815 protein-coding genes, 2 tRNA genes, 1 other RNA gene, 4 pseudogenes and 2 CRISPR repeat arrays (2 of these 824 only partly in view) are annotated in these 922,746 nt (G+C 60.2%); of the genes and pseudogenes, 459 read left to right on the top strand and 363 right to left on the bottom strand.

Going from position 1 to position 922,746, the window contains the following annotated elements:
* The 7 genes from B9H00_RS09990 to B9H00_RS09960 form a co-directional block, all read right to left on the bottom strand.
* Positions 1-336, bottom strand: the start of a protein-coding gene (locus B9H00_RS09990) for an aspartate/glutamate racemase family protein (protein WP_086900532.1). 366 nt of this gene lie to the left of the window's left edge; 336 of the gene's 702 nt are visible here — the first part of the coding sequence; it begins with the start codon at positions 334-336; its stop codon lies off the left edge, out of view.
* Between the two features lie 145 nt (positions 337-481).
* Entirely contained in the window at positions 482-1,672 is a 1,191-nt protein-coding gene (locus B9H00_RS09985) for an aldose epimerase family protein (protein ID WP_086900531.1), read from the bottom strand.
* 47 nt (positions 1,673-1,719) lie between these two features.
* Positions 1,720-2,742, bottom strand: coding sequence for an L-arabinose ABC transporter permease AraH (araH, locus tag B9H00_RS09980; protein WP_086900530.1), 1,023 nt, complete (start codon positions 2,740-2,742; stop codon positions 1,720-1,722).
* A 61-nt stretch (positions 2,743-2,803) separates the two neighbouring features.
* Positions 2,804-4,315: an L-arabinose ABC transporter ATP-binding protein AraG gene (gene araG, locus B9H00_RS09975; protein WP_086901814.1), complete on the bottom strand. Its 1,512-nt coding sequence runs from the start codon at positions 4,313-4,315 to the stop codon at positions 2,804-2,806.
* Positions 4,316-4,329: 14 nt separating this feature from the next.
* A complete protein-coding gene (locus B9H00_RS09970; protein WP_086901815.1) occupies positions 4,330-5,325 on the bottom strand; it encodes an arabinose ABC transporter substrate-binding protein in 996 nt (331 codons plus the stop codon).
* 363 nt (positions 5,326-5,688) lie between these two features.
* Positions 5,689-7,113: a sugar porter family MFS transporter gene (locus B9H00_RS09965; RefSeq protein ID WP_086900529.1), complete on the bottom strand. Its 1,425-nt coding sequence runs from the start codon at positions 7,111-7,113 to the stop codon at positions 5,689-5,691.
* Positions 7,114-7,214: 101 nt separating this feature from the next.
* Complete coding sequence (locus B9H00_RS09960; protein ID WP_086900528.1) at positions 7,215-7,949, bottom strand: SDR family NAD(P)-dependent oxidoreductase; 735 nt, start codon at positions 7,947-7,949, stop codon at positions 7,215-7,217.
* Positions 7,950-8,104: 155 nt separating this feature from the next.
* Here B9H00_RS09960 and B9H00_RS09955 point away from each other — a divergent pair, with 155 nt between their 5' ends.
* Both B9H00_RS09955 and B9H00_RS09950 read left to right on the top strand, forming a co-directional pair.
* Positions 8,105-9,394: an ROK family transcriptional regulator gene (locus B9H00_RS09955; RefSeq protein WP_236944249.1), complete on the top strand. Its 1,290-nt coding sequence runs from the start codon at positions 8,105-8,107 to the stop codon at positions 9,392-9,394.
* 128 nt (positions 9,395-9,522) lie between these two features.
* Positions 9,523-9,771 carry a hypothetical protein gene (locus tag B9H00_RS09950; protein WP_086900527.1) on the top strand — a complete coding sequence of 83 codons (249 nt, stop codon included), beginning with the start codon at positions 9,523-9,525 and terminating at the stop codon, positions 9,769-9,771.
* A gap of 212 nt (positions 9,772-9,983) precedes the next feature.
* On the opposite strand, the gene ppsA is transcribed toward B9H00_RS09950, so the two are convergent.
* Positions 9,984-12,440 carry a phosphoenolpyruvate synthase gene (gene ppsA / locus B9H00_RS09945; RefSeq protein ID WP_086900526.1) on the bottom strand — a complete coding sequence of 819 codons (2,457 nt, stop codon included), beginning with the start codon at positions 12,438-12,440 and terminating at the stop codon, positions 9,984-9,986.
* A gap of 459 nt (positions 12,441-12,899) precedes the next feature.
* On the opposite strand from ppsA, the gene ppsR reads away from it, so the two are divergent.
* The gene (gene ppsR / locus B9H00_RS09940; protein ID WP_086621055.1) at positions 12,900-13,721 is read left to right on the top strand and encodes a posphoenolpyruvate synthetase regulatory kinase/phosphorylase PpsR; all 822 of its coding nucleotides are present in this window, start codon (positions 12,900-12,902) and stop codon (positions 13,719-13,721) included.
* 76 nt (positions 13,722-13,797) lie between these two features.
* On the opposite strand, the gene B9H00_RS09935 is transcribed toward ppsR, so the two are convergent.
* Positions 13,798-14,760 carry a threo-3-hydroxy-L-aspartate ammonia-lyase gene (locus B9H00_RS09935; RefSeq protein ID WP_086900525.1) on the bottom strand — a complete coding sequence of 321 codons (963 nt, stop codon included), beginning with the start codon at positions 14,758-14,760 and terminating at the stop codon, positions 13,798-13,800.
* A 90-nt stretch (positions 14,761-14,850) separates the two neighbouring features.
* Positions 14,851-15,480 (bottom strand): helix-turn-helix transcriptional regulator, encoded by a 630-nt coding sequence (locus B9H00_RS09930; protein WP_086900524.1) that lies wholly within the window; start codon positions 15,478-15,480, stop codon positions 14,851-14,853.
* A gap of 88 nt (positions 15,481-15,568) precedes the next feature.
* On the opposite strand from B9H00_RS09930, the gene B9H00_RS09925 reads away from it, so the two are divergent.
* Both B9H00_RS09925 and B9H00_RS09920 read left to right on the top strand, forming a co-directional pair.
* Positions 15,569-16,702 carry a DSD1 family PLP-dependent enzyme gene (locus B9H00_RS09925; RefSeq protein ID WP_086900523.1) on the top strand — a complete coding sequence of 378 codons (1,134 nt, stop codon included), beginning with the start codon at positions 15,569-15,571 and terminating at the stop codon, positions 16,700-16,702.
* A gap of 16 nt (positions 16,703-16,718) precedes the next feature.
* Complete coding sequence (locus B9H00_RS09920; protein WP_086900522.1) at positions 16,719-17,687, top strand: asparaginase; 969 nt, start codon at positions 16,719-16,721, stop codon at positions 17,685-17,687.
* 44 nt (positions 17,688-17,731) lie between these two features.
* On the opposite strand, the gene B9H00_RS09915 is transcribed toward B9H00_RS09920, so the two are convergent.
* The 8 genes from B9H00_RS09915 to B9H00_RS09880 form a co-directional block, all read right to left on the bottom strand.
* Positions 17,732-19,042: a lactonase family protein gene (locus tag B9H00_RS09915; protein WP_157663207.1), complete on the bottom strand. Its 1,311-nt coding sequence runs from the start codon at positions 19,040-19,042 to the stop codon at positions 17,732-17,734.
* Between the two features lie 226 nt (positions 19,043-19,268).
* Positions 19,269-20,198, bottom strand: coding sequence for a DNA/RNA non-specific endonuclease (locus B9H00_RS09910; protein WP_086900520.1), 930 nt, complete (start codon positions 20,196-20,198; stop codon positions 19,269-19,271).
* On the bottom strand, positions 20,179-21,819 hold the full coding sequence (locus B9H00_RS09905; protein WP_086900519.1) for a putative bifunctional diguanylate cyclase/phosphodiesterase: 1,641 nt from the start codon (positions 21,817-21,819) through the stop codon (positions 20,179-20,181). Before B9H00_RS09905 ends, B9H00_RS09910 begins: the two co-directional genes overlap by 20 nt.
* Positions 21,820-22,026: 207 nt before the next feature.
* Positions 22,027-22,287: a hypothetical protein gene (locus B9H00_RS09900; RefSeq protein ID WP_086900518.1), complete on the bottom strand. Its 261-nt coding sequence runs from the start codon at positions 22,285-22,287 to the stop codon at positions 22,027-22,029.
* A gap of 24 nt (positions 22,288-22,311) precedes the next feature.
* Positions 22,312-22,446: a DUF2256 domain-containing protein gene (locus B9H00_RS09895; protein WP_086900517.1), complete on the bottom strand. Its 135-nt coding sequence runs from the start codon at positions 22,444-22,446 to the stop codon at positions 22,312-22,314.
* Positions 22,446-23,000 (bottom strand): DUF6438 domain-containing protein, encoded by a 555-nt coding sequence (locus B9H00_RS09890; protein ID WP_086900516.1) that lies wholly within the window; start codon positions 22,998-23,000, stop codon positions 22,446-22,448. Before B9H00_RS09890 ends, B9H00_RS09895 begins: the two co-directional genes overlap by 1 nt.
* A 66-nt stretch (positions 23,001-23,066) precedes the next feature.
* Positions 23,067-23,654, bottom strand: coding sequence for a UbiX family flavin prenyltransferase (locus B9H00_RS09885; RefSeq protein WP_086900515.1), 588 nt, complete (start codon positions 23,652-23,654; stop codon positions 23,067-23,069).
* Between the two features lie 59 nt (positions 23,655-23,713).
* Positions 23,714-24,682: a ribonuclease Z gene (locus tag B9H00_RS09880; RefSeq protein WP_086901812.1), complete on the bottom strand. Its 969-nt coding sequence runs from the start codon at positions 24,680-24,682 to the stop codon at positions 23,714-23,716.
* Positions 24,683-24,780: 98 nt separating this feature from the next.
* Between B9H00_RS09880 and B9H00_RS09875 the strand changes: the two genes are divergently transcribed.
* The gene (locus tag B9H00_RS09875; protein ID WP_236944248.1) at positions 24,781-25,224 is read left to right on the top strand and encodes a DUF4174 domain-containing protein; all 444 of its coding nucleotides are present in this window, start codon (positions 24,781-24,783) and stop codon (positions 25,222-25,224) included.
* Positions 25,225-25,249: 25 nt separating this feature from the next.
* Positions 25,250-26,200, top strand: coding sequence for a D-2-hydroxyacid dehydrogenase family protein (locus B9H00_RS09870; RefSeq protein ID WP_086900514.1), 951 nt, complete (start codon positions 25,250-25,252; stop codon positions 26,198-26,200).
* 8 nt (positions 26,201-26,208) lie between these two features.
* Here B9H00_RS09870 and B9H00_RS09865 read toward each other — a convergent pair whose 3' ends face one another.
* Positions 26,209-26,631, bottom strand: coding sequence for a GFA family protein (locus tag B9H00_RS09865; RefSeq protein ID WP_086900513.1), 423 nt, complete (start codon positions 26,629-26,631; stop codon positions 26,209-26,211).
* Positions 26,632-26,890: 259 nt separating this feature from the next.
* On the opposite strand from B9H00_RS09865, the gene B9H00_RS09860 reads away from it, so the two are divergent.
* Positions 26,891-27,283, top strand: a complete 393-nt coding sequence (locus B9H00_RS09860) for an MAPEG family protein (protein WP_086900512.1) — start codon at positions 26,891-26,893, stop codon at positions 27,281-27,283.
* 216 nt (positions 27,284-27,499) lie between these two features.
* Here B9H00_RS09860 and B9H00_RS09855 read toward each other — a convergent pair whose 3' ends face one another.
* From B9H00_RS09855 to cdd, 3 genes are all read right to left on the bottom strand, one after another.
* A complete protein-coding gene (locus tag B9H00_RS09855; protein WP_086621072.1) occupies positions 27,500-27,751 on the bottom strand; it encodes a hypothetical protein in 252 nt (83 codons plus the stop codon).
* Positions 27,752-28,121: 370 nt separating this feature from the next.
* Positions 28,122-28,685 (bottom strand): putative glycolipid-binding domain-containing protein, encoded by a 564-nt coding sequence (locus B9H00_RS09850; RefSeq protein ID WP_157663206.1) that lies wholly within the window; start codon positions 28,683-28,685, stop codon positions 28,122-28,124.
* 25 nt (positions 28,686-28,710) lie between these two features.
* Entirely contained in the window at positions 28,711-29,139 is a 429-nt protein-coding gene (cdd, locus tag B9H00_RS09845; RefSeq protein WP_086900510.1) for a cytidine deaminase, read from the bottom strand.
* Between the two features lie 167 nt (positions 29,140-29,306).
* On the opposite strand from cdd, the gene B9H00_RS09840 reads away from it, so the two are divergent.
* The 3 genes from B9H00_RS09840 (at position 29,307) to B9H00_RS09830 (ending at position 33,699) form a co-directional block, all read left to right on the top strand.
* On the top strand, positions 29,307-29,960 hold the full coding sequence (locus B9H00_RS09840) for a 4Fe-4S dicluster domain-containing protein (RefSeq protein WP_086900509.1): 654 nt from the start codon (positions 29,307-29,309) through the stop codon (positions 29,958-29,960).
* Positions 29,961-30,008: 48 nt separating this feature from the next.
* Positions 30,009-32,636: a molybdopterin-containing oxidoreductase family protein gene (locus B9H00_RS09835; protein ID WP_086900508.1), complete on the top strand. Its 2,628-nt coding sequence runs from the start codon at positions 30,009-30,011 to the stop codon at positions 32,634-32,636.
* 160 nt (positions 32,637-32,796) lie between these two features.
* Positions 32,797-33,699: a DMT family transporter gene (locus B9H00_RS09830; protein WP_086900507.1), complete on the top strand. Its 903-nt coding sequence runs from the start codon at positions 32,797-32,799 to the stop codon at positions 33,697-33,699.
* A 31-nt stretch (positions 33,700-33,730) separates the two neighbouring features.
* Here the strand turns inward: B9H00_RS09830 and B9H00_RS09825 are convergent, their stop codons facing one another.
* A complete protein-coding gene (locus B9H00_RS09825) occupies positions 33,731-34,906 on the bottom strand; it encodes a glycosyltransferase family 9 protein (protein WP_086900506.1) in 1,176 nt (391 codons plus the stop codon).
* 420 nt (positions 34,907-35,326) lie between these two features.
* Here B9H00_RS09825 and B9H00_RS09820 point away from each other — a divergent pair, with 420 nt between their 5' ends.
* Positions 35,327-36,175 (top strand): HAD-IIA family hydrolase, encoded by an 849-nt coding sequence (locus tag B9H00_RS09820; protein ID WP_236944247.1) that lies wholly within the window; start codon positions 35,327-35,329, stop codon positions 36,173-36,175.
* A 246-nt stretch (positions 36,176-36,421) separates the two neighbouring features.
* Entirely contained in the window at positions 36,422-37,498 is a 1,077-nt protein-coding gene (locus B9H00_RS09815) for an acyltransferase family protein (protein ID WP_086900504.1), read from the top strand.
* 365 nt (positions 37,499-37,863) lie between these two features.
* Here the strand turns inward: B9H00_RS09815 and B9H00_RS09810 are convergent, their stop codons facing one another.
* Positions 37,864-39,666, bottom strand: a complete 1,803-nt coding sequence (locus B9H00_RS09810) for a glycoside hydrolase family 15 protein (protein WP_086901810.1) — start codon at positions 39,664-39,666, stop codon at positions 37,864-37,866.
* Positions 39,667-39,843: 177 nt separating this feature from the next.
* Here B9H00_RS09810 and B9H00_RS09805 point away from each other — a divergent pair, with 177 nt between their 5' ends.
* From B9H00_RS09805 to B9H00_RS09795, 3 genes are all read left to right on the top strand, one after another.
* Positions 39,844-40,869 carry an SDR family oxidoreductase gene (locus tag B9H00_RS09805; RefSeq protein WP_086900503.1) on the top strand — a complete coding sequence of 342 codons (1,026 nt, stop codon included), beginning with the start codon at positions 39,844-39,846 and terminating at the stop codon, positions 40,867-40,869.
* A gap of 248 nt (positions 40,870-41,117) precedes the next feature.
* Entirely contained in the window at positions 41,118-41,816 is a 699-nt protein-coding gene (locus B9H00_RS09800) for a pirin family protein (protein ID WP_086900502.1), read from the top strand.
* Between the two features lie 62 nt (positions 41,817-41,878).
* A complete protein-coding gene (locus tag B9H00_RS09795; RefSeq protein WP_086900501.1) occupies positions 41,879-42,829 on the top strand; it encodes a ribokinase in 951 nt (316 codons plus the stop codon).
* A gap of 91 nt (positions 42,830-42,920) precedes the next feature.
* Here the strand turns inward: B9H00_RS09795 and gabT are convergent, their stop codons facing one another.
* From gabT to B9H00_RS09780, 3 genes are read right to left on the bottom strand one after another with little or no spacing between them, the layout of a single operon-like run.
* Positions 42,921-44,198 carry a 4-aminobutyrate--2-oxoglutarate transaminase gene (gabT, locus tag B9H00_RS09790; protein ID WP_086900500.1) on the bottom strand — a complete coding sequence of 426 codons (1,278 nt, stop codon included), beginning with the start codon at positions 44,196-44,198 and terminating at the stop codon, positions 42,921-42,923.
* Positions 44,199-44,224: 26 nt separating this feature from the next.
* On the bottom strand, positions 44,225-45,673 hold the full coding sequence (locus B9H00_RS09785) for an NAD-dependent succinate-semialdehyde dehydrogenase (protein WP_086900499.1): 1,449 nt from the start codon (positions 45,671-45,673) through the stop codon (positions 44,225-44,227).
* Positions 45,674-45,695: 22 nt separating this feature from the next.
* On the bottom strand, positions 45,696-47,117 hold the full coding sequence (locus B9H00_RS09780) for an APC family permease (protein WP_086900498.1): 1,422 nt from the start codon (positions 47,115-47,117) through the stop codon (positions 45,696-45,698).
* A 200-nt stretch (positions 47,118-47,317) separates the two neighbouring features.
* Here B9H00_RS09780 and B9H00_RS09775 point away from each other — a divergent pair, with 200 nt between their 5' ends.
* Entirely contained in the window at positions 47,318-48,757 is a 1,440-nt protein-coding gene (locus tag B9H00_RS09775) for an aminotransferase-like domain-containing protein (protein ID WP_086900497.1), read from the top strand.
* 36 nt (positions 48,758-48,793) lie between these two features.
* Here B9H00_RS09775 and B9H00_RS09770 read toward each other — a convergent pair whose 3' ends face one another.
* From B9H00_RS09770 to B9H00_RS09755, 4 genes are all read right to left on the bottom strand, one after another.
* Positions 48,794-49,966, bottom strand: a complete 1,173-nt coding sequence (locus B9H00_RS09770) for an ABC transporter ATP-binding protein (RefSeq protein WP_086900496.1) — start codon at positions 49,964-49,966, stop codon at positions 48,794-48,796.
* Between the two features lie 7 nt (positions 49,967-49,973).
* Positions 49,974-50,849 carry a carbohydrate ABC transporter permease gene (locus tag B9H00_RS09765; RefSeq protein WP_086900495.1) on the bottom strand — a complete coding sequence of 292 codons (876 nt, stop codon included), beginning with the start codon at positions 50,847-50,849 and terminating at the stop codon, positions 49,974-49,976.
* Positions 50,846-51,745, bottom strand: coding sequence for a carbohydrate ABC transporter permease (locus B9H00_RS09760; protein ID WP_086900494.1), 900 nt, complete (start codon positions 51,743-51,745; stop codon positions 50,846-50,848). The genes B9H00_RS09765 and B9H00_RS09760 overlap by 4 nt, the downstream gene beginning before the upstream one ends.
* Before the next feature lie 70 nt (positions 51,746-51,815).
* Positions 51,816-53,096, bottom strand: a complete 1,281-nt coding sequence (locus B9H00_RS09755) for an ABC transporter substrate-binding protein (protein WP_211329621.1) — start codon at positions 53,094-53,096, stop codon at positions 51,816-51,818.
* A 265-nt stretch (positions 53,097-53,361) separates the two neighbouring features.
* Between B9H00_RS09755 and B9H00_RS09750 the strand changes: the two genes are divergently transcribed.
* Together B9H00_RS09750 and B9H00_RS09745 are read left to right on the top strand one after the other, a co-directional pair.
* A complete protein-coding gene (locus tag B9H00_RS09750; RefSeq protein ID WP_086900492.1) occupies positions 53,362-54,225 on the top strand; it encodes an arginase family protein in 864 nt (287 codons plus the stop codon).
* Entirely contained in the window at positions 54,213-54,968 is a 756-nt protein-coding gene (locus B9H00_RS09745; RefSeq protein ID WP_086900491.1) for a 3'-5' exonuclease, read from the top strand. Before B9H00_RS09750 ends, B9H00_RS09745 begins: the two co-directional genes overlap by 13 nt.
* On the opposite strand, the gene B9H00_RS09740 is transcribed toward B9H00_RS09745, so the two are convergent.
* Positions 54,965-55,375 (bottom strand): carboxymuconolactone decarboxylase family protein, encoded by a 411-nt coding sequence (locus B9H00_RS09740; RefSeq protein WP_086900490.1) that lies wholly within the window; start codon positions 55,373-55,375, stop codon positions 54,965-54,967. The genes B9H00_RS09745 and B9H00_RS09740 overlap by 4 nt on opposite strands.
* Complete coding sequence (locus B9H00_RS09735) at positions 55,372-55,743, bottom strand: MerR family transcriptional regulator (protein ID WP_086900489.1); 372 nt, start codon at positions 55,741-55,743, stop codon at positions 55,372-55,374. The genes B9H00_RS09740 and B9H00_RS09735 overlap by 4 nt, the downstream gene beginning before the upstream one ends.
* On the opposite strand from B9H00_RS09735, the gene B9H00_RS09730 reads away from it, so the two are divergent.
* Positions 55,742-56,251, top strand: a complete 510-nt coding sequence (locus B9H00_RS09730; RefSeq protein WP_236944246.1) for a hypothetical protein — start codon at positions 55,742-55,744, stop codon at positions 56,249-56,251. The two genes, B9H00_RS09735 and B9H00_RS09730, sit on opposite strands and share 2 nt — an antisense overlap.
* 50 nt (positions 56,252-56,301) lie before the next feature.
* Here the strand turns inward: B9H00_RS09730 and gyrB are convergent, their stop codons facing one another.
* The 4 genes from gyrB to dnaA all read right to left on the bottom strand — a co-directional run bounded on the left by gyrB (position 56,302) and on the right by dnaA (position 62,657).
* A complete protein-coding gene (gyrB, locus tag B9H00_RS09725) occupies positions 56,302-58,719 on the bottom strand; it encodes a DNA topoisomerase (ATP-hydrolyzing) subunit B (protein ID WP_086900488.1) in 2,418 nt (805 codons plus the stop codon).
* A gap of 13 nt (positions 58,720-58,732) precedes the next feature.
* Positions 58,733-59,830: a DNA replication/repair protein RecF gene (gene recF, locus B9H00_RS09720; RefSeq protein WP_086900487.1), complete on the bottom strand. Its 1,098-nt coding sequence runs from the start codon at positions 59,828-59,830 to the stop codon at positions 58,733-58,735.
* Between the two features lie 81 nt (positions 59,831-59,911).
* Positions 59,912-61,015, bottom strand: coding sequence for a DNA polymerase III subunit beta (gene dnaN / locus B9H00_RS09715; RefSeq protein WP_086900486.1), 1,104 nt, complete (start codon positions 61,013-61,015; stop codon positions 59,912-59,914).
* 94 nt (positions 61,016-61,109) lie between these two features.
* Positions 61,110-62,657 (bottom strand): chromosomal replication initiator protein DnaA, encoded by a 1,548-nt coding sequence (gene dnaA / locus B9H00_RS09710; protein ID WP_086900485.1) that lies wholly within the window; start codon positions 62,655-62,657, stop codon positions 61,110-61,112.
* A 332-nt stretch (positions 62,658-62,989) separates the two neighbouring features.
* Here dnaA and rpmH point away from each other — a divergent pair, with 332 nt between their 5' ends.
* From rpmH to pgm, 5 genes are all read left to right on the top strand, one after another.
* On the top strand, positions 62,990-63,124 hold the full coding sequence (gene rpmH / locus B9H00_RS09705; protein ID WP_086623304.1) for a 50S ribosomal protein L34: 135 nt from the start codon (positions 62,990-62,992) through the stop codon (positions 63,122-63,124).
* Between the two features lie 25 nt (positions 63,125-63,149).
* Positions 63,150-63,527, top strand: a complete 378-nt coding sequence (rnpA, locus tag B9H00_RS09700) for a ribonuclease P protein component (protein WP_086900484.1) — start codon at positions 63,150-63,152, stop codon at positions 63,525-63,527.
* Between the two features lie 78 nt (positions 63,528-63,605).
* Positions 63,606-65,294 (top strand): membrane protein insertase YidC, encoded by a 1,689-nt coding sequence (gene yidC, locus B9H00_RS09695; protein WP_086900483.1) that lies wholly within the window; start codon positions 63,606-63,608, stop codon positions 65,292-65,294.
* Between the two features lie 134 nt (positions 65,295-65,428).
* A complete protein-coding gene (locus B9H00_RS09690) occupies positions 65,429-66,394 on the top strand; it encodes an NUDIX hydrolase (protein WP_086900482.1) in 966 nt (321 codons plus the stop codon).
* 240 nt (positions 66,395-66,634) lie between these two features.
* Positions 66,635-68,299: a phosphoglucomutase (alpha-D-glucose-1,6-bisphosphate-dependent) gene (gene pgm, locus B9H00_RS09685; protein ID WP_086900481.1), complete on the top strand. Its 1,665-nt coding sequence runs from the start codon at positions 66,635-66,637 to the stop codon at positions 68,297-68,299.
* Positions 68,300-68,399: 100 nt separating this feature from the next.
* Here the strand turns inward: pgm and B9H00_RS09680 are convergent, their stop codons facing one another.
* Positions 68,400-69,032 carry a flavin reductase family protein gene (locus B9H00_RS09680; RefSeq protein ID WP_086900480.1) on the bottom strand — a complete coding sequence of 211 codons (633 nt, stop codon included), beginning with the start codon at positions 69,030-69,032 and terminating at the stop codon, positions 68,400-68,402.
* A gap of 169 nt (positions 69,033-69,201) precedes the next feature.
* Here B9H00_RS09680 and mnmE point away from each other — a divergent pair, with 169 nt between their 5' ends.
* Entirely contained in the window at positions 69,202-70,563 is a 1,362-nt protein-coding gene (gene mnmE / locus B9H00_RS09675; RefSeq protein WP_086900479.1) for a tRNA uridine-5-carboxymethylaminomethyl(34) synthesis GTPase MnmE, read from the top strand.
* A gap of 73 nt (positions 70,564-70,636) precedes the next feature.
* On the opposite strand, the gene B9H00_RS09670 is transcribed toward mnmE, so the two are convergent.
* Positions 70,637-71,479 (bottom strand): formate/nitrite transporter family protein, encoded by an 843-nt coding sequence (locus B9H00_RS09670; RefSeq protein ID WP_086901808.1) that lies wholly within the window; start codon positions 71,477-71,479, stop codon positions 70,637-70,639.
* Between the two features lie 192 nt (positions 71,480-71,671).
* Between B9H00_RS09670 and B9H00_RS09665 the strand changes: the two genes are divergently transcribed.
* Entirely contained in the window at positions 71,672-72,568 is an 897-nt protein-coding gene (locus tag B9H00_RS09665; RefSeq protein WP_086900478.1) for a PhzF family phenazine biosynthesis protein, read from the top strand.
* A gap of 12 nt (positions 72,569-72,580) precedes the next feature.
* Here B9H00_RS09665 and B9H00_RS09660 read toward each other — a convergent pair whose 3' ends face one another.
* Positions 72,581-73,750, bottom strand: a complete 1,170-nt coding sequence (locus B9H00_RS09660) for an MFS transporter (RefSeq protein ID WP_086900477.1) — start codon at positions 73,748-73,750, stop codon at positions 72,581-72,583.
* A gap of 169 nt (positions 73,751-73,919) precedes the next feature.
* On the opposite strand from B9H00_RS09660, the gene B9H00_RS09655 reads away from it, so the two are divergent.
* On the top strand, positions 73,920-74,981 hold the full coding sequence (locus tag B9H00_RS09655; protein ID WP_086900476.1) for a lipoate--protein ligase family protein: 1,062 nt from the start codon (positions 73,920-73,922) through the stop codon (positions 74,979-74,981).
* 34 nt (positions 74,982-75,015) lie between these two features.
* Here the strand turns inward: B9H00_RS09655 and B9H00_RS09650 are convergent, their stop codons facing one another.
* On the bottom strand, positions 75,016-75,897 hold the full coding sequence (locus B9H00_RS09650) for a cation diffusion facilitator family transporter (protein WP_218919316.1): 882 nt from the start codon (positions 75,895-75,897) through the stop codon (positions 75,016-75,018).
* Positions 75,898-76,074: 177 nt separating this feature from the next.
* On the opposite strand from B9H00_RS09650, the gene B9H00_RS09645 reads away from it, so the two are divergent.
* The 5 genes from B9H00_RS09645 (at position 76,075) to B9H00_RS09625 (ending at position 83,423) form a co-directional block, all read left to right on the top strand.
* Complete coding sequence (locus B9H00_RS09645; RefSeq protein ID WP_086901807.1) at positions 76,075-77,814, top strand: ABC transporter ATP-binding protein; 1,740 nt, start codon at positions 76,075-76,077, stop codon at positions 77,812-77,814.
* Positions 77,811-79,550, top strand: coding sequence for an ABC transporter transmembrane domain-containing protein (locus B9H00_RS09640; protein WP_086900474.1), 1,740 nt, complete (start codon positions 77,811-77,813; stop codon positions 79,548-79,550). The genes B9H00_RS09645 and B9H00_RS09640 overlap by 4 nt, the downstream gene beginning before the upstream one ends.
* Positions 79,551-79,774: 224 nt before the next feature.
* Positions 79,775-81,124 (top strand): paraquat-inducible protein A, encoded by a 1,350-nt coding sequence (locus B9H00_RS09635; protein WP_086900473.1) that lies wholly within the window; start codon positions 79,775-79,777, stop codon positions 81,122-81,124.
* Positions 81,121-82,761 carry an intermembrane transport protein PqiB gene (pqiB, locus tag B9H00_RS09630; protein WP_086900472.1) on the top strand — a complete coding sequence of 547 codons (1,641 nt, stop codon included), beginning with the start codon at positions 81,121-81,123 and terminating at the stop codon, positions 82,759-82,761. The genes B9H00_RS09635 and pqiB overlap by 4 nt, the downstream gene beginning before the upstream one ends.
* Positions 82,758-83,423 (top strand): PqiC family protein, encoded by a 666-nt coding sequence (locus B9H00_RS09625; RefSeq protein WP_086900471.1) that lies wholly within the window; start codon positions 82,758-82,760, stop codon positions 83,421-83,423. The genes pqiB and B9H00_RS09625 overlap by 4 nt, the downstream gene beginning before the upstream one ends.
* Positions 83,424-83,526: 103 nt before the next feature.
* On the opposite strand, the gene B9H00_RS09620 is transcribed toward B9H00_RS09625, so the two are convergent.
* The 4 genes from B9H00_RS09620 to rdgB all read right to left on the bottom strand — a co-directional run bounded on the left by B9H00_RS09620 (position 83,527) and on the right by rdgB (position 86,981).
* Positions 83,527-84,375: a 23S rRNA (adenine(2030)-N(6))-methyltransferase RlmJ gene (locus tag B9H00_RS09620; protein ID WP_086900470.1), complete on the bottom strand. Its 849-nt coding sequence runs from the start codon at positions 84,373-84,375 to the stop codon at positions 83,527-83,529.
* A gap of 78 nt (positions 84,376-84,453) precedes the next feature.
* Positions 84,454-85,119, bottom strand: a complete 666-nt coding sequence (locus tag B9H00_RS09615) for an OmpA family protein (protein ID WP_236944245.1) — start codon at positions 85,117-85,119, stop codon at positions 84,454-84,456.
* Positions 85,120-85,206: 87 nt separating this feature from the next.
* Positions 85,207-86,382: a radical SAM family heme chaperone HemW gene (gene hemW, locus B9H00_RS09610; RefSeq protein ID WP_407656509.1), complete on the bottom strand. Its 1,176-nt coding sequence runs from the start codon at positions 86,380-86,382 to the stop codon at positions 85,207-85,209.
* Entirely contained in the window at positions 86,382-86,981 is a 600-nt protein-coding gene (gene rdgB / locus B9H00_RS09605; RefSeq protein ID WP_086900468.1) for an RdgB/HAM1 family non-canonical purine NTP pyrophosphatase, read from the bottom strand. Before rdgB ends, hemW begins: the two co-directional genes overlap by 1 nt.
* Before the next feature lie 254 nt (positions 86,982-87,235).
* Between rdgB and B9H00_RS09600 the strand changes: the two genes are divergently transcribed.
* Positions 87,236-87,934, top strand: a complete 699-nt coding sequence (locus B9H00_RS09600) for a LuxR C-terminal-related transcriptional regulator (protein WP_236944244.1) — start codon at positions 87,236-87,238, stop codon at positions 87,932-87,934.
* Between the two features lie 96 nt (positions 87,935-88,030).
* On the opposite strand, the gene B9H00_RS09595 is transcribed toward B9H00_RS09600, so the two are convergent.
* Entirely contained in the window at positions 88,031-89,593 is a 1,563-nt protein-coding gene (locus B9H00_RS09595) for a SulP family inorganic anion transporter (protein ID WP_086900466.1), read from the bottom strand.
* Between the two features lie 40 nt (positions 89,594-89,633).
* The gene (locus B9H00_RS09590; protein WP_086900465.1) at positions 89,634-90,266 is read right to left on the bottom strand and encodes a carbonic anhydrase; all 633 of its coding nucleotides are present in this window, start codon (positions 90,264-90,266) and stop codon (positions 89,634-89,636) included.
* Between the two features lie 417 nt (positions 90,267-90,683).
* Here B9H00_RS09590 and B9H00_RS09585 point away from each other — a divergent pair, with 417 nt between their 5' ends.
* A complete protein-coding gene (locus B9H00_RS09585) occupies positions 90,684-91,367 on the top strand; it encodes a response regulator transcription factor (RefSeq protein ID WP_086900464.1) in 684 nt (227 codons plus the stop codon).
* A gap of 21 nt (positions 91,368-91,388) precedes the next feature.
* Here B9H00_RS09585 and B9H00_RS09580 read toward each other — a convergent pair whose 3' ends face one another.
* From B9H00_RS09580 to B9H00_RS09555, 6 genes are all read right to left on the bottom strand, one after another.
* Complete coding sequence (locus tag B9H00_RS09580) at positions 91,389-92,966, bottom strand: bifunctional aminoglycoside phosphotransferase/ATP-binding protein (protein ID WP_407656508.1); 1,578 nt, start codon at positions 92,964-92,966, stop codon at positions 91,389-91,391.
* A gap of 70 nt (positions 92,967-93,036) precedes the next feature.
* Positions 93,037-94,326, bottom strand: coding sequence for a glutamate-1-semialdehyde 2,1-aminomutase (gene hemL / locus B9H00_RS09575; protein WP_086900462.1), 1,290 nt, complete (start codon positions 94,324-94,326; stop codon positions 93,037-93,039).
* Between the two features lie 123 nt (positions 94,327-94,449).
* Positions 94,450-95,073, bottom strand: coding sequence for a thiamine phosphate synthase (gene thiE, locus B9H00_RS09570; protein WP_086900461.1), 624 nt, complete (start codon positions 95,071-95,073; stop codon positions 94,450-94,452).
* Positions 95,070-95,894 (bottom strand): bifunctional hydroxymethylpyrimidine kinase/phosphomethylpyrimidine kinase, encoded by an 825-nt coding sequence (gene thiD, locus B9H00_RS09565; RefSeq protein ID WP_086900460.1) that lies wholly within the window; start codon positions 95,892-95,894, stop codon positions 95,070-95,072. Before thiD (B9H00_RS09565) ends, thiE begins: the two co-directional genes overlap by 4 nt.
* Positions 95,894-96,328: a protoporphyrinogen oxidase HemJ gene (gene hemJ / locus B9H00_RS09560; RefSeq protein ID WP_086900459.1), complete on the bottom strand. Its 435-nt coding sequence runs from the start codon at positions 96,326-96,328 to the stop codon at positions 95,894-95,896. Before hemJ ends, thiD (B9H00_RS09565) begins: the two co-directional genes overlap by 1 nt.
* A gap of 57 nt (positions 96,329-96,385) precedes the next feature.
* Positions 96,386-98,167: a chloride channel protein gene (locus B9H00_RS09555; RefSeq protein WP_086900458.1), complete on the bottom strand. Its 1,782-nt coding sequence runs from the start codon at positions 98,165-98,167 to the stop codon at positions 96,386-96,388.
* 209 nt (positions 98,168-98,376) lie between these two features.
* On the opposite strand from B9H00_RS09555, the gene erpA reads away from it, so the two are divergent.
* The 19 genes from erpA to B9H00_RS09460 all read left to right on the top strand — a co-directional run bounded on the left by erpA (position 98,377) and on the right by B9H00_RS09460 (position 118,063).
* Positions 98,377-98,730: an iron-sulfur cluster insertion protein ErpA gene (gene erpA / locus B9H00_RS09550; RefSeq protein WP_086900457.1), complete on the top strand. Its 354-nt coding sequence runs from the start codon at positions 98,377-98,379 to the stop codon at positions 98,728-98,730.
* Positions 98,731-99,352: 622 nt separating this feature from the next.
* Complete coding sequence (gene mnmG / locus B9H00_RS09545; protein ID WP_086900456.1) at positions 99,353-101,245, top strand: tRNA uridine-5-carboxymethylaminomethyl(34) synthesis enzyme MnmG; 1,893 nt, start codon at positions 99,353-99,355, stop codon at positions 101,243-101,245.
* Complete coding sequence (rsmG, locus tag B9H00_RS09540; protein ID WP_086900455.1) at positions 101,242-101,859, top strand: 16S rRNA (guanine(527)-N(7))-methyltransferase RsmG; 618 nt, start codon at positions 101,242-101,244, stop codon at positions 101,857-101,859. The genes mnmG and rsmG overlap by 4 nt, the downstream gene beginning before the upstream one ends.
* A 35-nt stretch (positions 101,860-101,894) precedes the next feature.
* Entirely contained in the window at positions 101,895-102,665 is a 771-nt protein-coding gene (locus B9H00_RS09535; RefSeq protein ID WP_086900454.1) for a ParA family protein, read from the top strand.
* 101 nt (positions 102,666-102,766) lie between these two features.
* Positions 102,767-103,690: a ParB/RepB/Spo0J family partition protein gene (locus tag B9H00_RS09530; protein ID WP_086901805.1), complete on the top strand. Its 924-nt coding sequence runs from the start codon at positions 102,767-102,769 to the stop codon at positions 103,688-103,690.
* Positions 103,691-103,949: 259 nt separating this feature from the next.
* Positions 103,950-104,294, top strand: coding sequence for an ATP synthase subunit I (locus tag B9H00_RS09525; RefSeq protein ID WP_236944417.1), 345 nt, complete (start codon positions 103,950-103,952; stop codon positions 104,292-104,294).
* Between the two features lie 20 nt (positions 104,295-104,314).
* Positions 104,315-105,139, top strand: a complete 825-nt coding sequence (gene atpB, locus B9H00_RS09520; protein WP_086900452.1) for a F0F1 ATP synthase subunit A — start codon at positions 104,315-104,317, stop codon at positions 105,137-105,139.
* Between the two features lie 71 nt (positions 105,140-105,210).
* Positions 105,211-105,438, top strand: a complete 228-nt coding sequence (gene atpE / locus B9H00_RS09515; RefSeq protein WP_086621131.1) for a F0F1 ATP synthase subunit C — start codon at positions 105,211-105,213, stop codon at positions 105,436-105,438.
* A gap of 78 nt (positions 105,439-105,516) precedes the next feature.
* The gene (locus B9H00_RS09510) at positions 105,517-105,987 is read left to right on the top strand and encodes a F0F1 ATP synthase subunit B (protein ID WP_086900451.1); all 471 of its coding nucleotides are present in this window, start codon (positions 105,517-105,519) and stop codon (positions 105,985-105,987) included.
* Positions 105,988-105,998: 11 nt separating this feature from the next.
* Positions 105,999-106,535, top strand: coding sequence for a F0F1 ATP synthase subunit delta (locus tag B9H00_RS09505; RefSeq protein WP_086900450.1), 537 nt, complete (start codon positions 105,999-106,001; stop codon positions 106,533-106,535).
* A 16-nt stretch (positions 106,536-106,551) separates the two neighbouring features.
* A complete protein-coding gene (atpA, locus tag B9H00_RS09500; RefSeq protein ID WP_086900449.1) occupies positions 106,552-108,096 on the top strand; it encodes a F0F1 ATP synthase subunit alpha in 1,545 nt (514 codons plus the stop codon).
* 58 nt (positions 108,097-108,154) lie between these two features.
* On the top strand, positions 108,155-109,042 hold the full coding sequence (gene atpG / locus B9H00_RS09495; protein ID WP_086900448.1) for a F0F1 ATP synthase subunit gamma: 888 nt from the start codon (positions 108,155-108,157) through the stop codon (positions 109,040-109,042).
* Between the two features lie 44 nt (positions 109,043-109,086).
* Positions 109,087-110,460, top strand: a complete 1,374-nt coding sequence (gene atpD / locus B9H00_RS09490) for a F0F1 ATP synthase subunit beta (RefSeq protein ID WP_086900447.1) — start codon at positions 109,087-109,089, stop codon at positions 110,458-110,460.
* Between the two features lie 12 nt (positions 110,461-110,472).
* A complete protein-coding gene (locus B9H00_RS09485; RefSeq protein WP_086900446.1) occupies positions 110,473-110,898 on the top strand; it encodes a F0F1 ATP synthase subunit epsilon in 426 nt (141 codons plus the stop codon).
* A 226-nt stretch (positions 110,899-111,124) separates the two neighbouring features.
* Positions 111,125-112,486 carry a bifunctional UDP-N-acetylglucosamine diphosphorylase/glucosamine-1-phosphate N-acetyltransferase GlmU gene (gene glmU / locus B9H00_RS09480; RefSeq protein ID WP_086900445.1) on the top strand — a complete coding sequence of 454 codons (1,362 nt, stop codon included), beginning with the start codon at positions 111,125-111,127 and terminating at the stop codon, positions 112,484-112,486.
* A 222-nt stretch (positions 112,487-112,708) separates the two neighbouring features.
* On the top strand, positions 112,709-113,479 hold the full coding sequence (locus tag B9H00_RS09475) for a DeoR family transcriptional regulator (protein WP_086900444.1): 771 nt from the start codon (positions 112,709-112,711) through the stop codon (positions 113,477-113,479).
* 75 nt (positions 113,480-113,554) lie between these two features.
* Entirely contained in the window at positions 113,555-115,390 is a 1,836-nt protein-coding gene (gene glmS / locus B9H00_RS09470) for a glutamine--fructose-6-phosphate transaminase (isomerizing) (protein WP_086900443.1), read from the top strand.
* Between the two features lie 241 nt (positions 115,391-115,631).
* Positions 115,632-115,997, top strand: a complete 366-nt coding sequence (locus B9H00_RS09465) for a hypothetical protein (RefSeq protein WP_086900442.1) — start codon at positions 115,632-115,634, stop codon at positions 115,995-115,997.
* 11 nt (positions 115,998-116,008) lie between these two features.
* Positions 116,009-118,063 carry a pyrroloquinoline quinone-dependent dehydrogenase gene (locus B9H00_RS09460; RefSeq protein ID WP_236944243.1) on the top strand — a complete coding sequence of 685 codons (2,055 nt, stop codon included), beginning with the start codon at positions 116,009-116,011 and terminating at the stop codon, positions 118,061-118,063.
* A gap of 193 nt (positions 118,064-118,256) precedes the next feature.
* Here the strand turns inward: B9H00_RS09460 and B9H00_RS09455 are convergent, their stop codons facing one another.
* Complete coding sequence (locus B9H00_RS09455) at positions 118,257-120,356, bottom strand: AsmA family protein (RefSeq protein ID WP_086900441.1); 2,100 nt, start codon at positions 120,354-120,356, stop codon at positions 118,257-118,259.
* A gap of 90 nt (positions 120,357-120,446) precedes the next feature.
* Here B9H00_RS09455 and pdxY point away from each other — a divergent pair, with 90 nt between their 5' ends.
* The 5 genes from pdxY to B9H00_RS09430 all read left to right on the top strand — a co-directional run bounded on the left by pdxY (position 120,447) and on the right by B9H00_RS09430 (position 125,861).
* Positions 120,447-121,325: a pyridoxal kinase PdxY gene (gene pdxY / locus B9H00_RS09450; protein ID WP_086900440.1), complete on the top strand. Its 879-nt coding sequence runs from the start codon at positions 120,447-120,449 to the stop codon at positions 121,323-121,325.
* Between the two features lie 32 nt (positions 121,326-121,357).
* Positions 121,358-122,188, top strand: a complete 831-nt coding sequence (locus B9H00_RS09445) for a DUF72 domain-containing protein (protein ID WP_086900439.1) — start codon at positions 121,358-121,360, stop codon at positions 122,186-122,188.
* 186 nt (positions 122,189-122,374) lie between these two features.
* A complete protein-coding gene (locus B9H00_RS09440; RefSeq protein ID WP_086900438.1) occupies positions 122,375-123,727 on the top strand; it encodes a sodium-dependent transporter in 1,353 nt (450 codons plus the stop codon).
* Between the two features lie 425 nt (positions 123,728-124,152).
* A complete protein-coding gene (locus B9H00_RS09435; protein ID WP_236944416.1) occupies positions 124,153-124,932 on the top strand; it encodes a motility protein A in 780 nt (259 codons plus the stop codon).
* Positions 124,932-125,861, top strand: a complete 930-nt coding sequence (locus B9H00_RS09430; protein ID WP_086900436.1) for an OmpA/MotB family protein — start codon at positions 124,932-124,934, stop codon at positions 125,859-125,861. Before B9H00_RS09435 ends, B9H00_RS09430 begins: the two co-directional genes overlap by 1 nt.
* Before the next feature lie 75 nt (positions 125,862-125,936).
* Here the strand turns inward: B9H00_RS09430 and B9H00_RS09425 are convergent, their stop codons facing one another.
* The gene (locus B9H00_RS09425) at positions 125,937-126,155 is read right to left on the bottom strand and encodes a PA3496 family putative envelope integrity protein (protein WP_147376571.1); all 219 of its coding nucleotides are present in this window, start codon (positions 126,153-126,155) and stop codon (positions 125,937-125,939) included.
* Positions 126,156-126,331: 176 nt separating this feature from the next.
* Here B9H00_RS09425 and B9H00_RS09420 point away from each other — a divergent pair, with 176 nt between their 5' ends.
* From B9H00_RS09420 to B9H00_RS09400, 5 genes are all read left to right on the top strand, one after another.
* Positions 126,332-127,243 carry an SIS domain-containing protein gene (locus B9H00_RS09420; RefSeq protein WP_086900434.1) on the top strand — a complete coding sequence of 304 codons (912 nt, stop codon included), beginning with the start codon at positions 126,332-126,334 and terminating at the stop codon, positions 127,241-127,243.
* Positions 127,244-127,357: 114 nt separating this feature from the next.
* On the top strand, positions 127,358-129,556 hold the full coding sequence (uvrD, locus tag B9H00_RS09415; protein WP_086900433.1) for a DNA helicase II: 2,199 nt from the start codon (positions 127,358-127,360) through the stop codon (positions 129,554-129,556).
* 114 nt (positions 129,557-129,670) lie between these two features.
* Positions 129,671-130,396, top strand: a complete 726-nt coding sequence (gene phoU, locus B9H00_RS09410; RefSeq protein ID WP_086900432.1) for a phosphate signaling complex protein PhoU — start codon at positions 129,671-129,673, stop codon at positions 130,394-130,396.
* Between the two features lie 99 nt (positions 130,397-130,495).
* Positions 130,496-131,224 (top strand): sulfate transporter CysZ, encoded by a 729-nt coding sequence (cysZ, locus tag B9H00_RS09405; protein WP_086900431.1) that lies wholly within the window; start codon positions 130,496-130,498, stop codon positions 131,222-131,224.
* 164 nt (positions 131,225-131,388) lie between these two features.
* Positions 131,389-132,360, top strand: coding sequence for an N-acetylmuramoyl-L-alanine amidase (locus tag B9H00_RS09400; RefSeq protein WP_086900430.1), 972 nt, complete (start codon positions 131,389-131,391; stop codon positions 132,358-132,360).
* 22 nt (positions 132,361-132,382) lie between these two features.
* Here the strand turns inward: B9H00_RS09400 and phoR are convergent, their stop codons facing one another.
* From phoR to B9H00_RS09380, 4 genes are all read right to left on the bottom strand, one after another.
* Positions 132,383-133,681: a phosphate regulon sensor histidine kinase PhoR gene (phoR, locus tag B9H00_RS09395; protein WP_086900429.1), complete on the bottom strand. Its 1,299-nt coding sequence runs from the start codon at positions 133,679-133,681 to the stop codon at positions 132,383-132,385.
* A 5-nt stretch (positions 133,682-133,686) separates the two neighbouring features.
* Positions 133,687-134,370, bottom strand: a complete 684-nt coding sequence (phoB, locus tag B9H00_RS09390; protein ID WP_086900428.1) for a phosphate regulon transcriptional regulator PhoB — start codon at positions 134,368-134,370, stop codon at positions 133,687-133,689.
* A 156-nt stretch (positions 134,371-134,526) separates the two neighbouring features.
* The gene (gene ubiA, locus B9H00_RS09385) at positions 134,527-135,393 is read right to left on the bottom strand and encodes a 4-hydroxybenzoate octaprenyltransferase (protein WP_086900427.1); all 867 of its coding nucleotides are present in this window, start codon (positions 135,391-135,393) and stop codon (positions 134,527-134,529) included.
* An 88-nt stretch (positions 135,394-135,481) separates the two neighbouring features.
* Positions 135,482-136,069 carry a chorismate--pyruvate lyase family protein gene (locus B9H00_RS09380; protein ID WP_086900426.1) on the bottom strand — a complete coding sequence of 196 codons (588 nt, stop codon included), beginning with the start codon at positions 136,067-136,069 and terminating at the stop codon, positions 135,482-135,484.
* Positions 136,070-136,341: 272 nt separating this feature from the next.
* Between B9H00_RS09380 and B9H00_RS09375 the strand changes: the two genes are divergently transcribed.
* Positions 136,342-136,617, top strand: coding sequence for an HU family DNA-binding protein (locus tag B9H00_RS09375; RefSeq protein WP_086621156.1), 276 nt, complete (start codon positions 136,342-136,344; stop codon positions 136,615-136,617).
* 63 nt (positions 136,618-136,680) lie between these two features.
* Here B9H00_RS09375 and trpA read toward each other — a convergent pair whose 3' ends face one another.
* Together trpA and trpB are read right to left on the bottom strand one after the other, a co-directional pair.
* Positions 136,681-137,502: a tryptophan synthase subunit alpha gene (gene trpA / locus B9H00_RS09370; RefSeq protein WP_174678720.1), complete on the bottom strand. Its 822-nt coding sequence runs from the start codon at positions 137,500-137,502 to the stop codon at positions 136,681-136,683.
* A complete protein-coding gene (gene trpB / locus B9H00_RS09365; RefSeq protein ID WP_086901803.1) occupies positions 137,502-138,830 on the bottom strand; it encodes a tryptophan synthase subunit beta in 1,329 nt (442 codons plus the stop codon). Before trpB ends, trpA begins: the two co-directional genes overlap by 1 nt.
* A gap of 156 nt (positions 138,831-138,986) precedes the next feature.
* Between trpB and B9H00_RS09360 the strand changes: the two genes are divergently transcribed.
* From B9H00_RS09360 to B9H00_RS09350, 3 genes are all read left to right on the top strand, one after another.
* Positions 138,987-139,910: a LysR family transcriptional regulator gene (locus B9H00_RS09360; protein WP_086900424.1), complete on the top strand. Its 924-nt coding sequence runs from the start codon at positions 138,987-138,989 to the stop codon at positions 139,908-139,910.
* 77 nt (positions 139,911-139,987) lie between these two features.
* On the top strand, positions 139,988-140,821 hold the full coding sequence (locus B9H00_RS09355; protein ID WP_086900423.1) for an AraC family transcriptional regulator: 834 nt from the start codon (positions 139,988-139,990) through the stop codon (positions 140,819-140,821).
* Positions 140,822-140,837: 16 nt separating this feature from the next.
* Positions 140,838-141,449: a LysE family translocator gene (locus B9H00_RS09350; RefSeq protein ID WP_086900422.1), complete on the top strand. Its 612-nt coding sequence runs from the start codon at positions 140,838-140,840 to the stop codon at positions 141,447-141,449.
* A 48-nt stretch (positions 141,450-141,497) separates the two neighbouring features.
* On the opposite strand, the gene nanR is transcribed toward B9H00_RS09350, so the two are convergent.
* Complete coding sequence (gene nanR, locus B9H00_RS09345) at positions 141,498-142,217, bottom strand: transcriptional regulator NanR (protein ID WP_086900421.1); 720 nt, start codon at positions 142,215-142,217, stop codon at positions 141,498-141,500.
* A gap of 30 nt (positions 142,218-142,247) precedes the next feature.
* Entirely contained in the window at positions 142,248-143,270 is a 1,023-nt protein-coding gene (locus tag B9H00_RS09340) for a Gfo/Idh/MocA family protein (RefSeq protein ID WP_086900420.1), read from the bottom strand.
* 174 nt (positions 143,271-143,444) lie between these two features.
* Between B9H00_RS09340 and B9H00_RS09335 the strand changes: the two genes are divergently transcribed.
* From B9H00_RS09335 to B9H00_RS09315, 5 genes are all read left to right on the top strand, one after another.
* Positions 143,445-144,158: a hypothetical protein gene (locus tag B9H00_RS09335; RefSeq protein WP_086900419.1), complete on the top strand. Its 714-nt coding sequence runs from the start codon at positions 143,445-143,447 to the stop codon at positions 144,156-144,158.
* Entirely contained in the window at positions 144,145-145,320 is a 1,176-nt protein-coding gene (locus tag B9H00_RS09330; protein WP_147376570.1) for a hypothetical protein, read from the top strand. Before B9H00_RS09335 ends, B9H00_RS09330 begins: the two co-directional genes overlap by 14 nt.
* Before the next feature lie 171 nt (positions 145,321-145,491).
* Entirely contained in the window at positions 145,492-146,847 is a 1,356-nt protein-coding gene (locus B9H00_RS09325; RefSeq protein WP_086900417.1) for an MFS transporter, read from the top strand.
* Between the two features lie 16 nt (positions 146,848-146,863).
* On the top strand, positions 146,864-147,664 hold the full coding sequence (locus tag B9H00_RS09320) for a sugar phosphate isomerase/epimerase family protein (protein WP_086900416.1): 801 nt from the start codon (positions 146,864-146,866) through the stop codon (positions 147,662-147,664).
* Positions 147,657-148,529, top strand: coding sequence for a phosphogluconate dehydrogenase C-terminal domain-containing protein (locus tag B9H00_RS09315; RefSeq protein WP_086900415.1), 873 nt, complete (start codon positions 147,657-147,659; stop codon positions 148,527-148,529). Before B9H00_RS09320 ends, B9H00_RS09315 begins: the two co-directional genes overlap by 8 nt.
* A 110-nt stretch (positions 148,530-148,639) precedes the next feature.
* Here the strand turns inward: B9H00_RS09315 and B9H00_RS09310 are convergent, their stop codons facing one another.
* From B9H00_RS09310 to B9H00_RS09300, 3 genes are all read right to left on the bottom strand, one after another.
* The gene (locus B9H00_RS09310) at positions 148,640-149,485 is read right to left on the bottom strand and encodes an oxygenase MpaB family protein (protein WP_086900414.1); all 846 of its coding nucleotides are present in this window, start codon (positions 149,483-149,485) and stop codon (positions 148,640-148,642) included.
* 69 nt (positions 149,486-149,554) lie between these two features.
* On the bottom strand, positions 149,555-151,663 hold the full coding sequence (gene recG / locus B9H00_RS09305; RefSeq protein WP_086900413.1) for an ATP-dependent DNA helicase RecG: 2,109 nt from the start codon (positions 151,661-151,663) through the stop codon (positions 149,555-149,557).
* Entirely contained in the window at positions 151,660-152,577 is a 918-nt protein-coding gene (locus tag B9H00_RS09300) for a hydrogen peroxide-inducible genes activator (RefSeq protein ID WP_086900412.1), read from the bottom strand. Before B9H00_RS09300 ends, recG begins: the two co-directional genes overlap by 4 nt.
* A gap of 111 nt (positions 152,578-152,688) precedes the next feature.
* Here B9H00_RS09300 and B9H00_RS09295 point away from each other — a divergent pair, with 111 nt between their 5' ends.
* Positions 152,689-153,564: an SDR family oxidoreductase gene (locus B9H00_RS09295; protein ID WP_086900411.1), complete on the top strand. Its 876-nt coding sequence runs from the start codon at positions 152,689-152,691 to the stop codon at positions 153,562-153,564.
* A gap of 118 nt (positions 153,565-153,682) precedes the next feature.
* Here B9H00_RS09295 and B9H00_RS09290 read toward each other — a convergent pair whose 3' ends face one another.
* The 7 genes from B9H00_RS09290 to B9H00_RS09260 form a co-directional block, all read right to left on the bottom strand.
* A complete protein-coding gene (locus tag B9H00_RS09290) occupies positions 153,683-154,072 on the bottom strand; it encodes a RidA family protein (protein ID WP_086900410.1) in 390 nt (129 codons plus the stop codon).
* A gap of 57 nt (positions 154,073-154,129) precedes the next feature.
* Positions 154,130-156,253, bottom strand: a complete 2,124-nt coding sequence (locus B9H00_RS09285) for a RelA/SpoT family protein (RefSeq protein WP_086900409.1) — start codon at positions 156,251-156,253, stop codon at positions 154,130-154,132.
* 26 nt (positions 156,254-156,279) lie between these two features.
* Entirely contained in the window at positions 156,280-156,531 is a 252-nt protein-coding gene (gene rpoZ / locus B9H00_RS09280) for a DNA-directed RNA polymerase subunit omega (RefSeq protein ID WP_086621173.1), read from the bottom strand.
* A gap of 91 nt (positions 156,532-156,622) precedes the next feature.
* A complete protein-coding gene (gene gmk / locus B9H00_RS09275; RefSeq protein ID WP_086900408.1) occupies positions 156,623-157,255 on the bottom strand; it encodes a guanylate kinase in 633 nt (210 codons plus the stop codon).
* Between the two features lie 74 nt (positions 157,256-157,329).
* The gene (gene grxB, locus B9H00_RS09270; protein ID WP_211329620.1) at positions 157,330-157,992 is read right to left on the bottom strand and encodes a glutaredoxin 2; all 663 of its coding nucleotides are present in this window, start codon (positions 157,990-157,992) and stop codon (positions 157,330-157,332) included.
* A 65-nt stretch (positions 157,993-158,057) separates the two neighbouring features.
* The gene (locus B9H00_RS09265; protein WP_086900407.1) at positions 158,058-158,792 is read right to left on the bottom strand and encodes a glutathione S-transferase; all 735 of its coding nucleotides are present in this window, start codon (positions 158,790-158,792) and stop codon (positions 158,058-158,060) included.
* A gap of 128 nt (positions 158,793-158,920) precedes the next feature.
* Positions 158,921-160,312: an aminotransferase-like domain-containing protein gene (locus tag B9H00_RS09260; RefSeq protein ID WP_086900406.1), complete on the bottom strand. Its 1,392-nt coding sequence runs from the start codon at positions 160,310-160,312 to the stop codon at positions 158,921-158,923.
* A gap of 113 nt (positions 160,313-160,425) precedes the next feature.
* Here B9H00_RS09260 and B9H00_RS09255 point away from each other — a divergent pair, with 113 nt between their 5' ends.
* Positions 160,426-161,025 (top strand): LysE family translocator, encoded by a 600-nt coding sequence (locus B9H00_RS09255; RefSeq protein ID WP_407656581.1) that lies wholly within the window; start codon positions 160,426-160,428, stop codon positions 161,023-161,025.
* A 36-nt stretch (positions 161,026-161,061) separates the two neighbouring features.
* Positions 161,062-161,607: a GNAT family N-acetyltransferase gene (locus B9H00_RS09250; protein WP_086900404.1), complete on the top strand. Its 546-nt coding sequence runs from the start codon at positions 161,062-161,064 to the stop codon at positions 161,605-161,607.
* A gap of 20 nt (positions 161,608-161,627) precedes the next feature.
* Here B9H00_RS09250 and B9H00_RS09245 read toward each other — a convergent pair whose 3' ends face one another.
* The 3 genes from B9H00_RS09245 to B9H00_RS09235 form a co-directional block, all read right to left on the bottom strand.
* Positions 161,628-162,896: an MFS transporter gene (locus tag B9H00_RS09245; protein ID WP_086900403.1), complete on the bottom strand. Its 1,269-nt coding sequence runs from the start codon at positions 162,894-162,896 to the stop codon at positions 161,628-161,630.
* A gap of 145 nt (positions 162,897-163,041) precedes the next feature.
* Positions 163,042-163,431 (bottom strand): hypothetical protein, encoded by a 390-nt coding sequence (locus tag B9H00_RS09240; protein ID WP_147376569.1) that lies wholly within the window; start codon positions 163,429-163,431, stop codon positions 163,042-163,044.
* A 147-nt stretch (positions 163,432-163,578) separates the two neighbouring features.
* Positions 163,579-165,633 (bottom strand): TonB-dependent receptor family protein, encoded by a 2,055-nt coding sequence (locus B9H00_RS09235; RefSeq protein ID WP_086900401.1) that lies wholly within the window; start codon positions 165,631-165,633, stop codon positions 163,579-163,581.
* Positions 165,634-165,940: 307 nt separating this feature from the next.
* Here B9H00_RS09235 and B9H00_RS09230 point away from each other — a divergent pair, with 307 nt between their 5' ends.
* The 6 genes from B9H00_RS09230 to B9H00_RS09205 all read left to right on the top strand — a co-directional run bounded on the left by B9H00_RS09230 (position 165,941) and on the right by B9H00_RS09205 (position 172,505).
* Complete coding sequence (locus tag B9H00_RS09230; protein WP_086900400.1) at positions 165,941-166,777, top strand: ATP-binding cassette domain-containing protein; 837 nt, start codon at positions 165,941-165,943, stop codon at positions 166,775-166,777.
* Positions 166,765-167,619: an ABC transporter ATP-binding protein gene (locus tag B9H00_RS09225; RefSeq protein WP_236944242.1), complete on the top strand. Its 855-nt coding sequence runs from the start codon at positions 166,765-166,767 to the stop codon at positions 167,617-167,619. The genes B9H00_RS09230 and B9H00_RS09225 overlap by 13 nt, the downstream gene beginning before the upstream one ends.
* A gap of 25 nt (positions 167,620-167,644) precedes the next feature.
* Positions 167,645-169,162 (top strand): ABC transporter substrate-binding protein, encoded by a 1,518-nt coding sequence (locus B9H00_RS09220; protein WP_236944241.1) that lies wholly within the window; start codon positions 167,645-167,647, stop codon positions 169,160-169,162.
* A 10-nt stretch (positions 169,163-169,172) separates the two neighbouring features.
* Complete coding sequence (locus B9H00_RS09215; RefSeq protein ID WP_086900399.1) at positions 169,173-170,933, top strand: ABC transporter permease subunit; 1,761 nt, start codon at positions 169,173-169,175, stop codon at positions 170,931-170,933.
* 104 nt (positions 170,934-171,037) lie between these two features.
* Complete coding sequence (locus B9H00_RS09210; RefSeq protein WP_086900398.1) at positions 171,038-171,604, top strand: peptidylprolyl isomerase; 567 nt, start codon at positions 171,038-171,040, stop codon at positions 171,602-171,604.
* A gap of 133 nt (positions 171,605-171,737) precedes the next feature.
* Positions 171,738-172,505 carry an SDR family oxidoreductase gene (locus B9H00_RS09205; RefSeq protein ID WP_086900397.1) on the top strand — a complete coding sequence of 256 codons (768 nt, stop codon included), beginning with the start codon at positions 171,738-171,740 and terminating at the stop codon, positions 172,503-172,505.
* A gap of 36 nt (positions 172,506-172,541) precedes the next feature.
* Here B9H00_RS09205 and hmpA read toward each other — a convergent pair whose 3' ends face one another.
* Positions 172,542-173,720 (bottom strand): NO-inducible flavohemoprotein, encoded by a 1,179-nt coding sequence (gene hmpA, locus B9H00_RS09200; protein ID WP_086900396.1) that lies wholly within the window; start codon positions 173,718-173,720, stop codon positions 172,542-172,544.
* A gap of 233 nt (positions 173,721-173,953) precedes the next feature.
* Between hmpA and norR the strand changes: the two genes are divergently transcribed.
* Positions 173,954-175,516 carry a nitric oxide reductase transcriptional regulator NorR gene (gene norR / locus B9H00_RS09195; protein ID WP_086900395.1) on the top strand — a complete coding sequence of 521 codons (1,563 nt, stop codon included), beginning with the start codon at positions 173,954-173,956 and terminating at the stop codon, positions 175,514-175,516.
* 134 nt (positions 175,517-175,650) lie between these two features.
* On the opposite strand, the gene B9H00_RS09190 is transcribed toward norR, so the two are convergent.
* The 3 genes from B9H00_RS09190 to B9H00_RS09180 form a co-directional block, all read right to left on the bottom strand.
* Entirely contained in the window at positions 175,651-176,079 is a 429-nt protein-coding gene (locus tag B9H00_RS09190) for an organic hydroperoxide resistance protein (protein ID WP_086900394.1), read from the bottom strand.
* A 65-nt stretch (positions 176,080-176,144) separates the two neighbouring features.
* A complete protein-coding gene (locus B9H00_RS09185; protein ID WP_086900393.1) occupies positions 176,145-176,606 on the bottom strand; it encodes a MarR family winged helix-turn-helix transcriptional regulator in 462 nt (153 codons plus the stop codon).
* Between the two features lie 204 nt (positions 176,607-176,810).
* Positions 176,811-177,644, bottom strand: a complete 834-nt coding sequence (locus B9H00_RS09180; protein WP_086900392.1) for an inositol monophosphatase family protein — start codon at positions 177,642-177,644, stop codon at positions 176,811-176,813.
* A gap of 244 nt (positions 177,645-177,888) precedes the next feature.
* Between B9H00_RS09180 and B9H00_RS09175 the strand changes: the two genes are divergently transcribed.
* From B9H00_RS09175 to B9H00_RS09105, 15 genes are all read left to right on the top strand, one after another.
* Positions 177,889-179,022 (top strand): NADH:flavin oxidoreductase, encoded by a 1,134-nt coding sequence (locus B9H00_RS09175; RefSeq protein ID WP_086900391.1) that lies wholly within the window; start codon positions 177,889-177,891, stop codon positions 179,020-179,022.
* Between the two features lie 78 nt (positions 179,023-179,100).
* Positions 179,101-179,409, top strand: a complete 309-nt coding sequence (locus B9H00_RS09170) for an ArsR/SmtB family transcription factor (RefSeq protein WP_211329619.1) — start codon at positions 179,101-179,103, stop codon at positions 179,407-179,409.
* A gap of 95 nt (positions 179,410-179,504) precedes the next feature.
* Positions 179,505-180,998 (top strand): Na+/H+ antiporter family protein, encoded by a 1,494-nt coding sequence (locus B9H00_RS09165; RefSeq protein WP_086900389.1) that lies wholly within the window; start codon positions 179,505-179,507, stop codon positions 180,996-180,998.
* Positions 180,999-181,142: 144 nt separating this feature from the next.
* Positions 181,143-181,577 carry a MarR family winged helix-turn-helix transcriptional regulator gene (locus B9H00_RS09160; protein ID WP_086900388.1) on the top strand — a complete coding sequence of 145 codons (435 nt, stop codon included), beginning with the start codon at positions 181,143-181,145 and terminating at the stop codon, positions 181,575-181,577.
* On the top strand, positions 181,574-182,314 hold the full coding sequence (locus B9H00_RS09155) for a siderophore-interacting protein (RefSeq protein ID WP_086900387.1): 741 nt from the start codon (positions 181,574-181,576) through the stop codon (positions 182,312-182,314). Before B9H00_RS09160 ends, B9H00_RS09155 begins: the two co-directional genes overlap by 4 nt.
* A 60-nt stretch (positions 182,315-182,374) precedes the next feature.
* Positions 182,375-183,457, top strand: a complete 1,083-nt coding sequence (locus B9H00_RS09150) for a hypothetical protein (protein WP_086900386.1) — start codon at positions 182,375-182,377, stop codon at positions 183,455-183,457.
* Positions 183,458-183,518: 61 nt separating this feature from the next.
* Entirely contained in the window at positions 183,519-184,958 is a 1,440-nt protein-coding gene (gene dcm / locus B9H00_RS09145) for a DNA (cytosine-5-)-methyltransferase (RefSeq protein WP_086900385.1), read from the top strand.
* A gap of 159 nt (positions 184,959-185,117) precedes the next feature.
* A complete protein-coding gene (locus B9H00_RS09140; protein ID WP_086900384.1) occupies positions 185,118-186,005 on the top strand; it encodes a GIY-YIG nuclease family protein in 888 nt (295 codons plus the stop codon).
* Between the two features lie 101 nt (positions 186,006-186,106).
* The gene (locus B9H00_RS09135; RefSeq protein ID WP_086900383.1) at positions 186,107-186,778 is read left to right on the top strand and encodes a hypothetical protein; all 672 of its coding nucleotides are present in this window, start codon (positions 186,107-186,109) and stop codon (positions 186,776-186,778) included.
* 413 nt (positions 186,779-187,191) lie between these two features.
* Positions 187,192-187,272: a K(+)-transporting ATPase subunit F gene (gene kdpF, locus B9H00_RS17215; RefSeq protein WP_086900382.1), complete on the top strand. Its 81-nt coding sequence runs from the start codon at positions 187,192-187,194 to the stop codon at positions 187,270-187,272.
* A 9-nt stretch (positions 187,273-187,281) separates the two neighbouring features.
* On the top strand, positions 187,282-189,000 hold the full coding sequence (gene kdpA, locus B9H00_RS09125) for a potassium-transporting ATPase subunit KdpA (protein ID WP_086900381.1): 1,719 nt from the start codon (positions 187,282-187,284) through the stop codon (positions 188,998-189,000).
* 11 nt (positions 189,001-189,011) lie between these two features.
* The gene (kdpB, locus tag B9H00_RS09120) at positions 189,012-191,087 is read left to right on the top strand and encodes a potassium-transporting ATPase subunit KdpB (RefSeq protein ID WP_169713435.1); all 2,076 of its coding nucleotides are present in this window, start codon (positions 189,012-189,014) and stop codon (positions 191,085-191,087) included.
* 11 nt (positions 191,088-191,098) lie between these two features.
* Positions 191,099-191,704, top strand: a complete 606-nt coding sequence (kdpC, locus tag B9H00_RS09115) for a potassium-transporting ATPase subunit KdpC (RefSeq protein ID WP_211329618.1) — start codon at positions 191,099-191,101, stop codon at positions 191,702-191,704.
* A complete protein-coding gene (locus B9H00_RS09110; protein ID WP_086900379.1) occupies positions 191,701-194,448 on the top strand; it encodes a sensor histidine kinase in 2,748 nt (915 codons plus the stop codon). Before kdpC ends, B9H00_RS09110 begins: the two co-directional genes overlap by 4 nt.
* A complete protein-coding gene (locus B9H00_RS09105) occupies positions 194,438-195,139 on the top strand; it encodes a response regulator (RefSeq protein ID WP_086900378.1) in 702 nt (233 codons plus the stop codon). Before B9H00_RS09110 ends, B9H00_RS09105 begins: the two co-directional genes overlap by 11 nt.
* Positions 195,140-195,211: 72 nt before the next feature.
* Here the strand turns inward: B9H00_RS09105 and B9H00_RS09100 are convergent, their stop codons facing one another.
* The 4 genes from B9H00_RS09100 to acuR all read right to left on the bottom strand — a co-directional run bounded on the left by B9H00_RS09100 (position 195,212) and on the right by acuR (position 200,396).
* The gene (locus B9H00_RS09100; protein WP_086900377.1) at positions 195,212-197,734 is read right to left on the bottom strand and encodes a membrane-bound PQQ-dependent dehydrogenase, glucose/quinate/shikimate family; all 2,523 of its coding nucleotides are present in this window, start codon (positions 197,732-197,734) and stop codon (positions 195,212-195,214) included.
* Positions 197,735-197,913: 179 nt separating this feature from the next.
* On the bottom strand, positions 197,914-198,621 hold the full coding sequence (locus B9H00_RS09095; RefSeq protein WP_086900376.1) for a CPBP family intramembrane glutamic endopeptidase: 708 nt from the start codon (positions 198,619-198,621) through the stop codon (positions 197,914-197,916).
* A 92-nt stretch (positions 198,622-198,713) separates the two neighbouring features.
* Complete coding sequence (acuI, locus tag B9H00_RS09090) at positions 198,714-199,697, bottom strand: acrylyl-CoA reductase (NADPH) (RefSeq protein WP_086900375.1); 984 nt, start codon at positions 199,695-199,697, stop codon at positions 198,714-198,716.
* A gap of 63 nt (positions 199,698-199,760) precedes the next feature.
* Positions 199,761-200,396, bottom strand: a complete 636-nt coding sequence (gene acuR / locus B9H00_RS09085; RefSeq protein ID WP_086900374.1) for an acrylate utilization transcriptional regulator AcuR — start codon at positions 200,394-200,396, stop codon at positions 199,761-199,763.
* Positions 200,397-200,508: 112 nt separating this feature from the next.
* On the opposite strand from acuR, the gene B9H00_RS09080 reads away from it, so the two are divergent.
* The 3 genes from B9H00_RS09080 to B9H00_RS09070 all read left to right on the top strand — a co-directional run bounded on the left by B9H00_RS09080 (position 200,509) and on the right by B9H00_RS09070 (position 202,485).
* Entirely contained in the window at positions 200,509-201,423 is a 915-nt protein-coding gene (locus B9H00_RS09080) for an MBL fold metallo-hydrolase (RefSeq protein WP_086900373.1), read from the top strand.
* Between the two features lie 193 nt (positions 201,424-201,616).
* Positions 201,617-202,075, top strand: coding sequence for a YeeE/YedE family protein (locus B9H00_RS09075; protein ID WP_086900372.1), 459 nt, complete (start codon positions 201,617-201,619; stop codon positions 202,073-202,075).
* Positions 202,072-202,485, top strand: a complete 414-nt coding sequence (locus B9H00_RS09070; protein WP_086900371.1) for a DUF6691 family protein — start codon at positions 202,072-202,074, stop codon at positions 202,483-202,485. The genes B9H00_RS09075 and B9H00_RS09070 overlap by 4 nt, the downstream gene beginning before the upstream one ends.
* A gap of 574 nt (positions 202,486-203,059) precedes the next feature.
* Here the strand turns inward: B9H00_RS09070 and B9H00_RS09065 are convergent.
* Both B9H00_RS09065 and B9H00_RS09060 read right to left on the bottom strand, forming a co-directional pair.
* Positions 203,060-204,433: a heavy metal sensor histidine kinase gene (locus tag B9H00_RS09065; protein WP_086621231.1), complete on the bottom strand. Its 1,374-nt coding sequence runs from the start codon at positions 204,431-204,433 to the stop codon at positions 203,060-203,062.
* Positions 204,430-205,101, bottom strand: a complete 672-nt coding sequence (locus B9H00_RS09060; RefSeq protein WP_086621233.1) for a heavy metal response regulator transcription factor — start codon at positions 205,099-205,101, stop codon at positions 204,430-204,432. Before B9H00_RS09060 ends, B9H00_RS09065 begins: the two co-directional genes overlap by 4 nt.
* A gap of 114 nt (positions 205,102-205,215) precedes the next feature.
* On the opposite strand from B9H00_RS09060, the gene B9H00_RS09055 reads away from it, so the two are divergent.
* From B9H00_RS09055 to B9H00_RS09045, 3 genes are all read left to right on the top strand, one after another.
* Positions 205,216-205,749, top strand: a complete 534-nt coding sequence (locus B9H00_RS09055; protein ID WP_236944240.1) for a GlcG/HbpS family heme-binding protein — start codon at positions 205,216-205,218, stop codon at positions 205,747-205,749.
* Between the two features lie 12 nt (positions 205,750-205,761).
* Positions 205,762-206,172 (top strand): hydroxyisourate hydrolase, encoded by a 411-nt coding sequence (gene uraH / locus B9H00_RS09050; protein ID WP_086621235.1) that lies wholly within the window; start codon positions 205,762-205,764, stop codon positions 206,170-206,172.
* Between the two features lie 213 nt (positions 206,173-206,385).
* On the top strand, positions 206,386-207,009 hold the full coding sequence (locus B9H00_RS09045; RefSeq protein WP_086621237.1) for a glutathione S-transferase family protein: 624 nt from the start codon (positions 206,386-206,388) through the stop codon (positions 207,007-207,009).
* 187 nt (positions 207,010-207,196) lie between these two features.
* Here the strand turns inward: B9H00_RS09045 and B9H00_RS16940 are convergent, their stop codons facing one another.
* Complete coding sequence (locus B9H00_RS16940) at positions 207,197-208,075, bottom strand: methylenetetrahydrofolate reductase C-terminal domain-containing protein (protein ID WP_211329617.1); 879 nt, start codon at positions 208,073-208,075, stop codon at positions 207,197-207,199.
* 195 nt (positions 208,076-208,270) lie between these two features.
* Entirely contained in the window at positions 208,271-208,684 is a 414-nt protein-coding gene (locus tag B9H00_RS16935; RefSeq protein ID WP_211329616.1) for a methylenetetrahydrofolate reductase, read from the bottom strand.
* A 350-nt stretch (positions 208,685-209,034) separates the two neighbouring features.
* Here B9H00_RS16935 and B9H00_RS09035 point away from each other — a divergent pair, with 350 nt between their 5' ends.
* The gene (locus tag B9H00_RS09035) at positions 209,035-210,018 is read left to right on the top strand and encodes a DUF1852 domain-containing protein (RefSeq protein WP_086621239.1); all 984 of its coding nucleotides are present in this window, start codon (positions 209,035-209,037) and stop codon (positions 210,016-210,018) included.
* A gap of 26 nt (positions 210,019-210,044) precedes the next feature.
* Complete coding sequence (locus tag B9H00_RS09030) at positions 210,045-211,073, top strand: methionine synthase (RefSeq protein WP_086621241.1); 1,029 nt, start codon at positions 210,045-210,047, stop codon at positions 211,071-211,073.
* Positions 211,074-211,433: 360 nt separating this feature from the next.
* On the opposite strand, the gene B9H00_RS09025 is transcribed toward B9H00_RS09030, so the two are convergent.
* Entirely contained in the window at positions 211,434-212,327 is an 894-nt protein-coding gene (locus tag B9H00_RS09025; protein WP_086621242.1) for a LysR family transcriptional regulator, read from the bottom strand.
* Positions 212,328-212,444: 117 nt separating this feature from the next.
* Between B9H00_RS09025 and B9H00_RS09020 the strand changes: the two genes are divergently transcribed.
* The 7 genes from B9H00_RS09020 (at position 212,445) to rnk (ending at position 220,108) form a co-directional block, all read left to right on the top strand.
* Positions 212,445-213,884 (top strand): aldehyde dehydrogenase family protein, encoded by a 1,440-nt coding sequence (locus B9H00_RS09020; RefSeq protein WP_086621243.1) that lies wholly within the window; start codon positions 212,445-212,447, stop codon positions 213,882-213,884.
* An 8-nt stretch (positions 213,885-213,892) separates the two neighbouring features.
* Complete coding sequence (locus B9H00_RS09015) at positions 213,893-214,882, top strand: membrane dipeptidase (protein WP_174678719.1); 990 nt, start codon at positions 213,893-213,895, stop codon at positions 214,880-214,882.
* A 52-nt stretch (positions 214,883-214,934) separates the two neighbouring features.
* Positions 214,935-216,524 (top strand): BCCT family transporter, encoded by a 1,590-nt coding sequence (locus tag B9H00_RS09010; protein ID WP_086621245.1) that lies wholly within the window; start codon positions 214,935-214,937, stop codon positions 216,522-216,524.
* Positions 216,517-218,256, top strand: coding sequence for a hypothetical protein (locus B9H00_RS09005; protein WP_086621246.1), 1,740 nt, complete (start codon positions 216,517-216,519; stop codon positions 218,254-218,256). Before B9H00_RS09010 ends, B9H00_RS09005 begins: the two co-directional genes overlap by 8 nt.
* Positions 218,253-219,020: a DUF3726 domain-containing protein gene (locus tag B9H00_RS09000; RefSeq protein ID WP_086621247.1), complete on the top strand. Its 768-nt coding sequence runs from the start codon at positions 218,253-218,255 to the stop codon at positions 219,018-219,020. The genes B9H00_RS09005 and B9H00_RS09000 overlap by 4 nt, the downstream gene beginning before the upstream one ends.
* Before the next feature lie 25 nt (positions 219,021-219,045).
* Positions 219,046-219,435, top strand: a complete 390-nt coding sequence (locus B9H00_RS08995) for a RidA family protein (RefSeq protein ID WP_086621249.1) — start codon at positions 219,046-219,048, stop codon at positions 219,433-219,435.
* 226 nt (positions 219,436-219,661) lie between these two features.
* Positions 219,662-220,108, top strand: a complete 447-nt coding sequence (gene rnk, locus B9H00_RS08990) for a nucleoside diphosphate kinase regulator (protein ID WP_086900370.1) — start codon at positions 219,662-219,664, stop codon at positions 220,106-220,108.
* 179 nt (positions 220,109-220,287) lie between these two features.
* On the opposite strand, the gene B9H00_RS08985 is transcribed toward rnk, so the two are convergent.
* On the bottom strand, positions 220,288-221,265 hold the full coding sequence (locus tag B9H00_RS08985) for a TDT family transporter (RefSeq protein ID WP_086621252.1): 978 nt from the start codon (positions 221,263-221,265) through the stop codon (positions 220,288-220,290).
* A 111-nt stretch (positions 221,266-221,376) separates the two neighbouring features.
* Between B9H00_RS08985 and B9H00_RS08980 the strand changes: the two genes are divergently transcribed.
* Positions 221,377-222,270 (top strand): LysR family transcriptional regulator, encoded by an 894-nt coding sequence (locus B9H00_RS08980; protein WP_086621253.1) that lies wholly within the window; start codon positions 221,377-221,379, stop codon positions 222,268-222,270.
* Between the two features lie 624 nt (positions 222,271-222,894).
* Positions 222,895-223,167 carry a hypothetical protein gene (locus B9H00_RS08975; RefSeq protein ID WP_086621255.1) on the top strand — a complete coding sequence of 91 codons (273 nt, stop codon included), beginning with the start codon at positions 222,895-222,897 and terminating at the stop codon, positions 223,165-223,167.
* Between the two features lie 43 nt (positions 223,168-223,210).
* Here B9H00_RS08975 and B9H00_RS08970 read toward each other — a convergent pair whose 3' ends face one another.
* A complete protein-coding gene (locus B9H00_RS08970; protein ID WP_086900369.1) occupies positions 223,211-224,113 on the bottom strand; it encodes a LysR family transcriptional regulator in 903 nt (300 codons plus the stop codon).
* Between the two features lie 365 nt (positions 224,114-224,478).
* Between B9H00_RS08970 and B9H00_RS08965 the strand changes: the two genes are divergently transcribed.
* From B9H00_RS08965 to purU (B9H00_RS08905), 13 genes are all read left to right on the top strand, one after another.
* A complete protein-coding gene (locus B9H00_RS08965) occupies positions 224,479-225,693 on the top strand; it encodes a M24 family metallopeptidase (RefSeq protein WP_211329615.1) in 1,215 nt (404 codons plus the stop codon).
* 247 nt (positions 225,694-225,940) lie between these two features.
* Positions 225,941-227,656, top strand: coding sequence for a BCCT family transporter (locus B9H00_RS08960; protein WP_086900368.1), 1,716 nt, complete (start codon positions 225,941-225,943; stop codon positions 227,654-227,656).
* A 155-nt stretch (positions 227,657-227,811) separates the two neighbouring features.
* Complete coding sequence (locus tag B9H00_RS08955) at positions 227,812-228,603, top strand: creatininase (RefSeq protein ID WP_236944239.1); 792 nt, start codon at positions 227,812-227,814, stop codon at positions 228,601-228,603.
* Positions 228,604-229,397: 794 nt separating this feature from the next.
* A complete protein-coding gene (locus tag B9H00_RS08950; protein ID WP_086900367.1) occupies positions 229,398-230,861 on the top strand; it encodes a sodium:solute symporter family protein in 1,464 nt (487 codons plus the stop codon).
* A 13-nt stretch (positions 230,862-230,874) separates the two neighbouring features.
* A complete protein-coding gene (locus B9H00_RS08945) occupies positions 230,875-231,237 on the top strand; it encodes a CidA/LrgA family protein (protein WP_086621262.1) in 363 nt (120 codons plus the stop codon).
* Positions 231,237-231,959: an LrgB family protein gene (locus tag B9H00_RS08940; protein WP_086621264.1), complete on the top strand. Its 723-nt coding sequence runs from the start codon at positions 231,237-231,239 to the stop codon at positions 231,957-231,959. Before B9H00_RS08945 ends, B9H00_RS08940 begins: the two co-directional genes overlap by 1 nt.
* Before the next feature lie 94 nt (positions 231,960-232,053).
* Positions 232,054-233,091, top strand: coding sequence for a GlxA family transcriptional regulator (locus tag B9H00_RS08935; RefSeq protein ID WP_236944238.1), 1,038 nt, complete (start codon positions 232,054-232,056; stop codon positions 233,089-233,091).
* A gap of 245 nt (positions 233,092-233,336) precedes the next feature.
* Positions 233,337-234,650 (top strand): serine hydroxymethyltransferase, encoded by a 1,314-nt coding sequence (gene glyA, locus B9H00_RS08930; RefSeq protein ID WP_086900366.1) that lies wholly within the window; start codon positions 233,337-233,339, stop codon positions 234,648-234,650.
* A gap of 46 nt (positions 234,651-234,696) precedes the next feature.
* Positions 234,697-235,947 (top strand): sarcosine oxidase subunit beta family protein, encoded by a 1,251-nt coding sequence (locus B9H00_RS08925; RefSeq protein WP_086900365.1) that lies wholly within the window; start codon positions 234,697-234,699, stop codon positions 235,945-235,947.
* A gap of 12 nt (positions 235,948-235,959) precedes the next feature.
* Positions 235,960-236,349: a sarcosine oxidase subunit delta gene (locus B9H00_RS08920; RefSeq protein WP_086621270.1), complete on the top strand. Its 390-nt coding sequence runs from the start codon at positions 235,960-235,962 to the stop codon at positions 236,347-236,349.
* Positions 236,346-239,387: a sarcosine oxidase subunit alpha family protein gene (locus tag B9H00_RS08915; RefSeq protein ID WP_086900364.1), complete on the top strand. Its 3,042-nt coding sequence runs from the start codon at positions 236,346-236,348 to the stop codon at positions 239,385-239,387. The genes B9H00_RS08920 and B9H00_RS08915 overlap by 4 nt, the downstream gene beginning before the upstream one ends.
* Positions 239,380-240,015, top strand: coding sequence for a sarcosine oxidase subunit gamma (locus tag B9H00_RS16885; protein WP_086900363.1), 636 nt, complete (start codon positions 239,380-239,382; stop codon positions 240,013-240,015). Before B9H00_RS08915 ends, B9H00_RS16885 begins: the two co-directional genes overlap by 8 nt.
* A gap of 73 nt (positions 240,016-240,088) precedes the next feature.
* Complete coding sequence (gene purU, locus B9H00_RS08905) at positions 240,089-240,955, top strand: formyltetrahydrofolate deformylase (RefSeq protein WP_086900362.1); 867 nt, start codon at positions 240,089-240,091, stop codon at positions 240,953-240,955.
* Here purU (B9H00_RS08905) and B9H00_RS08900 read toward each other — a convergent pair.
* From B9H00_RS08900 to B9H00_RS08885, 4 genes and pseudogenes are all read right to left on the bottom strand, one after another.
* Positions 240,952-241,902 (bottom strand): annotated as a pseudogene (locus B9H00_RS08900) (DDE-type integrase/transposase/recombinase). The gene purU (B9H00_RS08905) and the pseudogene B9H00_RS08900 sit on opposite strands and share 4 nt — an antisense overlap.
* Before the next feature lie 57 nt (positions 241,903-241,959).
* Positions 241,960-242,103 carry a transposase gene (locus B9H00_RS17210; RefSeq protein WP_086621274.1) on the bottom strand — a complete coding sequence of 48 codons (144 nt, stop codon included), beginning with the start codon at positions 242,101-242,103 and terminating at the stop codon, positions 241,960-241,962.
* A 354-nt stretch (positions 242,104-242,457) separates the two neighbouring features.
* Entirely contained in the window at positions 242,458-244,227 is a 1,770-nt protein-coding gene (locus B9H00_RS08890; RefSeq protein WP_086900361.1) for a YfjI family protein, read from the bottom strand.
* A gap of 28 nt (positions 244,228-244,255) precedes the next feature.
* Positions 244,256-244,948, bottom strand: coding sequence for a YagK/YfjJ domain-containing protein (locus B9H00_RS08885; RefSeq protein WP_086900360.1), 693 nt, complete (start codon positions 244,946-244,948; stop codon positions 244,256-244,258).
* 667 nt (positions 244,949-245,615) lie between these two features.
* On the opposite strand from B9H00_RS08885, the gene B9H00_RS08880 reads away from it, so the two are divergent.
* The 5 genes from B9H00_RS08880 (at position 245,616) to B9H00_RS08860 (ending at position 248,722) form a co-directional block, all read left to right on the top strand.
* Entirely contained in the window at positions 245,616-245,939 is a 324-nt protein-coding gene (locus B9H00_RS08880; RefSeq protein ID WP_086900359.1) for a hypothetical protein, read from the top strand.
* A 125-nt stretch (positions 245,940-246,064) separates the two neighbouring features.
* Positions 246,065-247,030 carry a DUF932 domain-containing protein gene (locus B9H00_RS08875; protein WP_086900358.1) on the top strand — a complete coding sequence of 322 codons (966 nt, stop codon included), beginning with the start codon at positions 246,065-246,067 and terminating at the stop codon, positions 247,028-247,030.
* 85 nt (positions 247,031-247,115) lie between these two features.
* Entirely contained in the window at positions 247,116-247,316 is a 201-nt protein-coding gene (locus B9H00_RS08870) for a hypothetical protein (RefSeq protein WP_086900357.1), read from the top strand.
* On the top strand, positions 247,313-248,068 hold the full coding sequence (locus B9H00_RS08865; RefSeq protein WP_086900356.1) for an ERF family protein: 756 nt from the start codon (positions 247,313-247,315) through the stop codon (positions 248,066-248,068). The genes B9H00_RS08870 and B9H00_RS08865 overlap by 4 nt, the downstream gene beginning before the upstream one ends.
* A 42-nt stretch (positions 248,069-248,110) precedes the next feature.
* A complete protein-coding gene (locus B9H00_RS08860; RefSeq protein ID WP_086900355.1) occupies positions 248,111-248,722 on the top strand; it encodes a lambda exonuclease family protein in 612 nt (203 codons plus the stop codon).
* Between the two features lie 407 nt (positions 248,723-249,129).
* Here B9H00_RS08860 and B9H00_RS08855 read toward each other — a convergent pair whose 3' ends face one another.
* The gene (locus B9H00_RS08855; protein WP_086901796.1) at positions 249,130-249,327 is read right to left on the bottom strand and encodes an AlpA family transcriptional regulator; all 198 of its coding nucleotides are present in this window, start codon (positions 249,325-249,327) and stop codon (positions 249,130-249,132) included.
* 392 nt (positions 249,328-249,719) lie between these two features.
* Here B9H00_RS08855 and B9H00_RS16785 point away from each other — a divergent pair, with 392 nt between their 5' ends.
* Positions 249,720-250,088 carry a hypothetical protein gene (locus tag B9H00_RS16785; protein ID WP_147376556.1) on the top strand — a complete coding sequence of 123 codons (369 nt, stop codon included), beginning with the start codon at positions 249,720-249,722 and terminating at the stop codon, positions 250,086-250,088.
* Positions 250,089-250,511: 423 nt separating this feature from the next.
* Here B9H00_RS16785 and B9H00_RS08850 read toward each other — a convergent pair whose 3' ends face one another.
* The gene (locus B9H00_RS08850) at positions 250,512-251,720 is read right to left on the bottom strand and encodes a tyrosine-type recombinase/integrase (RefSeq protein WP_086621275.1); all 1,209 of its coding nucleotides are present in this window, start codon (positions 251,718-251,720) and stop codon (positions 250,512-250,514) included.
* A gap of 333 nt (positions 251,721-252,053) precedes the next feature.
* Positions 252,054-252,920, bottom strand: a complete 867-nt coding sequence (locus B9H00_RS08845; protein ID WP_086900354.1) for a YicC/YloC family endoribonuclease — start codon at positions 252,918-252,920, stop codon at positions 252,054-252,056.
* Positions 252,921-253,047: 127 nt separating this feature from the next.
* On the opposite strand from B9H00_RS08845, the gene rph reads away from it, so the two are divergent.
* Positions 253,048-253,770, top strand: a complete 723-nt coding sequence (rph, locus tag B9H00_RS08840) for a ribonuclease PH (RefSeq protein WP_086900353.1) — start codon at positions 253,048-253,050, stop codon at positions 253,768-253,770.
* Positions 253,771-253,914: 144 nt separating this feature from the next.
* Here rph and B9H00_RS08835 read toward each other — a convergent pair whose 3' ends face one another.
* Positions 253,915-254,676: an exodeoxyribonuclease III gene (locus tag B9H00_RS08835; RefSeq protein WP_086900352.1), complete on the bottom strand. Its 762-nt coding sequence runs from the start codon at positions 254,674-254,676 to the stop codon at positions 253,915-253,917.
* Positions 254,677-254,762: 86 nt separating this feature from the next.
* On the opposite strand from B9H00_RS08835, the gene pyrE reads away from it, so the two are divergent.
* The 3 genes from pyrE (at position 254,763) to trmL (ending at position 256,739) form a co-directional block, all read left to right on the top strand.
* Positions 254,763-255,410 (top strand): orotate phosphoribosyltransferase, encoded by a 648-nt coding sequence (pyrE, locus tag B9H00_RS08830; RefSeq protein ID WP_086900351.1) that lies wholly within the window; start codon positions 254,763-254,765, stop codon positions 255,408-255,410.
* A 180-nt stretch (positions 255,411-255,590) separates the two neighbouring features.
* Positions 255,591-256,142, top strand: a complete 552-nt coding sequence (locus B9H00_RS08825; RefSeq protein WP_086900350.1) for a YfaZ family outer membrane protein — start codon at positions 255,591-255,593, stop codon at positions 256,140-256,142.
* A gap of 132 nt (positions 256,143-256,274) precedes the next feature.
* Complete coding sequence (gene trmL, locus B9H00_RS08820; RefSeq protein WP_086900349.1) at positions 256,275-256,739, top strand: tRNA (uridine(34)/cytosine(34)/5-carboxymethylaminomethyluridine(34)-2'-O)-methyltransferase TrmL; 465 nt, start codon at positions 256,275-256,277, stop codon at positions 256,737-256,739.
* Here trmL and B9H00_RS08815 read toward each other — a convergent pair.
* Positions 256,697-257,203, bottom strand: a complete 507-nt coding sequence (locus tag B9H00_RS08815) for a GNAT family N-acetyltransferase (RefSeq protein WP_086900348.1) — start codon at positions 257,201-257,203, stop codon at positions 256,697-256,699. The two genes, trmL and B9H00_RS08815, sit on opposite strands and share 43 nt — an antisense overlap.
* An 84-nt stretch (positions 257,204-257,287) precedes the next feature.
* Positions 257,288-257,869, bottom strand: coding sequence for an STN domain-containing protein (locus B9H00_RS08810; protein ID WP_086900347.1), 582 nt, complete (start codon positions 257,867-257,869; stop codon positions 257,288-257,290).
* Positions 257,870-257,988: 119 nt separating this feature from the next.
* Between B9H00_RS08810 and rep the strand changes: the two genes are divergently transcribed.
* Entirely contained in the window at positions 257,989-260,040 is a 2,052-nt protein-coding gene (rep, locus tag B9H00_RS08805) for a DNA helicase Rep (protein ID WP_086901795.1), read from the top strand.
* 34 nt (positions 260,041-260,074) lie between these two features.
* Here rep and B9H00_RS08800 read toward each other — a convergent pair whose 3' ends face one another.
* The 5 genes from B9H00_RS08800 to B9H00_RS08780 are packed head-to-tail and all read right to left on the bottom strand — an operon-like array spanning position 260,075 to position 264,932.
* On the bottom strand, positions 260,075-260,842 hold the full coding sequence (locus B9H00_RS08800) for an SDR family oxidoreductase (protein WP_086900346.1): 768 nt from the start codon (positions 260,840-260,842) through the stop codon (positions 260,075-260,077).
* An 18-nt stretch (positions 260,843-260,860) separates the two neighbouring features.
* A complete protein-coding gene (locus tag B9H00_RS08795) occupies positions 260,861-262,057 on the bottom strand; it encodes a mandelate racemase/muconate lactonizing enzyme family protein (protein ID WP_086900345.1) in 1,197 nt (398 codons plus the stop codon).
* 13 nt (positions 262,058-262,070) lie between these two features.
* On the bottom strand, positions 262,071-263,378 hold the full coding sequence (locus B9H00_RS08790) for a TRAP transporter large permease (protein WP_086900344.1): 1,308 nt from the start codon (positions 263,376-263,378) through the stop codon (positions 262,071-262,073).
* Positions 263,375-263,866 carry a TRAP transporter small permease subunit gene (locus B9H00_RS08785; RefSeq protein WP_086900343.1) on the bottom strand — a complete coding sequence of 164 codons (492 nt, stop codon included), beginning with the start codon at positions 263,864-263,866 and terminating at the stop codon, positions 263,375-263,377. The genes B9H00_RS08790 and B9H00_RS08785 overlap by 4 nt, the downstream gene beginning before the upstream one ends.
* Positions 263,867-263,891: 25 nt before the next feature.
* A complete protein-coding gene (locus tag B9H00_RS08780; protein WP_086900342.1) occupies positions 263,892-264,932 on the bottom strand; it encodes a type 2 periplasmic-binding domain-containing protein in 1,041 nt (346 codons plus the stop codon).
* A 149-nt stretch (positions 264,933-265,081) separates the two neighbouring features.
* Between B9H00_RS08780 and B9H00_RS08775 the strand changes: the two genes are divergently transcribed.
* From B9H00_RS08775 to B9H00_RS08765, 3 genes are all read left to right on the top strand, one after another.
* The gene (locus tag B9H00_RS08775; protein WP_169713434.1) at positions 265,082-265,840 is read left to right on the top strand and encodes a GntR family transcriptional regulator; all 759 of its coding nucleotides are present in this window, start codon (positions 265,082-265,084) and stop codon (positions 265,838-265,840) included.
* A gap of 4 nt (positions 265,841-265,844) precedes the next feature.
* A complete protein-coding gene (locus B9H00_RS08770; protein WP_086900340.1) occupies positions 265,845-266,813 on the top strand; it encodes a 2-hydroxyacid dehydrogenase in 969 nt (322 codons plus the stop codon).
* Between the two features lie 273 nt (positions 266,814-267,086).
* Positions 267,087-268,175: an acyltransferase family protein gene (locus tag B9H00_RS08765; RefSeq protein WP_086900339.1), complete on the top strand. Its 1,089-nt coding sequence runs from the start codon at positions 267,087-267,089 to the stop codon at positions 268,173-268,175.
* A gap of 15 nt (positions 268,176-268,190) precedes the next feature.
* Here B9H00_RS08765 and B9H00_RS08760 read toward each other — a convergent pair whose 3' ends face one another.
* The 5 genes from B9H00_RS08760 to B9H00_RS08740 all read right to left on the bottom strand — a co-directional run bounded on the left by B9H00_RS08760 (position 268,191) and on the right by B9H00_RS08740 (position 273,186).
* A complete protein-coding gene (locus B9H00_RS08760) occupies positions 268,191-269,225 on the bottom strand; it encodes a DUF2891 domain-containing protein (RefSeq protein WP_211329593.1) in 1,035 nt (344 codons plus the stop codon).
* A 104-nt stretch (positions 269,226-269,329) separates the two neighbouring features.
* Positions 269,330-270,118 (bottom strand): HpcH/HpaI aldolase family protein, encoded by a 789-nt coding sequence (locus B9H00_RS08755; protein WP_086900338.1) that lies wholly within the window; start codon positions 270,116-270,118, stop codon positions 269,330-269,332.
* Complete coding sequence (locus tag B9H00_RS08750) at positions 270,115-271,641, bottom strand: tripartite tricarboxylate transporter permease (RefSeq protein ID WP_086900337.1); 1,527 nt, start codon at positions 271,639-271,641, stop codon at positions 270,115-270,117. The genes B9H00_RS08755 and B9H00_RS08750 overlap by 4 nt, the downstream gene beginning before the upstream one ends.
* Positions 271,642-271,647: 6 nt before the next feature.
* Positions 271,648-272,145 (bottom strand): tripartite tricarboxylate transporter TctB family protein, encoded by a 498-nt coding sequence (locus B9H00_RS08745; RefSeq protein WP_086900336.1) that lies wholly within the window; start codon positions 272,143-272,145, stop codon positions 271,648-271,650.
* A gap of 45 nt (positions 272,146-272,190) precedes the next feature.
* A complete protein-coding gene (locus B9H00_RS08740) occupies positions 272,191-273,186 on the bottom strand; it encodes a tripartite tricarboxylate transporter substrate binding protein (protein WP_086621291.1) in 996 nt (331 codons plus the stop codon).
* Between the two features lie 219 nt (positions 273,187-273,405).
* On the opposite strand from B9H00_RS08740, the gene B9H00_RS08735 reads away from it, so the two are divergent.
* Positions 273,406-274,455: a LacI family DNA-binding transcriptional regulator gene (locus tag B9H00_RS08735; RefSeq protein ID WP_086900335.1), complete on the top strand. Its 1,050-nt coding sequence runs from the start codon at positions 273,406-273,408 to the stop codon at positions 274,453-274,455.
* Here the strand turns inward: B9H00_RS08735 and B9H00_RS08730 are convergent.
* From B9H00_RS08730 to thiM, 3 genes are read right to left on the bottom strand one after another with little or no spacing between them, the layout of a single operon-like run.
* A complete protein-coding gene (locus B9H00_RS08730; RefSeq protein WP_086900334.1) occupies positions 274,452-275,114 on the bottom strand; it encodes a carotenoid biosynthesis protein in 663 nt (220 codons plus the stop codon). The genes B9H00_RS08735 and B9H00_RS08730 overlap by 4 nt on opposite strands.
* Complete coding sequence (gene crtD / locus B9H00_RS08725) at positions 275,114-276,661, bottom strand: 1-hydroxycarotenoid 3,4-desaturase CrtD (RefSeq protein WP_236944237.1); 1,548 nt, start codon at positions 276,659-276,661, stop codon at positions 275,114-275,116. Before crtD ends, B9H00_RS08730 begins: the two co-directional genes overlap by 1 nt.
* 4 nt (positions 276,662-276,665) lie before the next feature.
* Positions 276,666-277,520, bottom strand: a complete 855-nt coding sequence (gene thiM / locus B9H00_RS08720; RefSeq protein WP_174678718.1) for a hydroxyethylthiazole kinase — start codon at positions 277,518-277,520, stop codon at positions 276,666-276,668.
* A 241-nt stretch (positions 277,521-277,761) separates the two neighbouring features.
* On the opposite strand from thiM, the gene B9H00_RS08715 reads away from it, so the two are divergent.
* The 6 genes from B9H00_RS08715 to B9H00_RS08690 all read left to right on the top strand — a co-directional run bounded on the left by B9H00_RS08715 (position 277,762) and on the right by B9H00_RS08690 (position 288,315).
* Positions 277,762-277,838 (top strand) — tRNA-Arg (locus B9H00_RS08715).
* Between the two features lie 255 nt (positions 277,839-278,093).
* On the top strand, positions 278,094-279,668 hold the full coding sequence (gene dptF / locus B9H00_RS08710) for a DNA phosphorothioation-dependent restriction protein DptF (RefSeq protein WP_086900333.1): 1,575 nt from the start codon (positions 278,094-278,096) through the stop codon (positions 279,666-279,668).
* A complete protein-coding gene (gene dptG / locus B9H00_RS08705) occupies positions 279,669-281,015 on the top strand; it encodes a DNA phosphorothioation-dependent restriction protein DptG (protein ID WP_086900332.1) in 1,347 nt (448 codons plus the stop codon).
* Positions 280,996-286,122: a DNA phosphorothioation-dependent restriction protein DptH gene (dptH, locus tag B9H00_RS08700; RefSeq protein WP_086900331.1), complete on the top strand. Its 5,127-nt coding sequence runs from the start codon at positions 280,996-280,998 to the stop codon at positions 286,120-286,122. Before dptG ends, dptH begins: the two co-directional genes overlap by 20 nt.
* 16 nt (positions 286,123-286,138) lie before the next feature.
* Positions 286,139-287,209, top strand: coding sequence for a hypothetical protein (locus tag B9H00_RS08695; RefSeq protein WP_211329595.1), 1,071 nt, complete (start codon positions 286,139-286,141; stop codon positions 287,207-287,209).
* On the top strand, positions 287,206-288,315 hold the full coding sequence (locus B9H00_RS08690; protein ID WP_211329596.1) for a potassium channel family protein: 1,110 nt from the start codon (positions 287,206-287,208) through the stop codon (positions 288,313-288,315). The genes B9H00_RS08695 and B9H00_RS08690 overlap by 4 nt, the downstream gene beginning before the upstream one ends.
* A gap of 66 nt (positions 288,316-288,381) precedes the next feature.
* Here the strand turns inward: B9H00_RS08690 and B9H00_RS08685 are convergent, their stop codons facing one another.
* Genes B9H00_RS08685 through dndB form a run of 4 tightly spaced genes read right to left on the bottom strand, consistent with a single transcriptional unit; the run spans position 288,382 to position 293,331 of the window.
* A complete protein-coding gene (locus B9H00_RS08685) occupies positions 288,382-288,741 on the bottom strand; it encodes a DndE family protein (RefSeq protein WP_086900330.1) in 360 nt (119 codons plus the stop codon).
* Positions 288,741-290,735: a DNA sulfur modification protein DndD gene (dndD, locus tag B9H00_RS08680; RefSeq protein ID WP_086900329.1), complete on the bottom strand. Its 1,995-nt coding sequence runs from the start codon at positions 290,733-290,735 to the stop codon at positions 288,741-288,743. The genes B9H00_RS08685 and dndD overlap by 1 nt, the downstream gene beginning before the upstream one ends.
* Complete coding sequence (gene dndC / locus B9H00_RS08675) at positions 290,735-292,258, bottom strand: DNA phosphorothioation system sulfurtransferase DndC (protein WP_086900328.1); 1,524 nt, start codon at positions 292,256-292,258, stop codon at positions 290,735-290,737. The genes dndD and dndC overlap by 1 nt, the downstream gene beginning before the upstream one ends.
* The gene (gene dndB, locus B9H00_RS08670) at positions 292,255-293,331 is read right to left on the bottom strand and encodes a DNA sulfur modification protein DndB (protein ID WP_086900327.1); all 1,077 of its coding nucleotides are present in this window, start codon (positions 293,329-293,331) and stop codon (positions 292,255-292,257) included. The genes dndC and dndB overlap by 4 nt, the downstream gene beginning before the upstream one ends.
* A gap of 317 nt (positions 293,332-293,648) precedes the next feature.
* On the opposite strand from dndB, the gene B9H00_RS08665 reads away from it, so the two are divergent.
* The 7 genes from B9H00_RS08665 to B9H00_RS08635 all read left to right on the top strand — a co-directional run bounded on the left by B9H00_RS08665 (position 293,649) and on the right by B9H00_RS08635 (position 299,432).
* Positions 293,649-295,259: an ABC-F family ATP-binding cassette domain-containing protein gene (locus tag B9H00_RS08665; protein WP_086900326.1), complete on the top strand. Its 1,611-nt coding sequence runs from the start codon at positions 293,649-293,651 to the stop codon at positions 295,257-295,259.
* Positions 295,260-295,306: 47 nt separating this feature from the next.
* Entirely contained in the window at positions 295,307-295,873 is a 567-nt protein-coding gene (locus B9H00_RS08660) for an HD domain-containing protein (protein ID WP_086901789.1), read from the top strand.
* A gap of 218 nt (positions 295,874-296,091) precedes the next feature.
* Positions 296,092-296,643, top strand: a complete 552-nt coding sequence (locus B9H00_RS08655) for a GspH/FimT family pseudopilin (RefSeq protein WP_086900325.1) — start codon at positions 296,092-296,094, stop codon at positions 296,641-296,643.
* Complete coding sequence (locus tag B9H00_RS08650; RefSeq protein ID WP_157663204.1) at positions 296,631-297,068, top strand: type IV pilus modification PilV family protein; 438 nt, start codon at positions 296,631-296,633, stop codon at positions 297,066-297,068. Before B9H00_RS08655 ends, B9H00_RS08650 begins: the two co-directional genes overlap by 13 nt.
* The gene (locus B9H00_RS08645; RefSeq protein ID WP_147376557.1) at positions 297,065-297,397 is read left to right on the top strand and encodes a PilW family protein; all 333 of its coding nucleotides are present in this window, start codon (positions 297,065-297,067) and stop codon (positions 297,395-297,397) included. The genes B9H00_RS08650 and B9H00_RS08645 overlap by 4 nt, the downstream gene beginning before the upstream one ends.
* A 15-nt stretch (positions 297,398-297,412) precedes the next feature.
* Positions 297,413-297,721, top strand: a complete 309-nt coding sequence (locus tag B9H00_RS08640) for a hypothetical protein (RefSeq protein WP_086900322.1) — start codon at positions 297,413-297,415, stop codon at positions 297,719-297,721.
* Positions 297,708-299,432: a polymer-forming cytoskeletal protein gene (locus tag B9H00_RS08635; protein WP_086900321.1), complete on the top strand. Its 1,725-nt coding sequence runs from the start codon at positions 297,708-297,710 to the stop codon at positions 299,430-299,432. The genes B9H00_RS08640 and B9H00_RS08635 overlap by 14 nt, the downstream gene beginning before the upstream one ends.
* Before the next feature lie 109 nt (positions 299,433-299,541).
* On the opposite strand, the gene B9H00_RS08630 is transcribed toward B9H00_RS08635, so the two are convergent.
* Together B9H00_RS08630 and rluF are read right to left on the bottom strand one after the other, a co-directional pair.
* Complete coding sequence (locus B9H00_RS08630; RefSeq protein ID WP_086900320.1) at positions 299,542-300,378, bottom strand: YrhK family protein; 837 nt, start codon at positions 300,376-300,378, stop codon at positions 299,542-299,544.
* Between the two features lie 122 nt (positions 300,379-300,500).
* Complete coding sequence (gene rluF / locus B9H00_RS08625) at positions 300,501-301,535, bottom strand: 23S rRNA pseudouridine(2604) synthase RluF (protein WP_086900319.1); 1,035 nt, start codon at positions 301,533-301,535, stop codon at positions 300,501-300,503.
* Between the two features lie 164 nt (positions 301,536-301,699).
* Here rluF and B9H00_RS08620 point away from each other — a divergent pair, with 164 nt between their 5' ends.
* The gene (locus tag B9H00_RS08620; protein WP_157663203.1) at positions 301,700-303,028 is read left to right on the top strand and encodes a DUF2254 domain-containing protein; all 1,329 of its coding nucleotides are present in this window, start codon (positions 301,700-301,702) and stop codon (positions 303,026-303,028) included.
* Positions 303,029-303,074: 46 nt separating this feature from the next.
* Here the strand turns inward: B9H00_RS08620 and B9H00_RS08615 are convergent, their stop codons facing one another.
* Positions 303,075-303,557, bottom strand: coding sequence for a GNAT family N-acetyltransferase (locus B9H00_RS08615; protein ID WP_086900317.1), 483 nt, complete (start codon positions 303,555-303,557; stop codon positions 303,075-303,077).
* A 222-nt stretch (positions 303,558-303,779) separates the two neighbouring features.
* Here B9H00_RS08615 and B9H00_RS08610 point away from each other — a divergent pair, with 222 nt between their 5' ends.
* Positions 303,780-305,345, top strand: coding sequence for a methyl-accepting chemotaxis protein (locus B9H00_RS08610; RefSeq protein WP_086900316.1), 1,566 nt, complete (start codon positions 303,780-303,782; stop codon positions 305,343-305,345).
* Positions 305,346-305,449: 104 nt separating this feature from the next.
* Here B9H00_RS08610 and B9H00_RS08605 read toward each other — a convergent pair whose 3' ends face one another.
* From B9H00_RS08605 to B9H00_RS08575, 7 genes are all read right to left on the bottom strand, one after another.
* Positions 305,450-305,653, bottom strand: a complete 204-nt coding sequence (locus B9H00_RS08605; RefSeq protein WP_086621314.1) for a cold-shock protein — start codon at positions 305,651-305,653, stop codon at positions 305,450-305,452.
* Between the two features lie 269 nt (positions 305,654-305,922).
* Positions 305,923-306,558 (bottom strand): NAD(P)H-dependent oxidoreductase, encoded by a 636-nt coding sequence (locus B9H00_RS08600; protein WP_086900315.1) that lies wholly within the window; start codon positions 306,556-306,558, stop codon positions 305,923-305,925.
* Between the two features lie 128 nt (positions 306,559-306,686).
* Positions 306,687-306,965, bottom strand: coding sequence for a hypothetical protein (locus B9H00_RS08595; RefSeq protein WP_086900314.1), 279 nt, complete (start codon positions 306,963-306,965; stop codon positions 306,687-306,689).
* A gap of 89 nt (positions 306,966-307,054) precedes the next feature.
* Positions 307,055-307,735, bottom strand: a complete 681-nt coding sequence (locus B9H00_RS08590) for a serine O-acetyltransferase (protein ID WP_086900313.1) — start codon at positions 307,733-307,735, stop codon at positions 307,055-307,057.
* 46 nt (positions 307,736-307,781) lie between these two features.
* Positions 307,782-308,693, bottom strand: a complete 912-nt coding sequence (locus B9H00_RS08585) for a pyridoxal-phosphate dependent enzyme (RefSeq protein ID WP_086900312.1) — start codon at positions 308,691-308,693, stop codon at positions 307,782-307,784.
* A gap of 2 nt (positions 308,694-308,695) precedes the next feature.
* Positions 308,696-309,898: an MFS transporter gene (locus B9H00_RS08580; protein WP_086900311.1), complete on the bottom strand. Its 1,203-nt coding sequence runs from the start codon at positions 309,896-309,898 to the stop codon at positions 308,696-308,698.
* Positions 309,895-310,680, bottom strand: a complete 786-nt coding sequence (locus B9H00_RS08575; protein WP_086900310.1) for an alanyl-tRNA editing protein — start codon at positions 310,678-310,680, stop codon at positions 309,895-309,897. The genes B9H00_RS08580 and B9H00_RS08575 overlap by 4 nt, the downstream gene beginning before the upstream one ends.
* Positions 310,681-310,992: 312 nt before the next feature.
* On the opposite strand from B9H00_RS08575, the gene B9H00_RS08570 reads away from it, so the two are divergent.
* Positions 310,993-312,396, top strand: a complete 1,404-nt coding sequence (locus B9H00_RS08570) for an aminotransferase-like domain-containing protein (protein WP_086900309.1) — start codon at positions 310,993-310,995, stop codon at positions 312,394-312,396.
* Positions 312,397-312,404: 8 nt separating this feature from the next.
* Here the strand turns inward: B9H00_RS08570 and B9H00_RS08565 are convergent, their stop codons facing one another.
* From B9H00_RS08565 to B9H00_RS08545, 5 genes are all read right to left on the bottom strand, one after another.
* Positions 312,405-313,064 (bottom strand): HD domain-containing protein, encoded by a 660-nt coding sequence (locus B9H00_RS08565; RefSeq protein ID WP_086900308.1) that lies wholly within the window; start codon positions 313,062-313,064, stop codon positions 312,405-312,407.
* A gap of 7 nt (positions 313,065-313,071) precedes the next feature.
* Positions 313,072-313,410, bottom strand: a complete 339-nt coding sequence (locus tag B9H00_RS08560) for a tRNA-binding protein (RefSeq protein WP_086900307.1) — start codon at positions 313,408-313,410, stop codon at positions 313,072-313,074.
* A 71-nt stretch (positions 313,411-313,481) separates the two neighbouring features.
* Positions 313,482-314,297, bottom strand: a complete 816-nt coding sequence (locus B9H00_RS08555) for a mechanosensitive ion channel family protein (protein ID WP_086900306.1) — start codon at positions 314,295-314,297, stop codon at positions 313,482-313,484.
* Positions 314,298-314,324: 27 nt separating this feature from the next.
* Entirely contained in the window at positions 314,325-315,485 is a 1,161-nt protein-coding gene (locus tag B9H00_RS08550; RefSeq protein WP_086900305.1) for a hypothetical protein, read from the bottom strand.
* A 91-nt stretch (positions 315,486-315,576) separates the two neighbouring features.
* Complete coding sequence (locus B9H00_RS08545; protein ID WP_086900304.1) at positions 315,577-316,164, bottom strand: manganese efflux pump MntP; 588 nt, start codon at positions 316,162-316,164, stop codon at positions 315,577-315,579.
* Positions 316,165-316,454: 290 nt separating this feature from the next.
* Here B9H00_RS08545 and B9H00_RS08540 point away from each other — a divergent pair, with 290 nt between their 5' ends.
* The 4 genes from B9H00_RS08540 (at position 316,455) to B9H00_RS08525 (ending at position 320,119) form a co-directional block, all read left to right on the top strand.
* Positions 316,455-316,796, top strand: coding sequence for a zinc ribbon domain-containing protein YjdM (locus tag B9H00_RS08540; protein WP_086900303.1), 342 nt, complete (start codon positions 316,455-316,457; stop codon positions 316,794-316,796).
* Positions 316,797-316,971: 175 nt separating this feature from the next.
* Positions 316,972-318,414, top strand: coding sequence for an amino acid permease (locus B9H00_RS08535; protein WP_211329597.1), 1,443 nt, complete (start codon positions 316,972-316,974; stop codon positions 318,412-318,414).
* Positions 318,411-319,367 (top strand): homocysteine S-methyltransferase, encoded by a 957-nt coding sequence (gene mmuM / locus B9H00_RS08530; RefSeq protein WP_086900302.1) that lies wholly within the window; start codon positions 318,411-318,413, stop codon positions 319,365-319,367. The genes B9H00_RS08535 and mmuM overlap by 4 nt, the downstream gene beginning before the upstream one ends.
* A gap of 149 nt (positions 319,368-319,516) precedes the next feature.
* Positions 319,517-320,119, top strand: a complete 603-nt coding sequence (locus B9H00_RS08525; protein ID WP_086621328.1) for a helix-turn-helix domain-containing protein — start codon at positions 319,517-319,519, stop codon at positions 320,117-320,119.
* Between the two features lie 68 nt (positions 320,120-320,187).
* Here the strand turns inward: B9H00_RS08525 and lldD are convergent, their stop codons facing one another.
* Complete coding sequence (gene lldD / locus B9H00_RS08520; RefSeq protein ID WP_086900301.1) at positions 320,188-321,342, bottom strand: FMN-dependent L-lactate dehydrogenase LldD; 1,155 nt, start codon at positions 321,340-321,342, stop codon at positions 320,188-320,190.
* A 52-nt stretch (positions 321,343-321,394) separates the two neighbouring features.
* A complete protein-coding gene (locus tag B9H00_RS08515; protein ID WP_086901787.1) occupies positions 321,395-323,089 on the bottom strand; it encodes an L-lactate permease in 1,695 nt (564 codons plus the stop codon).
* 268 nt (positions 323,090-323,357) lie between these two features.
* On the opposite strand from B9H00_RS08515, the gene B9H00_RS08510 reads away from it, so the two are divergent.
* Entirely contained in the window at positions 323,358-324,119 is a 762-nt protein-coding gene (locus B9H00_RS08510; RefSeq protein WP_086900300.1) for a GntR family transcriptional regulator, read from the top strand.
* 122 nt (positions 324,120-324,241) lie between these two features.
* On the opposite strand, the gene B9H00_RS08505 is transcribed toward B9H00_RS08510, so the two are convergent.
* Positions 324,242-325,684 (bottom strand): YfcC family protein, encoded by a 1,443-nt coding sequence (locus B9H00_RS08505; RefSeq protein ID WP_086901786.1) that lies wholly within the window; start codon positions 325,682-325,684, stop codon positions 324,242-324,244.
* Positions 325,685-325,806: 122 nt separating this feature from the next.
* Positions 325,807-326,598 (bottom strand): sulfite exporter TauE/SafE family protein, encoded by a 792-nt coding sequence (locus B9H00_RS08500; protein WP_086900299.1) that lies wholly within the window; start codon positions 326,596-326,598, stop codon positions 325,807-325,809.
* Between the two features lie 319 nt (positions 326,599-326,917).
* Between B9H00_RS08500 and B9H00_RS08495 the strand changes: the two genes are divergently transcribed.
* Together B9H00_RS08495 and B9H00_RS08490 are read left to right on the top strand one after the other, a co-directional pair.
* Positions 326,918-328,741 carry a glycoside hydrolase family 15 protein gene (locus B9H00_RS08495; RefSeq protein WP_086900298.1) on the top strand — a complete coding sequence of 608 codons (1,824 nt, stop codon included), beginning with the start codon at positions 326,918-326,920 and terminating at the stop codon, positions 328,739-328,741.
* A gap of 87 nt (positions 328,742-328,828) precedes the next feature.
* On the top strand, positions 328,829-329,635 hold the full coding sequence (locus B9H00_RS08490; RefSeq protein WP_086900297.1) for an MBL fold metallo-hydrolase: 807 nt from the start codon (positions 328,829-328,831) through the stop codon (positions 329,633-329,635).
* A 73-nt stretch (positions 329,636-329,708) separates the two neighbouring features.
* Here B9H00_RS08490 and B9H00_RS08485 read toward each other — a convergent pair whose 3' ends face one another.
* The 5 genes from B9H00_RS08485 to B9H00_RS08465 all read right to left on the bottom strand — a co-directional run bounded on the left by B9H00_RS08485 (position 329,709) and on the right by B9H00_RS08465 (position 334,537).
* A complete protein-coding gene (locus tag B9H00_RS08485; RefSeq protein WP_086900296.1) occupies positions 329,709-330,908 on the bottom strand; it encodes a PQQ-dependent sugar dehydrogenase in 1,200 nt (399 codons plus the stop codon).
* A gap of 121 nt (positions 330,909-331,029) precedes the next feature.
* The gene (locus B9H00_RS08480) at positions 331,030-332,292 is read right to left on the bottom strand and encodes a D-mannose isomerase (protein WP_211329598.1); all 1,263 of its coding nucleotides are present in this window, start codon (positions 332,290-332,292) and stop codon (positions 331,030-331,032) included.
* Between the two features lie 141 nt (positions 332,293-332,433).
* A complete protein-coding gene (locus tag B9H00_RS08475; protein ID WP_086900295.1) occupies positions 332,434-333,297 on the bottom strand; it encodes an SDR family oxidoreductase in 864 nt (287 codons plus the stop codon).
* A gap of 59 nt (positions 333,298-333,356) precedes the next feature.
* Positions 333,357-333,701, bottom strand: a complete 345-nt coding sequence (locus tag B9H00_RS08470; RefSeq protein ID WP_086900294.1) for an EthD domain-containing protein — start codon at positions 333,699-333,701, stop codon at positions 333,357-333,359.
* An 11-nt stretch (positions 333,702-333,712) separates the two neighbouring features.
* Positions 333,713-334,537 carry an antibiotic biosynthesis monooxygenase gene (locus tag B9H00_RS08465; RefSeq protein WP_086900293.1) on the bottom strand — a complete coding sequence of 275 codons (825 nt, stop codon included), beginning with the start codon at positions 334,535-334,537 and terminating at the stop codon, positions 333,713-333,715.
* Positions 334,538-334,668: 131 nt separating this feature from the next.
* Here B9H00_RS08465 and B9H00_RS08460 point away from each other — a divergent pair, with 131 nt between their 5' ends.
* Positions 334,669-335,364 (top strand): IclR family transcriptional regulator, encoded by a 696-nt coding sequence (locus tag B9H00_RS08460; protein WP_086900292.1) that lies wholly within the window; start codon positions 334,669-334,671, stop codon positions 335,362-335,364.
* Between the two features lie 122 nt (positions 335,365-335,486).
* Positions 335,487-336,110, top strand: coding sequence for a homoserine/homoserine lactone efflux protein (gene rhtB / locus B9H00_RS08455; RefSeq protein WP_086900291.1), 624 nt, complete (start codon positions 335,487-335,489; stop codon positions 336,108-336,110).
* 5 nt (positions 336,111-336,115) lie between these two features.
* On the opposite strand, the gene B9H00_RS08450 is transcribed toward rhtB, so the two are convergent.
* The 5 genes from B9H00_RS08450 to B9H00_RS08430 form a co-directional block, all read right to left on the bottom strand.
* Positions 336,116-336,985, bottom strand: coding sequence for an ATP-grasp fold amidoligase family protein (locus tag B9H00_RS08450; protein WP_157663202.1), 870 nt, complete (start codon positions 336,983-336,985; stop codon positions 336,116-336,118).
* 419 nt (positions 336,986-337,404) lie between these two features.
* Positions 337,405-338,919, bottom strand: a complete 1,515-nt coding sequence (locus tag B9H00_RS08445) for a tripartite tricarboxylate transporter permease (RefSeq protein ID WP_086900289.1) — start codon at positions 338,917-338,919, stop codon at positions 337,405-337,407.
* 4 nt (positions 338,920-338,923) lie between these two features.
* Positions 338,924-339,397: a tripartite tricarboxylate transporter TctB family protein gene (locus B9H00_RS08440; RefSeq protein ID WP_086900288.1), complete on the bottom strand. Its 474-nt coding sequence runs from the start codon at positions 339,395-339,397 to the stop codon at positions 338,924-338,926.
* Between the two features lie 85 nt (positions 339,398-339,482).
* Positions 339,483-340,433: a Bug family tripartite tricarboxylate transporter substrate binding protein gene (locus tag B9H00_RS08435; RefSeq protein WP_086900287.1), complete on the bottom strand. Its 951-nt coding sequence runs from the start codon at positions 340,431-340,433 to the stop codon at positions 339,483-339,485.
* 90 nt (positions 340,434-340,523) lie between these two features.
* Positions 340,524-341,561: a 4-hydroxythreonine-4-phosphate dehydrogenase PdxA gene (locus B9H00_RS08430; protein WP_086900286.1), complete on the bottom strand. Its 1,038-nt coding sequence runs from the start codon at positions 341,559-341,561 to the stop codon at positions 340,524-340,526.
* A 258-nt stretch (positions 341,562-341,819) separates the two neighbouring features.
* Between B9H00_RS08430 and B9H00_RS08425 the strand changes: the two genes are divergently transcribed.
* On the top strand, positions 341,820-342,494 hold the full coding sequence (locus B9H00_RS08425) for a GntR family transcriptional regulator (protein ID WP_086900285.1): 675 nt from the start codon (positions 341,820-341,822) through the stop codon (positions 342,492-342,494).
* A 19-nt stretch (positions 342,495-342,513) separates the two neighbouring features.
* Here the strand turns inward: B9H00_RS08425 and B9H00_RS08420 are convergent.
* The 6 genes and pseudogenes from B9H00_RS08420 to B9H00_RS08395 all read right to left on the bottom strand — a co-directional run.
* Positions 342,514-343,245, bottom strand: a pseudogene (locus tag B9H00_RS08420) (ABC transporter ATP-binding protein); the annotation flags it as partial.
* Positions 343,246-343,350: 105 nt separating this feature from the next.
* Positions 343,351-344,307 carry a FecCD family ABC transporter permease gene (locus B9H00_RS08415; RefSeq protein ID WP_236944413.1) on the bottom strand — a complete coding sequence of 319 codons (957 nt, stop codon included), beginning with the start codon at positions 344,305-344,307 and terminating at the stop codon, positions 343,351-343,353.
* An 83-nt stretch (positions 344,308-344,390) separates the two neighbouring features.
* Positions 344,391-345,446 carry an ABC transporter substrate-binding protein gene (locus B9H00_RS08410; RefSeq protein ID WP_086900282.1) on the bottom strand — a complete coding sequence of 352 codons (1,056 nt, stop codon included), beginning with the start codon at positions 345,444-345,446 and terminating at the stop codon, positions 344,391-344,393.
* Between the two features lie 100 nt (positions 345,447-345,546).
* Positions 345,547-346,755 carry a multidrug effflux MFS transporter gene (locus B9H00_RS08405; protein WP_086900281.1) on the bottom strand — a complete coding sequence of 403 codons (1,209 nt, stop codon included), beginning with the start codon at positions 346,753-346,755 and terminating at the stop codon, positions 345,547-345,549.
* Positions 346,756-346,889: 134 nt separating this feature from the next.
* Positions 346,890-348,095, bottom strand: coding sequence for a pyridoxal phosphate-dependent aminotransferase (locus tag B9H00_RS08400; protein ID WP_086900280.1), 1,206 nt, complete (start codon positions 348,093-348,095; stop codon positions 346,890-346,892).
* Between the two features lie 84 nt (positions 348,096-348,179).
* Entirely contained in the window at positions 348,180-349,082 is a 903-nt protein-coding gene (locus B9H00_RS08395) for a LysR family transcriptional regulator (RefSeq protein ID WP_322788243.1), read from the bottom strand.
* A 228-nt stretch (positions 349,083-349,310) separates the two neighbouring features.
* Between B9H00_RS08395 and B9H00_RS08390 the strand changes: the two genes are divergently transcribed.
* From B9H00_RS08390 to B9H00_RS08380, 3 genes are all read left to right on the top strand, one after another.
* Positions 349,311-350,702 (top strand): GntP family permease, encoded by a 1,392-nt coding sequence (locus B9H00_RS08390; protein WP_086900278.1) that lies wholly within the window; start codon positions 349,311-349,313, stop codon positions 350,700-350,702.
* 90 nt (positions 350,703-350,792) lie between these two features.
* Entirely contained in the window at positions 350,793-351,761 is a 969-nt protein-coding gene (locus B9H00_RS08385) for a sugar phosphate isomerase/epimerase family protein (protein WP_086900277.1), read from the top strand.
* A gap of 49 nt (positions 351,762-351,810) precedes the next feature.
* The gene (locus B9H00_RS08380; protein WP_086900276.1) at positions 351,811-352,761 is read left to right on the top strand and encodes a 3-hydroxyacyl-CoA dehydrogenase family protein; all 951 of its coding nucleotides are present in this window, start codon (positions 351,811-351,813) and stop codon (positions 352,759-352,761) included.
* 144 nt (positions 352,762-352,905) lie between these two features.
* Here the strand turns inward: B9H00_RS08380 and B9H00_RS08375 are convergent, their stop codons facing one another.
* Positions 352,906-353,784, bottom strand: a complete 879-nt coding sequence (locus tag B9H00_RS08375; protein WP_211329599.1) for an IclR family transcriptional regulator — start codon at positions 353,782-353,784, stop codon at positions 352,906-352,908.
* A gap of 74 nt (positions 353,785-353,858) precedes the next feature.
* Here B9H00_RS08375 and B9H00_RS08370 point away from each other — a divergent pair, with 74 nt between their 5' ends.
* The 3 genes from B9H00_RS08370 (at position 353,859) to B9H00_RS08360 (ending at position 359,402) form a co-directional block, all read left to right on the top strand.
* On the top strand, positions 353,859-355,232 hold the full coding sequence (locus tag B9H00_RS08370; protein WP_086900274.1) for an NAD(P)/FAD-dependent oxidoreductase: 1,374 nt from the start codon (positions 353,859-353,861) through the stop codon (positions 355,230-355,232).
* Between the two features lie 68 nt (positions 355,233-355,300).
* On the top strand, positions 355,301-357,373 hold the full coding sequence (locus B9H00_RS08365) for a hydantoinase/oxoprolinase family protein (protein ID WP_086900273.1): 2,073 nt from the start codon (positions 355,301-355,303) through the stop codon (positions 357,371-357,373).
* On the top strand, positions 357,363-359,402 hold the full coding sequence (locus B9H00_RS08360; protein WP_086900272.1) for a hydantoinase B/oxoprolinase family protein: 2,040 nt from the start codon (positions 357,363-357,365) through the stop codon (positions 359,400-359,402). The genes B9H00_RS08365 and B9H00_RS08360 overlap by 11 nt, the downstream gene beginning before the upstream one ends.
* A gap of 41 nt (positions 359,403-359,443) precedes the next feature.
* Here the strand turns inward: B9H00_RS08360 and B9H00_RS08355 are convergent, their stop codons facing one another.
* Positions 359,444-360,298 (bottom strand): GNAT family N-acetyltransferase, encoded by an 855-nt coding sequence (locus B9H00_RS08355; RefSeq protein ID WP_086900271.1) that lies wholly within the window; start codon positions 360,296-360,298, stop codon positions 359,444-359,446.
* Positions 360,299-360,547: 249 nt separating this feature from the next.
* Here B9H00_RS08355 and B9H00_RS08350 point away from each other — a divergent pair, with 249 nt between their 5' ends.
* The 9 genes from B9H00_RS08350 to B9H00_RS08310 all read left to right on the top strand — a co-directional run bounded on the left by B9H00_RS08350 (position 360,548) and on the right by B9H00_RS08310 (position 372,497).
* Positions 360,548-362,023, top strand: a complete 1,476-nt coding sequence (locus B9H00_RS08350) for an aldehyde dehydrogenase family protein (protein WP_086900270.1) — start codon at positions 360,548-360,550, stop codon at positions 362,021-362,023.
* Between the two features lie 84 nt (positions 362,024-362,107).
* On the top strand, positions 362,108-363,439 hold the full coding sequence (locus B9H00_RS08345; protein ID WP_086900269.1) for an NAD(P)/FAD-dependent oxidoreductase: 1,332 nt from the start codon (positions 362,108-362,110) through the stop codon (positions 363,437-363,439).
* 184 nt (positions 363,440-363,623) lie between these two features.
* Complete coding sequence (locus tag B9H00_RS08340; protein ID WP_086900268.1) at positions 363,624-364,298, top strand: haloacid dehalogenase type II; 675 nt, start codon at positions 363,624-363,626, stop codon at positions 364,296-364,298.
* Positions 364,299-364,347: 49 nt separating this feature from the next.
* Positions 364,348-365,622 carry an NAD(P)/FAD-dependent oxidoreductase gene (locus B9H00_RS08335; protein WP_086900267.1) on the top strand — a complete coding sequence of 425 codons (1,275 nt, stop codon included), beginning with the start codon at positions 364,348-364,350 and terminating at the stop codon, positions 365,620-365,622.
* Positions 365,623-365,720: 98 nt separating this feature from the next.
* The gene (locus B9H00_RS08330) at positions 365,721-367,364 is read left to right on the top strand and encodes an ABC transporter substrate-binding protein (RefSeq protein WP_086900266.1); all 1,644 of its coding nucleotides are present in this window, start codon (positions 365,721-365,723) and stop codon (positions 367,362-367,364) included.
* 106 nt (positions 367,365-367,470) lie between these two features.
* On the top strand, positions 367,471-368,427 hold the full coding sequence (locus tag B9H00_RS08325; RefSeq protein WP_086900265.1) for an ABC transporter permease: 957 nt from the start codon (positions 367,471-367,473) through the stop codon (positions 368,425-368,427).
* Positions 368,428-368,441: 14 nt separating this feature from the next.
* A complete protein-coding gene (locus B9H00_RS08320) occupies positions 368,442-369,350 on the top strand; it encodes an ABC transporter permease (RefSeq protein WP_236944397.1) in 909 nt (302 codons plus the stop codon).
* A 4-nt stretch (positions 369,351-369,354) separates the two neighbouring features.
* Entirely contained in the window at positions 369,355-371,007 is a 1,653-nt protein-coding gene (locus tag B9H00_RS08315; RefSeq protein ID WP_086900264.1) for an ABC transporter ATP-binding protein, read from the top strand.
* Between the two features lie 29 nt (positions 371,008-371,036).
* Positions 371,037-372,497: an NAD-dependent succinate-semialdehyde dehydrogenase gene (locus tag B9H00_RS08310; protein WP_086900263.1), complete on the top strand. Its 1,461-nt coding sequence runs from the start codon at positions 371,037-371,039 to the stop codon at positions 372,495-372,497.
* 43 nt (positions 372,498-372,540) lie between these two features.
* Here B9H00_RS08310 and B9H00_RS08305 read toward each other — a convergent pair whose 3' ends face one another.
* Positions 372,541-373,467 (bottom strand): 2-hydroxyacid dehydrogenase, encoded by a 927-nt coding sequence (locus B9H00_RS08305; RefSeq protein ID WP_086900262.1) that lies wholly within the window; start codon positions 373,465-373,467, stop codon positions 372,541-372,543.
* A 266-nt stretch (positions 373,468-373,733) separates the two neighbouring features.
* On the opposite strand from B9H00_RS08305, the gene B9H00_RS08300 reads away from it, so the two are divergent.
* Together B9H00_RS08300 and B9H00_RS08295 are read left to right on the top strand one after the other, a co-directional pair.
* The gene (locus B9H00_RS08300) at positions 373,734-374,432 is read left to right on the top strand and encodes a hypothetical protein (RefSeq protein WP_147376558.1); all 699 of its coding nucleotides are present in this window, start codon (positions 373,734-373,736) and stop codon (positions 374,430-374,432) included.
* Positions 374,433-374,502: 70 nt separating this feature from the next.
* Entirely contained in the window at positions 374,503-375,006 is a 504-nt protein-coding gene (locus B9H00_RS08295; RefSeq protein ID WP_086900260.1) for an Lrp/AsnC family transcriptional regulator, read from the top strand.
* A gap of 73 nt (positions 375,007-375,079) precedes the next feature.
* Here B9H00_RS08295 and B9H00_RS08290 read toward each other — a convergent pair whose 3' ends face one another.
* The 6 genes from B9H00_RS08290 to B9H00_RS08265 all read right to left on the bottom strand — a co-directional run bounded on the left by B9H00_RS08290 (position 375,080) and on the right by B9H00_RS08265 (position 382,334).
* Positions 375,080-375,793: a hypothetical protein gene (locus B9H00_RS08290; protein WP_086900259.1), complete on the bottom strand. Its 714-nt coding sequence runs from the start codon at positions 375,791-375,793 to the stop codon at positions 375,080-375,082.
* Positions 375,794-376,108: 315 nt separating this feature from the next.
* Positions 376,109-377,881, bottom strand: a complete 1,773-nt coding sequence (locus B9H00_RS08285; RefSeq protein ID WP_211329600.1) for an acetyl/propionyl/methylcrotonyl-CoA carboxylase subunit alpha — start codon at positions 377,879-377,881, stop codon at positions 376,109-376,111.
* Positions 377,878-379,482: a 5-oxoprolinase subunit B/C family protein gene (locus B9H00_RS08280; protein WP_086900258.1), complete on the bottom strand. Its 1,605-nt coding sequence runs from the start codon at positions 379,480-379,482 to the stop codon at positions 377,878-377,880. The genes B9H00_RS08285 and B9H00_RS08280 overlap by 4 nt, the downstream gene beginning before the upstream one ends.
* Before the next feature lie 35 nt (positions 379,483-379,517).
* Positions 379,518-380,315, bottom strand: coding sequence for a putative hydro-lyase (locus B9H00_RS08275; RefSeq protein ID WP_086900257.1), 798 nt, complete (start codon positions 380,313-380,315; stop codon positions 379,518-379,520).
* Complete coding sequence (locus B9H00_RS08270; RefSeq protein WP_086900256.1) at positions 380,312-381,082, bottom strand: LamB/YcsF family protein; 771 nt, start codon at positions 381,080-381,082, stop codon at positions 380,312-380,314. Before B9H00_RS08270 ends, B9H00_RS08275 begins: the two co-directional genes overlap by 4 nt.
* Positions 381,083-381,095: 13 nt before the next feature.
* Positions 381,096-382,334: an NRAMP family divalent metal transporter gene (locus tag B9H00_RS08265; protein ID WP_086900255.1), complete on the bottom strand. Its 1,239-nt coding sequence runs from the start codon at positions 382,332-382,334 to the stop codon at positions 381,096-381,098.
* 270 nt (positions 382,335-382,604) lie between these two features.
* Here B9H00_RS08265 and B9H00_RS08260 point away from each other — a divergent pair, with 270 nt between their 5' ends.
* Positions 382,605-383,276, top strand: coding sequence for a GntR family transcriptional regulator (locus B9H00_RS08260; RefSeq protein ID WP_086900254.1), 672 nt, complete (start codon positions 382,605-382,607; stop codon positions 383,274-383,276).
* A gap of 109 nt (positions 383,277-383,385) precedes the next feature.
* Here B9H00_RS08260 and B9H00_RS08255 read toward each other — a convergent pair whose 3' ends face one another.
* Positions 383,386-383,880, bottom strand: a complete 495-nt coding sequence (locus tag B9H00_RS08255) for an Hsp20 family protein (protein WP_086900253.1) — start codon at positions 383,878-383,880, stop codon at positions 383,386-383,388.
* A 360-nt stretch (positions 383,881-384,240) separates the two neighbouring features.
* Here B9H00_RS08255 and B9H00_RS08250 point away from each other — a divergent pair, with 360 nt between their 5' ends.
* Positions 384,241-384,426, top strand: a complete 186-nt coding sequence (locus tag B9H00_RS08250; protein WP_086900252.1) for an SEC-C metal-binding domain-containing protein — start codon at positions 384,241-384,243, stop codon at positions 384,424-384,426.
* 282 nt (positions 384,427-384,708) lie between these two features.
* A complete protein-coding gene (locus B9H00_RS08245) occupies positions 384,709-385,059 on the top strand; it encodes a cupin domain-containing protein (protein WP_086901782.1) in 351 nt (116 codons plus the stop codon).
* Positions 385,060-385,088: 29 nt separating this feature from the next.
* Here the strand turns inward: B9H00_RS08245 and B9H00_RS08240 are convergent, their stop codons facing one another.
* Positions 385,089-386,357, bottom strand: coding sequence for a DUF445 domain-containing protein (locus B9H00_RS08240; protein WP_086900251.1), 1,269 nt, complete (start codon positions 386,355-386,357; stop codon positions 385,089-385,091).
* A gap of 245 nt (positions 386,358-386,602) precedes the next feature.
* Here B9H00_RS08240 and B9H00_RS08235 point away from each other — a divergent pair, with 245 nt between their 5' ends.
* The 4 genes from B9H00_RS08235 (at position 386,603) to B9H00_RS08220 (ending at position 392,381) form a co-directional block, all read left to right on the top strand.
* Entirely contained in the window at positions 386,603-388,075 is a 1,473-nt protein-coding gene (locus B9H00_RS08235) for a Na+/H+ antiporter NhaC family protein (protein ID WP_086900250.1), read from the top strand.
* A gap of 185 nt (positions 388,076-388,260) precedes the next feature.
* The gene (locus tag B9H00_RS08230) at positions 388,261-389,637 is read left to right on the top strand and encodes a DEAD/DEAH box helicase (RefSeq protein WP_086900249.1); all 1,377 of its coding nucleotides are present in this window, start codon (positions 388,261-388,263) and stop codon (positions 389,635-389,637) included.
* A 142-nt stretch (positions 389,638-389,779) separates the two neighbouring features.
* A complete protein-coding gene (gene shiA / locus B9H00_RS08225; RefSeq protein WP_086900248.1) occupies positions 389,780-391,084 on the top strand; it encodes a shikimate transporter in 1,305 nt (434 codons plus the stop codon).
* A 154-nt stretch (positions 391,085-391,238) separates the two neighbouring features.
* Positions 391,239-392,381 (top strand): App1 family protein, encoded by a 1,143-nt coding sequence (locus B9H00_RS08220; protein ID WP_086900247.1) that lies wholly within the window; start codon positions 391,239-391,241, stop codon positions 392,379-392,381.
* 23 nt (positions 392,382-392,404) lie between these two features.
* Here the strand turns inward: B9H00_RS08220 and B9H00_RS08215 are convergent, their stop codons facing one another.
* Positions 392,405-393,064 (bottom strand): DUF938 domain-containing protein, encoded by a 660-nt coding sequence (locus B9H00_RS08215; protein WP_211329601.1) that lies wholly within the window; start codon positions 393,062-393,064, stop codon positions 392,405-392,407.
* Positions 393,065-393,200: 136 nt separating this feature from the next.
* Here B9H00_RS08215 and dksA point away from each other — a divergent pair, with 136 nt between their 5' ends.
* The 5 genes from dksA to B9H00_RS08190 all read left to right on the top strand — a co-directional run bounded on the left by dksA (position 393,201) and on the right by B9H00_RS08190 (position 399,355).
* Complete coding sequence (dksA, locus tag B9H00_RS08210; protein WP_086900246.1) at positions 393,201-393,626, top strand: RNA polymerase-binding protein DksA; 426 nt, start codon at positions 393,201-393,203, stop codon at positions 393,624-393,626.
* Positions 393,627-394,159: 533 nt separating this feature from the next.
* Positions 394,160-394,582 carry a substrate-binding domain-containing protein gene (locus B9H00_RS08205; RefSeq protein ID WP_236944396.1) on the top strand — a complete coding sequence of 141 codons (423 nt, stop codon included), beginning with the start codon at positions 394,160-394,162 and terminating at the stop codon, positions 394,580-394,582.
* Positions 394,551-395,780, top strand: a complete 1,230-nt coding sequence (locus tag B9H00_RS08200; RefSeq protein ID WP_236944395.1) for a hypothetical protein — start codon at positions 394,551-394,553, stop codon at positions 395,778-395,780. Before B9H00_RS08205 ends, B9H00_RS08200 begins: the two co-directional genes overlap by 32 nt.
* Positions 395,781-395,813: 33 nt before the next feature.
* Positions 395,814-398,600: a bifunctional diguanylate cyclase/phosphodiesterase gene (locus B9H00_RS08195; RefSeq protein WP_086900244.1), complete on the top strand. Its 2,787-nt coding sequence runs from the start codon at positions 395,814-395,816 to the stop codon at positions 398,598-398,600.
* Positions 398,601-398,611: 11 nt separating this feature from the next.
* The gene (locus tag B9H00_RS08190; protein WP_086900243.1) at positions 398,612-399,355 is read left to right on the top strand and encodes a PEP-CTERM/exosortase system-associated acyltransferase; all 744 of its coding nucleotides are present in this window, start codon (positions 398,612-398,614) and stop codon (positions 399,353-399,355) included.
* Positions 399,356-399,388: 33 nt separating this feature from the next.
* On the opposite strand, the gene B9H00_RS08185 is transcribed toward B9H00_RS08190, so the two are convergent.
* Positions 399,389-400,495, bottom strand: a complete 1,107-nt coding sequence (locus tag B9H00_RS08185; RefSeq protein WP_086900242.1) for an NADH:flavin oxidoreductase/NADH oxidase — start codon at positions 400,493-400,495, stop codon at positions 399,389-399,391.
* 310 nt (positions 400,496-400,805) lie between these two features.
* Here B9H00_RS08185 and B9H00_RS08180 point away from each other — a divergent pair, with 310 nt between their 5' ends.
* A complete protein-coding gene (locus B9H00_RS08180; protein ID WP_157663201.1) occupies positions 400,806-401,534 on the top strand; it encodes a polyphenol oxidase family protein in 729 nt (242 codons plus the stop codon).
* A gap of 77 nt (positions 401,535-401,611) precedes the next feature.
* On the opposite strand, the gene B9H00_RS08175 is transcribed toward B9H00_RS08180, so the two are convergent.
* The 3 genes from B9H00_RS08175 to gmhB all read right to left on the bottom strand — a co-directional run bounded on the left by B9H00_RS08175 (position 401,612) and on the right by gmhB (position 404,044).
* Entirely contained in the window at positions 401,612-402,163 is a 552-nt protein-coding gene (locus tag B9H00_RS08175) for a DUF924 family protein (RefSeq protein WP_086900240.1), read from the bottom strand.
* The gene (locus tag B9H00_RS08170) at positions 402,147-403,370 is read right to left on the bottom strand and encodes an FAD-dependent monooxygenase (RefSeq protein WP_086900239.1); all 1,224 of its coding nucleotides are present in this window, start codon (positions 403,368-403,370) and stop codon (positions 402,147-402,149) included. Before B9H00_RS08170 ends, B9H00_RS08175 begins: the two co-directional genes overlap by 17 nt.
* 92 nt (positions 403,371-403,462) lie before the next feature.
* Positions 403,463-404,044 carry a D-glycero-beta-D-manno-heptose 1,7-bisphosphate 7-phosphatase gene (gmhB, locus tag B9H00_RS08165; RefSeq protein WP_086900238.1) on the bottom strand — a complete coding sequence of 194 codons (582 nt, stop codon included), beginning with the start codon at positions 404,042-404,044 and terminating at the stop codon, positions 403,463-403,465.
* Between the two features lie 143 nt (positions 404,045-404,187).
* Here gmhB and B9H00_RS08160 point away from each other — a divergent pair, with 143 nt between their 5' ends.
* Positions 404,188-404,655 carry a DUF4168 domain-containing protein gene (locus tag B9H00_RS08160; RefSeq protein ID WP_147376560.1) on the top strand — a complete coding sequence of 156 codons (468 nt, stop codon included), beginning with the start codon at positions 404,188-404,190 and terminating at the stop codon, positions 404,653-404,655.
* Between the two features lie 142 nt (positions 404,656-404,797).
* On the opposite strand, the gene B9H00_RS08155 is transcribed toward B9H00_RS08160, so the two are convergent.
* The 3 genes from B9H00_RS08155 to B9H00_RS08145 form a co-directional block, all read right to left on the bottom strand.
* Positions 404,798-405,994 carry an MFS transporter gene (locus B9H00_RS08155; RefSeq protein WP_236944394.1) on the bottom strand — a complete coding sequence of 399 codons (1,197 nt, stop codon included), beginning with the start codon at positions 405,992-405,994 and terminating at the stop codon, positions 404,798-404,800.
* Between the two features lie 102 nt (positions 405,995-406,096).
* Positions 406,097-407,026, bottom strand: coding sequence for a hydroxymethylglutaryl-CoA lyase (locus B9H00_RS08150; RefSeq protein WP_086900235.1), 930 nt, complete (start codon positions 407,024-407,026; stop codon positions 406,097-406,099).
* A 1-nt stretch (position 407,027) separates the two neighbouring features.
* Positions 407,028-408,308, bottom strand: a complete 1,281-nt coding sequence (locus B9H00_RS08145) for a CaiB/BaiF CoA transferase family protein (protein ID WP_086900234.1) — start codon at positions 408,306-408,308, stop codon at positions 407,028-407,030.
* 136 nt (positions 408,309-408,444) lie between these two features.
* Here B9H00_RS08145 and B9H00_RS08140 point away from each other — a divergent pair, with 136 nt between their 5' ends.
* The 4 genes from B9H00_RS08140 to B9H00_RS08125 all read left to right on the top strand — a co-directional run bounded on the left by B9H00_RS08140 (position 408,445) and on the right by B9H00_RS08125 (position 413,327).
* A complete protein-coding gene (locus tag B9H00_RS08140; protein WP_086901779.1) occupies positions 408,445-409,371 on the top strand; it encodes a LysR family transcriptional regulator in 927 nt (308 codons plus the stop codon).
* Between the two features lie 150 nt (positions 409,372-409,521).
* Positions 409,522-409,818, top strand: coding sequence for a hypothetical protein (locus B9H00_RS08135; protein ID WP_174678717.1), 297 nt, complete (start codon positions 409,522-409,524; stop codon positions 409,816-409,818).
* Positions 409,819-409,820: 2 nt separating this feature from the next.
* On the top strand, positions 409,821-411,320 hold the full coding sequence (locus B9H00_RS08130; RefSeq protein WP_086900233.1) for a sodium:solute symporter family protein: 1,500 nt from the start codon (positions 409,821-409,823) through the stop codon (positions 411,318-411,320).
* A gap of 60 nt (positions 411,321-411,380) precedes the next feature.
* On the top strand, positions 411,381-413,327 hold the full coding sequence (locus B9H00_RS08125; RefSeq protein WP_086900232.1) for an aconitate hydratase: 1,947 nt from the start codon (positions 411,381-411,383) through the stop codon (positions 413,325-413,327).
* An 86-nt stretch (positions 413,328-413,413) separates the two neighbouring features.
* On the opposite strand, the gene B9H00_RS08120 is transcribed toward B9H00_RS08125, so the two are convergent.
* From B9H00_RS08120 to glyQ, 3 genes are read right to left on the bottom strand one after another with little or no spacing between them, the layout of a single operon-like run.
* Positions 413,414-413,956 (bottom strand): GNAT family N-acetyltransferase, encoded by a 543-nt coding sequence (locus B9H00_RS08120; protein WP_086900231.1) that lies wholly within the window; start codon positions 413,954-413,956, stop codon positions 413,414-413,416.
* Positions 413,953-416,067, bottom strand: a complete 2,115-nt coding sequence (gene glyS / locus B9H00_RS08115) for a glycine--tRNA ligase subunit beta (RefSeq protein WP_236944393.1) — start codon at positions 416,065-416,067, stop codon at positions 413,953-413,955. The genes B9H00_RS08120 and glyS overlap by 4 nt, the downstream gene beginning before the upstream one ends.
* On the bottom strand, positions 416,067-417,029 hold the full coding sequence (glyQ, locus tag B9H00_RS08110; protein WP_086900230.1) for a glycine--tRNA ligase subunit alpha: 963 nt from the start codon (positions 417,027-417,029) through the stop codon (positions 416,067-416,069). The genes glyS and glyQ overlap by 1 nt, the downstream gene beginning before the upstream one ends.
* Before the next feature lie 201 nt (positions 417,030-417,230).
* On the opposite strand from glyQ, the gene rfaD reads away from it, so the two are divergent.
* Complete coding sequence (gene rfaD, locus B9H00_RS08105) at positions 417,231-418,190, top strand: ADP-glyceromanno-heptose 6-epimerase (RefSeq protein WP_086900229.1); 960 nt, start codon at positions 417,231-417,233, stop codon at positions 418,188-418,190.
* Positions 418,187-419,206 (top strand): lipopolysaccharide heptosyltransferase II, encoded by a 1,020-nt coding sequence (gene waaF / locus B9H00_RS08100; protein WP_257789418.1) that lies wholly within the window; start codon positions 418,187-418,189, stop codon positions 419,204-419,206. Before rfaD ends, waaF begins: the two co-directional genes overlap by 4 nt.
* A gap of 12 nt (positions 419,207-419,218) precedes the next feature.
* Here waaF and B9H00_RS08095 read toward each other — a convergent pair whose 3' ends face one another.
* The 6 genes from B9H00_RS08095 to B9H00_RS08070 form a co-directional block, all read right to left on the bottom strand.
* A complete protein-coding gene (locus tag B9H00_RS08095) occupies positions 419,219-419,851 on the bottom strand; it encodes a LysE family translocator (protein ID WP_086900228.1) in 633 nt (210 codons plus the stop codon).
* Between the two features lie 54 nt (positions 419,852-419,905).
* Positions 419,906-421,009, bottom strand: coding sequence for a D-alanine--D-alanine ligase (gene ddlA, locus B9H00_RS08090; RefSeq protein WP_086900227.1), 1,104 nt, complete (start codon positions 421,007-421,009; stop codon positions 419,906-419,908).
* 76 nt (positions 421,010-421,085) lie between these two features.
* Positions 421,086-422,126: a glycosyltransferase family 4 protein gene (locus tag B9H00_RS08085; RefSeq protein WP_086901776.1), complete on the bottom strand. Its 1,041-nt coding sequence runs from the start codon at positions 422,124-422,126 to the stop codon at positions 421,086-421,088.
* 118 nt (positions 422,127-422,244) lie between these two features.
* Entirely contained in the window at positions 422,245-423,051 is an 807-nt protein-coding gene (locus B9H00_RS08080; RefSeq protein WP_086900226.1) for a glycosyltransferase family 2 protein, read from the bottom strand.
* Entirely contained in the window at positions 423,048-423,785 is a 738-nt protein-coding gene (locus tag B9H00_RS08075; protein WP_086900225.1) for a DUF3413 domain-containing protein, read from the bottom strand. The genes B9H00_RS08080 and B9H00_RS08075 overlap by 4 nt, the downstream gene beginning before the upstream one ends.
* Before the next feature lie 3 nt (positions 423,786-423,788).
* Positions 423,789-424,505 (bottom strand): 3-deoxy-D-manno-octulosonic acid kinase, encoded by a 717-nt coding sequence (locus tag B9H00_RS08070; protein ID WP_322788267.1) that lies wholly within the window; start codon positions 424,503-424,505, stop codon positions 423,789-423,791.
* A 4-nt stretch (positions 424,506-424,509) separates the two neighbouring features.
* On the opposite strand from B9H00_RS08070, the gene B9H00_RS08065 reads away from it, so the two are divergent.
* The 3 genes from B9H00_RS08065 to waaA are packed head-to-tail and all read left to right on the top strand — an operon-like array spanning position 424,510 to position 428,378.
* Positions 424,510-425,613: a glycosyltransferase family 9 protein gene (locus tag B9H00_RS08065; RefSeq protein ID WP_086900223.1), complete on the top strand. Its 1,104-nt coding sequence runs from the start codon at positions 424,510-424,512 to the stop codon at positions 425,611-425,613.
* On the top strand, positions 425,603-427,054 hold the full coding sequence (hldE, locus tag B9H00_RS08060; RefSeq protein ID WP_407656576.1) for a bifunctional D-glycero-beta-D-manno-heptose-7-phosphate kinase/D-glycero-beta-D-manno-heptose 1-phosphate adenylyltransferase HldE: 1,452 nt from the start codon (positions 425,603-425,605) through the stop codon (positions 427,052-427,054). The genes B9H00_RS08065 and hldE overlap by 11 nt, the downstream gene beginning before the upstream one ends.
* A gap of 13 nt (positions 427,055-427,067) precedes the next feature.
* Positions 427,068-428,378 carry a lipid IV(A) 3-deoxy-D-manno-octulosonic acid transferase gene (gene waaA / locus B9H00_RS08055; RefSeq protein ID WP_086900222.1) on the top strand — a complete coding sequence of 437 codons (1,311 nt, stop codon included), beginning with the start codon at positions 427,068-427,070 and terminating at the stop codon, positions 428,376-428,378.
* On the opposite strand, the gene B9H00_RS08050 is transcribed toward waaA, so the two are convergent.
* Together B9H00_RS08050 and rpiA are read right to left on the bottom strand one after the other, a co-directional pair.
* Positions 428,375-428,710 carry a hypothetical protein gene (locus B9H00_RS08050; protein WP_086900221.1) on the bottom strand — a complete coding sequence of 112 codons (336 nt, stop codon included), beginning with the start codon at positions 428,708-428,710 and terminating at the stop codon, positions 428,375-428,377. The two genes, waaA and B9H00_RS08050, sit on opposite strands and share 4 nt — an antisense overlap.
* Positions 428,711-428,974: 264 nt before the next feature.
* Positions 428,975-429,661 carry a ribose-5-phosphate isomerase RpiA gene (gene rpiA, locus B9H00_RS08045; protein ID WP_086900220.1) on the bottom strand — a complete coding sequence of 229 codons (687 nt, stop codon included), beginning with the start codon at positions 429,659-429,661 and terminating at the stop codon, positions 428,975-428,977.
* A gap of 138 nt (positions 429,662-429,799) precedes the next feature.
* Here rpiA and ilvA point away from each other — a divergent pair, with 138 nt between their 5' ends.
* On the top strand, positions 429,800-431,368 hold the full coding sequence (ilvA, locus tag B9H00_RS08040; protein ID WP_086901774.1) for a threonine ammonia-lyase, biosynthetic: 1,569 nt from the start codon (positions 429,800-429,802) through the stop codon (positions 431,366-431,368).
* 384 nt (positions 431,369-431,752) lie between these two features.
* On the opposite strand, the gene B9H00_RS08035 is transcribed toward ilvA, so the two are convergent.
* From B9H00_RS08035 to B9H00_RS08025, 3 genes are all read right to left on the bottom strand, one after another.
* Positions 431,753-432,382 carry a 5-formyltetrahydrofolate cyclo-ligase gene (locus B9H00_RS08035; protein ID WP_086900219.1) on the bottom strand — a complete coding sequence of 210 codons (630 nt, stop codon included), beginning with the start codon at positions 432,380-432,382 and terminating at the stop codon, positions 431,753-431,755.
* 131 nt (positions 432,383-432,513) lie between these two features.
* A non-coding RNA gene (gene ssrS / locus B9H00_RS08030) (6S RNA) lies at positions 432,514-432,695 on the bottom strand.
* 55 nt (positions 432,696-432,750) lie between these two features.
* Positions 432,751-433,050 carry a cell division protein ZapA gene (locus tag B9H00_RS08025; protein WP_086900218.1) on the bottom strand — a complete coding sequence of 100 codons (300 nt, stop codon included), beginning with the start codon at positions 433,048-433,050 and terminating at the stop codon, positions 432,751-432,753.
* A 213-nt stretch (positions 433,051-433,263) separates the two neighbouring features.
* Between B9H00_RS08025 and B9H00_RS08020 the strand changes: the two genes are divergently transcribed.
* The 4 genes from B9H00_RS08020 to B9H00_RS08005 all read left to right on the top strand — a co-directional run bounded on the left by B9H00_RS08020 (position 433,264) and on the right by B9H00_RS08005 (position 437,799).
* Positions 433,264-433,887: a UPF0149 family protein gene (locus B9H00_RS08020; RefSeq protein ID WP_086900217.1), complete on the top strand. Its 624-nt coding sequence runs from the start codon at positions 433,264-433,266 to the stop codon at positions 433,885-433,887.
* Between the two features lie 92 nt (positions 433,888-433,979).
* The gene (gene pepP, locus B9H00_RS08015; RefSeq protein WP_236944391.1) at positions 433,980-435,323 is read left to right on the top strand and encodes a Xaa-Pro aminopeptidase; all 1,344 of its coding nucleotides are present in this window, start codon (positions 433,980-433,982) and stop codon (positions 435,321-435,323) included.
* Positions 435,320-436,516 (top strand): 2-octaprenyl-6-methoxyphenyl hydroxylase, encoded by a 1,197-nt coding sequence (gene ubiH, locus B9H00_RS08010; protein WP_086900216.1) that lies wholly within the window; start codon positions 435,320-435,322, stop codon positions 436,514-436,516. Before pepP ends, ubiH begins: the two co-directional genes overlap by 4 nt.
* Positions 436,517-436,557: 41 nt before the next feature.
* Entirely contained in the window at positions 436,558-437,799 is a 1,242-nt protein-coding gene (locus B9H00_RS08005) for a UbiH/UbiF/VisC/COQ6 family ubiquinone biosynthesis hydroxylase (RefSeq protein ID WP_086900215.1), read from the top strand.
* Between the two features lie 106 nt (positions 437,800-437,905).
* Here B9H00_RS08005 and B9H00_RS08000 read toward each other — a convergent pair whose 3' ends face one another.
* The 4 genes from B9H00_RS08000 to gpmI form a co-directional block, all read right to left on the bottom strand.
* Positions 437,906-438,160 carry a hypothetical protein gene (locus tag B9H00_RS08000; RefSeq protein WP_147376561.1) on the bottom strand — a complete coding sequence of 85 codons (255 nt, stop codon included), beginning with the start codon at positions 438,158-438,160 and terminating at the stop codon, positions 437,906-437,908.
* Positions 438,161-438,222: 62 nt separating this feature from the next.
* Positions 438,223-439,728 carry a S41 family peptidase gene (locus B9H00_RS07995; protein WP_174678716.1) on the bottom strand — a complete coding sequence of 502 codons (1,506 nt, stop codon included), beginning with the start codon at positions 439,726-439,728 and terminating at the stop codon, positions 438,223-438,225.
* A 71-nt stretch (positions 439,729-439,799) separates the two neighbouring features.
* Complete coding sequence (locus tag B9H00_RS07990; protein ID WP_147376562.1) at positions 439,800-441,155, bottom strand: murein hydrolase activator EnvC family protein; 1,356 nt, start codon at positions 441,153-441,155, stop codon at positions 439,800-439,802.
* A gap of 13 nt (positions 441,156-441,168) precedes the next feature.
* Complete coding sequence (gene gpmI / locus B9H00_RS07985; RefSeq protein ID WP_086901771.1) at positions 441,169-442,719, bottom strand: 2,3-bisphosphoglycerate-independent phosphoglycerate mutase; 1,551 nt, start codon at positions 442,717-442,719, stop codon at positions 441,169-441,171.
* A 281-nt stretch (positions 442,720-443,000) separates the two neighbouring features.
* On the opposite strand from gpmI, the gene B9H00_RS07980 reads away from it, so the two are divergent.
* The 4 genes from B9H00_RS07980 (at position 443,001) to poxB (ending at position 446,721) form a co-directional block, all read left to right on the top strand.
* Positions 443,001-443,423: a rhodanese-like domain-containing protein gene (locus tag B9H00_RS07980; protein WP_086623348.1), complete on the top strand. Its 423-nt coding sequence runs from the start codon at positions 443,001-443,003 to the stop codon at positions 443,421-443,423.
* A 98-nt stretch (positions 443,424-443,521) separates the two neighbouring features.
* Positions 443,522-443,989, top strand: coding sequence for a protein-export chaperone SecB (gene secB / locus B9H00_RS07975; protein WP_086900212.1), 468 nt, complete (start codon positions 443,522-443,524; stop codon positions 443,987-443,989).
* A 23-nt stretch (positions 443,990-444,012) separates the two neighbouring features.
* Positions 444,013-444,732: a 16S rRNA (uracil(1498)-N(3))-methyltransferase gene (locus B9H00_RS07970; RefSeq protein WP_086900211.1), complete on the top strand. Its 720-nt coding sequence runs from the start codon at positions 444,013-444,015 to the stop codon at positions 444,730-444,732.
* A gap of 246 nt (positions 444,733-444,978) precedes the next feature.
* Positions 444,979-446,721, top strand: a complete 1,743-nt coding sequence (gene poxB, locus B9H00_RS07965; protein ID WP_086900210.1) for a ubiquinone-dependent pyruvate dehydrogenase — start codon at positions 444,979-444,981, stop codon at positions 446,719-446,721.
* Positions 446,722-446,833: 112 nt separating this feature from the next.
* On the opposite strand, the gene B9H00_RS07960 is transcribed toward poxB, so the two are convergent.
* Positions 446,834-447,967 carry an alkene reductase gene (locus B9H00_RS07960; RefSeq protein WP_086900209.1) on the bottom strand — a complete coding sequence of 378 codons (1,134 nt, stop codon included), beginning with the start codon at positions 447,965-447,967 and terminating at the stop codon, positions 446,834-446,836.
* A 250-nt stretch (positions 447,968-448,217) separates the two neighbouring features.
* Between B9H00_RS07960 and gshB the strand changes: the two genes are divergently transcribed.
* The 3 genes from gshB (at position 448,218) to ruvX (ending at position 450,344) form a co-directional block, all read left to right on the top strand.
* Positions 448,218-449,180 carry a glutathione synthase gene (gshB, locus tag B9H00_RS07955; RefSeq protein ID WP_086900208.1) on the top strand — a complete coding sequence of 321 codons (963 nt, stop codon included), beginning with the start codon at positions 448,218-448,220 and terminating at the stop codon, positions 449,178-449,180.
* A gap of 149 nt (positions 449,181-449,329) precedes the next feature.
* Entirely contained in the window at positions 449,330-449,887 is a 558-nt protein-coding gene (locus B9H00_RS07950; protein ID WP_086621418.1) for a YqgE/AlgH family protein, read from the top strand.
* Positions 449,880-450,344, top strand: coding sequence for a Holliday junction resolvase RuvX (gene ruvX / locus B9H00_RS07945; protein ID WP_086900207.1), 465 nt, complete (start codon positions 449,880-449,882; stop codon positions 450,342-450,344). The genes B9H00_RS07950 and ruvX overlap by 8 nt, the downstream gene beginning before the upstream one ends.
* A gap of 48 nt (positions 450,345-450,392) precedes the next feature.
* On the opposite strand, the gene pyrB is transcribed toward ruvX, so the two are convergent.
* Positions 450,393-451,433, bottom strand: a complete 1,041-nt coding sequence (gene pyrB, locus B9H00_RS07940; protein WP_086900206.1) for an aspartate carbamoyltransferase — start codon at positions 451,431-451,433, stop codon at positions 450,393-450,395.
* 243 nt (positions 451,434-451,676) lie between these two features.
* On the opposite strand from pyrB, the gene glsB reads away from it, so the two are divergent.
* Positions 451,677-452,600 (top strand): glutaminase B, encoded by a 924-nt coding sequence (glsB, locus tag B9H00_RS07935; RefSeq protein WP_086900205.1) that lies wholly within the window; start codon positions 451,677-451,679, stop codon positions 452,598-452,600.
* A gap of 193 nt (positions 452,601-452,793) precedes the next feature.
* Positions 452,794-453,588, top strand: a complete 795-nt coding sequence (locus B9H00_RS07930; RefSeq protein ID WP_086901770.1) for an SDR family oxidoreductase — start codon at positions 452,794-452,796, stop codon at positions 453,586-453,588.
* 478 nt (positions 453,589-454,066) lie between these two features.
* On the opposite strand, the gene B9H00_RS07925 is transcribed toward B9H00_RS07930, so the two are convergent.
* Positions 454,067-454,843 (bottom strand): TatD family hydrolase, encoded by a 777-nt coding sequence (locus B9H00_RS07925; RefSeq protein WP_086900204.1) that lies wholly within the window; start codon positions 454,841-454,843, stop codon positions 454,067-454,069.
* 742 nt (positions 454,844-455,585) lie between these two features.
* The gene (locus tag B9H00_RS07915) at positions 455,586-456,215 is read right to left on the bottom strand and encodes a TetR/AcrR family transcriptional regulator (RefSeq protein ID WP_211329602.1); all 630 of its coding nucleotides are present in this window, start codon (positions 456,213-456,215) and stop codon (positions 455,586-455,588) included.
* A gap of 86 nt (positions 456,216-456,301) precedes the next feature.
* Here B9H00_RS07915 and B9H00_RS07910 point away from each other — a divergent pair, with 86 nt between their 5' ends.
* The 4 genes and pseudogenes from B9H00_RS07910 (at position 456,302) to B9H00_RS07895 (ending at position 460,366) form a co-directional block, all read left to right on the top strand.
* The gene (locus B9H00_RS07910) at positions 456,302-457,357 is read left to right on the top strand and encodes an aldo/keto reductase (protein WP_086900202.1); all 1,056 of its coding nucleotides are present in this window, start codon (positions 456,302-456,304) and stop codon (positions 457,355-457,357) included.
* Between the two features lie 130 nt (positions 457,358-457,487).
* Positions 457,488-458,141 (top strand): CPBP family intramembrane glutamic endopeptidase, encoded by a 654-nt coding sequence (locus B9H00_RS07905; RefSeq protein ID WP_147376563.1) that lies wholly within the window; start codon positions 457,488-457,490, stop codon positions 458,139-458,141.
* Between the two features lie 361 nt (positions 458,142-458,502).
* Positions 458,503-459,387, top strand: a pseudogene (locus tag B9H00_RS07900) (SDR family oxidoreductase).
* 121 nt (positions 459,388-459,508) lie between these two features.
* Positions 459,509-460,366: an SDR family oxidoreductase gene (locus tag B9H00_RS07895; RefSeq protein ID WP_086900200.1), complete on the top strand. Its 858-nt coding sequence runs from the start codon at positions 459,509-459,511 to the stop codon at positions 460,364-460,366.
* A gap of 94 nt (positions 460,367-460,460) precedes the next feature.
* Here the strand turns inward: B9H00_RS07895 and B9H00_RS07890 are convergent, their stop codons facing one another.
* The 3 genes from B9H00_RS07890 to B9H00_RS07880 form a co-directional block, all read right to left on the bottom strand.
* Positions 460,461-462,815: a beta-glucosidase family protein gene (locus B9H00_RS07890; protein ID WP_086900199.1), complete on the bottom strand. Its 2,355-nt coding sequence runs from the start codon at positions 462,813-462,815 to the stop codon at positions 460,461-460,463.
* A 270-nt stretch (positions 462,816-463,085) separates the two neighbouring features.
* Positions 463,086-464,303 (bottom strand): amino acid deaminase, encoded by a 1,218-nt coding sequence (locus B9H00_RS07885; RefSeq protein WP_086900198.1) that lies wholly within the window; start codon positions 464,301-464,303, stop codon positions 463,086-463,088.
* Between the two features lie 126 nt (positions 464,304-464,429).
* Complete coding sequence (locus B9H00_RS07880) at positions 464,430-465,209, bottom strand: IclR family transcriptional regulator (RefSeq protein WP_086900197.1); 780 nt, start codon at positions 465,207-465,209, stop codon at positions 464,430-464,432.
* Between the two features lie 177 nt (positions 465,210-465,386).
* Here B9H00_RS07880 and B9H00_RS07875 point away from each other — a divergent pair, with 177 nt between their 5' ends.
* From B9H00_RS07875 to B9H00_RS07865, 3 genes are all read left to right on the top strand, one after another.
* Positions 465,387-466,838 carry an N-acyl-D-amino-acid deacylase family protein gene (locus B9H00_RS07875; RefSeq protein ID WP_086900196.1) on the top strand — a complete coding sequence of 484 codons (1,452 nt, stop codon included), beginning with the start codon at positions 465,387-465,389 and terminating at the stop codon, positions 466,836-466,838.
* A gap of 84 nt (positions 466,839-466,922) precedes the next feature.
* Positions 466,923-467,318, top strand: a complete 396-nt coding sequence (locus B9H00_RS07870) for a RidA family protein (RefSeq protein ID WP_086900195.1) — start codon at positions 466,923-466,925, stop codon at positions 467,316-467,318.
* Positions 467,319-467,488: 170 nt separating this feature from the next.
* The gene (locus B9H00_RS07865) at positions 467,489-468,958 is read left to right on the top strand and encodes a sodium:solute symporter family protein (RefSeq protein WP_086900194.1); all 1,470 of its coding nucleotides are present in this window, start codon (positions 467,489-467,491) and stop codon (positions 468,956-468,958) included.
* A 78-nt stretch (positions 468,959-469,036) separates the two neighbouring features.
* On the opposite strand, the gene B9H00_RS07860 is transcribed toward B9H00_RS07865, so the two are convergent.
* The 4 genes from B9H00_RS07860 to serA form a co-directional block, all read right to left on the bottom strand.
* Positions 469,037-469,843 carry a phosphatase PAP2 family protein gene (locus B9H00_RS07860; RefSeq protein WP_086900193.1) on the bottom strand — a complete coding sequence of 269 codons (807 nt, stop codon included), beginning with the start codon at positions 469,841-469,843 and terminating at the stop codon, positions 469,037-469,039.
* A 157-nt stretch (positions 469,844-470,000) separates the two neighbouring features.
* Positions 470,001-470,882, bottom strand: coding sequence for an NAD(P)-dependent oxidoreductase (locus B9H00_RS07855; RefSeq protein WP_086900192.1), 882 nt, complete (start codon positions 470,880-470,882; stop codon positions 470,001-470,003).
* A gap of 121 nt (positions 470,883-471,003) precedes the next feature.
* Positions 471,004-472,170, bottom strand: a complete 1,167-nt coding sequence (locus B9H00_RS07850) for a zinc-dependent alcohol dehydrogenase (RefSeq protein WP_086900191.1) — start codon at positions 472,168-472,170, stop codon at positions 471,004-471,006.
* Between the two features lie 408 nt (positions 472,171-472,578).
* Positions 472,579-473,826 carry a phosphoglycerate dehydrogenase gene (gene serA, locus B9H00_RS07845; protein WP_086900190.1) on the bottom strand — a complete coding sequence of 416 codons (1,248 nt, stop codon included), beginning with the start codon at positions 473,824-473,826 and terminating at the stop codon, positions 472,579-472,581.
* A 385-nt stretch (positions 473,827-474,211) separates the two neighbouring features.
* Between serA and xseB the strand changes: the two genes are divergently transcribed.
* From xseB to djlA, 4 genes are all read left to right on the top strand, one after another.
* On the top strand, positions 474,212-474,523 hold the full coding sequence (gene xseB / locus B9H00_RS07840) for an exodeoxyribonuclease VII small subunit (RefSeq protein WP_086900189.1): 312 nt from the start codon (positions 474,212-474,214) through the stop codon (positions 474,521-474,523).
* A 10-nt stretch (positions 474,524-474,533) separates the two neighbouring features.
* Entirely contained in the window at positions 474,534-475,433 is a 900-nt protein-coding gene (ispA, locus tag B9H00_RS07835) for a (2E,6E)-farnesyl diphosphate synthase (RefSeq protein WP_236944390.1), read from the top strand.
* A gap of 93 nt (positions 475,434-475,526) precedes the next feature.
* Positions 475,527-477,425 (top strand): 1-deoxy-D-xylulose-5-phosphate synthase, encoded by a 1,899-nt coding sequence (gene dxs / locus B9H00_RS07830; protein ID WP_086900188.1) that lies wholly within the window; start codon positions 475,527-475,529, stop codon positions 477,423-477,425.
* A 32-nt stretch (positions 477,426-477,457) separates the two neighbouring features.
* The gene (gene djlA / locus B9H00_RS07825; protein ID WP_086900187.1) at positions 477,458-478,219 is read left to right on the top strand and encodes a co-chaperone DjlA; all 762 of its coding nucleotides are present in this window, start codon (positions 477,458-477,460) and stop codon (positions 478,217-478,219) included.
* 32 nt (positions 478,220-478,251) lie between these two features.
* On the opposite strand, the gene B9H00_RS07820 is transcribed toward djlA, so the two are convergent.
* Positions 478,252-478,743, bottom strand: a complete 492-nt coding sequence (locus B9H00_RS07820; RefSeq protein WP_086900186.1) for an acyl-CoA thioesterase — start codon at positions 478,741-478,743, stop codon at positions 478,252-478,254.
* A gap of 179 nt (positions 478,744-478,922) precedes the next feature.
* Between B9H00_RS07820 and B9H00_RS07815 the strand changes: the two genes are divergently transcribed.
* Positions 478,923-480,128, top strand: a complete 1,206-nt coding sequence (locus tag B9H00_RS07815; RefSeq protein WP_086900185.1) for an MFS transporter — start codon at positions 478,923-478,925, stop codon at positions 480,126-480,128.
* A 51-nt stretch (positions 480,129-480,179) separates the two neighbouring features.
* Here the strand turns inward: B9H00_RS07815 and ribA are convergent, their stop codons facing one another.
* Entirely contained in the window at positions 480,180-480,812 is a 633-nt protein-coding gene (gene ribA, locus B9H00_RS07810) for a GTP cyclohydrolase II (protein ID WP_086900184.1), read from the bottom strand.
* A gap of 213 nt (positions 480,813-481,025) precedes the next feature.
* Between ribA and hemE the strand changes: the two genes are divergently transcribed.
* The 11 genes from hemE to B9H00_RS07755 all read left to right on the top strand — a co-directional run bounded on the left by hemE (position 481,026) and on the right by B9H00_RS07755 (position 495,072).
* Complete coding sequence (hemE, locus tag B9H00_RS07805) at positions 481,026-482,090, top strand: uroporphyrinogen decarboxylase (protein ID WP_086901768.1); 1,065 nt, start codon at positions 481,026-481,028, stop codon at positions 482,088-482,090.
* Positions 482,059-482,562: a thiol-disulfide oxidoreductase DCC family protein gene (locus B9H00_RS07800; protein ID WP_086900183.1), complete on the top strand. Its 504-nt coding sequence runs from the start codon at positions 482,059-482,061 to the stop codon at positions 482,560-482,562. The genes hemE and B9H00_RS07800 overlap by 32 nt, the downstream gene beginning before the upstream one ends.
* Positions 482,563-482,806: 244 nt before the next feature.
* Complete coding sequence (locus B9H00_RS07795) at positions 482,807-483,841, top strand: amino acid ABC transporter substrate-binding protein (RefSeq protein ID WP_086901767.1); 1,035 nt, start codon at positions 482,807-482,809, stop codon at positions 483,839-483,841.
* A gap of 86 nt (positions 483,842-483,927) precedes the next feature.
* Positions 483,928-485,121: an amino acid ABC transporter permease gene (locus tag B9H00_RS07790; protein ID WP_086900182.1), complete on the top strand. Its 1,194-nt coding sequence runs from the start codon at positions 483,928-483,930 to the stop codon at positions 485,119-485,121.
* A 1-nt stretch (position 485,122) separates the two neighbouring features.
* Entirely contained in the window at positions 485,123-486,238 is a 1,116-nt protein-coding gene (locus B9H00_RS07785; protein WP_407656575.1) for an amino acid ABC transporter permease, read from the top strand.
* 101 nt (positions 486,239-486,339) lie between these two features.
* Complete coding sequence (locus B9H00_RS07780) at positions 486,340-487,068, top strand: amino acid ABC transporter ATP-binding protein (RefSeq protein ID WP_086901765.1); 729 nt, start codon at positions 486,340-486,342, stop codon at positions 487,066-487,068.
* Between the two features lie 163 nt (positions 487,069-487,231).
* Positions 487,232-489,046, top strand: a complete 1,815-nt coding sequence (locus B9H00_RS07775) for a methyl-accepting chemotaxis protein (RefSeq protein ID WP_169713433.1) — start codon at positions 487,232-487,234, stop codon at positions 489,044-489,046.
* A gap of 192 nt (positions 489,047-489,238) precedes the next feature.
* Positions 489,239-491,059: a methyl-accepting chemotaxis protein gene (locus B9H00_RS07770; RefSeq protein WP_086900180.1), complete on the top strand. Its 1,821-nt coding sequence runs from the start codon at positions 489,239-489,241 to the stop codon at positions 491,057-491,059.
* 145 nt (positions 491,060-491,204) lie between these two features.
* On the top strand, positions 491,205-493,253 hold the full coding sequence (locus B9H00_RS07765; RefSeq protein WP_236944389.1) for a methyl-accepting chemotaxis protein: 2,049 nt from the start codon (positions 491,205-491,207) through the stop codon (positions 493,251-493,253).
* 174 nt (positions 493,254-493,427) lie between these two features.
* Positions 493,428-494,207, top strand: a complete 780-nt coding sequence (locus tag B9H00_RS07760) for a ferredoxin--NADP reductase (RefSeq protein ID WP_236944388.1) — start codon at positions 493,428-493,430, stop codon at positions 494,205-494,207.
* A gap of 262 nt (positions 494,208-494,469) precedes the next feature.
* The gene (locus tag B9H00_RS07755; protein WP_086621443.1) at positions 494,470-495,072 is read left to right on the top strand and encodes an FMN-dependent NADH-azoreductase; all 603 of its coding nucleotides are present in this window, start codon (positions 494,470-494,472) and stop codon (positions 495,070-495,072) included.
* A gap of 85 nt (positions 495,073-495,157) precedes the next feature.
* On the opposite strand, the gene glnK is transcribed toward B9H00_RS07755, so the two are convergent.
* Together glnK and B9H00_RS07745 are read right to left on the bottom strand one after the other, a co-directional pair.
* The gene (gene glnK, locus B9H00_RS07750) at positions 495,158-495,496 is read right to left on the bottom strand and encodes a P-II family nitrogen regulator (protein WP_086621444.1); all 339 of its coding nucleotides are present in this window, start codon (positions 495,494-495,496) and stop codon (positions 495,158-495,160) included.
* 213 nt (positions 495,497-495,709) lie between these two features.
* Complete coding sequence (locus B9H00_RS07745) at positions 495,710-496,957, bottom strand: ammonium transporter (protein ID WP_086900178.1); 1,248 nt, start codon at positions 496,955-496,957, stop codon at positions 495,710-495,712.
* A 491-nt stretch (positions 496,958-497,448) separates the two neighbouring features.
* Here B9H00_RS07745 and B9H00_RS17180 point away from each other — a divergent pair, with 491 nt between their 5' ends.
* From B9H00_RS17180 to B9H00_RS07720, 5 genes are all read left to right on the top strand, one after another.
* Positions 497,449-497,970: an accessory factor UbiK family protein gene (locus tag B9H00_RS17180; protein ID WP_086900177.1), complete on the top strand. Its 522-nt coding sequence runs from the start codon at positions 497,449-497,451 to the stop codon at positions 497,968-497,970.
* Positions 497,971-498,233: 263 nt separating this feature from the next.
* Entirely contained in the window at positions 498,234-500,234 is a 2,001-nt protein-coding gene (locus B9H00_RS07735) for an OPT family oligopeptide transporter (protein ID WP_086900176.1), read from the top strand.
* Positions 500,235-500,447: 213 nt separating this feature from the next.
* Positions 500,448-501,563, top strand: coding sequence for a metallophosphoesterase (locus tag B9H00_RS07730; protein ID WP_086900175.1), 1,116 nt, complete (start codon positions 500,448-500,450; stop codon positions 501,561-501,563).
* A gap of 289 nt (positions 501,564-501,852) precedes the next feature.
* Entirely contained in the window at positions 501,853-503,619 is a 1,767-nt protein-coding gene (dld, locus tag B9H00_RS07725; RefSeq protein ID WP_236944387.1) for a D-lactate dehydrogenase, read from the top strand.
* A gap of 104 nt (positions 503,620-503,723) precedes the next feature.
* Positions 503,724-505,232: a YifB family Mg chelatase-like AAA ATPase gene (locus tag B9H00_RS07720; RefSeq protein ID WP_086900173.1), complete on the top strand. Its 1,509-nt coding sequence runs from the start codon at positions 503,724-503,726 to the stop codon at positions 505,230-505,232.
* A 262-nt stretch (positions 505,233-505,494) separates the two neighbouring features.
* On the opposite strand, the gene B9H00_RS07715 is transcribed toward B9H00_RS07720, so the two are convergent.
* Both B9H00_RS07715 and B9H00_RS07710 read right to left on the bottom strand, forming a co-directional pair.
* Complete coding sequence (locus B9H00_RS07715; RefSeq protein WP_147376564.1) at positions 505,495-505,839, bottom strand: hypothetical protein; 345 nt, start codon at positions 505,837-505,839, stop codon at positions 505,495-505,497.
* Positions 505,840-506,092: 253 nt separating this feature from the next.
* Entirely contained in the window at positions 506,093-507,277 is a 1,185-nt protein-coding gene (locus B9H00_RS07710) for an S-(hydroxymethyl)glutathione dehydrogenase/class III alcohol dehydrogenase (RefSeq protein ID WP_086900172.1), read from the bottom strand.
* A gap of 266 nt (positions 507,278-507,543) precedes the next feature.
* Here B9H00_RS07710 and treA point away from each other — a divergent pair, with 266 nt between their 5' ends.
* From treA to B9H00_RS07685, 5 genes are all read left to right on the top strand, one after another.
* Positions 507,544-509,187, top strand: coding sequence for an alpha,alpha-trehalase TreA (treA, locus tag B9H00_RS07705; RefSeq protein ID WP_086900171.1), 1,644 nt, complete (start codon positions 507,544-507,546; stop codon positions 509,185-509,187).
* A gap of 134 nt (positions 509,188-509,321) precedes the next feature.
* The gene (locus B9H00_RS07700; RefSeq protein WP_086900170.1) at positions 509,322-509,909 is read left to right on the top strand and encodes a GNAT family N-acetyltransferase; all 588 of its coding nucleotides are present in this window, start codon (positions 509,322-509,324) and stop codon (positions 509,907-509,909) included.
* 60 nt (positions 509,910-509,969) lie between these two features.
* Positions 509,970-510,869 carry a carbon-nitrogen hydrolase family protein gene (locus B9H00_RS07695; RefSeq protein WP_086900169.1) on the top strand — a complete coding sequence of 300 codons (900 nt, stop codon included), beginning with the start codon at positions 509,970-509,972 and terminating at the stop codon, positions 510,867-510,869.
* A 105-nt stretch (positions 510,870-510,974) separates the two neighbouring features.
* Positions 510,975-512,009 (top strand): sodium:calcium antiporter, encoded by a 1,035-nt coding sequence (locus B9H00_RS07690; RefSeq protein WP_086900168.1) that lies wholly within the window; start codon positions 510,975-510,977, stop codon positions 512,007-512,009.
* A gap of 46 nt (positions 512,010-512,055) precedes the next feature.
* A complete protein-coding gene (locus B9H00_RS07685; protein WP_086900167.1) occupies positions 512,056-513,513 on the top strand; it encodes an amidase in 1,458 nt (485 codons plus the stop codon).
* A 21-nt stretch (positions 513,514-513,534) separates the two neighbouring features.
* Here B9H00_RS07685 and B9H00_RS07680 read toward each other — a convergent pair whose 3' ends face one another.
* The 6 genes from B9H00_RS07680 to B9H00_RS07655 form a co-directional block, all read right to left on the bottom strand.
* A complete protein-coding gene (locus B9H00_RS07680) occupies positions 513,535-514,614 on the bottom strand; it encodes a sulfite oxidase (protein WP_086900166.1) in 1,080 nt (359 codons plus the stop codon).
* An 82-nt stretch (positions 514,615-514,696) separates the two neighbouring features.
* Positions 514,697-515,725 carry a lipopolysaccharide kinase InaA family protein gene (locus B9H00_RS07675; protein WP_157663200.1) on the bottom strand — a complete coding sequence of 343 codons (1,029 nt, stop codon included), beginning with the start codon at positions 515,723-515,725 and terminating at the stop codon, positions 514,697-514,699.
* Positions 515,726-515,990: 265 nt separating this feature from the next.
* Positions 515,991-517,079, bottom strand: a complete 1,089-nt coding sequence (locus tag B9H00_RS07670; RefSeq protein ID WP_407656574.1) for an aminotransferase class I/II-fold pyridoxal phosphate-dependent enzyme — start codon at positions 517,077-517,079, stop codon at positions 515,991-515,993.
* A 42-nt stretch (positions 517,080-517,121) separates the two neighbouring features.
* Positions 517,122-517,643 (bottom strand): hypothetical protein, encoded by a 522-nt coding sequence (locus B9H00_RS07665; RefSeq protein WP_147376565.1) that lies wholly within the window; start codon positions 517,641-517,643, stop codon positions 517,122-517,124.
* Positions 517,640-518,641, bottom strand: coding sequence for an alpha/beta hydrolase (locus B9H00_RS07660; protein ID WP_086900162.1), 1,002 nt, complete (start codon positions 518,639-518,641; stop codon positions 517,640-517,642). The genes B9H00_RS07665 and B9H00_RS07660 overlap by 4 nt, the downstream gene beginning before the upstream one ends.
* A 44-nt stretch (positions 518,642-518,685) precedes the next feature.
* Complete coding sequence (locus tag B9H00_RS07655; protein WP_086900161.1) at positions 518,686-519,072, bottom strand: DUF423 domain-containing protein; 387 nt, start codon at positions 519,070-519,072, stop codon at positions 518,686-518,688.
* Between the two features lie 164 nt (positions 519,073-519,236).
* Between B9H00_RS07655 and B9H00_RS07650 the strand changes: the two genes are divergently transcribed.
* From B9H00_RS07650 to B9H00_RS07630, 5 genes are all read left to right on the top strand, one after another.
* Positions 519,237-520,718, top strand: a complete 1,482-nt coding sequence (locus tag B9H00_RS07650) for an alanine/glycine:cation symporter family protein (protein WP_086900160.1) — start codon at positions 519,237-519,239, stop codon at positions 520,716-520,718.
* Between the two features lie 57 nt (positions 520,719-520,775).
* The gene (gene thiS / locus B9H00_RS16890) at positions 520,776-520,976 is read left to right on the top strand and encodes a sulfur carrier protein ThiS (RefSeq protein WP_086900159.1); all 201 of its coding nucleotides are present in this window, start codon (positions 520,776-520,778) and stop codon (positions 520,974-520,976) included.
* A 60-nt stretch (positions 520,977-521,036) separates the two neighbouring features.
* A complete protein-coding gene (locus tag B9H00_RS07640) occupies positions 521,037-521,840 on the top strand; it encodes a thiazole synthase (protein ID WP_086900158.1) in 804 nt (267 codons plus the stop codon).
* A gap of 42 nt (positions 521,841-521,882) precedes the next feature.
* Positions 521,883-522,602: a tRNA (guanosine(46)-N7)-methyltransferase TrmB gene (gene trmB / locus B9H00_RS07635; RefSeq protein ID WP_086901763.1), complete on the top strand. Its 720-nt coding sequence runs from the start codon at positions 521,883-521,885 to the stop codon at positions 522,600-522,602.
* Positions 522,603-522,893: 291 nt separating this feature from the next.
* Positions 522,894-523,388 carry a hypothetical protein gene (locus tag B9H00_RS07630; protein WP_086900157.1) on the top strand — a complete coding sequence of 165 codons (495 nt, stop codon included), beginning with the start codon at positions 522,894-522,896 and terminating at the stop codon, positions 523,386-523,388.
* Between the two features lie 383 nt (positions 523,389-523,771).
* On the opposite strand, the gene B9H00_RS07625 is transcribed toward B9H00_RS07630, so the two are convergent.
* Both B9H00_RS07625 and B9H00_RS07620 read right to left on the bottom strand, forming a co-directional pair.
* Complete coding sequence (locus tag B9H00_RS07625) at positions 523,772-524,626, bottom strand: FKBP-type peptidyl-prolyl cis-trans isomerase (protein WP_086900156.1); 855 nt, start codon at positions 524,624-524,626, stop codon at positions 523,772-523,774.
* Between the two features lie 117 nt (positions 524,627-524,743).
* Entirely contained in the window at positions 524,744-525,250 is a 507-nt protein-coding gene (locus B9H00_RS07620) for a TIGR02444 family protein (RefSeq protein WP_157663199.1), read from the bottom strand.
* 50 nt (positions 525,251-525,300) lie between these two features.
* Here B9H00_RS07620 and B9H00_RS07615 point away from each other — a divergent pair, with 50 nt between their 5' ends.
* Positions 525,301-527,217 (top strand): ABC-F family ATP-binding cassette domain-containing protein, encoded by a 1,917-nt coding sequence (locus B9H00_RS07615; protein ID WP_086900154.1) that lies wholly within the window; start codon positions 525,301-525,303, stop codon positions 527,215-527,217.
* A 79-nt stretch (positions 527,218-527,296) separates the two neighbouring features.
* Positions 527,297-527,527: a ChaB family protein gene (locus B9H00_RS07610; RefSeq protein ID WP_086900153.1), complete on the top strand. Its 231-nt coding sequence runs from the start codon at positions 527,297-527,299 to the stop codon at positions 527,525-527,527.
* Positions 527,528-527,616: 89 nt separating this feature from the next.
* Here B9H00_RS07610 and B9H00_RS07605 read toward each other — a convergent pair whose 3' ends face one another.
* From B9H00_RS07605 to thiD (B9H00_RS07590), 4 genes are all read right to left on the bottom strand, one after another.
* Positions 527,617-528,393: an SDR family oxidoreductase gene (locus tag B9H00_RS07605; RefSeq protein WP_086900152.1), complete on the bottom strand. Its 777-nt coding sequence runs from the start codon at positions 528,391-528,393 to the stop codon at positions 527,617-527,619.
* A 44-nt stretch (positions 528,394-528,437) separates the two neighbouring features.
* Positions 528,438-528,875 (bottom strand): D-aminoacyl-tRNA deacylase, encoded by a 438-nt coding sequence (gene dtd / locus B9H00_RS07600; protein ID WP_086900151.1) that lies wholly within the window; start codon positions 528,873-528,875, stop codon positions 528,438-528,440.
* A 48-nt stretch (positions 528,876-528,923) separates the two neighbouring features.
* The gene (locus B9H00_RS07595) at positions 528,924-529,781 is read right to left on the bottom strand and encodes a universal stress protein (protein WP_086900150.1); all 858 of its coding nucleotides are present in this window, start codon (positions 529,779-529,781) and stop codon (positions 528,924-528,926) included.
* Positions 529,782-529,874: 93 nt separating this feature from the next.
* The gene (gene thiD, locus B9H00_RS07590; RefSeq protein WP_086900149.1) at positions 529,875-530,675 is read right to left on the bottom strand and encodes a bifunctional hydroxymethylpyrimidine kinase/phosphomethylpyrimidine kinase; all 801 of its coding nucleotides are present in this window, start codon (positions 530,673-530,675) and stop codon (positions 529,875-529,877) included.
* A gap of 342 nt (positions 530,676-531,017) precedes the next feature.
* On the opposite strand from thiD (B9H00_RS07590), the gene B9H00_RS07585 reads away from it, so the two are divergent.
* From B9H00_RS07585 to nuoN, 13 genes are all read left to right on the top strand, one after another.
* Positions 531,018-531,452 (top strand): NADH-quinone oxidoreductase subunit A, encoded by a 435-nt coding sequence (locus B9H00_RS07585; protein ID WP_086900148.1) that lies wholly within the window; start codon positions 531,018-531,020, stop codon positions 531,450-531,452.
* A gap of 69 nt (positions 531,453-531,521) precedes the next feature.
* Positions 531,522-532,199, top strand: coding sequence for a NuoB/complex I 20 kDa subunit family protein (locus B9H00_RS07580; RefSeq protein WP_086900147.1), 678 nt, complete (start codon positions 531,522-531,524; stop codon positions 532,197-532,199).
* A gap of 63 nt (positions 532,200-532,262) precedes the next feature.
* Positions 532,263-534,032, top strand: coding sequence for an NADH-quinone oxidoreductase subunit C/D (nuoC, locus tag B9H00_RS07575; RefSeq protein WP_086900146.1), 1,770 nt, complete (start codon positions 532,263-532,265; stop codon positions 534,030-534,032).
* A gap of 2 nt (positions 534,033-534,034) precedes the next feature.
* Entirely contained in the window at positions 534,035-534,592 is a 558-nt protein-coding gene (gene nuoE, locus B9H00_RS07570) for an NADH-quinone oxidoreductase subunit NuoE (protein ID WP_086900145.1), read from the top strand.
* Positions 534,589-535,926, top strand: a complete 1,338-nt coding sequence (gene nuoF / locus B9H00_RS07565; RefSeq protein WP_086900144.1) for an NADH-quinone oxidoreductase subunit NuoF — start codon at positions 534,589-534,591, stop codon at positions 535,924-535,926. Before nuoE ends, nuoF begins: the two co-directional genes overlap by 4 nt.
* Before the next feature lie 81 nt (positions 535,927-536,007).
* Positions 536,008-538,749 (top strand): NADH-quinone oxidoreductase subunit NuoG, encoded by a 2,742-nt coding sequence (gene nuoG / locus B9H00_RS07560; RefSeq protein ID WP_086900143.1) that lies wholly within the window; start codon positions 536,008-536,010, stop codon positions 538,747-538,749.
* Positions 538,746-539,735 carry an NADH-quinone oxidoreductase subunit NuoH gene (gene nuoH / locus B9H00_RS07555; protein ID WP_086900142.1) on the top strand — a complete coding sequence of 330 codons (990 nt, stop codon included), beginning with the start codon at positions 538,746-538,748 and terminating at the stop codon, positions 539,733-539,735. The genes nuoG and nuoH overlap by 4 nt, the downstream gene beginning before the upstream one ends.
* A 21-nt stretch (positions 539,736-539,756) precedes the next feature.
* The gene (gene nuoI / locus B9H00_RS07550) at positions 539,757-540,305 is read left to right on the top strand and encodes an NADH-quinone oxidoreductase subunit NuoI (RefSeq protein ID WP_086621482.1); all 549 of its coding nucleotides are present in this window, start codon (positions 539,757-539,759) and stop codon (positions 540,303-540,305) included.
* 27 nt (positions 540,306-540,332) lie between these two features.
* Positions 540,333-540,899 (top strand): NADH-quinone oxidoreductase subunit J, encoded by a 567-nt coding sequence (gene nuoJ, locus B9H00_RS07545; RefSeq protein WP_086900141.1) that lies wholly within the window; start codon positions 540,333-540,335, stop codon positions 540,897-540,899.
* Positions 540,896-541,204 carry an NADH-quinone oxidoreductase subunit NuoK gene (gene nuoK / locus B9H00_RS07540; protein WP_086900140.1) on the top strand — a complete coding sequence of 103 codons (309 nt, stop codon included), beginning with the start codon at positions 540,896-540,898 and terminating at the stop codon, positions 541,202-541,204. The genes nuoJ and nuoK overlap by 4 nt, the downstream gene beginning before the upstream one ends.
* Positions 541,201-543,054: an NADH-quinone oxidoreductase subunit L gene (gene nuoL / locus B9H00_RS07535; protein ID WP_086900139.1), complete on the top strand. Its 1,854-nt coding sequence runs from the start codon at positions 541,201-541,203 to the stop codon at positions 543,052-543,054. Before nuoK ends, nuoL begins: the two co-directional genes overlap by 4 nt.
* 121 nt (positions 543,055-543,175) lie before the next feature.
* Positions 543,176-544,699, top strand: coding sequence for an NADH-quinone oxidoreductase subunit M (gene nuoM, locus B9H00_RS07530; protein WP_086900138.1), 1,524 nt, complete (start codon positions 543,176-543,178; stop codon positions 544,697-544,699).
* Between the two features lie 6 nt (positions 544,700-544,705).
* Positions 544,706-546,154 (top strand): NADH-quinone oxidoreductase subunit NuoN, encoded by a 1,449-nt coding sequence (gene nuoN / locus B9H00_RS07525; RefSeq protein WP_086900137.1) that lies wholly within the window; start codon positions 544,706-544,708, stop codon positions 546,152-546,154.
* A 104-nt stretch (positions 546,155-546,258) separates the two neighbouring features.
* Here the strand turns inward: nuoN and B9H00_RS07520 are convergent, their stop codons facing one another.
* Positions 546,259-547,083 carry an endonuclease/exonuclease/phosphatase family protein gene (locus B9H00_RS07520; protein WP_086900136.1) on the bottom strand — a complete coding sequence of 275 codons (825 nt, stop codon included), beginning with the start codon at positions 547,081-547,083 and terminating at the stop codon, positions 546,259-546,261.
* A gap of 77 nt (positions 547,084-547,160) precedes the next feature.
* A complete protein-coding gene (locus tag B9H00_RS07515) occupies positions 547,161-547,760 on the bottom strand; it encodes a thiol:disulfide interchange protein DsbA/DsbL (protein ID WP_086901762.1) in 600 nt (199 codons plus the stop codon).
* A gap of 285 nt (positions 547,761-548,045) precedes the next feature.
* On the opposite strand from B9H00_RS07515, the gene yihA reads away from it, so the two are divergent.
* The gene (gene yihA / locus B9H00_RS07510; RefSeq protein ID WP_086900135.1) at positions 548,046-548,687 is read left to right on the top strand and encodes a ribosome biogenesis GTP-binding protein YihA/YsxC; all 642 of its coding nucleotides are present in this window, start codon (positions 548,046-548,048) and stop codon (positions 548,685-548,687) included.
* Positions 548,688-548,723: 36 nt separating this feature from the next.
* Here yihA and B9H00_RS07505 read toward each other — a convergent pair whose 3' ends face one another.
* From B9H00_RS07505 to argH, 8 genes are all read right to left on the bottom strand, one after another.
* The gene (locus B9H00_RS07505; RefSeq protein WP_086900134.1) at positions 548,724-549,053 is read right to left on the bottom strand and encodes a hypothetical protein; all 330 of its coding nucleotides are present in this window, start codon (positions 549,051-549,053) and stop codon (positions 548,724-548,726) included.
* Positions 549,054-549,255: 202 nt separating this feature from the next.
* The gene (locus tag B9H00_RS07500; protein WP_086900133.1) at positions 549,256-549,957 is read right to left on the bottom strand and encodes an HAD family hydrolase; all 702 of its coding nucleotides are present in this window, start codon (positions 549,955-549,957) and stop codon (positions 549,256-549,258) included.
* Positions 549,954-550,916 carry a tyrosine recombinase XerC gene (locus tag B9H00_RS07495; RefSeq protein ID WP_086900132.1) on the bottom strand — a complete coding sequence of 321 codons (963 nt, stop codon included), beginning with the start codon at positions 550,914-550,916 and terminating at the stop codon, positions 549,954-549,956. Before B9H00_RS07495 ends, B9H00_RS07500 begins: the two co-directional genes overlap by 4 nt.
* Positions 550,913-551,611, bottom strand: coding sequence for a DUF484 family protein (locus B9H00_RS07490; protein ID WP_086900131.1), 699 nt, complete (start codon positions 551,609-551,611; stop codon positions 550,913-550,915). The genes B9H00_RS07495 and B9H00_RS07490 overlap by 4 nt, the downstream gene beginning before the upstream one ends.
* Positions 551,612-551,633: 22 nt before the next feature.
* On the bottom strand, positions 551,634-552,464 hold the full coding sequence (gene dapF, locus B9H00_RS07485) for a diaminopimelate epimerase (RefSeq protein ID WP_086900130.1): 831 nt from the start codon (positions 552,462-552,464) through the stop codon (positions 551,634-551,636).
* A complete protein-coding gene (gene lysA / locus B9H00_RS07480) occupies positions 552,461-553,747 on the bottom strand; it encodes a diaminopimelate decarboxylase (protein ID WP_086900129.1) in 1,287 nt (428 codons plus the stop codon). Before lysA ends, dapF begins: the two co-directional genes overlap by 4 nt.
* Positions 553,744-554,076, bottom strand: a complete 333-nt coding sequence (gene lptM, locus B9H00_RS17205) for an LPS translocon maturation chaperone LptM (protein ID WP_086900128.1) — start codon at positions 554,074-554,076, stop codon at positions 553,744-553,746. Before lptM ends, lysA begins: the two co-directional genes overlap by 4 nt.
* Entirely contained in the window at positions 554,073-555,500 is a 1,428-nt protein-coding gene (gene argH, locus B9H00_RS07470) for an argininosuccinate lyase (protein WP_086900127.1), read from the bottom strand. Before argH ends, lptM begins: the two co-directional genes overlap by 4 nt.
* 196 nt (positions 555,501-555,696) lie before the next feature.
* Between argH and hemC the strand changes: the two genes are divergently transcribed.
* From hemC to B9H00_RS07445, 5 genes are all read left to right on the top strand, one after another.
* Positions 555,697-556,650 (top strand): hydroxymethylbilane synthase, encoded by a 954-nt coding sequence (gene hemC, locus B9H00_RS07465; RefSeq protein ID WP_236944386.1) that lies wholly within the window; start codon positions 555,697-555,699, stop codon positions 556,648-556,650.
* A 9-nt stretch (positions 556,651-556,659) separates the two neighbouring features.
* Positions 556,660-557,460 (top strand): uroporphyrinogen-III synthase, encoded by an 801-nt coding sequence (locus B9H00_RS07460; protein ID WP_086900125.1) that lies wholly within the window; start codon positions 556,660-556,662, stop codon positions 557,458-557,460.
* A 17-nt stretch (positions 557,461-557,477) separates the two neighbouring features.
* Complete coding sequence (locus B9H00_RS07455; protein WP_086900124.1) at positions 557,478-558,734, top strand: uroporphyrinogen-III C-methyltransferase; 1,257 nt, start codon at positions 557,478-557,480, stop codon at positions 558,732-558,734.
* On the top strand, positions 558,731-559,951 hold the full coding sequence (locus B9H00_RS07450; RefSeq protein ID WP_086900123.1) for a heme biosynthesis protein HemY: 1,221 nt from the start codon (positions 558,731-558,733) through the stop codon (positions 559,949-559,951). Before B9H00_RS07455 ends, B9H00_RS07450 begins: the two co-directional genes overlap by 4 nt.
* Before the next feature lie 158 nt (positions 559,952-560,109).
* Complete coding sequence (locus tag B9H00_RS07445) at positions 560,110-562,833, top strand: M16 family metallopeptidase (RefSeq protein ID WP_236944385.1); 2,724 nt, start codon at positions 560,110-560,112, stop codon at positions 562,831-562,833.
* A gap of 68 nt (positions 562,834-562,901) precedes the next feature.
* Here the strand turns inward: B9H00_RS07445 and B9H00_RS07440 are convergent, their stop codons facing one another.
* From B9H00_RS07440 to B9H00_RS07430, 3 genes are read right to left on the bottom strand one after another with little or no spacing between them, the layout of a single operon-like run.
* Entirely contained in the window at positions 562,902-563,819 is a 918-nt protein-coding gene (locus B9H00_RS07440; protein WP_086900122.1) for a histone deacetylase family protein, read from the bottom strand.
* Between the two features lies 1 nt (position 563,820).
* Complete coding sequence (locus B9H00_RS07435) at positions 563,821-565,818, bottom strand: RecQ family ATP-dependent DNA helicase (RefSeq protein WP_086900121.1); 1,998 nt, start codon at positions 565,816-565,818, stop codon at positions 563,821-563,823.
* Positions 565,819-565,854: 36 nt separating this feature from the next.
* Positions 565,855-567,612 carry an MFS transporter gene (locus B9H00_RS07430; protein ID WP_086900120.1) on the bottom strand — a complete coding sequence of 586 codons (1,758 nt, stop codon included), beginning with the start codon at positions 567,610-567,612 and terminating at the stop codon, positions 565,855-565,857.
* A gap of 222 nt (positions 567,613-567,834) precedes the next feature.
* Here B9H00_RS07430 and B9H00_RS07425 point away from each other — a divergent pair, with 222 nt between their 5' ends.
* The gene (locus B9H00_RS07425; RefSeq protein ID WP_086900119.1) at positions 567,835-568,857 is read left to right on the top strand and encodes a 2-hydroxyacid dehydrogenase; all 1,023 of its coding nucleotides are present in this window, start codon (positions 567,835-567,837) and stop codon (positions 568,855-568,857) included.
* A gap of 42 nt (positions 568,858-568,899) precedes the next feature.
* Here the strand turns inward: B9H00_RS07425 and B9H00_RS07420 are convergent, their stop codons facing one another.
* Positions 568,900-569,562, bottom strand: a complete 663-nt coding sequence (locus B9H00_RS07420; protein WP_086900118.1) for a GntR family transcriptional regulator — start codon at positions 569,560-569,562, stop codon at positions 568,900-568,902.
* A gap of 210 nt (positions 569,563-569,772) precedes the next feature.
* Between B9H00_RS07420 and B9H00_RS07415 the strand changes: the two genes are divergently transcribed.
* From B9H00_RS07415 to B9H00_RS07390, 6 genes are all read left to right on the top strand, one after another.
* Positions 569,773-571,404 carry a gamma-glutamyltransferase family protein gene (locus B9H00_RS07415; RefSeq protein WP_086900117.1) on the top strand — a complete coding sequence of 544 codons (1,632 nt, stop codon included), beginning with the start codon at positions 569,773-569,775 and terminating at the stop codon, positions 571,402-571,404.
* A 3-nt stretch (positions 571,405-571,407) separates the two neighbouring features.
* Positions 571,408-571,989 (top strand): chromate transporter, encoded by a 582-nt coding sequence (locus tag B9H00_RS07410; RefSeq protein WP_086900116.1) that lies wholly within the window; start codon positions 571,408-571,410, stop codon positions 571,987-571,989.
* Positions 571,986-572,516, top strand: a complete 531-nt coding sequence (locus B9H00_RS07405; RefSeq protein ID WP_086900115.1) for a chromate transporter — start codon at positions 571,986-571,988, stop codon at positions 572,514-572,516. Before B9H00_RS07410 ends, B9H00_RS07405 begins: the two co-directional genes overlap by 4 nt.
* Before the next feature lie 145 nt (positions 572,517-572,661).
* A complete protein-coding gene (locus tag B9H00_RS07400) occupies positions 572,662-573,672 on the top strand; it encodes a Bug family tripartite tricarboxylate transporter substrate binding protein (protein WP_086900114.1) in 1,011 nt (336 codons plus the stop codon).
* Positions 573,669-574,202 (top strand): tripartite tricarboxylate transporter TctB family protein, encoded by a 534-nt coding sequence (locus B9H00_RS07395; protein WP_086900113.1) that lies wholly within the window; start codon positions 573,669-573,671, stop codon positions 574,200-574,202. The genes B9H00_RS07400 and B9H00_RS07395 overlap by 4 nt, the downstream gene beginning before the upstream one ends.
* Before the next feature lie 96 nt (positions 574,203-574,298).
* Positions 574,299-575,804, top strand: a complete 1,506-nt coding sequence (locus B9H00_RS07390; protein ID WP_236944384.1) for a tripartite tricarboxylate transporter permease — start codon at positions 574,299-574,301, stop codon at positions 575,802-575,804.
* Positions 575,805-575,842: 38 nt separating this feature from the next.
* Here B9H00_RS07390 and B9H00_RS07385 read toward each other — a convergent pair whose 3' ends face one another.
* From B9H00_RS07385 to B9H00_RS07365, 5 genes are all read right to left on the bottom strand, one after another.
* Positions 575,843-577,045: an MFS transporter gene (locus B9H00_RS07385; RefSeq protein ID WP_086900112.1), complete on the bottom strand. Its 1,203-nt coding sequence runs from the start codon at positions 577,043-577,045 to the stop codon at positions 575,843-575,845.
* A 95-nt stretch (positions 577,046-577,140) separates the two neighbouring features.
* On the bottom strand, positions 577,141-577,320 hold the full coding sequence (locus B9H00_RS07380; RefSeq protein ID WP_086900111.1) for a YajG family lipoprotein: 180 nt from the start codon (positions 577,318-577,320) through the stop codon (positions 577,141-577,143).
* Positions 577,321-577,384: 64 nt separating this feature from the next.
* On the bottom strand, positions 577,385-578,800 hold the full coding sequence (locus B9H00_RS07375) for a sodium:solute symporter family protein (protein ID WP_086900110.1): 1,416 nt from the start codon (positions 578,798-578,800) through the stop codon (positions 577,385-577,387).
* A 91-nt stretch (positions 578,801-578,891) separates the two neighbouring features.
* Positions 578,892-580,136, bottom strand: a complete 1,245-nt coding sequence (locus B9H00_RS07370; protein WP_086900109.1) for a metal-dependent hydrolase family protein — start codon at positions 580,134-580,136, stop codon at positions 578,892-578,894.
* A gap of 106 nt (positions 580,137-580,242) precedes the next feature.
* The gene (locus B9H00_RS07365; protein WP_086900108.1) at positions 580,243-581,193 is read right to left on the bottom strand and encodes a LysR substrate-binding domain-containing protein; all 951 of its coding nucleotides are present in this window, start codon (positions 581,191-581,193) and stop codon (positions 580,243-580,245) included.
* Positions 581,194-581,360: 167 nt separating this feature from the next.
* Here B9H00_RS07365 and B9H00_RS07360 point away from each other — a divergent pair, with 167 nt between their 5' ends.
* Complete coding sequence (locus B9H00_RS07360; RefSeq protein ID WP_086900107.1) at positions 581,361-582,020, top strand: DUF2780 domain-containing protein; 660 nt, start codon at positions 581,361-581,363, stop codon at positions 582,018-582,020.
* Positions 582,021-582,071: 51 nt separating this feature from the next.
* Here B9H00_RS07360 and B9H00_RS07355 read toward each other — a convergent pair whose 3' ends face one another.
* The gene (locus tag B9H00_RS07355) at positions 582,072-582,806 is read right to left on the bottom strand and encodes a ParA family protein (RefSeq protein WP_086900106.1); all 735 of its coding nucleotides are present in this window, start codon (positions 582,804-582,806) and stop codon (positions 582,072-582,074) included.
* A 111-nt stretch (positions 582,807-582,917) separates the two neighbouring features.
* On the opposite strand from B9H00_RS07355, the gene B9H00_RS07350 reads away from it, so the two are divergent.
* A complete protein-coding gene (locus B9H00_RS07350) occupies positions 582,918-583,859 on the top strand; it encodes an alpha/beta fold hydrolase (protein ID WP_157663198.1) in 942 nt (313 codons plus the stop codon).
* Between the two features lie 188 nt (positions 583,860-584,047).
* A complete protein-coding gene (locus B9H00_RS07345) occupies positions 584,048-584,449 on the top strand; it encodes a DUF488 domain-containing protein (RefSeq protein WP_236944383.1) in 402 nt (133 codons plus the stop codon).
* 89 nt (positions 584,450-584,538) lie between these two features.
* Here B9H00_RS07345 and fnr read toward each other — a convergent pair whose 3' ends face one another.
* The 5 genes from fnr to B9H00_RS07320 form a co-directional block, all read right to left on the bottom strand.
* Positions 584,539-585,282, bottom strand: coding sequence for a fumarate/nitrate reduction transcriptional regulator Fnr (fnr, locus tag B9H00_RS07340; RefSeq protein ID WP_086900103.1), 744 nt, complete (start codon positions 585,280-585,282; stop codon positions 584,539-584,541).
* An 89-nt stretch (positions 585,283-585,371) separates the two neighbouring features.
* On the bottom strand, positions 585,372-586,802 hold the full coding sequence (gene hemN, locus B9H00_RS07335; protein WP_174678715.1) for an oxygen-independent coproporphyrinogen III oxidase: 1,431 nt from the start codon (positions 586,800-586,802) through the stop codon (positions 585,372-585,374).
* Positions 586,803-586,909: 107 nt separating this feature from the next.
* A complete protein-coding gene (locus B9H00_RS07330) occupies positions 586,910-587,338 on the bottom strand; it encodes a carboxymuconolactone decarboxylase family protein (RefSeq protein ID WP_086900102.1) in 429 nt (142 codons plus the stop codon).
* Positions 587,339-587,512: 174 nt separating this feature from the next.
* Positions 587,513-590,119 (bottom strand): TRAP transporter permease, encoded by a 2,607-nt coding sequence (locus B9H00_RS07325; protein WP_086900101.1) that lies wholly within the window; start codon positions 590,117-590,119, stop codon positions 587,513-587,515.
* A 134-nt stretch (positions 590,120-590,253) separates the two neighbouring features.
* Entirely contained in the window at positions 590,254-591,240 is a 987-nt protein-coding gene (locus tag B9H00_RS07320) for a TAXI family TRAP transporter solute-binding subunit (RefSeq protein WP_174678714.1), read from the bottom strand.
* Between the two features lie 254 nt (positions 591,241-591,494).
* Here B9H00_RS07320 and B9H00_RS07315 point away from each other — a divergent pair, with 254 nt between their 5' ends.
* From B9H00_RS07315 to B9H00_RS07295, 5 genes are all read left to right on the top strand, one after another.
* The gene (locus tag B9H00_RS07315) at positions 591,495-592,769 is read left to right on the top strand and encodes a pyridoxal-phosphate-dependent aminotransferase family protein (protein WP_086900100.1); all 1,275 of its coding nucleotides are present in this window, start codon (positions 591,495-591,497) and stop codon (positions 592,767-592,769) included.
* Positions 592,762-593,991 (top strand): allantoate amidohydrolase, encoded by a 1,230-nt coding sequence (locus B9H00_RS07310; protein WP_086900099.1) that lies wholly within the window; start codon positions 592,762-592,764, stop codon positions 593,989-593,991. The genes B9H00_RS07315 and B9H00_RS07310 overlap by 8 nt, the downstream gene beginning before the upstream one ends.
* 98 nt (positions 593,992-594,089) lie before the next feature.
* Positions 594,090-594,929: a MurR/RpiR family transcriptional regulator gene (locus B9H00_RS07305; protein WP_086900098.1), complete on the top strand. Its 840-nt coding sequence runs from the start codon at positions 594,090-594,092 to the stop codon at positions 594,927-594,929.
* Between the two features lie 246 nt (positions 594,930-595,175).
* A complete protein-coding gene (locus B9H00_RS07300; RefSeq protein ID WP_157663197.1) occupies positions 595,176-596,360 on the top strand; it encodes an amidase in 1,185 nt (394 codons plus the stop codon).
* An 87-nt stretch (positions 596,361-596,447) separates the two neighbouring features.
* Positions 596,448-597,350: an AEC family transporter gene (locus B9H00_RS07295; protein WP_086900096.1), complete on the top strand. Its 903-nt coding sequence runs from the start codon at positions 596,448-596,450 to the stop codon at positions 597,348-597,350.
* 35 nt (positions 597,351-597,385) lie between these two features.
* On the opposite strand, the gene puuE is transcribed toward B9H00_RS07295, so the two are convergent.
* The 3 genes from puuE to B9H00_RS07280 are packed head-to-tail and all read right to left on the bottom strand — an operon-like array spanning position 597,386 to position 599,798.
* The gene (puuE, locus tag B9H00_RS07290; protein ID WP_086900095.1) at positions 597,386-598,327 is read right to left on the bottom strand and encodes an allantoinase PuuE; all 942 of its coding nucleotides are present in this window, start codon (positions 598,325-598,327) and stop codon (positions 597,386-597,388) included.
* Complete coding sequence (locus tag B9H00_RS07285; protein WP_086900094.1) at positions 598,324-599,079, bottom strand: aspartate/glutamate racemase family protein; 756 nt, start codon at positions 599,077-599,079, stop codon at positions 598,324-598,326. Before B9H00_RS07285 ends, puuE begins: the two co-directional genes overlap by 4 nt.
* Positions 599,076-599,798 (bottom strand): GntR family transcriptional regulator, encoded by a 723-nt coding sequence (locus B9H00_RS07280; RefSeq protein ID WP_086900093.1) that lies wholly within the window; start codon positions 599,796-599,798, stop codon positions 599,076-599,078. The genes B9H00_RS07285 and B9H00_RS07280 overlap by 4 nt, the downstream gene beginning before the upstream one ends.
* 443 nt (positions 599,799-600,241) lie before the next feature.
* Here B9H00_RS07280 and B9H00_RS07275 point away from each other — a divergent pair, with 443 nt between their 5' ends.
* Complete coding sequence (locus B9H00_RS07275; protein WP_086901757.1) at positions 600,242-601,702, top strand: NCS1 family nucleobase:cation symporter-1; 1,461 nt, start codon at positions 600,242-600,244, stop codon at positions 601,700-601,702.
* 69 nt (positions 601,703-601,771) lie between these two features.
* On the opposite strand, the gene B9H00_RS07270 is transcribed toward B9H00_RS07275, so the two are convergent.
* The 6 genes from B9H00_RS07270 to B9H00_RS07245 all read right to left on the bottom strand — a co-directional run bounded on the left by B9H00_RS07270 (position 601,772) and on the right by B9H00_RS07245 (position 607,950).
* Positions 601,772-603,079: a TRAP transporter large permease gene (locus B9H00_RS07270; protein WP_086900092.1), complete on the bottom strand. Its 1,308-nt coding sequence runs from the start codon at positions 603,077-603,079 to the stop codon at positions 601,772-601,774.
* On the bottom strand, positions 603,076-603,669 hold the full coding sequence (locus B9H00_RS07265) for a TRAP transporter small permease (RefSeq protein WP_086900091.1): 594 nt from the start codon (positions 603,667-603,669) through the stop codon (positions 603,076-603,078). The genes B9H00_RS07270 and B9H00_RS07265 overlap by 4 nt, the downstream gene beginning before the upstream one ends.
* 11 nt (positions 603,670-603,680) lie before the next feature.
* On the bottom strand, positions 603,681-604,682 hold the full coding sequence (locus B9H00_RS07260; RefSeq protein WP_169713432.1) for a TRAP transporter substrate-binding protein: 1,002 nt from the start codon (positions 604,680-604,682) through the stop codon (positions 603,681-603,683).
* Positions 604,679-605,722, bottom strand: a complete 1,044-nt coding sequence (locus B9H00_RS07255; protein ID WP_086900090.1) for a LacI family DNA-binding transcriptional regulator — start codon at positions 605,720-605,722, stop codon at positions 604,679-604,681. The genes B9H00_RS07260 and B9H00_RS07255 overlap by 4 nt, the downstream gene beginning before the upstream one ends.
* Before the next feature lie 93 nt (positions 605,723-605,815).
* Positions 605,816-607,261, bottom strand: coding sequence for a sensor histidine kinase (locus B9H00_RS07250; RefSeq protein ID WP_086900089.1), 1,446 nt, complete (start codon positions 607,259-607,261; stop codon positions 605,816-605,818).
* Positions 607,258-607,950, bottom strand: a complete 693-nt coding sequence (locus B9H00_RS07245; RefSeq protein WP_086900088.1) for a response regulator — start codon at positions 607,948-607,950, stop codon at positions 607,258-607,260. The genes B9H00_RS07250 and B9H00_RS07245 overlap by 4 nt, the downstream gene beginning before the upstream one ends.
* A 236-nt stretch (positions 607,951-608,186) precedes the next feature.
* Between B9H00_RS07245 and B9H00_RS07240 the strand changes: the two genes are divergently transcribed.
* From B9H00_RS07240 to B9H00_RS07230, 3 genes are all read left to right on the top strand, one after another.
* Positions 608,187-609,197: a Bug family tripartite tricarboxylate transporter substrate binding protein gene (locus B9H00_RS07240; protein WP_236944382.1), complete on the top strand. Its 1,011-nt coding sequence runs from the start codon at positions 608,187-608,189 to the stop codon at positions 609,195-609,197.
* 66 nt (positions 609,198-609,263) lie between these two features.
* Positions 609,264-609,722: a tripartite tricarboxylate transporter TctB family protein gene (locus tag B9H00_RS07235; protein WP_086900087.1), complete on the top strand. Its 459-nt coding sequence runs from the start codon at positions 609,264-609,266 to the stop codon at positions 609,720-609,722.
* Positions 609,723-609,725: 3 nt separating this feature from the next.
* A complete protein-coding gene (locus tag B9H00_RS07230; RefSeq protein WP_086900086.1) occupies positions 609,726-611,234 on the top strand; it encodes a tripartite tricarboxylate transporter permease in 1,509 nt (502 codons plus the stop codon).
* A 532-nt stretch (positions 611,235-611,766) separates the two neighbouring features.
* Here the strand turns inward: B9H00_RS07230 and B9H00_RS07225 are convergent.
* A complete protein-coding gene (locus B9H00_RS07225) occupies positions 611,767-613,053 on the bottom strand; it encodes an exopolysaccharide biosynthesis polyprenyl glycosylphosphotransferase (protein ID WP_086900085.1) in 1,287 nt (428 codons plus the stop codon).
* A 643-nt stretch (positions 613,054-613,696) separates the two neighbouring features.
* Between B9H00_RS07225 and B9H00_RS16780 the strand changes: the two genes are divergently transcribed.
* Positions 613,697-613,852 (top strand): hypothetical protein, encoded by a 156-nt coding sequence (locus B9H00_RS16780; RefSeq protein ID WP_157663196.1) that lies wholly within the window; start codon positions 613,697-613,699, stop codon positions 613,850-613,852.
* 81 nt (positions 613,853-613,933) lie between these two features.
* Here the strand turns inward: B9H00_RS16780 and B9H00_RS07220 are convergent, their stop codons facing one another.
* The gene (locus tag B9H00_RS07220) at positions 613,934-614,683 is read right to left on the bottom strand and encodes an alpha/beta hydrolase (RefSeq protein WP_086900084.1); all 750 of its coding nucleotides are present in this window, start codon (positions 614,681-614,683) and stop codon (positions 613,934-613,936) included.
* A gap of 162 nt (positions 614,684-614,845) precedes the next feature.
* On the opposite strand from B9H00_RS07220, the gene B9H00_RS07215 reads away from it, so the two are divergent.
* Entirely contained in the window at positions 614,846-615,868 is a 1,023-nt protein-coding gene (locus B9H00_RS07215) for a LacI family DNA-binding transcriptional regulator (RefSeq protein WP_086900083.1), read from the top strand.
* 57 nt (positions 615,869-615,925) lie between these two features.
* Here the strand turns inward: B9H00_RS07215 and B9H00_RS07210 are convergent, their stop codons facing one another.
* Positions 615,926-617,236 (bottom strand): hypothetical protein, encoded by a 1,311-nt coding sequence (locus B9H00_RS07210; RefSeq protein ID WP_086900082.1) that lies wholly within the window; start codon positions 617,234-617,236, stop codon positions 615,926-615,928.
* Between the two features lie 161 nt (positions 617,237-617,397).
* On the opposite strand from B9H00_RS07210, the gene hemB reads away from it, so the two are divergent.
* From hemB to B9H00_RS07190, 4 genes are all read left to right on the top strand, one after another.
* The gene (gene hemB, locus B9H00_RS07205) at positions 617,398-618,372 is read left to right on the top strand and encodes a porphobilinogen synthase (protein WP_086900081.1); all 975 of its coding nucleotides are present in this window, start codon (positions 617,398-617,400) and stop codon (positions 618,370-618,372) included.
* A 112-nt stretch (positions 618,373-618,484) separates the two neighbouring features.
* Complete coding sequence (locus B9H00_RS07200) at positions 618,485-619,141, top strand: DsbA family oxidoreductase (RefSeq protein ID WP_086901754.1); 657 nt, start codon at positions 618,485-618,487, stop codon at positions 619,139-619,141.
* 102 nt (positions 619,142-619,243) lie between these two features.
* Entirely contained in the window at positions 619,244-621,448 is a 2,205-nt protein-coding gene (locus tag B9H00_RS07195) for an OsmC domain/YcaO domain-containing protein (RefSeq protein WP_086900080.1), read from the top strand.
* A 164-nt stretch (positions 621,449-621,612) separates the two neighbouring features.
* Complete coding sequence (locus B9H00_RS07190; protein WP_086900079.1) at positions 621,613-623,190, top strand: alkaline phosphatase D family protein; 1,578 nt, start codon at positions 621,613-621,615, stop codon at positions 623,188-623,190.
* A 52-nt stretch (positions 623,191-623,242) separates the two neighbouring features.
* Here the strand turns inward: B9H00_RS07190 and nirD are convergent, their stop codons facing one another.
* From nirD to B9H00_RS07175, 3 genes are read right to left on the bottom strand one after another with little or no spacing between them, the layout of a single operon-like run.
* Positions 623,243-623,608, bottom strand: coding sequence for a nitrite reductase small subunit NirD (gene nirD, locus B9H00_RS07185; RefSeq protein WP_086900078.1), 366 nt, complete (start codon positions 623,606-623,608; stop codon positions 623,243-623,245).
* A complete protein-coding gene (gene nirB / locus B9H00_RS07180) occupies positions 623,605-626,214 on the bottom strand; it encodes a nitrite reductase large subunit NirB (protein ID WP_086900077.1) in 2,610 nt (869 codons plus the stop codon). The genes nirD and nirB overlap by 4 nt, the downstream gene beginning before the upstream one ends.
* Entirely contained in the window at positions 626,211-627,443 is a 1,233-nt protein-coding gene (locus tag B9H00_RS07175) for an NAD(P)/FAD-dependent oxidoreductase (protein WP_086900076.1), read from the bottom strand. The genes nirB and B9H00_RS07175 overlap by 4 nt, the downstream gene beginning before the upstream one ends.
* Positions 627,444-628,097: 654 nt before the next feature.
* Here B9H00_RS07175 and B9H00_RS07170 point away from each other — a divergent pair.
* Positions 628,098-630,908 carry a nitrate reductase gene (locus B9H00_RS07170; RefSeq protein ID WP_086900075.1) on the top strand — a complete coding sequence of 937 codons (2,811 nt, stop codon included), beginning with the start codon at positions 628,098-628,100 and terminating at the stop codon, positions 630,906-630,908.
* Positions 630,895-631,803, top strand: a complete 909-nt coding sequence (cobA, locus tag B9H00_RS07165; protein ID WP_407656572.1) for a uroporphyrinogen-III C-methyltransferase — start codon at positions 630,895-630,897, stop codon at positions 631,801-631,803. Before B9H00_RS07170 ends, cobA begins: the two co-directional genes overlap by 14 nt.
* 111 nt (positions 631,804-631,914) lie before the next feature.
* On the opposite strand, the gene B9H00_RS07160 is transcribed toward cobA, so the two are convergent.
* Positions 631,915-633,276 carry a NarK family nitrate/nitrite MFS transporter gene (locus B9H00_RS07160; RefSeq protein ID WP_086900074.1) on the bottom strand — a complete coding sequence of 454 codons (1,362 nt, stop codon included), beginning with the start codon at positions 633,274-633,276 and terminating at the stop codon, positions 631,915-631,917.
* Positions 633,277-633,653: 377 nt separating this feature from the next.
* Positions 633,654-634,895 (bottom strand): nitrate regulatory protein, encoded by a 1,242-nt coding sequence (locus B9H00_RS07155; protein WP_211329603.1) that lies wholly within the window; start codon positions 634,893-634,895, stop codon positions 633,654-633,656.
* On the opposite strand from B9H00_RS07155, the gene B9H00_RS17200 reads away from it, so the two are divergent.
* From B9H00_RS17200 to B9H00_RS07140, 4 genes are all read left to right on the top strand, one after another.
* Positions 634,779-635,285 carry a hypothetical protein gene (locus B9H00_RS17200; RefSeq protein ID WP_169713430.1) on the top strand — a complete coding sequence of 169 codons (507 nt, stop codon included), beginning with the start codon at positions 634,779-634,781 and terminating at the stop codon, positions 635,283-635,285. The genes B9H00_RS07155 and B9H00_RS17200 overlap by 117 nt on opposite strands.
* A gap of 402 nt (positions 635,286-635,687) precedes the next feature.
* On the top strand, positions 635,688-635,912 hold the full coding sequence (locus B9H00_RS16775; RefSeq protein ID WP_147376567.1) for a hypothetical protein: 225 nt from the start codon (positions 635,688-635,690) through the stop codon (positions 635,910-635,912).
* A 110-nt stretch (positions 635,913-636,022) separates the two neighbouring features.
* On the top strand, positions 636,023-636,718 hold the full coding sequence (locus B9H00_RS07145) for a DUF4145 domain-containing protein (protein WP_086900071.1): 696 nt from the start codon (positions 636,023-636,025) through the stop codon (positions 636,716-636,718).
* A 60-nt stretch (positions 636,719-636,778) separates the two neighbouring features.
* Positions 636,779-637,369 carry a hypothetical protein gene (locus B9H00_RS07140; protein WP_086900070.1) on the top strand — a complete coding sequence of 197 codons (591 nt, stop codon included), beginning with the start codon at positions 636,779-636,781 and terminating at the stop codon, positions 637,367-637,369.
* Between the two features lie 327 nt (positions 637,370-637,696).
* Here the strand turns inward: B9H00_RS07140 and B9H00_RS07135 are convergent, their stop codons facing one another.
* From B9H00_RS07135 to B9H00_RS07115, 5 genes are all read right to left on the bottom strand, one after another.
* Positions 637,697-638,449, bottom strand: coding sequence for an SDR family oxidoreductase (locus tag B9H00_RS07135; protein WP_086900069.1), 753 nt, complete (start codon positions 638,447-638,449; stop codon positions 637,697-637,699).
* A 20-nt stretch (positions 638,450-638,469) separates the two neighbouring features.
* Positions 638,470-639,552, bottom strand: a complete 1,083-nt coding sequence (locus B9H00_RS07130; RefSeq protein ID WP_086621563.1) for a zinc-binding dehydrogenase — start codon at positions 639,550-639,552, stop codon at positions 638,470-638,472.
* Between the two features lie 31 nt (positions 639,553-639,583).
* A complete protein-coding gene (locus tag B9H00_RS07125; protein ID WP_086900068.1) occupies positions 639,584-640,573 on the bottom strand; it encodes an ABC transporter permease in 990 nt (329 codons plus the stop codon).
* On the bottom strand, positions 640,570-642,120 hold the full coding sequence (locus B9H00_RS07120; RefSeq protein ID WP_236944381.1) for a sugar ABC transporter ATP-binding protein: 1,551 nt from the start codon (positions 642,118-642,120) through the stop codon (positions 640,570-640,572). The genes B9H00_RS07125 and B9H00_RS07120 overlap by 4 nt, the downstream gene beginning before the upstream one ends.
* 131 nt (positions 642,121-642,251) lie before the next feature.
* Entirely contained in the window at positions 642,252-643,211 is a 960-nt protein-coding gene (locus tag B9H00_RS07115) for an ABC transporter substrate-binding protein (protein ID WP_086900066.1), read from the bottom strand.
* A gap of 240 nt (positions 643,212-643,451) precedes the next feature.
* On the opposite strand from B9H00_RS07115, the gene B9H00_RS07110 reads away from it, so the two are divergent.
* On the top strand, positions 643,452-645,068 hold the full coding sequence (locus tag B9H00_RS07110) for an FGGY-family carbohydrate kinase (RefSeq protein WP_211329605.1): 1,617 nt from the start codon (positions 643,452-643,454) through the stop codon (positions 645,066-645,068).
* A 13-nt stretch (positions 645,069-645,081) separates the two neighbouring features.
* Here the strand turns inward: B9H00_RS07110 and B9H00_RS07105 are convergent, their stop codons facing one another.
* The 5 genes from B9H00_RS07105 to B9H00_RS07085 all read right to left on the bottom strand — a co-directional run bounded on the left by B9H00_RS07105 (position 645,082) and on the right by B9H00_RS07085 (position 649,342).
* Positions 645,082-645,837 carry an amino acid ABC transporter ATP-binding protein gene (locus B9H00_RS07105; RefSeq protein WP_086900064.1) on the bottom strand — a complete coding sequence of 252 codons (756 nt, stop codon included), beginning with the start codon at positions 645,835-645,837 and terminating at the stop codon, positions 645,082-645,084.
* Positions 645,834-646,508 (bottom strand): amino acid ABC transporter permease, encoded by a 675-nt coding sequence (locus B9H00_RS07100; protein WP_086900063.1) that lies wholly within the window; start codon positions 646,506-646,508, stop codon positions 645,834-645,836. Before B9H00_RS07100 ends, B9H00_RS07105 begins: the two co-directional genes overlap by 4 nt.
* Before the next feature lie 111 nt (positions 646,509-646,619).
* Complete coding sequence (locus tag B9H00_RS07095) at positions 646,620-647,432, bottom strand: amino acid ABC transporter substrate-binding protein (RefSeq protein ID WP_086900062.1); 813 nt, start codon at positions 647,430-647,432, stop codon at positions 646,620-646,622.
* Positions 647,433-647,687: 255 nt separating this feature from the next.
* The gene (locus B9H00_RS07090; protein WP_086900061.1) at positions 647,688-648,212 is read right to left on the bottom strand and encodes a hypothetical protein; all 525 of its coding nucleotides are present in this window, start codon (positions 648,210-648,212) and stop codon (positions 647,688-647,690) included.
* Positions 648,213-648,556: 344 nt separating this feature from the next.
* Positions 648,557-649,342 carry a FadR/GntR family transcriptional regulator gene (locus B9H00_RS07085; protein WP_086900060.1) on the bottom strand — a complete coding sequence of 262 codons (786 nt, stop codon included), beginning with the start codon at positions 649,340-649,342 and terminating at the stop codon, positions 648,557-648,559.
* 159 nt (positions 649,343-649,501) lie between these two features.
* On the opposite strand from B9H00_RS07085, the gene B9H00_RS07080 reads away from it, so the two are divergent.
* The 8 genes from B9H00_RS07080 (at position 649,502) to B9H00_RS07045 (ending at position 658,230) form a co-directional block, all read left to right on the top strand.
* A complete protein-coding gene (locus tag B9H00_RS07080) occupies positions 649,502-650,269 on the top strand; it encodes an SDR family oxidoreductase (protein WP_086900059.1) in 768 nt (255 codons plus the stop codon).
* A gap of 44 nt (positions 650,270-650,313) precedes the next feature.
* Positions 650,314-651,156: a fumarylacetoacetate hydrolase family protein gene (locus B9H00_RS07075; RefSeq protein ID WP_086900058.1), complete on the top strand. Its 843-nt coding sequence runs from the start codon at positions 650,314-650,316 to the stop codon at positions 651,154-651,156.
* Between the two features lie 259 nt (positions 651,157-651,415).
* Positions 651,416-652,477 (top strand): zinc-binding alcohol dehydrogenase family protein, encoded by a 1,062-nt coding sequence (locus tag B9H00_RS07070; protein WP_086900057.1) that lies wholly within the window; start codon positions 651,416-651,418, stop codon positions 652,475-652,477.
* Positions 652,470-654,134, top strand: coding sequence for a UxaA family hydrolase (locus B9H00_RS07065; protein ID WP_086900056.1), 1,665 nt, complete (start codon positions 652,470-652,472; stop codon positions 654,132-654,134). The genes B9H00_RS07070 and B9H00_RS07065 overlap by 8 nt, the downstream gene beginning before the upstream one ends.
* A 29-nt stretch (positions 654,135-654,163) precedes the next feature.
* Complete coding sequence (locus tag B9H00_RS07060) at positions 654,164-655,309, top strand: mannitol dehydrogenase family protein (RefSeq protein WP_236944380.1); 1,146 nt, start codon at positions 654,164-654,166, stop codon at positions 655,307-655,309.
* A 34-nt stretch (positions 655,310-655,343) separates the two neighbouring features.
* Positions 655,344-656,327 (top strand): C4-dicarboxylate TRAP transporter substrate-binding protein, encoded by a 984-nt coding sequence (locus tag B9H00_RS07055; RefSeq protein ID WP_086900055.1) that lies wholly within the window; start codon positions 655,344-655,346, stop codon positions 656,325-656,327.
* A gap of 141 nt (positions 656,328-656,468) precedes the next feature.
* Positions 656,469-656,933 carry a TRAP transporter small permease gene (locus B9H00_RS07050; protein WP_086901751.1) on the top strand — a complete coding sequence of 155 codons (465 nt, stop codon included), beginning with the start codon at positions 656,469-656,471 and terminating at the stop codon, positions 656,931-656,933.
* A 13-nt stretch (positions 656,934-656,946) separates the two neighbouring features.
* Positions 656,947-658,230, top strand: a complete 1,284-nt coding sequence (locus tag B9H00_RS07045) for a TRAP transporter large permease (RefSeq protein ID WP_086900054.1) — start codon at positions 656,947-656,949, stop codon at positions 658,228-658,230.
* A gap of 33 nt (positions 658,231-658,263) precedes the next feature.
* On the opposite strand, the gene B9H00_RS07040 is transcribed toward B9H00_RS07045, so the two are convergent.
* Positions 658,264-659,139 carry a transporter substrate-binding domain-containing protein gene (locus B9H00_RS07040; protein ID WP_086901750.1) on the bottom strand — a complete coding sequence of 292 codons (876 nt, stop codon included), beginning with the start codon at positions 659,137-659,139 and terminating at the stop codon, positions 658,264-658,266.
* A gap of 261 nt (positions 659,140-659,400) precedes the next feature.
* On the opposite strand from B9H00_RS07040, the gene B9H00_RS07035 reads away from it, so the two are divergent.
* On the top strand, positions 659,401-660,579 hold the full coding sequence (locus tag B9H00_RS07035; protein WP_086900053.1) for a fumarylacetoacetate hydrolase family protein: 1,179 nt from the start codon (positions 659,401-659,403) through the stop codon (positions 660,577-660,579).
* 67 nt (positions 660,580-660,646) lie between these two features.
* On the opposite strand, the gene bglX is transcribed toward B9H00_RS07035, so the two are convergent.
* The 3 genes from bglX to egtB all read right to left on the bottom strand — a co-directional run bounded on the left by bglX (position 660,647) and on the right by egtB (position 665,323).
* Complete coding sequence (bglX, locus tag B9H00_RS07030; RefSeq protein ID WP_211329606.1) at positions 660,647-662,851, bottom strand: beta-glucosidase BglX; 2,205 nt, start codon at positions 662,849-662,851, stop codon at positions 660,647-660,649.
* 21 nt (positions 662,852-662,872) lie between these two features.
* On the bottom strand, positions 662,873-663,880 hold the full coding sequence (gene egtD, locus B9H00_RS07025) for an L-histidine N(alpha)-methyltransferase (protein WP_086900051.1): 1,008 nt from the start codon (positions 663,878-663,880) through the stop codon (positions 662,873-662,875).
* An 81-nt stretch (positions 663,881-663,961) separates the two neighbouring features.
* Positions 663,962-665,323 carry an ergothioneine biosynthesis protein EgtB gene (egtB, locus tag B9H00_RS07020; RefSeq protein WP_086900050.1) on the bottom strand — a complete coding sequence of 454 codons (1,362 nt, stop codon included), beginning with the start codon at positions 665,321-665,323 and terminating at the stop codon, positions 663,962-663,964.
* Between the two features lie 247 nt (positions 665,324-665,570).
* Here egtB and B9H00_RS07015 point away from each other — a divergent pair, with 247 nt between their 5' ends.
* The gene (locus B9H00_RS07015; protein WP_086900049.1) at positions 665,571-666,758 is read left to right on the top strand and encodes a CynX/NimT family MFS transporter; all 1,188 of its coding nucleotides are present in this window, start codon (positions 665,571-665,573) and stop codon (positions 666,756-666,758) included.
* Here B9H00_RS07015 and B9H00_RS07010 read toward each other — a convergent pair.
* Positions 666,744-667,745: a zinc ABC transporter substrate-binding protein gene (locus B9H00_RS07010; RefSeq protein WP_086900048.1), complete on the bottom strand. Its 1,002-nt coding sequence runs from the start codon at positions 667,743-667,745 to the stop codon at positions 666,744-666,746. The two genes, B9H00_RS07015 and B9H00_RS07010, sit on opposite strands and share 15 nt — an antisense overlap.
* Positions 667,746-667,888: 143 nt before the next feature.
* Here B9H00_RS07010 and B9H00_RS07005 point away from each other — a divergent pair, with 143 nt between their 5' ends.
* The 4 genes from B9H00_RS07005 to B9H00_RS06990 all read left to right on the top strand — a co-directional run bounded on the left by B9H00_RS07005 (position 667,889) and on the right by B9H00_RS06990 (position 670,739).
* A complete protein-coding gene (locus B9H00_RS07005) occupies positions 667,889-668,650 on the top strand; it encodes an ATP-binding cassette domain-containing protein (protein WP_086900047.1) in 762 nt (253 codons plus the stop codon).
* The gene (locus B9H00_RS07000) at positions 668,598-669,458 is read left to right on the top strand and encodes a metal ABC transporter permease (RefSeq protein ID WP_407656571.1); all 861 of its coding nucleotides are present in this window, start codon (positions 668,598-668,600) and stop codon (positions 669,456-669,458) included. Before B9H00_RS07005 ends, B9H00_RS07000 begins: the two co-directional genes overlap by 53 nt.
* 15 nt (positions 669,459-669,473) lie before the next feature.
* Positions 669,474-670,112 (top strand): DUF1826 domain-containing protein, encoded by a 639-nt coding sequence (locus B9H00_RS06995; protein ID WP_086900045.1) that lies wholly within the window; start codon positions 669,474-669,476, stop codon positions 670,110-670,112.
* Between the two features lie 132 nt (positions 670,113-670,244).
* Positions 670,245-670,739 (top strand): universal stress protein, encoded by a 495-nt coding sequence (locus tag B9H00_RS06990; RefSeq protein WP_086900044.1) that lies wholly within the window; start codon positions 670,245-670,247, stop codon positions 670,737-670,739.
* 48 nt (positions 670,740-670,787) lie between these two features.
* Here B9H00_RS06990 and hglS read toward each other — a convergent pair whose 3' ends face one another.
* From hglS to B9H00_RS06975, 3 genes are all read right to left on the bottom strand, one after another.
* Positions 670,788-672,197 carry a 2-oxoadipate dioxygenase/decarboxylase HglS gene (hglS, locus tag B9H00_RS06985; RefSeq protein ID WP_086900043.1) on the bottom strand — a complete coding sequence of 470 codons (1,410 nt, stop codon included), beginning with the start codon at positions 672,195-672,197 and terminating at the stop codon, positions 670,788-670,790.
* Positions 672,198-672,309: 112 nt separating this feature from the next.
* Complete coding sequence (locus tag B9H00_RS06980; protein WP_086900042.1) at positions 672,310-672,678, bottom strand: DUF202 domain-containing protein; 369 nt, start codon at positions 672,676-672,678, stop codon at positions 672,310-672,312.
* A 4-nt stretch (positions 672,679-672,682) separates the two neighbouring features.
* A complete protein-coding gene (locus B9H00_RS06975; protein WP_086900041.1) occupies positions 672,683-673,072 on the bottom strand; it encodes a YidH family protein in 390 nt (129 codons plus the stop codon).
* Positions 673,073-673,185: 113 nt separating this feature from the next.
* Between B9H00_RS06975 and B9H00_RS06970 the strand changes: the two genes are divergently transcribed.
* Positions 673,186-673,380 (top strand): hypothetical protein, encoded by a 195-nt coding sequence (locus B9H00_RS06970; RefSeq protein WP_086900040.1) that lies wholly within the window; start codon positions 673,186-673,188, stop codon positions 673,378-673,380.
* Here B9H00_RS06970 and B9H00_RS06965 read toward each other — a convergent pair.
* The gene (locus B9H00_RS06965) at positions 673,371-673,706 is read right to left on the bottom strand and encodes a YnfA family protein (RefSeq protein ID WP_086900039.1); all 336 of its coding nucleotides are present in this window, start codon (positions 673,704-673,706) and stop codon (positions 673,371-673,373) included. The two genes, B9H00_RS06970 and B9H00_RS06965, sit on opposite strands and share 10 nt — an antisense overlap.
* A gap of 86 nt (positions 673,707-673,792) precedes the next feature.
* Here B9H00_RS06965 and B9H00_RS06960 point away from each other — a divergent pair.
* A tRNA-Thr gene (locus B9H00_RS06960) sits at positions 673,793-673,865 on the top strand.
* 172 nt (positions 673,866-674,037) lie between these two features.
* On the opposite strand, the gene B9H00_RS06955 is transcribed toward B9H00_RS06960, so the two are convergent.
* Positions 674,038-675,123: a type I restriction endonuclease gene (locus tag B9H00_RS06955; protein ID WP_086900038.1), complete on the bottom strand. Its 1,086-nt coding sequence runs from the start codon at positions 675,121-675,123 to the stop codon at positions 674,038-674,040.
* A gap of 302 nt (positions 675,124-675,425) precedes the next feature.
* Positions 675,426-676,190, bottom strand: a complete 765-nt coding sequence (locus B9H00_RS06950) for a phospholipase D-like domain-containing protein (protein WP_086900037.1) — start codon at positions 676,188-676,190, stop codon at positions 675,426-675,428.
* A 245-nt stretch (positions 676,191-676,435) separates the two neighbouring features.
* Here B9H00_RS06950 and B9H00_RS06945 point away from each other — a divergent pair, with 245 nt between their 5' ends.
* Positions 676,436-676,816, top strand: a complete 381-nt coding sequence (locus B9H00_RS06945) for a LexA family protein (protein ID WP_086900036.1) — start codon at positions 676,436-676,438, stop codon at positions 676,814-676,816.
* A 439-nt stretch (positions 676,817-677,255) separates the two neighbouring features.
* Here B9H00_RS06945 and B9H00_RS06940 read toward each other — a convergent pair whose 3' ends face one another.
* The 3 genes from B9H00_RS06940 to B9H00_RS06930 are packed head-to-tail and all read right to left on the bottom strand — an operon-like array spanning position 677,256 to position 683,106.
* Positions 677,256-678,758 carry an MFS transporter gene (locus tag B9H00_RS06940; protein WP_086901749.1) on the bottom strand — a complete coding sequence of 501 codons (1,503 nt, stop codon included), beginning with the start codon at positions 678,756-678,758 and terminating at the stop codon, positions 677,256-677,258.
* A 51-nt stretch (positions 678,759-678,809) separates the two neighbouring features.
* The gene (locus B9H00_RS06935) at positions 678,810-681,929 is read right to left on the bottom strand and encodes a multidrug efflux RND transporter permease subunit (RefSeq protein WP_086901748.1); all 3,120 of its coding nucleotides are present in this window, start codon (positions 681,927-681,929) and stop codon (positions 678,810-678,812) included.
* 16 nt (positions 681,930-681,945) lie between these two features.
* Positions 681,946-683,106 carry an efflux RND transporter periplasmic adaptor subunit gene (locus B9H00_RS06930; RefSeq protein ID WP_086900035.1) on the bottom strand — a complete coding sequence of 387 codons (1,161 nt, stop codon included), beginning with the start codon at positions 683,104-683,106 and terminating at the stop codon, positions 681,946-681,948.
* 160 nt (positions 683,107-683,266) lie between these two features.
* Between B9H00_RS06930 and B9H00_RS06925 the strand changes: the two genes are divergently transcribed.
* From B9H00_RS06925 to B9H00_RS06915, 4 genes are all read left to right on the top strand, one after another.
* Positions 683,267-683,992, top strand: coding sequence for a response regulator (locus tag B9H00_RS06925; RefSeq protein ID WP_086900034.1), 726 nt, complete (start codon positions 683,267-683,269; stop codon positions 683,990-683,992).
* Positions 683,989-684,864, top strand: a complete 876-nt coding sequence (locus B9H00_RS06920) for a histidine kinase dimerization/phospho-acceptor domain-containing protein (protein WP_236944379.1) — start codon at positions 683,989-683,991, stop codon at positions 684,862-684,864. Before B9H00_RS06925 ends, B9H00_RS06920 begins: the two co-directional genes overlap by 4 nt.
* Positions 684,828-685,046 (top strand): ATP-binding protein, encoded by a 219-nt coding sequence (locus tag B9H00_RS17030; protein WP_236944378.1) that lies wholly within the window; start codon positions 684,828-684,830, stop codon positions 685,044-685,046. The genes B9H00_RS06920 and B9H00_RS17030 overlap by 37 nt, the downstream gene beginning before the upstream one ends.
* Before the next feature lie 74 nt (positions 685,047-685,120).
* Positions 685,121-685,654, top strand: a complete 534-nt coding sequence (locus B9H00_RS06915) for a P-loop NTPase family protein (RefSeq protein ID WP_086901747.1) — start codon at positions 685,121-685,123, stop codon at positions 685,652-685,654.
* Between the two features lie 53 nt (positions 685,655-685,707).
* Here the strand turns inward: B9H00_RS06915 and B9H00_RS06910 are convergent, their stop codons facing one another.
* Positions 685,708-686,634 (bottom strand): arginase family protein, encoded by a 927-nt coding sequence (locus B9H00_RS06910; RefSeq protein ID WP_086901746.1) that lies wholly within the window; start codon positions 686,632-686,634, stop codon positions 685,708-685,710.
* Between the two features lie 177 nt (positions 686,635-686,811).
* Here B9H00_RS06910 and B9H00_RS06905 point away from each other — a divergent pair, with 177 nt between their 5' ends.
* Positions 686,812-687,714, top strand: coding sequence for a LysR family transcriptional regulator (locus B9H00_RS06905; protein ID WP_236944377.1), 903 nt, complete (start codon positions 686,812-686,814; stop codon positions 687,712-687,714).
* A 9-nt stretch (positions 687,715-687,723) separates the two neighbouring features.
* Here B9H00_RS06905 and B9H00_RS06900 read toward each other — a convergent pair whose 3' ends face one another.
* Both B9H00_RS06900 and B9H00_RS06895 read right to left on the bottom strand, forming a co-directional pair.
* Positions 687,724-689,229, bottom strand: coding sequence for an AbgT family transporter (locus B9H00_RS06900; protein WP_086900033.1), 1,506 nt, complete (start codon positions 689,227-689,229; stop codon positions 687,724-687,726).
* A 92-nt stretch (positions 689,230-689,321) separates the two neighbouring features.
* Entirely contained in the window at positions 689,322-690,488 is a 1,167-nt protein-coding gene (locus tag B9H00_RS06895; RefSeq protein ID WP_086901744.1) for a M20 metallopeptidase family protein, read from the bottom strand.
* Positions 690,489-690,996: 508 nt separating this feature from the next.
* On the opposite strand from B9H00_RS06895, the gene gbdR reads away from it, so the two are divergent.
* The 7 genes from gbdR to etfB all read left to right on the top strand — a co-directional run bounded on the left by gbdR (position 690,997) and on the right by etfB (position 700,280).
* On the top strand, positions 690,997-692,130 hold the full coding sequence (gene gbdR, locus B9H00_RS06890; protein ID WP_086900032.1) for a choline metabolism transcriptional regulator GbdR: 1,134 nt from the start codon (positions 690,997-690,999) through the stop codon (positions 692,128-692,130).
* 275 nt (positions 692,131-692,405) lie between these two features.
* Complete coding sequence (locus B9H00_RS06885; RefSeq protein ID WP_086900031.1) at positions 692,406-693,383, top strand: dipeptidase; 978 nt, start codon at positions 692,406-692,408, stop codon at positions 693,381-693,383.
* 108 nt (positions 693,384-693,491) lie between these two features.
* The gene (locus B9H00_RS06880; RefSeq protein WP_086900030.1) at positions 693,492-694,022 is read left to right on the top strand and encodes a 4-vinyl reductase; all 531 of its coding nucleotides are present in this window, start codon (positions 693,492-693,494) and stop codon (positions 694,020-694,022) included.
* Positions 694,023-694,037: 15 nt separating this feature from the next.
* On the top strand, positions 694,038-696,110 hold the full coding sequence (gene dgcA, locus B9H00_RS06875) for a dimethylglycine demethylation protein DgcA (protein ID WP_086900029.1): 2,073 nt from the start codon (positions 694,038-694,040) through the stop codon (positions 696,108-696,110).
* Positions 696,111-696,194: 84 nt separating this feature from the next.
* Positions 696,195-698,204 (top strand): (Fe-S)-binding protein, encoded by a 2,010-nt coding sequence (locus B9H00_RS06870; RefSeq protein WP_086900028.1) that lies wholly within the window; start codon positions 696,195-696,197, stop codon positions 698,202-698,204.
* The gene (gene etfA / locus B9H00_RS06865; protein ID WP_086900027.1) at positions 698,201-699,481 is read left to right on the top strand and encodes an electron transfer flavoprotein subunit alpha; all 1,281 of its coding nucleotides are present in this window, start codon (positions 698,201-698,203) and stop codon (positions 699,479-699,481) included. Before B9H00_RS06870 ends, etfA begins: the two co-directional genes overlap by 4 nt.
* Entirely contained in the window at positions 699,471-700,280 is an 810-nt protein-coding gene (gene etfB, locus B9H00_RS06860; protein ID WP_086900026.1) for an electron transfer flavoprotein subunit beta, read from the top strand. The genes etfA and etfB overlap by 11 nt, the downstream gene beginning before the upstream one ends.
* Positions 700,281-700,600: 320 nt before the next feature.
* On the opposite strand, the gene B9H00_RS06855 is transcribed toward etfB, so the two are convergent.
* Positions 700,601-702,343 carry a sodium:solute symporter family protein gene (locus B9H00_RS06855; protein ID WP_086900025.1) on the bottom strand — a complete coding sequence of 581 codons (1,743 nt, stop codon included), beginning with the start codon at positions 702,341-702,343 and terminating at the stop codon, positions 700,601-700,603.
* A gap of 176 nt (positions 702,344-702,519) precedes the next feature.
* Positions 702,520-704,103, bottom strand: a complete 1,584-nt coding sequence (locus B9H00_RS06850; RefSeq protein ID WP_086900024.1) for a BCCT family transporter — start codon at positions 704,101-704,103, stop codon at positions 702,520-702,522.
* A 202-nt stretch (positions 704,104-704,305) separates the two neighbouring features.
* Here B9H00_RS06850 and B9H00_RS06845 point away from each other — a divergent pair, with 202 nt between their 5' ends.
* Entirely contained in the window at positions 704,306-704,554 is a 249-nt protein-coding gene (locus B9H00_RS06845) for a hypothetical protein (RefSeq protein WP_086900023.1), read from the top strand.
* Between the two features lie 98 nt (positions 704,555-704,652).
* Here the strand turns inward: B9H00_RS06845 and B9H00_RS06840 are convergent, their stop codons facing one another.
* A complete protein-coding gene (locus B9H00_RS06840; RefSeq protein WP_086900022.1) occupies positions 704,653-705,939 on the bottom strand; it encodes an aromatic ring-hydroxylating oxygenase subunit alpha in 1,287 nt (428 codons plus the stop codon).
* 357 nt (positions 705,940-706,296) lie between these two features.
* Between B9H00_RS06840 and B9H00_RS06835 the strand changes: the two genes are divergently transcribed.
* Complete coding sequence (locus tag B9H00_RS06835; RefSeq protein ID WP_086900021.1) at positions 706,297-707,403, top strand: hybrid-cluster NAD(P)-dependent oxidoreductase; 1,107 nt, start codon at positions 706,297-706,299, stop codon at positions 707,401-707,403.
* Positions 707,404-707,652: 249 nt separating this feature from the next.
* Here the strand turns inward: B9H00_RS06835 and fdhA are convergent, their stop codons facing one another.
* Positions 707,653-708,840: a formaldehyde dehydrogenase, glutathione-independent gene (gene fdhA, locus B9H00_RS06830; RefSeq protein ID WP_086900020.1), complete on the bottom strand. Its 1,188-nt coding sequence runs from the start codon at positions 708,838-708,840 to the stop codon at positions 707,653-707,655.
* Between the two features lie 366 nt (positions 708,841-709,206).
* Here fdhA and glyA (B9H00_RS06825) point away from each other — a divergent pair, with 366 nt between their 5' ends.
* The 10 genes from glyA (B9H00_RS06825) to B9H00_RS06780 all read left to right on the top strand — a co-directional run bounded on the left by glyA (B9H00_RS06825) (position 709,207) and on the right by B9H00_RS06780 (position 725,225).
* Complete coding sequence (gene glyA / locus B9H00_RS06825; protein WP_086900019.1) at positions 709,207-710,541, top strand: serine hydroxymethyltransferase; 1,335 nt, start codon at positions 709,207-709,209, stop codon at positions 710,539-710,541.
* A 47-nt stretch (positions 710,542-710,588) separates the two neighbouring features.
* The gene (locus B9H00_RS06820) at positions 710,589-711,839 is read left to right on the top strand and encodes a sarcosine oxidase subunit beta family protein (protein WP_086900018.1); all 1,251 of its coding nucleotides are present in this window, start codon (positions 710,589-710,591) and stop codon (positions 711,837-711,839) included.
* An 11-nt stretch (positions 711,840-711,850) separates the two neighbouring features.
* Positions 711,851-712,240 (top strand): sarcosine oxidase subunit delta, encoded by a 390-nt coding sequence (locus tag B9H00_RS06815; RefSeq protein ID WP_086900017.1) that lies wholly within the window; start codon positions 711,851-711,853, stop codon positions 712,238-712,240.
* Positions 712,237-715,278, top strand: a complete 3,042-nt coding sequence (locus B9H00_RS06810) for a sarcosine oxidase subunit alpha family protein (protein ID WP_086900016.1) — start codon at positions 712,237-712,239, stop codon at positions 715,276-715,278. Before B9H00_RS06815 ends, B9H00_RS06810 begins: the two co-directional genes overlap by 4 nt.
* Positions 715,271-715,906, top strand: coding sequence for a sarcosine oxidase subunit gamma (locus tag B9H00_RS06805; RefSeq protein ID WP_086900015.1), 636 nt, complete (start codon positions 715,271-715,273; stop codon positions 715,904-715,906). Before B9H00_RS06810 ends, B9H00_RS06805 begins: the two co-directional genes overlap by 8 nt.
* 75 nt (positions 715,907-715,981) lie before the next feature.
* Positions 715,982-716,848 carry a formyltetrahydrofolate deformylase gene (purU, locus tag B9H00_RS06800; protein WP_086900014.1) on the top strand — a complete coding sequence of 289 codons (867 nt, stop codon included), beginning with the start codon at positions 715,982-715,984 and terminating at the stop codon, positions 716,846-716,848.
* Positions 716,849-717,316: 468 nt separating this feature from the next.
* The gene (locus B9H00_RS06795) at positions 717,317-718,303 is read left to right on the top strand and encodes a DUF1852 domain-containing protein (protein ID WP_086901743.1); all 987 of its coding nucleotides are present in this window, start codon (positions 717,317-717,319) and stop codon (positions 718,301-718,303) included.
* Between the two features lie 23 nt (positions 718,304-718,326).
* Positions 718,327-719,361: a methionine synthase gene (locus B9H00_RS06790; protein ID WP_086900013.1), complete on the top strand. Its 1,035-nt coding sequence runs from the start codon at positions 718,327-718,329 to the stop codon at positions 719,359-719,361.
* A gap of 424 nt (positions 719,362-719,785) precedes the next feature.
* On the top strand, positions 719,786-724,291 hold the full coding sequence (locus tag B9H00_RS06785; protein WP_086900012.1) for a PAS domain-containing hybrid sensor histidine kinase/response regulator: 4,506 nt from the start codon (positions 719,786-719,788) through the stop codon (positions 724,289-724,291).
* A 10-nt stretch (positions 724,292-724,301) separates the two neighbouring features.
* Complete coding sequence (locus B9H00_RS06780; RefSeq protein ID WP_086900011.1) at positions 724,302-725,225, top strand: diguanylate cyclase domain-containing protein; 924 nt, start codon at positions 724,302-724,304, stop codon at positions 725,223-725,225.
* A 47-nt stretch (positions 725,226-725,272) separates the two neighbouring features.
* Here B9H00_RS06780 and B9H00_RS16925 read toward each other — a convergent pair whose 3' ends face one another.
* The gene (locus B9H00_RS16925; RefSeq protein WP_236944409.1) at positions 725,273-726,247 is read right to left on the bottom strand and encodes a DinB/UmuC family translesion DNA polymerase; all 975 of its coding nucleotides are present in this window, start codon (positions 726,245-726,247) and stop codon (positions 725,273-725,275) included.
* A gap of 647 nt (positions 726,248-726,894) precedes the next feature.
* Positions 726,895-728,103, bottom strand: a complete 1,209-nt coding sequence (locus B9H00_RS06765; protein ID WP_236944376.1) for a bile acid:sodium symporter family protein — start codon at positions 728,101-728,103, stop codon at positions 726,895-726,897.
* On the opposite strand from B9H00_RS06765, the gene B9H00_RS06760 reads away from it, so the two are divergent.
* The 4 genes from B9H00_RS06760 to B9H00_RS06745 all read left to right on the top strand — a co-directional run bounded on the left by B9H00_RS06760 (position 728,089) and on the right by B9H00_RS06745 (position 731,277).
* A complete protein-coding gene (locus B9H00_RS06760) occupies positions 728,089-729,003 on the top strand; it encodes a cation diffusion facilitator family transporter (RefSeq protein WP_086621610.1) in 915 nt (304 codons plus the stop codon). The two genes, B9H00_RS06765 and B9H00_RS06760, sit on opposite strands and share 15 nt — an antisense overlap.
* A 186-nt stretch (positions 729,004-729,189) precedes the next feature.
* A complete protein-coding gene (locus B9H00_RS06755; protein WP_086621611.1) occupies positions 729,190-729,393 on the top strand; it encodes a DsbA family protein in 204 nt (67 codons plus the stop codon).
* Between the two features lie 41 nt (positions 729,394-729,434).
* Complete coding sequence (locus B9H00_RS06750; protein WP_147376579.1) at positions 729,435-730,382, top strand: M23 family metallopeptidase; 948 nt, start codon at positions 729,435-729,437, stop codon at positions 730,380-730,382.
* A gap of 112 nt (positions 730,383-730,494) precedes the next feature.
* Positions 730,495-731,277, top strand: a complete 783-nt coding sequence (locus B9H00_RS06745; protein ID WP_086621613.1) for a ZIP family metal transporter — start codon at positions 730,495-730,497, stop codon at positions 731,275-731,277.
* Positions 731,278-731,306: 29 nt separating this feature from the next.
* Here B9H00_RS06745 and B9H00_RS06740 read toward each other — a convergent pair whose 3' ends face one another.
* Positions 731,307-731,765 carry a MerR family transcriptional regulator gene (locus B9H00_RS06740; protein ID WP_086621614.1) on the bottom strand — a complete coding sequence of 153 codons (459 nt, stop codon included), beginning with the start codon at positions 731,763-731,765 and terminating at the stop codon, positions 731,307-731,309.
* A gap of 87 nt (positions 731,766-731,852) precedes the next feature.
* Between B9H00_RS06740 and B9H00_RS06735 the strand changes: the two genes are divergently transcribed.
* The 3 genes and pseudogenes from B9H00_RS06735 to B9H00_RS17025 form a co-directional block, all read left to right on the top strand.
* Complete coding sequence (locus tag B9H00_RS06735; RefSeq protein ID WP_086621615.1) at positions 731,853-734,039, top strand: heavy metal translocating P-type ATPase; 2,187 nt, start codon at positions 731,853-731,855, stop codon at positions 734,037-734,039.
* A 312-nt stretch (positions 734,040-734,351) separates the two neighbouring features.
* On the top strand, positions 734,352-735,884 hold the full coding sequence (gene lnt / locus B9H00_RS06725; protein WP_086900009.1) for an apolipoprotein N-acyltransferase: 1,533 nt from the start codon (positions 734,352-734,354) through the stop codon (positions 735,882-735,884).
* 76 nt (positions 735,885-735,960) lie between these two features.
* A pseudogene (locus tag B9H00_RS17025) lies at positions 735,961-736,638 on the top strand (IS5 family transposase); the annotation flags it as partial.
* Between the two features lie 259 nt (positions 736,639-736,897).
* On the opposite strand, the gene B9H00_RS06715 reads toward B9H00_RS17025, so the two are convergent.
* Genes B9H00_RS06715 through B9H00_RS06700 form a run of 4 tightly spaced genes read right to left on the bottom strand, consistent with a single transcriptional unit; the run spans position 736,898 to position 742,388 of the window.
* Positions 736,898-737,362 carry a hypothetical protein gene (locus B9H00_RS06715; RefSeq protein WP_086621618.1) on the bottom strand — a complete coding sequence of 155 codons (465 nt, stop codon included), beginning with the start codon at positions 737,360-737,362 and terminating at the stop codon, positions 736,898-736,900.
* Positions 737,343-739,376, bottom strand: coding sequence for a hypothetical protein (locus B9H00_RS16920; RefSeq protein WP_211329640.1), 2,034 nt, complete (start codon positions 739,374-739,376; stop codon positions 737,343-737,345). The genes B9H00_RS06715 and B9H00_RS16920 overlap by 20 nt, the downstream gene beginning before the upstream one ends.
* Positions 739,376-741,106, bottom strand: a complete 1,731-nt coding sequence (locus B9H00_RS06705; protein WP_086621619.1) for an integrase — start codon at positions 741,104-741,106, stop codon at positions 739,376-739,378. Before B9H00_RS06705 ends, B9H00_RS16920 begins: the two co-directional genes overlap by 1 nt.
* Positions 741,099-742,388: a site-specific integrase gene (locus tag B9H00_RS06700; RefSeq protein ID WP_086621620.1), complete on the bottom strand. Its 1,290-nt coding sequence runs from the start codon at positions 742,386-742,388 to the stop codon at positions 741,099-741,101. The genes B9H00_RS06705 and B9H00_RS06700 overlap by 8 nt, the downstream gene beginning before the upstream one ends.
* 555 nt (positions 742,389-742,943) lie before the next feature.
* On the opposite strand from B9H00_RS06700, the gene B9H00_RS06695 reads away from it, so the two are divergent.
* From B9H00_RS06695 to B9H00_RS06670, 6 genes are all read left to right on the top strand, one after another.
* Complete coding sequence (locus B9H00_RS06695) at positions 742,944-743,300, top strand: hypothetical protein (protein WP_086900008.1); 357 nt, start codon at positions 742,944-742,946, stop codon at positions 743,298-743,300.
* An 84-nt stretch (positions 743,301-743,384) separates the two neighbouring features.
* The gene (locus B9H00_RS06690; protein WP_211329641.1) at positions 743,385-744,641 is read left to right on the top strand and encodes a TolC family protein; all 1,257 of its coding nucleotides are present in this window, start codon (positions 743,385-743,387) and stop codon (positions 744,639-744,641) included.
* A complete protein-coding gene (locus tag B9H00_RS06685; protein ID WP_086900007.1) occupies positions 744,634-746,178 on the top strand; it encodes an efflux RND transporter periplasmic adaptor subunit in 1,545 nt (514 codons plus the stop codon). Before B9H00_RS06690 ends, B9H00_RS06685 begins: the two co-directional genes overlap by 8 nt.
* On the top strand, positions 746,175-749,333 hold the full coding sequence (locus tag B9H00_RS06680; protein WP_086900006.1) for an efflux RND transporter permease subunit: 3,159 nt from the start codon (positions 746,175-746,177) through the stop codon (positions 749,331-749,333). The genes B9H00_RS06685 and B9H00_RS06680 overlap by 4 nt, the downstream gene beginning before the upstream one ends.
* A gap of 28 nt (positions 749,334-749,361) precedes the next feature.
* A complete protein-coding gene (locus B9H00_RS06675; protein ID WP_157663195.1) occupies positions 749,362-749,706 on the top strand; it encodes a copper-binding protein in 345 nt (114 codons plus the stop codon).
* 181 nt (positions 749,707-749,887) lie between these two features.
* Entirely contained in the window at positions 749,888-750,160 is a 273-nt protein-coding gene (locus tag B9H00_RS06670) for a hypothetical protein (protein ID WP_086900004.1), read from the top strand.
* A 282-nt stretch (positions 750,161-750,442) separates the two neighbouring features.
* On the opposite strand, the gene B9H00_RS06665 is transcribed toward B9H00_RS06670, so the two are convergent.
* From B9H00_RS06665 to B9H00_RS06630, 8 genes are all read right to left on the bottom strand, one after another.
* Positions 750,443-752,605, bottom strand: a complete 2,163-nt coding sequence (locus B9H00_RS06665) for a tyrosine-type recombinase/integrase (protein WP_086900003.1) — start codon at positions 752,603-752,605, stop codon at positions 750,443-750,445.
* Positions 752,602-753,621: a tyrosine-type recombinase/integrase gene (locus B9H00_RS06660; RefSeq protein WP_086900002.1), complete on the bottom strand. Its 1,020-nt coding sequence runs from the start codon at positions 753,619-753,621 to the stop codon at positions 752,602-752,604. Before B9H00_RS06660 ends, B9H00_RS06665 begins: the two co-directional genes overlap by 4 nt.
* Positions 753,622-753,677: 56 nt before the next feature.
* Entirely contained in the window at positions 753,678-753,920 is a 243-nt protein-coding gene (locus tag B9H00_RS06655; protein ID WP_211329642.1) for a Y-family DNA polymerase, read from the bottom strand.
* Positions 753,917-754,369 carry a LexA family protein gene (locus B9H00_RS06650; protein ID WP_086900001.1) on the bottom strand — a complete coding sequence of 151 codons (453 nt, stop codon included), beginning with the start codon at positions 754,367-754,369 and terminating at the stop codon, positions 753,917-753,919. Before B9H00_RS06650 ends, B9H00_RS06655 begins: the two co-directional genes overlap by 4 nt.
* 173 nt (positions 754,370-754,542) lie before the next feature.
* Complete coding sequence (locus B9H00_RS06645) at positions 754,543-755,244, bottom strand: hypothetical protein (protein WP_086900000.1); 702 nt, start codon at positions 755,242-755,244, stop codon at positions 754,543-754,545.
* Complete coding sequence (locus B9H00_RS06640; RefSeq protein ID WP_169713429.1) at positions 755,245-756,030, bottom strand: Crp/Fnr family transcriptional regulator; 786 nt, start codon at positions 756,028-756,030, stop codon at positions 755,245-755,247. It lies immediately after the preceding gene.
* Between the two features lie 790 nt (positions 756,031-756,820).
* On the bottom strand, positions 756,821-757,936 hold the full coding sequence (locus B9H00_RS06635) for a calcium/sodium antiporter (protein ID WP_086899998.1): 1,116 nt from the start codon (positions 757,934-757,936) through the stop codon (positions 756,821-756,823).
* A gap of 129 nt (positions 757,937-758,065) precedes the next feature.
* A complete protein-coding gene (locus B9H00_RS06630) occupies positions 758,066-758,797 on the bottom strand; it encodes a hypothetical protein (protein WP_086899997.1) in 732 nt (243 codons plus the stop codon).
* Positions 758,798-759,245: 448 nt separating this feature from the next.
* Between B9H00_RS06630 and B9H00_RS06625 the strand changes: the two genes are divergently transcribed.
* The 3 genes from B9H00_RS06625 to B9H00_RS06615 all read left to right on the top strand — a co-directional run bounded on the left by B9H00_RS06625 (position 759,246) and on the right by B9H00_RS06615 (position 762,886).
* Positions 759,246-759,929 carry a bacteriorhodopsin gene (locus B9H00_RS06625; RefSeq protein WP_086899996.1) on the top strand — a complete coding sequence of 228 codons (684 nt, stop codon included), beginning with the start codon at positions 759,246-759,248 and terminating at the stop codon, positions 759,927-759,929.
* A gap of 70 nt (positions 759,930-759,999) precedes the next feature.
* Entirely contained in the window at positions 760,000-760,923 is a 924-nt protein-coding gene (locus B9H00_RS06620) for a Brp/Blh family beta-carotene 15,15'-dioxygenase (protein ID WP_086899995.1), read from the top strand.
* Positions 760,924-761,041: 118 nt separating this feature from the next.
* The gene (locus B9H00_RS06615) at positions 761,042-762,886 is read left to right on the top strand and encodes a DUF3413 domain-containing protein (RefSeq protein ID WP_236944375.1); all 1,845 of its coding nucleotides are present in this window, start codon (positions 761,042-761,044) and stop codon (positions 762,884-762,886) included.
* 93 nt (positions 762,887-762,979) lie between these two features.
* On the opposite strand, the gene B9H00_RS06610 is transcribed toward B9H00_RS06615, so the two are convergent.
* On the bottom strand, positions 762,980-763,468 hold the full coding sequence (locus B9H00_RS06610) for a phosphate-starvation-inducible protein PsiE (protein WP_086899994.1): 489 nt from the start codon (positions 763,466-763,468) through the stop codon (positions 762,980-762,982).
* 178 nt (positions 763,469-763,646) lie between these two features.
* Between B9H00_RS06610 and B9H00_RS06605 the strand changes: the two genes are divergently transcribed.
* From B9H00_RS06605 to B9H00_RS06595, 3 genes are all read left to right on the top strand, one after another.
* Positions 763,647-764,627, top strand: a complete 981-nt coding sequence (locus B9H00_RS06605) for a cation diffusion facilitator family transporter (protein ID WP_086899993.1) — start codon at positions 763,647-763,649, stop codon at positions 764,625-764,627.
* Positions 764,628-764,807: 180 nt separating this feature from the next.
* Positions 764,808-765,005 carry a CsbD family protein gene (locus B9H00_RS06600; RefSeq protein ID WP_086899992.1) on the top strand — a complete coding sequence of 66 codons (198 nt, stop codon included), beginning with the start codon at positions 764,808-764,810 and terminating at the stop codon, positions 765,003-765,005.
* 134 nt (positions 765,006-765,139) lie between these two features.
* Positions 765,140-765,547 (top strand): hypothetical protein, encoded by a 408-nt coding sequence (locus B9H00_RS06595; protein ID WP_086899991.1) that lies wholly within the window; start codon positions 765,140-765,142, stop codon positions 765,545-765,547.
* Positions 765,548-765,637: 90 nt separating this feature from the next.
* On the opposite strand, the gene B9H00_RS06590 is transcribed toward B9H00_RS06595, so the two are convergent.
* Positions 765,638-766,492, bottom strand: coding sequence for an oxidoreductase (locus B9H00_RS06590; protein ID WP_086899990.1), 855 nt, complete (start codon positions 766,490-766,492; stop codon positions 765,638-765,640).
* A 327-nt stretch (positions 766,493-766,819) separates the two neighbouring features.
* Here B9H00_RS06590 and B9H00_RS06585 point away from each other — a divergent pair, with 327 nt between their 5' ends.
* The 3 genes from B9H00_RS06585 to B9H00_RS06575 all read left to right on the top strand — a co-directional run bounded on the left by B9H00_RS06585 (position 766,820) and on the right by B9H00_RS06575 (position 769,176).
* The gene (locus B9H00_RS06585; RefSeq protein WP_157663194.1) at positions 766,820-767,983 is read left to right on the top strand and encodes a DegT/DnrJ/EryC1/StrS family aminotransferase; all 1,164 of its coding nucleotides are present in this window, start codon (positions 766,820-766,822) and stop codon (positions 767,981-767,983) included.
* Positions 767,973-768,971, top strand: coding sequence for a Gfo/Idh/MocA family protein (locus tag B9H00_RS06580; protein ID WP_086899988.1), 999 nt, complete (start codon positions 767,973-767,975; stop codon positions 768,969-768,971). Before B9H00_RS06585 ends, B9H00_RS06580 begins: the two co-directional genes overlap by 11 nt.
* A gap of 94 nt (positions 768,972-769,065) precedes the next feature.
* Entirely contained in the window at positions 769,066-769,176 is a 111-nt protein-coding gene (locus B9H00_RS06575; protein ID WP_407656580.1) for an entericidin A/B family lipoprotein, read from the top strand.
* Between the two features lie 73 nt (positions 769,177-769,249).
* On the opposite strand, the gene B9H00_RS06570 is transcribed toward B9H00_RS06575, so the two are convergent.
* From B9H00_RS06570 to rarD, 4 genes are all read right to left on the bottom strand, one after another.
* A complete protein-coding gene (locus tag B9H00_RS06570) occupies positions 769,250-769,948 on the bottom strand; it encodes a DUF4396 domain-containing protein (RefSeq protein WP_086899986.1) in 699 nt (232 codons plus the stop codon).
* A gap of 145 nt (positions 769,949-770,093) precedes the next feature.
* The gene (pdxA, locus tag B9H00_RS06565; RefSeq protein WP_086899985.1) at positions 770,094-771,101 is read right to left on the bottom strand and encodes a 4-hydroxythreonine-4-phosphate dehydrogenase PdxA; all 1,008 of its coding nucleotides are present in this window, start codon (positions 771,099-771,101) and stop codon (positions 770,094-770,096) included.
* Positions 771,102-771,123: 22 nt separating this feature from the next.
* A complete protein-coding gene (locus B9H00_RS06560) occupies positions 771,124-772,368 on the bottom strand; it encodes a four-carbon acid sugar kinase family protein (RefSeq protein WP_086899984.1) in 1,245 nt (414 codons plus the stop codon).
* 513 nt (positions 772,369-772,881) lie between these two features.
* Entirely contained in the window at positions 772,882-773,793 is a 912-nt protein-coding gene (gene rarD / locus B9H00_RS06555) for an EamA family transporter RarD (RefSeq protein ID WP_086899983.1), read from the bottom strand.
* 103 nt (positions 773,794-773,896) lie between these two features.
* Between rarD and B9H00_RS06550 the strand changes: the two genes are divergently transcribed.
* The 7 genes from B9H00_RS06550 to B9H00_RS06520 all read left to right on the top strand — a co-directional run bounded on the left by B9H00_RS06550 (position 773,897) and on the right by B9H00_RS06520 (position 780,577).
* The gene (locus tag B9H00_RS06550; protein ID WP_086899982.1) at positions 773,897-774,253 is read left to right on the top strand and encodes an ArsR/SmtB family transcription factor; all 357 of its coding nucleotides are present in this window, start codon (positions 773,897-773,899) and stop codon (positions 774,251-774,253) included.
* Complete coding sequence (gene arsC, locus B9H00_RS06545) at positions 774,250-774,666, top strand: arsenate reductase (glutaredoxin) (RefSeq protein ID WP_086899981.1); 417 nt, start codon at positions 774,250-774,252, stop codon at positions 774,664-774,666. Before B9H00_RS06550 ends, arsC begins: the two co-directional genes overlap by 4 nt.
* Positions 774,659-775,372, top strand: a complete 714-nt coding sequence (gene arsH, locus B9H00_RS06540) for an arsenical resistance protein ArsH (RefSeq protein WP_086899980.1) — start codon at positions 774,659-774,661, stop codon at positions 775,370-775,372. The genes arsC and arsH overlap by 8 nt, the downstream gene beginning before the upstream one ends.
* A 15-nt stretch (positions 775,373-775,387) precedes the next feature.
* Entirely contained in the window at positions 775,388-776,701 is a 1,314-nt protein-coding gene (locus B9H00_RS06535) for an arsenic transporter (protein WP_086899979.1), read from the top strand.
* A gap of 157 nt (positions 776,702-776,858) precedes the next feature.
* Positions 776,859-778,196 carry a methyl-accepting chemotaxis protein gene (locus tag B9H00_RS06530; RefSeq protein WP_086899978.1) on the top strand — a complete coding sequence of 446 codons (1,338 nt, stop codon included), beginning with the start codon at positions 776,859-776,861 and terminating at the stop codon, positions 778,194-778,196.
* Between the two features lie 101 nt (positions 778,197-778,297).
* On the top strand, positions 778,298-779,224 hold the full coding sequence (locus tag B9H00_RS06525; RefSeq protein ID WP_086899977.1) for a CysB family HTH-type transcriptional regulator: 927 nt from the start codon (positions 778,298-778,300) through the stop codon (positions 779,222-779,224).
* Between the two features lie 264 nt (positions 779,225-779,488).
* Positions 779,489-780,577, top strand: a complete 1,089-nt coding sequence (locus B9H00_RS06520) for a sulfate ABC transporter substrate-binding protein (protein WP_086899976.1) — start codon at positions 779,489-779,491, stop codon at positions 780,575-780,577.
* A gap of 96 nt (positions 780,578-780,673) precedes the next feature.
* Here the strand turns inward: B9H00_RS06520 and ssuE are convergent, their stop codons facing one another.
* Complete coding sequence (ssuE, locus tag B9H00_RS06515) at positions 780,674-781,261, bottom strand: NADPH-dependent FMN reductase (RefSeq protein ID WP_086899975.1); 588 nt, start codon at positions 781,259-781,261, stop codon at positions 780,674-780,676.
* 157 nt (positions 781,262-781,418) lie between these two features.
* Between ssuE and B9H00_RS06510 the strand changes: the two genes are divergently transcribed.
* Positions 781,419-781,637: a DUF2835 family protein gene (locus tag B9H00_RS06510; protein ID WP_086899974.1), complete on the top strand. Its 219-nt coding sequence runs from the start codon at positions 781,419-781,421 to the stop codon at positions 781,635-781,637.
* A gap of 190 nt (positions 781,638-781,827) precedes the next feature.
* Positions 781,828-784,910: direct repeats of the CRISPR family, unit length 29 nt; unit sequence GCGTTCCCCGCACCCGCGGGGATGAACCG.
* Between the two features lie 35 nt (positions 784,911-784,945).
* Here the strand turns inward: B9H00_RS06510 and B9H00_RS06505 are convergent.
* A complete protein-coding gene (locus B9H00_RS06505; RefSeq protein WP_086899973.1) occupies positions 784,946-785,638 on the bottom strand; it encodes an RES family NAD+ phosphorylase in 693 nt (230 codons plus the stop codon).
* Positions 785,632-786,045: an antitoxin Xre/MbcA/ParS toxin-binding domain-containing protein gene (locus B9H00_RS06500; protein WP_086899972.1), complete on the bottom strand. Its 414-nt coding sequence runs from the start codon at positions 786,043-786,045 to the stop codon at positions 785,632-785,634. The genes B9H00_RS06505 and B9H00_RS06500 overlap by 7 nt, the downstream gene beginning before the upstream one ends.
* Positions 786,046-786,257: 212 nt before the next feature.
* Here B9H00_RS06500 and cas3 point away from each other — a divergent pair, with 212 nt between their 5' ends.
* The 9 genes from cas3 (at position 786,258) to lysC (ending at position 798,302) form a co-directional block, all read left to right on the top strand.
* On the top strand, positions 786,258-788,948 hold the full coding sequence (gene cas3, locus B9H00_RS06495; protein WP_169713428.1) for a CRISPR-associated helicase Cas3': 2,691 nt from the start codon (positions 786,258-786,260) through the stop codon (positions 788,946-788,948).
* 303 nt (positions 788,949-789,251) lie between these two features.
* Positions 789,252-790,958: a type I-E CRISPR-associated protein Cse1/CasA gene (gene casA / locus B9H00_RS06490; protein ID WP_211329643.1), complete on the top strand. Its 1,707-nt coding sequence runs from the start codon at positions 789,252-789,254 to the stop codon at positions 790,956-790,958.
* Positions 790,955-791,644, top strand: coding sequence for a type I-E CRISPR-associated protein Cse2/CasB (casB, locus tag B9H00_RS06485; RefSeq protein ID WP_086899970.1), 690 nt, complete (start codon positions 790,955-790,957; stop codon positions 791,642-791,644). The genes casA and casB overlap by 4 nt, the downstream gene beginning before the upstream one ends.
* 68 nt (positions 791,645-791,712) lie before the next feature.
* Positions 791,713-792,807, top strand: a complete 1,095-nt coding sequence (gene cas7e / locus B9H00_RS06480) for a type I-E CRISPR-associated protein Cas7/Cse4/CasC (RefSeq protein WP_086899969.1) — start codon at positions 791,713-791,715, stop codon at positions 792,805-792,807.
* Positions 792,808-792,818: 11 nt separating this feature from the next.
* Complete coding sequence (gene cas5e, locus B9H00_RS06475) at positions 792,819-793,601, top strand: type I-E CRISPR-associated protein Cas5/CasD (RefSeq protein WP_086899968.1); 783 nt, start codon at positions 792,819-792,821, stop codon at positions 793,599-793,601.
* Positions 793,601-794,299, top strand: a complete 699-nt coding sequence (gene cas6e, locus B9H00_RS06470; protein WP_086899967.1) for a type I-E CRISPR-associated protein Cas6/Cse3/CasE — start codon at positions 793,601-793,603, stop codon at positions 794,297-794,299. Before cas5e ends, cas6e begins: the two co-directional genes overlap by 1 nt.
* Positions 794,300-794,302: 3 nt before the next feature.
* Positions 794,303-795,223 carry a type I-E CRISPR-associated endonuclease Cas1e gene (gene cas1e / locus B9H00_RS06465; protein ID WP_086899966.1) on the top strand — a complete coding sequence of 307 codons (921 nt, stop codon included), beginning with the start codon at positions 794,303-794,305 and terminating at the stop codon, positions 795,221-795,223.
* 1 nt (position 795,224) lies between these two features.
* Complete coding sequence (cas2e, locus tag B9H00_RS06460) at positions 795,225-795,521, top strand: type I-E CRISPR-associated endoribonuclease Cas2e (protein WP_086899965.1); 297 nt, start codon at positions 795,225-795,227, stop codon at positions 795,519-795,521.
* Positions 795,522-795,631: 110 nt separating this feature from the next.
* A CRISPR array of direct repeats spans positions 795,632-798,102; the repeat unit is 29 nt; unit sequence CCGTTCCCCGCAGGCGCGGGGATAAACCG.
* Positions 798,103-798,176: 74 nt separating this feature from the next.
* Positions 798,177-798,302, top strand: a complete 126-nt coding sequence (lysC, locus tag B9H00_RS17195) for an Rz1-like lysis system protein LysC (RefSeq protein WP_218919320.1) — start codon at positions 798,177-798,179, stop codon at positions 798,300-798,302.
* 292 nt (positions 798,303-798,594) lie between these two features.
* Here the strand turns inward: lysC and B9H00_RS06455 are convergent, their stop codons facing one another.
* On the bottom strand, positions 798,595-798,810 hold the full coding sequence (locus B9H00_RS06455; RefSeq protein WP_169713427.1) for a hypothetical protein: 216 nt from the start codon (positions 798,808-798,810) through the stop codon (positions 798,595-798,597).
* 115 nt (positions 798,811-798,925) lie between these two features.
* Positions 798,926-799,567, bottom strand: a complete 642-nt coding sequence (locus B9H00_RS06450; RefSeq protein WP_157663193.1) for a YoaK family protein — start codon at positions 799,565-799,567, stop codon at positions 798,926-798,928.
* A 203-nt stretch (positions 799,568-799,770) separates the two neighbouring features.
* Between B9H00_RS06450 and B9H00_RS06445 the strand changes: the two genes are divergently transcribed.
* The 6 genes from B9H00_RS06445 to B9H00_RS06420 all read left to right on the top strand — a co-directional run bounded on the left by B9H00_RS06445 (position 799,771) and on the right by B9H00_RS06420 (position 804,711).
* Positions 799,771-800,250, top strand: a complete 480-nt coding sequence (locus tag B9H00_RS06445; protein WP_086899962.1) for an OsmC family protein — start codon at positions 799,771-799,773, stop codon at positions 800,248-800,250.
* A complete protein-coding gene (locus tag B9H00_RS06440; RefSeq protein WP_086899961.1) occupies positions 800,243-800,740 on the top strand; it encodes a GNAT family N-acetyltransferase in 498 nt (165 codons plus the stop codon). Before B9H00_RS06445 ends, B9H00_RS06440 begins: the two co-directional genes overlap by 8 nt.
* Positions 800,741-800,943: 203 nt before the next feature.
* Positions 800,944-801,816: a threonine/homoserine exporter RhtA gene (gene rhtA, locus B9H00_RS06435; RefSeq protein WP_236944374.1), complete on the top strand. Its 873-nt coding sequence runs from the start codon at positions 800,944-800,946 to the stop codon at positions 801,814-801,816.
* A 201-nt stretch (positions 801,817-802,017) separates the two neighbouring features.
* A complete protein-coding gene (locus B9H00_RS06430) occupies positions 802,018-803,259 on the top strand; it encodes an NAD(P)/FAD-dependent oxidoreductase (RefSeq protein WP_086899959.1) in 1,242 nt (413 codons plus the stop codon).
* 125 nt (positions 803,260-803,384) lie between these two features.
* The gene (locus B9H00_RS06425) at positions 803,385-804,260 is read left to right on the top strand and encodes a DUF808 domain-containing protein (protein WP_211329657.1); all 876 of its coding nucleotides are present in this window, start codon (positions 803,385-803,387) and stop codon (positions 804,258-804,260) included.
* Between the two features lie 97 nt (positions 804,261-804,357).
* Positions 804,358-804,711 carry a thioredoxin family protein gene (locus B9H00_RS06420; RefSeq protein ID WP_086899957.1) on the top strand — a complete coding sequence of 118 codons (354 nt, stop codon included), beginning with the start codon at positions 804,358-804,360 and terminating at the stop codon, positions 804,709-804,711.
* Positions 804,712-805,030: 319 nt separating this feature from the next.
* On the opposite strand, the gene B9H00_RS06415 is transcribed toward B9H00_RS06420, so the two are convergent.
* On the bottom strand, positions 805,031-806,533 hold the full coding sequence (locus B9H00_RS06415) for a helix-turn-helix transcriptional regulator (RefSeq protein WP_086899956.1): 1,503 nt from the start codon (positions 806,531-806,533) through the stop codon (positions 805,031-805,033).
* Positions 806,534-806,673: 140 nt separating this feature from the next.
* Here B9H00_RS06415 and B9H00_RS06410 point away from each other — a divergent pair, with 140 nt between their 5' ends.
* Positions 806,674-807,288 carry a cyclodeaminase/cyclohydrolase family protein gene (locus B9H00_RS06410; protein WP_086899955.1) on the top strand — a complete coding sequence of 205 codons (615 nt, stop codon included), beginning with the start codon at positions 806,674-806,676 and terminating at the stop codon, positions 807,286-807,288.
* Here B9H00_RS06410 and B9H00_RS06405 read toward each other — a convergent pair whose 3' ends face one another.
* From B9H00_RS06405 to B9H00_RS06390, 4 genes are all read right to left on the bottom strand, one after another.
* On the bottom strand, positions 807,289-808,692 hold the full coding sequence (locus tag B9H00_RS06405) for a PepSY-associated TM helix domain-containing protein (RefSeq protein ID WP_086901740.1): 1,404 nt from the start codon (positions 808,690-808,692) through the stop codon (positions 807,289-807,291).
* A gap of 102 nt (positions 808,693-808,794) precedes the next feature.
* Positions 808,795-809,229, bottom strand: a complete 435-nt coding sequence (locus B9H00_RS06400; protein ID WP_086899954.1) for a DUF2946 domain-containing protein — start codon at positions 809,227-809,229, stop codon at positions 808,795-808,797.
* Positions 809,230-809,415: 186 nt separating this feature from the next.
* Complete coding sequence (locus B9H00_RS06395; protein WP_147376580.1) at positions 809,416-809,718, bottom strand: hypothetical protein; 303 nt, start codon at positions 809,716-809,718, stop codon at positions 809,416-809,418.
* Between the two features lie 129 nt (positions 809,719-809,847).
* Entirely contained in the window at positions 809,848-810,936 is a 1,089-nt protein-coding gene (locus B9H00_RS06390) for an Lnb N-terminal periplasmic domain-containing protein (protein WP_086899952.1), read from the bottom strand.
* 127 nt (positions 810,937-811,063) lie between these two features.
* Here B9H00_RS06390 and B9H00_RS06385 point away from each other — a divergent pair, with 127 nt between their 5' ends.
* A complete protein-coding gene (locus tag B9H00_RS06385) occupies positions 811,064-811,534 on the top strand; it encodes a DUF2243 domain-containing protein (protein WP_086899951.1) in 471 nt (156 codons plus the stop codon).
* 16 nt (positions 811,535-811,550) lie between these two features.
* On the top strand, positions 811,551-812,354 hold the full coding sequence (locus B9H00_RS06380) for a cytochrome c oxidase assembly protein (RefSeq protein WP_236944373.1): 804 nt from the start codon (positions 811,551-811,553) through the stop codon (positions 812,352-812,354).
* A gap of 33 nt (positions 812,355-812,387) precedes the next feature.
* On the opposite strand, the gene B9H00_RS06375 is transcribed toward B9H00_RS06380, so the two are convergent.
* The 7 genes from B9H00_RS06375 to B9H00_RS06345 form a co-directional block, all read right to left on the bottom strand.
* Positions 812,388-813,104: a glycosyltransferase gene (locus B9H00_RS06375; RefSeq protein ID WP_086899949.1), complete on the bottom strand. Its 717-nt coding sequence runs from the start codon at positions 813,102-813,104 to the stop codon at positions 812,388-812,390.
* Positions 813,088-813,705 carry an SAM-dependent methyltransferase gene (locus B9H00_RS06370; protein ID WP_086899948.1) on the bottom strand — a complete coding sequence of 206 codons (618 nt, stop codon included), beginning with the start codon at positions 813,703-813,705 and terminating at the stop codon, positions 813,088-813,090. The genes B9H00_RS06375 and B9H00_RS06370 overlap by 17 nt, the downstream gene beginning before the upstream one ends.
* Positions 813,702-814,499 (bottom strand): PIG-L deacetylase family protein, encoded by a 798-nt coding sequence (locus tag B9H00_RS06365; RefSeq protein WP_086899947.1) that lies wholly within the window; start codon positions 814,497-814,499, stop codon positions 813,702-813,704. The genes B9H00_RS06370 and B9H00_RS06365 overlap by 4 nt, the downstream gene beginning before the upstream one ends.
* Positions 814,496-815,521 carry an acyl-CoA dehydrogenase family protein gene (locus B9H00_RS06360; protein WP_086899946.1) on the bottom strand — a complete coding sequence of 342 codons (1,026 nt, stop codon included), beginning with the start codon at positions 815,519-815,521 and terminating at the stop codon, positions 814,496-814,498. The genes B9H00_RS06365 and B9H00_RS06360 overlap by 4 nt, the downstream gene beginning before the upstream one ends.
* A gap of 203 nt (positions 815,522-815,724) precedes the next feature.
* Positions 815,725-816,327 carry a YceI family protein gene (locus tag B9H00_RS06355; protein ID WP_086899945.1) on the bottom strand — a complete coding sequence of 201 codons (603 nt, stop codon included), beginning with the start codon at positions 816,325-816,327 and terminating at the stop codon, positions 815,725-815,727.
* 49 nt (positions 816,328-816,376) lie between these two features.
* A complete protein-coding gene (locus tag B9H00_RS06350; protein ID WP_236944372.1) occupies positions 816,377-816,937 on the bottom strand; it encodes a cytochrome b in 561 nt (186 codons plus the stop codon).
* 246 nt (positions 816,938-817,183) lie between these two features.
* Complete coding sequence (locus B9H00_RS06345) at positions 817,184-817,942, bottom strand: C40 family peptidase (protein WP_211329644.1); 759 nt, start codon at positions 817,940-817,942, stop codon at positions 817,184-817,186.
* 421 nt (positions 817,943-818,363) lie between these two features.
* Here B9H00_RS06345 and B9H00_RS06340 point away from each other — a divergent pair, with 421 nt between their 5' ends.
* From B9H00_RS06340 to ilvD, 3 genes are all read left to right on the top strand, one after another.
* Positions 818,364-819,293 (top strand): phytanoyl-CoA dioxygenase family protein, encoded by a 930-nt coding sequence (locus tag B9H00_RS06340; protein WP_086899944.1) that lies wholly within the window; start codon positions 818,364-818,366, stop codon positions 819,291-819,293.
* Between the two features lie 181 nt (positions 819,294-819,474).
* On the top strand, positions 819,475-820,137 hold the full coding sequence (locus tag B9H00_RS06335) for a fumarylacetoacetate hydrolase family protein (RefSeq protein ID WP_086901737.1): 663 nt from the start codon (positions 819,475-819,477) through the stop codon (positions 820,135-820,137).
* Between the two features lie 393 nt (positions 820,138-820,530).
* The gene (ilvD, locus tag B9H00_RS06330; RefSeq protein ID WP_407656579.1) at positions 820,531-822,153 is read left to right on the top strand and encodes a dihydroxy-acid dehydratase; all 1,623 of its coding nucleotides are present in this window, start codon (positions 820,531-820,533) and stop codon (positions 822,151-822,153) included.
* A gap of 72 nt (positions 822,154-822,225) precedes the next feature.
* On the opposite strand, the gene B9H00_RS06325 is transcribed toward ilvD, so the two are convergent.
* The gene (locus tag B9H00_RS06325) at positions 822,226-824,046 is read right to left on the bottom strand and encodes an aminopeptidase P family protein (protein ID WP_086899943.1); all 1,821 of its coding nucleotides are present in this window, start codon (positions 824,044-824,046) and stop codon (positions 822,226-822,228) included.
* Complete coding sequence (locus tag B9H00_RS06320) at positions 824,043-825,581, bottom strand: peptide MFS transporter (protein ID WP_086899942.1); 1,539 nt, start codon at positions 825,579-825,581, stop codon at positions 824,043-824,045. Before B9H00_RS06320 ends, B9H00_RS06325 begins: the two co-directional genes overlap by 4 nt.
* A 222-nt stretch (positions 825,582-825,803) precedes the next feature.
* On the opposite strand from B9H00_RS06320, the gene B9H00_RS06315 reads away from it, so the two are divergent.
* Together B9H00_RS06315 and B9H00_RS06310 are read left to right on the top strand one after the other, a co-directional pair.
* On the top strand, positions 825,804-826,169 hold the full coding sequence (locus B9H00_RS06315; protein WP_147376581.1) for a hypothetical protein: 366 nt from the start codon (positions 825,804-825,806) through the stop codon (positions 826,167-826,169).
* A 61-nt stretch (positions 826,170-826,230) separates the two neighbouring features.
* Positions 826,231-826,740, top strand: coding sequence for a metallophosphoesterase family protein (locus B9H00_RS06310; protein WP_086899940.1), 510 nt, complete (start codon positions 826,231-826,233; stop codon positions 826,738-826,740).
* 35 nt (positions 826,741-826,775) lie between these two features.
* Here B9H00_RS06310 and B9H00_RS06305 read toward each other — a convergent pair whose 3' ends face one another.
* The 4 genes from B9H00_RS06305 to B9H00_RS06290 all read right to left on the bottom strand — a co-directional run bounded on the left by B9H00_RS06305 (position 826,776) and on the right by B9H00_RS06290 (position 829,845).
* Positions 826,776-827,603, bottom strand: a complete 828-nt coding sequence (locus B9H00_RS06305; RefSeq protein ID WP_086899939.1) for a hypothetical protein — start codon at positions 827,601-827,603, stop codon at positions 826,776-826,778.
* 130 nt (positions 827,604-827,733) lie between these two features.
* Positions 827,734-828,516 (bottom strand): molybdopterin-binding protein, encoded by a 783-nt coding sequence (locus B9H00_RS06300; RefSeq protein ID WP_086899938.1) that lies wholly within the window; start codon positions 828,514-828,516, stop codon positions 827,734-827,736.
* The gene (locus tag B9H00_RS06295; protein WP_086899937.1) at positions 828,513-829,340 is read right to left on the bottom strand and encodes a cytochrome b/b6 domain-containing protein; all 828 of its coding nucleotides are present in this window, start codon (positions 829,338-829,340) and stop codon (positions 828,513-828,515) included. The genes B9H00_RS06300 and B9H00_RS06295 overlap by 4 nt, the downstream gene beginning before the upstream one ends.
* Positions 829,341-829,578: 238 nt before the next feature.
* Complete coding sequence (locus B9H00_RS06290) at positions 829,579-829,845, bottom strand: hypothetical protein (RefSeq protein ID WP_086899936.1); 267 nt, start codon at positions 829,843-829,845, stop codon at positions 829,579-829,581.
* 294 nt (positions 829,846-830,139) lie between these two features.
* Between B9H00_RS06290 and B9H00_RS06285 the strand changes: the two genes are divergently transcribed.
* From B9H00_RS06285 to B9H00_RS06275, 3 genes are all read left to right on the top strand, one after another.
* Positions 830,140-830,370, top strand: coding sequence for a DUF3072 domain-containing protein (locus tag B9H00_RS06285; RefSeq protein ID WP_086899935.1), 231 nt, complete (start codon positions 830,140-830,142; stop codon positions 830,368-830,370).
* A 180-nt stretch (positions 830,371-830,550) separates the two neighbouring features.
* On the top strand, positions 830,551-831,564 hold the full coding sequence (locus B9H00_RS06280) for a bile acid:sodium symporter family protein (RefSeq protein WP_211329645.1): 1,014 nt from the start codon (positions 830,551-830,553) through the stop codon (positions 831,562-831,564).
* A gap of 52 nt (positions 831,565-831,616) precedes the next feature.
* Positions 831,617-832,378, top strand: coding sequence for an SDR family NAD(P)-dependent oxidoreductase (locus tag B9H00_RS06275; protein ID WP_086899933.1), 762 nt, complete (start codon positions 831,617-831,619; stop codon positions 832,376-832,378).
* Positions 832,379-832,447: 69 nt separating this feature from the next.
* Here the strand turns inward: B9H00_RS06275 and nhaC are convergent, their stop codons facing one another.
* Positions 832,448-834,010, bottom strand: coding sequence for a Na+/H+ antiporter NhaC (nhaC, locus tag B9H00_RS06270; RefSeq protein ID WP_086899932.1), 1,563 nt, complete (start codon positions 834,008-834,010; stop codon positions 832,448-832,450).
* 160 nt (positions 834,011-834,170) lie between these two features.
* Positions 834,171-835,163, bottom strand: a complete 993-nt coding sequence (locus B9H00_RS06265) for an AraC family transcriptional regulator (protein WP_086899931.1) — start codon at positions 835,161-835,163, stop codon at positions 834,171-834,173.
* Positions 835,164-835,260: 97 nt separating this feature from the next.
* On the opposite strand from B9H00_RS06265, the gene B9H00_RS06260 reads away from it, so the two are divergent.
* A complete protein-coding gene (locus B9H00_RS06260; protein ID WP_086899930.1) occupies positions 835,261-836,496 on the top strand; it encodes an MFS transporter in 1,236 nt (411 codons plus the stop codon).
* Positions 836,497-836,570: 74 nt separating this feature from the next.
* On the opposite strand, the gene B9H00_RS06255 is transcribed toward B9H00_RS06260, so the two are convergent.
* The 10 genes from B9H00_RS06255 to B9H00_RS06210 form a co-directional block, all read right to left on the bottom strand.
* Complete coding sequence (locus B9H00_RS06255; RefSeq protein ID WP_086899929.1) at positions 836,571-838,013, bottom strand: NAD(P)(+) transhydrogenase (Re/Si-specific) subunit beta; 1,443 nt, start codon at positions 838,011-838,013, stop codon at positions 836,571-836,573.
* A 16-nt stretch (positions 838,014-838,029) separates the two neighbouring features.
* Positions 838,030-839,601, bottom strand: coding sequence for a Re/Si-specific NAD(P)(+) transhydrogenase subunit alpha (locus tag B9H00_RS06250; RefSeq protein ID WP_086899928.1), 1,572 nt, complete (start codon positions 839,599-839,601; stop codon positions 838,030-838,032).
* Between the two features lie 452 nt (positions 839,602-840,053).
* Positions 840,054-841,991, bottom strand: coding sequence for a biosynthetic arginine decarboxylase (gene speA, locus B9H00_RS06245; protein WP_086899927.1), 1,938 nt, complete (start codon positions 841,989-841,991; stop codon positions 840,054-840,056).
* A 140-nt stretch (positions 841,992-842,131) separates the two neighbouring features.
* Positions 842,132-843,133, bottom strand: coding sequence for an NAD-dependent epimerase/dehydratase family protein (locus B9H00_RS06240; RefSeq protein WP_086901735.1), 1,002 nt, complete (start codon positions 843,131-843,133; stop codon positions 842,132-842,134).
* A gap of 2 nt (positions 843,134-843,135) precedes the next feature.
* On the bottom strand, positions 843,136-844,761 hold the full coding sequence (locus B9H00_RS06235) for an ArnT family glycosyltransferase (protein ID WP_086899926.1): 1,626 nt from the start codon (positions 844,759-844,761) through the stop codon (positions 843,136-843,138).
* The gene (locus B9H00_RS06230; protein ID WP_086899925.1) at positions 844,758-846,530 is read right to left on the bottom strand and encodes an ArnT family glycosyltransferase; all 1,773 of its coding nucleotides are present in this window, start codon (positions 846,528-846,530) and stop codon (positions 844,758-844,760) included. Before B9H00_RS06230 ends, B9H00_RS06235 begins: the two co-directional genes overlap by 4 nt.
* Complete coding sequence (locus B9H00_RS06225) at positions 846,527-846,844, bottom strand: lipid-A-disaccharide synthase N-terminal domain-containing protein (protein ID WP_086899924.1); 318 nt, start codon at positions 846,842-846,844, stop codon at positions 846,527-846,529. The genes B9H00_RS06230 and B9H00_RS06225 overlap by 4 nt, the downstream gene beginning before the upstream one ends.
* Positions 846,845-846,848: 4 nt before the next feature.
* On the bottom strand, positions 846,849-847,616 hold the full coding sequence (locus B9H00_RS06220) for a glycosyltransferase family 2 protein (protein ID WP_086899923.1): 768 nt from the start codon (positions 847,614-847,616) through the stop codon (positions 846,849-846,851).
* Positions 847,617-847,887: 271 nt separating this feature from the next.
* Positions 847,888-848,832 (bottom strand): homoserine kinase, encoded by a 945-nt coding sequence (locus tag B9H00_RS06215; RefSeq protein WP_086899922.1) that lies wholly within the window; start codon positions 848,830-848,832, stop codon positions 847,888-847,890.
* Positions 848,833-849,057: 225 nt separating this feature from the next.
* Entirely contained in the window at positions 849,058-849,345 is a 288-nt protein-coding gene (locus tag B9H00_RS06210; protein WP_086621686.1) for a DUF2782 domain-containing protein, read from the bottom strand.
* 163 nt (positions 849,346-849,508) lie between these two features.
* On the opposite strand from B9H00_RS06210, the gene polA reads away from it, so the two are divergent.
* Positions 849,509-852,289, top strand: a complete 2,781-nt coding sequence (gene polA, locus B9H00_RS06205; protein ID WP_086899921.1) for a DNA polymerase I — start codon at positions 849,509-849,511, stop codon at positions 852,287-852,289.
* Positions 852,290-852,358: 69 nt separating this feature from the next.
* Here polA and B9H00_RS17145 read toward each other — a convergent pair whose 3' ends face one another.
* The gene (locus B9H00_RS17145) at positions 852,359-854,338 is read right to left on the bottom strand and encodes a methyl-accepting chemotaxis protein (RefSeq protein WP_169713426.1); all 1,980 of its coding nucleotides are present in this window, start codon (positions 854,336-854,338) and stop codon (positions 852,359-852,361) included.
* Between the two features lie 101 nt (positions 854,339-854,439).
* Between B9H00_RS17145 and B9H00_RS06195 the strand changes: the two genes are divergently transcribed.
* Entirely contained in the window at positions 854,440-854,817 is a 378-nt protein-coding gene (locus B9H00_RS06195) for an META domain-containing protein (RefSeq protein ID WP_086899919.1), read from the top strand.
* A gap of 17 nt (positions 854,818-854,834) precedes the next feature.
* Here the strand turns inward: B9H00_RS06195 and B9H00_RS06190 are convergent, their stop codons facing one another.
* On the bottom strand, positions 854,835-855,683 hold the full coding sequence (locus B9H00_RS06190) for a Crp/Fnr family transcriptional regulator (RefSeq protein ID WP_086899918.1): 849 nt from the start codon (positions 855,681-855,683) through the stop codon (positions 854,835-854,837).
* 307 nt (positions 855,684-855,990) lie between these two features.
* Between B9H00_RS06190 and gndA the strand changes: the two genes are divergently transcribed.
* Both gndA and oxlT read left to right on the top strand, forming a co-directional pair.
* Complete coding sequence (gene gndA / locus B9H00_RS06185; protein ID WP_086899917.1) at positions 855,991-857,403, top strand: NADP-dependent phosphogluconate dehydrogenase; 1,413 nt, start codon at positions 855,991-855,993, stop codon at positions 857,401-857,403.
* Positions 857,404-857,571: 168 nt separating this feature from the next.
* Complete coding sequence (gene oxlT, locus B9H00_RS06180) at positions 857,572-858,855, top strand: oxalate/formate MFS antiporter (protein ID WP_086899916.1); 1,284 nt, start codon at positions 857,572-857,574, stop codon at positions 858,853-858,855.
* Here oxlT and B9H00_RS06175 read toward each other — a convergent pair.
* Complete coding sequence (locus tag B9H00_RS06175; RefSeq protein ID WP_086899915.1) at positions 858,819-859,736, bottom strand: LysR family transcriptional regulator; 918 nt, start codon at positions 859,734-859,736, stop codon at positions 858,819-858,821. The two genes, oxlT and B9H00_RS06175, sit on opposite strands and share 37 nt — an antisense overlap.
* A gap of 122 nt (positions 859,737-859,858) precedes the next feature.
* Here B9H00_RS06175 and B9H00_RS06170 point away from each other — a divergent pair, with 122 nt between their 5' ends.
* From B9H00_RS06170 to B9H00_RS06110, 13 genes are all read left to right on the top strand, one after another.
* Positions 859,859-861,079, top strand: a complete 1,221-nt coding sequence (locus B9H00_RS06170) for a CaiB/BaiF CoA transferase family protein (RefSeq protein ID WP_086899914.1) — start codon at positions 859,859-859,861, stop codon at positions 861,077-861,079.
* On the top strand, positions 861,080-861,922 hold the full coding sequence (locus B9H00_RS06165; protein ID WP_236944371.1) for an HpcH/HpaI aldolase/citrate lyase family protein: 843 nt from the start codon (positions 861,080-861,082) through the stop codon (positions 861,920-861,922).
* Between the two features lie 65 nt (positions 861,923-861,987).
* Positions 861,988-863,145, top strand: a complete 1,158-nt coding sequence (locus B9H00_RS06160; RefSeq protein ID WP_086899913.1) for a hypothetical protein — start codon at positions 861,988-861,990, stop codon at positions 863,143-863,145.
* A 146-nt stretch (positions 863,146-863,291) separates the two neighbouring features.
* Positions 863,292-864,251, top strand: coding sequence for a TRAP transporter substrate-binding protein (locus B9H00_RS06155; RefSeq protein ID WP_086901733.1), 960 nt, complete (start codon positions 863,292-863,294; stop codon positions 864,249-864,251).
* Positions 864,252-864,278: 27 nt separating this feature from the next.
* On the top strand, positions 864,279-864,929 hold the full coding sequence (locus tag B9H00_RS06150) for a TRAP transporter small permease (protein ID WP_086899912.1): 651 nt from the start codon (positions 864,279-864,281) through the stop codon (positions 864,927-864,929).
* Entirely contained in the window at positions 864,926-866,206 is a 1,281-nt protein-coding gene (locus B9H00_RS06145) for a TRAP transporter large permease (RefSeq protein ID WP_086899911.1), read from the top strand. Before B9H00_RS06150 ends, B9H00_RS06145 begins: the two co-directional genes overlap by 4 nt.
* Before the next feature lie 165 nt (positions 866,207-866,371).
* On the top strand, positions 866,372-867,874 hold the full coding sequence (locus tag B9H00_RS06140; protein WP_086899910.1) for a fumarate hydratase: 1,503 nt from the start codon (positions 866,372-866,374) through the stop codon (positions 867,872-867,874).
* Positions 867,875-868,042: 168 nt separating this feature from the next.
* Positions 868,043-868,459 carry a hypothetical protein gene (locus B9H00_RS06135; protein ID WP_086899909.1) on the top strand — a complete coding sequence of 139 codons (417 nt, stop codon included), beginning with the start codon at positions 868,043-868,045 and terminating at the stop codon, positions 868,457-868,459.
* A gap of 159 nt (positions 868,460-868,618) precedes the next feature.
* Positions 868,619-869,977 (top strand): GntP family permease, encoded by a 1,359-nt coding sequence (locus tag B9H00_RS06130; protein ID WP_211329646.1) that lies wholly within the window; start codon positions 868,619-868,621, stop codon positions 869,975-869,977.
* Positions 869,978-869,988: 11 nt separating this feature from the next.
* Positions 869,989-870,759 carry a glucose 1-dehydrogenase gene (locus B9H00_RS06125; RefSeq protein WP_086899907.1) on the top strand — a complete coding sequence of 257 codons (771 nt, stop codon included), beginning with the start codon at positions 869,989-869,991 and terminating at the stop codon, positions 870,757-870,759.
* Positions 870,760-870,832: 73 nt separating this feature from the next.
* On the top strand, positions 870,833-871,843 hold the full coding sequence (locus B9H00_RS06120; RefSeq protein WP_086899906.1) for an L-idonate 5-dehydrogenase: 1,011 nt from the start codon (positions 870,833-870,835) through the stop codon (positions 871,841-871,843).
* A 26-nt stretch (positions 871,844-871,869) separates the two neighbouring features.
* Positions 871,870-872,853 carry a C-terminal binding protein gene (locus tag B9H00_RS06115; protein WP_211329647.1) on the top strand — a complete coding sequence of 328 codons (984 nt, stop codon included), beginning with the start codon at positions 871,870-871,872 and terminating at the stop codon, positions 872,851-872,853.
* A 197-nt stretch (positions 872,854-873,050) separates the two neighbouring features.
* Positions 873,051-874,037 (top strand): aldo/keto reductase, encoded by a 987-nt coding sequence (locus B9H00_RS06110; protein ID WP_086899904.1) that lies wholly within the window; start codon positions 873,051-873,053, stop codon positions 874,035-874,037.
* Positions 874,038-874,204: 167 nt separating this feature from the next.
* On the opposite strand, the gene B9H00_RS06105 is transcribed toward B9H00_RS06110, so the two are convergent.
* From B9H00_RS06105 to B9H00_RS06095, 3 genes are all read right to left on the bottom strand, one after another.
* The gene (locus B9H00_RS06105) at positions 874,205-875,275 is read right to left on the bottom strand and encodes a DUF3618 domain-containing protein (RefSeq protein ID WP_086899903.1); all 1,071 of its coding nucleotides are present in this window, start codon (positions 875,273-875,275) and stop codon (positions 874,205-874,207) included.
* On the bottom strand, positions 875,272-875,745 hold the full coding sequence (locus B9H00_RS06100; protein WP_236944370.1) for a phage holin family protein: 474 nt from the start codon (positions 875,743-875,745) through the stop codon (positions 875,272-875,274). Before B9H00_RS06100 ends, B9H00_RS06105 begins: the two co-directional genes overlap by 4 nt.
* A 72-nt stretch (positions 875,746-875,817) precedes the next feature.
* Positions 875,818-876,270, bottom strand: a complete 453-nt coding sequence (locus B9H00_RS06095; protein WP_147376582.1) for a hypothetical protein — start codon at positions 876,268-876,270, stop codon at positions 875,818-875,820.
* Between the two features lie 125 nt (positions 876,271-876,395).
* On the opposite strand from B9H00_RS06095, the gene B9H00_RS16765 reads away from it, so the two are divergent.
* Positions 876,396-876,584 (top strand): hypothetical protein, encoded by a 189-nt coding sequence (locus tag B9H00_RS16765; RefSeq protein ID WP_157663192.1) that lies wholly within the window; start codon positions 876,396-876,398, stop codon positions 876,582-876,584.
* 17 nt (positions 876,585-876,601) lie between these two features.
* Here B9H00_RS16765 and B9H00_RS06090 read toward each other — a convergent pair whose 3' ends face one another.
* A complete protein-coding gene (locus tag B9H00_RS06090; RefSeq protein ID WP_169713425.1) occupies positions 876,602-877,249 on the bottom strand; it encodes a TetR family transcriptional regulator in 648 nt (215 codons plus the stop codon).
* 443 nt (positions 877,250-877,692) lie between these two features.
* Here B9H00_RS06090 and B9H00_RS06085 point away from each other — a divergent pair, with 443 nt between their 5' ends.
* The 10 genes from B9H00_RS06085 (at position 877,693) to copD (ending at position 888,871) form a co-directional block, all read left to right on the top strand.
* On the top strand, positions 877,693-878,286 hold the full coding sequence (locus B9H00_RS06085; RefSeq protein ID WP_086899900.1) for a (2Fe-2S)-binding protein: 594 nt from the start codon (positions 877,693-877,695) through the stop codon (positions 878,284-878,286).
* A 1-nt stretch (position 878,287) separates the two neighbouring features.
* Complete coding sequence (locus B9H00_RS06080) at positions 878,288-879,277, top strand: FAD binding domain-containing protein (RefSeq protein WP_086899899.1); 990 nt, start codon at positions 878,288-878,290, stop codon at positions 879,275-879,277.
* 15 nt (positions 879,278-879,292) lie between these two features.
* A complete protein-coding gene (locus B9H00_RS06075) occupies positions 879,293-881,524 on the top strand; it encodes a xanthine dehydrogenase family protein molybdopterin-binding subunit (protein ID WP_086899898.1) in 2,232 nt (743 codons plus the stop codon).
* A 314-nt stretch (positions 881,525-881,838) separates the two neighbouring features.
* Positions 881,839-882,516: a (2Fe-2S)-binding protein gene (locus B9H00_RS06070; RefSeq protein ID WP_086899897.1), complete on the top strand. Its 678-nt coding sequence runs from the start codon at positions 881,839-881,841 to the stop codon at positions 882,514-882,516.
* Complete coding sequence (locus B9H00_RS06065) at positions 882,516-883,499, top strand: FAD binding domain-containing protein (RefSeq protein WP_086899896.1); 984 nt, start codon at positions 882,516-882,518, stop codon at positions 883,497-883,499. The genes B9H00_RS06070 and B9H00_RS06065 overlap by 1 nt, the downstream gene beginning before the upstream one ends.
* 25 nt (positions 883,500-883,524) lie before the next feature.
* Positions 883,525-885,756 (top strand): xanthine dehydrogenase family protein molybdopterin-binding subunit, encoded by a 2,232-nt coding sequence (locus B9H00_RS06060; RefSeq protein WP_236944369.1) that lies wholly within the window; start codon positions 883,525-883,527, stop codon positions 885,754-885,756.
* Between the two features lie 110 nt (positions 885,757-885,866).
* Positions 885,867-886,763, top strand: coding sequence for a polysaccharide deacetylase family protein (locus B9H00_RS06055; protein ID WP_086899895.1), 897 nt, complete (start codon positions 885,867-885,869; stop codon positions 886,761-886,763).
* 16 nt (positions 886,764-886,779) lie between these two features.
* Positions 886,780-887,493 carry an SDR family NAD(P)-dependent oxidoreductase gene (locus B9H00_RS06050; RefSeq protein ID WP_086899894.1) on the top strand — a complete coding sequence of 238 codons (714 nt, stop codon included), beginning with the start codon at positions 886,780-886,782 and terminating at the stop codon, positions 887,491-887,493.
* Positions 887,494-887,615: 122 nt separating this feature from the next.
* Entirely contained in the window at positions 887,616-887,984 is a 369-nt protein-coding gene (copC, locus tag B9H00_RS06045; protein WP_211329648.1) for a copper homeostasis periplasmic binding protein CopC, read from the top strand.
* The gene (gene copD, locus B9H00_RS06040; RefSeq protein WP_086899892.1) at positions 887,981-888,871 is read left to right on the top strand and encodes a copper homeostasis membrane protein CopD; all 891 of its coding nucleotides are present in this window, start codon (positions 887,981-887,983) and stop codon (positions 888,869-888,871) included. The genes copC and copD overlap by 4 nt, the downstream gene beginning before the upstream one ends.
* 42 nt (positions 888,872-888,913) lie before the next feature.
* Here copD and B9H00_RS06035 read toward each other — a convergent pair whose 3' ends face one another.
* From B9H00_RS06035 to B9H00_RS06025, 3 genes are all read right to left on the bottom strand, one after another.
* Positions 888,914-890,131 (bottom strand): GTP-binding protein, encoded by a 1,218-nt coding sequence (locus tag B9H00_RS06035; RefSeq protein WP_086899891.1) that lies wholly within the window; start codon positions 890,129-890,131, stop codon positions 888,914-888,916.
* 94 nt (positions 890,132-890,225) lie between these two features.
* Positions 890,226-891,347, bottom strand: a complete 1,122-nt coding sequence (locus tag B9H00_RS06030) for a CobW family GTP-binding protein (protein WP_086899890.1) — start codon at positions 891,345-891,347, stop codon at positions 890,226-890,228.
* Between the two features lie 78 nt (positions 891,348-891,425).
* A complete protein-coding gene (locus B9H00_RS06025) occupies positions 891,426-891,869 on the bottom strand; it encodes a PACE efflux transporter (RefSeq protein WP_086899889.1) in 444 nt (147 codons plus the stop codon).
* Positions 891,870-891,987: 118 nt separating this feature from the next.
* Here B9H00_RS06025 and B9H00_RS06020 point away from each other — a divergent pair, with 118 nt between their 5' ends.
* The gene (locus B9H00_RS06020; protein ID WP_086899888.1) at positions 891,988-892,890 is read left to right on the top strand and encodes a LysR family transcriptional regulator; all 903 of its coding nucleotides are present in this window, start codon (positions 891,988-891,990) and stop codon (positions 892,888-892,890) included.
* A gap of 5 nt (positions 892,891-892,895) precedes the next feature.
* Here B9H00_RS06020 and B9H00_RS06015 read toward each other — a convergent pair whose 3' ends face one another.
* On the bottom strand, positions 892,896-894,620 hold the full coding sequence (locus tag B9H00_RS06015; protein ID WP_086899887.1) for an HD domain-containing phosphohydrolase: 1,725 nt from the start codon (positions 894,618-894,620) through the stop codon (positions 892,896-892,898).
* A gap of 410 nt (positions 894,621-895,030) precedes the next feature.
* Here B9H00_RS06015 and katG point away from each other — a divergent pair, with 410 nt between their 5' ends.
* A complete protein-coding gene (gene katG / locus B9H00_RS06010) occupies positions 895,031-897,319 on the top strand; it encodes a catalase/peroxidase HPI (protein WP_086899886.1) in 2,289 nt (762 codons plus the stop codon).
* A gap of 186 nt (positions 897,320-897,505) precedes the next feature.
* Entirely contained in the window at positions 897,506-898,210 is a 705-nt protein-coding gene (locus B9H00_RS06005; RefSeq protein ID WP_236944368.1) for an SIMPL domain-containing protein, read from the top strand.
* Positions 898,211-898,757: 547 nt separating this feature from the next.
* Here the strand turns inward: B9H00_RS06005 and sstT are convergent.
* The 3 genes from sstT to B9H00_RS05990 all read right to left on the bottom strand — a co-directional run bounded on the left by sstT (position 898,758) and on the right by B9H00_RS05990 (position 901,387).
* Positions 898,758-900,017 (bottom strand): serine/threonine transporter SstT, encoded by a 1,260-nt coding sequence (gene sstT / locus B9H00_RS06000; protein ID WP_086899885.1) that lies wholly within the window; start codon positions 900,015-900,017, stop codon positions 898,758-898,760.
* A gap of 228 nt (positions 900,018-900,245) precedes the next feature.
* Positions 900,246-900,677, bottom strand: coding sequence for a hypothetical protein (locus tag B9H00_RS05995; protein WP_120211739.1), 432 nt, complete (start codon positions 900,675-900,677; stop codon positions 900,246-900,248).
* 98 nt (positions 900,678-900,775) lie between these two features.
* Complete coding sequence (locus B9H00_RS05990; protein ID WP_086899883.1) at positions 900,776-901,387, bottom strand: VTT domain-containing protein; 612 nt, start codon at positions 901,385-901,387, stop codon at positions 900,776-900,778.
* 151 nt (positions 901,388-901,538) lie between these two features.
* On the opposite strand from B9H00_RS05990, the gene B9H00_RS05985 reads away from it, so the two are divergent.
* The 10 genes from B9H00_RS05985 (at position 901,539) to B9H00_RS05935 (ending at position 914,715) form a co-directional block, all read left to right on the top strand.
* Positions 901,539-903,710: a tRNA(Met) cytidine acetyltransferase TmcA gene (locus B9H00_RS05985; protein WP_086899882.1), complete on the top strand. Its 2,172-nt coding sequence runs from the start codon at positions 901,539-901,541 to the stop codon at positions 903,708-903,710.
* 100 nt (positions 903,711-903,810) lie between these two features.
* Positions 903,811-905,265, top strand: coding sequence for a beta-Ala-His dipeptidase (gene pepD, locus B9H00_RS05980; RefSeq protein ID WP_086899881.1), 1,455 nt, complete (start codon positions 903,811-903,813; stop codon positions 905,263-905,265).
* Between the two features lie 310 nt (positions 905,266-905,575).
* Positions 905,576-907,747 carry a TonB-dependent receptor gene (locus tag B9H00_RS05970; protein WP_236944367.1) on the top strand — a complete coding sequence of 724 codons (2,172 nt, stop codon included), beginning with the start codon at positions 905,576-905,578 and terminating at the stop codon, positions 907,745-907,747.
* An 83-nt stretch (positions 907,748-907,830) separates the two neighbouring features.
* Positions 907,831-908,772 (top strand): ABC transporter substrate-binding protein, encoded by a 942-nt coding sequence (locus B9H00_RS05965; RefSeq protein WP_211329649.1) that lies wholly within the window; start codon positions 907,831-907,833, stop codon positions 908,770-908,772.
* Positions 908,769-909,788 (top strand): FecCD family ABC transporter permease, encoded by a 1,020-nt coding sequence (locus tag B9H00_RS05960; RefSeq protein ID WP_086899878.1) that lies wholly within the window; start codon positions 908,769-908,771, stop codon positions 909,786-909,788. Before B9H00_RS05965 ends, B9H00_RS05960 begins: the two co-directional genes overlap by 4 nt.
* Positions 909,781-910,806 (top strand): FecCD family ABC transporter permease, encoded by a 1,026-nt coding sequence (locus B9H00_RS05955; protein ID WP_086899877.1) that lies wholly within the window; start codon positions 909,781-909,783, stop codon positions 910,804-910,806. Before B9H00_RS05960 ends, B9H00_RS05955 begins: the two co-directional genes overlap by 8 nt.
* 6 nt (positions 910,807-910,812) lie before the next feature.
* A complete protein-coding gene (locus B9H00_RS05950; RefSeq protein WP_086899876.1) occupies positions 910,813-911,604 on the top strand; it encodes an ABC transporter ATP-binding protein in 792 nt (263 codons plus the stop codon).
* Positions 911,601-912,371: an IucA/IucC family C-terminal-domain containing protein gene (locus tag B9H00_RS05945; RefSeq protein ID WP_086899875.1), complete on the top strand. Its 771-nt coding sequence runs from the start codon at positions 911,601-911,603 to the stop codon at positions 912,369-912,371. Before B9H00_RS05950 ends, B9H00_RS05945 begins: the two co-directional genes overlap by 4 nt.
* Positions 912,371-912,997 (top strand): RraA family protein, encoded by a 627-nt coding sequence (locus B9H00_RS05940; protein WP_086899874.1) that lies wholly within the window; start codon positions 912,371-912,373, stop codon positions 912,995-912,997. The genes B9H00_RS05945 and B9H00_RS05940 overlap by 1 nt, the downstream gene beginning before the upstream one ends.
* Positions 912,998-913,125: 128 nt before the next feature.
* Positions 913,126-914,715, top strand: a complete 1,590-nt coding sequence (locus tag B9H00_RS05935; RefSeq protein WP_211329650.1) for an adenosine deaminase family protein — start codon at positions 913,126-913,128, stop codon at positions 914,713-914,715.
* Positions 914,716-914,740: 25 nt separating this feature from the next.
* Here the strand turns inward: B9H00_RS05935 and B9H00_RS05930 are convergent, their stop codons facing one another.
* Positions 914,741-915,937, bottom strand: coding sequence for an MFS transporter (locus B9H00_RS05930; protein ID WP_086899873.1), 1,197 nt, complete (start codon positions 915,935-915,937; stop codon positions 914,741-914,743).
* 92 nt (positions 915,938-916,029) lie between these two features.
* On the opposite strand from B9H00_RS05930, the gene B9H00_RS05925 reads away from it, so the two are divergent.
* From B9H00_RS05925 to B9H00_RS05900, 6 genes are all read left to right on the top strand, one after another.
* Positions 916,030-916,617, top strand: a complete 588-nt coding sequence (locus B9H00_RS05925) for a TetR/AcrR family transcriptional regulator (RefSeq protein WP_086899872.1) — start codon at positions 916,030-916,032, stop codon at positions 916,615-916,617.
* Positions 916,618-916,753: 136 nt separating this feature from the next.
* Positions 916,754-919,045, top strand: coding sequence for a flagellar biosynthesis protein FlhF (gene flhF / locus B9H00_RS05920; protein ID WP_086899871.1), 2,292 nt, complete (start codon positions 916,754-916,756; stop codon positions 919,043-919,045).
* Positions 919,046-919,066: 21 nt separating this feature from the next.
* Entirely contained in the window at positions 919,067-919,531 is a 465-nt protein-coding gene (locus B9H00_RS05915; RefSeq protein ID WP_086899870.1) for a hypothetical protein, read from the top strand.
* A gap of 132 nt (positions 919,532-919,663) precedes the next feature.
* Positions 919,664-921,739 carry an FUSC family protein gene (locus tag B9H00_RS05910; protein ID WP_086899869.1) on the top strand — a complete coding sequence of 692 codons (2,076 nt, stop codon included), beginning with the start codon at positions 919,664-919,666 and terminating at the stop codon, positions 921,737-921,739.
* Positions 921,729-921,950 (top strand): DUF1656 domain-containing protein, encoded by a 222-nt coding sequence (locus tag B9H00_RS05905; RefSeq protein WP_157663191.1) that lies wholly within the window; start codon positions 921,729-921,731, stop codon positions 921,948-921,950. The genes B9H00_RS05910 and B9H00_RS05905 overlap by 11 nt, the downstream gene beginning before the upstream one ends.
* A gap of 17 nt (positions 921,951-921,967) precedes the next feature.
* On the top strand, positions 921,968-922,746 hold the 5' portion of the coding sequence (locus tag B9H00_RS05900; RefSeq protein ID WP_086899868.1) for an efflux RND transporter periplasmic adaptor subunit. 166 nt of this gene lie beyond the right edge of the window; the window shows 779 of its 945 coding nt (coding positions 1-779); its start codon is at positions 921,968-921,970; its stop codon lies beyond the right edge, outside the window.

Below are 922,746 nucleotides of genomic sequence, written 5' to 3'. Positions count from 1 at the left end.
CGGCAGTACGTTAAGCGCCGAGGAGACCAGCGGCACTGAAAGCCTGCTCTGAAGCCGGTCATGAATGGCGCAGACAAAGCCGCAGGAGGTCGCAAGCATCGAGGCTCCCTGGTCGATCAGCGTCTGACCGGCATGCTGAAAATCCAGCACAACGGACTCATCAATATGCGCGTTGACCACCCGCGGAACGCTGGCAGAAGACACCGTCTGATAGCGCACCGGGTAGTCAAAACTGTCCGGATGCCCGATATCCCCCAAAAGGCGAGGAAAAGCGGTGCGTAGCATGAGAATGCCCAGATGAAATTCTGAAGGTGAGGGTACCGGCAAGGCGCTCACGGGCAGCAACTCCTGAAGACAAGAGGTTTAATCACAAAAGCAGAGACGCTTGATTAAACCGCGGTAGCCACACGGGAACAAATGCAAAAAGCCCGGTCATGTGACCGGGCTTTCTGAGACGAGGGCTTCAGGCCGGTTGAGGCCGCTACTCACTCGAGAAACGATAGACCGTGTGGCTTTCAAGCGTCTCGCCGGGCTGAAGAATCGTTGAGGGGAAGTTTGACTGATTGGGAGAGTCCGGAAAGTGCTGGGTCTCCAGCGCCAGTCCCGAGCGATACCCGTAGGCCTGCCCGCCCTTGCCGGTCACGCTGCCATCCAGGAAATTGCCCGAGTAGAACTGCAGCCCCGGCTCGGTGGTCCAGACCTCCAGCACCCGACCGCTTTCCGGGGAAGTCACGCGCGCGGCCCGCTCCGGCGTGGCGGACGGCTCACGCTTGAGCACGAAGTTATGATCATAGCCCTTGCCACGAGCCAGTTGCTCATTGTCGGCCTCGATACGCGCACCGATCGGCATGGGTCGGGTGAAATCAAACGGCGTACCGGCGACCGTGGCGATTTCGCCGGTCGGGATCAGCGTGTCGTTGACCGGCGTGTAGCTGGCGGCATCGATGGTCATGACGTGATCGAGAATGCTGCCACTGCCCTCGCCATTCAGATTGAAATAGCTGTGCTGGGTCAGATTGACCGGCGTGGCCTTTGTGGTGCTCGCGCGGTAATCGATGGCAAGCGTATCGTCATGGGTCAGGGTGTATTTAACCTCGACCGACAGCTCGCCCGGATAGCCCTCCTCGCCATCAGCGCTGGTATAGCGCATCACCACACCGCTGCCCTCGCTTGAGGAAAACGGCGTGGCCTGCCAGAGCTTCTGATTGAAGCCTTCATCACCCCCGTGCAGATGGTTGGGCCCATCGTTGGTCGCCAACTGGTACGTCTTTCCATCCAGCGTAAAACGTCCGTCCGCAATGCGATTGCCATAGCGCCCGATCAGTGCGCCAAAGTAGGGATTGAGCTTTTTGTAGGCCGGCGACAGATAGCCCTGCAGTGAATCGAAGCCGAGCACGATATCAGCCTTCTCGCCGTGACGGTCCGGCGTCTCGAGTGAGGTAATGATGCCGCCGTAGTCGATAACCTCCATATCGACATTCCCACCACTATTGATGCGATAGCCGTGCACGGTGCGACCGTCAGGCAGGGTGCCAAAGACAAACTTTTCAACGCCGGGCGGCATGGCTGTCGAAGGCGTGCCGGATGTCGAGGCCGCAATGGCCTGAGCGGCCCCCAGTGACAAAAGACCGGCGCTCAGAAAAACCAGAGACCGCAGGGAAGGTTGTTTCATGACATGCTCCAGACGCGTTGAAGGAGAGACTCGCTACCCGATCGTGTTCAGGCCCGCTGACGCTTTTGCTGTTTCCAGCGGTCAAACAATACGGCCAACAGCAGGATGGCGCCGCGCACCAGGTACTGATAGAAGGTCGGAACGTTCAAAAGCCCCATGGCGTTTTGCACGCAGCCCATGATCAACACGCCCACCAGCACACCGGTGATCGAGGCCACACCGCCGGAAAGCGCCACACCGCCCAGAACACAGGCCGAGATGACCGCAAGCTCAAGCCCCATCGAGGTATTCGGGTCACCAAGGCCCATGCGCGAGGTCAGAAGCACCCCGGCGATCCCGGCCACCAGCCCCTGCAGCCCAAACACGATGATCTTGAGCCGGCGCACGTTGACCCCGGCCAGTGCCGCAGCTTCCGGATTGCCGCCGGTGGCCAGCACGTTGCGCCCAAAGGCGGTCAGATTGAGCACGAAGCCGAAGATCACAAAGCAGATGATCATGGTCCACACCGGCAGGGTCAGCCCCAGAAACGAGGCGCTGCCCAGCTCGAAAAAGCCCGGCACGGTAATCATGACCGCATCACCGCCGGAGGTGATGTAGGCCAGTCCCCGTACGAACTCCATGGCGGCGAGCGTGGCAATCAGCGAATTGATCCCAAAACGCGCCACCACGAAGCCATTGAACACGCCCACCAGGGCACCGGCAGCAATGCCGCCCAGTGCGCCGATCAGCACGCTTCCCGAGGCACTGGTAATGACCGCTGCGCTGACGCCGGCAAACGCCACGATCGAGGCAACCGACAGATCCACCTCACCGAGTGCCAGCACCATCATCATGGTGGTGGCGATGGTGCCAATAATGGTCACCGACAGCAGCAGGCCGACCATATTACGGCCAGTCATGAAATCGGGAATGGCCACCGCCAGGGCGATAAAAAGCACGATAAAGATGGCAATCAACCCGGAGGTATCCAGCAGGGTGCGCAGTGGCTTTATCAGACCCTGCCGTCCGGCCGGGCGCACCGTTTCCGGTTGGCTGCCTGCGTCGGCATGAACGCTCTTGTCGCTACTCATGATTGGGTGTCTCCAGACATCATGTTGTTATTGGCACCGATTGTGGTCAGGACCGTCATGTTCAGGCCGGCAGTGCCAGACCCAGCAGCCGCTCGGGCGTGGCGGCATCACGATCGACGATGTCGATCAGCGCACCACTTCGCATCACACCGATGCGATCGCAGATCGCGCTGACCTCGGTCAGATCGCTTGAGATCACCACTACGGCCTTGCCCTGGTCGGCCAGGTCATACAGCAGGTTGTAGATATCGCGTCGGGCACCGACATCGATGCCGCGGGTCGGCTCATCCATCACGAACAGCTCGATCTTCTCGGAGAGCCAGCGTGCCAGGATGACCTTTTGCTGATTACCGCCGGACAGGGTGCTGATGCGGGTGCGCGGTCCGGGCGTGCGAATGCGCAGTTTTTTGATGTAGTCACGCGTATTGTCAAGCTCACGCCCGGGATCGCGCCACAGCCCCATGCGGCGGAAAAAACGGCGGCAGCTGATATTGAGGTTGTCGGTGACGCTGGCCACCGGGAAGATGCCCTGGGACTTGCGATCCTCCGGACACATGGCGATGCCGGCATGAATCGCCTGACCGGGCGAGTTGAAGCGCCCGGTGCGGCCATTGAAGTGAATCTCGCCGCCCTTCGGGGATTCCACACCGCATACCAGTCGCATCAGTTCACTGCGGCCGGCACCGACCAGACCGAAAAAGCCGAAGACCTCACCGCGACGAACCTCGAAGCTGACCGGCGCCGTCAGGCCACGCCCTTCCAGGTTGTCGACCTTCAGGATGACGTCACCGGTCTCGCGGCTGCGATAGCCGTAGACATCCTCGATATCGCGCCCGACCATCTCGCTGACCAGCTGGTCCTGGGTAAGGCCTGCCATGGTGTCGTGGGTACAGATATGGCGTCCGTCACGAAAGACCGTCACGGCGTCACACATCTCGAACACCTCCTCCATGCGGTGGGTAACGTAGAGCACCACCCGCCCCTCATCGCGTAGACGCTTGACGATACGCTTGAGCTGGCGCGTTTCCTGAACCGACAGCGAGCTGGTCGGCTCGTCAAAGGCAATGATGCGAGCATCGCGCAAAAGCGCCCGGCCGATCTCGATCATCTGCTGCTGGCCGATCGAGAGATCGCGCACCTTCGTCGCCGGATGAACATTGCCCTCGCCCAGCTCCTCGAGAATCATTAGCGCCCGCTCGCGCAGCCGCCTGCGATCCACGATGCCGTAGTGCTGAGGCAACTGCCCCAGCAGCAGGTTTTCGGCGACCGACAGATTGGGCGAGAGCGTCAGCTCCTGATAGATGATGGCGATGCCCAACCGCAGCGCCTCACGAGCGTTGGCGAAGACATGGCGCTCTCCACCGACTCGAAGCGCGCCATCGGTGACGCGATTCACACCGCTCAATACCTTGAGCAGGGTCGACTTGCCGGCACCGTTTTCGCCCATCAGGGCGTGCACTTCACCGGCGCGGGCGCTGAAGTTCACCCCGTCGAGGGCCCGAACACCGGGAAACTCGACGGTGACGTTTTCAACGACAAGCCAGGGGTCGGCCTCGGCGGCCACGGCCCCCATCACAGGGGCCACACTCATAGCTGCAGTTCCTTGCGGACTTCCTGCCAGTTGTCACGCGTCATCAGGGTGCCGGTGGTTTCGGTATAGGCCGGCGGCTGCTTGTCTTCGGTGATCCACTGATAGAGGTTTTCCGCGCTCTGGCGACCGTGCATGGTCGAGCTGACCGCCACGGTGCCGTAGAAGCCGGTGGGCTTTTCACGCGAGAACTCGGCAAAGGCCGCGCCGGAGCCGTTGATGCCCACACCGATGACATCCTCCGGTGACAGACCGTACTGTTCGCTGGCGCGCACGCCCCCCAGCACGCTCTCCTCGTTGAGGGCGTAGATCACCCAGTGATCAAACTTGCCGTACTTGGAAAACATCGGTGAAGCCGCCGTGAAGGCGCTGGTGGTATCGGTATTCTGCTGCGGCGCATCAATCACGTTGTCCTTGTTGAAGCCGGCATCCAGCAGCGCCTGCGTCGCGCCGTCAGTACGCTCTCGGGCGGTCGGCAGTTCGTTGTTGGAGATACGCAGGGCACCGGTCTTGTCCATGTCCCAGCCACGACGCTTCATCTCCTCGGCAATGGCATTACCGACCTGCTCTCCAATCTTGTAGCCCGACATGCCCAGGTGCGGCACCTCGGTCATGGGTTTGCCGTCGCTGCCCACAAACTGGTCATCCACGGTCACGACCTTCATGCCGTACTGCTTCGCCCGGTTGGCAATCGCCATGCCCAGGCGCACATCCGGCGGACAGATCACGAACCCCTGCGCGCCCTGGGCGTTCAGGTTGTCGATGGCGCTGAGTACCTGCTGGCCGTCTTCACCGGCCAGACGCACCACGGTAAAGCCCTGCTCCTGACCCAGTTCGCTGGCAGCACGCTGCTCGTTGATAAACCAGGCCTGCTCGGGTTTTTTGACGATGAAGCCGATCTTGACGTTGTCGTCGCTGGCATGCGCCATGCTCAACGGCACCAGGGCCATGAGGGTGGTGGCAATCACACGGGAAAAGGCAGGTAACAGGGACATCATGGACTCCGGGCCCTCGTGGGGCAGTTTGTTATTCATGGGTGTTCAAAAGCGCCATTCCGCGCCCGTGACACACTAAAGCCAACATACGGCGTGACTTGAGCGGCGACTAATGCATCAAGTCGTTCCAGGTGATACCGAAACGGCTATTGGTATCGCGCTGGCCCAGCGGATACGCCCTCTGCCACCAGGGGGTCTGGCACGGGCGCTGAGACTAAAGTTACGCGCGACTTAAGCCGCATGGTGTGGCATCAACTTTTGGCATGAATCCCTCACGCCACAACAATTCCGGTATCAAGAAAATCGCCCGGCATCATTGGCCGGGCGAAGGGGTAAAGCCAGAGCTGATCACGCTCGACAACCTTACTCGTAGGCCATGTCTTCGAGCTCGCGACCCCGTGTTTCCCTGACCATTTTGATGACGAAAAAGACCGAGATCAGGGCAAAGAAGGCGTAGATACCGTAGGCGCCGCCCAGACCGATACCGGCCAGCATGATCGGGAAGGTCATGGTGATACCGAAGTTCGCCAGCCACTGGAAAAGCCCCGACACGGCCAGCCCCGAACCGCGCATCTGGTTGGGGAACATTTCGCCGAGCATGACCCACATGACCGGGCCCCAGGAGGCGTTGAAGAACATGACGTAGATGTTGGCCGATAGCAGCGCCACGATGCCCATGCTGTCGGACAGGCGCAGCGAGCCATCCACGATTGCGGCGGTCGAGAAGGCATAGGCCAGAATGCCCAGAGTGACCGTCATGCCGACCGAGCCGATCCACAGAATCGGCTTGCGTCCGACCTTGTCGATCACCGCAATGGTGATCAGACACGCCGCGATACTGACCGCCCCACTGATGATGTTGATCAAAAGCGCATCGCTTTCGGTAAAGCCGACCGACTGCCACAGCACCGCGCCGTAGTAGAACACCACGTTGATACCGACCAGCTGCTGGAACACGGCAAGACCAATGCCGACCCAGACAATACGGTGTACGCGACCGGTCGAGGCGTTGATCAGGTCAGACAGGCCGGGCGTGCGCTCACGATGCAGCGAGGTACGAATGTCTTCTGCCTTCTGCTCGGCTTCGCGATTGGCCATCAACGTTTTGAGTACCTTGAGGGCCTTTTTGCCCTCGCCCTTGCTGATCAAAAAGCGCGGGCTTTCCGGAATCCCCAGCAGTGCCAAAAAGAAGATGACCGCCGGGATCAGCTCCATCCAGAACATCCAGCGCCAGGCTTCAAAACCGCCCCAGAATTCGGCGGTCGAGGCACCGGCGACTCGCGCCAGCACATAGTTGCTGACAAAGGCCATGAACAGCCCCGTGATGATGGCGATCTGCTGGATGGTGGCGAGGCGACCGCGAATGGCGGCCGGGGCCACCTCACTGATATAGGCCGGCGTCATGACGCTGGCCGCCCCCACCGCGATACCGCCGAGGATGCGATAGATGACGAACTCAAAAGAGCCCTGAGAGACGCCGGACCCCCAGGCACTGACGATGAAAAAAAGTGCTGCGACGATCAACAGCATCCGTCGCCCGAAGCGGTCCGCCAGACGACCGGCAAAGAAGGCGCCGCCGGCACAGCCCAGCAGCATCGAGGCCACGTTGAAGCCGGTGCCTGCGGCTTCGGAATTGAAGGCAGCCTGCAGGCCATCCACGGTGCCGTTGATGACCCCGCTGTCAAAGCCGAACAGGAAGCCGCCAAGCGCGGCGACACAGCAGATAATGAACACATAGAACTGCTGTTTGCGGCCGTCCTCATCCTGAACCGAAGTGTCTGACTGCATGACGGAATCTCCTGGGATAGTTGTTGTCCTGAAACCGGCTTTGATGAAACGTCAGTGTTTAATGGGTTGCGATGGCATCATTTCGTGTCGAGCGAGCCCGGCTACAGCCAGCCGCCATCGACCCAGTAGTTGTGGGCAGTACAGCCACCGGCCGCATCGGAGGCCAGAAAGAGCACCATGCTGGCGACATGATGCGGGTGTAGACGCACCTTGAGCTTTTGTTCTGCCACGATTTGCGCCTCGTCTTCCGGGGTGTACCAGCGTGACTGACGCGGCGTCTTGATGTTGCCGGGTATCACGCAGTTGACGCGAATGCCGTCACTGCCCAGCTCGCTGGCCAGTGCCCGGGTCAGGCCCTCGATGGCCGCCTTGGCAGTTTCATAAAGCACCATCCCCGGCTGACCGAGATGCCAGCTGATGGATCCCATGTTGATGATTGATCCGCGACCCTGTGCGCGCATGCCGGCGGCCACCGCCCGCACTGACAGCGCCTGATGGCGCAGATTGATCGCCATGCGATCGTCCCAGTACTCGGGCGTGACGTCTTCAAGCCGATGGCGATCATCGTTGGCGGCGTTGTTGACCAGTACTTCTACCGTGCCGATGTCGGCCAGCACCTGATCCAGCGCGCGAGGGTCGGTCAGATCACAGCGATGAAAGTGCACGTGCTCCCCCAGCGACTCGGCAAGCGCTGCCGCCTCATCAATGATGTCGAGAAAGTGCACCTCACTACCCTGCTCGGCAAAGGCACGCACAATGCCTTCCCCAATACCGGAACCACCCCCGGTGACCACCACGCGACGGCCTTTCAAATCGGGATATATCGGAGCCGTCATGACGTCTTTTCCATAAGGTTTGATTTAATTAAAAGTTCTTACCCGGCAGTGTCTACCTGCCCCTGTCATCCAGCCATTGGACATAGGTCGACGCACGACCATGGTCCAGGCATGACGTTCTGAACGTCGGATTGCCGGGCGCCGAAACACGTTCGATGATAAAAATAAGGATCGACGCTCAAACACGTCGTACCAGCGAGGGCATCTGCCTGTCCGTTCGTTATCGCAACCCGGTGTCCGACACCATGATTCGTCTGTCTGATTCACGCCCTGCCGGCGACCTCAATTCCCTGAAACAGCGCAATCGCCTGGCCATTCTTGATGCGCTGCGGCGCACTCCCGGCATGACCCGTACCGAACTGGCACGCCTGACGGGGCTGACCAAGGTTACCGTCGGCAGCGCCGTAACCCCGTTGCTTGAAAGCGGGTGGCTCGAGGAGGGGGCCCTGCAACATCGACGTGGCGGGCGGCCCGGGCGTGAGCTGTCGCTTGGCGAACACCATCATCTGCTGCTGGGGGCCGAGGTCGGCGTGCACGAACTCCGGTTGATGGCCTGTACGCTGTCCGGGGCAACGCTGGCCCAGCGCTGCATATCACTGTCAAACCCCACCCCCGATGAGACCGCCCGCCAGCTGGCATACGAGATCACGACCCTGCTTGAAAGCGACGATCTTGGCGCCCGACAGCTGCTGGGGGTGGGCGTCGCCCTGCCGGGCCCGGTCATGCCGAATGAACCGCTACTGGGACTGGCACCCAACCTGGGCTGGCATCAGGTCCGGTTTCTGGACCTGCTGGCGAACCACCTGCCGGGGCTTGCGGGGATTCGAGTGATGGACAACGAATCCTCACTGGCCGCTTTCGGCGAGCTTTACTTCGCCACGCATGACGCGCCCGAATCACTGCTGTTTGTCAGCGCCGATACGGGCATTGGCAGTGGTCTGGTAGAAAACGGCGCGCCGCCGCGCATCATTCGCGGCGTGCATGGTCTGGCCGGTGAAATTGGTCATACCCTGCTCGACCCGGACGGGACACTCTGTCACTGCGGCAACTACGGCTGCGCCGAGACACTGGTGAGCGGCTGGCGCCTGAGGCAGCAACTCGGCATCGAGGACAGCATCGATCTGGTCGACGGTGTGGCGGCGCTCCCGGCTTCACGTACGGCTCCGGTGCTCGAACGGGCCGGCCAGGCGCTGGGCATGCTGCTGCATAATCTTCATCACACGCTCAATCCGGCCGAAATCGTGATCGGTGGCACGCTGACCACGCTTGGCCCCGCCTTCATGGACCCGGCGCTTGCCCGTTTTGCCAGCACCCAGCGCCGACTGCTGCCGGAGGCCACCCTGATTACGCCGCGCGTACTGACACAACATCAGCTGATACCGGCCCGGGGTGCCGCAGCGATGGTAATGGCCAGTGCCCTGGCCGCTCTGGAAGCCTCGCCCTGAGCTGACGTCCTTTGCCGACTTTTCCCCGGCATCGCTGTCTTCCCCAGCCCCGGTCAGGTCGACGCATCGCGACGCGCGCTTTAACATTAAAACCTGATATACCTCAGACCACTTCCCAGGAAGCCCTCATGTCATTGCTGAAGACTCTCAGACCCGGATTCATTGCGAGAGAGTTTATCGCCATGTTTTGCACTTGCTTCACCGTCTTGATCGTCAGTTCCCATTACGGACTGTTCAGCGAAAACAGCATTGAACACGACCTGTTTCTGAGCGCATGGATCGCTACCGGCCATCAGATCATGAATATTTGCCGTTATCGTAAAAATCAGCGGGCGATGAAGTGTCGGGAAAACGACCATGAGTCGGGGCCGGCCTGACGGCTCTGATGCTCGTCGCCTCACTCAAGAGCATCAATGTGATGCCCGCGTGCGTTCAAAGGTTTGATAACCCCCGCCTTGATATCCCTGCCCTCGTGTATACGAGGATTCCATACCGAGCACCCTGATCAGCAGCGGACCTTTCACCGCCCGGGCATTAAAAAACCGCCCGGCCCTTGCGGGCCGGACGGTTGAGAGGACTTGCTGATGCGTTACTTGTTGAGCAGTGATGCCGGCTGGCCATTGCCCGCCTGAGGCGCGCCACCGTCACCCTGCTCCCCCAGCGCAATCCAGGTATTGATCACGGTATCCGGGTTGAGCGAGAGACTGTCGATGCCTTCCGCCATCAGCCAGGCCGCGAAGTCCGGATGATCCGACGGGCCCTGCCCGCAGATGCCCACATACTTGCCCTGACGCTTGGCCGCGCGGATGGCCATCGACAGCAGGGCCAGGACGGCATCATTGCGCTCGTCGAACTGCTCGGAGACCGTACCGGAGTCGCGGTCCAGCCCCAGCGTGAGCTGGGTCATGTCGTTGGAGCCGATCGAGAAGCCATCAAAGTACTCAAGGAACTGATCGGCCAGCAGCGCATTGGAAGGCAGCTCGCACATCATGATGACCTTGAGGCCGTTTTCACCGCGCTTGAGACCGTGGGTTTCCAGCGTCTCGATAACGGCGCTGGCGTCCTTGAGCGTCCGCACGAACGGAATCATGATCTCGACGTTTTCAAGGCCCATCACGTCGCGTACCCGCTTGACCGCCTGACACTCCAGCGCGAAGCAGTCACGGAAGTCCGGCGAGACGTAGCGACCGGCACCGCGGAAGCCCAGCATCGGGTTTTCCTCGTGCGGCTCGTACTGTTCACCACCCACCAGGTTAGCGTACTCGTTGGTCTTGAAGTCCGACAGACGCACGATGACACGCTTGGGCCAGAAGGCCGCCGCCAGGGTCGCCATGCCTTCGGTCAGACGGGCCACGTAGAACTCGACCGGATCAGAGTAACCCGCAATGCGGCTCTTGATTTCAGCCTGCAGCGCCGGCGTCTGACGGTCGAACTCCAGCAGGGCACGCGGGTGAATGCCGATCATGCGGTTGATGATGAACTCCAGACGCGCCAGACCCACACCCTCGTTGGGCAGTGTGGCAAAGTCAAAGGCTCGGTCGGGGTTGCCGACGTTCATCATCAGTTTGAGCGGCAGCTCCGGCAGGTCATCAATGGCAGCACTCTTGACCTCGAACTCCAGCTCGCCTTCGTAGATGTAGCCGGTGTCGCCCTCGGCACAGGAAACGGTGACATGAGAGGTCGAAGTCAGCCGTTCGGTGGCATCGCCACAGCCGACCACGGCCGGAATTCCCAGTTCACGGGCGATGATCGCCGCGTGGCAGGTACGTCCGCCACGGTTGGTCACGATCGCCGCGGCACGCTTCATGATCGGTTCCCAGTCCGGGTCGGTCATGTCGGTGACCAGCACATCGCCAGGAGAGACTTCATGCATCTGGCTGATGTCGGAGATGATCTTCACGGGGCCGGCGCCGATGCGCTGACCGATGGCGCGCCCTTCGGCGACCACCGGGCCACGAGACTTGAGCTGGTAGCGCTCCATGACCTGCTTGCGCGAGCGAACGGTTTCCGGACGCGCCTGAACGATCAAAAGCTCACCGGTGTGACCATCCTTCGCCCACTCGATGTCCATCGGGCGGCCATAGTGCTGCTCGATCAGCATGGCCTGACGGGCCAGCGCTTCAATCTCCTCATCGCTCAGGCAGAAACGGTCCTGGTCGGCGGTATCGACCGGCTCGATGCGTACCTGCTTGCCGTGAGCGCGATCATCGGCATACACCATGCGCTCGGCCTTGGTGCCCATGCTGCGACGCACGACCGAGGGGCGATTGGCAGCCAGAGTGGGCTTGTGAACGTAGTATTCATCCGGATTGACGGCGCCCTGTACCACCATTTCGCCCAGACCCCAGGCGGCGGTAATGAACACGACCTGATCGAAGCCGGACTCGGTGTCGATGGTGAACATGACGCCCGAGGTGGCCAGATCCGAGCGCACCATGCGCTGCACACCGGCGGACAGCGCCACGCCCTTGTGATCGTAGCCCTGGTGAACGCGGTAGGAGATGGCGCGGTCATTGAACAGCGAGGCAAACACGTGGTGAATCGCCTCACGCACCGCGTCCAGTCCCTGCACGTTGAGGAAGGTTTCCTGCTGGCCGGCAAAGGAAGCGTCCGGCATATCCTCGGCCGTGGCCGACGAGCGTACCGCAAAGGAAGCGTTCGGATTGTCGCCTGCCAGCTGTTCGTAGGCCGTGGCGATGGCGCTGTCGAGTTCAGCGGTAAAGGGCGTGTCGATCACCCACTGACGAATACGGGTGCCGGCAGCGGCCAGCGCCTGGGTATCGTCGATGTCGGTCTCATCAAGCAGAGCGTGGATGCGATCATCCAGACCGCTCTGCTCCAGAAAGCGTCGCCATGCATCGGCGGTGGTCGCAAAGCCATTGGGCACCTGAACGCCCAGACTGGTCAGATGACTGATCATCTCGCCCAGCGAGGCATTCTTGCCTCCGACACGATCCACATCGTGCATGCCCACCTGGTCATACCAGAGCACATCCAGCTCAGCGCTGTTGGGGCGATTGTCGTCTGTCACCTTGCGATCACTCATTTCCGTCTCTCCCGGCAATCCTTTAGCCACCAATACCCGAAGCTACCGGCGGTGCCCTACCCAAAAGTAAACAACGTAAAAAAAACGTCGCCCGGGGCGTGTCGATGCATCGCACGACCACATAAAAACGACGTTTTTCAAATTCTTCTGTCCCATGACAGTCGAGCAGAGCGTAATCATTTTTTTCGACCTGCCATAGCCTTCATGACAAGTTTTAAGACCAGGAGCATTTTGAAAGACTACTACAATGCATTAACACAAAGTATGAACAACGCAATTCAACTAATTGAATATAAAAAATAATATCAAAATAAACAGAGCACAAAAAATCACTACATGGTTTGTAGTGCGTGCGCAAATTTGACAAATAAGGTCGCAATGGCATTGCAACATTTTGGCCATTACCGTGGTTTAATGCCTGATAAATCGTGTCTTTTTATGTCGGGAAGAGAGGGGCTTATGCCAAAAACAGTGTTTTATATTTCCGATGGCACGGCCATTACCATGGAAGTGCTGGGACATGCCGTTCTTTCCCAGTTTGATACGGAATTTACCCAACGCACCTGGCCCTTCGTCGACACTCGCGAGCGCGCGATCGAAATTCGTGACCGTATTGACCGGCTCTTTGCCGAGACCGGTGAGCGACCCATCGTCTTTTACTCGATCGTCAGTGATGAAATTCGCCAGATCATCCTGTCGAGTCACGGCTTCTGCCATGACGTGATCGAATCCGTCATCGCCCCGCTCAGCGAAGAGCTCAACATGGCACCGCATCCCACGCTGCACCGCACTCACGGGCTCAATCAGCGCAATGTGGCCCGCTATGATGAACGTATCGCGGCCATCGACTATGCCCTGGCCCACGATGATGGCCTGTCGCTGCGCCATCTCGAGCAGGCTCAGGTGATCCTGATCGGCGTCTCACGCTGTGGCAAAACACCCACCAGTCTGTATCTGGCCATGCAGTTTGGTCTGCGGGTTGCCAACTATCCCTTCATTGCAGATGACATGGACCGCCTGGCGCTGCCGCCGGCCCTTCGAGAGCAACGCGGCAAGCTGTTTGGATTGACCATCAATGCCGACCGACTTGCCGCCATTCGCAACGAGCGGCGCACCGCCAGCACCTATGCCTCTCTCAGGCAATGTCGACTGGAGCTTTCCGAGGTCGAGGCGCTCTATCGTCGGCTGCGCATCCCCTATCTGGACACCACCAACTACTCGGTCGAGGAGATCGCCACCCGCCTGATGGACACCCTCGGAATCGATCGGCGCATTTTCTAGTCGCGGGTGTGAATCGTCACAGGGAGGCAACGGACGGCCCGATGGCGGGCCGTCGGCAGGAAAGGCTGACCAGAAATCAGGCGCTCAGAAGACCGGCAAAGCGCGCCATGTCAACGTTGCCACCACTGATGATGATGCCGACACGCTTGCCCCTGAGCTCGGCCGCCCTCTGTCGGGCGGCGGCAAAACCAAGACAACCGGTCGGCTCGACCACCAGCTTCATGCGCTCGGCCATAAACGACATGCACTCGATAAGTTCGGCGTCCGAGGCGGTCAGAATGTCGTCGACATCGCGCTGGATGATCGGAAAGGTGATCTGACCCAGATGCTGGGTCTGCGCGCCATCGGCAATGGTTTTGGGGGTATCGATATGGACGATCCGTCCCGAGCGAAACGATTGCTGTCCGTCATTGCCTGCCTCGGGCTCGACGCCATAGACCCGACACTGCGGTGACATCGCACGAGCCGCCAGCGCACACCCCGACAGCAGACCACCACCGCCCAGACAAACGAACAGCGCATCCAGCGGACCGGTCTCCTCAAGAAGTTCCATGGCGGCCGTCCCCTGCCCTGCGAGCACATCGGGGTGATCATAGGGGGGGATCAACGTCAGACCATGTCTCTCGGCCAGGTCTCGGCCAATCTGCTCCCGATCCTCAGTGTAGCGATCATACATCACCACCTGCCCGCCATAGCCTTGGGTGGCCGCCACCTTGGCCTCTGGTGCGTCCTGGGGCATGACGATGGTCGCCGGGATGTCCAGCATCCGGGCAGACAGGGCAATGGCCTGGGCATGATTGCCGGAAGAGAACGCCACCACGCCGGCACGCCTTTGCTCGGGACTGAACCTGGAGAGCGTATTGAAGGCGCCCCGGAACTTGAAGGCGCCCGTGCGCTGAAGGTTTTCGCACTTGAAAAAGACCTGCGCGCCCAGCGTCTCATCGACAGTACGCGAGGTCATGACCGGCGTACGCCGCGCGTGGCCTTCAAGTCGTTTTGATGCAGCGACCACATCGTCAAAGGTGGGAAGGTGATTCATGGAACTCCTCTCTCGGCCGGCTGGCCGGACCAAACCGCTTGATCCTCGCGTGAGTCACGAGGTCCCCTCAGGCGCCATCAGCACCAGACACTATCTTGCATAGCCATAGACCGAGGCGCGAGACACGCCCAGATGGGCGGCAACAATTTCCATCGCCCGACGCACTTCCAGCAGCCCTTCTGCCTTGAGTGCCCTGACCAGCACCCTGCGATCTTCTGCCTTGAGCGCGCGCGGCGTGGTGGCCAGGCTCGCGGCGAATCGGTCGATACGCGCCCGAATGGCATCGCCGCCCATCGGGTCCAGCGTCTCCTGCGTCGGTGCGTCGCCCTGAAGCGCGACAAACTGGTTAAGCATGCCCTGAAATCCCTGAAAGACGCTGAGATCGATGTTCATGCACAGCGCAGCGATATAGCGTCCCTCACGATCCTTGATGCCGATCGACGTACTCTTGAGCTGACGACCATCCGAAAACCGGTTGGGGTAGTTGGCAATCACCGGATCGAGTTCGGCGTCCTGAATTCTGGCCAGCCCCAGCTCGGTGGCCGGATGGCCGGGCTCCCGACCGGACAGGTTGTTATGGATCGCCAGCACGGCGTGCGAAGGGGTGAGCAGGTCGTGGACAACCACCTCGCAGAAGGGAGCAAAGGTCTGGGCGACCCCGTCGGCGACCTGCTGAAGCTGTTCGAGCAACCACTGCTGCTCCGGAGTTTTTGACGTCATGGTAGGCACTGCCCCTTGATTTTTGACACTTTGTTTATTTTTATACAAATTGTCAACACAACCCCTACAACCCGGATGGTCGCCTGCCATGACTTCTCTTCACTCTGTCGAGACACCTGCCGCTCTGATCGATGTCCAGCGCATGCAACGCAATATTGAGCGGATGCAGACCCGCATGGATCACCTTGGCGTCCGCTTTCGCCCGCACGTCAAGACAGCCAAGTGTCCGGACGTGACACGGGCGCAGGTGGCAGCCGGTGCCCGAGGCATCACCGTCTCGACCCTCAAGGAAGCCGAGCAGTTCTTCGCCGCAGGCATCACCGATATTCTCTACGCCGTGGGCATCGCCCCGGACAAGCTTCCCCGCGCGCTGGCGCTGTGTCAGCGCGGCTGTGATCTGACGCTCATCGTGGATAATATCGACGCCGCCCATGCGCTGAACGATTTCGGAAAGGCGCATGGCGCCACCTTCGAGGTCTGGATCGAGATCGACAGCGACGGACATCGGGCGGGCATCAAACCCGAAGACGATGCCCTTCCCGAGATCGCACACGCGCTTCAAAAAGGCGGCATGACTTTGGGAGGCGTCATGACCCATGCCGGCTCCAGCTATGACCACAGCACGCCTGACGCACTGCGCCAGATCGCCGAACAGGAGCGCGCCGCAGCCGTACGAGCCGCACAGCGGCTGCGCGAGGCCGGTCTGCCCTGCCCGGCTGTCAGCGTTGGTTCAACCCCCACGGCCCTGAGTGCCGAGCATCTGGAAGGGGTGACCGAAGTTCGTGCCGGCGTTTACGTTTTTTTTGATCTGGTCATGCACAATGTGGGCGTGTGCACGCTGGATGACATCGCGCTGAGCGTGTTGACGACCGTGATCGGCCATCAGCAGGAGAAGGGATGGGCGATTGTCGATGCCGGCTGGATGGCGATGAGTCGCGACCGCGGCACCCAGAAACAGACGCATGATTTCGGTTTCGGTCAGGTCTGCACCGACAGCGGCACCGTGCTGGAAGGCTACGTTCTAAGCGGGGCCAATCAGGAGCATGGGATCGTCTCCTGCAGAGTCGATGTCGATCACGACATCAGGCAACGTTTCCCCATCGGCACGCGTCTGCGTATTCTGCCCAACCACGCGTGCGCCACCGGTGCCCAGCACCCTGAATACAAGGTCCTGCTGTCTGATGACAGTATCGAGACCCGGCCACGCTTTTATGGCTGGTAATTATGGAGCAGAGATCATGACCCACTCCCTTTCCGGCAAGGCACGTCGCATTGTCGTGCTCGGTACCGGCGGCACCATTGCCGGTTCCTCCTCACAGGCAGGGGCCAACCTTGGCTATACCGCCGGCACGGTGTCGGTAGAGGACCTGCTGGGAGGTATTGCCGCCCCGGACGGCTTTACCCTGCATGCCGAGCAGGTTGCCCAGCTCGACAGCAAGGACATGGATACCGCCACCTGGCAGAGCCTGCATGAGCGCTGCCAGCACTGGCTGGCCCAGGATGACGTTACGGGGCTGGTCATTACTCACGGTACCGATACCGTCGAGGAGACCGCCTTTTTCCTGCACTCGGTGCTGCCCGCTTCCAAACCCGTGGTGCTCGCCTGTGCGATGCGCCCGTCAACCGCGTTGATGCCGGATGGCCCGCAAAACCTGCGCGACGCGCTGGCCGTGGTGGCAACGCCCGAGGCGGCAGGCGTTACGGTGGTCTGTGCCGGTGAAATTCACGGCGCGATCGAAGTGAGCAAGACCCACCCCTATCGCCTGAAGGCGTTTGGCTCTGGCGATAGCGGCCCCATCGGTTATGTGGAAGAGGCCAGCGTCCGACAGCTGCGCGCCTGGCCTCATCAAGCTGCAGGCGAGTCGTTGACCCCGCCGGGCGCCGATCAATGGCCCCGGGTAGAGATCGTGCTCAGCCACGCAGGCGCCAACGGTGCGCTGATTGATCTACTCGTGCGCGAGCGGCAAAGCGGCGCGGCGGATGCAGTGGCGGGGCTCGTGCTCGGCGCGACCGGCAATGCCAGTCTTCATCGCGAGCTCGAGCAGGCCGCCCATCGGGCTCAGGCGGCCGGGATCGAGGTGAGGGTGGCCGCGCGCTGCAACGAGGGACGGCTACTGCCCACATCGGACGCCGCCTTTCCGATCATGGCGGCGCTATCACCGGTGAAGGCCAGGATCGCCCTGATGCTTGAATTGTGCCGCGATTGAGACCGATGGGTGCCGTTGATCACAGCGGCGCCCTTGAGCTTCAATCAGCCGCTGAAGGCCCTGAAAGCAAAGTCGACCGGCACCGGTGAATCAATCGTCTGTATGGGGCCTTCCAGCGCGCCACTTTTCGGATCGATGCTGAACACCTTGATGGTGTCGCTGTTCTGGTTGCCGACATAAAGGAAACGCCCGGAAAGGTCCAGGTTCATGCCGCGTGGAATGTCGCCGCCGCTGGAGACCCAGCCGGTATTGATCAACTGCCCGCTGTCATCGTCTACCTGGAACACTGCAATGCTGTTCATGCCGCGATTGGTGGCGTAGAGAAAACGCCCCTGCGGATGGATGCGCAGCTCGGCGGTGGTATTGCTACCGGTAGGCACTTCGCCCGGGTTGTCGGGATTGAACACCGGCCGGCCGAATTCGCTGTCAGCCGGTAGGGTCGACAGCGACTGGGTCTGGATAAAACTGCCGCGCTCGGGGTAAAAGTCGAAGACATCCACCGTGGAAGACAGCTCGTTGAGCACATAGGCATAAGGTTTTTGCGGGTGAAAGACCATATGCCGGCAGCCGCTGCCCGAGGCCACGTTGGCATAGGGCACCGGCCCCTTTGAGAGCTTGCCGGTGTCCATGTCCAGCTCGAACGCCAGCAGCCGATCCGCCCCCAGATCGATGCCAAAGACGTGTTGGCCTTTCGGCCCCGTGATCATCATGTGGGCATGTGCCCCTTCCTGTCGCACGCCGTCCGGCCCCAGCCCATTGGGCGATGACTCGACCAGATCGCTCATTTCCCCGATTTCGCCATTATCCCCCAGTGGAAAGACCGAAAAGCTGCCGGTGCCGTAATTGTCGGCAAACAGGTAGCGTCCGGAGGGATGCACCGAGCAATGGCAGGTCCAGCTGCCCTGCGTCGGTTGGGTATTGATAAAGGCCAGCTCGCCGCTGGCAGGGTCAATGCAATAGGCACTGACCCGCCCCTGTGGCTTGCCGGCGGTATCCGGCCCGAGTTCGTTGACGCTGTAGAGATAACGACGATCCGGTGACAGGGCCAAAAAGGAGGGGTTTTCGGCTTCCATGACCTGCACCCGGGTGAGCCCGCCCTTCATCGGGTCCATCCGAAACACATAAATCCCTCTAGCCTGGCTGGGCGCCACACCGCCCGGTGCGGTGTTGGGGCCGGTATAGGTACCGACATAGACGTATTGCGCGCTACTGCTGCCAGGGGCAGCCATCGCGCTTGAAGCTGAAAACAGCGGATAAAACGCCGCGGCACCCGCCGCCATCCCCATGCCCTTGAGAAGCCGGCGACGCATCTCGCTGGTCAATACGCTATCTGCATCGACTGATTGCCCATTCATGCCATGCCCCTCCGGGGTAAGGAAAACCTCAAGCATTGGCCTTCCCTCCTGCACCGGCAATCCAGACCTTGGTTTACTCTCGGACATGCACTTTCAGGATCACAGACATCAGGCAATATTGTTCAATGCGCCGCTTCCAGCCACGGCAGGCCGGGATGACGCCAGAAATGCATGTCATGCGATGCGCGTGCCATCCCCCCTCCCTCGCTTGCAACACCTACCGTCGCTATACCCGAATATCTTCCGGACCGCGGATTTCAGCCTCGATACGAACGCCGGTCTCGCGCTCCTCACCGGAGAAACCGTCAAGGGTACTCAGCGTCCCGAAATCCAGTCCGGTCAGCGTCTCGATACGCGTTACGCTGCGCTGCCAGGTCTTGTACTGACCAAACATGAAACCAAGCTGGTCCAGCGCGTCGCTCTGTTCGATCATGTAGGCCGTGGCCGAAGGCCGACCGTCTTCACCTACAAAGGCCACCACCTTCCAATAGGCCTCGGGGATCTGAAAGCCGCGATACACCCGGTCGTCAGGATCAAGAATGGGCCCGGAGAAGACCGTGATGCGCTGGCGATCGGCGCGGGCATTGTCCAGCAGATAATCCTCAAGCCCAAGCCAGGTCTGCTGGTTGAAGCCTGCCATCTGCGGTGTGGCGTTGGTGAAGTGAAAGGTATCGTCGTTGGCCTGTCGGGCGTTGTCTCCCCAGTTGGCCGCCGTGCGACGCACCAGGTGGCCGCGATCGAGCGGGTTACGGCTATAGAGATCAGGACCGGCCTGCAGGTCGTCATCGATACGCGGATCAAAACGCCAGTGATCGCTGCCACGGGGAACACTGACCAGCGCGCCGCCATCAATGTTGACTGCCGTGAACAGGGCAAGTCTTCGGCTTTTCGACATCACCAGCGAAAAATGGGTGTAATCGAGCCGGCCACCCTCGCGGCCGGGCACCGGCGTGACGTCTTCGGCCAGTGCCTCGGAAGGCATCGGCAGGGCCACCGGCATGTTCTTCAGAAAATCGGCGTCATATCCCTCGCGGGATGCCAATGCCTCCACGGTGGCGATAAGGGCCTCAGGCGGTTCGGCCAATGCCGTGGCGGCGGGTTCAATCAAGCGGCGCATGTCGCGAAGGCTGGTCCGTTCATGGTTGCGAACAGTCATGATGATCTCCCTGAGGCATGATATCTATAGCATGGCAGAGATGGCTCCGAACGGCGGTAGCAGGTGAATGACGTTCCAGAAGATGCTGCCGCAGGGCCTTGGCCGGCATTGGCCGGCCAAAGAGATAGCCCTGACCGAAGTGGCAGCCCTGCTGCGCCAGGCGCTCGGCCAGACGCTCATCCTCGATGCCTTCGGCCACGACCGCCATGCCCAGCGACCGGCCCATGGCAATGATCATGCGTACGAGGTTGTCCTGGCGAATCTCTTCGGCATCGAAAAAGGAGCGATCGATCTTGATCTTGTCGACATCCAGCCGGGCCAGGTGGTAAAGCCCGGAATAGCCGGTGCCGAAATCATCCAGCGACACGTGCACGCCCATGTCATGCAGCCGATTCAGGTTCTGCTGAACAATGTCCAACCGCTCGATCAGCACGTTTTCGGTAATTTCGACCTCCAGACGATTGGCTGGAAACGCGTGGCGCTCAAGCAGTGAGGCCACCTGCGGGACAAACGTCTCATCTTCTAGATACGAGGCCGTGATATTGACCGCCAGAAAGCAGTCACCCGGCCACTGCCGGGCATCCTGCATGGCCCGGTCCAGCAGGCGGCGGGTCATCTCCGGCATCAATCCAAGGCTTTCAATTAGTGGAATGAACTCATCAGGCGGCACCAGTCCTCGCTCGGGATGCTGACAGCGGGCCAGCATCTCGACCCCCACAGTTTCACGATTTGAAAGGGCAACAACCGGCTGATAAAAGGGCACGATTTCGTCGGCATCGAGCGCCTGTCGCAGGCGCTGGGCATGACGGGCATCTGCCTGTTGCGCCTCGGGGAGACAGGTTTCCTGCAGCCGTATCCGCTCACCATTGCGTTTGGCCTTGTGCATGGCGCTATAGGCCGCGGCCAGCAGCTGATCGGCCGAAGTGGCGTTGAGGGGGGCAACGGCAATCCCGATGGTGGTTTCCAGTACTTCACGCCGATGACCACAGACCAGCGGCTGTCGCACCAAACCCTGCAGTGCCTGCGCCTGATCAAAAAGCTCGCGCCGAGTCAGCGCACCGGTCAGCGCGACCACGAACTCATCACCGCCCAGTCGACCCAGCAGCGGGTCGCCCACGGTGCGAACACTATTCAGTCGCCCGGCAATACGACGCAGGGCATGATCTCCTGCCGTGTTGCCATGGGCATCGTTGATGGCCTGGAAATGATCAAGGTCGATGACCAGCAGCGCGGTCTGCTCAAGCATCGGGCTGAGCCGAGCGTGCAACAGGGTCATGAAATGGGGGCGATTCATGAGATCGGTCAGGGCGTCATGTCGGGCCAGATGATAGCCATGCGCGCGGGCGGCCAGCAGATGGCGATAGCGGTGACGCAACCGCCAGATCAAACGCAGGGAGAGCATCCATGGCACGACCATGGCAACGGCAGCAAATCCTGTACAGGTCAGGATGAAACGCCAGCGCGAGGCGGGATCGAGATCCGGCGGGTCGCCCCAGCCCAACCACTGAAAGACCGGTGCCTCCAGCCAGAACTCCCAGGTCACGGCAATCGAAAAGAGGATCACAAGCGTAGCGGCAAAGAGCGCAAGCCCCTGGCGTAGGAGATAACCCTTGGTTCGCATGAAAAGAAGTACCAGAGCCGCGGCCGTTGACTGACAGCAATTATTTGAGAACCATCTAATGATAGGGCTTTCCTATCGGCCGCTACTCTAATCTCCTGAACCCTGCGTTCATACCTTCAAATGATGTGGCGTATAAAAGAGACTGCCGCAAAGACGAATGAGCGATACCAGACCGGCGCTTCAACCGTGCTCTTTACGCCATGACCTTCAGACGCTTGTGCCTCGGTTGATCTGGCCGCGCATGCGCTCGCGCAGGGTGGGGGCCGCCAGCCGATGCAGATCGTGAGGCGTGCAGCGCACAAGCCGTCCATGCATCCTGATCAGGCAATCACTGCCTTCAACGCAGACCGGATGAATATCGCGCTGTTCGAGCCGTTCCATTTCCCGTGATGTCAGACCCAGCATGAGCGTTACTCCGTGACCGTGGATGGCATCTGTCAGGCGCAGCATGGCGAGCACAAATGTCACGGTGATGACACGTTGATAACAGTGTCATGACTTTGAACGCCGACAGCGCTCGGAGCAGTAGATCACGCTGTCCCAGTTGCGCGCCCATTTCTTGCGCCAGGTAAACGGACGGCCACACACCGGGCAAACCTTGGTCGGTAAATCGGATTTCTTTTGCATCAGTTGACCGGTGTGGTTACTGCATTTGACGAGGGAGTGCCGATCCAGTTCGAGATCCCAAGCGTTTGAGGAATCTCCTCGCGGAGCAGGTGCGTCAGCGACAGCGCACTGGCCGAACGACAGCCGCCGTCGTGCAAAAGCGTTGCCTGACGCCCGTCACGCCCGGTCCAGGTCACGGTGTATTGGGACATGTCCGTCACACGTGGTTCGCAGCCGCTGGATTCACGCTGCTGATTCATCACCGGTTGCCATGGTGCCAGCGTGCGCTGGAGTCGGGTCAACGCCTGTGCCCCGTTTTGTCGGGCCTGCTTGCCGTAGACCTGCGTATGCTGCTGGCCGATAAACGTGGTGGTGCCATCAGCGCGAACCTCAACGGAGTAGACCGGGCAGAAGCCGTGGCAGGGCCCAACGTCATAGCGAATGCTGGCCAGCTGCTCGGCCGCCGGTGCCGTACTGTCATGCGGGCCCTTTGAGTGCATTTGATTCTCGTCACCGGCGCAGCCTGCAAGCACGACGGCCCCTGCCAAAAGCGCGAAACGTAGAAAAGTGTTCATGAATGACTCCATAAGGGTTGCACCGCACCCGCGGCGGCGACATGTCTCAAGCGAACATCGTGATCATCAGGCCCGCCCCGGCGGATGAAGGTTTTCCCCCCAGCGCGGCATGCCGTCGATGTCGATATCGAACAGATCGAGCGCGCGCGCCACGCTGTGATCGACCATCTCCTCGAGCGTGGTCGGCCGGGCGTAAAAGGCCGGGACTGGCGGAAACATGATGGCGCCCATCTCGGTCAGGGACGTCATGGTGCGCAGATGCCCCAGGTGCAGCGGCGTTTCACGCAGCATCAACACCAGACGACGACGCTCCTTGAGCACCACATCAGCGGCACGCGAGATCAGATTGGTGGTCGTGCCGGTCGCAATCTCCGACATGGTCTTGATCGAGCAGGGGGCGACCAGCATGCCCAGCGTCCGAAAGGAGCCCGAGGCCAGTGAGGCACCGATATCGCCGACCGGATGGACCTCATCGGCCAGCGCAAACAGCTGCTCACGAGTAATACCGGTCTCGTAGCGCCGAGTCAGTTCGGCGGATTTGGAGACCACCAGATGGGTTTCAATCTCCAGCGGCCTGAGCATCTCCAGGGCGCGGGCGCCGTAGACAAAGCCGGTGGCACCGGTAATGGCAATGATCAGGCGACGAGGGGGCATCAGGGCTCCTGGGAATCATGAAGAAGGCGCATGAGCCCCCATTGTAGCCGGGCATGCCCTCATTCACATTGATGCAGCACGTGGTCCCGTGACAGATCAAGGACGGCAAGATCCTTGGCCAGCATCAGCGTGCCGCCAAAATGCTGACGCGCCTCGGCCTCGATCTCCCTGATCGAATGTGCTGCCCCCGGATGGTCGACATAGCGCGGACTGAAGTGCGTGAGAACCAGGTGTTCAAGGCCGGCTCTTTCAGCAAAAGCAGCCGTACGCGCGGCGCTGCTGTGGCCGTTGTCCGTGCCCAGCTGCTCGATCACCGCCTCGGTATAGGTCGCTTCATGTACCAGCACGTCCGCGCCTTCACAGAACTCGGCCAGAAGGTCGGGCGTATCGTTGTCGCCGGCCACCACCAGCCGGCGCGCAGCACGCGATGGCAGGCGGTAGTCGACGCCGTGCAGCTCACGCCCCTGCTCATCGATGACCGTCTCACCACGCTGAAGCCGGCCCCACAGCGGTCCGGGCGTCACGCCCTCCGCCCTGAGCTTCCCGACATTCAGCCCTGCCTCGACATGACGCTCTTCAAACGAATAGGCGTAACACTCGACGCCGTGAGACAGCCTTGCCGCACGCACGATGACATCGGGCAGCGCCAGAGCCGCATCCACCAGTGTGGCGGCATCAACGTGATTGAGTTCGAACCCGAGAGAGAGCCCGGTGGTGGCCCGTACCGCCTCGAGATAGTCCCGGACCGCCTTCGGCCCGATAACCGTGAGTGCTGCCCGACGACCAGCCATCGAGGCACTGGCCAGCAGCCCGGGCAGACCGTAGCAGTGATCACCGTGCACATGCGTAACCAACACCGCCTCAAGACGTGCGGCACTCAGGGGCGTGAGCATCAGCTGGTGCTGGGTGCCCTCACCGCAGTCGATGAGCATCCAGCGACGCTGCCCCTCAGGAGTGAGCGCCACCGCACTGACGTTGCGGGCTCGGGTGGGGACACCGGCCGAGGTGCCCAGAAAGCGCAGCTGCATGACGAAACCTTGGGGATTGAGCGAGACAGGGTGATGATCATCATGCCGGACGCTATGCTTGAACGCATCCACGTCAACGTTTGATCAAGGAGCAGAGGATGAAACAGTGGTTCATGCCGGCCCTGCTGGCTGCCGCCCTGACCGGCGGCGGTGCTCAGGCAGGCGAGATCAACCCGGCCGCCAACCCGTTGCTGGCCGACAAGTGGCAGTCGCGCCCGCTGGTGGTGGTGACACCGAGTGCCGACAATCCGGACTATGAACGCATGCGCGGCATTATCGAAACGCAGCGCGACGCCTTTAACGACCGCGAGATGGTGCTCTATACCGTGGAAAACGGCGATGGCATGAAGGATGGCCAGGCACTGACCAAGATTGAAACCGATGCGATGCTTGATGCTCTGGGCCTGAACGCCCGGGGGCCGCTGACCACGGTACTCGTTGGCAAGGATGGCGGTAAAAAGGTGCAGCAGGAGGGGTTCGTCGACCCGCGCCAGCTGTTCGATACGATCGATAACATGCCGATGCGCCGCGCGCGCCAGTAGGCAGCCACTGCCGGGAGGATCACACATGCGTTGTGCCATCATCGATGACTATCAGAATGCGGCGCTGGCCATGGCCGACTGGTCGCGCCTTGAGGGTCGCATCACCATCACGCCCTTCCATGATCATCTTGATGATGAGAACGCGCTCGTCGAACGGCTGGTCGGGTTTGAGGTGATCGTCATCATGCGCGAGCGCACGCCCTTCCCGGCCTCCCTGCTGTCGCGCCTGCCACAGCTGAAACTGCTGATCACTTCGGGGATGCGCAACGCGGCCATCGATCTCGAGGCGGCACGCGAGCAGGGTATTGCGGTCTGCGGTACCGACAGCCATCCGGCGCCGCCCACTGAGCTTGCCTGGGCATTGATTCTGGGGCTGGCACGCCATCTCCCTGCCGAGCATTATCACTTCACCACCAATGGTCCGTGGCAGAGCACGGTCGGCACGACGCTGGCCGGCCGTACGCTGGGCATTGTGGGGCTTGGCAAGATCGGCACCCGCATGGCGCGTATCGCGCAGGCCTTCGATATGGAGGTGATGGCCTGGAGCGAGCATCTGACCCCGGCACGCTGTGAGGCGGCGGGCGTCACCCATGCCGACTCTCTGAAGACACTGATGGGGGCCAGTGATGTCGTCTCGATTCACCTGGTGCTGAGCGCACGTACACGCCACCTGATTGATCGAGAGGCGCTCGAGTGGCTGTCACCCTCATCACTTTTGATCAACACCTCACGCGCTGACATTGTCGATCAGATTGCACTGCTCGATGTACTCAGTGAGCATCGAATTGCCGGCGCGGGGCTGGACGTTTTCGAACAGGAACCCTTGCCGTTTGATCATCCCCTTCGCCGGCTGCCCAATGTGCTGGCCACGCCGCATCTGGGTTATGTCAGCGATACCAACTACCGCACCTGGTTTGGACAGGCCATCGAGAATATCGAGGCCTGGCTGTCGGGCACGCCGATCCGGCGACTGTAAGGCCAGTATTAGCTGTCACGGGGCACGAGCGTGCTGTCCACATCCTGTGAGTAGCGCCGCGTTTCGTTGGCAAAATCGTAAAAGCCGGGCTTGTCCTGAAGATAGATCTCTTCGGTCATCACCATCAGGGACTGATCATCAAAGGTGCCGGCCGTAAAGGTATAGGCGCTATCCGGCGTATGGCGGAAATAGAGCTGGCTGCCGCAGCGCAGGCAAAAGCCACGCTCGCCCTGCTCGGAGGAGTGATAAATGCCGACTGGCGAGGCGTCGTCAAAAACCGGCTCCCCGTCACAGATTACCGCCAGCATGGGCCCGCCCGTAGCCTTGCGGCACAGGGAGCAGTGACAGACGTGCACTTCACCGCCGTGGCGTACCGTAAACCGGACCTGCCCACAAAGACAGCCGCCCGCCCTTTCCGTAATCTCGGTCATGATCTCTCCTCCTTGTGAATGCATTGCTCTGCGTGCGATGTCGCCGGCCTCTGCCCCTTTTCCCGGCAGTGATCCAGTACCGGTTTTGCCCCCTGGCACGACATCACGCCATTAGATCAGTCATGATGCATGGACGATCCTCATCTTCGTTTAAAACGAGAAGAGCGTCATGCCCTTTCTCACTCTGGCGGTCTTGTGATGTCAGCAGCCTGCTACGCTTGAAAGAACACTGTCCTTGGAATCACTTCGGGAGTCGCGCATGACCATGGAACTCTATCTGCTGGGCTGGACACTGGTGCTGGCCATCATCCAGATCATGCTGCCTGCGATGTATCGTAATCGCGAGACCGGTCTCGACTACAACGCCGGGCCACGCGACAAGGAAGGCCCGCCGATGGGCGTGGTGACCGGGCGACTGTTCCGAGCTCAGAAAAACCTGTTTGAAACGCTGCCGCTGTTTATCGGCGCCATTCTGATCGCACATGTGGGCGGACAGGAAGGGGCCATGACGGCCTGGGGCGCCTGGCTCTATTTCCTGGCGCGAGTGGTCTATGTCCCTCTCTACGCCATGGGGATTCCCTATGTGCGCTCAATGGTCTGGGGCATAAGCCTTCTGGGACTTGTGCTGGTGATACTGCCGGTCATTTTCTAGACCGCGCCCGGCCGGCGATCATGCGCGCCTTCAAAATGCCCGGCCCGGTGTTGGGCACTTATGGGATACACACCGGCGCGGCAGACATCAGAACATGGGCATGAGAGGCATCAGGAAGAAAGCGTGCCGCAGACAGCAGACAAGCAGAAAAGCAGACATAAAAAATGCCGCTCCATGGAGCGGCATTTTAGCATGTTCTGGGATAGCGACCGTGGCTCAGGCAGAGGCGCGCTGGCCGATCTGCTGGTCATTGATGGGGCGGCTCTCGCGGGCCATCATGAGCGTCAGGGTTCTGGACTTGTTCAGCGTCTGCATGGCAAAGGACGGTGAATGGAGGTCGTTCCAGTGACCTACCGTGTCCAGAAATTCACCGCACTCGGAGCAGGTAATTTCGTCCCACTCGTTGCAGGTATCCATCGGAGTATTCTGGTCGTGACCACAGCGCGTGCAGGAGATGAAATGTGTCATGGCTTGTGTCCTTCCCTGGTCATATGACCGGCCTTCCTGGCCGGTAAGTGTTGCAATCCTTGCTCTGGCCATCCTGGCCAACTACTGCGGCAATCCCTGCCGTGGCGTTCCTCGCCATTTGGATCAACGTCCCTGTTGATCCCGGGTCAGCGTCCCTGCTGACCGTGTAAGCACACTCTGGCATAGCGCTGAGCAATGTACAAGCCTTGTACACTATAAATTTTTGTAACCGTTAAACCCGGGCCAGGGCACATTTTTCAGTCCGTTTTTTTATGTCATTGGCAAGACAACAGCCGAAAATCACGTTCAGAGTTATCACAACTTGTACAACACTGTTTCCCAATTCCGCCATGAACCGCAACTGACTGAATCAAAAGGCGGGATCAGCCGTACGTTGTCGTCTAAAGGTGTCAGGGTAATCCAGCACCAGTCCGTGATCACCGACTTCCAGAGATGCCGTGAAGCCGCTGTCGAGCCCTTCATAGCGCCAGCCATGTGACGACAGCCGCGTATAGCGCTGCTGCATGGGTCTTGTACTTAGTGACGGGACGGACAGCAGCGCGACTGAAAGCGTCGCTGCCTCGCCCGGTTCAAGGCCCAACCGTCGAATCGGTAGCGTGTTGGTGAAGGGAGTCGCTGCGATATCGACATCGATACAGCCGGCCAGACCATCCAGAGCCCCCCGTTTCTGGCACCACCAGTGGCCCATCCCATCGCTCGAAAGCTGACAGGCACGGCCATCGTCCAGCCGGGCCGACAGTTGACGCATCCGCCAGCCGGGGTCGAGCACCAGTCGATAGGTCAACTGATACAGCCTGCCATCATGACAGCCCTCTACACGACTTTCAGCCGTAATGCCCTGCGAGGTGATGTTCAATTCAAGGCGCTCTATGCCCTGATGATCCCAGCCGGTCCATACGATCTCTCGCTGCATGCGTCCTCCCTTTAATCGGACCGCCTTACGCCATCTTCGAGGGTTGACCGAGATTTTCCGGCCCAAAGGAGTCGGGCAGCAGGGTCTCCATGTCATAGCGCTTGAGGGGTAATCCCTCGGCGTTGACTACCACAATTTCCGTATCGGGCGCGGCGAACTCGCGAATGCGCTGTCGGCAATCACCACAGGGCGTACACAGCGCATCGCCCGGACCGATGACATGAATGCTTTTTATCTCGCGCTCACCGTGGGCCACCATGGCGGCGATAGCACCGGCCTCGGCACAAAGGCCCTTGTAATTGGCGCTTTCGACATTGCAGCCGGTATAGACGGTGCCGCTGTTGCTGATCAAAAGCGCCCCGACCGGATGATTCGAATAGGGCGCATAGGCGTTGTCGCGCACGCCAATCAGCTGTTGGCGAAGGCTTTCGGGCAGGGGAACAAGGTCGGTCATGAGACGCTCCGGATCAGGGTGATCCGCTTATTGTCGCAGCCCTTGCGGTTCGGCAACAGTCGAGCAGGGTGGCAGCGAAATCTACATTAATGATTACTTTTTTAGATCCTGTATGATCAGGCCTTTCATCCTGAGCCTTCATTTTGTATGACAACAGGCAATCGTCCATGACCTCTCCATCACCGCACTGGCAGATGGCCATCGATCTTGAGCGCTGCATTGGCTGTCACGCCTGCTCGGTCGCCTGCAAGGTCGAAAACGATATCGAGCTGGGCGTCTTTCGCACCAGGGTGCTCTATCACGACCACGGCGCCTTCCCGAATACCCGGCGAAGCTTCCTGCCGACACTTTGCATGCAGTGTGCCGATGCCCCCTGCATGACGGCCTGCCCGTCAGGAGCGATCAGCCGTCAGGACGATGGCATCGTGCGCATCGACCCTGACACCTGTGATAAATGGGAATCCTGCATCAAGGCCTGTCCCTACGGTGCCTTGCACATCGACCCGGTGCAAAAAATTGCCGACAAGTGTGATTTCTGCAGTCACCGGCTTGATCAGTCGATGGCCCCGGCCTGTGTGGAAGCCTGCCCCGCCGATGTGCTGATCTTTGGCGACATCAACGATGACCAGAGCCCGGTATCGCGCTTTTACCAACGCCATGGCAGCGAACTCAAGGGCCTGCGGGTTGAGCGCGGCACCCGCCCGCAGGTGCGCTATCGCGGCGTGGGCACGGTGACCCCGCAGGCAGCCGTGGACAAGCTGCCCGACGGCCGGGCGCATGACCCGGTCGATTACGAAATCGATCAGTGGGCCGAACGCTGACGCGCGCGCCTTCGGGCGGGCTTCTCTGGCAGATCACATGGCGCTTTCATGAAACGACGATCCTTTATCAAGGCAGGCATTGCCGCCCTGGCCGGTCTCAGGAAAGGCGAATATATCTATCTGGGTGTCGGTGGCGCTCTGGGGGCCGCCGCGGTCGGCGGCGCACTGATGACGCCGTCGCTGCCCCGCAAGGTGAAAAACGATTACAACCGGGCCCGCAGCGTCAAAAGCGTATGCCTCAACTGCTCGACCGTGTGCGGCATCGAGGGGTTTGTCATCGATGACCGGGTGGTCAAGATTCGGGGCAATCCGAAAGATCCCAACATGGGCAGTTACATGACCTGCGCCAAGGGTCAGAGCGGGCCGACCATCAATGACTATCCCGAGCGTCTGGTCTACCCGCTCAAGCGGGCCGGCGCTCGGGGGGAAGGTCTGTGGCAGCGCATCAGCTGGGAGGAAGCCTATGACGAGATTGCCGGACGGATTCAAAAAAGCATCGATGACGGCCATCCCGAGCGGGTGGTGCTGCATGCCGGGCGCTCGCGCATCAATACCGAAATCAAGCGCTTTCTGGGCGCCATCGGCTCACCGGTCCAGCTCAACCACCGCGCCCTGTGCTCCTCGAGCAAGCGCGGCGCCAACTATGTGAGCCTGGGCGACACCGACTGGGAGTCGATCGACGCCGAACGCTGTCGTTATTTTCTCAACTTTGGCTCTAACTTTTATGAAGCCCACCAGGGCGGGCTGCATCTGGTCAAGCGCGTCATCAAGGCCCGCTTTGATCACGGCGCGACGCTGGTGACTTTCGATGTGAGGCTTTCCAACACCGCCGGGCGCAGCGATGAATGGTTCGCCCCCTTTCCCGGTACCGAAGGGGCCGTGGCGCTGGCCATGGCGCATGTCATCATGCGCGAGAGTGAGTTTGACCGTGAGTTTGTCGAGCACTTCGTCAATCTCTCGGCCACCGAGATCATCGACTTCCTGAGCGATTACACTCCCGAATGGGCGGCCGCCGAATCAGGCCTTGCCGCCGCCGATATCGAACGGGTCGCACTGGCCTTTGCGCGTGCCCGGCCCACCGCCGTGGCCTTCACAAACCGTGGCACCGGCTCGCACTACAACGGCATGAATGCCGAGCGCGCCGTAGTCATGCTCAACGCGCTGGTCGGCTCCATCGGACGGCCCGGTGGCTACTGCTACGGTACGGAAGAAAAGCTGCGCGCCGAGCGCTATCCGCAGCCCGAGCCCATCCCGCCCAAACCTGCCGTCAGGACCGATCTGGAAGATCCACCGGAATGGCCGCTGGCCAACCGCTGGCAGAAGATGAAGGTGGGTCAGATCGTCTATGAATACATCCGCCAGGGGCGCGCAAAAGTGGATGTCTATCTCTCCTATACCATCAGCTCGCCCATGAACTGGCCGGAGGGGCGCACCACAACGGTCGGGGTGCTCAAGGATGAATCGCTGATCCCCTTTCACGCCTGCTCGGATGTGGTCTATTCCGAGATGGCGCACTACGCCGACCTGATACTGCCGGATGCCACCTACCTGGAGCGCTGGGGGCTTGAAACCCGCAGCAGCCCCGAACTTCGCCACTTTGTGACCCTGCGCCAGCCCATGGTGGCCCCGCCGGGCGAGGCGCGCAGCTACGCCGACGTGTTGTTTGATATCGGCCGGCGGCTGGGCCCGGAGCAGGCGCGCTATTTCGAGTTCGGCGATCACGAGGCCTTCGTGCGCCATCAGTGTCGCCACATCCCTGCAGGCGATGAGGCCGATGGCTTTGAATGGATGAAGCGCCACGGCGCCCGCGTCGATGAGGTCCCCAAAAGCTACGAGGTGCATCGCCGGGTCTTGAGTGACGCCGAGCTTGCCGGGGCGCGCATCGATGACGATAGAGGCGTGATCCTTCAGCGTGACAATAAGGGGCAAGAACAGGCCATCGGACTGATGATCGATGAGGGCGGTGCGCCGCGTGCCGTGCGCGGGTTTGGCACGCCCTCACGGCGCTTTGAGATCTACAGCCGGGAAGTGGCCGAGGTCGCCAGAGAACAGGGCATCCACCATGACGGGCTGCCGGGCTATCTACCGGTGCCGGCCCATGTGGATCTGCCGGAGGATCGCTTCATTCTGACCAGCTTCAAGTGGAACGTGCATACCCAGGGGCGCACGGCCAATCAGAAGTACCTCAGCGAAATCGTTCACGACAACCCGATGTGGATCAATCCGGGCACCGCGACGCGTCTGGGCATCGTCTCGGGGGATCTGGTCGAACTGACCACCTATCGCCCGCTCAGCAGCGACCGGGGGGACCGGGCCTTTCGCGGTACCGGCGAGCCGATCGGCAGCCAGCAGGTGCGCGTGGTGGTGACCGAAGGCATTCATCCGCGAGTGGTCGCCATCTCCAACAGTCTGGGCTACGTCGTCTCCGGACGTGCGGCCATGGCGCGTCAGGGATCAAGAGCTCAGGAGGCTGCGCTTGGCCACAAGGCTTATGGACCGGCGCCCGAGCGCGACGACCTGCGTGATCACCTGTGGTGGGACAAGCGTCTGGGCGGGCGCGGCAATGGCGTCAACGTTAATGCCCTGCAGCCCATCAATCCCGAGCCATTGATCGGCAACCAGGCCTGGTTTGACACCGTATGCAGTCTGCGGCGGCTCAAGGAGCGCCGTATCTGAGCAGGGCGGTCGCCTCTGGTCTCCCCGATGACGCATGGAGAACAGGGCGCCGGGCACTGCCTGCCAGGATGAAAACTTCCTGGATCGTTAATGACTGCGATCAATGCACCACTGACACGACAGCCGCTGCATCGCGGTTGTCGTCAAGGAGACTCGTGCCATGGCCGCCCTGCCCTGCGATGCTGCCGCCCGTCACTCACGCGGGCTGATGCTGGCCACCGTCGGTATCGTTGTTCTGAGCTTCGACAGCCTGCTGGTTCGGCTGGCAGGTACCGACGGCTGGAACATCGCCTTCTGGCGCGGCGCACTGATGGCCATCGTCATGGGGCTTTTCTACTGCCAGCGCCGGCGACTGGCCACGCTCAACGCCCATCGCGGCGTGTCGCTGATCTCTGCCGGGCTGCTGGCGGCCATCTCGCTTTTGTTCGTGATGGCGGTGATGCATACCCGTGTGGCCAACGTGGTGGTCATTTTGAGCACCGCACCCCTGTTTGCGGCCATTTTCACCCGGCTGTTTCTACAGGAGCAGGTAGCAGCAAGAACCTGGATCGCAATCGGCCTTGCCATGCTGGGGCTGGTGATTGTCTTTGCCGGCTCATTGACCGGCGAGGGGCTACTCGGCGATATGTACGCACTCGGTGCCGCCATGGCCGTGGGCGCCAATCTGACGCTGCTGCGACGCTACCAGACCCTGGACCGCCTTCCCCTGATTGCCGGCGGTGGGATAATGACGGCCCTGGTGGCGTGGCCCATGGCAACGCCGCTGGCACTGGAGACACAGAGCTATGTGGTGCTCGCCGTCATGGGACTGATTCAGATGCCGCTGGCCACGGCACTGATCAACAACGCCACCCGCTATCTGCCTTCTGCCGAAGTGGCGCTGTTCTATCTGGTCGAGGCGATTCTGGGCACGCTGTGGGTCTGGTGGCTTTTAGGCGAGAACCCGCCGGAGGCCACGCTCTACGGCGGGCTGCTGACGCTGGTCACGCTGCTGGGCAATGCCTGGCTGGGCCTGCGACGATCACGCCTTCGCAGAGTCTCGGCCACGTCGCCAGCACGATAGTGAACGGACGACATGGCGATGACCAAAGCGTTCAGGGCATCTGAGGTGCCGACGACGTCAGCGTCATATCCGCAGTCATGCTGGCCTCAAATGCCTCCACCTCACGACGGCCCTGATACAGCTCGGGCGTGGTCACGGCCGCCACCAGCTGGCGGGCATTCGGCTGCCAGAGCACAATGTCCAGCGGCCCGCGCGGGACAAACTTCAGTGACTTGCGCTTTTGCACCAGCGCCATGACCGGCACATCCAGCGCCGCGCCAATATGCAGTGGCCCGGAGTCAGGGCTGACGAGATAGCGAGCGTAGTGCAACATGGCCGCAAAGATACGCAGCGGCCGGGGCCGACAGAGCGCACCATAGCGACTATTGGCCATCTCCTGTTCAAGCATGGGCGCATGGCGCAGCTCTTCGGGACCTACAAACACCACGTAGCGCTGACCAGCCGCCTCCAGTGCCTTGATGCTCTCCTGCCAGAAGCTCAGGGGCAGACGCTTGTCGAGATGACCTCCTACAAACAGCGCCACGAAGGGGGCTGGCCGCCCGGCATCATCAAAATCGATGCCCAGCTCTTCGAGTTCACCGCGCCCGATGCTGCACTCTCCATGGCTTAGCCGCATCAGCGGGCGATCGCGACAGGGCGTTTCAAGCGCCCGGGCAAACATCTGAGGAATGTCGTAGGCATGGGCCTGATCGCCGCTGACTTCGATATCGAACCAGCGCTGTCCGCGCTTGCCCTTGCCCATGGTGTAGCGGCTTTTAATACAACGCACGAAGATCAGTCCGGTCAGCGAGCTGGGGCCCACCTGTACGGCAAGGTCATATCGCTCCTGACGCAGCTGGCGAATCATGGCGGGAAAACGCCATGGGCGCACGATAGCATCACGCGACAGGGTCAGAACGCGGTCCAGCCGCTGATGGCGAAACAGCGACCGGGTGCTGTCAGTCGTGAGAAGGTCAATTCGGGCATCAGGGAAACGCTGTCGAAAGGTTTCGATGACAGGCGACATGATCAATGCATTGCCGATGCGATAGTTGGGTCGCACCAGCAGTATTTTTAACGGGCCCTGAAGGTTTTCGACGTCAACGCTTTCACTTTTTCGAAGGGGTTTCGTAATGAGAAAGGTCACGCCGCGGCGTGCTCTTTTTTCAATACCCTGCGCGAGTGTTTTAAGAATTGTATTGGTGCGAACCGCTGTTTTCAGAGACATCACATCACCTGGTCAGGGCATCCATTGCGAGAAAAGGCTCACAATCATTAATAATTTATTAACGCATCCGATTTTCAATCGCTGACGTTAAAAGACCACAATTAAAGCCGCTGGTTCCAGTATTCAATAGCGTTTTTTCAAAAATAATGGCTTTAAAATGAAGGAAATATTAAACATTGAAGCCAGCATTAAAACTGTATTAAAGGATTCTTTGATTTTCCTTTGGCCTCTATTTAATAAACAATGTTTTTTAATTTTGACGATTTTTATCATTAAAAATCTCTACATAAAATAGTCACGATATAACGATATGGGTCGTGCCTCCTGTTCCCGCATTAACATGAAGCCGTGCGCTACAAGGGCATGACGAGCTTTATAACGCTATGCTGAAGAGCATCACCTATCAGGGGGGAACACATTGTGACGACAGGCAAGAAGATGGAGCGCGACGTTGATTGCTGGCTGACCGATATGGACGGGGTGCTGGTGCATGAAAACAAGGCCATTCCGGGAGCTGCCGAGCTGATCAATCAGTGGCGGGAGAAGAAAAAGCCCTTTCTGGTGCTGACCAATAACTCGATCTATACCCCGCGCGATCTCAGTGCACGCCTGGCGCGCAGCGGTATCGAGGTCCCCGAGGAGCAGCTCTGGACCTCGGCGCTGGCCACCGCCGCCTTTTTGAAGGATCAGTCGCCCGGTGGATCGGCCTTCATCATTGGCGAGGCCGGCATCACCACGGCCATGCATGAAGCCGGCTTTGTCATGACGGATACCGATCCGGACTACGTGGTGCTGGGCGAGACGCGAACCTACTCGTTTGAGGCCATTACCCGCGCCATTCGTCTGATCAATGCAGGCGCCCGTTTCATTGTCACCAACCCCGATGTGACCAGCCCCAGCCAGGAAGGCCCGCTACCGGCCACCGGTGCGGTAGCGGCGTTGATCACCAGCGCGACCAAACGCGAGCCCTATGTGGTGGGCAAACCCAACCCGATGATGTTTCGCTCGGCGCTCAACAAGCTGGGCGCTCACTCCATGCGTACCGGCATGATCGGCGATCGCATGGATACCGACGTGGTCGCCGGTATCGAGGCCGGGCTGCATACCGTGCTGGTACTCACCGGTATCGCTGATCACTCCGAAGTCGAACGCTACCCGTTTCGTCCCAAGGAAATCCTCGACTCCGTGGCAGATCTGCTGGAGGACAATCAGCAGACGCAAAGCGCAAAGAAGGAGCAAGACAGCAATAAAAAGTCCGACAGCAAGTAATCATCTCGATACCGGGCATCACCCTGTCGAAAGGATGGTGCCCTACCTCTTGTGTTTAAAAAAGTTTCCAACATTTAAAATAGATAATTTTTTATGTCTTTTATTCATTATCGGTATCTTTTTAGATACCAATAACCATCCGATATCAGTTAAATAAATTTTATGACAACATCTGAGCCATAAGTCTTAGCCGGGCATGCTGCGCTGCTTTACAATATCGCAAATTTAACCGCTGCGATCCCTCCCATGACTACAACTTCTCCTGTTCATGGCGGTCAGCGTATCGCCTGGATTGATGCCGCCAAGGGCGCCTGCATTTTCATGGTGGTACTGTGGCATACCACCATTTTTTCCTACGCTCAGATCGATTTTGGCAGCCTGCCACTGGATAGCTGGTGGACCGGTGCGTTGACAGCCTTCAAGCCGCTGCGCATGCCGCTGTTCTTTTTGATTTCCGGCTTTCTTGCGCACTCGGCCATTACCCGCAAGAGCTGGCAGGAAACGTTTAAATCCCGTGTGGCAACCCTGTTCTGGCTCTATCTGCTGTGGATGGCGATCAACTGGATCGCGATCTCACTCATGCGCACGCAAATTCCAGGCGCCGCCGAAATCATTCCCGGTGAGGCCTACACGCTCAACATCATCGAGTTCGTTCGTGGTGTCTTTCTGGCCGACAGCGGCATCTGGTATCTCTATGCGCTGGTGCTCTACTTTGTGGTCTGCAAGACCTTCAATCGGGTCGCCATTCCGCTTCTGATTGTACTGGCTCTACTGCAGATCTTCTCCGAGTACATCACGGATGTCTGGAACTTCAAAAAGCTGCTGGACTACGGCATTTTCTACGCCATGGGCTGCTTTGGTCGCGACCGGATTGCTCATGTTTATGCCGAATTCAGCGCCAAACGCTGGGTCCTGGTGGGTGCAGGGCTGCTAGCTTCGATGGCCGTAGCACGTCAGCTGGGCATTTTTTATCTGCCGGCGACACAGCTTTTTCTCTCCTGTCTGATGGTTTCGTTTGCCATCGACACTCTGAGCCTGATTCTGCGCTTCTGGCAAATGCGCACCCTGCAGGCCCTGGGCAAGCGGACCCTGCCGGTGTACGTCATTCATATGCTGCTGGTTCACCCCCTGACGCTTGTGATGGTCGATGTTGAACTCAGCGGGTCACTGGGTCAGGCCATTGCCGTCGCGCTGCCCATCATCATCGCCACCGTTGTCTGTGCTGGCTGTCTGCTGGTGCGTTACCTGCTGGATCACGGCCCGGGGCGAGCGCTATTTGATTTCCCGGCCCTGAGAAATCGGCCGGTAACGCAGAACGCCTGAGCCTCTCGATGCGCTGCCTCTCCTGCGCCCGTCGGATTATCCCGGCGGGCGCATTTTATTGTATCGATGCTCAACGCTGATTTTCTGCGGTTGCCACGCAGGAATATGAGGCAGATGCTGCCAGCATTCCTGACGCTCAAGGAATTTCCCATGTAAACCTGCGCACCGGCCTGATCGGAGAGCGCATGGCTGCCCATGTGGTAGCAGGTATCGAGGCGGAGCGGCATACCTTGTGGGGGCTGTCCGGTATCGCCAGACGAGAAGATCCAGAAAGAGCAGCAGGAGGTCCGAAAATAATCAAGGATCACCAATGCCATCGGCATGACTGCGGCGCGGGGCTCACCCCGCGCCTGACGCTGCCCTGATCAGGGATACCCCTTCGATGAGCAAGCGCCCCGGGCCAGCAGGTGGGCACTGTTGATCAGACCGACATGCGAAAAGGCCTGCGGGACGTTGCCCAGCTGACGCCGGCAACGCGGGTCATACTCCTCCGACATCAGTCCCAGATCGTTACGAATTTCCAGCAGCCGGTCAAAAAGGGCCTGGGCCTCATCATGTCGCTCCTGAAGCACCAGATTATCTACCAGCCAGAAGCAGCCGATCACAAAGGCGCCTTCGCCATCTGTCAGACACGCCTGCTTTTTATCGGTCAGGAAACGATATAGAAAATCATCGTAGCCCAGCTCCTTGCGAATGAGATCAACCGTGCTGACCATGCGCGGATCGTCTGCCGGCAAGAATCCCATCAGGGGTAGCAGTAGTGCCGACACGTCGAGCTCATCACCACCGTAATACTGGACAAAGCTCTGACGACGGGCATTGAACCCCTGGGCGCACACTTCATCGTGCACCTGCTGTCGCAGTGCCTTCCAGCGCTCGAGATCACCTTTCATATCAAAGTATTCCACTGCCTTGACCGCGCGATCAAAGGCCACCCAGACCATGACTCTGGAGTGCGTATAATGGCGTTGTGGACCACGCAGCTCCCAGAGGCCGGCACCGGGCTCCTGCCAATGCTGCTCCAGATATTCCAGCAGCTGATATTGCACGTGCCAGAGATCGCTTTCAGGCGCCAGTGCGTGTCGGCGCGCCCGGTGCAGGGCATCCATGACTTCACCGTAGACATCCAGCTGTTGTTGCTGCCAGGCGCCGTTGCCAATGCGCACTGGTGTTGCCCCATTAAAGCCTGCCAGCCACGGCAACTCATGCTCCACAAGGCGCCGCTCGCCACCGATGCCATACATGGGCTGCAGGCTTTCAGGCCCGCCAGCCACCGCGCGCAGCAGCCATGAGCGCCAGGCCTCGGCCTCCTCCCGATAGCCACTATCCAGCAGCGCATGCAGCACAAACGAGGCATCTCGCAGCCAGGTGTAGCGATAGTCCCAGTTGGCTTCTCCACCACTGATTTCGGGCAAGGAGGTCGTCGCTGCCCCCAGGATACCGCCTGTATCGGCATCGGTCAGCGCCTTAAGGGTAATCAGGGAGCGTATGACCGGCGCACGATATCGATCGTCAATCTCACAACGACTGCTCCACTGCTGCCACCACTGTTCTACCGCCTGCTGTTCAAGATCGGCATCCAGGACTTCCGGAGGTGTTTGCCAGGCAAGGTGCCAGGTCAACACAAAGGCGACGCGCTCACCGGAAGCGACATTGAACCGGGCGCAGCAGACGCCTTCTTCATTTTCTTCAAGGGCTGCCTCTGATACCAGACGCAAACTGTCAGGCCCGACCACGGCCGACATGACGCCATCCTGATAGTGCGAGAAAGGCGCCACCCGGCCGTAATCAAAACGAAAGAGGGCCCGGCTTTGCATCTCGACGTGGCCTTGGCGTCCCTCGACTACACGCACCAGATCGTTATGCGTCTGTCCCTTCTGAATGGGCGGCATGAAATCGATCACCGCGACCCGCCCGCTTGCGGTTTCAAACTCGGTTTCAAGCACCAGCGTCTCGCCACGGTAGTGGCGCGAGCGAGACACGACCGGGTCCTGCGGAGAGATTTGCCAATAACCATTGTGCTGCTCTCCCAGCAGCAGCGCGCAGCAGGCCTCAGCGTCGAATCGTGGTAGACAGAGCCACGCTATGCAGGCATCGCGATCAATGAGCGCTGCGGTTTTCAGATTGCCGATAAAGCCATAATCCTCGATACACCGGGATGCCTGCATGCCGTTCTCCAGAATGTGCCTGCCGTCGTAAAATTCAGCATGAATCAAGTTTTAGACCATAATCAGGATACTTTTATTGCTCTTTAGGCCTATTCCCTTGCCCTCTCGTGCGGCAGAGAGCGGTCTACGCTAGTAAGGCACAACATGAATTGAAGCTTGAACTTCGGAGAGCGCCTCATGCCAGACGGAAAACAGGAAGTGACGGTGGTGACCGGTGCCGGCGCGGGACTGGGCTGTGCCATCGCTCATGAATTCGCCCGCCATGGCAGTCATGTCGGATTGATCGGACGCGATGAAGGACGTCTTGAAACGGTCAAAAAGGCGCTGGAAGCCATGGGGGTGCGCGCGGTAGTCGTCAGCGCCGATGTGGCTGATGCCGACCAGGTCGAGGCCGCGGCAGAGCAGATAGAAGCCGCGCTGGGCCCGATCGATGTCTGGGTCAACGCCGCCATGACGACGCTGTTTTCTTCATTGAGCGACATGAGCCCGGAAGACTATCGTCGGGTTACCGATGTCACCTATCACGGCAACGTCTACGGCACCATGGCAGCGCTCAAGCGAATGCGCGCACGCAACAGCGGCACCATCGTGCAGGTCGGTTCGGCGCTCGCCTATCGGGCGGTGCCGTTGCAAAGCGCCTACTGCGGTGCCAAGCATGCCATCAAGGGCTACACCCAGGCGCTGCGTACCGAGCTTCTCAACGAGGGCAGCCGGGTTCATGTCACCATGGTGGAAATGCCGGGATTGAACACGCCGCAGTTTGACTGGTGCAAGAGCCATCTGCCGCACCGCGCCCGGCCGGTGGCGCCGGTTTATCAGCCCGAAGTGGGCGCACGCGCCGTCTACTGGGCCGCCCATCACCGCCGCCGCGAAATCTATGTCGGCCGGTCGGCCATCATGAGCATCTGGGGCAACAAGGTTTTTCCCGGCCTGCTGGATCGTTATCTCGCTCGCACTGCCGTCAGTGGTCAGCAGACCGATGAGCGTCGCCCCCCCGGCCGCCCTGACAACCTTTGGCAACCGGTTCCCGGGGCACGCGGAGCGCATGGCCGTTTTGACGATGAAGCGCTCTCCACCAGTGCGCAGCTCTGGGCAACCACTCACAGACGTGAACTGGGCCTGATGGCCGGTGCGCTGGTGATTGTGGGATCGCTATTGAAAGCCGGTTCACGTCGCTCCACCAGACGACTCAAAAGACGTTGAATGCTTTGAGATAGCGCTGATTGTTGCCCCATCAGGCAGGTGTCCTGCACGCCTGTCTTTGACGTTGGGTATTGTTGGCCCGAGAGACAGCCGGTCTGAAAAGACAGATTTGAGACGGCATGAAAACACCCACGCTCCTTCTGCGAGGCATTCGATTTTATCGATAACAAACGCTCATTTTATGCAGTTGCCATGCAGGAATTCGAAGCAGATGCTGGGCGCATTCCAGACTGACGGAGAGCTTTCCCATGTTGACCCTGCGCCCTGGTAGCGAACGTGGCCACGCCGATCACGGCTGGCTTGAGAGCTACCACTCCTTTTCCTTTGCCGGCTATGTCGATCCTGACCATGTCCATTTCGGCCCCCTGCGGGTGATCAATGAAGACCGTGTCGCTCCCGGCGGCGGCTTTGGTCAACACGGCCATCGTGACATGGAGATTTTTTCCTACGTGCTTTCCGGCGAACTGGCCCATCGCGATACGCTGGGCAACGGCTCAAGCATTGGGCCGGGACGCGTGCAACTGATGACGACCGGTACCGGCGTGGAGCACAGCGAGTTCAACCACAGCGCCCATGAGCCGGTGCACTTTCTGCAGATCTGGCTCTTTCCTCGTGAGACCGGGCTTACACCGCGCTACAGCGAGGCGGACTTCTCTGCTGACTCAAAGCGTGACCAGCTGCGCCTGATCATCTCCCCGGACGGCCGCGATGGCTCGCTGCGCATCGAACAGGATGCCTTCATTTACGCCACGCTCCTGGAGGGTGAGACCACGCTCACTCACACGCTGGCGCCAGGCCGTCGTGCCTACGTGCACCTCATTCGCGGCACGCTTGAGATCAACGGCCAGCTTCTTGAAGGCGGTGATGCCCTGATGCTGGAAGAAGAAGCACGGATTGAGCTGACGCGCGGTCGTGACGCCGAAGCGCTGGTCTTTGATCTACCCTGAATCGACAAGGGCCTCGTTGTGTTCGATGATCACACCAGATCAATGACTACAGCGAGGCCATCATGTCCTTACCGAAGCAGCCATCCTCCGGGTCGGCCACCGTCTACAACTATGGCTCGATCAATATCGACCATGTCTATCGTGTCCCGCATCTGGTGCGTCCCGGCGAGACCCTCTCCAGCACTGATTACCAGATCGTGCTGGGCGGCAAGGGTGCCAATCAGACCATCGCGCTGGCGCGGGCCGGTGGGCAGGTGAGCCACTGGGGACAGCTTGGCCGTGCCGACGACTGGGCGCTGGAGACCCTGAAGGACGCCGGCGCCGATATCGATGACGTGGCGCTGCTGGAAAGTGCCAGCGGCCATACCGTGATCCAGGTCGATGACGAGGGGGAAAACGCCATCGTGCTGTTCGGTGGTACCAATCAGAGTTTTACGCCCGAGCGGATCGATGAGCTGCTGACCGGTGCCGACAAGGGCGGCTGGCTGCTGCTGCAAAACGAGTGCAACGATATTGACGTCGTGATTCGTCAGGCGCTCGAGCGCGGATTGAAGGTCGCCTTCAATCCCGCACCGATGACGCCGGCCATTCGCGAATTGCCCCTGAAGGATCTCGCGCTGTTGTTCGTCAACCGGGGCGAAGCTGCCGCACTGGTGGACATCGACGAGCAAAGCGATGCCGACGCCCTGATCGAGGCGCTGCAAACGGCACTACCGGGCGTCAATATCGTGCTGACGCTGGGCTCGGAAGGGGCCTGGCGCATCGACGGCGAACGTGGTGACACCCTGTACCAGCCGGCGCGTCCGGTACAGGCCGTCGATACGACCGGTGCCGGTGACACGTTCATCGGCTATTACATGGCCGCCCTGCAGGCGGGCAACGATGCCTCTACCTGCCTGGAGCGCGCTACCGCGGCCGCCGCACTGGCCGTGCAGCGTGCTGGTGCGGCCACCGGCATCCCGACGGTCGATGAGGTCGAAACCTTCCTGAAGATCGCTGCCCGCCCGTCATGAGCCACACTCGCCACCGTTTCATGACATCAAAAGGCCCCGCCATTGGCGGGGCCTTTTTTTCAAGCGCTCGGATCATGCATGCGCTGGTGACTTACGACTGACCACTCATTTCCTTCAGCATGGATTCGATCAGATCCATCCCTTCACCCAGCACGTCATCGCTGATGGTGACCGGCATCAAAAAGCGGATCGTGTTGCCATAGAGGCCGCAGGACAGCAGGATCAGGCCACGTTCGCGCGCCGTCTTGCAGAGCTTGCCGGCAAGCTCCGTATCAGGCTCGCCATCGGCGCGGACCAGATCGAAGGCGGCCATCGCTCCCAGATGGCGCGAATTGCGCACGCAGTCAAAAGAGCGTTCCAGCTTCTGGAACCGTTCACCGAGCTTGTCGCCCAGCGCCTGACTCTTCTCGAGGATGTTTTCTTCCTCGAACACTTCCAGCACGGCCAGAACGGCAGCACAGGAGACCGGGCTACCGGTATAGGTACCGCCAAGCGAATTGCCGCCCGAGGCATCCATCACACGGTCGGTACCGACTACGGCGGAAATCGGCATGCCATCGCCCATGCTCTTGGCCATGGTCATGATGTCGGGCTCAACGCCGGTATGCTCGATGGCAAACATCTTGCCGGTACGGCCGAAACCGGACTGCACTTCATCGACGATCAGCAAAATGCCGTGCTCGTCACAGATCTCACGCAGTGCCTTCATGAAGCTCGGTGAGGCAGCATGGAAACCGCCTTCGCCCAGCACCGGCTCGATGACGATCGCGGCCGTGTCCTTCGGGTTGGCATCGGTCTTGAAGGTCATCTTCAGGCCGCGCAGTGCGTCTTCCTCGCTGACACCGATCGATTCGACCGGATAGGGCGCCCGATAGACCTGCCCCGGCATGGGGCCGAAATCGGTGCGATAGGGGGCAACCTTGCCGTTCATGGCCATGGTCATGAACGTACGGCCGTGATAGCCGCCGGTGAAGCAGATCACGCCCGAGCGGCCGGTCGCGGCGCGCGCGACCTTTACGGCGTTTTCCAGCGCCTCGGCACCGGAGTTGGCCAGCATGACCTTGGCATGTCCGCGTACCGGCGTGATGTGACTGAGCTTCTCGGCCACCTTCACGTAGCCTTCATAGGGCATGACGGTCTGGCAGGTATGCATGACCTTGTCGAGCTGTGCCTTGACGGCCTCGACCACCTTCGGGTGGCGATGGCCGATATTGAGTACACCAATACCGCCGGCAAAATCGATAAAGCGCTTGCCATCGACGTCCCACAGTTCGGCGTTTTCGGCACGGTCGGCAAAATGACCATCCGGACTTGCCGCGCCGTTGGCGACATAGCGTTTTTTAAGCTCATTGAGTTCATTATTATTCATGCGCGATCTCCTTTGATATGCAGCAATTACAGCCCGCCGAGACAGACATACTTGAGCTCGGTAAACTCCTCCAGCCCGTGGTGCGAACCCTCTCGACCCAGTCCTGACTCCTTGATACCGCCAAACGGGGCCAGTTCGGTCGACAACAGCCCTTCGTTGACGGCGACCATGCCGTACTCGAGCGCCTCCATCACCTGCCAGATGCGCTTGTAGTCGCGGGCATAGAAGTAGGCCGCCAGGCCAAAGGGCGTATCGTTGGCCATCGCAATGGCCTGATCATCCTGGTCGAAACGAAACACTGCCGCAAATGGCCCGAAGGTCTCTTCCCGAGCCACGGCCATCTCGGGGGTGACATCGGCCAGCACGGTCGGTGTGTAAAACGAGTGTCCCAGCGCGTGCGCTTCTCCACCTTCCACCAGTCGAGCGCCCTTGTCGAGCGCATCGCTGACATGGGCACTGACCTTGTCGACCGCCGCCTGATTGATCAGCGGTCCAATGATCGTGCCCTCTTCCATGCCGTTGCCAACCTTGAGCTCGCGCACGCGAGCGGCGAGCTTCTCAACGAAGGCATCGTAGACGCCGGACTGCACCAGAAAGCGGTTGGTGCATACGCAGGTCTGGCCGGCATTGCGGTATTTGGAGGCAATCGCGCCTTCAACCGCGGCATCAAGGTCGGCATCGTCAAACACGATAAAGGGCGCGTTGCCCCCCAGCTCCATGGCCGTTTTCTTGACGGTGGACGCACACTGCGCCAGCAGTTTCTTGCCGACCGGCGTGGAACCCGTGAAGGAGACCTTGCGCACTCTCGGGTCGGTGGTCAGCACTTCGCCCACTGCGGCAGGGCTTTTGGCGGTGACCACATTGATCGCCCCCTGCGGAATGCCGGCTTCCAGCGCCAGCGCGGCGAGTGCCAGCGCGGTCAGCGGCGTCGCCTCGGCCGGCTTGATCACGACCGTACAGCCGGCAGCCAGCGCCGGAGCACATTTGCGAGTGATCATCGCCAGCGGGAAGTTCCAGGGCGTGATGGCCGCGACCACGCCGATCGGCTCGCGCATGACCAGAATGCGCTTGTCCGCGCCGTGCCCCGGCAGGGTCTCGCCGGCGATGCGCTTGGCTTCTTCAGCGTAGAACTCGATAAACGAGGCGCCGTAACCGACTTCACCACGCGACTCTGCCAGCGGCTTGCCCTGCTCCAGCGTCATCAGGCGTGCCAGAGCGTCGGTATTTTCAACCACCAGGTCAAACCAGCGGCGCAGCAGACGCGAGCGCTCCCTGGCGGGCACCTTGCGCCAGTCGGCCATTGCCGTCTCGGCGGCCGCGACTGCCGCGCGAGTCTCCTCGGCACCGAGATCGGCCACGTTGGCGACCAGCTCCCCGGTCGCCGGGTTGTTGACGGCAAACTGCTGCCGGCCTTCCTGCCACTGATCACCGATCAGGGCGGCGGCACGCTGGTTCTTGAACTCGATATCAAACATTGTCTACCTCATGGATGTGATGTCAGCGGTGATAAACGTCCTGCATGACCCGGTCACTGAACGCTCGTCCATAGCGGTTGAGCGCAAAGAAATACATCGCCAGACCCAGGATCATCCAGCCTCCGAACACCCCCCACTCAATACCGGTCAGCGCCGACGGGCTACCCGGCAGATAAAGACAGGCCATGGCCAGTGACAGCAGCACCGCCAGCGCGCCGACCACACGACCATTGCTCACCCTGAAGGGGCGATCCATCTCGGGCTCACGCTTTCTGAGCACCATGAAGGACAGCGCCACGAACAGATAGGCGATCACGATGCCCAGACCACCGGCATCCACCAGCCACACCATGGCCGGGCGGCCCATGAAGGGCGCAATCGTCGACAAGAGACCGATCATGATGATGGCATTGGTCGGTGTCTTGTACTTCGGATGCAGCTTGCCCAGAAAGGCCGGCAGCATGCCGGAGTGCGCCAGCGCATAGATGGCCCGTGACCCGCCGATATAAAACGCGTTCCAGCTGGTGATGATGCCGGCAATGCCTGCCAGAACCATCAGCTTGCTGCCCCAGACGCTGCCCATGACAGCCGCCATGGCATCCGGGACGGAGAGCGAGCTGCCTTCAAGCGCCGGCTGATCCAGCATCAGACTGGTGCCCAGTACGATCAGCGCATACCAGGCTACCGCCATCAGAACCGAGGCAATCAGCACCTTGCCGATATCGCGAAACGGCAGATCGATCTCCTCGGCCGCCTGCGGGATCACGTCAAAGCCCACGAACAGAAAGGGCACCATGACCAGCACCGCCATGATGCCGCCGGCGAACCCGCCGCTGGCGTCATGGTTAAAGAGCGGCGTCATGTTGGCCGCCTCACCGGTAAAGAGCGCGCCGGTAATGAACAGCACGCCCACGATCAGAATCAGACCGGTCACCAGTTTCTGGATCAGTGCCGCTGTGGTGATGCCGATGTAATTGATCGCCATCATGATCAGCGAGCCGATGACCCCGACGGCGACCCAGCTGGCCTTGACGTCCCACCCGGCCACGGTCCAGAGATGACCCACGTCATAGCCGGGGAAAAGCTGCTCGATCACGGTGGGCAGAGCCACCGCTTCAAAGGACACGACGCTCACATACCCCAGCACGATGCTCCAGGTGCAGATAAAGGAGGCAAAGTGGCCGAGGGCGCGATAGCTGTAGACGTGCTCACCGCCCACCTTGGGCATGGCCGAGGCCAGCTCGGCATAGGTCAATCCGACCAGCAGGACCGCGATGCCGCCAATGATGAAGGCAATGATCGCGCCCACACTGCCGGCATCAAGAATCGCCCCGCCGGTCAGAACGATCCAGCCCCAGCCGATCATGGCGCCAAAGGCCAGTGCCAGCACATCGGTGCGTGCCAGAACGCGGACCAGTTCGCGTGGTTTGGTGGTGCTCTGCATAGAATTTATCCGTCATTATTGTGGTCTTTCAGGGCCGGGAGGATGTTGTGCCATATCACACGGCCTGTTGTGTCTCCCTGCTCACACGCTACCACTGTCCCGCGCCTGGTACGTGAACCACTTGTGTGTTCAGGTAGACCACTGCCGGACACCACCGCCATAATGATCCTCTCTCCTGTCACCCTGCCCGGACCCGAGTCATGCAGCGATCTGTCGAAGAGGCTCTAAGGGACATCGAAACGGCCTGGCAACGTCAGCCCGACCGGCTGAGCAAGCAGGTACGTCTGGAGCAGGTCCTGACGACGCTGATCGAGCAACAGTGGGTCGATGGCCAGCGCCTGCCGGCCCATCGTCATATCTGCCAGCGTCTGGGGGTGGCGCGTAATACCCTGGCCGGCGTCATCGAGCTTTTGCAGTCGCGTCATCTGCTGGCCACCCAGCATGGCCGCGGCAGCTGGAGCCGACGCCCGGGGGTATCACCGACCATGACGCAGGATTCGCCGCTGGCCCTGTCGCAGCGCGCGCACCGGATTCTTGGGACCAGTGGGGCCAGCCCGATCCAGAGCGGCGCCTTTGTGCCGGGCATTCCCGACATTGCCCGCTTTCCCATGCGACGCTGGCGCACGCTCTACGCCACCCTGACCGTGCCGCAAAACGCGCTGCTGCTGTCCTATTCCAGCGGGGGCTACGGGCCATTAAAGCGCGAGATCGCCCATTTTCTACGCCGCGGCCGCGGCATCGAATGCGCCCTCGAACAGATCATCATTACCGATGGCACCCACCATGGCCTGGAGCTCTGCGCCCTGGCGCTGGCCGATCACGGCGATCGGGTGGTGATGGACTCGCCCTGCTACTGGGGCGCACGCAATGTCTTTCAGGCCACGGGGCTTGGCATCGAACAGTGCCGCTGGCTGCCCGGCAACGGCTATGGCGAGATGTCAGCGGTGACGCCCGCCCCGCGTCTTTTATATCTGACCGGCGCCCGCCATTATCCGCTGAGCGTGCCGATGCCCATCGAGGACAAGCGTGCACTGGTCGAGCACCTGTCTCCCGACATTGTGATCGAGGACGACTACGAGTTCTTCGAGATGGGGCATCGGGAGCTGCTCTTCTCGCCGGAGGACGGCCACACCATTCTGGCCGGATCGTTTTCCAAGCTGATGTTTCCGGGACTGCGGCTCGGGTATCTGGTTGTGCCCCGCGCGCTGAGCGGCGCCCTCAACAAGGTCCGAAGCGAAGTCTTTCGTGAAGGGCGCATGCTGGATCAGGCAGTGCTGGCGAAGTTCATGGCCGATGGTGATCTCGACCGCTGGTGTCGGCGCATTCATCGCGACTACCTGCAACGCCAGCAGACCCTGCATGACCTGCTGGCCGGCCTGCCGGGCGTGATCGATATTTCGCCCCCGGCGGGCACCATCACGCTGTGTGTGACGCTGTCTTGCGACATTGATGACGTGCGCCTGTCACGTTACCTGCTCAACCATTACCGGCTGGTGGTCAAGCCGCTCAGCCCGGTCTGTGCTGACGATGACCCTCGTCGCGGGCTGGTGCTGGGTATCGGCATGGTCGAAGGGGACACGCTGGAGCGTCTGGGACGACAGCTCGCCGAGGGTATTCGCCGATTTATCGAGGGTCGTTGAATCGCCACACCTGCCCGACCCCGTTACCCGCTGTCGTCATGCCTTCTGACTGAAGGCCGCTTCACGAGCGGCCGCCTCGGTGGTGGTCGCTGCCTCATCGCGAATACGCGCCTCGGTTTCGGGATCGAATGCCACCATGCGTGAGACATCAAAGGCAAAGCGGGTCGACTGGCCCGGGCTCAGCGGTGCACCGGGGCGCATGCGCGCGTTGATGCTGCGCCCACCCAGCTGCGTCACCACGTAGAGATCGGCACCGGTGGGCTCGACCAGTGCCACCTCAAGCGTTGCCTCATGGATCTCGCCGTCTTCACGATTGGCGCTGGCCGGATCGGTGATCGCCTCCGGGCGCAGCCCGAGCATCACGTCCCGGTCACACCACGCCTCGAGCGCCGCGCGGTCGCGCACGATCGGCAGCGTCACATCGCCCGAGGGCGACGCCATGCGGGCTACCAGCGCCCCGTCCTTACGCTCAATGCGGGCAGTGACCAGATTCATCGATGGTGAGCCCATAAAGCCCGCCACGAAGAGGTTGTTGGGATCATCGTAGACCGACTGCGGCGTGCCCAGCTGCTGCAGTTCGCCGCCGCGCATTACCGCGATGCGGGTCGCCAGCGTCATCGCCTCGATCTGGTCGTGGGTGACGTAAACGATGGTGGTGCCCAGGCGCTGATGAAGCTGCTTGATCTCGGTGCGCATGTCGACACGCAGCTTGGCATCCAGATTCGACAGCGGCTCGTCGAACAAAAAGAGCTGCGGCTCGCGGACCAGCGCGCGCCCCATCGCCACGCGCTGACGCTGACCGCCGGAGAGCTGGGCCGGCTTGCGATTCAAAAGGTTCTCGATCTGCAAAAGCTCGGCGGCGCGCTGAATCGCTTCGCGGCGTTTGGCCTTTGGGACCTTGCGCATCTCGAGTCCGAAACCGATATTGCCGGCCACCGTCATGCTCGGATAGAGCGCGTAGGACTGAAACACCATGGCGATATCGCGTCGCGACGGATGCAGATCGTTGATCCGCTCACCGTTGAGCAAAAGCTCACCTTCGCTGATGGCATCAAGCCCCGCGATCATGTTCAAAAGGGTCGACTTGCCACAACCCGACGGCCCGACCAGCACCAGAAAGTCGCCCTTCTCGATGGCGATGTCGATGCCCTTGAGCACGTGGGTGTCGCCAAAGCGCTTGTGGACGTTGTGAATATGTAAAAAGCTCATGAATGCCTCAGCCCTTGACCGATCCTGACATCAGACCGCGCAGAAAGTATTTGCCCGCCAGGATATAGACGATCAGCGTCGGCACCGCCGCTACCATCGCCGCCGCCATGTTGACGTTGTACGCCTTCACACCCGTGGAACTGTTGACCAGATTGTTAAGTGCCACCGTGATCGGCGCGCTGTCGCCGGAGGTAAAGGAGACGCCGAACAGGAAGTCGTTCCAGACGTTGGTGAACTGCCAGATGATCGTCACCACGATGATCGGAATCGAGGCCGGCAGCAGAATGCGAAAAAATATGGTGAAAAAACCGGCCCCGTCGAGCTTGGCCGCCCGCACCAGCTCGTCGGGAAAGCTCTCGTAGAAGTTGCGAAAAAACAGCGTCGTAAAGCCGATCCCGTAGACAACGTGCACCAGTACCAGCCCCGTGGTGCTGTTGGCGATATGCAGGATGCCGAGTACCCGCGCCATCGGCAGCAAAATGATCTGAAACGGAATGAAGCAGCTGAACAGGATCAAGCCGAAAACGATCTTGTGGCCTCGAAAGCGCCACTTGGTCAGCACATAGCCGTTGAACGCCCCCAGAAGCCCCGAGATCAGCACTGCCGGCACCACAATCTTGATGCTGTTGAAGAAATAGCCGTGCACGCCGCTGCACTCGAGCCCGATGCAGGCACTGCCCCATGCCTCACGCCACGGCGCGAAGGTCCACGTTTCGGGTAGCGCGAGCATGTTGCCCTGATGAATCTCCTCAAGTGGCTTGAATGAGGTCACCAGCATCACGTAGAGCGGCATCAGATAGAGCACCGCAAACGCCAGGAGTACGGCGTAGAGCAGCGCGCGCCCAAAGGGGTTGCGACGCGCGACGGTAGATCCGGCACTCATGATCGAGGCTCCCGCAGTTCGGAATAGAGATAGGGAATGATCAGCGCCGCAATCACCGCCAGCATGAACACGGCGCTGGCCGCGGCGATGCCCATCTCGTTGCGCGAAAACGCATAGGAGTACATGAAGGTCGCCGGCACCGCGGTAGCATTACCCGGACCACCGCCGGTCATGGCGACGATCAGATCAAAGCTCTTGATCGCCAGATGTGCCAGCACCACGATCGCGCTCAAAAAAACCGGGCGCAGCTGGGGAATGATGATGCGGCCATAGATCTTCCAGGTTGGCGCGCCATCGATCTGGGCGGCCTTGATCATTTCGCCATCAATACCCCGAAGACCTGCCAGGAACATCGCCATGATAAAGCCGGTCGCCTGCCAGACGGCGGCGATCACCACCGTATAGATCGCCATTTTGGCGTCGATCAGCCAGTTGAAGCTGAAACTCTCCCAGCCCAGCGAGTGCATGGTGCGCTCAAGCCCCAGGCCAGGATTGAGAAACCACTGCCAGGCCGTGCCGGTGACGATGAACGACAGCGCCATCGGGTAGAGATAGATGGTTCGCAGCGTGCCCTCGGCGCGAATGCGCTGATCCAGAAGGATCGCCAGCAAAAGCCCCAGCACCGTGCAGATGACGATATAGAGCAGCCCGAACACCCAGATGTTGTGCAGCGCGATGCCCCAGGTCCAGGAAGACCACAGCCGCGACCACTGCCGGGTGCCGGCCCAGGTGTAGTCCGGCAGCATTCCCGAATTGCTGAAGGAGATCCAGGTCGTCCAGAGAATGAAGCCGTAAACGAAAAAGAGCACCAGCACGAACGACGGCGAGAGGACAAGCCTTGGCAGCCAGTGCTGCAGGCGATCGCCGATGCCCCGCGAAGAGGGTGATGTCGACATCGAAAACCTCGGATCAGGACCATGGCCCCGCCAGGGGTGGCGGGGCCGGTTGCGTCACATCACTGCTCGATCAGGAGCGCGCGCCCTGCACTGCCATTGCCAGCTGCTCGGCGGCCACGTCGCTGGGCATGTCGCTGTTGACGAATGAGGAGATGATGTCGAAGACCGCATTTTTCACGCTCGCAGGCGCAGCGTAACCATGCGCCATGCTGCCCATTAGCGTGTTGCTTTTGGCAGCCGCCTTTGCCTGCTCGTAACCGCGTTTGGCACAGGCATCGAGCTCATCAGAGGAGAGATCGGTACGCGCCGGCACCGAGCCCTTGAGCTGGCTGAAGGTGATCTGAAATTCCGGCGAGCCGATGATCTCGGCCATGGTGCGCTGCATCGCCTGCTGCTGTTTATCATCGGTCTTGAACATGATCATCAGATCGCTGTTAAAGGTCACCGCATCCTGCGTCCCCGGTGTGCGGAAGCACATGAAATCCTGCTCAGGCTTGAGACCGGCGTTGAGGAACTCGCCCTTGGCCCAGTCACCCATGATCTGATAGAGCGCGTCGCCCTTGATGACCATCGCGGTGGCCAGGTTCCAGTCACGGCCCGGGGAGTTGTCATCCTTGTACTGCAAAAGCTCCCGGAAGCGATCAAACGATTGGGTCATGGTGTCGGAATCCAGCGCCTCTGGATCAAGATCGATCAGGGCCTGGCGATAGAAGTCAGCGCCGCCGGTGGCCAGCACCACGTTTTCAAACACGGTCGCGTCCTGCCACGGCTGGCCGCCATAGGCCAGACCGGTATGACCGGCGTCCTGGGCCTTCTTCATCGAGGCAATGAATTCTTCCCAGCTACTAGGCTGCTGGATGCCGAGTTCATCCATCATCGACTTGTTGGCCCACACCCAGTTGGTCGAGTGAATCTCGAAGGGAGCAGCAATCCAGTGGCCATCGCTCTTGGCAAAGCGCTGAATCGGCTGCGGGAAGACCTCGTCCCAGTTGCCGGCCTTTGCCACGTCATCCAGCGAGCTCAGCGCATCGCGGTCGGCCCAGTCCTGGGCGTCATAGCCCAGCACCTGCGCCGCGGTCGGCGGATTGTTGGAGGTGATACGCGAGCGCAGCACGGCCATCGCGTTGGTGCCTGCACCGCCCGCGACCGGCATGTTCTTCCAGCCGATACCGTCATCTGAAAGCTTGTCCTTGAGCGCACCAAGGGCCCTGGCCTCACCGCCGGAAGTCCACCAGTTGAGCACTTCGACCTCGCCCTTGTCGGTGCTCTCCTGAGCAAAAGCCGTCGACGACAGCGCGATGGCCAGCGGTATGACACCGGCCATCAGGCACTTGTTGAACATGGTTGTCATGGCGTGCGTCCCTTGTGTTGTTGTTAAGGCGAGTCGATATCGTGATCAGGGGGACCCACGAGGGCGGGCGCGAACGTGGGCGGTAAAGAACTATTACTCAGGCATTAGCGCCTCACAATACAACCATCGACGCAGACCACGGGGCGTCTTGCGAGGCACTCACCGAGATCGGGCAGCAACGTCGTAGCACCTTTATGGCCGCATCCTGGTGTGATCCCACCGACACCATGTCATGATCAGATCCTTCCTCTGACACGGAGCTTTCATGGTGCAGCAGTCCCCCATTACCGCGCCGGCCCCCTTGATCTGTTTTCAGGGCAATTGTGCCGGTCGCAACACGCTGGGCATGACCGGCGCGCTCGCCCTTGCTCAGCACCTTGCCCGACACCTGGAGATTCCCCTTCAGACCCTGGGCGCGCCGGGTCGCGCACTACCGGGCGGCTGGGAGCAGGTGCTGGAGGCCATTACGCCCGATTTCGTCTCGATGGGCCGTTACCTGGAAAAGATCATGATCTCGGGCAAGCGCCCGGTGCTGACCATGAGCCGCTGCGCCGGGGGGTTGGCCACCCTGCCGGTGGTCGCGCGCCAGCACCCCGAGGCGTGCATCGTCTGGTTTGATGCCCACGGTGATCTCAATACGCCGAAAACCACCGGCTCGGGCTATCTCGGCGGCATGGTGATTGCCGGGGCTGCCGGCCTCTGGGACAGCGGGCTGGGCAGCGACCTGAGCCTGGATCAGGTCATTCTGGCCGGCGCTCATCAGCTTGACCCCGACGAGCAGGCATTGATCGATGGCGGACTGGTGTGTCATCTGCCCTCTTCCGGGTTGAATGCCGAGACACTGCGGCACGCCATCAACGGCCGCCCGGTCTATGTTCATCTGGACTGCGACGTGCTCAATGCCGGCGTGGTGCCCAGCGATTATCAGATTGAGGGAGGACTCACACCACAGGCGCTGGACGCATTGATGACAGCCTTGGTCGAGGAAAACGTCATCGGCATGGAGATTGCCGAACTCGAATCCCACTGGCCGGGACAGTCCGAGCCGGCCGATGTGACGGCACTGGTCGAGATACTGGCACCGCTGGCCAAAAGGCTTTTGTCCGTGGATGCACCATGCGCGCCCTGATCCATGACTTTGAAACGGCCGGCGGCCGGGCACGCGACTGCGGCGTGGTGCAGCTGGCCGTCCTGGGGGGCGCGCTGGGAAGTGACGGCGATTTTGATCAACAGTGGCAGTCCTGCGAACGCTACCACCCGGGCGGGCCGATTGACCCGGCGACCACCCGGGTGCATGGCTTTCATGACAGGGATGTCGCGCACTGCCCCGACTATCGCCATGCCATCCCGCAGGTCTATCGCGAGGCCGCCCGCCAGGGGTTTGATGCGCTGGTGATCGGCTACAGCAATACCAGTTTCGACAACGTGATCGCGCGCCGGCTGGGCTGTCGTCCAGGGCGCAGTCTGGACCTGTTCATTCCTGCCTATCGGCTCAAAAAGCGCGACGGTCTGGCAAGCGCGTCACTGGGCAACATGTATCGCGAACTGACCGGTGACGAGCCGACCCACGCCCACGATGCGCTCTTTGATGTGACCATGACCGCAGCGCTGATCACGCCGCTGATGGCGCGCTTTGGCTTCACCGGATTTGCCCCCTTTCTCGACTGGGCTACCACCGGACAGCCCGTGCCCGGCATGCGCCTACGCTATGGTCCGGCCCGCGGACACACCATCGAATCACTCGATGATGACGCTCTGACCCAGGCGCTGACCGGCTGGCGCGGTGGCAGCATCGATGTGCTGGCCTCGCTCGAGGCTGAATATACCAGGCGTGGCCTGACCGCACGCCCCGAGCAGGGACGACTTTTCTAGAGGCTTTCCTGCTCGGCATGGGTCGCGCGATCGGCAAACACCTCTTTTGCGATAAAAAGCCCGTTCAGGGCGGCCGGGAAGCCGGCGTAGACCGCCATCTGCATGATAATTTCGACAATCTCCTGCTGACTCACTCCAACATTGAGCCCGGCCTCGATATGCACCTTCAGCTGAGGGGCAGCTGTGCCCATCGCCGTGAGTGCCGCGATGGTGGCGATTTCACGCTCACGCAGGGCAAGTCCCGGGCGCGAATGGATATCACCGAAGGGAAACTCCAGCAGATAGGTCGCAAAGTCGGGGGCGATATCAGCCAGTGCGCTGACCACCTTTTCGCCGGCGTCACCATCAATGGCCGCCAGGGCCTGACGGCCGCGGATCAGTCGATCACTTTCACGGGGTTGGTTCATTTTTCGGGTGTCCTCTCATGATGGGCGGCGTGATAGCCTTCGATCTTGGTATCCAGTACCTCAAGCGATGCCTGAAGCAGACGTACATGCGCCCGAACCCGCTCGCGATGGGCTTCGAGCAGCGCGCAGCGTTCCAGTGCGGTGTCTTCTCCGCGGGCGCGCAGTGCGGCGTAATCGAGCATTTCACGAATCGGCATACCGGTGGCGCGCAGGCGTTCCAGAAAGGCCAGCCATGCCAGCACGCTGGCGTCATAGTCGCGCTGCCCCGAGCCATCGCGCCGGGGCGGCGGCAGCAGTCCGATACGCTCGTAGTAGCGCAGCGTATGGGCCGAGCGCCCCGAACGTCTGGCCAGTTCTCCAATTTTCATGCATCCCTCCCGTACGGATGACGAAGAGGTTACGGCCTGGAGCGCACTCCAGGTCAAGCAAAAGGATCACGTCACGACCGCTGCCGTTCAAACCACATTGCCCGTCATTCAAAAGGAACCCTCCGGTTGTGGCATTGCCGCCTGCGCGGCACTGGCCGGACTGACGTACGACACCGCCCGCAGCCACGCCGCCGAGCTGGGTATTCATGCCGGTGATCGCACGCTCTGGTCGAACACGGCCCATGTGAGAAGACTGCTGCGTGCGCTGGACATTGATACGGACCCGAACGAGCGTCCCTTTACCGGCTGGGAGGATCTACCGGATCGGGCGCTGCTGGCGATCAAGTGGCGCCTCATCAACGGGGTGCCCTTCTGGCACTGGGTCGTGTTCGTGCGCGAGGCGGGAGAGAGTGTGGTGCTGGACTCAAAGGCGGCACTCAAGAACAACGTGCGCCGTGACTTTGCCCGCATGAAGCCAAAGTGGTGGATCGAAATCGGCCCGGCATAAAAAAACCGGAGCACAGGGCTCCGGTTGGATCAGACGCGAAGATGGCCGGATCAGATATCCAGATTCGCGACCAGGGCGTTTTGTTCAATGAAGTCACGACGCGGCTCGACTTCATCGCCCATCAGGGTGTTGAACATCATGTCGGCGCCGATGGCGTCCTCGATGGTCACCCTGAGCATGCGGCGGCTTTCCGGGTCCATGGTGGTTTCCCACAGCTGATCCGGGTTCATCTCGCCCAGCCCCTTGTAGCGCTGAATGCTGAAGCCGCGACTGGCCTCGGCCATCAGCCAGGTGAGGATGTCGTGGAAGTTCTCGACCGGCTTTGACCGCTCGCCGCGGGCAATGTAGGCACCCTCTTCAAGCAGACCGTCAAGCGCCCGGTTGAGCGCGACCATGGCGGCGTAATCGGCCGACTGGAAAAAGCCCAGACCCAGTGGGTAATCGGTTTCTACCCCGTGAGCACTTAGAACCGCCGCCGGCAGGTACAGGCCGCGTTCTTCACTATGCACCAGACGGAAGGTATAGCGCGGGCCGCCTTCATAGGCGATACGCTCGTCCAGATCCGCCTGCAGAGTATCGGACCAGCGTGTCATGGCGTCCTTGTCGGCCAGCATCTCTTCGCTGACCGGGTCGGCGTAAATCAGACGCTTGAGCACGTCGGCCGGATAGACACGCGCCAGACGATCCAGTCGGTCCATCACGTCACGATACTGATGCACCAGCTTCTCGAGATGCTCGCCACCGATGCCCGGGGCGTCGGCGTTGACGTGCAGCTGCGCGCCATCAAGGGCGGTTGTGGTCAGATGCTGGATCAGTGCTGCCTCATCCTTGAGATACATCTCGTTCTTGCCGCGCTTGATCTTATAGAGCGGCGGCTGGGCGATAAAGATGTGGCCGCGCTCGATCAGCTCCGGCATTTGACGGAAGAAAAACGTCAGCAGCAGGGTTCGAATGTGCGAGCCGTCGACATCGGCGTCGGTCATGATGATGACCGAGTGATAGCGCAGCTTGTCAGCATTGAATTCTTCACGGCCAATGCCGCAGCCCAGTGCCGTGATGAGCGTGCCGACTTCTGCCGAGGAGAGCATCTTGTCAAAGCGCGCCTTCTCGACGTTGAGGATCTTGCCCTTGAGCGGCAGGATCGCCTGAGTACGACGATCACGCCCCTGCTTGGCACTGCCACCGGCAGAATCACCCTCGACCAGGTAGAGCTCCGAACGGGTCGGGTCCTTTTCCTGACAGTCGGCAAGCTTGCCGGGCAGACCGGCAATGTCGAGCGCACCCTTGCGGCGCGTCATCTCGCGGGCCTTGCGGGCGGCGTCGCGGGCGCGGGCAGCGTCAATCATCTTGTTGACGATCGCCTTGGCGTCAGCGGGATTTTCCAGCAGATAATCGGAGAGCTGGCGGCTCATTTCCTGCTCGACGGCCGTTTTCACCTCGGAGGAGACCAGCTTGTCCTTGGTCTGGGAGGAGAACTTCGGATCGGGCACCTTGACCGAGATAATCGCGGTCAGACCTTCACGGGCATCATCGCCGGAGGTCGCGACCTTGGATTTCTTCTGCAGCTCTTCAGCCTCGATGTAGCTGTTGAGGCTGCGGGTCAGCGCGCCGCGGAAACCGGCCATGTGCGTGCCGCCGTCGCGCTGCGGAATGTTATTGGTGTAGCAGAAGATGTTTTCGCTGTAGCTGTCGTTCCACTGCATCGCCACTTCTACCGCAATGCCATCCTCGCGCTCGGCATTGAAGTGAAACACCGGATTGATGGTGGTGCGATTGGTGTTGAGATGGTCCACAAAGGCACGCAGACCGCCCTCGTAGTGGAACAGCTCCTCGCGACCATCACGCTCATCGAGCAGACGAATCGCCACACCGGAGTTCAGAAACGACAGCTCGCGCAGGCGCTTGGCCAGAATATCGTAGTGAAACTCGATATTGGCAAAGGTCTCTGCAGACGGCTTGAAGTGGATCTGGGTACCGGAACGTTCGGTATCTCCCACGATTGCCAGCGGCGACTGCGGCACGCCGTGATGATAGATCTGTTCGTGAACCTGATTCTTGCGCCAGATGGTGAGCTTGAGCTGCTCGGAGAGCGCATTGACCACTGACACGCCTACGCCGTGCAGTCCGCCGGACACCTTATAGGAATTGTCATCGAACTTGCCGCCGGCGTGGAGCACGGTCATGATCACTTCCGCCGCCGACACACCTTCGGAGTGGATATCGGTCGGAATGCCACGGCCGTCATCGGAGACGGTCACGGACTCATCGGGGTGAATGACGACCCGGATTTCACTGCAGTGGCCGGCCAGGGCCTCGTCGATCGAGTTGTCGACGATTTCAAACACCATGTGATGCAGACCGGTGCCATCATCGGTATCGCCAATGTACATGCCCGGGCGCTTGCGTACCGCGTCCAGTCCTTTAAGAACCTTGATACTCGATGAGTCGTAAGCCTGTGGTTCGCTCATTGATGCTCCCGGGTCATCGTGCCGTCGGCATGTTTGCCAGACGACCCTGTTTCACGTGAAACCTTTTTACATCGGTATCGACATGCCAGTGCCCCTCAAGCGAGGCGGGCTCGATACCGGTCAGAAAGGTCTGACAATTCATCTGTTCCAGCAGCCGACAAAAGGCGCGACGGTGCTGCTCGTCAAGTTCGGCGGCCAGATCATCGATCAGATAAAGGCAGCGGTGACGGTCTTCGTGCTCCAGAAGCCGCCCCTGCGCCAGTTTCATGGCGCTGACCACCAGTTTTTGCTGTCCTCTGGAAAGCACCTCGGACGCCGGGTAGCGGCCCATGCGCAGGCGCAGATCGGCGCGCTGAGGCCCCTGCTGGGTAAACTTCATCTGTCGGTCGGTCGCCACGCTCTCCAGCAGAATCTCCTCGAGCGGACGGCTCTTGTCCCAGCCGCGGTAATAGCGCAGGGACAGCTCCGGCAACTCGATCAGCTCGACAAGCGTTGCGTTAAACACCTCGGCAAAACGCGCCATCCAGTCATTGCGCATGGCGTCCAGTCGATCGCTCCAGCGCGCCAGTTCACGGCTCCAGAGGGCCAGCGACTGTTCGTCAATTCTATCATGTCTGAGCAGCGCATTCCGATGTTTGAGCGCACGTCTTACCCGGCGCCAGACATCGAAAAAATCGGGATAAACGTAAAACACGCCCCAGTCGAGAAACTCGCGCCGCGCAGCAGGTGCCCCTTCGATCAGACGAAAGGCATCCGGGTTGATCAGCTGCATGGGCAGGTGACGCGCCAGCTCGGCAATGCGGTCGATCTTCTCGCCGGCCACCCGCACGTTGAGGCCATCACTGTCGCGACGTCGCTCCACGCCCAGCGGCAGGGCCGGATCGCCGGTCAGGCGGCCAAACAGCGTCAGGGCTTCCTGATCGTGGGTGATGGCATGCTTGAGCTGACGGGTACGAAACGAGCGCCCCATACCCAGGATGTGCAAACCTTCCAGCAGGCTGGTCTTGCCGCTGCCGTTGTCGCCGAAAATCAGGTTGACGTGCGCACCCGGCTGCCAGGTCACGGCAGGCAGGTTGCGCAGCCCCTGAAAATGAAGATGATCAAGCGGCATGACGATCCCGAAGGGACGCGCGCCCGACCGATGCCGGGCGCTGGTGTGGCAGACAAGCTGGCAGGCGATGGCGCAAAAACGTCAGAGCCGCATCGGCATGACGACGTACATGGCATCGCCGCCGCCGGGCGCTTCCAGCAGCGCACTGCTGTTGGGATCGGACAGCGTCAGCTGAACCTGATCGGTGTCCAGCACGCTGAGCACATCGATCAGATAGCCAACGTTGAAGCCGATCTCCAGCGCGCTGCCGCTGTAGTCGATCGCCACGTTCTCTTCGGCCTCTTCCTGCTCGGGATTGTTGGCCAGCACCCGCAGATTACCCGCTTCCAGATTGAGCCGCACACCACGGTACTTCTCGTTGGAAAGAATGGCGGTTCGTGAGAGCACCTGACGCAGCTCGCCACGCTCGGCCAGAATCTGCTTGTCGCCGCCTTTGGGGATCACCCGCTCGTAGTCGGGGAACTTGCCATCGACCAGCCGCGAGGTAAAGGTGTAGGCCCCGGTGCGGACGCGCAGATGGCTGGCCCCCAGCATGAGCGTGATCGGCTCGTCGCTGTCATCGAGCAGGCGCGAAAGCTCCACCACGCCCTTGCGCGGCAGAATCAGACGCTGCGGTTCCTCGAGCGAGATATCCGCGCTGCGTGAGCAGACCGCCAGACGGTGGCCATCGGTGGCCACGGTGCGGACCAGATGATCGCGCAGCTCGATGAGCATGCCGTTGAGATAATAGCGCACGTCCTGCTGCGCCATCGCAAAACCGGTGGCGTCGATCAGCTGCTTGAGGGTGCGCCGCGGCAGGGTCAGTTCGGTACTGCCCTGATTTTCATCGATGCTTGGGAATTCGGCCGCCGGCAGGGTCGACAGCGTAAAGCGCGAGCGCCCCGAACGCAGCAGCGCCCGGCCCTCCTCGATGGCCAGGGTAATCTCGGACTGATCGGGCAGCGACTTGCAGATGTCCATCAGCTTGCGCGCCGGGACGGTCACCGCGCCGCTTTCCTCGATGCTCGAGGGCGCGACGCGACCGATCAGCTCGACCTCGAGATCGGTACCGGTCAGCGACAGTTCGTCATCGCTGACCGTTAACAGGACATTGGAGAGCACCGGCAGGGTCTGACGGCGCTCAACCACGCCCGCTACCAGCGATAGCGGGCGCAGCAGGGCTTCACGCGAAATGGAAAATTTCATGGGGCTCCACTCTTTTCAGGCTCTTGTTCCGGCCACAGTGTTGTCATGTCGGTCACCGCCGATGAGGGCGTGGCATCAGCCAGACGCCTGGTCATCAGCTGGTCAAAAGACGCAGCAGGTTCTTGTAGTCTTCGCGGATATCGGAGTTCTCTTCGCGCAGCTCCACCACCTTGCGGCAGGCATGCAGCACCGTGGTGTGATCACGACCGCCGAAGGCATCACCGATCTCGGGCAGACTGTGGTTGGTCAGCTCCTTGGCCAGCGCCATGGCGACCTGCCGCGGGCGGGCCACCGAGCGCGAGCGGCGCTTGGAGTGCAAATCGGCCACCTTGATCTTGTAGTACTCGGCCACGGTGCGCTGGATGTTATCCACGCCCACCTGCTTGTCCTGCAGCGCCAGCAGATCCTTGAGCGATTCGCGGATGAACTCCTGATTGATGGGCTGCCCCATGAAGTGGGAGTCCGCGATCACCTTCTTGAGCGCGCCTTCCAGCTCGCGCACGTTGGAGCGGATCTTCTGGGCGATGAAAAAGGCAGCATCGTGCGGCAGATCCGCCTTGGCCTGCTCGGCCTTTTTCATCAGAATCGCGACGCGCGTTTCAAGCTCCGGCGGCTCGATGGCGACCGTCAGGCCCCAGCCAAAGCGCGATTTCAGGCGCTCCTCGACACCGCTGATCTCCTTGGGATAGCGGTCCGAGGTCAGAATCATCTGCTGGCCGCCTTCAAGCAGGGCGTTGAAGGTATGGAAGAACTCCTCCTGAGAGCGCTCCTTGCCGGCAAAGAACTGAATGTCATCAATCAACAGCGCATCGACGCTGCGATAAAAGCGCTTGAAGTCGTTAATAGCGTTGAGCTGCAGCGCCTTGACCATGTCGGCCACGAAGCGCTCGGAATGCAGATAGACCACCCGGGCGTTGTCTCGAAGACCGGCCAGGTGGTTGCCAACGGCGTGCATCAGGTGCGTTTTACCCAGACCCACACCGCCATAAAGGAACAGCGGGTTGTAGGCGCCACCGGGATTCTCGGCCACCTGGCGCGATGCAGCCCGCGCCAGCTGGTTGGACTTGCCCTCGACAAAGGTTTCGAAGGTAAAACCCGGGTTGAGACCGCTTTGATGGCGGATGCTGCCTTCGACCTGCACCTGGCGCTCGCCACTGTCGCTGCGTCGTCCACCCATGGTGTTGCCGGAAGGCGGCGCCGCGGGGATTTCACGCTCGTCCTGATAGTCGCCACGAGGCGAGGTTGGCGGCGAAGGCGGCATGGGCGCCGAAGACGTACGGGTCACGCCCGTAGACCAGCTCTCCTGAGTGCGCGCAGCGGTACTGCCCTGTGGTGCAGAACCGTTTTGCTGCGGCGCATCCGCCGACCGTGATACGGGATTGGATACCGTGCGGCGACTGCCGATGTCCAGCGACACCTTCGGCGGACGACCCTGAGCCAGCTCGCGCATCAGCTCGTTGATACGCTTTAAATACTTGTCATTGACCCAGTCACGCACAAAGCGATTGGGGGCCAGCAGGGAGAGTTCGTGGTCACTGGAACCGCTTTCGGCCTGCAGGGGACGGATCCAGGTGTTGAACTGCTGAGAGCTCAATTCATCCTGTAAATAGTCAAGACATTGCTGCCAGAGAGCGATGGACACACGCGACCTCTATTAATGGTGAGTCGTGCAAATGGGGCAGTAGTGTAACGCCCGCGCATCAGGTTATCCACACCGGGATAGTAGCTGGAACCCCCTGTGGATAACCTTATACTCGCTGTCCGGGCTTCTCCGGGTCATACGGCGGGCCCTGAAAAAATCATGGCACCGTCTTGTGCACAAAGTTATGCACAGAACGGTCGTTTCGATGAGTGGATAAAAATTGCACGTCTTCGTTGAATTCTCTAGAATCCCGGCTCTTGACCCCCGTGCGCCTCGATTTTGAGGGCATCGGTGTCACCGATCACTCAAGTCTCAATTCGGGAATCGCAACCATGAAACGTACTTTCCAGCCCAGCGTGCTCAAGCGCAAGCGTAACCACGGTTTTCGCGCTCGTATGGCCACCAAGAACGGCCGTCAGGTCATTTCGCGTCGTCGTGCCAAGGGTCGCAAGCGCCTGAGTGCCTGATCCCTCGAAAGGATCGGTCCAGCTTATGACCAATCAGGGATTTCCCCGCGGTCTCAGAATCCTGACCGCCGGGGAATACCGTCATGTTTTCGAACATGCCAGTTTCAGAATTCACGGCAAGGGGCTTCTCGCACTCGCCACGCCGAACGATCTAGGTCACGTTCGTGTAGGGCTGGTATTCAGCAAGAAGAACGTACGCCGAGCCGTGGATCGCAACCGTCTCAAGCGTTTGACTCGAGAATCGGTGCGACTGCGCCAGCAGTGGCTGCCGAGCGTGGATATCGTTGTGCTGTCACGCAAGGGCGTACACGAGATCGACTCGGAAACACTGGCCAGACAGCTTCACGGCATGTGGCGACGTCTTGAAAAGGACGTTAAACGCCAGCCGGAGCATCAGCAATAATACGAGGCGCGACGAACCGTCGAGTGCGACCCGTCGTTTTCTTGCGCCGCGTCGACATTTTCCCACCGGGCAATCCCAATGGATCTGAAACGACTTCTTTTTGTCATCCCGCTGGCCGTACTTGCCTACCTGATGATCATTCAATGGAGCAATGATCACGGGCAAAACGACCTGCCGGATGAAGCGCCTCCCGCCCTGTCCCAGCAAAGCAGTGACGTTGAACCCGGTGAGCAGTCGCTTGATGCACCCGACACGGCCAGTGAGCGTGCCAGCACCCCGCAGCCCGGCAACACGACTGACAGTCCCGACAGCGCTGCTGACGCTCAGAACACCAGTCTGATCAGTGTTCGCACCGATGCCCTTGACCTGCGCATCGACCCGCGCGGTGGCGATGTTGTCTATGCCGCCCTGCCCAAGCATCTACAGCGCCTTGATAGCGATGCGCCCTTCGTTCTGCTTTCCGATGACCAGCGCCGCAGCTACATCGCGCGCTCCGGACTGCAGATGGAAGGCCACAAGGGGCGGATTACCTTCACCCCCGAAAAAACCCGCTACCAGCTGGGCGATGATCAAAAGACGCTTCAGGTCGACATGCGGGCAACCGTCAACGGCGTGGACATCATCAAGCGTTTCACCTTCGAGCGCGACAGCTACAAGGTGAAGGTCGATTATCTGATCGACAACACCTCACAAACGCCTGTCAGTGCGCGCTTTATCGGCCAGCTGGCCCGTGACAACAGCGATGATCCGACCAGCGGTGCCGGTGTGGGCATGCATGCCTACCTGGGCGCGGCCTTCTCTTCGCCGGACGATCACTACCAGAAGGTCAGCTTCGAAGACATCCAGAACGGCAAGTTCAATAACACGGACGTTCGTGGTGGCTGGGTGGCCATGATCCAGCACTATTTCACGACCGCCTGGGCACCCAATCAGGATCAGCAGAACCTGTATTACGCTGACGTTGACCAGCGCGGACGCAACGTGGCGGCCTTTGCCAGCCCGAGCGAAACCGTGGCACCGGGTCAGACCGGTGACCTCTCGGCGACCCTTTATATGGGTCCCAAGGAACATGATCGACTTGAAGCCGTGGCCCCGTACCTGCAGCTGACGGTTGATTTCGGCTGGCTGTGGTTTTTGGCCAACCCGCTGTTCTGGCTGCTGACGCATATCCATGCGCTGATCGGCAACTGGGGCTTCTCCATCATCCTGTTGACCGTACTGGTCAAGGCCGTGCTCTTCCCGCTCTCTGCCACCGCCTACAAGTCGATGGCCAAGATGCGCAAGATGGGCCCCGAGATGAAGCGCATCAAGGAAATGCACGGTGACGACCGTCAGAAGATGTCGCAGGAGATGATGAAGTTTTACCAGAAGGAGAAGATCAATCCTCTGGGTGGCTGTCTGCCAATCGTGATTCAGATGCCGGTCTTCATTGCACTGTACTGGATGCTGATGGAATCGATCGAACTGCGCCACGCGCCGTTCATGCTCTGGATTCATGACCTGTCAGCGCAGGACCCCTACTTCATCCTGCCGATCATCATGGGTCTGACCATGTTCCTGCAGCAGCAGTTGAACCCGACACCGCCGGATCCCACTCAGGCGAAGATCATGAAGATGCTGCCGATCGTCTTCACCTTCTTCTTCCTATGGTTCCCGGCCGGTCTGGTGATCTACTGGATTACCAACAACCTGCTCTCGATCACGCAGCAGTACTTCATCACCAGGCGCATCGAAAACAGTGATGTTGAAAAGGAAAAGACGGTCTAGGCCGTACGTGGCATTCGCCACACTGAAAACCCCTGCCACGGCAGGGGTTTTTCTTTATCCGCCATGCGGGCGGTTGTGACACAATAGTGCCGCCTAAACCACCTGCCGATCACGGAATGCCCCGGGCCGTCACCATGCCAGACAGCACTGTCATTGCCATCGAACTCTCCGCCGTCGTCGTTGCCATGGAGTCGGCCACCCCTACCGTCCTGCTCACCCGTTCCCTTGATCGCTGCCGGGCGCCCATGCTGCCGGCAGGCGATTTCGACCCCCGCCGCCACCGTACCTTCGAACTGGGCCTGCGCGACCGTGTCGCCCGCCAGACCGGTCTGGCACTGGATTACGTCGAGCAGCTCTACACCTTCGGTGATCAGGACCGCCTTCAACCGGATGCGCCCGGTGACATCACGCGTCATATCTCCATCGGCCATCTGGGGCTGGTCTCGCAGCAGCAGGCACTACGTGATGAGCAGACGCTCTGGGCCAGCTGGTATGACCATTTTCCGTGGGAGGATTATCGCCATGGTCGCCCGGCGATCATCGACATGATCATCGCCCCGGCGCTGTCCCGCTGGACAAATGAAGCTCCGGACGAGGCCACCCGCGAGGCGAGGCGCCAGCGCGCACAGCTGGCCTTTGGCCTGAACGGCGCTCGCTGGGTAGACACCCGGGTGCTTGAGCGCTTTGAGCTTTTATACGAAGCCGGACTCGCCTCGGAGGCACAGCGTCATGACGACGTCGAGGTCGTGACCTCTCTACCGGGCGAGCCCCTGATGTCCGATCACCGTCGCATTCTTGCTACTGCCATGGACCGTCTGCGCGGCAAGCTGCGTTATCGACCGGTCATCTTTGATCTACTGCCCGAGCACTTCACCCTGTCTCAGCTGCAGCTGACCATTGAAGCCATCATCGGCTGCCGGCTACACAAGCAGAACTTTCGCCGCACGCTGGATCGCACCGGCCTGGTGGTACCGACCGGCGCCGTGGATACCACCACCGGCGGCCGTCCGGCCGAGCGCTTTCGCTTCTGTCGCGAACAGTGGCGCCAGCAGATGGCCCCGGGCGTGCAGACCCCGCTGGCCCACAGCGAATATCAGTAGGCGGCCCTGCCGTACCGGCCTGCACTCGCAAGACCATTCCCGGCCCGACCGCAGCAGGGGTATGGAGCTGATCACTATTGGGGACCCTCACCCACTCGGCGCCCCGGCTCGGCATCGGATTGGATACGACCGTTCAGGACAGCCCTGACTGAGACATCACAAAAAGGCACAGAGGCATCTGCAACGCGCCTGCTAGAATGGCGCGTAAATTTGTCGTCACGCTTCTCAAAGGATGAAGAGATGAGCATCGATCCCAATGCAGGGCAGCAGCCCGACGAGCAACGCCTTGCCCATCTGCCGCGTCTGGTGTCGCGCTACTACAGCGAGCGTCCTGATGTGTCGGATCCCGCCCAGCAGGTGGCCTTCGGAACCTCCGGCCATCGCGGCTCATCGCTGAAAACGAGCTTCAACGAGTGGCACATTCTGGCCACCACCCAGGCGATCTGTGACTACCGTCATGAGCAGGGCATCACCGGGCCGCTGTTCATCGGCATGGACACCCACGCGCTGTCCGAGCCGGCCTTTGTCTCCGCCCTTGAAGTTCTGGCTGCCAACCATGTCGAGACCCGCATTGATGCCGGCTGTGAAGAGACGGGCGGCGAGCCGGGCTATACGCCCACGCCGGCGCTGTCCAATGCCATCCTCAACCACAATCGCGATCGCACCAGCGATCTGGCCGATGGCATCGTGATCACACCATCGCACAATCCGCCGGTGGATGGCGGTTTCAAGTACAACCCCACCAACGGTGGTCCGGCCGACACCGGCATCACCAAATGGATTCAGGAGCGGGCCAACGAACTGCTGGCCAACGATCTTGAAGGCGTCAAGCGCGTCAGCTATGCCGAGGCTCTCAAGGCGCCCACCACACAGCGCTTTGACTTCATCGACAGCTACGTCTCGGGCCTTGAAAGGGTCATCGACATGGCCGCGATCCGGGACTCGGGGCTGACCTTTGGCGTTGACCCGCTGGGCGGGGCCGGCGTGCACTACTGGACGCGCATCGCCGAGCGTTATCAGCTGCCGCTGGAAGTGATCTCTACCACCGTCGATCCGACCTTTCGCTTCATGCGCCTGGACTGGGACGGCAAGATCCGCATGGACTGCTCCTCGCCCTACGCCATGGCCGGTCTGATCGAGAACAAGGACCGCTTCGACGTCTCCTTTGCCTGCGACACCGACCATGACCGTCACGGCATCGTGGCCCGCTCGACCGGTCTTTTGAATCCCAACCATTATCTGGCCGTGGCGATCGAGTACCTCTTTACTCACCGCCCGCAGTGGAACGATCAGGCCGCTATCGGCAAGACACTGGTATCGTCGTCGATGATTGACCGCGTCGCTCAGGGCATCGGCAAGTCCGTGGTCGAAGTCCCGGTCGGCTTCAAGTGGTTCGTGGATGGTCTGATGGACGGCAGCCTCGGCTTTGGCGGTGAAGAATCCGCTGGCGCCTCGTTTCTGACCTTTGATGGCCAGCCCTGGTCGACCGACAAGGACGGCATCATTCTCGGCCTGCTGGCGGCGGAAATGACCGCCGTGACCGGCAAGGACCCGGGCGAGCGCTACCAGGCGCTGACCGAGCGTTTTGGCGCACCGGTCTATGCCCGCGTGGATGCCCCGGCCGACCGCGACCAGAAGGCCCGCCTGGGCAAGCTCTCCCCCGAGCAGGTTACCGCCTCCCAGCTTGCCGGCCATGCCATCACCCGCAAGCTCACCGAAGCCCCCGGCAACGGTGCGGCCATCGGTGGCCTCAAGGTAGAAACCGAGGCTGGCTGGTTCGCGGCACGTCCCTCGGGCACCGAAGACGTCTACAAGATCTACGCTGAAAGCTTTGAAGGCGAAGATCATTTGAAGCGCATTCAGGAAGAAGCGAAGGCGCTGGTGGACGGCGTGCTCAAGGGCTGATCGCTTTTGGTGAGAAGATAAAAAGCGAGAAAATCAAAAGGGCCGGCAATTGCCGGCCCTTTCTGTGTCAAAACGGGTGCAAGACGTGACCAGTTCGGCCCTACTGACCCGAGTTGTCCGGGCGCTCCATATCAAAGCGCACGCTCTCGTTGATGGTGTAATAGGTAGTGGGCCCGCCGGCACGCAGAATCGGCTCGGCCATCGCGGTCTGATAGATCCCCTCATCCAGCAGATGCTGATCGATGTGCACGCCCACGACCTCACCCAGCACCAGCCAGTTATCAAGCTTCTCGCCATCGGCGGATTCAAGCTGGATCAGTTGACTCAACCGGCATTCAAAAGATACCGGCGCTTCCAGCACGCGCGGCGTCTTCACCACTTTTGAGGCTGCCGGCGTCAGACCGGAAAGCGCAAACTCATCCACCTCGGCGCCTACGCTGGCGCTCGAGGTGTTCATCTTCTCGGCCAAGGCGCGCGTGGCCAGATGCCAGCAGAACTCACCGGTGGCCTCGATGTTGGCCACGCTGTCCTTCCAGCCGGCGCTGGCAAAGCCAATGATCGGGGGCGCGGCACAAAAGGCGTTGAAAAAACTATAGGGCGCCAGATTGAGCCCGCCTTCGCTATTTTGCGACGAGACCCAGCCGATCGGGCGCGGGGCAATGATCGCCTTGAAGGGATCGTGCGGCAGGCCGTGGCCCTTGCGCGGCTCATAAAAGTGAAACGGCTCGGTCATGAACGCTCTCCTGTATTGCGGTATCAATTAGCCTGCGAACCACTATAGCAACGATCACACCGGTTAACCGATGCGATCGACCGGCGCTTGCAGCGTTTGGTCCCAGCGCTGACAATCGTTGCCCTATCATTCATGCCGCCTCTGCCGGCTTTGACCCTTCGGAATTCGTATGCTCGATCAGGACACCATCAGTGCGCTGGCCACGCCGCCCGGGCGCGGCGGCGTCGGCATCATCCGCCTCTCCGGCGCCAGAACCGCTGACATCGCCCGGGCCATGCTCGGCTTCGATCCCGAGCCCCGACGCGCCCACTATGGCCCCTTTCTGGGCAATGACGGACAGGTGCTCGATGAGGGGATCGCGCTGTGGTTCCCCGGCCCACACTCCTTCACCGGTGAGGATGTGCTGGAGCTTCAGGGCCACGGCGGTCCGGTCATCATGGACTGGTTACTGGAGCGTACCGTGGCCCTGGGGGCGCGTCTGGCGCGACCGGGCGAGTTCTCGGAGCGGGCCTTTTTGAACGACAAGCTCGATCTGGCCCAGGCCGAGGCGATTGCCGACCTGATCGAGGCCAGCTCCCGCGCCGCGGCCGAAAACGCGCTGCATTCGTTGCAGGGCGAGTTTTCGAGTCGGGTACAGGCGCTGGTCCAGAGCCTCATCGAGCTTCGCATCTTTGTCGAGGCCGCCATCGATTTTCCCGAAGAAGAGATCGACTTTCTCGGTGACGGTCGGGTTGCCGAGATGCTTGCAGGCGTGCGGGCAAACCTTTCCGAGGTGCGCGCCAGCGCCGCTCAGGGTGCGCTGATGCGTGAAGGGATGAGCGTGGTCATCGCCGGGCGCCCCAATGCGGGCAAATCGAGCCTTTTAAACGCCCTGACCGAGCAGGAAACCGCGATCGTCACCGACATTGCCGGCACCACCCGTGACGTGCTGCGTGAGCATATCCATCTCGATGGCATGCCGTTACACATCATCGATACTGCCGGGCTTCGTGACACGCCGGACGCGGTGGAAAGAATCGGCGTGCAGCGCGCCTGGGCCGAAATCGAAAAGGCCGACCGCGTGCTGCTCATGGTCGACAGCCGCGAAAGCGGTGAACTCAATCCGATGGCAATCTGGCCCGAATTCGTCGAGCGCCTGCCTGACCCCTCAAAGCTCACGCTGGTACGCAACAAGATCGATGAGAGCGGCGAGACCAGCGAGCCTGACCTTGCCAGCACGCCGCCGGTGATTCGCCTGTCCGCCACCACTGGTGCCGGTGTGGACCATCTCAAGGCACACCTCAAGGGGGTAATGGGCTTTCAGTCGACCAGTGAAGGGCGTTTCTCGGCCCGCCGTCGCCATCTCGACGCACTGGATCGCGCCGGGCAATCACTCTCCCACGGTGCGGATCAACTGACCGGTGCCGGGGCCGGCGAACTGCTGGCTGAAGACCTGCGCGCCGCCCAGGATGCGCTTGGGGAGATTACCGGCGAGTTCACTGCCGATGAGCTGCTCGGCGAGATCTTCGGCAGCTTCTGCATCGGCAAATGAACCCTGCGCTCTATCGGCATCAAAAAAATGCCTCGCATCAGCGAGGCATTCGGGATTTTGTCAGATCGTCATGTCAGATATGTTCGGAACGCTTTTCCGGTGTCTCGCGCATCAGCGTGGACGGGGTCACGGTTGCCGCAGCGGCGGCCGCGCTCGCCGGGCGGTAGGCCACATGGTAGGCGAGTCCTACAAAGAGTGCGCCCCCGACGGCGTTACCCAGAAAGACCGCCACAAAGTTGGGCAGATACGCCATCCATGTCACTTCACCGGCAAAAATGGCGGCCGGGACGATGAACATGTTGGCCACCACGTGCTGAAAGCCGATCGCCACAAAGGCCATGACCGGAAACCAGATACCAAGGACCTTGCCGGCGACATCGCGACTGGCCCAGGCAAGCCACACGCCCAGACAGACCAGCCAGTTACAGCCTATGCCGGACACGAAGGCGTGCCAGAAATCTGCCGAGAGCTTGGCCCTGGCAATGGCGACCGTCGTGTGCAGGAAGGCGCCTTCGGTCAATCCCAGAAAATGCCCAAAAAGCCAGGCGACCGCCACACTGCCAATGAAGTTGGCCACGGTCACGATGACCCAGTTGCGTATCAGCGCGCTCACGCCAATGCGACGGGAAAAGAGCGCCATGGGCAGAGCCATCATGTTGCCGGTCAGCAGTTCACCACCGGCCAGCAGGGTCAGCACCAGCCCGACCGGAAAGACGGCCGCACCGATAAAGGTTTTGAACGAGCCCCATTCAGCAGGCATGGTACCGGTCACGCGAATATCGAGCAGAAAGCCCACGGCAATGAAGGCACCGGCCAGAATGCCCAGAATGATCAGCGATGACAGAGGCGTCTGGTGTTTCTTGACGCCGGCATTGACCGCCAGTCCGGCGGTTTCATGAGGAGTATAAAAGGACATGGTGTTCTCGACTGAAAGCGATGCCATAACAGGGGCGCCGAACAATGGGCCGGGCCGATGGAAGACCGCTGCAAAACCTGGTTTAAACTTAAGATAATGCGGTGATACGCCGCAGGGTAGCATGGCCTCACAAGTACGGAAACATTTTGTAACTTATCTAAATGACTCAATCCTTGAGCAGGAAAAGCTGCCATGCCGCTTGATAGCGTGATCGATCCGCGGGAATCCGTTCTCGACTATATGTTGCTGGATGTGTTCACCGACCAGCCCTTTCAGGGCAATCCGCTGGCCGTGTTTCCCGAAGCCGGCGCCCTGAATGCGCGTGCCATGCAGCGCATGGCACGCGAGCTCAATCTGTCGGAGACGGCGTTCATGACCGCAACCGCCATGCCGGGGGTATTTGACGTGCGCATCTTTACGCCGCATCAGGAGCTGCCCTTTGCAGGTCATCCCACCATCGGTGCGGCGTGGCTGTTGCGCGAGATCGGCTGGCATGACGATCAGACGCCGCTGATCCTGCGCGAGCCAGCCGGTGAGGTGCCCATTCGCTTTGACGGTGCGCATGCCTGGCTCAGTGCGCCCAACCCTCTGAGCGTAGCCCCGAGCCCGCTGTCGCGTCAGGACGCCGCAGCCCTTCTGGGGCTGGCATCGGAGGCGCTGGTTGAAGCGCCGTTGATCGGCTCGACCTGCAGTTCGCCCTTTCATCTGATCAGACTGTCCAGCACTGCCGCCCTGGCCGAGGTTCACGCCAACCCTGCCCTGCTGCCGGAAACCCTGAAGGGCGAGCACGGCGCCAATGTCTATCTCTACGTCGAGGAAGGGGCAGGCCGCATCAGAACACGCAAGCTGCGCATTACGGATCAGGTAGTGGAGGACCCGGCCACCGGCAGCGCGGCCGCACCGCTGGCGGGTTATCTGGCACAGCAGTCATCAGAGACCGGGACGCTGGAATATACGATCGAGCAGGGAATCGAGATGGGCCGCCCCAGCCGTATCGCGGTACTGGTCGAAAAAACCGACCGGCAGATCACGGCCATTCACGTGGGCGGAACGGCCGTGGTCATTGGCGAAGGGCGGCTTCGCCTCTAGCAGCGCCAGTACTCAGGCCAGGCGCGCACGCTTCTCATGGCGTCGCGCCAGGCTCCAGATGGCAAGCCCCCCCAGCGCCAGCAGCGCGCCCACGACACCGGTTGAGCGAAAGCCAAAGCCCAGCGCCAGTGCCAGGCCGGCAAGCCAGGGGCCAAGGGCATTGGCCATGTTGAAGGCCACGTGATTAAGCGCCGCCGCCATGTTCTGCGCCTCGCCGGCCACATCCATCAGCCGGGTCTGCAGGATGGTGCCAAGCGCGCCACCGATACCGATACAAAAGACATCAAGGCTGACCAGCCATGGGTTGCCCGCCACCAGCGGGAAGGCGCCAAGCGCCACCGCGCTCCAGATCAGCAGTCCGCCCGCCGTAGGCATCAGCGCACGATCGGCAAAGCGCGGTACGACAATGTTGCCGATGGTCATGCCCAGACCGAAAACGGCCAGCACCAGCGGAATGGTGGCTGACGTCATCTGCGTGATGCTGTCCAGCGTCGAGGTCAGATAGGTATATACCGAGAACATGCCGCCAAACCCGACGGCGCCAATGGCCAGTGTCAGCAGCACGGCCCCGTTTTTCAGCGCCCTCAGCTCTCCTTTCGCACTGCGCTCGCTGGCCACCCCCGTTTTGGGCGCAAACAGGGCGATCATGACCACCGTCAACAGGGCCAGAAAGGTAACCAGCCAGTAGCCCCAGCGCCAGCCCACGGCATTGCCCAGCCAGGTGGCCATCGGCACGCCAACGATGGTGGCCACCGTCAGCCCCAGCATCACCATGCCCACCGCGCGCGTGCGCTTGCCGCTGGTCACGACCGACGCCGCCATCAGTGCGGCCAGTCCGAAGTAGGCGCCGTGCGGCAGACCGCTGAAAAACCGGAACAGCACCAGCGAGCCGTAGCTTGAAGCCAGCGCGCTCAGGCCATTGCCGAGCGCAAACAGGGCCATGAGAATCAAAAGCAGCCATTTGCGATCAATACGCGCCGCCAGCACCGTAATGACCGGCGCACCGATCACCACCCCCAGCGCGTAGGCGCTGATGATATGACTGGCCGTCGACGGGTCGATCTGCATGTCGTGCTGAATAAAGGGCAGCAGACTCATGGTGGCAAATTCGGTCGTGCCAATGGCAAAGCCACCGGTCGCCAGTGCCAGAAGAACAAGCAGGGGATGGGTATGACGAACCATGACGCCTCGCACGTTAAAGTAAAAAGCCAATACTCATCGCACGCGCTCTGAAAGAGGCCGTGCCATGGGGCATCGTGTGTGAAACAGGGGATCGAATCCAGCGATAGCGGCCCACGAACCGTGACCGTCTATACTGCCGAAACCTTAAATCGGACCGGGATTTTAGACTATGGTCGAAGACTCACGCCACGGCGAATACAAGGTCCCCGGCGGCAAGCTGCTGGTGGCCGACCTTACCCTCGACGAGGGACGGCTCTCCTCGGTGCGTTTGTCGGGAGACTTCTTCCTTGAGCCCGATGACGCTCTCGACGCCATCAATCAGGCCCTGACCGGCGCCAGCATCGCCCTGAGCACGGCTGATCTGACCGAACGGATACAGCAGGCGCTGCCGGAGGGCACCGTCATGGTGGGCCTGTCAGTTCCTGCCATAGCCACCGTCATTCGCCGGGCGCTGGCCGGGGCCTCCGACTGGCGCGAACATACCTTCGGCCTGATTCATCGCACACCGGAATCCCCCGCACTGCACATGGCCCTCGATGAAGTGCTGACGCGGGAAGTCGCCGAAGGCCGACGCGGGCCCACGCTGCGCGTCTGGGAGTGGGACCGGCCGGCCGTGATCATCGGCAGCTTTCAGTCGCTGTCCAACGAGGTCGACATGGACGCTGCCCGAGCGCTCGACATTGAGGTGGTGCGCCGCATCAGCGGGGGCGGGGCCATGTTTGTCGAGCCGGGCAACACCATCACCTGGTCGCTGGTCGTACCGGAAACGCTGGTCGAGGGGCTGTCATTCGTTGAAAGCTACGCCTTTCTCGACGAGTGGGTGATTCAGGCGCTGGGCGACATGGGCATCCGCGCCTGGTATGTGCCGATCAACGACATCACCTCCGAGGGCGGCAAACTGGCCGGTGCCGCGCAAAAGCGCCTGAACGGCGCGGTGCTGCATCATGTCACCATGGCCTATGACATCGATGCCGAGCGCATGATGAAGGTGCTGCGCATCGGCCGCGAGAAGCTTTCAGACAAGGGCATTGCCAGCGCCGGCAAGCGGGTCGATCCGCTGCGAAGTCAGACCGGCCTGTCACGCGAGACCATCATCGAGCGCATGGCGGCTTCCTTTGGCGAGCGTTTTACGCTGACCCCTGACGATGTGCGCCCCGAGGAACTGAGCGCCGCGCAGGCGCTGGCCGAGTCGAAGTTTCAAAGTGAAACGTGGCTGAACCGCGTGCCCTAGGCCGGCAGGGCGATGCGCCGTCAGTCAAGAACCGTCAGTCGAAAACAATGTCGGCGGCCTTGTGCTCGGCCTTGTGCTCAGGCTCGACGTGGATGGTGATGCGCACCTCGCCCAGCGCCTGGCGAAGCCCGGCCTCGATACGGTCACAGATCTCATGAGCATGAAACACCGTGGTCTCGCCGGGGACCACGAGGTGAAAATCAACAAACGTGGCGCGCCCGGCATGGCGGGTGCGCACGTCGTGCGCCTCGACGGCGCCCTCCCCGGTCACGGCGATGACGTGGTGAATCAGCTCCAGGGTATCGGGTGGGACGGCTTCATCCATTAATCCGCTCAAGGATTCACGGATCACCTTGGCGCCCGACCAGAGAATGTTAATGGCCACGATGATCGCTACCAGCGGGTCGAGTATCCACCAGCCGGTCGTCATGGCCAGCACCACCCCCACGACAACGCCGGCCGAGGTCACCACATCGGTAAAGAGGTGTCGGCCATCAGCCACCAGCGCCGGCGAGCGCTCGCGCCGGCCGACGCGAATCAGCGCGCGCGACCAGACGGCATTGATCAGGGTGGCGACCAGACTGATGACAATGCCCATCAGCGGCAGCTCAAGCGGCTGCGGGTCCATGATGCCGGTGAAGGCCTCGCGCAGGATCAAAAGGGCGGCGATGATGATCATCACGCCTTCCAGCACAGCGCTGAAGAATTCCGCCTTGTGATGGCCGTAGGGGTGGTTGTCGTCGGCCGGCATGGCGGCCACCCGAATGGCGATCAGCGCCGCCACGGCCGTCACCACGTTGACCATGCTCTCGAGCGCGTCCGACAGCAGGGCCACCGAACCGGTCAGCGCATAGGCCAGAGTCTTGAGTCCGAGCACGGCAAAGCCCACCAGCAGGCTGCCCCATGCAAGTTTCATCGTCTTCGACAAGACGCTATCCTCATGATGTTAAGCGTCATAGCCTAATCATCGTCGACAGGCCGGACAACGTGAATTCCTGATCACGATGCATTGTGGGGCCGCCTGAAGACACCGCCCTTTGTTACACTGGCCTTTTACCTCATCCCGTTCACCCTTCTGATTCGATTCAAATCCATGGCGCTACGCCGACTGCTGCTTGATTTTCTGGCGACTCATCGCCGTGCCTATCTGCTGGCCATTACGGCACTGCTGGCGGTGGGCCTGCTTAACATGGCCCTGCCCTGGTGGGCCGGACGCATCATTGATGACCTCAATGAGGGACGCATCGGCATGCCCGGGCTCTGGCGCAGTGCCGCCGTACTGGTGGCGGTGGCACTGGCCATGTATGGCCTGCGTTATGTGTGGCGCATGCTGCTCTTTGGCGCCTCCTATCAGCTGGGCGTGGCCCTGCGTGACCGCTTCTATGAAAAGCTGACCCGGCTGGACCCGGGCTTTTTCCAGCAGCGGCGCAGTGGTGATCTGCTGGCACGCTCGACGCAGGACATCGATGCCGTAGAAGTGGCTGCCGGTGAAGGGGTGCTTTCCAGTGTCGACGGCGCGCTGACGCTTGCACTGGTGCTGTCGATGATGATGTTCGTGATCGACGCCCCGCTGGCGCTGATCGCGCTGATTCCCTTCCCCTTCATGGCCTGGGGCTTTTATCGGGTGGCCAGCCGGGTGCAGGGCTATTTCGGCCAGTCGCTTGAATGTTTTTCCGCGCTCAACGACCGCACCCAGGAAGCGATTGCCGGACTGCGGCTGCTGCGCCAGCACTCGATGATCGAAGACGAGATTGAAGACTTTGACCGACGAGCCGAGGCACACGCCCGGGCCAACTATCAGGTGCAGCGCATGGAGGCACGCTACGACCCGGTGGTGTTTATGGCGCTGGGCAGCGCGACGCTGGCCACCATCGTTGCCGGCAGCTGGCGCTATCTGGACGGAGCGATCACGCTGGGCGAACTGACCAGCTTTACGCTGTATCTGGTCCAGCTGATCTGGCCGATGTTCGCACTGGGCTGGTGTCTCAATATCCTTCAGCGCGGCGAGGCGGCGGCGAGGCGGCTGACCGAATTCTTCCATGAGCGCGAAACCATCAGCGATGAAGGTACGCAGACCCGGGTCTCCTCTCCCGCGCTTCACATCAATATCGAGACCTTTACCTATCCGCTGGCGAACACGCCGGCGCTTTTTGATCTGGATATCACCATTGCCCCGGGCGACAGTGTCGGGATCGTCGGCGCTACCGGCAGCGGCAAATCGACCCTGATCCGTCTGCTGCTGCGCCAGTATCCGCTGACACATGGCACACTTACCCTGGGCGAGCAGGCCCTGAGTGACTATCAGCTCGACGCACTGCGCGCGATGTATGCCTATGTGCCCCAGGACCCGTACCTCTTTGCGGCAACGCTGGGGGAAAATGTGGCACTGGGCGTGCCCCACGCCAGCGACGAGGAGATTCGGGCCGCCCTGTCGGCAGCCGCCTTCGGGCCGGATCTGGAACGTCTGCCCGATGGGCTCGAGACTCGTATCGGCGAACGGGGCGTGACGCTCTCCGGCGGCCAGCGTCAGCGGGTGGCGCTGGCACGCGCCCTGCTCTCCCCGGCCCCCATCCTGCTGCTGGATGACACGCTCTCGGCGGTGGATCAGACCACCGAGCAGCAGCTTTTGACCACGCTGGAAGCGGAGCGCGAACGCACCTGTCTGATCGTGAGCCACAGGCTGTCGGCCGTGCGTCACGCCGATCATATCGTGGTGCTGGATCAGGGCCGCGCGGTCGAACAGGGGCGTCACGAGGCACTGCTGGCTCAAGACGGGCACTACGCCCGGCTGTGGCAGGAGCAGCAGATGCGCGCGACGAAGACGCCGTCATGATCAATCGTCGCCTGCTGGCATTAATGCTGCGCCCGCTCATGCACAATCGCCGTCGCCTGCTGCTGGCCATTGTCCTGCTGCTGACCGCCACCGCCATGGATGTGATGGGCCCCTGGCTGACCAAGCACTATATCGATACCTATCTGGTACCGCGGGATCTTCGCGTCGAGCCGCTGACCCTGCTGCTGGCGCTGTATGTTGCGACTCAGGGGCTGGCGGCGCTTGGGCGCTATCTGCAGACGCTCTATTTTGCCCGCATTGCACTCGACGCCGTGCATGCCCTGCGCCGACGCGTCTTTCGCCACGTCATGCATCTCCCCCAGCACGTCCACGACGCCACGCCCACCGGCGAAATGGTGGCGCGGGTAACCAACGACACCGATGACCTGCGCGAGCTCTACGTCGAGTTTCTGGCTACCGTATTGCAGAATCTGATGCTGTTGATCGGCATCCTGATCGCCATGGCGCTGATGGATGTGAAGCTGATGCTGATTGCCGCCACCCTGATTCCGGTCGCCGCCGTGATCATCTGGGGCTATCAGCGCGCCAGCGGCCCGGCAGCCGTAGAGGTTCGCCGCCTGCGCGCCGGACAGAATGCGCGCATCAACGAGGCAATCGGCGGCATGAGCGTGCTGCAAGCCTTCAACCAGACCGAACGCTTTCGAGCGCGCTATCACGATCTCAACGTGGCGCAGTATCACGCCCGGCTGCATACCATCCGCATTTCAGCGCTGTTGCTGCGCTCGGCGCTGGATCTGGTGGGCGTGATCATTCTGGCGGCGCTTTTAATCGGTTATGGCGTCGACAGTCTGGTGGGCGGGGCAGAAATCGGCGTGCTCTACGCCTTCGTGACCTGGCTGGGGCGCGTCTCCGAGCCGCTGATCGAAATCACCCAGCGCTTTAACATCTTTCAGCAGGCAGGCGTGGCCGGCACGCGGCTACTCTCCTTGCTGGACCGACCGCAGGCGGCCGCCGGCGACGATAACCGGGCAATCGAGTCAGCCGACTATCGACTTGAGACACTGGCGTTTCGCCATCACGGTGCCGATCACAACACGCTTGATGACGTCACCCTCGACATTCCCGAAGGTCGCTTTATCGGGCTGGTCGGCCATACCGGCAGCGGCAAGTCGACGCTGCTGGATCTGCTGGGCGGACTGCAGCCGGTCACCAAAGGCCGTCTGCTGCTCGATGGCCGTCCCATCGAGACGCTCTCACCGTCGGTGATCAACACGGTGATGGCCAGCGTTCCGCAGGAGCCCTTCATTCGCTCGACCACACTCAGAGACAATCTGCTGATGGGACTTGAGGCCGATGAAGCCAGCATGGCGCGCGCCCTTGATGAAGCGCAGTTGCGCGAGCTGATCGACCGTCTGCCCGACGGGCTCGACACGCCTCTGGGCGAGCGGGGCCTGACCCTGTCCACCGGCGAGCGCCAGCTGCTGGCGCTCGCTCGGGCGTTGCTGCGTCAGCCACGTATTCTACTGCTCGATGAGGCCACCGCCAGCGTCGACAGCCTGACCGAATCGCGCCTTAATCGGGCACTGGCCGGTCTCAAGGGGCGGGTCACCATGGTGGTGGTCGCCCACCGGCTTTCAACCATCGCCAGAGCCGATGAGGTGGTCGTCATGCAGGCCGGGCAGATCATCGAACATGGCGCACCCGGACAGCTGCTCGACAATCCCGAGGGCGCCTATTACCGGCTCTGGCATCAGCCGAGCAACGACTTGAACTGACGCGTTCCTTGCCGGCCACATGACGGCTTGCCGTCACTGGCCGTCGATGCTATTTACGTACCATGATGAATGTTTACAGGCCCCGAGGCGTCACCGAGGGCAGAAACGCTCGAGACATGCGACAGCGCCTGAACGCCATGCCAGGCTATAGTCTGAAGGTATTAATACTGTCGGCCCCGCCCTGGCCGATATCATCCATCTGTCCTGAACGGAATTGACCCGGGCTGATTTCGGAGAGAACCATCACCACGTTATCTGAGCCTTCGCGGCCCCTGCGGGTCTGCCATGAATGCGATCTCGTCAGTATCGTGCCGCCGCTGGCGTGCTCGGAAAGCGCCCGCTGCCCGCGCTGCCAGCATGAGCTGATGACGCGAAAGCGTGCCCCGGCCCAGCATGCGCTGGCGCTGGCAATTGCCGCCGTGGTGGCCCTGGTCACCTCGCTGGCCTTTCCGTTCATCTCCTTTTCTGCCCGCGGGTTCGAGCGCGCCATCAGTCTGACCGATGCCATGACGATCCTGTCGACCGGCAACTACACCGTGCTGGCCGTGGTGCTGTGGATGGTGCTGTTGCTGCTGCCGATGCTCTATCTGGGCATGGTGATCATCCTCCATGGTGCCCTGTTGCTGGGCCATCGCCCGCCTCGTGGCATGCTGATGCTGCGCACCCTGCGCCACATTGAACACTGGATGATGGCGGATGTGTTCCTGATCGGCGTGCTGGTCAGCCTGGTCAAGATCCTGTCACTGGCCAGCATCGGCTTTGGCGTTTCCTTCTGGGCCTTTTGCCTGTTCGTGGTCCTGATGCTACTGATCTCGCGCAGCGTGGATCGCGACTGGCTCTGGAGTGTCATGGCCCCGGAGCCGCCACCGCCGGAACATGCGCGCACCGGAAAAACCGCGCAGGCACAGAAGCTGGTGGGATGCCCGGTCTGTGGCACGGTCAACGACTACCATCATCACCGGGCGTGCTACTGCCGCCGCTGCGGCGAGAAACTGCACATGCGCCGACGCCACAGCGTGCAGAAGACTCTGGCACTGCTGGTGGTTTCGGTACTGCTCTACATTCCGGCCATGGTGTTGCCGATCATGACCGTCTCGAGTCTCAATGACACGACCACCCAGACCGTCATTGGCGGCGTACTGCTGCTGATCGATCACGGCGACTACCCCATTGCAGCCATCATCTTTCTGGCCAGTGTGGTCATTCCGGTGGCCAAGCTGCTGGCGCTTTTCTGGTTGTGCATCAAGGTTGGCCGGCCACAGCCATGGCGACCGGAGGTGCGCATGACCCTGTATCGGATTACCGAGTTCATCGGCCGATGGTCGATGATCGACGTCTTCGTGGTGGCCCTGCTGGCAGCCCTGGTCAGGCTGGGGCTTTTGATGCATGTCTCGGCCGAGCCCGGCATCATCGCCTTCGGCGGTGTGGTGATCCTGACCATGATCGCCGCGATGAGCTTTGATCCGCGCCTGATCTGGGACGCCGCCGATCATCCGGACCTTGAAAACAACGACATTTCCACATTATCCCCTCAGCCGGTGGTTGCAGGGAAAGCACAGGACACGGGGCAATGAGCGAGACCACCGCGCAGCGAAAGAAGCACCGACATATTTCTCCGGTCTGGCTGATCCCGCTGATTGCGCTTTTGATCGGCGGCTGGATGCTCTATCACACGCTCGCCTCACGCGGGCCGGAAATCACGCTGATCATGAATAATGCCGAAGGTATTGATGCCGGCAACACCATGATCAAGGCGCGCAACGTCGATGTTGGTGAGGTCACCTCGGTATCGCTGTCGGAAGACACCTCTCATGCCGTGATCAAGGCACGCATGAACCCGGGCACCGACCGCCTGCTCAACGAAGAGACCCGCTTCTGGGTCGTCAAGCCTCGCATCGGTCGTGAAGGCATCAGCGGGTTGAACACCGTGCTGTCGGGGGCCTATATCCAGCTGCAGCCGGGGCATTCGGACAATGCCCAGGAGAGCTTTGAAATGCTGGAACAGCCTCCTGTCGCACCGCCGGATGCCAAGGGACTGCGGCTGCACCTGACCAGCGCCGCCGCCGGTTCGCTCAACGTCGGTGACCCGGTCCTGTTTCAGGGCTTTACCGTCGGCCGGGTCGAAAACCTCGAGTTCGATACCGAAGACCGCGTCGTGCACTATCAGCTCTTCATCCAGGAACCCTATGAGGATCTGGTGACCAGCAATACCCGCTTCTGGCTGGCGTCAGGCATCAATTTCGATCTGACCTCCGAAGGCTTCTCGCTGGGACTGGGCTCGCTGGAGTCGCTGGTCAGTGGCGGCGTGACCTTTGGCGTACCGGAAGATATTCCGCCGGGCGAACCGGTGGGGGCCAACAGCAATATGGTCTTTTCCCTGTACAGCGATGAAGAGAACGCGCTGCAGGGCAGCTTCAGCCACTATCTGCGCTACGTGGTCATGATCGATGACACCGTGCGCGGGTTGTCGCGCGGGGCACCGGTTGAATACCGCGGTGTACGCATCGGGACCGTGGATACCGTGCCCTATCGCATCGATCTGCTGCAGGAAAACCAGGTCGAGGGGTTCCGCATCCCGGTACTGATCCGCATCGAGCCTCAGCGACTGCAGGCGAAGGTGGACGAGGAGTCACTCAAGGACTGGCGGGCACGCATCAAGGCCATGTTTGACCATGGCCTGCGCGCTTCGCTCAAGACCGGCAATCTCTTTACCGGCGCGCTCTTTGTGGACACCAACTTCGTGGACAATCCGCCTGAACAGACGCTCACGGAATACAACGGTGTGACCGTCTTCCCCAGCGAACCCGGCAGCTTTGCCCAGATCGAACAGAAGGTCACCGGCCTGCTCGACAAGCTCAACAATCTGCCTGTCGAGTCGTCGCTCAACCGTCTGGATTCGACCCTGGCCAGCTCCGAATCGCTGATCAAGGAGCTCAATGAAACGGCCAGCAGCCTCAATGAAGTGCTCAATGACGAAAGCACTCGTGGTCTGCCCAGCGATGTCCAACGCACGCTGCGCAGCATCGAGCAGACGCTGTCGAGCTACTCGAGCGAGGCACCGGCCTATGGTGAGCTGACCTCGACACTGAAAAGCCTTGAGCAGCTGATGCGCTCGCTGCAACCGGCTGCGCGCACCATCAGCGAGAAACCCAATTCGCTGATCTTTAACCGCGGCGAGATTCAGGATCCGCAACCGAGGGCACGCCCATGATGATGCAACTTCTCCACACGTCCTGGCGCGGCGCGGCACTTGTGGCACTCACGGCGCTGGCCGGATGTGCCGGCCAGGCCACCGAGTTTCACCGTTATACGCTGCCGCTGGCCGATCAGCGTGCGCCCGAACCCGGCGTCTCGCTACCCGACAGCGCCCCGACCGTGGCGGTCTCATCGGTGCGGCTGGCCGACTATCTTGACGGCCAGGGGGTGGTCTATCAGACCAGCGACATCGAGGTGAACGAGGCCCAGGCCAATCTATGGGCCGATAGCCTGAGTGCCCAGCTCACCCGCAGCCTGCAACGTACCTTGAGCGGCCGGTTGAAGGATCATCGCGTACTGGGCGAGACCCTGGCCGGTGATCGCGCTGATACCGGCGTGCGAGTATCGCTGTCTCGCTTTCAGGGGCGCTATGACGGCATGGCGGTGCTGGCCGGGCAGTATCAGCTGCGCGATGCCGGCGGCAATCTGCTGACTCAACAGCCCTTCGAGATCGAGCGCCCGCTCGATGACGACGGCTACCCGGCGCTGATACGAACGCTTTCACAGGGCTGGGAGAGCGTCGGCGAACAGATTGCCGACGAGATTACGCAGCAGGAACAAAAGGCCATGATGACCGAGAGCGCTCGTGCTCGTACGACGCCGGCCGACTCGACCTGAGCCGCTTGAGCATCGTGATCCCAGGGTTTTGAAACACACGCCCTGAAACAGCAAAAGGCCCGCCATCATGGCGGGCCTTTTGTCGGTATCCCTGGTGCGCGCCTCAGGGACGCTCGGGCATCCACCAGTCACTGGTATGAGAGGCCTGATCACCGTATAGCGCTGCAAGCTCGGAAAACGCCTCATCAAGCTGCGTTTCCAGCTGCCACGGCGGGTTGAGCAACAGCAGTCCCGAGCCATAAAGCCCTCGCTCCCCGGCACTCTCGTGGTGGGTCAGCTCGCTGCGCCACACCTTGGCGATGTTGTGGCTTTTGACGCCGTCCAGCAAACGCTGATGCCGCGCGTCACCCAACAGCGGATACCAGATCAGCACCACGGCGTGGCGCATCTGGCGCACAACCTGCGCAAGCGTCGAGGCCACCGCGTCATACTCGTCCTTCACTTCATAGGACGGGTCGATCAGCACGCAGAGTCTGGGCGTTCGAACCGGCAGCTGATGCACCAGCCCGCCGAGGCCATCGCGCTTGAGCCGACGTACATGGGGCGTTTCAAGCGAGGCATCCTCGAGATGGCGATGCTCACCCGGATGCAGTTCATAAAGGGTCAGGCGATCGTTGTCACGCATGGTGCGGGCAAACCACCAGGGGGACCCCGGGTAGCGCGACAGCGTGTCCGGATCATCCTGAAGAGACGCCAGCGCGTCACACCAGCGCGCCATCAGCCCGGAGTGTTGATCACGCGTGCGCCACAGCGGCAGCACCCCGTCACGGTACTCGCCAAGCCTTGCGGTCTCGGGCGCCTCCAGCGGATAGTGGCCGCGACCGGCATGTGTATCGATCAGACTCAGGGCCGAGTTCTTTTCCATCAGGCGCTCGATCAGCGCGAACTGGGCCAGATGCTTGTGCACGTCGGCAAAGTTGCCGGCATGCCATGCATGTTGATAGGAAAGCACGCTCCCTCCTTGAAAAAGCGTCGCCGCAGTCAACAGACTGCGGCGACGACACGGCCGGCAGAACTGCCGATCCGATGATCAGCTGTTGCCGTTGGGCACCAGTGTGACCGTGACGCGACGGTTCTGCGCCCGGCCTTCAGGGGTGTCGTTGCTGGCCACGTAGTTGCTGGCGCCATAACCCTGCATGATCAGGCGGTTGAAGTTGACGCCACCACGGGCCAGATAGTTGCCCACGGCCTGAGCCCGCAGCTCGGACAGGCGCTGGTTGTAGGCCGCAGCACCGGTAGAATCGGTGTAGCCGGCAATGTTGACCAGCGTATCGGGATACTCGCCGAGCACCTTGATGACGCCATCCAGCGGAGCATGAATCTGCGAGGACAACTCGCTGGAGTCGCTGCCAAAGGTAATGGCGCTGGGCATGTTGAGCTGAATCTGATCGCCGACACGAGTCACGCTTACCCCGGTGCCCTGCATCTCCTGACGCAGCTTGGCTTCCTGAGCGTCCATGTAGTAGCCGACGCCACCACCGGCGGCAGCGCCCACGGCCGCACCGATCAGGGTCTTGTCGAGACGGTGGTGACCACTTTTGGTGGCACCGGCCACACCGCCGACCAGCGCACCAATGCCTGCGCCCTTGGCCAGACTCGAGGTCTGCTGCTCATTAGTATAGGGATTGGTAGTGGTACAGCCCGTGGCGGCCATGACTACGGCCAGTGGTGCCGCCATCCAGATGCTTTTCTTCACGTCCTGCTCTCCTGTGAGTACCGTTCGGGGCCTATCCCCCGATCTTTCCGAATCTGCAGGGCAGACACTGCCCTGACGTATGGCCCGTCATGAGCGGGCCAGAACCGAATCATCGCATAGCGCCAGCAAATCATTGAGAAACAAAAGCCCCAACGGCGTGGCCTGAATGCGTGAGTGTGTTTCAGACATCAACTCGCGTGCGATGGCCGCTCTAGTGTGAGCGTCCAGACGCGCATCGTCGAGCCCGGTATGCTGATGCCAGAGCGCGCGAGGGACGCCGTCACTCAGACGCAGGGCATTCATCAGAAATTCGAGCCCGCGCTCATCGCGTGAAAGCCTTCGGTGGCCGGCCAGAAAACCACGCGGATCATCATGGCGGGCGAGATAGGTCTCGGGCTGGCGGGTTTTCCAGCGCCGCTCGATCGTAAGCCCCTCATCATCCGGGCGCGATATCTTGCCATGGGCGCCGGCTCCGATCCCCAGGTAGTCCCCAAAGCGCCAGTAATTCAGGTTGTGTCGGGCCTCATGTCCGGGACGCGACCATGCCGAAATCTCGTAGCGCTGAAACCCGGCACCCTCCAGCCGTGCCTGACCGGCGTCCTGAATGTCGGCCAGCACGTCCTCTTCAGGCAGCGTCGGCGGATGCGAATAAAAGGCCGTATTGGGTTCGAGCGTGAGCTGATACCAGGACAGATGCGAAGGCGCAAGCGCCAGAGCCTGATCGATGTCGGCAAGCGCACGGGCCTTGTCCTGCCCCGGCAGGCCATGCATCAGATCAATGTTGATCTCGTCGAAACCGACCTCACGAGCGGTGGAAATGGCACGTACGGCCTCATCTGCATCATGAATGCGGCCCAGCCGGGCCAGTGCGTCGTTGTCAAAGCTCTGCACCCCCACCGACAGCCGATTGATACCGGCGCGGCGAAAGTCAAGAAAGCGCTCGCGCTCAAACGTCCCCGGATTGGCCTCCAGGGTAATTTCGATGTCCGGTGCGAGGGTCAGGCGTGCCTCGATGCCGGCCAGCAGTCGCTGGTAGCCGGCGCCACTGACCAGGCTGGGCGTGCCGCCGCCGATAAAAATCGACGTCAGCGGCCGTCCCTGCACGTTGATCATCTCGGCATCAAGATCGGCCAGCAGGGCATCGATATAGGCCGCTTCGGGCAGTGCACCCGATAGCGCATGAGAGTTGAAGTCGCAGTAGGGACACTTGCGCACGCACCATGGAACATGGATATATAGCGCCAGGGGCGGCAGGAAGGACATCAGCGCTCCATCTGCTCAAGCAGGGCGGTCAGCGCGCGACCGCGGTGACTGATCCGATTCTTGAGCTCGGGAGAAAGTTCAGCCACGCTCAGACCCTGCTCGGGCACCCAGAACAGGGGATCATAGCCAAACCCGCCCTCACCGCGCGGCAGGGAAAGAATTTCTCCGGGCCAGCTGCCCTGAACGATGATGGGCACCGGGTCCTCGGCATGGCGCATATAGACAAGCACGCAGTGATAATGCGCGCCACGCTGACCTTCGGGAACATCAGCCAGCGCCTCGAGCAGCTTGTCGTTGTTGGCCTGGTCATTGCCCTGAACACCACTGTAGCGCGCCGAATAAATACCCGGAGCACCGCCCAGTGCTGTCACGGCCAGACCGGAGTCATCGGCCAGAGCCGGCAGACCGCTGCCCAGACAGGCCGCACGAGCCTTGAGCAGTGCATTTTCAACAAAGGTCAAGCCGGTCTCTTCAACGGCCGATATACCATGGTCGGCCTGAGTGGTCAGTTCCCACGCCAGCGGCTCCAGCAGCTCGCGGAACTCCCGCAGCTTGCCGGCATTATTGCTGGCGACAACGAGAGAGCGTGTAGCAGACATAAGGCATGATCCCCTGGTGTGATTGACGACCCATTTTAAAGCGCCATGTCATCACACTGGAACATATTGTTGTGGATTAGCCGACCGAAGCATACCTGGCATGATACAAATAGCGTGATATTAACCAACGAATTGGCCGTTAAAACAGCGCCTGCCCGAGCGATGCTCCAGACGCCGTTTCGGAGTAAGCTTGAGCAAAGCCTCGTCGTTGGCTGTCACAACATGAGCTGATGAACGGGCATCAAGGGGGCACCGTGGATAGTGACGTGGATAGTGAAAAGAAGGTAGTCGTACTACTGGTGACAGAGATCAACCCGCAAAGCGAACTGTTCATGCAGTACGTGCGGGACCGAATCGGCTGTGAAGTAGAAACGCTGGCACCGCGGGATGCCGTGCCGGCAGAAGACGACATACAACGTGTGGTGTTGCTGGACGCCGATCATGTCAATGAAAAGGACATGTATCACTGGGAAGAAAGCGCCGCCAGCGAAAGTGCTACCCTGACGCTGGCCGCCTTTAACCTTGCCGATGAAAACCAGGCCGTCAATCTGGCGACCACCTTTCGTCTGCAGGGCGTATTCTATCGCCGCGACTCGCTGGCCCTGATCTGCAAGGGCATCGCCAAGCTGATCAATGACGAACTCTGGATGTCGCGCAATCTGATGACGCGACTGATTCGTTTCTATCGCCGTCAGCAGATCAACGCCTTCCGGCCGGCCAATGGCCTGACGCATCGTGAGCTCGAGATTCTTCGCCTGCTGGGTACGGGAGCGTCCAACACCGAAATCGCGAATCAGCTGTTTGTCAGCGAACATACGGTCAAGTCGCACCTTTACAACATCTTTCGAAAACTCAAGGTACGTAACCGTATTCAGGCCATGAACTGGGTACGTCAGAACCTGGGTGGGGCACCCATGCCGCCCTCCTCTCGCAGCACGTCATCCGACACCTGATCCTTCCGATCGGTGTCACGACATGACAAGGGCGCCCTCGACCGTACAGGCCGAGGGCGCCCTTTCAGTATCTACCCGTCATCGGTAATGCCTTGATCAGGCAGACCGCGCTGCAGGCATGTTGTCCTCCTGCACATTGGTACCTACAGGGCGCAAGGCGGGATAGCTGGCCGTCAGGCCATTGACCTGCTTGAGCTCTACCACGATGTCGCGCTCATGCGAGGAATAAACGAAATTATCGATGTCTTCCTGAATATCAGGATCAATGAATGCCGCCTCACGCGCATCGATGATCAGATGACTGCCATCAGCGATGTCATCCAGGTAGAAACGTACCTTGTCCCGATTGAGGAAGGAGACATCGGTATGAAAGCGCAGCAGGGCGTGGCGATCCTGCTGGGTAAACGAGACCGAGGAGTGATAGTTGGCCCGCACCAGAAAGTAGAGCCCGCACAAAAAGCCGATGATGACGCCTTCAAGCAGGTTGGTGACCATGATCGCCACCACCGTCACGGCAAAGGGCACAAAGCGCTGCCAGCCCTGATGATAGTGCGCAAGGATCGTGGCCGGGCGGGCGAGCTTGTAACCGGTGTGCAACAGCACGGCGGCCAGACACGCCAGCGGGATAAATTCCAGTGCGCCCGCCACGAAAGCCACGCTGCACAGAAGCAGCACGCCGTGCACAAAGCTTGAAAGGCGTGTACGTCCGCCCGCCTGCACATTGGCCGAACTGCGCACAATCACGGCCGTGATCGGCAGCCCCCCTACCATGCCACTGACCATGTTGCCGATGCCCTGCGCCTTGAGTTCACGATGGGGTGGCGAATGACGCTTGAGCGGGTCGATCTTGTCCACGGCCTCAAGACTTAACAGGGTTTCAAGACTGGCCACCAGTGCCAGCGTCACGGCCGTCATATAGACCTGTGGCTTGAGCAGATCAGACACCATCGGCAGTTGCAGCTGACCAATAAAATCAACCGGCCCACCCAATCCCGGCAGGGAAATGCGCTGCCCGCCATCCAGAGCGCCGGGCAGACCCAGTGACAGCGCCAGTCGATCCATGGCGATAGCCACCAGTACGGCCACCAGTGGACCCGGAAAACGCTTGATTGCCGCCGGCATGAAAGGTTTTTCCCAGCTGACCAGAATCGCCAGCGACACCGCCGCAATCGCCAGCGCCACCGGCGACAGCCCGGCGGCCAGTCCTTCAAGGTTTAAAAGCGAGACGTCACTGTCCTGCGAAAGGCCCAATGCCAGCGGAATTTGGTTTAGAATCAAAATCAGTCCAATGGCGGCCAGCATGCCCTTGATCACGGCCGAGGGAACAAAGGCGCCAATCTTGCCAAGACGCAAAAAACCGAACAGCAGCTGCAGCGCCCCGGCCAGCACCGTGGCCATGAAAAGCCCGCTCAGACCAATCTGCTCCACCGCGCCCAGCACGATGACGGTCAGCCCGGCGGCCGGACCGGACACACTCAGGGAAGAACCGCTGAAAAGCGACACCACAATACCGCCGATAATGCCGGCAATCAGGCCTGAAAGCGGCGGCGCTCCTGAAGCCAGGGAAATTCCCAGGCACAGGGGAATAGCGACCAGAAAGACCACGATGCCGGCAGGCAGATCCTGTGGCAATGTCTTCAATGAAAATGCTTTGCTCATGTTATCCGTCTCTTTTCATGAATATTGACATTACCGACGATCAAACTGCACATGCCTGAACGGCCTCACAGTGTTCACCGTCCCAGCGTTCGATTTCGCGCAGTCTTCCGGTTTCGAGCGCATATACCATCCCATGTATTGTCGGACGCTGATGGCATGACCATTGCGCCTTTATCAAGGGCAGCTCACTAAGCGTCCTGACCTGGTCGATTACATTGAGCGCTACCATTTGATCAAGACGGTCAGCATCATTGTTCATTTTTGCCAGCTCATTGGCATGCCTTCTTCTGATATCACGAATGCCATCCAGATGATTATCGAGATGAGAAAACCCGGTATTTTCATCTGTCATTGCGGCCTGAACTCCTCCGCATCGATGATGACCGCAGACGATGATATGACGGACCTTTAATACAGCAACAGCGTATTCAAGAACGCTCATAAAGCCCGCTTCATTCGGGCAGACCCGGTTGGCGACATTGCGGTGAATGAACATTTCCCCCGGCGAGGTATTACAAATCTGTTCGGCAGGAACACGGCTATCGGAGCAGCCGATCCACAGCACTTCCGGAGATTGTCCGGCACTCAAGCGATCAAACATGTGTGGATCGCGATGTTTGATTTCACCGGCCCAAGCCTGATTTTCCAGCAGCAATCTCTCGACAAAACGCATCCGGCGCTCCTTTATTTTGTAACTAAACGGTTAACAAACCGTTTCAAATACATCCTTAAGCGCAATTTCCTGTGCACAATGCGCCATTTGGTGTAGATGCACGTTCTGACCGCTCTCATTCAAAAATCGATCGCCTTATAATCGGGGGCATCTTCAGGACCCCGGTCGCGTCGGCTATCGGTACGATCATCCGAACCCCTAGCCTGTTCTAAATGATCGAACTAGAACGTTAGTCGCAAGAGCTTAATCAGCTCTGAACCTTAAGTGCTTTTAAGTAGTTGTTTTGTTTATTTTTTTACTTAATCTTACTTAGCGTAAAGGGTGCCCTGTCCGGCGCGCCGGATTTTGGCACATCCCCCAGTTTTGATTGCGATCGGGCGTCTGAAGGCCTTCATACTCTTTACCAGGGCCACTTTCATGGATGTGACAAATATTGCACTGATCATGGTGACCAAAAGCAGCCCCCAGAATGAGCTGTTTCTGGATTACCTCCGTCAGCAGCTGGATTGCCATGTACAGCAATTGCCGACGGACGAGCCACCCGAATTGCCGGAGCATTTAAGGCACTGTCGCGTTGTGGCACTGCTGGATGATGATCATCTGGAAGAATCCGTGCTGCGCGACTGGACGCAGCAGCTGGGCCAGTATGACGATGCCATTTTCACGGCCTTCAACATGAGCAATGAAGATCGGGCGGTCGCCCTGATGATGCGCATGCCGCTACACGGCATCTTCTATCGGGGGGATTCCCTTGAGCTGATCAGCAAGGGGATTCGCAAGCTTTTCGAAGGAGAGATGTGGCTGTCACGCCCCTTGATGGAGCGTCTTTTGTGCGCCTACTGGCATCGGCAGCATGACGAGCAGCTGCCGCTGGCAAGCCTGACCCCGCGGGAGCAGGAAATTCTGGGACTGCTGGATAGCGGTGCCAGCAATCTGGATATCGCCGACCGCCTGTCCATCAGCGAACATACGGTCAAGTCGCATCTGTATCACGTGTTCAGAAAGCTCAAGGTGAGAAACCGGGCACAGGCGCTGAATCTTCTTCGTCAGCAGCCCACGACCGTGGTGGCCGCGCCCCGCACAAGACGGGACACGGCCTGATCCACTACCTGCCGAGCGCCATCAGTCCAGACGCAGCCGCTCCTTGATCAGCGACACCAGCGTCAGATTGGCATCCTCGGCCGTGGTATCCAGATGAATCAGATAGGCCAGCTCATCCTCGCCGAAGGCTTCGCGCGAGGCGAGCTGGTGATCAAGCACCTCAATGCCTGCCTCTGATGCCTCACCACGCCTGTTCTGTCGTCGTACGAGACGATCTCGCAGCGTTGCATCATCCGCTTCGAAACTGATTAAAAGCGCCGCCAGACCACGCTTCTCGGCCTCGTGTCGTAGTCGATCGCGCTGAGCACGCTTGAGTGCGGTAGCATCGATACAGACCGGATAGCCGGCTTCCATCAGCGTACCGCTCAGCGAAGCCAGTCGCTCATAGGTCTGACGGGTCATGTCATCGCTGTAGATGCCACCGGCCACGCTTGAGCCCGAATCGGCCTCGGGCGCCAGCTCGCAAAGACGCTTGCGCTCGACATCGGAACGAAGCCGTATGGCACCGAGCGAGCGCACAACCTGCTCGGTAAACCGGCTCTTGCCGCTGCCCGACACCCCCACGCTGATCAAAAGCCAGGGGATATCGATCTCGCTGTAGCGCTCGGCCAGGGCGATATAGCTGCGATAGTCGGACATCGCCGCGTCACGATCCGCCGGATGCAGGTCCGGCTGCTGCAGGCGAAACAGTGCCACCTTGGCCCGCACCATGGCGCGATAGGCCTTGTACCAGGGCAACAGGCGAACCAGTTCGTGATCGCCACTGCCTTCCAGATAGCGATTGAGCACGTGACTCGACAACGCCTGCTCACCACGCGCCTCAAGATCCATCAGCAAAAAGGCAAGCTCGCAGCAGACGTCGTTGTAGCGCAGGTCATCATTAAACTCGATACAGTCAAAGATCAGCGCCCGACCCTCATGCTGTACCACATTCGCCAAATGTACGTCTCCGTGCGTTTCACGTACGAAGCCGCTGCGCTGACGCTTCGCCAGTAGCGGCTCAAACCGGTGATACAGCTCCTCGGCGCGCTGGGCCAGCTCCTCCAGACGACGAAGATCGTTTTGATCCTCCAGCAGAGGTCGGATCTGATCGAAGTTCTGCACGACCGGTGCATAGACGGCCTCCGGAGCACCAAAGGCACTGTCCGCCGACACCCGTTCGGCGCGCTGATGGAAGGCGACCAGTTGATCCACCATGTCATCCATCATCGTGCGGGTCAGCTCACCATTGGCCTGCAGCGTCGAGAAAAGCCCGGCGTTGTCGAACTGGCGCATGCAGATGGCATATTCGAAGGGCTCGCCGTCTCCCCCCAGCACGGGCGCATCGGGCGTGCCGCTGATGGGTACGACCCGCTCATAGAGATCACCCGCCAGACGCCAATTGAGACGCACTTCGTCTTCACAGAAACGGCGGCGGCGCTCAAGCGTCGAGAAATCCAGAAAGCCGAAATCCAGCGGTTTCTTGATCTTATAGGCGCGCTCGCCGGTCAGAATGACCCACGAGATGTGGGTCTCGTACACCTGCAGGGTCGACACGTCATGATTGAAAAACCGGCCGCTTCTCAGCGCGCTGATCAGTGACTGACTCAAGGGGCTCACTCCGGATCAGTAATGAAAGTCGCCCGCCGACGTGTCGGCGGGCGGGCATGACGCCGAAAGGCGCCGATGGTCAGGTCAGGGTTGCAAACACCGCCTCGGCGGCCTCAAGCGTGACACTGATGTCCTCGTCCTCATGGACGCTGGACATGAAACCCGCTTCAAACGGCGAGGGCGCCATGTAGACGCCGCGATCCAGCATCGCTGTAAAAAAGCGTCTGAAACGCTCGACGTCACAGCCGGTCGCGGCCGCGAAATCGTTAACCTCGGTCTGATCGGTAAAGAAGATGCCAAACATGCCGCCGGCACGGTGGGTCAGAAGCGGCACCCCGGCAGCCCTTGCCCGCTGCTCGAGACCGTCACACAGCAGATTGACGCGCTCGGTCAGGCGCTTATGGAAATCGGGCTGGCGCACCTTTTTCAACAGCGCGATTCCCGCGGCCATGGCCAACGGATTGCCGGAGAGTGTGCCAGCCTGATAGACCGGTCCCAGCGGCGAGAGATACTCCATGATCTCACGCCTGCCACCAAAGGCGCCGACCGGCATGCCGCCGCCGACGATCTTGCCCAGACAGGTCAGATCCGGTGTGATGCCGTAGTAGGCCTGAGCACCACCCAGCGCCACACGGAAACCGGTCATGACCTCGTCAAAGATCAACACCGCGCCGGACTCGTCACATACCTCGCGCAGGCACTCCAGAAAACCCGGTACCGGCGGAATGCAGTTCATGTTGCCGGCCACCGGCTCCACAATCACGCAGGCGACCTGATCGCCGATCTCGCGAAAGCACTCGCGTACGCCCTCGACATCATTGTAGGAGAGCGTCACGGTGTGTTCGGCAAGCGAGGCCGGGACGCCCGGCGAGCTGGGTTCACCGTGGGTAAGCGCGCCAGAACCCGCCTTGACCAGCAGCGAGTCCACATGGCCGTGATAGTTGCCCTCGAACTTGACCACCTTGTCACGACCGGTATAGCCACGGGCCAGACGGACTGCGGACATGGTGGCTTCGGTACCCGAGTTGACCATGCGCACCATGTCAATCGACGGCATGATCTCGCAGATCAGCTCTGCCATGTCGGTTTCGACCGCGGTGGGCGTGCCGAAGGAAAGGCCGTCTTCCAGCCGGTCACGGACCGCGCTCAGCACATCAGGGTCGGCATGACCGGTAATCATCGGCCCCCAGGAGCCGACGTAGTCGATATAGCGCTTGCCCTCGACGTCAAAGAGGTAGGGCCCGCGGGCGCGCGAGACAAACATGGGCGCGCGTCCCATGCCCTTGAAGGCACGCACCGGGGAATTGACGCCACCGGGGATGCGGTGCCCGGCACGGGTAAAAAGCGTCTCGGAGGTAATATGATCCATCTTCGCGCTCCTGTGGAAAAAGGGATCGCAGATCGGTCCCGAACGAACCGTCTGCCGATTCAGGGTTACCCACACCCCGTTGATCGACGCCTGCCGATACCGGGTGTGGATAACATAGAGAAATTATCGCTTCATGGCCTGGTTGAGCCGCCGCACGGCCGCCCCCGGGTCATCATGGCCGAAAATACCGTGCACCAGCGCAATCAGATCCGCCCCGGCGCTGACCGTGGCATCAATATTGTCGGCATCAATACCGCCGATCGCCACACGCGGCAGGTTAAAACGGGCTACCTGCGCCAGGATCGCCAGATCCGCCGGTGGCGCGTCCGGCTTGGTACGCGACGGGTAGAAACGACCAAAGGCCAGATAACTGGCGCCTTCACCGGCCGACTGTTCGGCAAACTCGAGGCTGTCCTGACAGGTCGCGCCGATAATGGCCTCCGGCCCCAGCGCCTTGCGCGCCCGGACGATCGAGCCGTCACTGCGCCCCAGATGCAGTCCGACGCCCAGCCGCCAGGCCAGTGCAGCATCGTCGTTGATGATCAGGGGCGTATCGTAGTGGTCGCACAGCGCCTTGAGGGCGCGCGCCTGACGTTCGCGCTTGCCTTCGTCACCGGATTTATCACGGTACTGCAACAGCGCAATGCCGGCATCGAGGGCAGCCTCGCATCGATCGATAAGCGTGGCATCATCCGGCATCAGATGTTCATCGGTCAGGGCGTAGAGTCCCTGCTGCCACTGGGTCATGTCGCGCGCTCCTGAATCGGTAAATGAAATGGCCCGCTCAGGCGATCGGGAAGGTACTGGCCACGACCAGGTGTCAGCGCCCGCTCAAGACTTTGCCAGGTAAACTGCTGCGCCCGCTGACAGGCATTATCCAGCGTTTCCCCGCGCGCCAGCAGCGCCGCCGTGGCACTGGCCAGCGTACATCCCGAACCGTGATAACTTCCCGGCAGCCGCGGCCAGGACCACGTTTGAAAGCCTTCAGGCGTATAGAGCCGATGGGTAACATGGGGCTTACGCTGCGCATCTGCAACATCGGTACCGGTGGCCAGCACGGCACCCGCACCAGTGGCCAGCATTTGCCCGGCCTGACCGGCCGTATCCTGATCCGCGAGCGCACGATCCGTCAGTCGGGCAAGCTCGTCGAGATTGGGCGTGACCAGATCGGCCAGCGGCAGCAGCCGTTCAACAAATGCTGCCCTCAGTGCCTGACCGGACAGCTCGCGCCCGCCGCCGGCCTTAAGTACCGGGTCGATGATGACCGGCAGATGCGACCACGTCCGGCACAGTTCCACGACGGCTTCCAGCGCGGAAAGATCGGCGATAAGGCCGACCTTGATCGCGTGGATATCGCAGTCTTCCAGCAGCGCCCGGGCCGTGGCCAGTATCTCCTCGCCCGGACGGGGCGTGACGCTCTGAACGTTCACGGTGGTCTGGCACGTCAGTGCCGTCGGTACCGTCAGCGCCCAGCCGCCCATGGCGCGAATCGCCTCGGCATCGGCAATCAGCCCGGCGCCGCCGGTCGGATCATGACCGGCCAGAACCAGTACGCAGGGCAAAGACATCAGAACGGTTTGACCACGGAAAGAATAACGATCGCAATCAGCAGAATCGCCGGGATCATGGCAAAGACGCGGTAGTAGCCGCCGCCGCGACGGTTGGTACCGGAAGCAAAACGTTTCATGTGTGACTTGCAGATATGATGAAAGCCGATCAGCAACACGACCAGCACGGCCTTGACGTAAAACCAGCCCGCCGTCAGGTAGTACTGAACGTCCAGCGCCAGTAGCCAGATCCCGAACACCAGGGTCAGAATCATGGCCGGTGTCATGATGGCGGCGTAAAGCTTGCGCTCCATGATCTGGAAACGGGTCGACCCCTGACCGTCATCCTGGCGCACCGCATGGGCGTGATAGACAAAAAGCCGGGGCAGATAAAAGAGTGCGGCAAACCAGCACGTAAATGAAATGATATGAAAGGCCAGAACCCAGGGGTACATACGCACATCCTCAATAGCGGTCGTCGTCAGGTCGTCTTTGATGGGGACATGACCCCATCAGTGATAATAGTTTTCAATGGCTTCCCGCGTGATGATACCTGAAACCCGATGCATCATCGGCGCAGTAATGTGTCTGACGTAGAGGGCATCCACCCGCTGATCGTCAAGGCATGCAAAGGCTTCCGATAGTGTCGCCTGAAGATCGATCGGTGCCAGCTCCAGTCGCTTGCCCGGAATCTCCAGCAGATCGATAGTGTACTCTTGATCAACGCCGGCCTGATCCTTCTCTTCCAGAGCGCGAGCCATGTCGGCGGCGAGCAGCGCCAGAGGCGCCTTGCCGGGCTCGCGATCGGCCTTGTGCTGGTCAGGCTGGCGATGGATCAAAAGCCACGTGGGTCGGGCATCCAGAATCACCCGTGCCCGCTCCCGGGTGATCACCGCCGCCGTCACACTAACGCTTCGATCCATCACCGCCCCGACACCTACCCTTGAAAGCGCCTGCATCAGGGGCTGTTGCAGCGGATGCGGCGTACTGCCCTGCCGGGTCATGACGAAAAATCCCTGCGTCCGCCAGGCCACGCGGGCGGTCAGCGTCGCACTCAGAACACTCAGCATGCCGTATAAAATGATGTCGGGGCTGTGTGTCAGCTCCACCAGCGCCATGATGGCGGCCAGCGGTGCCTGCAGCACGGCGCCCATCATGGCGGCCATGCCCATCATCACGTACAGGTTCGGCTCGCCGACCATCGAGGGCAGCAGCGCTGATGCCCCGAGCCCGAACAGAGCGCCCGCGGCGGCGCCCATCACCAGGGTAGGACCAACAATACCGACCGGAATGCCACAGGCCAGGGTGATGGCCGTCAGTATCAGCTTGCCCAGTGCCAGCGCCAGCAGTACATCAAGACTGGCCTGACCGGTTAGAATCGTTTCGACACTGTCATAACCGATACCCTGCACCTGCGGATAAACACAGGCCACTGCGCCGGTCAGCGCACCGGCCAGTAAAAGGCGAACAGGCCAGGGCACGCGGGCAAGACGCTCGCCCAGACGCGCAAGACGAATGAAACCGCCGGCCATGATGCCGATGGCCAGCGCCATCAACACCAACCATGGAATATCCAGCAGGCGCGGCTCGATGATGCCGGGCATCATGAAGGCCGGAGCCGAGCCGAAATGCAGCTGCGTAATGACGGCACCAGTGGCCGAGGCCAGCATCACCGGCATGAAGCCGGTCAGGGTGTATTCCATCATCACCACTTCCATGGCGAAGATGACCCCGGCGATGGGCGTGTTGAATGATGCCGAAATACCGGCTGCCACGCCGCAGCCCACCAGCACACGCAGACTGTTGTGCGGCAGCTTGAGCAACTGACCGATCCACCCCGAGGCACCGGCCCCGAGATGGATGGCGGGGCCCTCACGGCCCGCCGATAACCCTCCCAGAAGCGAGACGATACCTACCCACCATTGATTGAGCCAGTTGTCACGTGCCATGACCCCCTGATGAAAGGAGAAGCGTTCGATGACGTGCGAGATCCCCAGTCGACGCGCACTCTTCTTCTGCCAGCCAAGCCCCAGGCCAATCAGAATGACGGCCACCACCGGCAATCCCATGCGAACCGTCACGGGCAGGCTTTCAAAGGCTTCACCATGGCCGTCGGGCATCAGCTTCAGCGCGCCCAGATCGATCAGTTCTCGAAAGGCAATCATGATGATACCGGTCAATGCGCCGGAAATGACGGCCAGCAGACACAGCTGTGGCAATGCATCGACGCTTGCCAGCTCGCGTCGAAAGTTCTCAAGGTTCAGGCGTGACGTATCCAGAAAACGGCGCGGCAAGCTTCTCCTCCCCAGCGACACAATGGCGGATCATGGAACACCCCACCAATGAGCCTATCATTGTTTATGTTCAATGCCTCTCATGACAGACACTGACGTGTGGCGGTTGACCATAGACAGAGGGGGTGTCGATAATGGTTGTCATGACAGCCTGCGTGCTGATCCATTTCTGACATGTCCCGGACATGTCATCTCATAAGGAGGCCGCGATGAGCGGAGCAGAATCCTTTGTTCCGACACCGCTTTTCTTTACCGATGCCGCGGCAGGCAGAGTCAGGGCGCTGATCGAGGAAGAGCGCAATCCGGCCCTGAAACTGCGCGTCTACGTAACGGGAGGCGGCTGCTCGGGCTTTCAGTATGGCTTTGACTTTGCAGAAACCGTTGGAGAAGACGATACCGTCGTCGAAAATGGCGATGTCGCCATGGTGATCGACCCGCTGAGCTATCAGTACCTGGTGGGCTCCACGGTGGACTTTGAAGCGGGTCTGGCCGGCGCTCGCTTTTTGATCAAGAACCCCAATGCCACCACGACCTGTGGCTGCGGGGCATCCTTTACGGTCTGATACTTCCTATCGGGACTCGGGCGTCTGTCAAAAGCTGACAGGCGCCTTTTTTATGCCCATTTATTGTCTGCACTGATCTTTTTTGATGCCACTGTCCTGTGGATAAAAGAAAGCGCCCTTTTTGCCCATCTGCCCTGCAGCCCGCCACATGAGCTCGCTTCGTCACTTTTTTAGGTAGCATGGTCACTCTTGATGAGTATGGGGAGAAGCCTCATTGAGCCCGGTTAACGGGCAGGGGATAAATCGTGCTGTGGGTAACCCGAGCTTTTATGCACACCCCGTACAGTACCTGCCCCAGGGAAGCACGCAGCTTGCCTGGGTTTCCAGTCACATCCCAGCCTCCTGTTTTTAAAGTCTAAAAATGGCTTTTCCACAGAAATGGGTGCCCCCAATAATCACAACCACAACAGAACTTCTTATTTAAAAGACTATTTTTATTAATTAATGACTTCTCCTTTTGAAAAATCACTGTGTGGAAAACCCTGACGCTTACTCACAGCCACGTTATAATGCGCGCCATTCAACAAGGCTTATCCCCAACCCCCTGAACGGGTGTGTGGGTATCGACACGCGCTGATCAGTCGGGTGTCACGTTCATCTTCAACCCCTCGAGGTTTTTCACGTGGATTATCCGGACCGCTTTGACGTTATTGTCATCGGTGGTGGTCATGCGGGTACCGAAGCCGCACTGGCCGCCGCTCGCATGGGCTGTCAGACCCTTCTGCTCAGTCACAACATCGAAACGCTGGGACAGATGTCCTGTAATCCGGCCATTGGTGGCATCGGCAAGAGTCATCTGGTCAAGGAAATTGATGCCCTTGGTGGTGCCATGGCGCTGGCATCCGATCAGGGTGGCATCCAGTTTCGGACACTCAACTCCCGCAAGGGCCCTGCCGTTCGGGCCACTCGCGTTCAGGCTGATCGTGTTCGTTACAAGGCCGCCATTCGCCATATCCTTGAAAACCAGCCCAATCTGTCGATCTTCGCTCAGGCCGCTGATGATCTGATCGTTGAGGGAGACACCGTGCGCGGCGTCCTGACCCAGGGCAGCGTACGTTTCATGGCCGAGACAGTGGTGCTGTGTACCGGGACTTTCCTTGGTGGTGTCATCCATATCGGCATGGAGCATCACAGCGGTGGCCGCTCCGGCGATCCGGCGTCCAATGCGCTGGCAGCCCGTCTTCGCGAGCAGCCCCTGCGGGTAGCACGTCTCAAGACCGGTACCCCGCCGAGGCTTGATGCCAGAACGGTCGATTTTTCGAAGCTGGCTGAACAGCCCGGTGACACACCGCGTCCGGTGATGTCCTACATGGGCCGGCGGGATATGCATCCCGATCAGGTGAGCTGCTTCATTGCTCACACCAACGAGCGCACGCACGACATCATTCGGGCCAATCTGGATCGCTCACCGATGTATTCCGGTGTCATCGAAAGCACCGGGCCACGCTACTGCCCCTCCATCGAGGACAAGATCCATCGCTTTGCCGACAAGCAGAGCCATCAGGTCTTTATCGAACCGGAAGGGCTCGACACCCATGAGCTCTATCCCAACGGCATTTCGACGTCGCTGCCCTTCGATGTGCAGCTTGACGTCGTGCGCTCGATCGAAGGGCTGGAACGTACCCACATCGTGCGGCCGGGTTATGCCATCGAATATGACTTCTTCGATCCGCGCGACCTGAAGCACTCGCTGGAAACGAAGGTGATTCACAATCTGTGGTTTGCCGGTCAGATCAACGGCACCACCGGTTATGAGGAAGCCGCCGCTCAGGGGCTGCTGGCAGGCCTCAACGCTGCCCGTCGCGTCAAGGGACTCGAGGCCTGGTGGCCGCGCCGTGATGAGGCCTACATCGGTGTGATGGTGGATGACCTGATCCGCATGGGGACTCAGGAACCCTATCGAATGTTCACTTCTCGGGCGGAATATCGCCTGCTGCTGCGCGAGGACAACGCCGATCTGCGTCTGACCGAAACAGGTCGTCAGCTGGGGCTGGTGGATGACGCGCGATTCGAGTCCTTTGAGCGCAAGCGCACGGCCATCGAAACCGAACGCGAGCGGCTGGATCGTATCTGGATCCAGCCCGGCAGTGATGCCGCCAAAGGCCTTGTCGATCGGGTAGGTACGCTGTCGCGTGAGCATCGCCTGAGCGATCTGCTGCGTCGGCCCGAGTTGACCTATGACGACATCGCACCGCTGGCCGAAGGCGCGCCGGAAGATCCGCTGGTCCGCGAACAGGTCCAGATCCAGGCCAAGTATCAGGGCTACATCGACCGCCAGAGCGAAGAGATCGACAAGCTCAAGCGCCATGAAGCCACTCATCTGCCGGAATCGCTGGAATATGATCGCATCGACGGTCTGTCCAACGAGATCCGCCAGAAGCTCAATGCCGCTCGTCCTGAAACGCTGGCCGAGGCCGGGCGCATTCCGGGCGTGACACCGGCGGCCATCTCGATGCTGCTGATTCACCTCAAAAAGCGCGGTAATGCGCACAAGGCGCGGGTTGGCACGTCATGAGCGGCGGTATCGAACGTCGTCTCGACGACGGCATGAAAGCTCTGGAGCTGAGTGTTTCAAGCGACATTCGCAGTCGCCTGCTGGCCTTTGTTGAGCTGTTGCACAAGTGGAATCGGGCCTATAACCTCACCGCCGTGCGCGATATTGACACGATGGTGACGCGCCATTTGCTGGACAGTCTGGCGATTGTGCCCTGGATTGAAGGGCCAAACCTGCTGGATGTCGGCAGCGGCGCAGGGCTGCCGGGTATCGTGGTGGCCATCGTGCGCCCTGACGTTGTCCTGACCTCGGTCGACAGCAACGGCAAGAAGATTCGCTTCCAGCGTCAGGCCGCCTTCGAGCTGGGACTCGAAAATGTCACGCCCGTTCATGATCGGATCGAAGCGCTGGAAGGCGTCACGTTTCAGCAGATCACCAGCCGGGCCTTTGCGGCACCGGCGGATTTTATCGGCCTGACCCGTTCACTGCTGACCAAGGGCGGTCACTGGCTGGCCATGGCGGGACGAGTTGACGATCTTGTCCTGCCCGACGATATCAGGCTGGTGAACACCTGGCCCCTGCACATTCCCGGCGAACAGGGCCAGCGTCATCTGTTGAAAATGGACATCGCCTGACAAGGCCGAGCGATCAATACACAAGGAACTCTCTCTTGACCCGGATCATTGCGCTGACCAATCAGAAGGGCGGCGTCGGCAAGACCACAACCGCCGTCAACCTGGCCGCCGCGCTGGCATCGCTGAAAAAACGGGTGCTGCTGGTGGATATGGACCCACAGGGCCACGCCACCATGGGCAGCGGTATCGACAAGCACGCGCTGGCCAATGGTGGCTCGCTGGATGTGCTGCTGGGTGAGCTATCGGCAGGTGATGCGCTGGTGGACTGCCCCAATACCGGATATCAGCTGCTGCCGGCCAACGGCGATCTCACCGCCGCCGAAGTGGATCTGCTTGAACGCGACGGCCGCGAGCGCTGTCTGGACCGCGCCATCGAAACCGTCGCCGACCGTTTTGATGTGGTCCTGATTGACTGCCCGCCGTCGCTCAACATGTTGACCGTCAATGCCCTGACCGCAGCGCATGGCGTTCTGATTCCCCTGCAGTGCGAGTTCTATGCCCTCGAGGGACTGTCGGCGCTGCTGGACACCGTTGAACAGATTCGTGACAGCGTTAATCCAGCACTGGCTCTCGACGGCATCGTTAGAACCATGTTTGATAACCGCAATAGTCTGACCCGGGATGTCAGCAAGCAGCTGTCGGACTACTTCGGCGATGACCTGCTCAAAACGGCCATTCCCCGTAACATTCGTCTGGCAGAGGCCCCCAGCCACGGGCTGCCGGTCAATCGCTACGCGCGCATGTCCCGGGGAGCCCACGCCTATCGCGTGCTGGCCAAGGAACTGATTCGCAAGCTGTCGCTGTAACCCGGTCCGAACACACCAACGATCCATTCGATCCCCGAGCGCTGATGTAATGACATCGGCGCGGGTTGTTACTTCTGCATGGCCTGAACGAGGAACTGTTCATGACGCGTAAACGCGCACTCGGAAGAGGACTGGACGCACTGATTGGCGCCGGCGCCCGGCAGCGTTCACAGACCCAGGACCCCAACGGTGGTTCTGCCGAGGCGGCAGTGACCGCATCTCCCCTGATCGACAGTCGCGAACGCCTGGAGCGTCTGCCTCTGGGAGAGCTGACACGCGGGCGTTATCAGCCGCGCCGCGAGATGCAGCCGGAGCGGCTTGAAGAGCTGGCCGCCTCGATCAGAACCCGCGGCGTCATGCAGCCCATCGTGGTACGTCCGCTGCCTGAAGGCAGCGCTGCCCGCTACGAGATCATTGCCGGCGAGCGTCGCTGGCGCGCCGCGCAGATGGCCGAGCTGGATGTGATTCCGGCCGTCGTGCGGGAGCTCGACGATGAAACGGCGTTGGCACTGGCGCTGATCGAGAACATCCAGCGTGAAGACCTCAATCCGATTGAGGAAACCATTGCGCTAAAACGTTTGATGGATGAGTTCTCTCTGACCCAGCAGCAAACGGCCGATGCCGTCGGCCGCTCACGTGGGCAGATTGCCAATATGCTCAGACTGCTGGCGCTGGAAGAAGACGTGCAGACGTTGCTCGAGCGTGGCGATCTGGATGTGGGCCATGCGCGTGCCCTGCTGGGGCTCAAGGGCAACAGGCAGCGCAAGGCCGCCCGTGAAGTCGTCGAGCGCGGCCTGACCGTGCGCCAGACCGAAGCACTGGTCAAAAAACTCGCCCAGACAGCACCGGACAGCAAAAAGAAGGCGGACAAGCCCTCGGGCGATGTGGGCAGCCTGGAAAATCAGCTGGCAGAACTGTTGGGTGCGCGCGTTCAGATCAGTCATGGCAAGACCGGCAAGGGAAGCCTGACGATTCGTTACACGAGCCTCGATGAGCTGGATGGTATTCTCTCGCACATCCGTTGAGAACGTGGCCCTTAAATACGGCTTAATCCGGCATTGTAAACTGCGACGCTTTGACACAGGATCGAGCCGGTTTTGGTGCAGATAAGCTTAAAGACTGCGATTTTCGATGCCGGTGACATTGAAGCAGGCGGGGGGGTTCCTTATAATCCGCCTGCCTGACGTCATGAGTCGAATATTTCGGGAATGCATAAAATCAATGCAACAAGGCAAGCCCGCGACTCCGGCAGCGTCAAGGCGTCCGAGAATTTACAGATTGCTGATGGTTCAGCTGGGCGTCACTGTGGTGACGGCTGCACTGCTGGCAATCGAAGCGAATAATAACCTCGCGCTGTCGGCCCTCAAGGGTGGTATTGCGGGACTGGTGCCCAACGTATATTTTGCCTGGCGTGCGTTTTTATACCGTGGGGCCCGTTTTCAACGTCAGATGGTTCGCAGTTTCTACCGAGCTCAGGTAGGCAAGCATTTTCTGGCGATCCTGTTGTTCGCAGGCATTTTTGTCATATCGCCACCGCAGTCTCCGGAGTGGTTTTTCATGACATTTGCGCTGGTCCAGTGTGTGTACTGGCTGACGCCCTGGCTGCTCGGCAGACCCGGTTCCCATTAAAATCGATTCAAGGCAACGCTATGGCAGGCAACGCACCGACCTCAACCGAGTATATTACTCACCACCTACAGAATCTGACCTTCGGCCTCCACCCCGATCACGGCTGGGCCATCGCCCATAATGCCGAGGAAGCAAGGGCCATGGGGTTCTGGGCCATCAATCTGGATACCATGGGTTGGTCGATTGCGACCGGTCTGCTGTTTCTCTGGCTGTTCCGCTTTCTCGCCCGCACGGTCACCAGTGGTGTACCGACCGGACTGCAGAATGCGCTCGAGATGGTCTTCGAGTTTGCCAACGGCATCATCCGCACCAGTTTCAGCGGCCACAGCAAGATGGTTGGTCCGATGGCTCTGACGCTGTTTTGCTGGATCTTTTTCATGAACAGCCTCAAATGGTTGCCCATCGATCTGGTTCCGCAGATTGCGCACAAGCTGGGCATCGATTACATGCGTATCGTACCGACCAGTGATCCCAACGCGACGCTGGGCATGGGCTTTGCCATCTTCCTGCTGATCATCTACTACAGCATTCGCAACAAGGGGTTCAGTGGTTTTGCGAAGGAACTATCCTTTCGTCCCTTTAATCACTGGGCGCTGATTCCCTTCAATCTGATACTTGAACTGGTCGTACTGATCGTCAAGCCCATCAGCCTTGGGCTGCGTCTCTTCGGCAACATGTTTGCCGGTGAGGTCATCTTCATCATGATTTCCCTTCTGCCCTTCTGGGCCATATGGGTACTTGATGTCCCGTGGGCGATCTTTCACATTCTGGTCATCACGCTGCAGGCCTTCATCTTTGCCGTGCTGAGTGTGGTGTATCTGAGCGCCTGCTTTGAAGAGCACTGAATCCAATAACAATATTCGCCTCAAAACCCTTTTACCCCTTGTCTGAAAAAACCTGAAACAGGAGCCATTCCATGGAACTCGTCTACATTGCTGCCGCCATCATGATCAGCGGTGCCGCCCTCGCTACCGGTATCGGCTTTGGTCTGCTCGGTGGCAAACTGCTCGACTCTACCGCGCGTCAGCCGGAACTGGGCGACCAGCTGCAGACCAAAACCTTCATCATGGCCGGTCTGCTTGACGCCGTTCCCATGATCGGTGTGGGTATCGCGATGTACCTGATCTTCGTTGTTGCCGGTTAAGTAAACGCTGTACGCCGGGCCCCTTGTGCTCGGTGTCGCCGTTTCCGGCCACCACGAACCCGCAGGAGGTAGATCCGCGTGAATATCAATATGACGCTTATCGGACAGATGATCGCCTTTGCGATCTTCGTCTGGTTCTGCATGAAATATGTGTGGCCTCCGATCACGCAGGCACTCACCGAGCGTCAGCAGCGCATTCAGGAAGGCCTCGAAGAGGCTGACCGGGCTCGCGCCGAGCTGCACAAGGCCAATGAACAGGCCGAGGAAACGCTGCGTGAAAGCCGTGAGGAAGCCGCGCGCATTCTCGACAAGACACGTGTCCGTGCCAATCAGATGATCGAGGAAGCACGTACCGATGCCCGCGCTGAAGGCGAGCGCATGATTGCCAATGCCCGCAGCGAGATTGACAGTGAGATTCAGCAGGCCAAGAGCGAACTGCGTGCTCAGGTAGCAGCACTGGCCATCCAGGGCGCCGAACGCATTCTCGAGTCTTCCATCGACGAAAAGAAACATCGTGAGATGGTTGATCGACTCGCTGAAGAGCTCTGAGGAAACGCCACATGTCAGACCACATCACGCAGGCACGTCCCTATGCAAGGGCCGCTTTTGAGCTAGCGAGAGAAGACAAGGCGCTGGACGCCTGGTCAGCGATGCTGGCCGAGGCGGCGCGTCTGACCGGTGACGAGCGTATCGAACGGTTGCTCGTGGATCCGCAGCGTACACCGAGTGACAAGGGGCAGGTTTTCGTCAAGCTGCTTGATGAACTGCTCCCTAATCGTGGCGCCAATTTCCTGATGGTGCTGGCACGACAGCAGCGTTTGCCTGCTCTGGCATCGCTGAGTGATCTGTTCGAGGCTGAGCGCGCCGAGTTTGAAAGACGCGTCAGTGTCGAGATCACTTCGGCCTTCGAGCTGGACGAGGCACAAAAAGACAAGCTCGCACAGGCGCTCAAGCGGCGTCTGAATCGCGAAATCACGATCACTACTTCTGTGGACAAGACGCTGCTGGGTGGCGTTGTCATTCGTGCCGGCGATACCGTTATTGATGGATCGGCGCGTGGGCGACTGACACGGCTTTCCAGCATCCTGAACCACTGAAGTCGAGGGACATGGCATGCAGCAACTGAATCCTTCCGAAATCAGCGACATCATCAAGGGCCGGATCGAGAATCTTGACCTTGATGCACAGGCGCGCAATGAAGGCACCATCGTCGGCGTTGCTGACGGTATCGTGCGCATCCACGGACTGGCCGATGCCATGTTCGGTGAGATGATCGAATTCCCCGAAGGCATCTTTGGCATGGTACTCAACCTCGAGCGCGACAGCGTCGGCGTTGTGGTACTGGGCGACTACCAAAAGCTTCAGGAAGGCATGACCGGCAAGTGCACCGGCCGCATTCTGGAAGTGCCGGTCGGTCGCGAACTGATCGGTCGCGTCGTCGATGCGCTCGGTAACGCCATTGATGGCAAGGGTGATATCAACACCACCGAAACGGATGCTGTTGAAAAAGTGGCGCCGGGTGTTATCTCTCGTCAGGGTGTTGATCAGCCGGTCCAGACCGGTCTGAAATCGATCGATGCCATGGTGCCGATCGGTCGCGGCCAGCGTGAGCTGATCATCGGCGACCGTCAGATCGGCAAGTCCGCCATTGCCATCGATGCGATCATCAACCAGAAAGGCAAGGGCATCACCTGCGTTTACGTGGCCGTCGGTCAGAAGCAGTCGACCATTGCCAACGTGGTAAGAAAGCTTGAAGAGCATGGCGCGATGGAGCACACCATCATCGTTGCGGCCGGCGCTGCCGACCCCGCCGCCATGCAGTTTCTGGCGCCCTACTCCGGCTGCACCATGGGTGAATATTTCCGCGACCGCGGTGAAGACGCCCTGATCGTGTATGACGATCTGTCCAAGCAGGCCGTGGCCTACCGCCAGATTTCCCTGCTGCTGCGTCGTCCGCCGGGTCGTGAAGCCTACCCGGGTGACGTGTTCTATCTCCACTCCCGTCTGCTCGAGCGCGCTTCGCGCGTGAACGCCGAGTATGTGGAAAAGATCACCAACGGTGAAGTGACCGGCAAGACCGGCTCGCTGACGGCTCTGCCGATCATCGAGACTCAGGGCGGCGACGTTTCGGCGTTCGTTCCGACCAACGTCATCTCGATCACCGACGGTCAGATCTTTCTGGAAACCGGCCTGTTCAACTCGGGCGTTCGTCCGGCCATCAACGCAGGCCTTTCAGTCTCGCGTGTTGGTGGTGCGGCCCAGACCAAGATCATCAAGAAGCTCGGCGGCGGTGTGCGTCTGGCACTGGCGCAGTATCGTGAGCTGGCAGCCTTCTCGCAGTTTGCCTCCGATCTGGATGAAGCCACACGCAAGCAGCTCGAGCACGGCCAGCGCGTGACCGAACTCATGAAGCAAAAGCAGTATTCACCTATGTCGATCGCCGAAATGGCTGTCTCGCTTTACGCTGCCAACGAGGGATATCTCTCCGACGTGCCGGTCGACAAGGTGCTGAATTTCGAACGTGATCTGCTCGATTACATGCGCACCGAAAAGGGTGAGCTGATGGAGAAGATCAACAGCACCGGCGGTTACGACAACGATATTCAGCAGGGGCTGAAAAGCGGCGTTGAATCGTTCAAGTCAACGCAGAGCTATTGATGATCCGGACCCTTCGGGGTCCGGGCGCCCTGCGCTGATTGTTTAGGAGAATATCGCTATGGCAGCCGGAAAAGAGATCAAGTCCCAGATCGGGAGCATCAAGAATACCCAGAAGATCACCAGCGCCATGGAGATGGTGGCAGCATCCAAGATGCGCCGCGCTCAGGAGCGCATGGCGGCCAGTCAGCCCTATGCCAGCCAGATCCGTCGGGTAGTCAGCCATATCAGTCAGGCCAATCCGGAATATCGCCACGATTATCAGATCGAGCGTGAGGTCAAGCGCATCGGCTATATCGTGGTGACGTCGGATCGCGGACTGTGTGGTGGCCTGAACAGTAACCTGTTCCGGCGTGTACTGCGCGACGTGCGGCAATGGCGTGAAAAGGGTGTCAGCGTGGCCTTTTGCGCACTGGGGACCAAGGGCAGTGTCTTCTTTCGCAAATATGGCGGTGATCTGCTGGCAGCGACCCGTAACCTGGGGGATGCCCCCGAGGCCAGCGAGCTGATTGGCAGCATCAATGTCATGCTGGAAGCCTTCGATAATGGCGAGATCGATCGACTGGATCTGGTGTACAACGAATTCGTCAACACCATGAGTCAGAAGCCGACCGTGCGTCAGCTGTTGCCGTTGCCCGAAGAGATAGAGCAGGAGTCTGGCTCATCGGCAGAAGCGGAAACTTCAAAGAGCAGCTGGGGCTATACATACGAGCCGGACGCTCAAAGCCTGCTCGACAGGCTGCTGGTGCGCTATGTCGAGTCGCAGGTCTACCAGGCGGTGGTGGAAAACATTGCCAGCGAGCAGGCCGCTCGCATGATCGCGATGAAAAACGCCACTGATAACGCCGGTGACATCATTGATGACCTGCAGCTTCAGTACAACAAGGCGCGTCAGGCAGCCATCACCCAGGAAATTTCCGAGATTGTGGGTGGTGCCGCTGCGGTCTAGGTCGGCCCGTCGGACAGTTATTTACAGGTTCAAGAGGAATCAGGATGAGCGGACGTATCGTACAAATCATCGGTGCGGTGATTGACGTCGAGTTTGACCGCAGCGAGGTCCCCCACGTTTATGAAGCCATGAACGTGGAAGAAACCGGCACCGTACTCGAAGTTCAGCAGCAGCTGGGCGATGGCATCGTGCGTGCCATCGCCATGGGCTCTACCGAAGGTCTCAAGCGCGGCATGGCCGTTGTCGGTACCGGTGCGCCCATTTCGGTCCCCGTGGGTGAAAAGACCCTAGGCCGTATCATGAACGTGCTGGGGGAACCGATCGACGAGGCCGGCGACATTGGTGAAGACAAGCGCAGCCCGATCCATCGCGCTGCGCCAAGCTTTGCCGATCAGTCAGCTTCCAGTGAGCTGCTGGAAACCGGCATCAAGGTCATCGACCTGATCTGCCCGTTTGCCAAGGGCGGCAAGGTCGGTCTGTTCGGCGGCGCCGGTGTTGGCAAGACCGTCAACATGATGGAGCTGATCCGTAACATCGCGACCGAGCACTCCGGTTACTCGGTATTCACCGGTGTTGGCGAGCGTACTCGTGAAGGTAACGACTTCTACTATGAAATGAAGGAGTCCAACGTTCTCGACAAGGTATCGCTGGTTTACGGTCAGATGAACGAGCCGCCGGGTAACCGTCTGCGCGTGGCCCTGACCGGCCTGACGATTGCCGAGCAGTTCCGTGATGAAGGTCGCGACGTTCTGTTGTTCGTCGACAACATCTACCGCTACACGCTGGCAGGGACCGAGGTATCGGCACTGCTGGGTCGTATGCCGTCAGCCGTAGGCTATCAGCCGACACTGGCCGAAGAGATGGGCATGCTGCAGGAGCGCATCACCTCGACCAAGACCGGCTCGATCACGTCTGTCCAGGCCGTCTACGTTCCCGCGGATGACCTGACTGACCCGTCTCCGGCCACGACCTTCGCCCACCTAGATGCCACGGTCGTACTGGCTCGTTCGATCGCAGAGCTTGGTATCTATCCGGCCATCGATCCGCTGGACTCCACCTCGCGTCAGCTTGATCCGCTGGTCGTGGGTGATGAGCACTACGGCGTGGCGCGCGGCGTTCAGAACGTGCTGCAGCGTTACAAGGAACTCAAGGACATCATTGCCATTCTGGGCATGGATGAGCTTTCCGATGAAGACAAGCAGACCGTGGCCAGGGCGCGAAAGATCCAGCGCTTTTTGTCACAGCCTTTCTTCGTGGCGGAAATCTTCACCGGCGCACCCGGCAAGTACGTGTCGCTCAAGGAAACCATCCGCGCCTTCCAGGGCATCCTCAACGGTGACTACGACCATATGCCTGAACAGGCGTTTTACATGGTCGGTACGATCGACGAAGCGATCGAGAAAGCCGAAAGCATGTAAGGAGGGGCGCTCATGGCGACCATGCAATGCAGTATCGTCAGCGCGGAACGCAATATCTTCGCCGGCGAAGTAGAACGCGTTGTAGCGATCAGCGTGCTTGGCGAGATGGGGATCCTGCGCGGGCATGAGCCAACGCTGACGGCCCTGAAGCCGGGGCCGGTCCGGATTGTCCACGAAGGGGGTGAAGAAGAAGTCTTCTACGTCTCCAGTGGTTTTCTGGAAGTACAGCCGAACATGGTCATCGTGCTGGCCGATAGTGCCGACCGTGCCCGTGATCTGGACGCTGCCGAAGCTGAAAAGGCGCGTGATGAAGCCCGTCGCGCCCTGCAGGGAAAAACAGGCGAGATGGATTACCATCAGGCACTGGCCGAGATCGAAGCGGCAACTGCCCGACTGCGAACCCTGTCACAGCTGCGCAACCGTCGCGGCCAGCAGTAGTCTTGAGCAAAATTGTCGCATCATGGCCACAAGCCATGGATGCGTTTTGCCGGCGGCCTTCGGGCCGCCTTTTTTGTAACTGCCATGCGCATCTCAACCAATCCGATTAATTCGCGCCCTGATACACTGTCAGCCACAGGAATGATCAGGCATGACAGAGCATGTCATCTGTTGGGTGCATGATCGATGATCGTTTTTCATTCAGCGCGGGGGAGAGTCTTCTTTCATGTCCATTGATGTCGTGATTCTGGCTGCCGGCCAGGGCAGTCGCATGCGTTCGCAAAAGCCCAAGGTACTGCACGAACTGGCCGGCAAACCCATGGTGCGTCATGTCATCGAGTCAGCCATGAAGGCTTTCTCGTCACCTCGACTTCATGTCGTTGTCGGGCATGGCGCCGATCAGGTGCAGGCAGCACTGTCCGACCTGCCCATCAACTTTGCCCATCAGCATGAGCAGCGCGGTACCGGCCATGCCGTATCGCAGACCCTTGAAGCGCTGGGCAATGGTCCGGTGGTCGTGCTTTATGGCGATGTGCCGATGATCCAGGCGCCGACCCTGAGTGCTCTGGTCGAGCGGGTTGATGAGCAGCACATGGCGCTGCTGACCGTCACCATGGCCAACCCTCATGGTTACGGGCGCATCGTGCGCAATGACCAGGGACAGGCCGTGGCCATAGTCGAACAAAAGGATGCCAGCGCCGAACAGCTTGAAATCGGTGAATGCAACACCGGCATTCTGGCCGCTACCGGTGATCAGCTGCGTCGCTGGCTGCCGGCGCTGTCCAGTGACAATGCCCAGGGCGAGTACTATCTGACCGATATCATTGCCATGGCTGCGAGTGAAGGGATTGAAGTGGCTACGGCCGAGCCGGCTCTGGTCAGTGAAGTCCAGGGCGTCAACGATCGAGTTCAGCTCTCGGCACTGGAACGTATCCATCAGTCCCATGAGGCGGAGCGGCTCATGCGTGAGGGCGCAAGCCTGGCCGATCCGAAGCGACTGGATGTGCGCGGTGAGCTGAGCGTGGGTCAGGACGTCTTCATTGATGTGGGCTGTATTTTCGAGGGACGTGTGCATCTGGGCAATGGCGTTCATGTGGGCCCCTACAGCATCATCCGCGATGCCAGCATCGGCGATGCCACCCGCATTGAAGCGCACAGCATGGTCGAGGGCAGTGAAACGGCCGGTGACAACGCCATTGGTCCCTTCGCGCGTCTGCGTCCGGGCACGCGGCTCGAGAAGAAGGCGCGCATCGGCAACTTCGTAGAGACCAAAAAGGCACACGTGGGTGAAGGCAGCAAGATCAACCATCTGAGCTACATCGGTGACGCAACGCTGGGCAAGGGCGTCAATATTGGCGCGGGCACCATCACCTGCAATTATGATGGGGTCAACAAGCACCGTACCGAGGTGGGTCATAACGTTTTCATCGGCTCCAACTCGGCGCTGGTGGCGCCGGTCACGATTGGTGATGGCGCAACGGTTGCCGCCGGCTCCACCGTGACCGACACGGTCGAGGATCAGGCGCTGGCCATCGCGCGTGCCCGTCAGATCAACAAGCAGGGCTGGACACCGCCACATCGCAAGTAATCCGCAGAAGCCTGAAGCTTCTATCGGGCGCCGCACAGCCGTGCGGCGCCTTTTTTTGGCCCGGAGGTGTGCCCCTGTGGACGTATTCGACTTAAGGCGCATATTTTTGTGCCAAAAGCGCTGTATCAGCTTGACCTGATCGTCGTTGTAGTTTTTCATTCGAAACACAAAATCTTTCGTATCGAAAGAAATAGATTTCAATTGATGGATGTCCCTGTTCCCATGAGCCGACGTCAGACCCCACAACGCCGGGAGGCCATTCTTGATCTGCTGGCAGCGCGCGGTGAGGTGGCCGTTGAAACGCTGGCCCAGCATTTCGACACTTCGAGTGTGACCATCCGCAAGGATCTGGCGACGCTGGAAGGGGCCGGTCATCTGATTCGTCGTCATGGCGGCGCGACACTTGTACCGCGTGAAGGGGATCAGGGGCGTCATCGAATTTCGCCGATCAAGCAGGCGCTGGCACAGGCGGCCAGCGAGCGCATCGCCGATCATGCGCGGCTGATCATCGACAGCGGTAGTACCACCAGTGCCCTGATCCCGACGCTGGCCCATCGCACCGGCATGGTGGTCATGACCAACTCGCTGGGCGTGGCCGGGGCGCTGCAGGCGCTGGACAACCCCCCTGCCCTTTTGATGACCGGCGGGACCTGGGATCCGCATTCGGCTTCCTTTCAGGGTCGGGTGGCCGAGACCGTGCTGCGCGCCTACGACTTCGATCAGCTCTTTATCGGCGCTGACGGCATCGATCTGGCGCGCGGAACCACCACCTTCAATGAACTGACGGGGCTTTCGCAGGTCATGGCCGAGGTGGCGCGCGAGGTCGTGGTGATGGCGGAATCCGACAAGATTGGCCGGCGCATTCCCAATCTCGAGCTCGGCTGGGCTCAGATTGATGTATTGATTACCGATGACGGTCTGGCAGAGACCAGCCGTCAACAGATCCGTGACCAGGGCGTCGTGCTGATCTGTGTCAGCACGCAGACGCCATGACATCCCCGTGGGCCGGGCAGGACTCGGCCCTCAAGGGGGATATCGAAATTTTTGGCATTTCAGGAGAGATAAACCATGTGTGGCATTGTAGGCGCGGTCGCTGACCGTCAGGTACAAAATATCCTGCTTGAGGGTCTCAAGCGTCTTGAGTATCGCGGCTATGACAGCGCCGGCATGGCTGTTCTGTCAGCCGATGCGCGCCTGTCGCGTCAGCGCGCGGTCGGCAAGGTGGCGGCGCTGGAAGAAAAGCTGCTGGCCAATGGCCTGCGCGGCCATGTCGGCATCGCCCATACCCGCTGGGCCACGCATGGTCGTCCGAGCGAGAACAATGCCCACCCGCACCAGTCCGGTGACAGCCTGGCGGTCGTTCATAACGGCATCATCGAAAACTATGAACTGCTCAAGGCCGAGCTTGAAGGTCAGGGCTACGTGTTTCTTTCCGAAACCGATACCGAAGTGATCGCGCATCTGATGTCGCGCGAAGTCTCGCGTCATGATGACCTGCTGTCTGCCTTCCAGCACGTGGTCGAGATGCTCGACGGTGCCTACGCGCTGGCCGTGACCCATGCCGACTACCCCGACCAGATTGTGGGCGCGCGCAAGGGCAGCCCGCTGGTGGTTGGCGTGGGCATCGATGAAGCCTTCCTGGCTTCCGATCCGCTGGCGCTGTTGCAGGTGACCGATCGCTTCATCTACCTGCAGGAAGGCGATGTGGCACGTCTGACTGTCGGCGGTGGTATCGAGATTTTCAACGCCGGTCAAAGTGTCGAGCGCCCCAGCTCGGTCTTCGAACACGGGGATGGGGCCATCTCGCGCGGTGACTATCGCCACTTCATGCTCAAGGAAATCCACGAGCAGTCTCAGGTCATCGCCAATACCCTGGAAGGCCGTCTGGGCGATCGCCACGTCTTTACCCGCATTCTGGGCGCTGAAGCCGACGACCTCCTCGACCGCGTCAAGAACATCCAGATCATCGCCTGTGGTACCAGCTATCACGCCGGCATGGTCGCGCGTTACTGGCTGGAAAAGCTGGCGGGCGTGCCGACCCAGGTCGAAGTGGCCTCCGAGTATCGCTATCGTGAAGTGGTCGTCCCCGACGGTACGCTGTTTGTCACGCTCTCCCAGTCCGGCGAGACGGCCGATACGCTGGCAGCGCTGCGTTATGCTTCTCAAAAGGGCGGCTATCTGGCCAGCCTTGCCATCTGCAACGTGCCGGGCAGCTCACTGGTTCGCGAATCCGACCTGACCCTGATGACTCAGGCCGGTCCGGAGATCGGTGTGGCCTCCACCAAGGCCTTCACTACTCAGCTGGTGGCCCTGCTGCTGCTCACTCTGGCCCTGCGCCATGTTCGCCAGGGTGATGATGAGGTGCAGGCTCGTCTGGTCAACGCGCTGCGTGAGCTGCCGCGTCTGATCACGCGCGGTCTGGCACTCGACGGTGCCATCGAGACGATGTCAGCGGCCTTTGCCGAAAAGCATCATGCGCTGTTTCTGGGACGCGGCACCATGTTCCCGATCGCGCTGGAAGGGGCGCTCAAGCTCAAGGAAATTTCCTATATCCACGCCGAAGCCTACCCGGCCGGTGAGCTCAAGCACGGCCCGCTGGCGCTGGTCGACAGCGACATGCCGGTCATCGCAGTGGCGCCCAACGACGAACTGCTGGAAAAGCTCAAGTCCAACCTGCAGGAAGTCCGCGCCCGTGGCGGTGAACTTTTCGTCTTTGCCGATGAGCATGTGGCGATTAACGAAAGCGAAGGCGTTCATGTGCTGCGCATGCCGGCTGTCGATGACGTGATTGCCCCGATTCTTTATACCCTGCCGCTTCAGCTGCTCTCCTATCACGTGGCCGTGCTCAAGGGCACCGACGTGGATCAGCCGCGTAATCTGGCCAAGAGTGTCACCGTCGAATAAGACGCACTCGTTAAGGTCTGCGCCGATATCGATGGGAGTCGATATCGGCGTTTTTGATGCATTTCGCTTGATGGTGCGCCAGGCGTACAGCCCCATTCTTCTGTAATTCTGTTATAATCCTTAATTCAGACTTGTCATCCACGTCTGATCAATCAAAGCCGATAAAAGAAATAAGGAAACACCGTTTCATAGCGGCCCCTGTTTCCTGTACCCACCTTTCCTCAGGGAAGAGAGACTACTCATGTCGTCATCGTCATCTTCAAGGGCGGGCGTCATGGTGATGCTTGCCGCCTCACTGGCGGGGCTCGCCGTGGCGTTTTATGCCTATATCACACCGCTGACCGGTGTTACCGGCACGCTGGGCGCAATGGCCGTCATCATTACCTGCCTCGTACTGGCTGTGCTGTCGCTGATTCTGCCCGCCATGCACGGCAAGATTGGCCGCATTCTGCTGCGCCTGATCATTCTTGCCGTCATTGTCGGCACCGCCTTTGCCGCTTCATTGCTTCATCTCTGGTGGCTTGTCGCAGCCATGGCGATCGCCCTTGTGGGACTGATGATTGCCATATTTCGTTCGGCACCCGCCGCGCAACCCACCCGTTCATGAGGATTCAGGGAATGGACAGCCATAGAACCATTGCAAGATGCGCGGGTATTGCGGGTCTGTTTGCCGGTGTACTGATGTCTGCGCCGCTGATGGCCGAGCAGCAAAATACGCCCGAGCAGCAAAACACGCCTGAACAGCAGGACACCGCCGGGCAGCCGGCCGCGTCGCAAAGCGACCAGAGCAACCCGCATGCCAATGTTCCGCTGGTGCCGGACTCGCCGACCTGGAACAGCTTTCACGGTCAGCTCAACGCCCAGAAATACAGCCCGCTGGATCAGATCAACGTCGATAACGTTGGTCAGCTCGAAAAGGTATGGGAAGTTCATACCGGCGATATTTCCGATGGCAAGGGCGATACACCGGCCACGGTCTGGTCGGCCACACCGGTCTTTGCCAATGACACGCTCTATATCGGTACGCCGTTTTACAAGCTGATCGCCTACGATCCCGCCACCGGCAAGGAAAAGTGGCGCTTTGATACGCAGTCCTCCAGGGAAGCGCTGACCCAGCCCGTGCTCAAGAACCGCGGCGTGGCCTACTGGGAAGCTGACAACCCGGTCGAGGGCGAGTCGTGCCAGAAGATCGTCTATATGGGCACCATGGACGCTCAGCTGTTTGCCATTGACGCTGATACCGGCAAGCCGTGTCAGAATTTCGCCGACAACGGCGTACTCAATGTCGATCAGTGGAACACCATCAATCCCAAGTTCCCGCTGTCGCTTCTGCAGCCGCCGACCATCGTGGGTGACCACGTGATCTTCGGCTGGGCCGGCAAGGACTGGGCCTACGAGGAAGCGCCGGCCGGTACGGTCTTTTCGGTCAACGCGCGCACCGGTGAGCGGGAGTGGACCTTTGAGGCCCTGCCGGAAGATGTTCGCGCGAAAAGCGGTACCGCCAACGTCTGGACACAGATGTCGGCCGATGAGAAAAACGGTCTGATCTATCTGCCCGTTTCCTCGCCGTCGCCCAACTACTGGGGTGGTAACCGCAAGGAAGATATTCCGCTGGGGACTTCTACCACGGCGCTGGATATCAATACCGGCAAGGTGGTCTGGTCGCGTCAGTGGGTGCATCACGACCTGTGGGACTACGACATCAACTCCGCGCCGACGCTGATGGACATTACCGTCGACGGCAAGGAGATCCCGGCACTGGTGCAGGCCACCAAGCAGGGCTTTTTGTTCGTGGTCAATCGCCTGACCGGCGAGGATGTCTGGCCGATCGAAGAGCGTCCGGTTCCCCAGGGTGACGGCAGCGTCGAAGGCGAAGTCTATTCGCCGACCCAGCCCTTCCCGACCAGGCCGGCCCCGCTGCTGGATCAGTCCAAAAAGCCCGCCATCTGGGGTCTGGCAGATGCTGTCGGCTTTGGTCAGTGTTCGCGTCTGTGGGACAAGCTGACCTATGAAGGCATGTACACGCCGCCCACCACCCGTGGTGAAGGGGCGCTGGCCTATCCTGACAGTGCCGGTGGCGTCCAGTGGGGCGGTGTGGCGTTTGATCCCGTCAGTCAGACGGCAATCGTCAATACCTCGCACATTGTTCAGACCATCAAGCTCTACAATCGCGAAGACTATAAAAAGGCCGATAACGGTTCAGGCAATGAAAGCGGATTCGCACCGCAGGAAGGCGCGCCCTACGGCATGCGTCTGAATGTGGCCCGTAACTGGCTGGGTATGCCCTGCTGGGAGCCGCCCTTTGGTGAGCTCGTCGCCATCGACATGCACACCGGTGATGTCAAGTGGCGCAAGCCGGTCGGCGCCTCGCAGCAGTTCGGCTTCTTCATGCCGGAGCGCTGGGGTTCCCCCACCATTGGTGGTCCGGCCGTGACGGCGGGTGGTGTGGTCTTCATCGGTGCCTCCATGGATGCCAAGGCTCGTGCCTACTCGCTTGATACCGGCGAAGAGCTCTGGGAAGACCAGACCGAGGCCCCGGTAGTCGCCAACCCGGCCGTGTATGAATACAAGGGTCGTCAGTACGTCGCCTTTGTGGCCGGCGGCAACACCATCCTCAAGGATCAGGTGGGCGATCAGATTGCGGTTTACGCGCTGCCGGAAGACAAGAAGTAAGTTCCGATGCCAGACCGTTGATGACGGGGCGTCCCTTCCAGGGGCGCCCCGTTTTTCATGGCATGAAGCAATGATGCCGTGCTCTGGAAACAACCGACATCAATGTGACGGAGATCGGATAGTGAGATGTGGGGACTGATTAAAAATGCCGGCACAGGGGCCGGCGTTTTTAACCCGTCTTCTTCCCGAGGGGTCAGTCGGTTTTCATGCGCTGAATCAGCGCGCCGCACTGACTTTTTTCACCGGCGCTTGGCGAGATCAGCGCACCCAGGGCGGCTACCGGCGCCGCCAGTGTGCCAAGTGCCACGGCGGCCGCGCCACGGGCAATCAATGGTGCGGCTTCCACACCCGGCGACGGGTTCTTGAAGGTGCCACTGACATAAAGCGGCGTGCGCAGGGTGAAAATGCGAAAGCCCTTGCTCTCCGGTTTGATGGTCAGATCCATCTGTTCGCTGGCCAGATTCACCGCGCCTTCCACGTTGATGATGGCATTGTCGGTATCGATGGTGAATATCCGCGGACGTACCATGCCATCATTGAACTGGAGGTCGGCTGCGGCGCAGTGAATGGCGACCTCTTCATCGCCAAACAGCTCACCGATGAGATAGTTGCCCACGTTGAGGCCGGCAAGCTCCATCAGATTGCGACTGATGCGGCCCTGTTCGATCAGAAGCTGGAGCTCGCCATCGCTCGATCCCAGCAGCGCGGCGACCGAGTTGCCTCGTCCTGTCAGGGTGGCATCGCCGTTGATCTCGCCCAGCCCCTGGGTCAGATCACTGTCGTTGGGCAGAATCTCGCTTAGATGGAGCCCGCGTGCGTGCATGTCGATGCGCGCGCGCAGGGGCGATTCCTGACCGCTCAGACGCAGGGTGGTATTGAGATGGCCGCCGGCCACGCCGAAGCTCAGCGGGTCCAGCAGGATCTCGCCATTGTCCATGACCAGATGAGTGGACAGATCGCTCAGGGGCAGCGATTCACCGTGCACGATATTTTGTGCACGAAAGCGCACGTCAGCGTCCATGGTGTCCCAGCGATCAGTGTTGAACTTTGATACCGGCAGCACCTTGTCGGCGGGCTGGTCGGGATTGACAGAATTACCGGTATCCTTATTGTCGGCCCCTACCAGCGGAGCAAGGTCGGCAAAACGAAGCTGCTTCGATACCAGTTCACCGGTCAGCGTCGGCCGCGGGTCACCATTGACGTAGCGCAGGCTGCCGTGGATGTCGCTGTCACCGATCGTGCCGTCAAAGTCGCGGTATTCATAGGTGGCACCGTCGGGATGGTTCAGATCGGCCGTCAAATGGCCTTTGGTGGCATAGGGCGGGGTCTGGGGCAGCACGACACCGGTCAGGGTGTAGAGATCGCCCAGGTTGTCACCGGCGATGCCGACCTGCAGATCCAGCCCGGCAGGCGCCATTGGATCGTTGAGCGTGCCGATCACATCAAGGCGGGAATTGCCTGAGGCCAAGTGCACCTCCAGTGGGAAGCGTCCACCTTCACGCAGCGCTGTCGGCCCGCCTAGCCGTCCCTTGCCGTCCAGCGCACTGCCTCGCCAGGTGCCCTTGAGCTGCCAGGCAAAGCGGAAGTCGCGCTCGCCTGTTGTCGCGCTGTTCTTTGACGCACTACGGTTGTCGGCGGATGCTGGATCGTTGCTGTCGGTTTTTTGATCGCTGCCGACCACCTCTTCCCAGCGCACCGGCTCGCCCAGCGTCTCAAGCGTGGCAGTGGCGTCCACATCAAGTACCTGATCAGCAAGGGCGACCTGTACCCGGTCGACATCGAGCTGGTCGATGGCAAACTGCCAGCCGCTGCCTTCCTTTTGATCGCTTGTGTGCTTGTTGCTGTCGGAAGCCTTGGTGAACTGCCAGTTGTTGTGGGTTTCATCGATTCGGCGCAGGGTAGCGCTGGCATCGCGTACCACCAGATCATGCAGCGCAATACGCTTTTGCAGCAGGGCAAACGGGCGCAAGCTCACTGCCAGATGGCCGATATGGGCCATGCGCGCTTCATCGGTGCCGGCCTCCACGCGACGTGCCTGGTTTAGTTCGCCTGGATCGCCCAGCACGATATCGTCAGCGCTCAAGCGCGGCGAGAGATGCCAGCTGTCCCAATGCCAGGCAAGCCCCAGATCGCCCTGAATGGCAAAGGGACGCCCCAGGGCGTCGGAGACGCGGTCATTGATCGTGGGTCTGAGCCAGTTCCAGCTCATCAGGGTCATGACAAGGGCGAGCAGTATCAGCAGGGCCAAAAGCCCCCCCAGTATCCGACTGATGATACGCATGGCACGCGACATGAGCGGTCTACCTCAACGTGATGTTATCTTTTAAAGCATAGACAGCCCCGCGTCATCGTGGGTATTCCATGTGTCGATCGAGTTCTCTTCATGACCCATATCATTTCCATTCAGAGTCACGTCGCCTATGGCTACGTGGGTAATCGCGCCGCCGTACTTCCGTTGCAGCGTCTGGGCTGCGAGGTCACCGCCATCAATACGGTGCAGTTTTCCAACCACACCGGCTACGGCGCCTTTACCGGCGAGGTCTTTACACCGTCGCACCTGAAGGACGTGCTCGATGGCGTCGAGGCGCTGACCGGGCTCAAGGATGTCCAGGCCGTGCTGTCGGGCTATATGGGAGATCAGGGCATTGGCCGGGCGGTGCTGGAAAGCGTGAGTCGCGTGCGTGCGGCCAATCCGGGCGCGGTGTATTGCTGTGACCCGGTGATGGGTGACATCGGCCGTGGCTTTTTCGTGCGCGAGGATATCCCGGCCTGGATGCGCGACTGCGCCGTCCCGGCGGCTGATATCGTCACGCCCAATCAATTCGAGCTGGCCTTTCTGGCCGATCATTCGATCCGGACGCTTGATGATGTACTGACGGCAGCGGCGTGCCTGCGTGAACATGGCCCGAGCGTGGTGCTGGTCACCTCGCTGGACATCGATGACAGTTGCTCGGAGACCATCGAAATGCTGGTCGATACCGAAGCCGGCAGCTGGCGGATCGCTACCCCCCGTTTCGACTTTCCGGTAGCGCCCAATGGTGCCGGCGACTTCACCGCGGCAGTATTTCTGGCCTGCTGTCTGCGCGATGAGGACGGGATTACCGGCGAGGGGCCGGCGCGCGCACTGGAACGCACGGCAGAGGCGGTGCATGCGCTCTTTACCCACACCTGGCAGGCCGGCACCCGGGAGCTTGCCATGATTCAGGCCCAGAACGAGATCGTCTCGCCCCGCCAGCGCTTTGATGCCGAATGGGTGCGCTGATCATGACGGGCAGGCTGTAGCTGGGTCTGGCCATGTGGGCCAACGCCGACTGGCGCGGCACGCTTTATGGGCGTTACGCCGAGCCGAGTGACTCGCTGCCGGACTATGCCAGCGTCTTTTCCTGCGTCGAAGGCAATACCACCTTCTATAGCGGGGCACCGCGGGAGGACGTGGTGGCCACCTGGGCGAGACAGGCGCCGACACACTTTCGATTCTGCTTCAAGCTGCCCTCGATGCTGACCCATGACAAGCGGCTGGTGGGCATTGAAGCCGAGCTGGATCATTTTATCGAGCGGTTGGCGCCGCTGCATGATCGGCTGGGGCCGACCATGATTCAGCTGCCGCGGGACTTCGGTCTCGATGAGCTGCCCATGCTTGAAGCTACTCTGAAACGCTGGCCGAAAGCGCTGCCGTGCGCCGTGGAAGTGCGGCACAGTGAGTTTTTCCACAAGGGGGCGGCCGAACAGTCGCTCAACCGGCTGTTGATAACTCACGGGGCCGATCGGGTCATGCTGGATGCCCGCGCGCTTTTTGCCACCCCGGCCGGTGACGATGTCCGGCTACAGCAGGCCCAGCGTGAAAAGCCACGTCGACCACTCCATGTGCTGAGCACGGCAGCACAGCCGGTGGTGCGCTTTATCGGACACTTCGATGACGCCATCAATCACGCACGCTTTACGCCCTGGATCGAGCAGCTGGCGCTGTGGATGGAACAGGGGAAAAGTCCTGTATTGTTTGTGCATACCCCGGATAATCGTGCGGCGCCGCTGCTGGCGCGCGATTTTTACACGCGGCTGGCCGAGCGGATCGCGCTGCCGAGACTTTCCGAGTTTGCCGGTGAGCGTCAGGAATCACTCTTTTGATGTAACAGCGCGTGATGTGGCCGCCCACGCCTGTACAATGAGCGCCATCAATCGCTTCAGGCAGGCATCGTTGACACAATGACTCCGGAACAACATCAACAATGACGCACGGGCGTCGGCGAGGCACGGTGTCTATCGTCAAACCGGCCGCGCCTGCCGACTCACAGGGACACACAGGGTAACCTCATGACCAACAAGCCCCATTCTCATGCGCAGTGGTCCTCGCGCATCGCTTTCCTGCTCGCCGCGGTCGGCTCTTCCGTCGGGCTGGGCAATATCTGGAAATTCCCCTATATGACCGGGGAGAGCGGCGGCGGTGCCTTCGTTCTCGTCTATCTGATCTGCATTTTGCTGATCGGCCTGCCGATTCTGATGAGTGAGTGGCTGCTGGGCCGGCTGGGGCAGAAAAACCCCATTTCGACCATGAACCGCATCGCCGGGCGTCTCAAGCGCTCCAAGGCCTGGGTACTGATCGGTGTGGGCGGCATCCTTGCGGCCTGGCTGATTTTGTCGTTTTACAGCGTGATCGGCGGCTGGGCGCTGGCCTATATCCGCTACAGTGCGACTGCGACCTTTACCGGGCTTGACGGCGAAGGCGTTGGCGCGCTGTTTTCCAATCTGTTGGGAAGCCCTGGCCTGCTGCTGCTCTGGCACAGCCTGTTCATGATCTTGACCATTGCCATTGTGGCCGGCGGCGTCGCCGGCGGGCTTGAGCGGGCCGCCAAGATTCTCATGCCGGCGCTGGCCGTACTGCTGCTGGTCATGGTGGGCTATGCCGCCACCACGGGCAGCTTTGAAGCCGGGCTGGATTATCTGTTCAATCCCGATTTCTCAAGGCTCGATGGTGATGTGATTCTGGCCGCCATGGGCCATGCCTTTTTCACCCTGAGTCTGGGCATGGGCATCATGATGGCCTACGGCTCCTATCTCAGCGATGACGTCAATATCGGCCGCACGGCGCTGACGGTGGTCGTTCTTGACACGATCATTGCGCTGGCCGCCGGCATGGCCATCTTCCCGATCGTTTTCGCCAACGGTCTTGATCCGGCCGCCGGCCCCGGGCTGATCTTCCAGACCCTGCCATTGGCCTTTGGCAGCATGTCCGGCGGTGTCATTTTCGGCACGCTGTTTTTTGTACTGCTGGTCTTTGCCGCCTGGACCTCGGCGATCTCGCTGCTGGAGCCGATCGTGGAATGGCTTGAGGAGAAGTCTCCATTGAATCGTCTGCAGTCGGCGCTGGTGGCCGGAGCAGCGACCTGGCTTCTGGGCATTGCCACGGTGCTGTCGTTCAACGACTGGTCGGCCTTTACACCCTTTGGCATGACGGTGTTCGACCTGCTCGACTATGTGACCAGCAAGTTCATGCTGCCGCTGACCGGTCTTGCCACCATCGTGTTCGTAGGCTGGTTCATGGGGCGTGACGAAGTGCGCGCTCAGCTCAACATGAGCGGTATGGCCTTTGCTTGGTGGCGTTTCTCGGCGCGCTTTATCGCGCCTATCGGGGTCGCCATCGTGTTTGTTTATAACCTGATCCATTAACACGGGATCAGGACACTCGGCGGGCGCCTCTGGCGCCCGCTTTTTTATGTCTGGAAAAAGGAAAGCAGTGAGGTGTGATGTCCTCACTTGATCACAGCGTTGTCCACTGTCAATGGAAAATGTGGATAACTCTGTGGGAAAGGTGCACAACTCTTGTTCAAGCGAATGAATGCGTGCCAAAAATGGCGCTATTCGTAGCGTTTGACGAGAAAGGGCTCTGTCAGAATTGACCGGTCAATATCGGCAGCAGCGACGCTGGCTGAAGGAATTCCATCGGCCGTCGCCGTTACGCGCTGCACGCACATGGATGTTTTTTCATGACCAGCAGTCAATCCGGCAGCACTGACCGTTCCTCCCAGACGCCCTCCGGCCGTACGGCCGGCGTCCCCGGCAACCCTTCGACGGTGATCGGCATCGTGGTCAGCATGCTGCTGCTGATCGTCGTGGTGCTGTTTACCGCCCAGTCGCCCCTGAGCTTTTTCAATCTGGCCGGTCTTTTGATCGTGCTGACCGGAACGCTGGCCGCCACCATGATCAGCTATCCGATGCGCGAGATTCGCCGTGTGGTCGCGCTGGTAGGCAGTATCTTTCGCCGTGAACCCGATTTTATCCGCGAGGACATCGACGAACTGGTGGCGCTGGCCCGCGAGTGGATGCATGGCGATGCCCGCGCCGTGGAGCGGGCGCTGGAAAACACTCGCAACCCCTTTTTGCGCACCGGCATCAGCCTGGTGATCGATAACGTGCGCGAAGAGGAGATTCTCGATCTTCTGCGCTGGCGCATCACGCGTTTGCGCGCCCGGGAGCTGGCCGAGGCGCAAATCTTTCGCACCATGGCCACCTACGCGCCGGCCTTTGGCATGCTGGGCACTCTGGTTGGTTTGATCAATATGCTGGAGGTGATCCAGAACGGCGATCTGGCCGTCATCGGCCCACGCATGGGTGTGGCCCTGCTGTCGACCTTTTACGGCATCCTGCTGGCCAACCTGCTGTTCAGACCGATTGCGGTCAAGCTGGAGCGCCGCACCGAGGATCGCCTCATTGCAATGAACATGGTGCTGGAAGGGGTTTCCATGATCTCGCGCCGTCGCCTGCCCTCCTTTATCGAGGCCACGCTCAACTCCTTTATCAGTGAAGCCCACGACGAACTGGGCGAGCGTCTCCTGCCACGTGAGTCGGAAGGCAGTGGAGGCAGCACGCCGTGATGGATCACCGATCGTCGAGCTCCTCCGGTCAGGCCCGCCAGGCCGCCCGTGAGCTTGTGCTGACGGCCGATCGCAGCGATGAAAGCGATGGCTGGATGCTCAGCTATCTGGATCTTTTGACCCTGCTGCTGGTGCTATTCGTGCTGCTGCTGGCCATGCGTAGCGTGGTCCCACAGGAGGACCTGTCGTCCTCTACCATGGCGACCAGGCCCGCCGCGACAGTGATGGTCTCGCCGCTGACGCTTGCCGCCACGCAGCAACTGTCACCAGTACAAAACGTGCCGGTGAATGCCACCGGCGTGCTGCCCTGGCTTACGGCTTCTCCTTCGGCGCCCACGCCCTGGCAGATGCTGCCGGCGACCACAACGGTAGAGCCGCCACATCCCCGGGCACCGGCACGCGTGGACGTTCAGGCGGCGCTGGCGGTCATGATTCCGCTGATGGAACGGATGACGCCAATGGATGAGATGCCAGCGCCTTCAAACGAGGTCATGGCCATGGATCGACGACTGGCCGGTATTGAAGGGGTTCAGGTCACCCGCGAGCGCGAGCGCACCATCCTGCGGATCGAAGACCGACTGCTCTTCCCCAGTGCCGATGTCGACATCAGCGGCCAGGGCAGCGTACTGCTGGATCGTCTGCTGCCGGCGCTCAGGGATTTCGACGGTGAAATTTCGGTGGAAGGTCACACGGACAGTCGGACCATCTCGACGGAGCGATTCCCGTCAAACTGGGAGCTCTCCGTTGGGCGCGCCACGGCCGTGCTGCGCTACCTGAGCCGGGGCGGTGTCAGCGCCTCGCAGCTGCGGGCGATCGGCTATGGGCCAACCCGGCCGCTGGCCGGCAACAATACCGAAGCAGGCCGCGCCCAGAACCGTCGGGTCGAGCTGGTATTGAGCCCGGCTGCGACACGCTCGACCAGCCCGTAGCCACCCTTCTACCGCTTGCGATCGTGGCCGGCCCTGCCGGTCGCGGTCGTTTCACGCACAGGTGTGCGGTGTCGGCTAGCCGAAGTGATGCCGTCGTTCATCCTCCTCGCTGAGTTGCGTGGCCAGCCGTCGTGATTCGAAGTGATCCTCGATACCCCGACGGGCCTTCAGGGCACGCTCGGCGGCGCGCTGTCGGCGTTTCTCGTTTTCCTTCGCATCAATATGCAGGGCGATATCGAGAATTTCGTTGCGAACGGCATTGAGTCTGGATTGATCAGCAGTCTGTTTTTGCATGAACGATGCACCCTTCGACATTGAAATGGATCCGGGACATGACACTGTGTCGACGTGACCATGAACGTGATAGTCAGCGTCGATCAGTGCTCGCACTCAGCGTATGATAGTGCTGTTGACAATTTTATGACGTACCGCAACAAAGGGCGTGCGTCAACCAGCACAGAGGATGCACCTTGAGTGTCACGCTTTTTGATGACCTTCGCGCCCGGCTTCCGGCCTTTCGCCGCTCCGAGCAGAAAGTGGCCCGTTTTGTACTGCGCAATGCCGATGAAGTCATTCATCTGCCACTGGCCGCGCTGGCTGGCCGGGTAGGCGTCAGCGAGCCTACGGTCATCCGATTCTGTCGTGCCATCGATTGCACGGGGTATCAGGACTTCAAGCTCAAACTGGCGCAGACACTGGCGACCGGTGAGCAGTTCTCCGAGTTTTCGATGAATGAAACCGACAGCGTCGCCGAGTTCTCCCGCGGAATCTTTGATTCCACCGTGGGAACGCTTCTGGGCGTACGTGACCGAATCGACGCCACCAGCATGACCCGCGCGATCAACGCGCTGTCGGATGCCAGCCGGGTCGAGTTCTACGGTTACGGTGCCTCCGGGGCAGTGGCCATCGATGCCCAGCACAAGTTCTTTCGCCTTCGCATCTCGACGGCGGCCTATTCCGATCCACACATGCAGCACATGTCGGCGGTCACTCTCGGCGAGCATGATGTGGTGGTGGCCATTTCCCAGACCGGGCGTTCCAGCTCGCTGCTTTCGAGCGTCGACATTGCCCTGTCTCACGGCGCCACGGTCATTGGACTGTGTCCGGCGGATTCACCGCTGGCCGAAAAGTGCACGCTCGGGCTCTATATCGATGTGTTCGAGGACAGCGAGGTCTATCGCCCCATGAGTTCGCGCATCGCGCATCTGGTGGTGATCGATATTCTCGCCGTGGGCGTGGCCAAGACACGCGGCCCGCAATTGGCCGAGCATCTGGTAGCGGTCAAGCGCAGCCTTGATCCGCTGCGCACGGCCCGCCCCGACCCTTTCGACCGGGCCCGTCAGGAAAGCGCCCGCACCCGCGGCAAATCCGACGATCAATAGGCGCCGGGCAAGGCAGGGAGAGGGACCGGCAGCGCCGGATATGCTAGGGTAGAGACTTCTTTTTGATCTCTTCTCTCAGGCCCCTTCCGGCCGATTTCCAGGGTATCTGATTTCATGGACGCCTCTGCGCTACTCGATTCGCTCAACTCCGATCAGCGCGACGCGGTCGGCGCCCCTCAGGGCAACATGCTGGTGCTGGCCGGCGCCGGTTCCGGCAAGACCCGGGTGCTGGTGCATCGCATTGCCTGGCTGATGGAGGTCGATGGCCTGTCGCCCTGGTCGATACTGGCCGTGACCTTCACCAACAAGGCCGCCCGCGAGATGCGATCGCGGCTGGAGACGCTCTTGAAGGTCTCGCCGCGCGGCATGTGGGTCGGCACCTTTCACTCGATTGCCCATCGACTTTTGCGCACCCACTGGCAGGATGCCGGCCTGCCCGAGCATTTCCAAATCATCGACAGTGATGATCAGCTGCGGCTGGTCAAGCGGCTGCTGCGCGATCACAACATTGATGACGAGCGCTATCCGCCCAAACAGGTGCAGTACTTCATTGGCGGCTGCAAGGAAGAAGGCCTGCGCCCGGGCGACATTGACGCCCATGGTGATGCCTACATGCAGCAGATGGTCGATCTCTACGAGCTCTACCATCTCGCCTGTGAACGTGGCGGACTGGTCGATTTCGGCGAGCTGCTGCTGCGTTCGCTGGAGCTTTTGCGCGATAACGCGCGCCTTCTGCAGCACTACCGCGAGCGGTTTCAGCACCTGCTGGTCGACGAGTTTCAGGACACCAACACGTTGCAGTACGCCTGGCTCAAGCTGCTGGCCGGTGATCGTGCCTGTCTGACGGCGGTCGGCGACGATGACCAGTCGATCTATGGCTGGCGTGGCGCGAAGGTCGAGAACCTGGCGCGCTTTCGCGATGAGTTTCACGATACCCGCCTGGTCCGCCTTGAGCGCAACTACCGCTCGACCAGCGCCATCCTTGAGGCGGCCAACGCATTGATTCGCAACAATGCCGGGCGCATGGGCAAGGAGCTCTGGACCGACGTCACCGAAGGCGAGCGCATCTCCCTGTACGGCGGCTTCAACGACCTGGACGAGGCGCGCTTCATTGTCGATACCATTGCCGCTCAGGTACGCGAGAAGGATCGTGCCCGTCGTGATATCGCTATCCTGTACCGCTCCAACGCTCAGTCGCGGGTGCTGGAGGAGGCGCTGATTCGCCAGAAGGTGCCCTATCGCATCTACGGCGGTCAGCGCTTTTACGAGCGTCTCGAGATCAAGAACGCGCTGGCCTATCTGCGCCTGATGGTGTCGCGTGACGATGATGCCTCGCTTGAGCGCGTGATCAACGTGCCGGCGCGCGGCATCGGCACGCGCAGCGTCGAGCTGCTGCGCGCCTATGCTCGCGACGAGGGCGTCTCGCTATGGCAGGCCCTCAACGATGCGCCATCAAAGGGGCTTTTGAAGGGACGCGCCGCCTCGAGCGTGACCACCTTCAGCAATCTGATCGATCAGCTCGATAACGACACCGCGGGCCTGGCCCTGCACGAAATGATCGATCACGTCATCAGCCAGACCGGCCTGATCGAACATCACCGCGCCGAGAAGGGTGAAAAGGGTCAGGCGCGGGTCGAGAACCTGGAAGAGCTGGTCAGCGCGGCGAAGTCCGCTACCCAGAGCAACCCCTTTGATCCGATGAGCGATCGTGAGGGCGACACGCTCGGCACCTTCCTGGCAGAAGCCGCACTCAACTCCGGTGAGCATGAAGCCGATGAATTCGAGGATGCGGTGCAGATGATGACCCTGCACTCGGCCAAGGGCCTCGAGTTTCCGGTGGTGTTCGTGGCCGGCATGGAAGAGGGCCTTTTTCCGCACAAGATGTCGCTGGAAGAACCCGGCCGTCTCGAGGAGGAGCGCAGGCTCTGCTATGTCGGGGTCACGCGGGCGATGGAAAAGCTCTATCTGACCCACGCCGAGTCGCGGCGTCTGCACGGCAAGGAGACCTTCCAGCGCCCGTCGCGCTTTCTGCGTGAGCTGCCGGAAAATCTGGTCGAGGAGGTTCGCCTGCGCGGACAGATCTCGCGCCCGGTCACCTCGAAGGCCTCCAGCGTGCGCCAGGAGCAGGTCGATGGTGGCGAGGAGCTGCCGAGCCTGTCCCTGGGGCAGCGGGTCAGCCATCCGGTCTTTGGTGAAGGGGTGGTGATCAATGCCGAAGGTCAGGGTCAGCGTGCGCGGGTCCAGGTCAGCTTCGAGGAAGACGGCGACAAGTGGCTGGTACTGGGCTTTGCCAGGCTGGTACCGCTGGGCTGAAGGCGCCAGTACATCAGGCAGTCGGGTCTGTCATTAAATTGTCATGACACTGCGCGATGCTGGCGACAACATGGCGCTGCCAGGCAGCGCCCCTGATCCGTGCACGGAGTCATCATGGACATTACCAACGACCCTCACAGCCAGCATATTTCACGTCAGTTCAATCAGGAGCTGGAGTCACTGAAGACCCAGCTGCTGGCGATGGGGGGGCTGGTAGAGCGTCAGATCAACGAGGTTATCGCCGCGCTGCTGGAAGGCAATTTCGAGGCGGCCGAGCGGGTGCGTGACAACGACCGTGAGGTCAACAACTTCCAGCTCGACATCGATGACGAGTGCGCTCATATTCTCGCCCGCCGTCAGCCCACGGCCTCCGATCTGCGGCTGGTGCTGGCGGTGACGCGCGCAACTTCTGATCTGGAGCGCATGGGCGATGAAGCCAACAAGATCGCCCGTCATGCCCTGAGTCTGATCGAGGAAGGACTGACCAGCCGCGGCTTTACCGAAATTCGCCATATCAGTACCCGCGTGCGCGACATGGTGCGTCAGGCCCTGACCGCCTTTGCCCGCATGGACGTGCCCATGGCCCGTGAAGTGCTGGGCGAGGACGAGATCGTCGATCAGGACTACCAGACCGCCATGCGGTCGCTGGTCACCTTCATGATGGAGGACCCGCGCTCGATCAGCTCGGTGCTCAACGTCATGTGGATTCTGCGCTCGCTGGAGCGTATCGGCGATCATGCCGACAATCTGGCCGAATCGGTGATCTATCTGGTCGAGGGCGATGACATTCGCCATTCAAACAGCGCCCAACCCTCGCCCGACAGCCCTTCCGGTATCTGAATCCCCCCTTTTCCCTGCCGATCACCGGTCCTCTCTGCGAGGGCCGGTGGGTATGATAATCTGCCTGCCCACCCTCTTTGATGACTGGATAATCCTTCAATGGTGTATGCCGTCTCTGCGCTGGGGCGCGGGTTTTCCATGGTGCTCTCGCCCGGGCTTCGACGTTATGTCGTGATTCCGCTGCTGGCCAATCTGGCCATTTATGCCGCGCTGTTCACGTTTGTGATCCAGCGCTTCTCCGGCTGGGTCAACTACTGGATGGCCAGCGTCCCGGGCTGGCTCGAGTGGCTTGAATGGTTGATCTGGCCGCTGGTCGTGCTGTGTCTGATCATCGTGCTGGCCTTTACCTTTACGGTCGTGGCCAACCTGATCGCCTCGCCCTTTTACGGGTTTCTGGCCGAGAACGTCGAAAAGCGCCTGTCCGGGCAGCAGGAAAGCATCGATGACCGCTCCCTCTGGCGTCAGGCCATCGACAGCTTAAAGCGCGAGCTGCAAAAGCTGGCCTGGATGGCCCCCCGCGTACTGCTGCTGCTGTTAATCGGGTTTGTGCCCGTACTGCATCTGGCGGCACCGCTGTGCTGGGCGCTGTTTTCGATCTGGAGCATGTCGATTCAGTATCTGGACTACCCCATGGACAACAACGGGGTGAGCTTTCCCGACATGAAAAAGCGCCTGAGCGCGCGCTGGTGGCCGACGCTGACCTTTGGCGGCGTGGTCTCCGCCCTGATCTGGATTCCCATCGTCAATCTGCTGGTCATGCCGGCCGCGGTGGCCGCGGGCGTCATGATGTGGCGGCGTCATTACATGGCCCTGCCGGCGCCGCAATAGACCCTGTCTCGATGCAGGCAGGCGTGAGCAACACTGCTATGATGCGACCCTGTCGTCGTAACATGATGTGACATGTCGCATGAGATGCCCGTCAGGGCCTGCACAGTGACTCGTGTCATATGGCGTTTTGAAGCCCCGGATTCACCGTCCTGACGGAACACAACATGTCAAAATCCCTGCTCGTCGGTCTGGCACTGGCCATGGTGCTGGCCGGTTGCGCCAGCACGCCAACTCCTTCCCCAACGCCCGTGGTCGATACCGATGCCATTGACCGCATTTTCAGCAATGTGCCGGTCATTGACGATACAACCCCACCCCGGCGCTACACGCCGGCCCAGGGGGCGGCGCTCGAGCGTCGTAGCGGTTATCGGGTCGATCATTCGGTGTCGTCACGCGGACAGAATCAGCGCATTCGCTTTCTGGTGCTCCACTACACCGGCGGCGATGACGCGGCGGCCTTCAGGGCGCTGACCGGGGGCAACGTCAGCGCCCACTATCTGGTAACGGCGACCCCGGGCGAGTATCAGCATCAGCCGGTGGTCATGCAGCTGGTCGACGAGAATAAAAGGGCGTGGCATGCCGGGGTGAGCAGCTGGGCGGATCGCGTCAATCTCAACGATACGTCGATCGGCATCGAGATCGTCAATCGCGGCCACTACCCCTCGCCCGACGGCATGGTCTGGGACCCTTACAGCCGGGCCCAGATCGAGCTGGTGACCGCATTGGCCCGTGACATTGTCGACCGCTACCAGATCGCGCCGGAAAACGTGCTGGGCCACAGTGATATTGCGCCCGGACGCAAGGTGGACCCGGGCCCGTTCTTTCCCTGGCAGCGCCTTTACGAGGCCGGTGTCGGTGCCTGGCCCGAACGTCATGTCGTGACCCGCTATCAGCGCGAGCTGAGCGCTTCACCGTTGACCACGGCGCAGCTGCAGCGGGCGCTGGGGCTCTGGGGCTATCCGGTGAGCGTCACCGGCACGTTCGATGAGCCGACCCGCAAGGCGCTGTCAGCCTTTCAGATGCACTTTCGACCGGCCGATACCCGCGGCAATATCGATGTGGAAAGTCAGGCCATCCTGCTGGCGTTGCTGGAGCGCTACCACGGTCTGGCCGATGTTCGTGCCGTGCGTCAGTAGCGCATGAGGGCAGCGCCTGGAATCAGTCAGGCGCCCTTTCCAGCCGAGGCGCAGGGAAGATACAGCGAAAGCAGGCGCCTTCGCCGGGTTGGCTCTCGATATCGAGTCTGGCGTCATGGCGCAGCAGCACGTGCTTGACGATGGCCAGCCCCAGCCCGGTGCCGCCACTGGCCACCGAGCGACTCTTGTCGACCCGATAGAACCGCTCGGTCAGGCGCGGCAGATGCTCGGGAGAAATGCCTTCACCGTCATCAATGACCTCGACGACGGCACCATCCTTGTCCCATCGACGATAGACAATGGTGATATGACAGCCGGGTGAGGTGTAGCGCACCGCGTTGTAGATCAGATTGGACAGGGCGCTTCGCAGCTCTTCGACATCCCCGAACAGCCGACGGGTCTCCTCCAGCCGGCAGGTGATCTCGTGGCTGCCGGCAGAGAGTTCCTGCCCGTCCTCGGCGATCTGTTCACACAGCGCCACCATGTCAATGGAGCGTTCTTTGTGATGGCGCTCGCTGGTCTCGAGCCGTGACAGGGTCAGAAGATCCTCGACCAGATGCTGCATGCGTACGGTCTGTTCCTGCATGCGATTCAGGCCGCGCTTGAACGAGGTGGGCAGTGCATCATCGTTGTCCTGCCAGGTTTCGACGTAGCCGGTCAGTACCGTCAGGGGCGTGCGCAGCTCGTGGGAGACATTGGCCACGAAGTCGCGCCGAGTTTGTTCCAGACGCTGCAGCCGGGTCACATCCCGAATGATCAACAGACGTTCGTCATCGCCAAAGCGGGTGATCTGACATGCCAGCGTGCGGGCGTCATTGGTGGGGGCATTGATCGTGACCGGCTCGCTGTAATCCATTTTGCGAAAGTAGCGAATAAAGTCAGGATCACGCAGATAGTTGGTCAGGTGATGGCCGCGGTCCTGATGTTTATCCAGCCCGACCAGCCGCTCGGCGGTACTGTTCCACCAGTCCAGACAGCCGCGCGAATCGAGCATTACCACCCCCTCGCTCATCGACTCGGCGGACTCCTGAACACGCTTTAATACCGAGCGCAGGCGGTTTTGCAGCTGCTGCTGGCCCTTCTGATAGCGATAGAGTCGGTCGAACAGATCCCCCCATACCCCTTCGCCATCGGGCGGGCGCTGTTCTACCGGGGCTTCCAGCCAGCGGTAGAGCCGCCTTAGATGTCTCAGGGTAAAGGCGAGATGGATGCCCAGTCCCAGAGCCAGCCCCCAGCCCGGATAGCCCAGCAGCATGCCAAGGATGGTAAAACATACGGCCAGATAGGCCAGGCGCCAGAGTTCGTTGAGCCAGTAATGCATGCCGGCTACCGCGACGAGAAGCGATAGCCGGTACCGCGTACGGTCTGCACCAGGTGCTGATGGGCATCTCCCAGCACCTTTCGCAACCGGCGAATGTGAACATCCACCGTTCGCTCCTCGACATAAACATTGCCCCCCCAGACCTGATCAAGCAGCTGGGTACGGGTGTAGGCGCGTTCCTGATGGGTCATGAAGAACTGCAGCAGGCGGTATTCGGTTGGTCCGATCTCGAGCGCTTGTCCATCCACACTGACGCGATGGCTGACGGGATCAAGCATCAGCCCACCGACCTCGACGGTTTCCTCGACACCGGCCGGCGTCGTACGCCGCAGCACGGCCTTTAGGCGAGCGATCAGCTCACGGGGAGAAAAGGGCTTGGTGATGTAGTCATCAGCGCCGCTTTCCAGCCCCTGAACCTTGTTGTCTTCTTCGCTGCGGGCCGTCAGCAGCACGATCGGGATGTCGCGGGTAATGGGGTCGCGCTTGAGGCGACGCGCGAGATCAATGCCGCTGACGCCGGGCAGCATCCAGTCCAGTAAAATCAGATCGGGGCGCTCGTCGACGACCAGCTCATGGGCGGTGATGGCGTCTTCGGCTTCGAGAATGCGAAAGTCCGCCATCTCGAGCGCCATGGCAATCATTTCACGAATCGGCGCTTCGTCGTCGACGATTAAAACGGTTCTGGACATGAGTGGCTTCCCCTGCCGGATAGCGATGGCGACTGACGAGATGACCAACGCGATGGCGGTCGGTCACGGGCTTCGTCATGTGATCGTCATTCAAACGTCTTCATATGACAACTTTATGACACTCCCGCCGGGAATGACGCCATCGCTTCCAGAGGATTAAGCCTGCCAGGTTGCCAGTGCAATGCCGGCAAAGAGCAGTATTCCTACCCAATGATTGTTCAAAAAGGCCTGAAAGCAGCCCTCGCGGGTACGTGTGCGACATAATCGCTGCTGATGGACGAACACGACGGCAATGGCGGCAAGCGATGCCCAGTAGAAGCCATCCAGCTCCTCCAGGCGGCCCACGACCGCCAGCAGCATCAGCATCAGCACCTGCAGCGCGCCCTGAATGACCAGATCCATCCGGCCGAACAACACGGCAGTCGACTTGATGCCGATTTTCAGATCATCGTCACGGTCGACCATCGCATACCAGGTGTCATAGACCAGCGTCCAGACGATATTGGCAAAAAAGAGCCACCAGGCCACGGCCGGCACATGGCCCTGCTCGGCGCCAAAGGCCATCGGAATGCTCCAGCCAAAGGCCGCGCCCAGTACCACCTGCGGGAGATGGGTATAGCGCTTCATGAACGGATAGCTGGCGGCAAGCGCCGCGGCCCCGAACGACAGCATGATGGTATAGGCGTTGGTAAAGCAGACCAGTACGAAGGCGATCGCCAGCAGCACGCCAAACAGCGTCAGCGCTTCACGTTCGCTGATGCGCCCGGTCGCCAGCGGTCGATCATGGGTACGCTTGACGTGGGCATCGAAGTGGCGGTCGGCATAGTCATTGATCACGCACCCCGCTGCGCGCATGACATAGACCCCCAGGATGAAGATGATCAGGTTGTGACGCGTGGGCAGGCCATCGCCGGCCAGCCACAGGGCCGCCAGCGTCGGCCACATCAAAAGCCAGGTGCCGATGGGCCGGTCGAGCCGGGTCAGGCGCATGAAGTCAGGGAGACGAGCGAGGGGCGACGGCATCGTCGGGGCTCCAGTCAGGGTAAAACGAGGATGTCAGCGTAAAAACATGAGTCTACCCGAAATGACCCGGTGTCGAGTCATCCATGCATCATGGGCGCAGGCGTCGGGTGAAACGTTCATGCACGAAATACTCCTGCACCAGCAGCGGTGGGCGATCAGGCCCTAGGGTGAACAGCGAGCGTCGGCCCCACGCCACGGGCAGGTCCAGAAACCCCGGGGCATCCCGGGTCATTTCGATATCCGAGCGCTTTACCATGGATTTTCCTGGTGCCCGCGCGGCTCTGGCAAAAAGCTGATGGCCAAGCGCCTGGGTGCCCAGGCGGGCCATCCAGGGCGGGCAGCCCCTAAGCGCCATGACCGACCGCGCCGCTACCAGCACCTCGCCCTTGGCTTCCAGCGTGACCTCCCGTCGCCAGACCCGCTGTCCGGCCGCCAGGCCCAGCGCGGTCAGTTCGTCATGGCGGCCTCGCCCGGCCCCCTGGGCGTGCAATCGAACCGTGATGGGTGCATCAACCAGACGAGACAGTCTTGCTGTAAGCGAATCCCGTGACCTCATCAGGTCTGCGAGTGGATTTTCAAGTTGTACACCGGACAGCGTGATCGGTTGCCAGCGTGTCAGTGGCAGCAAGGGCCTAGGAGATTCGGGCATGAAGGCAACATCCGAAAAGAGGGTCATCGGGTATCTTTTTGTACCTGTGGGGTAAAAATATCATCCATTAGGCTGGATATACGCGACAAAGTGCCATTTTGTGCAGTTTTGGCTGGCGTGAAGCGGGGCGGCGTTGCTAGTCTAGGCCCGTCGAACAGTGTTCGCCCTGCAAGGCTGGCCTCATGGCGCTGGTGCAGGGCAGTGAGCGACCCTTCGCGCACCCTCTTGCAGTGTGCGAATTCGATATAACAATGGGCGGCACCAAAAATCGCCATGTTATTGCCCAACCAGGAGGCGTTATGCGCAAACCAGAACTCGCCGCGGCCATTGCCGAGCAGGCGGATCTTTCAAAGGACAAGGCAGGTCAGGTACTCAACGTCGTACTCGACGAGATTACCCGTAGTGTTGCCAGAGGCGAAGATGTCACCCTGATCGGGTTTGGCACCTTCACCGTGCGCGAGCGCGCCGCACGTACCGGCAAGAACCCGCAGACCGGCAAGGAAATCCAGATTCCTGCCAGCAAGAACGTTGCATTCAAGGCCGGCAAGGGTCTCAAGGACGCCGTTTCCAAGTAATCCTCTCAAAGGGATTATGGCGTTGATATCACCGGCTGCCCCAGGGCAGCCGGTGTTGTTTTATCAGGCCGTTGCCAGACGTGCCTGCCGAACGCCACGGGCGAGTTCACGTACCAGGGCATGCACGTCCCGGGTACCGGCCTCGACGCTGTCGGCGTGTTCGATGCAACTGATCAGTGCGGACCCGACCACCACGGCATCGGCGAAACGACCGATGCTGGCCGCCTGTTCGGCGCTGCGGATGCCAAAGCCTACGGCGATGGGCAGATCGGTATGGGCACGAATGCGGGTGATCGAGCGCTCGACGCTTTCCGGCGTGGGCGCGGCAGCCCCCGTGACCCCGGCCACCGAGACGTAATAGATAAAGCCCGAGGTATTTTCCAGCACCCGCGGCAGGCGCTTATCATCGGTCGTGGGCGTGGCCAGACGAATGAAGTCGATGCCGGCACGCGCGGCCGGCAGACACAGCTCGCTGTCATGCTCCGGCGGCAGGTCTACCACGATCAGCCCATCCACGCCGGCCTCGGACGCATCTTCCAGAAACCGTTCAACACCATAGCGATAGATGGGGTTGTAGTAGCCCATCAATACGATGGGTGTGTCCTGATCATCGCGACGAAACTCGCGCACCATCTCCAGCGTTTTTTGCTGGGTGTGCTGGCCCTTCAGCGCGCGCAGGGCGGCTTTCTGAATCGAGGGACCGTCGGCCATCGGGTCGGTGAACGGCATGCCCAGTTCAATGATGTCGGCGCCGGCGCCCGGCAGGCCCTTGAGCGTGTCGAGCGAGGCCTGATAGTTCGGATCGCCGGCCATGGTAAAGGTGACCAGTGCCGCACGGTCTTCAGCCTTGAGCGCCTCGAGGCGGCGAGTAATACGTGTGGCCATTATTCGGTCTCCCCGGTCTTTTTCGCCACATCATGCGGCGGCTGCATGTCATCAATCCGGCCGGGCTCGGCGGCCTCTACCGTGGTGTTCGGCAGTTTGTCGGTGTCACCGTGCTGTTCGAGCCAGTTGGCAACGCTTGCCATGTCCTTGTCGCCCCGCCCGCTCATGTTGAGCACGATCAGATGATCCTCGGGCAAATCCGGGGCAATCTTTTTGAGATGGGCCAGCGAGTGCGCCGACTCCAGCGCCGGGATGATGCCTTCGAGTTCACAGCAGAGCTTGAAGGCCTGAATCGCCTCGTAATCGGTGATCGAGACGTACTCGACGCGCTTTTGGGTATGCAGCCAGGCGTGCTCGGGGCCGATGCCCGGATAGTCCAGACCCGCCGAGACCGAGTGGGCGTCGGTAATCTGACCATCATGGCTTTGCAACAGGAAGGTTCGGTTGCCGTGCAAGACGCCCGGCTCGCCGCCGTTGAGACTGGCGGCGTGTTCGCCGGTCTCGATGCCGTGACCGGCCGCTTCGACGCCGATCATGTGGACGCTTTCGTCATCCAGCATCGGATGAAAAAGCCCCATGGCGTTGGAGCCCCCGCCGATGCAGGCCATCAGCGTGTCCGGCAGGCGCCCTTCCTTCTCGAGAATCTGTTCGCGGGTTTCGCGCCCGATCACCGACTGGAAATCACGCACCATGGCCGGATAGGGATGCGGCCCGGCCACCGTACCGATCAGGTAGAAGGTGGAGTCCACATTGGTGACCCAATCGCGCAGCGCCTCGTTCATGGCGTCCTTGAGCGTGCCGGTCCCGGATTCGACCGGAATGACCTCGGCGCCCAGCAGCTTCATGCGAAAGACGTTGGGCTGCTGGCGCTCGATGTCGGTGGCCCCCATGTAGATCACGCACTCCATGCCAAAGCGCGCCGCCACGGTAGCCGTGGCCACGCCGTGCATGCCGGCGCCGGTTTCGGCGATGATGCGCTTTTTGCCCATCTTGCGGGCCAGCAGGATCTGACCGATGCAGTTATTGATCTTGTGCGCGCCGGTGTGGTTCAAATCCTCGCGCTTGAAGTAGATCTTTGCCCCGCCCAGATGCTCGGTCAGGCGCTCGGCGTAATACAGCGGCGTGGCGCGACCAATATAGTCGCGCTGGTAGCCCTCAAGCTCGCGGCGGAAGGCCTCGTCGGTACGTGACCACTCCCAGGCTTCCTCGAGTTCGAGAATCAGGGGCATCAGGGTTTCGGCCACGAAACGGCCGCCGAAATCGCCGTAGAAGCCGTTGACGTCGGGCCCTTTCGAGAAGCGGGTGTTTGATGCAGTAGCAGACGACATGGTGATCTCCCTGTCCGTCATGATGGTGAGCCATGACAGACGCGCTCATGAAACGAATATCGATGGCTTTATCGATGATGTCCCTATCGTGACAGTTCCGGGCGCGGTATAACATCGATAAATTTGCCACAATTGTTGAGAAAAACTCACATTATCATGCCGGACTCACTGCCCCCGCTAAATGCCCTGAAAGCCTTTGAAGCCGCTGCACGTCTGGGGAGTGTCACGGCGGCGGCGCAGGAACTGAGCGTCACACACGGTGCGGTCAGTCGTCAGATTCGTGCACTGGAAGCACATCTGAATACGGCACTTTTTGAGCGTGCCGGCCGTGGCCTGGTGCTCACCCGTCACGGCCGCCAGCTCCAGGCCGGCGTCAGTGAGGCCTTCACCGGATTACGGGCGAGCTGTCGGGCCCTGAGTCGTGACATTGAGGATGCCCCCTTTACGCTGGCCTGCCCGGGCAGCCTGCTGGCGCGCTGGTTGATTCCGCGTCTGGACCGGCTACATCGGGAGCTGCCGGCGCTGAGGCTCAACGTGCTGGCCAGCGAAGGTGACCCCGACCCGAGGCGTGGCGACATCAGCGCGGCGCTGGCCTTTATCGCGCCCCCCTGGCCGTCCGACATGCAGGTCATCGAGATTGCCGCCGAGACGATCGGTGCCGTCGCCGCCCCCGATATCGCCGCTCGATTGTCAGGACGTCCGTTTGAGGCGCTGTTCGAGGAAATGATGCTGGAGACCACCTCACGTCTTCAGGCCTGGCCACAGTGGGCGACGGCCTGCGGGCTCGATGAACAGGCACTGGCAGAGGCGCGTCAGAACAGTCAGCGCTTTGAGCATCTTTACTATCTGCTGGAAGCGGCGCTGGCGGGACTGGGCGTGGCCATTGCCCCGCGGCTGGTGATCGAGGGCGATCTGCAAAGCGGTCGGCTGGTGGCGCCCTGGGGGTTTGTCGATACCGATGCCAGGCTCTGCCTGCTGCTGGCGCGCGGCACGCCGCGTCACGGTGGTGAGCAGCTGGCAGCGTGGCTGCGTCATGAGCTGGCAACACCGGCGTCAGCCTCCAGCGTTATTGAGCAATAATGTTCAAGCCTGCCGATGGCAAGTCCCTTTAAGCTTCAAAACTGATGCTTCGGGGCTGACGTTTTGGGAGAGCCACCATGAACCACGCGTTCGAGTTTCAGTTTTCCAGCAGTCGGCATGTGCCCACACTCAAGGTGCTCAGTGCCTCGATCAGTGATTTTCGCTACGACCGCCATGCCCATACCGAGTATGCCTTTGGCGTGACGCTTGCCGGGCGGCAGGATTTTTTCAGCGCCGGCGCCTATCACCGCAACCCGCCGGGCAACGTGATCTTTTTCAACCCCGAACAGCCTCATGACGGTGAGTCCGGCGGCGATCATCGTCTGGACTACGTCATGACCTACATCGCTCCCGGCGCGATGGCGCCGCTGTTTGCCGAGGCCGCCGGCAACGAGCGTGCCGACAGGCTTTCAAGCCCTCAGACGCTGATCCATGACCCGGTGCTGCGCGATGCCATTCTGGCGCTGTCGCGACTGGTCAGGGAAGGCGTTGGCAGCCTGATCGATCAGGAACATCTGCTTCAGCAGATTGCCACGAGAATGGTGCAGCGTGCCGGGCACTATCAGCCGGTAATACCAACAGAGACCCGGCCCGACCGGCTATTGATGCGCGCCTGTGACTACATCCGTGCCCATCTCGATCAGGAGCTCTCGCTTGCGCGCATCAGTGAAGCGGCGACGCTGTCCCGCTACCACTTTCTGCGCCTTTTCCGGGCGCAGTTCGGCATGACCCCGCATCAGTATGTGATCAGCTGTCGTATCGATGCCGCCAGAGGCGCGCTGGAATCAGGGGCCACGCCCGGTGAGGTGGCCCTGCGCTATGGCTTTGCCGATCACAGCCACTTCAACCGGCGCTTCAAGCGCATCCACGGCATCACGCCCTTTCAATACCAGCAAAGCCTCGCCCACTGATTCGGAACACCCTCTCATGCTTGCGATCATCGTTTATGCCCTGGGCATCATGTATTCGCCCGGGCCCGTGAATCTGCTCGGCCTCAACATGGGCCTGCATGGTCAGGCCCGGCGTGCCACGGGCTATTACCTGGGGGTGGGGCTGGCCATGCTGCTGCTGTTTTTGCTGTTCGGATTCGCTGGCGCGGCCTGGGTTAAACCGAGCGTGCTGATCGTCTTCGGGGCGCTGGGCTGCGGCTATATCCTTTATCTTGCCGTTAAAATTGCGCGTTCCAGCATCGATCCGAGCGCACTCGGTGGCGCGCCGCGCGTGATGACCTTTCGAGATGGGCTGCTCATGCAGCTGGGCAATCCCAAAGGGGTGGTAGCCACGTTGCCGATCGCGACGCTGCAGTTTCCGGCTGCCGGCATTCACGGTGTGGGACTGGTGATCTGGTCGCTTGGACTGGCGGCGCTCGCCGTGGGGGCCCCGAGCAGCTATGCCGCGCTGGGTGCGGCCCTTGGCCGGCGGCTGGAAAATGCCCGGGTGCTCAAGGGCATCAATCTGGTCATGGCGGTGCTGCTGGTCGGCGTGGCGCTTTCCATGGGATGGGAGCATGTCTGGTTGCCGCTGGCGGCGCAGATATAAGCCGGCAGGCGATGTTTTATAGATGATGTCTTATCGGACAATGCGCATTCAGCGCTCAGCGGTGCGCTGTCGATAGAGGTCGCTGGCCCGGGTCAGGTGATTGCCCATGGCCCGGGCGGCGCCTTCAACGTCATGAAGGGAAAGATAGTGCACGATGTCACGATGCTCTCTGAGCGTGACGTCCTCGGCGCCCTGAAAGCTGACGATCGCGGCGTGGTAGTCCTTGAGCCAGTGCAGCATGCCCCGCGACGTTGCCGCGAAGATGGGGTTGCCGGTCATGTCGGCAATCGCATGATGAAAGGCCATGTCGCAATCGATGAAGGCGGCCCCGGTCGGCTGTTTTTCCATCTCATCGATCAATGATTCGAGATGAGCGATGTCATCGGGCGTGGCCCGGGCCGCGGCCATGCGCACCATGCCGGTTTCGAAAAAAAGTCGCGCCTGAATGAGATGGTCGATGTTCTCCTCGGAGTTCGACAGCAACAGTCGCGCGGTGGTGTCGAACTGATCGATCATCGAGGAGACGCTGAACTCGCTGACACGTGCCCGCTCCCCGTGGGAAATGGTGATCAATCCCCGTGAAGCCAGACTCTGCATCGCCTCGCGAACGGCCGGGCGCCCTACGCCGAAGCGGCTCATCAACTCACGTTCGGGCGGCAGCTGATCACCCGGGCTCAGCGACCCGCCGCGAATCTCTTCCAGCAGCCTGTCCAGCACTTCATCGGAAAGCTTGCGCCGTCGAATCGGCTCATCGGAGGTTGGAAACATTAAAGCGATTTCCTTGTATCGAACACGTCGTCATGACCAGCGCTTTGGCATCATGACCGTATGATGGGCTGCCGCCTCGTAGGCGGCGTCTACCAGTGCCAGCGTATTGTAATTGTCCCTGCCTGAGGTATCGGCTTCAACGCCTGCGTGATGGCATTCAAGCCAGTGGGCCTGAAAGGCCACCACGCTCTCCTGAATAATGGTCCAGGGCGGCGTGCTCCAGTCCGGGCCGTGCGCTGTCACCTTATGGCACTGGCAGCCGTCGCGGGTATGAATATAAATCCTTTCGTCCGCCGTCAGGCGCAGCGAACCGCGGGTGCCGTCGATGTCGATCAGCGTCTGCGGAAAGGGGTCGGGCGTGAGATGGGTGGCGTAGCTGCAGTCGACGATCGAGGTGGCGCCGCCGTCGTGGCGCAGCATCATGGTCGCGACGTCCTCGCCCTGAATGCCGGGATTGATGCGGTTCGTCTCGCAGCTCAAACGGCTGACATCACCAAGGAGCGCGCGGGCAATATCGAGCACGTGAATGCCCAGATCCTCGATGATAAAACGCTCGGCCCGGGCCAGATACGGCTGGTTTTGATAGACATCAAAGCCGTTGCGATAGCTGATGCGTCCAAAAAAGGGCGTGCCGATTTCATCATCACGTACTCGCCGGATTACCTCGCGCACGGCGTACTGCCAGCGAAAATTCTCGTGAACGCTCAGGCTCACGCCCCTGTGTTCACAGTACTGGATCAGCGCCTTCGCCCGATCGGGGGATCCGGCAAAGGGTTTCTGGCAGATGATGGCCACGCCATGATCGGCAGCCAATCTGACCAGCGATTCATGGGCCGGCGTGGGGGCGGCGATATCGACAAAATCAGGTCGGCACTGCTCGAAAAGGGCCTGCGCCTCGGCGAAGGTCTGCGTCACGCCAAAATGGGTCTGAAAGTGCTCGCGCCGTGCCGGGTCCGGGTCGCAGACCGCCACGATCTCGACTTCCGGCAGTGACTGCCACGCCTTCATCTGATTTTCGGCAAAAAAACCGCAGCCGATCAGTGCCCCTTTCATGCTGTTTCTCCCTTCATGTTGGCTCTCCCGCGCTGTTCCCGGCGGCCGATAGGGCACGCGCCTGTCGATTAAGGCCCTTGATGATGATGATGTCATTATACCAATGGTCGAATATCAGCCGGTCTGCCCTGCCTAATATGCTCGACGCCAGTCATCCTGTTCGGGAGCAAGGGCATGAACGACCGCCACTGGCGAGAACGACATTACGGCACAACGCTGACCGAATCGCCGGTCACGCACCATGAGACAGGGGCGCTGTCGTTTGATCGTCAGGACGGCGCCCTGCGCACGCTTTGTTATCGCGGTATCGAGTGTGTTCGTGGTATCCGCCCGGTTATTCGTGACGATCAGTGGGGCACGCATGCCCTGGTGACCACGGCCGAAAGTGTCGAGGTCGACGTGACAGGCATTGAGCTGATCCATGAATTTAAAGCGGCCGAAGGGGCGCTGTCGGGCCGGTTTAAAACGCGCCTTGATGATCGCGGGGCAGACGTGTCGCTGACCCTGACCGCGGCCAGAACGATGCTGACCTGTCGCAGTGGGCTGATCGTGCTGTTGCCTCTCAAGGGTGTGGTCGGCCGCCCGGTAGAGGTCACGCACGGTGATGACTCACGGGCGTTATCCCGCTTTCCCGAACTGATCAGCCCCGGCCAGCCCTTTTTCGATATCAGCGGGCTGGAGTACACGGTGCGACATGGCCCCACCGTTCGACTGTCATTTGAAGGCGAGGTGTTCGAGATGGAGGATCAGCGCAACTGGTCGGACGCCTCCTTCAAGATCTATAGCCGCCCGCTGGCCTGGCCCATACCTTATGTCATCGAAGCCGGTGAGACGGTCGTGCAGGGGTTTTCAATGCAGCTTGAGGAGCATGGCCATGACGTCTCCTGATGTTTACCCGTGTACGCCTGTCCTGCTGGTCGATCATCGTTTGCCTGCCATCGGCTGCGGGCTGTGGCTGGATCGTGTGCTGGATGTCTCCCGTCTGGAGCGCTACCTGAGCGCCCTGCAACCGCATCATCTCGACATCGTGCTGGATGTGGCCGTGGCGGAGAGTCACACAAGGCTGGAGGTCGTCATGGCGCAGTGTGCTGTCTGTGACGTCGCGCCCTGGCTTTATGTGATCTGTGACAACGAGCAATTTGAAGACGACCTGGCGCGACTGGCCCGTTGGTGTGATGACAGCGATTTCTCGCCTGCCGGAATGCTGGTCACACCGCGCGCCTATCTCAAGAGCTACCAGCCCGATGGTGACTGGCCTGATGGTGCCTCGCCGGCCCGGGTGCTGGCATTTGCCCGGCAGCTGTGGCCTGAAACACCGCTGGGTGGCGGTTTTCCCATTTACTTCACTGAACTCAACCGCTGCCGGCCCGACCCGGAGCGCATCGATTTCATCACCCACGCCCTTTCTCCGATCGTGCATGCTGCTGATGACGGCTCGGTGATGGAAACGCTTGAAAGCCTGCCCCATCTCTTCAAAAGCGCTCGGGCGCTGGCGCCGGAAGTTCCCTATCGAGTGACCACCACGGCCATCGGGGCCTGGACCAACCCCTATGGCGAGCGGTTGACGGCCAATGAGGGCATGGCGCGGGTCACGCTCAGCGATAACGACCCACGCCAGCGGGGGCTGTTTGGCGCGGCCTGGTCAACCGGGGTGGTCGCTCGCGCCGCGCAAGGCGCTGTCGATGCGCTGACGCTCTCCTCGCTGGGGCCGCCATTTGACGTTGCAGGTGACACGCCGTATCCGATTTTTCATGTCCTGCGTGGGCTGATCCGCGGCGGGGGCCGGCCGCTGCTGGTCTGGCCGCAGGCGCCTGATCATGTGGCCGCAATCGGCTGGCAGGCGCCTGACGGGGCGCGTGACGAGCTGTGGCTGGCCAATCTTTCGATTGAACCGGTCACTCTGGCCCTTCACGGCGTCAGGGTACGTGGTGCGGCCCTGCTGGACGCGCATACCCCGCTTGAAGACGTACAGTGGATGGACCGTCTACAGCCGGTTTCCTCACCGATCACATTGCCGGCCTTCGGGACTGTGCGGCTGTTGCTTGAGTAGGCATCGACGTGCATGTGCGACCTGAGTCGTATTGCACAAGTGGTATGATGAGATGATGATCACCTCTCGCCTGGCCAGGCCCTGATTAAAGTCAGTTGCGACAAGCCGACCGACTTTTGCCCATTCATACCGGTTCACTGCCGTTGAAACGGCAGCGGGAGTGAAGTGATCATGTCTCACGCGTCCAATGATGCCGTGGCGGCGTCTGCCATTCGAAAGGTTGCCATGCGTCTGGTGCCTTTCGTGGCGCTCATGTTTTTCATCAACTATCTCGACCGTACCGCGATCTCGTTTGCCGCCCCCAACGGCATGAACAGTGACCTGGCCCTGAGCGCGGCGCAGTTCGGTTTCGCCTCCGGCATCTTCTTTCTGGGCTATATCCTGCTGGAAGTCCCCAGCAACATGGCCCTGCATCGCTTTGGTGCCCGCAAGTGGCTGGCCCGCATCATGGTGAGCTGGGGTGTGGTCGCCCTGCTTTTTACCTGGGTCGACAGCGCCGAAGGGCTTTATGCCCTGCGTTTTGCCCTCGGGGTGGCCGAAGCCGGCTTCTTCCCCGGTGCGATTCTCTTTTTGAGCCTGTGGGTACCGTCGCGCTATCGCAGCCGCATTCTGGCGCTTTTCTATCTGGCCCAGCCGCTGACCACCGTGATCGGGGCGCCGCTGGCGGCCTCGCTGATTCAGCATGACGGTGTCTTTTTCGGGCTGGCGGGCTGGCGTTTCATGTTTTTTGGCGTGGCCATCCCCGCGATTGTCATGGGGATCGTGGCCTGGTTTTATCTGGTGGACCGCCCGGCCGATGCGCGCTGGCTAAGCGTTGAGGAAAAGCGCTGGCTGACCGAGGAGCTGGCCCGCGAATCCCGCGAGAAAAGCGGCGGTGATCACGGCCGTCACGGTCTGAAAATTGCCTTTACCAATAGTCGGGTCTGGACGCTGGCGTTGATCTATTTCGGCTTCATCTACGGGCTTTATGCGCTGGCCTTCTTTTTGCCCACCATCATCGGCGGCTTTGAGGCACAGTTCGGCACTCGATTTGATCTGATGCAAAAGGGGCTGATCACCGCGATTCCCTATCTGCCGGCCGCGATCGTGCTCTATCTCTGGTCGCGCGATGCCACCCGGCGCGGTGTGCGCAGCTGGCATGTGGCCCTGCCGGCCTTTACCGGCGCGATCAGCGTGCCGCTGGCGCTTTATATGGATTCCCCGGCGGCGACCGTGGCCGTGATTACCGTGACGGCCTGCTCGATCTTTGCGGCCCTGCCCAACTTCTGGACGCTGCCGACCCGCTTTCTGGATGGCGCCGCAGCCGCGGCGGGCGTGGCACTGATCAACACCGTGGGAAACATGGCCGGCTTTTCGTCGAGCTATCTCACCGGTGCCCTGCATGACCTGACCGGCAGCTACACCGTGCCGATGTTCGTGGTGGGCGGTTTCATGCTGCTGTCGGGCATTTTGATGCTGGCCATCAGTCGCGTTCGCCGGCCCGATTCGGGCATGCGGTCCTCTCACGCCGGCGCTCACGCCCACTGATTCATTCGGAGACACCATGGCCATTGGTTTGAGTACCTACGCCTTTTTCTGGCGTGGATCAGAGCAGGTTGAAACGCCCATGACGCTGGAGGCGATGCTGGAAGAGACCGCAGAGCTGGGCGGGAAGGTCTTTCAGATCTGTGATTACCCCGCGATCGAGACCTTTGATGAGCCACGACTGACGGCGCTGCGCGACCGGGCCCACGCCCTGGGCATCGTGCTGGAGCTGGGCACCCGTGGGATCGCCCCCAAGCATCTCGAGCGCTATCTGACGCTGGCCCGTGTGCTGGGCGTGCGTCTGATTCGCAGCATGCTCTATAGCGGTGAAGACCGCCCGACGTTTGATCAGGCCATACAGCGGCTCGAACAGATCCTGCCGGCACTCAGACAGCAACAGGTCACGCTGGCGCTGGAGACCTACGAGCAGGTCAGCATCGAGACTTTGATGACGGTGATCGAGACGGTCGATGATGACCATATCGGCGTTTGCCTGGACCCGGGCAACTGCGTGGCGGCTCTTGAGATGCCGGAGGCCGTCATCGCGCGCACGGCGGGTCGAGTGGTCAATCTTCATCTCAAGGATTTCGCCTTCTCCCGCGCGCCGGGCTGGGTCGGCTTTCAACTGATCGGCTGCCCAATGGGCGAGGGGCTGTTGCCCCTTGAAACCATGCGCGAGGCCGTCAATCCCCAGGCGCGCGGCATCAACGAGATCATCGAGCACTGGCTGCCCTGGCAGCAGGACGAGGCCACCACCTGTGCGCTGGAAGCACAGTGGACCCGTCACAACATGACATTTTTAAGGAGTCATCATGGATAACGTTTATCAGCACATCGCGCTGGTCGGTGCCGGCGGCAAGATGGGCATGCGCATCTCGGCCAATCTCGAAGGCAGCAGCAGTCACATCTATTACTGCGAAAACGCTCCTGCCGCGCAGGAAAAAATGCGTGAGGCCGGCCGCGAGGTCAGCGATATCGAACAGGTCATCGAGCAGTGTGATCTGGTGATTCTGGCCGTACCCGATATCGTGCTTGGCAAGGTCTCCGAGGCGCTGGTCCCGCGCATGAAGGCCGGGGCCACGGTGCTCACGCTCGACCCGGCCGCAGCCTACGCCAATCTGCTGCACCAGCGCGACGAGATTCATTACGCGGTCGCGCATCCCTGCCACCCGTCGGTCTTTCTGGAGCGTCGCACCGATGAGGAGTGGAGCGATGCGTTCGGCGGCAGTGCGGCCGTACAGTCGGTCGCCGCAGCCTTTGAGCAGGGCAGCGATGCAGAACGCGCCTCGCTCGAGACGGTGATCTGTCAGATGTATGGCCCGGTTGACAAGGTGCACTGGATGACCGTGACACAGCTGGCCTACCTTGAGCCGACGCTGGTGGAAACCGTGGCCTGCATGGTCGGCACCTTCATGAAGGAAGCCCTCGATGAAACGGTCGAGCGCACCGGCGTGGCTCGTGAGGCGGCCGAAGCCATGCTCTACGGACACATTCAGATCGCGCTCGCCGTGGCGTTTCGCAGCACCAACCCGTTCTCGGATGCCTGCATGATCGCCATCGATTACGGGCGTGAAAACATCCTGAAGGATGACTGGAAAAAGATTTTTGAGCAGGAGGAGCTCGACAAGGTCATCGCGCGGATGCTCAAGATCGACCAGGTGCGTCGCGACCCACAGGCCTCCTGAACCACGATCAGTTCATGACCGGCACCCGCGCCGGTGGCGACTGCCCTTTGGGGCCGGACATCAGTCCGGCCCCGTTTTTCTTGTGACACCTTCTGCGGCTGCTTCACCACTTATGGCTGCTTTTGTAGCCGCTCCAGCGCGCGTCGATAGGCACCACTTCGCACCGCCTTGCTGATCATCGGCATCGCACTCCTGATGCCGGTACGCACCGCCTGTCGCTTGAGGCGAGACATTCGCAGCGATAGCATATCGTTGGCCCAGTCGGGCAATAGATCAATCCCCGCCTGCATAAAGAGCGCCCCGGCCGGGCGTAGCACGAGATTGCGCGGCGGCGCATCGAGCAGCACCTCAATGACTTCCCGGGTGCGCCCGTCACAGACCAGCTCACGGCGCGTCCGTGCAAGATAATCTTCTACCGCCGCGCGACTGTCAGGCACGTTACGGGCGCCCAGCGCCTCGGCAATGCAGGCGGTCTCGAAAAAGTAGCGATCCTGTTGGGCGTGGCTCAGGTGCGGGTTGCGATAGCGCAAATGTCCGGCCATGAAGCGGCTCATCTCCGCCACGTGCACCCAGACCAGCAGGTCGGGATCATCGGCGGCGTAGGGTCGGCCGTCGGCGGCGTGGCCCTTCACGTATTCATGCACTCGACGCACGCGTGCGATGGCGGCTTCGGCCTGCTCGAACGTGCCAAAGCTGGTGGTGGCGATAAAATCGCTGGTGCGCCTGAGCCGTCCGATCATGTCCTCGCGAAAGCGCGAATGATCCCAGATACCGGCCAGCGCCAGCGGATGCAGCATCTGCAAAAGCAGCGCGCTGATGCCGCCACACATCATCGGCGTGAAGTCGCCGTGCAGGTTTCTGACCAGACCGTCGCGGGGAAAGGGGCCGGGGTTTTGATCGGTGCGCGCCTGCCCCAGGCGCTCGATCATGGCGTCACGCAGAAAGGTCGAGGTCATGGGCGATAAGCTCGCATACCGGGCGTTGAAGGAAGTATCAGGGCTGCCCGGAGATGCGCTCAGTGTAGCCTACACCTGACCGTATTGACCGGCGGCATCGCCCAGCCAGCGGCGAATCAGCGGCTCGATCGACTCGGGCGCCTGGTCGAGCATGGCACGGGTCAGCTGGCGGACCGGGTCGAGCAGGTCACGATCCCGGGTGAGATCGGCAATCTTCATGCCGACCAGTCCTGTCTGACGGGTGCCGAGCACTTCACCGGGGCCGCGCTGCTCCAGATCGCGCTCGGCAATGCGAAAGCCGTCATTGGATTCACGCAGCACGGCCAGACGCTCGCGGGAGGTGTCCGACAGCGGCGGATGGTAGAGCAGCACGCAGAAGCTCTCGACCTTCCCGCGCCCGACCCGGCCCCGAAGCTGGTGGAGCTGGGCCAGACCCAGGCGCTCGGGGTTTTCGATGATCATCAGACTGGCGTTGGGCACATCCACGCCGACCTCAATGACCGTGGTCGCGACCAGCAGGTCCAGTTCGCCGTCGCGAAAGGCGTTCATCACCTCGGCCTTTTCCTGGGCTTTCATGCGACCGTGCACCAGTCCTACCTGAAATTCCGGCAGTGCTTCGGTCAGGGTGTCGCGAGTGACCTCGGCGGCCTGACAGGTCAGCGCTTCGGACTCCTCGATCAGGGTACAGACCCAGTAGGCCTGACGTCCTTCGAGACAGGCGTTGCGAATGCGCTCGGTCACCTCACCCCGTCGCTCATCGGAGACCGCCACGGTCCTGACCGGCGTGCGTCCGGGCGGCAGCTCATCAATCACCGAGACATCCAGATCGGCGTAGGCACTCATGGCCAGCGTCCGAGGAATGGGCGTGGCGGTCATGATCAGCTGGTGCGGTGTGGTGCCGCTGGATTCGCCTTTCTGGCGCAGGGCGAGGCGCTGGTGAACGCCAAAGCGGTGCTGCTCGTCGATCACGGCCAGGCCCAGCCGGTGAAAGTGCACGTCTTCCTGAAAGAGCGCGTGGGTGCCGGCCACGACCCGGGCGCGCCCTTCGCTGATCATCGCCTTGGCCTCGAGCCGGGCCTTGCCCTTGAGCTTGCCGGAGAGCCAGGCCACCTCGATGCCCAGCGGCTCGAACCAGCGCTTGAGGCTTTTGTAGTGCTGCTCGGCCAGTAGTTCGGTCGGCGCCATGAGCGCGGCCTGGTGGCCGCCGCTGACGGCCTGAAGCATGGCCATGGCGGCCACTACCGTCTTGCCGGAGCCAACGTCGCCCTGCACCAGTCGCAGCATGGGGGTGGTCTGGCTGATATCGGCGCTGATCTCGCTCAGGACCCGGCGCTGGGCGCCAGTCAGCGAAAACGGCAGCTGGGTCAGAAATCGGGTCGCCAGCCCGCTGCTGGCAGGCAGCGCCGGCGCGGCGTCGTCCTGAATGCGCAGACGAATGCGATACAGGCTCAACTGATGCGCGAGCAGCTCCTCCAGTGCCAGCCGCCGCTGGGTAGGGTGTTGGCCGTCTGCCAGGGTCTCCAGCGGCGCATCCGGCGGCGGAAAGTGCAGATAGTCCAGCGATTCGCGCAGGGCCGGCAGACGAAAGCGAGTCCGAATGGCGTCGGGAATCAGTTCTTCGAGGGTGAGACTGCCCTGGTCAAGATGTTCAAAGGCCTGACGGATCAGGGCGCGCAGACGCGGCTGGGCGAGGCCTTCCGTGGTTGGGTAGATCGGCGTGAGGGTCTCTTCGACCTCCTCGCCGGTGGCATCCTTTAAAAGCCGGTATTCGGGGTGATACATCTCAAGGCCGGTACTGCCGGAGCGCGCCTCGCCAAACAGGCGAATTCTGGTGCCGCGGGCAAACTGCCCCACCTGCGCCTGAGAGAAATGAAAAAAGCGCAGCGACAGGATGCCGGAACCGTCGCGCAGGCGGACCAGCAGACTGCGCTTGCGACCCTGAATGACGTCAGAGGCGGTGACCTCGCCTTCCACTACCGCCTCGCTGCCGGCCTTGAGAGCCGCAATCGGGGTGACCCGGGTGCGGTCCTGATAGCGCAGCGGCAAATGAAAGAGCAGATCCTCGGCCACCTGCAGATTGAGCCGCTCGAGGCGTTCGCGCATGGCCGGCCCCACGCCCTTGAGCGTGTTAAGATCCGTCGCGCCGCTGGCCGGGGCGTGCGAGGGGGCGGCACTCATTCCGGATGGAGCGCCCTGTGGCAGGCCTTGATCGCGCGCGTAATGGCATCGATCGCCTTGGGACGCGGGAAGCTGGCCCGCCAGGCCAGTGCCACGGTCCGATACGGTGCCGGGTCCTTGAAGGGACGCGTTTCCAGCAGACCGCTGGCATAATGCACGCTGCCGGTGGCGGATTGGGGCACCACGGTGATGCCGAGCCCCGAGGCCACCATATGACGAATGGTTTCCAGCGAGCCGCCCTCGGCAATCAGGGTATTGCCGGGCTGATGCACGTGATCCTTGATAGTCGGGCATGCCTCCAGCACCTGATCGCGGAAACAGTGACCCTCGCCCAGCATCAGCATCTTCTCGTCGTACAGGACGTCCCGATCGATCTCCTTGCGGGAGAGCCAGTTGTGACCGGCCGGCAGCAGCACTTCAAAGGGCTCGTCATAGAGCGATTTGGTCAGTACGTCGGGCTCGGCAAAGGGCAGCGCCACGATGATCACGTCCAGTTCGCCGGAACGCAGCTTGCGCCGCAGTTCGCCGGTCAGATTCTCTTCGATGTAAAGCGGCATCTGCGGCGCTTCCTCGGAGAGCGTCGGGATCAGATGCGGGAAGAGATAGGGCCCGATGGTATGGATGGCTCCGACCCGCAGCGGACTGGAGAGCTGGTCCTTGCCTTCGTTGGCCAGCTCCTTGATGGCGCTGGCCTGCTCGAGCACGCGGCTGGCCTGCTCGACGATCTTTTCGCCCAGCGGAGTGACCTGGACGGTGGACTTGCTGCGTTCAAACAGCGCCACGCCCAGTTCTTCCTCCAGTTTTTTGACAGCCACCGACAGGGTCGGCTGTGAGACGAAGCAACGCTCGGCGGCGCGTCCGAAATGACGCTCCTGGGCCAAGGTTACGATGTAACGAAGTTCTGTTAGAGTCATGTAGCAGACCGTGCCAGCACGTGGAACAGGAAGTTGTCGCATGAAGCGACCGTTCAACTCAGGGCCTTATAGTCAAACCTTATCGGCCCTATCAAGCAAGGAGCTTAGCGGGTGAATAAAACAATTCTCATCCTTGGATGCGGTGATGTCGGTACCGCACTGGGAGAGCGCAAGCTCGCGCAGGGATACAGCGTGGTTGGCGTACGTCGTCATGCGGCAGGTCTCCAGTCCTATGGCATTGACCCATTGTCGATGGATATCAACGATGAATCCGCGCTTGAGGCGCTGCCGGATGCCGACATTGTAGTCTATGCGCTCAGCGCTGACCGCTTTGAAGAAAGTGCCTATCAGGCCGCCTACGTTGATGGTCTGGATCGAGCGTTGAACCATTATGAAGGGCGCGAGCACGCACCGCAGCATGTGTTCTTTGTCTCTTCGACTTCGGTGTATGGCCAGCAGGATGGCGAGACGGTCGATGAAGACAGCGAACTCGATCCCAAAAGCTTCTCCGGACGCCTTCTGATCGAAGCCGAGCAGCGTCTGGCCGCAAGCCCGCTGCCGGGTACGGCCGTACGGTTTTCGGGCATCTACGGGCCCGGTCGCGAGCGATTGATCGGTCAGGTACAGGAAGGGCGTATCGCGCCCAAGAGCCCGCCGATGTACTCCAATCGCATTCATCGTGATGACTGCGCCGGTGTGCTGGACTTTCTCATCGAACGCGCCATGAACGGTGAACCGCTTGATCCGGTTTATCTGGGCAGCGACACCGAGTCCACGCCGCTGCATGATGTGATGATGTGGCTGGCGGGGCGTCTCAAGGTGGAGCCTACCAGCACCATTCAGTCACCACTGCGTCGACGCGCCAGCAAGCGCTGTGACAGTCGGCGGCTGGTCGAGGCGGGCTATGAGTTTCAGTATCCGACCTTCCGCGAGGGCTATGCTCAGGTGCTGAAGGCGGCCGGTATCAAGGTCAGCGAACAGGCCTGACGCCTTTGGTGACGCACGTTTTTGACCGGCGAGTCATATGAAAGGGGGCGATGGCTGATGCCATCGCCCCCTTTCATGATTGTCCCCGACCGACTCGGTCGGCGCGCCGATGCGAACGTCAGTCGCCCAGCACCATGATGCCTTCGGCCTCAAACTGACTGCCCTTTGGCAGCTCCTTCACACCTACGGCCGCACGGGCGGGATAAGGCGGCTGGAAATACTGCTCCATGACGGCGTTGACGCGTGCAAAGTGCGACAGGTCGGTCAGGTAGAGATTGAGTTTGACGATATCGGCCAGCGTTCCGGCCGCTTCTTCACACACGGCCTTCATGTTCCTGAAGACCTGATGCGCCTGCTGCTCGATGTCGTCGCTGACGATTTCCATGCTGACCGGGTCGAGCGGAATCTGACCGGACAGATAAATGGTGTTGCCCGCCTTGATGGCCTGCGAATAGGGACCGATGGCCTTTGGCGCCTGGTCGGTATGAATGGCGGCACGATTGCTCATGAACACTCCCTGCGTTGTTGTGACAGCACTCTTGAAAAACGATGATGCGTTGAATCGTCAGCTGCCGGTACGCGAGACGCGACCTACATAGGCCAGATTGCGAATTCGCTTGATGATCCGTGCCAGATGCACGCGGTTGCGCACGGCAAGTGTCAGATGGACGATCGACAAACGTTCGTCACGCTCTTCGATATTGATGCGTTCGATGTTGGCTTCGGCGTCATTGATCAGACTGGCAAGCTCTGCCACCAGGCCGCGGCGCGTTTCAATCTCAAGGCGCAGGCCGACAGGGAAATCGTCCTCCACGGTCTCGGACCACTGCAGCGGGAAACACTTTTCCGGATCCTCATGACAGTCTTCCAGATTCCCGCACTCGCTGCGGTGCACCACAATACCTCGCCCGGCACTGAGATTGCCCACGATGGTATCGCCCGGAAGCGGATAGCAGCAGCGGGCAAAGCTGATCACCATGTTGCGGGCGCCGCTGATGGCCATGGCGCCCTGATCGTCACTGTGGGCCTGAATTTCCTGCGGCTCGCTGTCGGCCAGGCGCCGCGCCACACTCCAGGCCACGCGACTGCCCAGCCCGATCTCCTCGAGCAGATCATCCAGCGAGTTCAGCGTCAATGCCTTGAGCAGCGCATCGATGTGGGCCTGTGACAGCGTTTCGAGCGTCAGGTTGAACGAGGTGAGCGCCTGATTGAGCAGGCGTCGGCCCAGCGCCACCGAGTCATTGCGCTGCTGATGCTTGAGGGCATGACGCACCGCCGATCGGGCCTTGGCCGTGATCGTGAACGACAGCCACGCCAGGTTGGGCTGGGCCCCCGGGGCGGTAATGATCTCGACGGTCTGACCGCTTTCAAGCCGCGAGGAGAGCGGCGCCAGATGACGGTCGATGCGACAGGCGATGCAGCTGTTGCCGATGTCGGTGTGTACTGCGTAGGCAAAATCGATCGCGGTGGCCCCGCGCGGCAGCTCCATGATGTCACCCTTGGGGGTGAACACGTAGGCATCATCGGGGAACAGGTCATTTTTGACGTGCTCGATGAACTCGAGCGAGTTGCCGGCATGGCGCTGCATTTCCAGCAGGCCGCGGACCCATTCACGGGCACGGGCATGGCTGCCCATGGCAATCGGACGATCGGTCTGGCCGGCCTTGTAGAGCCAGTGGGCGGCAATGCCGTTATTGGCCATCGCCTCCATCTCGCGAGTGCGAATCTGCACCTCGATGGGGATGCCACTGGGGCCAAAGAGCGTGGTGTGCAGGCTCTGATAGCCGTTGGCCTTGGGGATGGCGATGTAGTCCTTGAAGCGCCCCGGCACCGGCTTGTAGAGATTGTGCACCGCGCCCAGGATGCGATAGCAGGTATCGACCCGGTCGGTGACGATGCGAAAGCCGAACACGTCCATCAGCTCGTTGAAGGGCTTTCGCTGATCGCGCATCTTGCGATAGATCGACAGCAGATGCTTCTGGCGCCCCATCACCGTGCCGGGCAGCTCGTCGCCATCCAGCGTGCTCTGAAGGGTGCTCTGAACATGGCGCACCATTGAGCGGCGGTTGCCGCGCGCCTTGACCACCGCGCGCTGAATGCGCTCGGCGCGCATCGGGTGAATCGCCTGAAAGGAGAGATCCTCCAGCTCGACCCGAATGGTGTTGATGCCCAGTCGTCCGGCAATGCGGGAATAGATTTCGAGCGTTTCGCGGGCGATGCGGCGCTTCTTGTCCGGGCGCAAGGCACCCAGCGTGCGCATGTTGTGCAGCCGATCAGCCAGCTTGACGATGATGACGCGAATGTCGCGCGACATCGCCAGTACCATCTTCTGGAAGTTTTCCGCCTGGGCGACGGCCTTGTCCTCGAAGGTGATCTGGGTCAGCTTCGACACCCCGTCGACCAGCTCGGCTACTTCCTCGCCGAACTGGCGCGACAGCGCCTCCTTGGTAATACCGGTGTCCTCGATCACGTCATGGAGCATCGCCGCCATCAGGCTTTGATAGTCCATGTGCATGTTGGCCAGGATATTGGCCACGGCCAGCGGGTGGGTCACATAAGGCTCGCCGGAGCGGCGATGCTGGCCGTCGTGGGCCTGTTCGGCGTAGTAGAAGGCGCGTCTGACCTGCGCGATCTCATCGACGGTCAGGTAGCCGTCCAGGCGGTCGGAGAGATCATCGATCGTAAACATGGCAGGTCAGCGTATGGGCAATGGGCTTATTCGCTTTCGGGTTCGTAGCGGGGACGCTGGGGAACCATGGCTTCCAGCGGCTCGTTGAGCACGGTGCGGTCAACCTTTTGCGCGGCGATTTCACGCAGGGCCATGACGGTGGCCTTGTCATTTTCCCAGGGGAGTTCGGCATTGCGCGAGCCGCGGGCCAGCTGACGGGCGCGGTGGGTCGCGACCATGACCAGCTGAAAGCGGTTATCCATGTATTGGAGACAATCTTCAACCGTTACTCGTGCCATGATGCTGGCTCCTGAATGCGTGTGATCTAAGTGAAGGCGCCCGGCAGATTACCTGCCCGGCGTAAATCGTGTTCGGAAGGGGGAACCGAGTCTACCGGAGCCCTTCCACTTCTGACAAGAGCTCGCCGATCAGCCCCTGGTTTGCGGCCTGTACCCGAGCCATTCGAAGACGTTCGGCACTGATCAGTCCCCTGAGTTCGTCCACGGCGATGGCGAAATCATCGTTGATGATCAGGTAGTCATACTCATCAAAATGCGACATCTCGCTGACGGCGTCACGCATGCGGCGATCGATGGTGGCCGTATCATCCTGCCCGCGGCCCGCCAGACGCTCGCGCAGCGCTTCGCGCGAGGGTGGCAGAATGAAGATCGAGACCGCCTGCGGCATCTGAGCGCGCACCTGACGTGCGCCCTGCCAGTCGATTTCGAGAATCACGTCCTCACCAAAGGCCAGGCGCTTTTCCACTTCAAGGCGTGAGGTGCCGTAGTGACGATCAAAGACCCAGGCGTGTTCGAAGAACTCATTGCGCTGGATCATCGCCTCGAAGGTGGGCTCATCCACGAAGTGATAGTTGATGCCATCGGTTTCGCCGGCGCGCATCTGGCGGGTCGTGTGGGAGACCGAGACGCCGATGTGGTCGGTCGCGGCGATAAGCTCGCGCACCAGACTGGTCTTGCCGGCGCCCGACGGGGCGGAAACGATGTAGAGCGTGCCCTGAGACATGAAAGCGGTCCGAATGAATGGCTGCAAGGCGCGCCATTATGGCACAGCCCTGCAGATTTCGGTGAGGGGTTTGCTCAGGCGGCGACGGCCAGCTCATCGTGCAGTGACACGTCGGCCAGTTGTGACATCGACAGGCGATAGGCCTCGACGTTGTTGGGATATTTCACCCCTTCGACCAGCGAGAGCTGACGCAGCACCGGGAAGAGCTCGATGTCATCCAGCGACAGGACACCGTTGACCGCCTCCGGTGCCTGGATCAGGGCGTCCAGCTCGTTGAGCCAGCGCTGGATATCCACCAGAAGCTCGGGGGTCTGATCGAGCAGGGTTTTGAAGCGGCCAAACATGGCTTCCTTGTTATGCGTGAAGTGCTCGGCGGCCTCGATCGTTGCAAATTCCCCCAGTGGCGCTTTGGGCACGCGGGGGATGAAAAGTTTTGCCACGGTCTCGGAGGCGGCGCTGACCCAGCGCTCGATCTCCGGATTGCGCGGGCCTTCCATGACCTTGACGCCTTCGGCTTCGCTGTCGATGCACTTTACGATCGCCATGCTCTCGCTGAGGGTATAGCCATCCTCGAACTCGAGAATCGGCACCTTCTTCTCCCCGACCAGACGCGTGGGGGTCTCGGCGTCATCGTTGAGCAGCGTCTGCAGCCTTACCGGGACATCGCGCAGGCCGAAAATCATGCGAGCCTTCACGCAAAACGGGCAGTGATCATAGATATAAAGGTCCATCTTCATCCTCTCCAACGTTCCCTGTTGTTTACCCAGTCTGGGTGAGGAATAGGTCTTCTGCCAGCGAAGTATTAATCCTTTGGGCGGTCGAGCTGCGGGTAGTGACGGAAAAGCCCTTGTTCAGAGAACGTCAGGCGCCGCTCGGAGGCAAGGTACTCACTGATCAGGGGCAGCTCCAGCACATGGTCATGCAGGGCGACGACCTTCGGGAGATCGGGTTCCAGCCTGGCCATGGCATTTGGAAAGGCATAACGCAGACCCTGCACCATGTGAAAGAGGGACAGGTCCACATAGGAAAGACGCTTGCCGACCAGATACACCGGGCTGTCAGGATTTTTATCAATGATGCGTTCGAAGTAGTGGAAAAACTTCGGTAGGCGGTGATCAATGAAATGGCCTGCACGGCGAATGGCTTCCGCCTCCTGATCCTCGAAATAAAGCTCCGGCCCCATGGGGTGATGAACGTCGTGCGCCTCGGCGACAAAATCAGTGATGGTCAGCTGCAGGCTGTGGGCCCAGAACTGATAGACCTTGTCGTCGTTGATCAGCTTGAGCCGGGGGGCCAGGTATAAAAGGATATTGGCGACATGAGAGATCACCTCCTTGCCCGCCTTTAAAAAGGGCGGGGCCAGCGGCGGATAGTCGGTCATGCTGCCATCGAGCCAGTGGGTGACGGCCTCGATGCCGTAACCGGGTTCGGTGCTGTTGCCCACATCGATATAGTCGGCCCCACCGGCTTCCAGTGCCAGACGAATGAATTCGCCCCGGCCGGGTATTTCCGGCCAGTAATAGAGCTCGTAACGCATGATGTTCTCTCCGTACCGACGTCTTGGTTCGTCTTATATTGGCAGTTGATGGTGACCGGAATGAAGACCCCGAGGGCGCCGGGCTGCAAACGGCATAGTGGCCGGTCCCGAGGTTTTCCCGCGTCTGACTAGACTGTCTGCCAGCCTGGCGGTGCGTTCCGCGACAGAGCACTGACAATGATGTTGAGCGCCTGAGACAGGGCGGCGCGATCCGGTGCCGCACTCAGACAGATCCGAATGGCCTGAGGTGCGGCGGTACTGCCGACACAAAAGGCCTCGGCCGGGGCTACCCGGACGCCCTCCTGTTCCAGCGTTTCGACCAGCCGGGCGGCGCGATGCTCACCGGGCAGCACCAGCCAGGCATAGAAACCACCGCGGCGCATGGTGATATCAAAATCGCCCAGTGCCTCACGCACCATGGCCTGGCGTGCCTCAAGTTCCTCGAACTGCCACGACAGCAGCCGGTCGGCATCATTGCTGGCCAGCCAGCGCCCGGCAATCTCGGCCATCAGCGCCGGCGGCGCCCAGCACTGGTTACGCAGGCTGATGCGCAGCTGCTCCAGAAGCCCCACTGGTGCACGCATGATGCCCGAGCGCAGGCCGCCGCCCAGAATCTTGGCCACCGAAAACAAAAAGATCGTGCGCTCCGGTGCCAGTTGATACAGCGGCGTGCCGCGGGCCTTTTGAGGCAGGTGCATGACACCATCCTCGATCAGCCAGAAATCACGCTCGCGCGCCAGCGCCACCAGTGCCTCGCGGCGCTTTTCAGACAGCTGCACCGTGGTGGGATTGTGATGCTCGGGCATGACATAGAGCGCCCGGAAAGGGGTGCGCTCATGGCGGATGGCCAGTGCGGCCACATCGATGCCTTCATCATCGAAGGGGACGGCCACCATCTTCAGCGACTGCTGACGCGCGGCGCTGATCACACCCGGATAACTCAGTGCCTCGGCGGCTAGTCGATCATTGGGCGAGAGCAGCGCGGAAAGCGCCAGCGCAATGCCGTTCATGCCGCCCTGGGTGATCAGAAGCTCTTTGGGATCGACGGTCAGCCCCTGCTGGCCCAGCCAGTCGGCGTAATGCTGGCGATGGACCGCCATGGTGTCATCAAGCGGATAGTTGATGGTCTGCTCGAGCGTGGCAGGCTCGGCGCTGATCTCGCTCATGAGGCGTCCCAGCGTGGCCTGACGCTCGGGGTGCGGCGGGGGCAGCGACATGCCCAGATCCACCAGCCCGTCATGAGACATGCCGATCACATCGGCAAAGGCCGACACCGCTTCCTGACGATGAACATAGGTACCACTGCCGACCTGGGCACTGACCCGCCCGCTCTGCTCTACCAGTGCATAGGCACGGGTCACGGTGCCGACCGTGACCCCGAGCGCGTCCGCCAGCCGGCGCTGGGGAGGCAGCTTGTCGCCGGGGGCAAGTTCGCCGTCATCGATCGCACGCTCGATGGCGTGGGCCAGGGCGCGATAGCGCGGGCCATTCTCTGAAAGCTCGGGTATCCAAATTGTCATGGTGACAATAAATCCGTTGACGGTGACATTGGAAAACGTATGCTCAAATTGTCACCCATAAGCGGGTAACACTTCCATGATTGTATTCATACAATGACAGCGAGGCCGTCATGATGTCCATCAGCTGGTGGGTCTCCGTGACCCTGTTTGCCATCACCATGACCGGTACGCCCGGCCCCAACAACGTCATGCTGACGGCCTCCGGCGCCATGTACGGCTTTCGCCGTACCCTGCCGCACATTATCGGCATTCTGCTTGGCGGACTGACACTGTTTACGCTGATCGCGCTGGGGCTGGGTACGCTCTTTCAGCGCTACCCGCTGATCCAGCAGGGGTTGCAGATCGTGGGCGCGCTCTACCTGCTCTATCTGGCTTGGCGTATCGCCTCTGCCCCGCCGCCGCAGTTTGATGTTACAAGCGATGCCCGCCCCCTGACACTGTGGCAGGCGGCCACCTTCCAGTTCGTCAATCCCAAGGTCTGGGTGATGGGACTGACCCTGATGGCCAGCTTTCTGCCCGCCGAGGGCCCGGTCTGGCTCAACGCCTTTGGGCTTGCACTGTTCATGGAGGCCGTCGCCCTGCCCTGCATCTCGCTGTGGGCGGGATTTGGGATGGTGATTGCGCGTTTTCTGACCACCCCGCGGGCGTGGCGCCTCTTTAACGTCACCATGGGCGTGATGACTGCCGCCTGCGTGGTGTTCATTGTAAAGTAAGGCTCACCTTCAACCATCAGCAGGGACAGTATCGGCATGAGCGACAGGGCCAAAAATACCGGTGTGAGCGTGCGTGATGTGATGGATCAGGATCTTGCGGCCATCCATGCCATTTACAGCTACCACGTCCGCCACGGGCTGGGCTCCTTCGAGGAAGTGCCTCCCACGCTTGAAGAGATGACAAGACGCTGCGCGGGCACGCGCGAGGCGGGTCTGCCGTATCTGGTCGCCGTGATCGATGAGGCCGTGGTGGGGTACGCCTACGCCGGCTTTTTCCACCCGCGCAGTGCCTACCGCTTCTGTCTGGAGGACTCGGTGTACGTGAGTCATGAAGCGCACGGCCAGGGGGTGGGCACGGCCCTGATGAACGAATTGCTCACGCGCTGTGAGGCCGGCCCCTGGCGCCAGATGATTGCGCTGATCGGTGACAGCGGCAATGCCGGCTCGATCGCGCTGCACAAGCGCTTTGGCTTTACCCATCAGGGCGTCATCAAGGCCTGCGGCTTCAAGTTCGGCCGCTGGGTCGATGCCCTCATCATGCAGCGTGCGCTCAACGAAGGGGACACGACGCTGCCGGAATAGGGAAAGGATAAGCGCAGGGTTTACCCTGCGCTTTTTTGTGACCCCGGACGTACGGCCTCTTCCTGCGTCTCTTCCAGCCGGTCGGTACGCCGCAGCACCGGGAAGGCCCACATCCACAGGCCGACAATGGCCAGCGTGCCCATTGAGCCGATCACGGCCGCGGGCACGGTGCCGAACCAGGACGCGGTCACGCCGGACTCGAACTCTCCGAGTTCGTTGGAGGCACCGATAAAGAGCATGTTGACGGCATTGACCCGACCGCGCATCTCATCGGGCGTGGCCAGCTGCAAAAGCGTCAGGCGCACATAGACGCTGATCATGTCGGCTGCACCGGCCACCAGCAGCGCGCCAAAGGAGAGCCAGAACCAGTGTGAAAGCGCAAACACCAGATTGGCGAGACCAAAGACGGCCACCGCGGCAAACATCACAAGGCCGGCATGGCGCTTGATGGCCTTCATCCCCAGATAAAGCCCCATCAAAAAGGCTCCCACCGCCACCGCACTTCTCAGCGCCCCCAGTCCTTCGGGACCAACATGCAGGATCTCGTGGGCATAGACCGGCAACAGCGCCACGATTCCTCCGAACAGCACCGCAAACAGATCCAGTGAAATTACCCCCAGAATCACCGGGCGGCTTCGAATGTATTCAATGCCGGCGGTAAAGCGCTGCCAGGCGGTATCGTCGGTGGCCTGGCGCTCGAAGGCATAAAGTACCGGTACACCGGCCAGAGTGAGCTGCGCCAGCACGAAGCACGAAAGCACCACGCTGTAGGTCAGGGTGGGGCCCAGGGCGTACAGGAGACCGCCCAGCATGGGGCCTGCAATTACGCCGATCTTCATGATCGAGGAATTGAGCGCAATCGCCTTGCCCAGCTGTTCACGGGGCACGATCTGCGGCAGAAGGCTTTGAAGCGTGGGCCCGGTAAAGGCGCGTGCCGCGCCAAAGAGCATCAGCACGGCGTAAAAGGGCGTGGCACTGTCAGGAGATTTCAGAGACAGCGCAATCAACAGCGCGCTGCAAAGTCCCTGCACTGCCCAGCTCAGCTGCAGGATGCGCTTGCGATCAAAACGGTCGACCACATCCCCTGCCGGCAACAGCAGTACCACCATGGGCAGAAACTGCGCCAGCCCCACATAGCCCAGCGTCAGCGGGTCACGCGTGATGTCATAGACCTGCCAGGCCACCACGATGGCCTGAATCTGCATGGCAAACACGGCGCCCAGGCGGGCCACAAGAAAGGGGATGAAACCGGGCTGGCGGTAGACGGGAGTATCAGAAGCGGCGTGCATGGCGTCCTGCAATGGGCATCAATGAGCGGGATGGCCTTAAAGCATACGCCCTGGATTGAAAAAAGCCGACGCTGCCGATGGCTGGTCAGCGCGCGGTCGAGCCCTGACATCTGCAGGCGTCAACGCTGACGCCCTCTCTCAATCGTTACCGATAATAATCAACAATTGCCTGTCCCTGCTCATCGCTTTCCACCTGCACGATAAAGGGGGCATCGGTGGCACCGAGCATATTGCTATCCAGCGTCATGCCCTGTTTCTCATCGCCAAAGCGGATCGCCATCGGGTCGCCGACATGGGTGTTGGTAAATTCCTTGAGTTCACCGCTGCACTCGGAAGACTGAACCAGTGCCACCATGACCATGGGCCTTGACGCATCGTCGTGATCCAGCGCGATCTCGCTTACACATGCCTTTCTGATGGGCAGCGTATAGCTGCCGGAGGTCAGGATCAGCCCGTCATCGGAGCGATCAGGCGCCTTGCTGGTGCAGCCTGACAGCGCGATGACCATGGCGAACGTACAAAGACCGGCTTTCATGTAGAGGCACTCTCTGGCAGGTGAAAAGGGTTGTGTGACGCACACTGTAGTCTCGAAAAGGATCGGCAGAGGCGGTGTCGTTGAAGAGACGACCGTTCAGGCCCGCGCCGACGAATCATTTCGTCGACGCAGGTAACGGCCCTCGCTTTAAAAGCCGACTTCGACGCCGGCATAGAAGGTTCGCCCCGGGGCCGGTTCAAAGTAGCGGTCGTTATTGGCGTTGATGCGGGTATTGGCGAAGTGCTCGCGGTCAAACAGGTTGCGAATGCCGGCGTAGACGTTGAGGCTCGTATTCCCGCCGAGCCGCCAGCCCTCCCCCGCACGCAGGTTGATCAGCCAGTAGCTGTCGACGTCCACATCGTTGGCGTTGTCGGCCACCATGTCGCCGATGTACTGGGTTTCCAGCGTGGCAAAGCGCTCATCCTGCCCCTCCCAGGTCAGCCAGTTGACCCACGTCTGCTCCGGCAGACTGGGAATACGGTTGCCGTCATAGCGCTCGCCGTTGGCCTCAAACTCGTCGAAGCGGTAGTGGGCCAGCGTCAGCGCGCTGTCGAGCCGCCAGGTCTCATCGATCTGCCAGCCGAGTGCGACTTCCAGGCCGTCGCGGTCGGTGTTGCCGGCGTTTTGATAATAGGTGCGGCCGTCATCGCCTTCGAGAGAGTAAGGCACCAGCTCGTCGCGTACCCGCACCGAGAACAGCGCCACGTCGTAGTTCAGGCCGTTGTTGAAATGACCGCGCAGACCGAGCTCGCGATTCCACGCCTTCTGCGGTTCAACGCTTGAATTGAAGCCGCCACCTCCGGTGGGGTTGGCAAACTCCGAAAAGGTCGGCGTCTCGAACGAGGTGCCGGTGTTCACATAGGCCTGGTGGTCGGGCAGGTAGCGATAGCTCAGTCCCGCCGAGCCGCTCCATTCGTTGAATTCCCGATCGCCGCTGTCATCACCGTTACTGGTGAAGTCGTCATCGACCTTGAGCCGGACGCGGTCATAGCGCGCGCCCAGCGAGGCTGTCCACTGATCGGTGAGATCAAGATCACCCTGCCAGAAGATGCCGGTCGAGGTCGCACTCTGCGTTTCATCGGCGGCGGTGTCGGTCACCTCGCCACTGAAGGCAACATTGCGCCGCCAGCGGTCGTCCTTCTGGTGTGCCGCGTCGATGCCGGCCACGTAGCGCAAGGGCATATCATTCAGGCTCAGCGTCTGATGATACTCGACGCTGCCGCCGAAGACGTCGCGGTCATAGCCCAGCAGGCTGTCACCCGGATAGGGCAGCTGCTGCTCGAAGTTGCGCCAGGTGTAGAAGCCCTTCACGTAGAGCTCGCCAGGGCCGGCGGCGAGATCCTCGTACTGCAGCCCCACCACCTGCTGATCGACGCTCTGACCGGTGTCATATTCATGGGTGAAACGCCCGGCCTGATGGCGGTTCTCGCCAACCTGCTCACGGGTCAGCCCGCCCGGGTCTTCCGAGCGCGGGTTATCCAGCAGATTGACGATGGCGGTGAGCGCACGATCGTCGTCCAGCTCGCGGCGCAGTTTGGCGTTGAGCAGGTATTTTTCCACCGAGCTGTGGTCACGATAGCCGTTCTGGTTCAGCGCCGAGAGACTGACGTGATGCGACCAGTCACCGTTGGCACCGCCGGTCTGCAGGGAGGCCTTTTTGTAGTCGTCGCTGCCGCCTTCGACGCGAAGCCGGGTACCCGGGTCATCACGGCCGTTGGCGGTCGTCACCGAGATCACCCCGCCAGCGGCGTTGCCGTAGAGCACCGAGGAGGGCCCGCGGATCACCTCGATGCTTTCGGCGCTGTCGAGATCGATCGCATCGATCTGGGCCTGGCCGTCCGGCAGCGTATAGGGAATGCCATCCATCAAAATGGTGATGCCGCGCACGCCGAAGGGTGCGCGGGCGCCGAAGCCGCGAATGGCAATGCGCTGGCCCTGGGCGAAGTTGTCCCGGTTCTGGATGAACACGCCCGGCACCTGCCCAAGCGACTCATCCAGCCGCACGCGCTGCTGGCCGCGCTGGATGCTTTCGCGCTCGACAGTCGAGACGGCCGCCGGGGTATTGTAGAGCTCGCGGGCCAGCCGCGGGGCGCTGATCACCATGGTTTCGATGGCGTCATCGCCTGCGGGCGCTTCGCCATGGGCGTTACCGGCAGCCATGGCGCCCGCCAGCGCCAGCAGCAGCGTTCTGCGTGATGTCATGTTGTTCCCCTGAAAGCGATTCTGATGTTGTTGTCGTTATGTTGTCTGGTTTGGTGTCGAGTCTAGCATTCGGCGTAGCCTGACCGGTGCCGGGGTGTTTTCCATCCCGTCATGAAAAGATGGTCCATAAAGGGTGGTGACACCCTGGGGCAGGCTGAGGGCATGCATTGCCATGATGGCCTGTCAGAGGCATCAGGACCGGCAACCCCTTCAATAAACTTGAGAAAAGCCCAATACAGTTTTTTGATTGTTATGATATAACTTTACACATCAACCACCAGTGAGACGGTCAGGGCGGACGCTACACATGGCGACGAATACGGTGCTAAAGGTCGATAAGCTGTGCCTGCATGTGGAGGGTCAGCCGGTCGTGAAGGATCTCTGCTTTCATGTGGCGGCCGGAGAGCGGGTCTGCCTGCTGGGGCCGTCAGGATCGGGCAAATCGCTGACCGCCGGGGCCATTCTGGGTCTGTCGCCCCATTCGGTGCATATTGATGGCAGCGTCTGCATCAATGGGGTGGAGGTGGCCGACATTCGGGCCACGCGTCGCTCGGCCCGGTCGCGCTCGGGCATGGTCTTTCAGGACACCCACTCGGCACTCAACCCGCTGGTCAGCGTCGGTGCGCAGCTGCGCGAGCCGTTCATGCGTTTTCATGGACTCTCCCGCAGCGCTGCCCTGGAGGCCGCAGTTGCCATGCTGCGCGGCATGAACATCGAGCGGCCCGAGGAGATATTGCAGCGCTCGCCGGCAGAGCTTTCCGGCGGTCAGCGCCAGCGGATCTGCATGGCACTGGCGCTGGCCTGCAAACCGGCCTTGATCGTGGCCGATGAGCCCACCACAGCGCTGGATGTGATCACCCAGGAAGAGGTGTTAAGGCTCCTGCGCGAGTGCACCGGCACCTCTGACACCCCGGCGCTGCTGTTCATCTCCCACGATATTGGCGCGGCCTGTCGACTGTGTGAGCGCGCGGTCATTATCGATGAGGGACGGCTGGTCGAGAGCAACACGCTGACCCATATCATCGCCAATCCGCAGCATCGCTTTACGCGTCAGCTGGTGGATGCGCTGCGTGACCGCGCGCCCGGTATGCCGCCCTATGCCCCGGGGTTTGATGCGCGCGAGGGTCTGCTGTGCACGGCGTAGATTCCAGCGATGCGTCATTGCCATTGCTGTGCGCCGAAGGGCTGCATAAACATCTTTATCAGCCAGGCCTGGCGTTCTGGCGCATGCGAAAGCCGTGCACGATCCTGCGTGATATCAGCCTCTCGATTCACCCCGGCGAGCGTATCGGCCTTGCCGGGGTGTCCGGGGCCGGCAAGACCACGCTTTTGAACCTGCTGCTGGCGCTTAAGGGTGCCGATGCCGGGTCGATCACCTGTCAGGGGCGCGTCGTGCGCCCGGCCTCGGTGCGGGCCCTGCGCTGGTACCGGCGGCTGGTGCAGTACATCCCCCAGGACCCGGCATCGTCACTGGACCCGCGCATGAGCGTGCGCGAGCTGATCCGCGAGCCACTGGTGCGACTCAACGTGGTGGCCCATCACGACCGGCGCATCGATGAGGCGCTGGATCGGGTAGGGCTCGGCCAGAAGTTTCTGGGCTATCGACCCGATGCCCTGTCCGGCGGCCAGGCTCAGCGCGTGGCCATTGCCCGCGCCGTGGCGCTGCGTCCGCGGCTTCTGCTGGCCGATGAGCCCCTCAGTGGGCTGGATCTTCCGGTGCGCGCTCGGGTCATGCAGCTTTTCGATGACATGAGCCGACTCGATGGCACCGCGCTTTTGATCATCTCGCATGATCTTTCGGTCATGCCGCGGCTGTGTGAACGCACGCTCATCCTGCATGACGGCGCGATCATCGAGGATCGTCCGACGCAGGCCCTGTTCGAGGCGCCGGTCCATGACCATACCCGAGCACTGGTGCGCGCCGCACGGCTGGACCACACCGTGATCACGCCAGCGTCTACCCCTTCCTTTCACCCTGTTTCTTGATACCCGATTAGCCAGGAGATTCGTCTTGATCCTTCGTCGTGCGGTTTATCTGTCTCTGGGGGCCCTGTCGCTGGCCCTGCTCACCGGCTGTCAAAAGGAGGACGCCACCGAGGAAGCAAGCGGTGCGAAGGCCGCTGATGATCGTGTTCGGGTGGCGATGCTGCAGCCACCGCGCTCTGGACTCAATCCGCTGACCGATGACGCCTTCAAGCTGTCGCGCTGGCGTACCGCCGAAACGCTGATTCGCCTGAACGATGACGGCGATCCGCAGCCGTTTCTGGCCACCGAGTGGACGCAGCTGGATGATCGAACCTGGCGCTTCGAGATTCGCGATAACGTCACCTTTCATGACGGCACGCCGCTTACCGCCTCGCAGGTCGTCAGGGCACTGACGGCAGCCACCAACGCCGTGCCCCGCCCGCGCATCCTTGATGGCGTCAACATGACCATCGAGGCCGACGGTGACAGCGCCGTGCGGGTACGTACAGAAACGCCTGACCCGCTGGTGCCCAACCGGTTGTCCAGTCCGCAGCTGGCCATCATGGCGGCGAAGGCCTACGGCGAGGATGGCCGGGTCAATCCGATCGAGGCCGGCACCGGGCCTTTCGTGTTGAAGGAGATCAATGGCACCCAGAGCGCCACGCTTGATCGCTATGACGACTACTGGGGTGAACGTGCCGAACTGGCCGGCATTGATGCCGATTATGTGCCCGACGGTACCGCACGTGCCGCGGCACTGCGCACCGGTACGGCCGATGTGGTCGAGGCTGTACCGGTCTCCCAGGTAGCGCTGATCGATCCGGAACGGGTGCATGAAGTGCCGATGCCACGTACCAATACGCTTTATCTCAATACCGATCACGGTGTGTTCAGCGACCCGGCCATGCGCGCCGCCGCCCGCGAAGCGCTCGACCGGGCAGCGATTGTCAGAACGGTCTATGAAGGCCGTGCCGATGAGGCGAAGGGCCTGCTGGGGCCGGCGCTGGCCTGGGCCGATGGCCTGCGTTCGCCGATTGAAGGGCGTCCCGAAGCCGCTGATCCGGCCGGTGCCAGCATCACGCTGGGCACCTTCACCGACCGGGCGGAGCTGCCGGAAGTGGCGGTACTGCTGGAGCAGCAGCTGGAGGCTGCCGGCTTTGACGTGCGCCAGGAGGTGCGTCAGTACGCCCATATCGAGTCCGACATGCTCGCCGGTCAGTTCGACGCCTTTATCCTGTCGCGCGCGACGATGCTCGATTCCGGTGATCCGGTCGCCTACATGTACAGCGACTTTGCCTGTGAGGGCTCCTTCAACATCGCCCAGCTCTGCGATCCCGAGGTCGACAGGGCGATCTCCCACGCTGCCGACCTGCCTACCGGGCCCGAGCGGCGCCAGGCGATCATCGAGGCCGAAGCCGCCATTCTGAGCACTGATGCCGCGGTGCCGATGCTGCATGAGCGCGTCATTCAGGGTGAATCGCGGCGCGTTCAGGACGCCGTACGTGACCCGCGTGAGCGTGAACTGATCACCGAGCACACCCACCTTGATGACACCACTCGGTAAGGGCTCGACCATGTCTTCTGCCAGCACTGTCGTCGCGCCCTTTCCCGCCCTGATGCCCGTGCTGCGCTCACTGGTGCCGACCCTTTCTCGGTTACTGACGCTGGCCGGGGTTGTAGTGCTGATCGGGCTGCTGCCCTGGCTCTCCGGGCGAGATCCGGCGTTGAGCATTCTGCGCGCCCGCGCCGGGGATCAAAATCCAACGCCCGAAGCGCTGGACTCGATTCGCAACCAGCTCGGGCTCGACATGAATCCCTGGGAGAAACTCGGTCACTGGCTGTCAGGACTCCTGCACGGTGATGCCGGCGTTTCCTGGATTTCGGGCGGGCCGGTGCTGCCCGGCATGCTGCAGGCTACCGGCGTGTCGTTGACGCTGATGCTGGCGGCCCTGCTGGTGGCACTCCTGACCACCGTGGCGCTATGCGTGACGGCCGTCCGTCGTGGTCTGAGGGGCGAACCCGCCCCCACGTCCGGTGCGCTGGGGGCCACGCTCACGGCGATGCCGGAGTTTCTGCTCGCCGCCCTCCTGCTGGTGATCTTCGCCGCCGGGCTTAACTGGCTGCCCCCCTATGGCTGGGGCGATGCGCGTCACATGGTGCTGCCGGCACTGGCGCTCGGCCTTCCGGGCGGGGGGCTTTTGGGCCGGCTGTTCAGCGACGCGCTGACGGCCGGTTTTTCCGAGCGCTGGGTCGCGACCTGGCACGTGGCGGGCTTTGGTCGCCGACGCATTGCACTGGCCGTGCTCAAGCGCACCCTGCCCAGTCTATTGCCTCAGGTGGGACTGGTGATTGTCGGGCTGACCGGCGGGGCCATTGCCGTCGAGCAGGTATTCTCGATTCCCGGACTCGGGCGGGCAACGCTGGGCGCGGCCTCGGCGCAGGATCTGCCCGCACTTCAAACCGGGATTTTGCTGCTGCTGGTGATTGCCATGGTGGTCGGTGGGGCCGCAGGCCTTGTCCGCACCCTGCTGCTGGGTCGTACCCTGCGCGCCGGCGCCGTGCCGGTCACTCGCCCTGATCACCGTCGCGGGCGCTGGCCGTGGCTGGTACCGACCGTGGTCTCCCTGTTGCTGGCGATCATCATCGTCGCCGGCATGGGGCGTGACCCGCTCACTTCAGACTATCTACGCCTGCAGGCGCCGAGTCTGGCCCTGCCGCTGGGTGCCGATGGCACCGGGCGTGACATCCTCGCTCGCGTCAGTCATGGGGCGCTCTCCACCATGGGCATGGCGCTGGTGGTGGTCAGCATCACCCTGGTGCTGGGGATGTTGATCGGGCTGATGCCACGACTGGCCGCCGGGCCAATCGAGGTCACCAATGCCACCCCACCGGTGATTGCCGGGCTGGTGATAGCGGGGCTCATGGGGCCGAGTGCCAGTGGCGCCATCATCGCGGTGACGCTGGTGAGCTGGGCCCCGCTGGCGGCGCACACTGCGGCACTGGTGACCGAGGTGCAGGGTCAGGCGCATGTACGCATCACGCCGATGCTGGGGGTGGGGCGCGTGCGCCTTTTGAGTCGCTATGTTCTACCGGCGATCATCGGCCCGGTCTTTCGCCACGCCATGCTGCGTCTACCCGGTATCGCGCTGGCACTCGCCGCGCTTGGCTTTCTGGGGCTCGGGCCCCGACCGCCGGCCCCGGAATGGGGGCTTTTGTTGGCCGAAGGCATCCCCTACCTGGAGCGCGCCCCCTGGGCGGTGCTGGTGCCGTCGCTGGCACTGGTGTTGATGTCGGTACTGGCGGTATCGCTGTCGAGCCTCTGGCGGCGGGGCTGAAATGCTGCCGGGTGAAAGGAAGTGCGTCGAGATCACGAAGGCTGGTCAGACCTGTTCTGTCCGGCTAGTCTGACGGACCTTACCTCGTGACTGGAGCGCTATTCATGCTGAAACCGTTACTGCGCGGCTGCCTGCTGGCGCTGCCGCTGCTCTCACCCCTGGCGCTGGCCGATGCCGATCATCCGCACGTCGAAATTCGCACCAGCCAGGGCAATATCGAGCTGGAGCTCGATGCCAAGGCGGCGCCCAACACGGTGGAGAACTTCCTGAACTACGCCAATGAGGACTTCTATCAGGGCACCGTGTTTCATCGCGTCATTGACGGCTTCATGATCCAGGGTGGCGGCATGACCGCCGACATGACGGCCAAAAAGACTAATGATCCCATCGCGCTGGAAGAAAGCGGGCTCAAGAACACCCGCGGCACCATTGCCATGGCGCGTACCAGCCAGCCGGATTCAGCCACCAGCCAGTTCTTCATCAACCTGGTCGATAACAAGGCACTCGATTACCGCAGCCTCTATGAGCCCGGCTACACCGTGTTTGGTCATGTGGTGTCAGGCATGGACGTGGTCGATGCCATTGCCGGCGCCCCGACCGGCCGTCGCGGCCCTTACGCCGATGTGCCCAGCAATCCGATCACCATCCTGTCGGTCGAACGGCTGGATTGATTCTTCCCGGACATGATGGCCCCGAACGCCTGCACCGGCCTTCGGGGCTTTTTTGTGGCTTGCCACAAGAGCGTATACGCCGTGCGCCCCGAAGCTGCGATGATGATCCTTCGGACCATCACGAGGACGAGACATGAGACTTCAGGGACAGCGGGCCGTGGTGACCGGTGCCGCCAGCTGCATTGGGCTGACCACGGCGGAATGTTTTCTCACCGAAGGGGCAAGCGTCGCGCTGCTGGATCAGGACGATGCGGCGCTGGCCCGAACAGGCGACCGGCTGGCGCGAACGTACCCTGGCAGGGTGCACGTCGAGACGGTTGACGTGGCCGATAATGATGCCGTCAGGACGGCCTTGGCCGGTGTACTCGACGCGCTGGGCGGGGTCGATATTTTGATCAACGCCGCCGGGATCAACGTCTTTGCCGACCCGCTGGCGGTCAATGCAGAGCTCTGGCAGCGCTGCATGTCGATCAATCTGGAAGGCGCCTGGCACTGCATTCAGGCGCTCCTGCCATCGATGCTTTCGCAGTCGCGGGGGCATGTGGTCAATATCGCCTCGGTTCATGGACATCGGATCATTCCGGGCGCCTTTCCCTACCCGGTGGCCAAACACGGCCTGATCGGTTTGACCCGTTCGCTGGGAATTGAATATGCGGCCCGCGGTATTCGGGTCAACTCGATCTCGCCGGGGCTGATCAAAACGCCATCGGCGCAGGCCTGGCTTGATGGATTGAGCGAGGCAGAGCGCCAGCAACAGGTGGAACTGCTGCCCTGTAAACGCTTTGGTGAGGCAAGCGAAGTGGCTGCGACGGCGCTGTTTCTGGCTGGTGACGAGGCGCGCTTTATCAATGCCACCGACATTCTCATCGACGGCGGGCGCAGTCAGGTCTATCACCTGTAGGCCGCGTCTGACATTGACTGGTTCTCCCTGGAACGATCAGTGCAGCTGGCCGGAGGGGCCGAAGTACTCGAAATGGCGGTAGGGCGTGTCGATGTCCAGTGCCGCCAGAGCGCTCTCGACATCGCGCATGAAGCCGGTCGGACCGGTGAAATAGCAGCTTGGCGTGACTTCACGCGGCAAATAGTCGGCCAGCAGGGCGCGGTTGATCACGCCGCGATAAAAAAGCTCGTCAGGGATCGTCGGGTCGCTGTAGACATAACAATAGGTGAGCCGGCTGCCGTACTGTCTGGCCATCGTCTTTAGATGCTCGTGGAAGGCATGCACACGGGCGTTACGCGCGCCATGCAGATAGATGACCTGACGCCCGGCCTCGAGCGCCTGGGCCATCAGCGAGAGCATTGGTGTCTGTCCGACGCCAGCGCTGATCAGCATGACCGGTGCGTCGCGCTCATCGAGCACCATCTCGCCCACCGGTGGCAGCAGACGGACATGATCGCCGACCTTGACATGATCATGCAGGTGGCGGCTCGCCCGACCCTGGCCTTCACGCTTGACCGAGATGCGGTAGAAATCATCTCCCGGGCGTGAGGTCAGGCTGTACTGGCGCATCGCCTGCTCGCCATCGATATCGAGCGCCACGCCCAGATACTGCCCCGGCTGAAAGGTGCGAATCGGCTTGCCGTCCACCGGTTTGAAGTAGAACGACACGATTTCATCGCTTTCCGTTACGCGATCGACCAGGGTGAAGCCCCGCTCACCACGCCAGCCGCCGGGCACGTTTTCCAGCTGCTGATAGGTGTTTTCTTCGGCAGCCATCAGACGGTCGGCAAATTCCCAGTAGAGCCCGCTCCAGGCATCAGCAATCTCGGGAGTCACGGCATCCCCCAGCACTTCTCCGATCGCGGCCATCAGGCACTCGGCGACGATGGCGTACTGATCGGGCTGCAGGTTGATCGCCACGTGCTTGTTAACGATCGGGTGCATGAGCCTTTCAAGCGCCACGGGGTCCTGACGGTTGAGCGCGTAGGCGACCACCGAACGGGCCAGCGCGCGGGGCTGTTCACCGGTCGCCTGATGGCGCATGTTGAACATCGAGCGCACCTGCGGATAGCGCTCGAACAGTAGCGGATAAAAGGTGCTGGCGATGGTTTCGGCGTTGGCGGCGACCACCGGGGCAGTGGCATTGATGACTTCAAGCTGCTTTTCGTTAAGCATGGCGCGCTCCTGGCGACAGGGTAGCAATACGAGACACTGCTGGTATCGCAAGCGCCGTGCCAGGTCAGTTCGAGTGTGACAGGTTGCCACGCTTTCATTGTCTCAAGGCCCGTGTGAAGCGATGGGTTCAAGTTCTGCAGAAAACGTTACGCTGGTATCAGAACAGAGGTCATGGTCATAATGACCTGAATGCACGATGTCAAAATGACCCATTGACGGGAAAAAGTGTCGATATGACCATCTTTTCAAGAGCGCTGCGGGATCTGCTGGCGGCCCTGAGTGACGGCAAGCGCTTTGATGCCCTGCATCCGCAATGGTCACGGCTGCTGGCCGCACTGGTCGGCAATTATCCGGCCGATGCCAGTACGTTGATGGTCAGCGTCGAAGGCGGGCTGCAACCGGTGGCCGTGCTGGGCATGGGCAGTGAGGTCTGCGGCCGGCGCTTCCAGCTGGAGGCCCACCCAAGACTTGCCGCCATCGCTGCCCACCCTCGGGTCTGTCGCTTTCCGCGTGACTGCACCCTGCCGGATCCCTTTGACGGCCTGCTTGATGCCGATCTGACCCATGTGCATGACTGCATGGGGGTGGCCCTGCGCGACGGCGACCGGCTTTTGGGCATGCTGACGCTGGATGCCCTGATTCCTCAGCAGATGGCCGGCATCGATGACGAGGAGCTGATGGCGGCTGCGGAGCTTTTGGCCACCTGTCTGCGCCTGACCGGGCAGCTCGAGGATACCCGCTCGCGGCTCAATCAGGTGCTGTCATCGGAACAGGGGACGTCGCTGCACTCGCCCGGCTGGCACAGTCCGGCCATGGCGCGTCTTCATGAAAGCATGGCGCTGGTGGCGCCCACCGATCTGAGCGTGCTGCTGCACGGTGAAACCGGCGTGGGAAAGGAGCATCTGACGCGCCATCTGCATGAGCGCTCGCGGCGCTGCAACGGCCCGCTGGTCCGGGTCAACTGTGCCACGCTGCCGGAGACGCTGATCGAAAGCGCGCTCTTTGGCCATCGACGTGGCGCCTTTTCCGGTGCCAGTCGCGATCATCGTGGTCATTTTGCCATGGCCGACGGGGGCACCCTGATGCTTGACGAGATCGGCGAGCTGCCACTATCCCAGCAGCCCCGGCTGTTGCGCGTACTGCAGGAAGGCGAGATTCAGCCGTTGGGCAGCGATCAGGCGATGAAGGTGGATGTGCGACTGATCGCCGTGACCAATCGCGATCTGGCTGAAGAAGTGGCTGCCGGTCGATTTCGTGAGGACCTGTATCACCGTCTGAGCGTTTTTCCCCTGCGCATTCCGCCGCTGCGCGAGCGCCGTGAGGATATTCTGCTGCTGGCCGGGCATTTTCTGGAAGACAACCGGGTGCGTCTGGGCCTGGCCAATCTGCGTCTGGACATTCGCGCCGAACAGGCGCTGCTGGCCTGGCACTGGCCCGGCAATGTGCGCGAGCTCGAACATACCCTGAGCCGTGCCGCCCTGCGGGCCATGGGTGAGGCGCGTCCTGACTCCCGTCGATCGGCCGTCGTTTGTATCGGGATCAAGCATCTGGATCTGCCGGTCGAAACCGGCTCGAGCGATGTCGAGCCTGCGGCGGATCGCTTATCCACACCCGCTTGCCCGCAATCGGTTGTGGATAACATGCTTTCCCTGCGTGAGGCTACTGACACCTTCCAGCGCCACCACATCGAACAGGTGCTGGCCGCACACGATCACAACTGGGCGGCCAGTGCCCGGGCGCTCGACATGGACAGCGCCAACCTGCACCGGCTCGGACGACGGCTGGGGCTTAAATAGGGAGTTTTCGATGGCGGGAAACGACAATGTTTCATGTGAAACATGTCGACGATCACACGTGATGTTGCAGCATGAAAACGCCCGCCTGTGAAACAGGCGGGCGTTTCTGGTTCAGGCGTTTTTGCGGACGCTGTTCAGACTTCGAGGTTCAGCGTCACGTCGATGTTGCCGCGGGTGGCGTTGGAATAGGGACACACCACATGAGCCTTTTCGACCAGATCATTGGCCTGGGCTTCATCCATGCCCGAGAGATGAATATTGAGTGCCACCTCGATGCCAAAACCGGTCGGAATCGGCCCGATGTCCACGTCGGCGCCGACCCAGGCGTTTTCCGGCAGGCTGACCTTCTCCTGAGCGGCCACATGCTTGAGCGCGCCCAGGAAACAGGCCGAATAGCCGGCGGCAAAAAGCTGCTCCGGGTTGGTGCCATCCCCGCCCTTGCCGCCCAGCGCCTTCGGCGTGCTCAAGGCGACATCGAGTCTTTCATCGGAGGAAACGGCGCGGCCTTCACGGCCACCGGTGACCTGGGCGCTGGCGCGGTAGAGTACCTTTTCGATCGACATGCTGATATTTCCTGTGTTCAATATGCGCTATTGGATAGCGCACGATATAAATGGATAAAAAAGGGTCAGATACGATCCAGATTTTGCTTTAAAGCGTTGAGCTGATCGCGCAACGCCTTCATTTCCGATGTTGAGCAGCCCGAGGCGCGTTCAACTTCCGCGGGCAGCGTGCGGGCCTTTTCACGCAGGGCACTGCCCCGGTCGGTCAGCGACACCTCGACCTGGCGTTCGTCTTCACGGGTACGCTGACGCCTGACCAGCTCGGCGCTTTCCAGGCGCTTGAGCAGTGGTGTGAGCGTGGCGGAATCCAGAGACAGTCGCTCGCCAATGCTTGAAACGGTCAGATGGTCCTTTTGCCACAGCACCTGCATGACCAGATACTGGGGATAGGTCAGCTCCAGCTGCTTGAGAAGCCGTCGGTAAAGCTTGCTCATGGAAAGCTGTGTGGCATAGAGCGCAAAGCAGAGCTGCGATTCCAGTGCCAGCAAGTCTCCGTCCTGCTCGAAATTGTCGTTGTGATCAGTCATGACTGTAACTTATATAGTGCACGATTTAATGGCCAGCTATTTAAAACTATCAGTATCATAGCGCCGGCTACAAAGGTGGAATGAATATGAGGAAAAACCGTGTCAGTGTCCATCGTGATCGCTGCAGGTCATCACGGACAATCACCCGGATCAGTCATGGGGCGCCGGCGCGTCACCAGAGGCGCGCCGGGCGGGAGAGGCAGATCAGTCGATCAAAAAGTCGAACTTTTCGCGCAGGGCTTCCCAGCTGTCCTTCGAGTTGGCCGCGATCATGCGGCCCTGATGGATCGTGGGGTTATACGGTGTGCCGTCGAGCAGCGCGGCGTAACCGCCGGCTTCCTGAACGACCATGATGCCGGCGGCGTGATCCCAGGGCATCAGCTTGGCGGTGAGCATGAAATCCACAAAGCCGAAGGCCATGGTGCGGTATTCGTGACAGGCGCAGCCAAAGGACATCATGCGGTCAAAGTCAGGGAAAAGTCCGGCCAGATCGTACTGGGTCTCCTTCGGGAAGCGGCGAATGGAGGTGGAGCCGGTCATGTTGGAAAGCTTCGAGGTGCTGGACATGTGCAGGCGCCGCTGCGTGCCGTCCGGGCGGCCATACCAGGCGCCCTCCCCCTTGCGGGCCATGACCCAGTCATCGACCAGTGGATCATACAGCAGACCGAAAACGGTCTCGCCGCGGCTGACCACGGCCAGGATCACGCCGAACTGATTGAGATTGCGGGCAAAGTTCCAGGTGCCATCGATCGGGTCGATGATGACAGCCATCTCGGCGTCGCGAATGGTGTCCAGAAGCGTTGCGTCTTCGGCCACGGCCTCCTCGCCCACGATGGTGGCCTCCGGAAAGGCCCTGGCGACCCCCTGGGTGATCACCTTCTCGGCCCCCTTGTCGGCAATGGTGACCAGATCATCCGGACCGCTTTTGGTGTCGATGGTGTCGGGATCGAGCATGCGAAAGCGCGGTAGAATTTCGGTTTTCGCGGCGTGGCGAACAATGTCGATAAGCGTCTTGGTGGCAGCCTGATCCAGGGTCATGACGGGGCTCCTTGGTAAAGGGACAGTGGGGTGTTCAACCGTTGCAGTGACAGACGCGTTGGTAACACGGGTTGCTTATAGCATGGCGTTCATCCGGGGCGATCACCAGCACCAATGGCGGACAGCATGCCGATCACATGCCCCGCGACCCTGTGTCGCTCCCTGCAGGCGAGCAGGGGATTGTCACGCTATGGTCGCTCTGTTTAAATATATTGGTATATTTCTATATCAGTAGGTGAAAGACATGAAGACCTCTGCACAAACGCTGGCCGCTCCGCTGTTTGAACCCCTCTCGCTGGGCCCGGTGACCATTCCCAACCGTATTGTCATGGCCCCCATGACGCGCAACCAGTCGCCGGGCGGCGTGCCGGGTGATGACGTCGCGGCCTACTACAAGAGCCGCGCCGAAGGCGGCGTGGGCCTGATCATCACCGAAGGCACATATATCGATCATCCCGGTGCCAACGGCTACCCGAATGTGCCGGCGTTTCACGGTGAAGCAGCGCTGGCCGGCTGGCAGAAGGTCGTCGAGGGCGTTCACGCTGCCGGCGGCAAGATCGTGCCGCAGCTGTGGCACGTGGGCCGCGAGCGTCGTCCGGGGGTTGAGCCGGACGCCAGCGTGCCGGGCTTTGGTCCGATGTCGATCGTTGAAGACGGCGTGGAAGTCGTCAAGGCGATGACCGAGCAGGACATCCAGGACGTGGTGGCCTCCTTTGCCCGCGCGGCGCGCGATGCCAAAGCGATCGGCTTTGACGGTATCGAGCTGCACGGCGCCCACGGCTACCTGATCGACCAGTTCTTCTGGCCCGAGAGCAATCAGCGTACTGACGAGTACGGCGGCAGCGTCGAGAACCGGCTGCGTTTTGCGCGCTTGATCGTGCGCGCCGTGCGTGACGCGGTCGGCCCGGACTTCCCGATCATCTTCCGCTTCTCGCAGTGGAAGCTGTCTGACTACGAGGCAATCATCGCCGAGACCCCCGAGGCCCTGGGCGAGCTGCTCAAGCCGCTGGCCGAGGACGGCGTGGACATCTTCCATGCCAGCACGCGCCGCGTATGGGAGCCGGGCTTTGAAGGCAGCACCAAAACGCTGGCGACCTGGACGCGTGAGCTGACCGGCTGCCCGGTCATTGCCGTGGGCAGTGTGGGTCTGGACAAGACCTTCCGCACCGGGCACTTCACCCGTGAGGAAGACCCGACCTCCAAAAGCCGGGTCAACGTCGAGGAGCTGGCCATGTGGCGCGCCCGCAATGATTTCGATCTGATCGCCATCGGCCGGGCCCTGCTGTCCGACCCGCAGTGGGCGAACAAGGTCCGTGACGGCCGCCTCGATGAGCTACACGACTTCGATACCAGCGCACTGGATACTCTGGTTCGCTGAGTCGCACCGGCCGGGCTGCCTCGGCAGTCCGGCCGTGAGCGCGTATACTGATCCGGCCTCCAACGCCTGGCTCTGATCATGGATATCAATACGGTTTTAAGCGCACTGGCCAACCCGGTGCGTCTGGACATTGTGTGCTGGCTCAAGGAGCCGGAACGCCATTTCCCGCCTCAGAAAGAGATGGCCCCGCCCGGGGGCATCTGTGTCAGCCATATTCGCGAGAAGACCGGACTTTCCCAGCCGACCACCTCGCTATACCTGTCGACCCTGTCACGCGCCGGCCTTGTCTCGTCACAGCGCATGGGCCAGTGGACCTATTACCGCTACGAACACGACGTGGCCGAGGCCTTTCTGAGCGCGCTTGGTGAGCGGCTGTTGAACCGCTGACAGGGGCGAAGAACGCAGCGTCATCACGCCTGCATTGATATGATCGCGCCACGCCCGATCGGGCGGACAACAATAACCGTTCACAAGGCAGGATCATGTCCCCAACCCTTTCTCTCGACGCGTCCTCTGGTCGGGACCGCTTCGCCCGCCGTCGCGTGTTGCCGGTGCTGGCCCTTCTGGCCGTGCTCTACCTGGTCGCGCAGGCCGTGGGCTATCACATCAATGCCGTGGTGCTCACGATCGTGTTGATGGTGACGTTGTGTCTTTTGCAGATTCCGGTGGCCATTGCCCTGATTGCGGCGGCGCTGCTCGGCGGGCTTCATGCGGGGCTGTCGGTGGAGGCTTCACTGGCGGCATTCAATGACAATCTGCTGGTGGGCGCGCAGGTCGGGCTGACCTACGTCATGATCGGTGCCCTGGCGGTGGCGCTGGGGCGCAGCGGCCTGCTGGAACTGCTGGCTTCGAGGCTTTCCACCGCACTGGACAGCAACACGAAGAGCACGGATCGCCGCATCAGGGCGCTGCTGTTTGGGATCCTGATCATTGCCTCGCTGCTGTCGCAGAATCTGGTGCCGGTGCACATCGCCTTCATCCCGATTCTGATTCCGCCGCTTTTGGGCCTCATGAACCGGCTGCGGCTGGACCGGCGCGCCATCGCCTGCCTGCTGGCCTGCGCCATGAGTGCGACCTACCTGCTGCTGCCCACCGGCTTTGGCGCGATCTATCTCAACGAGATCCTGCTGGCCAACGTCAACCAGGTGGGTGAACCGCTGGGTTTGACTGCCACGGCGGCCATGGCGCCAAGGGCGATGTTCCTGCCCGTCATGGGCATTCTTGCCGGCATGCTGGTGGCGGTGCTGGTCACCTATCGCCGCCCGCGCGACTATGTATCTTCAACGTCTGACACGCCCGTCCTGCAGGCCTCCAGCGCCGCGACACCCCAGTCACCAGCGCAGGCCCCGGTGACGCTCAACATCGGGCAGCTGGTGATGACGATGATCGCGCTGGCCGTGGCACTGTGGTGTCAGATTGCCTTTGATTCGCTGCTGCTGGGCGCCCTGATCGGCTTCATGATCATCAGCGTGACCGGCATTTTCCGCTGGCGCGAGCAGGATGACGTCTTCACCCAGGGGCTTCGCATGATGGCGCAGATCGCGGTCATCATTACCGTGGCCTCGGGCTTTGCCGGCGTACTGAGCGCCACGGGCGAGATCGCCCCGCTGGTCAGTGCTGCTGCTGACATGATTGGCGACAACCGGGCGCTCGGGGCGGCGATCATGCTGATGGTGGGGCTTTTCATCACCATCGGCTTCGGAGATTCCTTTGCCAGCGTGCCAATTCTGGCACCGATCTACATTCCGCTCTCGCTGGCGCTGGGGTTTTCGCCGCTGGCCACCGTGGCCCTGCTGGGCGCCTCGGCCGCGCTTGGCGATGCCGGTTCACCGGCCTCCACCATTACGCTCGGCGCCACTGCCGGACTCAACGCCGACGGCCAGCATGATCACATCAGAGACAGCGTGATCCCGACCTTTCTGCACGCCAATCTCGGCATGCTGCTGTTGGCCTGGGTGGCCGCGATGGTGCTGTAGCCGGTAGCGAATTCTGCCGTCTCATTCAGAACGCCCGGCCCGATCAGGCGTGGGCGTTCTGCGTTATGCCTGACTATATGGTTGACAATATCAACCATATGGTGGATCGTATCGAGAATCATTTTCATTTCAGGTCGTGACGTCATGTCTTCTGCCGGCAACGCCCTCTTCGGGCTTTTGCACGCCTACAAACGTGTCCTGCGCGAGCGCTACATGGCGGCCGGCATTACCCTGCCGCTGTCGCATCTGCGCGTGCTTGGCGAGATCGGCCGCCATGAGGGCGTGATGGCCCGCGAAATCGCCGCAGCGCTGTTGCAGGACAAGGGCCTGATCACCCGGGTCACCCGCGAGCTTGAGCGCGAGGGCCTGATCGAGCGCCACCCGCACCCCACCGATAGCCGTGCTGCGCATCTTGCCTTGAGCGCGAACGGCCGGGCGCTGCGCGAGCGGATTAAAACCATTGAAAAAGCGTGCGATGCGCAGATGGTGGCCGCCTTGAGCGCTGATCAGGCCGATGCCTTCATCGACACCGTCAACGCCATGACCGAACAGCTCGATCGCGAACAGGAGACCCCATGAGCCGCCCCGCCCCCCGCCGTTTTACCGTACTCGACAAGACCCTCATCACCCCGCACATGCTGCGCGTGACGCTGGGCGGTGAGGGCATGGCGACCTTTCCCGACGACCAGGCCGGCACCTACATCAAGCTGATGTTCACCCGCGATGACGGCACGCCCTTCATGCGCACCTACACCGTGCGCGCCCAGCGAATCGATGCCATCGATGTGGATGTTGTGCTCCACGAGGACGGCGGCCCGGCGGCGCAGTGGGCTGAGCGCGCTGCCCCCGGTGACATCATCGAGATTGGCGGCCCCGGTCCGCGCAAGCGCGTCGATGCCAGCGCCGACTGGTTCCTGCTGGCCGGTGACATGACCGCCCTGCCGGCCATCAGCGACAACCTGGAACACCTGCCCGCACACGCCCGCGGCCACGCGGTGATCGAGGTTTTGAGCGAGGCCGACATTCAGCCGCTTGCCGCGCCCGAGGGTATCGAACTGCACTGGGTGATCAATGAACATCCGGGTGACGACAGCGACGTACTGCCTGACACGGTGCGGGCGATCGACTGGGAAGATGGCCGCCCGGCGGTGTGGGCGGCGTGCGAGTTCTCTGCCATGCGCAAGCTGCGCCACTACTTCAAGGCCGAGCGCGAGGTGGCCAAGGGCGATCTCTATGTGTCGAGCTACTGGAAGCTGGGCCTGAACGAGGAGCGCCACAAGAGCGCCAAGCGGGAGGACGCCGAGCAGAGCGGGTGATTACAGTGAGCGCGATATCTGCCGTCAATACATTAGGAATAATGTATAAGGCGCATCGACATGGCACTGCTGACGCCGCTGGGACGGCTCAACGAGATCGACATCGACTGTCCGAACACGCAGATGAGGCTGCTGTCGATGGACAAGCACCGCCTGCTGGAAGGGCTGGTGGTGGAGGCGCTGGTCGAGGGCATTCTTGCAAGGCTTGAGGCTCACGGGACGATGATCCTGCCCCTGTCACTGGTACGGGCCGGCCGTCGCGGCAGACAGATCGCCTGGTGGCTCTGGGCGCATCAGCCGGCAGGAGAGATCGATGCGGTGTTCGATGCGCTGTCGGGCCGTCATCCGCGCGCCGTGGTGCGCTGTCGCTACGACCGGGCATTACAAGACTTTCTGATTGACGGCTATGGCGGATATAACGGCGTCGCGTTACAGGCCTTTCTGGGGCAGCTCTGTCAAAAACGCGAACTCGAGTTTCGCCGTCCCGACCCGGACGTGTGCGAAACCCTGCGCACCACCCGGGCCTTCTGGCGCATGACCGAGTGCCGGGTCGGCATCGACATGTTTCACGACATCGTGCTCCACCGGCTCTACAAGAACTGCGCGCTGGCCCCCTTTCTTGACTGGCTGTGGGATATCGACACGATCCTGCAACTGCCCAACGGGCAGCAGATACAGCTCGAGATCAAGCACAAGTACCCGTATCAGGGCCGGGGCGGGCTGTGTTTTGGCATTAACAAGGGGCAGGTGATGACCATGCAGGCCCTGGCCGAGAGCGGCATCGACACCTTCCACGTCATTCTGGTCAAGCCCTGGTGGGATCGGGAGACCGGGCCGGGGTATCTCACCCAGGACCATGCCCATCAGGACCGCGTGCTGCTGATCGGTCACTATCTGGACCGTGATGGCCTCAAGCGCCTGAGTCGCGAGGCAGACGGCGCCAGTGGCAGGTCGGAGTCGCTTTACGGACGCCGGGCTCAGGCCCACAAGGCCATCGCCGCTGCGCGGTTCGTGGTGCTGGGCACGCTGGCCGATTCAGCCGAAACCCTGGCCCGCAACCTGTTGGCCGGCGCCCTGCGACAGCCGCTGCCGCGCCTTACCGATGAATGCCTGAGAAAACACCGCCGAGGCCCTGGAGACTAGCCATCGCTTCCCCCTACAATGGCCTGCCACCCTGCCTGATCAGACTGACCCGCGAGTGCCCATGACGCTGTCTTCATCAGAACCGTTTTCACCGGACCTGCTGCCCCCGGAGCTCGAGACCGAACGTGCCCCCGTGGGGGCCTGCCCCTATGACGTGCTGGACGATGCGGCGCTGCTGGCTCGGGTACTGGAGATCTTTGATCGTGGCGCGGTAGCCGAAAAGCTCTCCGGGGTGAGCGCTCACTGGTCGCGCGAGGCGCTGACGCGCCATCTCAAGGCGGCCGAGCCATCCCCTCTCAGTGACGCCGAGCGACGGGTGCTGATCACCCTGCTGCCGGCACCGCCGTCTCATCAGCATCAGGCGGCATTCACCTTCATTGATCTGTTCGCCGGCATCGGCGGTATTCGTCAGGGGTTCGAGGCCGTCGGCGGTGAGTGTGTGTTCACTTCCGAGTGGAACAAGTACGCGGTACGCACCTACAAGGCGAACCACTACTGCGACCCGCAGACCCACCGCTTCAACGAAGACATCCGCGATGTGACGCTCTCCGCCCGCGACGACGTCGATGAAGAGACGGCCTACGCCCACATCCGTAAGCAGATCCCCGAGCACGACGTGCTGCTGGCGGGCTTTCCGTGTCAGCCCTTCTCGCTGGCCGGCGTCTCCAAGAAAAACGCGCTGGGGCGCAAGCACGGCTTCGAGTGCGACGCCCAAGGCACGCTCTTTTTCGACGTGGCGCGCATCATTGCCGCGCGAAGACCTGCGGCGTTCGTGCTGGAAAACGTCAAGAACCTCAAGAGCCACGACCAGGGCAAGACCTTTCGCGTGATTTGCGAAGCACTCGATGAGCTGGGCTATGACGTCGCCGACGCAGACGCCCCGAAGGGCCGAGACCCCAAGGTGATCGACGCTCGCCACTTCGTGCCCCAGCATCGCGAGCGCATCGTACTGGTCGGCTTCCGCCGCGATTTAAACGTGCATGAGGGCTTCACCCTGCGCGATATAGACGCGCACTTCCCCGCCCAAAAGCCCACCTTCGGCGAGCTGCTGGATAAGGAGGTCGATGCAAAGTACGTACTTACACCCAAGCTTTGGAACTACCTCTACCAGTACGCCCGCAAGCACAAGGAAAAAGGCAACGGCTTCGGCTTTGGTCTGACCCGGGCCGAGGACACCGCCCGCACGCTGTCCGCGCGCTATCACAAGGACGGCTCGGAGATTCTCGTCGACCGCGGTTTCAACGAGGCGCTGGCCTTTGATGCTCCTGACAACCTGACCAATCGCCCGCGGCGCCTGACACCGCAGGAATGCGCACGTCTGATGGGCTTTGATGCCCCCGGCGAGCGGCGCTTCGTGATTCCGGTCTCCGACACCCAGGCCTATCGCCAGTTCGGCAACTCGGTGGTCGTGCCGGTGTTTCAGGCCGTGGCGGAGATGATGAAGCCCAGGGTGATAGAGGCGAAGGGGAAAAGCGCTGAGGCGGTTTCAGCAGGAAGTTAAAATAACGCGTCGCCTTATTTTAATTTGACCCCAAAAATGAAATAGCGGCGTTGGCTCGGATGGCTGCTGAGGTTAGCGATTCTGGCGCATACCAGTATTCTATCTATTTGCTATCAAATCGACGGACATCCTGATAGCTATTAACGTTTTGGAGACCGCATGACGGTACCACAGGCCCGCCCGACCTCCATCCGCATCTTCCTTGCCGACGGCACTCCGGAGGGGCTACGAATCGTGGAGAAGTCCAATTGGACCGGCCGTGCGGTGGTGGCTAATCGCTCTCAGTTTGAACGGGCGCTAACGCGCAGTGAAATGGCCCAGCCGGGAGTGTATGTGCTCACAGGGCTGACGGAAGAAGGCGCCGCCAAACTTTATGTAGGAGAGGCCGATGCGCTCGGTGAGCGTATCAAGCAGCATGTAGCGGGTAAGGAGTTCTGGACGCGAGCCATCGCCTTTACCAGCACCAATGAAGGCTTGAACAAGGCCAATGTACGCTATCTGGAAGCGCGCCTGCTGGCCCTGGCGAAAGCCGCGAATCAGTGGGCGGTAGAGAATACCGCTTACCCTGCGCCACCGCCGCTTAATGAAGCCGACATTGCTGACGCCGAGTGGTTTCTGGCCGAGATGCTGGTGATCTTTCCGCTGTTGGGGATTGATGCTTTTGAGTCCGCCAGCAGTCAGGCTGATGCCACGTCCGTTGAGTCGGTCGAGCCACCGTTGACGCTTCATCTTAATGAGCGAGGCGCAAAAGGCACTGGCAAAGAAATCACGGGCGGCTTCGTAGTGTTGAAGGGCTCTTTAGCACGCGCTGAAGAGACGGCCTCTATTCACGAATACATGCGCGAGCAGCGTCAGATGCTGAAAGCTCGTGGGGTACTGGCGCTGCATGAAGGCCAGCTGGTATTCACGCAGGATTTCCGATTTTCCTCACCCTCGACCGCTGCCGGCGTATTGGTGGGAGGGGCATCAAACGGACGGACAGCCTGGAAGGATGCCAGTGGCAAGACATTGAAAGCACTTCAAGATGCACGGCTGGCAACGCTATAAAGAATAACCGGTTATGGGCGTTAATTTGTCTTCATCCCTAGAAAGCTCAGCGAATTGCTTTGACTCCGCTAGGCGATTAATTAGGTGCAGGCCAAATGTCCATGTCCGAATATCATCACCATCTTCAAGTGTTCGATAACGCGTTCAATCAGTTACCTCATTACAGCGCTTACCCCCTCATGCGCCCTTTCGTAGGTCGCGGTTATGGCCAGCATGGGCCGAAAATTCTATTGGTCGCGGAAAGCCATTACCTGCCGCTCGAAAGCTCTCTTCATCTAAATGCCCAGCGCTGGTATGACGGCTCCGAGAAGGATCTTGACGACACTGACAAGCCTTGCTGGATACACACTCGCAAAATTATCGATAAAAAAGACGGTAAATGGACTGCGAAGGGCCATGAAATCTACCGGCGTTTGAATCGGGCATTGAGTGAGGCGGGATATTCAGGAGACGGTAATCTGTTCAGATATGTCGCATTCATGAACGGTTTTCAGCGGCCAGCGGTAACCGGAGAGAGTCTTGAGGTTCAAGGAGAGGATATAGAAGTCGCCACGCAGACCATCAATGGTGTGATCGATATTATTGAGCCGGAATGCGTGATTTTCGTCTCCACGAAAGCGAAAAGGTACTTGGCTAAACATCTCGACATTGAGTCAGAAGGAGTGCCTCACCCGGCTTGCGCCTGGTGGTATAGACCCACAAAACATGGCACGGGCAAAGAGCGCTTCATTAACGTGTTGTCTGGCCTCTACTCTGGTGTAGAAGCTGATTGATATCGATCAGAATGAACTTGATTGTCAGGGTGGGCAGCGAAAGGTAAGGGAGGACTAAGAGGAGGAGTCAAAGCTTTGCCGTGATCACTCTTCCATCCTCCAAATAGCGAAAAACCCCGGTGCAACTCACCGAGGTTATAACGCCGACCGGGTACTCCCAATCCATTTTTGAGATTGAACATTGCGGGTTCTGAAGTCAATGACTGCTCAGGCAGATACCGGCTGCTGAATCCGCTGCTTTCAACTCACCCAAACATGTCCCACATCAGATTATTCCCATCTGCCTTCTGAACGCTTCTCCCCTCTCTTCCCCCCCATTTTTACGCCCTTTTTACGCGCCAGCCCTGAAATCGATCTCGATATTTTACGCCCCCTGACCGCACGCTGAGCCTGTCCTTCAAGGAGTCAAGGCGATGCAGATGGTTCTGCTGGTGCTGTCGTTGTGTGTCGGTTTCTACCTGTTGGTGGCCCTTCTCTGGCCCGAGCGCTTTTAAGGAGCTTCCATGAACGAGGTCATACTCTGCTATGCGCTGGTCCTCGGGCTGGCCTTTCCGCTCGGCATCTACATGGCCCGGGCGCTGGATGATGAACGCGAAAGCCGGATCGACCGATTCTTTCGGCCCGTTGAGTCGATGATCTACCGCCTGGCGGGCGTGGATGCCACGCGCTCGATGCGCTGGCCGGCCTACGCACTCGCCGTGGTGATGCTGCATCTGTTGCTGATCATACTGGCCTGGGGCGTGTTCATGGCCCAGGGGGTGCTGCCGCTCAATCCTGACGGTATTGCCGGCATGTCCTGGGATACGGCGCTGCATACGGCGGTGTCGTTTGCCACCAATACCAATCAGCAGCACTACTCGGGCCAGGCGCAGCTCTCCTACCTGAGCCAGACGTTGGCCATCGTGACGCTGCAGTTCATCACCCCGGCCACGGGCCTGGCGGTGCTGCTGGCGATCGCGCGGGTGCTGTTGAAGAAAAGGGCGGCGCCTGTCGCGGAGGCGGTGGGTCAGGATGTCGGGGTGGGCAACTACTACCGCGATCTGGTCCGCACGCTGGTGCGTATCCTGCTGCCGCTGGCCGTGGTGGTGGCGCTGTTGCTGACCTGGCAGGGTGTGCCGAGTACGTATCAGGGCGCGCAGACCGTGCAGCCGCTGGAGCAATCGGTGGCCACCACCCAGCAGATCCCGGTTGGCCCGGTCGCCTCAATGGTGGCGATCAAGCAGCTGGGCACCAACGGCGGCGGCTGGTATGGCCCCAATTCGACCGTACCGCTGGAAAACCCCACGCCCCTGTCCAACATCATCGAAACCGTCTCGCTGCTGCTGATTCCGGTGGCGCTGCTGGTGGCCATGGCGGTGTTCACCGGGCGGCGGCGGCGTCTGATGATGGGCATCGGTGGGGTCATGCTGGCCTTCTCGCTGATCTCGACCTCGGTGCTGATCGCCTCGGAGCGTCTGCCCAACGCGGCGTTTGAAGGGCTGGCTGCGGTGGGCAGCGCCAACCTGGAGGGCAAGGAGCTGCGCTTTGGCCCCGAGATGTCGGCGCTGTGGGCAAGCTGGACCACCCAGACCTCCAACGGTTCGGTCAACGCCATGCACGACAGCCTCAACCCGATGGGCGGGATGGTCACGCTGATGGACATGTTCATCAACGTCACCTTCGGCGGCATCGGCGTGGGGCTGATCGGCTATCTGCTCTATCTGATGCTGGCGGCCTTTATCGGCTCGCTGATGATCGGCCGGGCGCCGGAGCTGATGGGCCGGGCGCTGGAGACCCGCGAGATGCGCTGGATCTCGCTGGCCATTCTGGCCCAGCCGCTGGTGATTTTAGGGCTGACGGCGCTGACGGTGGCCGTGCCCGGGCTGGCCGGCACTTCCAACCCGTCCTTCCACGGGCTCTCCCAGGTGCTTTACGAGTACACCTCCGCCTTTGCCAACAACGGCTCGGGTTTTGAGGGGCTCGGCGATGGCACGCCCTGGTGGAACCTGACCTGCGTGGTGGCCCTTCTGATCGGGCGCTTTGTACCGATGCTGGTGCCGCTGGCGGTCGCTGCGTGGCTTGCCGGCAAGCGCATGGCGCCGGCCGGGCGCGGCACGCTTTCCATGGACAGCGGCGCCTTCGTGGGGCTGACCGCGGGCGTCATCGTGATCATCAATCTGCTGGGCTTTCTGCCGGTGCTGGTGCTCGGCCCGATCGCTGAACAGCTGACACTGGGTTACTAAGGAGCAGTCACATGTCTCAATCGATCCATGGTGAGCAGACCGCAGCGGATGTCTCTGATGCGAACGCGCCGGGCACGCACCGCCCCCATATGGCGACCCTGCTGCTGGAATCGCTCAAGCGGCTGAGCCCACGTTCGATGGCGCGCAACCCGGTGATGGCGGTGGTGGCCGTGGGCACGCTGGTCTGCGCGCTCTATACCGCGCTGGCGGTGCATGAGGGAGCGCCCTTTGGCTTTGCGCTGAGCGTGACCCTGGTGCTGCTGGCCACGGTGCTGTTTGCCAACGCTGCCGAGGCGCTGGCGGAGTCCCGCGGCAAGGCCCAGGCGGGCAGCCTGCGCGCCACCCGCAGCCAGCTCAGCGCGCGGCGGCTGGAGCATGACGGCAGTGAGGTGACGGTCAGCGCCGACACCCTGCGCCGCGGCGATCGGGTGCGGGTGATCGCCGATGAAATGATTCCGGCCGACGGTGAAATCATCAAGGGCGCGGGCTCGATCAACGAGTCGGCGGTGACCGGGGAGTCGGCCCCCGTGCTGCGTGAGGCGGGCACCGACAACAGCGGCGTCAGCGCCGGCACCCGGCTGCTCTCGGACGAGCTGATCATCGAGGTCAGCGTGGATCCGGGCGAGTCGCTGCTCGATCGCATGATTGCGCTGGTCGAAGGCGCCAGCCGGCAGAAAACGGCCAGCGAGCTGGCGCTGTCGGTGCTGATCACCACCCTGACGCTGGTGTTTCTGATCGTGGTGGTGACCCTCTCGCCGATGGCGACGTTTGTCGGCATCACCACCTCGCCGGTGATGCTGGTAGCCCTGCTGGTCTGTCTGATCCCGACCACCATTGGCGGGCTGCTGCCGGCCATCGGCATTGCCGGCATGTCCCGGGCGATGCGCGCCAACCTGGTGGCGAAGTCCGGCAAGGCGGTGGAGATTGCCGGCAGCATCGATACCCTGCTGCTCGACAAGACCGGCACCATTACGCTGGGGGATCGCCGGGCGACCGAGTTTGCGCCCTGCGAGCGCGTGAATGTCGAGCGTCTGCGCGAGGTGGCCTGTCGCTGCTCGCTGGAGGACCCCACGCCGGAAGGCCGCTCGATCGTGACGCTGGCGCGTGACCAGGGGTTTGATCAGCGCCTGGATCAGCAGCCCGATCAGGCCGGCGCCACGTTTATCCCCTTCTCGGCCGCCACGCGACTGTCCGGGGTAGACCTTGCCGATGGCACCCGGCTGCGCAAGGGCGCGCCCAATGCGATTGCCGAGTTTGTAAAGGATCACGGCGGCAGCGTGCCCGCCGGCTGGACGGCGCTGGTCTCCCGCATCGCCGCCCGCGGCGCCACACCGCTGGCGGTGGCCGACGGTGGGCGCCTGCTGGGGGTGATTGCGCTGTCGGATGTGATCAAGTCCGGCATGGCCGAGCGGTTTGCGCAGCTGCGCGAGATGGGCGTGAAAACGGTGATGATCACCGGCGACAACCCGGTGACCGCGGCCGCGATTGCCGCCGAGGCCGGGGTGGATGACTACGTGGCCGAGGCCACCCCCGAGCGCAAGCTCGCCATCATCCGCGAGGAGCAGGCCACCGGGCGGCTGGTGGCGATGATGGGCGATGGCACCAACGATGCTCCGGCGCTGGCGCAGGCCGATCTGGGGCTGGCGATGAACTCCGGCACCCAGGCCGCACGCGAGGCGGGCAACATGGTCGATCTCGACTCCGACCCCGGCAAGCTGCTGCAGGCCGTCGAGATCGGCAAGCAGCTGCTGATCACCCGCGGCGCGCTGACCACCTTTTCGCTGGCAAACGATGTGGCGAAGTATTTCGCCATCCTGCCGGCCATTTTCGTGGCCAGCGTGCCGGCGCTTGGGGCATTGAACGTGCTCGGGCTGCATTCACCGGAATCGGCGGTGCTGGCGGCGGTGATCTTCAATGCCCTGATCATTCCCGCCCTGATTCCGTTTGCGCTGCGCGGAGTGCGCTTCAGGGCCGACTCGGCCACTGCACTGCTGCGGCGCAATCTGCTGGTCTACGGCCTGGGTGGCCTGCTGCTGCCCTTCCCTGCCATCAAGCTGCTCGATGTGCTGCTTGCCGGTCTGCTTTAGGAGCTTTTGTCATGAACGATGCATGGATGATTCGCCCGGTTCTGCTCTCTTCGCTGCGCCTGATGGTCGTGCTGGCCGCGCTGCTGGGGCTTTTATATCCCTTCGTGACCACCACGCTGGGCGGTGCGCTGTTCCCCTTTCAGGCCGAGGGCAGCGTGCTGCATGATGCCCGGGGACAGGCGGTGGGGTCGGCGCTGGTGGGTCAGTCGTTTGAAGGCGCACAATACTTTCACGGCCGGCCCTCGGCGGTCGCCAATGACCCCATGAGTGTGGGCGGCTCCAACCTGGCCGCCGGCAATGGCGCCCTGCGCGAGCGGGCAGCGCAGGAGGCCGACCGGCTCGCGGCGCGGGATGGACTGGTGATCGGCGAGATTCCGGTGGATCTGCTGGCCGCGTCGGGTTCGGGGATCGATCCACACATTTCGCCAAAGGCGGCGCTCGTTCAGGTGGCGCGGGTCAGTCAGGCCCGGGGGCTGACGCCCGAGACGGTGAAACAGGCTGTCGAGGCGGCAACCGAATACAGGGGCCTTTTGGGCGAGCCGGCCGTTAACGTGCTGCGTTTGAATCTGGCACTGGCGGCCATGCCGTCTGCCGGGGTGACACAGGATGTGCGATGACCAGTACCATTGATGAGACGTCAACGCGTCCCGACCCGGATGCGCTGTTGACCACCGCGCGTCGCGAGGCGCGCGGTGGCCTTCGAATCTTTCTGGGGGCGGCGCCTGGCGTGGGCAAGACCTTTGCCATGCTGCGCACGGCCGGTGAACGCCTGGCCGAGGGTGAGGACATCGTACTCGGGGTCATCGAATCCCATGGCCGCGAGGAGACCGAGCGGCTGTGTGACGGCCTCGAGCGGCTGGCGCTGACCACGCGGACGCATCACGGCCAGCATTTTCGCGAATTTGACCTTGATGCGGCGCTGGCCCGCGCGCCGGCCGTGGTGCTGGTCGATGAACTGGCCCATCGCAATATTCCGGGCGGGCGTCATGCCCGGCGCTATCAGGATATCGAGGAGCTGCTGGACGCCGGCATCGATGTCTGGACCACCCTGAACGTGCAGCACATTGAAAGTCTCAACGACGCCGTGGCCCGCATTACCGGCATTCGCATGCGCGAGACCGTGCCGGACGCGCTGATCCAGCGGGCGCGCGACATCTCCCTGATCGATCTGACGCCCGATGAGCTGATTCAGCGGCTCAGGCAGGGCCGGGTCTACGTGCCCGAGCAGGCCCGTGCGGCGCTGGAAGGGTTTTTCAGCGTCACCAACCTGACGGCGCTGCGCGAGCTGGCCCTGCAGACCATGGCCGAGCGCATCGATGGGGATGTGCGCAATGTCATGGGCGCGCGGGGTGTCGCCGGCCCCTGGCCGGTGCGGCCCCGGATTCTGGTCGCGCTCTCGGGGCGGGCCGAGGATGCCACCCTGGTGCGGGCGGCGCATCGCATGGCCGAGCACCGCGGCGTGCGCTGGCGCGCCGTACACATCGATACCGGGCGGGCCTCACCGCTGGTGCGCCTGGAGCTTGAGCGCAGCGCGCAGCTGATCGAGCGGCTGGGGGGCGAGGTGGTGGTGCTGCCGGGCCAGCACCGCGTGGCGGAGCTTTTGGACTATGCCCGCCACCACAACATGACCACGCTGATGATCGGCCGGGGGCGGCCGCGTGGCTGGCGGTTCTGGCATCGCTCGCTGGGCCGGCGGCTGCTGCGGGAGGCGCGCGCGTTTGATCTGTTGATCGTGGGCGATGATCAACGCACCACACGTCCGCCTCGATTCAAACGCCCCCTGTCGCCCCTGCAGCGTCAGGAATGGCTGCACCCGATCCTCATCATCGGGGCAAGCCTGGGGCTGTCGCTGTTGATGGATCAGGTGCTGGCGCTGGCCAATCTGTCGCTGGTCTTTCTCACCGGCGTGCTGGTGACGGCGACCGTCAGCGGCACCCGGGCGGCCATGTTCAGTGCCGTGCTGGGGACGCTGCTCTACAACTTCTTTTTTACCGAGCCGCGGCTGAGCCTGGCCATGATCCAGCGCGATCAGCTCTTGACGGTCTTTTTCTTTTTCGTGGTGGCGATGATCGGCGGTCAGCTGGCAGGGCGTGCCCGGCGACAGCTGATCGCCCTGCGGGCCAGCCGGGATCAGACCCGGCGGCTGTTGCAGTTTTCCCGCGCGTTGGCCGCCGCGCCCGATCAGGACAGCGTGCGCGCCACCGGCGTGACCGCGCTGGCTGACTGGCTCGAGGTGCCGACCGTCTATCTGGCGCGGGATGCCGGTGATGAGACCCTGCAGGTGCTGGCCGCCCACCCGAGCGGAGTGGTGCTGGACAGCGTGGCCCGCCAGGCCGCCGACTGGACCTGGCATCATCAGCGTCCCAGCGGTCACGGTTCCCAGACGCTTTCCGGCCAGCGCTGGCGCTTTATTGCACTTATCGAGAAGTCGCGCATTCTGGGGGTGGTCGGGCTGGCGCTGGGGGATCAGCGTGCGCCGCCGCCGTATGATCAGGAGGTGCTGATCGACACCCTGGTCAGTCAGCTGGGCATGGCGCTGGCGCGGACCCGGCTGGTCAGCGATCTGGGCGCCGCCCGGCTGGCGGAGGAGAACGAGCGCCTGCGCTCGGCGCTGCTCTCCTCGGTCTCTCATGATCTGCGCACGCCGCTGGCCTCGATCATCGGTGCGGCCGGCGCGCTGCGCTCACTGGACGATCAGCTCTCGGTCCGGGACAAACAGGAGCTGCTGGATGGGGTGCTCAGCGAAAGCGAACGGCTGGATCGCTACATCCAGAACCTGCTGGACATGACGCGTCTGGGCCACGGCACGCTTAAAATCGAGCGGGACTGGGTGACGCTGGCGGACCTGGTCAATGCCGCCCTGGCGCGACTGAGCACCGCGTTGAACGATCTGACACTGGTGCGGGACTGGCCGGAGGATCTGCCGCTGCTCTATGTCCACCCGGCGCTTCTGGAGCAGGCGCTGGTCAACGTGATCGAAAATGCCATCCGCTTTTCGCCGACCGATGGGCGGATTGTCATCCGCGCCGTATATCAGGGCGATGCGCTGGTGATCCGGATCAGCGATGATGGCCCCGGGATTCCCGAAGCGCTGCGCGAGCAGGTCTTTGACATGTTCTTTACCGGCGGCGAGGGTGATCGCGGCCGCCACGGCAGCGGTCTGGGACTGGCCATTTGCCGCGGCATGGTCGGCGCCCATGGTGGCAGTATCAACGCCGAGGCGAACCCTGACGGCCGCGGCACCTGCATCGTGATCCATCTGCCGCTGGTGGACAGGCATGATCACGCCACCCCCGGCCCAGACGATGTCTCCATTGATCCGCGATCCTTCACTGACCAGAGACAAGCCCATGAGCGCTGAGCGCCCCTGCATTCTGATCGTTGATGACGAGTTCCAGATTCGCCGCTTTCTGCGCATCAGTCTGGCTTCTCAGGGCCATGACGTGATCGAGGCGGCGACCGGGGGTGAGGGGCTGGTGCGCGCCATCGGCGATCAGCCGGATCTGGTTCTGCTGGATCTCGGCCTGCCGGACATCGACGGGTTTGAGGTGCTTCAGGCGATTCGCTCGCAAAGTGGCGTGCCGGTCATGGTGGTATCGGTACGCGCCTCGGAGCGTGAAAAGGTCGCCTGTCTGGATGCCGGTGCCAGTGACTATGTGACCAAGCCCTTCGGCATTCAGGAGTTTCTCGCGCGCGTGCGTGCGGCGCTGCGTTCAAGGGGGGCCACCGTAGCGTCTGGCCCTGCTCGTCCGCTCAGCATCGGTGGGCTGTCCGTCGATCTGGAGACGCGGCGCATTACCCTGAACGATGAGCCGGTTCGGCTGACCCCGCGGGAGTTTTCGGTGCTGACACGGCTGGCCGAACACCCGGGACGGGTGATCACCCAGACCCAGCTGCTGCGCGAGATCTGGGGGCCGGTGCACGAGCGTGATACGCACTATCTGCGCATCGTGATCAGCCGGCTGCGCCAGAAGCTGGGGGATGACCCCGAGCAGCCCCGCCTGATTCAGACCGAGGCCGGCGTCGGCTATCGACTGTCGGCGCCGGACTAACGGTTGGCGCCTTCAAAAAAAGCGCCCCGAAGGGCGCTTTTTTCTCTGCGGTTTGTCTTTCCTCCAATCAATCTACTGCGGCAGTGCATAGGTCAGCACGTAATCCCCTGACGGCGTTTCCATGAAGTGGTGGCCGGTGGCGACAATCATCAGATATTCGCGTCCGTTGGCTTCATACACCAGCGGATTGGCCTGACCACCTGCCGGTAGCGGTGCGCTCCACAGCGTTTCACCGCTTTCAATGTCGATGGCCCGAATCAGGTCATCGGTCGCCGCGGCAATGAAGATCAGACCGCCCGCGGTGACGGCCGAGCCGCCGTTGTTGGGCGTGCCGATGTTGATCGGCAGGCCTGAGCGGATGCCCCAGGGGCCGTTGGCACGGGCGGTGCCCAGCGGGCGGTCCCACAGCGTGTTGCCGGAGGCGACATCGACAGCGCGAATATGGCCGTAGGGCGGCTCCTTGCAGAGCAGGCCGGTGTAGGGCACGCGCCAGCCGGCGTTGACGTTGACGGCGTAGGGCGTGTTGGCCTGAGGGTCTCCTGCCCCTTCGGCGCCGCCGTCGTCACTGGCCATCTCTTCGCGCGGTTTCCAGCCGTACTCATTGGCCTTCTCACGCGGCACGAGAATGTTGTGGTTGGGCATGTCGTTGTAGTTGGCGATCAGCACGCCGCGTTCCGGGTCGATCGCGATGCTGCCCCAGTCCGAACCGCCGTTGTAGCCGGTGTACTCGACCCAGTGCTGATCGGCAGTCGGCGGCGTGTACATGCCTTTATAGCTGGCGTTCTGAAACTGGATGCGACAGAACATCTGATCAAAGGGTGACATGCCCCACATGTCGCGCTCGGTCAGCTTGGGCTGCTCAAGGGTGTGATAGAGCGAATAGGGCTGGGTTTTCGAGCGCTGCTCGGGTTCCACCCCACCCTGCGGGACCAAGCGCTCCTCGGCGCCGCCGCCAAGCAGTTCGCCGCTGCGACGATCAAAGACGTAGATGCCGCCCTGCTTGGTCGGCATGACCACCGCCGGCACGCGGCCGTTATCGGTGGGAAAGTCGATCAGCGTCGGCTGGGAGCCGGGGTCGTAGTCCCAGACGTCCTTGTGTGCGGTCTGAAACTTCCACTTCGGCAGCCCGGTGGTGACATCCAGCGCCACCAGCGAGCTGGCCCATTCGTTCTCGGCCGGCGTGCGCGAGCTGCTCCAGTAGTCCGCCGCGGAGTTGGCCATCGGCAGATAGACCAGTCCCAGATTGTTGTCGCCCACGGCGGTGGTCCACATGTTGGGCGAGCCGCGCACGTAGGTCTCGTCACCGCTGAGCGGCTCGCTGCGATCCGGCCGGCCGGCATCCCAGGCCCATTCGAGTTCGCCGGTCACGGCGTTATAGCCCTTGATCACGCCGGAGGGCGGATAGCGACGCTGACCGTCGAGCACCTGATGGCCGGTGACCAGCACGTCATCGACAATCACCGGGGCCGAGTTGATCGAGACATAGCCCGGCGGGGTCTCGCCCATGTTCTGCTTGATATCGACCTGGCCGTTATCGCCAAACCCGGTACAGGGCTTGCCGGTCTCGGCATCCACGGCAATGATGCGACCATCCAGCGTGCCCGAGAAAATGCGCGTCCGGCACTGCTGCGCGCCGTCACTTGACGAGGCGGCCACAACGCCTTCGGCACCGTCATCAGAGGATGCGGCGCTATCATCGCTCAGGGCCGTCGTGCGGTTTGTGTCTGTGCTGTCATCCTGTATCGGGGCGTTTTCCGGCACCTGATAGTACGTGACCCCGCGACAGGCCGCGGTGTAGGGGATGGCATCTTCGGAGACCTGCGGGTCATGGCGCCAGCGCTCTTCACCGGTGGCTGCGTTCAGCGAGATCAGGATATTGCGCGAGGTGCACAGATAGACGCTGTTGCCGATTTTTAGCGGCGTGGTCTCGGCACCCCAGCGATGGTCGAGCAGATCCCCGGTGCGATAGGTCCAGGCCTTTTCCAGCTTGCCGACGTTGTCGGGCGTGATCTGATCCAGCGAGGTATAACGGGTGGCGGCATTGTCACCGCCGTAGGCCGCCCAGTCACCGCGTGCCGGCTGGTCGGCTGGCTGAGCGCTGCCGGTATTCGTGGCAAGCGATGCCGACTGCGGCCCGGGCACGTCACCTGAGTGCGAGAAATTGTGCGGCAAAAACGCGAGCGTCCCGGCCCCGGCCAGCACCAGCGTCAGCCCGCCGGCGGAAAACAGGGAGGTGCGCCGGGACGGGCCATCAATAGTGCGCCAGGCCACCAGCGCCACCAGAATGGCAAGGATCAGTACCACATCCATGCGCGGAATCCAGCGCCAGTAATCCAGTCCCGACTCCCAGGCCGCCCACAGCAGTGAGCCAATAAAGACCAGAGCGTAGAGCACAACGCCGGTGCGACGTCGCCGGATCAAAAGCCCGCCGGCGAGCAGCATACCGATGCCGGCCAGCAGGTAATACCAGGAGCCGCCAACGATCGCCAGCCAGGCGCCGCCGACGATCAGTGCCAGTCCGACCAGCGCGACCAGCGCGCCGACCAGTAGCAACGCAATATCGCGTCGCCGTTCGTTTCCTGAAGATGTTCCCATGTGACTCTCCCTTGCGCTTGTCATTATGTGGGCATGCTTTTTTATTGCTTAACGGCTTATCCGTCATGACAGCCTGGTAGGGTTTCTAATAAAAATAAATTGTATGGAGGGTGTGGGGTCGTCAGGGAGTGCATTATGGTGGTATCAGCGCTTCCATGAAGATGCGACTTGCGTGCGACTCAGCTCTGAAACAGCGCGCCGATAAGGCCAATGCTGGAGATGAAGGCGTGCAGCAGCATCGGCAGCAGGAGCCCGCCGGTGCGCCAGCGGTAGTAGCCCAGCACCAACCCCCAGCCCAGAAGGGCTGCGAAGGTGAGCGTGTGGTGGTACTGGAACATGTGCAGCCCGGCAAAACATAGCGCGCTGAATGTGACCAAAAGCCCCACGCGCCAGCCGCGCGTTTGATCATCGATGCGCGCGATCAGGAAGTGTCGAAAGGCCAGTTCTTCGATGACGGGTGCCCAGATCAGTACACAGGCCACCATGACAATGCTCTGAAACAGGCTTTTACCGTCATACAGCGAGCTCATGAACGCCTCGGGTGCCATGTCCAGCCAGAGACTGATCGCGGCGGCCAGACCCTGAATCAGCAATACCAGGCCGATGCCCCGGGCCACATCACCGGTCGTGAAGTGTCCGACCAGCGTGGGGCTCAGGGAGCACCAGCGTCGCCATGTCCAAAACCCTGCGAGCATCAGTGCCAATGACGGCGCCAGAAGCACTGCAAAGCCATAGCTTTGCATCAGCGCTGCAAATGAGGCATCACTCAGGACATGCTGTAGTACCCATACGCTCAGAAACTGGCTGCCCAGATAGAGGGCAAACATCAAAAGGCCAAACAGAATTTGAAACAGCGGGCGTTGATACACAGGGCGGGCGGTGATCATGACCCGGGCTCCGGCAGGAAAAAGGAAAATACAGATGATCCGTGGCTTTCGGAGATCAGACGTTGAGCCGCCTGATCAGTACCGTCGAAGGGTCAGCCATTGACGTCCACGACCAGCCGGCCGCGTATGGCGCCTTCCAGAAGCTGCTCGGAGGCGTCCAGCGCATCGCTCAGACGGATATCCCGTGAGATCTCGCCGAGCAGGGCGGGATCGATGTCCTCGGCCAGTCGCGCCCAGGCGTGCTGTCGTTCCTCGGCGGGCCGAGTGACGCTGTTGATGCCAAGCAGGCTGATGCCGCGCAGAATGAAGGGGGCCACGGTCGCGGGAAAATCCATGCCCTGAGCCAGACCACAGGCGGCGATCAGGCCGTCGGGGCGTGTCATGGCGCAGAGATTGGCCAGAGTATGGCTGCCGACTGAGTCGATGGCGGCAAACCAGCGCGCTCTGGCCAGCGGCTTGCCAGGCTTTGATAGTTCGCCGCGATCGATGATGTCAGCGGCACCCAGTCGCTCGAGAAAGGCCGACTCCTGAGAACGTCCGGTCGCTGCGACGACGTGGTAGCCGCGTGCCGCCAGCAGGGCAATGGCGTAGCTGCCGACGCCCCCGTTGGCGCCAGTCACCAGAACCTCACCACGATCCGGTGTCAGGCCGTGACGCTCCAGCGCCAGCACGCTCAGCATGGCGGTATAGCCAGCAGTGCCGATGGCCATCGCCTGGTGGCTGTTCAGCGAGGGTGGTAGCCGGGTAAGCCAGTCACCGTCGACGCGCGCGTATTGCGCAAGGCCGCCCCAGTGCTCCTCGCCGATGCCCCAGCCGTTGAGCAGCACGCGATCGCCCGCTGTCCATTCGGGATGCTCGCTGTGCTCGACGACACCGGCAAGATCGATGCCCGGCACCATGGGAAATCGGCGCACGACCGCCCCCTTGCCGGTAATCGCCAGCGCGTCCTTGTAATTGAGCGTGCTCCATTCGACGCGAACCAGGACGTTGCCCGGCGGGAGCGATGCCGTCTCCAGCTGTGTGACGACCGCGCGACCTTGCTGGTCGGTCTGCTCCACTAAAATGGCGTTGAACATGTAAGCCTCCCTGAAGGATGGACGGTGAGTCGAAGCGGGCATTGCGCGCTTGTCGGATCGAGATCAGCGTGGCAATCGTGCGAAGAATTCCTGACGGAAAAGCACCAGAGGCGCCGGTCCGCGGACCAGTCGGGCGCGCTGTACGGCCCCCTCCCAGCCGATCCAGAAAAAGGCGGCCAGTGCGTCACAGTCGGCGTCACCGGCCAGTTCGCCCTGCGTTTGAGCCAGCCGCAGGCAGTCGGCGACCCGTCGTTGCCAGTCCTGCAGGATGGCTTCCAGTCGCTCGTCGAACCCTGCAGGAAGAAGCGTGACTTCCTGCCCCAGGTTGCCCACCAGACAGCCTCGCCGATAGTCATGACGTGCCATGCCTTCCTGAGCGTTTTGCGTGAAATGTCGAAGCCTCTCCAGCGGCGATAGACCGGCATCGAGCAGGCAGCGGTCGAGCCTGCGGGCAAAATAGTCGGCATAGCAGGCCAGCACGGCGTGCCCGAAGGCCTCCTTGCTGTCGAAGTAGTGATAAAACGAGCCCTTTGGAACGCCGACCCGTTTCAACACGCCGTCAATGCCGGTCGAGACGAACCCCTGCTCGGTGAGCACTTCAACGCCACAGTGAATCAGGGCCTCCCGGGTGTCGGGATGATGGCGGGGCACTTTGGGTGGGCGGCCGCGGCGCTTGCCCGAAGGTGTGGGTGTCTGCATGGAATTAATTTAGACCGACCGTCTCCAATCATCAACACCTCATGGTCACGGCACCCATCGATCCTGGCTGAAATCACGCTAGACTGAAGACGCCTCTTTGACTGGAGCCGCCATGAAGACCTTTGCCCTCTCCCCGGGAGATCAGGACCGTGCCCGGCCCGATGTTGCCGGCTTTTTCGATCCGCGCACCTTCAGCATTCAGTACGTGGTGTCAGACCCCGCCACACGCCGCTGCGTGATCATTGATCCGGTGCTCGATTTTGATGAGAAGGCCGGGGCGACCGCCACACTGCAGGCCGATGCGCTGCTTGAATATATCGAGCGGGAAAGGCTCGAGGTTGACTGGATTCTGGACACGCATCCGCATGCCGATCATTTCTCCGCGGCGCGCTATCTGCATGAAAAAACCGGCGCGCCGACTGCCATTGGCCGGCCGGTGACGCAGGTTCAGGCGCTGTGGAAGGAGATCTACCACTGGCCGGAACTAAAGGATGACGGCAGCCAGTGGGATCGTTTGTTTGACGACGGGGAGACGTTCAGGGTGGGCAGGCTCGAAGCCCGCGTGATGCACTCGCCAGGGCATACGCTGGCCTCGATCACCTATGTGATCGGTGATGCCGCCTTCGTCCACGACACGCTCTTTCAGCCGGACTTCGGCACCGCCAGGGCCGACTTTCCCGGCGGCAGTGCCCATCAGCTGTGGCACTCGATCCAGGCCATTCTGGCCCTGCCGGACGAGACGCGGCTGTTTACCGGCCATGACTACATGCCGGACGATCGCGAGCCGCAGTGGGAAAGTACGGTGCGTGAGCAGCGCGACACCAACAAGCATCGCCTGAATGAAAGCAGCGAGGCCGAGTTCGTGGCGCTGCGTGAGCAGCGTGATCGCGAACTGCCGATGCCAAAGCTGATTCTGCATGCGCTGCAGGTCAACATCCTCGGTGGGCGCCTGCCTGAGCCTGAAAGCAACGGCCGGCGCTATTTGAAGATGCCACTGAATGCGCTTGAGGGCGCGATGTGGGAGTGAGAAGGCGTTGCCACCTGGCAGTATCACACTGCACCGAATCAATTTATGAGGGTAGTCATGAACGGGGCAACAGTTTTGAATGAGTCGCCAGACGTTAACGAGAGACGGAACGACGTTGTCGCCATCATGTGACGTCGGCGCGGCCGAGCGTCTGAAAAACGGCTGTTTGGCGGCACTGACAATGAGGTGCGAGATGGAAACGATGAGCGGGTTGCAAGGTGCACTGGGTGGCATTCTGATCGGGCTTGCCGCTACCCTGCTAATGGGATCGCTGGGACGAATCGCGGGGATCAGCGGCATTCTCTCCGGACTGCTTTTCGAACGTGGCGGAAACAGGCCCTGGCGCCTTGCGTTTGTGCTGGGCATTGTCTCCGGGCCGGGCCTGTTGATATTGACCGGGCTGGACTGGGGCAATGTGTCAGGCGACAGCGGAGCGGTGGTCGGTCTCCCGGAAAGTGGACTGGCGATGATGTTGGTTGCCGGCCTGCTGGTCGGGTTGGGCACCGGCCTGGGGAGCGGCTGTACCAGCGGCCATGGGGTTTGCGGGGTGGCGCGTCTGTCGCCCCGGTCGATGGCCGCAACACTCGTCTTCGTACTTGTTGCCATGCTGACCGTGTACCTGTCGCGTCATATGCTGGGGGGCTCGGCATGAAAATTCTGGCAGGTTATTTAGCGGGATTGTTGTTCGGTCTCGGTCTGGCGATCAGCGGCATGACCGATCCGGCTCGAGTTATCGGCTTTCTCGATGTTGCCGGCGCCTGGGATTCGACCCTGATCTTCGTGCTGGGCGGGGCGGTTGTCACTACATTCATCGGTTATCGCCTCGTCTGGCGACGCCAGATGCCGCTGTTCGAGTCCCGGTTTCAGCTGCCCACCCGCCGTGATCTCGATACCCGGCTGCTGGGCGGTGCCGCGCTTTTCGGTATTGGCTGGGGCCTCTCCGGCTATTGCCCGGGCCCGGCGGTTGCCTCGCTACCGGAACCGAGCTGGCCGTTGGCAGCATTCATCATGGCCCTGCTGCTGGGTTGGTGGCTGGCGCGTCGGCTCTCTCCCACTCATTGACTGGATGAAAGGTAGTCCTTCCCTTCCCTTTCATGGCTCCCCCGCTTTGGCATCAAGGGCACGGATGCGATGGGGGATCGCTATCGATGGTAAAGACAAAAAGTGGGCAGGCAACGAATTGCCCCCCACTTTAATTACCCAAAGAGATATGACTTCTGGCCAGTATTGATAGATGTTGGTGGACTGACCCCGGTAAAAATAAAGGCTTGTTTTCCGAGGTGCCTGTCAGACCCTACTCAATATTTTGAATCTTAATGTTGATTTGATTTAAAAATCTTTTATTATCAATGGCTTGATGTATTTTTAGAATGGCTTTTATTTTTTACTACCCAAATTGCTACCCATTCGGTAATGAGCTGAGATAGCTAATGTATCTTTTCCTGCCCATCAGTATCTGTGAACTGTAGCCTTTAACAAAGTGTATAGGCAGCCTTTGATTGATACGGGCAAAGTTGCATAACAGCACGGCAAAGCTGACCAGAAAATAAAATGCTGCGCTTGATGCGCATGCCCAGCTAGGCATTGATGATCAGTGTAACCATGGTAAGCGTGCCGCCATATTGACCTGTCTGATTCAGGACCGAGCCGATACCGGAAGGCATAACGTAAAGCGTACCCCCGAATGTTCATTGCTGACCGTCGCCAGACCGCCATGAAGTTGAGCGATGGAGCGTACGATCGCCAGTCCCAGTCCGCCGGAATCGCCGGGCGTATGGCGCGACGCATCCACACGGTAGAAACGCTCGAATAGCAGCGACAGATGCGCCTCGGGAATCGGCTCTCCCTGATTGAGGACACTGATATGGTGCAGGTGATCAATCTGCTGCTGATCAATGACGATGGGCGTTTGCGTCTGACCGTAACGCAGAGCATTGGCGATCAGGTTGGCCAGCGCACGTCGTAGCAGATCCGGGTCGGCATCAAGACGGCCATGAGTTCGATTGATCAGTGTCATACCCCGCTCTTCGGCCATGCCTTCGAAATACTCGCAGAGCTGATCGACCATGTCGTGAAGCTCGATCGGCTGTCGATCGAGGCTTGCATCGGGCTGCTCGTTACGCGCCAGAAAGAGCATGCTGTCGATCATGCGCGCGAGTCTTTCAAACTCCTCCTGATTAGAAATCAGTATCTCTTTGTATTCATCGCCGGTCCGGTCATGACGCAGCCTCTGCTGTGTCTGTCCCATCAAATTGGTCAAGGGCGTTCGCATCTCATGGGCGAGATCTTCGGAAAAGCGTGAAAGCTGCAGAAAACCGGCTTCAAGGCGAGTCAGCATACCGTTCAGGGCAAGGCTCAAGTCACGCAGCTCGCTGACTTCCGAGTGCTCGGGCAAACGATAATAGAGATGCTGCGTATCGATAGTGGCTGCTCGAGCCGTTAACCGCCTGACCGGAGCCAGTCCGCGTCTTGTGACGATCCAGCCGAGCAAAAAGGCCGCCAGAGAACCACCCGCCAGCGAAAGCCAGAGCTTGCTGCGATAACTCGCCAGCATGCGGTTACGCTCGGTCAGACGCTTGCCGGCAATCAGCGTGACCTGTTGGCCATCAAGACGGGCATCAATCCAGGCAAGTCTTGCCGGTGCGCCATTCAAAACGGTACGCAGCTGCACCTCATCACTGCCTTTCAGTTCAGGCACCGGCTGATGCATGGGATTGACTTCTATGATAGGACGGTCGTCATCCGTCAGCACCCAGAGCACGCTTTCGCGATTATCAAGCATGTTGGCATACAGTCGAGGGCGGTGACGCAGTGCCTCGACGCTGGCGCTATTGTCCAGCAGCACGATCATGCGCTCCAGGCGGCCCCGCAGCATCTGATCGTCACGCCAGGTAATTTCGCTATACAGGGAATGATAAAGATAAAGACCGATGGTGCTCAGTAGCAGCCCAACGACTAATGCAAATAAAAATGCCAGTCGGAGCGTCAATGAGCCCGTGATTCGACTCATGGTACAAGTCCCAGCATGTAACCCATGCCACGCACCGTATGAATCAGGCGATGAGACCAGGGATCGTCCACCTTGGCACGCAGCCGGCGAATGGCCACATCGACCACATTGGTGTCGCTTTCAAAGTTCATGTTCCAGATCTGTGACGCGATAAAGGTGCGTGAAAGCACCTCATTTTCGCGGCTGATCAACAGATGCAGCAGCGCGAATTCCTTGTTGGTGAGATGAATACGCTGACCTTGGCGCATCGCTCGGTGCTGAACGAGATCCAGGGACAGATCGCCAACGCTGAACAGCTGCGTCTCACGCGGCGGGCCGCGTCGCAACAGGGTTCGAACCCGAGCCAGAAGCTCCACGTAGGAAAAGGGTTTTACCAGGTAGTCATCAGCGCCGAGCTCGAGCCCCTTAACGCGATATTCCACAGCGTCACGAGCGGTCAGAAAAAGCACCGGTGTCTGCCAGCGGCTGCGGATGAACTGAAGCAGCTGCCATCCGTTCATGTCGGGCAGCATGACGTCAAGAATGATCAGATCGAAATGTTCATCGCTGATTCGCTGCTGCCCTGCAAGCCCGTCATGCGCGACATCCACGCTGTAACCGGACTCGCTCAGGCCCTTGTGTAAATAATCGGCGGTCTTGACTTCATCTTCCACGACTAGAATACGCACCGTCTTCCCCTGTGGTTATCGCGATTCATCTTCAGTGTTTTTCCTGATGGACACCATTACAAATCTGTAATCCTGCTGTAATGGTAATGGCCGCTCGCGTGGACGATATTGCTCGTGTCAACGACAACAACGCTGCAGGAGAATAGAGAATTGATTCACAAGACTCGATGGTCACTGCTGCTGGGTGCACTTTGTACAAGTGCGGCGCTGGCACAGTCGCCCGACGTAAAAATACATTCTGATGTATCTCTGGCGCTGGCCAATCAGGTTCTGGACGCCACACTTCAAGCCTGTCATGCCGATCAGCATACGGCGGTGGCCGCCGTGGTAGATCGCGGCGGTAATCTTGTGGCCCTGCAGCGCGATGACAATATCGGTCCGCATAATACGCAGGCCGCCCAGCGCAAGGCCTTTACCGCGTTGTCCACGAAGACACCGACACGCCAGCTGGCAGAGTCGGCACGCAACAATCCCGAGTCGCAGAATTTGGCCACCGTCAGCGACCTGCTGCTGTTGGGGGGAGGCGTTCCTCTCAGGAGCAATGGTGAAGTCATCGGTGCCGTAGGCGTTGCCGGGGCCGGGGGTTCAGCGACCGACGAGGGCTGTGCCCTCAAGGGTATCCACAAGGTATTACCGCAGGATCAATAACAGGAGAACGACATGAAGACACTGACGACTTTAAGCGTTGCCGTGCTGTTAAGCGGTGCCTCGACGCTGGCCATGGCGGCCACCAACCCGATCAGCGTGCACGTGCTCAATACTCAGACGGGCAAGCCCTCTTCGGGTGTCGAGGTCAAGCTGGAACATCAGACTGACAATGGCTGGGAAACCGTCGCCACCGATACCACCAGTGAAGACGGACGCATTTCGGCACTGTTCCCCGAGGGCGAAACTCTTGAGTCAGGCGTGTATCGGGCGGTTTTTGGAACCGGCGACTGGTACAAAAAGCAGGATATCTCCACATTCTTTCCTGAAATTACTGTCCCGTTTCAGGTCGATAATGTCGATCAGCACTATCACATTCCGCTGCTGTTGAGCCCGTACGCTTACTCGACCTATCGTGGCAGCTGATACCCTGCTATCAATTGTTTCGACGGCAAGAACAGACCCTGGCAGCCAGAACGCTGCCAGGGTCTGTTCCTGTCAATGAGATATCAATAACAATTCAAAGCTGATAGCTGATAGCTGATAGCTGATGGGGCGTTGAGTGCTCGGGCATGGCCATGGCCTGTGGTTACCAGCAGTATACCATCAATCCTCGTGCGCACTTTTTCTGGAGAAATCATGACACTGTACGGCGTCCCATTATCCCCCTTTGTCCGCAAGGTGTTGCTGGTAGCCCACGAACTCGATATCACCCTCGATACGATCGAGGTGCCGCCCCATAGTGATGATCCGGATTTTCGCCGCATTAGTGTCACAGGGCGCATCCCGGCCTTTAGTGACGGATCGATCGAACTCGTAGACTCCTCGGGCATTAGCCGCTATCTGATCATGCAGGCCGATAGTGATCTCATGGGTGGGCAGGATCCTCGGCGTCAGGCTCAAATTGTTGGCTGGGAACGTTTTGCCGATGACGATCTGGCCCCGGCGCTGACTGATGTGTTCATCGAGCGCGTGGTCAAGCCCGTGCGTCTCGGTCAACCGACGGACGAGTCGGTCGTTGAGGTGGCACTTCAACGCAAACTTCCCCCGGTCTGGGGTCGTCTCGAGCGTCTGCTGACAGTGGGCGGCGCATGGTTAGTGGACGGCGAATTCAGCTATGCCGATCTCGTGCTGGGGACGCATCTGGCCAGTGCCGAGCTTGCCCGGGCGCTGCCCAACGAATCCGATTATCCGAGCATTGTGTCTTGGCATCGTCGAATTCAGTCGCGAGCGGCCTACAGCTCGATGATGGAAAGCGTATAGCGCTGTGTTTATATGGAATGGAAAATCAAGTCGGATTGACCTGGATCTTCTGATGGTTAAACAAGCGTTGATGGTATGACCATGGTAGTGCCAAACATTCCAGACCACGACAACGAGCGGCACGCTTCGCAAGCATGACGGGTAGAACCGGCCATCAGAAGTCATTACAGGTCTGACGGTGTCCGTGCTATTCAATATCTTTCAATGCATCTTCTGATCTGTTCCTGTTGTGGCGCTCATCTTCCAAAGGTGACGTAAACCAGCGAGGCCAGAAGCTTTGATGTCGGGAATCGGCATCTACGCATGGGATCAATCGGTCGGTAAGTACGTGTGTCTGTCCCGTGCTTCTGGCTGTTCTGTACTTGACGCTGTGTATGTATTCACGATCGTTGAACTCACAACGGTTGAGCCGGGTGCCGCCGCAGGGGCCGTTCGCAAGTCCCTTGGGGCAGGTTTCCGGGCAAATATACAGGGTCTCTTCAAGACGGCAGGTGCCGCAGGTATCACATCCCACTACCGGTCTTTTCAGGCCGCGTTCCAATTGATGAAGCCAGCGCTTGCCATACGATGTGTGCCACAGGCGACGCTTGAGTATCCAGCCAAATCCCCGACTCACGGGGTTGTTACGACTAAAAAGCAGGGAATGGAGAGCCGACAGCAAGTAATAGTGCCGCTGTTCCTTTTGAGTTGCGCGGACCTTTGATTGGCCCAGGTGCCAATCGGCATGTTGCGGGTGCAAGGTCACGATCGGCAGGCCGTTCATCTGCCAACTGGCCTCCCATGCGGCGGCCCATTGATCCAGCGTCTGTATCTCTGTTCGTTGAGCAGCAATGACCTGTTCCAGGGCGTGCAGCTTTGCCACGGTATGGACGCCCGACAGATGAATGACGGCATATCCCATCAGACGCAGACCAACGATCTGCAATCCAAGGCGAACAATGCTGCGCTCCCGAGCATATGTACGGGAGATGGCTTCTTCTGCGGCCAGCAGGTCGCGCATTGAAGGCGAAATAGTCACGCCGGGAACCTGCGCCAAAAAAGCGGCGTTTTTATGCGTTAGTGCCATGACGCATGCCAGCAGCGGAACCGGCGTCGCTTGCTGCTGCATCCACCGGTAGGCCTCCAAATGCTTTTGTACGTCAAAACCCAGTTGCAGGGTAAGAAAGTCTGCCCCGGCCGCGAGCTTCTTCTCGGCCTTGAAGTATTGCGCGCCGCCTTCCTCTTCGTGGTACTTGAACGGGTTAAGAGCAGCGCCAAGCCGTTAGGTCGGCCTGGCCTGACGGACGATCTGCAGGGCAGCTACCGATTCCAGATAGCGGACGGTGTTCTGGCCGGGCTTGTGACCGGGAACGCGATCGCTACTGAGAATCAGCAGCTGGTCCAGACCCATGGCGTCCATTCTTTCCAGCTGCGCCAGCAGATGATGACGTTCCCGGTCCTTGCCGGAAAAGTGAAGCAGCGTCGGGAAGGGACGCCTCAGTTGTGAGAATGCCGTTATCGGTGAGAGATCGGCATTGCTGCCGACCCGATCGGCCACTGCTGCCATCATTGGCCAATCGCATAGCCTGGAGCACTGCATGAGCTGCTCGAAGGCGATAAAGCCTTCGCCGGAACATTTCGGGACAAACTCAACCACGCAGACAAAATGTTGTTCCTGCAGTGCTTTTCTCAACATGCTCATTACTCTTCAGAGCCGGGCCGGGTCACATTACCGGGACCTGGTCAGTGATGACCGAATGCCATAAGGTCCAGTGCCAGTACGATCCTGGTTCAGGACTGGCTCGGAGCAGGCACTGAGACATTCGATCATGAGAGAAACTTGTGTTCATCATGCAAAAAATCAGTTTGTCTCATGATGCTGTGAGATCGACAATCCTTTCATCAAATCGCTGAGCGTATGGGCATTCCTGCATTGGCCTAGCAGACAGCGACGCACCTGCGACAAGCCAGAAAAGAAAAGTGGAATACTTTGAAAAAGCGAAAAATTTTGGATTGATATCCCGGGAATCAGGATGGCAGGTCGCGATGAATGAAAAGTTTGCGTTCAATATTAAAAGCATTGGTTTCGATGAGCATTATCGACCCTCGGACAGTACGCGCACTACCACCAACTTTGCCAACCTGGCCAGAGGAGAGAAGCGACAAGAAAACCTGCGCAATACCCTGAAGATGATTAACAATCGCTTCAATGCATTGGCACATTGGGACAATTCTGAAGGCGATCGCTACACCGTTGAGCTTGATATCATTTCCGTTGAAATGGCGGTGTGTTCTGCATGCGCCAGTGATGCTCTGCCTTTGATCGAGATATTGAAGACCAGCATTGTTGATGGAAAATTCAATAAGCGTATGGAAGGTATTGCGGGTAACAATTTCTCTTCTTATGTGCGGGATTACGACTTCAGCATTCGTTTGCTGGAACACAACAAGGATCGACCGACGTTTAGCGTTCCAGACAATTTTGGAGCGTTGCACGGCAAGCTGTTCGAGTGTTTTGTGAACTCCAGTGCTTATCAAGAGCGCTTTAATAAACCGCCCGTGATATGCATCAGTGTCTCAGGCAGCAAAACCTATCATCGCACAGAGAATTACCATCCCGTGCTGGGGGTTGAATACCGGCAGGATGAGAGTTCCCTGACCGATGAGTATTTTAAAAAGATGGGGTTGAAGGTTCGCTATTTCATGCCAAAAGGCAGCGTCGCACCTCTGGCGTTTTATTTTTTTGGCGACCTGCTCAATGATTACACCAACCTTGAACTTATCGGCACCATCAGCACGATGGATACCTTTCAAAAGATCTATCGCCCTGAAATTTATAATGCCAACTCTGCGGCAGAAAAATCCTACCAGCCAAGCCTGGCGCATCAGGATTATTCACTGACGCGAATTGTTTATGATCGAGAAGAACGCAGCCGATTGGGTATTGAGCAGGGAAGGTTTGTTGAAGAGCACTTTATCAAACCCTATCAGGCACTTCTTGAGCAGTGGTTCGCCACCGACGCTCGTTGATCAATCCGACAACAAGGTTATCCATCATGAAAAGGTTGTTACCCACATCAACGGCTGGCAGCTTGCCCAAACCTTCCTGGCTTGCTCAGCCGGAAACGCTCTGGTCGCCGTGGAAACTGCAGGGGCAGGAATTGATTGATGGCAAGCAGGATGCGCTACGTTTGTCACTGCATGAACAGCAACGTGCCGGTATCGATATTGTCAGTGATGGTGAGCAATCACGTCAGCACTTTGTCACGACATTTATCGAGCATCTCGACGGCGTCGATTTCGAAAAGCGTGAGACGGTCAGGATTCGTGACCGCTATGAAGCAAGCGTGCCCATGGTCGTTGGCGCTGTAGCGCGTCAAAAGTCCGTGTTTGTTGATGATGCCAGGTTTTTGCGGCAACAAACGGAAAAGCCCATCAAGTGGGCCTTGCCAGGACCCATGACCATGATCGATACGCTTTATGACAACCATTATAAAAGCCGTGAAAAGCTGGCCTGGGAGTTTGCTGCGATTCTCAATCAGGAGGCTCGAGAGCTGGAGGCTGCCGGCGTCGATATTATCCAGTTCGATGAGCCCGCATTTAATGTTTTTTTTGATGAAGTGAACGATTGGGGGATTGCCACTCTGGAAAGGGCAATCGAAGGACTCAAGTGCGAGACCGCCGTACATATTTGTTATGGGTATGGCATCAAGGCCAATACGGACTGGAAAAAGACGCTGGGCTCCGAGTGGCGTCAATATGAGGAGATTTTCCCCAGGCTGCAAAAGTCCGGCATCGATCTTGTTTCGCTGGAATGTCATAACTCTCATGTCCCGATGGATCTCATTGAGCTCATTCGAGGTAAAAAGGTGATGGTGGGTGCGATCGATGTGGCAACCCATACTGTCGAGACACCGGAAGACGTTGCCAACACCCTGCGAAAGGCACTGCAGTTTGTGGATGCTGACAAGCTTTATCCCTGCACCAATTGCGGCATGACGCCCTTGTCGCGTGATGTGGCAAGAGGAAAGCTGAGTGCCTTGAGTGCCGGCGCAGAAATTGTTCGAAGAGAGCTCTCTATTTGATGTTGAGTCATGAAGGCAAAATGGGCATGAATGATTGAAAGTGAGCGATCGCCCATGACGCAAAAAACGGTTGTCGTGGGCGAATTACGGCGGCCAATGATAGAAAATTGAACAAGCGATTCAATACTTGTTTATTCATTAGAGAATTGGTCATGGATATCCTCTGGATACCAACGAAATCAGATTGGCTCAAAAGCATTCCACTTAACTTAATTGAGCGCATGATAGGAAACCTGCCAGCTCAGAGCCCAACGGCATAACCCCGAAGCGTCCGGAAAAATGGGTCAGTATTGTCTGTATTCAAAAGGCCGACCAGTGTGTCGACTCTTTTGTGACTCATACATCAACGTTTGCACTCAATTAGTCTTTCACTGGCACGCCATTGGATAAATGATTGAGTATAAACGCTTCCATGGCTTCTGCAGCCGGTGACATGGTGCGATTGGCCGGCTTTAGCAATCCAATCACACGTTCCACGACAGGATAATGCAGCGGGATGAAGCGCAGGGCCGAGTGACTTTCCGAAAAGGCCAGTTGAGGCAGAGTGGTAATACCGATGCCGGACTCCAGCATCGCAGTTAGTGAAATCATGTTGGGAATGAAATAGCTGCTGTCCTTCAACAAAGAAGCCGCCTCGGTATCCTTCAAAAGTAGCGATGTGCCATTGCGTATCAGCGTCTGCCCCTTCAGTTCATGCCAATGTAGATCATCACGGGCGGCCAGCGCATGATCGTGCCGACAGACCACCCCCACCCGATCCCGAATCAACGGTTCAAAGACAAGGCGCTCATCGTGCTGCCAGAGACTGGTCAGCGCTAGATCAGCACCTCCTGTCAGGACCATTTCACGCACAAAATCAGCGTTACCATCGTAGAGGCTGACCCCCAGCCCCGGCCACGCAGTAGTGAAACCGGCCAGGATATTGGGCATCAGTCGGCTGGCTACCGAAGGCACGGTGGCAATTTCTACCTGCCCGGCTTGGCGGCTGACCTGCATGGCCAGATCCTGGCTCAGCCGGTCGTGCTGCACCAGCAGTTCTCGAAAGCGTGGCAAACAGTAGTGCCCAAAGGACGTTAGCGTCGCATGACTGTTTTTTTCAAAAAGTGCCTGCCCCAAGCGGTGCTCCAGATCGCGTATCGCCATTGATAGTGCCGGCTGGGTTCGATGGAGTTGACGAGCCGCCGCATGAAAACCGCCGGTTTCAATGATCGCGAGCACATAACGAATTTGTTGAATTTTTAACTCGGCGCTCATAAACGTGTTCTCTGCTTTGAATGGTAAATAATATTTATAAAATAATTTTTATTATTGATTATGCTTATAAAAAGAATCCCCATCACACTGTTGGCCAAGCCAATAGGGAGATTCGCAATGACCAAGCTACGTGAACTTTACATCAATGGTGATTGGGTTGAAGGAGGTCAATCTGTCACCAATGTCAATCCTTCCGATACCGCCGATGTCATTGGCGAATATGCTCAGGCCAGCGTCGATCAGGTCCATCAGGCCATCAAGGCTGCTCACAACGGTCTGGCCGAGTGGCGTCAGAGCGGGCTGGAAGAGCGCTATCGTATTTTGATGGCGATCGGCGACGAGTTGATCGCGCGTAAGGATGAACTGGGTCGGCTGTTGTCTCGAGAAGAGGGAAAGCCTCTCGCGGAAGGTGCTGGTGAGATCTATCGCTCCGGTCAGTTCTTTCATTACTACGCCGCTGAGGTGTTGCGTCAGATCGATGAGCGAGTGGACTCTACTCGACCCGGTATCGAGGTAGAAACCTATCGCGAGCCTGTCGGCGTGGTAGGCGTAATCAGCCCCTGGAATTTCCCGATGGCCACTGCGGTTTGGAAGATTGCACCGGCGCTGGCGTTCGGTAACGCGGTCATCTTCAAGCCGGCCAACCTGGTACCGGCCAGCGCCTGGGCACTGACCGAGATCATCAGTCGTCAGCCGCTGCCGGCGGGTACCTTCAACCTGATCATGGGTTCGGGTAGCAGCATCGGCGATGCACTGATCTCAAGCGAGCAGATCAACGCCGTAAGCTTCACCGGTTCTCTGGAGGTAGGCCGTCGGGTAGCCGCGGCCACAGCAGGCAATCTGGTCAAGTGCCAGCTCGAGATGGGTTCCAAAAATGCACTCATCGTGGCTGATGATGCCGATCTGGATCTGGCTGTTGAAGCCGCCTTTGCCGGCGCCTACTCAGGCACCGGTCAGAAGTGTACAGCTTCCTCACGACTGATCGTGACGGATGCCGTGCATGACGCCTTCGTGGACAAACTGCTGAAAAGGCTTGCGTCCGCTGTCGTAGGCGGCGCGCTCGACGAAGGTGTTCAGATTGGGCCGGTGGTGGATCAGCGCCAGCTCGAATCCAATCTTGAATGGATCGAGCGCGGAAAACAGGAGGGTGCGCGTCTGATCTTTGGCGGCAAGCGTATTCAGGACAGGTCCGAAGGCTATTTTATGTCGCCGGCGCTGTTTGTCGACACTCGCAACGACATGTCGATCAATCGGGAAGAGATGTTCGGACCGATCGCCTGCGTTATTCGAGTGCGCGATTACGAAGAAGCCATTACCACGCTCAACGACACTCACTTTGGGCTGACGGCCGGCATCATTACCAATTCCTTGAAGATTGCCAGCGACTTCAAAAAACGGGCCGAGACCGGTTGTGTGATGGTCAACCTGGCTACCGCCGGCACCGATTATCATGTGCCCTTCGGCGGCCGCAAGCATTCAAGCTTTGGCCCGCGAGAACAAGGCCGCTATGCGCGCGAATTCTACACCGTTGTCAAAACCTGCTATGTCAAGCCCTGAGGTGCAACATGACCGATAACATGCTGATCATCGACGGGCTTCAGTACTCGAACTGGTCGCGTCAAATTTTCGAGCAGATGCATGAAGGTGGTGTCAGTGCGGTTCACGCCACACTGGCTTATCACGAAACTACTCGCGACACGTTGACTCGATTTGGCGAATGGAATCGCCGATTTGAGGATAACGCCGATCTGATTACGCCGGTGAAAGCACCGGCAGACATTCTCAGAGCAAAACAGGAAGGCAGAATTGGCATTCTGCTGGGTGCCCAGAACTGTTCACCCATCGAGGATGATATCGATATGGTGGCAGTGATGCGTGATCTGGGCCTGATGATCATGCAGCTCACCTACAACAATCAGAGCCTTTTGGCCTGCGGCTGCTATGAAAGCGAAGACAGTGGCATCACACGCTTTGGTCGTCAGGTGATCCAGGAAATGAATCGCGTCGGTATGGTCATCGACATGTCGCACAGTGCCGAGCGCTCGACGCTGGAGGCCATCGAGATTTCACAGCGACCGGTGATCATTTCACATGCTAACCCGGCAAGCTTTTATTCAGCCAAACGCAACAAGTCCGATCGAGTGCTCAAGGCGATCGCCGAGTGCGATGGACTGCTGGGCTTTTCGACCTATCCCTTTCATCTCAACCATGGTTCGGACTGCACGCTGGATGAGTACTGCGACATGATTGCACGGACCGCCGATCTGATGGGCATTGAGCATATTGGTATCGGTACCGATCTTTGTCAGGAGCAGCCGGTTTCAGTACTGGAGTGGATGCGCAACGGGCGCTGGTCGAAGGCCATGGATTACGGAGAAGGCAATCAGAACAACGCGGGATGGCCAGCGCCCCTAACGTGGCTGCGCGACAACCGTGACTTCCCCAATCTGATCCAGGGGCTGCGTCAGCGCGGCTTCGATGATGAATCGGTGACACGTATCATGGGCCGCAACTGGCTCGGGCTGCTTGAGCGTGCGGCAACGCCGAGCGCATAAGGCAGCTTGACCAGACCGTATACTCGATTGATTACTCTGGAGAAGCAGTCCCATGTCCAACAACAATGAAATTAATAGCCGAAAGAATGCCGGAGGCCTTTACCGATTGGGTGACCCGGTAGTGCTGGGACTGACGGTTGGTTTTATCGTCGTATTTGTGGCCCTGTCGCTTGTCGATCTTGATGGCATGTCTGACGCGATTGCGGCCGGGTTTGGCTGGACCGCGCGCACCCTGGGCGCCTTTTTTCAGCTGCTGCTGCTGCTGACATTTTTTGTCAGCATCGGTGTCGCTGTGGCGCCGGCCGGGCGTGCGCGTATCGGCAATCGCCGCACGCCGGAAATGAGTACCTTCAAATGGCTTTCCATCATCATGTGTACGCTATTGGCCGGCGGTGGCGTGTTCTTCGCTGCAGGAGAGCCAGTGCATCATTATCTCATGACGCCGCCCAATTTTTCTGCCACGCCGAACGGCAGTGCTGCGGCCATTCCCGAGGCACTGGCACAGTCCTTTATGCACTGGGGCTTTCTGGCCTGGACCATACTGGGGGCGCTGACGTCGCTGGTGCTGGCGCACGCCCACTACGTCAAGGGCCTACCGCTGCAGCCCCGAACGCTACTTTATCCGGTCCTTGGTGAGATCGTAATGAAGCGCTGGCTGGGCGGAGTGATCGACTCGCTGTGCGTCATTGCGGTAGTTGCCGGTACAGTTGGGCCGATTGGATTTTTGGCCACTCAGGTCAGCTTTGGGCTGCATGAGCTAATCGGTGTCTCGCCGGGGTTTAGTACCCAGTTAATCATTCTGATCGCGCTGGGCGCCATTTATGTCACTTCCGCAATGACCGGCATTGATCGGGGCATTCAGTGGCTCAGTAGTTTCAATGTCTTTCTGGCACTGACGGTCGCAGGTGTCATTTTCATTTTTGGACCAACACTTTTTTTGACCAATAGCTGGTTTCAGAGCTTCGGACAGTATCTAAGTTCGTTTTTTGAAATGGCGACCGTGACGACGATAACCGCGCCTGAGTCGTGGTTGAAGTGGTGGACGGTCTTCTTCTTTGCCTGGTTCATCGGCTATGGACCATTGATGGCCATTTTCGTGGCCCGTATCTCCAACGGTCGCACCATTCGTCAGACCATTCTGAGTATTGCGGTCATGGCGCCGATAGCCACTACGATCTGGTTCACGCTACTGGGTGGCTCAGGCATTTTCTATCAAATGCATGGCGTCATTGATCTGACCGAGGCGCTGAAGAACTTTCAGTTCGACGTGGCCACCCTGTCAATTGCCCGTGCGCTGCCCGGCGGTGACCTGATGGCGCTGGCGGTACTGTTGCTGACGACCATCTTCGTGGCGACTACAGGCGATTCGATGAGCTACGCCATCGCCGTGGTCAGTACTGGCCATGACGATCCACATGCGCTGGTGCGAGCCTTCTGGGGCATCGCCATGGCGGTGATGGCAGGCATTCTTCTCTATATGGGCAGCGGACAGATCGCAGTGCTGCAGCAGTTCATTGTGCTTACCGCCATCCCTATTTCACTGGTGCTTTTGCCATCGCTCTGGACAGGGCCTCAGGCGGCCTGTGCCATGGCGCGCGAGCAAGGCATCATTCCATCGCTATCGGAGGCCGAGCATGATTGAGTCTGCATCCATTCCCGTTGAACGGCTCTCGCTCAGACCGGCTTGTGAGGTCATGGAACTGGAGCGTTTAGGTAGTCTGCACGCTGGCCGGCTCAGCTTCGTACGCTCCCTGATGCGTCAGATGGCACAGCAGCGATGGAAGATCAGTTGTCAGCGCTTCGAGCTGGATGATGAGGGTCACGGTACGGTCATCTATCGGCTACAGACGCCATACGGGCGCTATCATGGACTGATCTTCTCGCGTGCCATTGCGGATGAGGCGCGCTCTGATCGCGTTATCGCCGAAGCCTGGGATGTTACCTTCGGCGTCATCGAGGGTGACGTTGACGAGTTATTGCTCGACCAGATGGCGGCCAATGTGCCACTGCAGGAAGCGGGAAGACAAAATCCTCGGCTGCTGGTGTTATCGCGTGCCAATAAAAGCATGCGAAACTTTAAAAGCTTCGTAGAGGCGCTGGCCTCGGGCAAGCAACCGCGCCCGGAATGGCTCACAAAAGTGGGCTATCTCTATCGCACTACGGCGGTCTACGGCAATGGCAAGTTCGGCATTGCCGACTATGAGCTACTTCAGAGTAATCCAGACTTTCGTCGCCCATTCTCGGCACAGATGTTCGCCGTCTATCTACTGCGCCACTTCTCCGTTGAACAACTGGAACATCTGGCGCGCGTGCGCGCACCGCAAACGGCGGTAACGCTGACGCCAGAGCTGCGTCGTTATATTGGTATTGGCAACTCTACCGGCCTTGGCATGGCGCCGTTTCTGATCAATCACCCGCAACTGATTCAGCAGTGGGTAAGCTGTCGCGAGCGTGCTCTGGCGATGGTGTTGGCTCAGAACCCGACAGAAGCATTACGCCATCGTCTAATCAGTCTCTGTCGACGCGCCATGACCCATCTCGCTCAAACGCTGGCTGACGATGTTGAACAGATGCAGCGTAATGGTGAAATTGTGGCCGCACTTCCGGCGGTCATTAATTGGCTGGAGGAAGTGCCGCTGGAAAGCGATCTGTGGCAACAGCTGGTGAACTGGAGCAAGCGCACTCTATCGCTTGAAGCTCAGGAGCTGATCGTGACGGTGCTGATTGAGCTGTATCCAGAGTTGATCGATCCGCTTGAGGATGCCATGGGCACCCATGAGGCGCTGGAGCTTACGCCGGACATGCCGCTGTTGCAGCTAAGGCAGCTCATTGAGACCCACTACGACTGGGCGCTCGATCAGGACTACGACGCACCCGAGGCGTGCTATTGGTTCTGGTATCGCTCGGTAGAAAAGGAAGAGCCTCGGCTCGGCATTCGCTATCACGAGCCGGGAGCTGATCGAGAGTTACCGCTGGCCATTGCACCGCATGTTCAAAAGGTGCATCAGGCAGTGTGTGACTATCTGGATACTACGCCGCGGGCGCTGGTGATCAATTTTCTGATTGCTTATCCGCGCTACAAGGCGATGGTACGCCGTATTCAAAGTCTCAGTGAGACAACCTATGGCGAGATTCGCGCCAACCTTTGGCATCGCGACATGAAACCAATGCATCTGCTGCGTACCAAGCTGTCGTTCTTCGGCGCCAGTCGCTTCGATCCCCGCTCTGATCGCTGGGTGCGTGTCACGCTGTTTCAGGGCGCGCCACTGGCAGCCGAGCTCAACGCCGAGCCCGACGATCTGGCGGCGTTTGATGACTGGAGTTTTCCGCTTGAGCCAGTGCTCGAGCAGCCACCGGACGGGAGTGAACCGTGAAAGTCTCCTACAACGAACTGCAGGGGCATTGTCGCAAGGCCTTTATCGGCATGGGCTTTGAAGAGGGTGATGCCGCTGATGCCGCTGACATGATTGCATGGATGCAGTGCTATGAACTCAAGGGGCTCGATGCATTAAAGCGAGGGTTGGATTTTCTGCTGACAGAGGATCCGGAGCAGTCCCCGAGCATCCTGTATGAAGATGCCGATCTCGCCGTGCTCGACGGGCACGCCCAGAGCGTTCTGCGAAGCTCCAGTCTGGCGCTGGAGCTGGGTTTTGCCAAGGCGCGTGCGCGGGGCCTGTCGGTCATCAAGATCCGCCACTGCCATAATCGCCAGCTTATCATGGGCTATCTGGCACGGCTGGCAACGCGCGGCATGAACATCACTGCTTTCTGGCGTAATGCGCATGAACCTTTATTGGAGCAGGTTGTAGGTTTTCGTGCCAACAGTGCCATTCCTGAAATTCGCGCCTACGCCGTCAAGGATGTGCCCGAGGAGAATGAACCCAACGATGGGGTAACTCTGGTCATGGCCAACCACGTGGACCTGCTGCCGTCGCTGAACTCTGATTATGATGTCGAGCTGATTGCACGCCACGACGAGTCCGAACTGCTTGCATGCCGACGCCGCGTGCTGCTCGATGGTATCGAGGTCGACGAAGCGCTGTGGTCGCGGCTCAAGCATCTGGCTGATCGTCTGCTGGTTGAGACCAGCGATACTTCCAGAAGCAGTGCCGGTGCCAACACCAGCGACAACGATTGAATCCAGCGTAACAAGGAAAAACCTCATGATCGAAAGTGTTAAAACCGAACTGTTTGCCGCCCGCGCCCCGCTGGAGTGGGCGGTGATTGGTAACGGCATCCTTTTCACGACTCAGATACCCATCGACCGGGACGGCAATGTTGTTGAAGGAGGTATCGAGGCGCAAGCTCGGCAGACGCTGGAAAATCTAAAACATACTTTATCCTGTGCCGACGAAGCAGCAGAGTTGACGCAGGTATTGATCTACGTGACTGATCGAGATCATTTGGCAACCGTCAATCGTGTCTATGCCGATTACGTTGACCCTCCCTATCCGAATCGGGCAGCAATGATTGTTTGTGGTTTTGCTCGCCCCGAGATGCTCATTGAAATCATCGCTTACGCTGCTACCACTTCAAAAAATACTAAAAAGTGAAAATACAAGCGCTGTCAGAAAAGCAGCTGACCGTACGACTTTATCGAATAACTTATAGCACCAGCCAAATGCGAGGGTATTTGACTCGTTTGGACAGGTGATAAAAAACAGATTTTTTCGGGAATACAGGCAGTAAATACTTCAGGCCATTGCCGCTGGAAAAAGGAGTACACTGCCTCTTCTGGCAGAGTATGGCTTTTCACGAAAGCCAGCTCGAAACACAGCGATGCTGATATTTTCTGTTCTGTTTGGAGATAACCCCGTGGCGCGCCCTCCCATTATCATTAACCGACTGGATGCTGAGCGCTTGCAGCGCCTGATCGACGATGCCGATAAACAGGATATACCTGTTGCCGAGGCGCTGGAGATAGAGCTTGAGCGCTGTGAGCAGGTCGAGCCTGAAAATATTCCGGATGACGTTGTCAGCATGAACAGTAGTGTCATGTTTACCGACATAAATCGTGATAAGCAGATGACGCGCACCCTGGTTTATCCTCATGCGCTTTCAAGTAATGAAAATGGGTTATCCGTCATGGCGCCCATCGGGGCGGCACTGCTGGGGTTGAAGGTAGGGAGTACCATCGACTGGACTCTCCCTAATGGAGAACAGGTTTGTTTGCGCGTCGATGCCCTGCTTTTTCAGCCTGAAGCTGCCGGGCAATATCATCGATAATGATTGATATCCGGTGGCAAACAGCCATTTCTATGGTCCGAACTACTGAAAGCAGGCGTGAGCGAGGAGCGCCGCAAAACCGCAGCGGTTGAGGTCGGCTGAAAAATTCAGCCATGGCGTGCCCTGTATTTGACCCTGTGTCATTGCCTGGACGTGCTTCCCAGCGCCCGGGCTGCTCGTCAAGCGGCATGCAAACCATTGCTTTCACGCTGAATATCCATATAGGCACGGAGATAGCGCAGGCTGACATAGCCCACGATGATGGTGGCCACCACGATTTCCAGTATGGCCAGACCATGGATGATGGCGATGTCATGGGTGCTGAATCCGTGCCGTGTCATCCAATCGGCGGTTTTTGCCATGGCAGTGGCGCCAATGACCATGGGAAAGGTGAAAGCGGCGTAGCCTGGGCTATAGGGAAGGCGCAGTAACTTGATGAAAGCCAGATAGATGACCAGTGTCATCAGGACTGCAATGCCGCCCAATAGGGCGATCAATAAGCGTGAAGGATCTGACGTCACAGTGAGATAACCTGCAAGCGACAGGCTGGCAGGGGCCGCCATGATGGCGATGGTCGGTTTGGCTGGATCGGGAATTTCACTGGCAAAAACCAGCCGATAAATCATCACCGGCAGTAAAACCGCATACAGCATCATACCCAGATACAGCAGCCCCACTGCCAGGGGCTGTAATGCCGAAACGCCGGGAAACGCCACATCGGCCACGATAATGCCGACCGGCGGCACGAACCAGGCAGGCACCATATGGTGCAGTTCAAACGCCTTGATGCGATGCACAATGAAGGCCACAAGAAAGCCAAGGTGAAGCGCTACGGCCATCAGCCAGAGCATGACGCCAGCGGCTGGCATTAACCATTCGCCCACGCTTTTCGATATCACCATCAGTGCCATGGCAAAGGTGGGCACAACACTGCCGACGACAGGGTGTGCCAGATCCGCCAGCAGCGATTTTGGGCTGAATAAAAACCGGCTACCAAGAATCAGAAGCAAAAAAGCCGCAATGATGGCACCGGTCAGCTGGGCCAATCCTCCAAGAAGCGCAAAGCTTTCCCAGCTCCAGCCAAGGCTTGCGATCCCCAGTGCCAGACCGGCCATGGGCGTCGGGGCATTCTTCAATTGTTGAGACAGGGCAGGCATGGAGACTCTCCTCAAAAACAATGAAGACAATTTATGCCAAAAAACGCTATCGTTATATTTTAACTTTTATCATCCAGTGTTTATTAAAATTTAACATTCTTGAGGGTGATCATGGCCGTGACCCTGCGCCAGCTACAGGTTTTTACCACCGTGGCCCGTGAGCGAACCCTGACAGCCGCTGCAGCATCCCTTTTTCTGACCAAACCGGCCGTCAGCGTGGCGCTTTCGGAGCTGGAAAAGCAGTGCGATCGGACATTGTTCGATCGTCATCGCAATCGTCTTTATCTCAACGATCAAGGGCGTCGTCTGTTGCCCATGGCCGACGAGCTACTGGCTCGCAGCGATGCGATCGATCAGCTTTTTGATAATGAAGCTCTGGGTGGGCAGCTGCATGTCGGCGCCAGCTACACGATCGGCCATCAGCTGCTACCGGCACTATTAAGCGATTTTCGTATCGACACTGGACATCGCGATCAGCGTGTGAACATTGCCAACAGCGCTGCTATCTGTCGCGCATTGGAATTGTTCGAGCTGGATATCGGCCTGATCGAGGGGCGTGTCGTCGATGAGTGCTTTGACGTGGTGCCGTGGTGTCAGGATCACATGCTGATTGTGTGCTCTCCTGAGCATCCGTTGGCTCGTCGGGACAATATCGAAATTACCGATCTGGTCGGCTACGACTGGCTGTTGCGCGAGCCTGGGTCAGGAACACGCGAGCAGTTCATGCGCTTTATTGCCCCCAGACTGCCGCAGTGGCAGCTGGGTATGGAGATCAACTCGGCGGAGGCCATCATTAATGCTGCGGCGGTAGGTCTGGGCCTCACCTGCGTGTCGACACTTGAAGCTCGTCATGCGCTGTATGACGGCAGGCTGATCAGGGTGGCACTGGACTTGGACATGACGCGCGAGTTCAGTCTGGTGCTGCATCGCGACAAGTACCGCAGCCCGTTGATCAAACGGTTTACTGAATTTTGCTTGGCGCGCAGTGACACAATGACGTTATAGGATGTCAAAGTGGGCAATGGATATTGATGATCAAGTCCTTACTGAGGAAGCCACTTGAAGAGAGCCCATGTTGCCTTCCTTTGTTGGACTTAACGCATTGGGTTATAGGAACACAACGCAGTGGTTCAGGCGGCGTTACGCCGATGGGCTGCCTACGTCCATACCTCCCCATTCTCAAGCAAGCAAAGGAGCAGGCGCATTAGAATTTGATCGAAAGTACCGTCGTCACACCACTGTTCAAGCACTGGTAAACGGTCTTTCATGACTTGTAGCGCCCCGTAGATTGCGCTATCTCGCTCCTCAACACAGCATCCAGAAAATGAGATTAAGCATTTGTCAATTATCTCTACGCTGGCGGACCATGGTTTGCCAGCGTAGAGGTGATCTAATCAATATTTTTATGCTATTTATGAACTGTCATGAAGTTAAATATTTATCGTCAATTCAGTGCCGCGACAAGAATCGTTATTAGTGTACTCTTGCCCAAATGAAATATTTGAGGCTGGTAAGTTAGATAGATTATTTGGGCCGCGATGCTCTTCCTTATAAGCTCATTTAAAATACAAATTTCAGTGATGAAAAACTTTGCAGCACAATAATATTACAGATTCTAAGGACGTTTTAATGGCTATTATACAGGCTGTTTTTCAGTCATCTCAAGGAAATAGTAACTTGCAAGAGTTAAGAAAAGATGCAGAAGCATCTTTTCATGTTCTGGAGGTCTACGAATTTTCTTTTCTGGGATTGAGCGTGATTGGTTTAAAGTTTGAAATGAATGAGCTGTCTATAGATTATTTTATAAAAGAGCTGTCAATGCTCAAGGAAAAATATTGCGTTTTTCAGTTGTCTTTAAATAGAGTTTTCAATGAGAAGCATGAGCCTCGAGTCGAGTGTTAATTTCATAAAAAGCAACCAAAAGGTGTGCTATTTACTGACATTGTTATGAACAATATTTGGAGAGCTCTATCGGTAAGTCATCTACTCTTAAGCTTCGCAAACCTGCTCTCAGATAATCCAGTGTAAGTTTACCTGCAGATGTGAGCTCTGATTCTCTATAATAAAAACCAACTCCTACCTTATCCATATTTGGAAGGTCTTCTGATAAAAAGGTATTGCTTGTGAGTTGCCTAGGAATAACAGACCGGGCCATTGCAGTTATACCCAGTCCTTTCTCAACTGCTGAAACTATGCCCAGCAGGCTAGGACTGGTGTAAACGATTCGAAAAGGGATATTAGCATCAGTCAGTGCTTTTTCAGTGATTTTTCGATATAAACATCCGTTAGGATAGGTTACCAGCGGCAGTTCTTTTCCTTGTAATGATAGATTTTGCGTATATCCCCACTTTAGCTCTTCGATTAAATAGTTTTCAGGTGAAAAACCTGAAAACTCTTCTAGGGGCTGCATTGCCAAGCAAATATCAAATTGATGCTTTTGGAACTTTTGATATATGTTTTTGCTTATATCACAGTCAACTTCGATTAGAATATTAGGATATCTATTTGTAAGTCCTTTGATTATTTCGGGTAAAAAAGCAAGCTCATAATCGTTGGGAATCCCTAGTTTAATCTTTCCATAGACAGTATCGCTATGAAATTTTTCAATTAATGAATCATTCAGTTGAAGAATCTGGGCTGCAAGTTTGTATAGCTCCTCACCATCCGCTGTTAGCTCTAGATGAGAACCTCTTACAAATATCTGCGTATTAAGCAGTATTTCAAGTTTTTTGATTTGTAAGCTAATGGCCGGTTGGGATCGTCCTAATGCGTCCCCCGCTGATGTAAAACCGTTCAAGTCCTTAATCGTTGTAAAAGTACGAAGCAAGTCTGTGGGTATGTTTTTCATTGAACAGCCCTGACATGTCGGATATTTAATTCATTACTGTAACTTACCGATAAGGCACGCCGATACTAACAATTTGTCGAGGATGAAAAAGTTTTTCTTGGCACAGTGTTTTTCGAGTGCGCCGCTCAACTGTGGCGGATTGACAGTTTTTGCAGATTGGATTTTCGACCAATGAGTGGTTGGCTACCAGTTTTGGCGCATAAACGATTGATATGTTTCATTATTTTTTCGACAAATGCCTGCATTTGTATTGCTGACTGTTCTTGTTGGCGGGGTCGTGAAATCTTTTGATGTAGACAGGTTCTTGAGTTAGTGAACTTGTCAAGAAAGATAGCGACAGGCTAAAAAATTTTGGAGAGCGTGTTATGTCATTGGAACTATCATCCCTGATTGAAATACCTAATGGTAATAAAGTTCAGCCTACTTTCTCCGACTCTGAAATGGAAAATAGGCTAAAAGTTCTTAGAGATTACATGGCATCTAACTCGATCGATGCAGTCGTTTTTACCTCTTACCATAATATCAATTATTTTAGCGATTTTGTTTATTGCCGCTTTGGTCGTGACTATGGCTTGGTCGTGACCCAAGATAATTTCACTACGATCACCGCTAACATCGACGGCGGCCAGCCCTATCGTCGCAACCGACTGGGCGACAATATTGTTTATACTGACTGGCAGAAAGACAATTTTTTCAAGGCTGTCAGGAATCTTTGCGAAGGCAAAAAGCGAATCGGGGTCGAGTACGATCATCTTACGCTTCTAAATCAGAAAAAGTTAAAGGATTCTCTGGATAACGTCGAGTTTACCGACATCGGCGTGCCTACCATGAAGATGCGGATGATCAAGTCAGACGAAGAAATTGATCTGATCCGCAACGGTGCGCGCGTGGCTGACGTGGGCGGAGAAGCCGTGCGCGATGCCATCAAGGCAGGCGTGCCCGAATATGAAGTGTCGTTGGCTGGTCAACGCGCCATGGTGCGTGAAATCGCTAGGCTCTATCCACACGGCGAGCTGATGGATACTTGGGTGTGGTTCCAGTCCGGTATTAATACCGACGGTGCCCACAATCCAGTAACCAGTCGCAAGGTGCAGCCTGGCGATATTCTAAGTTTGAACACCTTTCCCATGATTGCCGGCTACTACACGGCGCTTGAGCGCACGATGTTCTGTGAGCACGCCTCGGATGAACATCTTCGTCTGTGGAAGATCAACTGCGAGGTGCATGAGCGAGGTCAGGAGCTTATCAAGCCAGGCGTGCGCTGCTGCGATATCGCCCATGAGCTCAACGAGATTTTCGCTAAACATGACCTGCTGAAGTATCGCACCTTCGGCTATGGCCATTCCTTCGGCACGCTGAGCCACTACTATGGCCGTGAAGCTGGACTAGAGCTCCGCGAAGATATCGAAACAGTGCTGGAGCCCAACATGGTGGTATCCATGGAGCCAATGATCATGATTCCGGAAGGCCAGCCGGGAGCTGGTGGCTATCGTGAGCATGACATCTTGGTGCTCAATGAAAGCGGGGCCGACAACATCACCGGCTTCCCCTATGGCCCTGAGCACAACATCATCAAGTAAGTCAGAGTGTAGAGACAAGACAAGGGGAGCCCGGCTCCTCTTTTTGTCCTCTCCATCAGCGATGGGAGCAACGAGTTTTCATGATATTGCACTTGTAGCTTCTTGAAAAATGAAGTATCGGCTGGTTGTTCTGTTCGGAATGACAAGTCGAGCTGGACTGGGGAAAACAGGCGATCATTTGCAATGCATGACAGGGTAGCCGCAGCGTTATTGCGATCCATGCGGACATTACGGTGGAGAGAAAGCAATGTCTAACAACAAGATAAATAAGCCAAAGCCCGAGGATACGAGTACTTCGGAGTTTATCGAGGTTCCGCGAATTATCGGACAGGATCTGCCGCCCATCGGGCGTTTAATCATACAGTTCGTACCGCCACTGGCCATTCTGACACTAATCGTACTAGTCATTGCTAATCCCGAGAGCGTAGCTTCGGTGATTTCCGAGATGCGTACCTTTGTCACCGGTCGATTTACATGGATGTTTATCCTGTACTCACTGTTTGCGGTGGGAGTATGTGTCTGGCTTGTCTTCAGCAAGGTTGGCGGGCGAGTGCGCTTGGGGGGCCCTGACGCAAAACCGGAGCATAGCAACTTTGCCTGGTATTCGATGTTGTTTGCCTGCGGGCAGGGCATCGGGTTGATCTTCTGGTCGGTCGCCGAGCCGATCATGCTGCGAGACGACAGTCCGGTAGTAAATACCGCAGGCGGGAGCATCTCCGACGGTGGCATTGTCTGGGCTTATTTCCACTGGGGATTCACAGCTTGGGCTATGTATTGCGTAGTAGCCGTATGCCTGGCCTATTCTCACCACAACCTAGGCAAAACACTGACGTTTCGTGAAGCCACGGTCGATATTCTGCCTCAATGGATGCAGGGGGGAGCCGGTGTCGTTGTTGAGCTGCTGGCCATCATGGCTACGATTCTGGGCCTTTCCACCTCGTTCGGCTTTGCGGCTATGCAATTCAGCTCCGGTCTCACGTCTTTCACCGGTCTGCCATCCACGCCGCTGACCTGGCTAATCGTTATCGTCGGACTGGGCAGTATTACGGCGGTCTCAGCGTTTTTCGGCATTAGCAAGGGCATGAGAATTATCAGCGAGATCAATACGATTCTCAGCGTCGTGCTGGTGGTAGCCGTTTTTATCTTCGGGCCTACGCTGTTTCTAATTTCCAACGTCACTCAGACCTTCGGAACCTTCTTTACGAACTTCGTGGGCATGAGTTTCTGGACGGAGGCCTCCAGCACGCCCCAGCCGCTAACCTCTTGGCAGGATAGCTGGAACGGCTGGTGGACAGTGTTCATCTGGTGCTGGGTGATCGCTTTTTCACCTTTCGTGGCTGGCTTCATTGCACGTATCTCGCGCGGTCGAACTATCCGTGAGTTTGTGATCGGCGTGACTGTGATTCCTTCCCTGATAGTGATGATATGGATCGGTATTCTCGGCTCGACAGCTATTCTGTATGACGATCAGTCAGCGCGGAGTATTTCGGCGGCCGTCAGTGACAACGTGGCTAGCGGACTATTCGTGATGCTGGAGTCGATACCATTTATCGGCACGCTACTGCTGATTGTGGCGACAGTACTGGTGGCTACCTACTACGTTACCTCGCTGGATGCGGGCACCTATGCACTGGCGGATTTTGTCTCTGCGCCGAAACGAGCCGGGGCGATGTTTCGGGTCGTTCTGGTAGCCAGTATTGCCGCAGTAGCCACGGTATTGCTGACCGTGGGGGGGACCGCCGTCGTTGATACGGTACAGACTGGTACGATTATCGGCGCCTTCCCTTTCTCCATTGTCATTATGCTCATGATTGCCAACATGATTCGACGCCTCGTGAAGCGGGATCGATCAATCCGACAATTGGAGAAGATCATCAACGATCCTGATCCCAACGTGGTGATGAGCTTGGATGGCAACGATAGTTGCAAACAAAGTCCGAATCCTCGCCGCCGAATGGGCTGACGTTGCGATGAGCGCTGTGCTGGAGGCATGGCCCTGCACTGCTGCTTCAGTATTGTTGATGCGTCGAGCCATATTTGCAGCATCTGTGCCCGACAGTGACATGCTACCGGCTTTCGTCTGGTGATTCGAGATCGGAAGTCGGTCCACGATGCCAGGTGCGCGGTCAAGAAAAAATAAAGGATAACGTTATGAAAAACGTCAGGATCGAAAACATGGACTGGGTCTCTTATCGGGAGGCTACGCAGAACGGGGGCTGTAAAATAGTACTGCCAATCGGAGCTATCGAGCAGCACGGCCCCCATATGTCGCTCAACCCGGATGTGCTTATTCCCGATCATATTGCTGAACAGGTCGCACATCAGTGTGATCACATGCTAGTGGCACCTTCCATCAGCTATGGCTACAAGTCACAGGTCAAATCGGGGGCGGGCAATTTCTTCCCCGGCACGACCTGCGTTTCAGGAGATGCGCTTGAGCATTATGTCTACGATGTGCTGATAGCCTATGTGGAACACGGCAACCGTGAATTCATCCTGATCAACGGCCATTTCGAAAATTCGATGTTTCTGTGCGAGGCAGCCGACAAGCTGGTTAAACAGTGCAGGTTGCGCAATATAGAGGTCAGGGTCTATCTGCTCTCCTACTGGGATTTTATCAGCGAGGCGACCATTACAAAGGTGTTTCCCGAGGGCTTTACCGGTTGGGCCGTCGAACACGGCGGCGTACTGGAAACGTCGATCATGCTGAACATTTATCCCCAGCTGGTCGACATGTCAAAGGCGGTACACATCGAGCCGGCACAGTTCCCGCCCTACGATGTATTCCCTTCCGACGCTTCGTGGGTACCGCAGTCCGGTACGCTGTCCTCGCCAGTGCCGGCTACCTCGGAAAAGGGCAGCCTCATTTTGAAGGAATGTATCGCCGGAATTATCGAGCATCTGGGCTGAGCACATGGGCGCTCAGCGGCCGGGATAAAAGGCTTTAGCCAATATTTATGAGTCGGGTATGCTGCAGATTTATCATGCGCTTATCTCTTTACATGGTGCAGCTTGAAGGAGATACGACCGAGCAGTGGCAGAGTAGGCGTTCTGGCACTGCTTTGCATGTGGTCTGTACGGTTGAATGCGCCATTATCGTAATGTTAAACCCGCTTCCCCGGCTATCAGCAATCTCAGAGCTGATATCGATGATCTTGTAGATATGATTTAAGGCTTACTCAAGTCTTTCGAAGAGATAAACGTAGTTATTCTCATCCTGCTGAAGGTGTTGCTGATTGCCGCAGTCAACTTGGGTAGGATATAGAAATTATATTTATAGCTTTTAAAAAGGAGAGATAGTAAGGAATTATTAAGCAATTAACTTGGTTTTTCCTGATCCATTTGCGCTTTCAATGTTCTTAACGAGATTATTTTCGATTTTGAATAAAGAAATTATTGTCTGCTAGAAGCGCCAATACCGAAGAGTTTGTTCGAATTATCGATATTCTACCCTTCGCGTGCGCATCATTGATGGAAGGATTTGTTTTATAAATTGGTCCTCTTTGTCTTCACAAAATATTGTCTGAATCAGGTGCCAAGAAGCCCCAGTAGTATTCGATCCAATAACAAGGAGATGTTTCATGAATTCTTGGGTACTGACTACTTTTCTGATTCTGATGCTCTATATGCTGATTCACTCCGGCGCTACTTATCTGCGTCGTGAAATAAAGCATAAAAAAAAATATTCAGAGGGCTAAGCCATTATGGACGCTTATAAGCTGTTTAACTGGGGGCTATTGTTTTTGACCTTTGGCTTTCTAATCTATTTAGGCTATTTATCGTCAAAACTGATGGCAAAAAGTGAAGGAGGGTTTCTGGTCGCCGGGCGCTCGCTGGGGGCTTTCGTGGGCGCCGGTACCATCGTGGCCACGGGATTCAGCGGCTGGGGCTTCATGGGTTCGCCAGGTGTCGTGTACCAATTTGGTGCGGTCGAGGTGCTGGGGAACTTCTTCTTTGCACCGGCGATGATGATTGCAGTGCTCTACTTTGCACGTTTTCTTCAGTCTCGAGCGGCTGACATGGGCAGCAACACGATCCCAGAATACATCGCTCAGATTCACGGCGGCGGCGGCATGGGCCGGCTAGTGCAGGGTGTGGCGGCGCTGCTGACCATTGTGCTGCTGCTAGTCTTTCTAGTCAGCCAGATCAAGGCCGTCGGACTGCTCGGAGCCAGCTGGCTGGGCATCGATCTTGGTCCGAGCGCGCTGCTGATGGTCGGAGTCATCATCATCTATACCATGCTCGGCGGGCTGGCAGCCGTAGCCTGGACCGATACGGTTATGGTCTGCGGTATGGCGCTAGCGGCGGTCATCATTCTTATCCAGATGCTGACCAGCGTCGATCTCGGTGAGTGGGAGAGTTCGCTCAATGCCATCGATCCCGAGCTGCTCAATCCAACGCAGGGGGCGCCCTACGGCGATTCACCGTGGTCAGCGTTTCTTGTTCTGCCCTATGCGTTTTTGTTCGCGGCAGTACTTCCTTATATGGCAATACGCTTCATGGCCATGCGTCCCGATGTCAAGCTGCACAAGGTGGGCGTTTACGTGGCCATTCTGGGGGCGCTGCTGAGCCTGATTCCCATTGTCGGTCTTTATGTGCGTATGCAGATGCCCGATCTGGCTGATCCCGACAACGCTATGCCGGTCTATCTCGAGCACTACATGCATCCGGCACTGCAGGGCATCATCACGCTGTTCATCATCTTTGCGATGAAATCCACTGCCAATTCGCTGCTGCATACCGTGGCCTCGGCGACCTCGCATGATCTACGCATGGCACTTTCCAGTGAGGCGCGCGTCGATTCAAAAGGCGCCTTGTTCATCAATCGTACCGCCGTGGTGGTGCTGGGTGTGATAGCACTGTTGATCATGCTTTATGCACCGCCTTTCATGCTGTCCTGGCTAGGCATTCTTGGCTCGGGTACGCTGCTGGCCAGCATGATCGGACCGGTCTTCATTTCCACTTTCTGGCAGGGCTCGGCCTGGGGAGCGCTGATCGCGATGTTGATCGGCTTTGTCGTCAGCGGATATATGATGCTGTTTGCCAACGTAGGCTGGCTGATGGGGCCGTTGACCGGTTGTCTCGTCTCGTCGATCTGCTATGTCAGCGTCTCTTTGATGACGCCGCGCCGAACTTGGCAGAAAACTTCGACTTGCTTAACTGAATGACAAAAGGAGAGCAATGGTGCCTTTGGTTGGAGGACTGATCGGACTTTTCATCTGCCTAGGGGCCGGCGATGGTCTGGTGGCACTTACTGGGCTGCCGGTGCCCGGCTCCGTGCTGGGCATGCTATTGCTGCTGATATTTCTAATGATCAAAGGCGAGGTGCCAAGCGGACTTCGGCAGGTCAGTGAAGGCCTTTTGAAGTATCTGAGTCTGCTGTATGTGCCGGCCGGCGTCGGGATGATGATGTACTTCAATCTGATCAGGGCTGATTTCTGGCCGTTGATGGCGGCCTCGCTGATCTCGACCGTGGTCATGCTGGTGGTGTCGGCTGGAGTGATGAGCCGGCTCGACACCCACTCTGAGCACGATCACTCCTGATGCATGGGCTCGATCTGAACGATACATGGCGCAGTTTCACGCCGCTGCCCTCGCTTCTGGCCACGCTGGTGATCTTTCAGTTTTCCGTCTGGCTCAATCGTCGTCTGGGCGGTACGCCCCTACTGCATCCGGTTATCTCGAGCATCGTGCTGATGATCGTGCTGCTGCGGTTTTTTCATATCGAATATTCGGTGTACTTCGAAGGCGCGCGCTTTATCAATTTTCTGCTGGGGCCGGCCATCGTGGCATTGGCGGTGCCGCTGCATGATCATCTCGGGCATGTCAGAAGGCTGCTCTGGCCGATTGCGGTGACCAGTGTGATCAGCATTGTGGTATCGGCGGCTACCGTGCTGCTGGTCGGCATGGCTATGGGTGCTCGCCGCGATAGTCTGCTCAGTCTGGCGCCGAAGTCGGTAACCTCGCCGATTGCCATGGGCATTGCTGACGCGCTGGGCGGTATCCCAGCGCTAGCCGCGGGACTGGTCTTTATCAGCGGAGCACTGGGCTGCCTGGTCGGCCCTTGGATTCTGAAATTCTTGAGAATCAAGGATCATCGCATTCAAGGATTTGCCATGGGGCTGGCAGTACAGGGTTTTGGCACTGCTCAGTGCTTTTCGACGCTGGGGCCGGTGGCTGGCGCCTTTGCGGGTCTTGGCATGGGGCTGGGAGGGCTGCTTTCCACCTTCATCATTCCCATAATGACCTCCTTGCTCGGTGTCTGAATTTCGCTGATTCAGACAGCGATCCGCCAGTACGATCGAGCTGCGATGCGACGTTCCGCGCTTTCTCTTTTATTCGTTTCTGCGGAGTCCGATCTTGAGCTTTTTAACCGGATCACAACACTGCCTGTCCATTGGTTTTGTACTACTCCCGCGATTCACGCTACTGCCCTTTGCGGCCTTTGTGGACTGTCTGCGTTTGGCGGGGGATGAAGGCGACATGAGCCGACAGTTGCGTTGCCGCTGGACGTTCATGACCAGCGAGGGTCATGACGCCCAGTCGAGCTGTGGCGCTGGCATTACGCCTTGCAGTGCCTACCGCGACCCATCGGAGTTCGACTATTTGGTCGTCATCGCCGGCGTACTTGACAATCAGGAAATGGTCGACAAGCGTACTCTGGCTTATCTCAAGTGGGCCGAGCAAAGCAAGGTACCGTTGATAGGTCTTTGCACCGGTGTATTTGCTCTGCTCCAGACCGGTTTGATGCATCACCGTCGCTGTTGTGTCAGCTGGTACCACCATGATGATCTGGTACGACGTTTTCCTCATGCCGTTCCCGTCTCGGATCAGCTCTATATTGATGACGGCGATCGCCTGACTTGCGCCGGAGGTATTGCCTCTGCTGATCTGGCAGCCTATCTGGTCGAGCGTCATCTCGGTCGGATATGGGCTAGAAAAAGTCTTTACATCATGCTCATCAATGAGGCGCGACGGGGCAATACGCCTCAGCCGCATCCGATGGTTTGGGAAAAGGTCGACAATCGCATCGTGCGGCGTGCGATCTCCATTCTTGAACAGCACCTTGGTGAGTTGATATCTATCGATGAGTTGGCTGAGCGTACGGGCTGTTCACGCAGAGCGCTTGAGCGTAATTTTCGTGAGTCGCTGAGCGTGAGTCCGCAGAAGTTTTCACGTGATCTACGTCTACGTTATGGGCTCTGGCTGCTCAAATTTACCGCTAGAAGCATCACTGAGGTCGGCGAGCACTGTGGCTTTGCTGATACAGCTCATTTTTCTCGACATTTCAAAAAAGCTTTTGGTCATAGCCCGTCAGATATTCGCAAGAATGACGTGATACTTGAAGAAGAGCTGATAGATCCTTTTTTCCTGCATATCGGTAAATCCAGCCGTTAGAAATGCGTTCATTTGTGTTTTAAATGCCTTGGAAACATCTATAAAACAGATGTTTAGTCTTTTATTAGTGCTGGGCAAATATTTTGTCGCATTTATTCAATTTCTTTCCAGAACAAAGGCGTAACAATGGATGCCACAAGCACCCTCCCATAAACGCAGCATCCATTTTTACAACTGTTGATCATAAGCATGAGAAGTTATTCATTGAGATAGCTGCTGGCTAATCGATCAACAAGGAGCCAATAATGAGTATGGATTATCTGAACCGCTTTGATCCCCAGATTGCGTCTGCAGTGGCCGAAGAGATGGAGCGACAGGAAGCGCATATCGAACTGATCGCTTCCGAAAACTACACCAGCCGCTACGTCATGCAGGCGCAGGGAACCCAGCTCACCAACAAGTACGCCGAAGGCTATCCGGGCCGGCGCTACTACGGTGGCTGCGAGTTCGTCGACAAGGTCGAGGCCATGGCGATCCAGCGCGCCTGTGAGCTGTTCGGCTGCCACTATGCCAACGTTCAGCCGCACTCCGGCGCCCAGGCCAACGCGGCCGTGTTCATGGCGCTGGTCAAGCCCGGCGATACCATTCTGGGCATGAGCCTGGCCCACGGCGGCCACCTGACCCACGGTGCCGCCCCGAACTTCTCCGGCAAGTACTACAACGCCGTGCAGTATGGTCTGAACCCCGAGACCGGCCAGATCGATTACGACGACGTGGCCGCTCTGGCGCGTGAGCATCAGCCGAAGATGATCATCGCCGGCTTTTCCGCCTATTCACGCGTGATCGACTGGCAGCGCTTTCGCGAGATCGCCGATGAGGTCGGTGCCTGGCTGATGGTCGATATGGCCCACATCGCCGGTCTGGTCGCCGCGGGGCTCTATCCGAGTCCGCTGCCCCATGCCCATGTCGTGACCACGACCACCCACAAGACCCTGCGCGGCCCGCGTGGCGGCCTGATCCTGTCCGCCGACGCGGATGAGACGCTGTACAAGAAGCTCAACGGCGCGGTGTTCCCGGGGCAGCAGGGCGGCCCGCTGATGCATGTGATCGCCGCCAAGGCCGTGGCCTTCAAGGAAGCCATGACGTCGGAGTTTGCCGACTACCAGCGTCAGGTGATTGCCAATGCGCGTGCCATGGCCGGTGTCTTCATCAGCCGCGGCTTTGACGTGGTCTCCGGCGGCACCGATGACCATCTGTTTCTGGTGTCGCTGATCAAGCAGGGCGTGACCGGCAAGGATGCCGATGCCGCGCTCGAGCGTGCCTGCATCACCGTCAACAAGAATGCCGTCCCCAACGATCCGCAAAGCCCGTTTGTGACCTCGGGGCTGCGTATTGGCACGCCGGCCGTGACCACCCGCGGATTCATGGAAGAGGACTGCCGCGAGCTGGCGTCCTGGATCTGCGACATTCTGGATGTGCTCGCAGAGCAGAAAAATACCGAAGCGGTCGAGCGTGAGGTTCGTGGCAGAGTAGCGTCACTGTGTGCACGTCATCCGGTCTATGGCCAGAGCAACGACCGGGCGAATCAGCGACTCGAGAGTGAAGCCTCCGTAGTCTGAACACGGCCGACAGCAGGCTCCATCGGGGCCGACAAGGAGAAAGCTCATGCAACGTTATTCCGGCTTCGGTCTGGTTAAACACGCGTTCGGTCATCACGAAAACTGGGAGCGTCAGTGGCGCAACCCGGAACCCAAGAAGCAGTACGACGTCATTATCGTCGGTGGCGGCGGCCACGGGCTGGCCACGGCCTATTATCTGGCCAAGGAATTCGGCGTCAGAAACGTCGCCGTGGTTGAAAAGGGCTGGCTGGGCGGTGGCAACACCGCTCGTAACACCACCATCGTGCGCTCCAACTATCTGTGGGACGAAGCGGGGCGGCTGTACAACCACTCGCTGGATCTGTGGAAGGGCCTGTCACAGGATCTCAACTACAACGTGATGTTCTCCCAGCGCGGCGTGCTTAACCTCGGGCATACCCTGCAGGACATGCGTGACATCCAGCGCCGCGTCAATGCCAACCGTCTCAACGGCATCGACAGCGAGGTCGTCACGCCGCAGCAGGTCAAGGAGATCGAGCCCGAGCTCGACATCTCCAATCGGGCACGCTATCCGATCATGGGCGCTTCCTGGCAGAAAAGTGCCGGCGTGGCGCGTCACGATGCGGTCGCCTGGGGCTTTGCCCGCGGCGCCGACTCGCATGGCGTGGATCTGTTGCAGAACACCGAAGTGACCGGCTTCAAGATTCGTGATGGCAAGGTGCTGGGGGTCCACACCAACCGTGGCGACATCGAAGCCCATACGGTCGGCTGTGTGGCGGCCGGCAACTCGGGTGTGTTGGCGAAGATGGCCGGCATCAAGCTGCCGCTGGAGTCGCATCCGCTGCAGGCACTGGTCTCCGAGCCGCTCAAGCCGATCCTCAATACGGTCACCATGTCCAACCACGTTCATGGCTACGTGAGCCAGTCCGACAAGGGCGATCTGGTCATCGGTGCCGGCATCGACGGCTATCTCGGTTACGGTCAGCGCGGCAGCTACCCCACCATCGAGCACACCCTGCAGGCGATCGTCGAGATGTTCCCGATGTTCTCGCGGGTGCGCATGAACCGTCAGTGGGGCGGCATCGTGGATACCTGCCCGGATGCCTGTCCGATTCTGTCCAAGACGAAGGTCAAGGGGCTGTATTTCAACTGCGGCTGGGGCACCGGCGGCTTCAAGGCCACCCCCGGTTCGGGACACGTGTTTGCGGCCAGTCTGGCGAAAGGCGAAATGCACCCCATCGCTGCGCCCTTTTCCATCGACCGTTTCCATACCGGTGCATTGATCGATGAACACGGCGCTGCCGGCGTGGCGCACTGAGGAGAGCCCGACATGTTTTATATCTTTTGCCCCTACTGCAAGGAGCACCGCGAGGAAGAGGAGTTTCATCCCCGCGGTCAGGCCCACCTCTTGCGCCCGGAAGATCCGGAAAATACCAGCGATGAAGAGTGGGGCGACTACCTGTTTTTCCGCGATAACCCGCGCGGCATTCACCACGAAATGTGGGTGCACTCGGTGGGCTGTCGCAAGTTTTTCAATATCACCCGTAACACGGTGACCTACGAGATCCTCGAGACCTATCCGATGGGCGAGCAGCCGACCATTACGGCGGATAGCCCCGAGATTCGTCACGAGCAGGGGGCTCAGGTGGCCGATGGCGGCTGGCAGACCGTCGGTGCCCGGCCCGAGAACAAGGCGCTCAACGAGGAGACCTCGTCATGACCCAGAGCAATCGACTTTCGGCAGGCGGGCGTATCGATCGCTCGCACGGTCTCGAGTTCACCTTCAATGGTCAGCGCTATCAGGGCTATGCCGGGGATACCCTGGCTTCTGCCCTGCTGGCCAATGGCGTGGATATCGTCAATCGCAGCTTCAAGTATTCCCGTGCCCGCGGCATCGTGGCTGCTGGCGCCGAAGAACCCAATGCCCTGGTGCAGCTGGGTGCGCGCAAGGATACCCAGGTGCCCAATGTGCGCGCCACGCAGCAGGCGCTCTATGACGGTCTGGTCGCGCGCAGCACCAACGGCTGGCCCAATGTCCAGCGTGACGTGATGAGCTGGGTCGGCAAGCTGGGCGGCAACTTCATGCCGCCGGGCTTCTACTACAAGACCTTCATGTCACCGGCCTCGATGTGGATGACCTACGAGAAGTACATCCGCATGGGGGCCGGTCTGGGCCGTGCCCCGACCGAATCCGATCCGGACATCTATGACCACATGCATCATCACTGTGATGTGCTGGTCATCGGCGCCGGCCCTGCCGGTCTGGCCGCCGCGCTGAGCGCCGCACGCGGCGGTGCCCGTGTCATGCTGTGCGATGAGCAGGAAGAGATGGGCGGCTCGCTGCTGGACAGCCGCGAAACGCTGAATGGCGTCTCTCCCGTCTCCTGGATCGAGCAGACACTCAGTGAGCTCGCGTCCATGGAGACCGTCACGCTGCTGCCGCGCACGACCGCCAACGGTTATCACGATCACAACTTCGTCACGCTGCACGAGCGTCGTACCGAACATCTGGCCGACACTGCTGCTGATGCCGGCTTTCCGGGGCAGTCGCGTGCCCGTCTGCACCGCGTGCGTGCCACGCGGGTGGTGCTGGCCAGCGGCACTCATGAGCGCCCGGTGGTCTATGCCAACAACGACCTGCCCGGCAACATGGTCGCCGGCGCCGTGTCGACCTACATCCGTCGCTACGGCGTCATCCCCGGCAACAGCCTGGTACTCACCACCAGCAACGATCACGCCTATCGTGCGGCACTGGACTGGCAGGAAGCGGGTCGCAAGGTCGTGGCCATCGTGGATGCACGTTCCAATCCCGACGGTGATCTGGTGCGCCAGGCCCGTGACAGCGGCATTCGCGTCATCACCGGCAGTGCCGTGATCGAGGCGAAGGGCACGCAGCGCGTCAGCGGTGCCCGCGTATCAGCGGTTGATCTGGATCATTTCGTGATCACCGGTCGTATCGAGGATCTGGAGTGCGACACCATCGCCAGCTCCGGCGGCTACAGCCCGGTCGTTCACCTGTCGTCGCACACCGGTACGCGCCCACAGTGGGATGACAAGCTGCTGGGCTTTGTGCCCGGCGAGGTCAAGGGCATGCTGGCCGCCGGTGGCGTGGCAGGCCACTACGCGCTGGGTGAGACGCTGGCCGATGGCGCCCGTGCCGGACGTCAGGCCGCCATCGACAGCGGCTTTGACGACGCCGAAGAGATCAATCTGCCGGAAGCCAGAGCGCGCCGCGAAGCGCCGGCCTGTGCCCTGTATCAGGTGCCGCACGAGAAAAAGGGCGCGCGGGCCCCCAAGCAGTTCGTGGACATGCAAAACGATGTTACGGCCTCGGCCATCGAACTCGCCACACGAGAAGGCTTCGAGTCCATCGAGCACGTCAAGCGCTATACCGCGCTGGGCTTTGGTACCGATCAGGGCAAGCTGGGCAACATCAACGGCATGGCCATTGCGGCACGCTGCCTGGGTCGCTCGATTCCTGAAGTGGGCACCACGGTCTTTCGTCCCAACTACACGCCGATCACCTTTGGTGCCATCGTGGGCCGTCACTGCGACGAGCTCTTCGATCCCAAACGCTATACCGCGCTGCACCAGTGGCACGTCGAGCACGGTGCCGAGTTCGAGGACGTGGGCCTCTGGAAGCGCCCCTGGTACTTCCCGCGCAGCGCCAACGGCAAGAAGGAGAGCATGCATGACGCCGTGGCCCGTGAGTGTCTCGCCGTGCGTGAAGGCGTTGGCATTCTGGACGCCTCGACGCTGGGCAAGATCGACATTCAGGGTCCGGATGCCCGTGAATTCCTGGGGCGTGTCTACACCAACAAGTGGGCCAAACTGGCGCCGGGCCGCGTTCGTTACGGCCTGATGTGCAAGGACGACGGCATGCTGATGGACGACGGTACCACCAGCTGCCTGGGCGATAACCACTTCCTGATGACCACCACTACAGGTGGGGCCGCGGGCGTACTGGAGTGGCTGGAACTCTGGCACCAGACCGAATGGCCGGAGCTGCAGGTCTACTTCAACTCGGTCACCGACCACTGGGCCACCATGACCGTGACCGGGCCGGACGCGCGCAAGCTGATGTCGGAAGTCACCGACATCGATCTTGATCGCGAAAAGTTCAAGTTCATGGACTGGAAGGAAGGCAACGTCGCCGGTGTGCCGGCCCGCGTCTTCCGTATCTCGTTCACCGGGGAGCTGGCCTATGAGATCAACGTCCAGGCCAACTATGCCATGCAGGTCTGGAAGACCCTGTTCGAGCACGGCGAGAAGTACAACCTGACGCCCTACGGTACGGAAACGATGCACGTCCTGCGCGCCGAGAAGGGCCTGATCATCGTGGGTCAGGACACTGACGGCTCGGTGACTCCGGAAGATCTGGGCATGCACTGGGCGATCGGTTACGACAAGCCGTTCCACTGGATCGGCAAGCGTGCCCTGAGCCGCCCGGACACCATGCGCGGTGACCGCAAGCAGCTGGTCGGCCTCAAGCCGAAGGACCCGAGCGTCGTGCTGGAAGAGGGCGCCCAGATCGTGCTCGATCCCAACGAGTCGATCCCCATGACCATGATGGGACACGTCACCTCGAGCTATTACAGCCCGTCGCTTGAAGGCAGCTTTGCGCTGGCCGTGCTGAAAAACGGGCGCGAGCGCATGGGCGAGACCGTCTATCTGCCCATGTCCGCTGGCAGGACCCATGAGGCCGAAGTCGTCAGCACCATCTTTATCGATCCCAAGGGAGAGCGCCAGAATGTCTGACGTCAAGGAATTCGAGACCCGTCCGGCCGACGATTCGAAGGCGGAGTCACCGCTGGCCTGGTCGCTGCACGAGCAGAAATCGCTGCCGCACGCTTCGAACCCGGGCATCATCCTGAGTGAGAAGCCCTTTCTGGGACATCTGATCCTGCGCGGCGGCGCCATCGTCATGGATGAGGCGGTGCGCGAGGTGATGAATATGGCTCTGCCGGCGCGGCCGCTGGCGCTGGTTACCGATGACAGCGGTGAGCGCTCGATCCAGTGGCTGTCGCCCGATGAGTGGCTGGTGATCGTGCCCGGCGGTGAGGAGTTTGCGCTGGAGCAGAAGCTGCGCCAGTCGCTGGGACAGGCCCATTTCAGCATCGTCAACGTCAGCGGCGGTCAGACCGTCCTGTCGCTGAAGGGGAAAAACTCGCGTGATGTATTGATGAAATCCATTTCCTACGATGTGCACTCAGAGGCGTTTCCGGTCGGCAAGGGGGTTTCCACGGTGTTTGCCAAGGCAACCGTCATCCTGCGTCGGCCTGCAAAGGATGGCTGGGAGCTGGTCATCCGTCGAAGCTTCGCCGACTACTGCTATCGCTGGCTGCTGGACGCCGCACAGGAGTATGGCGTCAGCGTCACGCGGTAGATTCCGAAGGGCCGGAGGCACGCGCCTCCGGCCTTTTTTCCGGCGCTTTATAGACAATTAAAAGAGAAACGTCATGACCCGAACCGCCGATACCTGGATCCTTGCGGCGCAGTGCCCCAGCCTTTTGGGCACCGTGGATGTCGTCACGCGCTTTCTCAAGGAGCAGCGCTGCTACATTACGGAGCTCAACTCCTTTGATGACCGATTGAACGAAGGGTTTTTCATCCGCGCCGAGTTTCGCCCGCTGGAAAACGACTTCAGTGTCGAGGCCTTTGAAAGGGATTTCGGTGAGCGTGCGCGGGAATTCGACATGTCGTTTGAACTGACACCGCCGAACAAGCGCACCAGAGTCGTGATCATGGTCTCAAAGGCCGACCATTGCCTGAACGATCTGCTGTATCGCTATCGCACCCATCAGCTGCCGATGGAGATCTGCGCGGTCGTCTCCAATCATCCTGATCTGGAGCCGCTGGCCCAGTGGCACGGCCTGCCCTGGTATCATCTGCCGGTCACGCCGGAGACCCGCGAGCAGCAGGAGCGCGAGATCCTTCAGATTGTCGAGCAGACCGGCGCCGAGCTGGTGATTCTGGCGCGTTACATGCAGGTGCTGTCGGCCAACATGTGTGATGTGCTGGCCGGACGCGCCATCAACATCCACCATTCCCTGCTGCCCGGTTTCAAGGGTGCCAGACCCTACCATCAGGCCTACGAGAAGGGCGTCAAACTGGTGGGTGCCACGGCGCACTACATCAACAACGACCTTGATGAAGGCCCCATCATTGCTCAGGGTGTCGAAGCGGTCGACCATGCCCACTATCCGGAAGATCTGGTGGCAAAGGGGCGTGATATCGAGTGCCTGACGCTGTCACGCGCGATCGGCTATCACCTCGAGCGCCGCGTGTTTCTCTATTCAGGCCGCACGGTCGTGCTTGATCGCTAGGTGCTTGATCTTGGGAAGTAATGGTTCGGATCATGATAGAACTTGTCCGAGTCATTCTGCCATCTTTCCAGAATAAATCCGATGGGCATTTTGCCTTTCAGAGAGCGTAGCGACCTGGCAATATTATAGGCTCACAGATAATCCCTCAGATGCGCAACAAGCTCTTCCGGCGTGGCTAATGAAAACTGCGGGTCGTGGCATTTTTGAGGGTCTGGTTCATCCGTTCGACCTGACCATTGGTCTAGGGGTGGAAGAGGCGGGTCAGGCGATGCTCGGTACCATGCTTACGGCAGATCACATCGAATCGATGGGGTTTATAAGCCTCGGTGCCGCGGCTTTTGGCGAACTGCACGCCATTGTCGGTCAACACCGTATGCACCCGGTAAGGCAGTTGTTGCACGACATCTTCAAGAAAGGCGGCGGCCTGATCGCGATTGGCCTTCCGATAAAGCCGGGCATGGAAAAATTTCGGGGTACGATCAACGCCCACGAATAGGTATGCCCAGCCTTAGCCGGGGCGAACGTCACAGACATCGAGATGCAGACAGCTGATCGGATATTGTCTGAATGCCTACCCCTTAGCCGATGACGAAGTTTTCCACGGCAGCTGGCTGATGCCGTGCCGCTGATAAAGGCGGTGCAGGCTGGAGAGGACCAGGTGTGGGATAAAGCGCTGCAGCGTGAACAGGCAGTCATCCAGTGGTAAGATGAGTGGTTCGCAGAAAGGTGACGGCAGCGGCTTCCTTTATTGGTGTCAGGGACGATGAGCGCGAAGCCTTTGACCCCATCCTGTCGTCCTCGATCGACGCCCGCTGGCGCCACTTGCGCACGGTTTTTGGGTTGAGGTTGTAGCGCCAACTCAACTCCGCGACCGAAGCTGTCGATCGCTGTATCTCTGCTCTGATAGCGTGAGTGGTCGTGGCGCGTTGGTGAAGTATCTGAGCCATGGATCCTCATCTGACAGTGGCTTGTAGAATAGCCCCTTACACTCTGGTACCAAACAACTAGGTTCTGTCTAAAAAGTCGGCTCTCATGCAGCGCTCGATCCAAGCCAGTGTCACCATGGCTCTGAAGCTGCTGGTTAGCTTGTAATAACGGATATTCAATCGGCGCTTCTCCTTGAGCCAGCCGAACAGCCGCTCTACCACATTACGCTGACTGTATTTGGATCGGTTGAACTGATGCGCAAAGCCCGGTCATGAACGGCGACACATACGGTGTCGAGGAATGACTGGAGGCATGCCATGACGCATGCAGTAGCGCCTCAGGTCACTGCTATCGTATTTCTTGTCCGCCACAATTTAGCGGTCACGCTTTCGAGGCAGGCCATCTCTACAAGGGCGCTCCATGGCCTATAGTGGAGAAACGATAACCTTAATCATTTGCCAGCACAGTCGGAAAGCTCGCAATGGCCTGCCATAGCGGTCTCGTATTCAATAAACAGGGAAGTATAACAATCATACCTTTTAGGCAGAGCCTAAGTTTATAAACGCAAATCCGTTTTATTCCTTATCATAATCTTTTGCAATAATGATCATATACCGATGTTGATTTAAGTATGTGCTCCGAGAAGGGCAGTAGTAGTGTTGATGGCTATATAAAGGAAGTGAGTTAAGGAAATATGCTTCTCCATTTTTAACATTAGGAGATTGATGACCTAATATCGTTTCGCTGAATCGGTAACGGTTTCCATTCTGCACCAAGTGACCCATCCTAGTAAGAAGAGCCATGGCTGCGTCGCGATTAGCATTATTGCGTAATGGGTTGGGGCCATGTTGCTTAATAATAGAAGGCGAAAATTCTATATATCTACCATGCTTTAAAGTTAAGCCATGGATCTTTTCGTTCGTTCGATTAGGTTTATTTTCTTTGTCGATTAAGTCCAGCAAGAAATTAACTAGCAGGTTAGCATGGGTAACAATGGTAGGCTCGCCTGCCAGATGATCTATAAACTCGCGTGAGTAGCGCAGGCAAAGTTTGTAAGAAAATTTCAGTGTTTCCAATGAAATGGATTTTTCTTTACCTTCAAAGGTATGAAGAATAGCAGCTACACGGCTAACGTTATCCATTAGCTTTGAGGCATGTTCTGGATGGTGGCTATATAACCTATCCGGAGACATTTCTTTCTCAATCTTTTGACTATATTTTTTCCAAAGCTCTGCTGCATCAGCTGTATACTCGATGGTATGTTGTTTCGAATCTATGTCTTGAGTTTGTTCAAGAATCTCTTTAATGCGGCGATTAAATTTATCGATATGGGGCAAATGGCCAATAGGTTCAATAGTTCTATTACCTGACATTTTCTGTGGCTTGACTACGAGAAATCGCGCCAGAAAACCCATGCCCCGTGCCTCGTCTCCTCTTTTGTTTAGAAAGCGATCAACGACGCTTGGTTGAGTCATTAGAGCAAGTGTAAGGCGAGGGTTTCTCAAAAAAATACTTGATGTAGAAACACGATCAACAATAATGTCGTTACCGTCCCACATTGTATTAAGATGGTGTATCTCTCTCAATGCATGGCCACTGAATATGCTGTTCGCTTCACTGCTTACCAAGCAGGCATTGGATGAGTGACGATGCATTAACTGAATAAGCGCTTGAGGTGTTGTGTCATCATAAAGTAGCCTTTTATATGGTAAGCGGTAAGGTCGGTTATGACGATGATTTTCGATCTTCTCTTTAAGCTCTTCGTTAGGAAGATTGTTTTTTATTAGCTTTTTAAACTCTGTTTTTAAAGTTTTATCTTCCAGTTTCCAAATTTCCTCTTCGTATATATAGCGGTCTTCATCTTTTTCGGCCTTATCCTGCATGATGCGTTGCCAATCCCGGAGCGCTTTGAAAAAACGTTTTTCGACAGTGGTTTTTCGCTCTCCAGAATCAGCAATGGTCAGCAGCATGAGTGATGCCTGAACGTGATGGCCTACAGGCTGTTTGATATCAATTAATGCTTGGCAGGCAGCTGACATGGCTCCAAGAGCAGTGGCAATAACCATGGAGGGCGGGACTTGGAGTCGGGAAGAGCCTTCGATTACGGCAGACTGAAAGAGACTGCCCTCCAGATAGCTTGGCCATTCGTCGGTTCTCTCTGGCAAAACCAAGCTACAAGCAGGTGAAGCGTCGTCAAGTGAATACATTCTATTTTCCATGTAGCTGCTAGAAACGCTAAATTTAGCAGGATTAGCAGCTATAGGAAGCATTGTACTGCATTTTTGTGAAAATTGATTGTTACGCTTTGATGAGCCGATTTGAAAAATCGGTACAAAATCTTTCATGACCTGGTAATAAAAATTTATCTATTGCTCAGCGACGACTTGAATCAAAGACATGAGTGCTTTGATTAATGATTTTGCTATAGGTCTTACAAAGATAGCTAGCCATGTACATCGCATCATTCATTGCGTACCAGTTTTCAATATTCAATATGCTTGACCAAGGGCGTCCGGTTAAGTGGTCTTTGCTGACATTGATCAACTGTTTAAAGCATGATTCATCAGCCGCAAAGTTCATGGCTTTCAGCCATGAACGCATCATGCGGTGATAGAGGTTCTGGCGTGAGTATGTGCCATCTTTACCTGGTGAAAATACACCTAAACTATCGTAAGCATCCTTGTTAAGTAAAAGCATCAGATGATAATGAGGTTTTTCGCTACCAACTTGCTCACGGGCCCACAAATAACGTGGTGATGGTACGTACTTGGTATTAGCTTTTTTCAACTCATAAAAGAAGAAGCGAAAGAATCTTGTCAGGACAGTATTGTTGTTGTGTATAGATGATCTTTTCATGGCCTTTGGAAAGTGCAAATCTACTCGAAAAGCAAAGGTGGTTCGATTTTTCTCTTGGGCAAGATTAAGCGTAAAAAAGCTTCTTTCCAAAAAGTTTTCAATTAGTGGGCTTTTCTTATATTGTATGACAGAGTAGCCACGGTAGGTGTCTTCATAAAAGAGACGCAGTTTGTCGTTGTTAGGGTGACGAAGAGGGCAGTGTGAAAACATTGCTTATACTCGTGGACAAATTGATAGGTTTAAAGCGAAGAATTTTAATTGATGGAGATGGTTCTCAGAATCTATGAGCTCTTATTGAAAAGTAACTAGAACGGCAGTGGGATAACCATTGCTGCTTGCTGGAACGATTTGGAAGTCATTCCATACCGCTTGTTTCATGATGGAGACTTGGATGATTTCTAAAGGTATGTGGAGTGTTTAGGTTTGCTCTATGGATATCTACAATAGGCACAATTTGTGGGGTCTGTTAATGATCCTTAGAACTCTATAGAACTCTATAATACTTCCCCGTCGGTAATACACGTGGATACGTCAGGCCAAGTCTATCCCTTAACATGAAAATGCAAGGTAGAACCGGCGAAACGAATCATGGTCGCATTATTAAAAAATTCCGTTTCCAATAGTACAAGGGTTAATGACGAACTGGCCGCCACTTCGCTTCATTATATTTTGTGAAAATGTTAAGAATTACATTTCTTGGTTGGTGTCTTGCACTTATACATTTGAAAACAGAGATGATCTTCTGCTTGTTTCAAGATGGGGAGTATTGATGGAGCTTGGCTTCATCATTTAAAAATATTTCAAACCTGTACTACCTCCCTGAAGCTGGGAAGCATTGGCTTGCTCAATAGCTGATTTCCACAATCAGGAGGTATTCATGAAATTAATGTGTCCACGCTGTAATTCCTCTCGGATTGTTGATCGCCACCAGGGCCGTAGTGTCTGCGGCAGCGTCGGTATCGTTGCGGGCTCTGCAGGCGGCGCTGCTGGGGCGTGGAGTGGTTCACAGGCAGGAGCACTGGCAGGATCCTTTGCAGGGCCTGTAGGCATTGCGGTAGGTGGGCTGACAGGCGCCGTATTCGGTGCCCTGGCAGGTGGGGCGGCCGGTGGCGTGACCGGCGCCCGGTTTGGCAGCGAGCTTGATGAGCGTGTGCTCGACAACCTCGAATGTCAGGACTGCGGCCATACCTTTCGCATTTAATCCACCCAATAGTTGTCTCCCTCGGAGACATCGACTCATTCCCATCTCTTTCATTCAAGGGGCCCGCCATCAACCGATGGCGGGCCCTTTTGCCGTCTATACCACTATCCGCAAGGAGTTTTCTCATGGCACATCAAATCGAGCAGATGGCGTACGTTGGCGACATACCCTGGCATGGGCTGGGACAGCAGCTGTCTCCTCATCAGCCGCTGGAGGTCTGGCAGCAGCAGGCCGGCATGAATTGGCACATCGAAGAGACGCCGGTGCGCTTCATTGCCGATTCGGCGTCGCATCTGGGCAGCATTCATTCCTTCCCTGAGCAAAAGGTACTTTTCCGCTCGGATACCCAGACGCCGCTGTCGGTAGTGTCACAGCGCTACAAGGTGGTGCAGCCACAGGAAGTGCTGGAGTTCTATCGTGACCTGACCGAATACGCGGGGTACGAGCTGGAAACAGCAGGCGTGCTCAAGGGCGGCCGCAAGTTCTGGGCACTGGCTCGCAGTGGACTGAGCACGTCGCTCAAGAACAGGGATGAGGTCAGAGGCTATCTGTTACTGGCCACGTCCTGCGACGGCACGCTTGCCACAGTGGCCACGCCTACGTCCATTCGGGTGGTCTGCAACAACACGCTGAGCATGGCCATCGAAGGGGCTTCTCAGATGGTTCGGGTACCTCACAGCACCGAGTTCAATGCCCAGCGGGTCAAGCAGCAGCTGGGTATTTCGGTATCGCAGTGGGATGACTTCATGTACCGCATGAAGGCACTGGCTGAACGCAGGATCAGCCATGACGAGGCCACCCGTTACTTCCAGACGGTGCTCAACAACACCGATGCTCCATTGGGCACGCCAACCGGTAAGCCCAGTCGTGCCATGAATCGAATGCAGCAGCTCTATCACGGCGAAGGTCGTGGATCTCACTTATCGACGGCCAGGGAGACGGCCTGGGGGCTTCTCAATGCCATGACCGAGTATGTCGATCACGAGAAGCGCGCCCGCAGCAACGATACTCGCATGGACTCGGCCTGGTTCGGTCAGGGCGCCAATCTGAAACATCGGGCTCTGGATACCGCCCTCGAGCTGATCGCCTGACCACCAGGCCTGTTTTCACCACCCAACCGCATAAAGCCCGACCAGTTTTCTGGTCGGGCTTTTTGCCGTCGCAAGGAACGTTCCAATGAATATCGATATCTCTCTATCCATTTCCATGGCGCTGACGGATCTGTCGCGCCAGATGCTGGAACAGGGCAAGACGCAGGCCGACACCCTTGTCTGCGCCAAAGGCTGCCTTTACCGCGCCTCCATGACACTTGACCCGGTGACAGAAGAGAACCTGCAGGATGTGATCAATGAATACCTTCCGGAGAAATCCTCATGACACAGCCAATTCTTCAGCAGAACAGCGTCACTAGGCAGCCGCCTGAATCCAGCAGCGACAGCACTGCCATCATTCAGGTAATCGAACGGGCAGCGCTCAATCCTGACGTGGACATCGACAAGATGGAGCGTCTGCTGCAGATGCAGGAGCGTGTTCTCGATCGTCAGTCCCTGATGGCCTACAGCAGTGCCATGGCCGCCATGCAGACCGAACTGCCCAGCATTGCCGAGCGGGGCAAGGGCAACAACAGCCACTACGCCACGCTGGAAGATATCGTCGATACGGTACGCCCCATTCTGCAGCGTCATGGCTTTGCGGTGAGCTTTCGCATTCAGACGCAGGAGCGCGGCATTCAGATCACTGGGGTACTGATGCATCGGGACGGCCATCGTGAAGAGACCAGTATGCTGCTCCCTGCCGATGTAAGCGGCAACAAGAACGCCGTGCAGGCCTTTGGATCTTCCACCAGCTATGGCAAGCGCTACGTGCTTTGCGCGCTGCTCAACATCACCACACGGGGGCAGGACGATGATGGCCATGCGGCTGCCCCCATCAAGCGGATCACCTCCTTCCAGGCCGGACAGCTTCGACAGCTGATCGCCCGGTGCCCCACGACCACACAGGAGTGGTTCATCGGTCGCTATGGCGGTGCCGAGCAGGTCCCCCAGAGTGATTTCGACAGGCTGCGTGCTTCACTGCAAAAGCGCACCCAGCCACAACAGCCACCATATGACGAGGCGCGCGAGGGTTAACGCCCTCGCCATATATGCCGTCACATCCTTCAGGAGCGCATGATGCAAATACTCAACTGCGAGCAGGGAACACCCGAGTGGCATGCCGCACGGCTGGGCATCGTCACCATGTCAGAGCTCAAGACGTTACTGGTCAAGGGCAAGGGGCCGGGTGGTTTCGGAGCCGGTGCCCTGAGCTACATGCACCAGCTGATCGGGGAGCGCATTACCGGCGAGTCAGCAGATGCTTTCTCAGGCAATGCTCATACCCAGCGCGGGCATGCACTGGAACCCATGGCACGGGAACTCTACAGCGAGGCTACCGGCAATACTCAGCTGGAGCAGGTCGGAATCATTCTTAACCATGGCGCCGGCTTCTCACCGGATAGCCTAGTAGGCAGCGATGGGCTCATCGAGGTAAAGACCAAACTGCCCAAATACCAGATCGAACTGCTGCTTGCCGATGAGTTGCCACAGGAGCATGTGGCCCAGTGTCAGGGTGGGCTCTGGATCAGCGGACGCGAGTGGATCGACTTCGTGAGCTACTGGCCCGGAATGCCGCTGTTCGTTAAAAGGGCCTACAGGAATGAAGCAATGATCCAGAATATTGCTGAACGTGTTGAAGCTTTCTATGAAGAGTTGGAAAGACGCACATTGCAGGTTATGGCAGCTTAATTAATTTGGCTATCTTCGTTTTTTACGGTTTTGAAGTAAATAATTACTTTTCCAACAACGCGACTTGCAGCGGTGTCTCGAACTTGGCTAAGTACCCAATCCTGATTATCACACTCTTCCAACAGCATACGAATACCACGACAGCTCTCTATGAGGGTTGTCGTGGTAGCTTGCAAAACATTTCTTTTTTTGAAACGCCTTGCGTAAGTTCAATAATTTTCAAGTGTTGGAAATGGTTCTACCACAGCGATCGATTGAGTTTTGACTGCTGAAGCTAGTTAGAGAGGTAACTGCATGGAAATACCCCTGTTGCGTTTTATACATTTGTGAGCCGTGGTCGCGGACGATAAAAAATTGTTTTGATATATAGGGCCAAAAAGCGATGTTACAAAAATTTTTCAGAAGCCTCATGCTGCAGTAGCAGCCTCGTCTCTTTCTTTTATTTTGATCGCAATCCAGTTGTTGATTTCATCTTCCACCCAAGCGACGTTTCGTTCGCCCAAGGACACCGGCTTAGGAAAGTTGTTTTCAGCTATGTATTTATAAACGGTAGAACGCGCTAGGCCCGTTGCAAACATCACGTCTTTCAGTTTGAGTAATCTCATGATGCGAAGCTCCATATTCGTCTCATGAGATTTGTCTTGTGTGTATAAAAATACCGAAGAACGTCTAGTTTTAAGCAGAAAAGATTTTTCTCCAGCTGAGCCTGTCGATTTCGAGCGCTCTGCATTCAGGGATCCCAGAATCAGAATCTCAGTGAGCGGAAGAATTGATACAGATCAGATACCAAGCCCAATCCTTGCGTTACTGCATTTGGATAGCGAAAAAAGCCAATTTAAAAACGTAAGCTTTTGATTTTAAAAATTTATAGAGATATGTAGATACCAAGATTTTACGTATTCCTTGCACAAATAATTCTAAAGATCGTTGAAAACTAGTCGATAACACTACGGCAAGGTTACGTAGTTCCTGAGTTTTCTTGGTTGGGAGATATGTCTTGAACAATGTTTTAAACAACACGATGTTCGAAGTAGAAGTCCAAGAAGTTCCTCTTGCTGATCACGAATTCTTGTGGTTAAAGCATAAGCGCGCTGCACTTTTTGCATGGCTAAGGTTAAAGATGGCAAGTTTTCAAGATATTGCTGTGATGAGTAATTTTGAATTTATACCAGCAGTTCCCGAAGGTTTTGGATACTTCGATTTTATTGCTGGCGCCAATGGCCTTGGTCCTTTGAGAAAGGCAAATCAAGAAGTGCGAGATTTTTTTGATAATTGGGTTGCTAATTCTTGGGTGAAAAGAAATTTACTGGGTTGGCTCGAAAATGCGTGGTCTGAAACGTATCTAAGAAATTTAACGCTTAAGTGACTTAATGAGAAAGATGAAGAGCAATGTCATTGGGCTTGGGGATATTTGGGTAAAAAAGGTTATCCCTGTGGCTTTTTTAAGCCAAATAATAGTCGTGACCTGTGCTTTTTTTCGCAGGCGATAATAGATGGATTTCCCTCGTGGGATGGAGCGCTGCTTTTCTCGACAAAATTCAAAAAAGCTTGGGATCAGCAGATTTACAGAAGGAAACAGGAAGGACGGTCTTCACTGAACACTTATATAAGTCATGAGGCGAAAGCAATGCTCGATTCTATTTCAGAGCAAAGGGGAGAGAGGATAAGCGTTGTTATCGAAAGCATGATAACAAAAACCTATCGGAGTCAAATTTCTGATATCTGACAAGCGAGTGATCGTTTACTTTATTTGTTATCAAAGTAGATTTTTTAAAAAGATGTATTTACTTTATTTTAGAGAGACTAAGTCAGACACTTTTTGATGAGCGATCTTTCGCTCCTGAAAATAATCGTATCGGTCATAGATGCCTTCAACGCCCTTGATCTTGTGGTTCAGGCAGCGCTCTGCCACATGTGCCGGGGTGCCTGTGGCAGCCAGCAGGCTTCGGCAGGTACGACGTAGATCATGCACGGTGAAAGGTTCCAGATCGCCCATTCGATTGTCTGGCTGTTGCTTCTTGCCGGGCTCGCTGCCAAACAGCTTGGCGATAGCACGATTCAGCGTGTCCTTGCCCATATGAGGAGATCTGTTACCCCGTCGGCTGGGGAATACAAACTCCGAGCCGCAGGCCCGTATCCTGAGCTCCTCCAGCCAATCGATGGCCTGAGGGGGAAGCGGGATCCTGATGCCGATGCCGGACTTGCTGCGCTCCCCAGGCAGTGTCCATTGGCTGTTGGCCAGATCGAATTCTTTCCATCGTGCTTCGGTCAGCTCGGTCTTTCTTGTTCCCAGTACCACCAAGAGCGCGCAGGCGAGATAATTCTCTCTACTAAAGCTTGCGTTGTTTTCTCGAAACACGGTGAAAGCCGTGTTGATCTCGTCCAGGGTCAGGGCTCGGCTACGGCTTTTTTCCACACCGCCGGCGTCATTAACGTTGAAGGCTGTTGCCGGGTTATAGGTGATAAGCCCCAGCTTGATGGCATGGTTAAACAACTGCTTCAGATACATCAATGTATCATTGGCGATCGTTGGTCGGCCGCTGTGCGCCACTTTCCTGACGATCCCTCTTACTTCCATGGGCGTCACGGTATCCAGCTCTCGTTTGCCCAAGCTGGGGGCCACTTCCTTGTGATAAATACGGTATGGGATTCTGGGATGCTTGAGACGCTTCTCGAGATCCGGATACCAGTCTGCAAACAGGTCGTCGACGGTTCTTATCGACACCTGCTGTTCCTGCTTGCGTGCCTCAATGGGGTCAATGCCATCCTGAACCAGCTTCTGATGGTCCTGAGCTCTGACTCGGGCTTCTGCAAGAGAGAGATGAGCATGTTTGCCCAGCGTCATCTCCCGGCGTTTACCCGATAGCGTGTACCTCAACATCCAGTATGGAGTGCCCTTTTGCGGCACCATGAGGTACAGGCCATCACCGTCGCTGTAACGCCCGGCTTCTCCTCCCTTGATAAGGGCCTGCACCTTTCTGGCATTGAGGCTTCCCATGGCTCTTTTCTCTTCTGAGTGAAAACGGATGGAGAACGGTTTCTCCGGATACTCCGAACAATCCAGCCCTGCCACAACAGAGCGTCTGCCTATGCCTGCTCCACTCGAGGAGTGGGCAGCTAACTCACTGTGAACGTTACAGAATCGGCAGGCGGTGGGGAGTACTTTCGATGATAAACGGCAAAAAGTGGGGAGGCAACGAGTTTACTCCCCACTTTACTACCCAAAAGGATGTGGATTTTGACAGATTTTGATGGACGTCAGTGGACCGTATTTCGATAAAAATTCTTTAAAAACAATGGATATATGTATTGATGTGGCTTTTTATAGACTTTACTCGATATTTTGAATTTGCTCGCGCATCTGCTCGATCAGCACCTTGAGCTCCACCGCACAGCGGGTGGTGTCGGTGACCGCGGCCTTGGACGAGAGCGTGTTGGCCTCGCGGTTGAGCTCCTGCATCAAAAAGTCCAGGCGGCGCCCGATGGGGCCCTTTTGACTCAGCTGACGTTCGACTTCATTGACGTGGGTTTCCAGCCGGTCGAGTTCTTCGGCGACATCGGCCTTTTGCGCCATCAGTGCCATTTCCGCTTCCAGCCGGGCCGGATCGAGTTCGGCCTTCACGGTCTCCAGACGCTCCAGAGTCTGACGGCGCTGACGTTCCAGTACGGACGGCAGGTGAGCGCGGACCTCTTCAACCTGGGCACGAATGCCGGTGAGGCGTTCGCGGATCAGCGCACAGAGCTGTTCGCCTTCGCGCTCGCGACCGGCGTTCAGGTCATCAAGTGCCTGCGACATCAGCTTGAGCGCGGCAGCGCGTACGGCATCCATGTCGATCTCGCCGCCGCGGGAGACACCGGGATGGTCGAGAAGCTCCAGCAGCGTCGGCATCGAGGCTTCCGGGGCGTGCCGGCGCAGGCGCGTCAGGGTCTCCATCAAGACCTCGAGATGCTCGACGTTGATATCGAGCCCGGCACTGGCGCTCTGGGCGCGCTCAAAGCGCAGCGAGCACTCGATCTTGCCGCGGGAGAGTGCGCCACGCAGGCTGTCACGAAACGGCGCTTCAAGATCGCGCAGGGACTCGGGCAGACGAAAATGCAGGTCGAGATAGCGCTGGTTGACCGAGCGAAGCTCGAGCGCAAGGCTGCCCCAGTCGGCATCCAGCGTCTGGCGGGTGAAGGCGGTCATGCTGCGTGCCATGGGTCATCCTTGCGTAAGAGGTGAAAGCGATCAGTCTAAACGATTCGTTCATTGCGCAGGCAGGCGTGTAAGATGCCCGGCCCGCCTTTTGGTTTGTGTCTTCATTTTTACCAGTAGAGAGAGTGTCATGCGACCCAGTGGACGTGCCCCCGAGGCAACCCGTGAAATTACCCTGACCCGCGGCTACACGAAGCACGCCGAAGGCTCGGTGCTGGTCGCCTTTGGCGATACGCAGGTGCTGTGTACGGCAAGTGTTGAAGCCGGTGTGCCCCGCTGGCTGCGTGGCAAGGGTCAGGGCTGGATCACGGCCGAGTACGGCATGCTGCCGCGCGCGACCCATACCCGCAGCGGCCGGGAAGCGGCGCGTGGCAAGCAGGGTGGTCGCACGGTGGAAATTCAGCGTCTGATCGGGCGCAGCCTGCGCGCGGCGATCGATCTGAAAAAGCTGGGCGAGTTCACCATCACCATCGACTGCGACGTGCTTCAGGCCGATGGTGGCACGCGTACGGCGGCGATTACCGGCGGCTGTGTGGCGCTGGTGGATGCGATCCAGTCGCTGCAGCGCAGCAAGCAGATCAAGACGGACCCACTCAAGCAGCTGGTCAGTGCGGTATCGGTCGGCATCTTCAAGGGACAGGCGGTCACGGATCTGGACTACGCCGAGGACTCGCGCGCCGAGACCGACATGAACGTGGTCATGACCGCCGATGGCGGTATCATCGAGGTGCAGGGCACGGCCGAGAAGAAGTCGTTCTCGCGCAGTGAGCTCAACGCCATGATGGACATGGCGGAAGCCGGCTGCGAGCAGCTCTTTGCCCATCAGCGCGAAGCGCTGGGCACGGTCAGCTGATCCGAGCGATCTGGCACGTCAGCCGCACAACGACACGGCGCCGACAGCGAGAAGCTGTCGGCGCCGTTGCGCGAAGGGACCGAGCGGCGGCCAACAAGAGCCAAAAGCGGTCGATCACGGTCGGGCCGTCATCGACTGCGGGAATCAGAGCTCCAGATCGTATTCGATGATCAGCGGTGCGAACTCGCTGAAATCAGCGTCACGGTCGATCCAGGCGCTCTTGACCGTGCGGGCGATGTCAGGCCCGGTGATCTGGTAGTCGGTACGCCAGCCGTCCTGACGCTTGCGCGGCACTTCGCTGTCGTGCTTTTGCCACCAGGTGTGATGGCCGGCGTTGCGCTCGATTTCGCGGAAGGTATCGACAAAGTCCATCGGGCCGAAGACCTGGTCCATGAACGCGCGCTCTTCGGGGCGAAACCCGGGCGTGCTCTGGTGCTCGGACCAGTGGTCGAGATCGACGGTCTTGTGGGCGATGTACCAGCTGCCGGCGATGATGTACTGGCGACGCTTGCGGCGCAGCTTGCTGAGGTAGTCGCTGTACTGCGCAATAAAGCGCTGCTTGGCGTGCGGGTCTTCCGGCATCAGAAAGGACGCGACGCTGAAGCGCTCGTAGTCGGCCTGCAAAAAGCGACCTTCGTTGTCGCACTGCTCAAAGCCCAGACCATACATGATCGCCTTGGGGATCTTGCGGCAGTAGATACCCACGCCTGAAAAGTCGTCCTGCTCGGCATCCAGGAAATAGCCTTCATAGCCTTCCGGATAGAGGATCGAGTCGTCCAGCTCGAAGCTTTTGGTCTTCAGGTTCTGCACGCAGACGATGTCGGCATCCTGCGCCTTCAGCCAGTCGAGGAAACCCCGTTCGACGGCCCTGCGCATGCCATTGACGTTGATACTGGCGATTTTCATACATGGTCCCTTGTTTTTCGCGCGTGTATGATACCCGAGCCTGACAGGTTTGGGTAAAGAGCCGGGACAAGAAATAAGGGTACGACATGTTTGACGAGCAGCGAGAATTCATCGAATTCGCCATTGCCGAGCAAGCGCTCCGCTTTGGCGAGTTCACCCTCAAGTCGGGGCGCGTCAGTCCCTATTTCTTCAATGCCGGCCATTTTCACAGTGGTGCGGCACTGGCCATGCTGGGGCGCTGTTATGCCGGGGCCATTCAGCGCGCCGGCGTGGAGTTCGATCTCCTGTTCGGCCCTGCCTACAAGGGCATCCCGCTGGCATCGAGTACGGCCATTGCCATGGCGACTCATCATGACCGCAATCTGCCCTGGTCGTTCAATCGAAAGGAAGCCAAGGACCACGGTGAAGGCGGCTCGATTGTTGGCGCACCGCTGTCCGGCCGCGTGCTGATCATTGATGATGTCATTACCGCCGGTACCGCCATTGGTGAATCCATGGCCCTGATTGAAGCTGCCGGTGCCACCGCCGCCGGCGTGGTGGTGGCCCTTGACCGCCAGGAGCGCGGTCAGGGGGACATCAGCGCCATCGAGGATGTTCGCAGGCGCTACGACATTCCGGTCATACCGATCGTGACGCTGGCCGGCATTCTCGAATATCTCGAGACCCACGGCGATGCCGCGCTTGCCCCTTATGCCCGCGATATTCAGGAGTATCGCGCGCGCTACGGCGTTTAGGGTAACGGCTTCAAGCGTTGGTAAGCTAACCTTAATAAAAAGGATGTCATCATGCCGGCTCACTTCATCATGATGGCACAATGCGTCGGTGCCTACCGGCCTGTATTTCCGCAGGCGAACGGATTCAACTCTGACAGCGCATGTCCCATTCAAGGGGACAACAAGCCAAGGATTTCAAAAATGAAAAAGATCATCATCTCGGTACTGGGCGCAGGCCTTGCCCTCTCAAGTCTCAATGCCTCGGCTCTGAGCGTCTCGGCCAGCGGTGGCGAGGATGCCCACGGCTTTCAGGTCAATCAGGGCCTGCTGCCGGGCTTTAGTGCCGGACTGGGTTATTTCAGCACCAACGACAGCGGCAACAATACCAAGGCCTACTCCGGCCAGCTGATGTTCTCACCCTACCTGCCGGGCGTCGATGTGTCCGTCGGCGGGCGCTATCAGTACCTGGACTCCGACTACGGTGACGGGGGCGGTCTGGGCCTGGGCGGTTCGGCCTATGTCGATACGCCGATCCCGCGTGTCAGCGTCGGTGGCTACGGCTTCTATACGCCGGAAGGGCTGAGCCATGGCGACGTCAATGAAAGCTATGAGTACGGCGCCCGCGCACGTGCCACGCTGATCGCCAACACCTACGGCTATGTGGGTTATCGCTATTACCATACCGATTTCGATAACCACGATGGCAAGACGCTGTTCAGCGGTCCGGAACTGGGTGTCTCCGTCGGTTTCTAATCCGGCAGATGCCTGATGCAAGCGGGCCCGGCCTTTGTGCCGGGCCCGCTGTCGTTGGTCACAAGCCTGTCAACCGTTGATCGCAAGCGTTGATCACGACAACACCGGTCCCCGAAGTAGAGAACCCCCGCCATGCTGGACATCGCCCTGTTCGAGCCGGAAATCGCGCCCAATACCGGCAACATCATCAGACTCTGCGCCAATACCGGCTTTCGCCTGCATCTGATCGAGCCGCTCGGCTTTGAACTCGATGACAAGCGTCTGCGCCGGGCCGGGCTCGATTACCACGAGTGGGCCCGCGTTCAGGTGCATGCCTCGCTCGAGGCCTTCATGGTCGTCGTCGAGCCGCAGCGCCTGCTGGCCATCACCACGCGCGGGCGCACCCGTCATGATCAGGTGGCCTATCAGACCGGCGATGTGCTGCTGTTTGGTCCGGAAAGCCGCGGCCTGCCGCAGGCCCTGATCGATGGCCTGCCCGAGCATCAGCGCCTGCGCATCCCCATGCGTGCCGATAGCCGCAGTCTTAACCTGTCCAACGCTTGTGCGGTGCTGGTTTACGAGGCCTGGCGGCAGCTGGATTTCGACGGGATGTCGTAGCCCGGATCCTCAAGCGATTTCGTCATGAACACGCTGTAAGGGTCCTCGCTATAGCTGCCAAACGGCGGGCAGGTTTCGAACCCGAAGCGGGCATAGAGGCTGCGTGCCGGGGCGAAGACCGCTGGTGTCCCGGTCTCAAGGCTCAGCCGCTTGAAGCCGCGCGTGCGCGCCTCGCGAATAATATGATCGAGCAGCTTGGCCGCCACCCCACGGCGCAGGTGCGTATCGGCCGTGCGCATCGACTTGATCTCCCCATGAGTCTCATCGAGTGTCTTGAGTGCGCCGCAGCCGGCAAGGGTGTCATCCTCCCACACACTCCAGAACATCATGCCGGGGGCGCGCAGCGCCTCGATATCCAGCGCATGACAGCTCTCTGCGGGAGAGTGGCCGGCAAGGTCTGTGACATGCGCGCGGATCAGCGCGACGGTGACCTCGCTGCTCAAATCGTCCTGAATGATCCTCATCCCTGTGGCCTCTTGTTGTTGTCTGGTGTCACTGTCTGATGTTGTGGTCATGAGCGTCGCTGCGATGTCGATTGGATGCAGGTCTTAAAGGGTACCGGGTGCCAGCCGCCCTTCCAGCCAGGCAAAGAGACGCTCATAGCTGGCCTTCTCGGCGGCGCTCAAAAAGCCCTGCTCGGTGATCAGCTGATCGCTTTGCGCTTCGATGGCATCGAGCTGGGTGTCGAGGGCCCGGGCGTCGTTCTGGCTGAGCTCATCGTTGTCCCGGGCGCTTTCGATGCGATAGCGAAACGTCTTGACCAGATCATTGATGCGCTCGCGGTCACTCTGATTGATCCGGTAATGGTCGTTGTCCAGATGGACTTCAAGGCCCGAGCCTCGCACCAGCTGAATCAGGGCGGCATCCGGTGTGAAGCGTCCGGACAGGGCCCGTGCCTGATGATTGTCGACCAGGGTGTTGTCCACCTCGACCGGGCAGCCGCTGGTGTGGGCAAACTGCTGCAGGGCCTGATCCATGCGCTGAGCAGGATAATCGTATCGGATGGCCTGAATCTGACAGGCGGCGCTGGCCGGCATGGCGACCCCGAGGGCGATGCCGCCCATCAGCAACCCTGTACCTGTGTGAAAAAGACGTTGTCCGAGACTTCGTGCAAACCTCTGATAACGCATCAATTACTCTCCTGAACGGTGGCGACGGGCCGGTTCGAGTCCTGTCATTACAGCACAGGTGAGGGCACAGGATGTATCATGATGTGCTTGCGTCATCTGCCTTCCATCAGGTTGTTCCCATGTCCGATATTCGCCAACGCATCAGCGGCCTCAATCCGCGTCAGCGTGAAGCCGTGAAATACATCGATGGCCCCTGTCTGGTGCTCGCCGGTGCCGGCTCCGGCAAGACCAGCGTGATCACCACCAAGATCGCCTATCTGGTCCACGAGTGCGGCATGAGCGCCCGACGCATTGCGGCGGTTACCTTTACCAACAAGGCCGCCCGCGAGATGAAGGAGCGCGTACAGGCACTGTTGCCCGGGCGCAGCGGCCACGGCCTGACCGTGTCGACCTTTCATACCCTGGGGCTGACCATCATCCGCTCGGAGCTGAAAACGCTGGGCCTGCGCCCGGGCTTTTCGCTGTTTGATCCGGAGGATGCCAAGGCGCTTTTGCGCGATCTGATGCAAAAGGACGCCCAGATCGATGCCGATCAGATCAACCAGGTGCAGGGTCGAATCTCGAACTGGAAAAACGACCTGATTCTGCCGGGGCATGCGCTTTCACACGCCGAGACCGAGGACGATGCCTGGTGCGCGCGCATTTACGAGCACTACGTGCGCCATTTAAAGGCCTATAACGCGGTCGATTTCGATGACCTGATCATGCTGCCGGCGACCATGTTCGAGCGTCACCCGGAGGTGCTCCAGCGCTGGCGAAACCGCATCCACTACATGCTGGTGGACGAGTATCAGGACACCAACTCCAGCCAGTATCAGCTGGTGCGCATGCTGATGGCCGAGCGCCAGACCTTTACCGTGGTGGGCGATGATGACCAGTCGATCTATGCCTGGCGCGGCGCACGCCCGGAAAACCTGGTGCAGCTCGGTGAGGACTTTCCCTCGCTTAACGTCATCAAGCTGGAACAGAACTACCGCTCGACCTCGATCATCCTCAAGGCCGCCAACACCCTGATTGCCAACAATCCGCACGTCTATGAGAAGACGCTGTGGTCGGACAAGGGGCGCGGCGAGCCGATCCGGATCATCGTCAATCGCAACGAGGAAGCCGAGACCGAGCGGGTCGCCACCGAAATCCTCACCCGGCGCATCAAGGAGAGCGCCCAGTGGCGCGATTTTGCCGTGCTCTATCGCGGCAACTTTCAGGCAAGGCTTTTGGAGTTGAAGCTCCAGCACCACCAGATTCCCTACAAGCTCTCCGGTGGCACCTCCTTTTTCTCGCGCAATGAGATCAAGGATGCGATGGCCTATCTGCGCCTTCTGATCAACCCGGCCGATGACAACGCCTTTTTGCGCATCGTCAACGTTCCGCGCCGCGAGATCGGTCCCACCACGCTCGAGAAACTGGCCAACTACGCTCAGGAGCGCAAGGTCAGCCTCTTTGCCGCCTGCAGCGAGATGGGGCTTTCGCACGTGCTCTCCGAGCGCGCCGTGGATCGGCTGGGGCGCTTCAACCACTTTCTGGAAGGCATCCGCAAACGCATGGATCAGGGCGATGCGATCGCCGCGATCCGGGCGATGTTTGCCGAGATGGATTACGAGGCCTGGCTCTATCAGAACGCCAGCGCGCCGATCATTGCCGAAAAGCGCATGGGCAACGTGTATATCCTGATCGATCAGCTCGAGAAGTCGATGCACCGTGACACGGAGGATGGCGATGACGCGGCCGAGGAGACCGACGACGTTGAAGCCGCCATCTCGCGACTGGTGCTGCGCGACATTCTCGACCAGCAGGCCCAGGAAGATGACACCGACAAGGTGCAGCTTCTCACCCTGCACGCCTCCAAGGGGCTCGAGTTCCCGCATGTCTACGTGATGGGCATGGAGGAGGAACTGCTGCCGCATCGCAACTCGATCGAGATGGACACCATCGAGGAGGAGCGCCGGCTGGCCTATGTGGGCATCACCCGCGCCCGTCAGACGCTGACCCTGTCACTGGCCCAGCAGCGCAAGCAGTTTGGCGAGATGATGAACTGCGCACCGAGTCGCTTTCTTGACGAGCTGCCGCCGGAAGATCTGGAGTGGTACGGCCGCGCCGACAAGGAAGACCCGGAGAAAAAACGCGAGCGCGGCCAGAGTGCGATTGCCGGGCTGCGCTCGCTTTTGGGTTAGGGGCCGGCCAAAGCGGGCCCCTGAGGTTTTTGGGCTACAACACGGCCAGCATGCCGCCATCGACATAGATGATCTGTCCATTGACGTAGCCTGAACCGGGTGCCGCCAGATAGATGACCGTACTGGCCAGGTCTTCCGGAAGGCCCCATCGGCGCGATGGCGTGCGCGCCTTGACCCAGCCGTCAAATGTCGGGTCCTCTGACAGGGCGCGGGTCATGTCCGTCAGCATGTACCCCGGACCTATGGCGTTGGCCTGGATGTTGTGTTCGGCCCACTCGGCGGCCATCGAACAGGTCAGCAGCCGGATGCCTCCCTTTGCCGCCGTATAGGGTGCCACGGTTGCCCGAGCCACCTGGCTTGTCAGCGAGCCGACGTTGATGATCTTGCCGCCCTGCCCCTTTTCAATCAGGCGCCGCGCCACCTGCTGGCCCACCAGAAAGGCTGCGCTCAGATTGGTGTCGATCACCTTTTGCCAGTCGGCCAGCGACAGCTCTACCATCGGCTGGCGATGCTGCATGCCGGCATTGTTGATCAGGATATCGATCGTGATGCCGCGTTCGTCGAGGCTCTCGAACGCCCGGTGCACGTCGGCTTCGCAGGTGACATCAAAGGAGAGGGTCTCTACCTCGACGTCTCTGGACGCAAATTGTGCCGCCGCCTCGCGCAGCTTGTCCTGATTGCGGCCATGCAGGACGATGGCCGCCCCCGCATCGCTGAGGGCCTGTGACATGGCCAGTCCCAGCCCTCCCGATGAGCCGGTAATCAGGGCGGTTCTGCCGGTGAGATCAAACAGATTCATCATGGGGTTCTCCCTGTCGCGTTACTGGCTTTTACGGGTGACCAGGTCGGGGCGTTCAAAGACTTCCGGCAGCAGCTCGACCCCCAGCCCCGGCCCTTCCATGGGATAGACGTAACCGTTTTCGATGCGCGGAACGGTCGTGACCAGCTCCTGATACCAGCCGCGGTAGAAGGCCCGGACCGACTCCTGAATCAGGGTGTTGGGCTGACTGAAGGACATGTGGACGGCGGCGGCGAAACCGACAGGGCCAATGCAGTCGTGTGGCGCGAAGGGCTTGTGAAAGGTCTCGGCAAGGGCGGCGATCTTGCGGCCCTCGGTCAGCCCGCCGGTCCAGCACAGATCCACCATCACCACACCAAGCGCGTCCTGATCGAGCATCTCCTTGTAGGGCCAGCGCGAGCCCAGCGTTTCACTGCCGCATACCGGTACCGAGGTGGCGCGCGCGTATTCCCCCAGCGCCGAGGTTGAGGTCATCTTGATCGGGTCCTCGAACCAGTACGGGTTATAGGGCTCCAGCGCCCTGGCAATGCGCTTGGCACTGGTCAGATTCCACTGGGAGTGAAACTCCACCATGATGTCCATCGCATCGCCCACGCGATTTCGAATCTGTTCGAAGGGGCGCAGCGCCGTTTTCATCTGCTCGGCGTTGATGTCCAGCCCATGGGTCTGCTGAGCGATGGGGTCAAAGGGCCAGATCTTCATGGCGCTGATACCGCTTTCCAGCAGATTTTCGGCCAGTGCGCCGGCATCGGTCATGAAGGCGTTGAGATCCTCGAAAGGGCCTTCGCTGCTGCCCAGATTCCAGTTTTTGACCGTTCGAATATCACGGTTGCGGACATAGCCGTAGCCGGCGCAGGTGTTGTAGATCCTTAGCCGCGGCTGGCAGAGCCCGCCCAGCATCTGATGCACCGGCTGCTGACAGACCTTGCCAAACAGATCCCACAGCGCGATATCAATGGCCGAGGTGGCGCGCGACTCGGCGCCGGTCGAGGCGTGTGCCAATGGTAGGTTGGTCATCTCCCGGTGAAGCGCCTCGATGGCCAGCGGGTCGCGCCCCAGTAGCCTGGGCGCCAGGGTGTCGTGAATATGGGCGGCCACGGCACCGGCGCCGTAGAAGGTTTCCCCCAGGCCAATGGTGCCCTCATCGGTATGGATACGTACCCAGAGCACGTTTTCGAATTCGCGCGCGTGCAGGGTTTCGATGGCAGTGATTTTCATCAGTGAACTCCAGTTATTGAATCAGGCCGGGCAGCCACAGGGCGAGTTGTGGAAAGAGCAGCACCAGTACCAGCACGGCAAGCTGGATGAGCATGAACGGCCAGACGGAGCGGTAGATATCCATCAGCGTGATGCCCTTCGGGGCTACGCTCATCAGGTAAAAGGCCGCCGAGCCGAAGGGCGGTGAGAGAAAGGCAATCTGCATGGCGATCGAAAAAAGCACCCCGAACCAGACGGGACTCATGCCAAGCTCAACCACGATGGGCAAAAAGATGGGGATGGTCAGCAGCACGATCCCGATCCAGTCCATGAAACAGCCCAGGATCAGAAACACGAGCAGCATCAGAAGGATGGTCATCATGGGCGTCAGACCCGCGCCCAGAATCAGCTCATTAATGAACGCTCGCCCGCCCATCAGGTTATAGACGCTGATCAGCACGGCCACGCCAAAGGTCACCCAGAGCAGGATGCCAACGGCACGTAGAGTCTGGACCAGCGCCTGATGCAAAAGGGACAGGCCAAGTTCGCCACGTACGACAATCAGGGCCAGTGTCCCGATGACGCCCACGCAGGCGGCTTCGGTAATCGAGGTTACCCCGCCGTAGATACAGCCCAGAATCAGAATGATCAGCAGCATGGGCGGTATCAGGCCGGCCATGGCACGTCGCCGGGTCATCCCTTCCGGCACGGCATCCCGGCTGGCGGGGGCCAGCGAGGGATTGATCCAGCATCGTATGACCACATAGAGCAGGTAGCTGCCGGCGAGCATCAGCCCGGGGATGACCGTGGCTGAAAAGAGCGCCTGAATACTGGTGCCGCCGACCAGTCCGAAAATGATCAGCACGATGCTTGGCGGGATCATGGTGCCCAGTGAGCCGCCGGCCACGATGACGCCGATGGAGAGGTTGCGGTCATAGTTCAGGCGCAGCATCTGGGGCAGCGCAACCAGGCCGAGCATGACGATTTCGCCGCCGATGATGCCGCTCATGGCGGCCATGACGACCGCGATCAAAAGCGTGACCAGCGCCACGCCCCCCCGTATGCCGCCCACCAGATACTGAAGGCTGTCAAAGAGATCCCGGGCCAGCCGCGAGCGCTCCAGCAGGGCCGACATCAAAATGAACAAGGGGACCGAGGCAAAGGAGATATCGGTCGCCATGCCATAAATCTTCTGCATGGCAAGCCCCAGCACATCCGGGCCGAAATCGAAAAGGGCCATCAGCGAGGCCACCCCGCCGGCAGCAAATCCCAGGGGAACTGCCATGGCCATGGACAGGATCAGCCCGCCCAGCAGGACCAGAGACATGAAGGCGATGCTCATGAGTCACGCTCCTGCTGGTGCCAGCGGCGATAAAGATTGATGACCGACATCACTGCCATGACCAGTGCGCAGATCACGATCAATGGCTTGAGGGTCATCGGAATGGGCGCGTTCCAGACCGTGCCAAAACGCTCGCCATTGATCAGGGCCACCCAGGCCTCGCGGGCGCCAAATCCGGCCACGATCAAACAAAAGCACAGCGTCATCAGGCACTGCACGACATCAAGGGCACGCCTTAATCGGCGCGGGGCGAGATCGTAGAGCACGGTGACGCGCAGATGGGCGTCACGGCGCATGACAAAGACGCCGGCATAAACATAGGCAATGGCACAGACATACAGCGATAGCTCATTGGCCCAGCTGGTCGGGGCCAGAAAGAAATAGCGGGACACCACTTCCCATGTCATGGCGAAGATGACCACCATGAATAGCCAGGCGGGCAGCTCATCCCATTGAAAGGCAGGTTTCCTGAGCGTTTGATTGGACATCACGACCTCCCCGGTTGCAGTGGCTTCAACTCAGAAGCCCCATTTGACGCATGAAGGCGAGATGGCTTCTCACCATCGCATCGGCTGCCTCGCTACGCGTCGCCCAGTCCTTCCAGACTTCCAGCGCTGCCTCACGAAAGGCCAGTCGGTCCTGCTCCGACCAGTCGTGGAAGGTGACCTGATCGGCCAGGTCGGTCAGAACCCGGTGATCATCGACCGTGACGTTTTTGATGACATCAAAGGCAATGGCGCGCTGCGCGACTTCGATGACGCGTTGCAGCTCGACAGGCAGCGCGTTCCAGCTGTCGAGATTGATGGCCACGTGGTCGGCCGGCATGGAGTGAAAGCCCGGGTAGGTGGCGTATTTGCAGATGTCGTAAAGGCCCAGCGAGCGATTGAGGGCCAGCGTGCCGGCATCGGCGCCGCTGACCACGCCGGTCTCCATCGCCGTAAAGACTTCCCCGAAGGCCATGACGACAGGGGCCGCGCCCAGCCGTGTGAAGATCTCGCTCTCCATGCCCGGCGGAGAGCGAAATTTCCACCCCTGGAGCGACTCGATTCCCGGTAGCGGTACGGTCGAGCTCAATGACTCGAGCGGTGGGCAGAGCAGGCCGACGCAATACATGTTGTAGCGACCGTAGAGGGGGGCGACAATGGCGCGGGCCTCGGGCATATCGAGCCAGGCGTGCAGCTGAATGGGATCTTCATATCCGCCCATGACATCGCCGATGAACTGGAAGGCGGGGTCCTTGCCGGTGAGATAGCTGGCACCGGTCATGTCGATGTCCAGCACGCCGTTGGCGGCGGCATCGAAGGTCTGGAAATCGCTGACAATGGCGCTTGAGTAGTGAAGATCGATCAATAACCGTCCACCCGAGAGCGACTCGCAGAGCTCGACAAAGCGCGTGTACATGGCGCCCTGGGTCGAGGTTTCACTCTTGTTGGTCTGTGCTCGCAGACGATACTGGCGATGGCCTTCGGCCATTACCCGGCCGGATAACGCTGTGGCGCCAAGAAGGCCGGCACCCGCACCGGCCAGCAGTCGGCGCCTGGTAAGTTCTGCCATGACACGCTCCTTCGAAAGGCAGCGTTTTTGGGAATGGACGTCGATAAAGCGCTGCCGAAGGAGAAATATATTTCTGTATATCGCAATATCATATGATACATAGGGCGTATTCACAGCGACGCCGAATGGCGTCATCGTGCGAGGACAACATGCAGGAAAGAAGGCTGGAGCCCCTGGAACATCTCAATGAAACGCCGGGCATTTCCCGTGCAGAACTGGCCTATGAGCGTCTCGAGACGCTGCTGGCCCATATGGAACTGCGGCCGGGCGCCTTCCTCACCATGGCCGAGCTTCAAACGCGTACCGGGCTTGGACGCATGCCGGTACTCGAGGCCACGAGGCGGTTAAGTGATGACACGCTGCTGGAGGTTCGCGCCGGTCGCGGCATTCGAGTGCTGCCCATCGATCTGGGGCGGGAGCGCCGCCTGTTGCGGGTGCGTCATGATCTTGAGCGCTTTGCCATCGAGCAGGCCTGTGAGCGGGCCAGCACGCTCGAGCGCAGTCAGATGCGCCAGCTGGCTGCGGCGCTGGCCGACCTGGTCAAGGACGATGCCCCGCTGTGCGATGACCGGGTGCGTCGCTTCAACGACATCGATCGACGGCTGGATCGTCTCGTCCTCAAGGCCGCAAGCGAACCCTTCATTGAGCGCACCCTGCGGCCGCTGCATACGCTTTTTCGGCGGCTGGGCTATCTGTTTTTGATGCATTTCGGCGATGAGCCGTTGATCCGGACCAACATTCGTCTGCATCAGGAGATGCTGGAGTGCGTCATCGATGGCCGTGTGCAGGCGGCGGATGAAGCCCTGGCACGGTTGATGGCTTTCGCCGGGGAGATGCTGGAGCCGATCGAGAAACATCTGGACCCGGCGCTGCTGGATGCCGCCATTACCCCCCTGACATCGGAGTAACGACGTGAGTACACGCATTGTCTTTCATGGTCAGAACGCTGCCAGCTTTCACGAGGGGTTCAGCGACCGCCTGCAGCACGAGGCCGAGCTGATCTGCCTGCCGGATACGCTTGATGAGGCCGGTCGAGCGGCGTTTGCCCGTGCCGACATCATCCTCGGACATCGCCTTGATGCCGAACAGCCGCGACCCGAGACGGTGCGTCTCTTTCAGGCCGTAGGCGCCGGTGTGGATGCCATCGACACCTCACGTCTCCCTGAAGGCGCCATGCTGTGCAACTGTCACGGTCACGATATTCCCATTACCGAATATGTCATGGCCGCCCTGCTCAATGATTGCGTGCCGCTGGCGGAGGCCAATCAGCGCCTGCGGCAGGGCGACTGGTATTATCAATCGGGGCGTCATCTGCATGGCGAGCTGCATGGTCAGCTGCTTGGAATCCTCGGATTTGGTCATATCGGCCAGTCGCTGGCAGCCACGGCCCGGGCGCTGGGTCTGCGGGTTCGTGCCGCCAACCGTTCGCCGGTAGAGGCGCAGGCGTATGGCCTCGAGCAGGCTTTCGGACTGGATGAGCTTGAAAGCTTCTATCAGGGGCTTGATGCCCTGGTCTTGGCGCTGCCGGAGACCCCTGCCACTCGCGGACTGGTAGATGCCGGCGCCTTTGAAGCCCTGCCGGAACACGTTCATGTCATCAACGTGGGTCGAGGCGGTGTCATCGAAGAGAAGGCGCTCTTTGACGCGCTGTCCTCGCGACGCATCCGCCGCGCCACCATCGACACCTGGTATGTGTATCCATCGGCCGAACAGGGTGCCCCCCACCCGGGCCATCTGCCCTTTCAGACCCTCGACAATCTGGTCATGACACCGCACATGTCAGGCTGGACCCAGGGGACGCTCGAGCGTCGCAAGGATGCCATGGCCGATAATATCAATCGGCTGCTCGACGGCCGCGAGCCTTGCAACATCGTGGGATGAGATGACCCGGTGGCTGCCCGGTGTATTTTCCGTTCAGGATCACCGGGCGATCCTTCAACACTGCACACTGTCGATCACATCATGATATATCATCAGGTTATCTCATCCTGCGAGGTCTTCATTGATGAAATATTTGGCGACTGGAAAAGGGGTTTAACGTAACCATTGACGTCGTTTTGTGTCATGTTTTTGCCCTCCATGGATTAGTTTTTCGAGCCGCGCATAATATCTTCGCTTTATTTAACATTTTCTCAAATAAAACGAGGTGTCTGCATGCCCGGTGCACGTCGGATCGACTGGATCGATGCCGCCAAGGGAGTGTGTATCCTTGCGGTGGTGCTTTATCACTTTAATCAAATGGTGCTGCAGCAGATCGATTTCGGTCAGACGGCGGTCCCCACGCTATGGAGTCTGGGAATCACGGCGCTCAAGCCCCTGCGTATGCCGCTGTTCTTTCTCATCTCGGGCTTTCTGGCCAGCCGCTCGATTACGGGGCGTGGCTGGGAGCAGGTCCGCACCAGCCGCGTGGCCAATTTACTCTGGGTCTATGTCCTGTGGGTCGGACTGTACTGGTTGTTCATTGAAGGCGTGATTGTCCCGTTGAATGTTGACGTTGCCGCGGCCGGCGCCCATCCCGAAACCCTGACAGGGGTGGTCATGCAGTTGGTCAGCGCCAATACGGGGCTCTGGTATCTCTATGCGCTGGTGCTCTACTTCGTCGCCTGCAAGCTGCTCCAGCACACGGCGTACCCGGCCGTGATCAGCATCGGGCTTGGCGTGGTGCTGCATCTGGTGTCCAGTCTGTGGCTGCCGTCGTCATGGTGGAATGTGGCCACGCTGATGAACTATCTCTTCTTTTTCGCCATCGGTTGCCACCTTCAGCCGTTGATCACCCGCCACTACACGCGGGGCAACCCCGTTCGATTCGTGATCACGGCCGTCCTGACCCTGATGGCGCTGGGGGCGGCCTGGAAGCTGGGGAGCATGGACGCACCGGGCGTGAAGCTGGTGCTCGCTCTACTCATGGTCTCGACCACCATCGATCTGTTTGCCCTGCTGACGCAGCGATTCAAAATGGCGATGTTGTGCGATATCGGCCGACGCACCCTGCCGATCTACGTGATCCACAAGCTGCTGATCTTTGTCCTGGTCGCTTTCATGCCCGAGGTGCTGTATGTCGAAGGCGCGCTTGGCAACGGTGTGTTGGCCGTGACGCCGCTGGCCATGACGCTGCTGATTGGTGCGCTGTGTCTGCTGGTCCATCAGGCGCTCAACCGTGGCCCGGGTCGTGTGCTGTTTACCATGCCACATACCTTCCGGCGCGTGGCCTATCGGACCGGGCTGTTGCATCCGGCCCACTGAGACCCTTCCGAGCGCTCAGGCTTCCAGTGCCAGCAGGGCGAGCGTGGCCAGCCAGTGCTCGCCCATATAATCCTCCCCGAGATGAGAGAGCGCCGCGGCCAGATGGGTCTCGGCGCTCTTCTGCATGCGCAGGCGGGCGGGATGTTCCTGGCCAAGCCGGGCAGCCAGCGACCGAAAACACCAGGCGCGGCTCAGGTTCAGTCCATCCAGATGGGCGATCTTGCCATCGCTGCGATCGCTGACCACCGCCGGGATAAACAGCGTTTCCGGCTGACCGCTGGCCAGTGCCGGTAAAAAGGCGTCAAACCAGTTACGGAAGGCCTCGGGCTCAAGCGCGTGCGCCATGTAGAGCGCCTCGATCAGCGTCGGGGAGAGAAACTCGTCACCGCCCGGCTCCCAGGCCTGGGCACCACGATCGCCGTCGAACCATTCCCGTGCCCGCCGACACAGCACCTGCTCAAGCGCCGTGCGTTCGGGCGGCTGGTGAGGCATGCGCGCATACTCAAGGGCCATGACACCAGCGAAGGCGCTGTTGTAATGGGTACCGGTGCGAATCGGATAGGTCTGCTTTGGCCAGAACTCAAGAAACGCCTGAGTCATGAAACGGATCAGAGGCGCCAGCGTTTGTGCCGCCTGCTGCATCGCCTCATGGGGGGAGGTCTCAAGCTCGGCAACGAGTTTCAAAAACCATGCCCAGCCGTAGGGGCGTTCGAAACCGTCGCGTCCCGGCGCCTGAAAATAGGCCAGTTCTCCTGCCACCTTCTCGGTGGTGATGTTGCGTTGCAGCAGTGCCTGTACGCGCGCTGCGATCTCGCTGGTGGGATAAAGGCGCGACACGCGTACCAGCAGCCAGTAGCTGTGCACGCAGGAATGCCAGTCAAGACTGCCGTAAAAGATCGGATGCAGGGTGGAAGGCGCGGCAATGTCGTGCGCCCCGCGCATCATGTGAGTCACTAGATTGGGGTACTCACGCTCGACGTGGCCCAGCGCCATATGGGCCAGGCCTTCGAGCGTGGTTTGATCGGGAAAGCAGGAGGTCAGGTCAGACATTGAAATGAACCGGTATCACGGGCAGAAGCGCACGACCCCCATGCTGGGCGCGGAGCACCTGGCTGCGGTGGATGACCGGGACCCTACGGGGCCCCGGGCCGTGATCAGGTTAAATCAAAATCCGTGGAGAGTTCACGCCAGCGAGCGGCTTCGTTGCGCAGGGCATTGGCCATGATGGCGATATCATTGGGTCCGGCCACGAAGCGGTATCCGGCCTCTGACAGCGTCTCGATGCCACGGGTCGGCGCTGTAATGGTGCCCATCCAGCAACCGCTTGCCGTAATACGTGTCTCTAGTGCCTCGATGGTCTGGCGTACTTCGGCGTCTTCCAGCTGCTCCAGCCGCCCCATGGAGCCTGCCAGATCATTGGGCCCGATAAACAGCATGTCGATGCCCTCGACGGCCGCGATGGCCTCGATTTCGTCACGGGCAGCAACGTGTTCGATCTGTACGATCAGCAGCAGGTTGTCATTGGCAATGCGGGCATAGTCGCCGACGGCACCAAAGCGCGAAGCCCTCACAATGGGGGCGGCATAGCCACGATTGCCCTGTGGCGGATAGCGACAGGCATCCACGATGGCACGGGCCTGTGCGGCAGAGTTGACCATGGGCACCATGATCGAGCGCACGCCCATGTCCAGTATCCGTTTCAGATAGGCAGGGTCATCGGCAGGTATCCGCAGCACCACATCACCATCGGCGGCCTCGACGGCCCGCAGCAGGTGTGCCGTGTGTTCAAGGCTTGATATTCCGTGCTCGTTGTCGACCAGAATGGTTTTCCAGCCGGCATGGACGGCCAGCTCGGCAATTTCGGGACTGGCACTTTCAAGCCATAGTGCACTAACGGTGCGGCCCTGTTCCAGGGCCTGACGGGTCGGGTTAAAGGCAGTCATCGGGGCTCTCGCTTGGGTGTATTGAAAGAGAGGGCACGCTGACGCCTGTAGCCCTCATAAAGTGCTTGACAGAGCAGAACCATCCAGACCAGCAAGGTCAGGACGCCCAGTCCGGCGGCCCACGGGCGCTCGAAAAAGGCGAGCAGGTTGCCCTGCGACTTGATCATCGACGTCATGAAGTTTTCTTCGACAATACCGCCCAGCACGATGCCAAGAATGGCCGGCGCCAGTGGAAATCCGGTGGCTTCCATGGCATAGCCCAGAATACCCAGCGCCAGCACGATCCAGACCGCGACGACGGAGTTGGTAATGGCGTAGGCCCCGACCAGCGAAAACAGCAGCACGATTGGCATCAGGACGCGACGAGGAATGCGAACGATTTTGCTCGACAGCGCGATCACAATGATGCCGACCGGAATCATCAGCACGTTGGCCATGGCAAAGGCGCCGTACAGGGTGTGCACGATCTCCGGATTGTCGGTAAAAATGCGCGGGCCCGGTGACATGCCATTGAGCAGCAAAATACCGATGGCAATGGCGGTGACGCTGTCGCCCGGGATGCCAAACACCAGCGCCGGTGTCCAGGCACCCCCGATCGCGGCATTGTTGGCCGAGCCGCCATCCACGATGCCTTCAATGTGTCCCTTGCCGTAGCGTTCGGGATGGCGCGAAAAACGCTTTGAAAAGGCATAACAGATCCAGGCCGCGATATCGGCACCGGCGCCCGGCAATGCACCGATCAGGGTGCCGGCAACGCTTGAACGTGCCACATTGCGTCGATAGCGCGTCAGGGTGGTAATGGCCTCGCGGAACGCCTGCGGCAGGGTCTCGCGTACCTCGATGGGCGGCGGCTGATGCCTGCCGGTACTGGCAGCACGCATGATTTCACTGAGGGCAAAAAGACCGATGATGGCGGGAATGAAGCTCACGCCATCAAAGAGTTCATACCAGCCGAAGGTAAAGCGTGGATGGCCCACGGCCACATCAATGCCGATGCAGGCGATGAACAGACCGATGAACAGGCTGGCAAAGCTCTTGATGACCGAGGCGTTGCTGGTCATGACGGCGCAGCTCAGGCCCAGTGTTGCCAGCCAGAACACCTCATAGCTTGAAAATCCGATGGCCACCCGGGCCAGCTGCGGGGCGATCAGGGCCAGCAGCACGACGCCCACGATCCCGCCGATGGAGGCGGCCAGCAGTGAGACCAGCAGGGTCGAACGGGATTTGCCGGCGCTCGACAGCTGGAAGGCATCCTCGACGTAGGCCGCCGAGGCCGGTGTCCCCGGGATACGCAGCAGTGCGCCGGGAATATCGCCGGCAAAGATGGCCGTGGTGGTGGTGGCCACGATGGCGCTGATGGCCACCAAAGGGTCCATGAAGTAGGTAAAGGGCACCAGCAGCGCCACGGCCATGGTGGCGGTCAGCCCCGGCATGGCCCCGACCAGGGTGCCATACAGTGTGCACAGCGCCAGCACGGTCAGCGACTGGGGCGAGAAAAGACGAAGCAGCGTGTCGATATCCATGAGGGATCACCAGGCCAGTGGGGTCATGACGCCCCAGGGCAGCGGGACATGCATCACCGAATAAAACAGCAGATGCACCCCGAACGTCAGCGGCACGGACAGGCACAGCGCCCGCAGCAGGTTCAGGCCAAAGAGCCGGGCCGTGGCCGTGATGGCAAGTATCGATGTGACATGAAAGCCCAGCGGCTCCAGCGCCAGCCCGAATCCGGCCACGATCAGCACCAGCGCCGCCAGTCGGGCGCCGGCCCGGCGACGATCCATCGATGGCCTGTGATCGGCCTCGGCCCGGTCGGCTGCGCCGGCTGCCATGGTGCGCCCTTGAATCACCAGCGCCGAGACCAGCAGCAGGGCACCACAGACCATGAGCCCGACAGCGGCAATCGAGGGGAAAAGCCCGGGACCATAGACAAGACCCGCCATGCTCGGAAAGGTCGAGGCGCGCCAGAAGATCAGCGCCCCGAACAGCGTCAGCAAAAGGCCGGACCATAGGTCAGTGCGTGCCATCTCTCTCTCCTTGCCTGCCGCGCTCATTCATCCCTGTCTTCCTGCCTATCGGGCCAGACCGATGGCATTGATGACCTCACCCAGCTGCTGATCGGTCTCACTGAACAGCTCGGCGGTCTGCTCGGGACCCTCAAACACCACCTCACTGCCGCGGCTGGCCTTGAACTGGGCCCACTCATCGCTCTGGGTGATCTTCTCGATGGCGTTGGCGTAGGCGCAGGTCATCTCCTCGGGCAGTTTGCCGGGGCCGCTGATGGTCATGAAGGCACTCTGCGTCCAGCCGCTGTCGAGCAGGTCTGCGGTCAGCGGCACGTCGGGCAGGTTCGAGTTGGGGGTGTCACTCATATAGGCCAGCGCCTTCAACTCACCCTGTTCGACCAGGTGTTGTGCTTCCGACAGCGACGGAGTGGCGACATTGACGCCGCCGGCCATCAGCTCCTGCAGCGCCGGCGCCGCCCCCTGGCTTGGGACCCAGCGAATGGCGTCGGGCGGCAGGCCCTCGGCCTGAAGCATGCCGGCCAGCGCCAGATGCCAGATACCGCCCTGAGCGGTGCCGGACGCGGTCAGCTCGCCGGGGTGTTCTTTTGCCTCTTTCAGCAGTGCCTCCAGCGAGTCCCACCGGGCGTCTGCCTTCACCACGACGCTGGCGGGGTTTTGATCCACCAGCGCGATCGGCGTGGCGTCCTGCCAGGTCAGGGGCGTCAGTCCCAGGTGGTGCATGGTGGCAAGCTCAATGGTGGCCGCACCAATGGTGTAACCATCCGGCCGCGCCCGGGCCAGCGCCGTATGGCCGACCACCCCATTACCGCCGGTGCGGTTGACCACATTGAAGGGCACGCCCATTTCCTGCTCCAGCAGGCTGGCCAGCCGGCGGGCATTGGCATCGGTGCCGCCGCCGGTGCCCCAGGGCACGATGACCGTCACGGCGCGATCGGGGGTCCAGTCGCAGGCAGTGTCTTCGGCCTGCGCCACGCTGGCCGTTACCAGCGCCCCCAGGGTGGCGGCAGTCATCAGAACGGTTCTGGAGAGTACGTGAGCCATGGTGATGCTCCTGTGGTTGAACAGGAAGAAAAAGGCGGCCAATCAAGCCGTCGTGTCGAAATCTGATAGGATTAAACGCAATTCAATCGATTGAACCAATGCGACCATGGTCTTTCATGACAAGGTCGAAGAGGCAGGCAAACTGCGACGTACCGGGTCGGGTCGGACAGGTGTCCTTCGCTTGCCCATGAACCTTTCGATGGTCAAAGGAGACCGGGCATGACACGACGCCCTACCCTCAAACACATTGCCGAGCGCGTTGGGGTCACGGTCTCGACGGTGTCTCTGGCGCTGCGTGATGACGAGCGCATCTCGACGGCAATGCGCCAGCGCGTTCGAGCGGCGGCAGCGGAAGTGGGCTACATCTACAACCGCCATGCGGCAGGACTGCGCCGCGGCGACAGCGGCACGGTGGCGCTGTGTCTCAACGATCTGGGCAATCCGTTTTTCACCGAGTTCATCGCCGCCATGGAGCAGCGTTTTCGCGCCGAGGAACGCATGATGCTGTTTTGCCATGCGCAGGAGTCGCTGAGCGTTCAGGCCGATTTCATGCGTCGCATGGCCGAGCATGGAGCCTCGGGACTGATTCTGATTCCCGCGGCCGGCACGACCCAGGAAGACCTCCACGGCGCAGAGGCCGCGCATCTGCGTCATCTGCCGCTGGTGCTGCTGTCGCGGGATGTGCCGGGCGCCGAAGTGGATCGGGTGATCAATGATGATGCCCGCGGCATGGCGCTGGTGATCGAGCATCTGCGTTCGCTGGGGCATCAGCGCATCGGCTGGCTGGGCGGCGGCAGCAGCACCTCAACGGCGCAGGCGCGGGAACGTGCCTTCAGGGCTGCGCTTGGGCAGGCCGGTCATCCGCCGGATGAGGCGCACATGCACCACGGCCCCACGACTCTGGCCTTTGGTCATCAGGGGTTTGAGACGCTCATGGCGCAGCCCAACCCCCCGACCGCGGTGGTCTGCTTTTCGGATGTCATCGCTTTCGGGGCGCTGTCCGCCTGTCATGGGCTGGGGCTGCGTCCGGGCGTGGATGTCTCCATTACCGGCTTTGATGACATGAGCGCCGCGGCCTATACCACACCGCCCCTGACCAGCGTTCGGGTCAGGACCGATCTCATGGGCGCGCGGGCCAGCGAGCTGCTGCTGAGCCGCATTCGTGGGGAGAAGGGGGCACCGCGAAGGGAGATGATGGCGCCCGAGCTGTCGATTCGCGAGACCACCGGGCCTGTGCGAAAGAAAGCTCGGGCGTCAGATCAGGCTTAAACGCCCAGCAGGGTCAGCGCGGCAAAAAAGCCGGCCATCAGTAGCGCCACGGCGATGGCGACCGGGTTACGCACGCGCTCGAACAGATAGTGAAACAGAATCGAGACCGGCAGCGACACGAGAAACCAGCCGATGTAGTTGCTCAGGGGCACAATGGTTTCACCCCAGGTCCACATTTCGTGATGAATGGCCACCGGCTCGATCAGGATATCGAGTGCGACCATCAGGGCCGCCCCGACCCCGCCTTTCAGCGGGCGCGAGAGCCCGGGCAGCACGCGCTGGACCACCACGTTGAGACAGTACAGCAGCAGTGCCCAGTTCACCCCGATGATCAGCGGCGTATGCCAGAGCGTCGGCCCCAGCACATGGCCATAGGTGTAGTCGCCGAACAGCAGCCCGGTGGAGGTGCCGATCGCCTCGGCCACAAACCCCACTACGTAGCACAGCCCCACGTAGCCCCAGAGCGGTTTGCGCGGCCCCGGGTGAAAGGCCATGGCCAGCCCCAGCGAGGCCAGCAGCGTCAGCGGGGTCAGGCGAATGAAGTGATCATGCACCGGCAGTGCGATGCCGATGACGCCTGCCAGATAGATCAGGGTCAGCAGGACGATTACCGGGGTCGGTCGCAGGCGGCGTCCGAGGGCGGAGGCAGACGGGGTCATCAGGTAGTGTCCTTCGGGTCAGGGGCGCGCCGTGACAGGGGCGCTTGCCGGGCCATGACCTCGGTCATGATTTTGGCCGACAGCAGGCACAGCGGCAGGCCGCCGCCGGGATGCACGCTGCCGCCGCAGAAATAGAGCCCGTCGACATGGCGGCTGTCGTTCGGGTGGCGCATGAACGCCGCCATGCGATCGTTGGAGCTGGTGCCATAGAGCGCGCCCAGGTGTGACAGGGTGCGCGCCTCGATCGTGGTCGGGTCGAACACGCACTCCTCGACGATCGCCTTTCGCAGCGGACGGTCAAGCATCCGCTCGAGTTTCCGGATCACCCGCTCGCGGATGCGCTCGATCAGTGTTGGCCAGTCCTGCTCCGGCGTGGCAAACGGCGCGTTGATCATCACGAACCAGTTCTCGCCGCCTGCCGGGGCGGCGCGTTTGTCATAGCGTGAGGAGATGCTGACATAGACGGTCGGGTCATCACAGAGCGTGCCGGCCTCCAGCGCCTTGAACTCTTCCGGGTAATCCTCGCTGAAAAAGATGTTATGCACATCCAGTTCCGGAAAAGAGTCATCCACACCCCAGTAAAAGATCAGCGCCGAGGTGGATTTCTCCCGCGCCAGCACCCGTTTGGGCGCCGGAGCCCCGGGCAGCAGCCGCTGATGAGTAAAAAACACATCCATGTTGCTGACCACGCGATCAAACATCACGGTTTGATCATCCGTCAGGCGCAGGCCCACCGCACGCGGCCGGCGGCCTTCCTTGCGAGTGAGGATCTCGGCCACCGGCGCTTTGAAGTGAAAGATCACGCCCAGCCGCTCGGCCAGACCATGAAGCGCGCGCGCGATCGCCGGCATGCCGCCTTCGGGCACGAAGGCACCCGCCTCGGCGCCATGTTCAAAATGGGCGATCATCGAGAGCAGTCCCGGGGCGCGATACGGGTTGGAGCCGTTATAGGTCGCAAAGCGGTCAAAGAGCTGCACCAGATGGGGCTCTTTCAGATCACGCTCGTGCACCTCGTGCAGGGTGCGGGTGAGATCGAGCCGGTGCAGACGGGTCAGGGCATGGCCGACTTCCGGGGTGAGCCAGGTTTTCGGAGTGTGCAGCGACTTTTCCAGAAAGGTCCGCCCGGTCAGGTCGTACTTCTCCCGACCGTGAGAAAGCGTTGCGAGCACGCGCTGCGCCGGCACGCCCAGCACCCGTTCGACTTCCTCGGCAAACGCCTGCGGGTCGGCGTGGGCATCGAGTCGGGTGCCGTCCTCCCAGGCATAGCGGCACACGGTCTCCAGTCGCCGATAGCGAAAGTGCTCCGAGGGCACCTCACCGGCCAGTTCGAACAGCTCGTCGATATAGTGCGGCATGGTCAAAAGCGACGGGCCAATACCGAAGCGATACTCCCCCAGCACCAGCTCGCCGAGTTTGCCGCCGGCCGTGTCACCGGCCTCGAACACCTCGACATGGGCGCCTTCAAGACGCAGACGGATGGCGGCGGCCAGCCCCGCAATGCCGGCGCCGATAATGCCGATCCGCAAGGGCGATACTTGCGCTGACACCGGCTCAGGCATCCAGCCAGCGCACGGCGACCAGCCCGCGCTGGCGCAGCAGCGCGTCATCGACCTGATCGAGCGCATCCAGCCAGGCCATGGCAAAACTGCCCGGCCCCTGAGCGTGCTGCTCGGCAAGCTCGGCGGCCACGGCCACGTGAACATGTGCGGCCACCGCGGCGCACAGCGGGTCACGCACCACGGCGCAGTAGGCCGCAACGATCGCGCCCAGCGCGCAGCCGGTGCCGGAGACGCGTGGCTGCCATTCGCTGCCACCGCCGACTTCGACCACTGCCTGGCCATTGCGATGGCGGTTGAGCAGTGGGCCGATCAGAACATCCATCGGCCCCGAGGCCGAGACCGTGCAGGCCAGGCCCATCAGCTCGCGCGCGGCGTTGATGGCGCTTTGCGGACTCATGGCGCTGTCCACGCCGCGGCCGGCGCCATCGTGGCCGGCCAGCCCCATGATTTCCGAGGCATTGCCGCGCACCACCGTAGGCCGGTGTTCCAGAAGCTCGAGCGCCAGACCGTGGCGCCACTTCATGCTGCCCGCGCCAATGGGGTCGAGCACCCAGGGCGTACCCGCCTGATGCGCGCCGCTGGCGGCCTTGTGCATTGCCTTGACCTGATCACCCTGCGGCGTGCCCAGATTGATCAGCACCGCATCGGCCTGAGCGGCAAAGCGCCCGGCCTCTTCAGGATTATCAACCATCGCCGGCGTGGCGCCCGCGGCCAGCAGCGCATTGGCGACCAGATTGACCGTCACATTGTTGGTCAGGCACTGCACCAGCGGTTTTTGCGCCTTCAGCGCTTGGTGCGCCTGAACGACCATCTCGATGGTGGGCTCACCGCCCGGTTGCTCGCTCATGCCCATCGTGGATTCCCCTGATAATCAGAAAAAAGGTGTCTGACGCCTCAGGATAGACGTTACCCATCTTCAAGCGGAGCGGCCAGAGGAAAGACCACTGCCTTTAAGCCCTCCTTCAAGCGTCGCCGTTCCGGCGTTTGCCGGAGGGATAAAACGTGGCCGAGGGCGGCCGGTGCGAGAGTGGACAGCCGCAGGCGCGGGCGTTAGGATAGCGCGCTGTCTTCCCCGCGAAGGCACCTGCGCGCTTGTAGCTCAGCTGGATAGAGTACCGCCCTCCGAAGGCGGGGGTCTTGGGTTCGAATCCCAACAAGCGCGCCACAGATTAGTCAAAAAACGCCACTACGGTTTATACCGAGTGGCGTTTTTTTATGGCCGCTTATCCTTATTGTTGTTTTCCTAATGCATGTGTCAGATTATGTCTCAAAATGTTGCTTGAGCATGTAACGAACATCAGAAAGCAAGGCATATCCATGTATCGGCTGCTAGTTACTCTAGACGCTCGCAGCAGCTTTAGATTCTAAATGTTATCCGAATAACATATTCATGCATGCAATCATAAAAGGGTAGGAATGCGTGGACTTTAAATTATTATTAGACACTCTTGCTAGGTCATCGGCTCAGGCAGTAACTACCCTACATCAAGGGAATGAAAAAGAACGAGAGCTAAAAGACTACCTTTATATCGAAACCGATATCGAAAAGGATTTTAAAGATCTTTTGGATGGGGGGCTGGAAGCAGGCAGCGTGCTTTTTCTGTGTGGGTCATCCGGCGACGGAAAATCAGAACTTTTAAAGCGCTATCATCGAAAATATTCAGAAAGTTTCAGATTTCATCTGGATGCGACGCACAGTTTCAAGCCGGACCAAACAGCCGTACAGGCACTGGATCAGCTATTTGATGAACATCAGCGATCGCCCGAACCCATGATCGTGGGTATCAACGTTGGAATGCTGTTCAATTACCAGAGTAGCGGCGCAGAAAGGCATGCTGGCATCAAAAATGCGATCGCTTGCTTCATTGAAGGCGAAAATTCGTCTAGTAACTATCAGTTTGTCAACTTTGAAGACTACCCGAAGTTCAGCTTGGAAGAGGGAGCGGTCGGTTCCAAATTTGTGTCGGAGTTGCTTCGCAGGGTAACTTCAAACGATACAGAGAATCCGCTTTACCGTGCTTATAAAATGGACCCTTCAAAGGAAGTTGATTTAAAGTTCCACAATTATCGATTGCTTCAAGAGCCTGCCATACAAAAAGTCATTGTGCGTGCTCTCCTGCACGCCCGCTTGAAATTTGATCAGTTTTTTTCCGCGCGTGCACTACTGGATTTTATTCACCATCTGATTGCTGGTGACTCAGTATTGTTTGATAATCTTTTCGCTGCACCGGGCTATGGCCTTGCAAACTCTTTGGTTGGTCTTGATCCCTGCTTGCTGCGTTCGCAAAAGGTGGATCAGTTTGTTGTGCAGTATGCGTTATGCATAGCAGATCAAGATTTTGAAGAGTTCAAGGAAGCTTATTATAAAAAATATGGTTATCAAGAACTTTCGCCTTCCAGTTGGATAAGAGCTTTTTACTGTCTTCAGGAAGTCGAACTCGGCAATAACTACCATGAATATTTTTCTAAAGACTTTGCCTTGCCGTTGTTCGATGAATATATCTATGCATGGCAACTACATCACTCTAGCGGTAGCAAAAAACAACTAAGAGAGTTTTATAAAAAGCAACTAATAGAAAGCTTGATGAAGTTTGCCAACAGGCTGGAAAGCAAAATAATTGACAATGGAATTTTTTTAGAAAAAATAAATGACATTATTGTTTCCGCCAAGGTTGATGTGCGCGCTGATCTGACCCGTATTGCTGATGCCAATCAGAAAAAGCATCAAATTCATTGCTTCCATGCCGTCATCAAGGTTGACCAAATTCAGCTTGAACCTTTTCCAGTCACTATCTCCTTTTTGGAGCTAGCTCAGCGAATTCTCGGGGGCTATCGGCCCAACCGCCATGATAAAAACGCTGTGGTTATTTTAGAAGAGGTAATCGAAAAACTGGTTAGCATTGCCAATACAACAAAATCAATTCACTTCCATAATCAGGGAAAAGAATGGACATTAAAATTGGAAGACGAAGAGTTTGTCGTGGAGGCAGGGTAAATGAGCGTTCATGAAAATTTGTCTGTTATCAACGATCAAAAAATAAAAGAAAAGAATTTCGTCAACCATTATCTAACGTTTCGGCAGCAACGAGGGGACCGGAATACAGACCCGGATACCTATTCTGTTGGTGGAGAATTGCTATCAATAGGTTTGCGGCAATCGTTAAAGAAAGGCCAAAATCTAGGTACTTTTATTGAAGCTTGTCGTGCTCGCCTTGCGCAAAGAATCGATGAGCCGGAATTTCTGGATCTGCTCGAAGCGATGTATTTCGCCAACGATGCAAGTGGGCTGTTTGAAGTATCACCTGATTTTATGCTATTCAAAAGTGGTTCGTCCAACTCAGGTAATACCAAGCACGTTGGCGAAGTGTTGAGTGGTCTACTGGCTGAATCAAGAACCAGTATTCAGGCTGGCGGCAACAACGTCAATTTTCTTGAGCATGAAATTCTGGATGAATTTAAAAAAATAATCGATAGTTTCGAACCCGAAAATAAAATAGCTAGTTATTTGCCTTTTCTTGCAGATAATTTTGCTAAAGATTTTAAGTTACTATGTCAATATTCTGGCTATATGATGCACGGGCTCAAGGCATTCATAGCACTGTATAACTTTTTATACAGTTCTCAATTGGCTTTAAATATCAATTCGTGGAAATCCGAGCCTGAAAGCAAGCCCTTGTTTTTTATTCTGGATACAGAGAAAGCCAGTACTGAGCGTAAGCAGGTTCGCAGTGCTGTGCAGGAGCTAAGAGAAAAAGTCGCGGATCTGTTTCCAATGCTTTCTGCACTGGAGTATTTGAATCAGCCTGATTGCAAGAGTGCCACGCGTTACCCTCTTTGGGCGATCCGAGCCTACCTGCAGGAATGCTCTTCATCCGATAGAGAAGATCTGGTTAATCGATTGTCGATTTTTCTCGAGAACTATCGCGATTCTCGCAAACTTTCCCCTTGGGTTGATCCAATCGCAGCTTCGGATGAGATATTGAATGCCATCCTGATGACTTCCAAGGAAATTTTCAGTAAACCCGGCAGCGGCCAGTTAACCGTCAAGAAAAAGGTTGTTAGTGCTTTTGAAAATGAAGTGGCACGACACTTCATTCAGAATCGCAGGCGTGGTGGTAACGTTCTGACTATCAATCAGGATTATCTGTTGCTATTGACCAATCTGGCAGTAGGGTCCGAATCTCGCTTACAGTTTCAGCGGCTGATTGAAGAGTTCCAAGCCCGTGGTGTCTGGTTTGATTTGCAATCTCAACAAGCATTAATTGAGTTTTACGAGCGAGTAGGGAACCTCGAAAGGATGAGTGATAGTGGAGACGCAGTCTATGTCCGAAAAACGATTTGAGTCTTTCCTGGTTGAAAACCTGAAGAATTGGCTTACAGGAAGGGTCAAAGCAGGCGAGCGTTTCCAGTTTCGTTCAACTGATCCGGACAACACCATTGAATTACTTTCGGCACTTCACGAAGCTGCTGATGGTTCAATTATGGATGGCAAAACTAAAATAAATTACCTGTTGGTAGACAATATTAAGGTCCTGATCGCAGGCCACACTGAAGAGTATGGCGTCGAAGATGATTGCTATACTGAAAATTATTTGGCAAAACTGAGAGATGATGTTGTTAACTGGGAAAGCTCTCTGTTAATGATTCATAACAGTCTGCTTGATACTATTACCAATAGTACCTTTGATCTGGCTAAACATGGTGCTGTCTGGTCAGTTGAAGGCATCAAGCAGCAGCTTGATAGCTTGATCGACGACAGTATGAGCAATCAGAAAACTTCCAGGTGTTTGCTCGATTTTCAGGCTGAAGTTGTTGAATCAGATAATGCCAGCATTTTTGGATATCGAAGCCTTTACGAATCCATGACGGATGGTGAGCTGAGATTCGATGAATTGGGACTGTTCAATGACCCTCGACTCACTGATGACTGGGCCGCTCAAGGTGAGAATTTCAATCTTAAACAGATCGAGCGACGCCTTGAAGAAAACCGAAAACTGCGTTCTGAAATCGAATTTGAGATAGAGCATCACTCTGAAGAGCTGGAAGACCGTTTAACCCAGTTTGGAAGCAGGTTTATCAAAGAAAATTTTGGTAATGGCAGTGAGGCATGGAAAGAAAAAACTTTTGATGAATATACAAATGAAATAGAAAAACAAAAAGAACAGGTTTTGGAACTTGACGAGATCTCAACAACAACAGGTTTTTTGCAACGTCGCAGCAAACGAGATAAAGGTGCAGGTCTGCGCGATATTCATATCCTGCTTGAAGCCGATCAATCCTCTGAAAATTTTGATATTTCAATCAAGTTTTCCGGATCAAGAACGGAGGCGCGACAATTCAGTATCAACCCTTCGAAAATGTCAAAGACAGTTTTCTTGGATCACAAGGCTCACAATAATAAAACGAAATTGAATATCAGGGGAACGATTTCTGATCAGCCTGCTTTCTTTACAGTAAAGCTTTCACGCGAATCAAATTCCGAACAGTATAGCTTTCATTGCGCTATCGTTCCTCAGGGTGTGTTTTACCTTGAAGATATGGTTAATAAGTTTCTGATCAACCGTTCCAAGCAAGCATTGGTGTTGCAGTCGAGCCAGCAGTCCGTTGTAGTTAATCCTAATGCCGAGGATGTGAAAACTCTGGTTGATAATCAGGAATGTGTAGATATTTCCCTGTATAAAAAAATTGACTTCCAACAATTATATGACGAGTCAGATGAGGTTCGCTTTCAGCTTAAAAGTGGCGATGCCGAGCTTGAAGTCATGGTCGAGGGTGAACCAGCCAAACAAAATCTCGTGCTTCCGCTACTTGCTGACACCAGCCGCACGAAGCACTTGCTGTGTGATGATTATTATGCCACCTATAAGCCCGGCAAAAGCACAGTGGTGCTGGATAACCAGGAAATAAAACAGGTTTTTCTGCGAGAGCAATTGCTGAGTATCGAATACGATTTCATCGAAGATGAGTTGATACTCTGGGATGAAAATAGCAAAGTCTCAAGCAAGGCAGACATCCTGAAAGACTCAGGTTTTGTAGAGCTTTATGAAAAATATGTAGCGTTTCTCCGCTATTTCAAAGCCTGCAATCGTCGTACTTTGCCTTCTCTCGAAAGCTGGGGGCCTAAAGTCACAGGGTTAGCCAAAGCTTACATCGATGCCTACCTCAATTACCTGGGGGCTCTTGAAACCGGTAAAACACTGACCTCTTCAGAAAGAGTTGTTACCAAGCTTGGTATCGCCTCAATAACTGATAGCCGGGAAGGTCGGCAAAAACAATATCTGACCCCGTTCCATCCGGTTGTACTGTCCTACTATTTGAATTTGATTGATGCCATTCAAGAGGATGGAGAACAGTACAGCTATAAATCTCTTCCAGACGTAACGATGAAGCGGCTCAACCCTCGTGGTCTGGTACCTCACTTATATGATAGCCGCCAAGGTTATAGCTACACTCAAAGTGTGAATGAAAATCCTTTCTGGTTGGAAATAGTTCCAAAGGAAGACTCCAGTTTTGAGTATGTCATCAAACTGGTTCGGCACAAGATTGAAGAGTTTGTCGAGACCTTCAAAAAGCTGTTCGAAGAAGTACCCGCTGCGCCCATACTCATTAACTCTATCAATAATGCAGAGAATCGAGAACTTTTCAGAGGTATTCTCGCCTACTATAACGATCGTCTCGATGATGGCCGCCGCATTCATGTCAACCTGTATGACGATGACGAAGTCGATACCGAGTTCGATTTTTTTGCCGAGATGGCGACCTACGATGAGATCAAGAATCGATATGGTCTGGACAAAGGGGCAGCCAAACGCAATGCCGACACGATCGTGGACGTATTACGCACCCATCTAAGCTTCAGCAAATTTCGAAACGGTCAGGTTGATAGCCAGAAATACGCTCACCTGAGCTTTTTCAGAAACAACCAGTTGGTTGACCCGCGCAATAATGATGTTGATGAGCATATTTCCGGCATGTCGTGTGGCGGCCTCCTGGCGGGAGAATCCTCACTCAAGGAAAACGAGTTTTATTTCACTGGCTTGGGGATGAAAGGTGTTGATTGCTCGGACAAACCTCACCTTATGGTTGCTAAAGGGTTCAGCCGACTCTGGCGGCCATCCATCGTTAGTGGAGACGCCTATGACAACAATTCTGCTATTCGTTTATCCGTCAGCACCTCAGTCAGGGAGCAGCTTGAGCGGTCCTATGACAGCTCAATATGGGTCACCATTATCGACCCAAAAGTAACGCTGGACTTTTTTCAGGGTAGTAGCGACATCATCCTGATTCACTACTCGGATCAGTACACCAGCTCTTCCGGGTACGACGCTATCACTGTGACCAAGCAGTCCAACCTCTACAAGAGCGTATTGGGCAACGCCGGTGAAAGCCTGATTCGCGAGTTCAACGCCTTCAATGGCGAGTGGCTGTTGCAGATGGTGAGCGACCCGCATCGAGAGGAACTGGGCAAACAGGGTGTAATAGCTTCCTATAAGACGGTGGCTATCATGTTATCCCAGTCTGATATCTGCTGGGTGCCATTGTCAGTTGCCGAGATGATTCGGGTTGCAGGCAACATCGGTTTGGCCATGAGTGAGTCCGACTTTTCCCGTCGTAACTCTAGCTCCAGACATGGGCCGATTTCAGATGACATCCTGTTCGCCGGTTTCAAAAACGGGAAGCTTTATCTGCTACCTGTTGAAGCCAAGGCCGGTAGCCGTCCGGATTTCAGAAAAGCCTGCACGCAAGCACTTGAACTCAAACACTACATGGAAACCATTCTTGGTCAGGACAATCTGGCAGGCCGACTGTTTAGAGGCCTTTTTATTCGACAGATTTTGCTACAGGTCGAAAAATATCAGCTTTACGAGGTGTTCGATAACACCCATTTCGATAGTTTTCTTGACGAGCGAGAAACATGGCTGGACGGCACCTATAGCATAGGGCAATTGACCGATTATCCTGATGGCATGGTTGTCGCGTTGATTAATAGCGATGCGTGTTTCTCTGAAAGCTACGAGGAAAGCGACGGCGTGCTGAAAGTAGAGATCCCCATCAGCATGATGGATACCCTGATCCATACTTCGTATCAGGTATTGAAGAGAAATATTCTGGAAGGCAGGTCCTTACGGATCCCCAAGAAGTACATGCTTGGCACTCAACATCAGGGTAATGAGGACATGCCTGAACAAGAGGGCCTCGGCGGCATTCAAACAATTCTTTTCGGCGATGAACCTGCGGCATATGATGAGAACGATAACTCTACGGTCGAGAGCGAAACAACTGAAACGGCCCTGGAGACGAAGTCTGAATTAACTCAGCCTTTGACCGTGCAGTTTGGCACCGACGTTCAGACCCAACAGCCTGTTATCTGGGAGCCCACCAATACCGAGAAGCTGTTCAATACCAATACCGGCATCATTGGCACTATGGGGACTGGTAAAACCCAGTTTACCAAGTCGTTGATCACTCAACTGGTCCATAACCAGCACAACAATGTTGGCGGTACTGATATCGGCATTCTGATCTTCGACTACAAGGCCGATTACGTTAAGGATGACTTTGTAGCAGCCACCAATGCCAAGGTATTTGACCTATTTCATTTGCCCTTCAACCCATTCGCGGTATTTGGCAACCGTCCTATGCAGCCGATGCATACGGCCAACCTGTTCCGCACTACCATCGCCAAAGCATTTGGGCTTGGCCCACGTCAGCAGAACAAGGTGCGTACGCTGGTGATGGACGCCTATGAAGCGGCCGGAATATATCCTCAGGATTCTTCGACCTGGGTCAAACCAGCCCCAACGCTTGCCGACATATGGGAAGTGTTTCAGTCGCAGGAGAAGGTCGAGCAGGATTCTCTCTATGCGGCTCTGGATGATCTGATCGGGTTCGAAATCTTTGAGCCGGATACCCGCAAGACGCAGTCACTTTATGACCTTGTCGATGGCGTCACCGTTATCAACCTATCCGGTTACGATCCAAGTATTCAGAATCTGGTGGTCGCGTTAACGCTGGATCTGTTTTACACCCAGATGCACCAGCAGGGCAGCTCAAGGCTGGAGGGTAGTCTTCGTCAGATTTCCAAGATGATTCTGGTCGATGAAGCCGATAACTTCATGTCACAGGATTTCGATAGCCTGAAGAAAATTCTTAAAGAAGGTCGAGAGTTTGGGGTAGGCACCATCCTTTCAACACAGGAACTGACGCATTTCAAGACCGGTGACAACGATTATTCCACTCTAATTTTGTCATGGGTGATTCATCAGGTTGCCAATATAAAATCACAAGAGATTAAAGCCATTTTTAACACTCCTAGCAAGCAGAGTGAGGAGTTTCATATGGGTGAGATTCGTAAGCTTGAAAAGCATTATAGCTTATATATCGATGGTAAAAAGAAAGTATCTAAGATTAAAGATTTAGCTTTCTGGGAATTTCTTGAGTTAAACTAAGTTACAGGCATTGTTGATGACTATTAGAACTAAAGAGATAACCGTTAGTTTGGGCCAGTTGATGCTGGACCCAAATAACTATCGGCTTAACGATGGCTCAGAGCATAACGAATTGACAGCTGAGCAAATCGTTCGTATGCAAGCCGAAACCCAACAGAGGCTTATTAAAGAAAATATCTCTGATCTCGAAACTTCCATACTTAGAAATGGATTTCTGGAAGTGGATAAAATTGTTGTAAAAGAATTAGACGACAGGTCGGAGGGCAGTAAAAAGAAGGAGTTTTTAGTAATTGAAGGAAATAGAAGGGTCGCTGCATTCAAGTCTCTGATTTCAGAGTACTACGATCACCGGGAGGAGGAGTTCTTCGAAAACTTCCCTGAACAGTTAAAAGAAAAATATAAAAACATAAATGTTATATTGGTTGAAGGATCCCCAGAAGAAATTAAAGATCATTCTTACAGACTGATGGGGATTCGGCATGTTTCCGGACCTCGCCAGTGGGGTGGCTATCAAAGTGCCAAGTTAATCACCGATATGGTGGAGTCGGGCCAAGACTATAAAGAAATAGGTACGTTATTAGGTATGAGGCCGGCAGAGGTACAGCGTCGTCACCAAGGCTTCCAAGCATTTATGCAGATGAAACGCGATCCCAAATACATGGCAAGTGCGGATTCCAAGTTATTTTCGCTGTTTTCTGAAATGGTAGGGGGCAACAAATATTTTAAGATTGAATGGCTCGGCTGGAATTCAGAAAAAGGAGTTTTCGAAAATCAAAAAAACTTACATAGAATTTATGATGCGATAACACAAAAACATCATGGAGATCTTGAAATAAAAAACCCCTCTGAATTAAGAAATTTTGCCAAGAACATTTCAATAAATGAAGTTAGGAGCCAGCTGGAGTCCGGGGTTCTTCTAGATGAAGTCGATTATGATTACGATGCCGAAAAGCGAATCAAGAAAATAAAATCTTTTATCACTCATGTCGAGAAGGCTACTAACCCTTCAAGAATTGAGCTGGACTTGTTTGAAGATTTAAGGGCTAAGTTAGAGGGCCTGCTAGAAAGAGAGAGCAGACAGCAATGAATGAATGGTATGAAGCTGCAATAGAAAGCTTGCTTAATGATTTAGAAAAAGAAGAGAAGATTATAGGCTTAGACTTCTTGCAAGACTTTGTTTTAGAGAATCGAGAGGATTATTTTCAAGACCTAGAGTTTGAAGATATCGATCAATTCGTAACGGACCAGTTCGATGATTTCCAAGGTTGGTTAAGAACTCAAGCAGGAATAAAAGTTCTTGCCAATGGAAAGTGGATTAAATCGGACTCAGCTACAGAGTCCTCTGGAAGCGATTTTAGTCTTGACCTTGAGATGTTAGAAGAGAATATCTTGAACCCAGACGACATTGAACTTCTGGATCTTGAGGCTTTTAATCTTTCTCCCGATCATTTCGATTCTTTGAAGAGCCTTTACGCACGGCTTGCAGCAACTAGGTTAGCCGAGTCAAAGTACAAGTGCGCATTCAGGCTGGCGAAGTGCGGGGAATTAAATAATGATATTCCGGATTATGAGCGAATCCAGTTGTGGATTAATGCATCTGAAGCCGCAAATGAGGCAGAACTCAAAGACAAAGTGTGCGATAGCTTATACGAAGCCGCCTATCACTATCAAAGAATATCTAAGTTTCGAGAAGCTGCTCAATATTTTGAAAGGTCGGCTGAGTCTCTAGTTGATCATGATCCAAAGCGTAAGCATCAAATCTTGAAAAACGCTCGAACTCAGTATCAAATGATTGGTGATCATGATGCTGCATCAAAAGTTTTCCTACAAGAAAAGGATCTAGAGTATAAATCTTCGAACAGACCATCAAAGCTAGTGTTGTTTCTTTATAAAATAACATCCAATTACGGTGAAAGCCCTAGTAAAGTAGCATGGAATATTTTATTTGTATGGGTCATATATACGGCGGTTTTTTGTTTCTTCCTTTCCAGTGAAAATCTTGGGCAAGGCTATCTGGCTAGGTTGCTAAATTGTTTTTATTACACAGTTGTTACATTTACCACTCTTGGTTATGGAGATATCACTCCACTAAACCCTTTCGGAAAAATCGCTTCCGGGTTTTTAGCAGTTTTAGGCTTGCTCTATACAAGTTTGTTTATGGTTACTGTTGTTAGGCGTTATGCTAGAGTTTAGTAGCTTTTGAGAGCTTCATAATTTTCACATAGAATATATGAAGCCCTCTCAATTGTGTAACTTGAATTATTTTTTAGAGTACAGCTCTTTTAAGTCTAGCGAATTCTTGGTATGCCCCATTTTATGCAAACCCACATCAATCAATGACCGAACAATATCCTGAACATCAGCATCAATGTTTTGCTCGGCACAGAACTGCCGAATCAAAGCTTCATACACATTTGCCTGATCGCCAAACAACACGTCGCGGTTAATCACATGCGTTTGCTCAGGCTTGTTTTCATTGATGGTCGCCGTATGTGTATCGCGCAGTGCCAGCGCGATCGCCGTGCGTGCCAGCACGTTAGGGGTCAGGCGCGTTTTCGTCTGCATGTACTGCAGACGGTCCCATGTTTTCTTGCTCAACTGAATTCGAGAAGGAAACATTAGTGGGCCTCCTGCTCTTGCCAGAAATAGCCTTCATAAGCTCTGGTCGCGCCTGCCGCCGAGTCGTATTCAAGCTTGTAGGCTCTGGAAATATCCGGAGACAGCACTGAATAGAACGACTCATCGACTTCCGTGTCGGTCGAGAGAATGATCATTTGATGGCTTGCCACCGGGAAGTACCCTTCCACAAGTCTGGCGCGATGCTCTGAATCCAGCCTGCCCAATGGTGTATCCACAATCATGGGGAGCTGACGTCCGGAGGTTTTGGCCAGGGCTTCAAGCATTGAAATGGCAAAAATCTGCTTTTCGCCGGCTGAGAGTTCATCCTTGGCAATGGTTTTGCCATTGTCTGTGAGAAGACTCACATGGAACGTACTGGTGTCGATACGGATTTGCAGATCCAGATCGTTTTTCCGGGAGAGCTTTGCAAAGCAATCGGTAAATTGTGTCTCAAGATCACGAATTTTCGCGGTGGCGGTTTGTCCTACGTAATCCGTGAGGAGACCGCTGGCATTATTGATGTAGTCAAACACTCGCTTTTGGTCGCCCGATTTCGCAGCTTCTTCATAAAGACGGTCGAGCCGTCGAGCGCTCTCAACCGCCTCATTGGCAGTTTCCCTGCCTTGGTTACGAAGCGTGTCAATCTCAGCATTCAGACGGCCAAGCGTTTGTTGCAGCTGTTGCAGATTTTCGAAATCGCTCGCGATTAGTAAATCATCCGGTGCTCGAGCAAGTGACGCCCCTATCTCGTCGAGATCTGTTTCAACCTTTTCCAGAGCTTCAAATAACGCCACCACATCGTCCTTCTGCTTTCGAGCTTCACGAAACACAGAGAAAAGTTGGCTGGCTTGAGAGGATGTAACATCATGAACGGGGTGTTGGTTTTCAAGGCCCGATGTCGCCTGGCCAAGGTTATCCAGTTCTTCCAGAACAACGGCTAACGCGTCAGCGGATAACCTTGAATCAAGCGAACCTGCCAGTTGAGTCCGATACTCGTCGTAAAGCCTGCGTTCACGATGAAGGGTTTGAAGGTTAAGGTCGTTCTCAATCTGGCTCTCGGTTCTGGCGCAAAAGGCTTCTGCCAATGCGAGAGGTGCAGCGTCAGACATCAGGATATTGATTCTGGAAACGATTCTGTCCCGTTCTCCCTGCAGCTCTACAAGTCTGGATTCAAGCTGTTTTCGAGGCGCAGAAAAATGGCCGCCACGGTCGTCGATGTCCTTTTGAAGCCTGTTGGCGTGCTCCTGTGTTTCTGCACGCTGCACATAAAGCGTGTTTATCTTCTGACGTACAGACTCAATCTGTGCTCTACAACGCTCAAGGCTGGATTGCTCCGAATCGATTTTCGATTGGATTTCCTGGGCTGAAGAGCGTTTGGTCAGATTCCGGTTTAAAACGGTCAGGTCACCGGCAAGCCGCTCGACGACATCCAGACCCAGCAGTTTCTTGATCGACTGCTCCAGTGCGGCACCGCCCGTATCATCGGCCAGCTGGGCGATTTTCTCTCCGTCGAAGAAGAAAAGGTCTGACACGCCGGCAGGAATCAGCTCATTCAAAAAATTTTGAGCCTGTTCCTGGTTTAGTCCCTTTATCGGCGCCTCGTTTTCATGGATGGTCAGGGATTCCTTGACGCCGTTACTGCGCCGCTCCCATTCACGCTTCACATGGTACTGGTTCTCGGTGCCTAGCTTTGCATAGGTAAACGTCAGCTCAACGGCTGCCGTGTTGGCTGAGCGCCCCGTTGCGCGAGAGTGGTGCAATGCCTCCAGTAAAAATTCATCGTAACGCCTTTGTGAAACGGCAGAGCCTAGACACAGCTTTCCGTACAGGGCAAGCCTGATCCCTAGAAGGATGCTGGTTTTTCCTGCGCCGTTGAGACCGCCAAAGAGAATGATGGGGCGCAATTTGCCGTCATGTTTTTCCGGGCAAAGATTGAAATGATTCACGCCTTCGTAAACCCGAAAATCGGTCAGCGTAAGCTCTTTAATAAGCATTAATGCAGGAACTCTGAAAATTCTTCTTTCACTTCTTCAGCGTAGGTCTTGCCACGTTTACGAAGGGAGTGATTGCGTTCATTGATGACCTCAAGGTCTTCCCAGTCTCTTTGGAGAATGCTTTCAAGGCTGTTCAGGATTCCTCGTCGATTGCCAAGCCCAGAGACCTGAAGTTCAGCTTCGAGCATCTTGCGGATAAGTGCAGCAGGTACGCCGTACTTTTCAGAAAGATGTTCCAGCGTTTCCGAGTCGGCCCGTGTAAACGCGCCAGCATCGTCTTCTACCCAATCCAGGTCTTCACCGTAGACTGCTCGATAGATGCCCGGGAGAGAATCTTCCCAGTCGGGTTCATTGGGGTCTCTCAGCCATTCTCTTCTGATCATGTGCAGTTCTGGCCGCGTGATCAGCTCGATGGCTTCACCATCATCGTTGATCCCTTTCTCGATGGTCAGTAGCTCATGCAGAAACTCCTGACGTTTGGATAGCCAATAAGGCCCCGGTATGTGGCGTACTTCCTGGACGCTGTCATCGCTTATATCGCCCGAGTTATACGTAACACGCCCGGTTCGCCGACGAAAGTTGCGATACTCTTCGGAATTTTCAGGCTGACGAGACTGGTAGAGCTTGTTCCTGAAGGCCAGCAGCGGCGTCATCCAGCTGGCGCCTGATTCGATCAGTCCATGGAGTGCCTTGTCATCAGTCACTACGGTGCATGTCCAGCAGCCGAAGCGGCTATTACCGCAGGAAGGTGTGCTCTTGTCGATGACGATTGGGCACTCGCCCTGGTTTGATCCCTTGTAAAGTTCCAGAAGCTCTCTGTTGGAGCCGCCCCAGGGGCAGGGAGCACTCATCAAATACATCCATACTTCATCTGCTGACCAGTTCTCGATCGGCATGTAGGTATAGGCATTAGGCAAGGAGGTATGGCGGCTAAGCGCCGAGCCATCAATCTTATGCTTGGAAATAACCTGAGCTCGAGACGCACTTTCCTGACTACGAGAGCCCAGAACAACCACGGCCTCGCCAAACCTTGCGACTTTATCAAGAATAAATTCACTGACAGGATGAATTTTCATGCGCTCGGTGCACCATCGAAAACTCTGGTTGGGTGCGGGGTAACCACGACCCAATAAATTGACCCAGAAAGTCTGATCAGTTTTTGGTACAACGCTATGAGCACTGATCGGCAGGTTTTCCTGCGGCGCTGACTCATTAATCGTATCGATGACACGTTGAATCATATCGACAACGACAGGGGTTTCCACCAGCGTGTCGGAAGAAACAACATACACATGCTTTTTACGCTTATCATCTGGAAGCTGGAGTAGTGCCATATAGATAAGGGACAGAATGCAGGTTGAATCCTTGCCACCACTAAAACCAATAATCCAGGGGCGGTCATCCGAGCAATAGATGGTCTGAATTTCGCGAACCAGATCCACAAGCGGGCGGCCGGCAATTGTATAATCCTGGATCATGGATAAATGATCGGGGAAAATAAAGTTCTCTTCTTTGACCGTCATTTAAAAGACTCCTCATATTCCTGCTCGGTAGGAGTCAATGGCATACCCAACTGCTGTTTGATGTAGTTGCCACTGAGCACCACACTGCTGCGTGCTTTACTAATGCGGCCATGATGCATTGCACGCCCTTCCCAATCACTGTTCGCACGAGCCCAATCGATTTTTTGCAGGCCCTTCAAAGTTTCACACCACTGCTGTTTTGGTTTGCAAAGAAGATGTGCTCCTATTTGCCCCATGGCTTGCAACATGACACCGTGAGCATGAATGTATTGCTCGCGCAGATCACAAGTTGCTACCTTTTTTTCCAAGGCCAGTTGCCAATCTGACATGTTCTCGGCAACTGCATTCCAAAACTCTACTGCCAGTCTTTGATCTTCTTCCGTGACGGGATCATGCTTCCCCTTCATCAATAAAGCCTTCGACGCATTTTTTATGGCTGAAAGGGTAAAGAATTTGCTGCTTCGATTGGAGATGCTTGATTTTTCCATTTCAGTAAGTCTGGAAAAAACCTTTACTTCTTTAACGACATATCTGGCGAGTTCTGATAAAGAATCCCGATGATCATATAAAGTGCTTATTGAATCACTTGGACGGACGGCATGTTTATTGAGATCAGCAAACATTTGCTGACTTCTTTTAAGTCCATCATCGATGAAAAAAAGCACAGGGATGTTGTCATAGCCAAGCTCGGGGTTTTGCTCGATGGCCTGCACAATCGCTTCACGGCGATGCTGGCCATCGTTGATCAAAATCTTGGCATCCATCGGAATGGACAGTAATCCGAGATTTTGCCCAGGGCCCGTATCTGTGCTGGGCTCAAAAGACACTTGTCCGTCTATAGAGGCAGTGATGCCGGAAAGCGTATAGTCAGAAGGGTTGTCCAGCAGATAGCTCACGATGTCAGGTATGCGAGTGCGATTCAAAATCCGTTGCGCCCTGAGCTCAGGAGGAACCTCCTGCCCATCAAAAATAAAAATTTTCGGTATCAAGCGAAGCGGACACATCGCTACATAGCAGGGTCTTCCAGACTGAACACCGCGTGCCGCGGGAAAGGTATTAGAGAATTCGGCCATGAAAACTCCATCCCGGAAGTTAAGCGACAAATGGAAGTTAATTTACATTTTTTTGACTTCCAGGTCAATTTGGGGGCTGGCGCGGGGTCTGGAAGATAGCTGGCATAACGTGCCGATCTGCTCTTGCTGACACTCTATCCCAGGTCTATCCAAATCAGAGGCTAACCGCCCGTCGTTTTAATAACCGACTAAGCTAACGTGTTATTTCTATTTCATGGGTATTCGTCCAATGCGTCATTGATACCGCCGTCGCCCTGACGGCCAGTCTCCGCCCACCCCATTCGCTGGGGGAGTCTCTGGTATCAATGGAGTTGTCCATGACGAATCCCTTTCTAACGCTGGAAAGCGTCTCTTGTCTTCTGCCGGATGGCAGACCCCTCTTTTGCGACCTCAATGCGCACTTTGATGCCCGACCTACGGGTCTGGTGGGCCGTAACGGCATCGGCAAGACCGTGCTGGTGCGCATTCTGGCCGGCGATGTCGCACCGTCGAGCGGCATCTGCCTGCGTTCGGGCCTCGTGTATTACCTGGCCCAGCAGGTGTCCGTGCCTGTTGATGCCACAGTGGCGGATCTGGCCGGTGTGGGGGCAGCGTTACATGCCCTTGAGCGTATTGAGGCCGGCAGTACGGCAGTCAGCGATTTTGATGCCGTGGGGGAGCGCTGGGATATCCGCCAGCGATTGCAGCAGGCGCTGGAGCGTGATGGCCTGAATGAGCTGGAGGCGGCCACGCCCGCGAGTCATCTCAGCGGAGGTGAAGCCATGCGCGTGACGTTGATCGGCGCAGCGCTTGCCCACGCTGATTTCCTGATTCTGGACGAGCCCACCAATCACCTTGATCAGCCGAGTCGACAGGCCCTGATCGAGAGGCTGCAGCAGTGGTCGGGTGGGCTGATCGTGGTCAGCCATAATCGACAGCTTCTGGAGCGCATGGAGGCCATCGTGGCGCTGACGTCACAGGGCTTGCGTCGCTACGGCGGCAACTACAGCTTTTATGTTCAGAGCCGGGCACAGGAACGTGACGCGGCGCACCAGCAGCTTGAGCAGCGCCGGCTGGAACGCAAGCGAGAAGAACGCGCTCTGCAGCAGCAGCGCGAGCGTCAGGAACGGCGTCAGAGCCGGGGCAATCGGGAAGGCAAAAGTGCCAATCAGGCAAAGGTGTTGCTGGATCGCCAGAAAGCGCGCAGCGAAGGCTCGACCGGCCGATTACGTCAGCAGCACAGGGAGGCCTCCGAGCAGCTGGCCCAGCGTGAGCGGGAAGCGGCGCAGAGGGTGGAAACGCAGACGGCCATCCATCTGCACGCTCTGCCGGTCGGTCAGGTACGACACCGGGCGGTGGCCGTGCTGGATCAGCTTGTGCTTCCTTTTGTGTCCGGGGCGGCCCGTTGCATCACGCTGTCGATCAACGGCCGTCAGCGCATCGGTGTGACCGGGCCCAACGGCTGCGGCAAGTCCACGCTGCTCAGGGTGCTGGCAGGTTTTCTCCAGCCCGTGAGCGGTCATTGCGAGGTCACAACGGCCTGCGCATGGCTGGATCAGCGCCTGAGCAGCCTTGCCCCGGAGCGTTCGGTGCTGGCGCATATGCAGGTGGTCAGCAGCATGGCAGAAGGCGACATCCGCATGCGATTGGCGCAGCTTGGTCTTGAGGCGTCAAAAATGGCGCTGCCCAGCGGTCTGCTCAGTGGGGGCGAGCGGGTGAAGGCTGCGCTGGCCTGCGTGCTCTATGGAGACCCGCCGCCGCAGCTTCTATTGCTGGATGAGCCCGGCAATCATCTGGATATAGAATCGCTGGAGGCGCTGGAAGTCATGCTGCGCCACTATCAGGGCGCACTGATGGTGGTCTCTCATGATGAGGCCTTCCTTGCCAGACTCGAACTGACGCATCGTTTGAGGGCAACCGAACAGGGCTGGCAATGGAGGCCCTGGTGAAGGGCGAATCGTCACCGCCTTCTATCTCACATAACACGGGAACCCACATGGACATCGAACGACTCGGCAACGGGCTGGCGTTTTTAAAGGAAGCCGAGCGGCTCAAGAGCGTGCTGCGCACGGCGTACACCACCACCGGGCGGCAGGAGGATACGGCGGCGCATACGTGGCGGCTGTGTCTGATGGCGATGACGTTCGAGCGTGAGCTGGCGCCGCTGGATATGGCGCGCGTGTTGAAACTCTGCGTGCTGCATGATCTGGGCGAGGCGATCCACGGCGATCAGCCGGCGGTTGCTCAAAACGCCGACAAGAATACCCAGGAGCGTGCGGATCTGCTCACCGTCATGGCACCGCTGGATGAGGCATTGAAACTGGAATTTCTCGCGCTGTGGGAGGACTACGAGCAGGGTACCTCGCGGGAGGCGCGGCTGGTGAAGGGGCTCGACAAGCTCGAAACCATTCTCCAGCACAGCCAGGGCGATAACCCGCCCGATTTCGATTACGCGTTCAATCTGACCTACGGGCTCGAGCAGACCGATGCCGAGCCGGTGCTGACCATGCTGCGTACGCTGGTCGATGGTGAAACCCAGCGGTGTATCGATGGTGGCCAGTAGGGCTTTCCAGCTTTTCAGTACTGCCTGAGCTTCAAATGACAAAACCCCGACAGCGTTGGCTGATCGGGGTTTTTATTGATGGGCAGGGAAGGGCACAGGTGTGATCCGCTGGTGCCAGACAGGCTTTGCAATCGCTCAAGTTTTTCTTCCCGAACACGATATTAACTGACCGCCAGCGATTGCGGCATTTTGCCTGGAACATCTGGAGTAGGGTGTCGATGGTCATACAATCCTTTGGCTCAAGCGATGGCAAGGGCGCAAAAAAGGCTGGTGCGCAGAGATTGCACCAGCAGGGGTTTACCCTGATCGAGATGCTGGTCGTGGTCTCGATACTGGCCATTTTCAGTATGCTCGCCATCCCCTCCTATCAAAAAATGATGGCGCATCAGGTACTGGATGATACTGCCAATGCGCTGCTGGTCTCCATGATGTATGCCAGAAACCAGGCGTTAACACACCATTATCCGGTCAGGATTTGTCCAGCGGGAAGTGACCATGAGTGCGGTCAATCCTGGCAGAAGGGCTGGCAGATCATGAGGGGGAGCAAGGACACGACCTTTCGCCGGATCGATGTGAGCGATGTCGATGCAAGACTCATCTCCACCACCTATGGCACCGGTATCCAGGCTGACCCCATCATGTTTAATTCGATGGGATATCTTTCCTCGTCGACCGGCGGATTTCAGCTCATCAGTGAGGACGATGTTCGCTATGTATGCGTCAGCATGAGCGGCCAGGCCTCGGTAAGGTCACGATCATGCCATCTGTAACCCGCCACGAGCAGGCAGGCTTCACGCTGCTTGAGCCATTGATTGCCATGTTGATCATCAGCATCGCTGCCATGGGGCTTGCGGCACTGGTGACAAGAAACATGCAGCAGTCGGTGCTAAGCCATGAGCGTTCCATGGCGGTCAGCCAGGCGTCCAGTCTGATGGAGCAGCTCTGGGCCGGACTCTGCACGCTGCCCGAGCAGGGTTTTGTGACCATCGAGTCGCAATGGCGCGAACAGATGCGCTTGTCGATGGACAATTCCTTGAGACACGCCAACTGGGAAGCGGCGCCGCTGAGGCATTCACTGATGGATGATCAGTTGTTCTATCGGGTCGAGGCAGAAATCTCCTGGGGAGGGAAGGAGCCTTCTTCGCGTCACCAGGTCAATCTGGTCACGATGCTTCCCCGAGTGACCTGCTCGTGAATATGGCACCTCGCCTGTCGAGGGCCAACAGCGCCGGCTCGGGACGGCATGAGCAGGGCCTGACACTGCTTGAAATGATGATTGCGCTTTGCATTGGCAGCTGGGTAATTCTGGCCGCTACAGGCCTTTATCTATCGGTAACTCGCGCCACCCTTTTTCAGCAGGATCTCAATACCGATCAACAGGGTCTGCAATACGTTCAGCAGTTCCTGTCTGATCGCCTGCTACAGGCCGACGCGATCAACCCCGGCAGTACGTCGACGCGACTGGCCCTGGAGTACAAGGGCGCTGCGGGTAGCCAGGGCCAGGATATCGACTGTACCGGGTAGGTTCATGACGATGGTATGAGCCGGGTAGAGACCATCGTTTTTGACGATGACGGGCGTATCACCTGTTATGGAGCGGTTCTGCTTGAGGATGTGGCCGAACTGTCCCTGCGCTACGGCGTTGATAGAGACCGCAATCATTATCTTCAGGAAGAAGAATATCTTGCTGCAGACAAGGTCGATGCCGCGGAATGGCCCAGTGTCGAGGCGATACGCGTCGAGTTTGGTTTCATCAATCATGACGCCAGAGGAATGGCCCGGAAGCATCTGCTGTATTTCGCGCTACATCAAAAGATCATGGCAAGGATTCGTCATGACTCAGTCTAAACCTGAACAGCAGGCAGGTTTTTCACTCATCATCGCGCTGATTATCCTCTCGCTGTCGCTGATGGTGGCAATGCAGGCGTTCAAAACCGTGTTTTATCAAACACGGGTATCGATCGATCACGAAGGAAAAACCCAGGCGATGCTCGCCGCAGAAGCCGGTGCCCTGCGGGCCTATACCCTGCTCTCACTCTCCCCGGGCGAGAAGCTTTTAACGGCAGGCCAGCGCTGGGAAGGCGATGACATTGCCGGTCATGTGGAAGGCATTGATCATCGCGTCGTGTCTCTGGTGGCCCCGGTGGCTTCAGACGATAACACCGCTCGTGCCACTAAAGCCGAATACTGGATCGATAGCGTGGGCCGTGAGTCGGACAGCGGCGGTGATCTGGTGACCATAAAAAGTGTTGGACGTGGCATTGATGACACCCTCTCCAAAGTGACTCTGGTGGCTCGTCTGGAACAGGGAGAAAAGGGTGTTTTCGATGCCCTGATTCAGTCAAAAGGCAATATCAGCCTGACGGGGAGTGGCACAATCGATAGCTATGACTCCAGCAAGGGGGCCTACGGCGGCAGCAACGTTAAAAATGGCGCCGCGGTGGTCAGCAGTGGGTCCGCCTCCGTGATCACCCTGGACGGTGGCTCACCCATCAAGGGCAACGTGACAACCCAGGGAAGCGTGGTATTAAACGGTTCTGCCCGAGTCACCGGCGATATTGATGCTGGAGGAAATGTCGATGTCGCCGGTGGTGGTAGCGTTGTCGATGGCAGCATTCACGGTGGCGGCAATGTCGTGATCGAAAGCAGCGGTCATATCAAGGGAAGTGTCAACACCAATGGAGATGTCACGGTAAAGGGCTATGGCGCCAAAGTGGATGGGGATATCAATGCCGGCGGGACCTACACCAATATGATGGGTGAAGATAATGTCGCGAACGGCACGATTACCCAAAACCAGGGATCAACCATCGCTGTCGATACGGCCGCCCCGGCTGAGGTTGCGTTGTCTGCCACCATGTCGGCACTGGATGGACTGCCCGGCTCCGGCGCCATGAATGTTGGATCATGGCGTTACAATCAGGTGAGGATTACGCCGGAGCAGGTCTCCTATTATGACTCCCAGTACGACGTCCAGCGCTGGCTAACGGATAAATCGGCCACGCTGACCCAAAACATCGATGTCTTCGGAACGCGCTCTTCGGTCCTGAATGTGAAGAATTTCTCGGTGTTCAGTGATGGACATCTTTTCATCAGCGGGGGGGACGTCGTGCTTTACGTCGATGGCGATGCCACCATCAGTGACAGTGCCATGATCACGATTGCAGAAGACGCCACGCTGACCCTTCTGGTCACCGGTCGTTATACCCTGACCGGGTCCGGGGCCGTGGATGTTGCCTCCGACAGGGTGATTGATGCCCGGGGCAAGCCCGTGTTCTCCATTTATTCGAGTTACGATAAACGCAATGGTCAGGCTGGTATTGTCATTAACGGCGCTGCCAGCACTTATGCCGTTATCTATGCGCCTGAAACGCGGGTAGAGGTCTCCGGGAGTGGCGAGCTGTATGGCGCCCTGGTGGCCGGAGACATTTCAGTGTCAGGTGCCGGTGGTGTCCATTATGACGAGGCGCTCAAGGGCGCGGCGAGTGGTCATGGTCATGTTGAGCAGGGCTCGGCAGGCTGGAGCATCGAACAGTTGAAATATTCGCTCGATCAATAATAGGGAAGCCTGCGGCTTTCATCGCGGCTTTTTGACCCTTTGGTAACCCCCCGACAGCGTTGGCTGATCGGGGGGTATCGTTATGGGCAGAGAAGAACGCGTCTTTCTTTCAGGCGGGTTTTGCGGGCTCTACCGTGGTGTTGTCTTCGTACTCGAAGTCGTCATCGAGGTTGTGCTCGGGGTCGTTGAGTTCACCGCGCATGAAGGCGAGCAGGCGCTCGTCGGCTTCGCTGTCCTCGGCGGTGGCATCAAAGCGGTGACGAATGACGATGTTGGCGCGCTGATGGTTGAACAACCCGCCAATCATGAAAAAGGCACTGCCTACCAGAAAGAGCGAGGCCAGCAGGTTATGCAGCTGATCATGGTCCGCCACGCTGTCGAACCCCCAGAGATAGGGAATGGAGGCGACCACGAACAGGACCGAGCCCACCACGAAGGTCACGGCAGTCAGGTTCATCAGCTGCAGGGTGAGCAGGGCAGATGCGCGAATCACCATCATGACGTTGAGGCAGGCGCCGATCAGAAAGAGCACCGAGCCGATGATAAACATCCACGCGCCGATCTCGATCCAGTGCCACCAGGAGAGAAAGAACAGGCTGCCCACGGCGTAAAGCACCGTGCCGATGATATAGACCGCCAGCGAGATGATCTCCAGAAGCTGTGAGGGCGAGGTCTTTTTGCTGTCGCTCCAGAAGCGGCGTACTTCGATGACGTCATGGGCCTGAACGATCAGATAGACCAGTGACCCCACGAAGAACAGCCAGGCGCCGATATCACGATAGTGTTCAAGGCGCGGGTAGAACATCACGCTGCCGACGATGAACATCACACCGCCCAGCTCGTAGAGCACCGCGTTGATGCCTTCCCAGCGGTAGTCCTTTTCGAGGTTGCTCTTGCCTCGGCCCGGCCGGGCAGAGCGGGGACGGTCGGTAAACAGATGCGGCATGACAATGGTCCTGCAGGGAAAAGGAAAAGTGTGGGTCGTCGATGCCGGATTGTATAGCGCGCCGGGCGAGGGCGGTCATGGATTCATGGTGAGCCCACCCCGCCCGGCGGAGGCCGGCGCGATCAGCGTTTCTTGCCGGGCCGGCTGCCCTGAGGGCGTGAGGCGGGCTTGCCGGGGGCTCCGGGTCGGCTGCCCGGTTTTCCCTGGGTCGCGGGTCGGCCGCCGCTGGTGGCCTTTTTACCCGTCCCCGTGCCGGGCTTGCCGGAGGTGGCCTGTGTCTTGCCGGCGGAGGCAGGCTTGCCCTTGCCCTTTGAGTACATTTTATCCAGCGCCGGCTTTCCGATTCCCAGCGGATCGGCCTTTGGCTTGTCTTTCGGGGCGGCCTGGGCCTTTTTGCTGCGGGAGGGCGCCTTTGGTTTGGCAGGCGCTGATTCGTTGCTGGAGCCTTCCGTCATCTCAAGGATCGTGTCGATTTCCCTGGTGGTCAGGTCGCGCCAGTCGCCCATGGCGAGCCCCTTGAGCGAGACGTTCATGATCCGGGTGCGAATCAGTTGGGTGACTTCAAAGCCAAAGACCTCGCACATGCGGCGAATCTGGCGGTTGAGCCCCTGGACCAGCGTGATGTTGAACACAAACGTGGAGACCTTCTCGACCTGACACCGGCGGGTGACCTGGCCCAGAATCGGCACGCCGCGCTGCATGCCTTCAATGAAGTCGTCGGTGATCGGCTTGTCGACCGTCACCTGGTACTCCTTTTCATGCTGGTTGTCGGCCCGCAGGATGCGGTTGACCAGATCGCCGTTGTTGGTCAGAAAGATCAACCCCTGGGAGTCCTTGTCCAGCCGCCCGATCGGGAAGATGCGCGCGCCGTGCTTCACGAACTCGACGATGTTGTCCTTCTCGCTCGACTCGGTAGTACTGACGATCCCGACCGGCTTGTTGAGCGCAATCAGGATCAGGTCCTCTTCTTCCTGGGGCTCGATCTCCTGGCCGTTGACCGTGACACGGTCCCCGGCGACCACCTGATCCCCCGTGCCGGCGCGTCGGCCATTGATCCAGACCTTGCCCTGCTCAACAAAGCGGTCCGCCTCGCGCCGCGAGCACAGGCCGCTTTCGCTGATGTATTTGTTGATTCGGGTCGATGTTCGTAATGGCATGGCGTTTCACAGGGTCAGGAATGATTAAATGGACGTGCGGAGCTTGCGACCGTCAGGTTCTACCCTGTCCGGAGCAGGGAGGGCGACGGCCATGATGCTTTATATCGCATGAATCATGTCGTGCGACGATGGGATACATTTCAACAAGGATAAGTCATCTAACAATGAATACGTCATGGATGCGCGAGAAGTTCCAGCAGTTTCGTGACAGCATCACCTACCTGACCAGCCTCATCATTACGATTTATGTGGTGCTGGGCATCGCGGCGGTCTCGCTTGAGGTGAACAGCCTGCCGGATTTTCTGCATTTTATTAAGTTCGATCAGCCCGGTACGGCACGCTCACTTCTGACCACGCTGATGGCCGGCATGATCTCGCTTTTAGTGTTCAGTTTCTCCACGGTCATGTCCGTGCTGACCCAGGCCGGCAGCAACTTCTCCAACAAGCTGGTGTTCGTCATCATGACGGACAAGCGCCATCAGCAGGTGCTTGGGCACTATCTGGGCACCATCCTGTATCTCCTGATTCTGCTTCTGGTGCCGGCGATCGGCAATACGCCGGATACCTGGCGTTCGCTGGCGGTTTATCTGGGCGCCGTCATGGTTATCAACAGCCTGGCCATGTTTGTACTTTTCATTCATGGCGCCTCCCAGTCGGTACAGATTCATGCGATTACCCAGCGGCTGCTCGTCTCTACCCAGCAGTCGCTGGACAAGCTGAGAAAGCGACAGGAGAACGATGCCTATGCGTATCGCGTCGATCATCCCATTGATCCCGACATCGCTCATGTCATCTATTCCCGCGACAGCGGTTATATCCAGAGCGCCAATTTCGATGCACTGGCCGAGCTGGCGCGTCGTCATGATCTCACGATTCACCTCGGATTCAGCTTCGGCGATTTTGTGGTCAAGCGCTTCCCCATCATGTCGGTCGAGTCAGAGACACCGCCGGGTGATGTGCTGGTCGACCGGATTCTGGGCTGTCTTGAATATGTCGAGGGCGAGTCTACCGAAGATCACTACGTCAACGGGCTGACGCAGTTGATGGAGGTTGCGATCAAGGGGCTGTCTCCCGGTATCAATGATCCGGGCACGGCACGGCTGTGTATTCATCAGGTGACCGAACTGCTGGCGCAGCGCCTGGCCCTGACTCCCTGCAACATGCGGGTGGATGAGCAGGGCCGCTGCCTGATCTGCTGGCAGGAGGAAGGGTTTGAAAGTCTGATGTTCAGGGTGTTTAACCCCATCCTGCACTACGGCGAAAAGGACCTGAGCATCTGCCTGTCGCTGCTGAAGGCCTTCAAGACGCTGTCCAACTTTGCGATGGCGGAAGACCATCGTGTCATTCAGGCCCACACCGATCGCATTATCGCGCTCATGGCGCAGTGTTTTACCACGCCACTGGAAGTCAGCTTTATCGAGGATCGCCTCACCCGGGGCATGCACCGCCTGCGCATCGCCCCTCATCTGCCGGTAGGAGCGCCATCCAACTGAAAGCCGAGCCCATGCACGCCCTTTAGCCCATCCGTCCGATACCGGCTCAGGCTGGCGTGTCATGGCGGGCGAAGTGCTTTTCCATCAGGGTGCAGGGGCGTTCGGGATAGTCCACCATGCCGATTTTTTGCCAGCCGTGACGCTCATAGAGCGTTTGCTGGTTGGCGGTGATCAGATAAAGCCGCGCTTCGCCCCTTGCCCGGGCCGCGTGCTCGACCGTTTCGATCAACTGCGCTGCCAGGCCCTGGCCGCGATAGTCGGGGTGAACGAACACGGCGGCCAGCCAGGGGCGCAGGTCCGGACGTTTCGAGCAGTCGTTGTCGGCAAGGCTTGCCATGCCCACTGGGTAGTCACCGTGCCGCGCCACCCAGGTCAGCGGCAGGCCACTGCCATGGGCGGCGCTGGCAAACAGCAACCGGGCCTCATCGAGCGTGCGCGTGGAATGCACGCCCCACTGGCCATAGCCCCAGGCGCTACAGGCATCGGCAAACTCGGGCTGCTCGTGCAGGGGGATAATTTCGATGGACATGGTGGCCTGTCGGTCAGTATCAGAAGCTGTTGATATAAACCGTTTTAGGGTTGTGTGTACAGTGCTGCCCCAGCTGAGCGGTGACTGAATGCCGGTTCTCCCGCGGTGTCCTCCTTTGGCGCGCGCATCAATGGCCCGGTTTCAAACCCGAGGAGCCGTCATCAAGAAAGCCACGGCGACGTCGATATAACATGCAATTCTGTTTTGCATGAGGAAGTCCCCATGTTGGCTCGTTTGAAAATTGGCCCGCGTCTGGCCATGGCGTTTGGGGTGTTAACACTGCTTTTGATCGCCAGCGCTGTCGTCGGGCTGCTGGGGCTTAACAACATGAAAACGACCGCTGACCGCGCCATCGATACGGATGCCATGCTGTCGCAGAATGCGCTTAACGTACAACGTCTGGCACTTCAGGAGCGACGCTTTGAGAAGGACAGCTTCATCAATATCGCTTCACCCGACAAGGTCGCGTCCTATTACGACAAGTGGGAAGGTGCCCGCGAGACGCTGCAACAGACGCTGACACAGGGTCAGCAGCTTGCACCGACCGAGGAGCTGCGTCAGCTCTACACTCAGGCCGGTCCGGCGCTGCAGGCCTACGCTTCAGGGTTTCGCGCCATTCATCAACGTATTCTTGCAGGCGAGCTGAGTGAGCCGGCACAGGCCAATGCGGCCTTTGGAGAGTACAAGGAGCAGGTTTACGCGCTGGAATCGCTGGCCGATCAAATCAATACGATCGCTGCCGAACGTCTGGGTGGTGCTGAAGAGACGATTTCAGCAGCCCATGGCCGCACCATGACCAGCCTGTTGATTTTTGCCGGTGTCGCGCTGCTGGCCGCCATTGCGCTGGCCATCGTGATTACCCGCAGTATTACACGCCCGCTGAGTCGCGCGCTGCATGTGGCCGAACAGGTCGCTCAGGGCGATCTGACTCAGGAGATCACCGTGACCGGTCGTGATGAAACGGCGCAGCTTCTGAGTGCGATGAAGGCCATGAACGCCTCGCTTCAAAAGCTTGTGACCTCTATTCGCGAGACCTGTCAAAGCGTTCATGTCGGCGCCACCGAACTGTCGCATGCCAGTCACGATCTGGCAGCGCGTACCGAACAGCAGGCCGCCTCGCTTGAAGAAACGGCCGCCAGCATGGAGGAGATCTCCTCGACGGTGAGGCACAACACCGAGGCGACCCAACAGGTCAACACATTGACCATAGAGGCCACCGGCAATGTGCGCAGCAGCAGTCAGGACGTGGTCCACGGTCTATCGCTGATGAAGGAAATCGCCACGCAGTCACAGCGCGTCAACGAGATATTGAGCACCATCGACGCCATCTCCTTTCAGACCAATATTCTGGCGCTCAATGCGTCGGTAGAAGCGGCCCGTGCCGGCGATCAGGGGCGAGGCTTTGCGGTCGTGGCGTCGGAGGTCAGAGCGCTGGCCAATCGCAGTGCGACGTCGGCCGGAGAGATTCGGCAGCTGCTTGAAGAGATGAATCAACGGATTATTTCCGGCGTCACCCAGGCAGAGCGTAGCGGCGGCAGCATTGAGCAGACCAGAGAGGCCATTGAGCAGCTCGCCACACTCATCAATGATATCGCAACGGCTTCTCGTGAGCAGGATGGCGGTGTGGATCAGGTCAACTCCGCCATTGCCCAGATGGACCTGGTCACCCAACAAAACGCGGCCATGGTGGAGCAGTCCACGGCGGCGGCCAGCATGCTGGCAGAACAGGCCGGCCATCTGCAGAAGCTGGTGGCCACCTTCCGGGTTCGTGACACGGCCAATGCCTGAGCGCTGCATGCAGGTATCTTTCAGACACGCAAAAACAACAAGGCCCGCATATGCGGGCCTTGTTGCGTCAGACCTCTCGGCCTGAAGGAAGATTAACCCGGAGGTTAGTCTGCCTGGACGTTTGCAGCCTGAAGGCCTTTCTTGCCCTGAGTCACTTCGAAGGAGACCTGCTGGCCTTCCTGCAGTGACTTGAAGCCTTCAGCCTTGATTTCGGAGAAGTGAACGAACAGATCGTCACCGCCGTCGGACGGAGAGATGAAGCCGAAGCCTTTAGCGTCGTTGAACCACTTGACTGTGCCAGTTGACATATTCGAATTTCCTTGCGCATGACGCGCTATAAAAAGTGACCGGGTGTTGCCCCAGATAAAGCAGGTAAAACAAGGGGGATAAAACCAGGCTACCGAAGGACTTCGAGTGCTACTGACTATATACGACTTGCTAACCAACTGAGGGCATCGTGTCACGATAACGGGGGCAGGGTCAATCAAACGTTCGAAAAGAGTTTTTCATCCGCAGGCATCATCTACAGGAGGCCACGTGGTCGTGTGGCCTCATGATCTGACTCGATGACCTGTCTTCACTCGATGGTCAATACGAAATCTTCCCTGTCGCGGCGTACCTTTGCCCGCTCAGCGCCCGGGTCACGTTCGCTATCGCGATAGCCCAGCGCCATGATGACCACACTTTTGAGCTCCTTTTCCCTTAGACCAAGTGCCTCATCGAGCTTGTCCGGGTAAAAGCCTTCCATCGGTGAGGCATCGACCTTCTCGAGCGCGGCAGCACTCAGTGCCACCCCCATGCCGATGTAGGCCTGACGCGCAGCCCATTCCAGACAGGCCTCATGACTGCCCTTTTGATCCATGACGCCCTTGACCATGTTGCGAAAGCCGTCGAGCTCGCGCTCGTCCTGACCGCGGGTACGAGCCATGTTGGCGATGTGTTCATCGACCTGAGTTTTGAAGTCGCGATCATGCACGGCAAAAACCAGCAGATCAGAACCCTCGATCACCTGCGGCTGAGGTATGGCCTCCTCATGCAGCTGCGTGCGCAGTGCCTGGCTTCTGACATGTACCAGCGACCAGGGGTGCAGGCCAAAGGAGGACGGCGCCAGCCGGGCGGCGTCCATGATCCGCTCAAGCGTCTCCTCGGGCACCTGCTCGCCGTTCATACGCTTGGCAGCGTAGCGCCAGTGAAGGGCATCGTTCAGTAACATGTCGGGTCTCCCAGCAGTGATTAAAACGGCCCGAATCGAGTGCCATGGACAACAGCGGGACTGTCACGGAAAAAGGCCCCGTCAGCACACTGTGCGGACGGGGCCTTCTTCGACACAAGGGGCGCGATCTAGTGTAGCTGGCCGAACCTTTCGATACGATCACGCAGCGCCTGCTCCGGGCCGATCAGCTCGACAAGCTCCGCCTCGGTGAGTTCGATGTCGCGGTGGCGGTTGACGATGCTGGCATAGTCCTCGCCATCCGCCAGGGCCTGTTCCACCAGCATCGACAGCTCCTTGCGGTCGTTGATGGCCGCCGGGTCAAAACTCTGGCGATTACGCTCGTGTTGAATGCGCTGCTCGCGGCGGCAGCGCATCAACAGGTTGTCGGTAATAAAGGGGGCACTCATGGGCTCTATCCTTTGGCAGACGTACCGGACTAATGCTGTGGCGAAGATCAGGCCCTGTCCATGCGGCCTTGGACGTATCACCAAAGGTCTCAGAGGGCAGACATCATTGAGGCGCTATCGTGTCGAATCGAAGGGGCGCCGGGCCGGTCGGATGGCTCGACCCGTGCGGCGTGGTCTGCCCAGGCCCGCTCATGGGGGTGCATGTCGCGCGTGATGATCGACCAGGGATGAATACGTGCATCATCGCCGATCACGATGTTGCCAAGCAGCTGGCTGTAGGCGCCGATGCTGACCCGGTGGCCGATGGTCGGATGGCGCTTGGTGGCCATGTTGGCATTCATGCGTCTTGAGCCGATGATCACGCCGTTGAGAACCGTACAGTCGTCACCGAGTTCGGCGGTTTCACCGATGATGGTGCCGGTGCCGTGATCGACCACAAAGCGCCGTCCGATCGTGGCGCCAGGGTGAATTTCGACACCGGTGGCCACGCGCGCGGCGTGACAGAGCTTCATGGCCATCAACGGCTCGCGCGACCAGCAGGCGTGCGCCAGCCGGTAGGTCGATACCGCAATGAACGGCGAGCAGCTTTCCAAATAGCACTGTTCAAGGCCCCGGTGGGAGGGGTCGCTTTTAATCAGGGCCTCCAGATCCTCGAGGGCCAGGGTCATGGCGGTCTCGTCGTGGCGCTCATCAAGCAGCTCAAGCGTGGCAGTCTCCAGAAAGGGGGTGAGCCGCGCCAGGGTGTAGTAGTAGATGTTATCTCTACGCATCTGCGTCACTTCCGAATCGGGGTATACGGGGTCGCCGCTGGCAGGATCAGGCGGCGTTGCGAACGTGAGGCGGCATTTGCTGTGTCAGGTCCGGGTACCAGTGACCGCCGTCGTAGCCGAGCATGACAATGTGGCGCGCTTCGAGGGCGACCGTCTCGCGCAGCTGCTCCACCACGGCGAGACAGGCCCCGGTGGTGTTGCCAACATGAAAGCCCTGATCGCGATAAAAGCGCCGCTGGGCGATCATCGTCTCCTCAAGAGTGGTGTGGTACACCTCGCTGACCAGCGTCCAGTCCAGAAAGGGCGGGGCGACCCCGACACACATGCCTTCAAGGCGATGATCCACAAACTGCCCGGCCAGCGTGTCACAGCCTTCAGGTTCGACCAGAATCGAGCGCACGTCGAAGTCCATGCGGCGCAGCGCCTGCACCACGCCGGTAAAACTGGCACCGGTGCCGGCGCAGCCGATAAACAGCAGACGTCGCGGTGCACCGGCGTTCATGAGCTGGCGTCCGAGCTCGGCGCCGGTTCCGTCGCGATGTGCCTGCACGTTATCAATGTTGTTGAACTGATCGGTGTAGTAGTAGCGGCGTCCCAGACTCTGTTGATGGGCCAGGTGATATTCGATGACCTCACGCGGCGTGGCGCCATCGCGAAGCTGTGACTTGCCGATCAGCTCGGCACCCAGCCCCTCGAGCAGGTCGCGCTTGTACTGACTGAACCCCAGCCCGACCGCCAGCGCGACATCGACGTTTCTTTTCTGACAGGCGGCCAGCAGCCCAAACCCGAAGTTGCCGCCGGTCTTTTCAATCACCGTGGTATGACCGGGAATGATCTCGCCGGCTTCGATGGCCCGCGCCACGATATGGCTGGCGGCGCGATACTTGTGGCTGCCGCCGGGGTTGTCCAGCTCGAGCTTGATGGAAAACTGCGGATCACAGGAGATCAGACGACTCATGCTCAGGCAACTCCCGAGACAAAGGCGCCATGGCGGCGGCGTGAGAGTACCAGCATGACGCCCAGCAGCATGACGGCGCACAGGGCGGCCGCAATCAGATTGGTGGCCTGCCAGCCAATGGTGGCCTGCAGGACGGCCGGCAGAAAGGCACCCAGCGTGGCCATGACGGCAATGGCCATGTCATTGATGCCTTGAAGGCGCATCGCCCTTGAGCTGTCACCGATGGTATGCGCCAGCAGGGCCCCGCCACCGATGTAGGTGAAGTTCCAGCCAAGACCCAGTACGACCAGGGTCAGTGCCATGCTCAGCCAGCCCTCGGTGGCCACGTTGAGCAGTGCCGTGGTGACCAGCAGCCCCAGTCCGAGGGTGATCATGGACTGATGACCCAGGCGGTTGATCAGGCGCCCGGTGAAAAACGAGGGGAGGAACATGGCCAGCACATGCCACTGAATGGCCGTGTTGACATCGTGAAACGGCGTGTCCAGATCGTGCATATGCAGTGAGGCCTGGATCATCAGAAGGTTCATCACGCCATAGCCGAGAGCCGAGACCGCGATGGCCAGCAGTACATGACGCTGTTTCAGCAGCGGATCGGGCCGGGCGCTGTCCTCGGTGCGTTCACGAGGTGGTCGAGAGGTGCTGTCGGGCAGCATCATGGCGATGCAGGTGGCAAGTATCGCCAGCGGAATGAACAGGCTATAGCTGAGGGCAAAGTGGCCGTAGCCCGGGATATTCCAGAGCACGGCCGAGGCCAGCGGACCGATAATGGCGGCCAGTACGCCCCCGGCCACCACCAGCGACATGGCCCGTGACTTGAGTCCGTCCTTTAGCCCGTCCGTGGCGGCAAAGCGATTGAAGTTGGCGAACGCGATATAAATCCCGAGTGCACCGTGCGCGATGGCCAACAGCACGAAACTCTCGGACTGTACGGCCAGAAAGCCAGCCGCACCGGAGAGGGCGAGAAACGCATTGCCGATCATGAAGCCACGACGGCGCCCCAGATGACTCATCAGCCGGGAGGCTGGATAGGTCGCCAGCATCAGGGTCAGAAACTGAATGCCGTAGGGCAGGGTGGCCAGGGTATCGTTGCCGGCAATCTCGGCGCCCACGATGGCGGCCATGGCCACCGACATGACGGCAGTGGTCAGATTGATCGATTGCGCGCCGAAATAAAGCCAGGTGCGAAAGGGCAGGGGCGTGGTCATGAGACGACCTCGAGGTGACGAGTGGTGCCGACGTGGTAGTCATCGGTGTTGATATGGGCCTGATCAAAGCTGCAGAGCAGTCGCTCCTTGCTCTTGCCGATGTTCTTGCGCCGTACCTGCAGGGGACCAACGGCTTCAGGCGTTTCCAGATGTGTCCCGCCGCAGGGAATGTAGATGTCGCCGTACTGCCAGAACCGCGCGTCGTAATGCTCGGTCAGGTGGTCGGTGATGATCGGCAGATTGTCGGCCATCAACCGGTTGGCCTCGCTCTGGATGGCGCCGACGTCGTCGGCGTGAAAGGGCGTTTCGACAAGAAAATCGAAGCGGGCGGCTTCTTCCTTGATATGACAGCCGATGGTCAGACGCTTGAGGTCGGGCTGATGCGCCAGTGCTGCGGCATAAAGAAAATGGCTGGCCGTATGGGAAAGCGTCAGCCGCGCACGCCGCTCGACATCGATGGTGATGGTGACCGGCATGTCGACTTCGAGCGCGCCAAGACGGTCGATGTCATCAGGATGTACCAGATGCAGGATCACGCCTCCGGATTTGACCCCGGTAAATCCTTCAATGCTCAGCGGCGTGCCGTAGAGCCTTTTGGTCCAGATAAAGCGAAAGGCCCCCACCGGCGTTTCGATGGTGCCAATATCGGCTTCCTGACCGCCGCCTTCGGGGAAGGCCACGGTCCGATCGAGTTCGATGGCCTCGGCATGCAGCGTCGCGATGCGCGCCTCGGCCCGATACAGATACTGATCAAGGTAATAGAGCTTGTCGGTGGTGCGCATCTGACGTTTCTTCCTGTCGATAAATGCCTGATACAGGGACATGAACAAGGCCGGTGGTCGAATTCTGTCCCCTGATGCTCACACGTTTTGAAGGCCACCGAGCAAACAGTCGATAAGATTTTCAGCGAACTGTTAGAGTGTTTTAACAAACAGTGATAAATTGCTGAAAAGCCGATAAAAGGCATGTTCCTGATGCGATCTGACGACATTTCTTGTACCCGGCTACTGAATCGACAGGGCGTTCAAAGACGAGTTTGCAGAGATGGGTGTGCAAGGGCAGGGGCATCAGGAAACGGGGGGCAGAGCGGCCACATGAACAGCAACACGTTTTATCGGCAGATGCGTGAACGCCTGCTGGCGGGCGAATGGGCTGCCGGCCAGCGCCTGCCCTCCATTCGCCATCAGAGTGTCGACAGCGGTGCGAGCCATCACGCCATTATCAGCGCCTATGACCGGCTGGCCGCCGAAGGGCTGATTGAAGCGCAGCAGGGTCGCGGCTATTTCGTAACGGCTTCTCTGGATGCAGGCCGCAGCGCCGGACGCCGGGCCGATACGCTGGCTGATCTGGCTGCCCGTGAAACGGCCGGCTCGGCGATGCCGATGCAGCCGTCCGACCCGCTGTTTGCACTGCTGCAAAGTGGTCCTGAAGCCATCAAGCTCAGCGGCGGCTGGTTGCCCACCGAGTGGCGCAATACCGAGCTGCTGGCCCGCGCGATCCGTCGGACGGCCCGTCTGGAGCAGCGGGCGCTGGTGGAATACGGCGACATTCAGGGCTACCGGCCGCTGCGTCAGCAGCTGGCCCGCCACCTGCAGAGCAAGACCCGCGCCAGCGTGCCGCCGACCCAGATCATCACCACGCTGGGCGCCACTCAGGCGCTGGATCTGGTCATTCGATTGTTGATTCGCTCTGGTGATGTGGTGCTGGTCGATGAGCCCGGCAATGGCAACCTCAACAAGCTGATTGCACTCGGCGGTGGGGAAGTCATTGGCGTGCCGCGTACCGCGACCGGGCCGGATACGGCCTTTATCACCGAGGTTCTGAGCCGGCGCCGAGTGCGGGCGCTGGTCTGCAACAGCACCTTTCATAATCCGACCGGTGGCAGCCTCTCGGCGCGCAACGCCTTTGACATCCTGCGTCTGGCGATCGCCCATGACTTTCTGATCATCGAGGACGATGTCTACGGCGACTTCGCCAGCGGCAATCACCAGAGCTTTGCCGACCTGGATGATCTGGATCACGTCATCTACATCGGCAGCTTCTCCAAATCGCTCTCCTCGTCACTGCGCATCGGCTATATCGCCTGCTGCGCGGAGATGATCGAGCCGCTTTTGCAGCTCAAGCTTCTGACATCGGTGTCGGTGCCGGGATTTTGCGAGCGCTTCGTCAACACGATCCTCTCCGATGGCTCGTATCTGCGTCACATGCGCAAGGTGCAGCGCGATCTCATGGCGCAGCAGGCGCTGACCCAGCAGCTGTTGCGCGCCCGTGGCTGGACGTTCGACATCATTCCTGACGGCGGCATGTTTCTCTGGGCCCGCCACCCGGGCATCGCTGACATGGACGCCTTCATTCGCCGGCTGGCCGGTCACGATGTGCTGTTGCTGCCGGGCTCGGTGTTTACCGTCGGCAATCGGCGAGAGGCGGCACTACGTATCAACGTGGCGCACTTCACCCCGGAGATGGCGCCGCTGTTCGAACCGGCCGCGCCCGAATAAAAGCGCCGTCACCGGACCGGCGCCTCGCCGATCTCTTCCAGCAGGGCCTCCCGAAAGGCCAGAAGCCGTGCATGACGCTGCGCCGCCAGCTGTTGGCCGGTGGCGGTCTGAAATCCCTCCCTGAGCGTCAAAAGCTTGGTTTTGAAGTGATCCAGCGTGAAACGTTGATCATCCAGTGCTCGCTCATGGGCCTGCGGGTCGAACGGGTCATAGAGCGCATTGCCCATCTGCCCGGCCGTGTAGAAACAGCGCGCCACGCCCAATGCGCCCAGCGCATCAAGCCGGTCGGCGTCCTGCAGTACCCGGGCCTCCAGGGTTTGTGGCGCGATTCGCGCCGAGAAGCTGTGGGCCTCAATGGCGTGCGCAACCATATCAATACGGGAAGTCTGCCAGCCAAGGCTTGAGAGAATTTTCCTGGCCTGCTCGGCGGCCAGTCTTGAGGCCTGTGAACGACGTGAATCGTTTTTGGCCACGTGGACACCGTCATGAAGCACGGTGGCAGCCAGCAGCAGTTCGCGGTCGCCGCCTTCCTCGGCGGCAATGCGCTGCACGTTGCGCCACACCCGTACCAGATGGGCCAGATCGTGAGCGCCATCAGCGTCATCAGGCAGACGGGCCAGCAGGGGGTCGGCCAGCGCCTGGTGCGGAGCGAAAAGAGAACAATACATGGCCGTTCTACATCAATCGGGTACCCAGCGGCACATCCTGATCCGGCACGCACAGCGCCACCGCACCGTCTTCGTTGTGAAAGCCGGTCACCAGACACTCCGACATGATCGGGCCGATCTGCTTGGGCGGGAAGTTGGTCACCGCGACCACCAGACGCCCCACGAGCGTTGCCGGGTCATACAGTTCGGTGATCTGCGCGCTGGACTTGCGCATGCCGATCTCGGGGCCGAAATCCACCTGCAGTACATAGGCCAACCGACGCGCCTTTTCAAAAACCTCGGCATGCGTAATGCGCCCGACGCGCAGCTCCACTTTCGAAAACTCTTCCCAGCTCAGTGTCGACACCGATGGCTCCTTTTGTGCGGTTGATATTAAACACGCGCTGATGGTTCAGGGTCTGTCTCGGCATCATGGTATCAACCTGCCGCCGCCGGTGCGGACACTTCCGTGGCGCCCAGCGCCTGAATCGCTTCCTTGCCGCGCACGGTCAGGTCGCTGATGAAATGCCCCTGGTCGCGCATCTCGAACGGATAGCAGCGCAGTTCGATGTGTGTGCCGACCTTTGCCTGCTCGACAAAGACGATGATCGGCTTGTCGTAGCACAGCCAGGCGCTGGTGAGGGCGACATCGCGCAGGGCGGCGCGCATGCGCTGGGCATCGAAGGGGGGCGCGATATAGAAATCGGCCACACACATCAGCGTGCGCTCGCCGTCGTTGGAGTTGGCAATGTTGTTGTCCCAGAGCTTCAGGTTCGGCACCGTGATGATGTCATCGTGCAGGGTGCGAAGCGTGATGGCGCGCATGCCGACCGAGCGCACTTCACCGTAGTCGCTGCCAATCTTTACCCAGTCGCCGGCCCGCCAGGGCGTTTCAAACTGGGCAACAATCCCGGCAATCAGACTGCTGATGTAGTCCTTGAAGGCAAAGCCGAAGGCCACACCGACCGCGCCGGCAATCACCAGGAAATTCTCCACGGTGACCTTGACCACCATCGGTATGATCCAGATCACGGCCAGCGCCGTGGCTGCCAGGCGAAAGATCGGTACCGCCCCCAGAAGCCACAGCCGCAGCCGATTGGGGCCACGCTCGGCGACCCAGGGCAGGGTGCGCTTGACCAGCGTAATGGCAAGCCAGGTGCCCAGAATGATCAGGGCGATGGTGACAAAGTCGATGTCGCCGATGCTTCGAATCATGCTGGCGGCTTCAGGGGAGGACGATGCCTGCTGTGCCATGAAAGCTCCTTGAAAGGTGGGGCCGGATCAATACCCGTCGAGTGGAAAGCCTGCCGTGGCCAGCCCATCGCGAATGGCGGGGTAGGCACTTGCCCGACAGTAGTAGCATCCGTCCCGTTCACCGATGAAGCCCGCACGATGCAGCGCATGATGCATGCCCTGAAAGCCGGGGTCGGGTAGCACGCGCTCGAGCTCGCCGGCGCTGAGACTGCCGTGAATCAATAGCGCCTGCAGGATCAGCAGGGCTTGGGTATCGTCACTGCCGGGCAGTGAAAACTCCTCGAGCGCGACCACCCAGAGCGTTTGCTGGTCGTTTTCGCTCAAGTCGTTGTCGGCGTCATCGCTGGCCTTTTTAAGGCTGCGCTGCCAGAGGTGCCAGGCGACCCAGGCGATGCCGCGGCTGCGGGCGGCCAGGGTTTCGAAGTACTCCAGACGTGGCTGGCCCTTGCGATTGAGGGCAAAGATATTCTTGCCGTTGCGGCTCAGGCGAAAGCGGGTGCCTTCCTCGGTCTGCTGTCTGGCAATGTCGGCCAGCCAGCGGCGCAGGCGCGGCTCATCAAAGGGCTCAAAGGTCAGCGGTTCGGGCAGGATCAAATGCACATCAACGGCCTTGCACAAAAATGCCCAGGCCCAGCTGTTGCAGCCGATCACGCAGTGGCGCTTGAGTCCGGCCAGCGTAGTTAAAAGCTTGCGGATCAGGCCCAGCCCGCAGCGGTGACGCAAAAACCATGCCTCCAGCCGTGGAATGACCAGCACACCGTCACCGGAGAGATCCAGCGCCAGTTCGGGCGTTTCGATCAGCAGGGCGTCGCGTGTGGGCGGGGCCAGCACCTCGTGATGATGACGCTGCGCCCAGTGCGACAGTAGATCCTGTTCATCGCACGGCGGCAGCACCAGGGGTTTGATCCACTGCTTTGGGGCCGGGTTGGTCGCCCACGATGCCAGCGTCTCGTCGAGCTCGGCCAGCAGCGGGGCACAAAATGCCGGCGTGGCCATGTCACTGAACACATCGACGGAGTCATCAAGGCGGTCTTCGGCGATAAAGGGGCGCTGGTCGCTGCGCGTCAGCAGCGTGCGGATGCGTAGTGCGGCCATCTTGAGCGCGGCACGCTCGGGCCAGGCCGGGACATCAACGTCCTCCAGCGGCACGAGCGGATGGGTCTCGGGTGGGGGCGTGGTATTGATCATGACAACAAGGGCGCTCCTGCAGCCGGGGCAATCACGGCTGATACCGCAACGTTACGTTACGTTATAGCGCAGGATAAGCGTTCAGGCGATGCTACAGCAGTGCCTGAAGGGGCATCGGAGCATAGAGGTGCTCATATAAAATGGCGCCGCCGAGCCCCATGAGCAGCACGCCGCCGACAATTTCGGCGCGCTGACCGATCACGCTGCCAAGCACCCGGCCAAGCATCATGCCCGTGGTCACCATCACCATGGTGGTCACTCCGATCGCCAGCGCCGCCAGGGCAATATTGACGTCGACGAAGGCCAGACTGATGCCGATCACCAGAGCATCGATGCTGGTGGCCAGCGCGGTCAGCATCAGCATGCCCAGCGACTGGCGTGTCGAGGTGGCCGGGGCGTCACTGTCCTGGGTCATGCCGGCATACACCATGCGCGCGCCAAGCCCCAGCAGCAGGGTAAAGGCGATCCAGTGGTCCCATTGGGAAATCATCTGGGCGGCGGCAAGTCCCAGCCCCCAGCCGATGACCGGAGTAATGCCTTCGATGGTGCCAAACAGCAGGCCGGTACGCAGAGCCTCCTGAAACTTCGGGCGAGCGTTCCCGGCTCCCTTGCCAAGGGCGGCCGCAAAGGCATCGGTGGACATGGCAAGGGCAAGAAAGGCAAGGGCAGCTGGGCGCATGAAATACCGGGCGGTCGCAACCGCTTGTCGTCAGGAAATGATCCGACCGGAACGAGCCGGTCTCAGTGAGCCGCGATAATGCCGGGGTTTTATAAAAAATTCAATAAAAACAATTATCTATAAACCATGGGTGCACTTTTTGCCAAAGAGGGAATTCATTAACCTCGTTTACACATCAAGGCGCGCCGTCAACAACCTCGCCGTCACATCGTGCTGAAAGCGGGTACCATGGCGCCCTCACGGCCTGTCTGTTCGGGCCACGCTCTTCTCTCAACGACAGGATAATACTCATGTCTGCTATGCCCGGCTGTCCCGCCTGCGAGGCCGATTACACCTACGAGGACGGTGCCATGTTCGTCTGCCCCATGTGCGGGCACGAGTGGGCGCAGGCCGGTGACACGTCTCCCCTCGAGGAAGGCAGCAGCGTTCGCGATGCCAACGGGAATACGCTGGTCGATGGCGACACGGTCACGGTGATCAAGGACCTCAAGGTCAAGGGTTCCTCATTGGTGGTCAAGGTTGGCACACGGGTCAAAAACATTCGTCTGGTGGAGGGTGACCATGACATCGACTGCAAAATCGATGGCATCGGCGCCATGAAGCTGAAATCGGAGTTCGTTAAAAAGGCCTGATTGAGATATTGCCGGGCGAACCCACGTCGATGGATCAGTGTTTCACGTGAAACATTACGAGAATGGATATTCGATGCAATGGGTGACGCCACGCCCATGGGTCGTATAATGCCGCCTTCTTATGCCTTTTATTTATTGAAAGGCGTTTTTTTATGGCAACCGGCAGCAGAGCGTCATGAGCAACACCTCATCTGATGGCCCGGAGATTCCGGAGCCCCGCGGCACGTCCCGCGATTTCAAGCGCAGCATGCAGTCGCGCCACCTGGTGATGCTGTCACTGGGCGGTGTGATCGGTACCGGGCTTTTTCTGAGCTCGGGTTATACCGTCAATCAGGCCGGCCCCATGGGGGCGATTCTTGCCTACCTGATCGGCGGGGTAGTGGTCTATCTGGTGATGATGTGTCTGGGCGAACTGTCCGTGCACATGCCCGAAACCGGTGCCTTCAGCGCCCACGCCACTCGCTATATCGGCCCCGGCACCGGCTATACGGTCGCCTGGCTCTACTGGCTGACCTGGACGGTGGCGCTGGGCTCGGAGTTCACCGCCTCGGGCCTTTTGATGGCGAAGTGGTTTCCGGACGTGCCGATCTGGATCTGGAGTGCGCTCTTTGCGCTGATTGTCTTCCTGACCAACGCCTTCACGCCAAAGATCTTTGCCGAGACCGAATTCTGGCTCTCACTGATCAAGGTCGCCACCGTGGTGATTTTCATCATCGTCGGCGCTGCGGCGATTTTCGGTCTCGCCGGGCCGGAAGGTCAGCCGGCCCCGATGTTTCACAACCTCACCCGCGAAGGCTTCTTTCCTACCGGCGTCATGCCGATTCTGGTCACCATGCTGGCGGTGAGCTTTGCGTTCTCCGGCACCGAGCTGATCGGCATTGCGGCAGGGGAAACCGAGGACCCGGAAAAGAACGTGCCGCGCGCCATTCGCGCCACGCTCTGGCGGCTGGTGGTCTTTTTTGTCGGCACCATCGTGGTGATTGCTGCGATGCTGCCGCGCGAGCAGGCCGGGCTGGTCGAAAGCCCGTTCGTCACGGTCTTTGCCATGACAGGCATTCCCCATGCCGCTGACATCATGAACTTCGTAATCATCACCGCGCTGCTGTCGGCGGCCAACTCGGGGCTGTATGCCGCCTCGCGCATGCTTTGGTCACTGGGTGAGCAGCGCACCCTGCCCTCGATGTTTGCCCGCGTCACTCGTGGCGGCATTCCGCTCAATGCGCTGCTGTTCAGCATGCTGGGCGGGCTTTTGGCCCTGCTTTCCAGCGTCTTTGCGGCTGATACGCTCTATCTGGTGCTGGTGTCGATTTCCGGCTTTGCCGTGGTGGCCGTCTGGATGAGCATCGCCGTCAGCCAGCTATGCTTTCGTCGCCAGTTCGTGCGCGGCGGTGGGGACCCGGCCACGCTCGGCTATCGTGCGCCCTTTTACCCCTGGGTGCCGCTGAGCGCCTTTATCGCCTGCCTGCTCTGCTTTATTGGCATCGCCTTTGACCCCACTCAGCGCATCGCGCTCTACTGCGGTATCCCCTTTATTGCGGTGTGCTATCTGGCCTTTTATCTCACCGACCCGCGCCGCAAGGGCGGGGCCGATTCCTCTGCCGTGAAGGAGACCTCATGACCACGACGCCTGATCCCATTGCCCGGGCCCTGCTCGATCACCCGCTGCTGATCGTTGACGGGGCGCTGGCCACTGAACTTGAAGCGCGCGGCTGTGACCTTAACGACAGCCTCTGGTCGGCACGCGTGCTGGCAGAAACCCCCGACCTGATCCGCCAGGTGCATCTTGATTACTTCCGCGCCGGTGCCGATATCGCCATCACGTCAAGCTATCAGGCCACCATTGAGGGTTATATGGCTCGCGGCATGAGCGAGGCCGAGGCGCTTGAGCTGATCACGCGTTCGGTCAGCCTGGCGGCCGAGGCACGTGATGATTTCTGGAATGAGGGCGGTCACGAAGGGCGGCCAAGGCCGCTGGTGGCGGCCTCGGTCGGCCCCTATGGGGCGTACCTGGCCGACGGCTCGGAGTACCGTGGCCACTATGATATCGATGAGGCCGGGCTGGTGGCCTTTCATCGTGCCCGCCTGGCCGCCCTGGCGGCGGCTGGTGCTGACGTACTGGCCTGTGAAACCCTGCCCTCGCTCGTCGAAGCGAAAGCCCTGGTCACGGTGCTGCGGGAATTTCCCGACATGAGCGCCTGGATCACCTTTACCGCCCGTGACGGCGAGCACATCAGTGAAGGCACGCCGATCGCCGAATGTGCCCGCTGGCTCAATGACCAGCCGCAGGTGGCCGCACTCGGCGTTAACTGCACCGCACTCGAACACATCCCGTCGCTGCTTGAGCAGATGTCGGCCGTGACCGACAAGCCGCTAATCGTTTATCCCAACTCGGGCGAAACCTATGACGCGACCAGCAAGACCTGGCAGGGCGGCTGTGATGTCGCCCACGGCGCCGGTTTTGGTGAGCAGGCTGCGCAGTGGTACGCGCGCGGCGCACGTCTGATCGGCGGCTGCTGTCGCACCACGCCCGAGGATATTCGGTCAATTGCGGCCTTTCGTGCCGGACTTTGATTTTTCGAGCCCGTGAGTGATGATAATGCCCGCCCTTCGGCGGGCATTTTTTCGTCCTGCCATTTGCCGCTCTGACCGCAGGACAGCGATAAAGGGGCTACGCTTTCGGGCAGGCCTACCGAATTCAAGTTTGATCAGGAGTCATGGTGATGACGTCATATCGCGTGCTGGCACTCTTGCCGCTGGCAGCCCTTTTGAGTGCCTGTGGTGATCATCAGGAAGCCAGCGAAGGTAACTTCCGTTCGGCACTGCAGGACGATATCGGCAACATGGGGCCGGCGGTCTGTCTGGAGGCGCCCGCACCGCGGTTGCCGTTTGTGGTCGACAAGCGCGCTGTCAGCGAACATCCGGAGCTTGCTGACCGCGTCAAGCGCGCCGATGCGCTCGCGAAAGCCGGGCTGCTCGAGCGTGAAGCCATGAGCGATGGACGCCAGCGCTACAAGCTCACCGATGAAGGCCGTAAGCTCTATGCCCGCGAGCAGGGGCTCGAGCAGGGCGGCTTCTGCTTTGGCAAGGTGCGCGTCGAAGGCATCGACAGCTTCACGCCGGCCCAGGCCATCGACGGCGGCTACACCGTCTCCCACGTTCGCTACAGCTACCGGATCGATGACCTGCCCGACTGGGCCGAGGATGACAGCCTGCAAAAGGCCTACAAGGGCGGTCTGGAAGGTCTTGAAGACACCCATCACAAGCGCGCCATGATGGTCCTGACCAACAAGGGATGGCAGACCGAGCGTCGCTTTGCCGAATAATTGCGTCACGAGCCATCAAAAAAAGGCGACCCCGGAGGTCGCCTTTTTAATGACAGTCCATGAGTGGACTAGTCGATGACCGAGCCGGACTGCGGCACCAGAACATCACTTGTGATGTTACTGATGGTGCTGGCCCCCGTCAGCGTCATGGCCACACGCATCTCCTTTTCGATCAGTTCCAGCAGGTTCACCACGCCGGCCCGGCCGTGGGTTGCCAGCGCATGGACAAAGGCGCGGCCCAGCAGCACCGTATCTGCGCCCAGCGCAATCATGCGGACCACATCAAGACCATTGCGAATTCCCGAGTCGGCAAGGATCTTGAGCTCTCCCTTGACCGCACTGGCGATCTCCGGCAACGCACGAGCGCTTGAAAGCACGCCGTCAAGCTGTCGCCCGCCGTGGTTGGAGACGACAATGCCATCGGCGCCAAAGCGCACGGCATCCCGGGCATCTTCCGGATCGAGAATACCCTTGATGATCATGGGGCCTTGCCAGAAATCGCGAATCCACTCCAGATCCTGCCAGGAAATGGAGGGATCGAAGTTTTTGGCCAGCCAGCCAATATAATCTTCAAGTCCCGTCGGATGACCTCGGTAGGCGGAGATGTTGCCCAGATCGTGCGGGCGGCCGTGCAGACCGACATCCCAGGCCCAGAGCGGATGGGTACACGCCTGCCACATGCGACGAAGGGCGGCGTGTTTGCCGCTCATGCCGGAGTGCGCGTCACGATAGCGGGCCCCGGGCGTTGGCATGTCCACGGTAAAGACCAGCGTGCGAACGCCTGCCGCCCAGGCCCGCTCCAGGGCATTTTTCATGAACCCCCGGTCCTTGAGTACATAGAGCTGAAACCACATGGGGCGGGACAGCTCGGCGGTGACTTCCTCGATCGAGCACACCGAGACGGTCGACAGGGTAAAGGGAATGCCCTTTTCTGCTGCGGCCGTGGCGGCCTGGACTTCACCGCGGCGGGCATACATGCCGCACAGCCCGACCGGCGCCAGCGCCACCGGCATCGCTAGGCGCTCACCGAAAAGCTCCGTTTCAAGGCTCAGCTCGGACATGTTTCTCAACACGCGCTGACGCAGGGCAACGCTGCCAAGATCCTCCACGTTGCGCCGCATGGTGTACTCGGCGTAGGCGCCGCCGTCGAGATAGTGAAACAGAAAGGGCGGCAGCCGCCGTCTGGCGGCTGCGCGGTAATCGGTAGAGGCTGAAATGATCATGTTGGACCCTGAATCCGTAAGGATGACTTTGAATATGGTGGAATCGCAGGCGCTAACCGCCCATGAGCGGGTCCCTGACGCCGAGCGCGTAGCAGGCCACAAGGCCGATAATGCCGGTCAACAGCACGTAGTAGAGGGTGGGCCAGATCGTCTTGCGAAGGGTAATGCCTTCCCGTCCGATCAATCCGACCGTGGCCGAGGCCGCCACGATGTTGTGGATGGCGATCATGTTGCCGGCCGCCGCGCCCACGGCCTGAATGGAGACGATAAAGGCGCCGGAGATGCCCAGCGTTTCGGCCACGCCGAACTGGAACTGGCTGAACATCATGTTGCTGACGGTGTTGGAACCGGCCAGAAACGCCCCCATCGCGCCAACGGTTGGCGCCATCAGGGGATAGATACCGCCGACGCTGTCGGCCACGTAGCGCGCCATCGCAATCGGCATGCTCGGAAGGTCGGCGGCATTGATCCCTGAGTTGATCAGGATGCGCACCATGGGCACGGTAAACAGCAGCACAAAGCCTGCCTTGAGCAGCACCTGACCGGACTCGCTGGCCGCCGCGCCGAGTGCGCGCAGGCGCATGCGATGAAGCCCCACGGTGAGAAGTGCCACGAACACAAGAATACCGCCGGGCAGAAACAGCGGCTCGACGCTGGCGCTGATGCCTTCCTCATTCAGGATGTTGGTCATGCCAAAGCTCAGCGATTTAAGCGCCGCCGTCACTTCCGGGAAAACGCGGCTGATCACCAGCAGGGCGCCCACCAGCACGTAGGGCAGCCAGGCCAGCCACTGGCTCATGGGGCGGGTGGTGAGATCGTCGATTCTGACCTGTAGCGTGCCCATCCATTCGGCCGGCCATTCTTTGGGCTCGGCAAAGTCCCAGACCGTTTTAGGCGTCAGAAAGCGCAGGCGAGCGGCGGTCACGACGATGACCAGACCCACCAGACCGCCCAGCAGGGAGGGGAATTCCGGCCCGAGGAAAATGCCGGTCACAAGGTAGGGGAGGGTCAGCGCCAGCCCTGCAAACAGCGCAAAGGGCAGAATCTCGAAGCCGGCCTTCCAGCTTTTCTTTTCGCCGAAAAAGCGCGTCAGCATCAACACCATGATCAGCGGCATGATGGTGCCGACAATGGCGTGGGTGATCGCGGTACCGTTGGTGATCTGCTGTAAAAAGAGCTCCCAGCTTGAGCCGCGCGCGATGAGTTGATCGGTCAGGGTCACGCTGTCCAGCCCGGTCGTAACGCCAATGACAATGGGGGTGCCCACGGCGCCAAAGGAGACCGGGGTGCTCTGTACCAGCATGCCCATCAGCACGGCCGCCATGGCAGGAAAGCCCATGGCGACCAGCAGCGGTGCGGCAATGGCGGCCGTGGTCCCAAAGCCGGAGGCGCCTTCGATGAAGCTGCCAAACAGCCAGGCAATGATGATGGCCTGTACGCGACGATCCGGGCTGATGGTGGTAAAGCCGGCATGAATCGCCCTGATCGCGCCCGAGTGCTGCAGCGTGTTAAGCAGCAGGATGGCGCCGAAAATGATCCAGAGCACGCCAATGGTGATGATCAGCCCCTGCAGCGTGGACGCGAGCACGCGCTCGAAGCTCATGCTCCAGCCAGACAGGGCAATCAGCACGCTGAGCAGATAGACCACCGGCATGGCGCGGCTGGCGGGCCAGCGCAGGCCGATCAGCAGTATGCCGGCAACGATAATGGGCGCAATGGCGAGCAGGGCAAGCAGACCGGGTGTCATGTTCATCCCTCCATGTGGTCAAGAGCAGGATGGGGCAGAAATATCACGGCAGGCTGACGAGTCATGAGCATTGCTCCATTTCTTGTTGGGCTTGTCAGATAATTGGTATTACCAATTTAACCTGTGCTGATGCGCAGGCAGTGGAGAGTAAGGGGCTTTCAATTAGAGGGTCAATGAAACCCGGTTGCTACTTTGGTTCATGATGCTTGTCGTTTCATTGTGAAATAGTGCTTAATATAAAATTGGTAATACCAATTGGAGAAAGGGTATGGAAGTCGGTCAGGTTCGCCATCGCAGGCTGGCGGATGGCATTGTCGAGCAGCTACAGTCGATGATTCTCGAGGGCACCCTCAAGCCGGGCGAACGATTGCCGGCAGAACGGGCGCTGGCCGAACAGTTCGGCGTTTCCAGGCCCTCATTGCGTGAGGCCATTCAGCGCCTGACGGCCAACGGGCTGCTCAGCAGCCGACAGGGTGGTGGCACTTACGTGACGCCTTCGCTGGGGGCAACCTTTGGTGACCCGTTGCTGCTGTTGCTGGAAAATAGCCCCGACGCCCAGCGGGATCTCCTTGAGTTCCGGCATACGCTGGAAGGGGCCTGTGCGTTTTATGCCGCACAGCGCGCCACGGAACCGGATCGTGAGCGACTGCAGGCCGCCTTTGATCGGCTACAGCACTGCTATCAGAACGTGGGGCCGACCACGCAGGCTGAAGAGGGGGCAGCGGATGCGGGGTTTCATCTGGCGATTGCCGAGGCCAGCCATAACGGCGTGCTGTTGCATACGATTCGTGGGCTTTTTGATCTGCTCAAGCGTAACGTGGTGACCAATATCGGCGGGATGTATGCCCAGCGTGTCGAAACCCGCGAGATCCTCTCGAGCCAGCATCTTGAGCTGTTTGAGGCGGTCATAAGTCGACAGCCCGAGGCGGCACGCGAGGTCGCTCAGCGTCATATCCACTATGTGCAGGAGGTATTGTCGGAAGTCCATGCCGAGGCACAGCGCATGGCCCGCGCCCGTCGCCGAAGTTGACTCGGCGCCAGTTCCGTTTCTGACATGCCGCCCTGCGCTACATCATTAAAAAGGCGACCCCGGAGGTCGCCTTTTTTGATGCCACAGGAGCCTGACGGCTCAGGGCTTGAGCCGAGTCGGCATCAGCCGTGCCAGCCGCTGGCCTGGGCGACAATCAAAAGCACAATCGCAACCAGTACCCAGAGACCGAACAGCGGCAGGAAAAAGCGCACCCATTTTTGCCAGGGCACGCCCGCCAGCGCGAGCGTGGCCATGAAGTAGCCCGAGGTGGGATAGAGAATATTGCCGATGCCATCGCCGAGCTGATAGGCCAGCACGGCGGTCTGACGGGTCACACCCACCACATCGGCCAGCGGCGCCATGATCGGCATGGTCACCAGCGCCTGGCCGCTGCCCGAGGGCACCACGAAGTTGAAGCCGAGCTGGGCCAGATACATGCCCAGTGCCGACAGTGCCGTGGGCAGTCCGCCAACCAGATGCCCCAGCCCATGGACCATGGTGTCGAGTACCTGGCCATCTTCGAGTACCACGGCGACGGCGCGGGCGATGCCGGCAATCATGGCGCCCATCAGCACGTCCCGAAAGCCCTCGTTGAAGCCCTCGCAGATCTCGTCGATCTTCAGCCCGGCGACCAGACCGGCGGCAACGCCCATGACAATAAAGAGCCCGGCCATTTCCGACATGAACCAGCCGCGTCCGAGCACGCCGTATACCAGCACGCCGAACAGGGCGAGCGTGACCACAATGCAGAGCTTTTGACGCCCGCTAGCGGGGGCCGTGACCTCGTTGAGGGCGTGCTGGTAGCGCGCGCGTTTTTGCTGCTCATCGGCTTCGTCGTGGACCAGGCTGGCCTCGGGGTTGTCCCGCACCCCCCGGGCGTAGCGAATCACCCAGAAGATGGCCACGGCCAGCATGGCCACCAGCGCGATCAGGCGCAGACCAAACCCCGAGTAGAGCGGCAGGCTTGAAAGCTGCTGGGCCAGGCCGGTGTTGATCGGGTTGATAACGCCGGCAGCAAACCCTGCCGTGGTGGCGCAAAGGGCAATGGCGGCGGCGGTGATGGAGTCAAAGCGCAGGGCGATCAGAAGCGGCAGAATCACCGGCACATAGACCAGTGACAGCTCCTGGGTACCGATGATGGTGGCCAGTACGCCAAACAGCACCATCAGAACCGGAATCACCCACAGGCTGCGACCGGCGAAATGACGGGTCAGGTGATCGACCCCCAGTTCGATGATGCCGGTACGGCGCAGCACCGCAAACATGCCGCCGATCAAGAGCGTGAAAAACACCACTTCACCGGCACCAAGCAGCCCGCGTGGAATGGCCAGCAGCAGTTCGGTCGGTCCGGCAGGGCTGGGCGTGACCCAGTGAAAGGATGCGGCATCAATGGTGGTGCGGCCGTTGGGGCCGGGCACGGTATCGTAGGCGCCGGCCGGAATCAGCCAGGTGGCCAGGCCCGCCAGAAGAATAAAGATGAAAAGAATGGCGTAAATATGCGGAATCTGAAACGAACGTTTCTTTGGTGGGCGCGCCGATGGGTTCCGGGAAAGATCCTGTGACATGGTCATGACTCGTTGTTCTTGGTTGGGTGTCAGGGCGCCCCGAAGGGGACGCCCACCCCCTGATAGTTTCACAACTTGTCATCCGACGAAAGTCGGCATCGGACGATGGACGATGATCCCGGCTATATCAGGAAATTAAGGCCGATCACCAGCAGCAGCGCGGCAAAGAGGCGCTTCAGGAGTGTGGGGGATAGCCGATGTGCCAGCCGCACGCCGATCCGTGCTGACACCATGCTGGTCAGGGCAATGCCCACCATGCCCGGTAGATAGACATAGCCAATGCTCCAGGCGGGCAGGTCATCATGACCATGACCAAACCACATGAAGGACAGCGCGCCGGCAATGGCAATCGGCAGACCACAGGCGGCCGAGGTGCCCACCGCCTGCTGGGCCGGCAGATTGCGCCACAAAAGAAAGGGGACGGTCAGCGAGCCACCGCCGATGCCAAAGATGGCCGAGGCCCAGCCAATGATCGTACCGCCACCGATCAGCCATGGTTTGCCGGGTGGCCGATAGTCGGTGCCGCCGCCTTTCGGGCGCAGGTTGAAGGCAATCTGGATTGCCATGGCGATGGCAAACACGCCGATCACCGTCTGTAAATCGTTGCCCGGAATCCAGGAGGCGGTCAGCGCCCCCAGCGCACAGCCGCCCACGATGCCGATGCTCATCCAGCCCACCAGTGGCCAGCGTGTTGCGCCCATGCGGTGATGGCCATGAATCGAGTTGAGTGAGGTAAACACAATGGTGGCCAGTGAGGTCCCCACGGCCAGATGCGTCATGACCTCCGGGTCGACGCCCTGCAGGGTAAAGCTGTAGATGAGCACCGGGACGATGATCAGGCCGCCCCCGACGCCAAACAGCCCCGCCAGAATGCCGGCCACGATGCCAAGTGCGAGATAAAGAAGAAAGATCATGCGAAGTCCACTGTCATCCTGTGAGAGACGCCGGAGTAATGCCGGTCGGGCATGCCGACAAGCATAGTGCGTCAGGGGCCGGTACTGTAGGGATCGTTGACCACCAGGCCGAGGCTTTTTGGGGCGGTGGTCGTGGGGCGACAGTGGCGCGATGGCGCTGTCGCGTCCACCTTTAAGGATTAATCTGCATCTATTTTCGCGGCACCGGTGGCCTGACCCTTAGCCACCGGTGCCGCAGGACGGCCAGTCCGGGCCTGTCGCGCTTATTGCCGGCGCAGGGATTCCGTCCGCTTCACTTCATTTCACAGGGAAGTTATCGATGACCAAAAGACAGGTTGCCAATCCTGCTCGGGAAGAGGGGTTTGCACCACTGGGCGATTATGCCGCCATTGGTGAAGGACGCTCCGTGGCCTTGATTGCGCTGGATGGCGCCATCGACTGGTGGTGTGCGCCGAGCATGGACTCTCCCCCGCTGTTTGATCGCCTGCTTGAACCCGAAGTGGGCGGTTACTTCTCGCTCACCCCGCGTGGTGACTATCGCGTCGAGCGGCACTATCGTAATAACAGCAACGTGCTTGAGACCACCTTCATCACCCGTGACGGGAAGGCCCGGATCACCGAGTCTATCAACAGCAACACGGCCGGGCGTCTGCCCTGGTGCGAGCTGGCGCGTCGCGTGGAAGGTCTTGAAGGCGAGGTGACCTTCGATATCTGCTTTCATGCCGGCACCCATACCGAAACCGTCAGTCCATGGCTGCAGGAGACGGCCATCGGGCGGATCTACAACATTGGCCATCTGATGGCGATGCTGCGCTGCTCGGACGATGTCGAGATCAATGAGTGCTGTGACCGGTATGCCAGGGCTACCCTTGTGAGCCGTGAAGGGCAGCGTTCGATGGTGGCGCTGCTGGCCACCGAAGGTCAGCCGCTGGCCGTGCCTTCCATCGAGAGCATCGACGAGCGCATCGAGGTCAGTGATTTTGCCTGGCGTGACTGGGTCGAAAAGCTCGATTTCGACGGCGAGTATCCCGAGTGGGTCCATCGCTCGGCGCTGGCGCTCAAGTTTCTGCTCTATTCGCCCAGCGGGGCGATTGCCGCCGCAGCGACCACCTCTCTGCCGGAGCGCCTCGGCGGCGACAAGAACTATGACTATCGCTATGCCTGGGTGCGTGATGCCTGCCTGGTGATCAAGGCGTTTGTGCATGCCGGGGCGATCGAGGAGTCCCAGGCCGCCTTTTCCTGGCTGACCCGGACCATCCGTCGTCACGGCCCCGACATGCGCGTGTGCTACACGCTACAGGGCGAGCTGATTCCGGCCGAGACCTATCCGGCGCTCACCGGCTACAAGCATTCACAGCCGGTGCGGGTGGGCAACAACGCCCGCGATCAGATCCAGCTGGGCATGTATGGCGATCTTCTGGCCACGGCGACGCTGTTCATCGATGCCGGTCACATCATCGACCTCAATACCGCCCGACTACTGGGGGATCTGGCCAATCAGTGCGCCGATCGCTGGCGCGTGCGTGACGCCGGCATCTGGGAGCTGCCCGGTGACTATCATCACTACACGCACTCCAAGATGAACTGCTGGCTGGCACTGACCAATGCCGTACAGCTGGCGGAGCAGGGGCACATCGAACCGACCTGGAAAAAGCGCTGGGAGCGGGAAAGAGACCGCATTGCCGAATGGGTCGAGACGCACTGCTGGTCCGAGGCGCGCGGAGCTTACGTGTTCCACGAGGGTGTGGAGGGGCTGGACGCCGCTCTGTGCCTGACCTATCGCTTTGGTGCCGAGGTCAATCGCGAGCGCATGCTCTCGACCTATCGCGCCATCCGTCAGGAGCTGGGACGTGGCGCGTTGATCTATCGCTACTCAGGCGCTCACGAAGAGGAGGGTGCTTTCGTCGCCTGCTCCTTCTGGATGGTCGAGGCGCTGGCGGCCCTGGGCGAGCAGGAAGAGGCCCGTGCGTTGATGGATGAAGCGCTCGAGGCCACCAATGGCAATCTGGGGCTTTTGACCGAGATGGTCGATCCCTCGACCGGTGAGCATCTGGGCAATGTCCCTCAGGGGCTCAGCCACCTGGCCCAGATCTGCGCGGCCAATGCCCTGTCAGGCCGGGTGGTCGAGGGGGCGCACGGCTGACATGACCCAAAGATCCTCCGTTCATGATCAAATGGCGATGTGACGGTATTTCCTGAAAGGCGATAACAGGCTCAAGGAAGGAAAGGCATGCTTGAGAAAGGCTTTTTATGTGACACCTGTGGCGTACAGTATGACGCCCTGGACCACCCTCCAAAGCGATGTCCGATCTGCGAGGACGAGCGTCAGTACGTGCCGACGGGCGGTCAGCGCTGGATTAAACCGGAGGCACTGCTGGCGCAGCACGCCAATACGTTCGAGCAGCTCGCGTCCGGGCTTTTGAGCCTTCGCAGCACGCCGAAATTCGGTATAGGCCAGCGAGCGCTCTTGTTGCAGACGCCTCACGGTAACGTGTTGTGGGACTGTTTGAGCCTTCTGGATGACGCCACCTGCCAGCTGATTCAGGGGCTGGGCGGGCTTGCCGCCATCGCGATCTCGCATCCGCACTACTACAGCACCATGGCCCGCTGGGCCGAGGTGTTTGACTGTCCGCTGTATGTGCACGGTGATGATCGTGAGTGGGTGATGAGACCTTCCGATCGGCTGTCGTTCTGGTCCGGTGACCGGCTCGACGTGCTGCCGGGCGTGACCGTCTATCGGCTGGGCGGTCACTTCCCCGGGGCCAGCGTGCTGCATTATCCGGCGCAGCAACTGCTGCTGGGTGGCGACACGCTGCTGGTGACGCCGGATGGCAAGGCCTCGTTCATGTGGTCCTATCCCAACAATATTCCGCTGCCGGCGGCGACCGTCAAGGCGATGGGCGAGACCCTGGCAACGCTTGAGTTTGACGCGCTTTACTGCGCCTTCAAGGGCAGCGAAATTCCCACCGGGGCCGGGCAGGTCGTACAGTCTTCGGTCAGGCGCTACTGCCACGCGCTGGAGCAGATTCCCGGGTAGCCACAGGCCCCACAGATGACAGCGCCCCGCCATCAGTCCGATGGCGGGGCGCTGTTGTTTGCTCTGACCGGCGTTATTTTTGTGGCTGAACGCGAATCAGCGCGCCATCACGCTGGTCGGTCAGCAGCCACAGGTCATCGTCCGGCCCCTGCGCGACATCGCGTACCCGGCCGAGGGTTTCCAGATAGCGTGCTTCCCCGGTCACACGATTGTCGTCCAGCGTGAGCCGAACGATCCCGCCGGGTTTGAGCGAGGCGATCACGAGACTGTTCTGCCAGCCATCAAACTGATCACCGGTGTAAAAGGTCATGTCGCCCGGTGCAATGACCGGGTCCCAGTAATAGATCGGCTGTTCCAAACTGTCCTTTTGGGTGATGCCCTGGCCGATGGCCGCGCCGGAATAGTCTTCCCCATAGGTGATCACCGGCCAGCCGTAGTTGAGGCCGGGCTCGGGACGGTTAAGTTCATCTCCCCCCTTCGGGCCATGTTCAATGGTCCAGAGCGCACCGGTGTCGGGGTGTCGTGCGGCGCCCTGCAGGTTGCGATGACCCAACGACCAGATCTCGCCCCGCGCGTCATCGCGCCCTGCGAAGGGGTTGCCGTCGGGCACCGAGCCATCGGCATTGACCCTGACCACCTTGCCGATCGTGTTGTCCAGGGTCTGGGCCAGCTGGCGCGGCTCGACCAGTGAGCGCTCGCCGAGCGTGATCCAGAGCGTGCCATCGGTGCCCCAGACGAGCCGTGAGCCAAAGTGTTTGGTGGAGTCCCAGGCCGGCTGCTGCTGGAAAATGGTCTCTACGTCGGTCAGGCGTGTACTGTCCTCGGAGAGTCTGCCACGCGCCACGGCAGTGGCGTTTTCGCCGTTGCCACTTGGCTCGGCGTAGCTGAGATAGACGAGGCGAGTGTCGGCAAAGTCCGGTGCCAGGCTAACGTCCAGAAGGCCGCCCTGACCGCGGGCATCCACCTCGGGAAGCCCTTCGATCGGTGCCGAGACTTCGCCTTCCGGCGTGATGCGTCGCAGCCGACCCGGGCGCTCGGTCACCAGCAGATCGCCGTCGGGCAGGAAGGCGAGGCCCCAGGGGAGTTCAAGCCCGTCGGCCACGGTGGTCGTCTCAAGGCTGGTTTTGTCTTCAAGCTGTGGGGCGCGGGTCTGCTGCTCGAAGGCCGGTGTCTGTGAGGGAGCATTGGGCGGTCCTGTCGGTACCGGTTCGGCCATGACCGCTGGGGTCATCATCAGGACAATAAGGGGCGACAGAAACGGCGCAACACGCATGGGCACTCTCCCGGCAGGCTGAATCGACAGTTGTGAGGATCGATTCAGCCTCGCATGCCCGCCGCATTGATGCCCGGCGCCTTCAGCTTTGGCTCAAGACGAAGGGCCGGGGATCAAAACGCTAGAGCATCCCGTCCGCGATGGCGCGCGCCATGGTCGGCGCCACCGGCAGGCGGGGCAGCAGCGTGGCCTGATAGGCATGGTAGAGATCTGCCTTGCCGGACCACACAGTGCTCGAGGGGCGATTGTGACGATCAAGCTCCTGATGCCAGCTGCCCTGTTCGCGATCGATCAGGAAGCGATCAATATAGTCCCAGAAGCAGCGGTACCAGCGCTCGTAGCCGACGTCTCCGGTGCGTTTGAGCAGCATGGCCGCGGTCGATGCCGCCTCGGCCACTACCCAGTGCATGCGCTCGTGGACGACCGGCTGGTTGTCCCAGTCATGGGTATAGATCAGGCCGGGTTCGCCATCGACCTGCCAGGCCAGTTCCGTGGCGCTGTGAAACAGGCCGCGGGCGTCTTCGATCAGCCAGCCCGGTGTGCTGTCACCATGGCGCAGAAGGCTGCCTTCCAGGTGCAGCATCAGGCGCGACCATTCAAAGGCGTGCCCGGGTGTGGCGCCATAGGGCCGGAACGGGTCACCGGGCTTGTCGCGGTTATAGTCACGCCATTCCTGCCAGTGGCTGTCGAAATGTTCGACCACGCGATAGTTGTTGGGACGGGCGTGAGCGTGAATGATCCTTTCGACAATGGAGAGTGCTCGCGCTCGCCATTGGGGCGCATCAAGCACGTCGGCAAGCTGCAGGAAGGCCTCGGTCGCGTGCATGTTGCTGTTGCCGCCGCGGTAGGCCTCATCCTCGGACCAGTCGCGGGAGAACCCTTCACGCAGCCGGCCCTCCCTTTCATCCCAGAAGCGCGTCTCGAGCACCTCAAGGATGTCATCCAGCAGCGGGCCGGCGTCTTCGTCTCCGGACTGCCAGGCGCTGGCTGCGGCCAGCGCCACAAAGGCGTGGATGTAGGCCTGCTTGGTCTGTGTTTCGCCATTACGCGGGCGCTCGCCATACCAGCCGCCGTGTTCGTGATCATGCAGGTCACCGCGCAGTGCAGCGACGCCATGGGCGACCAGCGGTGCCGCGCCAGGCTCACCGCGCATGGCCGCCAGCGCGAAACAGTGGGTCATGCGCGCCGTGATCATGGTATCGGGGTGGGCATCGTCAGGCAGGCGGCCTTGCTCGTCCAGCGCGGCAAAACCGCACTCAGGATGGCGCGAGGCGCGATAGAAGGCCAGCAGTCGCTGACCTTCCATCTCGAGCCAGTGATGGTGCGCCGAGCGCTCGAGCCAGCTTTCACGAGACGATAAGGGGTTCGGTGTCATGCCGGGCATATGAGTCAGGGCCTCCTTCGCCCAGGGGAGTGAGATATCCGTCATCATTGATGATGGCAGAGCACGTCAATGTTCATGCCGCCCTGGCCGACCCGCGTGAACCGGTGAACATCTCCCGGTCTGCCGGCCAGGCACCAGGCCTCAGCCGTTCACCACAACGCCACCGTTGGGGTGCAGCGTCTGACCGCTCATGAAGGCCGCATCCAGCGACGCTAGAAAAACATAGCACGGTCCCAGCTCCCATGGTTGCGCGGCACGTCCCATGGGCGTCTCGGCGCCAAAGTCTTCGAGCATTTCCGGGTCGTGGGCACCCAGCGTCGCTGGCTGCAGCGGCGTCCAGACCGGCCCTGGAGCCACCGCATTGACCCGGATGCCGCGTCCCACCACCTGGTTGGAGAGCGAGCGGGTAAAGCTGATGATCGCGCCCTTGGTGGCACTATAGTCCACCAGAAAGTCGGGGCCGATATAGGCATTCACCGAGGCGGTATTGATAATCGCATCGTCTTCGCCCAGATACGGCAGTGCGGCCTTGGTCAGGTAGAACATGCCGTGCATGTTGGTCGCGAAGGTCTGCTCCCACTGCTCGTCGCTCAGCTCGGTCAGATCGGTGCTGACCTGCTGAGTTCCTGCGTTGTTGACCAGAATGTTGAGCCCTCCGAAATGGTCGATCACCTTTTGCACTGATGCTCGACAAAAGGCGGCATTGCGGATATCGCCCGCGATCAGCAGGCAGCGCTGACCTTCGGCTTCCACCAGGCGCTGCGTTTCCAGAGCATCGTCCTCTTCACTGAGGTACATCACTGCGACGTCGGCGCCTTCACGCGCGAAATGGATCGCCGTCGAGCGGCCAATGCCACTGTCGGCGCCGGTAATCAGAGCGATTTTGCCCTCAAGCTTTGCGCTGCCGCGATACCCCGGGCGGATGAATTCTGCAGGCGGCTGCATCAGACCTTCCTTGCCGGGCAGTTCCTGTTGCTGAGCATGGATCTCGGTTTTACTGACCATGGGACATTCCTTGCGTGCGGGTTGGATAAAAGAGCGTAGAGCCGGGGCTTCAACGGTGTTCAAGAGGTGATGATTTCGGCCTGTTCGCCGACCAGAATCAGGGTATTGTCGTGATCGAGAAAGGTCTGCTCGTCAGGGAAGACCTTCTCCTTGTAGGTTTTTGAGCCCAGTACGGCCTGCATGCCCTCAATGCTGTCGAACCAGAGCTCGGCGGTACCGTCGAAGTCTGCCTGCGGCACTGGCAGATCACCCTGTGATGGATGCGTCTGGATATAGCGCAGCACGTGCGTCGATGCCTCCGGGATAGTGCGAAATAACGGACCGTGGGTTTCGATGTGGTGGCGCACGAACTCGGCATGGCTGATGTTGGGGTTGCGTTTGAGCAGCATGGTCATCTTGATCATGGCGAAATACCTCAGGGATGTGGGGTCCAGCGCAGCGTCGATGTCCGGTCGGGATATTCGATGCCGTCCGGATAAGTCAAAAGTTCGATCAGCATTCCCCAGGGGGTACGGCCATAAACGCCGGCGTTACGAGGCCCGTTCTCGATGCCGGCCAGCGGGTGGGTCGGCGACAGCAACTCGCCGCCGGCAGCCTCGAAACGCTGTAAGGCAGTCTCGATGTCGTCGACATAGAGTCCGAAGTGGGTCAGGCCGAGATCCTGCAGTCGCGGTGGTGCCTGTTGCTCACCATTTTCCATCTGGAAGATTTCGAGACACGGGCCGTTGCCGATGCGCATCAACCGCATGTGCACGATGCGAGTGCCGGAGCTCAGGCCGAGCTCCTTTTCCGGGCCTTCTCCCGCCATATCGTCTCCATCGCGCGGTAGCACGTCATACACGTGGCGAGCGCCGAAGGCGTCGGCAAAAAACAGTGAAGCAGCCCGGACATCCGGCACGGTCAGGCCAACGTGATCAATGGCGCGAATCTCGGCATTGGAATCATTTTGCTTATCGAGTTTGACAAGCTCGGTAATACTGGAAGCGCCGCCTTCGGCAAGCGATTTGAGCGCTTCGTTGAACTGTTGCGTATGCGGCATGGCAAGATGACGCTGAAAAGATTCATCGTCGCGATACTCCTCGACGATGACGAAGCCTGACCCGTCGGTGGCCTCATGAGCTTCAAAACGGAGGTTGCCGGCTTCCGAGCGTACTCTGCAGGCAAGCGACTCGACGTAATGCCTTACCTCTGACGTCTTCCCGGGTAGGGGGGTAATGCGCGCGATTATGGAGCGTGTCACGTTGAACCCTCTTCTAAATTTTCGCGTACGAAAAAGGTGTAAATATCGTTAAATTTAGTATTAAAGAAATATTTTTCAAATTTGTAATTCATATTCAATAATGATGAATATTTCGAAAGGTTTTATTTTTTATGATTCAGTCCATCGAGCGGGCACTCCATATTCTTGAATGTATTGCCCATGCTGGCGGTAATATGCGCTTGCAGCAGATTGCCGAAGCCACCGAACTCAAGACCACAACGGCGCACAACATTCTCAAGACGCTGGGAACACTCGGATATGTACGCCGTCGGCCAAATGACACCCGCTACTATCTGGGGGATCGTATCCTTAATCTCGCGCGCATTGCCGGTGACGACAGTGGGTTGCGTCGACGGCTGCGTCCGCGTCTTGAAGCCATGGCCGAGGCCAGCGGTGAGACAGTGTTTCTTGCGGTGCCTTCTGGTGATGAAGTGTTCTTTCTGGATGCCATTGAAAGTTCTCAAATCCTGCGCGCCTCCAGTCAGCAGGGTGAGCGCACGCCAATGGAAGGCTCGGCCATTGGTCTGCTCTTTCTGGCTTTTATGCCAATGCTCCGACAGCAGCTGTTGTCATTGCGCGCCAGTCGAATTGGCCCCGGCATTGTCGGTGAGGTTGACCGCATTGCCGCGCGTGGCTATGCCCTGGATGAAGAGAATTACCTGCCGGGAGTGAATGCCGTGGCTGTTCCCTGGCTTGAGGATGGCGAGCTGCGCGCCGGCTTCGGCATCGCCGGGCCAAGTGTGCGGTTGTCCTCGTCAAGGCTTGAAACACTGGCCGCCCTGATGAGTCGGTTATGCCAGGATTGATGTCGATGACAGGGTGAATGAAGCAGGGTAACGATGGCATGTGAAGCTTCCAGCGATATTTCTCTCTCAAGCCCTTCGGCTTATCATGTTGATCCCTTTTCGTTTGCCACGAGGATGCCTGCATGTCCCCCGAGCTCTTCTGGGCCTTTCTGGCCGCCTCGATACTGATCAGCATCACGCCCGGGGCGGGCGCCATCAACACCATGTCCAACGGCATGCGCTATGGACTCAGGCGAACCCTGCCAGCCATTGTCGGGCTGCAGGTGGGGCTGGGCATACAGATTCTGGTCGTGGGTGCGGGACTGGGGGCGCTGCTGGCGTCCTCGGAGCTGGCCTTCATGCTGATCAAATGGGTCGGGGTGGCGTATCTGATCTATCTGGGCATCAGCAAGTGGCGGGAGAAGGCCGTCGATATCGAGTCGTCATCAAACGACACGCCGCGCGAGGGAGCCCTCACGCGCTTCTGGAAGAGCGTGCTGGTCAACGTGACCAACCCCAAGGCCACGATCTTCATGATCGCGCTGCTGCCCCAGTTTCTGGACCCGGCGCTGTCGCGCGTCACCCAGTTTACCATCATGGGCGTGACCATGATCGGCATCGATATTATGGTGATGTGCGGCTTTGCGGGCCTGGCCACGCTGGTGGCTCGCTGGTTGCGCTCACCGCGCCAGCAGCGGCTGCTTAATCGCCTGTTCGGCGGCCTTTTCGTGTTCGTGGCCGGGCTTCTGGCCACCTGGCGGGCCTGACGGTCTCAGTCGGCGTCGGGCCAGGGCATGTCTATTGGCCCATGGCTGGCCGGCGTGTCGACGGGCGGTCGCAAAGGCTGCATCAGCTGGCCCCACCATTGATCATGTGCGGGCGTTCTGAAGTTCTTGAGCCCGCCGGTCGGCGTAAAGGTGATCTCCCCGAAGTAGATACGTCCCGCCGTTAAATACAGATCCACCCGGGCAAAATCGAAGCCCTCGGACAGTTTTCTGGCCACCTCGAGGGCCTCATCAAGCTGCTCCGGTTTCGGGATTCGTCGTCCGGTGGTGAATCTGTCCTGGACCACCTCGATCAGATTCCAGTCCACGTCATAGTAATCGACGGCAAAATCGGTGAAGCGGTTTTGTACCACCTCGATATAGATCTCGGGGGCATACCGGTCCGGTCGCCTGAAGCAGTAGAACTTGAAGTCCATGGGCGGTCGGCCCTGGTCGTCGAGCAGCAGCTTCTCGAACAGCAATTGGGGCTCTATCTCGCGATAGTGGGACTCACGGCTGGCGGCGTAGTAGTCGGCGCTCAGCCAGCGCCTGCCGATATTATCCAGCAGCTGTAGCGGGTACTGCTGCTTGTCCTCTACCAGCAGATTGAACCCGGAGCCGTGATTGCCCTTCATGACGAAGCTTTCCGGCAGCTGCTTATACATCTTCGGTGTCAGCCGCTGGGTGTGGCCGTAACATTCGATCAGATAATGCTGACCGACGGTGGCTGCTACATAGTCACGAACGGCGTATTTATCGCTCAGAAAGGTGTAGACCGGTTCGGGATCAAAGCGCCGGCAGCAGATCTTTTCATTGAAGGTCTGCGGATTGCTCAGATTCGGAAATCTGCCGAACTCGCGTCGATAGACGAATGACACATACAGCCTGTCATTGAGACGGGATGTAAGCGTTTTACGGGCCCTGCGGAGCAGCGTTCTGGAAAAGTCCCTCAATGTCGGCCGCCTGGCAGGGGCCGATGATGTGTCCCTCATGCCACATGATCTCCTGACGTCAGGAGGAGAGATGGCTCATCCTCGTGGTTTATTGTTGGTGTCATGAAGTGGCCTTTCATGACGCTGATTACTTTGAGGGAGAAACCATTTCTTCAGCTTAATAAGGGCCGGCTCATGAGGGGCGAGCCTTCAGGAGCAACAAGGACTGCAGGTCTTGCGCGGCGCTCCCGGGTATCGCGTGACGTCCTGAAGGGGCTGCCCCCGGGACGTAAGGTGAAAAAAATGCCCGACGGTGAACGTCGGGCAAAAGCGGGGAAATGAGATGGCCCGTTAGCGGGCAGGGCTCAGGATCGTGCCGGCCTCTCGACGCCAGCATGCGCGCCCCTTCTTTTTTGGCGCCATCGGGCCACCATCGGGCCGAACAGTGACAGCAGGGTCAGGGCAAAAAACACCAGCGCGATCGGGCGGGTAAACATCAAAAGCCAATTGCCGTTGTACATGGCCACGCTCTGTCCCAGACGCTGCTCGACCATGACGCCCAGTACCAGACCGATGGCCAGTGATACCACCGAGAACCCGTAACGCTGCATTAAAAAGCCGATGGCACCGAAGGCGATGGCCACATAAACATCAAATACCGACTGTCGTATGGCGTAGGCCCCGATGACCGAGAACAAAAAGACCAGCGGCCAGAGCACCGGCACCGGGATCTGCGTGATGCGCGCATAGAATCGGGCGCCACCAAGTCCGATGACCAGAAACAGCAGATTGCCCACCAGCAGCGCAGCAAACAGCGCACTGAGCAGATTGCTCTGCTCGTTGAAAAGTGTCGGCCCCGGCTGGACGCCCTGCGCCAGAAGCCCTGCCAGAATGATGGCTGCGGTGGGGCTGCCCGGAATACCCAGAGCCAGGGTCGGCACCAGTGAGCCGCCGACCGCCGAGTTGTTGGCCGCTTCCGAGGCCGCAATGCCCTCGATGGCGCCCTTGCCAAAGGTGTCCTGGTTTTTTGAGGTGCGGCGCGCCTCGTTGTAGCTGATCATCGAGGCGATGGTGGCGCCTTCGGCTGGCAGCACGCCGATAAAGGTTCCGATGCCGGTGGCGCGCAGCACGGTATTCCTGATCTGGCGAATGTCGGCCCATGTCGGCAGTCTTGCAGCCTTCATGCCCAGCACTTCCCGCTTGAGCCCCAGTTCGGTCGACTGCCTCAGAAACTCGGCAATACCGAAAAGCCCGATCATGACCGGTACAAAGCCGATGCCGTCATACAGCGCGCTGGAGCCAAAGGTATAGCGCTCGGTGCCGGTCATCATGTGCACCCCGACGGTCGACAGCAGCACCCCAAAGGCGCCGGCAATCAGGTTTTTGGCCGCCGATCCTCCGCCAATGGTGGCCAGCATCGACAGACCAAAGATGGCCAGCGCGAAATATTCCGGCGGGCCGAACTCATAGGCAATGCCGGCCAGCATGGGGGCGGCAAACAGCAGAAAGATCACGCTGACCACGCCGCCAAAGCAGGACGACAGGGTGGCAATCCCGATGGCTCGGCCGGCTTCACCCTTCTTGGCCAGCGGGTAGCCGTCCAGGCAGGTCGTGGCCGAGGCCGAGGTGCCGGGCGTATTGATCAGAATTGCCGTGATACAGCCGGCAAACGTTGAGGAGCCATAGATCGTCGCCAGCACCACGACCGCCGATACCGGGTCCATGGTCAGCGTAAAGGGCAGGGCCAGCGCCGCGCCCGTCGTGCCGCTCAGCCCCGGTAGTACGCCAATGATGGTGCCTGCCAGGGTTGTGATGACAATCAGCAGCAGAAGTGACGGATCGGCAAGGGCGGAAAGCCCGGACATCAGAAGATCAGTCATGGTATCAGCGCCATTCGTAGTAGAGGTTCAAAAGCGGGCTGCGTGGAAATCTGACTTCAAGGCCGATATCAAACAGCACAATCGCAATGACCGGTGCCAGGGCCAGCGCCGTCAGTACCAGCACGCGCCGCTCTCCCCATAACAGGGCCGTGCCCACCGTGACCGTGATCAGCGCGATCAAAAACAGGTTCGAGGCGAGCAGCGCCGAGAAAATCACCAAAAGCAGCGTGGTGGAAAACAGTACTTTCGGCAGGGCTTCCCCCGGTGCCGGCGGTTTTCTGAGGTCGTGGATAAAGGCGATGACGGCAAGGATCAGAATCAGCCCCGTCACCAGACGCGGAAAGGTGGCCGGCTGAAGGCCACGGGCCAGAATGGCCGGCACCGACTTGAAGGTATAGGTCTGTACAAAGGCCAGGATGGCGAGCAGTCCCGCCGCCAGTAGCGGCCCCGAATGACGAACAAGGCGAGAAGGTTGCATGAAATGGCCCCGGTCGATGGAGAAGGGCTTTGATCGGTTGTCAGGCACGACCGACGGACCGGTCGTGCCAGCGTCGATCAAAGGGTTATTCGATATAGCCCAGCTCGACAAGTGCGGCATTCATGTTCTTTACCGCCGCATTCATCTGCTCGCCCCAGACCTCGTAATCGGCGACGGAGGTCTCCGGGCTCAGCCCCATGGCCGAGGTCAGGAAATTGCCGAACTGCTCGCCCTGCATGCCTTCCATCAGCGTGGCCCGCAGCTTGTCCACCACTTCGGGCGGGGTGCCTTCGGCCACGGCAAATCCGCGTACGGTGGAATAGTCGGCATCAATCCCCAGGTCGGCTGTGGTTTCCACATCCGGCGCGCTTGCCAGGCGCGTGTCGGCCATGACGATCATCGGACAGATTTTCCCGGCGTCGATCTGCGCGGCGGCTTCTCCGTAATTGAGCACCGCCACATCGACGTTGCCGCCGATCAGGTTGGTTTCGAGATCGCCCCCGCCTTCAAACGGCACGATCTGTGGCTGCTGGATGCCGGCTGCCCTGCCAAACATGAAGGCCGACACGTCATCGATATTGGCCACATGCGTGACGCCGTAGCGCAGTGGCTTATCCTTCTGGGCATCGATAAAGGCCTGTGCATCATCGAATTTGCCACAGGCGGTCATCAGTACCTGCGGATCATTGGTGGCGCGGGCGATCGGGATCAGCCCTTCGGCCGAGGTTGCCCCGTTCTTGGCCTGCTGTACGGCATGCCCGGTGGTCCAGGTCAGCAGCGTGTAGCCATCGCTGGGACGATCGGCGAGATACTTCAGCGAGACAATCCCGGCACCGCCCGGGCGATTGACCACGATCATGTCGGCCCCCATGAGTGGCTCGACGGCACGGACCATGGCGCGTGCGGTCAGGTCCGTGCCGCCACCGGCGCCGGAGTGAGTGACCACTTCGATAGTCTTGCTGGGGAATTCGGCAGCCTGTCCCTGTGCGGACAGACCCAGTGCGACCAGGCCGGCCGCCAGTACGGAAATTTTCATGTGATTCTCCCGATTAGCGTCACTGCGTTTTAACGCGTCGCCTGGTCAGTCACTGTCTCGTCAGGCGGACACGAGGTTTAAATGCCCGGCTCAGGCCGCGGCATGCTGCAGGCGAGCGGCCATCCTTGCTGCCAGCAGCAGGGCCTGACGTGAAGCGCCAATATCGGCGATCCCCTGTCCTGCGATGTCATAAGCGGTGCCATGGGCAGGCGTACAGACCGGGAAGGGGAAACCGCCCAGCATGGTGACGCCACTGTCAAAGCCCATCAGCTTCATCGCGATCTGACCCTGGTCGTGATACATGGTCAGCACCGCGTGATAGCCCTCTCGAGGGGCGCGCAAAAAGACCGTATCGGCCGGGAAGGGGCCCTCGACGGCCCAGCCCCTGTCACGCGCCTTCGCGACCGCCGGCTCAATGATCTCGATCTCTTCCCGACCGAAATTACCGCCATCGCCGGCATGGGGATTAAGGCCTGCCACAGCGATGCGTGGTGTCTCGATACCCGACTGCGTCAGGCACTGCTGGGTCAGGGCGATCTCTTCAAGGATGGAGTTTTCGTTGAGGGAGGCGGCGACCTGCGACAGCGGAATATGTGAGGTCACTCGTGCATTCCAGATGTTGTCCAGAATATTGAATTCACGTGCCTTGCCCTTGAAGCCGATGGCGCGCGCGACAAACCGGATCTCATCGTCGTAGTCAGGATTGGCGTAGCGCATCGCCTGCTTGTTGAACGGCGTAAAGCAGACGGCATCGACGTGACCGTCTCCGGCCAGTGCCAGTGCTTCGTTGAAGTTGCGTGAACAGAACGTCCCGCCTGCCAGCGATGGTACGCCCTGCTCGACCTCATCAAGCGACAGGTGGCCAAGATCCACGAAGGCGACCTGATCCGGTGCGCCAGCCTTCAGTGCCTCAAGGGTGGTGTCGACCAGTTCGGGGGAAAGCCCTGCGGTGCGGGCGCCTTCATCGAACACGCGTCGATCCCCGATGATCACGAGTCTGGCGGCGGCGTTGACCTGCGGGTCGACGGCCAGACGGGCCGTCAGCTCCGGGCTGATACCGGCAGGATCCCCCATGGCCAGGGCAATCAGGGGGCGGTCTGCTGCAGAAGCGGAACTATTGTGGGTCATGTCATCTCTCACCGGTCACGAACAGGAAATGCTGCTTGACGATGAGAGTGCGCCCTAATGCATAATGTATACATTATACGTTGGTCCCAAAATGCACTTCCGGACCCTGGCCATAAGTCCTGGAGTCTCTCCCTTCGAGGCCTGAAATGATGTGTCACATCGCTGCATATGAGGGCAGATTCGGGCGTGATGAACTGCCAGGCTATACAAAAGCCCCGGGCCCCATCGACTCCACCCCGGGCATGAGGACGACATGACATGACAAGGACACAGGACCTTCGGGACACGGCCGGTGCCATTTCCCGGCATTCGCTGCACGATGCGATTACCAATCGCCTGCGCGACATGATTATCGAAGGCGAGCTGGAGCAGGGCGCCCGCATTTATGAAGGTCCGCTGTGCGAGACGCTGGGGGTGTCACGTACGCCGTTGCGCGAGGCGCTGCGCTTTCTGGCCAGCGAAGGGCTGGTCGAGCTGGTGCCGCAGCGGGGCGCTCGGGTACGTCAGTTTTCAGCGCGCGATATTGAAGACATGCTGATTCTGATTCGCTCGCTGGAGGAGCTGGCAGCAAGGCTGGCCTGTGAGCGGGCCACTGATGATGAGGTGGCCGAGGTACGTCAATTGCACGATCAGATGGTCGATTACTATCAGGCGGGCAATCGACTCGACTATTACAAGACCAATCAGCAGATTCACACGGCCATCGTGGCGCTTTCCCACAATGAGCCGTTGATGCAGGTGCATGCCTCCCTGCAGTCAAAGCTCAAGCGCATTCGCTTTATCGGCCACTCGGGCCCCGACAAGTGGGCCGCGGCAGTGGATGAGCATGAGCACATCATGACCGCACTTGAGCAGCGCAACACCGAGGCTCTGGTGGCAGCGCTGGGTGAGCATCTGGGGTACGCCTGGCAGCGGGTCAGGCACATGGTCTGATCGTCGCGGAGGCGGCCGTCTATCGACGGGGCAGATAGTGCACGTGTACACCGCCGTGATGCGGTGAGCGCTCGATCACGGTCTGCACGCCATAGACGTCAAGAATACGCTCTGAAGTGAGGACTGACTCCGGCGTGCCGGCTGCAGCCACACGGCCTTCCTTTAATAGCACCAGCTGATCGCAGAACATGGCGGCGAGGTTGAGATCGTGCAGCGCCATGACACAGGTGACCGGAAGACGCTGGACCAGCGCGAGGATGTCCAGCTGATGCTGGATATCCAGATGGTTGGTGGGCTCGTCCAGCAACAGCTCCTGCGGGCGCTGCGCCAGAGCACGAGCGATGTGGATGCGCTGTCGCTCGCCCCCGGAAAGCGTATGCCAGCTCTGATGGCGTCGTGTACTCATGCCCACCTGCGCAAGGGCCTGCTCGACGGCGGCGCTGTCCTCTTCGCGCCAGCCGCTGAGCATCGAACGCCACGGCGTGCGTCCAAGGCGCACCACATCCAGCACGGTAACGTCGGCATCGGTGGTGGCATTTTGCTCGACCAGCGCCAGACGCCGAGACACGTCCCGCCGGGTCAGCTGCTCGATCGGTGCATCATCAAAGGTAATCCTCCCTTCGCTGGCACGCCGCAGGCCACACAGCAGGCGCAGCAGCGACGACTTGCCCGAACCGTTGGGGCCAAGCAGGCCCACGGTGTCATCCGGTGTGATCGAAAGGCTCACGTCATCGACAATCAGACGGCCAGCCGTGGACCAGCTTACCCCATGGGCCTGTATCGACATCTCATACCTCTCCGGGCAAGTGAGTGGTGCTGGGTAAGCAGGTCTCGGGTAAGCAAGTCTTCACTTCGCTCATAACGGCGGTCTGGCGCGGTAGAGGATCAGGGCAAAGACCGGGGCGCCGACCAGTGCGGTCACCACGCCAATGGGCAGGCTCTGATGCGGCAGGATAACGCGCGATACGATGTCGGCCAGCACCATGAAGATCGCGCCGATCAATAATGAGGCCGGCAGCAGTCGCACGTGGGCCGTGCCAACGATAAAGCGCGCCGCGTGGGGGATCACCAGACCGACAAAGCCGATGGCACCGACCATGCTGACCATGGTGGCAGTCATGAGCGCCGTTACGGCAAACAGGATCAGCCGCACGGCCCCGACCGGAATGCCAAGCGCGGCGGCGGCGTCCTGGCCGAAGGTAAAGGCGTCCAGCGCCCGCGCAAACAGCAGACAGATCACAAAACCCGGCAGCACTACCGCCAGCGCCAGGGTGACCTCCGGCCAGCGAACGCCGCCCAGGTTGCCCAGCAGCCAGAACATGATGCCGCGGACCTGTTCGGCGCTCGCCGAGGTGCTGATCACCCAGGCCGTAAGCGCATTAAATAGCTGTGACCCGGCAACGCCTGCCAGGATGATGCGGTTGGGGCTGGTGGAGGCGCCGCGGGAAAGTGCCAGCACAACCGCAAAGGCCCCCAGTGCGCCGAGAAAGGCGCCCAGTGACAGACCCACCGCGCCGCCACCCACGCCAAGGACCATGATGCAGACCGCTCCGGTGGAGGCGCCGGCCGAGATGCCCAGTACATAGGGCTCGGCCAGCGGATTGCGCAACAGGGCCTGCAGGATCGCACCGCACAGGGCCAGGCCCGCGCCACAGCAGGCTGCCACCAGCGCCCGACTCAGGCGGTACTCACGGATGATGCTTTCATGGATGCGGTCAAGTGGGTACTCACTCACGCCCAGAGCGTTGCCCAGCGCCTTGAAAGTGGTGGCCAGCGGGATATGAATCTCCCCGATCGAGATCGCCAGGGCCATGGACAGCGTCAGTATCCCCAGGCCCAGTACGATCAATCCCAAATGCAGCCCCTGACGATGTCGGGTATGAGCGGGCAGCGGACTCATGGGGTCTCTTTTGGTGCTGACGACTCGGTCAGCCCCATCGCGCTCAAGCCTTCGGCCACGGTTTCAAGCCCCGTCACGGTACGCAGGGTCGGGTTCATGACCTGAGCGTCCAGCACGATAAAGCGGTGATGCTTCACGGCACTCATTTCGCGGGTGACCGGATCGTTTTCGAGAAACGCGATCTTTTGGTTAATGTCATCGGCCGGAAAGTTGCGGCGCGTCATCTCGCCCAGCACGATCACGTCCGGGTCCAGCGCGGCGATGCGCTCCCAGCTGACCGCCGGCCACTCGTCACGACTGTCGATGATATTGCGTGCTCCCAGTGTCTTCATGATATAGCCCGGCGCGCCCAGCGTTCCGGCCACCCAGGCATCGCCCGAAAGCTGGGCACTGGAAAACCACCACACCATGGAAAGGTCCTTCGGTATGCCGGCGGCTTTGGATACGGCGTGCGCCTCTCTCTCGCGCAGCGTCTCGACCAGGGCGTTGCCCCGCTCGGAGACGTCGAAAATGTCGGCAAGCTCCTCGATTTCGCGATACACCAGCGCCATGTCAAACGCCTGCGTGCGGGCACCATCCGCGTTACTGCTGCCGCCATATACCCGTCCGACGCAGTCGGTAGGAGAGATATAGGTCGGCACGCCGAGCGAGGTGAACTGCTCGCGACGGGCGATGCGCCCCTGGGGGCCGACATCGATTTCAAACTGCGCCGCCACCAGGTCGGGCTTCTGGCCCAGCACGCTCTCAAACCCCGGGATAGTGCTGGAAAGGCGCGGGACGCGATCGTTGGCCGCCTTCAACGCCTCCGGCACGTCACTGATCCAGACGGCACTGGCGGCCATGCGATCGGCCAGACCCAGCGACAGCAGGATTTCGGTGGTGTTCTGGCCAATGCTGACCGCCCGTTGTGGCGGGGCATCAATGGTGACCTGCGTGCCGCAGTTGTCCAGCGTGAGCGGATAGTGCCCCCCGGTGTCGGTGGCATGGGCCTGAACAACGGGGGCCATGGCCAGCAGAGCGAGCAGTGCAGGGCGCAGAAGGATAGGGGGCATCAGGGAAGTCCGGTCAACAGGCAGTGGATCAAGCCGTGAACATACCCGACGAACCTCATCGACAAAAGCGAACAGGATTCAGCCGGGCATGCAGCGTCATTCATTCAGAGGTTTGGGCCGCGGCGCGCTCCTGACGCAGCGACAGCCTCAGCATCCAAAGACTCACCGCCGAGCAGGCGGCCATCGCCAGCACCACCGCCGTGACCGAGGGCGGCAGGCGTGAGGAGAGCGCGCTGACAACGCCGGCAATCCCGAACTGGGAGGCGCCCAGCAGGGCCGCCGCCGTGCCGCTGTTGACCCCGAAATACTCGATAAACGAGGCCTGAATGTTGGGTGCAATCGCGCCGACCATGCCGATACTCACCATCATCGCCGGCAAAAAGACATACAGGCCTGCATCGAAGACGCTGGCGATCACCAGCACAACGATCGCTGCGGCCTGAATGCAGGTCGCGCCGCGCAGAATGCGTCGGGAGCCAAAGCGCTCCAGCAGCGAGCGGTTGGTCAGGTTTGCGGCAAGCATGACGATGACATTGGCGCCAAACAGCAGCCCGAAAGTGTGCTCATTGGCGCCAAAGTGGGTCTGATAGATGAAGGAGGCGTGGGTCACAAAGATCATCAGCACCGAAAATGACGCGGCCTGCCAGAACAGAAACGGCAGCGCCTGGCGAGTGGCCAGCACCTGGGCGTAGCGCCTGACGATATTGACCTTCGGCCCCGGTGTCCCCTTGGGGGCCTTGCCGGCCTCCTTGAACGCCACCATTTTCAACAGCGGAATGACCAGCAGGGCGTAAAGCGCCAGGAACAGAAAAATGAACGACCAGCCACCCAGGCTCAGCAACGCCCCACCCACGGTCGGTGCGATCCCCGGCGCGACCACCATGATCAGACCGATCAGGCTGAACAGGCGCGCCGCCTCGACGCCCTGAACGCGATCGCGCACCAGCGCCGGCACCGACACCAGCGTCCAGCCGGCCCCAAAGGCCTGCAGGGCACGAAAGGCCAGCACGCTTTCAAGCTGCTCGCTTTGCCATATCAGAAGGCTGGCCACACTGTAGAGGATCAGCCCTGAAAACATGATCTTCTGGCGTCCGAGCTGATCGGACAGCGGTCCGCCTATGAGCTGGCCGATCGACATGGTGAAGATATAGATCGACACGCTCAGGGAGACATCGCTGATGGACACGCCCAGCGACTCGGCCATGGCAGGAAAGGCGGGCAGATACGCGTCAAGCGAGAAGGGGCCGATGGCGGCCGTCATCGCCAGCACCACGGCCAGCGAAAGATGAGAGGGGAGTCTGGATACCATGAAGCGTGGTCGCCCTGAGTAATCGGTTGGGAAAGAACCCCGCCATTATGGCGAATTGAGAATCACTATCAACCGGGCGCCGGCCGTAAAGGCCGGTGCCCTGCTGTCACGAGGCGCGCCTGGCGTGGTGAGCGTCAGGCGGTCAGCGTGCTGCAGGCCTGAGCAATGCGCTCACACGCCTCGCCGAGGCGTTCGGTGGCGGCGGCAAAGGAGATACGAAACCAGGGCGCCATGCCAAAGGCCGTGCCCGGCACCACGGCCACATTCGCGGTGTCGAGCAGAAAGCGGGCAACGTCGACATCGCGTTCAAGCACCTCGCCCGCCGGCGTCCTGCGATTGATCAGTCCCTGACAGCTGATGAACAGATAGAACGCGCCTTCGGGGGCACGACACGATAACCCATCAATGGCATTGAGGGCCGCCATGCACATGTCACGACGCTGGCGAAAGATCTCGAGATGCTCCACCAGAAAGTCGCGGGGGCCGTTGAGCGCTTCTACCGCGGCGGCCTGGGAGATGGCGCTGGGGTTGGTGGTCATCTGTCCCTGCAGCTTCGCCATGGCACGAATCAGGTCCTTCGGACCGCCGCCGAAGCCGATGCGCCAGCCGGTCATGGCATAGCCCTTGGAGACGCCGTTGACGGTCAAAACGCGCTCAAAAAGCTCGGGCACCACCGCAGCAAGCGTGGTGAATGCCCAGCCGTCGTAGGCCAGGTATTCATAGATGTCATCGCTGATCACGAATACCTGCGGATAACGCTTCAGGACCTCGCCCAGAGCCGCGAGCTCTTCGCGATGATAGCCGGCGCCGGTCGGATTGGCGGGCGAATTGAGCATCAGGCACTTTGTTTTCGGGGTGATGGCGGCCTCGAGCTGCTCGGCCGTGAGCTTGAACCCCTGCGACACGTCACACTCGAGGCAGACCGGCGTGCCGCCGGCAAGGCGTACCATATCCGGATAGGAGACCCAGTAGGGGGCCGGGATGATCACTTCGTCTTCCGGATCGATCAGGGCGAACAGGGCGTTGAAAATGACCTGCTTGCCGCCGGTACCGACCGAGATCTGATCGGTGGCGTAGTGCAGCGCGTTGTCGCGCTCGAACTTGGCCACGATCGCCTGCTTGAGCTCCAGAGTGCCATCGACATCGGTATAGCGGGTCTGGCCCTCATCAATGGCGCGCTTGCCGGCATGGGCGATGTGGGGCGGTGTATCAAAATCGGGCTCGCCCTGGGACAGGGAGATGATATCAAGCCCCTCACGGCGCATCTCGGCGGCGCGGCGCGAGATTTCGATGGTGGCCGAGGGGGCTATCGTATCCATACGGCGGGCAAGCGTGGTCATGATCAATCTTCCGGTCAGCAGGGGAGAGCCCCTCAGAGTAACGACTTTGATCGTCAGCGGCCACGCGCTCGCCGCTCTGGGGCGCTAGATGGGCGAAGGCTGGCGAATCAGCTGACGCAAGAGGCGCATCATGGCGGCAACCCCCGGCGGCAGCTGCTGGCGACGCAGGCTGACAAGTCCATAGGGCTGCACGCTCAGACGCGTGGACGACGAGATGATGCGAAAGCGCTGCGGGTCGCATAGCAGCTCTGCCACGCCTCGGGTGGCCACCGTCAGAAACGAGGAGGCATTGACCAGGGCCAGCGAGGTGGTCAGATCCGAGGTGTCGACGATCCAGTGGGGCGGCTCGAGCCCGCGATGACGCAGCAGGTCATCGACGCGCTGACGCATCAGGGTACCGGGCGGTTGTAGTGCCCAGGGATAGTCGACCATGGCCGACAGCGCCGGTACCGGCTGCTCGGCCAGCGGATGTGATCGGCTGCAGATGAAACAGATCTCTTCCTCGCCGATCTCCTCGAACACGAAGTGCTCGCCGGAAAAGCCGGCCGGAATCCGAGAGATCACAAAATTGTAATGACCGTCCATCAAACCCGAGATTAACGCGCGACTGACATCGACATTGACATTGATGCGAAGGTTGGGTCGTTCGCTGTGCATCTGCTCGATGGCGCGGGTCAGGAGCGCCACGGCCGGCTCCATGACCGTGCCGACCCGGACCAGCCCGGCATGGCCGGCGCGGATGGCGTTGAACTCCTCGCCGGCGCGCTCGAGCTCGTCGATGATGGTTCGGGCACGACGAATCATCAGCTCGCCGTAGAGGTTGGGGGAGAGCCCGCGGCCGTGGCGTTCGAATAGCGCCGTGCCCAGTCGCTCCTCCAGCTCGATCAGAAGCCTCGAAGCCGCCGGCTGGCTGATGCCCAGCATTTCGGCGCTGCGGTGCAGATTGCCCTGCTCGCCAAGGGCCACGAACAGCTGCAGATGACGCAACTTTAGTCTTGACCTGAAAAACCAGTCTTCCGGCAGAGTCCCCATGAGGCGTGGCTCGTTATCAAATTGATATCAAAATGGTCATCAATATGCGGCATGACCGGCATTGGTAGGGTATTGCCCGGAAAAGATATCGTCTGCGGTATTGGACTTACAGCCATGTAAGGCATTTTGCGACCAATGGCGTATCAAGGCGCTTGAACGTCATGGCCTGATCCGGAGTCGGTTATGCCCAGTGCCACCGAAGCTGCGTTATCCACACCCCTTTTGCTCATGATTTCGGCGGTGGCCATCGCCATTTTGCTGCTGCTGATCATTCGTGTGCGTCTCCATCCCTTTTTTGCGCTGGTCATGGTCAGCATTGGTACGGCGCTGGCCACCGGCATCGGCGTCAGTGATCTGATCTCGACCCTGACCGGCGGCTTTGGCAAGACCCTGGGCAATGTGGCCCTTCTGATTGGCTTTGGTGCCGTACTCGGACGAATCGTGGCCGTGTCCGGTGGGGCAAGAGTGCTCTCCGATACCCTGATCCGCCTGTGCGGGCGCGAACGGGCACCGCTCGGACTTTCGATCGCGGCACTGCTGTTCTGCTTCCCGATCTTTCTCGATGCCGCCTATGTGGTGATGCTGCCGATCATCTTTGCCGTCGCTCGTGAGCTCAAGGGGTCGCTTCTGCTCTACGGTCTGCCGGTGGCCGGTTCGGCGCTGGTCATGCATGCCCTGATGCCGCCCCATCCGGGGCCGGTGGCCGCTGCGGTCTTTCTGCATGCCGACATTGGTCTGGTGCTGTTTGTCGGTCTGCTGGTCGGCCTGCCCACCTGGTATGTCATGGGGTATCGGCTCGCCCTTTGGCTGTCCAACCGAACGCCGTTTCAGTCAGTGCCCGACGTCATGGGCGGTGAGGAAGACGACGGTGCGCCACCGCCCGCCTTTGGCACCGTGCTGCTGGTGCTGCTGCTGCCGCTGGTACTGATCTTCATGAACACCGGCATCTCGACGCTGATCTCGGCCGGCACCCTGCCGGAGGGCAATGCGCTGCTGGACAGCTTCATTGTCATTGGCGAAACCCCGATTGCGCTTCTGATCAGTACCTGTGTGGCCATGTGGCTTTTGATCTTTCGCCGCGGGCTCACGTCACCGATGGATGCCATCAACGACATCATCGAGCGTGCGCTGGCACCGGTGTGCACCATCATTCTGATCACCGGCGCCGGCGGCATGTTCGGTGGGGTGCTGACCGCCAGCGGGATCGGTAATGCGCTGGCGGCCAGTCTGGATGCGATCGGCATGCCGTTGATTCTGGCCGGTTATCTCATCGCCTCGGTCATTCGCGTCGCTCAGGGATCGGCCACCGTGGCCGGTACCACCGCCGCCGGCATTATGGCGCCTGCTGTACTGGCCCAGCCGGAGCTGGCCGGCATGCCGGTGGCCTGTATCACCACGGCGATCGTGGCCGGTGCCATTGGCTACTCTCACGTCAACGACTCGGGCTTCTGGCTGGTTGGTCGGTTTCTGCAGGTCGAGACCCGCACCATGTTGCGGACCTGGACGGTGATGTCGACCGGCATTTCCCTGATGGCCTTTGCGCTGGTCTGGGTGTTGTTCGCCCTGATCACCTAGGACGTCATGCTTTATCCACGGGCCCGCGCCAAAAAGACCGCCGGGTCCTGATACACACCCCTTGCAAGCCCCTTAAAAGGAGATGTTTTCATGCCTTATACCGCTGACAACTGGCCGATTACGGCCGCCACGCTGCCCTTTCCGGGCGTCGATGCTCAGGGGCGCAGCGTCAACGAGGCCGATGCCTCTCACTGGCGCGGTGTCTTTGATGAGATTCGTGGGGCAGGCTTTACCAATGTCGATCTCTTCGATAACTGGATCAAGCCAGGCGATTTGTCGACCCAGCGTCTTGATGAGCTGGTGCGAACTGCCAAAGAGGCCGGTGTGGGTCTGCCGGCCATTTCGGCCGTGCGCCGCAGCGTCATTGACGCCGAGCATGGCGAGGAAAATCTGGCCTATACCCACCGCACGCTGGAAGCCGCGGCCGCCATGGGCGCTCGCGTGGTCTCGGTAGGCCTGCACCAGGCGCTGACGCCCGAGCAGCAACGACAGCTGTGGTTCTGGACGGTCGAGGGCTACAAGTCACCGGAAGGCGATCGGGACATGTGGAACCTGACGGTCAAGCGTCTTCAGGAGCTGGGCCGGCACGCCGAGGAGCTTGGCCTTCTGGTATCGCTTGAGATGTATGAGGACACCTATATCGGCACGGCCGACTCCACCGTGGCGCTGGTCAAGGACATCGGCCTGGACAACGTTGGTATCAACCCGGACGTGGGCAACCTGGTGCGCCTGCATCGCCCGATCGAGTCCTGGCTCGAGATCATGGAAAAGACCCTGCCTTACGCCAACTACTGGCATGTGAAGAACTACATGCGCGATGAGGATGTGTCGCGTGATCACTATGTGGCCATGCCCACCTCGCTGGAGCTCGGACTGATCAACTATCGCAAGTCGATCGAGATTGCGATCGCCAACGGCTATCAGGGCATGATCTGCACCGAGCACTACGGCGGCGATGGCCTGAGCGTGTCCAGCACCAATCAGCAGTATCTGCGCGAGAAGATTCTGCCCCGCACGTCGGACTATGCCCTTGGCAAAAGCCGGGTTCGTCAGGGCTGAGAGCCATGACCGCGGTATGAGACACCATGTCTATAGGGAGTAAAGGTTCATGACACGCAAGATTGCCATTGTCGGCTCGGGATATATGGGCGGCGGTATCGCTCAGGTCATGGCGCTGGCCGGTGCCGAGGTTCTGATCAGCGATGTCTCGCTCGAGGTGACCCAGGCCAACCGCGAGCGTCTGATCGAGGAAACCCGTAAATTCGTCGCCGACGGCCTGTTTCCGAGTGACGCCGTCGAGCGCATCGAACGTCAGGTGAAGGTCGCCGAGTCGATCGAGGATGCGGTGCGCGATGCCGATTTCATCGAAGAGGCCGTGCCCGAGAAGATCGATATCAAGCACGATATCTTCAAGCGCGTCAGCGCAGCAGCGCGTCCGGATGCGATCATCGCCACCAATACCTCGACCATCTCGATCGCCAAACTGTCCGAAGCGGTCACCCACCCGGAGCGTTTTCTGGGGGTACACTTCTCCAATCCGTCACCGTTCGTGCCGGGTGTCGAGATCATCCCGCATGAAGGCACCGACCCGGAGGTCGTCGAGCGTGCCTGCGCGATTGTGCACGAAACCGGCAAGGAAACGGCCACGGTCAAGGACGTGACCGGCTTTGTGCTCAACCGCCTGCAGTACGCCCTGTTTCACGAGGCCACCCAGCTGCTGGAAGAGGGCGTGGCCAGCCCCGAGGACATCGATACGCTGGTACGCACGACGTTCGGCTTCCGTCTGCCGTTTTTCGGTCCGTTTGCGATTGCCGACATGGCCGGGCTCGATGTCTACAACTTCTGCTATCAGTCGTTGCAGACCGACTTCCCCGAGCGCTTCGCCACGCCCGAGGTACTGAGTTCGCTGATCGATCAGGGCAAGCTGGGGACCAAGAGCGGCGGCGGGTTCACCGACGTACCGGCCGAGCGCATTCCGGATCTGATTGCCTGGCGTAACCGCGCCTATGTGAAGCTCTCGGAGCTGATGAAAGAGCTCGGGCCACCGCCGATGAAGTAATCCGGCTGATGGTGCCTTCCCAAAGCGCCCGCTCGAGACATCGAGCGGGCGCTTTTTTATATCGATAGATTCAAGCAACAGATTCAAACGATTCGTCGTGGTTGAAACCGCCGTCGAGGGCCGGGGGCTTCCCTGCCGGTCGCCTCAGATGGGATCAAAGGGTTGCTGCATGCTGATCCGGTGAGCCGCCTCGGCCACCTGCCGGCCCCACTGCGCCAGCTTCTCGGGCTGGTAGCGCGATTGCGGCATGGAGATACAAACGCTGCCTACCGGACGCCTTTCGGCATCCAGAATGGCGGCGCCGATGGCACAGATGGCCGGTCGGTAGTGCGACAGGTTCAGCGAATAGCCTCGCTCACGCACGGCCCTGAGCTCCTCGCGCAGCCTGTCGGCCCGGGTAATGGTGTGCTCGGTGAAGCCGGGCAGGCCGCGGGCAATGATGGCCTCGATTTCCGACGGCTCGAGCCATGCCATGATGGCCATGCCGTTGGCAGTGGCGTGAAAGGGCGCGGCATCCCCCAGCGGGCTGAAGGTGCGCACATTCTGATCGCAGTCTGCGCGGTCGATCAGAACCACGTTATTAATGCCGTCGGGAATCGACAGATGGACGGTCTCGTTGGTGGCGTCGCGAAGTGCTCGCATGGGTTCGCGAGCGGCCGCGTAGAGCCTCCCACCGTTGAGCTCGGGTGGGCGGACGCCCAGAACGCGCGAGCCGATCTCCCAGCGGGTCATGTCCCCCCGGCGCTGGCGCAGCCAGCCCGCCTCATGAAAGGTCAACAGCACGCGCTGTACGGTCGATTTGGGCAGCGCCAGCCGTTTGGCCAGTTCGCCCACGCTGACCGGCTGGTGCTCGGCGACCGCTTCCAGTATTTCCAGGCTTTTCAAAAGGCTCTTCATTGGCGGCTCACGTCCCGAAACAGGAGCACAGTGTATCGGCTTGTCGTTCGTTCGTCCCATCCCCGCCTTGAGACGCAAAAGCAGTTGCCAGTTGTGAAAGACCGGTGTAGCGTTTATATATGGCATGGCGTTCCACATTGTGGCATGGTCCGGGGCGTCTTCTTCATTTGCTGTTCAGATGCGGTATTCGGGAGCAGAAGATGGCATCAAGGCACTCCTTTCTGGCCGATGACTTTCGCGAGACGCCCTATTGGTGGGAGGCATGGCAACCCCATGACCATGACCCAATGGATGTTTCACGTGAAACACATACGGCCATTGTCGGGGCAGGCTACGCCGGATTGTGCTGTGCGCTTGAACTGGCACGCAGCGGAGAAATGGTCACCGTCCTTGAGGCGGGGCTGCCCGGATGCGGTGCCAGCACGCTAAGCGGTGGTCAGGTGACGGGAGGCGTCAATATCGGCAAGCGCATGAAGGCCGGATCAACCCACGACCCGGTACGCCTTGAGTCGCGCCTGAAGGAAGCCGCCGCCAGCTATCGATTTCTTGAAACCCTGATCAACAGGGAAGGCATCAAATGTGATTACCGTCGTGCGGGACGCCTGGCACCAGCCTGGACCATGGAGCATTTGAGAAAGTGGCAGGGCCGTGTCGAACTGCTCAATGCCTTCACGGATTCCGATGTTGTCATCCTGTCGCGCGAGGCGCTCAGAGAAGAGCTGGCCACCGACGCTTACGTGGGCGGCGCGCTGATTCGAGGGGCCGGGCAGCTGCATCCGGCAAAATATTATGCCGGGCTGCTGGCGGCCGCACTGGCGGCCGGTGTCCGAGTGTGCAGCCAGGCGCCGGTCACCGACATCACGCGGGAGGGCGCGCATTATCAAGTGACCACCGCGCGCGGTTGCCTGAACGCGGCACGCATCATTATCGCGACCAACGGCTATACCGGAGCGCTGTCACCCGCGCTGCGCCGTGGCATCGTGCCGGTGGTCTCTCACCAGATTGCGACCCGGGTCCTGCCCGAATCGCTGCAGCGCGACCTGATCCCCCGGGGGCGCAGCGTGGCCGATAGCGGCCGTGTCACCACCTACTATCGCTACTCTCCGGACGGCCAGCGCTTCCTGTTTGGCGGGCGAGCACGCTTTTATCCCCTTGATCGGCGCCAGAGTGCCCGCGTGCTACATCAGCAGATGGTGGCGCGCTTTCCCCGGTTGCGTGATGTTCCGGTCAGCCACAGCTGGGGCGGACGTGTGGCCGTCACGCTTGATGCCCTGCCACATATCGGTCAGACGGCATCCGAGTGCTACTACGCGCTGGGCTGCAACGGCAGCGGGATCACTACGATGAGCTGGCTGGGCCATCGGCTGGCGCGTCATCTCATCGAGGATGAGCCGCTCGAGCGTAGTGCCTTTGGCACCCCCTTGCCCGGTCATCCGCTCTATCACGGCCGACCGTGGTTCATGCCGGTGCTGGGCAGCTACTACCAGTGGCGCGATCGGCGTGATCGCCAGCGTGAGCGCCGCAGGCACAATGCGCTGCCGTCGACCCCGGCTCGCGGGCCTCATGACGCCTGAAAGCAATGTTCGCCACGACAAAATGTTCGCCACAACAACAAGCACACGAAAGCAGGAGTATGCCGCCCATGGGCCTTCGTATTGGAGTGGATATCGGTGGATCGTTCACGGATTTCGCCGTGCTCGACGACGAGACCGGTACGCTTGAAAGTCTCAAGGTCTTTTCCCGACCCGACAGCCCCGGCAGTGAGGTCATCAGCGGGATGCAGATGCTGTCGCAGCGCTACGGGATCGATCCGGCCGAGGTGGTGCATTTCACCCACGGCACCACCGTTGGCGTCAATGCGGTGGTTCAGCGACGCGGCATTCGCCTGGGGCTGATCACCAATCGCCACTTTGAGGACGTGCTCAATCTCGCCCGTCTCAAGACCCCGGACATGTATCACCTGATGTCGGTGCGTCCGGCACCCCTGATTGATCGACACTGTACCTTTGGCATTGACGGACGTATCAACGCTCAGGGCGAGGAAATCGCTCCCCTCGATGAAGACAGCATTACTGCGGCCATTCGAGGGCTTGAGCGGACCGGCTGTGAGGGCGTGGTGATTTCGCTTTTGCACGCCTACCGCAATTCGGCTCATGAGCATCGTGTTCGCGAACGGATCGAGGCGGCGATGCCGGGATTTTTTGTCTCCTGTGCCAGCGACGTCTGGCCGACCATTCGTGAATATGAGCGCACGATGACGGCCGTGATAGGCGGCTATGTGCAGCCTCGGGTGTCCCACTATCTGGGGGCGCTTCAAAAGGCCCTGATCGAGACCGGGGTGACGGCGCCCCTGCAGGTGACCAAATCCAACGGCGGCATCATGAGCGCCGAGCGCGGCAAGACCGACTGTGTGCAGATGATCCTGTCCGGTACGGCCTCCGGGGTCATTGGGGCTGCCTGGATGGCGGGACTGTGCGGTATCGACAATGTCATGAGTCTGGACATTGGCGGCACCACGGCAGATGTTGCCCTGATCGTGGATGGGGAACCGCGCTACGCGACCGGTGAATATATCGGCGATTACCAGATCCATATTCCATCGGTATCGGTGACTTCGATCGGTGACGGCGGCGGTTCGATTGCCAGCGTCGATTCGCTGGGTGTGCTCAAGGTAGGGCCCGAAAGCGCCGGCTCGACCCCCGGACCGGTATGCTACGGGCGTGGCGGGAGCGATCCCACCATTACCGACGCCTTTGCCGTCATGGGCATCCTGGGGCAGTCGCCACTGGGATATGACACCGTCAGGCCCGACGTCGAGGCCGCCCGTCGGGCGATCGCGCCGCTGGCTGAATCGTTGGGGCAGGCGGTAGAGGCTACGGCCGAGGCCATCGTCAATGTCGCCATCTCGGGCATGTATGCCGGCATCAGTCGCCTGGTCTCGCGCTTTGGCATAGACCCACGTCAATTCTCTCTGATGCCCTTTGGCGGGGCCGGGCCGATGCTGGCCTGCTATCTGGCACGCACCCTTCACATGCCAACCATCGTGGTGCCCACGACCCCCGGCGTGCTCAGTGCGCTGGGCGGTCTGATCGCGGACACCCGCAACGACTTCGTACGCATCACCTGGTATGACCTGACGCCGGCGACGCTGGACCGGCTGGAACAGGATCGGGCCGCACTGGAGCGTGAGGCACGCGACTGGATTCGGGAGGAGGCCGGTGACACCGCCGAACCCCGGCTGACGCTCTCGGCCGAGATGCGCTACAAGGGGCAGTCCTTCGAGATCGAAACGTCGCTGGCGGCCTCGGATGTTCGGCAGGGGCATCTGGCGGCGCTGCGCGGGGCCTTCCATCGAGAGCACGAGCGTCTTTATCACTATCGCGACGAGCACGCCGACATCCAGGTGGTGTCGCTGCGTCTGATTGCAACCGTACCCACGCCACAGCCCGTGTTGAAAGCCATCGACACTGCCCGGGAAGCGGCCCGCCCCTGCGATCATGTTCATGCCTGGATGGATGGGTCCCATCGGCGTGTGGCGCTGTATCGCCGCGCCGATCTGCGCGCCGGCCACCGCTTCGATGGCCCTGCCATCGTGGCGCAGGACGACACGACCACCAGTGTTTTACCCGGATTTTCGGTTCGCGTGGACGACCGGGGAAACCTGCATCTGATCAATATCGCCGCCACCAATGGGGAGAACCGCAATGGCCTTTAATAACGCTGTGGTGCAGATATTTGCCAACTACTGTGTGGCGGCGGCCGAAAGCATGGCCTACACCCTGGTGCGGACGGCGCACTCGACCTTCATCAAGGAAACCGAGGACTTTTCCTGTGCGCTGATCACGCCTGAAGGGCTGGCCTTTGCCTCGCCCCGTACGCTGGGCGCCACCTGGTATATCGGTCTCGACTACGGGCCGGTGCTCTCGATGATCGAGGACTATCGTCCCGGCGATATCGCCATGACCAACGATGCCTACAGCGGCCATGTGGCCACGCATACGCCCGACATCGTGATGTGGAAGCCGGTGTTTTACCAGGGCGTACTGATCTGCTTTGTTGGCGGACACATTCACAATACCGACATGGGTGGCGCTGTTCCGGCATCGCTGTCGCGTACTCTGACCGAGATCGAGCAGGAGGGTATCCGCTTTCCGCCGGTCAAAATCGTACGGGAAGGCGTCCTTGATGAATCGCTGATCGATATCATGGCGGCCAACGTGCGAGCGCCGGCACAGAACCGCGGCGATCTCATGGCGCAGATTGCGATGCTGCACAATGGCGAAAAGCGCGTACTGGAAATCATCGAACGCTTTGGTCCGGACGACTTCGGAGTCGGCATGGAGACCCTGCTGGATCATGCCGAGCAGCAGGCGCGACAGGTGATCGCCACCATTCCTGACGGCGACTATTTCTTCGCCGAATATGCCGACGAGGACAGCGTGGCGGGCAAGCCGATGCGGCTGGCGCTCAATCTGCAGATTCGTGGTGAAGAGGCCGTTCTTGACTATACCGGCAGTGACCCGCAGCTGGCCTCATCGCTCAACATGCCCACCGGCGGCATGGTGCGCCACGCGCTGGCACTGGTGGGATATCACTACGTGCTCTACACCCTGCGAGATGACATTTTGCTCAATGCCGGGCTCGATCGACCGGTGCGCTGCGTGCTGCCCGAAGGCAGCGTGGTCAATGCCGTGGCGCCGGCGGCCGTGGGCATGCGCAGCCTGACCTGCAAGCTGACTCACGTGCTGACCTTCGGCGCCTTTTCGCGTGCCATTCCTGATCGGCTGCCGGCCTGTGCGGCGGCAGGCCTTGCGATCATGAGCGTCAAGACCATGGACAGCGAAGGACGCATGCTGATGGCCTCTCTGGGCCCTGTTGGGGGGGGCGCCGGTGGCATGCCCATGGGCGACGGTAGCGACGGGTCCGGCGCCAACGTGGCCTTTTTGCGCAATACGCCGGTAGAGATCAACGAGGCCGAAGTGCCCATTTTGATGCGACGCTACTGCCTGGTACCGGATACCGGCGGTCCCGGCCGCCATCGCGGCGGGCTGGGGCTTTGCATGGAGTTTCAGGTCTTCTCGCCTGGCACCATGGTGACCGCGCGCAATCGCGATCGTACGAATTTCGCTTCCTGGGGCCTTCAGGGCGGGCAGGCCGGTGCCACGGCGAAATTCACGCGCAATCCGGACACCCCCGAGGCCGAGGCGCTTGGCAACAGCGATATCGTGCATTGTCGTCCTGGCGACGTCATTCGGCTGGAAGGCTGCGGTGCCGGTGGCTATGGCGATCCGCTGGCGCGCGAGCCGGAGCGGGTGCTCAAGGATGTCCTGTGCGGTCATGTTTCACCCGGACGGGCGCGCAGCGACTATGGCGTCGTGATCACTGAAAACCGGGTGGCGGTGGAGGAGACACACACGCTAAGGCAGACACTGCGCGAGCAGACTTCCTCAATGCCGGAACCGGATGCGCCCTTCGCCTATGGGGCCTACAGGGAGACATTCGAGGCCCGCTGGACGCGCGAGCGTTATGCGGCACTGACGGAGATTCTGGCGGGGTTGCCGGTAGCATGGCGCTTTTTCATCAAGCATCAGATCTTTGATGCGCTGGAGGCGCGCTATGCCATTGGCGAGGTTGAAGAGGGGGCCGCGATCATTCACGAGTTGTTCGATGAGCTTTTGATACGTTATCCAACCCTGTCGCCACGTCAGCATGAGGCACAGGTGCTGGATTCATGGGCTGGCTGAGCGTTATCCGGGCCGGAGAGTCGCTCTCCGGCCCCCCTTGATTACCCCATCGCCTGATTGATCAGACCAAAGCGGGGCAGGACGCTGTCATCCACCGCCGGGCCGCGACGCATGCGCACGACGCGATCCACACAGGCAAGCCCCGATTCGGTCAACAGGCTGTCCTCCTGCGGATCGACCAGATCCAGTCGTACGAAGGCGTCCTGGGCATGGGACAGCAGCGTAGCCATCAGTGCTCGGGCCTGCTCCGGTGATTCGGCCATGACCGGGCCGATGTGCTCGCCGCGTCCGTAAGGGCGGCGCAGAGCCAGACCCACCAGCTGGCCGTCGCGTTCGATCACGACGCCCTGCGTGGCCTGACGCACGGCCTCGGCATGGACGGCGTTGTCGGGCGACAGCGCCATGACGGCCTCAATATCCTGCTCGGTCATCGCACGCAGACCCTCAACCGTTTCCGGCGTCTCCGGAGCGTTTGTCACCACCCCCTGATACTGATGGACGGTGCTGAACGGGGTGAACCCCAGCTTTTGATACAGCGGGGCGCCGGCCACGGTGGCGACCAGCAATTGGGTACGATCCTCGGCCAATGCCATCAGGCGGGTCATCATGACGCGTCCCAGCCCCTTGCCCTGCCAGGCGTCATCGATGATCACCAGCCCAAGCGTGGCGGTACGATTTTGCGGCAGGCAAAAGCCGGTGCCGATCAGCGTTCCGTCCGGGGAGTCGATGGCGACGCCGTGACCCACCTTGAGCATGGTGGCCCAGTCCTCCATACGATGTGGCCAGCCCAGTCGCTGCGACAGCCCATGCGCCTGGGCCAGATCATTATCATGCAGAGGGTGCCAGCAGAGTTCCCGTGAGGTATCGGCCGGGCATTGTGATGAGGATGAAGACATGACAGCAGGCTCCCATGAGAGTATCGAATAGCGTGGCGCTTACTGTCGCATGCGCCCCGGGTGCGTGCCACGCCCGGATGGCGGCCGTCATGTAATTCGGCAGATATGACCGAATCGATAGGCCCTGGGCGCAGCAACTGCGTCGAGTGCAGTCACACTCGGCACCCCGTGCCGGGGGATTGGCCGTAGCATGAAGGGAGACGCCCCGGTGTTTTGAAAACGCCCCTTCATCACTCGAGAGAGCCCGCCATGCCAAGCTTTGATCCTGCCCGTATCACGATTCCCTGCGCTCATTTTCTGCACGGCCGTCAGGTGCGAGGCCATGCGGGGTTGGCCGTCAAGCGCCCGGCCGATGGGCAGGCCTATGCCGAACTGCCGCTGGCGGATGCCGCCCGGGTCGATGAGGCCGTGACCAGTGCGCGACAGGCCTTCCTTCACGCAGACTGGGCGCGCCGTGCCCCGCGCGAGCGTGCGCGCATCCTGCGTCGCTGGGCGGATCTGATCGAGGCCGACATCGACTATCTGGCCGCGCTCGAGGCGCTGGGGTCGACCCGGCCAATCGACCAGGCGCGTGCCTGGGATGTGCCCTATACCGCTGAAGGCATCCGGTTTTTTGCCGAGTTTGCCGACAAGCACGGCGGCGAGGTGGCCGCGACCGCTCACGACAGTCTGGGCATGCAGATTGCCGAACCACTCGGTGTGGTAGGGGCCATCGCGCCCTGGAACTTTCCACTCAGCATGACCTGCTGGAAGGTGGCGCCTGCGCTGGCGGCCGGCAATACCGTGGTGCTCAAACCCTCCGAGATGACGCCCTTTACGGCGGTGCGACTGGCCGAGCTTGCCATCGAGGCCGGCATGCCGCCGGGCGTGTTCAACGTGATTCAGGGCGATGGTGCCACCACCGGTGATGCCCTGTGTCGTCATCCGGATGTGGCCAAGGTCACCTTTACCGGCTCCACCGTGACCGGACGCCATATCATGGCGGCCTGCGCCGAGACCGGCCCCAAGCCGGTAACGCTGGAGCTGGGTGGCAAGAGCCCACAGGTGGTGTTTGGCGACATTCCCGATATCGAACGCACTGCAGCAACGCTTGCCGGTGCGATCACCGGCAATGCCGGTCAGGTCTGCGTGGCGGGCTCGCGCCTTCTGATCGAGCGCTCGCTGCTCGAGCCCATGATCGAACGCTTGAGCAACCATTTCGAGACGCTGGCGCCGGGGCTGACCTGGCAGGCGGGCTCACGCTTTTCGCCCATCATCTCCGAGACTCAGGCCGGGCGCATCGAGTCGGTTGTGGCGCGTGCGCTTGATGCCGGTGCCGAGCTGATCGAAGGCGGTTCGCGCTTTGAAACGGTACTGGGGGGCTGCTTCTATCGCCCCACGATCCTCAGGGTGGATAACAGTGATAATCCGGCAGTGAAAGAAGAGATCTTCGGCCCGGTGCTGAGCGTGCAGGCGTTCGACAGCGAGGAGGAGGCGCTCATCCTGGCCGAGCACGAGGTATATGGACTGGCCGCCGGGGTACACACGGCCGACATCGGTCGAGCACTACGTGCGGTACGCCGGCTCAGTGCCGGCACCGTATGGGTCAACCGCTATGGACGCAGCAATGACTATATCCTGCCGACCGGCGGCTACAAGCGCTCCGGCATCGGCCGCGATCTGGGCCGGGCGGCCTTTGAGGCCAATCTGCATCACAAGAGCGTGCTGATCGACCTGAACACCTGAAGGTCCAGTGGATGTCGCTCGATCTGTAGCGAATAAAGGCTTCGACAGTATGATGACCAACAACAAGAGAAGAGGTTTTCAAACATGTTTGTCAATGTAGATCCTGTCCACGATAGCGCCGAATTTCCCGAGCAGGTCGATGTGGTCGTGATCGGTGGCGGCATTCTGGGCACCTGTGCCGCTCATGAGCTGGCCGGTCGCGGCGTGTCGGTGGCGCTGCTGGAAAAGGGGCTGATCGGCTGTGAGCAGTCCAGTCGCAACTGGGGCTGGGTGCGCCAGCAAAACCGTGATCTGTATGAGCTGCCGCTGGCCATGCACAGCCTGAGCCGGTGGGACGCCCTGTCCGGTGAGGTCGGCAGTGACGTGGGCTTTCGCCGTAGCGGCATCGTCTATACCACTGACAATCAGGCGAGCCTGGACAAGTGGGAGACATGGGGCAACAAGGCGCGCGAGCTGGGCTTTACCTGCCACATGATGACGGCCAGTGAGGCCCATGAGCGAGCTCCGGGCACCACCTCTCGCTGGCTGGGCGGCGTCTGGTCGCCGACCGACGGTCGCGCCGAACCCGCCATGGCCTGTCCGGCGATCGCCCGGGGGGCACAGGCAAGAGGGGCTTATGTACATCAGAACTGCGCCGTGCGCGGGCTGGACCTTACTGGCGGGCGTGTGAGTGGCGTGTGGACCGAGCGGGGCCTGATCCGCACATCGAGCGTCATCTGCGCGGGCGGCGCCTGGAGTTCGCGCTTTTGTCGGCGTCATGGCATAGAGCTGCCCTCGGCCAACATCATGGGCACCACGATTCAGACCACGCCAGCGCCCGAGGTCACCCCGGGCTGTCTGACCACGCCGAAAATTGCCCTGCGGCGTCGGCTGGATGGCAGCTACACGCTGGCCATGCCGGGGCTGGGCCGGCTTGAGGTCAGCCCGCAGAGCATGCGCTACGCGATCAAATTCTACGGGGCCTATCGCAGCAAGCTGGCCAAGAAGCTGCAGATCCGCATCGGTCGCTCCTTCTTTCGCGGGCCGGAAGCCGCCGGGCGCTGGGAGTTCGATCAGGTCTCGCCGTTTGAGGAGCAGCGCATTCTGGACCCCATGCCGGACATGGCGCTGGCCCGGGCGACGCTGGCCGGGCTGCATGCCGAATATCCGTCTCTCAAGAACGTGCATCTGGCCAGGGCCTGGGCCGGCATGATCGATACCACGCCGGATCTGGTGCCGGTCATCTCCCCGGTTGATGCGATTCCCGGGTTTACGGTGGCAGCCGGCTGCAGCGGTCATGGTTTCGGTATCGGGCCGGCAGCCGGGCAACTGGCGGCAGATCTTGCCACCAGCGCGACGCCTCGGGTCGACTCGGCCCCCTATCATCTCGACCGTTTTGCCCGGGGCAGTCGCATTCGTCAGCCCGAGATGATGTAGCTCGTCTGCCGCAGGCTGTGCTGTGCGATCCCTGAAAAAGGGCGTTTTGTACCGGTAGCGCCCGGGCTTTCAGCGTCCTGCGATGGTCGAGAAGTGCTGTAATGATCTTCCGGCCTCCTGCAAGGAGGCCAACGTCCACAACAATCTTCGCCGTCAACGGCACGACAACACAGGACGACACACCATGAGCGACATCATGCGCCCGAAGTACATCACCTTTGACTGCTACGGCACGCTGACCAATTTCCAGATGGGCACCATGACCCGGGAGATCTTCGCCGATCGCATTCCCGAGTCCGATCGCATGGACGCCTTTGTCACCTCCTTCGGCGCCTATCGCTTTGACGAGGTTCTCGGTCCCTGGAAGCCCTACTCGGAGGTGCTGTGTACGGCGCTTGAGCGCACCTGCAAGCGCTGGGGTGTGGAGTATCGCGACAATGAAGGCCTGCAGTACTTTGAAGCGGTGCCGACCTGGGGGCCGCACCCGGACGTGATCGAGGGGCTATCAAAAATTGCGGACAGGATTCCGCTGGTGATCTACTCCAACGCCGATGACAGCCAGATCATGGACAACGTCAAGAAGCTGGAAGTGCCGTTTCACAAGGTCTTCACGGCGGATACCTTCAAGGTCTACAAGCCGCGTCTGGAAGCCTTTGAGGCGATGATTGATACTCTGGGCTGTCGTCCCGATGAGCTGTTGCATGTCTCCTCGAGCTTTCGCTACGACCTGATGTCGGCACACTTCATGGGCATCAAGAACAAGGCGTTTGTGGCGCGCAACCATGAAGGCTTCTGTCAGGGCTACGGCGCGACCGAAATTGCCGATATCCGTGGTCTGCCGGCGCTGGTCGGTCTCTGAGCCGGTCGGTCTTCAGATTGTCCCTGCGACCCCTTTCGGGAGAGCGTTCATGAAGTTCGAGTCCTACTGGCTTGATACGGCACCGCCCTTTACCGGGGCGATGCCTCACCCCCCTGAGGGCCACTATGACGTGGCCGTGATTGGTGGCGGTCTGACCGGGCTTTCGGCGGCGCGTACCCTGGCTCGCGGTGGTGCCCGCGTGGCGCTGCTGGAGGCCGGGCGCGTGATCGGGGAGGCGTCCGGGCGCAACGGCGGGCAGTGCAATACGGGAGTAGCCCAGGATTACGCCGGCATGGTCGAGCAGCTCGGCCGTGACCAGGCGATACGTCACTACCGCAACTACAGCGAGGCGGTCACCTCGGTCGAGCAGGTGATCGAGGAGGAGGGCATCGATTGCGATTACCTCCGGCGAGGCAAGCTCAAGCTCGCGGCCAAGCCCGAACACTACGACAAGCTGGCGCGCACCTGCGAGGCGATTCGCCGCGATGTCGATCCTGACGTGGTGCTGCTCTCGAAGGAGGAGGCGCGCCGCGAGGTCGATTCCCCGATCTTTCATGGTGGCCTGTGGCAGAAAAACGGTGGCCAGATGCATATGGGGCGCTTCGGGACGGGGCTTGCAGAAGCCGCCGTGCGTCACGGCGCCCATCTGTTTGAATTCACCCCCATGATTGGTGTCGAGCGTGACGGTGAGCATTATCGGCTGACCACCCCGCACGGCGAGTTCCAGGCCACCAACGTGCTGCTGGCGACCGGTGCTTCTCAGGTCGGTCCGCTGAACTGGTTTCGTCGTCGAATGGCGCCGGTGGGCAGCTTTATCGTGGTGACCGAACCGTTATCTCCCGATCAGTGCGCCCAGCTCATTCCTCAGCGTCGCGCCTGCGTCACCAGCCGCATCATCGGCCACTATTTTCGACTCACCCCGGATGACCGCCTGCTCTTTGGCGGGCGCGCCCGCTTTGCCATGTCCGGCGGCAAATCCGATGCCAAAAGTGGCGAGATCCTGCGCCGCGGCCTGAGTGAAACCTTTCCGCAGCTTGGCGCCACGCCGCTGTCGTACTGCTGGGGCGGGCTGGTGGACATGAGCCGTGACCGCCTGCCGCATGCCGGGCGCCATGACGGCATGTATTACGTCATGGGGTTCAGCGGCCATGGCGTGCAGATGTCGGTACACATGGGGCGCCTGCTGGCCGAGATGATGCTGGGCCAGCGCAAGGAATATCCCTGGCAGGGCGATGACTGGCCGGCCATTCCCGGCCATTTTGGCAAACCCTGGTTTTTACCTCTGGTGGGCGGCTGGTACCGCCTGCAGGACCGGCTGCACTAGCCGGACAGACACCACAAACAACAGGACAGCCAGAGGCTGTCATCGATGCAGCGCTGTATCCGAATGCAATAACAATTTCAGGCAGAAGGAGAAGGCTCATGACACACAATAAACATGGTGATGACGGCTTCGTCTCCCCCGAGCAGAGTCTGCAGGTCTATCGTGCCATGCAGGCCGGCCTGTCACGTCGTCAGGCGCTGAAAATGCTTGGCGCTGCCGGCATCATGGCAGCCGGTAGCGGGCTGTGGCCCGGTATGGCCACGAGCTGGGCCAGTGAAGGCGCGGCGCAGGGCACCCCCAAACGTGGCGGGCGTATCCGGGTGGCCGCACACACCTCCTCTTCCGGCGAATCACTCGACCCGGCTCTGGGCTCGACCGCCATCGATTACGTTCGTGCCTATACCTTTTATAGTGGTCTGACCCAGTTCAATGAGCAGCTTGAACCCCAGCCGGCGCTGGCAGAGTCGTTTGAAACGACCGACAACGGCGGTCACTGGATCCTTACCTTGCGCCAGGGCGTGACCTTCCATGATGGCAAACCGTTGACGCCGCAGGACGTCATCTACTCGATGATGCGTCACAAGGACCCGTCGGTTGGCTCCAAGGCGCTGTCGCAGGTCAATCAGCTTGAAAGCGTCAAGGCGCTGGACGATCGACGCGTCGAATTTACGCTTGCCTCACCCAACATCGAGCTACCCTCGATTCTGGCCATTCCGCATCTGGTCATCGTGCCCGACGGCACCACCGATTTCTCGAAGGGCATCGGCACCGGACCGTTCAAGTGTCAGGAGTTTCGTCCCGGCGTGCGCTCGGTCGCAGTGCGCTACGAGGATTACTGGCGTGATGGGCATCCGTATCTGGACGCCATTGAACTGGTGGGGATCAGCGATGAGTCGGCACGCGTCAATGCGCTGCTCTCCGGCGATGTCCAGATGATCAACAACCTGACCGGGCGCAACGCCGATCGGGTCAAGCAGATTGAGGGACGCCGGGTCAAGGCCACCAACTCGGGCAACTACACCGACCTTGTCATGCGCGTCGATCAGCAGCCCGGCAGCCGCCCCGAGTTTGTCGAGGCGATGAAGTATCTCTTTGATCGCGAGCAGATCAAGCGTGTGGCCCTGCGCGGCTATGGCGAGATCGCCAACGATCAGCCGATCTCCCCGGCCTCGCCCTACTATTTTGATGGCCTGCCCCAGCGTGAATACGACCCCGAGCGGGCCGCGTCGCTTCTGAAAAAGGCCGGCGTGGCCGGTGCACGTGTGCCGATCGTGGTGTCGCCGGCGGCCAACTACTCCATGGAGATGGGACAGCTGCTGCAGCAGTCGGCGGCACAGGCCGGGCTGACCATCAATCTTGATCGGGTGCCAAGCGATGGCTACTGGTCCAACCACTGGATGAAGCACCCGCTGGGCTTTGGCAACGTTAACCCGCGACCCACGGCCAACATCCTGCTGACGCAGTTTTTTGCCTCCAGTGCGCCCTGGAACGAATCAGGCTGGAAAAACGAGCAGTTTGATCAGCTGCTGGTGGCGGCTCGAAGCGAGCCGGATCTTGCCAAACGCCAGCAGATGTATGCCGACATGCAGACGTTGATCCACAACAAGTGCGGCATCGGCATCCCGGTCTTTCTAAGCGACGTCGAGGGCTATGACGCCCGTCTCGGCGGCATGGATCGCACCATTCCGCTGGGCAGCTTCATGGGCTACATGTTCGCTGAATACGTCTGGTGGAACGCTTAAAAAGCGTCCTGATCCTTCCTGTCACTGCGGCCGGCGAGCACAACGTGAAAGCCATGATGATTCATGGCTTTCATATCCCGACCGGCCCCCACCCGGAGGCGTAGTCATGCGCAACACCATGTCCAGACTGGTGCTGGGACGGCTGTCCTCAAGTCTTTTGACGCTGTTTCTGGTGTCCCTGGTGATCTTTGCCATTACCTCCCTGCTGCCGGGCGACACCGCCCAGCAGATTCTGGGTCAATTTGCCACGCCCGAGCAGGTGGCCGCCCTGCGTATCGAAATGGGGCTCGATCAGCCGGCACTGCTGCGCTATTGGCACTGGCTAAGCGGATTCGTGACCGGCGACCTGGGGCAGTCGGCCAGCAATGGCATGGCGGTGGCACAGCTCATGAACGACCGGCTGCCCAATTCGCTGCTGCTGGCGGCCATCACCACCGCCATTTCCGTGCCCATTGCCCTGATCATGGGGCTGGTGGCAGCCATGCGCCGTGGCGGCAACGTGGACCGGGCACTGAACGTGGTCACGCTGTCCATGGTGGCGGTACCGGAGTTTCTGGTGGCAACGCTGGCCGTTTTGATCTTTGCCGTGCACCTGGGCTGGCTGCCGGCGCTCTCATATGTCTCGACCGTCGACAGCTTTGGTGACTTCGTGCGGATCTATGCCATGCCGGTGCTGACGCTTTGCTGCGTGCTGATCGCACAGATGGCGCGCATGACCCGGGCGGCCCTGATCGACCAGCTCGACAGCGCCTATATCGAGATGGCGCGGCTCAAGGGAGTACCGCCCATGCGTCGCGTGCTGCGCCACGCCCTGCCCAATGCGATCGGTCCGATCGCCAATGCCGTGGCGCTGAGCCTCTCCTATCTGCTGGGCGGTGTCATCATCGTCGAGACGATCTTCAACTATCCGGGTATCGCCAGTCTGATGGTGGATGCCGTGTCCAATCGGGACCTCGCCCTGGTTCAGGCCTGCGCCATGCTCTTTTGCGGCGCCTACCTGATTCTGGTGATGGTGGCCGATCTGTGCGCGATCCTGTCCAACCCGAGGCTGCGAAACCGATGAGTGAGACCCATGCCATGCCACATCGTCGCCAAACCTCGCCGGCGCATCAGGCGTCCCACCGGCGCATGAGCCACGGCAGTCGCCTGCCGATCGCCACGCCCGCCCGGCGCAACAAGCCCCGTTTGAAGCTGACCCGCTGGATCGGCCTGACCCTGTTCGGCTCGTGGGTGCTGATCGCCATTGTCGGCCCCTTGCTCGCCCCCTATCCGATGGGCGCCTTTGTCTCCGATGAAATCTACGGCGGCGCGAGCGCCGCGCACTGGCTGGGTACCGACTATATGGGCCGCGACATGCTCAGCCGCATGCTGACCGGCGCCCGCTATACCGTGGGGCTGGCCGTGGTGGCGGCCCTGCTGTCGAGCCTGGTGGGGGCGGGCTTTGGCATGTTGGCCGTGCTGCTGCCGCGCTGGCTGGAGGAGGGCGTGCGACGCATCTTCGATACCCTGATCTCCATTCCCAGCAAGATGATGGCGCTGGTCATGGTGTCCGCCTTTGGCACCTCCATTCCCTTGCTGATCATCGCGGCGGTGCTGAGCTATGCGCCGGGTGCGTTTCGCATCTCCCATAGCCTTGCGACCAACCTGGCCACACTTGAGTACGTCCAAGTGGCCAAAACCCGCGGGGAAGGGCGCTTCTATATCGCTGCCGTCGAGATTCTGCCCAACATGATCCAGTCGGTACTGACCGATATGGGCATGCGCTTTGTCTTTATCGTGTTGCTGCTCAGCGGCATGAGCTTCCTGGGCCTTGGGGTTCAGCCGCCGGCCGCCGACCTGGGATCGCTGGTGCGTGAAAACATCGGTGGGCTGAGCCAGGGGGCACTGGCCGTTGTGGCGCCGGCGCTGGCCATTGGGACGCTCACCATCGGCGCCAATCTGCTGATTGACAGCCTTTCCAACAGTCGCGGCTCGCAAAAGGAGTGACATCATGCTGGGAGAATCACTCACCGTACGCGATCTCAACATCTGCGCGACTCCGCCGGGCGGCGAGGAACGTACCATTGTCAGCGACATCAACTTTGCTCTGGCGCCGGGAGAAGTGCTGGCGCTGATCGGCGAATCGGGCTCGGGCAAGACCACGATTGCGCTGGCCATGCTGGGCTATGCCCGCAGCGGCTGTCGTATTGCCGGTGGCAGCGTGGTGCTGGGCGAGACCGATGTTCTGTCACTTGATCCCATCGAGACCCGAGCCCTGCGTGGCCACCGGGTCTCCTACATCGCCCAGAGCGCGGCGGCGGCCTTCAATCCGTCGCGTACCCTGATGGACCAGGTCATCGAGGGGGCGCTGATTCACGACGTCATGAGCCGTCAGGACGCCCGTCAAAAGGCCGTGTCACTCTTTCATGACCTGGCCCTGCCGGACCCGGAACATATCGGTGATCGCTATCCGCACCAGGTCTCCGGCGGTCAGCTCCAAAGGGTCATGGCGGCGATGGCGCTGATCACAGATCCGGCGCTGGTCATTCTCGATGAGCCGACCACGGCACTGGATGTCACCACCCAGATCGAGGTGCTGCGCGCCTTCAAACAGGTCATGCGAGAGCGCGGCACGACCGCCATCTATGTGTCGCATGACCTGGCCGTGGTCGCACAGATGGCCGATCAGGTGCTGGTGCTGCAAAACGGCGAAACCCAGGAACAAAACACCACCGCCGCCATTCTGGAACGGCCGGCGCATGACTATACCCGCAGCCTTCTGGCCGCGGCACGTCCGCATGAACATCTCTCGCCCGCGGAAGGACGCCATGGGGGTGAACTGCTCGATATCCATGATCTACAGGTCGGGTACGGCTCGCGCGACGCCCAGGGCCGGCCCGAGAACGTGGTGCTTGAGCACATCAACCTGCACCTGATCAGCGGTCAGGCGCTTGGAGTCATCGGCGAATCGGGATCGGGCAAGTCGACGCTGGCCCGCGCCGTGGCCGGACTGGTCGCCCCTTCTCATGGAGCGGTTCAGTTCGACCGCCGCGAGCTCTCCACCACGCTTCGCGGGCGCACGCCCGATCAGTTTCGACGCATTCAGATGGTCTTCCAGAGTGCCGACAACGCGCTCAACCCTGCCCACAGCGTACAGCGCCTGCTCAATCGACCGCTGGAGACCTACTTCAATCTGGATCGTCGCGCTCGCCGTGCGCGCGTCGAGGAACTGATGGATCTGGTGAAGCTGCCGCGCACCCTGCTCGATCGCAAGCCCGGTGAGCTTTCGGGCGGTCAGAAACAGCGCGTCAATCTGGCACGAGCACTTGCGGCCAAACCGGATCTGATCCTGTGTGACGAGGTGACGTCGGCTCTCGACACGGTGGTGGGGGCGGCGATTCTGGAGCTTCTGGTCGAACTGCGCCGCGAGCTGGGCGTGGCCTATCTCTTCATCAGCCATGACATCTCGACCGTACGCTCGCTGTGTGACGACGTGATGGTGCTCTATCAGGGCCAGTGCGTGGAGAGTGGGCCGTGTCAGCAGGTACTGAACACGCCACAGCATGACTATACGCGCCGGTTGATCGGCTCGGTGCCGGAACTGCGTCAGGGCTGGCTGGAAAGCCGTCCGCCGCGCAGCGAGACGACCGTCACGATGGCATGAACAATGATCAGACGTCAGGAGAGAACAACATGGGCAAACCGGTGCTGAACGACGCCGCGCTCTGGCAGGAAACCGGATTTATCAACGGTCAGTGGTGCCGCGCCGATGACGACACCACGATTGAGGTCATCGATCCCGCCAGCGGTGAGCGGCTTGCCGCGGTTCCCGCCATGGGGGCGGGGGAAACCCGACGTGCCATCGAGGCGGCCGAGGCCGCCTGGCCCGCGTGGCGAGCGCGTCCGGCGGCGGAGCGAGCAACGCTTTTGATGCGCTGGCACGACCTGATGCTCGACAACCTTGAGGATCTGGCGCAGATCATGACCCGCGAGCAGGGCAAACCGCTGGAAGAGTCGCGCGGCGAGATCCGTTACGGGGCAAGCTTTGTGAAGTGGTTTGCCGAAGAAGCCCGCCGCGCTTATGGCGAAACCATTCCGGCACCCACAGCGGACCGCCGCATTCTGGTACTCAAGCAGCCGGTGGGTGTGTGCGGGGCGATCACGCCCTGGAACTTCCCCAACGCCATGATCACGCGCAAGTGCGCTCCGGCCCTGGCCGCGGGCTGCCCGATCGTGATCAAACCCTCGGAGCTCACTCCGCTGTCGGCGCTGGCCCTGGCCGTACTGGCCGAACGCGCCGGCTTCCCGCCCGGGGTTATCAACATTGTTACCGGCCTGCCGGAAGGGATCGGCGGCGAGCTGACCGCCAATCCGGTGGTGCGAAAGCTCTCCTTCACCGGCTCGACCCGGGTCGGGCGGCTTCTGATGCGCCAGTGCAGCGAGGAGATCAAGCGCCTGAGCCTGGAGCTCGGTGGCAATGCACCGCTGATCGTCTTTGACGACGCCGACATCGAGCTGGCCGTGACCGGCGCCATGGCGAGCAAGTTTCGCAACGCCGGCCAGACCTGTGTCTGTGCCAACCGCATTCTGGTGCAGTCCGGCATTCATGATCGCTTCGTCGAGCGTCTTGAAGCCGCAATGAGTGCGCTTCAATGCGGCAACGGCATGGACAAGGGCGTCACCATTGGCCCCCTGATCAACGATCAGGCGGTTGAAAAGGTCGCCGCCCATATTGATGACGCTCTGAGCCACGGTGCGCAGCTGATTTGTGGCAACGCACCCGATGGCAATGGCCGACAGGTGGTGCCGACCCTTCTGACCGGGGTGACCGAGGCCATGCGCATCACGCGCGAGGAGACCTTCGGGCCGGTAGCGCCGATCATGCGCTTTGGTACCGAAGAGGAGGCGCTGCGTATCGCCAACGCCACGCCGTTTGGACTGGCGGCCTACTTCTTCACCGAGAACATGCGTCGTGCCTGGCGTGTGGGTGAGGCGCTGGAGTTTGGCATGGTCGGACTCAACACCGGCGCGATCTCGATGGAAGTCGCGCCCTTTGGTGGCGTCAAGCAGTCCGGTCTTGGGCGCGAGGGGGCACGTCAGGGCCTTGATGAGTACTTCGAGGAAAAGGCCTTCCACATGGGCGGGCTGTCGTAGCGCCATGGAATGGCCCGGCATGCGCCGGGCCATTGGCAGGATTTCAGTAGCCGCGCCCGCGATCGACTTCCCCGAGCATCTTCTCACCGCTCTGATGGCGACGCAGATTCTCCAGCAGCACCGGAAAGGCGGTGTCGGGCTGGGTCATGGCGCCAACGTGTGGCGTCATGAGAATGCGCTCATCTGCCCAGAAGGGGTGATCGGGCGCCGGCGGCTCCTCACGCAGCACATCCAGCACCGCGCCGGAGAGCTGGCCTGCCTCCAGCGCCCTGGTTAGATCGGCTTCGACCAGGTGCTCGCCGCGCCCCATGTTGATCAGCGCTGCGCCCTGCGGCAAACGATGGAACAGCGTCTCGTTGAGGACGCCGCGGGTGGCTGGGGTCAGCGGCAGTACACAGATCAGAATATCGCAGCCGCCCAGAAAGGACGCCAGCGTTGCCTCCCCGGCATACGTGATGATGCCGTCCATTTCCCGCGGAGTGCGCGACCAGCCACTGATCTGGAAGCCATACCCTTTCAGATGATGGGCAATGGCCCCCCCAAGCTGGCCAAGCCCCAGAATACCGATGCGACGCTCGCTGGCCGGCTGGATCATGTGGGCCTGCCAGTAACGCTCGCGCTGCTGGCGTACGTAATCAGCCATGTGACGATGCAGCCAGAGCGTGGCGAAGGTGGCGTACTCGATCATGCCCTGCTCGATGGAGGGGTCGAGCATACGCACCACCGGCAGTGCTTCGGGCAGCGCATTGGCATCGAACTGATCAATGCCGGCGGAGGTGGCAAAGAGCACTTCAAGGTTGGGCAGCAGGGTATCGATCGCCTCCGGGGGTTGCCAGGCCAGCAGATAGCGGATATCGGCCGGATCACCGATATCGGGCCACTGGCGAAACTCGATGTCCGGGGCATGCTCGGCAAAAAGCGCCTGCCAGCGCCGGCCACGCGTCGGGTCGGATTTATACAGCAGTGCCATGTGAGGGTGCCTCGCGGTCGTCATCAATAAGTCTCTATCGTGCCCTTGATCGTGACGCATGGGGTAGCGTTATGACGTCCGCCGCCACGCGGTCGTCCTGAATTTTAAAGCATTCAAGGCAGATCCTGCCGTCACGCCAGGGGCGCAGTGAATCATGCCGTCTGGGCCCGGGTATTCAGCGCGATCCGCGGCCATGCATCGAAATACACACGTCACCTGAGGGGGCGGTCATCGTAGGCTGGAGTGCAGGACAGAGAGGCCGACACATGATGAGCGCGGGATCGACCAGGGAAGAGGAGCATCAAGGGATGCAGCTGACGGATTATTCGAGGCTATGCATTGCCGCACACGGGGTGCTGATGGATCGTGACAGCACGATCCTTGAGGGGCTTTCCCCCCTCTTGAAACAGATGCGTGATCCACCTGCGCCTGACAGGGTGCTGGCCGACTACTTCAAGGCCCTGCACGCATTGACCGATGCCGACATGAACACGGTATCGGCCCACTGTGTGGTCTATTGCGCGCTGGCCGGCGAATGGGGATTTGAAAGCGATTGGCAGGCCGGCATTGCCTTCGCTGGCAAGGTGGATGCCGGTACGCTGTATGAAGATGCGCCGGGCGCGATTCACTATCTGCGCAAATTCTATCGGCTCAGTGTGGTGAGCTCGCTTGATGAGCACGAGTTTTCAGCCTTGGACAAGCGGATTGGGCTTGCCACTCACGAGCGCCTGGCGACCGGCAGTTTTGTGGCGGCCCGGGCCGCCGTCCACGAGATCGTGAAAGACTCAGAGGTGCTTTTGTTAAGCGCAGGGCCTGCGCCGGTGTCATGTCGTGCGGGCTATTGTCGCATTACGCGCTCGCGGCCCGGTCTGACGCCTCTCGATGTGCAGGCGACGTGGCAGTTCACATCACTGAGCGACTTTATCGGTGCCCACCAGCTTGCCCTGCGGCGCGAAATCCTTTAGACAGGTGAGGCGACACCCGCAGACTCTGGCAGCAGCAGGCGGGCCCGAAGACATAAAAAAAGGGCGCTTCATGGTGGGCTCCGTTCGACTCGATCGCATTGATATCAATATTCTGGTTCAGCTCCAGAATGATGGACGCATGACCAACGTGCATCTGGCCGATGCCGTCGGCCTTTCTCCCAGCCCCTGCCTGCAGCGGGTAAAGCGGCTGGAGGCCGCGGGCTACATTACCTCGTTTCAGGCACGCCTTGATCTGACCAAAATGCTGGAAAGCGTGACCGTATTTACCGAGGTTACCCTGTGCGACCACCGTCGCGAGGATTTTCTGCGCTTTGAGCAGAGCATTCGAGAGATTGACGAGCTGATGGAGTGTCATCTGATCAGCGGCGGTTATGACTATCTGCTGCGCTTCATTGCCCGCAGCATCGCGCACTATCAAAGCGTGATGGAAACGCTGATCGAGCGCGAAATCGGTATTGAAAAGTATTTCAGCTACATCGTGATCAAATCCCCCATCGTCAAGGAGCAGCTGCCGCTGCGTACGCTGCTTTCCGGCGCGCCGGAACGTCTCTGAGCGCGGTACAAGGGTTAAACATCAGACGTCAAAACCCGGTGCAGGCACCGGGTTTTTTGTTGATGGCAGATACTCAGCGTCTGTCGGGGCCCATCGGGTCGTCGCGATGTGTCCCGTCGAGGTCTGTCGTCCTGTCGATGACTTCTTCATCGCGAACCGAATGGTGGTCGCTCAACGGTCGAGGCTCATCGGCAGACAGCTCATCACTTGGGTGATCCTCTCTGGTCGAGGAATCAACCGAGTGCCGACGTACGCGTGACGGTGTGCTGCGGTCGCCGTCACGACGACCGGGTACAAGCTCATCCCCGGACAGCGGCATCGGTGCCTCGCGGTCAGCGGGCATGGCCGGATCAGCGTGAGTGCTGTCATGACCTGACAGTCCACCGGAGGCCACCTTCGGCGCCGTGCCGGCCCCCATGCCGCTGGTCAATCCCTCACCATCACTGTGCTCCACGCTTTTTTCGTCGATGTCGACGGGGTCATGTCGCTCCAGAATATTCTCGATGTGATCCAGAGCGGAGGTCAGTGCCCGCACGGCGATCACGGTAGCGCCGCGCTCCACGCTGCGGTCGTAGGCACTGGTATCCTCGCTGTGATCGTGCTTGCCGAACAGGCGCTGCCAGAAGCTCGGTTTTTCCTTCTCTTCATGATCTGTCGCGCTGTCGTGGTCGGTTCGGGTGTGACGATTGATGGCCTCTTCGGGGATGCCGGCATCACGCAGATCCTGCATGGCGGCGTCAGCGTTGGCTTCGGTGTCGTATACGGCAACAATAAGTTGTTCTTCCATGACCTGTACTCCTTTGGCGTACCCGGGACGGCCCATGGCCGATGTCATTCTCTCGGTGACATCGACGTCATGACGTCATCTCACCGCGGGGGCATCGAGCATCAGACCGGAACACCCTTCAATCTGGCAGGTCGGTGGCACTTCGCGAACGCTTTATTGTTATCTTTGGTATAAATAAGCTACATCACAGCATTTGTGGTCATTTTGCGACGCTTTGGCGTCGCTTTTAATGCTTTTGCAGTTTTATGGCTGGCATGACATGAAAGGGGGCGCCGCAGCGCCCCCTGATTCAAACGGTCGGTATCAGCTTCAGTATTACGGCGTGATCTCGGCGATGACGTGACCGGCCTCCAGGGTGTCTCCCGCCTCGGACTTGAAGGCTACCGTACCGCCAAGCTCGGCGGTGATCTGCGTCTCCATCTTCATCGCCTCCATGATGGCGATCACATCGCCCTCATTGACCCGGGCCCCGTCCTCGATCTGCCAGGCCAGCAGCGTGCCGCTGATCGGCGCCGTAACGCTGCCTTCGTGCTCGGCCGGCGCTGAATCGCGGTCGGCTGAGGCGGCGCCGGGCGCGAGATGTGACAGCAGCGATACGGGCAGGCCGATACGGTGGCGCTTGCCATCGATATCGATCATGGCGTGCAGCATGCCGGGCTCGGGGGCGGGTGTTCGGCGCGGCGCCCACTCGAGATTGTCCTGAAAGTCGGTCTCGATCCAGCGCGTATGCACGTTGAACGTGTCGGTACCGGTGAAGTCCGGATGGGCCATGACCGCGCGATGGAAGGGCAGTACCGAGGCCACGCCCTCGATCTCGAAGTGCTCAAGCGCTCTTCGCGCCCTGGCGATGGCCTGTTCGCGGGTGGCGCCGGTCACGATCAGCTTGGCCATCAGGGAGTCGAAATGACCTGATACGCGCCCGCCGCTTATCACACCGGTATCCAGACGCACGCCGGCACCGGTAGGGGCCGTGAAGACCTCGACGGTGCCGGGCGTGGGCAGAAAGCCCTTGGCGGCGTCCTCGGCGTTAATACGAAATTCAAAGCTGTGGCCGCGCGGCGTCGGCGTCTCGGTAAAGGAGAGGGGGTGACCTTCTGCAACGCGCAGCTGCTCGATGACCAGGTCCACGCCGGCCGTTTCTTCGGTGACGGGATGTTCGACCTGCAGGCGGGTATTGACCTCGAGAAACGACAGGGTGTCGTCACTGCCCAGCAGAAACTCCACCGTACCGGCGCTGACATAACCCGCGCTGGCGCAGATGTCATGGGCGGCCTGGTGAATCTGTCGGCGTTGCGCCTCATCAAGATATGGGGCCGGGGCCTCTTCGACCAGCTTCTGGTTGCGTCGCTGCAGCGAGCAGTCCCGGGTACCGACCACCACCACATTGCCGTGCTGGTCCCCGATGATCTGCGCCTCGATGTGGCGTGGACGATCCAGATACTGCTCGACAAAGCACTCACCGCGTCCGAAGGCGGCCTCGGCTTCACGCACTGCCGAGTGGTAGCACTCGGTGACCTCTTCCATGCGCCAGGCGACCTTGAGGCCGCGGCCGCCGCCGCCAAAGGCGGCCTTGATCGCGATCGGCAGGCCGACCTCGTCGGCAAAGGCCACGACCTCCTCGGCGTTTTCTACCGGGTCTTCGGTACCGCGGGCCAGCGGGGCACCCGCCTTGAGCGCCAGGCGCCGCGCCTGAACCTTGTCGCCCAGCACGTCGATGGTCTCCGGGTTCGGGCCGATCCAGATCAGGCCGGCGTCCTGTACGGCGCGAGCGAAGTCGGCACGCTCGGAGAGAAAGCCATAGCCCGGATGAATCGCATCGGCGCCGGCGCGATGGGCCACGTCCAGCAGTCGTTCGATCGATAGATAGCTCTCACTTGCGCGCTCGCCGCCCAGCGCCCAGGCCTCATCAGCCAGCTGGACATGCAGGGCGTCCAGATCGCCCTCGGCGTACACCGCCACGGAGGCCACATTGTAGTCACGGCAGGCGTTGATGATGCGTACGGCGATTTCGCCGCGGTTGGCAATCAGAACCTTTTTCAGCGGACGCAGGCTGTTGTTCAGCGTGGGCTGTGTATCGGGTGCGTTCATGAGGTGACCTCGTGCGATGCGTTGTCACCGGCCAGCGGTGCAAAACGGGTGATCGGGTGAAAACGAACGGTGGCGCCGGGCGGAATCTGCCCGGCGAGATCCAGATGATGATCGGCCACACAGGCGATCACCGGATAGCCACCGGTCAACGGGTGATCGGCCAGAAACAGCACCGGCTGACCGCTGGCCGGAACCTGTAGCGCGCCGGTGACGGTGCCTTCGCTGGGCAGCTCGCCGCTGCGCTGGCGTGTCAGTGAGTGTTCACCTTCAAGGCGGATGCCGACCCGGTCGGAGCGTGGGGTGACCTGCCAGACCTGATCGCCTAAAAGCGCCAGGGCCTGCTCGGTAAACCAGTCGCTGCGCGGGCCCATGACGATATCGAGCGTGACGCACTCCCCCACGCGTGGCAGGGGATGGGCCGGTGTCTCATCAAGTGACAGCGCCGTCACCGCCAGAGCGGCCGAAGACAGGGCATCGCCGGGCTGTAATGGCGCCGGTCCAAGCTTTGCCAGGGTGTCGGTCGCGGTGCTGCCCAGTATCGGGGTAACGTCAAAACCGCCGCGCATGGCCAGGTAGCAGCGCACGCCTGCCGTGGTGGCCCCCAGCGTCAGGGTGTCGCCTTCGGCCAGCTCGATGGGCTTCCAGAGTGTGGCGTGATGGCGTCTGCCCTCTGCAGTGCTGACGGTCAACGTGGTCTCCGCCCCGGTCACGGCGACAATGGTGGGCCGATGACAGCGTAGCGACAGCCCGCCGTGGGCGGTTTCAATCACCGTGGCCCCTGCAGGGTTGCCAACGGCCCGGTTGGCACTTCGCAGGGCGTGCTTGTCCAGCGCGCCAGCCCCTGACACGCCCTGACCGGTCTGGCCCTCGCGGCCGAGATCCTGAAACAGGCTCTGGAGACCGGGTTTTAGTACCTCAAGGTCAGGCGTCGCTCCGGTACCCGAAGCGCTTTTGATGTCGGTGGGGACACTGACGCTGGTCCGCTCCGGAGCCTCGGCAGTGGCGCTGAAACGCACCCGCATGCCGGGCTGAAGCAGCGCTGCCGGCTCGCGATGAAGGTCCCACATCTCAAGCGGCGTGGTGCCGATCAGCTGCCAGCCACCTGGGCTGTCGGTGGGGTAGATGCCGCTGAAGGTGCCGGCCAGCGCCACGGAACCGGCCGGAATGCGGGTGCGAGGTGTATCGCGTCGGGGCACGTCAAAGCCCGCGCCGCCGGCCAGATAGGCAAAGCCCGGCGCAAAGCCGCAGAAGGCGACCTGATAGTCATGCTCGCCGTGACGTCGGATCACCTCGTCGGTGCTCAGTGACAAGTGTCTTGCCACGTCATCAAGGTCCTCGCCGTTGTAGTACACGGGAATCTCGATCAGCTCGCCGTTTTGATGGCTGCCGCCGCTGACGGGGCGGGTCCTCAGTTCACGACTGAGTGCCTCGGCGCTGATGCGCCCGGGCATAAAGCTCACCAGCAGGGTGCGCGCCGCCGGGATAATGGTCGTCACACCGTGGATCGGTTCGCGCTGGAGCTGGTCATAAAGCCCCAGCGTTTGCGACAGGTCCTCCAGCTCGAGGAGCAGGGTACTCAGATTGACGGGAAGTATGTTCACGAAAACTCCTGAAAGCGTGCCTCGGGCAGGCTCGGTCAGACGTGATAGCGGCTGTCCGGCACATCGGTAATGAACATGTGTCCCGGTGCGTGGGTGAGCGCAAAGGGAACGTTCGAGGCCATGACGGCGACCTGAGGGGTCACACCACAAGCCCAGAACACCGGAATCTCGCCGGGTTCGATGCGCACGGGATCACCGAAATCCGGGCGGTCGAGATCAACAATGCCCAGCGCCTTCGGGTCGCCCACGTGAATCGGCGCGCCGTGGACGCCGGGATAGCGCGCGGTAATGGTGCTTGCCCGGGCGATATGCGCCGCCGGCAACGGTCGCATCGAGACCACCACTTCTCCCTGCAGTCGCCCGGCCGGATGGCAGGGTAGGTGGGTGCGATACATTGGCACGTTAGTGTTGTCCGTGATGTGGCGCACCTCGATGCCGGCCTCGAGCAGAGCATTTTCAAAGGTGAAGCTGCAGCCGATCAGAAAGGTGACCAGATCAGGATGCACTTCCCAGCAGGCGCTGGCGTCATTGATTTCCTCGGCGAGCACGCCGTCGCGCCAGACCCGGTAGCGCGGAAGGTCCGTACGCAGGTCTGCGCCTTCGGCAAGCCCGGTGTGCCAGTCGCCGGGGTCCGTGACTTCCAGCACCGGACAGGCCTGCGGGTTGCGCTGGGCGTAGAGCAGAAAGTCCCATGCCCAGTCGCGTGGCAGGGCGATCAGGTTGGTCTGGGTCATGCCCGGAGCGATGCCGGCAGTGGGGCGGCACTCGCCGGCGCGAAAGCGTTCACGCGTCAGGCGAGCGGTACTCTGTGAAGGATATGCGCCTGTCGTCATGATCCTGCCCCTGCAAAGGCCCTGAGCTCAACGCCGGCCTGAGTCAGTCGCGCACGCACGGCCTCGGCCAGTGCCACTGCGCCCGGGCTGTCGCCGTGCACGCAGATCGAGTCGGCGGCAAGCGTCAGATCCTGTCCATCGATGGTCTCGATCACACCCTCACGGACCAGTCTGAGCATGCGTTCGGCGACCTGATCGGCATCATGCAGTACTGCGCCCGCCTCGCGGCGCGAGACCAGGCTGCCATCACTCTGGTAGGCGCGATCGGCAAAGGCTTCAGCCGCCACGCGCAGACCGGCTTCACGAGCCCATTCAAGCAGCGGGGCGCCCGCCAGTGCGACCAGCACCAGCTGATCATCAATGGCCTTGATCGCCTCGATCACGGCATGCGCCTGACGTTCGTCCCGGGCAATGGTGTTGTAGAGCGCGCCGTGTGGCTTGACGTAGCGCACTCGGGTGCCGGCGGCCCGGGCCAGCCCGGCAAGCGCGCCGATCTGATAGATCACATCGCCCTTGAGCTCATCACTGGCAATATCCATGTTGCGTCGGCCAAAGCCCACCAGATCCGGATAGCTGACGTGAGCGCCGACGCTGACGCCGTGCTTGGCGGCCGAGGTGAGCGTTCGCAGGATGCCGCTCGGGTCGCCGGCATGAAAGCCGCAGGCGACATTGGCGCTGGTGACGATGCCGAGCATGGTGGCGTCATCGCCCATGTGCCACTGACCGAAGCTTTCACCCAGGTCGCTGTTTAAATCGATAAGGGACATGGAAGACTCCTGTTTAAGCAGACGGTGTCAAAAAGGCAAAGATCGGACCGATGGCATTAAAGCCCATGTACCAGGTGAGCGCGCAGACTACCGCGCCTGCGATCAGCAGCCAGCGCGGATAGCGATGTCCGTGCATGAGGTCACTACGCCGCCAGGCCACGTAGATGAACAGCGTCAGGCCCACCGGCAGGATCAGCCCGTTGAACCCGCCTACAAACACCAGAAGCGCGGCAGGCGGGGTGCCGATGGACACAAAGGCGATCAGCGAGATGGCAATAAAGACCAGTGTCGCCCGATTACGCACGCCTTCGCTGATGCCGGGGCGAAAGGCACTCAAAAATGACATGGACGTATAGGCCGCCCCGATGATGCTGGTGATGCCGGCCGCCCACAAAATCAGGCCAAAGGCGCGCAGACCCAGTTCGCCGGCAGCGGCCTGGAAGGCCTGGGCTGCCGGGTTGGCGCTCTGACTGGAAACATCGATGACCACGCCACTGGCGACCACGCCGAGAATGGCCAGAAACAGGATGTAGCGCATCAGCCCGGTGACCAGGATGCCGCGCAGGGCAGCACTGGAGACGGTTTCGACGTTCTCGACGCCGCCCAGGCCGCGGTCCAGCAGGCGGTGAGCGCCAGCATAGGTAATGTAGCCGCCCACAGTACCGCCCACGATGGTGGTAATAGTGGCAAAGTTGATGGTGTCGGGCATCACGGTCTGACGCAGGGCCTCGCCCACCGGCGGATTGGAGGCGATGGCCACGAACACGGTCATCGCCATCATCAACACACCCAGTACGATGATGATGCGGTCAATGGCAATGCCGGCACGTTTTGAAGAGAAAATGCCGGCGGCAATCACGGCGCTGATCAGCCCGCCCCAGGTGGTGTCCAGACCCATCAGGGCATTGAGCCCCAGGCCTGCGCCAGCGATATTACCGACGTTGAAGGTCAGTCCCCCGACGATAATCAGGATCGCCAGCAGATAGCCGCTGCCCGGCAGGGCGGCGTTGGCGACTTCAGGGGCGCGCATGCCGGTGACCGTGACCACGCGCCAGATGTTGAGCTGAACCACCAGATCGATAAGGATCGAGGCCAGAATGCCAAAGGCAAAGGCGGCACCCATCGTGGCGGTAAAGGTGGCCGTCTGGGTAATGAAACCGGGGCCGACGGCCGAGGTGGCCATCAAGAATACGGCGCCGATCAGTGAAGCGCGTCGGGATCGAGCGAATCCGACCTCAGGGGTAGCTGCCATTTCCAGAACTCCGAATGGGAAGGGGGGACAGGCCTTACCAGCAATTGGCGTGCCACAATGGGCTTAACGACCGGATTTTGTAGGTGTTGTCCGTATCGATTGTTCAACAATATACCCGGCGGCCGCAGGAGGGTATTCGACTTGTGTTTCATTGGGGGGCACCAGAACGGGTGTGTGTGCCCTTTTGGTGCACGGCACGTGCTTGTCGACCGGCTCCTTTATCGGGACACTGGGGATCTTGAGTCAACGTCATGACCGGAATTGCGTTTAATGAAAAAACAGGCCCTGGAAGACAGGAATAGATCGCTGGGAGAGACCGTGACGGCGAACATTCGTCGCCTGCTGGTAGAAGGGGCCTTTGCCCCCGGGCAGAGGCTTTCGGAAGTTGCGCTGTGTGAGCGACTGGGCGTGTCACGCAATACCCTCCGGGAGGCCTTTCGAACGCTTGCCCATGAAGGACTGGTCACGCACCAGCCGAATCGCGGCGTCTTCGTGACCCGTCCCGATGCTGCCTCCATTGTCGAGATCTATCGTCTGCGGCGCTTTATCGAGTGTCGTGCGCTGGGAGAAGCATGGCCCAGTCATCCGGCCGTCAAGGAGATGCGTGCGGCGGTAGAGGCGGCGCAGGAACACGGCGCGCGCTGCGACTGGCTGGCAGTAGGTACGGCCAACATGGCGTTTCACGGGGCGATCGTGGCGCTGGCGGACAGTGCGCGTCTCAATGGCTTCTTTCGCCAGGTACTGGCCGAGCTGCGCCTCGCCTTTGGACTGATGTCCGACAAGGAGTGGCTGCATGCCCCCTATGTCGATATGAACCAGCAGGTGCTGGAAACCTTTGAAGGTGGTGATACCCGGGCGGCCGTGGCCCTGCTGGAGCACTATCTGGCCCAGTCCGAGCGCATCGTGCTGGCGGCCTGGGAGCGTCAGGCTTCATCAGGTTAGGGATTGTCAGAGCGGCATATGACAAGGGCCCCGCCATCGCTGGCGGGGCCCTTTTTTCATGAGGCAATGTCATGAGGCAATGCGCGGCTCATTGAGCGCATTGATCGCCTCAGGCAGTGGCGTGCTCTGGCGTTTTAGCGTGAGAGGTCTGATCCGGGCGATCGGTCAGCGCTCGCTGGCCTGACTGGATCGGAATCTGGCGAGCGCGCTGCTGCTCGGGCACCACGCGCAGCAGATCCACGATCAGAAGACCGTTTTCAAGCCGGGCGCCCTGGACTTCGATGTTCTCATCGAGCCGGAAGGAGAGCCGGAACGCGCGTCTGGAAATGCCGCGATGCAGATAGGTGACCGTTGCCTCATCGCTGTTGTTGTCACCGCGCCCGCCGGTAATGGTCAACACGCGATTTTCGACGTTGATGTCGAGTGCTTCTTCTGCAAATCCGGCCGTGGCGACCGCAATGCGGTAGTCGTTGTCGCCATGCTTTTCGACGTTGTAGGGCGGATAGCTGGGCACGTCGTTGTGAATGGCCTGTTCAAACAGATCGTTCAAGCGATCAAAGCCGATGCTGCGACGAAAGAGGGGAGAAAGGGTCATGGTGTTCATAAAACCTCCTGATGGACAGCAAAGTTCGTCACTACCTTGGATAAGGACTGGCAGACCCGCAGTGCGGCATCTGCACTTGCGATGACCGCTCTGGTCGAGCCTGTCGTCGCAACATTATGTTAAATAGTGGCGCCTGTCGGCGTTTCAAGTCTTCCCTGAAAATATTCCTGCCCTCTGTTCCTGCGCCACTGTCAGGCAAGGTAGGGTTGGTTTTCGGAGTTTCAACGGTGTAATACGAAAAAATTTGCGGCCGGAGCAGGGCGCCTGTCACGGGCTTTTGAAAGTGGCGAGCGCTTCGGGGCTTCTTTTTTATCCCCCAGCGTCGATAATCGTGGGGTCACGAACACTGGAAACCACCACATGAATCAGCCCCACGTTCACGGCCCGAACTGCCGCCACGACCATGACCACCATGGTCACGTCCATGGTCCGAACTGCAACCATGGCGCGCAAAAGCCCGCGCGCAACGCCCTGAAGGATGTCGGGCGTAATGACCCATGCCCCTGTGGCAGTGGTAACAAGTTCAAGAAGTGCCACGGCGGCTAGCGCTCCGGCAGGGAAGTCATGAGCAGGATACCGGCGCCTTCAGGCGCCGGTGTCTTTTGAGGCAGGCATGGATCATCGCGTGCCGAGCACGTTTACCTGGTGCAGGCACTTTTGATGAGCGAAGCAGGATGTTTCACGTGAAACATCGATATGCTCAATGCTTCTCCTGCATTGATGCTTAAGAGGCCATGCCATTTGGTCGCATCAGGCATGAACGGCACAGGTCGAATCGGCATAAGGACGCACCATGGCGGCTCCTGCAACATAACGAGAGTGCCCCTGATGCATGTGACGAGACTGTATTCCGGTGAGGACGGTGAGTCCCATTTCGAGGATCTGGAAATCGAGGTTGGTGGCGATGCCGAGATCGGCCGGCTGTCGAGCCCCATTGCGGCCACCGGCCTTATTTTCAGGGAGACCGCGCCTGATTATGACTACAACTGGCACAACGCGCCGCAGCGACAGTACATCCTGATGCTCGATGGCAGCGTGGACATCACCGTGGGCAGCGGGGAAACACGGCGTTTGAATACCGGCGATATTCTGCTTTGCGAGGACACCACCGGACGTGGCCATGTCAGCCGTGCCGTGGATGGCAAGCCGCGCCGCTCGGTCTTTATCACCCTGGAGTGACCTGACGGGACGCGGCTGATGACGTGGCGTTACAGCGTCAGCACCAGCTGCGTCACGGCGTGAATGGTCAAACCGATCAGCCCCCCGACCAGCGTGCCGTTGATGCGGATGAACTGCAGATCGTTACCGACATTCTTCTCGATCTGATCGACGATCTCATCGCTGTCGAGGCTATCCAGGTAGCGCTGGATGTAGGCATCGATGCGCGGTCCGTTACGTTCGACCAGTGCCGGCAGCAGCGTCACGGCCTGTTCGTTGAGCCAATCACGCGCCGGGGCGTCATGCTCGAGCGTTCGCGCATAGTACTCGATGAAGTGCTCAATCCAGGCGCGTGAGCGTGAGTCGTGTGCCTTCAGGTCGCGAGCCAGCCAGTCCATCAGCTCTTCCCAGACGCCGGCGATGTAATGGCTCAAGCGGTCGTTGTCGAGCAGATCATCTCGCAGCCGGTCAAGACGCCGGGCAAAGGCCGGGTCGTGGCGCAGCTGTTCAATGAAATCGGCAAACTGACGATCGAGATGATGACGCAACGGATGGTCGGGGTCGTCGCTGACCTCGCTGATCAGGCGCGCACTCTGCTCGACGATGCGTTCGTTGATCAGCCAGCCGGCCAGCCGGTGCATGCTGACTTCGCGACCCATGACGCGCGGGTTGAACAGCTTGAACACGGTGTCGGTAATGAAGTGCTTGACCCTTTCCTGATTGTCCTCGACCTCGAGCCAGCGTGACAGTCTGGTCAGTGAGTCATCCAGCAGCACTTGATGGCGCCCCTCGGCGGCCAGCACGCTCAGGGCGCTGCCCATCAGACGGGCAGTATTGATGCGCCCCAGGTGATGGCGCAGGGTGCGGGTCAGAAAGTCCCGTGCAGCACTCTGGCGAACCGCCGACAGTGAAGTACTCATCGCCTGGGTCAGGCGTTCCGCCACCATCGCGCGCCGCTCCGGACGTGACAGCCAGCCTGCCAGAGCGCCGGCCACATCAAAGCGGCGAACGCTGTCTCGCACGTAGGCCTCGGACAGAAAATTCTCGCGAATGAATCCCGACAGGCTTCGGCCCAGTCTTGCCCGATTGCGCGGAATGATCGCCGTGTGAGGAATTTTGAGCCCCAGCGGATGGCGAAAGAGCGCCGTGACGGCAAACCAGTCGGCGATCCCGCCGATCATCGCCGCCTCGGCAAAGGCCGACACGTATTCCAGTGCCGGGAGACGGCCCTGATACCAGGTGCTGACGGCATATAACACCAGCGCCCCCAGCAGACAGAGCGTGGCAATACGGCGTCGGTTGTGATGTGGCAGCGTCAAGCCGGTGCTCCTGTGTAAAAGGTTCTGCCGGGAGCCTGGCTCAGCGCGGCAGCCCTGTATGTTGACTACCCATTGGTCCAGGTCGGTTGTCCCGTCTGTTCGATCCGGTCACACTTCATGAAAACCTGATACAGCACCGCCATTGTGCAAGACATGATCCGCGCTGGCGGCGGGTAGATAGCTCGTGTCGGGATACAGTACACCCTCTGCTCCTTGCGTTTTCAAACGACGATAGAAGAGACGGCATGACCGATATACCGGATAACCGCACCGCGACCCCGGCTCAAAAGGAGACGAGCCTGGAATTTCGCCTTGGCGCGCTGGGCGCTGCCATTCCCCTGATATTTTTTGTCGGCTGGGCGATCATCACCAGCGTGCTGGGACTCTCCTCCGAAATTGGCCTGGTCATGGGCTGTCTGTTTGGCCTGACGCTGGGACTTTTGTTCTGTAAAAGCCGCTGGGAACACTACGCGCAGGGGCTTTTCGACGGCATGGCTCAGCCGATCGGTGTGATCGCCGTGGTGGCCTGGTTTTACGCCGGCATGCTGGCACAGGTACTCCAGACCGGTGGGCTGGTAGAAGGCCTGGTCTGGCTGGGCGGCATTTCCGGAGCCTCCGGTGGTGCCTTCGTGGGGCTGACCTTTGTGCTGGCGGCAGTATTTTCGACCGCGGTGGGGACCGGCTATGGCACCACGGTGGCGTTTTCTACCCTGATGTACCCGGCCGGTGTGGCGCTGGGCTGTGATCCGGTGGTGCTGTTCGGCGCCATTCTGGCCGGTGCGATCTTTGGCGACAACCTGGCGCCGGTGTCGGACACGACCATTGTTTCGGCCACCACCCAGGAGGCGGACGTGCCGGGTGTGGTGAAAAGTCGTTTCAAGTACTCGATCATGGCAGCTGTACCTTCGCTGGTGCTGTTCGTTTTGCTGGGCAATGCCAGCGGCAGTGTCGAGGGCAATGGTGACGCGCTTGAGGCCATGATGGCCCAGACCGATCCGACCGGCCTTTTGATGCTCATTCCCTTTGCGCTGGTGCTGGTACTGGCCCTGAGCGGTCATCACCTGATCACATCATTAACCTGGGGGATTGTCTCGGCCTCGGTCATGATTGTACTGGCAGGGCTCGCCGCCCCGGGCGAGATCATGGCCTTTGATCCGGACAGCGACACCGTTGTGACCGGCGCGCTGGTCGATGGTGTCAGCGGCTACGTCAACATGGCCATTCTGATCCTGTTGATCGTGGCCACGGCGCATCTGCTCAGGCTTGGCGGGACCATGGCGGCCGTCACGAAAGGGCTGATGCGCTGGATTGGCGATTCCGTACGTCGGACAGAGCTGGCCATCTGGGGCATCGTGGCGCTTTTGAATTCGGCAATTACCATCAATACGGCGGCCGAGATTGCCGCGGCGCCGTTCGTACGCGAGCTGGGTCGCAAATACCGCATCCACCGCTATCGTCGTGCCAATATGCTCGATGCCGTGACCTCGGCGCTGGGCTATATCTTTCCCTGGGGCGCGCCGGTGCTGCTGGGCTGGGCCACCATCACCTCAATGCAGGGCCAGTATGGCTGGCTGCCGGTCGTGGCGCCCACCGAGGTCTTCCCTTATGTGTTCCACGGCTGGTTTCTGCTTTTGATCATGCTGTTCGCTGCGGCCACCGGCTGGGGGCTGCGTTTCGAGGACCCTGAGGAAGCCGAAGCGACGGTTACGGCACGGTAATCGCCTGCGGCGTCATACGATAACGCTGGCAATCGGGGCACAAATCCCCTATGTTGGCACTCCTCTTCGCACGGGCAGGTCGTTGGCCTGCCTCCGTCATTTGAAATTCCCCCTGCGCTGTCACGGCGCTGTCGCTCTCGCGAAGAAGACGCCAGCATCCGATAGCGCCATGAGACAACCTGTCGATGTCATTTTCCCAACTTGGGCTGTCGCCCGAGCTTTTGCGTGCTCTCGAAGATGCTGGCTACCAGACACCTTCTCCCATTCAGTCCAAGGCCATTCCGGCCTGTCTTGAAGGTCGCGATGTGTTGGCGGCCGCCCAGACCGGTACCGGCAAGACGGCCGGCTTCACGCTGCCGATTCTGGAGCGATTGTCGCGTGAGCCTCAGGGCCACAAGCGTCCGGTGCGCGCCCTGATCCTGACCCCGACGCGTGAGCTTGCCGCTCAGATCGGTGAGTCGGTCGAGAAGTACGGCGTCCATCTCAAGCCGCGTCTGAAAAGTGATGTGGTCTACGGCGGCGTCAAGGTCAATCCGCAGATCGCGCGACTGCGCGATGGTGTGGATGTGCTGGTGGCCTGCCCGGGCCGTCTGCTGGATCTGGTCAATCAAAAGGCCGTGCGACTCGATCAGGTCGAAACCCTGGTGCTTGATGAAGCCGACCGCATGCTGGACATGGGCTTTATCCACGACATCAAGAAGATCCTGCGCCTGGTGCCCAAAAAGCGTCAGAACCTGCTCTTTTCCGCGACCTTCTCAAAAGAAATTCGCGAGCTGGCCGGCACGCTGCTGGACAACCCGGTCAGCATCGACGTGGCGCCGCGTAACACCGCCGCCGAAAGTGTCGATCAGTCGATCTATATGGTTGAAAAGCCCCAGCGCATGGCGCTTTTGACCCACCTGATCACGCATCATCAGTGGTCGCAGGCGCTGGTCTTTACGGCTACCAAACACATGGCCAACCGGGTCACCCAGCATCTGCAGAAGGCCGGTATCACGGCGGCGGCCATTCATGGCAACAAGAGCCAGAATGCCCGAACTGCCGCGCTTTCCGGCTTCAAGAGCGGGGAAGTGCAAGTGATGGTGGCCACCGATGTGGCGGCCCGCGGCATTGATATCTCCGAGCTGCCCAACGTGGTCAACTTCGAACTGCCCAAGACACCGGCCGACTATGTTCACCGTATCGGTCGTACCGGCCGTGCCGGTGCCAGCGGTCAGGCCGTGTCACTGGTCATGCCCGATGAGCGTGGCCAGCTCAAGCAGATCGAAAAGCTGATCGGTCGCGCCATTCCGGTGGCCAGCGCCGAAGGCTTTGACTTCAGCCGCGCCGTGCCGGAAACGCCGGACGAGCGCGAACAGCGCCCGGGCGGCGGTCAGCGTCGTCAGGGCAGCGGTCGCAATAACGGCGGTGGTGCGCGCAGTGGCGGCGGTGCCGGTCGCAGCGGCCCAGGCAATCGTTCACGCAGTGGCGGCAATGGTGGCAGCGGTGATGAGCAGGCCCGTCCGGCACGTCGCCGTCGTCGCAGCGGCCCTCGTACGGCCGACAACAGCGGCAACCGCTGACCATACGAAAGACCGCATTGTGATCACAACCGTCTGCTCCGGCAGGCGGTTTTTTTATGTCGGCCGGGCAGTGGACGCCTGCAGTGAGCAGTGGCATTGTCGCTGACCTTCATTGAATCACTGATTAAAGAGGCGTGTGATCATGCGTGCAGAAAGTCGTTCGGGAATGCTGACCCGGGAGCAGCAGGCGCGGCGGGCGGCGCTGGGCAGCTTTGTCGGGGCAGTGGTCGACTGGTATGACTTCCTGCTCTACGGCATCGTGGCGGCGCTGGTCTTCAACGGTCAGTTCTTTCCCAACGTCAGCCCGGCGGCCGGTACTCTGGCGGCACTGGCCACTTTTGGCGTGGGGTTTTTGTTTCGCCCGCTTGGCGGCGTCGTGTTCGGCCATTTTGGTGATCGGCTGGGACGCAAGCGCATGCTGGTACTGACGGTCATGCTGATGGGCATTTCCACGGCACTGATCGGGGTGTTGCCGACCTATGCCAGCATTGGCGTCTGGGCACCCACCCTGCTGGTGGTACTGCGCGCCCTTCAGGGCTTTGCCGTGGGCGGTGAGTGGGGCGGCGCGGCACTGATGGCGGTCGAGAGTGCCCCGGGGCATCGGCGGGCGTTTTATAGCAGCGGCGTACAGGTCGGCTACGGGGTGGGGCTGATTCTGGCCACCGGCAGCGTGTCGCTTTTGAGCCATTTTCTGGATGATGCAGCCTTTCAAAGCTGGGGCTGGCGGCTGCCGTTTGTGTTTTCGATCGTGCTGGTGGGAATCGCCTTCTGGGTACGCGCGGGGCTTGAGGAGTCACCCGAGTTCAAGGATAGCGTCGAAAAAAAGGGGCAGGCACCTGCCCGGCCGCCGGTACTCGAGGCGCTGAGCCGTCATCCAAAGGCGTTTTTGCAGATCATTGCGCTGCGACTGGCCGAGCTTTTCACGATGTATATCGTGACCACCTTTGCGTTGAGTTATTCCACCAGCCAGCTGAGGCTTTCCAGAGAACTCTTTCTCAATATTGGATTGCTGGTCGGCGCCATCAGCTGTGTGACCATCCCGCTGTTTGCGCTGCTGGCCGATCGTTTCGGTCGGCGTCGCATCTACATGATGGGGGCGCTTATCGGGGTGCTGTGCGCCTTTCCCTTTTTCATGGCGCTGGAGGCCCGCTCGGTGATCTGGATCATCTTCTTTGCCGTCATGCTGGCCAACATGGCCCACGACATGGTGGTGAGTGTGCAGCAGCCGATGTTTGCCGAAATGTTTGGAACGGCCTATCGCTATAGCGGCGCCGGGGTCGGCTATCAGGTGGCAAGCGTTGTCGGTGGCGGGTTTACACCATTTATTGCCGCGGCACTGGTGGATATGTCCGGCGGCAGCTGGCTACCGGTCGCCAGCTATCTGGCCGTGGGCTGCGCCCTGTCGGCGCTGGGCGTCATGAGCATTCAGCGGCACCGCGCCGGCTGACAGCTGGTGCCGGCGTGCTCGCTTCGTGCTGTCATGTTGGTCACGAACGGGCGACAGGGCGGCACGGGGCGACTACTCTTCAAGCATTGGCCAGCATAAGGCTCCTTTATTTCGCCATCTCTGGGACTCGATGTCTTTTACCGGATTAAGCTCCATGCCACGTCGCTCTATCGCCACCCTGCTCAAGGGGCTCAAGAAACTGCTTCATGTAGTGGCGCGTCCGGCCAAGTCTGAAAGGGTGCATGGCGGGCGATTGATCCATACCTATCGAGGCTACGGCACGCACCGCGAAGTGTTCATGATGGGGCGGGTATTTCGTCAGCCCGGTTTCAATCTGGATCTGCCTGAAGGTTCATGGCGCCGGGACCTGGCTGACATCGTGCGCCGCACCGTGCGCTGGGGCATCAAACATATCGATGTCCAGATCCAGTTGGGAGAAGAGACGGTCACGGTCACGACGGATCGGGATGGCTACTTCAATGCCCACATTCAGCTTGAGACCCCGCTGCCCGGTGACCGGATCTGGCATGAAGCGCATCTGCGCATTCTTTCGCCCAGCAAGGATCAAAAAAGTGCCCGCGCCAATGATGGGGCCGGTGGAGATGCTGTCGCCGACATCTATATTCCGCCGTCTGACATCGACTTTGCGGTCATCAGCGATATTGACGATACGGTCATGTATACCGGCGTGGCCAACAAGCTGAAGATGATGTATCACCTGTTTATCGCGCGCGCCGAGCAGCGTACTGCCTTTCCCGGGGTAGCCGCGCTGTATCGGGGGTTTCATGTCGGCGATGGCGATCAGCACTGCCAGCGTCCGCTGCTTTACGTTTCGCGAGCGCCCTGGAGCATCTACGAGATGCTTGAGGCCTTTTTCCGGCTCAATCACATTCCGGTCGGGCCGATTCTTTTTTTGCGTGAGTGGGGGCTGACCCTCCAGCGTCCGCTGCCGCGCAAGGCAGAAGATCACAAGCGCGAGCTGATCGAGACCATGCTCGAGCTTTACGATCCGCTGCCCTTTGTCCTGATCGGCGACAGCGGTCAGCATGATCCCGAAATCTATGCCGATATCGTGCGGGACTATCCCGGCCGCATTCGAACGGTCTATATCCGCGATGTCAGCAATGATACCGACCGGGAGCAGGCCATCGCAGCGCTGTCAGCCCAGATCGACAAGGAACAGAACAGTCAGTGCGCGCTGGTGCTGGCTTCTGACAGTCTGACCATGGCCGAACACGCCCATGAGCATGGCTATATCTCCAGTGATGCCCTCGATCGGGTGCGCGAAGCCCAGTAGTGCCTGCTTCAGTAGTGACTGCTTCAATGCTCCGCATGACGTGACAGCCGCACGCAGAGATTGTTGGCCGGCATCTCGATGATTTCGGCTAGCATGAATCCTGCTTCATGGGCAGCCGGTATGACGTCCTGCTCAAGATCCCGCACACCCCAGCGACTGTCACGCGCCTGAAGACTTTGGTGAAAGGCCGCATTGCTGTCGGCCTGATGCTGTCCGTTGCGTTTGAACGGTCCATAAAGCAGCAACCATCCGTTGGGTTCCAGGTGTTGTGCAGCTCCTGCCAAAAGATCCAGTGTGGCCTGCCAGGGCGCGATATGAATCATGTTGAAACAGAGCATGACATCTATCCGCTCGCTTAGAGGCCAGGGTCGTTGGCCGACTTCCAGCGCCAGCGGCGGGTGCAGTCGAGCATCAGGGGCTTCCTGCTGCAGCACTCGCTGCCAGGCCTTGATTGAAGCCAGCGCCGCAGGATGAGCATCGCTGGGGATAAACTCGTTGTCCGGCATCTCGCGGGCAAAGTGCATGATGTGCTCGCCGCTGCCGCTGGCAACTTCCAGTACGCGCGCGCCCCTTGCAAGGCGTGTACGAAGCACGTTCAGTAGTGGCGCCTTGTTGCGCTGGGCTGCCGGGCTGTATTGCCGTGGGTCATTCGGAGCGGTGCTCAAGTCATCCATGGTGGTCATGTCATGGTCCTTTTGGTCTGGCGGCACGAGGTGATGAAAACCGAGATGAATTTGAACTAATGGGCATTGCCCTGTCACGTTGGTTTTCTGCTATGTTAGAACGCTTTTTTGAATGGACTCAGTGAGGCGAAGCATCATGACAGTCAAGACCCCTGCTACCGAAGAAGAGCTTCTTGCCATGCCGGCTGAGGACTACATGAACGATGCTCAGCTGGAATACTTTCGCCAGCTGCTGCTCAACGAGCGCAAGGAAGTCGAAACGACTCTGGAAGAAATGCGCGGCAGTATCGGCATGGCCGAGAGCAGCGGCGATGACAGCGACCGCGCCGCAAGTGAAGAGGAGCTGCGTTATACCCTGCGTCAGGCCGATCGCGAAACGCGTCTGTGGCGCAAGATCAACGCAACGCTTGATCGCATTGATGAGGGTGATTACGGCTTCTGCGAAGAAACCGGTGAGCCCATTGGGCTCAAGCGACTGTTGCTGCGCCCGACCGCGACGTTGTCCATCGAGGCCAAGCAGCGCCAGGAGCAGCAGGAAAACCATTACGCACGCCGACGCTAAGCGGTGACATCCCTGTCGGGTGTTCGTACCGGCCCTGTCTGAAAATCGCCCCATCCCGGGGCGATTTTTTTATGTCTTTTTGCGATTTACTGGTGATGATGCCTCTTGGGGTTAGACTAAATCATGGCAAGTATCAAACCATGGTTTCCAAAGGCATCAAAAAGCTAATCATAATTAATCTTTTTATCGGTCGGTAAAAAGTACGCGCTATATCACCAAATCTGCACATATACATTTCTAATGTAAGCGTTATCATTCTGTAAAAGAACAATGAAAAGGCATCAATACAGGGCTGTCATGACAACCTTTCGTCCAGGGTTTTTAACCTGGATTGATCCGGATAAACCTGGTTGGTGACGATATGCACTGAGGAATGGTTGCTTCTTGAGCATTTGATGCCGCGGGCTGGCAGGCATGATGGCCGTCTCATATCAAACCACCACTGATGAGACACGCCGATTCATGCTGCCCCGGGTAGCTGGAAGTGGCTTTTTTTCTGGCAGGGGCAGGGAGCCTGAGAAATGCCGAAAGGCATGGTAATACTTGCATCGATAGTCACATTGCTGCTCTGGTGCGGCCAGGCGGTTCATGCCCAGGAATCGCTGGTGCTGATCGCCAACCCGTCGACGCCTCCTGGCAATATGACACGAGAAACCGTGCGCGCCATTTTTGCCATGCGCCAGCGCACCTTGCCTTCCGGCGAGGCGGCCCATGTTTTCGTACTCCCCGACAAGCACCCCCTGCATGAGCGCTTTACCAAGGAGATCCTTGGCGTGTACCCCCATCAATTGCGTCTTTCCTGGGATCGGCTGGTGTTTTCCGGCACCGGGCAGGCGCCCAATGAAGTCGGTTCGGTTGAAGAAATGAGACAACGTGTGGCCAGTACACCAGGCGGGCTGGGCTATCTGAATAAAGGAGCCGTGGATGATAGCGTCAGCGTTTTCTCGGTGGAGTAATGACCAGGCTTATCGCTGGTTATATGGCGCTTCGCTGGCCATGAGCGGGCTGGTCATTGGAATATCGCCGGCTCGTGCCGATGTATTTGATACCGTACAGGCGCATGGTTTCATGAGTCAGGCGCTGATCATCAGCCGGCATAATGATTTTTTTGGCCCCAGTACCCAGGATGGTGGCAGCCTTCAGTACACGGAAGTCGGTGCCAATGTGTCCATGCGTCCGACCAATAACCTGTTGATTTCTGCACAGGTGCTGAGTCGCCGAGCCGGTGATGACAATGAAAATTATGAACCTCGGCTTGATTACGGTCTGCTGGATTATCAATTGCTCGCCAATAATCATCGTTCGGCTGGTTTTCAGATAGGTCGAATAAAACATCCTTATGGTCTGTACAACCAGACACGCGATATTGCCTTTACACGCCCTGGTATATTGCTGCCACAGTCCATCTACTTTGATAGAACCCGATCCTTTGGATTGTCATCAGATGGTGTATTGCTTTACGAGGAAGAAAGGCTTTCCAACGGAATACTTTATTTTTATGTGGGTGGCGGTCTGCCCAACTTTGGTTCCGATGCTGAAAACGCGCTTTCCTTTCCCGGCGATAATTCTCCGTCAATGGATGGTAGCTATTCAACATTGGGACAGATTCGCTATGAGCATGAAGGCGGGAAGGTAGTGCTGGCGCTGAGTGCTGCTGATGTCAATGCAAATTTTGATACCAAAAACGCATCAGTTGGCAATGGGAAATTCAAGTTTCAGCCGATCGCCCTGTCAGCCCAATACAATAGTGCTGACTGGAGTCTGACGACAGAGTATGCACTTAGAAGAAGAAAGATTAGTGGACTCGATGTCTCCGAATTAAACCGGGACGTGGTTGGAGACAGCTGGTATCTCCAGTATGACCGACGCCTTTTTGAAGATTGGCGCTGGCTGGTGCGCTATGACGTTATGGCAAACAATTGGCGCGATCGTAGTGGCAAACAATACGAAAATGATAATCATGGTCCTGCATACTCGAGGTTTGCCAGAGACCTGACGCTGGGACTGAAATGGCAGCCCCAGCCGAACCTTCTTTTATCGACCGAGTATCATCACGTTGATGGCACAGGCTGGATTCCACCTTCGGATAATAAAACAAGTGATACGGAGAGATACTGGGACATGATGATGTTTCAGGCCTCTTTTCTATTCTAGTAGTTGAAGTATTTAAAAAGGCTGAGGGTAAGGATGAAACAGAAGTTTTTCAGCCTTAAATGGCGTGCCATATTTCTGACCAGTCTGGTGTTACTGGGGCTGGCGTCCGTTTTTACTTTTGTCAGCCATATGAACATGACGCGTCAGTTTCAGGTGATGCAAAATAATAATTATGAGCGCCAGATTAAAGAGATTGAGGTGTCAATCAAACGCGACAGCAATGATTTGCGCCAACTTGCCAGCATCGTGGCCGCTTCGGAAAGTCTGGGTAGCTCTCTTGCTAATCAGGATATCGGTGCAGGAAAGGAAGTCATTGAATCCCAATGGCCTACTCTGCAACTGGGAAGCGGGCTGGAAGAAGTCACGGTTTATAACTCTGATGGCAGCCTTTTTCTGCATATGGGCCAGCCACAGGCTGATACGGATGATGACATCATTGCTCGATGGGTAAAGGGAGTTTCTGATAACGATATCCCTGAAAACAAGATATTTTGTCGTTATGACTGCAGGCAGTACGCGATGGTTCCCATTCTATTGAATGGTAACAGTGTAGGCAGTGTGCTAGTGGCAAGACCCTTGGCTGATATCGCCCTTTATGCCCTGCAAAATGCAGGCGGCAATATTGCGCTATTATTAAAAAATAATAAAAAAAATACTGTAGATGACCACTATCTTGATAATTGGTCAATGATGATTACTGCAGTAACCCATGAGAAATCGACCCTGCCCCTTTTAACAGCAGCTGTAGAAAGATTTTCTTTTGAAGAACTATTGGGAAATCCCAGAATCATCAAATACCAGGGTCGATCCTACGAATTACTGGCGATGCCGATCAAGGCCGAAGAAGAAAGCCGTAAAGGTTATTTTATTTTGACATCGGATGTCAGTGATCAAATCAGTACCATCAATCGCACAACAACTTATACGTTACTTATTGCTCTTGGTGGGTGGCTAAGTGCAGAAATACTGCTTTTTGGCATCATGTGGCGCCCCATGGCACGCCTTAGACGCCTGACCTATTTACTTCCGGTATTGGCGCAAGGAGGCTTTGACAAGATTCGTCAGCAGGCAAAAGTGAGAAGCGGGCTATGGCATGATGAGATTGATGTGCTGGGTCAAACAGCACAGAAACTTGCCAACCAGCTGGAGTTACTTGAAGAAGAGGTCGATTTCAAGGGAAAACAGCTCAATGAGAGGCTTCTGGAGCTTTCGCATGAAAGGGACTTTATTACCGGTCTTTTAAATACAGCACATGTACTTATTTTTACCCAGGATGTGGATGGCCGTATCACACTCGTGAATCAATATGCTCTTGAATTGCTGGGGATGAATAGAAAACAGCTTCTTGGCAAGCAGTTCAAGAATATTTTTCAAATTCATGCTCGGGCACTGAACCACTCCTTGAGCCAGCATGAAAGTGTCGTCAGAGGAGCCCATCAAGAAGAGAAGATTATCACCTGGGTGCATACGACCATGGGGGATAATGATAAAACGGCGCAGCGTATTTCTGTAGGCCTGGATATCTCTGCCCGTAAAAAGGCAGAACAGAAGCTCGAATGGCTGGCACACCGCGATCCATTGACCTCACTTTATAATCGGCGCTTTTTTCAGCAATCTCTTGAGGCTGCTATTGCGCGTGGTGCTCATGGTGCTGTGCTTTATCTGGATCTTGATCAGTTCAAGATGGTCAATGAGCTGGGGGGACATCATGCGGGCGATCAGCTTTTACGCCTGGTGGCAGATGCTCTAAGTAGCGAGCTGGCCGGTGAGTGTATTGTGGCCCGTCAGGGAGGAGATGAGTTTTCCATTCTTTTGGAAGCCGCTGATGCTCAGGAGGCCCTGGCGACTGCAGAAAAGGTTCATGAACGGCTTGAAAGCATTCTATTTTCGGAAAATGGGCGCCACCATCGAGCCATGGCCAGCATTGGTATCGCGCTGTATCCCGAGCACGGAAATAATGAGACAGAATTGATGGCCAGTGCCGATCTGGCCATGTACAAAGCGAAAGAAAAAAGCACACAAAAGTGGTATCTGCTTTCCTCTATTCATGAGTCCCGTGAACAACTGCAGGAAAGAGCATATTGGGTCGAGCTTATTCGTTCTTCACTGGCTGATAATCGATTTAAACTGATGCTTCAGCCCATCGTTTGTCTCGAAGATCTTAGTGTCAAACATTATGAAGTTCTTCTAAGAATGTACGACGAAAATGGCAGATTACATATGCCAGGCTCTTTCATACCGGTAGCAGAGCGATTTGGATTGATCGTTGATATAGACCGCTGGGTCGTCAGGGAAGCCGTTTTGCTGTTAAGTAAATTAAAGAACGATCAGGCAAGCCTTGCCATTAATCTATCCGGACAATCTCTACATGATGACACCATTAAGCGATTTATCGAGCGTGAGCTGGATAATAGAAACGTGTCTCCTTCACGCATTATTGTTGAAATTACTGAGACGGCGGCCGTTGCCGATCTGGCTACTGCAAGAAACGTTTTGCAGGAAATCAGCGATCTTGGGTGCCGCATAGCACTGGATGATTTTGGAGTGGGCTTCAGCAGCTTTCATTACCTCGATCAGTTGCCTTCTGATTACATAAAGATAGATGGCTCTTTCATTCAGCATATGCTGACCAATGATAAGGATCGTCTAATTGTAAAATCAATTGCTGATATTGCGAAGGGCTTTGGTAAAGAAGTTATAGCAGAGTTTGTTGATCAGGAAGCAATCATTGAAATACTCAAGTCATATGGTATTGCCTATGCTCAAGGATACTACATGGGTCGTCCAGCAGAAGCTGCCTCGTTCAATATCCAGGAGTAAGGTGGCTGAAAATGGAGTTTGTTAGTGCTTTCTTTGAAAGATTCGATGTAAGACTGGCCTCGTCGGAGACAGATAAACACGAGATTTATAGATTAAGGCATGAAGTTTTTCTTCAGGAGCTGGGGTATGAGCTTTCGGGTGTTCCTGAAAACGGAGAAGAGCGCGACGATTATGATAGTAATGCCATTTATATCGTGGTTTTTTGTCGTGTTACTCAACAGATCGTAGGTTCTGCGAGGATTGTTGTTCCACAGTTGCATGTGATCGGCAGCCTTTCATACCTCCCTGTTGAAAACTACTGTGGAGGAAGCCTGGCCTCCAATACTATCGATCTTGAAAATATTCCTCGTGACAAATTGTGTGAGATTTCCCGTATTGTTGTGGCTCGCCAATACAGGAAGCGAAAGGATCTTGAGGGGAATGATTTGCAGACAGCGGGACTGGATGCTGTCAATCGACTTATTAGTATCGCTTTATTTGTTTCCTCTGCTGCCTTATTGGAAACGATGGGTCGACCGCATGTGATGGGATTTATAGAGAAAAAATTTGCTCGATTGCTGCGCGGTACAGGTATGAAAATAGAAAGGATTAGCCCCTTTCATGATATATGCGGTTTACGCGCTGCCTATTATGGCAATACACGTGATTCGCTAAGTCATGTTTCTCCTCTTTTCTCTCATATGTATGCTTTGGTCAAGGGGCGCCTCGACCAGGCTGAATCCGTCAGCCCACATACCAGCCATGGGGCCGGTTAGGCAGGGCTATCTTCGATAGCCCTGCCTGAAAATTTACTTCTTCAAAAAAAGATCCTTGTACTGATGGGGCTGCGAGCGCAGATATTGATTCGGCGCGGCAACCTGCGCCCCCAGGGAAGCGGCGGCATGCCACGGCCAGCGCGGGTTGTACAGCATGGCCCGAGCCAGTGCGATGGCATCGGCATCTCCGGTGGCCACGATGGCTTCTGCCTGTTCCGGCTCGGTAATCAGGCCTACCGCAATGGTGGGCATGTCAACGACCTCACCAATGGCGCGTGCCAGCGGTACCTGATAGCTCGGGCCCACCGGAATCTGCTGGGCTGACGTCAATCCGCCACTTGAGACATGAATGAAGCTGCAGCCGCGCGCATCGAGCTCGCGGGCCAGCGTCTGGCTCTCTTCTACACTCCAGCCGCCCTCTGCCCAGTCCGTCGCGGAAATGCGGATGCCTACCGGGCGCTCCTGTGGGAAAACACCGCGGACAGCATCGAAGACCTCAAGTGTCAGGCGCATGCGGTTTTCCAGACTGCCGCCATACTCGTCGCTGCGCTGATTGGAGAGCGGCGACAGAAACTGATGCAGCAGATAGCCATGAGCGGCATGAATCTCGATCGCGTCGATGCCCAGCCGCGCCGAGCGCTCGGCGGCACGTTGGAACTGTGCACGGATCTCGCCGATCTCCTCAATGGACAGCGCGTGCGGGATATTCTCCTCATCGCTGTAGGCGATTTCCGAGGGCGCCACGGTCTGCCAGCCACGCGGTGCGTCAGGTGCGATCTGGGCGCCCCCTTCCCAGGGCACATGGGTAGAGGCCTTGCGTCCGGCATGGCCAAGCTGAATTCCCAATGGCATATCCGAATGAGCGCGTACTGCTTCCAGCGTCTGTTTCAGAGCCTGTTCATTGTCGTCGTTCCAGAGCCCCAGATCATCAGGACTGATGCGGCCTTCCGATGAAACGGCCGTGGCCTCCAGAATCAGCAGGCCGGCTCCGGACAGCGCCAGATGGCCCAGATGGATGGTATGCCAGTCGGTGGCATTACCCTCATTGGCTGAATACTGACACATGGGAGCAATCAGGATGCGATTGGCCAGCTCAAGCTGGCCAAGTCTGAGCGGTTCGAAAAGACGAGGGGAGGGCATAACGGTGTTCCTTTGATAATGGGTCCAGCAGAGGGTCAAGAGTCTGGCATGAATCGGTTTTGTTAGCACGCTATCAAAATCGATGAGGCACATCGAAAATTTTTTGCACCTGTCAGGAACTCTTTCGCGATGGGTGACTCAAAGTCAGTGTTCCCTTGAATGATCCCTTGCAAGAAATATTCTTGTCGCCTGCCACCCCCTGGCAGGCTTTTTTTTGCCTGTATTTTTCCGAATCCCGTTGAATCGCACCGCCATGCGCGCTCAGACATACACTAAAGGTCGTGATCGCTACCCTCACTGGAGCTTCCCCATGATTCAATCCCCGCTGTTATCCGGCATCGCGTCAGTGGCACACGGTTTTGGCCATCGTCGGACGCTGATGCCCGAGGCCCTTGTCGAGTTTGAGTCGGCGCGCCTGAAAAAGCAGCAGGTGCACGGCACGCGGATTGTCACCATTGAGCAGTCGGGGCAGGCCTGCGGTCAGGCGGATGGTTTTCTGACAGACCGCCCCGGCATTCCAGTGTCGGTTGTCACGGCTGACTGTCTGCCTGTTTTGCTGGCCCATCGCAGCGGGCAATACATTGGTGCACTACACGCCGGCTGGCGCGGCCTGCTCGACGGTATTATCGAGGCAATGCTGGGTCGTATCATGGCGCAGCGCTGGGGCGATTTGTCAGAGTGGGTCGCGGTGGTCGGGCCGGCGGCCGGTGCCCGGGCTTATGAGGTCAGCGAGGCGCTTGTCACACGGTTTAAAACGTCTCTGTCGATACCCGATGAGATCATCTCGCCGCTGCCGCATCATCTGGCGCTCGGGGCCATGGCCTGTCACAAGCTGGAGGCCGCCGGCATCGGAGAAATCGAGCATATCGATCAGTGCACGATAACCACACTGCTTGATGGCAGCACCGGATCGCTGGATGGCCCTGACCCGGACGCCTATCGGTTTCAGAGCCATCGGCGTCATACGCTGACTCATCCGGACCCCGATGAACGCCCGAAACTGCCCAATCAGCATTCGGGGCTGGTGATATCGCCCTGAGACCTGTTGTCTGCAAAGACGGTGTTTCACGTGAAACACCGTGCCTTTCAAGGTCGCGCCCTTTCAAGCCATGCCCTTTAGAAAGACGAGCCGGGCGTGGTCAGGAAGGTGCGCTCTTCAGCCGTGCTGTCACGTCCAAGCGCGTCATTACGATGGGGGTAACGTCCAAAGCGCTCGAGAATGGCCAGGTGACGATGCTCCACCTTCAGGTGGCGTTCAAGACCGGGCTGGGCGAAAAGCCTGCCTGCCTCCTGATGAATGAGCAGGGATTCGCTGTGCATCCAGGGCATGTAAAGAAAGGGACGCTCCCTGAGTGACAGTCGCTGATCACAGCCCAGGCGAACGGCCTCCTGAGCCAGCACCAGTGCCTGCGCATCATGGGAGAAGGCGCGCGGATCGTTGCGATACACGTTGCGTGAAAACTGGTCGATGACGATAACTTCGGCCAGGCGGCCGCGGTCGCTGCTGCGCCAGTAGTGAAGCTCACCCCGACGTGCCGCTGCCAGCAGCGCGCCGAAGCGGGTCGCGATGGTGTCATCGAGGGCATCATCACGGCGAAACCACTGCCCGGGCGTCAGGGTCTCGAACCAGAACGCGAGGACATCCTTATGATCATGGCTGTGTGTCATGATCCTCGGTACCTCTGGCGTTGGTCAGCGGCTGTCCTGTGGCCAGCGACATCATGAAGCGTTTGACCGGCGCCATCCGATCGGCGCCCTTTAGACCACGTTCTGCCAGCGTTCGCAGCGGTGCAAAGGGCAGGGTGAACAGATGGTGAAGCTGCTCGACGCCGGTCAGCATGGCTGCATTGCGCGGCCACTGGCGGCGCTGATAGCGACTCAGTGCCTGAGCCGCCCCCGGATCGCTTTCATGCTCCAGAGCCTCGGCCAGTGCCATGACATCGGCCAGCCCCAGATTTATGCCCTGGCCGGCCATGGGGTGAATGACGTGGGCGGCGTCGCCAATCAGTGCGACGCGCTTGCCGGCATAGCGCTGAGCATGGAGTCGTCGAATCGGGAAGCGGCCGCGCTCGAGAATGGCCTCGATTTGTCCAAGACGTGTCGGGAAGGCCTCAAGAATGGCTGTCCGCAGTGCGTCATCGTCCATGTCCATGCGCTTCTGGACCTGTCCCGGACGGTCGTACCAGATCAACGAGGCCTGCCGGTCATGCAGCGGCAGCAGGGCCACCGGGCCGCTGGGCGTAAAGATCTGCCAGGTGGTGTTTCCAGGCGCCTCGGTCAGGCGTACGTTGATGATCATCGCTTCCTGGGCGTAGTCACGCTGCTGGCTGCTGATGCCGGCCAGATGACGCACCTGGGAACGTGCACCGTCGGCCCCGATGATCAGGCGGGCATTCAGCGCTCGACCATCATCAAGCAGACCGTCCACATGATCGTCATGGCGCTGAAGCGACGACAGTCGTGACTCGCTGATCAGGGTAACCTGTGCCATCGGCATCAGGGTCTGCCAGAGCGCTGTGCGCAGGCGATTGTTTTCAACAAAGACGCCGAAGCGGGCCAGATCAATGTCCCTGGCGCTGAAGCTTAACGCGTCCGGCGCATTGCGACTGCCGGCTTCGAGGCGATCGAAGTCGGTCAGAAAGCGTGAGGGCAGATGCGCCATGACGCCGGCCTCTTCCAATAGGCGCATCGCGGCGCTGTTAAGCGAGGTGGTGCGAAGCTGGAGCGTCTCGTCAGGCATTTCCGGGGCGCGGTCGCTGTCGAGCACCGTAATGGTAAAGGCCGTACGGTGCGCCAGTCGGGCGGCCATGGCCAGTCCTGCAATGCCGCCGCCGACAATGACGATGTCGGATGTGATCGTGCTGGTTTCTGTCATGGTTGCGCCATCCGTGTGAACAATGCCGTGTAAAAGAAGAACTCAAGTATAAACGACGCCTGCTGCGCTCGCGTGGTTCTCCCGCGCCGCCGCTACTGACGCGATGGGGTCATGGTCGGATCATCGGAGAGCAGGCGGTTGGCAAAATCGAGCAGCGAATCGGCAATCACGACCTCATCGGGGCGCTCGAGCTGATCAAGTTCTCCCCGGGTGATCTCTCCCTTGCCGGTCAATACCAGCGCTGTCCTGCATCCGGCGGTCTGGCCGGCCTGCAGGTCACGCAGGCTGTCACCTACCATCCATGCCTGATCAAGACACTCAAGCTGACACAGATCGCGGATCTGGTACAAAAGCCCCGGTTTGGGTTTGCGGGTCTCGCTGTCATCGTCCGGGCCGTGAGGCGAATAGACGACATGGGTGAGCCTGCCGCCTGCCGCCTCGACTTCGTGGTGCATCTTGTCGTGCATGGCATTGAGCGTTTCCACACTGAAATAGCCGCGGGCAATGCCGGACTGATTGGTGGCCACGGCCAGCGTCCAGCCGGCCTGATGCAGGCGGGCGATGGCTTCCAGCGCCTGCGGAAAGGCCAGCCACTGCTCGGGGCTTTTGATGAACTCGATGGAATCCTCGTTAATCACGCCATCCCGGTCGAGGATAATCAGTCCTGCATTCATGTCGGCGCTCTCTAAAGCGGTCCCGGAAAACGGGGATTGATTTGAAATGACGCCAGAGACCCGAGGTTGTGTTCACAGTCGGTTTCTGGACGCCCTGCAATGACTACATTACATTGAATCAAATTCTTTTTTCGGAGTTCACCATGAAAAAGCCCGTATCAATGCTCGGCGCGGCGCTCATCACGGCCGGCCTGCTGGCCGCCCCGATGGCCATGGCCGGCAGCCAGGGCGCTCAGCAGGGCCAGCCGCAGGCACCGGCGCAGATGCAACAGCCTCAGCCCGTGGAGCCTGGCACCCTGTCAAAACAGTATCAGGATGATGAGCTTCGCTCGTTTCTGGACGTCAATCGCGACATGATTCCGGTCATCAAGAGTCTGTCCAGCCAGAACGTGAAGGATCAGGAGCAGGCGCAGTCGATGATGCAGGAGTTCCAGAGCAAGACGGAAGACTCCCTCAAGCAGCATGACCTGTCCGTTCAGCAGTATCAGAAGATCGGTACCGATGCCTCGCGTGACAAGGCACTGGAAAAGCGCCTGATCAACATGGACCCCGAGCTCTACAAGCAGCTTCAGGCCATGCAGTCGCAGGCCCAGCAGCAGCCGGCGAAGTAAAGCCGGGTGTCAGGGCGGCCAACGCTGCTCGGTAGCATTAGCAAACAAAAAGCCGGCTCGCCATTTGGCGGGCCGGCTTTTTTGACGCCTGGTTTTGCGCCCGGCCATGGCGCTTCCCAGGGCTGATCAGATCATGACGAGATCATGTTGCCGGGGGGCTTTCATATCGATGACCTCGCCACCAGATCACAAGCCCCAAAAGGCTTGTGATGACGCCGAACGCCGTCACCCCCGTCCAGCCGGCATGGCCGTACAGCCACGCCGAGGCCAGCGAGCCGGTGGCACCACCAAGAAAGTAGCTCACCATATAAGCGGCATTGAGACGGTTACGGGCATCGGGGTCGATGCGATAGACCATGTTGAGGTTGGTGATATGCACCAGCTGCACAGCGATATCGAGCACCAGCACGCCGATCACGATCGCGATCATTGACCGCTCGGCCCAGAATAGCGGTAGCCAGCCCACCAGCAGTAACAAGAGTCCTGACGTGGTGGTCAGGCGTGCCCGACCGCGATCGACCTGGCGTCCGGCCCAGGGGGCGACCAGCGCCCCGGCAGCCCCCAGAAGGCCCAGAAGGCCAATGGTGGCATCACTGAACTGCCAGGGTGGTGCTGATAACAGAAAGGCCACTGGGGTCCAGAAGGCGGCAAACAGCATAAAGGTCAACGCACCCAGTGCGGCCCGCAGGCGCAGCGCCGAGTGTGTTGCCAGAAGCCGGCCGACCGAGTGGATCAGCGCCGCATAGCCAAGTCCGGCATGGGTGCTGAGTCTGGGCAGGGCGCGCCACAGCAGTCCGGTAGTGATCAGCATCAGTACGGCGGCGACCATATAGACCAGCCGCCAGTTACCCAGCGTTGAAAGTGCTCCGGCAAAGGTACGGGCCAGCAGGATGCCGATCAAAAGCCCGCTCATGACGGTGCCGACAGCGCGGCCGCGCTGTTCGGGCGCGGCAAGCGTGGCTGCAAAGGGTACCAGTACCTGGGCCACCACCGAAAAGATGCCGGTCATGGCAGTGCCCAGCAGCAGCACGGCGAGATTGGTAGACAGTGCGCTGATCACAAGCCCGACAGTGGCCAGCAGCATCATGGTCACGACCAGCCGGCGCCGTTCGACCATATCGCCCAGTGGGACCAGCAGCAAAAGGCCTGCGGCATAGCCCAATTGTGCGGTGGTGACGATGATGCCGGCGCCGGAATGGCTCAGGTTCAGCTGGTCGGCGATGGTATGTAAAAGGGGCTGGGCATAGTAGTTGCTGGCCACCGAGATGCCGGTGGCCATGGCCATTAGCAGCAACAAGGGGGTAGGCAGGGCCGTCGATGTCGTATCCCGGGATGTCACGGCAGGCGTCTCTCTGAAACAGGGCTGAACAGAAGTGGCGCAGTGTGATCCCGTTTGAATCCGGGTGCAAAGGAAGATGGCCGTCATCGACGGCCGCAGGGGTTATCGGGCGCTCGCGGATTCCGGTAGCGGATAGCGCCGGTTCGAACGTCCGGCCTTCACCACCTGTCCTGGTACGTCATGACCGACCAGCTCGGGCAGCGTTTGAGACACGGCCAGCAGGGCATCGAGATCCACACCGGTATCAATGCCCATCTCCTCAAACATGTGCACCAGGTCCTCGGTGCAGACATTGCCGCTGGCGCCGGGTGCGAAAGGGCAGCCGCCCAGCCCGCCCAGTGCCGCATCAAAGCGCGTCACGCCAGCCTGCCAGGCAGAGAGGGCATTGGCTAGCCCCATGCCGCGGGTATTATGCACATGCAGCGTGAGGGCAAGCTCTGGCCAGCGCGCCAGCACGTGCTCACACAACGCCCGGACCTGAGCCGGATTGGCCATGCCGGTGGTATCGCAAAGGGAAACGCCGCGAATGCCCATCGCCGTCAGCTGCGAGATGATCTCCAGGACACGGGAGGCCGGCACCTCACCGTCAAACGGGCAGCCAAACGCTGTCGAGATCGAGGCGTTGATGAAGACCTCATGGCCGCGTGCCAGCTCGAGTATCGCGGGAAAACGCTCAAGCGACTGCCAGGGCGTCATGCGCAGATTGGCAAGGCCGTGACTGTCGCTTGCCGACATCACCAGATTGAGCTCATCGGTGCCAGCGGCCAGCGCCCGCTCGGCACCGCGCTCGTTGGGCACCAGCGCGACGTAGCCCACCTGCTCGTGGCGGGTAATACCGGCCATGACCTCGGAGGCATCCGACAGATTGGGAATGGCCTTTGGTGAGGTGAACGAGGTGGTTTCGATCTTTGCCACGCCGGTTTGAGAGAGCGCATCGATCAGGGCGATCTTTTCAGAGGTGGGCACGAAGCGCTGCTCGATCTGCAGGCCGTCGCGGGGGGCGACTTCCTGAATGGTCACTCGCTGGTTCATGTCACTTGCTCCCTTGTCGATGGCCTGATGTCGGCGCTTTGGCATCCGGTTCCTGGGTGTCATACAGCACGCCCCGTTCAAACAGTGCCTGTTGGGTGTCGGCATCGATACCCAGCTCGTCGAGCACGTCACGGGTATGCTGTCCCAGTCGTGGGCCACCGCCTTCAATACGACCCGGTGTGCGGCTGAGCCTGGGCATCACGCCGGGTACCTTCAGTTTGCGCCCTTCGGAAGTGATGATGGTCTGGATCATGTCGCGGGCCTGATAGTGCGGATCGTTGACGATATCGCGTGCGGTGTAGGGAAAGCCCACCGGCACCCCGACGCTCTCCAGCACACTCAGAACATGGTCGCGCTCATGGCGCGAGGTCCATTCGGCGATGGCACCGTCAATGCGTTCGGCCTGACGCGAGCGACCGTCGTTGTGGGCCAGTGCCGGGTCTTCTGCCAGATCGGGACGCTCGATGGCCTGCATCAGACGCTGATAGATGCTGTCGCCGTTGCCGGCAATCAGCACATGCTCATCGTTCAGGCAGGGGTATGAATTCGACGGCGTGATGCCGGGCAGGGCGCTACCGCTGGGCTCACGAATCACGTCTGCGCCGTCATACTCGGGGATCAGACTCTCCATCATGGCAAACACCGACTCATAAAGGGCCACATCGATGTATTGTCCCTGACCGCTTTTGTGGCGCTCCTGCAGGGCCAAAAGTGCCCCGATCACGCCATAGAGCGCCGAAAGGGAATCTCCCAGGCTCACGCCGACCCGCACCGAGCGCTCGCCGGGATGACCGGAGAGATAGCGCAGCCCGCCCATTGCCTCGCCAATCACGCCGAAGCCGGGGCGGTCGCGATAGGGGCCGGTCTGGCCGTAGCCGGAGATGCGTACCATGATCAGCCCCGGATTGGCCGCGCTCAGGGTTTCCCAGCCCAGCCCCCATTTCTCGAGCGTGCCGGGGCGAAAGTTCTCCACCACGATGTCGGCCTCGAGTGCCAGCTGGCGCACGATTTCCTGACCTTCTTCACTGCGCAGATCCAGCGACAGCGAGCGTTTGTTACGGGTCTGGACGTGCCACCACAGGGAGGTTCCCTCCTCGACAATGCGCCAGCGGCGTAGCGGATCGCCGGTACCGGGCGGCTCGATCTTGATGACATCGGCACCGAATTCACCCAGCAGTTTGGTCGCAAAGGGGCCGGCGATCAGCTGGCCCATCTCCAGAACCTTCAAACCGGCGAGTGCCCCGGGGGCATCAATACCGGCAGTGGCGTCGGACGCAGTCATGGCGCACTCCTGACAAGGGAAAGGGCCTTGAGCATCGCCGAGGGTCAGGCATGGACGCAATTGGGGTTTGACCAAGGCAGCGTTCGCAGTCGACGAAGACAGTGGCAGACTAGAGCGCTATCTGATGGGAGCCCTCATGAAACGTCCTGACTTTGTCACCCTTCGCCTGTTTGTGGCGATTGCCGATGAGCGCAGTCTGACGCGGGCCGCCGAGCGCGAGCATCTGGCGCTGGCGGCGGTCAGCAAACGCATCAGTGATCTGGAAGACCAGACCGGCATTTCGCTGCTCTATCGCCGCCCGCGGGGCATCGAATTGACGCCGGCCGGTCACGCCTTCCTGCACCACGCCCGACTGATTCTGGCAGGACTTTCGCGGCTTGACGCCGACATGAGCGAGTACAGGGTGGGCATCAAGGGACATGTCCGCCTGCATGCCAATACCTCATCGGTTATCGAATTTCTGCCGGATGACCTGGGCGATTTCATGAACCGCTTCCCACAGATTCGCATCGACATGAAGGAGCGTCTGAGTCACGAGATCGTGACCGCCGTACGTGACGGGCTGGCCGATATCGGCCTCTATGCCGGACACGTGCCGGCCGAGGGGCTCGAGGCACGCCTGTGGCGACGTGACCGACTGGTGCTGGTCGTGCCGCAGGCGCATTCGCTGGCCGAAGCGCCTTCTCTGGCGCTTGAACAGGCGCTGGATAACGACTTCATCGGCCTTGAGCAGGACGCCTCGCTGCAGGCGCTGTTGCAGGATGGCGCGCGTCGCTTTGATCGGCCGCTGCGCATGCGCATTCAGGTGCGCAGCTTTGAAGGTATCTGTCGCATGATCGATCGGGGCATGGGGATCGGGGTGTTGCCTCTGCGGGCGGTCAACGCCGAGCGACATGGCCTTCGGCTGGCCACGATCCCCCTGATCGATGGCTGGGCGCTGCGCGACCTGCATCTGGTCGTGCGTGACCAGGAAGCGCTGGCGGTTCCTGCCCGGCAGCTGATGGATCATCTGTTGCGCTGCGGCGAGCGAGATCCCGGCGATTCACCCCCTGCCACCGCCTGAAGGGCTGCGACCAACGTCCTGGCGCTTCGCCGATGGCGAAGTCGTGCTTGTTCAATCATCAATATCCATCGGCAGTGAGGGCTCTATAGAGTCCTCCATGACCCCTTGTCCGTTGCGCATGCGGCGGCCGACCAACCGGGAGAGCATCTCATGAAACCCAGAATGTCCGAACCTGTTCGCAAACGGCGCGTCTGGTTAGGCTTTATTGTCCTGTTTGTTCTCATCAACCCCTGGTATTTCGCCAGTGATGCCGGCTCGACCCGGCTCATGGGCATCCCGCTGTGGGCGCTGATGATTCTTGGCGCCTCATTGGCCCTGTCGATCTTCATTACCTGGACGATCAACACCCAGTGGCGTACCGACAGCGACGAGCTTTATGGCGATGGGAAAGAAATCGGCGGTGACAACAACAAAAGCGACGGCGCCCGCCGTGACAGGGAGGTATAACCATGGAAGTCGAACTGGCGTTCAGTGGCTGGTCGGGCATCTTCGTGCTGGTGCTGTATGGCGTGTTGATGCTGGGGGTAGGGGTCTTTGCCTTCCTGCGTAATCGCGGCATGCGCGAAAGCCTTGATGAGTACTACCTCGGCGGGCGAGGCCTTGGGGTCATGGTGCTCTTTTTCACCTTCTTTGCGACCCAGTACAGCGGTAACACCGTCATCGGTTATCCGCCGACGGCCTACCGCATGGGCTATCAGTATCTGGTGTCGGTGCCGTTTTTCATCATGATCATCATGGTGTATCTCTTCTTCGCCCCGCGTCTGTACGCCCTGGGTCGACGATTTTCGCTGCTGACGCCGGTCGACTGGATCGAGCTGCGCTTTCGCTCCAAAAGCGTGAGCATTCTGGCGGCCATCCTGATGCTCTACGGTCTTGCCAACTATCTGCTTGAGCAGTTCGTGGCGATCGGGCAGGGGGTCTCCGGCCTGACTGGCGGGACAATTCCCTATCAGGTGGGCGTGATCTTCTTCATCGTCATCATGGTGGCCTACAGCTGGCTGGGCGGCATGCGCTCGGTAGCCTACACCGACACCATTCAGGGTCTGGCGCTGCTGTTCGGGGTGTTCACGCTGTTGATCGGTTCGCTGTATTACTTCGGCGGTCTGCCGTCTGCCGCGGAGTACATGCAGGCCAATTCGCCCGAGAAACTCAATCCGCCCGATGGTGCCGGCCTGACCCGCTGGTTCAGTCTGCTGGTGCTGGTAGGGATCGGGGCGGCGATCTATCCGCACGCCGTGCAGCGTATCTTTTCAGCGAAAAGCGAGGCCACGCTCAAGCGTTCCTTCATTCGCATGGCCTACATGCCATTTCTGACCGCCGGTGTTGTGTTCATGGTGGGTATCATCGGCATTGCCGCCTTCCCGGGGCTCTCCACGGCCGATTCCGAGCAACTGGTGGGCATGATGGCCAACGCGCTCGCCAATCAGAACGCCTTTTTCTACTGGGCCATGGTGCTGCTGTTCGGCGGGGTGATCGCGGCGATCGTCTCGACCGCGGATTCGGTACTGCTGACCTTTTCCTCGATCATTTCCAACGACCTGTACGGGCGCTATATCAAGCCTGATGCCAGCGAATATCAGAAGGTGCTGGCCGGCAAGCTGGTTGGGCTGGTGGCCGTGGTCATCCTGATCGTGATTGCCTGGTATCCGCCGGCCACGCTCTATCAAATTTTCGTGCTCAAGTTCGAAGTGCTGATTCAGGTCGCCCCGGCGCTGATTCTGGGACTGTACTGGACGCGCCTGAATGCCCGTGCCGTCTTTATCGGCATGCTGGCCGGTGCCGTGATGGCCGGTGTATTCACCTTCATGGGCTATCGGCCGCTGGGCGTTTACAGCGGGCTGTGGGGGCTTTTGCTCAATACTTCGATCTGTGTGGCCGGTACCTGGCTGGCCGGCGCTGATGCGACCAGCCGCGAACACGCGCGCAAGGTGATCGGCTTCGAGTACTGAGCATGATCCGATTCATTCACAAGGGCATTGGCCCGGGAACTGAATGAGGAGAAAAGAACCATGAAACGCACATTGAGTCGCAAGCTGATCGATGATCATCTGGTCTCGGGCAATCCACAGCCGGGCGAGGAGATTGCCCTGCGCATCGACCAGGCGCTGCTACAGGACGTATTGGGCAGCCTGGTCATGCTGGAACTGGAAGCGATGGGCGTCGAGCGGGTCGTCACCTCGCCCAGCGTGCAGTATGTCGATCATGCTCTGGTACAGGCCGATGGCATCAATGCCGAGGCGCATCTGTTTCTGGAGCGCGCCTGCCAGCGGCTGGGGGTCATCTACAGCGGACCGGGCAATGGCATCAGCCACCCGGTACACATGGAGTACTTCGGCCGGCCCGGCGAGACGCTGGCCGGCTGTGACAGCCACACCACGGCCGCCGGAGCGCTGGGAATGCTGGCGATTGGCGCCGGCGGCATCGAGATTGCCCAGGCCATGGCTGGTGAGCCGCTTTACATCACCATGCCCGAGGTCATGGGTGTCTATCTGGAGGGCACGTTGCCCGACTGGGTCAGCGCCCGTGATGTGGTGCTGGAGCTGCTGCGTCGTCATGGAGTGGCCGGGGCCAAAGACTGCATCCTTGAGTACTATGGCCCGGGACTTGCCGGTCTCTCGGCAATGGATCGACATGTCATGGCCAACATGGGCACCGAGATGGGGGCTACCAGTAGCGTCTTCCCCAGTGATGAGGCGGTGCGCACCTTTTTGAAGGCGCGCGGCCGCGAAGCGGATTTCCGGGCGCTGGCCGCTGATGACGGCTGTCGGTACGACCGCCATGAGCGTATTGATCTCTCAATGCTCGAGCCGCTGATCGCCCGACCTTCAAGTCCGGATAACGTGGTGCCGGTTCGCGAGGCGGCTGGCGAGCCGCTCTATCAGGCCTATATCGGTTCATCGGGCTGTCCGGGCTATCGCGACTTTGCCATCACCGCTGACATTGTGCGCGGTCAGATGGTCGCCCCGGGGGTATCGCTGGACATCAATCCCTCGAGCCGTCAGGTGCTGGCGACCCTGACCCGTGAAGGGTATCTGGGCGATCTGATCCAGGCGGGTGCGCGTCTTCATCAGGCTGGCTGCAATGGCTGTATCGGCATGGGCCAGGCCCCGGCCGCCGGTCGCAACAGCCTGCGTACGGTGCCCCGCAATTTTCCCGGACGCTCCGGCACGCGTGAAGACAGCGTCTTTCTATGCAGCGCCGAAACGGCGGCGGCCTCGGCCTTGACCGGGGTGATCACCGATCCTCGCACGCTGGGGCGTCCGGCGCCGCGTATCGAAGAACCCGGTGAGATGGTGGTCGATCCGCGCATGTTCGTGACGCCCCCCGAGGTCGGCGTGACTCGCCCGGTCATGCTGGCGACCACCCACACGCCAGCTCTGCCAGAGATGGCGGCCCTATCCGCGCGTATTGAAGCGCCGGTGCTGTTGCGGGTTGGCGACAACATCTCCACCGACGACATCATGCCGGCCGGTAACCGCGTGTTGCCGCTGTGGAGTGACGTGCCGGCTTCGGCGGCCTTTACCTTTGAAGCCGTAGACAGTGGCTATGCCGAGCGTGCCGGTGCCGGCTCATCGGGGCATGTCATCGTGGCCGGCCACAATTACGGTCAGGGGTCGAGCCGCGAAAACGCCGCACTGGTACCGCGCTATCTTGGCCTTGAGGTGGTCATCGCCAAAAGCTTTGCGCGGATCCACTGGCAGAATCTGGTGAGTTTTGGCGTGCTGCCGCTGACAGTAAGCGATGACGCCGATCATCAGCGCCTGATGGACAGTCGCGCTGTGACGATCGAGTCACCCGGCGAACAGATCGAACGGGGCACTACCGTTGAAGCGTATTTGAGTGACGGGACGACCGTGACGCTTGAACATCAGCTCAGCGAGCGTCAGCGCGATATCCTGAGGGCAGGCGGGGTCATCAACCATCTGAAGATGAAGCAAGAAGAGACCCGGGTCTGATGTGGAAGGCCTGAGTGGTATGGAGGAAGGGGCGGGTGTTTCACATGAAACACCCGCTTTTTTTGAGGACAGCCCTTGGAGCTGTCTTAGTCCAGCGTTTTCTCAAGCACGACAAAGCGCAGGTCATCGCGCTTTGGCGTCCCAAAGCGCTCATCGCCGTAGGGAAAGGGCAGATACTCACCGGTGCGGTGATAGCCCCGACGCTCATACCAGGCGATCAACTCCAGGCGCACATCGATCACCGTCATGCGCAGTCGTTCAAGGCCCAGTTCCTCACGCGTCATCCGTTCAGCCTCGGCCAGCACCGCCTGACCGATGCCATGGCCCTGAAGCCAGGGGCGCACGGCAAACATGCCGAAATAGCCGGCATCCTCGTCACGGGCCACGTGGGCGCAGGCCACCAGCTCATGGGTGCTGTCCCCCGGGCGCTCGGCGATAATGACATGGCTGTCAGGACGCTCGATGTCGGCACGCAGCACCTCCGGTGCAATACGTTCACCATCGAGCAGGTCCGCCTCGGTGGTCCAGCCGCTACGGCTGGATTCGCCCCGATAGGCGGATGTCACAAGGCTCGTCAGCGCTGCCACATCGCTTGAGGTGGCTCGGCGAAAACGGATGGTGCTGCTCATGACTGACCCAGCAACGCGATATCGGCGACTTCGAGGAAAAGTCCCTGAAGACCGGCCAGCAGAGCCAGACGGTTGCGCCTGAGCGCCTCGTCATCGCTCATCACCATGACCTGATCAAAAAACGCATCGACCGGTGCCTTGATGCTGGCCAGCGCGTCCAGCGCACTGGCGTAGTCGCGTCGGGCGATCAGCGGCGCAGTCTCCTCGCGCTTGACGGAAATGGCATCAAACAGTGCCTTTTCAGCCGGCTCGGCAAGATGGGTGGTATCGACCTCGGCCGGCACGTCGCCGGACTGCTTGGCCAGAATATTGGCCACACGCTTGTTGGCCGCGGCCAGCGCCTGCGCTTCTTCACGATGGGTGAAGGCGTGCACGGCGCGCAGACGACGCTCGAAATCGAACGGGTGGGTGACGGGGCGGGCCCGCACGGCCAGGTAGGTCTCCGCGCTCATGCCGGCTTCCAGTGCCCAGGCACGGAAACGGTCCAGCATGTAGTCCTGTACTTCATCGACCAGTGCCGTCACATCGGTAACGCTTTCGTGCTGGCCGGCGGCAACGGTCAGGAGCTCGCGCAGATCGAGATCCAGCTCGGCCTTGACCATGATGCTGATCACGCCAATGGCGGCGCGACGCAGGGCGAAGGGGTCTCGCGTGCCGGTAGGCCGCTGACCGATGGCAAAGATCCCGGTCAGGGTGTCAAGACGATCGGCAATGGCCAGGGCCTGGCCGGTCGGCCCGGAGGGTACTTCATCGCCGGCAAAGCGGGGCAGATACTGTTGATAGATGGCGCTGGCAACGGCCTCGTCCTCACCGTCAAAGCGCGCGTAGTAGGCGCCCATGATGCCTTGCAGTTCCGGGAACTCGAGCACCATTTCGGTGACCAGATCGCACTTGGCAAGCGTTGCGGCACGACCGGCCTGATCACTGTTGCCGCCCAGCCTTTCAGCGATGGTCCGCGACAGCACTTCAACCCGGGCGCTCTTGTCGGCCAGCGTCCCCAGCTTTTGCTGGAAGACCACGCTTTTAAGCGGTTCGATGCGAGCCGCCAGTGGTCTTTTGCGATCGGTTTCAAAGAAAAACGCGGCATCGGCCAGACGCGGACGAATGACGCGCTCGTTGCCCTCGATGACCTGACGCGGGTCGCGACTTTCAATGTTGCTGACAGTAATGAACGCCGGAATCAGATTGTCCTGCTCATCAAGCAGGTGGAAGTACTTCTGGTTGGCCTTCATTGATGAGATCAGACATTCGGCCGGCACTTCCAGAAAACGCTCGTCAAAGCGTCCGGTCAGCGCCACCGGCCATTCGACCAGGCCCGTGACCTCATCCAGCAGGGTGTCTTCGATCACGGCCGTGGCCCCCAGTGCCCGCGCCTGCTCGCGGACCTGCTCGACGATCATGCTGCGCCGCCTGACCATGTCGACGATCACGTGGCCCGGGGTTTCGAGCTTTTCGACATACTCATCGGCATGAGACAGCTCGATGGGCTGATTGTAATGATAGCGGTGACCGCGGGTGGTACGGCCGGACTCGAGCCCCAGCAGTTCACAGGGGACGACCTCTTCACCGTACAGCATCACCAGCCAGTGTACCGGCCGCGAGAATTCGACCCGCGAGGCGCCCCAGCGCATGCGCTTGGGGACCGGCAGGGCATCGACGGCGCGACGCACAATGTCAGGCAGCAGTGCCGTGGTGGCCTCACCCGGCTGGGTGTAACGATGGCCCAGACGCTCGCCCTTGTCGGTCTCAAGACGCGAAAGCTCGCTGACGTCCAGACCCAGCGAGCCGGCAAAGCCCTGGGCGGCCTTCGTGGGGTTGCCTTCCTTGTCAAAGGCGGCCGCTACAGCCGGACCGAGGCGCTCGATCTGCTGATCGGGCTGATATTCGGCCAGGCGGGTAATGCTGACGGCCAGACGGCGCGGCGTGGCCAGCGGCAGCACTTCGCCGTACTCAACGCCGGCGTCACGCAGACCGTTTTTGACGCCGAGAGCCAGTGCATCGACCAATTCGGCCAATGCGCCGGGGGGCAGCTCTTCACAGCCCAGCTCGATCAGAAGCGTGCGGGTGGAGGCCACAGCGTTGTTGGAGGCCATCGTGTTGTCAAAAGCCATCAGATCGCTTCCTTCTGACCGAGGATTTCAGCACGCATGTCAGGCGAGGCCAGCGGGAAACCGGCCGCCTCGCGAGAAGCGTAATAGGCATGGGCCACGTCACGGGCCAGCGTGCGCACGCGCAGGATATAGCGCTGACGCTCGGTCACCGAGATGGCATGACGGGCATCGAGCAGGTTGAAGGTATGCGAGGCCTTGAGCGTTTTTTCATACGCCGGCAGCGGGAGATTGGCCTCCAGCAGCGCCTTGCAGTCACGTTCAAAGTGATCGAAATCGGCAAACAGCGTCGGCACATCGGCGTGCTCGAAGTTGTAGGTCGACTGCTCACGCTCGTTTTGCAGATAGACGTCGCCGTAGCTGACCGTCGAGCCGTCGGGGGCGCGGGTCCAGACCAGGTCATAGACGCTGTCGACGTCCTGCAGGTACATGGCGATGCGCTCAAGCCCGTAGGTCAGCTCGCCCATGACCGGGTAGCACTCGATGCCACCGGCCTGCTGGAAATAGGTGAACTGGGTCACTTCCATGCCGTTGAGCCAGATTTCCCAGCCCAGTCCCCAGGCGCCCAGCGTGGGCGATTCCCAGTTGTCCTCGACAAAACGAATGTCGTGGATGAGCGGGTCGAGCCCGAGATGAGCCAGCGAGCCCAGATAGAGCTCCTGAAAGTTTTCCGGCGACGGCTTCATCACGACCTGGAACTGGTAGTAATGCTGCAGACGGTTGGGGTTTTCCCCGTAGCGCCCGTCGGTCGGACGGCGCGAAGGCTGTACATAGGCGGAGTTCCAGGACTCCGGGCCGATGGCGCGCAGGAAGGTGGCCGGGTGGAAGGTACCGGCGCCAACCTCCATGTCCAGCGGCTGCATGATGACGCAGCCCTGCTGCGCCCAGTACTGTTGCAGGGCCAGAATCAGGCCCTGAAAGGTTTTCACGTCTGGCGTTGACGCATTCGTGGATGAAACCGTCATCGGGGAACCACCGTTGGCCCATGAATTCAATAGCCCACAAGTATACAATCAGCGCCATGCGGGTTATAGGGCTGCGTCGATTCGACGACGTCCGAGCCATGGCAGATGAGCCGGATAGGGCGTCCACGAGACGCTACGCTTGTCATGTGACAGGCGCATTCGGCGGCACTGCCTTTCGAATTCAATGCAGGAGTACGTCTCATGATCGTCGTTACCGGCGGTGCCGGCTTTATTGGCGCCAATCTGGTCAAGGCACTCAATGCGCGCGGCCGCGAGGATATTGTGGTCGTTGATGACATGACCGACGGCACGAAGTTTCGCAATCTGGCGGACTGTCAGATTCAGGACTACCTCGACAAGGACGACTTCCTTGAGCGGGTCCGACGCGATGCCCGACTGCCGCGGATCGAGGCCATCTTCCATGAGGGCGCCTGCTCGGCCACGACCGAGTGGGATGGCAAGTACATGCTGGAGAACAACTTCGAGTACTCGAAGGTACTGCTCGATTACTGCCAGACTCACCAGATTCCCTTTCTCTACGCCTCTTCTGCCGCGACCTACGGGGGCAGCGACGTCTTTATCGAGACGCGCGAGCACGAAAAGCCGCTCAACGTGTACGGCTATTCCAAGCTGCTCTTTGATCAGTACGTGCGCGCGCGCTGGGATCAGCTGACCACTCAGGTGGTAGGCTTTCGCTATTTCAACGTCTATGGACCGCGCGAGCAGCACAAGGGCTCGATGGCAAGCGTGGCCTTTCATCACTACACCCAGGTCATGAATGGCGAGAACCCGAAACTGTTCGGCGCTTATGACGGTTATGAGGCCGGGATGCAGAGCCGTGACTTCATCCATGTCGATGATGTGGTGGATGTGAACCTGTGGTTTCTCGACAATCCCGACCGCTCCGGCATCTTCAACCTGGGCACCGGGCGCGCCGAGCCCTTCAGGACCATCGCCGAGACGGTGATCGAAATGACCGGACGAGGCGAGATCGAGTTCATCGACTTCCCTGAGCACCTCAAGGGCCGCTACCAGAGCTACACCTGCGCCGACATATCGTCTCTGCGTCAGGCCGGCTACGACCGGGAGTTCCGCGGTCTGGCCAGGGGTGTTGCAGATTACATGGAAGCGCTCGGTGTGACGGGGAAGCGTAGTTCGTGAGTGATTCGTCGCAACGCAGTGCCCGCGGTGAGCGCATCCTGGTCGTCGGCCCCTCGTGGGTCGGCGACATGGTCATGGCCCAGAGTCTTTTTATCACGCTGAAAACACATGACCCTGACTGCGTGATTGATGTCATGGGGCCAAAGTGGTCGGCGCCGATGCTCGAGCGCATGCCGCAGGTGCGTCGGACCATCGTGCTCGAGACCGGTCACGGTGAAACCGGACTGCGGACACGCTGGCGGCTGGGTCGATCACTGAAGGGGGCGTACGATCGAGCGATCGTGCTGCCACGCTCGCTGAAATCCGCGCTGGTGCCGTTTTTTGCCGGCATCCCTCGGCGGGTCGGTTTTACCGGTGAGCAGCGCTATGTCGTGCTCACCGAGCGAAGAGCACTCGACAAGGTCGTGCTGGATCAGACGGTCAAGCGTTTCGTGTCGCTGGGGCTGCCGGTCGAGGGCACCTCCGATGCGATCCCGGAGCCACGTCTGCAGGTGGATGCCGCGCGGCAGCAGACGCTGCGGGAAACGCATGGCCTGCATCAGCCGCTGATCGCGATGATGCCCGGCGCCGAATATGGCCCGGCCAAGCAGTGGCCGCTGACCTATTTTCGCCAAGTGGCCGAGGCGATGACGGTGCGGGGATATCAGGTCATTGTGCTGGGTGGGCCAAAGGATACGGAGGCCGGGGAGGAGATCAGTCAGGGACTCGAGGGCGTTTTCAATCTGTGTGGCCAGACCACGCTGACCGACGCCGTTGACCTGCTGGGTGCCTGTGAACAGGCGGTGAGCAATGACTCCGGGCTGATGCATGTGGCCGCGGCGGTGGGCACGCATGTGCAGGCGATCTATGGCTCCTCCACGCCCAACTATACGCCACCACTGACGCAGGCCCGGGATATTCACTGGCTCAACCTCTCTTGCTCGCCGTGCTTTGAGCGCATCTGTCCTCTGGGCCATACGCGCTGTCTCAATGATCTGGCGCCTGCCCGGGTGATCGAGACCCTGACCGTCGACTGATCAGGGCAAACGTCAGCGGGTCACGGTCAAAAGGCGCAGTCCCAGGCCGATAAAGACCGTGCCCAATAGCTGATCCATCCATTTTGTCAGGCGTTGCCGTCGGCGCAGCCCGTTGGACAGACGCGCGGCACCAAGGATGATGGCCAGTTCAATTGGCACCGCCACGGCCACCGTCAATGTGCCCAGAAGCAGCAGTTGCGCAGCCACCGGGCCGGCCTCGGGCCGTACGAACTGGGGCAGAAAGGCCATGAAGAAAAGCGCTGTCTTGGGATTCAGTAGATCTACCAGCACGCCCTGGCGAAAGGCACCCCATGCATCGGAGGCCCGCCGGGTCGACGCCGCAGGCGGCTGGAACTGCTGCCCGGCGTTGCGGATCGCCTGCACGCCGAGGTAGAACAGATACAGAGCGCCCGCCAGCTTGACGGCGGTAAATGCCGTGGCCGAAGCCATGACGATGGCCGACAGGCCCAGCGCAGCAGCCAGTACATGCACCATGGCCCCACACCACAGTCCGGCGCCGGCGGCCAGCCCTTCACGACGGCCGCCGCTGGCGCTTCGTGCCATGAGGTAGAACATGTCCGGCCCCGGCGTCAGATTGATCATCAGCGCCGCGCCCAGAAAAAGCCCCCAGTAGGTGATGTCCATGGCCGCTTCCTTTCATTTCATCCGCCGCGGCACGGGCCGGTGACGGTCAGCGCGTCAGTCGTGCCGGTCGCTGTCCAGCGCCTGGTCACGGGCGTGACGCTCAAGCGCCAGCTCGATCAGACGCGTGACCAGTGCCGGGTAGGCCATGCCGCTGGACTGCCAGAGCTTGGGATACATGCTGATGCGGGTAAACCCGGGCAGCGTGTTGATCTCATTGATGATCACGCGGTTGTCCGGGGTTAAAAATACATCCACGCGGGCCAGACCCTGACACTCCAGCGTCTCGAAGGCGCGCAGCGCAATGCGGCGAATTTCGTCGCTGGCATTGGCATCGATGTCGGCCGGGACGGCAACGGCGGCGCCGGACTCACTGATGTATTTGGTGTCGTAGGAATAGAAACCGTCATCGCTGAGCACCACTTCTCCGCAGACGCTGGCCTCGGGCGTGTCGTTGCCGAGAATGGCGCACTCGATCTCGCGACCCTTGATGGCGGATTCCACCAGCACCTTGTGATCAAAGGAGAAGGCCAGCGCCAGCGCCTTCTCAAGCTCTACGGCACTGGTGACCCGGCTGACCCCGACGGAGGAGCCCTGGTTGGCCGGCTTGACGAACAGCGGCGTGCCCAGCTGACCACTCAGGGTGTCAAAATCGGTATCGGCCGCGCGGCGGCGGGTCAGGGTGACAAAGGGCGCCACGGCAAGGCCTGCATCGCGCAGCAGTCGCTTGGTCACGTCCTTATCCATGCTGACCGAGGAACCCAGCACGCCGCTGCCGACAAAGGGCAGGTTGGCCATGCGCAAAAGACCCTGCAGCGAGCCATCCTCGCCGAGCGTGCCGTGCACGATGGGGAAGACCACATCAAGCTGCTCGAGCGCCTGCTGCCGGTCGGGCTCGATCAGCTGCGACTGCTCGCGCCCGGGCATGACGGCCAGATCGCGCTGCGAATGATGCAGCGCAATACGGGAAGGGTCGTCGGCATTGTCCAGATAGCGCTCGGCATCGTTGACGTGCCACTGCCCCTTTTTGTCGATGCCGATCAGCGTGACGTCAAAGCGCTCGCGATCAAGGGCATCGACGATGTTGCGGGCGGACTGTAGTGACACTTCATGCTCGGCCGACTTGCCGCCGAAGATGACCCCAACCCTGATTTTTTCCATGACCTCTCCCGATAAGCATACGTCTTCACTGCGTGCATGATGCCACGTTCAGGCGCCGGTGTGCGCGCGTGTCGGCTCAGGCATCACTCGTGCCGAGCAGCTGCGCATAAAGTGCGCGGTACTGGCTGGCCATGGTCTCGGGGGTGAAGGCTTCCAGGCGCTGACAGGCACCGCGGGTCAGGCGTGCGCCACGGGCAGGGTCGTCCTTTATGGCCAGCACCGCATCATGCAGTGCATTGGCATCGTTGGGCGGAATCAGTACGCCGCTTTCATTGTCGATGACGATATCGGGAATGCCGTCGACATCACTTGCAATGATGGGCACCTCGGCATCCATGACATCCAGAAGCGTCGAGCCCAGCCCCTCATTACGCGATGGGAAAACAAACAGATCCATCGCGGCCAGATAATCGCCCACGTTGGACTGAAAACCCTCCCAGATAACGTTATCGAGGCCTTCGCTTTCGCGTTTGAAGCGCGCTTCGTCCTCGCCACTGCCCAGCAGCAGAAACACGATATCGGGATGCGTGTCGGCCAGCCGGCGAGCCGTTTCGATGATCAGGCTCTGGCCCTTGTGACGATCCACCAGTGCGCCGGCATGACCCACCACATAGCGACCTTCGAAGCGGTTTTTCAGCGTCTCGACCACGGTCGCGTTGCGGGTAAAGTGCGACAGGGCACTCGGGATATGCGTGACCGGGCACCAGCGACGTGCCTCGAGATGTGCCTCGATCGGCGAGGAAATGGCCACCGCCGTCGCCGCGCCCTTGTAGGTTCGGCGGTTGAACCACTTGTCCTTGATCGGCTGCGGGACGCGGCGGGTCAGCACATAGGGCGTGCGGCGAAGCTTCGAATGCCACCAGGCCCAGTGCACGGCGCGGGCTTCATGGGCGTGGACCAGATCCACCTCGGGCACATGCTTGTGGCCGACCCACATCTGATCGGCGGCCACCATGCCCAGTCCTTCGATGCCGGACAGCGCCTGACGCAGCGGCGAATCCTGACGACACACCAGCGTCTGGGGAATGTCATGGGCGGCCAGCTGCTCGATCAGAAGCTGGGTCTGGCGTTCGCCGCCGCGAAAATTGCGCGCCAGATTGACGTGACAGATATGCAAGAAATCACTCACCTGTAAAGGAATCGATGCGCCAAGGGTGGCGCATGAAGGGGCAGCAGGGCCAGTGATGATGCAAAAGTTGATGTCGGATCAGTGATGGCGGCTGCCGCAGAAAGTCTTACCAGACCCGGTTGAAGTCCTCACGCTCGCGGACCTGAGGGTCGCGCTGAAACTCCAGAAGCTTGGCGTATTTCAGGTAGGCATTGACGCCGGCCGAGAGCGATACCGACAAACCGTCCAGCCCCGCCAGACAGCCGCGCTGAAAAAGATACTTGCGCATAAAGGCGTTGGCACCGTGGATAAACGGTGAGCAAGCGTTCACTTTCTTGCCCTTGAGATACATGATCTTGGCCGCTCGGGTGGAAAAACGGCCGCCGGCCTTGGTGAAAAGCTCGGCAAGATTGGCAAAGGAGTAGTGTTCCAGATCGGCGTCCAGCTCACAGGGGGAGGTGGCCTGTACGCTTGCGTGCTGGCGCGAGTCGGAAAAGGCCGTGCGATCGCGATCAAACAGTCTCAGGCAGTAATCGGGATACCAGCCGCAGCGCTTCACCCAGCGAGAGCCGATGAAATTGCGCCGCCGCAGGGCGAAGGCGTCATGCGTTGTGGTCGAAAGCGACAGCGCCTGCAGAGCCGCCACGGCCTGATCGGTCAGACGCTCATCGGCGTCCAGCGACAGCACCCAGCGATGGGTCGCGGCCTTCGGCCCCACGTTCTTCTGCGGGCCATCGCCCAGATAGGGCTGTTCGATCACCCGGGCACCAAGGGCCCGGGCAAGTGCGCAGGTGTCGTCCACGGACCCCGAGTCCACCACGATCAGCTCATCGCATACGCGCCCCAGCGAGGCAAGACACGCCTCGATGTTCGCCGCTTCGTTCAGCGTGATCACAACCCCCGTGATGGGCGTGCGTGCGGCGGGGGTCGTCATGGAGTGTCCTCGACATCATCGGGGATGGCCGTGGTATCGCGCTCGGTCGGGTCGGCGCTGTCATCGATGGCCGGCCCACTGTTTTGATCACGCTGGCTGGCGGCTTCGCGCGCCTCCGGCACCGGCGTGGCCGGCTCGCCCATCAGCGCCTGGCGGTCGCTGTCCTGGGGATGAAGCGCGGCCGTTTGATCAGTATCGGAGGCGATATCAATGCCCACGCTTGTCATCAACAGCACCGGCATCAGCAGTACCAGGCTCCAGACCGGGAATGTGATGCGCCGGGCACGAGCCATGATGCGCCAGGAGAGCCACAGCTCGACCAGCGCGATCAGTACCAGGCCGCCACCGGTGATGGCCCACTGAGCCGTGGACAACGCCGGCTTGTGCTCACCCGACAGGTCCACCAGGTGGTCACCGACAGCAGAAAACAGTTGGGTATCCACCCAGATTGCGCCCAGTCCCAGCGTGCCCAGCACGGCGCATGGCCAGATCAGCATGCGCCGCTTCAAAAACAGCGACAGCAGCGCCGGCAACAGCCAGACTGCAAAAGCCAGCGTGCCAAAGCCGCCCAGCCAGGCGCAGACCAGCCATATGATGCCCAGAGCTTCCGGGGGCATCTGGACCATTGGCAGATAGCGCAGCGACAACAGCCAGACAAACATCAGGTTGAACAGGGCAAAAAAGGCCGTGGCGCGCAGTCGAAACCGCAGGGAATCTTCACTTGAACGAGGCATGGTCTAACTCGATTGGTATCCGTGGTTGATGGGGGCCATAAGGGTTTCGGCCTGTCCGGGAGCAAACTTTTCCAGAGAACGCTCAAGACGTGCAAGATTACCCGACTGCCAGCGACCGGGGGCGCGCAGCCGGCAGCGATCCAGATCGATCAGCCAGGGCATGTTCTGGTCGTCGATGAGGATATTGCGAGCGTTGAGATCGACATGGTCAAGACCTTCGTCATGAAAACGGCGGATCATGCGACCACACCTGGTCAAAAGCGCTTCCTGTCGGCTGGCGGCGTCCGGCGCCTGCACCAGTGAGGCCAGCGGCCGTGCGCCATCAATGCATTGAGTGATGAGCGCGGCCTGATAGACGAGACCGGAGCGCCAGACGCAGGCACCGATCGGCCGGGGGACCGGCAGTCCACGGTCAAAAAGGGTGGCCAGCAGTCGGCATTCCTGAAAGGCGCGGTTGCGCTCAGGGCCTGTCCAGACATAATGCTCGGCGCTGACACGTGCCACAAGGCCGCCGCGGCGGTAGTGACGCAGTACCCATGCCTGCTCACCGGCACGCACGAACAGGCTTTCTCCGCGTCCGGGAGCCTGACCGGTGACGGCCCCATGCGAACGCCACCAGCTGCCGGTGAAGTGTTCGGGCACCAGCGCCGACTGGCCGGTTTGTGGGGCCGTTTGGGCATCATATAGAATGTGCGCATTCGCTTTTCGGGAAGTCATCATCCGCATGAAGCATCCTTTGCCCGCGCAACCCGCGCATATCTGTGTATTGCGGTTATCCGCACTTGGCGATGTCTGCAATCTCGTACCGACCGTTCGGGCGTTGCAGCGCCAGTGGCCCACTGCCCGAATCACCTGGATCATCGGTCGGGCGGAGCACAGTTTACTGGCCGGCCTCCCCGGGGTCGAGTTCGTGGTGTATGACAAGTCCACCGGGCTTGCCGGCATGCGCAACATCTGGCGCGAGCTGCGTAATACGCCCTTTGACGTGCTGCTTCACATGCAGCAGTCCATTCGTGCCAGCATCCTCTCGCTGGGGCTCAAGGCGCGTGTGCGCCTGGGCTACGATCGCGCTCGCGCCAAGGACTGGCAGACCTGGTTTACCAACCGCCAGCTCACGCCGCATCCGAAGGCCCACGTACTTGAGTCGTTCATGGACTTTGCCCGCGAGCTGGGCGTTGATGATGACCGGCTTGAGTGGGGCATTCCGCTGCCGGAGGCCGCCCGGGAGGAAGCCCGACAGATTCTGGACGGTCGGCCGGCGCTGGTGATCAGTCCGTGTGCCAGTCCGCGGCTTCGCAATTTCCGCAACTGGTCGGCGGAAGGCTACGCAGCCGTCATTGAACATGCCTGGCGCCGCCACGGTCTGACCACCTTTTTGACCGGTGGCACCAGCACACAGGAACTCGAAATGTGTGAGCGCATTGCCGCCGGCGTCAGCGAGGCCTCGCCGGTCAATCTGCTGGGGCGTACCTCGCTCAAGGGGCTTCTGGCGCTGATCGACGAGGCGCGCATGGTGATCGCCCCCGACTCCGGACCGGTCCACATGGCCAATGCCATGAACACCCCGGTACTGGGGCTTTTCGCTACCACCAATCCCGAGCGCGCCGCCCCCTGGTGCTGGCGCGAACACGTCGTCAACCGCTATCCCGATGCCGTGGCCACCCATCTGCACAAGTCGCCGGACGAGATCGTCTGGGGCACCCGCGTACGCCATGAGGATGCGATGTCACTGATTACCTTTGAGGATGTCATCAATCGGCTCGATGAGCTGCTGGCATTGACCGCCGATCACGACAAGGCTGCCGGGAGCGTGCGCCATGATGTTTGATCCCGCGATACTGGCTGGCGCCCGCGTCACGGTGGTCGGCGATGTCATGCTTGATCGCTACTGGCACGGGCCCACCTCACGCATCTCGCCCGAGGCGCCGGTGCCCGTGGTACGCGTCGATGACAGCGAGGACCGCCCGGGTGGGGCGGCCAACGTGGCACTCAATATCGCCGCACTGAACGCTCAGGTGACGCTTTCCGGACTGATCGGCCGTGATGACAACGCCGCCATTCTGGATGACCTGCTGGCCCGGGCCGGGATCGCCACCCGCTTTCAGCGCAGCGCCGAGATTCCCACCATCACCAAGCTGCGCGTGATGAGTCGCAACCAGCAGCTGATTCGACTGGACTTCGAGTCCTCGCTCGAGGCCGTCAATACCGATGCCATGATGGATCAGGTCAGCGAGGCGCTGGCCGAGACCGATCTGATGATCCTATCCGACTACGGCAAGGGGACGCTGGCACAGGTTCAGGCCCTGATCGAGGCCGGCAGACGGGCCGGCAAGCGGGTATTGATCGACCCCAAGGGCAGCGACTTTCATCGCTACCGCGGGGCGAGCATCATCACCCCCAATTTGAGCGAGTTCGAGACCGTGGTCGGGCGCTGCCATAGTGAAGAGGAGTTGACCTCTCGCGGGGAAGCGCTGCGTGCCGAGCTCGAACTTGAAGCACTTCTGATTACCCGCAGCGAACGCGGCATGACGCTGATCCGCGAGGGCCAGACGCCACTGCACCTGCCGACCCGGGCCCGCGAGGTCTTTGATGTGACCGGGGCCGGTGACACTGTCATCGGCGCGTTGGGGCTGGCGCTGGCGGCCGGTCAGAGCCTGCCGGATGCCATGGCGCTGGCCAACCTGGCCGCCGGGCTGGTGGTCGCCAAACCCGGGACCGCCACGGTGTCGGTAGCTGAAATCGAGGCCGCCCTGAGCGCCGATCATGGTGTGGCCGCCGGCCACGGTGTGATTGATGACGAGACGTTGGTCACCGCCGTACGCGCCGCCCAGGCCAACGGTGAGCGTATCGTCATGACCAACGGGTGCTTTGATCTGCTGCATGCCGGGCACGTCAGCTATCTTGAGCAGGCGCGAGCACAGGGCGACCGGCTGATCGTGGCGGTCAACGATGATGCCTCGGTCACTCGCCTCAAGGGCGAGGGCCGCCCGATCACGCCGCTTGAGCATCGCATGGCGGTGCTGGCCGGCCTGCGTGCGGTGGATTGGGTCGTGGCCTTTGGTGAGGACACGCCGGCCGAGCTGATTGGCAGCGTGCTGCCGGATGTGCTGGTCAAGGGCGGTGACTACCGCATCGAGGAGATTGCTGGCGGTGAGGCTGTCATGGCCAACGGTGGTGAGGTACGGGTGCTGGGCTTTGAGGAAGGACTGTCCACCACCGGTACCATCAGCGCGATCGTCTCGCGCAGCGCGCGTCGCGGCGACGAATAGGAGTAGATCCCTCGTGGGAAGACGTCTCTATTCGGCCCTTTTGTACGCGCTGTCACCGCTGATCTGGCGCCGCCTGCGCCGTGAACATCTGGAGAATCATCCTCGCGGCGAGCGGTTGGGGCGTATTCCGTCCTATCAGGAGGAGCGTGTACTGTGGGTGCATGCCGCCTCCGTGGGGGAGGTGATTACCGCCCGGCCACTGATCCGCTCGCTGATCGATGACTATCCCGAGCACCGGGTGGTCGTGACCACCATGACCGCCACCGGCGCTCGCCAGGTGCAGACGCTGTTTGGCGATCTGGTGACCCATCATTTCGTGGCACTGGATTTTCCCGGTGCCACCCGGCGCTTTGTGCAGCGGCTGGCACCTGAAATCGCCATCATCGTTGAAACCGAAATCTGGCCCAACCTGATCTACGCCTGCGCGATGGCCGGTGTGCCGGTCACCATCGTCAACGCCCGCATTACCGAGCGCGGCTTTGCCCGCTATCAGCGCTTTTCGAAGCTGATGGGTGAGGCGATTCGCCGACTGGCCTGGGTGGGCGCCAAATCTGCCGAGGACGCCAAGCGCTTTCGCACACTCGGGGTCTCGGCGCGACGGCTCAACGTGACCGGCGCGCTCAAGTATGACCTGCACGTCGATGAACACGTTTTTGACCATGGCGATGACCTTCGCAGCCAGATCGGTGATCGTCCGGTCTGGGTGGCGGGGTCAACCCACGAGGGCGAAGAGGAGCAGCTTCTGGCCGCACATGAGCGCCTTCTGGCCCGCTTTCCCGATGCGCTGCTGATTCTGGTGCCACGTCATCCGCAACGTTTTGATGAGGTGGCCGGGCTGTGTTTCGACCGAGGCATGTCGATGGCCCGCCGTAGTGAAGAAGAGGTCATTGAACGTGACACTCAGGTTTATCTCGGCGATACCATGGGTGAGCTGATGACCTTTTATGCGGCTTGTGATATCGCCTTTGTGGGCGGCTCACTGGTCGATATCGGCGGGCATAATCTGCTGGAGCCGGCAGCACTTGGACTGCCGGTGATCAGCGGGCCGTCGCTTTCAAGTCTGGGCGATGTGGCCGATACGCTGGAGGAGGCGCATGCCAGGGTAGAGGTCGAAAGCGCCGGCATGCTGGGCGAGACGCTGGTCTCTCTTATGCTGGACAACGTGCGTCGTGACACGCTGGGCCGCAACGCGCTGGCGGTGGTAGAAGCCAACCGTGGCGCGCTGGGACACACGCGGGACTACCTGGGACGTCTGATTCGCGCTCGCGAGCTGCACGAGCCCTGGCCGCTGGCGGATGACCGGTTGCCGGGAGGCGGGCGCTAGTGGCGTGACGCCTGACGCCAGCCATGCTGCCAGGCATGGTGGTTGAGATATTCGGCCAGCCGCGCACGGGTATCGCTCATGGGGCGCCCCGGGGGAATAATGGTGGTTCGACACATCAGCGTATACTGATGACGCTCAACGTTGAACCAGACGCTCAGCAATGGCCTGATGGTTTCGCATCGGGTCAGCTCGAAATGCAGGGAGTGATCGGCGCCCCTGACACGTACGCCTTCAATACCCAGCGCATCATGGGATTCCAGCAGTGCCCTTCGCAGCTGATGCAGGGTGGCCGGCACGTACGAGCGGGCGGAAAGATCACTGCTCTGTCGCATGTGAAACCCTCTTTCTTGTCATTGAATATTCGAGATGAAACGTTCGGTCGCCTTGGGAGATCGTGCCGTCATGGCGCATTCATGTCATGAGCGATCGATGTGGCGGCCATCAGGCCCCTGATGGATGCAGCGTAGCTGTGGCGCTCGGATAATAGTGATAAACGCAGGTAATATTCTGCAGTTAAAGTGTGAGTGAGTGTTTCAAAACGGCAATGCGCCGTGAGTCATTGGTAATTCACGGCGGAGAAGAGGGCAAAAAGGGGTCTAACGTTCAGGAATCAGGCGCTGGACGCCTTCGGCAGTGCCCAGCAGCAGCAGGTCAGCGCCGCGATGAGCGAACAATCCGTTGGTGACGACGCCGGCAATCTGATTGATGCGGGTTTCCATTTCCCGGGCGTCATCAATGAGCTGATCAAAGAGATCGATGATCTGATGACCGTTGTCGGTCACCACACCCTGTCGATAAACGGGGCTGAAACCGAGCTTGACCATTTCACGCGCCACATAGGAGCGTGCCATGGGGATGACTTCAACGGGTAGCGGAAAGCCGCCCAGCTGGCGTACAAGCTTGGAACCGTCGGCAATACAGATAAACTCTTTTGCGCAGGCAGCCACGATCTTTTCCCGGGTCAGCGCCGCGCCCCCGCCCTTGATCATGGCAAAATCATGATCGATTTCGTCGGCACCGTCGACATAGACACTCAGCGTGCCGGCCTGGTTGAGATCAAATACTTCAATGCCGGCGGCCCTGAGCCGACGCTCGGTTTCCGTGGAGCTTGCCACGGCGCCGGCGAAGTCGTCGCGAAGCGGTGCCAGTGCCTCGATGAAGAGGTTGACGGTCGAGCCCGAGCCGACCCCCAGCACGGTATCACGACGCAGTTTCGAGCGAATTTCCTGCACGGCTGCCTGCGCCACTGCCCGCTTGAGCTCTGACTGATCCTGGGATGTCATGGTGTCTCCGAATCTGATGATGTTCTACAGCGGCCCATCAGGCGTATCATGGCGATTACCGTGGACACTGTCGATGGTTGCATGTGCTGTACCCGCCTCGGGCTTTTTGTTTCACGTGAAACATCACACGCGCGTGTCATGTCATCCGGTGCCCCGCAGCGCCGCCCTCAAGTCATTGCCCAGGATATGAGAATGCTGGAAGCCTACGCCAAGAGAATCCTTCAGGCCCGCGTCTACGAAGCGGCGGTTGAAACGCCCCTTTCCGACATGCCACAGATGTCCAGACGCCTTGATAATCATGTGCTTCTCAAGCGCGAGGATCTGCAGCCGGTTTACTCCTTCAAGATTCGCGGCGCCTATAACTGCATGGCGCAGCTCAATGACGAGCAGCGCGCGAAGGGTGTGATTACGGCCTCGGCAGGCAATCACGCTCAGGGCGTGTCGATGGCGGCCAAACGCATGGGTATTCATGCCACGATCGTCATGCCGCGCATCACGCCTGAAATCAAGGTCTCGGCGGCACGAGCCCGGGGGGCGAAGGTGGTGCTCAAGGGTGACTCCTTCAATGATGCCCTGACGCATGCCCAGATGCTGATGAATGAGCATGGCTATACCTGGATTCCGCCCTTTGACCATCCGGATGTGATCGCCGGTCAGGGCACGGTGGCGATGGAGATTCTGCGCCAGCATCAGGGGCCGATCGATGCAGTCTTTGCGCCGGTCGGTGGCGGTGGCCTTCTGGCGGGCATGGCGGCCTATATCAAGTACCTGCGTCCGGATATTCGTGTCATTGGCGTGGAGCCCGAAGACGCCGCCTGTCTCAAGGCTGCCCTTGAGGCCGGCGAGCGGGTCACGCTGGATCAGGTCGGGCTTTTTGCCGAGGGTGTGGCCGTGTCCCAGATCGGTGAGGCACCCTTTGAAATCCTGCGCCATCACGTCGACGAAGTGATCACCGTCAATACCGATGAGATGTGTGCCGCGGTCAAGGATATCTTCGAGGACACCCGCGCTGTCTCGGAAACCTCCGGGGCGCTGTCACTGGCCGGGCTCAAGAAATATGCCCAGCGCGAAGGCGTTCGGGACAAGACACTGATCGCCATCAACTCGGGGGCCAATCTCAACTTTGACCGCCTCCAGCACATTGCCGAGCGCACCGAGCTTGGCGAGCAGCGCGAGGCGATCCTGGCCGTCACCATTCCCGAGCGGCCGGGCAGCTTCAAGGCGTTTTGCAAGGCGCTGGGCCGCCGTATGGTCACGGAGTTCAACTACCGCTATGCCGATGCCGGACAGGCGCATATCTTCGTCGGCGTGCAGGTGCAGCCCGGTGGAGAGGATCGACTGGAAGTGGTTCGAAGGCTTGAAGCGGCAGGCTACAGCGTTGAGGATCTCACTGACAACGAGCTGGCCAAGCTGCACATTCGCCATCTGGGTGGCGGACGACCTCAGGAGCCGTTCAGCGAGCGTCTCTATCGTTTCGAATTTCCGGAGCGCCCCGGCGCGCTGATGAATTTCCTGAACCATCTGCCCGGTGGCTGGAACATCTCGCTGTTCCATTATCGTAACCACGGTGCCGCCTACGGCCGGGTTCTGATCGGCATGCAGGTGCCGGAAGCCGACTGTGCCACGCTTGAACAGCGTCTTGATGAGATCGGCTATCGTTACTGGCATGAAACCGACAATCCGGCCTATCGACTTTTCGTCTCCTGAGACACCGGGCGGGCCTTTGGCACAACAAAAATGCAACGGTATGTAATGTTATCGCCTGCGATATTGTGCTGATTCGGCGGTGACACTATGATGGCGCCGCCGCGGCCCGCTCGGGCCGTTCCCTCGTGCGTTCTTCTGTTGTGACGGAGCAGTAATGAGACGTAAACCCGATCTGGTCTTTACCCTGGTACTCATTCTTGGTCTGGGCGTTGTCGCCACAGGCTATGCCCAGAGCGTCATGGGGTATTAGGTGTGTCGTGATCGAATAAGGGATCGTTTCGGGGCGGGAAGGCTCAAAAAGGGCCACTCGGCGATAGAACATTTAAAAACGCATCCAGGAGGATGCGTTTTTTTATGCCGCCGAAAAAGGAAGCTGATCCGATATCATGACGTGGCAGGGCGTGGCCTGAGGACCTGCCGGTCGCTGACGATCATGTCGAGGTTTACATCCCATGGCTGGTGGGGCAACGCTTCAACCTGCTGACAGTCGTGCGCCACACCAATCAGGGTCGGACGCGGACCGCAGGTGTTCGAGGCAAAGGCGAGGGTGCGGTCGTAAAAGCCGCCGCCCATGCCAAGGCGATGGCCCTGCGCGTCAAAACCTACCAGCGGCATCAGCACCACATCCATGGCCCAGGGCGGAAGACGGCGAATGCGATGACCGCTCTGGCGCAGGTCGGGTTCAGTGATTCCGAAGCGGTTGAGTACCATGTGGGTATCCGGACGCCAGTGCACGAACCACAGGCGGTTTTCCACCAGCGGACGTAATACCGGCAGATAGACCCGGATGCCGCGCCGATGCAGCCAGTCCACCAGTGGAGTTGGATCGATTTCACCCTTTTCGGGCAGATACAGCGCCACATGGCGTGCATATCGCAACGACGATAGCTGCATCAATTGATGGACCAGTGCCATGGACGCCAGACGCTGGGCTCGAGCATCGAGTGTGCGTCGACGGCGGCGCAGTTCGCGGCGCAGTGCCGGGCGATCATCGCAAGCAGCCAGTGGTGCCATGCCTGGATGGGCAGGACGCGATAGCAGGGGAGAGAAAAAACGTCGCCGGGGGCGAGGAGTGCGCAATGACAAGGCGCGAAGTCTGCGAGCGCGCGGTTGATCCGCGGGAAGTGCGCAGCGCACTGACATGAGGGTTCTCCAGAATGCCGCTGTTGTTCTGGCCCTGAACCTACTGGTTCAAGGTGGGTGACCGCAAGTGGGCCATCAGGCTTTCCGTCGCGCGGACATGCACACAGGCCCACTTATAGTGGCCCCCTGGGTACTGCGCATAGGCTCGAGGGACTATAACAACTGGCAAACACCCCAGAGAACGAAGCAATTCTAACAGATATCCCGGGGGGCTGCGCTACCCTGTTGACCGCCTGCTGTCAGGAGGTACGATTTCGCTCCAGGGCCTTTTGCAGGCGCTCATCAAGCCCGGCCAGTCTTTCTTCGAGCTCCTTGCGGCGTCGGGTCTCATCACGCAGCTCATGGGTAATGTTCAGCCCGGCCATCATGGCGACCTTGTCGATGCTGATGGTGCGACCGCGGGTCTGAATGCCGGCCATGGCCTGGTCGAAATAGCGCGCCGCTTCATGCAGCGCCTGCTCTTCACCGGGGGCACAGCTGACAACAAAATTCTGACCCATCAGGGTGATTTCGGCGGTCTGACGAGGACCTTGCGGCATGACATCACTTCCGATATGGGCCAAGCTCTGGCCGTTACGCTAAGATGGTGGGCAGCCACTGATGGCCTGCAGATGAGGGTTCCACTCAGCTCCATGCCATGTTGCTGCGCTTGCAGCACCACTATAGAGAGACGACCGGGGGCGGTCAACGCGCGGCCCCCGGGCGATAGTTCATGATTCCCGCTACGGGAACGACCAGTAAAGGGATGCAGTATGCCGTCCGGTGATAACGCCCTCGACTTCGCCACCATCAGCGATATTTTTCTAGCCCATGGCAGCCTGCAGTCGCCGGCCTTCTTTGATGGCTATCTGTGCGCGCGTCTGGCGCTTGAAGACATCAGTGCCGAGGACTGGCTGAACCTGATCTGCGCGGCACTGGGCGTGGAAGAACCCGCCACCCGCGAAGACGGTGAAAAACTGCTGGCCTGGCGAGCGATTGCCAGAGAACGTCTGGACGCCGAGGAGATGAGCTTCGAGCCGCTGCTGCCTGATGAGCTGTTCTCACTGTCCGAGCGCGCGCAGTCACTCGCCCTTTGGTGTCAGGGCTTTCATGAAGTGGCCGGTGAAGTCGATGCTGATCAGCGCAAGACCTGGTCAACGCCGCTTCAGGAAGGCGTGACTGATATCGAGCAACTCTCTCGTATTGATGATGACATCGAAGATAACAGCGAAAACGAAAACGACCTGTTTGCGCTGACCGAACACGCCCGCATGACGGCGCTGATGCTTTATGTCGAGCAGCATCCGGGCAAACCGGATGTCGAAAAGCCGGCGCAGTCGTTTGAAGAGGGCTTGAAGGAAGAAGGTCTGAGCGGTGACGGCGAAACGCGTCACTGAGCAACGAGGCGTGTCTGACCAGAGAGCGTCAGCGACAGACAGGCGCCGGATGAAGACGTCGTGAGAACATCGGTCACGGGAGAGAGCATCAAGTGACACAGGCAGAGCAGGGCACACCAGTCCCCATCACGACCGAGGCGTATCGACAGCGCCGCGAGCGGCTGATGTCGGAAGTGGCATCAGACAGTGCCATTCTTGTTCCGGCGGCCAGGCTTTCGGTACGCAATCAGGACAGCGAGTATCCGTTTCGACAGGACAGTGACTTTCACTATCTCTGTGGCTTTCCCGAGCCGGAGGCGTGGCTGGTCCTGCTGCCCGGTCGGGATGCGGGAGAGAGCGTTCTGTTTTGCCTGCCACGTGACCCGGCCGCCGAGGCCTGGACGGGCAAACGGGTCGGGCCACGCCGGGCCGTCACTCGCTACGGTGTGGATGAGGCCTGGCCGCTGGAAGCGCTTGATGAACAGCTGATGGATCTTCTGGAAGGCCGGCGCACCCTGTATCTGTCGCTTGATAATGATCGGGCGATGGCGCTGGCCGGACAGATGCGTGACGGTCTCAAGGCCCGCGAACGGCGTGGCCCGCCGGCGCCCTCGGGCTATGCCGATATCGACGTGATTCTCCATGAGCAGCGTCTGATCAAATCCGATGAGGAACTGGCGCTGATGCGTCAGGCCGGTGAGATTACCGCCCGGGCACACGTCAAGGCCATGCAGGCCGTCAGGCCCGGCATGTTTGAATATCAGCTCCAGGCCACACTGGAGTACGCCTTCGTCATGGCCGGCGCTCGCGCGCCGGCGTATGCCACCATCGTGGGCAGCGGTGCCAATGGCTGTATTCTGCACTACACCGAAAACGATGCCGCGATGGCCTCGGGTGATCTGGTACTGGTGGATGCCGGCGCCGAGTACGCGCTCTATGCCGGTGACATCACCCGTACCTTCCCGGTCAGCGGCCGCTTTAGCGAGCCGCAGCGCCAGCTCTACGAGATCGTGCTCGGCGCCCAGCAGCGTGCCCTTCGTGCCGTGCGCCCCGGTGCCACGATCAAGGGCATTCATGAGGGCGTCGTGCGTGATCTGAGCGCCGGTCTGGTGGCGCTGGGGCTGGTAGAAGGCCCGGTCGAGACCGTGGTCGAGCAGGGTCACTACAAGCGCTTTTATCTGCACGGCACCTCCCACTGGCTGGGCCTGGATGTGCATGACGTCGGCGCCTATCAGGTGTCAGGCGAGTCACGCGTGCTCTCGCCCGGCATGGTACTGACCGTCGAGCCCGGGCTCTATATCCCCGATGATCTGGATATTGCCGAACAGTGGCGTGGCATCGGCATTCGTATTGAAGACAATGTGGCGGTCACGGCGCAGGGCTGCGAGGTGCTGACCGAGGGCGTGCCCAAACGGGTTCGGGACATCGAGGCGTTGATGGCACAAGGACAGACATGAGCGAAACTCCGGTAGACATTGCCATTATCGGCGGCGGGCTGGTGGGTGCCAGCCTGGCCGTGGCGCTGGCGCCCCTGATCGAGCGTGATGGGCTTCGAGTGGCCGTGATCGAGGCCAGCGAGCTGAGCGCCAGCGGTGCCCAGCCAAGCTTTGACGAGCGTTCCAGCGCCATTGCCTACGGTTCCAGAGCCCATTTTGAGACCATGGGGATCTGGTCGCGACTGGCCACGCGAGCCGCCCCCATTCATGACATCGAAGTCAGCCAGCGCGGTGCCATGGGGCGTACCCATCTGTCGTGTCGAGAGGTGGGCACCCCATCGCTGGGCTATGTGTTGCCCAATGCCTTTCTGGGGCAGGTCCTTCATGAGCGGCTGTCCCACATGCCGATCGACTGGTACTGCCCGGCCCGGGTCGAGTCCATTGTCCCGGCGGTAGACGGTCACCGACTGACGCTGAACAACGGGTGTGTGCTGCATGCCGGGTTGACCGTGCTGGCCGATGGCGGTCGCTCCGGGCTCAAGGCGTCACTGGGGATCGGCACCGACCGCCACGACTATGAACAGCATGCCGTGATCGCCAACATTGAAACGGCCAGAGAGCATCATGGCTGGGCGTTTGAGCGCTTTACCGAGGAAGGGGCGATGGCACTGCTGCCGTTGCAGGCGCGTCGCATGGCTTTGATCTGGACCCGGCCGCCGGAGGTGATTGATGCCACGCTGGCCATGAATGATCACGACTTTCTGCAGGCGCTGCAGGCGCGACTGGGGACACGTCTGGGCCGTTTTCAGCGCGTTGGTACTCGCCATGTCTACCCCCTGTCGATGTCGCGTGCCCGCGAGCAGAGCCGTCCGCATCTGGCGGTGCTGGGCAACGCAGCGCATGCCATTCATCCGGTGGCCGGTCAGGGGTTCAACCTGGCGCTTCGCGGCGTCATGGATCTGAGTGCGGCCATCGAGGCGGCGCTCGAGGCCGGGCGGGCACCGGGAGAGGCGCTGACCATGGCGGATTTCGAGCAGCGTCGTCAGAGTGACCGGGATCTGATCATGCAGGCCAGCGATACGCTGGTACGCCTTTTCGGACTGGAACTGCCGGGCATCCGCGGGGCGCGCGGTGCGGCGCTGGGGCTTTTCAACCTCGCCACTCCGCTCAAGCGTGCCCTGATCCGCCGTGCCATGGGCATGGCGCGACATTAAAACGGGCTTGCAGCCTCCATGCCTGCCCAACGGAGAACTTCATGACGCGCGACACCGCACCATTTGACATGGCCATCGTCGGCGCCGGACTGGTCGGGGCAACGCTGGCGCTGGCGCTGGGCCAAAAGGGCCACCGGGTCGCCCTGCTGGACGGTGGCGATCTGCAGGCCACGTGGCAGGCCGATACCATCGATGCGCGCGTCAGCGCCATTACACCCGCCTCACAGCAGTTGCTGACCCATCTGGGCGTCTGGTCGGGCATCGTGCAAAGGCGTTTAGGCCCCTATGACCGAATGGCCGTCTGGGACGGAGAAGGCACCGGCCATATCGACTTCAGTGCCCTGGAGGTCGGCCGTGAGGTACTTGGTCATATCATTGAAAACAATGTGGTCCGCGATGCCCTGCTGGATGCGCTGTTGGAGTGTGACAGCGTCACGCTCATGCCCGAGGCACGGGTCACCCGTCTTTCCGATGCCGAACAGGGCACGCGTTATCTCACGCTGGAGGATGGGCGCACTCTTGAAAGCTGCCTGGTGATCGGCGCCGATGGCGCCGGCTCACGGATTCGGGCCCTGTCCGGGCTTGGCCACCGTGAATATGCCACCGGCCAGCGGGCCGTGGTGGCGACGGTGTGGCATGAGTACGATCATGCCGCCACGGCGCGACAGCGGTTCATGAGTACCGGGCCACTGGCCTTTCTGCCTCTGGGCATTGATGGACGTCAGAAGACCTCATCCATTGTCTGGTCGGCGGATACCGAATTTGCCGATGACCTGATGGCCATGTCGGATGAAGCTTTCATGCGTGCGCTCGAGATGGATTTTGAGCATTGTCTGGGGCGCATCGAACGCGTCAGCCGGCGCCACGACTTCCCGCTGATTCAGCGCCATGCCAGACGCTATGTCGATGACAGCGTGGCGCTGGTGGGAGACGCTGCGCATAACATTCATCCGCTGGCCGGGCAGGGCGTCAATCTGGGCCTGATGGATGTGGCGGTGCTGGCCGAGGAGCTCGACCGTGCCAGACGCCGTGGTGCGCCGCTGGGGGATCTGCGCATCCTGTCGTGCTATGCGCGTCGTCGTCGCGGTGACAATACGGTCATGCTGATGGCCATGGATGCCTTTCGAATCGGTTTTGGCATCAGCTGGCCGCTGATGCGCGTGCTGCGTAATCAGGGGCTGACCACCACCGGGCGATGGCCCTGGGTGCGCCGGCTGCTGATCGAGCAGGCGATGGGCCAACGCAGTGATCTGCCACAGAGCATGAGACCGCCGTCAGCCTGACAGTCCCGCTGCTGGCCACCGGGTGTTTCACGTGAAACAGGGCCTCATAACGTAAAAAAGCCCGCCTGAACGGCGGGCCTTTTTTTGTCAATCCTGTAGCGATCATTTACGTGCCGGACTGGGTATTGCTCGGCATGGTGTCGTTGTTGCTGTCGATACCACCGCCCGGTGATGTCCCCATGGGGCTGCCGTGGGATGTTCCTGTCGGGGTTTCGCTGGCACCGGACATGGAGCCGGACTGCTGTGTGCCGGACTGTGACATGCCCTGCTGCTGATTTTCCGGAGCACCACCGGAGGAAGAACAGCCCGCTGCCAGCAGCACGGCCGCGGCCAGCGCGCCCATCGTCAATCCTTTCTTCATGTAATGTTTCTCCTTATCAAGGCGGATGGCGTTATCCATTTGCCTTTTCAGCGTAGACGCTTTTACGGGTTTGTGTCATCCGGGGCGTCATCGGAGGGTGCCGTGTCGTTTTTAGAGGCCCCATTGCCGCTGTCCGTGAGGGTATTTCCCGACGCTCGGTCATCAGGCGAGGCGTTATCGTGTTGGCGCATGCCGGGCTGCTGAAACACATTGATGCCGCGCAGCAGGTTGAGCGCCTCGCCCAGCTGATAGTCATCGGCGGCTATGGGAGAGTCGGGCAGTGCTGCCTTGTCATCCTCCTGCTCGCCGCGGGCATTTTGTAGATGGCCGCGCAGATTGGCCTCGCGAATTTCAAATCCGCTCTTTTCAAGCTCCAGCCGGCCGCGCTGTACCGTCACGTCCGGCTCGATGCCCTCGGCCTGAATCGATCGTCCGCCCGGGGTGTAATAAAGCGCCGTGGTCAGCTTGATGCCGGTATTGTCATCCAGTGGCATGACCGACTGTACCGAGCCCTTGCCGAAGCTTTCAGTGCCCAGCACCACGGCGCGGTGATGATCCTGCAGGGCGCCGGCAACGATCTCGGCCGCCGAGGCACTCCCCCCGTTGATCAATACGACCATGGGTGTGTCGGGCAGGGCCGTCTCGGCATTGGCTTCAAACTGCATGTCAGAATCCTTGAGCCGCCCTCTGGTGTAGACCACCAGGCCGTGATCGAGAAAAAGATCGGCCACGTTGACCGCGCCATCCAGCAGCCCACCTGGGTTGTTGCGCAGATCCAGCACCACACCGGACAGGCCGTTGTCGCCCGCCTGTTTTTTCAGCGAGGCGATTGCGTCACTGGCCTCCTGGGCCGTGTTTTCCTGGAACTGGCTGATGCGCAGATAGCCGTAGCCGGGAGAAAGCATGCGCGAGTTGACGCTGGCAGACTGGATGTTGGCGCGCTCCAGACTGACCTCGATCGGGGCATCGGCGCCTTCGCGCAGCAGCGTCAGATCAATCTTGCTGCCAGGGTCACCGCGCATCAGGTCGACGGCTTCTTCCAGCGACATGCCGTCGGTGCTCTTGCCATCAATTTCGATGATCAGATCGCGCGGCTGAAGGCCGGCCTTCGACGCCGGCGTATCGTCGATCGGCGAAATCACCATCAGCTGGTTGTCTTCCTGACCCACCTCGATGCCGATGCCGCCGAACGCACCCTCGGTCATTTCGTGCAGCGTGCGAAAGGCGTCTTCATCCAGATAGTTCGAGTGCGGATCGAGGCCTTCCAGCATGCCGCGCATGGCGTTGCGCAGCAGCGTCTTGTCATCGACATCGTCCACATAGGCCTGCTTGATGCGCTCGAACACCTGCGCCAGCGCTTGAATGTCTTCCAGCGGCAGACTGCTCTGCTCGCTGGCGTCACCGCCGGCACCAGAACGGCCATCGGTCTCGGCAGGCACGAGGGGGGAATTGTCCGGCGTACTGTCGGCCGGCGCGGCATCCGTGGTGGGTTCGGCTGCGGTGGCCGGCAGCGTCAGCAGCAGGGCTGACGACAGGGCAAGCGATAAGGCGACATGGCGCATCAGCATGCAGACTCCTTTAGCGGGTGGGCCGGGCGCCGAGGCGCCCGATACCTTCAACGGGTGATGCGTTCGCCGTACTAGCGCGAGGCCAGCCAGCTTTGCGGATTGATGGTCTTGCCACCACGACGTACCTCGAAATAAAGCGCCGGACGCGACAGACCGCCGGTATTGCCGACATAGCCAAGCGTTGCACCGCGCTCGACCCGATCACCGGCGGACACGGCAAGGCGCTGCTGGTGAGCATACAATGACAGTATGCCACCATGATCGATGATCACCAGATACCCAAAGCCGCGCATCCAGTCGGCAAAGACAACCTGCCCCTTCGCGGCGGCATAAACCGGGGTGCCGGCCGGCGCGCTGATCAACACGCCATTCTTGTTCAGACCGTCACCGCTACCATAGCTGGATACCACCGAACCACTGACCGGCCATTTTGAGCTGCGGGCGCTCCTGTCGGCCTTGTGGGTGACGACTGCGCGTGCTTCAGCGCGTCGCTCGGCCGCCGGGTCCACGCTGCGGGTCGGCACGCTGCGGGCATTGCTTGAGCTGGCGTTCATCTCGTCGCTGCTCAGGCCCTCATCGTCTGATGGAGCCTTGTGGGAGGAAGACGATTGAGACTGCGCCTGCTGTCTGGCCTCACGAGCCTTGCGTTCGCGCTCGGCCCGTTCACGCGCCTCACGCTGTTCCCGGGCACGGGCCAGCTGCTGTTCGATTCGGCTGACCATTCTTTCGGCTTCGGCGCGGTCGGACTCCAGTCCCTGAAGATTGCTCTGTCCGCTCTTGTAGCGGGCATCCAGTCGTGTCAGTGCCTTTTCACGCTCCTGGCGCTGCTCATCCAGGGTTTGCTGACGGCTTTTGAGCTCGCCCTGGAGCTGGTCGAGCGTCTGCTGCTGGTCAAGGGTCTGGGCGCGGTTGTCCTGAAGCTCCTGGTTGAGCGAGGCCAGCCGCGACAGTCGTTCGGCGCGAGCCTCATTGAGCCGGTTGAGATAGTGCTGAAAGCGATCGATCTCGCTGGGGTCCTGATTGTCGAGCAACAGTTTCAGGCGAGGTTGATCGCCCAGCTTGTACAGGGCCCTGACCTGCTCGGCCAGTGCCTTTTGCTGAGCATCGCGCTGTTCGGTCAGGCTTTTCTGGCGCTGATCGAGCGTGGCCAGCGCCTCGGTGGTCTGGCTTCGGGCCTTTTGAAGGGTTTCCAGCCGTCGATGGGTCTCTGCCAGCGCCTTTTCAGCCTGCTCGAGCTCCTGTTGAGCATCGCCGCGCTGGGCATTGGTCTTTTCCAGTTGGCGCTGGGTCTGTTCAATGTTCTGGCGAATGCTGTCCAGCTCCGCCTTTGAGGCATCAAGGCTGGCGGCGCCGGCCGGCACCGCCAGACCCAGGGTCAGGGCCAGAAGCCAAAACCGGCCCGCAGGCCGGTGTAGTGTGAAAGACACCAAAGAACTCCGATCAGCTGTTTTCGATCAGCACGCGACCGGTCATCTCTTCCGGCTGAGTCTGGCCCATCATGGCCAGAAGCGTCGGCGCGATGTCACAAAGGCGTCCGTCATCAAGCAGGGTGGCCTTGCGCTGGCTGACATAGACCAGCGGGACCTGGAAGGTGGTATGCGCGGTCTGGGGGTTGCCGGTTTTCGGATCGACCATCTGCTCGGCGTTGCCGTGATCGGCGGTGACCAGACATTCCCCACCGGCACGCTCGATCGCCTCGACCACGCGGCCCAGACATTCGTCCACGGCTTCGATGGCCCTGGTGGCGGCATCCAGATCACCACTATGACCGACCATGTCGCCGTTGGCATAGTTGCAGACCACCAGGTCAAAGCGACCGGAATCAATGGCTTCGACCAGTCTGTCGGTCACCTCGAAGGCGCTCATTTCCGGCTTTTCATCGTAGGTTTTCACATCGCGCGGGGAGTCGACCAGAATGCGCTCTTCACCTTCGTACTCCTCCTCGCGACCGCCGGAGAAGAAAAACGTCACATGGGCGTATTTCTCGGTTTCGGCGATGCGCAGCTGAGTCAGCCCCTTTGAAGAGACGTATTCACCCAGCGTATTGGGCAAATCGTTGGGCGGGAAGGCCACCGGTACGCCCAGATCATCGGAATACTGGGTCATGGCGACGAAATGCATTTTTGGCGTGCGATCACGCTCGAAGCCATCAAAGCTCTGGTCCACCAGTGCATGGGCGATTTCGCGGGCCCGGTCGGCACGGAAGTTGGCAAACAGTACCGCATCGCCATCTTCGATGGTGATCCGGTCGTCATCGCCTTCACGCAGGCTGGTGGCGGTGACGAATTCGTCGGTTTCATCGCGCTCGTAGGCCGCATTGAGGGCCTGTTCGACGTCGCTTTCGACGTGCTCGGCTTCACCATTGACCATCAGCTGCCAGGCGGCCTGAACACGGTCCCAGCGGTTGTCTCGGTCCATGGCGTAAAAGCGTCCGACCATTGAGGCGACACGGCCCACGCCCAGCTTGCGCAGCAGGGCATCGGCGCGCAGCAGGCTGTCCAGCGCGCTCTTGGGCGCGGTGTCACGGCCATCGAGGAAGGCGTGGATGTAGACCCTTTTCGCACCGCGCGCCTGGGCCAGTTCCGCCAGCGCCAGCACGTGGTCCTCGTGGCTGTGAACGCCGCCGGGTGAGAGCAGCCCCAGCACATGGACGGCACGATCATCGTTGACGGCAGCGTCGATGGCGTCGGTCAGCGCCTGGTTCTCTCCCAGTTCGTTGTCACGAATGGCCTTCGAGATGCGGGTCAGGCTCTGGTAGACCACGCGTCCGGCGCCCAGATTCATGTGGCCGACCTCGGAGTTGCCCATCTGACCTTCGGGTAGACCAACGTTTTCACCGTCGGTATTGATCAGGGTATGGGCGTAATCCGATTGCAGCCGATCCATGACCGGCGTGTTGGCGGCGGCCACAGCGTTGTTGGCCGATTCCGGGTTATGGCCATAGCCATCGAGAATCAGCAGGGCGACGGGACGTGGTTGCGATGTAGACATGATTTCGCCTCGGGAACACGGACATGTAAGCCCCGATACCGGGTTGCGCTGTCTGGGTGTCACACGCAGCAGGCGCGCTATCAGGGCGTCGAAATGGTAATCATCATAACCCAGCCGGTGCATGCCAGCATTGATCATCGGGGACGGACGACGGCCGGGTGCTTGTGTATACTGGGCGCGCGCCGGATTCCAGCTGCCGGGCGGCTTCCCCGAACTCGCAGGGTAGACCAGGCATGACCGCGCGCCGAGCCATTTTAAACAACCAGGGTCAAGATATTTCCATGATCGATCAGCTGCTGGAGTTTGCCCAGAACCACCCCTTGCTGGTAGGTGCCTTCGTTGTGGTCTTGCTGGCCTGGCTGGCCTTTGAATCCCGGCGCAGTGCGACGGGTGGTGTCAGCAGCGGTGAGGCGACCAATCTGATTAACCGCGAAGATGCCATGGTGCTTGATATCCGCGAGATCAAGGAGTTCAAGGCAGGCCATATCGCCGGTGCGATCAACGTGCCCGCCGACAAGCTCGACAACAACATGCAGCGCCTTGAAAAGCACAAGGACAAGCCGATCATCGTGGTGGACAAGATGGGCCAGCACGGCGGCGGTGTGGTCACGAAGCTGCAAAAGGCCGGCTACAGCGGCGCCCGTCGACTCAAGGGCGGTCATTCACAGTGGGTGGCCGACGGCCTGCCTGTTGTGACACGCTGATGTCATCTCTTCAAGCGATAGTTCTTGCTGGCTTCAAGCAGTAGTTCCTACTGGCTTCAAGCGATAGTTATTACTTACTCACAGACCGGGAAACGAGCATGTCAGACAATAACGCCACCAGTGAGCAGGCCAATATCCAGTTCGCGCTGCAGCGCATCTACGTCAAGGACATCTCCTTTGAGGCGCCCAACTCGCCGGCGATCTTTCAGCAGCAGTTCAAGCCGCGGGTCAAGCTTGATGTCGACAACGACCATAAGCAGATCAGCGAAGGACTCCATGAAGTCAGCGTGCGGGTGACGGCTCACGTCTACAACGGTGACGAAGAGACCACGGCGTTTCTGGCTGAAGTCCATCAGGCGGGCCTTTTTGCCATCTCCGGACTCAGCGATGCCCAGCTCGATCACACCCTGGGGGCCTTCTGCCCCAACGTGCTGTTTCCCTATGCTCGTGAGTGCATCGACAACCTGGTCGGCCGTGGCACCTTCCCGGCACTGATGCTCTCCCCGGTCAACTTTGACGCCATCTATGCCCAGAAGCAGCAGGGCACGCCGCAGGCCGACGCCTGATGACTGACGGTCGCGGATAACCCATGCGCATTTACGTTCCCCATACGCTCAAGCCCGGCGCCACGATCAGACTGCCCGATGCCGCAGCCCATCACGTGGCGCGTGTCATGCGCCGCCGCGAGGGTGATCCGCTGGCCCTTTTTGACGGCAAGGGCAACGAAGTAAGCGCGCACATTGCTGCCATCTCCAAGCGCGGCGATGTACAGGTCACCGTTGAAGCGCGTCAGCCGGCCCTGGCCGAATCAGGGCTGGCCGTGCACCTGGGGCTGGCGGTTGGCAAGGGCGATCGCATGGATTTCGCCATCCAGAAGGCGGTCGAGCTGGGGGTGGCTGCGGTCACGCCGCTCTACACCCACCACGGCGATGTCCGGCTCAAGAGCGAGCGCGCGCAGAAAAAGCGTGATCACTGGCAGGCCGTGGCGGTCAACGCCTGCGAGCAGTGTCGCCGGGCCACCGTGCCCGCGATCTATCCGGCCATCGCGCTCGATGAGTGGCTGGCCGCTCGCGATGAAGCTCTCAGGCTGGTGCTTCATCCCTATGATGCCGGGCCGCTGCCAGACACCGACTCGCCGGGCAGTGCCGCCCTGCTGGTCGGCCCCGAGGGTGGGCTCAGCGATGACGAGGTCGCTCGGGCCCATGCTCACGGCTTCCACTCGTGGATTCTTGGCCCGCGTATCCTGCGTATGGAGACGGCGCCGATCGTGGCGCTATCACTCCTGCAGGCGCGCTACGGGGATCTTTGATCCCCGTTGTTGTCTTGTCTTTGATCCCCTTTGTTGTCTTGATAGGCTCCATTCCCCACGCTTTCCCTGATCGAACTATGCTTGTGGCCTGAACGGTGCCGGTTTCGGCGGTGCCGATGCCACGATGGCATTGGACTTTCGTCTTAATTTCGTCTGAACTCCAGAGACTGCATTTCTTGTTGCCGTGCGCCGGTCATGATCCATGACATGGCGCTCAGGCGCTGCCATCACAGGGAGACGTGAATCATGGCCGATTATAGTGTTGCCGACATGCTGGTAAGGACGCTGGCGCGTGCCGGTGTACAGAACATCTGGGGATTGCCGGGCGATTCGCTCAATGGCGTGACCGAGAGCCTGCGGCGACAGGACACCATCACCTGGCGCGGCGTGCGTCACGAAGAAGTGGCGGCGCTGGCCGCCAGCGGCGAAGCCGAGGCGCGTAACGGTCTGACCGTCTGTGCCGGCTCCTGTGGTCCGGGCAATACCCATCTGATCAACGGGCTCTTCGAAGCGAAGCGTGCGCATACGCCGATGCTGGCCATTGCCGCCCAGATTCCGTCCACCGAGGTGGGGCTGGGGTATTTTCAGGAGACCCACCCGGAGCAGCTGTTCAAGGAGTGCAGTGACTACTGCGAGCTGATCACCAACGCCTCCCATGCCCAGCGCGTGATCGAAACCGCCATGCGCACCGCCATCCTCGAAAAGAGTGTGGCGGTGATCGTGATCTCGGGAGATGTGGCGCTCTCGCCGGCGGTTGAGCAGAAAATGCAGTGGAGCACCCCGGTCGCACCGGTCACGGTGCCGCCTGAACCCGAGCTTGAAGAGCTGGCGGCGCTGCTTAACGACAGCAAGCAGGTGGCCATGCTTTGCGGGGCAGGCTGTGCCGGTGCCCACGATGAGGTCATGGCCCTGGCCGAACGGCTCAAGGCACCTATCGTGCACGCGCTGCGCGGCAAGTCCTGGCTTGAGTATGACAATCCCTATGATGTTGGCATGACCGGTCTGATCGGTTTCAGCTCGGGCTATCACGCGCTCAAGGAGTGCGATTTCCTGATCATGCTGGGCACAAGCTTTCCCTACCGGGACTTCTTCCCCGAGCATGGGCGGATCGTGCAGATTGATCTGCGCCCCGGCCATCTGGGCCGACGCAGCACGCTGCTCAAGGGACTGGTGGGGGATGTAAAGGCCAGTCTCGAAGCGCTGTTGCCGCGGCTTGAAGAGAAGACCGATCGCGCCTTTCTGGACAAGGCCCAGAAGCATTATCAAAAGGCCCGCGAGGATCTTGATGAGCTGGCCGGGCCGGCTGCCGAAGGCGCTCCCCTGCATCCTCAGTATCTGACCGCTCGCGTCAGCGCACTGGCCGATGACGATGCCTGGTTTACTGCCGATGTCGGTACGCCAACCGTCTGGGCGGCGCGCTATCTGAAAATGAACGGCAAGCGTCGTCTGACCGGCTCGTTCATGCACGGTTCAATGGCCACCGCCATGCCTCAGGCGATGGGCGCTCAGGTTGCCATGCCCGGTCGCCAGGTCATCTCGCTCTCCGGCGATGGCGGCATCAACATGCTGATGGGCGATCTGATGACGCTGGCCGAGGAGAAGCTGCCGGTCAAGGTGATCGTCTATAACAACACGACGCTCGGGTTTGTGGCGATGGAAATGAAGGCGGCAGGTTATGTGGATGAGGTGACCAACCTGCCGGTGACCGACTACGCCCGACTGGCCGAGGCGCTGGGCATCAAGGGTCTGACCGTGTCCAGTTCCGAGCAGCTCGATGGCGTGCTTGAGGAAGCCTTTGCTCATGATGGCCCGGTCATCGTCGATGTGAAGGTCGCCAAGCAGGAGCTGTCCATGCCGCCTACCATTGAGGCCGCTCAGGCGAAGGGCTTTAGTCTCTATATGCTGCGTGCAGTCATGAGCGGGCGTGGGGATGAGGTGCTGGATCTGGCCAACACCAACTGGCTCAGCCGGCTGAAGCCCGGGAAGTGATCGGCTGGTGGCGCTGATCGAAAACGATAGTAAGCACTTGCTGACAGGTGAGTGCCCGCCATTAAAAAGCCCCGGCCATGCCGGGGCTTTCTGCGAGATGACGATCAAGCGATCAGCTTTTTTCGTCGATCAGCGCCTGACGTGCCTTGCGGGCCTGCTCTTCCTCATACGTCGGGAAGTCGATATAGCCCCGGGCATCGCCGCCATAGAAGGTGGACGGGTCAAAGTCGGTCAGCGGCCAGCCATTTTTCATCCGCTCGACCAGATCCGGGTTTGACGTGTACGGGCGGCCAAAGACCGGCAGGTCGATGGTGCCGTCATTGACCAGCTTTTCGGCCTCGGCCTGGTCGAGATTACCGGCCAGCAGCAGGTTGCCCTGATAGGTCTCTCGGAAGGTCCTGAGGTACTCGCGCGGCATGGGTTCCATGCCCTGGCCACCCTGGTCGTGCAGATGCACGTAGGAGAGCCCGCGCTTGTTGAATTCGCGCGCCAGGTACAGATAGGTCTCACCGTTGTCATCGTACTCCGGCATATCAAATAGCGTACCAAACGGTGACAGGCGAACGCCCACGCGATGCGCGCCGATCAGGGCGCTGACTTCATCAACGACTTCCATCAGCAGACGGCAGCGGTTTTCACGCGAGCCGCCATATTCATCATCACGGTCGTTGACGCCGGGATTGAGAAACTGCTCGAAGAGATAGCCGTTGGCACCGTGGATTTCGACCCCATCGAAGCCGGCTTCGCGGGCATTAACTGCGGCCTGAGCGAAATCGCGCACAATGTCACGCACCTCGCGGGTTTCAAGCCGACGTGGGGTGCTGGCCTTGAGCATGTCGGGTGTCCCCTGCTCATTGTAGCCAAACGCCATGCCACCGAGCTGGTCGCTCGGACCTACCGGAGCGGCACCGGCAATCTGCACGGTGGTATGCGAGACGCGCCCGACGTGCCAGATCTGTGCGAAGAAAACCCCGCCGCGTTCGTGAACGGCGCGAGTGGCCTTCTTCCAGCCTTCAATCTGATCAGGACCGTAAATGCCCGGGTTGTACAGATAGCCCGTGCCCTGGCGTGATACCGGCGTGCCTTCGGAAATGATCAGCCCGGCGCTGGCGCGCTGGCGGTAATAGGTCGCTCCCAGCTCGTTCGGGATATCTCCCGGTGCGCGGGAGCGGGTCATGGGTGCCATGACAATCCGGTTATCAAGTTGAATGCCGGCGAGGTCAAAGCGTTCAAAAAGTGATGACATAAAATCCTCTCTGCAAAACGTCTGAACACGGGGTTCAGCGATGACTTGTTGCACGAAAGTCTAGACGATCAGACACGCTCTCCTGATAGTTTTCAAACATGCCTGCGATTGGAAAGAACAACTCCGCACAGGGGCACGTGGCAGGTTCGGTCATGGTCGAAGGATGAGGCTTGCGTCATACTGATCACATGAATGGCTGCCACAACGCCACGCTGCGACCACCTTAAGGGACCGTGTTCTGGAGTTTTAAATGAGTGAACGTGCATTGAACATTGCGGTCGTCATGGACCCCATCGCCAGTATCGCCTGGAAAAAGGATTCGACCCTGGCGATGCTATGGGCCGCCAAACGGCGTGGCCACAGGCTTTTTTATCTTGAGCCGGGAGATCTCTATCTCAAGGACGGGCGCGCCATGGGGCGTCTGCGCTCGCTTGAGGTGTTTGAAAACGACCCCGAGCATTACTACGCCCTTGGCGACGTCGAGGCCGGGCCACTGGCACAGATGGATGTGATCCTGATGCGTCAGGACCCGCCGGTGGATGTCAATTTCACCAACGCCGTGCACCTGCTGGGCTTTGCCGAGCGTGAGGGCGTGCTGGTGGTCAACCCGACCCAGGCGCTTTTAACCTGCAATGAAAAGCTCTATGCCCAGCAGTTTCCCCAGTGTCTGGTGCCCAGCGTCGTCTCCTGCAATGACAAGGTCCTGCGCGAGTTTCATGCCGAGCAGGGCGATACCATCTTCAAGCCGCTGGATGGCATGGGCGGCACCGGCATCTTTCACATCGCCCCTGATGGGCGCAACATCGGTGCGGTGATCGAGCAGCTGACCCAGCGTGGCACCGAGCAGATCATGGCGCAGCGCTACATCCCCGAGATCAAACAGGGCGATACCCGCATCCTTTTGATCGATGGCGAGCCGGTGCCCTACGGTCTGGCCCGCATTCCCTCTGCCGGTGAAGTGCGCGGCAATCTGGCCGCCGGTGGCCGCGGTGAAGCCCGGGCGCTGACGGACCGTGACTACTGGCTGGTCGATCAGGTCAAGTACTCCATCAAGTCGCTGGGACTGATCTTTGTCGGCCTGGATGTGATCGGGGACTACATCACCGAAATCAACGTCACCAGCCCCACCTGTGTGCGCGAAATCGATGCCCAGAAGGGCACCGATATCGCCGGCATGCTGATGGATGCCATCGAGCGACGCTTCACCGCCTGAGGTGTTGACGCCACGCCGGGCGGCCAGTGTTACCATGCACGCATTCCCCGCCAACGGCGGGCGAGTGTCGGCCAAGGCCGTGCTCTGATGACCCATCGATTCACGCCCCTGCCTGCCGGCAGGGGCGCGCGCTTTTATCCGGGAGGCCCATGCAAGGCTTACGCGATCACTTTCTCATGGCGATGCCCCATCTCGAAGACGAGAACTTTGCGGGTTCGCTGACCTATATCTGCGATCACGACGACAACGGTACGCTGGGACTCAAGCTCAATCAGCCCATGGAGCTGACGCTTGAAGCGTTGTTCGAGCAGCTTGAAATCGATGCCAGTGAATGTCTGTCGCTGGATACGCCGGTGCTCGACGGCGGCCCGGTTCATCGTGAGCGTGGCTTTATCCTGCACTCCGGAAGCCCCGAGCACTGGGATTCCAGCATCCGCACCGGCGAGAACCGGGCGCTGACCACGTCGATGGATATTTTGCATGCCATCGCCGCCGGCCGCGGCCCCGAGCAGTTCCTGGTCTGTCTGGGGTGTGTGGGCTGGGAGCCCGAGCAGCTGGCTCAGGAGATCAAGGACAACACATGGCTGACCGTGGAAGCCAGTGATGAGGTGCTCTTTCGTACCCCCGCGCCGGCGCGTCTTGAAACCGCAGCAGGGCACCTGGGCGTGAATCTGAGTCTGCTCTCCCGTGAGGCCGGTCATGGCTGACGTTGCCGGTCAGCGGCTGGTGCTGGCCTTTGACTTCGGCGTGCGCCGCATCGGTGTGGCGGTCGGCAATGAGCTGCTGGGCAGTGCCACGGCGCTTGACCCGTTGATGGCGCGTGACGGCATTCCCGACTGGAACGTGATCGCGCGTCTGGTCGAGGAGTGGCAGCCCGATCTTTTTGTGGTCGGACTGCCGCTCAATATGGATGACACCGAATCCGAGATGAGCCTGCGGGCACGCAAGTTCGGCAATCGGCTGCACGGACGCTTTGGCAGACCGCTTGAGATGTTTGACGAACGCGGTACGACCCGCGCGGCCAAGGCCATCGCCCGCGACGAGGGCCATCGCGGCAACTATCGCGAGCACGGTGTCGACGGCATTGCCGCCGAGCTGATTCTGACCGGTTGGTTCGAGCAACAGGCCCACGGCGCGCGGCTCAACATCCCTTCGCCCCGCTGACTTCTCTCCGCTGACTTATCCCTAAAGGCCCGCTTTGTAAGTAATGACTCACTTCAGAGCAATGAAGTCGGCATCATCGACCCCGATTCGATGCGGCGGTTGCCAGCCCACATCGCGAAGGTCGCGATCAAAGGTGTCCGCCACCCCCATGAGCGTGGCAAAGATCGCCATGCGCACCGGAATGCCGTTGTCGGTCTGGCGAAAGATCGCCAGTCGGGGATCGTCGTTGAGATCTACATTCAGATCATTGGCACCGGGGCGGCTGTCGCGCGGCAGCGGGTGCATGGCGATGGTGTGCGTGCTGCAGCGTTGATCCAGGAAAGCGCGGTCCACGCTGAAATCGCTCGACAGGCTGAATCCCTCCACCATTTCTTGGGTAAAGCGTTCCTTCTGGATGCGTGTGGCATAGACCACGTCCACATCGCTGTAGTCGGCCTGCAACGTGTCGCGCTGGATGACCCGGTGGCCGGCATTTTCGGCCCGATCGATCAGCTCAAAGGGCATTTCAAGGCCCGGCGGCGAGACCAGCGTGATCTGCATCGGCGGATAGAGGGCCAAAAGCTTCAGAAGCGAGTGTACGGTGCGCCCGTACTTCAAATCGCCGGTCAGCAGCAGATGCGCACCGGGCAGGGCCTTGCCGAGCCGCTCGAATTCCTTGTTGATGGTGTAAAGATCGAGCAGGGCCTGGCTGGGGTGTTCGCCCGGTCCGTCGCCGCCGTTGATGACCGGGACATGGGTCGCCGCGGCAAATTCGGCCACCGAGCCCAGGGCCGGGTGGCGCATGACGATGGCATCGACATAGCCGCTGATGACGCGGCTGGTGTCATACAGCGACTCGCCCTTGGCCATCGAGGAGAAGGTGAAGCCTGTCGTGTCACAAACGCTGCCGCCCAGCCGGCTGAAGGCGGAGTGAAAGCTCATGCGTGTACGGGTACTGGCCTCGAAAAAAAGATTGCCCAGCACGGCGCCTTCCAGCACCCGCGTGATTTTTCGGCGCTGGGCGATCGGCTCCATGCGCCGCGCCACGTGAAAGAGGTGATCGACGTAGTCGCGGGACAGGTTATCAACGGACAACAGATGGGCACTCATGGCACTCGCCTCTGGCTGGGAGGAACTCAAGCCGCCACAGCAGGCACTGTGGGGCACAAACGCGCGCTAGTGTAGCGCGACAGGCCCTTGCCCTTCATCGGGGGATCAGTCCCTGTCAGGCGCTTTTTTCAAGTGGCCGCCTCGTTATGGCATGACAGGATGGGCGGGCGCCGGTCAGCGCGATACACTGCGCTCGCTTTTTTCCATCCGGGCGAGAGCCCCGCGTCAGGACGGCGATCACACATGCAGGCACTGCTGGAATCCATTCTCGATGACGTACGACCACTGCTCGGTCAGGGGCATGTGGCCAGTTATATTCCGGCGCTGTCGGACGTTGACCCGTATCAGCTCGGCATTGCCATGCTCGGCACCGATGGCGCGCTTTATCAGGCCGGCGACGCCGATACGCCCTTCTCGATTCAAAGCATCTCCAAGGTTTTCAGTCTGGTTCAGGCCATCTCGCACGGCGGAGAAAGCCTCTGGGAGCGACTTGGCCATGAGCCCTCGGGTCAGGCCTTCAATTCGCTGGTACAGCTCGAGTTTGAAAAGGGCCGCCCGCGTAATCCCTTCATCAATGCCGGTGCGCTGGTGATCGCTGACATCAACCAGTCGCGCTACGCCGCTCCGATTCTGTCCATGCGCGATCTGGTACGCCGACTGACCGATAACGCGCAGATCATTTCCGATCGGGTGGTGGCCGAGTCCGAATACCAGCATCGGGCTCGCAACGCGGCCATGGCCTATCTCATGCAGTCCTTTGGCAACTTCCACAACGATGTAGAGGCCGTGCTCAAAAGCTACTTTCACCACTGTGCGCTGACGGCCAGCTGCGTGGATCTGGTGCGCGGCTTCTCCTTTCTGGCCAATGGCGGGCGCTGCCTGCACAGTGATGAGCACATCCTGACGCCGCGCCAGACCCAGCAGGTCAACGCCATCATGGCCACCAGCGGGCTCTATGACGAGGCAGGCAACTTTGCCTATCGCGTGGGGCTGCCGGGCAAAAGCGGCGTGGGCGGCGGCATTGTGGCCGTAGTGCCGGGCCGCTACAGCATCTGCGTGTGGTCACCGGCGCTCAACGCCAGCGGTAATTCGCTGGTCGGCATGGCCGTACTGGAACGGCTCAGCGAGCAGATCGGCTGGTCGGTATTTTCACCGCTTTCCTATTGAGACCGCCGGCGTTCTGACAAACGCCGGTACCCCGATTCAGACCCTTCTTGAACGCATTGCAGGGCGCTCTACGCTTGGATAGAGACGCGCCAGGAAGTTGGCGGCGTCAACATTAATCCATGTTTCAAAAGGAGTTTGAACAGTGGCCAATTCAACCCGTGCCCCCCAGTCACAGCCCGGTGATGAGCATCGCATGCAGGAGCCACCGGAATATATCCGGGACAGCTATCGTGGCACCGATAAACTCAAGGGCAAAATCGCGCTGATTACCGGTGGCGACAGCGGTATCGGCCGGGCCGTGGCCGTGCACTACGCCCGAGAGGGCGCTGATGTTGCCATCAGTTACCTCGAAGAAGATCAGGACGCCGAAGAAACACGTGTATTGGTGGAAGCCGAAGGGCAGCGCTGTCTCGTCATGAAAGGCGATGTGGGCGATGCCGATTTCTGTCGCGAAATGGTCGACAGAACCGTCAGCGAGCTGGGCGGCCTCAATATTCTGGTCAACAACGCTGCCGAACAACACGACTGGGATGACATTACGCAAATCCCCGATGAGCAGCTCGAGCGCACCTTCCGTACCAATATCTTCAGCCATTTCTACACGGTGAAGCATGCACTGGCGCACATGACCGCGGGCGACAGTATCATCGAAAGTTCTTCGGTCAACGCCTTCAAGGGCAATAACACCCTGATCGACTACACCGCGACCAAGGGCGCCATTCAGGGTTTTATGCGTTCGATGGCCATGTCATTGGTTGAACGCGGTATTCGCGTCAATGCCGTGGCCCCCGGCCCTGTCTGGACACCACTGATTCCGGCCACCATGGATGAGGAGAAGGTTGAAAACTTTGGCCAGCAGGTGCCCATGAAGCGCGTTGGCCAGCCCAGCGAAATGGCACCGGCCTACGTTTATCTGGCCTGCGAGGAGTCTTCTTACATGAATGGTCAGACCATTCATCTCAACGGTGGCGTTATCCTTAATACGTAACGTTATTACATAAATTACGCTAATTGGCCTCAAGCCCGCGCTATCTCCCATGGCGCGGGCTTTTTTATGCCGTATGCCGGCGCTCCTTTATCTGTATGGCGGATACTTTTCTGTCCATTGAATGATGTAGCCGTCAGAATATTTCAGTCGACCTGAACAGCAATATTGCTGTTCACTTCTCAGACGATGGTGCTTTTTACCTGTCGTGGGCATTTTTGTTTCAAAAACGCTGTGACAACCGTTTTCCAGACACTACTTTCTTCAGAGAATCCTTTTGGCATGCCATAAATCGACAATACTGCTTATTTTTTGTTCGGATTAAATTTTAACCAATTATGGTTTTATCAAATAGATACATTATTACGTAATTTATTTGATAATGGTTTCAGAACAGGGTGGCATGCCGCGCTGCCATAGCTGTTCTTACCGCAACCCTCACGATCTGGCGGTTTCAGCCCTCATCTGGTGACCCTGTGAGTTAGAGATGAAACAACCGGCGGGTGTTGTCACGAATGGCCTCGGCAACGTCCTGTGGTGACTCTTCCCGGATATCACACAGGCACTGCCAGACGTTGTTGATCCGTTCGGGGCGATTGGGCTCGCCTTGAAACCCCTGCACGGGCATGTCCGGAGAATCCGTTTCCAGCAGCAGTGAAGAGAGCGGCAGGCGCGACAGGGTGCGTCGGGTTTTGCTGGCGCGCTCGTAGGTCATTGTCCCGCCCACGCCAATGAAGTACCCCGCCTTGATAAAGGCCAGCGCCTGTTGCTCGCTGCCGGCGAAACCATGCACCACGCCACGCCGGGGCAGATCAAGGCGTCGCAGATGCATGGCAAGCTTGTCGTGCGTGCGGCGCGAATGGAGGATCACTGGCAAATTGTATTGGCGGGCCAGTCGCAGTTGGGCATCCAGCAGGGCTTCCTGTCGGTCAAATTGTGGATTGTCGATAAAAAGATCCAGTCCGATTTCACCGATGGCTACCAGCTTGTCAGGGCGCTGTTGAAGCCACGCTTCCAGCTGCTGGAGATGCTCGGCGCGAAAATCATTTATCGCCATGGGGTGAATGCCAAGCGCGGCATACACCGGATCAAAACGCTCGGCCAGCGACATCACCCCGGCAAAGCGCTCTGCCGAGACGCCCACCGCAATGATCTTCTCGATACCGGCTTCCTGGGCCAGCTGCAGGCTTCGTGTTTCGTCACCGTGAAACGGTGGAAAATCGAAGTGGCAGTGGGTATCCACAAACGTCGGTCGCATATCATCGCTCCTGTGGTGGTTGCCTTCAGCTCGGTGTATTTGAAGGTCGGTTATGCCGGAGTGTAGCGCTCTGTCGCGAAGGGTGGATGGTGGGGACCGCCGGCCGGATTCGCCGGGAGAAAGCTCAAGGCTCTACCAGTTGCCCACGCGAAGGAGAAGCTGAAGGGAGAGAGGCCAAAACTGTCGGATCGCCGCCAGATCCAGCCACGGCGCATGCATGACACAGGTGACTATTTGATCAGCGGTCTGGCCGAGCTGTTCGACGTCTTGCGGCCGACGGTTTATTGCGTCCTGCAACGGACGCCGGGCGCGGAGGTATCCATGGACACTCGACAGCTGCCCCTGGCCGCGCACCACATGCACTTACGCGATGCGGACCTTTCGGACATCGACCGATTGTCCTCACCCTTCTCCTTCTCGAATAAACCGGGGTCATGGAGGTCAAGAACCGCGTATTGCCCGAACATTCTGTCCGAACCCGGTGGCTCTCGGCGTGACCTGGCTGGCCGGTTTTTACTTCGAGATCAATGTCATCGCGCGCTGCCCGGCGAACCGAAACAAGGTGAGATCGTGGGGTGCGGTCAACTGGACCGTGACCTGCGGGCAGAGGGCCAGTGTCGTGCAAGGGCTTCAGGCGGCCCTGTTTCGCGCGGTGCATCACGCGGACAAGGCCGCCATTTGCTGTATGCCTTTGACAGCAGGAGATCAGCGCCATTGGGCACAGGCCTGTGCCCACGCCGTTTCAGGAGCGCGCCGGATTTACAGGGCTCTCGCGCAGAGCTGGCAGCACCACCTGTTCAACAAGACGCACCAGCAGGTCATGATCGATCGCGACTCTCAGGATCAGGGCGCGATAGGCCGCCATGGAGGGGATGATCTGGGCGGCTAGCGCAATATCTGCCGTTGATGGGATTTCACCTCGTGTTTTGGCGCGCTCCATCAGCACCTCATTCGCCGTGATCCATGGCTCGAAGATTGAGTAGTCGCCCGTTTCTGCCAATCCCGGCACCTGGCTGATCATCGACACCACACCTGCCATGGCGCGCAATATTCGGTCCACCCGCACGCCGTCTTGAGGCTGAAACATCGCCAGAAGATCGCCCCGTAACGAGCCGGTATCAGGCAGCGCTTCCAGGTCGATCTGTTGCGCCTTCATGTGCGCGACCGCGTCCAGTACCAGATCGGTTTTCGTCGGCCAGCGGCGATACATCGTGCCTTTCCCGGCCTGCGCGCGATCCGCCACTTTTGCCGTGCTCAGCCCGTCATAGCCGACCTCCGCCAGCAGATCGATCGTCGCCTCCAGAATGGCGCCGTCACGTTCGGGGTCGCGTTTGCGACCTCGCGTGGCAACAGAAACATCATTTTTGGTCATTGACATCCTTAATACGATACTGCACAGTTCCGATACTGTTCGGTATCGTAATATCCAAATGGCTTGATCACAATAGGAGCATATCCATGCGCTACAACCTTCTGGGTCGAACCGGTCTCTTCGTTTCCGAAATGTGCCTGGGCACCATGACCTTTGGTCAAAGCGGCGGCCCCTATGCTGCCGCCAGCGGCGTCATGCAGGACGACGCTGAAGCGATCCTGCGCCGTGCTTTCGACGCGGGCATCAACTTCATCGACACGGCCAACGTCTATGCTGGCGGGCAGTCGGAGGAGATCGTGGGTCGCGCCCTGTCATCGCTCGGTATCGCGCGCAAGGACGTTGTGTTGTCGACCAAGTTCGAGCATGGCACCGGCGCCGGGCCGAACGATGGCGGTGCCTCGCGCCAGCATATCCTGCACGAGGTACATGGCAGTCTGAAGCGTCTCGGCACCGATTATATCGACCTTTACCAACTGCACGGCTTCGATCCCGCCACTCCGGTCGAGGAAACGCTGCGCACCCTGGATGATCTTGTCCGGCAGGGTCTCGTCCGTTACATCGGCGTGTCGAACTGGGCCGCGTGGCAGCTGGCAACGGCGCTTGGTGATGCCAGGCGTCTGGGGCTGGAGCGGTTCCAGAGCTATCAGGGTTACTATTCGCTGGTCGGGCGCGACGTGGAGCGCGAGATCGTACCACTGCTTGAGGCCGAGGGTCTGGGCCTGATGGTCTTCAGTCCGCTCGCCGGGGGCTATCTGACGGGCAAGTATCGCAAAAGTGATGAAGGCCGCCGCGTCACCGTTCCGTTCCCCCCGGTGAACGAAGCGCGCGGCGCGCCGCTTCTGGACGTGATGGATGATATCGCCGCGCGGCATCACACCACCCTCGCGGCGATTTCGCTGGCCTGGCTGCTGCATCAGAAGGTTGTTGCCAGCGTGATCCTCGGGCTGAAACGGCTCGATCAGTTGGAGGACAACCTGAAGGCCGCCGAGGTGGCGTTGTCCGAGGACGACCTGGCCGCCCTGAATGCGGCAAGCGCCCTGGCACCGGAATACCCCAGCTGGATGATGGCCTCGGGTGAGGGTGCGCGCCGCAGCCTGATGGAGACCGGCAGGATGCCCGAGGCTCAGTGGGGGGCCAAATGACGATCCTTGTCACCGGCGCTACCGGCCAGGTCGGTGCGGCGATCCTTGATCGTCTGTGTGGGGCTGATATCCGTGCGCTGACCCGCGACCCCGCGCGCCCTGGGGAGCGCGACGGGATCATGGCGTCGTCGTGGAGAGCCTGAGATCACTAGGCCATCTTCGGCTGACCCTGGAAATGGGGGCGCTGTTCGTAGCGGCCCCCGTTGTGATGGCGTTTGTGGCGACGCCGGGGCAGCTGTTTCCCTCGATCCTGCCGCTTCTGGGGATTGGTCTGATTCTCCTGTGCATGACACCCGAATTTCGGTGGTCTTCGGTCCTGCACGGCTGGCGAGACGTGCGCGCGCCGCTTATCGCAGGCATCGGGCTTGCCACATTCATGGCAGGCTGGATCGCCATCCAGTGGCTGCAGCCATGGGCAACCTTCTGGCTATGGCGCGAGGAACGATCCGTGTTCTGGGGGTTGCTGGTGGCCTATCCGCTCCTGTCTGCCCTGCCACAGGAGCTCATCTATAGGACGCTCTTTTTCCGACGCTACGCCGCGATCCTGCCGGAAGGCCACCGTGCCATCGTGCTCAATGCCACGCTGTTTGCACTCGCTCACGTGATGTTCTGGAACTGGATGGTACTGTTCGTGTCGTTCGTGGGCGGGCTGTTGTTCGCCTGGTCCTACCGTCAGCGTGGCCTTGTCGAGTCCTGGGCCCTGCATGGCCTGACAGGGTTTTTGCTCTTTGTCACCGGCGTCGGCTGGTATTTCACGCCCGAAGCCTCGGCCCGGCCCTTCTGAACCCTTTCTTCCTTGACCCTCTCATTCATGGAGACGAAACCTGCTCGCCTTTATTTTTCAGATCGACGGGCTTGCCGGAGTTGTTGTCTTTTCCTGCTGGGGGCTGTGGTTCCAGTCTGATTGTCGGCGTGGGTTATCTTGTGCCCATGATCCTGAACATCGTGGTCCCCCCTTTTGTCATTTGATCCATCCGATGCTGGCATCTTTTGAAGTTCTGCTCTGTCGAAGTCTAGCGCCCTGTGGCGAAGGGCGAATTGCAGGGTGGATCAGGACGTCTACGCTTTAGACATTCGTCGCAAATAGCCATCACCCCGTGATGTGCGCAGTGATGTGATCAGGGACGAGTAGCCTTCGCTACTCAATGACAAGGAGCATAACCGTCATGGCAGAACAGATTCCCCCGCAGAAGCAGGACCGCCAGCCCGGCGTTGAAGGCGAGATGACCCCGCCGGCCGAGTTCATGCACCCGGACTATCGCGGCAGCGGCAAGATGCAGGACCTGGTGGCCATCATCACCGGAGGGGACAGCGGCATCGGTCGTGCCGCAGCCGTGCACTTTGCGCGCGAAGGCGCCGATGTGGCCATCCTGTATCTTGATGAGCATGACGATGCTGAAGCCACGAAACGGATGATCGAGCAGGAAGGCCGTCGGGCGCTGCTGATCGCCGGTGATGTCGCTGACGCCGAGGTCTGTCGCAATGCGGTGCAGCAGACCGTCGATACCTTCGGCAAGCTGGATGTGCTGGTCAACAATGCCGCCTAGCAGGTGCTGCATAACCGCCCGGAGGAGACTTCGGACGAAGAATGGCGGCGCACCTTTGACGTCAATATCCACGGCTACTTCTACATGGCCAAGGCCGCCATCCCGCACCTGCGCGAGACGAAGGGCGCGGTGATCAACACGACCTCCGTCAATGCCTTTGCCGGGAATGCCAATCTGCTGGCCTATACCACGACCAAGGGCGCCAACGCCGGCTTTACGCGCGCGCTTTCGAAAATGTGTGTCGAGGATGGCATTCGCGTCAATCAGGTCGCGCCCGGCCCAATCTGGACGCCACTGATTCCTTCTACTATGGGTCCGTTCGACGAGAGTATTGTCGAGGACTTCGGCAGCCAGTCGCCCATGGGACGCGCCGGTCAGCCGGCAGAGCTTGGGCCGGCCTACGTCTATCTGGCCTGCCGCGACAGCAGCTACGTGACCGGCCAGACCATCCACGTCAACGGCGGCATGATCGTCAACGGCTGATATGGCGCAACAGGGGATGGGGCCTTTTCAGACACCTTTACCCGGCCCTGCGAAGGGCAGGCATGAGGCCTGTCCTGATGCCTATCGAATACAAAGTCCATTGAAAAGGGAGATTTCAAACATGGCCGACCAGTTTCCAGTGCAGTCCCAGAATCGTCAGCCCGGGATCGAGCATGAGATGACCCCGGTGCCCGAGATCATTCGCGATGACTATCGCGGCAGCGGCAAGCTCGAGGGCAAAAAGGCGGTGATTACCGGGGGAGACAGCGGTATCGGTCGCAGCGCCGCGGTGCATTTTGCGCGTGAAGGCGCCGATGTGGCCGTGATGTATCTTGATGAGCATGACGACGCCGAAGAGACAAAACGCCTGATCGAAGCCGAAGGTCGCCAGGCGCTTTTGATCAGCGGCGACGTGCGCGACAGCGCCTTCTGTCAGCAGGCCGTCGAACAGGTGTTAAAGGCCTTCGGCGAGATCAACATTCTGGTCAACAACGCCGCCGTACAGGTGGTGCGTCAGGATATTGCTGATATCCCGGATGATGAGTGGCGCGACACGTTTGACGTTAACATCCACGGCTACTTCTACATGGCAAAGGCCGTGCGCCCGCACCTCAAGGCCGGGGACAGCATTATCAATACGACCTCGATCAATCCCTTCGTGGGCAACGCCATGCTGATGGCCTACACCTCGACCAAGGGCGCGATCACGGGCTTTACCCGCTCGCTGTCAGAGTCGTTGATCAAGGAAGGCATTCGGGTCAACGAAGTGGCGCTAGGACCGATCTGGACGCCGATTCAGCCCTCGACCATGGGACGTTTTGATCCGACCCTCATGCAGACGCTGGGCGAGAAGATGCCCATGGGGCGTGCCGGTCAGCCCAGTGAACTTGGGCCGGCGTACGTTTTTCTGGCCTCGAAGGACGCCTCCTATATTAGCGGTCACTCGCTGCACATCAACGGCGGCGCGATTATTAACTAGAGCACTTTTATCCATCAGGGTGCTGCGCTGCAGACGTTCAAAACCGCCTCCGGCCGGACCGGAGGCGGTTTTTTCATGCCACATCATTTCGACGTCAGAGCGAGCCGTCCGATGTTGAATCGTTAGTCGCCACGCGTTGTTCCTGCGGTTTTGCGGACGGCGCGGGTTCGGGCGCCAGTGGTGTTATCGCCACTGTCCCGGCCGGCAACGTTATGTGCTGCGTCTCATCAATGTCGGTGGCCGAATCAGCCAGGGCCACCTGATAGTCGCCGCCGTCCAGATGCCACTGGCGCTGCGTGCTGTCATAGCGGGCAAACTGGCGTGGGTCGATCTCGAGGCTGACCGCTTTCGACTCGTTGGGCGCGAGCTCAAGGCTCTGCCAGCCCCCTAGCCGAGCCGGTGAACCATCAGGGGCGTGAACGTATAGCTGCGGCGTAGTACGGCCCTTTTGATCCCCGGTATTGGTGACCGTAAAGTGAGCCGTCACTTTCTGACCCTGCCTCTCAAGCCTGAGCCCGTGACGCTCGAAGGTGGTGTAGGAAAGCCCGTGACCGAAGGGATAAAGCGGCGTTTTACCCTCGCGTTCGAACCAGCGATAGCCCACATCGGCCCCTTCACGGTTGTAATCGACATCAAAGAAGGCGCTGTTGCCGATGGCAAGCCCCGGCACATTTGGGCGCGGCAGTTGCTCGTCATTTTGCGCGAAGGTCACCGGCAGTCGGCCCGACGGATTTTTCTGCCCGAAGAGCACATTGGCGATCGCCTCGCCGCCGCGCTGACCCGGATACCATGCTTCCATGATGGCGGCGACATCGTCACGCCAGGGCATGGCCACCGGCCCGCCGGTTTCCAGCACCACCACCGTGCGCGGATTGGCCCTGGCGACTGCCTCGATCAGCGCGTTCTGCTGGCCTTCCAGCGCCAGACTCTGCATGTCCATGGTTTCCGAGGTCCACTGCTGGGCAAAGACCACGGCCACATCGCTTTCATGCGCCTGACGGACGGCTTCATCGATGTCATCGCCCGGGCTGAAGGTGACGTTCGAGTCGGGTGCATGCAGGCCGATCGCGCCCAGCGGTGAGGATTTGGGATACAGCCGCTGAGTGTTGACGCCCTTGGGCGGGTTGAGATCCGGCATGGCGTCGCCGTCCATCGGCACCACCGCGGCCGAGCCGCCGCCGGCAATCACGGCGCGGTCGGCATGAGCGCCGGTCACGCTGATGCGCTTGTCCCGCGCACCCTCCAGTGGCAGCACGCCCTGATCATTTTTTAAAAGCACCATGGCATTTTCGGCGATGCGCTGAGCCACATCGGCATTGGCCTTTTTGTCGATCGGCTCACGCGCGGGCGGATGGTCGACGATGCCGGAAGCAAAGTAGCTGCGCAGGATGCGATAGGCCATGTCGTCGATGCGCTCGCGGGGCACTTCGCCGCGCTCGACTGCCTTCTCCAGCGGCGCGCCAAAATAGACCACGCCGTCAAAGTCCTCTGCGGCCGACTGCTGATCCAGTCCCGCATTGGCAGAAGGGGCTGCCGAGTAGACCGCGCCCCAGTCGGACATCACAAAGCCGGGATAGCCCCACTCACCCTTGAGCACCTGGTTGAGCAGATAGCCGTTCTGACACGCATAGTCGTCATTGACCCGGTTATAGGCGCACATGGCAGCGCCTGGATGGCTGTGTTCCAGCGCGTAGCGAAACGACAGCAGATCGGATTCCTGCAGCGCCTGATCGCTGATGTCGGCACTGAGCTTGTGGCGCCCGGTCTCCTGGGCGTTCATGGCAAAGTGTTTGATGGTCGACATCACGTGCTGGCTTTCGATGCCGTTGATCTTGGCCGCCGTTGTCATGCCCGACAGCAGCGGGTCCTCGCCGGGCATTTCATAGTTGCGACCGGCGCGCGGGTCACGCACCAGGCCGGCGGTGCCGCCCAGCAGTACGTTGAAACCGTAGTGGTGCGCCTCGCGGGCAATCATGGCGCCACCCTGACGGGAGAGGTCAGGCTGCCAGGTGGCCGCGGCGGCCAGCACCGACGGCAGCGCCGTGGCTTGACGGTCCGGATCGATCCAGCCGGGATTGGTCACGCCCAGATCGGCATCGGTCTGCTGCTGGGCGGGAATGCCCAGCCGGCTGATGCCGGGCACGAATCCGGCCGAGCCGATGGCACCGCGCACGCGCTGTGACGTATCCATTGGCGCGGCAAAATCCCCGGCCAAAAGCTTCATCTTCTCGGTGTTGGTCATCTCGTTCAACGCCGCGCGAGCGCGCTCGTCGGGGCTTCGATGCGGGTCCATCCAGGGCGCCTGGGACAGGCGCTCATTCAGAGTCTGTTCAGCCTGCGCCAGCCGGCCGGGGCGCTGATCCGGCACCGGGGGCATCTGTGTGGCCAGCACCTGAGCGCTGAACATCGCAGACAGCGTCATCACGGGCAAAAGAAAGCGTTGGCGCATGCGTTGGGTGTCTCCGGAAGAACAGGATGCCGGCCCGGGATCACGGCGATCGCCGGGCATGGAACGGTCAATAAGCGGACTACCTTAGTCGTATTCAGCAGACTGTAGTGTGTCAAAACGTCAGCATTTGCCAGCGAGTGCCAGCAATCATGAGCGACTGTGAACCGGCGTCAGTACACGCAACCGGGCCGCTGCTCAAGAGAACAGCGGCCCGGCATTCAGGCGGAGGGCGAACCCTGAAAGGGCTCGGGTATCAAAGGCGTTCGAGGATTAGAAAAATGTCGGCTCAACGGCGGTCACCGCTAGATCGTCATCGACCCACAGTCCCTGGCGCCACTTGTCAAACGTCAGACACGGATGCGAAGCGCCAAAGGCGATCACGTCCTCGATCTGAATATCGGCCTCTTCAGGGACGCGCAGAAAGGTGTGCTGATCCATGATGTGCACCACCTGCCAGCCGCTCACCTCACGCACAAGAGCGCCATCGCGGTACAGCCTCAGCGCCATGGGCAGATCCGGGTCGCAGGAGATATCGCGCTTGCCCATGGCCACGATGGCAAGTCCAGGCTCGGGCAGCGACTGCACCTGAGCGAAGACTTCGAGTGCCGGCTCGAGCGTGCCTTCAAGTTCCGGACGGCGTTCGCTGACCGCTTCCATGGCCTCGCGATAAAGACGGTGATCATGGGCGACATAACAGCCCGGACGCAGTACCGGGGTGTAGTGTTCGCGCAGCTCGGCCTGGTCAAAGGCTTCGGCAATCAGGTCGAACCATTTTGATCCCGATGCCGTGACAATGGGCGCTGGCGTTGCCAGCACGCCGCTGTCGTGAAGGTGCCTGACGGTCTCCACCAGCCGGGCACCATAGGCACGCACGTCCTCCAGCGCACTGTCGCCGCCGATCATGCCTTCATAGCCCTCGATGCCGGCCAGCCTGAGCGCCGGGGCCTGCCGGATGACCTCTACCAATGCGCTTAACGCCTCACCATCACGCACGCCGCAGCGCCCGTCGGCCACGCCAAGCTCGATCAGCACCTGAAGCTGCTGGCCGCGGGCCGCAAAGAAATCATTGAGCGCGCGAACGTTATCGGCGTGATCCACCGTGCAGTAAAAGTCCAGCCCGTCTTCGATCATTTGCGCGACCAGCGCCATGTTGGCCTGTCCGATCAGCTGATTGGCCATGAGCAGACGTTTGACACCGTGGGCAAAGGCTGCCGCGCACTGGGGTGCGGTGGCCAGGGTGATCCCCCACGCGCCGGCCTCGATCTGACGTGAAAAGAGCGCCGGCATCATGGTGGTCTTGCCGTGCGGGGCCAGGTGAGCGTGATGATGATCGGCAAAATGCTGCATCCAGGCGATGTTGTGCTCGATCACCTTTTGATGCAGCACCATGGCCGGCAGACTCACACCGGTGAGCAGGTGGTCACCGAGTATCAAACTGCCCTTCTGGGGAGGCTGGCCTGTGGCAGACGAGAGCGAAGGGGTGTGCATGGTGTGGCGCTCCTGACGGGGTATTGATGTTGTTGTCATCCGGCGCCGATATCGGCGCCGTAGTGTCCGTAAAGCGTTGATGTTCACAGGGCGCTGGAGTGCGTACAGCGCCGGATCGATAAAGCGTCAGTGCCCGTAAAGCGTGCGGGCGGCCTGCTTCAGGGCGTCCAGCAGCTCGTCACGCCGTGCCTGTGGGGCATCACGGCCGATGGTGAAACACAGCGTGGCATGGGCATGGCCGCCCTGATCGAGTACCGGTACCGCCAGGCAGCAGGCAAAGCTGTCGGCAAGTCCCTCGGTTATGGCGTAACCCTGTTCGCGGGCCCGATCGATCTCGGTAAGGAAGTCCTCACGAACAATCTCGCGACCATCCGGCAGGATGAAGTCCTCCGGCGGGATGAAGTCGTTGATCGCCTCAAACGTCATGTCGCCCAGCAGGACCCGCCCCGACGCCGTCCAGGGAATCGGAATGCGCACGCCCGTGTCGGCGCTGATGCGAAAGGGACGGGTGCCATTGTCATCGAGCACCACGGTGTACTTGTTGCCCTCCAGCATGCAGAACTGGCTGGTCTCGTTGAATTCGGCCGCCAGCTGGCGCAGTACACCGCGAGCCCGGCTGATCAGATCGTTGTGGCGGGCATAGTCCAGACCGAACAGATGCATGGCGCGGCCGAAGAAAATGCGCCCATCGCGATCCACCTCCAGCCATCCGGCCTCGCTCAGGATGCTGACCAGCTCATAAACACTTGAGCGCGGCGCACCGGTGGCTTCGACCAGCTCTCGCGGCGTCATGGGCGCCTTGTGCCGATGCAGCTGGGTACACAGATCAATCACGCGATCGACGCCCCGGGCGCGTTTGGCGGACGAGGCCGCGGGGGCGTTTGGGGTAGTGGGTGACTCCGACATGACAGCTCGCTTCTTGTCCAACGATGATCCGACCATCGTGCACCGGATAGTGTCATTTGACGACTTGCATTCGATCTCGATATGGGAGCAGGATAAGCCTGTCCGGCAAGATGGACAAGTGTCCGATATATCGGACAATTACGGTGATAGTGATGCCGCCATGCCCAGGAGCCTCTCATGTCCACATCCCATCCTTTCGACGTTCTGATTCGCCGCGCGATGGTGCTTGATGGCACCGGTGCACCGGCCTTCGAGGCCGATGTTGCCATCCGCGATGAGCGTATTGTGGCGGTGGGGAATTTTGGAGATGCCCACGCCAATGAGGTGATCGAGGCGCATGGCCGCTATCTCGCCCCCGGCTTTATCGATGTTCACACCCATGACGATACCAACGTCATCCGCACACCCGAGATGCTGCCCAAGCTCACCCAGGGCGTGACCACCGTGGTGGTCGGCAATTGCGGTATCAGCGCGGCGCCGGTACGTCTTCGCAGCAACGTCGTGCCCGATCCCATGAACCTGCTTGGGCGGCACGAGGACTTCGTTTACCCGAACTTTGCCGACTACGCCGAGGCGGTCGATGCGGCCGGGCCTGCCGTCAACGTGGCCGCACTGGTCGGGCACACGGCGCTGCGGGCCAATCTGATGGACGCCTTTGACCGTCCGGCGACAAGTGACGAGATCGAGTCGATGCGCCTTGAGCTCGAGAAGGCACTGAAGGAGGGCGCCATCGGCATGAGCTCGGGGCTGGCGTACAAAAACGCGCGCCAAGCGCCGCTTGCAGAGATGCATGCGCTGGTCGATGAGGTGGGACGCCAGGACGCGCTCTACACCACCCACCTGCGCGATGAGTTTGCAGGTCTCCCGGAGGCCATGGAGGAAGCGTTCGCCACCGCTCGTCACGGCGGTGCCGAGCTTGTGATCTCGCATCTGAAGTGTGCCGGCGTCGGCAACTGGGGCAACGCGCCGCTGGCGCTTGAGCGCCTTGAACACGCGGCTGCCGGACAGACCTGCCACTGCGACTGCTACCCCTATACCGCGGGTTCCTCGACGCTGGATCTCGGTCAGGTGACCGATGAGATCGATATTTTCATTACCTGGTCCGAGCCGCATCCGGAAATGGCTCGTCGAGGGCTGGATGAAATCGCACGCGCCTGGGGGGTGTCGCTGATGGAGGCTGCCAAACGGCTGCAGCCGGCCGGGGCGGTCTATCACAACATGTCGGAAGCTGACATGACCCGCATTCTGGCGCATCCCTTGGCCATGGTGGGCTCTGACGGTCTACCCAACGATCCGCACCCCCATCCTCGCCTGTGGGGCGCCTTCCCCAGAGTGATCGCTCACTACTGTCGTGACGAGAAGCTGTTTGAACTGCCGGAAGCCATTCGCAAGATGACCGGTCTTTCGGCGCACAATTTCGGACTCACCGACCGCGGCGAGATTCGTGAGGGGGCCTTTGCCGATCTCACACTCTTTGATCTGGCAACGCTTGAAGATGTGGCGACCTTCAGCGACCCCATTGCTCCAGCGCGTGGCATCGAGCTGGTAATGGTCAACGGGCGCATCGCCTATCAGGCCGGCGCGCTTGTGCAGCGTGCCGGCCGAATGCTGCGACGCCGTGCGTCCTGAGTCCTTTCAGGGCATCAAGAACATCCACAGGGCATGACAGCCCGTAACGGATTCAATCCTTTATTCAGGCAACAGGAGTCACCCATGAGTATCAAGCGCTATGGCACTGGCGGCGGTATCGGCACCGGCGGGCAGAAACTGCCGTTTGCAAAGGCGACCGAGGCTGACGGCTGGCTGTTTGTGTCGGGGCAGACCCCAATGACCGATGGCGAAGTGGTCGAGGGCGGCATTATCGAGCAGTCACGACTCGCGTTCGAGAACTGCCTAATGATCATGAAGGACGCCGGTTACGGCGTTGAGGACGTGGTGCACGTCACGGCCGTGCTGACCGATGCGCGCTATTTCAGCTCGTTCAACAAGGTGTTTGCCGAGATCTTTGGTGACCATCCGCCGGCGCGCATCTGCAGCGTTCAGGACCTGGTGGTCGACTGCAAGGTCGAGGTCGACATGAAGTGCTTCAGATCCGACCGCAAGGGCTGATCGATCTGCCGGGTCAGTGAATGCTCACTGTCCCGGCAATCCTGATCATCAGTCTATCGCAGGCACCGTTTCTCGACAGGCATGCGCGTCTTTTCACCGGCACCGCGGCATCGCAACAACAGGCTTCATGGCATCAGACGACCTGCCCAATAACCACAAGAGGTCCTTCCATGCACACCACCTTTTTTCTGATCGGATTTTTCGCCTTTTTGCTGGCCATGATCGTGTTCGGCAGCGTGATGTCGCGCCGCTATCGCGGTGATGGCGACAACTTTCTGCTGGGCGGTCGCGGCGTTCCTGTCTTTCTGACCATCGGTACGACCGTGGCCACCATGGTGGGGACGGGATCGAGCATGGGGGCGGTCGGCTTTGGCTACAACAATGGCTGGGGTGGCGCGCTGTACGGGATCGGAGGGGCCATCGGCATTCTGCTGCTGGCCTGGTGGTTTGCGCCCATGCGTCGGCTTCGTTTCATGACCATGAGCGAGGAGCTTTCGTACTATGTGGGCGGCAGCCGGCTGGTACGCAACGTGGTGGCGGTGCTGATCTATGTGGCCAGTATCGGCTGGCTGGGGGCGCATATCCTGGGCGGTGGCATGTATCTCTCCTGGATTGCCGGTATCGATCTGAGCCTGGCCAAGATCATCGTGGCCATCGGTTTTGGGCTCTATTGCGTGATTGGCGGCTACATGGCGGTGGTCTGGACCGATACCGTGCAGGCCGTGCTGCTCTTTTTGGGGTTTATCGCCATGGCGGTGTTTGCGCTGATCGATATCGGCGGGTTCTCGCATCTGGGGGATAACATGAGCCCGGGCGCGGCCGAGAGCTGGTTTGGCGTGGCACAGCTGGGGCTGGTGCCGGCGCTGTCGCTGGCGGTCGTGGTAGGTGTGGGCGTACTGGCGACGCCGTCGTATCGTCAGCGCATCTATTCGGCGCAGTCGGTGAGCAGCGTGCGCCGCTCCTTTCTCTTTACCGGTGTGCTGTATCTGGCCTTTTCCATTATCCCGGCGATTGTCGGTATGGCGGCCCATACGCTGGCGCCGGATCTGGATAACAGCAACTACGCCTTTCCGTATCTGGCCACTCAGGTGCTGCCGATGGGGCTGGGTATGCTGGTACTGATTGCGGGGCTGTCTGCCACCATGTCGAGTGCCAGTTCCGATGCGCTGGCGGGTGTGGCCATCATGATGCGCGATCTGTGGGTCATGGCGACCGGGCATGTGCCGGCCCCGGAGAAGGTGGTGCTGTTTTCACGTTTCGCGCTGATCGTGACCATTGGTCTGGCACTGGCCTTTGCGCTGATCACCAATAATGTCATTACCTACATCACCACCATGATTGCCACCGTCATGTCCGGGCTTTTTGTCTGCGGTCTGCTGGGTCGCTTCTGGGACCGCTACAACTGGCAGGGGGCAATCGCCACGCTGGTCGCGGCCTCGGTCACTTCGCTGGTGGTCTCTGCCAGCGCTACCATGAAAGCCTTCTGGGGCAACCCGAGTATTCCGGCCGTGGTGGTGGCGGTGCTCGCTGGTGTCACCGTAACGCTCATGACACCGCGTTCCAGTGTCACGCGCGAGCAGGCGCTGAACATATTGAACGAAGAGCGCGCGCGTATGGAGATGCCGACGGCCAAACCCTGAGAAAGCCAGGCCATGAAAAGGGGCGCCCCGACCATCGGGGCGCCCCTTTTTCTGAGCGTATGGTCCTGTCAGGGTCGCTTAAAACATCACACGCAATAGGCCACCGACCAGCTCGCGTAGCTCTTCTACCAGCGTGGCAATGCCGTAGCAGGCAACGAAGGCGAGCGGATAGAACCAGTGAGGACGAGTCTGACTAAAGCCGACCAGCCAGCCGCCGATGCGCTGAAACGGCGGCAGCAGGGCAACCTGAACGGTCAAAATGGCCAGCGCTCCACCACCGATGATGTCGGTGATGAAGTGAAAGCCGAGATAGACCCGGGTAAAGCAGAGCAGGGCGGCAAAGACGAACGCGGCCAGGCCAAGCTTTCGATGCAGTCGCCAGATCACGTAAGCAAGGCCGATATAGACAGCCGCATGATCGCTGGGAAACGAGCTGAAATCATGCAGGGTCTGAGCATCGACTCCGGTCGGCGGCGTCATGTTCAATGCCTGGTCCTGCAGCGGCCGTGGGTGCTCCGGCGTCAGTTGCTGCATGATGCGGCTGAGTGCTGCTGATCCGAAAGCGGCCACGGTGCAGGTCAAGAGCTCCGCGCGACGAGCCATCAGGGACGGCATAAACCATAGCGCCCAGAAGCCTGCGACCAGCACCACGCCGGAAATCAGGTTCTGATAGGAGAGGACATTCATGATGAAATCAAACAGCACGCTTTCACGGGCCATCTGATTGATGCCCAGCATGACCTGATGTTCCAAGGGCAGAGGCGTTACGAAGGTGATCAGCGTCGTCGCCACCAGCAGCGCCAGCGCGGCCAGTGCGATCAGGCTTTCGCGAAGGACTGACGTGTCATTGCGGCTGTCAGTGTGTCGAAAGGAGAGAGTGGTCATGAGCTTTCACAATAAGGTCACTTTAAGGTGAGGCCAGTATGAAAGGTTCATGACATTGTTATTGTGTCATTGCGTGCACAAGGCTGGGATTCTTGTAAAAAAGATACGGCCCGCCACTAAAGTGTGACAGGCCGAAGATATTTGATTACCAGCCGTTTCAGCCTTGATGGCGACTGAGGTAGTCGTGGATGGCGGCAATGTCCTGTTGGCCCAGGCCTGCCTCCACTGCATCACGCCAGATCTCGCTGATGCGAGCCAGCCCCGGCAGGTCGGTATCGCCGGCGGCTTCAAGCGCAAGTTGAGCATCCTTGAGTCCCCATTCCAGCGCCATCTGAGCGCTGTACTCTTCAATGCCGATCTTGCCAAGCTTGGCCTTCACGTAGGGGGCTGCCAGCGGGCCACCCTCGAGCACCGACCAGAGATCATCGGTCGAGAACCCCAGTGTCCGGGCCAGACGGGCGCTTTCAGCAATGCCCTGCATCATGTGGATCAGCCAGGCGTTAACGACAAGCTTCATTCGCGATCCGCGACCGGCCTCTCCCAGCCAGACCACCCGCTTTGAGATGGCATCGAATACCGTATCGATTCCTTCGGCGGCCTTTTGATCGCCACTGGCCAGTACCGAGATGGTGGCCTGTTCGGCCGGGGCCTTGGTACCAGAGACCGGCGCATCAATGAAGATCACATCCGGACGTGCCGTCTCGATCTCGTGAATCAGCGTTTCGGTCTGTTCAACGCCAATGGTGCCCATCTGGATCACCACGCCCTTGTCGGGCACATGTTCCAGCGCGCCGCCGTTACCGAGCAGGACGTCATGAGTCGTCTCGAAGTCGGGCAGCATGGTGATGACAAATCGTGCATCGCTGACGGCCTCCACGGCGCTGTCGGCATTAAGCGCGCCACGTTTGGCCAGATCCTCGCCCCGTGAACGGGTGCGGTTCCAGACCCGTACCGACAGATCATTGTTTAAAAGGTTGGCGGCAAAGGCGTGGCCCATGGCGCCCAGGCCAAGAACGGCAACGGTCGTGTCATGTGACATGAGGCAGTGCTCCATTGAGGATGGCAAACAGGTCGCATCAGCGTAGCGCGATGAGCGTGAAAACGGGAACGCAAAAACGCCCCGGCGGGGCCGGGGCGTTGGCGTGATGGCGCAGGCTGTCTTACGGCGTCAGCACAATCTTGCGGCAGTCATCTTCCTTGGCATCAAACATGCGATAGCCTTCGGCAGCCTGATCGAGCTTCATGCGATGGCTGATGATCGCCTCGGGCTTGAGTCTGCCTTGGTCGATGGCCTCCATCAGGGTCGGCAGATAATCATGAACGTGGGTCTGGCCGCCCTTCATGGTCAGCCCCTTGTCGAAGAAATCCCCGATCAAAAAGCCATTTACGGCGCCGGCGTAGACGCCCGGGATGCTGATGCTGCCGCCGCGACGAACGGCCGCCAGGCACTGGTGCAGGGCGATATCGCTGCTTTCGACCTCAAAGTTGTTCATGGCCGGCATTTTGCCGCCGTGACCCTTGGCCTCATAGCCGACGGCATCGATCACGGCATCCACGCCACGACGGCCTTCGCTGAGCTGAATGATCGCCTCGGCCACGTCCTCGACCTGATCGAAGTTGAGCGTTTCGACGCCGTAGGCCTTCTTCGCGAAATCAAGACGGTACTGCTGATTGTCGATCATGATGATCTGCTCGGCGCCTTCCATGCGCGCGCATGCTGCCGACATCAGCCCCACCGGGCCGGCCCCGAAGATGGCCAGGCTCGAGCCCGTTTTGACGCCAGCATTGAGGACTGCCTGATAACCGGTCGGCAGGATGTCCGACATGAACAGCACCTGTTCGTCGTCCAGGCCGTCCGGGATGGCATAGGGGCCGGCATTGGCGTTTGGGACGCGCACGTACTCGGCCTGACCGCCGGGAATGCCGCCGTACATGTGTGAAAAGCCAAACAGCGCCGCCGGCGCCGGAATCGACTTCTTGTTCAGCGCCGCGCCCTCGTTGGGGTTGGTGGTCTCACACGCCGCATACAGCGAATGCTGGCAGAAAAAGCAGCTGCCGCAGGCGATCACGAACGGCACGACCACGCGGTCGCCCTTCTTGACGCTGGTGACGGCGGAGCCGGCTTCCTCGACGATGCCCATGAACTCATGGCCGAAGATATCGCCAGGCTCGGTGGCCGGCATCGAGCCGCGATAAAGATGCAGGTCGGAGCCGCAGATGGCCGTCGAGGTCACGCGCAGAACAATGTCATCGTCCTGCTGGAGCGTGGGTTCGGGAACATTTTCAACGCGAACGTCGTTGCTGCCCTGATAAACCAGTGCCTTCATGATTTCTTCTCCCTGACATACCCGGCCACTGATGATTGAACCATCATGGCCGTGCAGAAATGATTGGCGATGGCCGACATCCTGCCGGCCAGAGGTTTAGTGTAGAAAGCGAAGCGATAGGCGGCTAACGATTTATCGATACGCGATGTAAACGGAGCGGCAGGTCAGACGGACAATGAGGGTCATACGTCATGAAAAGGGGAGAGAGAGTGGCGAGGACGCCGCTGACACGACAGCGGGCGCCTCTTGAAGAGCGCGCCCGCTGATGGCCCGTGGTGACCTGCCTGTCAGGCACTAGGCCAGCGCGGCAAAGACAAAAAACAGTACCAGGACGATGTCGGCCACGATCACGATCAGAAGCCGCGGATCCTTCATGGCACTGTTCCCTCCGGGCCGGTTGGCCGTGGATTACTCACTGTCGGCCTGCGAATAGAGCACACGCGTGCGCAGGGTATGGTTGACCTCGCGCAGGGCGTTGAGCGCCTGTTCACCATAAGCCTTGTCGACATCAATGACCACGTAGCCAACTTCTTCATTGGTCTGAAGAAACTGGGCGGAGATGTTGATGCCTTCGTTGCCCAGCACGCGGTTGATCTCGGACAGAACGCCTGGCACGTTGCGGTGAATGTGCAGCAGACGGTGCTTGTCCGGATGTGACGGCAGGGCCACTTCGGGGAAGTTGACCGAGGTGATCGTGGTGCCGTTGTCGGAGAAGGTGATGAGCTTTTCAGACACCTCAACGCCGATGTTTTCCTGCGCCTCGACTGTGGAGCCGCCGATGTGCGGCGTCAGGATCACGTTGTTGAACTTGCGCAGCGGCGAGACGAATTCCTCGTCATTGCCCTTGGGCTCAATCGGGAAAACGTCGACGGCGGCACCCAGCAACTTGCCGGATTCCAGCACTTCGGCCAGTGCCTCGATGTCCACGACCTTGCCGCGCGAGGCGTTGATCAGATAGCTGCCCTGCTTCATCAGCGCCAGCTCGTCACGTCCGATCATCCAGGTGGTCGAGCGTGTTTCGGGGACGTGCAGGGTGACGATATCGGCGCGCGCCATCAGTTCCTGCAGGCTGCCGACCTGACGGGCATTGCCCATGCCCAGCTTGGTGATGGTGTCGTAATAGATGACGTTGAGACCGACCGACTCGGCCAGCACCGACAGTTGTGCACCGATGCTGCCGTAGCCGACGATGCCCAGCGTCTTGCCACGCGCCTCGAACGAGTTGCTGGCCGATTTCAGCCAGCCACCCTCATGGGCACGCGCGTTTTTCTCGGGAATGCCGCGCAGCATCATGATGGTCTCGGCCAGTACCAGCTCGGCGACCGAACGGGTATTGGAGTAGGGCGCATTGAATACCGGAATACCGAGCTTGAGCGCCGCCGGCAGATCAACCTGGTTGGTGCCGATGCAGAAACAGCCAATGGCCACCAGACGCTCGGCGGCGTCCAGCACACGTTCGTTCAATTGCGTGCGCGAGCGAATCCCGATGAAATGGGCGTCGCGGATCCTTTCGATCAGATCCTCTTCGCTCAACGACGTCGTCAGTCGCTCGATGTTGCTGTAACCGGCATTTTGAAAGTTGTCCACGGCGGACTGGTGGACGCCCTCGAGCAGCAGAACCTTGATCTTGCTCTTGTCCAGAGACGTTTTAGCCATGTGCGCATCAACCCTTTAATCGGCTGGCCTGAGGGAAAGTAGAAACAGCGATAGCGGGCATGACCCGATATCGGCCGAAAGTTATCGGGCATCGATACGGCAGCGGGAGAGGCTGCCCGGATAGCCCGCCTCGGCGGGGGGCTTATCCTACCATGGCGCCGGTCAGGGTGCATGGGCCCGCCGCGCACGGCACAGTGAAAGCTCCGCGTGTGCTGCATGAATTTGATGCATGAACGCTCTTGTCACACGCGTGGGTGCCGTGCCCTGATACGAGGGGCGGGCGGCGTCAAAAGCGTAACGGATGTGTATACTTGCTGACGGTCGGCGCTTGATCGTGACCGACGCCTTGATCTCAAGCCATGTTCCGGCGTTTACAGGATGATGCATGACACAACGGCCCGAGTCCGCTCATTTAAACGATCAGGCTGCGGCGGCGTCATCGACGCCTGCAGCGCAGACCCCATCCGATTTCGCCGGTACCCTTGCCGCGCTTGAGGGCCTGGTCAGACGCCTTGAATCCGGAGACTCGGGCCTTGAAGCGTCGCTTGAAGATTTCGAGCGTGGTATCGCGCTGGTGCGAGATGCCCGCGCTCGACTCGAGCAGGCCGAACTGCGGGTGCAACAGCTGCTGGAGCAGGATGACGGCGCTCTGGTGTCCCCGCCGCTGAATGAACAATCGCACGACAACGACGCATGATGGGTGAGAGATGACGGTGGATACGGCGAGGGTGGATGTTGGCGTGCTGATGGCAACGTGGCGCGACAGGATCGAAACGCAGCTGAGCACAGTGCTTGAAAGTGCCGCGCCTTCGCAGGCCTTTCGGCTCGAAGAGGCCATGCGCTACAGCGTGCTGGGCGGCGGAAAGCGATTGCGTGCCATTCTGGTCTATGCCGCCGGTCAGGCACTGGCAGCAGACGACGCGGCACTGGAAGCGCCCGCTGTGGCCATTGAGCTGATCCATGCCTATTCGCTCGTTCATGATGATCTGCCCTGTATGGATGACGACGACCTGCGTCGTGGACGTCCGACCTGCCATCGAGCCTTTGATGAAGCCACGGCGCTGCTGGCGGGAGACGCCCTGCAGACACTGGCCTTTGAAGTGCTGGCCGATACCGGGCAGCCGCGGGCGGCCGAGATGGTGGCAACGCTTGCCCGTTGTGCCGGGCGCGCCGGCATGGCCGGTGGTCAGGCGCTGGATCTTGACGCTGTCGGGCGACAGCTTGATGTGGACGCGCTCATGGCGATCCATCATCACAAGACCGGCGCGCTGATCGAGGCCGCGCTGTCGCTGGGGGCGCTGGCCGCCCCGAGCGTACAGCCCGTGCATCTTCAGGCCCTGAGCGAGTACGCTCGAGCCATCGGTCTGGCCTTTCAGATTCAGGACGACATTCTGGATGTGACCGGGTCGACCGAGGTGCTTGGCAAGACCCAGGGCGCTGATGCGCTGCGTGACAAGCCGACCTACCCGGCACTTCTCGGGCTTGAAGAGGCGCAGCGCCGCGCCCGTGCCCTGCTGGATCAGGCGCTGGCGGCACTGGCTCCGCTGGGCGAGCGCGGAGAGACACTGGCAGCGCTTGCCCGTTACATGATCGAGCGGGATCACTGAGACGACCCCGGCATCACGCCGGACAAGATACCCTTTGATGTCCCGGGGCATTACAGGACCAGGGACAGGATCCTGACAGGCCATTGAGGCGCTATGAAGCTGTTTGACGATATTCCCACTAAAAGACCGGCCACGCCGCTGCTCGATCTCATCGAGGCGCCATCCGATCTGCGCAGTCTCGATGAGCAGCAACTGCTGCGTCTGGCCGACGAGCTCAGGGCCTATCTGCTCTACAGCGTCGGCTGTACAGGGGGGCACTTTGGCGCCGGGCTTGGCGTCATCGAGCTGACCATTGCGCTGCATCAGCAGTACAACACTCCCCATGATCGGCTGGTCTGGGATGTAGGGCATCAGACCTATCCGCACAAGATTCTTACCGGCCGACGTGAAGCGATGGAGTCCATGCGGCGCTACCAGGGGCTGGCCGCCTTCCCGCGTCGCGAGGAGTCGCCCTATGACACCTTTGGCGTCGGGCACTCCAGTACGTCCATCTCGGCGGCACTGGGCATGGCGCTGGCAGCCCGTACGCGCGGCGAGAACCGACGCGTCTGTGCCGTGATCGGTGACGGCGCCCTGACGGCCGGCATGGCGTTCGAGGCGCTGGCGCACGCCGGCCACGTCGATGCCAACATGCTGGTCGTGCTCAATGACAACGAGATGTCGATCTCGGAAAATGTCGGAGGCATGGCCACCTATCTGGCGCGCATTCTCAACAGCGGCCCCTATGTGGCCGCGCGTGAGGGCGGCAAGCGGGTGCTCTCGCATCTGCCCGGCGCGCTGGACATCGCCCGACGGACCGAAGAACACGTCAAGGGCATGCTGACGCCGGCCACGCTCTTTGAAGAGATGGGCTTCAACTATGTTGGTCCCATCGACGGTCATGACCTGCCGCTTCTGATTCGCACCCTGCGCGATCTCAAGAACCGCAAGGGGCCGCAGTTTCTGCATATCGTCACCCGCAAGGGCAAGGGCTTTGAACCGGCCGAGGGTGATCCGATCGGTTATCACGCCATTACCAAGCTCGAAAAGGAGAAGGTCGAGGCGCCGCCGGTGCCCGCCCCGAAGAAATTCAAGTTCTGCAACGTTTTCGGCGAGTGGCTGTGCGACACCGCCGAGCGCGATGCGCGTCTGGTTGGCATCACGCCTGCCATGCGTGAAGGCTCCGACATGATTCGTTTTTCGAAGGAACATCCGGAGCGCTATTACGATGTGGCCATCGCGGAGCAGCATGCGGTGACACTGGCCGCCGGCATGGCCTGTGAAGACGTCAAACCGGTCGTGGCGATCTATTCCACCTTCCTGCAGCGCGGCTACGATCAGCTGGTGCACGACGTGGCCGTGCAGGGCCTCGATGTCACCTTTGCCATCGACCGCGCCGGTCTGGTGGGTGAGGACGGCGCGACCCATCACGGCACGCTGGATCTTTCCTACCTTCGCTGCGTGCCGGGTATGGTGGTCATGGCGCCCAGTGACGAGCGTGAGTGCTATCGCATGCTGACCACGGCCTATCAGTATGAAGGTCCTGCAGCCGTGCGTTACCCGAGAGGCACCGGGCCGGGCACCGCCTTTGAACCGGGCCTTGAGCCGCTCGAGATCGGCCGGGCCGACCTGCGTCGTGAAGGCCAAAAGGGCGAGCAGGGGGTGGCACTGCTGGTCTTTGGCAGCCTGCTGACCCAGGCACTCGAGGTCGCCGAGCGCCTTGATGCCACGGTGTATGACATGCGCTTTGTGAAACCGCTGGACAGCGAAGCCGTACTCGCCGCAGCAAACGAGCATGGCCTGATCGTGACGATCGAGGAGAACGTGATTGCCGGCGGGGCAGGCAGCGGTGTAGGTGAACTGCTGGCCGCCTCGGATGTCCGCACGTCGCTTCTGCACCTGGGCATTCCCGATCATTTCATCGAGCACGGCACACCGGGTGAGCTGCTGGCCGAATGCGGGCTGGATGCCGAGGGCATCGAGGCCTCGATTCGCCGCCGCCTGACTCACTGATTCCCTCAAACTACCGGAAACAGACTCGACTCATGCTGATTGTTATCTTTATTGCCGCCATGATCGGCTACGCCGTGGGCCGGTTGCCCGGGCTTCTGATTGGTGGCCTGCTGGGCTACGCCCTGGTGCGCTGGCTGCGCGTCAAGCTGATCGGGAAACTGGCCGAGCGCCAGACCCGCTTCCTCTCGGCCACCTTCTCGGTCATGGGCGCCATGAGTCGGGCCGATGGCGAGGTGTCCGAGCATGAGCGCCGCAGTGCCGAGGCGGTATTTGATCGGCTCAACCTCAACGGCACCCAGCGTGAGAAGGCGCGCGCCGACTTTGAGCGCGGTCAGCAAACAGGTTTTGATCTTGAGGCCGAGCTTGCCGGATTACGCCAGATCGTTGGCGCGCAGCGCGGGCTTTTGCAGGTCTTTTTCCAGGTTCAGCTTGTGGCGATGGCCGCCGATGGCAAGGTCGAGCAGTCCGAGCGCGACATGCTGATGCGCGTGGCGCGTGGGCTGGGCTGTTCACAGGAGGAGATTGCGCGTCTCGAAGCAATGCTCAACGCTGCGGCCAGCGGTGGTGGTACTCAGGAGAGCGCCCAGCCGCTGGAAGAAGCCTACCGGGTGCTGGGTGTGTCGTCCGAGGCCACCGATGCCGAGGTCAAGCGGGCCTATCGCAAGCTCATGAGCCAGAACCATCCCGACAAGCTGGCCGGCAAGGGGATGCCTGACAGCATGCGGCGCATGGCCGAACAGCGCACCAGCGAAATCAGCAACGCCTATGAGCGTATCCAGCAGGCCCGCGGATAGCCATTATCCGGGGCCATGTTGCAGACCGGCGCTTACTCGGTGCTTTCGCGATGGCGAATCTCGTGAAAGCGCTGCTCCATCTCGCGGCGCAGTTCACGTCGCCGCAGGCCCGACTCAAAGCGCTGTCGTTCGACGTCGGTGACTGGTTCAAGCTGGGGCACTTCGACCGATTTACCATCATCACCGACGGCCACCATGGTGAAGTAGCAGCTGTTGGTATGGCGGACCACGCCGGCGCGAATGTCCTCGGCAATCACCTTGATGCCGATCTCCATCGAGGAGCGGCCGGTGTAGTTGACCGAGCCCAGAAAGGTCACCAGCTCGCCGACATGGATGGGCTGGCGAAACATGACCTGATCCACCGACAGCGTGACCACATAGTGACCGGCCCAGCGGCTGGCGCAGGCGTAGGCCACTTCATCGAGATATTTCAGCAGCGTGCCGCCGTGAACCTTGCCGGAAAAATTGGCCATGTTCGGGGTCATCAGCACGGTCATGGTGATCTGGTGGCGTGGTGTGTCCATTCCCTCTCTCTCTTTTCTCATCGTGTTGTTATGGTCGAACTTTCGACGTCGAGCATAACTCATCCCTTCCCGACCGCGGGCGCTGTCGTCATGGCAAATTTGCCTCTGGGTGACTAGCATGGCGTCGCCGCCGCCGATATTGGCTCGCGGCGTTCGTCATTCATTCACCGGGGAGTGTCATGAAGGTCACCGACGCAAGACTTGAGCAACCCACCGCACGCTATCTATGGCTGTATGTGCTGATCGTGTGGGTCGGGCTCAATCTGCGTCCCTCGATTGCCGCCGTCGGGCCGCTGCTGGACCGGATTCAGGGCGAGCTGTCGGTGAGCTATACTACGGCGTCACTTCTGACCACACTGCCGTTTCTTGCGATGGGGCTGGCCTGCTTTCAGGGCATGCAGCTGATCCGGCGCTGGGACCGCCATCGTATCGTCATGGGGTCGCTGAGCCTGATCGGCCTGGCGTCGCTGATGCGGCTGTTCGGAGACAGCTTCATGCTGCTGGCCCTGTCCGCGATCGCGATTGGTGCCGGTATTGCCCTGATTCAGGCGCTGATGCCGGCCCTGATCAAGGTCACGCTGCCCAATACGGTAGAAACGGCCACCGGACTCTATATCGGCGCGATCATCGGCGGTGGAGCACTGGCCTCCGGGCTGGCGCCCTGGTTTGCCGCCCTCGGCGGCTGGCGACTGGGGCTTGCCGGCTGGGCCATCCTGGTGCCGATAGCGCTGCTGTTATGGCACCGCCATGGCGGTCAGATGCTCACGCCCGTGCCGCGTGAGCGCTCTGCCGAGGCTACGCCGCTGTCACACATTCCGCGAGCCTGGACGCTGGCGCTCTTTTTCGGCTTCGGTACGGCCGGCTATGCCTGTGTCATGGCGTGGCTGCCACCCTATTATCTGGCACTGGGCTGGAGTGCCGGGGATGCAGGATTACTGCTGGGCTACGTGACCCTGTTGCAGGTGGTGGCCAGTGTCGGTGCGCCGTTTCTGGTGCGTTACAGTCTGGACCGACGCCGGGCGCTGTATTTGACGGTAGGGATGTCGCTGATCGGCTTTGTCGGGCTGTATGTCAAACCTGACGGCGTGGCTTTTGCCGTACTGTGGGGCACGCTTTTGGGGCTGGGGATCGGCGCGCTTTTCTCGCTGTCGGTGCTGGTGCCGATGGATCACCATCGTGATCCGGCCCGCGTGGGGGATCTGGCGGCCTTTGTGCAGGGCCATGGCTATCTGGTCGCGGCCGTGGCCACGCTGCTTTCCGGCATGGCGCGTGACATGCTCTCGGGCTTTGACACCGCCTGGGTGGCGCTGGCCGGGCTCTTTGCCATCATGCTGGTGATGAGCTGGCGTTTTGATCCGCATTATTACCCGCGCCATATCGACTGAGTGGTCTTCCGGGCGCCTTGACAAGGCGCCCGGATGGCAAGCGATTCGAGATCAGGTGCGTTCGCGGTCGACGTCGCTGGCGGCTTCAAACTCATCAAGGGCCATCATATGGCCAAGCTTGCCGACCTTGGTCGACAGATACTGCTCGTTGTGGGCGTTAAGGCCGGTGGTCAGCGGCACGCGCTCACTGATTTCAATACCGGCCTGTTGCAGGGAAAGCACCTTGCGCGGATTGTTGGTCATCAATCGCAGCCGGGAGATGCCGAGCTTTTCGAGCATCGGAATGCAGATGTCATAGCGACGCATGTCGGCTTCAAAGCCCAGTGCTTCGTTGGCCTCGACCGTGTCGGCGCCACCATCCTGAAGGTGATAGGCCCGGATCTTGTTCATGAGGCCAATGCCGCGACCTTCCTGGCGCAGATAAAGCAGGGCACCGCGACCCTCTTCGGCAATGCGCTTGAGCGCGACCTGAAGCTGATAGCCGCAGTCGCAGCGCATTGAAAAGAGCGCATCACCGGTCAGGCACTCGGAGTGCACTCGAGCCAGCACGGGGTCACCATCGGCCACATCGCCCAGCGTGAGGACAACATGATCCTTGCCGGTCTCGTCATCTTCAAAGCCATGCATGGTAAACGTGGCCCAGGGCATGGGGAGACGCGAACTGGCGATAAATCTGATCGTCACGGTAACCTCAATCTTGTTGGCAAGCCGTCATGTTGGCTTTGGAAGCTATCTTGGCAGCGCAGGTTACATTTATCTACACATGCCACGATGGTGCCCGGGTGATGTCGGGTGGAAAGGGCAGGCCCTACATATTGCACCATGATGGGCTCTCCTGCAGCAGGACTGTCTGAGCTACAATGAAACGACATTTTTTTGTCGGATGATCTTGTCTGCATGACTCTCGAAAATGATCGCTTTTTGCGCGCCCTGGCGCGGCAGGACGTTGACCGTACACCGGTCTGGATGATGCGCCAGGCCGGCCGCTACCTTCCCGAGTATCTCAGGGTTCGAAAGCAGGCGGGCAGCTTCATGGATCTGTGCCGCAACCGCGACATGGCCTGTGAAGTGACCCTGCAGCCGCTGGAGCGCTTTGATCTGGATGCGGCCATTTTGTTCTCCGACATCCTCACCATTCCTGATGCCATGGACCTGGGGCTTTACTTTGTGCAGGGCGAAGGGCCGATGTTCAAGCGTCCGGTCCGTGACGCGGCGGCCATCAATGCCCTGAAGGCGCCCGACGCCGAGCGCGATCTTGACTATGTCATGAATGCCGTCTCGACGATCCGGCGTGAGCTCAACGGTCGCGTGCCGCTGATCGGCTTTTCGGGCAGCCCCTGGACACTGGCGACCTACATGGTGGAAGGCGGTCCCAGCAAGGACTTTAGACACGTCAAGGGACTGCTTTACGGCGACCCGGCAGCGCTGCATCAGCTGCTCGAGACGCTGGCCACGGCCGTGACCGATTATCTCAATGCCCAGATTCGCGCCGGCGCTCAGGCGGTACAGATCTTTGATACCTGGGGCGGGGCGCTCTCCACGCCGGCTTACAAGGCCTTCTCGCTGGCCTATATGGAGAAGATCGTGCGCGGTCTGATCCGCGAGCATGACGGGCGTCGCGTGCCGGTGATCGTCTTTACCAAAAACGGCGGTCAGTGGCTTGAAAGCATCGCCGATATCGGCGCCGACGGCGTCGGACTGGACTGGACCACCGAAATGGGCGATGCCCGTGCCCGTGTAGGCGATCGTGTCGCGCTGCAGGGCAATCTCGATCCGTCGGCGCTGTTTGGCTCGCCGAAGGTCATTCGTGACGAAGTCGCGCGCATTCTGGAAAGTTACGGACCAGGCAACGGCCACGTGTTCAATCTGGGCCACGGCATTTCCCAGTTCACGCCGATCGAGAACGTGCAGGCCTTCATCGAGGCGTTACATGAACTCAGCCCCCAGTACCACCGCGGATAGGCCGGTCACACCGCCAGCGGCCCCGGACTGGCCGGGCCAGCTGGTGGTCTTTGATGGCGACTGTCCGCTCTGCCGCCGGTCGGTGCATTTTATCCTTGCCCATGAGTCGCACCCGGTCACGGGACTGGTGACGCTGCAATCGGCGCTGGGACACCGTTTGGGCGCGCATTTCGACGAGGATGCCGATGATCTGGATAGCATGTGGCTGATTCGAGGCGGCGCCCTTTATCGCGACAGTGATGGACTCTGGCGAACGGCGCAGTCACTGAAGACACCCTGGTCGGCCGCGGCCGGTATCCGATGGCTGCCCGCGTCGCTGCGTGATGGTGTCTATCGATGGGTCGGACGCTATCGCAAGAGGCTGGCGACCGATCCTGGCATGGGCGGTGCCGCTGCGTCCCGCCTTCTGAGCGCACTGAACCGCGTACAGTGTGAGAATCTTTCCCTGCCCGAGACGCTGGCCGATCCCTGATCCGGAAGCGGGTCTCATCCTGGTGCATGGTCGGTGAGCACCTGCACCATTGTGTGACAATTTCATCATATTCCTGACTCCGGGCCTGCGGTCAGGTTTCCTCAAAAATCCTCTTTCTCTCCTAAAACGGCGCCATGGCGCCGTTTTTTTACGTTTTGGAATATTCCTTGCTATAACGTTACAGACGCCTCTGGCAAGCGCCATGAGGTCGCATCATTCAACAACCCGGAGTGTTGCAATGAACATGACAATAAAAAAACCCTGGGCATGGGCATCAACGGCAGGGCTTTTAACGGTCGCTACGCTGGCGCCATCGACCTCCTATGGTGCCACGCTCGATGATGTCAAAAGTCGTGGCCAGCTGCGCTGCGGCGTCAGTGACGGGCTGGCAGGATTTTCCTCTCCCAACGCCCAGGGGCAGTGGCAGGGCATCGATGTGGATGTGTGTCGCGCCGTGGCCACGGCCGTACTGGGAGATCCCGGCAAGGTCACCTTCGCCCCGCTGACCGCCAAGGAGCGCTTTACTGCCCTGCAGTCCGGCGAGGTTGACCTGCTCTCACGCAACACGACCTGGACGGCCTCGCGCGATAATTCGATGGGGCTGACCTTTGCTGGCGTCACCTTCTATGACGGTCAGGGCATGATGGTGAGCAAGGACCTCGGCGTCTCGAGTGCGAAGGAGCTCGATGGCGCTTCGGTCTGTGTTTCTGCCGGTACCACCACGGAACTCAATCTGGCCGATTACTTCCGTGCCAACGACATGACCTATAACGCGGTCAGCTTCGATGAGGCCGATCAGACCGCCGCCGGTTTCGACAGCGGACGCTGCGATGTGTTGACCTCGGACTCTTCTCAGCTGGCGGCGCTGAGGCTACAGCTGTCTGATCCGTCCAGCGCCGTGATCCTGCCCGAACGAATCTCCAAGGAACCGCTGGGCCCGGTCGTACGCCAGGGTGATGAGCAGTGGATGAAAGTAGTGCGCTGGACGCTCTACGCCATGCTCAATGCCGAGGAATCCGGCATTACCAGCGCCAACGTCGATCAGATGCGCGATGCGCCCAAGTCTCCTGACGATGCCCGCCTGCTGGGCAAGGATGGCAACTTCGGCGAGCAGATGGGGCTGTCCAACGACTGGGCCTACAACATCGTCAAACAGGTCGGCAATTACGGCGAAATCTTTGAGCGCAACGTTGGCAAGGGCTCGCCTCTTGAGCTTGAGCGCGGCGAAAATGCGCTGTGGACCGATGGTGGTCTCCAATACGGCATGCCGGTGCGGTAGGGCACAAGCCACGCGCTTCGGCGCGTTGTCCTTGACGCAGGGCCGGCCTCCGAGGCCGGCCATCACGGCCCTGGAGACTACTGCTCATGTTGCGTCCCTCCACTTCCATTCCACGCCGCGGTCGCGGACCGCTATGGCGTGATCCGTCGGTACGTGCCCTGTTTTTTCAGGCACTGCTGCTGGTGACAGTGCTGGGCATCATCGCCTTTCTGGTGCACAACACCATGGCGAACCTGGATGCCCGAGGCATTCGTACCGGTTTCGGGTTTCTCGACCATCGAGCCGGATTTTCAATTTCCCAGACCCTGATCGACTATTCCAGTAACGCCAGCACCTATGGGCGCACCTTTCTGGTGGGGCTTGCCAATACGCTACTGGTCTCCGCGATGGGGATTGTTGCCGCCACGATCATTGGTTTTCTGGTCGGTCTGGCGCGATTGTCGCCCAACTGGTTGCTGGCTCGGCTGGCCGGGGCCTATGTCGAGATCTTTCGCAATATTCCGCTGCTGTTGCAGATCCTGTTCTGGTACTTCGCCGTATTGCGCGCGCTGCCCTCACCACGCCAGAGCATTACGGTGTTTGACAGTTTCTTTCTCAATGTTCGCGGCCTTGTCATGCCCGCGCCCGAGACACTGCCTGGTTTTGCGGCCACACCGATTGCGCTGGGGGTGGCGATCATTGCGGTCATCGCACTGGTGATCCTGGCCCGGCGGCGGCAGGCGGCGACGGGGGCGCAATGGCCGGTACTGCCCTTGAGCCTGGTGATTTTGATCGGCTTGCCACTCGCGGTGTTCTTGGTGACCGGGTCGCCACTATCCTGGTCGGTGCCGGCGCTGTCCGGTTTCAACTTCCGGGGTGGCATGCAGGTGCTGCCGGAGCTGGTCGCCCTCTGGGTGGCGCTGTCGATCTATACCGCGGCCTTTATCGCCGAGATCGTGCGCTCGGGGATTCAGTCCGTGCCGCGTGGCCAGACCGAGGCGGCGCGTTCGCTGTCACTGCCGGGCGGTCTGACCCTTCGTCGCATCGTCATTCCTCAGGCCATGCGGGTGATGGTGCCTCAGGTCACCAGTCAGTATCTCAACCTGATCAAGAATTCATCACTGGCCACGGCCATCGGTTACCCCGATCTGGTCGCGGTCTTTGCCGGCACCACGCTCAATCAGACCGGTCAGGCCATCGAGGTCATGACCATGACGATGCTGGTCTATCTGAGCATTTCGCTGGTCGTGTCGGCACTGATGAATGTCTACAACGCGCGCATGTCGCTCAAGGAGCGTTGAGATGTCTGCCATGTCTTCAGACAGTGAAGAGAGGCTTATCGCCTCGCGCCCGCCGCCCACCCCTCAGGGCGGGGCCATGTACTGGCTGCGTACGCGGCTTTTCTCGGGGCCGATCAACAGCGTGGTGTCGATCGTGACACTGCTGCTCATTGCGCGGCTGGTCTGGCCGGTCATCGACTGGGCATTGATCGAAGCCGACTGGGTGGGCAATTCGCGTGCCGACTGCACCGGTGACGGTGCCTGCTGGGTGTTCATTTCCACCCGCTGGAGCCAGATTGTCTATGGCTTCTATCCGGTGGCCGAGCGCTGGCGGGTGGACATCGTGCTGGGGCTTTTCTTCGCCCTGATTGCCTGGCTGGTCATACCGCGTCTGCCGGGTAAAAAGGTGGCGGCGCTGATGGCGCTGGTCGGTCTGCCCATCATTGCCTGGGTATTGCTGCTGGGCGGCGTGTTCGGATTGGCTCATGTGCCGACGCGGGCCTGGGGCGGGCTGATGCTGACGCTGACCATCGCTGCGGTAGGTATCGTGGGCTCACTGCCGCTGGGCGTTGTACTGGCACTGGGGCGGCGTTCGAAAATGCCGCTGGTGCGGGCCGTCTGCGTGATCTTTATCGAGTTCTGGCGTGGGGTGCCATTGATTACGGTGCTGTTCATGTCATCGGTCATGCTGCCACTGTTCGTACCGGCAGAGGTGGAGTTCGACAAGCTGCTGCGGGCGCTGATCGGCATCATGCTGTTCTGGAGCGCCTATATGGCTGAAGTGGTGCGCAGCGGACTGCAGGCCATCGACAAGGGCCAGGGCGAGGCCGGTGCAGCCCTTGGGCTGGGCTACTGGCTGCGCATGCGGCTGATCATTTTGCCCCAGGCCCTCAAGCTGGTGATTCCCGGCATCGTCAATACGTTCATTGCGCTGTTCAAGGACACTTCGCTGGTACTGATCATCGGGCTTTTCGATGTGCTGTCGATCATTCAGGCGGGGCTGACCGACAGCGACTGGCTGGGCTTTGCCATCGAGGGTTACGTGTTCGCGGCGCTGGTATTCTGGGTCTTCTGTTTTGGCATGTCGCGCTATAGCCAGATCATCGAGCGCCGCCTCGACAAGGGCTACCAGCGCTAACACCTATCACTATCAGCACGGCACGGGCGTGTCGTGCATCGGGAGTGTCTGTCATGAACGATATCCAGCAAGGGGCTGCCACCGCAGGGGAAGCCACCTCCATGGTAGAGATATCGCGGCTGAACAAATGGTATGGGGACTTTCATGTCCTGCGCGATATCGATCTGAGTGTGGCCCGTGGCGAGCGCATCGTCATCTGTGGGCCCTCGGGGTCGGGCAAGTCGACCCTGATTCGCTGCATCAACCATCTGGAGGCGCATCAGCAGGGGGAGATCGTGGTCAATGGCATCCCCATGACCAACGATGTCAAACGCATCGAGCAGATTCGGCGCAACGTCGGCATGGTCTTCCAGCACTTTAATCTCTTTCCGCATCTCACGGTGCTGGAAAACTGCTGCCTTTCGCCCATCTGGGTACAGAAAAAGCCCCGCCGCGAGGCCGAAAAAGGTGCAATGGAATATCTGGAGCGGGTGCGGATTGCCAATCAGGCCCACAAGTATCCGGGGCAGCTCTCCGGCGGTCAGCAGCAGCGTGTGGCGATTGCGCGGGCGCTGTGCATGCACCCGGAGGTGATGCTCTTTGACGAGCCGACCTCGGCACTCGACCCGGAGATGATCAAGGAGGTGCTCGACGTCATGATCGAGCTGGCCCATGAGGGCATGACCATGCTCTGTGTCACGCACGAGATGGGCTTTGCCAAAACCGTGGCGGATCGAGTGATCTTCATGGATGAAGGGCAGATCATCGAGTCCGCCCCGCCCGAAACCTTTTTCAACGACCCCCGCTCGGCACGTACCCGCGAATTTCTCGGGCAGATTCTGGGTCACTGACTCGGGTCCAAAAACAGAAGCCGTCGTTTCTTCCGCCGGTCGGCGCCTCCCCGGCCGGTTTTTTAAATGCCTCATCCCCATGATTCTTCGCTGTGCTCAAGCTCTGATCACCTGGCGTCGTTAATTAATCCTCTTGATGTCTGACGCAATGAAGGGATTTTCCATGCGGCGCTCCATCGGTACTCGTATTCAGTTGATCTGTATGGCTCTTGTGGCCATGGCGCTGGTCGTAACCGGCATCACGATCTATACCGCCAGTCGTGAAGCACAGCTTCAAACGGCACAGCAGAGTGCCTCGGCACTGGGCAAAAGCGGGGCAGATACCATTGCTCAGTGGTTTGATAACCGACGCCGTATCGTGGAGTCCGTGGCCCATCATCTTGAAGAGGGTGATGTCATGGCCGGCCTTCGCAAGGCCAATGAAGCGGGGGATCTGTCGGTCACCTATGTGGCCTGGCAGGACGGGCGCGCCCTGTTTTCCAATGACTGGACACCACCGGCAGATTTTATCGCGACCCAGCGTCCCTGGTACCAGCAGGCTGCTGCCGCGGGTAACACCATTGTGACCGAGCCCTATCAGGACGCCATGACGGGCGGACTGGCGCTGGCCTTCGCCACCCCGGTTGTGGTGAATGGACAGACCATGGCCGTAGTGGCCGCCGATGCGGTCATGGATCAGGTCAGCGCCCAGACGCTGAATATTCGCCCCACGCCTTCAAGCCGGGTATTCATTACCGATGGCAGTGGCCGTGTCATTGTGCACGCCGATGCCGAACGCATTCTCAAGCCTGCCACCGATCTGTCACCAACGCTGAGTGCCACGGCTCTGACCGACATGGCGCGCCGCAATGCCCTGACCGACGTCAGCATCAACGATCATGACTATTTGATCTCGGCCACGCCCATCCCGGGCGTGGACTGGCAACTGAACATTGCGCTGGATCGCGATGAGGCGCTGGCAGGACTGGCCTCGATTCGTAATACCACGCTGGCGGCGCTGGTTATCAGCACGCTGGTGGCAGGATTAGTGCTGTGGCTGGCGCTCAAACCGGTGCTGGCGCGTCTGCGACGGGCCCGTGAGGCGATGGAGAACGTCGCCAGCGGTGAGGGGGATCTGACCCGGCGTCTGCCGGTTGAAGGGCGTGATGAAATCTCTGCCATTGCGACCGCCTTCAACGCTTTCGCTGATCGCATGAACGATACGCTGATCGAGATTCGCGATGCTTCAAGCCAGGTCCAGAGTGCGGCCGGCGAAATCTCCTCCGGTGGGCACGATCTTTCCCGACGTACCGAAAATACGGCGGCCAACCTGGAACAGTCCGCTGCGGCGATGGAGGAGCTGACCAGCACCGTGGAACATTCGGCCTCTTCCACGAAGGAAGCCAACGGTCTGGCCCATGAAGCGGCCACCATGGCCCGCGGCGGCGGCGAACAGATGCATAACGTGGTCGCGACCATGGCCCGCATCCGCGAAACCTCCGGCAGGATCGAGTCGATCGTGGATGTGATCGACGGCATCGCCTTCCAGACCAACCTGCTGGCGCTGAACGCCTCGGTCGAGGCGGCGCGGGCCGGTGAACAGGGGCGCGGTTTCGCAGTCGTTGCACAGGAGGTCAGAAACCTGGCCAACCGCAGCGCTCAGGCAGCGACCGACATCAAGGCGCTGATCACCACCTCGAGCCATGAGACGGTCAGTGGCGCGGAGCTTGTCAGCGCTGCCAGCCAGGCCATGGGCGAGATCGTGGAGCGGGTCGGACGGGTCAGCACGGTGATCGAGGAATTGAGTCGTGCCACCAACGAGCAGTCCACCGGCATCGGCCAGGTGAACCAGGCGATCACCCAACTGGATGACATGACCCAGCAAAATGCCGCGCTGGTCGAGCAGTCGGCGGCCGCCGCCGAGTCGTTGAACCAGCAGGCCCAGCGGCTGGCCACCACGGTCGGCGCTTTCCGGCTGCGCGAGCACGGCATGTCCTGATTCGGTGTCATCACCTGACCCGAGCCCTCGTCACAATCACATTGTGGCGGGGGGATTTTTGCGTAATCACGACATGAGTTTCGATATCGATACGATAGCTGCAGCAACAGACAGCAGATATCAAGTCCAGCGGCATGGGCGCCGTTATGAAGGGCAAATGTTTTGACCTTATCCAGGACAAGAGGGCCATTCGTGCCGACTTCCATTCGTACCCGCATTCTGGTGTTTTGCCTCGCAATCGTATTGCTGGCCCTGACACTGACCGGTATTGCCACTTACTACGTCACCAGCCAGTACAATACGCAATCCATCACCCACTCCCAGGCCGCGGTCGCAGAGGGCTACGCTACGGCCATCAGTGACTGGAGTCGGGCCAAAAAGGATGTGGTTGAAGCCACCGGCCGTCAGGCGCTGACCGACGATGCCCTGTCGCGGTTTATCCTGGCCGCGGATGCCGGTGACATGATCACGGTCTACGCCGGCTTCAATAACGATCGCTACATTACCAGCGACGTCGACTGGGAGGTTCCGCCGACCTACAAGCCGACCCAGCGTCCCTGGTATCAACAGGCCGTGGCGGCCGGGCATACCATCGCCACGTTGCCCTACCTGGATGCCTCTTCCGGCAAGATGGTGGTCTCCTTTGCCTCGCCCATCGTGCGTGAGGGGCAGACTGTCGGTGTGGTCAGCTCGGATGTGGACATGGACAGCGTCATCGATACCGTCAATGCCGTTGACCCCACGCCGCACAGCTATGCCTTCATGGTCAATTCTGATGGCATTATGATTGCCCATTCCGACAAGTCATTGATCCTGAAGCCGGCCACCGAGCTGGACGCGGGGCTGAGCTGGCAGACCCTGTCACAGATGGCCGGTTCGGACCGGCTGCGTGAGATGACCCTGCGCGGGCAGGATGTGCTGCTGTCGGCAGTGCCGATCGAGGGCACCAGCTGGACGCTGGTCATGGCGCTGGATCGTGGCGAGGCCATGGCTGGCATGGTGAGTCTGGTCAAGACCACGGTGGTGGCCCTGATCGTGGTCGGTATTCTTGCCGCCCTTATGATCTGGGCACTGCTGACGCCGATTTTCCGCCGCATGCATGAAGTGCGCGATGCAATGCAGGATGTCAGCGAAGGCGAGGGCGATCTGACCCAGCGTCTACCCCTGTCGGCTCGCAATGATGAGGTCAACCAGATTGCAGCATCGTTTAACCGGTTCGTTGAGCGTATCGATCACGTTATGAGCGACGTGCGTGACAGCAGCGAGAACGTGCGCATGGCGTCTTCCGAGATTTCGACCGGCAGCATGGATCTGTCACGACGTACCGAAACCACGGCGGCCAGCCTCGAGCAGTCGGCCGCTGCCATGGAGCAGCTGACCAGTACGGTGGCCAACTCTACCGAATCCTCGCGTCATGCCGCCCAGCTGACCGCACAGGCCACAAGGGCAGCCGAAGAGGGCGGGCAGGTAATGACCGAGGTGGTCGGCACCATGAGCGATATCAGCGCCTCGTCCAGCGAGATTGCCAATATCATCGGGGTGATCGATTCGATTGCCTTCCAGACCAACCTGCTGGCGCTCAACGCCTCTGTAGAAGCTGCGCGTGCCGGCGAGCAGGGCCGAGGCTTTGCGGTCGTGGCTGCCGAGGTCCGAACCCTGGCCAACCGCAGCACCCAGGCGGCCCGTGATATCAAGCAGCTCATTGATGCCTCGGTGACCAAAACCGTCAACGGCCAGGCGCTGGTGCAAAAGGCCGGTGAGCGCATGGAAGATATCGTCAGCCAGATCAAGCGGGTCAATGGCCTGATCACCGAGGTCACCACTGCGGCCAATGAACAGAATACCGGGATATCCCAGGTCAATCAGGCGGTCACCCAGCTGGATCAGATGACCCAGGAAAACGCCGCTCTGGTGGAAGAGTCCGCGGCGGCCTCGGATTCGCTCTCCCAGGAAGCACAGCGACTGTCACAGATCATCGGTGTGTTCCGGCTTAGCAAGCGTACGCCCGCCTGATGTCATCTCCTGAAACGGCCCTGCGGGGCCGTTTTTTTGTCCGTTGAAGTATGCCTGTTGATCAAGTCCAGCGCTGGCGTCGCCGTTATTGCCCTTAACTTCCTGCGTGGCGCCGGCCCGCGTTTGCAACCCATGGTAACGCCTCATGATGCAGTTCAGATCCATTCGTAACTTTGTCACCGTCACGGCAGGTGCCTGTCTGCTGGCGGTAGTGATCGTGCTGGTGCTGTATTCACTGGTCGCCATGACGCGTGCCCAGCAGCAAACGGCCAGTCGTACCGAAGCGCAGCTCAATGAGTCAATTAATGCCCGCCTGCAGGCAGTGGGGCGAGCGCAGGCAGGCGACATCAGTAGTCGCCTTGATCGGGCCTTGCAGATCGCCGAGGAACTGGCGCAGACCAACGCCATGATGGCCCGGGGTAGTGATGGTGCGCCAGAACTCTCCATCGATCGTCGCGACATGTCACGTATCGTACGCCAGCGCGTGATCGACAATCCCGAGCTGCTCGACGCCTTCATCGGCTGGGAGCCCAGTGCCTTCGATAATGACGCCGACCATCAGGGGCAGACCGCACTGGGTTACGGTGAAAATGGCCGTTTCATGCCCTGGTGGTATCGAACCAAAACCGGCAGCGTTGATGTGCTGGCGCTTGGAGAGACCATGGAGAGCACGAAAGCTCAGGCCAATGGTATCCGTGAAGGAGAGTACTATCTTTGCCCGCGCGAAACAGGAAGGGTCTGCGTGATCGACCCGGCATCCTATGACTACAACGGCAATACCATCCTGGTGACCTCGTTCAACGCGCCGATCATGGTCAATGGCACTTTTCGTGGCAGTGCCGGAGTGGATCTGTCGCTCGCCTTCATTCAGGGCATGCTGGTCGATGCCAATCAGGGGCTCTACGACGGTGCGGGCAGCATCGCCCTGGTCTCGACCAATGGCACTATCGTGGGCTATTCGGGGAACGCGCAAAGCCCGGGTCAGCCTGTGACTCAGATATTCGATGACGCCACGGCCCGTCGGCTAACGACCGGTGTAGACAGCGCTGCCATGACATCCAGTGGCGATAACCTGAGCCTGCAACTGCCGGTGGTTATCGGCGATCAGACCAAGTGGCAATTGCTGCTGAGCGTGCCCAAAAGCGCTGTCTACGCTGACTTTGCGGCTTTACAGCAGGAGCTGCGGGATCAGCAGCGTCAGGCACTGATCACCATGGCACTGGTCGGACTGCTGGTCAGTACGCTGGGTCTGGCAGCGATCTGGATGGTCGGTCGTCGTATCGCCCGGCCGCTGAAGACCATGGCCGAGCGCATGCGCCAGATCGCCAACGGCGATGGAGACCTGACCCAGCGTCTGCCGGTGATGGGGCGCGACGAACCGGCGCAGCTGGCCGAAGCCTTCAATCAGTTTGTCGATCGCATGGAAACCGTTTTGATCGACATTCGTGATTCGAGCCACTCGGTACAGCTCGCGGCGGCCGAAATTTCTGCCGGCGGTCATGATCTGTCCCGGCGCACCGAGACCACCGCCGCCAATCTGGAAGAGTCCGCCGCGGCGATGGAGGAGCTGACCAGCACCGTGGAGCATTCGGCCTCTTCCACGAAGGAAGCCAACGGTCTGGCCCATGAAGCGGCCACCATGGCCCGCGGCGGCGGCGAACAGATGCATAACGTGGTCGCGACCATGGCCCGCATCCGCGAAACCTCCGGCAGGATCGAATCGATTGTGGATGTGATTGACGGCATCGCCTTTCAGACCAACCTGCTGGCGCTGAACGCCTCGGTCGAGGCGGCGCGGGCCGGTGAACAGGGGCGCGGTTTCGCGGTGGTGGCGCAGGAGGTCAGAAACCTGGCCAACCGCAGCGCTCAGGCAGCGACCGACATCAAGACGCTGATCACCACCTCAAGTCGTGAAACCACCAGCGGTGCGGAGCTTGTCAGCACGACCAGTCATGCCATGGGCGAGATCGTGGAGCGGGTCGGGCGGGTCAGCACGGTGATCGAGGAATTGAGTCGTGCCACTAACGAGCAGTCCACCGGTATCGGTCAGGTCAACCAGGCCATCACCCAGCTCGATGACATGACCCAGCAAAATGCCGCGCTGGTCGAGCAGTCGGCCGCCGCCGCCGAGTCGTTGAACCAGCAGGCCCAGCGGCTGGCCACCACGGTCGGGGCGTTCCGCCTGAGTCACTAAAGCCCTGCATAAGGGCATCAGGGCCACACCTCGGTGTGGCCCTTTTTACTGGGAGGGTATGGCACCGGCCTTGATCAAGGCGCTTGTGTGCAGTGACGCCTGCGGGTGCAATGTCTAGAATAGGCCCACTTACTATCACTGCAAATGCGACCCATTGTCAGGGAGTTCTCCAACGTGTCCAGCAAGTTTGCTACCACCGAAGTCCTGAGCGTTCATCACTGGAACGATTCGCTGTTCAGCTTTCGCACCACTCGCGAAGACAGCCTGCGCTTTAAAAACGGCCAGTTCGTGATGATCGGGCTTGAGGTCGACGGCAAGCCGCTGACGCGTGCCTACTCGATCGCCAGCCCCAACTGGGAAGAGCATCTGGAGTTTTTCTCGATCAAGGTGCAAAACGGCCCGCTGACGTCCAGACTTCAGCATCTCAAGGTGGGTGATTCGCTGCTGGTCAGCCGCAAGCCCACCGGTACGCTGGTGCTGGATGATCTCAAGGAAGGGCGTCATCTCTACATGCTTTCCACCGGCACGGGCCTGGCACCATTTTTGAGCCTGATTCAGGACCCGGAAGCCTACGAGCGCTTTGACAAGGTCATCCTGATTCACGGCGTGCGCACCGTCAGCGAGCTGGCCTATCAGGAGTTCATTACCCGCGACCTGCCCAATCATGAGTTTCTGGGCGAGGAGATCAGCGAAAAACTGATCTACTACCCGACCGTGACACGCGAGGAGTTCCATACCATGGGACGCCTGACTGACCACATTCGCTCCGGCAAGCTGGCCGCCGATATCGGCCTGCCGCAGATGACGCCCGAGCACGACCGCGCCATGATCTGTGGTAGCCCGGCGATGCTGGAGGAGAGCAGCCAGGTGCTCAATGAACTGGGCTTTACCATCTCGCCGCGCATGGGCGAGCCTGGCGACTACGTCATCGAGCGCGCCTTTGTCGAAAAATGACGTCTGTCGAAAGATAACGTCTTCCGAGAAGTAACATCTGTCTCGATATCCGGACCGGCCTGTGTCAGCGCCGGTCCATGATCCTGAAAGCGTCGGCCTGGTCCGGCGCTTTTTTTATGGCCTGACAATGAGACGGGCGATGCTTCAATGGCATTCGAAAAAATCGAATCAAGGGCGGCAATGATTGCGCTTCACCTTCAATTAAATGGACGTGTAGAGTGGCGCCATTCCATCGTCGTGTATCACTTTCAAGGATAAAGACATGTCGAAAGCACTGATTCTCAAGTCCAGCATTCTTGGTGAATATTCCCAGTCCAGCCAGCTGGCGGATTATCTGGGCGATCGTTTTGAAAGCCGTCATGGCGCCGGCAGCATTACCGTTCGCGACCTGGCCGCCACGCCGGTCGAGGTACTCGACGCCGAGCTGATGGCCGCGCTGCGCGGCAGTATCGCCGAGCCGACGCAATCCCAGCAGGACGCGCTGGCACTGTCCGATACGCTGGTCGAGGAGCTCAAGAGCCACGACACCATCGTCGTGACGGCCCCGATGTATAACTTCAACATCCCGACCCAGCTCAAGACATGGTGTGATTTCGTGGCGCGTGCCGGGGTAACCTTTCGCTACACCGAGCAGGGCCCAGAAGGCTTTATCACCGGCAAGCGCGTGATCGTTTTGACCACCCGTGGCGGGCTGCATCGCGACACCGATCATGATCTGGTCACGCCCTATCTGCGAACCTTTCTGGGCTTTCTGGGCATGACCGACATCGAGTTCATCTATGCCGAAGGTCTGGGAATGGGTGAAGACGCGGTCAGCGCCGCGCAGTCGTCTGCTCGTGCTGATATCGACGCGCTGTCACTGTAAGCAGTGCGGTCGCTTCAAACGCTGCCACGCTCATGAAAAAACCCGCCGATTGGCGGGTTTTTTCATGTCTGTCTTTCGGGAGAGATCAGACCGCATCCTGACCGGTTTCGCCGGTACGGATACGGATGACCTGCTCAAGCGGGGCCACGAAGATCTTGCCGTCACCGATCTTGCCGGTGTTGGCCACCGAGGTGATGGCTTCGATGATCTGATCGACCATGGCATCGTCCACGGCGACCTCGATCTTGACCTTGGGCAGGAAATCGACCACGTACTCGGCACCGCGATAGAGCTCGGTATGGCCTTTCTGACGACCGAAGCCCTTGACCTCTGTCACGGTAATCCCCTGAACGCCAACCTCGGAGAGCGACTCGCGTACGTCATCGAGCTTGAAGGGTTTGATGATGGCAGATACCAGTTTCATCTTTCGTGTCCTCACCTGATCGTCTTTGAATTGGGCGGAGCCGGCGCCCCTGTCGCTCAAGCATACAGTGCCGGTTGCCGGTTTGAAAAAGCATGATTACACCCGGCGCCGAATCCTTCTGCCATGTGACCATGGTGGCGACGGCTTTCGCATGCCAGGGCATGGCCCGGGTGCCCATGTCGGGCGCCCGGGCCCTGTGCCTTGAAAAGCGGCCTAGCGCTTGCCACCGGTGAATTCAGGATAGGCTTCCAGTCCACATTCAGCGACATCCACGCCTTCATACTCTTCTTCTGCGCTGACACGTACTCCCATGACGGCCTTGATGGCCAGCCAGACGACAAGACTTGCCACAAAGGTCCAGATGAAGATGGTCGCCATGCCCAGAAGCTGAGCGCCGAAACCAGCCTCGCTGTCGGTCAGCGGCACGGCCAGCAGCCCCCAGATACCCACGACACCATGCACCGAAATGGCACCGACCGGATCATCAATGCGCAGCTTGTCCAGTGCCACGATGGCAAACACGACCAGCAGACCGCCCACGGCACCGATCAGGGTAGCGGCCAGAATGCCTGGCGCAGACGGCCCGGCGGTGATCGCCACAAGCCCTGCCAGCGCACCGTTGAGGCCCATGGTGAGATCGGCCTTGCGGAACCAGATACGGGCCAGAATCAGGGCAGCAATCACGCCACCGCTGGCGGCGGCATTGGTATTGGCAAAGACCTGAGCCACGGCGTTGGCACTGCTGATATCGGAAAGCTTGAGTTCCGAGCCGCCGTTAAAGCCCAGCCAGCCCAGCCACAGGATGAAGGTGCCCAGCGTGGCCAGCGGCATATTGGCACCCGGAATGGCGTTGATGGCACCGTTCTTGCCGTATTTGCCATGACGCGGACCAAGGACTAGTACACCGGCCAGAGCTGCGGCTGCACCGCACAGGTGCACGATGCCGGAACCGGCGTAATCGCTGAAGCCGGCCTCGCTCAAAAAGCCGCCGCCCCAGGACCAGTAGGCCTGAACCGGATAGATCAGACCGGTCATGAAGACCGAAAAGAGCAAAAAGGACCAGAGCTTCATGCGCTCGGCGACAGCGCCTGAGACGATCGACATGGCCGTGGCCACAAAGACGACCTGGAAGAAGAAATCCGAGCGGGCGGCATAGTAGGTGTCACCGCCGCTTGTGAGCACATCATCCGCGCTGTGTTCGGCGCCAATCAGAAAGCCGAAGTCGGGCAGGAAACTGCTGCCATCACCCAGGTAGACAATGTGATAGCCGACCAGCATGTACATGGTGCAGGCAATGGCAAACAGCGCCATGTTCTTGGTCAGGATCTCGGTGGTGTTCTTGGCCCGCACAAGACCGGCTTCCAGCATCGAGAAGCCGGCAGCCATCCATAGCACCAGCGCACCACAGATCAGAAAGTAAAAGGTATCAAGTGCGTACTGCACTTCTACAAGTTCGTTCATGTGATTATATCCTTGCAGCCGGAGTCTGGACGGCGTCAATGCCACGTTCGCCGGTACGAAGTCAGATGACATCAGGCGAGGTCACGAAGGATCCGGTGGCGTGCGATCATTCGGCGTCATGCAGGCGTTGCGAGAGGGGGCGGGATATTCATCCCTGTCTCGATTGCCTGCTCGGGCTGACCAGCGCCTGGGCATTACATGGCAGGCAATGTGCCACCGTAAGGTGAGTGCTTTAAAAACATGAAGTTACTTAAGGGTTGTGGCTTTGGTAATTTCATGTAAGCACCACAATTGCGCATGAAGAGTGTTTGTGTGCACTAAAATGGCATGGTTGGCGCCGGCGGGTGCTCGCTTTTGGTGCGCTGCGGTTTTTAGGCGTTCCGGCGTCATGTTGCGTATCCTGTAGACAGGTACTGTCGTCATGCATCCCCGGGTGCGAGGCAGGCGACCCTCTCTTTCAGGGAACGCAGACAATCAGAGGAAGGGCAGACATGGCAAAGCACGATATTTTTGGACGACTGGCGCAACAGGTCGGTGAGCGTCTGCAGGACGTCTCCCGCGGACCCGAAGAAATTCAGCGCACGGTGCAAAGCGCCATGCGCAGCGCCTTTGACCGCATGGAGCTGGTCTCGCGCGAGGACTTCGATGTCATGATGGAAGTGCTTCAGCGCACCCGTTCACGTGTGGAAGCGCTCGAAAAGCAGGTAACCCGTCTGGAGGCTGCCCTCGACGAGCGTGATGGCAAGCCCGGCGCGGCCACACCGTCGGAAATGAGTGCTGCCGCAGCACCCGGTGGTGCCAGTACGACCGCCGAGGCCGAGCGCCTGGCCGGTGAACATGATGCACCCGCAGCGTCAGTTGGCAGCGATGCGTCCCAGGACAGTGCCTCGACAGCCGCCGGCAAGGCGGGCTCTGGCGCTGCAGCCTCCAAATCTGCCGGCAAGACCACCCGTGGCAGTGGCAAGCGCGCCTCGGGCTCTGACGATCAAAGCGGACAGGGTACCGCCGACTGAAGAGGTTCGGTCAGGCCCGTCCTTTCAGCACCGCCCACCGGGCGGTGCTGTTGTTTTGGCTGGCGCTGAAAGCCGATCCGATCGGTTGCAGAGCCAGCAGGGCTCGACGTTTTGCCTGCAAATGAAGTAAAACCCTCCCCTTGCGATACACCTTAAGGTCCGTCAAAGCTTGTCGGGCATTGTCATGGTGCGTGCCAGCGGTTGCGATGGTTGCCCCATAGGCGCCGGGTCAGCAGGGCGCGTACGCATCAGGAGTGGTTTAAATGTCTCATGCTCACGGGCAGGCGCTGCCCGAAATGACCCTGCGCGGCATCGTGCTGGGGGCTCTGATTACGGTGGTCTTTACCGCCTCCAATGTTTATCTCGGCCTCAAGGTGGGGCTGACCTTCGCTTCCTCGATTCCGGCGGCGGTGATCTCCATGGCGGTACTGCGCTACTGCCGCAATGCCAATATCCTCGAAAACAATATGGTGCAGACCCAGGCCTCGGCGGCCGGAACGCTCTCGGCAATCATCTTTGTGCTGCCCGGGCTTTTGATGATCGGCTTCTGGGCCGGCTTTCCGTTCTGGCAGGCCTTTTCGATCTGCGCCATCGGCGGCATCCTGGGCGTGCTGTATACCATTCCGCTGCGGCGGGTCATGGTGGTGCAGAGTTCACTGCCCTATCCGGAGGGGGTCGCTGCTGCCGAGATTCTCAAGGTCGGTGAGCGCCCCGCTCAGGACGATGGCGGCAAACGCCAGGGCACCGGTGCCGGTGATATTGTTCTGGGCGGTGTGGCGGCAGCGGTCTTTACGCTGCTGGCCAGCGGCTTTCGGGTGCTCGCCGATGGTATCAGCCTGTGGTTCAGCGCCGGTCGCGCCGCCTTTCAGCTCTCTACCGGCTTTTCGCTGGCGCTGGTAGGCGCGGGTTATCTGGTCGGCATTGTGGGTGGTATGGCGCTGCTGACCGGCCTTTTGATCGCCTGGGGCGTGGCGGTGCCCTGGCTGACGCTGACGCACGCCCAGGCACCGGGACAGTCGCTGAGCGAGCTGGGCATGGCGCTGTGGTCCAGCGATGTGCGCTTCATGGGCGCGGGGACGATCGCGATTGCCGCCCTCTGGACGCTGGGCACGCTGTCGAAGGCACTGTTTGAGGGTCTGAAACACGCGCTGGCCGCCTCTGCCCGACCGGACAAAAGCACCATCGAGCGCACCGATCGTGATCTGCCGGGCGTGTGGATACTGGGGCTCGCCGGTGTGCTTTTGATCGCGCTGGTGGCGGTCTTTGCGGTCTTCCTTCAGGACAATGCACCGGGGCTGTCATCGCTGGCCTTCTGGTCACTGGTGATCGGCTGCGTGCTGTTTGCGTTTGTCTTCGGGTTTCTGATCGCCGCGGCCTGTGGCTACATGGCGGGGCTGGTCGGCTCTTCCAGCAGCCCGATCTCCGGCATCGGTATCATCGCGGTGATTCTGGTCTCGCTGCTGATTCTGGCGCTGTCCGGGGTGAGCACCGACATTGCCGGGGCCGCTGGCGGACAGCTGGCAGTCGGGCTGGCGCTTTTTACCACGTCGGTGATTCTGGCCATCGCCGCGATCTCCAATGACAATCTGCAGGATCTGAAAACCGGCTATCTGGTCGGGGCCACGCCCTGGCGCCAGCAGCTGGTACTGATCATTGGCTGTGTGGTCGGTGCGCTGATCATCCCGCCGGTGCTGACGCTTTTATACAACGCCTATGGCTTTACCGGTGCGTTGCCGCGTGAGGGCATGGACCCCGCCCAGGCGCTGGCCGCACCGCAGGCGACACTGATGTCGCAGATCGCCAGTGGTATCTTCAATCATGATCTCAACACCCACATGCTGCTGATCGGCGTGGCGCTGGGCGCGGTGCTGATCGGCGTGGATGAGCTGCTGCGCCGTCGAGGCGGTACGGCCCGGCTGCCGGTGCTGGCGGTGGGGCTTGGCATCTATCTGCCGCCGAGTGTGAATATGCCGCTGGTGATCGGGGCACTGCTCTCCTGGTGTGTCGCCCGCCGCCTGGCGCGCAGGGAGGCGGCCACACGCGAGCACGCGCAGCAGCGTGGCGTGCTGCTGGCCTCGGGGTTGATCGTGGGGGAAAGCCTGATGGGCGTACTGATGGCTGGCGTGATCGGCTTTACCGGCAGTGAGGCACCACTGGCGCTGGTCGGCAGTGATTTTGCCGACACCGCTCAATGGCTGGGTTTTATCGTCTTTGCCGCGGCCTGTATGGCCTTCTATCAACGCATTACCGCGACGCGCGCGTAACGGCGGTGCCCTGAATGATCGCGCCCCACCTGCAGGTGGGGCGCGATCATTTCAGAGAGGCGTTTCAGCAGACAGGTTGATACGGCGGCCTGGCCCAGCCTGATCGACTCAGGACAGTGGCATGAGACTTCTGGATCATGGGGTATTCGTTCGTCCGCTATCCTTTGCAGACCGTGTTCGCTCCCACTTATTCCATCAAAAGAGTCATGCGCCATGTTTCATCTGGTGGCTGCCCTGCCCTGGGCCGTTGTTGCACTTCGTTATTTATTGCCGCTGACGGCGCCACTCTGGATCAAGCTGGTCCTGGCGCTGGTGCTTCTGGTGGTGGCCGAGCAGCATCTGATCAGCCGCTGGGTCACCGGATCGATCTTCTCGCCGGAAATCCCGCGTCCCCTGTCGATGGTGATGAATGCACTCTTTGGGGCGCTGATCCTGCTGGCGGTCTTTCAGCTGCTGATGGATCTGGTCATGATCATCACCATGCTGTTCAAGCAGCAGCGCATGGCCGCACCACCCATGGCGCGCTATCTGATCGGTATGGCTGCACTGGGACTGGGCATCTGGGGCATGCAGCAGGCCGTGCGTGTGCCGCCGGTCAAGGACATCGAGGTCACCCTTCCGGGGCTTGCGCCGGCGTTTGAGGGCTATCAGATCGTGCAGCTCACCGATCTTCATATCAGCGGGCTCTTTCCAGAGGCCTGGACGCGAGCGGTGGTTGAGCGCACCAATGCGCTGAATGCTGATGCCATCCTGATCACGGGGGATCTGATGGATGGCACGCTGGACAACCGCCGTGACGATGTCGCCCCGCTGGCCGGGCTTCGTGCGTCTGATGGTGTGTTCGTGATCCCCGGCAACCACGAATACTATTTCGGCTATGAGGCCTGGATGCAGCACTACGTGTCGCTGGGCATGCAGCGTCTGTCCAATTCGCATGCGCTCATTGAACGCGACGGGGCGAAGCTGGCCATTGCCGGTGTCACCGACCCGGCCGGGAACAGTCGCGGATTGCCCGGGCCGGATGTGGCGGCTGCCGTTGCAGGCGTAGGCGATGATGTGCCGATCATTTTGCTTGATCACCAGCCTAAAAATGCCCGGGCAGCGGCACGGGAAGGCGTGGCCCTGCAGCTTTCCGGCCACACCCATGGCGGCATGATTGTAGGGATGGATCGAATCGTGGCGCGCGCCAACAACGGCTTTGTGTCGGGGCGCTATGACGTGGACGGCATGACGCTGTATGTCAGCAATGGTACGGCGCTGTGGATGGGTTTTGCCCTGCGCCTGGGCAAGCCCTCGGAGCTGACCCGTATCACGCTGAAGAGGGGCTGATCGGTCTCCGTCACGGCGTGGCTCTGCTGTGTTGACGTCGTTGGCGCCTGTGGCGGTGCTCCGAAGGCTGGTCATGAGCACGTATCGGTTTCACAATGATGTTCTGATGTAGTGCCGACACCCGCATGACAGGAACGCCTGCCTCGTTACCTGATGTTGCCACCGCTGTTTGAGGCGTCGATCGTCGACCGAGGGCATGCGGATGCCGACCTGCCGGAAAGCCCCTGATGATTCAGGCCCGCGAGATCGCCCTGGGCGGTCTCGATGCGGCGACGTTGCGGAGACTTCAATGACGACCTGGTGCCAGATGCTCGAACGACAGCCCGCCGATACGGCCGAGCGCGAGAATTTCATTGTCCGGCTGGAGACAATAGTTGGGCGGGACTTCGTGCTCAGCGATGAGGTCAGCACCCGGCGCTATCGCACCGGCTTTCGCTTCGGGACCGGTCGTGCGCTGGCGGTGGTGAGGCCGGGCACGCTGGTTGAGCAGTGGCAGGTGTTGAAGGCCTGCATGGAAAGTGATCGCATCGTGATCACCCAGGCAGCCAACACCGGATTGACCGGGGGCTCCACGCCGGACGGCGACGATTACGACCGCGAGATCGTGATTGTCAGTACGCTGCGCATGAATATCATCCAGCCCATCGATGAGGGCCGTCAGGTAATCTGTTTACCCGGCGCGACGCTGGATCAGCTCGAAAAGACGCTGGCGCCCATGGGGCGCGAGCCGCACTCGGTGATCGGCTCCTCGTGCATCGGCGCCTCGGTGTTTGGCGGGGTGTGCAACAACTCCGGCGGCTCGCTGATCAAGCGTGGCCCTGCCTACACCGAAATGGCGCTCTATGCGCGCATGAATGAGGCGGGTGAGCTTGAGCTGGTCAATCATCTGGGTGTGCGGCTTGGCGACGATCCGGATACCGTCCTTGAGCGGTTGCAGCGCGGCGATTACCGAGAATCCGACATCGACAAAAGCGATGCCGCGGCGTCTGATCCGGACTACCACCGGCACGTACGCGATATCGATGCCGATACGCCGGCGCGCTTCAACGCCGACCCGCGCCGGCTGCATGAAGCCGCAGGCTCCGCAGGGCGACTGATGGTATTCGCCCTGCGCCTGGACACCTTCGAGCAGGAGAAAAACCCAAAGGTGTTCTACATCGGTACCAATGATCCCTCTGAGCTGACCGACCTGCGCCGAAAGATATTGTCTGATTTCGAGACGCTGCCGATTGCCGGTGAGTACATGCATCGCGACGCCTATGACATTGCCAAACACTATGGCAAGGACACCTTTCTCACCATTCAGACGCTGGGCACTCACCGGCTGCCGGCGCTGTGGGATCGCAAGAATCGCATCGATGATGTCTGCAATCGGCTGCGCTTTCTGCCGGATTACGTGACCGATCGTGTATTGCAAAGGCTCGGCCGGCTGTTCCCGGATCATCTGCCCAGGCGCATGAACGACTATCGCGACCGCTTTGAGCACCATCTGCTGCTCAAGGTGGGCGAGGAGAACATCGCGCGTACGCGGGCACTGCTCGATCAGCATTTCGCCACGCGCGAAGGGGAGTATTTCGAGTGCAGCACGGAGGAGGGCAAAAAGGCCTTCCTGCACCGCTTTGCCGCCGCCGGCGCCGCCGGGCGCTATCGCATCATTCACAGTGATGAGGTCGAGGATATCGTGGCACTCGATGTGGCGCTAAAGCGTAATGAGCGCGACTGGCTCGAAGTTCTGCCCGATGACGTGGACGCGCCGATGATCCACAAGCTCTACTACGGCCACTTCTTCTGTCACGTCATGCATCAGGACTACATCGTCAGGAAGGGCACCGACTGTCTGGCGCTCGAGCATCGCATGTGGGAACTGCTGGATGCGCGCGGCGCCGAATACCCGGCCGAACACAATGTCGGGCATCTCTATCACGCCAAACCGGCCCTGCGCGCGTTCTATCAGCAGCTTGATCCGTGCAACTGCTTCAATCCCGGTATCGGTCAGACCAGCAAGCAGCGCCACTGGGGCGAGCGTGAGACGACAGAGACGGTTTCCCCGTCCTGAAAAGTGTTCCGGTTAAAGTCATGGCAGGGCCTGGCCGATTGTAAAGGGATGTCTAATGCACGCCGCAGGAGGCGGCGTGCTGATCCTTCTGTCCGGAGCCCTGCATGCTTGCGATTATCCCCACCCGTGCCAGCGTCGGGCTGGCGGCCCCTGAAGTCGTCGTTGAAGTGCATCTTTCCAACGGGCTGCCGGGATTGGCCATCGTGGGGTTGCCCGAGGCAGCGGTAAAGGAGAGCCGCGAGCGGGTACGCAGCGCGCTGATCAACGCAGGCTTCGAGTTTCCCGCCAAACGCATCACGCTCAACCTGGCGCCGGCTGACCTGCCCAAGGAAGGCGGACGCTTTGACCTGCCGATCGCACTCGGCATTCTGGTGGCTTCCGGGCAGATCCCGCAGGAGGCCGTTGGCAGGCTGGAATGCGTAGGTGAACTGGCGCTTGATGGTCAGCTGCGTGCCGTGACCGGCGTCCTGCCGGCGGCGCTGGCGGTGGCGGAGGCCGGGCGCCAGCTGCTGTTGCCCACCGCCAACGCTGATGAAGCCGCACTCGCCGGCGATCTGGACGTGCTGCCGGTCTCCAGTCTGCTGGAGGTGGTGGCCCATCTCACCGGCGAGCGTCGTATCGCCCCGCACCAGCTGACCGAGCCCCCGATGGCGACGCTTGCGGCGGCGGATCTGTGTGACGTGCGCGGTCAGCATCAGGCGCGCCGCGCGCTGGAGGTCGCCGCGGCCGGTGGCCATAACCTGCTTTTCGCAGGCCCGCCAGGCACCGGCAAGACCATGCTGGCGAGCCGTCTGGCGGGCATTCTGCCGCCGCTGACCGAGAGTGAATCTCTGGAAGTCGCCGCGATTCGCTCGGTCTGCGGGCTCGATATTCTCGAGCGCTGGGGCCAGCGCCCGTTTCGCGCCCCGCACCATGGTGCCAGTCCCGCCGCGCTGGTGGGTGGCGGCTCAAGGCCCCGGCCGGGGGAGATCTCGCTGGCCCACCAGGGCGTGCTCTTTCTGGATGAACTGCCGGAGTTTGATCGCAAGGTGCTGGAGGCCATGCGTGAGCCGCTGGAATCCGGAAAAGTCCACATCGCTCGCGCCAGCCACCAGCGCGAATACCCGGCACGGTTTCAGCTCGTCGCGGCGATGAACCCGTGCCCCTGTGGGCATCTCGGTGATCCGCGCCAGCAGTGCAGCTGTACCCCCAATCAGATTCAGCGCTATCAGGCACGCCTTTCGGGTCCTCTGCTCGATCGTATCGATCTACAGATCGAAGTCCCCGCGCTGCCCGCCGAACAGCTGACGGCCAAAACGCAGGGCGAGAACTCCGAGACCGTGCGTGCGCGCGTCATGGCCGCGCGAAGGATTCAGTACGCTCGCGGCGGGCTCAACGCACATCTTTCCACCAGCGAGCTGGAAGCCGCCTGTGCGCTGGGCGATGACGAACGTGCGTGGCTCTCCGGCGTGCTGGCCCGGCTCAATCTCTCGGCGCGGGCGTATCACCGCGTGCTCAAGGTCGCGCGCACCATTGCGGATTTGAACGGCGAGGAAAAGGTCGAGAAGGGCGCCTTGATGGAGGCGATTGGTTATCGCCAGCTGGATCGGATGATGGGGCGGGGAAATGTATAAAGTTGACGGTCAGGGGGGGATTCATGAACCATTTTGATGCCATGAACATCAAACCGGAAGGCCAATAAAAAGCCCGGCACGAGGGAGCGTAACCGGGCGAAAGGGAAGATGTCAGTTCACAAATAAACAACGCTGACAGAAAGTCTTCCGGCGAGCTGTTACCTTCACTATCGGCAGTAAGTCCTGACCGCTTTAGGCTTTTCCATCAAGGATTTGCGTTATCCGAAACGCTCACCGATACCGCCTTTCAGGCGCGCCCTGATCAGGCATTGATGGCGCGCTCCATGCGGGCAAAGACGGGGGCGCACTGACCGTGCCAGTAGCTGTCGAAATCAAAGCGACCCTGCTCGCTTTTGTACCAGCGGTAGGCATCGTTTTTCAGGTTCTCGGCCTGGCGGCTTTTCATGTTGGCGCCTCGTTGCTTGAACGCCGATTGCAGGATGTCGAATGCCTGTGGCTCAAACCCTCTTTCTGCGCCGGTCACCGCGCAGGTGTAGATGGCGACGGCCTGGCTGCCGGGGGTGTTGAATTCGTCGCTGATGTAGCCCTGCGCCATCACATTCATTGATGTCGTCAACAGCAGAGCGCTGGCCCATAGGATTTTCATGGTCAATGTCATAATGTCGGCCCGCGGGTAAAAGCGTGATGATTTCAAGGCCGGTGGTATTGGCCTGTTTACCATTATCGGCGCTTTTTACACATAACTTTACATTTATGTGAGAGGCTGATCGAGGGATTCAGCGAAACATCAGGCCCTGGTCGGGTCCGTTTCAGGGCATTCGTGAGGGGCCGGGCCGTCCATCAAAAAAACCGCCTCACGTTTGCTGTGAGGCGGTGTCGTTGATGATGATTGCGTCGGGTTAGACGGGTTCCGGCGTTTTTTTCGTCTCGCCAAGCGTGATGCCTGGCAGGGGACCGGTCATCGTCTCCTGTGGTTGATAGTGAATCACCGAGCGGATGGCCTCACTGCGATGGAGCAGGTCAAAGGCCGTGTTGAGCTGATCGTGTCTCATGTTGTGGGTAATGTAGGGATCGACATCGAAGCGGCCGGAGAGCCATTCATCGACCATGCCCGGCAGCTCCGAGCGACCGAGCACCCCGCCAAAGGCTGATCCTCGCCAGACGCGTCCGGTCACCAGCTGGAAGGGCCGCGTCGAGATTTCCTCGCCCGCGCCGGCCACCCCAATGATGATGCTCTCGCCCCAGCCCTTGTGGCAGCACTCGAGTGCGGCGCGCATGAGCGTGACGTTGCCCACGCATTCAAACGAGAACTCGACGCCGCCGTTGGTCATGTCGATGATCACCTCATGCAGCGGCTCGGGGTGATCGTTCGGGTTGAGGCATTCGGTGGCTCCCAGCGACTCGGCCAGCGCAAACTTGGCCGGGTTGACGTCGATGCCGATGATGCGCCCGGCGCCCTGCAGCTTCGCGCCCTGAATGACTGCCATGCCGACGGCGCCAAGGCCGAAGACGGCCACCGTATCGCCGGGGCGGACCTTCGCGGTATTGCGTACCGCACCAATGCCGGTAGGCACCGCACAGCCCATTACGCAGGCCTTGGCCAGTGGCGCTTCCGGGTTGATTTTCGCCACTGCAATCTCCGGCAGTACGGTGTACTCGCTGAAGGTGCTGGTGCCCATGTAGTGACGAATGGTCTTGCCCTTGTAGGAGAAACGACTGGTGCCATCCGGCATCAGGCCCTGCCCCTGGGTCTTGCGAATCGTCTGGCACAGATTGGTTCTGCCCGACTGGATGTAGGGGCAGTTGGGGTCTTCCGGGGTATAGAGCGGAATGATGTGATCGCCCGGTTTGACAGAGGTTACGCCGCGACCGATTTCTTCGACGATGCCCACGCCTTCATGGCCGAGCACGCAGGGGAAGAGCCCTTCAGGGTCGCGCCCGGAAAGGGTGAACATGTCGGTGTGGCACAGGCTGGTGGTGACGATGCGAACCAGCACTTCACCCGCTTTCGGCCCTTCCAGATCGATCTCCTCAATCTCCAGCGGGCGATTGGGTTCCCAGGCAATGGCGGCACGCGTTTTCATGAAACCTCCAGTAACGGATGGCGGGGCCGTTGGGATTGGCGCCGTGATGAGGTAACCACACAGTCATGTAACTGCGGTTAAATTAAACGTTATAACATAACATTTATGTGTGCAAATGCTTTCTCCAGCGCTCTGTTCGGTGTGGTTGCCACCCCTCGGGAGCAGGGTCGTGCCTACGCCCAATGGCGGGTCGCACCTCGATGTGCCTGCGCTAATATGAAAGCCGCGATCGGGCGCCATAAAAAAGACAGGGACGGGGCATCATCATGCAGGGACGGATATCGAGAAAAGCGGCAGGCCGCCTTGTGGCAGGTCTGGTACTGGCATGGGCGCTGGCCGGTTGTGCCGGCAGTGGCGGCGCGGGCGGTGATCCCAAAACCGCAGCCCAGTCGCCGGATCGCGCCTGGGGGCCGGTCATGGTCGCCATTGCCGAGGCCGATCTGTATGACGACGAAAAAACGGTCGTGGATCTCATTCCTCGTCGTGACCCGAGCCTGATCGTATCGGATTACCGCGCGCGCACGAGTGACGGTCCGCTGTCGCGGGCGGCACTTGAGGCTTTCGTACAGGACAATTTCGACGAGCCGCCCGAAAATGAGGCGCGCCTGTCAGAAAGTGCCGATACGCCCATCGATGAACATATCAGGAATCTCTGGCCCTATCTGACCCGCGACCCGGCCGCGACCGATGAAGGGCAGTGGAGCAGCCTGGTGGTACTGCCGCATCGATACGTGGTGCCGGGTGGACGCTTCAATGAGATGTTCTACTGGGACAGCTTTTTCACCATGCTCGGGCTGGCCCATAGTGACCGTTATGACCTGGTGCGCGATATGGTGGATAACTTCGCCTGGCTGATCGATCAGTACGGTTTTATTCCCAACGGTACCCGCACCTATTTCCTCACCCGTAGCCAGCCGCCGTTTTTTGCCTCGATGGTCGGGCTTCTGGCCGAGCATGATGGGGATGAGGTCTATCAGCGCTATCTGCCCGAGCTCGAGCAGGAATACGACTACTGGATGCGCGGTGCCGAGTCTCTGGCGCCAGACCAGGCCAGCGAGCACGCGGTCAGACTCGAGGACGGCACGTTGCTCAATCGCTACCACGGCAGTGAAAACAGGCCGCGTCCGGAATCGTATGCCGGGGAAATTGCGCTGGCGGACAAGGCATCAAGCCGGCCGGCGGCCGAGGTCTATGGTGATCTGCGCGCCGCGGCCGAAAGCGGTTGGGATTTCAGCTCGCGCTGGATGGCGGACGGCAGCCAGCAGACCACCATCGCCACCCGGGACTTCCTGCCGGTGGACCTCAACGCGCTGCTGTTCCATCTGGAGCAGACGCTTGCCCATGCCTGGCAGCTCGAAGGCAATCAGGCGCGGGCCAGACAGTTCGAGCAGCTGGCCGAGACGCGTCGCGAGGCGATCAACCGGGTCTTCTGGGACGCCGATCGCGGCCTCTATACCGATTATGACTGGCGTGAACATCGCCTGAGCGAGGTGGTCTCCGCCGCCATGGTCTATCCGCTTGCCTTTGGTGTGGCCGATCAGGCGCGTGCGGATGCGACAGCCGCCGCCGTCAAACGAGAGCTTTTAAGACCCGGCGGTATGGTCACTACCAATCGTCACACCGGTGAGCAGTGGGACGCCCCCAACGGCTGGGCACCGCTGCAGTGGCTGGCGGTGGAAGGGCTTGCCCGCTATGGCCAGACCGCACTGGCTGCGACCATCGCCCGACGCTGGATGGACACCAATCAGCGTGTCTATGACCAGACCGGCAAGCTGGTAGAGAAGTACAACGTGGAAAATCCCGGAGTAGGGGGTGGCGGCGAATATGAAGTGGTTGACGGCTTCGGCTGGACCAACGGGGTGCTGCTGGATCTGATGGCACGCTACCCGCAGGCCGCTCAAACCCCCTGAGCCGAACAGGTCAGGTTATCCACACCCTCTCGAAACTCGGCGCCTGTGGACAGGCAGGCGTCGATTCAGGGCAGCATCGAAGCGCCGGGTAGACTATCCTGAGCGGTCCGTTGATACGACGCGGAGGCGTTTCGATGCAGCTGATTCATCTTCAGGGAGCACGGATCCGGCCGTGGCTTGACGCGCTGGCGGCGCTGCGCATTCAGGTCTTTCGTGAGTTTCCCTATCTTTATGATGGCTCGCTCGACTATGAGCGCGACTATCTGGAAACCTACGCGCGAAGCGACGACAGCCTCTGCGTTCTGGTGCTTGATGAGGAGCGGGCCGTGGGCATGAGCACGGCGCTGCCGCTGAGAGACGAGGACGAGGCCTTCATGCGCCCCTTCATCGACCAGGGCTTTGATGTCGACACTGTCTGCTATTTTGGCGAGTCGATTCTTTTACCCGAGTATCGCGGTCAGGGGCTGGGGGTGCGCTTTTTCGAGGCACGCGAGGCACACGCCCGAACGCTTGCCGGCGTACGTCATACGGCCTTTTGCGCCGTGGAACGCCTCGATCATCATCCGCTGCGTCCTGGCGACCATCAGCCGCTGGACCGCTTCTGGCAGCGACGCGGCTATACGCCTCGTCCCGAGCTTTACGCCCGCTATGAGTGGCAGGACATTGATGCCGCTTCGCCGGACCACAAGACGCTGCGTTTCTGGCTCAAGACACTCGAATGACGCGACGCGCAACGCTTTCAGGCGTTGGCGGCAGACTTATCTTTTTATCTAGGAGCGCCCATGCATCTGGCTTTGTGTCAGTACGCCATCGAGCTGTTTGAAGACTCACACGACTATCAGGCGCATCTGGAATCGTTGATTGAGCAGGCCGCCGTTCGAGGCGCCGAGCTGCTGGTCATGCCCGAGTATTCAAGTCTGGTCATGACCGGACAGATGCCGCCGGACATTCGCGGTGATCTGCATGCTTCCATCGCCGCTCTGCAGCCCATGCTGCCGGCCTGGCTTGAGCAGTGCGAGGCGCTGGCGAGGCGTTTCGGGATTTATCTGGTGCCGGGCAGTGCGCCGGTACTGGATGACGATGGCGTCTATCGCAATCGTGCCTGGCTTTATGGCCCCAGTGGCCTGATCGGCACCCAGGACAAGCTGATCATGACCCGCTTCGAGCGCGAGCACTGGGGCATTGAAGGCGGCAGTGGTCTTCAGGTGTTCGATACGGCACTGGGCAAGCTGGGCATTCTGATCTGTTACGACAACGAGTTTCCCATGGCCGCTCGTCTGCTGGCAGAGCAGGGGGTGGATCTGATCGTCTCACCCAGCTGTACCGATACCGAGTCCGGCTATTACCGGGTTCGTACCGGCGCACGGGCGCGGGCGCTGGAAAACCAGATTGCCGTGGCCGTCTCACCTACGGTGGGCGAGGCGGCCTGGTCACAGGCACTGGATTACAACTATGGGCGTGCCGGGCTCTATGTACCGGCGGATATCGGTATGCCGGCCAGTGGCGTGGTCGCGCAAAGCGAGCACATCACCATCGATCGCAGCTCTTGGCTGCATATAGACCTCGATCTCTCCGCCATTGCGTCGCTGCGCGATGAAGGTCAGGTACTGTTGCGCCGCGATTGGCCCGAACAGTTCGATCCCTCAAGGATATATGTCATTGGGGATGGGGAGAGCAAATAATGCTGAAACACTCATCCGGTCGAGGCTGAAGTACTGTTTCTGGCACCAGAACGCGGCACCCACTAGCCTTTAAGGCTTTGATGTCATGGGGTATGGGAGCCGTGCGTGTTTGCCTTTCTTGAATCACTGTCATTGATGGCCGCGCTGGGCATTTTTGCCCTTTGTGCGCTGGTGATCGGTACGGTGGGTACCTGGTTGACCGGCATCGTCGACAGGCTGGCCGATCGTACCGGATTGGGTGAGGCGATTGCCGGTTCGGTCATGCTGGGCGCAGCCACATCGCTGTCCGGCATCATGGTTTCGGTCGCTGCCGCCGCGCGTGGCCAGCCGGAGCTGGCAATGAGCAATGCGCTGGGCGGCATCGCAGTGCAAACGGCCTTTTTGGCGCTGGCTGATATCACCTATCGCCGTGCCAACCTGGAACATGCCGCCCCGTCGATCGGCAATCTGATGCAGTCGACACTGCTGATCTGTCTGCTTGCGATGCTGCTGATCGGTGCATGGACCCCGCCTTTCACGGTCCTGGGCATTCACCCGGTGACCGTACTGATGTTTGTCGGCTATGGCTATGGGCTCCTGAAGGTGCGTGATGCCCAGAACGATCCCATGTGGCGACCCAAGCGAACGCGAGAGACCTTCGAGGATACGCCTGAGGAGCATCAGGATAAGCGCAGCCTGATGATGCTGTGGGGACAGTTTCTGGGGCTGGCAGTGCTTCTGGGACTCACTGGTCTGGTGCTGGAACGGGTCGCATCGGTCATCGCGCAGGAGTCCGGACTGTCGGCCACGGCGGTTGGGGCGCTGCTGACGGCGATCGCCACCTCCCTCCCGGAACTTGTGACCTCGATTGCGGCCGTACGTCGCGGCGCCCTGACGCTGGCGGTGGGCGGCATTATCGGTGGCAACGCCTTTGATACCCTGTTTGCCGCTGCCTCGGATGTGGCCTATCGAGACGGGTCGATTTATCACGTCATGTCGAATCAGGTGATGCTATGGATCGCCATTACCATTTTGATGACCGGCGTGTTGCTGATGGGGTTGATACGTCGTGAACGTCAGAACTGGGGCGGCATCGGCTTTGAAAGCGTGGCAGTGCTGGCGCTTTATGGTCTTGGTGCGCTGCTGACGTTATTGGGATGAGTCCGGACCGTCACGTCCTGCCGGTCAATGGAAAAAAGGAGAGCGCATGACGGCAACATCGTCGAATACCGATACTTCCACACCGCTGGCGGAGTGCGATGCAAAAACGCTGCGCGCGCTTTATGAGTCGGGGCGCGCTTCGCCGGTCGAGGCGACCCGGGCGGCGCTTGAGCAAATCGAGCGCTTCAATGGTGAGGTGAATGCCTTCTGTCATGTCGATCATGACGGCGCCCTCAAGGCGGCCCGTGACAGTGAATCGCGCTGGCAGCAGGGCGAGCCACTGGGTCCCCTTGATGGCATTCCTGCCTCGATGAAGGATCTTTCCGAGGTGGCCGGCATGCCGGTACGTGATGGTTCGCTGACGACCGGTGGCGGCCTCTGCGATCATGATGGTCCGCCGGCCCAGTTCCTTCGCGAGGCCGGTGCGGTGCTGCTGGGCAAGACCACCACGCCCGAGTTTGGCTGGAAGGCGACCACCGACAGCCGCGTGACCGGCATTACCCGTAACCCCTGGAACACCGACCTGACCCCCGGCGGCTCTTCCGGTGGTGCTGCCGTGGCCGCGGCGCTCAACATGGGCGTGCTGCACCAGGGGGGAGACAGCGGTGGCTCGATTCGCATTCCTGCCGCCTTTACCGGCGTGTTCGGCTTCAAGTCGACGTTCGGGTGGGTGCCGCAGTGGCCGCCGAGCACCATGGCGTCGCTATCGCATATCGGCCCGCTCACTCGCACCGTTGATGATGCCATCGCGATGCTCAACGTGATCGGACGCTTTCATGGTCACGACTACTTCTCGGTGCCGGGCCAGCCCGCGAACTGGGGTGAGCAGTGTGATGAGGCCGGACGGCTGGACGGTCTGAAAATTGCCTTTTGCCCGGCGCTGGGGACTGCCGCGCGCGATGATGAAATCTCTCACTGCGTGGGCCGCGCGGCGCATCAAATGGAAAAGCTGGGTGCGCAGGTCGATCGCATCGAACCAGAGGTGGAAAGCTCGCTGGAAACCTACCGGATTCTCTGGGCCACGGCGTCAGCGACCCAGCTCGCCGACATGACACCGCAGCAAAAGGAACTGCTTGATCCGGGACTTTTGGAAATTGCCGAGTGGGGACGCGCTTTCTCGGCCGTCGATCTGTTGCGCGCCCAGACCACACGTACCCGGCTCAACCGCCACATGGATCACTTTCTGGACAGCTATGATCTGATCCTCACCCCCAGTGTCCCCATCGCGGCCTTCGAGGTCGGCCATAACGTGCCGCCCGGCAGCGGTATGCGTGACTGGATGGAATGGACACCGTTTTCCTACCCGTTCAATCTGACCCAGCAGCCCGCAGCGTCCGTACCCTGTGGCTTTACGGCGTCCGGACTGCCGATCGGGCTTCAGCTGGTCGGAGCCCGGTTTGATGACGCTCGCGTATTGCGAGCCTGTCGGGCGTACATGACGGCCTTTCCGCCCCGCTTTCCCGAGCGCCTCAATGAAAGCCGGAACCGGGTCAGCGGTTATTGAGGCATCGCGCTTGCCACGGGGTTAATCCGACCGGTCTTCAGCATGAAAGGCGATGCGGGTAATGGCGTTGTAAAGACAGCCATGATCGTTCCAGACGACGTGCTCGGGCTGTTCGTGACCGCGATCATCCCGCGCGCGCACCTGTAGAACGTGACGATCGGCGTCGAGCTGGCAATCCAGTGACCAGCAGACCCATGCACCTGCAATATTGGGCGTGTGCAGGGTAGCGCTCTGCCAGGTGCCGTCATCAAGGCGGCAGTCGACGGCAACAATCTGCCCCTCACCCGACAGTGCCCGTCCGCGCAGGATCGTGTTGCCGGCAAGGAGCCGCGCACCGTCTTCAAGATCGACCAGGCTCATGACCGGCATGGTGGTAATGGGAATGCCGTCAGCCTCTCCCACGGCCGGATAATCGGGCCCGGCCAGAGTGTAGTCCTGCGTGTTCCAGTACGTATCCAGGGTTTGGCGCGACACCTCAAGACGGCCCAGCCATTTGATGCTGGCCGCACCCAGCCAGCCGGATACCACCAGCCGGGCCGGGAAGCCGTGATCGATCGGCAGGGGCTCGCCGTTCATGGCGAGTGCAATGATCGTGTCATCGGCGAGCGCCTTGTCGATCGGCAACGGTCGGGCGAAGCGTCCGCTGTCGAGGCCTTCCGGCAGAACATGAAAGGCGCCTTCTTCCACGCCCGCCAGTGCCAGCACGTCGCGCAGGCGCACACCGCTCCACTCTGCCACGCCCACCGCGCCCTGTCCCCACTGAGCGCCTTCAGCAGGGGTGCCAAAATCACGGGCAAAGGAGGCGCGCGCATTGCCGGCGCATTCGATGGCGCGGATGACGCTGACGCGTGGAAGTCTTTCAAGGTCGGCAAGGCTCAGAACGTGCTCATGCGACAGGGCATCGCCGGTCAGCGTCAGCCGCCAGTCATTGGCATCGAGCTCGGGAATATCGAAGTGGCTGCGCACAAAGAACCAGCGATTGGGCGTGAGATAGCCCGGCAGCCGGGACAGACGGGTTTCGGCGTTGGTGGCGCCGCCCTCATCGGGATGTCGGAAGTGCTCGGCAGGCAGGGGTTTGAAAATGCCGGGATGGTGGCTCATGACAAAACGCTCCAGAGATCGTGAAGGGCGACTCTCTAGAGCGTAGTGGCTTTTAACGACAGGTCATGTCGATCAATGCAGATCAGGAGCTGGAATAGACCGGCGCCTCATCCGCCATGGCCGGATGATCCTGGTTCCAGACAATGGCGGGCATATCCGCATTTTTCTTCGAGGCTCGCACGCGTTTTTCCAGCGCCGGGCCGTCAATGTTGACGAATGGTGTTGTCACCAGCTTGCGACGGGACAGATTCTTGCTCAACCGATAGCGCAGGGAGAGCGCCAGCAGGGTGTCGGTGGCTTCATTGATGCCTGTCTCGCCGGCGATACGACGCTGCATGGCGCGCGCCTGGGTGTAACGTGTGGTGAAGTCTGCTTCGTCACGGCCGTAGAGTTCCCGCAGCATCTTGCCGATCTGAAGGGCCGTGGAGAGCGCCGGCTGGGTGACCTTCGTCTCCATCTTGGCACAGTCGATGGCGCGCAGCGGCGTCTCGCTGTCCTGTGTGGACACCATCAGATTATCGGTATTGATGTCCAGATGGCAGATTCGGGCATCGTGCATGGCCTTGAGCAGGGCTTCCATACGATATAGAAGCGAATGGCGTTCATGCTCGTCGGCGACATCAAAGGCATCTCCCAGTCCGATCCATCCTTCAAGCCAGGGCTGAATCAGGACCTGGCTGGTCGGCAGGCCGGCGCTCATGCGCTCGCCGACGCAGAGCACGTCCAGTCCCTGTCCGGTACGCGCATTCAGGGTCAGAGTGTTATCCACCTCGGCGCTGCCGTGATCAAACCCGACCAGAGTGTGCTGAATCCCAAGCAGGGCGCCCAGACGCTTGCGCCATATGGGGAGCGGAATTTCCTTGGCGAATAGTGCGCGTTCGGCGACCTGAAGGCGAAAGGTACGCCGGCCCTTGCGCTCGCGCAGTGTTGTCACGTGATCAGGCTCTACACCGCGCATGTGGTGGTCCATTCGCGCTGCAGCATCATGGGCAGCCGCGTCATCGGCCAGCCACCATTGCCAGTCGGAGCCGGGAAAGCGGATGGGACCATGAAAGTGGCGCTGGAGAACGTCGGGGCGTCCACGGCGATGCTGGTGCCTGGAAGTAGTCATGATGAAGTACCGGTGCGGATCCTGGGCAGGTGATGGGATCAAGCACTGTGTCATGGCAGTGAGGTGACGAATTCGTTAACAGGCTAAACCTTTACTGCAATATAAGAACAGTGTTCTCTTATGTCCAGAAACGTTTAACACAATTTTAATAATTAAATGATAGAGGCAGGGTATGACGGCAGATTCTGATGTGGCAGGAGAGAGCGCCCGAAGCTGAAGCAGGGCGACCCTGCCGCTTGAAGCAGGGTCGAGTGCAATGAGCGTGTTAGCCTTCGAGGACGTTTTGTAGCGCCGCCAGGTGCCCGGGCACCAGAGCCTCCTCGACGGCTGAAATGCGCAGGATATCGGCCAGTGCCGGATGTGGGGGGCGGTGGACAATGACGCCATCGGCCAGCAGTGCCTGCTGAGCGGACTCGGCGGCTCCGGCATTCGGCATGCGAATGGCCACGAAATTGGTGGCCGAGGGCAGGACGTCAGCCCCCCACACCTGTAACTGTGTCGCCAGCTGCTCACGTCTTTTGATCACGGCCTGAACATGGTGCTCAACCTCGTCAATATGGGTCAGCACCACCATCGCGGCGGCCTGGGCGACCGAGGAAACAGCGTAGTGAATGCGCACCTTTAACATGACCTCGAGAAGTGCCGGCGAGGCGATGGCATATCCGATGCGAAGTCCGGCCAGCCCATGTGCCTTGGAGAAGGTGCGAAGGCGCACGACGCGGTCCATGGGGGCACTGTCCTCCTGGTCCGCTCGAAACTCGTGATAGGCCTCATCCAGCAGGAGATGACAGGTCGGCGGCAGATTATCGACGAGATAGGCAATGTCGGCACTGGCCAGGCAGTGACCGCTGGGATTGTCCGGATTGGCCAGATAGACCAGCCTTGAGTGATGCAGCCAGGCGGCCTGAACCAGCGCCTCGACATCGGGAGCCAGCTGGCCCGGCGCCTGTCGATAGGCCACTTCGACCAGGCGACAGCCGTGACCCTCGGCAAAATAGCGAAAGGTGGGGTAAGTGCCGGCACTGGTGATCACGGTCGTGCCGGTATCGCACAGGGCGCGCAGCGTCAGGGCGATCAGGCTGTCGGCACCGGCATCCACCAGCAGGGCCTCGGGAGAAGTGCTCAGCTGCTCGGCCAGTTGCTGGCGCAGCTCGAACGCCTGGGCATCACCATAGGCACGTGCCAGCTCGGCCACCTGGGTACCCAGTGCCTCGCCCAGTGCCTGATGAGGCATGTCCAGCCCTTCATTGGATCCAAGTTGAATGGGCAGCGAATGACCCATACGCCGCTCCAGTGCCTGGCGTCCCGGGAAGGGATTGTGGGGCCCTTCACGATCAAGATGAGATGCACGCACGAAAACACTCCACGTCATGAATGGTGATCGGTTACCAGGCCATCAGGGTGCCGGTGTCATGGCGGCCTGTGACAGCGGCAGGCCCAGCGCATCAAGCGCGCCGTCGATCTCCTTTTGCCACCAGATATCGTCACTGTCGCCGCGCTTGAGCGTCAATGTCAGCCTATAGGGATAAAGCTTTCGATCCGACAGGACGATGGCGCCCAGCGGTGACTGAAGATGTGAAGAAAGCCGCCATTGGTTATCGGGCGTCTCCGGCTGTGCGGCGGCCTGTGCAACGGACAATATCTGTGGTCCATTTCGGGCGCTGAGCAATCGGCGGGTCATGGCATCATCGAAGCGAGCATCGGCCTGGGCGCCGAAATCGGCGTCGGCTTCGACGGGAGTGACAAGAATCACGCGATTGCTGGTGTTATCCGGCCAGGGAGGCGCCTTGAGGACATCAACCGCTGCTGTCTGCCCTAGGTTTTCCAGTGGGGTGCGGGGGCGCGAGAGATCGCTGTCCATCCCGGCACAGCCCGTCATCAACAGGGCCAGCAGCGCCATGAATGTCCATCGACTCATGAGGGCGCCTCGGGCATGTCGGCAGTAGAGATGCATGAGCCTTCGGTCTGTGTGATCAGAAATTGGTGCAGATCCCTGAAAAGGGTCTGTCGGATGTCCGGCGATTCGTTGACCAGATGGTGTCGAGCATCCTGATGATAGACGATTCGAGCCGCCGGCAGCAGCCGGCGCAGCACCTCGAGATTCCAGCGCCAGTCCACGGTGGCGTCCTGCTGGCCCTGCAGAATCAGTACCGGTAGATGACAGGGCGGCAACCTTCGAACATGACCCATCCAGTCGCGCATGGCACTGACCCATACCAACGGCAGGGTGTTGGTCTGCAGCGGGTCCTTTTGATGCAAAAACGCCGTGAAGGCAAGATTGGTCGTGTTGGGGCGGTAATGGCGCGGGATGCTGCGAATAAAGGGCGTGGCCAGGCGGTGCATCAGCCGAGAACGATGCCACTTGCAGGGCCGCACCAGCGGGGCCAGCAGGGCCAGTGCCTGCCAGGGATGATGGTCGGCGCGCTCCAGTGCATCGGTGGTCAAAATGGCAGCGCCTGTGCTCTGGCCAATCCCGATCAGCGGCTCGTGGATCAATCCCCTGTCCCCCAGCTGATCGAGCAGGCCCCGCAGGCATTGAGTGTAGGTGGCAAAGTCATCGATGGCGGCACGCTCCCCGCTGGACAGGCCATGCCCCGGTAGGTCCCAGAGCACGACACGAAATCCGCCATCAAGCAATAGGTTTAGCAGATGGCCATAAAGGCCCAGATGATCGAAATAACCATGTACGACCATGACCGTGCCACGAAGCGCGTTGTGCGGGGTCCAGACCTGAGTCCAGAGGCGAAATTCGCCGATCTGTAAATGTCCCGACTCGATGCCACCGACCTGCGTGATCAGTGCGTCCAGCTCGTAATGACGAAAATACTGCGCCATCAACCCGGTGGGCGGCAGGGGCAAGGGTGCCAGCGGGCCGGCCTCCAGCAGATCGGAAAAATCGGGTAGGGACATTGTCATGAATGCTCATGCTCACGCCACGTCGGTCGCGCAGCCTGAAGTGATTATGACGGCTCAGGCCTTCGGCGCAAGGCAGTCACGCCCAGCATGGCCCAGCCGGCCATCATTGCAAGTCCCCCCAGTGGGGTGATGGGCCCCAGCAGGGCCGGGCCGCCCAGTGCCAGCAGATAGAGTGAACCGCTAAAGAGCACCACACCGATGCCCCAAAGGCCCAGCACGAAACGCTGGCCGACCAGTGGGACAACCTCGCGCCAGATCAGAATCATCATGAAGGCCAGCGTATGCCAGGCCTGGTAGCGAACACCGGTGTGCCAGGCATTGAGCGCCTGGGCATCCAGTCGATCGGCCAGACCGTGAGCACCCCAGGCGCCGAGGATGACCACCCCCAGTCCGGACAGGGCGACGGCGAGCCATAAAAGGCGCGAGGGCATGGGCAATATACTCCTATCGGATTGAGCATTTATGCGTGAATCCGTGTATGGTCGCACGCACGCGCCCGAGCCACCAGGTGCCGTGGGCGGGCCGGTGGCTTCGACCAACAATACACCACAAGCGTAATGCCTTCTTGAGAGCAGGGCATGGCGGGGGATAACCCATGGAATTCATCAATACCATCGAAAACGGCATTCTTGCCATTACCGACCCCATCAGCAGTTTTATCTGGACCTATGTTCTGGTCTATCTGCTTTTGGGCGCCGGCGTGGCCTTTACGCTGCTGACGAAGTTCATGCAGTTTCGTCTGATGGGTCACATGGCGCGTGTGACCTTTGGCGGTCGCGGTTCGGGTGATGGCATCAGTGCCTTTCAGGCCTTTGCGACCTCGCTGGCGTCCAGGGTGGGAACGGGTAACCTCGCCGGTGTGGCCATTGCCCTCTGGGTCGGGGGGCCGGGCGCCATCTTCTGGATGTGGATGACGGCGCTGGTCGGGCTGGCCACCGCCTTTATCGAATCCACGCTCGCCCAGGTCTACAAGGTCAAGCATGAGGACGGTGCCTTCCGTGGTGGGCCGGCCTATTACATGGAGCGTGGTCTGGGACAGCGCTGGATGGGCTGCCTGTTTGCGGTCTTTTTGATCATTGCCTTCGGCCTGGCCTTCAATGGTGCCCAGTCCAATACCATCGCCCGGGCCATCGATAGTGCCTTTGCCGTCCCTACCTGGATTACCGGGATCGTACTGGTGGCCATGACGGCCCTGATCATCTATGGCGGCATCAAGTCGGTGGCACGCACGGCCGAGAAGATTGTACCGGTCATGGCCGTGGCCTATCTGCTGGTCGCGCTCTACATCCTGATCGTCAACATCGGTGAGGTGCCGGCAATGCTGGCGCTGATCGTCAAGAGCGCCTTTGGCTTCGGACCTGCAGTCGGTGGCGCGGCGGGCTATGCCATCAAGGCAGCAATGGAAAACGGCATCAAGCGCGGACTGTTCTCCAACGAGGCCGGCATGGGCTCGGCGCCCAACGCTGCCGCCACGGCAACGGTCAAGCATCCGGCGGCCCAGGGGCTGGTCCAGTCCTTTGGCGTGGTATGCGATACCCTGATCATCTGCACCTGCACTGCCGTCGTGATTCTGCTTTCCGGGGTCTATGACACCCTGCTGACCAGCTCGCCGGGCGTCGATATCCAGGGCATTCAGCTCACTCAGGATGCCATGAGCGATCATCTGGGCGTGTTTGGCACCTGGTTCATTGCGCTTGCCATTTTGCTGTTCGCCTTCACCTCGATCATTGGTAATTACGCCTACGGCGAGATCAACATGGGATATCTGTTCGGTCGGCGCAGCAAGGGTGCCATTCAGGCACTGCGTATCGCTGTGCTGGTCATGGTCATGCTGGGTGCCGTGGCGGAGCTTGATTTCGTCTGGGCCTTTGCCGACTTTGCGATGGGGTTGATGGCCACCACCAACCTGATTGCCATTCTGCTGCTGGCGCCCGTGGCCCTGCGTGTACTGAAGGACTATGAGCGTCAGCGTCGTGATGGTGTGCGGGAGCCGGTCTTTGATCCCACCGTCCTCAAGAATCCCGAGCAGCTTTCCAGCGGTGTATGGACGTCTTCCAGCGAAACCGTGACGCGGTAGGAGCCCTTCGGACTCCAGCGTTATAATGCACATCCCGAGACCAGTGCAGGATGTGACATGCAGCTATACATCAACGGAGAAACGCGCCGGGTCGATCAGGCCAGCAGTGTGGCTGACCTGATCGTCATGCTTTCGCTGACCGGCCGGCGTATTGCCGTGGAAGTCAACGAATCCATTGTGCCGCGCACCCGCCATGCGACAACGACCCTCAATGAGGGCGATCGCGTCGAGATTGTTCATGCCATTGGCGGCGGCTGATACCCCGGTGCCAGTGGCGATCGCATCAGAACCCCGCCAGTCGGGTCCGAGGAGAACATCATGAGCATTGATTCCCGGTGGGATACCCCCCTGCACATTGCCGGGCGAACCTTTACCTCGCGCTTGCTGGTCGGTACCGGCAAGTATCGTGACCTTGAAGAAACGGGTGCCGCCGTTGAAGCCAGCGGCGCCGAAATCGTGACGGTCGCTGTACGCCGTTCCAATATCGGTCAGAATCCGGATGAGCCCAATCTGCTCGATGTCATCTCTCCCGAGCGCTATACCATCCTGCCCAACACGGCCGGCTGCTATAACGCGCGTGATGCCGTGCGTACCTGCCAGCTCGCCCGTGAATTGCTTGATGGTCACAATCTCGTCAAGCTGGAAGTACTGGGCAATGATCACACGCTTTATCCGAACGTGATCGAGACGCTGAGTGCGGCGCGCACGCTGGTTGAGGATGGCTTTGACGTCATGGTGTATACCAGTGACGACCCGATCGTGGCCGCCGAGCTTGAGTCGATCGGCTGCTGTGCGGTCATGCCGCTGGGCTCGCTGATCGGTTCCGGTCACGGCCTGCTCAATCCGCACGCCCTGTCACTGATCATCGACAACGCCCGTGTGCCGGTGCTGGTGGATGCCGGTATCGGTACGCCATCCGATGCGGCCATGGCGATGGAGCTCGGCTGTGATGGGGTGCTGGTCAACTCGGCCATCGCCCACGCTCGCCAACCGATTTTGATGGCCAGTGCCATGAAAAAGGCCGTTGAGGCCGGACGTGAAGCCCGCCTGGCCGAGCGCATGGGAAGAAAGACCTATGCCGCCAGCCCCTCATCGCCCACGGAAGGCCTGATCACCGGCTGATTCCGGGCCATGATTCGTTCCACTGTTTTTGACGATATTTTGATGACAGAAGACACAGCGCCGGGCATTGAATCCGGTGAAGATACGCCGCATCGCGGCATCAAGAGTTATGTGGTCCGTAGTGGTCGCATGACCCTGGCCCAGCGTCGCGGTCTGGAGGACGTCTTTCCGCGCCTGGGACTGACACTGGCTCATGGTCGGCTGGATCTGGAAGCCCTGTTTGGCCGTCGAGCACCGTGCGTGGTCGAGATCGGCTTTGGCATGGGGGGCTCGCTGCTTGAGCAGGCCATGGCCAATCCGGATACCGATTTTATCGGCATCGAAGTGCATCCTCCGGGTGTGGGCAAGCTGCTCGATGATGTCGACAAGGCGGGATTGTCCAATGTGCGTGTTTATCGCGAAGACGCGCTCAAGGTACTTGATGACTGCCTGCCGGCCGAATCGGTCAATACGCTACAGCTTTTCTTCCCCGATCCCTGGCCCAAAAAACGGCATCACAAGCGCCGGATTGTGCAGCCAGCCTTTATCGAGCGAGTGCGACGCGTGCTGGAACCCCAAGGTCGTTTTCACATGGCGACCGATTGGCAGCCGTATGCTGAATACATGGTCGAGACCATGAATGAGGCGCCCGGGTTCGTGACGCTGGCCCGTGACGGTGACTATGTCCCGCGGCCGGACTTTCGCCCGCTGACCAAGTTCGAAACCCGCGGTGAGCGGCTGGGTCATGGTGTCTGGGATCTGATCTATCAGCGTGCCGGTTAACGTCACGCTGGAAGGGTTGTCCGACCGACATAAAAAAGCCGCCCAATTGGGCGGCTTAAAGGACCGTGACTAGCTTGATGAGGAGATGAACCACTCGATACCCTGACATATCGGGTTGTTCATGTGATGACTGGCGATCACCACATCTCAAAGATAACTATTCTCATTTGGCTGGTCAAGGCAAATGAGAATATTTTTTAAATGAATGTCTGCTGTTATTTTCGACTGCCTTCAAGGCGGCTTGATGACCACTCGACCACTCGACCACTCGACCACTGAATCTCTAGGACCATGCCGATACCTGACTCATCGTCCCAGCATGCTTCGCTTCGCTGGCTCAATACGCTGGTGGTGGTCACACTGATTACGGTGACGGTCGCCATTGCCTATCTGGGCTACTACTACGTCGGGGCCGGTAATCGATCGCAGGTGACCTGGTTTGCTCCCGAGCTCGGTTGTCGCCCGCTGGATGAGCGCTGTTTTACCGCGCTGGGTCGCTTTGGCGAGATGCAGACGCAGTGGCATTACCAGAACGGGCAGTTGAGCGTGGAAATGGGGCTTGGTGGTCTATCCGCCAGGCAGGTGACCATGCAGCTCGAGGAAACCGGCAGCCGCTGGCGTCAGGCGGCCGTGACCCTTGAAGCCGTCTCGCCCGGTCACTATCGAGGAACGTTTGATATGCCTTTGTGTCGGAGCGATGCTCACCGGGCGCGAGGCAGTCTTGTGGTCAGTACGGCCCGTGGTCTTCTGGGCAGCTGGTACGATCTGTCGCTGCCATGTAAGTGATGCACAATGTCACGGCATCTAAAACATGAATTTCCCTATTAATTATCCACACCGTGTTAGGAATTTTTGCTTGACAGAAAGCAAAGCATTCCGAAGCGCAGAATTTTGCGCTTCTGGGCCATGTTTTTTTAAATTTCTTTTATAAACAATACTTTATGTCATTCATGGTGCATTTCTTTGCAGAAAGTGCCATCAGCGTAATACTGACGTGCGACATTTATGCACAGGCGCTGCGGCAGGTGCCAGACACTACCTCACAACCTTATCCACAAGGTGTTTTGGCCGCATTTATCCACACTGTGTAACACGCGTTTGACCCCGGAAAATAAAAAACCACCGGATCGTTAGACCCGGTGGTTGATAGCGTCTGCCGTGCTGTCGGCCTAGTTGGCCTGCTGGGCGCCGGCATTCTCTTCCTGACTGGCGCTGTCATTGGCGCCGGTATCATCGCTGATGGCATCATCACCCACACCCAGCAGCTCTACCTTGAAGATCAGGGTCTGGTTCGGTCCGATCGGACCGGTACCCGCTTCGCCATAGGCCAGATCGGAAGGCACGTAGATTTCCCACTTGTCGCCCGGGTGCATCATCTTCAGGGCTTCCTGCCAGCCAGGGATGACCTGGTCGACCTGGAAGGTCACCGGCTCGCCACGCTCATAGGAGCTGTCAAAGACGTTGCCGTCGATGGTGCGGCCTTCATAGTTGACGCGAACCTGGTCTTCGTCGCCGGGCTGGGCGGCACTGTCGTCACCCTTTTCCATGACGCGGTACTGCAGGCCGGAGTCAGTCGTCTGAACACCATCCTTGCTGGCGTTATCTTTCAGGAATGTCTTGCCGGCTTCGGCGTTCTGCTCGGCTTCCTGCTGCATCTGTTGCTGCTGTTCGGCCACCATCTTCTGCTGATACTGCTGCAGGGCATCACCAATCTGCTGGTCGCTGAGACGGATATCGCTGCCGTCGTAGACGTCCTTGATGCCGTTGGTGAAGCTATCAACATCCAGATCCTTCATGTCTTCATGAAGGTTGCGGGCCAGCGTCACGCCCACGGCATAGGCCAGGCGCGCTTCGTCGGACTTGAAATCGTCCTTTTGCTGGGTGCTGTCATCGCTGCCTTTTTGCTGGGCCTGCTCCTGCGTGGCCTGAGCGTCAGCGTTTTTATCCTTGCCGTCGTCAGCATCGGAACAGCCTGTCAGTACGATCAGCGTGCTCAGAGTGACCGCGCTCAACAGTTTATTCATGAAATCTCCTTGTACACATGGTCATCAAGGGATGTTGGACAACACCCAGTGAAAAAAATCACGCCAATCCCTGAAAGAATGTCGGCTGTCTTTTAACAGACAATCTTCAACAAACCATTAGCACGATGGGGGCACCATATTCTCACTTTCAAGGTGTAGTTGGGAAATCAGCGCCTGATGATGGGGGGCGAGCTCGCCGATCAGAAGCCGTGAAAATGCTTTAAAAGCCTCATGCGGCGGACATGGTATCGAAGCCGACAGGGTCAGCGCTTCAAGCTGGCGCAGTGTTTCGCGCTCGCTCTGGAGTTCGGCCGCCTTGATGTGGGTACGCATCTGCTCAAGTACGGGGTGGCCTGCAGCCTGCGCCTTGAGATCGCGTCTTAGCCGGCGCAGCGGCTTCGTATAGTGCTGCCGCCACTGGCGTACCGGTGCAAGCCTTGAAGCGAGCTCAGCCACCGGGGCCCGATCGTGGGCCAGCAGCCACAGCCCCCAGAGCAGCTCGCAGACATCAAGGTCTGCCTTATCCTGCAGCGCAAGCAGGGCCTCGCTCACGCCAGGGCGTGCATAAAGCGCCAGCGCCCAGGGCCAAAGCGGAGAAGGATTTCGGTTAGAATGGGAATCCACTGACTTGTTCATTCGACCACTTATCGGCAACCGGCCGGACAGGATACCGCATGATCGCATTTCGCCAGCTCGAGCTCCAACGCGGCGGGGTCCCGCTGATCGAGTCCGCAGACTTCATGCTCTCGATGGGTCATCACGCCGGCATCGTGGGGGCCAATGGCACGGGCAAATCAAGCCTTTTTCAGCTGATTCTGGGCCAGCTTGCGCCCGAGCGGGGCGAGGTGGCGCTCAATGGCGGCGTGCGCATTGCGCATATGAGTCAGGAGATCGTGACGCTGTCGCGCAGCCTGACCGACTTCGTGCTCGATGGTGATCACGCCCTGCGTGAAACGCAGACAGCGCTGGAAGCTGCCCGCGAGGCCGGCGAGCACCATCGCGAGGCCGAACTGCACGGTGTGATCGAGTCGCTTGATGGCTATACGGCAAAGGCCAGAGCCGAGCAGCTGCTGGTCGGGCTTGGTTTTGCCCAGCGCGATCTTGAGCGTCCGCTGTCGGATTTCTCGGGGGGCTGGCGCATGCGTGCCAATCTGGCCCAGACACTGTTCAAACCCTCCGATCTGATGCTGCTGGATGAGCCGACCAACCACCTGGATCTGGACGCGCTGTTGTGGCTCGAGCAGTGGCTGGTGCGCTATCCCGGCACGCTGCTGTTGATTTCGCACGATCGGGACTTTCTTGATGCGGTGTGCGATCACATCGTGCATTTTGACCAGCGCCACGTGCAGCTCTATCGCGGCAACTTCACGACCTTTGAGCGTACCCGCGCCGAGCGACTGGCTCAGCGTGAGGCCGAGCGTGAGAAGCAGCAGGCCCGCCGCGCCGAGATCGAGGACTTCGTACGCCGCTTTCGTGCCAAGGCGACCAAGGCCAGGCAGGCCCAGAGCCGGCTCAAGATGCTCGAGCGGATGGAAGATATTGCGCCGCTGCGCGCCGAATCGCCGTTTCGATTTCGTCTCCCCTGTTCCGACAAGGTCTCCCATCCGCTGCTGTCGATCGATCATGCCGCCATTGGTTATGGCGACGCGCCGATCGTTGAAAACGTGCGCCTGTCGCTGGCGCCGGGCAGCCGAATTGGCCTTTTAGGCCCCAACGGCGCGGGTAAATCAACCCTGATCAAGGCGCTCACCGGTGAGCTGGCGCTGCTCAGGGGCGAGCGCACCGAGGGAGAGCATCTCGCGGTCGGCTATTTCGCCCAGCACCAGCTCGACGCGCTGGATTTGAACGCCAGTGCCTTTACGCATGTTCAGCGCCTGTCGCCGCAGGCTTCCGAGCAGGTCATTCGCGATTTTCTGGGTGGCTTCGGCTTTCGCGGGGATGACGCCTTTGAAGTCATTACACGCTTCTCTGGCGGGGAAAAGGCCCGTCTGGCGTTGGCCCTGATTGCCTGGCAAAAGCCCAATCTGCTGCTGCTGGATGAGCCGACCAACCACCTGGATCTGGACATGCGCGATGCGCTGACAGAGGCGCTGGCCGCCTTTGATGGCGCGGTGCTGATCGTCTCGCACGATCGCCACCTGCTGCGCGCCAGCGTCGATGAGTTCTGGTGCGTGGCAGATGGGCGCGTCGCTGCCTTTGATGGCACGCTGGAAGACTATCGACTGTGGCTGAAAAACCGCTTTACCGAGGCTGCCCGGGCTCCGGTGGATGAGCCCCGGGAGGGGGCGGCGCCGAAGGAGGATCGAAAGGCCACACGGCGTGCGGCGGCCGAGCTTCGCGAACAGTTAAAGCCTCTGAAGAAAAAGCGTGACGCCGCCGAGAAGTCGATGGAGAAGGCCCAGAAGGCACTTGAGGCGGTCGAAGAGAAGCTTGCGGACCCATCGGTGTATGAGGCCGGCCAGAAAGCGCAGCTGACAGAGCTTTTGCGCGAGCAGGGCGAGTGGAAGGCTCGTCTTGAAAGCGATGAGCAGGCCTGGATGGAGGCCGAAGAGGCGCTTGAGGAGATGCAGGCACAGCTCACGGCCTCTTGAGGCGGTCATTGGCAGCGGCGGTCACCGGTCTACACTGGACAGGGTGTTTATCGTTATCGGCTGACCTCAGGGAGGAGAAATGCCTTACGACCATCGTGATGACATCCCGGACAGCGCGCGTAAGGTGCTGCCGCCGCATGCCCGCACCATTTACAAGGAGGCCTTCAACAGCGCCTGGAAGGAGTACGATAAGCCTTCCGATCGGCGCGGCGATTCATCCCGCGAGGAAACGGCTCACGCCGTGGCCTGGAAGGCGGTCGAGTCAAAGTACAAAAAGGGCGATGATGGCCATTGGCATCCGAAGCACTGATCAAGGCCACTGAAAATGTCGCCCTGCAGATTCTGAGCGGGCCGCCACTCCTGTGGCGGCCCGTTTTTCGTCTGGCTATCCGGTTTTGTTTATTCGGCGTAGATCATCTTTCGGGTCATGCCGCCATCGACGGGGAAGTGCTGGCCGGTAATGAAACCGGCCTCCGGACCTGCCAGAAAAGCCACCAGCGCGGCGATATCATCAGGGTGGCCTACACGGCCGACCGGATGCTGCTGGCGGTCGGTGTCACTGTGGGACGGGGCTTCACGATTGGCCGCCTTTTGATGCTCGCCGGTTTCGATCCAGCCGGGGCAGATGGCATTGACACGAACCTCCGGGCCCAGGCTGGTCGCCATCGCATGAGTGAGCGCGAGAAGGCCACCCTTGCTGGCCGCATAGCCTTCACTTTCGGGTTCGGATTGCAGGGCCCGGGTCGAGGCCATGTGAATGATTGATCCCTGCGTTTGGCGCAGCAGCGGGATGGCGGCGCGTGAGCAGAGAAAGGCACCGGTGAGATGGTTGTCCAGCCAGTGATGCCAGCGCTCAAGCGACAGGGATTCCAGCGGGCCACAGTACGGGTCGGCCGGGCCTGCGTTGTTGACCAGCAGATCCAGTCGGCCCTGCCATTGTGAGATGCGGTCAAAGGACTCATTCACCGCGGTTTCATCGCTGACGCTTGCGGTAATGGCCAGCAGCGTCTCGGTGTCGTGGCGCGTGCGCATCTCCTTGATGGCGTCATCATCGATATCAATGATGGCCACGCGCCAGTCGCGGGCAATGAGATAGTCGGTCACGCCGCGTCCGATACCCTGCGCACCGCCGGTGATCAGCGCCACACGTGTGTCAGTAGAAGAATGTGTACTCATGGGGATGGCCTGTCCGGGAAATGGAGGTGGTCGCTTTGCAATATTCAGCTTTCCAGCATGAAGGTGACGGGGCCGTCATTGATCAGCGAGACCTGCATGTCAGCGCCAAAGCGTCCGGTTTCGACGGTGTCATGGGCCTTTCGTGCGCATTCGACCAGATGGTCAAACAGTCGCTCGCCGTCTTCGGGCGTGGCGCCGCTGGAAAAACCGGGACGCAGTCCCTTGCGCGTATCGGCCACCAGAGTGAACTGCGACACCAGCAGTAACCCGCCGCGGGTGGTAGAAAGCCCAAGATTCATGCGGCCCTGGTCGTCGCCAAAAATGCGGTAGTTGAGCATCCTGTGTAAAAGCTTCTCGGCGCGCTCCGGGGTGTCATCGCGCTCGACACCGATCAGGGCCAGCAGCCCCTGATCGATGGCGCCAATGCGTTCGCCATCGACATGAACACTTGCCTGGCTGACCCGTTGAATCAGAGCCCGCATAATATCTCCATTGTTCGTCCTACACTTGCGGGGACTTGTGTCCCGGACCTACCAGGTGCGACACAGCATCAGGTCCCCGCGGGTCTCGGTCAGCAGCCGCTCCAGCAGGCTGTCCGTGGCGCGGCCGATGCCAACGCGGATGTGGCTGCCTAGCGCCAACAGATCGGGCGGCTGCTGACGCAGGCGATCCAGCAGCACCTGGGAGGGATCACCCTGCTGCAGGACAAGCTCCAGATCGGGTTTGGCATGCAGGTCGGCCATCAGGCGTTCGGTTTCAAGCTCGAGCTGCTGGCGCAGGCGCTGACGTTCAAGGTCGCGCCAGTGCTGATAGTTGGTGCCCTCACAGAGCTCCATGGCCACCGGCATATCCCAGGCATGCAAAAGCGTCAGACGCACGTTGGGGAAGCGCATCAGCACTTCCTTGAGGGTGTGGCGCGAGGCCAGCGAAAAGTCCACCGGTACCAGAATGTCCTGCCAGTCCGGCTCGCCGTCATGCGGAATGCTGACCACCGGGCAGGGCGCCCGGCGCATGACGCGCGACAGGGTGGTACCACCGATCAGGTCCGGCTGTCCCTGTTTGCGGTGGGTGCCCATGACAATCATCGAAGCGCTGCGTTCGTAGGCCTCGCGAATGATCTCGGCATAGGGCACACCGCTGACGATATGAACCTCGGTGACGGCCGGGCGCTTAAGTTCATGGTGTTCGCACAGCTTGTTGAGGGTGCGGTCAATCTCTTCCTCAATGGCATGCACCAGCGCCGGCATCGTGTGCTCGGGCAGATAGGGATCCACAACATGCAGGATGTCCAGGCGCGACTGGCTGCGCTGTGACAGATGCAGCGCTCGTACAAGGGCGGCCTCACATTCGTGAGAGAGATCAGTGGCCAGTAGCAGCGTCGTATTCATGGCTGAATCCTTGCCCGTTGATAAGAGGGCGCTTGCAGGTGTCGGTTATGGCAGAGGCACCGCTGAAATGATAGTGGTTGCCTGCCACCACAGCTACCACCAGGCGTGAAAGTGATGAACCGGCCCTTGGCCCTTGCCGACCTCCAGCCGCTCGGCGGCGGCCAGTGCTCGGGTCATGTAGACCTTGGCCTCCCTGATCGCCTCGATCGGGGTGTCATGCCGAGGCAGCAGAGCAGCGATGGCCGACGCCAGTGTGCATCCCGAGCCGTGCAGCGAGCGTGTCATGATACGCGGCGCTTCAAGCCAGTGGGTGGCATCCGGCGTCAGCACCAGATCATTGCTGACCTCACCGGCCAGATAGCCGCCCTTGAGCACCACGATGTCACAGCCCAGTGCACCCAGACCGGGCAGCATCGCCTCCATGCCCTTATGGTTTTCCGGAATGTCGGTCTCCAGCAGCACGGCCGCTTCCGGCAGATTGGGCGTGATGACATCGGCCACCGGAATCAGGATGTCGCGCACGGCATGAAATCCGTCACGGTCCACCAGCATGTCGCCACTTTTGGCGACCATCACCGGGTCCAGCACGACATGGGCCGGCCGGTAGCGCTCGATGAACTCCCGGATCAGGTGCGCCGTGTCGAGGTCGCTGACCATGCCGATCTTGACGCAGTCGATGGCGATATCATCAAACACGGCGTCCAGCTGGGCACGAATCATGGCCTGTGGCAGCGGCATGACCTCGCGAACGCCGCAGGTGTTCTGGGCCAGCACGGTCGTGAGAACGCTGGTGGTATAGGCCCCCAGAGCGCTGGCTGCCTTGAGGTCGGCGGATTGACCGGCCCCTCCACTGGGATCAGTGCCGGCAATGGAGAGAAAACGGATCGAGCGCATGAAATCTCCAGACGTTGCCAGCGGCACAGGGGAGCGTGAGACGTTGTGACGCCTGCCGTGCCGCAGGTTATAAGACTAAGGTCTAATACAGCAGGGTGATATTTTGATTGGATACACGAAGGCTACAGGGGGAACATTCCAAAATCGACATTAAAAAAGCTGATGACGGCATTGGCAAAATACCGCATCGACTTCTAATGTAACGATGTTGATCTCGAGGCTGACCTGACCTTCCGCAGTCGAGAATTTCCTGTCATTCGGGCGGTATGCTCCGGGTGGTTGAATAACGAAAGCGCCAGTCGATGCAATGTCGCTGGAGCAGACCAAGATGAGTGAGCGTCCATGGATCTGGCAACGCAACTGGCTCAAAACTGGTCAGTCGGTGTTTTCATCGTCGCCGTACTGGCCCTGTGTACCTTTATGGTGACAGCATCCGCCTTGCTTGGCGGACGGGCCTGGGGCCACCGAAAGGAAACACCCTATGAGTCCGGCATTGTGCCGACCGGCAGTGCCCACCAGCGTTTCTCGGTCAAGTTCTACATGGTGGCCATGCTTTTCGTCATTTTTGACGTGGAGGCTCTCTACCTTTTTGGCTGGGCCATCTCCGTGCGCGAAACCGGCTGGACTGGACTGATAGGCGCCAGCGTCTTCATCTTTATTCTGCTGGCCGGTCTGATCTATGACAGTCGGGTCGGTGCACTGGACTGGGTGCCAAAGCGTCGCGCTCAGCCGGATCAGGTCCACCAGCCTGCCCAGCGTGATCATACCGAACACTGAAATCCTCTCGGGTCGCGAGCCCGAGGAGATCCCAGTACCGATCAATGACGTTTTCCGGGAGGACTCTGGATGTCCTATAAGCTTACGCGCATCGATCCTGACGCTCCCCAGAGCAGCCAGTATCCGATCGGGGAGCGACGTATTGTCGATGACCCCATGGATGATCAGGTGCATCGCAATGTTTTCATGGGCAAGCTCGAAAACATCATGCACAACGTCGTCAACTGGGGCCGCAAGAACTCCCTGTGGCCCTATAACTTTGGGCTCTCCTGCTGCTATGTGGAGATGACCACGGCCTTTACCGCGCCGCATGACATTGCCCGCTTTGGTTCCGAGGTACTGCGCGCCTCGCCCCGTCAGGCGGATGTCATGGTCATTTCGGGGACCTGCTTCATCAAGATGGCGCCCATCATCCAAGAGCTTTACGACCAGATGCTGGAGCCCAAATGGGTCATCTCGATGGGCTCTTGTGCCAACTCCGGCGGCATGTATGACATTTATTCGGTCGTGCAGGGCGTCGACAAGTTTCTTCCCATTGACGTTTATATACCGGGATGCCCGCCACGACCTGAAGCCTTCCTTCAGGGGCTGCAACTGCTGCAGGACTCCATCCAGCAGGAGCGTCGCCCACTGACGTGGGTGGTCGGGGACCAGGGGGTCTACAAGGCCGAGATGCCTTCCCAGAAAGAAAAAAGGCGCGACGAGCGCATTGCGGTCACCGAGCTGCGTTCACCCGATGAAGTGTAGTGACCGGTACAGGGGTGGCTTCGGGGCGAGCGGGTTCGGTTCACTGGCGATGGAAAACAACGGATGACGACCGAGATTTCACAGGCAGACGCTACAACCTTCGCCATTGTCGATGAGCTGAAGGCCCGCTTTGGCGAGGCGAACCTGGTGGTACAGCCCACGCTGACCGGCATGCCGGTGGTATGGGTAGTACGTGAGCAGCTGATCGAGGTCATGCGCTTTTTACAGCAGGTTCCCAAACCCTTTGTCATGCTTTACGACCTGCATGGGGTGGACGAGCGTCTGCGCATGCACCGACGAGGCCTGCCGCCGGCAGACTTCACCGTTTTCTATCAGCTGATGTCGCTTGAGCGTAACAGCGAGCTGATGATCAAGGTAGCGCTGCACGAAGATGACCTGCGTGTCCCGACGCTCTGCAACGTCTATCTCAATGCCAACTGGTATGAGCGTGAAGTCTTTGACATGTTCGGCATCGAGTTCTCGGGGCATCCGCACCTGAGCCGCATGCTGATGCCGCCGACCTGGAATGGCCACCCGCTGCGCAAGGACTATCCGGCGCGTGCGACCGAATTTGATCCCTATACGCTGACGATGGAAGGTCAGGACCGTGAGCAGGAAGCGCTGCGCTTCAACCCCGAAGCCTGGGGCATGAAGCGTCACAGCGGGGACACCGACTACATGTTCCTGAACCTGGGGCCCAATCACCCCTCGGTACACGGCGTATTTCGCATCGCGCTACAGCTCGACGGTGAAGAGGTGGTCGACTGCGTTCCGGACATTGGTTATCACCACCGCGGCGCCGAAAAGATGGCCGAGCGCCAGTCCTGGCACAGCTATATTCCTTACACCGACCGGATCGACTATACCGGTGGGGTCATGAACAACCTGCCCTATATTCTGGCCGTCGAAAAGCTGGCCGGTATTACCGTCACGCAGCGTGCCGAAACCATTCGCGTGATGATGGCAGAGATGTTTCGCATCAACTCTCATCTGTTGTTTCTCGGTACTTTCCTGCAGGATCTGGGCGCAATGTCGCCGGTCTTTTTCACCTTCAGCGACCGTCAGCGCGCCTACCACGTGATCGAGGCGATCACCGGCTTTCGCATGCACCCGGCATGGTTTCGCATCGGCGGCGTGGCGCATGACCTGCCGCGCGGCTGGGAGAAGCTGGTTCGCGACTTTCTGGACTGGATGCCGCCGCGGCTGGACGAGTACGAACGCGCGATGATGGACAACTCCATTGTGCGCGAGCGTACGGTCAACATTGCCACGCACACCACGGCCGAAGCACTGACCTGGGGGGTGACCGGCCCCAACCTGCGCGCCACTGGTCTCAAGTACGATCTGAGAAAGGCCAAGCCCTATTCGGGCTATGAGCGCTTTGATTTCGATATTCCAGTGGGCACCAACGGCGATGTCTTTGATCGCGGCATGATGCGTATTGAAGAGATGCGCCAGAGCCTTCGCATCATCGAGCAGTGTTTGAAACACATGCCCGATGGTGACTACAAGGCCGATCACCCGCTGACCACACCGCCGCCGCGCGACAAGATGCTTCAGCATATCGAAACGCTGATCACGCACTTTTTGCAGGTGTCATGGGGGCCGGTGCTCAAGGCCAACGAGTCGTTTCAGATGATCGAGGCGACCAAGGGGATCAACAGCTACTACCTGACCAGTGATGGCAACACCATGAGCTATCGCACCCGAATTCGTACGCCCAGCTTTGCCCACCTTCAGCACATTCCGGCCGTCATCAACGGTGGGTTCGTGCCGGATCTGATCGCGCATCTGGGCAGCATCGACTTTGTAATGGCCGACGTGGATCGATAACCATGACCATGGATACTCCCGCAACCGGCAATACCCGTGCCAGCAAGGCCAGTCAGGGCAACCTGATTGCCAGCGCCGGGCGCGTTGATGATTTCGAGCTCACCGATGAAGAGCGCCATGAGATCGAGCACGAGATGGGACACTACGAAAACCCGCGTGCGGCTTCCATCGGCGCACTCAAGACCGTGCAAAAGCGTCGCGGCTGGGTCTCGGACGGCGCCATCATCGCCATCAGCGATGTGCTGGGCATTCCCTCCAGTGACGTTGAAGGTGTGGCCACCTTCTACAGCCTGATCTTTCGTCAGCCGGTCGGCCGTCATGTCATCCTGGTCTGTGACAGCAGCTCGTGCTTTCTGACCGGTCATGATGAGCTGCGCGATGCCATTTCAGACGAGCTCGGTATCGGGCTGGGTCAGACCACCGGAGACGACCGCTTCACGATGCTGCCGGTGTGCTGTCTGGGCGCCTGTGATCGCGGTCCGGCGCTGATGATCAACGAGGACCTTCATGGACCGGTGGAACCCGGCGACGTGTCGGCACTGCTGGAGCGCTACACATGACCAGTCATCTCTTTTCTACCAGCACCAATGGCGAAACCCATCCGCTGACCTATCGTCTGCGAGAGGATCGTGGCTACGTGGATCTGGCCGAATTTCAAAGAAAGGACGGCTTTGAGGCGCTGCGCACGACGCTCCGGGATCTGTCGCCGGATGATCTGATCGAGAACATGAAGACCGCCAATCTGCGCGGTCGTGGCGGCGGCGGTTTCTCGGCCGGCGTCAAGTGGAGCCTGACCGCGCGTGGGGATGATCATCCCCGCGGCTATATCGTCTGTAACGCCGACGAGATGGAGCCGGGCACCTTCAAGGACCGCATGTTGATGGAAGAGATCCCCCATCTGCTGATCGAGGGGATGATCCTTGCCGGCTACGCCAACAATGCCCGCATGGGTTACATCTTTCTGCGCGGTGAATACGTGCTGGCCGCCGAGCGGATCGAGCGGGCGCTGAGCGAGGCCCGTGACGCCGGTATTCTAGGGCCGAGGGTGTGCGACAGCGATTTTGACTTCGACATCTTTTTGCACACCGGCGCCGGGCGCTATATCTGCGGTGAAGAGACCGCACTGATCAATTCGCTTGAAGGGCGTCGCGCCAATCCGCGTTCCAAACCGCCCTTTCCGGGGCAAAGTGGCGCCTGGGGCAAGCCCACCGTAGTCAACAACGTCGAAACGCTGTGCAACGTGCCGGCCATCGCCCTGCACGGGGGCGAGTGGTATCAGGCGCTGTCCGGCGGTCGCAGCGATGATGGCGGCACCAAGATCTTTGGTGTGTCCGGCCGTGTGAAACGCCCCGGGCTGGTCGAGCTGCCAATGGGCGTGACCGGTGCCGAGCTGCTGGACATGGCCGGCGGCATGCGTGACGGACTCGAGCTGAAAACCTGGCTGCCGGGCGGCGGCAGCACCGGCTTTCTGCTGCCGGAGCATCTCGAGCTGCCGCTGGAGTTCGATGCCATTGGCAAGGCCGGCAGCCGTCTGGGGACCGGGCTGATGACCGTGGTGGCCCACAATCAGAGCGTGGTGTCGCTGACCCGCAATCTCGAGGAGTTCTTTGCGCGTGAGTCGTGTGGCTGGTGTACGCCGTGTCGCGACGGGTTGCCCTGGAGCGTCAAGCTGTTGCGCGCCATCGAGCGCGGCGAAGGGGAAGAGGGCGACATCGACATGCTGGTTTCGCTGGCCCATGACATCGGCCCCGGCAAGACATTTTGTGCCCACGCACCGGGTGCGGCGATGCCGCTGGAAACCGCCATCAAGCATTTCAGGCACGAATTCGAAGCCGGCATTCGCCATCAAAAGCGCGAAGCACACGCCGAGCCGATCCCGGTGGGCTCGGTATAGCGGCTGGATGCGGCATACGAGTGAGATAACGATCAAGGTGCCCGGTGATCGCCGGGCCGTGACAGGCAAAAGGCAGGGTTCATGGCAACCATTCATGTAGACGGAAAGGACTACGAGGTCGACGGCAGTGACAATCTGCTGCACGCCTGCCTGTCGCTGGGCCTCGATATTCCCTATTTCTGCTGGCACCCGGCGCTGGGCAGCGTTGGTGCCTGCCGTCAGTGTGCGGTCAAGCAGTACAAGGATGCCGACGACGAACGCGGCATGCTGGTCATGTCCTGCATGGCCCCGATCAAGGATGACTCGTACATCTCGATCGATGACGAGGAGGCAAAGGCCTTTCGTGCCAGCGTTGTCGAGTGGCTGATGACCAACCACCCGCACGATTGTCCGGTCTGTGAAGAGGGCGGCCACTGCCATCTGCAGGACATGACGGTCATGACCGGCCACGACCGTCGCCGCTATCGCTTCAAAAAGCGCACGCACAAGAATCAGTATCTCGGCCCCTTCATCGGTCACGAGATGAACCGCTGCATTACCTGCTATCGCTGCGTGCGTTTTTACAAGGATTACGCTGGCGGCGAGGACCTCGGCGCTTTCGGAGCCCACGAGAACATCTATTTTGGTCGCACGGTCGACGGCACTCTGGAAAACGAGTTTTCCGGCAACCTGACCGAAGTCTGCCCGACCGGTGTCTTCACCGACCGCACCCACTCCGAGCACTACACACGCAAGTGGGACATGCAGTTTGCGCCCAGCATCTGCCATCAGTGCTCCAGCGGCTGTAATACCAGCCCGGGTGAGCGCTACGGCGAGGTGCGCCGGATCGAGAATCGCTACAACGGCGATGTGAACCACTATTTCCTGTGTGACCGTGGCCGCTTCGGCTACGGCTACGTCAACCGCACCGATCGTCCGCAACAGCCAAGCATGCGCGTCGACGACCGCGAGCCCGAGCTTTTGACCGTCGACAGTGCGCTGGACCGCACCGCTGAGCGCCTGAAGGGCAGCCGGCGTGTGATCGGTATCGGCTCGCCGCGGGCCAGCCTTGAAAGCAACCACCTGCTGCGTGAAATGGTCGGCGCCGAGAACTTCTCGACCGGCATGGCCGGCCGCGAACTCGAGTGCCTCGAGCTGATCCAGACCCTGCAGCGCGAAGGACACTGGCACATTCCTTCCATGCGCGAGATCGAGGACCACGACGCGGTCATCGTGCTGGGTGAGGATCTGATTCAGAGCGCGGCGCGTGTGGCACTGGCCGTACGTCAGGCCGCCAACGGCCGCGGTGAAGAGATGGCCGAGGCCAACGGCATCCCGGCCTGGAACGCCAACGCAGTGAATACCCTGCGCCAGGGCCGTACCCGTCCGGTCTTTATTGCCTCCCTGACCGAAACACGGCTGGATGACATTGCTCGCGACACCTGGCACGGCGCGCCCGAAGAGATCGCCCGGCTGGGGCTGGCACTGGCCCATGCGCTTGATGCTTCAGCGCCGGCGGTAGAAGGGCTGGACGACGCGACGCTGGCCCTGGTCGATACCATGACCGAGGCGCTCAAGGGCGCCGAGCGGCCGCTGATTATTTCGGGCACCAGCCTGCGCAGTACGGCCGTGCTTCAGGCAACGGCGAATCTGGCACAGGCGCTGGGGACTGCCGGCAAGACAGTGTCCGTCTCGATGATCAGCGGTGAAGCCAACAGTACCGGCCTGACCATGCTGGGCGGTCACTCACTGGAGTGGGCGCTGGAGGCCATACAGGGTGGGGAAGCCCGTGCAGACGCTGCCGTCATTCTGGAAAACGATCTCTATCAGCGACTGGCCAGCAGTGCGATTGATCAGGCGCTGAACGCGCTTGAGACACTGGTGGTGCTTGATCATCAGCGCACGCCCACACTGGAACGTGCCCACCTGGCCCTGCCGGCGGCCACCTTTGCCGAAGGCGACGGCACGCTGGTGAGCCATGAAGGCCGCGCCCAGCGCTTCTTCCAGGTCTATGACCCGAGTTATTACCGCCCCAACGATCTCACTCATGAAAGCTGGCGCTGGCTGCATGCGCTGCATACCACCATGGAAGGGCGCGGCGTCGACTGGACCCAGATTGATGAGGTCACCGCGGATTGTGCACGGGTGCATCCGGAGCTTTCCGGTATTCGTGATGCCGCGCCGAGCGCGTCCTTCCGTATTCGCGGCCAGAAACTGGCGCGCTCGCCGCACCGCTCCAGCGGGCGCACGGCCATGCGAGCCAACCTGAGCGTGCACGAGCCTCGCGCACCGCAGGACGCCGACTCCGCCTTTGCATTTTCGATGGAAGGCTACAGCGGTTACAGCGAGCCCCGCTCCCAGGTGGCCTTTGCATGGGCGCCTGGCTGGAACTCGCCGCAGGCCTGGAACAAGTTCCAGGACGAAGTCGGTGGGCACCTGAGCGCCGGTGACCCGGGCGTTCGACTTTTCGACCAGCAGCGCACCGAGCGGCAACCCCGTGACTGGTTCACCGAGATTCCCGACACCTTTGAGCCGCGTGATGACTGCTGGTACGTCGTCAGTCTGCCGCAGCTGTTCGGCGGCGAGGAAATGTCAGCGCGCGCCGAGCCGATTCAGGAACGCATGAGCGAGACCTTCGTGGCGCTGGGTCAGGAGGATGCCGACCGTCTGGGCGTCACGCCAGGCGAGACGATCTATCTGCAGGCCTCCGGCCATCAGCTTCATCTGCCGGTACGCATCAGCCGTGAAATGCGCCCCGGCCTGATCGGCCTGCCGCAGTTGCCCGGCATTCCCCGAGGCCTTGCCGGTGAGTGTACCACCGTTACCGTGGAGGTCAGCGCATGAGCTGGATGAGCACCGATGTGCTGCTTGCCATCCTGGTGGGCGTGCTGAAATCGATCGTGATCCTGCTGGCGGCCGTACTGTCCGGCGCCTTCCTGACCGTGGTTGAGCGCCGGCTGCTTGGGCTCTGGCAGGATCGCTATGGCCCCAATCGGGTGGGCATGTTCGGCTCGGCGCAGCTGATTGCGGACATGATCAAGATCTTTTTCAAGGAAGACTGGATCCCGCCCTTTGCCGATCGAAAGCTGTTCGTGCTGGCCCCGGCGATCGCCTTTGCCTCACTGCTGCTGTCGTTTCTGATCATTCCCATCACCCCGACCTGGGGGGTGGCGGATCTTAATATCGGCATCCTGTTTTTCTTCGCCATGGCCGGGATCAATGTTTATGCGGTGCTCTTTGGTGGCTACGCCAGCGCCAACAAGTACGCTCTGATCGGTGCCATGCGTGCTTCGGCCCAGACGCTGTCCTATGAGGTGTTCATGGGACTGTCGCTGATGGGCATCGTGGTCATGACCGGCTCGTTCAACATGCGCGACATCGTCAACGGTCAGGAAGGACTCTGGTACATCGTGCCGCAGTTCTTCGGTTTTCTGACCTTTCTGATTGCAGGCGTTGCCGTGACGCATCGCGCGCCGTTTGACCAGCCTGAGGCCGAGCAGGAAATTGCCGACGGCTATCACGTTGAATACTCGAGCATGAAGTTCGGCATGTTCTTCATCGGCGAGTACGTGGGCATCGTGCTGGTATCGGCACTTTTGACCACCCTGTTTCTGGGCGGCTGGCATGGGCCGCTGCTGCCGCCGATCGTCTGGTTCCTGCTCAAGACAGCCTTTTTCGTCATGCTCTTCATTCTGGCGCGTGCGGCCCTGCCCCGTCCTCGCTATGACAGGGTGATGCAGTTCGGGTGGAAATTCTGTCTGCCGCTGACGCTTATCAATCTTCTGGTGACCGGTGCCGTCGTCCTTTTGACGGCCTGCCCCGATCACTGAACAACGAACGAGGCAGAACACATGCTGCATTCGATCATCAAGGTAGTGACCGGTACCGGAACGCAGCTGCGCACCGGCTGGATGGTATTCAAGCATGCCTTCCACAAGCGTGAGACGCTGAACTATCCGGAAGAACAGCCGTATCTGCCGCCGCGCTATCGCGGGCGTATCGTGCTCACACGCGATCCGGATGGTGAAGAGCGCTGCGTGGCGTGCAATCTGTGCGCCGTGGCCTGTCCGGTCGGCTGTATATCGCTGCAAAAGGGTGAGAAGGAGGACGGGCGCTGGTACCCGGAGTTCTTTCGCATCAATTTCTCTCGCTGCATCTTCTGTGGCCTGTGCGAAGAAGCCTGTCCTACCTCGGCCATCCAGCTGACGCCTGATTTCGAGCTGGGGGAGTACAACCGTCAGGAGCTGGTCTTTGAAAAGCGCGATCTGCTGATCTCGGGCCCGGGCAAGGATCATAACTATAATTTTTATCGTGTCGCAGGTCTGTCGGTGGCCGGCAAGCCAAAGGGCGCGGCGCAAAACGAGGCCGAGCCGGTCGACGTCAAAACGCTTCTGCCCTAGGGCGCAGGCAGCATCGGGGAGTTTGCCGTGGAAATTGCTTTTTATCTGGCCGCACTGGTCGCCATCGTTGCCACCTTTCGCGTCATTACGCATACCAATGCCGTGCATGCGCTGTTGTATCTGATCATTTCGCTGATGGCAGTGGCGGTGGTGTTTTACAGCCTCGGGGCCCCCTTTGCCGCTGCGCTTGAGGTGATCGTCTATGCCGGCGCCATCATGGTGCTGTTTGTCTTTGTGGTCATGATGCTCAACCTGGGCAGTCAGACGGCCGACCAGGAACGCCACTGGCTGGCGCCGCGCATCTGGATCGGCCCGTCGATCATGGCGGCGATCCTCCTGGTGGTACTGGTGTTTTCCTTCTGGCACGGCGGCGGGATCGGCACGATCTCGGGTGAAGAGCTCAGCGCCAAAGAGGTTGGGACTCAGATGTTTGGTCCCTATCTGCTGGCAGTGGAGCTGGCGGCGATGCTGCTGCTGGCAGCGCTGATCGCGGCCTCCCATATCGGGCGAAACGATGAGCCCCAGCTTGAACGCGACATGAACGAAGCCGTGCAGCGTGCACCGGCGGGCAACGATGAAGGGGGGCAGGCATGAACGGCATACCACTGGAACATGGCATGGCGCTGGCCGCCATCCTGTTTGTACTGGGGCTTGCCGGGCTTCTGGTCCGGCGTAACCTGCTGTTCATCCTGATGAGCCTCGAGATCATGATGAACTCGGCAGGGCTTGCCTTTGTGGTGGCCGGCATGCACTGGGGCCAGCCTGACGGGCAGGTCATGTTCATCGCGATCATCACGCTGGCGGCAGCCGAGGCCAGTATCGGACTGGGCTTTTTGATCCAGCTGCAGCGCCGGTTCAAAACGCTTGATATTGATGCAGCCAGCGAGATGAAAGGATGAATATACTTTTCCTGACACCCTTGTTCCCGCTGCTGGGCGCTCTTGTCCTGGCCTTCAATCCGCGACTGCCGATCCGCCTGGCGGGCCTGGTCGGCGTGGGTTCGATCGGCCTGGCGGCACTGGTCATGGTCTGGCTCAACGTGGCCTTCTACAGCGGCGATGGGAACGGCGTGACCCAGACGCTGTGGCAGTGGGTCGCGGTGGAAGACTTCCGGATGGGCTTTTCGCTGTATCTGGATGGTCTGTCACTGACCATGATCAGCGTCATCACCGGGGTCGGCTTTCTGATTCATCTGTTCGCGGCCTGGTACATGCGCGAGGACCTTGAGGGCGGCCCGGGCTTTGCGCGCTTTTTTGCCTATATGAATCTTTTTGTGTTCAGCATGCTGCTGCTGGTGCTGGGCGATAATCTCTTTCTGCTTTATCTGGGCTGGGAAGGTGTGGGGCTGTGCAGCTATCTGCTGATCGGCTACTACTACCAGAGCGAGTACAACGCCTGGTGCGCCTTCAAGGCCTTTATCGTCACCCGTATCGGGGATGTGTTTCTGGCCATCGGCATGTTTTTGCTGTTTGCCCAGTTCGGCACCCTCAATATTCAGGAGCTTCTGCGCCTGGCGCCCGAGGCATGGAGTCGGGGCGATCTGATGGCGGAACTGGCCGCATTGATGTTGCTGGGCGGTGCGGTTGGCAAGTCGGCGCAGCTGCCGCTGCAGACCTGGCTTGCGGATGCGATGGCAGGCCCCACGCCGGTGTCGGCGCTGATCCACGCCGCGACCATGGTCACCGCCGGGGTGTATCTGATCGCGCGAACCCATGTCATCTTCGAACTGGCCCCCATGACGCTTGAACTGGTCGGGCTGATCGGCATGGTGACGCTGCTGATTGCCGGTCTTGCGGCACTGGCGCAGACCGATATCAAGCGCGTGCTGGCCTATTCCACCATGAGTCAGATCGGTTACATGTTCCTGGCGCTGGGCGTTCAGGCCTGGGATGTGGCGATCTTCCATCTGATGATTCATGCCTTCTTCAAGGCGCTGCTCTTTTTGTCCTCGGGCTCGGTCATCATCGCCTGCCATCACGAGCAGAACATCTTCAGGATGGGCGGACTGCGCAAGACGCTCAAACTGCCTTACGCCTGCTTTTTGATCGGTGGCGCGGCGCTGTCGGCTCTGCCGCTGATTTCGGCGGGCTTCTATTCCAAGGACGAGATCCTGTGGCTCGCCTTTGATCACGGCCATACCTGGCTTTGGCTCGGGGCGCTGGTCGGCGCTTTCCTGACCTCGGTTTATACCTTCCGCATGATCTTTATCGTGTTCCACGGTCGTGAGCAGATTCATCCGCACGCCGGTCGCGGGCTGGCACACCACGTGCCGCTGATCGTGCTGGCGGTGCTGTCTACCTTTATCGGGGCAATGATTCATCCGCCGCTTGAAAACGTGCTGCCGGCAGGCCCGGAGGGACTCTACGGCCATAACGTGAAACTGATGCTCGAAGTGCTGGCTGCGATCGTGGCGATCGTGGGCGTGGGTATCGCAGCAGGGCTGTTCCTTGGTCGTCGCAGGCTGGTGAGTTCGTTGACAAAAACGGACGAAGGCCATCGGCTATGGCGCTTTTTCAACAGTGCCTTCGCCTTTGACTGGCTCTACGACAAGATCGCAGTCAAGCCGTTTCTGTTCATTGCACGGCTGCATCGGCGTGACTGGGTCAACAGCCTGATGAACCTCTGGCCGGGGTTGGCCATGATGTTGAACGGGCTGTTGTCCGATACCCAGAGCGGACGGCTTCGCTGGTACGCCGCCGTCATGACGGCCGGTGCGATTGCCGTGCTGTTACTTCTGCTGCTGCTATGAAGGGAGGTGACATGATCAAGCCGTTTCAATGCGGGGCAGTTGACCTGACGCAACATGTAACAGATCACCGGGTTGCCCGGCTGCTTGTGCCCACAATAACGATCAAGGATGCGATCACGCCATGATGTTGCCCTGGCTACTACTCATACCCTTTATCGGGGGGCTGCTGTGCTGGCAGTTCGAGCTGATCAGACCCAACACGGCCATGCCGCGCTGGATCGCACTGTTCTCCATGGTGGCGCTGCTGGTCATGGCGCTGATCATGTGGGTGAACGGGGATTACAGCCTGTCTCAGGTTGTGGGCAACACGCCCGAGTGGCATAGCGAGTTTCGGCTGCCCTGGATCGATGCCTTCGGCATCACCTTCCATCTGGCCATAGATGGTCTGTCGCTGATCATGATCACTCTGACCGGGATTCTCGGGATTCTGGCGGTGGTCTGTTCCTGGAAGGAGATCGATCGACGTATCGGCTTTTTCCACCTCAACCTGATGTGGGTCATCGGTGGTGTCGTCGGGGTCTTTCTGGCCATCGATCTGTTTTTGTTCTTCTTTTTCTGGGAAATGATGCTGGTGCCGATGTACTTCCTGATTGCCCTGTGGGGGCATGAATCGGAAGGCAAGTCGCCGGTGTCGGCGGCCATCAAGTTCTTTATCTACACCCAGGCCTCGGGGCTTTTGATGCTGGTCTCCATTCTGGGACTGGTGTTCACACACTATACCCAGACCGGTGTCTTCTCGTTTGATTACGGCATTCTGCGTGAGACGCCGATCACCGGCATCATGTCGTGGGTATTGATGCTCGGTTTCTTCATTGCCTTTGCCGTCAAGCTGCCGGTAGTACCGCTGCATGGCTGGCTGCCCGATGCGCATGCTCAGGCACCGACCGCCGGCAGTGTGGATCTGGCCGGTATCCTGCTCAAGACGGCTGCCTATGGCCTTTTACGCTTTGCGCTGCCGCTGTTTCCGGAAACCTCCCAGGCCTTTGCACCCGTGGCAATGGCGCTGGGACTGGTGGGCATCTTCTATGGTGGCGTGCTGGCATTCTCCCAGACCGACATCAAGCGGCTGATTGCCTGTTCCAGTATTTCCCATATGGGCTTTGTCCTGATCGGTATCTACTCCGGCACGCTGCTGGCGCTGCAGGGGGTTATCCTGCAGATGGTGGCGCACGCCTTCTCGGCGGCGGGGCTTTTCATGATCAGCGGTCAGCTCTACGAGCGTCTGCACACCCGTGACATGCGCCAGATGGGCGGGCTGTTTGGCCGTCTGGGCGCGCTGCCCGGATTTGCTCTGGCCTTTGTCATGGCCTCTCTCGGTATGCCGGGCACCGGCAACTTCATCGGCGAATTTCTGATCCTGTTCGGGGCCTTTGACGTGGTGCCCTGGGTGGTGGTGATTGCCAGCGCAGGGCTTGTGCTGTCCGCCATCTACTCGTTGATCCTGATGCACCGGGTCTACTGGGGGCCGCCAAAGGCCGACACCACCATCGCTCATCTGGATGGCCGCGAGTACGCCATGCTGCTGGGCACGCTGGTGCTGACCATTGCGCTGGGCCTGTATCCTCAGGTGGTGCTCGATATTTCGCAGGGCGCAATGCATGAAGTGCGTCACTGGTTTGCTGTTTCACCTTCGTTTGCGGGCTGAGCCGACATGAATCTGACCCTGTCACATCTGATCGCCCTGTTACCGCTTCTGATCGTCTGCGCCACGGTCATCGTGGTGATGCTGGGCATTGCCTGGCGTCGCCATCATGTGGCGACGGCCACCATGACCACCATCGGACTCAATGCGGCGCTCTTTTCGCTGCTGGCGGTGCTGACGGTCACGCCGATTCGCGTGTCGCCGCTGCTGCTGATCGATAACTATGCCGTGCTCTACATGGCGTTGATCCTGATTGCAGGCCTGGCTTCCACGACGCTAGCGCACGCCTATCTGGAAGGGTTCGACGATCAGAAGGAAGAGTTCTACATGCTGCTGGGCTGCTCGGTGCTGGGCGGCCTGACCATGGTGGCGAGCGACCATCTGCTGTCGCTGTTTTTCGGCCTCGAGCTTTTGAGTGTGCCGCTCTATGGTATGGCGGCCTACGCCTACCGCACTCGTCTGTCGCTGGAGTCCGGCATCAAATACATGGTGCTTTCGGCGGCGGCTTCTGCCTTTCTGCTCTTTGGCATGGCGCTGTTGTATGCCGAGTCGGGGTCGCTGGCCTTCGCCGATCTGGGGGCGCGTCTGACCGAAGGCGGCGGCCATGCCAGCTGGCTTTTGATGGGTATTGGCATGATGGTGATTGCGATGGCCTTCAAGCTGTCGCTGGTGCCGTTTCACCTCTGGACCGCCGATGTCTATGAAGGCGCCCCGGCGCCGGTGACGGCCTTTCTGGCCACGGTCAGCAAGATTGCCGTCTTTGCGCTTTTGATGCGCCTGTTCATGAGCGCACCGGTCACCGATATGGCCAGTCTGCACACGACGGTGGCCTTCATCGCGTTCCTGTCGATGCTGGTGGGCAATCTGATGGCGCTGCGGCAGGATAATATCAAGCGTCTGATGGGGTACTCCTCCATCGGCCATCTGGGCTATCTGCTGACCGTGGTGGTCGCCAGTGACGATATGGCACTCCTGACGACCGGCATCTATTTGATCACCTATGTGGCGACGACGCTCGCGGCCTTCGGGGTGATTGCACTGGTGTCGAGCCCCTGGCAGGGCAGTGATGTTTCCTCGCTGAAGTTCTATCGCGGCCTGTTCTGGCGACGTCCCTACCTGGCGGCCGTCATGACGGTGATGATGCTCTCACTGGCCGGGATTCCGATGACGGCCGGCTTTATCGGCAAGTTCTATGTGCTGGCCACCGCGGTTGAAGCCCAGCTCTGGTGGCTGGTGGCCGGTGTCATCCTCGGCAGTGCCATCAGCCTTTATTATTATCTGCGTGTGATGGTCATGCTCTATCTCCATCCTACCGAGGAGGAAGAGTACGATGCTTCCAGTGACTGGGGGCAGCGCGCCGGTGGCATCATGGTCATCCTGCTGGCGCTGGCCGTGCTGGTGCTGGGAGTCTATCCGCAGCCGATGGTCATGCTGGTCAGTGGTGCCACGCTGGGTTGAGGCTCAGTGCCCTGAGGCAGCTTTCTGGTGGCATGCAAAAGCGCCCCGCTCGAAAGAGCGGGGCGCTTTGTCTTGTCCGGAAGACGTAGCGATGATGATACCTGTCAGCGCACACTCTGCGGGGTGGTGCCTCCAAGCCCTGCAATCGAAATACTGCGTGCACAAGGCAGCGGCAGGGTGACGTCCACGGCCAGCGGCAGGTGATCAGAGAAAAGCGGCGGCAGGGCCCGTAGATGGTTCATCTTCAGTGACGGCGATACAGCGATATGGTCCAGCGCGCGCGTAGGCTGCCAGGCTGGATGGCTGGGAACGCCGCGCCCCTGTTCCAGAGAAAGTGCTCTGGAAAAGCGCGGATGGGCCCTGAGCTTGTCGTGGGTGCAGTTCAGGTCGCCCATGATGATGACGTTTCTAAGCGGGGCAATCAGCTCGCTGATGTAGTCGAGTTGAAGATGCTGAGTGCGTGTGCCCAGTGCCAGATGCAGCACGAAAAGGTGCAGTGCCTCGGGGCCTTCGCCGAACCGGACATGCATGGCACCGCGCCCCTTGGGGCCGGGCAGTCGATGGTTATCGGTGTGGCTGATTGCCAGGCGGCTGAGCAGCCCATTGCTGTGCTTGGCGAACCGGCCAAAATCCCGGTTGAGCTGCTGTGAGGCGTAGGGGAAGCCGGCCTGTGCGGCCAGATATTCGACGTGATTGATATTGTTTGAGCGAAAGCTGCCACCATCCACCTCCTGCAGTCCGACAAGGTCGAACTCGCGAAAGGTATCGCACATGACGTCGAGACGGGTGGACCGCCCGCGATGCGGCAGGAAATGCTGCCAGCTACGGGTCACGTAGTGGTGGTAGGCATGGGTATGAATGCCGACCTGCATGTTGAAGGTGAGCAGCCTGAGAGACGTGATGCGTTCGCTTTGACGATCGTCCTGCATTCGATATCCCGTTTGGCAAGGCAGGAAGGCCCGACACGAGACGTATCGGGCCACAGACACAGGGCATCAATTATGAATCAATTGGTGCCCTGGGCCTCTTTTTCCTGACGGGTTTTCTCGATCAGGGCTTCGGCGACCTTTGGCATGTTGTCCAGGCCGTTGGCCGAGCGCGGCGTGATAACATACTGACCATTGACGATCAGTGCCGGCACACCCATCAGCTTGTAGGCCTTCATGCGAGCGTTGGCCTGGTTGAGCTGGCTTTTGACGCCAAAGGAGTTGAGCGCCTTGAGCGCCTCGTCCTTGCTGACACCATAGTTTGTGAAGAACTCGGCAATCTCGTCGTCATCGGTCATGCGATGCCCGTCCTTCTGGATGGCATCAAAGAAATCGCGATGAAACTGCGTGTTAAAGATGCCCAGCTCGCGCGCGGCGTAGTAAGCCGTGGCGTGGCGCAGCCAGACCTTGCCCATGGTCGCCGGCAGGCGCTCGAAGACCACGTCATCGGGCAGGGTGTCGACCCAGGCTTCCAGCGGTTCTTCCAGTGCGTAGCAATGCGGGCAGCCGTACCAGAACACCTCGGTAACGCCGATCTTGCCGTCCGGTACCTCACTGGAGACCGGTTTGTCGAGGACTTCGTAATCCTGTCCGGCAACGGGTTCGGCTGCCATGGCCATGCCTGACAGGCCGCAAACGGCGACGGCGGCCACCAGCCAGCGGGCGCCCGGAAAATGCTTTGGCTTCACAATGTTACTCCCTGAACAGCAAATGATTTCAATATTGCCTAAGCGCAGTTGTTATCAGCATGTTATGCGTCGTTACTTTGAACGCCCGGCGCACGAAGGGTTCCCTGCTATCCTGGCAGACCCGGGCACGACTGACGAGCGAGGCGTCAACCGGGGGTGTTACACTCGCCTCATTATCTCATCGTTGCCCATTGTCTCATCGTTGGAAATACCCCCATGTCGGATGTCATGCATCATCATTTTCCGTCGGCCACGTTTTTGACCAGTGCCCCGAAATTGGCCGACTGTCCGGCAGACACCGGGCTGGAAGTCGCCTTTGCCGGGCGCTCCAATGCCGGCAAGTCCAGTGCCATCAATACGCTGACCCGTCAAAAGGCGCTGGCACGCACGTCGAGAACGCCCGGTCGTACCCAGCTAATCAACTTTTTCACCGTGGGCGATCCCATGTATCGGCTGGTCGACCTGCCGGGCTATGGCTTTGCCAAGGTGCCGGAAGCCGTGCGCCGCGAATGGCAAAAGCACCTGGCCCAGTATCTTCGCGAGCGTCGCTCCCTGCAGGGCACGGTACTGGTGATGGATGTTCGCCATCCGCTGACCGAATTTGATCAGATGATGATGGGGTGGGCAGATGAAAACGACATGCCTTTGCACATCCTGCTGACCAAGGCCGACAAGCTCAAGCGCGGCGCCGCCATGGGCGTGTTGTCAAAGGTGCGTCATCAGCTCAAGGAATGGGAGGATCTGGTCAGCGTCCAGCTGTTTTCCTCGCATGACCGCCAGGGCGTGGAAGCGCTCAACGAACGTCTTTGCCAGTGGCTTACACCCGGCCAGGCACCATCGGCAGAAGATCAGGGCTGACGCCTGAAAAGGCACTGCCTGTACAGGGGCGGTGGGCTAGAAGCTGTAGATCTGGCGGCTGTTGGGGTAGCGCATGCTCATCGAGGGCGCCGGGGTTTGCGGGCCGAACAGTGAACCGCTGGTCGGCATGTCCTTCTGCTCTGCCTGATCCAGGTCAAACAGCATTGGCTGTGACTGCCCCTGGTGGCCATCAAGCTGCAACAGGGCGGCCTCCTGTCTCTGCTGGCCAGGATAGTGCAGCGTCGATCTCGAGGTCAGGCTCGTGTCACTCGACAGTGTCGCCTCGTTGTTCGACATGGGCAGGACCATGACCAGAGCCATGGCACAAAGCACCAGCGTGATGCTGAGTATATCGAGAGGACGCATGATCCAAAGAGCCTATCAGGGTCGGTGAAAAAGGATGAACACCCGCGTCAGGCAGTCATTATTGTTAATCGAGGCATGTCTTGATGCCTCGTGAACCGCTGTAAAAAACGCGCTTATTATTTCATGTCCTAATAATAGGCGAGTGTTTTAAAAGGTAACTGAATTTTTCAGTCATCCTGTGGTCATCCATGACCTTCGTGGACTATTCAAGCCCGGCCAGCATCGTTTCCAGCTCTCGAATATGGCTCAGGCGATGAATGCCGCGGGGTGCATGATCCGGCAGTCCCGTATTTTTGGCATCGATCCAGGCCACATGCATGCCAAGGCGCTGAGCCGGCAGGGCATCCTCGGCCCAGGAATCTCCCACATGCACCGCTTCGCGCGGGGACTGCACGCCAAGGCGTGCCATGGCGGACAGAAAGCAACGCGCATCGGGTTTGGGCGCCAGCGCTTCACCGGCCTTGATGATCACATCAAAGTGTTCGGCAATGACCAGTCGCTCCAGATCCACATTGCCGTTGGTGATCGCGCCCAGCCGAATACCGTGACTGCGCAGCCTCTCCAGCATGGCGGGCACCTCTTCGAAGATGGCGACATCGTGGCGTAGCGTCAGCATGTGTTCGATGGTGTCATCGGCCCAGCGGCGTGCCTCGTTCTCGGCCAGACCGAAATCGAGCAGCATGCCGGTCAGGGCCTTGCGGCGAAGCCAGGTAAAATCGCCCCGATACAGCGGATGCTGCTCTGCCAGTGCCATGCGTCGGCGCTGATATTCCTCCAGCGGGAAGCGCGCGGCATGGCCGATCTGCGCATCGAGCCATTGATAGTGGCCGGGCTCGGTTGCGGCCATCACCGGGCCGTTATCCCAGAAGGTGTCGTCGAGATCGAAAGTGATGGCCTTGATCATGGGCGCTTGTCCTGATGGTCTGAAGTCCTGAAGGAAGAGTCTTCGCGGGAAGAAGGAGACTGATCGGCACCGGATTTTCGATGCGCCCGCGGATGGGCGCGATCAAAGGTATCGGCCAGATGCTGCCAGTCCAGGCGAGTGTAGACCTGGGTGGTGGAGAGATGGGCATGGCCCAATAGCTCCTGTACGGCGCGCAGGTCCTGGCTGGATTCCAGCAGATGGCTGGCAAAACTGTGGCGCAGGCGGTGCGGGTGTAGATGCTCCGGCAGCCCGCGTTCGCGTCCAATATGGGCCATGCGAAGCTGAATGGCGCGATGCCCCAGACGCTGACCGCGGGTGCCGACAAACAGTGCCGGCTCGTGAGGGCCTGCCAGCATGCCTCGTATCTTGAGCCACTCGGCCAGTGCCGCTGCGGCCCGACGCCCGATCGGCACCTGGCGTGGCTTGTCGCCCTTGCCGCGGACCCGGGCGCGCTGGGTATCGATATCCATGAGATCGATGCCGGCCAGTTCCGCCAGTCGCAGGCCGCTGGAATAGCAAAGCTCCAGCATGGCCTGATCGCGCAGTGACAACGGCGAGCCGTCATGCGGCGTATCCAGAAACTGCCCGAGCACATCGACATCGACCGGGCGCGGCAGATGTCGTGGCATTTTGGGTGTGTCCAGCAGCCGGGCCGGGTTGTGGCTCAAAAGCCCCTGCTCGATCAGCAGGTCGCAGAAACGGCGAATGGCGGCCTGTCGTCGCGCCAGACTGCGCGCGGCCAGACCGCGGGTGCGTTCACGTCCCAGAAAACGACGCAGGTGGTGGATGTCGAGGACGTCCCACGAGGGAATCTCCTCACGCACCATGAACGCTGTCAGTGCCGCCAGATCACGGCGATAGGCATCGACCGTGGCCGGGCTGTGCCGATGGCGCAGGCGCTCGATAAAACTCTCGACCAGCGGCTCCAGCGCACTCATGACGAATAACGCAATAGAAGGCGTGAGGTGACCTCGCCCAGCCAGGTCATGTTGTCGGGTGCCATCACCCAGGGCAGGCCTGCATGGTCAGCATGGGCCAGAACCAGATAGCCGTGCCGTTCGCCCAGCGCCAGCCGGACCACGGCGCAGCGTCCCTCGCTCAGGGAGGTGCTGGGCAGCAGACGCTCGGCCATGGTGCGATCCAGTGTCAGGACCTCGCAGGCACTGTCGAGGGTGGATGACAGCCATTGGTCGGTCTCGTCATCGAGCGCATGGGTCGGCGGCTGCGGCCATTCACCGCTTGAGAGCTGTCGCCACAGCGCCAGATGCGCCACGCCAAAACGCTCGCCAAGTTCGGCCGTCAGCGTCTGTGCCAGCGCATCGCTGCTCTCGGCCTGCAAAAGCGCCAGGGTCAGCGCGCGCATGGCGCAGGCCTGCTGGTCATGGTGTCGCGCCGCGTTCAACAGCGCCTGATATTGTCCTTCGGCCCGCTCGGTGCGGGCGCGCAGGGTCGCGATCAGCCGCTCGACCAGCGACACGGCGCCGCCGGTCTGGGGGTGAGCGATATGCAGCGAGGCCAGCAGCGCCTCGCGTCCTTCGAAAAAGTCGGGGTGGCGTGAAAGCCAGTCGCTGACCTGATCGGCATCAAGCGTCTCGGAGCACGGTCGGTCTGAGGCAGTGCTGTCATCGGTCATGTCATCTCCCGAAAGGGCTGGGCTATATCACGATACGGCCGTCAAAAACGCGCTCGGCCGGACCGGTCATGATGACCGACTGCCCGGGACCGGCCCATTCAATACTCAAAGTGCCACCGGGCAGGGTCACGTCAACGTGCTGATCCAGCAGGCCGCGTCGGATACCGCTGACCACGGCGGCGCAGGCGCCGGTGCCGCAGGCCAGGGTCTCGCCCACGCCCCGCTCGAACACGCGCAGCCGCACGTGCTGACGCGACACGACTTCCATGAAGCCCACGTTGACGCGCCTTGGAAAACACGGATGCGTCTCGACGCGCGGCCCAAGGGTGGTCACGGGGGCGTGATCGACACTTTCTACATCAATGACGGCGTGAGGGTTGCCCATCGACAGGGCATCCATGGTGACCGTTTCGCCATCGACGTCCAGCGTGTAGGCGTGGCTTTCGCCGTCGGCCGTCAGCGGGATGTCCCCCGGGTTGAAGCGGGGAGCACCCATGTCGACGCGGACCCGGCCGTCCTCGGCCACCTTCAGCAGCAGATTTCCGCCGGCCGTCTGAACGGCAATCTCGCGTCGGGCGGTGAGCCTTTGATCCAGCACGAAGCGAGCGAAACAGCGAGCGCCGTTGCCGCAGTTTTCCACTTCGCTGCCGTCGGCATTGAAGATGCGATAGCGAAAGTCCATGTCCGGGCGTGACGGTGGCTCGACCAGCAAAAGCTGGTCGAAGCCGATGCCAAAGCGACGATCGGCCAGGGTGCGGATGCGCTCGCTGTCCAGTCGCGCACGCTGGGTGACCAGGTCGACCACCATGAAGTCATTGCCCAGCCCGTGCATCTTGGTGAAGTGCAGCATCATGAAGCGTGACGTCCCTGCGGCGCGATGGCCGCCTCCGGCAGCAGCGCTTCACCGGCCCATAGCGTGGCCAGCGGTTCGCGCTCGCGTACCAGGTGCATCTGATCACCCACCACCATGACTTCCGGCGGACGTGACCGGGTGTTGTAGTTCGAGGCCATCACAAAGCCATAGGCACCGGCGGAGTGCACGGCCAGAAGGTCGCCCTGGGCAATGGCCAGCTCGCGGTCCTTGCCCAGATAGTCGCCGGATTCGCAGACCGGTCCCACGATGTCCCAGTGCCTGGTATCGTGCGTCTGGCGCTGATCCACCCGGGTAATGTTCTGCCAGGCCTGATAGAGCGTCGGCCGGATCAGGTCATTCATGGCGGCATCGACGATGGCAAAGTTTTTCGCCTCGCCCGGCTTCAGGTATTCGATCCGGGTCAGCAAAACGCCGGCATTGGCGGCAATCGAGCGGCCGGGCTCGAAGATGAGCTCGACGTCGCGATTCCCGATGCGCTGACGCAGGGCGGCGATATAGTCCGCCACCGGCGGTGGGATTTCGCCGGCGTAATCCACGCCCAGTCCGCCACCCAGATCCAGATGCTTGATGTGGATGTCCTGCTCCGCCAGACGGTCATACAGGGTGAGCAGTCGATCCAGTGCATCCAGAAAGGGCGAGAGCTCGGTGAGCTGCGAGCCGATATGGCAATCGATGCCCACCGGGCTCACGTGGGGCAGCTCGGCGGCGCGCTGATAGACGCGCTCGGCATCGGCAATGGCGATACCGAACTTGTTGTCCTTGAGCCCGGTGGAGATATAGGGATGCGTGCGGGCATCGACATCCGGATTGACCCGGATGGAGATCGCGGCCACCTGATCGCAACGGCCGGCTACCTCGTTGAGGCGTTCAAGCTCGGCTTCGGACTCCACGTTGAAGCACTTGATGCCTACCTCCAGCGCTCGAACCATTTCGTCCTCACGCTTGCCCACGCCGGAAAAGACCACCCGACCCGGGTCGCCGCCGGCGGCCAGTACACGCTCGAGCTCGCCGAGCGAGACGATGTCAAAACCTGCGCCCAGACGGGCCAGCAGGTTGAGAATGGCCAGATTCGAGTTGGTCTTGAGGGCATAGCAGATCAGATGACGCGTGCCCTCAAGCGGTCGGGCGTAATCCAGAAAGTGCTGGCGAAAGGCCGCGGCTGAATAGACATAGCAGGGCGTGCCAAAGTGTTCGGCCACGCTTGAAAGCGGCAGCTGCTCGACGTGAAGCTGCTCATCGTGCCAGACAAAATGCGTGCTCATGTGCCCCCCTGACCGGCAGCGGCCGGTGAAGCGGGCGCACCGGTTGAGGCGGCACCGCCTACCGTGCCGGCCGTAGTGGTGGCAGGGCTGCTGTCGCCTTCGGGCACGCTGATGGCGCTCTGGTGCTCGGCATCGTCACCCTGTTGTGCATCATCCTGACGGGCGCTGTCCTGCTTCGCACTGTCTGCCTGGGCGTCGCCTGATTGGTAATCGCCCTGCGGGTCGTAGCGGTCACGGGCCTGCTGGTTGTCAGGCATATAGAGAGGGCCGGTCTGGCCGCAGCCGGCCAGCACCAGAGTGGTCATCATGGCCAGTATCAGGCGGTTCATTGCGCACCATCCTTCTGATCAAGGGCATGGGCCGGAAGCCTTGTCAGCGCTTCGCGGGCGCGTTGGGCCGCGGCGCGCACCTGATCGGGGGCCGTACCCCCGATGTGATTGCGGGCGGCGACCGAGCCTTCCAGCGTCAGATAGTCAAAGATGTCGTCGTTGATGTAACTGGAGAAGCGCTTGAGCTCTTCAAGCGTCATTTCGGAAAGGTCACGACCTTCTTCGATACCGAAGGCTACCGCCTTGCCAACGATTTCGTGGGCATCACGGAAGGCCACGCCCTGACGGACCAGATAGTCGGCAAGGTCTGTTGCGGTGGCAAAACCGCGTTTGGCGGCGGCATACATGTTGTCGCTTTTGGCCCGCACCGCCGGAATCATGTCGCCGAAGGCGCGCAGGGAGCCAAGCACGGTGTCGAGGGTGTCAAACAGCGGCTCCTTGTCTTCCTGATTGTCCTTGTTGTAGGCCAGCGGCTGGGACTTCATCAGAGTCAGAAGGCTCATCATGTGGCCGTAGACGCGCCCGGTCTTGCCGCGTACCAGTTCGGGCACATCGGGGTTTTTCTTCTGTGGCATGATCGAGGAGCCAGTGCAGAAGCGATCAGGCAGGTCGATGAAATCAAACTGGGCGCTGGTCCAGAGCACCAGCTCTTCGCTCATGCGCGACAGGTGCATCATCAAAAGACTGGCAAACGCCGTGAACTCGATGGCGAAGTCGCGATCGCTGACCGCATCCAGCGAGTTTTCCGCCGGGCGCTCAAAACCCAGCAGTTCAGCCGTGACGTGACGGTCGATCGGGTAGGTCGTGCCGGCCAGCGCCGCAGCACCCAGCGGCATGATATTGACTCGCTTGCGAGCGTCGAGCAGGCGCTCCTGATCGCGGGCGATCATCTCCTGCCAGGCCAGCAGATGGTGGCCAAAGGTGACGGGCTGGGCGCTTTGCAGATGGGTAAAGCCCGGCATGATGGTGTCGGCTTCACGCTCGGCCAGCTCGATCAGGCCCTGGCGCAGACGCGAGAGCTCTCCGGCCACGGCGTCGATACCGTCACGCAGATACAAACGGATGTCGGTAGCGATCTGGTCGTTGCGCGAGCGCCCGGTATGGAGCTTCTTGCCGACAATGCCGATGCGGTCGGTCAGGCGCGCCTCGATGTTCATGTGGATGTCTTCAAGCGCCACGGACCACTCGATCTCGCCGCGCTCAATCTCGGCCTCGATCTGTGTGAGACCGTCCACGATGGCGTCACGCTCGTCATCGGTCAGCACGCCCACACGTGCCAGCATGGTGGCATGGGCAATCGAGCCGCGGATGTCGTGATGATAAAGGCGCTGGTCGAAGCCGATGGAAGCGGTAAAGGCCGCCACGAAGGCATCGGTGGGCTCGCTGAAGCGACCGCCCCAGGATTGATTGGTGGTTTGCGTCATCTGCTGGCGATCCTGCATCGAAAGGGTCGGGACCGGGAGGCCGGTACGTTACCGCCTCCATGGGCGCGTCAGTGTAACAAGAAGTCGATGGCCTGTCGGCACGCGACACGCCCCCTGATGGCTGCAATGACTGTTTTTTGCCGGGCGCCACTGCTTTATCATGCACTTCTCGTTTTGGCCGCTATCAGGAGTGCTCGTGTCCGACAGAGCCACGATCAGAATTGCCACCCGCAAGAGTCAGCTCGCCCTGTGGCAGGCGGAACACGTCAAGTCTCGTCTTGAGGCCCTGCACCCCGGGCTTGAGGTCGAGCTTGTGGGCATGTCCACGCGCGGGGATCGCATTCTGGATACGCCGCTGGCCAAGATCGGCGGCAAGGGTCTGTTCGTCAAGGAGCTCGAGGAGGCGATGCTGGCAGGCCTTGCCGATATCGCCGTGCACTCCATGAAGGACGTGCCGATGAGCTTTCCCGAAGGGCTGGGTCTGCATGCCATTCTGGATCGCGGCGCGCCCACCGATGCCTTTGTCTCCAACGATTATCCGAATTTCGATGCGCTGCCACAGGGGGCGCGTATCGGCACCTCAAGCCTGCGTCGTGCCCTGCAGATTCGTGCGGCCCGGCCCGATCTGGAAGTGCTCAGCCTGCGTGGCAATGTACAGACGCGGCTGGGCAAGCTGGATGCCGGCGAGTTTGACGCGATCGTGCTGGCGACATCAGGGCTTGAGCGACTCAATCTGGACATGCGCATCGCCGAGCGGCTGGTCCCGGAAGTCATGCTGCCGGCCTGCGGTCAGGGCGCGCTGGGCATCGAATGTCGCAGTGATGATGAAGCCCTGCGAGCGCTGATTGCACCATTGATCGATCAACCCTCCAGCCTGCGGGTACGGGCCGAACGGGCCATGAATACCCGTCTTGAAGGCGGCTGTCAGGTGCCCATCGGCGGTTATGCGGTGCTGGAAGACAATGATCAGACGCTGTGGCTGCGTGCTCTGGTCGGTGCGCCCGATGGCTCTCAGGTCATTCATGCCGAGTCACGCGGGCCGGCCGATGACCCGGAAACTTTGGGCATTCAGGTGGCCGAAGAGCTGCTCACCCGCGGTGCCGGCGCCATTCTTGATGCCGTTTATGCCGATGAGCGCCCGCCGCGCTGAGGATCCGGGATGTCTTCTTCGTGTTCGAGCCATGGCACGCGTCATACAGCGACAGCCCTGATTGCGCGCCCCGGCGCCCGCGCGCAGGCGCTGGAGCAGGCGCTCGAAGAGGTGGGGCTGATGCCCCGGTCTCTGGACATCATGACCCTGGTCGCACGAGAGCCGGACCCACAGACGCGCACGCTGCTGTATGATCTGGATAACTTCCGTCATGTGATCTGCACCAGTCCGTTTGCCGCAGCCTGTCTGATTGAGGCCATTGAGGCACGCTGGCCGCAGCTGCCTGCCGGCATCGACTTCCATGCCACCGGCGTGAGTACCGCCGAAGTGCTGAGGGCCGGGCTGGGCGTGGAGGTCAGCGCCCCCGGACCGGGCACGGGCAGTGCCAGCGAAGCGCTGCTCGACATGCCGGGTCTTCAGGCCATTGCGGGGGAGCGCATCGCGCTGGTCTCGGGAGAAGGCGGGCGTGAGCTGATTGAACATACGCTTTTTGAACGTGGCGCCGAAGTATCGCGGCTGTCACTCTATGAGCGACGGCTACAGCCACCCGGTGAAGACATGCGTGACCGGCTGGCGCGGGGCGATTTTGCAGTGTTGGTCGTGACCAGCCAGGAGCAGCTTGAGTACCTTGATCACTGGTGTACCCCGGTGACCCGGAAGCGACCGCTGGTCGTTTCCAGCCAGCGATTGGCTACAATGGCAGGCAGGGATCACTTCGAATGTGTTTTCATTGCCGGCGATGCCACGCCGCAGACATTGGCAGAGACCTCGGCCATGGCCTGGCAGCAGGCGCCGGGCATACCCGATTAAAAAAAGGGCAGCGATAAATGAGCAAGCAGGAAAACGATAACGACGATCGCAGCAATGCATCTTCCGGCAGTGCGTCTACTGGCGATGCATCGACCCATGGCGCCGCGACAGGCACCGGAACCGACGGGGCGGCGGAAAATGCCGCCGTCACCGGCGAAAACGCACGCACCGGCAGCATGACCGGGCCGGGCTCGTCCCAGTCCGGCGTTAGCAGCAGCGGTCGCCCGTTCGAGCCCGGTGATATGCGTCCCGAGCATCGCCCGCGTCAAAAGGGGGGGCGTCGATCGATATTGCTCCCCATTCTGCTCGTTCTTCTCCTGCTGTCGCTTGCTGCCTTGGGCTTTGGGGCCTGGCTGTTCGATCAGCAGCGCAACGCGATGGATCAGCTGCGCCAGGACGTCAATCAGGTCCAGCAGAGCAGCAGCCAGTCCTCTCGCGAGGTCTCAAGCGCGCTCGAGTCGCGTGACCAGCGTCTTGGCCAGCTTCAGTCAAAACTGCAGGAAAACGATCAGGCGCTGTCGCGCGTGATGGAAGAGCTCACACGCAGTCAGCAGACCGACGAGCGCCAGTGGCAAAACGCCGAGATCGAGTACCTGTTGCGCATGGCCAACCAGCGTCTGCAGCTCGAGCGTGATGTCAGTGGCGCCCAGTCGCTGCTTGAAACCGCCGATCAGCGCCTGCAGCAGATCGACAACCCGGCTCAGCTGCCAGTGCGCCGGGCGATCGCCTCCGAGCTCTCCGAGTTGAAGAGCCTGCCCGAGGTTGACCGCAACGGCCTGTTTTTGACGCTCTCGGCGATGGCTGATCGCGTTGATGAGCTGCCGCTGTCCCAGGAAAGCGAGGCGCTGGCCGCGCAGAAGGATGACGGCTCGCTCTTTACCGGTGGCTGGCGCGAACAGCTCTCGCGCATGGGGACTCAGCTCAAGGATCTGGTCACGGTGCGTCGCCATGACGAGCCGCTGGAAGCCTTGATCACGCCCGCACAGGAAGGCTATCTGCGCCAGAACGTACGGCTTTTGCTGGAACAGGCCCAGCTGGGCGTCATGCGCAGCAACGAGAAGATCTATCAGGACAGCCTTGAGCGTGCCGGCAAGCTGATCACGACCTACTTCCGCACCGACGACAGCAACGTCCAGCGTCTGCGCGAGCAGATCAAGTCGCTGTCACAGCGCAATATCAGTCCCGAACTGCCTGATATCAGCGGCTCGATCGAGGCCATCAACAAGCTGCAAAACGCCCGTCGCAACGGTAACGGTCAGGGGGCGTCCTCATGAGAAAGCTGATCCTGTTCATTGTCGTCGGGCTGGCAGCCGGGGCGCTGATCGGCCAGCTGATGATGTCTACGCCGGGCTATATCCTGATTCGGGTCGGCGACATCTCGCTGCAGACCTCCTTCTGGTTCGGCCTGTTGCTGCTGTTTGCGCTCTTTCTGGTGGTACATTTTGTCCTGCGTCTGCTCTGGCGTCTGCGTCGTCCGGTCAGCCGAATGAAGCTCTGGAATGCCCGCACCCGCAACCGTCAGGCCATGCATCGTACCGTCAAGGGACTGGTGGCGCTGGCAGAAGGTCGCTGGAAGCGCGCCGAACAGTCGCTGACCCGCTCGGCCGAGGATTCCTCCACGCCACTGGTCAATTATCTCTCCGCGGCGCTGGCGGCCCACTACCAGGGCCGTCATGAGCAGGCCGATGAGCTTCTGAAAAAGGCCCATCACAGCACCGAGGGCGCTGACAGCGCTGTCGGGCTGGTGCAGGCGCAGCTGATGCTGGATCGTCAGCAGTCCGAACAGGCGCTGGCCACCCTGACACGGCTTCAGGCGCAGATGCCTGAGCACCCGCAGGTGCTCAAGCTGCTCAAGCAGGCCTATCTCAACGTGGAAGACTGGGAGGGCATGCGCCAGCTGTTGCCGAAGCTCGAACGCCACGACCTGATCAGCGAAGAAGAGCGCAAAACGCTCGAGCGGCGCACCTATCTGGCGCTTCTCACTCAGGCCGATCAGCAAAAGGATTATGACCGCGCCCGCACGCTCTGGGCCGAAATGCCGGAAACACTGAAGGGCGACGTGGATCTGGTGCTGCTGCAGGCCGCCATTCTGGAGCGCGGTAATGACGCGGCCGAAGCTGAAAGCATGATTCGCCAGTCGCTGCGAAGCCGCTGGGACAGTCGGCTAGTGGCGCACTATGGCCTGCTGTCAGTCGAGCCCGGGCGTCAGCTGGTCACGGCCGAAAAATGGCTGCAGGAGCGTCCCAACGATCCGGAGCTTTTGATGACGCTGGGCCGGCTCTCGCTGCGCAATGCCTACTGGGGCAAGGCACAGGAGTACTTCGAGGCCAGCCATCGCCAGCGCCCCAGCGGTGTGGCCTGTGCCGAGCTGGCAAGGCTCTATGCCAGTCTTGGTCAGCACAGCAAGAGCCAGCACTACTATCGCAAGAGCGTGGAGCTGCTGGACCGCTCGCTGCCGGCGCTGCCGCAGCCCAGCGAACATACCAGCTAGTTCCGACACCTCAATGAAAGAGCGCCTGCGGGCGCTCTTTTTCATGGCATCATCACGATTTTTTGAGTTAACCCGTGCGGTCTGGTGAGTGGCCGCGCAGAGAATCAACGTCTCGGGGAACGATGTTTTGAAGAGCAATGTTTTGGAGAGCAACGGGTATGCAGTTAACAGCCATCATGGATAACGTCGGCTTTTTGTGGCGTGCGCGTCTGTCACGCTCGGGGTGCCGCCTTGCAGGGCTGGCGCTTGGATTGTGTCTGGTCGTGGCCGGCATGGGCGCGGCCCAGGCGCAGGATCAGCAGGATGACGTACTGCGTACCACGCTGGATAACGGCCTTGAGGTCGTGATCGTCCACAGTGACCTGGCACCGGTCGTGACCACTCAGGTCAACTACCATGTGGGCTCCAGCGAGGCCTCCAGCGAATTCCCCGGCACCGCGCATGCCGTTGAGCACATGATGTTTCGCGGCGGCCCGGGGCTTTCAAAGGATCAGCTCTCGGTCATTTCGGCCAATATGGGCGGCAACATGAACGCCTTTACCGAAAATGATCGTACCCAGTATCACTTCACCGTACCGGCCGAGGATCTGGACGTGGCCCTGCATATCGAGGCCTCGCGCATGAAGGCCATCGACATGAGTGCATCGGACTGGGACCAGGAGCGCGGTGCCATCGAACAGGAAGTGTCGGGCAATCTATCCAACCCTGCCTTTCGCTTTTATACCCAGCTGGTCGAGGAACTCTATCGCGGTACGCCCTATGCCTGGACACCGCTGGGGACGCGCGATTCCTTTGATAACACCACGGCAGCGCGCCTGAAGACCTTTCATGATCAGTGGTATGTGCCCAATAACGCCACACTGGTGATTGCCGGCGACGTGGACCCGCAGCAGGCACTCGGCCAGGTGAAGACCCTGTTCGGCGACATTCCCGAAAAGACGCTGCCCGAGCGCCCCGCTTTTGATTTCGAACCGGTCAGGGCACGCACCATCGAGCTGCCCACCAACAGCCCCTATGGCTCGATCTATATGGGCTGGCGCACGCCCGGTCTGCAGGACGATGACTTCGCTATCACCCAGGTGCTGCTGGATGTGCTGGGCTCCGAGCGCGGTGAGCTGGCCGCCATGGGTTATGACGGCACGGCACTGGCCGGTGGCATGGGAGGGCAGCTGCAGCCTCATGCGGGGCTGGCCATGGCGGTGGGGGTCTTCCCGCAGGGCGGTGATCCGGCGCCGATCAAGGCGCGTATGCAGGACATCATCGAGAACGTGGTCAAAAACGGTGTGGACCCGTCGCTGGTCGCTGCAGCCAAACGCCGGATCATTGCAGACGTGGATGCCAGTCGTGAATCCGTCTCGGGACTGGCCAGCGCCTGGTCCGATGCGCTGATCAAGCGCGGGCTCGACTCCCCTCAGCAGATGAAGGCGCAGTACGAGGCGGTCACCGTGGATGAGGTCAACGCGCTGGCCAGAAGGCTTTTGAAACCCGAGCACGCCATTACCGCCGTACTGACGCCGGAGGCGTCTGGTGCGCCGACCAGCAGCGACGGCTACGGCAAGCCGGAGGAGCTGACCACCACGCCCAGCGGCCCGGTGACGCTGCCTTCCTGGGCCGAGCACGCCTTTGATAATCTCGACATTCCGGTCTCAACGCTCGATCCGAAGGACTATCAGCTGGACAACGGCCTGCGCCTGATCGTACAGCCTGAAACGGCCAGCGACCGAGTCATGGTGAGCGGGGCCATCCAGACCAATGCAGACCTTCAGACCCCGCCGGGCAAGGAAGGGGTCAGCGATATTCTGGAAGGCATGTACGGTTATGGCAGTCAGTCGCTGGATCGCCGGGCGCTGCGCGCCGCGGTTGATGAGCTCGGCGCCGAAGAGAGCGCTGGTACGAGCTTTGGACTGGTGGTGCCAAAGGCGAAATTTGACGAGGGGCTGGCGCTGCTGGCCGAGCATCAGCTTCATCCGAACTTCTCGGAAGACGCCTTTAATACCCTCAGGCAGCAAAGTGCTCAGGCGCTGCCCGGTCGTCTGAAAAGCCCGGGGTTTCAGAACGCCTACGCCATGCTGGGGGCGCTGCTGCCCGAAGATGATCCCATGCAGCGCCACATGACACCCGAGTCGCTCAAGAGCATCACGCTTGAGGATGTGAAGCAGTACTTTACGCGCGTATCACGCCCGGACATGACCACCATGGTGGTCGTCGGTGACGTCGACCCCGAACAGGTGCGCGATCAGGTCGAGCGCTACTTCGGCGGCTGGCAGGCCAGTGGGCCAAAGCCGGAGGTGGAGTATCCGACAGTGGCGCTTAACGACGCTGGCGCCTATCACACGCCCGACAGTGCCGCCAGCCAGTCGCAGGTCTCCATGTCGCAGATGATCGATATCGACCGCGACAGTGATGATCGCTTTGCGCTGTTTCTGGGCAATCAGATCCTCAGCGGCGATTTTGCCTCGCGGCTGCATCAGGCGCTGCGCGAACAGCGCGGGCTGGTCTATGGCGTGAGCTCAAACCTGAGCCTTGAGGCCCATCGCGGGCGCTTCAATGTCAGCTTCGGCAGCGACCCTGACAAGGTCCAGAAGGCACGCGAGCTGATCATTCATAACCTTGAGCGTCTGCAAAACGAGCCGGTCAGCGACAGCGATCTGCATCGAGCCAAAAGCATTCTGCTGCGCGCGATGCCAATGCAGGCAGCAAGCTACGAAGCCATCAGCGGTTCACTGTTGAACCTGGCACTCTCCGACAAACCGCTGGATGCCACCACGAAGGCGGCGCAGCAGTTCGTGGCGCTCACCCCGGCCGAGGTGCAAAAAGCCTTCAGGGCGCATATTCGCCCGGAGGGTTTTGTCACCGGTATTCGCGGGCCGACGGCGGAGTAGTCGCGCCCTTGATAACAGGTAAAACGCTGCTGTGATCAAAAGCGCCGGGGCCATGCCCCGGCGCTTTTTCATGACGGCTGGATGATCTCGTGCGCGGCCAGAAACAGCTGTGCGTGGCGCTCGGCCAGTGCGGTGAGATCGCGGTCATAGCCGCCGCCGATCACCGCTGTCACCGGAATATCACGCTGGCGGCATTGTTTTAGCACGAAAAGATCGCGCCGGTAGATGCCCTCAAGGCTCAGCTCGAAATGCCCCAGCCGGTCGCCAGCGTGTACGTCGGCGCCGGCGTCATACAACACCAGTTCGGGGCGCACCTGATCCAGCAGTGCCGGGATCTCGTGCTCCAGTACGGCCTGGTAGGCCAGGTCATCGGTGCCACGGGGCAGGGCAATGTCCCGATCGCTTGAGCGCTTGGTGAAGGGAAAGTTGTCCACACCGTGAATCGAGCAGGTGAACACGCGCGGGTCGTTTTGAAAGGCAAACGCGGTGCCATCGCCCTGATGCACGTCGCAGTCGATGATCAGGATGTTTTTTATGCCGTGTACGGCGATCGTCTCATGAGCCGCCACCGCCAGATCGTTGAGCAGACAGTAGCCGCTGGCGGCGTTCGGGTAGGCGTGGTGGGTGCCGCCGGCGGTATTGCAGGCTAGGCCCGTTTCAAGCGCCGCGCGCAGCGTGGCCAGCGTGCCGCCCACCTCCAGCAGCGTGCGCTCGACCAGTTGAGGCGACCACGGAAAACCGCTGCGTTTTCTGGCCTTTGGGTCGCTGTCACCCAGATAAAAGGCCTGTAGCCAGCCTTCCGTATGGGCGCGCAACAGCTGAGTGCTGGAAGGCGGCGTCGGCGTGATCCAGTCGATCAGCGGATCATCGTCAAAGCCCAGCTTTGATAGCTGCTGGCGCAGGGCGCGAAACTTGGCCATCGGGAAGGGGTGGCGCTCGGGCCAGTCAAACGTATAGCCCGGGTGATGAATGAGCGGCAGGCGCATGTCAGCTGTGGGCGCTCAGGTGCTGATCGACCCAGGCCCGCACCTGCGGATACGGATAGCCCTCCAGTGCGCCAAATGTCTTGAGCCCGCGGGCCTTGAGGGGCGTGAATACCGGCATGGCCAGCGCGCAGAGAAAATGCGTGACCCGCTCGGGCGTCGGGGCGTGCTGAAAGTGCGCCTGATGGCGCTCGATGAAGGGCTCGGCCACGGTCTCGAAGTCGATCTCCTCAAGGGGGGTGGCCATCGGTGAGATTGGCAGTCGGGCGACATGGCCGTCGCAGACCGAGCAGTGTCCGCACCGCTCGGGCGCGCGCGGATCACCAAAGTGCAGCGCCAGACGTCGGGACAGGCAGGTGTCCGTTTCAAACAGTGCCAGCATGCTGGATAGCCGCTCGATATCGACCTGCTCCCGGTGACAAAAGCCCTCGTGCAGCTCGCGAGCCATGGCCGGTGGATCGATGTCGGGCTGGCAGACCTCGAAGACATCCGTCATACGCTTGCCTTCCAGCACCACCCAGCCCTTATCCTGAAAGTACTCAAGGGCCGTGATGACGCGGGTGCGTGTGGCATCAATGCCGGCGGCAAGCCCGGCCTGATGAAGACGTTCGAAATCCACCGTGCCCCAGGTGCGGGCGATGGGGATATTGTCGATCACCAGCCGGATGAAGTCGGCGCGCTCGCCCTCAAACCTTGCGGCCAGTTCCGCCGGCGCCATCTCGTAGCGCAGGCGATATTCGGCCAGGTAGGTAAAGCGCGGCGCGATGACGCCCTGCATCTCAAGGCGCACCAGCAGGGTCTTGAGCGGCAGCGTGCGAATGTTGCTGTCGCGCGCGAGCGTGTTCATCACGACCGGCCACTGGCGTTCCGGCGTCCGGCCTGCGGCCTGAATCTCTTCCAGCACTCGCTGAATGCCTTCGCACTCGGGCGTGTCACCGTGGGTGAAGTTTTCAAGCACGCCCAGCCCGTCACGGCCGGCCAGCATCAGGCAGGTCGAGGGCGCACCATCCCGGCCGGCGCGACCGATCTCCTGGCTGTAGTTCTCGATCGATTTGGGCAGGTCAAAATGCACCACATTGCGAATGTTGCGCTTGTCGATGCCCATCCCGAAGGCAATGGTGGCGACGATGACCGGCACCTCGCCACGCATGAACTGCTGCTGGATCTCATCGCGCACCTCGGCGGTCAGCCCCGCGTGATAGGCGCGTGCCTGAAGGCCGCGCGCCAGCAGTGCCCGTGCCACGGTCTCGGCACTCTGCTGCAGGGTGACATAGATGATGGTCGGGGCTTTTTGACCTGACACCTGCTGCGGCGCCAGCCAGTGGATCAGCGCATCAACGCGCTGGCCCTGTGCCACCGGTCGCACCTGCAGGTTCAGGTTGGGGCGATAAAAGCCGGTGGTGATGACATCGCCCTGATCGATGGCAAAGCTTCGCTGCATGTCCTCGATGACGCCGGGCGTGGCCGTGGCCGTCAGCAGCAACACCTGAGAGATATTAAACTCGCGCTGGTATTCGGGCAGGCGTAGATAGTCCGGTCGAAAGTTGTGGCCCCATTCGGAGATGCAGTGGGCCTCGTCGATCACCATCAGGGAGATCGGGATCTGGTGGAGAAAGTGGCGAAAGCGTTCGTTGCGCAGCCGCTCGACCGACACCATCAAAATCTTCAACTCCCCCTGGCGGGCGCGCGTCATCACCTCGCGCACGGCGTCGCGGTCCATGGTCGAATCGATGCTTTCGGCCGCAATGCTGCGGGATTTCAAAAAGGCGAGCTGGTCCTGCATTAGCGCCAGAAGCGGTGAGATGACCAGCGTCAGGTGCGGCAGGTGCAGTGCCGGCAGCTGATAGCACAGCGACTTGCCGGCGCCGGTAGCAAAGATGGCTGCCGTGGAGCGTCCGGCCAGCACCCGTTCGATGACCGGGCCCTGGCCTTCGCGAAAGTGCTCGAGGCCGAAAACCGTCTCGAGGGTGTGGCGCGCGGGGGCGGTCGCGTCAGTGGGCATGCGAAGGCTCCGGTCATCACTGAAAGAGGCGACAGCCTAACGCTCGGGTGGCGCGCTGTCAGGCGCTGCGTGATGATCCTCCGCCCAGGGGGCCTGGTCATCATGGGCGGTGGTCTGTACCGGTCTGAGGGCCACACCCTCGCCGTCGTAACGGGCCGTGCGATAGCTCACACCGTGGCGGATGCGCGGTGGTTCGGGGCCCACATGCATGGCCGCCACCCGCTCGATTATGGCTCGGTCGGCCAGCGTCTGGCGGTCCTGCATGCGCAGGTGCTGCAGCCAGTTGGGGACCAGAAAGACCTCCTGCCAGAGATCGCGCGCTTCGATATCGCGATACAGCGACCAGCGTTTGGCGCCGTTACGCAGTCTGAGCCGACGCAGCGGGCGTACCGCGCGGGCAAAGTCGCGAACCTGATCGGCCTCGATGCGATACTCGATAGTGACCATCACCGAGCCGCGGGCCGGGTCAAAGTCGAAATCCGGCGCCTCGATTCGGGCCTCCGGCGCGCCCATGAGGCTGTCGCTGTCCAGCGCCGGCAGGCGCGAGGGCCAGAACATCAGTGCCGAGACCATGAGCAGGGCCCCGGCCATCAAAAGCGCCGTCTGCGTGCCCAGACTTTCGGCCATGTGGCCCCAGAGAAATGAGCCCATCGTCAATCCGGCATAGAGCGCCGTTTGATAGAGCGCCAGTGCTCGGGCCTTGACCCAGTCCGGCACCAGTACCTGTACGGAGGAGTTGTAGGAGGCCACCGCCGCAATCCAGCAGCTGCCGCCAAGGATCAGGGCCGGAAATACCGCCCAGAGCGTACTGATGCCGCCCAGGACCAGCATCACGCCGCCCAGCGCCATGGCCGCCACGTTGATCAATCGGCTGCTGCCCAGGCGCCGTCGGGCCCGGTTGACCAGCATGCTGGCGGCAATCGCCCCGACGCCCAGCCCACCCAGCATGTAGCCATAGAGCGAGGCGCTGCCGCCGGGATGATCGTGGGCCAGCAGCGGCAGCAGGGCCCAGATGGCGCTGGCCGAGATGCCAAAGACAAATGAGCGCAGCATGATCAGACGCGTCACGCTGGAGTACTGGGTGAAGTGGATGGCGGCCTTGATGCCTTCCCACAGCCGCTCGGGCGGCAGATGCTTTTCAGGCACTGCACGTCGCCAGCGCCACAGCGCCCAGATCAGGGTGCAAAAGCAGAAGACATTGAGCAGAAAGATCCACGCCGGCCCCAGCGCTGCCAGCAGCATGCCGCCGATGGCCGGGCCGATGGCGCGGGCGGCGTTGTAGTTGACGCTATTGAGCAACACGGCGCTGCTGACCAGGTTACGTGGTACCTGCTCATTGACGGCGGCCTGCCAGGCCGGCGTCGTGATGGCCCCACCGACGGAGACACACAGGATCGAGGCGATCAGAAGGGTCGGCGTGAGCATCCCCATGAAGGCGATGACGGTGATAAAGACCCCGCCCAGCACCTCGATAAACAGCCCGAACAGCATCACCCGTCGTCGATCGTAGTTGTCGGCAATCACGCCGGTCACAATCGACATCAGTACCAGAGGCGCGGCGGCGGCCACCTGGATCATGGCGACCATGACGGGGCTTGACTGGGCCGAGGTGACGACCCAGGCCGCGGCCACTGACTGTGCCCAGACCCCCAGATTGGCGAAGAGGTTGGCGATCCAGATGATGCGAAAGGCAGGGATAGAGAGCGGCGCCCAGGTACTGACGTCCTCCGGACGAGGCGGAATGGCGGTCTTCTCTAATGTCAGGTCACTCTGGCGGGATACAGGCTGCAGCATGAGGCACTCTTTAGTCGGTAGCGTCCGATCAATTCGATAGCATCTGAAACCGGGCCGGGCAGAGCTTCATGTTACGCCGTTTCGTGACGACCAACAGGGCATTGCACCGCTTTTTTCGGCCATTTGTCCTGCATCAAAACCGTCCTCAGGGCGCCTGCTAAAGTCGTCGTCAGCCGACCATCAACCGCCGCCCCCTAGCGCCACCAGTCTGCGGAGTGTTCCATGAAAGTCACCCTCTATAGTGCCCAGCCCTACGATGAACGTTTTTTTGAGGAGACCCGTCTCGAGGGCTTTGCCGATGAGGCCTTTGAACTGGTTTATCAAACGGCGACGCTAACCCATCAGACCACGGCGCTGGCCGAGGGTAGTGACGCCGTGTGCGTGTTCGTCAATGACGTGCTTGATGCGGTCGTGCTCGAGGCCCTGGCCGGCATGGGGGTGAAGGCCATCGTGCTGCGCTGCGCCGGGTTCAATAACATTGATCTGGCCGCCGCCGAGCGCCTCGGGTTCTTCGTGGCGCGGGTACCGGCCTACTCACCCGAAGCGGTGGCCGAGCATGCCCTGGCACTGGCCATAACGCTCAATCGTCATACGCATCGCGCCTTCAACCGGGTGCGGGAAGGCAACTTTGCCCTTGATGGTCTGCTGGGCGTGACCCTGCATGGCAGGACGGTCGGGATTGTCGGCACCGGCCGTATCGGCCTGGCCACGGCGCGTATCTTCAAGGGGCTGGGGTGTCGGGTCCTGGGGAGTGACCCCTTTCCCGCACCAGATTTTGCTGATATCGGCGAGATCGTGGCGCTTGATACCCTGCTGGCCCGCGCTGACATCGTCTCGCTGCACTGCCCGTTGCTTGAGGCCACCCATCACCTGATCAATGACGCCTCGCTTGCCCGCATGAAGCCCGGCGCGATGCTGATCAATACCTCCCGTGGGGCGCTGATCGACACCTGCGCCGTGATCGAGGCGCTCAAGTCGCGCCAGCTCGGGGCGCTGGCCATCGATGTCTACGAGCAGGAGAGTGGGCTTTTTTTCAGGGACCGCTCCTCCGAGATCATCGATGACGATGTGTTCTCGCGTCTCATGACCTTCCCCAACGTGCTGGTGACCGGCCATCAGGGCTTTTTCACGGTCGAGGCCCTGCGCGAAATCGCTCAGGTGACCTTTCAGAACCTGCTCTGCCTGACACGCGGCGTCCACTGTGACAATGCGCTGATCACTCGCCAGGTGAGCGTCTCCCCATAAAGAAGGGCCTTGCTACTGGCAGCCAGGCAGGTCATCGCGGGGTCAACGCCCGTGACAGGCGCCCCGGGCCACCTCAAAGGAGAGCCGGATGTGTTCTTCAAGCAGTGCCCGAGCTGCAGAGACATCGCGTGTCATGGCCAGATCGACCAGCTGAGCGTGCTGGTCGTTAAGGGTCGCTCGAACCGTGTCGTTGGCGGGTGCCATGCGGCGATAGCGGTCGAACTGATCATGCAGTTGTTCAATAAAGCGAAGCAGCCAGGGGGAGCCACAGGGCTCGAGAAGATGACGGTGAAACTGTAGATGCATCTGCTCCCAGTGCTCCAGTTTCTCCGGCGCTTCATCGGCGCGCTTGAGCCGGTGAAAGGCCGCCAGCAGGCCGGCTTCCCATTCATCGCCGCCTGACTGAAGTGCCTGGGCCAGCGCCTGCCCCTCGAGCCGCTGACGCAGATCGGTGATGTCGTCGAGTTCACTGCGCTTGAGGGCGGGTACCCGGAAGCCGCGCTGATTTTCCTGCTCAAGAAGGCCGTAGGCGGCCAGACGATTCAGCACTTCCCGCAGAGGACTCAGCCCAACGCCGTAGTACTGCTTCAGTGCAGTGATCGCCAGTTTTTGTCCCGCGGTGAAGCGGCCATCGATCAGGTCGCGCTTCAGTACCGCGTACAACTGGCTTGCCGCCGTACTCGCTGCAGGGGCTTCGGTGTTCATAAAGACGGGCCTTTTTATGCAGGGGTGCCAACTCACTACCGCGCGATTCCCGGGTCGCCTGCCAACATGGGGCTTGACCTGCAGGAGAATACGACGCCATAGTAAAAAATCGATTTTTTACACTATAAACGATCCGCGCGTTTTATCGCAGGCTCTACGGTTTTCAGCGAACCAAATAACAATTCGACGCAGAACAAAATAGAGAACGCCATGCCGCTCGCTTTCGATCACAACAATCCCTTTCCTTCCCGCCGCAGCGCTACCTATGCCAGCCACGGCATGGTGGCGGCCTCTCAACCCCATGCCAGTCAGGCCGGGCGCGATATTCTGGCCCAGGGCGGCAACGCCATCGATGCCGCCATTGCGACCGCCGCTGTATTAACGGTGGTAGAACCCAGCGGCAACGGTATCGGTGGCGATGCCTTTGCACTGGTCTGGCTGGCGGAAGACACGAAGGGGCGAGGCAGGCTTCATGGGCTTAACGCCAGCGGGCATGCCCCGAAGCGCTTGACGCCCGAGGCGGTCAGGGCGGCGGGTTATGGTGAAATGCCCCTGCACGGCTGGACGCCGGTCACCGTTCCCGGTATTCCCGCGGCCTGGGCAGAACTTTCAAGGCAATACGGCCGGCTGGAGTTTGCCGCGCTGCTGGCGCCGGCCATTCGTATCGCGCGGGAAGGCTTTCCCGTCTCGCCGGTCATCAGCCAGCTCTGGCAGAGAGCCGAGAAAGAATTTCGCGCCAGAGCGGATGACCCGGCCATTGCCCCTTGGCTTGAGAATTTTGCACCTGAAGGCCATGCGCCGCAGCCTGGCGAGATGTATCGCAACGAGGCGCTGGCGACCACGCTTGAAGCGCTTGCCGAGAGTCGCTGCGAAAGCTTTTATCGAGGCGATCTGGCTCAGGGCATCGATGCCTTTTCCCGTGAAACGGGCGGCTATCTCCGGGCGGACGATCTTGCCGATTACCGGCCCGAGTGGGTTGAGCCGATCTCGGTCAACTACCGCGGCGTGGATGTCTGGGAAATTCCGCCCAACGGTCAGGGCATGGTGGCCCTGATGGCCCTGCAGATGATGGAAGGCTTCGACATCACGGTGCGTGACGATCCGCAGCTGCTGCATCGTCAGCTGGAGGCGATGAAGCTGGCCTATACCGATGGCCATTATCACATCACTCACGCCGAGCACATGCGCACCAGCGTCGCCTCGTTATTGAGCGATGCCTACGCCGATACCCGCCGTCGCCTGATCGGTGAGCGCGCCATCGACCCCGAACCCGGCGAGCCTCAGGCCGGCGGCACCGTTTATCTGGCCACCGCCGACCGCGACGGCAACATGGTGTCCTATATCCAGAGCAACTATCACGGCTTCGGGTCTGGCGTGGTCGTGCCGGGGACCGGTATTTCACTGCAAAATCGCGGGCACGGTTTTAGCCTGGAAGCCGATCACATCAACGTGCTGGCACCCGGCAAGCGTACCTTTCACACCATCATCCCGGGCTTTTTGACCCAGGGTGATAGGGCGCTGGGACCCTTTGGGGTCATGGGTGGATTCATGCAGCCCCAGGGACACATGCAGATTGTCATGAATCTGGTCGATTTTGGTCTCAATCCTCAGGCAGCGCTCGATGCCCCGCGCTGGCAATGGATGGGCGGACGCAGGATCGGCATTGAGCCCGGCTATCCGATGCATGTGATCCGCGAGATGGGCGCGCGCGGCCATCAGATGACCCTGGCGGTGGACAGCACGGCCTACGGTCGTGGCCAGATCATCCTTCGTGACCCGCAAAGCGGCGTCTATTGCGGCGGCACCGAGCCACGCACCGATTCCAGTATCGCGGTGCTCTGAGCCATGTCTTCGACCCTGACCACACAGCGTCATCTGTTCATGGCGTTTTTACGCATCGGCCTGCTCGGGTTCGGTGGTGGCCCGTCGATGATTCCGCTGGTGCACGCCGAAGCGGTTACGCGCTATCAGTGGATGAGCGATGACGAATTTAGTGACGTGCTGGCCATCGGCAATACGCTGCCCGGTCCGATTGCCACCAAAATGGCCGGTACCATCGGCTACCGGGTCGGTGGCGTGATGGGCTGCATCAATGCCGTGATCGCCGTCATCGTGCCCTGCATCGTGGCCATGATGGTGCTTCTGGGACTGTTCACCCGCTACCGCGATCAGCGCTGGATTCAGGGCATGAGCGAAGGGGTGATCCCGGTCGTCATGGTGATGATGGCCCAGCTGACGTGGGACTTTTTCCAGAAATCGCGCAGCGTGCTGGGCTGGCTGGCGACTCTGATAATGGGCGCGGTGGCCGGCGGCCTGATCTACGGGCTCGATGTTCATCCCGGCCTGGTAATTGGCGCGGTCCTCATTGCCGCCCTGCTGCGACCGGAAAAGGGGCGCAGGCGCCGCCGTGCGGAGACCAGATCATGATCTACCTGGACCTCTTTCTGGCGTTTTTCATTCCCAACATCATCGGCTACGGCGGTGGGCCGGCGATCATTCCCCTGATCGAAAACGAGGTGGTCGGGCGCTACGGCTGGCTGACCTCGCAGCAGTTTGCAGAAGCGCTGGCCCTGGGCAATACCCTGCCCAGTCCCATCGCCACCAAGATGGCCGGCTATATCGGTCATGAAGTTGCGGGTGTCGGCGGAGCGCTGGTGGCGACGCTTGCCACCGTTGCCCCCTCGCTGATCCTGATGCTGGTCGCTCTGGGAACGCTGTATCGCTATCGCGACTCGATCAAGGTCAAGTCGATGAGCCAGTGGGTCAGGCCGGTCATCATGGTGCTGATGGGCTACCTGACCTGGTCGTTTCTTGATGAAGGCGTCAGCAATGCGGGCTGGATGCACACTGCCATTGTTGGCGTGGTCGCCTGCGTCATGCTGGTGTGGCTCAGGCTTCATCCGGTCTGGGCGGTCCTCGCCGGGCTGGTGTACGGCGGTCTGTTGCTCGGGTGAGCGGAGAAGAAAACGCGCCGGGCGATACCGCCCCGTTTTAAAAGCACGACAGAAAAAGCAACGATACACGGCCATAACAATAAAAACGGCCAACACAAGCGCCATCAACACAATGTCAAACCAACAAGACCAATAAGGACAACCCATGTTTTATGACGTCTTACTCCATACCACTCGAAAGTCTCTGAGCCGTCTGTGTGTTTCCGGTGCAGCGGTGGCCTCGCTTGCGGTGGGTGCTGCCACCTGTGTTGCGACGACTCAATCGGCCCAGGCCGATGACTATCCTGATCACGCCATCGAATTCATCGTGCCCTGGTCGCCAGGCGGCGGTAGCGATGCCCTGATGCGCATCATTTCCAACGATGCCCCGCAATATCTGGGGCAACCGTTGCCGGTGATCAACATGCCCGGTGTCAGCGGAACCATTGGCCTCAAGGAACTCGCGGGAAAAGCGCCCGATGGCTATACCCTGGGTCAGATCCATGAAGGGTTGATGGCGTCCAACGCTACCGGCCTGACGCCCCTGAACTGGGATGATTTCCAGCCGATCGCCTCGCTGGCCTCTTCGCCGCAATATCTTGTGGTCAATGCCGACAGTGACTGGACAACCTTTGAGGAGTTCGCTGAATACGCCAGGGCCCATCCCGGCGAGATCCGGATGGGCGCCACACTTGGCGGGATTCCCCATGTGCACTCCGCCATGATCGAGGATGCCATCGATGCCAAATTCCGCTATGTCGGCTTTGAGGGCACCGGCGCACGTATCCGCTCGCTGGTCGGCGGGCATATCGATGCCTCGATTGGCGACATCTCATCAAGCCTTGAGTTTGTCAAAAACGGCGACCTGCGGTTTCTGGCCGTTGGCAGCAAGAAGCGCCCCAAACAGACCCCGGAGGTGCCTACCTTCAAGGAGCTCGGCTACGACAATCTCGATTTGAGCATCAATCGTGGCATCGTGGCGCCGAAAGGTATCGATCCGGCCAGGGTCGAGACGCTGGCCAGCGGCTTCGAGAAGATGTCTGAAGACCCCGAGTTCATCGAGCGGATCAACAAGGCCGGCGCCGAAGTCGAGTTCATGGGGCCACAGGCTTACGCGGACTATCTGGCCGGGGTTGATGCGACCGTCAAGCGCCTTTCGAGCAGGCTGGCGCGATGAGTGTCGTCACCGACAAGGTCTCTCGCGCGACGCGAGAGGCCAATAGCGAGCGCGGCAAGGCCATCGCCAATATTCTTTTCAACGCAGGGCTTGCAGCACTGTTTATCGGTCTGTTCATGCAGGCCGGTGATCTGCCGTCCTCCATGTGGGAGCCGCTGGGGGCCGGCTCATTTCCCCGACTGATACTGGGGGCGCTGGTGGTCTTTAATCTGGCGATCATGTGCCAGTCCATGATGGCGCTGCGACATGCTGACCCTGCGTTGAGTGTGGGGGCCGGGCGCTGGTTCATCCAGCGGCGGCTGGCCTTTGCCAGCCTGGCAGCCTTTTGTGGCTATGCGTTGCTGATGCCCTGGCTTGGCTTTGCACTGGCGTCGCTGCTGTTTTTGCTCGTCGTTCAGATTATTCTGGGGGCTCGAAGCGGCCGCCGACTGCTGGTGGCCTGCGTCATCGCGGCGGTGTTCGGCCCCGGCCTTGACGCGCTCTTTGGTCAGGTCTTCATGATTTCGCTGCCCCAGGGCCGCTTGTGGTAACTCGAACCTGTTTTTGAGGGTTGAGCCCTTAAGCCTCCATTACTTCAGGATCAATGGCCCCGTGACAACAACACCAATGGGGCAAGAGAGTCTTCCATGCCGATGACCGATGTGCTGCTTGGCAGCGTTGAACAACTGTTTTCGCTGGCGACGCTCGTCAGCATGATGATTGGCGTCATGGCAGGTGTGATCGCCGCCGCCATCCCGGGGTTCACGATCACCATGGCGATCGTTCTGGCACTCCCGGTCACGTTTACCATGTCGCCGCTGCAGGGCGTTGCCACGATGCTTGCCGTCTATGTCGGTGGCGGGTCAGGCGGACTGATCAGTGCGGCACTGCTGGGCATTCCCGGCACGCCTTCGGCGGTGGCCACCACCTTTGATGCCTATCCCATGGCGCGCAAGGGCGAACCGGGCCGCGCGCTGGCACTGGGTATCTGGGCGTCCTTTTTTGGCGCGCTGATCAGTGCCGTGGTGCTGATCATTGCTGCGCCACCGCTGGCCCTGATCGCCGTCAAACTGGGCCCCTGGGAATATTTCTCGCTGATTTTGTTCGCGGTCACCGTGGTGGCCAGTCTGGTCGGCAAGTCGGTACTCAAGGGATTGATGATGAGTCTGCTGGGGCTTTTCATCGCGACCGTGGGGCAGGACCCGATGATGGGCGTGCCTCGCTTCACTTTTGGCATCGATGTGCTGGCCGCCGGTATTCCATTTCTGGTGATGTTGATCGGTATCTTTGCCGTCAGCCAGCTGGCCAGTGAAGTCGAAAACCCGACAGAGATGAAGCAGGGGCAGGCGCTGGTCGGAGGGAAGATGCATTTTCAGCCGTTTGGCGTCATGCGTGAGGTGCTGAGCCGGCCCGGAAACCTGCTGCGTTCCTCCATGGTAGGGGTCGTTATCGGCGCCGTCCCCGGCGCGGGCGGCAGCATTGCCAACCTGATCGCCTATGATCAGGCCAAACGCGCTTCAAAAACGCCAGAGCTGTTCGGCACCGGCATTGCCGACGGGGTAGTCGCCTCCGAGTCGGGCAATTCCGCCACTGCCGGTGGCGGGCTGATACCGATGATCGCGCTGGGTATCCCGGGCAGTGCGGTTGATGCCGTATTGATGGCGGCGTTGATGGTGCAGGGGGTCAGCGTGGGCCCCAGGCTGATCATGGACAATGCCGAGCTGGTATATGGCATGTTTCTGGCGATGTTTCTGGCCGCCGGGATGGTGCTGGTGTTCTGTCTGATCAGCATGCGCTGGTTCATACGGATCACCGAGATTCCCAAATCGATTATCGTGCCGGTGGTACTGGTCTGTTGCGCGATAGGTGCGCTTGCCCTCAACAACCGGATCACCGACCTTTACCTGCTGGTGGGCGTCGGATTGGTGGGGTATCTGCTGGCCAAGCTGGATTATCCACTGGCCCCGCTGGTACTCGGGGTGATACTGGGGCCCATTGCGGAAACCAACCTGCGCCGTGCCCTGATGGCGGATGAAAACTGGACGCTGTTTTTCACCCGGCCGATCTCGGCGATGCTGTTGCTGCTGGCCGTGCTGTCGGTCGCTCTGACGGTCAGGCGACTTCTCAAAAAGCGTCGTACCGTCAGTCCCTGACAAGCATGCGGCCGGAGATGTCCGGCCGACTGTGATCCTTACGCCTCGCGGCGCTGACGCCGAATCAAAAGCCCCATGGCCGTCAGTGCCAGCGCCGCGACAATCACCGAGAAGGCAATGCCGGCCGCCACCAGCCCGGTCATGGCCGCCGTCACGCCCAGTCCGACCACGGGCAGTGAGATTGCCACGTAGATCACCACGAAGTAGGTCGAGGTGACCTCGCTTTTGCGATCCTTCGGGGAGGCGCCCACGACCTCGCCAAGTCCGGCGCGCAGGGTAATGCCCTGACCGGCGCCCGAAATGGCCGCACCGAGTAGCATCAGCCACAGCGAGGCCAGTCCAATGGCGCTACCCACCACCAGCACGCCCAATGCCAGAATCAGACAGCCGCTGGTCAGGCGCTGTCGCTCGGGGATAAAGCGCATGCACGCCTGACCCAGCGCCGAGGCGATAAAAAGCGTAATGACCACCACGCCGATCATGGCCAGATTGTCGATCTCGAGAATCCTTTGCACGAAGGAGGGCGCCGCGGCGGTGAAAAGCCCCAGCACCGCCGTACCGGCAAAGCCTGCGATGCCGGCCGGCACGAAGACCCCGCGTACCTCATCGGGCACGCCCAGACGCTGAATGCGAAGCTTGACCCGCTCGGGGCGCTCGACCGTCTCCGGTGCCCGCCAGACGCCGATCATGGCCAGCAGGCACAAAACGATATGCAGGGCGTAGGGCAGATGCAGTGGCCAGGCCACATACTGTGCCAGCACGCCCGCGACCAGCGGTCCCAACCCCAGCCCCATGACGTTGGTGGCGGTCGCGGTCAACGTCGCTCCCCTTTGCCATTCGGGTGGTGCCTGCTCGATGACGGCGACCGTAGCGGTGCCGGTAAAGATACCTGCCGAGAGACCCGACAGTAATCGGCCGGTCAACAGCGGTATCAGCTCCGGACTCGATAGAAACACCAAGTTGCTCACGATTGCCAGCGCCAGTCCGGCCATCAGCAATCGTCGTCGCCCCAGCTGATCCGACCAGCTGCCAAAGCCGATCAGAGCGGTAATCACCCCCACGGCGTAGGCGGCAAAGATGACCGTAATGATGATCTGGGAATAGTCCATCCGCTGTTGATAGATCGGATAGAGCGGCGTGGGCAGCGTGGTGCCCAGCATGGCCATCAAAAAGGCAAAGGTGACCAGCAAAAAGGAAATGCGCCCCGGTGTGCGCGGTGTCGATGGGTCGGAACTGGACATGAAGAGACTCCCTGTTGTGCAGAAAGCCTGGTACAGAACGCCGCGCGGGTCGCTTGGAAACGTCATAAAAAACGGCGCCCGAAGGCGCCGTTATCTCAGCAGTTGCCCTTTTTGGCCTGTCCGGGCGGGCAGAAGTTGCCGTTGCCGTGGCCATGTTGACCGTCACCGATGATCACGGCAGGTTCCGGATTGATACGAGCGGGCTGATAGCTGCAGGCCGCCAGGGTAACGGCCATCAGGGTGGCCATGCAGAGCATGCGAAAGACGGGGGTCATATCGATGGTATCCTCGTGATAATGATGGACATGATATCGGCCCCCGCTCGTTTTAAAAGCAGGATTAATCCAGTGATGACTCGCCATTTCCGGTGGTAAAGGCGCCTGCTGAATGAGAAGGGCGTTTGATCAGACTGACAGCAACCATGGTCAGGGTCGCCAGCGGCATCGCTACCAGCACGCTGTTCCAGCCCATCGGTTTGCCCAGCGCAATTTCCCACACCAGAGTGACCGCACCGCCCACGGTCATGGCGGCCAGCGCGCCTGCCGGAGTGGCGCGGGGCCAGAGCAGTGCCGCCAGAAAGACCGGTGTGATGGCCGCACCGTACATGCCGTAGGAGTACATCTGCATGGCCAGCACGCTGGGGAAAAAGGCGCCAAGCACCCAGGCCAGAACGCCCAGAGCGACCACCGTCAGCCGGTTGGCCAGCAGGGCGCGATGGGGAGCGATGCGGATCCTGAAAAGCCCACCGAGAATGTCCTGGGTAAGACTGGCCGACGCTGACAGCAGATAGGAATTGCCGGTGGTCAGCAACAGCGCCACGATCGAAGCCAGCAGCAGTCCGCCCACGACGGTCGGCAGGCCCTGCTGAGCCAGCGTCATCATGGCGGTGGACGGCGTAATGTCGGGATAGAGTACGCGCGTTGCACAGACCAGCAGGGTGATCAGTGACGTACAGGCGATCGAGGCAATCACCAGTCCCATGGCCGCCTTGCGTGCCGTGGCCGGATCACGGGCCGCGGCAAAGCGCTGGAAGAGGTTCTGGTCGCCCAGAATCAGCAGGAAAAGAGGCAGAAAATAGCTCAGTGCCTGCCAGGGAGACAGTCCGCCCAGCAGCGTCTGTTGCATCTGCGGCAGCGAGGTATAAAGCCTCTCGAGCCCGCCCAGCGGCATGAGCACCAGCGGCACGGCGAGCAGCATGCTGCCAAAAATGATGACCGCGCTCATGTAGTCGGTGTAGGCCACCGAGACCAGTCCCCCCATGGTGGCAAGGCCAATCATGATGGCAGCTGAAATCAGAACGCCCTGCCAGACCGGCAGGCCAAAGGCGAGATTGAGGGCCTGGCCTGCGCCCGTAAACTGATAGGACACGATACCCACATAGGCGAGCAGAATGATCAGTGAGGCCAGCGTGCGTGCCGTCGAGCCAAAGCGCACTTCGATCAGGCCCGGAATGGTAGTGGCTTCACTGCGGCGCATTTTGGCCGCCAGCAGGAAGTAGACCACAAGTGCGGCAATCGGCGTGCCGGCGAAAAAGAAGATCGCCGCCCCCGGGCCGTACTGAAAGACAAAGCTTGCTCCGCCCACGATGGAGCCGGAGCCGACAAAGGTGGCCAGCAGCGTTGCCGTAAGCACCATCGTCGAGAGCGAACGTCCGGCCACAATGAAATCGCTGTCGTTGTGAACCTTGCGCCGCGAAAAGTGAAGGCCAATGACAATCATCAGCGCGATATATCCCATGACGAACAGTGCATGCATGGCCTGTTCTCCCTTTGTGGTTGTTATCGGGGTTCTGATGGCAGAGGGCCGGCGCCCCCTGCCTGCCCGGGATTAACGGGCAGCGACCGAGCTAGCGAAGATGATTCTTGACCATGCGACCACCCTGCATGATCACGCTCATGTGAGCGCCCTGATGTGTCAAAAGGCTCATGTCTTCCAACGGGTTGCCATCGACCACGATCAGGTCGGCACGGGCGCCGGCAGCCACGCAGCCGATATCGCCCTCGCGTCGCAGCAGCCGTGCAGCGTCCAGCGTGGCGCTGCGGATCACCTCATGCGGTGCCAGCACGCGTGAGCGAATCACGAACTCCTCGGACTGATGACGGTGCATCTCGCCGAGCAGATCGCTGCCATAGGCCATGGTCAGCCCCGCCTCGCGCATGATCTTCAGGCTTTCAAGACCGGCCAGCCGCACATCATCAATCTTGGCTACCGAGTCGGGCTTGAGTCCGTACTGCGCGCCTTCCTGCTTGAGCATTTCGTAGGTCACCAGTGTCGGGCAGGCCATGGCGCCTTTCTCGGCCGCCAGTCGTGCCGTTTCCGGTGTGATCAGGTTGCAGTGTTCCAGCGAACGTACGCCCGCCATGACGGCACGATGAATGGCCTGGTCGGTATAGAGATGGGCACTCACATAGGTCTGAGCGTTGGTCGCCTCTCCCACGATGGCTTCCAGTTCGCTGATCGAATAGCTCAGAAAGTCGATCGGGTCGCTTGGAGAGGAAACGCCGCCGTTGGCCATCACCTTGATGAACTGGGCGCCTGCCTTGATCTCCTGGCGGGTCGCGCGGCGAACGGCATCCCCCCCGTCGCAGATACGTCCCATCGAGCCCAGCCGGCGTGTCTGATACTGATCGTCACGCTCGTCATAAAAACCGCGGTAGTCGGTATGTCCGCCGGTCTGGGAGAGCGCCTTGCCACAGATCACCAGTTCAGGACCTTCAAAATAGCCCTCGGCCACCGCCTGCTGCAGGCCACGATCAGCGCCGCCGACATCGCGTACGGTAGTAAAACCGCGCATCAGCATGTCACGCATGATGCGACTCGACCGAGCCGTGATCAGCGAGTCCGGCAGCAGCGCATTGGCGCCCAGATCTGCAGTGGTGGCAATCACGTGAACATGGCAGTCGATCAGCCCGGGCATCAGGATGCGTCCGCCCAGGTCGAGTCGGGTGGCATCAGGGGCGTCAATTGCCTCATCCGACACCTGCGTGATGCGTCCATGCTCGATCAGGACGCTGATGTTGTCGCGCGCGGTGGGCGCGCTGCCATCGACCAGGCGGGCGTTGTAAAGCAGAAGCGAAGGCGTGTCTGACATGGTGACTCTCTTGTGATTATTGAAGGCAGCTCGTATCGGAAGACCGAGCGTGCCTTGAGGCTAATCAGTGCCGTCCTCGCGTGAAAAGCGACAAAAACGCATGGGGTCATGCGTCAGGCGCATTGCACGATGCTTTCAGGGCGATGTCGTCATCCAGCCACTGCCTGAAAAGACGTGTCGCTCGACTTTCATGTCGCTCCTGCGGGGTGAGCAGGTAATAGCCCCCACCATGGCTTGCCGAGTGCGTCGTGGCTCTTACCAGCCTTCCCTGCTCGATCTGGCTGTCGATAATGTGCTGCCAGCCGAGCACGATGCCCTGACCCAGTACGGCCATTTCCACCAGTGCCGGATAGTGGTTGAACACGATGGTGCGGGTGCTGGAGAGCCTGATCCCGTGATAGGCAAACCAGTCCGGCCAGGCGATCCAGAGGCTCTGGGCGTCCTCAAGCACCAGCAGGGTCTCCTGTGCGAGCAGCTCGGGTGTCAGCGGCTGATGGTCCAAAAGGCCGTGACGCTGTCGGCTCTCGGCGAGGTAGTCCGGCGAGCAGACCGGATAGACGTTTTCGGGCATCAAAAGCGTGGTTTCAAAGCCTTCAACCGCTCCTGCCTTCAGATAATAAAGGCCGATATCGAATTCAAAGGAGGAGAGGGTCGAGATCACATCACGCACGATCAATCGCAGCTTGATCTGCGGATGGGCACGGTGAAAGCGGCTCAGGCCGGGCACCATCCAGAACTGTGCAACGCCCGCCGTACAGGCCAGCGTCAGCTCATTGTCCCCCGCGCCTTTCATGACCTCGGCCGTGGCATGCACACACTCTTCCAGAAGCTCTCGTACATGGCGGGCATAGTTCTCGCCAGCTCGTGTCAGCACCAGCTGACGCGGCTTTCGTACAAACAGTGACCGCCCCAGAAACTGCTCGAGATGAACGATCTGGCGGCTCACGGCGCTCTGTGACAGGTTCAGCTCGCTGGCGGCACGAGTGAAACTCATGTGTCGAACCGCTGCCTCGAAGGCCACCAGGGCGTTCAGCGGTGGCAAGGGAGACATGCGCATGGGAATAACTCCAGCCAGGATAGAGCGATGAGCGTACCTGATCCGTGCCGGCCGTGTGAGACTGTGCCGGATGAGGCGAACCTCGATGCCATGTCCTTGTCCAAGGACATCAGGGTGATCATTTTCGGATGCGTCAGTGATGGCGTATCCCATGCAGGAGAGCAGCGTTGAAAAAGACAATCGCGGTACTGGCAGGTGCAGGTCTGGTCGGCATGTCGACTTCGGCGCTGGCGTTCAATCTGGGTGACGTCAATCGGGCCATGGAGGCCATGAACAGCCAGAATGCGCAGGGCCAGCAGACACAGCCTGCGTATCAGCAGGATTCACAGGGGCTTGCCTCCCAGGTAGGAAAGTTCCTGAACTCTGATAACGCGCCGCGCCAGCAGCAGGCCACCGCCGTGGGTACCACCGATGCCAATCTGGGGCAGGCCTCACAGCTTGTCGAGCAGTTGACCGGTCAACTGGGTGTCAGCAAGACCCAGGCCATCGGCGGTTCGGCTGCACTTCTGGCCGCGGCGAAAAGCCAGCTGGGCAGCGGGCAATTCAACCAGCTCTCCAATCAGGCCCCCGGCGTGGATGGCCTGCTTTCCAGCGCTCAGGCATTGTCCGGTGGGCAGTCGATGCTGTCGAAGCTCTCCGGCATGGGCGGTCATGGCAATGGTGGTGATACGTCGTCGCTGACCTCGAGTGCCTTCAGCATGCTGGGGATGGATACCGGCATGATCAGCCAGTTCGCGCCGGTGATGCTGAATTACCTCGGGGGGCAGGGCGTCTCCAACACGCTTCTGAGCTCACTGGGCGGCATCTGGGGCGCCGTCGGACGCTAGAGCAAAGGTCTCAGGAAGCCGGTGTCGGCTTCCTGTTTCCGGGGTGGCCTGTCACAGCCGCCCCGAGATTTCCTCCCACAGGTTGCGATAGGCCACGGCTGCGGCCGTACGCGGGGCGAACTGAACCAGCGGTGCCTGATGCACGCCCATCTGCTCGACGGCGCTGGCATAGGGAATGTTGGCGGACAGCCGAGCCGGCCACTGTTCGTGAAAACCCGCCATGCTGTCTTGATGCAGCTTGCGGCGTCGATCCACCAGTGTGAAAAAGGGCCACAGGGGCGTCGTGATGTGCTCCTCATCCAGATGCTGCTGAAGCTGGGTCAGGGTTCTCATCGACAGCGTTGTGGGTACCACCGGTACCAGCAATGCATCGACGCTTGAGAAAACCTGCTTTGATAGTGTGGTCAGCCCAGGTGGACAGTCCAGAATGACCAGATCGTAGTCCTCGCTGACCGGCTTGAGCACCCTGCGCAGGCGACTCGCCTTGCGCCCCTCGAGCAGTGAGTCCATTTCACGGGATTCAAGACCTGCCGGCAGCAGGTCGAGTCCCGCCATATCGGTGGCGCGGATGGTCTTGTCGAGGGTGGCCTTGCCCTTGACCAGTTTTTCAACGCCGCCGCCGCGAATCCTGGGTTTGTTGCGCAGATAAAAGGTGGTGGCTGCCTGCGGGTCCAGATCCCAGATCAGCACCCGCTGTCCATCAAGACTGGCCTGCGCGGCCAGATTGATGGCCGATGCCGTCTTGCCCACCCCGCCCTTGATACTGTAAAGCGCCAGAATATGCATATCAGCTTTCCTGTTGATGGGGCCCGGATCAGATCCGCAAGTGTGTGTCGGTGTGATGACGGCTTGATGACAGAAACCGGACCGTGGCATCGGTGGCCGGGAGACTGTGTCATGATGGATCATCATGGTGATGACAGGCGTTCAGGCAAAGGCGGTGACATGGAAAGTGATGTGACAGAAGAGACGCTTCACTGGTCGTGGGGGGGCATGAGCATCGAGGTCGGCGTAACCCGCCGTGGCCAGGGCCCGGAAGTATTGATACTGCCGGCGCTGTCGAGCATCTCGACGCGCCATGAAATGGATGCCCTGCAGACGAGGCTGGCCGAGCGATTTACCACGGTCTCGGTGGACTGGCCGGGCTTTGGCGACCGCCCGCGTCCTTTCATGGAGGCCACGCCGGCTATTCTGACGGCCTTTATCGACTACCTGCTCGATGAGGTCATCTTCCTGCCCGAGATGATCGTCGCCGCCGGGCATGGGGCCGGGATGGTCATTCGCCATCTGGAGCAACACCCCGACGCCGCCGACCGACTGGTGCTGATTGCGCCGACCTGGCGTGGGCCGCTGCCCACCATGGCCGGCGAGCACAAGCCCTGGTTTGGGCATCTACGCACCTGGTTTGATCGCCCGGTCATTGGTGCCGGTATCTACCGGCTCAACGTCAGCAACTGGTTTTTGCGTCGTATGGCCGGCGAGCACGTCTATGAGACCCCGAACTGGCTGTCTGGCGAGCGACTGGCGGCCAAGCGCCGCGTGGCCCGCACGCCCGGTGCGCGTCACGGCTCGATCCGGTTCGTGACCGGCGCCGTGGATCCTTTCAGCCGCCGCGAGGCCTGTGTGGCGGCGCTCAAGGGCGCCAGTGCCCGCACGCTCCTGATCACCAGCGAGAAAATGCCGCCGCGTTCACGGGCCGAAATGCGCGCCATGGGGGCACTGCCTCGGGTTGATACCGTATCGCTGTCGCACGGGCGCCTGTCGGTGCACGAGGAGTTTCCCGATGAGGTGGCCGAGGCCATTCTGGCATGGCTGGATATCCCACCACAGTACGATTGAGTTCTGGCGCTGGCCGGTCCCCGGGGTTATCCATCCGGCGAGGGATGATGAGAAATCATGGTCAATGCCGACTGTGCCGAGCCGTCCTTATCGAGTGAAACGACCTGGCACCCGGTGTATTCTTGGCAGGCTGACACCTCAAAAGAAGAAGAGCGTTCAGCTCTGGGAACATGATTTCAGGGGGTAATATGCTTATTGGTGATGTCCGCCTCAAGCGCGTCTATCAGCACTCGACCCAGCAGGATGGGGCTCGCTGGCTGGTGGATCAGGTATGGCCTCGCGGCAAGCGCGAAGAGGAGCTGTCGGTCGAGCAGTGGTATCGCGCCGTGGCGCCGTCTCGTCGGCTGCGCCATGCGTGGGAAAGCGGGCGAATCGATCGCACGACCTTTGAGCGTCGCTATCGTCTGGAGCTCAATCCGGGCGATCTCGAGCCGCTTCTGGACCAGGCACGTCAGCGGCGGTTGACGCTGGTCAGTGCCGTTCGCGATCTGGAAAGCTCGCATCTGCCGATTCTACGAGAGGTCATTCTCGAAGCGCTGCGCGGTGAGGCCGTGGTCAGTGAGCCTGACGCGGTGGCCGAGGCGCATTGATCTCGTCGCCACAAGAACAGCAAAACGCCCCGACCTGATCGGGGCGTTTTTTGTTGTCCGCAGAGCGGTGAGCAGGCTTGCCCGAATGATCAGGCGCGACGGCGCTCATTGCAGCAGGGCGCGATGATGCCGGCGCGCTTTTCAAGCGCCGCCATGTCCAGAATCTCCACGTGACGACCCTGTATGTTGAGCAGTTCCTGCTGCTGAAAACGCCCCAGTACGCGGCTGATGGTTTCGATCGCAAGCCCCAGATAGGTGCCGATATCGCTGCGAGACATTGGCAGGCGGAAGCGCTCGGCGCTGTGGCCGCAGCGATCAAAGCGGATCGAGAGATTGTGAAAGAAGCTGGCCAGGCGTTCATCGGCCGTCTTGCTGGAGAGCAGTCGCATCAGGCGACGATCATCGACAATTTCGCGGCTCATGCAGCGATAGAGCTGGTGACGAAGCTCCGGCAGGTGCTCCGAAAGACTTTCCAGCCGCTTGAAGGGGATCTCGCAGACCGTAGTGCGCTCGAGTGCGGTCAGAAAGCCGGGGTGAACGGCGCTATCGATGCTGTCCAGTCCGACCAGCTCACCGGGCAGATAGAAACTGGTGATCTGCTCCTCGCCATCGGTGTCGATAATGGTCTGCTTGAGGCTGCCGCTGCGCACGGCATAGACATTTTCAAAGGCCTCACCCTGCATGTAGAGCGTCTCACCGCGGGTCAGCGGCGCGCGTCGTCGCACGATCGTGTCGAACTGCTCAACATCGTCAAGAGACAGGGAAAGCGGCAGACACAGGGAGCTTAGCGAGCAGGTCTGACAGCGTGTCGGGTGAAGATGAGAGGAGGTCATTGGGCTGGCATGTTCCTTTGCATATGAGTGATGTGCCGGTCGCCTTCGTGACAAACCTGCCGTTGCTCGGCGTGTACGGGCGCAACCCTTCAGGTACGTTCACGCGCCTGAAGGGGGCGTGAACACTGCTGGCGATATTCAATGGGTGAAGAGGCATCAAAGGCCATGGCCAGCTGGCGGATCAGCAATCGACCCATGGGCATTACCATAAGCAAGTGCTTATTATATTCGATGAGACCGTCTCGCCGAAAGGTGGCAAGCCTTTCAAATGCATTGGCGAAATAGGATGACGCCCTGATCCCAAAGCGGGCTTCGATGGCGTCAAAATCGAGTTGCATGTCACACATCAGGCGGTGGATCACGTCACGCCGCAGTCGATCATCCTCGCTCAGGCGTACCCCGCGGCAGGTGGCCAGCTGACCATCGTCGATGGCCGTCTGCCAGGTCTCCAGCCGAGCGGTATTCTGCGCATAGACATCATCCACCTGACTGATGGCCGATACCCCAAGACCTATCAGGTCACACTGCGCGTGGGTGGTGTAGCCCTGAAAATTGCGTTGTAAATGCCCCTCGCGCTGTGCCACGGCCAGGCTGTCATCGGGTCTTGCGAAGTGATCCATACCGATATGGACGTAGCCGGCCTGCGTCAGCTTCTCGACCGTCATGCACTGGATGGCCAGTCGGGTGGCCGCATCCGGCAGGTCCGCGTGGTTGATGCGTCGCTGGGGCAGAAAGCGTTCGGGCAGATGGGCATAGTTGAAAACGCAGAGTCGGGCCGGTGCCATGTCGATCACCTGATCCAGAGTCCTGGCAAAGCTTGCCACGCTCTGATGCGGCAGGCCGTAGATCAGATCCAGATTCAGTGAGCGAAACCCAAGCCGATAGGCCTCATCGATCAGATTTTCGCTCAGCTCGCGTGGCTGGACCCGATTGATGGCTTTCTGCACGCGGACGTCCAGATCCTGTACGCCAAGACTCAGGCGATTGAATCCCAGCGACTGTAAATGGCGCAGGGTATAAACGTCGGCCTCGCGAGGATCGATCTCGATGGCGAAATCCCGCTCAGGATGGCTGGAAAGATTGAAGTGCGTTCCCAGCTGATCCATCAGCCGGCTCATTTGATCCAGATCGAGAAAGGTCGGTGTGCCGCCGCCCCAGTGAAGCTGCTCGACCCGTCGCCTGCCGTCGAGATGACGTCGCATCAGGAGCATCTCCCGGGTCAGTCGGGCCAGATAGGGCTCGGCGATGGCGGTCTGACGGGTCGCGATGCGATTGCAGCCGCAGTAAAAGCAGATGCGGCGGCAAAAGGGAATATGGACATACAGCGACAGATTACGTGCCGCAGCGTTGCTGCGTTCAAGGGCCTGTGTCAGCTGTGCCGGGCCGAAGTGATCGGTGAAGGCCGTGGCCGGCGGATAGGATGTATAGCGGGGGCTCTGGCCGTCATGGCGCTTGAGCAGCTCGATGTCCGGTGAAAACTGCACATCAAGGGAATCGGGTCGGGGAGCAGATGACAACATGAGGGATGCTCGTGGCAGGCAGTGATCATGCCATGCTACGAGCATCAGCGGGTGCGAGGTCTGACCTGGGTCAAATCATGCCGGCCAATCGAGCCGGGCATCGTGGATCAGCCGACGCGAACGTCGTCGTCCATATGGCGTGCCACGCGAGACATGGTGCTGGTCAACTCGATGGCCAGGGTCAGATCCGCCAGTTCACGCGGCGAGAAGGTGTTGATCGCCATCATGCGGGTTCTGGCATCGACCGGACGAAAATGGGTAAAGGACTCACACCAGGCCAAGGCTGCACGCTCACGAGCGGTGAAACGGTCTGAGTCGGCCCAGCGCGCCAGCTCACGCAGCTTGTCGGCATCAATACCCAGTGCTTCGGCTTCGCTGACCCGCAGGTTTTCGCAGTTGTCGCAGCCGCCATTGATCTGCGAGGTACGAAGCTCTGCCAGACAGCGAATGGAAGGGTCGAGGCTGCAATGTCGTACCGCACGGGTCGTGTGGTAGATATCGGTGGCATCGATTCGCTTGGGTCGTTCACTGGTCATGAGTGTGCACCTCAAAATGGTATGAATCTGGTCCTATTTAACGCTTTCGACAAAATTTAATCCACAGCCGGTATTTACAAAGTTGAGCGCGGTTTAAACTTTTGCAGGATTGGTAACCTGCAGTAGTGCCGGTTTTCCTGCGCCGCCCGATGCCATATCGGGCGGCGCAGTGCTTCAGGAAGTGGTCTGAGCCGTACGCGATTCAGTGTGACTGGATCGGCGCCTGCGCTGAAAGTAGACAATCAAGGCCAGTATTAAAAGGGCCGGAATCCACAGCCACTCCTTGGCAAAACGCTCGCGGGGCAGTTCGACGCTGACAATGGTCTGATCCATGTCCAGCCCCAGCTCGCTTGCCTGACTGCCCCAGCCGACCGTATCCACAATTGTGGTCTCTCCGTCCTGACGCAAGGCCAGACCCAGATTGTCCAGCCGTGCCTGGCCGCTGTCGCCTTCTACCACCGGCACCTCGATCACCAGACGCATGGGGGCGCCGTAGTCATCAAGCCCTTCAACCGCTACCCGCATCGTCTGCCCTGCCTCCAGCTCGCCGTAGGCCTGAGCAAACTGTGCCGGCGGCATCTCCTTGAAGGGCGGCTCGATCATGTCCTGCCAGAAGCCGGGGCGGAACAGGGTGAAGGCCACCAGCAGCAGCAAGATGGTCTCGTGCCAGCGATTGCGCACCACAAACCAGCCCTGGGTGGCGGCGGCAAAGACCAGCATGGCGAGGGTCGCTACTACAAAGATCAGGATGCCGTGCCAGAGATCGACGTTGATGAGCAAAAGGTCGGTGTTGAAGATGAACAGAAACGGCAGCGCCGCCGTGCGCAGGCTATACCAGAAGGCCTGAAAACCGGTACGTATGGGGTCGGCACCTGAAATGGCGGCCGCCGCAAAGGAGGCCAGTCCCACCGGTGGCGTGACATCGGCCATGATGCCGAAATAGAACACGAACAGGTGCACCGCGATCAGCGGCACGATCAGACCCTGCTGCTGACCGAGCTGCACGATGACCGGGGCCAGCAGTGCCGACACCACGATGTAGTTGGCCGTGGTCGGCAGCCCCATACCCAGAATCAGGCTCAATACGGCCGTGAGGAGCAGCATCAAAAAGAGGCTGCCCATCGAGAGATGCTCGACCAGATCGGCCAGCACCAGGCCCACGCCGGTCTGTGAAACTGCCCCGACGATGATGCCGGCGGTGGCGGTCGCGATGCCGATGCCGACCATGTTGCGCGCGCCATCGACCAGCCCGCTCCAGAGATCAAACACGCCTTCGCGCAGGTTCTCGCCCAGCGCCAGGCGCCCGCGGAACAGGGCATCCAGCGGCCGCTGGGTCAGCATGATGATCATCATCAACACTGTCGCCCAGAAGGCGGAAAGCCCGGGAGAGAGGCGCTCGACCATCAGACACCAGACCAGTACCACCACCGGCAGCAGATAGTGCAGCCCCACCATGACCGTGGGGCGGGTCTGCGGCAGGGTGGTGATGCTGGTATCGGGTGAATCATGCTCAAGCTCGGGATAGCGGGACCCCAGCTTCAAAAGGCCAACGTAGATCACCATCAGCGCGACCGACACCACCCAGGAGGTGGCCTCGCCCAGCACCGGCTTGAGCCAGCCGAGTCCGTAATAGACGGCGGCGCTAAGGGCCATCAGACCGACCAGGCCGGTGGCAAATCCCAGCAGCTTGTAAAGCCAGGGCCTGGGCGGATTGGCACTCTCAAGCCCCTGCATGCCGGCCTTCATCGCTTCAAGATGCACGATATAGAACAGGGCGATATAGGAGATCATTGCCGGCAGGAAGGCGTGCTTGATGACCTCAACATAGGGAATGCCAACGTATTCGACCATCAAAAAGGCCGCGGCCCCCATGACCGGCGGCATGATCTGGCCGTTGACCGAGGAAGCCACTTCGACCGCGCCGGCCTTGGTGGGAGAAAAGCCCACTCGCTTCATCATGGGAATGGTAAAGGTACCGGTGGTCACCGTATTGGCGATCGAGGAGCCCGAAATCAGACCGGTCAGCCCCGAGGCCACCACGGCGGCCTTGGCCGGGCCACCTCGATAGTGGCCCAGCATCGAAAAGGCCACCTTGATGAAATAATTGCCGGCGCCGGCCTTGTCGAGCAGGGCGCCAAACAGCACGAACAGGAAAACGAAACTGGTGGACACGCCCAGAGCGATACCGAAGACGCCCTGAGTGGTCAGCCACTGATGATTGATCAGGGCCTCGAAGCTGACGCCGCGATGGGCCAGCATGCCCGGCATGTACGGGCCAGCCAGGGAATAGCCCAGAAAGACCATCGCCACGATCATCAACGGCGGACCGAGTGCCCGGCGAGTGCCTTCCAGCAGCAGGATCAGCCCCATCACACCCACAATGACATCCTGGGTAATCGGATTGCCGGGGCGGCTGGAGAGCTGGTCGTAAAACAGATAGATATAGAGCGCGCAGAAGGCGGCCACCGCCGCCATGATCCAGTCCGTGATCGGGATGCGATCCTTTGGAGAACGCTTGAACGCCGGCCAGGACAGAAAGGCCAGAAAGAGCGCAAAGCCCAGGTGAATAGAGCGTGCCTCGGTGGCACTAAAAACGCCGAAGCCCATGGCGTAGGGCAGCGGTGAGGTAATCCAGAGTTGAAAAAGTGACCACGTCACGGCCACGATCAGCAACAGGCGCCCGGTGGTGCCCTGTAACTTGCGTCCGCCGGTATCTGCTACGGCAGCCAGTTCTCTGGCATCCACTTCCGGGCGTTCGGTCGAAGAAGGGGTTGTGTTCATGTCCGCATCCTCTGGCGGCAGGACCTTTCCGGCGCAGGTGTCCGGATCGGAAAAGACAAAACGCCCCCGGCTGGAGGCGTTGCGTCGTCAAGGGTGACCCGTGTCGCCATGGATGCGGCCCGGGTCAGCCGGGCTTACTCGCTGAGCCAGCCCTTTTCCTGATAGTAGCGCTTGGCTCCTTCATGCAGCGGCGCTGACAGGCCCTGATTGACCATGGTTTTCGGGTCAAGCGTGGCAAAGGCAGGATGGAGCTTCTTGAAACGATCAAAGTTATCGAATACAGCGCTGACGGCCGCATAGACCAGATCCGGATTGACCTTCTCGGAGCTGACGACCGTAGCCCCCACACCGAAGGTCTTGATGTCGTCCGGGTTGCCCTTGTACATGCCACCAGGAATTTCATAGAAGCTGTAGTAGGGGTTTTCTTCCACCAGCTTCTGGATCACTTCACCGTCCAGCGGAATGATGCGGGCATCGGTGGTGGTGGTGGCTTCCTGAATCGAGCCATTGGGGTGGCCTGCGACAAACACCATGGCATCGATGTTGTTATCGGCAAGCGCGGAGGCCTGTTCGGCGCTGTCGAGCTCGGAGGCGAGGGCGAAGTCGCTGGTGGTCCAGCCCTTGGCAGCCATGACGACTTCCATGGTCGCGCGGTTGCCGGAACCCGGGTTGCCGATGTTGACGCGCTTGCCCTTCAGATCGTCCAGCGTCTTGATGCCGGAGTCGGCGCGTGCCACCAGCGTCAGCGGCTCACCATGCATGGCAAAGACGCTGCGCAGATCTTCATGCGGCTTGCCTTCAAACTGGCCTTCACCGTGATAGGCGTTGTACTGAACGTCAGACTGGGCCACACCCATGTCCAGATCGCCATTTTCGATACCGTTGACGTTGGCCACCGAGGCGCCGGTCGACGGTGCATTACAGCGGTAGCCGCTGTCGCCCTGATTGACGAAGCGACAAATGGACTGACCCACCACGTAGTAAACGCCGGTCTGACCGCCGGTGCCGATGGTCATGAATTTTTGTTCACCAGCCTGAGCGCTGGTGGTGGACATGGCGAGTGCCCCCAGCGTCATGACGGTCGCTGACAGCATTGCAGTAAGCGTCTGGCGTTTGATCATGAAAAGGTTCCTTTTTGTGGCTTGTTATTCCTTGTGACCGGCACTGCCAGCCAGGTGACAACAAGTTACTGCGGCATCGGCCCGACTGCAAAACGACCATCTAACTAGCTTAAGTTTCGAAAAAGTTTTATTCGGGTCAGAATCAAGAATGCGACCATGATCCGATCATGAAAATCAATCGCTCCAGGGGGTCGCTTTGCAATCATGGTTTCCTATAGCATCTATATGAAACGATCGTAACGAGGTTGCCTGCCATGTCCTTCGAGTCCTTCGAGTCCTTCAATCCCCCGACACGCCTTCTGATGGGCCCCGGGCCGATCAATGCCGATCCGCGCGTGCTGCGTGCCATGTCCGCGCCGCTGATCGGCCAGTATGACCCGGCGATGACCGCCTGCATGAACGAGACCCAAGCGCTTTATCGCGACGTCTTTCGTACGAAAAACGAGGCCACGCTGCTGGTCGATGGCACCTCGCGTGCGGGCATCGAGGCGGTGCTGGTCTCGCTGATCGAGCCGGGGGATCGGGTACTGGTGCCGGTCTTTGGCCGCTTTGGCCATCTGTTGCGCGAGATTGCCGAGCGCGCTGGTGCTGAAGTGCACATCATCGAGGTCGAGTGGGGCGAGGTCTTCACCCCCGAGCAGGTCGAAACCGCCATTCGCGAGGTGCGACCGAAGGTGCTGGCCATGGTTCAGGGTGATACCTCCACCACCATGTGCCAGCCGCTTGAAGAGATTGGCGGTATTTGCCGCGCGCATGACGTGCTCTTTTATACCGATGCGACCGCCTCGCTTGCCGGCAACGTGCTCGATACCGATGCCTGGCAGCTTGATGCGGTGACCGCCGGTCTGCAGAAATGCCTGGCCGGCCCTTCCGGCAGTGCGCCGACCACGCTGTCTCCACGGGCGGTCGAGTGCATCCGCGGGCGGGCTCATATCGAGGCCGGGCTGGTCGGTGATGGTCACGATGCCGGACGCGGCGTGCGCATCCGCTCGAACTATTTCGATCTGTCGATGATCCTCGACTACTGGGGCGAGGCGCGGCTCAATCACCACACCGAAGCCACCAGCATGCTGTACGGCGCGCGTGAATGCGCTCGTTTGCTGGTTAATGAGGGTATGGATCAGGCGATCGCCCGCCATGCCCTGCATGGCGGTGCGATGACGGCAGGGCTGTCGGCGATGGGGCTTGAGCTCTTCGGCGATCAGCGCCACCGCATGAACAACGTGGTCGGCATTTATATTCCCGACGGAGTGGAAGGCGAAGTGTTGCGCCGCACGCTGCTGGATGACTACGCCATCGAGATCGGTACTTCCTTCGGTCCGCTGCATGGGCGTATCTGGCGCATCGGCACCATGGGCTACAACGCTCGTCGCGATACCGTCATGACCACCCTGGCCGCGCTCGAGGAAGTGCTTCGTCAGGCCGGGGTGAGCATCACCGCCGGCAGCGGCGCCGGTGCCGCTCGCGAGCACTATCAGCAAAAGACACAACAGACCGCGCAGCAGACGCCGGAGCGCACTCATGTATAACGGCGACGCCATTGTTGCGGCCTGTGACCAGCTCGCGGCCATTTCCGCTGATGCCGGTCAGCTGACGCGCTGCTACCTGACGCCGGAACATGCCCGCGCCAACGCGCAGCTGGCGCAATGGATGCAGGACGCCGGCATGCAGACCTGGCAGGACGCTGCCGGTAACCAGTGGGGGCGGCTTGCAGGCAGTGACCCGTCATTGCCCGCGCTGGTGCTGGGCTCACACAGTGACAGCGTCATCAACGCCGGGCGCTATGACGGCCCGCTGGGGGTTCTGCTGGCGATCGGCGTCGTCGCGCGCCTGAATGCCGCCGCCCAGCGTCCGGCCCGCTCGATCGAAGTCGTGGCCTTTGCCGATGAAGAGGGCACGCGCTTTGGCACCGCACTTCTGGGCAGCCGCGCGGTGGCCGGGACATGGGATTCAGCCTGGTGGGACATCGTCGGTCGCGATGGCGTGACACTGCGGCAGGCGTTTGTGGATTTCGGTCTCGACCCCGAACGCGTCAATGAGGCCGCACTTGCCCCCGAGCACATTGCCGGCTATCTGGAAGCCCACATCGAGCAGGGGCCGGTGCTGGAAGCCGAGCGGCGATCGCTGGGGGTCGTTACGGCGATCGCCGGTGCCCGCCGCTTTGTCATCACGATCAGTGGTGAGGCCGGCCATGCCGGAACCACGCCGCTGGCCCTGCGTCGCGATGCACTCTCCGGTGCCGCCGAGGCGATCGTGGCCATTGAAACCCTGGCGCGCGCTGCCGGTATCGTGGCCACGGTCGGCTCGCTGGAAACCTTTCCCGGTGCGGTTAACGTGATTCCCGGAGAGGTGCGCATGACGCTCGACATTCGTGCCGAGCGCGATGAAGACCGTGACCGCACCCTGAACGGCATTCGCGAAACCTGTGATCGCATTGGTGAAACCCGAGGGTTGGCCTGGCACTGGCAGGAGACCCATTCGGCCCCGGCAGTGGCCTGTGCACCGCGCCTGGTCGAGACGCTGACGAAGGCCATCGACGCCGCCACCGGGACTGCCGCCGGCCCCGTCCTGCGACTGGCCAGTGGTGCCGGTCATGATGGCATGGCCATGGCGGCGGTCTGCGATATCGGCATGCTGTTTGTGCGTTGCGACCGCGGCATCAGTCATCATCCTGACGAGTCAGTACAGGCCCGCGATGTGGATGACGCCCTTAATGCCATGAGCCAGGCGGTATCGGCGCTGGTTGTCTGATATCGTCACGCGGGGCGAGGCCCAGGCAGGCAGTGCGCTGCCCGGATCGTGATGTCGCACTATCCTCTTCGCAAACACCATGCATCGTCGGGAATACCATGGATCAGCATCTGGGGCAGCGACTGCGACAGCAGTTTGATCAGCTCACGCCCAACGAGCAGAAAGTGGCGGGATTTATCCTCGATCACTTCGATGACATCGCCGTCTACAGCGGTGCCGAGCTTGCCAGGCTCTCCGGGGTCTCCAAGGCCACGGTCAGCCGGCTTTTCCGGCGGCTGGGGTTTGCAAGCTTCAGCGAGGTGCGCCAGCACGCCCGCGAGCTGCGCTATCACGGTGTGCCGCTGGTCACCGATTCGAAAGCACTGGGCAGTGGGCTGGAGCGTTTCCAGCGCCACTTCGAGCGCGAACGTGACAACCTCCACCAGATGCTGGCCGCCATCGACGCCGAGACCTTTGATGCCTTGATCGAGGCGCTTGATCGTGCCCCGGAAGTGCTGGTGATCGGCTATCGCAACGGCTATCCGCCGGCCCTGCATCTGCGCCAGCAGCTGATGCAGGTGCGCCCGGGCGTTCGGCTGGCGCCGCTGCCCGGGCAGTCGCTGGGAGAGGAGTTGACCGGCGTGGCGAAAGGCACGCTGGCCATCGTCATGGGCTTTCGCCGCCGGGCACATGGTTTCTCGCAGCTCATCGAGCAGCTCAAGGGCAGTGGGCTGGACACGCTGCTGATCGGTGACCCGACCCTGGCGGCAACCGGCACCTCGCCGACCTGGCAGCTGGAGTGCCCGCTGGATAGTGTCTCCGCCTTTGACAGCTACACCTCGGTGATGAGCCTGATCAACCTGCTGGCCAACGCGCTGTTGCACAAGCGTCTGGGCGAGGGGCGTGCTCGTATTGATGCGATCAGTGACGTCTATTCCGGGCTGGACGAGCTGGCCTGACACCATGACATTTTTCCAGGAAGGGCGGCCCAGGGGTCGCCCTTTTTGCGTCCGATGAGGGCATGGAGCGATGAACATGCACCGGCGGCGTGCATGTCATGCGTGGGTCAGAGACCAGGAGCTGCGGTGGCGAACGGCTCGGCAGGGCTGCAGGACGGGGGGCTTGGCAGAGTGCCCCGGACTGGCACGAAGGTTGCAATACGACTCATGGAATCCCAACAGCGCCGGCCGGGCGAAGGAGTGCACATGAGTGATGTCATCGAGCGTGTGGATCGCAGTGTCTGGGTCAAGGGCCTTCCCGAGGACATCGCTACGGGCATGGGGCACGGTCCGCTGGCCGGTCAGCGTCTGGCGGTGAAGGATCTCTTTGACATTCAGGGTGAGGTGACCGGGGCGGGCAATCCCGACTGGGCTGCTGCCCAGCGTCCGGCGTCTCGCACCGCACCTGGCGTGCATGCGCTGCTGAAGGCCGGCGCAGCGCTTGTCGGCAAGACCCAGACCGATGAGTTCGCCTACAGTCTCAACGGTGCCAACGTGCACTATGGCACGCCGATCAATCCGGGGGCGCCCGATCGCCTGCCGGGAGGCTCAAGCTCCGGTTCTGCCATTGCTGTCGCACGTGATGAGGCCGATATCGGACTGGGCACTGATACCGGTGGCTCGATTCGTATTCCGGCCAGCTACAACGGCTTGTGGGGGCTTCGTCCTACTCATGGTGCCATCAGCTGTGAGGGGCTGCTGCCGCTGGCCCCTTCCTTCGATACGGTGGGCTGGCTGTGTCGAGACCATGACACGCTTTCAGGTGTGGCCGAAGTACTCCTGCCCGAGGCTCGAACTGCTGCCCCCGGCAGTGTCATGACGCTACTGGTGCCCGAGGCGCTGGCCAGCGAGGCAGGGCGCTTTCACCGAACACTGGGCGCCCGTCAGGATCTGCTGGTTCAGGCGTTGTCGGATCAGTGGCTCTCTCATCTGGGAAGCACCTTTCGGGTGCTTCAGGGCCGCGATATCTGGAGGGTTCACGGCGAGTGGCTTTCTCGGGAACAGCCCCGCCTCGCACCTGATATCAAGGCCCGCTTTCAATGGTGTTCGACATTGACCGAGGCGGACGAGCAGGCCGCGCGCCGGGCCCGCACCGAGATTATCGAGGCGTTGCGTACCTTCAGCGATGACGGCGCACAGCTTCTGGCACTGCCTACCGCGCCTGGGGCCTCGCCGCTATTGAGTCTGACCGGTCGTCCCCTTGAAGCCTATCGGGAACGACTGATGGGCATGACCGCACTGGCCGGGCTCTGGGGCGCACCGCAGCTTTCCATGCCGCTTTTGAGGGATGATCGAGAAGGCGGAGGCCAGGCCCCCTGGGGACTGTCGCTGCTGGGCGCGCCCGGTCAGGACCGTCACTTGGTAACGCGCGCCCGGACATATCGTGCATAGGCATGATCGCGCCCGGCCGTTATGATGCGATTCTGCCCGGGCGTCACGAAAATCCCCGCCATGGGAACATGATCACCAGGAGCGCCCATGGCTGCCATACTCGCGATTTTGCCCATCTTCACGCTCATTGTGATCGGTTATGTGCTGGGCTGGCGGAAGTGGCTGACGCCTGCCAGTGCCGGTGGGCTCTCCTGGGCCACCTTCAAGCTCTTTCTGCCCTGCGTGCTGTTGACCGGCATCGCGCGCGCCCCGCTCGGGGAGGCGCTCTCACCGCTGTTGCTGCTGGTCTATTTCATTCCGGCACTGCTGTTGTTTGCCGGCTTCAATCTCGTGATGCATCGTCGCACGGGGCTGACGTCTGCTGCCGGGCTGGCGGCGAGCTATTCCAACAATGTCCTGATCGGCATTCCGCTGATGACGGCGCTGTTTGGTCATGAAGGCCTGGTCTATCTCTTTGCCCTGCTGGCCGTGCACAGCCTGATCCTCTTTTCGACCCAGTCACTTTATGCCGCGCTCGGCCAAGGCACCGGGCAGCGCCTGGATATCCTTAATCTTCTGAAAACGCTGGCCAATCCGATCGTGATCGGGCTGTTACTGGGCCTGATGATCAATCTTTCCGGTCTCGAATTGCCAGGGCCGCTATGGCAGGTACTGGACTGGCTGGCACGGGCGGGCCTGCCCTGTGCCCTGATCGTAGTCGGGGTAGGGCTGACCCGCTATCAGCTGCGGACGTCGCCGCTCATCTGGGCCATCTGTGTTGGCAAACTTGCGGTTTTTCCATTGCTGGTGCTGATGCTGGGCAGCCTGATACCGGGGCTGTCACCGCTGGCGCTGCAGGTTCTGGTGCTGGCGGCTGCCGGACCGATCGGCGTCAACGTACTGGCCTTTGCCCGGCCCGGCGAGGAGCAGCACACCGTGGGCGCAAGCATTTTCCTCTCGACCCTGCTGGCCGCTGCGACACTGCCGCTGTGGATGCTGCTGATGGGCTAGCCCGCCACGGGGGCGGCGGGCCAGAGGAGCGGGGCTCAGCGCCCGGTCGGAGCATGATGTTCGTGCCAGTGGCGGGCGATGTCCACGCGTCGGGTGACCCACACCCGGTCGTGGGCCTCGATGTGGTCGAGAAAGCGCTGCAGGGCGCGAAAGCGGCCGGGCCGGCCGATCAGGCGACAGTGCAGGCCGATCGAGAGCATCTTTGGTGATTCGGCGCCTTCTTCATAGAGCACGTCAAAGGCGTCCTTCAAGTAATTGAAAAACGGATCGCCGTAGTTGAAGCCGCCCGGTGAGGCGAAGCGCATGTCGTTGGTGTCCAGCGTGTAGGGCACGATCAGATGATCGCGTGTCTCGCCCTCGTCATTGTCGACCGGCGTCCAGAAGGGCAGGTCATCGCCGTAGTAATCCGAGTCGTAGAGAAAGTGCTCGTGTTCTCCGACCAGCGCCCGGGTGTTGGGACTGTCACGCCCGGTATACCAGCCCAGCGGCAGCTCGCCGGTCAATTCACGATGCAGCTCAATTGCCTGCACCATCATGGTGCGCTCCTGCTCGAGGCTCATGTCCTGATAGTGAATCCAGCGCAGACCATGGCAGGCAATCTCATGTCCGGCCTCCTGAAAGGCGCTGATCACTTCCGGATGTCGCGCCATGGCCATGGTGACGCCGAATACGGTCAGCGGCAGACCGCGACGCTCGAATTCGCGCAGGATGCGCCAGACGCCGGCGCGTGAGCCGTACTCATAGAGCGACTCCAGGCTCATATGGCGGTCGGGGTAGGGCGCGGCACCAATAATGTCGGAGAGAAACGTCTCGCTGTGGGCATCGCCGTGCAGCACGTTGTTTTCGCCGCCCTCTTCGTAATTGAGCACGAACTGTACGGCCACCCGGGCGCGCCCCGGCCATTTCGGGTTCGGCGGGTGGGCGCCGTAACCGCGCAAATCGCGTGGATAGTTGTCCAGATAAAGATCGTGACTCATGAGGGGCTCCGGCTTAAATGTTCAAAGGCGCCGCGGATGGGCTTGGCGATCGGCAGTGCGCGATCGTTGTGCTTCGAGATCGGATAGCCCGTGGTGCTGATCGCTTCCAGCAGCGCGACACCGGCGGTGACACCATCGATCACCGGCACCCCAAGCGCCTCGCCCAGCCGCTCGGCCAGCTCGCTCATGCCGGCGCAGCCCAGCAGGATGGCGTCGCTGTCATCGGTGCTGAGCGCTTCGCGGCAGGCCGCAAGCAGCGTTTCATAGACGCTGTCGTCGTCGGATTCGAATGCCGCCACCGGCAGCTCACAGGCGTGCAGGCCGGCGCACCGCTCGCGCTTGCCGTACTCGTGCAGCAGCCGTTCGGCAATCGGCAGGGTGCGTCCCAGCGTGGTGACTACCGAAAAGCGTCGCGCGACCATGGTGGCCATCTGCATGCCGGCCTCGGCCACTCCCATCACGGGCACGGAGGCGACCTCGCGGGCCGCGGCCAGACCCGGATCACCGAAACAGGCGATCAGATAACCGTCGACGCGCGTCTCGCCTTGCTCGGTCTCGATGATGCGCTCCAGAAGGCCCGGTACGGCGATGGCCTCATCGAAGTGACCCTCGAGACTGGCCGGGCCGTGGCGGGAGGTCAGCATCAGAATGTCACCGCGCGAGACGCGACGAGCGCTGGTGGCAATCCCCTCGCTCATGGCCGTGCTGGTATTGGGATTGATGACACAGATGGTCGGGGTATGAGAGGTCATGACGCGCTTTGCTCGCGGTGGTGGCCAAAAAGATGTTCGAAATCGGGCAGGGCATCGCCGCTGGCGGTGAAATCAAGGCTCGCCTCGATGCCGGCCAGATGCTCGTTCATCCAGCGCTGTACCGGGGCCAGCTCACCGGCGCGGAGCAAATCGATCAGCTCGATGTGTTCGCAGGGGCAGCCGGCTCCGGCCCGCCCATAAACGGCGATGATCAGGGAAGTTCGAGAAATCAGCTGCGATAGCGCCTCGGCCAGTGAGGGGCTGTCGGCCATGGCCATCAGGCGGCTGTGGAACTCGGCCGAGAGCCGAATGGCATGCTCGCGCTCGGCGCGGGTTTCGCGCTGATGAATGGCCTCGAGCGCCTTGAGATCCGCCGGGGTGAGGCGGGGAAGCACCTCGGCCAGCAGGGCGCTTTCCAGAAGCCGTCGGGCGCGAAATACATCGCGGGCCTCACTGGGGGTGGGGCTGGTGATCTGGGCGCCGCGATGGGTGCGAAGCGTCACCAGCTGCTCCAGCGCCAGGCGCTGCAGCACGCGGCGGATCATGGTGCGACTCACCCCGAAGGCCCCGGCCAGCGCATCTTCCGGCAGTCGGGCGCCCGGGGACAGTCGATGCTCCACGATGGCCTCCCACAGCGCCTGATAGATCGCATCATCGCTGCGCGCGTCACGTCCGGTGGCAAGGCCGGCCAGCAGATGAAACTGACGAGTATCGTTCATGAAGCTCCTGTCATGCGGTTCGATCGGATAGCTGCCTTGAGGATTGTATACAAGCATTTTCCATGCCATGGCACATGAAGGTCTTTAACAAGGCGGTTTGCGCACGTTGAGACACGATCAGCGATCGGCATAAAACGCGCTGCGTATACAAAATTCCCTGTTTGGGTGCGGAAAGAACATGTCGCAGCACGTCTGTGGTGCATACGAGTAGCCGTTCATGGTGAGTGCCAGATGTCGTAACGCTTTTGCTGATCGGTAGACAAAACGGTCACGGTTAAAAACCGACGGCATAACAGCGGTTTGCGACCCAAAAGCGATTATTTATCGCTGCCGGTCTCAATCTGGCACGGGGATTGTATACAAGTGAAGTGACAGACGATGTCGGCCATTCGGCTATCGCAGGGCTGCCAGCGGCAGCGCAATGATCCTTCATGGAGTCGCTCATGAACAGCACTAGGACCCGGGGGCCGCAGCCCGCCACGCCCGATTCGCACCTTTATAATGAAGATCTGGCCCCGGCCCGGCAGAACTGGCGTGCCTACAACATTTTCGCCTTCTGGATGGCCGACATCCACAGCGTGGGTGGTTATGTGCTGGCCGCCAGTCTGTTCGGACTTGGTCTGATGGGCTGGCAGGTACTGATTTCGTTGCTGGTCGGCATTCTCATCGTGCAGTGCTTTGCCAATGCGGTCGCGCGGCCCAGTCAGCGCACCAGTGTGCCCTTCCCGGTCATCTGCCGAATGGCCTTTGGCACAAAGGGCGCCAACGTGCCGGCAGTCATTCGCGGTCTGATCGCGGTGGTGTGGTATGGCATCCAGACCTGGCTTGCCTCCAACGCGCTGCTTCTGGTGCTGCTGCGCTGGTTTCCAGGACTGGAGTCCTGGACACAGGTGAGCTTTGTTGGCCTGTCGGCGCTGGGCTGGCTCTGCTTTACACTGATGTGGCTGCTTCAGGCGCTGGTGTTCTGGCGTGGCATGGACACCATTCGTCGCTTCAACGACTGGGCCGGCCCGCTGGTCTATGCCGTCATGTTTGCTCTCGCCGGCTGGATCGTCTGGCGCGCCGGTGCCGGTAACATCAGCCTGTCGCTGTCGAGCGAGACGCTGACCGGTGGCGAGGCGCTGTGGCAGATGGTGGTCGCCGCCGTACTGGTCGCCGGCTACTTTGCAGGCCCCACGCTCAACTTCGGTGATTTCTCGCGCTACTGCGCCACCGAGAAGGCCGTGCGTCGCGGCAATTTCTGGGGGTTGCCGGTCAACTTTCTGGTGTTTTCCATCATTACCGTGGTGGTGGTCTCCGGCACGCCGCAGGTCTTTGGCGAGATGCTGACCGACCCGATCGAAACCGTGGCCCGGATCGACAGTGTCACCGCGGCCGTGCTGGGTGTCTTTGCCTTTGTCGCCGCCACCATCGGCATCAACATCGTGGCCAACTTCGTGGCGCCGGCGTTTGATTTCTCCCACGTCGCGCCCGAGAAAATCAGCTGGCGCATGGGCGGCATGATCGCCGCCGTGGGCTCGATCTTTCTCACGCCGTGGAATCTTTTCAACAATCCCGAGCTGATTCACTACACGGTGGGTGTACTGGCCGGTCTGATTGGTCCGCTCTACGGCATCATCCTGGTGGATTTTTACAAGGTGCGCCGTCAGAAGATCGATCTCGATGCCCTGTTTTCCTCCGCTGAAGACAGCACCTACCACTATCAGCGCGGCGTCAATCCGGTGGCCCTGCGCTCGCTGATCATGGGGGGGCTGGTGAGTGTGCCGGTCAGCCTGGCGCCGCTGGGTGATATCAGCAGTTTCGCGGTCTTTTTCGGCGGCGGTGTGGCCGCACTCGCCCACGGCTGGCAGTCAGGGTTGTGGCGTCGTGGTGCTGCCGGCAAGCCGGTCACGACACGCTCCTGAAGTCAGCGTGATCCGACGTGGCATCGGGTGTCAAAAGACGCCCGATGCCCCTTTTTGGTGCCGGTAGCCTTAGCTGCTGTCCGGCCCGAAGGTGTTCGGCAGATAGAGGATCAGGTCGGGGAAGAAAATCAGCAGCACGATCGCGCCCAGCATCACCAGTAGATAAAGCATGGTCGTGCCGAGCGCCTGCAGCAACGGGATACCGCCGATGCGCGCCGAGATCATCAGACACAGGCCGTAGGGCGGGGTGATTAGACCAAGACCGAGCGCCATGACGCTGATGACACCGAACTGCAGCGGATCGATACCTGCCTGGGCGGCCAGTGGCTGAAAGATGGGCGCCAGAATGGCCATCGCCGGCAGCGAGTCCATGAAGGTGCCGACCAGCAGCATCACCAGCGTGATCACGATCAGCAGCACGGTCGGGTCGGTGATCTCTACTCCGGCCATCAGATGCGGCGGAATGCGATAGAAGCTGATCAGATAGCCAAAAATCGCCGCGCCCACCAGACTGAACAGCGACAGCGAGCAGAGCCTGACAGTATCGGTCGAGGCGTCCAGCACGCTTTTGAAGGTCAGTTCGCGATAGACCACAAAACCCAGCATCAGTGCATAGAGCACCGCCATGACTGCCGCCTCGGTGGGCGTGACGATCCCGAGCGTAATCCCACCGATGATCAGCACCGGAATGCCGGCGGCCAGCAGGCCATCCTTCCCGGAGTGCAGGATTTCCCTGAGCGTGGCGCGCTTGCGGGTGGGCACGTCATAGCGACGCACGTAGCCCATGTTCATCAAAAGCTGTGTGGCGGCGATCATGATCCCGGGAATAATACCGCCCAGAAAGAGCCCGGCGATCGAGGTGCTGGTCAGCGCACCCCAGACAATCATGTTGATCGAGGGCGGAATGATGATGCCCATCACCGAGGAGGCCGCCGTCACCGCGACGCTGAAATGCGCCGGGTAGCCTTCCTTTTTCATCGCCGGGATCAGCACCGTGCCGATGCCGGCGCTGTCGGCGGTCGATGAGCCTGATACGCCCGCAAACAGCATGCTCACCAGCACGTTGACGTGTGCCAGTGCGCCTCGAACATGCCCCACCAGATTAAGACACAGCGTAATCAGGCGATCGGTAATGCGTGCGGCGTTCATCAGGTTGCCGGCCAGCAGAAACAGTGGCACTGCCAGCAGCACGAACGAATCCATGCCGTAATACATGCGCTGGAACATGATCCAGGGCGTCAGGCGCGGGTCGAGCACGATGATGCCAAACGAGGTCAGCACCAGTGCCATCGCAATGGGTACGCCCAGTATGATCAGCACGCCCAGCAGAATAAACAGGAGCCATGGCAGCACAAAAAGCCAGTCGGCCGTCATCATTGGCGTGTCTCCTTTTGCGCGTGGGCGGTCGTCGGGAGGTCAGCCCCCGCGGTGGCCGGTTCGTCGATATCGATTCCCGACGGGGTGTCGAGGGCGTTTTCCATGGCATTGAGCCCCTGGGTGGCGCTCAGCAACAGGCGCTGCAGGCTGAACAGCACGATCAATACGCCACAGACCAGAAACGCCGAATAGGTCACCACCATCGGCAACTGTGAAGCGCTGGCGATACGGTTGAAGCCGGACTGGGCAAATGCCTGGCCGAAAACGATGAATACGACGCCCACGATCAGACAGGCCAGATCACGCAAAATACGGGTGAACCGACCCATGGCGCTTTTGCGGGCGAAGGCCTCGAGCACGAAGTGATCGGCATGCAATACGCCCAGCGCCGTGCCCAGCATGATCATCCACTGAAAGGCGAAGCGGCTGAGCTCTTCGGTGGCGTAGGCCGCCGGCAGCATGTCCAGATTGCGGCTGGCAATCTGATAGATGATCAGTGCAATGAAGGCTGCCAGCAGCATCAGCAGCACGATATTGAGCACCCGTTCCAGAGCGCGGTTGAATCGGCCCAGAGCCGTTACGAATGCCATGGCGCGCCTCCTCAGTCGGTGTTGATGATCAGTTCATAAAGATCGCGAAGACCCCTCTCATCGATCACCCGGCCCAGGGGCTCGGCGACCATGGCCTGCATGCGCTCCCGGTCCATCGGATAAAAGGTTGCGCCTTCCTCCTTGAGCTTTTCCCGTGACTCCCTGTCCAGACGAATCTGCAGGTCACGAGCGTACTGCTCGCTTTCATCGGCGGCGGCCTGTACTTCGCGCTGCTCCTCGGGTGACAGCGACTGCCAGGTTCGGGAGGAGACGGTCAGCAAACGCACGGTGATGTCATGCTCGGAAAGCCCGATATAGGGCGCGACTTCATGGAAACGCATGCGATAGATCCATTCCGCCTCGTTGAGCAGCCCGTCGATGGCGCCGAGTTGCAGTCCGGTATAGATCTCCCGATAGGCCATGACCGTGGGCCGGGTGCCCAGCGCCGACCAGGCCGTGATCACCGGTCTGGTCGGGTTGGTGCGAAGCTTCATGCCCTTGAGCGCATCAAGGTTTTCCAGCGGCCGGGTGCTGACGATCTGTCGAGTGCTGCCGCCGTAGTAGGCCAGTACCTTGACCCCGGTTTCGTCCTCGATTCGCCGGGCAATCTCCTGTCCGGGCTGGCCATCCAGCACGTGCTCCCAGTGATCGATGTCGCGATAGAGAAACGGGATCGAGAAGATGCTGGCGGTATGGGAAAACTCCGAGATCAGCCCCGGATTGACGATCGAGAAGTCCAGTGCCCCGGCGGTCTGCTGCTCGAACATTTCGGTTTCATGGCCCAGCACTGAATTGCTGTAGATGCTGACGGTCAGCGCCCCGTGGCTTTTGTCCTTCAAAAGCTTGCCAAAGCGCTCGGCACTGGCGTGATAGGCCGTCTCCTCGGTGGCGCCGTGGCCAAAGATCAACTCGCGGGCGCTGACTCTGGACGGAGATAGCACTGACAGCCCCAGCAGCAGGATCACCAGCAGCAGTGGGAGGCAGCGGCGCAGAACGGGTAGGCAGGACATCATGATGGCTCCCGTGAAGGATGAAGGAGGGGGGCCGAGCTGGCGCGAACATGCAGGGAAGTCTCCAGCACGATGCGACGTGGCTCGCCGCCAGGGCTGGCAAGGCATTCCAGCGCCAGTCCGGCGGCGGCCTGGCCGATGGCATGAGGGTGCGTGGCAAGGCTGCTCAGCGCCGGGTCGCTCAGCGCCGCTTCATCGCTGTCATCGATGCCGATAACCGCACAGTCGACACCCGGTACAAGCTTTAGACGTGCCAGCGCCAATTGGGCGCCCAGCGCCATCAGATCGTTGTGACAGATGAGTGCCGTGGGCGGGTCGGCTTCATCCATGATCTCAAGCATACGTTCGAGTCCCGCCCGGCGGGTCAGCTCATGGTTTCCGGTGCGGATGTCGGAGACCAGACCGGCCTCTTTCATGGCGTGTTGATAGCCCGCCATACGCTCACGATCGGCCGAGCTCTGGCCGGTGCCGGTCAATAGCGCGATGCGGTGATGACCCTGATCGATCAGATGCGCCACGGCGCAGGCAAGGCCGGTACGAATGTCGGCGCCAACATAGTGGCCGCGGGGCGTGTCGCCCACGTGGCGCATCACTTCGATGCAGGGCATGCCCCAGGTCTTGATAGTGTGGATCAGGCTTTCCGGCGTGTTCTCGGCGGCGCAGAGCAGCAGGGCATCAATGCGCTGCTCGCGCAGGCGGTTGACCAGACGCTCCTGACGCTCCGGATTATCCCCGGTGCTGGCCAGAAAGGAGACGTAGTCGGCGTTTTGCAGGGTCTCGTCGATGCCTGCAACCATGGCACCGAAAAAGGGGTTGGCAATGTCATGCACCACCACGCCAACGGTGGCCGTGCGGGCACTGCGAAGGGTGGCCGCGCCGCGGTTGTAGACATAGCCCAGGGCGCTGGCGGCCTCCATGACGCGTGCTCGGGTGTGTCTGGCCACCAGCGGGCTCTCCTGGAGCACCAGCGAGACGGTCGAACGCGAAACGCCGGCATGCGCGGCCAGATCCTTGAGCGTGACGGTTTTTTTTGACTGAGGCATGCCGAAGACCTGTCATGTGAGCGCTTTTGGATCGATCCAAAACGTTCGACAGACTAGCGCTGCTTCAGAGGCCGCGCCTATTGCGCTTTAGTGCTACGGCGAAGGTCCAGGAGGGGCCGGCAGGGCACCCGCCGTAAACGCGACTCGCGCCAGTGTCCCCCCGCCTGCTGCTTCGTGCAGCGAGATATCGGCGCTCATTGCCGTACAGATCTGGCGAGCAATGGCCAGCCCCAGCCCGGTACCGCTGATGGCGCGTCCGGCATCCTCTTCCTGAACGCCTTCCCGCCGAACCCGGTAAAAGCGCTCGAAGACCCGTTCGCGCTCGTCGACGGGAATGCCGGGCCCATCGTCTTCGACCTCAATGATGGCATCTTTCAGTACCCGCACGGTGATGTGACCGCCTGCAGGCGTATAGGCCTGGGCATTGCCGATCAGGATGGCCAGCAGCTCGTTGATCAGGGCGCTGTCGGCATGCACCCATACGGGCTGTTCGGCCTCGAGCGCCAGTGTCAGGCCGCGCTGCCAGGCAAGCGAGACCATGCTCATGCAGAAGTCGCGGGCTGTTTCCGAAAGCTCCAGCCGTCCGAATTCCCGTCGTCGGATATCGTTTTCCACCCGCGCCAGCGACAGCAAACGATTGGCCAGCAGGGTTAGCGCCTCCAGATCCCGCTGGGCGCTTTCCAGCGTGTCGCGCAGCGCGGCATGCTCTTGTGCCTGCATGCCAAGTTCCAGACGTGCTCGCAGCGCAAACAGGGGTGTGCGAAGTTCATGGGCGGCATCGGCCACAAAGGTGCGCTGGGCGCGCAGGGTGTCGTCCAGACGAGCCGTTAGATGGTTGATGGCCCCAATCAGCCCGCGTACCTCGCTTTGCACGTTTTCGGTCGGCAGCGGTTCGAGGTTGTCCGGTGAGCGACTGGCAACCATGTCTGTGATGCGCCTTAACGGTCGCAGGGCGGCATCAATGGCCAGCATGAAGAGAATGAAGGCACCACCGGCAAACAGGGTCAGGCGCAGCAGTGAATCGCTCAGCAGTTCGTGCATCAGCTGAATGTGAATATCGCGATGCTCGGCCACGCGCACCTCGACCATGTCGTGATAGCCCGGCTGGCTGACCGGTACCAGCAGCGATACCACGCGGACATCACGACCGCCGTAGGCGGCATCGTAAAAGCGCGCCAGCGAAGGGTAGCGCTGGGTCATGGTGCTTGATGGCGGTGGCGCGGGCAGGTCATCAAAGCCCGCGATCGAGCCCTGTTGTGACGCAATGATCTGATAAAAGGCGCTGCCGCCGCTGTCGAGCGAAAAGGGATCGAGCACGGCACGCGATATCTTCGCCTGCAGCCGTCCATCCTGAAAGGTCAGGGATTCTCCCAGCACGCGGGCGGCAATCAGCAGCGGCCGATCATAGGCGCTGCGTGCTACCCGCCAGGCATCCAGCCAGGCTCCGGCCACGCCCACGCCGATCAACAGCAGCAGTGCTGCACCAATACGCCGCGTCAGGCGGCCGCGCAGACTGCGGCGGGAAAGGCTGGCTTTCATGTCGGTATGTCCGCCGCCTCGGTCGGCTGGGTCTCCAGCTGATAGCCCAGTCCGCGAAAGGTCACGATGCGCACGTCACTGCCTTCCAGCTTGCGCCGCAGACGCGAGACATAGACTTCGATGGCATCGAAGGAGCCATCCTCTGCCATCGAAAATACCTGTGCTGCCAGATGCTCCTTGCTGACCGTACGCCCGACGCGTGCCATCAGGGCTTCCAGCAGGGCCAGCTCCCGGGGCGGTAGCGTCAGCGGCTGATCGAGCAGGGTAAAGCTGCGTGCGTCAAGATCGAAGGCCAGTGCGCCACAGCGGTGAATCTGCTGGCCATCATGGCGGGTGCGGCGGATCAGGGCGTTGATGCGAGCCTGCAGTTCGGATAGGGAAAAGGGTTTGATCAGATAGTCGTCCGCGCCCAGGTTGAGCCCCTTGACGCGGTCGTTGATGCTGCCACGGGCGGTCAACATCATGACCGGTAGACGCGTGTCACGCTTTCGAAGCCAGCTTAAAAGCGTAAAGCCGTCCATCTCCGGCAGACCGATATCCAGAAGCAGCAGGGCGTAGCTTTCGGTTTCAAGCGCCGTGCGTGCCGAGGCACCATCATGCATGACGTCTACCCGCCAGCCAGCAGATTCCAGCGAGCGCTGGATGCTCTCCGCCAGTGAGGGGTGGTCTTCGACCAATAGCGTACGCATTGCCGCTCCCGTGAAAGGTTGTTGAAAGCCTGTCGAACTATCTTGCCTACAGGCGAAGCCCGGACAGATCTGATCCCGCATGAGCGTATGAAGATTGTCCATGAGGACAGTATGCATGGCCACCGTCTGGTGACCAATGTACCGCCAGACCGACATGGCATTCATCTTCAGGGTTTCGATCGCCGTATAACAAAAGCTCCGGTCAGTTCTCCGGGCAGACGTGAGGAACAGGCAACATGACAATGACACGACGCAGCTTCGGCAAGGGGCGCATGGCAGCACTGGCCCTGATCGGCGCCCTGGGTCTGGGCACCGGTTTCCAGGCCCAGGCCTTTGACGGGCCCAATCGCCCTGAATGTATCGCACCGGCAGCGCCGGGCGGCGGCTTTGACCTGACCTGCAAGCTGGCCCAGACCGCGTTGGTGCAAGAGAAGATTCTCTCCACGCCCATGCGTGTGACCTATATGCCCGGCGGCGTTGGCGCCGTGGCCTATAACACGGTGGTCGCTCAGCGTCCGGATGATCCCAATTCGATTGTTGCCTGGTCCAGCGGCTCGCTTTTGAACCTGGCCCAGGGCAAGTTTGGCCGCTTTGATGAAAGCGCCGTACGCTGGCTGGCCGGTGTGGGCACCAGCTATGGTGCGGTCGCGGTGCGTGCCGACTCTCCCTACAAAAATCTCGATGATCTGGTTCAGGCGCTGCGCAAGGACCCCAGCAAGGTCGTGATCGGTGCCGGTGGCTCGGTCGGCGGTCAGGACTGGATGCAGACGGCGCTGCTGGCGAAGGCTGCCGGTATCGATCCCAAGAAGATGCGCTATGTCGCGATGGAAGGTGGCGGCGAGCTGGCCACATCGCTGCTGGGCGGACACATTCAGGTCGCCAGCACCGATATCGCTGACTCGGTACCGCATGTGCAAAGCGGTGACATGCGCATTCTGGCCGTGTTCTCCGAAGAGCGCCTGCCGGGTGATGTGACCGAGGACATTCCTACCGCGCTCGAGCAGGGCTATGACGTGCAGTGGCCGGTCATTCGTGGCTTCTACGTCGGGCCGAAGGTCAGTGATGAAGCCTACAACTGGTGGAAGGACGCCTTCGACAAGCTGCTGGCCTCTGATGATTTCGCCAAGCTGCGTGAACAGCGCGAACTGTATCCCTTCGCGATGACCGGCGATGAGCTGGATGCCTACGTGAAAAAGCGCGTAGCGGATTACCGCGAGCTGGCCGATCAGTTCGGTCTGGTCAAGTAAATCCGAAACCGACGCAGGTGCCCTGTCAGGGTGCCTGCGTCGCTGGTCGTCTGTCCGGAGCCTGTCATGATCTATCAACGTCTTTTTTTGACGGCGCTGCTGATTGTCTATGCGGTGCTGGCCTATGCCGCAACCACCTATGAAGCTGCCTTTTCCTACGAGCCTGTCGGACCGCGCGCCTTCCCGCTGCTGCTGCTGGCCCTGCTGGCGGTGAGCACGGTCTATCTGATCATCCGCCCCGGCCAGATGGCAGAAGAGAATGCCGACACGCCGCTGACAGGACATGTGCTGGGGCGTCTGGTGCTGTGTGTACTGGCGCTGTCCCTGTTTGCCTTCTTCTTTGAAAAGCTTGGCTTTGTGGTCGCGGCATTTTTATTTGCCATTGCCATGTGCCGACTCTACAACGGGGGCTGGGTGACCAGTGTGATTACCGGGGCCGTCATGTCGCTGGCCTTTTACGTTCTCTTTGATCGGCTACTGGACGTACCCCTGCCGCTGGGCGTGCTATCAGGACTGGGAGTCTAAACCATGGAAACACTGGGATATCTGGGCCAGGGATTCGGCGTGGCCACCACACCACTGAATCTGTTGACGGCCCTGTGCGGTACGCTGATCGGTACCGTGGTTGGGCTTTTGCCCGGACTCGGCCCGATCAATGGTGTAGCGCTTCTGATTCCGATTGCCTTTGCGCTCGGTCTGCCGCCGGAAACGTCCCTGATTCTGCTGGCAGCGGTATATTTGGGCTGTGAGTATGGCGGGCGTATCTCGTCGATTCTTCTGAACATTCCCGGCGAAGCTTCTGCTGTCATGACTGCCATGGACGGTCATCCGCTGGCACGTCAGGGCAAGGGCGGTATTGCGCTGTCCATTTCGGCGGGCGGCTCCTTCATGGGCGGCTTGATTGCCACCATCGGTGTGACCATCTTCGCCCCGCTGCTGGCAAAATGGGCGGTCGCATTCGGTCCGGCCGAGTATTTCGTCATGATGGTCTTTGCCATTACCTGTCTGGCGGGCATGGCCGGCAACAAGCCGATGAAAACGGCGGTCGCCTCATTGATCGGACTGCTGCTGGCATGTGTGGGCATTGACTCCAACAGCGGTGTTTATCGATTTACCTTTGGTAGTCTGGGACTGGCTGACGGCATTCAGTTTGTGGTGCTGGTGCTGGGGCTTTTCAGTATCAGCGAGATTCTGGTATTGCTCGAGCGCACCTATTACGGCCAGAGCGCCCTCAAGACCAGCGGTCGCATGCTGTTCAACATGAAAGAAGCCATGTTCGTTAAATGGACCGTGCTGCGCAGCGGCGTGGTGGGCTTTTTCATGGGCATTCTGCCTGGCGCCGGCGCCACCATGGCCAGTGCCGTGGCCTACATGAGCGAAAAGCGCATGGCCACGAAGGATAATCGCTTCGGCGATGGCGATCTGCGTGGTCTGGCCGCACCGGAAACGGCCAACAGTGCCGCGGCGTGTGGCTCGATGGTGCCGATGCTGACACTCGGCGTGCCAGGGTCAGGTACCACTGCGGTCATGCTGGGTGCGCTGACGCTTTACAACATTACGCCCGGGCCGCTGCTGTTTCAGACCGACCCGCAGCTGGTATGGGGCCTGATCGCGTCGCTGTTTATCGCCAACGTCATGCTGGTGGTGATGAACATCCCGCTGATTCGCGTGTTCACCAAGATTCTGGCCGTGCCCTACTGGGCACTGGTGCCGGGCATCGCGATTGTCACGGCGATCGGGGTTTACGGCGTGCATGCCACCACCTTTGATCTGTTCTTGATGATCGGGATTGGCGTGATGGGCTATATCCTGCGCAAGTTCGATTTTCCGCTGTCGGCGGTGCTGCTGGGCTTCATCCTGGGCGGCATCATGGAGCAGAACCTGCGCCGTGCGCTGTCGATCTCCAACGGTGATCTCTCGATCCTGTGGTCGAGCCCGATTACCTGGGGAGGCTGGGCACTGGTGGCACTGATGGTTGTGTTGCCGATGTATCGCGGTTGGCGCCAGCGCCAGGTCGCTCGGCCGGCCAATCCGTAAGACAGTCATTACCACGCCTGTCAGAGGGCTCGCCAATGGCGGGCCCTTTTTTATGATGTGTATAAGAAGGCATTGCCCTGCTTGGCGACGGGCGGTGCCATCAAGGCCATCAGTGATGGGCGTATTCCTCACGATATGAGCGGCTTTTGCGGGCATTCGCTGCCTGATCATGACCGCAGACAAAGCACATCATGGCCGGTATGCTGCCCTGTTGGATCACGTATGTGGTCTCACTTCGGAAGTGGCGTGCATCACGTCTGTGATCTTGCTTCGGGTCTGGCGGGCATCTTGTCTGTGAGTAGTGGATGATCCGGTGTCTGGCGCTGTCGACAAGGGGCATCCCCGGGCCTTGCGGCAGGCCTCATCATGCGAGCCGGAAGGAGAGCGGATTAATGATGTAGATGATTTGCCACGGCGGGTATGGTGTTGCGGTAAAACGAAAGGGGAGGCCACATGCCGGTTAAAGGAAAGGGCCCGCCAATGGCGGGCCCTTTTCATATGGTGCAGGTGCATGTCCTGCAGGAAGGGAGGCTCAGCGTGCGCCGGAACCGGTAAAGATGGTGCGAATGGTGCGAATCACGACCAGCAGGTCCATCCAGAACGAGAAGTTGCGGATGTAGTAAAAGTCATATTCGAGCTTGAGACGCGAGCCCTCGACTTCCGAGGCGTAGCCCTGTTCGACCTGAGCCCACCCCGAAATGCCGGGCCTGACGGCATGACGGTAGCGAAAGAAGGGGATGTCGCGCTCGTAGGCTTCGGTCAGCGCCGGTGTTTCCGGACGGGGGCCAATCAGACTCATCTCACCCTTGAGCACGTTGAACAGCTGCGGCAGCTCATCGATACGATACTTGCGAAGATATTTGCCGACTTTCGTGATTCGGGGGTCTTCTCCTTCCTGAGTCGGGCGAACATCGTCAGGATTCACATACATGCTGCGCATCTTGTAGACGTCAAATTCTTCACCCTGAAAGCCCGAGCGGCGCTGGCAAAACAGGACGGGACCCGGGTCATCACGTTTGATCATGATCGCTGCCACTGCCATGATCGGCAGGGCCGCCGGCAGCATTAACAGTGCTGCGACAACATCGGCCAGTCGCTTGAAAAGCTCATAGCTGGTTCTGGGCATCAGCGAGCCATAGCGATTGGCATGAATCTGATCGAGCCCGATACGTCCGGTAGAGGCTTCACCGAAGCGGCGTGCGTCATGAACCGGAATCCGCTGGATGGTGCAGTCGGCCAGAAAGCGCTGCCATTCATCGCCGAGTTCGCAGGAAAGATCAACGATCACACCGTCCACTCGCAGGTTTTCGAGGTCGGGTCCAGATAGCCAGCGCTGATCAATGTCGTGATGGTTAAACCATTCCTGAATATTGCCCAACGGCACCAGCGCCATCTTGCGTCGACGATAGCGGCGCGCCACCCGATAGCCGGCCCAGCCGCATAGCAGGGCGAGGCCTCCCGACATCAGCAGCTGCAACAGATCAAAGGGGATGGCCATCAGCTCCAGCACGGTCAGTACCAGTAGATAGACGGCCGTGACCACGGGGACGACATAGGTACAGGGATCGGCACCCGGGTGTCGGGAGAGCTGCTGGACGGTACGAAAGGCCATCATCCAGGCGATGGCGCTGGCCAGCATGGCGGTACTGGTGCCCATGCCTTCCACGGATGAGCCGTGCCACTCACGACTCCACAGTGCCGGCAGCAGTGAGGTCAGGGTCAATCCAAGCAGATAGTGAACCCGAAAGCTCAAGAGGATGCGCTCATACCAAAGCGAGTGCCGGTGATTGCCGCGTACCGGTCGTGTCGTCATTTCCATGACCTGTCCCTGAATGTGTATCTTTTGTTGGGTAATCACATGTGTTCAAAACATCATTCGGCTGCATACCGGCGGTCAAAGTCGGTGCAGGTCGCAATATTTTATGCGGGCGTGAAAAGTAATATCGTTTTGTTTGACAGGATTATCTATGCAATATTGTGCATCGATAAAAAGAAGGGTCTAACGGACTTTGTTAAGTAGATTGATTTATTTCAGAAGATTGCGAGCCCCTAAAAAGTTCCCCTCTTGCACATAAGTATCAGTAAAACCTTATTTTAAGACGGACGTCTCATCGACCCTGGGTTTACTCACGGCACCTCTCCAGCCCAGTCGTGACGGGGAAAGGATGGGATTTCGAGCGTTTTTGCATAATTACATTTCATTACTCTGGATAGACCATCGGATAATCCCTTTGACGGATAATGTCAGGCATGATGAATGTGTCGGTTATATGACGAACGCTGAATTTCTGACGATATTGTGTTGTTTTCAATAAATGTCGATGACTGATTTTTGTACGGTACTTTATAAGTCCTGAATATAAAGACAACGAATAATTGTCCGGTCCATACAGATTAAAAAAGACAAGTCATGGGCAGGGCATTAACAGGAATTGTAATTATCGCTACCAGGGAGTAATGCTATGGGAATTCTGATTGTTTATTTTGCAGTGACCACACTGGCTGTTCTGGCTGTTTTCGCCGCCATGGGTGTTTCGGCAAACAGTGGTCACTTCATGGAAACCGTGGAAGAAGCTCACCCAGGCACGGGGGATACGCCCTATCATGGATATCAGTAAACGTTGATATGCCTGCTGCCCTGTAGACGACACCCGGCCATGCGCCGGGTGTCGTGTTTTTGAAAAGGCGTCTTGAGGGTGCTAGTGGCGGGATGACGAGTCAAGCGGCAGCCATTTGAGAACCCTCTGAATCTGACGATCCCAATAGCGCCACTGGTGGTCGCCCGGTCCTTCATGCCATTCAAGTTCAAGTGCGGTCTCTTGCGCCGCCTCTCTGAAGCGCAGATTGGCCGGATAAAGCGCATCCTCCCTACCACACCATTGAAACAGTGCCGGCTGACAGGGCTGAGGATGACGATAGCGTTTTAACAGCGCAAAAAGATCATCCTCGGTGCCGGCAGGCGTCTGATCGAAGATCAGCGGATATTCCGGCGGCGGCGTTTCGCGCTGACCCACCGCAACAATATCCAGCGACCCCGACAGGCTGGCCGCCGCTGCAAAGCGTTCGGGATCGCGAAGCGCCCATTTGAAGGCCCCATACCCCCCCATGGAAAGCCCTGCCACGAACGTCTCCTCTCGCCGTGTCGAGATGGGAAACAGCCGCGCGCTGATGACCGGCAGCTCCTCGCTCAAAAACCGGTACCAGTCAGGCCCATACGCCATGTCGGTGTAATAGCTTCGGCCTACCTGGGGCATGATCACGGCAATGCCGTAATTCTCCGCATAGCGCTCGATGGCACTAAAGCGCTGCCAGGCGCTATCATCGTCGGACAGTCCATGCAGCAGATAAAGTACCGGCGATGGCGCAGTGGCGTGTTCGGGGATGATCGCGCTAAGCGACAGGGTCACCTCGAGGATCTGCGAGGCAAAGCGGCAGGTCAGCTGTGCCATGATGGACTCCGACAGTCGGGTGAAAGGGCAGGTAGCGCACGGTGCCGCGACGCTACAGGGGCATCAGCGTGCGATATTCGCCCCGCACTGTCACGCCCGGGCATGTCCTGAAATAGGGATACGGCTTCCCGGTGAAATGCCTTCAGTGAGATAACGAGCCTCATGTCCGTCAGCAGGAAAGTCACCATTGCCGATATTGCCCGCCATGTTGGCATGACCAACATCACGGTCTCACGTGCCCTCAATAAACCCGAGATGGTCAGACCGGCCACGCGTGAGCGTATCGAACAGGCCGCGCTGGCACTGGGCTATGTGCCCAACGCCTTTGCCCGCGGCCTCAAGCGCAGCGACAGCCGCCTGATCGGTGTGGTGACGGCCAGTCTGGATAACCCGTTTTACGCCGAGATGATCAAGGCCATCTCGCGCCACGCCAAGCAGCACGATTACGCCATCATGCTCTTTGATACTGATGGCGATGCCCATCTCGAGTCGATGGCCATCGACTCGCTTCTGAGCTACCAGGCCGCCGGAATCATCCTCTCCCCGGTGTCTGATGAGCCCGACTATCGACCCGACTATCTGACCCGCCTGCGGGCCAGTGACATCGCTGTGGTGCAGCTGGATCGTACGCTGTACGACAGCGGCTTCAGTGCAGTGGTGCTGGACAACCTTTGGGCCGGCGAGCGCGTGGCACGCTATCTGCTGACCCATGCCTTTACGCCTGAGCGGCACACCGGTGATGACCGCCTGCTGGTGGTGGCCGGCCCCGAGCACTCCCGCATCTCGCAGGAGCGCCTGCAGGGCGTGCGCGACGTGCTGAGCGCCCAGGCCGACCACCTGACCATCGATGTGCTGTGGGGAGACTACACCCTGGCACCGGCCGTAACGCAGGTGCGTGACTATCTGAAAAGGCACGGTGTCCCGCGAGCCATCTTCGGACTCAATCAGCTCATTACCCTGGGCTCGCTCAAGGCGCTGCAGGAAGCCGGAATTGCTCGTGAGCAGACCCGCGTGATCGGCATCGACCGACTGCCCTATCTCGATATCTTCGACATCACCGTGCCGTGCGTGGTGCATGATGGCTATCGCGCCGGCGCCCAGGCGCTCGAACAGCTGCTGATCCAGATGCGTGATCCGCAGGCCGAACCCAATACGCTCACCGTGCGGGGCGAGCTGGTGACGTGATCGTTGCCGATATGTGAAACCGCCCGGTGCCGCCCGGGATATTGGCATGTCGGCTCCTTACCGATCCTCCGCACGAGTCTTCTTGCGATCCCCTGAGTCCTGATTGTCATCGCTTTCTTCTGTCCATGCCTCGACACTCCGCTTGCGCGTCTGCTGGCGATAGCCATAGGTTGCGCCGCGCACGGTGGCATCGCTTTCGAGCCCCGAACCGAGTGCGCCGCCGATGGTGCCCATCGAGGCGGCCAGCCATGCCAGGGCCAGGAAATGTATCCAGCTGACGTCATGCTGCAGCGACTGGCTCATGACCTCGGCAGGCACAAAGAGCCACGCACTGGCAGAAAAGAGTACGAAGAGCGTGACGTAGTAAAACAGAACGCCAATGCCGAGCGTCACCACGGTGGTCAGGTTATAGAGCCCGGCATTAGAGAAAGCGTTTTTGTGACGCTGAGGCTCCCAAAGGCCGTGATCCACGATGATCCAGCCCGTCATGGCGGCCAGCGAGGCCAGCATCAGCGCCACGAACCGCCATGGTTCATAGCTGTCGGCCAGCCGCCACATGGAAGTGAAGATCATGCTGTAGGCGCCAGTGGCAAAGGCCGCCGCGCCGATACGACGAAAGGCCGGGAAGATGGTCCAGGGGCGATTGGCGCGCACCATGCCGCCCAGCAGCTTGATGTGACCGGTGATCCTGAGCTTCGAGATAAAACGAACATCGATCCGATGCTCGTCATCGTCGACATTGAGGCGCGCAATGGGGGCAATCCACTCCGAGAGCCGCCTACCCACCAGCTCCCGTGCATTGCGGCGTCGGTGGGTGCTGTCCCGGTGATGGCACTGCTGGGCGTTTTCACGGCCTTCTTCCGAGCTGCCAAAGTGCAGCTCGCTGACCAGCTGCACCAGCGCTTCCTCGACCCGCTGGGTCATTGGCGAGGCGCCCAGCGCCGGCTGCGATAGCAGCGCCACGCCACGCGTCTGGCTGGCCTCGGCCACCACCAGCTGCTTGCCTCGAAACAGGGGCAGGTCGGTAATACAGACCGCATAGCGCCAGTGGCAGGAAGACTTCAGCGACTCGGCCTGATCGAGAATATCCTCACCCTTGTCGTCGGCGCCGACCAGCGGGTCCACCCGAACCTCAATGCGCCACTGCACCTCATTGGAAATCTGGTTCTCCAGCCGCTCGATCAGCGACGCCTCGATCTTCTCGATGATGCGCTCGGGCAGTTCCGGGGCCGGCAAGAGGCCGAGTGTCCAGATCGGCCGACTGTCCTGGGCGTCGCTGGGGTCATGGGTATGACTGCGACAGCGCTCCTGATCGATTGGGCCATCCTGGCGATCATGTTGATCGTTGTCGTGTTGCCTGGTGCTCATTGAAATGTACGGTTCCCTGTCAGGCATCATGATATGCCCATGAGCATAGCCTCCTGGCCGGCAGGGCGGGAAACTCATGTGACGTATCGTCCTCATGCCCTGACCGTTTCCGGTGGCAGCGCTATACTCCAGCGATCAGACATCCATCTCAAGGAGTGCTCATGCCGGCCCAGTTTCCGCAGGCCCGTCTTCGTCGCCTGCGCTCGAGCAGCGCCCTTCGCGATATCGTGCGCGAGACCTCGCTCAAGGCAGAACATCTGGTCTATCCGATCTTTGTCGAGGAAGGTACCGACGAGTACACACCCATTGAAGGCATGCCCGGGCAGTCGCGTATCCCGGAAAGCAGGCTGGGGGAGGAAGCCAGACGCCTGAGCGCGCTGGGGCTGAGAAGCATCATGCCGTTCGGCATTTCCCATCACAAGGACGAGACCGGCAGCGACGCTTTGAAGGAAGACGGCATGGTGGCGCGCATGGTGCGTATCATCAAGGAAGCCGCCCCGGAGCTGGTGGTCATCCCGGACATCTGCTTTTGCGAGTACACCAGTCACGGTCACTGCGGCATTTTGAAGGGCAATACCGTCGACAACGACCTCACCATCAAGAATCTTGGCACTCAGGCCGTGCAGGCCGCGAAGGCCGGTGCCGACATCATCGCGCCGTCATCGGCCCAGGATGGCCAGGTCGCCGCGATTCGCGAAGCGCTCGATGAGGCAGGTTTTGAAGACATTCCCATCATGGCGTATTCCACCAAGCTTGCCTCCGCGCTCTACGGCCCGTTCCGAGAAGCGGCCGGCACCGAGCTCAAGGGCGATCGCAAGACCTACCAGATGGACCCGATGAACCGCCGAGAAGCGCTCAGGGAATCACTCGCTGATGAGGCCGAAGGCGCGGATTTTTTGATGGTCAAACCGGCGCTGGCCTATCTCGACATCATGGCCGACATCCGCCGCAACAGCCTGCTGCCACTGGCGGCCTACCAGGTCAGCGGCGAGTACGCGATGATCAAGTTCGCCGCCGCCCAGGGCGTGATTGACGAATCCGCCGTGGTGCGCGAAACGCTCGGTTCCATGCGCCGCGCCGGCGCCGATCTGATCATGACCTACTTCGCCCCGCAGCTGCTGGAAGAGGGGCTATAAGCGCTGCCCGCTGCCAGAGTTTGAAATGACAACCGCGCTTCGGCGCGGTTTTTGGTGGCGTTTGTTTCTGGTAGCGCCGAGCATTTCCCGGACACTGACGAAGAGATCCATGATGGAAAAGTTGAGAGTTGACCTGGTATCCGATGTCGCCTGCCCGTGGTGCGCGATCGGCTATCGCCGCCTGGCACAGGCACTGGAAACGCTTGAGGGCGAGATCGACGTTGAGCTCGTCTGGCAGCCCTTTGAGCTCAACCGGGATATGCCGCCCGAGGGCGAGCCGATTCTGGAACACCTGTGCCGCAAATACGGCAAGGATGCGGCCACCATGGAGCAGTCCCAGCGTGAGATCATGGCGGTGGCTGAAGAACTTGGATTGAATTTCCGTGGCGCTGTTGAACGTCGAGCGAACAATACGTTCGATGCCCATCGCGTGCTTGCCTGGGCCGCAACCCAAAACCGGGAGACACCCCTGCAGTTGGCACTGTTTGAGGCCTACTTTGGTGAAGCGAAAAACCCTTCAGACCCGGAAGTGCTGCGCGAAAAGGCGATTTCAGTTGGGCTTGACGGTGACACCGCTGAGGCTATCGCATGCTCTGATCAGTACGCGGACGAGGTTCGAGCAGCGCAGCAGCAATTCATGGATGCAGGCGTGAGCGCCGTACCGGGCTTTATCCTCGATGGCCGCTACCTGATTTCCGGCGCCCAGCCCGCTGATGTGCTGGTCGATGCGCTTCGTCAGGTGGCGGAAGAAAACGCTAATCGCCAATGATCCAGAAGCACTGACCCTCTCCCAAGACACACCCTCCCCAAATCCGGATAATGGCGAGTAATTCGCTTCTCGCGACACCCGCCACCAATCCGGTTCTGCCTCATGGAAATCAAGGTCAACTATCTCGACAACCTCCGTCAGGAGGCGAAGTTCGACGACTTCACCGTCATCACCGACCAGCCGATTCGCTACAAGGGCGATGGCTCCGCGCCCGGTCCGTTTGACTACTTTCTGGCCTCGACCGTGCTGTGCGCGGCCTATTTCGTGCGCGTGTACTGCAACGCTCGCGAGATCCCGACCGAGAATATTCGGCTCTCGCAGAACAACATCGTCCACCCCGACAACCGCTACAACCAGATTTTCCGCATCCAGGTCGAGCTGCCGGACGACATCTCCGACAAGGACCGCACCGGCATTCTGCGCTCCATCGAGCGCTGCTCGGTCAAGCGGGTGATCCAGAACAACCCCGAGTTCCAGATCGAGGTGGTCGATAACATCGACGAGGATGCCCAGGCGCTGTTGATCGGCGGCACAGCCGGAAAGGACGGCGCCGAAGGGCAGAGCACCTGGATTGAGGGCAAGGATCTGCCGCTGGAGCAGACCATTGCCAACATGACCGGCATTCTCGAGCGCCTCGGCATGAAGATCGAGATCGCCTCCTGGCGCAACATCGTGCCCAACGTCTGGTCGCTGCACATCCGCGATGCGGCATCGCCCATGTGCTTCACCAACGGCAAGGGCTCGACCAAGGAAGCCGCGCTGTGCTCGGCGCTGGGCGAGTTCATCGAGCGGCTGTCGTGCAACTTCTTCTATAACGATCAGTTCTTCGGTCCCGAGATCGCCAATAGTGATTTCGTGCATTACCCCAGCGAGCGCTGGTTCCAGCCGGGCCCGGGCGATGCCCTGCCGGAAGGGCTGCTGGATGATCACTGCCTCGAAATCTTCAACCCGGATGATGAGCTGCGTGCTTCGCACCTGATCGACACCAACTCCGGCCGGGCGGATCGCGGTATTGTCGCGCTGCCGTTCACGCGTCACTCGGACGGCGAGACAGTCTGGTTCCCCTCGAACCTGATCGAGAACCTCTTTCTCAGCAACGGCATGAGTGCGGGCAATACGCTGGCGGAAGCGCAGGTGCAGTGCCTGTCGGAAATCTTTGAGCGGGCGGTAAAGCGCCAGATCATCGAGCAGGAGATCGCCCTGCCGGACGTTCCGGAGGACGTGATTGCGCGCTATCCCGGCATCAAGGCCGGCATCGACGCACTCGAAGCCCAGGGCTTTCCGGTGCTGGTGAAGGATGCCTCCCTTGGCGGGCGCTATCCGGTGGCGTGCGTGACCCTGATGAACCCGCGTACCGGCGGTGTGTTTGCCTCCTTCGGCGCGCATCCGAGCCTTTCGGTGGCGATCGAGCGCAGTCTGACCGAACTCCTGCAGGGCCGCAGCTTCGAGGGCATGGATGATCTGCCCCAGCCGACCTTTAACTCGCAGGCGGTGGCGGAACCGAACAACTTCGTTGAGCACTTCATCGACTCCTCCGGCGTGGTCTCCTGGCGCTTTTTCAGCGCCCGCGCGGATGTCGAGTTCTGCGACTGGGACTTCTCCGGTGACACCAGCGAGGAAGCCGAGCGGCTGTTCGCGATTCTCACCGAAGACGGCCATGAGGCGTATGTCACCCACCATGAGGACTTGGGCGCGCCGGTGTGCCGCATTCTGGTGCCGGGCTATTCCGAGGTGTATCCGGTGGATGATCTGGTGTGGGACAACACCAACATGGCGCTGAACTACCGCGAAGACATCCTGAACCTGCATGCGCTGGAAGATGAACAGCTTAGCGACCTGCTCGAGCGGCTGGAGGAGAGCGAGCTCGACGAGCAGATGAAGATCGTCACGCTGATCGGTGTCGAGTTCGACGACAACACCGTCTGGTCCGAGCTGACGATTGCCGAGCTGAAGCTGCTGATCAGTCTGGCACTCGGGCAGTACGAGGACGCCCTGGATCGCACACAGATGTTTTTGCAGTTCAACGACAACACCCGCGACCGTGGCCTCTTTTATCAGGCGCTCGCCGCGGTGCTCGAAATTGCCCTTGATGACGAGCTCGAGTTCGAGGACTACTACAAGAACCTCTCGCGCATGTTCGGTGAAGAGAAGATTCTCGCCGCGGTCGGCTCGGTCAACGGCGACGTGCGCTTTTATGGTCTCACCGAAACCAATATGCATCTTGAAGGCATCGACCGGCACCAGCGCCTGGTCACCAGCTATAAAAAGCTCCACGCCTGGCGCGCGGCGAATGCCAAAAACGGATGACCGCGTCATCATGTTGCGTACAGCGCCCACTTTCGAGTGGGCGCTGTTGTTTTGTCTGCCCGCACTTAATGTCTGTGTCTCTATGAGCCTTCATTGGGCTGTCATTTAATGTCTCTAGCCTGTTCTTCCCCGAGATCCACCGATCCGTACGAGAGGAACCCATCATGGCACCGCCGAATAATTCACTGACCCGTCGAGATTTCCTGGCCACCAGTGTCCGAGTGGGCGCCGCCCTTGCCGGGCTGAGCCTGCTCGGTGCGCCGGCGATCGTGCTGGCCGAAGGTCGTCGCCCGACGCTTCAGGGCGGCGTGATGAGCGGTGACGTGCTTTCTGATCGCGCCATGCTGTGGGGGCAGGCAAGCAAGCCATCGCGCATGCTGGTCGATATCGCCGACAATCCCGAGTTTCGCGGCGCCCGCCAGCTCGCGCCGGTCGATGTCCTGCCCGGCAGTGATCTGATCGGCAAGCTCGACGCCACCGGACTGCGCGGCATGCAGGACGTTCATTATCGGGTACGTTTTGCCGCGCTGGGAGATGAGCGGGCGCTGAGCGAGCCGGTCGTCGGGCGTTTGCGTCTGCCGCCGAGCACGCCGCGTGACCTGCGCTTTGTGTGGTCCGGTGATGTGGTGGGGCAGGGCTGGGGCATTGATGAATCGCGCGGTGGCATGAGGACCTGGGAGGCGATGCGACGGGTCCAGCCGGACTTTTTCATCCACTCCGGCGACAGCGTCTATGCCGACGGCCCGCTCGAATCAGAAATCGCGCTGCCCGATGGCAGCACCTGGCGCAATCTGGTGACGCCGGCCAAGCAGAAGGTGGCCGAAACGCTGGCGGAATACCGGGGCCAGCACGCCTACAACCACCTTGATGCCAACTTCCGCCGCTTCGCCGCCGAGGTGCCGATGCTGGCGCAGTGGGATGACCACGAAACGGTCAACAACTGGTATCCGCAGGAAATCCTTGATGATGAGCGCTACAGCGAGAAAAACGTCGCGCTGCTATCGGCCCGCGCCCGCCAGGCCTTTATCGAGTACATGCCGATTCGCATGACCCCCGAGGCCCCGCAGCGCATTTACCGGCGCTTCTCCTACGGCCCGGGCATGGAGGTCTTCATGCTCGACATGCGCAGCTACCGCGGCCCCAACAGTCCCAATCTGCAATCAACCGCATCAAGCGCGACAGCGTTTCTGGGCGAAAACCAGTTTCGCTGGCTGCGTCAGGCGCTCAATGACTCCACCGCCACCTGGAAGATTATCGCGGCCGACATGCCCATCGGCATGGTGGTGCCGGATGGTGATCACTTCGAGGCGATCGCCAACAATGATCCCGGTCAGCCGCTGGGTCGCGAGCTGGAGCTTGCCCGGCTGCTGCAGGCGATTCGCGACGACGATATCCAGAACGTGGTGTGGTTCACCGCCGATGTGCACTACACCGCGGCCCACCACTACGCCCCGGAGCGCGCGGCCTTCAAGCAGTTCAAGCCGTTCTGGGAGTTCGTCAGTGGCCCGCTTCACGCCGGCACCTTTGGCCCCAGCGAGATGGATGCCACCTTCGGCCCTGACGTCGTCTTCTACAAAGCGCCGCCCGAAGGCCAGAAGAACCTGCCACCCTCGGCAGGCTATCAGTTCTTCGGGCAGGCGGATCTTGACGGCGAAAGCGAGGCGCTGACGGTGACGCTCAAGGACAGCGACGGCGCCACCCTGCACACGCAGGTGCTGATGCCCGAGGCCCGCACCGCCTGAGCCAGACCGTACGGCCGGATCGGCGGTTGGTCTCGTCACGCCCGGCGCAGGGCTATGGCTCGAGTACCACGAGATCACCTTTGAGGCGCACCGGCCAGACGGTGAGGCGCTGCTCGGGGTCTTCGAGACATACCCCGTCGCGCAGCCGGAAGTGCTGCTTGTAGATCGGTGAGGCCACGACCGGCTCACCGTCCTTGTCACCGATAATGCCGCGGCCGATCACGTTGGCGCCGGAAAAGGGGTCGTGGTTGTCCAGCGCGAAAATTTCGGCCCCGCTCTGGCGGTCACATCCCCGGGGCAGATAGAACAGGGCGAGCTGATGCCCCTGGTGCAGCGCCACCACGCCGGACCAGGCCACCAGATCGTCGATGCGGCAGAGTTCATGGGTGTCGGTGTGACGGGCATTAGCGACTGTCATGACGAAATCTCCACGGCCAGGGATTCGGGGCGTTCATGGGGGCGGGCGGGCCGCGGCTGACCGCGCTCGGTGACATTGATGATGTCCGGATCGCCGCATTGGTCGTTAACAAACGTGCGAAAGCGCTTGAGCTTTTCAGGGTCGCCCAGGGCGTTGGCCCATTCGCATTCGTAGGTGTCGACCACGTGCTGCATCTGGCGCTCGAGTTCATCGTTGAGCCCCAAATGGTCATCGATGATGACCGCCTTGAGGAAGTCGAGACCGCCCTCCAGGCTTTCCCGCCACACCGAAGTGCGCTGGAGCTTGTCGGCGGTACGCACGTAGAACATCAAAAAGCGGTCGATGTAGCGAATCAGGGTGGCGCTGTCGATGTCGGTGGCAAACAACTCGGCGTGGCGCGGGCGCATGCCGCCGTTGCCGCACACATAGAGGTTCCAGCCGGCGTCGGTGGCGATCACGCCGATGTCCTTGCCCTGGGCCTCGGCGCACTCGCGGGTGCAGCCCGAGACGCCCATCTTGACCTTGTGCGGTGTGCGCAGCCCCTTGTAGCGATGCTCGAGTTCCAGCGCCATGGCAACGCTGTCCTGCACCCCGTAGCGACACCAGGTATTGCCCACGCAGGATTTGACCGTGCGCAGCGACTTGCCATAGGCGTGGCCGGTCTCGAAGCCTGCCGTGATCAGTTCCTGCCAGATATCCGGCAGCTGGTGCAGCTCGGCGCCAAACAAATCGATGCGCTGGCCCCCGGTGATCTTGGTGTAAAGATCATATTTTTTCGCTACTTCCCCCAGCACGACCAACTTGTCGGGCGTGATCTCGCCGCCGGCGATTCGCGGCATCACCGAATAGGTGCCGTTTTTCTGCATGTTGGCCATGAAGGTGTCGTTGGTGTCCTGCAGCGCCACGTTCTGCGGGTCCATGATCGGCTGATTCCAGCAGGTGGCGAGAATCGAGCCGATGGTGGGCTTGCAGATATCACACCCCAGCCCATGACCGTGCTTTTCCAGCAGTTCGTCAAAGGACTGGATGCCCTCGACGCGCACCAGGGCGTAAAGCTCCTGACGGGTGAAGGCGAAGTGCTCGCACAGGCTTTTATCGACGTCGATGCCGCGACTTTCCAGCTCATGCTCGAAGACCTGTTTCAACAGCGCCGTGCAGCCGCCGCAGCCGGTGCTGGCCTTCGTCTCGATCTTGAGCGCGGCGATATCGGCGCAGCCTTCATCAACGGCCTGGCACACTGCTCCCCTGGTGACGTTGTGGCACGAGCAGATCATGGCGGTGTCGGGCAGGGCATCGGCACCCAGTGTCGGTGCGCCGCCTTCACCTTGTGGCAGGATCAGCGCGGCCGGATCGTCGGGCAGGTCGATGCCGTTCTGGGCGTACTGCAGCAGGGTGTCGTAGTAGCTGTTGTCGCCGACCAGCACCGCACCGAGCACCTTTTTGCCGTCCCCCGAGACCACCAGACGGCGATAGCCATTGCCGGCTTCATCGATATAGCGATAGCTTTTAGCGCCTTCCGTGGTGCCAAAGGCATCACCGATTGAGCCGACATCGACGCCGAGCAACTTGAGTTTGGTGGACATGTCCGCACCGCTGAAGGGTTCACAGATATCGTTCAAACAGCCCGCGACGGTGCGCGCCATGGTGTAACCGGGGGCCACCAGGCCGAATATCTGTCCCTGCCAGAGGGCGCACTCGCCAATGGCAAAGATGGCGGGGTCAGAGGTGCAGCAGGTGTCATCGATGACGATGCCACCCCGCTCGCCGATATCGAGCCCGCAGTCGCGACCGAGCTGATCCTGCGGACGGATGCCGGCCGAAAAAAGCACCAGATCGGTGTCCAGATGCTCGCCGTCCCTGAAATGCATGCGGTAGGCGTATTCTCCCTCGTCGAGCGGGACAATCGCCTCGGTGGCCCGTCCGGTGTGGACGCCCACGCCCAGTGCCTCGATGCGCTGACGTAGTGCCGCGCCGCCCTGATCATCGAGCTGCACCGGCATCAGGCGGGGGGCGAACTCCACCACGTGCGCCTCAAGCCCCAGCGACTTGAGGGCGTTGGCCGCTTCAAGTCCCAGCAGGCCGCCGCCCACCACCACGCCGCGTCGGGCACCGGCGGCGTGGTGGCGAATGGCATCCAGATCATCCAGCGTGCGATAGACCAGCCGCGCCTGAGGGTGCTCGCTGACGTCCGGCCCGGGAATCGGCGGTACGAAGGGCCAGGAGCCGGTGGCAATCACCAGGTTGTCATAGGGCAGGCGGCCCCGGGCGGTGACGACCTCGTGGTTGTCCCGGTCAATCGCCTCGACGCGCACACCCAGATGCAGCGAGACGCCGTTCGTGGCGTGCAGATCGGGCTCGCCAAGGGCGAGGGCATCGGCGTCCTTGCCGGAGAAGTACTCCGACAGATGCACCCGGTCGTAGGCGCGATGGCGTTCGTCGCCAAAGACATGGATCTGCCAGTCGCGGGTGGCGCCACGCTCGATCAACTGCTCGATGCAGTGATGCCCTACCATGCCGTTGCCGATGACGATCAACTGTTTCTTGTTCGAATCGAGGGCCAGGGAATCGAGGGTCAGATCGTCGGGTATCGGGTGTTGTGCGTTCATGCAGCCTCCTCGAGCTGTTGAATGGCGTCATGGGCGCCGAAAATCAGCAGGGAACGGGCCTCGCCCAGCGCCGTACCGTTGGTGGCGAGACGAAAGAGGTCCGGGCCGTCGCGGGTGTCGCCGTAGAGCACGGCCCCCTTGATGCGATCGTTGTCGATCAGTAGACGGCGGTAATCACCGTGTTCAGGGTCGGCATAGGTCAGCGTCTCCATGCCCTCGCTCGGCTCGACCGGGCCGAAGGCGTAGAGGTCGATGCCGGCGACCTTGAGCCGGGTCGGGGAGGGAAGCGCCTGGTAGGGCACGGGCGTCCGGTGGCACAGCACGTCCGCCAGCGTCTCGACCTGCTGCCAGATCGGCTCGACCAGACCGATGGTGGCCCCATCTACCTCGGCGCATTCGCCTAGGGCAAAAATGGCCGGGTCCCGGGTGGCCAGGTGCTCATCGACGCAGATGCCGCGACCCACTTCGAGACCGGCGAGTTGGCCAAGTGTCGCGTTCGGCGTGATGCCGGCGGCCACCACCACGCAGTCGGCTGCGAGGGTGCGGCCATCGCGCAGGGTCAGCGAGCGCACGTTGCCGTTTGAGTCGCCATCAAGCCGGGCAAGCTCGGCGCCGGTGTCGATCGTGATGCCGCGCCGGGTCAGGGTCTGCTTAAGCCAGCCGGCAGCCACGGCGTCGAGCTGGCGGTTCATCAATCGGTCGCTTCGCTGCAGCACGGTGACGTGCATGCCGAGCTTTCGAAGCCCTTCCGCGGCTTCAAGCCCCAGCAGGCCGCCGCCGATCACGACCGCGTTGGATCCGGGGGCCTGCTGTCTCAGCCACTCACCGTCCTCCATCGTTCGAAACGCACCGACGTTGCCAAGCTGGATGCCCGCCACCTCGGGCAGCGTCGGCCGGGCGCCGGTGGCGATGACCAGCCGGTCGTAGTGCAGGCGCTCGCCGGACTCGAGCGTGAGGGTGTGGCTTGAACGGTCGATATTGATCACCCGTGCCCCCGGTCGACATTCGACGCCCTCGGCGACCATGGCGGGCAGGGCGAGCTCATCGCGACCCAGCTCACCGGCCAGCCAGGGGGAGAGCAGGATGCGGTTATAGGCGTGTGAGGCTTCCTCGCCGAGTACCGTGATGCGGGCCGGGCGATCCTTTCGGGCCAGCAGCGTGGTGACCAGCCGATGGCCGGCCATGCCATTGCCGATGACGACGAGGTGCGTGTCGGTGTCGCGTGTCATGTCGATCTCCCGTGTCGATCTGCCGTAATGGAAAAACGGCGGTCGGGCTCTGGTTCTGTCACCGCGCTGGTCGGGCCATAAAAAAAGCGCCTGATGCCGTGAAGCCAAAAAGCTTCAGGGCATCAGGCGCCGTTGCCTGACGTGAACGTGATGTCTGTGGCGTCGTCCTCCCTGGCGCACGAAGCCAGGGGGGGCAGGGGCGATGCGTGCGGCCTTCGGTGGCCGCTTTTTACAACACAGCCAATGGCGTGCCACATGAAAAATTACGCTTTTGATTCAGTCGTCTGGGCGTTTTGTCGTGACGCTGTCAGGCCCCCGGGCGAAGGGTCCTGCCCAAAGGCGGTGCGTTTTGCGTCAAACGTGCACCATGGCTGGACGTGTTGGGGGCGAACGGGCTCTGGAATCTCGAGCGCTTCCATTCAGCCTTCTGTTATGAAAGGGAAAAACCGGCAGTGGCGTGGAAGGTGCAGATCATCATGACACCGCGGCCGTGGTCGCGATTCGAGCGGGGCAATGGCGTCCCGAATCGGATCGACACGCTTTCCTGCCGCAACGGTGCGCCGTTCAGGCGCCATCGAACGATTTGAAGACAGGCACAGGGGCCTGACCTCACGCTCGCGTGATGTCAGGCCCTTTTGCATTCAAGGAGGCCTCATGTCCGCGACCCAACCATCCGGAACCCGCTTATCCGTCACCCCCTCATCCGTTACCCGCTCCGGCGTTTCTTCCGCCGATCACACGGGTGAGTTATCCGGTCAAACGGACAGGGGCGCGTGTCATGCTCAAACGACCTGCCCCTATTGCGGCGTCGGGTGCGGCGTACGCGCCACCGTGAGCGGCGAGTCGATCAGCGCGGTTGAGGGGGACCCGGCGCACCCGGCCAATCAGGGTCGGCTGTGCGTCAAGGGCAGCGCCCTGCATGAAACGCTCGGCCATGCCGGGCGAGTGCTGGCGCCACGCGTCGATGGTCAAACGGTCGACTGGGACACGGCGCTCGATGTGCTTGCCCGTCGTCTTAACGCCACGCAGGCGGCCCACGGCCCTGGGTCGGTGGCAGCGTATCTCTCGGGCCAGCTTCTGACCGAGGACTATTACATCGCCAACAAGCTCTTCAAGGGTTTTCTCGGCACGCCCCATGTGGATACCAACTCCCGGCTCTGCATGGCGTCAGCGGTGGCGGCCTACAAGCGGGCCTTCGGCGCCGACGCCGTACCCTGCTGCTATGAGGATCTGGAGCGCGCCGAGCTGGTGGTACTGGTGGGGTCCAATCTGGCCTGGAATCATCCGGTGCTGTATCAGCGCCTCAAGGCGGCGAAAACGCGCAATCCGCTGATGCGCGTGGTGGTGATCGACCCTCGCGTGACCGACAGCTGTGATATCGCCGATCTCTATCTGGGGATCGCGCCGGGCAGCGATGCGCGGCTGTTCAATGGGCTGCTGGCGTTCATGGCGCGCACGAAGCGGCTGGATCGTCTCTACCTTGAGCGTCACACCGAGGGGTTTGAGGAGACGCTGGCCGCAGTCCTCGAGGACGACACGACCCTTGAGGCCATCGCGGCGGACTGCGACATCGATACCGAGCGCCTCGAGACGTTTTATTACTGGTTCGCCACCCAGCTGCACGTGGTTACGCTCTATTCACAGGGCATCAATCAGTCGAGCAGCGGCACCGACAAGTGCCAGGCGATCATCAACTGTCATCTGGCCGGCGGCAAACTCGGTCTGCCCGGGGCCGGGCCGTTTTCGATCACCGGTCAGCCCAACGCCATGGGCGGGCGCGAGGTCGGTGGGCTGGCCAATCAGCTGGCCGCCCACATGGATTACCACACGCCCGGGGCTCTCGAGCGGGTGTCGACGTTCTGGGGCGCGCCGTCGCTGCCCACCGAGCCCGGCCACAAGGCCGTCGAGCTGTTCGAAGCCATCGAGCGCGGCGAGATCCGGGCGGTGTGGATCATGGCGACCAACCCGGTGGTCAGCCTGCCGGATGCCGATCGCATCAAGCGCATTCTGGCCGACTGTCCGCTGGTCATCGTATCCGAATGCATGGAAAACGCCGAGCTGCTCGAGGTGGCCGACATCGTGCTGCCGGCGACGGGCTGGTCGGAAAAGGACGGCACCGTCACCAACTCCGAGCGGTGCATTTCGCGCCAGCGTGGCCTGCTGCCGCCCCCGGGCCAGGCGCGACACGACTGGCAGATCATGACCGAACTTGCCGACCGGCTCGGCTTCGGAGAGGCCTTTTCCTACACCCACCCGGCCGAGATCTTTGATGAGCACGCCAGACTCTCGGGGCTCGATAACGATCCGGCCCGCCCGGGCTGGCGTGTGTTCGATATTTCAGGACTTGCCGGGCTTGATCGCGCGGCCTACGACGCGCTGGCGCCGATTCAGTGGCCGGTCAGCGTAGAACACCCTCACGGCGCGGCCCGACTGTTCGAGGATGGCCGCTTTCCGACCGCCTCCGGTCGTGCGCGGCTTTTGCCGGTGCGTCCGCGTCTGCCGGCCCAAACGCTGAGCGAGGCCCATCCGCTGCGGCTCAACACCGGCCGCGTGCGCGATCAATGGCACACCATGACCCGCACGGCCCGGGCAGCGCGTCTGATGAACCATCGCGATGAGCCCTTCATTGAACTGAACCCCGTTGACGCCCGCGCGGCCGGCATCGAGGAAGGTCGTCTGATCGAGCTTGCCGGCGACGCTGGTCACTATCGAGGGCGTGCGCGCCTCAAGCGCGGCCAGCGCCGGGGCGAGGTCTTTGTGCCGATGCACTGGAACGGCGCGTTCAGCGCTCGGGCCAAGGCCAATGCGCTGATCACCCCGCGGGTCGATCCAATATCCGGTCAGCCGGAATCGAAACACGGCGCGGTGGGCATGCAGCCGCTGGCGCACAGCTGGGAGGCCACACTGCTGGTCGCCGGTGACCTGTCGGAGACGGTGACGCCAACCGAGGGCTGCGCCTACTGGACGCGCATTCCGATGCGCCACGCCCTGCGCTGGCAGCTGGCCGGCACGCCCGAGGCGGGCGAGCGGGACTGGCTGGACTGGATTGCCCGGGTGCTGCCGGGGCCGGTGTCCCAGTGGAGCACCGATGAGGCCAGAGGGCGCCTGCGAGCAAGCGGGCTTGCCGGGAATCGGGTAGCCTGGTGGCTGATGATCGGCCCGCCGTCGGAGCTGCCGTCACTGACCTGGCTGGATGCCTGCCTTGACCCCGCAAGAGAGACGCCGCTTGAGGCGAACACACGGCGGCGCGTTCTGGCCGGTGCCGCCAGCGGGGCCGCGGATGTCGGCCCCATCGTCTGTAGCTGTCATCAGGTAGGTCAGTACGCCATTGCCGCGGCGATTCGCCAGGGCCACCGAAGCGTTGAGGCGCTCGGTGCCGAACTCGCCTGTGGCACTCAGTGCGGCTCCTGCCAACCCGAACTCAAGGCATTACTGGAAGAGGAATCTGCCCATGTCGAGCTGTAACCCCTCTCATCCCCTGCGCTTTGGCGTGTCCCGCTGGATGATGCGGCTCGGTCATGTCGCGACCCGGGCGCTGTCCACGGCGCGTGGCCGGCACTGCGATGTCGATACGCCCGTGCAAAAGGCGTCCATGGGACAGGTGGCCCTGGTCGGCGCCGGCCCCGGCGCGGCGGATCTTCTGACGCTTCGCGCGCTTGATCGCCTGCAGGCGGCGGACGCCGTGGTCTACGACCGGCTGGTCGGGCCGGAGATTCTGGCGCGGCTGCCGGCCGGGTGTGAGCGCTACTATGTCGGCAAGGCCTGCGGCGAGCACAGTGTGCCTCAGGCCGAGATCGGCGAGCGGCTGGTGGCACTGGCGCGCGCGGGCAAGCGGGTGGTCCGGCTCAAGGGCGGTGACCCCGGCGTGTTCGGGCGCATGGGCGAGGAGCTGGCCGCCCTGGGGGAGGCCGGCATCGAGGTTGAAATTGTTCCGGGCATTACCGCCGCCTCCGGTGCTGCCGCCGCGCTCGGCCTGCCGCTGACCGACCGCGCCCATGCCCAGACGCTGCGGTTTGTGACCGCCCATCAGGCGCAGGAGGACCGTCTGCCGGACTGGTCGGCGCTGGCCCGGCGCGATGAAACGCTGGTGTTCTACATGGGGCTCAACCGGGTGGCGACCATCTGTGAGGGGCTGACAGGCGCCGGTCTGCCAGCCGACTGGCCGGTGATGCTGATCGCACACGCCACGCTGCCCACGCAGCAGACCCGCGTCGGGACGCTGGCCACCCTGCCGGCACTGCTTGAGGCCGCGCCGATGCCGTCGCCCTGTCTGATCGTGGTGGGCAGTGTGGTCACGCTGTATCGCGACGCGCAGGAGACCACTCGCCACGCGCTGGCCGATGAGGCGCCAGCGTTCTGACCCCCTCCGCTGGATGACAAAACGCCGTCACTCATGTGACGGCGTTTTGGGTTGGGCGTTGTGAGCTGTGGTGGCATGTACGGCCCGAGCCATCGCTCGGGCCATCGGAGGCTAGCGTGCACCGATCGGGGTTGCCGTGTTGGCAGTGTCCTCTGCGCCGGCGGCCTCGCGGTAGGCGGCTTCCTCTTCGGCTTCTACCTCGGGAGTGAAGCGCACGGCCAGTGCGGCCAGTGAGATCACCACCACCGCCACGCCGAGATAGAACAGCCCTTCCTGATAGGTCAGCGACTCGCTTCGAAACAGAAAGCCTGCGGCGACAGCGCCAGCGTTGCCCCCGGCCCCCACGATGCCGGCCACGGCGCCCAGCGCCTTTTTATTGATAAACGGCACCACGCCAAAGGTAGCGCCTTCGGCCATCTGCACGAACAGGCTGAACACCAGCATGATGCCGATGGCCAGCGCCAGCACCTCCATGTGGGCAAAGCCGATCAGGGCGATGCCTTCACACAGCATGGCCAGAAACAGCCAGCGTACCCGGCCCTTGAGGCCGTTCTTGCGGGCGAACAGATCCGAAAAGACCCCGCCGAGCGTTCGGGCGAACAGGTTCATCAGTCCGAACAGCCCCGCAATCAGACCGGCGGTGGCCAGATTCAGCGAGAAGGTGTCGAAAAAGTAGATGGCGGCGATGTTGTTGATGGTCAGCTCGACCCCGAAGCAGGCGGCGTAGACCAGAAACAGCGCCCACACGCGAATGTCCTTCGCTGCGGCGGCAAAGCTTTGAACCGCGCCGTGCTCGCGGGTCGCTTCGGGCAGCTCGCCCCGGGCGCGCAGCTCATCGAAGTTGCCGTTCGGGGCATCCTGGGTCAGGCGGTAATATGCGATGCCGGTCACAAACAGCACGATGCCGGGCACCACCATGGCCAGTCGCCAGCCCAGCGTTTCGCTGACGCCGAGCATCAACACGCCCGAGAAGATCAGCGGCATCAGAATCTGGGTGGTACCGCCGCCCAGATTGCCCCAGCCGGCTGTGGTGGCGTTGGCGGTGCCGACCACGTTGGGCGCGAACATGATCGAGGAGTGGTACTGGGTAATCACAAACGACGCCCCGATGGCGCCGATGGCCAGACGCGCCATCAAAAAGGTTTCAAAGCTGTCGGCGAAGCCGATCATCATGACCGGCAGTGACCCTAGGCACAAAAGCCAGGTGTAGGCGCGGCGCGGCCCGATCCGGTCGCACAGCAGGCCGATGGCCAGTCGCACCACAATGGTGATGGCGACCGAGGCGATGATGGTGTTGCCGATCTGGGTCTTGGTCAGGCCCAGGTCATCACGCACCACAGCCATCAGCGGGGCGATGCCAAACCAGCCGAAAAAGCACACGTGGAAGGCAAACCACGATAGGTGGAAGGCGCGCATCTGTGGGGTCGAAAAGCTCAGTAGCCGTATCCTGTTGGCTTTATTACGGATGTCCATCGCTTGTTCTCCGGGGTTGTCGACACTCAAGGGACATGGCCTCACCAACGGCAACGGCGCCCACCCGCCTTCCCGTGGTGCAGGAAGGTTGGTGGACGCCGTTGTCCGATACACGCAGGCCGGGGGCGCGACGTGTCATGTCTTGTCAGAAACAGGGCCAGGCAGTGGCATTGCCCGCGAAAGCCGCCTTTGGCTCGGGGCATGTCACCTAAAGCAGAACCGGGGCCAGAATCGAAAGAGTGGCGATATTTCAGGGCACTACCGCAAAAAAGGTCGTATATGTCCCTTTCTGGGCGGCGGGCAGTGGGCCGAAAGCGGCGTTTGCGGTGCACATACGTGGCGTGATGCACCGAAGCGGCGCCCGAGTGGGCGTTGGGCTAGCGCTCGGCGCGGTCGATCATGGCGCGGGCAATCGTGACCAGCGGCTGGCTCTGATCCATCGCGGTCCTGCGCATCAGGCGGTAGGCGCTGTCTTCATCGATGTGCTGCTGCGCCATGAGCAGGCCCTTGGCGCGCTCGATCAGCTTGCGCTCGCGCAGGGTTTTGCGGGTATGGGCCAGCTCATCGCTTAGCTGCTGCAGCCGCTGATTCTGGGTCTGGACCAGTTCCAGCAGCGAGCGGTCGAAGTATCGCGCCGTGACCGGTGCCGTCGGGGCGTCAATCTCCGGGGGGCTCGACCGCGAGACCGGTTCGATGAAGGCCGTCACGTCATCAGTGCGGTCACGGCTGCTGGCCTGCTCGAGCGCCCGGCAACAGCTCTGGTGCAGCGCCTCGACGAGCTGATCCTCGATGGCCTTCAGGGCATCGATGCGCTGGGTCGCCAGCGCATACCACTGCTCACCGGGCGCCTCGAGATCGCTCGGCAGATCCGTATCCGCGAGCGCCAGCGCGCGGAGATGGCCGAGCGTGGTCAGGGTGGGGTGGTCGGCGAGCGCGGCCCACCGGTTTCGGGCCGTCTCGTCGGCGAACTCGGTGAACGTGTCGAAGCAGTCCTGCTGGGCATCGATCAGCGATTGAAGGGTGTGGCGGTGCGTATCATCAAAGTGCCCGAGAGTGAAGCCCAGCGCCCCGCAGGCGCGCTCCTGCCCGGCCAGCTCCTTGCCCTGGATGAAGTGAAAGAGGCTGACCAGCGCGCGGGTGATGTCGGCGTCGCTGGCGGTATCGGCCACCTCGAACACCACCGAAAGCAGCGTGCCGATGGCCCGGTTGTACAGGCGGGTGGCCTCATCGGCGCTCACCTGCTGGGCCGCCACCCGGGTGCGCAGCTCCGCAAGCGCATCCAGTGCCGTCACCGCCCCAGCCAGACGCCGGAGCAGACGGGGAGAATAGGCACGGGCCTCATGCGATGTTTCATCGCGAGCGCTCATCCAGTGGGTCAGCGCCGCATGCAGCTGGGTATCGGCCTGACGGCTGTGATCGGCGTGCGCCTGGTAGCGGTCGATAAAGCGCTGACCGCGCGAGCCCAGCACGATGCTTGCCGCCCCACGCTCGCGCTGCAGGGCATGCACCAGCTGGCTCAGCGGCCCCACCAGCGCGCAAAGGGCAATCAGTTGATGAAGTCGGTCGATATCGGAGGCGTTGGCGGCCGCCAGCAGCCGCTCAAGGGTCGAGCTGGTCACGGTCATGTCCTCGGGCCTCGACCTGGATCAGGTCGAGACGGTCTTGTTGTTGGTGTTGTTCGAGTGTACCAGCACGACTCGCGTCGTCATCAAAACCGTATTTTAATGTGGGCTGGCTCTGTCAATGCGGCCTGTTTTATCAGGGAGCCGCCGGTGTGCGTTCGAGGGGGACGACAAAGCCTCTCGCGCATGTTCGGTGAGGAGAAGATGCTTACCGAGGTGAGCTCGGTCAACGGCGACGTGCGCTTTTACGGCTACATCGAAACCGGCATGAACTTGGAAGGCATCGACCGGCACCAGCGGCTGATTAGAAGCTGCATGGAGGGTGGGCGGCTAATTCCGCTCGCTGATTGCGTCATTCTGTTATGCAAAACGCTCCCCACTGAATAGACGCTGTTATTTTGGCTGTCTTAATTGGAGCAAGTCTTATCTGGCCCGACTGATTTCGGCAGAAAGATATAGACAAGAACCAATAATAAGCCATCTAGGATAGCTTTGATGAGGATTCTTGGTTCGCAGGCTTTAGCGCTTCATTAGCATGAAAGATTTTATGCGGCTCATCAGTTTTGGTAATGGTTTTTGAGTAGGTGAATACCATTTTATATAAATTTTTGTTAATATTTCATTTGTGGTGTGCGCAAGCACATTAATTTCAAGCAGGTTGCTAGCTTACACCTTGTGATTAATGATTAATTGAAGGGCGCGCCAAATAGCGTTAATGGATAGGTCTGATGTTTTGGGTAAAGAGTTGATTATATTATTTAATGTTTTTAGAGTTCAAGGGGTTAAAAAATGAAACATTCTCAAGAAGAAATAAATAAAATTTGGAGTGATGTTAAAGGTGGTAAATACGAAAACAGTTCAGCTTGGTATCAGCCGATAATATGTAGTGACGATGATACAGAGCAGTGCATTAGTATTCCTAATATAGAGGGATCTGCGAGAGAGGTTTATTCACGTAAAAATAAAGATGATAAGTGGGGAGTTGTTCCATACGTAGGTGAAGAAAAATTATGATGCCAAATTTGTGTTTTTGCAGGTCAAGTTACAGTGATGACATCGTCGTTGTTTTTTGCGCACATGTTATTGGTGTTATATGTTTCAACTTTTAAAGTGAGTATGCAGATTTGTCACTACTAGTAGCTGATTGCCCTAGGTGTGGGGCTAAAGAAATTACCTTTGATCTTGAGAACCAAGTTCAGGTTTCCAAGAGATTTGATTGGCAGATATGCCTTGAGGTTTTCTGTGTATGTCGTGCTTGTGCCAAGCCAACAATTTTTCTCGTTTCGCAAAAAAATCATGATGGCAGCGATTTTATTAATAATGGCCTTCAAGATGCAGGTTTTGCTGTTAATGAAATCGTTAAAGTGGAGCGGTTTGTCGGCATTCAAGATAATAATGCCGAGGTGCCACCTGAATATTTGCCCGAAAATATTGATAATATCTTCCAAGAAGGTGCTGCTTGTATGGCCATTGGATGCTATAACGCTGCAGCAACGATGTTTCGTCTATGCTTGGATTTAGCTACAAAAACCCTTGTTCCAGAGTTAGGTGAAGGGCTCAATAATAGGATAAAAAGAAATCTAGGTTTAAGACTTCCTTGGTTGATTGATAATGGAATACTTCCAGAAGCGCTTCGAGACCTATCAACTTGTATTAAAGACAATGGTAACGATGGTGCGCACGAAGGCATTCTTTTACAAGAAGATGCTGCGGATATTCTAGATTTTACTTTTATCCTTTTAGAGCGTCTTTATACTGAACCCAAACGACTAGAGTTGGCAGCTTTAAGGCGAGCTGATCGTCGAAAGATTGAAAAATAATCATCATGTTGTTTGCAAAATTTTATTTTATTTTTTTGAGGTTTTTTATAAGGAGTTTTTATGGATTGGTGGGAAAAGACTGTTGAGTATTATTTTATTAGGAAGTTTATTTCAGATGAGATGATTTTGTCTCCTTTAGACGGAGAGCATGAAAGAGCTGGTGATGCTTTGCTCTCTAACCATGAAAAATGGATTGTCATAGAATTCAAAAAAGACTCTAATTCTTTAGCTTCTGAAAGGAGGAAATATAAGAATTATAGTGAGGCGAAGAAAGAGCTGTCTTCTAGCGATGATCACCATTTCCTCATTTACGGCCAAGTCGATGATGGAAATTTTAGTCTTGTAGGGAAGACATATTTTTCCAATAAAAATGTGTCTGATGTCGGGGAGATACTCTATGCGGGTAAAGGAAAGGAATCATTTATATTCTACCTTGAAAGGCTTGTAAAGCATAAGTCAAAAGTTGAGGAGTCAAGTGGAGGATCTATAGGGAGTTATTCTTTTGTTGCTGCTGTTAGCAATGAAAATAAAATTACAAGATGTATGAACTTATATGAATTTGGCTTGGATCATGGTCTGAATTTAGAGCCTAGTCCTGAAATGAAAAGGGTTGTTGAAAATGAGTATAGCGGTCCTTCCATGGGTATGTAATAGCACGGCGGCTTGTCAAGGCTGCTACTGTCAGAAGGTTTTCTCTACGCTCTACTTTTCTTGGACATTAGATATTAAAGGCTGCTAAAAAAATTTATAGCTATAAAAACCAAAGGCCTGAACCTTGCTGTCGAGTTGGGTCTTTTTAACTTTAATGGCATACTTACTCCACAGCTAGCGCCATCCTCGCTTTTCGAGCGATTTGATTAACTAATCGCAAAAAAGATCAATGTTAGGTTGGTGTAAGTCGAGCGCCTCATGACATCATGAGTTTCACCTTGAAATTCTGCCGCCTAAAAACCTTTTTGCTACGACGGGAGCCTACCCCTACCTCGCCGTATACCCCCCATCGATCGGCAGACACACTCCACTGATCATGCCCGCGCCATCGCTGAGCAGAAAGAGAATCGGTTCGACCACATCGGCAAGCTCGGCAAAGCGGTGCAGCGGGATGGCGGCGAGCATCGGGTCGCGCTTTTCAGGTGCCGACCACACCTTCTGCGCCATGGGCGTGAGCGTGACGGTCGGGTTGACGCTGTTGACCCGAATCTCATTGGTGCCCCATTCCAGACACAGTGAACGGGTGATGGCGTCCATCGCCGCCTTGGAAGCGCTGTAGGCGAGATGGTCATCCAGCCCCACTAATGATGCCTGACTCGAGACGTTGACGATGCTGCCACCCTTGTTGGCCTCGATCATGCCGCGGGCTACGCAGCGCGCGGCGATGGCGGCGGCGCGGGCGTTGGTGTGAAACACCTTATCGATCGCGTCTGCCGGCAGGGTCAGTGCGGGTTCCACATGGGTGATGCCGGCGCTGTTGACCAGCCCATCAAACGGGCCGTGCTCGACAATGGCCTGTTCAAGCGCCTCGGTATCGGTCAGCTCCAGCGTACAGGTGATGCAGCCGGCGGCCTCGAGTGCGGCCAGTGCCTCGGGGTTACGCCCGAGTGCGACGACCTCAGCGTGCTGCTCGCGCAAGGCCAGTGCGACGGCCTGGCCAATGCCGCTGGTCGCGCCGGTGACCAGATAGCGCCGGCCCTGAAGGCCGGCGTAGTGGGTGATTGCTTGTGTGTTGCTCATCTCGTCCTCGCGTGCAGCGCTCAGGGCACCAGCAGTACCTTGATGGATTCAGCGGCGGTCGCCATGCGAAAGCCCTCCTCGAACTCGGCCAGCGGCAGCTCGTGGGTGACGATGCCATCGGTGGTCACTAGCCCGCGTGCCATCAGGTCGATCGCGACCGGGAAGGTGTGCGGGGAGAGGTGGGCGCCGCGCACATCGAGCTCCTTGCGATCGCCGATGATCGACCAGTCCACCGTGGTCTCCTTGCCAAACACGCTGAACTCCACAAAGCGCCCCAGCTTGCGGATGATCTCAAGGCCCTGACGCACGCCGGTCGGCGAGCCGGTCGCCTCGATATAGACATCGCAGCCATAGCCGCCGGTCAGCTCCTTCACGCGGGCGTTGACGTCATCGCGCGCGGGGTTGAGCACCACATCGGCGCCAAACCGTTTGGCCAGTTCCAGACGCTCGTCGATCATGTCGATGACGATCAGCTGCTTCGGCGTCTTGAGGTGCGCCACCTGCACCATGGCAAGGCCGATCGGCCCGGCACCGGCGACCACCACGGTGTCATCAAGCTGAATGTCGCCGCGGTTGACGGCGTGAATGCCGCAGGCCAGCGGTTCGATGAACGCGGACTGGGCCAGGCTCAGGCTCTCGGGGATGCGATGCAGGCGCGCCTTCGCCGGAATGCGCATGTACTCGGCCATGCCGCCCTCGGCGACCTCGTGCTGAAAGCCCAGAATGTTGTGGACCTCGCACATCCAGTAGTGGCCGCTGTCGCAGTAGCGGCACTTGCCGCACGGCACGATCTGCTCGGCGATTGCCTGATCGCCCACGCGCACATCGAAGTGCTCTTCCGCGCCCGGGCCCATCTCGATGACTTCACCAAAGAACTCGTGACCGGCGACGACCGGGGCCTTCACCCAGGCGGGCTGGCCGTTGCCGCCCCAGAACATCTCGGCGCCGCCGCGGCATTTCACGTCGCTGGCGCAGATGCCGCAGGCGCCGATTTTCAGAATCACTTCACCGGGTCCGGCGGTGGGGCGGGCCACCGATTCCAGTCGGTAGTCGTTGGGGGCGTGGCAGACCACGGCCTGCATGGTGGCGGTTGCATCGGTCATGTTCAAACTCCTGTCGTGAAAGGGGTGAGGGTCAGGCGTTGCGGCCGCGCCCGATGTAAATGGCCAGCAGGATGATGCCGCCCTTGACCACATCCTGGAGGTAGGGCGATACGCCCATCAGGTTGAGGCCGTTGTTCAGGATCGCCAGCAGCATGGCGCCCACCAGCGTGCCGAGAATCGCCCCGCGACCGCCGGCAATCGCCGCGCCACCCAGTACCACAGCGGCAATGGCATCGAGCTCAAAGCCGGTGCCGGCGTTGGGCTGGCCGCTCATCAGGCGAGAGGTAATGACCAGGCCCGCGATCGCGGCGGTCAGGCCGCTGATGGTGTAGACCATCAGCTTGAAGCGCGGCACGCGAATGCCGGTCAGGCGGGTGGCTTCCTCGTTGCCGCCGATGGCGTAGACGTAGCGGCCAAAGGAGGTGTGGTGCAGCACCACGTAGGCCACCAGATAGACCAGCAGCATGATCACGATGGGGGCCTGAATGCCCAGCACCTCACCGCGACCGAAGAAGGCAAAGCCGGCCGGCAGGCCCGAGATCGGGTAGCCGCCGGTGTAGATCAGACCCAGCCCGCGGGCGATGCCCATGGTGGCCAGCGTCACAATGATCGGTGGCATGCGAGCAAAGGCCACGCAGGCCCCGTTGAAGGCGCCAAACATCATGCCCAGCAATAGCCCGGCGATGACCGCCACGGTGGGCGGCCAGCCCCCTGCCATCAGTCCGGCCATGATGGTGCCGGACAGCGCCATCACCGGCCCGACCGATAGATCGATCCCGCCGGTGAAGATCGCAAAGCTCATCCCCACGGCAATGATGCCGATGATCGCGCCCTGACGAGCAACGTTGGAGAGGTTGTTGGGCAGCAGGAAGTTGTCATTGACCAGCGCCATGACAATGAACACGGCGATAAAGCCGAGCAGCGGGAAAAAGACCGGCGAATGCACCAGCCGGGACCAGTGCGAACGGCGCTGACGCCGGGGTTTGGGATTGGCCGCTGAGGTAGAGGTCGGGGTGGTCATGAGGCGTGCTCCATGGTGGCCGCCGTGTCGTCGGTGGCACCCGTGGGGTAATCAAGGGAAATCTGGCGGGTGGCGTGGGTCATGATGGTGCTGGCCTCAATCTCGTCACCGGCCAGTTCGGCCACGACATGGCCGTGGTTGAAGACCAGCACGCGGTCGCACAGGCCGGTGATTTCGGGCAGCTCCGAGGAAATCATGATGATCGAGATGCCCTGGGCGGTGAGCGTTTTCATCAGCGCATAGATCTCGGATTTCGCGCCGACATCAATGCCGCGGGTCGGCTCGTCAAAGATCAGCACCCGGCAGCCGCGCTCCAGCCAGCGGGCAATGACCACCTTTTGCTGGTTGCCGCCGGAGAGCGTGCCGACCACGGTGTCACTGCCCGGGGCCTTGACCCGCACGCAGTCCATCAGCGTCTCGACCGCTGCCTGCTCACGCCGCCGACTGATAAACGGGCCTGACGACTGAAAGCGTTCTAGGTGGTTGATCGAGATGTTGTCAGCGCAGGTGAAGGGCAGGATCAGCCCCTGCTGCTTGCGGTTTTCCGGCAACAGCCCGATACCGCGTTTAAGCGCGTCGGCCGGTGATTTGAGCGCGACCGAATCTCCTTCCAGACGCATGTGACGCTCGGCCACCGGATGCGCGCCGATCATGGCGAGTGCCATCTCGCTGCGACCGGAGCCGACCAGCCCGGCAAACCCCAGGATCTCGCCGCGGGCCAGTCGGATGTGGTCGGTATGCTTGCGGCCTGTCATGCGAATGCGGGCATCGAGCACGATGTCGTCAGCAGGCGGCGGTGTCTGGCGCTCGGGAAAGATGTTGTCGACCCGCCGGCCGACCATCTGCTCGACCAGCGCGCCGGCATCGGTGTCCGTTACATTGAGCGTGGTGACGTACTCGCCGTCGCGCAGCACGGTGACCCGGTCGCAGATATCGAAGATCTCTTCCATGTGGTGAGAGATGAACACCATCGCCACGCCCTGTTCACGCAGCTGGCGCATGATGGTAAAGAGCCGCTCGACCTCGGTGGGGGTAAGCGGGGCAGTGGGCTCATCGAGCACCAGTACCCGGGCGTTGAGGGATAGCGCCTTGGCGATCTCGACGAACTGCTGGTCGGCCACGCTCAGGTGATGAACGCGAATCAGCGGATCAATGTCGATGCCCAGCCGTTCGAACAGGGCGTGGGCCTGATCCACCATCTCGCGGTGTCGAATCAGCCCCAGGGCGTTACGCGGCTCGCGCCCGAGAAAGATGTTGTCCACCACGCTGAGCCCGGGAATCAGGCTGAATTCCTGAAAGACGATGCCCACACCGGCGGCGCAGGCGCGTCGATAGCTCGAGAAATGCTGGGCGTGGCCGTCGATCAGGATCTCGCCGCTGTCGGGCTGATGAATGCCACACAAGATCTTCATCAGCGTCGACTTGCCGGCGCCGTTTTCCCCCAGCAGGGCGTGGATCTCGCCGGCCTCGACCTTGAGGCTGACATCATGCAGTGCGCGCACGCCGGGGAAGCTCTTGCTCACGCTTTCCAGTGCCAGTAGCGCCATAACAATCTCCAGGGCACGTCCGTTCAGGGCATCCCTGCCCGAGCGCATCCCTTTCCGGATGCGCTCGGGCCTGCAGTACCGGCTGAGTCGTGCCGAATGACCAGTGCTGATGAGTTACCAGGGCGGATGAATTACCAATGGAAGTCGGCAGCGTTGTCGGCGGTCACCAGGGTGACGTCGATCGGCACCTCGCTGGGGGATTCTTCACCGCGGTACTTCTTCACGGCCAGTTCCAGTGCCTGGGTGACCATGGTGGCCGGATGCTGGGCGGCGATCGCGATCAGCGGCGAGTTGGGCTGTTGCATGGCCTTGACCGCTTCCGGGTTGCCGTCAACGCTTGCCAGCTTCACGTCGTTGCCGGAGGACTGAATGGCGACCAGCGCGCCGAGCGAGCCCACGTCATTGACGCTGAAAATGCCGGCCAGATCCGGATGGGCCTGCAGCATGTTTTCGGTGACGTTCATGGCGGTGGAGCGTTCCTGATGGCCGTTTTGCTTGTCGACCACCTCGATGCCGTCAAACTCGCCAAGGGCCTTTTCACACCCTTCGACGCGCTGGAGAATCGGTACGACCGGGATACCGTCAAGAATGGCGACCTTGCCCTTGCCATCGAGCTTTTCGCCCATGTAGTGGCATGCCTTGTAGCCGGCATCGAAGTTCTTTGAGCCGACGAAGCCATCGATCGGGCCTTCGGCCTGGGCATCGACGGCCACGACCGGCACGCCGGCGTCATGGGCCGAGAGCACCGCCGACTGGATGCCGACCGAGTCGGTCGGATTGAGCAGCAGGATATCGACGCCGCGCTGGAGCATGTCTTCCACGTCATTGATCTGCTTGGAGATGTCGTGACGGGCATCGGTAAACACGAGCTTCGCGCCCATGTCATTGACCGCTGCTTCCAGCGCGCGCTGCATGGTCACGAAATAGACGTTGTTGAGCTCCTGAAAGGACATGCCGATGACGAGCTGGTCGTCCGGCTTGTCATGGGGCTTGTCGGCAGCACTGGCCAGCGGAATTGTGGTGGCCGCCAGCAGGGTTGTGACGAGGGTGGCGCCCAGAAGGCCCTTTGCAGCTGAAATCGTAATAGGCATGTGATTTTACCGGCTGATCGTGAAGGCATGGCACGTGCCATGGGCGGTCAACAACGTGGATGGCGCCCCTTCTTCTCACCGAATCCTCGGCCGGACGCGTCAATGTTAACGTTGTCATTTGGTATTTAGCGTCGTTTTGCGCACACTGACAATTCGCCTTTGGGTGATTGGACCAAGGTCGGCAGGTCATGGCCTGTCGCAATGTGGCAGGGTAGCGCCACGCCATTATCAGGAGCGGTCATGAGCGCCTATTACCTGGGAATCGATGTGGGATCGGCAAGCGTCAGGGCCGGTGTGTTTGATGCACGCGGACGTTGTGTGGCGCAGGCCGCCTGCGAGATTGCGCAGTACCGCCCGCGCCCGGGGTTTGTCGAGCAGTCCAGTGACAACATCTGGTCGCAGTGTGTGGCCGCGGTGCGTGAAGCCGTGAGTGAGGCCGGCGTCGACGGTACCTCGATCCGGGCGATCGGCTTCGATGCCACCTGCTCGCTGGTGGCGCTGGGCGGGCAGGGCGCCCCCGTTTCGGTGTCACCGGACAACGTCGATGCCCATAACATCGTGATGTGGATGGATCATCGCGCCATTGAAGAGGCCGAAGAGATTGCCGCCACGGGTCATCCGGCGCTGGAATACATTGGCGGGCAGGTCAGCCCGGAGCTGGAGCTACCGAAGCTTTTATGGCTCAAGCGCCAGCGCCCCGATCAGTTCGAGCGCGCCGCACTCTTTCTCGATCTGGCCGATTTCATGGTGGCTCGCGCCATCGGTGATCTGGACGGCACGCATGAGCCTGAGCGCAGCGTGTGTACCCAGGTGTGCAAGTGGCTCTATCTTGCCCATGAAGGCCGCTGGCCCGAGGACCTGCTTGAACGGCTCGGCCTCGATGAGCTGATGTCGCGCCCGGCGATGCAGGGTGACATTCGCGCCCCCGGCACCCGGGCCGGCCGGCTGTCAAAGGAGACCGCCGAGGCGATGGGGCTGACGGAGCAGACGGTGGTGGCCACCGGCCTGATCGATGCCCATGCAGGCGCACTGGGCATGCTCGGCGACGACCCGGAAGGCAGCCTGGCCGTGATTGCCGGGACATCAGCCTGTCATATCGCCTTCTCTCACGACCCCTGCTTTGTGCCCGGCGTCTGGGGCCCGTACTGGGGCGCGGTGCTGCCGGATGGCTGGATCAACGAGGGCGGACAGAGCGCGGTCGGGGCGCTGATCGACCACGTGATTGCCGACAGCGGCGTCGTTGAGGCGCTAATGACGGCGGCCGCGCGCGCCGAGATCAGCCATTTCGAATGGCTCAATCAGCGGCTGGAGGCGCTGGAAGAGGAAAGTCGCGACGAGCTGACTCGGCATCTGCACGTGCTGGACTATCACCATGGCAATCGCTCGCCGCTGGCGGATGCATCGCTCACCGGCATGGTCAGCGGGCTGATACTGGAGCGCGACCTCGACGGTCTGGCGCTGCGCTATCTGGCCACACTGCAGGCGGTCAGCCTGGGTACGCGTCATATCGTCGAGACGCTCAACGCCCACGGCCATGACATCAAGCGACTGCGCCTGTGTGGCGGGGCGCTCAAGAACGCGCGCTGGCTGAAGGAGTTAAGCGATGCCACCGGGCTTGTGATCGAGCTGCCCGAGGAGCGCGAGACGGTGCTGCTGGGGAGTGCCATGCTGGCGGCCACCGCCTGCGGTGACCATTCGGCGCTTCGAGAGGCGGCGGCAGCCATGAGCGCCACGGCCCGTACCATTCGCCCGGATGTGACCCGGCGTGACTTTTTCGACGCCAAGTACCGGGTCTATCGTCAGATGCACGAGGATCAGCTGCGCTATCGTGACCTCATGGAGTCCAAGATCGCGTGAAGCAGGAGGGGCTTCAGGTGGTGGCCGGCGCGTTGCCGGCCAGTACCTTGCGCAGAAAGCTGCGGGTGCGCTCATCCTTCGGGTTGGTGAAAAGCTCTGACGGCGGTGCCTGTTCGACGATGCGACCGCCCTCCATGAACACCACCTGATCGGCCACTTCGCGGGCAAACTGCATCTCGTGGGTGACCACGATCATGGTCTGCTGCTCGGCGGCGAGCTGTTTCATCAGAGCCAAGACTTCCTCGACCCACTCCGGGTCCAGCGCCGAGGTTGGCTCGTCAAACAGGATGACCTCGGCCTTAGCCGCCATGGCGCGACCGATGCCGATGCGCTGCTGCTGCCCGCCGGACAGCGCCGCCGGATAGGCATCCGCCTTGTCGGCAAGGCCGATGCGCTCGAGAATCTCGCGCGCTCGTGCGTGGGCCTCATGTTTTGATAGCCCCTCGACCACAATCATCCGCTCGGCAATGTTCTCCAGCGCCGTCTTGTGGGCAAACAGCGCATAGTTTTGAAACACGAACGCCGTGCGCCGGCGCAGACCCAGGATGTCATCCTTGCTGGGGCGGGCGGCGTCCACGCTCAGATCCCCCACCGTGAGCCGGCCGGCGTCGGGCCGTTCAAGGAAGTTGATACAGCGCAACAGCGTGGATTTACCGGTGCCGGACGGGCCGATGACCACGATGATCTCGCCGCGCTCGAGTGACAGATCGATCCCATCGAGCACGGTATGCTCGCCAAAGCGCTTGGTGATGTCCTTGAGTGCAATCATCGCTGATAAGCCCGGTTGAGACGTTTTTCCAGCCGCTTCTGACACCAGGACAGCGCCTCGACGATGACCCAGTAGATCAGCGCCACGACCAGAAAGGCTTCAAAGTAGAGAAAGCTGCTGGCGGCTTCCTTCTGGGTGGCGCCCATCAATTCCGTGACCCCCAGCGTAAACGCCAGCGATGTCGACTTGATCATGTCGATGAAGTAGTTCATCAGCGTCGGCGTGGCCACGCGTGTGGCCTGGGGCAGAATGATGCGGCGCATGGTCTGGAACTGGGTCATGCCGATCGACTGGGCCGCCTCGGTCTGGCTGCGGTCGATGCCGGTGATGGCGGCACGAATCGATTCTGCCATGTAGGCCGAAAAGTGCAGTGTCAGCCCCATGATGGTGGCAGTGACGCCATTGATGGAGACCAGAAAGGAGAGAAACTGCGGCAGCCCGTAATAGAACAAAAAGAGCTGTACCAGCAGCGGGGTACCGCGAAAAAACGAAATGAACAGTTTTGCGGCCTGATTGAGCCCTGGCAGGCGCGAGACGCGAATGACGGCGAGCAGACAGGACAGAATCAGGGCACAGACCATGCCCGCGGCGGCCATGCCCAGCGTCAGCGGGAGATAGCCCAGCAGGACGGGCACCAGCCCGACCATGTAATCAAGGTTGAGTGCTTGCATGGCGATGCGCTTTAAAACGAGCGGCCCGCATCAAGGGCTTGCGGGTCGCCTGGGGGTGAACAACAAAACGCCCCGGACATGCCGGGGCCATTGGGCAGAGCATAGCGCTGATCAGCTGTCGCTGCCGGTCTTTTCCGAGCCTTCGGACTGCGGGGCTTCGGTGATGTCGCTATTAAACCACTTCTCGGAAATCGCCTTGAGCTCGCCGTTGTCGCGCAGGGTATCGAGTGCCTTGTTCACGCGGTCACGCTGGGCGCGGCCGGCGTCATCGTTACGAAACGGCAGGGCGTTCTCGATCTTCGAGAAGGGCTGGCCGGCCAGCTGCAGCGGCAGGGGCTTGTCCTTGATCACCTGGGAAGCGCTGGTGCGGTCCATCACGAAAGCATCGGCGCGGCCTAGGGCGACATCCTGCTCGATGTTGGACTCATAGGTCTTGAGATTGATCTCATCGGCGTAGGGCAGCTCCTTGAGCAGGGTCTCGTAGTTCGAGCCCAGGTTCATGATGACCGTTTTGCCCTTGAGATCTTCCACGCCGTGGATACTGTCGTTGCCCTTGCGGACCACGACCTGGGCGCCGTCATAGACGTAGGGCTCGGAGAAGGCGTACTTGGCCTGACGCTCCGGTGTGATGGTGATCTGGTTGGCAATGGTATCGATTCGACCGGAGTCCAGCATGCCGGCCAGGCCCGAGAAGCTGGCGGTGACGAACTTGATGTCATCGCCGGTCTGCTTGCCGATGGCGTTCATGACGTCGACTTCAAACCCCTGGAGCTTGTCGTGATCGACAAACGTGAAGGGGTAGTAGCCGCCGGACATGCCCACCCGCAGTGTCTCGGCCTGAGCGGCCGTGGCGGTACCCATGAATGTGGCCAGTCCCAGTGATGTGATGGCCAGCGTGCGCGCCAGAGTTCTGAAAGCGGTCATGTGATGCTCCTCTAAAGGGGAATGCGCCTGCGGGCGCCGAATGCATCTAGCGTACTGCAACCTTCCTTAAAGGAATAAGAAAAAGTTTTTATATGCGAAGAGGTTTTTAACTATAGCGTCATTCCGGCACAGGGCTGAAGCGTATTCAGCGCTTGCCGAAATGTGTTCGGGATGAGGCTTGTTCGCGGGATGGCCCCATCAATGGGCAACATTCCGGAATTGATCAACCGTAAAAGGGAAGGCAGCGACGAGGCATCAGAAGGAGGCCAGGCTTGGATCTGACTCGTTATCAAGCTGGTTGGCCAGCACCATCTCGATGAAATCCGCGATGATGTCCTGCACCCGATCCTGGGTGAGGTTGCCACACGAGATCCAGGATTCTCCCTGCTCCTCATGGCGGTGGTGCTTCATGAAGCTTCGATCAATGCGCAGGCCGTCATGATCGGGATCATGGCTGATGCGCAGATGATTGAAGTTGGTAAAGCCCCGTTTCATGGTGACGTGCTGAACCGGCAGCAGATGAAACTCGACGGCCTCGATCTCGCGGTGGCTCGATTCATTTTCGCAGTGCACGTGAATTTCGCTGGCATAGTGATTACCAGCCGCGATATCACGCGCCCACTCCATGGAAGGAATCAGAATGCGCTGGGCAATCTCGTCAAAGCTTGCCGGCTCATCAGGGTCGGCATCATCGCTCTGTTCCTGGACGGAGTGAGGGCGCAGGGGGCTCCTGCCGACCTGCTGCTGATAGTGTTTGAATACACGGTTCAGGTCTTTCATGTTCCTCTGCCTTCAGTAGTGCGCCGCGCGAGCGGTTCGAATGTCGGGTAAAGAAGTGAGGGGGAGATGCCGGGGTACAACGATTCAAGACGTATGGAAAGGGCGCTGGAAACCCTTTTCATGGCGCAGAGGGCCATGGCACAGGGAGACGTTCTGGCATTGATATCACGCTTTGAAGTGAGAGGCTACCTTCTATAGGATCGGCATTCCTTAACGCAGGTTATCAACCTGTGCCATCTCTGGAAACATCAAAGCGTTGCAAACCAGCGACATGGTCAATCCCTGCGGCGTTCACCGCACGCGGGATTTGATGTCCTGAAAAGGCACGCGGCAACCATTGTGTTTCAGCTATCGAAAAAGATGGTGATGACGTCATCGAGATGCATGGCCATGGCGCGTCGGGCACGCTCTGCATCCTGCTGGCGCAGGGCATTGAGGATGCGAAGATGCTGCTCGCGGGAGCGCCTTTTCATGTCGGTCGTGAGGTAAAGGTCCTGCAGACGACGAAACATGACGCCGTATTGATGCCCGAGAATATGGCGAATGAGCAGGGCGTAGGCCGGGTTGCCGCTGGCCTGGGCGATGCGGACATGAAACAGGCGATCGCCGGTGTGATTGGCCGTGTAGGGAATGCCCTGATGGCGCTCGTCCACTTCCTCGTCGTTATCCGCCACGTGACGTTCGTAGGCCTCCTCGATCCCTGACAACATCTCCGGGGTCATGTTGGCGGCCGCAAGCGCCGCTGCTTCGGGCTCGACCAGTCGCCGCGCTTCCAGCAGGGCAAAGGGAGGAATCTCCTCATCGCCCTGAGAGGCAAACTCCTGCTCGAGCTCCGGGTCCAGTGACCAGGGATGCTGCCTTGCTGCCGTGTGCAGAATGGATTGTCCGCCGCGCGGCACCAGTGGTCCCACCAGCACGCCATGGCCGACCCTGACTTCGACCTGTCCGATGACCTCCAGGGCTATCAGGGCCTCACGAACCGAGGCACGACTGACCCCCAGCGTCTGGGCCAGTTCACGTTCCGGCGGCAGCAGACTGCCCGGCGGAAACTCGCCAGCCTCGATCAGGTCATGCAGCTGGTCGGCAATCTGGCGGTAAAGGCGCGCATTGCGAATGGTCTTGAGTGGCATCGAGAAACGTTCATCCAGCGGCTGAAGGTCATGGGGACATCATTATCGTACATGGCGCTGCGACCAATGTGTAAAGGTCAGTCCATTGGGCATTTTGCTTTAATCGACGGATCATGTCATCCGCGCCGTGGACGACAGATGGCTCAAGGATAAGGTGCCATGAACATCAGCAAGGTCTCGTCCCCACAATGTTTGCAGGGTAAAACGGCCCTGGTCACGGCGGCCGGTCAGGGCATCGGTCGTGCCGCAGCGCAGCGTCTGTCCCTCGAAGGCGCTCATGTCATCGCCACCGATCTCGATCCATCGCATCTCATCGATCTTGAAGGCATGACGCCGCGAGGTCTGGATGTCCTCGACCGTGAGGCCATCCAGGCACTGGCCTCGGAGGTGGGGCCGGTCGATATCCTGTTCAATTGCGCCGGCATCGTGCACCACGGCAGCGTGCTGGAGTGTGACGACAGCGCCTGGCAGCTTGCCATGGCACTCAATGTCACGGCCATGTTTCATACCATTCAGTCGTTTTTGCCGGGCATGCTGGCCCAGGGCGGCGGCAGCATCATCAACATGGCGTCGCTGGCCTCCAGCATCAAGGGCGTCGCCAGCCGATGCGCCTATGGCACGACCAAGGCGGCGGTCATTGGACTGACCAAATCGGTGGCGGCCGATTACATGACTCAGGGCATTCGCTGTAACGCCATCTGCCCGGGGACGGTGGACTCTCCCTCCCTGCACGAGCGCATCGAGACGCAGGCCGCAGTGCGAGGGCTTGCTGCCTCGGAGGTCATGGCCGAGTTCGTGGCGCGCCAGCCCATGGGGCGGCTCGGGCGCGTCGAGGAAGTGGCGGCGCTGGTGGCCTGGCTGGCCTGCGATGAGGCTGCCTTTATTACCGGAACGACCCAGATGATCGACGGCGGCTGGTCCAACTGATCCGCGCCGTCTGTCTGGTTGATCACTACCTCATGGAGAACGGCATGAAACTGTTGCGCTTCGGGCCGAAGGGCTTTGAAAAACCGGGCATCGTGGCCCCTGACGGCAGCCTGCGGGACCTGTCCGGTCATGTGGAGGATATTGCCGGCAAGACGCTTTTGCCGGCGCAGCTTGAGGCACTGGCCGGGCTCGATCTGGAGAGCCTGCCCACAATAGACAGTGGCGCTCGAATCGGCCCCTGCGTTGGCCGGGTCGGCAAGTTCATCTGTATCGGGCTGAATTACGCCGATCATGCTGCCGAAACCGGCGCCGAACTGCCGGCCGAGCCAGTGGTCTTCAACAAATGGACCAGTGCGATCTGCGGGCCCAACGATGACATCGAGATCCCCCGTGATTCCCGCAGCACCGACTGGGAGGTCGAGCTGGGCGTGGTGATCGGCACTCCCGGGCGCTATATCGATGAAGCCGATGCCATGAATCATGTGGCCGGCTACTGCGTCATCAACGACGTCTCCGAGCGGGAGTTTCAGCTCGAGCGCAGCGGCACGTGGGACAAGGGCAAGGGCTGCGATACCTTCGGGCCGCTCGGTCCCTGGCTGGTGACCGCTGATGAGATCAGCGATCCGGGTAATCTCGACATGTGGCTCGAGGTGGACGGCCACCGCTATCAGAACGGGTCGACCCGCACCATGGTCTTTGGCGTGGCGCATCTGGTGGCCTATCTCAGCCGCTTCATGAGCCTGCAGACCGGTGATGTGATCTCGACCGGTACGCCGCCGGGGGTGGGCATGGGGCAGAATCCGAAAGTCTATCTGCGTCCCGGTCAGACCATGCGATTGGGCATCGACGGGCTCGGGGAGCAGTTCCAGCACACCGTTCAGGCCTGAACCAGAGCTTAAAGGAGGCAGGACACAAAGACGCTTCCAGGGTGGCGCTTCCTTTCCGGGAGCGCCTTTTTCATGCGCCGAAGGTGTTGCCAGAGCTTCCTTCTTTGTCCTTTTCGAAGCGCTCGGCGGCTGTCATCAGGCCTTCGTCTCATAGCCTATCGATCAATTGAGTTCCGACCCTGCCGGTTTATGATCGGTTTAAAGGTCAGGCCATTGGCCATGTGATGGCTGACAACGTCTGGAACTACGGGAGAAGGACATGCAAGTACTGGTCTGTGCCGCACCAGGAGAGATGACGCTCGAGGAAACCGATACGCCGCAGTGCGGGCCGGGCCAGGCGCTGCTGCGTATTTGCTGCGTCGGCATCTGCGGCACCGACATTCATGCCTATGGTGGCCGGCAGCCCTACTTCAGCTACCCGCGCGTGCTGGGACATGAGCTTTCCGGCGAGGTCGTGGCGACCGGTGACGACGTGGATCAATCGCTGGTGGGTCAGCGGGCCTATGTCATTCCCTACCTGCACTGCGGTCAGTGCAACGCATGCCTGCGCGGGCGCACCAACTGCTGCCAGAATCTTGAAGTCATTGGCGTGCACCGTGACGGCGGCATGGCGGAATATCTTGTGGTGCCGGTCAGCCATCTGGTGACCTCCCAAACGCTCTCTCTTGAGCAGCTCGCACTGGTCGAGTGTCTGGCCATCGGCGCTCACGCCGTGCGGCGCAGCCAGCTGGAGGAGGGGGAGTGCGTCGTGGTGGCCGGCGCCGGCCCGATCGGCATGGGCGTGGCACAGCTGGCCCGGGCACAGGGGGCGAGAGTGATGGTGCTGGATAACCACAAAGGCCGGCTGGCGTTTTGCCGCGACACCCTGGGCGTGGAGACCTTCAATATCACCGAAGGCGATAGTCGCGATGCCATTGCGGCGCTCTCCGATGGGGCCATGGCGGATGTGGTGTTCGATGCCACCGGCAATCCGCAGGCCATGAACCGAGGTTTCGATTTTGCTGGCCACGGCGGGCGCTACGTGCTGGTCAGCGTGGTGCGCGCCGACATCACCTTCAACGACCCTGACTTCCACAAGCGCGAGCTGACCCTGCTGGGCAGCCGCAATGCCACGCGTGAAGATTTCGACAGGGTGACCCGGCTCATGGAGGCCGGAAAGCTCTTTGAGCGCGCCATGATTACCCACCGGGCGCCGCTGATTGATATGCCGGACATCATGGCGCAGTGGTGTGATCCGGCCACCGGCGTGATCAAGGGCATGGTGCATCTTGATCGTGCAGCGTCGGATCACCAAACGATGCCGGAGGCCGCCCATGAGTGAGGTCATTGCTACCCAGAACCTGCGACGCACGCTCAGAATTCACCGTCTGGATAACGTCAGCGTGGCGCTGGTGGATCTGCCGGCCGGGGCCGAGGTGCCCATTGAGGAGGGCGGCGCGATCATCACGCTGGCCGAGCCCATCCCGCGCAAGCACAAGTTCACCCACGGGGCACTGGCGGTTGGTGAGCGCGTCACCATGTATGGCGTCACGGTTGGACGCGCCACCCGGGCCATTGCCACCGGCGGCAGGTTGACGACCGACAACGTGGAGCATGTGACCGACAGCGCGCAGACCGAGGCGCGTCGCACCGACTGGCGGGCGCCGGATGTCTCTGCCTTTGAAGGGCGTACCTTTGAGGGATTTCACCGCGGCGATGGCAGCGTGGGTACGGCCAACTACTGGCTGGTGGTGCCGCTGGTCTTTTGTGAAAACCGCAACATCGAGGTGCTGCGCACCTGTATCAACGAAGCGCTGGGCAACGACCCGCACCGCCATTACAAGCGTATGGCGCGGGCGCTGTTGAACGGCGAGCCCATGGCTGGGCTGGGCATCGGCGAGGAGAGCGTCAGCGAAGACGTCATGGAGACGCCTTTCCCCAATGTCGATGGGGTGCGTTTTCTGACCCATTCGCTGGGCTGTGGCGGCACGCGTGAAGATGCCCGCGCGCTGTGTCAGCTGCTGGCGGGCTATATCTGTCACCCCAATGTGGCCGGCGCCACGGTGTTAAGTCTGGGCTGTCAGAACGCTCAGGCCTCATTGCTGGAGGAGGCGATTGCAACGCGCGACCCTGAGGGCACCCGCCCGGTCCATTTCTTCGAGCAGCAGGCGCTGGGCGATGAAGAGACCCTGATGCGCGAGGCACTCAGTGCCATCTTTAACGGCCTGAGACAGGCCAACGAACTCACCCGCCAGCCGGCGCCGCTCTCAAAACTGGTACTGGGCGTGGAGTGTGGTGGCTCGGATGGCTTTTCGGGCATCTCGGCCAATCCGCTGGTGGGGGGCGTGGTGGACCGGCTGGTGGCGCTGGGCGGGTCAGGCATTCTTAGTGAATTTCCCGAACTCTGTGGCGTGGAGCACGAACTGGCGGCGCGCTGCACCAGTGACGCGCTCGCCACGCGGTTTCGCGATCTGATGGGTGCCTATCAGCGTCATGCCGGCGCGGTCGGCGCTGATTTTTCCATGAACCCGTCACCGGGCAACATCCGCGATGGCCTGATCACCGATGCCATGAAATCGGCTGGTGCCGCGCGCAAGGGCGGTGATAGTCCGATCGTGGATGTGCTCGACTATACCGAGCCCGTCACCCGTCAGGGGCTGAGCCTTTTGTGTACGCCGGGCAACGACGTCGAATCCACCACGGCGATGGCCGGCTCCGGCGCCAACCTGATGCTGTTTACCACCGGCCTTGGCACGCCCACCGGCAATCCGGTCACCCCGGTCCTCAAGATTGCCAGTAACAGCGAACTGGCCCGGCGCATGTTCGATGCCATCGATTTCGATGCCGGCCCGATCGTGGAAGGCAGCTCTTCCATTGATGCACTGGCCAATGCCCTGCTGGAGCGCTGCATCGAGACGGCGTCAGGTCGCTATCAAAGCTGCGCCTCGCGGCTGGATCAGCAGGACTTCATTCCCTGGAAGCGGGGTGTCTCCCTGTGATCTCAGCCTCCGACATGAACGGTGTCGACATGAACGGTGTCGACATGAACGGTGTCGATGTGCCCAGTGCCGGGATATTGCAGTTCGGCACAAGCCGGTTTCTGCTGGCCCATGTGGATGCCTTCGTCAGCGCCTCGCTGGCGGCTGGCCACACCCAAAAGCGAGTGGTCGTGGTGCAGTCCTCGCCGCGTCCGACCGGGCGCGACAAGGCCCATGCCCTGATGCGCCTGCGCCGCTATCCGCTGCGGATTCGCGGCCGGCGTGATGGTCAGGATATTGATGAGACCCATCAGATCGATGCGCTGGCCGGCTGTCTGATTGCCGACGAGCAATGGGCAACCCTTGAGGCGCTTTTTGTCGAGCACATCACGCATGTGGTCTCCAACACCGCTGATCGCGGCTATGAGGTGGCCGAGGGTGACAGCCCGTGTGCGGCACTGCCGCGCAGTTTCCCCTGTCGGCTTTTGAAGCTTTTACGGGCACGTTTTGAGGCCGGGCGAGAAGGCGTCACGCTGATGCCGTGTGAGTTGCTCAGTGACAACGGCCAGGTGCTGCGCCGGCTGATGCTGGATCTGGCCGGTGAGCACTACGCCGATGACGCCTTCCGCGACTGGCTCAAGATTCAATGCCTGTGGGTAGATACCCTGGTGGACCGCATTGTCTCCGAGGCCCTCGAGCCGGTGGGCGCCGTGGCCGAACCCTACGCGCTGTGGGCGGTGCGACGCGTACCGGGGCTGGAGATGCCCTGCTGTCATCCCGATGTGCACCTGGTCGATGAGGTTGAGCCGTTCGAAAAACAAAAGCTCCACATTCTCAATCTCTCCCATACCTTTCTGGTGCACCAGTGGCAGTCGCAGTCACTGACAGATGAGATCACCTTCGTGCGAGAAGCCGTGGCAGACCCGCGCCTGCGCGCCCCGCTTGAGGCGCTGCTGGATGAGGTCGTCGCCCTGCTGGCACGCGCCTTCCCGATGCTGGACCCGGCGGCCTATCGCGCCACCACGCTCGAGCGCTTTGAAAATCCCTTTCTGGACCACCGGCTGGCGGATATCGCCGACAACCACGACGCCAAATGCCAGCGCCGCGTCATGCCGCTTCTGGCGCTGGCTGAGCAGCACGACATGAACCTTCCCCTTCTGCGCGCCTTTGCGGCGGAAATCGATGGTCGCCGGTAAACGCCTGCGCCTTCACCGACAAGGAGTCAGCATCATGCGTCATTTCATTCTGGGCTGTATCGCAACGCTTGGCGTGGCATCGCTGGGCCTGAGCGCCTCGGCCATGGCGGCTACGGAAATCAAGGTGGCCTACGGCAATCAACCGGGCGAGCCAATCGATGTCGCCGTGAAAAAATGGGCCGAGTGGGTCAAGCAAGAGAGCAACGGTGACCTGATATTGCAGCCGTTCCCGGCCAGTCAGCTCGGCTCTGAAACCGAGGTCATGGAGCAGGCGCGCTTTGGTTCGGCGCTGATCGGGATCAACGCCTACAGCAACTTCATGGATTCGGTGCCGGACTTGAGCGTGCTGGATGCGCCGTATCTCTCAAAGACCTTCGACGACAAGCTCAAGGTGTTTGATTCGCCATGGTTTGCCGAGCAGAACAAAAAGCTCAACGCTCAGGGCTATCACATCGTGGTGCCCAACGTGATCTACGGCGAGCGACAGCTGCTGTCGAAAAACGCCGTCAAAACCCCGGAAGACCTGAAGGGCGTGAAGGTGCGGGTGCAGAACTCGCCCATGTATGTGGCCGCCATTCGTGCCATGGGCGCGATCCCGACCCCGATGTCACTGGGCGATGTCTATCCGGCGCTGGCGCAGGGCATGGTCTCCGGGGTCGAGAATCCTCCGTCGGTACTCTTTGGTGGCAAGTTTTATGAAGTCGTCAAACAGCTCAATCTGACGCGTCATATGCAAACCGTGACACCGTTTGTGACCGGTGAGGCCTTCTGGCAGAAGCTCGATGATGATCAGCGACGCATTCTCGATGAGACCGGCAAGCGCTTTGCCGACTACGCCAGTGAGCTGGTAATGGCGCAGAACGACAAGGACATCGAGCGGCTGAAAGAGGCCGGCGTTCAGGTCAACGAGGTCGATATCGCACCTTTCCAGGCGCGCGCTCGCCAGGAAATTCCGAAGGATTTCCCGCAGTGGTCGCCGGGACTCTATGAGCAGATCAGCGAGATCATCAATGGCTGAGGCTGAGGCTGAGGCTGAGGCTGAGGCTGAGGCTGGGGCTGGGGCTGAAGCGGGTGCAGGACGTTATGCCCCCATTGATGGCAGCGCCTGTTGAACGGCACAAGGAGCGGGGGCGCGATGCCCCCGACCGGGAGAGCGATGATGAAGACCCTGTTGGGCGGGCTGGATCGTCTGATGCATCTGGACGAGGTGGTGGGCAGTCTCGCCCTCTTTGCCCTTTTCGTGATTGCACTGGCCAATGCGCTGATGCGCTACTTCCTCAACACGCCGCTGGCCTGGGCCGAGGAGGTGCTTCAGCTGCTGCTGGTCTGGGCCACCTTCATGGGCGCCAGTGCGCTGGTGCGCCGTAACGAGCACGTATTGATCGACCTGTTCGGGGAGCGACTGCCCGCGCGGCTCGAGCGCTGGCGTGAGCGGATCTTCAACGTCGTCATGGTCATGATTGCCGCCGGCGCAATGCTCTACTGGGGGCTCAAGCTTTTGCCCTTTGCCGCCTTTCGCAGCACCCCGATGCTCCAGATTCCCTATTTCTGGGTATATCTCGTTATTCCACTCAGTGCCGCCATGATGCTCTATCACGGTGCACGTCGGCTGTTCACGCGATAGGAGAGAGACGCTTATGGCAGTCCTTGCTGCACTTGGCGCCCTGATGGTGCTGTTTTTCATGGGCACTCCGGTCGCCTTTGCCCTGTTTCTCTCGACGTTTCTATATTTTCTGGTCGGTGCCGATCAGCCATTGGTGCTGCTGATCCAGCGTCTGGCCGGCGGTCTGGAGTCCGTGTCGCTGCTGGCCATTCCCTTTTTCATCATGGCCGGCGTGTTCATGAACTACTCCGGCATCACCACCCGACTTTTGAATCTGGCCGAGCTTTGTACCCGTCGCTTTCATGGCGGGCTGGCCCAGTCCAATGTGCTGCTGAGCACCTTCATGGGCGGACTGTCCGGCTCCAACATTGCCGATGCCGCCATGAACGCCAAGCTGCTGGTGCCGCAGATGGATGCGCGCGGCTACCCCACGCCCTTTTCCGCGGCGATTACTGCCGCCTCGTCGCTGATTACCTCAACCATTCCGCCCGGCATCGCGCTGATCATCTATGGCTACGTCAATAACGTCTCGATCGGGCGGCTGTTCATGGCCGGTGTGGTGCCTGGTATCGGGATGGCGCTGGTCATGATGGTGATGGTGTCGATCATGTGTCGGCGTCACGGCTATCAGCCGCCGCGCCGCGAACGGGTCTCTCGTCATGAATGGATCAGCGTGACCCGGGCCGGATTGATTGCGCTGGCCCTGCCGGTGCTGGTCATCGGCGGCATTCGCATCGGCGTCTTTACGCCGACCGAGGCCGGAGCCATGGCGGTGGCCTATGCGCTGATCGTGGGGGTGTTTGTCTATCGCGAGCTGCGCCCGGCAACGATTGCGCTGGCCACGCGTGAGTCGCTGCTGTCCGCGGTGAACGTGCTGTTCATCATCTGCGTGGCGTCCGGCTTTGCGCGCTTTCTGACCTGGGAACAGGTACCGCAGACCATCACTACCTTCCTGTCGGCGGAGGTGAGCAGTGCGGTGGCGTTTCTTTTACTGGCGAATGCCATTTTGCTGGTGCTGGGCATGTTTCTGGAGGGCAATGCCATCCTGATCGTGCTGTCACCGCTGCTGGCGCCGGTGGCGGCACAGTTCGGTATCGATCCGGTGCACTTTGGCATCATTTTCATCTTCAATGCCGCCATCGGGACCATTACGCCCCCACTGGGCACCGTCATGTTCACCACCTGCAGTATCACGGGCGTGAAACTGCCCGACTTCATCCGAGCGGTGGTGCCCTTCTGGCTGTTGCTGATTGCGATGCTGCTGCTGGTGACGTTTATTCCGGCGCTGTCACTGACGCTGCCGGCCCTGGTGTTCTGACAGACGATGCCCGGGCCGGTCATGCGCGGGAGATCAGCCCGCCTTTTGCGGCCAGTCGTAGTCGAGCCAGTGCTTGAGCTGCTGATCAAAGGTGCCGCTTTCCTTGAGCTGGCGCAGCCACTGATCAACAAAGAGTTTGAGGTCCATGTCCTTTGGCAGCAGGACCGCCTTTTCGGAGAAGTTGAACGGCTGGTCGGGGTGGATGGCACACAGCTCGGGATGAAGATTGGCCTGCAGGCGCGTCTCGATGGCGTCGGTCATCATCAGATCGGCCTTGCCCTGCGCGATCTGGTCGAAAATGGTGACGTTGTCCTCGTAGTCAACAATCGTGCCCTTGTGCAGATGCTCGCGGGCAAAGCGCTCGTTGGTGCCACCCGGATTGACGATCACGCGAACGCCGGGCTGATCGATCTGCTCAAGCGTTTGATAGTTCGCCTGATCATCGCAGCGGGCGATGGGCGTTTTGCCATCACGCTGATAGGGCGCGGAGAACCAGGCTTTTTTCTGGCGGTCCAGATTGACCGAAATACCGCTCATGGCGATATCAAAGCGATGGTTTTGATAGTCCTGCATCAGGGTGGGCCAGCTGGTGGGCACCAGCTCAAGCTTTACGCCCAGAGTCTGGGCCAGGTTGGCCGCCATGTCCGGATCAAGACCGATAAAGCGGTGGTCACCCGTGCGATAGCTGAAGGGCTTGTAGTCGCCGGTGGTGCCGACCCTGAGCGTGCCGCGCTCGATGATCTGATCCAGCGCGGAGGGCTCGGTGCTGTCAGCCGCCTCGGCATGCGGGGCAAGGCAGACGCCCAGCATCAACGTCAGTGCCGCAATCCAGAGGATGGCCGCGAGCAGTGCAGAAGAAAGACGACGCGCCGGCAGGGTGCGGGCATGTGCGCGCAGCAGTCGAACCATGAGATGTTCCATCGCAGATGAATCCGGTCACAGATACCGGATGGGCAGTGTGTTATCAGACACCAGAACGTGTATCGACGCGGGAGGGTACGCTGATTGCGCGCCGATGGCGACCCTGCCTGGGCCAATGGCGAATACACCGGTCATGGCGGTGTTCAAAAATCGTGAGAGAGGGGGCATGCCTCTTTTCATGATGCTGTCCCTCAAGTGCCACTGGCCGATGTATTCACGGTGACAAATCGACAACAGGAGATGTGCCCCATGCAGGAGATTGACTTCTCACGCTGTCTGCCCGAGGACCACAGCGCCGCTGCGCTGGTCGGGCGGGTCTGGCATGGCGATGGCCCTCGAATCGTGGCCTTGCGCGACGGCGAGCTTATCGATATCACCGCGCACGTGGGCACCATGAGCGCCCTGCTGGATCACGAGGATCGACTGTCGCTGGCGCGGCAAGCTGATGGGCCGTCGCTGGGAGACGTGACGTCCTGGCTATCGCAGTCGCTGGCCGACAGTGCCGCGACGCCCGATGAGCGCAGTGATCGACTGCTGGCCCCTTGCGATCTTCAGGTAGTGAAGGCCTGTGGCGTGACCTTTGCCGTCAGCCTGCTGGAGCGGGTGATCGAGGAGCAGGCGGCCGGGGATGCCACGAAGGCCGGCGACATTCGTGCCCGGCTGCGTGAGCTGATCGGTCAGGATCTGTCAAACATCGTGCCCGGCTCCGAAGCCGCCATGACCCTGCGCGAAGCGCTCATGTCACGCGGGCAGTGGTCGCCCTATCTGGAAGTGGGGATCGGTGTGGATGCCGAGGTGTTCAGCAAGGCGGCGCCCATGTCATCGGTCGGGTTTGGTGCCAACGTGGGCCTTCACGCTGCCTCGAACTGGAACAACCCGGAGCCTGAAGTGGTGCTGGCGATGGATGGCCGGGGCGAGCCCCGCGGCGCGACACTGGGCAACGACGTCAACCTGCGTGATGTCGAAGGGCGCAGCGCACTGCTGCTCGGCAAGGCCAAGGACAACAACGGTGCCTGTGCCATCGGGCCGTTCATTCGCCTCTTTGATGAGCACTTCACCCTGGACACGATTCGTCAGGCGCAGGTCACGATGCGCATCGAGGGCAGCGATGACGGCTTCATGCTGGAAGGGCGCAGCGACATGCGCGAGATCAGCCGTGACCCGCTGGACCTGGTTCGCCAGACCTGCGGTAGCCACCACCAGTACCCGGATGGCTTCATGCTGTTTCTGGGCACGATGTTCTCACCGGGCAAGGATCGCGATATTCCCGGGCAGGGCTTTACCCATCATGTAGGAGATCGGGTCAGCATCCACACCCCGGCGCTGGGTACGCTGATCAACCGGGTCGATCGCAGTGACGCCATCGCCCCCTGGCAGTTCGGCATCGGCGCCCTGATGCGCTATCTGGCCGGGCAGCCGTCACAATAGCGCCGTATGACAGGGCTTTCGGCGCCCCATGGCACCGAAAGCCCTGATGGATGCGGCAGGGCATCGATCACACCACCCGGAACTCGATCTCCTCACCGCTTTCCGAGCAGCTGCCGATCTTCACCCGGAAAAGCCCGGGCTCCTGGACGCGTTCCAGCTCGGCGTTCAAAAAGCGGCGCATCTCGGGGGTGACATGGAAGACCACTTCCCGGCATTCGCCCGGGGAAAGCCGCAGGCGCTGGAAGTCCTTGAGCTCACGCAAAGGCCGCACAACGCTGGCATGCACGTCCTGCAGATAGAGCTGAACGACCTCGGTGCCTTCGACATCGCCGGTGTTGGTAAGCGCCAGTCGAACCTCAAGCGTGTCGTCCAGGCCAATTTCCGAACACGCCGTTTCGAGCTCGCCGTATTCGAACGTGGTGTAGGAGAGTCCGAAGCCGAAGGGATAGAGCGGGGCGTTGGGGATATCCAGATACTGCGAGGCGTACTTGGGATCGACGCCTTTGGGGCGCCCGGTGTTAAAGGCGTTGTAATAGATCGGGATCTGACCGGCATTGACCGGAAAGCTCATTGGCAGCTTACCCGAAGGATTGACGTCCCCGAACAGCACGTCCGCCACGGCGTTGCCGGCCTCGGTGCCCGGCCACCAGGCTTCCACAATGGCCGGCGCCAGATCATCGAGTTCAGTCAGTGTCAGCGGTCGGCCGTTGAACAGCACCGTGGCGACGGGCGTGTCGCCGGCCTCGGCCAGCACACGACGGGCGAGTTCAAGCTGCGCGCCGGGCAGGCCTGTGTCGGCTCGGCTGGCGGCCTCGTCGGCGTCGGCTTCGTCCTCACCGAGCGCCAGCACCACGGCGTCGGCCTGACGCACCAGCTCCAGCGCCTCCTCGATACCGGATGTGTCGTTTTCACCGATCTGGTTGGAAGCGCCCTCGGCGTAGAGGATCACCGCGTCCTCGCCGAGCCGGTTGGCCAGACCTTCACGCAGGGTCACGGTGTCGTCGTGATCGCCGTTGCCGTGCCAGGAACCGATCAGACGCGGCGTGTTGCCCAGCGGTCCGATCAGGGCAATTTTTCGGTGATGATCTCCAAGCGGCAGCACGTGGCCGTCATTTTTCAGCAGCACCATCGATTCTGCGGCCTGTTCACGGGCGGCGCGACGGTGTTCAAGGGTGAGCAGGCACTGTGCTTCGCGCGCCTCATCGGCGTAGCGATATGGGTCCTCGAACAGGCCCAGCGCGGCCTTGAGCCACAGGATGCGCCGCACCGCCTCGTCGATGCGCGCTTCCTCGACCTGACCGCTCTGGACCAGCGCTTTTAGAGTGTCGATGAAGTAGCCGGACTGCATGTCCATGTCGACACTGGCGTTGACCGCCCTGCGTGAGGCCTCCGAGGCGTCGGCCGCCACACCGTGCTGCTCAAGCTCCATGATGGCGGTGTAGTCGGTCACCACCATGCCCTCAAAGCACCATTCGCGGCGCAGGATCTGATCGAGCAGCAGCGGATGGCAGGTGGCCGGCAGGGCATTGAGGGTGTTGAACGCCGTCATGACGCTGGCGCAGCCTTCACTCAGTGCGGCCAGAAAGGGCGGTAGATAGATCGAGCGCAGGCGCCACTCGGACATGTCGACGGTGTTGTATTCTCGCCCGGCCTCCACCGCGCCGTAGGCGGCGTAGTGCTTGACGCAGGCGGCCAGCGTATCGGTGGCGCCCGGGTCACTGCCCTGAATGCCGCGCACCTGGGCACGCGCGATCAGCGACGTCAGATGCGTATCTTCGCCGGCGCCTTCCATGACCCGGCCCCAGCGCGGATCACGGGCGACGTCCACCATCGGCGCAAACGTCCAATGCACGCCGGAGGCCGCGCCTTCCACTGCCATGATGCGAGCGGCACGCTCGATGCCCTCCATGTGCCAGCTGGCCGCCTGAGCGAGCGGGATCGGAAAGATCGTTCGAAAGCCGTGAATGATGTCGTAACCAAAGAGCAGCGGAATGCCGAGCCTTGAATGCTCGACCGCCTGTCTTTGCAGCTCGCGGGTAAACTCGACGCCAAAGGCGTTAAACACCGAGCCGACCCGGCCTGTGCGCACGTCCGCCTCGATCTCGGTATTGGCAGGGGCGCCGGTGGTGTCACGACTGCCCGCAACCTGATTCATCTGGCCGATCTTTTCTTCCAGCGTCATTTGCGCCAGCAGTGTGTCCACCTGCTGACACAGCGCCTGATAGCGCTCGGGGCTGACACCAAAGGGCCGCGTGTTCCTGTTCGACAACATCAACGACATTCCTGTCCTCCTTCAGGCCGAGCGTTCGAAGTAGTGCACATCAAAGAGTCCTTCATCGTCACACCAGTGCGCGCGCGTTTGAAAACCCGCATGACCGGCGAGTTTTTCAAAGCCCTCGCGGCTGTACTTCCAGGAGTTTTCGGTGTGGATATGTTCGCCTGCGGTCAGGGCAATGGTCTGGCCATCCAGAGCGAAGGTCTGGTCGCGCTGGCTGACCAGGTGCATCTCGATGCGCGAAGCGGCCTCGTTGTAAAAGGCCAGGTGCTCGAAATCGCCGGGAGAGACCTCGGCGCCCAGCTCATCGCGCAGACGGTGAATCAGATTGAGGTTGAACTCGCGCGTCACGCCGGCGGCGTCGTTGTAGGCCGACTCCAGCCGGTCGCGATCCTTGATGCGATCGACCCCGATCAAAAGCCCGCCACCGGGTGGCAGCTGGTTGTGAATCCGCTCCAGCAGATCCATCGCCTCACGCGGGGTGAAGTTGCCGATCGAGGAGCCGGGGAAAAACACCACCGGTCGGGCATCGCCTTCCAGCACCGGCAGGCTGAATGGCGCGGTGAAATCGGCGCACAGGGCATGCACCGCAAGCCAGGGATAGTCATTGGCCAGGCGGTGGGTGCTCTCCAGCAGAAAGTCACGTGAGATATCCACACCCAGATAATGACGCGGGCGCAGGGCATCGAGCAGCAGTCGAATCTTGTGGGAGGCGCCGCTGCCCAGCTCGATCAGATCAATGTTCTGACCCACACAGTCCGTGATGGCCGACACCGAGCGTTCAAGAATCATCTCTTCTGTGCGGGTGGGGTAGTACTCCGGCTGCTGGCAGATTCGATCAAACAGTTCGGAACCGCGGTGATCATAAAAGTGCTTGGGCGAGATCCAGCGCGGTGAGTCGGTCAGCCCGAGGGTGATCGCCTCCAGCAGGCTCTGATCGCTGTCAGGCTCTGTCATTTGATCGTGAAACCACACCCGGTGGCGGTTGCTCGGAGAAGAAAACGCAGAGGAGAGTGCCTGTGACATGACGACCGATCCTTTTTCAAAAGCGCTGGAACTCAGGGATTACGGACCGGGCCGTGCCCAATGGGCGCAGCCCGTACAGGTTCAGACATCGCGCGCCAGCCGGATGCCGGAAACGGCCCAGCGCGCCTGGGGCGGAAAGAAGTTGCGATAGCTGGGCCGAATATGATCACCGGGCGTGGCACAACAGCCGCCACGCAGCACCATCTGGCCGGACATGAACTTGCCGTTGTACTCGCCCAGGCTGCCTTCCAGCGGCGTAAAGCCCGGGTAGGGCAGAAAGGCGCTGCCGGTCCACTCCCAGACATCGCCAAACATCTGCTGCGGCCCCTGACCCTGTGTGGCAGCGCTCGCCTGCGGTTGCAGCACCTCATCCTCGACAAAGTGCCCCGTCGGGCGCTGATCTTCCGCAGCGGTTTCCCACTCGGCCTCGGTAGGCAGTCGAGCGCCGGCCCAGCGGGCGTAGGCGTCGGCTTCATAGAAGCTGACATGACACACCGGCGCGCTCGGATCGAGCGGCACCAGCCCGCCCAGGCTCATGGTGTGCCAGCGGCCTTCGACCCTTAGCCAGTATTCGGGCGCCTGCCAGCCGGTCTGGTGGATCAGGTGCCAGCCATCCGACAGCCACAGCTCGGTGCGCGTATAGCCGCCATCCTCGATGAATTTGAGGAAGTCGGCATTGGTGACCGGGCGGTCGGCCAGTTCGAACTCGGCCACATACTGGCGGTGGCGTGGCGTTTCACTGTCAAAGACAAACCCCTCGCCGTCGTGCTCGCGTGCGGACTGCGTCGGGTAGTCGGCCCCAATCTGTCGCACCCCGGCGGCATAGCGGTGCCAGCGTGGTTCATTGTTTACAGGGGCAGGGGCGGTGGGGGCCTGTTCGGCATTGGCCAGCAGCCTGCTGCGGATATCGTCGCGATAGACCGGATGCAGCGGGTTACAGGAGAGGATGTGCTTGATATCCATCACCAGCAGTTCCTGATGCTGCTGCTCGTGGTGCAGGCCGATCTCGAGGCGGTCGATGATCTCGTCGAGGTGCTCAAGCGGCGGTGCGCTCAGAAGCCGCTCCATTTCGCGGTCGATGTGGGCGCGAAAGTGGTAGACCTGCTTGACCGTCGGCCGCGAAATGGTGCCACGCAGATGTCTCGGAAACGGCTTGCCGTGGGTTTCGTAATAGGAGTTGAACAGAAAGTCATACGCCGGATCGGGCGTTTCATAGCCCTTGAGATAAGGCGTGAGGATGAAGGCTTCAAAAAACCAGCTGACATGGGCGAGATGCCACTTGGGCGGACTGACATCCGCCATGCTCTGAACCATGTAATCCTCGGTCTCGAGCGGGGCGCACAGGGCTTCACTGGCGCGGCGCACGCGCTGAAAGCGGCGCAGCCACTCGCGGGTGTGGGCGGCGTCGGCGGTATCGGTGGGTACCCGGGTCGTCTGGGTCATGAGGGGGTCCTTTGATGAAATCGCATCAATGGGTGAACAGGGGACGCCCTGTGACATTCTCCACGGAGCAACCAGGCCACAGAGCAACAGAGCGTATGTCTTTTCAGCGTAGCAATGCCTTTCCCGGGTGCCCGGTCGGATGTCCGGAAATTTGTCACGGTGGGTAAGGCGGTGTGACGCTCTTCGCTCATGGCGAAGTGCTAGACTGCGGTTTTCCTCTTTTTCTCCCGCCGGTTATCAAGCGCTCATGTCTGATCTGCCACGTCCGTCCGCCTCCCTTTTATGGCTGCTGGCCTTTGCACTGGCCGCCCTCAATCTGCGTGCGCCCATCGTGGTCATCGGCCCGGTGCTGGAGCCGATCATGGCGTCTCTCGACATCGGCGCCGGGGCGGCGAGTCTGCTCACCACCGGCATGATCCTCTGCTTTGGGCTGCTCTCGCCGCTGGCACCGACGCTTTCGGCCCGGCTGGGGCTGGATCGGGCCATTGCGCTGGCGCTGGTCGCGGTGGCCATCGGTAGCCTGCTGCGCGGTATTGAGGCCTTTCCCGTGATGCTGCTCGGTACCCTGTTTGCAGGCCTGGGTATCGCCTTTGGCAACGTCTTCATGCCGAGTCTGGTCAAGCGTGACCGGGCCGACCGGCTGGGGCAGACCATGGGGCTTTATACGGTGGTGATGGGTATTGGTGCGACGCTGGCGGCAGGGACCGCGGTGCCGCTGTTGCAGGCCAGCGGCCACTGGTCGACGCCGGTACGGCTGTGGGCCGGGCTTGCCGTGGTGGCCGCCATCTGCTGGCTGTGGCTGGCGTTTCGACGGGCCGTTGCGCCGCAGACGGGCGGGCCGGTGCGCATGACGGCGCTGTTCAGGAGTCCGGTGGCCTGGACGCTGACGATCTTCATGGGCATGCAGTCGCTGAGTTTTTACACCCTGCAGACCTGGATGCCCTCGGTGGCCATCAGCTCGGGGGTGTCCAGCACCATGGCCGGCAACATGGTGTCGCTGCTTAACCTGGTGAGCATTCCAGCCAGTTACGTGATTGCCCGGGTCGCGGCGCGCATGCACCGTCACAGTCTGCTGGTGCTGGGCATGTGTGGATTGATCGCCATTGGCCTGGCGGGCCTTTTGCTGGCTCCGACAAGGCTGCCGGCACTGTGGGCGGTGCTGCTGGGCGCCGGGCAGGGGGGCTGTTTCAGCTTCGCGCTGACGATGATCGTGCTGAGAACCCGCGAGTCGCAGCACGCCGCGATGCTCTCCGGCATGTCGCAGAGCGTGGGCTATCTGCTTGCCGCCAGCGGGCCGCTCCTGTTCGGAGCACTCAAGGCCATGACCGGCGGCTGGGCAGCCTCAATGGGGCTTTTGATGGTGCTGCTCGGCGTTCAGGCCGTGGCCGGCTTTTTGATCGGCCGGCCACGGATGGTGACCCTAGCCCGCCGATAACGCGTTCGAGGATCGGGCGCACTCATCAACGCTGGTGGCCAGATGCGTGATCAGCGCGTCATAAAGGCCGGGGCCGGGGTCCATGCCGGCGCCCAGCGGGTCCATCACGATCGAGGTGTTGACGGGCATATCACCGAAGATGCTCTCGATCATGCGTGGATTGAACTGCGGCTCCGAGAACACGCACGATACCTTCAGCGCCTGCACCTTCTCCTGCAGTTCGCGTATTCGCGCCGGCCCGGGGCTTGAGGCATCTCCCAGAGCGATGGCGCCGGCGGCGTGAACGTCAAAGCGCTCCTCGAAATACTGATAGGCGTCGTGGAAGACGATAAAGCGCGTGTCGTGGTCATCGGCCAGGCGCTGCTCGGTGGTCGAGACCAGTTGATCGATGCGCTTTTGAGCGTTACGAGCGTTGTCATGATAGGTGTCAGCGTGCTCGGGATCGGCCTGGGCCAGCGTATCGGCCATGACCTTCAGCCAGACCCGGGCGTTGTCAGGGTCAAGCCAGGCGTGCGGGTTCAATCCGCTGTGCGAATGGCCGTGCTCGTCGCCATGGGCATGATGATCTCCTTCCTGGTCATGGTCATGATCGTGGTCATGCGCTTCGTCGTGCCCATGCTCGTGCGATTCGAAGGTAGCGCCTTCGCGGTAATCCAGGCGAGTGATGCCCGGGGCGTCGAGCAGCACGACCGAATCGGCGTCATCGGCCAGAGTGTCAACGGCATCGGCCAGCCAGGGCGTCAGCGCCGGTCCGACCCAGAACACCACATCAGCGTTATCCAGCGTCGAGGCTTCCGAGGGGCGCATCGAATAACCGTGCGGCGAGGTGCCGGGCGGCATCACCATCTCGGGGGTGCCCAGATTCCCCATCACCTGTGCAGCAAGCGATTGTACAGGGGCGATATCCACCGCCACGCGAGGCACATCGGCCAGCGCCAGCGACGGAACAAACAACAGCGGCAGCAGCCAGTGACAGCGATATTTCATTGGGGCATCTCTAGCGGGGGATGAGTTACTGGTAAATGTTATGTTATAACGTGACACATTAATGGTCGGCGCGCGGGCTGGCAAGCCCTGGCGTGCGCCGGCCCCATGACTGCCAGAAAGTACCGCCAGAAAGAGGCCCTGCCTTGCTAACGCTTGAAGAGATCGGTGTGGTCAGAAACGGCACCGTCATCCTGGAAGATGTGAGTCTTGAACTCGCAAGAGGCGAGATCGTGACCATCGTGGGGCCCAACGGCTCGGGGAAGTCCACCCTGCTCAGGGTCATCATCGGTGCGCTGGCGGCCTCCCGCGGCCGGGTGATCCGGGCGGAAAATCTACGCATCGGCTACGTACCTCAGCGGCTTCAGATCGACCCGACCCTGCCCATGACGGTAAAGCGATTCATGGCGCTGCCGCATCGACGCCGTCGGGATGATATTGCCACGGCGCTGGCGGAGGCGGGCGCCGAAGCCCTGGGCGAGCGTCAGCTTTCGGCGCTGTCCGGCGGCCAGCTTCAAAAGGTGCTGCTGGCCCGGGCGCTGCTGGAACGCCCCGACCTGCTGGTGCTCGATGAGGCCAACCAGGGGCTGGATCATCGCGCCACGGCCGAGTTCTACCGCCAGATTGATCGTGTAAGACAGACGCTGGGCTGTGCGGTGTTGATGGTCAGCCACGAACTGCACGTGGTCATGAAAGCCTCGGACCGGGTGATCTGTCTTAACGGCACCATCTGCTGTCAGGGGCGCCCGGAGCGTGTGGCGGCCTCCTCGGCCTGGCAGTCGCTGTTTGGCATCGAGGCGCGCGATGCGATGGCGTTTTGTCGCCATACCGAACCGGGCCATGCCGAGCATGCCCATGGCAACCCTGAAACACCGCCGCCGGAGAGGGCTTGTCACGATGCTGGATGATTTCATGGTTCGGGCGGCGCTGGCCGGGACGGGCGTGGCGCTGGCCTCGGCGCCGCTGGGCTGTTTTGTGGTGTGGCGGCGCATGGCCTACTTCGGGGATGCCACTGCGCACGCCGCCATGCTGGGGGTGGCGCTGTCTCTGGTGCTGTCGGTCTCGCTTTTGGCCAGCGTGCTGGTGGTGGCGCTGATCATGGCGCTGGTGGTGTCGCTGCTCAGTGACCGGGGCTACACCATGGATACCCTGCTGGGGGTGATGGCGCACGCGGCGCTGGCCTTCGGGCTGGTGGCGGTGTCGCTGGTGCAGGTGGCCCGGCTGGATCTGATGAGCTATCTGATCGGCGACATTCTGGCCGTCGGCCGGCGCGATCTGATCCTGATCTGGGGCGGGGCGCTGCTCGTGGTCGCGATCATGGCCCTGCGCTGGTCCGGCCTTCTGGTCTCAACCCTCAATCCGGACCTGGCCCGCGCCAGCGGCGTTGACCCGCGGCGCGAGCAGCTGTTGCTGACCCTGTCGCTGGCCGTGGTGGTTGCCGTGGCACTCAAGGTGGTCGGCGTGCTGCTGATTGCGGCGTTTTTGATCATTCCGGCGGCTGCCGCGCGGCCCTTCAGCCGCACGCCGGAAGGTATGGCGGTGCTGGCTGCGGTAGTGGCCATCGTGGCCGCCAATGGCGGGCTGGTGGTGGCCTGGCATCTGGACACGCCCGCCGGGCCGACCATGGTCAGTCTGGCCGCCATCTGCTTTGTGCTCATGACGCTGGCAGGGCTGGTGCATCGTCGCCTGGGCCAGCGCCACACTCGAACAACCTGACCAGGAGAGAACGTCATGTCCCTGCCGACCGCCATGGAAACGCCTGCCGCCGCCCTGTCGATGGCTCGCGCCCTCGACGGTATTTTCGATGCCACCCGGGATATCACAATCGCCCCACGAATGCTGTCCGCCGATCTTGAAGCCAGCGTGCTGGCGCAGTGTCAGGGCGCGCGTGGCTGGAGCCTTTCGCTGGAAGGCCCGCCGGACAAGGCGCTTGAACATGAGCTGCGCACGCGGCTGCCGGTGCCTGCCGCTGCCGGGGCCCTGGTCGATGATGTCATGGCGCTGGCCCGGCTGATGGCTTCAATGCTGGAAGCGGCCAGCCTGCGGATCAGAATTCGGCTGCTGGAAGACACCATGTGCCCGCGCTTTCACTGCGACAACGTCACCGTGCGGCTGGTGACCAGCTGGCTGGGGCCGGGCAGTGAGTGGCTGCCCGAACACGCGCTGGACCGGCGCGGGCTGGGGGCGGCGTCACCAGACAAGCCTGAGATCGTGGTGGATGCAACGGCCATCGAACGTCTCGATACCGGTGATGTGGCGCTGATCAAGGGCAGCGGCTGGCGTGAAGAGGGCCATCGCGGGCTGGTGCATCGCAGCCCGGCGCTTGAGCCCGGCCAGCGCCGGCTCATGATGAGCATCGATCCGCTTTAAGGGCGCGACCAAAGACCAGGCGCCAAAGGCCCCGGAATTGATCACGATCAAGTCGAGGCGGTTGGCGCTGCGTCATGCTGACGGTCTCCGATGGCGCCTCCCGGCGCTGTCGATGTCACTGGAGGATGCGCCATGTTCACTTCCCTGCTGGTTCCCGTGGATGGTTCGGCTCATGCCCTCAAGGCGCTGAGCATCGCCGCTCAGCTGGCGTCTCCCGAGGCCACCCTGCATCTTTTATATGTGCGTGAACTGCTACCACATCTGCACTACGGCAGTCTGCTCAGCCTTCAGGAAGCCATTCAGGCCTCGTCGCCGGAGGCTGCGGAAGGCGAGATCGAGGCGGTGCTTCAAAAGGCGCAGACGCATCTTCGCTCGCGCTTTGACGGGCGCATTGAAACCCACGGCCGCCATGGTGACCCGGCGCGGATCATCGCCTATGAAGCCGAGAAGCTGGGCGCGCAGGTCATCGTGATTGGCAGTCGAGGGCTGAGTGACTTGAGCGGCATGATCATGGGCAGCGTCTCCCACAAGGTCAGCCATATCGCCACCTGCATGGTCATCAGCGTGCATGATGACCCGCCCGCACTCGCCGAGAGCGACGACGACAACCCTTATCAGGGGCTGTAGCCGTCGATGCTTGAGCAGAACGCAGGCGCCTGAGCAGAACGCGAGGGGTCAGGCGGCCGGTGAAAGGCCCAGCTGTTCCAGGCAGGCAGTGAGCGATCGTTCGCTGCGGCGCTCATAGAGGGCGAATTCGTCTTCCACCGTCGTGCCGAGCGCGGTTTCAAAATCAGCTCGGCTGTCGGTGGCAGCGTAGTGCTGCGCGCCGCCGTCGCCCAGATTGGAGCGAAAGATGCCCGCGGCGCTGACCGGCAGAAAATCTTCATAGGTGATGGGCCGCGCCTGCATCACACCCTGTTCGATCAGCGCTTCAACCAGCGCGCCGCGCTCGCTCGGCAGGCTCTGCGCCTCAAAACCGTTGGCGCCGTCGCTCAGCTGATACTCAAACCAGGCCAGCCCTTCGCGGCGCAGGGTCGCCTCGTCATCCGGAAAGTCGCGGAAGGCCTCTCGCAGCGCCTTTTGCTGCGTTTCTCCTTCCAGACCGTGGGTCACCTCGCGGGACGCCGCCAGCAGCTCGTCATACAGCTTGCGCCCACGTCGGGTCAGCGCCGCGCCGCGCTGCTCGATCTCGCCAAAGCGCGCCGTGTGGGTGCCGCTTTGCTCACCCCTCCCTTCACCGTCAGCCGCCGGAAAGAGAATCGGCTCTTCCAGCGCCTTGAAGCTGGTCTGGCGCAGCAATATCGGGCAGTCACGCCGCGGCGGGCCTTCAATGGTCGCCTTCGGCGCAATGCCCCACTCGGGCATGGCCTGCTGAGTGGCATCGATGTCCAGCGTGCGCGGGGTAAGGTGGTTGATGTGCGGGCCGTGAAAGCACACCACATCAGCGATCAGCCGGTGCGCCTGATGGAAGGCGTGGTAGGTCTTCGCATCGACGGTGGCGTGGCTGTGCCAGCGAAAGGTTTCCAGTGCCTCGATCACGAAGGCGGTGGCATCGTCATCATCCAGCCCGCCCTGTTCATCGAAGGTGTCCAGCAGACTCAAAAGGCGGTCGGTGAAGATCTGGCGCTGCTCGAGAATGTCTGCGGCGCGCTCGCGCAGCGCTTCATCCTCGATCAGCTCCAGGCGCAGCAGCGAGGTGAATACCCGAAACGGATTCAGGGCCAGCGCGTCATCATCAACGGGACGAAAGGCCGTGGCGTGCACCGGCATGCCGGCCGGTGCCAGATCGTAATAGCCCACCGGCGACATGCCCATCACCGCGAACACGCGGCGCATGGTGTCAAGCTCCTGCGCCTTGCCCAGGCGGATCGCGCCGTGGCGTTCGATCTCGATGCGGGCCATCTCGCTGCCGCTGCGGTCGGTCAGGGCCGCCTTTCCGCGTGCGTCGTGATAAAGCGTCTGCGCGTTGATGTCGGCGACCAGCTTCAACAGCGTGCCGTACTGAGGCACCTCCGAGCGGTACATGTCGGACATGGCATGGGAAAAGCGGGTGCGAATATCATCACAACTGACGTGCCGGGCCATGAGGGTGCTCCGTGACGGCAATGAACGTGTCTCGATTTAACGCCCGTCGATGGTGGTGGTTCAAGCGCCGTGACGAGGTTTTGAGCGTCCTTTGGTGTACCTGGCACCCGCGTCAGCGCATCAACGCCGCGAGACGGGCGATCAGCTGACCGTGATACAGCACGCTGGCGGCCACCGTCAGCCCCACCAGTGCTACCACCAGGGTCGTTATGCGTATCACCCAGGTAGAGGCCGTGGTGACCGGGGCACCCTGGGTGAGGGCCAGGGTGGCCGTCATGCGCAGGCGCCACCCCGCCCAGGCATACAGGGCGCCGGTGGCGGCCAGCAGAACAACGCCTGCCCAGGCAAGCAGCGGCTCGTGATGGACGATGCCGCCGCGCAGCAGCAATGCCGAGAACAGCAGCGTCACGAAGGCCGTGCGCGACCAGGCAAGACCGGTGCGCTCGGGCTGAAGGCCCGGGTCGCGGGCGGGCTCGTTCATGGGGCTATCCCCACACCAGCAACAGGCCCAGCACCACCGCTACCGCCGTGACAAACAGCGCCAGAAGCCATAACAGCCGCGTGTAGGGCAGGGCGGCATCGTTTCGCATGGCGCGCTCGTTGCCGGACCAGCGGCGATAGGCGGCCAGTGAGAGCAACGCGCCGCCGAGCGAGAGCATCACCGCTATCGCCTCGCGCGCCCAGGGCGTGGCGACATCCGGCGCGAACTGATAAATGCCCACCGCACCGGCCATGAACGCCAGTGCGGTGCGAATCCAGGCCAGGAAGGTGCGCTCATTGGCGAGTGAAAAGCGATAGTCCGGATGGCGGCCGAGGCGTTGCCAGCGTGGCCGGAAGGCGCGTCGGCGACTATGGTCTGGGGGCGGTGTGGTCATGTTCGATGTGTTCTGGTCATGGGGTTGGAAACCGTGAGCGGACGCAGGCCGTGTCGCCGAGCCTTTCGAGGGACGCACCGCACAACGATGATTCATGGTAGCAGGAGACAGGCATGACCCTACTGACAAGAAGCTGCGCCCTGGGCGCGCTGGTGCTGCTGGGCGGCTATCTCTTCGGCGCCCTGCTGCAAAATAACTGGGCCTTCATGCACTGGCCGCTGCCGGTGCAGATGACCGTCGTCATCTTCGCCCTCGCGGTCGTTGCGGTATGGCTGCTGGTGCATCTGTTCGTTCGCGATCAGGACTGATGCGAGTAGCCCGCCATGATGATCACGGCACCGGCCAATGCCAGCCCCCCGCCCAGATAATCGGTCAGCTGTAGCGGCTGGCCATCTACCAGGCGCAGCCACGCCAGCGCCGTGATGAGATAAACACCGGCATAGGCGGCATAGATGCGCCCGCTGGCGGCCGGATGCAGGGTCAAAAGCCAGGCAAACAGCGCCAGTGACGCCGCCGCCGGCACCAGCCACCAGGCGCTTTTGGTCAGCACCCACCAGCGATAGACCAGATAGCAGCCGACGATCTCGGCCAGCGCCGTGAGGATAAAGAGCAAAGTGGCGATCACAGGGGGCATGAGGCGCTCAAGCAGAGAAGGAATCGCTACTCTGCCACAGGGAGTAGGCAAGGCAAAAAGGGCTGGCTAGAATGATTCTTGGGTTCGCCGGTATAGCTCAGCTGGCAGAGCAACACATTCGTAATGCGTAGGTCGGTGGTTCAAGTCCACTTACCGGCACCCGCAGGATTTTAAAGGCCCGGCGCAGATGCGCCGGGCTTTTTTCGTTTAGGCATAAATTATTGCACTGACTTGCGGATATAACTGGCGTCCAGGGGAAATGTTTCACCATTCTCTGTCTTGGATAAGGGGCTGGCACTATTTATAATCGAAACAGTGTGTCGCCCTGAAATTATTCCAAGTAGTCCGTTGCTGTTTTGATTAGTGCTTCCCGATGAGAAAAAATTTCAGTTAATGCTGTGATGTCGTGCTTTTGTTCCTTGCCTTCTATGAATAACCCAATACGCCAGATGCTTTTTGAATTGAAGTGCAGGCGGCAAACGGGTTTGCGATTGTTGTTATCCAAAAGTATTGCGCAATAGGATTTTGCATCGCGCATATGTATACGGTTTGGGTCGACCACGCCTGCAAGGATGGCACGTACAATGTTGTATGCGTCGACCTCCTCTTGAGTGGTGACAATGTCACTATCTTCTTCAGCAGATAACTGTGTTTTCTCAGGGTCGCCGCTTTCAATGATAACTCTTTCAGATTCTTCGCCAGATGTGTTCGCCAGTGCTGATTTAAGGCGTTGAGAGACCTGCTCTTTGATATGCTGCGCCATGGCTTCACGAACAATCGGCGTAAAATCATCAATTACTTGCTGAGTCATGCGTCCATCATAAAAGTTCTGTGCAAGAGACTTTATGAAATCGCGCGAGGGATCTTTTACCAGTTCGGCAAAAGCAGTTTTGGCCAGGTTGGTATATTTTAATCGATTGGCAGTGCTGAGGATGGTATCAACGTTGAAGACTGGTTTGGCAAATTTCTTCAACTCCTCGATGTCTCGCTCGTTGTAATCAATGAGCCTGAAAGTGAAGAATGGGCGTTTGTCGAGTCGATTGGCATCATCTAAATCAGAGTAGAACCGGTATTCTATTCCATTCGTTAGAATGGCGAATTTTGCTTCAGTGCAGTTAAAGTATCGATATAGTTGGCTGAATTGAGTGTTAGCAAGATCGGTTGTGCGGGGCTTGCACTCCACCAGGATTGACAGTTCTCCACCATTTTTAATGGCATAGTCCACCTTCTCGCCCTTTTTCAATCCAACATCAGCAGTGAACTCTGGCATCACTTCTGTTGGATCAAAAACGTCATAGCCCAAGGTTTGTATGAAGGGCATAACCATTGCGTTTTTGGTGGCCTCTTCATTAACCACATGGTCCATCTGCTCTTTGATTCGCCCAGCCAAAATGGCAATTTTTTGTGTTATATCCACTGGTGCCCCCGCCCATTCTTGGTTTCATTTGTTTACGTGCAACTATTCGATAGTAAACATGGGTTGAGTATCAGGTAAAGTTAATATGGGGTGCGTTATCTAGAACTCGAAAAAATTGATGATGTGGTTGTTGAGGAGATTTTTGGACAAGCAGTTTCACCTGAAAGGCCTGCATTTTGTCCCAGGACGGATAGCCCGCTCTTTTCGTGAACGTAACTTGATCAATGACGTTGGTCTCGCATGTGTTTGCGCTTCAGCATCGGGAAGAAAATTTGCTGGCCCGGAGTGGTTTTAATCCACCCCTACGCCACCTCACTAACCGCGCTATCCACATCCGTCCGCCTCGTACCCTCACGCCGGCATGCCGCCGCCAGCTCCACCACCACACGCCTTTGATGCACCTTGAGGCTGGTTTCCCTGTCCCGGTAGTGCGCATTAGCCAGCCAATTAAAGCTGCCGACGATGGCGTATTTTTTATCCACCACCAGACACTTCTCATGCGTGGGGCGCTGCAAGATGGTCAGTCGGCCCTTGCAGCTGCGCTTACTGATTTCCTTCAGACGCGCCAGCGCTTTGCTCGCCGTCTCGGAAAGCCGGTGCTGCCCGTCGCGATCGCTCGCGCCGTAGGCAATATGAACGTTGACGCCGCGGTCGAGGGCGTTCGCCAAAAGACCACAAAACTGATCATTCACGACTCGATCGGATAGCCAGCCGGAGACAATCACCAGTTCCTTTCTGACGATCTGCAGGGCGTGGGTCAGCTCTTCGTGATGGCCGCGGTTATGCACCAGGGCATTGCTGGTGGCTTTCCTGCGGGTGCTGGCCGTCTGGTGGTCGGCAGTTTGAGGCGCATGGCCGGCTCGCGCTTTCTGTTTGAGAAAACACCATGTGCCATACCAGCTTGTCCAGACGATGAGGGTTTGTATGGCGATATAGCCGGGCGATTGGAGCGTCGCGAGCGACCACAGTGCCCAGCCGAGTGCGACAACCATTCCCAGGTTGCGATGAATCCGTGTCAGGCAGAGCACCGAGACAAAAACCACCAGCTGATAATGCAAAAACGTCATCGGATAATGCCTAGTAAAATCAGCATTTTACCGATCGATGCTGGCGCGGGCCATGCCTGATGATACATCACATGACATCGTGCTCGGCCTTGCTACGGATAGGGGATGGCTAAACTCCTGTCATGTGACAGCGATGCGTGTGGTTTGCCTGACGCTGGAAGGCTGCCGCGCTTTTCTCTTTGGCCTGTCTCCGACCTGTGGCCGCTTCCATCCCTCCCTCCCTTCAACGTCTGCGAGGATCGCTCATGCGCGTGGCGTATCGAATGCCCATGCCCATCATGCTGCCCAGAGGCGAGCAGGACCTGGCGTATAACCCGGGGGCCGAGCGCTGGCAGCAGTTTTTTGCACCGCATTCACACACGACCTTTCTGGCGGAGGTCGTTCAGGATGATGACGCGATCGATCCCTGGCAGGAGGGGGATTGGCTGGTCGTCGATCACTCGCTGTCACTGCGCGACGGTGTGCTGGTGGTGGTGAATGTCGATGAGGCGCTCTATGTCTATCGCTATGCCCACCGCATCAATGTGCCGGTGCTGGAAGGGCTGGATGGAAAGCTGTGGACGGGGGATCTGAGCAACGTCGAGATGGTGGGCGTGGTGTCACATCAGGTGCGAAAGATGTGCTGAAGGGCGGGAATTGCGGCGAGCTGTTGAGGCGGTCTCTTGCCTGGCGGTGCCGACCGCATTTAAAGCGAGGGCCGCTCAAGTTGTTCATATCCCTGTCCCCTCAGGGGGCGACGGTACAGGTGCCAACCTCGGCATCATGGCTCGGCGCGGATTTTTGGGCTCTCTTCACGCGCCGCCAAAGTTGTTCAAGGGGGATGGATGGGCTAAGCCCCAATCACGATGATTGATCATCATTGGTCGAGTTTTTGCGCTTCTCGAAATACTTGTAGAGTCTCCACCAGCCGATAGCGCACACGACGCCGACGATTAACGCTGCAAAAATCATCCTGTCTACCTATGGGCCAGTTTCTCTCTTAACATAGATTAATCATTGGTTTTTGCAACCGATGCCATGGTTTGCCTGACAGGGGAGCGACTCTCCCGTGGTGGGCCGAACGGCTTAATGAGGCATGGGGCGTTTTCTGAGCAGATAGACCACCACCATGGAAAGGGCTGCAAGCAGCGCCGCCGCCGTCATCAGCAGGATGGAATGGCTGGACGAAAAGGCGGCCTTGCCTGCTTCGATCAGCGCCCTGGCCTGAGGCTCGGCGAGGTCACGCGCGACCACATGGGTATCACCGATGGAGCGTGCGGCGTGTCTGGCCTGGGAGGGCGTCATGTCGAGTGCCAGGACAATGGTATGGCTGTACACGCTGGACAGAAACACACCGAACAGCGTGATGCCCAGACCGCTGCCGAGTTCGTAGGCCGTGGCTTCCATCGACCCCGCCGCGCCGCCCTGGCTGGCGTCTACCGAACTCATGATGGCGATGGACGAGGCCGTCAGGCCGATGCTGAGGGTCAGCCCGAGAAGCGCCAGCAGCAGCGGCACCGTCAGCCCGGGGTGATGGAAATCGGACAGGGCCAGGCCTGCCAGCGCGGCGGCGGCAATCACCAGTGACAGGCTGGCGACCGCGCGCAGGCCGCACAGATGGGAGAGGTGGCCGGCGACCGGGCCGCCCAGCGCCGCCGCGGCCATGATCGGGATCATGAAAATACCGGCCTGCAGGGGCGTTTTGTCCATGACGTATTGCAGCTCCTGGGCCAGCGTCAGCTCGACGCCGGCCAGTGCGCCACTCGCGACCACGGCCATGATGATGCCGGCCAGTATGGCCGGGCGCGAAAAGAGGGAGAGATCGAGCAGGGGCTGCGGGGCGCGTAACTGCAAACGCACGAAGGCCAGCAGCAGGCCAAGGCCGGACAGCGCCACTGATATCGCCACGTACAGCGGCTGTGTCGCGCCAAAAGCCGCCTTGATGCCGTAGACCAGCGAGAGCATGCCGGCGATCAGCAGTACCGCCTGCCAGGGCGCCCATTGACCCGATGTCGTCTCCTCGGTGCGTGGCAGCAAAAGATAGACCAGCGGCATGACGATCAGCATGATCGGCACGTTGATCAGAAAGGCCGACCCCCACCAGAAATGCTCCAGCAGGGCTCCGCCGATGAGCGGCCCCAGCGCGGCGCCGGCCGCCCCTACCGTGCCCCAGAGCCCTAGTGCCATGGCGCGCTCCCTTTCGTCTTCGAAGGTGCGACGAATGATGCCCAGCACGCACGGCATGATCATCGAGCCCCCCAGCGCGAGCAGCGCGCGGGCGGCGATCAGCAGGGCGGGGGTCGGTGCAAGGGCGGCCAGTAGCGATGCAGTCCCGAAGATGCCCAGCCCCGTCAGCAGAAGCCGCCGATGACCGATGCGATCGGCGAGTGTTCCCATGGGGACCAGCAGCCCCGCCATTAACAGGGGGTAAATGTCGATGATCCACAGTACCTCGTTGGCGGAGGCACTCAGCGCCAGGGTCAGTGACGGCACGGCGATGTGCAGGATGGTCATGTCGATGACCACCGGCAAAAAGGCCAGCATGACGGCGAGCAGAATCAGCCAGCGACGCGGAATAACGGAAAACATGGACATCAGCTCCTGGCCGGTATCGGGGGGCACATCTTTCAGGGCCTGGGGTTATAGACGTTCATTGCGGCGAGCGCGCCATGCCACCAGGCGCTGCTGCATCCCGATCACGAAGACGAAGAAAGCCGGCACAAAAAATATCGCCAGTAACGTACCGCTGATCATGCCGCCCAACACACCGGTGCCGATGGCGTGCTGGGTCTCGGCGCTGGCACCGGAGGCCAGCATCAGCGGCACCACGCCGAGGGTGAAGGCCAGCGAGGTCATCAGGATCGGCCGCAGGCGCAGGCGTGCCGCGGTCACCGCCGCGTCGATCAGCGGTCGCCCTTCAGCGTGCAGCTGCCGGGCGAACTCGATGATCAGAATGGCGTTTTTCGCCGACAGGCCGATGAGGGTAATCATTCCCACCTTGAAAAACACGTCATTGGGCATGCCGCGCAGCATCACCGCGGCGACGGCGCCAAGCAGGCCAAGCGGCACCACCAGCATGACCGACAGCGGGATCGACCAGCTCTCGTAAAGCGCGGCCAGCACCAGAAATACCACCAGTGCCGAGAGCAGCATCAGCCGCGGGGCCTGCGCCGCTGACTGGCGCTCCTGCAGTGACTGTCCGGTCCAGGCCACGGCGAAACCCTGCGGCAGCTGCGCCGCGAGGTGCTCCATTTCGGCCATCGCCGCACCGCTGGAAACACCCGCCGCCGCCCCGCCGGTAATACGCACGGCGGAATAGCCCTGGAAACGCATCATCTGCTGCGGCGACTCGCCCCACACCGGTGTCACTACCTCGCGCAGCGCGACCATGCCGCCACTGGCATTGCGCACACGCAGGCCGAGCACGTCGTCCAGCTGCATGCGCGCTGCGGCGTCGGCCTGCAGGATGACCTGCTGCATGCGCCCGGCATTGGGAAAGTCGTTGACGTACAGCGAGCCCATGGCCGCCGACAGGGTGTTGCTGACAACACCGAAGGACAGCCCCATGGCCTCGGCCTTCTGCCGGTCGATCTCCAGACGGATGCTCTCGCCGGGGGGCAGGCCATCGGGGTAGACATCGCTGACCATCTTGCTCTTTGACGCCAGTGCCAGCAGTTGTGCCTGGGCGGCCAGCAGTGCGTCCTCGCCCCGGTTGGCGCGATCCTGCAGGAACAGGGTGAAGCCGGAGGAGGTGCCCAGCTCGTCGATGGCCGGCGGCATCAGGCTCATCACCGTGCCTTCGACATTGTCTGCCATGGCCTGCTGCGCCAGCGCCGCTTCTTCGGCGGCGGTGGCACCGTGGCGCTGATCCCAGTCCTTGAGCATGGTGAAGGCCATGGCCGCGTTGGGGCCGGAACCGGCAAAGCTGAAGCCCAGCACCACCAGATTGGCGTCCAGCGCCGGGCGCGAGGCCACATGCGTCTCGAAGCGCTTGACCACGTCCAGCGTGCGTTCGCTGGTGGCGCCGGTGGGCAACTGGATGGAGGTCATGAAGTAGCCCTGATCCTCGTCAGGCAGGAAGGAGGAGGGGAGCTGTCGGGCGCCGACGACCAGTACCGCGCAGAGCACGGCAAACACCAGCATCATCCGCCCACTGCGCCCGACCAGGCGCATCACCTGCGCCCCATAACTTGCCGTGAGGCGCTCGAAGCCACGGTTGAAGGCGCCGAAGACGCCGCGTCTGGCATGGTGATCCGCGCTTACCGGGCGCAGCAGCGTGGCGCACAGTGCCGGCGTCAGACTCAGCGCGAGGAAGGCCGAGAACAGGATCGACACCGCCATCGACAGGGTGAACTGCTGGTAGATCACCCCTACCGAGCCGCTGCCGAAGGCCATGGGGATGAACACGGCGGTCAGCACCAGGGTGATGCCGATGATCGCCCCGGTGATTTCCCGCATTGCCTGCAGGGTCGCGGCTTTCGGCGACAGCCCTTGCGTCACCATCAACCGCTCGACGTTTTCCACCACCACGATGGCATCATCGACGATGATGCCGATGGCCAGCACCATGCCGAACATGGTCAGTGTGTTGATCGAGAAGCCGGCCAGCAGCATCACCGCGAAGGTGCCGAGCAGGGCAATGGGCGCGACGATGGCGGGAATCAGCGTGTAGCGCAGGTTCTGCAGGAACAGGAGCATCACCAGAAACACCAGCGCCATGGCCTCAAACAGGGTGTAGATCACCTTCTCGATGGAGACCTTGACGAAGGGCGCGGTGTCAAACGGCACCGAGTAGGTCATGCCTGTCGGCAGGCTCGGCGCCAGCTCGGCCAGCCGCGCCCGTACGCTTGACGCGGTGCGCACGGCATTGGCTCCGGGAGAGAGCTGGATCGCGGCACTGGTGGCCGCCACGCCGTTCTCCCGATTGGAAAAGGCGTAGGACTGGGCGCCCAGCTCGATCCGCGCCACGTCGCCCAGCACCACCCTGGCGCCGTCGGTCTCGGCCCGTAGCACGATGGCGGCGAACTGCGCCGGCGTGCTCAGTTGTCCCTGCACGGTCAGCGGGATGGTCAGGCGCTGACCCGGCACGGTGGGCTCGTCTCCGACCCGGCCGGGGGCGATCTGAGCGTTCTGCTGTTCGATGGCCTGGGCCAGGTCATTCATGGTCAGCCCATAGGCGGTCAGCTTGTTCGGATCGACCCAGACCCGCATGGCCTGTTCGGCACCGAACATCTGTATACGCCCGACCCCCTCGATACGACGCAATTCCTGAACGATGTTACGAGCGAAATAGTCATTCAGTTCGATCTCATCAAACTGTCCGGTGGGGGAGGTCATGCCCACCATCATCAGAAAACCCGAGGCGGCAGACTCCACCTGCAGGCCGTTCTGCCGCACGGCCTGGGGCAGACGCGGCTCGACCGCCTTGATGCGGTTCTGCACGTCCACCTGGGCCAGTTCGGCATCGGTGCCCGGCTTGAAGGTGGCGGTGATCTGCGCGGTGCCCGAGGTATCCACCGAGGACTCGAAATACAGCAGGTTCTTCACCCCGGAAAGCTCGCGCTCGATCAGGCTTACCACCGAGTCATTGAGGGTCTGCGGGGTGGCCCCCGGATAGGTGGCGTAGAGGGTTACCGAGGGCGGCGCCACCGACGGATAGCGGGCGATGGGCAGCTTCGGAATGGCGATGACGCCCACCAGCACGATAAACAGCGCAATGACCCACGCAAAGACCGGGCGGTTGATGAAAAACTGCGGCATGAGATTGTCTCCGAACTCAGCGCGCGACGGCGCTGAGCGGTTCATCGCTGGCGGCGGGCTGCCACGGACGTGTGGTGACCCGGGCATCAGGGCTCAGGCGCTCGATCCCTTCGATCACCACCTGTTGCCCGGCGCTGAGGCCGGACACCACCCGATAACGGCGCTCGACCAGTTCACCGAGTTCGACGGGCACCGGGTGTACCTTCTTCTGAGCATCCACCACCCACACGCTGGCCTGGCCCGCCGTGCGGGTTACCGCCTGCTGTGGCACGCTCAGCGCCGCGGGGTAGTGCGCCCGGGGAACCCGCGCCTGTACGTACAGGCCGGGCAGCAGACGATGCTGCGGATTGTCCACCAGCACACGCAGCAGCACGTCACCGGTACCGGTGTCGACCTGAATGCCGGAAAACAGCATGCGCCCGTGCATGTCCAGAGGCGTACCGTTGCTGTCGAGGATCTCCACGTCGAGCGCCGGGGATGCCGAGCCGGCCTGCTGGCGCAGCGTTTCAAGCGCCGTGGCCGACTGACGGACGTCGATATACACCTGATCGATCTGCTGAATGCGGGCTAAAGGCGTGGCATCGGTGGGCGATACCAGCGCCCCCTCGTTGACCAGAGTCTGGTCGATGCGACCGCTAATGGGCGCCTCGACACTGGCGAACTGCAGGTCGAGCTTGCGTCGCGCCAGCGTCGCTCTGGCCTGAGCTACATCGGCGGCGGCCTGGTCGCGCAGGGCAACCACGTCGTCGTAGGCCTGACGGCTGATCGCGTCACGACGTCTCAGAGTGTCCAATCGATCGGCCCTGGTACGGGCCTGTGTCAGGGTCGCCTCGGAGCGTTGCAACACTGCCGCGGCAATGTCGGCTTCGGCCCTGAAGGGCGCCGGGTTGATTTGAAACAGCGTTGTCCCTGCTTCGACCTGGCTGCCTTCCTCAAATGAACGCCGTTTTACGATGCCGGAGACCTGTGCACGCACCTCGGCAGTACGCACTGCTGACACGCGCCCGGGTAGATTCTCGGTAACGGAAAGCTCGGCAGCTTCCAGGGTTAATACCGACACCGGCAAGGAGGACGGCGCTTCCCTGTCGGCATCGTCCGGTGAGGGGGTACAGCCTGCCAGCCCCAGCACGGCAAGCCCTGCAAGCACAGTGTTCCACCGCCCTGGTTTGATGCGCATGCCACCTCTACCTCGATCAAGGGGTTGGCGCGCCCGGCGGCCACCCAAAAGGATTCAGGGGATAGTCTGAGGCAGTGTTATTGCGAATGGTTCGAGGCTTCATGGAGAAAGCATGGAGGGTGCGATAAATTTGACCCCCTCCCCTTTATCGAGCCTGCTCATGTCCGAACGCATCAGCCATGCGCCTCCTGCTTCGGCACTGATACTGATCGCCGAGGATGAAACCGAAATTGCCGACATTCTTGCGGCCTATCTGCAGCGCAGCGGGCTGCGCACTCAGCACGCCGTGGATGGGCGTGAAGTTCTGGCCATGCATCAGTCGCTCAAGCCGGATCTGATGCTGCTGGATGTTCAGATGCCACATATCGACGGCTGGAAGGTGCTCAGCGAAGTACGCGCCAGGGGAGAGACCCCCGTGATCATGCTCACCGCGCTCGATCAGGACATCGATAAACTGATGGGGCTGCGTCTGGGGGCGGATGACTACGTGGTCAAACCCTTCAACCCGGCTGAAGTGGTCGCTCGGGTCCAGGCCGTGCTGCGGCGCAGCCGGATAAGCCGGTCGTCTTCATCGCAGACTCTGCGCGTCGGCCCGTTTCTGGTGGATCTGGAAAGTCACGAAGCCAGCATCTCCAGGGGAGGAGAGATGCAAGCGCTGAGCCTGACCCTGACGGAATTCAAGCTGCTCGCCTGTTTGATGCGTACGCCCAGACGCGTGTTCAGCCGAGCGGAGCTACTGGTGCATTGTCTGCCCGAGGGCGATACCCAGGAGCGCACGGTGGATAGCCACGTCAGCAAGTTGCGCAAAAAGCTCGAAGCCCTGGACATCCAGGGGGTTCCAGCCAGTGTCTGGGGCGTGGGCTATCGTTTCGGCAGCGACTCATGAAACGCAGGCCTGGTCTGCGCCGTCAGATCATTCAGTCTCTGGCCGTGATGGCGCTGGGCATCATCTTCATTGCCGTGTTCGGCTCCTACGTGTTCTACGCCATCGCCACGGTCTATCTGCCCGACAGCATCTCCAGTAGCTGGATGCCATCCCGGGTCGAGCTGGCATGGATCGTCTGTACCACTGTTTCTGCGCTTGGGATAGCGGTGTTCGTCGCCATTCGTCTATCACGACGCCTGCTCACCCCGCTGAATTCGGTAGCGCACAGCCTGCGTGAAGTGGCCCAGGGCAAACTGACGGCCCGGGCTCGAATGGATGAGCGGTCCATGGGAGAAACGGCGCAGCTGGTGCGCGATTTCAATACCATGGCTGAACGTCTGCAGAGCATGACCCGGGAGCGCGAGTTCTGGAACGCGGCCATCGCCCATGAGCTGCGCACACCGGTGACCATTCTGCGCGGACGCCTGCAGGGGCTGTCGGAAGGCGTTTTTACGCCCAGCAGCGAACTGTTTGAAGGGTTGCTGCGTCAGGTGGAAGGGCTGAACCGGCTGATCGAGGATCTGCGGGTATTGAGTCTCAACGACAGTGGCCATCTGGAGTTGCAGCCGGTCGAAGTGGATCTGGCCCGAGAGCTTGGCAGTGTGCTGCAGGCTTTCGCTGAGCCGCTGGCGGCAAGGGGATTTCGTCTGCGCCGTGATTTCGAGGCGGGCCTGAAGGTGACGTGCGACCCGATAAGGATGCGTCAGGCATTGATGGCGTTACTGGAAAATACCCTGCAGCATGCCGAGCCGGGCGAGCTACACGTGCGCCTCTATCGCTCGGGGATCATTGTCATATGGCCGTCGAGGATGCCGGCCCCGGCATCGACATGACGCAGGCCCAGGATCTATTCGAGGCCTTTCGTCGTGGCGACCCCTCACGCTCACGCAAAAGCGGTGGCAGCGGTCTGGGGCTGGCCGTGGTCAAGGCGATTGCAGAGGCGCACGGCGGCAGGGCATTTTGCCAGCCTTCAGGACTGCGGGGCAGTGCGTTTTGCATGACCTGGCCGCTTTGACTCAGGCCATATTCGACGGGCAGATATCGGCTATTTAAAGCCGTTTATACCGCATGGAAGGCAGTGGCAAGATTATGAAAATCAACGTGGTCGGCACCAGCGGTGCCGGCAAAAGCACGCTGGCACGCCGGCTGAGCGAGGCGCTGTCGCTGCCACATATCGAAATGGATGCGCTGCTCTGGCTGCCGGACTGGCAGGAAAGGCCTGATGCTCAGTTGTTTAAAGCACTTGAAACGGCACTGACCGCTTCGCCCGGCTGGGTGCTGGATGGCAACTTCGATCGCACGCGTGGCATCAAATGGCGCGAGGTAGACATGGTCATCTGGGTCGATACGGGGTTCTGGCGCACGATGACACAGGCCGTGACTCGCGCTGTCCGGCGCGCCTGGACGCAGCAGGAACTGTGGCCCGGCACCGGCAACCGGGAAAGCTTCAGAAAAACCTTTTTCAGCCGTGACTCCATTCTGCTCTGGACCCTCAAGGCCTGGCCACGCAATCGAAGGCGTTACGTGGCGGCCATGGCAGACCCGCAGTACCGGCATATTCGATTCGTTCGCCTGTGCCATCCGAAGGAGATGGACCAGTTCGTTCAGGCCGTTGTCCATTGATCTGTTAAAGAAGCGATAACGAATGCTTCCGAGAACTCCGTGGTCGGTTGTGATCACTCGTAGGGAGTGATGCGGCGCGACCCAAAGGGAATTCGAGCCAGCATCTCGACGATTCTTGAAGCGTAATGGCCGTCGGGATCAAGGTCGGGATCGAAGACAGTCACTGTCATACCGATGCAGCGTAAATCGGGAGCGAATCGTTTCAGAACAGAGAGGAGGGTTTCCGGGTCGATGCCGGGGGTGCCCGGAGAATCCACGGCAGGCATGATGCCCTGGTCGAGAACGTCGACATCAAGGTGTATCCAGAACCCTTTATCGGGCTGTCGCGCGAGCGCCTGATCAATGATCTCAATAATGCCGGTGGCACCCAGACGATCGGCCTCAAACACATCGATGCGCGTGATGTCAGTATCGTTGACATCCGGCCACGCAAAATCCGCATCCCGATTTTCGCGCTCGCCAAGCTGAATGACGTTGCGATCCTCGACCAGAGGGCCGGAGATATCCGGCCAACTCGTCCCCAGTGCTTCGCCCCGGCCGGTGGCCAGCGCAAGATCCATGCCGGCAGCCGCGCCTGCCGTCTGCCCCGTGTTGTCATTTCCCGGATGGCGAAAGTCACTGTGTCCATCGATATGGAGCAGCGAGAGCTGACCCATTCGACGCGCGCCTGCGAGCGCGCCGAGCAGGATGGAGCAGTCTCCCCCGATCACCAGCACAAACTCATCCTGTCGGTAATACTGCTCCACCAGCTCGGCAAGCCGAAGGTTGAATGTTCGCATTTCATGACCGTTGAGCAATTGCGTGCCCTGTTGCGGGGCCGCACGGTATCTGGGCCTTGGAAGCTCGGTCAGCTTCGGAGAGTCAAGAGCCTCCAGTAAACCGGCCTTGATCAGTGCAAAAGGGGCTCGCCATGTGCCTGGCTCATGACCATTCCATTGTGAGCGAAGGCCAAGGTTGGAGGGTGCCAAAATGAGGTTCATGAATCTTGAAAGGCCCTTGATGGATGCATTGAGGTCATGATGCGCCTGCACCGCTCAGCTACTCAGGCAAATGACGTTGCCTTTCCGGTTTGTCATATGATGTGGCGTCGCAGGGGGACAGGTTACATTGCCGTACCAATGGCCAAAGAGTAGTCAATAAACCAACAGGGAAATGCCATGGGGCTGGATCGGATCGGGCGGCGCTCGGAATATCTTTTCATGGTGGCCGAATGTGGCAGCGTGCGGGCGGCAGCCGAGCACATGGGCATCAACCCTTCGGTGGTCAGTCGGCAGCTGCGGGAGCTTGAGCGTGATATTGGCATGCCGGTCATGGAGCGTAACGGTCGCTACCTGTCACTGACCGAGGCGGGACGCACGGTGGTGGACAATCACATGACGCGTCGCCAGCTGGACAAGGAGCTTGAACACTCTCTGGCGCGGTTGCGCCATCGTCGCGCCGGCAAGGTGGTTGTGGCCGTGGGAGAGGGCTTCGTGGAGAGTCTGGTCGATTCGGTGCTGACCCGGGTGGCGGCACAGTATCCGGAGGTGTTCATCGAGTTGCTCAGCGGTATTTACTATCCGCGTGAGCCGCATGAAATGGTGCTGGCGGATGAGGTGGATATCGCCATTACCTACGGGCCTGAAACCGACCCGCGACTCGTGCGTCACACCTTCTCGCGCGGGCCGCTGTGCGCCCTGATGTCGCCTCATCACCCGCTGGCCTCGGGAAGCTGCGTCTCCCTTGAAGCCCTGTCGACACAGAAGCTGATCTTCCTGCCGCCGGGGTCAGGCTCGCAGATGTTTGTCGAAAGCCTGTTTCGATCGGAGCAGCGGATCGTGACGCCGGCCTATCGCTGCAATCTGCACTCCACGGCCAGGCGCCTGGCGATCGCCGGTATCGGTATCGCGTTCATGACGAAAACGGCGGCCGGACAGGATATTGATGCTGGAAGGTTGTGTGCCCTGCCGGTGGATCATCCGGCCGCTCAGGATACCTGCGGCAATCTGGTCCGGCGTGCCGGCCGCCGCCTATCGCCGGCGGCCGACTATCTCTGGAAGTTGATGACCTCGATGCGCTGAGCGTCCGGGTCAGGGCGACATCATGTAAATGCCCGGACCGAAGGGCAGCCCCATCCACATCCAGAACAACAAAAACAGCGTCCAGATCAGCAGAAAGCCCATGGAGAGCGGCAGCATGGTGGCCATCAGCGTGCCCAGCCCCAGGTCAGGCTTGTAGCGCTGCATGTACACCAGTGCCACTGAAAAGTAGGGGCTCATCGGGGAGATGATGTTGGTGGAGGAGTCGCCGATACGGAACATGGCCAGCACGAAGGCGGGATTGAAATCCAGCAGCATCAGCATCGGCACGAACACCGGCGCCATGAGCGCCCACTGCGCCGAACCGCTGGTCATGAAGATATTGAGCGTGGTGGCCATCAGGATAAAGGCGATGACCAGCGGTACGCCGGTAAAGCCGGTATGTTCCAGAACGTTTGAGCCTTCGATGGCGATGAATTGACCCAGTTCCGACCATTTGAAGTAGGCAATGAACTGGGAGATGGCAAAGAACAGCACCAGCGTTGGCGCCAGATCCCGTGCTGATTCGGCCATGAACCCTGGAACGTCGCGGGCCTTTTTGATCGCACCGGTACACAGTCCATAGGTCAGGCCGATGGCCACGAAGTAGCCAAACAGCAGGGGCACGAAGGATTTGAGGAAGGGGGACGGGATCAGACCGCCTTCGGCATTGCGCAGCGGCGAGCCAGTCGGCAGTACGGCCAGCACGATCAGGGCGAAGTAGACCAGCGTGATCAGGCCGACCCTTTTAAGCCCGCGTTTCTCATCGTCATTGAGCGTCTTGAGCTGTACCTCGCTCATGCGCAGGGTGTTCAGCGGCTGGGTACGACGCAGGCGCGGCTCTACCACGTAATCGATCAGCAGCGTGCCGATCAGGGCCAGTACAAACACCGAGCAGGCGACGAAGTAGTAGTTGTCGATCGGTGAGATATAGGCATCGCTGTCGATAATGCGCGCGGCATCGGTGGTAATTCCGGCAAACAGCGCATCACCGGCAGTCACGAACAGACTTGCGTCGAACCCGGCGCCTGCCGCGGCATAGGCCGCTGCGGCCCCGGCCAGCGGATGACGGCCCACGGCCTGATACACCATGGCGGCCAGCGGAATCAGGATGAGGTAGTTGGCATCGGAGGCGATGCTGCCGCAGATGCCGGCCATGAACACGCAGAAGGTCAGCAGGGAGGGCGGCGCCTTGGCCACGCTGACCTGCATCAGGGTCGACATCAGCCCGACCTTGTCGGCAAGGCCAATCCCGAACATGACCACCAGAATCAGCCCGAGCGGCGGAAAGCCGACAAAGTTGTCCACCATGCTGGTCAGCATGAACACGATGCCATCCCCGGACAAAAGGCTGCGCACCGACACTTCGGCGTTGCTTTCCGGATTGACCGCCGAGATGCCCAGGGCTGAGAGCAGGGCCGACAGCACAATGATCAGGCCGGACAAAATGATGAAGAGAATAAAGGGGTGAGGCAGTTTGTTGCCTACACGTTCCACGACGTTAAGCATGCCTTTCATGGGTGATCCCTTGTGTCATTCAGGTTGTTGTTGTCATTCAGACGGTTGTTGTCACTCAGACTGTCACTGTCACTGTCACGAAAGCGTGCGGGCTAGTGCTCCGAGGTCACGGCCAGAATGTCTTCCACCATGGCGACATGTACGCTTGCGGCCACCTCAAGAATGTCGTCGTTGAAGTCGTAGCGATCGTTGTGCAGATAGACGCTGTCCGCGCCGTTGCCTACAAAGAAGAAACAGCCGGGAACTTGCTGCAGGTAGAAGGCAAAGTCCTCTGCGCCCATGGTCGGCATTTCATCAAGCGATCGCACGCGTGTGCCCAGCCTGCGCTGACCTGCCACCTCAACGACCCGTTGACTCCAGTGGGCATCGTTGACGAGTGGGGGGATCTGATGGATGGGCGTCAGCGTGTATGTGGCGCCGGCCGCGCTGCAAAGGCCTTCGATCGTGGCCTGCATCTGCTGGATCAGCACCTGGCGTGAGGCTTCCCGGTCGCTTCGGATGTTGAGGGTCAGCTGTGCCGAGGCGGGGATCACATTGGCGGCATCACCGGCATGAAAGGTGGAAACGGTAATGACCCCTGAATGAAGTGGCGACTTGTTACGGGCCACAACGCCCTGCAGCTGCTGAATGATTGAGCCGCCCAGATAGATCGGGTCGACGGCCAGGTGGGGCATGGCGGCGTGTCCCGACTGACCGAACAGGATCAGTTCAAAGGTATCGTTGCCGCCCATGGCCGAGCCTGACTTGACGAAGACTTCGCCGGTGTCAAAGCCGGGGCGGTTATGAAACCCGAAGATATAATCGACGCTCGGGTTCTCCAGCACGCCTTCCTGAATCATTTTGTCCGCGCCATTGCCGCCTTCTTCAGCAGGCTGGAAGATCAGTTTGACCGTGCCACAAAGCTGATCGCGCAGTCGCATCAGGGCATCGGCTGCCAGCATCAGCGCGGCCGTATGGCCGTCATGACCGCAGGCGTGCATGACGCCCGGGGTTTGCGACACGTGATCGTGGTCGGAGACCTCTACAATGGGGAGCGCGTCCATGTCGGCGCGTAGCGCCACCACAGGCCCGGGCCGTCCCGTCTCCAGCAGGGCCACAACGCCTGTCCCCGCGATGCCCCGGGTGACTTCATACCCTTTTTGCTCCAAAAGTCCGGCAATGCGCTCGGCGGTTCTGAACTCTCTGAAACGCAGTTCGGGATGGCGGTGGAGTTCGTGGCGTAATTCGATGGCAGCCTGGATCTCTTCGGGGGTAAACATGGGGCGCTCCATTATTGTCATGATGAGGTTTTCATCATGAGAAGAAGTCAGCGCAACCAAAAGACCGTTTGAGGTTCGTTTTGTTGCCTCTGGGTCAACAGTCCCTCTGAATGTTCAATCAACACCCTGCCTGCGTTCGTCTTCTCCTTCGCCGCGCTTTCTCGATTTTGGCCACCTGTATTGACGGGGTTTCAGGGAGATTTTTCATCGGCCCTGATGTGTCAGGAGTGATCTCTGATGTGTAACCCTGTGTCGCGTCCGGTTTCAGCGCGTCATGGGTGCCCGTGTTGCGACATTGATTGTTTTGAGAGCGACATTTCCAACTATTGGAGGGCGATACAGTGTCTATAAAACCGTGTATACGTATCTATAAGCGACAAATTAAGAGGCGACTGTTATAGCCGCAATGGTGCATGATAAGGCCATGGCAACCGTGCTTTCGACAGATCGCCAACGAGTCTGCCAAAACAATTACAAAAGCAGGATACGATTGAGGAGGCATGACGACATGTTACCTGACCACAAGGCCGGCCCCTCCACGGGTGCCAGCGGCATTTCAACGCCGCAAACCATCGGTTTCCTATTACTTGATAACTTCACGCTGATTTCGCTGGCCTCGGTGATCGAACCGCTGCGCATGGCCAATCAGCTGGCCGGTCGTGAGCTGTATCGCTGGTATACGCTGACCCACAACGGCGCGCCGGTGCGTGCCAGCGATGGTCTGCAGGTCACGCCGGATGTTTCGATTACCGTCCCCCTGTCGCTTGACTGGGTCGTGGTGTGCGGGGGCGTTGCGCCTCAGCACAGCGTGACACGCGAACACGCCCACTGGCTGCAGGCGCAGTCACGTCAGCTGCGACGCATCGGCGCCATTTGTACGGGCAGCTGGGCGCTGGCCAAGGCGGGGCTGCTGGATCACTACGAGGCCAGTATCCACTGGGAGTGTCTGGCCTCAATGCAGGAAGCCTTCCCCAACGTCACGCTCACCACGCGCCTTTTCTCGATCGATCGTGATCGGTTTACGGCCTCCGGTGGCACGGCACCGATGGACATGATGCTGAACCTGATCGCTCGCGATCATGGGCATGAGCTGTCGGCCGGTATCTCCGAGATGTTCATCTGTGAGCGGGTGCGCAACGAGCAGGATCATCAGCGCGTACCGCTCAAGCATGTGCTGGGCACCACGCAGCCGAAGCTTCTGGAAATCGTGGCGCTGATGGAGTCCAACCTCGAAGAGCCGATCGAACTCGACACCCTGGCCCGCTACGTCAATGTCTCCCGACGTCAGCTGGAGCGGTTGTTCCAGCGCTATCTGCACTGCTCGCCATCGCGCTATTACCTCAAGCTGCGTCTGGTGCGGGCACGGCAGTTGCTCAAGCAGACCTCGCTGTCGATCATCGAGGTGGCCTCGGTGTGTGGTTTCGTGTCGACGCCACATTTCTCGAAATGCTATCGCGAATACTTTGGCGTGCCGCCCAGAGGCGAGCGTTCGGGCAGTAATGTCTGGTATGACCGCAATGCCAGTGCAGCCAAGATCGTGGCGGTCGAACCGGCCTCCAGCGAGCCCATGTCGAGTGCGATGATGTCGCTGGTCCACGCCCAGGGCGAGCCCACCTTTGCCAGCGTGCCGCTCACGCGCTAATCCCTGAAAGCGACACGCCATCAGCGTTCATCGAGGAGCTGCCCCGCCCGGGCAGCTCCTTTTTTGTGTCTTTTTACTCGGGAGGCAGTAAGACGGTTCAGGGCAATGTCTTGATCCACTGACGTTTTGTGTCGAGATCAAAAGGCGGGAGGAGTCGGTCGGGCACTCTTTGGCAGGGGATGACGCTTTTGGAATTTTCCCCGTCGTTTCCAGGCGTCGGATGAAGCCGGGGCAGGGATATGCTCCATGCATTAGTCACCATCTGGAGCCTGACCATGACCCCTGCCGAACTGCATGACGACGCCATTGTGATCGATGGCCTGATCATCGCCAAATGGAACCGGGAACTGCTTGAAGACATGCGCCGCGGCGGTTTGACCGCCGCCAACTGCACCGTCTCGGTCTGGGAAGGGTTCAAGGCAACGGTGGATAACATCGTCGCTTCCAAAAAGCTGATGGAAGAGTGCAGCGACCTGGTACGCCCGGTGCGCACCACCGCCGACATCACCCGTGCCAAGGAAGAAGGCAAGACCGGCATCATCTTCGGCTTTCAAAACGCCCATGCGTTTGAAGACCAGATCGGTTATGTCGAGATCTTCAAGGAGCTGGGCGTGGGCATCGTGCAGATGTGCTACAACACCCAGAACCTGGTCGGCACCGGCTGCTACGAGCGCGACGGCGGCCTGTCCGGTTTCGGACGCGAGATCGTGGCTGAAATGAACCGTGTCGGCATGCTGTGCGACCTGTCCCACGTGGGCGCGACCACGTCCAAAGAGGTCATTCTCGAATCCAAAAAGCCGGTGTGCTACTCCCACTGCCTGCCTTCCGGGCTCAAGGAGCACCCGCGCAACAAGTCTGACGAAGAACTCAAGTTTATCGCCGATCACGGCGGCTTTGTTGGCGTCACCATGTTCACGCCGTTTCTCAAAAATGGCGTCGATTCCACCATCGACGACTACTGCGAAGCGATCGAATACATCATGAACATCGTCGGCGAAGATGCCATCGGCATCGGCACCGACTTTACTCAAGGCCATGATCAGAACTTCTTTGAGTGGCTGACCCACGACAAGGGCTACGCCCGTCGCCTGACCAACTTCGGCAAGATCATCAATCCCGAGGGCATTCGTACCATCGGCGAATTCCCCAACCTGACAGAAGCGCTTCTAAAGCGCGGCCTGAGTGAAACCCAGGTCAGAAAGATCATGGGCGAGAACTGGGTCAGAACCCTGAAGGATGTCTGGGGCGAATAAGTCTCAAAAGGGACGGGGCGGCGCCTGATTCGCCGTCCTGCCTGCCTTTCCTGCCCCCTTCAGGGCCTATCCGGCTCTTGAACAATTACAAGTTTGAGGAAGACGATCGTGACGAAACAAGCCCCTGAACTCCCGATTGAAGTCGACAGCGAAACCGGTATCTGGACGACCGATGCCCTGCCGATGCTGTATGTACCGCGCCATTTCTTCATCAACAACCACATGGCCATCGAAGAGGCCCTGGGTGCCGAGAAATACGCGGAGATTCTCTATCACGCCGGCTACAAGAGTGCCTGGCACTGGTGCGAGAAGGAAGCCGAGCTTCACGGTCTGGAAGGCGTCGACGTCTTCGAACACTACATGAAGCGCCTGTCTCAGCGCGGCTGGGGACTTTTCATCACCGAAGAGATCGATCTGGAAGCCGGTACGGCCCGCGTGCGTCTTGAGCACAGCGCCTTCGTCTATCAGATGGGCAAGGTGGATCGCAAGGTCGAGTACATGTTCACCGGCTGGTTTGCCGGCGCCATGGATCAGATTCTGAGCGCCCGTGGCAGTGATTTGCGCACCGTTGCCGTACAGACCCAGAGTGGCGCCCAGCAGGGCCACGACCACGGTCTGTTTGTTGTCACGCCCGCGTAACCGAGGATCCTTGAGATGGCATTCGAAGCTCTATTCAAGCCGATCCAGATCGGCAAGCACACCATCCGTAACCGCGTGGTCAGCACGGCGCATGCCGAGGTGTACGCCACCGACGGCGGCATGACCACCGACCGCTACGTCAAATACTACGAAGAGAAGGCCAAGGGCGGGTGCGGCCTGTGCATCTGTGGCGGCTCGTCGATCGTGTCCATCGACAGCCCGCAGGGCTGGTGGAGCTCGGTCAACCTGTCGACCGATCGCATCATCCCGCACTTCCAGAACCTGGCGGACGCCGTGCACAAGCATGGCGGCAAGATCATGATCCAGATCACCCATATGGGCCGTCGCTCACGCTGGGATGGTTACGACTGGTCAACGCTGGTCTCGCCGTCGGGTATCCGTGAGCCGGTACACCGCTCGACCTGCAAGACGATCGAAGTCGAAGAAATCCACCGCATCATTTATGACTTCACCCAGGCAGCACGCCGGGCGAAGGAAGGCGGTCTTGATGGCGTCGAGCTTTCTGCCGTACACCAGCATTTGATCGACCAGTTCTGGAGTCCGCGCGTCAACAAGCGGACCGATGAATGGGGCGGCAGCTTTGAAAACCGCATGCGCTTTGGCATGGAAGTGCTCAAGGCCGTGCGCGCTGAAGTCGGTGACGACTTCGTGGTCGGCATGCGTATTACCGGGGACGAGTTCCATCCGGACGGTCTCGATCACGAGGAGATGAAGCGCATCGCGGCCTATTACGATGCCACCGGCATGGTCGATTACTTTGGCGTGGTGGGCTCGGGCTGTGATACGCACAACACTCTGGCCAACGTTATTCCCAACATGTCCTATCCGCCGGAGCCGTTTTTGCACCTGGCCTCTGGCATCAAGGAAGTGGTCAGCGTTCCGGTCATTCACGCCCAGAACATCAAGGACCCCAACCAGGCCCAGCGTATTCTGGAAGGCGGTTACGTGGATCTGGTCGGCATGACGCGTGCCCACATTGCCGACCCGCACATCATCGCCAAGATCAAGAACAACCAGGTCGATCAGATCAAGCAGTGCGTTGGTGCCAACTACTGCATCGATCGTCAGTACCAGGGGCTCGACGTCCTGTGTATCCAGAACGCGGCCACGTCGCGCGAATACATGGGCCTGCCGCACATCATCGAAAAAACCGAAGGGCCAAAGCGCAAGGTTGTGATCGTTGGCGGTGGTCCCGGCGGGATGGAAGCCGCTCGCGTCTGCGCCGAGCGTGGTCATGACGTCACGTTGTTTGAAGCGAAAGAGCAGATCGGTGGGCAGATCACCATTGCATCAAAAGCGCCGCAGCGCGATCAGATCGCCGGTATCACGCGCTGGTATCAGCTCGAACTGACACGTCTGGGCGTTGATCAGCGTCTGGGCACGAAGGCCGATGAAGCCACCATCAAGGATCTGCGTCCGGACGTGGTGATTCTGGCCACAGGTGGTCAGCCGTTCCTCTCGCAGGTGCCGGAGTGGGGCTATGACGAAGACAAGGGCAAGAGCCTGGTCGTCAGCACCTGGGACATTCTCGATGGCAGCGTGGAACCGGGCAAGAACGTCCTGATCTTTGACACCATCTGCGAGTTTTCAGGGGTCTCCGCCGCCGATTATCTGGCCGACAAGGGCTCGCGCGTCGAGATCGTCACCGACGATATCAAGCCCGGTGCTGCAGTAGGGGGAACAACGTTCCCGACGTATTACCGCAGCCTCTACGAGAAAGAGGTCATCATGACGTCGGATCTCGCGCTGCATAAGGTCTATCGCGAGGGCGATTCTCTGGTCGCGGTACTCGAGAACGAGTACACCGGTGCCATGGAAGAGCGGGTCGTGGATCAGGTCGTGGTCGAAAACGGGGTGCGTCCGGATGAGGCGCTGTATTACAGCCTCAAGGGCCAGTCACGCAACAAGGGCCAGACCGATATCGAGGCGCTCTATGCCATCGAACCGCAGCCCTGCCTGTCCGAGAGCGGTGATGGCTTCGCGCTGTTCCGTCTGGGTGACTGCACCGCGCCGCGCAACACGCATGCTGCCATCTATGATGCGCTGCGGTTGTGCAAGGACTTCTGAAACAATAACGCTGTAAGTTGAACGTCATGGGCCCCCGGGCCCGTGACGTTTCGTCCTTACGGTGTCTCCGAGAGGAGAGACGCCATGCTTGATATCCTTTTGCCGATACTGCTGTTCTCTGCGTTGTTGCTGGCCGCCATCGGTGCGGTGCGTCGCGTGCGCCTGTGGCGCCAGGGGCGACCCTCTCCCGTGCCCATCATGCGCGGGCTGATGCAGATGCCCAGACGCTATCTGGTGGATCTGCACCACATCGTTGATCGCGACAAGTACATCTCCAAAACCCACGTGGCCACCGCCGGCGGCTTTGTGCTGGCTGCGCTTTTGGCCATCATTGTCCACGGTTTCGGCCTTGATAGCGCCATTCTTGCCTGGGTACTGCTGGCCGCCACGATCAGCATGTTCGTGGGCAGCCTGTTTGTCGCCAAACGCCGCAATCCGCCGCCGCAGCGACTGTCAAAAGGGCCGTGGATGCGTCTGCCCAAGAGCCTGATGGCCTTCTCGGTCGGCATGTTCATGGTGACGCTGCCCACCGCCGGCATTTTGCCGGAAGATGCCGGCGGCTGGCTGATCGCACTGGTGCTGGCCGCCGTGGTCACCTGGGGGCTTGGCGAGATGTTCTTTGGCATGACCTGGGGTGGACCGATGAAGCACGCCTTCGCCGGTGCCCTGCATCTTGCCTTTCACCGTCGTCAGGAGCGTTTTTCCGATGGCACCGGTGGAGAGCATCGCTCGACCGGTCTGAAGGCGCTGAAGCTTGATGACGACAAGAAAAAGCTTGGCGTTGAAAAGCCCGCCGACTTTACCTGGAACCAGCTGCTGGGCTTTGACGCCTGCGTGCAGTGCGGCCGCTGTGAAGCGATGTGCCCGGCGTTTGCTGCCGGTCAGCCGCTCAACCCGAAAAAGCTGATTCAGGACATGGTCATCGGCATGGCCGGCGGGACCGATGCGAACTATCACGGTTCCCCCTATCCGGGCAAGCCGATCGGTGAGCACGGCGGTAGCCCGAACGGGCCGATCGTGCCCCGCGAAGGTCGTGCACTGGTGGATGCCGAGACGCTGTGGTCCTGCACCACCTGTCGTGCCTGCGTCGAAGAGTGTCCGATGATGATTGAGCACGTTGATGCCATCGTCGACATGCGCCGTTTCCTGACGCTTGAACACGGCAACACACCCAACAAGGGCGCCGAGGTACTGGATAATCTGATCGCCACGGATAATCCCGGCGGTTTCGACCCTGATTCGCGTCTGCACTGGGCCGCGGATCTCAACCTGCCGCTGATGGCGGATAAAAAAGAGGCCGAGGTGCTGTTGTGGCTGGGTGACGGCGTCTTTGACATGCGTAACCAGCGCACGCTGCGCTCGCTGATCAAGGTCCTGCGGGCTGCCGATGTCGACTTTGCCGTATTGGGCAATGAAGAGCGCGACAGTGGTGATGTGGCCCGGCGCCTGGGGGATGAAGCCACCTTCCAGACCCTGGCGCGGCGTAACATCAAAACCATGAGCCAGTATCGCTTCTCGCGCATTGTCACCTGTGACCCGCACAGCTTCCACGTGCTCAAGAACGAGTACGGCGAGCTGGGCACGGCTGACATGCCGGCCAATTACGAGGTCTATCACCACAGCACTTATATCAATGAGCTGGTCAAGGCCGAGCGACTCACCTTCAAGGCCTGGAAGGGCGGCAGCGTGACCTATCACGATCCGTGCTATCTCGGACGCTATAACGGCGAGTACGAAGCGCCACGCGACGTACTCAGAGCGCTGGGTATCGAGGTCAAGGAAATGGCGCGTTCCGGCTATCGCTCGCGCTGCTGTGGCGGGGGCGGTGGTGCGCCGATCACCGATATTCCCGGCAAGCAGCGTATTCCCGATATGCGAATGGGCGATGTACGTGAAACCGGTGCGGATACGGTGGCCGTCGGCTGCCCGCAGTGTACGGCCATGCTGGAAGGCGTGGTGGAACCGCGCGCCGATATCAAGGACATTGCCGAACTGGTGGCCGATGCGCTGACGACCGATGCCGCTGCAGGAAAAAAGGCGTCAGGCAAGAATGCCTCGCAGACCGAGCGTAATGTCGAGGAGGTAACGTCATGAGCGAACTTGTTCGTCGCGACCCTCGCAAGGAGTGGATCGCCCGTAACCGTCTGCACCCTCAGCACCTTGAAGTGCTGGCCGAGATCGGCGGTGGCAGTGTGGCCAGTGAGTGGATGGGGCCCAACGGCCTGATGCGGCGTAATCCGCATGCTGTCGGCTTCATGGGCCCCAACGGCATTCGTCGGATCGACCGCAGCGGCGCCCAGCAGGCGTCGCAGGCCACCGGACGCAGCGCCGAGGCAAAAGACAGCCGTCGCAGTGTCACCATCGAGTCGCCGGCGTTCATGGTGGCCGTGGTGCCCGACATGGCCGGTGGCCGTCTCTCCGGTCACGACCGTGATCTGCTGGGGCTTGCCCGTCAGCTGGCCGACGCCGATCCGGATCATCCCGGTGCCGTGCTGGCCATCGTCTATGGCGAGCACAAGGAATCCACCTTTGATGAGGCCGGTATCGATCGTCTGCTCTGCCTGGAGGGCGAGCAGTTTGACGGCTATACGCCTGAAAACCGTATCGCGGCCCTGCAGGGCGTGGAGCGAGAGCTTTCACCGCGCTACTGGCTACTGCCGGATTCCACCCAGGGCGGTGGCGAACTGGGCCGACGTCTGGGGGTTCGGCTGGGCGAGCGTGCCGCTACTCAGGTCTGGCAGGTCGAGGCCAACAGTGACAGTGCCACCGGCTGGCGCTGTATCACCCGCGGTGCTGCCGGCACGACCGACATTGTTCGCGATCTGCCGCACGTCGTGATTGCGCTGGCCGAGTGCGCCGACCCGGTCACCGAGACCCGGCACGCGGCCGAGCCCATCGAGCTCTCCCAGCCGCTGCCCAATGTGCTCGGTCGCATCGAGGACATTGGTGAAGTGGCGGTCGATCCGGCCAGCGTATCGCTGGCCGAGGCCGAGTTCATTCTATCTGCCGGCAATGGCGTCAAGGACTGGGACAACTACCATCACGCCGCCGAAGTGCTGGGGGCGACCAAGGGCGCCTCACGCGTGGCGGTCGACGATGGCTACATGCCGCGTGATCGGCAGGTCGGTGCCACCGGTACCTGGGTCTCGGCAAAGGTTTATGTCGCTGTGGGTATCTCGGGCGCCATTCAGCACCTGCAGGGCATCCAGACCTGCGAGAAGGTCGTGGCCATCAACCTTGATGAAGGCTGTGACATGGTCAAACGTGCCGATCTGGCCGTGATTGGTGATGCCAACGCTATCCTTTCGGCGCTGGTCGAGCGGGTGGAACGCTACCGCGCCGAGCAGGAGGAGAATCGCGATGCCGCTTAACGCCGAATCCTCGAATGCTTCCGGACTCGATGTGGCCGTGCTGGTCTCGATCGGCCGTCATCCCTTGACGGCCCGTACGCGTCGCGCCGATCAGGACGCTCGTGCCGTGGAAATGGCGCTGAGCCTGAAGGGTGCCTCGGTCAGTCTGATGCACGCCGGCCAGCATGACAGCAACAATGAAGAGGCCATTCGTGGCTATCTGGGGATGGGTATCGAAGAGATTCGCCTGCTCGAGCAGATGCCTCAGGCCGATGTGGTGCCCGTGCTGACCGATGCCCTGCGCACCAGTACACCACAGCTAGTGCTGACCGGTACGCGCGCCGAAACCGGTGAAGGCTCCGGCATTCTGCCCTATCTGCTGGCCGAGGCGCTGGGTTGGCCGGTCATCAACGGACTGGCCGCCGTCGAAAAGGTCGAAAAGGGCGTGGCCACGGTGCTTCAGGCTCTGCCGCGTGGCAAGCGCCGCCGTCTGCGCGTGCGCCTGCCGGCGATCGCCACAGTGGATACCAGCGCCCCGGCGGCCCGGCAGAGCGCCTTTGGCCCGGCGCGTCGCGGTGAACTTGAAGTTCTGCCGCATGCCAGCGAAGCCGATGCACCGCTGACCGAGTGGCAGATTCAGCCGGCTCGCAAGCGGCCCAAGCGTTTGAAGGTTATCAAGTCCTCCTCGGCCCGTGACCGCTTCAAGGCGGCGGCAGCCAAAGCCGACGGCGGTGGTGGACAGACCCTCACTGATGTCACGCCTGAGCAGGGTGCCGAGGCGATTTTCAAATTGCTCAGGGAAGAGGGTGTTTTGCGCTGATAACCTGCCGCGCGCTGCCATTGGCGACGCGCGAAAGGGATCACGGGCATTGGTTAAAAAAAGGGATTAAAACGCATTGTGCCCCGCCTGATGGCGGGGCGTTTTCGTTTCTGGACGTGCCGACAAGTGATCCAGAACGGGCTGAAGGACTCAATGGATGCGATTTGAAAAGAGTGTGTCAAACGAGTTGATCTGGGGAGAGCAGTCTCCAGGGCAGGACTGATCGACGGATATCTCAAGAGACACCACAGCGAGTGATGGCGTCCACCACCACAACCGGCCCCGAAGGGCCGGCCGGAAGCGTGTTGATAGCGCAGGAATCAGGAACGGGCGGGCTGCATGTTTGGTGCACGCTGACCGCGCTTGCGTACCACCCAGTACCCGGCGCTGCCGGCGGCCAACAGCATCGCACCGCAGCCAGCCGCCAGCATATAGCCTCCGGTGATGGCCTGTGCAGGTACGCCGAACTGCTCGGCCAGCGACTCAAGCGTTGTCGCGTACTGAACCCAAAGGAACAGGCCGATGCCTGCGCCAGACAGCATGGTACACAGGGCAATGACACGTGTGCCGGAAATCCATGTGGCGCTGACCTCGCGGTCATGCTCATGCAGAAAGTCACGATACGTCTGCTGAATGTCAGTGACCCGGGTCAGTTTTGAGGCCACGATGATCGCCACCAGTGCGGCCACCGTGCTGAGTACCACCGGATGCAGATAAACCGGCAGCGAGATCCACTGTGCCTGATCCATCAGCGATAGGGCGATATTGCCGACGAAGCCTACCGTTAGCCCCCATCCAGCCCCGGCTGCCGTAATCCGGCGGCTCCAGATGCTCATCAGCGCGACCGGCCCCCAGGACGAGGCAAAGAGGGTGGCGGCAAACCAGACCACGGCCATGACCGCCGGCGACTGAAAGAGGGCAATGATCAGCGAGATCAGCCCTGCCCCCAGAATCGACAGGCGGCTGGCGCGCATGGCGGCCTTTTCGCTGCGATTGGGCGGCAGGATATCGTTGGAAATACTAAAGCCGATGATCGACAAAAACGTTGAGCAGGAAGAGAGCGCCGCGGCAAACACGCCGGTGAGGATCACCACGCCCAGCCAGGTCGGCAGGATGTTGAGTGAAGCCCAGACCATGGCCCGTTCGCCATCGAGCCCGCTGTCGTACAGGTTGATGGCGGCGCCGGTCATCATCATCAGGGCATAGAACACGGCCAGTGCCACGGCCGTCAGCATGGCCGAACGCATGACGACATGCTCGTTGCGCGCCATGAGATAGCGACTGGACTGCCATGGACTGGCGGCCAGTACCGCGGCCCAGACCAGCCCCAGGGTAATGCCCCATGTCAGCGCTTCGCCCGGCGTCGAGAAGGTGGCATCCGGCCCTTCCAGTACGCCATGCCACAGGGCGATGTCGGGTTTGTCGGTCTGGCTTAAAAGCCCTTCGATCACGCCGTGCCAGCCGCCCAGATCCTGCAGGATATAGATCGAGCCGCCCAGCGCTGCCAGCGAGAAGATCACGAACATGATGGTGTCGGTGACCATCACGCCGGGAGAACCGGAGTAGAGAATAAAGCCGGTATAGGTCAGCCAGACCAGCACCAGCCCGGTCCAGTACGGCATGCCGGTCAGTTCCGAGAACATGATGCCGGCGCCCTGCATGACCCCGACCAGATAGGCCCCAAGTCCGATCACGGTGGTCAGTCCCGCAATCATCTGCACGCGCCTTGAATCGAAGCGCTTGCCGAAAAACTCCGGCACCGTTCTGGCCTCGCTGCGTCTCAAATAGCGGCCAAAGGCCAGTGCGCCCAGCAGACATCCCGAGGTGCTGATGGCGGCGAAAATCAGCATCACAAAGGGATAGCCATCATAGGCAAAGCCGGTTTCGCCAAGAAAGGCGCTGGTGCTCAGATAGCTGGCCACCAGCGTCCCCAGAATGAAAAAGGTCGGGGCATTGCGCCCGGCCACCAGGTAGTCATCGAGATGTTTGACGCGCCGCCCGGCCAGATGACCGATCAGGAAGTAGCCAACAAGGCTGCACAGGATGGCGATGGTATAGACCATGAAAGGGCTCCCGCTTTATGAGTCTTTTATTGCTTGTGTGGAAAGCATGTCGCGAGCGCTTCGATCCCTCATATGCGCCAGCGTCACGGGGCATGGCATTTGCGACATGAGCCCAAAAAACAGGGCCGCCCCGAAGGGCGGCCCTGTTCTGCGTCGAGCATATAAGATTTAGCGAATTAAAGCGGCTGAGCAGCTCGGGTCGATGTCTTTGGCCCATACAGCTCTCGATGCAGGCCCATATAGAGGCTGGCGCACATCAACAGCAGCACTACGGTAAAGGGCAACCCGGTGGCAACAGCACCCGCCTGAAGCGCACTCATGGCCGTGGTGCCGCCGCCGTAGAGCAGCACGCCGGCAATCGAGCCCTGCATGGTGGCCCAGAACACACGCTGACCGCGCGGCGTATCGGTCTTGCCGCCGGCCGTGATGTTGTCGATGACCAGCGAGCCCGAATCCGACGAGGTGATGAAAAAGACCAGCACCAGAACAATGGCCAGAAACGAGGTCACACCGGACAGGGGAAGCTGTTCGAGCATGTGGAACATGGCCAGTGAGACATCATCGATACCGTTGGCCAGCTTGCCGATATTGTTGGTGACCTGATAAAGCGCCAGCCCGCCAAAGGTGCTCATCCAGACGAGAGTCACTACGGTCGGAATCAACAGTACGGCAATCAAAAATTCACGGACGGTACGGCCCTTTGAAACGCGCGCGATAAACATGCCGACAAAGGGTGACCAGGAGATCCACCAGGCCCAGTAAAAGATGGTCCAGCCATGATACCAGGTGCCGTCATCGCGACCGATCCAGTTCGACAGCGGCAGGATGTGGGTCGCGTAATCCATTGCCGTTGTCCCGATGCCTGCCAGCACGGTCAGCGTGGGCGCTACGGCAAGAACAAACAGCAGCAGCAGGGCGGCAATGAACATGTTGATGTTGGAGAAAAGCTTCACGCCGCCATCAATGCCGCGCCAGACCGAAATCAGGGTCAGCACGCTGACCACAATGATAATGGCCAGCTGAGTGCCCAGTGTATTGGGCACATTAAAGAGATAGGCAAGCCCACCCGCTGCCTGAGAGGCGCCAAAGCCCAGTGAGGTAGCCAGACCAAAGACCGTGGCCAGAACAGCCAGAATATCAATGACATGACCGGCCCAGCCACGGGTATACCTGCCAAGAATGGGATAGAAGACCGAGCGAAGGGTCAAGGGAAGGCCGCGGTTATAGGTAAAAAAGGCCAGTGATAATCCCACCACGGCGTAGATGGCCCAGGGGTGTAATCCCCAGTGGAACATGGTGGCACCCATGGCAGCACTCGCGCCTTCCGGTGTGCGCGGCGCTGCATTAAGCGGGGTGCCATACCAGTCGGTATAGTAGGCCACAGGCTCGGCCACACTCCAGAACATGAGACCGATTCCCATACCGGCGGCGAAGAGCATGGCAAACCACGACATGCGGGAATACTCGGGCCTGGCATTCTGGCCGCCCAGTCGAATACGACCGACCGGCAGCACGATCAGTGCCAGACAAAAGATCACGAAAACATTGCCTGAAATCATGAAAAGCCAGTCGAAATGTTCAATCGACCAGTTCTTGGCCAGGCCCAGCTGGGCGTTGGCCATATCAGGATAAATCAGGGCATAGATAAGAAAGGCAAGAATGGCGGCGGCAGAAAGCGGAAAGACGGGATGGTGAAAATCCATGCCCATCATCTGCTTGTTGTCCTGGCCCGACGTCAGTAATGAGTTCTGGTCATCCATACGCGGTCCTCTTTGTTGTTATACAAAAAATGATTGTGCAACCAGCCCCCTTTTCGGCTGTTATGCATTCTTTGTCTCAGCCTGAAAAGCCATTTATTTAAAAGCGACGCCAACATGTCCATTGCCGCTCGGCCGAGCGCGCCATTCGTCTATTGCCTTTAATATCGAATGGATCAAAGGGCAACAAAAAGAGGGCGTGAAGATGATGATTGTCGATCTGATTGATGGTGATGATTTTCGCATGCGGCTGGTGGCACTTGGCGTCCATATCCCCGAGGGGGCAGGGCCGGATACCTGTGCGCGCATGGCCCTGTGCAAGCATCGAGGAGAAGGTGTTGAGGGGCTGAAAGAGCTGGTGGATGAGCTGGTCAGCCGGTCGGATATCCTGCTGCCGTCGGTGCGTCAGGCCATCGATCAATACCTGCTTCCGGCATTGAATGAGCCGAAATAAACGGCGAGCCGAAACAAAAAAAGGGACTGGCACACGGATCGTGGCCAGTCCCTTTGATGTTTTACCACTCTTTTAACCTGAGTCGATCAGCTTTCGACTCAGCCCTTGGCCAGATGCAGTGCCGGGGCCTCATGGCCCAGATGGGTCAGCATCCGCTCGCCGTACCAGTTGACGAAGTCGATGACGCCGAACTCATAGGTTTCGGAGTACGGGCCGGGCTGATACGCCTTCGAGTTGATGCCGCGCTGGTTTTCTTCAGCCAGCTGACGGTCCTGATCGTTGGTGGCATCCCAGACGTGGCGCAGGCGCTCGACGTCGTAATCCTCACCTTCAACGGCATCCTTGTGGACCAGCCACTTGGTGGTCACCATGGTCTGCTGCGGGCCCAGCGGTAATACGCGGAAGACCACGGCGTGATCGCCCATGAAGTGGTTCCACGAATTGGGCAGGTGCAGAATGCGCAGCGAACCCATGTCGGGACTGGTCAGGCGACCCATGAGTTTTTTGCAGCCCGGTTTGCCGTCCATGGTCATGGAGACCACGTTATCCAGCAGCGGGGTGCGGGTCAGGCGGTTGCGCTTGCCGAAACGCTTGAGCTGCCAGGGCACCTGCTCATTGTTCCAGTCAGCCTGCTTGCGAGTGACCAGCTCCTTGTACTTGTCGGTGGCACGGGGGTCTTCCGTGTCATCGAATTCGATCAGCGAATTGAGCAGCTCCGGGTGTGCACCGTTGCAGTGATAGCACTCGCGGTTGTTCTCGATGACCAGCTTCCAGTTCGCCTGTTCAACGATGGTGGTTTGCGTGGCCACCTTGACGTTGTCCATGTCATACGGCTCGAGGTAGTGCTCGAGCGTAACCAGGAAATCATCAATGACGGGCGGCTCTTCGCTCAAATTGATGAAGATAAAGCCACCGGCAGTGCGAACATTGACCGGCTTGAGACCGAACTGATTGAGGTCGAAATCGACGCCCATGTCGCTGCCGGCAAACAGCAGTCGTCCATCGAGTTCATAGGTCCACTGATGGTAGGGACAGACCAGCTTGGCAACCTTGCCCTTTTCCTTGGTGCACAGTCTGGAGCCACGGTGACGGCAGACATTGTGGAAGGCATGAACCACACCCTCGGCACCACGAACGATGACGACCGGGTTGCTGCCGATCTCCAGCGTCATGAAATTACCCTTGGAAGGGATCTCGCAGGTCATGCCGGCGAACAGCCATTCCTTTTCGAATACTTCCTGCATATCGAGCGCGAAAAAACGCGCGTCGTTATAAAACGGCTGGGGCAGGGAGTAGGTGGGGTTTCGGTTCTGAAGCAGGTCGGCCGCGGCCTGGCGGGCCTGGTTCAGGGGATCATCCGGGCCATATGAAGCTGTCATGTCCATACCAAATATCCTTTTCATTGTCGCTGTGTGAGGGAAAGCGACAATACGGTTGAGCGGATGTTATTTGTTGTGTGAGACCTGGTATTCACTCATGGAAAACTGATCCATCTTGATTGATGGCGATTGTGGTATAAGGCCATGGATTTCGGTTGTCTACCCGCGACATGAAAGAGTGCCACGACGACCTGACAAGCCCATGAAAGACAGAAAATGGGGGTGAAAGGTATGCGCGTGTCGCTGACAGACAAGCCTGGTGCGAGAGGCGTCACCAGAATGCCAGACTGAAAGGGTGTCGGACCGTGTCGTCAACACGGATCGGCGAGCGAATAGCTGCGGCACTGCCAGGCAGAAAACATCATGACAATGAACTACTTCAATCCGGTTACAACTCAGACCTGGACCAACGGCCGCCATGAGGTTCGCTGCGTCAAGATTATCCAGGAAACCTGGGATGTACGCACCTTCTGCTTCATGGCGGAACAGCCCGTCCTGTTCTTTTTCAAGCCGGGTCAGTTCGTGACGCTTGAACTGGAAATCGAGGGAGAGCAGATCATGCGCTCCTATACGATCTCCAGCTCGCCTTCCATCCCCTATAGTTTCTCGATCACCGTCAAGCAGGTGCCGGGCGGCAAGGTTTCCAACTGGCTGCACGCCAACATGAGCGTCGGCGACAAGATTGCCGTCCATGGCCCGGTCGGCAACTTCAACTCGATCGATTTCCCGGCCGACAAGGTCCTGTTTCTCTCCGGTGGTGTCGGCATCACGCCCCTGATGTCGATGACGCGCTGGTTTTTTGATACCAATGCCAACGTGGACGTCGAGTTCATCCACAGCGCTCGTGCCCCGCGTGATGTGATCTATCACCGTGAGCTCGTGCACATGTTCTCGCGTATCCCCGAGTTCAAGCTGCACATCGTCTGTGAGAAAAAAGAGGACATTGGCGAAGCCTGGGCCGGCTATCGAGGGTTTTTGACCCAGCCGATGCTCGAGCTCATGGCGCCTGACTTCCTTGAGCGCGAGATCTTCTGCTGCGGCCCTGTGCCCTACATGAATGCGATCAAGAACATCCTGCGTGCCAACAACTACGACATGGATCACTACCATGAAGAGCTGTTTGGTGCGACGCCGGCCGACGTGAAGGAAGAAGCGCTCGAGATGGCCGAAATGGCCGAGGAAGCCGCCGAAAACGTCGACGAGGCGGATTTGGTGACCGTCGAATTTGCGTCCTCCGGCAAGAGCGTCCAGATCCAGCCCGGTGAGACGGTGCATAGTGCGGCGGCCCAGCTGGGCCTGCATATCCCCAAGGCCTGCGGTATGGGGATCTGTGGCACCTGCCGGGTCGAGCTCAAGTCAGGCGAGGTCGATATGGATCACAATGGCGGTATTACGGATGAAGACATCGAAGAGGGTTACATCCTGTCGTGCTGCAGTCGCGTCAAGAGCGACCTGGTGGTGGATTTCTAACATCGGGTGAATCATGGGCGGTGATAACGAGCCGCCCGTGTCGTTTGAATTGTCCATGTCGTTCAATGGGCCGGAGGCGGCGCTCGATGTACCGAGCGCCGCCTCTTTTTTGAGCGGCAATCGACGATGGCCATTAATACCCGCCACAAGAGAATCATGGTTCAAACGGTAGCCATTAAAAAACGCTCATGACCGATGGTCACGAGCGTTTTTGGTCATGCCTCTACCAGCGCATGGGACAGCTTGCGATCAGGCAGCGCCCAGCATGCCGTGCGGGTCGAGCACAAACTTGCTGGCCACGCCCGAATCGAACTCCTCATAGCCCTTCGGTGCATCTTCAAGCGAGATGACCTGAGCATTGACGATCTCGGCAATGTTGAGGCGACCGTGCAGGATGGCCTGCATCAGCTGACGGTTGTATTGAACGACCGGTGTCTGACCGGTATGGAAGGAGTGACCCTTCGCCCAGCCCAGACCAAAACGCAGGCTCAGGCTGCCGGTCTGTGCGGCTTTCTCGGTCGCGCCCGGGTCTTCGGTCACGTACAGGCCCGGAATGCCGATCGAGCCGCCTTCACGAGTGACTTCCATCATCTGGTTGAGGACGACGGCCGGCTGCTCCTTGCCGCCATGGCCGATGGCTTCGAAACCGACGGCATCGATGGCACTGTCAACGCTGGGCTCGCCCACGACGGCGGCAATCATCTCGCCAAGACGGTCGTGCTTGTTCAGGTCGATCGGCTCAAAGCCCATCTTGCGGGCATGTTCCAGACGCTTGTGGTTGAAGTCGCCCACCATGACCACAGCAGCACCCAGCAGACGCGCAGAGGCTGCGGCGGCCAGGCCGACCGGGCCGGCGCCGGCCACATAGACGGTAGAACCTGCGCCAACGCCTGCTTTCAGCGCGCCGTGGAAACCGGTCGGCAGAATGTCGCTGAGCATGGTCAGGTCGCGAATCTGGTTCATCGCCTGATCGCGATCCGGGAACTTGAGCAGGTTGAAATCGGCATACGGCACCATAACGTAGCGCGCCTGGCCGCCAACCCAGCCACCCATGTCGACGTAGCCATAGGCACCGCCGGCACGGTCGTCATTGACGTGCAGGCAAAGGCCGGTATGGCCTTCCTTACAGGTACGGCAGCGGCCGCAGGCCACGTTGAAGGGGACGGAAACGATATCGCCGATATCAAGAAATTCGACGTCACTGCCCTTCTCGATCACCTCACCGGTAATTTCGTGACCCAGTACCATGCCCTGGGGTGCGGTGGTGCGGCCTCGCACCATGTGCTGGTCCGAACCACAGATGTTGGTGGAAACCACCTTCAGGATGACTCCGTGGTCGATGGGCTTGCCGTTGGGCGTTTCCATTTTCGGGTAGGCAATGTCCTGCACTTCGACCTTGCCTGCACCCATGTAAACCACGCCGCGATTGTCTGACATGCTGAAACCTCCTGGTGCCATCACTTGCGTTTAAAGATACCAGGCCAGCGGAACGCGTTTTGCACCACAAGAGTGCACGGAAACGGCCGAAACGTATGCCTGGAAGCCTAGAGTGGAGCAGGGGCTGAAGGGAGAGTTGTCCGTGCGCGACGCTTCAAGGTGGCTGGGCGACCTCGTTATCCCATGGTCTTATGCCTGTCGCGCAGTGACAGGCATGTCGCAAATACACCAGGCAGTGACGTCGGCAAGCATTTCAGGGCAGGGGAGCAGCGATACCATCGCAACAGGATAGCGTGCGACATACCCCCCTGGCACTGCATTCGACTCATTCCCGGATAACAAACGACTTGATGATAAGGAGGCGTGATGCTTCATCATGGTTTCTCCCCCAGCGCAGAGCTGTCTGATTACGACACGGGCCTGGCCGAGGCGATCGCTGAAGAAACACAGCGGCAGGAAGCGCATATCGAACTGATCGCTTCCGAAAACTATACCAGCCGCTACGTCATGCAGGCGCAGGGCTCGCAGCTGACCAACAAGTATGCCGAGGGCTATCCGGCGCGTCGTTATTACGGTGGCTGTGAGTTTGTCGACAAGGTCGAGACCCTGGCCATCGAGCGGGCCTGCGAACTGTTCGGCGCTCACTATGCCAACGTTCAGCCGCACTCGGGCGCTCAGGCCAATGCCGCCGTATTCATGGCGCTGGTCAAGCCCGGCGATACCATTCTGGGCATGAGCCTGGCACACGGCGGTCACCTGACTCACGGTGCTGCGCCGAACTTCTCCGGCAAATACTACAACGCCGTACAGTATGGTCTGAATCCGGACACCGGCCAGATCGATTACGACGAAGTGGCCGCGCTTGCCCGTGAGCATCAGCCCAAAATGATCATTGCCGGCTTTTCAGCCTATTCACGCGTGATCGACTGGCAGCGTTTCCGCGAGATTGCCGATGAAGTCGGTGCCTGGCTGATGGTCGACATGGCGCATATCGCCGGTCTGGTCGCTGCCGGTCTCTATCCGAGCCCGCTGCCGCACGCCCACGTGGTGACCACCACGACCCACAAGACACTGCGCGGCCCGCGCGGCGGTCTGATCCTGTCTGCCGACAGTGATGAGACGCTTTACAAGAAGCTCAACGGTGCGGTATTCCCCGGTCAGCAGGGCGGCCCGCTCATGCACGTGATCGCGGCCAAGGCCGTGGCCTTCAAGGAAGCCATGAGCCCGGACTTTGCCGACTATCAGCGCCAGGTGATTGCCAATGCGCGCGCCATGGCCGAGGTATTCATCAGCCGCGGCTTTGACGTGGTCTCCGGCGGCACCGATGACCATCTGTTTCTGGTCTCGCTGATCAAGCAGGGCGTGACCGGCAAGGATGCCGATGCCGCACTCGAGCGCGCCTGCATTACCGTCAACAAAAATGCCGTGCCCAACGACCCGCAAAGCCCGTTTGTCACCTCGGGACTGCGTATCGGTACCCCGGCCGTGACCACGCGTGGTTTTGTCGAGAAGGATTGTCAGGCGCTGGCATCCTGGATCTGCGACATTCTGGATGCCCTGGCGCAGCAGAAGGATCTCGATGCGGTCGAGAGTGAAATTCGTGGCAAGGTAGAGTCACTGTGCACGCGTTATCCCGTCTACGGTCAGCGACCGGAACGGACTGCAAACCAGCGGCTCGAGAGTGAAACCTCCGTAGTCTGAATACGGCCGACAGCGGGCTCCAACGGAGCCGATCAAGGAGAAAGCTCATGCAACGTTATTCCGGCTTCGGACTGGTTAAACATGCGTTCGGTCATCATGAAAACTGGGAGCGCCAGTGGCGCAACCCGGAGCCCAAAAAGCGCTACGACGTCATTATCGTCGGTGGCGGCGGCCACGGGCTGGCCACGGCCTATTACCTGGCCAAGGAATTCGGCGTCAAGAACGTCGCCGTGATTGAAAAGGGCTGGCTGGGCGGCGGTAACACCGCGCGTAACACCACCATCGTTCGCTCCAACTATCTGTGGGACGAAGCCGCACGCCTTTACAACCATTCGCTGGATCTGTGGAAGGGGCTGTCGCAGGATCTGAACTACAACGTAATGTTCTCCCAGCGTGGCGTACTCAACCTGGGCCACACCCTGCAGGACATGCGTGACATCCAGCGCCGCGTCAATGCCAACCGTCTCAACGGCATCGACAGCGAGGTCGTCACGCCGCAGCAGGTCAAGGAGATCGAGCCCGAGCTCGACATCTCCAATCGGGCACGCTATCCGATCATGGGCGCTTCCTGGCAGAAAAGTGCCGGCGTGGCGCGTCACGATGCGGTCGCCTGGGGCTTTGCCCGCGGCGCCGACTCGCATGGCGTGGATCTGTTGCAGAACACCGAAGTGACCGGCTTCAAGATTCGTGATGGCAAGGTGCTGGGGGTCCACACCAACCGTGGCGACATCGAAGCCCATACGGTTGGCTGTGTGGCGGCCGGCAACTCGGGTGTGTTGGCGAAGATGGCCGGCATCAAGCTGCCGCTGGAGTCGCATCCGCTGCAGGCACTGGTCTCCGAGCCGCTCAAGCCGATCCTCAATACGGTCACCATGTCCAACCACGTTCATGGCTACGTGAGCCAGTCCGACAAGGGCGATCTGGTCATCGGTGCCGGCATCGACGGCTATCTCGGTTACGGTCAGCGCGGCAGCTACCCCACCATCGAGCACACCCTGCAGGCGATCGTCGAGATGTTCCCGATGTTCTCGCGGGTGCGCATGAACCGTCAGTGGGGCGGCATCGTGGATACCTGCCCGGATGCCTGTCCGATTCTGTCCAAGACGAAGGTCAAGGGGCTGTATTTCAACTGCGGCTGGGGCACCGGCGGCTTCAAGGCCACCCCCGGTTCGGGACACGTGTTTGCGGCCAGTCTGGCGAAAGGCGAAATGCACCCCATCGCTGCGCCCTTTTCCATCGACCGTTTCCATACCGGTGCATTGATCGATGAGCACGGCGCTGCCGGCGTGGCGCACTGAGGAGAGCCATCATGTTTTATATCTACTGCCCTTACTGCAAGGAGCACCGCGAGGAAGAGGAATTTCATCCCCGCGGTCAGGCCCATCTTCTGCGCCCCGAAGACCCGGAAAACACCACGGATGAAGAGTGGGGTGACTACCTGTTTTTCCGCGATAACCCGCGCGGTATCCACCATGAACTGTGGGTGCATTCGGTGGGCTGTCGCAAGTTTTTCAACATCACCCGTAACACGGTGACCTACGACATTCTTGAGACCTACCCGATGGGCGAACAGCCGACCATCACGGCTGAAACCGAAAGGGTACGCAAGGAGCAGGGCGTACAGTCGGCCGATGGCGGCTGGCAGACCGTGGGTGCCCGGCCCGAGAACAAGGCGCTTAACGAGGAGACCTCGTCATGACCCAGACCAATCGACTTTCAGCAGGCGGTCGGATCGATCGCTCGCACGGTCTCGAGTTCACCTTCAACGGTCAGAGCTATCAGGGCTATGCCGGTGATACGCTGGCCTCGGCGCTGCTGGCCAACGGCGTGGACATCGTCAACCGCAGTTTCAAGTATTCCCGTGCCCGCGGCATCGTGGCCGCCGGTGCTGAAGAGCCCAATGCGCTGGTACAGCTGGGCGCTCGCAAGGACACTCAGGTGCCCAACGTGCGTGCCACCCAGCAGGGCCTCTACAACGGTCTGGTCGCTCGCAGCACCAACGGCTGGCCAAACGTTCAGCGCGATGTGATGAGCTGGGTCGGCAAGCTGGGCGGCAACTTCATGCCGCCGGGCTTTTACTACAAGACCTTCATGTCACCGGCCTCGATGTGGATGACCTACGAGAAGTACATCCGCATGGGCGCAGGCCTTGGCCGCGCACCGACCGAGTCCGATCCGGACATCTATGACCACATGCACCACCACTGTGATGTGCTGGTCATTGGCGCCGGCCCTGCCGGGCTGGCGGCGGCGCTGAGTGCTGCCCGTAGCGGTGCCCGTGTCATTCTGTGCGACGAGCAGGAAGAGATGGGAGGGTCGTTGCTGGACAGCCGCGAGACTCTCGATGGCGTCTCCGCTGCGTCCTGGATCGACAAGACCCTTGTCGAGCTCGCGTCAATGGAGGGCGTGACGCTGCTGCCGCGCACGACCGCCAACGGCTATCACGATCACAATTTTGTCACGCTGCACGAGCGTCGCACCGAGCACCTGGCCGACACTGCCAGCGATGCCGGCTTCCCCGGCATGCCGCGGGCGCGGATGCATCGCGTTCGGGCCACCCGCGTAGTGCTGGCCTCCGGTACTCATGAGCGCCCGGTGGTCTATGCCAACAACGACCTGCCCGGCAACATGGTCGCCGGCGCCGTGTCGACCTACATCCGTCGCTACGGCGTCATCCCCGGCAACAGCCTGGTACTCACCACCAGCAACGATCACGCCTATCGTGCGGCACTGGACTGGCAGGAAGCGGGTCGCAAGGTCGTGGCCATCGTGGATGCACGTTCCAATCCCGACGGTGATCTGGTGCGCCAGGCCCGTGACAGCGGCATTCGCGTCATCACCGGCAGTGCCGTGATCGAGGCGAAGGGCACGCAGCGCGTCAGCGGTGCCCGCGTATCAGCGGTTGATCTGGATCATTTCGTGATCACCGGTCGTATCGAGGATCTGGAGTGCGACACCATCGCCAGCTCCGGCGGCTACAGCCCGGTCGTTCACCTGTCGTCGCACACCGGTACGCGCCCACAGTGGGATGACAAGCTGCTGGGCTTTGTGCCCGGCGAGGTCAAGGGCATGCTGGCCGCCGGTGGCGTGGCAGGCCACTACGCGCTGGGTGAGACGCTGGCCGATGGCGCCCGTGCCGGACGTCAGGCCGCCATCGACAGCGGCTTTGACGACGCCGAAGAGATCAATCTGCCGGAAGCCAGAGCGCGCCGCGAAGCGCCGGCCTGTGCCCTGTATCAGGTGCCGCACGAGAAAAAGGGCGCGCGGGCCCCCAAGCAGTTCGTGGACATGCAAAACGATGTTACGGCCTCGGCCATCGAACTCGCCACACGAGAAGGCTTCGAGTCCATCGAGCACGTCAAGCGCTATACCGCGCTGGGCTTTGGTACCGATCAGGGCAAGCTGGGCAACATCAACGGCATGGCCATTGCGGCACGCTGCCTGGGTCGCTCGATTCCTGAAGTGGGCACCACGGTCTTTCGTCCCAACTACACGCCGATCACCTTTGGTGCCATCGTGGGCCGTCACTGCGACGAGCTCTTCGATCCCAAACGCTATACCGCGCTGCACCAGTGGCACGTCGAGCACGGTGCCGAGTTCGAGGACGTGGGCCTCTGGAAGCGCCCCTGGTACTTCCCGCGCAGCGCCAACGGCAAGAAGGAGAGCATGCATGACGCCGTGGCCCGTGAGTGTCTCGCCGTGCGTGAAGGCGTTGGCATTCTGGACGCCTCGACGCTGGGCAAGATCGACATTCAGGGTCCGGATGCCCGTGAATTCCTGGGGCGTGTCTACACCAACAAGTGGGCCAAACTGGCGCCGGGCCGCGTTCGTTACGGCCTGATGTGTAAAGACGACGGCATGCTGATGGACGACGGTACCACCAGCTGTCTGGGGGATAACCACTTCCTGATGACCACCACCACCGGTGGCGCGGCATCTGTACTGGAATGGCTGGAACTCTGGCACCAGACCGAATGGCCGGAGCTGCAGGTCTATTTCAACTCGGTGACCGACCACTGGGCTACCATGACCGTGACTGGGCCGGATGCGCGCAAGCTGATGTCGGAAATCACGGACATCGATCTTGATCGCGAAAAGTTCAAGTTCATGGACTGGAAGGAAGGCAACGTTGCCGGCGTACCGGCCCGCGTGTTCCGTATCTCGTTCACCGGCGAGCTGGCCTACGAGATCAACGTCCAGGCCAACTATGCCATGCAGGTCTGGCAGACCCTGTTCGAGCACGGTGAGAAATACAACCTGACACCCTATGGCACCGAGACGATGCACGTCCTGCGCGCCGAGAAGGGACTGATCATCGTGGGTCAGGACACCGACGGTTCGGTCACGCCCGAAGATCTGGGCATGCACTGGGCCATCGGCTACGACAAGCCATTTCACTGGATCGGCAAGCGTGCCCTGAGCCGCCCGGATACCATGCGTGGTGACCGCAAGCAGCTGGTAGGATTGAAGCCGAAGGACCCGAAAGTGGTGCTGGAAGAGGGGGCTCAGATCGTACTCGATCCCAACGAGGCGATTCCCATGAGCATGGTGGGGCATGTGACCTCGAGCTATTACAGTCCAGAACTCGACAGCGGCTTTGCGCTGGCCGTGCTGAAAAAGGGACGTGAGCGCATGGGCGAGACCGTCTATCTGCCCATGTCCGACGGCTCCATGCATGAGGCCGAAGTCGTCAGCACCGTCTTTATCGACCCCAAGGGAGAGCGCCAGAATGTCTGACGTCAAGGAATTCGAGACCCGTCCGGCCGACACGTCGAAGGCCGAGTCACCCCTGGCATGGTCGGTGCACGAGCAGAAGTCGCTGCCACACGCCTCCAATCCGGGTGTGATCATCAGCGAGAAGCCCTTTCTGGGGCAGCTGATCCTGCGCGGTGGCGCCATCGTCATGGATGAGGCCATTCGCGAAGTGATGGGCATTGCCCTGCCGGCCAAACCGCTTGCCCTGGTGAGCGATGACAGCGGTGAGCGCTCGATCCAGTGGCTCTCTCCGGATGAGTGGCTGGTCATTGTACCCGGTGGCGAGGAGTTTGAACTGGAGCAGAAGCTGCGCCAGTCGCTGGGCCAGGCCCACTTCAGCATCGTCAACGTCAGCGGCGGTCAGACAGTCGTATCGCTCAAGGGCAATCGGGCGCGTGAAGTGCTGATGAAGTCCATCTCCTACGATGTGCACCCGCACGCGTTCCCGGTTGGCAAGGGGGTGTCCACGGTCTTTGCCAAGGCTACGGTCATCCTGCGCCGGGCCGAGGAGGATGGCTGGGAGCTGGTGATTCGCCGAAGCTTCGCCGACTACTGCTATCGCTGGTTGCTGGATGCCTCAAGAGAATACGGCGTCAGCGTTACACGCTAGGTCCTGACCAGAGGGCCGGGGGCATGCGCCTCCGGCCCTTTTTTCATCCGCTCTACATAAAACAAGAGAAATGCCATGACCCGAACCGCCGATACCTGGATTCTTGCGGCACAGTGCCCCAGCCTTCTGGGCACCGTGGATGTCGTCACGCGCTTTCTCAAGGAGCAGCGCTGCTACATTACGGAGCTCAGCTCCTTCGATGATCGATTGAACGAAGGGTTTTTCATCCGCGCCGAGTTTCGCCCGCTGGAAGATGACTTCAGCGCTGATGCCTTTGAAAAAGAGTTCGGCGAGCGTGCGCAGGCGTTTGACATGTCATTTGAACTGACGCCGCCCAATAAGCGTACCAGAGTCGTGATCATGGTCTCGAAGGCCGATCACTGCCTGAACGATCTGCTGTATCGCTACCGGACCCATCAGCTGCCAATGGAAATCTGTGCGGTGGTTTCCAACCATCCCGATCTGGAGCCGCTGGCGCAGTGGCACGGTCTGCCCTGGTATCATCTGCCGGTCACGCCGGAGACCCGCGAGCAGCAGGAGCAGCAGATTCTCGACATCATCGAGCGTACCGATGCGGAGCTGGTGATTCTGGCGCGTTACATGCAGGTGCTGTCAGCGCACATGTGTGACGTGCTGGCCGGGCGCGCGATCAATATTCATCACTCGCTGTTGCCTGGCTTCAAGGGCGCCAAACCCTACCATCAGGCCTATGAAAAGGGGGTCAAGCTGGTGGGTGCCACGGCGCATTACATCAACAATGACCTTGATGAAGGCCCCATTATCGCTCAGGGCGTCGAGACGGTGGATCATGCCCACTACCCTGAGGACCTGGTCGCCAAGGGGCGCGATATCGAGTGCCTGACGCTGGCCCGGGCGATCGGTTATCACCTTGAGCGCCGCGTGTTTCTCTATTCAGGTCGCACGGTCGTGCTTGGCCATTGAGTCCTTCCGGGCCGCACGCTGTGCGGCCTGTTTTTGATCTGCAATCAAGCCTACCCAGGTCTACCGTTCGTCTGTCGGTATTCCAGTTCAGCGCTGGGTCAAAACGATGGATGGCCTCAGGCGCCAGCCGTCATGACAGATCTGTTGCACGCCGTGCTCGGCGCTTCTTGTGCCGGAAAGAAAGGCGTTGCGGTGGTTATCTGGCGTGAAGCCGTGACGTTCCCCGTCATATGCAAGTGTCTCATGACATTCAATCATGAGATAAATTTGCTTTCATCATGCAAAAATTCAGTTTGTTTCATTTTGCAGGTCGCCTGACAATTCCTCCATCGCATCGCCGACGGGCATTACCCATGGTGTTCCTATATATCCCTGTCTGAACCTGCTGTTCAGGAGCATGACCTTTTGCCATTCAACAGCGTGAAAGGCCAGCAGGGATCAGATGTCTATTTCAGGGATCAGGGCGCAATGAACAAAGAGTTCGCGTTTAGCATCAAAAGCATTGATTTTGATGAAGATTATCGTCCATCAGACAGTACGCGTATTACTACCAATTTTGCCAATCTGGCCAGGGGAGAAAAGCGTCAGGAAAATCTGCGCAACACCCTGACCATGGTTGATAACCGTTTCAATGCGCTGGCGCACTGGGACAATCCGGCCGGCGATCGGTACGCGGTCAAGCTTGAAATCATCTCGGCCGAAATGACGATGGCAGCCGCTCGGGTCGATCAATCCCTGCCTTTGATTGAAATATTGAAAACCAGCATTGTTGATCGAAAGACCGGCGAGTGCCTTGAAGGCGTCGCCGGAAATAATTTCTCTTCCTATGTGCGTGACTATGACTTCAGCGTGCGGTTGCTGGAGTACAACCGGGGACGATCCGCCTTCAGCGCGCCGGACGACTTTGGAGAATTGCACGGAAGTCTTTTCAAGGCCTTTGTAAATTCCAGTGCTTACCACGAACGCTTTAGTAAACCGCCCGTCATATGCATCAGTGTGTCGAGCAGCAAGACCTATTATCAGACGGGGAATCATCATCCTGTCCTGGGGGCTGAATACCGGCAGGATGAATGTTCCCTGACCGATGAGTATTTCAAAAAAATGGGCATGAAGGTTCGTTATTTCATGCCAAAGGGGAGTGTTGCGCCTTTGGCGTTCTATTTTTTTGGTGATCTATTAAACGATTACACCAGTCTTGAACTCATCAGCGTTATCAGCACGATGGATACCTTCCAAAAGATCTATCGACCCGAAATCTATAATGCGAATTCTGCCGCCGGGAAGTCCTGGCAGCCAAGTCTGGAACATCAGGATTATTCACTGACCCGAATCGTCTATGACCGGGAAGAGCGCAGCCGCCTGGGTGTTGAACAGGGCAGGTTTGTTGAAGAGCATTTTATAAAGCCCTATCAGACACTTCTTGAGCAGTGGTTCGTCACCGACGCTCGTCGATAAATCCGGCAATAAGGTTATCCTCCATGAAAAGGTTGTTACCCACGTCCACGGCCGGCAGTTTGCCCAAACCCTCCTGGCTTGCGCAGCCGGAAACGCTCTGGTCACCCTGGAAACTGCAGGGTGATGAACTGGCAGATGGCAAGCAGGACGCCTTGCGATTGTCGCTGCATGAACAGCAGCGTGCCGGGATCGATATCGTCAGTGACGGTGAGCAATCACGCCAGCATTTTGTGACAACATTCATCGAACATCTCGACGGTGTCGATTTCAAAAGGCGTGAGACCGTCAAGATTCGTGATCGTTATGATGCCAGTGTTCCGACCGTTGTCGGTGCTGTCTCTCGTCATAAACCGGTCTTTGTTGACGATGCCAGATTTTTGCGCCAGCAGACAGAACAGCCCATCAAGTGGGCCCTGCCCGGGCCCATGACCATGGTCGATACGCTTTATGACAGCCACTATAAAAGCCGTGAAAAGCTGGCCTGGGAATTTGCCCGCCTTCTCAATCAGGAAGCCCGGGAACTGGAAGCCGCCGGTGTTGATATTATCCAGTTTGATGAGCCTGCATTTAATGTCTTTTTCGATGAAGTCAACGACTGGGGCATTGCCGCTCTTGAACGCGCCATTGAAGGGCTCCAATGCGAAACAGCCGTGCATATCTGTTACGGCTATGGCATCAAGGCCAATACGGACTGGAAAAAGGGCCTGGGAACACAATGGCGACAGTACGAAGAGATTTTCCCCAGACTGCAAACTTCCAGCGTCGATTTGATCTCGCTGGAGTGCCATAACGCTCATGTTCCGATGGAACTCATCGAGCTTGTTCGAGGCAAAAAGGTGATGGTGGGCGCGATCGATGTGGCTACCAATGTCATTGAGACGCCGGAAGAGGTTGCCGACACCCTGCGAAAGGCGCTTGAGTTTGTGGAGGCCGAAAAGCTCTATCCCTGTACCAACTGCGGCATGGCACCCTTGGCCCGCGAGGTGGCAAGAGGCAAGTTGAATGCCCTGAGTGCAGGGGCTGATATCGTGCGCAGAGAGCTTTTGGGCGAGCGCTGAGTCATCGAGCATGCCATGACAGTGGCGGCTATATCCTGCAAATGACCTGACGCCCTGTCAGGTCAGCCTGGCTACGGACAGTTTTCCTCCACGTAACAGCTCCTCTTCGCATACGAGATGGATACCGCTGCCAGCCTGACGCTGTAATCCGACCATTAACCTGTTTGCTTTCACGAACTGATACAGCGCTGCCAACAGGCGGTCGCTGCGCCGTTTCCCGTTTCCAGATCCGGGCTCTTCAACCGATGTCGTCCATGACTCGACTTTAGAGCCCCGAAGGGTAATGAATGATATAAGCGCTTAGCATTTGCCTGCCATTGCCGTTAATCTCTTAAGAAGAATTGATTAATACTTATATTGAAGTCGATGTCATGGCTGTCAAACGCCTCCTTCGGCGATTGATCATCCTTGCAGCAGGGCTGATATGCAGATCAATAAAAAGGCCTTTTCTCCCTATGCCAGCCGTTGGGCAATCCTCAGTCTGATCGCTGGCGTGATGCTCAGTGTGGTTGCCAGCATCGCCATGTCACATTTCAACCATCAGCAGGCTGAACAGGCCGCCATCACGGCTGCAGAAAAAACCGCGGATGCAGTGCTCAACCGTCTAAAGCTTTATGAATATGGACTGCGAGGCGCTCGTGGTGCGATTCAGAGCATGGGCGAAGGGGACATTAGCCGTGAGCGCTTCAATAGCTACAGCCGTACCCGTGATGTCGACAAGGAGTTTCCGGGCGCCCGGGGGTTTGGCTTTATCCGACGTGTTGCGCGTCAGGATGAGGCAGGCTTTCTCGCTCGGGCACGCGCCGACGACTGGCCCGATTTTACGATCCGCGAGCTCTCCCCGCATGATGCCGAGCATTACGTCATTCAGTACATCAGCGAGGTCGAGCGTAACCGGCCAGCGGTGGGTCTGGATATCGCATCTGAAGCCAATCGCAGACAGGCCGCACTCTCTGCCATGCGCAGCGGCGAGGTACGACTAACCGGGCCCATTACGCTTGTGCAGGCGACAGGGTTGCCCCAGCAGTCCTTTTTGATTCTCATGCCGATCTACCGTGGCGGGATCACGCCAGAGACAGTAGCAGCGCGCGAAGCGCAGGCATTTGGCTGGAGCTATGCCCCGCTGATCATGGATGAAGTGCTCGGTAGCTTACATTCGCGGGAAAAGGGCATCAGTCTTGAATTGCGTGACATTACTGATCCCGCCAATCGCGTCGTGTTTTATCAATTGGACGATGAAGCGTCTCGCGAAATCGTGTTTTCACACACCACTGTGCGCGATGTATTTGGGCGCCGCTGGCAACTGCAATTCGATGTCCATCCCTTGTTTTTCTCCCGTTTGCGCCAGATCTCTCCCTGGCTGGTGCTGAGCGTCGGGCTCCTGCTGACGGGGCTATTATCGGGGCTGGTCGGTGTGCTGAATCTCAGCCGGACACGACAAATGCAGGTCATCTCGGAGCAGGAGAGACTGGCAACCATTGTCGAGAGTTCGGTCGACGGCATTATTGGCAAGGACATCAATGGGACAATAACCAGCTGGAACAAGGGCGCTGAGGTCATGTTTGGCTTCAGTGCCGAGGAGGCGATCGGGCGCCGCTTCGTGGATCTTGTGATTCCCGCAGATCAGCGTAATGAGGAGGCGGTGATACTGGCCTCTATCTGTAATGGCAAACCTGTCGCTGGTCTCAGCACCCTGCGCCAGCACAAAAACCGGCAGCTGATCCCCGTTTCAATTACGGCGTCACCTATCCGTAACTCCAGCGGGAAGGTTGTGGGTGTCTCGACAACGGTGCGGGATATTTCTCAACAGGTTGAGGCAGAGAAAAGGATTCGCGAACTCAACAGCAGTCTGGAAGCTCAGGTGGCGGATCGTACCGCCAGACTCCATGGGCTCAACCTGTTGTTGGGCAATGTTCTGCGTTCGGCCTCCGAGGTGGCCATCATTGCCACGGACCGCGACGGCGTCATTCGTATTTTCAATACCGGCGCCGAGCGAATGCTGGGATACAGCGCGGCGGATCTGATAGATCGGGGCAATCTGGTCGACTTGCATCTGAGTGAAGAATTGACGACTTACTCGCATGAGTTGACGTCCGGGAACAGCCAGGCTGTAGAGGGCTTTCGGGCGCTGGTTTACAGGGCTGAGCATAACATCGCGGAAACCAGAGAGTGGACCCATGTTCGCCAGGATGGCTCAAGGCTGCCGGTTTCCCAAGTGATCACGGCCATGCGCGATGAACAGGGGAGATGTACCGGCTATCTGGCCATTGCCATGGACCTGACGTCGCGCAAGGCCTCTGAAGCCGCACTGGTTCTGGCCCGGGATCAGCTGTTGATGGCGGCCGAAGTGGCCGGACTCGGTATCTGGTCCTGGAGTCCCGCCGATAACGCCTTGAGCTGGAATGATCGCATGTTCGAGATTTTCGGTCTGCCTACTGGCTTGCGCGAATCCGGTCTGAACTATGAGCACTGGCGCTCCCGTGTGCACCCGGCCGATGTTGAGATGGCGGAAGGCCTGCTGAATCAAATGCTGGAGAAAGGGACCAGGTATGACCCCGTGTTCCGCATCGTGCGACCGGACGGTGACGAGTGCTTCGTGCAGGCCGGCGCTCAGGTTGAGCGCGATGCGATGGGGAACGTGCTCAGGGTTACCGGCATCAATCGCGATATTACCGCGCAGCGCGAGCTGGAATCGCGCCTGCTGTATGCCAAGGAGCAGGCGGATGCCTCAAGCGCGGCCAAATCCAACTTTTTGGCCAACATGAGCCACGAAATCCGCACACCGATGAACGCCGTGCTGGGTATGCTGCACCTGGTGCAGAACACGGCGTTGAGCACTCGCCAGCTCGATTACATCAGCAAGGCAGAGAGTGCGGCAAAATCGCTGCTGGGATTGCTCAACGATATCCTCGACTATTCCAAGATCGAAGCCGGCAAGTTATTGCTGGATGAACATGCCTTCGAGCTGGAACCTCTGATGCGTGACCTGGCAGTAGTGCTGTCAGGCAATCAGGGCGACAAGGCAGTCGAAGTCCTGTTCGACCTGGACCCACAGCTGCCCTGTACATTGATCGGCGACAGCCAGCGCTTGCAGCAGGTACTGATCAACCTGGCCGGCAATGCGCTCAAGTTCACCCATGTGGGCCAGGTGATTGTCCGAGTGCAGGAGCTTCAGCGACAAGGCGAAGCGCTACAGGTTCGTATTGAGGTGACCGATACCGGTATCGGGATCAGCCCTGATCAACTGACACGTATTTTCGATGGTTTCACCCAGGCTGAGTCCTCAACAACCCGGCGTTTTGGTGGCACAGGATTGGGGCTGGTGATTTCCAGACGGTTGGTCAATCTGATGGGCGGCGAGTTGCAGGTCAGCAGCGAGACAGGGGTGGGAAGTCGGTTCTGGTTTGACCTCGATCTGGGTGTGGCTGAAATCACGCCCCTGCGTGCTTCATGCCCGGGCACTGATCGCCCGATGCGTATTCTGGTCGCAGACGATAACGAGGTCGCCGGTTTGATTCAGGAGCGCATGGCACAGGCGCTGGGATGGGAGACCGATCTGGTGCATAACGGCCTGCAGGCCGTGGCGCAGGCGCAGCTGATGCAGCATGCGGGCAAGGGCTACGATGTCATTTTGATGGACTGGAAAATGCCGGCCATGGATGGCTTGAGTGCCGCCAGTCTGATTCATCAGCAGAGCCTGGAGCAGCCGGCGCCCAAAATCATCATGGTGACAGCTTATGGGCGTGAGGTACTCAATGATGCCCAGCAGGAAGGGAAGGCGCCTTTTGCAGGTTTTCTCAGCAAGCCCATCACCCCCCAGCAGCTGGCAGATACCATTCACGGGTTATTGAACGAAAAAGGGGTCACTGAACCCTCCATCGCCAGTCGACGTGCAGCACAGCCTCAGCGTCTGGCCGGTCTGCGTTTGCTGGTGGTGGAAGACAATATGCTCAATCGTCAGGTCGCCTTCGAACTGTTACAGGGAGAAGGCGCGCAGGTCACTCTTGCCGAAGGGGGGATCGAAGGCGTACAGCAGGTCACCAATAGCACAGAAGCCTTTGATGCGGTGCTGATGGATATTCAGATGCCCGACATTGATGGCCTGGAAGCCACTCGCCGGATCCGCCGGGATGCCGCGAGCGGGTCGATAAAAATCATCGCCATGACGGCCAATGCTTCAAGTTCGGATGAAAGGGCCTGTCTGGCGGCGGGCATGGATGATCACCTGGGCAAGCCCATTGATCTGGAAAAAATGGTAGCCACATTGTTGCACCATACCGGGCGAGCCAGCGTTGAGCCCGCAGCGCAGTCACCAGTAGAGTCGCAGGATTCGGTGCTGGAACCCATCGACTCGATTGATCGACGTTTTGGCAGTAACCGTGAATTGATTCGCGATGTGCTCATCGGTTTTGCCCGGGACCAGGAAGGTCAGCTCGCGCTCCTCCAAACGCATATGGCGCAGGGCGATGCGACCGGCGCTACCTTTGTGTTGCATGCCATCAAGGGCAGCAGCGCCAACATGGGGGCTCGGTCACTCTCGCGGCTGGCCGGGGAGATGGAGCATCGCTTGCGCCACGATGATGACGCCCGTGTGAAAGCGCTATTGGCCGATACCTGCCTGGTTGAAGAACTGACCAGCATTTTGCGTACCAGTGTCGAGATGCTGAAAGCCGCGTTTGATCTGCCGCCCGATCAACGCTCTCCCGCCGGTTCTGACTCGCTGCCTATAGCGCAGTGGCGTGAGGCAATGAAGGCGATTTTGCAGCTGTTGGAAGACGGTAACATGCAAGCCATTGAGCAGAGCGAAGCATTGCAGATAAGGACACCACCAGCGCTGAAGGCCGGGTTTGATGACTTTGTGGACCTGGTCAGGTCACTGGATTTTGCTGCTTCCATACCTGCTGGTCAGAAGTTGCTGGAGTCGGCCTGAGGAGTGATCAATGCAACATTGGCTGAAAGACTTGCAGAGAAAACCAAAGCTGCTGCTGGTGGATGACCAGCGCATCAATATTCTGACGCTGCATGAATTGTTTCGAGAAGAGTGCGACATTTTCATGGCCATGAACGGCGAGCAGGCTTTGGAAACCTGTCGAAAATCGTTGCCTGATTTAATCCTGCTTGATGTGCACATGGAAGGTATTGATGGTCATGAGGTGTGTCGTCGTCTCAAAAAAGATCCGGAAACCCATGATATCCCTGTCATTTTCGTAACGGCTCAAGGGGCTGAAGAAGATGAGGTGCTTGGTCTGGAGCTCGGAGCGGTGGACTTCATCGTCAAACCGATCAATCCGACCATTGTCAGGGCCCGGGTCAATACCCATTTGACGCTCAAGTACCAGAGCGACCTTCTGCGCTCCCTCGCTCTGCTTGATGGTCTGACAGGCGTCGCCAACCGTCGCAAGTTCGATGAAGAACTGGGGCGAACCTGGAGACAGAGCCTGCGTGAGAAGACCGAACTCTCGATCATCATGATCGATATCGATTATTTCAAACGCTATAACGATCACTACGGGCATCTGCGAGGCGATACGTGCCTGCAGTCTGTCGCCGGTGCGCTGGAAGCCGCGGTTAATCGTCCATATGATCTGCTGGCGCGCTATGGTGGTGAGGAGTTCGTCTGCCTGTTACCCAATACCCATTTGAAAGGCGCGGTAGTAGTGGCTGAACGCATGCAGGCCTGTGTCCGGGCGCTTCAACTCGAACATGCGGATTCCGGGATCGGACAGGTGGTGACCGTGTCGATGGGCGTCGCGACGATGACAGCCAACTCGACTGATGGCGCACAGGTCTTGCTGGAGGCAGCAGACAGGCAGCTTTACAAGGCCAAGCAGGCCGGGCGTGCCTGCATTCGGTCCGGCATTTAACCTCTCTCTCGCCGGCACTGCTGCCAGCCAAACCACCTTGACCCCTTTCATGTCAGTCTGGCCGCGGGCAGCTCCGTCCAGCGCGTGGTCCATCGATTCGAGCGATGGCCACAGCGCAGCTGCCAGTCGGCATTGCGTCGCTGCACTCCGACCGTGACCGCGTTGCGTCCAAATCGCGTATTGAGCTGATCCAGCGTGGCCATCAGGTGGTCGCTGCGCTGTCGCTCATCGTCCGACTGTGGGGTCTGGAAGACATCGAGCTGCTGGCCATCGACGTCCATCAGGTCCATGAGCTGAACCCCACATTTCTGATAAAGAATGCGGTGTGGTTTCCAGAGCCGTGCCAGCGCCCTTTGGGCAGTGGCCACGATCTCGAAGGTATTGTCGGTCGGGCGCGGTAATGGCAGCACGACCCTGTCATGATCCTGCGCCAGATGCCGCATGTGAGGGTTGGTGCGCAGCATGACCATCACGGCGCCTGCCAGGCTTCGCTGAGCTCTCAGCCGCTGTGCACTGCGTGAGGCATGCGCTCGCACGGCCTCTTCGATGTCCCGACGAGAAGAGGTCACCCTGCCGAACGAGCGGCTGGTCATGATCATCTTTCGACTGTCAGGCGACTCGTTCATGTCGATGCAGCTCACGCCGCACAGCTCGCGAACGGTGCGCTCGAGCACCACCGAAAACTGCTGTCGAATCCAGGGTGGATGGGCCTGCGCCAGCGTCAGTGCCGTCTCGATACCGATCGAATGCAGGCGGGCCGCCACGCGTCCACCAACGCCCCAGATGTCACCCACCGGCGTGCGTGCCAGCAGTGCCTGCGTATCAGGGCTTTTGATATCGCCGAGCATGAACACGCCGTCGGTGGCCGGGTGACGCTTGGCGTGACGATTGGCCAGCTTGGCCAGCGTGCGGGTCGGGGCAATGCCCACCGACACCGGCAGACCGGTCCATTGATACACCGTTTTGCGCAGGGCATGGCAGTGCGCGGCAAGTGTTGAGGCCTCAAGGCCTTCAAACCCCAGCCAGCTTTCGTCTATATAAAGGAAAGAAGACTAACTATGGACATGGCTCTACGCCAAGTCACACCGCTATTCAAAACAGCATCAGGCTGTCCATGGAAAGAAGCCGTTTTCATGCGACATAGCCTGGTTATGTCCATGGTATATCGATTAATTTAATTGTACTCACTGACCGTTTATATTTGCTTTGTCCACAAATTGCGCTCTGCCTCACTCCTGTCGACACCAGAAAGGCGATGGCCAGAGAAAATGACCAAGATCAGCCTCGAACCTTTCGCAATAGACGACGATTTGGAAACGGCAGTGGCCTACTGGGTCTACATTGATATACAGACTAGGTCGACTCGCGGAGTGTTCATTATTGGCGTGCATGTTTTAGATCAAACGTTCTATCTCATGGAGTTCCAATGCCGATTTGAGCACTGGTTGCGCCAGGTACTCTCTAGCGTGCGGCACGTTCAAGGGGGCGTCCAAAAGTTGGTGGGACGCTGCCTAGGCGGCGCTGATACTTTCAAGCACCCTAAATCCAAAAATGAACAGATATCCTGCGAAACCTCTGTACTGAATGTTTTTCGCAAGCTCGGTATTGCGCGCAGTGACTGGTGTAGGTGCTATATGCTTTTCTGACGATAAGCCAATGCTGCCAGCCTTCAGTGACGGACGAGGATCTTCGCTGCGATGGGCGAGGTGATCATCTGAATTACAGCAAAAAAGGCAGCTGGGATCGCGATTTCAGATGGTAAGCCAGAAGCAGCTACAAATGCTGCGGCAATGCTGAATTCCTTTTTGCTGACAGTGAAAAGATAAGTAATTATCTCTTTGCGATCGGAGGTAAGTAACCTTGAGGCCATGCCTACCAGGTACCCAATCAAATTAAGGCACAGCGCCACGCCCGCAATCACAAATGCATACCAGCCATAACCAATGATCGTGGTGGCATTCGGTCCTACCATGGCGAGCAGGATCAGCAGATACAGAATCGACCCTATACCTGCATACGCTGAATCATGCCATGCAAAAAAAGTCGTAAACCTTGTTCGCAAGCTCACACCGATAATGGTTGGGACAAGCACGATCAGCGTTAATTCGAGAATAATTGAGCCAAGCGGAACGTCTAGCTGGATACCGGTGAGCCATAAAAACAAGAACGGAACAATAAACGGACATAACGCGGTGTTAACCGCATTGAAAACAGCGGCAAGTGCCACATTGCCTCTCGCCATCAGTACCAGAAGAGGAGATGACACATCCGTAGGCAGAGTGCCGAGCAAGGTTTGGCCAGCAGCCAGCGAGCCGCTTCCAAAAAATAGACGGCCAGTCAGCCACCCGGCAATCGACATCGGCCCATAGACTAGTCCCAGGGCCAACAACTGGCGCGATGGCTTACGGAACACGATGCGAACTGCATGTGCGTCGAACGTGAGGCTGATGATCAACATCAGTAACGCCAGCAATGGCCCAATCGCGGACTCAAGCATTATTCCGGTGGCTGGAAAGAATAAGCCTACCCCCGCGACAGCCATCACAAACCAGACAAGGTGTGCCTCGACAAAATAAATGAATCTGCTCATGGTGGCTTTGACGTTACCGGTTGAAGTGAATGGTGCTCCCAAAACAAGGTCACTTTCTGCACCGCAAGCCCAAGGCGCTGCATAGCCGTCGCTTAACCAGGCTCTAGCAGAAGCCTCAATGATTACTATCTGCCCAGCATGCCATGACTCGTTTGGGAGCTGGGGCCGCTCCTCCTGATCAAGCAGTTCAAATAGACAATGCTCAAGGGTTGAAGCTTTAGTTGCTAGAGGTTTTATAGTAACAAGAACGGATAATTCGAGAGAGGGTAATAGATGGGACATCATCATGATCATCCCCACATTGATCCTGCTTCTGGCGACCGGCGCGTTAGCATCTCCATTTGGGCCAATGGACTCTTAACCATCGCTCAAATCGTCGGTGGTATTATGGCTGGAAGCCTATCGCTGATCGCTGATGCGTTACATAACTTTTCTGACATGGCAGCGTTGGTCATTGCCTTTGCCGCTCGTAAAATCGCCAGACGGCCTGCCGATGCGCACATGACCTTTGGCTATGGCCGCATCGAGATAGTGGCAGCACTTATCAACTACACCACTCTGATTATTGTTGGCGCCTACTTGATTTACGAAGGCGCTATGCGGATGATCAATCCCCCTGAGATAGAAGGTTGGACGATCGTTATTATTGGTGGCATCGCGCTTGTCATCGACGCCCTCACTGCGGTGCTTACTTGGTCAATGCAAAAAGAGAGTGTCAATATCCGTGCCCTTTTTCTGCATAACTTATCGGATGCGTTTGCCTCCATTGCCGTGATTATCGGTGGATCACTTATTTTACTGTACGACATGCGCTGGGTAGACCCCGCGATTACGATAGGGATTGCGCTATATATCCTTTACCTTGCTTTCTCTGAAATTGGTGGCCCTATCCGTACGCTAATGCTGGGGTCTCCCCCGGACATTGACGGTCAGTCAGTCATTGAGACCGTAAAAGATGTCGAGGGTGTCCAGAATATTCACCATGTGCATCTATGGCAGATGCAGGAAAACACGGCAGCCCTTGACTGCCACGTGGTCCTGACAGAAATAGGCTGGCATCAGATTGAATCAGTCAAGGCAGAGATCAAGGAACAGCTAAAAATGCGCTTCAATATTGCTCATTCCAGTCTGGAGTTTGAGCATAGTGACCACGCTCATCAAAATGCCAGCTTATATGGACATGAGTGACAGACAGAGGCTTGTTCTCCAGATCATATTTTTAGAGATTGGCTTCATCCCATAGCGATTGGCCTATTTTTCAACTCGGATTTTCCAACCATGGCTGAAAAAAGCTCGCCAAAATCGATAGGCCTCACAAGGCGATTTTGATGAATCCGCTATCCTCGATATTGCTTACCAGGGGGGGTTGATCGAATGGCCGCCGAAAAACAACTGACTTCTGCTAAGGTGCAAACAGTGATCGACCAAAACATGACGGATGTCAGTACCAATCAGATTCGCCAAACACCAACCTTTTTCATCAATAGCGAACCTTTAGATCCCTTTGGTATGCAAGAGCTCATTGATACCGTCGAGAGTAAAGTAGAAAAGATCTCTACGAAAAAGGATAGCCAGTGATACAGCGCTGGTGGTTAATAGGTTTGGTGGGCTTATACCCCGTGCTAGCCGAAGCCAATTGGCAAACGCATCTTTCGTTGCCGCCGGCTGAATCAGTATCCCTCGGGTTACCGGCGGCTGGCGAGCAAGAAGGCACCACGATGCAGGCTGGCGTTGACACCCTGATCATTGGGCGCGATGTCGTCATTGAGACTACCCTTTATGAAGCCTTTTCAGCAGAAGAAGTTCCCACGCGTTTCGCCACCAAACTGGAAACATTGCTAAGCGAATTTATGGAGGCTCCGGTGGAGTTTTCCGCCAGTGAGCGTATCCAGTTAGTGTGGGAGGAAGATCGACGCCAGGATGGCACTCGCATTGGGCCACCGCGCCTCAATTATGTGGCTCTGCCTGATCAGGCAGAGCCTGTAGAGATCATATGGCCGGTCGCCAGAAAGGGAGGCGTAGCATTCTTTCAGGATGACATCCTGCTAGACACATTGCGATTACCGGTTCCTGGTGCCCGCTTAACGTCTCGCTTCGGGAATCGGCGACATCCTGTGTATGGAGGGGTTCGTCCTCATAATGGAATTGACCTGGCTGCGCCGGCTGGAACACCGGTCATCGCCACCGCACCCGGGCGCGTATCCTTCCTGGGTCGCCAGGGAGGGTATGGGCAGGTGATAGAGGTGGAGCACGACACGGGGGCGATCAGTCGCTATACACACCTTAGCCGATTTTCCCCACAGCTAGTGGTTGGGGATTTAGTCAACGCGGGGGAGTCGCTAGGAAAGGTAGGTTCATCTGGGCTCACCACGGGCCCCAACCTGCATTACGAAGTGAGGGTCAATAACCAGCCTTTTGACCCTCTTGATCAAGGCCAACGCATCATGCTGGGTGAACAGCCGACTCAAAAGGAGTATGAGGCTTCACTTTATGAGGCAAGAGTTCGCCTGGAACAGGCTATAGGTACTGCATCCATTTATGACTTGATCTCGCTCAACCAGCAATAACCACCCGTGTTCAACGGCTTTGCATGAAGTGTGGATAATGTGAAGATATGGTTTTGTCTTTATCGAGCCTGAGCTTTTTGATCAGCTATCCATCATTGTACAGGTAACATTTATGGAGGATGTTTCTCCCGTTACCATGGGTGTATTGGCAAGCCTTGCGGCGGGCCTGATGACGGCCATTGGTGCGTTTCCTGTCTTGTTCACCAAAACACCCAATCGCGGTGTCCAGGATTTAGCGCTGGGGTTCGCCGCTGGTGTCATGCTGGCGGCCTCTTTCTTTTCGTTGATCATACCTTCCCTGGAAGCCTCGGAGCTGCGCTATGGAGGTAGCGTTGTACCTGCGGCAATTGCCTGCGCTGCCATCTTGCTGGGAATGGGAACGGTAGCACTACTGAACGAGTTTTTGCCTCATGAGCACTTCGATCAGGGTCGAGAAGGGCCGGAGGCTGCCTCACTACGCCGTATATGGTTGTTTATTATTGCGATTACGATACACAACCTGCCAGAAGGACTCGCCGTTGGCGTGGCTTTTGGCGCAGGAGGTAGCGAAGGAGGCATGCCACTTGCGATTGGCATTGGACTTCAGAATGCACCGGAGGGGCTGGCCGTAGCAGTATCGCTGCTAGGCGTGGGCTATTCACGTTGGCGGGCATGGACGATTGCAGCCCTTACGGGGCTTGTTGAGCCATTGGGTGGCTTGTTGGGCACTGGCGTCGTCAGCATGTCACAAACGTTACTGCCCTGGGGATTGGCCTTTGCTGCCGGAGCGATGCTGTACGTGATCAGTCACGAGATTATTCCCGAAACTCATCGGAGCGGGCACCAAAAAAAGGCCACGCTGGGCCTTTCCATCGGATTGGTGCTCATGCTGTTTTTGGATGTCTCGCTGGTCTGACGCGTTGGAAGAGGAAAATAGCGTGGGCTCTAACCCAGGTCTTGAGCCCCTCCATGTGAGTTTTCAGTGATACAGAGCTGATGATCACTGATGACTTCAATGATTCGGCAGCTTTCCACTTTGCCTCCGGCACAATGCGTGACCATGCGTTGCAGCTCCTCACGCAGTGCAGACAGTCGTTGAAGACGAGACTCTACTTTTTTCAAATGATGTGTGGCAATGGCATCGACTTCCTGGCAAGACATGTCAGGCTGATCTGACATTGCCAAAAGCTCTCGCACTGAGGCCACCGAAAAGCCAAAGTCTCGGGCATGGCGGATGAAACTCAAACGCCGAACTGTGTCATCTCCATAACGGCGCTGCCCTCCGTCGGTTCGTGACGCATCGCGCAACAGCCCGATACGCTCGTAGTAGCGAACCGTTTCAGGTTTGCAATCGGCCCGCCTTGCCAACTCACCAATGCTGATACTTTGCCCCCTCATCGACATGGTAAAACTCCTTCCGAAGAGCTTGAAGCTGTAGTTGCTACAAGGTTTACACTTCGAAACCATAGTTCATATGGGAGGGGCGATTCCATGAAAACATCAACGCAGACAGCAGAGCCTACCGTCTTGACGCTGCGTGTCGAAGGCATGGACTGCGGCGGTTGTGAGCGCAAGGTAGTGTCTGCGCTGGAACGACTGGACGGCATTGAGGAGGTGACGGCAAGCTCTGTCACGGGGTCGGTGAAGATTCACCACCACGATCACAGGCCCCCCTCGCAAAAAACCATTGAAGGCACTCTGAACGAGCTAGGCTACCAAGTGGTCTCCGATGATGACCACAAACAGGCGTCCAGCTCTTCAATTCCCTGGTGGCAAACCGCCAAAGGGCGCCTGGTCATTATCACAGGAAATCTGCTGGTAGTGGCCTTCGTGCTTGGTTTGGCATGGCCTTCGTTGGGTAATATCCCTTTCATTCTGGCCACGCTGGTCGGCTTGATGCCCATCGCGAAGAGTGCCTGGGGCGCACTCAAGATGCGCAACCCTTTTACCATCGAGATGCTGATGTGCATTGCGGCGCTTGGCGCATTGGCCATCAATGCCGCTGCTGAAGCAGCAATGGTCGTGTTCTTGTTCGCCGTGGGAGAGCTGCTCGAAGGAGTAGCCGCTTCACGGGCGCGACGCAGTATCTCAGCCTTGGCAAACTTGACGCCGTCAACCGCAAGACTGATGGACAATGGCGATCTGCGTGACGTCTCGGCAGAATCGCTTGAACCCGGTCAGCGCGTGCTGGTGCGTCCCGGGGATCGCGTCCCCTGTGATGGACGTATCTTGGTGGGGACGTCAGACCTGGACGAATCGCCGGTAAACGGTGAGTCCATACCCCGTTCGCGCGCACCAGGTGATGACATTTTTGCTGGCACAGTGAACCTTGATGCCGCCCTGGAGGTGGAGGTAACACGAGGCGCAGATGACAACACCATTGCGCGTGTCATCCGTCTGGTTGAGGAAGCGCAGGCTGCCAAGGCGCCCATAGCCCGCTTCATAGATCGTTTTGCTTATTACTATATGCCCGCCGTCGTCTTGCTCGCGCTACTGATGGCGATAGTGCCACCGCTGGTATCGACCATGGCATGGTCGGAGTCGATTTACCGGGCGTTAGCATTGCTGTTGATCGCATGCCCCTGCGCACTGGTGATTTCAACCCCTGCCGCCATTGCCGCAGGGCTCTCGGCGGGCGCTCGGCGCGGCCTGCTGATCAAAGGCGGTGTCGTTCTTGAACAGTTAGGCAAGCTTCGCCTGGTAGCGCTAGACAAGACGGGCACTCTCACTGCGGGTACCCCAAAAGTCACGGATGTTGAGTCCTGGGCTATCGAGGAAGGCGATAAAAACGTATTACGGCTTGCCGCCGCGATAGAGCGAGATTCCAGTCATCCTATCGCTACGGCGATCGTCGATCATGCCCATCAGTCGGGCCTGACCCTCCCCCTGGCCACCGGCAGCCGCGCTCTGGCGGGACGCGGCGTTTCAGGCCGGGTGGAGGATCGCGAGCTAAGCTTGGTAACGCCTCGTCACCTTCATGGGCAAGTCATGCTTGATGAAAGTATCAGTGCGCGGATTGTCGAGTTGGAAGAAGCCGGCAAGAGCCTTGCTATCCTCGTCGAAGGCGAACGTCTACTGGGCTTGATCGCTGTTCGCGATGAACCACGCGAAGATGCCCTTGAGGGCCTGGCGGCGCTATCGCGGTTGGGTGTGCAAGCCGTGATGCTCAGCGGTGATAACACACGGACCGTCGCTGCCACTGGAGACCGCCTGGGCATTGAAGCGCATGGCGAACTGATGCCTGAAGACAAGGCAGAGTATATTCGTGACTGGCAAGCGACGGGCCGTGGCCCCGTCGGTAAAGTAGGCGATGGCATCAACGATGCCCCGGCCCTCGCGGCAGCCGATGTCGGTATCGCCATGGGCGGCGGCACGGATGTGGCGCTGGAAACGGCAGATGCGGCCTTGCTAAAGAATCGCGTTACCGGCATCGCCGAGCTGATAGACCTCTCTCGAACCACGCTGCGCAACGTCAAAACCAACGTCGTTCTCGCCCTTGGCCTAAAAGCCATTTTTCTAGTCACCACGGCTCTGGGTATTACCGGCATGTGGATTGCGGTGATGGCCGATACCGGTGCAACCGTCCTGGTTACGCTGAATGCCATGCGACTGCTAGGTTACCGATTTTCGCCCGATAACTCGTTGACAGGCCTGTCTCAAGGGAAAACAACGTCATGAAAGCAGCGCAAAACGACGGCCCTTCACATCGTTGGCCATGATTCACCCTCGCTGGCTTGATTGGTAGTGCAGCCATGCAAACCCCTACCACAGTCGAAAGCCTGTACGTACAGCCTGATGCTCGGCCGCGCGCTTGGTAATACCGTTAATCATTTGGCGCGAGGGCGCGTCGTCGACTATCGGGACGTTTACCGGGCGAATGGCATTGGCCCGCCTTTAACATGGCCGATATAGCGTTATTGACAAGTGTATTGATGTACGCAATGACGTTATGGCGTGAGCGTCCTGCTTTTAAGCTCTTTGAGTAACAGTATGGACTCGGTCAAGCAAGAGAAGAGAGATTCATTTTTTACTGGGCGACTCTCACCAATAGTCGATTGCCTTGTAGCGCTAGCCGCCGGGGTGTTGACCACCTTGAGTGCTGCCCCTTTCTTCCTGTGGTGGCTTGGCCCAGTGGCCGTGGCACTGGTCTATTGGAAGATACAGACACTAACGCCCGCGATGGCCACCCTGCGCGGGTGGTGCTATGGAGTAGGCCTGTTCGGCTCCGGCACGTCATGGGTCTTCGTTGCTATTCACGATTTCAGTGGCACGGGGGCCCTTGGAGCGATACTCCTTACCTCTCTTTTTGTCAGCGCCCTGGCGCTCTTTTTTGCAATCCCCTTTGGGCTCTATCGACGCATAACGGGGCCACGGTTAGCCTTTCTCAGCTTTGCCGGTGTCTGGGTGATTAGCGAATGGCTACGCACCTGGTTGTTTACCGGCTTTCCCTGGTTATTGCTGGGCACCTCTCAGATAGATTCTCCACTAGCCCCCTGGGCGCCCGTTGGGGGTGTGTACTTGCTGTCACTCTTTACTGCGCTGACAGGCACGTTAGGGGTAGAGATGCTACGCCGCCGCTGGGGTTGCCTTGTCCCGATTGCCGTGCTGTGGCTCGTTCCTTTCCTGTTGCCTACCCAATGGACAACCCCGGCTGGCGACCCCGTACGTGTGACGTTGTTGCAAGGGAATCTTGACCAGCGCATCAAATGGAGTGCCAAAGGCCAGCGTGAGGCGATCAATATCTACACAAAGATGACGCAGGAGCAATCAGGGCAGACTGATCTCATCGTTTGGCCTGAGGCAGCACTTCCCATGTTTGAGCAGGAAGCGCAAAGAATACTCGAGCAAGTATCGTCTGATCTCGGGCCGGGTACCCCGTTACTTACCGGTATCTTGCAGCGCGACAATGAAGGGCGCTCCTACAACAGCGTTATCGGTCTAAATAACGTACAAGGCCAATACCAAAAAGCCCACCTGGTACCGTTTGGCGAGTACCTGCCGCTAGAAAGCCTCCTCGCCGACACCCTCGCTTTTTTTGACCTGCCAGCACCAGGCATGGCCCCAGGATCAGACAAACAGGCACCGTTACACGTAGCCGGGACAATCATTGGCAATGCCATCTGCTATGAGATCATTTTTGCCGATCATGTAGCCCGGCAGGCACGTAATGCAGAACTGCTATTGACGGTTTCCAACGATACGTGGTTCGGGCGTTCCATTGGCCCACTCCAACATCTTCAAATGGCGCGTCTACGCGCCTTGGAAAATGGCCGTCACCTGATTCGTGCCACCAGTAATGGCGTAACGGCCATGATCGACTCCCAGGGCCATGTCACTGCCCGCGCCCCACAGTTTGAACAGACCAGTTTAACTGGCGAGGTAACCCCTATGCAGGGCCTGACCCCGTTCACTCGCACCGGTAGCTGGCCCGCCTGGATACTCGCTGCCCTGCTGATGCTGCCTAGATTATTACCACTGAACCTGTTCAAGCAGAAGAGGCACACTGAGCGCCCACAGCATTAAAGCATCACTTCCATAATGCCATGGGTTGGCCGCACCCGGGATTTACTCTGAATAATGCGCTCCGGCCCAGACAGCATGGACAACCGTCTATCAGCGCTTTCCACAGTGGCGTGATGACGGCATCTTCGATCGGATTCTGGCACGCCTACACCTTCGTCTTTGTGAAGACGGCATCATGGATATCGACACCTGAATGATGAATTCAACATCCATCAGAGCGGCTCGATCAGCCAGCGGTGCCGGTAAAAAAGGCATCGGTATAACCACCGGATCATACCCTCGGCCGTAGCCGTGGCGGTCTGGGCACGAAGATACATCTTCTGTGTGACAGCCGCGGCTTTCCTCTTGTCTTCTCCCTTTCCACAGGCCAGTGCGCCGATTCGATACACCTGACCGAACTGCTGTAGAAGGTTCGATTACCGGGGCATTCGGGTCGACCTCGCAAATGCGGCCGTTACATCGTGGCGGACAAGGGCTACAACAGCGATGTGCTGCGACGCTACTGTACACGTTACGACATGCGTCCGATCTCATCCCGCGATGCCGCATGCATCGACGCCCGCGGTCGGGTCTGCCGCATAAGTTCGACCGGCCAAAATACCGTCAGCGCAACGTGGTGGAACGCCTGTTTGGCTGGCTGAAGGAAAACGTCGGTTGAATACCCGTTACGACAAACCGGCCAGCAGCCTCAGGGCCATGGTGTCGCTGGACTGCCGAGCGATGCATGAGAGCCGACTTTTCAGACAGAACCTGATCACTGTGCTTCCATTGGACGGATCTATCACCGTTTCCGACATGTTGGTTTTGGTTCGATTGATGCTGGCTGGAACCGGCATGAAGCGGCGATTCTTTGGCTGCCATGCCTCTTTCATCGAAGGATCGGTGTGGAGAGTAGTTAATGCCAATGCGACTGGATGGCCTGACGAGCGCAATGGCACATAAAACTATCCCGTAAAGAGCTTTCCGAACGCTCTAAAGTGCGACTTCTTCTGAAATACTACCGAGTGTCAGATTCAAAGTTTTTTGCGTCCTCGTGGATCGATAGGTAAGACATTTGATGTAGGTAGTTGCCGTTCTAGCTCATCAATGCGGTCATACAGCTCAAGCATGTTGGCATCGGCCTCACTTAACAGGCTTGCAAGGTGATCTCGTTGCCGTGTAATTTCCTCGATCCGCTCCCGAAAGCCACGATTTTTCTTGCGAGTCAATAAACTGACCTGACGCGCAGATTTTGGGTATTCCTCAGCATGCACTTCAATGTACTTTTGGATTTCATCAACCAAGAGAGGAAATCGCGTTTTTTTCAAGGCAGAGGGGTCACTGCCGGCCTCTTTGGCAACGTTGTTCTGACTTAAAGGAGTACCCTTTGGCAGTCGTTCGGACTTGTTGTTTTTTAGGCGCTCGAACGCCGCGCGATACTGCTCTTCGGCGCTCGTACGCTTGGTTGAACCAGTAGAGTTACATTTGCTGGATGGCATGGCGATAGTTCTCCACACTACGTTTCTGGGCTTCGAGTGAAGCTCTCAGAGGACTTTCTGCTTCGGCAGTAGCCAGGCGCTCGTCCAGAATTGCCTCCAACGCTTCAACTTCATTGAGTTGCGCGGGGTCATACAGCACGTCCGCACATGGCTTGGGCTGCTCAAGAGAATCGCCTCCACCGCAATGTGCGATATTGTCGATACCGCCATAGGGACAAGGGGCTCTACTGGTGCAAATGCCAAGCAATACAGAACGATAAGATGCTATACCTTTCTTGGCCAGATTGATCACTTTCCTGGCATCAGTAGCTGAGATTAGCCGCACGATCTCGGATTTCCGCTTCTCACCGTGCGGGCTGACAAAACGGTCACTCGCAAGCTGTTGCAGTTGTCGTCCCAAAACTTCGTACATGGTACGGACATAAAGCGTATGGGCTTTCTCGTCCAGCCGCACTCGTGAGTGGTTCTGACCATAATAGAGGCTCATCGCTCTGGTGACATGCTTGAGCTGAAACTGCAGGGAGGCGTCGCTGACCAGCCCCGAGGCCTGCATATTAACTGCCCCGGTTCGCCTCAGCTGGTGCCAGGCCAACGGCCATATTTTGCCAACTGCGAACTCATCAGATAACGTTGGTGTAACCATACGTGCCAACTCAAAATCTTTCTGGGTAATACGCATCTGCTCAGGGTCGAATAGCTGAAGTGCTCTTGCCAAGTATGGAATCCCGGGACGAAGAGAGTGATTGGCTTTACTCCCTCTTTTGCTCCACGGTTCAGTTGCATAGCCAATTAGATAGCGCGATTCTGAGGCTGTAGCTTTTGTTTCTGGGTGTGCGTTGGGCTCAGACAAAGCACTTTCTGTACGGAGGTTAGCGACAACCTGCATGGCTTTAACCGCTACCCTGGCTGAGGGAGAGGTTACCCAAAGGGCTTGGGAGTCAGACATGGTTTTAGTCGTGCAGCCTTGCAAGATATAAATATCACCAAAGGACGGATCCTTCTCTATTTGCAGGCAATTCGTTCGGAGGTTCCAGGCCTCTTCGACTCGCATAAGACTGAAGTTCAACAAATAGCCCAGTCCGGCTCTGCTTACGAGATTTAAGTAGCTGGTCAGTGTCTGGACACGGATCTCTCTGTCGCTCCGGCCTGTCCAGCGTTCCAGAAGGTCCGCGATACCAAACCGGCGGGCCGTATCGATGAATTGACCGTAATACTGACGTCCAGTCTGTTGGCCGTTAGCTTCGTCAGTTGGCCACCTAAGCGGATAAAACGACTTGGGCTTTTTTTGCCCTTGAGGGGTTATGAAGTTGGACCTATAGGCGTTCACACAGAAGCGGAAGCACTCCTCTACAGACTCTTGATGAGCCAGAAAGTCGTCCAGGCATGCGCGTAAGCGTGTAACTTGGTAATGCCAGATGCGAGGTGGGATATACGGGGTCTGGTTAACCTGATGTTCAGGTAAGGATGCTGCAAGGCGCGCCAGTCCTGCGCGATCAAGGACAGTGAACCCTATAGTATTGCGGCGTTCATAAAGTTCACTTAATAGTGCTAAAAATTCGCCTGATCGGGATATTTGAAGCACTTTTGATAGTTGATCTGAAACTCGAGGAAACTGACTTAGCTCAGACGCTAGAATGCCTTCTTGAGTACATAGAACAAACAGCTTACGCATCTGATCGAAACGGGTTTTCAGACCTCGGACACCGCGTGCTCCATTCGGGCCATACAACCACCAACCGATAATGGTTCGCAGCAAATCTGCATTCGCAGGACTAATCACGGCTGCATATTTTTTTATCGGGCCGTCACCGAAGTTGAGGATAATCGCTTTTCCTGCCCACGGATCAAGCCGCCAAATAGGATCACCCCAACGACTCACTATGTGACCAGCTGCATCAATGATGACCGGCCAATCTCGTTGCGGTGGCCAACACGGTGGACGATAGTTGGGCGCGTCAGGAACTGCCAGAGGCGAGTCAATGGAAAGGCCAAATTGCGAAAGAGGATTTTGCATTATATTGATTGTTGTCGTAGTTCTGCCAATCGAATGAACCCTGCCCAGACCGGATGATAATCACCCTCTGTGATACGGGCACTCATCTCTTCCACCCAAAGCTTTCGTATATTGTTACTTTCTTCAAAAAAACGCAGTTTGGCCGTCAGACGCTTGATCGTAAGCAAGGCTGGATGTTCTGTCGCCACCTGACTTCCTGCACTAGGCGGGTGGTAGCATGCCAGCTCGAGTGATTTAAGGTGACGCAGGCTGCCGAGAGACCAGACATGATCTTCACTTTCGATATCCCGATGTTGCACACAAAACAGACAGCCAGCTGCATTTATGCAATCAGGACGCGGTGCATTCCGCGGAGTTTCACTTAGCAGTTCAGGTTTGGCCGATATACATTGACCTGGGGCGGGAGAAGAAAGGGATGGGTCGGTTTTTTGATGGAAGCGTGTAATCTCCGCCATGGCGGTCTGTGGATGCGGGTCGGAATATACCCTTATTAGCGTTTCAACCGTGTGTTGAGCCATCTCTGCAACCTGTTCCGGATTCTGAGACTCACGAAGCAACCAGTTGATACGCGTTCCGCGCATTTTTCTTGGCCTTACAAGTTGTATGCCGATTTTGCTGCAAACATTCATAAGACTCGTGAATTGAGGCGGCTCTACTGTGATTCGTCCTCCAATGCGCACAAGTGGAAATAGCAAATCATCTGGCTCGGTGGAAAACCATTCAGAGCGCCACACGAGATAATTTTCGAACCAGTTTCGGTAATTGGCATAAATTTCGAACAGTACTTCACCGTCGCGGCGCTTTTTAAAGGTGCGTACCTGATAGCCGTCTAGGTGACTGGCGTAATGGAAATGCTCGACTCGCATGGTATGGGCTTGCTGCAGGTTCATGCCGGTCTGAGCAATGAATATCAGCAGCTCGCTTTCAATGCGTAAATTGACAAGAGGATAACGAGTTCGCAGGGTTCGATCTTCCTGCCAGGCAGCACGAGCTGCCGCTGACGCTTCTATCTGCGCCCGGGATTGGGGTCTGGTACGTCGAGCCGCTGCTTTCTCCGGTTGCGGCAGTCCTGACCATTGTTCCAAGACTTGTCCGGTGCGTAACGGGATACAAACCGGCAGCGCTCCCTTTATTGTTTCTGACGTCAATGCGTTGCATATATCAGCTAGTAAATGTCCGAACTCGAAGGTGCTTTGCAGATTCTGTTTATCTGCTCTAGCAGTATGCACCTTGCCTTTGCTGCGTGGCTTGCGAATACGAGTGCTTTTGCTCAAGCTCGCCTGGCGGTCCAGCGCACGGTCAAGCATTGTCGCGGTGAGCCTGGTAAGGTCATATAGGGTGCCTTCACTAAAGCTGCGCTCGACTCGATAACGGTGTAGTAAGTGATCAGTCCAACGAATGAAGGTATCGGACACCGTTTCGAGATCAAGTTTTTCTCCTGTCGCATCGCTCCAGGCAAAGAAGCGTCGCAACGCAGCAATTTTATTTTGCGCCGAGTAGCGGCTTCCGCCACCAGCAAGGTCGGCAGCCATGTGTTCGTGTAGCCGCATTACCAACTCGATGCGCTCTGGTAATAGTTGACCGAGCTCGCCCTGATCGATCTGACTGTCAACTTTCTTCGTTTTTGCAGCAGCACCGCCTCTGTATAGCAGCGGTCGGAGATCCCATGGTCTCTCATGAATCCCGTACTCAAGTATCGTAAATGTAAGATCAACGGTGCAGCTACTCATGATGCGGTACCCCGGAGCCGATGCCACTGAATGCCGCCATAAAGCTATTTGAGAGCGCTTGCTTGACTGGCAATGCCTGTAAAAATCGAATGTATTTAAAAGTAGTCGCTTCCGAACTGGGACTATGAAGTAGTGCGTCTCTGACCATCGAAATTACGATAGCGACATCGGTACAACTGGAAAGGCCCAGACGTGCCAATTCGGTACCGAAGGTGCAACGTGACTGGTGGAAACGAAATTTACGAAGCGCTTGTAAACCTGCTTTTGATCCTCGCTCCCGAAACGCTGACATCTCAACATTTACTGCAGATGACTGATCGGTGCTACGTCTGCCGTAAGCATTGCCAAATCGAGTCAGGAACAGCAGATCACGCTGTTCGGGTGATGCTTTCGCCTCTCTTCTTAGCCGCCGCAATCCATTGCCATATTCAAGCAACTGATCAAGCAACGCTTCGGGAATCCAGATTTGGCCAGTCACACCAAACTTGGTGTGCACCGATGGAGAGGCGCCTGGACCTATCGCAAGGCGCAGTAGCCCTTCAGCGGAAGGGTCTGGGATAGCGTGCTTAAGGGTTTGGATCTTGAGATCACAGATACTCCCAAGCCGCATTCCAGTGAAAAAACCGAGTGCCAGCATGAGATAAAGCTCAGGCGTAGCATGCAGTGCAGCAAAATTCATGATCGCGTCGCGATCAGCCTCTGAAACTGGAAGTAATCCATCCTCAAGTGTCTGCCCAAACCGTTTACGATTCGGGATGCCAAGATCGGTCGTGATTCCACTTATTGTTCTTTCGAACCCGATCTGATCGAAGTATTTAACCAGGTAGGGCTTATCCCGCCATAAGGTAAGGGAAGGAGATAGAAGCTCCTTGTGTTTCACCCATCGATAGAACATGACGCAATTGCGCATGTACTCGGACGCTGTTGATGGACTGATCTGGCCCGCATCGCGCGTCCTTATCAACGCTCCCCGATACAACACCAAGCATCGATCAGCTTTGCGAACAGGAAACTCAAACCAATGTAGATGATGAGATTCCAAGAACTTGGCGTAATTGAGCAGGCCATTCATGTTGCTGACAACAGTCTTTAGAGAAGCATTGCCAGTTGTTGCTCGTTCTACTGCCCACAGGTTTGCTTCCCTCCAGGGCATGCAGTCTGCCCAGAAAAGCTGAGGCAAGCCTTCAATAGATGGTTGACTGTTACTGGGCGAGTAAGTGGTAGATTTATCGCCGCATACAACGTGGTGGGGTACGAAGTGAATGCGTTCTAACGTCGCCATTCATTGCTCCGAGTTAGCTTGGCCATGTCCATGGCACTAACTTCATGGTTTGGGTGTCACTACTATATAACTTACTCTTATCGATGGAGTAGGGCTCCACCAGCGGCGTAAAGGTGCGCAGTGTCGCCAGTACGCGCGCGCTCATGTCGCCATTTATGTGGAATGGAAAATCAATAGGGATACGAACCGTTTCGTCCTTTTACTCAATAAAATACAGCGTCGCTTGTCAGGTTCTGTCTGAGAAGTCATGGCAGCAATGCTTTCCCTGTTCACTGAGCAGGAGCCCGCCAAGGCTGGCCGTTACAGCTTTCGAGCACCAGCATTCTTTGGATTTTCTGCTTTCATACCTAATGGAGATATGACTGAGCGATAGGTTTTTGGAAACAGAGGTCCCGGGGGCCTTCGCCAGTGGTGTGACAACTTCTTGTTTCAGGATGCTCTATTGCACGTCTAATTACAGACCGAAGAAGATGGCGAAAAATATGCTGGCTTTTCTTGTCTCTGTGTATTTATCATGAAGGCTGGGTAAATTTTGCACAGGACCTGCTTCATCTCATGATGTTCATCAGGCTTATTCTCATTGTGATATTGACACTATCGATTCCAGCCCTTGGGTTGGCGTCGTCAGGTGTTGGTGAGCAGTGCGAGATGATGCCAGGAACATTCATGATGCATGATGCAACTGACCAGCAGGATTGTGATGTGATGGCACAAAATTTCGCATCACAACCCGACTCGAGCGATAAATGCCCGCCAATGCAGGACTGTGTTGTCGGCATGGCGCTATATATCTCCAACTCGAATTTATCCATCTATACCTTACATCCCGTTCGCGTTTCCCCTCTGCTGTATGACCCGCCTGCCGTTTTCCGTTCTACCGACGGCTTATGGCGCCCTCCTCGTTTGAGCTGACTCCCTACTGAGATTCAACTTTCGCAGCTTCTATCGACTGCGAGGTCAAGCACGACTGTGCGTTGAAAAATCTGGAGTTAGAGCATGTATCTTCACAGATATCATGTCCTGTTTGGCTGGCTGATAATGGGCTGGCTGGGCATGGCCGGAGGCGTTCATGCCTCATCACTAAGCTTTAATGACGCCCTTGCAATAGGCGTACAAAACGCCCCCGAACTGGCTGCCAGCATGTCTGGTATCGCCAGCGCTCGTGAATTGATTGAGCCGGCCGATGCGCTGCCTGACCCCAGGCTAAGTCTTGGTGTCACCAACTATCCGGTTTCCGGCCCGGACAGGGGCAGCCTGACAGATAGCATGATGACGATGCAGCGCATCGGTCTGTCGCAGTCCATACCCAATGGCGCCAAGCGTCATGCTCGCAAGGCTATTGCCGAAGCCGAGCTGGGAAATGCCCGGGCATTACGTCATGTGGTACACCTCATGGTGCATCACCATACGGCGCAGGCCTGGTTCAAGCGCTACTACCTGGAACGCAAGCTTGAACAGCTTGATGAACTCGACCAAGAAAACCGCCTTCTCACGACTACCGTTCAGGCTCAGATCGCATCAGGCAGCGCCCCGCTGACTGACAGTGTGCTTGCCAGACAAGCCGTGGCCGAGCTTGCCGACCGACGTGACGCTCTGGAAAGCGAGCGGATCGCAGCCATCGCCGAGCTTCGCCGCTATGTGGGCGATGCGGCCGATGAGCCGCTTGAAGGGACACCGCCTTCTTTTGCCATTGCGCCGGAAGCCCTGCGCACACGTCTGAAACGCTATCCCGAAGTACTTGCCTTGAGTGCTCAGACTCGCATTGCCGAGGCCAGACTCGCTGAAGCGAAGGCCGAAAAGCGTCCTGACTGGGGCGTTGAACTGGCCTACCAGCATCGTGATGAACGCTACGGCGACATGGTCTCGGCACAGGTGTCGTTTGATCTGCCGCTGTTCTCCGGCAGCCGTCAGGACCCGACAATTCGTGCCCGTCAGCACACCGTGGAACGCCTTCAGTTCGAATACGATGCATTGCTGCGTGAGCAAATGAGTGAGCTTGGCCATCAGCTGGCCGACTACGCCGCACTATCCCAACAGCTCAATCGAGCGCAAACCACCTGGCTTGATCTCGCCAATCAGAAAGTCGAGCTGCAGTACGCCGCCTACAAAAACGGCCAGAGCACTCTCGACGCCATCCTGGCCGCACGCCGCGAACTAATCGACCAACGCCTGCGCATCATTGATCTCAAACAACAGCGCGATCTGATCGCGATGCAGCTTCACTTTTCCTATGGGGAGCCCATGAATGAATAAGAATACGCTTAAAGTGGCTGCCCTGTTGGTTACCGTGACCGCTGCTAACGTGGGCATCACCTCCTGGCTGATTCATCGGGATACATCAGGGACTGAGCCTGCATCCAAAAAAGCGCAGGACCAGAGTGAACAGCGCGAGGTGTTGTACTGGTATGACCCGATGGTGCCGGATCAGCACTTCGACCAGCCGGGGCAATCCCCGTTCATGGATATGGCACTGGTACCCAAGTATGCCGACGAAGCTGGTAATACAGATGCTGCCGTCAGGATCAATCCGGGGGTGGTACAGAACCTTGGCGTACGCACCGTCCAGGTTACCCGTACCGCGCTCACCAGCGCTATCGAGGCTGCCGCCAACGTGCAGTTCAACGACCGCGATGTAGCGATCGTCCAGACGCGCAGCTCAGGATTCGTCGAGCGCAGCTACGATCTTGCGCCGGGTGATGTGATCAAGCAGGGCGCGCCCCTGGCCGATCTGCTTATCCCTGCCTGGGGCGGTGCGCTGGAAGAGTATCTGGCTGTGCTCAATACCCATGATCGCACTCTGATTAATGCTACGCGTCAACGGCTGATACTGATGGGAATGCCGTCAGCCTTGATCGAGCGTGTCGAAAAAAACCGCCGGGCCCAACCCGTCATCACGATGCATGCGCCGATTGGCGGCACCGTGCAGCGTCTCGATGTCCGGGCAGGAATGGCGTTGGAGAAAGGTGCGCCACTGGCAGTGATCAACGGGCTGGACACCGTCTGGCTCGAAGCCGCTGTGCCTGAAGTCCAGGCCGGCCGGGTCCGCGTCGGTCAGTCTGCCACAGCGCGGTTGACCGCCTATCCTGGCGAGACGTTCGAGGGTCAGGTGATTGCCGTGCTGCCCACAAATGATCCGTCCAGCCGTACGCTGCAGGTGCGCATCGCGCTGCCCAACCCCGAGCTGCGCCTGCGTCCCGGCATGTTTGCGCGTGTCCAGCTTGAAAGCACCGCAGAAAGCGTACTGACCGTACCCAGTGAGGCCGTGCTGCACGGCAGTCAACGCGACTATGTGCTCGTCGCTGACGGTGAGGGTGGCTTCACGCCGGTAACCGTTACCCTGGGAAGACAGTCCGGTCAGCAGACCGAGATACGCGATGGGCTGCAGGAAGGCCAGCGCGTCGTGGCATCGGGTCAGTTCCTCATCGACTCCGAGGCCAGTCTGGCCGGTGCACTCGATCGTCTCGGTGATACAGAGAGTGCGGGCACTGGCAACGCGGAAGCCATGGGCAACATGAATATGGACGCCCAGAGCAGCATGTCGGCTGAAGAGGCCAGCAGTGCGTCGATTGAAAGCCGCGGACGTGTCGAGGACTTGTCTGCCACGCAGATTACCCTGTCGCATGAGCCCATCCCGGCGCTCGATTGGCCAGCGATGACGATGCCATTCGAACTGGCCGACCCAGGATTGACAGAAGGTCTTGAGGTCGGCGACACCGTGACCTTCACGATGCGCGAAGGTGATAGCGGTTACGTTATCGATCAGCTGCAGCGAAGCGGAGGCGCACAATGATTGCACGCGTGATTCGCTGGTCAATCGGCAACCGTTTTCTGGTGCTGCTGGCAACTGTATTCATCGCCGTTGCCGGCGTGGTCTCGGTCAAGAATATGCCGCTCGATGCACTGCCGGACCTGTCCGATGTGCAGGTCATCGTCCGTACCCCCTATCCCGGTCAGGCGCCACAGCTGGTCGAAGAGCAGGTGACCTACCCGCTTTCGACCATGATGTTGTCGGTTCCGGGGGTCAAAACGGTACGCGGCTATTCGTTCTTCGGCGATTCCTATGTCTACGTGCTGTTCGACGACGATACCGACCTTTACTGGGCGCGTTCGCGGGTGCTCGAGTATCTGAGCCAGGCCCAGGGCCAGCTACCCAATGACGTCACGCCAGTGCTGGGCCCTGATGCGACCGGCGTAGGCTGGGTGTATGAATACGCTCTGGTTGATCGCAGCGGCCAGCACGATCTGTCCCAGTTGCGTAGCCTGCAGGACTGGTTCCTGAAATATGAGCTCAAGAGTCTGCCCGGCGTGGCCGAGGTCGCTACCATCGGCGGTATGGTCAAGCAGTACCAGGTGGTGCTTGACCCAGCGAAACTGGCCGCTTATAGCATTACACAGCGTCAGGTCATCTCGGCCATTCAGAACGCCAACCAGGAAACCGGCGGCTCGGTGCTTGAACTTGCCGAAACCGAGTACATGGTGCGGGCGTCCGGCTACCTCGAGTCGCTTGAGGACTTTCAGCACATTCCGCTCAGGGCCAGTGCCGAGGGCGTCCCGGTCACGCTGGGTGACGTGGCGAGGATTCAGCTCGGGCCCGAGATGCGTCGCGGTATTGCAGAGCTCAATGGCGAAGGCGAAGTGGTGGGCGGCGTGGTAGTACTGCGCTCCGGCGGCAATGCGCTGGCGACGATAGAGGCGGTCAAGGCCAGACTGGACACGCTCAAGAGCAGCCTGCCCGAAGGCGTTGAAATTGTGCCCACCTATGATCGTAGCCAGCTGATCGAGAGCGCCGTCGAGAACCTGAGCCACAAGCTGATCGAAGAGTTCATCGTCGTCGCGCTGGTGTGCGTATTGTTCCTCTGGCATCTGCGCTCGGCTTTTGTCGCAATCCTGTCGCTGCCGCTGGGTCTGCTGGTTGCCTTTATGATCATGCAGTGGCAGGGCATCAATGCCAATATCATGTCGCTGGGCGGTCTGGCCATTGCTATTGGCGCAATGGTCGATGCCGCCGTGGTCATGATCGAGAACGCCCACAAGAAGCTCGAGGCCTGGCATCATGCCCATCCGGGCCAAGAGCTCAAGGGAGAACGCCGCTGGACAGTCATCGGCGATGCTGCTGCCGAAGTAGGGCCAGCCCTGTTCTTCAGCCTGCTGATCATCACGATGTCATTCATTCCGGTATTTACGCTGCAGGCTCAGGAAGGTCGCCTGTTCGGGCCGCTGGCGTTTACCAAGACCTACGCCATGGCCGGTGCGGCTGGTCTGTCGATCACCCTGATCCCGGTATTGATGGGCTACTGGATTCGGGGCCGCATTCCCGACGAGAACCGCAACCCGCTTAACCGGCTGCTGATCTGGTTATACCGGCCGCTTCTCAACGTCACGCTGCGTCGTCCCAAAACCACGATCTTTCTGGCGCTGGTGTTGTTGGCGAGTGCGGCGTGGCCCATCAACCGGTTGGGCAGCGAATTCATGCCTCCACTCGATGAAGGCGACCTGCTCTACATGCCCTCTGCCCTGCCAGGGCTATCGGTGGGCAAGGCATCGCAACTGCTGCAGCAGACCGACCGCCTGATCAAGACCGTGCCTGAAGTGGAAAGCGTGTTCGGCAAGGCCGGCCGCGCCGAAACGGCTACCGATCCGGCCCCCTTGACCATGTTCGAGACGACGATTCGTTTTAAACCGCGTGACGAGTGGCGACCCGGCATGACGCCTGACAAGCTGGTCGATGAGCTTGATCGCATTGTGCAGGTACCGGGGCTGACCAATGTATGGGTGCCGCCGATTCGTAACCGCATCGACATGCTTGCCACCGGTATCAAAAGCCCGATTGGGGTCAAGGTTTCAGGTACCGACATTACCCAACTTGACCGTATTGCCCAGCAGGTCGAGCAGGCGGCGAAGAAAGTGCCCGGGGTGACCTCGGCTCTGGCCGAGCGTCTCAAGGGTGGGCGCTATGTCGACGTCGATATTGATCGTGTGGCAGCAGGCCGTTACGGCCTCAATGTCAGTGACATCCAGGCTATTGTTGCTTCGGCGATTGGTGGCAAAAACATTGGTGAGACGGTTGAAGGGCTGGCCCGTTATCCGATCAGTGTGCGATACCCCCGAGCCGTACGTGACTCACTCGAGGAAATTCGCCAGCTGCCCATCATCACCTCTAACGGTGCGCAGATTACTCTCGATAGTGTGGCGAATATCAGCCTGAGCGAAGGCCCACCGATGCTCAAGAGTGAGAACGCACGTTTGACCACGCTGGTGTATGTGGACGTGCGTGATCGTGACCTCGGTTCAGTGGTGGCTGATCTCCAACAGGCGATAGGTCAACAGGTCAAACTTGCTCCGGGTATCTCGATTGCCTACTCGGGTCAATTCGAATATATGCAACGTGCCAATGCCCGGCTCAAGCTCGTCGTGCCGGCCACCCTCTTAATCATCTTTGTACTGTTCTATCTGACGTTTCGCCGCATCGGTGAAGCAGTGCTGCTGATGGGCACACTGCCTTTCGCGCTGGTTGGAGGTGTATGGCTGCTTTACCTGCTCGGCTACAACATGTCGATTGCCACCGGAGTAGGATTCATTGCATTGGCCGGCGTCTCGGCCGAATTCAGTGTCGTGATGCTGCTTTATCTCAAGCAGGCCATTGAACGCTATCGCGCGGCAGACGGCACTCTTGAGCCGCAGGCGCTCAATGCCGCTATTCAGGAGGGGGCAGTACTGCGTGTGCGCCCCAAGGCGATGACCGTGGCCGTTATTCTCGCCGGCCTGATCCCGATCATGGTGGGCAGCGGTACCGGATCGGAAGTCATGAGCCGCATTGCTACGCCAATGGTCGGCGGCATGATTACCGCTCCATTCGTTTCAATGCTGCTGGTGCCCATTGTGTATCGCCTGATGCGTACCCCACGTCGTCGAGACGCTATTGCTCACCATGCGACACAAGATTAATCGTTTCACAACTCATGAGGATTTACCTATGAACAAGCTGAATCGTCCCTTGCTGACCGCTGCCACACTGGTACTGGCCATCCAGACACTGCCTGTCATGGCAGCGGAGATGCAGGATATGGACATGAAGTCATCATCCGGGCAGAACCAGACTAAAGCCGTTGAGGCCGATGGCGTGGTCAAGGCTATCGACCCAGAGACACAGAAGGTTACCCTGGCCCACGGCCCAATCGCAGCGCTCAACTGGCCGGCAATGAAGATGGCTTTCAAGGTGGCTGAGCCGACGCTACTGGAAGGTATTGATGTGGGTGACAAGGTCCACTTCGAACTGCAGGGCGCTGACCATGTCGTGACAGAACTGAGCAAGAACTGAAGCGTGGCTTTAGGCCGTGGCAGCCTGATAATTATATCTTGAACTTAAAGTCAACTTCAAAGTTATCGTTAAAGCGGTTTCCGAAAGCCCGGAAAACCAAAACACGATATCTGCGTGTCGCTCAGCAACCTGAATAAACGAAAAACTCACGTTCACTATTGAAAATTTCGAGGATCATAAAATGCGTAAAGTAAAAACCTTGATCGCTACTGGTATTGCATTTGCAGGTCTAGCTTCAGTCTCAATGGCATTCGCCTTGACGGATACCAGCCGTACCGGACAATCCGAGGCAATGATGCAATCAATGGCTATCCATGAGCAGTCAAACTCAAACTCAAACGCAATGCAGCATGAAAGCATGATGCATAAAAATGGCATGATGCCTCAGATGAGAGAAATGATGAAAAAATGCCGTCATATGATGATGCAGGATAAAATGGAGGAAGGCTGCTAAGTAGTATCAGGTATGGGCCGGCTTTTATATAATAGAAGCCGGCCTTCAAGTCGAGTGAATGCTCGTAAAAGTAAATCCTTTATATCAGTATTATTGACTGAAATGTCATAAGCGCGACATTTTAAATATATTTGTTCAACTGGTTTAAAAAGTCTTTGTATTGCGAACGCAGAGTGGCATCTTCAGGGCCGTGGTGACACTATTCTGTATCAAACTATGCATGCGGGCTGATTTTCCAACCTGAATCTGGATGCAGTTTTGCGCACAAGGGCAAGATAGATCTCAATTTCCTTGGTTCTTGATCCCGATCTCAATTGGTGTTCTGCCGTCCAGAGTGGGCACATTGTCGAGCTTGTGAATAAGACCTTTCAATTTTTCCAGATCACCCTCGGCAATAGCTCGTTCGTCGGGAGTCAAAGGCACTGCCTCCAAATATCTTCCGATAGACGACTTGCTTTCAAGGGCTTGGGCTCTTGCACTGGCTTTTGGCAAGTTAAAGTCACAACCTGCACAGGCCATGCGATGTGGGCAGCTACTCCAGAAAGGGTTTGAACAATACGAGTCACCCAGGTCATAGAAGGTGTAGGGCTCATCTGAATGGCGAGCAATTACATCATGGTCAATCAGGATGGAGACCATATTGGCCATTTGATCAGCTTTGATAAATGATGCTGCCAGCTTGGTAGGTCGAACTCGAATATAATGTAAAGTCGAATTCGGTGAGCTATGTCCCGACCACTGCATCAACTCGATCAGCGACATGCCTTGAGGAACGCTGGCAAGCGCCGTCACTGCGGAAGCACGCCCCCTATGGCTTGTGATTCGACCGCGACTGTCTTCTAAAGGTACACCTGCCTTGGCGCACAATATTGGAATGATGGTGCCATTGATAACACCGGAACCTATGCGTTTGCCTCGAAACTGGAATAGATAGCTAACTTTTCTCCCGGTTCGCTCATCAAATAATGCGGCCTGGTTGATAGGTCTATCTTTCAGCCAAGCATCGATGTATTTCTTTACGGTTATCGCTACGGGCTTGACGAAGGGCTTGAATGTTTTGCTGGCAGGAATATCGAGGTAGCATAAGGACCCTGCTGGAGTGATAGTCCCATCCTCGTGTACCACATCATTGGTCTGGAGATGTGCGCATTCTTTGTCCAGTCGCATAATTTCATTACTGCGCAAACCTGCGTGAGTCCATATCACGGCAAGGGCTTGCACCATCGATAGGGGATAATGAATCTCAGAAAGCAGATCATTACGTTCGAGATTGAGGCTTGCCCAAATAAGCTTGAGCCATGTCGAATCATCAATAACGCGTGGGTTAATGCCGGAGTTGAATGTTACGGATCTTGGCGTGGCCAGGTGATATCTTGGACTGAACTTTAAACGTCCCCAGCCCCACAGCTCAAAGTCTGTAAAAAAGCGTCGCAATGCATGCAAAAAACTGCGCTTTGAGTTGGCAGCGATGGGCTGTCCAAGTCCTTTGAAGTTTGTTCCCTTCGCTGATTTCAAAGCCCATTCCCCGACAGTCATCCGATCGACAGCGGCAATGAAGGCAGCGCAAGTAGACATGCTCCAATCGATGGGCGCTGCAGTATCGGGTTGCTCACGTTTCAACCAAAGACCAGTTCTCAGGAGAAAACTGTAATTACTTTCACGTGTGTGGGGACGTAAGGTGGATGTATCACGCCAGCGACGACACCACATTACCCAAGCTGGGTCGATGCCTTCGATGCTTTTTTCTCGCCAACTGATATAGCCTCGCATACGAATAGGTTTCGACAGGATGCCCATTGCAGCTAGTCCGTGAGATACCTTTCCAATCGATCTCGCAACACCTTCGCTTCGATGCTGCTGACCCTTCAAAAGCAGTTCCTCTGTGAATGTCTCCAGTCGTGGATCGCCATTTTCCAGCATCAATGTGCCCAGTACGCTGGAAAGGAACTGTTCAAGGTGAAGCGCAGCATAACCCAGCGATCTCAACGCTCGGCTTAATCGAACGTGCTCATGTCTGAATACTTCATGGCCAAAGATAAAAGAGGCGTATGTCGCCGGGTGCCGGAATTTATCAAGGCGCTGTGGTACTCGAAAACCGCCAAGGTGATAGGCAACAGAAGCAAGGTAAGGTCGTGATCCTGCTTTGCTACTGAGTAAAGTCAACCACTGTGACTCAGTCCAAAGCCAGTAGGGTTTGCCAGTCTTGCTGATATTCCAGAGAATGGCTGCCACCGAAATAATTGCTAAACGCATGGAAACCCCACTGTGAGTCGCCAGGTCAATGAGCGGTCTCATGAGTCGGGGTATCTCCGATTGTAGATAGCACCAGTCCGAACGGTAAGAACGATTGGAAAGTATGGTCAGTTCCAGATTCGATAGAGTAATTTGACGTTCGTATTGACTCACATCGAATGGAATATAGTCGGCGGAAGAAGAGGTGTTCATTGTGATACCTCATTCTCGAAGAGTTCACAAAACATCCGAGCATCCAGGCTGCTTACAGAGTGCGACATCTTTGCAGTTAAGTCTGCTCCCGATAGATGGAGGTAAGCCAACGTGGTTTTGGGATCGCGATGTCCTGCATAGGTGGTTAATTCATGAAGCTTCCAGCCGGCCCGGGCCAGATGGGTCAGACGAAGATGACGAAAGGTATGAGTGCTAATGTGCGATAGTTGTGCCTTCTTTGCCCAGCCTTCAACTGTTTTGCTCCACGTCCAATGAGTCAATGATGAGCCACGATTGCGGTCCGATTCTGATCGAAACAGCGAACCACTTGACCAGCCGGCACGGCGAAGGACATGCATATGCTCGATTAATACAGGCGCAATTTCTGGGCTGTAGCAAACAATGCGGCTGCGTTTGCTTTTAGTTGTCTCAGCTCGTACCGAGATCAATCGATGTGCAACATCTAAATCTTCAATCCGCAGTGCTATTAGCTCGGCCCGGCGAAGAGCCCCGAAGTACGCCAATGACAGCATGAGTCGATTGCGGATAGATGAGCTGGCTGCGATATTGAGAAAGTGCCGCCACTGTTCATCTGTAGGAATGTCTGGCAAGTTGGTAAGCCGTGGGACGAGACCCCTGACAAAACCTTTATGTCCCGATACTTGGAGGAGGCGACCATACTGTCCGCGAGGTACAGGGTTTTGCTCGCAACGACCTTGGAAAACCAGATGGTCATACCATAACCGGATAGCAGTAAGTCTTTGTTGTAGAGTTGAATTTGCTACTGCACTTTTCTCACCAGGCAGCAGCCTGCGGATGTAGAGCGTGACTTGTTCAAATGTCACGGATTCAGGTTTTAGCCCATTTTCTTCGCAATGCAACAAATAATGCGCGAGGCCACGGCCATAGGCATCAAGCGTGGCTGCTGCACGTCCCAGATTACTCAATAGCTCTAGCCACCCTTGTACACTGGGGTGGCGACTCAATACTTGTTCATGCATTAGAGGCTTGTTCATGGACACCCCTCTGAATACCAACGAAATCAGATTAGCCCAAAAGCATTCCACTTAACTTAATAGAGTTCGTAGTTGCTGGAGCACAGCGTTAGCCCGTGGCGTGTGGTGTCCGGCGGGATATGGTGCAACGGCATGCCCATGGGAATGCCAAGCGCAATGGCCTCGCTTGAGCGGGCAATCACGCAGCCATCGTTATTGGATAATACGACCACGGGCAGGCCATGCAGGCGAGGTCGGAACACGCGTTCACAGCTGGCATAGAAGTTGTTGCAGTCCACCAGCGCAATCGGGGCCTTCATCGCCGCACCGTTCGCACGATGTGGGTCACCACGCCCCAGATCTGGCATTCGGCGCTGTGCATCATGATGGGAGCATGACGCGGATTGGACGAATACAGGGCCGGCATACATCCCTGATGGCGGAGCTCCTTGACCAGCATCTCACCATCCACGATGGCAATGACGATGTCGCCGTGGCGGGCATCAATGGCACGATCGACCAGCAGCTTGTCACCGCCATGAATGCCCGAGCCGTCGGGGCACTGCATCGAATCCCCTTCAGCGGTGAACATGAAGGTGGAGGTCGGGCGCGGGATCAGCTGCTCGTTGAGGTCGATGCGCCCGCCATCATAATCCTGCGCCGGGGAGGGAAAGCCCGAAATGCCGGCCCGTACGTGATAGAGAGCACGGGGGATGCTGCGCGGCGGCGGATCGATGATCATCGCCTGTGGTGAGGTGACATGAAGCATGTCGACGGCCTGCGGTCATGAATTGGTATCTGTATATATATACAGCACCCTTGGCGCATATTGCCATGTTATCTGCGCAGGATTACGACCAAACGATGAGTCGACTCATGCCTGCAGGAAAAAGGCTGGCCTGGAGAAAGCCAGGATCATCAGGCCCGGTGCCAGGGCCGGAGTTACCTGTTGGGGACATCTTCCAGTTCGCGCCGCCAGCGCTGCAGGATGCGTCGGTGGCGGCGGGTCTTGAACTGTTCGGTACGGGCATCATCCGGGACCAGCAGTATGCGTCCGTCGTCGGCGCTCTGGATATGAAACGTGCGGCGAGCCCCGATCTGATGTTTTTCTGCACCGAAGATGGCGATCAGACTGATCTCGACGGCGACCAGTTCGTCATCACCGGGCATGCCATGGTGATCGTCAAGTTCGATGCCACGGGCAAATCCGGCCTGGCGAATCATGTTGCCAAAGGTACCGGCTTCCATGTAATCGCCGGAGGTCATGGGGCCCTGACGGGTAAATTCATGAAGATTAATGTCCCGGCCTTCTTCGTGCCGGGCGATATTGACCGGCTGGCCCGAGTCATCCACCACATCGGTGACGTTGCAGAGCCACTGCGTTTTGGACGTGGTGATGCGTGCCATGACCAGATCAATGAACACGCTTTGCTTGCTCATGTTGCTGAACAGGCAGACCGAGTTGATATCCCGGCCCTTGCCGCAGTTGATGATGATCTGTGGGCGCCGCTGCATGCGAAAGTTATGCAGCAGAAGCTGTAGATAGACGGCCCAGATGATCAGCATGCCCACACTGGTGATGCCGCTGAACGTGGCGGCATTTTCGGTAATCCACTGCCACAGACTGCTCAGCGAAGACAACATTCAGGAAATCCAGGTGATCGATTGCAGGGTCTGATATGAGCAATTCAGGAAGCCAGTTTCAGACTGACTGACCGGTGCCTTGCCGTGGAGATGAAGATATTGGCCATCAAAGTCAGCAAACTCAGCCAATCGGGACCAGTCGAGAATCGTCAGGGTCTTGCGATACAGCGAAACCAGTTCCTGGTGTCTCAAAAGCTGCAGGGAGCGGTTGAGATGCACCGGCGAAAGCCCCAGCGATTCGCTCAGAGCAACCTGAGTCAGCGGAAAATACATGCTGTAGCCATTCGTCTTGCCAATGATGGCATAGCGCGTGAAAAGCTCACAGAGCAGATGGGCCAGACGCATGGCGGCGGGTCGGCGCGTCACATTTAAAAGCCACTCTCCCATCATGGACCTGTCAACGGCCGAGGCCAGAGCAAGGCCGTTGGAAAGGCCCGAGTCCGGCGTCAATCGCGACAGGAATTTCTGACGGTCCAGCAGCGTTACGCGCACCTCCGACAGGGCTCTGACGCTGTAATCCAGGCGGCACTGAACGGGGGAGATATCCTCACAGTGATCGCCGGGCAGAATAAGCGAGATGATCTGGTCGGCACCGTCATGAGCGGTTTTGAAACGACAGGCCCAGCCGTCTGTAATGAGGCTGATCCTGTCCGGTCTTTCACCGGCGCTTGCCAGTCGCTGCCCTCTGGCGAAGTGCTGTTTGCTGTCAACGCACTCCTGGATGGCCGTCTTCTCTTCCTGAGTCATGCGAGAGTAGAAATTCATTTTGTTAATGAATGAATACATGTGCCCTCTGCTCCCGATTACCTTTAAGGTTTGATTGTCCATCATGGGAAAGGAACAGCATCTACTTTAAAAGCACTAACGTTTTGGCCGATTTTTTCGATCATCGAAAGGGATTTTCGAAAGAAAAATCAGCTTCGGTGAGGCTCATGTTTTCCTGTGAAACCCTTTCTTTTTCGAAGTCCTAAATATCGAAAAAGCCCTGTGCCTGTATCTGTCCTTGACGTCTATTCGGTGCAGCCTTAGTCGCCACCACCATGCTCAATATACCTCTCAAGGGCCATGCCCTATAAATAACGCATGTTGTTGTCATTCTTGGATTCGAGGTTTTCAGCGTTTTTTTTGTGATTAATAAGGTGGTTTAGGTAATTTAAGGTGTCTTGTGATGCTGGCAGACGGTGCAAAGCATTGAAGGTAAGGTCAGAGATGGTCACGTGCACTGCCCCCTCCGCAGGGAAAAATCCTGAATCGGTAAGTAAATTGATCGAGGTTGTTGATCCGTGATGTCTTTTCAAGTGGTCTTGTGATTATTGTCCTCGGTCATATAAAGCGTAAGCATCTTTTAAACCAGTATCAGGTCATCTTTTAGCCAACGGTTTATCAAGTGGATTTTCTGAAAGGGGAGAAGAAACAACGAGAGTAACGTCGCCGTTTTATATCGCTGAAAAGAAGAGAGGGCAGGTCAATTATCTTTCTTGATAAGCTGAGGTTTCAGAGAAAAGACGATTGATCATGTTGTTTTGATCGTTCATGACATGCCCCCGAACAAGGGCATGTCATGGAAGAGAGGGTATTAATATCCATTGGCGTCGGGGGGCTGCACATGTCGACGTTTCCAGGCTCTGACGCCCAGCACTGCCAGCGTGACGGTTGTCAGGGGCAGGGCATACATCAACACGGCATCTCCCAGCAGGGTAGCGCTGTCCTGCCCCGTCGAGTAGAGCACCAGATAGGCGGTGTAGGCGATGTAGTAGGCAAAAAACAGCGCACCTTCCCAGCGATCGATCCGATAGCCGGTAAAGAAAATCGGCAGGCAGGCGATCGAGACGGCCACCATGACCGGAAAATCAAATACCAGCGCGTTGGTCGAGACGGCAATGGGCAGCGGCGATACCAGTGCGCTCAGCCCCAGCACGCACAGCAGGTTGAAAAGCCCGCTGCCGATCACATTACCCACGGCGATATCGCGCTCGCCCCGTGCTGCCGCCATGATCGAGGTGGCAAGCTCCGGCAGGGAAGTGCCGATGGCTACCACGGTCAGCCCGATGACCAGATCGGAAAGCCCCAGCGCTCGGGCAAGTGTCGTGGCGCCTTCGACCAGAAAGTTCGAGCCCCCTACCAAAAGCGCCAGCCCTGCCAGTACCATCACCAGATTGAGTACCCAGGAATTGCCGCGTGCCGGCGGGGCTTCATTCGCGGAGGTATCGGCGTTTTGGCGTTCACTGTTTTCTCGCTGTTCACGCCGGCTGCTTTTCACCATGAAGACCGTATAGGCGAGGATGCCCGCGAACAAGATGGCGCCATCAAGACGGCCGAGCGTGCCGTTGGCCGCCAGCGCCCAGACCAGCAGCCCGGCCACGATCAGCAGCGGAACATCCAGACGAATTAGCTGACGAGACACGATCAGCGGCGCAACCATGGCCGTCAGACCCAGGATCAGCAGGACGTTGGCAATGTTGCTGCCGATCACGTTGCCGATCGCCAGGTCTCCCTTACCGCTGAGCGCTGACTGAACGCTGACCGCGGTTTCCGGCGCGCTGGTGCCAAAGGCCACCACGGTCAGTCCGATCACCAGAGGTGAAATGCCGAACAGGGCGGCAAGCTTTGACGCGCCCCGTACCAGAATCTCGGCACCGCCTACCAGCAGGATCAGGCCTGCTACCAGGTATACGAAGGTCATCACTGTCATAACGGGGCATCACTCGAATATGGGACGTTGGAACGGGTTCGATCAGTGCCTTTGGCGCCCCAAAGCATAGCCATCGTCGACAGGGATTACCTTGATGACGAGCTGAAGTCTGTCCGGTTGGTAGCCGTTTTAAAGGCTTTTGATATTGATTTCCTGTCGCCACTGGTCGAGCGATCGGCGCTGGCGCCTGGAGTAGAGCTGGTAGGTGTGGTTGCTTTCCGGGACGACGAGCATCCGGCCGTTGTCACATCGAACCAGCCTGAATCGACGCCGGGCACCGATCGGGCGCTTTTCCGTGGCCTGAATGACGATCAGGTTGATGTCGATGGCTTTGGGCGTCTCGTCGCTGCCCTTGATGTTGCCGTTGCTATCGAGCGTCAGACCATGCTGCTCGGCCGTGTAGGCAATGATGCGATCAAAGTTGCTCGCCTTCATGTATTGCATTGAATTGAGCGGCCCCATGCGGGTCACCAGTTCGCCTTCCTCTTCACCGCCACCCTTGTCGATCTCACCCTTCTCGGTCGTTTTTTCATCGGAGGAAGGCGGTTGCTGTCGGGTGTCCTCATCCGTCAGTTCGGTAATGTCACAGGTGAGTGTCCGCTGATCGGTTTCAAGGCGGGCAATGATGGATTCCACAAAAACGACGCCATGGCCCATGTTGCTGATCAGGCAAGGGCTGTCGAGGCGCCGTGCCTTGCCCTGCTTGATCAGTATGGAGGGGCGCCGCAGGGCACGGGCGTCGCTGACAGCGACCTGCATGGCGATGCCCCAGATCAGGACGTGGCCAATGCTGGCCAGGCCGCCGACCACGATGGCGTTATCAGTAATCCAGGCCCATAGGGGATGTAGCTGGTTGAGCATGCTGCGCTCTCTCGATAGGCATGGAAGGTATTTGGAGGGTTGTCTCCCCGGAACCTCATGGTAGCAGAGCGAAGGCATGGGACTTGTCGAGCATGCGGTTTTCCTCAGTGCATTGGGTAACGTCATATTTAAAAAAATATGATAGTCAGCAGGCATTATGATAGAAAAAACTTATTAAGTTAATTTTGATGACCGCTCCGGCTTTGGCTAGTTTCATTATCGCCTTCAGGCTGGTTTCAGTCGCGAGGCTCGCAAGCGTCGAGCGCGCACCGGAGAGGTGCAGGTCTGCACCATGAATTGACATTTGATGCAGGAATTAACCTCGACTAACTTCAAAATGTCTTCAGCCTGGTTTCAGTTACATGGCCTGTCAGCGGCATGAGGCCCTTTCAGAACATTTTTCGACACCAGTGATGACACCCCTAATCAAAGCAATGGAGTGCTTGACATGTCATCTGGCGTACAACTTTCCTTCACGATCGGCTGGATCGCAATGCTGCTGGGGGGCGTGCTGTTCTGGCTGATTAGCCGCCGTCTGCCTCAGGTCGAAAAGCGTCATGGTGTGGCTGCCATGACCATCGTCTTTGTGGCGTTTGCCAACTACTTCGCCATGGCGCTGGGGCAGGGCGATATCTTCTTCAATGGCCGTACGGTCTACTTCGCTCGCTACACCGACTGGGTCATCACGACGCCCATTCTGTTGGCAAGCCTTGCCATGTTCGCCAGTAACTCCCTGAGCCGTATCGCGACCCTGCTGGCAGCGCTGGTGGCGGCAGATGTTTACATGATCGTGACCGGTCTGGTGGGCAATCTCTCTTCTGCCCCCTACAACTACTACTGGTGGATCATCAGCATGATCGCCTTTCTGGTGGTGCTGGGGCTCATCTGGGGGCCGCTGCGTCAGCGCGCCAGTGAAGACGGGCAGATGGCCCCCTTCTCGAAGCTGGCCGGCATGCTGACCGCGCTTTGGGTGTGCTATCCCATCGTCTGGCTGGTAGGCAGCTCCGGTGCTGACCTGATCTCCGTGACCGTTGAGAGCTGGCTCTATCTGGTGCTGGACGTCACGGCCAAGGTCGGCTTCGGGTTCGTGGCGCTCAGCGCTGCCCGTCAGGGACAGTCACGAGCACACTGATGTCATGACCGGGCCGCTTTCATGCGGTCCGGTCGGCCATGTTTACTGAAGCTTTTGAAGGCCCAGGGTCATGACATCGATCAACGCGTTACGCAAGGGCACCGGGACCCTTCGGGGTCGCCTGCTCTGGCTGATGGCCGGTGCCATCGTGCTCGCCCTGCTATCACAACAGGGTGCATCGGCCAGTGTGATGTCGCTTTCGGTATTAACGGTGGGAGTGGCGCTTCTGGGGCTGCCTCATGGGGCCTTCGATCATCTGACCGGTGCGCGGCTCATTCGTTACTACCTGCCCGACACGTCCTGCCCCAGGGCTTGTCTTGGGATTTTCATGCTGGGCTATCTGCTGCTGTCCATCATGCTGCTGTGGTGCTGGTATCACTGGCCTGCGCTGGACCTGACCCTGTTTTTGCTGCTTTCGGCCGCCCATTTCGGCACCGATTGGCGTGGCAAGCAGCGTCTGATCCATCGATTGTGCTGGGGCACACTGGTGATCGGGTTGCCGTTTGTCTGGCGCCATAATGAAGTCACCGACATTGTTCGGACACTGGCTGTCCCCGATCCTTCCCCCTTTGTCGAGGCCGCCCGTCCACTGGTGGCGCTGGCGCTGAGTATCGTGCTTGTCGGCGTTCGTCGTGAGGGGGCCATGTTTCTGCTGGCGATCGGTTTGTTGCTGCTGGGTGCCATTACGCTCAATCCCCTGATCTATTTCGTCTGCTATTTCTGCTGTTTTCACAGCCCGCTGCATCTTGGGGCTATTCGCCATGAGCACGGTCTGACCGGGCGCCGTCAGATGTTCGCGGTGGCTGCACCCGTAGTGCTGATGACCTGGCTTGGTGCGGGCGTCGGTTATTTCTGGATGAGTCATGCTCACGTCAGTGGAGCATTGATCAAGACGATCTTTATCGGCCTGGCCTGTCTGACCGTGCCGCATATGCTGGTGGAGTGGCTGGGTGAGCGTATTGCGCACGCACCCGTGAAGGTTGCCCGCGGCTGATACGGTCTTTCTTTCGCCCGTCGTGATAGTTACAGGGCAGCTTTTCGGTACACCACGGTCTGTCATATCCCTGTAAACTACGCCGCCACGCTATTAATGGTTTCAGGTGGTTATCGACGTGGATGTTGTCTCTTCCCGACTGCGCGCGACTCTGGCGCTGGCACTTTGCCAGCTGCCGCTCGTCTGGCTGATCGCACTGCGCTATCTCCCTTTCATGGATATGCCCCACGATGGCTGGGGCATTCTCTATCTGGTGCTGACCTGGGTCGGGCACTTCGGACTTCTGGTGCTGCTGGGCTGGGGGCTGCTGCTATTGCCGGCGCTGGTGCTGCCGTCTCGATGGCTCTGGCCGCTGGCGGCGCTGCTGGCCACGCTGGGCATCAGCGCACTGCTGGTGGATACGGTGGTGTATGCCCAGTACCGCTTTCATGTGAATTACTTCATGGTATCGCTGTTTTTAAATGATAAAAACGGCGAAATCTTCAGCTTTTCTGCTGAGACATGGTTTGTGGTGGTTGGTGTCGCTGTCGCGCTGCTGCTGGCGCAGGGGTGGCTGGCCCGAAGGTTGATCATGGCGGGCCGAGCGCGACGCCTACCGGTGGGAAAGGTATCGGCGGTTCTGCTGCTGACGGTGGTGGCCAGTCATCTTTTACACATTGTGGCGGATGCCCGCTACATGCGCAGCGTCACCCAACAGACCGGCATTTATCCGCTGCTCTTTCCGGCCACGGCCAAGGACTTCATGGCCGATCATGGCTGGCTGGACCCGCGAGCGGCTCGTGGTGAGAGAGCGGATGTGGGCGCGCGCGAGGCCGATGAGCTCGAATGGCCGCGCCATCCGCTGCAGTGCAGCCCTCAGTCCTCTCCCAACATCATGCTGGTCATGATCGATTCCTGGCGCAGTGATGAATATGACGCTCGCACCACGCCCAATATTCACTCGGCGCTTGAAGAGGGCGGTCGACGCTATACCCGGCATTACAGTGGCGGCAACAGTACACGCACCGGCGTCATGAGTCTCTTTTACGGGTTGACCGGCAACTACAATGCCTACATCAACAGTACCCAGACGCCGCCGCTGCTGGTCACCGAGCTGCAGCGTCAGGGCTATGCACTGGGTATTTTTGCGGCGGCAAGCCTGGACAGCGTAGGGTTTGATCGAACCGTGTTTTCATCGGTGTCCCCGCTGCGCATGGGCACACCCGGCGACACCCCGCACGAGCGTGATGAGCGCATGACCGATGACTGGCTTGCGTGGATGGATCAGCACGAGCGCACCGAGCAGGACAGGCCCTGGTTTGGCATGCTGTTTTACGATGCGCCGCACGGTTACAGCGTACCAAAGGACGCCGAGATGCCCTTTCAGCCTTCGGCCGATGGGATGAACTATCTCGAGCTTGGGCCGGAAACCGATCCTGAGCCGCTGTCCAATCTGCACCGCAATGCGGTGCATTACGACGACCGGCTGATCAAACGGGTGATCGATGATCTGAAATCGCGAGGAGAGTGGGACAATACCGTGCTGATCGTCACGGCCGATCATGGGCAGTCCTTCAATGATTTTCACAAGAACTACTGGGGACATAACAGCCACTTTGCGGCGCCCCAGACGCATGTGCCGATGATTCTGCATGGTCCCGGCATTTCCCCCGGGGTAGAGGAGGGCATGACCAGCCATCTGGATGTGGCGCCCATGCTGATGCGCCATGCGCTGGGCTGCACCAATCCACTCTCGGACTATGCTCAGGGCGACGATCTATTAAGGGAGGGCCTTGACCATCCCTGGGTGGTGGCCAGCAGTTATCTGGACTACGGGATTATCGAGCCCGACCGGATTACCGTGGTGGATGGTACCGGGCAGTGGAAAATCCTTGATCGCCAGCTGACACCGCTTGAGAACGCCGATTTCTCACCGGCGGTGTTCGAGGCCCTGCAGCAGTTTCGCCAGTTCTACGAACAATAGACCGGCCGGTAACTTCGTGAACAAGGCGCCTCGAGCCCGGTACGCTGACCGGCGCCGAGGCGTCTTCATCGATGGGGCAGGAAGCGAGGTTGCCTATTGCTCTTCAATTCCGTCATCGCGCTCGCCCGACCGGGCCGGCGCCACGTTGCGGGAAGGGCCCGAGGGGAAGCGGTGAGAGCCGTAGCGGATCACCAGAATTGACAGGGCCAGCAGCAGAATTGAGCCGGCGATATAGATGATGCCCATGTCCGGTCGATGATGGTGCTGAATATCTCCGATCATCATGCGCGTCAGCGCCGTGATGGCCACATAGATCAGAAAGCGCACCGGCATGTGGTTGGTCTTGAAGTAGATACCGACCATTGCGCCCAGTTCCAGATAGATAAACAGCAGCAGTACATCGTCGATGCCTGCCTGGCCCTCGGCAATCATGTCGAGAAAGGCGTCCAGGGCCGCCCAGGCAATCACGCCGCCGATGGCAAAAAGCGCCATGAAGTGGAAGGTGCTCACCAGCAGGTTTCCCAGACGGTCGGCGTGGTGTGGAAGTCGCGTGCCCAGGGGCGCTTTTGTCTTTGTTGGCATGGTCATGTCCTGGCATACAGCGTGGGAAACAGGGTGGTGCACCGGGCTCCTGGCCGCCTTGCGGGTCGCCCTCGGCCTCGATGCTGCGCGCTCAATAGTGCATGAATGTGCCATCCTGACACCATCGCAATGAGGGTCATCATGCCCTGATATACGCCACAGATAACGGAGAACGTTCATGACGCAGGATCAAGCGCCTCATGACCACCACGGTCATCACCATCACGGCCATGGTCATCACCATCACGGCCATCATCATCATGGCACGGACAATGAACGGCGCCTGCTCTGGGCCATGGTGCTGACCGGTGGCTTCATGGCAGCAGAAGTGGCCGGCGGGTTTCTGACCGGGTCGCTGGCGCTGCTGGCAGATGCCGGCCATATGCTGACCGACAGTGCCTCGCTGGCACTGGCCTGGATGGCGGCCCGACTGACACACCGCCCGGCCAACGCCCGCAAGACCTATGGCTATCATCGTGTGCAGGTGCTGGCCGCCTTCGTCAACGGTCTGGCGCTGCTTTTGATTGTGGCCTGGATTCTGTTTGAAGCCGTGCACCGGCTGTGGGCACCGACCGAGGTCGCCAGTACCGGTATGCTGGCCGTGGCCATTCTCGGACTGGTGGTGAATATCGGCGTGTTCTGGCTGCTGCACAGCGGTGATCGAGGCAATATCAATATTCGCGGTGCACTGCTGCATGTGCTGGGTGACCTGCTGGGATCGGTGGCCGCCATTGCCGCGGCGGTGATCATCATGGTGACCGGCTGGATGCCGATCGATCCGCTGCTGTCGCTACTGGCAGCGGTGCTGATCGCCCGCAGTGCCTGGAAGATTACCACCCAGTCAGCGCATATCCTGCTCGAGGGCGCGCCACCCCACATCGACAATGAACAGCTGATTCGTGATATCCCCGGCGCGCTGTCCGGTATCGACAGCGTTCATCACGTGCACATCTGGTCGCTGACCCCGGAGCGGGTAATGGTCACCCTGCATGCCGTGATCCATGACGATACGGACCAGGATCAGGCCATCCTGGACATCAGGTCATATCTCAAGGAGCGCTTTGACGCCGATCACATCACGGTTCAAATTGAACGGCAGTCACGCTGTCTCGAGGAGGCAGGCCTCGATCACGATGCCGGTCACCCTCATCCTGCGTGATCAGTATTACTGACTGAAGTGCCGTGTCACCTGCCCAATAACTCAGGTGATGGATGCGGTGCGGCAACTGCTTTTGAATGCGCACCTCCCTTTGCGTTTCAGGCAGATCGCGGAAGGGAGAGAGATAACACGCGGTTTTGAGCCGCTTTTTGAATATCATCATGAAAGGAACGAAATAACGTGTCTGACAATGCCCAGAGCGCCAAATGGGACAGGATTGCCGGGGAGCTCAAGGAAAAATGGGGCGTGGTGGCCAACGACCTGTCCGCCTATGAAAAGGGCGAGGTGCAGCGTATCGCCGGCCTGCTCAAGGAGAAAAAGGGGCTGAGCGATGAGGAGTCCGAGCGGGAAGCCGAGCGGATCATGCGCAACTCCTGACCTGGCCGCAGTGTGTGTCACACTTGCACGGCGTCATTGAAAGAGCCCGGCTGTTGCCGGGCTTGTTGCGTTAATGACCGCCAGAGCGTCAGATGACAGCATGGTTCGATAAGGGCAGCACAGGGAGCGACGCCATGAGTGATATCAATACCGTGAGCCCACCAAAGGGACTGCGTCCGGCGCCCGTGGCTTTGACATGGGTCGTGCTGGGCGTGGCGTGGGGGGCCTTTTTACTGCCGCAGGCCGGCACCGGCTTGTTGGTCGGCTGGCCGCTCAACCTGGTCGCCTTCTGTCTGGCGATCGTGATCCTGGTGCGTGGCCGCACGGTGGCCGGTATTCTGGCCATGGTGGCGTCCGTGGTGGTGTCACCGCTGATCTATCTGCTGGGGCTTTTATTGCTGCTGCTGGCCAATGCCTTCAGCAATGTCGACATCGATATCCAGGAGTCCGGCCCGGTTTACGAACATCATGGGCCGCCTGCGCCGGTCGAGACGCCTTCATTGCAGATGACCGCGCGCTCACCCGGGCAGCGCGAGATATAAAAGGGGCGCCCTCGCCGGGGCGCCCCTTTCACGTTTCGTTCTTCCGTCTGCCGCGATGGGTCATGACGTCACATCGACAGGGAAAACGCCTCATCGCTCATCGGCGGGATAGTCGGTATTGACGCTGGTTTCCCGCCACTGCTCGATCTCATCAAGCGTCTGGCGCAGATGCGCGCTGACCTGATTCACGCCCCAGGCACCGAGTACCAGGTGATGCGGGGGCTGGTCGTGCTCAAAAATATCGATCATCGCCTGAGCGGCACGTACCGGGTCGCCGGGCTGGTTGCCGCTGCCCTCGGAGGTGCCTGACATGCGCGCGCCCACCGTCTCGCGGTAGTCATCGATATCAGTGGTGGTCTGCTGCAGCGAACGCCCGGCCCAGTCGGTGCGAAAAGGGCCGGGAGCCACGCTGGTGACCTTCAGTCCCAGTGGCTCGACTTCGGCAGCCAGTGCCGTGGAAAAGCCTTCCACGGCGTGCTTGGTGGCGGCGTAATAGCCCGAACCCGCAAAGCCGATGAAGCCTGCCACGGAGCTGATATTGATGATATGCCCCCGTCGACGCGCGCGCATGCCGGGCAGCACCAGACGGGTCATTTCGAACAGTCCAAAAACATTGGCGTCAAACTGGGCACGTACCTGCTCGTCATCGGCTTCTTCAACGGAGGACTGGTAGCCATAGCCTGCATTGTTGACCAGCACATCAATATGTCCGAAGTGCTGCTCGGCACTCTTGACCACCTCACGCAGCTGCTCGCTTTTGGTGACATCCAGCCCCAGCGCCAGCACGCGATCCTCGGCGCCCTCGGCCAGATCCATGACACGTGCCCTGTCCCGGGCAGTGACCACTGCCTTCCAGCCACGCTTGATGACCAGTCGGGCCAGCTCGCGTCCAAAACCGGTCGAGCAGCCTGTAATCAACCAGACAGGTTCCCTGGCTGTACTCATGGTGTCCTCCTCATTGTCCGGGAAATGACCTGCCGGCCGCGCCGGCGCTGGTCCATGTCGTTGCGGTCACTATAGGACACTCGAAGGGCCTGACTTATTGAATAAAATAATGCGGGGCATAGCGCTGTGATCATCACTCTGGCAGCCACTCATGAGCCGTTTTCCCTTTTAGGGCAGGTTTGGAAGGTTCCTGAAAAACCGTTATGGACTAGTTTTATGTTTTCCTTTGAAGCTACAAAAGCAATACAAAAGTATTAACCTTGTTGTGGTGCGATGCGTTAGAAAGGCGGTCACTCAATGACCCGACAACAGGAGCGACCGCCTCTCATGCCCAGTGCATCCTTCATGAATCTGGACGCGCAATATCGCCGTATCGAACACCGGCTCAGGGCCGAGATGGAAGAGGTGATGTTGTCTACCACCTTCATTGGAGGGCCGAAGGTGGAAGCGCTCGAGCACCAGCTGGCAGACCGTGCCGGCGCGGCTCACTGTGTCAGCTGTGCCAGCGGCAGTGATGCGCTGGTATTGGCCCTGCGGGTACTGAACATTGGCACGGGTGATCGCGTACTGTGTCCGGCCTACACCTTTGCCGCGACAGTTGAGGCCATCGTTCGGGTCGGGGCGCAGCCGGTATTGATCGATATTGATCCTGACACGTTCAACATCGATCCACGGGCGCTCGAGAGCTGGCTTGATTGTCACGCTCAAGCTCCGGAGGCCGCCGGCGTCCGGGCCGTTATTGCCGTGGATCTGTTCGGTCGACCGGCGGACTACGCTGCACTGGCCGGCCTTGCTGAACGCTTTGAATTGAATCTGGTGACTGATGCCGCCCAGAGCCTGGGCGGCCATTATCATGGGCGCCCGGTCGGCTCACTGGCCGATATCACGATCACCTCCTTTTATCCCTCCAAGCCGCTGGGCTGCTATGGCGATGGCGGCGCGCTGTTCGTTGATGATCCAGCACTTGCCGAGCGGCTTCGCTCATTGCGCAACCATGGCATCAGCCCCGATCGTACTCGTCACGAAGAGATTGGCATGTGCTCACGCCTGGATGCCCTGCAGGCCGGCGTACTGCTGGCCCGGCTGACCATCTTCGATGACGAGCTGGATCAGCGTAATCGCATTGCCGAGGCCTATCGGGAAGGGCTCGGCAGACGGTTGGTCACCCCTCATCTGCCCGCGACCTGTCGCTCGGCCTGGGCTCAATACACGGTGCGCCTGCCGGACATGCCCGGAGAAGACAATGCAGCGCTGGAGCGGCGCCGGGATACCCTGGTGGCGGCGATCAGAGCGCAGGGCATTCCAGTACGCTGCTACTACTCACCGGCGCTGCACCGCCATGTTGCCTATCAGTCAATAACGCATGACGGTCTGGTTCACACCGACCGGGTGGCTGCTGCTGCCTTCAGTCTGCCGATGCATCCCTACCTTGAGCCTCATCATGTCGAGCAGGTCTGTCAGGCCGTGAAAAGCGCCTGTCATGAAGACTGAACACGGGGAGGTGCTGCATGTGGCCGTGGCCGGTGCCGGGCGCATGGGGGCCAGACATGTGCGTGCCTTCAATGCGCTGGCCGGAGTGGAAGTCAGTGTGATCCATGAACCTCGTCCGGCCGAGGAGTGCGACCTGTCAGAGGACATGCGGCGCCGCTGCACCCAGAGCTATTCCACCTTTCTCGAACGGGCCTGCCGGGCCGATATGGCCGTGGTGGCCAGCCCCACGGCGACGCACTTTGGTGTCGCGCGGGATCTTATTGGTCGTGGGCTGTCATGTCTGGTGGAAAAGCCCATGACCCTGCGTCCCGGTGAATGCCTTCAGTTGGAGCGGCTGGCTCGAATGCAGGGAGCGGGGCTTTTTTGCGCCCATATCGAACGGTTTAATTCGGCGTTGCAGGCGACGGCCGGACTTTTGCGTACTCATCCGTGGGAGGCGGTCAACATCACGCGATACAACCCCGGCAGCGCGCGGCTCTCCAATGAGTCCCTCGTGACGGATCTGATGATTCATGATCTGGATATCGTGCAGCACATCATGGGTCTGACCTTTGACGCCCTGCTGGATGTCGAAAGCGATGCCGATGGTCAGGACAGCCCGGCAGGGGCGGGCGTTGATCATGTGACCGTACGCCTGCAGAGTGATGCCGGCTACCCGGTCACCCTGAGCACCGGGCGACGGCCAACACACCGCCGGCGACTGATTCATGCTCGCAGCCCGCAGGGCAGTCTGCAGGTGGATCTGCTCAACGGCGAGCATCATGCCTGCTTCATGACGCCGGATCACATACCAGTGCCGCTCGTGGACCCAACAGAAGATGCCCTGACCCGTCAGGCCAGAGCCATGGTGGACAGCGTCATGGATGGGCAGTCACACGGACTGGCCAGCGCTGAAGAGTCCTGGCAGACCCTGACGCTTTGTCAGCTGATCGAGCAGCGTCTTCAGCTGGCCACCTGCCAGCCTTCCTCACCGGTATCGGGCGCGTAGCCGTGCATGAAAGGATGGTCTAAAGTCCTTCATACAGGCCGCCGGGCGGCTCATCACACGGGAAGAGAATCTCATGAAACGCATGATGCTTTTGATGGTTGCAATGCTGCTGTCTGCTGCAGTGCTGGGCGGGTGTAACACCATGCACGGCGCGGGCGAAGATATTTCTGACGGTGGCCAGGCGATTCAGAACGCCGCTGATTGAGACATTTGTCTTTAACGCATCAAACCCGCCGCCGAGAGGCCGCGGGTTTGATGCGTTTATGCGAGCGTCGTCTCTACATGGCGTGCTTGATGCCCTTGTTGACCAGTAGCCAGTTGGCCGGATAAGCGGTTAAAAATCCCACCAGCATGGCAATCTGCATCATGAACCAGAAGCCGGGGGTGGTGGCATCCATGTGGCCCTCCAGAAACAGCGGTGTCGCGATCAGCATCCAGAGAACCATGCCGATCTGAAAGGCGATCAGAGATAACGTGTCAGCCTTGATGGCATTTATCAGCGCACTGCGCGGTGAGCCCTCGCCCATTTCACGGATAGGCAGGTACTGAAACAAAATGCCAAAGGCGTAGGCAGCGATAAAGGCGAGCAGAAAATGCCCCGCCATGTGTGAGCCAAAAAGGGTAAAGCCAAGCGCCGTGGCCAGCGGGGCCGCTACAATATCGCCCAGCGTACAGCCACCGCCGCAGTGGGTGGCCGAGACGAACACGCCCTGCCATTTGGGCTTGTCACTGTGATGGTGATGGCCGCCCTGGTGTTCGTGGTCACCATGCTGATGCCGCGTGTCATGATGAGCAGGAGCCGCCCGGCCCATCTTTCGATACACCCACCAGCCCAGTACGGGCATGTACAGCCCCGTGATCGGCCAGGTCACATTCATGACCGCCATATGCTGAGGGCGGCGGCGCACGTCCGCGGCAATCAGGGCACAGGTGGCGATCCCCAGCAGTAAAAATATCCAGGACCAGACGGTCAGCATTGGCACGCTCCTTGTGTCGCCTTCAGTTTGATGTCATCTGATGACGCCAAGGTTTAGTGCAGGCAAAGCGATCCCACAAGGCTGGGGTAAGGCCATGGTGCTGATCGGGCTTGAAGGCGACCGAGCCCGTCCAGACAGTGTGGCATCAGGCCCTCTCGGGGTGTCGGCTGGCGAGCTCGACCCCCTGCCTCAGTGCTTCAATCAAACTGCGCTCATCAGCGATGCCCTTGCCCGCAATGTCGAAGGCGGTGCCGTGGTCCACGGAGGTGCGCACCACCGGAAGCCCTACAGTGACGTTGACGCCGGCTTCCAGGCCCATCACCTTCACCGGGCCATGGCCCTGGTCGTGGTACATGGCGACAACGCAGTCGAAATCGCCTCGTCCGGCGCGAAAAAACAGCGTGTCCGCCGGCAGTGGTCCTTCCACGTCCCAGCCCCGGGCGCGCAGCGCCTCGATGGCGGGTACGATCTTCTCTTCCTCTTCGCCATAGCCGAACAGGCCGTTTTCACCCGCGTGGGGATTGATGCCGCATACGGCGATGCGCGGGTGGTGGTTGCCCGCCCGGGCAAGCGTTTCGTGGGCACGCTCGATGGTGCGTGTCACGAGCCCCGGATTGATGCGCGCGATCGCATCGATGATGCCCATATGGGTAGTGACGTGAATGACCTTCATTTTCGGGGTCACCAGCATCATTGAGACTTCTTCGGTACCGGTCAGGTGTGCCAGAAGCTCCGTGTGTCCCGGAAAGATGTGGCCGCCGGCGTGTAGTGCGGCCTTGTTCAGAGGGGCGGTGCAGATGGCGTCGAGTTCCCCCGCCTCGATCAGTTCCACGGTCCTGGCGATGTAGTGGTAGGCGGCGTTGCCGGCCACGCTCGAGACCTGGCCCCAGGGCAGGTCCTCGGGGATCAGCCCCAGGTCGATGCACTCGATGGCATCGCGCTCGAAACGCGCTTCGGCGGGCGTTTCGACGACATGTAGCGTCAGGCTTGAACTGACCACCTCCATTGCCTTGCGCAGGCGCCCTGCATCGCCGATGACTAGGGGGCGGCAGATATCGTGGACATCATCATGGGCCAGGGCCCGGACGATGATTTCGGGCCCGACGCCGGCGGCATCGCCCATGGTGATACCAATAACGGGACGATTGCTCATGAGCATTCCTTTTGAATAAGAGTCAGTGATGACGGGTCTGGTCCTGCCAGACACGCTGAAAGGCATGGTCGTCGCCGAATCCACCGGCCTTGGTGATGACCTCGAGGGGGCCGGCAGCTGTTGTTGCGAGCAGCCTTGCCATGCCTGTGTCCGGGGCATCGACAAGCGTCAATCTCGTGATATCGGCGCCCATCAGAATCGCCCGTGCCGTGGCCCCGCCGGTGGCGATCAGTCGCTCGACATGCCCCAGACGTGGCGACAGCAGACGGGCCAGCGCCAGGCTGAGTGCTGGACCTTCGCCAGCCCGGCGATCCTCGTTCTGGCGAAGACGAACCATGACGTCGCAGCGCTGGGCGAGTGCCGCATCCAGACGCGCCTCAAGGGCTGAAACGATGTCACGGGGAGCCTCCTGGCGTAGATCGCTCGGGTCGATATCGATCAGCGTCAGTGCGTCGATGCTCTCCAGAAGTCGCTCGGCCTGGCGGTGGGAGACGCCGCTCATGCTGCCGATCACAATCAGGGTCTGCGGATGGCCCGACCGCGTGGGCATCTTTTTGTGACTGCCTGATAGTCCGAGCGCCGCAGGAAGATGTTCTCCGAGGCCGGCCGAGCCGACCCAGAAAACGCCATCGAGCCGCGCGCTCAGCGCCGCCAGACGTGCCAGGTCGGCATCACTTTCGATGTCGCACACCAGTGCCTGGACGCCACGTTCTTGGTAGGCCTTCAGTACGGCCAGCACGTGATCATCTTCTTCACCAGATCCGGCGAGATCGAGGGTGGCTGTCTCAAGCGCGACCGCCGTCAGCATGTCAACCAGGTCCGCCCGGCCCTGAAGGCCTTCGTTGGTCCAGACTTCTGTTTCCTCGACAGGGACACCGTTCAGGTACTGGCGGCCGCCGCGTGTAGTGCGCCCCGTCGCCGGATAGGCCGGAGCAACGATGGCCATGCCGATGCTTGAAAGGCTCGCAATTTCGGCAGCCACGTTGCCGCGCAGGGTCGAATCGATCTTTTTGAACAGAAAGCGAAAATGGCCCTGCCAGGTGGCAAGCGCCAGGCGGTGGCGTTGTGTCGCCTCGGCAGCGCTCACCACGCGTGAGTCCAGGTCGATGGCCACGACGTCAGCACACTCGATGTGTTCTGCGCCCAGTACCACGGCAGTGGCGAGTCCTGCACGGGCCGCGCCGACCGCTGAATCGGCAGTGCCGGTCAGGTCATCGGCCATGATCAGTAGCTTGGCATGGCCTGGTTCAGTGCTCGGCACGTTCATGGCTTTCGAGTCTCCACTGGCGCGTTTCCGGAGCCTGCACCGGTCAGCCCCGACAGGGTCGAGACGGCTTTCAGGGCGTTCGGCTCACACAGGCCATGGCGTTTTTGTCTGTCACGGTTGTTATCCTGACCCGGAGGGGAAGGCATGACGAACACAGTAACGCGAAACTCAAGAGTGCTCATGCCTGCTCCAGAAAGATAGGAAGTGGAAACGGTTTTGATTCATATGATCACAAAATGATTGAATCAATCATATTTGGCAAGTTATACCATCGCCTGATGGTCCAAAAAACCCATTGTTGTTTGATCGGGAAAGCCCGGTTGATATGGGTAAAGCGTGTGCAGTGACGTGTTTGATCAAAACGATCAATTTGGCGCGAGAGTTTCGAGCTGTCTGAAGAGTGGCAGGATAGGGAGTGCCGACGTGCCTCAAGCTGATGGCCGGACACTCTTTTTCGCTGAAGGGTAACGAAGGGGGATAATCTGGAGTGCCTTTTACAGGCACACCATCTGATTATTGTGGCGTGGGCGGGGTGACTATCTGCCGCTGCGCTCGCAGGGTGTCCACCGTATAGAGAACAAGCCCTGCCCAGATGCAGGCAAAAGTGATCAGGTTGGCCTGATTGAAGGTCTCATTGAAGATAAATATACCGGTCAGCAGATGCAGGGTAGGGGTCAGATACTGGATCAGCCCCAGCGTGCCAAGCTTGAGTCGCCGTGCGCCCATGGTAAAGAGCACCAGCGGCAGCACGGTAATGATGCCGCAGCCCATCAGCAGCACATCGGTAGAAAGACGGCCCTGTAAAAAGACCGCCTGCTGCTGCATGTACAGTTCGCCCAGCCAGAGAATGGCAAACGGTAGCAGCAGCATGGTCTCGATATAGAGTCCGGTGATGCTGTCCACGCCGATGCGCTTTCGAATCGCCCCATAGCCGCCGAAGCTGCAGGCCAGAATCAGCGATACCCAGGGAACCCGCCCAAACCCCACCACCATGATCAACACACCCGCTGCGGCCAGCAGTACGGCGGCGATCTGTAGCGGTCGCAGCCGTTCGCGGAAAAAGATCAGCCCCAGCACTACGTTGAGCAGCGGGTTGATGTAATAGCCAAGGCTTGCCTGCAGCACGTGATGACTCGAGACCGCCCAGATAAACACGCCCCAGTTGGTACTGATCAAAAGCGCTGTCACCATGAGCATCAGCAGCAGGCGCCGGTCACGCACGACCGCCATGACGCGGGCACTGCGACGAGTGATCAACACAAATAGCGTCAGCAGCACGGCAGCCCACACCATGCGCTGGGTCAGAATCTCCCAGGGAGAGACATCTGGACCGATCAGGTAAAAATAGAGCGGCATCACGCCCCACATCGAAAAACAGCCCAGAGCGGCCAGAAGCCCTGCACTCTGTTCACGCGTGTCCGCCATGGCGCCAGTTCCCCCGGTAAATTCCGCATCATACTCGGGATGCCGCGTTGCAGCGATGACGAAGTCGTTGACTTGTTGTCCATATGTCCATAGTTTTGGACATATGGACAATACCACTGCCATTACCATTTTTGCAGCGCTGGCCCAGAGCACTCGCCTGGATGCCTTTCGGCTGCTGGTCCGTCACGAGCCTGACGGTCTGGCGGCCGGAGAGCTGGCCCGTCGTCTGGAGGTGCCACACAACACGCTGTCGGCACATCTGAATGTACTTTCGCAGGCAGGCCTTGTGATCTCGCAGCGCCAGAGCCGCTCGATCATCTACCGCGCCAGCCTTGAGCAGATGCAGACGACGCTGGCCTTTCTGGCACACGACTGTTGCGCAGGGCGCCCTGAACTCTGTGCGCCGCTGCTTGAAGCCCTTCAACCTGCCTGCCATTCCAGTGAAGAGGAGACGCCATGACGCCCGTGATCTATCACAACCCTGACTGCGGCACGTCGCGCAACGTACTGGCCATGCTGCGTCAGGCTGGTGAAACGCCGGACGTGATCGAATATTTGAAGACACCGCCCACGCGTGAGCGCCTGGTCGAGCTGCTGACGGCGATGAACATCACGCCTCGCGAGCTGTTGCGCCGAAAGGGCACCCCCTTTGACGAGCTGGGCCTTGATGCCCCGGCCCTGAGCGATGACCAATTGATCGATGCCATGATGGCGCATCCGATCCTGATCAATCGCCCAATTGTGGTCACCGATCGGGGCGCACGCTTGTGCCGACCCTCCGAACAGGTGCTGGCGCTGCTGGAGCGGCCCTTGACCGAATTTACAAAGGAAGATGGCGAAGTGGTGAATTTTGAGAGGCCGGGACATGAATGACACGCTGCCTCATATCGATACCGATCAGCTTCAGCCCATCGATATTGATGCGCTGATTCATCCGGATGATCCGCGCCACGCGCCGCGAATCCTGGTGCTGTATGGCTCGCTGCGTGAGCGTTCCTATTCACGACTGGTGGCCGAAGAAGCGGGACGGCTGCTGCGGTGGTTTGGCTGTGAGGTCAAAACCTTCAATCCCTCCGGTTTGCCGCTGCCCGATGACGCCGAAGCCGACCACCCAAAGGTGGCCGAGCTTCGTGAACTGGCGCAGTGGTCCGAGGGCATGGTGTGGGTCAGTCCCGAGCGTCATGGCGCGATGACCGGCATCATGAAAACCCAGATCGACTGGATCCCGCTGTCGCTGGGCGGCGTGCGCCCGACCCAGGGCAAGACGCTGGCGGTGATGGAGGTTTCCGGCGGCAGTCAGAGTTTCAATGCGGTCAATCAGATGCGCCTGCTGGGTCGCTGGATGCGCATGCTGACCATCCCCAATCAGTCGTCGGTGCCGAAGGCCTTCAACGAATTTGATGATGATGGGCGCATGCAGGCCTCGACGCTTTATCAGCGTATTGTCGATGTCTGCGAGGAGCTGGTGAAGTTCACCTGGCTGACGCGCGGACGTGCCGGATATCTCGTTGATCGCTACTCCGAGCGGGTGGAAAGCGCCGAAGAAGTCTCTGCACGCGTCAATCAGCGTACCCACTAGCAGGCAGACATCGACATGCTGGCACTGAGTATTTTCGTGGTCACTCTGGTACTGGTGATCTGGCAGCCGCGCGGGCTGGGTATTGGCTGGAGCGCTCTGGGTGGCGCCCTGGTGGCGCTGGCCACCGGCGTGGTGGGGTGGGGCGATGTCGCCACCGTCTGGGACATCGTCTGGGATGCCACCTTCACCTTTGTGGCGTTGATCATCATCTCGCTGATTCTCGACGAAGCAGGTTTTTTCAGCTGGGCGGCGCTGCACATCGCCCGCTGGGGCAATGGACGAGGCCCCCTGCTTTTTGTGCTGATCGTGATGCTCGGTGCGGTCATTGCGGCGCTTTTTGCCAACGATGGCGCGGCCCTTTTGCTCACCCCCATCGTGCTGGCCATTCTGGTGCGCCTTGATTTCAGCGCCCGGGCGGCGCTGGCCTTTATCCTGGCGACCGGATTTGTGGCCGATACCACCAGCCTGCCGCTGGTGATCTCGAATCTGGTCAATATCGTCACCGCCAACTATTTCGAGATCGGCTTTGGTGAGTACGCGCTGGTCATGGTGCCGGTCAATCTGGTGTCACTGGCGGCCACGCTTGCCGTGCTGTGGTGCTACTGCCGCCGCGAGATTCCAGACCGTTATGACCGTGACCGGCTGGAGGCGCCGGCCAGTGCCATTATCGATGTTCGCGTTTTTCGCGCGGCCTTTCCGCTAATTGCCGTGTTGCTGATCGCGCTTTTCGTGACCGCGCACTGGCACGTGCCCTTTACCTTCATCATGGGGACGGCGGCACTGATGCTGATGGCAATCGCCGGGCGCTGGGGAAGGCGGGAAAAGCCGGTGATTCAGCTTGCCCGGGTGCTCAGGCACGCGCCCTGGCAGATCGTGTTGTTCTCGCTTGGGATGTATCTGGTGGTCTACGGACTGGGCCAGGCCGGACTGACCGAGGACGCTGCGAACATGCTGACCCGGCTGGCCGGGCAGGGGACCTTCGTAGCGACTGTGGGTACCGGGGTGGGGCTTGCGGTACTGGCCTCGGTCGTCAACAACCTGCCCTCCACCCTGATCGGCGCACTGGCGATCGATCAGGCCCAGGTGCCCGAACTCACTCGACAGCTCATGGCCTATGCCAGCGTCATCGGCAATGATCTGGGGCCGAAGTTCACCCCGATCGGCAGTCTGGCCACGCTTTTATGGCTGCATGTGCTTGCCGGCAAGGGGCACCGCATCGGCTGGGGGCAATACATGAAGGTAGGCCTTGTGATCACGCCGCCGGTGTTATTGGCCACGCTGGTCGCGCTGGCGCTCTGGGGACCGTTGGCCATTCGCTTTGCCGGTTAGCGTTTGGCCTCGCCCGGACGGCTTCGAAAGTTGGTGACAAGGGAATATATCAGTCTGGCCTCAAGAGGCGAGTCCTGTCGGCCGATGCTGCCTGTATCGATGATCCGGGCCGCAGAGATGACTTGTGCCCGTCGTACTGCCAGTGGCAGGAGTTCCCATGTTTCGATATACCGCTTCTTCCCGGCAGGCGCCGTTGTTGGATGCCATTCACCGCGCCATGGCCGTGATCGAATTCGATCCGCAGGGCAATATCCTGTGCGCCAATTCGGCCTTTTTCGAGGCCACCGGCTATCACGCCGAGGCACTTGTGGGTCGTCATCACAGCATGCTGTGCCTGCGTGAGTTCGTTGAAAGCGACGAATATGCCGATTTCTGGTCCCGGCTACGTGCGGGCGAGTTCATCAGCGGTCGCTGCCAGCGGGTAAGACAGGACGGCACGCCCCTATGGCTGGAAGCCACCTATAGCCCCATTCGTGACCGGCGCGGGCAGGTGGTACGGGTCATCAAGCTTGCCACCGATATTACCTCGCAGATCGTCGAAGAGCAGGAAATGGGGAGCCGGCTCCGGGCCATCGATCGTTCGATGGCGGTCATCGAATTTACGCCGGATGGGCATATCCTCACCGCCAATCAGAACTTTCTGGACACGGTGGGCTATCGGCTCGAGGAGATCGAAGGCAAACATCATCGTATCTTCTGTAGCAAAACCCTGGCGGCAAGCCCCGAGTATCGAGCCTTCTGGGCGCAGCTTAATGCCGGTCAGTTCATGTCCGGACAGTTCAAGCGCTTTGACAGTCAGGGGCACACCCTGTGGCTGGAGGCCACCTATAACCCGATTTTTGATGACGAGGGTCGTCTCTACAAGGTCATCAAGTTTGCCAGCAACATCACCGAACGCGTCGAGCGTGAAACCGAGAGCCTGCGCATGGCCTGTCGCATCTCGGCCGATACGGAAAATACTGCCGGCGACGGCAGTCGCATTATCGATGAGACCGTGCGTGAAATTCGAAGCATCGCAGAGCGGGTCGAGGCCACCTCCCGACTGTTGAATGATCTGACAGCTCAGGCGGCCGGCATTACGGCCATTGTTGAAACCATCCAGTCCATTGCTTCCCAGACCAACCTGCTCTCCCTGAACGCTGCCATCGAGGCCGCCCGCGCCGGCGAACACGGCCGCGGCTTCTCGGTGGTCGCCCATGAAGTGCGTCAGCTTGCCCGTCGTACATCCGAGGCCACCGGTGATATTGCTGGAACGATCGAGCGACTTCAAAAGCTCTCCTGTAGCGCCAATACCAGCATGCACGACTGTCAGGAGATCGTTGAGAAGGGCGTTGTCATGGCCGGCAATGCCGGCGAGGCGATCGTGCGCATCAGTGACTGCACCAATGACATGATCAAGGCCGTGCGCAACATGGCCTCTACCGTGGACCTGCAGCAGGATGACCCTGCGGTGCAGTGCACTGCTGTTTCAGCGGCACCGGCCAGAGCGGTCTGATCTCCCTCTGTCATAACGTTATCAGTAATGCTGATTTAGCCTGAAAAGATCAAAGCGATATATTAATGATCTTTTTAATAGCGTTAAGAAATGAGGTGGCCGTGAATTTCCAGCAACTGCGTATCGTGCGGGAGGTCGTGCGCCGTCAGTTCAACCTGACCGACGCTTCCAACGCGCTGTTTACGTCCCAGTCCGGTGCCAGCAAGCACATCCGTGACCTGGAAGACGAGCTGGGGGTCGTGCTCTTTGAGCGCCGCGGCAAGCGTATGCTGGGGCTGACACCTGCCGGTACCACGCTTTTCGAAACCGTTGAGCGCATCCTGCTCGAGAGCGAGAATTTAAAGCGTCTGGCCCAGCAGTGGGTGCATGAAGACCAGGGACGGCTGCGCATCGCGACCACCCATACCCAGGCCCGTTACGTGCTGCCGCGCATCATTGCCCGCTTTCGGCGTGATTTTCCGCGGGTCCACCTGGAGCTGCAGCAATGCGGCCCGGCCGAGATTGTCTCGCTGCTGCGTGCTGGCAGGGTCGATATCGGTATGGCCACCGAGGCACTGGGGGAGGCGCCCCAGGAGCTTGTGGCCTTTCCCTTCCATCAGTGGCAGCACGCCGTCGTGGTGCCCGAGGATCATCCGCTGCGTGACATCGAGACCCTGACTCTGGAGGCGATCGCCCGCTATCCGATTGTCACCTACCACGAAGGTTTTACCGGCCGCTCGCGTATTGATCAGGCCTTTATCGCGGCCGGCGTTACGCCGGATGTGGTGATGTCGGCGCTGGATGCCGATGTGATCAAGACCTACGTTGAGCTGAATCTGGGGATCGGGATTATCGCCTCGGTCGCGTTTGACCCGGTGCGTGATGCAGGGCTTGCGATGATAGAGCATGACGATCTTTTTCCGCGCAACACGACCCTGATTGCGCTGCGCCGCGGGCATCTGCTGCGCAACTTCGCCTACCGCTTTCTGGAGTGCTGCTCGCCTGAACTCAGCAGTGACACCGTTCAGAAGGCTCTGACGCATCCCTGAAGGATCTTTCAAATATTGCCATCGTTTCAAACGGCTGGAGTGTCTTCCAGGCCACCATAATGGTCTGGGTGATATGTGTCAGTGAAGCGACGCTTGCAGGACAGGCGCCGCCAACGCCTTTTCAGAAGCTCTAAAGGGAATGAACCAGACCAATTAGATATCTCAAAAAGCGATAAGCAATCCGTCATTATATATTTTTAAGTAATTAAGGTGGCCGGTACGCTTGAGTCAACACTCTCATCAAGCGTTACAAGGGAACCCGATATGCCTCCTTTATTCTCCGTTTTACGTCGTCACGGACTGACGGTTGCGGTAGCCTCCGTCCTGCTGTCAGGCTCGATGGCGGCTCGTGCTGAAAACATCACGCTTCTCAATGTCTCCTATGATCCGACCCGTGAGCTCTACAGCGACTACAACCAGGCCTTTAGCGAATGGTACGAAAAGCAGTCGGGTGACCGGGTCACTGTTCAGCAGAGTCATGGAGGCTCCGGTCGTCAGGCCCGTTCGGTCATCGAAGGCAATCCGGCCGATGTCGTGACTCTGGCACTGGCTGCCGACATTGATGCCATCGCCGAAAAGGGTGAGCTTTTGCCACCGGACTGGCAAAAGGCCTTTCCTGATGACAGCACGCCCTATACCTCCTCGATTGTCTTTCTGGTGCGCAAGGGCAACCCGAAAAACATCCATGACTGGGATGATCTGATCCGCGATGGGGTCGAGGTGATCTCGCCCAATCCCAAAACCTCTGGCGGGGCGCGCTGGAACTATCTGGCGGCCTGGACGTGGGCGCTCAAGCGTGAGCTGGGCGATCTGGATCGACTGCACGACCCGGCCGCACAGGAAGAAGTGACACAGGCGCAAAAGGCGGCCGAGCAGTACGTGAAAACGCTGTATCAGCATGTGCCGGTGCTGGATACCGGCGCGAGGGCGGCGACCAATACGTTTGTTCAGCGCGGGCTGGGCGATGTGCTGCTGGCCTGGGAAAACGAAGCGCTGCTGGCCATTAACGAACTCGGCAAGGATGACTACGAAATCGTGACGCCATCGGTCAGCATTCTGGCGCAGCCGCCGGTGGCCGTGGTCGAGGACAACGTAAAGAAAAAGGGCCCAGCTGCCGAGAAGGCCGCGCACGCCTATCTGGAGCATCTTTACTCGCCTGAAGGCCAGCAACTGGCGGCCAGGCACTACTACCGTCCGATCAATACCGAAGGCGTGGATCCAGAGCTTCTAGAGCAGTTTCCGAAGATGGACCTTTACAACATCAACGACGTCTTTGGCGGTTGGGATAAAGCACAGCAGACTCACTTCTCCAACGGTGGCGTCTTTGATCACATTACGATGCCGGGCGCCTAGGGCCTTCCAGCAGCGTTCAGGGAAAAATAAAGAAAAAGCACCGGGTCCTAGGCCCGGTGTCTTGTGTGATGTCGTTCGCTTGAGACACTCGAGGGTTCAGCCTGCCTGCGCCAGCGAAAACGTCGATTTTTCAAGATGCTTAAGAGGCTTCACCTGACGCGCCTCGAGAAGAGACGCCAGCGTCTCTACGGCCTGTTCCACGCGTCGGCGGATATCCGGCCCCGGCATGTGATGACCATTCGAGCATTTGCCGAGATCGGCAGGGCCCGCGTAAATGCCCGGCAGTTGATGGGTCGCCCCCATGGAGGAGAGGACAGGCTTCAGGGCATAGTCGAGCATCAGCAGGTGCTGGTCACTGCCGCCAGTGGCGAGTGCCTGTACCGTGCAGTGCTCAAGTCCGCGCTGGGGAGCGAGGTCCAGCAACAGCTTCAGCGCGCCGGAAAACGAGGCCTGGTGAACCGGAGTGGCCACGATCACGGCATTGGCCCGGGCAAGCGTTTTCTGAAAGGCCTGAATGACCGGATCGGTATGATCGGCGTTGATCAATGCCCGGGATGGGAAGTTATCCGCGCAGAAACGACGGGTTTCGATACCACGCCGATGCAACTGGCTTTCCATGAAGGCCAGCAGTGCCGTGGATCGGGACTGTACACTCGCGCTGCCTGCCAGAGTCACTACGTTCATGATCGCTCCTTGCCATGAAAGGGGGTAACGTCATTGTGTTCCGGTCAGCATGGCGTTCGGAAATAACGATCAATGAAAAGCAAATCAGGTCAAAAGCCATCGCCGGTCGGTCCGACCGGATACCGCTGATGCCTCTTTTTCTGTCCGGGAGATCTCAGTGCCCAGTATCGATATCCAGCTCGATCTCAGCGCCGAGCAGTGCCGCGCCCACTACGCCGGCGTGGCCGACAGCATTCACACCCGCACGCCTGATGGGCGCAGCGTCATGCTGCCTTCAAGGGTGCTCCATCACATCATCAAACGTGACGGCGTGCATGGCACTTATCGCGTCACCTTCGATGATGGTGGGCGATTCATCTCGATCCGGGCGGTGTGATGACAGGACACAGGTTTTATGCCACTAGAGGAACACCGGTTTGAATAGCGTTGGTGAAACGTTTTTATTATATTTTTCTTGATCTCAAGTAATTGATTTATAGAACAAAATTATTTTACTCAGGGTGCGAAAAACCGGTGGAAAAACATCACCTGTTTTTGCTCTTTAAAAACAAAAGGTTATATTTAGAGCGTTCCCCGCACCCGCGGGGATGAACCGCCCTGCACGATCAGTTATCCCGCGAGCTTGAAGCGTTCCCCGCACCCGCGGGGATGAACCGTCCTCATTAATATCGCGCATGATGCTGCGATAGCGTTCCCCGCACCCGCGGGGATGAACCGATGATCAATAGCGGCCTTGAGCGTCCTTTTCTGCGTTCCCCGCACCCGCGGGGATGAACCGGCGGACACTGTCATCACGACTGGCGCTGTACTGCGTTCCCCGCACCCGCGGGGATGAACCGAACTGATAGAACGGGAACTGAAGAATGCACGAGCGTTCCCCGCACCCGCGGGGATGAACCGGAATCCGACGAGACCGGCGAGAGCGGCGAAGCGCGTTCCCCGCACCCGCGGGGATGAACCGTCTGATATTCGACGACACTGCATCTGGCGCTGGCGTTCCCCGCACCCGCGGGGATGAACCGTCAGACTGGTAGTCCGCGAAAGACGAGTATAGGCGTTCCCCGCACCCGCGGGGATGAACCGGCTGTGAGAGACGTTTTAACGGTGGGTCGGTAGCGTTCCCCGCACCCGCGGGGATGAACCGCACCCCGCCGTGCATCCGGTGGCTCTTATCGCGCGTTCCCCGCACCCGCGGGGATGAACCGGTTCGAGAGGGCGTTAATAACAGCGGGGTCGGGCGTTCCCCGCACCCGCGGGGATGAACCGATTCCATGCCTCTCGCCGCTTGATGCTCCATAGCGTTCCCCGCACCCGCGGGGATGAACCGCTGTTTGGCCGCCTCCTCCTTTGGCAGCAGCTGCGTTCCCCGCACCCGCGGGGATGAACCGCTCGCGATACAGGTGGCTGAACATGCAGATAAGCGTTCCCCGCACCCGCGGGGATGAACCGTCTTCATGCGCATCGACGCCGATGGCGACGGCGCGTTCCCCGCACCCGCGGGGATGAACCGATGCACCCGATTAGATACCACGGGCCAAACAAGCGTTCCCCGCACCCGCGGGGATGAACCGGTCGTCGGTCACCAGCGTCTTGTGGCCCAGTGGCGTTCCCCGCACCCGCGGGGATGAACCGATCAGGCGTCTGACCGAATATTGCCGTCAGGAGCGTTCCCCGCACCCGCGGGGATGAACCGGACAGGTGATCCGGCCCTATCAGGGCCAGGCCGCGTTCCCCGCACCCGCGGGGATGAACCGGTTGCTTCGTTTGAATCGGGGAGTTTGGCGACGCGTTCCCCGCACCCGCGGGGATGAACCGATGGATTGCACAATCCAACCTTTCAGCAACTCGCGTTCCCCGCACCCGCGGGGATGAACCGAGTCACCACAATGTATCCCTTCGGTCTCCATTGCGTTCCCCGCACCCGCGGGGATGAACCGCCTCAGGGTTTCGCGCGGACCGACTCTGCCTGGCGTTCCCCGCACCCGCGGGGATGAACCGCCAGCAGTCAGTGCAAAGCGGCGTGCCATCATGCGTTCCCCGCACCCGCGGGGATGAACCGATGGCCTGATAGTACACGCGTACGCCATTGGGGCGTTCCCCGCACCCGCGGGGATGAACCGCCGGCCGCATAATCAGGCTATCCATCAAAATCGCGTTCCCCGCACCCGCGGGGATGAACCGCATTGCGCTCACTCTCTTTACGCTCGCTCGATGCGTTCCCCGCACCCGCGGGGATGAACCGGCCGCGGGTAAAGAGGGTATTTTGCTTGAGAAGCGTTCCCCGCACCCGCGGGGATGAACCGGGTATCGCGCCGCCGGCGGGATGGCGGTGCAGAGCGTTCCCCGCACCCGCGGGGATGAACCGAATATCCTGTCAGCGTGTCACAGATGATGAGAGCGTTCCCCGCACCCGCGGGGATGAACCGCACGGAACCCACAAGAGACGTTTCGGCCTCATGCGTTCCCCGCACCCGCGGGGATGAACCGCAGGCGCTGATTGCCGAGCCAGAGCAGGCCGACGCGTTCCCCGCACCCGCGGGGATGAACCGGTTTTCCGGCGCATTGGCGGCACTCACAAGCTGCGTTCCCCGCACCCGCGGGGATGAACCGATTCTGGGATGCCGGTCTGGTCAAGCAGGGCAGCGTTCCCCGCACCCGCGGGGATGAACCGAATGGCCTTTCTCACAGCGCTTGTGGCGCCAAGCGTTCCCCGCACCCGCGGGGATGAACCGATGCCGCGCTCAGTCCCGTGTCAGCAATTATCGCGTTCCCCGCACCCGCGGGGATGAACCGCGTCACAGGCGACCGCTCAGCGTCAGCTTGCAGCGTTCCCCGCACCCGCGGGGATGAACCGGCTCATCGGCCCACATCTGGCGCGACTCGGCCGCGTTCCCCGCACCCGCGGGGATGAACCGAAACGCAAACATGCTGGGCGGCAATGGGTATGGCGTTCCCCGCACCCGCGGGGATGAACCGTGGGCCGATGCTTCAGTCACCTATGGAGAGAATGCGTTCCCCGCACCCGCGGGGATGAACCGAATGCCTTCGTACCAGTCGGGACGTTGATAGAGCGTTCCCCGCACCCGCGGGGATGAACCGGTGGCGGTGATCAGGGCGGCAGTGGTGCAGGTGCGTTCCCCGCACCCGCGGGGATGAACCGACGTATTGGCGCAGATGATGCAGCGCGCACTGGCGTTCCCCGCACCCGCGGGGATGAACCGAACACCCGATCACATCTTGAATTGATCATGCAGCGTTCCCCGCACCCGCGGGGATGAACCGAAATCCGCCGACGTCTCTATCTGGTCAACATGGCGTTCCCCGCACCCGCGGGGATGAACCGGCATCAAAAGCGGCGTCAGGCATCGGGTTATAGCGTTCCCCGCACCCGCGGGGATGAACCGCGATCAGTGGCGCCATACTGCGATGATTCCGACGCGTTCCCCGCAGACGCGGGGATGAACCGATTGCGGAAGTTGCCCAGGCCACGACTGTCGCGCGTTCCCCGCAGGCGCGGGGATGAACCGATGCCGATCCGTACCCAGCTGGCCCGCTTGGAGCGTTCCCCGCAAACGCAGGGATGAACCGACCCGACCTCTCCACTGGCAGGAGCCGGTCACGCGTTCCCCGCAGATGCGAGGATGAACCGGAGTTAAAACAAGAAGCAGAAAAACAGGGCGGGTTTCAAACCGCGGAGATCCGATTGATATGAGTAATGGCGCCGTTCCAGACCATCTCATAGTGTTCGGTCTGAACAATGTCCCGGACCGGGCGAGGTGTCATCAACCCCCAGCAGAGGTTGCCCGGCGAGCGAGCCGAACGGTAGCGAAGACCGGGAAGGCCGTGCGCGTGAATCTCATCACCCAGGGCCCGCGAGGCGGTGTAGTCGTCAGGGGCATAAATGGCGTGGGTGGAAGCGAGCATCAGCGCATCTGCCATGCCGGATTGGTCGAATCGACAATGCAGGCCGCGCAGTACGAACCGCTCATAGCCAAGCTCGGGTACCTTGCGCCAATAAGCGGTCTGGTGATGGCTGACCTCGGCGATCGCCGTAGCCATCTCGTCGGCGATATAGAGCACACCAAATCGCCCGCGACTAAAGCGTGAGCCGGTCAGGTTAACGTGGGTGAACGGCGCGGTCGCATAGGAGCAGCCCCGGATTCCGAAAGGTATCTCATCTGTGTCGATCAGCGCCAGGTTGCCGATCTCGGCCTGCAGGCGCGGATTGGTAAGCGCCTGCAGCTCATGAAGCACCTCGAACTCGTCGATGCTGGCCACATCGTCAAAGAGTGCAATCGGTGGGAATTTCGAAGGAATCAAACGATATCCTTCTACCTCTCCCGCAGGGAGTACCGGTAATCCCTCGACACTTACCACTGTGCGCCCCTCATCGCATCGATGCGTGAAGCCACCGACATCAGAGCAAGAATGTCGCCACTGGCCATCCTGTTCAGCGGTGAATCCCCCGAAAACCCTTCGTTATGGTTCGCCATCTTCATGAATCCGTACAGGTTGTCTGGATTCTCGAAAACGGTTCTGAGCGCTGCGTGCATGTTCAGCACAAGGCTCATCCGCGTGACCTGATCACGATCCAGCGCGATCGTCCATTCTCGATCGGCGCGTTTGGCACGAGCGAGGGTGCTGGGAGAAATGCGCAGAATGTTCTGAATCTGCTCACCGGTGGCGTCCCATTGTCCGAGAATTTTGATCACGGCGCGCAAACCGGTGGCGCACTTTGCCCTGTCGGAAACCACATCCTGTTGAAGTGCTTGAGTCAGGGGCATGATTTTCCATCTCTCGAATTCATTTGAAAAAGTATACACCAGGATGTCTACAGACATGATTATTGATTTTTGTTTTCTTTAGACATTAATGGGTCGGGTTTTTATCACACCAAAAATCGTCTCGATTTAATCCCCATTTGATATAGGTATTAGTGAAAAATGTTAAATAATTATTTAATGTTGTCGCCGGGGATAATTAAAAGAGAGATGTGATGGCTGATGACCCATCTGTTGCCTTGCTCTATCACCGCTATGCCGGCAAGGCGTTGCCTGGTGCGCATAGGGAGAAATGTCATCTACTGGCCTGGCACAGTCTGGATGTGGCCGCGGTCGGCTGGCAGTTGCTCGCGCCTGAGCGCCCCCTGATGACACAGCTGGCCGCGCGGCTGGGCATTGAACCCGAACCGCTGCGACGGCTGCTGGCGTTTCTATTGGGTCTTCACGATCTGGGCAAGTTCTCCCGTGCCTTTCAGGAAGTGCTGAAACTTACGCTCGACGACATGGCCCCACCGCAGGGCAGGCCCTATCAGCAGCGCCATGATCGTCTGGGCGTGCTGCTCTGGGATGAATGCTGGAACATCTGGCGCAAGGAGGGTGTGCTGCGCTGGCCAGACGGCGCGCAGGCGCCGGCCAGAAAGCTGTTGGTGCCGATGGATAGTCTGATGGCCCCGTTTTTTGGTCACCACGGCCGCCCCGTGGCAACCGGTCAGCTGACGTTGTCGGACTTTTTCGTCGACGACGGTGAGCTTGATGACGCGACCGCTGCACGGGATTTCGTGGCCGACTGGGCGGCGCTGATCGAACCCTGCTGGCCGGTCGACAAACTGCTGGACGAAGCGTGGCTGGCGCGTTTCAAGACGTTGAGCTGGACGATCGCCGGCTGGGCGACGCTCAGTGACTGGCTGGGCTCGCATCGGGATTATTTTCCGTACTGCCAGCAGGCCATGGCACTTGCCGACTACTGGCCGCGAGCGCTTGAGCAGGCCGGGGTGGTACTGAAGGCCACCGGGTTCGCTCAGCCCCCCGAACCGATTCCCTACGCGGGGCTTGCCCAGTGGTTTGCAGACAGGGTGACGCCGACCCCGCTGCAGCAGAAGGCGGCAGACCTGCCGCTTCAGGCCGGGCCGCAGCTGTTTATCCTTGAAGACGTGACCGGGGCAGGCAAGACCGAAGCCGCCTGCATTCTGGCCCAGCGGTTGCTCGCCGATGGTCACGGCGAAGGGCTTTACTTCGCGCTGCCCACCATGGCCACCTCCAACGCCATGTATACCCGGTTGGGCGATCTTCACCATCGCTTTTACAGCAGTGTCTCAAGACCCTCGCTGGTGCTCGCCCACGGCGCGCGCGAACTCAACGAGGCGTTCGAACGCTCCGTCATGGCAGAGCAGCGGGAAAGCGACGACTACGCCACGATGGATGTCAGCGCCTCGACCCAGTGCAGCCGCTGGCTGGCGGACTCCAACAAAAAGGCGCTTCTGGCCGACGTCGGCGTGGGCACCATCGACCAGGCGCTGATGGGTGGCCTGCCATTTCGTCATCAGTCGCTGCGCCTGCTGGGTCTGGCGCGCAAGGTGCTGATCATTGACGAAGTCCATGCCTTCGATCACTACATGCAGACCCTGCTGCATCAACTGCTGGCCCACCACGCCCGACAGGGCGGCAGCGCCATTTTGCTGACGGCCACGCTCCCACGCGCCATGCGCGAGGCGCTGACGGGTGCGTGGCGCCATGGCCTGGGAGTTGATGCCAGCCCGCTTGAAGCACACGACTACCCCCTGCTGACCCACTGTGGAGCGCGTGCTACCCACGAGGTACCCGTCGAGACGCGCTCGGAAGTGGCGCGCAGTGTGGCCATCGACTGGCTTGAAAGCGAAGAGGAGGCGATCGAGCGCGTACTGGCTGCGGTAGAGGCGGGCGAGTGCATCGTCTGGGTACGTAATACCGTCGATGACGCCATTCGTGCTTTTCAACAGCTGCGCGAGCGACACCCTGATCCCGAGCGCTGCCTGCTCTTTCACGCCCGGTTTGCGATGGTGGATCGCCAGCGGATTGAATCCGAGGTCATTCGCCGCTTCGGTAAGGGTTCCATGTCGTCACTCAGGCGCGGCCAGGTCATTGTCACTACTCAGGTTTTCCAGGAATCCCTGGACTGCGATGCTGACCGGATGGTCAGCGATATTGCGCCCATTGATCTTCTGATTCAGCGCGCCGGGCGGCTTCAGCGTCATCAGCGCGGTGAACGCCTCGCGCCCGTACTGCAGGTACTGGCGCCCGCGTGGCGCGATACTCCCGGTGCCGACTGGCTGAGTCAGGCGCACCGCGGCACCCAGGCGGTCTACAAGGACACCTCGCTGATCTGGCTGACCCAGCGCGTGCTGCGCCAGCGGGGTGCCATCACCATGCCGGATGAAGCGCGCACCTTGATCGAGGGCGTTTATGCCGCATCAACGGATGATCTCCCCGAAGCGTTCGATCAGGCGCACTTCGAGCGCACCGGCATGGATAAATATGCGGCCTCGATGGCGACCCACAACGCGCTGAACCTGGAAGACGGCTACCAGCTCAATGGCGATTTCGACCCGTGGCAGGAGGAGCGCGAAATGGGCACCCGGCTTGGCGACGAGCAAAGCGTCGAGGTCGTGCTGCTCAAGCGCCGTGACGATGCACTGGGGCTCTGGGTCGACGATCACCGCCATGCCGACCGCTTGAGTCGATGTCGACTGAGAGCAAGCCAGGCCAGAAAACTGGCGCCACTGCCGGAGCGCCATGCCGAGCAGTGGGAAGCGCTACAGCAGCGACATCGCGGGCTGCGCTTCGTGCAGCCCTGGCTGCCGGAGGCGGACGGCACCTGTGGTTACGACGAGCAGTGGGGGGTGAGTTTTGAAAAAGAAAATCCCCGCTGACGCGGGGAACGGTTGGCACTGTGTACCTATGACGGTTCATCCCCTATTGAAGAGGAACAACGTAATCATAACATCATGACCAACAAACCGCTTTAATTGTCATGTTTACATATGACTTGTTTTTATTTGGTGCTGCTTTTAAGCTAATTGGCATATTCAGCTTGAGGGCATGCCAATGCGTAACTGGGTTCAAGATCTTTTCTGGGAAGTCGGTCAGTGGGATTGGACAGGAATATTCTTGAAATTTGCGGGTGGCGCATGCGTGCAGCTGTTCAGAATATTTTTTTCGAAAAAGGGAAATAAATGAAGCTGAACCTTCTGACATCGAACTGGTTGCCCTTTCGGCATCGCGATGGCCGGATCGACTATCGGCCACCCTCGGCGCTTGCTGACCCTGACGTACTCGACCTGGCACTTCCCCGCGCCGACTTTCAGGGCGCCGCCTGGCAGTTTTTGATCGCGCTGCTGCAGACGGCCATGACGCCAAAAAATACCGACGCGTGGCTGGACCGCTACCAGACACCGCCCGGCGTGGCCGAACTCGATGAGCTTCTGGCCCCCTTTGCCTCGGCCTTTGAACTCGACGGCGACGGCCCACGCTTCATGCAGGACCTGGACCCGCTGGACGACGTCAAGGACGCCCCGGTTGCGGGCCTTTTGATTGACTCCCCCGGTGCCAACGGCATCAAGAACAATACCGATTTCTTCGTCAAGCGTGGCCGGGTTGACACGGCGTGCCCCGAGTGCGCGGCGCTGGCGCTCTATACCATGCAGATCAACGCCCCGGCCGGGGGCGCCGGTATTCGCGTGGGCCTGCGCGGCGGCGGGCCACTGACCACGCTGATTTTGCCGGAAGACGAGAGCCAACCGCTATGGGCGCGGCTCTGGCCCAACGTGATGCCGGCTGATGCCGTCGGCCAGCCGGGGCAGGCCTGGCGCGCCCCTGGGGTTGAGGATCGTGATCTGTTCTTCTGGATGGGTGATACCCGAATCAGCGACAAAAAGGGCACCGAAGTGCTGCCCGAGCAGGTCCATCCGCTCCATGCCTTCTGGTCGATGCCCCGGCGCTATCGGCTGCTGTTCGATGAGACGCCGGGGTGCTGCGATCTCTGCGGCCGCGAGGCGGACCGCCCGGTGCGCCATCTGCGCGCAAAAAAGCAGGGGGCCAACTATGACGGCCCCTGGCGGCACCCGCTCACTCCCTATCGCCGCCTCAACCCCAAAAAGCTCGAGGAACTGCCGCTTTCCAGCAAGGGCCAGCCTGGTGGGCTGGGCTATCGCCACTGGCCGGGGCTGGTGCTTGAAGATGAAGCCATCAGCGGCGCGCTGCCCGCTCGGGTGGTCACTCACCACCTGCAAAAGTATCGCCAGGTAAAGGCGGCGCGCGACGATGGAGAAGCGTTTGACGCGCTGTACAGGCATGCCCGGCTCTGGGTGTTCGGCTATGACATGGACAACATGAAGCCGCGCGGCTGGTACAGCGTGGAGATGCCGCTGGTGGGTGTACCCAAGGCGCATCAGGAGACGCTGCGCGGCTGGGTCAAACGCTTCGTTGATCTGGCATCGGAGATCAGTTGGACGCTGCGCAACCAGCTCAAGCGTGCCTGGTTCAAGCGTCCGGAGGATGCCAAAGGCGACATGAGCCAGATCGACGCCCAGTTTTTTGAGGCGACCCAGCCGGCATTTTTTACCGCGCTGCGCGAGATAGGCGGGGTGCTGCGCGAAGACGAAGAGGCCCCCACGCTGTCACCCGAGATTCACCGCCAGTGGTATGGGGCGCTCAAGCGTGAAGCGCTGGCGCTGTTTGACGCTCAGGCGATCAGCGGCCCGCTGGAAGGCATGAAGATGCAGCAGCTGGAGCGCATTACCGGCGCGCGACGCTATCTGCTGACGTATCTGAACGGCAGCGGCAAGAAGGTCGGCAAGACGATGCAGGCGTTTGCCGAGGCGGGCGGTTTCAAGTTGAAAACGCCGGCCTCTGAAGATCATCGGGAGGAGAGCCCGGCATGAGCGAAGCAGAACAACACGCGGCGCAGGAAGTGGCAGATGAGACCGCAGCCTCGGTAGAGCGCTATCTATATGCCCTTGATAAGCGAGAGGCATTTGAGTTGCGCCTGTGGTGGCGGCGGTTGGTCCTGAATGAACAGGAACTCAAGCGTCACACCAGGCAGCGGCCTTACCCGCGTGGCGTGCGTGCCGCGCTGCGCCGCTGCGACACCATCGAGTCTGTACTTCTGACCGAGGCCTTTCGCCATCTCTGGTCGGCGCTTGAATCGCGGGCATGGCAGGAGGCGCCAGCCGACGACCCCAGGAAACAACGTGAACACCGCATCGAGACCTGGGCGGCCATCGCTGCCGTCGCGAGCGAGCTGCGCGCTGAGACGTTCGATGCCCCGCTGGGCAAACGGCTGGGCGAGAAGCGACCCGATACCGGCGATACCCCGCGCATGAGTGATCTGCGCTTTCAGCAGCTGCTCGACTGCCATACCTCGCAGGAGCTGATTCGGCGCTTTCGCCGCGCGCTCAAACTGGCGGATAACGCCGGCGTCAGCGTGGTTCGCCTGGCCGATATGGTCGCGCTATGGGATCGCGAGCAGCGCGGCCAGTACAACGCCAGGGCCACCCGGCGCTTCGCCTTCGTCATGAGTGATGCCTACTTCCAGGCTCGCGCACTGAAACCGGGCGTGGGCGACTGAAGGGCGATCATCACTTATCAACAGCCAGTTTTCGGCATTCGCCACATTTTTTATTCAGGGAACCCATCATGAGCCACTTTATTCAGCTTCATCTGTTGACCTCCTACCCGCCTTCCAATCTCAACCGCGACGACCTGGGCCGTCCCAAGACGGCGTTCATGGGCGGCGCCCGGCGGCTGCGCGTCTCTTCGCAAAGCCTCAAACGCCACTGGCGCACCTCCGAGCTGTTCGAGTCGGCGGTCGACGGTCACAGGGGCACGCGCACCAAACGCCTGGGCAAGCAGATATATGACCGCATGACAAACGCCGGCGCCGACCCGAAGGTCGCCGGTAACAGCGCGGAGAAGATCGCCGGGGTTTTCGGCAAGCTGCGCAAGGTAGAGAAGGGCGAAAAGCACGAGTATGAGATCGAGCAGCTGGTCCACGTCGGCCCGGAGGAGTTGACTGCGCTCGAAGCTCTGGCCGATACGCTGGTTACGGAGAAGCGCGAGCCGACCGAGGATGAACTCAAGCATTTGTTGGCCCGGCGGCCCACCGCGGTCGATGTGGCGCTGTTCGGGCGCATGCTCGCTGCCGCGCCGAGCTACAACGTCGAAGCCGCCTGCCAGGTGGCCCATGCCATCACCGTCCATGCCGCCGAGGTCGAGGACGACTACTTCACCGCGGTCGATGATCTCAACAGCGGTGACGAGGATCGTGGCGCGGCACACATAGGCGAAGCAGGCTTCGCCGCCGGGCTGTTCTATCTCTATATCTGCATCGACCGCGATCTGCTCATCGACAACCTGCAGGGCAAGGTGGAACTGGCCGACCGTGCCATTGCCGCGCTGGTGGAGTCCGCCATCAGAATCTCGCCAAAGGGCAAGCAGAACAGCTTCGGTTCGCGTGCCCATGCCAGCTACGTACTGGCCGAGAAGGGCGATCAGCAGCCGCGCTCGCTGTCGGCCTCTTTCCTGCAGCCGGTCATGGGCGAGGGCCATGGCGTCGAGGCGATCAAAAAGCTGGAAACCCAGGCTCAGGCCTTCGATGATGCCTACGGCCCCGGCGCGGACCGGCGTTTCATCCTTTCGGCCACGCCGGAGTATGAAAAGACGGCCCTCAAGGGTGATGTTCCATGGGGCAACCTTGAGCAGCTGCTGACCTTTCTCAAGGGCGTCGACTAAGCGGAGGCGATATGCCACACCATCTGGTTTTTCGTCTTTATGCGCCCATGGCGAGCTGGGGCGAGGCCGCCGTGGGCGAAACGCGGCCGACGGCCACCTACCCGGGCCGTAGCGCCATTCTGGGGCTGATCGGGGCGGCGCTTGGCATCAAACGCGACAATGATGGCGGCCAGCACTGTCTGCGCGAGGGGCTGCAGGTCGCGGTCAAACAGCGCTCGCCGGGGCTTTTGCTGCGTGACTATCACACCGTGCAGGTGCCGTCGTCACAGTCGAAGGTAACCCACCGCACCCGCCGCGAGGAGCTGTCGGTGCCCAAAGAGGCGCTTAACACCATTCTCTCGTCAAGAGACTATCGCTGCGACGGTCTGTGGAGCGTGGCGGTGCGCCTCACCGTGAACGCCGCCTGGTCACTGGAGGAACTCAAGAGCGCGCTGGAAAGACCCCGCTTTCCGCTCTATCTCGGCCGTAAGGCGTGCCCACTGGCCGCGCCACTGGTGCCGACCGTGGTCGAGGCCGATCATTGGCGTCAGGCGCTGGATCACCGTTTTGAAAGCGCGCTGGACCCGGAGCGCACCTGGCTGGCGCTGGTGGGCAATGAGAAGAAGGATACGCACCTGCTGCGCCTGCCCGACGAAATACTGTACGCCTGGGAAGGCGATGCCGACGCACTTGATGGCGGTGCTGAAGCCTTCGAGTCCAGTGAGGTCTGGGACGAGCCGCTGCACCGGCGTCGCTGGCAGTTCGGCCCTCGCCTGGAACACCGGCGCACCGAGACAGTGAAAGGAGAGCGCTAATGTATCTTTCAAGCGTCCGGCTGGATCTTAACACCCTCACCCGCGCCGAACTGTTCGACGTGCTGGAAGGCGGTGCCTATACCGCTCACCAACTGCTCTGGCGGCTGTTTCCCGGCGTGCCCAGCGGCAAGCGGCCGTTCATCTTCCGTCAGGAAATGGAAGAAGACGCCAATGGCAAAAGCGCCGGGCTACCCCGCTTCTACGTAGGGTCCGATCGCCCGCCCGAGCCCATGGAAGGCTTTGAGATACAGTGCAAGCCGTTTGCCCCTCGGCTTGCCAGTGGCGAACGGCTGGCCTTTCGTTTGCGCGCCAACCCGACCGTTGCCAAACCCGCAGGGACGGGCCGCCGCTCTCAGCGTGCCGATGTACTGATGGATGCGCGCTATCCCTTTCCCAAAGGGGAGCGCACAAGCCAGACCTGCGTCGAGGCGATGGACGCGGCGGCGCGCCACTGGCTCGACAGCCGCGCTAAAGATTGTGGCTTCACGCTACCTGTCGCGCCGGAGGTGGGCGCCTATCGCCAGCACGCGCTGAGCAAAAAAGAGGGCGGCCAGCCCATTCGCTATTCCAGCGTGGATTACGAAGGCCTGCTGGAGGTGGTTGATCCTGAGCGCCTCGGCCAGGTCCTGCAATACGGCATTGGCCGTGCCAGGGCGTTTGGCTGCGGCATGCTGCTGCTGCGCCGCGTACCGGAGTGATCGATGAGCTTCATTCCCCTCAAGCCCATTCCGCTCAAGGACCGCATGTCGATGATCTTCGTCGGCATGGGCCAGATTGATGTGCGCGACGGCGCTTTCGTGGTCGTCGACGAAGTCAACGGCGAGCGCATGCATATCCCCGTGGGCTCGGTGGCCTGCCTGCTGCTCGAACCCGGTACGCGGGTTTCTCACGCGGCGGTCAGGCTGGCCGCCACGGTGGGAACGCTTTTGATCTGGGTGGGTGATGCCGGGGTGAGGCTCTACAGCGCCGGGCAGCCGGGTGGGGCGCGCTCGGATAAACTGCTCTATCAGGCGCAGCTGGCACTGGATGAAAGCCTGCGCCTCAAGGTCGTACGCAAGATGTTTGAGCTGCGCTTTGGCGAAGAACCGCCTTCCCGGCGCAGCGTCGATCAGCTACGCGGCATCGAAGGTGCCCGAGTGCGCAAGACCTACCAGATGCTCGCCAAACAGCACGGCCTGAAATGGCAGGGGCGGCGCTACGACCCGAAGCAGTGGGACGCCTCGGACGTGGCCAACCAGTGTCTGTCAGCCGCCACGGCATGCCTGTACGGGATTACTGAAGCGGCGATTCTGGCTGCGGGCTACGCGCCGGCCATCGGCTTTCTGCATACCGGCAAGCCGCTGAGTTTCGTCTACGACATGGCCGATATCGTCAAATTTGAAACCGTGGTCCCGGCAGCGTTTCGCATCGCCGCCAAAAACCCTTCCATGCCGGAACGCGAAGTGCGCATCGCCTGCCGCGATGCCTTCAAGCAGACCCGGCTACTCCAGCGCATCATTCCCATGATCGAAGAGGTGCTGGCAGCGGGCGAAATCGAACCACCGCCACCCCCGGCCGATGCCGTGCCGCCCGCCATCCCCGAGCCTGAATCGATCGGCGATAGCGGCCACAGGAGTCGATGACATGGCGATGCTGGTGGTGGTAACAGAAGCCGTCCCCCCACGGTTGCGTGGCCGGCTGGCGATCTGGCTGCTGGAAATTCGCGCCGGTGTCTATGTGGGCGATGTCAGCAAGCGGATTCGCGAAATGATCTGGGAACAGATCGAGGTGCTGGCCGAGGAGGGCGGCAATGTTGCCATGGCCTGGGCCAGCAACCATGAATCCGGCTTCGAGTTTCAGACCTTTGGCGACAACCGTCGTATCCCCATCGACCATGACGGACTGCGTCTGGTGCGCTTTTTGCCGCCTATGGATAAGTAGCTGTTTTCAAAGCTCTTTAATAAAAAAGCGTTGTGCAAAAAATGATCAAAATCGCCGGTGGATTTTCTGCTGGCGATTTTTGTTATTGAAAACAGACGACTACAATTAGTCCGTTCCCCGCAGGCGCGGGGATAAACCGCGTGCCCTGATAGGCGATCCCGGCTGTGCCGGCCCGTTCCCCGCAGGCGCGGGGATAAACCGCGGTTTTTGTAGTTGACAGAATCCCAGTTTCCCCGTTCCCCGCAGGCGCGGGGATAAACCGGCCACCGATTGGGCGCTTCAGCAACTTGATGCCCGTTCCCCGCAGGCGCGGGGATAAACCGGCATTGAGTCAATGGCGTTTGCCAGCGCTTCGCCGTTCCCCGCAGGCGCGGGGATAAACCGGCTGCCGAATAACACCGGCATGCAACACCACCCCGTTCCCCGCAGGCGCGGGGATAAACCGGCTGCCTGATAGTTGTTCTCGGCTGCCGTTCGCCGTTCCCCGCAGGCGCGGGGATAAACCGTATACCATATTTCTACTGCTGTGTTGCAAAGCCCGTTCCCCGCAGGCGCGGGGATAAACCGACTTGGACCGGCGCACAGAACGCCGACCCGGTCCGTTCCCCGCAGGCGCGGGGATAAACCGTCGGCCCTTCTGAATTGGCTGGGCGTACCGATCCGTTCCCCGCAGGCGCGGGGATAAACCGTCTGGTGGTTCTTCCCCAGCGCGGACAGCGCGCCGTTCCCCGCAGGCGCGGGGATAAACCGGCGTGGCGAAGTGCAGGATTTGTTGATGATCACCGTTCCCCGCAGGCGCGGGGATAAACCGGTCGCCAACTTCCCGGTGGCTGGCAACGTAGGCCGTTCCCCGCAGGCGCGGGGATAAACCGTCCTCGCTGGCCCGCAGTGGCTTGAACCACATCCGTTCCCCGCAGGCGCGGGGATAAACCGAGAAAACCTCAAAGCTCAAGTCTCTGGGCGATCCGTTCCCCGCAGGCGCGGGGATAAACCGCTTCCAGTCTGGCTCTGAGCCATACACTGGCGCCGTTCCCCGCAGGCGCGGGGATAAACCGTAGTAGGGCCCGAACACCTCGGTCATCCTGGGCCGTTCCCCGCAGGCGCGGGGATAAACCGTATGAAATATACATATCTCTTAACTGCATATTCCGTTCCCCGCAGGCGCGGGGATAAACCGCGTTCGTGGACAGCCACGCTTCAAGTGCGCGGCCGTTCCCCGCAGGCGCGGGGATAAACCGTCGACAAAAGGCGTTATAAGGATTTAACCCTTGCCGTTCCCCGCAGGCGCGGGGATAAACCGGCTGCGTTCGTGTTCACTCAGGTCGACCCACGCCGTTCCCCGCAGGCGCGGGGATAAACCGGTACATAAACGACGAAAACGATCCACGCACAACCGTTCCCCGCAGGCGCGGGGATAAACCGATCAGCTCATGTCCGCCAGCCTCGGCCTTGCCCCGTTCCCCGCAGGCGCGGGGATAAACCGGTTTCACCCAGCACCAGCTCCATGTCAGGCACCCGTTCCCCGCAGGCGCGGGGATAAACCGGAATCTCACTGGGTCGTTGTGCGCAACGGTCTCCGTTCCCCGCAGGCGCGGGGATAAACCGGCCTTGCCCGCCACGCTTGATAAGCGGTGTGACCGTTCCCCGCAGGCGCGGGGATAAACCGCCACAAACGCCCCGCGAGTACAGAAACCCCTGCCGTTCCCCGCAGGCGCGGGGATAAACCGCCGGATATCAGCACCGGCCAGAGCCCACTTCGCCGTTCCCCGCAGGCGCGGGGATAAACCGGCCACCCGGGTAGCTGAACAGTGCCAGACGATCCGTTCCCCGCAGGCGCGGGGATAAACCGTCGGTGGCGAGATCACCATCAATGGCATTCAGCCGTTCCCCGCAGGCGCGGGGATAAACCGCGCGCAAACTCCGGGCCGGAAAAACGGGCGCTCCGTTCCCCGCAGGCGCGGGGATAAACCGATGGAACAGCCGCATTGAGATTTGCTTTACAGCCGTTCCCCGCAGGCGCGGGGATAAACCGCCGCAGGACACTCTGGTAGCGATGATGATGGGCCGTTCCCCGCAGGCGCGGGGATAAACCGCCCGAGGAACCACCAGTAGAACCGCCGCCGCCCCGTTCCCCGCAGGCGCGGGGATAAACCGTCGCCATAGATACAATCAAGGCGCATTACAGGCCGTTCCCCGCAGGCGCGGGGATAAACCGACGATCCATGTCATCGAGGTCGAGGGCCAGTCCCGTTCCCCGCAGGCGCGGGGATAAACCGATTACGCCGCGCTGCTGCCTTGCTGGGCAGGTCCGTTCCCCGCAGGCGCGGGGATAAACCGCTCATTTGCTTCTCCGATGGTCTATCTGATAGCCGTTCCCCGCAGGCGCGGGGATAAACCGCTTCCCTACTAATGCAGGAGCTATGTGATGCACCGTTCCCCGCAGGCGCGGGGATAAACCGCTGCCGGTATATATCAGAATGAATTGAGTCCACCGTTCCCCGCAGGCGCGGGAATCAACCGTACAAAGGCACTGACCTCAGCGAGGTCACACCCCGTTCCCTGCAGGTGCGAGGATGAATCGTTATCCGGTGGCGCAGTCACCCCGCCATCACCGACGTCAATGTTTATCGCTAATCAGGGCGCAACGCCGGCGCCCTGAGCACCAGTTATCCGACGATTAACGGAGAACTGCATCGGCAGCTCGAACGAGCCAGGGTTGCATGGGCGCAGTGTGTGGCAGAAACCGGTGCGGTGATTGCATGTCATGAGGAGGGAAATTGAAAAGCACGTCCATGTGCAGAGCCCCCATGGTGGCGAGGCTCATCCTTGAATAAGAAATGTCGCATAAATGTTGAGCAATTAACATCGTTTGAAAGAAGAATTAATCCCTGGGAAAGCTCACCGCTCTGCATCAGTATCTGATCAAGGCCTGTGCCCATGCCCTTGAGGATAAGTGTTACTGGAGCGTGTAATGAGAACGTTTGCCGTCCTCCATGGATGCAGGGATTTGCCGGTGATGATCGTCAATTTCCGGGGAAGTGCCAATCGTCAAAGCGCCGTTCAGCGCTGGGCCTTACATCTTCTGTTCGGGATGCACATCGCCCGGGGCGGGGTTGTCGGTTTCAAGGCGGTTAAGCATGTCACAGTGGCTTTTGGCCTCCTGTTCGGAGACATAGATGCCTTCACGTTCGAGGGTATCTTCATCAAAGACGATAAAGCTTTGCTCGGTCTCGGCGGCTGAGGTGGCATCCATTGCATCCTGCGAGGCAGGTTTGTAGGCGTAGGTCATGTCGGTACCCTCCATGGGGGACCTTCTGACTTTAGTTCGGTGTGGTCCATGTTGCTGATGCGCAATGGTCGCGTCTCTTGAGGCCGACAAACGAGCGAACATCGTTCGATGGGCTTCAGGTCGAGTGTCTGGCCCGATGGCGACCTACCAGCGCATTCCACAGCGTGAATACGGCGCCAAGGGCCAGCATGGCAGCGATGACCAGCAGGGCCCGGGCGCCCATATGGGTGTTGAGAGGAATGGCCAGCGCGGCGCCGGCGACCAGGGCGCACCAGCGTAACAGGCCGTCCAGTCCGGCCCGAAAATCGCCCTGTGCAAAGGCCCGACCGGTTCTGATCATCATGCCGGTGAGGAAGGTGACGCCTGACTCGTTGCCGCTGACCTGGTTGAGCACGCCCATGGAGGAGGCAATGAAGAGCACGGTGATAAAGGGATATTCTTCGCCGTGGGCAAAGGGCATGGCCACGCTCATGGACAGGGCGGCAAGGACCAGAATGACCGTGGGCCGCCAGCGCCCGACCCGCATCCCGATCCAGGCCCCCAGCGTGGTGGCACCGAAAAAGGCCGCAATAATGGCCGCCAGCGGGGCGATGCCGGCCCAGTCCCCCTCGCCGATATGTCGCCCAATGTGAGAACTGTTGCCGGTCATGTAGACCGCCAGCAGATCACGGCTGTGCAGGTAAATGAGCGCATCCGTCGCACCCGCGACCATGAAAAGCAGTGCAAAGGCCGGGAAGGGGATCTTTCTGTCCAGCATGGGCGTCCCTGAAAATGATGTTGACGGTCGTGAGTGTAGTGCGTTTATCCATGGGGGTGCCGTCACCGGTTTGACTTTCATCATGATGGTGAGCCGCCATCTGAAGTGTGGTGGGTACTGTGACCGGGCCGCCCGGATATGATCGACGCTAGCGCTCAAAATGGCGATGATAAGCCCTTACTCATGAGCGCGGAGCCGATGACATGGCAGGGCAGCAACATCACTATCAGGTCAGGGTGCAGTGGCAGGGCTGTCGGGACACCGGCACGACCGGCTATCGCGACTACGGGCGTGAGCATCAGCTGAGCGCTCCCGGCAAGGCCCCCATTGAGGGGTCTGCCGATCCGGCCTTTCTGGGCAATGCCGATCGCTGGAACCCCGAGGAGCTGTTGGTCGGCTCGCTGTCGGCCTGTCACAAGCTCTGGTATCTGCATCTGTGCGCCGAGGCGGGCGTGGTCGTGCTGGCCTACGATGATCATGTCGACGGCGAGATGGATGCCGCGCTCGGCCGATTTACCAGGGTGACCCTGCGCCCGCACATTACTCTGAGCGCGGACAGCAGCGAATCCCTCGCGCTCGAACTGCACGAGAGGGCCCACGAGAAATGTTTTATCGCCAATTCGGTCAATTTCAGCGTTGAATGCCAGCCGATATTTTCCAGAAAGGGCACCTGTCATGGCTGAACAGATCATCTGGTATCTTGAAATGCGTGACCCGAAGGCTCATCACGCCCGGGCGATGCCCGAAACGCTCGGCGTGGTCGAGTGTGAGATCCCCCAGTTTGAACTGAACCGCTTTCTCTATCGGCTGGTTGGTACGCAGTGGCAGTGGAGCGAAATGCTCGAGGGCGATCAGAACGAGTGGCGTGCGATGGTCGAAAGCGACGCCCATCGCACCTTCGTGGCCTATTATCGCGGCGCCGTGGCTGGCTACTACGAGCTGTATCGCCCTGATGGCGTCAACGTCGAGATTCTCTATTTCGGACTGGTGGAGACGTTTATCGGTATGGGGTTCGGCGCGGGGCTTTTGAGTCATGCCATCGATCAGGCCTGGCGCTGGCCGGGCACCGATCGAGTGTGGCTGCATACCTGTTCGCTGGATCATCCGGCGGCGCTGGAGAACTATCAAAAGCGCGGTTTTGAGATCTATCACGAAGAGGTCGCGCCCTGCTGAGCGTTTTGGGGGCGCCGGGCCTTCAGCGCTGATGTTTGAACATGACCGGTGGCGACGCCTGCATGGCTCGGGGCGACGGACTCGAGCCTTCGATGACGTCCTTCGCCCCTCTAAGGTTTCAGGGCGGTTACCATGAGACGTGATCAATGCGGTGAACGACTGCCGCATTCTGCCTTTTTATGACCTTTTCGGGATGAATGTTAATGCCGTCTGCCGTTCAACGCCTGCTGCCGGTGGCCCTGCTACTGGTCGCCATGAGCTCGATTCAGAGCGGCGCTTCTCTTGCCCAGCAGCTCTTTCCCTTGATAGGTGCCTCCGGGGCCACCTCCGTTCGTCTGTCGCTGGCCGCCATCGTGATGCTGATGGTCTTTCGACCATGGCGTCAGCCGGTGACGCGCCGCGCATGGAAGGCGATCGCTGTTTACGGCCTGGCGATGGGAATGATGAACTTTCTACTTTATCAGGCGCTGGTGACCGTCCCGCTGGGCATTGCCGTGGCGCTTGAATTTACCGGGCCGTTGGCAGTCGCCGTATTTACCTCGCGCCGGCCGCGTGATCTGGCCTGGGTGGCGCTGGCAGTACTGGGACTTGCCATTCTTTTATGGCCGGACAAAAGCCTTGAGCACGGTATCGATCTTCGCGGCGCGCTGTGTGCGCTGGGCGCTGGCGTCTGCTGGGCGCTCTATATTTTGTTCGGGCGTCGTGCCGGCAGTGGTAATGGTACCCAGAGTGCGGCACTGGGCATCACCATTGCGGCGATCGCCATTGTACCGATCGGTGTGATGGAGGCGGGCACTGCACTTCTTTCACCGGTGGTGCTGTCCGTAGGGCTTGTCGTGGGATTACTCTCCACGGCATTGCCCTATACCCTTGAAATGTTTGCACTATCACGCATGCCAACCCACATGTTCGGCACGTTGATGAGCCTGGAACCGGCCCTTGGCGCGCTATCAGGGCTGGTGTTTCTCGGTCAGCAGCTCTCGGTGCTGCAGTGGCTGGCCATCGGCACCATTATTGCCGCCTCGATGGGCACCACACTCACCTCGCGTTCAGCCGAGCCGATTCAGGACAGATAGTTCCCGGCCTTGCTCAACTCGTCTTCATGGCCGGCATGAGGCGCCCTGAGCCTGTCGATATATTGATCAATTTTTAATAAGAGATTATTCATGCAAAGATGTTGATGCTGCGAAAGCAGGGGGCATGATCAGGGCGCGCCATGTGAGCGCTTCTGACACCCTGTTTCAATATCTCATGTATGACACAGCCATGGAGTGATCATGACAGGCAAGGCCCCGGGGGCTCCAGAATTACATCATGATGTGGTCATCATCGGTGCCGGCGCTGCCGGCATTGCCATTGCCCAGGGGCTTCGCCAGCGCAATGCACGCCTTGATATCGCGCTTATCGACCCGGCCTCCGAGCACTATTATCAGCCGGGCTGGACGCTGGTAGGCGGTGGGGTATTCGATGCAGACCAGACCAGGCGGTCGATGGCGGAGGTTTTGCCGGAGGGCGTCGCACATTACCCCTGCCCGGCGGCAGGTATCGACCCGGCTCGATGCCTTGTACGTCTGGAGGATGCCCGCACGCTCGGCTATCGCGCGCTGGTGGTCGTACCGGGGCTTGAGCTTCACTGGGACGCCATCGACGGACTGGCTGGAACGCTGGGAGAGTATGGCGTCACATCCAATTACCGCTTCGATCTGGCGCCCTATACCTGGTCGCTGGTGCAACAATTGCGCCAGGGGCGGGCACTGTTTACCCAGCCGGCCATGCCGATCAAGTGTGCCGGCGCGCCACAAAAGGCGATGTATCTGGCCTGCGATCACTGGCGTCGTCGTGGGGTGCTGGCAGGTATCAATGTGTCCTTTCACAATGCTGGTGGCGCGCTGTTTGGCGTACCGGCCTATATTCCGGCTCTAATGGAACAGGTCGAGCGCTATGGCATCGGCCTTGAATTTCATCAGCAGCTGATGGCTGTGGATGGGCCCAGTCAGCAGGCACACTTTCTGATTCACGATGCTGATGGGGGGCAGCGTGAACATGTCGAGTCCTTTGACATGCTTCATGTCGTGCCTCCGCAGCGCGCCCCGGCGCTGATTCGTGACAGCCTGCTTGCCAACGATGCCGGCTGGCTTGATCTCCACCCCAATACGCTACAGCACCTGCGCTATCCTGCCGTGTTCGGTGCCGGTGACGTTAGCGCGACCCCCAATGCCAAGACGGCGGCGGCCGTACGGGTGCAGGCCCCGATCGTGGCCGACAATGTCGTGGCCTATCTGCAGGGCGAGTCCCTGTCGGCGCGTTATCAGGGCTATGGCGCCTGTCCGCTGACGGTCTCGCGTGGTCGGGTAGTGCTGGCTGAATTCGGATATGGCGGCGAGCTCATGCCGACCCTCCCGGACTGGCTCAACGATGGCCAGCGCGCCACGGCACTGGCCTGGCAGCTCAAGGCGCATGTCATGCCGGTCATCTACTGGCAGATGATGCTCAAGGGACGTGAATGGATGGTGCCATGACATGTATCACTTTCTTTTGATCGGGTGACCCGCGCCCATATGCTCTAAGCTTGCCATGACCATCCCAATGAGGAAGTACCGTGGCTGCCAGCCTGTTGACCCTGCTTGATGATATTGCTGCCCTGATGGATGACGTGTCTGTCATGACCAAGGTGGCGGCCAAAAAAACCACGGGCGTTCTGGGGGATGATCTGGCGCTGAATGCTCAGCAGGTCACCGGCGTGCGCGCCGACCGGGAGCTTCCGATTGTCTGGGCGGTCTGCAAGGGGTCGCTGCTCAACAAGCTGATGCTGGTGCCGGCAGCGCTTTTGATCAGTGCCTTTGCCCCCTGGCTGGTAACGCCGCTGCTCATGCTGGGTGGTGCCTATCTGAGTTATGAGGGCGTAGAAAAGCTGGCCCACGCCTGGCATAAGTACCGCCACCCCGATGCCAAAAAGAAGGACGCTGCACCGACCGAGCGCTCTGCCGAGGAGCAGGCCGCGTTCGAAAAGCAGCGTATCAAGGGGGCCGTTCGCACCGATTTCATTTTGTCGGCAGAAATCATTGCCATCACCCTGGGAACGGTGGCCGAGGCGGCCTTCATGCAGCAGGCCGTGGTGCTGTCGATCATTGCCGTGGCCATGACACTGGGGGTTTATGGGCTGGTGGCCGCCATCGTCAAGCTGGATGATCTGGGGCTTTATCTGAGTCGTCTCGGCAGCGCCATGGTCCAGAAGATAGGGCGGGGCATTCTCTGGGTGGCGCCCTGGCTGATGAAGTTTTTATCCGTCGCCGGGACAGCGGCAATGTTCATGGTGGGCGGCGGTATTCTGACCCATGGCATACCGGTGCTGCATCACGCCATACAGGCGTTGACGCTGGCCGAGGGCGATATCCCCGGTGTAGGCGTCATTTTGCAGCCGATCACCCCAACGCTGATCAACATGCTGGTCGGGCTGGTGCTGGGTGGGGTGATTCTGGGCGCGGTCACACTGGTGAAGAAAATGCGCGGGGCCCAATGAGACGGCCTCATTTGAAACCATACTGTCGCTTTCGGTACGAACATCAATGCATTGGAGCCTGCAGCAGCCAGGGCTCTGCTCAGACAGGAGAGCCTTCATGACCATGCCCGATAGCGTTGTCCCCGAGCGTCTTGAGCTTGATGTCAGTCAGGGGGCGGTCGTGGTGGAATTCGGGACGCCATGGTGTGGCTATTGCCAGGCGGCACAGCCGCTGATCAGACAGGTGATTGATCAGGCGCCCGGGGTGCGCCACGTCCGTGTCGAGGATGGCAAGGGCAAACGGCTGGGGCGAAGCTATCAGGTCAAACTCTGGCCGACGCTGATCTTTTTAAGGGATGGTCAGGAGCGGACACGTTGCGTGCGCCCTGAGTCGCGCCAGATGCTTGAAGCCGCGCTTGAGCATGTTTTGCGGGATGATTCGTCTGCAACCGGGATGGACGACGGTATTTAGAGGGATGACCCGACAGTGTCCTCGTTGACAGCCATGACGTCCTGCCATGGCGCTCATCCCTGAGCTCTGTCGGGTCGACGCGGTCTGCATCCCTGCCGCGTCCTGTCTCCCTTTGGCGGACACCTCTGGTCACCCGAACAGGCGCCGAACATGAGGAATATGAATCCCTTCATCGGTCAGGTCCTTCTGTCCGGGTACCGTCCTGGTACCCCCTCAAGCCATTAAAAATATATCGCTTTTATCACCGGTCCAAATAGATGCAGATGTACGGATATCCCAGGTGCATTTGCAGGACCGGCTGCGTTACTCACACGGGGCGTCATGAACTCTTTTTTGTTTCCGGGGCGACATCCAGCCCCTGTTGACGGGCGATGATGATCGCCTCGCTGCGGCTGTGAACGCCCAGCTTGCGATACAGCGAGGCAATGTAATTGCGCACCGTGCTGTGGGCCAGTGACAGCTCGGTGGCGATGCGCTTGTCCGAGCGCCCCTGACACAGCAGCACCAGCACATCGCGCTCGCGCTGGCTGAGGCTGATGGTCGATGTCATGACCGGTTCTGGCCGGTGGGCATGGCGTACGCTGGCCAGCTTGTCGACCAGCGTGCGCGTGAACCATGACGCATCCTGCATGACGGTATCAATGGCGGCAAAAAGCTCTGCCTCACTGCGCTTGCGCTCGGTAATGTCGACCAGCGTCAACAGCACCCGGTCCTGTTCGTCAACGCTCACCATGGTGGCCGAGATCAGCCAGGTCAGATACTCACCGCCTGGCACGATAACGTTGCTTTCAAGACCGCTGATGGTGTCGCCGGACGCCAGCGCCGAGAGAATGCGGCGACGAACGGCAGCCGGTAGCGGCGCATACTGTGTCAGCGATTCGGTAGCAGTTACTCGGGTGTCATGTCCCAGTGCGCTGTTAAAGGCCTCGTTGACCTCAAGCAGCGACAGGGTGTGATGATCGGCCAGTGCCGTCGGCACCGGTGACAGATGAAACAGCGTTGAAAACTGGGCTTCGCTGCGCCGCAGGGCGTTCTGGGCTCGTCGGATTGGTTCGAGGTCGGTAAAGGTCAGTAGCATGCAGGTCTCGTGATTGACCTCGATCGGCTGGCCGGCAACCACCACGCACCGGCTTATTCCTGTCGATTCGCAGTGCAGGACGGCTTCCATCGGCGTGATCGTCAGGCCTTCCTCGAGTCGACGAAGCGCCTGCTCCCGCTGCTCGGCGCCGGCAAAGACATCCAGTTCGTGGAGGGTCTTTCCCAGCACGTCCCTCTCGCTCAATCCGGTCATGTCCAGAAAGCCCTGATTGGCGCGAATGAAATGCTGATCGTTGAGTCGACAGATCAGGGCCGGCGCCGGATTGATGTTGAATGACTTTTCAAAGCGCTCCTCGGCGCTGGCAAGCTCCGTGATGTCCTCGACAATCAGGGCGGCCACATGCGTACTCGAATCGAGACTCAGGACCCGGCCGCGCGAGCGATGCATCCGCAGCTGATCGGTCTGACCGGGCAACATGATCTCAAACACGACGTTATCGAAGGGCATCCCCGCCAGTAGCTGAACGGCAGGCGGTATCGGATAGTCATGTGGCGTCTTCAAGCGCACCTGAAAGCGCTGACGATACTCATCAATGCTGGCACCCAGCGCATCGACACGCTCGACGTCATGCATCGCCAGCGCCGCCCGATTGGCCCAGCGCAGCGCTCCGTCGTGATCCAGCAGGAGCACGCCCTCTTTCATCTCCTCGATCAGCTGGGACAGCGGCGAGGCGAAAAGGTCATCAAGAGAGGGGAGGTCGGTAATGGCAATCTGATCGGACACGGCGACTCCCGGGTAATGAAAACCTTGATGATGCAACGGTGTCGCCGCGGTGAACAGCGCGCGATTCGTCGATAGGGTCGCTATGCTTGAAGCGGTTCGCCCGACCGGGCGAGCGCGCCATCTCCGGGAGTGCCTTTATCATGACACAGCAGGACGACAGCCTCTGGCAGCATCGACTGAGTGATTTTCGGGATGCCGTAGCGCGAGAGCCTATGCCCGGCTGCGGTGCCACGGCCGTGGTCAGCGCCGATCTGGGGCTGGCACTGGTGCTCAAGGGGCTGAATCTGAGCCAGCAGCACGATGCCAGCGCCTCGCGTCAGGCGCTGATCGAGGAGGGAGAGTCGCTCAAAACGCGTCTGAGTCCGCTGGCCGAGGAGGATGTGGCGGCATTTGAGGCATTCATGGCCGCGGTGGGGCGCGACAGGGAAGATGACGGGCGCACTCGAGCCATTCATGAGGCGGCCGATACCGCCGTCGAAGTGCCCCTGAAGACCGCCCATCTATGTGATGCCGCGCTGGCCCTGGCCCATCAGGCCAGAGACAATATCGAGCGGCAGTTCATGAGCGACGCCATTGCCGGCGCCAGATTGATTCATGCCGCACTGCACGGCGTGCTGCTCAACGTGGAGGCCAACGCCGGTCGGCTTGGCAGTGATGCGGCCCGTGACCGCGCGCTGCATGCCAGGCAGGGACTGGCGCAGCGCGCCGATGCTGTGCTTGCCACCATCACGACCGGCGCACTGCCCCAGGCCTGATCAGCTCATGGCCCAGGCCTGTTTTCGCCGCTGGGTCAGCGCGACCACGCCGTCAATCAGGACCAGCAGGATCAGACTGACACCCAATACCGGCAGGGCCAGCCCCAGTAAAATGGCGGCAATGACCACGGCCAGCGCCGCTGGCCTGGGTGCCCGGAGCAGCGCCTGGATCAGTGTGACGGGTGTCATCGCAGCGCTGGCCCGTGTCGGACGGCGGCGCCACCACATGGCATATCCCAGCACCAGCATCACGACCAGTGCGCTGGCAAAGACTATCAGCACCAGCTGATTGATCCATCCGAACAGCACGCCCATGTGCAGGTCCACCCCCCAACGGGTCAGTTTGGCGGCCAGCGGAAAGGTTTCGAAGCGGGTACGGTCGATCACGGCCAGGGTCGTCGGGTCGATGGCCGCTTCATCGACCTCGGTGGGCCATTCACGACCGATCTCGCGTACCTTCCAGGCATTGCCCGGTCCGGCTGCGGGAATAATTTCGATCCTGCCGGCCTTGAGTCCTTCCTCGCGTGCGGCTGTCAGTACCCGGTCGTAGAGTCGCGGGTCAAAGCCATGATCCATCATGGCCATGTCGTGGCTCGAATGAGCGGCATGTTCGGCGTGTGGGCCCTGTTCGGCGGGCGTAACGCCATCCAGGCTCGTTGAGACCGTGGGCGTCTGCCAGCCGTACATGTGACGCAGCTCACCGATGTTGCCCCCGGCATATTTGGACCAGGTCAGCCCGGTGGCAGAGAAAAACACAAAGCCGATCAGAGCCCACGGCCCGAGCCGGGTATGCCAGCGGCTGGCACGCTGGCCGGCATCTGCCTGGCCGCTGCGCGAGACGCTGCGTCGTCGCTTGAACCAGAGGGCCAGCCCGCCCAGCGCCACGATCCAGAGCCAGGACGCGGCCAGCTCACTGTAGACGCGCCCCGGCTCACCCAGCAGCAGGCTGCGGTGAAACTTGTCGATGACGATTCGAAAGGCCGAGATGCCGCTGGTGCCATAGACCGGCAGGGCGCCACGCACTTCATTGGTGACCGGGTCGACAAAGATCGCCAGATTTTCCCACTGACCCACGCTCGGGTCCGAGAACATGACCCGGGTGGTTTGACCCGGCGCGGGCGCGGGGCGTACCGCCATGGGGGCCTCATCGCGTCCCAGTGCCTGCTGGGCAACGCGAATCTGATCGGCCAGCGGCTGCGGGGTGCCACTGGCGCTGTCGGTATAAAACTGTTCGTGGTAAAGCCAGTGTTCGACCTGAGGGGTCAGGGCATAGAGGATGCCGCTAAGGGCGGCGATCAGCAGAAACGGCCCGACCAGCAGGCCGATGTAAAAATGCAGTCGAGCGATAAAGGCCCAGCCCCATGGCTTTTGACCGCGGGACGCTGAGGGAGTCTGGTCTGTCATGAAATCACCTGTCATGACCATGGGTCTGATCCCATGGCGTGATTCTGATCGGCGCCTGCGGAGCAAGAGACCGATACGTCGAGAACGTGATTTGAAAACGGTTCAGACAAACCGGGGTGGGGCGCGCGACTGCGCGTTGGGAAACCAGGGGGTGCGGGCATGGCCCTGCAGGCGAGCCATTACCGGGGCGTCATGTGGCCCGGCACGGCCGGGCGGCAGCATCAGGGCTGGCTCAAGGATCAGTGGTGTGTGGGCCAGCAGTGAGCAATAGCCACACTGGGCAAGATCTATATGGCCGGCGGGATGGGTTTGCTGATGATGCCCTGCAATGGTCTTGAACGTGTCATGAGCATTCTGCATGGCCATGACATGCCCGGCATGCATCGCGGACGCTGAATCATGCGAGCGGGAAGAGACGTTGCTGGACTCACGCTCATGGGTCAGCGCCAGTGTCTGTGACAGCACCGGGGCCAGAAAAATGACCAGCATGGCGGCCAGCGCCAGCCAGGCAGGTAATGAGCAGCGCAGACGTGTCATGAGCGGGCGGAAGCAACGTCCGGGAGTGGGCGTGTCAGAATCTGTAACCTTACCGTAAACCCGGGCCCTGGAACATCCCGGCGGATGGCTCCCCGCCTGGATGACACTGAAGCATTGACAAGGCAGGGACCGTCAGGAAAGCCGGGCTCCGAGCACTGCCCCGGCCGCCAGGTGGCGTGAGACGATCTAGTCGGCCTGGGCGCTGACCGTCATCGCAGGGCTGTCTGTCGCTGCCTCGTCGTCATTGACGGCCTTCAGGGGCACGGGAATATGTAGTGCCACGGCCCCCGGTTGAGCATCGAAGGGGTCATTGGCGGCGCCAACGATCAGGCGTCGACGTTCAAAGGCCAGATCGCTTCGCCGGCCCAGATAGGTGTCGCAGTCCCGGCAGTGCACGGGGTCCTCGACCGGACGCATATGCCCGGATCTAATCATGATGCGTCGGCTGCCACAGTGAAAACAGCGGACATTGAGCTCTGTGGGCCTCATGAAATACCTCTTTAATTTATTTATCCATGTTATGTGATAACGCCCGCATGCCCTAGCATGAAATTGTCTTTTCATGCTTCAAGCTCAGGTCAATGGACCGTCCATTTCATGCCTTTAATGCTCCAGGCGCTAATGGCCCTGATCATCCGGCGCGTTATCTCCCATGAGATGCCCATCGGGCGCGGGGATACCCGCGCGAATCATGTCGGAGAAAGCGGAATCAGCGTGCTCCCCCTTATCGGCCGCCTGTGCCCGGGAGTTGATGTGCCCACGCGACTTTAGTTCGATAAGGGTACGAGAAGTATCCAGCGCGCCGAGGTCATGAAGATAGCCGGGCAGATACCCCGACAGCAGCAGGCGGTAATCGACGGGCAGGCCCGGGATGATGCGTTTGACCATGTCAAAGACCAGCGTGGTGCAGTTACTGGTCAGGGTGTTGTAGAAGGCTGGCGTGTCGCGTAGCGCCCGGGCTTGATCGAGATAGGCCAGAAAGAGCGCTCTTGCGTCGTCTTCGGGCAGGGCCACGCGATAGAGATAAACGTCTTCATCGCGCACGTTGGAGCGAGTTCGCACAATATCGTGTTCGTCGGCGGCGATCAGCGCCATTTCAAACTGTTTGAAAAAGGCGCCGACGGCGGAAAAGGACTCACCGCGCTGCCGGCGAATCTCGACGGAGAACACCAGCTGCTGGCCGTCGCGAAAGCCGAAGCTCACCAGCGTATGGGCGATGGCCGGTCCCATCCAGTATGAGACGATCAGATCCGTTGAGACCAGTTCGGAAAGACGATAGGTGCGCGTCTCCCAGCGCTCGGTATAGCGCTCCGGCGTCTGCCAGTCGAAGTTGCGCACGTTGTCGATCGTGACCTGGTCGCCATCAATGACGGCCTGTGGCAAGCGTGAGACGTCCGGTGCCCAGTCACGATCGCCCCGGGGCGGGATGCTCTGCCACCAGATCATCAGGGCTACCAGGGCCAGCAGCCATGTCACCATCACGCTTCGGCGTCGCACGATGGGCACCTGCATCATTCCAGACGCCGCGCCAAGCCCCAGAAGCCCCCATGCCGTCATGACCGCCACCACGACGGCAGAAGGCCCTGGTAGCTGATACCACAGAGCCAGCACGCCCCACAGGGTAGCCAGTATCATCAAAAACGCACCGATACTGCGTCCTGTCCAGCGCAGCACCGGGCGCCACCAGCGCGTTATGGGAGAGGGCATGACAGGACTCCGATCATCAGCAGGGGTGAATTTTTTAAACCGGGCATGATGTCGAATCCGCTGTCATGGACCAGGCTTGAGGCAAAGATAACCCATTGCTCAAGTGAGAGCCTGTCAGGAGCCCGCCATGGCTGTTTCGTCTCCCGCTGCACCGGATGTTCGTCGTACCATGATCGCTGCCATATTGCTGGGCATCGGCTTCATGGCGGCCATCGATGAGATCATCTTTCACCAGGTGCTGGCCTGGCACCACTTCATCGATACCGGCTCGTCTGCACTGGCGCTCGCCTCCGATGGGCTTTTGCATACCATGGAGCTGGTGCTCTTTATCGTGGGGGCCTTCATGATGATCGAGCTTCATGGGCGTGCCGCCCAGGCGCCCGGCTACCGCGGCCCCGGTTTTCTACTGGGCATGGGCGGTTTCCAGACCTTTGACGGGATCGTCGATCACAAGATTCTCGGACTTCACCAGGTTCGCTACGTCGAGCATGTCTGGCTATATGACATTGCCTGGATCGGCGCCGGCCTGATCATGCTGGCCATCGGCTGGACGCTTTTAAAACGCGCCCGTCAGGGGAAAGCGATGAGCCAGCATTGATCGAACAGGTATCGCCGTGACCGCTCACGCCACTCAACACGATGCCATGACCATGGGCTCGACCTCCATGGTGGCACTGCTTTTGATCGCGCTGTTGTGGCTGGCCTACATGGCCGGCACAAGGCGCTTGCACCGACAAAAGCCATGGCCCTGGTGGCGAACGCTTTTGTTCACCCTTGGCTGCATGACGCTGGCCGCAGGCTTTGTACCCGCGCTCATGCACGCCGCGCATCAGGACGTTCGATGGCACATGGTGCAACACCTGTTGCTGGGCATGTTTGCCCCACTCGGGCTGGTGTTTGCCGCACCCATGACGCTTTTGCTGCGCAACCTGCCAACCGAAGGCGCTCGCGGACTGGTACGCTTTCTCGGCACCTGGCCGGTGCGTGTGCTGACGCACCCCATCACGGCGGCGCTTCTGGATATCGGCGGCATGTATCTGCTTTATATGACACCGCTGTACGCGCACAGTCTGGTCACGCCCTGGCTTTCAACCTTCCTGCATTTGCACTTCGTGGTCTCGGGCACGCTGTTTACCTGGGCGATTGCCGGTCCCGACCCGGCGCCACACCGACCGGGCTGGCGCATGCGCATGGGGGTACTGTTTGTCGCCATGGCCGCGCACGCAACGCTTGGCAAGCTTCTGTATGCGTTCAACTTTCCCCGCGGCACGGGGGCCGATCCTGAAGAGCTGCATCAGGCAGCGATGTGGATGTACTACTGGGGAGATCTGGCCGAAGCCACGCTGGTCGTGGCCTTGATGCTCGCCTGGCTGCGCCGTCGCAGGCGTCTTTCGGCCTCGGGGGGGGGCGTCGGCTGACCTGCGTCCGGTCTGAAGAGGATTGAGCCTTTCCTATCCCGGCAGTGGCGTTTGACTGTCGGTTAGCGCGGGCACGGGGTGTGCCAGCGTGTGCAGCAACGCGCCCAGTCCGTCCGGGGCGCGGGCCTGGCCTCTGGCACTGGTCATGACGCGACACGTGGACGCCCAGGTCACGCTGCCGCCCGAGGCCATAAGCCGCTCGATCAGATTCACATCCTCGTGACAGCGCAGCGGGCGAAAGCCGCCCAGCGCTTGATAGGCCGCCATGCTGATCCCCAGGTTGGCACCGTAAACGTAGTGCCGCTCGAGGTTTTGCCGCTGGTGCGCCAGATAGCGCGCGCGCAGATCCGGCGCGAGCCCGTGCCACTGCGTCAGATGGATTCCGCCACAGACTGCATCTGTATCAAAGCCGTACAGAGCGGTCAGCCAGGTCTCAGGCACACAGGTATCGGCATCGGTCATGGCCAGCCAGTCGACCCCTTTCGGCAGCGCTCGAACGCCGGCGTGACGGGCCACACCCACATTGCGGGCGCTTACGCTCACCCGGGTGACCTCATATGCCCGGGCAATGGCGTTTGAGCGGTCCTGACAGCTGTCGAGCACCACCACCAGCGTGACCTCATGCCCATGGTGGCGCGCATGGCGCGCGGCTCGCGTCAGCGACTCAAGACATGCGTCCAGATGCTGCTCTTCATCATGTGCGGGCACTACCACGCCGATATGTGCCGGTGCGTTACGCGCTGTCGTCATGATGATCCTCCTGACGCAAGGCGATGGCAGAGGGCGTGCGCTGCCAGAGATCGATCAGGATGTCGCTGTCCTCGTAATGACCGTACCGGGTGATTTTCAGGCGCTCTGCCAGCGTCTGATGAACGCTTTCGGCATCCAGGTCGCTGCCATCAATGGGATGGCGCCAGTGACAGGCCAGCAGCTCACCATCCTCGCTCAGGGCAGCGTTGAGACGCGTGCAAACCGCATTGAGGGTTTCCCGATTCAGGTAGTACCCCATCTCGCTGATCACGATCAGATCAAAACGGCCTTCCGGCCACTGCTCGGGCACGGCGCCGCAGGTAATGCTGACATGGGGCTGATTCTTGAGGGTTTCACGGGCGCGGGTCACGGCACTTTGGCTGATATCCTGGATGTCGAGTGCATCACAGCGTCCGGCCAATGCAGCGCTGAGCACACCAATGGAGCAGCCGGGCTCAAACGCACGGCGATAGCGTGCTCGAGTCAGCATTGCCATCGTCAGGTCGCGCTTTCGTCGTTCATACCAGCGGGTGTGGTAGTGCCACGGATCATCATGCGTGGCGTGCAGCTGTTCAAAGGCCTGAGCATCCAGACGGGTCATGGGTAGGCTCTCCCGGCGGGCGCTGACGGCTCGTCGATGAAAAACACTTCATAAGGGCGTGTCAGGCGGGCCAGCACATGATCGGGCAGGATCGGCGCCTTCCCGGTGGCGGGGTCCACACTCAGCTGACTCTCATGGGCCTGGATGGCGGCCCGTTTTTTGGCCAGCAGAGTCTCGTCCAGCGGCAGGCGACGGGCCCGGCCCCAGGGCACGCGAGAATCCTGCGGGGCGGCCCAGTGCCAGGTCCAGATCGGTATCTCGATCAGCCGCGCGCCCGTGATTCCACAGGCGCGGACGCAGGCACGTCCGGTGGCTTCATGATCCGGGTGGCCGTCACCGCGCCAGGTGGTCAGCACCACGTGCGCCGGGGTGAGCTCGGTCAGGAGATGATCGCACAGCGTGGATTCATGTTCGGCCACGCGCGTATCCGGCAGTCCCAGTCGTATCACCGTGGTCTGCTGCTGACACCCCAGACGCGACAGTGCCTCAAGGCTCTCCCGGGGGCGCTGACGAGCCAGGTGCTCGGGCGTCCAGTGAGAAGAGCCAGCATGGCTTGCCGTGCCGTCGGTCACGGCAACGATCTGCAGGGCGTGGCCGGCGGCGGCGAGCTGAAGCATCAGCCCGGCAAAGCCCAGGGTTTCATCATCGGGGTGGGGCGCCACGATCACGGCGTGCTGACTCGGTGCTACCAGCATCTCATGGGAGATCAGGGGCATTGCCTCCAGCTTGCCCCGGGCCTGCCAGTCGGCTTCCGGGGTGCCTTCGCCCTCGATTCGACGATTATCAGCGCTCATAACGGCCATCCGTGTGCGTCATCGACGCAGAGCCGGCCCAGAGCGGCCAGATCGCGCTCGGCGTGGCTCTGGCGAAGATAGACGGGCAGATCGGCCATCATGCGGGCAAATCGCCGGTCGCGACAGAAGGGCCCGGCCCCCAGCGCCCGTCCGCAGTGGGCAATGATCTGCTCAACGCTGTGCTCGATGACCGCGCGGGTACGCAGCGCCAATATCTGGCACTCCTCGTTCGGGGCAGCATCGATACGTTCGGCAGCGTCGCGAAGGGTGGCCAGACCCGCCTGCAGGGCGGCATCGACATGGCCAAGGTGCGCCATCAAGAGCGGGTCATCACTGTGGTGTGCGGCCCTGGCCTTGAGCGTCTGTGCCAGTGCGTGGGCGCCGCCCAGCCAGCAGGCGGCAATGCCGGCGCCGCCCTGCCAGAAGCCGGGTCGGGCCAGATAAGCATTAACCGGTCCGATCAGAACGGCACGTGCCTCTTGAAAGTCGATCTCGACGCTGGCGCTGGCCTGCATGCCCACGGCCTGCCAGCCCCGATCGGTGACGGTGACGCCGGGCTGGTCCATGACCACCGCGGCGAGGCGCTGTTGATCGCCCTGCCAGACGGTCATCAGGCCGTGGCTCATGATCGGGGCGCCTGAACACCAGGCCTTGGTGCCGTTGAGCGTGACTCGGTCGTCATTGCCGCTGACCTGTGCACTGATCTGCACTCTGGCCTGTGGCGGCTCGGCGGCCCACATGGCCCAGCGGGCATCATCAGGGGCATCAGGCGTAACGCCCAGTTCAGCCATGATGGCCAGCGCGTCCGCGTGACCCTCAAAGAGCTTGATCAGGGCCAGGTCATGACCGGCGACCTGATACAGCGCACGCCATCGCAAGAGCGTTTCGCCCGAGCCGGGAAGCGGCAGTGGCCCCTGAGCAATCAGTCGGTCCAGCGGGGCGGCCAGCGCGTCAATGTCATCAAGGGGAAGGTCGTGACGCGTCAGCTCTTCACCGAGACGTTCGGGCACCGATGGTTTCATGCAGGCTCCTTTTGAAGCCTGTCACGAGCAATCCGTGCCGATGAAAAATGACAGGCCAGTGCCTGAGCATAGCCGGGAAGTCATTGGACGTTGTTGTCCAGCGTTAAGGTTTTGCAGTCGGATACAAAAAGGGCTGCCGGATGGCAGCCCTGATAATGGCAACGTGATACGTCTTTTTAGAGAAAGAGCTGTTGCCTGCGGCGTTACTGGCGCACGCCTTCCAGTGACAGATAAAGATGGACTGTCTCGCTGGCGGGGCCGAGATGATTGTCCGGATCGATATTGAAATCGGCCAGCTTGAACGCGGTTTCCCCTTCAAAGCCCTGGCGATAGCCGCCCCACGGATCATCGCCGCCGCCGATACGGGTCACCTCGATTTCGACCGGTTTTGTCACGCCGTGCAGGGTCAGATCTCCCTTGAGAATGCCTTCATCGGCATCGTCCTTTTTGGGCTCAAAGCCAGTGGAGACGAAACGCGCTTCCGGGAATTTGGGCACGTTCAAAAAATCGGCGCTTTTAAGATGCTTGTCACGCTCGGCGTGATTGGTATCCAGGCTGTCGGTATGGATGGTGACCTCGGCACTGGAAGCTGTCAGGTCATCCGGGTCGTAGCTGAAGCTGCCGTCGAAGTTGCGAAACTGACCCAGAAGCCAGGAGTAGCCCAGATGCTGAATGCGAAACTCGATAAAGGCATGCTGGCCTTCCTTGTCGATCTGGTACTCGGCAGCGCCGGCGTTGGGGCTGACAGCCATGGCCAGCGGTGACAGGGCCATGGCGGCGAGACCGGCAGCAAGTATCTTTTTCATGAGTTGGTTGTCCTTGAATGAAAGGGTAAAGGAGCCAGAGAGCAGGGCGTCAGGCACGGCGCCCCAGCATGCGTGTCAACGTGGCATCACGATCAATGAAGTGGTGCTTGAGTGCCAGCAGGGCGTGACCGATGCCGGCCACGATCAGTGACCAGGCCGCATACCAGTGCATCGTGCCTGCCAGCGTGGCCTGATCCCTGAACGGGGCAACCAGGGCGGGAAATTCGAAAAGCCCGAACACACTCACGCCCCGCCCTTCTGCGGTCGAGATCAGATAGCCCGCGACCAGTACCGCGCACAGCAGCAGATACAGCAGCAGGTGACCGACATGCGCTGCGCGCCGGGCATGCCGGTGGCCCAGTGCCGGCGGGCGCGCAAAGGCCAGCCGTGCCGCGATGCGCAGAATCAAAAGGGCCGTCAGGGTCAAACCAAAGGATTTGTGCCACCAGGGCGCGCGGTGATACCAGCTGTCGTAATACGACAGGCCGGTCATCCACCATCCGCTGGCAAACAGGCCCGCGATCAGCGCCGCACTGCTCCAGTGCAGCACCCTCGAAGCAGAGTGCCAGCGATCGGGAAGGTTCTGTTGCATGGTTGCGGCATTGACCATTGATGCACTCCACTTCGAGTAAGGCCGGCACAAGGCGTTATTGTCGTGAACATGGCAGGGCCAAGGCTTCTCCATGTCGGTGTGGCGGCATCGTGCCGCACTTCCCTGCATGCAGAAAAGCGAAAATACTCAGTGCCATGATTCGAAAAAATCGAATCATGGCAGCAGGGGCAAGTGGAAAAGCGGGGCATCAGTAGAATCGCAGCAGTCAGGCGCAGTCAGCACGCTGCGCCGTACGGGCGTGAATCAGCGCGAGGCGAGCTGGCGCACGGTGTCGCCGGTCAGCAGACGACGCGCGCCCAGATAGTGGCGCTGCCAGTAGTCGCCGGAAAGCGAGCTGACACGAATGTTTTCACCGGTGCGCGGAGCCTGGACGAACTTGCCATCGCCCAGGTAGACGCCCACGTGGTCGGCGGCGCTGGCGGCCTTGATGCGGAAAAAGACCAGATCACCGCGCTTGAGGGAATCAAGGGCCACTGGGGTGGACTGTGACCAGTGATACATGCCATTGGCGGTGCGCGGCAGTTCTGCGGAGAGCAGATCGCGAAAGGCGTAATAGATCAGGCCGCTACAGTCGAAGCCGGCCTGGGGCGTGGTGCCCCCCCAGAGATAGGGCCGACCAACCTGATCCATGACGGTATCCATGGCACGTGCCATGGCGATTTCGCCGGGCCGATCAATCTCTTCGTTGAAGGCATACTTCTTGTAGTTGAAGTTATCCACACCCGCTGCAATGGCTCGAGTCGATCCGCTGGGGACAATCGAGCGGCCCTGAGCCGCCGCCTTTTTGAGCTGGGTTTCGGACAGGCCCAGCTGGCGGGCACGCGCCTGTTCTCGTTTGCGCTTGGAGCGCAGTTCGCTGGCCGTGCCGTGTTCCGGCTGGATCAGCTGACGGGCGTGCGCCTGCGTTGCCGTCAGGGGCAGGGCGGTCACCAGCAGTGCCGCAATCAGCAAAGCGGTGGACAGCTGGTTCAGGGCGTAGCGAAACGCAGTATGCGAGGGCATGGGCGTGCTCATGAAATCGGTGTCGTGTCGGGAGATCGACCGCGTTGGCGCCAGCGGCGCATGGTCATGGATCACGGCAGATGCATTGATAACATTGAGCGGGGCTCGGGAACATGATCGATGCGCGCATTGTACGGGTAAATGCGTACGGGGGAATGCGTCACACCGCGATCGGAGTAACCTGGGTTATGGAAGGCGAGGGGTTGCCATGTTCACGTGGTGCCCTCCCGACGGTTCGGCCCGATGGCTGGGTCGTTGTCCGGGAGTCCCTGAAAGGGTCAGGCGATGGTTATGATCTGTTGACGTCCCAGGACCAGAGGCATGTATCGACAGGCGCAGACAGCGCCGGATACCCAGGGCCCCCATGAAGGGGTGACGTCAGGCAGGACGCCGTCGTCTTTTTGTTGACCAAGGAGGACACATGTCAGCTGTACATGCACAGCGTCACAACACGCTGATGGAAGACCCGTACCCGACGCGCCTGGCGACGGCGCCCGAACGTCGTTGGCTGCCGCGTCAGGAAAAGACCCTGCGCGGGCCGGAGGAAGGGCCCCTGACCCGTGAGCAGCGTGAGGAGTTCCGCCGGAAAGGGTTCGTGTTCATTCCGGACTTTCTCGATGAGGTCGAGCTTGAAGACTATCAGCGCGAGCTTGAAGCGCTGCTTGAGCGCGATGACTACCGCGATCAGGACTTCACCATCACCGAGCCGAGCAGCAATGACATCCGCTCGATCTTTGCCATGCATTTTCTCTCGGAAAAATTCGGTCAGCTGGCGCAGTCGCCGAAGCTGGTCAAAAGCGTCGAGCAGCTGATCGGTGAGGATGTCTACGTGATGCAGGGGCGCATCAACTACAAGCCCGGCTTTGAAGGCAAGGGATTTGACTGGCACTCCGATTTCGAGACCTGGCACGCCGAGGACGGCATGCCGCGCATGAACGCCGTGAGTGCCTCGATCGTGCTCACCGATAACCATGAGTTCAACGGTCCCCTGATGCTGATTCCGGGCTCGCACGAAAAGTTCGTGCCCTGTATCGGCGAAACGCCGGAAAACAACTACAAGAGCTCGCTGAAAAAGCAGGAAGCGGGTGTGCCGAGTCGCGAGGCACTGGCCGAGCTGGTGGCAGAACACGGTATCGAGGCACCCAAGGGGCGCGCCGGCGGGCTACTGCTGTTTGACTGCAATACGCTTCATGGCTCCAATGCCAATATGTCGCCGGATGCACGCAGCAATATCTTTTTCGTGTTCAACCAGCGCGATAACGCTCTTGATGCGCCGTTTGCAGCAAGCCGGCATCGCCCCGACTTTCTGGCCCATACACCGGACGGTCGCTGGCGCGATCTTGCTCTGTAAAGCTGTCCGGTTCAGGCATGGTTCGTGATTTGCCTTTCGACATGCAAGGGCGAACATGATCTGCAGGCGGCAGGGCGTTGATCGCGCCCTGCCGCTTTTTTATGGCGGCAGGTTTGTGATGGTTGTGATAAAGCGTACATTGAATCAATAAAAACGCATGGATCTTCAAGAGGAACAGGCCATGGCCTTTCAGCCCGTCTTCACTGATGGACGCACGTTTGCCGATTCTCTGGGCAAGATTGTATGCGTGGGGCGCAACTATGCCGCCCATGCCAGAGAGCTCAACAACGAAGTGCCCACTGCGCCGCTTCTGTTTATCAAGCCCGCTTCCAGCGCCACGCCCATGCGTGAGCGCATTCGCGTGCCGAGACATCTCGGCGAGGTGCATTTTGAAACCGAAGTGGCTCTTCTGGTGGGCCGCCGGCTGTGTCGTGCCCGTCCCGAAGAGGTGCTCGAGGCGATTGCCGGCGTGGGCCTGGCGCTGGATCTGACCCTGCGTGATGTGCAGTCACGGCTCAAGGACAAGGGCCACCCCTGGGAGCGGGCCAAGGGCTTTGATGGCGCCTGTCCAATCAGCGAGTTCGTGCCTTTTGACTCTGAGCAGATGGCGCTGGATGATCTGCGATTTACCCTCACCATTGACGGTGAGCGCCGCCAGACCGGGCATACGGCCATGATGCTGTTCAACGCCGTTGATCTCATGGTTGAAATATCGCGTTCGTTTACGCTCGAGCCCGGCGATGTGGTACTGACCGGTACGCCGGAAGGGGTAGGGGCGCTGCCTGAAGGTGCGCGGCTGCTCCTGTCGCTGGAAGGGCATTTCGAGATCACGGCCCGCAGCTGATTTCACGCTGAACCATGCTGGGCGTATACTCGATATCCTGTGCCGGGCCTGACACCCGGCCGCGCTATCCGCGCAGTGAGTGTCGCCCGCACCCGAAGATCCGGGAACAGCGGGGCAGCACTTTTCTGTCGATGTGCCACTTGTTCCTGACCCGACGGTCCTGCCGTCGCGGAACGAGCGATATCGACAGCGCTTTCGTTGGTTCCGGGCATTGTGCCCCTGCGGGATGTCCGGGACCTGTTCGTATTCATTACCAGCAAAAGTGATCAGATCATGAGCCAGGAAGACCGGCCGGATAGCCCCTCCACCGCACCGCTTGCCAATGACCGCAGCCACACTCGTCGCCACTCCTCCCCGGTGGTCGATGGTCCCGGCAAGGCCGCCAGCCGCGCCATGCTGCGCGCCGTGGGTTTCAGTGATGAGGATTTCACCAAGCCGCAGGTCGGGATCGCCTCGACCTGGAGTCGTGTCACTCCGTGCAACAGCCACATCAATGTGCTGGCGGATGCCGCCAGTGACGGCGCTGACGAGGCCGGCGGCAAGGGCGTGGTGTTCAATACCATCACCATCAGTGATGGCATTGCCAACGGCACCGAGGGCATGAAGTACTCGATGATCTCGCGTGAGGTCATTGCCGACTCCATCGAGACCGTCGCCGGCTGCGAAGGCTTTGATGGCGTGGTGGCCATCGGCGGCTGTGACAAGAACATGCCCGGCTGCATGATGGGCCTGGCCCGTCTCGACCGCCCCGGCATCTTCGTTTACGGCGGCACCATTTTGCCGGGCGAAGGCCACACCGATATCGTTTCGGTGTTTGAAGCAATGGGCGCCCACTCCCAGGGCAACATGGACCTCATCGACGTCAAGCGTATCGAGGAAACCGCGATTCCCGGGCCCGGCTCGTGTGGCGGCATGTATACCGCCAACACCATGGCCTCGGCCATTGAAGCGCTGGGCATGAGCCTGCCGAACTCCTCGGCGCAAAACGCCGTGTCGCAGACCAAGCAGGACGATAGCCGTGAAGCCGGCGCTGCCGTGCTCAAGCTGCTCGAGCTCGACATCAAGCCGTCCGATATCATGACCCGCAAGGCGTTTGAAAACGCCATCACCGTAGTCATCAGCCTGGGCGGTTCCACCAATGCGGTGCTGCACCTGATTGCGATCGCCAACACCATCGGCGTGGAACTGACGCTGGATGACTTTACCGAGATCGGCAAGCGCGTGCCGGTGGTGGCGGATCTGCGTCCCAGCGGTCACTACATGATGAGCGAGCTGGTCGCCATCGGCGGTATTCAGCCGCTGATGAAGATTCTGCTCGACGCGGGACTGCTGCATGGCGACTGCCTGACCGTCACTGGTCAGACGCTGGCCGAGAACCTGGCAGACGTTGCGCCCTATCCGGAAGGTCAGAACATCATCAAGCCGCTGAATAATCCGGTGAAGGCCTCCAGCCACCTGCGCATTCTCTACGGCAATCTGGCACCGGAAGGTTCGGTGGCCAAGATCACCGGCAAGGAAGGGACGCGCTTTACCGGCAAGGCTCGCGTGTTCAACTCCGAAGAGGAGGCCCAGGCGCGCATCAATGATCTGACCGTGGTCGCCGGCGACGTGCTGGTGATTCGCTACGAAGGTCCGCGCGGCGGTCCGGGCATGCGCGAAATGCTCACGCCCACGTCGGCCATCATGGGGCGTGGCCTGGGCGACAAGGTGGCGCTGATCACCGATGGTCGCTTCTCCGGCGGCAGCCACGGTTTCGTCGTGGGTCACATCACACCGGAAGCCTTCAACGGCGGACCGATCGCGCTGGTCGAGGATGGCGATCAGATCACCATTGATGCCGAAAACGATGTCATGACCCTACATATCGATGAGGCCGAAATGACGCGCCGCCGCGAGGCCTGGCAGCGTCCGAAGCCGCGCTATACCCGCGGTGCGATGGCCAAGTACGCCCGCACCGTCAGCTCGGCTTCGCTCGGCGCCTTGACCGACCTGCCGGATGCCGACGATCTGACCTGATCGATGGGTTGTTGCCGTCAAAAAAACGCCCCGGCCATGGCTGGGGCGTTTTTTATCGGGTCTTTACAGGATTTATCCGGCCAGTGGCTGCGTCTTCTCTGCCAGCCAGTCGCGGGTGGGCTCATCCAGTTTTGGCGCCAGACGCTCGAACACCGTGCGGTGATAGTTATCGAGCCAGTTGATCTCGTCCTCGCGCAGCAGTGAAGGCTCGATCAGGCGGGTGTCGATGGGGCACAGGGTGAGCGTCTCGAACTCGAGGAAAGCGTCGCCATCCAGAGTTTCGACGTCTGTTACGAGACGATTGGCCACCAGGTTTTCGATGCGAATGCCCCATTGGTTAGGGCGGTAGAGCCCCGGCTCGATCGAGGTGATCATGCCCTCGCGCATGGCGGTCTGCGGCGTAGGCTGCGCCCCGCGGGAGATCACCTGGGGGCCTTCATGGACGTTGAGAAAGTAACCCACCCCGTGGCCGGTGCCATGGCCGTAATCCAGACCGGCTTCCCATAGCGGTGCCCGGGCGATGGCGTCCAGCCGCGGGGCTTCGATGCCTTCCGGAAAGCGGGTGCGCGACAGCGCCATCATGCCCTTGAGCACGCGGGTATAGTCGGCCTTCTGGGCGGCGGTGGGCTCGCCGACCGGAATGACCCGGGTGATGTCGGTGGTGCCATCGAGATACTGGGCGCCGGAGTCGATCAGGAGCAGCCCCTGACCCTCGATGCTGGAATGCGCCGACTCGGTGGCCCGGTAGTGCGGCAGGGCACCGTTGGCGTTGAAGCCGGCAATGGTGGGAAAGCTGCGCGAGATGAAATGCTTCTCCCGCGTGCGCTCGGCTGTCAGGCGGGCATCAATGGTCAGCTCGGTGATCGGTGTCTCGCTGACCAGCGTCTCATCAAGCCAGCAGAGAAATCGGCACAGGGCCGCGCCGTCGCGGGCCATGGCGGCACGAACGTGATCGATCTCGACTTCGCTCTTGCACGCCTTGGCAAGCGTGGTCGGCTGGAACGCCTCAACGAGGCTGACCTGATCCGGCAGGGCCTGAATCAGTGACAGCGTGACCCGGGCCGGGTCGATCAGAAGCCGCGCACCTTCAGGCAGCCGCGTCAGGGCATCGAGGACTTCGGCGTAAGCGTGCAGGAACACGCCGTCATCGGCCAGCGCTTCGCGGAGCTCCGCCGGCACCTTGTCCTGATCGATGAACAGCCGGACATGATGGGCATCCACCAGTGCATGGGCCAGAAACACCGGGTTGTAGTCCACGTCACTGCCGCGCAGATTGAAAAGCCAGGCAATGTCATCAAGCGTCGAGATCAGGTGCGCATCGGCGCCAGCCTCGTCCATGGCCTGGCGCAGCTGCGCCAGGCGCTCAGAGCGGGTCTGGCCGGCAAGGGTGTCGTCATGCGACGTGACCGGTGCCTGGGGCAGCGCGGGGCGATCAGGCCAGATTTCCTCGAGCAGATCCCGGTCGCTTTTGATCGTCGCGCTGTCTCCCAGTCGTGCCTTGAAGGCGCGATGGGCCGCCAGCGGCAGCACGGCGCCATCAAGGCCCAGCGTAATGGACCCGGGATGATGGATATTGAGCCAGTCGATTGGCGCCAGAATCTGCTGGCCCTGGGCCACCTTCATCATCTCGATACCGCTGCCGGAGAGTTCCTTGTCGGCCTGTACCCAGTAGCGACTGTCGACCCAGAGCCCGGCAAAATCATGCGTGACCAGCAGCGTGCCGACCGAGCCGGTGAAGCCGGTCAGCCATTCGCGCCCCTGCCAGTGACCGGGCAGGTACTCCGACAGATGCGGGTCCGAGGAGGGCACCAGCCAGGCATTGATGCCGGAGGCCATCATGGTCCGACGCAGGGCATCGATGCGCTGTGAAGGGGTATCGACTAGAGCGGTCATTGCGATGTCTCCGAAATGCCGGGTTCAGCGGTACGGCTGTGGGCCAGCAGCCGGCGTATGGGTTTGATCAATATCATGAGTATGACCGCCCCGATCAGCAGCGCCAGTGCGCAGCGGCCGAAAAGTTCGGGCAGCTGGGTGACGTGCTCGGGGCTGACGTGACCACCGATCAGCCCGGCGACCAGGTTGCCCAGTGCGGTAGCGGCAAACCAGATGCCCATGATCTGGCCGCGCATGGACATCGGTGCCAGCTCGGTCATGGTCGACAGCCCCACCGGACTCAGACAGAGCTCGCCCAGCGTCAGCAGCAAAAGGCTTGAGACGATCCACAGCGACGACACCTGATCGGCACCGTCCACCACCTGCCAGGCCGCCATCATCATCAGGCCAAAGCCTGCCGCCGCAAACACGAGCCCGGCGCTGAACTTGGCGGCGCTTGACGGCTCGAAGCCGCGACGCGCCATGGCCGGCCACAGCCAGCCAAACAGCGGTGCCAGCACGATGATGAACAGCGGGTTGAGCGACTGGAACCAGAGTACCGGAATGTCAAAGCCCAGCACCTGGCGGTCGGTGTAGTCCGAGGCAAACAGGTTATAGGAGGTAGGTTGCTGCTCGAACGAAGCCCAGAACAGCGCCGCCGCCATGAACAGGATCAGACAGACAATGACACGGGCCTGCTCATGGCGATTGAGGCCGCTGAAAAACATCAGATAGATGAACCAGCCCAGCACGCACAGTCCTACCACATAGCTCATGGTGGTGGCGATGGCGACCGGATTGAAAGTGATGACGCCGGTCAGGCCGAGTGCCGTGATCAGCGCCACCAGCAGCAGGCATGCCGCGACGCCAATGCCGACATGTCGGCGCTGGTTGACCGGTGCGTCCCAGTTCGACTCGCGCCCGTGCTCCCGGTCAAAGCGCTTCATGGTCGGGATGGCGGTGAGTCGGAAGATGATCAGGGCGATCAGCATGCCGAGGCCGCCAGCGCCAAAGCCCCAGTGCCAGCCGCCGCTTTCCATGGCAAGCCCCGTGATGAGCGGGGCAATGACGGCGCCAAGATTGATGCCCATGTAGAAGATCGAGAAGCCGCCGTCGCGGCGGGCATCTCCCTCTTCATAAAGGGTGCCTACCATGACCGAGATACAGGTCTTGAAAATTCCCGAGCCCAGCACGAGCAGAATCAGGCCAATATAAAACATGGGCGCGCCCCAAAGCGCCGATAGCGCAATGGACAGATGCCCCAGGGCAATCAGAACCGAGCCGTACCAGACGGCGCGACGCTGGCCCAGCCAGTTATCGGCCAGCCAGCCGCCCGGCAGCGTGCTCAGATAAATCATGCCACCGAAGATGCCTACGATGGCGGCGGCCGTGTCGCGTGGAATGCCCAGCCCACCGTCGGCAAGCGTCGCCGCCATGTAGAGCACCAGAAGCGGGCGAATGCCATAAAAGGAGAAGCGCTCCCACATCTCGGTGAAAAAGAGCGGCCCCAGCGGGCGCGGATGACTAAAAAAACCGCGTTCAGAGGAAGTTGCCATGACAGTATCCAGCAGGTAAGACCCGGAATCGAAACAGCCAATCAAGGCCTGTGATAAACGTTGTGCACCATACGAGCCGCCATCCCGGGGTGCAAATCATCATTGGTGTGATGACCTGAAGCCTCGCGCTGACCACGGCATTCAAAAGCGATAAATAATTGTCGGGTAAGTTGCGACGGGAGTTCCTACACTCAACAGGAAGCCAAAATTCAGGGATGAATCATGAAAGTAGCCAAGAGTATATGGTGCGCCGGTGCGATGGCACTTGCGATGACTGGCGTTAGCCAGATGGCACAGGCCTCGGTCGAGGAATCCGCCGATGTGCCTCAGGCCGACCGCGAGCTGGTCAACAAATGCCATGAGGCGGCCATGAATAGCAAGGATGGCGACACCTTCGAAAGCTCGCAGCTTTTGATGGATCAGCAGAATGCGGGTGACTACGAAAAGGGTGAGGAGCTGCTGCTTCATATCAACATGCTGGGCCACGGCACCACCATCTACAATGTCAGCTGCAACGTGGATGAGCAGGGCAATGTGACCTACAAGGAATTTCAAAAGGCGGGGACGCCGGCAGGCACCACACGCTGATCAGAACCCGAAAACGTTCCTGAAAGGCCCCGCCGGGGCCTTTCTGCTGTCAGGAGAGAGCATGACGCTTCCTCTGTGTGATCACACCTCTTTTGCCATTGATACCCCTGTCGGTGTGATCAGCGATACACACGGTCTGCTGCGTGATGAGGCGCTAAAAGCCATGGAAGGCTGCGCGCTGATTCTGCATCTGGGCGATGTTGGTGAGCCGGAAATCCTCGAGCAACTGGCCGAACAGGCACCGCTGGTCGCCATACGAGGCAATGTAGATCGGGCGGCATGGTGCGAGTCACTGCCGATGCGGCGCGATATTGTGGTCAACGACTGGCGGATTCACCTGGTGCATGACATCGCTGATTTTGATACCGACACGGTCTGCGATGCGGTGCTGCATGGCCATTCTCACAAGCCGCGGCAGCAGTGGATCGATGGTGGTGCGGGCGTTCGACGGCTTTATTTCAACCCTGGCAGCGCCGGCAGGCGCCGGTTCAAATTGCCCATCACGGCCGGTCAATTGTGGGCGGGCAAGGACAGGCTTTGCAGTGGCGTCATGCATCTTCTGAAGGATTGATGCCCGGCGCCGGGCCGGGCATCAGGTTTAGAGGGTTACATCGGCGGAACGGTGCCGTCCAGACCGACAATCACGACCTTCGCCTGTACGGGCGAGGCGGACAGGTCACCGCCCACAAAGACCGCTTCTCCCTTCTTGATATCGTCCATGGTGGCTTTCTGAACGGCCACAACCGGGACATCTCGCGGTACCATGATCTGCTTTTTACCGTCGCCATAATCCACGGTCAGCGTCATCATGTCCTGATCGCCACTGCCTGACTGGCTGACGGTGCCGTTGGTCATGGTCGAGCCGCCACCGGCGCCGCCCATCTTGCCGCTGTCGGCCTGGCTGACGGTGCCGTTGGTCATGGTCGAGCCGCCACCGGATCCCCCCATCTTGCCGCTGTCGGTCTGGCTGACAGTGCCATTGGTCATGGTCGAGCCACCACCGGAGCCACCCATCTTGCCACCTGATGAACCGCTCTGGTCATGTCCACGCGGGGTATCCCATGGGTAGTCACCTTCACCAGTGCCTTTCATGGATTCCGGAAAGACGACTACCTCCAGCGCCTTTGAGGGCTGGCCGTCGGCCCCGGGCGCGTTGGCGGTGCCGATGAAGGTGCCTTCCTTGATGGCATCAAGGCTTGAAGGCGTTACACCAGCCAGACGGGTGTCATCGCTGATGCTGACGTCATGGGTCTTGCCGTCGCTGGTCGATTCGACGCTGAAACCGTGATCGCTGACAGCGGTGATGGTACCGCGCAGGTGCTCGGGTGTGTCGCTCTGGTTGTCGGCGGCCAGTGCGGTGCCGGCAGAAAGGGCACAGGCCAGGGCAATGGCCGAGGCCAGCAGAGTGGGGCGAGCTGTGGAATACAGGGTCATCAAACATCTCCCGAATCGAATGAAAAGCGGACGCAGTGGCGCAGGACCATTGCCCCCGTCTGGCTTTCAGTTCAGCCTGGCATCAGTTTTTGTCAACCTGCGACCGGTGAGACACGACCAAAGCCTTAGGCTAGATGCCGGCATACCAGGTATAGCCGCGATCCTCCCAATAGCCACCCTTGCCTCCCTGGATGTCATCGAAATGCTCAACCAGGGTGATTCCCTTGAGGTACTTGGCCATTTTGTAGCCGAGCTGTCGCTCCACGCGCAGCCGCAGTGGTGCGCCATTGCCGACTGGAAGCGGCTCCCCGTTGAGAGAATGGGCCAGCAGGGTCTGGGGATGGAAGGCCTCGACCATGTCGATGCTTTCGTAATAGTCGTGTGCGCCATCAAGCTGGTCCATGCAGTGAAACACCACGTAGCGAGCCGAGCGGTGCACGCCGGCCTGCTCCAGAATGTCGCCCAGCACAGGCCCGGTCCATTGGCCAATGGCGCTCCAGCCCTCCACGCAGTCGTGTCGGGTGATCTGGGTGCGTGCGGGCATGGTTCGAAGCGTGTCCAATGAGAGCTCCAGCGGCGTTTGTACCAGCCCACCCACGCTCAGGCGCCAGTCCGAGAAGTCATTGGCGGCCAGCTGTCGATATAGCGCCGTTTGCGGGTCCACCGTGCCATTGGGTCGAAAGACCGGTGAGATCATCGAGGCCGGGTACTCCACGGCCAGCGATTCACGCCCGGCCAGCAGCCGCTGAGCCCTGAGATTGAGCGTCTCGGCGCAGCCCAGCAGTCGCACCACGGACTCGTTTTCCGACAGCCGATCGCAGCCGGTGAGTCCCAGCGCCGCGGCACCCAGCAGGGTGCGCTGCAGAAGGGCCCGGCGGGTCAGGGCGGGGCCTGTGGGCGTTCGACGGCTCATGAGGAAGACTCCTGATCGGAAGACGACGGGCTGCGCGGAACGCGACCGGTAATCATGGCGCGCAACTGGCGCAGCGGATTCGACAGCAGCACCATTGCCACGTGGACCACGGCGAACAGCACCAGCGAAAAGGCCGTGATGAAATGAATCGAACGGGCACTCTGGCGGCCGCCGAACAGATCCAGCAGCCATGGCGCGGCGGCGTTGATGGTTGGCGACATGCAAAGGCCTGTCACGATCATCAGGGGCAGCGCGACGAACACAACACCGAGATAGCTCAGTTTCTGCAGGCTGTTGTATTTGCCTGAATGGGCATGAAAGCGCAGCTTCAGATGCTCGATGACATCATGGCCGAGTCCGCGCCAGTCTCGACCATCAAGCCAGAAATTGCGTCGAAAGTGGCCGGTCAGCAGGGTATACAGGACAAAAAGCGCGCCGCTGATCGCAAACAGCCAGGCAAAGAAAAAATGCCAGATTCGACCCATGCTCAGAAACTGATAGCTGGGCAGCGTCGCCCAGGCTGGAAAACCGCGCACGCTCTCGTCTGAATAGCCCAGAAAACCGGTGGTCGTGAACTGCCAGGGCCCCAGCGCGGTAATGCCGTGGACGCTGCCATCGGCGCCCCGCATGGCGTACATCTCAAGCCAGGGCGCATCAAAGCTGGAAGCACTGCCCCAGTAAAGCGCGGGGTGGGCATTAAAAATCTGTAGGCCACTGAGCAGTAAAACGATCAGGCACCACAGGTTGATCCAGTGCCAGGCGCGCACCGGCAGGCGATGACGCAGGCGGCGTGTACTGTTTTGATCCGACGCATGTTGGGGCATGTCGATATCCTGCAGAACAGGGGGAGAGCGCTAAAGTATGGGTCGAGAGTGGCACTGCGCGCCAGTCACCCGATCTTCAGGAGACTCCACGACCGATCAGGAGGATGAACGCTGTAAATGGCTATCTGCATCGGCCGATGACAACGTACGGCGCAGAGGAGGTCATAAAGGAGAGAAGGTCATGAAGGATGGTCGTATTCAGGGCGTAACGCCCGCCGGAGCGAGCGTCATCCGGACATTACTGGCTGGGGCCACCGGCGCGCCAGGCCACGGAGGAAATGAAGGAAGATGAACCGCTGATCAGGGCTTCGGTAACACCGCATTCGGTGCACCACGTCTGACTCCTGGACTGACCCAGGCGGGCACTGGTGGTGCGAATGGACTGGCTGTCATTGTCGATATAGATACACTCCAGCGGCGTGTCCCGCGGTGGCGCCTGCTCGGAGGTCAGAGTGTAGCCGCCTTCGCGCACAATATTGCGATAGTTGCTGACAATACCTTCCATGGTGCTACTCCTTGAAACGTGTTTCGGGCTTTGCAGGCCATGTCGCCTTCATTGGCAACAGTGGTTATCTCCTATGCAAGCACTCATCGCAAGGGCGCGCCATAACATGCGTTGATATTGATGCAATACGTCATTAGTCAAATCTCTTTACTGACCATCCGTCGCGATGGAAGCCATATTCCTGTAAGGCCTGCGGTACTGGCAAGAAGAAATGGGACAGGAAAGCGTGCATTCAGTCCATCATCAACTATATTTTTATCCAGTGTTTAAAAGAGCGTTCACGGAGAGAACCACATGACGAATCGCACGGAAGACCCCGGTCATAACGAACAGGCCAGCAATCTTGAAAAGGACCCCAGCGACTGGGCCACCGGTGATGAGCGCATGACCGGCGCCCAAGCCTCCTACCTTCGTACGCTGTGTGAAGAGGCCGGTGTCGAGTTTGATGACTCCCTCAACAAGGCCGATGCTTCCAGAATGATCGACGAGCTCCAGCACAAGACCGGACGCGGTGAGGATCACTGAGCCTGTTGTCGATCGAATGGCATTGAAGAACAAAAGCGCCCGAGGGCGCTTTTTCCATGTCTGGTCTGGCGCAATGGTTGGCGCGTGCCAAAGGTTTGGTGCCGGCGTATGATCGATGGATGGTCGGGACAAGGGCCCGGCTGATCCAACCTTTCAGAACGCTTGAGCTTCGAGTCTGCCGTGTCCCTACTTGCCCGTCTCAATATCGACAAGTTCCTCCTTTATCTTGTCTGCACCGTGGTGCTGGCCTCGCTGCTGCCGATTTCAGGCCGCTATGCCGAATGGTTTTCCATCGCCACCACCATTGCCATTGGCATGCTGTTTTTCCTCCATGGCGCGCGGCTATCGCCCAAAACCGTTGTGAAGGGCATGACCCACTGGCGTCTGCATCTGGTGATCTTTCTGACCACCTTTGCGCTCTTTCCGGTACTGGGGCTGATCATCGGGCTACTGCCCCCGACACTGCTGTCCCCGGCGCTGTATACCGGTATTCTTTTTTTATGCGTGCTGCCCTCGACCGTGCAATCCTCGATCGCCTTTACCTCGATCGGCGGCGGCAATGTGGCGGCTGCGATCTGTTCGGCCACGGCGTCCAATATTCTGGGCATGTTCATTACCCCGGTCCTTCTCGGGCTGGTGCTGAGCGTCAATGCCGATGGCGGCGCCGGGCCATCGCTGGGGGCCATCGGTCATATTCTCATGCAACTGCTGGTCCCCTTCCTGTTGGGGCAGCTCCTGCAACCCTGGATCGGCCAGTGGATTCGCGAGCACAAGGCGCCACTAACGATCGTGGATCGCGGCTCGATTCTGATGGTGGTTTATCTGGCCTTCAGCGAGGCAATCGTGGGCGGGCTGTGGCAGCAGGTCGATGGGGTCAGTATCGCGACCATGATGGTGGTGGATTGCGTGCTGCTGGCAGTGGTGCTGATGGTGACCCGCACCGTCAGCCGATTGATGGGCTTTTCACGCGAAGATGAAGTCACCATCGTCTTTTGTGGCTCCAAAAAGACGCTGGCTTCGGGCGTGCCCATGGCCAACGTGCTGTTTCCTGCCGCACAGGTCGGCAGTGCGCTGCTACCCTTGATGCTGTTTCACCAGATTCAGCTGTTTGTCTGTGCCATGCTGGCGCGGCGCTATGCAACGCGTCGCTCAGCAGTGACCACCGAGACTCGAACTGCTTCATCGAGTGCCTGAGCGGGCTATTTGAGACAGTTTGATCACTGACCATCGATTCAGGAGAGATCACGTGAACAAGAGCGTTTTCATTACCGGTGCCACCTCAGGATTTGGCCGTGCTGCCGCCCGCCGCTTCGCCGAGGCCGGTTTTTCGCTGGTGTTGACCGGTCGCCGCCGTGAGCGTCTGGAGGCGCTGAAAAGCGAGCTCTCCGGCAAGGTGGCCGTTCACGTCATCGAGCTGGACGTGCGCGATGAAGCCGCGGTGAAAAGGGCCGCGAATGAGCTACCGGACGAGTTTGCCTCTGTCCATGTCCTGCTTAATAACGCAGGCCTTGCACTGGCGCCGGAGCCGGCTCAGGACGTGGCGCTGGAGGACTGGCACACCATGATCGATACCAACGTGAAAGGGCTGGTAAACGTCACTCACGCGCTGCTGCCGACCCTGATCAAGCTCGGTGCCGGCACCAGCATCGTCAATATCGGCTCCACCGCTGGCAAGTGGCCCTACAAGGGCAGCCACGTCTACGGCGCCACCAAGGCCTTCGTCGAGCAGTTCAGCTACAACCTGCGCTGTGACCTTCAGGGCACCGGCGTGCGTGTCACCGACATCGCCCCCGGCATGGCCGAAACCGAGTTCACTCTGGTACGTACCAAGGGCGACCAGGCGGCTTCCGACCAGCTCTATGGCAACACCACGCCGATGTCGGCCGAAGACATCGCCGAGCAGATGTTTTATGTCGCCACACTGCCGGCGCATCTCAACATCAACTTCCTTGAAATCCAGCCGGTGCGTCAGGTCTGGGCGGGCATGGCCGTTGATCGCGACGAGTGATGTCCGGCGCGTAAGCAATGAACAACGCCGGCCCATGGGCCGGCGTTGTCATGATCAGGCGGGTCTTGATCAGGCGCGTCCGGTGCTAGCCTCATACTGATCGTCAATGATCTGTCCATCGGAGAGCGTAGGCAGCTCGGCGTCGTGATCGGGTTGCTCGTCATCGCTCATGCGCGTCACACGAAAGCCGATCAGGGCATAAAGTACGGCGATGCCTAAATTGATCAGATTGAAAAAGGCAAAGGGCGCATAGCTCAGGGTGGCTACCCCAAGCGTTGCCGCCATATAGGCGCCGCAGCTGTTCCACGGGATCAGCGGTGAGGTGATCGTGCCGGAGTCCTCCAGTGCGCGGGACAGGTTCACCGGCTTGAGCCGGCGACGCTGAAACTCGGCCTTGTAGATACGCCCGGGCAGCACCACGGAAAGATACTGATCGCCGGTCACGATGTTGGTGGCAAGACCGGTCGCCAGCGTTGAGATGATCAGGGAGGAGGTGCTGCGCGCCACGCGCAGAAGACCGCTGACGGCGCGCTCCAGAAGCCCCAGACGTTCAATGACGCCGCCAAAGGTCATGGCCGACAGGATCAGCCAGACCGTGGTCAGCATGCTGTCCATGCCACCATTGGTGAGTAGCGCATCGATCGCGTCATTTCCGGTCCGGGCGCTGTAGCCGTCATAGAGTGCAATCCAGCTGCCCTTCAAAAGCGCCATGGCATGACCCAGCGAGGGCGTATCGGCCAGACCAATCACGGCCTCGCGCTGAAAGACCAGCGCAAACAGTACCCCCAGCATGGCGCCGATAAAGATGGTCGGAAACGCCGGCATCTGCTTCCACGCCATGATCAGAAGCGCCAGCAGCGGCAGCAACAGCCAGGCGCTGATGGTGAAGTGATCACTCAGGGTCTGCTGGATATCGGTGATGCGCTCGGGGGTAGCCACCTGGTCGGGGCCGCCCAGACCCAGTACCAGAAAGGCGATCAGCGCCAGAATGAGACTCGGCGTGGTGGTCCAGAGCATGTGGCGAATATGGGCGAACAGCTCGGCCTCGGCCGAGGCGGGGGCCAGATTGGTGGTGTCGGACAGCGGCGACATCTTGTCGCCGAAATAGCCACCGGAAATGATGGCGCCAGCCGTGATCGCGCTCGACAGTCCCAGCCCGTTGGCGATGCCGATCAGGCCAATGCCGATGGTGCCGGCCACCGTCCAGGAGCTGCCGACCGACACCGAGACCAGCGCGCACAGCAGACAGGCCGTGGCGTAGAAGTAGTGAGGGGAGAGGATCTCGAGTCCGTAATAGATCATCGTCGGTACCACGCCCCCCATCGTCCAGGTGCCGATCATGGCGCCGACTGACAGCAAAATCAGGATCGCCCCGAGCGAGAGATGAATGCCGCGGTTGATGCCCTCTTCTATGGCCTGCCACTGATGGCCGTTTTTCAGACCCACGATAGCGGCCAGCATGGCCCCCAGGATCAGCGCGATCTGGGTCGGGCCGCTGGAAGAGTCAGCGCCGAACAGCGTCACGCTCAGCGCCAGCATGACGATCACGGCCATAATGGGGAAAAGCGCATCCAGCATGCCGGGGGCACGTGGCAAGGAGGTGTCGGCCTCGTGACGGGAAAGGAAAGCCATTGTTTCTCTCGTTGCTGCAACCGAAAAGGACAGCACCCCATCGATGGCTCGACGGGGCGCTGTTGTCGTAATGGGCGCGGATTATTCCAGAATCGCAAGCGTCTGTCCGCGGTGACGGGGCATCAGATCGTGCACTGGGGCAGAAGAGGGCTGAGGCGTGCTATGTGATGCTGGCCTGTGTAACGGGCCTGTCGATGCTACCCTGGCGTCGGCTGGCCCCTGGTGAATGGCCATTAATACGCTTGAATGCTCTGCTGAACGCCGCCTGGGAGGTATATCCCAGACGTTGGGCCACCGTATCGATCGATAGTCTGTCGTCGGCCAGCCATCGGCTTGCAAGGCTCATCCGCAACTCTGTGGCATAGCGCAGCGGTGAAACGCCAATGGTGGACTGAAAGCGCTGGGCAAAGACGGACCGGGACACATGCGACTCGGCCGCCAGTTGCGCTACGGTCCACTCTCTACCCGGCTGGCGATGAAGCGCCAGGATGGCGCGTGCCAGACGTGGATCGCGTAATGCCGCGACAAGGCCCGAGACGTTTTCACACCCGCTTTCGATCCATCCCCGCACGATCATGGCGGCCGCCACCTCGGCCAGTCGGGCCAGAACGCCGGCAAAGCCAATACGTCCCGAGCAAATCTCACGTTTCATGGCGTCCAGTATGGGCGGCAGCCCCGGATACCTCTCCCCATGGGCATCCGCCACCATCACGTCCGGCATCAGTTTTTCCAGCGCCTGCATGCCACCAAGATCGAACGTCATGCAGCCGTAGAACAGCACCGCACTCGGTGTCGGGTGTGTGCTAGGGCAGGTATCCACGCCGCTGACAGATTCTCCCAACTGCGTCGCATCAAACGTATCGATTTCCCTGAATGGCTGCTGCACATCCGATAGCAATTGATGCCCTTTGCCATGGGGGATAAATACCGCGCTGCCAGGCTTCAGCTCATGTAGTGCGCCGTCCCGTGTTCGCAGCATGGCCGTGCCGACGGCCAGATAATGGAAGTAGGCATGCCCCGGCTTTTTATCGAAGCCCAGGCCAAACTCGGGCCCCGTCTGAATACGGCGGTACTGGACGCCACGCAGGCGCATGCCCGTTAACAGTTCACTGATGAGATCAGAAGACAGGGCAAAGGATGCTTTTTCGGACATTTCGGCGTTTCGGTCAAAAGATCAGGAGCTGGAATCATAGATCATCCGGAAAGCGAGCCCCAGACTTTCCGCCATCTTCATTAACTGGAATTTCGAGATGAGCAATGATGTCGCTGGGGCAGCAGAGCGTGCTGCCGACAACGCGCCGACAACTCCGGCGTGGATGGCCGTGTTTTCCCTGGCCATGGGGGTGTTTGGCCTGCTGACGGCGGAATATCTTCCCGCCAGTCTTTTGACGCCGATGGCTTCGGATCTCGGGGTGTCCGAGGCGATGGCCGGTCAGGCGGTAACGGTGACGGCAGTGGTTGCCCTGTTTGCAGGTCTGCTGGTGCCGGGACTGACCAGGAAGCTAGATCGTCGAAAGGTACTGCTGGGCTTTTCCGTGCTGATGATTGCGTCCAATTTACTGGTGGCGCTGTCATCGAGCCTGGCGGTCCTGTTGGTGATGCGCGTTCTGCTGGGTATTGCGTTGGGCGGTTTCTGGAGCATGGCCGCCGCCGTCGCGATGCGGCTGGTGCCCGCAAGGCTTGTTCCTCGCGCACTGTCCATCATCTTCAGCGGTATCGCGGTGGGGACAGTGGTTTCCGTGCCGCTTGGCAGCTATCTGGGGGGCCTTCATGGCTGGCGTAGCGCCTTCATTGCAGCGGCCGCCGTCGGCGCACTGACGCTACTCTTTCAGGTCTTTACGCTGCCCCGCATGGCCCCGAGCAAGGTGGTACAGACTGCCTCTGTCGCTGGGTTGCTCCGCCGCCCCGGTGTTGCGATGGGCATGATGGGATGTGTGCTTGCCCATACGGGCCAGTACGCATTGTTCACCTACATTCGGCCTGCCCTCGAAAACGTTTCCCATATCGATGTGGATGGCCTGTCGCTCATGCTACTGGGATTCGGGGTCGCCAATTTCCTTGGAACACTCATGGCCGGCTGGCTTATGGAGCGCAGTCTGCGCGCTACGCTGGTGGTCATGCCCGCACTGGTCGGCATTGCAGCATTTGGCATCATCTGGCTGCCTGTTCCGCAGACCGGACTGATGCTGCTGGTTGCCCTCTGGGGGTTGGCATTCGGGGGTGTGCCAGTGGCATGGTCGAACTGGGTCACTCGCGCCGTACCGGATCAGGCCGAAACGGCGGGGGGGATGGTCGTCGCCTCTGTGCAGTCCTCGATCGCTGCAGGTGCTGCGCTGGGCGGTCTTGTCTTTGGACTGAGTGGCGTGACGGGTGTGTTCATTACTGGAGGAAGTGTCATGTTGCTGGCAGCGCTTTTTATCGGCTTGCGGGTTCACGTTGCACGCTCAGGTCACGGCGCTTGCGCAGAGCCAGTCATGCATCTTTAAAAGACCTCGTCACCCCATGCAGAAAAGCCCGCTCCATTGAGCGGGCTTGATTGCATTACGAGGTAGCGATGACGTCAATCGACCATCGGCAGCAGCGCATTGAGGCTTTCACGGGCATCGCCATAGAACATGCGGCTGTTGTCCTTGTAGAACAGCGGGTTTTCGATGCCGGAGTAGCCGGTGCCCTGACCACGCTTGGAAATGAACACCTGTTTGGCTTCCCAGACCTTCAATACCGGCATGCCGGCGATCGGGCTGTTCGGGTCTTCCTGAGCGGCCGGGTTAACGATGTCGTTGGAGCCGATGACGATCACCACATCGGTCGAGGCGAAATCGTCGTTGATCTCGTCCATCTCCAGCACGATATCGTAGGGCACTTTCGCTTCTGCCAGCAGCACGTTCATGTGCCCCGGCAGACGACCGGCCACCGGGTGGATGGCAAAGCGCACTTCCTTGCCTGCCGCGCGCAGCTTGCGCACCAGATCGCTCACCGCGCTCTGGGCCTGGGCCACCGCCATGCCATAGCCCGGCACAATGATGACGCTCTCGGCATCGTTGAGCGCGCTCGCCACGCCATTGGCGTCGATCGCCACCTGCTCGCCTTCGATCTCCGCGGCCGGGCCGGTGCTGCCACCAAAGCCGCCCAGGATCACGTTGACGAAGTTGCGGTTCATCGCCTTGCACATGATGTAGGAGAGAATTGCCCCGGAGGAGCCCACCAGCGCGCCGGTCACGATCAGTAGATCGTTGGAGAGCGTAAAGCCGATCGCGGCGGCGGCCCAGCCGGAGTAGCTGTTGAGCATCGATACCACGACCGGCATGTCGGCACCGCCGATGCCCATGATCAGGTGGTAACCGATGAAAAACGCCAGTCCCGCCAGTAACAGCAGCGTCCAGAAGCCGGCGCCGTTGAGATACAGGATGGCCAGCAGCAGTGAAAGCACGGCAGCACCGGCATTGAGCAGATGACCGCCGGGGAGCTGGCGCGGCTTGCCGTCGATCTTTCCGGCCAGCTTGCCAAAGGCCACCACCGAGCCGGTAAATGTCACCGCCCCGATGAAGATGCCCAGCACCACTTCAACCTGCAAAAACATCAGCTCATCCGGCGCCTTGTGCGCCAGAAGCGCTGCAAAGGCGGAGAAGTCCTGCATGACGCCATCTGCCGCACGGGCGGCCAGCACCCGGCGACGTTCCAGATCGGCGCTCCAGGCCACGAACACGGCTGCCAGGCCGACAAAGCTGTGCAGTGCCGCCACCAGCTGTGGCATCTCGGTCATCTCGACCCGACGTGCCAGTCGGGTACCAATGATGGCGCCGATGATGATCATCGGAATCATCAGCCAGTAGCCGCCGATACCGGGGCCGAAAGCGGTGAAAAATACCGCCACGGCCATGCCGATAATGCCGTACCAGACAGCTCGCTTGGCCTTCTCCTGATTGCTCAGGCCACCCAGCGACAGAATAAACAGAACACTTGCCGCGATCGCCGCGGCAGATACGAACCCTTGACTCAACATATCGTTTCTCGGCCGCTCAGGATTTTTGGAACATGGCGAGCATTCGGCGTGTTACCAGAAAGCCCCCCACGATATTGATGGTCGCAATCAGCACGGAAATCGCCGCCAGAATGCTGACGAGCACACTGCCCGAGCCAATCTGCAGCACTGCCCCCAGAACGATGATGCCCGAGATGGCATTGGTCACCGCCATCAGAGGCGTATGCAGCGAGTGGCTGACCTTCCAGATCACCTGAAAGCCGATAAAGCAGGCCAGAACGAAGACAATGAAATGCTGCATGAACGACGCAGGCGCTACCTCACCCAGCAACAGCATCAGTGCACCGCCCACCGCCAGCATGCCGACCTGACGTTTGGTCTGGGACTTGAAGGTGGCGGTCTCAAGGGCCCTTTTTTCCTCAGGGGTCGGTTCCTTTTCCTTCGGTTTGGGTTTGGCAACGCCGATGGCCTTCGTTTTGGGCGGGGGCGGTGGGAATGTGATATCGCCCTGGTGGGTGACCGTGGCGCCACGGATGACGTCGTCTTCCATGTTGTGCTGGAGGACGCCGTCCTTGTCGGGCGTCAGGTCGGTCAGCATGTGGCGAATATTGGTGGCGTACAGAAGCGATGACTGGGTCGCCATGCGAGAGGGATAGTCGGTATAGCCGACCACCACGACACCGTTGTCGGAGACCACACGCTCATCAGGGCGGGTCAGGTCGCAGTTGCCGCCCTTTTCGGCAGCAAGGTCAATGATCACCGAGCCGGGCTTCATCAATGCGACCATGTCTTCGAGCCACAGCTTGGGGGCCGGCCGCCCGGGGATCAGGGCAGTGGTGATGACGATATCCACATCCGGCGCCTGCTCACGGAAGCACTCGAGCTGCTTTTCGCGAAACTCCGGGCTTGATGGCGAAGCGTAGCCACCACTTTCCGAGCCGTCCTGAGCGTTATCGAAATCAAGGAACAAAAACTCGGCGCCCATGGATTCGATCTGTTCGGAGACTTCCGGACGTACGTCAAAGGCGCGCACGACGGCGCCGAGGCTTGTGGCAGTACCGATGGCGGCAAGTCCGGCCACACCGGCACCGATGACCAGCACTTTCGCCGGTGGCACCTTGCCTGCAGCGGTGACCTGACCGGTAAAGAAGCGACCGAAGTTGTTGCCGGCCTCAATGACTGCGCGGTAGCCCGCGATGTTGGCCATGGAGGAGAGCGCATCCATTTTCTGTGCTCGCGAGATACGCGGCACCATGTCCATGGCGATAACGCTCGCGCCCTTGTCGCGGCACTTCTCGAGCATGGCCTCGTTCTGGGCGGGCCAGAAAAACGAGATCAGCGTCTGCCCCTTGTGCAGGCGCTCGGCTTCCTCGTCACTGGGCTCACGCACCTTGATGACAACCTCTGCGTCATCGAACAGGGTCTGAGCGCTGTCGACCACCGTGACGCCCGCATCGCGATAGGCCTGGTCGTCAAAGCCGGCGGCAACGCCTGCGCCGGTTTCAATTAAACACGTATGGCCCAGCTTCTGAATCTGTGTGGCGCTCTCTGGCGTCAGCGCGACACGCGCTTCCCCACGAGCACTCTCCCTTGGTGCGCCTATCTTCACTCTTGTTCCCCTTTGGTGTGAAAAGCGGGCCATTCGCCTCGATCATCGGCTCTTTTATAAGGCACAGGCCTCTGGACATGACCTGACATGGCCGTTGCCCCCTTGCTCAAACGGACTAGGCTCGCACGGCGTTTGGCAAAAAGCCGTTCGACCTTTGATTAATAGACCAAGGGGGAGTCGTGGATCGGACGGTGAGAGTCGTTCTGCCTTGAATAAATCAGGCAAGGGGCGCCGGTCTGGTTCGTAACAGGCGAATATTTTGCGGGGCAAATAATGAAAGCGTGTTGGCTGGCAGATGAGGGCGCAGCCGTCACGCAAAAAAGAGAGAGTAGGGAGCATTTCGCCCGGACCCTATGGCCGGGCGAAACGAAGGGAGGGAACGTGCGGCATCAATGCGCGTGTGACTGTTTCAAACCAGAGACTCTTTTGAAACAACGACGCCGTCAGAGTCGCTATTCCAGGTAGGTGTAGCCTTCGAGTCCGGCTTCGAGCTCCTCGAGAAACATCTCGCGTTCCTGACCGGAGACATCGCTGCGCAGAAGCTGGCGCTGGAAGCGGCTCTTGAGGCGGTCCGGATCGAAGTTCACGTAGCGCAGGACGTTGGCCACGCTGTCACCCACGATAGGTGTGCCCAGCTGCCATTGCCCCTGGTCATTGAGGCTGACGTCGATGGAGTCGGTATCGCCGAACAGGTTGTGCAGATCGCCCAGAATCTCCTGATAGGCACCGACCAGAAACAGCCCCAGCAGGCGTTCATCGCCCGATTTCCACTCCGGCAGCGGGAGCGTACTCTCCACGCCCTGGCCATCGACGTAGCGTTCAATACGGCCATCACTGTCGCAGGTGATGTCCTGAATCACGCCGCGTCGTGTTGACGGCTGGTCCAGATTGGACAGCGGCAGCACAGGGAAGATCTGATCGATCCCCCAGACGTCCGGCAGGGACTGGAACAGCGAGAAGTTGACGAACAGCTTGTCAGCGAGCTTCTCGTCCAGCTCATCGAGAATTTCGCGGTGGGCACGATTGCGTCGATCGAGCTTGGCGCGCAGCCGCTTGCAGGCGGCGGTGTAGAGTGCCTCGCCCTCGGCGCGTACGCCCAGTGTGGCACTGCCGAGCACGAAACGGTCCTGAATATCGATCATGGCCTGATAGAGGTCGTGATAGTACTCGACCAGAAGGCGCGGTTCGGCAGGCTCGGCCAGCCAGTCATAGGTCTGCCACAGCACGTCAAGGTGCGTGTCGCCCTCATGCTGGCCGCGCTCGGGCATGGCCACTTCGTGGCGTTCCTCGTCGATCACATTGGTGATCAGCACCGCATGATGGGCCGTCAGTGCCCGGCCGGATTCAGAAATGATGTCCGGGTGCGGGATATCCATGCTCTGACACAGCTGCGAAAAGGCGCCGACCACGTTGTTGGCATACTCGGCCATCGAGTAGTTGGTCGAGCAGTAGCTGCGTGAGCGGGTGCCCTCATAGTCCACGCCCAGGCCGCCGCCGACGTCGACCACGGCGACCGGTGCGCCGACATCGCGCAGGCTCTTGTAAAACTGGGTGCATTCACGCAGGCCGCGCTGAATGTCACGAATGTTGGCAATCTGGGAGCCCAGGTGAAAGTGCACCAGCTGCAGTGACTCGAGGCGATCATGGCTGCGCAAATGGTCCACCACATGCTGGATCTGGCGCGCCGTCAGGCCGAACTTGGACTTGTCGCCACCGGTGCTTTCCCAGTTGCCCTTGCCCACCGAGGAGAGCCGGGCTCGCACGCCGATACGGGGCATGACGCCCAGATTGTCGGCTTCCTCAAGAATCAGCTCGAGTTCGGCCTGCTTTTCGACCACCAGAAAGACGCGGTGACCCAGCTTTTCGCCCATCAGTGCCAGACGGACGTATTCGCGATCCTTGTAACCATTACAGACGATGGTCGAGGTGGTTTCCGAAGAGAGTGCCAGCACGGCCAGAAGTTCCGGCTTGCTGCCGGCCTCAAGCCCGACGCGCCCGCGCCCGCGCTCCGGGGTGGCCAGAAGTTCTTCAACGACACGCCGCTGCTGATTGACCTTGATCGGATAGACGGCGGTGTAGCGACCCTGATAGTCCAGCTCGTCAATGGCGCGGTCAAAGGCCTGACAAAGCTGCTCGACACGGTCATGCAGGATATCGGTAAAGCGCACCAGCATGGGCAGGCGCAAACCGGCGTCCTGCAGCTTCCTGACCAGCCCCTTCAGCGGCAGGGCCGGGCCGTTCTGGCCGTCGGCGTCGCCAAAAGGGCGCACCACGGCCAGCCCCTGATCGTTGACATCAAAGTAGCCACTTCCCCACTGATCGATGTTGTAGGTGCGGCGGGCCTCCGACTGGGCATGGGCCTGGTCAGGTACGGATGAATCATTGGACATGGGCGGGCTCCGGACAGAATTGGCCGCAAACGACATTGTGAAGGTAAGGTAGCGACATAAGGGAAGGGCAGCAAACGGCTGCCCATGAAGTCATTTTAGCGCTTTTGCGTCATGGGGGGCAGTCAGGCCCGCAAGGGCATTCAAGCGGTTTTCGTAATGGGAACGACCTGACGGGTAGGCAGCCATTGCTGATGATCCAGACACCATTGCGCCAGATGCTGCACCCCGGTGGCCAGCGGCATGGTCGGTCGATAATCGATGACGGCCTCCAGTCGGGACGTGTCTGCCCAGGTACGGGTGACATCGCCATCCTGCATGGGCAGCCACTCGCGCGGCGCCTGCTGCCCCAGCGCGTCTTCCAGCCATGTAATAAAGTCCATCAGTGCCGTGGGCTCGCCCCGCCCGATGTTAAAGACCTGATGGCGACCGGTTTCGCCGCCGGCGCGGTGAGTATTGATCAAACGCACCACGGACTCAATGATGTCGCCGACCCAGGTGAAATCACGCGCCATCTGACCGTGGTTGAAGATCTGAAGCGGTTGATGGTTCATGATGCTGCCGGCAAACAGCATGGGCGCCATGTCCGGCCGGCCCCAGGGACCATAGACCGTGAAAAAGCGCAGGCCGGTCAGGGACATGCCATAGAGGCTGGCATAGCTGTCGGCCATGAGCTCGTTGGCTCGCTTGGTGGCGGCATACAGGGAGGCGGGGTGGTCGACCGGATCCTTTTCGCTGAAGACCTCACGACTTGAGTGCCCGTACACCGAGCTTGAGGAGGCGTAGTAGAGGTGTTGAACGCCATGCTGGCGGCAGGCTTCGAGCACGTTGAGAAAGCCGGTCAGGTTGCTCTGGCCATACACATGTGGATGCGTGACGCTATAGCGTACCCCGGCCTGAGCGGCCAGATGGATCACATGCGTGAACCCTTCGCGCCTGAAAAGGGCTTCCACCGCGTCACGGTCGCTGACGTCCAGCAATCGACAATTCCTGATGCCCAGCGCTTCAAGGCGCGCTCGCTTGTAGTCCACGCTGTAATAATCCGAAAAACTGTCAACACCGACCGTCGCCACGCCATCTTCCGTGAGTCGCTTTGTCAGCCAGGCGCCAATGAAGCCGGCGGCGCCTGTTACCAATACTTTCATGTTCATAGGGGCTCCGGACAGAGAAAGAAGGGCGTTGCGATCTGCAGTGCCGATACCGGCATGACCCTCAGCATGCGGGAACGCCACGGAAAGTCCTGTGCCAGCGCCGGTACATAAAGCGAGGGCAGTTGCCGACTGTCGCCTATTACCCAGCCATCGGGATGATCCTGTCGCCAGTGACACAGATCCGCTGGCCGGGAGTCGATGGTCTGCAGCGGCGTGGTCAACCGGCCGGCAAACTGAAAGCTGGCCTGATAGTTCCTGCCGTACCAGGCCACCGGATGGCCCTGGTGCTCGAGCTGAGACAGCAGGGCGCCCGGACGCTGAGTATCCACGCGCGGCCACAGGGGGGCCATCATGATCGTGAGGATCAGTGTCAGGCTCGCTGTGCCAATCATGGCCAGTAACGTTGCAGCCGCTGTCGTTTGAAGGCGTATCACAGCGGCGGCAGCCGCGAGTACCCATAAAAGCCAGACGCCATGGAGCGAAAGCATCGCGGCCAGTTCGGCGTTGCCGACCATTTTCACGATCAAAGCGAGGGCACCGGTGGCGAACAGGGCAATTGCCGGAACTCTCAGCGTGCGGCGCTGCGCCGGGGCAGAGTGTGTCAGAACCTCGGCGATGAGCAGGGCCAGCGGTGGCAGGATGGGCATCAGATAGTGCGCCTGTTTGCCGCTGACCAGGGAAAACAGCACCAGCGGCGCCAGTGCCCAGACCCAGAGCAGCCGGCGGGCTTTGCGCGGCGTGGCAGGGCTGTTCCGACGCCAGAGCTTCAGCGCCGGCAGCCACAGTGACCAGGGCAGCAACAGTACCGGCAGCATGGGGAGATACCACCAGAAGGGGCGGGCATGATCGGCCACCTGCTCCAGCCGATCAACGCTCTGATGCCACAGGAGATTGCTGGCATAGGCATCGCCACCGATCCACGCCGAGCTCAGGGCCCAGCCAAGCAGTATCAGCAGGGCCGCGACAGTGGCCAGCCAGAACATGAGCGGACGACGCTCATCTGCCGGGCGCTCGCTCCACAATGGCAGGGTCACAAGAATCGGCAGCCAGCTCAGCATCACCGCCGGTCCCTTGGCGAGCAGCGCCAGCCCCAGCCACAGGGTGACGCCAATGGCGCGCCGACGCAGCACGCCAGTGCCGGTCAGGGCGGCCACGGCGCCCAGCAAACAGGTGGTCAGAAGAATATCGAACATCAGGGTGGCGCTATAGAGCCACCACATCAGCATCGACATCAATACCAGCAGGGCCATCCGCGCCGTACGGGCTTCATAACCAAGGTTCAGAGCGATTCGTCGCAGCTGAAAAAGCCCCAGCAGAGACGCCAATGGCATGATCAGGCGTGGCCACCAGTCGTTGACGCCAAACACGCCCCAGCCAAGATTGATCAGCCAGAACAGCAGCGGTGGCTTGTCGGCGTAGGGGGCGCCGTTCATGTGCGCCACCCACCACTGACCGCTTTGCCACATCTCCCAGGCCACCGAGATATAGCGCGTCTCATCGATGGGCATGATCGGGCGCAGCTGGAAGCTCAGTACGCCGGCCAGCCAGACCAGCAGGAGTGCCCCCCACGGCAGGCCTGGATGATCGATCAGCCGATCAGGTCGCTGGCCTCTCCCGCTCATGGCGTCGTGGCTTCTCCGGGCGAGGCACTGTCCTGATGCCAGGTGGTCGGGGCCTGATAGAGCGGTGCGGCATGCTCATCACCGGGGCACTGTGCCACGCTGTCAGCGCGCAGAAGCTGCCACTCCGCGTCGCCGCGCTCCTCCACAGGCGTCAGGGTGCTGCGGTCAACGCAGGCCTTGTTCTTGAGCTCATCGTTTTGCACCAGCGCCCAGCGCGTCTCGGGAGCTTCTTCAAGCCAGGCGGTCATGCGTACAAACTGATCATCCGCCGGTGTGCCATCGCCGAACTGCACGATGGGCTGCTGCGCCTGCAGTACGTTTTCTTCATCAAAATCGATCAGTGCCAGAGGCTGGTGGTGGGTGGTCATGGCGACCTCGGCCATCAGTGCACTTCGCGAGCGATGGTCATCCATGACCCCATAACCCCAGCTGGCCCAGAGGATCCAGAACATCGCAAGCCACAGCCCGAGTCCTGCCAGGCCGCGCCGGGGCGGAAGCCGCCAGGCGATCAGGGCGGTCAGTACTCCAACGCTCAGCCACCATCCCCATGGGTTGATGATGAAGTCATCGCCAAGGGTCGTGCTGTCGAGCAGGCCGACGGCCAGGAGCAGGCCGACAATACCGATCACGCCACCCAGCGCTACGGCCAGTCCCCAGGCGAGCCGATTGATGCCGGGGCGTCGAATCAGACCCGGAAGCGCCGGCGCCAGCGCCAGCACGAACATCGACATGCCCGGCGTCATGTAGACGCCACGCTTGCCGGGGCTCATGGAGAAAAACAGTACCATCAATATGACCCAGGACAGCGGCAGCCAGAGGCGGGCATCGCCGCGCCGCAAACGGCGCCACCAGTGAGGCGCGACCCAGGGCAGGGCCAGCACGCCGGGCAGCCAGGCCCAGGGCAGCACCTCGAGCAGGTAATAATAAAAGGGCTTTAGATGGTGCCAGGCATCGGCGTAGCGCTCACCGGTCTGACGAAAGAGAATATTATCGCGATAGGCCGCCAGCGCCGGATCACCGCTGAAACTGGTGTAGAGCACCATGGGGATAACCCAGCAGGCGATGGCGGCCAGCACAAGCCCAATACCGATCAGCAGTTGACGCAGGGTCAGCGGGACAATGCGGTGAACGCTGCCGGTATGGCGGCGCTGATACCAGAACAGTCCGAACCATGCGGGCAGCAGCAGCAGGGGCAGAAAGCCGACGCCCTTGGTAATCACCCCAAGTCCCATGGACACGCAGCCCAGGTACCACCAGCGCGGCGCTGGACCCAGCAGGGCATGGCGCAGTGCACCGTAAAGCCCCAGCGTGATGAAGCCCGTGACCAGCATGTCGATCTGGGCCGTGCGGGCCTGCAGGGTGAACTGCGCGGTCAGCATGAGCGTGAGGCCGGCCAGCCACGCAATGCGGGGGCCATAGAGACGGCGGGTCAGATCAGTGGTCAGGCCAAGGGTCGTCAGCGCGCCCAGCAGGGATGGCAGCATGAAGGCCACCTTGACGCTGCCGGTGACCAGAATGCCCAGCGCGATCATCCACATGAAGATGGGCGGCTTGTCCGGATAAAGCTCGCCGGCCCGATGAGGAATCAACCATTGATGGGTCGTGATCATCTCCTGGGCGATCAGGGCAAAGCGTGGCTCATCGGCCGGCCATGGCCAGCGCCAGCCAATCCCGAGTCCCAGAAAAACCAGTGCGATGACCAGCAGTGACAGCACTGGTGCATTGATCAAACCTCGCTGTAGCCCTCGGCCAACGCGTGTCTTCGTCATGCCTTTTCTACCTCTGAAGCCGTGGTGTCAGCAGGCGCCGCCTGTCGAGCCTGGCGCTTTTCCTTTTGAATCAGCATCAGGTTGCGTACATAGATGAAAAGACCAGAGCCCTGGCCGATGATAAAGACCGGGTCACATCGGTAGATGGCGTACATCAGCAGGATCAGGCCGCCCCCGATACTGAGATACCAGAAAAGATGCGGCACGATACTGCGCCTGGCCCGTTCGCTGGCAAGCCATTGCACGATAAAGCGTGCCGAAAACAGGGCCTGACCGAGCAGGCCGATCGTGATCCAGAGGGCTGCACTATCCATGGGGTCAGGGCTCCTGACGAGCGTGGAGATCCTTGTCGACGTCTTTCCTGGAACGCAGATCAAGAGGTGCCGGTAATCTGGAACGATGTGCCAGCCACATGACCCCACCCAAATCCAGCAGCCCGGCCATCAGTCGGTCCAGGGTGCCGTAGTTGGAACTTCCGGCCTGGCGGGCGCGGTGATTGACCGGCCAGGAGAGGGTCGTACCGCCCTGAGCGCGGATCAGTGCCGGCAGGAAACGGTGCATGTGGTTGAAGTAGGGCAACCGCAGAAAGGCCTCGCGCTCAAAGATCTTGATGCCACAGCCGGTATCAGGGGTGTCGTCCTTCAAAAGGCGCGATCGCACGGCGTTGGCGATACGCGAGGAGAGGCGCTTGATCTCGCTGTCGTTGCGCTTGTGGCGATAGCCCGCCAGCAGCGTGATGTCTCCCTTTTGAGCACGTTCGAACATGGCAGGCAGGTCGGCCGGATCATTCTGGCCATCCCCGTCCAGCGTGGCCAGCCATGCGCCGCGAGCCTGCCATGCGGCCTGCCAGATGGAGGTGCTTTGTCCGGCACTGTGCTGATGGTGATAGACCCGAAGGCGCTCATCGCGAGCGGCATATTCTGTCAGGACCTGCAGACTGTGATCGCTTGAGCCATCATTGATGACAAGCATTTCGAATTCGATGCCGGCACCATCAAGCGCAGCGCAGACCTCATCAAGCAAATGAGGCAGGTTGTCGGCTTCATTGCGCGCCGGAATCAGGACAGACAGGGATAGATCGGTCATATGAAGGCTGGGCCAGTCTGGGTCATTTAAAGTCAAGAAATTATACGGCAGTAATTTTCAAGTTAAATTAAGCAACTATTAGTCCTGCCATCATGATGCAAGTTCAGCCATCAGCGCACAAACGTTATTGACAGCGCGGCTGGAGGCGATATCGGCGAGGATACCAAAGAAAACTCGGCCTATGAGTTCAATAGGTAAAAAGTATTAAGTGCGGGGGTGCTGAAAGGTTTTGCCAGGCGCCCCTGCGTTTGACCGGGGCGCCATGGCATGATCAGGGCAGTGGCGCGGGCGGATGATCAATGCGTGCCTTCAGGATCTGGCGATACTGGGCCGGATCCTTGGGCGTCAGGGCGTGCGCGGGTGGGTCGACATAGACCACCAGAAGTCGTGACAACCAGTAGCGCAGCGCTGTCAGCTCCAGCATCGTGGGCCAGACCCGGCGCTCCTCGTCGGTGAAGGCGCGTTCACGGGCGTAGGCCTCAATGATGGCGTCATAGCGTTCGGGCATCAGTGCGCCGTTATCGTCACTGCACCAGTCATTGATGACAATGGCCAGATCAAAGAGCAGATCCCCGGTGCAGCCGTTATAAAAGTCGATCACTCCGGAGAGGCGATCGCCCTCATAGAGGGTGTTGTCACGAAACAGATCGCCATGAAGTGCCCCCTGGGGAAGCACTACCTGTCTTAGACGACTGTCCAGTGTATCGATGCGATCCCGGATCAGGGACTGATCGTCGGGGCTCAGATAGCCCATGACCCTTGAGTGCACGGCATGTACCCAGCGAAGGTCGCGCGGGTTGGGTCGGCTGCCCTGAAATCCCTGCGAGATGCGATGCATCTGACCCAGTACCCGGCCGATGGCCGCGCACTGGACAACCCCGGGCTGTTCCGGATGGCGCCCGGCAAGGCGTGGAAACAAAAGGGCAGGACGGTCGGCCAGCCGCTGAAGGGCCACGCCGGTACGATCAAACAGCGGTCCCGGTACCGGCAGCTGATGCTGGTCAAACCAGGCCAGCAGGTCGACAAAAAAGGGCAGCTCCTCCTGTTCGCCCTGCTCGAACAGGGTCAGCACCAGCACTTCCCGGTCGGTGGTGACAAAAAAGGTGCTGTTTTCCGTACCACCGGCCACACCCTCGAGTGCCAGTAGATTGCCGACATCGTAGCGTTCTAGAAAATGTGCGACCTGCTCATCGCTTAAGGGGGTAAAAACCGCCATGTTGCTCCTGGCGCACTGCGGAGGCGCTCATCGTGCTGGGTAACCAATACCGCGACCAGTGCCGGTCGACGGCCGTGACGTGTTCGGGCGCGGCATGCCGGAACGCACCGCACCCCGGCGTGGCCTGACATCGCGCCGCGCGGAGTCTATCACCGAAAGGGCATATTCTGCCCACCGTATGTCCCATGGCAGTACTGACGCTCTCGGTGCCAATACCATTGAAAGCTATTGCGACTGTTTTTGAGTCCAGGATGGTGGCCTGATCTCGGTATCCGCGGGCTGACGGCGAAAATTGCCGTCGCCATCGGCGTCTACAAGCACCGTGCGCTGATCGCCTTCAATGATTTCGATGGCGTAGAGCCTTCCCTCGAGGCGGTATTCATGCACGAGGCGATCACCTTGCTGCTGGGTGGTGACCTGACCCTGGGAGGCGGCCAGTGCCACAGGGCTGAGGGTAGCCAGCGCCAGCAGTGCTGACGCTGCCAGGACAGGCAGAATCCGTCCAATGGTCATGATGAGCTCCGAAGGCTGCGTCTTGAATGTTGCGTAGTGTAAAGCGCCTGTCGATAAATAGCAGCCGCCGTGATGGCTCGGGTGGACGGGTGCTTTCGCCACTGACGCCAGCGCCAGGCTTGCGTATCATGGCACCATATTCGAGTCGTTAGCTGGAGCTTCCATGGCCGCTGCCCCGATCGTCCTTGTGGACGGTTCTGCCTACCTGTACCGCGCCTTTCATGCCCTGCCGCCCCTGTCGACCTCGACCGGTGAGCCGACCGGCGCCGTTCGTGGCGTCGTCTCCATGCTCAAGAGCCTGATCCGTCAGTATCCCGAAAGCCCCATGGCGGTGGTGTTTGATGCCAAGGGCAAGACCTTTCGCGATGAGCTCTATGAGCAGTACAAGGCCCATCGTCCGCCCATGCCCGATGAGCTGCGTGCTCAGGTCGGGCCGCTGCACGAGTGTGTTCGGGCGCTCGGCCTGCCGCTTCTATGCATCGAGGGCGTCGAGGCCGATGACGTGATCGGCACGCTGGCGCGCATGGCCACCGAAGCCGGGCGCGATGCGATTATCTCGACCGGCGACAAGGACATGGCGCAGCTGGTCAACGAGCACATCACCATGGTCAATACCATGAAAAACGAGACGCTCGATGTGGCCGGCGTCGAAGAGAAGTTCGGCATTCCGCCGCATCTGATCATCGACTATCTGGCCCTGATGGGGGATAGCGTCGATAACATTCCGGGGGTTCCGGGCGTGGGTCAGAAGACCGCACTGGCGCTTTTGACCGGCATGGATGGGGGGCTTGAGACCATCTATGGCGATCTCGACCGGATCAGGACGCTCTCCTTTCGCGGCGCCAAAACGATGGCCAAAAAGCTCGAGGACAACCGCGAGCAGGCGTTTCTCTCCTACACGCTTGCCACCATTCGCACCGACTGCGAGCTGCCGGTCGGCCTGGACGGTCTTGATATCGCTCACCCCGACCGCGAAGCGCTGCTCTCGCTGTATCAGCGTCTGGAGTTCAAGGGCTGGCTCAACGAACTGCTGGATGGCGGCAGCACCGGTGAGCCGTCTCCCGATGTGCCAGCCGGCGAAGGAGATCTCGATGGCGGCGAATCGGCAGACTCGCCCTCGGCCATGTCGAGCGAGCAGCGTGACTACCGCGCCGTCTTCGAGCAGGAAGCGTTTGATCACTGGATCGAGCGATTGAAGCAGAGCCACACCTTCTGCTTCGATCTGGAAACCACCAGCCTCAACTACATGAACGCCGAGATCGTTGGCATCGGGCTTGGCATCACGCCGGGCGAGGCGGTCTATGTGCCGGTGGCGCACGACTATCTCGACGCCCCCGATCAGCTTGACCGTCACAGCGTGCTGACCGCGCTCAAGCCGCTGCTGGAAGATGCCACGACTGCCAAGATCGGGCAGAACCTCAAATACGATATTGAGGTGCTGGCGCGCTATGACATCGGCGTGGAAGGCGCGCTGATCGACACCATGCTCGAGTCCTACGTGCTCAACTCCACCGCCACGCGTCATGACATGGATTCGCTGGCCCAGGCCTATCTTGGCCATCGCACCATCTCGTTTGAAGAGATTGCCGGCAAGGGCGTCAAGCAGCTGACCTTCAATCAGGTCGCACTCGAGCAGGCGGTGGAATATGCCTGTGAAGACATCGACGTCACCCTGCGTCTGCATGCTCATCTGCGCCCGCGGCTGGAGCAGGAAGGAAGGCTGTCCGAGGTCATCGATACGCTTGAACTGCCGCTGATTCCGGTGCTCACGCGCATGGAGCGTACCGGCGTTGCGGTCGACACGAAGCTGTTGGGCGAGCAGAGCCGGTCGCTGGGCGAGCGCATCACCGAGCTCGAGCGCGAGGCGTTTGAGCTGGCCGGGCGCGAGTTCAACCTCGGTTCGCCCAAACAGCTCGGTGAAATTCTGTTCGAGGAGCAGAAAATCCCGGTCATCAAGAAAACGCCCAAGGGCGCACCGTCGACCGCAGAGGCCGTGCTTGAGGAGCTGGCGCTGGACTATCCGCTGCCGAAAGTCATCATGGAGCATCGCGGGTTGTCCAAGCTCAAGTCGACCTACACCGATAAGCTGCCGCAGCTGATCAACGCCACTACCGGGCGCATTCATACCAGCTATCACCAGGCGGTGACCGCTACCGGACGACTCTCGTCCAGCGATCCCAACCTGCAGAACATTCCGATTCGAAGCGACATCGGCCGGCGCATCCGCACCGCCTTTGTCGCCACGCCCGGCTATCAGCTGGTGGCGGCGGACTATTCACAGATCGAGCTGCGCATCATGGCACACCTCTCGGGCGATGAGAGCCTGCTCACGGCCTTCGCCGAGGATCGTGATATTCATACCGCGACCGCCGCCGAAGTCTTTGGCACCTCGCTTGAGAAGGTCACCAGCGATCAACGCCGCAGCGCCAAGGCGATCAACTTCGGGTTGATCTACGGCATGAGCGCCTGGGGGCTGGCGCGCCAGCTGCGGGTCGAGCAGCGTGATGCCAAAACCTGGATCGAGCGCTACTTCGACCGCTATCCGGGTGTGGCACGCTATATGGAGCGCATTCGCGCCGAGGCGGCAGAAAACGGTTTTGTGGAAACCGTCTTTGGTCGGCGTCTCTATGTGCCCGAGATCAACTCGCGCAATCATGCCCGTCGACAGGGGGCCGAGCGTACCGCCATCAATGCGCCGATGCAGGGTACCGCTGCGGATATCATCAAGCGCGCCATGATTGACGTGGATGCCTGGCTTCGTGAGGGCGAGTTCGACGCCAAAATGGTCATGCAGGTGCATGACGAATTGATCTTCGAGGTGCGTCGCGAACAGGTCGAGGCGTTCAAGGCCGAGGTCGTTAGCCGTATGCAGGGCGCAGGTCAGCTCGATGTGGCGCTGATTGTCGAGGCCGGCCACGGCGATAACTGGGAAGAGGCGCACTAGGGTTCAAGGCTGGGTGCCCTTCATGAAAAAGCCGGCCCTGGGGCCGGCTTTTTTGTCGAAAACGCAGGTCTACATGGCCCAGGCCGTGTGTCCCGGCAGGGCATGAGCGGCGGTCGCGTCACTGTCAGAAGAAGAGGCGCCCTCGGTGTTCTGAAAGCCTGCCATCAACTGTTCGAGCGACCGGGCCTGTTCTTCCAGTGCCGAGGCCGCACTGGCAACTTCTTCGACCAGGGCTGCGTTTTGCTGGGTCACCCCATCCATGTCGGCCACGGCATGGTTGACATCATTGATGCCGGCCGCCTGCTCTCGGGAGGCCAGCGCGATTTCGTTGACCAGCCCGGTAACGCGTTCCACGGCTGCCACCACATCCTTCATGACATCGCCCGCTTCGTGGGCATGGCGGGTTCCTTCATCAATGCGCGTCATGGAGGTCTTGATCAGCACGCCGATCTCGCTGGCGGCGGTGGCGCTTCGGGAGGCAAGATTGCGTACCTCGCCGGCCACCACTGCAAAGCCGCGTCCCTGCTCACCGGCACGGGCGGCTTCGACGGCAGCGTTCAGCGCCAGAAGATTGGTCTGAAAGGCGATGCCGTCGATCATGCTGACGATATCGGCCATTTTTCGCGACCCTTCGCTGATCTCCTCCATTGACGTGATGACACGGGTCACGCGAGTACCACCCTGTTCGGCCACGCTTGAAGCCTCACCGGCCAGTCGGCTGGCTTCGCCGGCGCTGTCGGCGTTATGGCCGACCGTAGAAGAGAGTTCTTCCATGGCCGAGGCGGTCTCCTCAAGGGCTGCCGCCTGGGATTCGGTGCGCCGCGACAGATCCATATTGCCTACCGAAATTTCACGGGAGCGGCTGCCAATGGTCTCGGATACCATGCTGACGTCATCGAAAAGCTGGTTGAGCCGGGCCGCGTAGCGATTGACGGCGCTTCGCAGGGCACCGATTTCGTCGGGGCGGGCAATGCTGAGCGCATCGCGCTGCGCGCCGCCTTCCCCCATCCGTTCGATCTGTCGGGTGGTTTCACTGATCTGGGCAAGCAACATGCGACTGCCCAGCCAGGCCAGACCCAGCAGCAGTGCGACGACCGGCAGGATAAAGAGCAGCAGGTCCCGAATCAGGGAGCTGGCCAGATGCGTGACGGTCCGCATGGGCGTCACAAGCCCGATGGTCCAGCCGGTGCCTGCCATGGTGAACTGCTTGACCATGGCCTGATCCTGCAGGGTCGGGTCTTCAAGGCGTACCTCGCCGTCCTTTTGAGCGACTGTGGTCAGCGGGGCAAGCCAGGGCAGACGTGATGCCAGCTGTGACAGGCTCTGCAGGCCGTTTTTGAAATCGGTGCCCGGGAAGTACATGACGTTGCCTTCCTTGTCGAGCACGTAGGCATAGCCACCGGTGGCGTTGCCATGCGTCGTCATGAAGTCGGCAAGGCCTGCAAGGCTGACATCGGTGGTCGCCACGCCCGCAAATTGACCATTTCGCTGATAGGGGATGCTGCAGGTCACCATTGGGGCCTGAGTCACCGGGTCAAGATAGGCCGCCGACCAGACGCACTGGCCACCCGGGGCACCCACGGCGGCGCGATACCAGGGTTCGCTCTGGTAGGGGCTGCTGTCAGGCGCGTTATACTCCTCGGTATAGGCCAGCGCGCCATTCTGACCGCGGCCCCAGAAAAAGCTTCGTTTCTCGACGCCCGGGGTAAAGGCGCCCGGCTCCGGCCACAGTCCGCCACCGGCGATGGCGCGGTTGCCGTTGGCATCGATGATGCCAGGCAGGGTGGCGACATAGAGCGCGGGATCGGCTGGCAGGGTCGTGGCCATACTGGCCACGCTGGACGTCAGACTTTCAATGCGTCCCATCTGCGCCTGCAGACCATTAACCATGGACTGTCCGCTCTGGCTGACCAGTGTGTCACTCGCCTCGATCAGGCGGGGCTTTCCTCTGAGCGTCATGACGCCGTAGATGGAAAGGCCGATCAGTGTCGTGAGCAGTATCCCGCCCAGGGTAATCTTTCCTGCGATGGTGCGCGGCAGCAGTGGCATTGTGTTGCTCTCTTTTGTTTGCCTGTCAGCTACTATCGGCACATCTGGGCGTACCATTGAGGGACACTCTTCACATTCACCAGTATCACAGGGGCTGACACATGAATTATTTCCATGCCGCGCTTTCCGTAACGGGGTTGGTGCTGGCGACCGGCCTGGCCGGCTGTGCCACACAAGAAACACAGACTTCCCAACAGGATGAGGCGCTGGCGCAGGCAACGCTGAGCTTTGACGGCTATCGCGTCAGTGGCAGCGGTGGCTGCAATCGGATCTTTGGCCCGGCGCAGGTCGAAAACGGTCGGCTGATCGTTGGAACGCTGGCGTCCACCCGCATGGCCTGTCCGGAAGGGGGCGCCGAGGATCAGGCCCTGATCGATTTTCTGGAAAGCCGGCCCCGCCTGATTCAGGGCGACAACAGCGAGTGGCGTCTGGAGGGGGAGTCGCGGCAGATGTCGATTGAGCGGGTGCTCATGCAGTAGGGCGCCGCCCGGGACGGCTAGCCCATCGGGGCCTCACTATCGTTGGGGGCGACTTCAAGCATGTGGGTCAGATCGAGCTGAATGTAGGTTTCATCGAACTGGGCTTCACGATAAAGACGCTCATAGTCGAGGATCTCCAGCGTACTGCGCTGCTTTTTCACCATCCCTTCGCGGGTCAGTTCGCCGAGCATCCGACTGACGTGCACGCTCGTCAGCCCCAGCAGGCTTGCCATCAGCTTCTGATTCATTGGGAAGTCGAAGCGAAGACCCATGTCGGGATGCGTGTGCTTCAGGCGCAGATACATTTCGATGATGAAGTGGGCAATCTTCATGCGGGCGCTGCAGTGCATGAGATTGGTCACGCGTTCGGTCATCAGCGCCTGATCCCGCGAGGCGGTCGCGAAAAAGGCGGCTGACAGTGCGCGTGACTGCTGGCAGGCTTCCAGAATATAACGATAGGGGAAGGCACAGACGGTGCCATCGGTCATCATGCGCACGTCGGTCAGATGGCGGCCAAAGGTGAAATCGCGCAGTCCGATGATATCGCTTGGCGTGAAAATTTCGACCACCTTCATCTCGCCCATCAGGGAGATCTTGTAGGCGTAGGCCCAGCCCTCCTGCAGCGTGTAGAGCGTCTGCGTCGGCTCGCGGAAATGCCACAGGCTTTCGTGGCGCCGCACCACTCGGGCATCCTTTTCGAAATGCGCCAGTAATGCCTTTTCCTGCTCGCTGAGTGAAATCAGATTGCTGAAGTTTTCAACGATACAGCCATGACTCATCGTCATCTCCTGCTGTGTCGGTTCCTTGTGCCAGAGGCGCTCTGGTTGAAGGCCCACCATCAGACCGGTCGTCCCGGCGATTGCCATGAGCCTCTTTCACCATTAGCGTGTATTTATTAGCTTTTTTCATGGTGAAGCGCACAATGAGCATGGCTCATGTGGCCTGTGTTCTCCACCTCTGACACGGTAATGACGACAAAATGATCACCCGTGCGTAGTTTGCGCAGGGACAATCGCTGTGCGCTCTGCCAGACTGGTCTGTCACCGCGTTGACGTGGCACATTTTTCAAGCGACAGCATGCTGTCGATCCCGTATGGGACATCAGGGCGTGTTGCCGGACCGCAGCGTCAGCAACGCGTCGTAGTTCAATGACTGCTGGAGTAGTGAAAGGCAATGACCAGACAACAGATTGGTGTCATGGGAATGGCAGTAATGGGGCGCAACCTGGCGCTCAACATCGAAAGCCGCGGCTATACGGTGTCGATCTATAACCGTTCCTCTGAGAAAACCGACGAAGTACTGGCTGAAAACCCCGACAGCAAGCTGGTCCCGTTCTATGAGATCGAGACGTTTGTGGCCTCTCTTGAAAAGCCGCGTCGTATTCTGTTGATGGTGGCCGCCGGTGAAGCCACCGACAGGACTATCGAATCCCTGAAGCCTTATCTCGACAAGGGCGATATTCTGATCGATGGGGGCAATACCTACTATCCGGATACCATCCGCCGTAACCGCGAGCTCTCCGAGGCCGGCCTGAATTTCATCGGCACCGGCGTTTCCGGTGGCGAAGAGGGCGCCCTCAAGGGCCCCTCGATCATGCCCAGCGGTCAGCGTGAAGCCTACGACATGGTGGCGCCGATTCTTGAAAAGATCGCCGCGCGTGCCGAAGACGGCGAGCCCTGCGTCAACTACGTGGGTCCCGACGGTGCCGGTCACTACGTCAAGATGGTGCACAACGGCATCGAATACGGCGACATGCAGCTCATCAGTGAGGCCTACGCCATCCTCAAGGAAGGGCTGGGGCTGTCCAACGACGAGCTGGCCGATGTCTTCACTGAATGGAACGAAGGCGAGCTCGACAGCTACCTGATCGACATCACCGCGCGCATCTTCAGAAAGCGCGATGAAAACGGCGAGTATGTGGTCGACACGATCCTCGACTCCGCCGGCCAGAAGGGCACCGGCAAGTGGACCAGCAAGAGTGCGCTGGACCTGGGCGTGCCGCTGCCGCTGATCACCGAGTCCGTCTTTGCCCGCTTTATCTCTTCTCTCAAGGAAGAGCGCGTGGCGGCATCAAAAGTGCTCAAGGGCCCGGCCCAAAAGCCGTTTGAAGGCGACCGTGCCGAGTTCATCGAGAAGGTGCGTCAGGCGCTTTATTTCAGCAAGATCGCCTCCTACGCCCAAGGGTTTGCCCAGATGCGCTCGGCAAGCGATCACTACAACTGGAATCTCGACTACGGTCAGGTGGCCAAGCTCTTCCGCGCCGGCTGCATCATCCGTGCCCGCTTCCTGCAGAAGATCACCGATGCCTACCAGGAGACCCCGGCACTGTCGAACCTGCTGATGGCGCCGTACTTCTCCGACATTGCCGACCGTTATCAGCAGTCGCTGCGTGACGTGATCAGCCATGCGGTGCAAAACGGCATTCCGGTCCCGACCTTCTCATCAGCTGTGGCCTACTACGACAGCTACCGCGCCGAGAAGCTGCCGGCCAACCTGGTACAGGCTCAGCGTGACTTTTTTGGTGCCCACACCTACAAGCGTCTTGATCGCGATGGTGTCTTCCATACCGAGTGGCTCGAAAAGTAAGCGCTGCTGCCTCTGGATGCACCAAAACCCCGCGCTAGTCGCGGGGTTTTTCATGTCAGGCCCAGGCAGAATGTCGTCAATGCCGGTGTCATGCGGCCGACGGTAAGTGGCATGCTTATTGCTATCTGAAGATAACGATTGATCGACTTGTCTTCAGGGAGCCATGCCATGAGCAGTTCTAGCGTTGCAACTTCGACCGTGGCCTCGCGAGCCCTTTCCGTGCGCTGGTATCAGCTGGTCGCCGCGGTGGTGTGCATGATGGCCATCTCGAGCCCGCAGTATGTCTGGACCCTGTTTACCGGGCCTCTGACCGAGCGTCTGGGCGTGCCGCTGTCTCAGCTCCAGATCACCTTTTCGCTTTTGATCGTACTGCAGACCTTCTTTGCGCCGCTGCAGGGCTTTCTGGTGGATCGCTTCGGTGTGCGTCGGCTGGTGGCCGTCGGCGCCCTGGCGACCGGGGCCAGCTGGGTGCTGGCGGCGCAGACCACCACGCTTGCCGGGCTGTATCTCGCCTACGGTGTGCTGGGCGGCCTGGGCACGGGGATCGTCTACATCGGTACGGTAGGGCTGATGGTGCGCTGGTTTCCGGATCGGCGCGGGCTGGCTGTCGGTGGGGTGGCAGCCGGCTATGGTTTTGGCGCCATGCTGACCACGCTGCCGATCAGTACCCGCCTTGACAGTGCCGGGCTTGAATCCACGCTGACCCTGTTTGGCATTGGTATTGCAATTGTCGGCATGAGTGCGGCGATGTGCTTGAAAATGCCGCCGGCCGAGATGGCAGAGCGGCGCCCTGCGACAAGGATTCAGAGCGTTACGGCGCCGCAAACCCGCCCGGCGCAGATGCTTAAAAATCCGATCTTCTGGCTGATGTTTGCAATGTTCACGATGATGTCGACCTCAGGGCTCATGGTGATTTCACAGATGTCGAGTTTTGCCGCCGATTTTGGTGTGGCCGGCGTGACCATCATGGGCATGGCCGCCGTGCCGTTGGCGCTGACGCTTGATCGTGTCTGCAATGGCGTGACTCGCCCGCTGTTTGGCTGGATTTCCGATCGCTGGGGGCGTGAGAACACTATGGCGCTGGCCTTCATTCTGGAAGGGTTCGCCATGATGATCTGGCTGGCGACCAGCAGTAACCCGGTGCTGTTTGTACTGCTTTCGGGCATTGTCTTTCTGGGCTGGGGCGAGATCTTCTCGCTGTTTCCGGCCACGCTGACGGATACCTTCGGCACCCGGCATGCCACCACCAATTACGGGTTTCTCTACATGGCTCAGGGCATCGGCTCGATCATCGGCGGGCCGGCCGCGGCGCTTTTATATGAAACCAGCGGCAGCTGGCTGCCGGTCTTTTCGGTCGTGATCGGCTTTGATATCGCCACCGGTCTGCTGGCCCTGATGCTGCTCAAGCCCCTGCGTCAGCGCTGGCTGTCCACCACTTCCTCCGTACGCTGACCGTAATGCCTTAGCGCCTCGAGCAGTGCCAGTCCACCGCCGGGCAGGGCGGTGGCATCCCGCACCAGAACGCTGCGTTCACGCACCGCCCAGGGTGCGTCGATATGAATCATGGCCAGCGTCATGAGCAGGCAGTGACGACGCGCCGCACTCTCCGGAATGATGCCGATCCCGACACCGGCAGCCACCAGCCGGCAGATCGCCTCGAAACTCGAGACCTGAACACGCAGTTTCAGTGTCGCGCCAATGTCCTGAAACCGGTGTGTTAAAAACTGCATCAGACTGCTGCTGTCATGCAGCCCCACATGATAGTGATCGACCATATCGCCGAGCGTAATGTTCTGGCGTTCGGCCAGCACATGGCCGGGTGAGGTAATCAGCACCAGACGGTCGGTGCTGAAGTGATAGCGCTCAAGCGGGCCTGCCGCCAGCGGCCCGGCCACAATGCCCATGTCGGCACTGCCCTGGGTCACGCCACGTACTATGTCATGATTGAGCCGCTCGCGAAGATCGATGGTCAGGCGCGGGCGTTCGGCCAGGAAAGTGCTCAGTACGGCCGGCATCAGCTCGGTGACGGCGGTGGTGTTGGCCAGAATGCGCAGATGGCCTTCCGGCGCCTGTGACTCCGACATGTCTTCGATGAGGTAATCCATCTGGTGCAGGACGCGCCGGGCGTGAATGAGCAGGCGCTGACCGGCAAGGGTCAGCTCCATGCCTCGGTTGCTGCGATAAAAAAGCTGCTGGCCCAGTCGCGCCTCGAGTTGCTGAATGCGAGCGCTGGCGGCAGCCGTCGAGATATGGGCGCGACGTGCCCCCCGGGTGAGGCTGGGGGCTTCGGCAATATGGACAAAAAGGCGCAGGTCGGTCAGATCGGGAGACATGAGTATTTACCCTGGGAAGCCGAGTGTTCGGTCGAGCCTAACGCGGGGTCATGAAAAGACCAATTCTGACGTGTCCTGAAACCGGGCATGCTGGGCACAAACGCATGATAAAAAGGCCCGTTATGACGTCCCATGCTCCTGCATCATTACGATCTGTCAGCGATATTCGCCCACTGGATGGGGTGCGCGTTATCAGCCTGGAACATGCCATCGCAGCGCCCTTTTGCTCGCGCCAGCTGGCAGATCTGGGCGCGGAAGTGATCAAGATCGAACGCCCCGGTACGGGAGATTTCGCCCGCCACTATGACAGCCGCGCGCGCGGGCTGGCCTCTCACTTTGTCTGGACCAATCGCGGCAAGCAGAGCCTGACGCTGGATGTTAAAACCAGTGAAGGCCATGAGGTGCTGCTGGCACTGTTGGGTGACGCTGATGTGCTGATCCAGAACCTGAGCCCCGGTGCCAGCGCACGACTTGGCCTCTCCTTTGAAGCGCTTCATGAGCAGTTTCCTCGTCTGATCGTCTGCGATATTTCGGGCTACGGCAATGATGGCCCCTACGCCAATAAAAAGGCCTATGACCTGCTGATTCAGAGCGAGTCGGGCCTGGTGTCCCAGACCGGAACAAGGGACACCCCGGTCAAGGCCGGGGTGTCGATCTCCGACATCGCGGCCGGCATGTATGCCTACAGCAACATTCTCGCCGCGCTGTTGAAGCGTGCGCGCAGCGGCGAGGGCAGTCATATCGATGTGTCGATGCTCGAGGCCACCGTGGAGTGGATGGGCTATCCGCTCTATTACGCCCTGGATGGTGCCGAGCCCCCGCCGCGTGCCGGCGCATCGCACTCGACGATCTATCCCTATGGGCCTTTTGCGGCCGGAGGTGGACAGTCCGTGATGCTGGGGCTGCAAAACGAGCGTGAGTGGGGGCTCTTTTGCGAGCAGGTGCTCAAACAGCCTGACCTGATCGATGATCCGCGTTTTGCCACCAATGCCGAGCGCAGCCGGGCGAGGCAGGCGCTGGACGCCGTCATTGATGAGGTCTTCTCGACCCTGTCGGCGGAGGAAGTGGTGGCGCGTCTCGATCAGGCCGGGATTGCCAATGCACATGTCAACGAGATGGCCGATGTCTGGGCACATCCGCAGCTGGCAGCGCGAGGCCGCTGGTGCGAGGTAGACTCTCCCGTTGGGCCACTGCAGGCTCTTTTGCCACCAGGGCAGGGACCTGCTTCCAACACGGTCATGGGCGCGATTCCGGCACTGGGCGAACATACTCGAGAGATTCTGGTCTCACTGGGTCATGACGACGCAACCATCGCCGCCTGGCGAGAAAAGGGAGTGGTGTAAATGACAGCATTCGACGAGGCGGTGAGTCTCATGCGCCAGGCGCGTTCAGCGCTTTTTGTCCCGGCGACCCGGCCTGATCGCATCGCGAAGGCGCGTGACAGCGAGGCGGATCTGGTGATCGTCGACCTCGAAGACGCCGTGGCGCTGGAGGACAAGGCGCTGGCCCGGGACACATTGGAGCAGACTCTGGAGGAGGTACCACAGGCGCGGCTCTGTGTGCGCATCAATGCGCCCGGCAGCGAACATTTCGATGCTGATCTGGATCTGTGTGCCCGCCTGACAGGCGTCTCGATGATCATGGTGTCCAAGGCGGAATCGGCCATGGCGCTCAGGCAGGTCGCTGCGCTGGATCGCCCTCTATGGCCGCTGATCGAAAGCGCCTCCGGCCTTGACTGGATCGCCGAGCTGGCTGCGGTGGAGGGCGTTGAGCGACTGAGTTTCGGCGCGCTGGATCTGGCACTGGATCTGGACCTTGAAAGCGATACCCCGGGCGCCGAGGCGATCCTGGATCAGGCGCGCTATCAGCTGGTGTTGCAATCGCGGTTGGCGGGCCTGGCGCCGCCAATGGCAGGTGTATCGCCGGTACTTGATGATGATGAGGCCCTTCATGATACGGCGCGATATGCGCGCCAGATGGGCTTTGGCGGCATGCTCTGCATCCATCCGCGCCAGCTGGCGCCGGTGCATCGGGCCTTTACCCCGAGCCCCGAACAGCTTGGGTGGGCGCAGAAGGTGCTAGCCGGTGCGCAGACTCACGGCGGCGCCTTTCGTGTGGAAGGGCAGATGGTGGATGCGCCGGTGATCGAGCGGGCTCGACGGCTGCTGACCCGCGCCGGGCATTAGCGTGTCTCCGGCGTGAAAATGCCATACTGTGGACGTCATGTTATCCACACCCGGTAAAGCCTTCGATGACCCGATTTCTTGTGCTGGGGCTGACGGCCGCACTGGTCGCCGGAGTGCTTTCGGCTGCCGCGACGGCCACCCCGTTTGAATCCCGCTTTCTGCGCGCCTCGGCCTCCGATGTGCTGCCTGACACGGTGGCCCATTCACTGACTCGCGAATCCGAGGCGCTTAACACCCTGTTTCTGGCCTGGGCGGATGGTCAGTCGCTGGTCTTCAATGGCGCGCTGGCGCTGTCGCGCCACGGCGATACCGCCCGTCAGGTCCTCACCGAATATGGCTTTGATCCCGGCTTTCAGCAGGTGCTGTCGCGTTTTGGCCCGGACGTCGTGTTGCCGGTGGCCTGGTTTCATGACAACGCCATGCCGAGCCTGAGTGCGCGCCACTGGGCGGCGCAGCGCTACCGCGATGCCCGTGGCGCCATTACCGACTGGTGGCACGAGGAGGGCGAGGTCGGTCGCACCCGGGATAGTGGTGTCGAAGGCGGCGCTGGCGATGATTCAAAAGCGGATGACGCGCGCGGGCTCACGCCGCATCAGCGCGGGCTCTATGCCGTCTCTTTCCTGCAGGAGGGCGGCTACGGCTTTCTCGATCAGTTCGTGGTGGATGAGCATGGCGGCGTGCACTGGTTGCAGGGTGAGCGGCTGGTCGCCGGCGTGAGCGATTTCTTCACTGGCGGTCTGCGCGATCTGGAGCGCGCCGTGCAGGGACCGGCTTCCGTCGGGCCTGCTGATATTGCCTGGGCCGGCGTCGATGTCGTCATGATGGCCGGTGTCATCAAGGGGCTGCGTGCAGGTCGGGCCGTGCGCGCCGGGGCGCTGGAGAGTCGAACGGCCGCGGGGGCCGGTGGCGAACTTCGAAGCAGCCGGGCACTGCTCCCGACGGGGCTTCGTTTCACCCGGCTGTCACGGTCGGCAAAACTGGCGGCTGTCGGTGCCACGGCCTGGGTGGTCGTGCGCCATCCGGATCTGATCAATGGGCTTGGAGTCACTCTGGCACAGTGGCTGGGCTGGCCGGTGAAACTGGGTCAGTTTGTGCTGTGGTTTGTGATTGCGCTGCCGTTTTTATGGCTTGGCCGACAGCTCTGGCGCTGGTTGATCCGACCGCTGCTCTGGTTGGCGATGACTTCCGGGCGTGTTTTCGAACGCAAGGTAACTAAAGTCTAATACGCTTTTCTCCCCAAACGGCCGTATATGCACTCACGACGGCGCTTTCCTCCCTTTCTGGTGGCGCCCCTATAGCCCTTTGTGGAGAACTGCCCATGTTTCCTGTCTCGCTCGGTCGTTCACTGAGTCTTTTCGGCGCGGCCTGCATGCTGACGTTTGGCAGTCATGCCATGGCAGCCGATGATCCCATCGTAATCAAGTTCTCCCATGTGGTGGCTGACAGCACGCCCAAGGGGCAGGGCGCACTGATGTTCCAGAAACTGGTCAAGGAGCGTCTGGGCGACAAGGTCAAGGTCGAGGTTTACCCGAACTCGTCGCTGTATGGCGATGGCAAGGAGATGGAAGCCCTGCTGCTGGGTGATGTACAAATGCTGGCGCCGTCGCTGGCCAAATTCGACAAGTATAACGAGTCACTGCAGATCTTTGACCTGCCCTTTCTTTTTGACAACCTGGCGGCCGTCGACCGTTTCCAGGCGAGTGAAGATGGCAAGAATCTGCTGGCCTCGATGGAGGACAAGGGCATCATCGGGCTGGGCTACTGGCACAACGGCATGAAACAGCTGTCGGCCAACAAGGCGCTGCGTGATCCGAAGGATGCGCGCGGGCTCAAATTCCGCGTTCAGGCCTCCAACGTGCTTGAAGAGCAGTTCAAGGCATTGCGTGCCGTGCCGCGCAAGATGAGCTTTGCCGAGGTCTATCAGGGCCTTCAGACCGGCGTGGTCAACGGTGCTGAAAACCCCTGGTCCAACATCTGGAGCCAGAAGTTCTACGAAGTGCAGGACTACATTACCGAGTCCAATCACGGCGTGTTGGACTACATGCTGATCACCAATGCGAAATTCTGGAACGGTCTGCCCGACGATGTACGCAGTGAGCTGACCGACATTCTTGATGAAGTGACCACCGAGGTGAACAACCAGGCGCGCGCCATCAATGATCATGACCGCCAGGCGATCATCGATGCCGGCACCAGCGAGATCATCGAGCTGACCCCCGAGCAGCGTGAAGAGTGGCGCAATGCACTGCGTCCGGTATGGAAGCAGTTTGAAGGACAGATCGGTGCCGACCTGATCAAGTCCGCTGAAAATGCCAACAGTGCGGGCTGATAGGGCAATGCCACGGGAGTCATGGCAATGAAGACACTGCTCAATCTCTGGAACCATCTCGAAGAGGGCCTGGTGGCCCTCTTTTTAACGGCCATGACGCTGATCACGTTTGTCTACGTGATGTTCAATAATCTTTATGTGGTGTTCTACGCCGGCGCCGATGCCTTCCCGGCGCTGGAGGGCCCGCTGTTTGCCATTGGCGATGTGCTGCTCGATACCGCCCAGGCGATGACCTGGAGTTCGGCGCTGACACGTGCCTGCTTCGGCTGGCTGATCTTTCTGGGGATCTCCTATGGCATTCGTACCGGTGCCCATATCGGCGTTGATCTGCTGGTGCGGACCTTCAGCGCGCCGCTGCGCCGGGTCTGCTCGATTCTCGTACTGCTGGTTGTGCTGGGATACGCCGTGCTGATGATGGTATCGAGCTATGACTGGGTGGCGGCATTGCATGGTGCCGGGCTTGGCGCCGAGGATCTCGACGAGTTTCACGTCATGCAGTGGCATATCGCGATGATCGTGCCGCTCGGGTTTGCGCTGGTGATTGCCCGCCTTGTAGAGGCCTTTGTGCTGACGATGCGCGGTGAGCAAAACGGTTTGCAGATGGCAGATGAAGCCGCCGATGCGCTCAAGCTGGCGACCGATGTCCATCCCGACGTCTCGAAGGAGTCACGGTCATGACCATCGCCTTTTTGTTTATCGCCCTGTTCGTACTGCTGTTCTTGAGTGTGCCGATCGCGGTGTCGCTGGGGCTTTCCGGTGCGCTGACCATTTTGCTGTTCAGTCAGGATTCGATTCGCTCGCTGGCCATCAAGCTCTTTGAAACTTCCGAGCACTATACGCTGCTGGCGATCCCGTTTTTCCTGCTCTCCGGCGCTTTCATGACCAGCGGCGGCGTGGCACGGCGATTGATCGACTTCGCCAACGCCTGCGTGGGACATTTCCGGGGCGGATTGCCGATCGCCTCGGTCATGGCCTGCGTGCTCTTTGCTGCACTTTCCGGCTCATCGCCGGCCACCGTGGCCGCGGTCGGTTCGGTGGTCATTGCCGGCATGGTGCGCTCGGGCTATACGCAGTCGTTTGCCACCGGCATCGTCTGCAACGCCGGGACGCTGGGCATTCTGATTCCGCCTTCGATCGTGATGGTGGTCTACGGTGCGGCCACCGAAACCTCGGTGGGCAAGCTGTTCATGGCCGGTGTGGTGCCGGGTCTGATGCTGGGCCTTCTGTTGATGATCGCGATCTACATCATCGCGCGCATCAAGAAGATGCCGGCCCTGCCGCGGGTTCCCCTGAGAGAGACGCTGGTGCTGGCGCGCAAGTCCTTCTGGGGACTGTTGCTGATCGTGATCATTCTGGGCGGTATCTATACCGGCATGTTCACACCGACAGAAGCCGCCGCCGTGGCCGCCGTCTATGCGGCGTTTGTGGCGCTGGTCGTCTATCGCGACATCAGCTGGCGTGAATGCCCGAAGGTCATTCTGGAAGCGGCGAAACTGAGCATCGTGCTGATGTTCATCATCGCCAACGCCATGCTTTTTGCCCACGTGCTGACGACCGAGCAGATTCCGCAGGCAATCACGGCCTGGGTGGTGGATCAGCAGTTCTCGCCGATCGCGTTTTTGCTGGTGGTCAACATTATTCTGCTGGTGGCGGGCAGCTTCATGGAGCCATCGGCGATCATTCTGATCCTGGCGCCGATTCTGTTCCCGATTGCCATGCAGCTGGGAATCGATCCGGTTCACCTGGGTATCATCATGGTGGTCAACATGGAGATCGGTATGCTTACGCCACCGACCGGGCTCAACCTGTTCGTGGCCTCGGCCGTGACCGGTCAGCCACTGACGGCCGTCATTCGTGCCTCCAGCCCGTGGCTTTTGCTGCTGATCAGCTTCCTCCTGCTGATCACTTACGTGCCCTTTATCTCGCTGGGGCTGCCCAACCTGCTCGGCATGTAACGTCTCGCGGCGTTCTGCTTCGATTGACCTGCTGCCCCCTGACGACTCGTCGCAGGGGGCAGACAGGCGTATGATGCGCCGGTCACCGAGAGACTCACTTCGACCGGGTAGCGCCTGTCCGACCGGCGCTGCATGAGAATCGAAAGGAACAAGGAAAACCGTGTCATGACCGTGATTCGCCAGAATGACCTGATCGACAGCGTCACCGATGCGCTGCAGTACATCTCCTATTACCACCCCAAGGATTTTATCGATGCCATGCATCAGGCGTATCAGCGTGAGGAAAATCCCGCTGCGCGTGATGCCATCGCCCAGATCCTGATCAATTCGCGCATGTGCGCCACCGGCCATCGTCCCATCTGTCAGGACACCGGCATCGTGACCGTGTTTATCAACGTGGGCATGAACGTGCAGTGGGAGGCGGACATGAGCCTGGATGACATGATCAACGAAGGCGTGCGTCGAGCCTACAACCATCCGGACAACATCCTGCGCGCCTCGATTCTCGAAGATCCGGACGGTGCGCGTCGCAATACGAAGGACAATACGCCGGCCATCATCCACCATCGTCTGGTACCGGGGGATCAGGTCGAGATCCACGTGGCGGCCAAGGGCGGCGGCAGTGAAGCGAAATCGAAGTTCGCCATGCTCAACCCCTCTGACAGCGTGGTGGACTGGGTGCTCGAGCAGGTGCCGAAGATGGGCGCCGGCTGGTGCCCGCCGGGCATGCTGGGCATCGGTATTGGCGGCACCGCCGAGCAGGCGATGAAGATGGCCAAGGAGTCGCTGCTTGATCCGATCGATATTCAGGATCTGCAGGCGCGCGGGTCGTCGAACCGGGCCGAGGAACTGCGGCTGGAGCTGTTTGAGAAGGTCAATCGCCTGGGCATCGGCGCCCAGGGGCTGGGGGGGCTGACCACGGTGCTGGACATCAAGGTCAAGGACTGTCCGACCCATGCGGCCAACAAGCCGGTGGCGATCATTCCCAACTGTGCCGCCACCCGTCACGTGCACTTCCATCTCGATGGCAGCGGCCCGGCGACCCTGCCGGTGCCGGAAATCGACGACTGGCCGGAAATTGCCTGGGAGGCCGGCGAGGGCGTCAAGCGGGTCAATCTGGACACCATCACCCAGGAAGAGGTGGCCACCTGGTCTCCGGGTGACACGCTGCTGCTCTCCGGCAAGCTGTTGACCGGACGTGACGCGGCGCACAAGCGCATGGTCGACATGATCTCGAAGGGCGAGCCGCTGCCGGTCGATCTCAAGGGCCGCTTCATCTATTACGTGGGTCCGGTAGACCCGATGGAAGGTGAGGTCGTGGGTCCGGCTGGTCCTACCACCGCCACGCGCATGGACAAGTTCACTCGCACCATTCTGGAAGAGACCGGTCTTCTGGGCATGGTGGGCAAGTCCGAGCGTGGGCCGAGCGCCATCGAGGCGATCCGCGACAACGGGGCAGCCTACCTGATGGCCGTGGGCGGGGCAGCTTACCTGGTCGCGCAGGCGATCAAGGGATCGAAGGTGCTGGCCTTTGAAGATCTTGGCATGGAGGCGATTTACGAGTTTGACGTCAAGGACATGCCGGTGACGGTGGCCGTGGATACCCGGGGCGACAGCGTGCATACGCTGGGTCCGGTCAAATGGCAGGAAATCATCGCACGTCGTTGAGGTGTTACCGCTGATCGCTTGCGTCGCGCCGCCCTTTTATGGGGCGGCGCTGTCGTCTTCGGACCCTTCATGGCCTCGCCCCTGATCGGGTGGGCTTAACGCGCTCGAGGGACGATGGTCTAATAAGGCTCCCTTATCTTTTATCCTTTCCGTTCAAGCGAGGCAGTCATGGCCGGTCATCACGGCAATAATCAGGAGCCCGGCGCAGCACTGGGGGTCATGGGACGACTCAGTGGTGCCATTGTCGCACCGGTCGCAGTCTATATGCTGCTGTGGCAGGTCGGACTCCGGCTGGTCCACGAATTTGCCGGCACCGCACAGCAGTCGACGAGAATCAGCATCCTGTCCGTGGCCATACCGGCGCTGGGTGTGCTGGCTGCAGTCGTCATTGCCGGTCGCCGTTCCGGCGCTCTGGTCGGTGGCGGGGTCATGATGCTTTTCTTTTTATATCTCTATATCTCCTCGGCGGCGACGCTCGAGTGGGGGCCGCCGCTGCTGACCCTGGTGGGGGTAGGCATTGCCGCAGTGCTGGCCCGTTGGTGCCCAACGATCGGCGATGAGCTTTTTGACGTCTTCAAGCGCTGATCGAGCCCTGGCTGTGCCGCATTGATATTCATCTTGAGTCTATAGACTTAAGTCTGATTCCGGGGGTGATCCCCTCCTGTAAGATGCCTCGAGTCATAACGTTCGTTATGCGCGGGGGTTTGTTCAAGGGGACACAAGATGGATGGTTGGACACAGACAATGACGGCCGGCCCCCTGCTGGGGATTGCCGCAGCAGCGGTTGCGGCACTGCTGGTACTGGTGATTCGATTCAAGCTTCACGCTTTTCTGGCGCTGATTCTGGTGAGTCTGATCACGGCCTTTGCCACGGGCATTCCGGTCGATCAGATTGTCCCGACGCTGGTCAACAATTTCGGCAAGACCCTGGGGGCGGTGGCACTGCTGGTAGGTCTTGGCGCGATGCTGGGCCGACTGGTCGAAAACTCCGGCGGTGCCCAGGTACTGGCCGATCGCATGATCGAGCTGTTTGGTGAAAAGCGGGCGCCGCTGGCACTGGGTGTGGCCTCGCTGCTGATGGGCTTCCCGATCTTCTTTGACGCCGGCCTGATCGTGATGCTGCCGATCGTTTTTGCCGTCGCGCGTCGTCTCGGCGGACCGATTCTTTTGTACGCCATTCCCACGGCTGCGGCCTTTTCTGTCATGCACGTGTTCGTGCCGCCGCATCCCGGGCCGGTCACCGCTTCGGAACTTTACGGGGCCAACCTGGGCCTTTTGATGCTGTCCGGTCTCGTGATCATTCTGCCCATGTGGTATCTCTCCGGTTATCTATGGGGCAAGTTCTGCGCCAAACACTACAGCTTTCAGCTGGCCGAGAGCCTTTTTGGCGGCGTGGACAACGATGAGATTAAAAATCCGCCGTCGGTAGGGACCGTTATCAGCATGCTGCTGCTGCCGCTGGTGCTGATTTTCATGAACACCGGCCTGGATTTTCTGCGTGCCGTAGGCGTGGTTGATGCCGACCAGACCTGGTTTCAGGTCCTCTCGACGCTGGGCAGCACGCCGATTGCCCTGCTGATCTCGGTACTGGTGGCTGCTGTCGTGCTGGGCACGCGCCGTGGTGAAAACGGCAGTGCGATCGAGAAAATTCTGGAAAGCTCGCTGGGCCCGATCTGTTCGGTGGTTCTGATCACTGGTGCCGGCGGCATGTTCGGCGGGGTGCTGCGCGCTTCGGGCATTGGCGATGCGCTGGCGGACTCGCTGGGCGATCTGGGGCTGCCGGTGATTGTGGCGGCTTATGTGGTGGCCGTGGTCATGCGTCTGGCTCAGGGGTCTGCCACCGTGGCACTGGTGACCGCTGCCGGTCTCATGGCGCCAGCCGTAGCCATCGGTGATTACAGCACCATGCAGGTCATCGCGGTGACGCTGGCTACGGCCGCGGGTTCGGTCTTTGCCGGCCACGTCAACGATTCCGGCTTCTGGCTGGTCGGGCGTCTGCTGGGCATGGATGTGCGTACCACGCTCAAGACCTGGACCGTTCAGCAGACCATCGAGTCCCTGGTCGGTTTCGTGCTGGCCTACATCATGTTCATTATCTTCTAAAGGACGTTTTCATGGCGGTTAACCCGTTTGATATCAAGGGAAAGCTGGCGCTGATCACCGGCTCCTCACGTGGTCTGGGCTTTGCTCTGGCCCAGGGGCTTGCCGAGCAGGGCGCCCGCGTCATCATTCACGGGCGCAGTGAAGACACGGTTCAAAAGGCGGTGCAGGCCATTGTGGAGGCCACCGGTGCCGAGGCGTTCGGCGTGACCTTTGACGTCACTCGCAGCGACGAGGTCAAAACGGCGTTGGCCGGTCTGGTCGAGACCCACGGCGTGCCGGAAATTCTGGTTAATAACGCCGGCCTTCAGCGCCGCGCGCCCTTTGCCGAGTTCGAGCCCGACGACTGGGATGCGGTGATTGCCACCAACCTGTCGAGCACGTTCTATGTGGCCAACGCACTGGCGCGTCACATGTCCGAGCGCGGTCACGGCAAGATCGTCAATATCGGCTCGGTGCAGTCGATGCTGGCTCGCCAGACGATCGCGCCCTATTCGGCGTCCAAGGGCGGTGTGGTAATGCTGACCAAGGGCATGGCAGCGGATCTGGCGCGCTTCAATATCCAGGTCAACTGCATCTCGCCGGGCTATTTCAAGACCGACATGAATACGGCGCTGTGGCAGGACGAGGCGTTCAATAGCTGGGTCGAGAATCGTACGCCGGCGCAGCGCTGGGGCAACGTCCAGGAACTGGTTGGCACGCTGCTCTATCTCTGCTCGGATGCCTCGAGCTTTGTCTCGGGTCAGAACATTTTTGTGGATGGCGGCATGACCTCGGTGGTCTGAGTTGCCAGCAGGGGCCTTCGGGCCCCTGCATTGTTAGTGTCCTCTAATTTTGTGTCTGTAACGGAGCATGACGATGAAAGCACTGGTCATTCATGGCAAGCAGGATCTGCGCGAGCAGGAGTGGGCCACCCCCGAACCGCAGGACGGTCAGGTGCGTGTGCGTATTGCCTGGGGCGGTATCTGCGGCTCCGATCTTCATTACTATCACGAAGGGGCTAACGGCGCCTTTGTGGTTCGTGAACCGCTGGTGCCGGGCCATGAGCTTTCGGGCACTGTCGATCTCGACCCTTCCGGCGAGCTGGCCCCGGGGACCCCGGTCACTTTCCATCCGGCGACCTTCGGTGAGTGTCAGCCCGGTCTTGAAGAACTACCGCACCTCTGGCCGAAGGGCGCCTATCTGGGATCGGCCTCCACGACCCCTCATACCCAGGGCGGCATGAGTGAATATTTGGTGGTCACGCGCGGCATGATTCGTGTGCTGCCCGAAGGGCTTTCGCTCAAGCGCGCCGCGCTGACCGAACCGCTGGCCGTGGCCCTGCACGGCATCAACGTGGCCGGCGGTGTGGAAGGCAAGCGGGTGCTGGTCTGCGGTAGCGGCCCGATCGGGCTGTTGACGGCTGCGGCCGCGCTGGCGAAGGGCGCACGGGAAGTGACCGCCACGGACGTATTTGAAGGGCCGCTTGAGCGTGCCCGCGCGCTTGGCGTGCATCACACCATTCGTATCGGCGAGCAGACGCCTGACGCCGAGGCCTACGATGTGGCGCTGGAGTGTTCCGGCGTACCGGCCTCGATCGACACTGCCATTCGCGCCGTGCGTCGGGCCGGTATCATCGCCCAGATCGGCATGATGGGTGCGGGTGCCCAGCCGCTGGAACTGGCCATGCTGATCTCGAAGGAGATCCAGCTGCGAGGATGCTTCCGTTTCAATCAGGAAGTCGACGAGGCCATCGAGCTGCTCGCACGTGATGACCGCTTTGACCTGGTCATTACCCATGAGATGCCGGCCGATCAGGCTGTGGAAGCCTTTGCCACGGCAAAGGATGCTCAGGTCTCCGGCAAGGTGCTGGTCAGTCTCTGGTCATAGCAGTCAAGGCAATGACGAGAGCAGACGTGGCACGGGGAGATGAGATGGACATTGTCATTACCGACTGTGATCACGACAGTGTCGAGATCGAGCGCGAGAACGTTGAGGCCGCCGGTGGCCGTCTGACGCTGTGTCAGGACACCACACCCGAAGGCATCATCGCAAATGCTCGTGATGCTCAGGGACTGATCGTGCAGTACGGCCGTATCACTGCCGAGGTGTTTGCGGCACTGCCCGAATTATGCGTGGTATCGCGCTATGGGGTCGGGGTGGATACCGTCGATGTCGAAGCTGCCACACGTCATGGTGTGGCGGTGTGCAACGTGCCTGACTACGGGACCGAAGCCGTATCCGACCATGCCATCACGCTGACACTTTCGGTACTGCGCGACGTTACCGGTCTGGATCGGCGCCTGCGAGAGGGGGCGCCGTCACTGGGCCCGGCACAACCAATCTTTCAGCTGCGTGGCCGTCGCTTTGGCGTGATCGGGGCCGGTGCCATCGGTATGGCCACGGCGCGCAAGGCGGCAGGCCTTGGTTTTGAGGTCGTGCTCACTGATCCGCGACTGACGCCAGGCGAGACCACCTCCGAAGGCTGGCCGGTGGTGTCGTTCGAGGATCTTCTGGCCTCGGCACAGGTGGTGTCACTGCACCTGCCGTTGATCGAGCAGACGCATCATTTGATCGATGCGGCGGCGCTGGGTGCCATGCGCGAGGATGCCATCCTGATCAACACCGCCCGCGGAGGTGTGGTGGATACCGACGCGCTCGTTGAGGCGCTGGCATCAGGGCAGATCTTCGGGGCAGGGCTCGATGTGCTTGAAGAGGAACCGCTGGCCGTGGGGCATCCGCTGACCCGGTTCGAACGGGTTATCCTCACGCCACACGCCGGGTTTTACACCGAGGAGTCCTACGCCGAGCTCAAGACACGCACGGCGCAAAACGCCATCGATGTGATTGCCGGTAGGCAGCCGCGCAACATTCTCAATCCGGAAGTGCTGCACGGATAAGGTCTCATCACAGGCATCAGGAAAATTGCGGAGAAATGCCCGGCGCTTCTCCGCTTTTTTATATCCTTTCCCAGCGTATATCTCGCACCAATGATATCGATAGCTTGCGTGATTCTTAATACTTGCCATGCTGTTAGCCTGCTAATTCAAATGGCGGCTGGGCGAACCGGGCGTCATGTCGACGAGGAGGGCATGTCATGAACTATCGCAATCTGGGCCGCACTGGCCTCAAGGTATCACCGCTGTGTCTGGGCACCATGACCTATGGCACCCCGCAATGGCGTGACTGGGTTCTCGATGACCGGCAAAGCCGGCCCTTTATTCAGCAGGCACTCGACGCTGGTATCAATTTCTTCGATACCGCTGACATGTACTCCGATGGCGCCTCTGAAGAGGTCGTGGGACGGGCGTTGAAGGATTTTGCCCGCCGTGAGGAAGTGGTGCTGGCCACCAAGGTTTATAATCCGACCGGCAATAAAACGCCCAACGAGCAGGGCCTGTCGCGCAAGCACATTCACCATGCCATCGATGCCTCGCTCACCCGGCTGGGCATGGAGTATGTCGATCTCTATCAAACCCATCGCTGGGATTACGATACCCCCATCGAGGAGACGATGGAGGCACTGCATGAGGTCGTGAAGTCCGGCAAGGCCCGCTACATCGGCGCTTCCAGCATGCATGCCTGGCAGTTTGCCAAGGCGCAGCACATCGCCGAGAAAAACGGCTGGACGAAGTTTTCCACCATGCAGCCGATGGTCAATCTCATCTATCGCGAGGAAGAGCGCGAGATGATTCCACAGTGTATTGATCAGGGGGTGGGCGTCATTCCCTGGAGTCCGCTGGCACGCGGCATCCTGGCCGGCAGCAAGCCCGTAGGCGGACAGGGTCAGACCACACGCGCCAGGAGCGATGAGCAGATGCGTGCCTGGAATCTGGGCCTTGAGCGGGACACGCCGGTGATCGAGGCGTTGCACGATGTCGCCGAGGCGCGGGGGGTATCACCAGCTCAGGTCGCGCTGGCCTGGCTGTTGCAAAAGCCCGGCATTACGGCGCCAATCGTGGGCGCCAGCAAGTCCCATCACATGGATCAGGCCCTTGGGGCGCTCGAGATCACATTGAGCGAGGCCGAGATCGAACAACTCGAGTCTCCCTATGTGCCTCATGAAGTGGTCGGTTTCGTATAAATCGCACCCTTGCGGATGGGTTGCATGGATCAAAACGCCTCGGCAGCTGCCGGGGCTTTTGTTTGAGCCACCATACGAATCCAACAGGATATGAAAGCTGGGCGAGAAGGGCAGGCAAAAAAACGACGCCCATGGGCGTCGTTTTTAATGGGAATCACATTGGCATCCTAGCTGCCGGGGCGCGTATTGCCCGGAACATGATCCGTTGATGGGCGGCTGCCAAAGCGCGGCTCGCTATCACTGCTGTCGGAGGACGGCTGCCCGCGACTGTCCGAAGATGACGACGGGTGACCGGCCGACGAATGCTGGCCGTCACGGCCCGAGGACGGCTGGTCCGCGCTCGAATGCTGTTCATCGGAAGTTCGCTTGTCGGCTTCTTCCTGAGCCTTCTCACTGGCGCGCTCCATCTGCTCCGAGCCCATCTCGCTGGCGCGATCGACCAGATGGTCGCGGGTATCGCCCATGGCGCGCTGTTCGGCACGCGAGGTGGGAAGCAGCGAGCCCAGCAGGGCGCCTGCCGCCAGACCCAGTGCGCCGGCCGCAACCGGGTTTTCATGCGCCATGTCGCTTAGCCACGAGCCGGTGTCACGCGCCTTTGAAGAGGCGTTGTGAAGACGGTCGCTGGAACCCTGTCTCATACGCTGCATGCGGTCACTGGCACCGCTTTTCATGTTGTGTGCGCGCTCGCCGGCGCCACTTTTCATATTGCGCGCGCGATCACCGGCCCCATGCAGGGCACCCCTGGCGCGCTGGCCCAGGCCACCGCTGTCGCTCGAGGATTGCCCCTGGCGGTGCTGATCGATGGAGGCGCCTTCGCTGTAAAGCGGCTCATCAAAGAGCGGCTCGTCATAGAGTTCATCATATTCATGCGTCTGCGGCGCGGTTTCTGCCGCTGCATGACGAGCACGCTTCTGGCGCTTGTCGTTAAAATGATTCGGCACACTGCCACGACTTGAGTCTGAATTGCTGGAGTAGATCAGCCAGCCAATGCCCACACCGATCAGAGCGGCAGGCATCGGATTGTCCCGTACCGAGCGGCCCAGATTGGAGAAGTAATCCCTGGCGGAATCGCTTTTCACGTATTCCATGGCGCTGTGCATCATGTGATCGGAGGAGAAGCGTTCCTGAAAATCGCTGAGCGTGTCATCAAGGTGAGAGCGGGTCTTGTTGATATCGGCCTCGATCTCATCAACGCTGCGAGTATCCTGCTGGTCCTGATTCTGGTCTTGATCGCTCATTGCTTGTTCTCCTCTTCCTTGTGGCGGCTGGCATGTTCCTTGAGCATGGACTGATCACGCTGCAGGCTGTCGACGGTACGATCCGGCGTCATGGCCTGGGTGCTCAGCGTATCGCGGGCCTTTTTCATCATGCTCATGCCGATAAGGGCGACAACGGCCCCCACGATCAGGGCTGAAAGCCAGAGATCGATAACATGGCCAAGGCCCAGCACGGCGGCAGCCAGAAGGACCAGGAGTCCGGCATTAAGGACGGCACCCGCTACCACCATGGAGGCAATGGCGGCGCCGGCGCGCTTGATGTTCTGCTGCATCTCGGCCTTGCCAAGTGCAATTTCCTGGCGGACCAGCGAGGTAACATCGTTGAGCAGCGAAGAGAGCATGCCTACCATGCCGCGAGACTCGCCGCCGCTTTCTTCGGCTTGTCGGCGCTCTTCAATGCTGGGGTCTTTATGGCCTGAAGGTTGTGTCATGATCAAACTCTCCCTGTTGATCCGAACAATAAGGGGTGATGGCGCTGTCGGATGTGCCGACCGACGGCGAGATCAGCGGTCGGAGCTTTTGAGAAAGCGCGAGAGCAAAAAGCCGCCGGCGACCATGCCACCGATAAACAGTGCCGGTTCACGGCGAGAGAAGTCCTGTGCCTGTTTCAGCAGCGATTCGCTGTTTTCGTCACGCAGGTGGTCGGCCAGAGTGTCGGTCCTGTCGGCCAGGCGATAGGTGTAGTCGGCCAGCGAGATCTGATCCTGATCCTTGAACTGCATGGCCATGCTGCGCACGGCCTCGGAAAAGTTCGAGATATAGTCGGCGACAAAACCCTTCTGGGCATCAGCACGTCTCAGGGCTTCCTCGCGGGCCTGCTCGGCGGTTTCCCGAGCCTTTTGTCGCGCCTGCTCCCTGTGCTGATGCGCGTTGTCATGGCCTTGCGCGCCATGACTGCCTGTACTGTCCTGCTGGCGGTTGTCGCCATGCATGAAACGGTCATCCGTGTCGTTCATGATGTGCCCCTCAAAGCCAATAAATTTAACCTGCATCAAGAATGTCGAGAGACTCGAATCTTCTCTTCAATGCCTGCCTTGAAACAGTAGGTTAGGAGGACACGCCGTCAAGCTAACTGATACCAATGAATCGTTATCCGGTGGAAAACACCGTTATCAATGGTTTAAACATGATTTATGTTAAGAAAGCGGCATGGCGGGAATGGCAGGAGAGAAAAGCCGGTATGATGCGGGTGACGGCGAAAAAGTGTTTCAGATCTAAAGGTGCAAAGGCGCGCTGGTTTTTGCACCAAAGAAATAAAAGGGCTTTTTAATGTGAGATAAATTCCAGTCAGGAAACAGGGTTTTTTTGCCAGATCACGACGCTTTCGAGCAACGTGCTGACCACCTTGTCACTATCATGCGCCAGTTCAAAGAGGGTCTGTTTTACCAGCCAGTCCGTTACCACGCCCTTGATGCAGGAGAGCAGCATCGAGGCGGCCATTTCCGGAGTGAGGCCGTTACGAAGAGTGATCTCGCCAGAGTCCATGCCGCGGCGAAGTGTCTGACTGATCATGTCACGGCACTCGTGCATGTGCAGGTCAAGCTGATCATTGACCCAGGCAAATTCGCCGATGAACTCATTGCGTGATGAGGTCAGCAATAGAATGCGTTGCAATCGATGATCGTGGGACAGTGATTCAAGATCCTGTATCAGCGTCATGCGCAGAATGGACACCGGCGCATGGGCACGCTGTTCGCACTGCGCCAGATGCGCTGCCAAACGCTCGGTCATCTGGCGTTTTCTCTCCAGAAGAGCTGCCAGAATACCGGTCTTGCCTTCGGGGAAATGCCAGTTCAACGCACCCCGGGTCACACCGGCGCGCGTGGCAATGTCGTTGTGTGTGGTGCGGTTGAGACCCTTCTCGATGAAAAGATGCTCGGCGGCATTCATCAGCGATTGACGGGTCAGTTCCGCTTCTTCCTTGGTCTTTCTCATGGACGTCATCTCGACGTTGAACCTGTCATGAATAAGCAGTGCTGCGCGGACAGGGCTTTTCACGCAGGCGGATGCACGATAATGCATACATGCGCGATTGTATATTTGAGCCTTGCGATCAGGAATAGATCATTGGTCGTTTTCAAGACTTTCAGCGTTCTAGCACGATGATCGGCACCTGCGTCGAGCCATGCGTTATGTATTAGCGAGTTGATGGCCCGGAATTCGTTACCTACCTTATAAACTCCTGGCTGAACGTAGACTGAACCTATAAGGCCCATGACCAAGTCTCGTGGTGCCGCTCAAGAATGAATGACACTAAAACGGTTTTGTAAATAAACCATATTCAATACCTATAAACGTGATCCAACACCTGTCCTGTCGGGTGCCTGAAGTGATCACGACGTAGTGACCGTACAAGACGACTGATGAGGATTTGACTCATGGCACCTGTTACCCGCTCTTCAACGGGCGTGGGGTTTTGTTCCCCCAGCGCTCAGGCAGAGATTGCCGAACACCCCGGCGCCGCTTCCGGCAAGACCTCCGACACTCGCCGTATCACTCTGACCGTCAACGGTCAGCAGCATGAGCTGCAGGTGACGGCCAACGCTGTACTGCTGGATGTACTGCGCGAGCAGCTCGGACTTTTCGGCACCAAGAAAGGTTGTGATCACGGCCAGTGCGGTGCTTGCACCATTCATGTCAACGGACGCAGCGTCAACAGCTGCCTGATGCTGGCCTGCCTGCAGGAAGGTGCCGAGATCGTCACCATCGAAGGCCTGGCCGAAAGTGCCGGCTTTGAGCAGGGCCACCATCCGGTCCAGGAAGCCTTCCTGGCCCACGATGCCTATCAGTGCGGCTACTGCACGGCAGGTCAGATGATGACCGCCGCCGCTGTCATCCGTGACGACAGCATTGATGGCGACGAGGCTTCGCTGCGCGAGGCCATGAGCGGCAACATCTGCCGCTGCGGGGCCTACAAGAACATTCTTGATGCGGTCCAGAGTGCCCGCGGCAAGATGCGGGGAGGGCAATAACATGCGCGCGTTTGAACTTGAAAGTGTCGAGGCCGTCGATCAGGCCGTCAGTCATCGCCGTGTCCATGATGGCGACGCCTTTATTGCCGGTGGCACCACGCTGCTGGATCTGGTCAAGCTGGATGTCATGCAGCCCGAGAAGGTGGTTGACGTTTCCCGACTGCCGCTCAAACAGATCGAAGTGCTGGACGATGGCCGTCTCAAGGTGGGTGCGCTGGTCTCCAATACCGATCTTGCCAAACACGAGATCGTGATGCGTGACTATCCGGTGCTCAGCGAGGCGCTGCTCTCCGGGGCATCAACCGGCCTTCGCAACATGGCCACCACCGGCGGCAACGTCATGCAGCGCACCCGTTGCCCTTATTTCCGTGACCCGGCCATGCCGTGTAACAAGCGTGAGCCGGGTTCTGGCTGTTCGGCCATCGACGGCATCAACCGCAACCACTCGGTGCTGGGTACCAGCGATCAATGCATCGCCACGCACCCCTCCGACATGTGTGTCGGCATGGTCGCAGCCGGCGCGACCCTGGTCCTTGAAGGCCCTGATGGCACACGTGAAGTGGCCTTTGAAGACTATCACCTGCTGCCGGGTGATACGCCCGAGCGTGAGCATGACCTGAAACCGGGTGAGCTGATTACCCACGTGATCCTTGATGCCCCGCTCGGCGGCGGCCAGCACTATCTCAAGCTGCGTGACCGCGCTTCCTACGAATTTGCACTCGCCTCCTGCGCCGCCATCGTCACCCTCGACGGTGACAGCGTCAGTGACGTGCGTGTGGCACTGGGTGGTGTCGCGACCAAACCCTGGCGTGCGACTGCCGCCGAAGAGGCCCTGAAAGGGCAGCCGGCCACGCAGGAGAATTTCGAGCGTGCCGCCGAGGCCGCCTTCAAGGATGCCGTGGCCTACAGCCACAATGGCTACAAGATCACGCTGGGCAAGCAGGCGGTCGCGCGTGCTCTCAGGGATGCCACCGCCGCCGCTCGCGTCTGATCAGGGAGAGATCACATGACCACCGAAACCGGAAAGACCCGCGAATACAACATAAGCGCCGAGAAGCCGCGCATTGACGGTACGCTCAAGCTGACCGGCGGCGCCGACTACGCCGCCGATCGTAATCTGCCCAATCTGACCTATGGCTATCCGGTCACCAGCACGATCACGAAGGGGCGGCTGGTGTCACTTGAGCTGGATGAAGCGCTCAACATGCCGGGCGTGCTGGACATTTTTCATCACGACAACTTCGATCAGCTCAGCCGTTCGCCCAACAGCTTCGCGGAAGAAAACCTGACCAGTGAGCCGCGCCTGCCGTTCGAGGACAACGAGATTCACTACCAGGGCCAGTACATTGCTCTGGTGGTAGCCGATACCTTCAATCATGCCCGGGCGGCGGCGATGAAGGTCAGGGCCAACTATGAGCGCAGCGACGATTTTCTCACCGATATCAAGTCACTCGATCGTGGCGAGGGCGACCTGCCCGGTGAAGAGCAGCCAAATGATGCGTCCTCTCTTGGTGATGCCGACAGCGCCCTGAAAGGGGCCGCCGTTACGCTTGATCAGCGCTACACGATTGCTCAGGAAAGCCACAGCGTCATGGAAATGCACGCATCATTGGCGCACTGGGAAAACGACATGCTGACCGTCTATGAATCCTCTCAGGGGGTGGTCTTCCAGCGCAACGCACTTGCGAAGATTTTTGGCATTCCGCCTGAAAAGGTCACGGTCATCTCACATTTCATCGGCTCCGGCTTTGGCGGCAAGCTCTTCATGTGGCCGCACGCCATCATGACGGCGGTCGCCGCGCGTCGCCTGGGTCGTCCGGTCAAGACGGTACTGTCACGTCAGCAGGAATATCTGTCGACCGGCTATCGCCCGACCTCGCTGCAGCGCGTGCGCCTGGGGGCCGACAACAGTGGCAAGCTGCTGTCCATTCATCACGATGGCTGTAATGAAAGCTCGCCGGCCGGTAAGCACGATGACACCGTCAGCGCCGCCACCCCCAAGATGTATGACTGTGAAAACGTGGCCATCACCAATCGGCTGATCACGGTCAACAAGTGCCCGCCGTGTCCGATGCGTGCGCCCGGCGAATCCTCCGGCAACTTTGCGCTGGAAACGGCACTTGATGAACTGGCGGTCCAGCTCGACATGGACCCGCTGGAACTCAGGAAGAAGAACTTCGCCGACAAGGACCCGGCATCCGGGCTGCCCTGGTCGAGCAATCACCTTCAGGAGTGCTGGGACAGGGCGGCCAGCCGCTTTGGCTGGGACAAGCGCAATGCCACGCCCGGTGCGATGAAGGACGGTGACGAGATTATCGGCTACGGCATGGCGACCCAGAGCTGGGAAGCGATGCGTCAGCACTGCTCGGCTCGCGTCGGCTTTCGCGCCGATGGTTCGTTACTGGTGGCCTGTGGTACTCAGGACATCGGCACCGGCACCTATACGATCGTGGCGCAGACGGCCAGTGAGCTGACCGGTATTCCGATCGAGATGATTGATGTGCGTCTGGGTGATTCACAGCTGCCCTCCGGCCCGCTTTCCGGCGGCTCCTTTGCCACGGCCACCGTGCTGCCAGCGGTCTCGGCGGCGACCCGTGAGGCGCTGTCGCAGCTCAGAACGTTGGCCACGGCCGAAGGCGGGGCGCTTGAAAACGTTGATCCCGAGAGCATCGAGATCAAGGATGCCCGACTGGTCAGTGGTGATCGCAGTGTCGAGATTACTCAGCTGCTCAAGGATAACCAGCTGGGACTGATCGACGGCGAAGCCTCTGCAAAACCCGGTGACGAGCAGGATCAATACAGTTTCCGCTCCTTTGGGGCCGTATTCGTTGAAGTGCGCTGGGACCCGGGCATTTCGCGCCTGCGCGTGGCGCGCGTGGTCTCGACCGTCGACATCGGTCGCGCCATCAATCCAAAGACGGCGCGCAACCAGGTCGAGGGCGGCATCGTCATGGGGCTCGGCATGGGGCTGTTCGAGCAGGCCGAGTTCGACCGTAATGGCTATCCCTACAACAACAATCTGGCGGATTACGTCCTGCCGGTGAATGCCGACACGCCAGATATTGATGTCGAGATGCTGGACTATCCCGACTACCTGCTCAACGAGTTCGGGGCCCGCGGTGTGGGCGAAATCGGCGTGACCGGCATTGCGGCTGCCGTTTCCAACGCGGTCTATAACGCCACTGGCAAGCGCATTCGCGATATGCCGATCTCGATCGAGAGAATGCTGGCGCCCTGAGTTCAGTCCTGATTCATGTCATGAGCGGGCCGGCCCCCACCAGGGGTCGGCCCTTTTGATGAGCTTCTCACGCGATCGTGCATCTGAATGCAGCCTGAAAGTATCAGACGGTGCATTGGCAATCTCACCACCCCCGGTCCAGGCTGAGATCGTTTGCCAGCAAACGATAAGATCGGCATCCCTGACAGATCCCCACGATTTCAGAGCACCTGAAGGTGCCACCATTGGCGGCCGGCACCGCCAATGTTCATACCGACCATGACGATCCAGGACCCATATGAGTGCCTGCGTCCTGATGTAATGAGGAGTGACACATGAGTGATCACCACAAGGGTAGCGGGTCGGGCGTCGAGACCTTCGATGCTCGCTCGCCTTCAAGGCGACGTTTTCTCAAGACGATGGGGGCGTCGAGCCTTGCCGCGGCGACAGCGCCGGCCTGGGCACAGATTGCCCAGGCAGGGCAACAGGCCAGCGAGCCTCTGGCACCGCAGGAGGATGGTGCCCCCGGTGAAGGCGAGCAGCAGATCCGGCTCACGGTAAATGGCGTTGAACATGCCCTGAATGTGACCCCCAACGCCGTGCTGCTTGATGTGCTGCGTGATCGCCTGATGCTGACCGGCACCAAGAAGGGCTGTGATCAGGGCCAGTGCGGCGCCTGTACGCTGCTGGTCAACGATACGGCGATCAATTCCTGCCTGTCACTGGCCGTGTCCCACGATGGCGACGAGATCACCACCATTGAAGGGCTCTCGAAAGGCGATGAGCTGCATCCGGTGCAGGCCGCCTTCTGGGAACACGATGCCTACCAGTGTGGCTACTGCACATCGGGTCAGATCATGAGTGCGGTCGCGATTCTCAAGGATGACAACATCGGGCGCGATGATGCCTCGGTCCGAGAAGCGATGAGCGGCAATATCTGCCGCTGCGGTGCCTACAAGAACATTCTGGCCGCCGTGCAGGATGCCCGCGGCAAGATGGAGGGAGCGAGCTGATGCACAACTTTGACTATGCCCGTGCCGACAGCCCGGGCCAGGCAGTTTCGACCCACGGCAATAACAGGCAGGCCGCCTACCTGGCCGGTGGCACCACGCTGCTGGATCTGGTCAAGATCGACATCATGCGGCCGGATCAGGTGGTCGATATCAACCGGCTTGATCTCAATGAGATTGAAACGCTGGGTGACGGCCGCACCCGCATCGGCGCACTGGTGACCAACACGGCACTGGCACGTCATGACCGGATCAGGAGTGATTACGCCGTGCTCAGCGAAGCGCTCTTGTCAGGCGCCACCACGCAGCTGCGCAACAAGGCCACTACCGCCGGCAACGTCATGCAGCGCGTGCGCTGTCCGTACTTCCGCGATGGCGTGTCGAACTGCAACAAGCGCGAGCCCGGCTCCGGCTGTGCCGCCATCGGCGGCCATAACCGCAGCGTTCACGCCGTACTGGGGACCAGCGAGCACTGTATCGCTACCCATCCCTCCGATATGTGTGTGGCAATGGCGGCGATCGGCGCCACCATCACCGTTGAAGGCCCCGAGGGGCGTCGAGAGATCGACTTTCTCGACTTTCATCTGTTACCCAAAGACACCCCCGAGCGCGAGCATGCGCTGCAGCCGGGCGAGCTGATTACCCACGTGACGCTGGAGGCTCCGCTCGAAAACAGCCGCTCGCACTATCTCAAGCTGCGCGATCGCGCTTCCTACCAGTTTGCGCTGGCATCAAGCGGCGTCATCGTTCGCCTGGACGGCGACACCATCGTTGAGGCCCGCGTGGCTCTCGGCGGTGTGGGCACCAAACCCTGGCGCGCCTTCGATGCCGAAGCCGCCCTCAAGGGGCAAAAGGCTACCGAGGCGACCTTCCAGAAGGCCGCTGAAACGGCGTTCAAAAACGCCACGCCCTATGCCCATAACGCTTTCAAGATTCCGCTTGGCCAGCAGGCCATCGTGCGTAATCTCACCACCCTGACCGCCTGAGGGCGCAAGACGACAGGAGAACGTCATGAGTGACAGCATCATGGACGCCGGTGTCATTGGCTCAGGTCCCAGGCGCATCGACGGACAGCGCAAGGTCACGGGCGCAGCGCCTTACGCCGCCGATCATCATCCCGACAACATGGCTTACGGCTACGGCGTCTTCAGCACCATTGCCAGTGGCACGATCACCGGGCTGGATCTGGACGCCGCGCGTCAGTTCCCCGGGGTGATCGATATCTTTCACCACGATCACTTTCCCGAGCTGCACCGCTCACCGGCCTCTTTTGCTCAGGGCAACAAGGTCGAGGAGACTCGTCTGCCGTTCGAGGATAATCACGTCTACTACGAAGGTCAGTTCGTGGCGCTGGTGGTCGCCGATACGTTTGAAAATGCCCGCGCCGCCGCGCGCAAGATTGGGGTGAGTTACCAGACTGACAGTGCCATCGCCAATCTGGATCAGGGCGTGAAGGCGCACGGGACCCGGTCCGGCAGCGGCAATCATGAGCGCGGCGACGCCGCGGCGCATTTTGACGGCGCCGCCCACAGCATCGATGTGACCTATACCACGCCGGTCGAGACCCACAACCCGATGGAAATGCATGCCTCCGTGGCAAGCTGGGAAAATGATCGCCTGACCATTTTCGAATCCTCCCAGGGCGTGGTGGTACAGCGCAACGCCCTGGCCAAAATCTTTGGCCTTCCCCCGTCGCATGTTCGGGTTGAATCACCTTTTATCGGCTCGGGCTTTGGCTCAAAGCTCTGGATGTGGCCGCATGCGGTGGCGGCGTCCGCTGCTGCCCGCGAGATCGGCCGTCCGGTACAGCTGGTGGTGCCGCGCCAGCAGATGTTTACCACCACCGGTCATCGCCCCGAGACACGCCAGCGTCTGAGGCTTGCCACCGATGAAAACGGTCGACTGGTGTCATTGCGTCACGAGTCGATCAACACGACGTCGTTTACCGATCAGTACGTCGAAACCTGTGGCAGCGTCACCAAAAGCCTCTATTCGTGCCCCAACCTGACGGTCAGTCATGAGACCACGCAGGTCAATCGCGGCACGCCGACCTCGATGCGGGCACCCGGTGCGGCGCCCGGGCTCTTTGCGCTGGAATCGGCCATTGACGAGATGGCGCTGGCCGCTGGCGTCGATCCGCTCGAGTTTCGCATGAACAACTACGCCAGCCGCGATGAGAGTCTGGGTCTCGACTTCTCCAGTAACCACATCCGCGAGGCCACCGAAAAGGCCGCCGAGAAATTCGGCTGGCAGGATCGCAACCCGGACGTCGGGTCCATGCACGAAGGCCACGAAATCATCGGCTATGGCATGGCGGCCTGTAACTGGGAGGCGCTCAAGCGCGAATGCGAGGCGCGGGTGTCGCTGCGTGCCGATGGAACGGCGTATGTCACCTGTGCCACTCAGGACATCGGTACCGGCACCTATACCATCATTGCCCAGACCGTGAGCGAGCTGACCGGCCTGCCACTGGAGAAAATCACCGTGCGGCTGGGAGATACCAGCTATCCCGCAGGTCCGGTTTCGGGTGGCTCCTGGGCTACGGCCACGACGCTGCCGGCCATCGCGGCGGCCACGCGCGAGGCCATCAAGGAGCTCAAGGGCTACGCCACCAGTGACAAGGGTGACTTCTCTGACGCCGACAGCGACAGTCTCACGTTTGAAAACGCCCGGCTGACCCATGACGGGCAGAGCGTGGACTACGTTGATGTGCTCAAGGGCCAGCGACTTGCCAGCGCTGACGGGCATGCGCACACCAAAGGTGCTGATGATAAATACTCCTATCGCTCCTTCGGGGCGCATTTCGTGGAAGTACGCTGGGACCCGGGCATCTCGAATCTGCGCATTGCGCGCGTGGTCAGCGCCATTGACGTTGGACGCGTGATCAACTCGATGACGGCACGCAATCAGGTGGAAGGGGCGATCGTGATGGGGCTGGGCATGGCCCATTTCGAGGCGACCGAGTTTGATCCCCGCAATGGCCGACCGGTCAACAACAACTACGCCGAGTACGTGGTGCCGGTCCATGCCGACCAGCCACCGGAGGTCGACGTGATTCTGCTCGACTATCCTGATCTTGAATTCAACGAATTCGGTGCCCGCGGAATCGGCGAGATCGGCATTACCGGCATGGCAGCGGCAGTGGCCAACGCGGTCTATCACGCCACCGGCAAGCGCATTCGGGATCTGCCGATCTTCAAGGAGAAGCTGATGGAGAATGTGCCTGACGTGCAGTCGGCCTGAGCCATCCTGCGTTCTCTTCATGTCTGCCGGCGCCCGAGGGTGCCGGCATTTTGTTGTCCGTGGCGGGCCGGTGTGGTCGGCACCATCATTGTTACCCATAGGAGTACGGCATGCCGTTGAACCATCTACGCCATCACGAACGCTTTGACTATCGCCCCATTACTGACCGCGACGATTTTCGCTGGCCAGGGGATACCCGACTGGCGGTCTATGTGGGCATCAATCTGGAGCATTTTTCCTTCGGCGAGGGGCGGGGTCCCGGTATCGCGCCGCCGGCACCGGAAGGCGAGCCGGATGTCCTCAACTATGCCTGGCGCGAATACGGCAATCGTGTTGGTGCCTGGCGATTTCTCGAGATGCTGGAATCACTATCACTACCGGCCGGAGTGATCGCCAATACCTCGATTCTTGATCACTGCCCCGAGCTGCTGGAAGCCTTCATGGCGCGTGGAGACGAACTGATCGGCCACGGCCATACCAACGCCGAGCGTCAGGGGCAGATGTCGCCAGCTGATGAGGCCGCGCTGATCGCGCGCAGCCGCGAGCGCCTGACCACCCACTTCGGTACGGCCCCGGAGGGCTGGCTCTCGCCGTGGATCTCGGAAAGTGATCGTACGCCGGACCTTCTTCAGGAGGCAGGGTTTTCCTACACGCTCAACTGGTCGCACGATGACCGACCTACTGCCATGCGCACGCGCCGCGGCGATCTCCTGTCGATCCCCTATCCGCAGGAGTTGAACGATATCCCGACGATCTCGACCCATCGCGTCAGCATGAACGAGTTCGCCACCATGATGCGCGATCAGTTTTTTGAACTGCTCGAGCAGTCCCGCCATCAGCCGCTGGTCATGGGTATCGCCCTGCACCCCTGGCTGACCGGCCAGCCCTTCCGATTGCGCCTGCTGCGCCGTGTCCTTGCCGATCTGGCCGGACATCGCGAGGCCGAAGGGGTCTGGTGGACCACGCCCGGCGCGATTGCGCGTCATGTGGCCAAACAAGCCGTCTAATTTTTGGAGTCCATTCATGAGTGAGCAGGTGACTTCTCCGCGCGTGGCGATGATCTCTGGCGCCAGTCGTGGCATCGGTGCAGCGATTTCCCGGCGCCTGAAAGAGGAAGGCTGGCAGTTGAGTCTGGGCGTGCGCCGCCCGGAGGCGATCGATCCGACCCTGACCGGCGAACAGGTGCTGGTGCATCCCTATGACGCCGCCACCGATGCCTTCGATCAGGACTGGGTCGAGGCCACGATCAAACGCTTTGGGCGCCTGGATGCCCTGATCAATAACGCCGGCATCATGATTCCCAAAACCGTGATCGAGGCGGAAGATGCCGACATCGATGAGATATTTGATATCAACGTCAAGGCGCCTCTGCGATTGGCGCGCGCGGCCTGGCCACATCTAAAGGAGACCGGGGCCGGCCGGGTGATCTCGGTGGTGTCGCTCTCCGGGCACCGGGTCAAGAGTGCGCGCTCGGGGCTTTATTCGATGAGCAAATATGCCGCGCTGGCACTGTCTCACGCGCTTCGAAAGGAGGGTTGGGAGGACGGCGTACGCGCCACGGCGCTGTGCCCGGGACTGGTGGCCACCGACATGGGCGAGTCGGTCGGCAATATTCCCCCGGAGCAGATGACCCAGCCAGAAGATCTGGCCCGACTGGTGTCGATGGCGCTTGAAATGCCCAATACGGCAAGCCTGGCCGAGATCAACGTCAATGCATTGCTGGATGATTATTACTGAGGCGCCCGGCTGCGGTATCCGGCCGCGGTTTCTTTTCAGCTCGTATCATCGCGGCGACAATGACCCATTGGAGCCGCGTGGCGGCCCCACCCTGTCGAGATGACCCACCCGTGGAGAACAACATGAACGCCCTGCAACGCTGCTGGATGGCACCGCTTTTTTTGATCGCTCTGAGCATCAGCACTCAGGCGCTGGCCCATGCTCACCTCAAGTCATCCACTCCCGAGGAGGGAGGGCGCGTCTCTAATCCGCAGGAGATCAGCCTGACCTTCAGCGAGGGTCTTGAGCTGCCTTTCAGCGACATCGACGTCGTCAGTACCGATGGTGATTCGGTCACGCTCGACGAGGCCCGGTTGCAGGAGGGTGGCAAGACCCTGGTGGCGCCCATCAGTGAGCCGCTGGAAAGCGGCAGTTATGACGTGCACTGGCATGTGCTCTCGGTCGATGGGCACAAGACGCAGGGGCAGTACCGCTTTGACGTCACACCTTGATTGAGCCTGCCTCGGCGCTGCTGGCGGCACGCCTTGTCTTTAATCTGGCGACGCTGTCGCTCTGGGGCGGCAGCGTTTGTCTGTTACTGATCAAGGATCGGTTGCTTCGCGACGCGCTCTGGCAGCGTCTTGCTGGCTGGGCCATGGTCGCGATCGGTCTGGCCGGGCTTGCCACGCTTGTGACTCTGCCGGTGCTGGGTGCCTCGATCGGCAGCGGCTGGGGGGAGGCGTTTTCACCCACCATGCTCGCGCTGGTAGCAGCAAAAACCGTTGTCGGTCATGCCTGGGTCTGGCAGCTGGCGGCCTTTCTGGTGCTTGGGGTGTTGCTTATTGTTCCGAGGATGCGGTGCCCTTCAGGCATTGCGATCGCCACGTCCCTGATGCTTGCCACGCTGACCGTATCAGGGCATACGGCAATGCATGAGGGAGTGGTTGGCGCCCTGCATCGCCTCAACGACTGGGGGCACCTGCTGGCCGGCGGTTTCTGGCTGGGCGCGCTGGTGCCGGTCACCATGCTGCTGGGGCAATTGCGGGTGCCGTCGTGGCGCTCGAGTGCCCTTGATGCGCTGATTCGGTTTTCCAGCGCCGGCCACCTGGCGGTGGCTTTGGTGGTGCTGACCGGTATGGCCAACACCTGGCTGGTGGTCGGTGGCTTGCCGCTGGAACCGGGCGCGCTTTATCAGCAAGCATTGTGGATCAAGGTGGGATTGGTGGGACTTTTAACGGCGATGGCACTGTTCAATCGCTACCGGCTGGTCCCCCGGCTTTCACGTGATGCCGGCGCGCTCACATTCCTGCGACGGGTCTCCATCGCGGAAATCCTGGTTCTGATGGGTGTGGTCGCGCTGGTGAGCTGGTTCGGCACGCTCTCGCCGGGGCATGGGTGATCTGCCCGCGCGCGATCTGGCCTGCGTGCGGGGTATGCTGCCTCAGTCCCAGGCCGGGAAGGGATCACGAAGCCCGGCCGTTGCCTCTGAAATGGGCACATTATGGGGGAGCTCGATCAGGCAGCTTTCCAGTGCCGAGCGGATAGCATGTTCATCCATATGCTGGCCGATAAAGACCAGTTCGGTGCGTCGATCACCATACTGCGTGTCCCAGTAGCGATCCATGACCTCTCGCCAGTGCGGGTCGTCCGGCCAGCGCGACTGCGGCATGCCTGCCCACCAGTAGCCGTAGCGTTCGGTACGAATGAAGGCACCGGCCTGGCTCATGACGCCTACGTGGTCGGGACGCGTGGCCAGCCAGAACAGTCCCTTGGCACGAACCACGCCGGTCCAGAGCGCATGGTTCTTGATAAAGTCATCGAGCATCTGCGGGTGAAAGGGCCGCCGGGCGCGGAATGCGAAGCTCTTGATGCCGTACTCTTCGCTCTCCGGTACATGAGTGTCGAACTCGTTGAGCTCACGAAACCAGAGTGGATGCTGATGGGAGCGCTCCGGGTCATAAAGTCTAGTATCAAGCAGCTGATCGATCGCCACGTCGGCGTAGTCGGTTTCGATGACATCGGCCCCGCCGTTGAGGCTTTTGATGATCTCGCGCACTGAAACCTGTGCGGCCGGGGAAGCATCGCTGATCTTGTTGAGAATGATGCGATCGGCGAACTCGATCTGATCGACCATCAGATCGACCAGTGTACGGGTATCCGCCTCGCCGTTGACCTCGCCTCTATCCTGCAGGAACTCGGTCGAGGCGTAGTCCTTGAGCAGGCTGGCCGCATCCACGACCGTGATCATGGCATCAATGCGGGCGATATCGGCCAGTGAAAATCCCGACTCGTCGCGAAAATCAAACGTGGCCGCTACCGGCAGCGGCTCCGAAATGCCGGTGGATTCGATTACCAGCGCGTCAAAGCGGCCTTCTCCTGCCAGACGGCTGACCTCCTCGATCAGGTCTCCACGCAGGGTGCAGCAGATGCAGCCGTTGGACATCTCCACCATGGTCTCTTCCGTGCGCGAGAGGCTGTTGTCTCCACCCCGCAACAGCTCGGCATCGATATTGACCTCTGACATGTCATTGACGATGACAGCGACTTTTCGATTGTCCCGATTGGCCAGAAGTCGGTTGAGCAGGGTGGTCTTGCCGGCCCCCAGAAATCCCGAAAGAATCGTGACCGGAAGCCGGTCGTCTGAAGCTTTTGTGGTCATGTCAGTATCTCGTAATGATATATCGTAACATTTAAAGGAGATGCAATCTTCCAGGTCGACGCGCCCCGTGAGGTGAGCGCGTCGTCAGGGCAGATCAGTTATCGAGAAAGTCGCCCAGCGTCATTTCAAGTGTCTCTCTTGGAATATCGCGGGTGATGAAGATCAGTCGAGAGAAGCGCTCACCGCCGGGCCACGCCTCGAGTTCGACCGGTGGGTGGAAGAGATGCTGTACGCCATGAATGACCAGCGGTCGGTCGCGACCTTCGATGTCCAGCATGCCCTTGATGCGCAGCATGTCGTGGCCCATGAGGCTGGTCACCAGTGACAGCCATGCTTCCAGCCGCGAGGCCCTGATCGGGCGCTCGAACACAAAGCAGTGTGCGCGGATATGATCGTCGTGGCGGTTGGGATCGGGCCGTGGCGGTGCCGGCATCATGCCGGCCTGTACCCCGGCTTTCTCGACGCTGGCAAACAGGGCATGGGGAGAAAGGGTGGGCGAGTGCGCAACGCTTGCCTCCGAGGAGGCTTCTCCCAGCCAGCGCTGAATATCAGCGCTACGCGCCTCCATGTCTTCTGGCCCCAGGCCCAGCAGGGCATCGGCGTCGATCCGGCCGTGATCCAAAAGCTTTTGTGTTGCACTCGGGTTGATCGCTGAGAGCCGGTGGCACAGGGCATCCAGCTGTTCTTTTGACGCCACATCCTGCTTGGTGATCAGTAGCATGTCTGCCATGGCGGCCTGACGCAGGGCCTCTTCGTGGCGATCCAGCGTCGTACTGCCGCTGACGGCGTCCATCGTCGTGACGATGCCATCGAGGGCGTAGTGGCGCGCGACCCGGGTTTCGCTCATCAGGGTATGGACGATGGGGGCAGGGTCGGCCAGCCCCGTGGTCTCGATAATCAGCCGGTCAAACTGACGTTTGCCCTCGCGCGAAAATCGCCATACCGCTTCCGCAAGCGTTTTTGCCAGATCGGTACGGATCGAACAGCAGATACAGCCATTGCTGAGCTCGATCTGCTCGCCATCGGTGCTGGCGGAGAAAAGTTGATGGTCGAGTCCGATCTCGCCGAATTCGTTGATGATGACCAGTGCCCGCGACATGCTCGGCTGCTGAACCAGCTGATTGAGCAACGTGGTCTTGCCGCTGCCCAGAAAGCCGGTCAGCAGTGTGACCGGGATGCGTCGCGCCGACGGTGAAGAGGTATCGAAATAGGACATGTATGGCCTGAAGGAAAGCGGCGGTGTTGACGGTCAATAATGTTACTTTATAACAAAATGGTCAACCGCCTGCTTCGCTCAGGCGCCAGCCGAGGCACTGGATTCGCGTGATGCCGGAATGGGAAAGACGATGTCGTAGAGCCAGTTGAAGACAAAGGCATAAACCACATAAAAGAGCGCCAGCGAAGTCACCAGCGGTGCCGTCTCGGCAAGGGTTTGACTCAGGTACAGCGCGATCAGTGGCAGTAGCACACAGATCAGACCCAGTTCGAAGCAGATGGCGTGAAAAACACGCATGATGACCGTCTTGCGTACATCGCCTCGCAGGCGCAGCAGAGCGTGATCCACCCCCAGGTTATAGACATAGTTCCAGAGCGTGGCGACTACGGCACTGATGACGCCCACCATGCCCATATGACTGACACTCAAGTCAAAAAGCAGATGGCCCAGCGGCATGACAATCAAAAGGCCGATGATTTCAAACATCACCGTGTGGCGAATACGGTCAGGAGTGGTACGCATGGTGAAAGCTTCCGGTCGGTGTTACCACGCACTATCATTCATGAAAGTGCCAAACCCAAGTTGGAATCCATCTGTTTGAGAGATGGATCGGTCGCCAATGTCTTATCGGGAGTCTCTCATGAGCCCAAGTCTTGAACAGCTCAATGCGCTGGTGGCCACTGCCGACACCGGCTCGTTCTCGGCCGCGGCACGGCGGCTGGGCAAGGCGCAGTCGCTGGTCAGCACGCACGTGGCCAATCTGGAGCTGGATCTGGGATTGACCCTGTTTGATCGCAGTGCTCGGCTTCCGGTGCTGACGGCCAACGGGACGCGCATGGTAGAGGAGGCCAGAGGGGTGCTGGCCCGACGTGAGCGTTTTCTCGGCGTGGCGCGGCGTCTGGAGGCCCATATTGAGCCACGGCTGAGCCTGGCCATTGATGAGTTCTACCCCGAGCATCTGATCGGTGCACTGATGCAGGACTTTGCTCGTCAGTTTCCAGGCGTCGAGATCGAAATGCACTTTCCATTGCTGGAAGATGTCGGGCGCATGCTGGAGTCGGGGCAGGCGGATCTGGGCGTGATCTGTCGCCCGCAGCCACTCTTTCCGACACTTGAATCCCGCCCGCTGGGGCGTGTGCCGCTGCGCCTGGTCTGCGGTCAGCACCATCCACTGGCCGACAGGGACGACGTGACGCTGGAGGATCTGAGGCAGCATCGTCAGCTAATCGTGGCCACCCGTGATCAGCCCGGTTCGAGGCGCGCCGAGCGTGTGGGGGCGGATGTATGGTGGGTCGAAAGCCATTTCGTGATGCTGGAGCTGGTCAAGCACGGCGTTGGCTGGACGCTGATGTCCGACCATGTGATTGCGGCGTCACCGGCGCGGCCATCCCTGGTGACGCTCACGGTTCCGGCGCTTGAACGCTGGGTCGCGCTGGAACTGGGCTGGCATGCCAGCCGGGGGCTCGGGGTCGCCGGCAGCTGGCTGCGTGATCGCTTTCTCGATCAGCCCCTGACGCCGCCGGTACCGCTTGAGCGCGACTGACGTCGTCAGTGCGGTGTCAGACCAAAACCCTCGGGACGCATCAATCCATCCAGCTTTCCAAGCTGGGCAAAATCGACCCGACTCAGAATGTCATTCATGGTACGCCCCTCACGGCTCAGGTTGCGCACCACACGTACGCGCTGGGGCTGGCCGCTGTCGTCGAGCTCCATCACCCAGGCCAGAAAGCCACCGGAAAACTTCACCAGACTGCCGATCGGATAAAAGCCGTGGCGCTGGATATAACGCGTCACCCAGTGTTTATCGAAGCGCCCTGGGCGGTGATAGAGATAGCGATAGGCTTCGATGGCCGTCTTGCCCGGCCGGTCGCCGCGTGTGCGCGTCATGGCATCGACGGTATCCACAACGGCTGCCATGCGGGCAATCGGTGAGAGCGCCTCACCCTTGAGCGCCTTCGGATAGCCGCTGCCGTCCAGGCGCTCGTTGATACAGCCGATCACCTCGTGGTGCATGATGGGCGTCAGCCAGTCGGCCCCCTCAAGGGCGTCCTGCAGTATGGCAACGTGGCTGCGAAGGTGGTCGCGCTGGTGGGTATTGAGCTGCCCTTCAATGGAGGGCAGGGTGTCATCGACCAGCATCAGCTTGCCCATATCATGAGCAAGCGCAGCGACTACCACTTCGCGGGCCTTGTGGGCGTGCTCTGGGTCACTTGAGACAAGATCCCCCAGCCGTACGGCCACGTTTAGAGAGTGCTGCACCCAGGCCGGCTCCTGATTCAGGCAATGCAGGGCGTAAAAAAGGGTCTGACGCTGTCGTTGCAGCAGTGTCAGCAGCGTATCGGCGCTGCCAAGCAGGCATTTTGCTGGTAACGGTCGCTGATTCTGCAGTGCCAGCAAAAAGATATGCAGCTGACGAGTGACCTCAAGCAAAGCCGCCACCATGGGGGTCGGCTGAGGCTTGTGGCGGTGGCGCCGTGCACTGCGTTTGTAACCGGGCTCGTTGGAGGAATAAAGCGGCGAGGGAAAGCTCATGCGGCCACCTTCACCGTTACGATAAACCGCCTCCCGCTCTGTCTCATTGACCAGGTATATCAGCCGCTGCTCGTGGGCCCGGTCGGCATTGATAAAACTCACGCCAATGGCGGCAAAGTGCGATCGACCGGCCGGGTTGACGTGGCGAATCTGCGCCATGGTGATGAACTGCTCACCGTTGGGGAAAGACAGCTCGAGTCGAGCTATGAACTCCTCCATCTTGAGCGGGGCGCTGGCTGCCAGAGGGATTTCCAGCAGCGCTCCACCAATGGAAATATTGCGCAGGTGTCCGGCAATGGAGGGCTGATTCTCATACAGGGTGATTGCCACGCCAACCTTCATGCCCTGTGAGAGGAACACGCGTGTACTGTTGCGTTTGGCCGTGGTATGCAGCGTCTGTGGCAGCGAACATCGGAGGTTGAGCAGATCGTTTTTGCGCACCACCTCAAGTGCCATCATGGCTTCAAGGCGAATCGTTTCGCTATCGCTTTCGGCCATCAGCGTCAGCGATTGATCGACAACGTCGGCGGCCTCCAGACTCTGGGCGTCGAGCAGGGAGAGAGATACGACCTTTTGTTCATGATCTATCCCTCGAAGCGTGACAGGGCAGCATATTGAGGATTCCCCCACGCTGATGGACAGCGCGTGAGTGTGATAGCTCAGTGCGTCAATGATGCCTGCAATATGCTCGAGATCGCGAATTTCGATCTTTGGCAGATCCTCTGCCTCAACGGTGTCCATGGATGGCGCCTGCTCAAGGGGTATGGGCACGCAACGAAGTGTCACGATTCAGGCAGTGCTATCGGCAGTTGAGCAATTAAGTTGAGGGTTTATATAAGCATTGCTCGATGAAAAAGCGAGGCCTGAACGTCCTGTCAGCGAGCGGTTGCCCTGATAGGGGCAGCGCTAATGAGGGCGGCCAGATATTGGTCAAAATGGCGGCATAGACAAGGCCAAACAGGGTGTTAGGGAGAAATCATCGGCGTGGACGCACATTTCATTGTAATTAATCTATGTTTGTATTTTGACGTTGATGCCAGGTTGTATGCGACAACAGTACTAACGCCCTGATTCATCGGACGTGCGGTCAGGCGCCGTTGACATCGACAAGAGGCAGCGGAAGTCGAATCAATAAGGAAAGGACGTACAGCATGAGCGAAGAGATAAAGATCACTGGCAAGTGCCCGTTCGCTGGCAATTCGGTGGGTGGCGCTGCCGGTTCCGAGCCGACCACCGACCACTGGTGGCCCAACCGGCTCAAGGTAGAGCTGCTGCATCAGGACCCGCGCGAGGCCAACCCGCACGATGAGGGGTTTAACTACGCCGAGGCCTTCAATCAGCTGGATCTGGCCGAAGTCAAAAAGGACATCAAGGCCCTGCTGACCTCCTCGCAGGACTGGTGGCCTTCGGATTATGGCAATTACGGCCCCCAGATGATCCGCATGGCGTGGCACTCCGCAGGGACCTATCGCATCGCTGATGGTCGCGGCGGTGCCGGTGAAGCCATGCAGCGCTTTGCACCGATCAACAGCTGGTGGGACAACGGCAACGTTGACAAGTCACGGCGTCTTTTGTGGCCGATCAAGCAGAAATACGGGGCGGCGCTGTCCTGGGCGGATCTGATCGTACTCACCGGCAACTGCTCGCTGGAGATCATGGGCTTTCCGACCTTTGGTTTTGCCGGCGGCCGTATCGATGCCTGGGAGCCGGATAACCTGACCTACTGGGGCCCCGAATCCTGGTATGGCAAGAAGATCGAAGATGCCCCGCATGGTCCGTTCGAAGGTCATCCCGATCAGATGGTCAATCGCGATCTGCGCTGGACAGGCGAAGCAGGGGATGAGCGCTATGATCTGGAAGCGCCGCTGGCAGCATCGAATTCCAACCTGATCTACGTCGATCCGGAAGGTTCGGCCAAAAAGGGTGTGCCGGAAGATTCCGCAGCAGATATCCGTATTACCTTCGGCCGCATGGCCATGAACGATGAAGAGACCGTGGCGTTGATCGCCGGTGGTCACGCCTTCGGCAAGTCTCACGGCATGACCCCGCCGGATCAGATCGGCTTTGCGCCTGAAGGCGCGCCGATGGAAGCCCAAGGGCTTGGCTGGCATAACCCGCGTGGCAAGGGCAATGCTGAAGACACCATGACCAACGGGATCGAAGGCTCTTGGACGCAGAACCCGATCCAGTGGGACAACAGCTATCTCGAGAACCTGTTCAACTTCGAGTGGGAGCAGACGCGCAGCCCTGCAGGCGCCCTGCAGTGGACCCCTGTCGACAAGAACGCCCCGCGCACGCCAGATGCACACCTTGAAGGCGTTGATCATCCGCTGATGATGATGACCTCCGACATCGCCCTGAAGGTCGATCCGTCCTATCGCAGGATCTGCGAGAAATTTCTCAACGATTTTGACTACTTCACCGACGCCTTCTCGCGCGCCTGGTACAAGCTGACCCACCGCGACATGGGTCCGAAGGCGCGTTATCTCGGCCCGGAAGTCCCGCAGGAAGATCTGATCTGGCAGGACCCGATTCCCGCCGTCGACTTTGAACTCGTCGATGCCGGTGACATTGCCGATCTCAAGCGTCGCATTCTCGACAGCGACGTGAGCGTTTCCCAGCTGGCGGCCGTGGCATGGGGCTCGGCCTCGACCTTCCGTACGTCCGACAAGCGCGGCGGTGCTGATGGTGCCCGTATCCGTCTGGCACCGATGAAGGACTGGCCGGTCAACAATCCGAGCGATCTGTCAAAGGTCCTCGGCGTGCTGGAAGGCATCAAGCGCGACTTCGATGGTGCCCAGAGTGGCAACAAGAAGGTCTCACTGGCGGACCTGATCGTGCTGGGTGGCTGTGCGGCAGTTGAAAAGGCGGCCAGCGATGCTGGTGTTAACGTTGAAGTGCCCTTTACGCCGGGCCGCAACGACGCAACCGCCGAACAGACCGATGAGCAGACCTTCCGCTGGCTCGAGCCGGTCTCTGATGGTTTCCGTAACTTCCATCGCGATGACATCACCTACAACGTCTCGCCGGAAGAGATCTTCATGGACCGCGCGGCACTGCTGGGGCTGTCCGCGCCGGAATGGACCGCACTGGTGGGCGGCCTGCGCGTGCTCGACGTCAACGCGAAGGGCGCCTATCAACAGCACGGCGTGTTCACGGATCGTCCGGGGGTATTGACCAACGACTTCTTCCTCAATCTGACTTCACCCGATTTCGAGTGGAAGAAGGTGGATTCGGAAGGGCTGGAATTTACGCTCAATGATCGCCAGTCAGGCGAGACGAAGTTCAAGGCGACCCGCTGTGATTTGATCTTCGGTGCCAATTCCCAGCTGCGTCAGCTCGCCGAGTTCTACGCCCAGAAGGGCGGTCACGAGAAGCTCGTGCGTGACTTCGCAGCGGCCTGGAACAAGGTCATGATGCACGACCGCTTCGACGTCTAAGCTCGCCTTTCAGGCGAAACGATGTCAAACGATACCCGGCGCCGATGGCGCCGGGTTTTTTTATGCTGCCATACAGACCGCTGAAAAACGGCAATAATACAGGTGTTGCGTTTTTCTCAGGCGCCGTCGTTGGTTCGGATGGCCAAAAAATCACCTTGGGCGATGCCCGAGTCAGGAGGAAACACCATGCATATACGCAGTGCCCTTGTTCTGGGCAGTTTTCTGGCCGTGGGCATGATCTGGGGCGGCAGCTATATAGGCAAGGCCGCCGAGACCTGGCGCGATGCTGGACGCAGCGTGACCGTCAAGGGGCTTTCAGAACGCGAAGTGCCGGCTGATATGGCACTCTGGCCGCTTCACTATACCGTGACGGCCAACGATCTGGATGCGCTACAGCGTGAGCTGACGACGCAGTCAACGCGTATCAGGGACTTCCTCACGCGCAGCGGATTCGACGCAAGCAGCATTACCGTGACCTCTCCGCAGGTCACCGACCGCTTCGCCAATCTTTATGGTGCCGATCGTCCCGATGAGCGCTATCAGGGGGAAGCAACGGTGCTTTTACGCACTCCGAAGGTCGAGGGCGTCAAGCAGGCAATGCCCCGAACGGGAGAGCTGGTCAGTGAGGGCGTGGTGCTTTCGCCCAATTATGACTATCGCACCGAGTTTCTCTTTACCGGGCTTGATGCCCTGAAGCCCGAAATGATTGGAGAAGCCACGGCAGATGCCCGCAGTGCGGCGCAGCAGTTTGCCCGGGATGCCGACAGCCATGTCGGTACCATCAAAAACGCAAGCCAGGGTTATTTTTCGATCGAGGATCTCGACAGCTATACCCCGGACATCAAACGAATACGGGTGGTCACCACGATCGATTACACGCTTGAAAAATGACCCGGGTCTTTCCGGCATATCGAGCGGTCACGGCTAATCTTTCGAGGCTTGGCGCCTGCCGAATACGTCTGTTCGAAGGGATGGCATTAACCTCGCATACATCGTCGTCGCCGCTGTTTGGGCCGCTTCTGCTCGACGTTTTCCGAGCTGCCTATGCGGCAGCGAACCAATACTCATGTCGATGTTTGGCGGCGGGTTTTTTCTGAGCTGCCTATGCGGCAGCGAACTCTTCGACACGGACGGCGACGATGATCGGTTTTTTCTGAGCTGCCTATGTGGCAGCGAACTTGATGAACCCCCTAAAGACATAGCCGGTTATTTTCTGAGCTGCCTATGCGGCAGCGAACGTTTCCTGCTTGGGCTCGGCCTTGGTCGACTTTTTCTGAGCTGCCTATGCGGCAGCGAACGGACCTGTTCGACAAGCCGTCATGGAGGCATACTTCTGAGCTGCCGTACAGGCAGCTCGGAAAGGAAATGAAAGAGCCGCCCGAATGGGCGGCTCGAAAGGATGCACACTCGTATTGGCAACACGACCCGAGCTCCGACCTCAGGCCGTCTCGTCGTAGGCTTCATCGTCCAGACGCCGTTGAGCTCCCGGGGAGCGACAGGCCGCGGCGGTGAAGAGCACGTCGGTAGAGGAGTTGAGGGCGGTCTCCGTGGAGTCCTGCAGCACGCTGATGACAAAGCCAACAGCGACAATCTGCATCGCGACGTCAGCGGAAATGCCGAACAGGCTGGCCGCCATCGGAATCAGCAGCAGCGAGCCCCCAGCTACTCCGGATACGCCGCAGGCCGCGAGGGCCGAGACCACGCAGAGCAGAAACGCCGTCAGGAAATCGACGCCCAGCCCCAGTGTATGCGCCGCGGCCAGCGTCATGACGGTGATCGTGATGGCCGCACCGGACATGTTGATCGTCGCGCCCAGCGGGATCGACACCGAGTAGGTATCGCGATGCAGGTTGAGGCGTTCACACAGTGCCATGTTCACCGGAATGTTGGCCGCGCTGCTGCGGGTGAAAAAGGCGGTAATGGCGCTGCCGCGCAGGCAAGCGAAGACCAGCGGATAAGGGTTTTTGCGCGTATAGGCGAATACGATGAGCGGGTTGGTCACCAGCGCCACGAACGCCATGCAGCCCAGCAGCACGGCCAGCAGATGAGCGTAGTTGGCGAGTTCGCCAAGGCCCGTATCGGCGAGCGTGTTGGCCACGAGGCCGAAGATGCCCAGCGGTGCGAAGCGGATGATAAAGCGCACCAGCCCCGAGACCGCGTCAGACAGATCACCCAGCGCGTTGCGGGTGGTATCGCTCGCCTTGCGCAGCAGCAGCCCCAGGCCCACCGCCCAGGCAAGAATGCCGATGAAATTGGCCTCTACCAGCGCGTTGATCGGATTATCGACGGCGCTCAACGCGAGGTTGCGCAACACCTCGATGATATCGGAGGGCGGTGCGCCGTCGGCGGGCGGGGCGTCGATCGCAAGCGTTGTTGGAAAGGCGAAGCTCGCCACGACCGCCACCAGTGCGGCCACCAAAGTCCCGACCAGATAGAGCCCGAGGACGCCATGCACCTGCGTCGGCCGGCCGCGCTGGTGCGCGGCGATCGCTGCCATGACCAGCACAAAGACCAGAATCGGTGCGATCGCCTTTAATGCGCTGATGAAAAGATCACCGAGTATGGCAAGGGACTGCGCGGTACCCGGCGCCCAGAGGGCCAGCAGCGTGCCGGCGACGATACCTATCAGGATCTGCGGAATCAGCCCCAGACGGGGCAGTGATGCTCGAGAAGAGCGATGATCGGAGCTGGCGGACATGGAGCACTCTTGTAGGCCGGGGTGTGTAAGGCGCAGGCGCAACGCGGGCGCCAGGAAAATCTCGAGGGCGTCCGCGAAACGGCGCATTCTAGCACCGCCACGCCGGCCATACGCCATCGCTTCTATCTGGCGTTGGCGTGGCAGGACCATTGGATGCTCAGCGCGGTCATAAGGCCGGCACGGGGCTGACGGCGTATGACGCCATGACTTGCTGACACACGGGGCACGCTACTTCGTCGACCAGGTGCGGCCACCCGGCGGGTTGGCGTTGCCATCCTCACAGGTCATGCCGGAGCTTGAATAGCTGCGTGAGCCATCATTATGGCGGCACACGTTGGCTTCGCCCTGGCGCACACCGTCATAGCCGTTGAGGCGGTAGTTGTCGGGTACGTAATTGCTGCGCCAGTGTTCAAGCTGCTCGGGCGGCAGTATGACGCCGACATCCACATCGCGGACGGGGTCGAACTGCTGCGGGTCACGAATGCCAAAGGGCGGAAAGCGCGGTGGTAGGCGATGGTGGTTCAGATTCGGGCCGCGGTGTTCAAGAATGACGGAGTCACCGGCCATGGCCACAGGAGAAAGAACGGGAAGCGTCGCCATCGCGGCAAGAGCGGCCAGAAAACAACCTGATATTGCGGGCCTGAATAGGGTGCGCGGCATGGTGTCTCTCCCGGTACCTGACCCGCAGGGAAGCGGGCATGAATGGCTTTATCGGCGCAGCGAGGGCGTTCTGAAGCCTTTCGGAAGTATAGCGTGTCTTATTTTCGCCGACGCAGCAGCCGCAGGACGACCGGCAGCGCCATAACGACCGCCACCCCCAGAATGGTCACTTCCAGATGATCGCGCAGCAGCGGCACATTGCCCAGAAAATAGCCCAGCGAGACCAGAATGCCGGTCCAGAGCAGCGCGCCCAACAGGCTGAAGCCGGTAAAGACGACCCAGGGCATGTGGCCGATACCGGCCACGAACGGGGCAAAGGTGCGTACCAGCGGTACAAAGCGTGCCAGCATGACCATCTTGCCGCCGTGGTGGGCGTAGAAGGCCTCGGTTCGAGCCAGGTGCTCGCGACGCAGCCAGCGCGAACGCTCGTTGAAAAGCCGCGTACCGTAGAGCCGCCCGATCCAGTAGTTGAGGTTGTCGCCAACAAGTGCGGCCATAGCAATGACGGTACCGGCCGTCCAGGGATCAAGATGACCGCTTCCGGCAATGGCGCCGGTGATGAACAACAGCGAGTCGCCGGGCAAAAAGGGCATGATGATCAGTCCGGTCTCACAGAAGATAACCGCAAATATCAGGCCGTAAACCCACACACCGTGATGCTCGACCAGGCTCAAAAGGTGCTGATCCAGATGCAGAACAAAATCGAGCAAGGCCGCTGCCCCTGAAGATGATTGGCGGCCAATACTGCGCCTGCGTTGTGGGAAAAGGCAATGATCGCCTGTGGCGCGTGTTCAGGTCACACTAACGTCCCTGGGGCGCGCTGCGTTGCGATACCCTTGAGATTTTGACCATGAGGTTGTCTTGTCCGACGACGATATAAATGCCCTGCACCAGTGGTGCCAGGCCCTGAGCGCCGCCCGTCACCGCGGCCTTTTGTGGCTGTCCGGCCCGTCGGAAGTGGTGCGCGCGCGCGCGGGTGCACTGCTGGAGGTACTGGCGCTGACGGAAGTGCTATGGGTGGGCGCATCAGTGCCTGATGCCCTCAAGCCCTCGGTTGAGCCGCTGGTGATGGAAAAGGCTCGTACCCGGCTCGGCACCGAGCAGGATGCAGTGGTGTTTGACGCCTTTGAAGGCTTTGATCCGGATGCCTTCGGTGCGCTGTCCGGTACCGTGCGCGCCGGCGGGCTGTTGATTCTGCTGACTCCTGACAGCTGGGGGGAGGCGCCGGATGCCGACTACGCCCGTCTGGCTGATGATCCTTTTGAGTGGTCATCGCTTGATGCCCGCTATCTGGCTCGGCTGGCACGCCTGTTGAGGGCCGATGACCAGGTGGCGCGCTGGATCGAGGGACAGCCGCTTGTCGTGCCGCAGGCTAAAAGGGAAGCACCGACCGGGCCTGTGGCGATCGAGGATCGCGACTGTCTGAGCCCGGATCAGGCCCGGGCGGTGGCCGCCATCACCCGGTTGCGCCGGCGCCGCCCGCTGGTGCTCACGGCCGATCGCGGCCGTGGCAAGAGTGCCGCACTGGGCATCGGCGCGGCGCGGCGACTCATGCAGGGCGATGCGCGCATCCTGATCACCGCACCGCGCTTTTCAAGCGTCGCACCGGTCTTTGAACGTCTCGCCGCGCTGCTGCCGGAGGGCGCCTGGCAGGATCAACATTTTGTCTGGCAGGCGCGCGAGGTCTGTTTTGTCGCCCCTGATCGGCTGATGGCAAGCCCTCAGCACTTTGGTGGTGATGGCAGCGTCCTGCTGGTGGATGAGGCGGCAGCCCTGCCGGCCTCGGTGCTGCATGAGGCGCTCAGGCACTTCCCGCGTGTGGTCTTTGCCACCACCGTGCACGGCTACGAAGGTAGCGGTCGTGGCTTTGCCCTGCGCTTTCGTACCCGGCTGGACCGACTCACGCCACAATGGAAGGCGCTGACGCTTGAAACGCCCGTGCGCTGGGCGAAGGCAGACCCGCTGGAGCAGAGCGTCTCCCGGCTGCTGGCGCTGGCCTCCGAGTCACCGCCTGATGACGGCGCTGCCGCAACCGCTTATCACCATCGCCTGGATCGCGACGCGCTCTCACTTGATGAAACGCGCCTTGAAGCCCTGTTTGCGCTGCTGGTGCAGGCGCACTACCGCACCTCTCCGGCGGATCTGCGTACCCTGCTGGATGGCCCGAATATCGGTATCGAAACGCTGGAGAGCGCGCCGATCGCCGGCGAGGGCCGGCTGCTGGCAGTGGCGGTGACGGTTGATGAAGGCGGGTTTGACGAGCAGCTGGCAGAACAGATTGCCCGCGGTGAGCGCCGCCCGCGCGGCCACCTGATGGCGCAGTCACTTGCCCTTCATGGCGGGGTGATCGAGACCGCCACCCATCGACTGCGGCGCATCATGCGTCTGGCCGTGCTGCCCACGCGCCAGCGCCAGGGGCTGGGGCGGCGGCTGGTCGACAAGGTGTGTGATGGCGCGCGCGCTGACGACATGGCGCTTCTCGGCGCGAGCCTGGGGGCGGAGCCCGGGCTCATGGCGTTCTGGCAGCGCTGCGGCCTTGTGAGCGTGCGTCTGGGGCTGCACCCGGAAACCTCGACCGGTGAGTATCCGGTCATGATGAGTCGGCCCCTGAGTGAGCAGGGCGATGCGCTGCAGTGCCTTTTGAGCGAGGCCCTGCGCGAGCAGCTGCCGGCGCTGCTGGTCTCTGAGCTTGCCGGTCTTTCGCCGGCGGTGGTGGCGCAAACGCTGTCGGATCATGCCGTCGTGGCGCCGGGCTCTCCCATGAGGGCCCTTGCGCAGCTCGAGCGGTTGGCGCTCGGGCTGGCGCCGCTGGTACCGAGCCGCCACGCGCTGGCCTGGCAGGTGCATCAACGGCTTCGGTCCTGCCGTGGCGCGGTGGTGCCCTCCGAACTGATCACCCTGTGCGGGCTTTTATGGCAGGGGCGCTCGCTGGCCTGGCTGGCCGAGCGTGAAGGGCTGACCGGACAGGCACAGGCAATGTTCTGGTTACGCCGTCAGGCGCGTGCGCTGCTGGACGTTCCGGCATCACCCTGAATGCGCCGGGCCGAAGCTGGAGGAGAGAAGCTGAAGGAGAAAGACGAATGGCGTATTCTTGGGGGCAAGCATCGAGTCATACCGCACAGGGAGAGTTTGCGTGAACGAACATCTGGAAACACTGGCCCCCACCCATCTTTGGCGTCACTTTCGCACCTTCTGTGAGGTGCCGCGCCCATCCGGCAAGGAGGAGGCACTGGCCAAACGGCTGGAGGCGTGGGCCACCGAGAAAGGGTTTGAGCACGAGCGTGATGACGCCGGCAACCTTCTGATTCGCAAGGCGGCCACGCTCGGCCATGAGGATCGTCCCGGAGTGGTGCTGCAGGGTCATCTGGACATGGTCTCTCAGGCCGCCCCCGGGGTGACCCATGACTTTGATCGCGACTCGATTGATACCGAGATTCGTGATGGCTGGCTCTACGCTCGCGGCACGACACTGGGCGCGGACAATGGTGTGGGCGCCTGCGCAGCACTCGCCATCCTCGAAGAAGAAGGGCTCACGCACGGGCCGCTCGAAGCGCTGATGACGGTCGAGGAAGAGGCCTCGCTGGTGGGTGCCATCAACCTGAAGCCGGGCTGGCTCAAGGGGAAATACCTGCTGAATCTGGACTCCGAAGACGAGGGCCAGGTCTACATTGGCTGCGCTGGTGGCGCCTCGGTACGCACGAAGGCAACCCTGCCGGATGCGCCCATCGACGGCCCGATGGAAACACAGATCATCAGCGTGCACGGTCTCAAGGGCGGTCACTCCGGACTGGATATCCATCTCGGACTGGGCAACGCCAACCGGCTGCTGTCACGTCTGCTGCATCGTCTCTGTGATCACGGCCTGCGCCTGGTCGATTACGACGGCGGCACCATGGGTAACGCCATCACGCGCGAAGCACGCGCCACGGTCGCCTTCCCGGCCCAGCATCATGAAGCGGTAAGGGCACAGATCGAGCAGTATCAGACGATCTATCGCGAGGAACTGGCCGGTCTTGATGACGGCGTGACCATCAGCGTCGAGTCGGGTCAGGCCGAGCGGGCGCTGTCGAGTGAAGACACCTACCGGCTGATGGGGCTGATGCACGGTCTGCCCTACGGCGTGGCGGGCATGAGTCGTTCGGCCCCGGGCGTGGTCGAGACCTCCAACAACCAGGGCATCGTACGGCTCAAGGACAGCACCTTCTCGATTCAGTTGATGGTGCGCTCGCTGCGCGACTCGACCCGCGATGAGCTGGTGGCCCGCATTGCCACCCTGATGCGCCTGACCGGCTTTGAGCCTGCCATCAACGAAGGCTATCCGGGCTGGACGCCCGAGCCGGAATCCGAGCTGCTGGGGCGCTTTGAGCGGGTCCACGAGCGCGTCACCGGCGAGGCCCCCGAGGTGCGGGTCATTCATGCCGGCCTCGAGTGCGGGCTGATCGGTTCGAAAAACCCGGGCATGCAGATGATCTCGTTCGGGCCCACCATCCGCGGAGCTCACACCCCGGATGAGCGTGTGGAGCTCAGCGCGGTGGAAAACTTCTACGGCGTACTTCGGGCCATGATCGAGGATCTGGCGCACGCCTGACCCTTCATGGCCTGAACGGCCTCTTGTCGCCCGTTCTTCTCGGGCGATCCAGCGCCCGGACCTTCAGTGTTCGGGCGTTTTTGCGTCCGGGTCTGTTCCCTCTGACCTACCTTCCCGTTTTCTCGGAATTTGCTGGCCTTGCCATGATGATCCTTGCGTACCGATTTATGATGCAAATCCAAGCAAAGACGACGCAATCAATCGCTATTGATTGATATTAACACATGACATTGATTATCATTCCTGTGCTAAAGACTGGTCACAACAAGCAGTTAACCTCCATAACCAACGATCAGCAGGGAATTTTTTCATGATGTCTGGCGCTGCACGTTTCACTGAAGTCCCCCGACGATCCAGAACGGCATGGGGGATGCTGTCACTGTGCTGTCTGCTGCCGGTCACCGCTCATGGCGCCGAGCAGGACAACCCCGAGTCGATGGTCATCACGGCCAGCCGGGTCGGAGCCGAGCGGGAAGACTCTCCTCAGGTCGTGCGTATCCTGACCCACGAACAGATTCAGCAGCAGCGCCGACTGACCTCGGATTCCTCAGAGATTCTCAGCAATCTGCTGCCGTCCTATTCACCGCCGCGTCAGAAGATGACCGGCAGCGGTGAAACCCTGCGCGGGCGCACGCCGCTGGTGATGATCGACGGCATTCCGCAGTCCAACCCGCTGCGCCCGACCGGCCGTGAACTGCATACCATCGACTTTGCGATGGTCGATCACATCGAGGTGCTGCAGGGGGCCAACGCCACCAACGGGCTCGGTGCCAGCGGTGGGGTGATCAACATCATCACCCGCCGACCGGAGCCGGGGTCGTTTACTCAGCACATCGAGGCCCAGGTCACCACGCCAACCTCGCAGCTCAAGTCCGAGACCACCGGCTACAAGACCACCTACGGCTTTAGCGGCAACAAGGGCAAACTCGACTACGTCTTTTCGCTGGGCTACGAGCAGCAGGGGCTCTATCTGGACGGTGACAACAAGGCCGTCGGGGTGGATAACACCCAGGGGGATCTGATGGATTCGCGCAGCTACGACCTGCTGGCGAAGGGGGGCTGGTGGTTCAACGATGATCAGCGGCTACAGCTGAGCTTCAACCACTACACGGTGCGCGGTCAGGATGAGTATGTCGACGTGCCGGGTGATCGTACGCGCGATATCGCAACGACCTCAGAGCGTGGCGATCCGGAAGGGGAGGCGCCCTACAACAAGGTTTCGACCACCGGTCTGACCTATGACGACTACGATCTGGCCGGCATGCATCTGAATCTGCTGGCGTTTTATCAGGACTACAAGGCGCTGTTTGGCGCGGATAACTCGTCCACCTTCCAGGACCCGAGCATCGCGCCGGTAGGTACGCTGTACGATCAGTCCTACGCCACCACCACCAAGTACGGTACCAAGGCCTCGCTGACAAGGGATGACCTCTGGGACGACCGTCTCAAGCTCACCGTCGGCTTCGATACGCTCTTTGACAGCTCCGAGCAGTCGCTGCGCCGTACTGATCGAACCTATGTTCCGAAGGTCGATTACACCGATCTGGCGCCCTTTGTACAGCTGGAGGTGACGCCTATCGAGGCGCTGACGCTAACGGCCGGCGCGCGTTACGAGTATGCCCATCTGGATGTTGACGACTATCGCACCGTGGCTTCCAGGGGAGGCGGTGTCGAGGTGGCCGGCGGTTCGCAGAGCTTCAATGAGACGCTTTATAACGCCGGGGTCGTCTGGCGCCCGGTCAAGCACTGGAGCCTGTTTGCCAATTACTCGGAAGGCTTCGAGATCCCTGACGTGGGGCGCGCGTTGCGCGGTATCAGTACCCCGGGTCAATCGGCCGATGACTTCGAGAACCTGCGCCCGATTGTCACTGACAACATCGAAACCGGCGTGCGCTACGACGATGGCCGCCTCGATGCCGAGCTGAGCTATTACGTGTCGTCGTCGGATTTCGGCAGCCGTGTCACGTCCGGTCCGGGCGGCCAGTTCGTAATGAATCGGCAAAAGACCGAGATCGATGGCATCGACGCCACGATCGGTTATCAGTTCACGCCAAAACATCACGGCTCGCTGAGCTATTCGCACATGCGCGGGCGCTATGACAGCAACGACGACGGTTCGCTGGATGCGAAGCTCGATGGCCTCAACGTCTCGCCGGACCGCCTGATCGCGCGCTGGTCGGCGCAGTGGTCGCCGGAGTGGTCGAGCATGGTGCAGGTCAACCATGCCTTCGATCGCAGCTTTGATGACAGCGCCAACGGCTGGGACCGTGACTTTGACGGCTACACCCTGGTGGATGCCGCCATTGGCCACAAATTGCCGGTCGGGCAGGTCAATGTCGGCCTCGCCAATCTTTTCGATGAGCGCTACATCACCTATTACTCGCAGAGCGCGCTGGACAGCCCGGATGCCGAGTACATGAACGAGCGCTATTTTGCCGGTCGCGGCCGCACGCTAACCGTGGGTTACAGCCTGAAGTTCTGAGCCGGCCCCGGCAGCATGCCGTTCGGGACCGGTGAGAGCGTTAACCCGTTGCGTCGCATTGATGACGCCTGCCAGGAGGAGCCATGTCGGACCCGGCCCATGCCGAGCCCATGACCACCGCGTCCGCGCCGGGGCTCTCGCGCCGGCGCCTGCTGGGGGCGATGCTCGCCCTTGGCGTCATGCCCGTACCGGCACTGGCCGGCCCGCGTCCGGCCCGGGTGGTGACCCTGTTTCAGGGCGCCACCGACAGCGCGGTGGCGCTGGGCATCACCCCGGTCGGGGTGGTGCGCTCCTGGCAGGACCCGCCGATCTATCCCTATCTGCGTCCGGCACTGTCGACCTCGACACTGGTCGGGCTCGAGACCCAGCCCAGTCTGGAAGACGTCGCGCTGCTGTCGCCCACCCTGATCGTGGCGTCAAGCTTTCGCCACGAGCGCATTGCCCCGCTGCTGGAAGGGCTGGCGCCGGTGGTCATGCTCTCGCAGGTCTATCGTTTCAGGACCACGCTTGAGGTCATGGCGCGCGCGCTGGGGCGCGAGCGCCAGGCCGCGACTTTGATGGTGCAGTATCGCGCTCGCGTGGTGGCGCTGCGCGCGCGGCTGGCGTCGCACTTTGGCGCGCGCTGGCCGGCCACGGTGTCACTGATCGATATTCGCGTCGATCAGGTGCGCAGCTATCTGCCCGAAAGCTTTGCCGGACGGGTGCTGAGCGATCTGGGCTTTCGCTGGAACGCCACCGCCCGTGACGCCGGCGGTGTCATGATCAAGCTGGGTGGCGTCGAAAGCCTGCCGGCGCTGGAGGCCGATGTGTTTTTTGTCATGCGCCACTCCGGGAGTCCGGCGGTGGCGGATTACGCCCGGCGACTCATGTCTCACCCGCTCTGGCAGCGGATGCAGGCGCCGCGGACCGGCCAGGTGGTTGAGATCGATGCCGTGGCCTGGAGTCTCTCAGGGGGCATTCTGGGGGTGTTGACCCAGCTCGACGAGATCGAGACCTGGCTTGAGCGTGACGAGGAGGCGTCATGAGCGGGGCCACGTCCGAGCGACCGGCGCAGGGGAGGGGTGTTTTGCTGTCGCTGGGAATGCTGCTGCTGGCGGCCGTGCTGCTAAGCCTGATGGCCGGGGCGCAGTGGTCAACGCCTGCCGCCGTATGGCAGGCGCTGTTTCATCCCTCGGAACTGTCGGTAGAGGATCTCCTGATTCGTACCACCCGGCTGCCCCGCACGCTGGTGGCGGTGGTGGTCGGGGCGGGGCTGGCGGTGGCCGGTGCCCTGATGCAGACCCTGACCCGCAACCCGCTGGCCTCGCCCGGCATTGTCGGCATCAATGCCGGCGCCATGTTTGCCGTCGTGGTGCTGGTGTCGATGTTTCCCAATGCCGCGCTCTGGGCCTGGTATGGCGGCGCGCTTGTGGGTGCGGCGCTGGCGGCGGTGCTGGTCTGGGCGCTGGCGATGCGCGGGCAGTCGCCCGGCGGGCCGCTTCGGCTGGTACTGGCAGGGGCCGCGCTGACGGCGCTGTTCAACGCCTTCAGTCAGGCCCTGCTGGTGATCGATCAGCAAGGGCTGGATACGGTGCTGTTCTGGCTGGCCGGTGCCGTCTCCGGTCGACCGCTCGCGCAGTTATGGCCGCTGATGGCCATGACGCTTGCGGCTCTGATGCTCTGCTGGCCGCTGGCGCGCAGCATGAACGCGCTGGGTACTGGAGAGGCCATGGCCCGCAGCCTGGGCGTGCGGGTGCATCGCCTGCAGGGCGCCATCGTGGTGCTCGTTGTGGCGCTGGCCGGGGCCTGCGTGGCGATGGCCGGCAACATTACCTTCGTGGGGCTGGTGGTGCCGCACATGGCGCGCCGGCTGCTGCCGTCCGATCATCGGTCATGGCTGCCAGGCTGTGCGCTGCTTGGCGCGACGCTTTTGCTGCTGGCGGACGTGGTCGGGCGCTGTGTCCTTCAGCCGCGTGAGGTGCCGGTCGGGGTAATGACGGCGCTGATCGGGGCGCCGCTTTTTATCGTGATGCTGCGTCGCCAGGGGCGTCGTCATGAATGAGCGGTCGCTGCGCCTTGGGCGTTTTTCACGACGCTTTTCACCGCCTGCCTGGCGTCGGGTGGCCGCGCTCTGGATGGTAGTGGCGCTTGTGCTTTTGGTGTCGCTGGCGCTGGGCCGGGTGATGCTCGATCCCGACGCGCTGCTCGAAGCGCTGACACATCCGCAGACGCCGACAGGGCTGATCGTGCACGAGCTGCGCCTGCCCCGGGCCCTGCTTGCGGCGCTGATCGGCGCCGCGCTGGGCGTGTCCGGCTGGCTGTTGCAGCAGGTCATGCGCAACCCGCTGGCGTCACCGGACATTATCGGCGTGACCAGTGGGGCCAGTGCCGCTGCCGTCAGCTATCTGGCCTGGCTGGCCGTGCCGCTGGGCATGGCGGGGTTGCCGGTGGCGGCCATGCTGGGGGCGATGGGCGCGGCGCTGGCGGTCTATACCCTGGCCTGGTCGCACGGTGTGACGCCGCTGCGACTGGTGCTGACCGGTATCGGCATGGCGGCGGCGCTTGGCGCCGTGACCACGCTGGTGCTGGCGACCAGCCCGTTGACCACCACGCTTTCGGCCTATGTGTGGCTGACCGGTAGCGTTTACGGCGCCAACTGGTCGGATGTCTCGAGCCTGGCGCTGTGGTGTGCAGCACTTCTGGTGCCGCTGGCGGCGCTGATGCGCCATGTCGTGCTGGCGCCGCTGGATGATGCACTGGCTACCGGTCTGGGGCTTGCGGTGCAGCGGTACCGGGCAGCGCTTCTGGCACTGGCTTCGGCGCTGGCCGGGGTGGCGGTGGCGTGGGGCGGTGCCTTTGTGTTCGTGGGGCTGGTGGCGCCGCATCTGGCCCGGCGGCTGTCGGGATCTCCGGGCACGGCACAGATGGTGATGGCACTGCTGTTCGGGGCGCTGCTGGTCATGCTGGCCGATCTGGTGGCCCGCACGCTCTTTCTGCCGCTGGATCTGCCGGCCGGCATTTTTGTGGCCGCCCTGGGCGCGCCGTTTTTTCTGGCCCTTTTGATTCGCGAGGTACGCTGACCCGCCATGGCCACGGTATCGGCTCACGCCCTGACGCTGGGCTATCAGCGTCGCCGGATTCTCGATCAGCTCGAGCTGAGCCTGCCCGAAGGACAGATATCAGTTCTGGTGGGCAGCAACGGCTGCGGCAAGAGCACGCTGCTCAAATCGCTGGCGCGGCTGCTATCCCCCTGGTCCGGGCAGGTGTGTCTCAACGGCCAGGACATTCATCAATTGCCCACCCGGGAGGTGGCGCACCGACTCTCGTTGTTGCCCCAGCAGCCGGTCGCCCCGGAAGGCATGACGGTACGCCAGCTGGTACAGCTGGGTCGCCATCCGCATCAGCGCTGGCTGTCGCAGTGGTCGCCGGAGGACGAACGTCAGGTAGCCCGCGCGCTTGAGCGTACCGGCCTTGAGGCGCTGGCCGACCAGGTGGTGGATACGCTTTCGGGCGGACAGCGACAGCGCGCCTGGATTGCGCTGGCAGTGGCGCAGAATACGCCGCTGATGCTGCTCGATGAGCCCACCTCCTTTCTGGATCTGAACCACCAGATGGAGGTGCTCGATCTCCTGCATGAACTCAATCGCGAGGAGGGGCGGACCATTGTGATGGTGCTGCATGACCTGAATCTGGCCGGTCGCTACGCCGACCACATGGTGGCGCTTCGGGCCGGGCAGGTGTATGCCCGGGGCACGCCGGCGCAGGTGATGACGGCCGAACGGGTCGAGGCCATTTTCGGACTGGCCTGTCGGATTATCGAGGACCCGTGCTCGCAGACGCCGCTGTGTATTCCGCTGAGCCGACAGGCCCGCTCATGAAGGGCAAAAGCGATTTCACGCCGCAGGCGTGGGCCTTTCTGACCGACACGCTGGCGCTGGTGTCGGCGCAGCACTCGGATGTACGTGCAGCTCGGGTCGCTGAGCTGTGTGAACCTGATCGCTGCGCTCGCATGCTGGATCAGCTCTCACCCATCATCGGCTCGCCCGGTCGACGCGTGACGGCGTCGCTGCTCTCCAAGCGGCTGGGGTTTTTACTGACCGGGGCCGGTCTTTATGCGCTGTCTGCCTGCAATCGGGCGCTGGACGTCTCAAGCGACAACTGCCTGCTCGAGTGGGCGCACGATGGCGGCCGCTGGACCTCATCGCTGCCGCTGATTTCGCTTGAAAGCATCTCGCTGGCAGGTTCCGAACGAGAAGCGCACCGAACAAGGCTGGTGACGCGGCTGTTTGCCGGCGTGATGCAGCCGTTGTGGCAGACGTTTCACGAGGTCAGCGGCGTGCCGCTCAACATGCTGTGGGAAAACGCCGCTGTGCGCGTTTACTCCCTTTACGAGCGCCGCATGGCCAAGCTCGATGATCCACAGGCCAGAGCGCGACGCGATGAGGATTTCAACTTCCTGCTGACGGCACCGCCGGCCCTGTTCGGCGCCCCCTGGAACCCGCTGGGCCGCTTTTATTACCCGGAAACACCGACAGTCGATGGTCGGACACAGCGCTTTCGGCGCACCTGCTGTCTCTATTTCAAGGCCACCTGTCCGGCCGAGTACTGCCAGAGCTGCCCGCTGTTAAAACCCCGGAGGCGCTGATGTATGACGTTTACCCGCGCGTGGACGGTCCGGATGCCGACACGCTCACCGCCTGGCACGGGCTTTCGACCTCCGCGCTGGGGCATCTCACCCATGAGGGCTATCTGGCCGGGCTTCAGCCATTGCACAACGACACACACCTGTGTGGCCCGGCGCTGACCGTGGAAATCAACGCCCGGGACAGTCGCGTTTTGCGTGAGGCACTAATCATGGCCAGAGCCGGCGACGTGCTGGTGATCCAGGATCATGACAGCGCCCGGGGGCTGGCCTGCTGGGGCGAGCTGCGCGCGCTGGCAGGCTGTATCAAAAGGCTGGCGGGCGTGGTGGTCGTCGGGCACATCACGGACGTCGCGGCGTTGAGAGCGCTGCCGCTGCCGACCTTTTATCTCGGCGTCAGCGCCCTGACCATTCATGCCGACACCATTCGGGGGACGCTTAATGGCCCGCTCTCCATCAACGGGGTGAGCGTGCGTCCCGGCGACATGATGCTTGGCGATGATGACGGCCTTTTTGCACTGGAGCCCGAGCGCGCCGTGGCCCTGCTGCCGGAGGTAGCCGACAAGGAAGCCCGTGACGCCAGACGGGGCGATGAGCTGCGCCGGCGGTGGCGCGAGACGATGGGGTGACCACGAGATGACTGAAAAGAGACGACTGACCAAAGACGACAGTCCGAGGCGGGCTCGCTAATATAGGGCCGGGAACCGACCGCCATGACGGTCGAAGAATCACTGAAACACAATCAAAAAGGCACTCCATGCAGACCCCGATTCTTTCCCGTCGCCGTCTGGCGGCGCTCGCGGCGCTGGGTGCCGCCGTGATGGTGACCGCCACGCCGGCGGGTGCCGATGAGTCTCCCACGTATCGTACCGCCGAAGTCATGGCCGAACTTCGCGATCAGCCCCCGAAACTTCGCATGTTCCTGCAGCGCATGCCCAAGGGCGGTGACATTCACCATCATCTGTGGGGCACCCCCTGGCCGGAAACCCTGCTAAAAGAGGCCGGTCGTGCCGGCATGTGTGTGCGCGCCGACGGGTCGGCGATTGCGCCAGCGCCCTGCGAAGGCGATGCGCTGGTCGAAGCAGAGGGGCTGGCGCAGCGTGACAGCGTCCTGTACGCGGATCTGCTCAATGCCCTGTCGATGCGCAATACACCCAGCGGCCCTGGTACGCCACCGGTCGAGGGCCATGACCAGTTCTTTGCGACCTTCGATCGTTTTGCGCCGGTCGCTGCTGCCTCGCCCGGCGCGCTGCTGAGTGCCTCGAAGCAGCTGGCAGCGGGTGATCATCTGAGCTATCTCGAAACCATTTCCAACCCGGGCGCCGTGCACGGCTTCGGCGCCATGGCGCAGTCCCGCGGGCTCGATGCCGATGATCTGGACGCCGCCTGGCAGGCGCTGTCGCCGAAGCTCGAGGCGTCGCTGGCAGACGCCCGCCGTGAAACCGATGAGATGTTTGCCACTGCCGACAAACGGCTGGGCTGTGACGGCAACAATGCCGCGCCGGGCTGTGACGTGACGGTGCGTCTGCAAGGCTTTGCCGTGCGTACCCAGCCGCCGATGGCGGTCTTTGGCGAGCTGATGATGGCCTTTGCGCTCGCCGATGCCGATCCGCGCTATGTGGGCGTCAATATCGTTGCACCGGAAGACAATCCGGTGGCGCTTGAAGACTATGATCGTCACATGAAGATGCTGGCCTTCCTCTCGAAACACTATCCCGACGTGCCGCTGGCGTTGCACGCCGGGGAGCTGACACTCGGGCTGGTACCGCCGTTTGCGCTGCGGGATCACATTCAAAAGGCGGTCGATATGGCCGGTGCCCAACGCATCGGCCATGGCGTGGACATCGCTCATGAGCAGAATGCGCCAGAGCTTTTGCAGGCCATGGCGGACAACAATGTGGCGGTGGAAATCAACCTGACCAGCAACGATGTGATCCTCGGCGTTCGCGGTGATGAGCATCCGCTCAATCTCTATCGCGATGCGGGGGTGCCGCTGGTGCTGGCCACCGACGATCAGGGCGTCTCCCGCATTGACCTGACCCACGAGTACGAGCGTGCCGTCACCGAGCAGGGCCTTGACTATCCGGCGCTCAAGCAGATGGCGCGTAACAGCCTCGAGTACAGCTTTTTGCAGGGCGAGAGTCTGTGGGCGATCGGTGCGGCGGGCAAAACGCGCGTCGCGGCCTGCCAGGGTGCATCGCTCGACGTCGCCCCGAAAGGAGAGTGCGCCGATCTGCTGGAACACAGCGATCGCGCCCGGCTGCAGTGGCAGCTCGAGCAGGATCTGATGCGCTTTGAGGCGCAGATTGCGCAGTGGCCGAAGTGGCTGGGCGGTGACAGGCCCTGAACATCAGATGCAGGCGCCGTTGGTACTACGCCGCTGTACACGTGGTCATCGGGCGGCGCAGGACGCTGATCAGCACGCTCAGTGACAACGCCATCACGAAGGCACCGTAAACATACACCGTGGCCTCCAGTCCAAGGCGCTGGGTGGCCACGCCCGCCGCCAGTGCCGGCAGACTGGCGGAGAGATAGCTCACCACATAAAACACCGCCATTAATGATGAGCGCTCGCCGGCCGGCGCCAGCGGCATGACGGCGCGCAGCGCGCCCATGAATCCCGAACCGAATCCAAGACCTGCCACGCTGTAGCCAGTGATTAAAAGCGCCAGGCTGTGTAGATGGACGCTGATCAGTACCAGCACCAGCCCGGCAGGCAACAGGGTGCTCGAGAGCAGCAGGATGGTGCGGGTCGTGAAGCGTCGAAAGCGCCACACGCTGATGCCGCCCATGACTGACAGAATACAGGCCGGCAGTCCGCCCATCAGGGCGCTGTGAAATCCGGCGACCTGCTCGGCCAGGGCCGGCCCCAGTGACAGGCTGAAACCGCCCAGTGCCCAGGCGGCCACGTTGGCCGGCATGGTGCGTACAAACGTGGGCAGCACCACGGCCGGTACCCGGGCGCGAGGGGTCATCGAGGCCAGCGCGCCGGGGCGGCGTGTCACGCTCTCGCTCATGCGGCCAAGCCCCAGCACCTGCCAGGCGAATATCACGATCATCACGACATACACCAGCCGCATGGGCCAGGGGGCGCCGGCGACCAGCACACTGGCGCCCAGCGCGCCCAGTCCCATGCCGATCATGGGGGCGACGCTGGCCATCACCGGGCCGCGCTGATGATCACTGTCCATCAGGGCAGCGCTCAACGCGCTGGTCACCACCCCGGTGGCCATGCCTTGCAGGATGCGAGCGGCGAACAGCCAGCCGAGATCGGAGGCCATTAAAAAGCAGCCCATCGAGGCCAGTTCGATCACAAGACCTGCGGCAATGACCGGGCGGCGACCGAGATAATCCGACAGCGCCCCGGTAAATAAAAGCGTCAGCAGCAGCGCAAACAGATAGCTGGCAAACACCAGCGTCAGCATGGAGGTGGAGAAGTCCCAGCTGGACTGATAGAGCTGATACAGCGGCGTAGGCACACCTGAGGCGGCCAGAAAGGCCATCAGCACCAGGGTGTAAAACACCAGTTCCCGCGGACGTGACATCGCCGGGGCAGTGAAAGAGGGCATGAGGCACACCTTAAAGCAAAGGTTTTGCGTTAGAATGCGCGCAGTGTAGGTGATTCGCCTGCTAAAGCAAATATTTTGCGTTAAGAGGCCCCATGAGCCATAAACCGCTTCCTCGCCCCGGCGGACGCAGTGCCCGGGTGCAGCAGGCTGTCCACGCCGCCGTCAGCGCCCTGGATGACGGCGAGGGACGCACGCAGCTGACCATCCCGATGATCGCCGAACACGCGGGGGTCACCCCGTCGACCATCTATCGACGCTGGGGGTCGCTGCGTGAACTGCTGGCCGACGTGGCGGCCGCGCGGCTGCGGCCGGAAGCGCCGTTAAGCGATACCGGCTCGCTCGAGGAAGATCTGATGGTCTGGGCCGGTGAGTTCATGGAGGAGATGACTTCAAGGCCCGGCCAGCAGGCGCTGGCCGATGCACTCGGCAGTGCCAGCCACGACCCTCGGACGCGCTGTTACGACTGGCAGTGCGAGCAGATCGCGCTGATGCTGTCGCGCGCGCGTGATCGCGGTGAGTCATCGCTGCCGTCAATCGATACGCTGATCGATGGCATCATGGCACCCCTGCTCTATCGGGTCAGTCATGCCCCCGAGAGCCTGAGCGAGACGCGATTGCGCCACTGGGTGCGACGGGCCCTCGGCAGCGCCTGCGAAAACTTTAGGGCGAATATCGAATAAGGCATGAATTCGGGCCCATTCCTCCTGATTGCCCCCGGCGTGCTCGTGGCACCCTTGGCGGCATGACATGAAGGCCGCCGTTTAAGGATGACACCCGGCGGCCGGCACCATCGCCGCCGATCAGGAGAGCCAGGGCATGGGGGTACACCGTTTTATCGGCACCAGTGCGCGTGACGCCATGCGTCAGGTGCGCGAGTCACTGGGTGACGAGGCGCTGATTCTTTCCAACCGTCAGGTTGAGGGCGGCGTCGAGATCGTCGCGATGCTCGATGCCGACCAGGAAAGCCTGACCGGTCAGCCGGCCGAACCCGCGCCGCTCGAGCCTGTTGCCCCGACGCCTGTCACGCCTGATCCGATGCCTGCTTCGTCCTCGGCGGCGGTGACTGCCCCACAGGAAATGCAGGCCTTCAGCGCCCGGCTGATGGATGAGTTCGCTGCCATGCGCGATCTGCTTGACGCTCGCCTGAGCACGCCCACTGCGCCCGAGGAGAAGGCCACACCGGCCACGCGTCTGCGCCAGCGCATGATCGGCGTGGGCTTTAGTCAGACGCTGGTGCGCGAGCTGATCGCGCTGCTGCCGGCGGAATTTGCCGATACCGCCGATGAGGACATTGATGAGGCGCTCAACGGCTGGATCAGTCGGCAGCTGGCGGCGCGACTTGAAACCCTGGAGACCGACAGTGACCTGCTTGCCGAAGGCGGCGTGATGGCTCTGATCGGGCCAACCGGCGTGGGCAAGACCACCACCACCGCCAAGCTTGCCTCGCGCTACGTGATGGCGCATGGCAACCGCGACGCGGCATTGATCACCACTGACAGCTATCGTATCGGCGCTCAGGAGCAGCTGCGCATCTACGCCCGCCTGCTGGGGGTGGAAGTACATGCGCTGGAAGGCGATGGTGATCTGGGCGCGCTGCTGGCGCGTCTCATGACGCCGCGCCGGGCGCTGTTGCAGATGCAGAGAGCCACGCCCAAGCGCACCATCCTGATCGACACCCTCGGCATGAGCCAGCGCGACCCGCGCCTTGCCACGGAAGTGGCGCGCCTTGGCGAGGCGGGTGTGCCCATTGCGACCCTGCTGGTGCTGGACGCCGCCAGCCACGGTGACACGCTCGAGCAGGTGGTCGCGGCCTATCAGCAGGCCGCCGACCGGGCCGGCACACCGATTCGTGGCTGCATCATTACCAAACTCGATGAGTCTGCCCGTCCGGCCACCGTACTGGATATTCTGGCCCGCCATCGGCTGCAGGTGCTGTTTGTGGCCAACGGTCAGCGCGTGCCGGAAGATCTGGCCGCAGTCGATGTCGCCGCGCTGGTCCATGAGGCGCTCTCGGTCGACAGCGCCTCACCGTTTGGCTATGACGCGGCAACCCTTGCCGAGATGGCCGGGCAGACGCGCCAGTCAAAGGCGCATGCGCTGTCCCGCGATGTGGTCAGCCACGGCCGTGCCCTGCATGCAATGTTTGATACCCTGGCCCGCCGGGCGCCCGGTACACCGCTGCTGGAGCAGCTCTGGGCCCACGGATTGAGCAATGCCCCCGGGGAAAGTTTTGCGGCGCACATGGCGGCGCGCTCCCCGCTGACGGTCGCTCCCAACGAAGAGCACGCTCTGTGGTGGTCAAAGGAGAAGGGCTCACGTCAACAGGACTGGAGCATGCCGCTGGTGTCGCTGGATGATCACGGGCTGCCGTTGCCGCAGACCTGGTTGCGACATCGCCTGCCGACCTCGGAAGCCGAGCGCATGCGCTGGGCGCGCGAGACCCATCAGAGCGCTTGGCATCTGATGGCCGCGCTACCGCAGATTGATGAAATGCACCGGCTGGCGGCCGACCGGCAGCTGTGGATGTCGGCGGCCACGGCGTCGCGTCGGGTGCGCTATCAGGGGGAGCGTCAGCGGCTGGCCGATCTGGCCGGGCTTGCCGCCGAGATCGATCAGCGCCAGTGTCGCTGGCGCGCCCGTCCGGTCAACATGGTGCTCTCCTGTCTGCCGGCGCTGTATGAAACGCGCGGTAGTGGGGCCCCTGTCGAGGTACTGGTGTGGTTTGCAAGGCTTCACGATGTGGATGACAACCGCGTGCTGGCGCAGCGCTACTGGCTCTCCAATGCCGTCACCGGGCGCGATGTGGCCTCCAGGCTGGCCCGTGCCGTGGCGCTGGAAGGGCTCGAGGGGCTGACCCGTCAGGCCATGCGCCGACTGGAAGAGAGCGGCGTGGCGCGCAGCGACCGCGAGACCCGGCTGCAGCTGGCCTCCGGGCTGGCGGCGCTGGCCACGCGGCTGGAGCTTTGCAGCGAGGACTGGGCGATGGACGTGCGGGCGCAGCTGTTCAATCTCTCCGGCGGCACCCGCCGGCGAACCGGCACGGTACTGCTGGAAGCCCTGATGCAGGCCTTCACGGCGCGCGATGCGCTGATGGATGCTCGTTCCTGATGCTGGATCACTCGGAGAACCATGCCGATGTCGGGTGATCAGGCCAGCGGCCTGCGCCAGTGGTCGCAGGCGCATACCGCAAGAGACGATGACCGACCGACGCCGGCCGAGCTGGTCGTCATGACCTGGCAGGGGAGTGGCACGGGTTCCGACGGGCTGGTGACGCGCTTGAGTCTGCCAGAGGGCGTATCACGCTGGTTGCCTCGTGAACTGGTACTTTCCGCCCCCTTGCCGGAGGCCGTGCCGGACGCGCCCTGGTGGGTGCTTCATCTGACGCAGCTGGAGGCCCGCAGCGCACCCGGGCTTGCCGAGGCACTGCGCGCGTTATACCACACCGGCATGCCGCGAACCGTGTTGTTGAACGCGCCTGATTCGACATGGGCATCGGGGTTGATCCGCGCCGCGCGTGCGCACCTGGGCGTGACGCTAATGCAGGAGGTGCAGGCCTGGCATCAGGCCGTCACGGCATCACTGTCCAGGGGCTAAGGTAGACGTCAGCTCAGGATTGATGAAATACTTCGCACCCTTACGATATTTCCCTTGCGCCTGTCGCCGTCCGCTTGTGGGCTTTCCTGCCCACCAGGCGACATGCGTCGTTCATGATGCTGATCATTGTCAATGAGAATTGTCCCAGATATTACCGGTGACCACTGGGTGCTGGCGCTGCGCACCGTGCTGGCGGTCTGGCTGGCGCTCTATGTGGCGCTGCGTCTGGATCTGGCCCAGCCCGCCTGGGCGATTCTGGCCGTCATGATCGTGACGCTGCAGCCGGTGATGTTTACGGGTGGCACACCGCCACTGGGCATCATCATCCATCGCTGTATCGGCCGATTGATCGGCACGTTCCTGGGCGCGCTGATGGGGGTGGTGCTGATTGCGCTCTTTGCCCAGCAGCCGATGCTCTATCTGCTGGCTGCCGGGGCCTGGCTGGCCTTTTGTACCTTTTGCGTGATGCTTTTAAACGATGAGCCGGCCAGCTACATCATGATGCTCAGCGGTTATACCGCAACGCTCGTCTCGCTGACCGCCATCGGCACCGGGGTGGACAACGTCTTTGATCTGGCGCTGGCGCGCACCACCGAGACGGCGCTGGGCATCGGCGCCGGCTTTTTGATGCACGTGCTCATTGCGCCACGCTTTGGCAGCCGTGCGCTGCCGGGCACGCTCCAGGCCCTGATCAGTGGCGCGGCCGATGAGGCGCGCGTGGCGCTTGATCGGACACGCTCAAGAGCCGTGCTCAATGAGCGGCTTCGCAACCTGATGGGCAAGCACCAGCAGTTCGAGGCCCAGCACTCCCTGGCGCGCTTCGAATTTCGTCGTTTTCGACGGCTGCTGCCGGCGCTGGATCATTTTGCCGGTGACAGTCTGGCGCTGATGACCGGGCTTCGTGAGCTCGAAGAGGCCATTGACCGACTGTCGCGCTGTGAGGGCTGCGATGATCTGATGGCGGCCCTGCGTGCGCCGACGCTGCCCTTTCTGGACGCGCTGGAGCAGGACGGTGATCAGCTGCCGACACTGCCGGAGCTTCCGGATGTCGCGATACTGGTGACACCGCAGGCGCCTGTAACGCTGGTACGGGCCACGCTGGTGCGCGAGCGTCTGAGTGAAGTGATGCGGCTTTTGCATCACGGTCGGGCACTGAGCCTTGCCATGCGCCATCATCGCCATGTCGGGCTGATAAAGCTGACCGGGCCTCGCCCGCGCCGGGCAAACCATCCCGAGTATGGCGTGGCGCGCTATAACGCCTTTCGCGTTTTCATCGCCTTTGAGCTGCTGGGGCTTTTCTGGATCCACAGCGGCTGGACCTCCGGGTATCTCTCCATGATGCTGCTGGGCGTATTTATCGTGCTGTTTGCCAAGGCACCCAATCCCGCAGCGGTGGTGCGACAGTTTCTGACCGGCACGATCTGGGCGGTGATCATTGGCTGCCTGTTTTCCTATGTCGTCTTTCCATCCATCACCGGATTTCCGCTTCTGGCGCTGAGTCTGGCAGTACCGGTGGTGATCGGCACCCTGATGACCCCGCACATGCGCTACGCCGCGGTCGGGCTGGCCGGCGCAGTGACACTGATGACGCTTTTGAATCTGCACCGCACCTATGTGTTTCATCCGACCCAGTTCATCAACGGGGGACTGGCCTCGATTCTGGGCACCATCGTGACCATGGTGACCTATTCGCTTTTTCGTCAGCGCACGCCTGCCGAGCGGCTGGAAACGCTGGTGGCAGCGTACTGGCGCGGCCTTGAGCGGGTGACCCGGGCACGGCGGCTGCCATCACGGACCTGGCTTGAAAGCCGACTGTATGACCGGCTGAGCCGCCTGCTGGCGCTGGGCAGCGGTGAGCAGATGCTGCGCGAAGCGGTGGACCTGCATGCCCTGGCCATGTGTCTTTGGCGGCTGCGGCGTCTGGCGCGCGTGAGCGGGTCGCATCAGCATGAGATCGAACGCTGGATTGCCGGGCTCGGCCGGCAGCTCCTTCAGGCCGGGCGCGACGAAGCGGCCTGGCGCCGTCTGGCGGCGGAAAGCGAGGCGCAGGCGGCCGCTCTTTATGATCTCAAGCCGCTGCCCACGGCGCTGATCGGAGAGTTCGAGATGCTCTCGCATCTGCTGCGGGATCTGCCGGGTGCTGCGGCCCAGGCGCGCGAGGCGCTGTCGCCGGGCGAGGATGAACAAGGAGCCATGGATGCTCGATGAGTGGTCGTTTCTGGGGTTTCTGACGCCGCCCCTGTTTTTGCCGGTGTTTCTGGCCCTGCTGCTGTTCTGGGGCGTACGCCGTGTGATGTCGTATTTCGCGCTGTATCGATTTTTCTGGCAGCCGGTACTGGCAGACATCGCCATTTTTACACTGCTCTTGTGGGCGGTACTGATGCTCAGCGGTGCACTGCCGGCTGGAGGAAGAACATGACGGACAAGGAGTCGGGTATGAAAGGCGTGTCTGCGCTGGCAGGACGTTTCCTGCGCGTGGTGTTGACGCTTTTGCTGGTCGGGGCTGCGCTGCTGGCTGCCTGGTGGATCTGGCATCACTACATGCATGATCCCTGGACCCGCGATGGGCGTATCCGCGCCGATATTGTCCAGGTTGGCGTGGATGTCTCGGGGCTGGTCGATACCCTCGAGGTTCATGACAATGACCTGGTCGAGAAGGGCAATGTGCTCTTTACGATCGATCAGGCGCGCTATCAGCTGGCGCTGGATCGGGCGCAGGCCAATCTGTCTCAGCTCAAGGAGCAGCGCGACGAGGCGAAGGCCACCAGCAACCGGCGCGACCGGCTGAACAACTATGTCTCACAGGAGGCGCGTGACAACGCCCGCTTCGAGTATCGCTCGGCTCAGGCCGGCGTTCAGAACGCCGAAGTAGCGGTGCGCGCGGCAAAACTGGATCTGGAACGCTCGAAGGTGCGCTCGCCGGTGGATGGCTATGTCACCAATCAGCAGCTGCGTCCCGGGCAGTACGTCAGTTCCGGTACTCAGGCCATGACGCTGGTCGATCAGCACAGCTTTTATGCATTGGGTTATTTCGAGGAGACCAAGCTGGGCGGCATTCACCCCGGTGACCCGGCGCGCGTGCGCTTGTTGGGACGCGACCGGGACCTCCACGGTCACGTGGACTCGATCGCCCGCGGCATCGTCGACAACAGCCTGACCGGGCAGTCCGGTGGGCTGGCGGCAGTGAATCCTTCCTTTGACTGGGTGCGTCTGTC

It is taken from the genome of Kushneria marisflavi (assembly GCF_002157205.1).
Lineage (GTDB): Bacteria > Pseudomonadota > Gammaproteobacteria > Pseudomonadales > Halomonadaceae > Kushneria > Kushneria marisflavi.
The sequence above is the reverse complement of the archived record's forward strand: the minus strand, read 5'-3'. Positions and strand labels throughout refer to the sequence as shown.

What these genes read in the sequence shown, in the direction of transcription:
- B9H00_RS09985 (WP_086900531.1), bottom strand. Translation starts at nt 1,672, where the DNA reads ATGAAACAACCTTCCCTGCGGTCTCTGGTTTTTCTGAGCGCCGGTCTT.
- araH (WP_086900530.1), bottom strand. Translation starts at nt 2,742, where the DNA reads ATGAGTAGCGACAAGAGCGTTCATGCCGACGCAGGCAGCCAACCGGAA.
- araG (WP_086901814.1), bottom strand. Translation starts at nt 4,315, where the DNA reads ATGGGGGCCGTGGCCGCCGAGGCCGACCCCTGGCTTGTCGTTGAAAAC.
- B9H00_RS09970 (WP_086901815.1), bottom strand. Translation starts at nt 5,325, where the DNA reads ATGTCCCTGTTACCTGCCTTTTCCCGTGTGATTGCCACCACCCTCATG.
- B9H00_RS09965 (WP_086900529.1), bottom strand. Translation starts at nt 7,113, where the DNA reads ATGCAGTCAGACACTTCGGTTCAGGATGAGGACGGCCGCAAACAGCAG.
- B9H00_RS09960 (WP_086900528.1), bottom strand. Translation starts at nt 7,949, where the DNA reads ATGACGGCTCCGATATATCCCGATTTGAAAGGCCGTCGCGTGGTGGTC.
- B9H00_RS09955 (WP_236944249.1), top strand. Translation starts at nt 8,105, where the DNA reads ATGATAAAAATAAGGATCGACGCTCAAACACGTCGTACCAGCGAGGGC.
- B9H00_RS09950 (WP_086900527.1), top strand. Translation starts at nt 9,523, where the DNA reads ATGTCATTGCTGAAGACTCTCAGACCCGGATTCATTGCGAGAGAGTTT.
- ppsA (WP_086900526.1), bottom strand. Translation starts at nt 12,440, where the DNA reads ATGAGTGATCGCAAGGTGACAGACGACAATCGCCCCAACAGCGCTGAG.
- ppsR (WP_086621055.1), top strand. Translation starts at nt 12,900, where the DNA reads ATGCCAAAAACAGTGTTTTATATTTCCGATGGCACGGCCATTACCATG.
- B9H00_RS09935 (WP_086900525.1), bottom strand. Translation starts at nt 14,760, where the DNA reads ATGAATCACCTTCCCACCTTTGACGATGTGGTCGCTGCATCAAAACGA.
- B9H00_RS09930 (WP_086900524.1), bottom strand. Translation starts at nt 15,480, where the DNA reads ATGACGTCAAAAACTCCGGAGCAGCAGTGGTTGCTCGAACAGCTTCAG.
- B9H00_RS09925 (WP_086900523.1), top strand. Translation starts at nt 15,569, where the DNA reads ATGACTTCTCTTCACTCTGTCGAGACACCTGCCGCTCTGATCGATGTC.
- B9H00_RS09920 (WP_086900522.1), top strand. Translation starts at nt 16,719, where the DNA reads ATGACCCACTCCCTTTCCGGCAAGGCACGTCGCATTGTCGTGCTCGGT.
- B9H00_RS09915 (WP_157663207.1), bottom strand. Translation starts at nt 19,042, where the DNA reads ATGAATGGGCAATCAGTCGATGCAGATAGCGTATTGACCAGCGAGATG.
- B9H00_RS09910 (WP_086900520.1), bottom strand. Translation starts at nt 20,198, where the DNA reads ATGACTGTTCGCAACCATGAACGGACCAGCCTTCGCGACATGCGCCGC.
- B9H00_RS09905 (WP_086900519.1), bottom strand. Translation starts at nt 21,819, where the DNA reads ATGCGAACCAAGGGTTATCTCCTACGCCAGGGGCTTGCGCTCTTTGCC.
- B9H00_RS09895 (WP_086900517.1), bottom strand. Translation starts at nt 22,446, where the DNA reads ATGCAAAAGAAATCCGATTTACCGACCAAGGTTTGCCCGGTGTGTGGC.
- B9H00_RS09890 (WP_086900516.1), bottom strand. Translation starts at nt 23,000, where the DNA reads ATGAACACTTTTCTACGTTTCGCGCTTTTGGCAGGGGCCGTCGTGCTT.
- B9H00_RS09885 (WP_086900515.1), bottom strand. Translation starts at nt 23,654, where the DNA reads ATGCCCCCTCGTCGCCTGATCATTGCCATTACCGGTGCCACCGGCTTT.
- B9H00_RS09880 (WP_086901812.1), bottom strand. Translation starts at nt 24,682, where the DNA reads ATGCAGCTGCGCTTTCTGGGCACCTCGGCCGGTGTCCCCACCCGAGCC.
- B9H00_RS09875 (WP_236944248.1), top strand. Translation starts at nt 24,781, where the DNA reads ATGAAACAGTGGTTCATGCCGGCCCTGCTGGCTGCCGCCCTGACCGGC.
- B9H00_RS09870 (WP_086900514.1), top strand. Translation starts at nt 25,250, where the DNA reads ATGCGTTGTGCCATCATCGATGACTATCAGAATGCGGCGCTGGCCATG.
- B9H00_RS09865 (WP_086900513.1), bottom strand. Translation starts at nt 26,631, where the DNA reads ATGACCGAGATTACGGAAAGGGCGGGCGGCTGTCTTTGTGGGCAGGTC.
- B9H00_RS09860 (WP_086900512.1), top strand. Translation starts at nt 26,891, where the DNA reads ATGACCATGGAACTCTATCTGCTGGGCTGGACACTGGTGCTGGCCATC.
- B9H00_RS09855 (WP_086621072.1), bottom strand. Translation starts at nt 27,751, where the DNA reads ATGACACATTTCATCTCCTGCACGCGCTGTGGTCACGACCAGAATACT.
- B9H00_RS09850 (WP_157663206.1), bottom strand. Translation starts at nt 28,685, where the DNA reads ATGCAGCGAGAGATCGTATGGACCGGCTGGGATCATCAGGGCATAGAG.
- cdd (WP_086900510.1), bottom strand. Translation starts at nt 29,139, where the DNA reads ATGACCGACCTTGTTCCCCTGCCCGAAAGCCTTCGCCAACAGCTGATT.
- B9H00_RS09840 (WP_086900509.1), top strand. Translation starts at nt 29,307, where the DNA reads ATGACCTCTCCATCACCGCACTGGCAGATGGCCATCGATCTTGAGCGC.
- B9H00_RS09835 (WP_086900508.1), top strand. Translation starts at nt 30,009, where the DNA reads ATGAAACGACGATCCTTTATCAAGGCAGGCATTGCCGCCCTGGCCGGT.
- B9H00_RS09830 (WP_086900507.1), top strand. Translation starts at nt 32,797, where the DNA reads ATGGCCGCCCTGCCCTGCGATGCTGCCGCCCGTCACTCACGCGGGCTG.
- B9H00_RS09825 (WP_086900506.1), bottom strand. Translation starts at nt 34,906, where the DNA reads ATGTCTCTGAAAACAGCGGTTCGCACCAATACAATTCTTAAAACACTC.
- B9H00_RS09815 (WP_086900504.1), top strand. Translation starts at nt 36,422, where the DNA reads ATGACTACAACTTCTCCTGTTCATGGCGGTCAGCGTATCGCCTGGATT.
- B9H00_RS09810 (WP_086901810.1), bottom strand. Translation starts at nt 39,666, where the DNA reads ATGCAGGCATCCCGGTGTATCGAGGATTATGGCTTTATCGGCAATCTG.
- B9H00_RS09805 (WP_086900503.1), top strand. Translation starts at nt 39,844, where the DNA reads ATGCCAGACGGAAAACAGGAAGTGACGGTGGTGACCGGTGCCGGCGCG.
- B9H00_RS09800 (WP_086900502.1), top strand. Translation starts at nt 41,118, where the DNA reads ATGTTGACCCTGCGCCCTGGTAGCGAACGTGGCCACGCCGATCACGGC.
- B9H00_RS09795 (WP_086900501.1), top strand. Translation starts at nt 41,879, where the DNA reads ATGTCCTTACCGAAGCAGCCATCCTCCGGGTCGGCCACCGTCTACAAC.
- gabT (WP_086900500.1), bottom strand. Translation starts at nt 44,198, where the DNA reads ATGAATAATAATGAACTCAATGAGCTTAAAAAACGCTATGTCGCCAAC.
- B9H00_RS09785 (WP_086900499.1), bottom strand. Translation starts at nt 45,673, where the DNA reads ATGTTTGATATCGAGTTCAAGAACCAGCGTGCCGCCGCCCTGATCGGT.
- B9H00_RS09780 (WP_086900498.1), bottom strand. Translation starts at nt 47,117, where the DNA reads ATGCAGAGCACCACCAAACCACGCGAACTGGTCCGCGTTCTGGCACGC.
- B9H00_RS09775 (WP_086900497.1), top strand. Translation starts at nt 47,318, where the DNA reads ATGCAGCGATCTGTCGAAGAGGCTCTAAGGGACATCGAAACGGCCTGG.
- B9H00_RS09770 (WP_086900496.1), bottom strand. Translation starts at nt 49,966, where the DNA reads ATGAGCTTTTTACATATTCACAACGTCCACAAGCGCTTTGGCGACACC.
- B9H00_RS09765 (WP_086900495.1), bottom strand. Translation starts at nt 50,849, where the DNA reads ATGAGTGCCGGATCTACCGTCGCGCGTCGCAACCCCTTTGGGCGCGCG.
- B9H00_RS09760 (WP_086900494.1), bottom strand. Translation starts at nt 51,745, where the DNA reads ATGTCGACATCACCCTCTTCGCGGGGCATCGGCGATCGCCTGCAGCAC.
- B9H00_RS09755 (WP_211329621.1), bottom strand. Translation starts at nt 53,096, where the DNA reads ATGACAACCATGTTCAACAAGTGCCTGATGGCCGGTGTCATACCGCTG.
- B9H00_RS09750 (WP_086900492.1), top strand. Translation starts at nt 53,362, where the DNA reads ATGGTGCAGCAGTCCCCCATTACCGCGCCGGCCCCCTTGATCTGTTTT.
- B9H00_RS09745 (WP_086900491.1), top strand. Translation starts at nt 54,213, where the DNA reads ATGCGCGCCCTGATCCATGACTTTGAAACGGCCGGCGGCCGGGCACGC.
- B9H00_RS09740 (WP_086900490.1), bottom strand. Translation starts at nt 55,375, where the DNA reads ATGAACCAACCCCGTGAAAGTGATCGACTGATCCGCGGCCGTCAGGCC.
- B9H00_RS09730 (WP_236944246.1), top strand. Translation starts at nt 55,742, where the DNA reads ATGCATCCCTCCCGTACGGATGACGAAGAGGTTACGGCCTGGAGCGCA.
- B9H00_RS09735 (WP_086900489.1), bottom strand. Translation starts at nt 55,743, where the DNA reads ATGAAAATTGGAGAACTGGCCAGACGTTCGGGGCGCTCGGCCCATACG.
- gyrB (WP_086900488.1), bottom strand. Translation starts at nt 58,719, where the DNA reads ATGAGCGAACCACAGGCTTACGACTCATCGAGTATCAAGGTTCTTAAA.
- recF (WP_086900487.1), bottom strand. Translation starts at nt 59,830, where the DNA reads ATGCCGCTTGATCATCTTCATTTTCAGGGGCTGCGCAACCTGCCTGCC.
- dnaN (WP_086900486.1), bottom strand. Translation starts at nt 61,015, where the DNA reads ATGAAATTTTCCATTTCGCGTGAAGCCCTGCTGCGCCCGCTATCGCTG.
- rpmH (WP_086623304.1), top strand. Translation starts at nt 62,990, where the DNA reads ATGAAACGTACTTTCCAGCCCAGCGTGCTCAAGCGCAAGCGTAACCAC.
- rnpA (WP_086900484.1), top strand. Translation starts at nt 63,150, where the DNA reads ATGACCAATCAGGGATTTCCCCGCGGTCTCAGAATCCTGACCGCCGGG.
- yidC (WP_086900483.1), top strand. Translation starts at nt 63,606, where the DNA reads ATGGATCTGAAACGACTTCTTTTTGTCATCCCGCTGGCCGTACTTGCC.
- B9H00_RS09690 (WP_086900482.1), top strand. Translation starts at nt 65,429, where the DNA reads ATGCCAGACAGCACTGTCATTGCCATCGAACTCTCCGCCGTCGTCGTT.
- pgm (WP_086900481.1), top strand. Translation starts at nt 66,635, where the DNA reads ATGAGCATCGATCCCAATGCAGGGCAGCAGCCCGACGAGCAACGCCTT.
- B9H00_RS09680 (WP_086900480.1), bottom strand. Translation starts at nt 69,032, where the DNA reads ATGACCGAGCCGTTTCACTTTTATGAGCCGCGCAAGGGCCACGGCCTG.
- mnmE (WP_086900479.1), top strand. Translation starts at nt 69,202, where the DNA reads ATGCTCGATCAGGACACCATCAGTGCGCTGGCCACGCCGCCCGGGCGC.
- B9H00_RS09670 (WP_086901808.1), bottom strand. Translation starts at nt 71,479, where the DNA reads ATGTCCTTTTATACTCCTCATGAAACCGCCGGACTGGCGGTCAATGCC.
- B9H00_RS09665 (WP_086900478.1), top strand. Translation starts at nt 71,672, where the DNA reads ATGCCGCTTGATAGCGTGATCGATCCGCGGGAATCCGTTCTCGACTAT.
- B9H00_RS09660 (WP_086900477.1), bottom strand. Translation starts at nt 73,750, where the DNA reads ATGGTTCGTCATACCCATCCCCTGCTTGTTCTTCTGGCACTGGCGACC.
- B9H00_RS09655 (WP_086900476.1), top strand. Translation starts at nt 73,920, where the DNA reads ATGGTCGAAGACTCACGCCACGGCGAATACAAGGTCCCCGGCGGCAAG.
- B9H00_RS09650 (WP_218919316.1), bottom strand. Translation starts at nt 75,897, where the DNA reads ATGAAACTTGCATGGGGCAGCCTGCTGGTGGGCTTTGCCGTGCTCGGA.
- B9H00_RS09645 (WP_086901807.1), top strand. Translation starts at nt 76,075, where the DNA reads ATGGCGCTACGCCGACTGCTGCTTGATTTTCTGGCGACTCATCGCCGT.
- B9H00_RS09640 (WP_086900474.1), top strand. Translation starts at nt 77,811, where the DNA reads ATGATCAATCGTCGCCTGCTGGCATTAATGCTGCGCCCGCTCATGCAC.
- pqiB (WP_086900472.1), top strand. Translation starts at nt 81,121, where the DNA reads ATGAGCGAGACCACCGCGCAGCGAAAGAAGCACCGACATATTTCTCCG.
- B9H00_RS09625 (WP_086900471.1), top strand. Translation starts at nt 82,758, where the DNA reads ATGATGATGCAACTTCTCCACACGTCCTGGCGCGGCGCGGCACTTGTG.
- hemW (WP_407656509.1), bottom strand. Translation starts at nt 86,382, where the DNA reads ATGTCCTTCCTGCCGCCCCTGGCGCTATATATCCATGTTCCATGGTGC.
- rdgB (WP_086900468.1), bottom strand. Translation starts at nt 86,981, where the DNA reads ATGTCTGCTACACGCTCTCTCGTTGTCGCCAGCAATAATGCCGGCAAG.
- B9H00_RS09595 (WP_086900466.1), bottom strand. Translation starts at nt 89,593, where the DNA reads ATGAGCAAAGCATTTTCATTGAAGACATTGCCACAGGATCTGCCTGCC.
- B9H00_RS09590 (WP_086900465.1), bottom strand. Translation starts at nt 90,266, where the DNA reads ATGCGTTTTGTCGAGAGATTGCTGCTGGAAAATCAGGCTTGGGCCGGT.
- B9H00_RS09585 (WP_086900464.1), top strand. Translation starts at nt 90,684, where the DNA reads ATGGATGTGACAAATATTGCACTGATCATGGTGACCAAAAGCAGCCCC.
- hemL (WP_086900462.1), bottom strand. Translation starts at nt 94,326, where the DNA reads ATGGATCATATTACCTCCGAGACGCTTTTTACCCGTGCCGGGCACCGC.
- thiE (WP_086900461.1), bottom strand. Translation starts at nt 95,073, where the DNA reads ATGACCCAGTGGCAGCAGGGACTCTACGCCCTGACCGATGAACATCTG.
- thiD (WP_086900460.1), bottom strand. Translation starts at nt 95,894, where the DNA reads ATGTCTTTGCCCTGCGTACTGGTTCTGGCCGGTCATGATCCGACCGGC.
- hemJ (WP_086900459.1), bottom strand. Translation starts at nt 96,328, where the DNA reads ATGTACCCCTGGGTTCTGGCCTTTCATATCATTTCATTTACGTGCTGG.
- erpA (WP_086900457.1), top strand. Translation starts at nt 98,377, where the DNA reads ATGAGCGGAGCAGAATCCTTTGTTCCGACACCGCTTTTCTTTACCGAT.
- rsmG (WP_086900455.1), top strand. Translation starts at nt 101,242, where the DNA reads ATGAGCGGCGGTATCGAACGTCGTCTCGACGACGGCATGAAAGCTCTG.
- B9H00_RS09530 (WP_086901805.1), top strand. Translation starts at nt 102,767, where the DNA reads ATGACGCGTAAACGCGCACTCGGAAGAGGACTGGACGCACTGATTGGC.
- B9H00_RS09525 (WP_236944417.1), top strand. Translation starts at nt 103,950, where the DNA reads ATGGTTCAGCTGGGCGTCACTGTGGTGACGGCTGCACTGCTGGCAATC.
- atpB (WP_086900452.1), top strand. Translation starts at nt 104,315, where the DNA reads ATGGCAGGCAACGCACCGACCTCAACCGAGTATATTACTCACCACCTA.
- atpE (WP_086621131.1), top strand. Translation starts at nt 105,211, where the DNA reads ATGGAACTCGTCTACATTGCTGCCGCCATCATGATCAGCGGTGCCGCC.
- B9H00_RS09505 (WP_086900450.1), top strand. Translation starts at nt 105,999, where the DNA reads ATGTCAGACCACATCACGCAGGCACGTCCCTATGCAAGGGCCGCTTTT.
- atpA (WP_086900449.1), top strand. Translation starts at nt 106,552, where the DNA reads ATGCAGCAACTGAATCCTTCCGAAATCAGCGACATCATCAAGGGCCGG.
- atpG (WP_086900448.1), top strand. Translation starts at nt 108,155, where the DNA reads ATGGCAGCCGGAAAAGAGATCAAGTCCCAGATCGGGAGCATCAAGAAT.
- atpD (WP_086900447.1), top strand. Translation starts at nt 109,087, where the DNA reads ATGAGCGGACGTATCGTACAAATCATCGGTGCGGTGATTGACGTCGAG.
- B9H00_RS09485 (WP_086900446.1), top strand. Translation starts at nt 110,473, where the DNA reads ATGGCGACCATGCAATGCAGTATCGTCAGCGCGGAACGCAATATCTTC.
- glmU (WP_086900445.1), top strand. Translation starts at nt 111,125, where the DNA reads ATGTCCATTGATGTCGTGATTCTGGCTGCCGGCCAGGGCAGTCGCATG.
- B9H00_RS09475 (WP_086900444.1), top strand. Translation starts at nt 112,709, where the DNA reads ATGAGCCGACGTCAGACCCCACAACGCCGGGAGGCCATTCTTGATCTG.
- glmS (WP_086900443.1), top strand. Translation starts at nt 113,555, where the DNA reads ATGTGTGGCATTGTAGGCGCGGTCGCTGACCGTCAGGTACAAAATATC.
- B9H00_RS09465 (WP_086900442.1), top strand. Translation starts at nt 115,632, where the DNA reads ATGTCGTCATCGTCATCTTCAAGGGCGGGCGTCATGGTGATGCTTGCC.
- B9H00_RS09460 (WP_236944243.1), top strand. Translation starts at nt 116,009, where the DNA reads ATGGACAGCCATAGAACCATTGCAAGATGCGCGGGTATTGCGGGTCTG.
- B9H00_RS09455 (WP_086900441.1), bottom strand. Translation starts at nt 120,356, where the DNA reads ATGTCGCGTGCCATGCGTATCATCAGTCGGATACTGGGGGGGCTTTTG.
- pdxY (WP_086900440.1), top strand. Translation starts at nt 120,447, where the DNA reads ATGACCCATATCATTTCCATTCAGAGTCACGTCGCCTATGGCTACGTG.
- B9H00_RS09445 (WP_086900439.1), top strand. Translation starts at nt 121,358, where the DNA reads ATGTGGGCCAACGCCGACTGGCGCGGCACGCTTTATGGGCGTTACGCC.
- B9H00_RS09440 (WP_086900438.1), top strand. Translation starts at nt 122,375, where the DNA reads ATGACCAACAAGCCCCATTCTCATGCGCAGTGGTCCTCGCGCATCGCT.
- B9H00_RS09435 (WP_236944416.1), top strand. Translation starts at nt 124,153, where the DNA reads ATGCTGCTGCTGATCGTCGTGGTGCTGTTTACCGCCCAGTCGCCCCTG.
- B9H00_RS09430 (WP_086900436.1), top strand. Translation starts at nt 124,932, where the DNA reads ATGGATCACCGATCGTCGAGCTCCTCCGGTCAGGCCCGCCAGGCCGCC.
- B9H00_RS09425 (WP_147376571.1), bottom strand. Translation starts at nt 126,155, where the DNA reads ATGCAAAAACAGACTGCTGATCAATCCAGACTCAATGCCGTTCGCAAC.
- uvrD (WP_086900433.1), top strand. Translation starts at nt 127,358, where the DNA reads ATGGACGCCTCTGCGCTACTCGATTCGCTCAACTCCGATCAGCGCGAC.
- phoU (WP_086900432.1), top strand. Translation starts at nt 129,671, where the DNA reads ATGGACATTACCAACGACCCTCACAGCCAGCATATTTCACGTCAGTTC.
- cysZ (WP_086900431.1), top strand. Translation starts at nt 130,496, where the DNA reads ATGGTGTATGCCGTCTCTGCGCTGGGGCGCGGGTTTTCCATGGTGCTC.
- B9H00_RS09400 (WP_086900430.1), top strand. Translation starts at nt 131,389, where the DNA reads ATGTCAAAATCCCTGCTCGTCGGTCTGGCACTGGCCATGGTGCTGGCC.
- phoR (WP_086900429.1), bottom strand. Translation starts at nt 133,681, where the DNA reads ATGCATTACTGGCTCAACGAACTCTGGCGCCTGGCCTATCTGGCCGTA.
- phoB (WP_086900428.1), bottom strand. Translation starts at nt 134,370, where the DNA reads ATGTCCAGAACCGTTTTAATCGTCGACGACGAAGCGCCGATTCGTGAA.
- ubiA (WP_086900427.1), bottom strand. Translation starts at nt 135,393, where the DNA reads ATGCCGTCGCCCCTCGCTCGTCTCCCTGACTTCATGCGCCTGACCCGG.
- B9H00_RS09380 (WP_086900426.1), bottom strand. Translation starts at nt 136,069, where the DNA reads ATGACCCTCTTTTCGGATGTTGCCTTCATGCCCGAATCTCCTAGGCCC.
- B9H00_RS09375 (WP_086621156.1), top strand. Translation starts at nt 136,342, where the DNA reads ATGCGCAAACCAGAACTCGCCGCGGCCATTGCCGAGCAGGCGGATCTT.
- trpA (WP_174678720.1), bottom strand. Translation starts at nt 137,502, where the DNA reads ATGGCCACACGTATTACTCGCCGCCTCGAGGCGCTCAAGGCTGAAGAC.
- trpB (WP_086901803.1), bottom strand. Translation starts at nt 138,830, where the DNA reads ATGTCGTCTGCTACTGCATCAAACACCCGCTTCTCGAAAGGGCCCGAC.
- B9H00_RS09360 (WP_086900424.1), top strand. Translation starts at nt 138,987, where the DNA reads ATGCCGGACTCACTGCCCCCGCTAAATGCCCTGAAAGCCTTTGAAGCC.
- B9H00_RS09355 (WP_086900423.1), top strand. Translation starts at nt 139,988, where the DNA reads ATGAACCACGCGTTCGAGTTTCAGTTTTCCAGCAGTCGGCATGTGCCC.
- B9H00_RS09350 (WP_086900422.1), top strand. Translation starts at nt 140,838, where the DNA reads ATGCTTGCGATCATCGTTTATGCCCTGGGCATCATGTATTCGCCCGGG.
- nanR (WP_086900421.1), bottom strand. Translation starts at nt 142,217, where the DNA reads ATGTTTCCAACCTCCGATGAGCCGATTCGACGGCGCAAGCTTTCCGAT.
- B9H00_RS09340 (WP_086900420.1), bottom strand. Translation starts at nt 143,270, where the DNA reads ATGAAAGGGGCACTGATCGGCTGCGGTTTTTTTGCCGAAAATCAGATG.
- B9H00_RS09335 (WP_086900419.1), top strand. Translation starts at nt 143,445, where the DNA reads ATGAACGACCGCCACTGGCGAGAACGACATTACGGCACAACGCTGACC.
- B9H00_RS09330 (WP_147376570.1), top strand. Translation starts at nt 144,145, where the DNA reads ATGACGTCTCCTGATGTTTACCCGTGTACGCCTGTCCTGCTGGTCGAT.
- B9H00_RS09325 (WP_086900417.1), top strand. Translation starts at nt 145,492, where the DNA reads ATGTCTCACGCGTCCAATGATGCCGTGGCGGCGTCTGCCATTCGAAAG.
- B9H00_RS09320 (WP_086900416.1), top strand. Translation starts at nt 146,864, where the DNA reads ATGGCCATTGGTTTGAGTACCTACGCCTTTTTCTGGCGTGGATCAGAG.
- B9H00_RS09315 (WP_086900415.1), top strand. Translation starts at nt 147,657, where the DNA reads ATGGATAACGTTTATCAGCACATCGCGCTGGTCGGTGCCGGCGGCAAG.
- B9H00_RS09310 (WP_086900414.1), bottom strand. Translation starts at nt 149,485, where the DNA reads ATGACCTCGACCTTTCTGCGTGACGCCATGATCGAGCGCCTGGGGCAG.
- recG (WP_086900413.1), bottom strand. Translation starts at nt 151,663, where the DNA reads ATGAGTGCCGCCCCCTCGCACGCCCCGGCCAGCGGCGCGACGGATCTT.
- B9H00_RS09300 (WP_086900412.1), bottom strand. Translation starts at nt 152,577, where the DNA reads ATGACTCTAACAGAACTTCGTTACATCGTAACCTTGGCCCAGGAGCGT.
- B9H00_RS09290 (WP_086900410.1), bottom strand. Translation starts at nt 154,072, where the DNA reads ATGAGCAATCGTGCCGCCATTCATACCGACCAGGCGCCAAAGGCCATC.
- B9H00_RS09285 (WP_086900409.1), bottom strand. Translation starts at nt 156,253, where the DNA reads ATGTTTACGATCGATGATCTCTCCGACCGCCTGGACGGCTACCTGACC.
- rpoZ (WP_086621173.1), bottom strand. Translation starts at nt 156,531, where the DNA reads ATGGCACGAGTAACGGTTGAAGATTGTCTCCAATACATGGATAACCGC.
- gmk (WP_086900408.1), bottom strand. Translation starts at nt 157,255, where the DNA reads ATGTCTCAGGGCACGCTCTACATCGTTTCCGCCCCGTCGGGCGCCGGC.
- grxB (WP_211329620.1), bottom strand. Translation starts at nt 157,992, where the DNA reads ATGAAGATGGACCTTTATATCTATGATCACTGCCCGTTTTGCGTGAAG.
- B9H00_RS09265 (WP_086900407.1), bottom strand. Translation starts at nt 158,792, where the DNA reads ATGCGTTACGAGCTCTATTACTGGCCGGAAATACCCGGCCGGGGCGAA.
- B9H00_RS09260 (WP_086900406.1), bottom strand. Translation starts at nt 160,312, where the DNA reads ATGACAATTTGGATACCCGAGCTTTCAGAGAATGGCCCGCGCTATCGC.
- B9H00_RS09255 (WP_407656581.1), top strand. Translation starts at nt 160,426, where the DNA reads ATGTCCATCAGCTGGTGGGTCTCCGTGACCCTGTTTGCCATCACCATG.
- B9H00_RS09250 (WP_086900404.1), top strand. Translation starts at nt 161,062, where the DNA reads ATGAGCGACAGGGCCAAAAATACCGGTGTGAGCGTGCGTGATGTGATG.
- B9H00_RS09245 (WP_086900403.1), bottom strand. Translation starts at nt 162,896, where the DNA reads ATGCACGCCGCTTCTGATACTCCCGTCTACCGCCAGCCCGGTTTCATC.
- B9H00_RS09240 (WP_147376569.1), bottom strand. Translation starts at nt 163,431, where the DNA reads ATGAAAGCCGGTCTTTGTACGTTCGCCATGGTCATCGCGCTGTCAGGC.
- B9H00_RS09235 (WP_086900401.1), bottom strand. Translation starts at nt 165,633, where the DNA reads ATGACATCACGCAGAACGCTGCTGCTGGCGCTGGCGGGCGCCATGGCT.
- B9H00_RS09230 (WP_086900400.1), top strand. Translation starts at nt 165,941, where the DNA reads ATGGCGACGAATACGGTGCTAAAGGTCGATAAGCTGTGCCTGCATGTG.
- B9H00_RS09215 (WP_086900399.1), top strand. Translation starts at nt 169,173, where the DNA reads ATGTCTTCTGCCAGCACTGTCGTCGCGCCCTTTCCCGCCCTGATGCCC.
- B9H00_RS09210 (WP_086900398.1), top strand. Translation starts at nt 171,038, where the DNA reads ATGCTGAAACCGTTACTGCGCGGCTGCCTGCTGGCGCTGCCGCTGCTC.
- B9H00_RS09205 (WP_086900397.1), top strand. Translation starts at nt 171,738, where the DNA reads ATGAGACTTCAGGGACAGCGGGCCGTGGTGACCGGTGCCGCCAGCTGC.
- hmpA (WP_086900396.1), bottom strand. Translation starts at nt 173,720, where the DNA reads ATGCTTAACGAAAAGCAGCTTGAAGTCATCAATGCCACTGCCCCGGTG.
- norR (WP_086900395.1), top strand. Translation starts at nt 173,954, where the DNA reads ATGACCATCTTTTCAAGAGCGCTGCGGGATCTGCTGGCGGCCCTGAGT.
- B9H00_RS09190 (WP_086900394.1), bottom strand. Translation starts at nt 176,079, where the DNA reads ATGTCGATCGAAAAGGTACTCTACCGCGCCAGCGCCCAGGTCACCGGT.
- B9H00_RS09185 (WP_086900393.1), bottom strand. Translation starts at nt 176,606, where the DNA reads ATGACTGATCACAACGACAATTTCGAGCAGGACGGAGACTTGCTGGCA.
- B9H00_RS09180 (WP_086900392.1), bottom strand. Translation starts at nt 177,644, where the DNA reads ATGACCCTGGATCAGGCTGCCACCAAGACGCTTATCGACATTGTTCGC.
- B9H00_RS09175 (WP_086900391.1), top strand. Translation starts at nt 177,889, where the DNA reads ATGAAGACCTCTGCACAAACGCTGGCCGCTCCGCTGTTTGAACCCCTC.
- B9H00_RS09170 (WP_211329619.1), top strand. Translation starts at nt 179,101, where the DNA reads ATGGATATCAATACGGTTTTAAGCGCACTGGCCAACCCGGTGCGTCTG.
- B9H00_RS09165 (WP_086900389.1), top strand. Translation starts at nt 179,505, where the DNA reads ATGTCCCCAACCCTTTCTCTCGACGCGTCCTCTGGTCGGGACCGCTTC.
- B9H00_RS09160 (WP_086900388.1), top strand. Translation starts at nt 181,143, where the DNA reads ATGTCTTCTGCCGGCAACGCCCTCTTCGGGCTTTTGCACGCCTACAAA.
- B9H00_RS09155 (WP_086900387.1), top strand. Translation starts at nt 181,574, where the DNA reads ATGAGCCGCCCCGCCCCCCGCCGTTTTACCGTACTCGACAAGACCCTC.
- B9H00_RS09150 (WP_086900386.1), top strand. Translation starts at nt 182,375, where the DNA reads ATGGCACTGCTGACGCCGCTGGGACGGCTCAACGAGATCGACATCGAC.
- dcm (WP_086900385.1), top strand. Translation starts at nt 183,519, where the DNA reads ATGACGCTGTCTTCATCAGAACCGTTTTCACCGGACCTGCTGCCCCCG.
- B9H00_RS09140 (WP_086900384.1), top strand. Translation starts at nt 185,118, where the DNA reads ATGACGGTACCACAGGCCCGCCCGACCTCCATCCGCATCTTCCTTGCC.
- B9H00_RS09135 (WP_086900383.1), top strand. Translation starts at nt 186,107, where the DNA reads ATGTCCGAATATCATCACCATCTTCAAGTGTTCGATAACGCGTTCAAT.
- kdpF (WP_086900382.1), top strand. Translation starts at nt 187,192, where the DNA reads ATGCAGATGGTTCTGCTGGTGCTGTCGTTGTGTGTCGGTTTCTACCTG.
- kdpA (WP_086900381.1), top strand. Translation starts at nt 187,282, where the DNA reads ATGAACGAGGTCATACTCTGCTATGCGCTGGTCCTCGGGCTGGCCTTT.
- kdpB (WP_169713435.1), top strand. Translation starts at nt 189,012, where the DNA reads ATGTCTCAATCGATCCATGGTGAGCAGACCGCAGCGGATGTCTCTGAT.
- kdpC (WP_211329618.1), top strand. Translation starts at nt 191,099, where the DNA reads ATGAACGATGCATGGATGATTCGCCCGGTTCTGCTCTCTTCGCTGCGC.
- B9H00_RS09110 (WP_086900379.1), top strand. Translation starts at nt 191,701, where the DNA reads ATGACCAGTACCATTGATGAGACGTCAACGCGTCCCGACCCGGATGCG.
- B9H00_RS09105 (WP_086900378.1), top strand. Translation starts at nt 194,438, where the DNA reads ATGAGCGCTGAGCGCCCCTGCATTCTGATCGTTGATGACGAGTTCCAG.
- B9H00_RS09100 (WP_086900377.1), bottom strand. Translation starts at nt 197,734, where the DNA reads ATGGGAACATCTTCAGGAAACGAACGGCGACGCGATATTGCGTTGCTA.
- B9H00_RS09095 (WP_086900376.1), bottom strand. Translation starts at nt 198,621, where the DNA reads ATGATCACCGCCCGCCCTGTGTATCAACGCCCGCTGTTTCAAATTCTG.
- acuI (WP_086900375.1), bottom strand. Translation starts at nt 199,697, where the DNA reads ATGTTCAACGCCATTTTAGTGGAGCAGACCGACCAGCAAGGTCGCGCG.
- acuR (WP_086900374.1), bottom strand. Translation starts at nt 200,396, where the DNA reads ATGCAGACACCCACACCTTCGGGCAAGCGCCGCGGCCGCCCACCCAAA.
- B9H00_RS09080 (WP_086900373.1), top strand. Translation starts at nt 200,509, where the DNA reads ATGAAGACCTTTGCCCTCTCCCCGGGAGATCAGGACCGTGCCCGGCCC.
- B9H00_RS09075 (WP_086900372.1), top strand. Translation starts at nt 201,617, where the DNA reads ATGGAAACGATGAGCGGGTTGCAAGGTGCACTGGGTGGCATTCTGATC.
- B9H00_RS09070 (WP_086900371.1), top strand. Translation starts at nt 202,072, where the DNA reads ATGAAAATTCTGGCAGGTTATTTAGCGGGATTGTTGTTCGGTCTCGGT.
- B9H00_RS09065 (WP_086621231.1), bottom strand. Translation starts at nt 204,433, where the DNA reads ATGAGTCGAATCACGGGCTCATTGACGCTCCGACTGGCATTTTTATTT.
- uraH (WP_086621235.1), top strand. Translation starts at nt 205,762, where the DNA reads ATGAAGACACTGACGACTTTAAGCGTTGCCGTGCTGTTAAGCGGTGCC.
- B9H00_RS09045 (WP_086621237.1), top strand. Translation starts at nt 206,386, where the DNA reads ATGACACTGTACGGCGTCCCATTATCCCCCTTTGTCCGCAAGGTGTTG.
- B9H00_RS16940 (WP_211329617.1), bottom strand. Translation starts at nt 208,075, where the DNA reads ATGGCACTAACGCATAAAAACGCCGCTTTTTTGGCGCAGGTTCCCGGC.
- B9H00_RS16935 (WP_211329616.1), bottom strand. Translation starts at nt 208,684, where the DNA reads ATGTTGAGAAAAGCACTGCAGGAACAACATTTTGTCTGCGTGGTTGAG.
- B9H00_RS09035 (WP_086621239.1), top strand. Translation starts at nt 209,035, where the DNA reads ATGAATGAAAAGTTTGCGTTCAATATTAAAAGCATTGGTTTCGATGAG.
- B9H00_RS09030 (WP_086621241.1), top strand. Translation starts at nt 210,045, where the DNA reads ATGAAAAGGTTGTTACCCACATCAACGGCTGGCAGCTTGCCCAAACCT.
- B9H00_RS09025 (WP_086621242.1), bottom strand. Translation starts at nt 212,327, where the DNA reads ATGAGCGCCGAGTTAAAAATTCAACAAATTCGTTATGTGCTCGCGATC.
- B9H00_RS09020 (WP_086621243.1), top strand. Translation starts at nt 212,445, where the DNA reads ATGACCAAGCTACGTGAACTTTACATCAATGGTGATTGGGTTGAAGGA.
- B9H00_RS09015 (WP_174678719.1), top strand. Translation starts at nt 213,893, where the DNA reads ATGACCGATAACATGCTGATCATCGACGGGCTTCAGTACTCGAACTGG.
- B9H00_RS09010 (WP_086621245.1), top strand. Translation starts at nt 214,935, where the DNA reads ATGTCCAACAACAATGAAATTAATAGCCGAAAGAATGCCGGAGGCCTT.
- B9H00_RS09005 (WP_086621246.1), top strand. Translation starts at nt 216,517, where the DNA reads ATGATTGAGTCTGCATCCATTCCCGTTGAACGGCTCTCGCTCAGACCG.
- B9H00_RS08995 (WP_086621249.1), top strand. Translation starts at nt 219,046, where the DNA reads ATGATCGAAAGTGTTAAAACCGAACTGTTTGCCGCCCGCGCCCCGCTG.
- rnk (WP_086900370.1), top strand. Translation starts at nt 219,662, where the DNA reads ATGCTGATATTTTCTGTTCTGTTTGGAGATAACCCCGTGGCGCGCCCT.
- B9H00_RS08985 (WP_086621252.1), bottom strand. Translation starts at nt 221,265, where the DNA reads ATGCCTGCCCTGTCTCAACAATTGAAGAATGCCCCGACGCCCATGGCC.
- B9H00_RS08980 (WP_086621253.1), top strand. Translation starts at nt 221,377, where the DNA reads ATGGCCGTGACCCTGCGCCAGCTACAGGTTTTTACCACCGTGGCCCGT.
- B9H00_RS08975 (WP_086621255.1), top strand. Translation starts at nt 222,895, where the DNA reads ATGGCTATTATACAGGCTGTTTTTCAGTCATCTCAAGGAAATAGTAAC.
- B9H00_RS08970 (WP_086900369.1), bottom strand. Translation starts at nt 224,113, where the DNA reads ATGAAAAACATACCCACAGACTTGCTTCGTACTTTTACAACGATTAAG.
- B9H00_RS08965 (WP_211329615.1), top strand. Translation starts at nt 224,479, where the DNA reads ATGTCATTGGAACTATCATCCCTGATTGAAATACCTAATGGTAATAAA.
- B9H00_RS08960 (WP_086900368.1), top strand. Translation starts at nt 225,941, where the DNA reads ATGTCTAACAACAAGATAAATAAGCCAAAGCCCGAGGATACGAGTACT.
- B9H00_RS08950 (WP_086900367.1), top strand. Translation starts at nt 229,398, where the DNA reads ATGGACGCTTATAAGCTGTTTAACTGGGGGCTATTGTTTTTGACCTTT.
- B9H00_RS08945 (WP_086621262.1), top strand. Translation starts at nt 230,875, where the DNA reads ATGGTGCCTTTGGTTGGAGGACTGATCGGACTTTTCATCTGCCTAGGG.
- B9H00_RS08940 (WP_086621264.1), top strand. Translation starts at nt 231,237, where the DNA reads ATGCATGGGCTCGATCTGAACGATACATGGCGCAGTTTCACGCCGCTG.
- glyA (WP_086900366.1), top strand. Translation starts at nt 233,337, where the DNA reads ATGAGTATGGATTATCTGAACCGCTTTGATCCCCAGATTGCGTCTGCA.
- B9H00_RS08925 (WP_086900365.1), top strand. Translation starts at nt 234,697, where the DNA reads ATGCAACGTTATTCCGGCTTCGGTCTGGTTAAACACGCGTTCGGTCAT.
- B9H00_RS08920 (WP_086621270.1), top strand. Translation starts at nt 235,960, where the DNA reads ATGTTTTATATCTTTTGCCCCTACTGCAAGGAGCACCGCGAGGAAGAG.
- B9H00_RS08915 (WP_086900364.1), top strand. Translation starts at nt 236,346, where the DNA reads ATGACCCAGAGCAATCGACTTTCGGCAGGCGGGCGTATCGATCGCTCG.
- B9H00_RS16885 (WP_086900363.1), top strand. Translation starts at nt 239,380, where the DNA reads ATGTCTGACGTCAAGGAATTCGAGACCCGTCCGGCCGACGATTCGAAG.
- purU (WP_086900362.1), top strand. Translation starts at nt 240,089, where the DNA reads ATGACCCGAACCGCCGATACCTGGATCCTTGCGGCGCAGTGCCCCAGC.
- B9H00_RS08890 (WP_086900361.1), bottom strand. Translation starts at nt 244,227, where the DNA reads ATGAAAGATTTTGTACCGATTTTTCAAATCGGCTCATCAAAGCGTAAC.
- B9H00_RS08885 (WP_086900360.1), bottom strand. Translation starts at nt 244,948, where the DNA reads ATGTTTTCACACTGCCCTCTTCGTCACCCTAACAACGACAAACTGCGT.
- B9H00_RS08880 (WP_086900359.1), top strand. Translation starts at nt 245,616, where the DNA reads ATGAAATTAATGTGTCCACGCTGTAATTCCTCTCGGATTGTTGATCGC.
- B9H00_RS08875 (WP_086900358.1), top strand. Translation starts at nt 246,065, where the DNA reads ATGGCACATCAAATCGAGCAGATGGCGTACGTTGGCGACATACCCTGG.
- B9H00_RS08870 (WP_086900357.1), top strand. Translation starts at nt 247,116, where the DNA reads ATGAATATCGATATCTCTCTATCCATTTCCATGGCGCTGACGGATCTG.
- B9H00_RS08865 (WP_086900356.1), top strand. Translation starts at nt 247,313, where the DNA reads ATGACACAGCCAATTCTTCAGCAGAACAGCGTCACTAGGCAGCCGCCT.
- B9H00_RS08860 (WP_086900355.1), top strand. Translation starts at nt 248,111, where the DNA reads ATGCAAATACTCAACTGCGAGCAGGGAACACCCGAGTGGCATGCCGCA.
- B9H00_RS08855 (WP_086901796.1), bottom strand. Translation starts at nt 249,327, where the DNA reads ATGAGATTACTCAAACTGAAAGACGTGATGTTTGCAACGGGCCTAGCG.
- B9H00_RS08850 (WP_086621275.1), bottom strand. Translation starts at nt 251,720, where the DNA reads ATGGGAAGCCTCAATGCCAGAAAGGTGCAGGCCCTTATCAAGGGAGGA.
- B9H00_RS08845 (WP_086900354.1), bottom strand. Translation starts at nt 252,920, where the DNA reads ATGGCACGCAGCATGACCGCCTTCACCCGCCAGACGCTGGATGCCGAC.
- rph (WP_086900353.1), top strand. Translation starts at nt 253,048, where the DNA reads ATGCGACCCAGTGGACGTGCCCCCGAGGCAACCCGTGAAATTACCCTG.
- B9H00_RS08835 (WP_086900352.1), bottom strand. Translation starts at nt 254,676, where the DNA reads ATGAAAATCGCCAGTATCAACGTCAATGGCATGCGCAGGGCCGTCGAA.
- pyrE (WP_086900351.1), top strand. Translation starts at nt 254,763, where the DNA reads ATGTTTGACGAGCAGCGAGAATTCATCGAATTCGCCATTGCCGAGCAA.
- B9H00_RS08825 (WP_086900350.1), top strand. Translation starts at nt 255,591, where the DNA reads ATGAAAAAGATCATCATCTCGGTACTGGGCGCAGGCCTTGCCCTCTCA.
- trmL (WP_086900349.1), top strand. Translation starts at nt 256,275, where the DNA reads ATGCTGGACATCGCCCTGTTCGAGCCGGAAATCGCGCCCAATACCGGC.
- B9H00_RS08815 (WP_086900348.1), bottom strand. Translation starts at nt 257,203, where the DNA reads ATGAGGATCATTCAGGACGATTTGAGCAGCGAGGTCACCGTCGCGCTG.
- B9H00_RS08810 (WP_086900347.1), bottom strand. Translation starts at nt 257,869, where the DNA reads ATGCGTTATCAGAGGTTTGCACGAAGTCTCGGACAACGTCTTTTTCAC.
- rep (WP_086901795.1), top strand. Translation starts at nt 257,989, where the DNA reads ATGTCCGATATTCGCCAACGCATCAGCGGCCTCAATCCGCGTCAGCGT.
- B9H00_RS08800 (WP_086900346.1), bottom strand. Translation starts at nt 260,842, where the DNA reads ATGATGAATCTGTTTGATCTCACCGGCAGAACCGCCCTGATTACCGGC.
- B9H00_RS08795 (WP_086900345.1), bottom strand. Translation starts at nt 262,057, where the DNA reads ATGAAAATCACTGCCATCGAAACCCTGCACGCGCGCGAATTCGAAAAC.
- B9H00_RS08790 (WP_086900344.1), bottom strand. Translation starts at nt 263,378, where the DNA reads ATGAGCATCGCCTTCATGTCTCTGGTCCTGCTGGGCGGGCTGATCCTG.
- B9H00_RS08785 (WP_086900343.1), bottom strand. Translation starts at nt 263,866, where the DNA reads ATGTCCAATCAAACGCTCAGGAAACCTGCCTTTCAATGGGATGAGCTG.
- B9H00_RS08780 (WP_086900342.1), bottom strand. Translation starts at nt 264,932, where the DNA reads ATGGCAGAACTTACCAGGCGCCGACTGCTGGCCGGTGCGGGTGCCGGC.
- B9H00_RS08775 (WP_169713434.1), top strand. Translation starts at nt 265,082, where the DNA reads ATGCAGGAAAGAAGGCTGGAGCCCCTGGAACATCTCAATGAAACGCCG.
- B9H00_RS08765 (WP_086900339.1), top strand. Translation starts at nt 267,087, where the DNA reads ATGCCCGGTGCACGTCGGATCGACTGGATCGATGCCGCCAAGGGAGTG.
- B9H00_RS08760 (WP_211329593.1), bottom strand. Translation starts at nt 269,225, where the DNA reads ATGTCTGACCTGACCTCCTGCTTTCCCGATCAAACCACGCTCGAAGGC.
- B9H00_RS08755 (WP_086900338.1), bottom strand. Translation starts at nt 270,118, where the DNA reads ATGACTGCCTTTAACCCGACCCGTCAGGCCCTGGAACAGGGCCGCACC.
- B9H00_RS08750 (WP_086900337.1), bottom strand. Translation starts at nt 271,641, where the DNA reads ATGGATATCGACACGCTGCTTCGTCTTTTCTCGCCCCAGTCGCTGACC.
- B9H00_RS08745 (WP_086900336.1), bottom strand. Translation starts at nt 272,145, where the DNA reads ATGGCACGCACTGACCTATGGTCCGGCCTTTTGCTGACGCTGTTCGGG.
- B9H00_RS08740 (WP_086621291.1), bottom strand. Translation starts at nt 273,186, where the DNA reads ATGGCTCACGTACTCTCCAGAACCGTTCTGATGACTGCCGCCACCCTG.
- B9H00_RS08735 (WP_086900335.1), top strand. Translation starts at nt 273,406, where the DNA reads ATGACACGACGCCCTACCCTCAAACACATTGCCGAGCGCGTTGGGGTC.
- B9H00_RS08730 (WP_086900334.1), bottom strand. Translation starts at nt 275,114, where the DNA reads ATGACCCCGTCTGCCTCCGCCCTCGGACGCCGCCTGCGACCGACCCCG.
- thiM (WP_174678718.1), bottom strand. Translation starts at nt 277,520, where the DNA reads ATGAGCGAGCAACCGGGCGGTGAGCCCACCATCGAGATGGTCGTTCAG.
- dptG (WP_086900332.1), top strand. Translation starts at nt 279,669, where the DNA reads ATGAGCGTTCATGAAAATTTGTCTGTTATCAACGATCAAAAAATAAAA.
- dptH (WP_086900331.1), top strand. Translation starts at nt 280,996, where the DNA reads ATGTCCGAAAAACGATTTGAGTCTTTCCTGGTTGAAAACCTGAAGAAT.
- B9H00_RS08695 (WP_211329595.1), top strand. Translation starts at nt 286,139, where the DNA reads ATGACTATTAGAACTAAAGAGATAACCGTTAGTTTGGGCCAGTTGATG.
- B9H00_RS08690 (WP_211329596.1), top strand. Translation starts at nt 287,206, where the DNA reads ATGAATGAATGGTATGAAGCTGCAATAGAAAGCTTGCTTAATGATTTA.
- B9H00_RS08685 (WP_086900330.1), bottom strand. Translation starts at nt 288,741, where the DNA reads ATGTTTCCTTCTCGAATTCAGTTGAGCAAGAAAACATGGGACCGTCTG.
- dndD (WP_086900329.1), bottom strand. Translation starts at nt 290,735, where the DNA reads ATGCTTATTAAAGAGCTTACGCTGACCGATTTTCGGGTTTACGAAGGC.
- dndC (WP_086900328.1), bottom strand. Translation starts at nt 292,258, where the DNA reads ATGACGGTCAAAGAAGAGAACTTTATTTTCCCCGATCATTTATCCATG.
- dndB (WP_086900327.1), bottom strand. Translation starts at nt 293,331, where the DNA reads ATGGCCGAATTCTCTAATACCTTTCCCGCGGCACGCGGTGTTCAGTCT.
- B9H00_RS08665 (WP_086900326.1), top strand. Translation starts at nt 293,649, where the DNA reads ATGACGAATCCCTTTCTAACGCTGGAAAGCGTCTCTTGTCTTCTGCCG.
- B9H00_RS08660 (WP_086901789.1), top strand. Translation starts at nt 295,307, where the DNA reads ATGGACATCGAACGACTCGGCAACGGGCTGGCGTTTTTAAAGGAAGCC.
- B9H00_RS08655 (WP_086900325.1), top strand. Translation starts at nt 296,092, where the DNA reads ATGGTCATACAATCCTTTGGCTCAAGCGATGGCAAGGGCGCAAAAAAG.
- B9H00_RS08650 (WP_157663204.1), top strand. Translation starts at nt 296,631, where the DNA reads ATGCCATCTGTAACCCGCCACGAGCAGGCAGGCTTCACGCTGCTTGAG.
- B9H00_RS08640 (WP_086900322.1), top strand. Translation starts at nt 297,413, where the DNA reads ATGAGCCGGGTAGAGACCATCGTTTTTGACGATGACGGGCGTATCACC.
- B9H00_RS08635 (WP_086900321.1), top strand. Translation starts at nt 297,708, where the DNA reads ATGACTCAGTCTAAACCTGAACAGCAGGCAGGTTTTTCACTCATCATC.
- B9H00_RS08630 (WP_086900320.1), bottom strand. Translation starts at nt 300,378, where the DNA reads ATGCCGCATCTGTTTACCGACCGTCCCCGCTCTGCCCGGCCGGGCCGA.
- rluF (WP_086900319.1), bottom strand. Translation starts at nt 301,535, where the DNA reads ATGCCATTACGAACATCGACCCGAATCAACAAATACATCAGCGAAAGC.
- B9H00_RS08620 (WP_157663203.1), top strand. Translation starts at nt 301,700, where the DNA reads ATGAATACGTCATGGATGCGCGAGAAGTTCCAGCAGTTTCGTGACAGC.
- B9H00_RS08615 (WP_086900317.1), bottom strand. Translation starts at nt 303,557, where the DNA reads ATGTCCATCGAAATTATCCCCCTGCACGAGCAGCCCGAGTTTGCCGAT.
- B9H00_RS08610 (WP_086900316.1), top strand. Translation starts at nt 303,780, where the DNA reads ATGTTGGCTCGTTTGAAAATTGGCCCGCGTCTGGCCATGGCGTTTGGG.
- B9H00_RS08605 (WP_086621314.1), bottom strand. Translation starts at nt 305,653, where the DNA reads ATGTCAACTGGCACAGTCAAGTGGTTCAACGACGCTAAAGGCTTCGGC.
- B9H00_RS08600 (WP_086900315.1), bottom strand. Translation starts at nt 306,558, where the DNA reads ATGTTACTGAACGATGCCCTTCACTGGCGCTACGCTGCCAAGCGTATG.
- B9H00_RS08595 (WP_086900314.1), bottom strand. Translation starts at nt 306,965, where the DNA reads ATGAGTGCCCCCTTTATTACCGACAACCTGTTGATGCGCTGCCGCCGC.
- B9H00_RS08590 (WP_086900313.1), bottom strand. Translation starts at nt 307,735, where the DNA reads ATGCGTAGAGATAACATCTACTACTACACCCTGGCGCGGCTCACCCCC.
- B9H00_RS08585 (WP_086900312.1), bottom strand. Translation starts at nt 308,693, where the DNA reads ATGAGTCGTCTGATCTCCTGTGATCCGCAGTTTTCCATCAAGCTCGAG.
- B9H00_RS08580 (WP_086900311.1), bottom strand. Translation starts at nt 309,898, where the DNA reads ATGACCACGCCCCTGCCCTTTCGCACCTGGCTTTATTTCGGCGCGCAA.
- B9H00_RS08575 (WP_086900310.1), bottom strand. Translation starts at nt 310,680, where the DNA reads ATGCGCACCACCGACAAGCTCTATTACCTTGATCAGTATCTGTATCGG.
- B9H00_RS08570 (WP_086900309.1), top strand. Translation starts at nt 310,993, where the DNA reads ATGAACAGCAACACGTTTTATCGGCAGATGCGTGAACGCCTGCTGGCG.
- B9H00_RS08565 (WP_086900308.1), bottom strand. Translation starts at nt 313,064, where the DNA reads ATGTATTGTTCTCTTTTCGCTCCGCACCAGGCGCTGGCCGACCCCCTG.
- B9H00_RS08555 (WP_086900306.1), bottom strand. Translation starts at nt 314,297, where the DNA reads ATGGCACAGCAGGCATCGTCCTCCCCTGAAGCCGCCAGCATGATTCGA.
- B9H00_RS08550 (WP_086900305.1), bottom strand. Translation starts at nt 315,485, where the DNA reads ATGATCAATACCACGCCCCCACCCGAGACCCATCCGCTCGTGCCGCTG.
- B9H00_RS08545 (WP_086900304.1), bottom strand. Translation starts at nt 316,164, where the DNA reads ATGCGCCCAGCTGCCCTTGCCTTTCTTGCCCTTGCCATGTCCACCGAT.
- B9H00_RS08540 (WP_086900303.1), top strand. Translation starts at nt 316,455, where the DNA reads ATGTCTGCTATGCCCGGCTGTCCCGCCTGCGAGGCCGATTACACCTAC.
- B9H00_RS08535 (WP_211329597.1), top strand. Translation starts at nt 316,972, where the DNA reads ATGAGCAACACCTCATCTGATGGCCCGGAGATTCCGGAGCCCCGCGGC.
- mmuM (WP_086900302.1), top strand. Translation starts at nt 318,411, where the DNA reads ATGACCACGACGCCTGATCCCATTGCCCGGGCCCTGCTCGATCACCCG.
- B9H00_RS08525 (WP_086621328.1), top strand. Translation starts at nt 319,517, where the DNA reads ATGACGTCATATCGCGTGCTGGCACTCTTGCCGCTGGCAGCCCTTTTG.
- lldD (WP_086900301.1), bottom strand. Translation starts at nt 321,342, where the DNA reads ATGATCATTTCAGCCTCTACCGATTACCGCGCAGCCGCCAGACGGCGG.
- B9H00_RS08515 (WP_086901787.1), bottom strand. Translation starts at nt 323,089, where the DNA reads ATGACACCCGGTCTGCTTGCCCTGCTCGCCATTGCGCCCATTATCGTT.
- B9H00_RS08510 (WP_086900300.1), top strand. Translation starts at nt 323,358, where the DNA reads ATGGAAGTCGGTCAGGTTCGCCATCGCAGGCTGGCGGATGGCATTGTC.
- B9H00_RS08505 (WP_086901786.1), bottom strand. Translation starts at nt 325,684, where the DNA reads ATGTCACAGGATCTTTCCCGGAACCCATCGGCGCGCCCACCAAAGAAA.
- B9H00_RS08500 (WP_086900299.1), bottom strand. Translation starts at nt 326,598, where the DNA reads ATGATCTTTCTTCTTTATCTCGCACTTGGCATCGTGGCCGGCATTCTG.
- B9H00_RS08495 (WP_086900298.1), top strand. Translation starts at nt 326,918, where the DNA reads ATGACCAAAAGACAGGTTGCCAATCCTGCTCGGGAAGAGGGGTTTGCA.
- B9H00_RS08490 (WP_086900297.1), top strand. Translation starts at nt 328,829, where the DNA reads ATGCTTGAGAAAGGCTTTTTATGTGACACCTGTGGCGTACAGTATGAC.
- B9H00_RS08485 (WP_086900296.1), bottom strand. Translation starts at nt 330,908, where the DNA reads ATGCGTGTTGCGCCGTTTCTGTCGCCCCTTATTGTCCTGATGATGACC.
- B9H00_RS08480 (WP_211329598.1), bottom strand. Translation starts at nt 332,292, where the DNA reads ATGCCCGGCATGACACCGAACCCCTTATCGTCTCGTGAAAGCTGGCTC.
- B9H00_RS08475 (WP_086900295.1), bottom strand. Translation starts at nt 333,297, where the DNA reads ATGGTCAGTAAAACCGAGATCCATGCTCAGCAACAGGAACTGCCCGGC.
- B9H00_RS08470 (WP_086900294.1), bottom strand. Translation starts at nt 333,701, where the DNA reads ATGATCAAGATGACCATGCTGCTCAAACGCAACCCCAACATCAGCCAT.
- B9H00_RS08460 (WP_086900292.1), top strand. Translation starts at nt 334,669, where the DNA reads ATGATTCAGTCCATCGAGCGGGCACTCCATATTCTTGAATGTATTGCC.
- rhtB (WP_086900291.1), top strand. Translation starts at nt 335,487, where the DNA reads ATGTCCCCCGAGCTCTTCTGGGCCTTTCTGGCCGCCTCGATACTGATC.
- B9H00_RS08445 (WP_086900289.1), bottom strand. Translation starts at nt 338,919, where the DNA reads ATGACTGATCTTCTGATGTCCGGGCTTTCCGCCCTTGCCGATCCGTCA.
- B9H00_RS08440 (WP_086900288.1), bottom strand. Translation starts at nt 339,397, where the DNA reads ATGCAACCTTCTCGCCTTGTTCGTCATTCGGGGCCGCTACTGGCGGCG.
- B9H00_RS08435 (WP_086900287.1), bottom strand. Translation starts at nt 340,433, where the DNA reads ATGAAAATTTCCGTACTGGCGGCCGGCCTGGTCGCACTGGGTCTGTCC.
- B9H00_RS08430 (WP_086900286.1), bottom strand. Translation starts at nt 341,561, where the DNA reads ATGACCCACAATAGTTCCGCTTCTGCAGCAGACCGCCCCCTGATTGCC.
- B9H00_RS08425 (WP_086900285.1), top strand. Translation starts at nt 341,820, where the DNA reads ATGACAAGGACACAGGACCTTCGGGACACGGCCGGTGCCATTTCCCGG.
- B9H00_RS08415 (WP_236944413.1), bottom strand. Translation starts at nt 344,307, where the DNA reads ATGGCCCTGGCGATCTCGATCGGGGAGATTCATATCCCGCTGGCCACC.
- B9H00_RS08410 (WP_086900282.1), bottom strand. Translation starts at nt 345,446, where the DNA reads ATGCCCCCTATCCTTCTGCGCCCTGCACTGCTCGCTCTGCTGGCCATG.
- B9H00_RS08405 (WP_086900281.1), bottom strand. Translation starts at nt 346,755, where the DNA reads ATGGTATCCAGACTCCCCTCTCATCTTTCGCTGGCCGTGGTGCTGGCG.
- B9H00_RS08400 (WP_086900280.1), bottom strand. Translation starts at nt 348,095, where the DNA reads ATGACCACGCTTGCCCGCCGTATGGATACGATAGCCCCCTCGGCCACC.
- B9H00_RS08390 (WP_086900278.1), top strand. Translation starts at nt 349,311, where the DNA reads ATGCCCAGTGCCACCGAAGCTGCGTTATCCACACCCCTTTTGCTCATG.
- B9H00_RS08385 (WP_086900277.1), top strand. Translation starts at nt 350,793, where the DNA reads ATGCCTTATACCGCTGACAACTGGCCGATTACGGCCGCCACGCTGCCC.
- B9H00_RS08380 (WP_086900276.1), top strand. Translation starts at nt 351,811, where the DNA reads ATGACACGCAAGATTGCCATTGTCGGCTCGGGATATATGGGCGGCGGT.
- B9H00_RS08375 (WP_211329599.1), bottom strand. Translation starts at nt 353,784, where the DNA reads ATGCCATATATAAACGCTACACCGGTCTTTCACAACTGGCAACTGCTT.
- B9H00_RS08370 (WP_086900274.1), top strand. Translation starts at nt 353,859, where the DNA reads ATGGCATCAAGGCACTCCTTTCTGGCCGATGACTTTCGCGAGACGCCC.
- B9H00_RS08365 (WP_086900273.1), top strand. Translation starts at nt 355,301, where the DNA reads ATGGGCCTTCGTATTGGAGTGGATATCGGTGGATCGTTCACGGATTTC.
- B9H00_RS08360 (WP_086900272.1), top strand. Translation starts at nt 357,363, where the DNA reads ATGGCCTTTAATAACGCTGTGGTGCAGATATTTGCCAACTACTGTGTG.
- B9H00_RS08355 (WP_086900271.1), bottom strand. Translation starts at nt 360,298, where the DNA reads ATGTCTTCATCCTCATCACAATGCCCGGCCGATACCTCACGGGAACTC.
- B9H00_RS08350 (WP_086900270.1), top strand. Translation starts at nt 360,548, where the DNA reads ATGCCAAGCTTTGATCCTGCCCGTATCACGATTCCCTGCGCTCATTTT.
- B9H00_RS08345 (WP_086900269.1), top strand. Translation starts at nt 362,108, where the DNA reads ATGTTTGTCAATGTAGATCCTGTCCACGATAGCGCCGAATTTCCCGAG.
- B9H00_RS08340 (WP_086900268.1), top strand. Translation starts at nt 363,624, where the DNA reads ATGAGCGACATCATGCGCCCGAAGTACATCACCTTTGACTGCTACGGC.
- B9H00_RS08335 (WP_086900267.1), top strand. Translation starts at nt 364,348, where the DNA reads ATGAAGTTCGAGTCCTACTGGCTTGATACGGCACCGCCCTTTACCGGG.
- B9H00_RS08330 (WP_086900266.1), top strand. Translation starts at nt 365,721, where the DNA reads ATGACACACAATAAACATGGTGATGACGGCTTCGTCTCCCCCGAGCAG.
- B9H00_RS08325 (WP_086900265.1), top strand. Translation starts at nt 367,471, where the DNA reads ATGCGCAACACCATGTCCAGACTGGTGCTGGGACGGCTGTCCTCAAGT.
- B9H00_RS08320 (WP_236944397.1), top strand. Translation starts at nt 368,442, where the DNA reads ATGCCACATCGTCGCCAAACCTCGCCGGCGCATCAGGCGTCCCACCGG.
- B9H00_RS08315 (WP_086900264.1), top strand. Translation starts at nt 369,355, where the DNA reads ATGCTGGGAGAATCACTCACCGTACGCGATCTCAACATCTGCGCGACT.
- B9H00_RS08310 (WP_086900263.1), top strand. Translation starts at nt 371,037, where the DNA reads ATGGGCAAACCGGTGCTGAACGACGCCGCGCTCTGGCAGGAAACCGGA.
- B9H00_RS08305 (WP_086900262.1), bottom strand. Translation starts at nt 373,467, where the DNA reads ATGGCACTGCTGTATAAATCCGACCCGACGCGTGGCCGGCGCTGGCAG.
- B9H00_RS08300 (WP_147376558.1), top strand. Translation starts at nt 373,734, where the DNA reads ATGATGAGCGCGGGATCGACCAGGGAAGAGGAGCATCAAGGGATGCAG.
- B9H00_RS08295 (WP_086900260.1), top strand. Translation starts at nt 374,503, where the DNA reads ATGGTGGGCTCCGTTCGACTCGATCGCATTGATATCAATATTCTGGTT.
- B9H00_RS08290 (WP_086900259.1), bottom strand. Translation starts at nt 375,793, where the DNA reads ATGGAAGAACAACTTATTGTTGCCGTATACGACACCGAAGCCAACGCT.
- B9H00_RS08285 (WP_211329600.1), bottom strand. Translation starts at nt 377,881, where the DNA reads ATGAACGCACCCGATACACAGCCCACGCTGAACAACAGCCTGCGTCCG.
- B9H00_RS08275 (WP_086900257.1), bottom strand. Translation starts at nt 380,315, where the DNA reads ATGACGACAGGCGCATATCCTTCACAGAGTACCGCTCGCCTGACGCGT.
- B9H00_RS08270 (WP_086900256.1), bottom strand. Translation starts at nt 381,082, where the DNA reads ATGTCCCTTATCGATTTAAACAGCGACCTGGGTGAAAGCTTCGGTCAG.
- B9H00_RS08265 (WP_086900255.1), bottom strand. Translation starts at nt 382,334, where the DNA reads ATGGCAGCTACCCCTGAGGTCGGATTCGCTCGATCCCGACGCGCTTCA.
- B9H00_RS08260 (WP_086900254.1), top strand. Translation starts at nt 382,605, where the DNA reads ATGAAAAAACAGGCCCTGGAAGACAGGAATAGATCGCTGGGAGAGACC.
- B9H00_RS08255 (WP_086900253.1), bottom strand. Translation starts at nt 383,880, where the DNA reads ATGAACACCATGACCCTTTCTCCCCTCTTTCGTCGCAGCATCGGCTTT.
- B9H00_RS08250 (WP_086900252.1), top strand. Translation starts at nt 384,241, where the DNA reads ATGAATCAGCCCCACGTTCACGGCCCGAACTGCCGCCACGACCATGAC.
- B9H00_RS08245 (WP_086901782.1), top strand. Translation starts at nt 384,709, where the DNA reads ATGCATGTGACGAGACTGTATTCCGGTGAGGACGGTGAGTCCCATTTC.
- B9H00_RS08235 (WP_086900250.1), top strand. Translation starts at nt 386,603, where the DNA reads ATGACCGATATACCGGATAACCGCACCGCGACCCCGGCTCAAAAGGAG.
- B9H00_RS08230 (WP_086900249.1), top strand. Translation starts at nt 388,261, where the DNA reads ATGTCATTTTCCCAACTTGGGCTGTCGCCCGAGCTTTTGCGTGCTCTC.
- shiA (WP_086900248.1), top strand. Translation starts at nt 389,780, where the DNA reads ATGCGTGCAGAAAGTCGTTCGGGAATGCTGACCCGGGAGCAGCAGGCG.
- B9H00_RS08220 (WP_086900247.1), top strand. Translation starts at nt 391,239, where the DNA reads ATGCCACGTCGCTCTATCGCCACCCTGCTCAAGGGGCTCAAGAAACTG.
- B9H00_RS08215 (WP_211329601.1), bottom strand. Translation starts at nt 393,064, where the DNA reads ATGACCACCATGGATGACTTGAGCACCGCTCCGAATGACCCACGGCAA.
- dksA (WP_086900246.1), top strand. Translation starts at nt 393,201, where the DNA reads ATGACAGTCAAGACCCCTGCTACCGAAGAAGAGCTTCTTGCCATGCCG.
- B9H00_RS08205 (WP_236944396.1), top strand. Translation starts at nt 394,160, where the DNA reads ATGGTAATACTTGCATCGATAGTCACATTGCTGCTCTGGTGCGGCCAG.
- B9H00_RS08200 (WP_236944395.1), top strand. Translation starts at nt 394,551, where the DNA reads ATGATAGCGTCAGCGTTTTCTCGGTGGAGTAATGACCAGGCTTATCGC.
- B9H00_RS08195 (WP_086900244.1), top strand. Translation starts at nt 395,814, where the DNA reads ATGAAACAGAAGTTTTTCAGCCTTAAATGGCGTGCCATATTTCTGACC.
- B9H00_RS08190 (WP_086900243.1), top strand. Translation starts at nt 398,612, where the DNA reads ATGGAGTTTGTTAGTGCTTTCTTTGAAAGATTCGATGTAAGACTGGCC.
- B9H00_RS08185 (WP_086900242.1), bottom strand. Translation starts at nt 400,495, where the DNA reads ATGCCCTCCCCTCGTCTTTTCGAACCGCTCAGACTTGGCCAGCTTGAG.
- B9H00_RS08180 (WP_157663201.1), top strand. Translation starts at nt 400,806, where the DNA reads ATGATTCAATCCCCGCTGTTATCCGGCATCGCGTCAGTGGCACACGGT.
- B9H00_RS08175 (WP_086900240.1), bottom strand. Translation starts at nt 402,163, where the DNA reads ATGACACACAGCCATGATCATAAGGATGTCCTCGCGTTCTGGTTCGAG.
- B9H00_RS08170 (WP_086900239.1), bottom strand. Translation starts at nt 403,370, where the DNA reads ATGACAGAAACCAGCACGATCACATCCGACATCGTCATTGTCGGCGGC.
- gmhB (WP_086900238.1), bottom strand. Translation starts at nt 404,044, where the DNA reads ATGAATGCAGGACTGATTATCCTCGACCGGGATGGCGTGATTAACGAG.
- B9H00_RS08160 (WP_147376560.1), top strand. Translation starts at nt 404,188, where the DNA reads ATGAAAAAGCCCGTATCAATGCTCGGCGCGGCGCTCATCACGGCCGGC.
- B9H00_RS08150 (WP_086900235.1), bottom strand. Translation starts at nt 407,026, where the DNA reads ATGAACCAGCGAGTGACCATTCAGGAAGTCGCCCCCCGCGACGGCCTG.
- B9H00_RS08145 (WP_086900234.1), bottom strand. Translation starts at nt 408,308, where the DNA reads ATGACTGCGTCCGACGCCACTGCCGGTATTGATGCCCCCGGGGCACTC.
- B9H00_RS08140 (WP_086901779.1), top strand. Translation starts at nt 408,445, where the DNA reads ATGAAACGTCCTGACTTTGTCACCCTTCGCCTGTTTGTGGCGATTGCC.
- B9H00_RS08135 (WP_174678717.1), top strand. Translation starts at nt 409,522, where the DNA reads ATGAAACCCAGAATGTCCGAACCTGTTCGCAAACGGCGCGTCTGGTTA.
- B9H00_RS08130 (WP_086900233.1), top strand. Translation starts at nt 409,821, where the DNA reads ATGGAAGTCGAACTGGCGTTCAGTGGCTGGTCGGGCATCTTCGTGCTG.
- B9H00_RS08125 (WP_086900232.1), top strand. Translation starts at nt 411,381, where the DNA reads ATGAAACGCACATTGAGTCGCAAGCTGATCGATGATCATCTGGTCTCG.
- B9H00_RS08120 (WP_086900231.1), bottom strand. Translation starts at nt 413,956, where the DNA reads ATGAGCAGCACCATCCGTTTTCGCCGAGCCACCTCAAGCGATGTGGCA.
- glyS (WP_236944393.1), bottom strand. Translation starts at nt 416,067, where the DNA reads ATGGCTTTTGACAACACGATGGCCTCCAACAACGCTGTGGCCTCCACC.
- glyQ (WP_086900230.1), bottom strand. Translation starts at nt 417,029, where the DNA reads ATGACGGTTTCATCCACGAATGCGTCAACGCCAGACGTGAAAACCTTT.
- rfaD (WP_086900229.1), top strand. Translation starts at nt 417,231, where the DNA reads ATGATCGTCGTTACCGGCGGTGCCGGCTTTATTGGCGCCAATCTGGTC.
- B9H00_RS08095 (WP_086900228.1), bottom strand. Translation starts at nt 419,851, where the DNA reads ATGGACATCACCTACTGGGGGCTTTTTCTGGGCGCGGCGCTGATGATC.
- ddlA (WP_086900227.1), bottom strand. Translation starts at nt 421,009, where the DNA reads ATGGAAAAAATCAGGGTTGGGGTCATCTTCGGCGGCAAGTCGGCCGAG.
- B9H00_RS08080 (WP_086900226.1), bottom strand. Translation starts at nt 423,051, where the DNA reads ATGACGACCCCCGCCGCACGCACGCCCATCACGGGGGTTGTGATCACG.
- B9H00_RS08075 (WP_086900225.1), bottom strand. Translation starts at nt 423,785, where the DNA reads ATGCCTCGTTCAAGTGAAGATTCCCTGCGGTTTCGACTGCGCGCCACG.
- B9H00_RS08070 (WP_322788267.1), bottom strand. Translation starts at nt 424,505, where the DNA reads ATGATGACTTCCCGAAAAGCGAATGCGCACATTCTATATGATGCCCAA.
- B9H00_RS08065 (WP_086900223.1), top strand. Translation starts at nt 424,510, where the DNA reads ATGAAGCATCCTTTGCCCGCGCAACCCGCGCATATCTGTGTATTGCGG.
- hldE (WP_407656576.1), top strand. Translation starts at nt 425,603, where the DNA reads ATGATGTTTGATCCCGCGATACTGGCTGGCGCCCGCGTCACGGTGGTC.
- B9H00_RS08050 (WP_086900221.1), bottom strand. Translation starts at nt 428,710, where the DNA reads ATGCGACAGAGCAGTGATCTTTCCGCCCGCTCGTACGTGCCGGCCACC.
- rpiA (WP_086900220.1), bottom strand. Translation starts at nt 429,661, where the DNA reads ATGACATCCCAGGATCAGTCAGAGCTCAAGCGGGCAGTGGCGCAGGCA.
- ilvA (WP_086901774.1), top strand. Translation starts at nt 429,800, where the DNA reads ATGTCATCCGGTGCCCCGCAGCGCCGCCCTCAAGTCATTGCCCAGGAT.
- B9H00_RS08035 (WP_086900219.1), bottom strand. Translation starts at nt 432,382, where the DNA reads ATGGCACCACTGGCTGCTTGCGATGATCGCCCGGCACTGCGCCGCGAA.
- B9H00_RS08025 (WP_086900218.1), bottom strand. Translation starts at nt 433,050, where the DNA reads ATGCCGCAAGGTCCTCGTCAGACCGCCGAAATCACCCTGATGGGTCAG.
- B9H00_RS08020 (WP_086900217.1), top strand. Translation starts at nt 433,264, where the DNA reads ATGCCGTCCGGTGATAACGCCCTCGACTTCGCCACCATCAGCGATATT.
- ubiH (WP_086900216.1), top strand. Translation starts at nt 435,320, where the DNA reads ATGAGCGAAACTCCGGTAGACATTGCCATTATCGGCGGCGGGCTGGTG.
- B9H00_RS08005 (WP_086900215.1), top strand. Translation starts at nt 436,558, where the DNA reads ATGACGCGCGACACCGCACCATTTGACATGGCCATCGTCGGCGCCGGA.
- B9H00_RS08000 (WP_147376561.1), bottom strand. Translation starts at nt 438,160, where the DNA reads ATGAAGAAAGGATTGACGATGGGCGCGCTGGCCGCGGCCGTGCTGCTG.
- B9H00_RS07995 (WP_174678716.1), bottom strand. Translation starts at nt 439,728, where the DNA reads ATGCTGATGCGCCATGTCGCCTTATCGCTTGCCCTGTCGTCAGCCCTG.
- gpmI (WP_086901771.1), bottom strand. Translation starts at nt 442,719, where the DNA reads ATGTCTACATCGCAACCACGTCCCGTCGCCCTGCTGATTCTCGATGGC.
- B9H00_RS07980 (WP_086623348.1), top strand. Translation starts at nt 443,001, where the DNA reads ATGATCGATCAGCTGCTGGAGTTTGCCCAGAACCACCCCTTGCTGGTA.
- secB (WP_086900212.1), top strand. Translation starts at nt 443,522, where the DNA reads ATGTCAGACAATAACGCCACCAGTGAGCAGGCCAATATCCAGTTCGCG.
- B9H00_RS07970 (WP_086900211.1), top strand. Translation starts at nt 444,013, where the DNA reads ATGCGCATTTACGTTCCCCATACGCTCAAGCCCGGCGCCACGATCAGA.
- poxB (WP_086900210.1), top strand. Translation starts at nt 444,979, where the DNA reads ATGGCCGATTATAGTGTTGCCGACATGCTGGTAAGGACGCTGGCGCGT.
- B9H00_RS07960 (WP_086900209.1), bottom strand. Translation starts at nt 447,967, where the DNA reads ATGTCATCACTTTTTGAACGCTTTGACCTCGCCGGCATTCAACTTGAT.
- gshB (WP_086900208.1), top strand. Translation starts at nt 448,218, where the DNA reads ATGAGTGAACGTGCATTGAACATTGCGGTCGTCATGGACCCCATCGCC.
- B9H00_RS07950 (WP_086621418.1), top strand. Translation starts at nt 449,330, where the DNA reads ATGCAAGGCTTACGCGATCACTTTCTCATGGCGATGCCCCATCTCGAA.
- ruvX (WP_086900207.1), top strand. Translation starts at nt 449,880, where the DNA reads ATGGCTGACGTTGCCGGTCAGCGGCTGGTGCTGGCCTTTGACTTCGGC.
- pyrB (WP_086900206.1), bottom strand. Translation starts at nt 451,433, where the DNA reads ATGAGTGCCCATCTGTTGTCCGTTGATAACCTGTCCCGCGACTACGTC.
- glsB (WP_086900205.1), top strand. Translation starts at nt 451,677, where the DNA reads ATGCAGGCACTGCTGGAATCCATTCTCGATGACGTACGACCACTGCTC.
- B9H00_RS07930 (WP_086901770.1), top strand. Translation starts at nt 452,794, where the DNA reads ATGCAGGAGCCACCGGAATATATCCGGGACAGCTATCGTGGCACCGAT.
- B9H00_RS07925 (WP_086900204.1), bottom strand. Translation starts at nt 454,843, where the DNA reads ATGCGACCGACGTTTGTGGATACCCACTGCCACTTCGATTTTCCACCG.
- B9H00_RS07915 (WP_211329602.1), bottom strand. Translation starts at nt 456,215, where the DNA reads ATGACCAAAAATGATGTTTCTGTTGCCACGCGAGGTCGCAAACGCGAC.
- B9H00_RS07910 (WP_086900202.1), top strand. Translation starts at nt 456,302, where the DNA reads ATGCGCTACAACCTTCTGGGTCGAACCGGTCTCTTCGTTTCCGAAATG.
- B9H00_RS07895 (WP_086900200.1), top strand. Translation starts at nt 459,509, where the DNA reads ATGGCCGACCAGTTTCCAGTGCAGTCCCAGAATCGTCAGCCCGGGATC.
- B9H00_RS07890 (WP_086900199.1), bottom strand. Translation starts at nt 462,815, where the DNA reads ATGCGCCAACGCTTTCTTTTGCCCGTGATGACGCTGTCTGCGATGTTC.
- B9H00_RS07885 (WP_086900198.1), bottom strand. Translation starts at nt 464,303, where the DNA reads ATGCACACCCCTTCGCTCTCGTCTGCCACAGGCCAGCCTCCCCAGAAG.
- B9H00_RS07880 (WP_086900197.1), bottom strand. Translation starts at nt 465,209, where the DNA reads ATGTCGGAGTCACCCACTACCCCAAACGCCCCCGCGGCCTCGTCCGCC.
- B9H00_RS07875 (WP_086900196.1), top strand. Translation starts at nt 465,387, where the DNA reads ATGTCCACATCCCATCCTTTCGACGTTCTGATTCGCCGCGCGATGGTG.
- B9H00_RS07870 (WP_086900195.1), top strand. Translation starts at nt 466,923, where the DNA reads ATGAGTATCAAGCGCTATGGCACTGGCGGCGGTATCGGCACCGGCGGG.
- B9H00_RS07865 (WP_086900194.1), top strand. Translation starts at nt 467,489, where the DNA reads ATGCACACCACCTTTTTTCTGATCGGATTTTTCGCCTTTTTGCTGGCC.
- B9H00_RS07860 (WP_086900193.1), bottom strand. Translation starts at nt 469,843, where the DNA reads ATGACCACTCTCTCCTTTCGACACACTGACAGCCGCAATGACACGTCA.
- B9H00_RS07855 (WP_086900192.1), bottom strand. Translation starts at nt 470,882, where the DNA reads ATGTCACATGACACGACCGTTGCCGTTCTTGGCCTGGGCGCCATGGGC.
- B9H00_RS07850 (WP_086900191.1), bottom strand. Translation starts at nt 472,170, where the DNA reads ATGAAGGCACTGGTTTATCAGGGCAGCAACGACGTTCGCGTTGAAAAT.
- serA (WP_086900190.1), bottom strand. Translation starts at nt 473,826, where the DNA reads ATGGCTAAAACGTCTCTGGACAAGAGCAAGATCAAGGTTCTGCTGCTC.
- xseB (WP_086900189.1), top strand. Translation starts at nt 474,212, where the DNA reads ATGACACAACGGCCCGAGTCCGCTCATTTAAACGATCAGGCTGCGGCG.
- ispA (WP_236944390.1), top strand. Translation starts at nt 474,534, where the DNA reads ATGACGGTGGATACGGCGAGGGTGGATGTTGGCGTGCTGATGGCAACG.
- dxs (WP_086900188.1), top strand. Translation starts at nt 475,527, where the DNA reads ATGAAGCTGTTTGACGATATTCCCACTAAAAGACCGGCCACGCCGCTG.
- djlA (WP_086900187.1), top strand. Translation starts at nt 477,458, where the DNA reads ATGCTGATTGTTATCTTTATTGCCGCCATGATCGGCTACGCCGTGGGC.
- B9H00_RS07820 (WP_086900186.1), bottom strand. Translation starts at nt 478,743, where the DNA reads ATGGACACACCACGCCACCAGATCACCATGACCGTGCTGATGACCCCG.
- B9H00_RS07815 (WP_086900185.1), top strand. Translation starts at nt 478,923, where the DNA reads ATGAAGGTCACCGACGCAAGACTTGAGCAACCCACCGCACGCTATCTA.
- hemE (WP_086901768.1), top strand. Translation starts at nt 481,026, where the DNA reads ATGACTCTCGAAAATGATCGCTTTTTGCGCGCCCTGGCGCGGCAGGAC.
- B9H00_RS07800 (WP_086900183.1), top strand. Translation starts at nt 482,059, where the DNA reads ATGAACTCAGCCCCCAGTACCACCGCGGATAGGCCGGTCACACCGCCA.
- B9H00_RS07795 (WP_086901767.1), top strand. Translation starts at nt 482,807, where the DNA reads ATGACAATAAAAAAACCCTGGGCATGGGCATCAACGGCAGGGCTTTTA.
- B9H00_RS07790 (WP_086900182.1), top strand. Translation starts at nt 483,928, where the DNA reads ATGTTGCGTCCCTCCACTTCCATTCCACGCCGCGGTCGCGGACCGCTA.
- B9H00_RS07785 (WP_407656575.1), top strand. Translation starts at nt 485,123, where the DNA reads ATGTCTGCCATGTCTTCAGACAGTGAAGAGAGGCTTATCGCCTCGCGC.
- B9H00_RS07780 (WP_086901765.1), top strand. Translation starts at nt 486,340, where the DNA reads ATGGTAGAGATATCGCGGCTGAACAAATGGTATGGGGACTTTCATGTC.
- B9H00_RS07775 (WP_169713433.1), top strand. Translation starts at nt 487,232, where the DNA reads ATGCGGCGCTCCATCGGTACTCGTATTCAGTTGATCTGTATGGCTCTT.
- B9H00_RS07765 (WP_236944389.1), top strand. Translation starts at nt 491,205, where the DNA reads ATGATGCAGTTCAGATCCATTCGTAACTTTGTCACCGTCACGGCAGGT.
- B9H00_RS07755 (WP_086621443.1), top strand. Translation starts at nt 494,470, where the DNA reads ATGTCGAAAGCACTGATTCTCAAGTCCAGCATTCTTGGTGAATATTCC.
- glnK (WP_086621444.1), bottom strand. Translation starts at nt 495,496, where the DNA reads ATGAAACTGGTATCTGCCATCATCAAACCCTTCAAGCTCGATGACGTA.
- B9H00_RS07745 (WP_086900178.1), bottom strand. Translation starts at nt 496,957, where the DNA reads ATGAACGAACTTGTAGAAGTGCAGTACGCACTTGATACCTTTTACTTT.
- B9H00_RS17180 (WP_086900177.1), top strand. Translation starts at nt 497,449, where the DNA reads ATGGCAAAGCACGATATTTTTGGACGACTGGCGCAACAGGTCGGTGAG.
- B9H00_RS07735 (WP_086900176.1), top strand. Translation starts at nt 498,234, where the DNA reads ATGTCTCATGCTCACGGGCAGGCGCTGCCCGAAATGACCCTGCGCGGC.
- B9H00_RS07730 (WP_086900175.1), top strand. Translation starts at nt 500,448, where the DNA reads ATGTTTCATCTGGTGGCTGCCCTGCCCTGGGCCGTTGTTGCACTTCGT.
- dld (WP_236944387.1), top strand. Translation starts at nt 501,853, where the DNA reads ATGACGACCTGGTGCCAGATGCTCGAACGACAGCCCGCCGATACGGCC.
- B9H00_RS07720 (WP_086900173.1), top strand. Translation starts at nt 503,724, where the DNA reads ATGCTTGCGATTATCCCCACCCGTGCCAGCGTCGGGCTGGCGGCCCCT.
- B9H00_RS07715 (WP_147376564.1), bottom strand. Translation starts at nt 505,839, where the DNA reads ATGAAAATCCTATGGGCCAGCGCTCTGCTGTTGACGACATCAATGAAT.
- B9H00_RS07710 (WP_086900172.1), bottom strand. Translation starts at nt 507,277, where the DNA reads ATGAAAACGCGTGCCGCCATTGCCTGGGAACCCAATCGCCCGCTGGAG.
- treA (WP_086900171.1), top strand. Translation starts at nt 507,544, where the DNA reads ATGCAGGGACGGATATCGAGAAAAGCGGCAGGCCGCCTTGTGGCAGGT.
- B9H00_RS07700 (WP_086900170.1), top strand. Translation starts at nt 509,322, where the DNA reads ATGCAGCTGATTCATCTTCAGGGAGCACGGATCCGGCCGTGGCTTGAC.
- B9H00_RS07695 (WP_086900169.1), top strand. Translation starts at nt 509,970, where the DNA reads ATGCATCTGGCTTTGTGTCAGTACGCCATCGAGCTGTTTGAAGACTCA.
- B9H00_RS07685 (WP_086900167.1), top strand. Translation starts at nt 512,056, where the DNA reads ATGACGGCAACATCGTCGAATACCGATACTTCCACACCGCTGGCGGAG.
- B9H00_RS07680 (WP_086900166.1), bottom strand. Translation starts at nt 514,614, where the DNA reads ATGAGCCACCATCCCGGCATTTTCAAACCCCTGCCTGCCGAGCACTTC.
- B9H00_RS07675 (WP_157663200.1), bottom strand. Translation starts at nt 515,725, where the DNA reads ATGACTACTTCCAGGCACCAGCATCGCCGTGGACGCCCCGACGTTCTC.
- B9H00_RS07665 (WP_147376565.1), bottom strand. Translation starts at nt 517,643, where the DNA reads ATGAGTCGATGGACATTCATGGCGCTGCTGGCCCTGTTGATGACGGGC.
- B9H00_RS07660 (WP_086900162.1), bottom strand. Translation starts at nt 518,641, where the DNA reads ATGACAATGTCCCTACCCGATTTTTCCGATCTGCTGGAGGCCGGCCCG.
- B9H00_RS07655 (WP_086900161.1), bottom strand. Translation starts at nt 519,072, where the DNA reads ATGCCCTCGCGCCTTTTATGGCTCGCCGTCGCCCTGTCCGGACTGGGG.
- B9H00_RS07650 (WP_086900160.1), top strand. Translation starts at nt 519,237, where the DNA reads ATGGAATTCATCAATACCATCGAAAACGGCATTCTTGCCATTACCGAC.
- thiS (WP_086900159.1), top strand. Translation starts at nt 520,776, where the DNA reads ATGCAGCTATACATCAACGGAGAAACGCGCCGGGTCGATCAGGCCAGC.
- B9H00_RS07640 (WP_086900158.1), top strand. Translation starts at nt 521,037, where the DNA reads ATGAGCATTGATTCCCGGTGGGATACCCCCCTGCACATTGCCGGGCGA.
- trmB (WP_086901763.1), top strand. Translation starts at nt 521,883, where the DNA reads ATGACAGAAGACACAGCGCCGGGCATTGAATCCGGTGAAGATACGCCG.
- B9H00_RS07630 (WP_086900157.1), top strand. Translation starts at nt 522,894, where the DNA reads ATGCCGATACCTGACTCATCGTCCCAGCATGCTTCGCTTCGCTGGCTC.
- B9H00_RS07625 (WP_086900156.1), bottom strand. Translation starts at nt 524,626, where the DNA reads ATGAATAAACTGTTGAGCGCGGTCACTCTGAGCACGCTGATCGTACTG.
- B9H00_RS07615 (WP_086900154.1), top strand. Translation starts at nt 525,301, where the DNA reads ATGATCGCATTTCGCCAGCTCGAGCTCCAACGCGGCGGGGTCCCGCTG.
- B9H00_RS07610 (WP_086900153.1), top strand. Translation starts at nt 527,297, where the DNA reads ATGCCTTACGACCATCGTGATGACATCCCGGACAGCGCGCGTAAGGTG.
- B9H00_RS07605 (WP_086900152.1), bottom strand. Translation starts at nt 528,393, where the DNA reads ATGAGTACACATTCTTCTACTGACACACGTGTGGCGCTGATCACCGGC.
- dtd (WP_086900151.1), bottom strand. Translation starts at nt 528,875, where the DNA reads ATGCGGGCTCTGATTCAACGGGTCAGCCAGGCAAGTGTTCATGTCGAT.
- B9H00_RS07595 (WP_086900150.1), bottom strand. Translation starts at nt 529,781, where the DNA reads ATGAATACGACGCTGCTACTGGCCACTGATCTCTCTCACGAATGTGAG.
- thiD (WP_086900149.1), bottom strand. Translation starts at nt 530,675, where the DNA reads ATGCGCTCGATCCGTTTTCTCTCCATTGCCGGCACTGATCCCAGTGGA.
- B9H00_RS07585 (WP_086900148.1), top strand. Translation starts at nt 531,018, where the DNA reads ATGGATCTGGCAACGCAACTGGCTCAAAACTGGTCAGTCGGTGTTTTC.
- B9H00_RS07580 (WP_086900147.1), top strand. Translation starts at nt 531,522, where the DNA reads ATGTCCTATAAGCTTACGCGCATCGATCCTGACGCTCCCCAGAGCAGC.
- nuoC (WP_086900146.1), top strand. Translation starts at nt 532,263, where the DNA reads ATGACGACCGAGATTTCACAGGCAGACGCTACAACCTTCGCCATTGTC.
- nuoE (WP_086900145.1), top strand. Translation starts at nt 534,035, where the DNA reads ATGACCATGGATACTCCCGCAACCGGCAATACCCGTGCCAGCAAGGCC.
- nuoF (WP_086900144.1), top strand. Translation starts at nt 534,589, where the DNA reads ATGACCAGTCATCTCTTTTCTACCAGCACCAATGGCGAAACCCATCCG.
- nuoG (WP_086900143.1), top strand. Translation starts at nt 536,008, where the DNA reads ATGGCAACCATTCATGTAGACGGAAAGGACTACGAGGTCGACGGCAGT.
- nuoH (WP_086900142.1), top strand. Translation starts at nt 538,746, where the DNA reads ATGAGCTGGATGAGCACCGATGTGCTGCTTGCCATCCTGGTGGGCGTG.
- nuoI (WP_086621482.1), top strand. Translation starts at nt 539,757, where the DNA reads ATGCTGCATTCGATCATCAAGGTAGTGACCGGTACCGGAACGCAGCTG.
- nuoK (WP_086900140.1), top strand. Translation starts at nt 540,896, where the DNA reads ATGAACGGCATACCACTGGAACATGGCATGGCGCTGGCCGCCATCCTG.
- nuoL (WP_086900139.1), top strand. Translation starts at nt 541,201, where the DNA reads ATGAATATACTTTTCCTGACACCCTTGTTCCCGCTGCTGGGCGCTCTT.
- nuoM (WP_086900138.1), top strand. Translation starts at nt 543,176, where the DNA reads ATGATGTTGCCCTGGCTACTACTCATACCCTTTATCGGGGGGCTGCTG.
- nuoN (WP_086900137.1), top strand. Translation starts at nt 544,706, where the DNA reads ATGAATCTGACCCTGTCACATCTGATCGCCCTGTTACCGCTTCTGATC.
- B9H00_RS07520 (WP_086900136.1), bottom strand. Translation starts at nt 547,083, where the DNA reads ATGCAGGACGATCGTCAAAGCGAACGCATCACGTCTCTCAGGCTGCTC.
- B9H00_RS07515 (WP_086901762.1), bottom strand. Translation starts at nt 547,760, where the DNA reads ATGGCCATGGCAGCCGAACCCGTTGCCGGACAGGATTACGAAGTCCTC.
- yihA (WP_086900135.1), top strand. Translation starts at nt 548,046, where the DNA reads ATGTCGGATGTCATGCATCATCATTTTCCGTCGGCCACGTTTTTGACC.
- B9H00_RS07505 (WP_086900134.1), bottom strand. Translation starts at nt 549,053, where the DNA reads ATGCGTCCTCTCGATATACTCAGCATCACGCTGGTGCTTTGTGCCATG.
- B9H00_RS07500 (WP_086900133.1), bottom strand. Translation starts at nt 549,957, where the DNA reads ATGATCAAGGCCATCACTTTCGATCTCGACGACACCTTCTGGGATAAC.
- B9H00_RS07495 (WP_086900132.1), bottom strand. Translation starts at nt 550,916, where the DNA reads ATGAGTGCGCTGGAGCCGCTGGTCGAGAGTTTTATCGAGCGCCTGCGC.
- B9H00_RS07490 (WP_086900131.1), bottom strand. Translation starts at nt 551,611, where the DNA reads ATGACCGATGACAGCACTGCCTCAGACCGACCGTGCTCCGAGACGCTT.
- dapF (WP_086900130.1), bottom strand. Translation starts at nt 552,464, where the DNA reads ATGATGCTGCACTTCACCAAGATGCACGGGCTGGGCAATGACTTCATG.
- lysA (WP_086900129.1), bottom strand. Translation starts at nt 553,747, where the DNA reads ATGAGCACGCATTTTGTCTGGCACGATGAGCAGCTTCACGTCGAGCAG.
- lptM (WP_086900128.1), bottom strand. Translation starts at nt 554,076, where the DNA reads ATGAACCGCCTGATACTGGCCATGATGACCACTCTGGTGCTGGCCGGC.
- argH (WP_086900127.1), bottom strand. Translation starts at nt 555,500, where the DNA reads ATGACGCAAACCACCAATCAATCCTGGGGCGGTCGCTTCAGCGAGCCC.
- B9H00_RS07460 (WP_086900125.1), top strand. Translation starts at nt 556,660, where the DNA reads ATGTCTTCTTCGTGTTCGAGCCATGGCACGCGTCATACAGCGACAGCC.
- B9H00_RS07455 (WP_086900124.1), top strand. Translation starts at nt 557,478, where the DNA reads ATGAGCAAGCAGGAAAACGATAACGACGATCGCAGCAATGCATCTTCC.
- B9H00_RS07450 (WP_086900123.1), top strand. Translation starts at nt 558,731, where the DNA reads ATGAGAAAGCTGATCCTGTTCATTGTCGTCGGGCTGGCAGCCGGGGCG.
- B9H00_RS07445 (WP_236944385.1), top strand. Translation starts at nt 560,110, where the DNA reads ATGCAGTTAACAGCCATCATGGATAACGTCGGCTTTTTGTGGCGTGCG.
- B9H00_RS07440 (WP_086900122.1), bottom strand. Translation starts at nt 563,819, where the DNA reads ATGCGCCTGCCGCTCATTCATCACCCGGGCTATACGTTTGACTGGCCC.
- B9H00_RS07435 (WP_086900121.1), bottom strand. Translation starts at nt 565,818, where the DNA reads ATGCCCACTGACGCGACCGCCCCCGCGCGCCACACCCTCGAGACGGTT.
- B9H00_RS07430 (WP_086900120.1), bottom strand. Translation starts at nt 567,612, where the DNA reads ATGCTGCAGCCTGTATCCCGCCAGAGTGACCTGACATTAGAGAAGACC.
- B9H00_RS07425 (WP_086900119.1), top strand. Translation starts at nt 567,835, where the DNA reads ATGAAAGTCACCCTCTATAGTGCCCAGCCCTACGATGAACGTTTTTTT.
- B9H00_RS07420 (WP_086900118.1), bottom strand. Translation starts at nt 569,562, where the DNA reads ATGAACACCGAAGCCCCTGCAGCGAGTACGGCGGCAAGCCAGTTGTAC.
- B9H00_RS07415 (WP_086900117.1), top strand. Translation starts at nt 569,773, where the DNA reads ATGCCGCTCGCTTTCGATCACAACAATCCCTTTCCTTCCCGCCGCAGC.
- B9H00_RS07410 (WP_086900116.1), top strand. Translation starts at nt 571,408, where the DNA reads ATGTCTTCGACCCTGACCACACAGCGTCATCTGTTCATGGCGTTTTTA.
- B9H00_RS07405 (WP_086900115.1), top strand. Translation starts at nt 571,986, where the DNA reads ATGATCTACCTGGACCTCTTTCTGGCGTTTTTCATTCCCAACATCATC.
- B9H00_RS07400 (WP_086900114.1), top strand. Translation starts at nt 572,662, where the DNA reads ATGTTTTATGACGTCTTACTCCATACCACTCGAAAGTCTCTGAGCCGT.
- B9H00_RS07395 (WP_086900113.1), top strand. Translation starts at nt 573,669, where the DNA reads ATGAGTGTCGTCACCGACAAGGTCTCTCGCGCGACGCGAGAGGCCAAT.
- B9H00_RS07390 (WP_236944384.1), top strand. Translation starts at nt 574,299, where the DNA reads ATGCCGATGACCGATGTGCTGCTTGGCAGCGTTGAACAACTGTTTTCG.
- B9H00_RS07385 (WP_086900112.1), bottom strand. Translation starts at nt 577,045, where the DNA reads ATGTCCAGTTCCGACCCATCGACACCGCGCACACCGGGGCGCATTTCC.
- B9H00_RS07380 (WP_086900111.1), bottom strand. Translation starts at nt 577,320, where the DNA reads ATGACCCCCGTCTTTCGCATGCTCTGCATGGCCACCCTGATGGCCGTT.
- B9H00_RS07375 (WP_086900110.1), bottom strand. Translation starts at nt 578,800, where the DNA reads ATGCATGCACTGTTCGTCATGGGATATATCGCGCTGATGATTGTCATT.
- B9H00_RS07370 (WP_086900109.1), bottom strand. Translation starts at nt 580,136, where the DNA reads ATGTCAGACACGCCTTCGCTTCTGCTTTACAACGCCCGCCTGGTCGAT.
- B9H00_RS07365 (WP_086900108.1), bottom strand. Translation starts at nt 581,193, where the DNA reads ATGCGCATGTCTCCCTTGCCACCGCTGAACGCCCTGGTGGCCTTCGAG.
- B9H00_RS07355 (WP_086900106.1), bottom strand. Translation starts at nt 582,806, where the DNA reads ATGCATATTCTGGCGCTTTACAGTATCAAGGGCGGGGTGGGCAAGACG.
- B9H00_RS07350 (WP_157663198.1), top strand. Translation starts at nt 582,918, where the DNA reads ATGATGGATCATCATGGTGATGACAGGCGTTCAGGCAAAGGCGGTGAC.
- B9H00_RS07345 (WP_236944383.1), top strand. Translation starts at nt 584,048, where the DNA reads ATGCTTATTGGTGATGTCCGCCTCAAGCGCGTCTATCAGCACTCGACC.
- fnr (WP_086900103.1), bottom strand. Translation starts at nt 585,282, where the DNA reads ATGACCTCCTCTCATCTTCACCCGACACGCTGTCAGACCTGCTCGCTA.
- hemN (WP_174678715.1), bottom strand. Translation starts at nt 586,802, where the DNA reads ATGTTGTCATCTGCTCCCCGACCCGATTCCCTTGATGTGCAGTTTTCA.
- B9H00_RS07330 (WP_086900102.1), bottom strand. Translation starts at nt 587,338, where the DNA reads ATGACCAGTGAACGACCCAAGCGAATCGATGCCACCGATATCTACCAC.
- B9H00_RS07325 (WP_086900101.1), bottom strand. Translation starts at nt 590,119, where the DNA reads ATGAACACAACCCCTTCTTCGACCGAACGCCCGGAAGTGGATGCCAGA.
- B9H00_RS07320 (WP_174678714.1), bottom strand. Translation starts at nt 591,240, where the DNA reads ATGATCAAACGCCAGACGCTTACTGCAATGCTGTCAGCGACCGTCATG.
- B9H00_RS07315 (WP_086900100.1), top strand. Translation starts at nt 591,495, where the DNA reads ATGTCCTTCGAGTCCTTCGAGTCCTTCAATCCCCCGACACGCCTTCTG.
- B9H00_RS07310 (WP_086900099.1), top strand. Translation starts at nt 592,762, where the DNA reads ATGTATAACGGCGACGCCATTGTTGCGGCCTGTGACCAGCTCGCGGCC.
- B9H00_RS07305 (WP_086900098.1), top strand. Translation starts at nt 594,090, where the DNA reads ATGGATCAGCATCTGGGGCAGCGACTGCGACAGCAGTTTGATCAGCTC.
- B9H00_RS07300 (WP_157663197.1), top strand. Translation starts at nt 595,176, where the DNA reads ATGAGTGATGTCATCGAGCGTGTGGATCGCAGTGTCTGGGTCAAGGGC.
- B9H00_RS07295 (WP_086900096.1), top strand. Translation starts at nt 596,448, where the DNA reads ATGGCTGCCATACTCGCGATTTTGCCCATCTTCACGCTCATTGTGATC.
- puuE (WP_086900095.1), bottom strand. Translation starts at nt 598,327, where the DNA reads ATGAGTCACGATCTTTATCTGGACAACTATCCACGCGATTTGCGCGGT.
- B9H00_RS07285 (WP_086900094.1), bottom strand. Translation starts at nt 599,079, where the DNA reads ATGACCTCTCATACCCCGACCATCTGTGTCATCAATCCCAATACCAGC.
- B9H00_RS07280 (WP_086900093.1), bottom strand. Translation starts at nt 599,798, where the DNA reads ATGAACGATACTCGTCAGTTTCATCTGCTGGCCGGCCTTGCCACCGGA.
- B9H00_RS07275 (WP_086901757.1), top strand. Translation starts at nt 600,242, where the DNA reads ATGAACAGCACTAGGACCCGGGGGCCGCAGCCCGCCACGCCCGATTCG.
- B9H00_RS07270 (WP_086900092.1), bottom strand. Translation starts at nt 603,079, where the DNA reads ATGATGACGGCCGACTGGCTTTTTGTGCTGCCATGGCTCCTGTTTATT.
- B9H00_RS07265 (WP_086900091.1), bottom strand. Translation starts at nt 603,669, where the DNA reads ATGGCATTCGTAACGGCTCTGGGCCGATTCAACCGCGCTCTGGAACGG.
- B9H00_RS07260 (WP_169713432.1), bottom strand. Translation starts at nt 604,682, where the DNA reads ATGATGTCCTGCCTACCCGTTCTGCGCCGCTGCCTCCCACTGCTGCTG.
- B9H00_RS07255 (WP_086900090.1), bottom strand. Translation starts at nt 605,722, where the DNA reads ATGCCTCAGTCAAAAAAAACCGTCACGCTCAAGGATCTGGCCGCGCAT.
- B9H00_RS07250 (WP_086900089.1), bottom strand. Translation starts at nt 607,261, where the DNA reads ATGAAAGCCAGCCTTTCCCGCCGCAGTCTGCGCGGCCGCCTGACGCGG.
- B9H00_RS07245 (WP_086900088.1), bottom strand. Translation starts at nt 607,950, where the DNA reads ATGCGTACGCTATTGGTCGAAGACCACCCCTCACTGGCGGAGAGCATC.
- B9H00_RS07240 (WP_236944382.1), top strand. Translation starts at nt 608,187, where the DNA reads ATGACAATGACACGACGCAGCTTCGGCAAGGGGCGCATGGCAGCACTG.
- B9H00_RS07235 (WP_086900087.1), top strand. Translation starts at nt 609,264, where the DNA reads ATGATCTATCAACGTCTTTTTTTGACGGCGCTGCTGATTGTCTATGCG.
- B9H00_RS07230 (WP_086900086.1), top strand. Translation starts at nt 609,726, where the DNA reads ATGGAAACACTGGGATATCTGGGCCAGGGATTCGGCGTGGCCACCACA.
- B9H00_RS07225 (WP_086900085.1), bottom strand. Translation starts at nt 613,053, where the DNA reads ATGGAAATGACGACACGACCGGTACGCGGCAATCACCGGCACTCGCTT.
- B9H00_RS16780 (WP_157663196.1), top strand. Translation starts at nt 613,697, where the DNA reads ATGGGAATTCTGATTGTTTATTTTGCAGTGACCACACTGGCTGTTCTG.
- B9H00_RS07220 (WP_086900084.1), bottom strand. Translation starts at nt 614,683, where the DNA reads ATGGCACAGCTGACCTGCCGCTTTGCCTCGCAGATCCTCGAGGTGACC.
- B9H00_RS07215 (WP_086900083.1), top strand. Translation starts at nt 614,846, where the DNA reads ATGTCCGTCAGCAGGAAAGTCACCATTGCCGATATTGCCCGCCATGTT.
- B9H00_RS07210 (WP_086900082.1), bottom strand. Translation starts at nt 617,236, where the DNA reads ATGAGCACCAGGCAACACGACAACGATCAACATGATCGCCAGGATGGC.
- hemB (WP_086900081.1), top strand. Translation starts at nt 617,398, where the DNA reads ATGCCGGCCCAGTTTCCGCAGGCCCGTCTTCGTCGCCTGCGCTCGAGC.
- B9H00_RS07200 (WP_086901754.1), top strand. Translation starts at nt 618,485, where the DNA reads ATGGAAAAGTTGAGAGTTGACCTGGTATCCGATGTCGCCTGCCCGTGG.
- B9H00_RS07195 (WP_086900080.1), top strand. Translation starts at nt 619,244, where the DNA reads ATGGAAATCAAGGTCAACTATCTCGACAACCTCCGTCAGGAGGCGAAG.
- B9H00_RS07190 (WP_086900079.1), top strand. Translation starts at nt 621,613, where the DNA reads ATGGCACCGCCGAATAATTCACTGACCCGTCGAGATTTCCTGGCCACC.
- nirD (WP_086900078.1), bottom strand. Translation starts at nt 623,608, where the DNA reads ATGACAGTCGCTAATGCCCGTCACACCGACACCCATGAACTCTGCCGC.
- nirB (WP_086900077.1), bottom strand. Translation starts at nt 626,214, where the DNA reads ATGAACGCACAACACCCGATACCCGACGATCTGACCCTCGATTCCCTG.
- B9H00_RS07175 (WP_086900076.1), bottom strand. Translation starts at nt 627,443, where the DNA reads ATGACACGCGACACCGACACGCACCTCGTCGTCATCGGCAATGGCATG.
- B9H00_RS07170 (WP_086900075.1), top strand. Translation starts at nt 628,098, where the DNA reads ATGTCCGCGACCCAACCATCCGGAACCCGCTTATCCGTCACCCCCTCA.
- cobA (WP_407656572.1), top strand. Translation starts at nt 630,895, where the DNA reads ATGTCGAGCTGTAACCCCTCTCATCCCCTGCGCTTTGGCGTGTCCCGC.
- B9H00_RS07160 (WP_086900074.1), bottom strand. Translation starts at nt 633,276, where the DNA reads ATGGACATCCGTAATAAAGCCAACAGGATACGGCTACTGAGCTTTTCG.
- B9H00_RS17200 (WP_169713430.1), top strand. Translation starts at nt 634,779, where the DNA reads ATGCACCAGCTGGCTCAGCGGCCCCACCAGCGCGCAAAGGGCAATCAG.
- B9H00_RS16775 (WP_147376567.1), top strand. Translation starts at nt 635,688, where the DNA reads ATGAAACATTCTCAAGAAGAAATAAATAAAATTTGGAGTGATGTTAAA.
- B9H00_RS07140 (WP_086900070.1), top strand. Translation starts at nt 636,779, where the DNA reads ATGGATTGGTGGGAAAAGACTGTTGAGTATTATTTTATTAGGAAGTTT.
- B9H00_RS07135 (WP_086900069.1), bottom strand. Translation starts at nt 638,449, where the DNA reads ATGAGCAACACACAAGCAATCACCCACTACGCCGGCCTTCAGGGCCGG.
- B9H00_RS07130 (WP_086621563.1), bottom strand. Translation starts at nt 639,552, where the DNA reads ATGACCGATGCAACCGCCACCATGCAGGCCGTGGTCTGCCACGCCCCC.
- B9H00_RS07125 (WP_086900068.1), bottom strand. Translation starts at nt 640,573, where the DNA reads ATGACCACCCCGACCTCTACCTCAGCGGCCAATCCCAAACCCCGGCGT.
- B9H00_RS07120 (WP_236944381.1), bottom strand. Translation starts at nt 642,120, where the DNA reads ATGGCGCTACTGGCACTGGAAAGCGTGAGCAAGAGCTTCCCCGGCGTG.
- B9H00_RS07115 (WP_086900066.1), bottom strand. Translation starts at nt 643,211, where the DNA reads ATGCCTATTACGATTTCAGCTGCAAAGGGCCTTCTGGGCGCCACCCTC.
- B9H00_RS07110 (WP_211329605.1), top strand. Translation starts at nt 643,452, where the DNA reads ATGAGCGCCTATTACCTGGGAATCGATGTGGGATCGGCAAGCGTCAGG.
- B9H00_RS07105 (WP_086900064.1), bottom strand. Translation starts at nt 645,837, where the DNA reads ATGATTGCACTCAAGGACATCACCAAGCGCTTTGGCGAGCATACCGTG.
- B9H00_RS07100 (WP_086900063.1), bottom strand. Translation starts at nt 646,508, where the DNA reads ATGCAAGCACTCAACCTTGATTACATGGTCGGGCTGGTGCCCGTCCTG.
- B9H00_RS07095 (WP_086900062.1), bottom strand. Translation starts at nt 647,432, where the DNA reads ATGACCGCTTTCAGAACTCTGGCGCGCACGCTGGCCATCACATCACTG.
- B9H00_RS07090 (WP_086900061.1), bottom strand. Translation starts at nt 648,212, where the DNA reads ATGAAAGACCTGAACCGTGTATTCAAACACTATCAGCAGCAGGTCGGC.
- B9H00_RS07085 (WP_086900060.1), bottom strand. Translation starts at nt 649,342, where the DNA reads ATGCCACTCAAGACCATTCGCAATGCGCGCCTTTACCGCCAGATTGCC.
- B9H00_RS07080 (WP_086900059.1), top strand. Translation starts at nt 649,502, where the DNA reads ATGAACATCAGCAAGGTCTCGTCCCCACAATGTTTGCAGGGTAAAACG.
- B9H00_RS07075 (WP_086900058.1), top strand. Translation starts at nt 650,314, where the DNA reads ATGAAACTGTTGCGCTTCGGGCCGAAGGGCTTTGAAAAACCGGGCATC.
- B9H00_RS07070 (WP_086900057.1), top strand. Translation starts at nt 651,416, where the DNA reads ATGCAAGTACTGGTCTGTGCCGCACCAGGAGAGATGACGCTCGAGGAA.
- B9H00_RS07065 (WP_086900056.1), top strand. Translation starts at nt 652,470, where the DNA reads ATGAGTGAGGTCATTGCTACCCAGAACCTGCGACGCACGCTCAGAATT.
- B9H00_RS07060 (WP_236944380.1), top strand. Translation starts at nt 654,164, where the DNA reads ATGAACGGTGTCGACATGAACGGTGTCGATGTGCCCAGTGCCGGGATA.
- B9H00_RS07055 (WP_086900055.1), top strand. Translation starts at nt 655,344, where the DNA reads ATGCGTCATTTCATTCTGGGCTGTATCGCAACGCTTGGCGTGGCATCG.
- B9H00_RS07050 (WP_086901751.1), top strand. Translation starts at nt 656,469, where the DNA reads ATGAAGACCCTGTTGGGCGGGCTGGATCGTCTGATGCATCTGGACGAG.
- B9H00_RS07045 (WP_086900054.1), top strand. Translation starts at nt 656,947, where the DNA reads ATGGCAGTCCTTGCTGCACTTGGCGCCCTGATGGTGCTGTTTTTCATG.
- B9H00_RS07040 (WP_086901750.1), bottom strand. Translation starts at nt 659,139, where the DNA reads ATGGTTCGACTGCTGCGCGCACATGCCCGCACCCTGCCGGCGCGTCGT.
- B9H00_RS07035 (WP_086900053.1), top strand. Translation starts at nt 659,401, where the DNA reads ATGCAGGAGATTGACTTCTCACGCTGTCTGCCCGAGGACCACAGCGCC.
- bglX (WP_211329606.1), bottom strand. Translation starts at nt 662,851, where the DNA reads ATGTTGTCGAACAGGAACACGCGGCCCTTTGGTGTCAGCCCCGAGCGC.
- egtD (WP_086900051.1), bottom strand. Translation starts at nt 663,880, where the DNA reads ATGTCACAGGCACTCTCCTCTGCGTTTTCTTCTCCGAGCAACCGCCAC.
- egtB (WP_086900050.1), bottom strand. Translation starts at nt 665,323, where the DNA reads ATGACCCAGACGACCCGGGTACCCACCGATACCGCCGACGCCGCCCAC.
- B9H00_RS07015 (WP_086900049.1), top strand. Translation starts at nt 665,571, where the DNA reads ATGTCTGATCTGCCACGTCCGTCCGCCTCCCTTTTATGGCTGCTGGCC.
- B9H00_RS07010 (WP_086900048.1), bottom strand. Translation starts at nt 667,745, where the DNA reads ATGAAATATCGCTGTCACTGGCTGCTGCCGCTGTTGTTTGTTCCGTCG.
- B9H00_RS07000 (WP_407656571.1), top strand. Translation starts at nt 668,598, where the DNA reads ATGGCAACCCTGAAACACCGCCGCCGGAGAGGGCTTGTCACGATGCTG.
- B9H00_RS06995 (WP_086900045.1), top strand. Translation starts at nt 669,474, where the DNA reads ATGTCCCTGCCGACCGCCATGGAAACGCCTGCCGCCGCCCTGTCGATG.
- B9H00_RS06990 (WP_086900044.1), top strand. Translation starts at nt 670,245, where the DNA reads ATGTTCACTTCCCTGCTGGTTCCCGTGGATGGTTCGGCTCATGCCCTC.
- hglS (WP_086900043.1), bottom strand. Translation starts at nt 672,197, where the DNA reads ATGGCCCGGCACGTCAGTTGTGATGATATTCGCACCCGCTTTTCCCAT.
- B9H00_RS06980 (WP_086900042.1), bottom strand. Translation starts at nt 672,678, where the DNA reads ATGAACGAGCCCGCCCGCGACCCGGGCCTTCAGCCCGAGCGCACCGGT.
- B9H00_RS06975 (WP_086900041.1), bottom strand. Translation starts at nt 673,072, where the DNA reads ATGACCACACCGCCCCCAGACCATAGTCGCCGACGCGCCTTCCGGCCA.
- B9H00_RS06970 (WP_086900040.1), top strand. Translation starts at nt 673,186, where the DNA reads ATGACCCTACTGACAAGAAGCTGCGCCCTGGGCGCGCTGGTGCTGCTG.
- B9H00_RS06965 (WP_086900039.1), bottom strand. Translation starts at nt 673,706, where the DNA reads ATGCCCCCTGTGATCGCCACTTTGCTCTTTATCCTCACGGCGCTGGCC.
- B9H00_RS06950 (WP_086900037.1), bottom strand. Translation starts at nt 676,190, where the DNA reads ATGACGTTTTTGCATTATCAGCTGGTGGTTTTTGTCTCGGTGCTCTGC.
- B9H00_RS06945 (WP_086900036.1), top strand. Translation starts at nt 676,436, where the DNA reads ATGCGCGTGGCGTATCGAATGCCCATGCCCATCATGCTGCCCAGAGGC.
- B9H00_RS06940 (WP_086901749.1), bottom strand. Translation starts at nt 678,758, where the DNA reads ATGTTTTCCGTTATTCCGCGTCGCTGGCTGATTCTGCTCGCCGTCATG.
- B9H00_RS06935 (WP_086901748.1), bottom strand. Translation starts at nt 681,929, where the DNA reads ATGCCGCAGTTTTTCATCAACCGCCCGGTCTTTGCGTGGGTCATTGCG.
- B9H00_RS06930 (WP_086900035.1), bottom strand. Translation starts at nt 683,106, where the DNA reads ATGCGCATCAAACCAGGGCGGTGGAACACTGTGCTTGCAGGGCTTGCC.
- B9H00_RS06925 (WP_086900034.1), top strand. Translation starts at nt 683,267, where the DNA reads ATGTCCGAACGCATCAGCCATGCGCCTCCTGCTTCGGCACTGATACTG.
- B9H00_RS06920 (WP_236944379.1), top strand. Translation starts at nt 683,989, where the DNA reads ATGAAACGCAGGCCTGGTCTGCGCCGTCAGATCATTCAGTCTCTGGCC.
- B9H00_RS17030 (WP_236944378.1), top strand. Translation starts at nt 684,828, where the DNA reads ATGGCCGTCGAGGATGCCGGCCCCGGCATCGACATGACGCAGGCCCAG.
- B9H00_RS06915 (WP_086901747.1), top strand. Translation starts at nt 685,121, where the DNA reads ATGAAAATCAACGTGGTCGGCACCAGCGGTGCCGGCAAAAGCACGCTG.
- B9H00_RS06910 (WP_086901746.1), bottom strand. Translation starts at nt 686,634, where the DNA reads ATGAACCTCATTTTGGCACCCTCCAACCTTGGCCTTCGCTCACAATGG.
- B9H00_RS06905 (WP_236944377.1), top strand. Translation starts at nt 686,812, where the DNA reads ATGGGGCTGGATCGGATCGGGCGGCGCTCGGAATATCTTTTCATGGTG.
- B9H00_RS06900 (WP_086900033.1), bottom strand. Translation starts at nt 689,229, where the DNA reads ATGAAAGGCATGCTTAACGTCGTGGAACGTGTAGGCAACAAACTGCCT.
- B9H00_RS06895 (WP_086901744.1), bottom strand. Translation starts at nt 690,488, where the DNA reads ATGTTTACCCCCGAAGAGATCCAGGCTGCCATCGAATTACGCCACGAA.
- gbdR (WP_086900032.1), top strand. Translation starts at nt 690,997, where the DNA reads ATGTTACCTGACCACAAGGCCGGCCCCTCCACGGGTGCCAGCGGCATT.
- B9H00_RS06885 (WP_086900031.1), top strand. Translation starts at nt 692,406, where the DNA reads ATGACCCCTGCCGAACTGCATGACGACGCCATTGTGATCGATGGCCTG.
- dgcA (WP_086900029.1), top strand. Translation starts at nt 694,038, where the DNA reads ATGGCATTCGAAGCTCTATTCAAGCCGATCCAGATCGGCAAGCACACC.
- B9H00_RS06870 (WP_086900028.1), top strand. Translation starts at nt 696,195, where the DNA reads ATGCTTGATATCCTTTTGCCGATACTGCTGTTCTCTGCGTTGTTGCTG.
- etfA (WP_086900027.1), top strand. Translation starts at nt 698,201, where the DNA reads ATGAGCGAACTTGTTCGTCGCGACCCTCGCAAGGAGTGGATCGCCCGT.
- etfB (WP_086900026.1), top strand. Translation starts at nt 699,471, where the DNA reads ATGCCGCTTAACGCCGAATCCTCGAATGCTTCCGGACTCGATGTGGCC.
- B9H00_RS06855 (WP_086900025.1), bottom strand. Translation starts at nt 702,343, where the DNA reads ATGGTCTATACCATCGCCATCCTGTGCAGCCTTGTTGGCTACTTCCTG.
- B9H00_RS06850 (WP_086900024.1), bottom strand. Translation starts at nt 704,103, where the DNA reads ATGGATGACCAGAACTCATTACTGACGTCGGGCCAGGACAACAAGCAG.
- B9H00_RS06845 (WP_086900023.1), top strand. Translation starts at nt 704,306, where the DNA reads ATGATGATTGTCGATCTGATTGATGGTGATGATTTTCGCATGCGGCTG.
- B9H00_RS06840 (WP_086900022.1), bottom strand. Translation starts at nt 705,939, where the DNA reads ATGGACATGACAGCTTCATATGGCCCGGATGATCCCCTGAACCAGGCC.
- B9H00_RS06835 (WP_086900021.1), top strand. Translation starts at nt 706,297, where the DNA reads ATGACAATGAACTACTTCAATCCGGTTACAACTCAGACCTGGACCAAC.
- fdhA (WP_086900020.1), bottom strand. Translation starts at nt 708,840, where the DNA reads ATGTCAGACAATCGCGGCGTGGTTTACATGGGTGCAGGCAAGGTCGAA.
- glyA (WP_086900019.1), top strand. Translation starts at nt 709,207, where the DNA reads ATGCTTCATCATGGTTTCTCCCCCAGCGCAGAGCTGTCTGATTACGAC.
- B9H00_RS06820 (WP_086900018.1), top strand. Translation starts at nt 710,589, where the DNA reads ATGCAACGTTATTCCGGCTTCGGACTGGTTAAACATGCGTTCGGTCAT.
- B9H00_RS06815 (WP_086900017.1), top strand. Translation starts at nt 711,851, where the DNA reads ATGTTTTATATCTACTGCCCTTACTGCAAGGAGCACCGCGAGGAAGAG.
- B9H00_RS06810 (WP_086900016.1), top strand. Translation starts at nt 712,237, where the DNA reads ATGACCCAGACCAATCGACTTTCAGCAGGCGGTCGGATCGATCGCTCG.
- B9H00_RS06805 (WP_086900015.1), top strand. Translation starts at nt 715,271, where the DNA reads ATGTCTGACGTCAAGGAATTCGAGACCCGTCCGGCCGACACGTCGAAG.
- purU (WP_086900014.1), top strand. Translation starts at nt 715,982, where the DNA reads ATGACCCGAACCGCCGATACCTGGATTCTTGCGGCACAGTGCCCCAGC.
- B9H00_RS06795 (WP_086901743.1), top strand. Translation starts at nt 717,317, where the DNA reads ATGAACAAAGAGTTCGCGTTTAGCATCAAAAGCATTGATTTTGATGAA.
- B9H00_RS06790 (WP_086900013.1), top strand. Translation starts at nt 718,327, where the DNA reads ATGAAAAGGTTGTTACCCACGTCCACGGCCGGCAGTTTGCCCAAACCC.
- B9H00_RS06785 (WP_086900012.1), top strand. Translation starts at nt 719,786, where the DNA reads ATGCAGATCAATAAAAAGGCCTTTTCTCCCTATGCCAGCCGTTGGGCA.
- B9H00_RS06780 (WP_086900011.1), top strand. Translation starts at nt 724,302, where the DNA reads ATGCAACATTGGCTGAAAGACTTGCAGAGAAAACCAAAGCTGCTGCTG.
- B9H00_RS06760 (WP_086621610.1), top strand. Translation starts at nt 728,089, where the DNA reads ATGGGACATCATCATGATCATCCCCACATTGATCCTGCTTCTGGCGAC.
- B9H00_RS06765 (WP_236944376.1), bottom strand. Translation starts at nt 728,103, where the DNA reads ATGATGATGTCCCATCTATTACCCTCTCTCGAATTATCCGTTCTTGTT.
- B9H00_RS06755 (WP_086621611.1), top strand. Translation starts at nt 729,190, where the DNA reads ATGGCCGCCGAAAAACAACTGACTTCTGCTAAGGTGCAAACAGTGATC.
- B9H00_RS06745 (WP_086621613.1), top strand. Translation starts at nt 730,495, where the DNA reads ATGGAGGATGTTTCTCCCGTTACCATGGGTGTATTGGCAAGCCTTGCG.
- B9H00_RS06740 (WP_086621614.1), bottom strand. Translation starts at nt 731,765, where the DNA reads ATGTCGATGAGGGGGCAAAGTATCAGCATTGGTGAGTTGGCAAGGCGG.
- B9H00_RS06735 (WP_086621615.1), top strand. Translation starts at nt 731,853, where the DNA reads ATGAAAACATCAACGCAGACAGCAGAGCCTACCGTCTTGACGCTGCGT.
- lnt (WP_086900009.1), top strand. Translation starts at nt 734,352, where the DNA reads ATGGACTCGGTCAAGCAAGAGAAGAGAGATTCATTTTTTACTGGGCGA.
- B9H00_RS06715 (WP_086621618.1), bottom strand. Translation starts at nt 737,362, where the DNA reads ATGCCATCCAGCAAATGTAACTCTACTGGTTCAACCAAGCGTACGAGC.
- B9H00_RS16920 (WP_211329640.1), bottom strand. Translation starts at nt 739,376, where the DNA reads ATGCAAAATCCTCTTTCGCAATTTGGCCTTTCCATTGACTCGCCTCTG.
- B9H00_RS06705 (WP_086621619.1), bottom strand. Translation starts at nt 741,106, where the DNA reads ATGAGTAGCTGCACCGTTGATCTTACATTTACGATACTTGAGTACGGG.
- B9H00_RS06700 (WP_086621620.1), bottom strand. Translation starts at nt 742,388, where the DNA reads ATGGCGACGTTAGAACGCATTCACTTCGTACCCCACCACGTTGTATGC.
- B9H00_RS06695 (WP_086900008.1), top strand. Translation starts at nt 742,944, where the DNA reads ATGATGTTCATCAGGCTTATTCTCATTGTGATATTGACACTATCGATT.
- B9H00_RS06690 (WP_211329641.1), top strand. Translation starts at nt 743,385, where the DNA reads ATGTATCTTCACAGATATCATGTCCTGTTTGGCTGGCTGATAATGGGC.
- B9H00_RS06685 (WP_086900007.1), top strand. Translation starts at nt 744,634, where the DNA reads ATGAATAAGAATACGCTTAAAGTGGCTGCCCTGTTGGTTACCGTGACC.
- B9H00_RS06680 (WP_086900006.1), top strand. Translation starts at nt 746,175, where the DNA reads ATGATTGCACGCGTGATTCGCTGGTCAATCGGCAACCGTTTTCTGGTG.
- B9H00_RS06675 (WP_157663195.1), top strand. Translation starts at nt 749,362, where the DNA reads ATGAACAAGCTGAATCGTCCCTTGCTGACCGCTGCCACACTGGTACTG.
- B9H00_RS06670 (WP_086900004.1), top strand. Translation starts at nt 749,888, where the DNA reads ATGCGTAAAGTAAAAACCTTGATCGCTACTGGTATTGCATTTGCAGGT.
- B9H00_RS06665 (WP_086900003.1), bottom strand. Translation starts at nt 752,605, where the DNA reads ATGAACACCTCTTCTTCCGCCGACTATATTCCATTCGATGTGAGTCAA.
- B9H00_RS06660 (WP_086900002.1), bottom strand. Translation starts at nt 753,621, where the DNA reads ATGAACAAGCCTCTAATGCATGAACAAGTATTGAGTCGCCACCCCAGT.
- B9H00_RS06655 (WP_211329642.1), bottom strand. Translation starts at nt 753,920, where the DNA reads ATGAAGGCCCCGATTGCGCTGGTGGACTGCAACAACTTCTATGCCAGC.
- B9H00_RS06650 (WP_086900001.1), bottom strand. Translation starts at nt 754,369, where the DNA reads ATGCTTCATGTCACCTCACCACAGGCGATGATCATCGATCCGCCGCCG.
- B9H00_RS06645 (WP_086900000.1), bottom strand. Translation starts at nt 755,244, where the DNA reads ATGTTGTCTTCGCTGAGCAGTCTGTGGCAGTGGATTACCGAAAATGCC.
- B9H00_RS06640 (WP_169713429.1), bottom strand. Translation starts at nt 756,030, where the DNA reads ATGTATTCATTCATTAACAAAATGAATTTCTACTCTCGCATGACTCAG.
- B9H00_RS06635 (WP_086899998.1), bottom strand. Translation starts at nt 757,936, where the DNA reads ATGACAGTGATGACCTTCGTATACCTGGTAGCAGGCCTGATCCTGCTG.
- B9H00_RS06630 (WP_086899997.1), bottom strand. Translation starts at nt 758,797, where the DNA reads ATGCTCAACCAGCTACATCCCCTATGGGCCTGGATTACTGATAACGCC.
- B9H00_RS06625 (WP_086899996.1), top strand. Translation starts at nt 759,246, where the DNA reads ATGTCATCTGGCGTACAACTTTCCTTCACGATCGGCTGGATCGCAATG.
- B9H00_RS06620 (WP_086899995.1), top strand. Translation starts at nt 760,000, where the DNA reads ATGACATCGATCAACGCGTTACGCAAGGGCACCGGGACCCTTCGGGGT.
- B9H00_RS06610 (WP_086899994.1), bottom strand. Translation starts at nt 763,468, where the DNA reads ATGCCAACAAAGACAAAAGCGCCCCTGGGCACGCGACTTCCACACCAC.
- B9H00_RS06605 (WP_086899993.1), top strand. Translation starts at nt 763,647, where the DNA reads ATGACGCAGGATCAAGCGCCTCATGACCACCACGGTCATCACCATCAC.
- B9H00_RS06595 (WP_086899991.1), top strand. Translation starts at nt 765,140, where the DNA reads ATGAGTGATATCAATACCGTGAGCCCACCAAAGGGACTGCGTCCGGCG.
- B9H00_RS06590 (WP_086899990.1), bottom strand. Translation starts at nt 766,492, where the DNA reads ATGAGTACAGCCAGGGAACCTGTCTGGTTGATTACAGGCTGCTCGACC.
- B9H00_RS06585 (WP_157663194.1), top strand. Translation starts at nt 766,820, where the DNA reads ATGCCCAGTGCATCCTTCATGAATCTGGACGCGCAATATCGCCGTATC.
- B9H00_RS06580 (WP_086899988.1), top strand. Translation starts at nt 767,973, where the DNA reads ATGAAGACTGAACACGGGGAGGTGCTGCATGTGGCCGTGGCCGGTGCC.
- B9H00_RS06575 (WP_407656580.1), top strand. Translation starts at nt 769,066, where the DNA reads ATGGTTGCAATGCTGCTGTCTGCTGCAGTGCTGGGCGGGTGTAACACC.
- B9H00_RS06570 (WP_086899986.1), bottom strand. Translation starts at nt 769,948, where the DNA reads ATGCTGACCGTCTGGTCCTGGATATTTTTACTGCTGGGGATCGCCACC.
- pdxA (WP_086899985.1), bottom strand. Translation starts at nt 771,101, where the DNA reads ATGAGCAATCGTCCCGTTATTGGTATCACCATGGGCGATGCCGCCGGC.
- B9H00_RS06560 (WP_086899984.1), bottom strand. Translation starts at nt 772,368, where the DNA reads ATGAACGTGCCGAGCACTGAACCAGGCCATGCCAAGCTACTGATCATG.
- rarD (WP_086899983.1), bottom strand. Translation starts at nt 773,793, where the DNA reads ATGGCGGACACGCGTGAACAGAGTGCAGGGCTTCTGGCCGCTCTGGGC.
- B9H00_RS06550 (WP_086899982.1), top strand. Translation starts at nt 773,897, where the DNA reads ATGGACAATACCACTGCCATTACCATTTTTGCAGCGCTGGCCCAGAGC.
- arsC (WP_086899981.1), top strand. Translation starts at nt 774,250, where the DNA reads ATGACGCCCGTGATCTATCACAACCCTGACTGCGGCACGTCGCGCAAC.
- arsH (WP_086899980.1), top strand. Translation starts at nt 774,659, where the DNA reads ATGAATGACACGCTGCCTCATATCGATACCGATCAGCTTCAGCCCATC.
- B9H00_RS06535 (WP_086899979.1), top strand. Translation starts at nt 775,388, where the DNA reads ATGCTGGCACTGAGTATTTTCGTGGTCACTCTGGTACTGGTGATCTGG.
- B9H00_RS06530 (WP_086899978.1), top strand. Translation starts at nt 776,859, where the DNA reads ATGTTTCGATATACCGCTTCTTCCCGGCAGGCGCCGTTGTTGGATGCC.
- B9H00_RS06520 (WP_086899976.1), top strand. Translation starts at nt 779,489, where the DNA reads ATGCCTCCTTTATTCTCCGTTTTACGTCGTCACGGACTGACGGTTGCG.
- ssuE (WP_086899975.1), bottom strand. Translation starts at nt 781,261, where the DNA reads ATGAACGTAGTGACTCTGGCAGGCAGCGCGAGTGTACAGTCCCGATCC.
- B9H00_RS06500 (WP_086899972.1), bottom strand. Translation starts at nt 786,045, where the DNA reads ATGCCCCTGACTCAAGCACTTCAACAGGATGTGGTTTCCGACAGGGCA.
- cas3 (WP_169713428.1), top strand. Translation starts at nt 786,258, where the DNA reads ATGGCTGATGACCCATCTGTTGCCTTGCTCTATCACCGCTATGCCGGC.
- casA (WP_211329643.1), top strand. Translation starts at nt 789,252, where the DNA reads ATGAAGCTGAACCTTCTGACATCGAACTGGTTGCCCTTTCGGCATCGC.
- casB (WP_086899970.1), top strand. Translation starts at nt 790,955, where the DNA reads ATGAGCGAAGCAGAACAACACGCGGCGCAGGAAGTGGCAGATGAGACC.
- cas7e (WP_086899969.1), top strand. Translation starts at nt 791,713, where the DNA reads ATGAGCCACTTTATTCAGCTTCATCTGTTGACCTCCTACCCGCCTTCC.
- cas5e (WP_086899968.1), top strand. Translation starts at nt 792,819, where the DNA reads ATGCCACACCATCTGGTTTTTCGTCTTTATGCGCCCATGGCGAGCTGG.
- cas6e (WP_086899967.1), top strand. Translation starts at nt 793,601, where the DNA reads ATGTATCTTTCAAGCGTCCGGCTGGATCTTAACACCCTCACCCGCGCC.
- cas1e (WP_086899966.1), top strand. Translation starts at nt 794,303, where the DNA reads ATGAGCTTCATTCCCCTCAAGCCCATTCCGCTCAAGGACCGCATGTCG.
- cas2e (WP_086899965.1), top strand. Translation starts at nt 795,225, where the DNA reads ATGGCGATGCTGGTGGTGGTAACAGAAGCCGTCCCCCCACGGTTGCGT.
- B9H00_RS06455 (WP_169713427.1), bottom strand. Translation starts at nt 798,810, where the DNA reads ATGACCTACGCCTACAAACCTGCCTCGCAGGATGCAATGGATGCCACC.
- B9H00_RS06450 (WP_157663193.1), bottom strand. Translation starts at nt 799,567, where the DNA reads ATGCTGGACAGAAAGATCCCCTTCCCGGCCTTTGCACTGCTTTTCATG.
- B9H00_RS06445 (WP_086899962.1), top strand. Translation starts at nt 799,771, where the DNA reads ATGGCAGGGCAGCAACATCACTATCAGGTCAGGGTGCAGTGGCAGGGC.
- B9H00_RS06440 (WP_086899961.1), top strand. Translation starts at nt 800,243, where the DNA reads ATGGCTGAACAGATCATCTGGTATCTTGAAATGCGTGACCCGAAGGCT.
- rhtA (WP_236944374.1), top strand. Translation starts at nt 800,944, where the DNA reads ATGCCGTCTGCCGTTCAACGCCTGCTGCCGGTGGCCCTGCTACTGGTC.
- B9H00_RS06430 (WP_086899959.1), top strand. Translation starts at nt 802,018, where the DNA reads ATGACAGGCAAGGCCCCGGGGGCTCCAGAATTACATCATGATGTGGTC.
- B9H00_RS06425 (WP_211329657.1), top strand. Translation starts at nt 803,385, where the DNA reads ATGGATGACGTGTCTGTCATGACCAAGGTGGCGGCCAAAAAAACCACG.
- B9H00_RS06420 (WP_086899957.1), top strand. Translation starts at nt 804,358, where the DNA reads ATGACCATGCCCGATAGCGTTGTCCCCGAGCGTCTTGAGCTTGATGTC.
- B9H00_RS06410 (WP_086899955.1), top strand. Translation starts at nt 806,674, where the DNA reads ATGACACAGCAGGACGACAGCCTCTGGCAGCATCGACTGAGTGATTTT.
- B9H00_RS06405 (WP_086901740.1), bottom strand. Translation starts at nt 808,692, where the DNA reads ATGACAGACCAGACTCCCTCAGCGTCCCGCGGTCAAAAGCCATGGGGC.
- B9H00_RS06400 (WP_086899954.1), bottom strand. Translation starts at nt 809,229, where the DNA reads ATGACACGTCTGCGCTGCTCATTACCTGCCTGGCTGGCGCTGGCCGCC.
- B9H00_RS06395 (WP_147376580.1), bottom strand. Translation starts at nt 809,718, where the DNA reads ATGAGGCCCACAGAGCTCAATGTCCGCTGTTTTCACTGTGGCAGCCGA.
- B9H00_RS06390 (WP_086899952.1), bottom strand. Translation starts at nt 810,936, where the DNA reads ATGCCCTCTCCCATAACGCGCTGGTGGCGCCCGGTGCTGCGCTGGACA.
- B9H00_RS06385 (WP_086899951.1), top strand. Translation starts at nt 811,064, where the DNA reads ATGGCTGTTTCGTCTCCCGCTGCACCGGATGTTCGTCGTACCATGATC.
- B9H00_RS06375 (WP_086899949.1), bottom strand. Translation starts at nt 813,104, where the DNA reads ATGACGACAGCGCGTAACGCACCGGCACATATCGGCGTGGTAGTGCCC.
- B9H00_RS06370 (WP_086899948.1), bottom strand. Translation starts at nt 813,705, where the DNA reads ATGACCCGTCTGGATGCTCAGGCCTTTGAACAGCTGCACGCCACGCAT.
- B9H00_RS06365 (WP_086899947.1), bottom strand. Translation starts at nt 814,499, where the DNA reads ATGAGCGCTGATAATCGTCGAATCGAGGGCGAAGGCACCCCGGAAGCC.
- B9H00_RS06360 (WP_086899946.1), bottom strand. Translation starts at nt 815,521, where the DNA reads ATGAAACCATCGGTGCCCGAACGTCTCGGTGAAGAGCTGACGCGTCAC.
- B9H00_RS06355 (WP_086899945.1), bottom strand. Translation starts at nt 816,327, where the DNA reads ATGAAAAAGATACTTGCTGCCGGTCTCGCCGCCATGGCCCTGTCACCG.
- B9H00_RS06350 (WP_236944372.1), bottom strand. Translation starts at nt 816,937, where the DNA reads ATGGTCAATGCCGCAACCATGCAACAGAACCTTCCCGATCGCTGGCAC.
- B9H00_RS06345 (WP_211329644.1), bottom strand. Translation starts at nt 817,942, where the DNA reads ATGCCCTCGCATACTGCGTTTCGCTACGCCCTGAACCAGCTGTCCACC.
- B9H00_RS06340 (WP_086899944.1), top strand. Translation starts at nt 818,364, where the DNA reads ATGTCAGCTGTACATGCACAGCGTCACAACACGCTGATGGAAGACCCG.
- B9H00_RS06335 (WP_086901737.1), top strand. Translation starts at nt 819,475, where the DNA reads ATGGCCTTTCAGCCCGTCTTCACTGATGGACGCACGTTTGCCGATTCT.
- ilvD (WP_407656579.1), top strand. Translation starts at nt 820,531, where the DNA reads ATGCTGCGCGCCGTGGGTTTCAGTGATGAGGATTTCACCAAGCCGCAG.
- B9H00_RS06325 (WP_086899943.1), bottom strand. Translation starts at nt 824,046, where the DNA reads ATGACCGCTCTAGTCGATACCCCTTCACAGCGCATCGATGCCCTGCGT.
- B9H00_RS06320 (WP_086899942.1), bottom strand. Translation starts at nt 825,581, where the DNA reads ATGGCAACTTCCTCTGAACGCGGTTTTTTTAGTCATCCGCGCCCGCTG.
- B9H00_RS06315 (WP_147376581.1), top strand. Translation starts at nt 825,804, where the DNA reads ATGAAAGTAGCCAAGAGTATATGGTGCGCCGGTGCGATGGCACTTGCG.
- B9H00_RS06310 (WP_086899940.1), top strand. Translation starts at nt 826,231, where the DNA reads ATGACGCTTCCTCTGTGTGATCACACCTCTTTTGCCATTGATACCCCT.
- B9H00_RS06305 (WP_086899939.1), bottom strand. Translation starts at nt 827,603, where the DNA reads ATGACCCTGTATTCCACAGCTCGCCCCACTCTGCTGGCCTCGGCCATT.
- B9H00_RS06300 (WP_086899938.1), bottom strand. Translation starts at nt 828,516, where the DNA reads ATGAGCCGTCGAACGCCCACAGGCCCCGCCCTGACCCGCCGGGCCCTT.
- B9H00_RS06295 (WP_086899937.1), bottom strand. Translation starts at nt 829,340, where the DNA reads ATGCCCCAACATGCGTCGGATCAAAACAGTACACGCCGCCTGCGTCAT.
- B9H00_RS06290 (WP_086899936.1), bottom strand. Translation starts at nt 829,845, where the DNA reads ATGGAAGGTATTGTCAGCAACTATCGCAATATTGTGCGCGAAGGCGGC.
- B9H00_RS06285 (WP_086899935.1), top strand. Translation starts at nt 830,140, where the DNA reads ATGACGAATCGCACGGAAGACCCCGGTCATAACGAACAGGCCAGCAAT.
- nhaC (WP_086899932.1), bottom strand. Translation starts at nt 834,010, where the DNA reads ATGGCTTTCCTTTCCCGTCACGAGGCCGACACCTCCTTGCCACGTGCC.
- B9H00_RS06265 (WP_086899931.1), bottom strand. Translation starts at nt 835,163, where the DNA reads ATGTCCGAAAAAGCATCCTTTGCCCTGTCTTCTGATCTCATCAGTGAA.
- B9H00_RS06260 (WP_086899930.1), top strand. Translation starts at nt 835,261, where the DNA reads ATGAGCAATGATGTCGCTGGGGCAGCAGAGCGTGCTGCCGACAACGCG.
- B9H00_RS06255 (WP_086899929.1), bottom strand. Translation starts at nt 838,013, where the DNA reads ATGTTGAGTCAAGGGTTCGTATCTGCCGCGGCGATCGCGGCAAGTGTT.
- speA (WP_086899927.1), bottom strand. Translation starts at nt 841,991, where the DNA reads ATGTCCAATGATTCATCCGTACCTGACCAGGCCCATGCCCAGTCGGAG.
- B9H00_RS06240 (WP_086901735.1), bottom strand. Translation starts at nt 843,133, where the DNA reads ATGAAAGTATTGGTAACAGGCGCCGCCGGCTTCATTGGCGCCTGGCTG.
- B9H00_RS06235 (WP_086899926.1), bottom strand. Translation starts at nt 844,761, where the DNA reads ATGAGCGGGAGAGGCCAGCGACCTGATCGGCTGATCGATCATCCAGGC.
- B9H00_RS06230 (WP_086899925.1), bottom strand. Translation starts at nt 846,530, where the DNA reads ATGACGAAGACACGCGTTGGCCGAGGGCTACAGCGAGGTTTGATCAAT.
- B9H00_RS06225 (WP_086899924.1), bottom strand. Translation starts at nt 846,844, where the DNA reads ATGGATAGTGCAGCCCTCTGGATCACGATCGGCCTGCTCGGTCAGGCC.
- B9H00_RS06220 (WP_086899923.1), bottom strand. Translation starts at nt 847,616, where the DNA reads ATGACCGATCTATCCCTGTCTGTCCTGATTCCGGCGCGCAATGAAGCC.
- B9H00_RS06215 (WP_086899922.1), bottom strand. Translation starts at nt 848,832, where the DNA reads ATGGCGGTTTTTACCCCCTTAAGCGATGAGCAGGTCGCACATTTTCTA.
- B9H00_RS06210 (WP_086621686.1), bottom strand. Translation starts at nt 849,345, where the DNA reads ATGACCATTGGACGGATTCTGCCTGTCCTGGCAGCGTCAGCACTGCTG.
- polA (WP_086899921.1), top strand. Translation starts at nt 849,509, where the DNA reads ATGGCCGCTGCCCCGATCGTCCTTGTGGACGGTTCTGCCTACCTGTAC.
- B9H00_RS17145 (WP_169713426.1), bottom strand. Translation starts at nt 854,338, where the DNA reads ATGCCACTGCTGCCGCGCACCATCGCAGGAAAGATTACCCTGGGCGGG.
- B9H00_RS06195 (WP_086899919.1), top strand. Translation starts at nt 854,440, where the DNA reads ATGAATTATTTCCATGCCGCGCTTTCCGTAACGGGGTTGGTGCTGGCG.
- B9H00_RS06190 (WP_086899918.1), bottom strand. Translation starts at nt 855,683, where the DNA reads ATGGCAATCGCCGGGACGACCGGTCTGATGGTGGGCCTTCAACCAGAG.
- gndA (WP_086899917.1), top strand. Translation starts at nt 855,991, where the DNA reads ATGACCAGACAACAGATTGGTGTCATGGGAATGGCAGTAATGGGGCGC.
- oxlT (WP_086899916.1), top strand. Translation starts at nt 857,572, where the DNA reads ATGAGCAGTTCTAGCGTTGCAACTTCGACCGTGGCCTCGCGAGCCCTT.
- B9H00_RS06175 (WP_086899915.1), bottom strand. Translation starts at nt 859,736, where the DNA reads ATGTCTCCCGATCTGACCGACCTGCGCCTTTTTGTCCATATTGCCGAA.
- B9H00_RS06170 (WP_086899914.1), top strand. Translation starts at nt 859,859, where the DNA reads ATGACGTCCCATGCTCCTGCATCATTACGATCTGTCAGCGATATTCGC.
- B9H00_RS06165 (WP_236944371.1), top strand. Translation starts at nt 861,080, where the DNA reads ATGACAGCATTCGACGAGGCGGTGAGTCTCATGCGCCAGGCGCGTTCA.
- B9H00_RS06160 (WP_086899913.1), top strand. Translation starts at nt 861,988, where the DNA reads ATGACCCGATTTCTTGTGCTGGGGCTGACGGCCGCACTGGTCGCCGGA.
- B9H00_RS06155 (WP_086901733.1), top strand. Translation starts at nt 863,292, where the DNA reads ATGCTGACGTTTGGCAGTCATGCCATGGCAGCCGATGATCCCATCGTA.
- B9H00_RS06150 (WP_086899912.1), top strand. Translation starts at nt 864,279, where the DNA reads ATGAAGACACTGCTCAATCTCTGGAACCATCTCGAAGAGGGCCTGGTG.
- B9H00_RS06145 (WP_086899911.1), top strand. Translation starts at nt 864,926, where the DNA reads ATGACCATCGCCTTTTTGTTTATCGCCCTGTTCGTACTGCTGTTCTTG.
- B9H00_RS06140 (WP_086899910.1), top strand. Translation starts at nt 866,372, where the DNA reads ATGACCGTGATTCGCCAGAATGACCTGATCGACAGCGTCACCGATGCG.
- B9H00_RS06135 (WP_086899909.1), top strand. Translation starts at nt 868,043, where the DNA reads ATGGCCGGTCATCACGGCAATAATCAGGAGCCCGGCGCAGCACTGGGG.
- B9H00_RS06130 (WP_211329646.1), top strand. Translation starts at nt 868,619, where the DNA reads ATGACGGCCGGCCCCCTGCTGGGGATTGCCGCAGCAGCGGTTGCGGCA.
- B9H00_RS06125 (WP_086899907.1), top strand. Translation starts at nt 869,989, where the DNA reads ATGGCGGTTAACCCGTTTGATATCAAGGGAAAGCTGGCGCTGATCACC.
- B9H00_RS06120 (WP_086899906.1), top strand. Translation starts at nt 870,833, where the DNA reads ATGAAAGCACTGGTCATTCATGGCAAGCAGGATCTGCGCGAGCAGGAG.
- B9H00_RS06110 (WP_086899904.1), top strand. Translation starts at nt 873,051, where the DNA reads ATGAACTATCGCAATCTGGGCCGCACTGGCCTCAAGGTATCACCGCTG.
- B9H00_RS06105 (WP_086899903.1), bottom strand. Translation starts at nt 875,275, where the DNA reads ATGAGCGATCAAGACCAGAATCAGGACCAGCAGGATACTCGCAGCGTT.
- B9H00_RS06100 (WP_236944370.1), bottom strand. Translation starts at nt 875,745, where the DNA reads ATGACACAACCTTCAGGCCATAAAGACCCCAGCATTGAAGAGCGCCGA.
- B9H00_RS06095 (WP_147376582.1), bottom strand. Translation starts at nt 876,270, where the DNA reads ATGAACGACACGGATGACCGTTTCATGCATGGCGACAACCGCCAGCAG.
- B9H00_RS16765 (WP_157663192.1), top strand. Translation starts at nt 876,396, where the DNA reads ATGAATCGTTATCCGGTGGAAAACACCGTTATCAATGGTTTAAACATG.
- B9H00_RS06090 (WP_169713425.1), bottom strand. Translation starts at nt 877,249, where the DNA reads ATGAGAAAGACCAAGGAAGAAGCGGAACTGACCCGTCAATCGCTGATG.
- B9H00_RS06085 (WP_086899900.1), top strand. Translation starts at nt 877,693, where the DNA reads ATGGCACCTGTTACCCGCTCTTCAACGGGCGTGGGGTTTTGTTCCCCC.
- B9H00_RS06080 (WP_086899899.1), top strand. Translation starts at nt 878,288, where the DNA reads ATGCGCGCGTTTGAACTTGAAAGTGTCGAGGCCGTCGATCAGGCCGTC.
- B9H00_RS06075 (WP_086899898.1), top strand. Translation starts at nt 879,293, where the DNA reads ATGACCACCGAAACCGGAAAGACCCGCGAATACAACATAAGCGCCGAG.
- B9H00_RS06070 (WP_086899897.1), top strand. Translation starts at nt 881,839, where the DNA reads ATGAGTGATCACCACAAGGGTAGCGGGTCGGGCGTCGAGACCTTCGAT.
- B9H00_RS06065 (WP_086899896.1), top strand. Translation starts at nt 882,516, where the DNA reads ATGCACAACTTTGACTATGCCCGTGCCGACAGCCCGGGCCAGGCAGTT.
- B9H00_RS06060 (WP_236944369.1), top strand. Translation starts at nt 883,525, where the DNA reads ATGAGTGACAGCATCATGGACGCCGGTGTCATTGGCTCAGGTCCCAGG.
- B9H00_RS06055 (WP_086899895.1), top strand. Translation starts at nt 885,867, where the DNA reads ATGCCGTTGAACCATCTACGCCATCACGAACGCTTTGACTATCGCCCC.
- B9H00_RS06050 (WP_086899894.1), top strand. Translation starts at nt 886,780, where the DNA reads ATGAGTGAGCAGGTGACTTCTCCGCGCGTGGCGATGATCTCTGGCGCC.
- copC (WP_211329648.1), top strand. Translation starts at nt 887,616, where the DNA reads ATGAACGCCCTGCAACGCTGCTGGATGGCACCGCTTTTTTTGATCGCT.
- B9H00_RS06035 (WP_086899891.1), bottom strand. Translation starts at nt 890,131, where the DNA reads ATGACCACAAAAGCTTCAGACGACCGGCTTCCGGTCACGATTCTTTCG.
- B9H00_RS06030 (WP_086899890.1), bottom strand. Translation starts at nt 891,347, where the DNA reads ATGTCCTATTTCGATACCTCTTCACCGTCGGCGCGACGCATCCCGGTC.
- B9H00_RS06025 (WP_086899889.1), bottom strand. Translation starts at nt 891,869, where the DNA reads ATGCGTACCACTCCTGACCGTATTCGCCACACGGTGATGTTTGAAATC.
- B9H00_RS06020 (WP_086899888.1), top strand. Translation starts at nt 891,988, where the DNA reads ATGAGCCCAAGTCTTGAACAGCTCAATGCGCTGGTGGCCACTGCCGAC.
- B9H00_RS06015 (WP_086899887.1), bottom strand. Translation starts at nt 894,620, where the DNA reads ATGGACACCGTTGAGGCAGAGGATCTGCCAAAGATCGAAATTCGCGAT.
- katG (WP_086899886.1), top strand. Translation starts at nt 895,031, where the DNA reads ATGAGCGAAGAGATAAAGATCACTGGCAAGTGCCCGTTCGCTGGCAAT.
- B9H00_RS06005 (WP_236944368.1), top strand. Translation starts at nt 897,506, where the DNA reads ATGCATATACGCAGTGCCCTTGTTCTGGGCAGTTTTCTGGCCGTGGGC.
- sstT (WP_086899885.1), bottom strand. Translation starts at nt 900,017, where the DNA reads ATGTCCGCCAGCTCCGATCATCGCTCTTCTCGAGCATCACTGCCCCGT.
- B9H00_RS05995 (WP_120211739.1), bottom strand. Translation starts at nt 900,677, where the DNA reads ATGCCGCGCACCCTATTCAGGCCCGCAATATCAGGTTGTTTTCTGGCC.
- B9H00_RS05970 (WP_236944367.1), top strand. Translation starts at nt 905,576, where the DNA reads ATGATGTCTGGCGCTGCACGTTTCACTGAAGTCCCCCGACGATCCAGA.
- B9H00_RS05965 (WP_211329649.1), top strand. Translation starts at nt 907,831, where the DNA reads ATGTCGGACCCGGCCCATGCCGAGCCCATGACCACCGCGTCCGCGCCG.
- B9H00_RS05960 (WP_086899878.1), top strand. Translation starts at nt 908,769, where the DNA reads ATGAGCGGGGCCACGTCCGAGCGACCGGCGCAGGGGAGGGGTGTTTTG.
- B9H00_RS05955 (WP_086899877.1), top strand. Translation starts at nt 909,781, where the DNA reads ATGAATGAGCGGTCGCTGCGCCTTGGGCGTTTTTCACGACGCTTTTCA.
- B9H00_RS05950 (WP_086899876.1), top strand. Translation starts at nt 910,813, where the DNA reads ATGGCCACGGTATCGGCTCACGCCCTGACGCTGGGCTATCAGCGTCGC.
- B9H00_RS05945 (WP_086899875.1), top strand. Translation starts at nt 911,601, where the DNA reads ATGAAGGGCAAAAGCGATTTCACGCCGCAGGCGTGGGCCTTTCTGACC.
- B9H00_RS05940 (WP_086899874.1), top strand. Translation starts at nt 912,371, where the DNA reads ATGTATGACGTTTACCCGCGCGTGGACGGTCCGGATGCCGACACGCTC.
- B9H00_RS05935 (WP_211329650.1), top strand. Translation starts at nt 913,126, where the DNA reads ATGCAGACCCCGATTCTTTCCCGTCGCCGTCTGGCGGCGCTCGCGGCG.
- B9H00_RS05930 (WP_086899873.1), bottom strand. Translation starts at nt 915,937, where the DNA reads ATGCCCTCTTTCACTGCCCCGGCGATGTCACGTCCGCGGGAACTGGTG.
- B9H00_RS05925 (WP_086899872.1), top strand. Translation starts at nt 916,030, where the DNA reads ATGAGCCATAAACCGCTTCCTCGCCCCGGCGGACGCAGTGCCCGGGTG.
- flhF (WP_086899871.1), top strand. Translation starts at nt 916,754, where the DNA reads ATGGGGGTACACCGTTTTATCGGCACCAGTGCGCGTGACGCCATGCGT.
- B9H00_RS05915 (WP_086899870.1), top strand. Translation starts at nt 919,067, where the DNA reads ATGCCGATGTCGGGTGATCAGGCCAGCGGCCTGCGCCAGTGGTCGCAG.
- B9H00_RS05910 (WP_086899869.1), top strand. Translation starts at nt 919,664, where the DNA reads ATGAGAATTGTCCCAGATATTACCGGTGACCACTGGGTGCTGGCGCTG.
- B9H00_RS05905 (WP_157663191.1), top strand. Translation starts at nt 921,729, where the DNA reads ATGCTCGATGAGTGGTCGTTTCTGGGGTTTCTGACGCCGCCCCTGTTT.